Raw genomic sequence first — 901883 nt, 5'->3', positions numbered from 1 at the left:
GCCAGCGCCAATGCCTCTTCGCCGCCGCGGCCAAACACGTAAGGGTCGCCGCCCTTGAGGCGCAGCACCTTGCGGCCTTCTCTGGCAAAGGCAATCAGCTTGGCGGTGATTTCGGCCTGCGTGATGGAAATATGCCCGCCGCGCTTGCCGACGAATGTTTTTTCCGCATGGTCGGCAATGGCCACCACTTCCGGATCCACCAGCGCGTCATAGACCAGCGTATCGGCCTGCGTGAGCGCGGACACGACATCCAGCGTCAGGCAACCGGGGTCCCCCGGACCTGCCCCCGCCAGCCAGACATGACCGGGCAGCAATTTCTGTTTGCGCGCTTCCAGCAGAGCCAGTGTGGTTTGCAGGCTCATGCCTTTGCACCTTGAGTTTGAATTGTGCCACGCGCCACGGGGCGCTGGGCACAAGACGGCGTAAAACCGCGCGACACTTTCACTGGAATTCCTCTATAGAGATCGCCATGGATACGGAGAAGGTTGAACTGCGCCGTGGCTGGACCACGGGTGCCTGCGCGGCGGCGGCGGCTAAGGCTGCCTGCCATGCGCTTGCGACCGGCGTGTTTCCTGATCCGGTCGAGATCACTCTGCCGGGCGGTGCCACGCCTGCTTTTGCTCTGGCGCGCGAACGCCTCAGTGATGGAACCGCCAGCGCCTCCATCGTCAAGGATGCGGGCGATGATCCCGATGTCACGCATGGCGCTTTGATTACCACGACCTTGCGCCCCGGCGCGGCTGGAAGCGGCATTATCTTCAAGGCGGGTCCGGGCGTTGGCATGGTCACACGACCCGGCCTGCCCATCCCCCCCGGCCAGCCTGCCATCAACCCAATGCCGCGCGTGATGATTGCGCAGGCCATTGCCGAAGTGGCTGGCGAGAATGCCGATTACGAGGTTGAAATCTCGATCGCAGACGGCGAGAAACTGGCCGAGAAAACGCTGAATGGCAGGCTTGGCATTGTTGGCGGCCTGTCGGTGCTTGGCACCACCGGCATCGTCATTCCGTTTTCCTGCTCGGCATGGATCCATTCCATCCATCGCGGCATTGATGTGGCGCGCGCCATGGGCATTGACCATGTATCGGGCGCCACCGGCAACGCTTCGGAAATAGCCGCACAGAAGTTCCACAATCTTGGCGAGGTTTCGCTGATTGATATGGGTGATTTCATCGGCGGCATGTTGAAATATATCCGCAAACACCCCGTGCCCAAGGTCACGATTGCCGGTGGTGTCGCCAAAATGACCAAGCTGGCGCAGGGAATGCTGGATGTGCATTCCAAGCGCGGCATGGCCGATCTGGATGCACTGGCGGCCATTGCTGGCGAGATTGGTGGCGCGGAACCTTTGCTCGCTCAAATTCGTGGTGCCAACACGGTGGCGCAGGCTTTCCAGCTTGCCAAAGCTGCCGGTCTGCCATTGGGAGACACGATTGCCGCGCGCGCCTGGCCGACAGCTGCCAGCGTGTTGAACAATCCTGAGATTGCGCTTGAAATTCTGGTCTTCAACCGGGAAGGCGAATTGATGGGGCATGCGCCCTTCCATCCCTCTCACAATCCGTCGCGCCCTCTGAACCGCCTCTGATAGGCAGGATCATAGAGGGAGCTTTCGGTAAACTCCTGTGCCCCGAGCGATGGACCAACAAGGATCAGCGCCGTGCGCTCCACAGGGTCGGCGCTGAGTTGCGCTTCAATATCGCCTAGAGTTCCGCGAAACACGCGCTCATCTGGCCAGGAGGCTTTCACCACCACGGCAACCGGACAGTCCGCGCCATAGAGCGGGGTCAGTTCCTCCACCACCTGCCCAATGGCATGGATGGCCAGATGGATGGCCAATGTCGCGCCCGTTGCGCCAAAGCCGGCCAATGTTTCACGCTCCGGCATTTTGGATGCACGGCCTGAGACACGGGTCAGCACCAGACTTTGCGCCACTTCAGGAATGGTCAATTCGCGGCCAAGACTTGCGGCAGCAGCGGCAAAGGATGGAACGCCCGGCGTCAGCGTATAGGCGATGCCCAGCCGCTCCAGCCGGCGGATCTGTTCGGCCACCGCGCTCCACACCGAAAGATCGCCCGAATGAAGCCGCGCCACATCCTTGCCCTGCCGGTGCGCCGAGGCATATTCGAGTTCAATCTCGTCCAGCGACATGGGGGCTGTGTCCACCAGCCGCGCATCTTGTGGGCAATATTGCAACAGGTCTGGCGAGACGATGGAACCGGCATAGAGGCAGACCGGACAGGCCGCCAGAAGGTCGCGGCCGCGCACGGTGATAAGATCTGCGGCACCTGGTCCCGCGCCGATGAAGTGAACTTTCATCGGCTTATCTCTCCGTCTGTTTGCGCCAAGGCGCAGGTCACGCTGCCGACAGCCAGCCGGACCCCAAGCAATCTGGCACCGGCACCGCCAGCGCCAAGGGCTGCTGCTTCAGACAGCGAGCCGACACCTGTCAGCTCAAGGCTGCGTTCCGACACGCTGAGCGCATGATTGTCGGCCTTTGTAAGCTCCACGCTGGAAACCAGTTTGAGCGGCACATTCAATTGTTTAGCCGCCTCGATGATACCCGGCTCACCGGTCTTGATGGAGCCGGTTGCAAGGGCAGCCAGACGTTCTGGCGCGACCTGATAATGGTCGAGCGTGGCGCGCACTGCCGCCAAGATTTCTTCCACGCCTGCTGCCCTGCGGCAGCCAATGCCAGCGATAATCATGGCTTCACCCAGCTCCATTGCGTGACCGGCATAGCGGGACGCCAGCCATGCATGGTGCCGACCGGCGAAGCTGTCGTGACCGCGATGCGGATAAGCTCGCCGCCCCTTTTGGCGTGGGCCGCCAGAAGCAGCGCTTCCATTTCCAGCGTTACGGCATTGGCAACCAGCCGGCCGCCTTGCTTCAGCGCCGCAACAGCACCTTCCAGCACGCCATCTTCGCTGCCCCCGCCACCGATGAAAATCGCATCCGGGGTTTCAAGCCCGGCAAAAGCTTGCGGCGCGCTGGCTTCAACAAGCGCAATGCCCGGCACGCCAAACTTCACGGCATTGCGGGTAAGGCTGGCAGCACGCTTTGGGTTTTCCTCAATGCAGATGGCGCGCATTGAAGGGTCCGTCAGCATCCAGGCGATGGCGACCGAGCCGGAGCCAGCGCCAATGTCCCACAATAATTCACCGCGCCGGGGTGCAAGCGATGACAGGGTGACGGCGCGCTGCGCCCGCTTGGTGATCTGCCCATCATGCTCGAACAGATCATCGGCAAGGCCAGCACCGAGCGGCAGAATTTGCGCGTCTGGCTCAGCCACAACATCAATGGCCACAAGATTCAGCTGGTCTATAACCGCCTCGACCGGAAAGGCATTTGCGGTGAACTGGGATCGCTTTTCGCGCGGGCCGCCCACCGCTTCAAGCACCGTCATGACCGAAAGGCCAAAGCCATGTTCTGTCAGATACGCTGCCAGAACAGAGGGTCCCTGCGCATCCGAGGTGAGCGCAAGAACGCGGCGGCCGGGATGCAGAAGCGGACGCACAAGCTCTATCGCGCGACCGTGCAGCGACACTTGTTCAACCGACTGCAAGGGCCAGCCAAGGCGTGCCGCAGCCAGGCTGAAGGCAGAGGGATGGGCGATGACATGCATTTCGCGCGGATTGATAGAGCGGGCCAACGTCGCGCCGACACCGTAGAAAAACGGGTCGCCTGAGGCCAGAACACAGATCTGCGTGCCCCGAAGGGCAGCAATTTCGGCCATGCCTTTTTCGAAAGGGCTTGGCCATATGCGCTGTTCGCCGGTTATCAGACCTTCCATCAAAGCAAGGTGACGTGTGCCACCATAGATGATTTTTGCTTTGGCTATTTCTGCCTTTGCGGCATCGCCAAGGCCTGCAATGCCATCTTCGCCAATGCCGATAATCGTCAGCCATTTTTCAGCCTGCACGGCTTTCTCACCCATGAACTTCCCCCGATCTCAAACCTTCCATCGCGTGTTCGAGCGGGAAAGGGTAAGGGTGCGTGGAAATGTTGATCCAGGCGGGCCCATGCGCAAAAAAATCCTGATACTTGGCGGCACCACCGAAGCGCGGCTTCTGGCCGGGCAGCTTGGCTTGCGCGAAGAGCTGGATGTGATGCTTTCGTTGGCTGGCCGCACCATCGCGCCTGCTGCCCAGCCCGTGCCTGTGCGCACAGGCGGCTTTGGCGGCGCGGAAGGGCTTTCCATCTATCTGTCCGAGGAAAAGATCGACCTTCTGATTGATGCCACCCACCCCTATGCGGCCCAGATTTCGAGCAATGCCGCGCAGGCCAGCGCACTGACCAAAGTGCCCGCCTTTGCCTTGCGGCGCGCGCCTTGGACGCCGATCAAGGGCGACAAATGGCAAAGCGTTGCCGGGGCTGAGGAAGCGGTGGAGGCTTTGGGGAAAGCAAAGCGCCGGGTGTTTCTGGCGCTTGGCCGGCAAGAGATTTTGCCGTTCGAAAATGCACCTCAGCATATCTATGTCGTTCGCAGCGTGGACCCTATCGACCCGCCGCTTAATGTGCCGAACGTGACCTATATTCTGGGCCGTGGGCCTTTTGTGCAGGCTGATGAGATGGCGCTTTTGAAGAAGCACCGTATTGAAATGCTGGTCGCCAAAAACAGCGGCGGAAAAGCCACTTCCGGAAAGATTGCTGCTGCCCGTGAATTGGGCATCAAGGTGTTCTTGTTCGAGCGCCCTGCCGCAAGCGACATGCGCGCTGTCAGCTCTCTGACTGAAGCGGTGAAGCTTGCCGATCATTTGCTTTCGCTTGCATAAAAGCGCGGCGAATAGACAAGCGGTTGTTTGCCTTCGCGCTCGATCAGGCGCGTTTCAGCCGAGCCGATAATCACACATGTTGCCATGTCTGCGCGCTCGGCAACGGCTTGGCCAAGCGTTGTTATTTCAATGCGTTCATCCGGGCGGCCAGCGGCACGCCCAAAGATGACCGGCGTGGATGCCGGCAGGATTGTGCGCAGATGTTCAAACGCACGGCCCAACTGCCAGGGGCGCGCCTTGGAAATCGGATTGTAAAGCGCGATCACGAAACCTGCCGAGGCAGCAGCGGCCAGCCGCGCCTCGATGACTTCCCAAGGCTTGAGATTGTCGGAGAGCGAGAGCGCACAAAAATCATGCCCGAGCGGTGCGCCGATGCGCGCTGCAACCGCCAGCATGGCAGTGACACCCGGCACCACCACCAGATCAAGCGCGCGCCATTCCTTCGGGCCAGCCTCAATTGCCTCGCAGATGGCGGCGGCCATGGCAAAGACACCCGGATCACCGCCCGAAATGACGCAGACATTCTTGCCCAAAGCTGCACGCGTTAACGCCGCTGAAGCGCGGTCCAGCTCTTCGCGATTGTCGGAGGCGATGCGCTTTTGATCCGCGCGCAGGTCAAGCCGGTCGAGATAGGGGAAGTAGCCGAAGAATTCTTCGCCTTCCGCAACATAGCGCATGGCCTGCGGGGTGATCTGTTCGGGACTGCCGGGGCCAAGCCCGATGACGACAATGCGGCCTGTTGTTTGCCGGCTATCTTCTTGCCCGCCACTCACGGTTTGCTGCTCCAGCCCGGCACCAGAACGATCGAGAAATAGGGCGCGGTGTCATCCGTCTTCTCGGCCAGCGGCATGGAGTGCTGGTTCTCCATTGTGGCGCGCTCGACATAAAACGCATCGCCAAGCTTGCCAGCCGCTTCGAGCGCGCGGCGAATTTTTGGCAAATTGCGCCCCACCTTCATGATCACCGCCGCCTGCGTATCCGACAGCCGCCGCGTCAGTTCAAATTCACTCATTGTTCCCGGCAGGACCGAGAGCACATCATCACCCTGCACGATCGGAATACCGGCACCCGACCAGCAGCCGGACATAGCGGTGACACCGGGAATAACTTCGGTTGGATAGAGGTGAGCGAGGCGCACATGCAGATGCATGTAGGAACCGTAGAAAAGCGGATCACCTTCAGACAAAACGGCGACAGTTCGCCCCGCTTCAAGGTGCTTTTGGAGCGTTTGAACTGATTGCTCGTAGAAATCGGTTATTTGCGTGCGGTAATCGTTGTTTTCCTTATCTAATTCTGTCGTCACCGGATAGAGAAGCGGAATTTCTATCCACCTCTCCTGAACATGGGCGGCGATGATTTTGCGCGCATTGGAGACATTGCCGCGCTTGGCGAAATGCGCCACGACATCCGCATTTTCAAGCGCACGAACTGCTTTCAGGGTCAGAAGCTCGGGGTCACCCGGACCTGTGCCAACGCCAATAAGCCTGCCTTTTCCAAGACTTGTCATACGCCGGACCTTGCCAAAGCATTGAGAGCGGCGGCTGTCATGGCCGAGCCGCCCATGCGGCCGCGCACGATGGCGAAGGGAATGCCGAGGGTCGAGGCGGCCAAAGCCTCCTTTGATTCGGCTGCACCGACGAAGCCGACCGGCATTCCAATGATTGCGGCAGGTCGTGGGCCGCCCTTTTCGAGCTTCTCGAGCAGGTAAAAAAGTGCGGTCGGCGCGTTTCCGATGGCCACGACAGCGCCATCCAGATGCGCATCCCACAAGTCTAGAGCGGCTGCAGAGCGTGTGTTTTCAATGGCTTGCGCAATTTCAGGCGTGCGAGGATCGCGCAAGGTGCAGATGACTTCATTGCCGGCTGGTAGTCTGGCATGGGTCACCCCATGCGCCACCATGGCGGCATCGCACAGGATTGGTTTCCCCGCCATCAAAGCTGCCTTCGCAACCTCGACAAAGGTTGGCGAGAAGACGAAATGGCGCGTCGCCTCGACCTGCCCGCAGGCATGAATCATGCGGATGGCAACATCGGCTTCGGCCACAGAAAAGGCTGATAAATCAGCCTCTTGGCGAATAATCGCGAATGATTTTTCGTAGATCGCGGTGCCATCCTTGATGTAATCGTATGCGCTCATCATGATCCCTGGAAGGCTGCGGTCACAGTTTTTGCGCCCAGCCGGTTGAAACAATCGCGGGCCGTTTCGCCCACTCTTTGCTGTTCGCGGTATAATCCGGCCAGACGTGCAAAACCATGCCTGATTTCGGCATGTTCGAGCCGTAAAACGCCGGATTCGGAGGCTTTTCCGCCGCAAATGAGGCTGATCCCGTCATTATTGCCGACAAAAGTAAGGTCGGCTGCACTTGGATGGGCGCAACCTTTGGAGCAGCCGGAGACATGGAAACTCAGCGAATTGTCGAATAGTCCGCCTCCCAAAGCTGCCAATTGCTCTCCCGCCACCCGCGCTGCAAGGTGGCCGGACGAGCAGGCAGGACTGCCCGGACAGGCGGCAATACACAAGCGCGTATCTCCTGCATCACCGATGAAACCAAAGCGCGGCGCGAGGTCGCGCATCTGTTCGCACACGGAAATATCTTCTGCAATCAGCAAGATAGCGCGACCAGGTGACAGTCGTATCTCCTCGATACCCGCATTCTCGGCCTCAAGACAAAAGGCCGCCAGCCGCGCCCCTTCGATCTGGCCGAACGGCAGGCCGACGCCTATTGCTGCGCGATTTGCGCTTAACGCAAACATCCCGATTGGCTGGCTGTTGCGCGCAAGATGTGAGCGATCGAGAAACACGATCTTCGCATCCAGCGGTGTTTCCTGTTGCAAGTCCGGTTCTGAAACCTCCAGCGCATGCTGGGTCAATTCGCGGCGCAGGATTGCTGGCACCAGATGTGTTGCGCGGGCCTGCTTGCCCAATTTTGCGATGGCGGTTAGTGCTGCAATCGCGCCATCGCGCGCTTGGGATTCATCGAGAAGCGCAATTGGTGCTGCCCGCTCGGCAGTGCCACCGATCGACAATTGCCACGCCACGCCTCGCTTCGTGCGGGTCGCAGTGAGGCGAATATCAGCCAGGATGCCAGCCATGGGCAGGCGGCCACCGCCATCTATGACAACCGATACTTTTGGGCCAAGGCGTAGCGAAAGCTCTTTCTTTTCAATGATTTCACGAATTGATCCTGCCAGTGGAAGAGGATCAGTGATCTCGGATACGTCGATTCCAGCCAAGGGGCCGGTTTCGACTGGCACACCTGTCCTGACACGGATGCCGAGCGCTTCGATCTCTTTTGCAAAGGGCGCGACTGTCGATTCTTCCAACCCGCGTATCTGAAGGCTGCCGCGCGCCGTAACCTCAACCATGCTGCTACCATGACGAAATGCCGCTTGCGCGACACCGGCCAACGCACCAGGTGAAAAGCCACCACTGGCGGGGCTTAAGCGCACAAGAAGTCCATCACCCGTGCGCATCGGCTCAGACAATGAGGGGCAGGCATTGCGGATAATGGCCGTCATGCCGCCAACCGGCCTGTGGCTTCAGCAATGAGTTCTGCCAGATCATTGTCCACCGAATTACGCAATGGATGCCATAGGCCACGCTTTCTGGCCGAGGCGAACCGTACGGCAATGGCGCGTGCGGCAGCAGGGTTTTCGGCCAGCAGGAATGCGCGCACCTGCGGGTCGCCCAGATAGGCATCGTAGACGGCTTCGATCAATGAAGGCGCTATGGCATTTGTTGTTTCAGCAAAACCGATAAGCCGATCCACCGTCTCGGTAAATTCGGACGCGCCGCGCGGCCCGTGCCTTAGCTGGCCGGCAATGAAAACCGGGTTGGTGGCGCGGGCGCGCACTACGCGCGCAACCGCTTCGCTGACCGAGCGGGCGCGGGGTCGCGCAGGATCTGTCGTATCGAGCGCGATGATATCTGCCTTGCCGCCCAAAACGGCAATTGCTGCGGAAAAGCCGCCTATGAAGGCGACATCGGCGGAGCCTTCCAGAATATCGCGACCGGGATCATCGCCCGTATGGATCAACAGTTCCGCACTTGCCACGCGGTCTGCAAAGGCGCCTGGCGCAGAAGTGCCCTCGCCCTCAGCCCCCCCATAGGAATGCGAACCTGCGTCGAGATAGGCGCGCCCAAGTTCTTCGCGGTCTGCCCAGTCGCCTGATGCCAACCGTTCCTCGATGCCTGCGCCATAAGTGCCGGGCGATGAACCGAAAACGCGTGATGGAACAGAGCCTTGCACCTTGGCGAGGGCAGAAAGCGGGTTTTCATCCGCATCCTCGTCGCGTGCGCCAACGGCCATGGCGGCCGCATGAATGAGCGCGATCTGAGAGGGGAACATGTCGCGGAAAAGCCCGGAAATGCGCCATGTAACATCTATGCGCGGCCGCCCCATCATGGCTGCCGGCAACACTTCGACAGCGGTAACACGCCCGGTCGCGGCATCCCATTGCGGACGGCAACCCATCAAATACAGGCCTTGAGCGATTTCCTCACCGCCGGTGCGCAGCGAAGCAGAGCCCCACAAATCAATGACAAGGCTTTTGGGCCAGTCGCCATGATCTTGCAGATAGCGGCGCAGAACCTCTTCTGCTGCCGCGCGGCCAAGCTCAAATGCGGTCGGTGTGGGCATGGTGCGCGGGTCTGCGGTGAACAGGTTACGCCCCGTTGGCAACACATCAGTGCGGCCTCGTGCCGGTGCGCCGGAGGGGCCTGCGGTGATGTGGCGCCCATCCAGTGCTGCCAGCAAAGAACGGCGTTCGTATTGAGCGCTTTCATGCCGCATCGGCTCAGGGTCATCATCTTGCACACGGCCATAGATATGCAGGCCATCCTTGATGGCGAAATCCTTCAAATCGCACAGCCACGCATCAATGCGCTGGAGCGCTTCATCCGGTGTTTCAGAGCCTGACATGCCGGCATCTAATGCCAGTCCGGTCTCGCGCGCCTTTTCAACGATGAGCTTTGCCAACCGGTCGCGCCGGCGACGGTCCAGCCCCTCGGCCTGCGCAAACTCATCCACCAGACGCTCCAGTATCTGCTGGTTTTCATCCAGCCCCGCTTCGGTGAGTGGTGGTGGCAGATGGCCAAGCGTAACAGCCGCAATGCGCCGCTTGGCCTGTGCAGCCTCGCCCGGATTGCTGACAATGAAGGGATAGATAACCGGCAATGCGCCAGTGACAATTTCAGGGAAACACGCATGCGAAAGCGCGACCGTCTTACCCGGCAACCATTCCAGCGTGCCATGCGCGCCAACATGGATGATGGCGTGGCAGTCCAGCGTGTTCTGCAACCAGATGCCGAAAGCCAGCAACTCGTGACGGGGCGGAATGGTGGGGTCGTGGTAGTCAACGCGACGGTCAATGGAGCGACCGCGATCAGGCGCCAGCGCGACCGTGATGTTGCCGAAACGAGCCGCGCGGAACGATATATTGTCCGCCAAATCGGCGTGGACTGCACTGCCCCAAGCATCTTCGACCGCCTGCCGCGCCGCTTCAGGGATATCTGAGAACGCTTTAGTATAGGCGGTCAAAGGCAGCGCATGCTGGCCGCGATCCAAGGCGTCGAGCAGAGCGCGCGGCGTGGCTGGAATATGGCCCACGCAATACCCCGCCTGTTGCAAATCATGCAGCATGGCAAGCACGCTGGCGGGCACATCAAGGCCAACTGCATAGCCAGTGCGACCAGGGGCCGCCGGATAATCAGGTATTAAAATCAATATATTGCGTTTGGCACGCTCAGTTCTGCGCAGCCGAACGAGATTTTCAACACGGCGCGCGAACTGCACGACACGCGCAGGCTCCGGCTGATTGATCATGCCCCGGTGCCCGGCGGATTCCAGCGCTTCAGCCTTGAAGGCAATCGCTCCAGCATGGATGCGACCATCAAGCTCGGGCAGGACCACATGCATTGCGAGATCTGCCGGTGCCAGGCCACGCTGATTGGTGGACCATGCTTCGTGGCGCGTGGTGGCAATGATGGCCTGAAGGACAGGAACGCCTATGCGGTCAAACAGCGTTTCGGTGCCGGGCTCGGCGCCAGAGGCAAAGGCTGTTGTGGTGACGAGAATATCTGGCGGAAAATCGGTCACTGCCTGCTCGACGAAATCCAGTGAGGCACTTTCCTTGAGGCTCGCCACAAAGATGGGAACTGCGGAAATACGGTGCGCCGCTAGCTCCGCACACAAGGCATCAATGGGCGCTATGTCTGCTGCCAGCAACATGGAGCGGTAAAACAGGAGAGGCACGATTGGTGCGCCAGGGGTAAGGGTTGCACGCATATCACCTACAGTGGCGATGCCACGGCCCGGAAGATAAAAACCGGCTTTTGGCACCGATGCAGGTTGCACGGCGAGGCTTTCATGCCCGGCCAGCGCTCCAAGACGCCCAAGAAGGCCTTGCATATTGGCTGACCCACCTTCGCGGAAATAGGCCAGAAGCTCATCCAGCGTTGCGCGCGGCAGTGTTGACGCTTCGATCAGACGTTCATCCATCTCCCGGCATTCACCCGGCAAGAGTGCCAGATGAAAACCCTTTTCGCGCGCCATGGCTGCGAGCCTGTCGCAACCATAACGCCACCATTCATAACCACCCAGAATGCGGACCAGAACAATTTTGGCTTGGCCGGCCATGCTGTCGATCCACAGATCGACAGACATCGGATGGCGCAGTTCCCGCAGCGGTGTCAGTTGCAGCGAGGGTGCATCCGACCCGGCAAGCCGGTGCGCTGCCGCAAGGCTTGCCAGATCGCTGTCGGTAAAGGACAGCGCCACAATGTCCGCAGGCGGCTGTTTCAGATCGACCGGTTCGGCCAGATCATCCAGCGTTGCAGATGTTGTGGTGAGAATGTGCACCGCGGATCAGCCTTTCCTGCTCAACCAGCAAGAATGGTTTCGATGGCCGGGCGATTGAGACCTTTGAGCCCTATCACGACCAGACGGCTTTTGCGTTCTTCGCCGGGCGCCCAGGCGCGGTCGAAATGATGGCTGACACGCGCGCCTACTGCCTGCACCAGAAGACGCATGGGCTTGCCCGCTACATCCACGAAGCCTTTGACGCGAAGCACGTTCTCCGCTTCAGCGGCTTGCGCCACTCTCGCCGCCAGATCAGCCGGTGTGGTGATTGCTGGAAGCTCTATGACGAAGGTGTCGAAATCATCATGTTCGTGATCGAATGCGCCATCATGATGGGTTTTGCGGTTTTCGATGTCGTCTTCGACTGCCAGGCCGAGACCCAGAAGCACCGAGGCATCTACCTTGCCATGGCTTGCCGGGACGACTTTCACTGCGCGCGCCATATGGGCCGAGATGATGGCATTGGCACGTTGGCGCCCGGCATCATCCATCAAATCGCTTTTGGACAATATGATGAGATCGGCACACGCGATCTGGTCTTCGAAGACTTCCTCTACCGGATCATCATGATCAAGCGTGTCGTCTTCCTGCCGCTGCGCGTGAAGGGCATCCATATCATGAGCCACACGGCCTTGCGCCAATGCCAGGCCATCGACCACAGCGATGACCCCATCGACGGTGACGCGGCTTTTGACTGTTGGCCACTGGAATGCCTGAACAAGCGGTTTGGGCAAGGCCAGGCCTGAGGTTTCAATGAGGATGTGATCAACGCGCGGCTCCAGCGCCAGAATCTTGTCGAGTGCGGGCACGAAATCATCCGCCACGGTGCAGCAGATGCAACCATTGGCCAGTTCAACGACATTTTCCTCCGGGCAAGCGTCAATGCCGCAACCTTTCAGAATATCGCCATCAATCCCGACATCGCCGAACTCGTTGACGATGATTGCAAGGCGCTTACCACCGGCATTCTCCAGCACATTGCGTAAAAGCGTCGTCTTGCCGGCACCGAGAAAGCCCGTGATGACGGTGCAGGGAACGCGCTGTGAAGATGCAGTCATTTTAATTCCTTCAGAGGATTAAGAGGCGGGATGCGGGATATCAGCCCGCGTTTGAGGCTGTCGGGGCGACCACGCCATGGAATGAGGCCATCGGTCGATCCAGCAAAGAGTTCAGCGCCCGCAACGAGGTCTGCGCCACTGTTGATGGTGAGTTCGCCAAAGACATAGCTCCAGCTGCCCGGGCGCACCATTGCTGCGCTGAGGCGGCGTTTGCAATTGCCCAGACACTCCACTTTCTCAATGCGGACATTGGTTCCCGAGGCCGCGCGAATGGCATCCTCGGCCAGATGTTCTCCGGCGCGCGGACGCGCATCTGAGCCCGTTTCATCGCGGCAGTTTTCGCAGATGAGTACCGTGACCATTGTCTCGGCTTCGCGTTCATCGGGACTGGAACTGATATCCACACTGCACTCCGGTTCAAATCTCGTGGGGTGCAGCAAAGGGTCCACCAGCGCCATTCAACAGCGCGGTGTTTCCATAGCCGGGTTCCAGGGCACCCCGCCCGGATCCGGTTTCGTGTTCGATGGCAGGTCTCCTGGCTCGCGAGTCGGCACCTTCTCCCACCTTCCCGGGCAATAGCCCAGTGGCATTTGGTAGAGGCTCTTCGCTTACAGTTGCGGGGACAGCTGTGGTTTAGGGGCATTTCTGCCCGGCACCACATTCCCTTTTCACCCTCTCCGTTGCCGGAGAAGGACCATCGGCAGGGGGAAATTACGCGGGTGGCTGACATGATGTCAACGCGCTTCGCGTTCTGGCCCAAAGTCAGCCGGCAAATTCGGTTGCCCGGCGGCGAAGTTCGTTTATAGTCGCGCTGTCGTCGGTTTTCGATAAGAACCGAAAGAGGGAATGCGGTACGGAAAGCTCAGATGAGCCGATCCAATGCCGCGGCTGCCCCCGCAACTGTATGCGGCGAGTTCCTCCCCAAATGCCACTGGATCAATTGTCCGGGAAGGCGGGGAAGGAGCATTGACCCGCGAGCCAGGAGACCTGCCGGCGACACGACTGCAACCAAGGCCCTCGGGTGGAGGGCGAGAGGAATATGAAATTGACCACTGCAACACACACGACCACAAGCGCAGCTTCTTCGGCGTCGCGCGCATTTCAGCTTGGCCTTTCGGCTCTGCTCGGGCTCTTCGTTATCGGCTTTGTCGGCTTCTCACATATGGAAGTCGCCCATAACGCCGCGCACGATTACCGCCATTCGATGGCTTTTCCCTGCCACTGAGCCGGAGCTTGATCCATGACCCTTTTTCGTAACGTCGTGTTCATCGCGGCGATCGCCGGGCTATTGTCAGGTATCGCCATGGCGGCCATGCAGACTTTTGCCACCGTGCCGCTGATCTTGGCGGCGGAAACGTATGAAAACGCAGCACCTGCCAACCATGACCATGATACGCAAGCGGCCAATGCCGGAGCAGCAGCTACAACGCCCGTTGTTGAAGCTCACGCGCATGGCGAGGATGCGTGGGAGCCTGCCGACGGTTTTGAGCGCTTTGCCTATACAGCGGCTGCGAACATCGTGACGGCAATCGGCTTTGCGCTGGTTCTGGTGGCAGTATCGGAAGCGCTTGGCGGTATTCTGTCCTGGCGTCAGGGGCTTTTCTGGGGGTTCGCCGGCTTTGCTGTCTTCACGCTGGCGCCGGGCCTTGGCCTGCCGCCCGAACTGCCGGGCATGCCTGCCGCCGATGTTTCGATCCGCCAAGCATGGTGGATTGGCACGGTGTTGGCTACTGCCGGGGGGCTGGCGTTGCTTGCTTTCCGCAATTCATTGCCGTTTGCGCTTCTCGGCGTAGCGTTGATCGTAGCGCCGCACATCATTGGCGCGCCGCAACCAGTGAGCCATGGCACCGCTGTTCCGGCTGAGCTGCTCCGTCGCTTTGTCGTGGCGGCGACGCTGACAAACCTGATGTTCTGGATGGTTTTGGGCGCTGTCGTCGGATTGTTGCGCTCCCGTTTTACCGTGGCGGGCGAGCCGGTACTGAAACGCGGCCTTGCCTGATCAAGCGAGATTAACGCTCCTTTTCGGCGGTGCGCGCTCCGGCAAGAGCGCGCATGCCGAACGGGAGGTCACCAAACTTCCAGCTCCCTGGGCCTATATCGCTACCGCGCAGGCGTTTGACGATGAAATGGCCGAGCGCATCGTGCAGCATCAGGCGCGGCGCGGGGCGGGCTGGATGACAATCAACGCCCCGCACGATCTTGCCGGCGCCCTTGCCACACTACCAGACGGCGAGCCGCTGCTGCTCGATTGTCTGACGCTGTGGCTGACCAACCGGATGCTGGCCGAAGCCGACATCGAAGCCGAATGCACAGCGCTCGCTGCGGTCCTTTCTCAACCGCGCGGGCCTTGGTTTGTCGTCAGCAATGAAGTGGGCCTTGGCATCGTCCCGGATAATGCACTCGCCCGCCGTTTTCGCGATGCCGCTGGGCGCCTGAACCAGCAGGTTGCAAGCGTCGCAGATGAGGTTTTGTTCCTCGTGGCGGGCTTACCCATGAAGGTCAAATGATATGAGTATCGATCCGAAAGACACCGAACGCCACCGGGCCAAGATGGCCAAGCGCAAGGCCGTGCAGGATGAGGAAGTGGCCGGCAAGACGATCGAACAGAAGGGGTTGCTGATCGTCAATACCGGGCCTGGCAAGGGCAAGACCACCGCAGCCTTTGGCCTCGCGTTGCGCATGCTGGGCTACGGCCACCGCGTCGGCGTCGTGCAGTTCATCAAAGGCGCCTGGCATACCGGCGAGAAAGATTCCTTTGCTGCCTTTGGCGAGCGCGTGGTCTGGCACACCATGGGCGAAGGCTTTACGTGGGAAACGCAGGATCTGGCGCGCGATATCGCTGCCGCCGAGCGCGCCTGGAGCAAGGCGTTGGAATTGATGGCCGACCCCTCGATCAGGCTTCTGGTTCTGGACGAGATGAATATCGCACTGCGCTATTCCTATCTCGACCTAAACGCAGTGGTGACAGCGCTAAAGGCACGGCGTGCGGATCTGCATGTCGTGGTGACCGGCCGCAATGCCAAGCCGGAACTTGTGGAGGCAGCCGATCTTGTTACCGAAATGGGCGCGACAAAGCATCATTTTTCCGCCGGCGTGAAAGCACAGCAGGGTATCGAGTTCTGATGCCTTTTGTACGTTTGGTTTGCGGTTTTGAGGCTGGTTGCGCAGCCTACAAATGCCCTGGCTCAAGCGACAAACCAGATCGCGGCCACCGTACCGGCCAGCCCGATCAACAGCACATCGGCAATTCCATAGAGTCGCAGAGCGCGGCGGATGTCGGCTGCGCTGGCATCGCGTCGGCCACCGGCGCCCATCTCCGCATCCTCGACCATCACGCCTCCATAGACGCGGGGGCCGGCGAGCGAGAGGCCGAGCGCCCCGGCCATTGCTGCCTCAGGCCATCCGGCATTGGGCGAGCGGTGCTTTTTCGCATCACGCCGGACAGCAGACCATGCATTCCTGGCCGACGCGCCGGGGATAATGAAAGCCGCCACCGTCAGCAGCACCGCAGCCAGCCGCGAAGCAGGCAGATTGATAAGGTCGTCAAATCGCGCCGACGCCCAACCGAACGCGCCATGCTTTTCTGTATGGTGGCCTATCATCGAATCGGCGGTATTGACCGCCTTGTAGGCCGCGCCGCCGGCAAGCCCGCCGACCACCAGCCAGAAGGCAGGGGCAACGACGCCATCAGAGAAATTTTCAGCCAAGCTTTCGATGGCGGCGCGGCTCACGCCCGCCTCGTCGAGGCGCTCGGGGTCACGCCCGACTATCATCGAGACAGCCTGCCTGCCGCCCTCCAGTCCCTCGCTCTCCAGTGCTTCGGCAACCGCCGCTACGTGGCTGCGCAGGCTTTTTTGGGCCAACAGAGTGCTTGCGAGTATCGCTACGATGACAAAGCCCCAGACAAACATCCACGACACAAGCCCGGACAGCAGGGACGCCAGAACTGCCGGCAACAGAACGATAATGATCAGCGCTACCATGCCATGCATGGTGCGGCGTCTGACCGAAAAATTCGGTTTGTTGAGGTAGGTATCGAGCACCGAAATAACAGCGCCGATCCACATGACCGGATGGCCCGCGGCGCGCAACAGCGGCACCGGATAGCCAATGTAGCGTTCAAGGATAAGGGCCAGAAAGGCGATCAAAGCTGACATGGGCACCGTGAAAAATGATAGAAGGACAGTGATCGATCATGGCGGCAGCCTCGATCGGGCAGAAGCGCTTTTTCCTGACGCGCCACGGCCCATTGTCGACCTGTCGACCGGGATCAATCCTCACCCCTACCCGCTTTTCGAACTGCCTGCCACAGCATTTGCGCGCCTGCCCGAGCCGTCGCGCGCGCGTGCGCTCGCCGCCATTGCCGCACGGGCTTACGGCGCTCCCTCGCCCGCCCACATTGTGCCGGCGCCCGGCACTCAGATCCTGTTGCCGTTGGTCGCTTCGCTGGTGCCAGCAAGCCGCGCGACTGTGCTGGGGCCGACCTACGCCGAACACAAGCGAGCGGCAGCGCTTGCCGGCCACGAGGTTGCAACCGTGACTGATATTGGCGCACTGGCCGATGCCGACCTGGCCATCGTCGTGAATCCGAACAATCCGGACGGGCGGGTTACCACCCGCACGGACCTTCTGGAACTCGCCGACCAGATGGCGGCGCGCAGCAGGCTCCTGGTCGTCGACGAGGCCTTTATGGATGTCGGGCCAGAACAGGAGAGCGTCGCCGGAGATGCCGGCCATCCAGCACTGATCGTGCTCAAGTCGTTTGGCAAGTTTTTCGGTCTTGCCGGCGTCCGGCTCGGTTTTGCCATCGGCGCACCAGAGACAATCGCGCGGATCGAGGCGTTGCTCGGGCCATGGGCAGTGGCCGGGCCGGCGCTGGAAATCGGCTTGCACGCGCTTGCCGACACAGGGTGGCAGGAGACCATGCGCACCCGCCTTGCCAGCGAGGCGGCGCGGCTCGATGCTCTGCTTCAGGCGCACGGCGTTGCTGTAGCCGGTGGCACCAACCTGTTTCGTTTCGTGCAGGTGGACGAGGCCCAGGCACTGTTTGTCACGCTTGGCCAACACGGAATTTTCGTGCGAAACTTTGACTGGCGCAGTGATGTGCTGCGCTTCGGGTTGCCGGGGAATGAAGTCGAATGGCAGCGCCTTGCCGAAGCGCTCGATAACTGGACCGGAAGACCAAAGACATGATCCATGTGTGTTCACTGGCGCGCCTCCATGCCACCGTTGAAGAAACGCGTGCGGCGCGCATCGTCTCGCTGCTCACCGCGGGCACCGAGGTCGTGCGCCCTACATCGGTGGCCGCGGCTGACCATCTATGGCTGGCGATGAATGACATCGTGGACGAGCAGCCCGGTTTGGTTTCCCCGGCGGAGGCGCATGTGGCACAGCTTCTGGAGTTTGCACGGAGTTGGGATCGCCAAAGCCCGATGGTGGTCCATTGTTATGCCGGGGTCAGTCGCTCGACTGCAGCTGCCTACATCATCGCTGCGGCGCTGGCACCGCAGCGAACAGAGGCAGAACTTGCTGCCACGCTGCGCCGGCTGTCTACGACAGCCACGCCCAATGCTCGGCTGATTGGCTACGCTGATCGGCTGCTTGGGCGCGAGGGCCGCATGGTTGCGGCCATTGCGGGCATTGGGCGGGGTGCGGATTGCTTCGAAGGCGTACCGTTCCGGCTCGATCTGGCGCCTGCTACCGACGCAGATTGACGAGTATTACACCGCCAAGAGCCAGCGCTCCGCCGGCTACGCTGACCCAGCCTGGGACCTCGCCCAGCCAGAGAAAACCCATGGCTGTAGCCACCGGTGGGACGCAATACTGGAAGTTTGCGGCGCGCGAGGCAGGCATCCGCGACAGCACCATGGCCCAGGTGCCGTAGGCGATCAGGCTCGGCACAATGCCAAGATAGATTACGGCAAACAGAGCGTGGCTGTCAGAACTTGCGGCCTGTTTGAGGCCGCCGGGCAACATGGGTGACAGGCAGAGCGCGCCGATGACCATGTTCCACATCGCGACAGTCAGCGCGTTGTGCTTTTTAAACAACGGCTTTTGGACGATCATGGCCGCGCTGGTGCAGAACGCAGCACCCAGAATGAGCAGCGCACCACTATCAACTTTCAGGCCACCGCCCTCTCCCAGCGCGATCAGGCCGATGCCGGAGAAGGAAATGATCATACCCAGCCACGCTATGGGTCGAAAGCGCTCACCGAGCAGAAGCAGCGCCAGGATCACCGTGATGATGGGATTGACGTTGATGATGAAGCTCGCCGCGCCGGCCGAGACCGTCTGCTCGCCGAAGTTCAGGAGTACAGTATAGAACGCGACGAAGAATATCCCGCCAAATGCGAAACGCCAGGCTTCGCCCAGTGCCGGCAAGGCCGGACGCATGATTATCAAATAAATTGCCGCCGGCACCGCTGCGATGCCGAAACGCACGGCTCCCAATTCAGCCGCACCAAAGGCGGTCAGCCCGGCGCGGATTGCTGGGAATGCGGACGCCCACGCGACTACGGTGATGGCGATGATGACCAGCGTCGCCATGTCGAGTTTTGCCGGGATGGAATTGTCGATCGTCGTGCTTGCCATTTTCCTGCGCCATGCTGTGAGTACGGGTTGACTGGAATGTGTGCGCTTACGAGCTGATTGACAATCGAACAATTCGATGATGAGCTGTGATCATGGATCACATCTCATCGCCGGTTCTCCCCCTTGAAACGCTTCGCGCGTTCGAAGCGTCAGCACGCAGCGGCAGCTTCAGCGCTGCGGCGGAACGCCTGAACATTACGCATGGCGCTGTCAGCCGGCAGATCGCCAAGCTGGAGGGCTGGGTTGGCCTGAAACTGTTCGATCGCGGCGGGCGCGGCGTGACGCTAACCAGCGAAGGTCAGCGGCTTTTCCTGCGAACGGCTGAGGCCTTTGCGCTAATTGCTGACACCTCCGACCGGTGGAGCGAACCGCGCGGCCCGGCTGTGGTGCGCGTTAGTTCCATCCCGTCGATATCAGGCCTGTGGCTGATGCCACGGCTGACGCTTCTGGAACAGGGCGACCCGTCGCTGCGGATCGTTCTCAATGTCGATCACCGTCGCACCGATCTGGGTGATGAGGGCGTGGACCTAGCCATTCGCTGTGGGCGTGGGGCCGTGCCGGGGCGGATATCGCAAAAGCTGTTTGAAGAGATGTGCTTTCCAATCGCATCGCCTGACCTGGCGGCCAAGATCGGTCACGGGGAACCCGAACGGCTGCTTGCGCATCCGCTGATCCACGATTCCGATGCGTCGGGCTGGCGCGCCTGGTTTGCCGCACGCGGCATCGATTACCGCCCACGTTCACAGGACCGTCGTTTTGAAGATTACAATCTTGTGCTCGACGCTGCCGTTCACGGGCTTGGCGTTGCGCTTGCCCGACCACCGCTCGTCGAAGAATTTCTGTTGGCTGGCCGGCTTGCAAGCGTGGACAGCGGCACCGTGCTTAACCCTGTCTCCTATTGGCTTGATCGGCCGGCAGGAACGCCACGACCGGCAGCAGCCGAACTGGCGCGACGGATCGGGGCCGAGGCCAATGTCGATCCGCGCCAGATAGAACGCTTTCTCTCTGAAGAATAAACGCAACTGGCCGGATTCTGAACATCAGGCGCTGCCTATGTCTTGCAGATAGCTGTTTTCAAACCTTGAACCTGCGTAAGCGTCGAGCGCTATGTCGGCGGTCAGCAATTCCTCCGACACTCCCGCCGATGCCAGAACACCGCCATCGGGGGCGGCGATGACCGACCGCCCGGCATAGTCGAACCCCCGATCGCGGCCGGTATTGTTGACATAGGCGATAAAAATCTGGTTCTCGAATGCTCTCACGGCGATCATCTTTTCTGCGATGAACGTTCCCGATGACCCCATCGGCGTCGCAGTCGGGACGAGGATCATGTCTGCACCGGCAACTGCGAGACGTCGAACATTTTCAGGGAACTCGACATCGTAGCAGATCAGCATCCCGAGCGTCATACCGTGGTGCACGAACAGACAGGTTGAAGGAGGGCCTGGCATGAACAGGTCGCGCTCGTAGGCGCCGTAAAGATGCGATTTGCGGTATACGGAAGGTTTGGCTATGCCATCCGTATAAACGGAGGAATTGTAGACCGTTCCCCCCGCCTTCTCGGCGAAGCCTGCCACGATGGCGACCCCGCTTTGCTGCGCAATCTCGCCCAGGCGTGCTACGATTGGCCCATCGACGGGCTCAGCCAGATCCAGAATATCTCGACCGCCACCATAGCTTGTAACGCCAAGTTCTGGTGTCACCAACAAACTTGACCCGGCTTCCGCCGCCTCGCGCGCGGCACTTTCGATGCGGGTAAGATTGGCACCTGTATCGATGCCGCGGGTCTGCATCTGCAGAGCAGAAATTCGGATCATGGCTGTTCCTCGGGATTAGCGCCGAGCAGTTTCAAAAGATCACCAAAACGGGCAATCAGCGAATAGATGATCGCGGCCAAAACCACAAACAGGACTGTCACGGAAGCCATGGTCGGTGTGTAGCCGTATCTGAGCGCGTTGAATATTTTGATCGGCAACGTTTCCATGGTGAAACCCACCGTCATGTAGGCGACGATATATTCATTCAGCGACAGCACAAATGCGAAGGCATAGCCCGACACGAGGTATGGCGTGATGAGCGGCAACACCACGGTGCGGAAGATCGTGCGATCATCGGCACCCAATGTGGCGGCGGCCTCTACCAGAGAGCGGTCAATGGCGGTGAACCCCAGCGAAAGGGTCACCAGTGGCAGCGTGACGAAGAAAATTGCGTGACTGATCACCGCCGTCCAGGGTTGTCCATAGAGGCCCGTAGTTGCCCAGAAGGTGAGCAGCCCGAGTGCAGTGATCACTGGCGGCAGCGTAAATGGCGCAATACCAAGGAGTTGGAAGATGTTGGCCCAAGGTGCAATGCGCCGCCAAAGAAACCAGCTCAAGGGCAGCGCAATCGCGACTGCCAGCGCTGCAGACAGGAGAGCCAGCATCAGCGATGCGAACAATGCGTTGCGCCATCCGGAATCGGAAAAAATATCGGCATACCAAAGCAGCGAAAAACCCTGAGGAGGGAAGGCCAACGTCTGCTTCGCATTCACCGAGACGCCAGCGACAACAATTAGGGGGGCGGAAAGGAACAGGCCGACCAGAATGAAGTAGAAGCGGCGCAGGTATATCATATTGCGGCCTCTCGCTTGCGTCCGGCCAACATCGTCAGGGCTACAAGCCCCAGCGTGACCAATACCAGGAATACAGCCATGGCTGCGGCAAACGGCATGTTGGACTGATAAATCGCTTGGTCTGTGATCATCACCGAAAGCGTCCAATGCTGCGGGCGACCAAGAATCTGTGGCAACAGATATGAACCGAGGGCAAAAATGAACACCATGATTAACGTCGCCAAAATGGTGGTCCGCAATGCTGGTATCACCACTGTGAAAAAGGCGCGCACCGGCGAGGCGCCGAGCGTTCGTGCGGCTTCGGTCAAGGTTGGATCGAGACGCACAAGCGCGGGATAGAGGACGAGAATAGTGTAAGGCAACGCCTGGTACACCATTGCTGTCAGCACAGCCGGAAAGCCTGGTGTGAGAGCCACTGCCTTTTCCATCAGCCCCATCATCACCAAAAGATTGGTGATGCCTGCGGTCCGCGACAGCAGCGTTGACCATGCAAAGCCAATGATGACCTCCGAGAGGGACAATACAGAGAGCAGCGCTACCATCCAGGCGATTTGTGCCCGCCGCGACAGTTTTGTCAGCAAATATGTGAAAGGCACGCCGATGCAGACGCAGCACATAGCCACAAGTACAGCCAGCATCAGCGAGAAGCCGAGAACATGGGCGAAGAACAGCGAGAGAAAGCGCTCATAGTTCGAGAAAACGAAAGCAGGTGTATAAAAACCGCCCTGCAATCGCTGGAAAAAGCTCACCGAGATCATTGTTCCGAACGGAATGACGAAGAACACGACGAGCATCACCGCAGGAAATGCTAGCGGTGCATAATCAGCCAGCTTCTGTGGGGCTTCCCGCCTCATTGCGCCAGCACCACGCAGACGCTGGGCTCCAGCACCACCCCAATCGCCTGGCCCACGGTAACGTCCGGCCGGGCCCGCGGCGTGGACACCGCCATGATCTGCTTACCAGCGCAATCTATGAAAGTTTCGATGGTGCCGCCGAGGTCGCGAATGAATGTCACCGTGCCCGGTATGGCTCCTTCGGTTGTTGGCGATGTCAGGTGCACATCTTCCGGTCGTACAGAGATCGTGGCGTGGCCGCCGGCGGAAACAACCAACCCTGGAATGACCTGCCCCAGTGCAATTGCACGGCCAGCACTACTGTCTGTCTCCATGGCAATCAGGTTGGTTGCGCCGATGAAGTTGGCGACAAAGGTATCGGCTGGTTGCCGGTAGATCTCCATGGGGCTGGCTGCCTGGCGGATCTCGCCCTTGTTCATCACCACGACCGTATCGGCCATGGTCATTGCCTCACGCTGGTCATGGGTGACGACAATCGTGGTGATGCCAAGCTGTTGTTGCAGTTGCCGCAGCTCCACCTGCATGGCTTCCCGCAAATTGGCGTCGAGCGCTGACAGGGGTTCATCAAGCAGGAAAAGTTTTGGAGAGCGCGTCAGCGCGCGGGCGATTGCTACCCTCTGGCGCTGGCCGCCTGAAAGCTTTGCCACCGGGCGGTCGGCATAGCCGGTGAGGCGGACCATCGCCAGCAATTCATCGACACGCTGTTTCTGTTCCGAACGCGGAGCACCGCGAATACGCATGGGATAAGCGATGTTTTCACCAACCGAAAGATGCGGGAAGAGCGCCAGCGACTGGAAAACCATTCCAAGGTTGCGTTTGTGCGTTGGTACTGCGGTGATGTCATCGCCATCCAGCAGGATTGAACCGCTGGTTGGCAGGTCGAGGCCTGCAATCATGCGCAACAGTGTGGTCTTGCCACAGCCAGACGGCCCCAGCATGCAAACAAATGTACCGTGCGGCACCTTCAATTGCACGTCGCTTACCGCGGTAAAATTGCCAAAATCCTTTCGGACTCTATCGAGCGTCAATCCAGACATTATCATCCCGTCGTCGTTGCCCAGTATGGCTGGGGCTGGAGGGGCCGCAACCGGCCCCTCGGCTTATCAGGCTATGGTGCGCCTGATGATCAGGCGTTACCCGGCAATCAGCTCGGTCCACTTCTGGTTCAACCAGTCGGACTTGGTCTGGTAGAGATCGTAGCGCGGGATGATCGGCTCGATATCCGACGACACGCTGGCGAACTCCTCAGGGGTCAGGTCGAGTTTCTCACGCTTCAGCGTCGGCGCTGTGCCAACTTTTCGCGACAGCTTTGACTGGATCTCCGGCTGGCTCATGTAGTCGATGAAGACATGCGCTTCCTCTACTTTTTTCGAGGCACGCGACAGCGCCCAGCAGCCGGAATCCTGAATTCCACCTTCCTTGGGGAAGGTGGAGCGAACAGGGTGACCATCTGCGGCCGCCAGCCCGGTAACATCGTGGTAATATTGGCCCATCGGGATTTCACCGGACTTCAGAGCCTGTTCGAACTGCGCTTCGTCGCGGTACCAGAGGCGCACATTCGGCTTAACTTCAGCCAGCTTTTCGAATGCCTTGTTAAGACCTTCCTCGGTATCCAATGCATTGGTCCCGCCCATGAAGGTCTTTGCCGTGACTTCCAGAAGGAACGAGTTTGACACCAGCGCCAGCAAGCCCAGCTTGTCAGCATTGGCCGGGTCCCAGAACGCCGCCCAGCTGTCTGGAGCTTCGGGATAGGATTTGGTGTTGGTGACCAGCGTAATGTACCAGGCAACAGCGCCGATGCCAGCCACGCGACCATCCGGATATTTGTTGACAAAGCGCTCCAGCAGATCGTCATAGTTTTTGATCTTGGAAGTGTCGATCGGGGCCCAAAGGTCGGTGGATTGACCCTTCAGCATGGCGACCTGCGACATCATCGAGACATCCGCAGGGGCAACGCCGGCCTTTGCTGCCTGTTCGAGCTGAACCAGCCACGCTTCACCGGTTGGCTCGGCAATTGATTCCACTGTGATCCCGCTTGCCGTGGTAAAATCAGGGAAGATGTTCTTGTCGAACGAATCCTTGAAGTAGCCGCCATAGACTCCGACCTTGAGCGAGCGGTCCTGAGCACGCAAAACTGACGGCATCGACAGGGCGCCCAAGGCCATGGCAGTGCCCCCCAGAACGGCCCGGCGGCTTATAGAACTGTTGAAAACTTTGGTCATGTTCTTCTCCTTTGTTTGCCGGTCTGTGACCGGGTTCCCTGGTATTGCCCTGAGGTTCTCTGCCTCAATGAGCGATCTGTCTGGCCTCTAGCATCCGCGCATATTGTGTCAGCGGGAAGCAGAGGACGAAAAAAATCAAAGCCACCAGCCCGTAAACCTTGAACGGTTCGAATGTGGCGTTGTTGATGGCGTTGGACGTTCGCAGAAGTTCGTCGAAACCGATAATCGATGTCAAAGCCGTCGCCTTGATCAACTGAACCAGGAAGCCAACAATCGGCGCTCGCGTGATCGAAAACGCCTGCGGCAGGATGATCAGTCCAAGTTCCTGCGCCCTGTGCAAACCGAGACTTGCGCCTGCATCCCATTGACCGCGCGGCAAGGCTTCGACGCCGCCTCGCCAGATTTCGGCCAAATAGGCGCTGGCGTAGAATGTCAGGCATAGCACCGCAGCAGTCCACGATTCTATACGAAAGCCGAGCATCGGCATGCCGAAGAAAATGAGAAACAGTTGCATCAACAGAGGTGTGCCCTGGAACAGCGCGATATAGCCTTTCCCAAAACGACGCGCCAGGCCATGACTTGAAATGCGTAGGATCAGAATGGCAATGCCGACAATTGTGCCGCCAACAAAGGCAGCCAGTGACAGCGCCACAGTCCAGCGGGTGGCGAAGAGCAAACTGCGGACAATATCCCAGAGGGTGAATTCGATCATGAAACGCCCGCAGGAAGTGCAACGCGGCCAGCCCTGACCAACAACCGGCGCAAGCCAATCGAGAGGCCGAGATAGACCAGCGTGATGATGAAATAAGTTTCAAAAGCCCGAAAGGTTCGCGCCTGCAGCATGTCACCTTGATAGGTCAATTCGCTGACCGAGATCTGAGATACGACGGCGGATTCTAGCATCATGATGACAATCTGGCTGGTGAGCGCCGGAAAGATGATCTGCAAGGCCTGTGGAAGCACGATCTTGACGAACACTTGTCGTGGTCGCAAGCCCAGTGCCAGCGCCGCTTCCTTTTGGCCATTGGGAACAGCGTCCAGACCGGCACCAACGATTTCTGTGGTGTATGCCGCCATGTTGAGGGTCATTGCCAGTATCGCGGCCGAGATCGGGTCGAGCCTGATGCCGAGGCTCGGCAACCCGAAGAAAATGAAAAACAGTTGCACCAGAAACGGCGTGTTGCGGATCAGTTCAACATAGGCGGTGATAGCCTGCCGCAATAGGCGATTGCCGCTGCGCCTGCCGGCAGCAAGGATCACGCTGATGACTGTGCCGAACACAGTCGTCACCGCAATTAGCATGATGGTCATCGACGCGCCGTGGGCAATGGCCCCCAGCGCGTCGTTTAGCCATCCGAAGTCCAAGCTGTAGGACAAAGTCTAGTCCTTGAGGTTTTCCGGATTCAATTCGACCTTCAGCCAGGTCAGCGAGGAAGCATTGAGGCTGCCGTCCGCTACCATCTTGGCAATCGTGTCATTGATCGTTGCTTTGAGAGCATCTTCGCCCTTGTTGAGCGCAATGTGCGAGGGAGAGCTCAACAGCTGAAACTTCTGCTCCGGCTTTATCGCATCCTGTTTCGCCAACACCTGCGCGCCCACGTCATTGCCAACCACCATCAAATCGGTCTGGCCCGATATGAAGGCCTGGATCACGGAATTGTAGTTGTCGAAGCGCTTGATATCGGTCCCTTCGGGTGCAGCTTCTGTGAGCGACGTGTCTTCGAGCGTGCCCTTGTTTACCGCAATTGATTTGCCGGCGAGGTCAGCCTTATCCTTCACTTCGGTGGCTGCCGGCCCGATAACGGCAATATAGTAGGGCGCATAGGGCGCGGCATAGTCGATCACCTTGGCGCGCTCATCAGAATACCCAACGCTCATCAACAGATCGACGCGATGATCATTCAGATACGGAATCCGGTTCTGACCGGTGATCGCGACCGGTACCAGCTTGACCTTAAGTGCGTCGGCAATAGCCTGTGCCACATCCATGTCATAGCCCTTCAGGCTCATGTCGGAACTGGCCGAGGAGAACGGAGGAAAATCCGCGAAGACGCCGACATTGAGCACGCCGGCGGCCTGGATATCGGCGACAGCGTCGGCGCTGGCGGGCGCGGCAACGACTAGGCCGGCACCGAACAGTGCCAACGCCGCAATGGAGGATTTCAAGTTGAAATGCAGTGACATGTTTTATCCCTCTGGAATGATTGTTGATTCCGGCCTGTTTCCGGCCGTGGCTCATTGCATTCCGTTCAATGGCCGATATCGAATTACGCGTCAGACTTTCCGCCCGAGATTGCCGGGCTGAAAACCATAAGGCTGAGTATCTCAAACAACATCTGGGCACCGGCATGGGCAGTGTTGGTGGTTGAGTCGTATTGCGGCGCCACTTCGACGACATCGCCGCCGACAATGTTCATTCCCTTCAGCCCGCGGATCAGATCCAAAACTTCCCGCGTCGTCAGTCCGCCAATCTCCGGGGTGCCGGTTCCCGGCGCAAATGACGGATCGAGGCTGTCGATATCGAAGGAAAGATAGGTCGGGCCGTCGCCAATGATCTGTCTGGCGCGCGCGATGATCGCCGGAATACCCAAGCCTGTAACCTCTTCGGCATGGATGACGGTCATGCCGGACTCATAGGAGAATTCCCAGAGATATTCTGCAGCGCCGCGGATGCCGATCTGGATCGTGCGTGTCGGATCGAGAACGCCGTCAAGCACCGCATTGCGGAACGGACCGCCGTGGTGAAACTTGGTCAGGTCATACGCGCCGCCCGTATCGCAATGGGCATCGATATGGATCATGCCCACCGGCCGTTTTTTACCAACGGCCTTCAAAATCGGATGGGTAATCGAATGATCGCCACCGATGGACAGGGGCAGCACACCAGCGTCGACGATCTGACCGACCCGCCGCTCGATGTCTTCATGGCTCATTTCCAACCGATAGCGGCTTCGGAAGCTGACATCGCCGATGTCGGCAACGCGCAGATCATGCACCGGCGCGCAATCGAGCACATGGTTGTAGGGTCCAATACGTTCGATGGTGCGAAGAGCGCGCGGCCCGAAGCGCGAACCATTACGGTTGGTTACCCCCAGATCCATTGGCATACCAATCATTGCGACCTGCAGATCCTTGAAATCGGGCTTGTCGTTATCGATTTCCATGTAGGGCGCTGTCAGGAACGTGGGAATACCTGAATAGGGTGCCAGTCTGGTCCCGCTCTTGCTGAAAATCTTGTCTGCTACGCGCCGGAACTGCGGGTTGAACAACTCACCGCCGTGACTCTCGCCATACTTGGCAATCAATTCTTTCAGCTTCGCCGCGTCCCAATCCATTGATCGATCCTTACAAGTCCTAGCGCGCCGAAAAGCGCTGCTGCTAAACTAAAATCTTGCAAGGCACGGCGTGGAAAGCAATGGACATTGTTTGCAATGATTTTGTGAGTTATTCTCACATCAGCATTTCACGGATGGCCCTACTTTGAACCAGAGACTGCCCCCGCTCAACCCGCTGCGCGCCTTCGAGGCAACAGCGCGCAATCGCTCTCTGACCAAGGCTGCCAAGGAGCTTTTTGTTACGCACGGCGCCATCAGCCATCAGATCAAGGCGCTTGAGGCATCGTTGAAAGTTAAACTCTTCAACCGAGGCGGGCAGCGATTGACGCTGACCGAGCATGGCGCCGATCTGTTACCCTCAGTGACATCGGCCTTCGCGGAGATCGCGGCGGCCACCGCGCGAATGACCCGACCTGCAAAATCTGGGGCGCTGTCGATCACCTGTGTTTCCGCTCTGCTGTCGCTATGGCTGATGCCGAGGCTGGCGAGCTTTACTGCGCGCTATCCGGAAATCCGGCTGACGTTGAATGCCGCGAACGATCCTGCACTTATCCACACGCCTGATGTAGATATTGCAATTCTCTATGGTGACGGCAGCTGGACGGATTGCTGGTTGAAGCTTTGGTCGCATCTGGATCTCTTTCCGATCGCCAGTCCTTCGCTGGTCAACAATCGGCCTATCCGCACCGCGCGTGATCTTGCAGAACACACCATCTTGCATGGAGATGGGGGGCATGAGTGGCATATCTGGCTGACTGCAGCTGATGTGCATGGCCTCTCTGGCGTACAGCAGCACCATTTTTCCGATGCCCGACTTGCGATTGAAGCTGCCTTGCTTGGCCATGGAATTGCGCTGGGAGATACGCTGACAGCGGCAAATCTGTTGACCAAAGGTCAGGTGATAGTTCCGTTCCAACTTGCCGTGCCCGCAGTCGATGCTTTTTACGTCGCCTGTAGCAATGACCTTCGCTCCACGCCGGCTGTCGATGCCTTCATTGACTGGTTGTTTTCGAGCGTCGAGGAAGACGATGCTCGGGCCGAGCCACTGATTGCAGCCCGCCGCACTATCCGCCGCTCACCGCAGGGGGCGGAACGGACGTCAGGTTAGAGGACCACTACGCTTCCACCAGTGATCCGATGCGCCCTGATCGGTCCCACGCTTTCACTCATTGAGCAGACATTCATCTCGAGGGTTAACTATTCTCTTTGTCAGGAGGTGACCGAAGCCTCAAAACCCACTAGTCCAGTCTGGACTGGGGGGATGGCACACAGACAGGGGCCAGGAGGGGCATTGGCCAACACATATTTCGGCATTCAATATTTGCGCGGCATAGCGGCGCTGGCCGTCGTCATTTTTCATGCCAATGAGCGCAACGGGTATAATTTCGTCGTGGGCGCTGCCGGCGTCGACGTGTTCTTCGTCATCAGCGGCTTCATCATGTGGCTGATCGCCGGGCGAGAAGGATTGACCCCGCTTACATTCTTCATGGATCGGTTGACGCGCATCGCGCCCGCCTACTGGGTGGCCACGGCGGTGATGATCGTCGGCGCGCTTTTCGGTCTGCTTCCCAATATCGTGCTCACCTGGCAGCACATTGCCGGCTCTTTCCTGTTCATCCCACACTATTCGCCCGCCAAGGGGGAAATCTGGCCCGTTCTGGTGCAAGGCTGGACGCTGAACTATGAAATGTTCTTCTACGCGCTGTTTGCTGTAACGCTTTTCCTGCGCCGTGGGACACGCCTGCCGGTGCTGGCTGCTATGCTTGTCGTCCTGGTGTTCTGGGGCCACCTGTTCGAGCCGGATAATCCGATGCTGGCAACCTACAGCCGACCGATCATTCTGGAATTTCTGCTCGGCATCCTTATTGCACGCTGGTGGCTCTCGGAGGCCGTGAAACCTTCTGCTTCAGCCGGATTTGCTGCGTTTGCAGTCGCCGCAGGCGGATTTTGCCTGATCGCCCTTACCGGCAGCGCCTTCAGCGAAGTCGTTCATGGGCCACTGTCAGGACTCTTGCTTGTCAGCCTGCTCCTGATCGAACGGGCCGGACGGCTGCCCGTAAGCCGCGCGCTCGGCTATCTCGGGGACAGTTCCTATTCCATATATCTGTGGCACACGATGGGCATCGGCGCTGTCTTGAAAGCCTCCGAGACGTTCGGCCTGCCGAGCGCCTTATCCGTTGTGGTGGGCATCCTTGCGGGCGTCGCGCTCGGGGCGCTCGCCTATGAGCTGATCGAAAAGCCGGTTGCGCGTCTGCTGAAACGCCACCGCGGCTGGCCTTATCGCGGGCCTGTCGTGGAGACTGCACCTAAAGCTTAAGTTCCACCCAGGGCGGAGCATGGTCGCTGGCGTTGTCAAGCGCGCGCACATCCTTGTCGACGCTGGCATGTTTCAACTTCGGGCCAAGGTCGGGCGACAGCAGGATGTGGTCGAGCCGCATGCCTGCATTGCGCTGGAAGCGGTTTCGCCGGTAGTCCCAGAACGTATAGATTTCGTCGTTCGGGAAGAGTGTGCGCAGCGCGTCGGTCCAGCCCTGCTTCAAAAGTCGGGCGAAGGCGGCGCGGCTTTCGGGCTGCACCAGAGCATTGTCGTCGTAGGATTTTGTTGCATAGACATCGCGGGGCTCCGGTACGATGTTGTAATCGCCGGCCAGCACCACGGGCACACTGGCAGCCAGAAGCTCGGCGGCGTGCGCTTCGAAGCGGGCGTGCCAAGCGAGTTTGTAGTCGAACTTCGGGCCAGGCTGCGGGTTACCGTTCGGAGCGTACAGACAGCCTATGAGGATGCCGTTCACCGCCGCCTCAATGTAGCGTGCCTGGGTATCATCCGGATCACCCGGCAAGGTATCGCGCGTCATCACGGGGCTCGCGCCACGGGCAAGAATGGCAACCCCGTTCCAGGTGCGCTGGCCCCGCCATACCGCTCCGTAACCTGCCTGTTCCAGCGCAGCTCCCGGAAAGTTGGCGTCGGTCGCTTTCAACTCCTGCAGGCACACGACATCAGGCTTTGCCACGTCGAGCCAGGCCAAAAGAATATCGAGGCGGTTGTTGATGTTGTTGACGTTGAAGGTGGCGAGCTTCGTCACCGCACATGGACCCTACAGCGCGTCGGCGAAGTCGCGCACAGCGTGCGCTACTGTTTCCAGATGATTGGCTACGCTGAAGCCCGAAATACTTTTGCGCGGCTTCAAATCGTGGTCGCCATCCGGTAGCCAGAGAATTTTGATCCGGTCGGAAAGCGCATAGCCGACAACTTCATCACGGGTGCCGAATTCATCGCGGTCGCCCTGGCAGACCAGCGTCGGCGTGACGAGCTCTTCCAGATGCGCAGTGCGCAATTGCTGCGGCTTGGCTGGCGGGTGGAACGGGTAGCCGAAGCAGACGAGGCCGGCGATTTTCCCATCCTGGAAGAGAGTGTCGGCGGCCATGCTGGCGACACGTCCACCCATCGACTTGCCTCCGATGAGCAGTTTTTGGACTGCGCCCAGCGCTTCAATCGCGGCCACGAATTCAGGGATAAGCCTATCGGCGCGGGGCGGTGGTTTGCGCTGCCCTTCGCGCCGGGCGGCCATGTAGGCGAACTCGAAGCGGGCAACGCGAAAACCCTCTTCGCCCAGAACTTTTGCCAAGGCTGACATCGAGGCAGAATCCATCGGCGCGCCGGCGCCATGGGCAAGCAGAACAGTCGTTGCTGAAGCTGCATCGCCGTCAAACAGAAATTTTTCAGCGCTCATCAACCCGCCGTCCGCTGCGCTATTTGGAGATCGACAAACTGGATGCCGCGCGCAGCCGTGCGAGCCCAGTCAGAATTGCTGTCGAGCTCGAGATAGCGCACCCAATTGCTCCGTGCCGCCACAAGATTGCCGGCATCGAACTCCAACCCGGCAAGATTGAACACTGCATCGGCATAGGTCTTGTCGAGAGCTATCGCCTTTTCGAGGTAGCGGCGTGCTGAAGCCGACTTTTCGCTCTCGGTCATCAATCCGGCAAGATTGAACCAGGATTCGACAAAGGCAGGGTCTCGTTTGATGGCGCGGTGATAGTCGCTTGCGGCTTCGGCCATCCGCCCGGACTGACGCAGACAATTTGCGCGGTTGAATGCGGCGACAGCATCTGCCGGGTCAAGGTCGATGCAACGTTGATAGAGGTCCGCCGCATCGCCAAAGTTTCCCTCGGCCTCAGCCGTTTCAGCAGCAGAAAACCATTCCTCCAGATCGTCATCGCCGCTTGCGCCGAGCTCAAACAGAAGTTGTCCGTCCAGTTCGCTCAGACTCTCGCCGTGGCGCAGATAGATCGCCTCGCCGCGCTCGATGTGGAGCGATTTGGCGGTCAGTGAACCGACCGGGCCGAAGCGGTGCACCGAACGCGCAATTGCATCCCACGATGCACCGCCGGAGATCAGGCCGGCATATTTGCGCGCCAGGATCACATCCTTGAAGGAAAAGGGTTCGTTGGGATGCTCAAAAGCGTCAAACAGGGATAGCAGATCGACATTCTCCACGCTGAGACGCGACTGCTCTACCAGCGCCTGGCGGCTGAGATTTGCCGTCTCAGGCACGGTGATTAGTCCAAGCTGCTGGAGAAAAGCGTTTTCGCTCAAAAGCACTCGACTGGTTGCGCGCTCACGTGCGGCGCGCATGGCGATATCGGGGCCGTCGAGCTTTGCCAACAGGGTACGGCCAAAAACAAGATGCGTGGTTGCGCGGGTGGTGCCGCGAAGCAAATGGCCGTGCAGGCGCTTGACCTCGCGCGCGGCAAGCCTGCGTGGAAAGGCCGCCAACGCGCCTATGAGACCAAAATGCGTGCCGGCCAGCCCTGTCACTTCCTCGCCTTTGAGCCGCCCGCGGCGGCTTTGGCTGCCGGTTTGGCAGCTGCTGCTCCGCTCTTGGCTTTGCTCTTGCTCTCTGCCGGCGGTTTCGCCTGCGAGAGCGACGCCTTCAGCGCATCCATGAGATTGACCACATTGCCGCGTTCGGGCGCTGCAGCCACGATCGGCTTGTGGCCTTTCAGCTTCTCCTTGATCATGGTCATCAGAGCCGTTTCGTAGCGATCCTCGTAGAGTTTCGGATCGAAGTCGGTTTCCTTCTGCTTGATCAGGGCTTCGGCCAGCTGCAGCATTTCCTTGTCAGGTTCGCCGACCGGGATGTTGTCGAAATATTCGGCGGTGCCGCGCACCTCGTTGGGGTTGCGCAGCGTACAGACAAACATGCCTTTTTCACGCGCACCGATGGTGACTACCCGCTCGCGGCTGGACAGAACAAGGCGGGCAATCGCAAGCTTGCCAGATTTGCGCAATGCCTCGCGCAGCACCACAAAGGTCTCTTCCGCCATAGCTCCGTCGGGGGCGAGGTAATAGGGCGCATCCTGGTAGATCACGTCGACTGCTGCCTCATCGACAAATGCCTCGATGTTCATTGTGTGGTTGGATTCGATCCGTACCGCGTCGAGGTCTTCCTCGTCGATGATCACATATTGCTTGGGCTCGTACTCATAGCCCTTAACCAAATCAGAGCGTTCAACGAGGCCGAGTTCGGGATCGACCGGCTTCATGTTGATACGGTTGTGAGTCTCTTTGTGGAGCTGGTTGAAACTGATACGCTCACTCGCGCTGGTGGCCGGATAGAGCCGCACCGGGCAACTCACGAGGCTCAGTTTCAGATAGCCTTTCCAGCTTGCTCTTGGTGCCATGGATGTCTCCTACGCGGCAGATTTACTTCACTTTTGTCGATAGTAACGGCAATTCCCTTGCGAAATTATCAATGTCAGCCCAGGCGTCGCCTGATGCTGCCACAAGGCCCGGCAGTGAAGAATAATTCAAATCCTGCGGAGCGTCGATGGCTTCCAAATCAGACCATTGCAGCGGTGCGGACGCCGGCAGCCCAGTGCGGGCACGCAGGGTGTATGGCGCTGCCCAGGTGTGGCTGCGCGCATTGCGATGGAAGTCGACAAATATGCGCCGCTTGCGGTTGCTTGCGCCCATCACGGTGGTGAATGTGTCCGGCGCGGATGCAGTGAGGCGCGTGGCAATGACGCCTGTGGCCTCATGCGTTTTTTTCCAGTCGCGTTTGGGCGTCACCGGCACGACGACGTGAATGCCCTTGCCACCCGACGTCTTGACGAACGGGACAAGGCCCAGCGCTTCAAGTTCTCCACGGATATGAACCGCTGCCTCGACGATCTCGCGCCATTCGATGCCTTCACCAGGGTCGAGATCAAAGACGACACGATCCGGCTTTTCCAGCCGCGCGCGGTTGGTTCCCCATATGTGGTATTCCACGACGCCAAACTGGGCCATCGCAAGATAGGCCTTGGCGTCCTCGACGGCCAGATAGTTTTTCTCCTCGCCCTCCGAGTTCTCTACCTTGAAAGTAGCGACCGAGGCCGGCATGCCAGTAAACGCGTGGCGCTGGAAGAAGCAGTCCTCAGGCTTGCCGGTCGGACAGCGCACCAGAGAGACCGGCCTGCCCATAATGTGTGGAAGCATAAAATCGCCGATTGAACCGTAGTATACGGCGATGTCGAGTTTGGTCGGGCCAGAGCGTCCGAAGAGCCGTCGAGTCGGGTTGGTGACCCAGACCGTGGCTAGATCCGCCTCGGAGATTAGTCGCTTGCGCGCTGTAGTAGCAGTTGCAGCCAGTTCAGCTTCGCGCAGGCCCTTGAAGACACCGTGGCGGATCGAGCCGTCGGAGGTGAGATTGGAATAATGGATGTGGGCCGAAAGCACCGGGCGCACCCAGATCACATCCTTGCCGCCACCGGGCAACGGTTCAGCCCCATCGGCCAGAGGCGAGAGCTTTTCGTGCAGGCGCTTCAGCGTCGCGGCATCAAATCCGGTGCCGACCTTGCCGCGATAGATCAGTTCGCCATCGACCCATTCGCCCATTGCAAGCGCTGCGAGCCCCTCGGCAGCATAGGAGATGGTGTAACCGGCGATAACGAAGTCCGTAGCCGTCTTCGCCTTGGTCTTTGTCCAGGTTCTTGACCGTCCGCTCTGGTAGGCGGCGTCGGCGCGTTTGGAGACAATACCCTCCAACCCAAGCTCGGCGGCATGTTCATAAAGGGCCGTGCCGTCGCCGGTGATATGGTCTGACAACTGGATCGCCGAGCGGCCGGTCAGATGGCCGGAAAGCAGGGTAGCCAGCATCTGTTTGCGGTCCTTCAGCTCTACCCCGCTCAGATCGAAGCCGTTCAGATGAACAAGGTCGAAAGCGTAAAACACGAGCCGGTTTCCTGCACCATCGGACAGCGCCTGCTGGAGCAGCGAGAAGCGGCTGATGCCCTTGTCATCAAGCGCGACGATCTCCCCGTCGATGGCAGCTTCGTTTGCACCAAGCTCTGCAAAGGCGCCCGCGAGGTCGCCATAGCGCTTTGTCCAGTCCAGTCCCGCGCGGGTGATGAGCTGCGTGTCGCGCCCCTTGACCATGGCCATCGTGCGGTAGCCGTCGAATTTAACTTCGTGCAGCCAGGTGTCGCCCGTATCGCCGCCCGGCGGTGTCGACGCCGCTGTCGCCAGTTGCGGAGGTATCCGCGCTGGTAAGGACGCAGCAACCGCACCCTCCAGCCGGTCTGGCCGCAGGGTTATCTTTCTGCGTTTGGGTGGCGGCTTTGCCGGGGCTGCAAGGTCCTCGATAAGCTGTCCGGATTTTACGCTTTCGGGGCGCGTGGCAAGAATGTCGGTTGTGGTGTCCGCCGAGGCATCACGCTCTTTAAACAGCAGCCAGTTGTGCTTGCCTGTTTCACCAGGCTTCGGTTTTAGCCGGGTCAGCATCCAGCCGCCATTCAGCTTCTCGCCAGCCAGACGAAACTTGAAGGCGCCGCGCTCAAGGCTTGTTTCGGCATCCTCCATCGGTGCCCAGGTGCCGTGATCCCAGACGATCATCTGCCCGCCGCCATACTCGTCTTCGGGGATCACCCCTTCGAAGTCGATATAGTCGAGGGGATGGTCTTCAGTTTCCACCGCCAGCCGCTTGTCGGCGGGGTTGAGCGATGGACCTTTGGGAACTGCCCAGCTTTTCAGGATGCCCTGATGCTCAAGGCGTAAATCATAGTGGTCGGCGGTGGCGTGATGCTTGTGGACGACATAGCGGTTGCCTTCGCTCGACAGATCCTGCCCGACCGGCTCGCCGGTTTTCGAAAAGTCGCGTTTGGCGCGATACTTGGTGAGCTTGGAGGCAACCATTGGCGCGATGATGACCCGCTTCCCAGGTATGATGCAATTGCCATTTCGCCCGTAGCTTGATGCCACCAGCGCACCACAACGCTATTGACCGCGAGAGGTTTCCTCGATCAACGTGATTTTCTGCCAGATTTTTCGTGACAGGTTGGAGCCCAGCCCCTCAACGCTGTTGACCGCATCGATGACCACCCCGTCATTCACCGATTGTGCGAAGAGCGCGGCGAGCTTGCCGGTGATCGACAGCATTTCCGAGCAATAATCCAGATATCGGGCAAGGTCAGCGCTGTTGGTAATACGTTCCGGCGAATTCTTTGTAGGCGTGAACGCATCCGACAAAGTGCCCGGATCCTTGGTCAGCTGGTGCATGTCAATGACATGTATCAGCGAACGCAATCCGTGCAGTTCCTTGAACACCCGCTGGCGTTTGATCCGCTCTTCAGCGCGCACCAGTGCCAGGAAGCCGAGGCTGGCAAGGATCACCGTGTTCAGCGATGCCTCGATGCCCTGCACGAAGTCGAATGCGCCGGTGGAAATGCGGTCGAAGGTCAAAAGCGTGCCGACAAACAGGAAAATTCCACCTCCTGCCAATATGGCAAGAGCGATCAGAACCCGCAGCCACCAGATCGGTGTCTCCATTGCCTTGGACGAGGCGGCCGTGTCTTCGGCGAGGTCGACCAGTTCCCTGGCGACTTTGCTCAATCCCGATTTCGGGAAGCGCTCGGACACCCGCTTTTCGAGCTGCTTTGTCGTATCGATAATGCGCGCAGGGCTCAAAGCCCTGTAATGCATGATTTTTTCGCCGGGGCTTTCCGACACCATCACGTACTCGGCGGTGTCGGTGCGTTGGTCGTCGGCCCATATTTGTTCGGGCCCGGGGTGCCTGGGAAAAAGCACAAGATTAGAAAAGCCGCGATCGACACCATCGGGACAAACAACAGCAGCGCAAGTAGTCCCGGTCGACCGAGATCATGAAGTCGCTTTGCTGCCAGAACCAGGTTCGACCACAGCGAAGCGAAAAAAACGACCCCGAAAATGGACGCCCACATTTGCGCCTGCGCGCTATCCTCGGGCACCAGCACGAAGCGGTAGAGCGGCAATGCCTGTGCGATGGCGAGCAGCAGGCCCGCAAGGAAATAAGCCGCGCGGCTGACGCGGCCCGACGTGCTGAAAAACAGCCAAATTAATTGCTTACTGTCCGGCAAGAGTGTCCTGTCCATACTGGTTGGCGCCTTCGGTGCCTTTCAGGATGCCAAGTTCGACCAGCATCCATACAGCGCCAATGATCGGAACGAACCCGATCAACGACCACCATCCTGATTTGTCGCGGTCATGCCAGCGTTTGGCATAGAGCGCAATGGCGGGATAGATGCAGACGAGCATTGCAAGACCGCTTACCAATCCAATGCCGCTGCCGGCGCTGTGAGTGCCCAGCACGCCGTCGAGAATTTGTGCTACAACCGAGATTGCGATCAAAACGCCGACGCCGATCCAGAACGGCTGGCGGCTTATGCGCCCTTCAAAGCTGGTGAACAGATATTTCCAGTCCATTGGTACCCCCCCCTCATTCATCCGGCGCGACGCGGCGGATTTCGAAAGGTGCTACCGTTTGGTGCAAAGATCAATCGCGCAACAACTCATTGATCGAGGTTTTCGACCGGGTTTTTGCGTCGACACGCTTGACGATGACCGCGCAATAGAGGCTTGGGCCGCCCTTGTCGCTGGCTGGCGGCATGGTTCCTGCCACCACCACCGAATGCGGCGGCACTTCGCCGTAGAAGACCTCGCCGGTGGCACGGTCGACGATCTTGGTCGACTGACCGATGAACACGCCCATGCCGAGCACCGAGCCTTCGCGCACGATGCAGCCTTCGACCACTTCGGAGCGAGCGCCAATGAAGCAATTGTCCTCGATGATGGTCGGGCCGGCCTGCATCGGTTCCAGTACGCCACCAATGCCGACGCCGCCGGACAGATGCACATTTTTGCCAATCTGCGCGCAGGAGCCAACCGATGCCCAGGTGTCGACCATCGTGCCTTCATCGACATAGGCGCCAAGATTGACGAAAGAGGGCATCAGCACGACGTTTTTGGCGATATAGGCCGAGCGGCGCGCGATAGCACCAGGAACGGCGCGAAAGCCGGCGTTTTCAAAATCGACGGCGCTCCACCCGGAGAATTTAGAAGGCACCTTGTCCCACCAGGATGCGCCGCCCGGTGCGCCCTCCACCAGTTCCATCGGGTTGAGGCGGAAGGACAGCAGCACCGCCTTCTTCAGCCACTGGTTGACGTGCCATTTTCCATCTGCGTCGCGCTCGGCAACTCGCTTTTGGCCTCGGTCGAGAAGATCAAGAGCGGTCTCGATTGCCTCGCGGACTGCGCCTCGCGTAGAAGTAGAAATGCCATCGCGTTCCTCGAATGCCTTTTCGATGGTCGTTTCAAGGCTGGCCAGATCGGTCATGGGCATGGCAAAGGGGCTCCGCTACACGTGCTGTTAAGGCGCGATGCCTTAGGCTGAATGGAAATCGCGCGGACCCTATGTCAGTGTCGGATAGGGGTCAATCGCAGCATGCGCCATCAGACGGCGCATGAGGATAGATAGAACGGAAGAGTGCATGAACCCGATGGAAAAAAACGGTTGGTCGCCGCTGCCTCACTCGCATGAAGATCTGGAGCGGACCCGCAAACAGCCGGATACGCCGCAGACGCGCGCGCCAACCTATCAGCTCGCGTGGACCGACGAGGAATTTATGACGCGGCGCGAGCTGCGTGCCGTCCGGTTGCAGCTTGAGCTGCTGAAGCCCGAAATGATTTTGGCCGAGCGCGGCATCCGCTCTACGGTGGTGATGTTCGGCGGCGCCCGCCTGCCCGAACCCGGCGGCGAGGCTTGGGCGGCCAAAAACGAGGTGCAGAAGAAAAACCTCGAGGCCAACAGCAAATACTACCAGGAAGCCCGCAATTTTGCTCAGCTCTGCTCAAAACAGTCGGCTATCTCGAACTATGAGGAGTTCGTCGTCGTCACCGGTGGCGGACCGGGCGTGATGGAAGCTGGAAATCGTGGCGCTGCCGATGTCGATGCGCCGTCGATCGGGCTTAACATCGTGTTGCCGCATGAACAGGCGCCGAACATCTATGTGACGCCGGAACTGTGTTTCAACTTCCACTATTTCGCCATCCGCAAGATGCACTTTGTCATGCGGGCCAAGGCAGTCGCGGTGTTTCCGGGTGGCTTTGGCACGATGGACGAGTTTTTCGAGACGCTGACGCTGATCCAGACCGGGCGCATGGAGCGCGTGCCGATCATCTTGTTTGGCAAGGAATTCTGGCAGAAGGCGATCAATCTCGATTATCTGGCAGAGCAAGGCACCATCTCGCCGGGCGATCAGGATATTATTGAATATGCCGATACCGCCGACGAAGCCTGGGACATCATCAGCCGCTTCTACGAGCTTTGATGCCGCAGCGACGGCCTCTGGAACGGCTTGAGCGTTTGGGATAACGCTTGAGCATGAAGATGCGGCATCAGGAATCTGGCTGGTTTGCAGCGTTGCGGCGGGACCGCGCGCTGTTCGCGCTCGTCGCCTCGTTCCTGCTCGTTTCCCATCTTTTCCAACCGCTCTCACAGGCGCACGCTGCAGCGGGACCGCAAGGTTGGGTTATCTGCACTTCCTACGGGATGGAGATGCCGACCGGTCATGGTCTGCCTGAGGATATGGCCGATAGCTGCCCGCTCTGCCTTGGCGCTACGAGCCTCGCCTTTGCCAAGCTCGGGCTTCCCGCGCTCCTGCCTGAACTTCCGTCGCCTCCTGCACGCGTTCTGGCGTCCGGCCCGACCTCCCCACAAACTTTGCCGCCGGTTCCCGACGGACCGCCGCCGGCTATCCGGGCCCCTCCCTTCACCGCCTGATGAAGACCCGCCACCTATGTGGCCATCCTCGTTTCAGACGCTTAAAGGAATTTTCCATGCGCACGTTTTTAAAGACCACCGTTCTTGCCGGCCTGATGGCCATAGCCACACTCACCCAGGCGACCGCCGCCGGTAGCCACGATGCCCACGCGGTTCATGGCGCGATGGATGCCGGCACCATGGCCGACACCGTCACAGCAGGCGATCTCTCGGTCAGCCATGGCTGGGCGCGCGCCATGCTGCCGGGCCAACCCGCAGGCGGTGCCTATCTCATCATCTCCAATACCGGCAAGGATGCAGACCGACTAACCGGTGTCATGTCGCCCAGTGCCGGTAAGGTAGAGATCCACTCGATGGAGATGACCAACGATGTGATGGTCATGCGCCCGATTTTGGGCGGTCTGGAAATCCCGGCCGGCGGCACTGTCGAACTGAAGCCTGGCGGAATGCACATCATGTTCATGGCGGTCACATCGCCGTTCAAGACCGGCGATACCGTCCGGATGACGCTGGAGTTCGAAAAGGCCGGCAAGGTCGAGGTGACGCTTCCGGTCAACGATCCGATGAAAGCCAAGAACGGCGGCTGACCCGGAACGTCATAGCATCACAAGCGTTCCCTCCTGAGGATCTGGCGCAATCCGCAGCGCGTCAGATCCTTTGTCGCCGTATTCCGGTCCGAAAGATTGATTAGTGTCGCCGGAAGTGCAGTCGAAAGGAGCCGCCAGTGTCTACCCCCGATGACGAGATCATGCAGCGCCAGCAGGCCGCCGATCTTGGCCATGAGACTATAAGCCACGCCTCATCTGATCGCAGCACTGCCGAGACTGACGCCGCACGCCGCAAGGCTGCCGAAAAGGCCAGGGAACTTGCTCCGGGCAAACGCCGCCGGCAGTTTATCCTCGCAGAGCGTTGATCTGATCCAAAAATGAGGCCAGGTCGTCGGTGACGAAATCAACATCGTCGTCATACTTCTGGTCGCGTTCCCATATCTCCGAGAATGTCGGCTCAAAATTGTTCGGGACGATCAGCACCGTTGTCATGCCCAGCGCTTTAGGTACGCTTAGATTACGCGCCAAATCCTCGAACATGGCAGCATTTTTGCCAACTACCTTGTTCAGTGACATGAACCTGTCATAGGTGGCCTGTGCTGGTTTTGGCGTCAGACCAGCGGCAACAATATCGAAAATATCGTCGAAATGATCGAGAATGCCAAGCTGACGCGCTGTGCGTTCGGCGTGTCCGCGGTCACCATTGGTAAAGATGAATTTTCGCCCCGGCAGCGTCCTGATAGCATTGCCCAGAACTGGGTCCGGCGACAGCCAGGAATAGTCGATGTCGTGGACTTTCTGGAGAAAATCATCCGGATCTATCTCATGGCGCTCCATCAATCCATTCAGCGTGGTGCCATATTCCAGATACAGTTCCTTTTGCAGCTTGCGCGCCTCATCGTGCGGCAGTTGCAGGAGCGTCGATACATAGGCCGTCATCTTCACATCTATCTGCGAAAACAGATTGGAATGGTGCGGATAGAGCGTGTTGTCGAGATCAAACACCCAGTCGGTGACATGGGCAAAGCGGGATGCATCGGGTGTATCGGTCATACCTTCCTATGGCAGCGGCACCAGCTGACGGCAATGAAATTCGATTTCGTGAAAACGCCATGATTGCCCAGTTGGTTGAGTCCATCAGAGGGGCATCATGATTCTAAAGAAGGTTTTGGCGTGGCTGTGTGTTGTGCCCGCGCATCTTCCGACCGGCGCGCATGCCCAGCCGGCAGCCAGTTTCGAGGCATCCTGTTCGGAGCTTCGCGTTGCGCTTACCCGGCTTGGCGCCTCCAACGATGACTATGTAGTGATCAGCGTGGCTGGGAAACTGCGCGGAGCGGAGCATGACGGAGCGCTCGGCTACATGCTGATGTGCGACGCACCTGACCCACAGATTGTATGCATCACCTATGAAATCAATGATTACAAAGCTGGCGATTCAGTCATTCTCAGCGGCACGCTTAACCAGGTCGACGAGGATCATATCGCACTCGACCCCTGCCTTCATGATCCGCATGAGTAGCCCCTCACAGAAGCTCACTGGCCTCATCCACGCAAGGGCCTGCGCCTTGCATTGAGAGGTGTGGCGGCTCACAAGGCGGCCATCATGGAATTGTGGATCCCGATCACCATCGCTGCCGCCTTCCTGCAGAACCTGCGGTCGGTTGGCCAGAAGCACCTCAAGGGCGTCATGGGCACCACCGGCGCCACCTTTGTGCGCTTCGGGTTCGGGCTGCCGTTCGCGTTGCTATTTCTGCTGGGTCTGCACTTTGTGGCGGAATATCCGTTCCCGCCGATCCATGCGCAGTTCCTCGGCTGGATCGTGCTGGGGGGGCTCGGTCAGATCGCCGCACAGTTCCTTCTCATTTATCTGTTCTCGTTCCGTAACTTCGCGGTCGGCACCGCCTATTCCCGCACCGAGCCGGCGCAAGCGGCGATTTTTGGTCTGATTCTTCTCGGAGAAGTCGCAGGCGGTGGTGCGCTGATCGCCATTGCCGTCACAGTGGTCGGTGTGATGCTGATCTCCGTCGCCCGCACCCCGATGAGTTGGCGCAACCTGTTGGCATCGCTCATCAGTCGGACGGCGCTAATCGGCCTGGCTTCGGGCACGCTGTTCGGCATCACGGCTGTTGCCTATCGCGCCGCGTCGCTGTCGCTTGGCGGCCCGAACTTCCTGATGCAGGCGGCAACGACCCTTGCCGTCACCATCACTTTCCAGACCGCGATCATGCTGGTCTGGATGCTGTGGAGTGACCCGGGCCAGATGGCCCGCATCGGGGCTGCATGGAAGCCGTCGCTGTTTGTCGGGTTCGTCGGTGCGGCCGCCTCGCTCGGCTGGTTCACCGCCATGACCCTGCAGCAGGCGTCGGTGGTCAAGGCGCTGGCGCAGATCGAGATGATCTTCACCTTCGCCTCCTCGGTGTTCTTTTTTCGCGAACACATCAACCGGATAGAGACAATTGGCTGCGTATTGATTGTCTGCGGCATCCTCCTGTTGCTGGTCGTGAACTGACGTCAACCACTCGTAAACCTTACGGTACAAGTGGCATGGAAATCGCGGGGAACGGATTATAGGGGCATCGGGAGGATGGGTCGTGTGCCTTCATGGAACGGTACGCGCTTTGGTTGAAGCAGGATCGCCAACAATGACGCGCAGAACAAGCATCGCCCTCACCCGTCGAGGCTTCCTCGAAGCCCTCGCCTCTGTTTCCACGCTGGCCCTGCTAACAAGGTACAGTTCGGTGCCGCGCTCCGAATTCGTTGAAATCGACGGCTGGATCCTTAAGCGGAGTGATCTGGCATGATTTTTCAGAGCTTCAAGGATTACAAATCTTCGGCCTTCGAGCCAAAAGTCCTGGTCATCGGTTCCGGTCCGGCTGGCGTCACCATTGCGCGAAAATTGGGCAAAGCCGGCATTCCGGTCGTGATTTTCGAGGCCGGTTCCGACGAATGGACCGAAGAATCGCAGGATTTCTATCGCGGCAGAACCATTGGTGATCCCTATTTCGATCTGGAGATTTCGCGGCTGCGTTATCTTGGCGGCTCCTCGAACCACTGGGCGGGGTGGTGCCGGGTGATGGACGCTCATGATTTTGCAGCAAAGCCTTGGGCCCCAGACACCGGCTGGCCGATCGGGCGGGACGACATCGAGCCTTATCTGGACGAGGTCCACGATATTCTCGACCTTGACCCATTCCGGGCCGATGTGCCGATTTCGGACGACATTCGCTGGGTCCAGCTAATCAAGAGCCCGGCCGTCCGGTTTGGCGAAAAGTTCCGCGACGAACTCGACCAGAGCCAAAACATAGCTGTGGTGCTAAATACCTATGTGACCGAACTACACGGAGACGGCAGCAAGGTCACCGGCGCAAAACTTTGGGCTGACGGTGTTGATGCAGGGTCGGTGGAGGCGGAATTTTACATTCCCTGCACCGGCGGGTTGGAAAACTCACGCCTACTGTTGTGGTCGAACGCGCGCTCCAGTGGCGGGGTAGTACCGCAGCCGGCGGCACTTGGACGCTACTGGATGGAGCATCCGCAATTCGAGGGCGGTGATGCCATTCTGGCCGATTACAGCGAGTTCGAGACTGACGACACCAACGAGGTGTTTTTCTCGCCCTCGCCCGAAGCCATGGCCGAGCGCAAGATCCTGAATTTTGGTGTTCGTCTGATCGAGACGCCTTACCATGGCTACAAGCAGATGGTTGCCAACCTTGCCTGCAAGGCACCTGACACTGCCGAATGGGTGGCCGCAAAGCTTGGCCAAAACCTGCGCTGCGCAGCGCAGCTCTATGTTGGTTGGGAGCAGGCGCCGCTGGCCTCCAACCACATCCAGCTGTCGGCCTCCGAGCTTGACCATGCGGGCGTGCCGCGCATTGAGCTTCACTGGAAAAAATCGGAGCTGGAACACCGTACTCTTCTGGAAGGGCTCAGACTTTTCGGTGAGACTTTTGCCGCAAAAAATTACGGGCGCGTGCGCATCGCAGACTGGGTCACCAAGGGTGAAGATTATCCCGTTGACCAGGAATTGGCGGGACACCACCACATGGGCGGAACGCGGATGAGCATTGACCCGCAAAAGGGCATCGTCGATGCCAACTGCAAAGTTCACGGCATGTCAAACCTCTATATTGGCGGCTCGTCAGTGTTTGCAACATCGGGCCAATGCAACCCGACAACAACGATCACGGCACTTTCATGCCGCCTTGGCGATCATCTTAGTCGTGGCATCCTGGCCGGTCGTTTCAATGAGAAAGCAGGGTAGCGTTCGCTCCCTCACCTACGGCACGATCAGCGTGCCGGCGCCATGCTCGGTAAAGAGTTCGAGCAGCACCGAATGCGGTGTCTTGCCGTTGAGGATAACGACACCCTCGACGCCGCGCTCGATTGCCTCGATGCAGGTTTCAACCTTGGGAATCATGCCGCCAGATACGGTGCCGTCGGCGATCAGCGACCTGGCTTCGGCCACTGTAAGCTGGTCGATCAGTTTTTTGTCCCGGTCCAGAACGCCGGGGACATCTGTGAGGAACAGGAGCCGCGTCGCCTGCACTGCACCGGCGATGGCTCCCGCAAAAGTGTCGGCGTTGATGTTGTAGGTGTGGCCGTCACGGCCCGGTGCCACAGGCGCCAGCACCGGAATCATCTCGGAGCGGGCAAGCAGGTCGAGCAGTGTGCGGTCGACCTCGACAGGTTCGCCGACGAAGCCGAGATCCAGCACGCGCTCGATGTTGGAGTCCGGGTCCTTGACGACCTTGTGCGCCTTTTCGGCAAACACCATGTTGCCGTCCTTGCCGCACAGGCCGATCGCCCATTCTCCCTCGGCATTGATCAGCGCCACGATCTCCTTGTTGATCGAGCCGGCCAGAACCATCTCGACAATCTCGACCGTCTTGGCGTCGGTGACGCGCAGACCGCCTTCGAACTTCGATTCAATACCCATGCGCGCCAGCATGGCCGCAATCTGCGGGCCGCCGCCATGGACAACGATCGGATTGACGCCAGACTGCTTGAGAAGTGCGATGTCACGGGCAAAGGCCTGACCAAGGGCTGCATCCCCCATCGCGTGGCCGCCATATTTCACCACGACCGTCTTGTTCTCGTAGCGCTGCATGTAGGGCAGCGCCCGCGACAGCAAGTCAGCCTGCATTTCGGCGGTCGCGGCGATGTCTTTGTCTGTCATGATTGTTCCTGCGGCAGGGATGGGCGGTGTATTAACCGCAAAGATCGTGACGGGCAAATGATATACGACGTCCGTTTTGTTTGGCGGTCGCAAGCGCTGGCGGGACGCGGATAGCGCGCCGAAAAGTTGCCGTTGCAAAAAACCTGCCGCGCCCTAGTTTGGCGGGATGACTCCTCATGACATTACCAAGCTGATTGTTCGGGTCTCGATGAAAGATCGAGGGGCCTTCGACACGCTTTACCAGCAAACCAATGCGAAACTATTTGGCGTGTGCCTTCGTGTCTTGAATGATCGCCCAGATGCCGAGGAAGCATTACAGGAAGTGTTCGTAAAAATATGGACAAAGGCCGACAGATTTGCGATTTCCGAATTGAGCCCAATTTCGTGGCTGGTGGCAGTTGCGCGCAATCATGCCATAGATCGCATTCGTGCCCGGCGCCAATCGGCGGCCAACATCGATACCGCGCTGGATATCGCCGATCCGTCTCCGGACCCCGAAGCGATGGCGGTTGCGGGCGGTGAGAATGAGCGTATCTACCGCTGTCTTGGCGAATTGGAAGCCGACCGGGCAGCAGCCGTGCGCAGTGCCTACCTCGCGGGCGAAAGCTATGCAGAACTTGCCGAGCGCCACGGCGTGCCGCTCAACACGATGCGAACCTGGCTGCGCCGCAGCCTGATGAAACTTAGGGAGTGTCTGGAGCGATGAGCGCCGCAGACCATGGGAATGGACCAGAGCATGAGGGTGACCAGATGATGGCCGCCGAGTACGTGCTCGGCGTTCTGTCTTTAAGTGACCGCACGATAGCCAGTCTGCGCGCCGACACCGAGCCGGCTTTTGCGCGCTTGGTTGACCAATGGGAAACGCACTTCTCACCAATAGCGGGCGGATATGATCCGATCGATCCGCCGCTATCTGTCAAGCAGAAGATTGACCGGCGGCTCTTCGGCACTGCCGGCAGTGCGGCATCGGAAGGCCACAACTGGTGGAATAGCCTTACGCTTTGGCGCGCTATGACTGGTGGTGCTTTGACCGCATTGGTGCTGCTCATCGCGGTGCCGTACCTTACACGCCCTGCCGAATATCGTCTTGTCGCATCATTGGCTGCGGAGACTAGCGATGTTCGATACCTCGCGGTGTTTGACGGAGGGCGCGGCGAAGTAGGTCTCTCGCATATTTCCGGAGAACGCGAGACCGGCCAGGATTTTGAATTGTGGGTTATCGAGCCGGATAAGAGCCCGGTTTCGATGGGTGTTGTTCCGGGTGGTGCTACTGTGCGCATCGAACTCTCTGATGAGTTGCGCCGGATGCTCGCCGCTGGTGCAACACTGGCAATCACGCTCGAACCCGACGGTGGGTCGCCCAGCGGCAAACCGACAGGCCCGGTCGTAGCAGCTGGCAATCTTCTGGATATCTGATCACGCTTTCGTGATGCTGAAACTCTCCGTTGCAGCGCTCCGTAACTCTGCTCAGTTCCCACCGATAGGGAACCCAACAACAGGGAGTTTCAATCCATGCGTAAATTCACCACCGCTCTTCTCGCCGGCGCTGTCGCGTTTTCCGCCCTCGCTTCGGTTGCTTACGCCGAAAATCCAATGGTCGGCGGCGCTGCCATGTTTGCCGACAAGAACATTGTCGAGAACGCTGTAAACTCGAAGGATCATACGACGCTGGTCGCTGCCGTAAAGGCTGCCGGCCTGGTCGAAACGCTGCAGGGCGAAGGCCCATTCACCGTTCTCGCGCCAACTAACGCTGCATTCGATGCGCTGCCAGCCGGCACAGTCGATACCCTTTTGAAGCCTGAGAACAAGGATCAGCTGACCAAGGTACTCACCTGCCACGTCATTGGCGCAAAGGCGATGTCGGATGCGATCACCAAGATGGTCACCGATGATGGTGGCATGCATGAAGCCAAGACCGTTGGTGGTTGCGTCCTAAAGCTGAAGTCGGATGGCGGCAAGGTCACAGTTACCGATGAAAACGGCAATGTGGCTAATGTCACTATTGCCGATGTCGAACAGTCGAATGGCGTCATCCACGTCATCGACAAGGTCCTTTTGCCGAAGTCATAAGCCGTCGCAGGCTGACATAGCACAGGTACTTTCCCCTCATCGTACTCGTGCTTGTGAATTGCCCCGCCCCTGTGGCGGGGTGATTTGCGTTTGGGGGACAGGTTCGCGTTCGGTTTGCGGGGTCGACCAGTCATCCTGTCACGTTGTCGTGAGTGTGAAACTGGAATGCACATGACGCCGTAACTCCTCTGACTCTCCAAGAGGGAGCAATCAATCAGGAGCCAAACCCATGCGCAAATTCACATCCACACTTCTCGCCGGCGCCATCGCATTTTCTGCAATGGCCGGTGTCGCCTACGCCAAAAACCCTATGGTTGGCGGCGCTGCCATGTTCGCAAACAAGAACATCATTGAAAATGCTGTGAACTCCAAGGATCACACCACATTGGTGGCTGCAGTCAAGGCTGCGGGTCTCGTCAAAACCCTTCAGGGCAAAGGACCGTTCACTGTGCTTGCTCCGACCAACAAGGCCTTCGCGGCTCTTCCGAAGGGCACTGTCGAGACCCTGTTGAAGCCCGAAAACAAGGCCCAGTTGACCAAGATCCTCACTTGCCACGTCATTCCTGCAAAGGCGATGTCGGCGGCGATAAACAAGATGGTCATGGATGATGGCGGCTCGCACAAGGTGAAGACGGTGGGTGGCTGCGTTCTGACCCTGAAGACCAAGGGCAAGAAGGTCACTGTGACGGATGAAACCGGTGGCGTTGCAACCGTGACGATTGCCGACGTCCAGCAGTCCAATGGTGTCATCCACGTCATCAACAAGGTACTTCTTCCAAAGTAAAACCCTTCTGGCTCTCACCCTGCTCAGGTGGGTGAGAGCCAGATAACCGGCTCCTCAATCGGAGTTGATTTCACCGTGAACCCGGCTTCGGCTATGTTCTGGAAAAGGAGACTACCCATGAAGCGTCGTGACTTTTTATTCACCAGCGCAGCTGCCATTGCTGCGCTTGCAGGGTTTGCAGCTCTGCGCAAGACGGGCATTGGCATGGGGCAGGCCCAGGCATCGGGCTTTGAAATCACCAAAACGGAGGCTGAGTGGAGAGCTATTCTTTCCGAAGCGCAGTTTGCGGTTCTTCGTGAGGAAGATACCGAACGTCCAAACAGCAGCCCTCTCAACACCGAAAAGCGCAAAGGCGTGTTTCATTGTGCCGGTTGCGACCTCGCGGCCTATTCCTCGGAAGTGAAGTTTGATTCAGGGACTGGATGGCCGAGCTTTTGGCAATCGCTTCCCAACTCAATCGGCACTAAGGAAGATGATACGCTTTTCACCACTCGTACAGAGGCACATTGCCGTCGATGCGGCGGACATTTCGGGCACATCTTTGATGATGGTCCCAAGCCCACCGGCAAACGCCATTGCCTGAACGGCGTGGCTCTCACATTCAAACCATCGGCCGCCTGAACAAAAAAAGCCGGAGCAATGCTCCGGCCTTTCATCGTGTGGATGTCGGTCAGCCGCCGCGAGCGGCCAATGCGATGGCGTCGCGCAGTTCATCCATACCCTCGCCTTTTTCAGAAGAAGTCGCGATAACAAATGGGAAAGCTGCGGCGCGCCTGCGGATTTTCTCAAGTGTCTCTTCAATCAAGCGCGGCACGCCAGCTTCCTTGATCTTGTCGGTCTTGGTCAAAACGATCTGGTAGGACACCGCCGCTTTATCCAGCAGACCAAGCACCTCCTCGTCATTCTTCTTCAGGCCATGGCGGGAATCAATCAGAACATAGACGCGTTTCAGCGTCACGCGGCCTTTCAGGTAGTCGAACACAAGTTTGGTCCACTCATCGACCTTTTCCTTGGGCGCGGTGGCGTAGCCGTAGCCGGGCATATCGACCAGCGCCATGGGCGGCATGTCGTCGGCGTCGCCGGAATAACCATCCGGCACAAAATAGTTGAGCTCCTGCGTACGGCCCGGTGTGTTGGATGTTCGCGCCAGACCCTTCTGGCCGACCAGAGCATTGATCAGCGACGATTTTCCGACGTTGGAGCGGCCGGCAAAGGCGATTTCCGGTGGGCCTTCGGGCGGCAGGAATTTCATGGCCGGAACGCCGCGGATAAAGGTCCACGTATTGAGAAAAAGGGCGGCGTGAATGGCGGAAATATCGGTCAAACGGGCTGCTCCAGCGCGGATAGGTCTGCGCCACGGATGGCGTTAAGGTTGCGGCTGATCTTGTCCACCGGCCAGTTCCACCAGGCAATGGCGACGAGCCGGCGCACCGTTTCGGCGTCAAAACGCGTCTTAACCACCTTTGCGGCATTGCCTGCCACAATCGCATAGGCCGGCACGTCGTGGGTTACAACCGATTTCGCTGCCACGATGGCGCCGTCACCTATAGTGATGCCGGGCATGATCACCGCATCCATGCCGATCCACACATCATTACCAATCACCGTGTCGCCACGCACCTCGTCGGCCCAGGTTTTGGGGTCAAAGCCTTCTTCCCAGCCGGCGCCGAAAATATTGAACGGATAGGTCGAAAAGCCCGACATCGCATGGTTGGCACCATTCATGATGAAGCGCGCCCCTTCGGCGATAGCGCAGAACTTTCCGATTACCAGCCTATCGCCGATGAAGGGATAGTGGTGCAAAACGCAGCGCTCGGCAAATTTGTCCGGCCCTTCGGGGTCGTCGTAATACGTGAATTCGCCGATCTCGATATTCGGCGCATCGACCAGCGGCTTCAGGAAGCCGACACGCTTGTGCATCGGCAGCGGATGTTTGATCTCGGGGTTCGGGCCAGTCATGGCACTCTCCATATCCAATCGCGACCGAGCAAGGATAGCCCGCAAAAGCGGTCATTTCGACCCGCAAAAAACCCCGCACGGGGCGGGGCTTTAATTTCAGGCGGCAAACCTGTCCAGGCCTGCCGGCAAGCACAACTATTCGGCGGGCGTAGGCTTTTTCTTGAACAGCCCGATCAGATTGTCCCACAGCTCTATCTTGGCGCCTTGGCGCTTCATGATGACGCCCTGCTGGAGGATCGACAGCGAGTTGTTCCACGCCCAATAGATCACCAGACCGGCGGGAAATGAGCCCATCATGAAGGTGAACACCAGCGGCATCCAGTTGAAGATCATCGCCTGGGTCGGGTCTGGCGGCGTCGGGTTCATGCGCATCTGCAAGAACATGGTGATGCCCATGATGACCGCCCAGACGCCGAGATGCGGCAAGAAGGCTGGCGGCGTGAATGGCAACAGGCCGAACAGGTTAAACAGCGACGTCGGGTCTGGCGCAGCCAGGTCGTGGATCCACCCAAAGAAAGGCGCATGGCGCATTTCGATGGTGACGTAGAGCACCTTGTAGAGCGCGAAGAAAACCGGGATCTGTATCAGGATTGGCCAACAGCCTGCCAGCGGATTGATCTTCTCCTGCTTATAGAGCTCCATCATTGCCTGCTGCTGCTTCATCTTGTCGTCCGCGTATTTCTCGCGGATCTCCAACATGGCAGGCTGAACCTTCTTCATATTCGCCATCGACGCGTAGGACTTGTTGGCCAGCGGGAAGAATACGGCCTTGACGACAACGGTGGTGGCAAGGATAGCCAGACCAAAATTGCCGAGGAAGCGATAGAGCGTATCGATCAGCCAGAACATCGGCTTGGTGATGAAATAGAACCAGCCCCAATCGATCATCAGGTCGAACTGACGGATGTTGAGTTCGGTCTCATAGGTCTGGATCTTGCCGACTTCCTTGGCGCCAGCAAAGACGCGGGTTTCAAGCGTTGTCGGTTGTCCCGGCGAAACTGTGAAGGCGTCGGATAGATAATCCGACTGATAGCGCGGGCGGCCATCGGCAAAATAGGCATAGCGCGGCTGGAACTCGCGCCCGGTAGGCGCCAGAGCCACGGCCCAATATTTGTCGGTGATACCAAGCCAGCCGTCTTTGGACTTGCCGGGCTTTATCTCCTTGTCTTCCTCGATCTTGGTGTACTTAATCTCTTCGAGACCCTCTTCACCGGTCACGCCGATCAGGCCTTCATGCAGCACGTAGGTGCTGGCATGTTCAGGCTTGTCGAAGCGCGTCACGCGGCCATAGTTCATCAGGGAGACCGGCGCGGCGCCTGCATTGGTCACTGTGTCGGTGATGGTGAACATATAGTCCTGGTCGACCGCGATGGTGCGGTTAAAGGTCAGACCTTTTTCATTGGTGAAGGTCAGCGTCACGGGCGCGGAATCCGTCAGCTTGCCATTGCCCTGCGCGGTCCAGACGGTGGCCGGACCGGGCACCGTGCCGGTCTGTTCGTTGCCTACGAAACCAATTTCAGCATATTGGCCATTGGGCAGGCCGGCCGGGTTGAGGAGCTCGATATTGGGCGAATCCTTGTCGACCGTCAGGCGGTAATCTTTAAGCCGCACGTCATCGATACGGGCGCCGGTCAGGTTGATTGATCCGGCAAGACGGGGCGTATCGATGCTCACACGCCCTGTCTGCGCCAAAGTTGCCTCACGGCTGGCGGCTGGAACACCGTCGGTTCCGGGTACGCCCGCCGCCGAGCCTGGTACACCGCCCAGCGGAGTAGGCAGGGCAGATCCTGGAATGGCTGCACCCTCACCTGTCGACGTTGCCGCCTTGGTCTGCGCCTCGACACGCTGCGCTGCAATCTCGGCTGCCTGGCGCTGCTGTTCCATGCGGGGGTTCATGTAGAACACCTGCCAGAGCGTCAAAATACCTATCGAAAGAGCAATGGTAATGAGGAAGTTGCGGTTGTTTTCCATCATATGGTCCTAACGCGATCCGCGTATGCGACGAGAGAGTTCGGAGGCCAGCGCCTCAAACGGAGCGGCAAGGATGTCTGTCCGCCCGACGATGACATAATCGCTGCCTTCCGCCATGTCACCTGCGGCATGACAGCGAAGTGCCTCCTTGAGGCGACGACGAATGCGGTTGCGCTGTACCGCATTGCCGGATTTTTTGGTGACGGTGAAACCGGCGCGCGCCGGCAGTCCGTCAGCGCGTTCCAGCACCTCAAGCAGAAAAAGCCGCCCACGGCGCTTTTCACCGCGCCGGACAGCCAAAAACTCTGCCCGCTTGCGCAGCGTGCGCGGCGGGGTGTGGTGTGCGCTCTTGCCGGTCACCGGCAAGCTTTTCAGCGTCCGCTCAGGCGGAGAGACGCTTGCGGCCACGGTTGCGGCGTGCAGCAACGACGCCGCGGCCGCCCTTGGTGGCCATCCGTGCACGGAAGCCATGCCGGCGCTTGCGGACGAGCTTCGAGGGTTGATAGGTGCGCTTCATTTTTTAATACCGCGGTGTGCGGCCCTTCTTGGATCTGTCGCTATGAACAGGAGCTATGCCGGGCTGTCTGACGCAATAAAATGCGCCGGAACCATTGGCCCGAACGTGAGCGGGCTTATAGAAAGAAGGTCTGGCGGAGTCAATTGCTGGTTGGTTGCCTGAATTGGCTTTTAACACAGGCTGAGAAGCAGGTTTCGACCCCTGCAATCCACTGCAAAGGCACCTTCCCTATCGGCGGGGCTAGAGGAAGGGCGTTGCTCACGACACTTTACCGTGTCCTCCCCAGACGCTCTACGATACCCCATCTATCCTCTGCCTATACCTTCAACTCTTCACGCGCAGGTGACCGTCCTTCCCTCGTCAGTCAAAACACGGTGAACCTGCGCTATCGCGCTTGCCCGGACCGGCCAACTGGCCCATCTGGTATGGACAAGGCCGCCTTGGTGGCTGGCCTGCATGCGCATGGCGCGAGGAGAGTGTCTTTTGGCCCGGCGCGTTTTGCCCACCGATCAATCTACCCCCACTGGTAACCTGTGGCGCATTGCGCCGCTGTTCGTGGTGGCGGCGATGCTGGCCTTTGGCTACGCCATGGGCTGGCAGCGTTATCTCAGCCTTGAATATCTCGCCGAGAGCCAGGAAATGTTGCGCGGCTATGTCGCCGCCAGGCCCGTACTGGCGCCGCTTGGCTTTATCGCGCTTTATGCGGTGGCGGTCGCAGCTTCTTTCCCCGCAGCCTCGGTGCTGACGGTTTCTGCAGGCTTCCTGTTTGGCTGGGCGCTTGGCGGTGCAGTTGCTGTGATCGGTGCCACGATCGGTGCGACGCTGCTGTTTCTGGCCGCGCGCACCGCTTTTGGCGGATTTCTGCGACGCAGGCTCGGTGGCTTCTCGGCAAAACTGGCTGATGGATTTGAAAAGGATGCCTTCTCCTTTTTGCTGGTGTTGAGGCTGGCGCCGTTCATTCCCTTTTTCATCGCAAACATCGCCCCGGCGCTTTTCAACGTGCGGCTCTCGACCTTCACGCTCGCCACCGCAATCGGAATCATTCCCGGTGCTGTAGCGTATGCTTTTCTCGGCGAGGGGCTGGGCAGCGTGTTGGCCGCAGCTGAAGGCGCCGGTCGAGATGTCGGCATCAAGGATCTCGTCACGCCCGAAATTACCATCGCTTTCGCCGCGCTGGCACTGGTGGCGCTGATCGCGGCCATCGTGAAGAAGCGCTGGAAGGGCACCGGCTCGGCCTGACGAAGGCACGACGCCCAAAACCTGCTAGGGTCTCGGCTGCAAGTCGCAGGCGGGCCCGCCAATGCAGCGGCAATCTGGAACGGAAGAGACGCTAACCCCATGCCAACCGCGCAGAAAACGCTCACCCCCGATATTTGTATCATCGGCGCCGGCTCCGGCGGGCTGTCGGTCGCGGCTGCCGCCGCATCGTTTGGCGTGCCGGTGGTATTGATCGAAAAGGGCAAGATGGGTGGCGACTGCCTGAATTATGGCTGCGTGCCCTCCAAGGCGCTTTTGGCTGCAGCCAAGCGTGCGCACCAGATGCGCCATGGGTCGGCCTTCGGCATTGCCGATGTGGAACCCGACGTCGATTTCGCCAACGTGAATCGACATGTGCATCAGGTTATTGCTGCGATTGCGCCCAATGATTCCGTCGCTCGCTTTACCGCGCTTGGCGTCCATGTGATCCAGGCCGAGGCACGCTTTACCGACAGCCGCACCGTGGTGGCCGGCGATGTGATCATCCGTGCTCGCCGCTTTGTCATCGCCACAGGTTCGGCGCCGGCGGTGCCACCCATCCAGGGGCTCGACAACGTCGACTACCTGACCAATGAGACATTGTTTGACCTGACACGCCTGCCGCGCCATCTCATCATCATTGGCGGCGGGCCTATCGGGCTGGAGATGGCACAAGCGCACCGGCGGCTTGGTTCCGAGGTAACGGTGCTGGAGCGTAGCACCGCCCTTGCCAAGGACGATCCCGAGCTTGCCGCCATCGTGGTCACCAGTTTGCGCGCCGAGGGCGTGGTGATCCGGGAGGGCACCGAGGTCAGCCGCGTGGAGAAGCGTGGCAAGACCGGTCTGCGGGTTTTTTGCAAGGGTAGCGACGAACCCGTGGATGGCACGCACCTGCTCGTTGCCACCGGACGCAGCGCCAATATTGAGGGGCTCGACCTCGACAAGGCCGGCATCGCCTTCGACAAGAAGGGCCTGCAGGTGACGGACAAGCTGCGCACCTCCAATTCTCGTGTCTATGCCGTAGGGGATTGCGCCGGTTCCCTGCAATTCACCCATGTCGCGAGCTACCATGCTTCGCTGGTCATGCGGCCATTGCTTTTTCGGCTTCCGGCGAAGGAAAATCGCACCATCATTCCGTGGGTCACCTACACCGATCCAGAGCTTGCCCATGTGGGGCTTGGCGAAGAGGCCGCACGGAAAGAACACGGCACCATTCGTGTGCTGCGCTGGCCGCTTGGCGAGAATGACCGGGCGCAGACCGAGCGCCAGACTGAGGGCCATATCAAGCTGATCGCCTCCAAACGCGGAAAGATCCTCGGTGCCTCAATCGTTGGTGCGCATGCCGGCGAAATGATCCATATGTGGGCGCTGGCAATCTCCAAGGGGATGAGCCTGAGGGACATTTCGGCGTATGTGCCGCCCTACCCTACAGTGAGCGAGATTGGAAAACGCGCCGCAATCACCTATTTTGCACCTAGTGCCCGCAATATATGGGTACGACGGGTGGTGCGCTGGCTGCGCGCCTTCGGCTAACGGGGCGACAAAGAACCATTGAGCGAGACAGTGACAGATCAGAATGCGGGGGGCCGGGTGCCGCTATCGCGCGGTCTGTCGACCAAGCTTCTGCTGCTTACGATCCTGTTCGTGCTGCTGGCCGAAGTGTTGATCTTCATTCCCTCGATAGCCAATTTTCGCCTGCGCTGGCTGGAGGAGCGGCTGGGGGCCGCAGCTGCCGTATCCGCCGTGCTGATGCAAGGCGACCCGCAGAGCTTTTCGCGTTCCGTTCAGGACGATGTGCTGATGTCGATCGGCGCACGCGCTATTGCGGTGCGCGACGGCGGCGTATCGCGGCTTTTGGTGGTGACCGAAATGCCGCCACAGGTGGACGAGCAGATCGACCTTGCTGCGACCGGACCTATGCAGGCGATGATGGGCGCGACTGACACGTTCGTCTATGGCGGAAACCGGATGCTGCGCGTGTTCGGCAAGGCCGGCGAGAGTGACAAGCAGTTCGAGCTGATTATACCTGACTGGAAGCTGCGCGCGGCGATGCTGACCTATTCGCGCAATGTCGCACTTCTGTCGCTGCTCATTTCCCTGATCACGGCGACGTTGGTTTTCCTCGCGATTAACTGGATCATGATCCGCCCGGTGCGCGCGATGACGCGCTCAATGCTGGCATTTTCGCAAGCGCCCGACGATCCGTCACGCATCATCCAGCCGGAACCTCGCGGCGACGAGATCGGTGTGGCGCAACGCGAACTGGCCGGCATGCAGACGCGCCTGCAAAGGACACTGGGCGAGCAGAAGCATCTGGCCGACCTTGGCCTCGCCGTCTCCAAGATCAACCACGACATGCGCAACATTTTGGCCTCGGCGCAGCTGCTTTCCGACCGGCTGTCGGGGGTGAAGGACCCCGCCGTGCAGTCGTTTGCGCCCAAACTGGTGCGCGCACTTGATCGCGCCGTTGCCTATACGCAAGGGGTGCTCGCCTATGGCCGTGCCCAGGAGGCCCCGCCGGCGCGCCGACGCCTTCTACTTGCCAGGCTTGTCGACGAAGTTGAGGGCCTGCTTGGACTGGAAGCTGCGGGCATCGCTTTTGCCAATGAGGTCGACCCCGCCTTCGAGATTGACGCTGACAGCGAGCAACTGTTTCGCGTGCTGACCAATCTGTGCCGCAACGCCGCCGAGGCGATGGCCGCCGATCAGGAGGTGGCACTGGTCCGCCGCCTGTCGATTGCCGCCGAGCGGACCGGCAGCATGAGCCGCATTCTGGTGACCGATACCGGCCCCGGCCTGCCGCAAAAGGCGCGCGAAAACCTGTTCGCCGCCTTCCGCGGCTCGGCCCGCAGCGGCGGCACCGGGCTTGGACTGGCCATCGCCCATGAGTTGGTACGCGCCCATAGCGGAACGCTGGAACTACTGGAAAGCGTCGGCGGACGGACGGTGTTTGCAATCACCATTCCCGACCAGCCGGTGCAGCTCGACGAGGCGAGGAAGACGCTGCGCCGCCAAGCGTGACGTGCCGGTGGCGTGCGCGGCAAGCGCTGCACTGTAAAGCTCGAAAGCCAGACCTGACAGCTTTTTCCGTGATCCCATTGCGCGGCCAATTACGCCCCTTGCCGCAACCTCACTGCAGGACAGCCGCATATGAAAGTTTTGTGGCAAGCCGCTTGCATTTGCCGCCATCACTCGCTAGGTACCAGCTCGATTGCAGCCGGAGCGGTTTCTCCGGTAGCAGGGCCATGAAAGGCCCGGCGCGCGCCCGTAGCTCAGCTGGATAGAGCACCAGACTACGAATCTGGGGGTCAGAGGTTCGAATCCTTTCGGGCGCGCCAACTTTTAGTTGAGCGATTCTAGTCGTGGATCGATCCGCCTAAACTTCGAAGTGCGAGCTATTTCGGGCGATGATCCAAGCAGCGATGTCGCTTTCGGTACAATGGACCGGACGCCTTTTAGTATCGCGAAATCCTGAAATCACACTGTGGCTTGGTAGACCAATGATTGTCCGGGGGTATCAACAATCTGGAGATCTGCGCGCGCCGCCCTAGTTTGGTCCCTTCCTGCCGCGACACTTTCCTGCCGCGACACGAAAGGATTCCGCTATGCTCCGCCGCCTCGCCCTTGCCGTTGTCGCCATGTTGCTCACGGCCATCCCGGCATCTGCCCAAACGAGCGTCGAGACGCAGGCACCCAATGCGCCGAAGCAGCAGCCGGTCTTTGCCGGGCAGACGCGGGCGCCCTTGCCCGCGTCCTTGACCCAGCCGCTTGTCTCGGTGGTGGCCGAAGGGTTGCCGCGGCTTTGGGGGTTGGAGTTCTTGCCCGGGGGCGCCATGCTGGTGACCGCCAAGGAGGGGCGGATGTTTATCGTTTCGCCCGAGGGCAAAGCGGGGCCCGACATTGCCGGCGTGCCAGCCGTGGATGCCGGTGGGCAGGGCGGGCTTCTCGACGTGGCGCTGGCGCCTGATTTCGAGCAGAGCCGGCGCATCTTCTTTTCGTTTGCCGAGCCGCGCGAAGGTGGCAACGGCACTTCGGTTGCAAGCGCAACATTGGCGCTGGACGCAGACGCGCCGCGCCTTGGCGATATCCGCATCGTCTTCCGGCAGACGCCGACTTTTGCCGGGCGTGCCCATTTCGGTTCGCGGCTGGTATTTGCGCCCGATGGGTCGCTCTATGTCACGGTTGGCGAACGCTCCGATACAGCCGTGCGCGGGCAGGCGCAGGATATCGCCAGCGGGCTTGGCAAGGTGTTTCGCATTGACCAAACCGGTGCGGCGCTTCCGGACAATCCCTTTATCGACGTCGACGGTGCGCTACCGGAGATCTGGAGCCTTGGCCACCGCAACCTCCAGTCGGCAACGCTGGACGGCACGGGCCGGCTGTGGACTGTCGAACACGGACCGCGCGGCGGCGATGAATTGAATCGGCCGCAGGCGGGGCTCAATTATGGCTGGCCGGAGGTGACCTATGGGATCGACTATAGCGGGGCGCCGATTGGAGACGGCATCACCCGCACCGCAGCCACCGAACAGCCGGTCTACTACTGGGACCCGGTGATCGCGCCGTCGGGCATGGCATTTTATGATGGCACCATGTTCGCGAGTTGGAAAAATGCCTTTCTTGTCGGCGGGCTGGTCGCTCAATCCGTGGTTGTGCTGCACATGGGCGGCGACCGCGTGGTGGCCGAAGAGCGCGTTGACGTCGGTGCGCGGGTGCGTGACGTGAAAGTGGCGCCTGACGGATCTGTCTTTGCCGTCACCGAGAATGGTGGCGGCAGCCAGATACTGCGGCTTTCAGCGTCGGCACAATAGTCAGCCGAGAAGGCTGCGGGCGGTGCGCATAAAGATGCGCGCGCCAATTGCAATCAGGTCATCAGGGAAATCATAGTCCGGATTGTGCAGCGATGGCCGGTCGACGCCGGCGCCGAGGAACAGCATCGCGGATTTCGACGCATGGCCGAACGTGCCGAAATCCTCAGACGCGCGCATCGGCAACTGGGTCTCGTCATGGGGAATGTTTTCCGCGACCAGCGCGGCGCGCAGATGCTCTACAGCCTCGCCATCATTGAGCGATGCGACGAATATCTCGTGATAGTCGAAGCCGTGGCGAAGGCCGCTTTGCTCAGCCATATCCTTCAACAGAGTTTCTGCCGCACGGCTCAAATCGGCCATGCGCTCATCCAGCCTTGTACGCAGCGTGGCGCGGATTTCGGCATGACCGGGGGCGATGCCAAACACGGGTTCTCCCATCATGGCGTGGGTCACCGTCACCATGGCAAAATTGTCATCGTAAAAACTGCCGCCCCCAAGCTTTTCCAGCGCCGGCATCAGCTGGCTCATCGCCAGCATCGGAGAGATGCCCGTTTCGGGCATGGAGGAATGAGCGGTCTTGCCTTCAAGAATAATCCGCATGCCCCGCGAGGCGCAGTTCACCACGCCGGGCTTCAGACGCACATGGCCAAGCGGGGTGCCCGGAAGATTGTGCAGGGAGAATGCAAAATCGGGACGGATTCTTTCATAGCGCGGGTCAGCGACTACACCGGCTGCGCCATCGCCGGTTTCCTCGGCCGGCTGGAACATCAGTACCACACGCCCGCGCGCTGGCGGCCTACGGCCGAATTGACGGCCAAGCGCAGCCACGATGGCCGTATGCCCGTCATGGCCGCACATATGCGAAGTACCGGGTACCGTGGAACGGTGGGAAATGTCCGACAACTCCTCGATGGGCAACGCGTCGAGCTCGCTGCGAAAGAGGACCGTTGGCCCAGGCGCGCCACTGTCGAACACCATGGCAACACCATGTCCGCCAAGCCCGGTCAGCACGTTGGCAGCACCCGTATCGGCAAGAAAGTCGACAACGCGTTGGGCGGTCTCTTTCTCGTCATTGGAAATTTCGGGATACCGATGCAGTTCGTGCCGAAAGGCGATCAGATCGGCGATATCCTGATTGGTCAGTTCCATGCTGGGGTCCACATCGATGCAAACAAGATCAATCCGTCCTAGCAGGGATGACAGGCCGGCGTCGACGGTACCCGCCGCTGGACCAGCAAAATGTTGCTCAGCACGCCATGGTCCATGACCTTGGGAGGGTGGGGCACAGGCGTTTTCAAGCGCCACAACAAACAAGTGAGTTTCGCGTCGATACAAGCTATGAGTGTTGAAGCATTTAGCTGCCAAGGACGGCCGCAACTGATCCAAACGTGTCAGGGTATTGCATGGACGGCGAACACTTCTACGGCCATCTAACTGCAATCGTGGGCGCACAGAACGCGTCGCTCTATGCCAGCAGATTTGGCGGATTGGATGATATCCAGCACGGAAGCATCCTGAATTTCGAGGCTTTGGCCTTCTATGTCTACACAACCAGCATGAATTGGCATGACCACATCAATGAACAGCTTTGGGCAGGTAATCCCGGCACCGAAATCCGTGCGTTTTGCGATGTCCTGAACTCCGCGCTCCAAAAATTACCGGCCTTCAAAACGAATGGAGGGGTGGTGTATCGCGGCTATAAAACGGCAGACGTCGATGCATTTCTCGAGCCCTACAGACCTGGCGAAATGGTGCATTTTCGGGGTTTTACCAGCGCAAGTATCAAGGAGGACCAGGCCTTCGGAGGAAACATTTTGTTCATAATTCGGGCGCTTACTGCACGGGCAGTGTGGTTTCTCTCAGCCAACTTCCACGAATGTGAAGTCTTGATTCCGGCTGGTCGTCATTTCACTGTAGCAAATGTGATGCGGGATCAGGGTCGGGCCATCATCAGCCTGGAAGAATTAGAATGAGCGACAAGAAGAAAGCGAACGAAACAGAAACCGTTAGCCGCGGCATTAAGGGCCGGAAGAACCCTGGCGCGAAGCGCTCTGATCTTGTTATTGATCGTGCCCTTGCCGAGCGGTTTTTCAAGGCATCGCTGCCCCCCTTCCCTGCGACGCCGATGCAGGAACGGATGCAATCGTCTCGCGGCTAGATATCTCTTCACGGAGCTGCTTCCGCCCCGGTGACAGCCCATCTGGTTTAAGCTAATCCTGCAGCCATGATGCTGCCTTCTGATCCTGCCGCCAATCTTGCCACGCTTATCCGGTGCCCTTCGGTGACACCCGCGGAGGGTGGTGCGTTATCTGCGCTGGAGGCAATGCTTTTGCCGCTCGGATTTTCGGTCGAGCGGCCTGTCTTCAGCGAGGACGGCACGCCGGAAATCGAAAACCTTTATGCAAGACTATCTGGCAACGGACCGCATCTGATGTTTGCCGGGCACACCGATGTGGTGCCGGTGGGCGACGAAGCAAGCTGGACGTATCCTCCCTTTGCCGCCGAGATTGCAGGCGGGCAGATGTATGGCCGCGGCGCTGTCGACATGAAGGGCGGCATTGCCTGCTTCGTCGCCGCTGTCGCCCGCCATATAGAAAAGACCGGAAGGCCTAAGGGTTCGATCTCGTTCGTCATCACTGGCGATGAGGAAGGTCCGGCTATCAACGGTACCACCAAGCTACTCGACTGGGCAAAAAGCAAGGGCGAGAGCTGGGATGCCGCGCTCGTTGGCGAGCCGACCAATCCGGATACACTCGGCGACATGATCAAGATCGGGCGGCGCGGCTCGATCTCGGCGACGCTCACCATAAATGGGCGGCAGGGCCATGCCGCCTATCCCCATCTGGCCGACAATCCGGTGCGCAGCATCGTCACGCTTGTCGATGCGCTTTTGGCTCCGGCCCTTGATGGTGGCACAGCCGATTTCCAGCCGACCAATCTGGAGGTTACCTCCATAGATGTCGGCAACCCGGCGACCAATGTCATCCCGGCGAAAGCCACTGCCATCTTCAATGTGCGCTTCAACGACAGCTGGAACGTCGAGACCCTGCAGGCGGAAATCCACAACCGGCTGGACCGCGCTGCCCGTCGCACCAAGCTGCGCCAGGGCAAGCCCGCGCCTGTCGATTATGAGCTTGTCTGGCGCGGCGTTCCAAGCCAAGTCTTTCTGACCCGTGACGAAAAGCTGATCGGCACGCTCTCAGGATCAGTGGCAGCCGTGACCGGCAAGGTGCCGGTGCTGTCCACGTCAGGCGGAACATCGGATGCGCGCTTCATCAAGGATTATTGCCCGGTTGTCGAGTTCGGGCTGGTCGGCCAGACCATGCATATGGTCGACGAGCGGGTCGCGCTTGCCGATCTGGAGACGCTGACGCAGATTTACGAGCGCTTCCTCGCAGACTGGTTCGGGTGAGACGCAATGCCCACAGCCGATCAGATCGAGACTTATCTCAAAGGGGCCTGGCTGCTCCTGAAAGGCAAGCCGGAAGGCCTGAAGCAGCTTGACCTTTCCGCCGACGGGTTCTGGAATTCCTTCTTTGCCATCATTCTGGCGCTGCCACCCTTTGTGGTGGGTTGGGCAGCGGTGGCCAACGATCTGAGCCTCAGGCCCGATGTTTCCGGCGGGCGGTTTTCTATCTTCTTACGCCTCGGTTTCATCGACATTGCTACCTGGGCGTTGCCCCTGGCCATGCTAGCGCTCGCGGCTCGGCATGTCGGGCTGGCCAGTCGGTTCGTCGCCTATGTGGTTGCCACCAACTGGTCCCAGGTGATCATCGTCTGGATGATGCTGCCACCGGTTCTGCTGCAGCTTTTCTTGCCCGATACCAAGGAGATCGTCACCTTTGCGACTCTGACGATCTTCCTCATTTCGATGGTGCTGTCCTGGCGGCTGACAAATGCGGTGCTGGGCAAGGGGCCGGCAGTCGCCAGCGGGTTATTTGTCGCCATGCTGCTCGCGGCGTTCGCCGTTCTCCTCACCCTGCAGGCGCTGCTTGGACTGACCCCATCTGTTCACTACGCCGGATAGTCTGTCTTTATCTGCCGTCGTGCACCGCCGTAGCTGCCCGCCACCGCTGCCACCAGGGTCAACGCCATGGCGCAATAGGCGGCAGCCGAAAAGCCGAACCGGGCGTAGATGGGACCAAAACCGCCCGTGCCGGCGAACACCGCAAGGTAGGTTACCGCACTGTTGAGCCCCATCACGGTACCGCGCTGCGACGGATCAATCGACGTCAGCCGCATGATTAGCAGGTTCAGCCCCAAATGGTTGGAAAGTCCCCACAGAAACACGACAGCCAGCACCGCAACAAAGCTTGAGGCTGCCAGCCCCAGCAACAGATAGACGACCGCAACAATGACAAAGACTATCGGCATCATCCGGCGCGCGCCCACCCTGTCGGCAACCCCGTCCAGTGCCGTCGCACTGCCAAAGCCGATGCCATAGATGAGGGCTGCCAGGCCATTGGCGCTGACAGATTGGCCAAGACCATCATGGAGGTGGGCCCCGAGGTAGCCATAGACGCCGTAGAATGCAGTCATAAACGCACCACAAGCCAGCAATAGCGGCTTGACGCCCTCGATATTGGCGGTAGCCAGCGGCGATGAAGCGGGCCCGGTGGCCGCAGCCTGGTGCGCGGGCAAAAGCGCCATCCCCGCGCTGGCGACAAGCGCCAGCAGTGCAACAACGCTATAGACCGCGCGCCAGTGAATGAAATCGGCAACCACTGCCGCCAGCGACACACCCGCAACCATGCTGAGGGTCCATCCGGTCAGCACAAGGCCGATGGTGCGGCTTTCGCGCCCCGGCGGTGCGATGGCCGCAGCGCTCGAATAGATCGCCGGCAACGCGACGCCGGAGGCTATGCCGGCAGCACATTGAGCTGCGACCAGCACCATGAGTGTGGGCGCTACGGCACAGGCCAGCATGGTCGCAGATAGAACCACCATGGACAGCCTCAGCATGCGCCCGGCCCCCAGTCGGTCAATGTGGCGCGCGAGAAACAGAGCGCTGGCAGCCGTGCCGAGACCAAAGGCACCCGAGGCCAGCATCACCATCGCTACACTTGCGCCCAACGACCGCGCGACCTCCGGGGCGATGGGTCCAAGAGCAAGCGAGTTAGACCCGATCACGCCGATACAGCCGGTCAACACGTAGGCAGCGGCAGGAATTCCTGGAACTGCCGGGACAGGAGCGGATTGATTGAGCTTCGACATTTTGGCATAATCGCAAAATGTCATTCAGCAACAAGAGGGCATCAAGCAGATGGCGGAAGAAACAGATGGCATTCAGCAAAGCAGGCTTCCGTCACGGGACCTCGACGCCGCTGACCGAAGATTGTTAGGCGTTTTGGTCGAAGATGCCACCGTCAGCTATGCGCAACTAGGTGAAGCGGCTGGCCTGTCAGCGCCCGCAGCCCATGAACGGGTGAAGCGCCTGCGCCGTTCCGGCGCCATTCGCAAGACGGCTGCGATTATTGACCCGAAGGCGGTGGGGAAATCCCTACTGGCCTTTGTTCATGTCGATACGCGCGGCTGGGGTAAGACGCCGGAGCTGATGGACATTTCAAGATACCCCGAAGTGGAGGAAATCCATTCAGTAGCCGGCGATGCCTGCATGCTATTGAAGGTGAGGACCGAAGATGCCCGCGCGCTCGAAGGGCTTTTGGCGCGGATCTATGATGTCCCCGGCGTGGTGACAACGCGCAGCTACGTCGTGCTCTCGACCTATTTGGAGCGTTCGGTTCAGCCGCATACGACACGGGTCTGGCCGTCGACCCATGAGATGGTCAAGCCGATCTATTAGGCGCTTCAACACTTAGCCAAGGCGGAAACTTTCTCTTGACAGGCACATGCCCAGCTTGATACTTATCCATATGGCTAAGTATTCAATTAATCTGGACAAAGCATTTTCCGCACTCGCTGACCCGACAAGACGGGCCATTGTCAGCCGTTTGTGCGAGGGGCCGAAATCCGTCAGCGAGCTCTCCGAGCCGTTTGATCTGGCGCTGCCCTCGCTTCTCAAGCATGTGCGGGTGCTGGAGGAAAGCGGGCTCGTGAGGTCTGAGAAAAACGGGCGGGTTCGCACCTGTACGATCGCGCCGGACGCGCTTCATGCGACCGACGGATGGATCCGCCAGCACATAGCTGCATGGGAGCGCCGTCTCGACCGGATGGAAGTCCATATCGAACGCATGACGAGGAAGAACTGAAGCGATGAGCGCCATATCCACAAACTCTGACTCCGCCTGGCAGAACTGGCCGCTTGACCGCGAAATCGTTCTGGCGCGGGTGATCGACGCGCCACGCAGCGTGGTTTATGCCGCATGGACCGACCCGGAACAGATCGTGGTCTGGTTCGGCCCCGAGGGCATGGAAATCGAGACGTATGAAATCGACCTGCGCCCCGGCGGCATCTGGCGGTTCGATATGGTTGCCGCCGACGGGACCCGCTACAGCAGCCGGATGGATTTTTTACGTCTGGAGGCTCCGACGCTGATCGAGGTTGAGCATGGGGTAGACGAAGACCACGATCCCGGCAAATTCAAGATGCTGGTCACCTTCGACGAACAAAGTGACGGCAAGACCGTGTTGACGCTGCGCCAGATGCACCCGTCCAGGGAACACCGCGAAAATGCGATCGGTTTTGGTGCGGTCGCGTATGGCGGTCAGACGCTGGACAAGCTGGCGCGTCACGTCGAGGCAAAAAGCCGATGAGACACTGAGCCACTAATTCACGGCCATGGCTGATACGGCTGAACCTGCCGCGCTTTAGGTTGGGCGCCGCGCGGTGCTGACTGCAAATTTCACTGAACAAACGCTTCGAAAGGATCGACTGTGAGAAAACTGATAGCCTGGAACGTCATGACTCTGGATGGCTATTTCGAAGGTACCGGACCGTGGCAGCTCGATATGCACGGCACAGTCTGGGGTGAGGAACTAGAGGAATTTTCTCTGGCTCAGGGTGCGGAGATCGGCACGCTTTTGTTTGGACGCCGCACCTACGAGGGCATGCGCGATCACTGGACAAAGGAAGAGGGTCCGGTCGCCACGATGATGAACAGCCTCGACAAGGCCATAGCTTCGCGCACGCTCGACGTGGCTGATTGGGCCAACAGCCGACTGTTGAAAGGCGAAGCCATCGACACCGTCAAGGCGCTTAAGCAAGAAGACGGCAAGGATGTTTTCGTATTCGGCAGCGCAGATCTCCTGGCAACGCTGATGGCCGAGGGGCTCGTAGACGAATACCGCATTTGCCTTGCGCCGGTGGTGTGGGGTGAAGGTACGCCGCTGTTTAAGCCCGAAAGCGGCCGCGCGCATTTCTCCCTGCGCGAAAGCCAGCCTCTTAAGAGCGGCGGGATGCTTCTCTTTTATGAGCTGAAGAAGGTCTGACAGCTCTACCGATTAGGGTCACACCTCGGGATAATCCACCTTGATCAGATAGAGTCCGTCGGGCGGCGCGACCTGGCCGCAGGCTGCACGGTTGCGGGCTTCGAGCGCTGCCTGCAATTGGGCGGCGCTCCAGCCACCTTCGCCCACCTTTTTCAGCGAGCCGACAATCGAGCGCACCTGGTTGTGCAGGAATGAGCGTGCCGAGGCGCGAATTTCGATGGCGTCGGCAAGACGCACCACATCCAGCCGCTCCAGCGTTCGCACCGGGCTTTCCGCCTGGCATTGAGTTGAGCGAAAGGTGGTGAAGTCATGCCTACCGGTCAGGAGCTGGGCTGCCTCGTGCATGGCCTGCGCATCAAGCTTCTTGGGCACCCACCACACCTTCCGATGATCGAGCGCCACAGGCGCGCGGCGATTGGCGATGCGGTAGAGATAGTGCCGGCCGATCGCCGAAAAACGAGCATCGAAATCTTCTGCAGCCGGTGTTGCATCAAGGATTGAAACGCGCTGTCCAGCCATTTGCAGATGGGCGTTGAGCGCATCGCGCACCTTTTCTGCTGGCCAGTTTTTTGCCAGCTCGACATGGGCTACCTGCCCGCTTGCATGGACACCGGCATCCGTGCGGCCAGCGCCCCGCAGGGTCAAAACCTCGCCGCAAAACGCCAGGAGGGCGTTTTCAATGGCTCCCTGCACGGTCGGAAGATCAGGCTGGCGCTGCCAGCCGGCATAGGCGCTGCCGTCATATTCCACATCGAGGCGGTATCGCGGCATCTCTTGGTCCCGACCGTCAGGCGACAGGGACGTGGAAAAAGGCGGCGCGGTTTGTCTTCATACTCATGACAGCATCATACCATTTTCCAAGGGCGTGCCACGCAGAAACGCTTCGGCATCGGTTGGCTTGCCGCCCGCTCTTTGAACCTGAAGCAACCGCACCGCACCGCTTCCACAGGCGACAGTCAGCGCAGCATCAAGCAGAATGCCTGCCGCGCCGCCACCCTCCGCCTCAACGGCCCGCAGCACTTTCAGGCGTTCCGCCCTGCCGCCGGTCTCGATTTCACACCACGCGCCCGGAAAGGGCGACAGACCGCAAATATGGCGCGCCACTTCCAGCGACGGGCGCTGCCAGTCGATGCGGGTTTCGGCCTTGTCGATTTTTCTGGCGTAGGTCACACCCTCTTCATCCTGCACAGAAAGCAGAAGGTTTCCGGCTTCCAGCCGGGCCAGCGCATCGACCATCAGTGGTGCGCCGATCGCACTCAACCGGTCGTGCAGGTCGCCGGCGGTCATGCCGGGGATGATGGCGATGCGCTCGGTCAGCGCCACCGGGCCGGTGTCCAGCCCTGCCTCCATCTTCATGAGCATCATGCCGGTTTCAAAATCGCCTGCCATGATGGCGCGCTGGATCGGGGCTGCGCCGCGCCAGCGCGGCAGCAGCGACGCATGGCCATTATAGCAGCCAAGCCGCGTACTCTCGAGGACCGGTGCTGGCAATAGAAGCCCGTAGGCGACAACCACCGCGACATCGGCTTTCAGCGCTGCGAATTCTGCCTGCTCGGCTTCGTTTTTGAGCGACAGTGGCGTGCGCAACTCCAGCCCAAGCCGCTCGGCCTCGCGCTGCACCGGCGACGGGGTGAGTTCCAGGCCACGGCGGCCTGCCGGGCGCGGGGGCTGGGTGTAGACGGCGGCGATATCGTGGCCGGCCTCAACAAGCGCGCGCAGCATCGGCACGGAAAACTCCGGCGTGCCCATGAAGATGACGCGCAGCCCCATCTCAGCTGACCAGCGGGGTTGCGGGCCGGTCTTTTGCGAGCTTACGGAATTTCTTCACCACCATGTCGCGCTTGAGCTTGGAGATATGATCGATGAACAGGACGCCGTTCAGATGGTCGATCTCATGCTGCAGGCAGGTGGACAGGAGGCCGTCTGCCTCGATCTCCTGCTCTTTGCCGTCGCGGTCGAGATACTTGACCCGCACGCGCGCAGGGCGCTCCACTTCGGCGTAGTAATCAGGGATCGACAAGCAGCCTTCCTCGTAGATCGAGCGCTCTTCGAAGCTGCGAAGGACTTCCGGGTTGATGAATACCTGCGGCGCGGGCTCCTCGTCTTCCTTGGCGAGGTCGATGACCAGCATGCGCAGCGGCGTACCGACCTGGATTGCTGCCAGTCCAATGCCCGGCGCGTCATACATGGTCTCCAGCATGTCGCCGGCAAATCTGCGCAAGTCGTCGTCAACCCGTTCGACGGGCTTCGAGACCTGGCGCAGCAGCGGATCGGGCAGGATGATAAGTGGTTTGATCGACATGGCGCTCGCTTAAGGTTTCCGGTCAAATGCGTCAACCGGATGTACATTTTTGCTGTTCACGTTTTGATCTGTCGCGTCGATGCGAATCACGTATGCTGACGGAATGAATGACCTGTCTTCAATTCTTTCCGAACCGGTGATCCAGCTTGGTGCCACCACCATTACGCTCGGCCAGACGCTGGGCGTTGGGGCGCTGTTGTTCTTGGTGCTGTTGTGCGCGCTGGTGTTGTCGCTGTGGCGTTCGGGCAGAGCGCGCGCGGTTGCCGCAGCAGTAACCGCTGATCATGCCCGCGATACCGAGGCGCGGATGGCAGGTATCCTTGCCTCGCAGGCCGAGATGCAGGGGCGGCTTGGGGCTGTGGCCGACGTGTTCGGCGCACGTCAGGCCGAACTCACGCAATCCATCGCGCAAAGGCTCGACGCCATGACCGGTAGGCTTGGTCAGTCGATGAGCGAGCAGACGCGCTCGACGCATGAGAGCCTGAGCAAATTGCAGGAACGGCTGGCGGTTATCGACACGGCGCAAAACAACATCCAGTCGCTCGCCGGCCAGGTGGTGCAGTTGCAGGCGATCCTGTCCAACAAGCAGACGCGCGGTGCCTTTGGCCAGGCGCGCATGGAGGCGATTGTCGCCGACGGGCTGCCGCAGGGCGGTTATGAATTCCAGATCACGCTGTCTAATGGCAGCCGGCCAGACTGCGTGGTGAAGATGCCGAACGGCACGCCGGCACTGGTGATCGACGCGAAGTTTCCGCTGGAAGCCTGGAACGCTATCAAGGCGGCAGAGGGGGCCGAGCAGCAGAAGGCCGCCGCGCAGGCTTTCCGCCGCGATGTCGAAATCCATGTCCGCGACATTGCCGACAAATATCTGATCAACGGCGAGACCCAAGACACCGCCTTCATGTTCGTACCGTCGGAATCGGTGTTTGCCGAGATCCACGAGAATTTCGAGGCTCTTGTACAACGTGCCCACCGGGCGCGGGTGATCATCGTCTCGCCGTCGCTTTTGATGCTGTCGATCCAGGTGATCCAGGCGATCCTGAAAGATGCCCGGATGCGCGAACAGGCACATCTCATCCAGGGCGAAGTGATCCGGCTGATGGAGGATGTCGGGCGGCTCGACGAGCGGGTGCGCAAACTGCAGGGCCATTTCGGTCAGGCTTCCAAGGACATTGACGATATTCTGGTCTCGTCGTCCAAGGTCACCAAGCGGGGCCAGAAGATTGAGGCGCTGGAGTTTTCCGCACCGGAGGCTGCTTCGACCGAAGGCGGTAGCGAAGGCACGCGCGTTGCGGCGGCCCGCGTCGCGGATTCCAAGACCGGCCAGTTGCGCCTTCGGGTCGTCGAAGAACGCGAGTAATTTTCGCGAAAGTCAAATCGCCAGTTCGGCACGCACCTTTTTCCAGGTCCCGGTGGTCTGCGGTTTGACGAAGAGGGACGTGATCTGCGGATGTTTCCGGGTGATCGCGCGTTCAAGACGTTCTACGCAGGCCTCGATTGCGGGGGCGGTCAACCGGTCTTCAAATTCGACGCTGAGTGCGGCGACAATCTCGTTTGGGCCGATATGGACGGTGATGATCCCATTGGCCTTTCCGATATCGCGGTCGTCCTGAACCAGCGCCAGCACGGATCTTTCGATTTCGGGCAGTGCCGGTTCGCCCATCAGCAGCCCCTTGCTCTCGCGGGCGAGGAACACTGCGGTGGCCGCCAGGATGAGGCTGATGCCGACCGATGCGACACCGTCGAGGACTGGCATGTCCAGGAGCTGCGCGGCGAGGATGCCGGCAAATGCCACCACGAGCCCGAGCAGTGCCGCGCTGTCTTCTAATAGTACGGTGAAGACGCTTGGGTCCTTGCTCTTGCGAACCGCTTCAATATAACCGGCATTGCCTTTCGATTTGCGGAACTCCTTCAGCGCCACGGCCCATGTGCCGCCTTCAAACACCATCGACAGACCGAGCACGATGTAGTTTGCCATCGGATTGGCGACCGGCTCAGGATGCATGATGTGGGCAATGCCCTCATAGAAGGAAATGCCGGCACCCAGCGCGAAGACCAAAACGGCGACGATGAAGCTCCAGAAATAGAGTTCGCGACCATGTCCGAGCGGATGGGTGCGGTCGGCAGGGCGGGCGGCGCGGTGCAACCCGTAGAGCAACAGCGCTCCATTGCCGGTATCGACCAGCGAGTGCACGCCTTCCGAAAGCATGGCTGAGCTGCCTGTGAATGCGGCAGCTCCAAACTTCGTGATGGCAATCAGAAAATTGCCTGCCAGCGCGGCATAGATAACGGTTTTCGATCCTGAATGAGCAGCCATGACAAGCTCCGATGTCTCGTTCCGGCATCTAGAGCAGGAGTGCCAGGCGTCCAGTGCCGCAGGGCCGGCGCGATCCGGGGACCGTGCGCATAAGTCCCCTTGTGCCGGCAAACAGAACGGTCATCATGGGCCGGCCAGCACAGGAGGAATCACATCATGGCAAAAGGTCAGATGAAGTCGAACAAAGAAGTCCGCAAACCCAAGAAGGATGCCAAGAAGCCGGCAGCCGCTGCAGCCAGCCCGACGCTTGCTCCGGCTACAAAAAAGAGCAAATAGCCCGCATTTGCTGATCGTGGGTTTCCCTCCGGCCGCATATCTTGCGGCCGGTTTTCTATCTCCGGCCCGGCGCCGGACAAACGCGAGGTTGGTAAATCATGGCGTGGCTTCTACTGGTCGTTGCCGGGTTGTTCGAGATCGGCTGGGCTATCGGGCTCAAATATACCGATGGCTTCACCCGGCCCCTTCCCACCATTCTCACGGCAGCAAGCATGATCGTGAGTGTCGTGCTTCTCGGGCTGGCGCTGAAGACACTGCCGGTCGGAACCGGTTATGCGATCTGGACGGGCATCGGCACCGTCGGCACAGCGCTGCTCGGCATCTGGCTGCTCGGAGAGCCGGCCACTGCGGCACGGCTTGGCTGCATCGCGTTGATCGTCAGCGGCATCATCGGCCTGAAGCTGGTGAGCTGACGTGATTCAGCGCCGCGGCCAGGTGGCAGCGGCGCTGGCCCGAAGGCAAACTCCTGTTCGATCAGCCGGAAAAGCCGGGAGGCGTGCGGCCGACGCGTGACTTGCGCGCGGCATAGCGGGCGTCGCGCTTAGCCTTGCGTTCGACCTCATCGGACAACAAGCGCGCGATGCGCTCGTTTTCCTCGGCCTCACGCTGCTTGGCATCTGCCTGCGCGGCTTCTTCAGCGGCAAGGCGCTCGGCCTCGGCTGCTGCTTCGCGCGTTGCGCGCTCTTCGGCCTCGCGGGCCAGCCGCTCCTGCTTCTGCTTTTCCTTTTCAGCCTGCCTAATGGCACGGGCCTCGAGGACGGCCTTGCGCTCGGCCTGCTTGGCTACCACTGCCGGGTCGTCTGCGGCCGGCTTGGCCTTGAATTTCTCAAGCATTGCGCGCTTGGCGGCATTTGCCGCATCGCGGCGTTCAAAAACGTCTTTTTCCCTAAAGATAGCCAAATCTCACTTCCCTGGAGTCCGTTCAAGGTTCTGCAGAACCTCTTTATCGCTTCGTTTCCCGCAATTCCTGGCGGATACCGCTGCACGTCACTGCTGGAATTGCTGTCGTCGCGCCGCTTACATAGCTGTCAACGCCAAGAGTTCAAGCGCCAAAAGGCCACAGAGGCCATGAAATCCGCCCTTGGGGCAGGAAAAACTGCCTGATTGGTATCCGCTGCAGGCATAGACGGAATGTTCAGCCTCGTCCACCGGCGTAAATGCTGGCTGGCCGCTACGTGTCTCAAACAATGCGGGGCGAACACTATGGAACTTGGGCTTTATCACCCCGCAGGCCGAGGTGATGAACCGCATTGGCCGCGAGCGCGGCTGGGGGCCGACCTCCCGCGCCCATTTCGATCAGTCGCTCGGAGCGGACGGAGCGCTGTTTGTGGAGACCGGTGGCCGAAAAGATCTTTGCCCAGCACCGCAATTTCGGCAATTCGCGCCTCCTCATCCAGATGGCGATTGGCCTGATGCCGCATGACAAGGCGATGAAAGCCATTGAGCTATTTGGCACTCGCGTGGCGCCGCTTGTGCGCGCGGGGATGGCCGGACGAGGCCCTGGCCGCTATCAAGTTCAAAAAATACTGAACAACTGTTTGCCTTGGGCAACCAGCATTCATATATCGCAAGGGAACGCCTTGGGCGGGGCCGTGCTCCATAGAAATCATTGGCATGCTCTAACACTGTGTTTGTACGCAATTTCGGGCTGAGAACCGCTGCACACTTTTCGGGAATTCGTTTAGGAGCCTTGGCCATGATCCCACTTTCCGTCCTTGATCTTTCGCCTGTGGGTGAAGGCAGCAATGTATCGCAGTCGCTGAAGAACACGCTTGATCTGGCGCGTCATGCGGAACGGCTGGGCTATCGCCGTTACTGGTTGGCCGAGCATCACAACATGCCGGGAATCGCCAGCGCAGCCACCTCGGTGGTGATCGCCCATGTGGCGGCCGGCACCTCTGCCATCCGTGTCGGCGCCGGCGGCATCATGCTGCCCAACCATGCTCCGCTGGTCATTGCCGAGCAGTTCGGCACGCTTTCGGCGCTGCATCCGGGCCGGATCGATCTGGGGCTTGGCCGCGCGCCCGGCACCGATATGAACACGGCCCGCGCGCTCCGGCGAAACATGGAATCGGGCGTCGATAGCTTTCCACAGGATGTGGTCGAGCTAGCCAATTATTTCCGCCCGGCAGAGCCCGGCCAGCGGCTGCGCGCGGTGCCCGGCGAGGGAGAAAACGTGCCGCTCTGGATCCTCGGATCGTCCACCTATGGCGCGCAGCTCGCGGCCATGCTCGGCCTGCCCTATGCTTTTGCCTCGCATTTTGCGCCGGCTGAACTGGAAAACGCGATCGACATCTACCGCTCGCGCTTTCAACCGTCTGAGCAACTTGCCAAGCCCTATGTGATGCTCGGCCTCAACGTCATTGCCGCGCCGACCACGCAGGAGGCAAAGCTGCATTTCACCTCGCTACAACAGGCCTTTGTCAACCTGCGCTCCGGTCGCGCGGGCAAGCTGCCGCCGCCGATAGAACGCTATTACGATACACTCGACATTGCGTCCAAAACCATGCTTGACCACGCGCTTGTCTGTGCCATCGTTGGCGACCGCGATACGGTCAAATCCGGTCTCGAAGCTTTCATCCGTCGCACCGGCGCTGACGAACTGATGGTCACCGCCCAAATGTTCGATCATGCCGCACGCGTGCGGTCGTTTGAGATGCTGGCGGATGTGCACAGGGAGCTTTCGTCGGCGGCGTGAGCGGTTGGTTTTGCTGCCGTCCTTGCCCTAACGCAGCGCCTTCACCAGCCCGGAATCGGGAAAACACGTCGCCGCCTGGCCGTTCTTTTCCTGCCATGCACCGATCGACCGTCGTGTCTTGAAGCCGGGCAGGCCGTCGGCGCCGCCGACGTCGAAACCCTGCTTTTCCAGCCCGCGCTGGAGCGATGCCACATCGGAGCGGTAGAGACCACCGACGGCGCCCCACGCTCCGGCAAACGGCTTGTCGCCATGGGCGATGCGGTCTGCAGCGTGACCGATGAACAGCGCGTAGAGATCACTCTCATTATAGGCCTTCAGCACGTAGAAATTCGGCGTGACGATGAAGCTCGGCCCGCTGCGGCCAGCCGGCATTAGTAAAAACCCTTCGGAGCGCAGCTCGTGGGCGGGAAACAGCTTGCCACCCACTCGCGCGACACCGAGCTTTGTCCAATCGGCGATTTTTTTGCCCTGGTCCGGGCCTTCGAGAGCGCAGGAAACCGTTTGTGGCACAGTGACCTCAAAGCCCCAATCGCGGCCCTTCTGCCAGCCAAAATGGGCGAGATAATTGGCTATCGAACCCAGCGTGTCGGATGTCGATTTCCAGATATCGGCGCTGCCATCGCCATCAAAATCGATGGCATGCGCGAGAAAGGAAGTCGGCATGAATTGCGGCTGGCCCAGCGCGCCAGCCCAGGACGATTTGAAAGCTGGCCGCGCCACCCTGCCCTGTTCCAGCATCTGCAGCGCAGCCAGCACCTCCTTGCGGAACATCTCCTTGCGGGTCGCCAGAAATGCCTTGGTGGCCATAACCTGGAACGCATCATGCGGGATCTTTGCGGTGCCAAAACCTGACTCGCGACCCCAGATCGCGACTGCAATTTCGCCCGGAACGCCGAAGCGCTTTTCTAGCTCGCGCAGTGTTGCGGCATTGGCATTGAAGCGGGTGCGACCACCAGACGTAACCCCGCCGATTTTCGAGAAATAAGAACCCGGCGAGCCGAATTCGGCCTGATGCTGCTTTTTGGGCGTTTTCGGTTTTTGCCCCGGCATCACCAAATCGGGCAGGTCTAGGTTGATGCCGACGCCGGCAAAGGCCGCGTCAAAGATTTTCCTGGATATGCCCTGGCGGCTGGCCTCGGGCCACAGATCGCCGGTGAGCCAGGCCTGGAACTGGTCGTCGATCTTTGCGGCGGCGGTGGGGGTGACGGAGGTGGCGAGGAGGATGGTGGCAAGGGCGGCGAATGCAGCGCGTTTGGAAAGCGTCCAAAAGGCCCCCTCTCCGTCCCGCTGCGCGGGCCACCTCTCCCCCGCTTCGCGAGGGCGAGCAAATGGCCAATCGCAAACCCTGCTTCCTCGCCCCGGTAAAGCGGGGGAGAGGTGCCGAGCGCAGCGAGGCGGAGAGGGGGTCGCCCAGCCGAGCCGTGCCGTCATCACCCTCAAAAGTGCTACAAACAACCCCATGGCAAAAATCCTCAAAATACCGTGCGCGATTTCAGCGCTGCCGCAAGTGTACCTTCGTCGAGATAATCGAGTTCGCCGCCCACCGGCACGCCATGGGCCAGACGGGTGATTTTTATATCAAAGCCTTCCAACTGGTCGGTGAGGTAATGCGCGGTCGTCTGGCCCTCGACGGTGGCGTTGACGGCGAGGATGATTTCGCTGATGCCGCCCTCGGACACCCGCGCGACAAGCTGGCGGATAGTGAGTTGATCAGGACCTATACCATCGAGCGGCGACAGCGTCCCGCCAAGAACATGGAATCGCACATTCATAGCATTGGCGCGCTCTAGAGCCCACAGATCGGCGACATCTTCGACAACGATCAGCGTGGCGGGATCGCGGCGCGGATCAGTGCAGATGGTGCAAGGGTCAATCGTGTCAACATTTCCGCAGGTGGAACAGACGCGCACCTTGTCCACCGCCTCGACCATGGCGCTGGCCAGCGGGGCCATCAGCTGTTCTTTCTTCTTGATCATGTGAAGGGCAGCTCGGCGCGCCGAACGCGGTCCAAGACCCGGCACCTTGGCCAGGAGCTGGATCAGGCGTTCGATTTCAGGACCGGCGACTCGTTTGGACATGACCCCGGTGTAGGGTTTTTCGGAGTGGAAGGGAATCGGTTCCGGTTATTCCACCGGGCGATCCTGTGCTAAAAGCAACGCGCCAATCGCGGAAGCTTCTTGCGGGCTTGCTTCATAGCCGAGCGTAGCATCAGTCCCCACCGGATCAGACGAAGCAAGTGTGGCCGGAATGGTCGGTCGCAAGGATGTTTCGGCAAAGCGAGCGCGGGCGGGTGCAGCGGCTGCCGTCTGCGCGGTCGCGACCATCACCGGAATTTCTGCAGCATCTCCTGTTGCGGCCCGGTCCGAGGCAATGCGCGGCGTCGGTGCTGCGCTGGCAATCATCGTTGATGTCTGCTCGGGTGCGATGTTTTCAATCGTCCTGCGACGCGAGCGCTTTTCGTAAAAGGCGTTGCCGCCTGCAACCAACACATAATGCATGTTTTTATACGGAAATGTCAGCCCGGCGGTGTGGAAGAACATGGCTTCCTTTTTCACCTTGGGGTGGCGCTCGCCCTTAAGAACGGAATCGGCTGCCGCCATCACGTCGGGCAGCGCCTTCGAATTCATCGGGCGGGATAACACGCCGGGAGCAAACTGCTTTTTGGCGCCAACGACATCGCAGACAGAGCCGCCCCATTTGCCCGACTCGACACGGTTCATGACCACCGAGCCGACAGCCACCAGCCCATCTCGGCTCGATCGGTTGGACTCAAAAAACATGGCGCGCGCCAGGCATTCCTTGTCTTTGGACGAATAGGAATACGCTGATGTAGGCGCCGCATGGAGCGACAGTGCTTCGGTGAATTTGCTGCCGGTGCTCTGATTGCAGCCGGAGATCGCCAGCGGCAGGACAGCCACGCAAAATAGGATTTTTGACCGCGCACTCACCAAGAATCGCCTCATTGTCCCTCCGGGCGTTTTGCCCTGGCCCTGTCGCGCGGAGAGGCCCGCTCGACCAGTGGGGCGAGAGTGGGCACCTTTCTGGCTAAAAAAAGGCCGGAAACCAGCAGCCACTGTGGCTTGAAGCGCTTTCCATATGGTTACCGAATCTTGCCGCAAGAGACTTTTTAACGGGCGAGACCTCAGAACGCCCGCATTTCCAACGAGTTGAGAAAATTTTGCTGAAATGTCGGAAGCCGTTTCTCCCGTTCGTCTTGACGGTATGGTGCATGGCCGCAAGTCGGCCATCAACTTTCGTAACCCACGGAGACATGACATGCAGAAGATCACCCCGATGCTCTGGTTCGACAGCAATGCCGAAGAGGCCGTGGATTTTTATGTCTCGGTGTTCAAGAGCGCGACGAAAGGTGCCATCATGCGCAATGGCGAGAACGGCCCCGGACCGGCCGGGAGCGCGCTGACGGTCGCTTTCGACCTGGAAGGCATGTCGTTCACAGCGCTGAACGGCGGACCGCATTTCCAGCTGAGCGAGGCCGTGTCCTTCGTCGTCAAATGCGCTGACCAGGCCGAGATCGACTATTTCTGGGAAGCGCTTTCGCAAGGTGGCAAGACCCAGCCATGCGGCTGGATTAAAGACCGGTTTGGCCTGTCATGGCAGATCATGCCCGACTACCTGCTCACAACCCTTGCCGGAGAGGACAAGGAAAAATCCGGCCGCGTTTTTGAGGCTGTCATGCAGATGGAGAAGCTCGACATCGCCACGCTGAAAGCCGCGGCCAACGCGGGGTCGACCTCCGCCGAAGGCGGTTTCTAGAAGGGTAGCTTCATGCCGGGCGGGATCGGTAGGCCGGCAGTCAGTGCCTGCGTCTTTTCCTGCATGACGCTCTCCACCTTGACCTTGGCATCGTTGTGAGCGGCAAGGATCAGGTCCTCCAACACCTCGACATCATCCTCCTTGAAGAGCGAGGGATCGATCTTCAGGGATTTCATCTCGAATTTGCCCGTCAGCGTCACGTGGACCAGTCCACCGCCGGACTGGCCGCTCGCCTCAAGCGTTGCGATCTCTTCCTGCATGGCCTGGAACTTTGCCTGCATCTCTTTTGCCTTACCCATCAGGCCGAGCAAATCTTTCATGGCTGTCTCCTCGAAATTCGTCGTTTTGCGGTCTGTTTTCGCGGCGTGCTAGCCGTCTTCGTCCTCTTCGATGCCCGGATCAATCGGCACATCCTCGCCCGCTTTCGCCTCGTCGGGAGCATCGGGCAAGCGCACATCGATGATCTTGGCGCCTGGAAACTGCGCCAGGATCGCGGCGACCGTGGGGTCTGCGCGGGCGTCTGAAAAGGCGGTTTCGCGGCGATTTATTTCCTGCTCGGCCAGCGTTTCACCGCCACCTTCGCGCGATACCGTGACGATCCAGCGGCGACCGGTCCATTTTTGCAGACGGGCGTTGAGATCGCTGGTGAGCGTCTTCGGAGCTTCCGGCGTCAGGCTGATCTCAATGCGGCCCGGCTCGATCCTGATCGGCCTTATGCAGCGCTTGACCAGCACTTTGAAGGCGATATCGCGGTGGGTATCAGCAAGCGTTGCAATGTCGTTCAACGATTTGATCTGTAAGGCTTTTTCTTCTTCCGGCTCTGGCTCCTGCTGGGGCGCAACGAGCGGCTGCGGCTCGGGAGAGGTTTCAACCAGCCGCATCGTATTGCCGACACCGCTCACCGCCATCTGGCGGTGGCCGACTGCAGAAGCCGTTCCGCCATTGCCGTGCCCGGCTACAGTGCCACTAGCAGGTGTCGAAGGTGCGTGCGATTGGGGCTGCTCGGCGAGCGTCTTCAGCGCTTCGTCGATGGTCGGCAGATCGGCCGCGTGGGCAATTCGGATCAGCACCATTTCGCCGGCACTGACCGGTCGATTTGAGGCCTGAACTTCGGGAATCCCCTTCAACAGCATTTGCCAGGTGCGCGAAAGCACGCGAACCGACAGCTTTTCGGCGAATTCCAGTCCGCGCTGCCGCTCGTCCTCGGAAAGCGAAGCATCCTGAGCCGCCGACGGAACGAAGCGCAGCCTTGTCACGAGGTGATTGAACTCGGCAAGGTCGGCTAGAACCGTCGCAGGGTCGGCGCCGACATTATACTGCGCGCGAAATTCATCCAGCGCTTCCGCGACCTTTCCGGACATCACATTTTCGAACAGATCAATGATTCGGGCGCGGTCAGCAAGCCCCAGCATAGAACGCACCGCCTGCGCCGTCACAGTGCCTGCGCCATGGGCGATCGCCTGATCAAAAATCGATTGCGCGTCGCGCATCGAGCCTTCGGCGGCGCGCGCAATCATCGATAGTGCTTCGTCTTCTGCAGTGATTTCTTCAAGCCCTGCGATACGTTGCAGGTCGGACTTGATCATCGCCGCATCAATTCGGCGCAGATCAAAACGCTGGCACCGCGACAGGACGGTGATCGGAACCTTGCGGATTTCGGTGGTAGCGAAGATGAACTTTACATGCGGCGGCGGTTCTTCCAGCGTCTTCAACAGGCCGTTGAAGGCCTGCGTGGAGAGCATGTGCACCTCGTCGATGATATAGATTTTGTAGCGTCCCGACACGGGCGCGTACCGCACCTGTTCGATAATCTCGCGGATGTCGTCGATGCCGGTGTGGGAGGCGGCGTCCATCTCGATGACGTCGGGGTGGCGGCCATCCATGATCGCACGGCAATGCTCGCCCTCGATCGACAGATCGACTGACGGCTGGTTGAGTTCAGGCGTGCGATAATTCAGCGCCCGCGCCAGAATGCGGGCGGTGGTGGTTTTGCCCACGCCTCGCACCCCTGTCAGCATCCAGGCTTGGGCAATGCGACCGGCGGCAAACGCATTGGTCAGCGTGCGCACCATCGGTTCCTGACCGATCAGGCCGGAAAAATCAGAAGGGCGGTATTTGCGTGCAAGCACACGGTAGGCGCTGTTTGCGCCGGTCTTGCCGCTTGATACGACTTCGCTCATTCCGCCCGTCATCTCCCTGGCCAGAGTGCGGCCCGTGTGTACAAAGAGTTTCGCCCGCATCGTCCCCCGCCGTCAATGTCGGCGGAGCGGCTTGGTGCGGATGGGATGAGGTGGGAGGCTGGAACATGACCCGTTCCGGGCTCGTTAGGGCTGCTTCCTTCCGGATCTGACCCGGTTGGCGAGTGGATCGTCCACCACCAACCTCCCGGCTCCCATATCGGCAATCATCGAGCGAAATGCAAGTGCAAGAGCGATGCCGCGGCACGGTATGCTTTAAGCGCTCTCTTGCAGCGCTGCCTTTGGCACTCTAGCCTTTCAAACATAATTGGGGAGGATCGCTGAAATGTTGCCCGGCCAAAGGCGCGGATTTGAACTTGACCGCCGACTGGAGGCAGACAGTGAACCGGTGATGTGGCTGGGCCTTTGCGAGTTGCGCATCATGAATGACTGCCGTTGGCCATGGTTCCTGCTGGTGCCGCTGCGGCCCGGATCAGAGGAAATCCACGATCTCACCCCGCTCGACCAGGCGATGCTAACCTTTGAGACCAATATGGTCGCGCAGGGCCTGAAGAAAGTGACCGGCTGCACCAAGATCAATTCGGCGGCACTTGGTAATATCGTGCGTCAATTGCACGTCCATATCATCGCCAGAAATGAGGGGGATGCCGGGTGGCCAGGGCCTGTTTGGGGCTACGGCCAGCGCGAACCCTACAAGCGCGAAGATTTGCATCAGCTGGCAGAGGCCGTCAAAGCCGCGCTGTGAGCCAACAACGAGAAGTCCTGGATGAAATTTCGACTGTTTGATGCGCCGATGCGCGAACCAAGCCAGTCCGTCGGTTTCGGCGGCAATGTGATTGAGCGCCTGTCGGAAAAGCGCACGGATGATTCGGTTGAAAAGGCGCTCGCCGATCCATCGGCGCGGCTGCTTCTGATGGGTGGAGGACGCCTCTTTTTCAAAACCGAAGGTCTTGCCGCCTATCACACGCTTGCTGAAGCCCGGGATGCAGAGGCACGTCTCGCAGATGCCGTGTTGCTTGGCTTCACCCCGGAAGGACCGGTACTGGCAGCTCCGGCGGGTTTGGATGTCGAAGAGCTGCCCGAAGCTCTGAAAGCGATAGATTATCGCTCCGTCTACGCCCAAGGTATCGTGGATGCCGCCGATCTCGGCGCGCTGGCGCAGGGTGCTTCGCTGCTTGCCTGGCATTCCTCGCACCGTTTTTGCAGCAAATGCGGCCAGCCCTCGGTGATGCGCGACGGTGGCTACAAGCGCTTTTGCCCGGCCTGTGAAACGCTGCATTTTCCACGCACCGATCCGGTGGTGATCATGCTCTCGGTTTCCGGAGATCAATGTCTGCTGGGGCGCGGCGCACATTTTGCGACGAGCGTATTTTCAGCGCTTGCCGGGTTTGTGGAACCGGGAGAAACTATCGAAAACGCGGTGCGGCGCGAGACCCTCGAGGAAGCCGGCATCACGCTTGGCCGCGTCGTCTACCACGCCAGCCAGCCTTGGCCGTTTCCCTATACGCTGATGATCGGCTGCTATGGTGAGGCGCTGAACGAGAACATCACCATCGATGCGGAACTGGAGGCCTGCCGCTGGTTTGACCGCGAGGAGGTGCTATCGGCGCTGGCAGGCACACATGCAGACGGGATCATCATTCCGCCCAGCGGCGCCATAGCTCACACGCTGATCCGCGACTGGGCGGAAAGCGGGTAGCGGACAGTCAGTCTGCCACCTTCCATTCGTCGCGGGAATCGCTAGCCGGATAGACGCCCAGGATGCGCACTTCCTTGGAGAAGAAGCGCAGCTCTTCCAAGGCAAGCTTAACACTTGGATCTTCCGGGTGACCTTCAATATCGGCATAAAACAGCGTCGCGGTGAAGGCGCCCAGCTGATAGCTTTCCAACTTGGTCATGTTGACGCCGTTGGTGGCAAAGCCGCCCATCGCCTTGTAGAGGGCAGCCGGCACGTTGCGGACCCTGAAAATGAAGGTCGTCATCATCGGTGCATCGGCTGAGGGGCGCTCGATCCACTGCTTGTTTTTGGTCAGCACCACGAAGCGGGTCACGTTGGTGTCGGTGTCCTCGACATCTTCTTCCAGCATATCGAGGCCGTACAACTCAGCCGCAAGCCGGGGGGCGAGAGCCGCCATTGTGCGGTCTTTCACTTCGCTGACGAGCTTGGCTGCTCCTGCAGTATCGCCGGCAACTACTCCCTTCCAGCCATTTTTACGGATGTATTTCCGACATTGGCCCAGCGCATGAATGTGGCTGTGGACGGTCTTGATTTCGGTGCGCGCAACACCGGGCATCACCATCAGGTGAAAGTGAATCGGCAGGAAATATTCGCCGATAATGTGCAGCTTTGATTCCGGCAGCAAATGATGAATATCGGCAACACGGCCAGCTATGGTGTTTTCTATCGGGATCATCGCCATGTCGGCTTTGCCCGATTCGACCGCGTTGAAAGCGTCTTCGAAGGTGGCGCATGGCAACGGCTCCATGGCCGGAAACATGCTGCGGCAGGCGGTGTCAGAATTTGCGCCCGGTTCCCCTTGATAGGAAATTCGATTGGTGCTCGCCGCCATTATCCTGCCTTGCTATTCGAAAGAACTTCTCGGGCCCGCTCCAGATCTTCTGGCTTGTCCACTCCGAGCGGCACTGCATCGACAATCTCGACATCAATGCGCATGCCAGCCTCAAGCGCCCGCAACTGCTCCAGCCGCTCACGCAGTTCCAGCGTCGACGGCTTCAGCTCAACGAAGCGCTGGAGGGCGGCGCGGCGATAGGCATAGAGCCCTATATGATGGAAAAGCGGGCCGTCACCCCATGGCGCGGTAGCGCGGGTGAAATAGAGTGCGCGGAGACGATTTTCGTCGCCCTGCGGAGAGCCAACCACCTTGACGACATTGGGATCGGTCTTTTCGACCTCACGCGATATGGCAACGCCAAGCGTCGCTATATCGACAGCTGAGTTTTCCAGCGGGCGCAACGCCGCGCGGATTGTTTCCGGCTCGATGGTCGGCAGGTCGCCCTGGACGTTGACAACGACTTCTATTTCTTCGTGGGGATCGACAAGGCTCAAGGCTTCGAAAATCCGGTCTGAGCCGGACTCATGGTCGGCGCGGGTCATCACCGCTTCAAAGCCATGCGCGGTGACCGCCTGCTCTACGCTCTGGCTGTCGGTTGCCACGACAACTCGGCCAAGGCCGCTCGCTGCTGCGCGCTCGGCGACGTGCACAATCATCGGACGACCGGCAATGTCTGCCAGCGGTTTTCCCGGCAGTCGGGTCGAGCCCATTCGGGCGGGGATGAGGATAAGCGTCTTCATGATGAACTGACGTCGTCAAGGGTGTGGGCGTGAAAGTGTCAAAAGGTCTCACTGGATGGGCCCTTATAGGTGTTGCAACGGAATAGCAAAAGACCTAGTTTCCGCGCGATTTGACCGGTACCGTCCGGGGATGGGACAGTGGCCGCGGCTTGGAAGCATCGCTTCTCCAGACCAGCCGATTAGGGAGCCTTGGGCGTAATGGACTCGTTTGAATTCAACAAGTTGATCGGCGCGCTGCTCGGCGTGGTATTCGTTTTGTTCTCGGTCAGCCTGATCGGGGACGCGTTCTTCCACGCGCCGGCGCCCGAAAAGCCGGGCTTCATTATTGAAGCGGCGGAAGACGATGCGTCCCATGGCGGCGCTGCCGAGGCACCGGTTGAAGTGCCTATCGGCACGCTGATGGCCAGTGCCGATGCAGCCAAGGGCGAGGCCGTATTCAAGAAATGCGTGACCTGCCACACTGCCGACAAGGGTGGCGCCAACAAGACGGGTCCTAATCTGTGGGACATCGTGAACCGTCCGATCGCCAGCCATGAGGGCTTTTCCTATTCCGCCGCGATGAAGAATTTTTCAGAAGGCGGCTCGGTGGTCTGGGATTTTGACCATCTGAACCACTTCCTGCGCGCACCCCGAGCCTACATCAAGGGCACGGCGATGGGCTTTGCAGGCGACAAGAAGGACGATGAGCGCGCTGATCTGATTGCCTATCTTCGCTCGCTTTCAGACAGCCCGGCTGCGTTGCCAGAACCTGCTGCACCCGCCGCCGGGGGCACGGCTGAACCTGCCGCCGAGGGAACTGCCCCCGCAGCCGAAGGAGCCGCTCCTGCCGTAGAGGGTGCTGCACCAGCACCAGAAAACGCCGCTCCGGCCGCCGAGACGGCTCCAGCAGAATCGCCTGCTGCACAGGAAGCGCCAAAGACTGTCGAGCCTGCGCCGGCCCAGTAACGGATTTGTAATCTACCGCACCATGAAAAAGCCGGGTTCTGCCCGGCTTTTTTGTTAGTCTCTGCAGAAATTTGGTCTTGCCGGTTCCCCTGCAGGGTCAAAAAGCTAGAGTGACGAAAAGCGAGGATTGCATGACGGGATTTTTAGGCAAGGTGTTCGGGATCATCGGGGTTACTGCCGTGTTGACCGTTGGAGCCCAGGCCGAAGAACCGAAATGGCACACAACCTCGTCGCTGACCGGCCAGTCCAAATATGGCGAAGACTTCAAGCGCTATGATTATGTGAACCCCGATGCGCCCAAGGGCGGCACGCTGAACGCAGTGGCTCCCGGCACATTTGACAGCTTCAACCCCTTTATTGTGCGCGGCACGCCGGCGGCAGGCCTCAACTATCAGGGCGGGCTGCTCTACGACACGCTGATGGCGAAGGCGACCGACGAGGGAAGCACCAGCCACCCACTGATTGCCGAAGCCTATAGCTACCCCGACGACTTCTCGTCCGCCACCTACCGTCTCGACCCGCGTGCGATGTGGCATGATGGCACTCCGGTCACGGTCGAGGACGTGATCTGGTCCTTCAACTTCCTGAAGGAAACAAGCCAGCAATTCGTGCGCTACTTTGCCAATGTGACCGAGGCTGTGAAAATTTCTGATCGCGAGGTTCAGTTCAGGTTCGACCAGAAGGGCAACCGCGAACTGCCGCTGATCATGGGCGATGTGGTGGTGCTGCCAAAGCATTGGTGGGAAGGCACGGACGCCAACGGCAAGAAGCGCGATATAACGCAGCCGAGCTTGGAAATACCACTCGGGTCCGGAGCGTACAGGATAGATAGCTTTAAACCGGGCTCAGAAGTTGTGTGGTCGCGGGTGGAGGATTATTGGGGCGAAGAGGTTGCCGTCAACGTTGGGCGCAACAATTTCGACCGCCGCCGCTATATCTATATTCTCGACGACACTGCGGCTTGGGAAGCCTTCAAGAAAGGCGGCCTCCAAGACATCCGACCCGAAAACCGCTCCAGTCGCTGGGCAACCGAATACAACTTCCCAGCCGTGGCCGCCGGCGACGTGGTCAAGCGGGCGTTTGCGGATACATCCGGGCAGCCGATGCAAGCCTTTGCGCTGAACACGCGACGCCCGCAGTTTCAGGATCGCAGGGTGCGCAAGGCGCTGACCTACGCTTTCGATTTCGAGACCATGAACCGAACGCTGTTTTATGACGCTTACACGCGCACCGACAGCTATTTCGAGGGCAGTGAGCTGGCCTCCAGCGGGCTTCCCGCTGGCAGGGAACTGGAAATCCTGGAGAAATACCGGGATAAGCTGCCGCCTGAATTGTTCACCGAACCGTTCACCCTGCCGGCCTATGATACGCCGACGGCGGGCCGCGACCATCTGCGCACCGCGCTCAAGCTTTTCGCTGAAGCAGGCTGGGTGAACAAAGGCGGGAAGCTGGTCAATGAAAAGACCGGCGAGCCTTTCAAAATTGAATTTCTTGGTGATGATCCGACCGATGAGCGGGTGACCATGCCCTTCATCCAGAGCCTGCGTCGGCTCGGGATCGAGACCTCGCTGCGCATTGTCGATCCCAGCCAATATGTGAACCGCACGAACGATTTTGACTACGATGCCGTTTCAATAGTGCTGTCGCAATCTTCTTCGCCCGGCAACGAACAGCGGGAATATTGGGGCTCGAAGGCTGCCGATACACCTGGCACACGCAATCTGATGGGAATCAAGGACCCGGTGGTGGATGCGCTGGTCGAGCGCGTCATCTTCGCCACGGATCGCGACGACCTTTTGGCTGCGACCCATGCGCTGGACCGGGTCCTCCTCTGGAACTATTACGCGGTGCCCCAGTGGCACAAGGCCGAAGTCTGGATCGCCTACTGGAACAAGTTTGGTATTCCAGAACCGCAGCCTTCCTATATCGGCGCCGATCTGGATTCCTGGTGGATCGACCCGGAAAAGGAAAAAATCCTGATTGAAAAATACAAGAGCGTGAATTGACCCCGCGCGCGCGTCTCGGACGCCGGGATTTTCTCATGTTGGGCGCTGCGGCAACGCTGGCGCCGATGCTGCCGGCATTTGCGGCAAGTCCCACAGGGGTGCCGCTGCATGGGCTATCAGCCTTCGGCGAGCTAAAATACGGCCCTGATTTTCCACATTTCGACTATGTGAACCCTTCTGCACCGAAGGGCGGGCAGATGAATTTTGCCCCGCCAACCGCGCAGCTCAACCAAAGCTTTCTGACCTTTAACACGCTGAACTATCTGGTGTTGGAGGGCGACTCGCCTCCACGCATGGAATATTGCTTCGACAGCCTGATGGTGAGCGCGCTGGATGAACCGGACGCGATGTATGGCCAATTGGCCCGAGATGTGACGATCTCTGATGATCGCAACAGCTTCGTCTTCACGCTCCGGCCCGAGGCGCGGTTTCACGATGGTTCACCGCTCACCGCCGAAGATGTGGTGTTTTCGCTGAAAACCTTTCGCGAGAAGGGGCATCCGCAGCTGACTGAAACGCTCCGCTGGTTGACCGACGTGGTGGCGCGTGATGCGCATTCGGTAGAGTTGAAATTCGACGGCAAACAGTCTGCGCTTAATGTGCTCAGCATCGTGGCGATGCCGATCGTTTCGAAGGCCTATTACAGCCAGCATGATTTCTCCGCCTCGACGATGACGCCGCCGCTTGGTTCAGGTCCCTACAAAGTGGGAGCTGTCTCCGCCGGGCAGTGGGTCGAGTACCACCGGGTAGACGACTATTGGGGGCGCGACCTGCCGGTCAATCGTGGCATGTATAATTTCGACCGCATCCGGCTGGATTTCTACCGTGACCGGCAGGCCGCCTTCGAAGCTTTCAAGAAGGGCAACACGCATTTCCGCGAGGAGCATACAGCAAGCGTCTGGGCTACTGGATACGACTTTCCGGCGCTAAAGGACGGCCGCGTAATCAAGCGCGAGTTTCCCGGCGAGCAGACACCATCGATGCAGGCCGTCGCTTTGAACCAGCGGCGGCCGCAGTTTCGGGATGCAAGGGTGCGCAGGGCAGTCGCGCTATGCTTCGATTTTCAATGGGTGCGGCGCACACTGTTCTTCGGGGCTTATGACCGTTCTCAATCGACCTTCGAGCGCTCCGATTTCAAGGCAGTCGGCCTGCCCTCGCCGGAGGAACTGGCGCTGCTGGAGCCGTTGCGCGACAAGGTGCCGCCAGAGGCTTTCGGCCCGGCCATCGAACAAGCGGTTTCGGATGGATCAGGCCGCGACCGGAAGATGCTTGGCGAGGCGTCAAGGCTTTTAAGTGAAGCCGGCTGGGCGCGGGCCGGCTCGTCGGTCGTTGACGCCAAGGGCGAAAAACTGCGTATCGAGGTGCTGGCCGAGGGCGACGGAATCGTGCGGCTGTTCACGCCGTGGGTGGAAAACATGAAGGCGATCGGCATCGATGCCTTCATCCGCCAGGTAGAATCGACCCAATATGAACAGCGGATGAGCGATTATGATTTCGACATGGTGCTGTTCGCGTTCCTGATCGGCGCGACCCCGACCGTTGACGGGCTGGAGCTTCTCTATTCCTCGCGTTCAGCAGATCGGCCCGGGGCACGCAACTATCCAGGCATGAAAAGTGCTGCGGTGGATGGGCTGATCGAGGCTGCTGGCAAGGCAAAAAGCCGCGAGGAACTCGTCACTACCGTCCGCGCACTCGACCGGGTCTTGCGCGCACGGCTCGACTGGATTCCAACATACTATCTGGCGAATCACCGGGCCGCCTATTGGGACATGTTCGGGTTTCCCGAAACCAAGCCCGATTTCGGCTTTCCGGTGGAAGTGTTGTGGTGGTTTGACAAAGACAGGGCGCAGGCGATTGGCAAAGGTTGAGCAGGGCAAAACCGCAGGCGTGGAGCGACACGGCTGATGGGTGCCTATATTCTCCGGCGTGTGCTTTTGATGATCCCGACATTGTTCGGCATCATGGCTGTTTCGTTTGCCGTCATCCAGTTTGCACCTGGCGGACCTGTTGAGCAGATCATTTCAAAACTGCAGAACCCCGGTGGCGGGGATGCGCTGTCCGGTGGTGGTGGAGATACCGCCGGAGGTAGTGCGTTCGACTCAGGCGGCGGCACCCAATATCGCGGCGCGCAGGGGCTGGACCCCGAATTCATCGCCAAACTGGAAAAGCAGTTCGGTTTCGACAAACCGCCGCTGGAGCGGTTTTTCGGCATGATCTGGGATTACGCGCGCTTTGATTTTGGCGAGAGCTTTTTCCGTAAAATCTCTGTGCTCGACCTAATCCTGGAAAAAATGCCTGTTTCGATATCAATCGGACTGTGGATCACGCTTCTTTCGTACCTGATCTCCATCCCGCTCGGCATCCGCAAAGCTGTCAGCGATGGCTCATCGTTCGATGTGTGGACGAGCGGCATTGTCATCGTCGGTTACGCCATTCCGGGTTTTCTGTTTGCGATCATGCTGATGGTGCTTTTTGCCGGCGGTTCGTTTTATGACTGGTTTCCGCTGCGCGGTCTGGTATCGGACAATTTCAGTCAGTTGCCGTGGTATTCCAAGATCCTCGACTACTTCTGGCACCTTGCTTTGCCGCTGACCGCGATGGTGCTTTCGGCCTTCGCCACCACCACGCTGTTGACGAAGAATTCTTTCCTTGATGAAATCCGCAAGCAATATGTCGTCACCGCGCGCGCCAAGGGGCTGTCTGAGCGGCGGGTGCTTTACGGCCACGTGTTCCGCAATGCCATGCTGATCGTCATTGCCGGCTTTCCCGCAGCGTTCATCTCCGCCTTCTTCACGGGGTCGCTCTTGATCGAGAATATCTTCTCGCTCGATGGGCTGGGACTGCTCAGCTACAAATCGATCCTCGACCGTGACTATCCTGTGGTGTTTGCGACATTGTTCATCTTCTCGCTGATGGGTCTGGTGGTCAGCCTGGTTTCTGATCTGGTCTACACCTGGATCGATCCGCGCATTGATTTCGAACGGCGGGACGTCTGATGCCGGATCTCCAGATGGCAGCCGCAACCGAGGCCGCGCGTACAGTCACCAAACAACCGCGCCTTTCGCCAATCAACCAGCGGCGCTGGGAGAACTTTAAGGCAAACCGCCGCGGCTATTGGTCGTTGTGGATTTTCATGGTGCTATTCGTGCTGTCGCTCGGCGCAGAATTCCTGGCCAATGACAGGCCGCTTCTGGTGCACTTCAAGGGCGAGTTCTACGCCCCAATCTTCACCGATTATGACGAGGCGACGTTCCTTGGCGATGAGGGCTTTTTGCCAGTCGCCGATTTTCGCATGCCAATCGTGCAGGATGCCGTTGCTGAAAACGGCTGGGCCATCTGGCCGCCGATCCGCTATTCATATCGCACCACCAACAATGAGATCCCGGACGCCGCACCCGCCAAGCCGTCATGGCTGTACAGCAAGGACGAGCGCTGCGTGCGCTATGCCGAAGGGGTGGCCGACAGCAACTGCAATCTCGGCAACTGGAACTGGCTTGGTACCGACGACCAGGCCCGCGATGTTTTGGCCCGCGTCATTTACGGGTTCCGCGTCTCGGTGCTGTTCGGGCTCATCCTCACTGCTGCCTCGACGGTGATCGGCGTTGTTGCGGGCGCTGTCCAGGGCTATTTTGGCGGCTGGACGGACCTTCTGTTCCAGCGCTTCATCGAGATCTGGTCGGCCATCCCAGTCCTCTACCTAATCCTCATCATCTCAGCCGTCTTGCCGCCGGGCTTCTTCGTGCTGCTCGGCATCATGCTGGCTTTTTCCTGGGTCGCGCTGGTGGGCGTGGTGAGGGCCGAATTTTTAAGGGCACGCAATTTCGAATATGTGAATGCGGCGCGCGCGCTCGGCGTGCCCAACCGCACGATCATGGTGCGCCATCTGTTGCCCAATGCCATGGTGGCGACGCTGACCTTCCTGCCGTTCATCCTCAACGGGTCGATCTCGACATTGACGGCACTTGATTTTCTGGGTTTCGGCCTGCCTCCGGGCGCTGCCTCGCTCGGCGAACTGCTGAAGCAGGGTCAGCGCAACCTCAATGCGCCCTGGCTCGCCATGACCGGCTTCTTCACGCTGTCGATCATGCTGTCGCTGCTGATCTTCATTGGCGAGGCGACACGCGATGCCTTTGATCCGCGCAAGACGTTCAAATGAGTGGAGCGCTATGGTATAATTCCGCCAGATTTCTACCGTGGATCAGGCAATGGGCATGAACATAAAAAATGCGGCGGTCGAGAAGTTGGCGCGGGAAGTCGCTGCCACAACCGGCGAAACCATGACTGCTGCAATCCAGACTGCGCTTGAAGAACGGCTGGAACGACTACACAAACAGCGCGATGTTGCGGAGCGTAAGCGACAGCTGAGAAAAATCTTGGCGCGGCTACCTGCGCCCCCTGCGGGCATGACCAGCGACCACGGCTTCCTCTACGATGAATTTGGCCTGCCCAAATGATCGTTGACGCCTCTGCAATTCTGGCGGTCTTGCTGTTTGGCAAGGGGAAGCACGAAGCGCGCCTCAATCCAGGTGACTGCTTTGCCTATGCGTTGGCCAAGGCCCGTGGCGAGCCCCTGCTCTTCAAGGGCTCAGACTTCATTCATACCGATATCGAGGCCGTCCTGTGAGTAAGCCCCTTCTTTCCGTGCGCGAACTTTCGGTCGCCTTTGCGCAAGGGGGCAAGGAGAGCCTGGCTGTCGATCGCATATCCTTCGACATCTCCAAGGGCGAGACTGTCGCGCTGGTGGGGGAGAGCGGGTCGGGCAAATCGGTGTCCGCGCTTTCGGTGCTTAAGCTGTTGCCCTATCCGACGGCCAGCCATCCTACCGGGCAGATCCTGTTTAACGGCATTGATCTCATGGCGGCCAGCGAGAACGATCTGCGCAAGGTACGCGGCAATGACGTGACGATGATCTTCCAGGAGCCGATGACGTCGCTCAACCCGCTCCACACAATCGAAAAGCAGATCGGCGAGGTGCTCGCGCTGCACCGGGGCATGCGCGATGCGGCGGCTCGCAAACGCACTATCGAGCTGTTGAACGAAGTCGGCATCCGCGATCCCGAAAAGCGGCTTGATGCCTATCCGCACCAACTGTCGGGCGGACAGCGCCAGCGCGTGATGATTGCTATGGCGCTTGCAAACGAGCCTCAGCTCTTGATTGCCGATGAACCGACCACCGCGCTCGACGTCACCGTTCAGGCACAGATTCTGGAACTACTTGGCGAACTCAAGACCAAGAACGGCATGTCGATGCTGTTCATCACCCATGACCTTGGCATCGTGCGCAAGATTGCAGACCGGGTCTGCGTAATGACCGGCGGCAAGATTGTCGAAACCGGCCCCACCGCAGAAATTTTTGCCAATCCGCAGCACGAATATACCCGGCATCTTCTCGCTGCCGAGCCTAAAGGCGCGCCGCCAAAATCCGACGCGAATGCCGAGACTGTCATGCGCGGCAATGACATCAAGGTATGGTTCCCGATCAAGCAGGGGTTCTTTCGCAAGACGGTTGATCATGTGAAGGCCGTTGATGGCATCGACGTCACGGTAAAGGTTGGGCAGACCCTTGGCGTGGTGGGCGAAAGCGGTTCGGGTAAGACGACGCTCGGGCTTGCACTGGCGCGGATGATTTCATCAGAAGGCCGCATTCATTTCGCCGGACGCGACATCGACAGCCTTTCGTTCAATGAGATGCGGCCGCTGAGGCGCGAACTGCAGATCGTGTTTCAGGACCCGTTCGGGTCGCTGAGCCCGCGCATGTCGATTGCCGAAATCGTTGCCGAGGGCCTCACCATCCATGAACCCGCGCTGACCGCAGGCGAGCGCGACGAACGGGTGGTGGATGTGCTTCAGGAAGTGGGCCTCGATCCGCAGACCCGGCACCGCTATCCGCACGAGTTTTCGGGCGGGCAGCGCCAGCGCGTCGCGATTGCGCGTGCCATGGTTTTGAAGCCGCGCTTTGTCATGCTGGATGAGCCGACTTCGGCGCTCGACATGAGTGTGCAGGCGCAGGTGGTCGACTTGCTGCGCAGCCTGCAGGCGAAACATAACCTGGCATACCTGTTCATCAGCCACGATTTGCGGGTGATCCGGGCGTTGGCCAATGATGTCATCGTCATGCGCAACGGCCAGATCGTGGAATATGGCCCGTCGGATCAGATTTTTGACAATCCGCAAACCGACTACACCAAAGCGCTGATGTCGGCTGCGTTCCGGCTCGAAACCTCTGACGCGCAGGAGATCTCCCAGTAGGAAGCGGTTCGGGCTGCGTCGCGAAACGTGCCTGGCTTGTGCCGGATAAATCACCGCTCAGCGCCCTGCCGTGAGACCCGTCTAGGCGCTCGCCATCAGCCTCTTGAGTGCGCTGCGGATGATAGCGCGGTGGAATGGCATTACAGCAGCAAGATAGACGCGGCCGGCGATATTGTGCCGGCGGATCATCGTCGTCAATTTGATCCGCTGGCGCTCCGGACCGGCCGGCGAGAGGTCGACGATCACGCGGAAATCAAGATGGCGGTCATCGAAGCCTCCGACGAAGCGCGCCGGCGTCTCAGAGACGACCGGGAAAATGCCGACCATGTCGCGCCTCGGCAATCGGTTTGCGCCTTTCAATCCGAGCGGCAGGACAACAAGATTGCGCAGTAATAGGAGCGGCTTCGTCCAGGCAGGAAATGCGCGAACCATGGCTTCTGCTGCGAGGCGGGCGGTATCGAACGGCCGCGCGGTCTCCGCCGTATAGGCATCCGCCCAGTCCGCGCCTTCGAGCGCCGGATCGGGCAGTCGCACCGGCACCGTGTCTACCGAAACCGTCATCGTCCGCCTCCGAGCCCGCCAGCCTACTGTGCCAACGCACCGAGATGAGCATTGTCGGCGGCTTCCTTCAAGCTGGCGAAAGCGCGCAGCCTGCAAGATGGCGACCCTCGCTTATTGTGCTGGCAGGCAAAAGGCTGGAATGCTGGCCGCAGCCGATATCAGTTCGCACGCCGGAGGCTTGCCTTCATGCTTTACACTACCAGTCACGGCGTGCACGATTGGAGGGAGCGGGCATGCGATTCATTCGGCTCGCGGCAGGCTTGCTGAATATTTTTTGCGTAGGAGTTCCGGTGGACAAGGGTCGAGTTCTGCTTTCAGTCACTGGGTTTCACCCGCAGCGCTGGTACGATTTGCTCTCCAAAGATCGCGAAGTCATCCTGGAACCCGAGGGCGACGGCGATCCTTCCATCACCTATGCCGTGGTGTGGAAGCAGCGGCCAAACCTGCTTGCCGGTCTTCCCAACTTGCGCGCCATTTTTTCCATCGGAGCCGGGGTCGATCATTTGTTTCAGGACCCCAATGTTCCAGATGTGCCAATCGTGCGCGTGGTCGATCCCAATCTGTCTCAACATATGAGCGAATACGTCATGTGGCGGGTGATGGACCACCACCGCCAAGGTGCGCTGTTGCGCGCGCAACAGACGCGCAAGCTATGGCACGAACCTATGCAGAGCGTGGCAAGCGACGTCAGCGTCGGCATCATGGGGCTTGGACAACTAGGCCGCACGGCCGCAAAAGCGCTGCTTGGCCTTGGATTCACAGTGAATGGCTGGACGCGGAGGTCAACTGATATGGCGGGGGTCACCGCTTTTCATGGTGAGGCGGGGCTCACCCCGTTTCTCAACGCCACGGATATTTTGGTGGTGCTGCTGCCGCTAACCCCCGATACGGAGGGGCTCGTCAACTACGATCTTCTGGGCAAACTCCGCCGAGACAACCGGCTGGGTGGCGCGGTGCTCATCAATGCCGGGCGTGGCAAGCTGCAAAGGGATGCCGATATCGCCCGCGCGCTTGACGATGGCACGCTGAAGGAAGCCAGCCTCGACGTGTTCCAGACCGAACCGCTTCCGGAGACCAGCCCGCTGTGGAACCATCCAAAGGTGTTTGTGACCCCGCATGCGGCCGCCACCTCAGATCCCACGCATCTGGTGGGGCCCATGCTGGCACAGATGGACGCTTTTGAGCGTGGTGAGCCGCTCTACAACCTTGTGGACCGACAGGCTGGCTACTGAGCGCTTATAGCCTGCGGAAGCCGGTGGGCAGTTTGTACAGGTAAGAAATCCGCTCCACTGCGTCCCGCAAGGGTTCACGCGAGACCTGCATGGAATGGCCGCTGGCGTGAAGGATATTTTCGGCGTCCGTCAGGATTGCCACGTGGCCCTGCCAGAAGACAAGATCGCCACGCTTTAGGTGTTCGTAGTTCGTGCCGGGATCGATCGGCGTTCCGATGGTCGTGGACTGCATGTCGGTGTCGCGCAGCACAGCGTGGCCAGCCATGTGCATCGAGAGTTGAACCAGACCCGAGCAATCAATGCCGAAGCCGGTGACGCCACCCCAAAGATAGGGTGTGTTCAAAAGCGTTTCCGCGACCGACACGAAATCGCTGTTTTGCTCCCCGACAGACCGGAGATGCGACAGGACGACCGCCTCACCTGACGGCAGCAGGCCAAAGCGCGTGCCACGCGTTTCAGCCTCGCCGGCTATTGCGACGCGCGATCCGATCGACAGATGGCCTGTGCGTGGCAGTTTCATGTCCGGACCTGGATAAATGAAGGTTCTGGGCACATGCACGATGTGGCTGGTCGCGCCTGTCGATGCCCCCAGCGCTTTATCCGCGACATAGCCCACATAACCGTCGCGGACTGCCTGCACCCACGCCCAGCCTTCGGTTTCCTCGAAGATAATCACGTCCTCGCCACACAGAAGTTGCGTATCCAGCCCGGCATCGGGGCGGGGCGCGCGGCGCAAATCTGCTACTGCTGTGCCGATACGCGCCGGACGGCCGGCAACGAACTTGCTGGCGGCAACCGAACCGCGAAGCCTTTCGTCGGCAAGATCGTCTCGAAATGCATGCAGCCTTTTGTCATGCAGGGTCATAGGGGCAGTTCTCCGCCTTTTGCGATGATGATATCGCCAAAGCGCTCCACGAACAAAGCCCCTTCGAGCGTCCGCTTGATCAGCACATTTCGCTTGTCGCGTTCGTCGCGGTGGCGCGAGACGAATTTCAGTGCACCCATTGTGTCCAGCGCACGTGTAATCACCGGCTTGGTCACACCAAGCCGAGCCGCAAGCGCACGCACCGTGTGGGGCGGCGGATCAAGGTAAATCGACAGCAGGATCGATATCTGGCGCATCGTCAGGTCTGGCGCATCGCTGCGCACGCCTTCCAAAGCTACCTGCTGCCACAGCCGCAGGGCCTGGCTTGGACGCATATGAACCACCATAGGCCTAAGCATCCCCGAAAAATGTTTCGGTTCCGTTATATCTGGCTGGCTCTCGCAACTCCAGAAAAAGAATCTCGGCTTCCCTCAGTCCGGCGACCCAGGCTCAAGCGTAGCGCTGGGCCAACAGACGGTCGAGCGCGCGAATGGCCTGCGCTTCGCCACCGATCGGACAGTGCGGCCTGTCGACCGGGCTCCATCCGAAAACGTCGAAATGGGCCCAGGTCTGTGCTTTTTCGACAAAGCGCTTGAGGAACAAGGCGGCGGTGACCGATCCGGCAAAGCCATCGCTGGTCACGTTATTCATATCAGCAATGCGCGAGAACAGTTTTGCACTGTAGGGTTTCCACAGCGGCATGCGCCACACCGGATCGGCGACAGCGCGGGAAAGCGACGCAAGCTCATCGGCGAAGGCATCATCATCGGTGTAGAACGGTGGCAGGTCGGGACCAAGCGCCACGCGGGCAGCACCCGTCAGGGTAGCCATATCGATCAGCATCTGTGGGGTTTCTTCGTCGGCAAGCGACAGGGCGTCGGCGAGAACGAGGCGACCCTCGGCATCGGTGTTGCCGATCTCGACGGTGATGCCCTTGCGGCTTTGAAGCACGTCGCCAGGGCGAAACGCATTGCCCGCGATAGCATTCTCAACCGCCGGGATGAGAACCCTAAGGCGCACCGGCAATCGGGCAGCCATAATCATGGATGCCAGCCCGAGCACGTTGGCCGCGCCGCCCATGTCCTTTTTCATCAACAGCATGCCACTGGCCGGCTTGATGTCGAGACCGCCAGTGTCGAAGCAGACACCCTTGCCGACCAGCGTAACCTTTGGCGCGCCCTGTTGGCCCCAGGAAAGATCAATCAGTCGCGGTGCCTGTTCCGCGGCACGACCGACCGCGTGGATCATTGGGAAATTCTTGGCCAGAAGCTCATCGCCCAGAATGACCGAGACATCGGCGCCATGATTGGCGGCAAGCGACCGAACGGCGGCTTCGAGCGCATCGGGACCCATATCGCTGGCCGGCGTGTTGATCAGATCGCGGGCGAGGTAAACGCCATCCACCGTGCGTGCGATGCGGGCGCGATCAGCTCCTTGCGGAACGACCAGAGAAAGCATTGGCGACTGTTTGCGACCGTAGCGGGTGAAACTGTAGCCGCCCAACGCCAGACCTATTGCGGCATGATCGGGATCTGCTGGAGGGTTTGCAAAATACCAGTCGCCGGCGGGGAGTTTTGTTGCCAGCGCACCTGTTTGCAGGAGCGCGAAGGGATCACGTCCATTGCCCGTTCCAAGCACCGCCCCGGCGATTTGGCCGCCCTCACCTGGAAGAACAACTACCCGCTCAGCCTGACCTAAAAAGCCGTTCGCCTCCGCCCATGCCAAATGTGCGGGGGCCAGACCCGATCGCTCAAGACCTTCTTCGCCGACTAGATGGATGGGCAGTGCATTTTCGGATTTGGCTTCGACGAAAGTGACGGGCATGTGGACGCTCTATCCATACTTGGTTGGCGGTCAGGAATCGCTTCTTAACCATTGGTTAGGGTTAACAGATTATTTCTTCGGATGGGTAGACGGCTCCTTCAAAAGGACCCGTACGGGATATGGAGGCCCGGCGCCGATATGACCAATCGCCACAACAATTCAAAACTCCTCCTCTTGTCGGCAGCGGTGCTCGCGACCACAATCCTGTCGGGTTGCGCACGCGACAAGATGACCACGGGATCAGTCTCGCGCAGTGCAGACCGCAATTATGCGAATATGTCTGCTGGCCAGCTCAGCAGCGCGGCAGACTCCGTTGGCCAAGCTTATTCCAAGAATCCAAACGACAAGGCCACAGCGCTCCGCTATGGTAATGTGCTGCAAATGGAAGGCAAGACTGACCAGTCACTGGCTGTGATGCGTAAGCTTGCCATTGCCCTGCCAACCGACCGCGACGTGCTTGCCGCCTATGGCAAGGCGCTTGCTGCATCTGGCCAACTGCAACCGGCTCTGGATGCCGTTCGCCGCGCGCAGACGCCTGAATATCCCGACTGGAAACTGTTCTCGGCCGAAGGTGCCATTCTCGATCAGATGGGTGATACGCGAGGCGCGCGGACACTGTACCGGAAGGCACTCGATCTCAAGCCAAATGAACCATCGGTCACGTCGAACCTCGGCATGTCCTATGTTCTCGAGGGCGACCTCAAAACCGCTGAAACCTACATGCGTACCGCGGCCCAGACGCCTGGCGCCGACAGCCGGGTGCGGCAAAACCTTGCGCTGGTGGTGGGTCTTCAGGGCCGCTTCCAGGAGGCCGAACAGATCGCCTCTCAGGAACTCTCGCCAGACCAGGCGCAAGCCAATGTCGCCTATCTGCGCACGATGCTGGCCCAGCAGAATGCCTGGAGCCAGATCAAAGCAGACGAAAAGAAAACGCCTTAGTTTTTTCGCTGCCTGCAGCGCTCTACCTTCACGTTTTGGATGCTCGACCGGATCAACCGCTCTGCAGCGCGAGCGCCTGCATAATGGCCGGGCCAAGAATGACCGCAAATAGCACAGGCAGGAAGAAAAGAATCATCGGCACGGTGAGCTTGGGCGGCAGAGCAGCAGCCTTTTTTTCTGCCTCGTTCATACGCATTTCACGGCTTTCCTGCGCGAGCACTCGCAGCGCCTGAGCGACCGGCGTACCGTAGCGCTCGGCCTGAACCAACGCCTGGGCTACCGATTTGACGGTGTCCAGACCGGTACGGCCAGCCAGATTGTCGTAAGCTACCTTACGGTCCTGCAGGAATGAAAGTTCGGCGTTTGTCAGGACCAGCTCTTCTGCAAGCTCGACCGACTGCATGCCAATTTCCTCTGATACGCGACGGAATGCGGCTTCGACCGACATGCCGCTTTCCACGCAGATCAGAAGCAGGTCCAGTGCGTCTGGCCATGCACGCTGGATCGACTTCTTGCGTTTCGCAGCACGGTTGTTGACGAAAACTATCGGCGCGTAAAAACCGCCATACGCGGCAAAGACGCAAACCAGACCCTTCACATAGATCGGCTGGTCAGGAATATAACCCAAACCGAAAATCATGACGGCGGCAAGCGCAAGGCCGGCAAACGGCAAAACAAGCCTGAAAAACAGGAAGCGCGTGAGGGGGTTTTGACCGCGAAAGCCAGCGGTCTTCAGCTTGGTCAGCGTGCCCTCATCAACCAGCGCCCGACGCAAATCAAGGCGGTCGACGATTGCGCGCATTCCGATGGACTGTTCTTCGCGCAATCCCTTGCGCCGACGATCGGACTCGGCCGCAAGTCTTGCCCGCTGTTTGGCGCGAAGCTCATCGCGCTCAAGAGCCACGGCCTTCATACGCGCCTTCATGGGATCGCCAGAGAAGGCGGGAATGACCGTGAAAACGGTAGCAAACACCGCAATCGCTACCAGAAGCGCGATCAGGAATGCCGGATCGATAAAAGCTTTAACGACCTGATCGGACATGGTGCTAGACCTCGAAATTCATCATCTTGCGCATCACCATGATGCCCATCGACATCCAGACAAGCGAACAGCCTAGGATCATGTTTCCCGTGCTCGTGGTGAACAGGGGCATGATGTATGCGGGACTTGTGAGGAAGACTAGGAAGCCGACCAGGAATGGTAACGCGCCGATAATGGCGGCGGAGGCCTTGGCCTCCATGGAGAGCGCCTGTATCTTGGCCTTCATCTTCTTGCGGTCGCGCAAAACACGCGAAAGGTTGCCCAAGGCTTCAGCAAGATTGCCGCCTGCCTGTTGTTGAATCTGGATAACGATGCCGAAAAATCCGGCTTCCGGACAAGGCATGGTTTCACCCATTCGCATCGCGGCTTCCGGTATCGACATGCCCACTTGCTGTGCCTCGACGATCCGCCGGAATTCTGAACGGACGGGTTCGGCTGAATCGGTAGAGATCAGCTTGATACCGTCGTTTAGTGGAAGACCCGACTTCACCGCCCGGATGATCACATCGAGTGCGTTGGGGAATTCTTCCAGAAATGCTTTGACGCGGCGGCCCCGCCAAAAGCTGATGACCCAGCGTGGAAGTCCTACCGATCCTGCGAGCAATGCGCCTGGAAGGACGATCAGCGGCGCCCCGAACACGAAGGCCAGAAACGTCACCACCAGTCCGGAAATAGCAGAGTAGATATAAAATCTTCTGACTGTCGTGCGCATTCCTGCCTGACGCAATTGGATGCGGAGCGGCGGCTTCTTAATATTGCGGTCTTTCGCCTTTTGCTTGTTGTCCAGTTCCTTCAGCGTGTCTTCAACACCTTTTCGGCGTTTGGCCACTTCAGCAACCTTGTCTCGCGATGCCTTTACGTTGGCACGTTCCGTGTCGGACCGCCTTACTGTTGCGAGCCGCTTGCCTGCCTGCTTTTCATGCGCCATCGACTGGAACAGAAATGCATAGGCAACAGCGCCTGCGCTGCCTCCGGCCAGGAGAATAAAAGCTAATGTTGAAGCGTCGATGCCAAACATCTGGATCCCCTGCCTAATCGGCGCTCTTCTCCATGGCTTCGAGCGCTGCGGCCAGCCGCTGCTCTTCACCATAGTATCGGGCACGGTCCCAGAACTTCGGCCGGGCTATGCCGGTAGAGACATGCTCGCCAATAAGCTTGCCGCCCGCGTCCTCGCCCTTGATGTTGTACAACACAAGATCCTGCGTGATGACGACGTCGCCTTCCATGCCGATCACTTCGGTGATGTGGGTGATGCGGCGCGAGCCATCGCGCAGGCGGGCAGCCTGGATGATGACGTCGACTGAGCCCACGACAATCTCACGCACGGTCTTCTGAGGCAGGGTGAAACCGCCCATCGCGATCATCGATTCAATACGGTTCAGACATTCGCGCGGCGAGTTGGAGTGGATGGTGCCCATCGAACCGTCATGGCCGGTGTTCATTGCCTGCAGCAGATCGAACACTTCAGGTCCGCGCACTTCGCCGACGATGATGCGTTCGGGACGCATACGCAGGCAATTTTTGACGAGATCGCGCATGGTTATCTCGCCTTCGCCCTCAAGGTTTGGCGGGCGGGTTTCAAGGCGCACGACATGCGGCTGTTGCAGTTGCAACTCGGCCGAATCCTCACAGGTGATAACGCGTTCGTCACGATCAATGTAGTTGGTCAGGCAGTTCAGCAGGGTCGTTTTGCCCGAGCCGGTACCACCGGAAATGACAATGTTGCAGCGAACGCGGCTGATGATCTTGAGAACTTCGGCACCTTCCGGCGATATCGCCCCAAACCTCACCAGTTGATCGAGAGTGAGTTTGTCCTTCTTGAATTTTCGAATAGTGAGCGCCGTACCGTCGATGGCAAGCGGTGGGGCGATGACGTTAACACGAGATCCATCCGGCAGTCGGGCATCGCAGATTGGGCTCGATTCATCGACGCGACGGCCGACCTGGCTGACGATGCGCTGGCAGACATTGAGCAATTGCTGATTGTCTCGAAAGCGGATACCGGTCGGCTCGACCTTGCCGTTGACTTCGATAAAGACATGCCGCGAGCCGTTGACCATGATGTCGGCGATGTCGTCACGGGCGAGCAGCGGCTCCAGCGGCCCGTAACCCAGAACATCATTGCAGATATCCTCGAGCAGTTCTTCCTGCTCGGCGATGGTCATGGCAAAATTCTTGATGGCTACAATATCATTGACGATGTCGCGGATTTCTTCGCGGGCATTGTCGGGAGCGAGCTTGGCAAGTTGCGACAGATCGATCGTGTCGATCAGGGCCGAAAACACCTGCGATTTGGTATCGTAATAGCTCTCGCTGCGTTCACGCTGCGACGACCGCGGCTGTGGCGCCAACGGGGGCGGTGAGGCCACCGGTTTGCGAGCCGCTGCCGGGGGTGAGGATGCCTGTGGTGTCGCGACCGGCGCTTTTGGAGCTAGTGCTGTTTCTACCGCTACGTCGCTGTTGCCAGTCGGCACAGCAGGCGTTGCCGGTCGAAATTCCGGGGTCGACCGGCTGTCGTTGCCTCGTTTGCCAAACATGCTCAATTACCGCCCGCGTCCAGTCATTTCTTTTTGCGATTGAGCCTGCCCAAGAGATCTCCAAGACCTGATTTCTTCTTGGTCTTGGTCTCACTGCGGCCGGTCAGCACATGCGCTATGTCGTTGAACATCTGAACGACAGCGTGTTTGCCATCCATTTCACCGATCATGCGTCCGTTATTGGAGGCATTGCCAAACAATTGCGGGTCAAAGGGGATGATCGCCATCGGTTCAATACCAAGAGGTTCTGCGAAATCGGTGGCGGAAATTTCCGGTCGCTTCGGAATGCCTACCTGATTGATGACCAGCTTTGGCGGGGTGTCATTGGGCCGAAGCTTGCGCAGCATGTCGACGAGGTTCTTGGTGTTGCGAAGGTTGGCAAGTTCGGGCGTCGCCGTGATGACAATCTCATCCGCACGGGTCAGCGTGTTCTTGGTCCATCCATTCCATGCATGGGGAACATCGAGCACCAGAAGCGGAACACTGCGCTGTGCAGTGTCGATCAGATGGGCGAACGCATCGGGCTCGAAATCATAGACGCGTTCCAGTGTGGAAGGCGCTGCCAGCAGGGACAACTGGGTCGAACACTGAGCGAGCAGCCGGTCGAGATAGACTTCATCTATTCGCTCCGGCGCGAAAACGGCCTCAGCGATACCCTGGGCTGGGTCCTGATCGAAATTGATATTAGCGGTGCCAAACGGCAGGTCCATATCGGCCACCAGCACTTCGGAGCCGAACAAGGTCGACATACTCCAGGCCAGATTATGCGCTATCGTCGAGGACCCTACCCCGCCTTTGGCACCTATAAAGGCGACCGAACGGCCAATCGGTGCAGCTTCGGGATCGACGAAAATCGTAGCGATGACACCCACGATGTCAGCCATCGACATTGGGGCTACGACATATTCGGAAATGCCAGAGCGGATGAGCTCCCGGTAGAGCCAGACGTCATTGTAGTGGCCGATTACCACCACCTTTGTGGTGGGGTCGCAGAATTCCGCCAACTGGCCGAGTGATTCAAGGAGTTCTTTCGGCTCCGCCCTCGATTCCAGAATTATCAGATTTGGTGTCGGCGCGCTTTGGTAGAATTCGATCGCGGTTGCCAACCCGCCCATGTGCACCTTGAGATGCGCCTTGGACATGCGCCGGTCTTCGCCTGCCCGTTCGATCGGATTGGCGACGCTTTCGGTTTCGCAGAAGGCCTGGATCGATATCCGTGGAATCGGCCGCAGCGCGCTCATTTGCGCGATGTCCGTGTTCGACCATTCCTGGTCACCTGTGCCGGGTTCGTAAGCCAGATTGCTCATGTGAATTCCCTCGACTTCGGCGGCATCTTAATACTCAACTTCCTGCGCCGGCACCGCGTGGTAGTACGGCGCGTTGCGGTACCCATCGATGGCGACACCCCGACGCCCTGCATCGATAGGACTTGGTTTGCGGGGGCCAAGGAGATCGGCCGGGTTGGCTATCTGGGCTGCCAGATTGTTCTGATAGGAACAGCCAAAATTGGCGTAGTGCTTGTTTTCTTCGGTGTTAGCGATGTCTTCGGGCCAGCGACCGCATTTGCCTGTCTGCGCGCGCATGGCCGAGAAAGCGACGCGAATTGGAGCCGATGTGTCCGCCGAGCCGCCCTGATAAGACAGGATGGCAACCCGCGAGGCGGGTACGCCAGTTTGTTTGGCGAACCGTGCGAAGTCGCCCGCAGCATGGGACGCTGCGGAGGCATTGGCGGACCCTTCGGGCACCAGAATTCGTAGTACCGGGGCAGCTGAACGGTCGTAGTTGGCCAAGAAGCCTTCCAGCGACACCTGCTGCGGCTTGGTCATGCCGCGATCGCTGATGCCAACTGGCAGGTCCAGCGTTTCTTCTTTCTCGGCAATCACTATCGGATGGTTGGTGCGGTAGTCGTCGGGAACCGAACCCACCGTGATGCTGTCGCGCTTTGCGCAGCCTGCGAGCAGGACCACTGCAAAGATTGCCAGAAGCGAGGCGGAGCGAGCAGTTCTGCCGGCTGAGGATTTCATCGTATCGGACATGCCCACACCCTCGGTCACTTGTAGATGTAGCCGACTACCCCGTGGTAGCGGCCGTTTGGTTTGTTGGTCTGCATCGTGCCGTAGACGCGGTTGACGCGGCCGAGGAACATCCCGGCACCGTCGCTTGCCGCGTTGAAATTATCATCGGGCTTGGCCAGTTCATTGCGCGCCACGGGCCGGGAGAGATATGGCGTGACGATGATGACGAGCTCGGTTTCGTTGCGGACAAAGTCGCGGCTGCGGAAAAGCGTTCCCAGGACGGGGATTTTAGATAGGCCAGGATACCCACTGATGACCTGGCGTATATCGTCCCGAACGAGACCAGCGATCATCATCGACCCGCCTGATGGCAGCTCGACCGTGGTGTCGGCCAGACGCCTGCGGATCGACGGCAACATCACAGCGCCGCCCTTGCCGGTCGAGCCGGTTCCGGGCGATTCGTTTGTCGGTTCGGAAACCTGCGTCCGAACTTTAAGGCTGATGCGGCCCGGAGACAGAACGACCGGCTGAAACTCGAGGCCAATGCCGTATTCGATCTTGGCGTATTTATATCCACCTGGCTCCTCGGCGCCATTCTCGCCTTTGGAAGGAGGAGACGCTTCCTGCAGCAGGTTGAATTCACCGCCGACGCGGAACGTCGCCTTTTCACCGGACACAGCCGTCAAGGTGGGTTCAGCCAACGTTTTCATGACGCCCGACTGTTCCATCGCCTGAAGATAGCCCGACAGGGCGGACGTCGCGAGGTTCACACCTGAAGTAGCGATCTTCGGATTCAGAGGTCCGAGATTTTCGCTGATGGCTCCCCAGCTGATGCCGTTGCTGGAGCCGTTTGCGAGCATCCCCACATTGAGCTGCTTCATAACATTTCGGCTGATCTCGGCGATTGTAACTTTTAGCGTCACCTGATCTTCGCCGATGATCTTGATCATGTTGATGATCGCGCTCTGTTGGCGGTCCTGATCGGGGTTGTTGATATCAACTCCGCCGTTGGACGAGCCACCTGCAGCAGTCTGCGCGTACTGGCCAGTCGTGGCCTCGCCACCGGTGACAAACGCCTTTGCCAGCTGGACCGCGCGGGAAGCATCAAGCGGTGTGTCGACGGTGCCAGTCAGAACCACGTTGTCGTTCAGCAGCTCAACCTTGATGTCCGATCCAGGGATGAATCGCCCGAGATAGTCTTCGAGGCCGGCAACATCGCGTTCGATAGCCAGATCGAGGTTTGCAATTTGCTCGCCATTAGGACCGAACACAAAAATGTTGGTTTCGCCGACCTGCTTGCCAAATAGGTAGATGCGACGTGCCGAGCGCGTCACCGCGTCGGCAACACTCGGATTGGCGACGAGGATATCATAGGCGTCCGCAGGAAGGTCGATGACCACCGACTTGTTCAATCCAAGCTTGACGCGCTGTGCGCCGCTTGACTTGCTGATCTTCGTGGTGCCCGCCTCTGCACTGCCGGCTGTGAATATTCCGGATGGAACCGCCAGGAAGCCGACCATGGCCAATGCTACGGGCAAGCGGCCTATCAGCGTTTGCCGTGATGGCAGTATCTTGCTCATCGTGGGTTTCATTTCCGTGCTCCCACTTCTGAAACTTCGCCGGATTTGATCAATCGAACTGTGCCGCGGCGACCATTGCCTGACACAAGGTAGTCGCCGTCGCTGGCAGGCGTTTCCTGAGCGTCAGCAATCGGGCGCAGCGCTAATGTCAGGCGATCTGCCATCTGCTGGGCGACCGTGATGATCTCGGATTGCTGCGGAGTCAGCTCCAGTGTGGCGGTCTCGCCGACTTTTACCTTGCCGCCTTCTTCATCTTCCTGGATCGCCTGATCGACGGCCAAAACCCGGATATTCTTCAAGATGGTTTCTGTGATGAAGCTTTCGCCGCTGCTGCCGGCGGTGACCGACTGCGAGCGCCGCGTCATGATGACGTCGACATAATCGTTGGGAAGGATAAAGCCACCTGCGGATGTGTCGGCGGCAATGCGCGTCGCCACCGCTCTCATCCCGGATGGGAGAATCGACGACATGAAACTCTGTCCTGCTCCGATGAGCTTGGCATTGCGCAGCGGTTCACCCTTGTACATAGCTACGCGGGCGATGGATCCCTTGAGTTTTTCGATTGCTTCGGCGTCCGCATCGCGCGTGATGAAGCCTTCGCTTACTGTGTCTGCGGGCCACGCCTGCCAGCTCAATTGGCCATCCACCGTTGCACCCATCGGGATATCGCCCGAGACGACAAGAACTTCGGTCAGCGCAAGCGCCGGCTTGTCTGGAATGACGATTGATGCGGGCTGTGGGGCCGCTGCCATATTCTTGGCGATGTAACCGGCACCGCCGGCTGCAGCCACTGCAAAGCTCAAAATGATAAGTCGTGATGCCGCCATAACGGTTCCCTGCTCCGAACCAACCCTAGCCCGTGCAGGAGATTGCAGCGTCAATCGTCAAATTACGGTTAATGCAATGCTTATATTCGTGATTAATTTTGGGTTTACGCAGGTTGTATCGAACACAAGGCGGCGCGGCGCGCTGTAACCCCTAGAACTGCAGGCGCTCTATCATCCATGCGCCCAACACTGTGTCAGGGTAGGCGATCAAACCACCTATTGCCAACGCGATGCCGTAGGGAACTCCTGCACTTTCATCGCCGAAATGCCGGAGAAACGTGTTGTTGGCGTAGCGACCAGCGAATGGTGACTTTCTGTAGATGATGATGGCGACCGTGAGAATTCCACCCAACACGGCTGAGTTGACGAGGTATTCGACCAGTTGCAGGTTAAGGCCGATCCAGACTGCTGTGGATGCAAGCAACTTGACGTCTCCGCCCCCCATCACCCCGAATGCGAAAAGTGCCATGCCTGCTATCAGCAGAATGGCACCCGCGCCCAGATGCAAGGCCAGAACCGACCATTCCGCTCCTGTAAAGGGAGCGACCAGGAGGAACGTTGCCAGAAGGACAATTGACACGAGATTGGCAATCGTCATGGACAGGATGTCTGTCGCCGCGGCGTAAGCCATGCACAAAGGGAAAATGAGAAAAATCGCTATCGTGAGCATGATCGACCCGACATTGGAGATGCCCTAGTTTTACGCATTCGGCTTTAAACAAGGATGAATTTCCATGCCAGAAACGAAAAAGGCCGCCCGGAGGCGACCTTTTCGATCCGAGTTGAACTGGAATTACTTGGCGTTGGCACCTGTGAGTGCGGTCGCGATCTTGTCGAAGGTAAGCTTCAACTGATCACCAATAAGGCCGGCACCAACCATAATGGCAAGTGCGATAAGGGCAGCGATGAGACCATATTCAATGGCAGTCGCGCCGGATTCGTCTTTGCGGAAACGTGCGAAAAACTTAGTCATGCGAGAGCTCCTACTCTTTCGTGTTAACAGCTAACCGTCGACTGTTTTGCATGCATCGATCGGATAGGCTCACAATATGCGGCAGCTCTTTCATTCCGCTTAAGAAACAGCCTTACCGAATTCTTTCTTATTTCACGAAAAATCGGAGCATTTCCGCGAGGCGTTTGCGCCGTCCTTTATAATACTCACTGGAAACCATCGGGATGAGCCTTGGTTTCACTTGGCCAACTTAACGCTTGGTTCACCAATATCGTTCATTTTCCTACAAATTCTACGGGATGAAATGGGTGACGCGAATGGGCAGCCGCTTTCAATTGATGTTTCTGACCGCACTGTCAGTGCTGGGCGGAGTGAACCTGGTCAACGCGGAGCCGGGGATCGAAGTCGTTATGAACCAGGCGCGTATCGTGAAGCTTGGGCGGGCAGCCGACACTATTATCATCGGCAACCCCGAGATCGCCGACGCGTCCGTCCAGGACGCCAATACTATCGTGCTGACCGGCAAAGGTTTCGGCATTACCAATATGGTCGCTCTTGATCGCGACGGCACACCCATTGTCGATGCACAAATTTCTGTCGTGCGGCAGGCTGCAGGATCCGTGCGGGTCTATCGTCGCGCCAATGTTCAGACTCTCTCGTGCACGCCTTACTGCGAGGGGTCTTATAAAAGCGAAGCGGAGCGGCAATCCGACGCCGAAATCGCCCAGTAGCTTGCTCTAGCCTGATCAGCTTTCCGGTTTGGTTGTTGGTTGTTCGCCCGTGATGGTTATGCACCAGTAAAGGATTAGCCGGGTCTTTTACGGATCAATCAAACCGGAACGAAACGGATGTGGGATAGTGTCATTTCCGTATCGCATGGGCTTGGTGACAAATGTGGATTATAAACAGGCATAGTTGGACACGGCAGCGCGCTGAAAGGCGGCGCCCGTGGCTTATGTCGCGCTTTAGCCGTGATGAGCATGGCTCAACCGCCATCGAATTCGGCATACTGGCTCTGCCCTTTTTGATGCTGCTGTTTGCCATTCTCGAAACCGGGATTTCCTTTGCTGCCCAACAACTGATGGCAAACGCAACCGACGACGTGGCCCGCCAGATACGCACCGGTCAGTTGACCTCGGCCAATCTCACCCAGTCATCACTACGCGATAAAATCTGCGTTCAACTGGAGATGATGGTGACCAAGGGGTGTCCTGGTCTGGCAGTTGATTTGCGGCTTCGATCGACATTTGCAGAACTCGCCCAGATAAAAGCACCTTTGAAAGGGAGCGGTCGGGAGCAAGAAATCGATTTAGCGGCAGTGGGTTTTGAAGTCGGCAAAGGCGCTGACAAAAGTACGCTGCGGGTACTTTATGGTTGGCCGATCATATCAAATCTGATGCAGAAAAGCCTGTCCACAATGAAAGGAAGCAAGATGCTGCTCTATGCATCTGCAACCTGGCAAAATGAACCGTTTTAACGTGGCGGGGGCTATGTTCAGATCGATTTCAACATTTATCGGAAAGATAAAGTCTGATCATCGGGGGGTAGCAGCGATCGAATTTGCGATGGTCGCTCCGCTCCTTATCGGGATGTGCCTGGTGACTTGGGAGCTGGCCCTCGGTGTCGACACGAGCCGAAAAGTTGGCCGCGCCGGCAGCACCATTGGCGACCTTGTCGCTCAGGAAAACACGATGAAAAAGTCGGAGTTGCAGGGCATTCTGACCATCGGCAGATCTATTATCCAGCCCTACAATCGCTCGGATCCTGCGGTTACGATCACCGCGATAACCGTGAGCAATGATGCGGCTGCAAAGCCAACGGTTGCATGGGCGTATAAAGTATCAGGCAGCAACTCATATTCTCCCGGAGCGGCTGTAGGATCGCCGGAGACACTCCCGGAAAAGCTTCGTACGCCTGGGGCATTCCTGATCCGGGTCGAAAGCAACCTCAGCTACAAACCAGCTATCACTTTCAGCAGTACGACCAATGACCGTGCAGGACTTGGTGGGTCTCGGCCTTCCTATGAGATGAAGGAGACCTACTTCATGCGTCCTCGCATCAGCGTCAACATCCTCTGCACAGACTGCTATTCGTAGCAATCTGGTTCAAGGTGCCTCATTGAGCAAACGAATTGCCATTGCCGGCAATGGCTCTTAAGGCTGTAGTTCAGCCCGGTGTGCGCATCGAACGGAACCCATGAAACGCGCTTTTGTCTTCGTTCTTGATTCCTTCGGCGTTGGTGGCGCTGCCGACGCCCAACACTTTCGCGATGAAGGCGCAAACACATTCCTGCATATCGCAGCCGCCTGCGCCAGCGGTCGCTGTGACCGGGAAGGCGTTCGTGCCGGACGGCTTTGCGTCCCCAACATGACGAGCTTGGGCATTCAACAAGCGGCGGATAGAGCGTGCTCGTTCGATGCCGGTTTTCTCGCACCTGCACCGCTAGCGCCTTCTGCCTTCTTTGGCGCTTCCGATGAAATTTCGAGCGGCAAGGACACACCCTCGGGTCATTGGGAGATTGCCGGTGTGCCGGTGCTTTTTGACTGGGGTTACTTCCCCAACACCATCCCGACTTTCCCCCACTTTCTAACCGAAGCTATCATTAAAGACGCCAACCTGCCGGGGATTCTCGGCAACCGGCATGCTTCAGGGACAGAGATCATTGCGGAACTGGGAGGCGCGCACATGTCGAGCGGCAAGCCTATTCTCTATACATCAGCCGATTCGGTGCTGCAGATCGCTGCCCATGAAGAACATTTCGGGCTGGAACGCCTCTATGAACTGTGCCTCATCGCACGACGGCTGGTCGATCCGCTGAACATTGGCCGCGTTATTGCCAGACCTTTCGTCGGCGACAGCCCTGAAAATTTCGAGCGTACTGCAAACCGACGCGACTTTTCCGTGCCGCCGCCGGAGCCAACAGTTCTGGATCGTCTGACCGAGCGCGGTAGCCGGGTGATCGGCATCGGCAAGATCGGCGATATTTTTGCGCATCGCGGTGTTTCCGAAGTACGCAAGGGAGCGGGTAACATGGCGCTGTTCGACGCCGCACTCGACGCCATGGCAGATGCCGGCGATGGCGATCTGGTGTTCGCCAATTTTGTCGATTTCGATTCTCTCTACGGGCACCGGCGCGACGTTGCAGGATATGCCGCAGCGCTTGAAGCCTTTGACCGCCGAATTCCAGAGGCACTTGTGCTGCTTCAACCGGGTGATCTTTTCCTGCTCACGGCCGACCATGGGTGCGACCCTTCCTGGCCGGGCACGGAGCATACCAGAGAACGCGTTCCCATTTTCGGGATCGCCAAGGGCAACCGGGGAGGCCCGATCGGCCTGCGCTCGACATTTTCCGATATCGGCCAGACCGTTGCCGAGCATCTCGGCATGGCAGCCGGACCGCATGGCACCTCGTTCTACCCGTCCATAGCAGCCGATGCCTGAGCTTCCCGAAGTCGAGACTGTCCGCCGCGGGCTGCAACCGGTGTTCGAGGGAGCCGTGATCACCAGAGTCGAGGTCCGGCGACCCAATCTGCGCTTTCCGTTTCCACCCCATTTTGCCGAAAGGCTGGCTGGCCGCACCGTGTCCGCTCTTTCCCGGCGCGCCAAATATCTCATAGTCGCTCTCGAGGGTGGACCTTCTCTGATCTGTCACCTTGGAATGTCGGGATCGTTCCGCGTGGAGGCTGACACCGATCTGGCTCCTGGCACCTTTCACCATGAGCGCGGTAAAATCGCCGCTCATGATCATGTGGTGTTCACCCTGCGTAAACAGAACGACACCGCGCGGGTGGTCTTTAATGACCCGAGACGGTTTGGCTTCATGCTGTTTGCGGAAGACGGTGACCTGAATGCCCATCCTATGTTGGCTCATCTGGGAGTGGAGCCAACCGGCAATACGCTGAGCGGGGCGTTGCTCGCAGACCTGCTGCGCAACAAGAAGGCGCCGCTGAAGGCCGCGCTGCTTGATCAGACACTCATCGCCGGTCTCGGCAACATCTATGTCGCCGAGGCGTTGTGGCGGGCGCAGCTCTCGCCGCTTCGCGCGGCAGGGTCCATTGCTCCCCGATCCGGCAGACCGGGAGTGCGGGCCGAACGTCTGGCCGAGGCAATCCGGGACGTGATCGCAGATGCCATCGCCGCCGGTGGCTCGTCATTGCGGGATCACATCCAGACCGACGGATCGCTTGGATATTTCCAGCACCGGTTCAGCGTCTACGATCGGGAAGGAGCACCCTGTCCGCGCGCGACGTGCAGCGGCACAGTCCAGCGTATCGTCCAGAGCGGGCGCTCGACTTTCTATTGCCCCACCTGCCAGCGGTAGGGTACTCGGTTGATATTCTGCATGCTGGAGGCCGGACATGGACTATGAAACAATCCTCGTTGAGACCCGCGGCAAGGTAGGCCTGGTCACGCTCAACCGGCCAAAGGCCCTGAACGCACTCAATTCCAAGCTGCTCGGCGAACTGGTTGCCGCGTTGAAAGTATTTGATGCCGATGCCGGAATTGGTGCGATCGTCCTCACCGGCTCGGAAAAAGCATTCGCCGCTGGCGCCGACATCAAGGAGATGCAGGCCAAGAGCTACGTCGAGGCTTATCTGGAAGACTTCTTCTCAGGCTGGGAAGGCGTGACCCAGACCCGCAAACCGATCATCGCGGCAGTGGCTGGTTACGCTCTTGGCGGCGGCTGTGAACTCGCCATGATGTGCGATTTCATTATTGCCGGCGACAACGCCAAATTCGGGCAGCCTGAAATCACGCTAGGCGTGATGCCGGGCATGGGCGGATCGCAGCGGCTGACGCGTTTTGTTGGAAAATCCAAGGCCATGGATATGTGCCTGACGGGGCGGATGATGGATGCCGCTGAGGCCGAACGCGCAGGCCTCGTGTCACGTGTCGTGCCAGCGGGTGAACTTCTTGACGAAGCCTTGAAGGCCGCCGAGAAGATCGCCGGTTTTTCGCTGCCCTCGGTGATGATGAACAAGGAGGCGATCAACCGCGCCTATGAGACGACGCTGGCTGAGGGGCTGCGTTTCGAGCGCCGCATCTTCCACGCCATGTTCGCGCTTGAGGACCAGAAAGAGGGAATGGCGGCGTTCGTGGAAAAGCGGCCTGCACAGTTTCGAAACCGCTGAGCGCCACCTGTGCAGAAAGACCACGATGCGGCGTTGACGCCTCAATCAAGCTGCATTATAAGCCGCGACAACTGAGGTGGCCCTCCGGCTGCCCTTTGTTTTTGTGCCCGGCTAATGCCACGGCGCCATTTGCAGATAGAAGAGAGGCATCATGGCCAACACATCCTCGGCCAAAAAGGCAACGCGAAAGATCGCGCGCCGCGCAGAAGTCAACAAGACGCGCCGTTCGCGCGTGCGCACTTATCTGCGCGCAGTGGAAGAGGCGCTGGCTTCTGGCGACAAGACCGCCGCTGAAGCTGCCTTCCAGGCCGCCCAGCCGGAATTGATGCGTGCTGCCGGCAAGGGTGTGTTCCACAAGAATACAGCCTCACGCAAAGTTTCGCGGCTTGCCCAGCGTCTGAAGACGCTTTCCGCATAAACTCTGTATTTAGACTCAGTGTCCGATGGACCCGGCTCTCACGAGCCGGGTTTTTTCGTTTGCCGGGCAACACTTAGCCCAATGCCACTGCCGCCGGGTTATCCGGGTATAAAACGCTTTGCCGGCGTGTGGTCTGTATATGTTCTCCTACGGCCCCGACCGGGACCCGTTACCCGCAGAGCTTCATCACTATTTCATCAATAAATTCAAACGCTTACAGGAGGTTGTCAACAGCTTGTTCATAGCAGCTGCCAGCCTCCCCGGTTGACTCAGTGTCAAGCAGTTTTTTTGAATTTATTTCTTCGCCAGTTGACCCAAATTCGGCACTGCGAAAAGGTTTTGAATCAAAACAGTTTATTCGTTTTTCGTGCGTTCTGGCGCGCGACGGGAACCGCTCTGCTAACCAGATTCGTTAAAAATCCGTTAGCCGTGGCCTTGCCCTGTCCACAGCGTTTTTTGTAGTCTCAAAACATCAAGAGGGACGGGCCGGACAGCCTCGGAGCCTAGCTGAAATTGCTGAAATATGCAGCGCGGGAGATTATCCGCGGGTGGCGAAGCTTTGACAATCCAAAACGACCTGACGCTGAAGATCCTGGATCGGGGTGACTTTCACTCTGGCGTTCGCGCCGGACTCGGGAAAGTTTGGCCTTGCGCAGACAGGGGACGCGGCAACGCCTGGAACGTCAAATCGGCGTTCGGGTAGAGGACTGGGCGGCCACGCGGATGGCGCCCGGTGAAAACGAATTGTTGTCATTCAGCACCGGGCGGAGGTGTGATTGGCGACCAACATAAGGACTGGGACGATCATGCAGAGCGCAATCGAAAGGGAAGCGGGGGGCCATATTCCTTTTCACAACAGCATTGAGGGGCAGGTTATGGGAGCGGCAGTCGCAGGGAACGCAGAAAACACGTTTGACCGGGTAAAGATCCAGCTGAAGGCACGCCTTGGCAGCGAAGTCTATTCCAGCTGGTTTGGGAGGATGAAGCTTGCGGAAGCCTCCAAAGGGCTTGCACGGCTTTCGGTGCCGACGGCTTTCCTGCGCTCATGGATCAACGGTCACTACCTCGACCTGATCAACGAACTTTGGCGTAAAGAAGAACCCGACTGCCTGAAGATCGAAATCGTAGTGCGCAGCGCAACGCGACAAAGCCGTGCGCTGCCCGAGATCGATCAGCCTTTGATGCGCAAGGCCTTGAAGCCGACGCAGACGGCGCTCGGCTCCGGCACACTGGCTTCTGTGCGATCAGACCGCCTTCCGGTCTCCCGCAATGGCGCTGCGCCGACCGAGGGTCGCCAGACCGTTCTGGGCTCGCCGCTTGATGGTCGCTACACGTTCCAGTCCTTCATCGAGGGCCCGTCAAACCGCGTCGCTTTCGCAGCTGCCAAGGCCGTAGCCGAATCGCAGTCGACGGCGGTGCGTTTTAACCCGCTGTTCCTGCATGCGACTGTCGGGCTGGGCAAAACCCATCTGTTGCAGGCCATCGCCGCCGAAGCGCTGCGCCAGAATCCGCAATCGCGGGTGGTCTATCTCACGGCGGAGTATTTCATGTGGCGCTTTGCCACCGCGATCCGCGACAACAATGCGCTGACGTTGAAGGAGCAGTTGCGCGACATTGATCTGCTGATCATCGACGACATGCAATTCCTGCAGGGCAAATCGATCCAGCACGAATTCTGTCACCTCATCAACATGCTGCTGGACAGCGCCAAGCAGGTAGTCGTGGCTGCTGACCGCCCGCCTTCGGAATTGGAATCGCTCGAGCCGCGGGTGCGTTCGCGCCTCAACGGCGGCGTTGCGCTGGAGATGTCGTCGCCAGATTTTGGTATGCGCCTTGGCATGCTGAAGCTCAGGCATGCGGCCGCCAAGGCAGAGGATCAGTCGCTGAACATTCCAGACGACATCCTCACCCACGTCGCACGGACCGTCACCGGCAGCGGTCGCGAGCTCGAGGGCGCGTTCAACCAGCTCTTGTTTCGCCATTCGTTCGAACCGCAGATCACTATCGACCGAATCGATGAGATTTTGGGCCACATCTATCGCTCCGGCGAGCCCAAGCGGGTGCGGATCGAGGACATCCAGCGCATCGTGGCGCGGCATTACAATGTGTCGAAGACGGAGCTGTTGTCCAACCGGCGCACGCGCACCATCGTCAAGCCGCGGCAGATCGCCATGTATCTGGCCAAGGTGATGACGCCGCGCTCGCTGCCTGAGATCGGCCGGCGCTTTGGCGGGCGTGATCACACCACGGTTCTCCACGCGGTGCGCAAGATCGAGGGCCTATCGGGCGACGACAACACGCTGGCGCAGGAGCTCGAACTGCTCCGCAGGCTGATCTCCGATCAGGCGTAAGCACTGCAAAAACGGGGATGCGGCGGACCTCCCTCCTGCAATGCAGGCGTTATCCCCAGAAAGCCCTCGGAAGTGCTGTCTCAGCCCTCCGCGGGCTTGCCTTTACCGGTGTTTTCCTGTCAGTTTGCAGCGATTCTGACCCAGTTGCGGTCCTTCGCGACGAACCCGTCGGCGGAATTCCGCACCTTCCATTGTAGCGAGACCAACTCGTCATGCGTGTAGTCATTGAACGCTCTAATCTTCTGAAGTCGCTGAACCACGTTCACCGTGTCGTTGAGCGCCGGAACACCATTCCGATTCTCTCCAACGTGCTTCTGGCCGGCACCGGCGCAAGCCTGGAGATGAAGGCAACCGACCTTGACCTGGAAGTGACCGAAGCCACGGCCGCCAATGTGGAGCAAGGCGGTGCGACAACCGTTCCTGCACACCTGCTCTACGACATCGTGCGCAAGCTTTCAGATGGCGCGGAAGTGATGCTGAAGACGGACGACGAAGGTCAGTCCATGTCGGTCATCTCGGGCCGGTCGAATTTCCGGCTTCAATGCCTGCCGCAATCGGATTTTCCCGAGCTCACGGCTGGCGCGTTCTCGCATATTTTTCGGATCGACTCGGCAGCGCTCAAGGGCCTGATTGAAAAGACGCAGTTTGCGATCTCGACCGAGGAAACCCGCTATTATCTGAACGGCATCTACCTGCACGCGATTGAAAGCGGCGGGAAATTGAAGCTGCGCTCGGTGGCGACCGATGGCCACCGGCTGGCGCGTGCCGAAATGGAAGCTCCTGCAGGCTGCGAAGGCATGCCCGGCATCATCATTCCACGCAAGACTGTCAGCGAGTTGCAAAAGCTGGTCGATAACCCAGATGTAGCGGTGACGATCGAACTTTCCGACACCAAAATTCGCTTCACCATTGGGAGCGTCGTCCTGACATCCAAGCTTATCGACGGGACGTTCCCTGACTATCAGCGGGTCATTCCGACCGGCAACGATAAGAAGCTGATTATCGACCGACAAAGCTTTGCTGCTGCTGTTGACCGCGTTTCGACGATTTCCTCCGAGCGTGGACGCGCGGTGAAGATGTCGATCACCGAGGGGCTGGTGACACTGGCCGTCAACAACCCCGATTCGGGTAGCGCCACGGAAGAAGTGCACGCAGAATACTCGTCCGATCCAATCGAGATTGGCTTCAACGCCAAATATCTGATGGATGTGACCGCGCAGCTTTCGGGCAGCGAGGCCCGTTTCATGCTGGCGGATGCCGGATCCCCTACCCTCATTCACGACACGACGGACGAACACGCGCTCTACGTGCTCATGCCGATGCGTGTCTAGCTCACAGCTGGCCATGCCGGATCAAGAGCAGGCTGGCCGGCAACACGGCGAGATCGCGCCGCATGTCAGCAAGCTGACGCTGACCGATTTCCGCAATTATCAAGCTCTTTCACTTGAGCTGATGCCTGGACCGGTTGTCTTCACCGGCGCAAACGGCGCCGGTAAAACCAATCTTCTCGAAGCTATTTCTTTCCTGACACCAGGGCGCGGGCTGCGGCGCGCACCGTACGGTGATGTCGCGAGGGCAGGAACCGTCAGCGGTTTTGCGCTGCATGCCGAACTGAACGGTCCTGCTGGCGAATGCAGCATCGGGACAGGGACAGTCGGAGATGGCGAAACCGTTCGCCGCGTGCGCATCAATGGTGCACCGTCAAAATCTGCCGACCGCCTGCTCGAATGGGTGCGCGTCACCTGGATTACGCCTTCCATGGACGCGCTGTTTACCGGACCGGCAGCCGACCGCCGGCGTTTTCTTGACCGGCTGGTATTGGCGGTAGATCCGGCCCATGGCCAGCGTGCACTCGATTATGAAAAGGCGATGCGCGGTCGAAACCGGCTGTTGGCGGAAAATTCGCGCAATGGAAGCTGGTTCGAGGCCATTGAAACCCAGATGGCCGAGACTGGTACCGCGATTGCCGCAGCGCGGGGCGAACTGGCGCGCCTGCTTGCGGGCATGGTGGCGCGGCTGCCCGAGAACACACCTTTTCCCAAAGCTGACTTCGCACTTTCGGGCGCGCTTGAGGAGGCGATCGGCCACCGGCCAGCTGTCGATGTCGAGGAGGATTTCCGCCGGCGTCTTGCTGAAGGGCGTGAGCGCGACCGTGCCGCCGGGCGCACGCTTGAAGGACCACACCGGTCAGACCTGTTGGTGCGTCATTCGCCCAAGGATATGCCAGCTGAACTGTGTTCCACCGGCGAGCAAAAGGCGCTTCTGGTCGGACTTATCCTGTCTCATGCGAGGCTTTGCGGCGAGATTTCCGGGTTGGTACCGATCCTGCTGCTTGATGAAATTGCAGCCCATCTGGATGCGGACCGGCGCGCAGCATTATTTGCTATCCTGGATGATCTCGGCTGTCAGGTGTTCATGACCGGCACCGAAACCAGTCTGTTTTCAGCACTGCGCGGGCGGGCGCAATTCCTCCATGTCGACCATGGCCGCGTGTCCGCCAATGTTGATACCTGACAAAGCCGATCCTGATGCTATGTTCCGGATATGAACGTTTCCAATCCCACACCGCTCTCCCCTGACGAACTGGAGCGCTACGCGCGCCACATCATCTTGCCTGAGATCGGCGGCAGCGGGCAGCAGCGGCTGAAGCGGGCTCGCGTTCTGGTGATTGGCGCTGGCGGCCTTGGCGCGCCGGTGCTGCACTATCTGGCGGCGGCAGGCGTCGGCACGCTCGGGATTGTCGACGATGATATCGTTTCGCTCTCCAATCTTCAGCGGCAGGTAATCCACGGCATGGCAGCCATCGACCAGCCGAAAACCGCAAGCGCGGCAGCGGCCATCGGGGCGCTCAATCCACACGTGACGGTTACCCAGCACCGTATGCGGCTCGATGCCAGCAACGTGAACGGGCTGATCGCCGCCTACGACATTGTCGTCGACGGTTCGGATAATTTTGCGACACGCTATAGTCTTGCCGATGCCTGCGACACGGGTCAGCGCCCGCTGGTCCACGCCGCCGTTGGCCGCTTCGATGGTTCGTTGACGGTCCTGAAACCCTACGAGACCGGGAGCGATGGGAAGCTGTTCCCGCGCTATCGCGACCTGTTTCCCGAGCCGCCGCCAGAGGGGCTTATTCCCTCCTGTGCTGAAGCGGGCATCGTTGGCGCGCTGACCGGCGTGATGGGAACTTTGCAGGCGATGGAAGTGATCAAGCTGATCACCGGCATTGGCGAGCCGCTCGTGGGACGTATCTTACTCTATGACGCGCTCGCAGCACGGTTTGACACGGTGCGTTATGCGAGGGCCGCATGAGTCTCAGCCTGACGCCCGATGAACAGGCCATCGCTGCCGGGCGCGATGGCGACGGGGCCGCTATGGCGATGCGCATCGTTGCGGGCGCCGGACGGCTGCTTGGTGCGCCCCATCTCATCGAGATCCAGTCTGCCCACATTGACGGTGCGCTGTATCATGGCGATAGCGGCACGCTGTTTGCCGAAAAGCTGGTTGCAGGCAGCGCCCATGTTTCGGTTCGCGCGACATTGAACGTCGGCGCGCTCGACCTCACGGGATGTTCGCGTGTGCGCCTCGAGGAACCGCAACGATCGATGGCGCGCCGGATGATGGACGCGTATCGCGCGCTCGGATGCGAACCCAGCTGGACCTGCGCGCCCTATCAGGCGGGACACCGCCCCGGCTTGGCCACCGATGTGGCGTGGGGCGAGTCCAACGCGGTAGTGTTCTGCAATTCGGTTCTCGGGGCCCGGACCAATCGGTATGGCGATTTCCTCGACATAGCCTGCGCCATTGCAGGGCGGGCGCCCTTGAGTGGTCTTCACATCGCCGAAAACCGACACGCAACGCTGGTGTTTGACGTCAGCGCAATTCCCCGCGGGTTCCTGCAATCGGAAATCGCATGGCCGATCCTTGGTTCGCTCTATGGACGCGAGGTCGGAGAGGCGATTGGTGTCGTGGTCGGGGTCGACACGCACCCGGGGGAGGATCGCCTGAAGGCGTTTGGTGCAGCGGCGGCTTCAACCGGCGCAGTTGGGCTTTTTCATATCGCAGGCGTCACCCCCGAAGCGCCAACGCTGGAGACCGTGTTGGCTGGGCAAGCGCCCAAGGCGACGATAATGGTGACGGGCGGCATGGTGACCGAGACCCGAGCCCGGCTTTCGACCGCTGTGAACGCGGACCGGATTGACGCGGTTGCGATTGGTAGCCCGCATCTGTCGGAGGCGGAATTTGTGGAACTTGAGCGGCTGATTGCGGGGCGACGCCTCACCATCCCGATCCATGCCTGCACGGGCCGGCACGCGCTTCAGAAGCTTGATGCCAACGGTATGCGCAAGCGGCTCGAAGGATGTGGTGTGGTCGTCGTGGCGGATACCTGCGTGGTTGTGACGCCGATCCTGCCCCCCACGGGCAATGGCGTGCTGATGACCAATTCCGGCAAGTTCGCGCAGTACGCGCCCGGCAACACAGGGTATGCGGTGCTTTACGGGTCGCTGGCCGATTGTGTTGAAAGTGCTGTGACCGGCCGGCCAGTTGTCACGGAGATGGCCTGGTGATTTCTGCAACATGTACAGTTCTGGTGGCCGGCAAACCGGCGCTGGGTCATGCGCTGGTGCTGGATGCGCCGATCAGTTTTTGGGGCGGCGTTGATCCAACCACCGGGATGATCGCTGATGTTCGCCATCCGCAGCATGGCGTCGTGATCGCAGGCAGAGTTCTGTTCCTGCCCGGCACCATTGGATCATCATCCGCGTCATCCGTGCTTCTGGAACTCGTGCGCGGCGACTGCGCCCCGGCGGCAATCATCCTCCACGAACCGGATGCGATTCTGTTGATCGGATTGATTGTTGCGCGTGAAATGGGATGGGAAGCACCACCGGCGCTGCAACTCCACCGCGACCGGCACCCACAGTTTGCGGGAATGGACATAAGCTTAAAACCCGACGGCACGATCTTCACCGTGGCGGGATGATCTGTGCCCTAGCTGCGATTGGGCAGCACGCGGTCCGGCGGACGGTGGCCGTCGAACACGGCGCGAATGTTGATGATGACCTTTTCGCCCATCTCGATGCGTCCCTCGATGGTAGCTGAACCCATATGCGGCAGCAGCACCACCTTGCCCTTTGCTGCCAGCTTCAGGAGCTTGGGGTTGATCGCCGGCTCATGTTCGAAGACGTCCAGGCCGGCGCCAGCAAGCTTCCCACTTTGCAGCATCGAGATCAGCGCATCTTCATCGATGATATCGCCGCGTGCGGTGTTGACGACGTAGGCTTGCGGCTGCAGCAGCCCCAGACGGCGTGCCGAAAGCAGATGGAACGTGGCCGGCGTCGACGGGCAATTGACGGAAATGATATCCATCCGCGCCAGCATCTGGTCGAGGCTTTCCCAATAGGTTGCCTCAAGCTGGTCTTCGATGGCAGCCGATACGCGCTTGCGGTTGTGGTAGTGGATTGAGAGACCGAATGCCTTGGCACGACGCGCCACAGCTGTTCCGATACGCCCCATACCCACAATGCCGAGCCGTTTTCCCCATATTCTGTGTCCGAGCATCCAGGTTGGCGACCAGCCCGCCCATTTGCCGTCGGCGCGCAATACATTGGCGCCTTCGGTCAGGCGGCGCGGTACTGTCAGCATCAGCCCCATCGTCATGTCGGCTGTATCTTCAGTCAGGACGTTTGGTGTGTTGGTGACGGTGATGCCCTTTGCGGCGGCTGCCGCCACATCGACGTGATCGATACCATTGCCGAAGCTGGCGATCAGTTTGAGGTTGGGGCCGGCCTGAGCGATCAACGCTGCGTCGATACGGTCAGTGATGGTTGGAACGAGCACGTCAGCCTGCTGAACCGCCGAAACCAGTTCGGGTTGGGTCATCGGGCAATCCTCGATGACCAGACGGGCATCGAACAATTCGCGCATCCGTGTTTCAACCTGATCGGGCAACTTGCGCGTCAACACCACAAGCGGCTTTTTCCTACCGGTCATTGTTTCCTCGAATTCGGGTCCTGTTGAGACCTCTTTAACCAAGACAGGAGAGACTTGTAACCGTCACCTGCCTCCCCGCTCCCATCTAACAAGCGGCGCGGCCGATGACAAAGAAAAAGGGAATTGTGGCCGACCCCGGTTTTTAGGTCCCATAGCCAGTAAAGGAAAGACAGTGTCAGGTTTGTTGCCGCTTTGCAGACGTCTTGGAGCATCGCTGCTGTGCGCTGTCTTTATGCTGCACCCATCCGCCGGGTTCAGTGCGTCGCCTTCGTCGGAAACCGGCGTAACGCGCGGTCCAAGCGGACTGCCGCTTCCCCGCTTCGTCAGCCTGAAATCCGGGCGTGCAAACTCACGGGTCGGGCCGGGAATCAACTATGCAGTCGACTGGATGTATCTCAAGTCAGGCTTGCCAATGGAAATTCTGCAGGAGTACGACAACTGGCGTCGCGTCCGAGATTCAGACGGTGCTGAAGGCTGGATCAACCAGCAATTGCTGTCAGGTCGCCGCACCGCAATCATTGCGCCCTGGCAGAGAGGCAAGCAATCACAGATTTCGCTGCTGGCGGAGCCAAACAACGGCGCTAGCCCGGTTGCCAAGCTTGAGCCCGGCGTGATCGGCGAAATTCGCATCTGCAATGGCGAATGGTGCGAAATGAAATTTGGCGGTCAAACGGGCTGGATCGGTCAATCGCTGGTCTGGGGTGCCTACCCCGGCGAGACCGTAAAGAATTAGCGCTTCGGCCTCAGCCGGACGATGATGTCGACATTCGCGATTTCCATACCTTCCGGCGGATCGGGAAGGTTCATCACCTTCACCGGCCCCGAATCGATGTCAAACACGGTGTTTTCGCCCTCGATAAAGAAATGGTGATGGTCGCTGGTGTTGGTGTCGAAGTAGGTTTTCGACCCCTCTACAGCCAGTATGCGCAGGAGACCGGCGTCGGTAAACTGGTGCAGCGTATTGTAGACGGTCGCCAGAGATACCGGCACGCCGGCGCCTTGCGCCTCCTCGTGCAGTTCCTCGGCGGACAGATGGCGGTCACCCTTGGCAAACAACAGGTCTGCCAGAGCCAGGCGCTGACGCGTCGGACGCAGACCCGCCTCACGCACCCGCTTGTCTACCGCCATGGTGTTGGTTGATTTTTCGCTCACCAGCCTACTTTCCGGGGACGTTCGCGTCCATCAGCGCGGTTTGCGCGCGCCTGCCATTCCTCCTGACATATATTCGGTCGCGCCCATGCGATCAATAGCGGCACATTGACCATAATCGGCGGGCACGATAAGCGCTGTCGACGGTTTCCGAGCGGAAACAGTCTGTGCTAGAAACCTGCAACACGATTGCGGGCAGCGACCAAGAGGTAGGAACAATTGATGGCTGAACAGAAATCCAGCTACGGCTATGAGGACCTTCTGGCATGCGCCCGCGGCGAGCTTTTCGGCCCCGGCAATGCGCAGCTCCCGGCCCCGCCGATGCTGATGTTCGACCGCATCACCGATATATCCCAGACAGGCGGTGCGTTCGACAAGGGTTACATTCGCGCCGAATTCGATATCCGACCCGACCTGTGGTTCTTCCCCTGTCACTTCATCGGCAATCCGGTCATGCCCGGCTGCCTTGGCCTTGACGCCATGTGGCAACTCACCGGCTTTTATCTCGGCTGGCTGGGCGAGCCCGGCAAGGGCATGGCCCTGTCGACCGGCGAAGTAAAATTCAAGGGCATGGTCACGCCGTCGGTCAAGAAGGTCGAATACGGCATAGATTTCAAGCGCGTGATGCGCGGCCGGCTGGTTCTGGGCATTGCCGATGGCTGGCTGAAGGCCGATGGCGAACAGATCTATACCGCAACTGACCTGAAGGTCGGGCTGGCCAAGCAGGCAAGCTGACCTCTCAAGGCCGCGCAGCCCTGAATAGTATCCAAGGAGACTTCAATGAGACGCGTCGTCGTTACAGGACTGGGGATCGTTTCTTCCATCGGCAATAATGCAGACGAAGTCACCGCTTCTCTGCGCGATGCCAAATCGGGTATCACCTTTTCGGATGAGTTTGCCGATCACGGCTTTCGCTGCCAGGTGTGGGGGGCGCCGACGCTTGACCCGGCTCCGCTGATCGACCGGCGTGCCATGCGTTTCCTCTCTAAGGGAGCTGCGTGGAACCATGTCGCCATGGACCAGGCGATTGCCGATGCCGGCCTTGAAGAAGGCGACATCACCAATGAGCGCACCGGCATCATCATGGGCTCGGGCGGGCCATCGACCAAAACCATCGTCGAAGCTGCCGAAATCACCATGAAGAACACCAGCCCGAAGCGCATCGGGCCGTTTGCGGTGCCGAAAGCCATGTCCTCCACGGCATCGGCCACGCTCGCCACCTGGTTCAAGATCCACGGCGTCAACTACTCCATCTCGTCGGCCTGTTCGACTTCGGCGCATTGCATCGGCAATGCCGCGGAAATGATCCAGTGGGGCAAGCAGGACGTCATGTTTGCCGGCGGGCACGAAGATCTCGACTGGACCATGTCGGACCTATTTGACGCAATGGGCGCGATGTCGTCAAAATTCAACGACACGCCATCGGTCGCCTCACGCGCCTATGACGTCAATCGCGATGGCTTTGTCATCGCGGGCGGCGCTGGCGTGCTGGTGCTGGAAGAACTCGAACATGCCAAGGCACGCGGCGCAAAAATCTATTGCGAGCTGACAGGTTACGGCGCCACTTCCGATGGCTATGACATGGTTGCGCCTTCGGGCGAAGGTGCCATCCGCTGCATGCGCCAGGCGCTGTCGACCGTGAAGGGCGATGTCGACTACATCAACACGCATGGCACCTCGACGCCGGTGGGCGATTCCAAGGAAATGGGCGCTATCCGCGAAGTGTTCGGCGAGAAGATGCCGCATATCGCCTCGACCAAATCGCTGACCGGCCATTCGCTCGGCGGCGCCGGTGCGCAGGAGTCTATCTACTCAATCCTGATGATGCAGGCGGGCTTCTTGGGTGAGAGCGCCCATGTCGAGGAGCTCGACCCTGAATTCGAGGGCATGCCTATCCTGCGCAAGCGGATCGACAACGCCAAGATCGACACGGTGCTTTCCAATTCGTTCGGGTTCGGCGGCACCAACGCCACGCTCGTGTTCCAGCGCTATACGGCCTAAGGATTTTTGCCATGGACGGATTGATGAAGGGCAAGCGCGGCCTCATCATGGGGGTCGCGAACGACCATTCCATCGCCTGGGGCATAGCGCGAAAGCTTGCCGAGCACGGCGCTGAAATGGCCTTCACCTATCAGGGCGAAGCCTTTGGGCGCCGCGTCAAGCCGCTGGCCGAGAAGGTCGGTACCTCGCTGGTATTGCCGTGTGACGTGGAAGACAGCGCTTCAGTCGATGCGGTGTTTGAACAGCTCGGAAACGCCTGGGATGGCAAGCTCGACTTTATCGTCCATGCCATCGGCTTTTCCGACAAGAACGAGCTGAAGGGTCTTTACGCCGACACCTCACGCGACAATTTCGTCCGCACCATGGTGATCTCCTGCTACTCATTCACCGAAATCGCCCGCAAGGCGGCGCCGATGATGACCGACGGCGGCTCGATGATTACGCTGACCTATGCCGGCTCGGTGCGCGTGATGCCCAACTACAATGTCATGGGGGTGGCCAAGGCCGGGCTGGAAGCCAGCGTACGCTATCTTGCCAGCGACTACGGACCGCGCGGCATTCGCGTCAACGGTCTTTCGGCCGGACCGGTGCGCACGCTTGCCGGTGCCGGCATCGCCGATGCGCGGCTGATGTATTCGTTCCAGCAACGCAACTCGCCGCTGCGGCGCGCCATCGATCTCGACGATGTCGGCGGTTCGGCGCTCTATCTGTTGTCGGATCTTTCATCCGGCGTCACCGGTGAAATCCACTATGTGGATTCGGGCTATCACGTCGTGTCCATGCCGACGCTGGAAGAGCTGAAACGCACCGACAGCGAGTAGGTTTATCGGCTTGCCGACAGCACCTTGAAGCCGTTCTCGCGGGCGTGCTCGCGGTGACTGCCGAACTGTGCGTTCAGCGTTGTCTCATAGGGCAGGTGCACGTTGGCGACCATCCATAGCTGACCACCACGACGCAGGGCGCCGGCTGCCGTCTTGACCATGTCTTGGCCGATCAAGGGATCTGCGTTGCGCCTGTTGTGGAACGGTGGATTCATGATGATCGCGGCGTATTTTTCCGTCACTGGCTCTGACAGGAGATCGCGCCAGAAGAAGGCAGCTTGAGCGGCTGTCGAGAGGTTTATCCGTGCCGCTTCGAGCGAGGCGAAATCCGCTTCGTGGAGATCGATTGCCTTGATGCCTGGCGCGCGGCGCAGAAGCTCGGCTGAAAGAAAGCCCCACCCGGCACAGAAATCGGCAACGTGACCTGAAAAATCGCTGGGAACCGTCTCCGCCAGCAGGCGTGACCCCTTGTCGACCCGATCATAAGAAAACATTCCGGGTGCTGTTACGAACCGATCTTCCACGCGAACAGGACCGTTGCCCGACCGCAGCGCGTCCAGAAGCGGCTCTATGTCACCATCCCGGCGAAACCAGAATACACCGCCATGATACTTGGCAAGGTTTCCGTCGAGCGGGGTCAGCCCGGCGACACGTTTGCGAAGGCTGGCTATGCCTTCCTCCTTGCCACCGGCAACCAAAATGGTGCCCCCCGGCCGGACCTTTTCCAATGCGTCGGCGATCCGGTTTTCGTTTTCGCCACGATGACGGTTGCACAAAATGAGGGCGCTGTCGAAATCGTCGCCTTCGATTTGCGGGGCGACCTTCAGCCCGGAGGACTGGAGTGCGAGGAAAGCAGGCCGGAAGCCCTGGACGCAGGAAAGCTCAGCTACAAATCCTTCCGGTACCAGGAACCCAGCTTCGGCACCCAGGAACAGGATGCGCGCGCCTGTCTCCGGCAGCGGCAGGTCGCCGGTTTCGAAGGGATGGAACAGCGTCTTCAGGGCGTCGTTGGACATGGTTCGAACTTGTCTGGAAGAATTCAGTTTGGATTCAAAAAAACGGGCGCCGCCTTACAGCAGCGCCCGTTCTGTTTATGCGGCCGAAAGATCAGGCAGCGTCTTCTTCGCCGCCCTTTTCGCGGGCGATTTCCTTGCCGGTTTCCTGGTCGACAACCTTCATCGACAGGCGAACCTTGCCACGCTCGTCAAAGCCCATGAGCTTGACGAAGACCTTCTGGCCTTCCTTGACAACGTCCGAAGTCTTGGCGACCCGGTCATTGGCAAGCTGCGAGATGTGGACGAGGCCGTCCTTGGGGCCGAAGAAGTTCACGAAGGCGCCGAAATCGGCGGTCTTGACGACCGTGCCCTCATAAATTTCACCGATTTCTGGCTCAGCGACGATGGTGTGGATCCACTTCTTGGCCGCCTCGATCTCCTTGGCGTTCGATGAAGCGATCTTGACCGTGCCGTCGTCTTCGATGTTGATCTTGGCGCCGGTCTTTTCCACGATTTCGCGGATGACCTTGCCGCCCGAACCGATCACATCACGGATCTTGTCGGTCGGGATGTTCATCACCTCAATGCGCGGTGCAAACTCACCGAGTTCAGCACGGGCACCCGAAAGCGCCTTGCTCATCTCCTCGAGAATGTGGAGACGACCGTCCTTGGCCTGGCCGAGTGCGACGTTCATGATCTCTTCGGTGATACCGTCGATCTTGATGTCCATCTGCAGCGCGGTGATGCCGTTGGTCGTACCGGCAACCTTGAAGTCCATGTCGCCGAGATGATCTTCGTCGCCGAGGATGTCGGAGAGGACTGCGTAGCGGTCACCTTCCTTGATCAGGCCCATGGCGATACCGGCAACAGGCTTCTGCAGCGGAACGCCGGCATCCATCAGCGCCAGCGAGGTGCCGCAGACAGTGGCCATTGAGGACGAACCGTTGGACTCGGTGATCTCCGAGACGACGCGCAGCGTGTAGGGGAACTGATCGGCGGCAGGAAGCATCGGGCGAATAGAGCGCCAGGCGAGCTTGCCATGGCCGATCTCGCGACGGCCAGGCGAACCCATGCGGCCGGTTTCACCAACCGAGTAGGGAGGGAAGTTGTAGTGAAGGAGGAACTTCTCCTTGTACATGCCGGTCAGCGAATCGACGTACTGCTCGTCTTCGCCGGTGCCCAGCGTGGCAACCACGATGGCCTGTGTTTCGCCGCGGGTGAACAGCGCCGAACCGTGCGTGCGGGGCAGGATGCCAACTTCGGAAACAATGTTGCGGACGGTGGAGAGATCACGGCCATCAATACGCGACTTGGTGTCGAGGATGTTCCAGCGCACGATCTTGGCCTGAAGCTCCTTGAACACGGTCGCGACCTGCTCAGGCTTCCACTTGGCTTCTTCGCCTTCTGCGGGAGCAAAAGCTGCCTTTACCTTCGCCTTGACGATATCAACGGCGGCGTAGCGGGCCTGCTTGTCGGTGTTCTTGTAGGCGTCGCGCAGTTCGCCCTCAACCATCTTCAGCATCTCGGCTTCGAGATCCTCATAGGTTGGTGCGGTGAAATCGCGCGGCTCCTTGGCGGCCACTTCGGCCAGCTTGATGATGGCGTCGATGACGGGCTGGAAACCCTTCTGGCCGAACATTACGGCGCCGAGCATGGTTTCCTCGTCAAGCTCCTTGGCTTCTGATTCAACCATCAGAACCGCTGCGTCGGTGCCCGCGACAATCAGGTCGAGCTTGGATTCCTGCATCTCATCGATATGCGGGTTCAGCACGTAAGAGCCGTTGATATAGCCGACGCGTGCGCCGCCGATCGGGCCCATGAAGGGAACGCCCGAAAGGGTGAGTGCTGCGGACGTCGCGACAATCGACAGGATGTCCGGATCGTTTTCCAGGTCATGCTGCAAGACCGTGATGACGATCTGCGTGTCGTTCTTGTAGCCAGCGGCAAAGAGCGGGCGGATCGGGCGGTCGATGAGACGCGAAACCAGCGTTTCCTTTTCGCTCGGACGGCCTTCACGCTTGAAGTAGCCACCCGGAATCTTTCCGGCGGCGTAGGTCTTTTCCTGGTAATTCACTGTGAGCGGGAAGAAGTCGAGACCCGGCTTCGGCTCTTTCATGGAGACGACGGTGGCCAGAACAACGGTCTCGCCGTAGGTCGCAAGCACTGCGCCATCAGCCTGACGCGCAATCTTGCCGGTTTCCAGAGTAAGGGGCCGACCGGCCCATTCGATTTCCACTTTGTGGTGTTTGAACATGTTGTGTCCTTTATAGGCAGGAAACCCGCGCAGCAGGAGGCCGCGCGATAGTTTCCCAGGCTTCGTTCTCGGACGGGCCACGGGCAAGACAGCGGGAAACTTGTAAATTGATGCCGGCGCATGGCGCCCAAGTGTCCTGCAATCCTGCCCCATGACCAATCCCATGGGCATTCTGCTCCTCTTGATGAGGAACCATTACTCGGCAGGTTTTCACTCTGCCGGTGAACCGCTCGAACGAGCTGGTTCAGAAAAGCAATCGGCGGGTTTCAACGAAGAAACCCGCCGATCAGATAGTTTTAGCGGCGAAGGCCGAGCTTTTCGATCAGTGTCGAATAGCGCGCCTCATCCCTGCCCTTCAGATAATCGAGCAGGCTCCGACGCTGTGACACGAGAGCAAGAAGTCCACGGCGGGAGTGGTTATCCTTTTTGTGGTCCTTGAAGTGCTCGGTCAGGTTCTTGATGCGTTCGGAAAGAATGGCAACCTGAACTTCCGGAGAGCCGGTATCGTTTTTCACGGTTGCGAATTCGGTCATCAACGCCTGTTTGCGTTCGGCAGTAATCGACATCGTGTTTTTCCTTTCTATAAATACAGGAAACGGGACGCCCACAGCCGGGATGTCGTCCAGCAGGGGCCAGTGGACGTGGCCATGTTGGGCCACGTTGCGGCGCATATAAGCGAAAATGCCTTCAAACGCTAGTGCCAATCGGAATCAGGCAAGTGCCGGCGCGGGTTGGTCTCAACCGGCGAAAACACGCTTTGGCTTGAATATCCCGGCTTCCACCGCGCCTATGGCAACCAGCTTGCCGCGGACGGTAGCGCAGGCTTCGTCCGCCTCCACCGGCGCATCGCGCCCGCGGATCACCACCGGGTTGCCAAGCCTGATCTTGGCTGCGGCCTCATCGGTCAGTGCGACCTGCGGCAGGCAGTCGAGCGCAGCGCCGGTGTCGACCAGCAAACCGTCCAGCTTTGCATAGCGTTCACTGATGTCGGGCGCGAAAGGTTGGGGCTCGCCGTCTTCGCTTTTTTGCGGGCGCGGTGGTGCCACAGCTTCCAGTTCGGCCAACGTGACGAAATCTTCGGCGGTGAAAGGCTCGACTTCGGAGCGCCTGAGGAGCGCAACATAGCCATAGCATCCAAGATCCCGGCCCATGTCGCGGGCGAGCGAGCGCACATAGGTGCCCTTGCCGCATTCGACCTCGAAAACTGCGTGGCCTTCAGCCGTCATCTCCACCAGATCAAGGCGATCGATCTCAACCTCGCGGGCTGGAATATCAACCGTCTCGCCCTCACGCGCCAGATCGTAGGCGCGTTGGCCCTCGATCTTGATGGCTGAGAACTGCGGCGGGATTTGCTGGATCACACCGGTATATTTTGGCAGCAGCGCACGGATCGCGGCCTCGTCGGGGCGAATGTCGGAGGTTTTCGTTACCGGGCCTTCCAGATCGTCGGTAGAGCGTTCTTCGCCCCAGGCGACGGTGAACTGATAGACCTTGGTGCCGTCCATGACATAGGGAACTGTTTTTGTGGCTTCGCCAAGCGCGATCGGGAGCATGCCTGATGCGAGCGGATCAAGCGTGCCGGCATGGCCAGCCTTTTCGGCATTGAAAAGCCACTTTATCTTCGAGACGGCATCGGTCGAGCCCATCCCCACCGGCTTGTCGAACACCAGCCAGCCGGATATCGGCCGGCCCTTTTTCTTGCCACGTCGCACTCTAGTCATCCTTGCTGGTATCAGGTTCCAGATCGCGGGCGACTTCAGGCGAGCGCAGCAGCTCATCGATGCGCGCCATATTGTCGAAGCTGGTGTCCAGCCTGAACCGCAATTCCGGCATAAATCGCATCTGGCTAAGCGCGCCGGAGATGCGGCCCCGGATGAATTTTGCGTTTTGCGCAAGCGCCTTGATAATCGCATCGCCCTCGGAAGCACCCACGGGCGTGATGAAGACCGTCGCTATTTTAAGATCGCGCGACATCCGCACCTCGGACACGGAAATGACGGTGCTCGCAATCAAGGGGTCGCGAATTTCGCTGCGGTGAAGCACTTCCGAAAGGGCATGCCGGACCTGCTCGCCCACGCGAAGCATGCGCTGCGAGGGACCAGAAGATGGAGATTTTGCCATGTTCATCGTTCCTGAAATCGTGGCGGGCGGGATCGAACCACGCACCATGTTTCGTTGCTGCGATGGCGGCGAACCCGCCATCGCGAATTGCGGTGTCGCGCCTAGAGCGTACGAGTCACCATCTCGACGCGGAAGCACTCGATGACATCGCCAACGCGCATGTCTTCATAGTTCTGGAACGCCATACCGCATTCCTGGCCGCCTGGCACTTCGGCTACTTCGTCCTTGAAGCGCTTCAATGTTTTCAGCGTGCCTTCGTGGATGACAACGTCGTCGCGGATCAGACGCACGCCTGCGCCACGCTCGACCTTGCCCTCGGTAACGCGGCAACCCGCGACCTTGCCGGTCTTGGTGATGTTGAACACTTCCAGAATTTCGGCATTGCCGATGAAGGTCTCGCGACGCTCCGGCGACAGAAGTCCCGACATCGCCGCTTTCACGTCATCCACCAGATTGTAGATGATGTTGTAGTAGCGGATTTCGAGGCCGACCGCGGCAGCTGCTGCACGGGCCTGCGGGTTTGCACGCACGTTGAAACCGATCAGCGCAGCACCAGAAGTTTCAGCCAACGAGATGTCGCTCTCGGTGATGCCGCCGGCGCCCGAATGGACGATACGGGCGCGCACTTCTTCAGTGCCGAGCTTATCCAGCGCAGCAACGATGGCTTCCACCGAACCCTGCACGTCGCCCTTGATGACGAGCGGGAATTCTTTCAACCCGCTGGCCTGCAACTGGGACATCATCTGTTCGAGTGAACCGCGCTGTCCTACATGCTTTGCAACTGCCTTGTCGTGGGCAAGCCGCTGGCGATATTCGGTGATCTCGCGAGCACGTGCCTCATTGTTGACGACGGCAAAGCGGTCGCCCGCAAGCGGTGTGCCCTGAAGGCCAAGAACCTCAACCGGCATCGCCGGTGGTGCTTCCTTGATCTGCTTGCCAGTGTCGTCGATCAGCGCACGAACGCGGCCCCACTCATTGCCTGCGACAAGAATGTCGCCTGGCATCAGGGTACCCGTCTGGATCAGAACGGTTGCGACCGGGCCACGGCCCTTGTCGAGCTTGGCCTCAATGACCACGCCCTCGGCCGTACGGTCGGGGTTTGCCTTGAGATCGAGCAGTTCGGCCTGCAGCAGCACGGCTTCGAGCAACTTGTCGAGGTTGGTGCCCTTGGTGGCAGATACTTCAACGTCAAGCACCTCACCGCCCATGGATTCCACGAAGACCTCGTGCTGCAGAAGCTGCGTGCGCACCTTCTGGGCGTCGGCCTGCGGCTTGTCGATCTTGTTGATGGCAACAATGATCGGCACATTTGCCGCCTTGGCATGGCTGATCGATTCAATTGTCTGCGGCATCACGCTGTCATCAGCCGCCACAACCAGAATGGCGATGTCGGTAGCTTGTGCACCGCGTGCACGCATGGCGGTGAAGGCCGCGTGGCCGGGTGTATCGATGAAGGTAATCAGCTGGCCGTTCTTTTCGACCTGATAGGCGCCGATGTGCTGGGTGATGCCACCTGCTTCGCCGGCGACAACCTTGGCACTGCGGATTGCGTCGAGCAGCGACGTCTTGCCGTGATCGACGTGACCCATGATCGTAACGACCGGCGGCCGGGATACAAGATCCTCTGAACGGTCGGCAATGTTGAACAGGCCCTCCTCAATGTCGGATTCGGCAACACGACGCACCGTGTGGCCGAATTCCGACGCCACCAGCTCGGCAGTGTCAGCGTCGATCACATCGCCCGGCTTCAGGATCTGGCCCTGCTTCATAAAGTATTTCACCACGTCCACGGCGCGCTCCGACATGCGGGCCGCCAGTTCCTGGATGGTGATGGTTTCCGGCAGAATCACTTCGCGAAGAACTTTCTCGCGCGGCTCATTATGCATTGCGCGCTTGAATTTTTCCTGACGTCGACGCATCGCCGACAGCGAACGCGTGCGCGCCGCGCCGTCTTCCGACGACAGTGCGGTGTTCAGCGTGAGCTTGCCGCGACGGCGGTCCTCCTCGCCCTTCGGCTTGGCCGGGCGGACGATTTCAGGAGCAGCGGGACGACGGATCGGAACACCGAGCGGAAGCCGCTTTGGCTTTTCACCCTCCTCATCACCAGCAGTGCGATCAGCAGCCTGCGGAGAACGGCGACGCGCTTCTTCTTCAGCACGGCGGCTGGCTTCGGCTTCCTTCAACAGGCGAGCTTCTTCCTCGGCCTGCCGGCGCGCGGATTCTTCGCGCTCTGTGCGGCGGCGCTCATCATCCTCAGAACGGCGCTGGGCCTGATCCGCGGCACGCTTGCGGTCTTCGACCTCGCGCACTTTCGACCCTTCCAGCGCGCGGCGGCGGGCATCCATCTCCTCGGTGGAAAGTACGTTCAGGACCAGCCTTTCAGGGGCTTTCTGAGGCTTCGACCTGGGCGTTTCCTGAACAACGGGAGCGGCAACAATCGGCGCCGGAGTTGGTGCGGGCGCGGGTGCCGGGGCTGGTACCGGGGCTGGAGCCGCAGCTTGGACAGGTGCCGGTGCAGGTGAAGGTGCCGGTGCTGGTGCTGGTGCTGGTGCTGCCGCAACAGGTGCGGGCTTCGGCTGGAAGACCGAAGCAGCGGGCGCTGCCTCCACCTTGTCACCGGGCATCGAAAACTTTCGCTTCTTGGTCTCTACAACGACCGCCTTGGTGCGCCCATGCGAAAAGCTCTGCCGAACCGTTCCCTGCTCCATACCGGGACGCTTCAAGGTCAGTGTCTTCTTCGGGGCGACGCTCAGCGTCTTGTCGTCGTCAGATTTGGTATCGCTCATTCCGTATCCTCTGCAGCGGGTGCCGCAACCGTCAGCCGGTTACCCGGGGTACCGCCCCGATATCGGTCAAGCGCAACCATGCGCTTGAGCGCCGCTTTTCCCGCTTCACCAGCGAGAACGGCAGCATGTATCACATTTGTACCCCCGATTGCCAAACCCAATTCGGACTCCGAAAAAAGTTTGTAAGCGGGAGTGTCCGGGCCCTCCATATGGACCACAGCGCGGCGGGCCTGGCTGATCTTCCGGACCCCGTCTTCTGACGCTTCAAAGGCATGAAGCACCGCAAGCGCCTTGCCGGAGCGCACCGAACTTTCGACTTTCGTCGCCCCAAGGCCGATGGCACCTGCTTTGCGCGCCAAACCCAGCGCACCCAAAGCCGCACGCACCAGCAGCCCATCAACCATCAGACCCAGATCAGCAGGTACCACGACCTTGGTCTTGAACGCTCGCTCAAAGTGGCTTTTCAAAGCCGCCCGATCAACCATTTCGCGATTGGCTGTAACCCAGCAACCGCGACCCGGGAGCTTTCGCCTCAGATCAGGAACGACGGATGCATCCGGGCCAACAACGAAACGGATCAGATCATCCGGCTCGGCGGCCTGGCGCTTCACTATACATGTGCGCTCGATTGCTTCTTTCAAGTGGGTCTCCGTTCCGGCACCCGCTCACGTCACGCATCGCTGGTTTCTTCGACGGTCTCTTCTTCCTCGGCGACCACCTCGTCTGCCGTGATCCAGCCTGCCTTGAGGCGTGCAGCAAGAACCATCTGCTCGGCATCGGCGCGCGACACAGCGTGGTCTGCCAGGACGCCCGGGAAGTTCTGGGTCTCGCCGTCCTTGCGCTCTTTCCAGCCGACAAGATCATCGACCGCATAACCGGCGAAATCTTCGACGGTCTTTACGCCGTCCTGACCTAGCGTCACCATCATCGCGGTGGTGATGCCGGCAATTTCGCGCAGTTCATCGGCCACGCCGAGTTCGGTACGCTTGGCGTCGTGCTCATTTTCAATCCGCTCGAGATATTCACGGGCGCGCGCCTGGATCTCGCTGCCAGTGTCTTCGTCGAAGCCGTCGATCGTAGCAATCTCGTCGGCATTCACGAAGGCTACTTCCTCAACGCTGGTAAAGCCCTCCGAAGCAAGGACCTGGCCGACCATCTCGTCGACATTCAGCGCTTCCATGAACAGGGTCGAGCGCTCGACGAATTCTTTCTGGCGGCGCTGCGATTCTTCTTCTTCCGTCAAGATGTCGATGTCCCAGCCGGTCAGCTGCGAGGCAAGGCGGACGTTCTGACCGCGACGGCCGATGGCCAGCGAAAGCTGGTCGTCAGGGACCACAACCTCGATACGCTCGGCGTCCTCATCCAGAACCACCTTCGCGACTTCAGCGGGCTGAAGTGCGTTGACGATGAAGGAAGCAGCATCCTGCGACCAGGGAATGATGTCGATCTTTTCGCCCTGCAATTCGCCGACCACGGCCTGAACGCGCGAACCACGCATACCGACGCAGGCGCCGACAGGATCGATCGAGCTGTCACGCGAGATGACGGCAATCTTGGCGCGGGAGCCAGGATCGCGGGCGACCGACTTGATCTCAATAATGCCGTCGTAGATTTCGGGCACTTCCATGGTGAAAAGTTTGGCCATGAACTGCGGATGGGTGCGCGACATGAAAATCTGCGGGCCGCGCTGTTCGCGGCGCACGTCGTAGACATAGGCGCGGACACGGTCGCCATATTTGTAGTTTTCGCGCGGGATCAGTTCGTCGCGGCGGATGATGGCTTCACCTCGACCGAGGTCGACGATCACATTGCCATATTCAACGCGCTTGACGGTGCCGTTGACGATCTCGCCGATGCGGTCCTTGTATTCGTCAAACTGACGGTCGCGCTCGGCTTCGCGCACTTTCTGCACGATGACCTGCTTGGCGGACTGGGCTGCGATGCGGCCGAAATCCATCGGCGGCAGCTGCTCGGCGATGAAATCACCAACCTGCGCATCAGGGTTGCGCTCGCGCGCTGTGGAGAGCGCGATCTGGCGGGCATAGTCCTCGACCGCGTCGACGACTTCCATCAGGCGCTGCAGCTTCATCTCGCCGGTGTTCGGGTTGATGTCTGCGCGAATGTTGGTCTCCTGACCGTAACGCGAGCGCGCTGCCTTCTGGATAGCGTCGGCCATTGCCGCGATGACAATTTCCTTGTCGATCGACTTTTCGCGCGCAACCGCGTCTGCGATCTGCAAGAGCTCCAGCCTGTTTGCACTGACTGCCATGGTTCTCTCCTTGAGAAACCCGCTTGACGCGGGGCCTATTCGATTTCGTTGTCTTCGTCGTCGTTGTCGTTGTCTTCAATTGGCTCGCCGCGACGCTTTTTGGCTTCCTGGCGGGCCTTCTTGTCTTTTTGCAACGCGTCGCGAATGAGGTCGTCGGTGAGGATCAACCGAGCCTCGGCAATCGTGTCGTAAGGAACGCGGATCGACGCCCCGACCTCATCATCGACCTTCTCGCGTTCGATCAAAACCGCATCGGCGCCGGCTTCCAGGATTTTTCCTTTAAAGCGCTTGCGCTCGGCCACCAACGTCGATGTTTCCATCTTCACTTCATGGCCGGCCCAATTGGCAAAATCGGAAATCCGCACAAGCGGACGATCAATGCCCGGTGACGAGATTTCAAGATGATAAGCCTTGTCGATAGGATCCTCGACGTCGAGAGCCGGCGACACGGCGCGGCTGACTTCCTCGCAGTCCTCGACAGTCATGGTGCCATCTTGGCGTTCAGCCATGATCTGCAAGGTGAGGCCGTTCTGACCCGACAGCTTGATCCGAACCAGCTGAAAACCGATGGCACGCAATACAGGCTCGACGATTGCCGCGACGCGCGCATCCATCCCGCTTTCGCGGACGATACGGTCGTCACCTTTTGCGTCGGAAGCCGTCATGTCGCTCATCATTTCTCCGAGTCTGCGGCAGGTAACAAAAAAGAGCGGGACCGGGTGGACCCACTCTTCGTCATGCCGACCAAGAATATGTCGCGTAGATAACGGAAGCGGCAGCGATTTTCAAGCCCGCACTTGGATACGTGTAGCAGGTGCCCACAGCCGTGCACCCCCGGCAGGGCACCGTTGCGCCAGCAGCTATGGCGCATCGCACCTAAACTTCCTATCTTTTGTGCAATGCACAATAAAAGGAATTTCAAATGACCAGCCGTACGCTCAACGCATTCAACGAATTCTTCGCCATTTTTGGCAGCGCCATCGCCGTCTCCAGTGCCGTCGAGAATGGCCGCAAGCCGCGTGCCCGCGACCTGCGCACTCTTGGCATCAACACTGAAGCCTTCGACCGCATCCGCCGCTAACGGCTTAATCCTCATCGCTGGCAAGTTGCGACAGCACCTTGCCCTTGCCGCGGGCGCGTAGCACCAGCGGCACGACGACGGCGGCAACCGCCAGCGTCAGCAGACCGATGGATATCGGCGAGTTGATCAGTGTCATCGGGTCGCCCTGACTGATGGACAGAGCACGGCGCAGTTGCTGCTCGGCCATCGGCCCCAATATCAAGCCAACCACCACCGGCGCTATGGGATAGCCGAATCGCCGCAGGGCATAGCCCATCAGGCCAAACGCGAGCAGCATTCCAAGCTCGAACGCAGACGGATTGGCGCCGATGGTGCCGAGCGTGGCGAACACCAGAATTCCCGCGTAGAGCCACGGCTTGGGTATCGACAGCAGCCGAACCCACAGACCGATCAGCGGAAGGTTGAGTACCAGAAGCATGAAGTTGGCGACCAGAAGGCTGGCAATCAGACCCCATACCAGCTCCGAATTGTTCGCAAAGAGGAGCGGACCGGGCTGCAGCCCGAACTGCTGAAACCCGGCAAGCATGATCGCTGCCGTTGCAGTCGTTGGCAGGCCGAGCGTCAGCAGCGGCACCAGCGTTCCGGCAGCCGAGGCATTGTTGGCCGCTTCCGGGCCTGCCACGCCTTCGATGGCGCCATGGCCGAATTCTTCCGGTTTGGTGGAGAGCTGCTTTTCCACCGAATAGGACAAAAACGTTCCAATCTCCGCGCCGCCTGCCGGCATGGCACCGATTGGAAAGCCGATCGCAGTGCCACGCAGCCATGGTTTCCACGAGCGCGCCCAGTCCTCGCGGTTCATCCAGACCGAACCTTTGACCGGCTCGATCTTTTCATCGGCCGAAGCTTTTGATGCTGCAACGCTCAAGGTCTCGCCGATGGCAAACATGGCGACTGCGAGCGTCGTGACCTCAATACCGTCCAGCAGATCCGGTATCCCAAACGAGAGCCGCGCCTGCCCGGTTTGAAGATCAATGCCGATCAGGCCGAGCGCCAGCCCGATGAAAAGGGCGGTCAGTCCGCGCAGCGAGGAATCGCCGAAGGCAGCCGACACGGTCATGAAAGCCAGCACCATCAGGGCAAAATATTCGGCGGGACCGAACGAGAGCGCCAGCTTGACGATCGTGGGCGCTATCAACGCCAGACCCATTGTGGCAATCAGGCCGGCGACGAATGACCCTATCGCGGCGGTTGCAAGCGCTGGGCCACCACGGCCCTTGCGGGCCATCTTGTTGCCCTCGAGTGCCGTCACGATGGAGGCGCTTTCGCCGGGCGTGTTAAGCAGGATGGAGGTGGTCGATCCGCCATACATGCCACCATAATAGATACCGGCAAACATAATCAGGGAGCCTGCCGGGTCCAGCTTGTAGGTCACCGGCAAGAGCAGGGCCACTGTCAGCGCGGGGCCGATACCCGGCAGCACACCCACAGCGGTGCCAAGCGTGACGCCAATCAGCGCATAGAACAAATTCCACGGCTCCAGCGCCGTCAGGAATCCATGTCCAAGAAGAACGAATGTTTCCATTTCGGATTCCTAAGAGAAGATCAGCTGTTCAATGGGCCCCGAGGGAAGCGACAGCTGCAGACCCTTGGCAAAGATCACCCAGATGACGAATGACAGCACGATGCCTATCGGCAGCGTGAACCAGAGTGGTCCGCGGCCAAAAGCCCGCGCGGTTGCGGCAAACAGGAAGCCTGTTGCTATGGCAAAACCCGCGAGATCGAGAAGCAGCATCTGGACTACGAGACCGCCGACAATCCAGATGACGGGCGATACGTTTTCAGGCGGGCGGTTGGGGAAATCACCGCGCCAGGCAGAAATGGTGGTGAGTATTGCCAGCACAAACAGGATGGCAGCAATTACGTAGGGGAATGTCGCCGGGCCTACCTGCGAATAGGCACCACCGGTGCCCATGTTCGATGTACTCCATGTGATGACGCCAGCGACAAGCGCCAGCGCCAGAGCAATGATGAACGCCGCCCTGTCAGGGCGGCGCTGGCGTTGTGGCGCCTGGCTCATTTCACGAGGCCGATGTCTTTCAGGATTGCCGAGGTGGCTTCGGTGTCCTTCTTCAGCTGCGCGGTGAAGGCATCGCCAGCCAGGAAGGTGTTGGCCCAACCCTTGTCGGCGAGTATTTTCGTCCAGGCAGCTGAGGTCGCCATCTTCTCGATGTCGGCAGTCACGGCAGCCTTTTGCTCATCGCTGAGGCCAGGCGCGGCGGCAATCATGCGCCAGTTCTGGATCGACACGTCGACGCCTGCTTCCTTGAAGGTCGGCGCATCAATGCCGTCGATCTTTTCGTCGGATGAAATGCCTATCAGGCGCAGTTCGCCAGCCTTGATCTGCGATTCGAATTCGCCGTAGCCGGAAATGCCAGCGGTGACCTGACCGCCCAGAATGGCCGCAAGCGCTTCGCCGCCGCCGGAAAAGGCGATGTAGTTGACCTTGGTCGGATCAACGCCGACTGCCTTGGCGATCAGCCCGGCGGTGATGTGATCGGTGCCGCCAGCAGAGCCACCGCCCCACGACACTGAACCCGGATCAGCTTTCAGTTTTTCCACGAGGCCGGCCATGTCCTTGATGTCGGACTTGGCTGGAACCACCAGCGCTTCATACTCGCCGGTCAGGCGCGCGATTGGCGTTACCTGATCCAGCGTAACGGGTGATTTGTTGGTGAGGATGGCGCCTACCATGACATAGCCGCCGACGATAAGCTGCGTCGGGTCGCCCTTCGCCTGATTAACGAACTGCGCCAGGCCGATCGTGCCACCAGCACCTGGAACGTTGACCACCTGAACATTGCCGGCAATCTTTTCATCCTGCATCGAAGTCTGCATGGCGCGGGCGGTCTGGTCCCAGCCACCGCCTGGTGAAGCAGGGGCCATGATCTTGTAGTCGGCCGCGGCTGCCGGCATGGCAAACGCAGCGGTGACAATTGATGCCAAAACAAATTTGTTCATCTTCGTTCCTCCCGGGCTCTCCTGACTGGAAAGCTATTTCTGTTCACGCCAGCCCTGGCGGCGACCCGGTATGAGGATGGAAGAGATCGCAAGCTGCGCGCGAACATGCCGACCAAGCTGCCGGCAGCCATTGCAAAGCTTAATTGAAGTCCTCCCGAACCTCCGGGCCTTACCGCCTCCAACGGACAGGCCAGAACTGTTTACGGCATCAACCTGACATCTGACTGACGCAGAGGCAGCACTGTTGCACACCGCACCGATCAGGGGCTGCGCAGCGTGTCGTTCCAGCGCTCGATGATGTGAGCGCGCTTGACCTCGTCGAGGTAGACCATCAGTTCCGGGCTGACGGGAACCAGCCGCACCTGGCCTCCAAGTTCCGCCTGCATCGCGCGTGCGGTGTTCTCGCCCGACACTTCGGGATTGATCGCCGCCATCTTGAGTTCCTGCGCCATCACGGTCTGTCCTTGCGGCGACATCGCATAATCGAGGTAGCGCCGCCCGAGATCCGGTGATTTTGCAGACTTTGGCACCAGCGCGATGCGCGACATGACGACCGTATAATCTTTCGGCAGGATGATCCCGACGTCCGGGTTTCGCGCTGCCCAGTAGGACGCATACGAGCCCAGGATGTTGTAGCCGAGAACGAACCTGCCATCCGACACCCGTTCGAGGATTGCGCCACTGGTGGAGTAGAGTTTCACCCCGGCCGCTCCCATGGCGCGGATCACCGACCAGATGTCGGGATATTGCTCCTGATCGCGCGCCATGAACATGAAGCCGACGCCAGAGCGCTCGATGTCGTAGGTGGCGATGCGTCCGAATACGCTGTTGCCGTGCGCCCTCAGATATTCCACCAACTGTCCACGCGTCGAGGGCGGCGGTACATCCTTGAAACTCGGCTTGTGGTAAACAAAGACGGCGGGCTCGAAGGAGAGCGCATATGCCGTATCACGCCAGTTTGCCCAGCGCGGCCACCGGTCGGAAAGCGGGAGATGGCTTTCTTGTGCATAGCCGTCATTGGCCAGCTTGACCTGCAGATCCATCGCCGACGAAAAAGCCAGATCGGCGGTGCCTGTTCCCGCTTCCGTCTCGCTGACCACCCGGTCGTAGATTTCGTTGGTGAGGAGATCCTCATAGCGCACGGCGATGTCAGGGTTTGCTGCCTGGAAGCCATCGATCATGGGCCGTGCCAGCGGTGCGTCGAGGGATGAGTAGATGACCAGCGTGCGATGGGGTGCCGTGGGGTCAAGCGCAGGATAAAGCGTTACTTCGGCTCGCGCAGCCACCGACAGGCCGAGAGCCGATAAGCCGAGAAGAGCAGAAATGAGGCACAAGCGCATGGCGACAGACCATGCCCCAACGCTTCTGGCAACACAACGGGCCCGCTGAGGCACGCTCTGGACGTTTGGGCGACAAATGGGGCATCGTCCAAAACCGGGAGGAACCAGATAATCCGTGCGCATTCTTGTTGTAGAAGATAACCGAACACTGGCTGATGGACTAGCTGCGGTTCTGAAGGACAGCGGCTACGCTGTCGATGTTGTCGGCGACGGCGCATCGGCGCTGGCGGTAATCGATACCGAGCGGTTTGACCTAGTGATCCTGGATCTTAACCTCCCCGAAGTCGACGGGCTGGAGGTGCTGCGTACCATGCGTGGCCGCCAGCACGATGCAGCGGTGTTGATCCTTTCTGCACGCGGGACCCTAGGCGAGCGGGTGAAGGGTCTCGACCTTGGCGCCGATGACTACATGATCAAGCCTTTCGATGTCGGCGAACTGGAAGCACGGGTGCGGACCCTGTTGCGAAGGCGTGCCGGCGTGAAGGCTTCGACCGTGACCTTCGGAGCGGTTCAACTGGATCTCACCATGCGGAGCTTTTCGTCCGGTGGAACGGTCATTGATCTTCCGGCCCGCGAACTGGCGCTCCTTGAGACGCTGTTCATGCGCTCTGGAAGGGTGGTGGCCAAGCAGGCCATCATCGAATCTCTGGCTGGCTTTGACGAGGATCTGAGCGCCAATGCCATCGAGCAATATGTCAGCCGGCTGCGCAAACGACTGGCACCGCACGGACTGACGGTGCGCACGGCGCGCGGTATTGGTTATTACCTCGAACCTATATCCAGCACGTGAAGATGCGCTGGCCCAACTCCCTGCGCGGACGGTTGCTGGCCTGGCTCATGGGTCCGCTGCTGATCATTGGGATTGTTGCGCTTGCCGACACCTACCGGGAAGCCGTGAGAACCGCCAATGCGGTGTCAGACCGGGTGTTGACGGGTTCGGCGCTGGCCATCGCCGAGCGGGTTGTTGTCGCCGAAAACGGACAGCTTGAAGTCGATATTCCTTATGTCGCACTCGAAATGTTGACGTCTGCTGCGCAGGACCGGGTGTTTTACCGTGTCGATGGGCCCGATGGGTTCATTACCGGCTACAAAACCCTTCCCATTATCGAACAGGCCGGCGGTGGCGGCACAAGCTATTCCGACGGCCTGTTCCGGGGCGAGCCCATCCGGCTGAGCACTCTGCACCGCACGGCCTCCACCGGCACCAGTTCGGTGCAGTTTGCGGTCACCATCGCGGAGACCACAGACGCACGCAATCAACTCGCCCGATCCATCCTGCTGCGCTCCGCCCTGCGTCTGGCAATCCTGATCGGAAGTGCCGCCGCCATCGCGTGGCTGGCCGTCACTTTTTCGCTCAAACCACTCGACCGGCTCAGAGATGCGATTGCCCAGCGCAGCCCGAACGATTTACACCCCATCGACCAATCTGTACCAAGAGAGGTTCGCAGCCTCGTTGATACGGTCAATTCGTTCATGAGCAGGCTGGGCTCGGCGCTGGGTGGCATGCGCCATTTTACCGGCAATGCCAGTCACCAGTTGCGCACTCCGCTCACCATCATCCGCACGCAGCTTGCACTCGCTGCGCGGGCGACTTCGCTCGACGCGGCGCGTGACGCTGCCCGCACCGGTGACGACGCTGTCGTCCATGCCGAGCGCATTATCACGCAACTGCTGTTGCTCGCCAAAGTGGATGAGGCCGCATCGGAGCGCCTGTTGAACCTTGACGCCGTGAACCTGACCGAGCTGGCTCAGACGGTTACCGGCGACCACATCTCCAAAGCCCATTTCGCGGGCATCGATCTCGGTTTTGAAGGTGGCCCGTCGCTGCATGTGAGAGGCGAGGCAATGCTGCTCAGTGAATTGATCCGAAACCTTATTGAGAATGTCATCGCCTATGCCGGTCGCGGTAGTGAAGCGACGGTCAAGGTTTATAGCGCAGCAGGGTCCGCCGTATTTGAAATCGAGGATACGGGACCGGGTATTTCCGGTGATCAATTTCAAACCGTCCGGCATCGTTTCGTTCGCGGGCAATCGGACAACAAGCCGGGGGCCGGCCTAGGGCTGCCTATCGTAGACGAGATTGCCAGCCTGTTTGGGGGCCGGATGGAGCTGTCGACCAGCTCAGCTGGCAGTGGCCTGCGTATCCGGATCAGCTTTGCGCCTTATATTCCAGAACGCTAAACGCGTTGAAAAGTCAGGTAGGCCGGTGTGCGGCCCTCGCGCAACGCCTTGGCCTCATAGCGGGTGCCCGGCCAATCCGGGTAAGGCTGGCGCCAGTCGCTGGCATCTGAGGCTTTCCAGACAAAAGCTGGGTGAGCGTCGCAGTGAAGCAGTGTCCAGTTCACATAGGTGTCGATGTCGGAGGCGAAGCGAAAGCGGCCACCGGGCTTCAGCACCTTGGCAAATCGGTCGAGATTGACCGGACTGATGAACCGGCGCTTCCAGTGCTTTTTCTTTGGCCAGGGGTCTGGATAGAGCAGCGCAATGGCGTCGAGCGAGGCTTCGGGCAACCAGTCGAGCAGCCGGGTTGCATCCTCGTCATAGAGTCGAATGTTGGGACGCGGCGTCGCCGCCAGTGCAGTCGCCAGCTTGGCCATCCCGTTGATGAACGGCTCTACCCCGATCAATCCGGATTGAGGGTTCTGGATGGCATCGTGAAGCAGATGCTCGCCGCCCCCGAAACCGATCTCGAGACGGAGCTCGGTAATCGGAGCGGAAAACAGCGCGCTCAAATCGGACGGCGCTGGGGTGCTGATGTCAATTCCAAGATCGGGTAGAACCGCATCCAGTGCATTCGCCTGGAGCGGCCTTAACGTTTTGCCGTGCCGCCGCCCGTAGAAGGCCTCGGTGGCACGGCTGCGCCGTTCTTCGCCCGCCATCACAAAGCCGCCACAGCCTATGCTGCGGCGCGCTCCTCGGCAGCGACAGCTTCCTTGAGCGCCTTGACCAAATCGATCTTCTCCCAGGAGAACGACCCATCGCGGCCAGCCTTGCGGCCAAAATGGCCATAGGCGGCGGTGCGGGCATAGATTGCCTTGTTGAGGTCCAGGTGGCGGCGAATGCCGGAGGGCGAGAGATCCATCACCTCACGCAGCGCACGCTCCAACTTCGATTCGTGCACCGTGCCGGTGCCGTGCAGATCGACATAGACCGACAGTGGCTGGGCAACGCCGATCGCATAAGACAGCTGGATGGTGCAGCGATCAGCCAGCTTGGCTGCCACCACGTTCTTGGCCAGATAGCGCGCGGCGTATGCTGCCGAGCGGTCCACCTTGGTGGTGTCCTTGCCGGAGAATGCACCGCCGCCATGGGGTGCAGCGCCGCCATAGGTGTCGACGATGATCTTGCGGCCCGTCAGGCCAGCATCGCCGTCAGGACCGCCGATGACGAACTTTCCGGTCGGATTGATGAACCAGTTGCAATCCTCGGCGATGTGCAGTTCGCCCAGCGCTTCGCGGATATAGGGCTCAACGACCTGGCGCACTTTCTTGGAATCCCAGCTGCCATCGAGGTGCTGGGTGGAGAGAACGATCTGGGTTACTTCAGCCGCCTTGCCATCCACATAGCGCACAGTGATCTGGCTCTTGGCATCGGGGCCGAGCTTGCCGGCGTCACCGGTGCCTTCGTGGCGGGCAGCGGCGAGCAGTTCCAGGACCTTGTGGCTGTAGTAGATCGGCGCCGGCATCAGGTCTGGTGTTTCGCGGCAGGCATAACCGAACATGATGCCCTGGTCGCCCGCGCCCTCTTCGCCCTGCTTGTCAGAAGCATTATCCACGCCCTGGCCGATATCAGGCGACTGGCCGTGGAGGAGAACGTCGATCTTGCAGGTTTTCCAATGGAAGCCGTCCTGCTCATAGCCGATTTCGCGGATCGCCTTGCGCGCCACGGATTTGAATTTGCTGGGATTAACGACGGGATGACCCGCTGAATCCTTCAGGATTTCGCCGTCCTTGCCCTTCTTCAAAAGGGTTTCCGGGACGCGCACCTCGCCAGCGATGACGACACGGTTGGTGGTTGCCAGCGTCTCGCAGGCAACACGCACCTTCCAGGGGTCCATGCCGGTTTTCTTGGCTTCGCGGTAGACAAGATCGACGATCTCGTCAGAAATCCGGTCACACACCTTGTCGGGATGACCTTCAGAAACGGATTCGCTGGTGAAAAGATAATTCTTACGTGCCACGGGTGTCCCCTCTCGAAAGACCCAGCGGCAGGCCAGGTCAGGCGCAAACCGTGTAGCGAACCCGCGCTGACATCGTCAAGTCGGGAATAGGAAACACATTTCCAATATGCAAGAACTATGGGAACTTGATACCTAGGACGCGCTCCCTCAAGCGCGTCCTAGGTATCATTTATTCCTCGTCTTCTGCTGCCAGCGCCTTGACCAGATCAACGACCTTGCGGCGAACTTTGGGATCGGCAATGCGGACAAACGCCCGATTGAGCTGAAGGCCTTCGGGGCTGCTCAGGAAATCGACAACGTACGCTGTTGAGCTGTCTTCAGCCAGGCCACCGCGGTTTGCCGCCTCATGACCCGGAGCGTCCTCGAAGAAGAACGACACGGGGACATTGAGAATTGATGCGATTGCCTGCAGGCGGCTGGCACCAACGCGGTTTGTGCCCTTTTCGTATTTCTGAATCTGCTGGAAAGTGATGCCTAGACTTTCGCCAAGTTTTTCCTGGCTCATGCCCTGTATATTTCTACGAAGGCGGATCCTGCTACCCACGTGAATGTCGATGGGGTTAGGCTTTTTCTTATTTTCTACCATTTTTCCCTCGCCGTTTGACGGCTTTTTTGAGTTTTTTTCCACCGTTCAGCAATTTCAGTAGCCCCAGCTGAAAAGAGGATCGCTGTAAATCGACGCTTCGAGGAAGCGATACAATATGAATTTCTAATATACGTCCTGTCAATTGACTCTGAGCCGTTCGCGCAGCGCCATTCCACCTGCAAGGAGAGCCAACACAACCAGAATTAATAGTCCAGCGTGCCCTCTGAACAAAATGCTTTCACCGGGCGCGTTTGTAAATGCCACGATTGCGTCAACGACACCCGCAGCATTGATCGAAAGCGCGTCAATGATTCGGCCTTTTCCGTCGATGTATCCGGAAATCCCGGTGTTGGCGGCGCGCACTACCGGCATTCCGGTTTCAACCGCACGTATCTGTGCCTGCCTGAAATGCTGATACGGACCGGGCGTATTTCCAAACCACGCATCATTGGTCACGTTGATGATCACATCTGCGACGTTGTTCGCCCTTGGGGCCAGATTGGGAAAGATGATCTCGTAGCAAATGAAGGCGAGTGCCCGGACGCCGTTTGCAATGGTAACCGGATGACGTTCGGTTCCAGCCGAAAACGTCATTGGAAACTGGACAATCTTCTTGATGCCCACGCGCGCCAGCGCGTCCTCGAACGGGAGATATTCACCGAATGGCACCAGATGCACCTTGTCGACCGCATCGGTGATTTCGCCCGCATCGTTAATCACAACGACCGAGTTGTAAAAACGGGGCTCACCGCCGGCACCTGCCGCCCCCTCGACGCGTACCGCGCCGGCCATCAGCGTCTGGCCCGGGCTCAGAAGTTCGCCGATCGCAACCAGCGCATCCGGTCGGTCTGTGAACAAGAAAGGCACCGAAGTTTCGGGCCAGACGATCAGCTGCGGCTTGTCTATACCCTCCCCGGTAGGCTGCGCCGAGAGTTCCAGCATCGTGCGGAAAATCCGATCGCGAACATTTTGGTCCCATTTTTCATTTTGAGCTGTTGATGGCTGTACAATACGAACCGCCAACATGCTTTCTGGCGCTGCCGCCTCGCGCGTCAGGCTCCACACGCCGAAACCGACGTGCAAGATCATCAACCCCAGAGCGACAGCGATACCCGTCTTGAGGGTGCGATTTGAAGCCAACAAAGCAGGCATCGCGAACACAAACACCGCTAACGCGTTCATCCCCGTCACCCCGATGACCGACACCGACTGCATCAGCAAGGGAATAGGCATCGCCGCGTACCCTACCGGGTTCCAGGGAAAGCCGGTCAGCACCGTCGCACGCAGCCATTCGGCAAGGCCAAACCCGAACGCCAGAGCGGCAATGCGGCCGATATTGCCGCTCCAGAAAAGCCGCGCAATCGAGGTCGCCAGGCCGAAGAAGATTGCGAGCCCTGCCGGGAGCGCGAGCACTGCTAGCGGCAACGCCCAGGCGAAAGCCTCGGCTTCCACCAGCATTGCACTGCCTACCCACCACAGGCCTGTGACAAAGTAGCCGAACCCAAACCACCACCCGATGGCAAATGCCGGCATTGCGCGCTTGATGAAGCTGGTGGGTGGCTCGACTGTGGCGCCGTCCAGCAACCAAACCAGAATGGGGAAAGAGACGAAACCGATGGCAAAGAAGTCATAGGGTGCCTGGCCGAGCACGGCCAACGCTCCGGCCAGAAAGGCAACCAGAGCCCTGCGCCAACCCCAAAGCAAAATTATTCGGCCGGCTAGGCGTTTCATGCGTGGTTTCCGCGATTCATCAGGAGCCAAGCTTTAGCAGCCTCTCACCAGCATACAAACTCACTACTTGAGGTTGTATGTCAAGCCTGTTGCTCGCGAATCCGGCGTCTCTTCTCGCCCTTGGGATCGTGCACGATGCGCACCCGTTTCACCCGGCGGGGATCGGCATCGAGAACATGGAATTCGAAGCCTGGAATGGCATTCACCACCTCGCCGCGCACCGGCACACGACCGAGCGCGTTGAAAATCATGCCGCCGATCGTATCGACATAATCGCCATGCTCACCGGCCTTGAAGTCGTCGCCGATCTTTTCGGCGACATCGTCGATCTCGGCCTTGGCATCGACGATGAAGATGCCGTCGCCCGTCTGGGTGATCAGCGGCTCATCCTCGTCGTGCTCGTCCTCGATGTCGCCGACAACCATCTCGACGATGTCTTCCAGCGACACCAAACCATCGGTGCCGCCATATTCATCGATCACCAGCGCCATCTGGGTGCGCGCAGCCTGCATGCGCGCCATCAGGTCGGATGCGAGCATGGAGGGCGGCACAAACAGCACGTTGCGGATCAGATTGACCTCGCCGATAGACTTCGACAGATCCACTTTGGACAGATCAAGCTCCGCCGGCTTACCGGCATTGGCCTTTGTTGCGCGACCCTTCTTGACCCGAGCGACGCGGGTAAGATGGCCGACGATATCGCGGATATGGACCATGCCGCGCGGGTCATCCAGCGTATCGGCATAGACCGGCATGCGCGAATGTCCGGATTTCTCGAACACGTTCATCAGTTCGCTGAGCGGCGTCGATATCTCGACCGCCTCGACATCGGCGCGGGGGATCATGACATCCTCGACGCGAACCTCGCGCAGCCGCAGGATGTTGTTGAGCATGGCGCGTTCGCCAGGAGAAAAGGCTTCTTCGCCGCCGGCAGTTTCTGCCAGAGCATCGGCAAGATCGTCGCGCAGGCTGGAGCCGTTGCGTTGCCGGAAAAGTCCCGCCAGCCTTTCAAAGAGCGTCGGACGCTCGGTGGAAGACTGATCGGGCGTACTCGGACCCTCGTCCGATTGCCGGGAGGCTCTTGCTTCCCCGCCCGGTTCAGGTTCGGGGGCCGTTTTGCTACTGTCGCTCATGGTCGTCCGTTAATTGGAATTTCGTGTTACGCGTAGGGGTCGCAAATGGCAAGCCGTGCGAGTATCGCCCGCTCCAGCCCTTCCATCTCTTCCGCCTCGTCTTCCGTTTCGTGGTCATAGCCCAGCAGATGAAGCACGCCATGGACCAGAAGGTGGCTCAGATGGTGGTCAAAGGCCTTGTGTTCCAGTGTCGCCTCGCGAAAAACCGTTTCAAAAGCCAAAATGACATCGCCAAGCATGGGTGGAAGCGCGCCACCTTTGCGGAGTTGAAAGGCTGGGAACGATAGAACATTGGTCGCCTTGTCCTTGCCGCGCCATTCACCGTTCAACGCCTGAATATGGCTGTCATCCGTAAAAACCAGGCTGAGTTCGGTCGCTGATCCGGTCAGGCCAAGCTCGGCGAAGGCAGCATTGACAGCTGCATCAGCAATCGCGATGAGAGCTGGTTCTGGCGGCCAGTCGCCCGTCTCAACCAGCACATCGATGGAAACGAGCGGCACGGTGGTGCCCGATCCGGGCATCACCTTCGGGCTATTTGCCCTAGTCATGGTTTCATCCGGCGCCGCGCGCTTTCTTCCCGTCACGGTCGTAAGCCTGGACGATTTCTGCGACAAGCGGGTGTCGCACAACGTCGGTTTCGTTGAACCGCACCGTCACGATGCCCGGCACACCTTCGAGGATGCGCAGCGCCTCGACCAGCCCTGACTTAGTATTGGGCGGCAGATCGATCTGGGTCGGGTCACCTGTCACGATCATCCGGGCGTTTTCGCCAAGACGGGTCAGAAACATCTTCATCTGCATCGGCGTTGTGTTTTGTGCCTCATCCAGAATAACGGCGGCATGAGACAGCGTGCGACCGCGCATGAAGGCGAGTGGCGCGATCTCGATCACCTCCGCTGCAATGGCGCGTTCCACCTTGTCGGCGGGCATCATGTCATAGAGCGCGTCATAGAGCGGGCGCAGATAGGGATCGACCTTCTCCTTCATGTCGCCGGGCAGGAAGCCCAACCGCTCGCCGGCCTCGACCGCCGGGCGTGACAGTACGATCCGCTCGACCATGCCCCGTTCCAGCAGCATGGCGGCATAAGCGACCGCCAGATAGGTCTTGCCGGTGCCCGCCGGACCGATGCCAAAAGCGAGTTCGGAGCGTTCCAGTGCCCGCATATAGGCGTCCTGGTTCAGCGAGCGCGCGTAGATGGTCTTCTTGCGGGTGGCAATCTGGGCGGCTGCCATCTTACCCTTGCGCTCAAGGGTCGGCAGCGTCATCTGGTCGTCAGCGGCGATGGCCATGCGGACAGCGCCATCGACGTCAGACTGGGCAATCTCCGCGCCCTTTTGCAGGACACCATAGAGATGATCCAGCGCGCGGCGTGCCTGTTCGGCGGCGACCGCAGTCCCCTTTATGGTGACCTGGTTGCCGCGCGAACGAATGTCGACGCCGAGTTTCTGTTCAAGGCGGGCGAGGTTCTCGTCGAATTGGCCGTAAAGCGAACTCGCCAGCTTGTTGTTGTCGAATGTTAGAACGATATGCGCCATATCCGATGCCCCGGAGGACACGTTCTTCAGTTCGGTGGCGTTCAACCGTCTCTCCTTGTTCTAGCCGGCGCTCGAGACCGGCTCGGCGAACAGGCTGGCGGGGCCGGCCCTGGTGATTCGCACTTCAATAATGTCACCGATTTCTCCGGCGGTTTCATCAACAATTACCGGCTGGAGCCATGGTGATCGCCCGACGCGTTGCCCCGGCAGACGTCCGGGTTTCTCAATCAGCACACTCATTGTTTTGCCAACTGAGGAAACGGTAAAGTCGCGCTGATGTTCCGAAAGCAGAGCCTGAAGGCGCTGCAAGCGCGCATCTTTCACGGATTCGGGCACATGATCGGCCATATCGGCGCCCGGCGTGCCGGGGCGCGGCGAGTATTTGAACGAGTAAGCCTGCGCATAGCGCACGGCCCGGACGAGGTTCAGCGTGGCCTCAAAATCGTCATCCGTTTCGCCGGGAAAACCCACAATAAAATCTCCCGACAGTGCGATGTCGTGCCGGGCAGCACGGATTTTATCGATCAGGGCAAGATAGTCCGCTGCCGTGTGGCGCCGGTTCATGGCTTTCAGGATTCGATCTGAACCGGACTGTACCGGCAAATGCAGATAGGGCATGACGGCAGGCAGGTCACGATGGGCGGCAATCAAGGCATCATCCATGTCGCGTGGATGGCTGGTGGTGTAGCGCAACCGGGTCAAACCCGGAATTTGCGACAGCCGCTCCAGCAACTGGCCAAGGCCCCAATCCGCGCCCTGCGGTCCTACACCATGCCAGGCGTTGACGTTCTGGCCAAGCAAAGTCAGCTCGCGCACGCCGGCGGCAGCAAATTGTTCTGCCTCTGCTACAATCTGTGCAACGGAGCGAGACACTTCTGAACCACGCGTATAGGGCACCACGCAAAATGTGCAGAACTTGTCGCAGCCTTCCTGTACCGTGAGGAAGGCTGTCACGCCGCGCGCGACGATGTCGCGCCGGGTGGGTTGCGGCAAATGTTCGAACTTGTCCTCCAGCGCGTAGTCGGTCTCGACCACTTTTTCGCCACGGCGCACACGCGCCAGCGCATCGGGAAGACGGTGGTAGGTCTGGGGTCCGATCACCAGATCCACTGTTGGCGAACGCCTCAATATCTCGCGGCCTTCGGCCTGCGCCACGCAGCCGGCCACGCCGATGGTGAGTTCGCGGCCCACTGCTGCGTGCTCGGCCTTGAGATCGCGCAGCCGGCCAAGCTCGGAATAAACCTTCTCGGCTGCTTTTTCGCGAATATGGCAGGTGTTGAGCAGCACCAGATCGGCATCCTCCACCGTCTCGGTTGAGGAATAGCCGTCGGCAGCGAGCGCATCACTCATGCGCTGGCTGTCATAGACATTCATCTGGCAACCATAGGTCTTCAGAAATACCTTTTTGCCAGCGGAACGCACTGCGCCCACGCTTTGCCCGGCTGCGGCCTTATCGTCTTCGATTGTATCATTCAGGTTCATGGCCGGGCTTTTAACGCCTCCAGACAACAAAAAACAGTCGATTCTGTTATCTCGGCTTTTGTACCGCGCGCTGCCGGTGGCGCAGCGCATCCTGAAGCATGGCACGAACCGCACTTTCTGCCTGACGGGTCACATGCTTGCGGTCACTGCCGGCGGTGAATTCGATGACCGGGCCGAAGGCGACGTCAACATCGATCGCCCTTTCCCGCAACAGGGAAACGAGGTGCGGAACGAGTTCTGCATCACCGACCCATGAGGCTACGCCCCGGTGCTGGCGTCCCATCGGCATGCCTTGCAGCCTTGTATAGGCAATCGCCACAGGCTGGATCAGCACTGTCTTTGCCTCATCGGCGCCAGCGACCATCCGGGCAGCACCGAAAAGCGTGCTTTTGAACGGCAGAATGTGATTGCCGTCGCCGGTGCTACCCTCGGCAAACAGCACGATTATGTCGTCGCCTGCCAAACGGTCTGCGACCTCGACAGCCTGATCGCTGGATTTGCCGCGACGATGGCGCTCGACAAAGATCGTGCGCTGCATGCGCGCAAATGTGCCAAAGATCGGCCAGCCGGCGACATCTGATTTGGCGATGTAGGCCACCTCTCCCAGCGACCCCAAAACCATGATGTCGGTCCACGAGATGTGGTTGGCGGCCAGCAGCAGAGGTCTGTGGAGCGATATCTCACCCGTGACATTGATCCGCAGGCCAAAAACCCTGACGGCAATGCGGTGCCAAAGGCGGGGCAGAAATGCCGGATTGAAGCGTCCGGTCTTCAGGATTGCCCACTGAACAGGCGTCAGCAGAATGGAGGTCAGGGCCAACACCGACAAAGCGACACCGATGCGGAGCCAGCCCATCATCGCGGCGGGCGCTATCGCAGATCGCGGCGCATGACCAATGCATTGGCCTTGCGATTGTCTGGCCCCTGATAATAAGCCGGACGTTTTCCCACTTCGTGAAATGCCAGCCGGAGATACAGCGCGATGGCCGGGGCATTTGTCTCGTCTACTTCCAAAAACAGCGCCTCGGCCCTTGCCGTATGAAGCCGGCGCAGAACGGCGTCCATCATCTGCCGCCCAAGCCCCTGGCGGCGATGCGCGCGCGATACCGTAATTGTCAGTATTTCGGCCTCGTCTGCGGCAAGCCGCGCCAGCGCGAAGCCGACCGGACCCGATTTGCCTTTACCCGCCTCAAAGGCGGCAAAGCCAAAGACGGTGTGCTGCGCCAGAAGATCGTCGAACTCGTTGGCACTCCAGGGTCGGGAAAAATCGTCGCGGTGGAGGGCGGCCAGCGCAGCGCTGTGGCTCCTTGCCAGCGGCAGGATCACATAGTCGCGCTTGCGCGGCGAAAGGAACGGCAGGCGCATCATGCGCCACTCCTCGGCAGGATGAATCCTGCCTGAGCCTTGGCATCGGGCGCGCGCAGATAGGCTGGCTTTGGTTTTTGTCCGTCAATAGGTCGTTGAGCGGCAAGCCGGGCAAACACCGCAATGGGCGCTGTGGCAGCGTGGCTGGCTGTATCGAATTCCCGACCGACTGACTGCGCAACAGGTTTTGCGCCTGAACCGGTCAGAACCGGATTGCCTTGTGACGCACGCGCGCCAGCTGATTCAAGGTTGGAAACCGACGCATGGGATGTGCGCGTCCCGTCTGCTGCAAAGAATGCTGTATAAAGCTCATCGCGGCGGGCATCGATGGCGACAAGCACCGGACGCTCTGGAAAAGCCTGCCGCGCCTCAGTTGCCAGCGCATCGATGGTTGTGATGCCTATGGCCGGGATTTTCAAAGCCAGAGACAAGCCGCGTGCGGTGGCTACGCCGACGCGCACGCCGGTAAACGATCCCGGGCCGACGCTGACAGCAATACGGTCCAGCGCCGCATAGTCTAACCCGGCCTGAGCCAGCAGGTCCTCGATATCACTCACCAAACGCTCGGCGTGACCGGTGCCTATGTCATTGACGATCTCGGCCTGCACTCCCTCTGCCTCTGTATCGTAGAGGCAGACAGAACAGAGATTGGCTGCGGTATCGATGGCCAGCAGGATCATCGACGCGGGCCGTCTACAGCATCAGAGCCCGTTTTATCGTGGTTCGACAGGCTCCCCATCAGGTTACTGCGTCCCTGCCGCCTTCAGTTCCAGCCGCCGCTGATGCAGCACTGGTTCGGTGTAGCCGCTTGGCTGGGAACGCCCCTGCAAGACAAGATCGCAGGCCGCACGGAAAGCGATGGACGCATCGAAATCCGGGGCCATCGCGCGGTAGAGCGGGTCGCCATCGTTCTGGCGGTCGACGATGGCCGCCATGCGCTTCATCGTTTCCATCACCTGATCCTTGCTGCACACACCGTGATGGAGCCAATTGGCGATGTGCTGGGAGGAAATGCGCAGCGTCGCGCGGTCTTCCATCAGGCCGACATCGTTGACATCGGGCACTTTCGAGCAGCCGACGCCCTGATCGATCCAGCGCACCACATAGCCCAGAATGCCTTGTGTGTTGTTGTCGAGCTCGTGCTGGATATCTTCCGGCGTCCAGTTCGGGCGCACCGCAACGGGAATCGACAGAATATCATCAAGGCTGGCCTTCGGGCGGGTTTTCAGCTCTCCCTGCACGGCGTGGACATCCACCTTGTGATAGTGGGTCGCGTGGAGAGTGGCCGCCGTTGGCGAGGGTACCCAGGCGGTGTTGGCACCAGCCTTCGGGTGGCCGATCTTCTGCTCCAGCATGGCCGCCATCAAATCGGGCATGGCCCACATGCCCTTGCCAATCTGCGCGTGGCCGGCAAGCCCGCATTCGAGCCCGACGTCGACGTTGCGCGCCTCGTAGGCGGCAATCCACGGGGCGGATTTCATGTCGCCCTTGCGGATCATCGGGCCGGCTTCCATCGACGTATGGATCTCGTCGCCGGTGCGGTCGAGGAAGCCGGTGTTGATGAAGACGACGCGTTCGCGGGCTGCGCGGATGCATTCCTTCAAATTGATGGTGGTGCGGCGTTCCTCGTCCATAATGCCCATTTTCAGGGTGTTTTTGGGCATGCCGAGCACGTCTTCCACGGCATCGAACAGTTTTACGGCGAAGGCGACTTCTTCTGGGCCGTGCATCTTCGGCTTGACGATATAGACCGAGCCGGCGCGAGAATTGGCCCGCCGACCGTTTGGGCCGACATCGTGCAGCGCGATCAGGCCGGTGATCATCGCATCCATGATGCCTTCGGGAATTTCAGTGCCGTCAGCCAACAAAATGGCCGGATTGGTCATCAGGTGGCCGACATTGCGCACCAGCATCAGCGAGCGGCCGGGCAAGGTCAAAGCCGAGCCATCGGGCGCGGTGTAGCTGCGGTCGGGATTGAGCGTGCGGATGAACGACTTGTCGCCCTTGGCGACAGTCTCTTCCAGATCACCCTTCATCAGGCCGAGCCAGTTGCGGTAGATGGCCACCTTGTCGTCGGCATCGACCGCGGCAACCGAATCCTCGCAATCCTGGATCGTGGTGAGCGCCGATTCCAGCCAGACATCAGAAATGTTGGCAGAGTCAGAGGCGCCGATGGTCGAGGTGGCATCGAGGCGGATCTCGATATGGATGCCGTTATTGGCCAGCAAAACTGCTGTCGGCGTCGCTGCATCGCCTTTGTAACCGGCAAACTTTTCTTGTGATTTTAAAGCGGTTACGCCAGCCGGCGTTTCGACCGCAAGCGCAGCATCTCTAACCGACAATCCGCGCACATCGCGCCAGCTGCCCGTTGCGAGCGGGGCTGCGTCATCGAGGAAGGCGCGTGCCCAGTCGATCACTTTTTTGCCGCGCACCGGGTTGTATGCGTTGCCTTTTTCGGCACCGTTGGTTTCCGGTATGGCATCGGTGCCGTAGAGCGCGTCGTAGAGCGAGCCCCAGCGGGCATTGGCGGCATTGAGCGCGTAGCGGGCGTTCATCACCGGCACCACCAGCTGCGGGCCGGCTATCGTGGCGATTTCCGGATCGACATTTTCGGTTGAAACGGTGAAGGCAGGGCCTTCTTCGACAAGGTAACCGATCTCGCGGAGGAAGGATTTGTAGACTTCCATATCGGCCGGCACGCCGTGATTTTTGTGCCACACATCGATTTTTGCCTGGAGGTCCTCCCGCTTTGCGAGAAGCGCGCGGTTTTCAGGAGCCAGTCTGGCGGAGCAATCGGCGAACCCGCGCCAAAATGCGGCCTCTTCAATGCCTGTGCCGGGAAGCGCCTCACGGGCGATGAAATCGGCAAGGTTGGCTGCCACTTTCAGCCCGGCTTTGTCGATGCGATCGGTCATGCTGGTCTCCGTTACCCGTCTTCACCGGGCTTTGGCATGCCATGCCAATCGGGTCAATTCTTCGAAAGGCCTGCGCGGCGGTCCAATGGCCGGATTGGGCTGTTGATTTCTCATGCCTCAAGCGCCGGCGGTCGCATGACGGCTCACCCCGCTTCACGCCGCGATGCGTGGGCGGCCGCTGGCGGTGGCGGTGAGTTCGGCCTCGATGAGGGTGCGCTGGCCTTCCACGACAGCGGTCTTGAACGCGGAGGTCACGGATATCTCTGCGGCGTCAGTACCGGCAGCCAGCGCACGCTCGGCGGCCAGCGCGCGCACTTCTGTTTCCGCGTGGGCAAGCGCTGCCGGTTCATTGGGAAAGTCGCGCAGGTTCTCGCCAACGGCGACGCGGAACACGCCTTCGACCGGCTGGCTGATGCGCGCATCGGCGGCAACGCGCACCTGGCCGACGACCGCGCCCAGCGCGTTGGCGACATCGGTGTCTTCCGGCACGATGCAGGCGTTGCCGACCAGTGCAGACAGGCCGGCATAATGAAGCGGGGCCGAGGCGCCGAGCCCCACCACCGGACGGTCGAGCGCCACTGTCAGCCTTGCAATACCCGGATGGGCATCGACAGCGCGCTGCACCAGCGCATGGGCAACGGTTGCAGCACCGTCCAGCCCGTCTTCTGCAAAGGCGGTCTCAAGGATCACTTCGGCAGACAACCGTGTGAGCGCCAGCAGCACCCGCTCGCTCAGCACCTCCGGCGTGGCGGCAATTGGCTGGCCCCGGCCATCGCGCTTGCGCGCAAAAAGTTGCGCCCCCAGACGCGCGGCCTGGCCGTTCCAGTTTGCCTGCCGGCCCAGAACATGCGCTGCGTCAGACGGCGTGAAGCCAGCGATATGCACCAGCCCGCGCGACACCAGCCGGTCCAGCGTCGCGGTCTGTGCGTTGGAGGTGAGAAGGCGGTCGAGCGGCTGCGGTACGCCGCCAATAGCCTCATAGAGCTTTGCTTCCGCCGGGCTGAGCCCCGCCGAGAGGCGGTCCGGCACGCCAGTGCGCAGTGCCAGCCGGCCATCGAGCCGGCCGGGGTTGGCAGCATTGAGCTGGCGCTCCAGAATCTCGATCACTGCGCCCGGATGCCCCTGGCCGGCCAGCGACAGCGGCACCAGGCGGCGCGGCCCGAGCCTCAGCCCTGGCTGCAGCCCGCCTTCTTCCAGCGCGACTTCAGAATCACCGCCCAGCCCAAAAGTGCGCATCGCCACCGCCTCCACCATGGTACGGAAGCCGCCAACGGTGGCACCCTCAGGATCAAGCCGTGGCCGCCCGCGATCCAGCACCGCCACATCTGTGGTGGTGCCGCCAATGTCGGACACCACGGCATTGTCGAGCCCGGTCATGTGGCGGGCGCCTACGAGGCTGGCGGCGGGGCCGGACAAAATGGTTTCAATCGGCCGGGCGCGGGCAAATGCCGCCGACACCAGCGCGCCATCGCCGCGCACCACCATCAGCGGCGCGTTGATGCCGCGCGCGGCCAAAAACCCTTCGGTCGCCGCCACCAGCCGGTCGATCATCGAGATCAGCCGCGCGTTGAGAAGCGTGGTCAGCGCCCGGCGCGGGCCGCCCAGCTTTGCCGACAATTCATGGCTGGTGGTGACCGGCAGACTGGTTTTCTGGCGGATCAGATCGCGCGTGGCGATTTCATGGGCGGGGTTGCGCACCGCAAAATAGGAACAGACGGCAAAGCCTGACACCGAGGCTTCCAGCGCCGGCAATTGCGCCTCAAGCCCAGAAAGATCGAGGGTAGCAGCATTGCCATGCACATCATGGCCGCCGGGGCAGAAAATGACCGGGTCTGTGCCCAGTGCTGCGCGCAGGCCATCGCGCGACAGATCAGCCTCGCCAAAGCCGATCATCACCAGCGCCACGCGCCCGCCCTGCCCTTCCACCAGCGCATTGGTGGCAAGCGTGGTCGACATCGACACAAGCTTGATCGCCGCCGGATCGGTGCCCGCCGCCTGCATCACCGCATCCACCGCGCCGCCAATACCCACCGCCAGATCATGCCGCGTGGTCAGCGCCTTGGCCTTGGCCGCCACCGTGCCCTTCGGCCCGCCGGCCTCCGACCACAACACCGCATCGGTATAGGTGCCGCCGGTATCAATGCCGAGAAAAAGGGGGGAGTTGGTCATGTCACGCTTGCGTCCGGCTCATCTGCTGGCCGAGCCTTAGCCCATGGGAAGGAGCGTTGGAAGCAGCCGGCACCGGCCAACCATTCGGCCAGCCCGCTACTCAGCCGCCTCTTCCTGTTCCTGGACGAGGGATTTGATGGCGGGATCAGGGATGGATTCGAGCGCGGCGGGTGGCGTGGGTGGCACGACAGCCGGTGGGGTGGCGCAGGCGGTGAGGAGGAGGAGGAAGGTAAGAACGATATGCATCGCGCATCCATAATCGGTCTTTGTCTCACCGCGAAGAGGGGTCGGCAGATTTTCGCGCATGGAGCGCAACGCGAAATCCAATGCTGGGTTGGAAAAGCTAACCCCCTCTCCGCCTCGCTGCGCTCGGCACCTCTCCCCCACTGGCGTGGGGGCGAGGAAACAGCGTTTCGCGATTGGCCATTTCCTCGCCCCACGAAACGTGGGGAGAGGTGGCTTGGGCGAAGCCCAAGACGGAGAGGGGAACGCCCGACCGCACCACGCTGCTGGGCGTGCTGGCGATGCTGGTTGCGATGGCGGGGATGCACAATGCGGGGGCTGATGGGGCGCCGACGTTGCCCCGGCATCTGCATCGCGCCATCTTGCGGATGTTGCGGCCCGCAGAATCGGCGGTGCGGCGGCTGATCATTATCATGGCGCGCGGGCTGGTGGTGACGGTGGCGCCGCGCCGGGCGGATGGGAACAAACCCACGGCATTCTTTAAGCCCGGCGGCCCGGCTCCGGCGTCATCTGCCGATGCTTGCCGCGCGTCCCTGCCGCTGTGCGATCCGGCGCGCCGGTATTTCCTGCCGCGCCCGAGCGCGCCGCACCGCAGCGTGCCGCGCATCTCTTTTCCCGGCAGCACCGTGCCGTCTGTTATTGTGCGACGCGCGGCGTCAGCGCTGGACGATCCGCTTGAAGCCGGGCGTATTTTTGGGCGGCTGCGCGTGCTGCATACCACGCTGGATGATCTGCCACGGCAGGCGCTGCGGTTTGCCCGCTGGCAGGCGCGCAGCCGTGATCCCGAGCGCCGCACCCGCTGGCCGCTGCGCCACGGACGCGCGCCCGGCGCAAGCCGCCGCCGCAAACCAAGCGAGGTTCAGGCCGTGCTGGAAGATCTGAACGGGCTTGCCTTCGAGGCGTTGAACAGCCGCGCCGACACGTCGTGATTTTTTTGAGCTTTTTTGCCGGGGAAAGGCGCACCGCTGCCCGAAGGGCGGTGCGCCGGCGCGTGGCTGGGTGAAAGGTCTACGCTGCAGCGCAAACCTTCAATCAGCTAGTCGCCCATCTTCAGCGCCTGGATGAAGGCTTCCTGCGGAATATCCACCTTGCCGAACTGACGCATCCGCTTCTTGCCCTCTTTCTGCTTGTCGAGGAGCTTGCGTTTGCGGGACACGTCGCCGCCGTAACATTTGGCAGTGACGTCCTTGCGGAGCGCAGAGATGGTTTCACGGGCGACGACTTTTCCGCCAATAGCCGCCTGGATGGGGATCTTGAAGAGGTGGTTGGGGATCAGCTCTTTCAGCTTTTCACACATCACGCGGCCGCGCTTCTCGGCGGCGGTGCGGTGGACCAGCATGGAGAGCGCGTCGACCGGCTCTTCGTTGACGAGGATCGACATCTTGACCAGGTCGCCCTCGCTGTAGTCGGTCAGCGCATAATCGAAGCTGGCATAGCCCTTGGAGATGGATTTCAGGCGGTCGTAGAAATCGAACACCACCTCGTTGAGCGGCAAATCGTAGACCAGCATGGCGCGCTTGCCGACATAGGAGAGGTCGACCTGAACGCCGCGCCTGTCCTGGCACAGTTTAAGGATCGCGCCGAGATAGTCGTCGGGGGTGAGAATGGTGGCGCGGATCCACGGCTCCTCGATGGAGAGGATCTGCATCACGTCCGGCATGTCGGCGGGGTTGTGTAGTTCCTTCTGGTTTCCGTCGCGCAGGTTCAGCCGGTAGACGACGCTTGGCGCCGTGGCGATGAGGTCGAGGTTGAACTCGCGCTCCAGCCGTTCCTGGATGATTTCGAGATGCAAAAGGCCGAGGAAGCCGCAGCGGAAGCCGAAGCCAAGGGCGGCAGACGTTTCCATCTCGAAGGAGAAGCTTGCATCATTGAGGCGCAGTTTGCCCATGGCAGCGCGCAGTTCCTCGAAGTCAGACGCATCGACCGGGAACAGGCCGCAGAAGACAACCGGCTGGGCCGGCTTGAAGCCAGTCAGCGCGGATTTGGTCTGGCGCTTGTCTTCGGTGATGGTGTCGCCGACGCGGGTGTCGGCCACTTCCTTGATCGAGCCGGTGAGGAAGCCAAACTCGCCGGGCCCGAGCTGGTCGACATTGAGTTTGGCAGGCGTGAAGACGCCGGTGCGTTCGACCAGATATTTGGCGCCGGTGCCCATCATGCGGATGGTCTGGCCCTTTTTGAGCACGCCATCGATGACACGCACCAGAACGATGACGCCGAGATAGGTGTCGTACCAACTGTCCACCAGCATGGCTTTCAGCGGTGCGGTGGCATCGCCCTCGCGCGGCGGCGGCAGCTGGTTGACGATTGCTTCCAGCACATCGGGAATACCAAGGCCGGTCTTGGCCGAGATCAGCACGGCATTCGACGCATCGATGCCGATCACTTCCTCGACCTGCTCGCGGATGCGCTCCGGTTCGGCTGCCGGCAGATCCACCTTGTTCAGCACCACGACGATATCATGATTGTTGTCGATGGCCTGGTACACATTGGCCAGCGTCTGCGCTTCGACACCCTGGCTGGCATCAACCACCAGCAGCGAACCCTCGCAGGCCGAAAGCGAGCGCGACACTTCATAGGCGAAGTCGACATGGCCGGGCGTGTCGATGAGGTTGAGGATATAGTCCTCGCCATTGTTGGCGCGATACTTCAGGCGCACGGTCTGCGCCTTGATGGTGATGCCGCGCTCGCGCTCGATGTCCATCGAGTCGAGAACCTGCTCCTTCATCTCGCGCAGCTCCAGCCCGCCAGTAGACTGGATCAGCCGGTCAGCCAGCGTGGACTTGCCATGATCGATATGCGCGACGATGGAAAAATTGCGGATGTGTGAAATCGGTGTGCTCATGCGGCTGCGCTTTATCAGGCGGCTTGGGCATCGGCAAGCGAGCGCTCAATCGTAGCGCAGGTCCGTCGCCTTGCCGCTGAACACCCGGTAGGAGAAGAAGGTCGCCCCGATGATGACCGGCAGCACGAAACAGACGCCCACCAGAACGATGCCAAGGCTCTCTGGCGCAGCTGCTGCCTGCCAGATTGTCAGCTGGTCGGGCACGACATACGGATAGAACGACCAGGCAAGGCCGGCAAAGCCAAGCGCGAAGATGGCTGCCAGCGTCAGGAATGGCATAAGCGAATGACTGTCGTTTTTCCGCGGCAGCGAAAAGGTCTGGCGCCAGAGATAGAAGAAGAGAAGCGCTGACAGGACTGGCAATGGCGAAAGATAAAGCATTTCAGGAAAGGTGAACCAGCGGTCGAAAATGCGCGTCGAGGCGAGCGGCGTGGCAAGTGACACCACGCCCATGCCGATCACGGTGAAGACAAGCGCGCGGCGCAGCCATGCGACCGCCTTCTTCTGCAGTTCGCCTTCTGTCTTGTAGATCAGCCAGGCGGCGCCCATCGCGGAATAAGCGGCGGCCAGGCACAGCGCTACCAGCGCACCAAATCCCATCGCGGCCCAGCCGGTATCAAGGCCAAGCACATAGATGCCCAGCATGTAGCCCTGAGCCAACGCGGACAGCGCCGAGCCTGCGAAGAAAATTGCGTTCCAGCGTGATTTGCGACCGGCAGGAACTTTTGCCCGGAAGTCAAAGGCGACGCCGCGCAAAATGAGGCCAACGAGCAACAGGAACACCGGCATGTAGAGTGCTGTGAGAATGATACCGTGGGCGGCAGGGAACGATACCAGTAGCACGCCAACAGCCAGCACCAGCCAGGTTTCGTTGGCATCCCAGAACGGGCCGATGGCGGCGATCATGACATCCTTGTCATCCTCGCCGGCCACGGCAAAGAGGATGCCGATGCCAAGGTCGAAGCCATCGAGGATAACGTAGACGAGAATTGCCAGACCCATAAGGCTGGCGAAGATGAGCGGCAGCAGGAACGGCCAGTCGAGTGTCATTGTGTGATCCTCACTTCTGGGCGGGCTGTGACAAGGGCGCGTTGAGCACGGCAGGAAGCGGCGAGGTGTCGCCCTCGGTCGCAGCCTTGCGGGCAAGATGCACCAGGACGCCAAGATAGGCGATAAGCAGCGCGGCGTAGAGGATGAGATAAATGGAAAGCGTGAACGCCACATGGCTGCCGGCGATCGGACCAACGGCATCGGCTGTCTTGAGAATGCCGGTAACCAACCAGGGCTGGCGGCCGATTTCGGTCGTGTACCAGCCGGCGAGCACCGCGACCCAGCCCGAAAGCGCCATTGGCACCAGCATGTAGACGAGCGGCATTGGCAGCGCTTTGCGGCGCAGCAGGAAATAGCTGGCGCTCCACGAGACGAGCAGCATCAGAACTCCGACACCGACCATGATGCGAAAGCCCCAGAACACGGGGAATACAGGAGGATGGTTGCCGATATAATCGTTGAGACCGGGCACGACGCCATCAGCGCTGTGGCGCAGGATGAGGCTGGCGCCATTCGGGATGGAGATCTCAAACCTGTTCTCGCGCTTTTCTTCGTCGGGGATGGCAAACAACACGAGGGGAACGTTGGGACCGGTTTCCCAGTTGGCTTCCATCGCCGCCACTTTCTGCGGCTGGTGCTCCAGGGTATTCAACCCGTGCTGGTCGCCAATGACAATCTGGATCGGGATCAACACTGCGGCGGTGAAAATGCCGGTTCGCAGGGTGAGCCCCATTGTTTCGGAACGGTCGCCGAAAAGATGGCGCAAGGCCGAAAAGCCAGCGATCAGGAAGGATACCGTTAAGCCGGACGCTACCAGCATATGCGCCAGGCGCCACGGGAAAGACGGGTTGAAGATGATTGCCCACCAGTCCAGTGCGTGGGCAACGCCGTCGCGCATCTCAAACCCTGCCGGCGTCTGCATCCAGGAATTGAGCGCGAGAATCCAGAAGGCCGATACCGTGGTGCCAAATGCGACCAGAAAGGTGGCCAGCGTGTGGACGCCGTTGGAGACGCGGCTAAAGCCGAACAGCATGATGCCGAGAAAGACCGCCTCCAGGAAGAAGGCCGTCAGAACCTCATAGGCTAGCAGCGGGCCGGCGATATTGCCGACCGTTTCCATATAGCCTGGCCAGTTGGTCCCGAACTGGAAGCTCATGGTGACGCCGGACACCACGCCAAGCGCAAAGGTCAGGGCAAACACTTTCACCCAGGTGAAATAAGCGCGCATCCAGGCGACATTGCCGGTGCGGTTGTAGCGCCATTTGAAGAACAGCAGAACCCACCCGAGCGCAATAGTGATGGTCGGGAACAGGATATGAAACGAAATGTTCGCGGCAAACTGAATGCGCGAAAGAATAAGCGGGTCCATGTTCTGTAGCTCCAGCTTTCTGAAGGCATAGATAGACCCGCCATACGTGGTGGTCAAAGCGGCGTGGCGCCGCGCGGGGCGGAGTGTCGCAGTTAAACTTCCGGTTTTGCTGAACAGACCGTCACTGTCTGCTATAATCGTTTTTGACAGGCGGCCGCACTAGATGGAATGCAACCGTACAACGCAACAGGAGCATCACCATGGCATTGCAACTCAGCGGCATTCATCATCTCACCGCCATCACAGCCAGAGCGAAGGAGAATGTGGCCTTTTACACGGGCACTCTTGGCATGCGGCTGGTCAAGAAGACCGTGAATCAGGACGACACCAGCGCTTACCATCTGTTTTATGCCGACGGCAAAGCGACGCCGGGCAGCGACCTGACCTTTTTCGACTGGCCGACAGGGCCCGAGCAGCGCGGTACCAACAGCGCCGTGTGCACCGGGTTGCGGGTGGCTGGAATGGAGAGCCTGACGTTCTGGCACGACCGGCTAAAGGGTGAGAGCATTTCCGTGGGCGACATTGCGACAGTCGCCGGGCGTTCCTCGTTCGACTTCGAAGATGCCGAGGGACAGCGCTTTCGTCTCGTAGACGATGGCGGCGCAGGCACTTCCAATCCGTGGGACAAAAGCCCGGTACTCGCTGAGCACCAGATCCGCGGGCTCGGCCCGATTGTCCTCAGCGTACCGGATCGCGGCCCGACTGCGATGGTCCTGACCGAGGTGATGAACATGCGGCTGACCAGCGAATTCGAAACCAAAGATGGCAGGCTCCTTGTCTTTTCGATGGGTGAAGGTGGTCCTGCGGCTGAGCTGCATGTGCTGGAGCAGCCGGGCATGGCGCCGGCCCGCCAGGGCGCAGGTGCGGTCCACCATGTGGCGTTCCGCACCCCTGACGTTGAGGCGATTCATGGCTGGGCAGAGCGTTTGAAGGCGATGCGGGTGCCCTCCAGTGGCGAAGTCGAGCGATACTATTTCCGCTCTCTGTATTTCCGCGAGCCGAGCGGCATCCTGTTCGAGATCGCTACTGATGGGCCAGGCTTTGCCGTGGACGAGCCCATGGAGAGCCTTGGCGAGAAGCTTGCGCTGCCACCTTTCCTTGAGCCCAAGCGGGCGCAGATTGAAGCTAGACTGAAGCCTCTGGCATGACACACGGTTTGAGTGGCGGACCGGCTTGACGGCGGTTCGCCCTTTGCCCAGAACTCGTACAGCGACGGTTCTGTCGCCCGATTGGTGGAGCTTCCCTTGAATTTTGCAGGCGCGGCCTATCTGGGACTTTCAACACTGATTTTTCTCGCCGCGGCCAGTGCCGCCAAGGCATGGACAATCGCACCGAGTGCATGGCGGCTGATCCTCGTTCTGGCGCTCTATTCGCTTGGAAATCTGGTGATGCTGCGGCTGATTCGCGATTTCGGCATGGGCGTGGCCCTTAGCCTGTCGGGCGTGATCCAGCTTCTGGCGGTGAACGTTATTGCGTTTGCCGTATTTGGCGAGAACGTAAGCGCCATTCAGGGCGCAGGGCTGGCTCTGGCAGTGATAGCGGTAGCGCTTATCACCGTTGGGCCTTTTTGGACCGGACGATAACCAGGCTGCAGTACCCGAGGTGGATTGATGACACGTAGCACACTTCCGATCTGGCGAAGGATCGAGTTTACCGTACTTTTGGCAGCACTGACTGTAGGCGGCGGGATTTGGGGGTTTGTCGAACTTCTCGAGGTTGCGCGTGACAAGACTGCCCACAGCTTCGACACGCGCATCCTGCTGGCATTTCGTACTCCAGGTGACCCCAGTGATCCGATCGGACCTGGATGGGTTGAGGAGGCCATGCGTGATCTGACAGCACTCGGTTCGACCGCCATCCTGCTGTTCATCGTGGTAACTGTGCTGTTGTACCTGCTGCTTGATGGAAAGCGGCGCGCGGCGCTTTTCATTCTTCTGGCGGTAGCGGGCGGCCAGGTTTTGAGTAGTTTTCTCAAATTGGGGGTAGAGCGGCCCAGACCCGACCTCGTGTCGCACATGGCCGAAGTTTACACGTTGAGCTTTCCCAGCGGTCACGCAATGCTGTCGGCGGTTACGTATCTCACGCTCGGCTCGCTGATGGCGCACATCCTGCAGCGGCGGACCCTAAAGATCTACGTACTTTCGGTGGCCGTCATCGCAACGCTTCTGGTCGGCATCAGTCGGGTCTATCTCGGCGTTCACTGGCCAACTGATGTGCTCGCTGGATGGTGCGCCGGTACCGCCTGGGCAATGCTGTGCTGGCTCATCGCCCATGGCCTGCAAAGCAGCAGGGCACGACCTCTGGACTAGGCTACGCCGCGCAGATGGGGCAGCGGCCATCCTGAACTGATTTACTCAGGCCTTGCCCCAGACAAGCGTCTTGTAGTCAAAACCATAGGTCAACGTCGGCTTCACAATCTCGAAATAGGGTGAGAGGTCGAAGTCGCGTGGGGTGTAGAGCGAGTGGTGGCGGATGTGCAGTATCTCCCGGCGAGAATAGGTGGACTGCGCCGAGGCATGGCCCGGCGCTTCGATTATATCCGGGAGTATAGGGTAGCGAATGCGCTCATAGGCTTCAGCAATCAGAGTTGAACATATGGAGCGCGTGGGATCACCGGAGCCAAAAGCGATCATGCGGCGGCGCCAGCGGACTGGTACCGGCGGTGTGGGTAGAAAATAGCGGAGCATGTCGACAATGTTCTTCATGTCATATTTGACGCCGAGCTTGCCGATCATGAACGCGACCACTGCCTCGCGGTCCTCAGGCGTCAGGCCGAGCGCGCGGCAGATGCGGGTGTTATAGGTCCGGTACTTGGACAGTGGCACCGCCACGCAGCCTTCGCCCAGATTGACTTCAATCAGGCGGGGCGGGTCGCTTCCGTCTTCAGGGTCAGGCAGGGCGTCGCCGACATAAAGCGCTGCATGCGACCAGGTCGACTGGGTCAGATATTTGATCGCCGCCGAGACCCGCTGATTGCCCTCGATCAGGAGAATGTCGCCAGGCTCTAATGTGCGGCGCAAGGTGGCAGGGTCGGAGGGTGTGTATGGCTGGTAGCCAGACGATTCTGTTTGCAGGCGCGACGCTATCCAGCCACCGAGTCGATCAAGCAATGTATCGGACGACTGCGTCACGGGACCCAATCAGGCCGCGCCGAGCGGCAGGCCGGTGGCAAGGGAGGCATTGTAGAATTCACTCTCGCCAGTCACCTCGCGCCCCAGCCAGTGAGGCAACGCTGCGTCGCCCACATGATCGGGAGTTTCCAGTTCGGCGATGACCAGCCCTGCAAGATGGCCCTCAAAAACGTCGACCTCGTAGACATAACCATGATGGCTCACGTGGTGACGCGTCTTGTCAATGACATGGCCAATGGCAAAACCGCAAAGTTCTTCTGCATCCTCCAGCGGGATCGAATATTCGAATTCGTCCCGCGTGCGTGCGTGCGTGCCAAACTTCATGGTCAGCCATGCTTCTCGGCCATCAATGATGCGCACCCGCAAAGACCGACCTGGCGTGGCGGCCAGATAGAACTGGCGCATGGGCAGCGTGGCCTCGGCAGAGCCGCGCCAGCCTTGCGATTTTACCAGAAATTTGCGTTCCACTTCCTTGGCCATCTGGCGGAACTAAAGCGCAGGGCGTGTCGGAGGGCAAGACTGCATTGACTTTAATCATTCGATTGATCAGCTATCAGCCATGACCCGCCCATCCGCCGCACCCACCAATTCCGCTATGATTACCCGTCTGGCACTGGTCCACGCAGCGCTTAAACTTTTTGGATCACGCGGCTTTGACGGCACCTCGACGCGCGACATTGCGACGCTTGCAAATGCCAATATCGGTAGCATCGCCTACCATTTCGGCTCCAAGCACGGGCTGAGACTGGCAGCCGCTGACCACATTGTGCGCACCATCCAAACGGTTGCAGGGCCTATTATCGAGATCGCGCCGAGCGGTTCAAGGCTGCCTGGCCGCGAGGAGGCGCGCGCGCAACTGTTCGGCGGGCTTGAGCGCATGGTCAATTTCATCGTTGCGGCGCCGGAAGCCGGAGATGTGGTGCAGTTCATGCTGCGGGAACTCTCGACCCCGACTGAAGCCCTGGACCAGATATATGACGGTGTATTTAAACCCGGCACAAAAATCTGTGCACGTTGTGGGAGCTGGCAACCGGGGAACCGGCCGAACTGGAGAGCACGAAGCTCAGCGTATTCACCTTTATTGGCCAGGTGATCTATTTTCGCATTGGTCGGGAGGTCGTGCGCCGGCGCATGGGTTGGGTGGAGATTGGAGTTGCGGAGGCGGCAGCAGTATTTGCGATCACACGACGCAATCTCGAAGCAATACTCGACGTCTCCAAGGGAGATACTTTCACCAGCCCGTAACCGTGTTGGCGGTGTCAGCTTGCCGGATCGGTTGTTCATGATAGCTTTGTGGGAAATGAGAGAAAGGATATTCTTTTGACCGATTTTTCGCACCTTTTATCATCGGCGGTCCCGGTTTTTTTCATCGTCGCACTGGTTGCCTTAGAGGCGTCACAGTTCATTCGTTCATATCGTCGCCGGGCCGTGCGCGTGGCGAATCACACAACGTCGCGCTGCATTCGAAAAGAGCATTAGCAGCCTCGTTCTGAGTTATCTGGAAGTGAAACCTGAAACATTCGGTTCGATGAACGAGCTGGATGGTTATCCATGGAGTCAATTTGACATGCGGAATTTTTTCATCAATGCGGCGCTCGCAGTCGCGATGGCGGTGACGGCGTTGCCTGTGCTTTCTGGACCGTCTTCGGCCCAGGAGATGCGCCAGCACGGACGGCCCGATTATCGTTCACATAGGCCACAGCGGCCGCAACGCGGTTGCAACGAAATGCAGGCAACACGCAAGGCGGAGGGTATGGGCCTCAGACGCGCCCGTGTTCTGGCCTCAAACCCCCGTGTGATCAAGGTTCGCGGACGCGCCCGCAATGGCAACAACGTGGTAGTTACCTTCGGTCGCGACCGGGGCTGCCCGGTTTACCGCTAGAGAGCTATGGTCTGGCGTCCTTAAGGACGCCAGACCAAGAACGCCGCTACGTCCGGTTATGGTTGCGATCTGACATGGTCAATGAACTGCTACCTAACGTCAACGGAGTCTGCGGTAGACAGTTTTGCGAAAACCTCCTTGGCGGCGGACAGCCCATTGAGGGCAGCTGGAAAACCGGCATAAACTGCCATCTGCATGATGATCTCGACAATCTCGTCCCGCGTGAGGCCCACGTTTAGTCCGGCTTCGATATGCACCTTCAATTGCGGGGCTGCATTGCCCATGGCAGTCAGCGCGGCGATTGTCGCCACCTCGCGAGCGCGAAGGTCAAGACCTTTCCGCGAATAGATGTCACCAAAAGGAAACTCCAAAATATAGGTTGCGAAATCGGGCGCAATGTCGGCCAGAGCTGCCACGACGTTCTGCCCGGCCTCCCCGTCGATCTCAGCGAGCGCGCGCTTGCCGCGTTCCAGCCTGCTCTCGGGGTTTGATGGATTGTGCGTCATTGTCCCTGGTCCTTTTTGAGGGGCCGGCATAGCCGGCGATCTTGGTGTCAAGGACGGTTAGGCAAGCTTGCAATGCGTTCACGTGCGCGCGAACCCGCGTGCGATGCGCTTCTAGCACAGCACGTCGCTCCGCTTCCGTACCCTCACCGCTCTCACGAAGGGCCGCATAGCGCAGCATCTCACGAATGGGCATTCCTGTCGTCTTCAGCCGGTGCAGAAATGCGATCCAGGTGAGGATCGACGCGTCGTAGTCGCGATGGTGGGCGCGGTTCCTGTCGGCATAGGGGAGTAGCCCGATCCGTTCGTAATAGCGGATCGTATGGGCAGATAATCCCGAACGCCTTGCCAGTTCCCCGATACGCATAACGCCTGTCTTTCGTCTCGACGGTGGTGACCCTACGGGTTGGAGCGCACTCTAAGTCAAGCGTTCTTCTTGTGCCCGGTGTAAACTCGAGTTTCTGTCCTGCACTTAGCTTTTTGCGATGATTTTTGCATAGCTTCCGAGATCGACGTTGCCACCAGACAAAACAACAACGACGCATTTGCCGGCAAAGTCGACCTGCCCTGAGCCAAGCGCTGCGAGGCCAACCGCGCCACCCGGTTCAACCACCAGTTTGAGCGCGCTTGCGAGATCGCGCATTGCCTCGATGGTCGCATCATCGGAAACTGCAATGCCACCGGCCAAGGTGTGCCGATTGATCTCGAAGGTGAATTCACCAGGTTCTGCTGTCAGGATAGCATCACAGATTGAGGCGTGGCCAGGCAGGTTGGACATACGTCTGCCGGCTTCTAGAGAGCGCCGCATGTCGTCGAAGTTTTCGGGCTCGGCGGCCCAAATTTCGCTGTCTGGCGATCCATCTTTCATTGCCAGTGAAATGCCACCGATCATCCCGCCGCCACCGCAGGGGACGATCACCGCGTCGATATGAACACTTTTCTGTCTAGCGTCTTCCAGCACTTCCAAGCCAATTGTGCCTTGCCCGGCGATGATGGCCGGGTCGTCGAAGGGAGGAACCAGAGCCATGCCGCGCTCGCGGTAGGGCGCAACGACCGCCATGCGGTCGGCGCCAAAGCGGTCAAATGGGATCACTTCGGCACCCATACGGCGCACATTGTCAACCTTGGAGAACGGTGCATCCGAAGGCATGGCGATGACCGCCTTGATACCAAACAGCTGGGCGGTGCGGGCAACGCCCTGTGCGTGGTTTCCCGACGAAAACGCCACCACGCCATTGCGGCGCTGTTCGTCTGGTAGGGACGAGATCTTATTGTAGGCACCACGAATCTTAAAGGAACCTGTCCGCTGCAGGTTTTCCGGCTTGAACAAGATACGGGCGCCGTATTTTTCGTTGAGAAATTCGGATTCGATCAACCCGGTGTTGACGATCAGCCCTTCCAACCGCGCCGCCGCGGCGCGAATATCCGCAATTCCAGGAAGTGGCGTTCTACCGGTGTCCATCATTACATCATCTCCAACTGAACCGCATTCGATAAGGCGCGCCGGGGTTGCCAGGCAAGCCCAAACTTGTCTCTCAAACAATTCGCTTCGGCAAGCGCGCGACGCCCGTTGACGCGATTAAATAGGAACGCTAGATTAGAACCATTCTAAAATTGGACCTTGTCATGCTGATGCGTTTTCTAAGCGGTGGTCGCCGCGACTTTGACAGTCTTTCCGAGCAGGAAATCCTGGCGCTTGCCATTTCCTCCGAGGAGGATGACGGGCGCATCTATCGCTCCTATGCCGAAGGATTGCGGGCAGATTATCCGCAGTCGGCCAAAGTGTTTGACGATATGGCCGATGAGGAAGACGGCCATCGCGCTGCGCTGATCGAGACGCATCGGAAGCGCTTTGGCGAAACGATTCCGCTGATCAGGCGCGACCATGTGCGCGGCTATTTCGAGCGCAAGCCTGACTGGCTAGTTCGCCCTCTCGGTATCGACAAGGTGCGAGAGCAGGCGGCGGACATGGAGCGGCAGGCACAGCGCTTTTATGAGGAAGCCGCCAAGCGAACCAGCGATGCCTTGACGCGCAAATTACTGGGTGACCTTGCCGCGGCAGAACAGAACCATGAATCGCTGGCGCGCAAGCTGGAGCAGAGGCATGTTCCAGGAGAAATTGCGGAAGAGGAGAGAGACAGCGAAAAACGGCAATTCCTGCTGACCTACATCCAGCCTGGCCTCGCCGGGCTGATGGACGGTTCGGTCTCGACACTCGCACCAATTTTTGCCGCCGCCTTCGCCACGCATGACACGTGGCAGACCTTTCTGGTCGGCCTAGCCGCCTCCATCGGTGCCGGTATTTCGATGGGGTTCACCGAAGTCGCCTCCGATGACGGCAGGCTGTCAGGGCGCGGTTCGCCGATCAAGCGCGGCTTGACCACTGGTATTATGACGACGGTTGGCGGGCTGGGACACGCTCTGCCCTATCTCATCCCGCACTTCTGGACAGCCACCATCATTGCCGGTGTGATTGTGTTCGTTGAGCTCTGGGCCATTGCCTTCATCCAGAACCGCTACATGGATACGCCTTTCTGGCGGGCCGCCATGCAGGTGGTGCTGGGCGGCGCCCTGGTGTTTGCGGCAGGCGTGCTGATCGGTAACGCCTGACGGTCAGGCCTCGTGCTCAACGCGGCTGTCGGCTGGCGCCTGCGCCCGCTCGGTCTGGCTATAATCGCGCACCACACGAGCGATGCGTAGCCGATAATCGGAGAAAACTCCACCTCGCCCGGCTTTCTGCGCCTGGCGGTGGTCTTGTGTGTTGCGCCAGGCTGCGACGGCTTCCTCATCACGCCAGAAAGAGAGAGACAGAACCCTCTCGGGGTCGGACAGGCTTTGGAACCGTTCAATGGACAAAAAGCCGTCCATCCCTTCGAGGACAGGCCGCAGATCGGCAGCGATTCCAAGATAGGCATCACGTCGGCCAGGTGCCGGCGTTGCTTCAAACAGGACGGCGATCATGGTTTTGGTTCCTCTGCTGAATGCGCATGCGGACCTGAGGCCAGCTTGAGAAATATCCGGTCCTCTTTCAGGATGAACCTTTCGCGCTTGGCAAATGCGTAGTTCTCCTGCCCGAGCGGGTGGGAGGCCAGCTTTGCCCGATAGGATTCGTACGCGGCCAGGTTCTCGACCGTGTAGACGCCGTATGCAGTCGTGGCAGAACCTTCATGTGGCGCGAAGTAACCGAAGAGCTCTGCCCCGCAAGCGGGGATCGCCTGACCCCAGTTGCGCGCATAGTGCTCGAACGCAGCGCGGCGGAACGGGTCGATCTGATAGCGGATGAAACAGGTGATGCCCATGGTGTCTCCTTGTTTGCCGTGGTGATAAACAGTTCGACTGCTGTCGAAGTTTTGGGATTGGCGGCGGGATATACTCACCGCCAGAATGGCTTGCGGCATTCCCGCTCGACCTGGTCGCGGGTAAGGCCGATATCGTCTAGGAGATGGTCTTCCAATTCATACACACAGGCACGCTGTTTGTGCCGGTTCCACCAGCCGGTAAGTGTGCTCGCCACGCGCAACACAGCCTTCAGCGCAACCCGTGTCTGCGATAGTACCGGCGAACAGGGATCGGCAGTGCCATCTTTGTCTCCTTGATCTGGCACCAGAATAATGTCATTTTCGCAGGAATACTTCGATGGAGATCGAACCATGAGAGAAGGTCCTGACATCGCCCGGATAGCCAGTCTCGTTGGCGACCCGGCGCGTGCCAATATGCTGACGGCGCTGATGGGAGGTGGTGCGCTGACGGCCAGCGAACTGGCACTCGAGGCAGGGGTGACGGTGCAAACCGCGAGTTCCCATCTGTCCAAGTTGATGGAGGGCGGCTTGTTGTCGCTCGCCGCTGAGGGACGCCACCGCTATTATGGGTTATCCGGCCCGCAGATCGCGGCGATGCTTGAAGCCATCATGGGCGTTGCAGCCACGGTCGGTCCCAGACGCGTACGACCAGGCCCGCGCGACGCATCAATGCGCGAGGCACGGGTCTGCTACGATCACCTTGCTGGCCATCACGCGGTGGCAATGCTGGATGGTTTTCTGACTAGGAATGTTCTGGTGCGGGATGGAAATGACATCACGATTGGAGCCGAGGGCGAACACTTCTTTGAAGCCGTAGGCATCGATCCCCTGGCTGCGCAAAAAGGGCGGCGGCCGATGTGCCGGTCCTGCCTCGACTGGTCTGTGCGTCGTGCACATCTGGCTGGAACCTTGGGAGCAGCCATTTACGACAAGATACTTGCCGAACGGTGGGCCAGACGGGATGCGCACAGCCGCGCCGTAATCTTCTCGCCCAAGGGGATGCAGACTTTCACGAAAATCTTCCTGCACGCATGAAAAAGCCGGCCACGACGGCCGGCTTTTTCATTATGTAGGCAATAGCTATTCAGCTGCAGCCAGATTGACCGAGCTTTCGGCCAGAACCGTCAGCTTCTTGTCGGTGGCTTTTTCCTCGTCGAGGTTCTTCTTCAGCACCGCCGCGCAGTCATCGCGGCCCAGTTGCTTCGCCCACTCGACAAGCGTGCCGTAGCGGGTCATCTCATAATGTTCCACAGCCTGCGCGGCCGCGATGAGGGCTGCATCCAGCACCTGCTTGTCGTCAATGTCGCCAGCAACTTCATTGGCTTCTTTCAGGATTCCGTCAATGGCAGGGCAGTTGACCGCCTTGGCCTTTTCGCCGTGCATCTCGAAGACCTGCTCAAGGCGGTCGATGTGTCCTTCGGTCTCGCGCAGATGCATCTCGAAGCCGTTTTTAAGTTCCGTGCTGGTCGCCTTCTCGATCATGTCCGGCAGCGCCTTCTTGATCTCTTTCTCTGCATAATAGATATCGCGCAGCGTATGTACGAAAAGGTCGTCAAGAGTTTTAATGTCCTTCGAAAAGAAGCCCATGGTATTCGTCCTTCTGGTTGGTTGGATGCATCGAGGTGTGATGCATGGGTGTTCAATCCCCCTTGGCTCCCCAACGCAGGTGGCGATCAAGACGTTCCTTACAAACTTAGTCTGTGGAAAAAAATGCGGTTGCGGACGACGCTCGCGGTATCTGTGGCTGAAATATCACAACCGTGAGGCGTAGTGCTGTGGTCGAACTTAAACCCCGAATCAGCCGGATTTCCGCCATGATTACAGTCACTTTTGGCGAAATCTTAACATCGCGTTCACGGAGTATTCACTCCTGTCGCGTAGGGTCACCCCAACTCCGACGAGAAAGCTCGACGGCCAGGGATCAAGACAATGGCATACTGGAATCTCATTTCACGCTACAGCGTCGCGCTTCGCGAATTCGTTGCACCCACCTATCGTCCCGAGCGCCATTATATGCGTGGACCTGGCCCTGCCTTTGCCCGCCGAAACGGGGGCGCGTTTGACACGCCCGCCACGTTTCGCTGACACACCGCGTTCGCCGCGCAGAGCGCCGCGCTCAAAGCCTATCGCCGCAAGCACGGTCACCCGTCACACGGCTTGAGCACAACCGGTTCGTCCGCGTTTGTGCCAATGGTCCTGCACTTTCCCCCGCCGCAAATCTGCCAGCCTGACACTGTCGCCCCCGAAGCCGCCAGCACGAGCTGGTTTTGGATCGGCACAGCGGGCCGATAAGTCCACCACCCGTCAACTAGAATTGCGTCAGGCGCAGGCTCCATGCCTGCGCCTGAACCCTTTACGCGGGCTGTGATGATTTGCAGCCCGGCCGGCTTCAGTTTCCAGTCTTCCTCCCAGCGGGTTTTCTCCACCGAATGGGTCCAGGATAGCGTGAAGACTGTCGTTGCCATGAAGGCAATCTTGCCCGCGGCCAGGATACAGAGGCCGCTCACGTCATGCGGCCCGGACAGCCTTGCGCGAGCGCCACCAGTGCAAACCAATGCACAACGCTGCAAGCGCAAAGCCCGCCTCATCCGTGGTCGGTAGCGCCATTACCAACAGGAGGCCTGCCGCAAGGGCCATCAGCCGCTCCCAAACTGCCATACGAGCAAACAGGAACCCAACCGCTGCGGCGCCCCACAACACGATGCCCAGACATGCCTTGAGCAGGATATAGGCAACCTCGACCGGGTATCCGTAAGCAGCAGCGACCGGTCCGGCATCCTGAAGCATCAAGGCCGGAGTGTAGACAGCCATGAAGGGTACAACGAAGCCTGCAACGGCTAATTTCGACGCTTGAATGCCGATTTTTAGACCGGACTCCTTAGCAATCGGTGCTGCCGCGAAAGCAGCCAGCGCAACCGGTGGCGTCAAGTCTGCCATGATGCCGAAATAGAAAACAAACATATGGCTGACAATGAGAGGCACGCCGAGTTCCAGCAGCGCCGGCCCCGCCAGCGACGAGGTGATGATGTAGTTGGGGATGGTCGGGATGCCCATGCCAAGAACCAGGCAGGTGAGCATGGTCAGCACCAGCGACAGGAATAGCTGGTCCTTGCCGATGGAGATGATGAAGCCAATGAAGGTGGAGGCGATACCGGTCAGCGTCAGCGTACCAATGACAATACCGACTATGGCGCAGGCGATGCCCACAGGCAGTGCGTTACGTGCGCCTTCGGCCAGCGATTCGATGCAGATTCGGATAGTTTCCCGCCCGCCTTTGAACGTGGCGCAAGCAATAAGCAAAGCAAGGATGACGAGGCTCAGAATATCGACCCCATATTTCATGAAAGACGCGGCACCCAGGCCGATCGCCAGCCAGAAAACAAGGCGGAAAGCCAGCGGCCCGATGAGTGCCGCCAGCGGCGTTCCGAGGATGAGAACTACGGTGAGGGCAAGACCCATGGTGCCCGCGAAAATAGGTGTATACCCGGCAAACAGGAGATATACGAGCGCCGCAAGCGGCAGAAGCAGCGGCCAATGCAGGCGCACGGCTGCCCAGGGGTTGGGGAGCGAAGCCTTGTCCAACCCGCCAAGACCGGCTTTGCCGGACTCCAGATGGACCTGCCAGAAGCACGCACCGAAATAGAGCATTGCCGGGATGATAGCCGCCTTGACGATATCGGCGTAGGGGACGTTAAGGGTTTCGGCCATGATGAACGCCACAGCGCCCATGACCGGGGGCATTATCTGGCCACCCATCGACGCGGTCGCTTCCACAGCGCCGGCAAAGGCAGGACGAAAGCCAAAGCGCTTCATCAGCGGGATGGTGAACTGGCCACTGGCTACCACATTGGCAACACCCGATCCCGAAATCGTACCCATCAAAGCCGAAGACAGCACCGACACCTGCGCCGGCCCGCCACGCCAGGAGCCGACGAGGCCGAGCGCAAAATCGTTAAACAGCGCAATCATGCCCGCCTTTTCGAGGAACGTGGCAAAAACTACGAAAATGAAGATGTAGGCCGCCGAGACGTAGATCGGCGTGCCGTATATCCCCTCGGTGCCGAAGGCGAAGTTTTCGATGATCTGCTCGAAATCATACCCACGATGGATAAAGGGAGCCGGCAGATAATTGCCGAAAAAGCAATAAAGCAGGAAAATACCGGCAATTAGCGCCAGTGGTAGACCCATGATTCGGCGCGACGCCTCAAACACCAAAGCAATGAGAAGTGTGCCTATCACCAGGTCGGTCCGAGTGAGGAAGCCGGTGCGCTGGATGATGTCCACATAGAACACCCAATTGTAGACGCCGGTGAGGAAGCCCAAAAAACCAAGGCCCCAGAACCAGCTTCTTGCCAGCGGGGAAACCGCGCGCAGATTAGCGATCAGTCCAAACCCGAGCAAAAGCAGGAAGCCGACATGCATGGAGCGCACGACCTGGCTAGGCAGTGCCCCATAGGCGGCTGTGTAAAGCTGAAACAGCGAGAATACGACGGCAATGCTAAACGCGACCTTGCCGGCGATGCCCAGGCCAAAGCCGGGTGGCAGACCTTCATGCGGCACTTCGACAGGCGCGGCAGATGTCATGACAGCAGGTTCGCTCATTGGTTCGTTCCAGTACGACAATGTTGCGGGAGTATTGCCGCTCCAGCTGGTTGGGCAGTGCCAGAAATCCGGCCGCTTTCTGAAGCGACCGGATTCTAGTTGTGTAACCGTTCGCCAGAGCGAGAGGCGAGCCTATTTCAGGATGCCCGCTTCCTTGTAGTAACGCTCGGCGCCAGGATGTAGCGGGATCGGCATGCCGACCAGCGCCTTTGCTGGATCGATAGCCTTTGCAGCCGCATGCGCAGCTGAAAGCTGCGGCAGGTTTTCGAACAGAAGCTTGGTCATCTGATAGGCGGTCTCGTCGGAAACGTCCGAGTGCGAGACGAGGAAATTGCCAACTGCAGCCGTAGGCACATCTTCAGTCTGGCCGTCATAAGTGCCAGCAGGGATCGTCACCGACAGGAAAGGCGCACCGATCTTTTCGACGTCGCTCGCTGGCACGGCCACCACATTGATCTTCAGCGAGGTCGCCAGATCGCGGATAGAGGCAACGCCAAGACCTGCCGACTGAAGCGTGGCATCCAGCTGGCGGTTCTTAATGAGCTCGACCGATTCGGCGAACGGCAGATATTCGACCTTGCCCAGATCCTCATACTTCATGCCGGCCGCCTCGAAAATGGCGCGTGCATTCAGCTCGGTGCCGGAAGCAGGAGCGCCAACTGACAGGCTCTTGCCCTTCAAGTCCGCCAGCGTCTTGATGCCCGATTCGGCGTTGGCGACAATCTGGATGTAGTTTGGGTAAATAGCAGCTATGCCACGAAGCTTGTCTAGCTTGCCGGGATAGCCGGCTTCCTTATTGCCTTCTGCAGCCAGCTTTACGGAATCACCCAGCGCGAAGGCGATCTCGCCCTTGCCCTGCTGCAACAGATTGAGGTTCTCGACCGAAGCCTTGGTAGCCTGCACCTGGGTACGCGCGCCCTCGATACCCTTGCCGTAGATTTCCGAAAGTCCAACTCCCAGCGGGTAATAGACTCCGGACGTGCCGCCGGTCAAAACGTTGATGAATTCCTGTGCCTTGACGGGAACCGCCGTCAACGACAGCGCCAGTGCACCAAACACAAGCATTTTGGGTCTAAATGTCATTCGTCTTTCCTCCTATAGATAACACGAGCAGTCAGACATGCCGACCGCCTCGCAGCCCAGTTTAAGGATTGCCACGCGAATGCCAATGCGCAATTGGGATGGGATGGGATGGTTTATGACTCACGCAGCCCATGGGACGAATAGAAAACCCAACTCGAGCGGAGGAATTGTCTGATATGCCAAAACCCCTTGGATGCGGCATTGCCACCGCCATGGACAATTTTGACAGCCGGAAGATGGATCACTTTGGTGCACTCTGACGCGCGAAGTGACAGGTCGAAATCCTCGAAGTAAAGAAAATAGCGCGGGTCGAAGCCGCGCAATTTTTCAAACAAATTGCCGCGAAAAAACATGAAGCAGCCACTAACGATAGGGGCTGCAAATGGCTTTTCGGCATCGGTTTCCCGTCTCATCTCATAGCGGGACAGGCGCGCCTCAAAGAGTTTGCGAAGCCATAGTGGCGCAAAGCCACGGATGAGCAGATCAAAGGGTTCCGGGAACCGCTTGGCCAGATATTGACGCCGTCCATCCGGCCAGGTGGCCTGCGGCGAGATGAGGCCGCAATCAGGCGTAGCGCTCATGTAGGCCATGGCCTCGGCAAGAGCACTCTTGTCCATCTCAACATCAGGATTGAGCACCAGATGATAGGTGCCGGTGCGCCCCAGAACCTGATTATTGGCCGCGCCAAAGCCGATATTGCCATGCCCGGCGATGATTTCGACCTCGCATCCTGAAAGTGCAGCCGGCAGACCCTTGGCCAGCGCGTCAGGTGGCGAATTGTCGATGATAAAGAGCTTTGCAGTGAGGTGAGGGATGGCACTCAGGGCGCTGACAAGTGCGGTACAGGTGGCGTGGACTTCAGCAATGTCGGGCCGGAACGTGACGATGCAGATTGTAATATCCCATCCATCCATTGCCTTCCGGGACAGCGCTTTAGTTTTTGCCACGATATTTCCCCATGCGGTTCAAAATTCCGTCATAGAGGCCGGACGCCATCATACGCAGGCGCGTTATGCGCGGCGGTACCAGCACAGTGTAGAACCCTGCATAGTAAACCAGCCTCAACATCAAAGCCGCGCGATATTGCCAGGAAATAAAGTCGCGCCGGCAGAGCCAGAGCGTATTGCGCACATTGTAATACTGGCGAAGCGGGCTGTGAACCGGAATGCTTTTGGTTCCCAGTCGGATTGCGGAATCTCCAAGTGCGTGACGCATGCTGGCCGTGCAAACGCCGTAGGACTTCAGTCCAATGGACTGTGCCCGCAGACCCCATTCGATGTCGACGTAATCAATGAACAGATCATCCGCCATCGGGCCCACTGTATCCAGCGCCGACATCGTGATGAGACAACCTGACGCGATCAGAAAATCGACTTCCACCAAGTCGCCGGCGCATGGCTGCCGTTTGAAATGGAGATACTTCAACCGGACAAACGGTTTCGCGTTGGCGTGCCTATCATCCTGATAGTTGGGGCCAACACATGCCACGCTGACACCGGTGGTTTCCAGTGACTGCAGAGCAGCCAGCAGCTTCACTACCATGTCGGCTTCGGGGATGCTGTCCTGGTCAAGCAGCAGCACGTGCGTTGCGCCAAGGCTCCTTGCTCGAGCGATGCCTTCATTTTGCGCCCGCGCTATGCCGAGGTTATCGCCGAGCGTGATGATTTCGATCTTCTCAGACGCGGCGGTATCAGCCCGCACCTGCATCCCGTTGTCGACAATGAGCAGGCGATCGACCTGATTGACGACGGCTTCGACAAGTTGCCTCAAAACCTCCACATCAGGTCTATAGCTGACGATCACACCGACAATGGACGGCTGGCCTGTAAGTGGTTTCATCAATTGTTGGAGTTCGCGTGACGGTTATGTCTGATGGCTAGCATATTGATCCACACCGGGAAACAGGCTAGGTGCACGCCGTCAGAAAGCGCGCAAATGTAAGCATCGGTGCGTGCGACGAAGGGGCGGGCAATGAAGGGCATTATACTTGCAGGCGGAAGCGGTACGCGCCTCTACCCCTTGACCATTGCGGTCTCGAAACAGATTCTCCCTATCTACGACAAGCCAATGATCTATTACCCGCTTAGTGTTCTTATGCTGGCGGGAATCCAGGAAATCTTGATCATCTCGACGCCCCACGACTTGCCTGTGTTCAGGAACTTGCTCGGTGACGGCAGCGAATTCGGCGTCAATTTCTCCTATGCCGAACAACCGCAACCCAACGGTCTTGCCGAAGCCTTTATCATCGGTCGAGATTTCATCGGCAATGACAGCGTCGCAATGATATTGGGCGACAACATTTATTTCGGCGACGGCCTCTCGCGCATGTGCCGCGAGGCGGTTGCACGTCCAAGCGGGGCTTCAGTGTTTGCATATCATGTTGAAGACCCGCAGCGTTATGGCGTGGTGGAGTTCGACCGCAAGACGCAACGGGTGCTCTCTATCGAGGAAAAGCCCGAACAGCCCAAATCGAGCTGGGCAGTGACCGGACTTTATTTCTATGACAACAGCGTTGTCGATATCGCCTCCAAAGTGAAGCCTTCTTCGCGTGGAGAACTTGAGATCACCGCCGTGAACAACGCCTATCTGGAGCGTGGCGACCTACATGTACAGTTGCTGGGCCGCGGGTATGCCTGGCTCGACACCGGCACGCATGACAGTCTGCACGAAGCCTCGTCCTTTGTTCGCACCATCGAACACCGGCAGGGTATCAAAATCGCTTGCCCGGAAGAGATTGGCCTTGAGAATGGCTGGGTGGGCGTTGACCGCGTTCGGGCGCGCGCCGACAAGATGGGCAAGACAGAGTATGCGGCGTACTTGCGCCGCCGAGCAGCTGAGTTTAGCCAACAATGATTGACGTTCGCTCCCTCGGTCTTGACGGCGTGGTCGAAATCACGCCGAAGAAATTTGGCGACGATCGCGGCTTCTTTTCCGAGACATATAATGCGCAGACGATGACCGCGAGTGGCATCGACCTGACTTTTGTGCAGGACAATCATTCGCTGTCGGCGTCCAAGGGCGTGGTACGCGGGCTACACTACCAATTGCCGCCGTTTGCACAGGACAAGCTAGTGCGCGTGATCCGTGGCTCCATCCTCGACGTCGCTGTGGACATCCGCCGTGGCTCGGCTACCTTCGGAAAATGGGTTTCGCTCGAAGTTTCGGCTTCCAAGTGGAACCAGATTCTGGTGCCAAAGGGATTCGCCCATGGTTTCATGACGCTCGAAGACGATACTGAGGTCATCTATAAGGTGACCGGCTACTATTCAGCCGCCCATGACCGCGGCATTCGCTTTGACGACCCCGGCATCGGCATCGAATGGCCTGAAATGCAAAATGGGGTTCAACTGTCCGACAAGGACCAGAAGGCACCGAGCCTGGCTGACGCTGAAGTTTTCCCTGAGGGATATCAATGAACATTCTCGTAACTGGTGGTGCCGGGTTCATCGGATCGGCGGTCTGTCGCCATCTGGTTAGCAACCCAGACATCAACGTCGTCAACGTCGATAAACTGACTTATGCTGGCAATCTGGAATCGCTGTCGCGCATTCAGAACTTTCCTAATTACCGGTTCATTCAGGCCGACATATGCGACGACAAGGCGATCCTGACTATCCTGCGCGACGAAAACATCGATGCGGTAATGCATCTCGCCGCTGAAAGCCATGTCGATCGCTCGATCGATGGGCCCGCGGAGTTTATCGAGACCAACATTATCGGCACTTTCCGCATGCTCAACGCAACACTTACTTATTGGCGAGGGCTGGAAGAGCCACGCAAATCCGGGTTCCGGTTCCATCATGTCTCTACCGATGAAGTGTTCGGAGACCTGCCCTTCGATAGCGGGATATTCACTGAGGAAACGCCCTACAAGCCGTCTTCGCCCTATTCGGCCTCGAAGGCTGCATCCGATCATCTTGTCCGCGCCTGGCACGAGACCTATGGCCTTCCGGTAGTGCTGTCTAACTGCTCTAACAATTACGGACCGTTCCATTTCCCCGAAAAGCTGATCCCTTTGGTTATTCTCAATGCGATGCATGAGCGCGAGCTGCCGGTGTTTGGCAATGGCGGCAACGTGCGCGACTGGCTCTATGTCGAGGACCATGCTCGCGCTTTGGCGTTGGTGATGACCAAGGGCGCGCTTGGCGAAAGCTACAATATTGGCGGTCGGGCGGAGCGCACCAATCTGTTCGTGGTGGAGACCATTTGCGACCTGTTGGACAGGAAACGCCCTCGTGCGGGTGGCAGATCCTATCGCGACCTGATCAAATTTGTCACCGATCGGCCTGGCCATGACCGCCGCTATGCGATTGATCCGAGCAAGATTGAGCGAGAGCTCGGATGGGCGTCGGAAGAAACGTTTGAAAGCGGGCTGGGCAAAACCGTCGACTGGTACCTTGAGAACGAATGGTGGTGGCGCCCGATCCGTGAAAAATCCTATTCGGGCGAGCGGCTCGGCACCAACGCGACGTCTGCGGCTGAGTGATGCGCATTCTGGTGGCAGGCCAATGCGGCCAGGTGGCAACCGCGCTTTCGAAGCTGACCGCCAGCGATATTGCCATCGTCTGCGCTGGCAGGCCCGAACTTGATATTCGCGACCTGACCACCATCCGTCAGGCGATCTCCCGCGAAAAGCCAGACGTCTTGGTGAATGCAGCTGCTTACACGGCAGTGGACAAAGCAGAGACCGACATTGACACCGCTTTTGCCATCAACGCCGACGGCGCAGGCAATGTCGCAAAGGCAGCTTTTGAAGCGGGTCTGCCGGTCATTCACATTTCTACCGACTATGTCTTCCCGGGTGACAATTCATCTCCTTATGTCGAAACCGATCCGGTAGCGCCAACAGGCGTCTACGGACGCTCAAAGCTCGCGGGCGAAGCGGCCGTTCTTGCCGCCAACGCCCATAGCGCAATCTTACGCACCGCGTGGGTGTACTCCCCTTGGGGCGGCAACTTCCTGAAGACCATGTTGCGGCTGGCTGAAACGCGAGACGCGGTCAATGTCGTGGCTGATCAGTATGGCAACCCGACCTATGCACCAGATATCGCAGAGGGCATCGTTGCCGCGGTGCAGGGATTGTTGGCCGATGCCGATGGCACACGCGGCGTTTTCCACATGACGGCGCTCGGCGAAGCCACATGGGCTGATTTCGCTGAAGCGATTTTCACCGCTTCGCGCGAATTTGGCGGACCCAGCGCAGATGTGGGGCGGATTACTACGGCAGAGTACTCAACTCCTGCGCAACGACCGGCCAATTCCCGTCTCGACAGCACCCTGTTCAGACAAACGTTCGGCTATACGCTGCCAGACTGGCGCGAGCGCGTCCCAGCCTGCATAGCTGCACTCATGGTATAAAATAGCATTGGAAACGTCGCAGCGGTTGGCCCCTGTTGTGCCCAGACCGAATGTGATACCGCTCCTGTTTTCCGAGGCAACAGGCTAATTAGGCAATCAACGCTGCCCGTCACCAAATCTGGATACAGAAACAGTTACTATGACCACCGATAGTACCAAGAAAATCACCGGTTGGGCCGATGTCCGCGACGCCTCTGCCAATTTCCAACTTGCTGCGCTGTTGGGCTGGCAGGATGTGGCGCAGCGTTATCGCCGCTCAAGCCTTGGCGCCTTCTGGCTGACTATCAACATGAGCGTGCTGATCGCCGCGCTTGGCCTAGTTTTTGGAACCATCTTCAAAACGCCTATGTCGGAGTTTTTGCCGTTCATTTGCGTCGGCCTGATTGTGTGGACGTATTATTCATCAGTGATCAACGAAGGCTGCACAACATTTGTGAGCAGCAGCGACACGATGCTCCAGCTTCCAATACCGTTTTTCACTTACATCTTGCGGACATGGTGGCGAAACACCGTGATATCGGCACACAACATCATCATCTTGCCCGTTGTCCTCCTTATTTTCGGGAAGTTTTTTTCCGTCAGCGCGCTGCTGGCGATCCCAGGTTTCATGCTCACTTCGATCAATCTTCTTTGGATGATGGTTATCCTGGCCGTGCTTTGCACCCGTTATCGGGACCTGACCCAGATTGTCCAAAATATTATGCAGGTCGGGATGTATGTCACGCCTATCATGTGGCAACCGAGCCAGATGCAAGGTCAGGGAAACGCCTCACTGATGCTTGATCTCAACCCGTTTTATCACCTTGTCAGCATTATCCGAGAGCCACTGCTTGGTGGCACCGGCTCAATGCTGAATTGGGGTGCCGCTGCCGGAATGGCAATCATTGGCTGGATTCTGGCGCTTCTCCTTCTTAACAAATACCGTTCGCGTGTGACTTACTGGCTATGAATATTCAAACCGCTCCTGCTCAGGCCCAAGCCAAGGCTTCGATGAAGCTCAACAACGTCACGGTCGATTTCCCGATCTACAATGCTAAAAGCCGATCACTGAAGAACCAGATGATCAGCATGGCAACGGGCGGCACGATCAGTGCAAACCCCGAGGGTGTCGTTGTCATCCGCGGCCTCGACAATGTCAGTTTCGACATCAAGGAAGGCGAGCGCGTAGGGCTCGTTGGCCACAACGGATCTGGTAAGACCACATTGCTGCGTGTCATGAGCGGGGTCTACCATCCTTCGGGTGGCAGCTTCTATGCGAGAGGCAAGACGACCTCGCTGATCAACATTTCACTTGGAATTGACCCTGAAGCGACCGGGCGCGAAAACATCGGCATCCGTGGTGCGCTTCTAGGTTTCAGAAAGAAGGAACTAGCTGCACGGCAGGTGGAAATCGAGGAGTTTTCGGAGCTGGGAAGTTTCCTCGACATGCCGGTCCGGACTTATTCGTCAGGCATGCAGTTGAGGCTGGCTTTTTCCATTTCGACCGTCATCCAGCCCGAAATCCTGATCATGGACGAGTGGCTTGCCACCGGCGACGAAGGCTTCAAGGACAAAGCAAACGCACATCTGAAACAACTCGTGGACAAAACCAAGATCCTCATTGTGGCCAGTCATTCTCGCGACCTCCTAGAGCGCAACTGCACACGGATCATCTGGCTCGAACATGGCAAGGTGCGCATGGATGCCGATCCGGAGACGGTGACCGATGCCTATTTCGGAAAGCATACCGAATAGGCTGGGTTCGGCGCGATTCGCGTCTGTGATAGGTTTAACGTTAACCACAAATGCGGGGATTCTCCGACTAGGGCGGGAATTTCTTTAAACCAACGCCAATGCCGAATCAGGACGACACTGCCGACCGATCTATCCTTGCGTCCTTCTGGACAGGCATGACCATTGCATTAGCAATTGCAGCGGCAGGCGCAGTGACACTCGTAACCCGCGATCTAAACAGCCGCATGGGTCGCGCTGGTCAACAGGCGCTGGTGCTGTCGACATCACTTGCCGAACACACGACGCAAACTTTTGCGATGCTGGACGCACTTAGTCTCGCGGTGATGGAGGACCTAAATAATCCTATCGTGGCAAAGGTCATGCTGCCGGAGGTGCTCGAGCGGCGAAGTGCAGCTGAAACGGCTGCTAAGGGGATCGCAGTGGTCGGCGCGGATGGAATAGTCGTCTTTTCAAGCACGAATAGGCTTGCAGCGGGTTCTGACTTATCGCAGCGCGAAACATACACCTCTATCAGAGACAGCCATTCGCAGAGTACCCACGTGAGCCGTCCCTATCGATCTCAGGGGATCACCAGGGCGGACACCCAAGATGCGTGGTCGATGGATTTTAGCCGCCGGATAGAGGACGCAAACGGTGACTTTGCGGGTGTCATTCTAATCGTACTCGATGAACCAGCAATATACGGCTTCTACGCGAAACTTGACGTTGAAGATGGCACGGTAATCGGCATGGCCGGCGAGGACGATATTATCCGGGCATCCAATTTCTTGAACGCTATCGGTCGGGATATTCCATCCAGCGTCTCGAGGCTCGTTGCGGCTGGTGAGCACATCAAGGTCGGCAATGCCTCTGATACAGGCCTTGAATATATTTTTGGTCACAGCCGTTCAACTGTGGTGCCGCTATTCACCTATGTCGGCATTCCGACCGCGCCACTTTACAGCGCGTGGCGGCTTTACGCTGCTCTCGTCACCACTGCTTTGGCTGCGCTTTCAGCCGCTCTCCTCGCTGTTGGAACAATCCTATCCAAGTACGTGACAAGCCGTTCGGAATTACTTGCCAGTGAACTCGAGGCCGCCTCGGAGAGGCAGGAACGCAAATTTCTGGAAGCTATTCTCGAGACTGGGGGAGCACTTGTTGCGGTCGCAGACCCGCAAGGCCAACTCGTCGTTGCAAATCCTGCTTTTCGTGCAATTTTGTGTGAAGGGCCGAAGGAAGGAAATCCTCGCACGTTGAAGTTAGAGCAGGCGCTCGGGCGTCCATTGCAAGACATCATGGCATCTTTGCCATTTCAAACTGCTGCCAATATTACAGACGGGACGGGACGACGGCGCGAACTATCTTGGACCGTCAGCGGATTGCGTTCTGACAGCGGAGAAATCCGAAACCTCGTTGCAATTGGCTTCGACAACACCGAGCAGCGCGAGGCTGAATTGGCAATTTACCAATCTGGAAAACTGATAACGCTCGGCGAAATGGCAACCGGATTGGCCCATGAAATTAACCAACCGCTTGGCGCTATTGGCCTTGCGGTTGACCATTTCCAGACCCGTCTTTCCGCGCGAAGAGCAAACCCTGAGTTTATGCGCGACACTCTCGCACTCATCGGGCGGCACGTAGAGCGAGCCAATCGAATTGTTAGCCATATGCGGGTCTTCGGTCACCGCAGTGACGGGACGCCAGAGAGGCTGGATCCAGCCGTTCTGATCGAGGGCGTGCTTACACTCGCTGAAGCTCAGCTAGAGCATGAAAACATTGCGCTTGAGCGCAATTTCAACGAGAACACAATCAGCGTACTCGCGGTTGGAGTGTTTACAGAGCAGATCCTGCTCAACCTGCTCTTCAACGCTAGAGACTCTATCCTGGCGAAGCGCATCTTTGACCCGGCAGGTTGGCCGGCTTTGATAAAATTCGATGTCTCAGCATCCAATAAGGGTAAAGCTGTGGAAATAAGTATAGAAGACAACGGCGTCGGGCTTGAACCTGAAATAAGAGAGCGGCTGTTTGAGCCATTCTTTACGACGAAGGCTCCTGGACAGGGTACAGGTCTCGGTCTGTCGCTAAGCTATGGAATGGCACGCCAAATGGGCGGTTCTATTAAGGCAGAGGACACTGGAAACGGCGCGCGTTTTACGCTGACTCTGCCATGCGGCGCCTTCTCAAAGGTGCCTGTTGACACCTCAGGATGACAAGATGTTAGCAAACCGGCCCCTTTCGTCTAAACATCCCACGGTACTTTTGGTGGACGACGAGCCAGATCTTCTTGCGCTAACATCTGCCATCCTGCACGACGTTGGGTATTCCACCCTGACAGCTGATAGTGCGGTCAAAGCGTTGAGCTTGCTTCGTGGGCAACCTTCAATTGAGATTGTCATTAGCGATATTAAGATGCCCGAGATGGATGGACTCGCTTTTCTTTCGTCGATAAGGGCGGATTTTGGTGATCGTTCGTGGCTACAAGTGCTGTTTGTAACGGGTCATGCATCGATTGAGACGGCTATCGCAGCACTCCGTCTCGACGCCGTCGATTTTTTACATAAGCCGCTTCGGTCGTCAGATCTGTTAGCCACGGTTGAGCGCGTTTCGACGAAGGCGCGAAAGGCGAGGGAAGCTCTGCAGGTGCTAGAGTCAAGCCACATTCAGCTCGGTCTTCTCAGCGAAGAGGCACAGCGAATTACAGCAATGCTTGAGGCGCTATCCTCTGGCCAGGCAAAGCTCAGCCCGATACGAGCTGATCATTCTCTCCATGCCAACAATTTGGACGAGACCGGATCGACCGAGCGCCTTTTAAGCTTAATCCGCACGCGTGACATCAGAGTGAGGTTCTTCGACGATCCCCTCTTTGCTGACCCTGTATGGCATATGTTGCTCGACTTGATGGAAAGCCGCCTTTTAGCACGCCCCGTTTATGCTACAAATCTCTACGTAGCGGCCGGGGTGCCTATGTCCACCGCTTCGCGGCGGTTGGATGATCTTATTCAAGCCGGGTTTGTAAAACGGTGGGACGACCCGAGCGACCGTAGACGTCAACTTGTGGATCTGACACCGCGCGCCGCAGATTTGTTGACCAAATATCTGTCCGCGCTTGACTTAAGGCTCCTTTAAAGACCGTTCGCCACATTGTTCATTTTGCCCCAACATGGGTATAATTTCTTCTTACTTTTCAAGCCCTTGGTTCGCTCCACCTCTATATATCTATACTTCTTCCCATTATGATAATTAATGCGAATGACTTTGCCAGAAGATTTTGCGAACAGTAATCGCGTTGGTTAGCGCTTTGCACTGACGCAAAATTGGTTCGAAAGCACTATGCATTTGCTCTCACGGCCAATCCATAGTGGTGCACCACGCAGGTATCCATGCTGCAAATTGGTGCGGCGGAGAGGTTTGTTTAGGCTGCGCGCCTGATCGTTCTCCCAAATAGCTAGGGCACTTGCCCTGAACGATGGCGATGCCGTCCCGCTCAACCGCGTAGCCCCCTCCGCTGCGGTTGGTTCTGGGACGGTGTCGCCTGCTTCCAGGCGGGCGCCTTATTTCTAGGGTTGCACACTTTTCAAGTTGTACACTTTTCAAAGAGTGTCCTGTGATCTTGGTGTGCTCTCTCGCGGCTTTCTAGAGGCCTGCAATATTTGATCGCAGCTTAAACGAGCTCAACAGAAGCCCAAGGTGATTATGACAACAAAACTCTATAAGTTCACTGCAATTGCAGGATCCATCTGGATGGCTATGGCTTTTCCAGCCTATGCCGACCGCAAACCAACGCTTGAAGAACGCCGCATAATCGAGGCTAAACTTGTTGGGCTGGGCTATACAAGCTGGGACGAGATCGAGTTCGATTACCGCCGAAATGCTTGGGAAATCGACGATGCGCTTGCGGTCGATGGGCGGGAGTATGACCTACGGCTGGCTCCCCATTCTTACGACGTAATTTCGCGCAAGATGGATGATTGAACACAGATCGCGCCTCCATCCATGCATTCGGAGGCGTAACTGAAACTATACCCAAAAAAATGCTTCCAAATTGGAAGTACTTTTCGATCCATTCGCCGGCTTTCGCGCAAACGGTAGTTTCGATCACTAAGATGCTCCCAGATCTGGGGCTTTATTTAATGATCCCATCTATGCGCCATGTTTTATAGATCTCACGGCAGAGTTCCAGGAACATTATGAATCAGATCCCAACGTGGAGCGCATTGGTCACAGACCCTAATTTAGATGGGTTTGAGACACGCAGTTCCAAACGCAAGAAACCAGCGATGTTGATGCTCCCTCTATGGGCTGCAATGGTATTCGGCTGCGCTTATTTCTGGATCCTGACGACTGCCGGTATTCATAGTTTTTACCAATACACTGGCTGATCGCTTCTACAGCTACCAGTGCGGCGGCTTGGCGGCCTCATGGCTGGGGGTTGACGCTTCTTCCAGAGCGGCGAACCGTTCGGCCAGGACCGAAACCGTTTTTTGCATCCGCTCCATCCGCTTCCACTGCTCGGCAATTTCAGAAGACAGTTCCTCAATGGTGTGATCCTGTTCGGCGACGCGCATTTCAAGCGCGACCAGTCGATCCTCGGAAATAGTCACGTTTCAATCTCCTTATGCGCCAGCAAAATCCGGACTTACGGGCTGTGGCCGTCTCCATTCATGGCGGAAAAGTCCCGTTTCATGGCGCACCGACGAGGTGCGAACCCGCGCCACCCTCATGCCAGCATGGACCGTGTCGGGAAAGGCCAGTTCGGAAGAATAACGGCAACCCGTTTAATCACCAGCCGATGTGGCCCCTTGCATGCGAACGTTTTTTTTCGACCAGCCATCGGTGATCATTTCACGCCTGGCGATAGATCGGAACGTACGGTTATCGTTGCGATGGCTCGGCGCTGTACGATTTTGCGAGCAGTTGCGGCTTTGGAAATTGACAAGTCATGCAGGCTTTGTCGAGAGTTGCCATCGTGCGTCGGATAGGCAAGGCCCGGGCAGCATGCTAGAAAATTTGACCTTACGATAAAATCCCAGTGGAGAGGCACGGCTCGCATATGGCGGAAACTGCGATCGAACTGATCGGCATCAACAAAAGCTTCGGTGCGGTTCGAGCAAACCGGGATATCGATCTGGAAATTCAGCGCGGCACCATCCACGGCATTGTCGGGGAAAATGGCGCAGGCAAGTCAACGTTGATGTCCATCCTCTACGGATTCTACCAGGCTGACAGCGGCGAAATCCGCATTGGCGGCGATCGCAAGACGATCAAGACGCCTAATGATGCAATCGCAGTCGGCATAGGCATGGTGCATCAGCACTTCATGCTGGTCGAGAATTTTACGGTTCTGGAAAATGTGATCCTTGGTGCCGAAAGTGAGGCACTTCTCAAAAAATCGATCGCCAAGGCGCGTTCTGAACTGGAGCGGCTGGAACGGGAATACGGGCTCGAGGTCAATCCCGATGCCATTGTGGAAGAACTGCCGGTGGGACTGCAGCAGCGCGTCGAAATTTTGAAGGCGCTCTACCGAGGTGCGGAAATTCTGATCCTGGACGAACCGACCGGCGTTTTGACACCGCCGGAGGCCGACCATCTGTTTCGCATTCTAGAGCAGTTGAAGGATCAGGGAAAAACCATTGTTCTGATCACCCACAAGTTGCGCGAGATCATGGCGATCACCGACAATGTCTCCGTCATGCGGCAGGGTACCATCGTGGCCACCCGCGCAACGTCAAAAACCACTGTAGAGGAACTGGCGGAGTTGATGGTGGGCCGGCGCGTGCTGCTGCAGGTGGACAAAGGCGAAGCAACGGCAAACGAGGTAAAGCTTGAGGTGCGAAACCTGACAGTCAAGGATTCGCGCGGCGTCACCATGGTCGACGACGTCTCCTTTGATGTTCGTGGCGGCGAGATCGTGGGCATTGCAGGCGTTGCGGGGAACGGCCAATCGGAGCTGATCGAAACTATCGCGGGTGTGCGTCGGGCAAAATCAGGCAAAGTCATGTTGGATGGCACTCCGATTGACGTGACCGGGATCGTCGACCCCGGGGAATTGCGTGAACGCGGCCTTGCCCACGTTCCCGAAGACCGCCACCATGTCGGCTTGGTGCTGGCGTTTGAGGAAAGCGAGAACTCGATCCTGGGCTATCATGACGACCCGAAGTATCTGAAAGGGCCGTTTCTCAATATTGATGCGATCCTGGAGAGCGCTCGTGAAAAGATTGAGAAATATGATATCCGCCCCGCAAATCCGCGCCTGAAGACGGCGAATTTTTCAGGCGGTAACCAGCAGAAGATCGTTCTAGCGCGCGAGATGGAGCAGGACCCGGGCGTACTAATCGTCGGCCAGCCGACCCGCGGGGTCGATGTCGGGGCCATTGAATTTATCCACAAGCAGCTGATCGCAATGCGCGATGCGGGCAAGGCGGTGCTACTGGTCTCAGTCGAGCTTGACGAGATCCGGGCGCTATCGGACCGGATTCTGGTGATGTTCGACGGGCGAATTGTCGGCGAGCGAGACCCGGAGACCGGCGAAGGTGAACTTGGCCTTCTGATGGCTGGTGTGGAACAGAAGGAAGCCGCGGAATGAGCACTCCGGCGCTTATCGTGATCGATGTACAGAAGGCCATCGATGATCCCAAATGGGGTCGGCGCGGCCAGCCGGAAATGGAAGCTCGGATCAGCGAATTGCTTGCCGCCTGGCGCGAGCGCGCCTTGCCGGTGATCCATGTGCGTCACGATTCATCCGATCCGTCTTCACCCTATCGACCAGGATCAGATGGCAACGAATTCAAACCCGAGGTTGCGCCGCTGCCCGGCGAGCCGGTTGTCGACAAGCGCGTCCACAGCGCCTTTATCGGCACCGACCTGATGGACGTGCTGGACGAACTGCAGGTCAGCAATCTTGTGGTTGCCGGCGTGCTGCTTGAAAACTCGGTTGAAGCAACAGTCAGGATGGCCGGCAATCTTGGCTTCGATGTGGTGATCCCAGAAGATGCGGTGGCCAGTATTGACCGAACCGACAAGAATGGACGGCACTGGCCGGCTGAAGATGTCCATGCGCTGACGCTTGCCATTCTGGAGGGCGAATATGCGCGCACCTCTACAGCGCGCGCCGTGATCGAGGCCCTTCCATGAGCACGCCCTATGCCAAATTGCCCGGTTGGGCTGATTATGGGCTGATCCCTATTGTCAATCTCTTCGTGGCATTTGCCGTTGCGGGGCTGGTGGTACTGCTGGTTGGCGAAAACCCGTTTCGAGCTGCCGTTATTCTGGTAGACGGCGCATTCGGTAGCGGACAGGCCATCGCCTATACGCTCTACTATGCCACCAATTTCATGTTCACCGGCTTGGCAGTAGCCGTGGCATTCCATGCCGGGCTTTTCAATATTGGGGGCGAGGGACAGGCCTATGTCGCTGGTCTCGGGGTGGCGCTCGTTGCCCTGACATTTGACAGCATACTGCCCTGGTGGCTGACATTTCCGCTGGCAATCATGGGTGCTGCGGCACTTGGAGCACTGTGGGCGCTGATCCCGGCCTATCTGCAGGCCAAGCGCGGCTCGCACATAGTCATCACCACCATCATGTTTAATTTCATCGCCGCGTCGCTGATGGTCTATCTATTGGTCGATGTTCTGAAGCCTGCAGGCTCGATGGCACCGCAGACGCGGGATTTTCTAACCGGCGGGCAGTTGCCAAAACTCAATTTCATGCTCGAAGCGCTCGGAATGTCGGTGCGCTCGGCACCCTTCAATATTTCATTCCTTTTGGCCCTGGTGATGGCGTTTTTCGTTTGGGTTCTCATCTGGCGCACCAAACTCGGTTATGAAATCCGCACTTTCGGTTTCAGCCCTAAAGCCGCGCGCTATGCCGGTATCTCTGAAACGCGCATTATTCTCGTCACCATGATGATCTCGGGTGCACTGGCCGGCATGATGGCGCTCAACCCGATCATGGGCGACCAGCACCATATGACGCTAGATTTTGTCGCCGGCGCCGGCTTTGTCGGCATCGCCGTTGCGCTGATGGGGCGCTCGCATCCGGCCGGCATAGTGCCTGCCGCGATCCTGTTTGGACTGCTCTATCAGGGCGGCGCGGAACTGGCCTTTGAGATGCCCAATATCAGCCGCGATATGATCGTCATCATTCAGGGCCTGGTTATCCTGTTTGCCGGTGCGCTGGAGCATATGTTCCGACCGACCATACAGGCAGTGCTTGCCTCGATCAGCCCACGCTCGATGGGGATTCCGGTGGCCAAGGGCGAGAGTGCCTGAGATGGATGTTCTGGTTCAGCTTCTCGATGCCACCATCCGTGTTTCGGTGCCGCTTCTGCTGGCCTGTCTGGCAGGTCTCTATTCCGAGCGAGCCGGCGTGTTCGACATCGGCCTTGAGGGCAAGATGCTGGCCGGAGCTTTTGCTGGCGCTTCCGCGGCTGCAGTGACGGGTTCCGCCTGGGTCGGACTGTGTGCCGCGATGGCAATCTCGATCTGCCTGGCTCTGGTACATGGCTTTGCCTCGATCACGCATCGCGGCAACCAGATTGTTTCAGGTGTTGCGATCAACTTCATTGCTGCCGGCTCAACCATAATTCTAGGCCAGGCGTGGTTTCGTCAAGGAGGCCGCACGCCAGCGCTTTCCGGCGATGGGCGCTTTAACCCCATTGAGCTGCCGGGCGCCGAAGCAGTTCGCGAAGTGCCCGTAATTGGCACAATTTATACCGAACTGCTGTCCGGCCACTCGCTGCTCGTTTATGTGGCATTTCTCGCGGTGCCATTTACCTGGTGGGTGCTGTTTCGCACGCGCTTTGGGCTTAGGCTGCGTGCCGTTGGCGAAAACCCTGCTGCGGTTGATACCGCCGGCATTTCCGTTCCCTGGCTGCGCTATCGCGCGGTGATCTGTACCGGTGTACTAACCGGCCTTGCGGGCGCCTACCTGTCGGTCGCCCAAAACGCCGGCTTCGTGAAGGATATGACGGCGGGCAAGGGCTATATTGCGCTTGCGGCGCTGATATTTGCTAAGTGGAAGCCGGTGCCGGCGATGTTTGCGTGCCTTTTGTTTGGATTTCTCGATGCTGCCTCGATCCGCTTCCAAGGCATGCCGTGGCCAGGCATCGGCAAGGTTCCCGTACAACTGATCAACGCATTGCCCTTCATCCTCACCGTTATCCTGCTCGCCGGCTTTATCGGCAAGGCGATCCCGCCTCGTGCCGGCGGTGTACCCTATGTAAAGGAGCGGTAGCGATTTTTGCCGCACGCCATGTCCCCTGACCTTTTTGCAATTGCCCGGGCCGCGATGGCCAAGGCCTATGCGCCGTATTCCAAATTTCCGGTCGGTGCTGCTATCTTGACGGATGACGGACGCATTTTTGCTGGTGCCAACGTCGAGGTCGCCTCCTATCCGGAAGGTTGGTGCGCCGAGACAACAGCGCTCGGCCACCTGCTCATGGATGGCGGCGGCAAGATCACCGATATTCTGGTGGTGGCCCAGAGAATGCAGCACATCACGCCCTGCGGTGGCTGCCGACAACGCTTGGCAGAATTTGCTACACCCGACGCCAGGGTTCATCTGTGCGACCAGTACGGTATAACAGAAACGATGACACTCGGCGCTCTGCTGCCACGTGGATTTCGCGCTGAGGTTTTGAAATGAAGGAAACCGTCGATCTTCTGGTCGAGCGACTGAACGGGCTTGCGCCGACGGTGGCAGTGGTTCTTGGGTCTGGACTTGGCGGACTGGTCGATGAAATGGAAGATGCCATTCGCATCCCCTACTCCGATTTGCCGGGGTTTCCATTGAGCGGGGTGACCGGTCATGCGGGGGCCGTGGTGGCCGGTCGTTTTGCCGGAGTTCCGGTTCTGTTTTTGGCCGGGCGGGCGCATTACTACGAACATGGCGATGCCGCCGTGATGCGCCCGGTGATTGAGACGCTTGCCGGGATCGGCATCTCAAAGCTGATAGTGACCAATTCGGCCGGGTCGTTGGACCCGGATATGCCAGCGGGTTCCGTGATGTTGATCACTGACCACATCAATTTTTCTGGATCGAACCCGCTTTTCGGAGAACCCACGGACCGCCGTTTCGTGGGCATGACCGAGGCCTACGATGCCAGGCTTCGCGTCGCTATCGAAAAAGCAGCCACGGACAGCGGGACGACGCTCCATAAGGGTGTCTACATCTGGTTTTCCGGGCCTTCCTTCGAGACGCCGGCGGAAATTCGCATGGCGCGGGTTCTGGGTGCCAATGCTGTTGGCATGTCAACAGTGCCCGAAGTCATTCTGGGCCGATTTTACGGGCTGCGGGTTGCCGCCTGTTCGGTAATCACCAACCTGGCAGCCGGCATGACAGGGGGAGAACTGTCGCATGACGAAACCAAGGACATGGCCCCACTTGGAGGCAGGCAGCTGACAACCATCCTGCGAGCTTTTTTCCAGGATGGTGCGGTCCATGGCTAAGACTTTTCCACACAGTCAACCGCGCGCCGGATAGACAAGATGCTGGCGCAGGAACTCATCCGCCTCAAGCGCGACCGGCTGGCACTTCCAGCAGAGGAAATCGCCGCGTTCGTAGCCGGTATTACCTCGGGAAAGGTGGGCGAAGGCCAGATTGCGGCGCTGGCAATGGCGGTGTGCCTGAACGGGATGAGTCGGGCTGAGACGGTGGCGCTGACGTTGGCGATGCGTGATTCCGGCAAGGTGCTCGACTGGTCGGACCTGCCCGGCCCTGTAACCGACAAACATTCGACCGGCGGGATAGGCGACAATGTCTCGCTGGTTTTGGCGCCGATCATTGCCGCCTGCGGCGCTTTCGTGCCGATGATATCTGGCCGGGGCCTTGGCCATACCGGCGGGACGCTGGACAAGATGGACGCGATTTCCGGCTATCGCACTGATGTGGATATCGCTGCCTTTCGCAGCGCGGTTCTGGATGCAGGCTGCGCCATTGTGGGTCAAAGCGCTGATCTCGCGCCCGCCGACAGGCAGTTTTATGCAATCCGTGATGTCACCAGCACCGTGGAATCTGTGGCGCTGATTACAGCGTCCATTCTTTCGAAAAAGCTCGCTGCAGGCCTTCAGTCCCTGGTCCTCGACGTGAAGCTCGGAAACGGCGCCTTTATGAGCCGCAGCCGCGACGCGACCGAACTTGCGACGAGCCTTGTCGAGGTTGCCAACGGTGCCGGGCTCAATGCGACTGCTCTGGTGACCGGCATGAACGAGCCGCTGGCATCTGCCGCTGGCAACGCCGTGGAAGTGGCCAATGCCGTCGAATTTCTGACCGGCCAAAAGCGCGACCGACGTCTTTCCGAGGTTGCGATGGCACTCGCGGCCGAAATGCTGCAATCGTCAGGGTTGGCCGGTTCGCACAAGGAAGGACTGGTGCAGGCAACCAGAGCGCTGGACGAGGGTAAGGCAGCGGAAGCGTTTGGCCGCATGGTGGCAGCGTTGGGCGGGCCGTCCGACTTCATCGAGCGCTGCACAGTCTATCTTCCTCGTGCGCCAGTCCAGAAAACTGTGACTGCCGAGCAGGCGGGCTTTGTCACGGGTGTCGAAACGCGCGAGATCGGACTTGCTGTGGTGGAACTCGGCGGTGGACGCAGGCAACCCTTTGATTCTGTCGATCATGCAGTCGGAATGACCGATCTGGTGCCTGTCGGCAGCGAGGTGAAACGGGGCGATGCGCTGGCTATCATTCACGCTCGCTCAGATGATGAGGCCGAGCGAGCGGCAGGGTCGGTTATCGCCGCTTACGCAATCGGGCCATCGCGTCCGCCAGCGCAGAAATCTGTCTTGCGCCGTGTCGGCAGCCGGTTCTAAAACTGGGTCCGCTCATTCCTCGAGGAGAAGCGTGTTATTTTCGATTTGAAATTTTTGCAGACGGCTCAGGAATGTCATGCCGATAAGAGTGTTGCCGAGCGCATCGTCTTCCAGCACTGCAGCCTGAACATCTTCAATAAGAATTCGGCCTATAGCGATACTCTCGATCAAGACGCTGGCGGCGCGCGTAACGCCATTGGCAGTGCGGATCTCATATCTGAAGTCATCGGGGGTGAGGCTGATGCCGAGATTGCGTGCCGTGGAGCGGTTAATGGCGACCGTGGTGGCGCCGGTGTCGATCATCGCTTCAACACGGCGGCCGTTCATGCGGAACTCCGAGACGAAATGGTCTCTCGGGTCGGCGGCAACCAGCGCTTTGCGGCCCAGCGGAGATACTGGCGCGCGGGGCACTGCCGATGTCATCGCAGCCATATGCGCAGGTGCAGCGCCCGGCGATGAAAAATCTGGGTCCGGCCCTTCCAGAAACTGCTGAATGGCAAACGGGCTCGACTGGTAAACAGCGGGCACGGCCACTGAGGCGGCGACAAGGAACAACAAAGGTACAATGTCTCGCAACATGGCAAAGCCCTTCTGACAGAGCTTGACCTTACTTGGGAGGCATGACCATGCGTTTAACGCGATAGTTCAACTTAAACGTGTTTTTGTTCGGGGGCGGAGTAGCGTGGGTGCCGACGTGGCTCCAGCCCTTATTTGGTCCCGTACATGCGGTCTCCCGCATCGCCCAGTCCCGGAACGATATAACCTTTTTCATTGAGCCGACGGTCTATTGCCGCGGTGAACACGGGCACGTCCGGGTGGGCAGCAATAAAGCGTTCGAGTCCCTCGGGTGCAGCGAGAAGGCAGAGGAAACGCAAATTGGTGGCACCACGCTGCTTGAGCAAATCGATGGCGGCGATAGCCGAATTGGCGGTGGCCAACATTGGGTCGACTACGATGACGAGACGGTCGCCGAGATCGCCTGGCGCTTTGAAGAAATATTCCACTGCCTGCAGGGTGTCGTGGTCGCGGTAGAGCCCGACATGGGCCACGCGGGCGGCAGGCACTAGATCGAGCAGCCCTTCCAGAAGGCCGTTGCCGGCTCGCAGCACCGATGCGAAAACCAGCTTCTTACCTTCCAGCGTTGGCGCTTCCATCCTTTCCATCGGCGTCTCGATGGTTTTGGTGGTCAGCTCCAGATTTCGCGTCACCTCATAGCCAAGCAACAACGAGATCTCGCGTAGCAGACGGCGGAAGCCGGCAGTTGAGGTCTCCTTGTCGCGCATGATGGTGAGCTTGTGCTGGACAAGCGGATGGTCGACGACGGTGACGCCCTGCATGGTTCTCGCTCCGGCAATTGATCCCTGGGAATGGTGAATAGTGAGTGGAGAATGGTTTGACCAGAGCTTTGGCGAACTCAGCGGGTCTTGCCAAGTTTCGCGAGGAGCGCAGCCTTGGTCTTGCGGTCGACAAACGCTGCCTCCAAGGCGGTGCGGGTGATCTTTGTCAAGGCACTGGCGTCGAGGCCGAAATTCTCTTTGCCGATCAAATATTCACGCTCCAGCGAGGTCCAGAAATAGGGCGGGTCATCGGAGTTAAGGGTCACCTTGCAGCCGGCTTCACGCAGTGCGTTGAAGGGATGGCTGGCGAAGTCTGGAAATACACCGAGTGCAATGTTTGAACCGGGGCAGCATTCCAGCACCACGCCCTCATCTGCGATGCGCCGGACCGTGTCGGCATTTTCGATCGCGCGCACGCCGTGGCCAATGCGGGCCGGACGAATATGATCTAACGCCGCCTCCACACTCTCCCAGCCACCGAATTCGCCAGCGTGGACAGTGATGCCAAGCCCTGCCTCGCGTGCAATCTCGAAGGCGCGAACATAATCTTCCATGTGACCCTGCCGTTCATCGCCGGCAACCCCGAAACCAGTGACCAGTGGATGGCCACAGCGTGCGGCGAAGCGCGCGGCTGCCTCAATTGAGGCCACGCCGACATGGCGCACGCCGGTGACGATCATTCGGCTTTCGATGCCGGTTTTCGCCCTAGCGCGCAGCATACCCTCTCCTAGCGCCTGTGTGTAAGCGAAGGGCGATATGCCGGATTTCTCTGCATGGTCAGGCGAAGTGAAGAATTCTGCATAGATGCACCCCTCGCGGGCTAGGCTGGTCAGGTAGTGATCGGCCAGCCGCGCATAATCCTCCTCAGTGCGAAAGAGGCTAGCAGCAGCGTCATAGGCAGCAAGGAATTCGGTAAAGTCTCTCCACACGAAGGCGCCATCGCGAATGACCCCTGACATGTCGACGCCGTATTTAGACGCCTGCTTCAAAACAAGGTCGGGCGCTGCCGCACCTTCTATATGGCAATGAAGTTCTGCCTTCAGGACCATTTCGTCTCCTTGTTCTGTCCACTGCGGCGCGGCTGTTCACCGCGCCTTAAACAATAGCGCCCGCGTTGGTGATCGGCTATGGTCCGGCCGAAATTAAGCAGGAAGCCATGCAAGATCAGCGCACCACCGCAGCGGGCGGAATGGAAACGTCTTTCGGATTCAGGACCGTCGAGCCAGGCGGCAAGCAGCCGCTGGTCAACGAGGTTTTCCACCGCGTTGCTAACCGCTACGACCTGATGAACGATCTGATGTCAGGAGGGCTGCACCGTTTGTGGAAAGACGCCATGGTGACCTGGCTGAACCCGTCAAAACGGGAAGGCTGGCATGTGCTAGACGTTGCTGGTGGCACAGGTGACATTGCATTCCGCATCGTCGAGGCGTCGCAGCGCAACGCACATGCAACCGTTCTCGACATAAATGGGTCGATGCTCGCTGTCGGGCGCGACCGAGCAGAGAAGGCTGGGCTTCTGGAATATACGGAATTCGTTGAGGCGAATGCCGAGGAACTGCCGTTCGCCGGCGAGACGTTCGACGCCTACACTATCGCTTTTGGCATTCGCAACGTGCCCCGCATCGAAGTAGCTCTGGCGGAGGCATTTCGGGTGCTCAAGCCCGGTGGGCGGTTCCTGTGTCTCGAGTTCTCTGCCGTGGACATGCCGCTTCTGGACCGTGTTTATGAAGCCTGGTCGTTCAATGCCATCCCGCAGATAGGAAAGCTGGTGACGGGCGATGCGGAACCCTATGCCTATCTGGTCGAATCCATTGCCAAATTTCCTAACCAGGAAAATTTTGCCGCGATGATCGGCCGGTCCGGCTTCGAGCGGGTATCTTTCCGTAATTATTCAGGCGGCATCGCCACGGCCCATTCAGGCTGGAAGCTTTGAAGGTTTTACGCCCATGAGTTCGGTCGGTGCTGCATTCCGACTTGCCCGCGCTGGTTGGGTGCTGGTTCGAGAGGGCGTGGTAGCAGCCCTGCCCGGCGACCAGCTTAGTGGTTTGCCCCGTTTCGGCTGGAGGCTGGCGCGGTTGCTGGCACGGCGCCGCGCGCTGAATCAGGAGCGTTCGGAACGGTTGGCCAATGCTGTGGCAAGGCTCGGCCCTTCCTATGTAAAGCTTGGCCAGTTTCTGGCGACCCGTCCCGATGTAGTGGGCAACGATATTGCGCTCGATCTGGCCTTGCTGCAGGACCGGATGGAGACGTTTCCGAAGTCACAGGCAGAAGCGCTGGTGGAGGCCTCGCTGGGTCGCGCCTTAGGCGACCTCTACAAGAGCTTCGGGGAGCCGGTGGCAGCCGCCTCGATCGCGCAGGTTCACCCAGCCGAGGTGCTGCGCGATGGCGTGGCGACCAAAGTCGCAGTCAAGGTTATACGACCTGGTGTGCGGCGACGTTTCCACCAGGATCTGGAGAGCTACTTCCTGGCCGCACGGCTACAGGAGCGGTTTTTGCCTTCCACCCGTCGTCTGCGACCGGTGCAGGTGACCGAAACGCTTGCCCAGACGACCCGTATCGAAATGGATCTGCGGCTGGAAGCTGCAGCTCTTTCGATGCTGGGCGAGAACACGCGCGAGGACCCAGGTTTCCGCGTGCCGTGTGTCGACTGGGAACGCACTGGCGGCGATGTCCTCACCATGGAGTGGATCGACGGCATCAAAATGTCGAACGTTTCGGCCATTGCAGAGGCCGGCCATGATTTGAAAGCGATTGCAGCCAATCTGGTGCAATCCTTCTTACGACACACGCTACGCGATGGTTTCTTCCATGCCGACATGCATCCGGGAAATCTGTTCGTCGATCCGGACGGCACCATTGTCGCTGTCGACCTTGGAATTTCGGGGCGGCTCGGCAAGAAGGAACAGAGGTTCCTCGCCGAAATCCTCTACGGCTTTATCACCCGCGACTATCTGCGTGTGGCCGAGGTACATTTCGAAGCGGGCTATGTTCCACGCCACCACAGCGTGGCAGCATTTGCGCAAGCCATTCGTGCCATTGGCGAGCCTATCCACGGCCAGCCCGCCGAAACCATTTCGATGGCCCGGCTGCTGACCCTCCTGTTCGAAGTGACCGAGCTTTTCGACATGGACGCGCGCCCCGAGCTTGTCCTCTTGCAAAAAACCATGGTGGTGGTGGAGGGCGTAGCCCGCACGCTCGATCCCGCGTTCAATATGTGGAAAACAGCCGAACCAGTGGTCGGCGACTGGATTGCAGGAAATCTCGGCCCGCGTGGCATTCTCGCCGACGCCCATGAGGGTGGCCGCGCGTTGCTCAGCCTCGCCCGCCAACTCCCCGAATTCGCCGCCCGCACCGAGCGTCTGTCCCGCGCCGTTGATGCTATGGCCGAAAACGGAATGCGCTTCGACGACGACACCGCCAACGCCATCGGCAAAGCCGAAGCCCGCCACACCCGATCCGGGCGCATCGCGCTTTGGGTCATCGCACTGACGCTGTTGTGGATCGCAGTGCAGATGAGCTAGCAATCGTGACCATTTTCAGCTTCAGCAAATCTATTCATATGGGCTAAAGCTGTTCCCTGAAAACAGCGTGGCTTGAAGGCGGAGAGAGCATGACACTCTCAGACAAGAACATACTTCTGATCATAGGCGGCGGGATCGCCGCGTATAAATGTCTCGATCTCATTCGACGGCTGCGCGAGCGCGGTGCATCCGTGCGCTGTGTTATGACGCATGCGGCGCAACAATTCGTCACGCCATTATCTGTCGGCGCTTTGTCTGCCGACCACGTCTTTACGGACCTCTTTGAGCGCCAGGATGAACATGATGTCGGCCATATCCGCCTGTCGCGGGAGGCTGACCTTATCGTCGTGGCACCGGCGACGGCGGATTTGATGGCCAAGCTTGCCAATGGCCTGGCCAATGATCTGGCCTCTACTGTGCTCTTGGCCACCGACAAGCCGGTTTTGGTAGCGCCTGCCATGAACCCCAGAATGTGGGCGCACAAAGCCACATTGCGCAATGTGGCGACCCTGCGTGCGGATGGCGTGCACTTTGTGGGCCCGCGCAAAGGCGAGATGGCCGAAAGCAATGAGACCGGTGAAGGCCGCATGGCCGAACCGCTTGAAATCGTTGCTGCCATTGAAAGTCTTGTCGATACAGCACCCAAACCGCTTGCCGGCAAGCGCATCATTATTACTTCTGGGCCGACCCATGAGCCTATTGATCCAGTGCGCTATATTGCCAACAGATCCTCAGGCAAGCAGGGCCATGCTATCGCCGCTGCGCTGGCCAGGCTTGGTGCAGATGTACAGTTGGTATCTGGTCCGGTCGATCTGGATGATCCTGACGGCGTTTCCACAAATCATGTGCAGACCGCGCGCGAAATGGAAGCGCAAGTGCATGCGCTGTTGCCAGCCGATGCCGCAATTTTCGTCGCAGCCGTTGCCGACTGGCGCAGCGCTGATTCTGCCGACGAGAAGATAAAAAAAGTTGCAGGTGCTGGCGCGCCAGCCATTCAGATGGTGGAAAACCCTGACATACTCGCAGGTGTTGGGCACCACAAAAACCGCCCCTATCTGGTGATTGGCTTTGCGGCAGAGACCCAGAACATGATTGACAATGCTAAAGCCAAGCTAAAGAAAAAGGGCGCGGATCTCATCGTTGCCAATGATGTAAGCCATCAAGGTGGTGCGATGGGTGGGGATGATAATATGGTATCAATCATCTCCCGCACGGGTACCGATGAATGGCCTAGAATGCCCAAGGAAGCCGTTGCTGCACGTCTTGCGTTGCTGGTTGCAGAGCGATTGAAGACGATCAGCGTTTAGCCCCTTTTGCTTTTTGCGCGAGCCCCTCAATGATCCTTTCGCCACCTGTTCTTGAAACGCAACGGCTGATCCTGCGCGGCCATCTGGCAAGCGATTTCGATGCTATTGCAGCACTTTGGGGTGACGAGACCACAGCGCGCTTCACGACGGGCAAACCCTCGACGCGCAATGAAAGCTGGCAGCGCCTGCTGCGCTACACCGGTTTATGGCCCATGCTCGGATTTGGATATTGGGCTGTGACCGAGAAGGAAAGCGGCCTCTATCTCGGAGATATCGGATTTCTAGATATGAAACGCGACCTTCAGCCTTCCATCGAGGGTTTTCCCGAGGCTGGCTGGGTTTTGCACCCGTCGGTGCGCGGGCGCGGCATTGCTGTGGAAGCGATGGACGCCGCGCTGGATTGGGCCCAAAGAAGCCTGCCTCATAAACGGGCTGTGTGCCTAATCAACCCAGAAAACCATTCATCGCTGCGTGTTGCGGCGAAGCTGGGCTTTGTTGAATATACGCGCAGCCAACTCAAGGACGAGGACCTGCTCCTTCTGGAACGCGCCCTCCGTTGATGGACTAATTCGCAGGCTGCTTGGTCTTGCGCAGATAGGGCAGGATCGTCTCAAACGCACCAAAGCGGGTGATCGCGTCTTCATTTGATACGGCGGCGGTGATGATCACATCTTCGCCCTGCTGCCAGTTGGCAGGTGTTGCCACCTGATGCTTTGCCGTAAGCTGGATGGAATCGATGGCGCGCAATATCTCATTGAAATTGCGGCCTGTTGTCATCGGATAGGTAAGGATCAGCTTGATTTTCTTGTCCGGGCCAATGACGTAAACTGAACGCACTGTCGCATTATCGGCGGGCGTGCGGCCGGCAGCGCTGTCGCCAGCATCTTCGGGCAGCATGTCATAGAGCTTGGCAACGGCCAGATCATTATCGGCGATCAGCGGATAATCCACCTTGTGACCGGTCGCCTTTTCTATATCCGCTTTCCAGCGGTGATGGTCTTCGACCGCATCCACCGAAATGCCGATAATCTTGACATTGCGCTTGTCAAATTCACCCTCAAGACCGGCCATTGCGCCGAGTTCGGTTGTGCAAACGGGAGTGAAATTCTTGGGGTGTGAGAAAAGCACGGCCCAGCCATCGCCAATGAAGTCGTAAAAGTTCTTCTGGCCGTGTGTGGTCTCTGCTGTGAAATCCGGCGCAAGCTGATTGATGCGAAGGCTCATAATCGTGTCTCCCTGTCTCGCTTATTTGTGGAATGTAATTCCGCCAGAACTCAGGCCGCGTCTCGCACCTGGTAGTCTTTGATGGTCTTGAAGCGCACGGCTTTCCAGCGCTCGGCCTCATAATTGAGCGAAAACTCATGCTGCGCCAGGAACACCGGATCATCATCCAGATCTCGGGCAATATCACCGCGATGGGCTTCGATGAAGCGGTCGATCTCGGCTGGATCATCTGCTTCCATCCAGCGGCATATCGAAAAGCGTGCCATCTCGAATTCGACCGGCAGCGTGTATTCGGCAGACAGACGTTCTTTCAAAACATCGAGCTGAAGCGCGCCGACTACACCGACGATTGCAGGCGAGCCGTCTTCTGGTGAGAACAGCTGAACCACGCCTTCTTCGGCCATCTGGTGAAGCGCTTCCTTGAGTTTCTTGGCCTTCATGGCATCGCCAAGACGCACGCGGCGCAGGATTTCGGGGGCAAAGTTGGGAACTCCGCGGAAGAGTATCTCTTCGCCCTCGGTCAGCGTGTCGCCGATGCGCAGTGTGCCGTGATTTGGAATACCCACCACATCACCTGCAAAAGCCTCATCGGCGGTGATGCGCGAGCGGGCGAAGAAGAATTGCGGTGCAGACAGGCTCATTGGCTTGCCGGTGCGGACCAGCTTGGCCTTCATGCCGCGCTGAAGCGTACCGGAGCAAACGCGCACGAAAGCGATGCGATCGCGGTGATTTGGGTCCATATTGGCCTGAATCTTGAACACAAAGGAGGTCATCTTCTCTTCTGTGGCCTCGACGCGGCGGGTATCTGCTTCCTGGGCGCGGGGCGGCGGGGCGAAAGCGCCGAGCGCTTCAATCAGATCGCGCACACCGTAATTGCGCAGCGCCGAGCCGAAATAGACCGGCGTGAGATGGCCTTCGCGAAACGCTTCCCGATCAAATGGACGACAGGCTTCGCGGGCAAGGCTGAGTTCTTCGATAAAGGCTTCGCGCTCATTCTCGGGCAACATGCCGGCTGCCAGAGCGCTTTCAGGACCATCAACCGGGGTGCGTTCTTTTTCGGCATCGCCGTGGCGGACTGCATTTTGCTGCAGATGATAGGTGCCAGAAAATGTCTTGCCGCGGCCAATTGGCCAAGTGATGGGCGCCGTATCCAACGCCAGCTTTTGCTCGATTTCATCTAGTATTTCAAAAGGATCGCGGCTTTCACGATCCATTTTATTGATGAAGGTGACGATCGGAATATCGCGCAAACGGCACACTTCGAAAAGTTTTAGCGTGCGTGGCTCAATGCCCTTGGCCGCGTCGATGACCATGACCGCGCTGTCGACAGCCGACAGCGTGCGGTAGGTGTCGTCGGCAAAATCTTCATGGCCCGGCGTGTCGAGCAGATTGTAGACATTGTCCTCATATTCGAAGGTCATCACCGAGGTGACGACGGAAATGCCGCGCTCGCGCTCGATCTTCATCCAGTCGGAGCGCGTCTGGATACGGTCTCTTTTGGCCTTCACTTCACCCGCAAGCTGGATGGCACCACCAAAAAGCAGAAGCTTTTCAGTCAGCGTGGTCTTGCCGGCATCAGGGTGGGCGATGATTGCAAAGGTGCGGCGGCGCGAAACCGCTTTTTCAAGGTCGTCAGTCAATGTCGAAAAATCCATTCTGGTCGCGCGGCTTCTAGCAGCGGCATGGCGGACTGTCGAATTGTTTAGCCCGGCCTGCTTTAGGCGGGGGGTTGGGTGATGCGTAGCAAATGGTTGTCCCAGACATAATCGTCCATCACGGTCCTTTGGCCCGCCGCATCGAGAATAGTGCCGGTGCCTGAAGTGGCAAGGAAGCTATCGCCCTTCGGCGCGATGCCGCAGACTTCGGTTAGGCTCTGGGTGGCGCGCATCGTGCCGGTGGCGGCGTCGATAATAGCAAGCCTGTTGCCTTGCGGAGAGGTCACCGCAACGGTGCCGGCCTCCCGGTTTGTGGTGACGGAACCGACATAGTTGCGTAAGCTGGAAAGCGCATCCTGAGGCATGTCGATGAGGCTAAACTCCGCGCCCGGCGCGGCACGGCCGACAAGCGGCGGGAAGTCGCTGGCTGGACCTTCATACTGACAGCCAAACCAGACGATGCCCGCGCCGTCAACATCCATATGGCGGATCGAAAGCTGATGCAGCCTGGTGGGTAAGACATGCCGCTCGACGAGCGAGCCGTGCTCGCGATCAAGGAAGACCAGCGAGGGCTGCATGGTGGCGAGGTTGAGTTTGGCGCGGCCAAAGTCGGGATGGGTCTCGATGCCGCCATTGGCAATGGCAAGAGTCTTGCCGTCCGCCATCAGCAGCAGATCGTGCGGGTCCATGCCATGGGTCGGGAACTCACCGACACGGGTAAATTTCTGTGTTGCGTCATAAACACCGATCATCCCGGCGGCGTTGTCGAAATCGTTTTCGGTTGCGTAGAGCAGCTTGCCATCGGGCGAAAATACGCCATGGCCAAAAAAGTGGCGGCCTTCAACGCTTGTGATGGTCAGCGGCGCTCTCTCACTGACGTGATCGAACACTACGGCAAAGGTGCCGGGCCGGCGGGCAAACACCACCGCGCGGCGCGAGACGGGATCAAAGGTGACGTCATGGCCACGGTCCGGCAGTGGTGCCGTGAACAGAAGCTGACGGTCTTCTGACAGGATGCCAACTCCATAGGTTCCGTCGCGGCGCTGAAAGGCGGTGGCGTAAACTGCATCCGCCGCCTCTACAGCGCCCAGCGCTGACGGCGAAAGCATGGCGGTAAAGCCCGCACCTGCTGCCCGCAGGAATGCGCGCCGGCTGATAAGCATCGCTAATCTCCATCGAGCGAGGAAAAGCCGGCGGTGAGGTCAAGCTCCCCGGTCAGCCGCATGCCAAAAATTTCCGAGAGACTGGATGTCACCACCCCATAATAAACGAGCTTCCCTCGGATAGCCTCATCGGCAAGTGCCTTGTCGATCGGGCCTGTGACGGAACTCGCCGCGGACATGCCATTGTTGAGCTCGAATTCGGCAGAACTGGCTATCCAGCTGGCGGTATCGGGCAGAGCCAGTTCGATGCCTGATGCGTCGAAAAGGCTCTTCAGACCGCCCATCATGCCGGCCAGCATCGGCCCGGTGTTCTGCGAACGCCAGTAAAGCGCCTGCTTGGGCCGGTCGCCCTGCGGCTCATCGGCCAGGAAGGCACCGAGCCGCTGATCGCGGAGAAGCTCTAGCCCGTTGATGAAAATTTCCAAAAACTCGGTAAGCGCCTCGTCGCCGGTGCGGTAGAGCGGGTTTTCCGGGCCAAAGTTGGTCCAAATGCCGGCAAAACCGCTCGGTTCTTGCCATTCAGCGGCCACTGCACCGGCGATGGATTGGAGATTGCCTGCGACGGCGTGCCCGTAGGCACAACGATAGCCTTCTGCGCCCGTCTCGGCCAGCGTGTCGGCATCGGCTCCAAAAAGGATGAATTCCAGCGCGCCCAACCCCTGCATCGCAACGCTCTTTTGCGCCAGTTGTGCGGGATCCGTGGCCGTGGCATCGCGGGCCGCGAGCGCCGCTTGCACCTGCCTGAGGCCCGTGCCCTTGCGATCGGGCCAAAACAGGATGCGCTCCAGTCGGTTCTCCACGGTGACCGGCCCGAAGCGGACCAGTTCGACTCGCGACCAGTGCAGCGCGGCCCTAGAGAATTCCTGACGCGCTTCTCCAAGGGATGCGTTGGATGGGGTACGGCAAAGCGCACCCATCGCCATATCAAGCGCTTCTGTCGAGGCATGAAAATCGCTGTAGGCTGGGCGAATGAACCCGTCGATCGCCTGCGTGACGACTGCCTTCGTGTCGACCTCGGACGCCCCGGCTGAGGGGACAAGGAAAGGCAGCGCAAACAATATGGCAGCGGCCAAGCGTTGAAAGACCATCTAAAGCGACTCCAGGAAGGCGATCAGCGCATTGCGCTCTTTTGTGGGCAGTGCTGCAAATCCGGCGCGGGCTTTTTGCGCCTCACCACCATGCCAAAGGATGGCTTCGGTGAGGTTGCGGGCGCGGCCGTCATGTAGAAAAAAGGTATGGCCGCTGACCTGTTCTGTGAGCCCTATGCCCCACAGCGGCGGAGTGCGCCATTCACTGCCATCGGCGTCGCCCACCTGTTGGCCATCTGCCAGCCCACTCCCCATGTCGTGCAGCAGGAAGTCGGAATATGGCCAGATGAGCTGGAAGGCATGCGCTGCGTTGGGCGCATCGCGCCGGGTGACATACTTTGGCGTGTGGCAGGACGCGCAGCCGAGATCGTAAAACACTTTCTTGCCCGCGAGAACATCCTGCGAACCGGCACCCCGGCGGGCCGGCACGGCAAGGTTTTGCGAATAGAAGGTGACCAGATCCATGATTGGATCGGGAGCTTCTACGCCACCCAACCGATCCTGAACGCCATTGGGGAGCGCGAGACAGTCGACCTGTGCGGGCGTGCAGTCGCCCCAATGTTTTGGTACTTCCGGCGTGGAGATGCCTATATCGCCGGCAAAGGCTTCGGCTGTCTGCTGGCGGATCGAGGCGGCGGATGCCTTCCAACCAAAACGGCCAAGCGCCAGTTGGCCCGATACAGGATCGCGGATAAACGCCGCCTTGCCGGAAATGCCGTCGCCGTCGCGGTCATCCGGGTCGGAACGGGCCAGGATGTCGGCGGGGTGGATCTGTTCGACGAGCCCGACCCCGATCATTTGGGGGGTAACGCGAGCCGAGAGCGTCGTGCCGGGCGCGAGCGGCCCCTGTGCCAGGTCGACTGCGGAGTAGCTGGGGCTGCGCAGCGAAAATTGCGTTCCGTCGCCGAGCGTGACAGGTATGTCCTCATAGGAAATTGACATTTTGCCTTCGGCTACCAGGCCCGGCACCGCCAGATCTTGCAATTGGCCGCCATAGACGTAATCAGGGAAATTAAGGACTTTGTGGTCGGCAATAGCCTGACGCTCCTCTTCGGTTTCAGCCTGCCTGGCCAGACGCAGGAACATGGAGGTGGCGTCGGAATTTCCCTCCGGCGGGTGGCCGCGGCCATCCTTCAGATGGCAGCTCTGACAGGCGCGGGCATTGAACAATGGGCCGAGCCCGTCGGAGGCTTGCGTGGATGAGGGTGACGACACCCACAACTTGCGAAACAGCCCGTTGCCGAGTTTGAACTTGCCTTCCTCTTCAAAAGTGAGATTTGCCGAGGATCGTGAAAAGGCATCGCGGTTCGGCCGCTTGCGCGATGTCGCAGCGCCGGCTGGCAGGTCTTCAAAGGGCTCTGCCTTTGAGAAGTCGTCTGTCGCGCGGGTGATCGCCTCAACCCGCGACATTTCCACATCCGTCAGGTCCTGTCGTGTGGCGTGGATAACTGCTGCCGCGTCATTTGCGTGAAGGGTTGGCGCAGTGACCGCAACCAGCATGACCGCAGCAAACACCACCCGGACAGGGTGGCCGTTCAAAAAAAGGGCATGCCGGCGCGCGCTCTTCCATTCGTCAGTCGCGCGCGCCATCCATTGTCCTATTCCGCGTCGTTTGCCGATGCGGCGTTGAGCAGGCCGTATTTTTCCTCACCGAGCGAGGACAACAGGTCGAGCTGAGTTTCGAGGAAGTCGATATGGCCTTCCTCATCCTGGAGCAGTTCTTCGAATAGTTTCATCGTCACGTAGTCACCGACTTCGTCGCAGATTTCGCGTGAGCGCTTGTAAGAGGTGCGGGCGTCATACTCACCAGCAAGATCCGACTCCAGCACTTCCTTGACGTTCTGGCCAATCCTGAGAGGGCCCACGGATTGGAGGTTCGGGTGCCCTTCAAGGAAAATGATGCGCGCGATGATCTTGTCGGCGTGATGCATTTCCTCAATGGATTCGGCACGTTCCTTGTTGGCCAGCTTTATGTAGCCCCAATCCTCGAGCAGTCGATAATGCAGCCAGTACTGGTTGACCGCGCCGAGCTCAAGGAACAGTGCTTCGTTAAGCCGCTCGATGACTTGTGGTTCGCCCTTCATGGGGTCTGCTCCCGAATTGAACCCGCAGCGCGCGCACCCGGTCCAGATGTGAAACGACATCCCCGGGCGCCTGCAATCGCGCGTGGTAGGTTTCTGTTACCCGGATGATCGTTTCGACCACATTTGGGAAGCAGCCGCAACAGCGCCCGCGCTTGTGCATGGCGTGATACACTTTTGCTGGCACGATGAGCACCCAAGGATCCGCATCGAGCAGGTCGATGATTGTCTCTTCGATCTCTTTGGCCGTGATGACGTTGCAATGGCAAATCAGCATTATGAAACCGGTATTGCTGGCGGGTGCGACACCCATGGCTTGGGACGTTTTACTGGAAAATCTTGGCAGGTGTATCAAGACTGTCGGACCCCTCAAAGGCGATCTCACCGAGCTTCAGTGTGGTGACCACACGCTCGATGGATTTGGTCTGGTCGATCAGGGCATCGATGGCTGCCTGTACGGCGGCGTTGCCTTCAGCATTCCCTTCCCCGATCTGCTGGTCATAGGCCTCGCCAGCCTCGGCCCGGGCCTTCACGGCCTCCATCCTGGCCACCGTAGCATCGAGCTTGGCTGAAAGCTCTGTGTCCAGCGCATCGTCTGTTTGCTTCACCAGGGCGGAAACAGATGGCCCCTCAACGATTCTTCCATCCACTCGGGCATAACGACCAAGATAGATATTGCGAATGCCGACAGCGTCGTAAAGATGCGAGTTGTGCGTGTTGTCGGAAAAGCAATCTTGTTCCTCTTCCGGATCGTGCAGGAGAAGGCCAAGCTTCATCCGCTCACCTGCGAGTTCGCCATAAGACAACGAGCCCATTCCCGTAAGAATGGCTGAGATGCCGGCATTCGCGCCGCGTTCCAGAAGCGCCTTGCGCGCGGCGCCATCGGTGGCCCAGTTGTCAGCCATTTCCTGTAGATCTGCGACCAGCAAATCTGACGCGGCTGCAAGATACTGGCTGCGACGGTCACAATTGCCGCCGGTGCATTTCTCGCGGTCGTAATCGGTATAGCGCCGGGTGCCGGCGCCGGGGCCGTTGCCGTTCAAATCCTGACCCCAAAGCAGGAATTCGATGGCGTGATAGCCGGACGCAACATTGGCCTCGATGCCGCCGGCTTCCTGCAGCGTTTTGGAAATGAACCCAGGGGTGATAACCGAAGCATCGACCGTCGCGCCGTTGATCTCGATCGAAGAATTGGCAATGATATTGGCTGTGTAAAGCGTATTCTCGTCGGATTCGTTGCCATACCCAGCGTCTACATAGTCGATCAGGCCTTCATCCAGCGGCCAAGAATTCACGCGGCCCTCCCAGTCGTCAACCATGGGATTGCCGAAGCGAAACACCTCGGACTGCAGGTAGGGCACTCGCGCAGCTTTCCAAGCCTCACGAGCCTCAATAAGTGCGGCTTCAGATGGGGCGGCGATCATCGCGTCAATCGCACCGTCGAGCACTTTTGCTGTGTTCAGCGCGTCTTCATAAGTGGCGGCACCGATATCGACATAATTAGCAACGATGGCGTTGAGGTCCATTTCGGCGCGAGCCGGCAATATGAATGCTGCGGCTGTCAGCGCAGCTGTTGCTGCGATTGCCAACATGCGCGCGGGATTTCGGGTAAGCGGGAACGGCATCAACAAGTCTCCTCAGGCGCGCTTCTGATGCGCCATGTGCTTTTGTGGCGGCCCCGACCAGCGGTGCGCCCCCGTGAAAAAAGGCTTGGACTTGTTGCGTTCGAACAGATGAAGGCCCGGAGGGGCGCTTGCTGCGCGCCTACGCGCACAACCAGACATCATGTCCTTCAATCAAACGGGTTCAAGGCCCAGACATCAAAGGGATGTGCCTTAAGGGCACCGGTCCATAAAAACGCCTTTAGAGGCGTGAGTCAATGGACCTCCTGGGAAAACCTATATTAAATCAATACCTTGGAACTATTCTAAACTAGAATTGTCATGTTCTGCTACCGTTTGCCATACGGGGGAGTCCGCACGGCCCTGCAAGGCCGCGCGGGACCGCTTTCACTTCTGCAGCTCAGTCCAGATGCGTGTGTAGATCTCTTGCACTTCCGGCGCGCAGGTCTGTGAGGGAACGCCGACTGCTTTGAATTCTTCCGGGACATTGACCTCCGGCGCGTCCTTCATGTCTTCGGGCATGAATTCATCCGAACCGGCAATGCCGTTCGCATAGCGGTGGAAGGCAGAGTTCATAGCTGCGTTCTTCGGGTCCATCATGAAGTTCTGGAAGAGCTTGGCGTTCTCGACATTCTTGGCATCCTTGATCACGCCGACATTGTCGCTCCAGTTGACGAAGCCTTCCTTGGGATAGCCGAAGTGTATGGCAGGGTTCTTCAACCTCTGGCGCAGGGCAGAACCATTCCAGTCGCTACCCGCCGAAAAATCACCGGCCAGCATCTTTTCAATGGTGCCATATTCCATGGCAACCCAATTTGGCTTGGCCGCGACGAGGGTATCGCGCACTTTTTTCAGGATCTCCTTGTCGCCAGTGCACTTCTTTCCGCCATTGTAGAGCACAGCGGCGTCAATGACGTCGTTCATCTCGGGAACGACATTGACCTTGCCTTTCAATTCGTCTGGCGTATCGAAAATGATGCCCCAGGTGTTGATGTCACCCTTGTAGACATCGGTGTTGACCACCACGCCAACGGTACCCATGGCCCATGGCACGGTGTAGTGGCGACCGGGATCGAACTCCGTACCCTTCCATTCTTCGGCGACGTTCTTGAAGTTTTCCATCTGGTCGGGCCGCGTTTCGAGCAACAGGCCTTCCGAAATCCAGATAGCCACATAGTTCTGCGAGGGCACAACGATATCAAATCCGTGGCCGCCCTGACGCACTTTAGCCAGTGCTGTGTCATTAGAATCATAATCGGTGATGGTCACTTTTACTTTGAACTCATCCTCGAATTTTTTGATCATTTCGGGACTGGTGTAGTTACCCCAATTGTAGATATTCAGCACGCCTTCGGCGCTTGCAATGTTGGCCGATGCCAGCATTGCGAGGCCGGCGGCTGTCGCAGTCAGTGTCCGTCTCATGCTAATTGCTCCCTGTTCAGTCGCGTTTTCTGCTGATGAAGAAAAACAGCGTCACGATGGCAACCGACAGCAGAAGAAAGACGGTCGAGATCGCGTTCATTTCGGGCGTGATCGCCCGTCGGAGTTGGCCGAGCATGTAGGTTGGCAGCGTGTCCTGCCCACCCGATTTGACGAAGTTGGTGATGACGACATCGTCGAGCGAAATGACGAAGGCGAGCATCAGCCCGGCCAGGATGCCCGGCCATAAAAGCGGCAGGGTAATGCGTCGAAAGGTTTGCCACGGCGTAGCGTAGAGGTCGGCAGCAGCACGCTCTAGCGTCAGGTCCATTCCTTCAAGCCGTGCCCGAATGGGCAGGTAAGCGAAAGGAATGCAGAAGGCCGTGTGCGCGGTGATGAGATAACCTAAACCCGAATAGCCGGTGGCAACCTTGATCCGTGAAAAGAAGATCAGAAGCGCCACTGCGGTCACAATTTCAGGCACCATTAGCGGCTGATTGATGAAGGCGTATTTGAACGTCAATCCGCGATAGGGCGCCGTTCGCGTTGTGGCGAGCGCTGCCATGGTGGCAGCAGTGGTGGCCAGGATGGCCGCTGCAGAAGCGATTTGCAGCGAGCGCAATGATGCTTCCATCACCTGCGCATTCTTCGCAGCGCTGGCGAACCAACGCAGTGAGAACCCCTCCCACAAGGCAATCGAATCGCCGGCATTGAATGCATAGATGACCAGGATGACAATCGGCGCGTAGAGCGCCACAAAACAGATCACAGCGATGGTGGTGAAGCCGGTCTGGCGTTCAACGGAAAATGGCTTAGCCATGGCGCACCTCCGAGGAGCCTGCATTACGCACATAGGCAAGCAGCGCCACCATGACGATGGCCATCAGAGTTATGGAGAGTGCCGCACCCAACGGCCAGTTGCGACCCTGCCCGAATTGAAGCTCGATCAGATTGCCTAGCATCAAATTCTTGCCGCCGCCCAGCACCGAGGGCGTGACAAAAGCACCTAGAGCCGGGATGAAGACCAGGATGGAGCCAGCAATGACGCCCGGCTTGACCAGCGGAAAAATGATGCTCCGCAAAACCTTGAAGCGGGTTGCGTAGAGATCGTAGCCGGCCTCAATGAGTCGGAAATCGAGCTTTTCCATGCTGGCGAAAAGCGGTAGCACCATTAGCGGCAGGTACACGTAGACCATGCCGATGGTGATGGCGAAATCGGTGAAAAGCATCTGGACAGGACTGTTGGTGATGCCCAGTTTTATCATCAGTGTGTTGATCACGCCTTCGTTACGAATGATCTCCAGCACCGCAAAAGTTCGGATCAGCAGGTTTGTCCAGAACGGAATGGTGATGAGGAAGAGCCATACCTCGCGCATCTTCTCCGCCCGCGTTGCGATGAAATAGGCGGTGGGAAAGCCTAGTGCCAAGGTAAAAACCGTGGTGATGAAAGCCAGCTTGACCGAGCGCAGGAAGATCGACAGATGCGCATCGGCAAGCGACAGTGTGTCATCGAAAATGTCGCGCTCCAGAAGCACTGACACCCAGGCACCGGTAGAGAACTGCCACTTCACATCGCCATAAGGACCGGGCGACAGGAAGGAATAAAGAAAGACGATCAAAAGGGGGCCGGAGGCGGCCACCAGGATAATCAGCAGAGCGGGCGCTGAGAGCAGCCAGCGATTGCGCAGTTCGATGCGCTCTCTCGCCTTGGCTGTTTCGGCTGCACTCGCCATAAGTATCAATCTTTCAGTATCTGAGCGGATTTGTCGGAAATCTGAATTCCCACCGCGTCACCGCGGGCGACATCCGGGGGGCCGCCGTTTTTACTGTTCTGCTGACGGATGATAAACCGGCCGCCATCCGGCAGACCAATGTGGAATTGCGTGTCGGTGCCGAGATAGACGATATTGTCGACCGTCCCCGTCAAGTCCGCCCCATCGCCTTGGGCAACCAGCCTTGCATGTTCGGGACGAACCACAATGCTAACCGGTTTTCCCAGTGCGCTGTCGTCTGGCAGGCTCGCAGTGATCTCGCGCCCTGTGGAAAGCCTCACCCGGGCATTGCCACCATCAACTGAGACCAGCGTGGCATCCAGAAAATTACTCTCGCCGATAAAGTCGGCAACGAAGCGGTCGGCAGGTCGCTCATAAATATCTGTGGGTGCGCCAACCTGAAGTATCTTGCCAGCCGACATTACGGCGATACGGTCCGACATCGTCAGCGCTTCTTCCTGGTCGTGAGTGACGAAGATGAAGGTGATGCCGGTTTCAAGTTGAAGGCGTTTCAGCTCGATCTGCATTTCCTTGCGGAGCTTGTAGTCTAGCGCCGAAAGCGGCTCGTCGAGCAGCAGGACCTTGGGCTGGGGCGCCAGAGCGCGAGCGAGGGCAACGCGCTGCTGCTGCCCGCCCGAAATCTGGCTGGTGCGACGTTTGGCCAGGGGCTCCATCTGTACGAGCTTGAGCATCTCGGAGACGCGTGAAGAGATCTCCGCTTTGGGACGGCCGAGCATCTCCAGGCCGAAGCCGATGTTTTCTGCCACCGTCATATGCGGGAAGAGGGCGTAGGACTGGAAGACGGTATTGACCGGCCGCTTGAACGGAGGAAGGGGAGCAATATCCTCGCCATGGAGCAATATTTCTCCGCGGACAGGAAAATCAAAGCCTGCAATGAGCCGCAAAAGAGTAGTCTTGCCGCATCCCGAAGGGCCGAGAAGGGTAAAAAACTCATTTTCGCGGATAGACACCGAGACGTTGTCGAGCGCGATAACCTGAGCTTCGCCGGCACCGAAGACCTTGCTAACTCCCTTTACCTCGATAGCGTTCTTACCCGGTTGATCCGGCACGAAAACCCCACATTCTCGCCGCTGTTCCCTAGCGGCATTTTTTGGAATGTCAGCATATGGGGAATGCCTTGGCAAGCGCGCGATGCCCTTCACCCCGACAAAGATTTAACCACACACCTCCTGGAAGAAGACAGTCCGCCGATTGAGGAGGTTCGGCGGGCCATTTCTGTGCGATTCAGGGAGGAGGTTGATCGCATTGAAAATGACGAGGTCTCTATTGATTATGAAATGCTTAAAAATGTTTATGCGCGCATTGTCACAGCGATGGTTTGCTGACGAACAGCGCGTATCGGTTGTTGCTGTCCTTCAGTTCAGTGGAAGTGCCGAAGCGGTCAACAAATTCCGCCTGCATTGGGGTGGGCACGAGAATGCTGGCTGGACCACCTTGCGCCAGCCAAACCGCAAGCGCGTCCGTGTTTTCAAAGCGGGCAATTGTTGCCCGCGTGTAAAATTCAGCTGAATAGTTACGCTGGCCGAGCAGGGCAATGCGTCCGGGCCCGGCCTCGCTGATCAGGTGCGCTTGGCTTGGCAGCGCGTCCAGATCGGGGAACAGCGCCGCTCCGAGCGTCAGCACCGCGAAGACGACAGCCATGATCCCGGCTGCCAATGCAGCCCGGAGGTCTCCGCCCATACGCGAACTGCGCCACAAAAGCGTCCCGAGAAGCGCGGCAGGCAGGATGGCCGGCAGGACATAGGCGGGCAAGATGTTGGCTGCCGCAGTGAAGACGAAGAGAGGGGAAAGGACCCAAAAAAACAGATAAAGCTCCAGCCCGTCTGCTTGCGAGCGGATGGGAAGCCCGCGGCGCAGCCTGTAGAAAAACTCAGGCAGAAAAAAGCTCCATGGCAAGGCGCAAGCGAGGAAATAGACCCAGATCATGCCGTATGCATGTGCCCGTCCGGCGCCGTAGAGATCTCCGGTCCATCCCGGAACCAGGAAACGTTCTATGTGCTCGCCGATGATGAAATAGTAGAGGAATCCCGGCGTCGCGATTTCGGCAGCTACATACCAGGGCACGACGGTGACTAATACCAGTGCAATGCCGCCCAGCCATGGAAGGTTCAAGAGGTCACGCCAGCCGCCACGCCACAGCATGAAGGCGGCAATCGGCAACGCGGCCAGCACGGTTGCAACTGGCCCCTTCGCCAGCAGACCGACAGCGATGCCGACGAAAAACAGCCAACCCCAACTGCGTGATCCACCTAGACCCGCAAAAAACCCGGCCATGCACAGCGTCAGGCCGAGAGTCAGCACCATATCAGTCATCACATAGGCCGATGCTCCGAAGAAGAAGGCCGAGCTCGCCGCGACCAGCACAGCTGTGCGTGCAGTATCGCGCCCCACGCAAGAATTCGCCCAACGCCAGAAGGCGTAGAGCATGGTCAGCGAAGCGACAAGTATGAAAAGGCGTGCAGCAAAAGGCGTCGGACCCAGGAGTAAAATGCCCAGCGCGGACAGCCAGGTGTGCAGCGGAGGCTTGGCCCAGAAAGGGATGCCATAGTCGAATTGAGGTGTGATCCAGTTGCCGGTCTCGGCCATCTTGCGCGCGATCTCAGCGTAGCGCGCCTCGGTCGGATCGGTGAGAGGCAGCCAGATCATGGCCAGAACGCGGATCAGAAGCAGCGAAGCGAGGAACCACCAAACGCTGGAAGGACGTATTACCATTCTAAACCCGCTCTTTTCTTGTTCTTTTCAGAGACGATATTCGGCAATGATCTGAGCCTCAATGGCGCGTGATCGGGGTGCATGCCCAGTGCATTGCAAGGGATCGGTAGCATCACCTGGGTGTACCATCACCACGCAGTCCTGCCCCGCTTGTGCGATCACTCTCGGGAGCCACCGCGCAACGTCGTGTGGTCGGTCCAACCGCAGGAAGCCGGAAAAATCCTTATTGGTCTGGCAGCGTTGGGCACGGAACAGCCGGCGCGCCCACAAGGCAAAAATCATGATCAGCACTGTCTTGTTGCCACCGGCTCGTACATTCAGCCATTTTTGTGCCCACGTTGAGGGTACAGGGATGCGCAGCCAAGCATTACCTGCCAGAGGAGCGACCAATTTGGCGACGCCGGGAAACACATGACAATGCTGGTGGCCGTCGATAAAATCGGGGCCCTCGCCGAAAAGGTTTACAAAAATATCCGCCTGGCTGCTGAGGGCGCGGTTGATTGCAGCGCGCTGCAAACGCCCGGCAAGCCCCATTAGCAGCAAGGAACCCAGCCGCCAGGTCGCGCCGATGCCCGGCAACTCATGTGTCAGGTTGAGATGCAGTCCCACCTGAGCCACGCCTGCCCGGCGCAGTGCGCGAAGCCGGGAAATATCTTGGGCCGTTATTGCGGTGTTCACCATCACCGACGTTCCATCGAGTTTACCCGCTTCAAGCAGGCTCAGGATTACCCGGTCATGACCGCGCCCCAGGCCAAAATCGTCGGCAATCAGCATTGGTCAGATATCGTATCGGGTGCGGGACTTTCCCGAAGCGCGTTCATGCCGGCGTCGATATCTTCGGCCACGATATAGGCAGGGCGCTTTTTCGATTCGGTCACGGCCTTGCCGACATACTCGCCGAGTAAGCCCAGAAAGATCATCTGAACGCCGCCGAAAAATGCAGTCAATGCGAGCAAGGATGCTATCCCCGAAGGTGGCGAGGAAGATAGCAGCCGCTCGACGATGATATAGATACCGTACAACATGCTGGCGCCAGCTATGACACCACCAGCAATGCCCATAAGACGCAGCGGCGTGGTGCTGAAACTGGTCAATGCGTCAAAAGTTATTGCGAGGATGCGCAGCGTGGTGAACCTGGATGCGCCGTGCAGGCGCGCCGCCGGCGTGAACGGCAACCCAATCTGACGAAAACCGATCCAGCCATAGAGCCCCTTCATAAAGCGTTCGCTTTCAGGGAGACTGCGCAGCGCGTCCATAAATGGCCGGTTGATCAGCCGGAAATCGCCGGCATTCTGGGGAATCCGGAAACGTGCGCCACGATTGATCACCCAGAAGAATGCACGAGAGAGCCCCGCACGCGCCCATCCTTCTGCCTCGTGTCGGGTTGTTTTGTAAGCGTATACACTGTCGGCTCTGCCCTCCAGCCAGATACGCACGAACTCGCGCACCATTTCAGGGGGATGCTGGAGGTCGGCATCCATCAGGACTGCCGCGTCTACGTCCTGCGCCGCATCGATGCCAGCGCTGAGGGCCGCCTCCTTGCCGAAATTGCGCGAGAGCTTGATGATGCGTGCGGGGCGGGTACCAAAATCATGTGCGGCGAGGCGCGCGAACGAGGCATCCAGACTGCCGTCATCGACAAAAACATAACGGAAGGTGACCGAGTACTCGTGTGAGATCGAATCGCAGACCGTATTGAGCGCCGCGAGAAAATCCTGCAAGCCTTCGGCTTCGTTGAAAACCGGTACCACGATGGCGATCGTTCGGGTCATATCAGAGGCTCGCGAAGAACAACGAAAGCTATCGCATTCACTGGCTGACTGGCGGAGAGAGCGGGATTCGAACCCGCGTTACGGTCTCCCGTAAACACACTTTCCAGGCGTGCGCCTTCAACCACTCGGCCACCTCTCCACGGCTGCCGGTTCATCGCGGAACGGCAACGAGGCTCCTCTAGTCGATCATTGCGCAAATGCCAAGCCGCACAGGCCCCCTTCTTTTCTATCGGGCTCTATAGAGTGGACGTCTTCATCTTTCCTCACGCTGGGTCAACTTCATGTGTGATGATTGCACAGGTCGCCTCGCAGCCATATGTATGGACTAGAGGCGTGATGCGCCGCCGCCCACGGAACGACGTTGCCATGATTCGTTTTTTATTTCGCCTGCTTGCCACGCTGTCGCTCTGTGTTGCGACGATACTGCTGGTGTTGGATGCGACACGGACGATCGCTGCATCCGCACTCGAGATGATGCCGCTGCGCAACAGTCTTGCGGCGACCTTTCCCGAGCAATTGGCCGGAATCGAAGCTGGTCTGCAAGACTACCCGTTTGCCTGGGACCCTATCATGGTTTCGGTGCTCGCTTTGCCTGGCTTCGTGGTGTTTGCAGTCATTGCCTTAATTTTATACGCCGCCGGCCACCGGACCGAACGGCGCTTTGCCCTCGATAGCTGAAGAGGAGCCTCAAACATGTTTTTCCTGAGTGATATGCTGAACAAAAAAAACACGCTGCCCAAGCCTGCCGAATCCCTGCCCGGCCGCGAGACGCCTCTCGCCACGGCCCGCACGCATCATGTTTCAGGACACCCGCTGAAAGGCCCCTATCCTGAGGGATTGAAAACTGCACTGTTCGGCCTTGGCTGCTTCTGGGGAGCCGAACGGCTGTTCTGGCAGACTGAGGGTGTCTGGGTTACCGCGGTGGGCTACGCTGGCGGCCATACGCCCAACCCGACCTATCAGGAGACCTGCACCGGCATGACCGGCCACACGGAAGTGGTGCTTGTCGTCTTCGACCCCAAAGTGATCTCGTATGCTGAACTGCTGAAACTGTTCTGGGAAAACCATGATCCCACGCAAGGTATGCGCCAGGGCAATGATGTCGGCACCACCTATCGCTCGGCGATTTACACTTTCGGTCCGGCGCAGGAATTGGCAGCGCTGAAATCGCGCGATGCCTATAGCAGCGATCTGATCAAGGCCGGTCGCACCAAGATCACCACCGAAATCGCCCCCGCACCGACCTTCTATTTTGCTGAAGAAGATCATCAGCAATACCTATCGAAGAACCCGTCCGGCTACTGCGCACTCAGGGGCACCGGCGTGGCTTGCGTTATGCCAGCTGCAGCAACTGCTTGATCCGCTGCGTTAACCGGACTTGCGAAAACGGTTCCTGTTTCCCGCTCCTGGTAAAATTATGCGTGAGTTTTCAGTGACGCCATGCAAGATTGGCGCGATGAGTGGGCCTTGTGCCCGCTTGTTGGCGGCTGGGGAACACGGCCGGACCGATAACCAATCTGGAAGACAACCAACAGGGTGTGGATCACATGAAGCGTATTGTCCTTGGCCTTATGGCAGCAACAGCTCTGTCCGTCTCGGCTTTTGCCGCGGACATCAAGCCGGCGATCATCTATGATCTCGGCGGTAAATTCGACAAATCCTTCAATGAAGCCGCCTTCAACGGCGCCGAGAAGTTTAAGACTGAGACCGGTATCGCCTACCGCGATTTCGAAATTCAAAATGACGCCCAGCGGGAGCAGGCGCTGCGCAAATTTGCCGAAGATGGCAACAACCCTATCATCATGGCCGGCTTCTCCTGGGCAGCAGCGCTCGAAAAAGTCTCGGTCGAATTCCCTGACCTGCAGTTCGCCATTATCGACATGGTGGTCGACAAGCCCAATGTGCGCTCGGTGGTCTATAAGGAACAGGAGGGCTCATACATTGTCGGCCTGCTCGCCGCGATGGCATCGCAGTCCAAGAAGGTCGGCTTCGTCGGCGGCATGGATATCCCTCTGATCCGAAAATTTGGCTGCGGGTATGTTGGCGGCGCCAAGGCCGCCGGTGCAACCGACGTTATTCAGAACATGACTGGCGACACGCCAGCTGCCTGGAACGACCCAACCAAGGGCGGCGAGATTGCCAAGTCGCAGATGGACCAGGGCGCGGATGTCATCTACGCGGCAGCCGGCGGCACCGGCGTGGGCGTTCTCCAGGCGGCAGCGGACGCCGGAAAGCTTGGCGTAGGCGTTGATTCCAACCAGAACGGCTTACAGCCCGGCAAGATTCTTACCTCGATGGTCAAGCGCGTCGATGTCGCCGTCTACAACGCATTCATGGACGCGAAAGATGACAAGTTTACCTCCGGCATCAACAATCTTGGGCTGAAGGAAGATGGCGTCGGCTATGCAATGGACGACAACAACAAGGATTTGGTGACAGCTGAAATGCAGGCTGCCGCCGAAAAGGCCAAGGCAGATATCATCGCCGGCACTATCACGGTTCACGACTACATGTCGGACAATGCCTGCCCTTATTGATCTCTGATACCATTGAAAAAGCCGCCGGCGAGAAATCGCCGGCGGCTTTTTTGTGTCGGTGGCTGGCTGACAGCGGGTCGATCAGGCCGCGCGTGCGTCGAACTCGATCGCTACGCCAAGCCGATTGGCGACTTCGAGCACAAGGCGCTCTACGTCTTCCATCGCTACATTTTCAGCTTCATACCGGTTCCGCAGCGATGCTGCGAGGACAGGAATGTTAACAATACCAGCGCTTGTAACAGAGGAGAGTACCGTGCTCCACAGGTCGTTCCGCAGCTGGGAAGAATAGGACGCGTCCATGGCAGACCCTCGTCATCGTATAAAGTCCCTTACCGTACCTTATGCGCCCTTGGTCTCAAAAAATCAATCTTTTTCTTTTTAATTTCAAATAGTTAGCTATATGCGCCAAGACCGCTGTGAGAGTCTCCTGCGCAACCGGTGCCAACCATGTGCAATGCGATCTCATCCCACTTGATGCTATATAAGCGAAACACTATAATAGGGCGAAAGGCGTCATTTACTCATTCGCCAGAAATTAGCGCCTGGAAGGCTTGGACGCCAATGAACGACACTCCTATGGACCTTGAGCGCGCCGAGCGTTTGCAGATTATGCTGAACGGCGAAGAACTGGCGGCAATCGACACCTGGCGCTTCGATAAAAGGATGCCGAGCCGCGCAGCTGCGGTGCGCGAATTGTTGCGGCGCGGGCTTCTGGCTGAAGGGTTCCTGACTGCCGAGCCAGGAACGAAATCGCAAGAGTTCGGCTTGCTGCGCAGCAGCGGTGAAGGCGCCAGGGAATAGCTGGCACCCATCTGCTAAGCTCCCAGACCTTCGAATAGAGCGGTCGACAAATAGCGCTCTGCAAAAGACGGGATGATCACCACAAGATTCTTCCCGGCATTGTCAGGGCGCGAGCCCACAACGACTGCGGCCTGAAGCGCCGCACCTGACGAGATGCCGACTGGCACGCCCTCCAGCCGGGCCAGCAAGCGCGCGTTGGCAAAGGCGTCGTCGTTCGAAACGGCGACCACTTCATCATAGACAGACGTGTCGAGGATGGCTGGGGCAAAGCCCGCGCCGATGCCCTGGATCTTGTGCGGGCCAGGCTGGCCACCAGAAAGAATTGGGGAGGCTTCGGGTTCGACTGCGATGATCCGCACCTGGGGGTTGCGCAGTTTAAGAACTTGGCCGACCCCGGTGATCGTGCCGCCTGTGCCAATACCCGACACGAAAAGGTCTACCTTGCCCTCGGTATCGTTCCAAATTTCCTCGGCGGTGGTGCGGCGGTGGACCTCAGGATTGGCGGGGTTTTCAAACTGTTGCGGGATCACCGCGCCGGGCATGGAGGCAACCAGTTCTTCCGCCTTGGCGATAGCGCCTTTCATGCCTTTCGCCCCTTCGGTCAAAACCAGTTCAGCGCCGAGCAGCAGCAGCATCTTGCGCCGCTCGACCGACATGGTTTCCGGCATGGTAAGAATGAGCTTGTAGCCTTTGGCGGCTGCTGCAAAGGCGAGTGCGATACCGGTGTTGCCCGAGGTAGGCTCCACCAGTGTTGTTTTTCCGGGCGTGATCTTCCCGCTGGCTTCCAGCGCCTCGATCATCGCCACGCCGATACGATCCTTAACGCTGGAAATGGGATTGAAAAACTCCAGCTTACCGAGAAGGTTGGCGACAATACCTTTTTCAGCAGCAAATTTGTCGAGCCGTACCAGCGGCGTGTCGCCAATGGTTTCAGTGATTGAACTGTAGATGCGTCCGCGACCCGGTTCTTTGGTCATGCTCTCGCTCCCATCCCGTGTTCTTCGAATACCAGGGGGACAGGTGATCGTCCCCGAATGGTTCTTAGGATAGGACGCGTGAGATTTAATGCGAGCGGGTTTTTGGCCGGAAAACTGATGATGTAGGAATGGCGTTTCAACCAAGCTCCGCAAGTTAGCACGTCGTTGCATTAACTGGCGCGGTGAGCGCCCCCTGGCACGTCAGGCTTTATCGCAGCAGAAAGCCGCGTCCAAGCAGGTCATCTTCTTCGAGAGTGAATTCGGCAGTGCCCGTATAAAAGGCCCTGCCGGACACGCTGGCGATGATGGCAGGATGGTCTCCCGCAAGTGTCGTGCGCAAAACTTTTCCAGTAAAGCGCGACCCGGCAATGCTTTCGAAAGTGCGCTCCTCGCCCGGCAGGCAATCGCCTTTCGCATGCATGGCCGCAAGTCGTGCGGTGACGCCCGAGCCGGTGGGTGAGCGGTCAACCTCAGCGTCGGCAAACACACAGATGTTTTTGGTCGGATTGTCTGCCCTGCCATCGCCGCCATCCGTCAGGATAGTGCCATAGAGGAAAGCAAGTTCAGCATGTTCGGGATGCGAAAGCGTTACAGCGTGCTTGGCAGCCTTGGTCAAACCCGTTGCGGCGTCGACAAAATCGCGAACTCTGCTCCTGCCGAATTTGAGGCCGAACTGATGGCAGTCGGCAATGGCGTAGAATGCGCCGCCATAGGCGATGTCGAACGCGACCGAGCTAATGCCTGGCAAGTCCACCTGCTGGCCTGCGGCAAACATGAAGGCCGGCACGCTCTCAAATGATACAGCGCCAGCGCGGCCTGCTTCAACCGCCACGCTAGCAATCACCATTCCGCAGGGACATTCAATATTGACCGTGGTAATTGGCTCCACCGCAGCGACAATCCCATGGTCGACGGCGTAGCGGCCGAGCGCAATCACCGCATGGCCGCACATGGTGGAATAGCCTTCATTATGCAGAAAGAGGACAGCAAGGTCGGCCCCCGGCAGGCTTGGCTCCACCAGCAGTGCGCCATACATGTCGTAATGGCCGCGTGGCTCAAATATCAGGATCTTGCGCAGATGGTCGAGCGTTTCGCGCGCATAGATACGCTTTTCCAGAATGGTATTGCCAAGCACCGGCGGATACCCGCTGATGACGATGCGCACCGGCTCGCCGCCGGTATGCATGTCGGTGACACTTAGTTTTTCCAATGCATGGCTCCGGTATCAGCCCTTTGAAAACAGCGACTGTAATTCGCCGAACGGAGTGGCTTCGCCCATGAAGGTGAAGCTGCCGCGATCAAAAATTTCCCGCGCCGCACGTGCAACGGCCCCAAAAGCGACCTGCGTCAGCCGTGGTCCAAGCGAGATACGGCGGACGCCGAGCCCAGCGACTTGTTCGACCGTCATGGCGGTGGAGGCGATGACGCTCACAGGTTTTATAACCGATTCGCAGATCGTTTTCAGCATCTGCGGATCAGAGATCCCCGGCGCGAAAAGCACGTCGGCCCCCGCTTTCTCAAAGGCCTGCAGCCGGCGGATAGTGTCATCAAGATCGGGCCGGCCCCACAGAAAATTTTCAGTTCGCGCCGTAAATACGAAATCACGACTGAGCGAACGCACAGCTTCCACTGCCGCTGCCACGCGCTCAACGGCATGATCAAAGTCATAGATCGGCCTAGCGATGTCTCCGGAGAAATCCTCAATCGAACAGCCTGCCAGCCCTGCCGCCTCGGCGGCAATTATAGTCTCTGCCGCACTGTCGGCACTGTCTCCCTTGCCTCTTTCTAGATCGGCTGACACTGGCACTGAAACCGCCCGCGCCATCTCGGCACAATGAGTAATCATATGGTCAAAACCGACGCCGCCATCAGGCAACGCCTGCGTGAACGCAAAGCCGGCGCTTGACGTGGCCAGCGCAGAAAATCCGGCTTCTTCAAGAAGCCGCGCTGTGCCGATATCACCTGGATTTGGCATCACGAATGTCGATTGATGCAAGTCTCGAAATATCTTGCCCTTGTCCATTGGTCCATCCCCCTGTCGGATCCAAGAACTTAGCTTTGGGAAGGCTTTTCCGCAAAGCTTGGTGGTTGGGCCAGCGCGTGCATTGCTGACATATGCGTGCTGATTGGCAAACTTGTGTGAGCTTCCTCCGTCGACGGGGTGCCCATCCTGGACTTCGTTGCGCGCTCGTATCTCGCGATGAGGACAGTGTCCTTGCCGCTCGATGCAATCGGCTCTTTTCTGTACGTCCTGGACAGTGCGATACTGCTGCCACTGAAAAACGGAGACCGTGTCTCGGATAATGGGCACGCTCTGACTGACACCGCATCTATTGCCAATCGAGCCCACAGCTTGAGTGGGCAAGCATCACGTCGTTATCCTCAGGGGGGGGTCGGCTGACGCGCTGCACCGGGTGCACACCGGCGGACATCAAAAAGCGTACTAAGGCACCTGCAATTTTAGCTCGTGCCGGTCGAGCCGAAGCCGCCTTCGCCCCGAACAGTCGGTGCAGCAAGGCTGCGCTCTTCAAGAGAGGCGCGGGCGACGGCTGCGAACACGATCTGGGCGATCCGCATGCCACGGGTGATGGCGAAATCCTCGTCGCCGAGATTGACCAGAAGCACCTTCACCTCGCCGCGATAATCGCTGTCGATGGTCCCTGGTGTGTTGAGGCAGGTAATGCCATGCTTGAAGGCAAGACCGGAGCGTGGCCGGATCTGGCCCTCAAAACCGTGCGGAATTTCAAGCACCAGCCCGGTTGGCACCAACGCCCGTTTGCCGGGCAGCAGGATCATCTGCCGGTCTTCTGCAACTGCGGCGCGCAGATCAAGCCCGGCCGCGCCTTCCGTCTCATAGGCTGGCAGGTCCAGGCCCTCGCTATGGGGTAGGCGTACCACGCCCACCAGAGGCGCATTCGGTTCACTTGTGTTCATGAAGCCGGTTGTATCGGTCGAAGTCGCGAGATCGTCAACGGACAATCGCCCCGATTAGCGGATTTCCACCGGCACGATGGTCGTTTCCTTGATTTCCTCCATCACAAAGGAGGCTGAAACATCGCTGAGCGGCACTTTGGCGATCAGCCGCTGGTAAAGGCGGTCATAGGCCTTCACGTCCGAAACGCGGGCGCGCAGAACATAATCGAGATCGCCTGACATGCGGTAGACACCAATAATCTCGGGAAAGGAGGTCACGGCAGCACGAAATTTTGCCAGCCATTCAGGGTCATGGCTCGAGGTGCGCACAATCACGAACACCGAAAGGCCAAGCCCCAGCTTTTCAGCATCAACCAGCGCCACCCGGCCGGTGATCACGCCGTCCTCCTCCAGTCTCTTCACGCGCCGCCAGCAGGCATTGCGTGAAAGCCCGACTTTTTCAGACAGTTGGTCGACCGTAAGCGAGCCGTCTCGTTGCAGTTCAGCAAGGATACGACGGTCTGTTATGTCTATTTGTGGCGTCATAACGGGAGGATTGTCCCAACATATTGGCAAATACAAGGACAAATTGGGATGATCGGGCGAAATCCTTGTCGCACACTGGGCAGTGAGCTCAAAAAAACGCCGAGGGACCCATGACAACACGCATTGCCCGTCTTTTCACCGAGCACCCGGCTTCTGTGGAAGAAACCTATTTTGGCCATATGGCCTTTGCGGCGTGGTTTTCCTCGCGGCTATTTTTGGCAGCAGGTGCTGCACTCGTCCATGCCGTGCTGCCATTCCTGTTTGAGACGACGGCCAGCCGTATCGTGCGCCAGCTTTCCGAGCGTACCCACAATCGGGGTGCGACCGAGGAAAAGCCTGCGGCAGCGCTCAACGCCTGACGCAGTTTATGCGCTGAGGCCGCTGCCCCAAGGGCCGTGATACGCCCCTTCAGCGTCGATGCGCTCAAAGCCATGGGCGCCGAAGAAATCGCGCTGCGCCTGGATAAGGTTAGAGGTGCCGCGTGCCTGTCGGTAGCTGTCGAAATAGGCGAGCGCCGAGGCTAGTGCTGGCACCGGCAGCCCGGCCTCCGATGCACGCGCCACAATGTGGCGGAGCGATGGATGCGCCTCCTTCATCATCGTGACAAAGGCAGGCGCCATCAACAGATTGTCTTCTGCACCGCCAGCCTGGAACGCCTCGGCAATGGTGCCAAGGAACTGCGAGCGGATGATGCAGCCGGCCCGCCAGATTTTTGCGATGGTCGGTAGCGGCAGGTTCCAGCCGAATTCTTTTGAGGCTGCCGCCATCACCGTAAATCCCTGCGCATAGGCAGCAATCTTGCCGGCAAAAAGTGCTAGCTCAAGATGGTTCAACAGCGCCGCGCGGTCTCCCGCCAAGGCGCCGCTGTCGAGTTTGCCATAGACTTCTTGTGCCTTCTCGCGCTCGCCTTTCATCGACGATACCACGCGCGCTGCAACCGCCGCCTCGATTGCAGTGGCTGGAATGCCAAGCGTCTGCGCCTCGATCACCGACCATTTGCCCGTACCCTTCTGGCCGGCGCGGTCAAGGATCATGTCGACCATCGGATTTCCGGTCTCAGGGTCTTGCGCCATGAGCACCTTTTCGGTGATCTCGATGAGGTAGGAATTTAGCCGGCCGGTGTTCCATGCCCCAAAAACGCCTCCGATTTCCTTGGGCTCGAGCCCGACGCCATCGCGCAGCACGCCATAGATTTCCGCAATCATCTGCATGTCGGCATATTCGATGCCATTATGGATGGTTTTGACGAAATGGCCGGCGCCGTCCGGGCCGAGCCAGGCAACGCAGGGCTCGCCCTCGAATTTCGCAGAGATTGACACCAGCACCTTCTCGACGCGCTTCCAGGCATTTTCGGCACCCCCAACCATGATCGACGGGCCATGGCGCGCGCCCTCCTCTCCGCCTGAAACACCCATGCCGATAAAGGTCAGCCCGCTGTCCTTCAGTTCGGAAAAGCGCCGCAGCGTGTCGCGAAAATTTGCGTTGCCGGCATCAATGATACTATCGCCTTTGCCCAGTACCTCGCGAAGATGGGCGATCTGCTGGTCGACCGGATCGCCGGCCTTGATCATCAGGATTACCGGGCGCGGCGGGCGGATGGCCTCTGCCAGCGCCTCAATGGTCTCGCAGGGCACAATACGATCGGTCAGCGCGCCAGCGGATTGAACAAATTCAGTCGTCCGTTCGGTGGTGCGGTTGAACACCGCGACCCGGTTGCCCTGTTCGGCGATGTTGAGCGCCAGGTTGGAACCCATGACGCCAAGCCCGATCAAGCCGATATCCGCTTTTTCCATTTTTACTGCCCGTCTGTCGCGTGAGCCGGCCTGCCGGCAGAAGCCAGATAGTTGACCCCCGGGACACGGCACGTCAACCCGGACTGGCTCGCGCAGCGCCATCAGAACGCAGTACCACATCGGCAAGCCGGCTTCTGGTCAGCACGGTGTCCACATTGGGCATGTCGTTGGAGGCAACCCAGGCGGAGCCGTCGGTGCGCCCAAGATCATGCCAGCGCTGCAACAGCCGTCGCTCCAGCTCAGCCCGCTCCACATCCAGAAATACGGTGAGATCGAACAAGGGTGCAAAATCGGACCATGGTCCCTCGTCGAGCAGCAGATAGTTGCCTTCCACGAGGATGAATTTTGTGTCAGCTGTGATGATGCCGGCACCGGCGCGCGCCAGCTCCATCGACCGATCGAAGACGGGAATGGCAATCTCCGGTTCGCGCGCCCGGATACGCTTCAAAAGATGTGCAAATCCGGCAGCGTCAAATGTCTCGGGCGCGCCCTTGCGCGCTTTCAGCCCGCGCGCTTCCAGGACGCCGTCATCATAGTGAAACCCGTCCATCGCCACGACCACGGCCTGGCGCTCCGGCAGTAGCTCGTGGAGTGCATCAGCCAAGGTCGATTTGCCGGCGCCGGGCGGACCCGCAATCGCGACGACGAAGCGCGCCTGGCCGGAGGCACGCTTGAATATGGTGGCGGCAAGGGAGGCGATCTCGGACATTTTCATACCAGCAGTTTCGTTCGGGAGTGCCATTGTGGCGGCACCGCTGCCAAGTGCAAGCCCGTCGGGGTTGCCCAATCACCACAGCTGCGCACGAACCGGCCCGCAACGCAGCGCCGCTGTTGACCTTGGCAGCCCAGTTGCTATGTGACGCAGCGGGACATGACAGTGGCTGCGGTGCGGGGAAAGTATTTTCTTGGCGAACATGATAAGAAATTTTTGGCCGGCGCTGCGCGGCGTTGCTGTTGTTCTCGTACTTGGCCTGCTTGCCGCCTGTTCCACCACTGAAACACTGCGCCCACCAGAGCCGACGCTGCCGCAATTTGCGGCCTCGCCCAAATATGCATCGATTGTGGTAGATTCCACCAATGGAAAGACGCTGTTTCAGTCCAGCTCCACGCAGCCGCGCTACCCGGCATCACTAACCAAGATGATGACGCTTTACCTGCTGTTCGAGGCGCTTGAACAGGGACGCGTCTCGGATGACACGCAGATCCCGGTTTCAGCCTATGCGGCAGCACGCCCGCCCTCAAAACTCGGCTTTCGCGCCGGCGAAACCATTACCGTCGCCGAAGCCATCCAGGCGCTGTGCACCAAATCGGCTAATGACGTGGCGGTGGCAGTGGCCGAACATCTGGCCGGCACCGAAGACCAGTTTGCAGCCTATATGACGACCAAGGCCCGGTCGCTCGGCATGTCGGGCACGGTGTTCCGCAACGCGTCTGGCCTTCCCGACCCGTCACAGGTGACCACGGCGCGCGACATGGCACTGCTTGGCATGGCATTGCAGCGACGATTTCCGCGCCAATTTGGCTATTTTTCAGCCCGTGAATTTACCTTCCGCGGCAAGATAATCAAAGGCCACAACAGGCTGCTCGGCCGTGTGCAGGGCGTCGATGGCATCAAGACCGGCTATATAGGAGCCTCAGGCTTCAACATCGTCACTTCCGTTCGCACCGGCGGCCGGGGACTGGTGGTGGTCGTCATGGGCGGCGAAAGCGCACGCGCGCGCGACGCCCATGTGGAAGAATTGATCGGGCTCTATATGCCGGAGACATCGCGGCGCAGCGGCGGATCGGGCGTGGCAACGCAGTAGGCAAACACACCCGCCACTTCGCAGTTGATGCGGTGCCGCGGTTCAGCTATGAAATCCGCCACGGACGCGACCAGCCCGCGCCATGACGGCCTGAACCAAACATCAGGCCCTGCACCCGTAGCTCAGCTGGATAGAGCGCTGCCCTCCGAAGGCTGATGTCAAGGAGGGATTTGAAAAAAGGAATGACGAAAGAGGAAGAATAAACAACGACTTACGATGATCGATGCGAAGCGCTTGGAAAGCTGATATTCCTCGAGTAAGCACCACGTAAGCAGTTGCACCAAGGTAAGCACCCGTAGCTCAGCTGGATAGAGCGTCGCCCTCCGAAGGCGAAGGCCACTGGTTCGAATCCAGTCGGGTGCACCATCTCTCAGATTTTCAACGATAAAACGTTCGTTGGGCCGTCGAAGGCCAGATCAAATCACTCAGTGTGCATGATTTCCGAGAAATAGCAGACTTCGGCCTAGTGCCAATGCTGCTTCCACGGGCCGATGGTGCCCTCTCGCGCCAGAAGGCACTCTTCACGAAGTGTATCGTGCACCTGAACCAGCACGCGCAGATCGATCCGGTGTCAACAGCGCCTAGAACGTCGGCCACTGGTACGCCACGTATCTCGCGGAGGGTGCCCGACGACGACACGAGGCCACACCCTCGCATGGGGACAACCATCGCTGGCCATCGCCCCAAAGCGGCAGCACGCAATCTCTCGTTATACTTTCAGGTTGAATGATCGCGCGACCAAGTATAATTATACCTGATGGTTGAACGAGAATCACAACACATGGACCACATATTCCAAGCGCTCAGCGACGGGACCCGGCGTCGGATGCTCCGGGAACTGGCGCAGGGAGAGCGCAGCGTCGGCGAGTTGTCGGCCCCGTTTTCGATGACGCTCGCCGCGGCGTCCAAGCACATCCGCGTCTTGGAACAGGCTGGTCTGGTTCGCCGTGAGGTCCGTTGGCGCACGCATGTTTGTCACCTCGAGGCAGCACCGCTGAAGCAGGCGCTCGACGAGTTATCCTACTACGAAAGCTTCTGGACCGAACGTCTCGATACCCTCCACCGCCTCCTGCGCGAGGAAGACGCGCAAGCGTCGTCTCGATCCGCAACAGACCCGACCTCCGAAGGAGGAAAAGCATGACACTTCAAGACGGCACTGGCGCCTTTGCTGAGTTGACCGGCGGTTCGACCATGGTCATTGAGCGTTGGCTGCCCGGTCCCGCCGACCGGATCTGGCGCTACCTCACCGACAGCGATCTGCGCCGGAAATGGTTTGCCGCCGGAGAGATGGCCCTCGTCCCGGGCGCTCCTCTGAACCTCGTCTGGCACAATGACACCCTGAGCGATGCCGACGACGTGCGCCCCGCCGGATTTCCAGAAGAGCAGCTGATGCAGAGTCAGGTCATCGCGGTCGACCCGATGCGGATGCTCAAGATCGCCTGGGGAAAAGGGGACGTGACCTTCGCTCTGAAGGAAAAGGGTGACCGCGTCCTTCTGACGGTCACTCACCGTGGCCTTGATGACCAGGGGGCGCAGACGGAGATCGCTGGCGGGTGGCACATGCACCTCGAGATACTTGTCGCGACGATGTCGGGCACAGACCGGCCATCCTTCTGGTCAGGCTGGACAAGACTTCAAGTCATTTATGATGACCGCTTGAACAATCCGGATAGGGAGTGAGCACGATGTCCTTGGACAAGAAGACCGCAGTGATTTTCGGCGGCAGTGGGGCGATCGGCAGTGCGGTCGGACAGGCGCTCGCGCGAGACGGAGCACATATCTACTTGGGAGCGCGGACGCAGGAGCGGCTGGCAGAAGCGGCACAAGGCATCCGCGCGGCGGGTGGAACCGTCGACACCTTCGAGGTTGATACGCTCGACGAGCAGGCGACGGTAGAGCGGACCGAGATGCTGGCCGGGCAGACCGGCGGCATCGATATCGTGGTCAATGCCACGAGCTTCATGCACGACCAGGGGAAGGAGATCGCTGACCTGTCGCTCGCGGAGTTTACGCAGGGCATTGAGCCATTCCTATCGTCTCAGTTCAACATCTGCAAGGCGGTCGCACCCCACATGGGCGGAGATCACGGCGGGGTAATCATCACGGTGGTGGCTCCCGGCGGTCGCATGGCGGCGCCTGGCCACCTTGGCCACATCGTTGGCTGCGCAGGCATCGAAGCATTCACGAAGGCGCTGGCAAGCGAACTCGGTCCGCGCAACATCCGCGTCCTCAGTCTGCGATCACACGCGATTTCCGACGCGGTCGCGGCAGGTTCCTATACCGGCGAGCTTTTCGCTCCGAAAGCTGAGGCGATGGGATTGACCGTGCAGGACTGGCTCGGAGGCGCAGCTCAAGGCACGATGCTGAAACGTCTGCCGACCCTGTCGCAGGTGGCGCAGACCATCGCGTTCCTTGCGTCAGGTCATGCGGCAGCGATGACGGCCTCTGTCGTCAACATGACCGCTGGCCTGACGACAGAGTAGGCGGCCAAGGCTTGCAGCTCGGTCGCGATGGGGGACGAGACCGATGCCGGCCCGACATAGCGGGTCCTTCCGAATCTGCTAGCCTCTCCTTGAGAACGCAAACGCCCCAGCCAGTAACAGGATTGCCCCGCGCAGCTTGCGGGATGACAAGCTCATCGGCTTCGGATAGCGCGAGGACGTTGACCATAATGCCGCCGAACTCGAACACCGCGGACACTTCGTCCTCAAACACCAGCGGGAGTTCAAGCGCCGAATGGTAGAAATCACGACAGGCAGCGAACTTATCCGAGAACAGAGTGACTGTTTCGAATATTGGTTTCACATTCATCTTCTTACCTTCGATCTGGCCAGCTGCGGAACGAAATCATGGTCCCTTTGAGGCGAACTTAAGTGGATCGATAAACCACCGCGATGGCGCCACCGGAAAAAGTCTTTGCACTGATGAGTTGCAAATCCATTGGTTTGGACAATCCGGAAAACAAGGGCACCCCCTTGCCAAGCGCAATCGGAGCAATCAGGAGTTGATATTCATCGATGAGACCGTTGGCCGCCAGATCCTGAGCAAGATTGGCACCGCCGAGAACCCTGATGTCCTTGCCCCGCTGCGCCTTGAGGCGCGTAACTTCCTCTGAGAGGTTTCCCTTAGCTTCAATGGGATTGGACCAAGTGCCCACACCCTCAACTATCGGCTCTGTCACATCAGAGGATGATACCTTTGCACGCTCAGTTTCAGTCGAAGCCATTGTGGTTGCATGAGGGTTCGGTCGATCTGAGAGGCCATTCTTGGTGAATACTACCTTGGGAATCTTGTTCATGGGTTCTGCGAAGGGCGTATCTGCATTTGGCCAGTAGTTTGCCATTTCAGAGTAAGAGCGGCGGCCCATAGCAATGATGCCTGCCTGCCATAAATTATCGACTATCCATTCGTCTGTCGCATCGTTCCCGGTCTTGAAAATCCAGTCAACCTCCCCGTTAGGACCGCTGACAAAGCCGTCGACTGAAACAAACATCCCTAACACTAGCTTTCTCATAATTGCCTCCTACGGTTATCGTTGCAGACCCTGTCAAAAGACCGATCAGGTTGTAACATCAGGCGCTTTTTCGTTCGGAAAGGGCGCCATCGGCCTTGAAGACCGCCAACTGTGTGGCGAACGCCCACTTGTAGGCTGGCTGCCGTTTTGCTCGGTGCTGCGTGCGGTCTTACAAGCTCATTGGCTCCCGAGAGGGCCAACGCATTGATCATGATGCCGCCAAAGTCGAACACTGCTGACACCTTGTCCTCAAACACAATCGGCATGTTCAGGGACGACAAATAAAACTCCCGGCAAGGCGCGAAGTTCTCCGCGAATAGGGTAACTGTCTGAAATGTCGGCTTTGCAATCATCTTTCCTTTTCCATTCAGGCCGGGGACCGAAAAATTCAACCAACTCTGCGCCAAACGCCCAGAGCCACACCCCTAAATAGCCGAAGCGCAGTTCTGGTCACGATCTGAACGTGGAACGAACCAATGACGAGCAATCAGTGACAACCTTCATCCCGTAGTTTGATCGTTACGGTGGTTTGCAGCTTTTGCGGATCTGGCTCTTCGTCAGGACCATTATGGTAGATTTCAAGACGATTTGCGAACCACTCGCCACCATCTTTATGCCCGGAATCGAAAATCAGACCAGCCTGACAGGCCCACCCGATAAGAACGCCATTGACCATAATGAGATTCTCATAGGGCCCAAAATATGTGATTTCAGCATACCGCCCCGCGGGAAGGATGCCGCTCGTGAAGTCTTCGAAAGGCGCGACAGCTTGGTCGACCGGCACTCCGAACTCCATCTCAATATCCGGCATGTTGATTACATTATGCTTGAAGAAAATTGGCCCGCCTTCTTTCAACTTGTTATTTTCGATGTGTGAGAAAAGGCGTTTTAGAATTGCGGGGATCTGACCGTCGAAAGGAAGCGTGACGTCGGCCTTCAGCGCGACGTAGGTTACCGCAGGGCGGTCAACAATCCTGGGAAGGGTTAGCATTTGTTTTCCTCTTCAGTTTTGAGCAATCATGATCTTAGGTCGCCACAAGCTTTAGCGGCGGTGTACAAAGCGGATACTGAAAGCATGCCATCCAGTACTTTTACTGTACCGGGCACGCACATGTTTCCGGTTAAAACCGTGTCGCTATCTGGCGAAATTTCGAAGATGATGATGGTTACTATGTGCCTTCTCCTGACAAATGATTTTCGGTCTTATGCGCTATCCTGACCCTCTCCTGACCCTGTCCTGATGCATCTCGATCAGAAAGGTCGCCACCGCTGGTGCGACGATCTCAGGTGCGGCCGAGTGGTCCGCGCCGGTGAGGACGGCAACCCGCGCATCGGGGATCAACTGGCCCAGACGTTCGGCGGTGGCACCGAAGAATTCGGGGCTCTGATCACCGGTCAGGATGAGTGTAGGCACGGCGACCCTTCGCGCGATCTCAACGGGCAGACGGCCGCCCGTCGATATGCCCATGAGGTCGAGATCGTTCGACATGCTCGGGGCGGCGCGCAAACGCGCGTTGTCGGTGGCCATCGCCGCAGCCATTTCGTCCGGCACGCCCGATGCGGCGAGGAAGGCTTTGATCGCCGCTGCGTGACGGCCGACGTTCAAGTGGCCTCGCACCTCGGCGACGTAGGAATCTTCCACTTTCGGCGCATCCTCGGGCGAGAACGGTGGTTCATAGAGAATGAGGCTTCCGATCGGCAGACCATTGGCAGCGGCATGGAGTGCCAATGCCGCGCCTGAGGAGTGCCCGAAAAGCGCCGGACGGCTGCCAGCCGTCACGATCATGGCGGTGATATCCTCGATTTCGCGGGTAACGGAATAGGACGCCCCATCACCGCTGTCGCCTCGTCCGCGCCGGTCCACCGCGAATGTCGTGAAATGGTCTGACAGTGCCTTGCTGAGCGCCGCGACCCCGCTGCGGTCGCTCAGAATTCCGCTGATGAGGATTATGGCCGGGCCACTCCCACTGCGCTCGAAAGCAATGAGGGTGCCATCTCTGGAGATTACTTGTTCGGGCATGAGGCTCTCCTGATAGGGCACGGAGCGCTTAAGGTTCTGCGGATGGACCTGTAAGTTGCAATAGACGCCAGCATTCCGGTTCAGCCGAAACGAGTTGTGAGGAACGCGATGGAAAGGCTGGCCACGACCGCCTTGGCCAACGCGTCTCCTGCATGGATTGCGTAGAGCTTCGCCGGGTAGCCTTCGTGGACGACCGCGCCTGCAAGGCCTGCGGCCTGAAACCCGGCCCAGACAAGCAAGGCAAGGAGAAGGGAGCCCGACAGGCTTTCGATCCCGATCCAGCGGATCAGAACCGCCAGCGCCGCTGCCAGTCCCAGGCATCGGAGCGCTTCAAAAGCTAACGTCGACGCCTGTGGTGTCGCGGCTTCAGCGTAGGCGGGGCTTAGAGACGCGGCAGCCCCGCCGAAAAGTAAACCGTACCAAATGGCTCCGACAACGAAAGCCAGTACCGCTCCGGCCAACACGCTCCCAAACCAGATCATCATGGTTGATCTACTCCTGCACGAATTTCAGTATCATTCCGAGAGAAGAGCATTTCGATGTAGCGGCGCAGGTGGTCCACGCTCTCGATCGCGACATCAGCCGTGCCTTTGGCTTTTGCCATGACAAGGGCCCCTTGGATCACGGCTTGCACATGCAAAGCCAAGCTGGTGGCATGGTCTTCGTCACCCGAGCCATAGGCGCGAAACGCCTCAACCAGATCGGCTTCGATGATCCGTGCACCATCCGTAATGATTTCGTCACAGGCTCGGCGGATCGCATCGCTTGTCGCGTGGGCCTCTTGCACGAGCGTGCCGGCGAAACAGGTGAACTCAGCGATCTCACCAACAAGAAGCGATCTCCGCAGTTCGAGATAAGCCAGGACTCGATCGACCGGATCGACCGGGTCACGCCATGGGATTGCGGCGAACATCTCGGAGGCCAGCGCGCCCCAGCGGTGTGTTGCCGCAACGCCCAGCTCTTCCTTGGTCGCGAAGTGGTGAAAGAACGATCCTTTTGTAACCCCCGCAGCGCGACACAGATCTTCGACCGACGTGGCTGCAAAGCCGCGCTCGCGCACAAGTTTGATTGCCGCGAGAAGAAGTTTCTCGCGGGAGGGAAGTTTGGGTGTGGACTCGGTTTCGTTCGCCATCATGCCATCACCATACCGATTGGTATGGTGATGTGTCAATCATGCACTGATCCTGCTATTTGCCAAGCTGTTCAGGCATCTTGGAAGTGCATTCACCGAGGTTACCCGAACCGCGGATACGAGCCAATTTCCATGAAACATCCCCGTCTTGTCCGTCGCGGTTGTCGTACGCCGAATGCCAGGTTGAGATCGTTCGCAATTGTTTCGTCACTCGATATAGCGTTTTGCGAACAATGCATCGGCGCGAAGCCTTTCGCCAATATCTGGCCTGCCGACGCGTTCCATTTCGTCAGCCGCATTGGCTCGCTCTTGGATTTCAGCCAATAGGATCGCTTGCAACTGCTCGGAACCTAAGGCCAGTCGCTCGATTTCAGCCGACCTTTCAAAGAAACGATGTCCATCTTTCGACCCATTGTCCGCCTTTATCGGGGGGCATCGGCATTGTCGATCGCTGCCAAAAGTGCACCAATCAGCTTAGCTTCATCCGTCCGACGCGCCTTCCTGGAATTGCGCAGATCGAGCCGCATGCGATCGTGTCCCCGGGGGTGGTGTAGGTTCTGGCTGAGGTGGTCACCGGCGATAGTCCGGTAGGGTCTGGTTGTTGACACCAACCTGGACCGGAGAGACCCCCGATGACCAACGACATTATGAACCTGCGGGACTTCGTCGAGAAGACCCCTGACGCCGATCTGCTGCGAGAGATGATCGGCTTTGCCGCGGAACGCCTCATGGAGCTGGAGGTCGGCGCCACCACAGGCGCGGCCTACGGCGAGAAGAGCGCGATGCGCCGTGCCCAGCGGAACGGTTACCGCGATCGAGATTGGGAGACGCGGGCTGGCACAGTCGATCTGCGCATCCCGAAGCTGCGCAAGGGCACCTACTTTCCCGGTTTCCTGGAGCCGCGCCGGATGGCGGAGAAGGCGCTGACCGCTGTAATCCAGGAGGCCTATATTCAGGGCATCTCAACGCGTTCCGTCGACGACCTGGTCAAGGCGATGGGCATGAGCGGCATCTCGAAGAGCCAGGTCAGCCGTTTGTGTGAAGAGATCGACGGCAAGGTGAAGGCCTTCCTCGACCGGCCGATCGAAGGCGATTGGCCGTATCTCTGGATCGACGCCACCTATCTCAAGGTCCGGCGCGGTGGTCGGATCGTGTCGGTCGCTGCCATCATCGCCATCGGCGTGAACTCGGACGGACGCCGCGAGATACTGGGCTTGGAGATCGGCACCTCCGAGGCCGAGCCGATCTGGACGGAGTTCTTGCGCAAGCTGACCCGGCGCGGCCTGCGGGGTGTGAAGCTCGTGATCTCCGACGCACATGAAGGCATCAAGGCGGCGGTAACGAAGGTGCTGTCCGCCACATGGCAAAGGTGCAGGGTCCACTTCCAGCGCAACGTCGCGGCCCATGCCGGCAAGAGCGGTCGCGGTGTCGTCTCGGCTTTCATCGCCACCGCCTTCGCCCAGCCGACAGCCGAGGCGGCAAGCACCCAGTGGCGTGCGGTGGCGGACCAGATCAGGCCGAAGGTGCCCAAGCTGGCAACGATCATGGATGACGCCGAGCACGACGTGCTCGCCTATATGTCCTTCCCGAAGGAGCACCGCACCAAGCTGCACTCGACCAATCCGATCGAACGTCTCAACGGCTAGATCAAGCGCCGCACCGACGTCGTCGGCATCTTTCCCAACGACGACGCGATCATTCGCCTGGTCGGCGCGCTGCTCCTCGAACAGAACGATGAATGGGCCGTTCAACGGGGTCGATACATGACACTGGAAACCATGGCGCCGGTGAGCGATGATGCAATCGTCAGCCTGCCCGTCGTGGCGCGCTGATCAAGCAGGCCCGAAGCGGACGTCACGGTGATCCTCACGGCCCGCTACACCACTTGGTGGGACACGATCCCGCATGCGGGCTTTCATCTCGTGTGCGGCATTTCTCACCATATCCAAAACCTCTGCGGCCACTTCTCTTTTCAACACAGGTCCGCCCGGGGCTGCGCAATTCGGCCAGGCAAGCCGTCAGAAAACAATGGCAACTGACTGGTTCGCACCGGGGATGAATCACCTAGTCGATGATTGCGCCAGTGCCTTCCGCTTTCATGCGGGCGAGCCCATCCTTCATGCCTTTAACCTGTTCGGGTGTGTGTCCTTGCCACTTCGTCACTTCAGCAATGATTCTGAGAGGCTCACGCGAGCGATAGGACATTGACGGATTGCCGGGAAATTTCTTGTCCGTAAGGTTGGGATCATCGACGATGGGTCCGGTCGGCTCGACGACATATATGCGTTCAGCCGCATCGCCAGACGAAAGTTCAGCTCCCCAGATTGCCGCATCCAGAGTAGCCGAGAAATAGACCCACGAAAGGGGCTGTGTATCGGTAAAATTTGATCGGTAGCCTACCTGGATCATGCTTCCAACTTTCAGGTTGGCCTTGGTTCCATGAAAGTATGCCTGCACAAACAGATTGGGAGAATTTGACATTGATGCGTTTCCTTTAACTTCAGACTGGTGGCGACCATTGATCAAGTTGATCGCTACAAACGGTACTGCGAACAAGATCGGCTGGGTCGCTGCCGCTTGTTTTCGCAAATTTCACGTGTCTCATGCGCGCGTGAATCTCACCCATCGCACTATCCTTGGCTCCCAATTTCACTCGCAACTTCTTCATCATTCGTTGGCTGCGGCGGAAACATAGAACGGATCGCTTGTGTCGCCGCCGGATGATAAATCGTTGCATGGCGTTCGTTGGGGAACGCCGTGTAATCCCAGTTGATGCTGGAATTCTGGTTGGCCTTCAGTGCTTCGACCAAGCGGTCCATGCCCTGTTGCATCGCCCCACCTTCGTCGGCCATGGAGAGCCAGATGGAGCGCTCGGGTTGCTGGGACACCGAAAGCAGAGTGCGCGCATCACGGGGTAGATTGCCGCCATCCCACCAGAGGCTGGGGCTGATCGCGATATAGTGGCTGAAGTCTTCAGCGTGCCGCAGCGCAACATCGACCACGAACAGCGCCGCAAGCGATTCGCCCATGACCGCATTGTCGCCCTTGGTTCGATATATTGCATCGATGGCGGGGCGAAGCTCTTCGACAAGGAAGCGCCTGAAGGTGTCTGCGTCGCCGCTCGTGGGAAAATCTTTGATCTCGGCCGGATCACTTGAGGGCTGGGTGAACTCCGCCCTGCGATCCTCGCTCTGAATGCCAACCACTATCATCGGGACGTTCGCTCCCCACGTCCCTCCTTGCTGCACCATGCTCGCGATATGGGCGAAATCCTGCCACCCCGATCCACCATCCAACAGGTAGAGAACCGGATACTTTGCGTTGGCCTGTTCAGGATCGTCGTAGTCGGTCGGTAGCATGATATTTACCCGGCGCAGACCCCGCATTGCCTGTGAAGGGACATCGTACCCCTGTCCGATCACCACCGGTTCGCCAGCGGCCGCAAACGGAAGCTCCTGCGCCTGACAGGGGATCGCGGTCATCGATGAGACTGCCAGTATGATTGCCCGCCACCACATCCTCATGCTCTCCTCGATATCGTAATTGGTCCAGGCAAGAGCCCAAATATTGGAAATTGCGAGACGATCATGATTTTGTCCTCGTGACCGGCCATCAGTTCAACAGCCTTGCAAGGCTCGCAAAGTCAGCACTCCAGTCTTGTTCGACTTCCTCGACGATGCGCTCGGGAACCGCGCCAAGACTATGGACAAGTGTGAGGAAAGCCCCGCGGTCTCGCGGTTCGATAGTTACGTCCACCACGGTATCGCGCCCGCGTCCGACTACCTGCCAGGTCAGGACCAAGCGCGTGGGGCGGGATATCTCGATGAAGATCCCAGTGTAAACGATGGGTGCCCCGTCGCGCGACAGTTCGAATGTGAAGCTGCCACCAACCCGCGCATCAAGCTGGATATCTTTCGCCCGCTGTTCGCGATACGCGGGGTCGAACATCCACTGCGCAATAAGGGTGGGATCCAACCATGCATCAAACACGTCTTCGGGCGCGGCTTCGAAGAAGTAGGTGACATGCGCTGATTTTTGGGGGTTGGTTGTCATATTGCAATTCTACCGAACGGCATCCTCTGGGGGATGTTCAGCGAACCACTCCACGATCTTGGGCATGTTCGCTTCGAATGCGCCCGGAGAGAAGATATTCAGGACTCCGGCGCGCTCTTGGCTCCGGTTTTCGAAATCGTGCTCAACGCCCGCCGGGACGAAGATGAAGCTACCCTTGTTCGCGTCGCGCCTCGTGTCGCCGATCAGAAAGCTCATCGTGCCGTCAAGAACATAGAAAATTTCGTTCTCCCGGTCGTGCGAATGCGCGCCCACACCCTTCGTGTTCGCTTCCATCCACCATTCGGAAATCGAGAACTGGTTGGCGGTTTCCTCTCCATCCGCTTTGAAGGTCGCCTTGATGCGGCCCATGTCGTATGAACGTCCTTCATCCGCGGCGACGAAAATCACCTCTCCCTTTTGATGTGCGTTCAAGTTCTGCACCTCCCTTTTTTCGGCCGTTGCTCTCTTGCCAGTGACGAATTGCAAATCAATCATCAGGTACGACCGATGATCCACCGACCGCGCGGCATTTGAGATCGATCACCCGCCACGCAAGACGACTGGGCGAACCGCCAAGACGTTCAACCTCTTCATCGACGCAGCGTTGCGATCGTGTTCGGTCGTCTCTCGCCCGGAGAGCCGCGTCCAGGTCGACAATGTCTCTGAGTTCTTGTTGCGTAAGCTGGCCCAGTTGGATTCGGCCATGCAACAAGGCTTCGTAATTCGCGCGGGCACGGTCGATCCGGTCCGTAGCAGAAGCAGTGTTTGCGACCAGCGACAGTCCAGCCAGTAGCACCAAAGCCGGTCGGATAAATGCTCTCATCCATTGGGTTTCATGGAAATTGAGTATGGAAAAATCAGTTGCCGTCATGTGCTATCCGCCTTCCTCTTTTTAAGAAGTGCATCAAGTGCTTCAAAGCGCGTCAGCCAGAATGACTTCGTCTCCTCAATCCATAAGGCGACCTCGTCGAGTCCCTTCGGGTTGAGCGACAATACATGCTCTCGACCGACTCTCTCTCGTTTGACCAACTCGGCACGCTCCAACAGGCGGATGTGCTTGGACACCGAATTCAGCGAAATCGGAAAGGGCTCGGCGATCTCCGTGACGCGCGCCTCACCTTCATTCAGCCGTGCCAGGATAGCGCGCCGCGTGGGATCAGCGAGAGCGATGAACGTTTGATCCAGCGATCCCTCTTTAAGATTCATACTGTCAAGCCTCGTGATCGGTTCATGGGTTCGTGACTACCTTTCCAGGGTTTCCTCTGCGTCAAAATCGCCTGCCGCTGTCTTGCGACCTTCTCAAACTCTGTTCGTCCGGGTTGCCCAACTGGAGCAGTTCGTCATCAACAATCTTGACTGTTGCGCAATACCATTCATACTTATGGGTGAATATAGGTCAAGCCTGAAAATGCACAGACCGTTCGTCCCCTTTGCGATTTGCGAGGAGGATTCGACGACTGAGCACACGATGCAATCATGCGGGGTTGAGAGACGACATGGTACGGAAGAGGTGCAAATAGGGTGGCACTTGAACTGAGACATCTGCGATATGTCATCGCCGCTGCCGAGCATCACAGCTTCCGGCGGGCTGCGGGTGTACTCGGAGTCAATCAGTCAGCCATCAGCCGCCGTATCCGCGATTTGGAAGACGAACTCGGCGCATCGCTATTCAATCGCCATTCGGGCGGCGTCGAGTTGACATTTGCGGGACGAAGTTTCCTCGAACACGCCAAGCGCGGCCTGGTACAGATCGACTGTGCGGCAAGCCTGGTCGATGCCCATGGCTGCGGCGACGCCGGGAACGTCCGCATCGGAATTTTCTCGTCGCTCTCTTCGGGGTTCTTTGCCGATCTATTGCATGCTTTTGAACGCCGACATGCCGGCGTTCGACTAGATTTTATCGAAGGTGCGCCGACAGAACACATCGCGTCGATCCGTCACCACAAGCTCGATGTTGCATTTTTGACGTGTACGATCGCGCCGCCCTATTGCGATAGCGAGCACCTCTGGACCGAAGGAATTTATGTTGTCGTGCCTGTCACCGACAGCCTCGCTGGCAAAGCGGAGATTATCTGGGATGACCTCTATGATCGGCATTTCATCGTGAGCCGATCAGACCCGGGCCCTGAGATACACGACTATCTTGTGAAGCATCTTGCCCGTCTGGGGCATCGCGCCAGCGTTGAATATTGTTCGGTCGGCCGCGACAACCTCATGCATCTCGTATCATTGGGAAAAGGCCTCACGCTGACCAGCGAGGCGACAACGGGCACAACATTTCCCAAGGTTACATACCGGTTGCTGGCGGGCGAACAGCTTCCTTTCTGCGCGATCTGGTCGCCGCAGAACGACAATCCTGCGATGCGCCGCTTGCTGAGCCTTGCCAAAGCGATGTCTAAACGGAACCGGCAGTGCGAGAGCCGCGCGAATTCGGCTATTGTCGTTTCGAAGGCATTGTCGCGTCCGTCCGTTCCACACGGTTCCGCCTCTCCTTCGCGAAACCACGGTCGGTCGCCATAAAGCGCTCGACCATAGGGGCTATCAGCCTTGCAGGATCCTTGATCGGCTGTCCGGTTTCACGCGCCAGCACTTCAGCATAGGCGATGAGAGATTTATGAACCGGCGCGGGCAATTCAACCGACACTTTTACCGGTTTGTCGTCTAAAAGCGCTCCGAGTTTCAACTTGGTCATGAATATCACCTTTGTGGCTCGAGGATGAGGTCGCGGGTGACGATGACACGCACCGGAACGCCGGGACGGATGGTGAGGGTCGGTGCCCGCCCGACCTGTCGGCGGACAATCTCTTGTCCCGCATCGCCGATCGTGTCCTGGGCGCCGTCGCGGATTGCGCGGGCGATCGCGTCACTGTCGTCGGTGGCGAGTTCCGCGCCAATATTCAGCACGCTAGCAAGCACTGCGGCCTTGGCGATGTCCCACCAATGATGATCGACACCGTCCTCGAGCCCGGCGTAGCCTGCGGCGTCAGCTCCGGGCTGCCGTTCGAGCACGATCGAGCGCCCGCCCGGTAGGATGATGCGGTTCCACACCAGCAAAACACGCCGCTGGCCGATGCCGACGCCGCTGTCATATTCGCCGATCAGCCGTGAACCCTGGGGAATGAGCAGATAGCGCCCGGACGGGCTGTCATAGACGTTCTCAGTCACCTGCGCGGTGATCTGACCCGGCAGATCGGAGCGGATACCGGTGACGAGCGCTGCCGGAATGACGGCCCCGGCCTGAAGCATATAGGGTGATGGCGGCGGCGTGACGCGATCAGCCGACATTGTGCGACGATCGACGGGCGCATTCAGGAAAGCCAGCTGCCGCTCCTGTGCCGTGGGTGTGCGCGGCTCTTCGGGAAACACCGACGGAAAGCCGCCCGCAAGATTGACGCCTGTCGCTGCTGCCGGTGACTGGCTCTGCGCTCCCCGCGCGCCGAAGAACAGTTCGCTGGTGCGGGCGGCCTCGATTTCAGCGAGACGGCGTTGCTCTTCGGGATCGGGACCGGGTGCCATCGTGACCGGCACCGGGCGGCCTTCTTCCTGCGCGCGGCGGATCGGACGGCCGAGATCGCCGGGCAGCGCCGGTCCGAGTTGCGGGACGCCGGAATAATCCGTTGGCAGACGGCGCAGCTCGTCGGCGGCCGGGCGGTTCTCGGTGGTGAAGAGCTCGTTCGGTGCATCCCCGGCCTGCCGGCCCTGAAGCGCGAAGATCAGCGCGCCGCCGATGCCGAGGCCGGTGATGATCGCAAGGCCCGCCAGAACTTTCCGCGACAGCCGCACGACACGGGGCGGATCGGCCCGCAGCCGGAACGGATCGTTTGGGGGAGTTTTGCGTGATGTCCCGGCGTGGTCTGCGCCGGAAGCCGGTATTTCTGTTTCATCGGTCATTGGTGCTGTCCTCCGCTGCCGCGGTCCGCGCATTGCGCCGCACGCCGTCGGTTCGCACGATGCGGACCATCTGCTGGTTCTCGCCGCCCAGGCGCAGTTCGGCGGCAGCGAAGAGCCGGTCTACGATGAGGACGTTCAGGTAGACGCGGGTATTGGCGATCTGCGCCTCGCCGTCTGCGCCGATCACGAAGAGGGGCGGCATCTCGCCCTGAACGATCCCGCGCGGGAAGACGACATAGACACGCCTGCCGTCATCGAAGACGGTCTGCGGTCGCCATGGCGGCGTGTCGCCTTCAAGCCCATAGCGGTAGCGTCGCTGGGCTTCGGGTGGAATGATCGGCTGCGTCAAGGCGGGCGGTTGGGCCTGCCCCCGGACCTGCGGATAGGACCAAGCGACCGAAGGCATGTAGGAGTCTTCATTCGCCCGCAGTTCGACCAGATAGATGCGCCTGTCGGTGCTGATGACGAGGTTGGTGGCGATGTCGGGCCGGGTGGGTTTCACGAGAATGAGGACACGTTGCTCGCGCCCACTGCCGCTTTCCGTATCGCCGATGATCCAGCGCGCCGTATCACCCGCGGCAATCGGGCCTTCGCCGGTCAGGCGCTCGCCCGGTTCGAGCGCGATATTGGTGATCTGTCCGGGCGAGGCATAGACCTGATAGAGCGCCCCTTCGCTGTAGGGGAACACCTGGATTGCGTTGTAATAGCCTTCGCGGCGTGGCTGGACGCGGGCGGCGGCATTGGCATTGATGACCCGGGCTTCGGGGGTGCGGGCAGTTTCGCCGCCATGTGACGGCGTCCAGGCCGGCGGGGTGTGAACCGGTTTGAGGGGCTCTTCGACCGCCGCCGGTGGTGGCGCCGGAAGTGACGGCACGTCGCCATCATAGGTGATCTCCGGCGGCTTGTAGGTTGCACACCCGGTCAACAGGGCCGTCACGAGCACCAGCGATAAGGTCGGGGTGCCACAGAGAACTCTCATTGCTGCAACTCCCGTGACCAGTTGATGGCGTTAACATAGATGCCGAGCGGGTTCTCGCGCAGCCGCTCCGTGGTGCGCGGCGGCTGGATGGAGATGGTCAGGATCGCCGTCCAGCGCTCGGTCGCAGCGAGGCTGCCGTCCTGATAGCGCCGCTCGGTCCAGGCGATGCGGAAACTGTCCGGCGAGGCGCGAATGACGCTGGAAACATCGACCGAGACCTGCATCTCGCCGACTCGGGCGAAGGGATCGTTCGCACGGGCGTAGTCGTTGAGCGCCTGCGCCCCGCGATCGGTGGTGAACTCATAGGCGCGCAGCCAGTTCTGGCGCACGATGATCGGATCGGCGGCGATCGAGCGGACCTGCTCGATGAAGCGCGCCAGATGAAACGCCACCTGCGGATCGGTCGGTCGGTAGTCAGCGGCCGCGGGCGCAACGGTCTGGGTCTCGCCGTGTCTGTCGACTTCCACCACCCAGGGGACAATCGTGCCGCGCGCCGATTGCCAGACGAGGCCACCCGCCAATCCGGCGGCGAGAAACAGAGATCCGAAGGCTATCAGCCGCCAGTTCTTGGCCTGCACACGGGCCGAGCCGATGCGGTCGTCCCAGACCTGCGCGGCCTTCTGATAGGGCGTCTCGGGTTCCGGCGTCTTGCCGTAACGGAGGGAGGGTCGTTTGAACATCAGCTGTCCCTTTCTGAGAGATTGATCGAGGCGCCGCCGCCATGGCTGTCGCCGGAACGGACGGCATGTGCGGCGGCGGTCGCGCCGTGTTGAATGGACTGTGAGCGCTTCATGCGCTTCGCCCAAGCGGGCTGCGCGGACGAGGACGTCGCGGCACCGACGTCGCCTGCACCGCCTGAAATAGTCCCGCCGCTCGCCTCGATCGCGGTGCGTGCGCCGCTTCGGGCGCTATCGCGCATGGCGCCTGCCATCTTCTTCAGGGGACTGGCTGCGACACCGGCACCGGCTCTGGCGACGCCGCCAAGTCCTCCGGCCACACCGGCAGCACCGCTCTTTCCTGCCGAGCCGAGACTGTAGGCGGCAGAAGTCCCTCCGGTCATCGCCGCGCCGCCGCGCGCACCTGCCATCGCTGCCTTGGCGACAGCGCCACCTGCCATTCCCGTTCCGGCCACTGCCGCGGCGGTCACGCCGGCGGCGGCGACACCTGTCCCGATCGCGGCACCAGCGCCGAGTTGCGGACCACCGGAAATCAATCCGTTGGCGATGCCGGGGCCGAAGATGCCGAGGCCGAGTAGCGACAGTGCCGCCAGCACGATCGCCATCGCGTCCTCGATATTGGGCTGGTTGCCGCCAAATCCGGCGGTGAACTCGGCAAACAGAGTCGAACCGATGCCAATGATGACGGCGAGCACGAGAATCTTGACGCCGGAGGAGACCACGTTGCCGAGCACGCGCTCGGCCAGGAATGCCGTTTTGCCGAAAAGCCCGAACGGGATGAGAATGAACCCTGCCAGCGTCGTCAGCTTGAACTCGATCAGGGTGATGAAGAGCTGGATCGCGAGGATGAAGAAGGCGAGCAGGACGGTTCCCCAGGCGAACATCAGAATGATGATCTGCATGAAATTCTCGAAGAAGGAGATATAGCCCATCAAGTCCGAGATGGAGTCGAGGATCGGGCGTCCGGCATCCAAGCCGACCTGGGCGACACGTCCCGGACGCAGCAGATCGGCCGTCGTGAATCCCGTACCCGTAGCCTTGAGACCGAGGCCCGCGAAACTCTCGAAGACGATGCGGGCCAGCGTGTTCCAGTTGGAGATGATATAGGCGAAGACACCGATGAAGAGCGTCTTCTTGACCAGTCGCGCGATAATGTCGTCATCGGCGCCCCAGGCCCAGAAGAGGGCTGCCAGCGTTACGTCGATGACGATCAGGGTGGTCGCCAGAAACGCGACCTCGCCCCCCAGGAGACCGAAACCGCTGTCGATATAGCGGGTGAAAACCTCGAGGAAGCGATCGATGACACCGGTACCGCCCATGACCTATTCGCTCCCTTCGTCTACGGAACCCGAGTTCAGAAAGCGGCGGCGATTCTCGGCCCAGGCATTCAGGCAGGAGGGGTCCCCAAGCGCTGCTTCACCGAGCGTCTGGCAGCGTTGAAGCCTGGCGCGCAGCGGATCGGGAGGATCGCCGGTGACGGACGCAGGCCGGATCACGATCTCGTCGTCACGGCTGATCTCCAGCAGGGCCGCTAGGATCGCGAACAGCACGAAGACGCCGGTGCCGAGCCGTATGAGAACCGCCCGTTTCACGGGTCAGCCGCCGCTCGGGAACATCTGGGCGTTGCCGGGTTGGTAGCCGGTGCCGGGTTCGAGGAATCGGCGGCGCTGTTCGCGCCCCTGTTCCTGCGCGGCGGTTCGCTGTGCGGCTTCGAGGTTCTGCGCGCGGCCCTGTGCGGCGATGACGGCGGTCAGATCGGAGATCTGCTGTGCCTGCAGCGCCAGGAGCTGGTTACCGGCCTGGGTCGCCTGCAAGGCACCGGTCGCACCTTGGCTCTGGCCGACCAGTGCCGACATTTGCGCACGGTTTGTATCGATATTGCCGACCACACCGGCCTGCACCCGCATCGCATCCTGCAAGCCGCCAACCGTCGTCTGCCAGCGTTCCTTGGCGCCATCGATCAGCGCCTGATCGGAGGCGGTCATCGAGGCCGCGCCATAGGTCGTCTCGAAGGCCTTGTCGATCTCGCCGACGTCGTAGGCGATCTTCTGGGCTTCGCCGAGCAGCGCCTGCGTGCGCGCCACGGATTGCTGCAATTGCTGTAATGACGAATAGGGCAGGCTTGCCAGATTGCGCGCCTGATTGATCAGCATCTGCGCCTGGTTCTGCAGCGAAGTGATCTGATTGTTGATCTGCTCCAGAGCGCGGGCCGCCTGAAGCACATTCTGCGCATAGTTGGTCGGATCATAGACGATCCGCCCGAAGCCGAAGGCGTGTGCCGGAGTTGTCAGGACCGGCGCGAGGGCCAGCGGGGTCGTCAGCAAAAGCGCTGCAGCAAGCTGGCGCAAGCGGGATCGTTTGGTAGTCATGGGGTGTTCTCCTGTTCGGTGGGGGTGGTCAATTCGAGGTCGAGATCGAGCGCGATCTGCTGTTCGAGGTCGGTAGTCAGGTCGACTCGGTCGAGATTGGGGAGATCGGCGATGAGATCGGCGGCCCAGACCACGCCGCGCTCAACGAGCCACGCCTTCACAAATCCATCGCGGCCATGTTCGGCGAGGATACGGGCGATGGCGGTCTGATCGGTTTTTGCGGATGTGGCAGTGAAGGCGAGTGCCACCTCGCCGAGGCCGAGTTCGAACAGCCGGTTGCCGCGCCGGGACTGGCAGTAATAGTCGCGCTTGGGCGCGGCCCTGCTCAGGATCTCGATCTGCCGGTCGTTCAGGCCAAACCGGCGATAGATCGCGGTGATCTGCGGTTCGATTGCACGCTCGTTCGGCAGGAACAGCCGCGTCGGACAGCTCTCGATGATGGCCGGCGCGATCGGCGAGCCGTCGATGTCGGACAGCGATTGGGTGGCGAAGATGACGCTGGCATTCTTCTTGCGTAGCGTCTTCAGCCATTCGCGCAGCTGCCCGGCAAATCCTTCGTCGTCGAGCGCAAGCCAGCCCTCATCGATGATCAGCAGCGTCGGCGATCCGTCGAGTTGACCTTCGATCCGGTGGAACAGATAGGCGAGCACGGCGGGTGCGGCCCCGGTACCAATCAGGCCCTCGGTCTCGAACGCCTGCACACTCGCCTTCCCAAGCCGTTCGGCCTCGGCATCGAGCAGCCGTCCGAACGGTCCGCCGACGCAATAGGGCTGCAGCGCACGTTTCAAACCCTGCGATTGCAGGAGCACCGACAGACCCGTCAGCGTCCGCTCCCCGACCGGGGCCGAGGCGAGCGACGATAGCGCCGACCAGAGATGATCTTTCACCTCCGGCGTTACGGTCACGCCCTCACGCGCCAGGATCGCCGCGAGCCAGCCAGCGGCCCAGCTGCGCGTCGCATCTTCGTCGATGTGCGCGAGCGGCTGCAGCGCGACCGGTTCGGAGGCATCGTCGGACAGTGAACCGCCGAGATCGTGCCAGTCGCCGCCCATCGCAAGCGCGGCGGCGCGGATCGAGCCACCGAAATCGAAGGCAAAGATCTGGGATTTGTCATAACGGCGGAACTGTAGCGCCATCAGCGCCAGCAATACCGACTTGCCCGCCCCGGTCGGCCCAACCACCAAAGTATGCCCAACATCCCCGACATGCAGCGAGAACCGGAACGGGGTCGCGCCTTCGGTCTGACCGAAGAGCAGCGGGGGCGCTGCGAAATGCGCGTCCCGTTCCGGCCCCGCCCACACCGCCGACAGGGGGATCATATGAGCGAGATTGAGCGTTGAAACTGGAGGCTGACGAACATTGGCGTAGACATGGCCGGGGAGCGATCCGAGCCAGGCTTCGACCGCATTGACCGTTTCGGCGAGGCAGGTGAAATCGCGGCCCTGGATGACCTTCTCGACCAGCCGCAGCTTCTCGTCAGCGACGCGCGGGTCTCCATCCCACACCGCGACCGTCGCCGTCACATAGGCTTCGCCGATCAGGTCGGAACCGAGCTCCTGCAGCGCGGCATCGGCATCCATCGCCTTGTTATGGGCGTCAGTATCGAGCAGCGCCGACGCCTCATTGGTCATGATCTCCTTGAGGATCGCGGCGATCGACTTGCGTTTGGCGAACCATTGCCGCCTGATCCTGGCGAGCAGCCTGGTCGCGTCGGTCTTGTCGAGCATCATCGCCCGCGTCGACCAGCGATAGGGAAAGGCGAGCCGGTTGAGATCGTCGAGAATGCCGGGCGTGGTCGCGCTCGGGAAACCGGTGATGGTGAGGATGCGCAAATGCGCCTCCCCCAGCATCGGCTCCAACCCGGCTGTAAGTGGTTGATCTGCGAGCAGCGCGTCGAGATGCATCGGCACTTCGGGCACCCGGACGCGCTGCACCTTGGTCGAGATGGCCGAATGCAGATAGGTCAGCGTCTCGGCGTCATCGAGCCATGCGCATTCGGGCATGAAGCCTTCGATGAGTTGCAGCACGCGGTCGGTGCGGTCGACGACCCCGGCCAGGGTCTCGCGGGCATCGGCACCGACAGTGCGGTCGCGGCCCTCATAGAGGAAGCGTTCTGCCCGTGCGGCTTTTTCGGCTGGCGGCAGGAACAGCAATGTCAGGAAATAGCGCGATTCGAAGTGAACGCCTTCCTCTTCGAATTGTGCCTTGCGCTCCGTGTCGACCAAGGCAGAGGCAGCATCAGGAAAGCGACTTTCGGGATAGGAACTGGCGGGGACGCGCTGTGCCTCGACGAACACCGCCCATCCAGAACCGAGACGGCGCAAGGCGTTATTGATACGGCCCGCGACCGCAACCAGTTCGGCGGGCACGGCGCTGTCCAGATCCGGCCCTCGAAACCGTGCCGTGCGCTGAAACGACCCGTCCTTGTTGAGGACGACGCCTTCACCCGCCAGCGCTGCCCAGGGCAGGAAATCGGCCAGATGGTTCGAGGTGCGGCGATATTCGGCGAGGTTCATCATCACTCACACTCCGAGATGGCCGGGAATGCGCACATGACGGCGCACGACATCGACGAACAGCGGATCGCGTTTGGCAGCCCAGACCGCCGCTAAATGGCCGATCGCCCAGATCAGGATGCCGACCAGCCATAGACGCAGGCCGAGCCCGACAGCGGCGGCGAGCGTGCCGTTGACGATCGCGATTGCGCGCGGCGCACCTCCGAGCAGGATCGGTTCGGTCAATGCCCGGTGGACGGGGATCGTGAAGCCGGGAACGGGGTCCTCCATCAGATTACCGCCCCACCGCCAAAAGAAAAGAACGACAGGAAGAAGCTGGATGCGGCGAACGCGATCGACAGGCCGAAGACGATCTGGATCAGCCGCCGCGCACCACCTGACGTGTCACCGAAGGCGAGCGTCAGACCGGTAATGATGATGATCATTACAGCGATTATTTTGGCGACCGGGCCTTCGATCGATTCCAGGATTGATTGCAGCGGCGCTTCCCACGGCATGGATGACCCGGCGGCCTGTGCGGTCGAGGCCATAGTGAGGGAGACAAACGTCGCGATGCAGATCGCGTCAAACCGGCGGCGAAATGGACGGGAAGATTCAGGCATCGGCGGTTCCTTCTGAGACTTGGTTTGTGGATGTGAGGCGGTAGTCGCCGGCCGGGGTGAGGCCATCGACGCGCGCGAGTTCTGCCAGGCGACGTGCGGACCCGCGTCCCGACAGGACGGCGACCAGATCGATGGTCTCTGCAATCAGCGCGCGGGGCACCGTGACGACGGCTTCCTGGATGAGTTGCTCCATGCGGCGCAGGGCACCCAGCGCCGTCCCGGCATGGATGGTGCCGATGCCGCCCGGATGGCCCGTGCCCCAGGCCTTGAGGAGATCGAGAGCCTCCGATCCGCGTACCTCGCCGATCGGAATGCGGTCGGGGCGCAGCCGCAGCGAGGACCGCACAAGGTCGGAGAGCGAGGCCACATTGTCCTTGGTGCGCAGCGCTACCAGATTGGGCGCGGCACATTGCAGCTCTCGCGTATCCTCGATCAGGATGACGCGATCATCGGTCTTGGCGACCTCGGCCAGGAGTGCATTGGTCAGCGTGGTCTTGCCGGTCGATGTCCCACCGGCAACCAGGATGTTCCGGCGCTCTGCGACCGCGACACGCAAAGTCGAGGCCTGTGCCTCGGACATGATTTCGGCTGCCACGTAATCTTCGAGTGTGAAGACGGCGACGGCCGGTTTGCGGATCGCGAAGGTGGGCGCGGCCACGACGGGCGGCAGCAATCCTTCGAAACGTTCTCCCGTCTCGGGCAGTTCGGCCGATACACGGGGCGCGCCTGAATGAACCTCGGCGCCGACATGATGGGCGACCAGACGGATGATGCGCTCGCCATCTGCAGCGGACAAATGGTCTTCAGTTGCACAAAGGCCCTCGGACAGCCGGTCGATCCAGAGCCGCCCGTCAGGGTTGAGCATCACCTCGACGATTTGCGCATCGTCGAGATATCCGGCGATCGCCGAACCAAGTGCGGTGCGCAGCATGCGGCTGCCGCGTGAGACCGCCTTGGATTGTTGAAAAGTTATCGTCATGCGCGTCCCCGTGTGGAGGGACGTCAGATGACGGTCCCGGATTGGGGACGATTAAAAGAACCGGAAATCGGGGCGGCGCAACAGCGTCAAGGGCGTAGTAGGGCGGTGGCGTATTAAGACAGGGAAACGGCGGGTTTGCTTAGAGAGACGCTGGCTTGCGGACGTTCTTGGCGCGGTCGACCATCGTCGGCTCTGCGGACAAAGCGCGAGGTTGCTTCAGGCGAGCGAATGGCTGCTATGACGACGGCTGACGTGCTGCTTCGTTAGTATGCCCCGATCTGCATCGTTTAAGGCCGCACTACAAAGCGCGTGTTCCGCACCGGGAAATCATCCTCGATGGTCAGCCAGAGCGGATCTCCTGACAACGGTGCATCGTCGGGTCCAATCGTTTGGACATGCACATGCAGATGCGGCTCGCCCGAGTTTCCGGAATTGCCAACTTTCGCGATCTTCTGCCCCACCTCGACGGCATCGCCCTCCGCAACTGTTAAGCTGCCCGGAATGAAATGCGCGAGGACCACGGCCAAACCGTCGCACTCTAGCACGACGCTGTTTCCGGTCATGGAGTCCCGGTTCATAACCGGCACCAGATTGTCGGGTACACCGTCGATGGCGACCAGAACGGTCCCGGCGCAAGGGGCCAGTATGTCAGCACCGTAAATCTCGTAGAGACTCGGATCGGCAGGTGAGATGCCCCAGGTGCGCAGCCCTGCCGCATTGATTCCGATAATGTCGAGACCGTAGCTTTGGCCTCTGAAATCGACCGCACGCGGCAGATTGAGTGTGAAGAAATGTGAATTGATCTGCGGAGCCGCTCCGCCACTGATCACCAGATATCGACCGGGGCCAAGTGGCATGGCGAGGTCGATTGCCACGTCCGGCGGCGTCCGGCCTTGCATCGCGGGCAGTATGAGAAGCCCGATACCGATAACAGCGATCAGCGCAGCGATAGCCTCACCAATGCGCCAAACGGACCGGGCAGGTCCCTTCGTGAAAACTTTGTGAAGCTGCCACCCTGCAATGGCGATTTGCACAAGCGCGAAGACGATGGGTGCCCACCAAGGCGGAAACAGCCAAATCCCCGCAAGGGCGGTGTAAAACAACAGGCTCAGGATTGTTGCTGTCCGCAGTAGAACGCCAACCTTACCTGCCACGGGGATCACAGCATTCAGGATCATTAAACCGAGCGGCACGACGAGTTGGAAAAGGGCGAGCTGATTGATCAGGTCATTCTGCATGTGCGTATTGAGGTTGCTTCACCACTCTGACCTAAACCACTATTTCAGCCACGGGACGTCTCAGGGACATTGGTAACGTGGGCCCGCGACCGAAGCGCACCACCAGATCGGGGCGGGCATCCGGTATCCCCAGCCAATCTGCAAATTCCGATCGAACCGCCGGAACCTCGATAGGTTGGTTGATATGTGCTGTCCGGATTCCCATGGCCGTGGCCTGCAATGCGAACCGTTGAAAGCTACGCCCCACCTTGATCCAATGCTTCGGATCAGCGCTGTCACCGACAAATACCGCAACCCCGGCAGATGACCGGATATGATCCCGGTATTTTTCGTTTTCGCTGTCTTTTCAAAATACGACATCAAACATCGCCCCGCCGATCCAACCGGGCATAACCGGATTCCCGGAACAGGCAGCAAATAGCCCATCCTTGGAGGATAGCGCCTGATCGGGACTGAACCTGATCCAGGCACGCAGCTCATCGACAAAGGCCGCATCGTCCATCTGTGCGCTATTGCCCTCGACAACAAACTCAAGGATGGCCTCGCGGTCGGACGCCTCGGTAAAGATCAAAACCGATACACCCTCTTCCTTAGCAGCCTTGGTCAACTGGTCGATATCGGCAGCGGATACGGGCTGGCCATCATATGCGGAACGCGTCGATTGGCGCAGAGGGATCGCCTGATAAAGAGCGGACACATTTGCCGACCCGCTTCGAAACTCGATATCAATCGACGTCTCAGCGCCGGTTTCGACACTGAGGTCCGCTGTCCGACCGTGTGCCTGCGCCGCAATGACAAGGTTTTCGGCGGCGCACCCCAGACTGGTGTAAAGATGATGGTCGTCAGGATCGACCACTTCGGTGCGACGCGACATATCGGGAAGGATTTGAACCCTTTCTTCATCCAGCCGGAACATCCACGGCTGCGTGTTGTGACCGTTGGCTGCCAACGTCGCCATTCGCACAAGCTCCGCCAGCGTCGGGTCGGACAACAGCAGCTGTCGCTGGCGTTCTGCTTCGTCTTCGTAGGCATCAAGGCGCGGCCACAAACCAATCCCAACCGCGCCAAGTGCGGCAACCGACAGACCCGATGCCAATAGTGTCCGTCGTTGCAACATCATCATCCCTATGTCCCTCGCGGTTACGAAAAATGCACCATAGCACACTCCACGCCCGTCATCGTCGACAAACCGCCATTAGCTGTATCACAAGACCCGATCACTAAGGGCTCGTTCCCGTCATTCGTTGCACAATGCATGAGTTTCCGTTTCGAGATAAAGTTGCGCAGGGCAATTCATAGTACGCGCTAGTTTTTCTGATCCGGTAGGTCCTCTGAAATCTCCTGCCGCAGCTTCGGTCCCTGCGCGATTCGTCGCCCGAGGGCGGCAACGAATGCATCATAGCGCCTTCCGGCCTGAGCCTTGGCCGCAAGCTGTTGCGGTTCCGGCAAAGGCGGTGTTGTCGCCAGCCAGAACCGGATGAACACCGCCAACGTTTCAACCGAGATACCTGCGTCGCGTTCGATGCGCGCGATACGCCTGTCGATCTGATCGAGACGCTTGGTGGTTGCCGCCTCCTGCCGTTCCGCCGCATCGGGCGACAGGAACGATGCGATGGCGGCTTCGGCGACCAGCGATCGTGAGTGATCGCGTCGTGCGGCATAGTCGGCAAGTGTCGCCATGATGTCGGGATCGAGATAGACGGAGAGGCGCTGTTTCTTGTGTTGTTTCATCGCCGTGCCCTCACATATCCAAGCCGTCGCCCGGATCGAGCGAGGCTCTTTGAGCACTCTGACGCGCCTGCTGGTCGAACAGACGGAGTTGCGTCGCGCGGTCTGTGGGTGGTCTTTTCAGATCGGGTTCGAACTCGTTGCCAACCGGCTTGACCTGATCCGGCGCGTTTGCTTGGTCGAGCTCCGCTTGCTTGCGTTGTTCATGTTGAGTCTCGCCGTCTCCGTCTTGATCGGAATGAGACACCGGATCGACGATTTCCGGTCGTGGCGGCAATGGTCGCGCGCTCCAGTCATCCGCATGTCTCCTTACGGAATCCTTGAGAACGGGTGGTGTCAGAATGCGAGCCTGGAACTGCGCATCTTCAAAGTAGCGCGCCTTCTTCGCCCTGATCGGCGGCGTGCCCGCGACCATGACGATTTCGTCGGCGGGCGACAATTGCATTACCTCGCCGGGTGTGAGTAGCGGGCGTGCCGTTTCCTGCCGACTGACCATCAAATGGCCAAGCCAAGGTGACAGGCGATGCCCGGCATAGTTCTTCATCGCGCGCAATTCGGTCGCCGTGCCGAGCGCGTCCGACACGCGTTTGGCGGTTCGCTCATCATTGGTGGCGAAACTCACCCGGACATGGCAATTGTCGAGGATGGAGTTGTTCGGGCCATAGGCCTTCTCGATCTGATTGAGCGACTGTGCGATCAGAAAGCTCTTGAGACCGTAGCCAGCCATGAAGGCGAGCGCACTCTCGAAGAAGTCGAGACGGCCGAGTGCCGGGAACTCATCGAGCATCAAGAGCAGACGGTGACGCCGATCATGCCCGGCCAGGTCTTCCGTCAATCGCCGACCGATCTGATTGAGGATCAGGCGGATCAGCGGCTTGGTACGATTGATGTCCGACGGGGGCACCACGAGGTAGAGCGTGACCGGGTCCGGGCTTTCGACGAGATCCGCAATGCGCCAGTCACAGCGCCTTGTAACTTTGGCGACTACTGGGTCGCGATACAGACCGAGAAACGACATCGCCGTCGAGAGAACTCCGGAGCGTTCGTTGCCAGACTTGTTCAGCAACTCGCGCGCCGCGCTGGCGATCACGGGATGCGGACCGGCCTCGCCGAGATGGGCTGTGACCATCATAGCCTTGAGCGTCAGTTCGATGCCGCGTTTGGGATCTGACAGAAAATTGGCGACGCCAGCGAGCGTCTTGTCGGCTTCGGCATAGAGCACGTGCAGGATCGCACCGACCAGAAGCGCATGGCTGGTCTTCTCCCAGTGATTTCGTTTTTCCAGCGACCCTTCCGGGTCAACCAGGATGTCGGCAATGTTCTGAACGTCACGCACTTCCCATTCGCCGCGCCTCACTTCGAGTAGAGGATTATAGGCCGCCGAACTGGTGTTGGTCGGATCGAACAGTAGCACGCGGCCATGGCGCGCGCGAAAGCCAGATGTGAGATGCCAATTCTCACCCTTGATATCGTGGACGATGGCTGAGCCAGGCCAGGTCAGCAGCGACGGGATGACGAGCCCGACACCCTTGCCGCTGCGCGTCGGCGCGAAACACAACACATGTTCGGGTCCATCATGCCGAATGTAAGAGCGGTCGAACCTGCCGAGCACCACCCCATCCGGATTAAAGAGCCCGGCACTTTTGACGTCTCGCGTCTCCGCCCAGCGGGCCGATCCGTAGGTATCGACATCCTGCGCCTCCCGCGCACGCAAGACTGACATAAAGATCGCCACGCCTACTGCGAGGAACCCACCTGATGCCGCGATGACCGCACCTTCGATGAAAATCAGTGGAGCGTAGGCGTCATAGGCATACCACCACCAGAAGAAGGACGGCGGATAATAGACCGGCCACCCAAGAAACTCGAACCAGGGTTCGCCGAGCTGCGGCTGGAAGCCGAGCCGCAGAGCGGTCCATTGGGTCGCTGTCCATGTCGTAATGAGGACGATCAACGAGACGATAATGATCTGACCCCAGAGGATCTTTGTCGCTTGCATGTTCCTTTCCTTTCCCGGCGATGGTCGCCGTTAGAGACCTAGCCCTCGGTTTCGTCCGAAATCCCAATCGACGCCGCCATTGCCGCGCGCGATGCCGGAGATATGTTTGCCAAGGTGTTTCTCGATGGAGGGTGTCCATGGCACGAGCTGGAAGCCGAGTCCGTCATCGATCATCGCGAAACGACCCGATGCGAGAGCGATGCGCCGCTGATAAGTGCCGGCGACATATTCGCCGGTCGCTGACGGCGCGTGCGGACGGCCGATTTCGTCCGCGAGTTTTTCGCCCACCGCATCCAGCTCGCGCTTGCGCAGTGTGTTGAGAAGATCGCGATTGAAGATCACGCGCTGGCCCTGTCGCTTCGCCAGACCCTCACCGATCAGATGCTCGGCGCGCTGGTTTAGAGCGTCACTGACCTCTGCGCCAAAGCCACCCCCAGCAAGCGGCGTCGGTTCCCGCGCGATGGCCTGCCAGTCGAGCCAGGTCGCTCCCGATGCGGTTACCTGCTGTTCGATTGATGGATCGGAGCGGACGGCGAGGGCCACCCGCCTACGTCCCTTGGCGTCATCGAACGTGCGCAACTCAACGATCGAACCTGGCGCGCTGTCTCCGGCAGCATCAAGATGGGGCAACCGGATATGATGGGTGCGACCATCGACACCATCGATCACGGCAAAGGCGGTTCCCTTCAATTCGTCGTCGAGACCGCGATCGACCAACCTACCGATAACGGGATCACCAAGGCTCTCGCCTGCCAGTACATAGCTCGAAGCACCGCGTTCGATGCCGCGTTCCGTGAGACCGCGATGAATGCGCTTGATGATGTCGCCGCGCTCGCCAAGTTCCCGCAAGGTCGTCTCGGCGCTCTCGTCCATCACCCATTGGCCGGGGCCGATCTGGTCGGCGAGGCCAAGCGATTCCAGCTTGCGCAGCCGTCCTACTTTCAGTGCGTGATGATCATCGGGCTGACGGCCGGGTTGGGGTGCGAGATCGATGATGCCATGTCGATTGCCGTCTCTCTCAAGCTGTCGGTCCAGACTGGTCCATCGCTCGCTTTCGATTTGCCGCTCGAGAGCGCTGCGGATGTCGAGATTGGTGCGCGGTCCGAGTTCCAGCGTGATGAAATCGCGCGCACGATCCCGCATACCCTCCTTGATGTAATCGCGAGAAATAACGAGGTCCTCGCCATCATCCTGCACACCTCGCACGATAAGGTGGATATGTGGGTGCTCGGTGTTCCAATGATCGACGGCGACCCAGTCGAGTTTCGTGCCGAGATCCCTTTCCATCTGTCCGGCAAGATCGGCGGTGAAGGATCGAAGGTCCGCCATCTCCCACGGGTCATCGGGCGAGACGATGAAACGAAAATGGTGGCGGTCATCCTCGCAGCGCTCGGCGAATGCTTTTGCGTCCATCTCTTCGTCATCTGGCCCGAACAGCCGTGCCTTCTCTCCGTCACGGGTCACGCCTTCGCGGCGCAAGTAGGAAAGATGGGTGGCGAGTGGTGCGCTGCGTCCATTGTTGCGAACGACGCGCGCCTTGACGACAGCGCCACGCGAGCGCGCCGTGATGAAGCGATTGGCTTGCACCGTTGCCCGCTGACCGCGCCCAAAGCGAGAGCGATTGCGGGGACCGATCGTTCCCCTGCGCGAGACGGCACCGCCTGCCTTTTGAGCGGCTGCCAACGCTTGAGCGATGAAGGGTCGCGCGCGCTGACTGGACGATGATCGAATGCGCCCGGGTCGGATGCGGAACTCGTCATCGCCGCTCATGACGCAGACCTCGCACATCGCGCTATTGCTTTGAACTCGCTGCGAAAGATGGGAAGTGGCAGGCTGCGGCCAAGTTGCACACATCGCGCTTGCGCAATGTAACCCCTTGAAAAACCACAACCGCCCATGGCCGCACATCGCGGCCTTTTATCCTGCCATCCCCTTCCTTCGTCGTCTGTCACTCCCCTCAGCACACGCCACGCTGCGCTGCTGCTTCCGAAAGTGCGAAATGCGCGTCCTGACGTCATGGCGACTTTTCCATGCGCGATTGGGCGACGAATACGGCACCGGGCTGTGCGGCGTCGGCGTTATCGGCACGCGCTTTCGGTGTCGGTGGATCGTTCGCCGAACGGCGCTTGTCCTGCATTCGATCTGCAGCTGAATTGCGCTGGGAGCGCTCGACGAACAGCGGGGCTTCGCGCCAATCGGGCGGTAGCGCAGTGTCAGTGACGGTATTGTGCTGTGACGCCAGACCGATCATCGGCAGTAGTGTCGCCATGTAGACGCGGGTCTCGCGCGGCAGCGGGCGACCGGTCGCCAGGTGCTGCTGGTAGCGCACCGGACCGGCATTGTAGGCCGCGAGGAAGCCGGGCGATCCGAACCGATCGTACATCTCCCGCAGATAGGCCGTGCCGCCGAGAATGTTGGCACGGGGATCGAATGGGTCGCGTCCGAGACGGTGGCGGGCGCTTAGTTCGGCCCATGTCTCGGGCATGATTTGCATCAGTCCCATCGCACCCGCGCTGGAGACGGCACGAGTTCGGCCCGCGCTTTCGACCTGCATAACGGCGAGGATCCAGCGCTCCGGAATGCGAAACCGTTGCGAGGCTTCGGCGACGTGCGCCGCATAGGAAGGCTGCGCGGATCGCTCGGCTGGGGTGCCTTGCGCGGCCGTGATCGTCGGCAACGCAACACCGGAAAAGATGCCGGAAAGGAGAAGGAGAGCAAGCAGCCGGGCGGCATGAGGCCGCCAGGAAATTGCGCGATGACCGGGAATGCGCATCGACCTACGCCTTTTCGCGGCGCTTGGGTGGCCGGTTCCAGGTCAGGAGATAGGCATCGTTGTCGCTCACCGAATGGAAGAGGTTGGCGTGGATCGGATGCGGCAAAGCCGGATCGTCGATCAGCACCGAAACGTAGACGCCGGCCCTTTCGCCGGTGCGTTTCCAGCCTGCGCCGACTTCCAGCTCCTTTTCGTCGCTGCCGATATGGACGCGATAGTCGGGTGCGTTCTCGGCATCGGTTCGCTCTGCCGGAACAAGTGTCAGTTCGGCGTCGAGCGTGAGCGTTTTCAGCCGACCGCAATAGCCATCTCTTGTGCGGGTGAAGTGTCCGATATGTGCCATGGAAATGTCCTTTCATCTGGCGTTGGAGGGAGGCTGAGTGCGCCGATCAATCGGTGCTGGCGCGCCATCGGTAACGGCCCGTGCTGGACTCAATGGTCCAGAGCGGGACTGCCGTTCCGATGATTGAATTTGCCGGGATCGGCCCGAAATATCGCCCGTCGAGACTGTTCCGGGCGTCCCGGTTCATGAGGAAGACCTCGCCACCAGCGATGCTCTGACAGCCCTGCCAGACCGGCATCGCGCGTTCGAACGTGTCTCGTTCGAGTGCGTCTCCGATCTCGACGCCATCGACGGTGATTGTGCGATCGATGCGGCAAACCGTCTGTCCCGAAAGCCCAACGACGCGTTTGAGCAACGGGATATTGGGCGGCAGATAGCCACGCTCGATGGCGAAGCGTTCGAGCGGTTCGGGTGCATCTATGACGACAAGATCGGGGATTTCGAGACGCTCCGCTGGCCGCACCTGATAGAACCCGATCGGTGCGGATGGGCTGGCATTCCAGATGATCGCCGTGGGTAGTTCGACAAACGCCGGGAGGGCGATGGCAGCGATCGCGATGGCACCGACAAGTGACCATGTACGGCGCGTCATCGGTTCGCTCTCCGGCGTTTGAGCCAGGCCGAATGGCGCGCCGGGGTGTAGGTCCGCGGCTCCATACGTGCGGTCAGTCGGTTGTGAACATGTCGCCAATGGTCCGGCGGGACGTCAGCCGGATCGATCTCGACAGCATCGATCGCGTCGATTGCCTGCAGGACACGCTCGACCTTCGGCCAGCCTTCGATGTGCAGGAGGATGTCGCCGCCGGGCTGAACAAAGGGGAGCGTCTGAAACGCCTTGCCAAGTTCGACTACACGCACGATGTCGATACGCGACAGGATCGTGCCGTAGTCGTTGGATTGCCATCGCACGAACGCAAATACGCTGCCGGGCGCGAAGCTGACGTTGCGACGGCGACGGTCGATAATGCGTTCACCGAATTGGCGACCGAAGCGGATCCAATACTCGATCTTCTTCTCAACCCAAATCAATTCGACATGGGTCAATGCGTCGGCTGAGTGGGTCGATAGCTGTCCATCCGGCTGCCGTTCAGGTATTGGGTGGTGGGTCATGATTTGGCTCCCGCACGAGAGCCACAACGATGATCATTGCGAGGTCGGACAGCGCCGGAATCGCAATCGTGGGGCGGGTTTTCCACATGTCCACGCTTCCTACAAAAGTTAGATTCTGTGTTAGATTCTAAGTTAAGGGTGTGATTTTCGCTTTTGTCTCTGGACGTTAACCCTGGTTTCGGTTCCCGATAGCACGACGCCCCGGTTCCCGATGGCACGATAGTCCGGGTTCCCGATAGCACGAGGCCATCCCCAACTTGTCCACAGGGACCGGGCTTGAAGGCAAGCAAGGTTCTGCCGCCGATCTCGACCTCGATCGAGAGGATATATCCAGGCAGCGGCTGGCGGCGGACGATGTCGCGCAACTCGAAAGCAAAGCGTTTGAACGGCGAGAGACTGCCGGATTTCAGATAGAGATGTCGGAACTCGAACCGCCAACCGCCGCGCTGATGGCCGCCATGCTTGCGCACGATCCGGTAGAGCCAGCGGTCGAAGCCGCCCGTGAGGGAAAAGTAACCTCGGTCAATTGTCAGGATGAGCGCGTCGTCGAGCACGGCACTGTAGATCCAGTCCGGAACGATCAGTTCGATACCAACTGGTTTGCCGAGATGGTCGGTCCGCTCGACCCATTCATTGATCCAGGAGAAACGGTGTCGTCGCCCCGACGCAGGCTGGCGGATCGTGGTCGCGACGGTGGTCGATTGTAGGCGGTCTAGCGCCGCCTTCAGACGCTGATAGTCGCGGGAACTGACGCCGCGCCCGATGAAAGTGAGAATCTCGTAGGGCGTCGCGGACATGAGACGCGACGTGCGCAGTCCTGCATCGCGCGCCTCGACGAGTTGGCTGGCGGCCCAGATGAGGATGTCTGCGTCCCAGATTGTTGCCATGCCATGCTCGGGCACGGCCTCAACCCGTATGACGACATCGGCAACCTCATAGTCGATGGGCCGGACGCGATGGGATTTGGAGAGACTGAAGAAGGGATAGGCCATCAGATCTTGCGCATCGCGCGGAGCGGGGTCGCGGGCACTGACACGGAACAATTCCAGCTGTGCGCGTTCGGATCGGGTGGGTTGCTTCCGTGTCATGGCAATATCTGTCGCAACAATCAGCGAGGCAAGTCGCCGGGACTGGCGAGCGTTTTGTCGTCATGGCGTTTGGCGGGCAGGACCGATCCGCGGGGATCGGACGTCGAGGTTACGGTGCCTCGATCGGCCCAGTCCTGCAGGTCTTCGATGGAATAGACGACGCGGCCGCCGAGCTTGCGATAAGCGGGGCCGGTGCCATAAGTGCGATGCTTTTCAAGGGTCCGACCGGACAGGCTCAGGAAACGGGCGGCTTCTGGCGTGCGCAGATAGCGTGGCGGCAAGCCGGTGGGATTGGCGGACATGATCGGGCCTCCGTGGGTTCAGTGAGGCCGCTGACAACAAGCGGCGGATCACGGCCACGATGGCGAAGAGAATCCGGAAAGGGGGATGGGGAAGTTGGGGCTGCCAGAATCGCACCCCCTATGATCGCCAATGCCCAAGTTTGTGCAGCGGAGGATTTTGGGAGAATTCTCGAGGGTCTGAGAGCCTGGCTGACTGGCTAGCTTCGCCGACGCTTGAGCAAAAGATCTCGGTAGCCACCGTTGATCAGCCCGCGACCGTCCTTGACGAGGGCAATCGTGGCGTCGCGTATTGCGGACGTCTTCCATGGTTCCGCGGACACGCGCGAAGGCCCAAAAATAACGTTGGCAATTTCTCGGTATGTCGCGCCGGTCTGATGCCCATCGACGGCCTGAAGCATGCGGCGCAGTCGGCGGCGGCGCTGCGCTGTCAATCGCGTGTCTGCAGTCTGTGGGCGACCGTGCAGAATCCGCAAAAGTCGTGTGAGAGCCTCGATGCGATCAAAACAGTTTTCGTCGAAGGGAATGACCGCAGCGAGCGGATTCCCAAGGCCCGCTCCGTCGATCAATAGCAGCCTGACCGATTCGAAGTCGTGGGCGATCCTCAGGCTCAGGCCTTGCCGGTCATGGCGCGTCGCGTTCTCGTCGATTCCCTGCAGCGAGGCCGGTTTCTGTCCGGAAAGCGGTGTTTTTGCGGTGAGGATGACCGTGCCGGGATCGACTTCCGGTTGCCAATAGACAGCCGCCCGCAACGCATCGTGCAGCGGATCGACCGGGAAATCGCAACCCCCAGGACTGGCGCACGATCCGCGTCAGTTCATGGGGGTCCTCTTTCCTAAGCTTGGCGTTGGCATAATCGCGCTGATAACCCTCACTGCGGCGTAGCCATTCCCAAGCAATGTCCGGCGCAGTGAGGGTTGCCACATATTCGTATTCGGATGCCGAACGCCAATGAGATGGGCCAAGGGACATGATGATCCTCCAGACTCGCACATCTGATGCGTCGGTGCAGTTTCAACTGAAGGGAGAACCGACGGAAGTCATCACTGCAACAACGAGTGATGCCACAACGGCATCAGTCGTTGTTAGTGGCCTGTGCCGCCCAAGAGTTGCCTGTAGCCATGCTCGGTCATCCATCGCGCTCGGGCGAGGTGGGTTTCGTGGATTTCGCGCGCGCGGCCCGGGTCTGCTTCGGGATCGATTTCAAACAGGATAGCAACGACTTCGCGCCAGTCAGCGCCATCGGCGGCAGCATCGAGCAGGCGCATGTAGAGCGTCGCATGTGCCCGGTCGTATTCTGTCAATGCCGCGCTTTCCGGCGGCTTGTCGAGGAACTTATCGTTCGACACCCTGATCCCCCCATTTCCTGCAAGATAGGCGGAAATTCGCCTCATGTTAACTGGTAACTTGATTGCCATTTACCGATAGACCGCCCGGCGGCATCGCGTGATGAGTATGCGGCATCGAGCATGCTTCTGGGTTGCAGCGACCATCAGCACGCCCAGTGAAATACATATTATAGTTGATAAACTTATAGTATGTAAACTGCGATCCGTCAGTGCATGGATATGCGCAAACTGGTCGGCCGGAATTTTTCCCGCCTGCGACGGGAGAAGGGCCTGACGCAGGAGCAGGTGGAAGAACGTTCGGGCTTCAGCCAGCAGTATCTCAGCAGCCTCGAGCGCGGTCGGCGAAACCCGACTGTGATTACGTTGTTTGAACTGGCTCAGGCTCTGGACGTGGGGCATGTCCAACTGGTTGAGCCGGACGACGAAGACGACTGACTTTACCACGCGACATTAATTGAGAGCTAAACGAACTTTGCAGTCGTTCGGACTATGAATTTGAAGAGCGGCTTTGGTCAATGACGGGACTACAGGCTGAGAACCAGCGGGCAATGGTCCGAAACTTCTGGATCATGAACCACGTCAAACCCTTGCACGGCGCCAACGTCACTGACCAGCATGTCGTCGGCAAACTTTCCAGGCTTTATGTACTGTGTATTCCGTGTGCTCGTGAAGCCGTACACCGTCACCAATTCCGATAGACCTGCCTCCATCAATATCCGGAGCGTTTCACTATCTGGTTCGACGTTGAAGTCACCACAGACCACTATCAAGTCGTCCGGCTCAGTTATCTTTCGGGAAAGGTCTAGGAGTCGATGTGCTTGCTCTGCTCGCTCTGGCGTGTCCATCTTACCATTCAGATCGCGCAGACCGTGCATATGCGTGACGCTGATTGAACGATTTGAGCTGTAGTCATAGACCCGAACGCCGTGGGCGTTGCGTGATCGAGGGTGTTCGCCGTAGCCAACAGGCGAATAGCTCTTGTGGACGAAACCCTGAACCTGACCAATTATCGGCACCGATTCATGCACAAATGTCGCCAGCCCGAAGCGTGAGGGGATCGACTGGTCATCGTCCCAAAGAACACCCTGTGCTGCTGGACAAAACACTGCGACGTGATTGGGAAGGGCACTAGAAACATCCCGAAAGAAGTTGGCCCGCTGCGGCAGAACGTGGTCACCGTCGCGGTAGGTCAGCCAGTCTTTGTCGGACGCAGGGGTGTGGATGACTTCCTGAAGGCAGAGGATTTCAGGGGCGGCGCTTTCGACGTAGGGCAATAAGCCTTCGTGCAGCTTTCCACCCCATCCATTGAGGCACATTATTTTCATGGGTTCTCCCTTGCATAGGCCAAAAAACCCGACATTCGCTGCATTGTGGAAATTCTGCAAGTTGGGTTGGATGCGGCCTTTCTGCGAAACGAATTGCCCCCGCCCGGCTGACCGGGCGGGGCATCGCGCGGGTCGTTCGGTCGGCGTTGCAGCGGCTGGGACGGGGCCAGATGAGGCTTTAACCGTGGTCCTCGGCTTCGAAGTGGTTGGCGTAGATCAAAGCGGTGAAGCTTGACTTTGTCAGCTCACAACCAAGGGCGTTTCAACAACCTGTTTCATTCCGCGCCGCCACAGTTTGACCATGCGACCCGCAATGCGGCATGAAGATCGACCGACTTGATCTGAGCAAGCCGAACCTGCGTCCAACCTCTGGATCCCCACTTGTTGGGGACAGGCGCGAATGCTTCGGGAAAGAGGTCGCACCACCGCTCTTGCTCGGGTGGCGTGAGGTAAAGGTTTGCTGTGTCCCCGTCCGGCGCAAGCGATGCGAAGATCCGGCGAACCTTGAAGGCCCGTCTGTCAAAATGAGCCACTTCCTTCGTGCCATGGAGTGAGAGCGCCAGCTCGCCGAATGCCTCACTGGTCGTCATTGGGCGATTTGCACCTCGGCCTCGCCAAGGGCAGGTGCAAGATGGGTCAACACACAGCGCCACCTGCCATCGACCTTCTGGTAGACATCCGTGATCCATTCGTCCGCCGCGATGGGTGCGCCATGAAACCGACCGGTATTCTGGCCGCGACCGGTGACAGTCGCGACCTCACCCAGGATGTGAATGTGATGCGTCGTTTTGGTCATGGTGTCATGGGTGAGGCTGCCGGTAGTGATCAAGTCCAGAAGCTTCTTCGCCGATACGGGTCCGCTTTCCGGAGTGACAAGCACCCAGTCGTCCGTGATGCATTGCCGGATCGCGTCCGGGTCATTGCTGATCATGGCCGCATTGAAAGCTTGCTCGGCGGCCTCAAGCTGATCTTTGATGGCCCGGTTCATGCAGAGGTTTCCTCGTCCCAGCGCGACTGCATTTCGGCTGGTGTGATCTTCTCGATTGTCTGGGAAAGCATCCAGCGGTGGCCGAATGGGTCCTGCAGGGTTGCACTGCGTTCGCCAAAGGACTGATCCTTAGGTGCGCGCAAAAGCAGGGCGCCGGCCGCAACAGCACGTTCCACGTCGGCATCGACCGTTTCTGTCGAAAGATGAAGTGTGACCGGCGAACCTCCAATCGTGTCCGGGCTGACCGCGCCGAAATCGGGATACTCGTCAGCCAGCATGAACTGACTGTCATCAATGGTCAGTTCCGCATGTCCGACGCGCCCGTCACCAGGGTCGATCATCTTGAAGACTTCCACCGCTCCGAACGCCTTGCGATAAAATTCAATGGCGCGCGCGGCATCCTTTGCAACGAGATAGGGGACGAGAGTTCTGACCATCGAGTAATCCTTCTCTTGATGTAATCTTATAGTTACGTTACGACTCGTAATGAAATGAGTCAAGACAGTCCCAAACTGCGCGGTCGTCCGCCAAGCAAAGCCGCCCGGCGCAAGGCGTTGGCGGCCGCATACGACATATTGATGCAGGATGGACTGGGCCGCATTTCGATAGAGGCAGTCGCGGCCCGGTCGGGTGTGGGCAAGCCAACGATTTATCGCAACTGGGCCAATGCCAGCGAACTTGCCATGGCAGCACTGATGGAAGGTCACCCTGAAATTGCAGCGGCCAGGAAGCAGAGCGATCTTGGCGATGCCCTCAAGCGCCAGATCAAGGATATCGTTCAGGTGTTCGCAACTACCCGCGGTCGGCAGATTGCTTTGGCCTTGGCCACAGCGGATCCGGACAGCGAGATGACCCGTGCCTTTCGCAACCGGATCATCCTCTCGGGGCGCGAGGCGGGTCGGCAACTGCTTGACGAGGCGGCGCAGCGTGGCGAAATAAAGCCACCTCCGGATATCGAAGTCTTGCTGGACATGATCTACGCGCCCATTTTCTACCGGCTCCTCGTTGGCCATCGTCCATTAAACCTCGGTTTTGCGGAAGCGCTGGTGGAGAAGGCGGTCGAGCTCCTGAAACTCCGATCGGAACCATAGTCTGGCGTGCTAGAGTCCATCGCTCACGGCAATCAGGTGATCGTGCGCCGCGCCGAACCCTGCCTTTCACTCGTCGCGATGCGATGTTCCAATATGCGCTTACTGCTCTTCGATCAGGCGGCGGATGAACTACGGCAAATCCTTCGGAACATCGGAATGCCCCGCCCGGATTGTCCGGGCGGGGCGTCGCGCTGGTCCCTCAGTCGCCGTTGCGGCGGCTGGGGCGGGACCAGATGAGGCTGTAGCCTTCGTCCTCGTCGTCGAAGAGGTTGGCGTAGATCGGAGCGGTGAAGCTCGGATCGTCCAGCTTGAGGCCGAGATAGTCGCGACCCTCGTTCGAGGTCTTCGACCAGGCGGCGCCGATTTCGGCGCGGCCGACCAGGACGCGGTGGCTGGGGGCGTTCTCGCTGGTCTGGCTGGTTTCGGGAACGATGCGGACGTTCTTGGCCTGCACGTTGAGGGTGACGATTTCGCCGGTGTATTCGGTGCCGGACTTCTTGAAGGTGCCGATGGTTGCCATGGTATTTCTCCGTTCTCTTTGTTCTCGAGCCCGCACCATTGCGGCCTCGATGGCGATCGGCGGGCCGGAGGCGACCGACGGCTCACCCGCAGGGCCGTAACGTCAGTGGAGGACGGTGACGGGAGACTTTCTTGTCGCGCGAGGAAGGGCGGCGTAGCCGACAGGGGAAGAAAGTGGGCCGGCACCGTTGAGCCTTAGGCGGTCGAGGCGCAGCCGTCCTTCGGCCAGATCAGCCCATTGAAGAGGCCATTTGGAGCGGTCGACCCCAACAGAGATGCTTACGGAGAATTTGGAAACCGAGTGACACCGAGGGATTCTGGCTACACAAGTGATCACAGGCCTTCGTCACCCATGTCAGGCACGAACCGTTGTTTCGGAAGCCATTCCAGCAGACTTTGAAAGAACACGTCCACTGCGTGTTGTGACGGCCTGCGCTTTCGGCAGCCAGCTCGATAACCTTGAAAACAGGTGGTTCGCGTCTCGGTCGAATCTGGACTTCCATTCTGCCATCGCGGTATCGCCTATCGAAGAGGCGGCACGGATGCGCGCCACCGCCAAACCACATCCCTTTCCGGCAGAACTCGGTCACTGAGCGCCGCCTGCACGCTCCATGCCCGGCTCGGGCGGGGCCGTTCCCGCCATCCGAAACAGAGCGGTGATACCGACAGCGACCGCGCCGACAAAGGAAAATGCCATCTGCCAGCCATCTGACGGCATGAGATGCTTCGCGATACCATGCGTGGCCGCATATCCGGCAATGGCTGCCGGACCGGCGAACAGGAGCGCAACAATCAGGCGAATCCAGAGTGGACGTGCGAAAGCGAAGATGAGTTGGCCGATAATGGCGACCGCACCGGCGGCGAGTACGCCAACGATAACGCCACCTACGACACCAGCGCCGCTGCCGTACGCCCACATGCCGACAGTGACCCCGACGAACAGCGGCAGCGCGTAGACGGCAAATGCGAACAGGAGCCAGCACAGCGTGCCGATAATTCCGACGAGAAGAAGGATGTTGAGAAAGATCATGGTGAAAGTCTCCGTGCAATTGCAATGAACGGTTGCGCCTTCCACCACCACCTTGGCACCAACATAGTATAGCAAAAACGGAATGTTTGAGACAGGTTAAAACTGGTGTGTTGCCTGCGGTAATCCTTTTATTGCAACGGGCCAACATCTGAGAACTCCGAACTCGCCGACAAAGACGCCAAACGCGTCAGCGATAAGCAGACTTTTTTGCGCAATGCGGCGAACAACCGGAATGGAACCGAATTAACCGATGCTACACGCAGCAACCAAAGTCGGCCTTTTGTCTCTAAGGTTTCCGCAGCTTCAGCCGATCATGCGTTTCAGCTCGGCCCACGCCTCTTCTATGGTCGGCGGCGCTTTCGGCCGTGCATACATCCGTTCGACATAAGCATTCAGCGCTGGCGCGTTGTCGAGGATGCCACCATCCCGCGCCCAGTTCAGAGTGTAGGCAGCGTTGAAGTCAGCGACGGTCAGACGGTCACCGACGACAAACTCGCGGTCTTTCATGTGGTCTTCGAAGACGGCGATCATCGCTTTGCCATCACGCTTTGCGAGCGGCACATCCGCGGGGAGCCGCTCGTCTTCGCGATACAAACGGGTATGAAGGGCAATGCGCCACAGGGGCTGTTCGATCTCGGTCGCGAGGAAAAACATCCAGCGGTAGATCTGACCACGCTCTGACAAGTTGCGTCCCATGAAGCCTTTGTCCGAGTACTTCTCGGCGAGGTAGAGCTGGATGGCACAGGATTCGGCGATGACGTCTTCGCCATCGACCAGAAAGGGCAGCTTTCCCGTCGGGTTCAATGCCAGCATTTCGGGGCTAGCCTGTTCTTTTTCGCCCATGTTGACGGTGACGATCTCGCAATCGATCTCCAATTCGTTAAGCAGCCACATGGCGCGAAGGGCGCGTGTGGGCGGCGTTCCGTAAAGTTTCATCAGTAGCAATCCTCTCACAAGCGTCTTGCGCGGCACCACCACCGCGGACTATCATTGATTAGAATGAACGTTCCATTTAACTCTGTCAATCATGCTTAGGCTCGGTTGAAAAACGAAAGGCAGGCGGCCGGTGTCAAACGGAGCCAACACGAGGATCGAGCGCAGCAGGGCCAAGATCATAGCGGCGGCGGCTGACGTGTTCCTGGATCAGGGGTTTCTTGGCGCGACGATGGATCAAATCGCGGCGCAGGCGAAGGTTTCCGTGCAGACGATCTACAGCCACTTCCAGAGCAAAGAGACGCTATTTCATGAGGTCGTCGGTTCTCTAGCAGGCGGTGCGGCCCGCAATGTCGGGCGCGAGGTCGAACGGTTGCCGGACGGAACTGGTCCAGAAGAGTGGCTGCTTCGTTTTGCCAACGAACAGCTCAAAGCGGTACTAAAGCCTCGACTGATGCAACTGCGGCGCATGGTGATTGGAGAAAGCGGCAGGTTTCCGGAACTTGGTGCGGCCCTCTACCGTGAGGGACCGGGTCGTGCGATAGATCGCCTCTCGCAGGCGCTTGATCATTTCGCGTCCGAAGGCACGCTTTCAGTCACTGACTCGAGGGTAGCCGCGAAACAATTCAACTGGCTTCTCATGGGCGGACCCACGAGCGAAGCAATGCATCTCGGAGATTCCGCCATCCCCGGACCCCGACAGATGAAGAAGCACGCATGTGAAACGGTCGATCTGTTCCTCGTAAAATACGCAGTTACTAAAGATGACCCTGAAAAGCGGCCATTGATGCGCTAAAGACGCGAGTCTGCCTTGTCACCGCTCCGAATCTGTCGAACGAACACTGGAATAGGAAAACGGCAGACTGTGGCTACAATCGATGTTGGGACGGCGCTCACGCGCCGCCCTTTCTGCGGAAATCATAGGCTTTGATGCCGAGTTTCCGCGCCTTGTCGGCGAAATTGTCCTGGATGCCGGTGCCGGGAAATAGGATGACCCCGATCGGCAGGACATCGAGGATCGCATCGTTGCGCTTGAATGGTGCGGCCTTGGCATGTTTCGCCCAATCAGGCTTGAAAGCGACCTGCGCGACCTTGCGGGTTTCGGCCCATTTGGCGGCAATCAATTCGGCACCTTTTGGTGATCCGCCATGCAGCAGAACCATGTCGGTGTGCTTGGCAAACACCTTGTCGAGCGTGTCCCAGATCAGCCGATGATCGTTGAAGTCCATCCCGCCGGTGAACGCGATCTTGGTGCCTGCGGGGAGATGCACTTCAGTATCGGCGCGTTTCTTCGCGGCCAGGAAATCCCGGCTGTCGATCATCGCCGAGGTGAGGTTACGATGATTGACCCGTGATCCGGATCGTGCGGACCAGGGTGAGCCCGTCAGGTGAAGATAATGAGCGGCGGCACTGTCACGGAAGACCTCCATGCAGTCGCGGCGTTCGAGAAGCGATTGCCCGGTGGCGATCAGGTCCTCCAACTGGACTGCTTTAACCTCGGAGCCGTCCTGTTCACGCTGCCCGCGTTTCTGCGCCTGTTCGTTGTCGTCGAGCTTGCGCTCGATCCGGTCGGTGGCGCGGTGGAACATGTTGACCGCCGACCAGAGCAGTTCGTCGAGATCGTGATCGAGGATGGTGTCCGCCATCGTCGCCACGAGGGCATCGAAGATATCGGCAACGGCGCCTTCGATCTTGTGGTCCTCGGGCACGTCGCGCGGATCGGGATCGTTTGCGGAATGGCGGTAGCCGTGCAGTTGCAGTTCGGTGCAGATCGTGTCGGTGGGAGAAGCGCTGTGATGGGGCTCGTCATCGGTGTCGTGGGGATCGGTATACATGGGATGCTCCTTCGTCGGTTTGACCGCGACCGCCTCGGCCTTCATGGCGACGAAAGACGGCAGGCGGGGCGGACCTGCACCCGGAGCGACGGGCATGATCCCCAAAAGTGGCTAGCTGTTTTGGGACGAAATCATGCCGAGAAGGAGTGGAGGGCCGAAGCGCAGCGGAGGATGGCGAAGCCGGTTCTTTTGCTTCGCGATGGAAAGGCGGGCTTGCCCGCCGCCGGAAAAGAACCGGGCGCAGCCATTGCCGGTCCGCACCGTCTGCCGTCCGTTCGCCCTCTGAAGAAGGCCGAGGTCGCGGCTCTTACCGATGATGGTGCGCGCGTCCCGTGACCGGTCCCGACATGAACGTCAGACCCGCTCCGCCTCCCTCCCGGCGACGCCTGACACGTTCATGAAACGCGCGACATCATTCGGTGCGATCTGGATGCGCATGGCGCTGCGCAGGGCATCGATCCCGAGAAGGCGCAGATCCTCGTTGAAGTCCCCGAGCTGCGGCGACAGCGTGATGGCCTCGATATCGGCCTCTTGCGCCCGGTCGATCAGGGTCTCCATTGCGCCATCCCCGGCCGGGTCGTTGTCACGGGCGATATAGAGACGGCGTAGTGTTGCCGGGAACAGGATTGCCGCCAGATGAGCAGCGGAGAGTGCAGCCACCATCGGCATGTGGGGCAGGACGATTCTCAGCGACAGCGTGGTCTCGATGCCTTCGCCCGCCGCCATGACATCATGCGCGGTACCGAACCGAACTGCATGGCCGAGCAGATTGCCCATTGCGCGGCGCGGTGTGTCGATCGGGGCCTTGCCCAAAGTGGCTTCGGTGAATCCTTCGGGATCAAGCCAGGTTCGGTGTGCGCCAGTGATTGTGCCATCGAGATCGGTGACCGCTGCGACCAATGCGGGCCAGACTTCCGTTTCGGCATCGCGGTCAGGACGGTAATAGCAGCGCGGATGGAACCGCAGGCTTCCGGTCTCAGGCAGAGCTGTGATGCCGCGGTTATGAAAATAGGTTTCCGCAAGTGTGCCCACGATCGGCTGCGCCATTGCAAAGAGCCGCCGCGCGGCTTTAGGTGATCCGGTGGGGACTGATGCGGGTCGCGGATTCTGGTCAGTCTGCGGTTCAGATCGGGGCAGACTGAGGAACCGCCGCGCTTCCTCCGCAACATCCTTGAAATCGGAGAGCCCGCAGCTCTCGCGGATGATATCGAGCAGGTCGCCATGTTCGGAGGTGGCCGCATCGGTCCATTTGCCGGCCGCGCCTTTGCCGCTCTCCGATCCTTTGAGACGCACAAACATCGACCGGCCCGACGTGCCGCGCACATCGCCGATCATCCAGTAGTGGCCCTCACGGCGGCCGTTCGGCAGATAATGCCGACACACCGCCTCGGCATTGCGCGCCAGGGCTTCCGTCAGCGTGGCAATGGATTGAGACATCACGTTCCCTCCAAAGAAAAAGGGGCCCACCTTTCGGCGGGCCCAGGTGTGGGAGGGTTTGTTATTCGGCGGCGACCATCTCGTCATCCTGTCCCGCTTCGTCAGTGTCGGCGGGATCATCTTCCTGGTCCATGGCCGTTTCGCCGTCGTTTGCCGCCGATCGTGCGCTCTCGGCAGTCTCGCCGCCCGCAACATCTTCGGATGGCACCTCGACGGTCTCTTTCGGCTTGCGCAGCGGTTCGGGCAGCCAGCTGGTGTCGGCGAGCAGGTCTTCAGCCCGCGCCACCATCGCGTCCTTCTTGAGCGCTTCGAGGTCGGACGCGATCTTGTCGCCCTTCACCTCGGCCACCGCAGCCGCAATGCGCGCCTTGGTGACCCGTCCGAGATAGGCCTCGGCCGTCGGCTTCCAGCCCGCTGCCGCCATGTCGAGACCGACGGTGACCGCCAACCTGTCGGCGTCAGCAATCGCCCGCGGTCTGCGGTTGTAGGCCTCCACCGTCGCGTTCGCCGTCAGGGCCACGCAATGGGCGAACAGCGCCTGACGCGTGTCGCTGTCGAGCACTTCCAGATGGCCCCATAGCTTTTCGGGATCGTTCGGCAGATTGCCCGAGAAGGCCTCATGCCGTTCATTGAGCGCTGTAGCATAGGGCGTTTCTCCCAGACCCGGCGCCTGCGATCCGAAATAGATGCATTTCGCCGAGAGTTCGAGACAGCTGTCCTGCGCGTGGCCGTAGAACTGATCCAACACGAACTTGTGCAGACAGGTGAGGAACGCCGTGTCGAAGGATCCGCCGAGCGCAAGCCTTAGTGCCACGGTGCGATGCGCGGTCAGTTCGGTGACGAGCCGGTCGGGGATCGGTTTTAGGCCTTCATCCTCATCCGGTTCGTTGGCAGGATCGACAGACTGCGATCCGCCAGCCTCGGTTTCACCGTCACCGGTGCTGGACGTCTCCGTCTCATCGGCCTCCGGCGCGACCGGCAACTCATCATCGGGCCGCACGAATCCGCGCGCGACATGCAGGTGACCGCTCGGGCTGATGCTGATGAACGCACCGGCGCGCGAGACCTCATCGGCATCGTAGACCAGCGGACGATCGTCGATGGCGTCGATCGCCGTCTCGATCTCACCCAGGCGTTCGTCGATCTCGTCGGGCAGTTCCGGTGCATCGGCATACTCGGCCTCGAGCTTGTCGAGTTCTTCCTGCAACGCGTCGCGCGCCGCCTGCTGCTCATCGGTGAGCGGCTCCTGTTCGCCGAAAAGACGCCGCAGCCCATAGGTGTGGCCGTAGGGGAAATCGAGACCGACCTCGATCCATTTCCAGCCTTCGGCCCGGATCGCCTCGGCCTCCTCATTCAGCTTCTCGGTCACGAGCATATCGACCAGGCCGATATCCTCGAGCCAGCCGCCATCGTCGCTTTCGAACAGGTCGCGCATCACGGCACCGCCTGCCTCGACATAGGCGTCGATGCCGATGAACTGCGCCCGCTTGTCCGACGCTCGCACCGCGTCTTCGGTCAGCATGCGCCGGATCTGATAGGGCTGCTTGGTATAAGAGTCCTTGATCGCCTCCCACACTTGAACCTGGCGCGCATGGTCAGGATTGACCGTGAACGCCATCAAATGATCGAGGGTCATCTCGTCGGCGGCATAGGCGTCGCGCAGGGTCTCGCTAACGGACGCCAGACGCAACCGCTGCTTGACGACATTCACCGAGATGAAGAACGCGGCGGCGATCTCCTCCTCGCCCATGCCTTTCTCCCGCATCGCCTGGAAGGCGCGGAACTGGTCGAGCGGATGCAGCGGTGCCCGCTGAATGTTCTCGGCGAGACTGTCCTCCTCGGCGAGACCCTCGGTGCGGATCACGCAGGGGATGGGTGCGGTCCGGGTCAGGCGCTTCTGTTTCACCAGCAGTTCGAGCGCGCGGTAGCGCCGCCCACCGGCCGGGATCTCGAACATGCCAGTTTCCGCGCCGTCCGCGTCGAGGACGGGCCGCACGGTCAGGCTCTGCAGGAGCGTGCGCCGGGCGATATCCGCCGCCAGCTCCTCGATCGCGACGCCGGCCTTGATTCGCCGCACGTTCGACTGGGACAGCACCAGCTTGTTGAAGGGAATGTCGCGCGACACGCTAAGCGCGATCTTCGACTTGGGGTTCTTCGTGGTCATCGGTTTTCTCCGCGACGGGCGGCCGGGAGCCTCTCTCTCGACTTCCAACCCGTCACGAAAACCCCCTCACTCCTATCCCTCTCTCCCTACGGAGCCGCCGAGCGCAACCCCGAAGAAAACCCGACCATGGTCAGGAGTTGAGCCGGAGCGATGCGTCCAATTGGCGTATCAAATCTCCTACCCGCCCACCGCCCGAAGGGGCTGGTGGGTAGCGCCGGAGGACGTCGATCACGACCGGTGGCGCAAGGGCGTGTGACTGCGCGATCTGAGCAATTCCTGCATCCGGAGAACTGCCGGTGGAGAGTTCGACCGCTCGTGCGGCGTGACCGGCTGATCCGAGTATATGTTTGACCTGGGTCGCATTGGGGAGCGGATGGAGAAACGCCGCACCTGCCGCGGCGAGGGCGGCGCGCGCAGCCTCACTGGCTGCTGATTGTCCCGCGTCTCGGGCATCGCGCGCGGCCAGCTGGGCTGCCCATGCACAGTCACGTATCGACTTCGACCGCTTGGCGCCATTTGCGAAAGCCTCGGCCGCGTCGATTGCAGCGCGCGGACGCCTGTCGTCGGGGCGGTCACCTTCGAAGATCGCCAGAACGGGCCGCGCGCAGGCTGCCGCGAAGCCGGCCACCGCCCGGAGTTCGGTCATGCTGAGGTCGATCATCTTGGGCCCATCCGTCATGCGGCTGAATTTACAACCATTTGGAGCCGTGTACATTATCCGCGCTCGGTCTGGTCTTCATTCGGGTTCAGTTCACAGGTTCGTACGTCACCAAATCGGAGGGGTGATGTGCAGCCTCGATCACGTTCGGCGGCAAACCGGACCCGCGCACCGAAGCGATCAGTGACTTCGCGATCGGCGGTTCCGAAATGGTGCTGTCTGCCCTCGGCAGGAACCGTTACCGATCAGCGACGATGTCCTGGACCCGGTCCTTGCGGGACCGGGAAACCGGCACGAGGACACCGTCACTCATCTCGATCGACGCCCGACCGCCGCCAGTGGACCAGGCACGTATGTGATCGACATTCACGATGTGGGAGCGATGCACCCGCAGGAAGGGGAGGGAAAGGGTCTGCTCCATGGCATTCATCGTGACCGAAAGCAGGTGCGACGAGGACGCGAGATGGACCTCGACATAGTCGTCGACCGCCTGGAAGCGCAGGATATCGGCGGGGCGGACCGAGACGAGCTTCGACCCGCTGCGCAAAGTCAGACGCTCGGGCCGTTCGGATGCCAGCGCACCGTTCAGACGATCCAAAGCGTCGCGCGCCGTCGATGCCTGAACGATGGCCCTAGCGCGGTCGACGGCAATCCCGAAGCGCTTGGCCTCCACGGGTTTCATGACATAATCGATGGCCGAAAGCTCGAACGCCGCGATTGCGTGCTCGTCATGGGCGGTGACGTAGACAACGACCGGCGGCCGGGCCATGGCGGAGAGCCGGTGGACCAGTTGCAACCCGTCCATACCCGGCATGCGGATATCGAGAAACGCGATGGCGGGCTCGTGCTGCAGGATCAGGTGCAGCGCATCGGTTCCGTTGCCGGCGCTGGCGACGACCTTCAGGCCGGCCGCTTCCGCCAGACGGCAGATTCGGTCGCGGATATGCGGTTCGTCATCGGCGACGAGGCAATGCAGAGAATTGTCGTCGATCCTCATTCCGCCTCCACCGCCGGTATGGCAATTCTGACGGACACGCCGCGGCCCGGGGACGCCGCCACATCGAAGGTGGTCGCGCCCGGAAAATGCGCCTCAATCCGCGTGCGCAGCAGGCTGAGACCGAGGCCGCCACGCAGTATTGCGGCTTCTTCCGCGCCAAGGCCATCATCTGACACGGTCACGACAAGCTGGCCGCCTTGATGCGCTGCGGTCAATGAGATGGTTCCGCCGTCCGGTTTCGGCGCGATGCCGTGCAGGATCGCATTCTCGACCAGCACCTGCAGGCCGAAAGCGGGAAACCCCAGATCGTGCGTATCGGCGTCGATTTTCTCGATGATCTGCAACCGGTCGCCGAGGCGCAATTGTTCGATGGCAAGATAGTCGCGCACCAGAATCAACTCCTCCTGCAATGCGATGAGAGGATCACCGGCCTCCTGTCCGGTCACATCGAGCACCCGGCGCAGCAAGCGGCCGAGTTGCCCGATCGCGGTCTCTGCGGCGTCCGGCTGGTGCCGGATCAGTCCCGCAATCGTCTCAAGGGTATTGTAGAGAAAATGCGGCTCGACGCGGGCGCGGACGGCGGCGAGCTCGGCTCTGACCCGTGCGGCGTCACTTTCCGCCGCATGTTGGCGGGTCCGGACAAGCGTGAAGATGAAAGCGATCGCGGTATAGACGAAGAGGCCCGACAGCAGCGTTCCGGGCGACGCTGCGCGGACGACATGCCCGAAGATGTCGGGTTTGGTGATGAGCGTGATCGCCAGCGTCATCGCGAGCCAGAAGAGGCCGGTTCCGATCGCGAGAAGGCTGTGCGCCAGCCAGATTGGTCTTCTTCCGGTGACCCACGACTGAAGGCGCCAAGCCGAAACGCAGGCGATCGCCCCAGGGATGACATGGGCCGTGGCTGCACCGATGGCGTCGACCCATGGGAAGGACGCCGCCCGAAACCCGAGGACATAGACGAATAGAGCCATGATCGTGAGGGTGATCGCGACGACCCGGCCGTTCTGCCAGAAGCTGCGCTGTCGTGAAGGGAGTCGGTCGGATCCGGTCATGGTCAGGCTCCTATCCGGGCGAGGAGCGCCGTTGCAGGGCCGTGGCATGCAAGCTGTCGGATCTGATCGGCACCGCTGGCGATGAGTTCGTCCACGACCGCGTTGGTCTGGAGGAACTGGCCCGTGCCCTTGAGAATGACCGCGCGTTCCACGATGCGGTCGATCATGTCACTCGTATCGGTCCGCGAACAGAACAATAGCCCCACATAGCCACCCGGCCGGGTGATGCGGAGGAGTTCACGGATCGCGCGGAGCGGGTCGTCGCTCGCCTCGATGACCCAGAGCGCAAGCGTCAGATCGAAGTGCCGATCCGGCAAGGCGAGATTGGTGAGGTCGCCGTAAAGCCGGCGGACGGGAAGGTCGCAGGACGCACGCAGCAGCTTGGGGCTGCAATCCAGCAGGGTCATGTCGAGCTGCGGTTCCGTCTTCAGGAGCCTCCGTGCAAGACGGCCCGTTCCGCATCCGGCGTCGAGAATACGCATGCCCGGTCTCAGCAAAGCGGTGACCGCACCTTCGATGGCGCTTTGCCCCTCGCCGCCGGACAGCCGCAGAAAACGGGCATGGAGGCGGTCATAGAGCGTTGGCGTGAAATGGTCGTACGCGGCCGGGGTTGAAAAGTGCGAATTCATCGGAATGGTCTCTGTTGGATATATGCCTCAAAATACGCAGTCTGCCCGGCCTTTTCGAGACCAGATCGGGCAGTGGCCCCTTGAGGTCGGTGAACTGCACGGTCACGCATTCGCACGGGCGACATCCGCCGCAGCGACCGGGTCTTGCGGTTCGGTTGTTGGCAGAAACCCGAGCAGATAATCCGCCGCCTTGCTGGCTTTGGACGCGGCGCGGACAATGGCGCGATTGTCCTCGCGCAAAACCTCCAGCCAAGAGCCGATATAGTCGGCATGGCGCACGGTCGGGACGATGCCGAGTGAAGCACAGCAGAAGGCGGCATTCATCTCGGCGACGAGTTCCTCGAAGGCGTATGTCTTCGATCCGAACGAACCAGACATGTCGCGGTCGAGCCGCGACGGATGACCTGACGCGTGCCCAAGTTCGTGGAGCGCCGTGCGGTGCCAGTTGATCGGTTCGAAATAGGCTTGCGGTGGCGGCACCTGCACATAGTCATGAACCGGCGCGTAGAAGGCGCGATTGCCGCCGATACGAAAATCGATGCCAGTCGCTTCGATCAGCGCTTCCACCTTCGGCGCGATCAGTCCGGGCGGGGTAGGCGGCGCGGCAACGGCGACCTCTTCGGGCAGGTTTTCGCATTGCGCGGCATTGAAGACGGTGAAGCGCTTCAGGAACGGGATTGCCTGGGGATCGTCGCCTGTCTCGCGGGCGCGTTTCTTCTCATCGTCCGGGATGAACCGGTCGGCGTAAACAACAGTGGTGCCGCGTTCGCCCTTCCGAACGTTGCCGCCGAGCGACAGCGCCTGGCGGAAAGTGAGCCAGCTCTGACCGGGAAAGCCGTGCTCAATCACTGCGCCCCAGAGGATGAGAATGTTGATGCCGGAATAGCCGCGACCGGTCGCAGCGTTGTTCGGCATGGCGAGCGGGGCCTTGGCTGCCGCTGTCCCCCAGGGCTGGACCCAAGGCACACGGCCGGCCTCCAACTCGTCGATGATCTTGGTTGTAATTTCATCATAGATGTTGGTCCGGTCGCGCTTGGCGCCGGCATTGCGCTTATGTCTGGACATCGCGGTTCTCCGCGACGGGCGTCGGAAGCTCTCTCCCGGCTCTCAACCCGTCACGAAAAACCCGTCCGCACTCTTACTCTCAAAAGGGGGCGTTGCGGGGGAATCTCCCGCAGAAGGGGTCCGGCGAGACTACAGGCTCGGTCGCAGGGGAAGGCTTTCCCCTCATGGATTTCGGAAGTTTCAGTTCCGATCATCAGGACGCCCACCTCCAATTATCATGCTTATGCAGAGCCGGTTGTTCGGTCGGTTGACACGGTCACTTTGTCTCTGGCTAATTTTGTCGCCTTACAGGCGACAAAATTCATGATCACCAAAGTGAACATGCACCGAGCTTTGAAATTATGTCATTAAGTCGCGATGCCGATGCAAGAGAAACCAAGCTGAAATGGGTTTCTACCAGCCACATCCTCGGCATAAACATCGAGTAAAGCCGCAATGACCGCTGCAGTTGCAGTCGCTGTTGACGACATGGACGAAGAACGCAGCGGCGATCTGCTCCTCGTCCAAGCCTTCCTCGCGCATCGCTTGGAAATATGGCCGTATGAATTCTCGAAGATAGTTGCGCCCGCGCCTTTTTTCCGCTAACAGTCATATTTGACGGCTAAATAGGAAAAGAGCGTCAGATATGGCAGTTAAGGTAAGCTCACTGAACGCACGGCGGGCGCTTGAGGCTTTGGGCGCGAACATCAAGATGGCGCGCTTGAAGCGGCGCATCTCCGTTCAGGGGTTCGCCGAGCGGGTCGGCGTGTCCGAAAGCACCGTTACGCGCCTGGAGAAAGGCGACGACGGTGTCAGCATTGGCACGCTGGCGATGGCCTGCCTCGTCCTCGGCGAGATCGAGCGCATTTCCAGCTTTCTTGATGCCGGGTCCGACGATACCGGGCTGCTTCTCGATCGGGAGGCGCTCCCCAAGCGGATCGACAAAAAACGAAAACCCGGATCGCCGTCATCCGGCAAAGGCCAATCAGCCCCCTTGTCCGATGCAGATGATGAAGAAGGGGTCGGTTTCTGATGCCGGAAGCGATCGTCGCCCTTGGAGAAGGCAAGCGTGTCGTCGGCCGTCTGCGCTTTGAGAGTGACGGTCGGCGTCAGCATTCGCAGTTTGAGTACGCCGACGAATGGCTGGCCGCATCCGACCATTTTGCGCTGTCGCCCGGATTGCCCCTGCGCGATGGCAGCCACTTCAGCAGCGGCAAGGAGGACAAGCGTTCTGCGCTGTCCGGATGCTTTGCCGACGCCGCGCCTGATGCCTGGGGGCGGGCTTTGATGACCAAGGCGCTTGGCGGCGGCCTCAGCGAGTTTGACTATCTGGTGCTGTCCGATGATCGCACACGGCAGGGCGCGTTACGGTTTCTCGGCGAAGACATGGAGCCGCTGTCCGACTTGACGCCGCCGATCCCGCGTCTGGTCGAACTTGAACGGTTGCGCGGGCTTGCCCAGCGGTTCGAGCGCGATCCCAATGGCGCGGAGCAAGAGGCGCGCGATCTGGCCGGTATTGCTGGCTCGCTCGGCGGCGCGCGACCGAAGGCCAATGTCGAAGGTGATGGGCATCTCTGGATTGCCAAGTTCACGTCGGCGCAAGACACCAAGCCTGTTGAACGCGCCGAGGTTGCCACGTTGAAACTCGCGGCCATGTGCGGATTGCGGGTTGCCGAGGCAAAGTTGGAGTTACGGGACAGTGACAGTCCGATCGCGCTCATCCGGCGATTCGACCGCCGTGGCGACACACGAATTCCCTATATTTCTGCGAGAACTGCGCTGGACTGGCAGGGTGACGAAGGGGGCTACTATACGGATATCGCCGATGTGATCCGGCAGATTTCCAGCAAGCCGATCGATGATCTGCACGAGCTCTGGCGTCGGATCGTCTTCACGATCCTCGTGTCGAACAAGGACGATCATCTGAAGAACCACGGTTTCATCTATGCGGGTGGGGATCGATGGCGGCTGTCACCGGCCTTCGATATCAACCCCTCGCCGTCACGCCATAGGGTCTTGGAGACAGGCATCGTTCAGGGCGGCTCGTTCGACGCCTCGCTCGATATCGCGCTGGGAGCCTGTGAGTTTTTCGATCTGACGCCAGCCGATGCCAAGAAACGCGCATTCCAGATGGCTGAGACGATCGCGAAGAACTGGAAAAAAGCCCTGCGCGACGCAGGTGCGTCACCGGAAGATGTTCGAGTCTACTCTGACGCATTTGTGCACACGGAGGGCGAGAAAGCACTAGAGGGAATAGACTAAAGACATGCATCGTGACTCCAGAAATCACTGGTTGAACAGCAAATGGTATCCAAAGTCGCCAGTTGCGACCAATGACCGAAAGAGATGGAATACTTTGAAGGAATGCAGGGGAAAGATATGATTGACGGAGCCCGGAAGCTTTCGCGTCAAAACATCACGGTACGCGTGCCGTGGCATGACACTGGCTGGACGGGGCACGTTTGCGCGGCACCCTCAGCTAACACATCCTGTTTGGCTCTTGCACGTATTGCGTTGGGCAAGCGTGCCGATCAGGACAAATTTGCGGGGGCAGCCTTCGACATGTTGGCGGCTCCTGATCTTCCCCCGTGTGTAGACGAGCGCGCAGGATTTCTTTCCGGGCAAGACCTTTTTCTCACAAAGGAGCATCCCTACAAGGCGAGCAGTCCAGACACACATGGCCATTTTGGAGAGACTTCGCTGCGCTTTGAAGCCTACTCGGCCGCCTGCATTCCCTTTGGGTGGATGTTACGACGGCAGGTCGAGGGAGATGACAGGCTGGGCATCTCCGGTAAGGCTGACGCGTTCCGGCTCGGCTATGACGTCGCGCGCGAGCCTGACCTTCCCTTTACTACGAGTTGGGTTCAAGACAAAAGCAACCAACTCATTATGCTCGATACGTTTTTCGGCGCTCTCGAACCTGAAGCATCGCTATGCGTGTTTTACGCAAAGCGTACGCCGCTCGCCGAGGATCATCGTCGTGTGATCATCGGAATAGGTCGCGTCAAGGGCGTCGGTCAATCAACGGAGTATTCCTACGACTCGCCGGGTACATTGAAGGGTGTACTATGGGAGCGGAATGTTAGGCATTCGCTTCGCTCGAACGGCAAGTCCGACGGATTCCTCATGCCCTATCATGCGCTGCTGGCGGCTGCGGAAGGAGATCCAAGTCTAGATCTTGCGGCTTGCGTTGCTTTTGCACCTGACGATCAATTCAACGCCTATTCGTTCGGGTCTGAGCACCTCGATGACGATGCAGCCATCGCTTCGCTTTTGGCCTGTGCTGCCGCGCTTCGCGCTGCTGTGGAGCGGGCTGATGTTGAAGTCGAGGCATCGCTGCAATGGATAGATACGGAAATCGCGCGTCTTTGGAAAGCCCGTGGTGTTCATCCCGGCCTGGGAAGTGCTCTTTCCGCTTTCGGTCTCGATCACGGCGCACTTCTTGCTCACGAGATGGTCCGGACCGGAGCAGAGTATGGGAAGGTATTCGATGCATTCCGTTTCATTGATGGGTTTGTCGCCGATCCCCAGCAGTTTTCCCAGGCAGAAAGCCTTGGTTTTGGCGCGAGCTTTCGAGAAAAATGGCAGGGGCTGCCTTCTGAACGACGCCATTTGCTGGAATTGGTTGCACGCTGCAACTTGCAACCGAATCAGGCGCTTAGAATTTATCAGCCAAGCGTCAGGAAGCTGAGTCGTCCTACCACAGATACCGAGATCCTAACCAATCCGTATCTGATTTTTGAGCGTGACGATGAAGCGGCGGATCGCATCGGTTTTGGCGTCATTGATCGTGGCGTCTTTCCCGCAGAGGCAGTACGGCAGACAGCGCCTATTGCCCATCCGACGGAGATGACAGATGCAATCGACAAGCGCAGGGTACGTGCACTCATGATAGACCTCCTCGAAAACGCTGCCGATGAGAACGGCCATACGGTTTTGCCACGAAGTTGGTTAGTTCAGCGCGCCCTCGCGGCTCCTTTGGCGCCGAAATGCATGATCGACGAAGACGTAATCGCCATCAATTCGGCTTGGCTGAAGGAAGCGCTTACGGAGGGAATTGCCGGTGACGGGCCGGCCTATAAGCTTCGACGCTACGCCGTAGCACGCGAAATGATCGGCACAGCAATTAGGAAGCGGGTCAAGGCTAAACGGCATGATCTATCGCATCAATGGCGGAAACTGGTTGATACTGAATTTGGCGCACTACCGCCCAATGCAGATGACCAAAAGGACGAGGAACGTGCACGTTGCGAGAAAGCAGCATCCCTTCAGCAGCTAGCACAGTCCCGCTTCTCGGTGTTGGTTGGTCCTGCCGGGTCTGGAAAGACCACAATTCTGAGACTTCTTTGCGAGTTGCCGCAAGTGAACGAGAGAAAAGTTTTGCTACTCGCACCGACAGGAAAGGCGCGAGTCCGGCTAGAGGAGGCGACAGGTCGACTCGGCCAAGGCAAGACGCTCGCCCAATTCCTCCAAGGGCTTAGTCGCTATGATGGCGCAAGTGGACGTTACTACTGGAATCCAATTGCGCCCCGAGAAAAGGGATTTCGGACGGTCATTGTTGATGAATGTTCAATGCTCACGGAGGATCAGTTGGCAGCGCTCCTCGACGCGATTGAGGGTGTCGAACGCCTCATCCTTGTCGGAGATCCTCGACAGCTTCCGCCGATAGGTGCGGGCCGCCCTTTTGTCGATATTTGCCGCAAACTCGCGCCGCCGGAGCAACCGCCAATTTTCCCTCGTCTTTCTAACGGTTATGCCGAGTTGACCGTTATCGGACGCCAGCGCGGGAGTGGGCGCGGTGATGTCTTGCTTGCACGGCAGTTTAGCGGAGAGGCACTTGATGCCGGGGCGGATCAGGTTTGGGATGCACTGAACGCAGGAACGCTCGACCATGTCAGGTCGGTGAGTTGGAAAGGACCGAGCGCAGTTGGAGAGTCTCTGACCGCTGAGCTTATCCACGGCCTGAAACTGGCCGGGCCGGGTGATGAGATAGGGTTCGAGCAAAGCCTAGGTGGCAGCGCTTATGAGGGTAACGTTTACTTCTGGGCAGCACGTGAAATCGGTGGTGAAGGCGCTGCCTCACGGTCTCATGACTGGCAAGTATTATCCCCTATAAGGGCTGGCCTGGCAGGCGTGGATGCGTTGAATCTGGCTGTTCAACGTCAATTCCGGACCAAGACCAAAACTCGAGCGCAAGCCACAAGGTATGCCAAGATTCCAAAGCCCGCCGGACCACAGGGCCTGCTTTGGGGCGACAAGGTAATAAACGTCCGTAACAACGGTAGAAGGCGAACCTATCCAGAGCAGCAGAATACCTACGTTGCGAATGGCGACATCGGTATCATTGTGGGTGGCTTTAAGACTAAGAAGATGAAGCGCCGACCACGAAATCTTGAAGTCGAGTTTAGCAGTCAGCGCGGCGTGAAGTTTACTTATCCGCATTGGGAATTTAACGGAGACGACGGCTCACCTGAACTGGAACTCGCATATGCGCTTACGGTTCACAAAACGCAGGGTAGCCAGTTTGGACATACATTTCTTGTTGTCCCTAAGCATTGTCGGCCACTGACCCGAGAACTGCTATACACCGCTTTAACTCGTCATCGTGATCAACTCGTAATTCTTCACGAGGATGAGATTGGTAATTTGAGGCATTATGCCGAACCAGCGGCATCTGAGATTGCTCGACGTATGACCGATCTATTTGAGAATCCCGTTCCGATCGAAGTGATGACGGGCACTGGGCCAAGATTTTTGGACCAGCAATTGCTGCACCGAACGAGCCGGAACGAACTCGTCCGCTCGAAGGCCGAACTCGCAATTGCGGAGAAACTTCACGCGATGGGTGTACCTTATGTTTATGAGCAACCCCTGACCTTGGGTGGAAAGATGCGGTGGCCTGATTTTACCATCGAAGATGATGCCAGTGGTATCATTTACTATTGGGAGCACCTCGGAATGCTGTCCGATCCAGCTTATGCGCAACGCTGGACTGCGAAGCGGAGTGCTTACCTCGCTGAAGGTGTGGAACCAATGGATAGCGCCAACGGTGCCGAACGTGTGCTGATTGAAACAACGGAAGCCGAGGGTGCTGGGCTGGACATGCTCGAAATCGAGCGGCTTGCAAAAATTGTGTTGGGATGATGGAAACATTCGGACAGCAATCAGATAATCCGATGCTGTCTTGAGGCGAAATGATGTATCCTCAGATCGCGGCAGCCTCAATCAGCGTGAGCTGTTCTTCCCACCAGTCGATGGCAGCAGCGTAGACATCGCGGCCATCTTCACCGGCGCCATATCCGTCCAACAATGGACGAAACAGGTTCTCCGATAAGTTGAAGTTCGATGCATCTGCGCCATCAACAACCACCAGCGGTATTTCATCGCGTTGATCGACCTGGAATTCATATTCTTTGAGGACAAGGTTGCGAGATTTCTCAATAAACTCGGTGAAGATAACGTGACCCTTGGAGGCATCCTTCCAATGCTTGAATGCGTTGCTGGACGATGCCCTAAGTGTGGGCTCGACCGCATCCACTTTGTCGAGGACATGGCCGACCGCACGTAGCAACGACACGGCGCCAACCCACATAATCCGAAATTGATCAGGGTCTGTCTCGTCCTCCAGCATACGATGCACCAAGCGGCAGTCAGCCAGCACACGCCGAGCCTGTTGTGCACGGATCATTGTACCATTAGCGCTACATCGTGATTTTTTTCAGTCACTTAGCGTCATCTCCAAGGTTGGTTTTTTCTGGTGCAATTTGGTGAAACTATGCTAGATTGTCCGAGTTGGGGCAAGGATTCACTCATGCAAAAGACGCAAAAGAAGCGATTTTCAGTTTCGCTTGACATGGAAGACTACACCGCGCTGAAACATGTCGCGGATGCGCAGAAGCCGCCATTGTCCCTTCAATATGTTGTATCTTATGCTTTGAATGAGTTCATCGCTACGCACAAAAACAAACAAGTGGAGTTTGATTTTGAGCGTAGAAAAAGATGACACATGCTTTGAAATTCATTGATTTGTTTGCTGGCTTGGGCGGCTTTCACCAAGCTTTAGCGCAGTTGGGCCATGAATGCGTTTTTGCTTCGGAACTTGATGATGATCTGGCGGAACTCTATCGAAAGAATTTCGGTATCAAGCCTCATGGAGACATCCGCCAAGTCGATCTCAAATCCATACCGGAACACGATATACTATGTGCTGGGTTTCCTTGTCAGCCTTTCTCAAAAGCAGGTAATCAAAAGGGGTTTGATTGCCCGCAGTGGGGAGACCTTTTTGATTACATCATCAATATCCTTCGCCTTCGCAAGCCACAGTTTGTGATGATCGAAAATGTGCCTAATCTCATTAAGCACAACGGTGGGAAGACTTGGGCTAAGATCCTGCACCGCCTACGGCTTGCCGGTTACAAAGTTTCAGATGGCAAGTTATCCCCACATAATGTTGGAGTACCACAGGTCCGTGAGCGCGCCTTTATTGTTGGTTCGCGCGACGCGCTTGTAGGGTTTTCCTGGCCTAAACGATCAAAAAACGTCGAGACTTCTATCCGTACCATTCTCGACAAGCAGCCAAATGATGCTCGCTCCCTTTCTGGCCGATTCATTCAATATATGGACGCGTGGCAAGTATTTCTTGATAAGTTCCCGAAGGATGATGAGCTGCCTTCTTTCCCAATATGGGCAATGGAGTTTGGCGCGACCTATCCCTACGAAACCTCTTTCCCTCTGAAGCGCAGCGCCAGCGAATTGCAGTCTGATCGCGGATGTTTTGGGGTGCCGTTTGAGGGCATGAGCAAAGCTGAAATACGAGGAAATCTGCCCTCATATGCAGCCAAACCGCAGAATGCATTTCCGAAGTGGAAAATCGACTTTATTCGCAAAAATCGTGAATTCTACGCTGCTCACAAAGAATGGATCGATGACTGGCTTCCATCTATTCGAGATTTTGCACCTAGTTTCCAGAAATTTGAATGGAACCATAAGGGCGGTGAAAGGGCAATCTGGAATTATCTGGTTCAGTTTCGTGCGTCAGGAATTCGGATCAAGCAGCCAACAACGTCGCCGTCATTAGTGGCCATGACCACTAGTCAGGTTCCTGTGATTGGATGGGAGCGACGTTACATGACGATCCGAGAATGCAGCAAATTGCAAAGCATGGGCGAACTTGAGCACTTGCCAGCCGCGCAGACCGCGGCGTTCAAAGCCCTTGGCAATGCAGTCAATGTGAAGGTCGTCAAAACGATTGCCGAGCGCTTGCTTGCAACCTATCCGACTCGCGCCAGTGAGAAAGATCCTTCCAAGGCACAGATCGATCTTTCTAAAGCTGCATAAGAGCCGATTGGGGGCATAGAATTTGAGCAACGATACTGTCGATATTCAGCCCGGCGTAAGCATGCTGGCGGTGCTCAAGCACCTCAATTACCAGTCCTGGTACGCGCTCGCCGAGTTTGTGGATAATTCGGTTCAGAGCTATCAGCAAAATAACGATGTCCTTTCAGATCAAACCGAGAAACTGATCGTAGAAATTGATGTCGACGTTGCCGATCCTCCACGTATCTCGATCAGAGACAACGCTGCGGGCATCTTGCTGAAGGACTTTCCGCGCGCGTTCCGCCCAGCAACATTGCCGCCTGATCGGACTGGCCTTGCTGAATTTGGTATGGGGATGAAAAGCGCGGCGTGTTGGTTCGCGCCGAAGTGGACAGTGAGAACATCCGCTCTTGGCGATCCGGTCGTTAGAACAATCAAATTCGACATTGTAAACATTGTTGCGGACGATATCCGCGAACTCGACATCATCGAGGAACCCTCTGATGCCGACAGCCATTTTACGGAAGTTATCCTCGAAGACGTATTCCATGTTCCCGCAGGTCGGACGGTCGCAAAGATCAAAGATCATCTGACTGACATCTATCGCGTATTCGTGCGTGACGGCTTATTGGAATTGCGGCTTAAGGGTGAATCCTTGATCTTCCAACCACCCGTTGTTCTGCACCAGCCCTACTTCAAAACGCCTGATAGTCCGCCGCAGATCTGGCAGAAAGACATTGTTTTCGATCTCGGCCCGGATCTCAAAGTGAGAGGTTTCGCAGCAATTCGTGAGACAGCCAGTACGAGGAAAGCCGGGTTCGGGCTCTTCCGACGAGGACGTGTTATTCAAGGCTCAGGTGATGACGGCTATCGACCGCCTTTGATCTTTGGTCAATCGAATAGCTATCGATATCAGAGACTTTTTGGCGAGTTGCATTTGGATGGGTTCGAGGTGTCTCACACCAAGGACGGATTTCGTTGGGACGAGAATGAACAGCCCTTTTTGGAGTTACTTCGAGAACATCTCGACGATGATGAATTGCCGCTTCTAAAGCAGGCTGAAGGCTATCGCGTACGCAAGGCTGCAGTTGAGTTGCGTGATGATGCGCTCAAGGCCGTTACCGGTGCAGCTGAGGCATTGGGCGAAGGCCTGCCAGGTGCGCTGGCTGGGCTCGTTGATGCTGAGCCTGCTGACACGCCGCAACAGGAGCCGCCAGCGCAAGAAAAGCTTGCGAGCAAGACGATCAGTTTGCCGTTTAGAGGCCAGACTTGGGAAATCGAAATCGAACTGACCAATGATCCATCCGAGAGTCAGTGGCTTGTTTTGAGCGATACGGATCAGTCTACCGGAGAAACTCGACGGATCGATATTCGCGTATCAATGGCTCACCCCTTTATGGTGCGATTTGCCCAGAATGATAGTGAGGACACTGACGGAATCCTGCGATTAGCTGCTGGGATTGCTGTGTCAGAAGTTTTGGCGCGTAGCGCAGGTGTTCGAAAAGCAGGCACTGTGCGGCGCAATCTCAATGATTTGCTGATGACGGCGCTCTCCGGGCCATGAAGGATGAATAGGACTTATGACTGATACGCCTAATGTGACGATCACCACGCAAGACACGTCAGGTGACGGCAGTTGGATGCCGCATGTCGGTCAGGAAACGATGGATTTTCTCATACGCTCCGCACCTGAAGAGAGCCGCGAATCTTTGGAAGCCGTTGCCATTTCTATTCTGTCAAAGGGTGTGTCACCAGAGGAACTACGAGGAACACAGACCGGACTTGTCATTGGCTATGTCCAAAGCGGCAAGACTATGTCGTTTGAAACAGTAACGGCGCTGGCACGTGATAATCAGTTCCAAATCGTCATCGTTATCGCGGGTGTCACAACAAACCTGCTTAATCAGTCAACAGAGCGTTTGGCCAATGATCTGGGTCTCAGGGATCCGTCGCGACCGCGGCGATGGGTTCAGTTGGAGAACCCAAACAATAATGATGAGTCCGTCCAGTTCATGAGCAGCGCGCTCGACGACTGGCGTGATCCAGACACACCAGACGATTTGCGGCGGACTGTACTGGTCACAGTGCTGAAACAGCACCAACGGCTCGGGCACCTTACGTCTTTGCTCAGTCGCCTTGATTTGGCTGGTGTTTCGGTTTTGATTATCGACGATGAGGCCGATCAGGCCAGTCTCAACAACGAGACGTCACAGGATTCTGAAAGCACGACCTATGCCCGATTGATGGAGCTACGGTCCGTTATACCTCAGCACACTTACCTTCAATATACAGCGACCCCGCAAGCACCTTTGCTGATAAATATCATCGACAGTCTGTCGCCGAACTTTGTGGAAGTGTTGGAGCCTGGTCCGGCTTATGTCGGTGGACGGGATTTTTTCAAAGAGAACCCACATCTCATAACGAATATCCCGCCAGAGCAGGTGCCGACGCGAAACAACCCTCTCGTCGAGCCACCGGAAACGCTACTGGACGCCTTGCGCATATTCGTCGTTGGGATCGCAGCTGCTATCGAACTCGGCGAAAGTCGTGGCAACCGTTCAATGTTGGTGCATCCTTCCCATCTGACTGCTCAACACAACGACTTTTACAACTGGATTAGAGATAGTCTGGAAGACTGGAAGAGTTGTTTGAATCAGCCTGAGCACGATCCAGACCGACAGGAACTCTCGGAAGCTTTGCGGATTGCCCATTCCGAATTGCAATTGACGGTTGGCGACGGCCTGCCGTCCTTCGACAGGCTAGCCCGGCGGTTTCGTATTGCGATCAACCGTATTCAGATCATGGAGGTGAATGCCACGTCTGGGAAAACCCCGAAAGTCGATTGGCCGAACTCGTTCGGCTGGATCTTGGTGGGAGGGGCAGCCATGGATCGTGGATTTACCATTGAGGGCTTGACGGTGACATACATGCCGCGTGGTATTGGTGTCGGCAATGCCGATACAGTGCAACAGCGGGCGCGCTTCTTTGGCTATAAGCGGGGATATCTCGGTTACTGCCGCGTCTACCTTGAGGACGGGACGAAAGAGGCGTTCGAAGATTATGTGGATCACGAAGAGGACATTCGAAATCAGTTGCTGGCAATTCAGCAGGCCGGCCAACCTTTGGATAACTGGAAGCGAGCGTTCGTGATGTCGAATGCGTTAAAGCCATGTCGTGAAAGCGTCTTGGATTTTGACTACATGCATGTACCTCTGGCGGCGCGCTGGATTGCGCCGCGTTTCGTGCTGACGACACCTGAACTAACTTCAGCGAACCGGGGTTACGTTCAAAGATTTATTCAATCTCAAACATTTGTGCCGAATGAAGGACATGCTGACCGAACTGAAATACAACGTCACACATTGGCCGATACGGTGTCACTTCAGTTTATAATGGAAAACTTGCTCGTTCCTTTTCGAGTAACAGGCGCGACTGACTCTCAGCGTAACACGGCTTTGTTGCTACAACTCAGCAAAGTACTTGAAGAAAATCCGAACGAAACTTGCGCCGTGTATCAAATGAGTTCGGGTCATAAGAGACTTCGTGGCGTTGGTCACGAAGGGGAGATTAAGAACCTTTACCAAGGTGAAGCGCCAGTTCGGCCTTTGGCCCAGCGAGGCACAATATATCCCGGTGACCAAGCAATCAAAAATGATGACCGTGTCACTGTGCAGATACACTATCTTGATCTTAGAGATGATGAAGGAAGTGTCATATCACCAGACACCTACGTAATTGCTGTCTACCTACCGCGAAGTCTCGCGGAGACCTATGTCGTGCAGCAGGGTCAGAAATAGTGACAGGTCGCTTTGGAAAAGCATATGCTGACTTAACTGCGAAAGGCGGCAGACCTTCTGAAGCTTCCTATCTAGTCGTCTCGCTCGGTGACGAGCTTGATAGCTGGTTTGTTGGAATGGACGATCAACAACACCCATCCATTCTGGTACAATCCGAATCTCCGTCAAGCCGTCACCCACCGCCAATTAGACTCGAGAATTTGGATGTTCAATTTCACGTACCGTGCAAAATCGAGCCTGCGGGTGGTCTAATCGCCAATGCTAAATGCAGTGTAATGCGCTTGAACTCGACCGATCCTGCGACGCGTGATGTCTTCTTCTCGGTTTGTGATTCTATTGCCGATATGCTCGGCAATAGCCCCCAAGACAATGAACTCTCTAAGGCAATGCGACGACTTGCGGCAATATTTCGAAGGATGCTTGCTGCGCCTACGCGAACATTGTCGGGCTTATTTGGAGAACTTTGCTTAATCTACCAGGCACGGTTGCCGCATGAGTTGATAAGAGACTGGCGCGAAAGCGACGAGGCTCGCTATGACTTCTCTTCAAATGATTTGAAGGTTGAAGTGAAAAGCACATCGACACGTAGGCGGGTCCATGAATTTGCCTTTGAACAGTGTACTCCACCAGCAGGGGCCTTGGGGCTTGTGGCGTCAATCTTTGTTGAGCGGGCAGGTCGTGGCACTTCAATCAGGGAAATCCAGTCTTTGATCGAATCTCGTCTGACAGGACGACCTGATGCGATTCTGAAATTGCGGGAAGTCGTCGCAAAGACATTGGGTACTGCACAATGCCAAGCTGACGATGTATTGTTCGATTTGACGCTGGCAACTGGCTCAATAGCATTCTTCGACTTGAGAGAGATTCCAGCCCTTCGGGATGACCTGCCGCTTAATGTTTCCCGAGTACGTTTCGCGTCAGACCTATCCGCCATAACTGAAACCAATGTTGAAGTCATATCCAACTCACAGCCAAACCTGACCGCATATACGAAAAACCCATAGTTTGGATGCTTAGTTTATTCTATCCTGTCGGTCTCGATTCAATGAGCATCTGCTCGATCGCGCTCTGCCGGGATTGACGATCCAACGTGTAGGTGTTGCGCCTGAACTCAACGCCTTCCAGAAGGGCCTTCACGTACCCTGCGACTGTATCTGCGGCCATAATCAGTGTGGAGTCGAGCGTATGGACATATTTGCTGGTCACCGAGCCTTTGGCATGCCCGATCAACGCAGCGATCGTAATTTCCGTGAAGCCAAGATCGTTCGCCATGCTGGCGAAGCTGTGCCGTAATACGTGAGGCGTCACATCCCAGAGGGGCGTATCCTTGAAGAGTTTCTTCCAGCTTTGAGGAAAATTACCAACTGCATTGTCGATGTCCTGGCCGGGAAAAACATAGGTTCCCGTTCGGTGCGGTCGTTCTTTCTCCAGATACTCCACGACCGGCAATCCGACAGGACGAACTGTGGCGCCTTCCTTGCTGTCGGCCAAACGCAAGCAGCTCCCTTCGAGATCGACAGCGCTCCACTTGAGGTTGACGATTTCACCGCGCCGACAGCCTGTCAGCGCGATAAGCCTGAGTATGTCGGTGTGTATCCGGAGTTGGTTGCTTTTGCGTCCCTGCCGAAGAATGTCGCCCAGCGTCCGATATTCGGATTCGTTGAGCCGCCGGTCCCGAACCTTGTATTTCGGTTTGCGAAGTCCGTGCGTCGGGTTGTGTTCGATGATACCTGCCTCAACGGCATAGGAGAAGACGCCGCCGAGAAGCCCCATCGTTCGGATCGCTGTTCCGGGGCCGCCGCGGACGATGGCCTTGCCGCGGAGCTTTTCGGTTTTCACCGTGACCCGCGTTTTGCCAGCGATGATGTCTTTCATCAGATTATTCATGTCAGGCTTGGTGATGTCTCGCACGCGCCGGGTCCCGAGAAGGGGAACGATGTGCCGCCTGAGACGGCCGACATCGGTTGCAATGGTTGTTTCTTTTTTTGGGCGACCGCCTTTGCCGAGAATGAGCCCGGCTTCCATGTCGGCGATGTATTGCTCGCAAAGTTGCTTGATTGTGAGCGCTTTGCGCTCTTCTTCACGTTCTTCCGCAGGATCACCGCCATGCGCTGCCCGCCCGAGCAGGGCCTTCGCCTCGCGGCGCGCGGTTTCCGGGGTCCACAGGCCATGAAGGCCGATAGTATAACGGCGGGATCGTCCTCTCGACCGGTACTGGACGATGTAACTGCGCTTGCCAGAGGGATAGACACGCAAGCCGAAGCCTGGGAATTCATCATCCCAGACGACATGGCCCTTGCTCTGCGGCGCGACCGCTTCCACAAACCGTTTGGTGAGTTTCGCCATGCTCCTGTTCCCTGCCGAGCCCGGATTTCACGTAAGCACCACGCAAGCACGCGGACGGAAACCAAGGCGTATTCTCGGATAGAGGTTTCGGAGAGACGATCAGAAAAGTCTAGTGATTACAGGCTGATATCGTGCTCTGGCGTACCCTATCGTGCACTTCGGATAGGTCCTTAAACCAGCTCCGAAGGCAGAGGTCACAGGTTCGAATCCTGTCGGGTGCGCCACATACCGCCGATTGCCCTCCACAATACGCTATAGCCGCCGAACATACGCCTTTGCATAGAATGAGGGACAGCCGGTGCGCGAAAAGGTGTAGAAACGACGGCGTTCGGCAGGGAAAAGTTCGAATCGCTTCCGGTTGATTTGTCGATTTTTCTCTGCACAGAAGTCGCGTAGGTACCTTTGAACGGCAATCTTTCGCCCTCCTTTAGGCACCGACGCCGGATCACCGTCTTCCTAAAGCCTGCCGCTCATTCAGATCTGCATCGTCAACGACCACTAGATCTACACATACTTAAAGCCAATCGGTGACCACCTTAGCGGCGCCGGTCCGGGCCAACCGCAAGTTACCACCGGCCCTTACCGAACGCTGATTAGCCGATGAACTTGGCCCACAGGCGCTTGAACCACGCGACGATCGCCTCCAAACCTTTCGGCTGGGCACCGCGCTTGATTAGGCGGTCATAGGCGCGGCCGGCTTCGATCTGCTGGCGAGACATCTTGCCGGCCCAGTGGATGCGGCCACGCTTAATGATGTAGTGTGAGCCACAAGGGAAATCGTGGTTGCCGATTGACGGCCAGATCGAGGCGCCCTCGTCCTCCATGATGAAGTCATATTCGGTTTGAACAAGTGGTGTTGATACCTCCTCGCCGCACCCACAAGCGCAATTATGCAGCGCAACGTGGCATTCGGGCGACACGTAAAGGACGCCGTTTTCCAGCTGTTCCGGAATGTCTTTGACAAAAACCGTTGTAAGACGATCCACCCGAGCCATCATGCCCCCCGGTTCGTAATATTGTTACCCTCAATCATGTATGTCGCGTTCCTTTCGTTGCGCTCATCACGATAAAAGGTAAGCCAACGCTTCCAGCGCATGATTGCCATGATCGCATTCAACGAGTTGAGCTCGGCGATCTGGATCTCGGTTCCGTACACATCGGCCTCTTCATCATCGTCTCCGAACGACAGGTGAGCCGCCACTTCGTCCCAAGACGTGCCGGAGGCGATGAAAGTCGCACGCGCGCAGCCATCGAGCGCGTTCTCGTCCAGCCCGAGACCAATACCGGTGTCGACGAATGGAATGCTGAGACGAACCAGCCCTTCCGCAATCACGCGCCGCGACGAGCCCTTGTCAACACAGACAAATACGAAGTCATAACCTGCAAATTCGTCGATGTTGTCAGCCGTTACCCTAACGGGATGCGGCTTCACCCCCTTGTGCATGCGCGCGTAGAGCGCGGCATAATAGTCTACCTTGTGGGGGAAATTCTTGGCCAGCGCCAGTTCGGGAGCTCCAGGCGAGCGAAAAAGATTGTGATTGAGAAGTTGGTCGTCGTCGTAAATGTGTATCTCAGCAACGCGGGTCTTGGCTGCGAGATCGAGCAAATAGGCGCCGGTGCCGCCGAGGCCAATGATCGCTATGCGACCCTTGAGCTTGCGATTGGCGATGGCGATCCCGTAGCGGGCTGACGCAGAATCGGGGATCGCGAAGGGACTATCGTCTTCTGCACTGGCTAGCATGACGCCTGTACGCGCGTTCGCGGTCTTGTCGTGCGACCGAGCCGCGGCGCCGAGGTGAGATTCGTAGGTGACCACCTTGTTGTAAATGTTGGCGTACCGGCCAGTACCTTCCGGCTTCGACGAAAAATAATGGCGAACCTTGATGTCCAATCCGACAGTAGCTTCCTTGCTGTTGTTGATGATATTGGTCATCGGCGTGCCATCGCGATGGCAAGGCGTCTCTCCGGTGAACCACATCGTGTGGTCGGTCTGTGGAGACGATGTCAGGCCTTCGGTGTCCAGCGAGAGCGTGCAGACGAGCGTGCCTCGGCCGAGCGACATGTCACGTTTCACATAGGGCACGCTGTGGACGAGAAGAACGAGCTCGCGCACCTCGAGCTCAAACCCCTCGTCCTGCAGCCGGTTCAGATGCGGATCACGACTTATCAGCTCGGCGGACATTGAAGACCATCCCATTCTTGACTTCGATCTTCTCGCCTTCCACCAGATCGCCTTCCGCGCCATGGACGCCCTTCAGGTACGTGATAGTGTATTTGAAATTATCGAAGTCGGCGTCGGGGTAGGCGAGGAGGGCAATCTCGCGATAGCTGTGCTTTTTCTTGGGCACCGTGCGCGGCCTACCGTTGACCTTAATTATCACCGTCTTCGCCTCGCGGCCGCGGATCCTCTCGACACCCTTTTCGCTCAATGTCACCTCCCCGTCGGCGGGAATGACTGCATCGCCAGCGCTGTCCAGGATTAGCTCGAGGTCCTCATCAATACTGGCGCAGCGGTAGATGTCGGCCGCGGAGATCGTCGCTGCACCCCACTCGAAGCCGCGTTCGTTGACAGTGAGTGAGAAGGTCCTGTCCCCCTTGAAAGAGAGAAACTCGGGCTCGTCCACCTCTCGCAGGTCGATCGTTTCATCAAGCCCGATCGAACGCGACGCCCGGTCGACTATTTGAATGAGAACGTAGTCACTCATGGGATTGAGGCCAGCGTTGCCGCGAATGTCGCGCCCAGAGAGAATTGCGTCATCGGTGGCGACCAAGCGGCCGTCAAGCTTGTACGTGAAGTTCGAGGTATCAGGCATCGAAGCCTCCTTGGTGGTTAGCGTGCAACCGTCATATATGTAATTTTTAGCTATTATCTAGCTATTAGATGGCTATTTTTTGAAGTCTTTTTGATTGACAGATATGGAATTTATGGCTACATGGACGATGCCGGTCATAAGGAGGCGTGTCTATGAAGCGTACGATGACGCTCAATTTGTCGGAGACAGAAATGAGCGCGCTCGAAGCCATGTGCGACGAAAAAGGTCTCTCCAAAACTGCCCTCGTCCGGCAGGCATTACGGCTTTACAAGTCCGTGGATGACCGCTTGGCGCGAGGCGAAAAGGTATTCATGGAGAGCGCGGATAAGTCAGAAAAAGTAGAGTTGATGGTTCTATGAAGGAACTGATCGATCGCGTTTTTCTCTTTAACCGCTCAACGCGCCAGTACGACGATGCTGACCTGTTTCGGGGTCTAGACAGCACAAATCTCGCGCATATTGAGGGACGCTGGCGCCCGATGTTTGAGATGCGTCGAAGAGAGGCGAAAGCGTCCCGCCAGTCCCTAGCGGAGGTCAACGCCGAAGACGCTCATTGGGAATGGGGCAAGAAGGCCTTGGCTGCCCTGAACGACCCGCTCTTGTTTGACTTCTTCGTGCTTGAATGCGGCGGAAGCACACAGGCGATCATGATGACGCGCAAGGGTGGCCCGGATTGCTTCAGCCGTCATCCGGAACATCAACGTGCACCATTGGTCTATGTGGAGTTCTTGGCAACCGCTCCATGGAATCGACCGAAGTTGGTAGCTGAACCAACCTATAAAGGTTCAGGCCGTGTGCTCATCGGCACGGCGGTAAGTTTGAGCATGGAAGAGGAATTCAGCGGCCGTGTCGGCCTGCATTCTCTTCCTGGCGCAGAAGTTTTCTATCGGGATGCGATCCGGATGACGGATCTCGGCACGGATAGCGAAGGAGTGCATAAAGGGCTGAGATACTTCGAGCTTTCCAGCAGCGATGCTGCAACCTTCCTTTCCGTGCAACACTAACAAGAGGAGTCGACCATGAAATTGCATTTCACCGCCGATTGGCTACGCAGCCATATCGAAAATGATCCAGATGTCGATTGCGACGCGGGACTACCGCTACGCGATGCTGCTCCACTTGAGCGTCTTGTGCAGGCGAAGTCTCGTCACCAATCTATTCCGGGGCAGCCAAGTGGCGCTGCTCCGGAGCAGAAATCTGTTGTGCTTTTTAAGTTGGTGCATCAGCTTCGACGCAAGGGTGGATTAAGTATCGCGCAATTGGCTGCCAAGATTCGTGTTGATGCGGCGGAATTGGAGAAGGTGGAGAAGGAGCCCTGCTATGTCCCCAATCCACGTACCGTACATCAGCTAGCCGAGTTCATTGGGGTTTCGGCACGTGTCTTAGAACGGCTGACTGCGGCATCGGCTGCGCAAAACGACAATCTTACCGAGGCGGCACATCGTTTTGCTGCGAGTTCGGACGACCTATCGAAGCTAAGTCAGGCTGAAAGGCGCGAGTTCAACGATTTCGTTAAAGTGCTTGTGTCGATCGATAAGAAGAAGGGATGACGCATGTCCGCTATCGAGCCGACAATTGGGGACTTCGAACGCCAGGATATCCACGAGCACATCGCGCGCTTGTTGAGGGATCTTGGCAATCCAGAGCCCCCTCTGCGGCTGGAGCAAGTGCGCGCGCTCCAGAAGCTCGATCTCACTTACTATAGCAAAGCAAATCTCAACCTCTTGGATGAGATTGCGCACAGAGCGCGAATGGCTGGAAACGAGATCACAACTACCGCAAAGCGAATGGTCGATGTCGTCAAGAAATACGGCCTTCGTGGCATGCTTATGTCGAAGGAAGGCGACAAGCGGATATTCATCGATGACGATGTTGCGGAGTTGAAACGGCGCTTTCTCATCGCGCATGAGATTACGCACGACCTTCTGCCGTGGCACCGTTCACTGCTGCTGGGAGACAACGAGTCAACGTTGAATCCGACATTTCACCAGACGATGGAAGCGGAGGCCAACTATGGCGGGCGCCATCTCCTCTTTCTTGGCGGAAAGTTTCAAAGGGAAGCATTGGACTGCTCCTCCGAATGGAAGAGCATTGAGCAGTTGCGCAAGCGCTACGGAAACACTCTGACGACAACTCTTTGGCAAATGGTTTGCGAGCGTAATCCTGATTTTCCGGCCTTCGGCGTGGTCAGTCGGCACCCGTATCACAGCGACATCTGTAAGAAGGCCGGAAACGATGACGTCGCCTATTTCCCGAGGTCCAAAGCCTTTGTAGAGCGCTTCTCGGGCATCACTGCGGGCATCGCCTATTCGGCAATCTGCGACCACGCGACGACGCGAAAAAGAGGACCGGTGGGAGAAGGAGAAAGCATTTTTTACGACGTAAACGGCGAGCCGCACGTTTTCTGGCTATACAGCTTCTCAAACACCTATGATTTGCTGACGTACTGCATCTACAAGAAGAAGCACCAACGCATTTTCCTTGTCGGCGTTAGGGCAGCTTGATCATCAACAACGGTTATTCCGTGGTAGCTTGCCCGTATAAAAAACACGAAAGATGACTGACCGCTCCCGGCCCCCTAGCCGCCGGTTAGGTGCAGGACCGTGACGACGATCCTCCAAGGTGGGTCCCAGATGTCCATGCCATCACGGCCAGCCCAATCCGCCGATACCGGCAAGAATGATCGCCCGGTTGCCGCGGGCGAGGCCGCCATTCGAGAGTATAGAGCCGCCTCTTTCGCAAAAAGGAGGGTCTTAGAGGGCTATGGAGTAGACATATTTCGCATCATCGCCTGAGACGGCGCGCCAATAAAATCACGGGTTTAGTCGTTCTTTCCAATGGTCATCCATCGGCGGAGGAAGCGCATAGGAAGCGGGCGGCGGGAAATTCCTGCCATTCCGCGCCTACTTCGGCTACGGGAATAGCGCCCTCATCCCGGTCGGTCTCTATTTTCTGAGTGCATCTCTCATCGCTCCCAGGCAACGCTACGCTGGACGTGATCCAGCGCGCGCTTGAAGAGGCGGCGTCATCATCGTGGAAGAGAATGGCGAAGGGCCGGCCGTCCGGCTCCGGAAACAGGCCAACCAAGCGAGCGGTGGCCAATTGAAGCCCGCGAACCAGTTAACTTTCATCGAGTTAACGCCTGCTCCGTTCCTCCAGATAGCTCACCACTCGCACGAGCGGCCAAAGGAAAGCGAGATAAATAATAGCCGCTCCGATGAGCGGCGTTGGATTGGCCATCAACGCCTGGGCATCGGTCGCCTGTTTCAACAGATCCGGCATGGCAACGACCGAAGCAAGTGCGGTATCTTTGTAAACTGCAACGCAATTGCTGGTGAGTGGTGCTGTGATGGCGCGGAGTGCTTGTGGGAGGATAACCTTTCGCATCCCCAGCCAAAACGGCAAACCCAGTGCGGCTGCAGTTTCGAACTGCCCCTTGGGAATGCTCTCTATCCCCGCTCGGCATATCTCGGCGGTAAACGCTGCCAACACCATCGACAAGGCGAGAGTGGCGGAGGTGAATGACGAAAACCGCAGACCCACGAATGGCAGCGCATAATATATCAGAATGAGTATCACCAGGATCGGCAGAGCTCGAAAAATATCGATGTAGAAGATCGCCACAAGTCTCAGTGGGCGGACCCCGTAAAGGCGTGCAAAACAAAGAAGCAAGCCCGCAATGCTGCCAAAAAAGATGCTGGCGCAGCCAAGAAGCAACGTGTTCCAAAGCCCTCGGAGCAAAATAGGGAATGACCGGACCAGTATGTCCCAATTGAAGAATGTGTCGATCAGTTCCATTGTTGCACCCATTCATCTGATCGCACGTAGCTAGGCAGGTCACCTCGCTGCGCCGACAACATATCTACACTCACCTGCTCGAGCATCCCGCCGGCGCGCTTTTGCAAGGCCTGAATGACAATCAGCCCAACGTGCTAATCGTTTTCAGCGCGCCATCCAGCATGTCGCCTTTTTCATCCTTTAATGCCGCTTCGCGCAGACGCCGCAGCCAATCGGCAGCATCGTCACGTCCTTTGAGCAGTGTGAGGCCGGAAAGAACCCGATCAAACTTTGATTGCCCGCGCAGGTGGGTATCGCTGTACCCTTTGATCAGGCGACGGCAATTGATTATTTCGATAGCCAGATCATAGTCTGCCGCCGCATGATCGAGAGCGAGCCGGTACCATCGCTCCAGATGCTCCACCTCGATCTGGTGACGCAGAAGATGGCGTCGCCAACGGCGCAGGCCGCCTACAATCCAGAGCACAGCAAAGCCCAGAAAACTGTCCGTTCTAATGCGACGCCCGCGGTTGATGCGGCGATCCAGCCAGTGTGAGAGGTTAGGTCGGCTTTCGATATAGCGGCCTAGTCTAACCGGCAAAGCGCCACAGAACTCCTCAATACGGGGATGAAAATATTCGGTGACCTGCACCACCGTCCCGCCCGAGACCCCCACCTCTCTGCGCACCCGAGCATCCCGCGTCGAGCGAGTTTTGAGGTCGGAAACGCGGATCATGTCATCGTAGCACATGGCGTTTGCAAGGTGCTTGGCAGCGGCAATCGAAAGGGCGTGGCCGCGCGCTGGGGCGTCAATGTCTACTGCCTGATCGAGCCGAGCAAGATACTCTTTGCCATAAGCCAGATCCTGGTAGTCCACGACTTTTCGAAGCCCCCGGCTAGCCATGTCTTGCAAGGGGTCGGGATACGCTTTGATCCGCATGGCGAGCGACTGCCATTCTCGCATAAGACGATCCGGGCCTTTAACGCTATCTGCCGGGGAAGGTTCGGCATTGGGTTTGTGCCCGGCAATTGCATCATGGTCGGCTAGGCTGGAACGAAACGCCTCTTCCGCCCATTCTTGAACGTGATTATGCGCACGATCATAAGCACCAGCAAATGCCACGAGGCTGGCTCTGACGCCACGGCCCGAAGCCTCGATCGTTTGTTCGTACGCGACGCGGTCGAAAGGCAGCGCTCCTGAACCTGCCAGAGCGCCCAAAAGGCTAGCCGAAATCATCGAGCCAGCCTCGACGGCAATCTTTTCCATGTCGAATGCAATAAAGCGCTTTGCGGCTTCTCGTGCGGCTGCTTGCACCTTTTGCGACGAGGCGCGCCCATCTCCGGGTTCAATCTTTTCAGACACCGCAGCAATACGATGCGAGGACGCAATAAGCGTTGTGCGACCCGGAGTGACGAAGCCTCGCATGACGGCGCGCCCGGCTTCCATCAATTCCGCGGCGATCAAAATGTCGACATCGCCTTGCGCCGGCGACAACGCAAAAACGGGACGGCGGCCCGTGTTGGGACACATCTCAACGTAATAGATGGTGGCGCCGGTGCGCTGTGCAACGCCCGCTACCGACGTTGATTGCGCTAGATAGCCGCTGCGCTCGGCAACGTCCGTGATCCAGTCGGTCAGAACGCCGCCACCCTGTCCGCCGACTGCAAGCACCGCGAGCTTGATGATGCTATGTTCCTGGGGGGGCATATTTTTCAAAAAGGGTGCTTCGCTCATCTCAAGCATCGGAGAAACTGAGCCGGCGGCTTTCACGTGTATGTTGCATAAAGCCAATCAACTGGCGTCTCAAGGACCCGATAAAGCGCTCCCATCCGCCGGGATTGTGAACAATGTCGGCACGGTAAAAAGACGGACAGAGCACGGCTGCATCCGCCACCTCGCCGCAATTTCCGCAGCCAACACAGCTCTGATCTATATGCGCGACCGGATCATCCCGCAGCGGATCGTCAAGGGATTTCACCGAAAGCGATGGGCAACCTGAGAGACGCATGCAGGCATGGTCTCCCGTGCAGATATCCTCGTCGACACCAAACTTTGGCTTAACCACGCGCTTCCCGATTTTGACGGCATTCGCAATGAGCGGTTTCTCCCGGCGCTGCAGGTTCAGCATGCATTCCGAGGATGCGACGATGACTTTGGGTCCACTAACATCTGTTGTCAGCGCCTCGCGCAGTACTTCCCGCATCCTGCTGACATCGTAGGTATTTTCGATATGGCGCACCCATTTGACGCCGATGCCTTTGACCGCCTCGGTAATCGGATGTTTCGTCGATTTCGATCGGTTTCCTGCTCGCGAGGAGAGGATGTCCTGCCCGCCCGTTGCTGCAGAATAGAAGTTGTCGACGATGACGATGACGCCATCATTCTTGTTGAATACAGCATTGCCGATCGAGGATGTGAGACCATTATGCCAAAAGCCACCATCGCCAACGAAGGAGATCGATCGCCGCTTGGCATCGGGTGAATTGAAGGCAGATGCCGAGGCAGGTCCCAGACCGTAGCCCATTGTGGTGGCACCCAGTTCAAAGGGCGGCATGATCGAGAACAGATGACAGCCAATATCCGACGCGATGTGATGCGGGCCGAGCTCCTGTTCGATCAGCTTGGTGGCGGCAAAAATAGGGCGCTCAGGACAGCCAATGCAAAAGCCCGGTGGACGACCGGGTACCACACTGGTCAAATCAGAAACCTCCTCGCCATGATCAAGCTTGTTGGGGGCTCTTATCTGTACGGGCAGCATATGCGGGGCGGTATCGCGCAGGAAGGCTCCGATGCCGTCGAACATAACTTGTCCTGTGTATTCACCGGCCATTGGCAGGAATTCTTTACCGAAGACGCGCGTTTCGCGGCGTGCCTTGTGCAGCATGTTGCCGAACGCCTGCTCAATATAATTCGGCTGTCCTTCCTCGATAACGAGAATGCTCTCCTTGCCTTCACAAAAGCCGAGGAACTCATCGTCGACCAGTGGATAGACGGCATTCAACACATAGAGCGGCACTTCGGTGCTGCCATAAATGTCGGCTAACCCGATCCGCTGTAGGGCGCGAATAACAGCGTTGTACATGCCGCCCTGGCATATGATGCCGACACCGGAACTTGCTGGTCCGAAGAATTCGTTGATTTTGCGCGAGCGGATGAAATCAACAGCAGCGGGCCAACGCTTTTCCACTTTTTCCTTCTCATGTCGAAAGGAAGCGGGCGGCAATACGATGCGGTTGGTGTCGCGGCGAGGGGATTCCAGCGCGTCGGCAACCGTTGTTGTTGGCCGCTTGTTGTCCCTCGCGGTGAATTGCCCATGCACATGACAAGAGCGTATCCGCACGAGAAGCATGACCGGCGTGTTGGAAATCTCTGACAAGTCGAACCCGTCTTCGACAGATTTGACCATCGACGGCAGATTAGGCCGAGGGTCAAGCAACCAGACCTGGCTTTTCATCGCGAACGCATGGCTGCGTTCCTGCATGATCGAAGAACCTTCGCCGTAGTCCTCGCCGACTATGATCAATGCGCCGCCGGTAACGCCGCCTGACGCAAGGTTGGCCAGCGCGTCGGATGCGACATTCGTCCCCACTGTCGACTTGAAGGTGGCCGCGCCGCGGATCGGATAGTGTACGGACGCGGCAAGCATGGCAGTTGCCGTCGCTTCGGACGCACTTGCCTCAAAGTGCACGCCAAGCTCACCAAGTATATCCTGTGCGTCGGCAAGCACGTCCATCAGATGGCTGATCGGAGCTCCCTGATAGCCTCCAACATACCCAACGCCGCATTCCAGAAGGGCCTTGGTAATGGCCAAAATGCCTTCGCCTGAAAATTCTTCGCCGGCACCAAGGCGCAGTTTTTCGACTTCCTTTACAAAGGAACGTTCAGCCATTGGAAACCTCCTTCATAGGGTCATGCGCAGGTCATAGGCGCGTCGTGCCGGCTCAGGTTTGGTGTGGTGCTCTATGCCTTTGGCACGAGAGCCAGAACGCGGCAGGGACTGCCTGTCCCATTTTCAATTTTTAGTGGCGCCGCGATAAGGATAGCACCCTTGGCCGGCAGTTTGTCGAGGTTGCAAAGGCTAGCCAGACCATACCGATTGGCCTTGTGCATAAGACTATGGGCCGGAAATGGCGGCTCCATTCCGCCAGCCTGTCCGGCATCTGTACCAATCGTCTCGCTGCCCCAGCCGATGGCGCCGGTCGAGATAATGTACTCAATGCAATCGACGCTTGGTCCAGGCGCATGAGGCCCAGTCTCATTGGCATTCAGAAACTCGGCTTCGGAGCCGTTGCGCTTGTACCAGTCGGTACGCATGACCACCCATTCACCCGGACGGATCGCACCATGCTCAGCTTCCCAAGCCTTCACGTCCTCAGCCGTTAAAAGATAGTCGTGATCAGCTGATGACTGCTTCGAACAGTCGATGACGTTTACCGGCGCGACAAAGTTCTGGGGTGCAATCGTATCGGTTGACCCGTCACTGTAATCCTTGCCGGTGATCCAGTGACGCGGCGCGTCGAAATGGGTACCGGAATGTTCTCCGAGCTTCAGCCAATTCCATGCCCACCAGGGACCTTTGTCATCATAGGCAGAGATTTTATGGATTTCGATCTTCGGTGTGTCGACCGCCAGCTCAGGAGGCAATTTTATCAGCGGTGTATCTGGTCCCAGAACCGCAGCCAGATCCACGACTTCTACACTTCCAGACAAAAGCAAATCTGCAAGAGCGCCAAGCGCCTCATTCGATTTCATAATTATCCTCCCGATGTTTCTGCTTCAACAAATTGAAGCGGATTTTAATACATTGTAGCGAAGCTAGTGAGTGGTGGTCTTGTTTAATTCATTCAAGGTTCGCCTCAAATGTGCAGGCTGGAGCACCACAGGCTGAACACGCTGTTTCCACAGCAACAAGGTCTTCCCTATTCAGAGCAAGCCGCGCAACCGCAGTCGCCATTCCGGAAATGGCGTGACAGACTGGATGCACGGACGCACCATAACCCATAGCAAACGGGCTATTGCGCACGTTGAGGTGGAGCTTTGCAGGGTTGAGGCTGAACTCCCAAATACCCCAGCCCAGATCTGGAGCTGTTATGGCGACCGTCGATAAAAGCGATTCAGGATCACCCGGTCCGTCGTCACGGTAGGCGCGCGCGCTTTTGCCGCCCATCTCGACGACCGAGGCAGCGAGCGCATCCAATGCCTCGGCGCGGAGATCATCTCCAAGCAGGCGGAAAATACCCATCAGTGCTTCGGGCCGCACAAGCATGTAGCGGCGTCCCTCGTCCTGGATTTCGCCTGTATCGTTTTCAAACACGAGACGATCGCGAAATGGAACTTTTGTCACGAGGCCTCCATAAACTGCGCGACTGCGACAGCGAAAGAGCCCTTGATGGCATCAATATCATTGGCCACGACGACGAGCTGATAACCATCTTTGCGCCGCGTAGCGGCTGCCTCGACGCTGGTGGTAAAGATGCCGCTGGCAATGCCTGCCTTTTGGCAGGCTGCCTTCACAACAGTGCAAGCCTCCTCCATCGTTTGAGAGCCGCCTTTAGCGGTGCCATGAGAGATGCTGAGATCACCGGTTCCGATAAGGATCAAATCCAGACCGGGTGTTGCGGCGATGGCTTCGGCATTGGCTATCCCTTTGACGGTTTCGATCATCACTCCAACGACGATGGTCTCAGCCTTGTCGAGATAGGCACCGAAGCCCATGGATAAGGGCCGCACCCCACCGCCGGACCTATTCCCGTGGGGAGGGAAGCGCGCCGCCGAAACGGCAGCAGCTGCCTGCTCTGCCGTTTCCACCATAGGCACCAGAACGCCATCGGTTCCTGCGTCTAATGCCGAGCCGATGGCAAAAGATGAGTTTTCGGCGACACGGGCTAGCACGGGAACCTTACCCATAGACACGCCAACGGCCATTTCGAAGGTGCCTCTCTCCCAAAGGCCATGCTGCAGATCGATGACCAAGGCATCCGCGCCGGAATGGGCGGCCATCTCCGCGATAGAAGCGTGGCCAAGGGACAGCCACACCAACCCGAGCGGATTACCCGCGCGCAGACGTGTCTTTAAATGCCCTGAAAGAAGATCAGTCATCGCACGGTTTCCTGATATTTCTGGGTGGTTGCGAAGCTGCCATCAGAATAAAGAAGCGCGGCGCGATCCTCGCGATCAAGCGTCACGCCAGACACTAATCCGATAACGATCAGGTGAGAGGCCCGCGCGATGATCTCGCTAACATGACATTCAAATACGGCGCGCGCGCCAACAAGCACCGGTGCGCCATTTGCTCCGCGAACCCACGATCCCGAAGCGAAGCGGGAAACGCCCTTTGCAACTGTCATGCCGCCAAAGGCGCGCGCCACAAAGTCTTGGTCGGATCCCGGCAGGTTGACTGAAAAGGACAGTCCCTCGCGCAACATGGGCGTGATAGAGCTTTGAGTATTGATGCAAACCAGAAGCGATGCTGGATCGGCGCTGAAGGAACAGATTGCGGTTGCGGTGAGCCCCCTGCTGCCATGCGTCTCATCTTCGGCGGCCAGCACAGCAACCGCACCGGCAAGAGCGCGCATACCTTGTTTAAATCCGCGCGGATCAATCGTCGGGGGAAATTGTAGGGCGGCTGGCCGCGGTGCTGCAAGGGCGGTCATCAATTCACCCTCAGCCCAGCCTGCCGCATTAACGGCAAAACGCGATCGCAGAAGAAGGGCAGCTCATAGGTGTAATTGGTGAAGGAGAGAGCGGCTCCAGCATAACCCTGATCCATGATGCGGATAAGGTCGTCGACAATGCGTTCAGGCGTGCCGATCAGCGGGTAGGTGCCGGCACCACCAGCGAAGCGTTGGCGGTACAGATCGAATGCTGCCTTGTCGTGCGAATGGGCGAATTCCTTTTTCTTCTTCATGTGCTCATCCACCGCACCGTGGTCAGCATTGTCGAGCGCATAATGCCGATAGTAATGCTCGGCTTCTTCCTGGGTCTCGCGACACACCACGTGACAAACGGTATAGACCCCAACGTCGCGCCCGACCGTGGAGGCGCGGTTGCGAATGTCCACCACATGGGCTTTGCCGTCTTCGATCTCGGAGAAGGTGGAGAATAGGAAGTCGCAATGGCGCGCGGCAAAATCGCGCCCCGGTGCGCCGAATGCCGCATTCATGGTGACAGGGCGCGGCACCTGAAGGCTGGCCGGCTTGCTGATCACGCCCTTGAGGTCATAAAACGACCCAGAAAAGTCAAAAGGTTCTTGTGCGCCATAGGCACGCTCAATGATGGTGATCCACTCTTCCGCTTGGTCGTAGGTGCGCTCTCCTACCGTCTGCCCGAACATGGCAAACTCGTCCGGATTCCAGCCGCAGACAATGTTGAGGCCGGCGCGCCCCCCCGATATATGATCGACGGTGGCCAACGCTTTCGCGGCCTGAAGGGGATGCACCAGCGGCACATGCACGGTCATGAACAGTGCAATGTCGGTGGTTGCGACCGCAAGGCCGGCCGCCCAGGTAAAAGTTTCAAACGACCATTCCCGGGCCCGCGTCGTGCCGCCGAAGCCGCGCCAGCGCGCAATAGGAAGCAGAAACTCAATACCCGCAAGGTCCGCGATGCGGGCCGCGTTCAAATTGTCATCCCAGCGCGCGCGCCACCGTTCTGGCACTGTCGTTATTGCCAGTCCGCCATCGGCGTTTAGGGAGAAGACGCCCAGCTTGAATTTGTTGGGGCCTTTGAGTGGATGGCGCTTTATCATCGTGTCAGTCTCTGCTGGGTATCAGGCTCGTCGGCCTCCAGGCGCTCGGTTAGAGTTACGAACCGCTCCTGTGCTGACTCGATGAAGCGCGTCATATGATCAAAGGCAGCCATCGAATCTCGGCGTACAAAAGCTTGGTGAAGCCTTCTCATGCCGGTGACCACCACCGCTTGCGTTGGGGCGTGGGTGAGGGTGCCAAGGCGCACCACCTGAACGTGATCGGCAAAGCGTGCTATCGCCGAAGCGAGACGATCATTGTTGACTGCTTCCAGCCAGCAGCGGCGAAAGCGAACATTAGCCTCAAACAACAATTCGGCATCTTCAGTCGCAGCACCGCGCTCGGCATCGGCAAGGGCCTCAGCCAGCCGCTTCATGCCATCGGCACTGATGTCACGCGCCGCGTGAGCGGCAGCGCGAGGCTCTAGCAGCCGGCGCACCTCAAAGATGTTTGCGACATCAACTGCGGTTAGCCGCGGCAGCATGAAACCCCGCGTCGTGCCGACCAAATAACCTTCATGGGTAAGCTGCAGCAGCGCTTCGCGCACCGGCATTCGGGAAATCCCAAGCTGGTTTGCGATATCCACATCAACGAGCTTTTCGTCTTGCCCGAGCAATCCATGATGGATCCGATCACGCAGGTCATCATAAACCTTTGCGCGCAGATTTCCGTTGATCCTGGGTTTTTTCATCTCTTCTAAGGCGGGTTTCATACGCCTATCTGTATACTGTTCTTTTCGCTTCGCAACGCTGATTTGGCGTGGTTTAGCAGAAATCCCCACTTTCCATCAATTATTAGCCTCGCAATGTTTGGCGCGCGTGAGTTTTCTATGAAGAATACGCTTGAACAGTATACGGTTTTGTGGTGATCTTGTATAGGAGAGCTGCGCTGCTTTTCCGTGAAGTCGGTAGCATCCGGCGCGGGCCTCCATTGTATTCCATGAAAGCGATTAATGATGGCATCTAGCCGCGTACCTACGAGCTCATACCCTCAGAATTTGTCGGCACGTACCGCTCTTGAGGGTATTCGCGCGCAGATCCAGGATCTTCATACAGACAACATTGCCAAATTGGCCGTGCGGGCGGGCGCATTGGGCGACGTGATCCCGCTATGGTATGGCGAGGGCGACGTTGTGACCCCCGGCTTCATCCGTGATGCGGCTAAAGCCGCGCTCGACGCTGGAAGCACATTCTATATACCCAATATGCGTGGTGCGACGGCGCTGAACGAGGCGTTGTCGCAATACCAGACCGCGCTTCATGGCCGCTCGATCCCGGTTGAGCGTTCTACAATTACGCCGGGCGGTATGCAGGCTTTATTTCTGGCCCTCGACATGCTGGTCGATGTCGGCACTAATGTTGTCTATCTCGAGCCGCAATGGCCAAACATTCACCATGCGATTCATGTGATCGGTGGCGAGGCCCGTCCCGTGGCGTTGCGCTTTGATGGTGATTGGAAATTGGATCTTGACGCGCTGTTTGCGCGTTGTGATGCGCGCACTCGTGCCATCTTCCTCTCTACACCCTGCAATCCCACAGGATGGACCGCGACCCGCGACGAACTGCAGGCGTTACTCGATTTCAGCCGACGTACCGGCATCTGGATCATTTCCGATGAGGTCTATGGTCGGCTTTACTTCGAAGGTAATGTCGCACCCTCAATGCTGCAGATAGCGGACGATGAGGACCGCATCTTGTCGATCAATAGCTTCTCGAAAGCTTGGGCGATGACCGGTTGGCGCGTTGGCTGGCTGACCCATCCGGCAGGCGTAGCCGAGCAAATAGGGGCGATGACGCAGTATACAAACAGTGGTACCGCAGCCTTTGCGCAAGCTGGCGCGGAGGCGGCATTACGCCATGGTGAGTCCTTTGTTGCGGAGTTGAAGGCTCGCACAAGACGTGGCCTCGATCTCACCTACAGCGCATTGGAGCCGCTTGATGCACTAATGCTGCCGCCAAAACCAAAAGGCGGAATGTATGCTTTTTTCGCTCTGAAGAGAGAGCCAGATTCCAAGGCTGCCTGCGCGCATATTCTTGAAACCTCCCGCGTTGGTCTTTCACCCGGCTACCTGTTCGGCGATGCGTCGCGGTCCTTCCTTCGCATGTGTGTGATGCGCGACGAAAACGAGATCCGCAAGGCGCTGGACCGTATGGTGGCAGCGCTGGGATGACGAAAGGTCCGCGTCATATCGGATCTGTAACAAGAAACCCGCCGCGGTTGCGCGCAAGGGTAATAATGGGGAACCAACATGCTGATGCATCGTCGTAAACTAATCGGCGCGTTTGCCGCCGCTGCCCTCGGTCTAGGTCTGGCGACTGTTGCCAGCGCCGAGACATTGAATGTGGGCGCGTATCCAGCCAATCCACCGTGGGAAAACAAGACAGAGAGCGGTGATTTCGAGGGTTTCGAGGTCGATCTCGTCAAGGAGATTGGAAAGCGGCTTGGCGCTGAAATTGTTTTCCAAGACCTTGGCTTTCAGGCGCTGTTCGCAGCCACCGCATCCGGCCGAGTGGATATGGCGATTTCATCCATCTCCATAACCAATGAACGGCTCCAGAACCAAGCGTTCACACAGGGCTATTACGACAGCGATATCGCGCTGATCGCCGGTGACAAGACCACACTGACCGGACTTGCCGATATGAAGGGCAAGGTTATTGGAGCAATCTCTGCTTCGGTCGGCGAAGCTTGGATCAAGGAAAACACTGAAAAATATGGCATCAAGGAATTTCGTGGCTACAACGCCCAGCAAGAACTGCTGCTCGATGTCGCCTCGGCCCGCCTTGATGGAGCGGTCGGAGACATAGCTGGCTTCCAGTTCGCGTTTACGAAGATGCCGGGCATGAAGGTGGTCGAAGCCATTCCGACTGGCGACAAGTTTGCCATCATGATGAAGAAGGGCTCGCCGCTTCTGGAGAAGGTGAATGGCGCGATTGACGCCATCAAGAAGGATGGCACCATGGCCGCCCTGCACAAGCAATGGCTGGGTGCTGATGCGGCTGCCGATTCTGCCATCAATACAGTGATGCCGATTCCTCTGGCGCAGTAATTCATTGGCGTGCCTCGGAAACGGGGCACGCTGGGCTGCCGCATTGGCGGTCTATCGCCTGGCGTTGATAAACGACCCTAGCGAGAGCCGGAAGGGACTGAGCGACAGGTGGCGCGATCCACCCGGCTAAAGGCAGCTTCGTTACCCCTCTATTCCGCAACCCTGTTTGTAGCCTCGCGCAGTTTCCTGTGTCTCCATGGATGTCGCAGTCACGTCGGCACCGGTTTGCGCGGTACTGACGCCTGTGACAGATGCGGGCTTTGGAAGCCCAGCTTAAACAGGCCCGAACGAACCTCCGGTGCGCTCATGAACAGGTTCCAGAGCAGGCCGGTTCGAAAATTCTCGATCATTATGATGATCGGCCCCTGGTTAATCGCAAGATAGGTACGCGCATACCAGTCGGAGTTTTCGCATAAGGCATCGACGAAGCCGAACCGACCCCAGATGCGGCGTTCCGGCTTTGTCAGGAAACCGCGGAGGGCGCGCATCGCCTCCACCGGCGCGTAGGGAAAGCTCGACAGAGACGCGCTTGGCGTGATTACCCCAAGGTCCTTGTCGGGCGCATGAGCGACATAGCCTTTTGGGCCATGGCTGGATGTCAGGCCCCAGCAGTCCGGCCCATAACCCGAATGATCGTACGGATTGGCGACGCAATGCGCGTGGTTGATGCGGGTGTGGCGGACGTTTTGCTCCCAGTAATCCGCATGGCGGTCCGTCAGCCCGCGTGGGTCGAGACTGCAGAAAGAATAGTGCGCGATAAACAACGGCCCGCCATAGGGCATGCCGAGCGGCAGGGTGATGCCGTGATAGCTTTGCCCGTTGCGGAACCCTGGTCCCGTGGCGTAGCCCTCGTGGTAGACATCGGCGTCAACCGCATGTTCCGGGGAGCCTGCGGCAAGTACGAAGGCTAGCAGGCATTCGTCCCAGCCGACGATCAGGCGGTTCATCGCCCAGCCGTGATTGGGACTCCAGTGCCAGTAGAGACGGTTTTCTCCGCCGCGCGTGTACCAGTCCCATTCCGCCTCCCGCCACAATTGATTGATACGATCCCGCAGGTCTTGTTCGGCGGCCACCTCCTGGTCGAAATACTGGCGGGCGCACAAAAGCCCCTGAAACAGGAATGCGCTTTCCACGACATCGCCGCCATCGTCCTTGCGCTTGAACGGAATGGTAGCCGCAGTCCGACCGTCGATAAAATGCGGGAACATGCCGTGATAGCGCGGCGTTCTCTCCAGGAATGAGAGCATCGTGTCCAGCCTGCCGACCGCAGCGTGGCGAGTGATCCAGCCGCGTTCGACCGCGACGATGACCGCCATGATGCCGAAGCCCGAGCCACCGACAGCGACGAGGTCGTTGTCAGGGTCACCCGTTGTCTTCTGGCGATCGCGGGCTAGGCCGCTCAGCGGGTGCGCACCCTCCCAGAAGAAGCGAAACGTCTGCCTCTGAACCAGATCGAGCAGTATGCTATCGGCTTCGGCATTCGAGCCGGTACCAACATGTGAGGATGACGTCATTTTTCGATATGTCGCTCTGTTGAGTTCTGTGAGCGCTCCGACAATGCCGGTGTCAAGGCCAGCCTTGGCCTCCACAGGGCATTCTCTGGATGATGATCCGCAGTCCCCGCTTACCTGAGCACGCAAACTCCTCCAGGTGGTTATAGAGCGTTGGACAAGGAAGCGGGACGAATGAGACGCTCGAAATCCTTGTCGAGCGGCCAGAGCGGACGCGGTGCGCGAACATAGCGACGCCGCTCGGCCCGCGGCGTCGCTAGCGCGCCCGTATCGCAGACAATGACCTTGCCCGCTATAGGCTCGAAAGCCGCGCGGAAATGCTGCATCGACTTCAGCACCAAGATGCGACGAGCCGTCGGTTCGATCCCGAACGCGCGCAACTGCTGCAGGTCCACCATCTGTTGCGCCTCCGAAACGACAAGGACCTCGATGCCTTCGACATTGATTACGGCGGTGGGTCCGAAACTATGGGTAAGCCCGCCCTGGATCGGCCCGTCGCCGAGGTAGGTGCCTTCCGAAAGCTTGGCCACCACACCCGCCACCGTCAGCGGGCCACCGCCGAAATTGGCATCACCCTTGCCGCCAATCGTTACCTTCACGGTGTCGCCTTCCTTGTGGCGGTGTAATTCCCTCGCTGCTTCAGGGTCGATCATTGGCGCCAGCACTGCACCCCTCACACCCGCATCGAGCAAGCCCTCCAACAGCGCGGTCGAGTCGCCGTAGGAGCCAGCGCCCGGATTGTCGGCATAATCGGCGATGACAAGCGGCCTGTCGCCGCGCCAGGCGAGGGCTTCGGCGGTGGCTTCATCGATCTCGATAAAAATGTTTCGCTTCATGGTCCGACCCTGCCAGATCTTGTCTGCAAGTTCCTCTGTCACACGTCGAGCGGCGACCTCGGCGAAGGGATCACGGCTGTCATAGGTTGCAAGCACGGTGGGACCGACACAGGACACGTCGGCTCCCGTGAAGGCTGCATTGACGGAAACCGCGAGTAAGCCCTCAGCCTCGGCCGCGCGCGCACGCTCATAAAGGGCCCGCGTCTCGGGAATGTCGGTGCGGCCGGAATTCGCTTCATCCAGCGTCGGCACATGCGCCCTGACGGTTCGCGGCGCGATTTCACCTCTCATGGTACGATCCAGTATGCGAGCCGCATGTGCCCCGGCTTCCCGCATATCCACATGCGGATAGGTCTTGTAGGACACAAAGATCTGCGCGTTCCGAACCATGTCTTCCGACACCATCGCATGAAGGTCTAGCGTCGCGGCAACAGGAATGTCTGCCCCAAGCTCTGCCCGCAGGAGGCCCAGCAGGTAGCCCTCTCCATCATCGCAGAAATCCGGGACCATCGAGCCGTGAAGGCCGAGAAGTACGCCGTCAAGACGGCCCTTGTTCGCACGCGCTGCCTCCACAATGACACCGGCAATGTGGTCATAGGCCGCCTTTGTTACTCGGCCGCCGGGCACGGCATGCGCTGAAATCGCATGGATCACGTTCCAGCCCGCCGCATCAGCCACATCGATGAACCCAGCGAGTTCGGTATTAGCGTTACGCCGGGCGCGGATCGCCTCGTCGCCATAGAGTAGCGTATCCACCTGGAACTGCGGCAAGTCGGTGCGATAGCGTGAGAACGTATTGCTCTCGTGCATGAATTCGCAAGTAAGGACAGTAAACGTCATGGGCGGTCTCTATTGTGCGAGACGAACGCGGTGGCCGCTGCCGATCTCGATAAGCGCGCTTGGCTCAGGCTCTTCGTCAGGCTTTGGCGGGCGCGAAATGTCCGGCGAAAAACGGGCGGCGTCTGGAACGGCGGCAGCATGAGGCAAGGCGCGTGCGCCGGTCAGCAACGCATCGGGATCGGGAACCGAACCGATGAGACGCCGCGTATAGGGGTGCGTCGGGCGGCTGAAAATCGAATGCCAGTCGCCCTCTTCCACCACGCGGCCGAAATACATGACCGCGACGCGGTCGCTGACATGCTCCACCACGCTCAGATCGTGAGAAATCATAATGTAACTAAGGCCCAGCGTTTCCTGCAAATCCATCAGCAGATTGATGATCTGTGCCTGGATGGATACGTCCAGCGCCGATACGGGCTCGTCCAGCACCAAAATTTTCGGGTCGAGCATCAACGCCCGAGCGATGCCGATCCGTTGACGTTGCCCCCCCGAAAACTCATGAGGATAACGATCGGCATGGTCCGATGTCAGGCCAACACGCACCAGCATATCAGCGACGCGGTGGCTGGCTTCGCTGCCCCTGGCTATCCCATGCAGGACAAGCTGTGAGGACAGCATCCGGCCGATAGTCTGGCGCGGATTGAGCGATGCATAGGGATCCTGAAACACCATCTGCGCGATGCGCGCCCGATCCTTCCGGGTCGGAGCGCCAGGTCCCGTCAGTGGCTTGCCCTTGAATAGTATCTCTCCCGAAGTTGGCTCCTGCAGGCCCATCACGGTCAGGGCGGTGGTGGATTTTCCGCAGCCGGATTCCCCCACAATGGACAGGCACTCTCCTTCGTTCAGGGTCAGGCTCACTCCGTGTACGGCGCGGAGCGTTCGCTTCGGCCCGAACAGCGATCGACGCTGCATCGGAAAGTTGACGTTAAGATCGCGGATTTCCAGAAGGGGCAGACTCATATTGTCGCCTCCAGACGCGAACCGCGTGGCGTCGTCAGCGTCGCCGTGTCGCGACCGCGTTCCGCGCTGGCCACGACCTTGTCGAGTTCGGCCAGGCGGCCACGCCCGGCAAGCGTCCGCGAACCTAGCCGAGGGCGCGAAGCAAGCAGGCCGCGGGTGTAAGGATGCAGCGGATTCTCGAAAAGAGCCCTGGTATCCTGTTCTTCGACTAGCCGCCCCCGATCCATCACCCCGACGCGCCGGCACATATTGGCGATCACACCCAGATCGTGGCTAACCAGCAGAACGGCTGTCCCCTCGGCCGTGCAGAGCTCGGCAATCAATTCCAGCACGCCTGCCTGAACCGTCACATCCAGCGCGGTTGTCGGCTCGTCTGCAATCAAAAGGTCCGGACGGCAGGCGAGGGCGATCGCAACCATGACGCGCTGGCGCATCCCCCCGGACAGTTGATGTGGAAAGGACCGGGCGCGCTCCTCGGGCGACGGCACCCGCACGCTTTCCAGCGCTTCGACGGCTTTCCTATGCGCATCTGACCATCCAAGCCCCCTATGAACGACGAACATTTCCGCGATCTGGCGGCCAATCGTCACCAGCGGATTGAGCGCCGTCATGGGCTCTTGAAACACCATCGCCATACGGTCGCCGCGCAGGCGGCGCCTGGCGCGGCCGCCAAGCTTGAGCACATCCTGGCCCTGGAACAAGATTGAGCCACCGGTCACCTCCAGCGGGCGCTTCAAAAGCCCCATGACCGACAGGCCAGTGATGCTTTTTCCCGAGCCGGATTCGCCGACGAGCCCATAGGTCTCCCCTGGCAGGATGTCGAAGGAGACGCCGTGAAGAATTTCGTTCAGCTTGCCAACGCCGATACGCAGGTCTCGTACCGACAGGACCGGATCGGGTGAAATACCGGTCATGTTCTCGCGGTCCTCATATGGGGATCAAGCATGTCGCGCAGACCGTCGCCAAGCAGATTAAAGCCAAGGACCGTGGTAAAGATCGCGAGGCCAGGGAAGACCGCGGCCCAAGGGGCGACACGCATCAGTTCGCGTGCATCGGACAACATGTTGCCCCAGCTCGGCTGCGGTGGGCGGATACCGACGCCAAGGAACGAAAGCGCCGCCTCCGACAGCACCGCACCGCCTATGCCAAGCGTCGCTATGACCAGCACCGGACCAAGGATATTCGGCAATATCTGTGTTCGCATGATGCTGACATCGCCGAAGCCTGCTGCCTTGGCGGCCTGCACGAAGCCCTGACTCTTGAGTGAAAGGGTAGAACTGCGGGCGATGCGACACGTCCACGACCAGTTGGTCAGGCCCAGCGCAATCAGGAGGCTTGGCAAGCCCGGCCCCAACACCGCCATTATAGCGAGTGCAAAGACCAGCGACGGTATTGCAAGCATCACGTTGGTCAGCCCGTTGACCAGATCGTCCCACCAGCCACCGAAATAGCCGGCCGAAACGCCGAGCGCCGTGCCGATGAACGAGTTGATCAACTGTGAGACAAGACCCACGGTCAGCGACACCCTCGCGCCGTAAAAGACACGGGAAAGGACATCGCGGCCCTGCCCATCCGTACCCAAGAGATGTTCCCAGCTGGGAGGCATTTCTGAATTCATCAGGTCGGCGTCGAATATCGGATCGTACGGCGCAATCCAGTCTGCGCTGATCGCCGCGACGACCACAATCAGTACCAGCGTCAGCCCAAAGACAAAATTGAAGCGCAGCCGCATGGATCAATCCACCTTGATGCGCGGGTCAATCACGGCATAGGCGACATCGACCAACATGTTGATGACGAGAAACCATAACACGATCACGATGACGGCACCTTGAACGACGGGAATGTCACGCGTGGACACGCTGTCGACCAGAAGCGATCCGACCCCTGGCCAAGAAAACAGTTTCTCGACGACGATCGCCTGCCCCATGAGCGATCCGATCTGAAGGCCAAGCGTGGTCAGGATCAGTACCAGAACGTTGCGGGTGACATGGGCGCGCACCAGACGCGTCTCGGTCAACCCTTTGGCGCGCGCCGTGCGCACGAAATCGGCGTTCATCACGTCCAGAACACCCGCCCGCGTCGTCCGCGCCAGCAGCGCCATCGGAGATACGCCGAGCGCGATGGCAGGCAATATGATGTACTGGATGCTGCCGGCCTGGTACCCGAAGCTGGGCAGCCAGCCCAGCTGAAGTGCAAAGAAATACATCAGGAGAAGGCCGAACCAGAATTCGGGAAGCGACAGGCCGGAAATAGCGAGTACCATCGTGCCGGTATCAAACACGCTGCCAGGCTTCAGTGCCGCGATGAACCCTAGAGGAATGCCGATCCCTGCGGCAAAACCCATGGCTGCCAGTGCGAGTGTGATCGAAGGCCAGAGCCGCGGCTCAATAACGTTCCACACCGGTTCGCGGGTCCGGTAGGAAATTCCAAGGTCGAAATGCGCCAGCCCCCACAGATAATCCCACAGGCGGACCAGCAGAGGTTTGTCCAGTCCGAACTGGGCGTTCAGGTGCGCCATGACATCCGCATTCGTGGCGTTACGCCCCTCGGACATCAAACTTGATATGAAACTGCCTGGAACAACGCTGAATATCACGAAAATGATCAGGACGACCGCCAGCAATGTGGGAATCATCTGCAGCGAGCGGCGAAATATAAAGCGCAACATCCGCGGTTTTGCCTTTCATTGGGCGGTCGCTATGGAACTGGCGGGACTGACATATGCGGTCCCGCCAGAAATCAAGCTACCCCACTACTTGCGCGACGCGGGCGCGTCGGCATCGATCCAGATGTCTTCGTAATCCTGGATCGCGAGTTCCATGGCATTCGCCTTCAATCCATGGACCCAAGGCTGATAGGCCATAACGGCCTTGTTGTAGTTGAAGAACCAGACTGGCGCCTCTTCCTGCAGCAGGTTGTTCGCCTGCCGGAGGAGATCGTTCTGCTTGGCCGCATCGGTTTCGTTGCCTGCCTGCTCGATCAATTTGTCGAAGTCGGCATTGTTAAACTTGACGTAGTTGCAGGCGGTCTGCGACGTCTTTGACTGGAAGCAGGTCAGAAATTTCAGGGGATCGGGACCCGACGAGTTCGACCAGATGAATGCATCAAAGTTGTCGGACAGGATCTTGTCGGACAGGACAGAGCTTTCCACCGGGTCTGTCGTGACTTCCACGCCTACTTTTGCCAACATGGGAATGATTGCCTCGACGATCGGCAAGCCCCAGCTTTCATTCGAGGTCGCGGTTACCGAGAACTTGAGGCCAGTTTCGAAACCCGCCTCCTTGAGCAGCTCCTTGGCTTTTTCCGGATCATAGGCATAGGGCTTGGCGTCCTTGTCGAAGGCCGGCGACGAAACTGGCAGCCAGGAGACCGCCGAATAGGCCTTGTTCTTCAGCAGCTTCTCGACGATGAGATCCTTGTTGATCGCATAGTTGATCGCCTGGCGGACGCGCTTGTCCTTGAACGCCTCGACCTTCGTGTTGAAGCCGATGTTGCGGGTGTAAACTTCTGCCACTTCCAGGATGTGGTCCTTCAGCGCCGCATCCTGACCATAGGCCTCATATTGTACCGGGCCGAGAACGTTAGCGTCGATCTCCCCGTTGCGGAAGGCAACGTCGCGGGCCGAGGCTTCGCCCATCAGCATGATGTCGAGCTTGTCGAGGTGCGGCTTGCCCTTCTCAAAGTAGCCGTCAAACTTCTCGAATTCGACCTTTGAGCCTGGAACGTAGTTTGTCAGCTTGAACGGGCCAAGGCCATTCGGCTTGGAGGCAAGCTGATCTTCCGGATAGTCCTTGGAATAGATAGGCGCATAGTTCGACATCAGGTTCCAGCCTGGATCGGCTAGGTTGTTGACCGTGATCTCGACGGTCCTGTCGTCGATCTTCTTCAACCCAGAAACATGGTCGGCCTTACCGGCCTGAAATTCGGCGACGCCAGCAATCTGCAGCATCTGCTCGGCGCCTGGCAACGCTTTCTTGGGATCAGCGAGACGGTTGTAGGACCAGATCAGGTCATCGGCGTCGAGCTTGTCGCCATTGTGAAAGGTCGCCTCTTTAAGCTTGTATGTATAGGTTTTGCCGTCGTCCGACGTCGCGACCGATTCCGCAAGGTCGAGCTCAGGTTTGCCGCTCTCCGGGTTCCATTTGTAAAGCGAGCGATTGATCGCCTTGGCGACGATTTCGTCTTGGGTATGCGGGGTCGCCGTGATGTCGAGCGATGTGATGGAACTGCCGTAAGGCGCGATGAACACAAATTTTCCACCATCCTTTGGAGTGGCGTCCTGCGCTAGCGCGATGGTCGCCGTTCCGAGCGAAAGCGCCGCAATTAAGCTAAGTCTGGTCAACATTTCTCAGTTCCTCCCTGTGTGGTTCTTGTTAGTTTCCTTCAGAGGCAGATCCGCGAGGCATCCGGCCTCAACTTCCTTCATAGACGATGCGTCCATCCAGAATTGTCATAACACAGCGTGTTTCACGCAGAATTGTCTCGGGCGCGGCCGTTAGGAGATCGTTGGAAAAAACCGCGATGTCCGCGAGCATTCCCGCCTCCAGCCGGCCCTTCACCGCTTCCGCACCTTGGGAGTAGGCGCCATGCTCGGTATAGGCGCGCAAAGCCAGTTCGGGCGTCAGTTTCTCGGACGCGTCCATCACCGTGCCCTTGTGCGTCTTGCGCGTCAGCATGGCATAGAGATCCGGGAAGGGATTGGGCGAACAGACCGGCGAATCGCTGCCGGTGGACGGCTTCATGCCCAGCCGTTCCCAGGTCCCGATTGGATAGGAGCGCAACCCACGCTCCGGCCCAAGAACCAGGACGTAGGCGTCGCCGAAATCGTAGATGAAAACCTGCTGCGGCGCAGGCAGGATACCTGCCTTCAGCATTCGCTGATTGATAGCATCATCGACATAGCCGCAATGCTCTATCCGGTGCCGGTGCTTGTGATCCGGATTGGCAGCGCGCACCCGTTCATAAGCACGCACGAGCTGGTCTATGGCGGCGTCGCCAATGCCATGGCACACCATGGTATAGCCCATTGCAGTGTAGCGATCGACCAGTTCGAACAACTGGGTATCGGGGAGCATTCGAATACCGAAATTGTCAGGTTGCCCGATATAGTGTTGGCGCATCCAGGCTGTTCGCCCGCCAGCGGAGCCATCCGTGAATATTTTCACGCCGCCTATGCGGAACATGTCGCTTCCGCTGCCGGTGACGAGGCCCATGGCATGGCAGGGGTCCACGATGGACGATCCGGGGTCGCCGAGCAGCGTCGCCCAAACCCGGACCGGCAGTCGGCCGCTGCCTTCGGCTTGCCGATAAGCCTCGATCTCGGTCATCCCATCGACCTGGCCGACAGCTGCATCCATGCAGGAGGTAATACCGAACTCCAGGAGGTGACGGCCACCCGCCTCTATTGCATCGATAATCTCGGCAAGTGACGGCGTTGGCTGGACATCATAAACGAGGTTCTGGGCGTTTTCCGCCAGCATTCCGGTAAGCTCGCCACCCTCGCGGCCAATGAGGCCGCCATCTGGATCGGGCGTGCTAAAATCGATGCCCGCCAGCGCCAGCGCCAAAGAATTGACGATCGTGACGTGGCCGCAGGCGCGCGTGACCGAGACCGGGTGATCGGGCAACGCCGCGTCCAATTCCCTTGCGGTGGGCATCTGGCCGTCCGCATATCGGGTCTGGTCAAATCCGCGCGCGGTTACCCATTCGCCCTTGGGCGTTTCGGCGGCACGCGCCTGAAGCGCGGTAAGCAGTGCGTCACGGGTCGGCGCTGCATCGGGCGTCGCATCTACCTTGCCACGGAGGAGTCCCGTCGAGATCAGATGCAGATGCGCGTCGTTCAAACCTGGCATGGCAAAGCGCCCAGCCAAGTCTACAATTTTCGTATCCGGGCCAATCGACGCCATGATCTCTGTGTTCGAGCCGCTGGCCAGCACCTTGTTGCCAACAACCGAAATCGCCTCTGCGACCGGATTACCGTAACCGGTCCAAATTTTGCCGCTATGCAGAACGAGATCGGCCCTATTTACGGAATTCATGTTGCTTTCTGCCCCCAGGCGCACGCAACGCGTCGCCAGCTTTGGTTGACGAGATGTTCCGATCCGTCACGTCATCCTTTGCCGCACAATGATGCCCAGTAAGCTGGGTAGTGTCGCATGTGTCAACGGCATGCGCGAGTTCGGCCCGATCGATGGCGGATTTTGAAATGGTCCCCTCCCGGACGCCAGCTTCAATGCCAGCTTGTTCATCTCACGTTGCGGTCTCTGCCGGTCCGTGGCCAATTCGGTTTTCGCAATAACCGATGCAAAATTTGCATAACAGCGTAATTATTTGAAATACAGATTGGTTGCGGCTGACAATCGGCGGTTAAGGGGAACTAAGTGGAAATTAAATGGCTGGAAGATTTCGTAACGCTCGCCGAAACATCGAGCTTTTGGCGCGCTGCTGAAATACGCAATGTCACTCAACCGGCCTTCAGCCGACGCATTAAGCAGCTTGAGACGTGGGTCGGAGCGCCGCTCATCAGCCGCGCGACCATACCGGCAGAATTGACACCTGCTGGACGCAACTTTCTTCCGATGGCGCAGGATGCGATCAGGATGTTCTATTCGGTTCGCGAGTCGTTGCGTCCGCCCGCCGAACAGGGACTGGTCCGCTTTGCCGCCCTTCACACATTGACCATCACTTTTTTCCCCGACTGGTTAAAGGAACTGCAGCGCAACACCCGAAAGTTTGGCACGTCCTTCATCGCGGACAGGGGCGGTATCGAAGCGAACCTGGCTGCGCTGATTGATAATGAAACCGATTTTTTTCTTACCTACGCACATCGTGAAGTTCCGTTTCACCTCGACCGCGACAAGTTCGCCTTTTTGACCATCGGTGCTGACCGTCTGATCCCCGTCGCTGCGCCAGAATTACAGTCGGGGCTGCCCGCGTCAGGTATTTTGGACAAACCGGACACGGCGACCCTGCCTCTGCCGTATCTAGGCTACGGTCATAGTTCTTTCTTCGGCGTGGCGCTTGGACGGCTTTTCTCGAAACACTCACCCTGTCGGCGTCAAACGGTGCACGAGAGTACGATCAGTGCAGGTCTCAGGGAACTGACGCTGGCAGGCGCCGGCATCTGCTGGCTGCCGGAAAGTCTCGTCGAGAAAGACATTTCGAGTGGCGGCCTCGTCGCTTGTTCAACCAACTCCACCTGGATGCTCGATCTTGAAATACGGCTGTACCGCAGTTCGGACAACACGCGCAGCCCTACGGTGGAAGCGATCTGGCAAGCCTCCAAGGCGCTGGCCGGGAAAAGCTGGGCTAGAGACTCAACTCTTCATGAAACGGTAGGCGCGCAGCACCTCGAAAAAGTTATCTGACGAAAAGGCGACGGCGCGCGGCCCATCCCGGCGCACGCCGGGATACCAGGAGGCGCGGTAAGCATCGACGGGATTGCTGAATTCGATGGTGATTTCCACGCTTTCAGGAATCACGGGCGGAGCCATTTGCATCGTGTCGCCAAGCGCCTTTTCGACACCCTCTCGTATGGCAATGCGTACTGCCGCCGGCGCAAGGGAGATGGTAGATGCGCCGACGCCTTTGAGCGTCTCGACAGTAACGATACCCGGGACGAGGGCTCTGGCATCAGCGCAAATGCCCTCGTCACCAGCGAGAAACACCGACCGCAGGCCATAACGCGCGGCACATAGCGCATTCAAGGTGAATTCGGAGGCTGTTTCTCCATTCAGGATCAGCCTTGATATGCGCAATGTCGAAGTGTGTGCGAGCGGGTTGTCCTCGACGCCGGCCTTGGAATGATAGCCGGTATAGAGCGCAGCATCGAAGCTTTCGTCGGCCCCGAACATCATTGCGTCCGGATGTCCCGACCAGCCCCTTATGATGCGCGCGCATGACGGCATGCGTTCGAGAATGAGGTTGCGCCCGCTATCATGCGCATCCTTGATCACGATTTCGGTAGCGCCTGCCGCCTGCGCGCCCTCGCAGGCCGCAAGGACTTCGGCGGTCATAAGTTCGCGAAATTCCGTGTGATCGGCATGCGTTCTTTCTGTTTCATCCCAGGATTGAATGCCCGCGGTGCCTTCGATATCGGCGGAAATGAAAATCTTCATGCTCAAAGGGTCCTCTCTAACCAGTCGGCTAAAGCCGGAATTTCGCGACCCCCTCGCCCGATCACGCTTTGCGCGGCGCACAGAGCATTAAGAACGGCCTCGCTCGTTGCTTCCACAACCGCCTCGAAAACGAGGTCGATGTGTCGATCGTCCATACGTGAGATCGAGCTGAACGGCGAAGAAGAGGCATGCGGCAAGGGATCGGCGGTCGTGAAGGCGATGGCAATATCGCCGCTGCCGTGCCCCCAAAACGAACCGAGACGGGCAATGCCGGCGCCGGCACGGCGCGCGACGCGGTTCAGTTGCCGGTCGTCGAGCGGCAGGTCCGTGCCGAGAATGATGATGATCGATCCGCTTTCCGGCTGCGACGGCCCTTTGGGATCGGCTCTGCGGCCATTCGGGAGAATGAGGTCACCGGTTCTGCCGAAATTGGAGAGGACCAGGGCGCCGAGTGTAAAGGGGCGAGAGCCGATCTCGACCAACCGGGATGCGCTGCCAATGCCGGCTTTGAAGCCAAAGGACGTCATGCCGGCGCCGGCGCCGATGCTGCCTTGCTCGACCGGACCGGCGCTGGCTGCGTCCAACGCCGCCTCGGCATCTTGCCGGGTGACGGCCATTGCCTGGATATCGTTGATGCCGCCGTCATTGCATTCGCACACAACGGGATTGACTGTGCCGGTTTCTCGCCCGATTCCGGGGTTGGCGGCAATTGCGCGCCTGATAAGCGCCTCAACACACGGCGCTACCGAGAATGTATTGGTCAAAAGGATCGGGGTTTCAACAGTGCCCAGTTCGGCCAATTGCATCAGCCCGGCAGATTTACCGAAACCGTTGATGATCTCGACCGCCGCTCTGACTTTAGATCGGAACAGGTCTCCGCCATGCGGCAGCACGGCCGTGACGCCCGTCGCCAGTCCGTCCCCGACAATCGTCTTGTGGCCGATCAGGACACCCGGCACATCGGTGATTGCGTTGTTCGGGCCAGGCGTCAGCCGCCCCACATCGATGCCCAGATGTCGTGCCGTGACCATTTTCATATCCCGCCCGTCAATCAAGGACTGCTCATTCAAGCACGGGCCGCTCATCGGGCCTCGTCCCAGTTCATCTACGCAAGAACTGCCTGAAGGTAAATTTCCTTCAGGCAACGTGTCATTGGACCAGGCTGGCCGTTTCCGACCTGTGGCCGGCACTGCGGATGACGGGTGTGACCGCACTGGAGGTGACGTCGCTTCTCCATAGATATGTTGGAATTGCCCAAAGCGTGCCTTCCGATCGTCAACGAGGCGCCTGGCTAAAAGCCGCGCCTAGGTGGAACCGGAGTGCAGTTGTGTGATCTGCCACATACGTTGGAAGGCTCAGGCCAGCAGGTACCAGAAATCGAGATCGACGCTCTCGGGGTCGAAGAGAGTGAGCAGTTTTTGGCAGTCCGGATTGTCCAGGTATCCCAGACAGGTGCGGCGTGTCTCAGCAAGAGATCGACCGAAAACGACTTCACAATAGGTTTCGTCATTGATGAGACCGACAAAGTGTTCGCGCGTATTGTCCGATCCTCGAAGGTAGGTTGCCTCGATGTGGTCGGATGCGTCTTTAACTGTTTGCGCGGTCGTTGCGCGACCCGCTGGTATGCGAAATGTCCCAAACTCCACACACGAAAAGCCATCCGGGAGTGAAAGCGGATCCTTGAGGATGGTGCTCTTGCAAAGCCGGATGCTCTCTCGATCCAGCAAGTCGACGAATTTGCGGGCGCTTTCCGCTTCGGCATAGCGACTTGTCATCTCTGCGAAGGCAGCGTCGTCTCGTGCCAGGATCAGATCTGCAAAGCCGCCGCGCAAATTCCCAAAAAAGGCATGGAAAGCAATGCCATCCTGTTGCGCCAAAAACTCTTCCTGCCACCTGAGCGCCGCAGCGACGACGTCCACGGGAGCAGCGTCATGACGTTTCTCATATCGGGCGAACCCCAAGACGCGGATTGGTCCCCTGTCGTTCTTAAGCACGTACTTTCCTCCTATGCCTACGCTATTGTGAGCGGTTGCCCCGAGGTCTAATAGGCAAAGGCATGGACAGGTTCTGTCAGGGGTCGATATGCGCGCTGCGCGTCTTTTTGCATTGCTTGACCAGTTGCGCTTCAACCGCAAGCCGGTTTCGGCCAAGGCGCTCGGTGGCCTGCTCGGTGTTACAGAGCGGACGATCTATCGCGACATGGCTTCCCTTCAAGCGATGGGGGCGCCGATACGGGGAGAGGGCGGCATCGGGTACCAGTTGGAAAGGGGTTATTTTCTACCGCCATTGCATTTTGACGAAGATGAGCTCGACGCGGTCGCTATTGGCATTCAACTTGTGAGCGCGCGCGGCGATGATGCCCTCAAACGTGCTGCAGAGCGCGTTGCAGCGAAACTTGAAGCGGTCTTGCCGGTTGCAGACCGAGGCAGCGTCCGGCAGTCGGGGGTCATAGCCTATTCGGCGCCCTCCAAGGCGCAGCTTTTCCTCGGACCGATACGCAATGCGATCAAACGACGCCTGATGCTCAACATCACGTATACCGACCTGAATGAACACACCACCACACGATATGTTCGACCACTGGGCATGACTGGGTTCGATTCAATCTGGCTCTTGACGGCTTGGTGCGAGGCCAGAGGTGCATTTAGAAATTTTCGTGCCGACCGGTTGATCGAGGTCAAGACGACCAAGGAACGCTTCGCTCCAGAAACTGGCAAGGAGTTTAAGGATTATCTGGCGACATTGTAGGTGCCAAGGCTAAAAATAGCCTTGTCGAAATCATCGCCGATGGTTCGTTCGCCGACGAAGCCGGCGACTTCCCGATCGGTATGGGTGTGGCAAGAACCATCACGCTCTATCTCGACGATGCGCTTGCCGGATGGCGTCCCCTGCGCCCGCACCGAGCCGGGCGACTGCCAAGAAGTGATGACCGGATCTTCCGGCTGTCGCAGACCGACGCCGCGAGATGAACGACAAAACCCCTGGAAAAGAGCGGTCCTCACCTTCATGAAAAAGCCCGCCGATGCGTGCGCATGGCGGGCTTTTTTGTTTGTGTGCCGCAAAACGCGGCGGGCAAAAGCCTAGTTGCGGTTCTTTAGAGCCGCGCCAAGGATGTCGCCGAGCGACGCGCCGGAATCGGTCGAGCCATACTGCGCGACCGCCTGCTTCTCTTCAGCGATTTCCAACGCCTTGATGGAGACCTGCAACTTGCGGGTCTTCTTGTCGAAGGCGATGACGCGGGCGTCGAACTTCTGGCCATTCGAGAAACGCTCAGGGCGCTGCTCGTCACGGTCACGCGACAGGTCGGAACGCTTGATGAAGGTTTCGATGTCGTGATCAACGAGCTTCACTTCCAACCCGCCATCCTTGACGCCGATGACTTCGCAGGTGACGACCGCATTTTTGCGCAGGTCGCCTGAAGTCGGGCCTTCCGGTGCGCCGGCAGAACCACCGGCTCCAGCTCCAGCTCCGGCTCCGGCTCCGGCACCAGCTCCCGTCATCTGCTTCACGCCCAGCGAGATACGCTCTTTCTCGACATCAACGTCGAGTACCTGAGCCTTGACCATATCGCCACGATTGTACTCCTCGATCACCTGTTCGCCTGGACGGGTCCAGTCGAGATCGGAGAGGTGAACCATGCCGTCGACATCGCCTTCAAGGCCAATGAACAGGCCGAACTCAGTCTTGTTCTTGACTTCGCCTTCCACTTCCGAACCCGTCGGGTGGTTGCGGGCAAAGGCTTCCCATGGGTTTTCGAGCGTCTGCTTGAGACCGAGCGAGATGCGCCGCTTGGTCGGGTCGACCTCGAGCACCACCACGTCGACTTCCTGCGTGGTCGAAAGGATCTTGCCGGGATGCGCGTTCTTCTTGGTCCACGACATTTCTGAAACGTGGATAAGACCTTCAATCCCTGGCTCCAGCTCAACAAATGCGCCGTAGTCAGTGATGTTGGTGACGGTACCGGTGATCTTTTTGCCAAGTGGGTACTTGGCGCCGATGCCTTCCCACGGATCGCTCTCGAGCTGCTTCATGCCGAGCGAGATACGGTGGGTTTCCTGGTTGATGCGGATGATCTGCACCTTGACCGTCTGGCCGATATTGAGGATCTCGGTCGGATGGTTGACGCGGCGCCATGCCATGTCGGTGACGTGCAGCAGCCCGTCAATGCCGCCGAGGTCAACGAACGCACCATAATCGGTAATGTTCTTGACGACGCCGTCAACGACCTGACCTTCTTCAAGGTTCTGGACGATTTCCGAACGCTGTTCTGCACGGCTCTCTTCAAGCACGGTACGACGCGACACAACGATGTTGCCACGACGACGATCCATCTTCAGGATCTCGAAGGGCTGCGGGTTGTGCATCAGGGGCGTGACATCGCGGATCGGGCGGATATCAACCTGGCTGCGCGGCAGGAACGCCACAGCACCGTCGAGGTCGACTGTGAAGCCACCCTTGACCTGGTTGAAGATGACGCCTTCAACGCGCTCGCCCTTGGCAAATTTCTCTTCGAGCTTGACCCAGCTCTCTTCGCGGCGGGCCTTCTCGCGGCTCAGCATGGCTTCGCCCAGCGCGTTTTCGATGCGCTCGACATAGACCTCGACGTAATCGCCGACTTTCAGTTCGTTGTCCTTGGCGCGAACACCGAATTCCTTCAGCGGCACGCGGCCTTCAACCTTGAGGCCAACATCGATAATGGCCATGTCTTTTTCGATGGCCGTGATCAGGCCACGGACAACCTGGCCTTCGCCGGAATGACCGTCGGAAAACGATTCATCGAGCAGCGAGGCAAAATCATCGCGGGTGGGATTAGCTTGTGACATTGTTTCTCCTGAGAGCCCGGCAAAAAAGCCAGGCCTGCGCCGTGGGTTAGCGTTGCGTTTGCCTGGCCAGTATCCCGGTCAATGAAGACCTTGGTGCCGCGTCAGCGGCTGTTCCGGCGCAAATGAATGCTGGCAGGCGGTTGTCGTCCCATCCTGATGCTTGCAATGGCAAAGCGTGCCGGTAAGACGGCAATCAAAGCGTCATGCGATGCTTCAGGCTGTGTTTCGCGGCTGCAAGACGCCATCAATGATGGATTTGGCTGCCAGAAACGCGGTCTCTATAGCCATTTCTGACGTATCGAGCAAGTGGGCGTCGGGCGCGGGGCGCAGCGGAGAATCCTCGCGGCCCATGTCGCGCGCGTCGCGGCCTTCAATGTCGGCGAGGATCGTCTCGAACTCCGCCTGCCCACCCATCGCCTCGATCTCGGCCAGCCGACGGCGGGCTCGCACATCGGCGCGTGCGGTGACGTAGAGTTTTATGCGCGCCTCGGGGCACACCACCGTACCGATGTCGCGCCCATCCAGAACGGCGCCCGGTGGGGTGCTGGCGAAGGCGCGTTGCTTTTCCACAAGGATGCGCCGAACGGTCGGGATAACCGCCACTTTGGATGCTGCTTCTCCCACCGCATGGGCCGAAAGCACCGTGCGGTCCAGTTCACCAAGATTGACCTGCCGAGCAGCAGTCTCGGCAGCGGCGACATTGTCCAGCGGCAGGCCATATTGCAACAGCGCATGCGCTACCGCGCGATAGGTCAGGCCGGTATCGAGAAGGTTCAGCCGGTAATGATCGGCGAGCCGTCTTGCTAGCGTGCCCTTGCCGGCGCCGGCCGGACCATCGATGGCGATGGTAAGCGTTTTTCCCGTCATGCGACCTCAGCGCCAAGTCCCGACATGAGGCCCATGAACTCTGGGAAGCTGGTGACAATCATCGCCGCATCGTCGATGGTCACCGGTTTGTCAGTAGCCATGCCCAGCACCAGAAACGCCATGGCGATGCGATGATCGAGATGGGTTTTAACGGTACCGCCACCAAGCCCCTTGCCATCCGGGTGGCCGCGTACGGTGAGCGACATCTCGCCCTCCGTGCAGTCGATGCCGTTGGCTTCTAGTCCGCGCGCGACTGCCGCAAGGCGGTCGCTTTCCTTGACCCGCAATTCGTCGAGCCCGTCCATCACCGTCTCTCCCCGAGCAAAAGCGGCAGCCACTGCCAGCACCGGATACTCGTCGATCATCGATGGCGCGCGTTCAGGCGGCACCGTGACACCCTTGAGCTCCGAGCTGCGCACGCGCAGATCTGCGACCTCCTCGCCGCCTTCATTGCGTAAATTGAGGATCTCGATCTTGCCGCCCATTTCCTGGAGCGTAAGCAGAAGGCCTGTGCGGGTCGGGTTCATCAGCACGTTTTCAATGGTGATGTCGGAGCCTGGGACAATCAGCGCGGCCACCAGCGGAAAGCTGGCGGACGATGGGTCGCCCGGAATAGCGATGGTCTGGCCGGTGAGCTTGCCTTGTCCTTCGATGCGGATATGGCGCACGCCCTGCCTGTTGGTTTCGACTTCGAGATTGGCGCCAAAGCCCTTGAGCATCTTTTCGGTGTGGTCACGCGTCATCACCGGTTCGATCACCGTGGTGACCCCCGGCGTGTTCAGCCCGGCAAGCAGAACGGCGGACTTGACCTGGGCGGACGCCATGGGGACGCGATATTCAATCGGTGCTGCCACCTTCGGGCCATGCAGTCTGATGGGCATGCGATCGCCGGGTGAAGCCTCCAGCACCTGTACACCCATCTCGCGCAGCGGATTGAGAACACGGCCCATCGGCCTGCCTGACAGCGAAGCGTCACCGATAAAGGTTGTCTCCATGTCATAGGTGCCTACAAGACCCATGGTCAGCCGAGAGCCGGTGCCGGCATTGCCGAAATCGAGTGGCGCCTGCGGCTCAAGCAAGGCGCCGTTCCCGGTGCCGCGGATCACCCATTCGGTTCCGGTCTTTTGTATATGCGCACCCATCGCCTTCATCGCCTCGCCGGTGCGCATGACATCTTCGCCCTCAAGCAGGCCGGTAATGCGTGTCTCGCCCGATGCCAGCCCACCAAACATAAAAGAGCGGTGAGAGATCGACTTGTCGCCGGGAACTCGCACCGTGCCGGACAAAGCGCGCGAGCGGCGGGCCGTCGCGGGCCGGGGTGCATGACTGTGCGACATCGAAGTTCCTTGCGTTGCGTGAACTGTAAAGCTGTTGCCGGGCAGTCTCCTAGCATGAGCGCTTGGTGCGGTCATCCCTCGAATAATGGCTCGAACCCGCGGTTTTCGGGCTCATTTGAATGTGCGTCCATTAGGCTTTGACAGGGCCGCAAAGCTTGGTTAAGGGGACCAACCTTTTTATGACGAGGCTGGACCGTGGCTAAACCCGAACTTGGCACCAAACGCATTGACCCGGAAACGGGCCAGAAATTCTATGATCTGAACAAGAATCCGATCGTTTCGCCCTACACGGGTAAGTCATATCCGCGCTCTTATTTTGAATCAGTGACGGATAGCATGGCCGAGCCCGAGGAAGAGGTTGAAGAGAAGGAAGCCGACTCCGAAGATGACGCCGTGGAAGTGGTGTCGCTCGAAGAGGCCGATGAAGAGACCAAGGCCGACGGTGCCGACACCGCTGATGGCGACGACGATGACGATGTTGATCTCGGTGATGACGATGACGACGACACCTTCCTTGCTGATGACGATGAGGAAGATGATGACGACGTCGCCGACATTATCGGCGTGGGCGACGACGACGACGACACCTGATCCTACAGGCACCTGCGCGGCCCGAAAAAGGAGCGCGCGCAGGGCTTGATCTTGACGATGGGCGGGGTTAGAAGCCGCGTTCGACTGCGCAGATGCCAGACCTGCGCAAAAGACCGCCGCAACGGCGCCGGCCACAAACCGGAAAAATGGGGCCATAGCTCAGCTGGGAGAGCGCCTGCATGGCATGCAGGAGGTCAGCGGTTCGATCCCGCTTGGCTCCACCAAACAACCCTTCCAAGTGTCTGAAATTATTGAGCGTCTCGGTTTGCAGGGGGTCTTTCCCCACGACGTTCCCCTCTTATCTCTCGCGCAGCCCTGCTATTTTGTCATCCAAGTGGATGAACTATATTTCAATGGGAGCCGGCATTTCTGGCCATTGCCGTTGCTTGTGGTGGTTACGGGCTCGATTGAATGCGAACAGAGTGACGTTCTCTACATCGACATGGAGAACGGCCATCGCGTTGACCACCCGCGTGACATGCGCAGCGGGCCTACATGCTAGGAAACAGGTAGTAGCGACCGGTCATACTGGCTCGATGCACTCGCGATAACGTACTCAAGAGACCATGTGACGCCTCACCGCAACTGGCCGCCACATCGCTCACCATTTTCGGGGCAGTCACTGGAACATAGGTCAGCAAACGGTTGCTGAAAAATTTGCACTGATTGCCCTTATCGGGGTGATGGCGATTGCTGCAATCCTGGCGACCGGTTCATGAAGCATTTGGCGTTCGGGTCAAGGTGATGTTCACCGCAATGCGATGATTAGCTTGCAGCAAACATATATTCGCTGCTTACTGTTCTCGGGTTTTTGACGAATGGCTTGGTGATGAAGTTGAAGATTTGGGCGGCGTTGTCTGCCGTCTCCATGGCGACAGCTTTCGGAGCTGGGACACAAACCGCCTTTGCGGATGACATCTCCGCTTCGGGGACGGGTTTACACCTTTGCTGACGCGCATCAGGGCGACTATTTCTGCCGTGTCATCGAAGACTGCGTCGGCGGCTCCAGCCTTGAGGCGCATGATGCCTCTCTGCGCGCGATGCAGTATCTCCAAACCGGCGCCGTGCGCAAAATGGACGAAGTACTCCAGGCGATGGACTCCCAGCACTGAAAGGTTCAGGTCCCGATGGTGTGGAGCCGATTGACGATGCTGGTAAAGTCCACTGCACAACAAGGTTTCGTACCTGCGGGTCCGGCGAAACGCTGCAAGCAGTTCTGGCTGGGCAGTCCGCGAACCCGTGCCGCGGTTCTGGCCTTGTTTGCCTCGGCAATGCTGAGCTTCATCGACAATTTCGTCGGGAGCGTCGCGGAAGAAGCTGCAATCTGGCAGTTCCAGGTACTCCGGACGCTGATTGCAATTCCATTGCTGGTGGTGATCGGGAGTATTCCGGCCAAAGCCTGCGGCCCGTTAATTTTCACAAAACCGCGCTGCGCGGCCGGCGTTATGCTTGTGCGGCATGCTGGTTCATTCAAGCTAGTGGGGATTTCAGCCCCATAAGCAAAAATCGTTGAGATCTTGTTCGCGCACCAACGCTCATCGCTGTTCATCAGGCGGGCTAAGACGTCCTTGACTGGCTGAGATAAGCCAGTCAAGAAACACCCGCACCGCCGTATTGGTGTTTCTGTCATTAGCGACGCCGGCGCAGTACCATGTGCACAACATTGTTTCGGGCATAAGCCTTATCAGGTTGCCCTGGGTGATTTCGTTCTTGCAGAGGATGTCATCGGCAAGAAACATTCCTTCTCCATCCGTCGCTGCATCGATCGCCAGCGACAAATCCGAATAGACATATCCGGACCGCCATGCCGTGCTGCCGGGCATATGTTCATTGAACCAGCGCCGCCACATCATCCTGGAGTTGTCATGGATCAGCGGCACTGTGTTCAGATCGAAAGGTGTCGAATCCCTGGTAACTTTCTCCCGGAACGCGGGCGAACAGGCCGGGTAGCCATAGACCGGGAACAATCGATCGGAGATGTGAACGAATTCCTTCAGCCGCTCCTCGAAATGAATGATGACATCCACACCAGTACCCTGCGGCGATTTCTGATCCCATCCCGAGAACAGGTGAACTTCGATCTCCGGATGCAGTTCGCGAAAATCGACCAGACGGGGCCGCAGCCAGCGTGATGCAAAGGCCGGTTCTGCACTGACATTCAGCGACAGCGTTCTTCGAGCACGCTGTATATAGGCGCAAGCCTCCGCAAGGATTTCGAATGCGTCATTGATGCGTGGACGTAAAGCCGCGCCTTCGTGGGAAAGACCAACCCGGTTGCCATGCCGCTCGAACAGCTTGACCTGGAGCCAGTCCTCAATCGTGCGGATCTGCTGACTGATAGCGCTATGCGTCACGCCCAGTTCCCGACCGGCTTCTGCAAAGTTCTCGGTGCGCGAAGCCGCCTCGAAAGCGCGCAATGCAGACAGTGGAGGAAGCTTGTATCTCATCATTGTAGCGTAAGCTGACCTAATGCTCAGGTAAAGGACTTTGCACTCACGCTGAGAGTTTGAGGCGGCTAGGCTTTATCACGACATCTGGATTGCAGAAACGCGCAGCAATCACCACGGGGAAGTTCATGTCCGAGGATACGCCAGCACTCGTCGTCGAAGACCTGCACAAGAGCTTCGGCCCCATCGAAGTGCTCAAGGGCGTCGATCTTCACGCCAACGAAGGCGACGTGATTTCCATGATCGGCTCCTCCGGATCGGGCAAGAGCACCTTCCTTCGCTGCATCAACCTGCTTGAGATGCCCAATTCTGGCACCGTGACCGTGCATGGCGAAGTCATCAACATGATCCCGGACGGCACCGGGGCGTCAAGACCTGCGGACCGACGCCAGGTCGAGCGTATCCGTTCACGGCTGGCCATGGTGTTTCAGGGCTTCAATCTTTGGGCCCATATGACCGTGCTGGAAAATGTCACCGCCGGTCCAGTCCATGTTCTCGGCAAGTCGAAAGCGGAGGCCATCGAGAAGGCCGACGCCATGCTGCACCGCGTAGGCATGTATGAGCGTCGCAATTATTACCCTGCCCATATCTCCGGCGGCCAGCAGCAACGGACCGCCATTGCCCGGGCCTTGGCCATGGAGCCGGAAGTCATGCTGTTTGACGAGCCGACATCCGCGCTCGACCCGGAGCTTGTCGGCGAAGTTCTCAAGGTAATGCGGTCGCTCGCCGATGAGGGCCGCACAATGGTTGTCGTCACCCATGAAATGGCGTTTGCCCGCGATGTCTCGTCCCGGGTCATCTTTTTGCACAAGGGACTGATCGAAGAGGCCGGCGCGCCTCAAACCATGTTCGAAAATCCTCAATCAGAACGGTTCCAGCAATTTCTGTCGACCACACGAAATTAGCGGTGCCAGTCCGAAATGATCGGATGGGCAAAGAAATACGACCACCACACTCAATGGGAGAAGAGCAATGAACTTCAAGATAATCGTTTCCGCCACACTGATCGGCGCAACAATGCTGGTTGGCAGCCAGGCAATCGCTGCCGAGCCGTTACGAATTGGCGTCGAAGGCGCCTACCCGCCGTTCTCGAAAAAGGAAGCCGACGGAACCTTGTCTGGCTTTGATATCGACATCGCCCTGGCAATCTGCGCCGAACTGAAGCGCGAATGCGAACTGGTCGAGCAGGAATGGGACGGCATGATCCCGGCCCTGATCTCGCGCAAATACGATGCCATCGTGGCCTCGATGTCGATCACCGAAGATCGCAAGAAGAAGGTTAGCTTCTCAAAAAAATATTACCAGACACCGACGCGCTTCATTGCCAAGAAGGGTGCCGATTATGATTTCAGCAAGGAAGGCTCCAAGGGCCTGAGGATCGGTCTTCTGCGTGGCACCACCTACCAGTGCTATGTTGAAAAGCATACGCCAGACGCCGTCATCAGCCTCTACAGCAATCAGGAAGATGTCTACACCGACCTGGCTGCCGGGCGGCTTGATGCGCAGATTTCCAACTCGATCCAGGCGGTTGACGGATTTCTGTCGACCGACGCCGGAAAAGACTTCGATTTCATCGGCGGCGATCTCGATGATGCAGCCTGCCTGGGCGAAGGCGTCGGCGTTGCCGTGCGCAAGGACGACCCCCTGGCCGATGAAATCTCCACGGCCATCAGCGCGATGCGCACGAACGGCACCTACAAGGCCGCCAACGACAAGTACTTCCCTTTCGACGTCTACGGGAACTGATCTGCGCCTTCAGTGACAGCGAGGGCAGCCATGGCGTTGCCCTCGCTTACCAATAGCTCGAAACACAGCCGGAGAGGCTTGGATGAACGCGGTAATCGAATATAGAGAGGTAATACTCAGCGGAACGCTCGTGACCATCTCGCTGGCGCTGCTTTCGCTTCTCTTGTCGATCATCTGCGGCCTTGTCGGGGCTTTTCTGAAAATGTCGCAGACACCCCTGCTGCGACATCTCGGCAATGGCTACACGACCCTTGTTCGCAGCGTTCCCGAACTCGTTTTGATGATGCTGATATTTTACGGCGGACAGGCCGCGGTAAATGCTCTGGGCACCCGGACCGGCTGGTGGGACTATGTCGACGTCAACCAGTTCCTCGCCGGTGTTCTCACGCTCGGTTTCATCTTTGGCGCCTATATGGCTGAGACCTTTCGCGGCGCCATCATGGCCATCCCGAAAGGCCAGCTGGAAGCAGCAGTGGCAGCCGGCATGAGCCTGGCGAAGGTCTTCACTGTCGTGACCTGGCCGCAGATGGTGCGCTATGCACTGCCCAGCTTTGCAAACAATTGGCTGGTTCTGGTCAAGTCCACCGCACTGGTCTCGGTGATCGGCCTGCATGATCTGGTCTGGAATTCGGTTGCCGCCGGTAGATCGGTGCACCAGCTGTTCTCGTTCATGATCGCCGTCCTGCTGATTTATCTGGCGATCACCGCCATTTCTGACATCGGGCTGAGATGGGTCGAACGCAAATACAGCGTCGGTCTGGCGAGGGGCTAGAAGCATGGAACAGGAACGTACATTCTTCGACTATCTGCGCTCATTCAGCGAGATTATGTCGCCGCTGGATTTCCTGTTGGTCTATGATCATCTCGACCGGTTTTTCTATGGTGCGCTGGTCACACTTGAGCTGACATTTCTGGCACTGTTTCTGGGCGGCTTGCTGGCCATTCCGATGGCGATCGCGCGGGCCTACAAAACCCCGCTGCTCAATCCCGCCATCTGGAGCTTCACCTATCTGTTTCGCGGCACGCCGCTGTTGGTTCAGGTCTATCTGTTCTATTACGGGCTGGGCCAGTTCGAATCGGTGCGCGAAAGCTTCCTTTGGGAGCCGGTCCTCAGCAGTCCCTGGTGGTGCGTGCTGATCGCGTTTGTCCTCAACAGCTGCGCCTACACCACCGAATTTTTGCGCGGCGCGATCGAGACCACACCTGCAGGCGAGATCGAAGCCTCCAAGGCCTGCGGCATGTCGCCGTTGACGCGAATGCGCCTGATTGTCCTGCCCAGCGCCTTTCGCCGTGCGCTGCCCGCCTATTCCAACGAGGTCATCTTCACACTGCATGGCTCGGCCATTGCCAGCCTTGTCACGCTGCAGGATCTGCTCGGCGTCGGCCGCTGGCTCAATGGCCGCTACTACCTCGCTTATGAAGGCTTCGTCACCGCGATGGTGTTCTACATGATCATCGTGTTCGCGATCACGCGCCTCTTTGCCTATGCGGAAAAACGCTATCTCGGGCATCTGCGCCCCCGCGAAACAGAGGCCGGACCGGTGCTGGTCGCCCAAACCTGATCCCTACGACTTCACACCCAAACTCCGTTTCCCACCAATCCCGTGGGACCACATGAAAGAGGAAAACCATGGCCAATCCGAACGGCAAGAAGAGAGAACTGATTGAGGGCAAATCGGCGCTGATTGTCATCGATATCCAGCAGTCGACTTTTGTGAAGAAGGAAGTGCGCTCGATCGATCACATGCCTGACTATGCAGAGCGCATGGCGCGCACGCGCACGGTCATCGACAAGGCCCGCGAAGTGGGTATCCCGGTGATCTTCATCCAGGAGATCCATCGCGCCAACCTGATCGATTTCGGTCGCGAACTCGACGGCGACGAGGATGTCCATTGCCTCGACAGCAACCCCGAGACCGAAGTCGCCAAGGAAGTCCTGGGCTTTCGCAAGGATGACTACCTGATCCAGAAGCGCCGCTACTCGGCATTTTACGGCACAGATTTGGAAATCCTGCTCAAGGGTTTGAAGGCTGAAACGCTGATCCTGACCGGCGGCCTCACCGATGTCTGCGTCCACTACACCTATGCCGACGCGCATCAGGGTGATTATTTCTGCCGCGTCATCGAAGACTGCGTCGGCGGCTCCAGTCTTGAAGCTCACAATGCCTCTCTGCGGGCGATGGAATATCTGCAGACCGGCGCTGTTCGTCAGATGGACGAAGTGCTCCAGGCGATGGACGCACAACGCTGACATCGCGGCTCCCCGCCGTGCAGCACTGCCAGGCCGGGTCTGCCAGGTCCCGACGGAATAGAGCCAACCGACAATGACGGTCAAATCCACTGCACCACACGGCCCCGCAACAGCGGGTCCGGCGAAACGCTGCAAGCAGTTCTGGCTGGGCAGTCCGCGAACCCGTGCCGCGGTTCTGGCCTTGTTTGCCTCGGCAATCCTGAGCTTCATCGACAATTTCGTCGGGAGCGTCGCGGAAGAAGCTGCAATTTGGCAGTTCCAGGTACTCCGGACGCTGATTGCAATTCCATTGCTGGTGGTGATCGGGAGTATTTCCGGCCAAAGCCTGCGGCCCGTTAATTTTCACAAAACCGCGCTGCGAAGCCTAGTCGTTTCAGCCGGTCTGCTGATCTATTTTGCGACATTGGGGATACTGCCCGTCGCCCAGGCCGGGGCCGGATTGTTCAGCGCACCAATCTGGGTACTCCTGTTTTCGATTGTTCTGTTTTCTGCCCACATCACGCTGTTTCAAACCCTCGCAATCGCCGCCGGCTTTGCCGGTGTGCTGATGTTGCTGCAACCTGACCTGCAATCACTGAGCCTGCTGTCTTTGCTGCCTCTGGTTGCAGGCGTTTGCTATGGTCTCGGCATGTTGCTGACGCCTCACCTCTGTGGCGAGGAAAGCCCGGTTGTGCTGGCCGCCGGCGTCTTTGCGGTTATCGGCATGATTAGCGTGGCCATATTGATCTATTTCAGTCTCTTTCCTGTCGAAACCCCCAACTTCCTTACAGGCGGCTGGGTTGCGCCATCGGGGCGCCTTATCTGGCTGACATTCTTTCAGGCCGTGGGCGCCGTCATTGCGGTGACCTGCATAGCCGAAGCCTACCGCATCGGCGTCCCCTCTCACGTCGCAGTGGTGGAATATTCGTTCCTCATCTTCGCCAGCCTCTGGGCGTTCATGCTTTGGGGGCTGGAGACCAACCTGCTCGCCATGCTTGGAATCGGGCTGATCCTGGTTTCAGGCACCGCACTTACGATTGGACAGTCGCAAGACAATTGATGGTGTTGTAACGTAGACCGCTGGTGAGAGATGCCTGTCGGTCGCAGCTCGTTGTGGCGTAACCGCGTCGTCGGCAGTGAATGGTCTCAGCGCTACCGTTCCGCGAGGCCCGCGATCTTCCTTTTCAAAAGCGCCAAGCATTCAGTCCTGCAAGCCGGCGCTCGACTCTCGCGAATGTCTGCCTATTCATCGACGTAAAGCATCGCCGCAGATCAACCTCGATCATCGCGGTTTTGCGCGAGCATGAGGCGGGAGCGGGCTGGCGTTCTTTCCGCAAGCACGGGATCTCGGAAGCGACGCTGTATACTATGGCGATGCAGACAACGGCGGCGAGTGACATGGACTTGCCCCTGAACACAGGCACGACCTCGAGGGCTTTCCACAAGGTCGCGGCTGCAGTCATTTCACGTTAGATCAATGAGTCGGAATCGGGCCGGGGGCGGCGACCTGCGTCATGAGATCGTCGTCCCATTCGCCTTCGACCATGAAATGCGCGGTCGCACCGAGTTCTGCGGCTTCGATCAGATTGTGGTTCACATAGGCGTAGATCCCGGGCTGTAGGAACGTATAAAGGGCAGCGCCGGCCGATCCGCCGCGGATGAACCAGGTTTCGAGGTCTTTGGCTGGCGGGTTGGCGAACTTGCCCTGTTCCCAGACATAGTCGCCATGCCCTCCGATAAGATGCGGTCGCGTATCGCGATTGGCCTGCGAATGGACGATCAGCACGGTTTCTCCGACCTTGGCCTTGAGAGCGTTTTCTCCCGTGAGCGCGCCGACCGCGCCGTTGAACACAACATGAGTCGGGATCAGGCCGCGCATGACGGCCATCGTCTCGTCGTAGCTTTCGCCCAGGGATCCGTACTTCTTGAAGGCCCCGGTTTCGTCGCGCGGAATGTAGAACTCATTCTCGCCGACATAGTAGATCTGGTCGTAGAGGACGGGTTCGCCCTTGTCGTTCTTCAGGCCATCGCGAGGCAATACCATGACGGTTCCGCTCATGCCGGACACGACATGCCAAGGGATCATTCCCTCTGGGGCGCAGTGATAGACAAAGGTGCCTGTGCGGGTTGCCTTGAAGCGCAAGGTAACCTGTTCACCCGGATTGACGTGGGTCAGCGCGCCGCCGCCGAGGGCACCTGTGGCGGCGTGAAAGTCGATATTGTGGGCCATCTCGTTGGCTTCGGGATTGACCAGCGTGAGTTCAAGATAGTCGCCCTCGTGGACGACCATCATCGGACCAGGAATGGACCCATCGTAGGTCATGCCTCGCAGGGTTGTTCCTTCGCCGTCGATGACGACAGGCTTCTCCTCTATCCTCATGGTGAACTCGATCACCTTGGGACCGCCCCTGGCGACCTGGTCGTGAGCGTGCACGAAAGGTGGTGCGACAAGGCTGACCTTGACGCGTGGGAGCCCTGCTACGTCTGTTGCCGCGGCCATGGCCGGAAGAACCGAAAGGGCAGCGGCCATTGCCGTTCCCATAAGAGCTTCGCGTCTCGTAAGCATGTTGGTCTCCTTCGTGCGTCGGACTGGTTGATGCATGGAGATTTGCATCGTTGGTGAGCTGCGTCTTTGCGCTGGCGCAAACCTTCAAAGAATGCGCCAGCTTATTTGCGAAACGCCAGCGCCGCCGATTTCTGCAATCCACTAGCGCAGGTTGGGACGAAGCAACGCCCGTCCGTAGATGACTGCAAAACCAAGGAATGCTGCTGCCCACAAGATGCCAGCGACGGTAATGACATCGGCCTGGGGCGCCACCGCGCCAAAGACACGGCATGTTCCGGCGAGAAGGATCGCTGCGAAGAGAAATACCGTGCCGGTTCCCGCTTTCAACGGGCGTCCGGTATGTCCGAGCGTCGCCCTGACCATCACCGCAACGGTCATAGATCCCACCGCCCCGCCGCCGAAGGCATGGATTCCCGCGGCTTGCGGCACTGCCTCCTGGAAGAAGACCGACAGCGCGAGCAGGAGGAAGCCGAGCGGCACGAAACCATAGGCCAAGTGCAGCATGGCGACCAAGGGATCCCTGATGGTTCGGTATCCGGTCCAACGTGCCAGGCGGATCATTTGGCAAAAAGCTGCGGCGAAAAGAAACCCTCCCGACACGCGGTTCCAGGGCAGGATCGTCCACGAGGCGAGCGCTGCGGCTGTGACAGCTATCGTGAAAACGTCGAACCGACCGAACGGCGAAGGAAGGCGGCCAGGATTTTCGCGCACAAGCCAGTTGCGTGTGAAGCTCGGAATAATGCGGCCACCGATGATTGTGATGAACATAATGGCGGCAGCGATGCCCAAGCGGCGGCTGACGTTCGACATTCCGCCGAAATGCGCCTCCAGATGGAAGGCAATGTCTGCGGCAAAGAGTATGAGCAAAGGTATAAGTACCTTGAGGTTGCGCCAGTTTCTGCCCGAGATGATTTCGCGCGCAATCAGGACCACAACCGTGGCCAGAAACGCCACATCCACGACTGCACCTGTCGCCCAGCCGATTTCGGTCGTGAAGAAAACAGCCAGTCGGCCAGCGACCCAGAGCAGTGCGAGCCCAAGAAGCGGAAGCCCCTGTACGGGGAGCCGTCCAGTCCAGTTGGGGATCGCGGTGAAGAGGAACCCGGTAACGACTGCCGATAGATAGCCGAAAAGCATTTCATGGACATGCCAGTCGACGGGAGCGAACGCGCTGTGGGTCTCAACCAGGCCGGCATACATTGGCAGCCAGAAGAGGATCGACAGTCCGGCATAGAGCGAACCCAACAGGAAGAAGGGGCGGAAGCCATAAGAAAGTATGCTTGGCCCCGCATAGGATCGGAGTCTCGGAATTGCCATTTTGGCCTCCACGAAAGGGCCGCAGAGACCACCTCCCTGGGCATCGGGCCTGCGCCGCCCGACCAAGCCGGCGCCGAGGGGCTTGCCGTCGTAACAAGAGCGCTCAGTTTGGCGCTGCGACCTGGCTGAACAGATCGGCGAATGTCGCTTTCGCCTTTCCGGTCTGCTTGACCGCACTCGCGGCCTCCAGGTTGACCGGCTGGCCGACAACGATCAGCGCCACCATGCCCATGCCATAATGCGGGGCGCATTTGACTCCGTAGACGCCTTCCTGTGTCAACGTCACGATGACCTCGGCATTCATCTTGCCCTTAAACGCCTCGGCGCCGTCGGGGAGCATTCCCTTGATGGTTTCGGCATTGTGCGACTTATCAGTCGGCACGAACTTGACCGTATCTCCGGCGGAGGCCTTCACATACGCTGGTTCAAAGACCATCGAGCCTTTCGCGCCTTTGTTGAGCATGTTGACCACATGTTCTTCGGCGTTCGCTCCGCCCGCGAAAATGAGCATTACAGTGGCGGCGGCGGCAATCAGGGGAAATCTCATCTGCTTATCCTTGTTGTTCATCACGGCATCCACCGTCGCCCGCAATCTACCCGACCGAACCGCATCGGGTTTGCGCTGGCGCAAATCTCCGAATAATTTTTTAAGCAGCCCGTGCGTCGTCGAGGCGCCTCAGCCGGACGTTTACGCGCCGTCCTTTCTGGGGCGATCGCTGAATCGCTTGCGGGCGGAATATCATGTAGAATGAGGATTGCAGGTTCGTGGTCTATGCACCGAATCGCGAGCAGTTCACTTGCCGATCGGTAATTATCTGATGCCTGCGCGGGACATCGCCGGAATAAAAGGACGCTTCACCCAGGCAGTCCTGTCCAGTCGCTTCGAGGGGAAGAACGGCTACATCCTTGCTTTTGTTGCGGTCGCGGCAGCCTTTGTGATCCGCTTTCAGTTGCAGGGCGTGCTCGATGACAGAGCCACATTCACGCTGTTTGCGCCGGCGATACTGGTGGCGTCTATCGCCGGTGGTATCAGGCCGGGAATCCTGGCGGTAGCGCTCTCGCTGACTGGGGCCTTCTGGCTGGACGGGCTGCAAATCGAGCACTCCAACAATCCGGTCGATCTTGCGATCTTCGCCACCGTCGGCCTGACCATCGCGTGGATGGGCGAGATGCTTCACCATGCGCGACACGCGATCGATATGGCCGACAGCGCTCTGGACGCCCGTGAAGCACATCTGCGATCCATTCTGGACACGGTCCTGGACGCGACGGTTGTGATCGAAAAGGACGGTGCCATCGTTTCATTCAATGCAGCGGCGGTGCGCCAGTTCGGCTATTCGGAGGTGGAGGTCGTTGGCCAGAACGTACGTCTGCTGATGCCCGAGCCCTATCGACGAGAGCACGACGGGTATCTCAAGCGGTATCTGGAGACGGGAGAAAGGCGGATCATCGGCATTGACCGCGTCGTCGTCGGGCGGCGCAAGGACGGCTCGACGTTTCCGATGAAACTGGCTGTCGGCGAGATGAAGTCCGGTGGCAAGACCTATTTCACGGGGTTTATCCGAGATCTGACGGAGCGGGAAGAATCCGCCGCGCGTCTTCAGGAAGTTCAGGGTGAACTCGCAAGGCTCGCCCGCGTAAATGAGCTCGGTGAAATGGCGTCGACACTCGCACACGAGTTGAACCAGCCGCTGTCGGCCATCGCCAACTACGTACAAGGTTGCTCACGGCTGCTTCGCGAGATGGACGACGCGGTCGCGATCAAGATGAGGGGCGCGCTGGAAGAGGCGGCCAAGCAATCCTTGCGCGCCGGACAGATTATTCGGCACCTGCGCGAATTCGTGACGAAGGGCGAAACGGAAAAAGCTCCGGAGAACATCAGGCGCCTCATAGAAGAAGTGGGAGCTCTGGCGCTGGTCGGATCGCGAGAGCGGGGGATACGCACAGTGTTCGATTTTGCGTCGGTAAGCGAAACTGTGATGGTCGATCGAATCCAGATCCAGCAGGTTCTCATCAACCTCATGCGCAATGCCATGGAAGCGATGCGCGACAGGGAAAAACGTGAACTCGTGGTGCGAACTCAGCCTGCGGGACCGGGCGAGATTGCCGTGGTCGTCGAGGATACGGGCACGGGCATTTCTGAGGAGATCGCATCGCAGTTGTTCAAGCCGTTTGTAACCACAAAGCCCAGCGGGATGGGGGTTGGCCTGTCGATTTCGAAGCGCATAGTAGAAGCGCATGGGGGCGCGATTTCAGTCAGCTGCAACGCAGCAGGCGGCGCGACCTTCCGGTTCACGCTCCCGACAATCGAGGAAGATGGCATCAATGCAAACGGGTGACTATATTGTCCACATCGTCGATGACGAAGAATCTGTCAGGAAATCGCTGGCATTTTTGCTTGGGATGGCTGGTTTCGCGGTCCGCATGCATGACAGCGCGACTGACTTCCTTGCTGCTGCTCCTGCGATACGAAACGGTGTGCTGGTGACTGATCTTCGGATGCCGGACATGTCAGGGGTGGAACTGCTGCGCAATCTGGTGACTGCCCAGGCGATAATGCCAGCAGTCGTGATTACCGGCCACGCCGACGTGCCCATGGCGGTCGAGGCAATGAAGGCCGGCGCGATTGACTTCATTGAGAAGCCATTCGAAGACGTCGTCATCATCGAAGCGATCCACCGCGCCGCCGAGCAGCTCGTCGACAAGCCGACGGAAGGCCACGATGTTTCGGCGATCCATTCACGGCTGGAATGCCTGAGCGAACGGGAACGGCAGGTCCTGTCCGGAGTGGTCGCCGGGTTGCCGAACAAGTCGATCGCATACGACCTCGACATCAGCCCTAGGACAGTAGAGGTGCACCGCGCGCACGTGATGGCGAAGATGCAGGCGAAAAGCCTGCCACAGCTGGTCCGGATGGCGCTGTCCGCCGGATTCGGACCTGACTGAATTGCCTTGGATGGTTTGATCTAACGCAAGGCGCTTTTCGGCCCTTGCTGGTTTGATGCAGGCGACTGACGGGAATCTTCCGTTTTGCATTGTTCAGGGATTGCGTCTTGGCCATCGCCAAAACCATCATCGTTGTGGCTCCGGAAGGCGCTTTCAGGCGCTCGCTCGAGTTCGCCCTGGAAGTTGAGGGATTTTCAGTCGAATCGCATGCGCAGCTGTCAGAAGCCGAACGATCTCCCACGATCGCCATCGCCCTGTGCGCGGTTGTCGACGAAAGCGTGCTGGGAAGCGGAGCCGGACCAGCCCGGTCGCTTGATATGATCCCACGACCCGTCATCTTGCTGGCGAACGAAATCTCGACGGCAGTGGCAAGAAAGGGATTGATGGTTTTGACAAAACCTTTGTGCGGCAGTGATCTGGCCGATGCCCTCCAGGGGCTTTCCGCCCTCTGATCGCTCCTACGTGAATCCCCGTAAGGACATAACCGAATTTCGCCGGCGACGAATTCGCGCGATTGCTATCCACTCAAACCCGAGAAAACAGCATGAACGCCATCGTACACTCCGACCTGTCTTACGAAATCCTTTCAGCTGCAGCAGCGATGGGGTCAGGAGCGCCCGCCTCCGTCTTCTCGCGTCCGCATCCTATGTCGTTCTTTACGGCGGGGTCCGAAATTTACGCGCAGGGCGAAAAGGCGGGTAGTTTCCACCAAATCGAGTTCGGGGCGGTCCGCATCTACCGCCTGCTTTGCGATGGGCGCCGCCAGATAACCGCGTTTCACCTGGCCGGTGAAACTTTCGGGTTTGAAGCTGACCGCACCCACCATTTTTTTGCGGAAGCGATCATGGCGACTGGCCTGCGGACCCATTGTCCCGCCGCTGGCGAGGACATGTCGCGCGAACTGCTGCCGCTGGCGCTTCGCTACATGGTCCGCGCACAGGAACACCTTCTCGTCGTCGGTCGGCAGAACTCCGTCGAGCGCATCGGCGCCTTCCTGATGGACATGTCCGACCGCCAAGGCGACCTTGCACAAATTGAGTTGCCGATGTCCCGACAGGATATTGGTGACTATCTCGGCCTCACCATAGAAACCGTATCGCGCGTCCTCTCGAGGCTGCGCGACAAGGGCATTCTCAAATTTCATGGCCTGCGCGTGGTCGAAATCCGTAAGCCCGATGCCCTTCGCATTATGTGTGAATAACGCGGAAGACTCGGTAATTCCGCCACCGCGTGGACGTCCGCGCACGCGCAAATAACCCCCTAACATGTCGTCAATTCCAGAGGTTAAAATGCTTGCAAGTCCAACCCTTCACCCAATTTCTACGACTATGCCAATACAGGCAGGATGGGCCGGCTCTTGGGTTGCGCGCGCCAGCGCCGTTGGGCTGCTGAGCCTTGGGGGCACGTCTCAAGCTGCCGCGCACGTCAAATGGTTCGCACCCTATATCGTGGGAGCGTCACCGGCGCCGATAGGGAGTACGCTTGGCAATGTCTGGTTCTGGACAGCAATTTTGCTGGTGCTGGTATTTTTTGTCGCCACACGCGCTGTCGAGAAAAGTCAATTCGGCGAGACGGTGCTTGCCGGTATGGACAAGATTTCCGACCCTCTCTGGAACCGACTAGACGATTTCGTCCGGGTCGTTATCGGCGCTTTCTTCGTCGCGATCTTTGCCGTCGGTGGCGTCTATCTGACGCCTGATCTGCAAACACCTGCTGAATGGGTGTCCTGGCTCCAGCTGCTGATCGCGTTCGGGGTGTTCTCGAAGCGCACCATGCCGTTCTCCGCGGCGGGCATCATTCTGCTCTGGCTGCTCGCGCTGCGCGATTATGACCTCTTCCACCTGCTCGACTATCTGGCGCTGGGCGTTGCGGTCGCCGGCTACCTGGTTCTCGCGTCGTCGAGCAATCCGGAATGGCGCAAGCACCGGTTCGAAATTCTGCGCTGGGGTGTTTCCATCGCCCTGATGTGGTCAAGCCTCGAAAAATTTGCCTACCCGGACTGGTTCTACCCGCTCGTCGTCGAGAAGCCGTTCCTGACCTTCGGCCTGCCCCGCGACGTTTTCATCCCGATGGCGGGCGTGGCCGAGTTCACGATGGGCTTCGGTCTCCTCTGGACGCCGCTCATCCGTAGGCTTTCGGCAATCACGCTGTTCATCATCTTCAACGCCGCGGTCTACCCGTTCGGCCGTATCGACATGATCGGCCACGCGCTCATCATGGCGATCATCGTGGTCATCGCTGCCGACCATACCAGGGAAATACATTTTCTCCCCAGATTGAAAGGGTCATTGCAAAGCATTCCGGTTGGATTGGCCGCGGCGCTGGTGCTTGTGTCCGGAAGCTATTGGGGACTTCACCTCGCATTCTACGGTCCAAGTGGGCGTGAGGTCCCCGCCGTTGAGATTTCAACCCACTCCTATAATCCCGAGCAACCGCATGGACCCCAGGCAAAAGGCGGCTCGCCAGCTGCTGACGCGAGCAGCGCCGAACAAGGTCAGACCGGGAAGGCTGTCGCGACGGGTGAAAAGAGCCCGGCAACTGCGGAATTCGAGGCGACTTTTGAAAAAATGCATGGCCCCATGATGGACGGCATACGTCATCCGGATACGGACGTGGCCTTCGTCCTCGGGATGATATCCCATCATCAGGGAGCGATAGACATGGCACGGGTGCAGCTCAAGTACGGCGTAAATCCCGAAAACCGAGAACTCGCGGAACATGTCATCAAGGAACAGGAGCAGGAGATCGAGCAAATGCGCAGATGGCTTCAGCAGCGAGGGATCGATGCTGACTCTGCTGCTCAGGGGCAATAGATTGCACGACTTTCAACAAGCGAAGCAGTTCCCGGAGGATTCATGCATCTTAAAATGGAAATGGCGTTGAGACTCCAGGCTTGGGAGTGACGGATGTTCATGGGCGTTGGTGCGCGGATCGGCCGAACCGGGTTGGTAAGCCGAAAGTCCGGATGCTCTCCGCGATCTGCCTCAACTGCTTCGTCGAATGCGTGCGTACATTCTTCGTTCAGGGCTTTGAGGTGTGAGGCAGGATCATCTCTATGATCGGGTCGGGCATGGAGCAGTCCTTTGCCCGCATCGCGGAACTCAGGCGTAACGCAAAAGAATCGCTCCAGGATGTCGCCGACGCCGTCGGCGTCACCAAGACCCATTTTTGGGAGCTGGAACGGGGGCGTTCTGCCAATCCGTCATTTACGGTTATCAAGGGGCTGGCAGATCACCTCCCGTGCCTGTTCCATTGCCGCCAATTCCTTGGTCGCGCACTTTTCTTTCGCTGATATCGTTTTTGAATTCCCTGTTACCTCAACTAGGAATTCTTCTCCAAGTCATTGTTATCACGTGATGGTTCGACGCAGGAATTAGCTTTGGAGCGTCAAAATAAGCTACAATTCCTGTTATTCCCTGTATTTCAGGGAACGCAGACCAGAGACGGGTTCGCTCCCGACTGCCTCCACAACCAATTTTTTTCGTCCAAATTCAAATTCATTGCGTTCATACGCCTTAACTGTTGGCGTATGACAGTTGGCCCCCTATCTTGGCACGATGAGCTTCTTGTCCCCGCCCCCTTTCATCTTCCGACTATTAGCCGCCGGCATTATGCTTCTGGCGACAGGCGCAGCAAGCGTGGCCGAGGGCAGCACCGCACTGCCCGGCGTCGAGGGCGGCTATCGCATCGTCAAACCGGTGGAACCGCAACCCGAGCCGGACGAGGTAAGGCCTGCCGACGCGATCGGCGTTGGTGAGTGGGATGTAAAGGTGTCGGGCAGTGTTTCGGTTGATATCGGAACGATGAAACCGCGGCGCTAGCGGCACACGGTTTTGATGCGGCCGCCGATGGTTTCGTTGGAGCAATTCATCGGGCGGTTCGGGTTGGCGCGATGAAACGGCGCTTTGACCGTCGGTTTCCACGCGTTCACACTGACCATCCGGCGCGTTGGCGCCGGTGCCGGTGCGGCGGCAGAAACGACAGCTGGCTCAGGCGCGCGCGGGAAAGCGCTTTCGGAAAACGATGGGCCGGCTGGCTCGCGTCGCAGCATCCGGGGCAGTTTTACCTGCTTTGCCATAACCACCGAGCCATCGGACGTGCGGGTACAGCCGGTGGTGAAGCCGCTCACGAGGCTTGTGGCAATCAGAATCAGAAAAAGCCTGTTCATCGGTTCGACATAGTGCGGACGGTCCTGCGGACAATGCTGCGTCATGCCCCACCGAATACGAGCAATGCAGGCAGAACTTGGGCGGTCGGCGACGGCATGCGTATATAGGCTGATGGTGCGCTATAAAAGTTACACTTCCTCGTCATCATCGGTCGCCGAAACCCAGCCCTGCGGCTCGATCCGTTTTTGGGTGTCGCTGTCAACAAAGGTCCACCATCCAGCATGGCTGGCTTCCCAATCACCCCCGGCGCGCTGCAATTGCGGCAGACTGCGGTAATGGGCCCAGGACAAATTCTCCTGTCCGTCGAAATCGGTCCAGAACACCCGAACCTTGCGCCCATCTGTCGGCGCTGTGTCCATAGATTGTCTTTTCGACATGGAAACTCCTCATGGTCTGGCGGCTGTGGCCACAGCTGCCGTTAAGTCACTGGTAATCCTGCGCTCTTATAATCGCAATGACAGTTGAATGGTTGCGTCAGGAACCGCGACCGGTCGCAAGTCGCATCGACCTCGCCACAAGGCCCGAAGGAGCAAGCGCTTGTCCTTGCCGCATCTTGGAATCGTGCGCCTCAATGCTGTAGCTTTTGCAGGAGCTTTTGCCGGCGCAGTGCACATCGCTAAACCAAATGATGTCGAATTGTCCTGCCGGGTTTCTTCCATTCCGGCATGCTTTGGACCCTCTCTCAAATAAATGGCACCGCGCGAAACCGAACAGCTGAAGATGGCAGTAATGGAAATCGCCGTCTGTATTGCGCAGGCGCTTCACGAAACGGATTCTTCTGCTACCCAACGCATGAATTTTGCTGCGGGAAAAGCCTTTAATCGGCTGAAAAAACGTGGCGACGACGATGCTGCGGATCTCTTGTACCAGTTTGGACGCGCGCTACTGGACCATAAACTTTTCCCGGAAAGTGCTGTGGAGCGCGCCGACTGAAGCTTTGCCGTCAAATCTGTCGAAAACCACGGAACTACCTTGTATTCGTTATGTTTAGCGCGAATACTCGCAAAAGAGGAGAAGGGGTACGTCATGGTCAAGAAAGCAGCAGTTGTAAAATCGGGTAAAGCGAGTACCGGCGCCAGTGCGGCGACGGGTGCAACGAAGGCGACGGCCAAGAAGCCCGCTGCCAAGCCGGCGGCTTCGAAAGCTGCGACCAAAACTGCGGCGCCGGCAAAGAAGCCGGCTCCTGCAAAGACCTCTAAGCCTGCTGCCGCTAAAAAGCCGTCAGCAAAAGCAGCTCCTGCAAAAGCAGCAACCAATGCAGTTGCCAAGTCTGCAGCCAAGGCAGCAAGCTCAGCCAAGTCAGCTGTGAAGTCGACAGCCAAGACGGCCACCAAAGCGGCCGCCAAGGCACCAGCGGCGGCCAAGTCTGCCGCGAAGTCTGCTGCAAAATCAGCGAGCAAGGCAGCAGCGCCGGTTAAGAAAGCCGTGGCAAGTGCTGCCGCTAATGCCAACGGCAAGGCAGCCGCGGTAAAGTCGGCGGTGCCGGCCGCCGCAAAGAAGGTAGAAACGTCTGCCAAGGCGAAAACGAAGTCAGTGACATCGCAGGTGAAAAGCGGCGTCAAGGCCGCGGCTACCAGCGCGCTGGGCGCCATGTCAATGGCCGCGAAGGCACTCGGCGGCGGCAAAAAATCGAAATAGGCTTAGGACCGAAACGAAAAGGCCGGCGATTTTCGCCGGCCTTTTTTGTTCGTCGTGTTGCCAGCGACCGGCGACACTCGCGGCGTTAAAGCTTCACCCAGGCAGCGTTCTTCTTTGACGAGCGCACGCAGGCCTCGACGAAGGCGACGCCTTCAACGCCATCGGCCACGCTCGGGTAAATGACGTCCTTCGACAGCTTGCCACCGCCGGTACGCGCTGCGCGGATGGCGCGGGCGGCTTCGGCGTAGATGTTGGCAAAACCCTCCAGATAGCCTTCAGGGTGCCCGGACGGCACACGGCTCATGCGCGCAGCCGCTGGTCCAGCACCGGCACCGTTGCGGGTTATCAGTTGCTTGGGCTGTCCAAATGGCGTGAACCAGAGATAGTTGGGGTCGGCCTGCACCCATTCGATTCCGCCCTTGGTGCCGTAGACGCGCAGTTTCAAACCATTTTCATGGCCGGGCGCCACCTGGCTTGCCCAGATCATGCCCTTTGCAGGTGCGCGCCCTGCCTTGGCGGCTTTGAAGCGCAGCATGATATGAGCGTTGTCGTCGAGAAGCCGCCCAGGAACGAAGGCGTCAAGGTCGGCCGCGAGCGTGTCGAGTTCCAGCCCGGAAACGAAGCGTGCGAGATTGTAGGCATGGGTGCCTATATCGCCGGTAGCGCCGCCCGCGCCAGACTGTTTCGGGTCCGAGCGCCAACTCGCCTGCTTTTGGCCCGATGCTGCAAGATCCTCGGTCAACCAATCCTGCGGATACTCCGCTTGGACCAGACGGATCTCGCCGAGCTGGCCATTCGCTACCATTTCGCGTGCCTGCCGTACCATCGGGTAGGCTGTGTAGTTATGGGTCAGCACAAATACCTTGCCGGTTTTTTCCACCAGCGCCTGTAGCTTTTTAGCCTCAGCCAGGGTTGCTGTCAGAGGCTTGTCACAGATGACGTGAATTCCGGCCTCAAGGAACGCCTTGGCGGCCGGGAAGTGGACATTGTTTGGCGTTACGATCGCCACGGCCTCGATGCCATCAGCGCGCTTTGCCTCGGCCTGCGCCATCTCGGCGTAGGAAGAATAGCTGCGTTCGGGGTCGAGCCCGATCTCCGCCGCTGAGGCTTGGGCGCGCTCTGGGTTTGAGGAAAGCGCTCCGGCGACCAGATGGAATTCTCCGTCCATGCGCGCGGCGATGCGGTGCACCGCCCCGATGAAGGCGCCCTGTCCGCCACCTACCATGCCATAGCGGATCGGACCGCTATGCTTTTCGAGTTTTTTGCCGCTGACCATTGTTTTGCTTTCTCTTGCGCCACCAACCGGACGCCTGCAGTAAATTTGCCTAAAGGCCCATCATCTTGCGCAGGGCCGCCTTATCGACACCGGAATCGGCGAAATCGTCAAACGCCTTCTCTGTCACCCGGATGATGTGATGCTGGATAAACGGCGCCCCCTCGGCAGCACCGTCTTCAGGATGTTTCAGGCAGCATTCCCATTCCAGCACAGCCCAGCTGTCATAGTCATACTGCGCAAGCTTGGAGAAAATTCCCGAGAAGTCCACTTGCCCATCGCCCAGCGAGCGGAAGCGGCCAGCGCGGTTTGTCCAGCTCTGGTAGCCAGAATAGACGCCCTGCCGGCCGGTCGGGTTGAACTCGGCATCCTTGACGTGAAACGCTTTGATGCGTTCATGGTAGATGTCAATGAACTCGAGATAGTCGAGCTGCTGCAGCAGGAAGTGCGAAGGGTCGTAGTTGATGTTGCACCGACTGTGGCCGTCCAATGCCTCGAGGAACATCTCGAAGGTGGCGCCGTCGAACACGTCCTCGCCCGGGTGAATCTCGTAGCAGAGGTCGACGCCGTTCTCGTCATAGACATCGAGGATCGGCTTCCACCGCTTCGCCAACTCGCCAAAGGCTTCATCGATCAGGCCAGCTGGCCGCTGCGGCCACGGGTAGAGGTAGGGGAAAGCGAGTGAGCCGGTGAACGAGACCGAGGCATTCAGCCCGAGGTGCTGAGATGCTTTGGCGGCAAACTCCATTTGCTGAACAGCCCACTTCTGGCGCGCTGCCGGGTTGCCGTGGACCGACGCCGGCGCAAAGCCGTCGAACTGGCTGTCATAAGCTGGGTGCACTGCCACCAACTGACCCTGAAGATGGGTTGACAGTTCGGTGATTTCGACGCCTGCATCGGCGCAGATGCCCATCACCTCGTCGCAATAGGCTTTTGATGAAACGGCCTTCTCCAGATCGAAAAGTCTCCCGTCCCAGGTCGGGATCTGCACGCCCTTATAGCCAAGGTCGCCGGCCCATTTGGCCATGGTCGGAAGCGAATTGAATGGCGCTTCATCGCCTGCAAACTGTGCCAGAAAAAGTCCCGGCCCCTTCATAGTCTTAGCCATCCTTGCCTCCGCTCATTATCTGTTGTCAGCCGTCTCGGTTTGTGTAGATGAAGTTCTTAAAGTCGGCCGGTATTGCCGCGCCGCTGGTATCGAATGCGGCCATGCCGATGAATGCGCCGGTGAACGAGCCATGTTCGCCGCGCCCGCCTTCGTCTGAGATCACGCTGGCATCAAGCACCGGACCGACCGGGTGCCAACGCTCTTCTAGCCGCACGAAGAACCGGAGTTCGCCCCTGTCGACTTCGGCGCGCAGCCCGACCGGACCGTCGCCCGGCAGCGGGAGCGGCGCCCCGAGTGGAAAGGACAGTTTCCCATCCGGCCAGTCGCCCGGGCAGGACAGCACCGTCAGAACCCGACCGCGCTGGGCGTCATGTGTGACCGCCAGGAAGTGAAACTTGTGGCGGTTGTAGTAATGCACCAGTCCGGCAGCCTGCTGAAAGTTTTCCGGGTAAAAGCTCAGCGTCGTTTCAGCGCTGAAGGCAAAATGCTCCTGCCGGCGTGCCACTAGCGCCTGCTCGAACCAGCTGCCAATGGATTCGCGCCCGTAAAGGCGCAGGCAGCCGGGCCGCTCGGTAAGCGAGAACAGGCGCTCGGTAAACGGCGTGCGCAGCCATTGGAAATCGTCGGGAAGTGTAGGGCTATCAAAGTCGTGGTGCACTGAGCGCGCTTGGGGAGCCGACTGCGCGTCCCCCGGAGCCTCGACCTCCAACGCAGGCACAACACCACCGCCCGCCAGCCGCAGCCAGCCATGCTTGTCCCAGACGCATTTTTGAATCGCTGTCTCGCGTCCCAGCGGCGAGCGCCGCAGACCGGCGAGCGGACGGGAAGCCAGATGCGTGTGATAAAATTCCCCGTCCGGCGTCTCAACGATCTGCCCGTGGCCAGCGCGCTGCAGCAGCGCTTCGGGCGCGTCTTTCGACGTGATCAGATGGGTATCGGGATGCAGTTCGTAGGGTCCATCGATGGTGCGCGAGCGCGCCATCGTCACCGCATGATCGTAGCCCGTCCCGCCCTCGGCGGTGGTGAGATAGTACCAGCCGTCGCGCTTGAACAAATGCGGCCCTTCAACCAGCCCATGCCGGCTGCCGGCAAAGATATTCTTTGACGCGCCGACCAGTTTGCCGGCACCGCTATCATATTCCTGCAACAGGATTCCGGCGAAGGACGAATGTTTCGGGCTGCCGCCAACGCCATGCGAGACATGGTTCCACACCATGTTGAGAAACCATTTTTTCCCGTCATCATCGTGAAACAGCGACGCGTCGAAGCCGGATGAATTGATATGCACCGGGTCCGACCATGGGCCTTCGACTGAAGGCGCGGTGACGATGTAGTTGTGGCCGTCCTTGAAATTTCCGTCGAGGCGTTTGACGTCTGTGTAGACCAGCCAGAACAAACCGTCGGCATAGGAAAGACAAGGTGCCCAGACGCCGCCGGAATCCGGATTGCCGCGCATATCAAGCTGGCTGACCCGATCAAGCGGCCGCTTGACCAGGCGCCAGTTGGCGAGGTCGGTCGAGTGGTGGAGCTGGACGCCAGGATACCATTCGAAGGTCGAGGTCGCGATATAGTAATCCTGCCCGACCCGGCAGATCGATGGATCGGGATTGAAGCCGGGCAGGATCGGGTTGCGGATCATTTGCCGGCCAGCGTCACTTCTTAGCCGGCCGCGCCGGACCGGTCCGCTCTGCCGATTGTGCCCAAAGATTAATATCGGCTTCGCGCGCGTAGGTGTCGATCTCCGCGAGCTCGGCATCGGTGAAGTCGCGGTTGTTCAGCGCGCCGACGCAGTCCTCAACCTGGCTAGGCTTGCTGGCTCCGATCAGCGCGGTGGTGACCCGGCCGCCCCGCAGTACCCAGGCCAACGCCATCTGCGCCAGCGTCTGGCCACGCTTCTCAGCAATGCTGTTGAGGGCGCGGATGTTTTCCAGGGTCTTCTCGTTGATGAACGACGTGGAGAGCGACTTGCCCTGGCTGGCGCGGCTGTCTTCGGGAATGCCCTTTAGATATTTCGTCGTCAGCATGCCCTGCGCTAGCGGCGAAAATACGATCGAGCCAACGCCCAGTTCGTCCAAAGTGTCGAGCAAGCCATCTTCCTCGACCCAGCGGTTGAGCATCGAATAGCTGGGCTGGTGGATCAGGCATGGGGTGCCGAGATCCTTCAGTATCGCGAGAGCCTCACGGGTGCGCTGCGAATTATAAGACGATATGCCAGCGTAAAGCGCCTTGCCCGAGCGCACCGCGTGATCGAGCGCGCCCATGGTTTCTTCCAACGGTGTATCCGGGTCGAAACGATGCGAATAGAAGATGTCGACATAGTCGACGCCCATCCGCTTCAGGCTCTGGTCTAGGCTCGACAGCACATATTTGCGGCTGCCCCATTCGCCGTAAGGCCCCTTCCACATTTCGTAACCGGCTTTGGTGGAGAGAATCAGCTCGTCGCGATAGCCGGCAAAATCCGTGCGCAGAATCTCGCCAAAGGCAACCTCGGCTGAGCCCGGAGGCGGACCGTAATTGTTGGCAAGATCGAAATGCGTGATACCAAGATCAAATGCGGTGCGGCAGATGTCGCGCTTGGTCTGGTGCGGCGTGTCATGGCCAAAATTATGCCAGAGGCCGAGCGAGATTGCCGGGAGCTTGAGACCCGAATTGCCGCAACGGGCATAGGTCATGGTATCGTAACGCGTGTCGGATGGGTGCCAGAGCATTATCGTTTCTCGCCATTCTTTCTTGGCCGTTTCGCGTGGTCAGCGAAGCTGCATTGTCGGGAGGGAGGTATGGATTGAGACTGGAAGTCTGACGCTAATCTCGTCTGCTCGTCCTGCGTCCATCCCTAGCTGCCATCCCGTTGGTCCAAGGCTCGCACCGATGCAGGCCATGGCACTATTTCTTCTTCGCCAGCAGTGCCTTTGCCTCGCGGATTCCGAGAGCTGCCGGCCGCTCGCAAGTGGTAGTCATGTCAACAAACTTTCCGGTCTCGCCTGACTTGAGAATGCCGGTCATCACGTCGATGGCGTGCAGGGCGGCTTCCAGAGAGCAGCGGTGGGGGCGGTCCTCCAGTATGGCGAGCGCCATGTCAGCCAGCCCCGCAGTGCGGTAATTAGCCTGCATGCCGCGTGCGTGTTTCTGGTTGGCGACGCCGAAGGGATGCGCCCATTTCGCCGCCTTCTTGAAAAGCTTGTCGCGCTTGGAATAGCGCACTTCACCGCCGAAAAAGTTCGGGTCTGGAACGTGGATCGTACCTTCCTCGCCATAGAGCTCCATCGGCGCATGACCGTGGTTCCACACGTCCCAACTGGCGTTGAAGGTAATTGCCGCGCCGTTCTGAAACTCCATCAGCGCGACGATCGTGGTGGGCGTGGAGACCGGGATCTTCTCGCCGGCACGCGGCTGCGAGGAGATGGTGCGTTCCTTTGACGGAATGGTGGCAAGTGCTGCCACCCGCTTCACGGGACCGATCAGCTGCACAAGGTTGGAAATGTAATAGGGGCCAAGATCGAGGATTGGACCGCCCCCCGGCTGGAAGAAGAAGTCCGGGTTTGGATGCCAGTGCTCCATACCATGGCTCATCACATGGCAGGTGCCACTGGTAATGTTGCCAACCGCGCCGCTGTCGATCAGCTGGCGGGCAAGCTGATGGGCGCCGCCCATGAAGGTGTCGGGCGCCGAGCCGACGCGCAGTTTCTTCTTCTCGGCGCGGGTCTTGAGATCGAGGCCTTCCTTCACGTCCAGGACGAAGGGCTTTTCGGAATAGACGTGCTTGCCGGCATCAAGCACCTGCTTCGACACCGCATAGTGCACCGCCGGCACCGTGAGGTTGACCACGATATCGATGTCACCTGCCCTTAACAGTCCTTCAACGGTTTCAGCGCGCACATCATATTCGGCCGCCCGCGCGTTGGCCGCATCCATGTTGATGTCGGCGCAGGCGCGCATTTCGACGCCCCTGAAGAGCGGCGCAAGGCCGAGATAGGTGGCCGAAATATTGCCGCATCCGATGATGCCGACGCCCAGTTTCTTCGCCATGTGAGTAAACTCCTAAAAGATCTTGGCAGCGTCGATTGAGCGCTTGGCAAATCGCTCGAAATCGTTCGGATTGTCATGTTCCATGACGAAGTACTTGGCTGCAGTCCGGTCGCGAAGCGTCCTGACGAGCCCCTTCCAGTCAACGGTTCCATAGCCGACATCGGCCCAACCATCCTCGTCGGTTGCTTCGCCCTCGGGCGCGATATCCTTGACGTGAATGGCTGCGATGCGCTCGGCATAGCGGTCGATCCAGAGCATAGGATCGCCGCCGCCACGGATCACCCAGGCAACGTCTATTTCCCAAGCAATATCGGGAGCGGCATCCAGAATATGTTCCTGCGGCACCGTATCGTCGTCGAGCTTGACGAATTCGAAATCGTGGTTGTGCCAGCCGAAAGTGATCCCCTCGCCAGCAAAGCGCTTGCCGACTTTGCCAAGCCGCTCACCAAAGGCTCTCCAGCCTCCGGCATCGGAGGGGCGCAGTTCTGCCGCGATATGCGGGCAGACGACGAGTCCCATCCCAAGCGTCCGGGCCGTGCTGAGCGCGGTATCGAAATCATTTTCCAACATGTCGAGCGAGAAGTGGCCGCTCGGCATTTTCAAGCCGTTCTTGTCGAGCTCGGCGCGCAGGCCGGCGGGGTCCTGATAAAGCCCACCATAACCCTCGACCTCAGTGTAGCCGAGCTTGCCCAGCGTCTCCAGCACTTTTGCCCACGGTTGGAAATTGCGGGCGCTGTAAAGTTGGAATGACCAGTTCATAAGTGTTCCTCTGCAATCAAAGCCTGACGCCGCTGGCTGCGTCGAACAGCGACGCGTTCATCGGGTCAAAGCCAATGGTGACGGTCTCGCCGACGCGCGGTGTGCGCTCGGCGGTGACACGGATGGTGACGTTCTGCTGGCCAAGCGTTGCCCAGACCAGCGCGTCGGAGCCCATAGGTTCGACAATCTCGATGCTCAGTTGCGCCGAAAAAGGCCAACCCTCTCCGCTGTTCAGGGCAATGTGTTCGGGCCGGATGCCGAGCACGGCCGCGCCCGGCTGCGGACCGGACGCGTCGAACTGGTAGTTGGTGAGCGGGACGGCGTGGCCGTCGAAGGTGAACTGCGCGACCCCGTCCAGAACCTCGATGTGCCCGTTAAAGAAATTCATGCCGGGCGAGCCGATGAAGCCGGCGACGAACAGATTGACCGGGCGGTTGTAGATTTGCTGCGGTGCGTCGAGCTGCTGGATCACGCCGCCCTTCATTACCGCGATACGATCAGCCAGGGTCAACGCCTCGATCTGGTCATGGGTGACATAGATCATCGTGTTGTTGAGCTTCTGGTGGAGGCGTTTGATCTCCACACGCAGCTCCGAGCGCAGCTTTGCATCGAGATTGGACAGAGGCTCGTCGAACAGGAAAACATCGACATCGCGCACCAGCGCGCGCCCGATAGCAACACGCTGGCGCTGGCCACCCGAAAGCTGCGCCGGCTTGCGACCAAGCAAGGGCTCGATCTGCAGGATCTCGGCGGTGCGGGCGATGCGCTTTTCGATCTCGTCTTTGGCGACGCCGGCATTCTTCAGGCCGAAGGAGAGGTTCCCCTTCACCGTCATCTGCGGGTAAAGCGCGTAGGACTGGAACACCATGCCGATACCGCGATCCTTGGGTTCTTCCCACGTCACGTTCTTGCCGTTGATGAAGATTTGGCCGTCGGAAACATCCAGCAGGCCGGCGATGCAGTTGAGCAAAGTCGACTTGCCACAGCCCGAGGGCCCGAGCAGGACGAGGAACTCTCCCTCCGGCACATCGAGATTCAGGGATTTCAGCACTTCGACCGCACCGAAGGCAAGAGAGACGTCGCGGATCAGGACACTGGTCATCGGCTCAGCCTTTTACTGCGCCGGCGGCGATACCGCGGACAAATAGCCTGCCGGATGCAAAATAGACGATCAGCGGCACCAGGCCGGTGAGGATGGTCGCGGCCATGTTCACATTATACTCCTTCACGCCCTGCATGGAGTTGACGATGTTATTGAGCTGCACGGTCATCGGATAGGAATCCGGCTTGGTGTAGATCACCCCAAACAGGAAATCGTTCCAGATGCCGGTGACCTGCAGGATGATCGCAACAACGAAGATCGGCAGCGCCATCGGCAGCATAATCTTGAAATAGATGCCCCAGAAGCCGGCGCCATCGACGCGGGCTGCCTTGAACAACTCCTCAGGGACTGAGGCAAAATAGTTGCGGAACAGCAATGTCAGGATCGGCATGCCGAAGATCGAATGCACGATCACCAGCCCCCACAGCGAACCGTAGAGCCCGATCTCGCGCAGAACGATGACGAGCGGGTAAATCATCACCTGATAGGGGATAAAGGCACCGACGATCAAAATGGTGAAGAACAGGTCCGCGCCCTTGAACCGCCAGTTGGCCAGCGCGTAGCCATTCACCGATGCGACGGCAATGGAGAGGACCACGGAAGGCACGGTGATGCGGACGGAGTTCCAGAACCCGCGGCTGAGGCCATCGCAATTCAGCCCCGTGCAGGCGGTGGCCCAGGCTTTTACCCACGGCTCGAAGGTGATTTCCATCGGTGGTGCAAAGATGTTGCCGAGGCGGATCTCCGGCATGCCCTTGAGCGATGTTACGACCATCACGTAGAGGGGAAGAAGATAATACAGCGCTACGACGATCAGTGTGCCGTAGAGAAAGATGTTGCGGCGCGACAAGATCTTGCGCGGGCGCGGACCGCTTGGGCCCGAAATGTCTTGGGCGCCAGTCCCGGCGGGAAAAATTTCAGCCACGTTTGCCCCTCCCGAATTCGAAATAGGCCCACGGCACGATGATGATTGCCACGGTGAGCAACATCATGGTGGATGCGGCAAAGCCCTGGCCCAGATTCTGGGCGAGGAACATGTAGTCGTAGACATATTTGGCCGGCACTTCCGACGCGATGCCGGGGCCGCCGCTGGTCTGCGCAACGACAAGATCGTAAACACGCACGATGCCGCTGGCGATGATGACCAAAGTGGTGATGAACACCGGGCGCATCATGGGGATGACAATGAAAAGATAGGTTTTCCAAGTCGGAATGCCGTCGACGCGGGCAGCCTTCCAGATGTCTTCGTCGATCCCGCGCAGGCCGGCCAGCATCAGGCACATGATCAACCCGGTGCCCTGCCACAGGCCGGCGATCAGGATGCCGTAAATGACAATGTTGGGATTGTAGAGCGGATCGAAATCAAAGCTTGTCCAGCCCATCGCGCGGATGACGCTCTGGATCCCGAAATCGGGATTGAGCAGCCACTGCCAGATAAGTCCCGTGACGATGAATGAGAGTGCGAAAGGGTAAAGGAAGATCGTTCGAAACGTATCTTCAAAGCGGATTTTCTGGTCGAGCAATGTCGCCAGAAGGAAGCCGACGACAAGCGAGAAAAACAGGGACAAGACTCCATAGATGGCGAGGTTTTCGATGGCGATGGTCCAGCGCGGAGCCGCCCACAGGCGCTCATACTGGTCAAGGCCAACGAAGTTCAGCCGCGGCAGAAGCTTGCTGTTGGTGAAGGAGTACAAAACCGTCCAGCCGGTGCCGCCGACGAAGATGACGAGCGCCGTCAGGATCATCGGGATCGAGGCTATCTTGGCGCTCATATTGCGCAAAAGCTGCGGGGGACGTTTGCTCACAGAAGATGACATGGCTCACTGACCTGAAGGCGTGCTATCGCCGTCCAGCGGCCCGGCAATGAAGCCGGACCGGTGAACGGGAGGGTTGTCGCTAAAGTCAGTCTGCTGCGGCGACGAGGTCGACGAAGCGCTTCTGCGCATCAGCTGGCGTAAGGGCAGGGTTCTTGAAGAACTCGACGAACAGATCGTTCACCTGGTTCAGCGAATCCGCCGACATCAGCTGGTCGGGCGCCTGAATGATGGCGCCCTTGGCAAGGATGTCGAGACCTTTTTTCATGCAGTCATTGGCCGCATTGAGATCGACATCGCCGCGTACCGGCAGCGAACCCTTCTTCAGGTTGAAGGCGACCTGGGTTTCCTTCGATATCATCGCGGAAGCCAAAGCTTCCTGTGCCTTCGACTTTTCCGCATCCTTGAGCAGGGGGAAGTAGAATGCGTCGCCACCAGTCTGGATCACTTCGTTGACGCCGAGTCCTGGAAGGCAGGTGTAGTCCTTGCCGGCAACCTGACCGGCAACCTGGAACTCACCCTGCGCCCAGTCGCCCATGATCTGGCCGGCGGCCTGGCCGCTGATGACCATTCCTGTGGCCTGGTTCCACTCCTGCGCGTTCGACTTGGCTGACATGGCCCGCGCCTTGTCAGCAGCATCGAACACTTTTGTCATTTCAGGACCGGCAGCAAATGTCGCATCATGGTCGCCGAATACGGTTTTGTAGGCGTCTGGTCCGGCAAGCGCGACCAAGATCACCTGGAAGGCAAGCGTGGTCTGCCAAGGCTGCTGTCCGATTGCCAGCGGAATGATGCCGGCCTTTTCCAGCGCTGGTGCGGTGGCAACATATTCATCCCAATTCTTCGGGACGGCAACGCCGGCCTTTTCAAACGCGGCATTACTGAGCCACAGCCATTGCTGGGAATGAATATTGACCGGCACGCAGTAGATTTTTCCGTCCAACGTGCAGCTGTCGAGCAGGCTAGACGGCTTGATAATGTCCTTCCAGCCTTCCTTGGTAGCAAGGTCAGTCAGGTCGCGCATCAGGCCGGCCTGGACCAACTCTTCGGCCTGGCGGCCATGGTTGAATTGTGTGGCACCCATAGGGTCTCCGCCAGTGATGCGGCTGATCATGATAGGGCGGGCGGTGCCGCCCGAACCGGCGATGGCGCCGTCAACCCATTTGTTGCCGGTGGCGTCAAATGCCTTGGCGAATTCGGCGACGGCTGCCGCTTCGCCGCCCGATGTCCACCAGTGCGTGACTTCAAGATCGGTTGCGTAGGCGCTGCCCGTGGCAAGCACGGTCGCAGCCGCAATCATAGCTTTGAATGCTTTCATGACTTCCTCCCGTTGGACCCCCTCAAGCGCTCGGCGCCAGGGGCGTTTCAACAATCAGCCAGCCTCCATTCCGGCAGATTGTAATCGGATCGCGAGCGGACTAAGCTCCATCATGCAATCGATTACATTTATTTTGACATCCGAAAAAAATTCTTGTCAAGCGGCTTCTCGATTCCGGCCTCTAAAACTTTTGGCTAGGGCAGCTTCATGATGCTGCACCGTGCGACGCCCACCATTCAGGATGTGGCAAGGCTCGCCAACGTGTCGACCGCCACGGTAAGCCGTGCGCTGGCCACGCCTGAGCGGGTGGCCGAGGATACGCGCCGCATCGTGATGGAGGCGGTCGAACTGACAGGGTATCGCGTCAACCAGACCGCGCGCAATCTTCGCCGCCAGCAGGCCGGCGCAATCGTTGTGCTGGTGCCCAATCTGGGCAACCCTTTTTTCTCGCGTATCTTGGCCGGTATAGAGGCAACCGCCTCGCGCGCCGGGCTCAACGTGCTGATTGCCGACACCATACAACCGGGAGCAGAACAGGCGCGGCTTGGTGATTATCTGCACAACAACCGAGCCGACGGAATTCTGGTGCTGGATGGCTCCTTGGCGGATGATTTCTTTGCCTCCGCAGGGCGTGCGCATCCGCCGGTGGTCTATGCCTGTGAATGGAATGAGGGCACGACGCTGCCCTCTATCCGTTTTGACAATGCCGGTGGCTTGCGACTGGCTGTTGAGCACCTTCTGGCGCTCGGCCACCGCCATATCGGCCATGTGCTCGGGCCATGGGAAAACGTGCTAACACGCGAGCGCTTGCGCGGATTTGAGGCCGCGCTCGCAGCGCATGGATTGTCGCCACGCCCGGACTGGCTGTTTGATGGCGACTTCACTCTTGCAGCCGGCGCACGCGCGGCGCAGCAATGGCTGAAGATGGTTGACCGACCGACGTGTATCACCGCCGCCAGCGACGAGATAGCCTGCGGCTTCATTTCGGAGCTCTACCGCAACGGCATCAGTGTGCCGGACGAAGTGTCGGTCGTCGGATTCGATGACATCGACATTGCCGAGCATTTTATTCCGGCCCTGACTACCGTCCACCAGCCACGCATGAAAATCGGCGAAGAAGCCGCCGCCGCGCTGATAGACCTGATCAGCGGTGTTAACGGCGCCGGGCGGCTGGCTTCAACTACAACCGTCCTCGACGCCCATCTCGAGATACGGGCCAGCACGGCTACGCCACGGGTTGCGCCATAGGTTGCAAAGCGGCTACGGGTCTCCCCGCGGGGGGAGGTCTGAGGAGCTGTTTTGATGAGACACAAGAATTTTTATGCCGCGATTTTTTCTGCGACCATTTGCACTGCTGGGGCCCAATTTGCTTATGCCGAGCCGATTTCAATCGGCGCATTGCGCTTCACGTCCCACGCGCCAACTTTCATCGCCTTTGAAAAGGGCTATTTTCGTGACGAGGGGCTGGATGCCAGCCTCAAGTTTTTCCAGGCGGCGCAGCCTGTTTCCGTGGCCATCGCTTCGGGCGATATCGACTTTGGCATCACTGCCCTGACCGGTGGGTTTTTCAATCTCGCGGACAAGGGGGCCCTCAAGGTCATCGGTGGTCTCTATACCGAAGAAAAGGGCAAGCCCGGCATGGCGATCATGGCGTCCAACAAGGCGTTTGATGCCGGTCTGACATCGCCGGAAAAGTTGCCGGGCCATACATGGGGCATGACGCAAAAAGGCTCCTCGCACGAATATATGATTGAGAGGATCTCAGCGGATTATCAGTTGGACCTCGACACGGTAAAGCTTGTTCCATTGCAGAAATATGGGGCGCTCGTTGCCGCACTCAAAACCGGTAATGTCGACGCTTCGGCCATTGTTCCTCATATTGCCAAACCGCTGGCCGATGCGGGTGAGGCCCGGATCATTGGCAATATCAGCGATTTTGAGAAGCCGTATCAGGTGTCGACCATTTTTACTTCGTCGGCAAATGTTAGCGACAAGCCCGCGCTCGTCGATGCGTTCATGCGCGCCTATAAGAGAGCAATCGATGACTACTCCAGGGCGTTAGCCGACGGCGCAGACCCGGTCGAACGGAATGAAGTCTTTCAGATCATCCAGAAATATGTCTACAGCGACAAGACAGCGGATGAGGCCCGGCCCCTGATCGCGGCTGGTGCCGTCGCCTTTGCGAAGGACGCAAGGCTGGATATGGCAAGCATCGCAGATCAACTGCAATGGGCCATCGACAAACAGCTGGTGCCCGACCGTCTGACGATGGAAAAGCTCGTGGCTCCGCAATTTGTCGGAGCTGAATAACATCCCTGGGTCCGCTCCAGTGCATTAAGGCTGGAGTGGACCCAAGGCGTGGAGGCGGCTTCCTTGAAACTTGAACTACAATCCATTTCGCATTCCTACGATGGCGTGCAGGTGCTGAAAGATATTCAACTTACCATTCCGTCGGGCAGCATTCTTTCGCTGGTCGGACCATCGGGATGCGGAAAATCGACTCTGCTGCGGATCGTCGGGGGGTTGTTGCGCCCTGTTAAAGGCGTGGTGCTTTGCACCGGTGCGGTTGCGGAAAACTGCCTGAACCCGGTTACCTATATCTTTCAGCATCTGGCCCTGCTGCCGTGGCGAACGGCGGCCGGAAACATTTCGCTCGCGCTCGAACACCACCCGCTGTCTCTCCGCCAAAGGCGTGACATCGTCAGCGACGTGCTCTCGCGGACCGGGCTGGGAGGATACGCCGACAAATACCCTGGTCAGTTGAGTGGAGGCATGCAGCAGCGGCTTGCTATCGCGCGCGCGCTGGCGGTGCGGCCTGCCGTCCTTCTGATGGATGAACCGCTCTCGGCGCTGGACGGGAAAAACAAGCAGATGCTCGTGGATGATCTGGTCCGCCTCTGGCAGCAGGATGCTTTCACGGCAGTCTACGTGACGCATAGTTTTGAAGACGCTGTGAAACTGAGCCACCGCGTCGTGGTGATGTCGCCGGAACCAGGGCGAGTTGAACACTTGCTGGAACTGGAAATGCCGGTCTCGGAACGCCGGGAAAACCCCGATTACGTCGCCTTACAAGCAGAAAAACTGCGCTGTCTCAGCAACCAGTGTACCTGACCCGGAGAAAAGCCATGGCCTCTGCCGAAAAGATCGTGTTCAGGGCCGGAGGCTTTGCCCCAAAACTTATCCGCTGGGTTGCCCCAACGGGTTTTGTTTTCCTGCTTGCGGCCTGGGAGTGGGCCGCGCGTTCCGGTTTCATCAGCCCTATCACCGCGCCGCCGCCCTCGGAAATAGTTGGCGCGCTAGACCGCCTGTTTCGTTCGGGTGACATCTGGCTTCATCTCAGCGCCTCGCTCCAGCGTCTATCGCTAGGGTGGACTGCGGGAACGTGTGTGGGCCTGATTGTCGGTTTGGGTGCCGGCCTTTTCACCCCGCTGCGATCCATCGTATTGCCGTTCGTGTCCGCGATATTCCCGATACCAAAGATTGCTCTTCTGCCGCTTTTCATTGTCTGGTTCGGCATTGGTGAGGAGAGCAAATTTGCAACGATCTTTTTCGGCACGCTTTTTCCGACGATCATCGCGGCATGTGCCGGGGCCGACAATGTCGACCGCACCCTGATCCGGATGGCGCAGTCCTTCGGCCTGCCCTGGTTTGCCATCGTTCGAAAAATCATCGTGCCCGGCGCCATGCCCGGCATCATCGCAGGCTTTCGCATCTCGGCCTCCATTGCCATCATCCTGCTTGTTGCAGCCGAGATGATCGGCGCGGAATATGGTCTGGGGGCCTATGTGCTGCAGGCCGGCAATCTGATGGCGTCAGACGCTCTTCTGGCCGGAATATTTCTTCTGTCGGCGCTTGGCTTAAGCGTCAATCTTGCGATCAACGTTCTTGAGAAGCGACTTCTGGGCTGGCGTTTACCGTAGCAGATTTCCGGGTTCATCCCACACCTACATAGCGGTGGACGAGTGCCGGGTCTGCGCGCAGAGACGCAACATCCACGGTTTCGCGGTTGCGGCCGTTTTCGATGAATGCGACGCGGTTGGCGACAGGCAGAACGGCATCGACCCGCTGTTCCACAAGGATGGTTGAAACGCCATGGTCGCGCAATCCGGATACAGTCTCCCGGATTTTTGCAATCATTGAGGGCATCAGGCCTTCGGTCGGTTCGTCTAATAGAAGTACTGTCGGTTCGAGGCAGAGCGCGCGGGCCATGGCCAGCATCTGTTGTTCACCACCAGACAGCGTGCCTGAGCGCTGCTTCAACCGCTCGCGCAGCACCGGGAAGAGCGCAAGCACACGCTCGCGGGTCGCGGCACCCCTGCTGCGCGCCATCAGGCCTATTTCCAGATTTTCGGAAACGGTCAGTTCGGAAAACAGTCGTCGTCCCTGTGGAACGTAGGCGACCCCGGATTTCGGGACCTGGTGGGGCGGCAGCCGGCTAAGGTCGGCTTCGCCCAGCATGATCGAACCCGCGCGCGCAGGCACCAGCCCCATGATTGCCCTGAGGAGCGTGGTCTTTCCGGCTCCGTTGCGACCGAGCAGGCAGAGCACCTCGCCTTCGCGCAGCGTCAGATCTATGCCGTGTAGGACCTGGACGGCATCATAAAAACAGTCGAGCCCGGAAATGGTGAGCGCATCAGTCATCGATGGCGCTTCCCAAATAGGCGCGCTGGACTTTGTCATCGTTGCGGATATCGACCGGCAGCCCTTCGGCCAGAACGCTGCCCCGATCGAAGACAGTTATGCGGTCCGCCAGCGCCATCACCACCTGCATATTGTGTTCAATCAGCAGCACCGTGCTGGTGCCTGCAATGCTGCGCACCAGTATGATGAAGTTCTCGATCTCGCCATCGGACAGACCCTGCGTCGGCTCATCCAGTATGAGAAGTCGTGGCTTTAACGCGAGGCCCATCGCCACTTCCAACAGGCGCTGATGGCCGTAGGACAGCGTGCCTGCCTCGGTATTGGCATAAGCGGCGATACCGGTACGCTCTAGCGCGTCGGCAACACCTCGCTTCAATGCCTGAGCTCGCATGCCAGTGCCTGCGTCTATCAGCTGGCGTTGCACGGCCAACGCGACATTTTCTCGCGCCGTGAGCTTGGCGAAGATGCTGGTGATCTGGAACGTGTAGGCAATACCGCGGCGCACGCGCTCATGCGCCGGCAGGTCAGTAATGTCGACGCCGTCGAATGCAATGGCACCAGAGCTCGGGGCAATGCGCCCGCAGATGAGACTGACGAAGGTGGTCTTGCCCGCGCCGTTAGGGCCGATAATGGCGCGGATCTCGCCTGGCACGATCTGAAAGTCGACGTTCTGGACGGCTTTCAGTCCTCCGAAATGGCGGCTGATTCCGGCGGTAATAAGCAGCGGCGTCATGGCAGCCACCGTAGCCAGCGCGCCCGGATGGTGCCCAGCACGCCCGCCGGGAAGAACAGGACGAGGAGGATGAGCGCGAGGCCAACGATGAACAGGTAGGCCGAGGTAAACCCGGATGTGACATCGACGACATAGTACATGAACAGCGTACCCAAAAAAGGACCGAGTACCGTTGCCGCGCCGCCGAGCAGAACCCACAGAAGCGGCAGGATGGAATATTGGACCGAGGCAAAGGACGCCCCGACATAGCCGAACAGAAGCGCATAGGCAGCACCTGCTGCCGCGCAGATGGTGGCCGAGACAACTACCGCCACCAGCTTGTTGGCGAAGGCATCATAGCCCAGCATGCGTGCGCGCTCCTCGTTTTCGCGGATCGCCACCAGCACGCGCCCGAAGGATGAGCGGACGACGGCGAGCGTCACTAAAAGAGTGACGGCAAATAGCGCCAGTGCCGCGAAATAGCGCGTCGCCGGGTTGGTCAGATCGAGTTGCAGTCCAGCAAGGTTCACGCTGCGCAGGGGTTGGGCCAGCACGAAGCCATCATCGCCGCGCGTCCACTCGGCACAATAGAGGATGGCCAGATAGGTCACCTGCGCGAACATCATGGTGACGATCATGAAAGCGACCCCTGTGGTGCGCAGCGCCAGCAGTCCGATCACCAGGCCAGACACCGCCCCGGCCGCAAGCCCTGCACCAAAGGCTGGCACCATGCCAAATCCAAAGTGCTCGACGGTGAGCCCAGCGCCGTAAAGCCCGGCGGCGAAGAACATCGCATGGCCGAGCGATAGAAGCCCGACATAGCCGAACAGAAGATTGTACCCCATGGCAAAAACCGCCAGCACCATGACGCGGGCCAGTACGCCGTGATGATATTCCGGCAGCACGAACTGCAGCAGGAACAAAATCCCGATTACGACGAGATGCAGCGCCCATGCGGCAGCGGTCCGGCTCACCGTTGACGCTCCCCGAAAAGACCCTGAGGACGAAACACCAGCACCATTGCCACCAAAAGCGTTGCCAGCATTTTTGCCAGTGTCGGCGAGAAGAAGACCGAAATGATGCCATCGGACAGCCCGACAAGAACCGCCGCGACGACAGTGCCCCGCAGCGAGCCGAGCCCGCCTATGATCACGACGATGAACGACATCAAGAGCGGATCAAGTCCCATCAAATAGTGTGCCTGCTGGATCGGCACAATCAGCACGGCGGCGATGGCCGCCAGCATGGCGCCAAGTGCAAAGACGCCGGCATAAACGCGGTCGACTGGTATGCCGAAAGCCTGAGCTGTTTCGCTGTCAAACTGGGTAGCGCGCATGATGAGCCCGATGCGGGTGCGCGTCAGCACAAACCAAGTGCCTAGCATCAGCAGTATCGAAGCTACGATGATCGACAGCTTGTAGCCGGAATAGCCGAACCAGGGGAACAAAACCCGAAGGTTGAACGGCGGCTCCACAGGCCGCGCTTCCGGGCCGTAAAAGGTCAAAGCCGCCTGCTGGATGATATAGAGCATGCCGATAGTGGCGACGATTGTCGCTTCGGGATTGTAGTTGAGCCGGCGCAGGACCAGCCGTTCCGACAAGAGCGCCAGCGCCCCGACAAGAAGCGGACTGATGATCAGGGCTGCAACAAAGCCGATCGCAGGATGACCGCCAAGCGCGGTGGAGATAAACCAGGCCGATACGGCGCCCAGCATGAAGAACTCGCCATGCGCGACATTGACGACGCGCATGACACCAAACACCAACGACAGGCCAAGCGCCGTCAGCGCCAGCACAGCCGAGGTCACGAGGCCTTCCAGAACGGCCAGGAAGAGATGCGGACCAAAGGACATTTAGGACGGGTCTGCCGGCGAGAGCTTCATGGATGTGACCTTGCCGTCACCCAACCGCCTCACAACGCCTGTGTCGTGTAATCGCCCTCTGGTTCGTACATGCCATCCTCGATAGCCGTTCGATGAACGACCACCAGTTTGCCGCCGCTCACTTTGGAAATGTTCTGGCGGCCAAAGCACTGGTGAATTTTTCCGTTGAACAGTTTCTTGCCCTGCGGGTGCTCAGGCCCCTCGGCAAACTCGGTCAGCGCCTCGGTCGCCTCGACAAGTTTCGCGCGGTCCTCGGGACCCTTGTAGCCGGCGTCTTCCATCGCCTTCTTGACAACGTAAAGCGTTTCCCAACAGCCGAACATGTGAGAGGCGGTGGAGACATCCTTGGGGTCGCCGGCCGCCGCACCATTATCGTCGATGCCGACCGCCTTGCGGTAGGCCTTCTGGGCGTCCGTATCGTCGGATTGGGCATAACGCGGCGAACCCTCCCAGAAATGGCTGCCATCGAGAAATTCGAGCCCCGGGCTGTTGATATCGACCGCCTCAAGCGAATCGAGGAAGCCGAACAGTTGCGGCCGGTTCGATCCGTAGAACTCTCCAAGTTCCTTGACGAAGGTCAACACGGCTGGACCTACCATCACATGATAGATCACCTCAGTCTCGGCTGGGATCTGCGGAAAATACTTGGTGAAGGAGCTTTCGGTCGGCGGGATGGCGATCTGCGCAATCACTTCCGCACCTTCGGCCTTCAATGCGGGCGGCAGGTAATCGCGGTGATCATGACCGAAGGCGAAGTCTGGGAAAATCATCGTCACCTTGCGGCCGGCGTTGGCGGCAATCCAGGGCGCAGTAGCGATGACCTGGCTCTTAACATCGGTGATGCCGGGCTGGAAGCAATAACGGTTCAACTTCGTGGAGGCGACGTGGTGGCCTTCGCTCACCACGTAATAGGGGATCTTCATCTCGCCAGCCGCCGGCGCCGAGCCGATCACCACATGCGAAAACAGCGTGCCGAAGACAATGTCAGTTTTGTGTTGGCTGGCGAATTTCGCCACCACTTCCGCGCCGCGCTTGGGGTCGGTGCCATCATCCTCGATGATGATCTCGACCGGGCGGCCGGTGATGCCGCCCGCATCGTTGATCGCCTTCACGGCGGCATTGGTGGTTTTTTCGTACCAGCGGCCATAAGCGGCGCCAATGCCTGTGCGGTGGGCTTGGAAGCCGATCTTGATCGGCGCCGAGGATTGCGCCTGGCTGTAGCGGACGAAGCCGGGAGCAAGGCCAAGCCCTGCTGCAGCGCCAAGCCCCGTCAGGGCCGTACGGCGCGTGATTGATTTATCCAGAAGGCCTTTGTTGGTGCGATTTCCAGTCATGCTGTTCCCCATTTTTTTAAAGTTGTGACCGAATTCACAGCGGATAAGGGCCGCTATCAAGCCCGAAAAAATTGCATGTGTACAAACTAATCATCAAACAATTCGCGTGGCAATAGACGCTGCCGCAACGTCACCCAGCGGTAGGCGTTGAGAGAAGCCAAAGTCCGAACACCGTGTAGCCGATCATCAGCACGGTGAGGGGCAAAAGTCGCCTGGTGATTCTCGATTGTGTATCCCCGTTGCGGCATGCGAGAAGGTGAGCGGCAAACACCGCAAGCACATGGCCAACGATGATCGCGCCGGCCTGTAGGTTCCACAACACCCGCGCCGATTCTGCTCCAGCAATGATGCCAGGAGAGACCTGCGCGTAGGCTGTGCCAAACAGATCCCAGCCCAAGGCAAAGGGATCGGAGATCGCCACCAGCGCATATTGTGAGTTGACCGCCAGCAAGGTGATATAATGGGCAAAGTGGTAGGCAAGCGCTATCGGTGCCATCGACCAGACAAGCTGTCCGGCATCGCGTTTCCAGTTGCTCAATGTGCCGGCTAACATGGCACCAGCGCTGACTGCGCCCAGATAGAGCACCGTAAAACACATGGCGAAAGCGGCAAGGCCGATCGTGTTTGTTGTCATCAGGGCCGAACGCCCTGGAAATTCCAGCGGGTTGATTCCGTTGGCCCCAAGCCAGAAAAAGGTTTTCGAGGTTCCGTCAAAAGAGACTGCGGCGAGCGCAAGCAGCAGGAAAACGACGCCGCTGAGGGGAAGGACCGGTGCTGAAACCAGCTTGCCGGCTGGCCAGCCAACGGAAATGAAGCGACCGGGGCGCGCGCAAAAAAGCGATAGCCGCGCGATCATGGTGAAAAATACTGATAGAGCCTCGCCACGCCGCATCCATGCCCGTGTGCCGAACAGGAGCATCATCGCGGTGTTGAAGAGCCAATAAAGCGTCACCGCCTTCGCCAACCGTGCCGGATCATCGGGCGCAGGGTCAACCAATTCAAACCAGGCGAAGCAAAACAACAGGAGTACCGCCGGCCAAGTGCCTATCGAGAAAGGCAGGCGCCGACCGTGCCCGCTAAAGCCGCTTATCTTTCGCAACAACCAGACCGGCCCAGTCCAGGGATTGATCCATGCCCAGACATTTCCGAAAATGCCCTGGACAAGCGTTAGCCCGACCCAAAACAATGTCCAGACGACAAGCGGCAGCGGATTGGAAAGTGGGTCCCGGCTGCCCCAGAGACCGGTGGCTATCAGAATGACCATTACGAGAAACGAACCCATGCTGGTGGTTAGCCGCCAGCGCAGCGGTGCCGCGACAAGGCCGACCCGTTGCCGAGCCAGGCGCTCAACGCTGTCGGGCGAAAGCAAAGCCAGACCCGCGAAGCTGGCAGCGACTGCCACTGCCCCACCGATGAGATAAGTGCCGGTCGGCAGCAGGAGCACGTGCCCACGATCGGAAGCATGAGCAAGGGCTTCAGCCGGCAGCATCACGCCGGCACCCAGCACAGCCGAGCCGATGTTCCTTCGCCGGCCACCCATGCGAGCGGCCTAGACGTAAACGGGCAATTCGACGCGCTTGTCCGCTTCGCCAAACAGCTTCAGGTAGCGCTCTATTTCAGCTGGATCGCCTGTTGACTTGGCGGGATTGTCGGAAAGTTTTACCGCCGGTTGGCCATTCGCGGCCGTAACCTTGCAGACAAGTGAGATGGCGCTCAAACCGTCAATTTTCACCGGTGCGCTGCCCTCGAAATCATTGGTCAGATTGGTGCCCCAGCCAAACGCCATGCGCACCTTGCCTTTGAAATGCCGGTAGGTTTCCTCAATGGTGTCGACGTCAAGGCCATCGGAGAAAATCAGCAGCTTGTCGCGCGGGTCTCTACCCTTTTCGCGCCACCATTTGAGGATGCGTTCGCCGCCCTCAATGGAGGGGGCGCTGTCGGGGCGAAAACCTGTCCAATCAGCTACCCAGTCGGGCGCATCGCGCAGGAAGGCAGCCGTGCCGAAGGCGTCGGGCAGCACGATCAGAAGATTGCCGCCATAATAGCGCTGCCAGTCCTGCAGCACCTTGTAGGGGGCGGCCAGAAGTTCCTTGTCGGTTTTGGCAAGCGCGGCCAGAACCATCGGCAATTCATGCGCATTGGTTCCTAGCGCTTCCAGATCATTGTCCATAGCCAGAAGCACGTTAGAGGTGCCCGTAAAGGCATTGCCGATACCTTCTTTCAACGCCTCCACGCACCAGCGCTGCCACAGGAAAGAGTGGCGCCGACGTGTGCCGAAATCGGAGATCCGAATGTCCGGCAGTGCTTTCAGCCGTTCGGTCTTGGCCCACATCTTCGCTTTGGCGCGTGCATAAAGAACATCGAGCGCGAACGGGCCGAACACTTTCATGGCTGCGCGCGAGCGCAACTCGTTGATGATCGCCAGCGCCGGAATCTCCCACATGGTGGTGTGCATCCACGGCCCGTGGAATTCCAGTTCATACTGCCCGTCGCGCTTTGAAAGCTGATATTCAGGCAGTCTGAAATCTGCCAGCCAGACGAGGAATTCGGGCTCGAAAATCTGCTTGCGGCCATAGAAGGTATTACCCGCTAGCCAGATCATTTCCTTTTTGGTGAAGCGAAGCGAGCGGGCATGGTCAAGTTGATCGCGCAGCTCCTGCTCGTCAATCTCGTCTGCCAGCCGGACTTTCTTGGCGCGATTAATCAGCGAGAACGTTGCATCGACCTTGGGATACATGCCCCAGATCATCTGCAGCATCAAAAGCTTGTAGAAATCCGTGTCGAGCAGAGATCGAGCGATCGGATCGAGCTTCCATGCATGGTTATAGACACGCCGCGCTATGTCGGTTCTTGCCATATGATCGTCTGCCTCCAAGCTTCCGCCGCGCGCCGCGCGGCCATGCGCCTATAGCATCGAATTCGGATCGACGCTTGTCGCTTGAGAATGCTGGCACAATGAGTGGTCGTGGTTCAATGCCTGATATAGATCCGGCAGTGAGGGCGCTTGATTTTTGTCGGTGATGCAAGGCCTGCTAATGGTTTCGAGTCAGCCCAAGCCTGTCGCGGCGCAGCCAGCGGTATTGCAGCAGCACCGCCACCACCGCCAGCCCGACCGAAAGGCCAATCCAGATTCCGCTTCCCTTGAGGTCGAAATGGAATGCAAGCACGACGCCGAGCGGCAGGCCGACGCCCCAGTAGCCAATAGCTGCCAGAACCATTGGCATTTTAGTATCGTGCAGGCCGCGCAACATGCCTGATGCAACCGCCTGCATACCGTCCACTATCTGGAACAGCGCTGCGTAAAACAGAAAGGTTGCCGCAAGCCCGATCACCGCAGTGTTGACGGGATTATTGAGGTCGATGAAAGCGCCTATGAGCGCGTGCGGGAACAGCACCATCACCAGAGCCATCACCGTCATGAAGCCGACACTGATGGCGTATCCGGTCCAGCCAGCGCGGCTGATTCCGTCGGGGTTTTTGGCGCCATAGGCAAGGCCGACACGGACGGTGACAGCCTGCGCAACGCCCATCGGCACCATGAAAGTGACAGAGGCAATCTGGATGGCGATGGCATGGGCTGCCAGGGAGGCCGCATCTATCAGGCCCATGAGCAGCGCAGCAGCGTTGAAAATGGTCACCTCGAAGGCCAAGATTCCGGCAATCGGCGCGCCCAGTCGCCAGAGCATACGAAAGCGCGGCCAGTCAGCGCGCCAGAAGCGACCGAACAGGCGGTAGCGTCGAAACTTCTTTTCGACCGAAACGACAATTGCAAGACCGATAAACATCAGCATGCTGGACAGGGTGGTGGCCATGCCGGCTCCGGCAATGCCGAAGGCCGGCAGGCCAAAATTGCCGAACATCAAACCCCAGTTGCACAGCATATTGAAGATGACCGCTACAAACATGATTGCCAGCGCCCAGGCGGGTCGTTCCAGCGCCGAAATGAAGGACCGCAGCACGATATATCCGTAGAACGGCAACACCGCCCATTGCAGCCAGCGCACATACAGCTCTGCGTCCCGCGCCAGATTAGGCTCTTGCCCCATCCATAGAAGGATACTCTCGGTATTCCACAACAACAGCCATATCGGGATGGACACCAGAATGGCGACCCAAAGGCCCTGGCGCACGGTGCGGCGCAGGTCGCGCACCGAATTACGGCGACGACCAAGCTCGGTGGCCATCATTGGAGAGGTCGCCAGCATCAGGCCTAGCCCGAAGATCAGCGGCGCAAAATAGAGGTTGGAACCAAGCGACCCCGCCGCCAACGTGTCTGGACCGATCCGGCCCATCATCATCACGTCAGTCGCATTCATGGCGATCTGGGCGAGGTTGGTCATCACCATCGGCCAGCTCAAAGCAATCATTGCGCGCAATTCGCGGCGCCATAGACTTTCCGGCGCCCTTACGCCGGTCTGGATCGAAGACATTGTCGGATCTTTCCGGGTGGCCGGCGCCTATGGCAGCCCGCCTTGATTCTAGACGCCGGGAAAATGCCCGGTTCGTCATGCCGGAATTCCTGGACGAAAAGGCGTCCAACTGCAAGGCATACGCTTCGTTTTCGATTGGTGCACTTCTGCTACGGTTAGCCAGCATTGATCACGCGACGCCCGAACTCCCGGCTTCCAACGGTGCTGATATTCAGCGCCCGGGCGAAAGTCTCCTGACGTTCAGCTGCCATTGAGCGAGTTGACAGGCGGGCGGATATGGCCAAAAGCAGCGGGATGAGGCGCGCCGGTTGATCTAATCTCGGCTGCACCCTTTTTGTGAGGCAATCTATGCGTGCAGTTTTTGTTCAACTTCAATGCCAACCCGGGAAAACCTATGAGGTTGCCAGTGCGCTGTACGAACGCGAGGTGGCGTCGGAGCTATATTCGACAAGCGGAGACTATGACCTGCTGATGAAGATCTACGTCGATGCAGATGTGGATATCGGCACATTCATCAACGATAATGTTGCCAATGTGCCGGGCATCGTCCGGTCACTGACAACCCTGACGTTCAAAGCGTTCTGAAATCAGAACGCCTTCGCGCGCATAGCGCCGCGGAACTGGTCGCGCAGATAGCCTAGCGTTGCGTCGGCATCAGCGGGCTTCCCGAATAGATAGCCCTGGCCACCGGCGCAGCCAAATTCGATGAGCCGCTCGGCCTGCGCTTCTTCCTCTATGCCTTCGGCGACGACATCCATGCCAAGCCCCTCGCACATGGCCAAGATTGCCCGGATAATGTGTTCAGACGGGCGGTCGTCCAGAATGGATGACACGAAAGCGCGATCAATCTTCAACTTGTCGAAATGAAATTCGCGCAACCGGCCGAGCGAGGATTGGCCTGTGCCAAAATCATCAAGAGAGACTCTGATGCCGACACGGCGCAGATCGGCAACGATCTTTTCTGCCGACACAGGATCGCCCATCAAGCCGGTTTCGGTAATTTCGATTTCCAGCCTGCGCGGGTCAAAGCCGGTGCGGTGCAGGATTGCAAGAATGTGCAGGCCGGTGTTCTGGTCGACCAGTTGCGAAGGAGACAGGTTGAACGAGAGGAACAGATGTTCCGGCCAGTTGCGGGCTGCTTCGGTGGCTTTGCGCAGCACCAACTGCGAGAGCGGTCCAATGATGCCACGCTCTTCGGCGATGGGGATAAATTTCACCGGAGAAATGGGGCCAAGGTCACGATCCGTCCAGCGGGCCAACGCTTCGAAACCGATCACTTCACGGCTCTTTAGGTCGACGATCGGCTGAAAATACGGCTCGACTTCACCTGCCGAAACCGCGCGGCGCAACGCCTGCTCGATGCGGGTGACGCGGGTGGCGGCTTCTTCCATCTCGCGCGTATAGACTACAACCTGTCCGCGACCCGCCCGCTTGGCTTGGTAAAGCGCAGTTTCGGATTTGTGCAGCAATATCTCGGTCGTCTCATCGCCGGAATAATAGAGTGCGCAGCCGACTGAGGCCGAAAGCCGCGCGGTGCGTTCTCCCACATCGTAAGGAGCAGAGAGAATCTCGATCAGCATGCGAGCTTTTTCAGCCGCCGCTTCCTCGCTGAACACCATAGGGTAGAGAAAGGCGAATTCATCGGCACCGATGCGCGTCACCGCCGAATGTCCGTCCATCGCAGCCCGCAGGCGAAGTGCTACCTGGATCAGGATATCGTCGCCCGCCTTATGGCCGAAAAGGTCGTTGATGGGCTTGAAACCGTCAAGGTCGATGATACCCACGGTAAAGGGCGCCGGGTCTTCCGACCTGTCGCTGATAAGGCGATTGACCTTATCGAAGAACCGTCTTTGATTTCCGAGGCCAGTCAGCGGATCCGTATAGGCCAGATCCTGGTTTTCGCTGCTGTTTTGGCCGGCGCCAAACAACGTGTGCATTATTCACCATGCATTGCAGTATGCTTTGCCGGACCATGACAGGCAGAAGTTTATGAATGGTGTTAAAAGTTTGGCAGCGGCAAGGGTTTGCGGGTTGTGGCCGCGTGCCCGCTAACTTTTTTGCCAGACATCCCCCCAATCGAGCCGGCTGGCGGATTTGAATGCCTGTCCTTCACGACGGGTCACAACCCGCTGGTCAAGCGAGCCATCCGGCTGGCAGAGTTTCAGCCGAACCATTCCGCTTGAACCCTGCGGTGGTGCCAGGACGCGCGCGGCTGATGCACCCGCTTCAGGGAGTCGAGTGGCAGCGAGAAAAATATACTTCTCATCCTCCCACGGCACTTCGGCACTTTTGGTCTGACGGTGCAAACGTGAGCGGGCCACGCGCCGTGAGAAGTGGCACCAGTCAGGCGCGGTCACTGGACATGCCGAATGATGCGCGCAAGGCGCGGCAATCTGTGCGCCGGCGGCAAGCAGCACCTGGCGCGCGGCCAGAACGCGCTGCCAGCCGGCGGGCGTGCCGGGCTCGACAACCAAGAGCATGCCTTGTGTCTGCGCCCATAAAAGCTCGATCAGAGGCGCCAATGCCTGATCCGTCAGCTCATCCAGAACATAGGCGAGCGTTACCAGATCCGCACGAGGGAGCGGAGGCAGGCCTTTGGCAATGTCGCCTGAAACCCATTGGAGACTGGCAAGTGCTGTATGGACTGACAACGCCTCGCCCATGGCCCGTATGGCAGGGCTTGTCTCAACCAAAGTGGCGCTATCCAACGTCTCGAAACAATCCTGTACAGCCCACAGCGCTGTGCCGGGGCCGGAGCCTATGTCGAGGAGGGTGCGGGGTACAAAATCTGGGCGCATTTTTGATGCCGCAGCAAGGCTGGCACGCACGGCGGCGTAGGTGGCCGGAAGACGCGCTGCCAGATAGGCATGGGCTGCAAGCTTATCTGACAGATGCAGCCGACCGTCGCGAACTTCACCCCGATAGCGGCGTGATAGCGTGTCCGATGCCCGCTTCAGATCCGCAAGCGGCACACCGTCCAGTTCCTTGTCCACGGCCTGCCTAAGGAGCGGCGGAAGTTCCAATTGTCAGCCCCCCGCCTCTCGTGATCAAGCGCCGAATTTACGCTGGGCATCAAGCGCCAAGCCAAGCCCGACACTGCCGAACATATCACCCGCGACAACATTTACACCGGGGAACATGGCAAGCACAGTCTCCTTCAGAAGCGGCACGGATGTCGAGCCGCCTGTCAGGAACAAGGTGGTAATACGCGAGGCATCGACGCCTGCATCTGCCAAGGTGGCGGTGATGGTTTGCGAAATGGTGGTAACTGCGCGCTCAATTGAGTCGTCGAAGCCCTGACGCGTGAGCGCGATGTCCAGCACCTCATCTGTCAGGGTGAGTGCCATGCGCGCGGCATCCTGATCTGTCAGGTCTATCTTGGAACGTTCCACTTCACCGGCCAGCGCGTGACCCTGCTTGTGCTCAACAATATCCATCAAGCGTTCCACCAGATCAGGTCGGGCTGCCTCGAAGCGGATGGATCTCAGATCGTTCTTGGCCTTGGTCGTGTAAAGCAGGTTGATGCGTGGCCATGTGGCAAGATCGATAAAATAGCCTGCGGGCAGGTTACGTTTGCCGTCCTTGGTGGGCGACAGGTAGCCGAGATGCGGCATAATCTGCGAAATCGAGAAAAGCCGGTCGAAGTCGGTACCGCCAATATGCACACCGCTGGAGGCAAGGATGTCATCCTTGCGATCGCTGGTGGCGGCACGCTCAGGCGAGACGCGTACGATTGAAAAATCCGATGTACCGCCGCCAATGTCGATGATCAGCGCCAGCTCTTCGCGCGAAACGCTCTGCTCGTAGTCGAGGGCTGCGGCGATGGGTTCGAACTGAAACTCGATGTTGCGAAAACCGAGCTTGCGCGCGGCCTGTTCCAGAGCATCCTGGGCGCTTTGGTCAGCGGTATCATCTTGATCGACAAAGCGAACTGGTCGACCAAGCACCACATGTTCGACCGGCTGACCGACGTTGCGATCAAGCGCAGATTTCAGATGTTCGAGAAACGAGCCGATAATCTCCGTGAAGGCGATGGAGCGCGCCTTGATGCGGGTCTTATCTGCCATCAAAGATGTGCCAAGCACGCTCTTCAGCGCACGCAGCAGGCGGCCCTCCACATTTCCAGCATAGCTGGCGATCGCTTTGCGGCCAAAACAGGTCGTGTTATTTTCGAAATTGAAGAAGACGGCACTGGGCAAAGTCGGCTCAGCGCCTTCCAGCGCCACGAGCCTCGGCTTGCCATTTGTCATGACGCCCACTGTGGAATTGGACGTGCCAAAATCGATGCCGCCGCTGACCGGTCGCATGGTCTGTCCTTTTGTATGATTGCTGAAACGTGCGAACCCCTTTGCGGGGAGGGGTGCGGGTACACAATTTGGGTTGCAATGTCGAGGCTTGCGCGAGGCAAAATCGGCAGCAATGCCGCCATACCCAGACGAGCAAAAACGCGCTATAGACCCGGCCCAATGAAATTCACCAGTGACTGATGGCGAAAACTCCTCTCAAATTCGATGAACTGATCGACGGTGACGCCTTGCGAAGCGCACTCAGCGGGCTGACGGAAAAATCCGGCGGTGACGGCGCGTCCGACACGGTGCGGGCGCAGGCGCTCGATATTTTCAAGCAAAGAATTTCCGATGGGCGGACTGTTGCCGAGGCAATGCTGCATGACGATGGCAGTGGCGCAGCCTGCGCTCAACGTCTTTCGCATCTGATGGATGAGGTGATCAAAGCTCTCTACAATTTTGCTACAACGCATGTCTATCGCTCGAAAAACCCGTCTTCTGCCGAGCGCATGGCGGTTGTGGCAGTTGGCGGTTATGGCCGGGGCACGCTGGCGCCGGGGTCAGACATCGACCTGCTGTTCCTCCTCCCCTACAAGCAGACGCCCTGGGGTGAGCAGATTATCGAATACATGCTCTATATGCTGTGGGACATGGGGCTTAAGGTTGGCCACGCCACCCGCAACACGGACGAATGCCTGCGCCTGTCACGCTCCGATATGACCATCCGGACTGCCGTTCTGGAAGCGCGGTTCGTGCGGGGCGACAAAAAACTGTTCGATGATCTCATCAACCGCTTCGATGAAGAGGTAGTCAAGGATACGGGCGCTGAATATGCACAGGCCAAACTCGCCGAGCGTGATGAACGTCACCGCCGCAAAGGTGAAAGCCGCTACCGCGTCGAACCCAACGTAAAAGACGGCAAGGGTGGTCTGCGTGACCTTCAGACCTTGTTCTGGATCGGCAAATATTTCTACCGCGAACGTTCGGTCGGCGAACTAGTGGCACAAGGGGTTTTCACGCGCGAGGAGTTCAAGCAGTTTTTGAAGGCTGAGGACTTCTTGTGGGCTGTACGATGCCATATGCATTTTCTCACCGGCAAGCCTGAAGAGCGGCTGCATTTCGACATTCAGCGCGAGATTGCCGAGCGGCTGGGTTACAAGAGCCACCCGGGCCTGTCAGCGGTCGAGCGTTTCATGAAGCACTATTTCCTTGTCGCCAAGGATGTCGGCGATTTGACGCGCATTTTCTGCGCCGCGCTTGAGGAAGAACAGGCAAGCCATGTCTCGGGCTTTAACCGCCTTTTTTCCACCTTCACACGGAGGCGTCGAAAACTTGCCGGCACCAGCGATTTCATCATCGACAATGACCGCATCAACATCGCCGATGAGGGTGTGTTCGAACGAGACCCGGTTAATCTGGTGCGCCTGTTCTGGTTTGCAGACAAGCACGGGCTGGAGTATCACCCCGACGCGTTGAAGCTGGTCACTCGGTCGCTGAAGCTCGTCGAGCGCAACCTCCGGCGCAACAAGGAAGCCAACCGCCTGTTCATGGATATCCTGACCTCCGACCGCAAGCCGGAGCTCAATCTCAGACGCATGAATGAAGCGGGCCTACTCGGCAGGCTCATTCTCGATTTCGGCAAGATTGTCGCGATGATGCAATTCAACATGTATCACCACTACACTGTCGACGAACATCTTTTGCGCTGCATCGACGTGCTATCGGAGATCGAGCGCGGCGACGGTGAAAAGGTCCACCCACTTTCCCACCGCCTCATCGGCGAGGTGCGGCATCAGCGCGAGGTGCTCTATGTTGCCGTGCTTCTGCACGATATCGCCAAAGGCAGGCCGCAGGACCATTCGGAAGCCGGTGCAAAAATCGCACGGCGCATTTGCCCGCATATGGGCCTGTCGCGCACTGACAGTGAGATGGTGGCCTGGCTGGTGGAAAATCACCTGGTGATGTCGATGACCGCGCAGACGCGCGACCTCAACGACCGCAAGACTATCGAGGACTTTGCCGACATCGTGCAATCAGTGGAGCGGCTGAAGCTTTTGCTGATCCTTACCGTTTGCGACATTCGCGGTGTGGGTCCCGGCGTATGGAACGGCTGGAAAGGGCAATTGCTGCGTACGCTCTATTACGAGACCGAGCTTTTGCTGACCGGCGGCTTCTCGGAAGTGACCCGGGCCGAGCGGATTACCGTGGCGCGCGAGCATCTTGCCGAAGCGCTGGCCGACTGGACCGAGGCCGAGCGCAAGCGCATCGTTGGGCTGCACTATGAAAACTATCTTCTGACCGTCGACCTCTCTGACCAGGTTCGCCATGCCGGATTTATCCATGATGCCGACAAAGCCGGCCATCGCCTTGCGACCATGGTCAAGATGCATGAATTCGAGGCAGTCACCGAAATTACTGTACTGGCACAGGATCACCCGCGCCTGCTGTCGGTCATCACCGGCGCCTGTTCTGCCGCTGGTGCCAATATCGTCGACGCACAGATTTTCACCACGTCGGACGGGCGGGCGCTGGATACGATCCTTATCAATCGCGAGTTTGACCGCGATGATGATGAGCGGCGGCGCGCCGAGCGCGTCGGCAAGCTGATCGAGGAAGTTTTGTCAGGCCGGACCTGGCTGCCCGAGATGATCGCCAAACGCACGAAGCCCCGGCGCGGCGCCAGGACATTCCGTATCAAGCCCCGTGCCGAAATCCGCAACACGTTGTCTAACCGGTTTTCAGTGGTGGAAGTATCCGGCCTCGACCGCCCCGGACTGTTGTCGGAAATCACCGGTGCGCTTTCCGACCTGTCGCTCGATATCGCTTCAGCCCACATCACCACCTTTGGCGAGAAGGTCGTCGACACATTTTATCTCACGGACTTGACCGGCCAGAAGATCGTCAGTCCTGCCCGGCTCGATACGATCCGCAAGGCGTTGCTTGTCACGCTCCTGGGGCCCGCTGCAGCGCGCACAGCCAAAGCCCGAACCTCGACTGCTGCCGCGGCAGAATGAAAATCATGCCACACATTTCACGAAGGCACCCATGAGCCTGGTCAAGAAATTCGCCACCGTCGCCTCCGGCACGCTGATGAGCCGGCTGCTGGGCTTTACCCGCGAAATGCTAATGGCGGCAGCACTCGGCACCGGGCCTATTGCCGATGCTTTCAACGCAGCATTCCAGTTTCCCAACACCTTTCGCCGGCTGTTTGCCGAAGGCGCATTTAACGCCGCCTTCGTTCCTCTGTTTGCCAAAGAAATCGAGGCAGGCGGAACGCAGGGCGCGAAAAAGTTTTCCGAAGAGGTGTTTGGCGTCCTGTTTTCGGTGCTGTTGGTGCTGACCATTGTTATGCAGCTGTCGATGCCAATCCTGGTGGCGACCATCATCGCGCCCGGCTTCACCGACGATCCGGAAAAATTCGAGCTGACCAAGGCACTCGCAACGATCATGTTCCCCTATCTGGTGTGTATGTCACTCGGCGCCATGATGAGCGGTATGCTGAATTCTTTGCGCCGCTATTTTGCCGCCGCAGTGGCGCCGGTGTTCCTCAACATTATCCTGATCATGGTGCTGGGCTATGCGTGGTATGAAGGTCATGACGGGTTGCGCGTCGGCTATGCGCTGGCCTGGGGCGTGCTCGCTGCCGGGCTCGTGCAACTTGGCATCGTCTGGGCGGCTGTGCGCCATGCCGGAATTTCAATCGGCTTTCGCAAGCCAAAGCTGACACCCAATGTGAAACGCCTGCTGGTGCTTGCCTTTCCCGCTGCCATCACCGGCGGAATCACCCAGATCAACCAGCTGATCGGCACGGCGATAGCGTCCGGCCAGGATGGCGCGGTGTCCTCGCTCACTTATGCAGACCGTGTCTACCAGTTGCCGCTCGGCGTCGTGGGCATTGCGGTGGCCATTGTTCTGTTGCCCGAACTGGCGCGGGCCTTAAAAGCAGGCAACGAGAAGGAAGCGGCCAGTCTACAAAACCGTTCAGTGGAGTTCACTCTATTCCTGACGCTGCCGGCGGCAGCCGCGCTGCTGGTAATGTCGGAGCCGATTGTGCGTCTGCTCTATGAGCGTGGCGCGTTTGCTGCGGGCAACAGCACGCCGACGGTCTCGGCCATTCTCGCCATCTTTGGTGTTGGCCTGCCGGCCTTCGTGCTCATCAAGGCGTTCACGCCCGGCTATTTCGCTCGTGAAGATACGCGCACGCCGATGATCTTTGCCGCGATCTCGGTGGTGGTGAATATTTCCATCGCGCTTACGCTGTTTCCCGATATGGGCGCGCCGGGCATTGCGGTGGCGTCTGCAGTGGCGGGCTGGATCAACGCGATCCTGCTGCTCGCCTTCCTCGTCAAGCGCGGACACTGGGGCACCGACCGTCCGCTTTTGACCCGCATTCCCCGCCTTGTGTTCGCGGCGGGCGTTATGGCGGCGGCGATCCATTTTGCCATGGTGCCGATGGCGCCTTATCTGGCATCCACGACGCCGCTGCCTATTCAGGCCGGCGCGGTGGGCGTGCTCGTCGGTGGCGCAGCGCTGATTTATTTCGTGGTTGCCTTTGGCACCGGGGGTGCGGATCTCGGCATGCTCCGCCGCTCCATCCGTCGCAGGGTTGCACCCCCCGCCGCACCGGATTGAGTGCCCGTCTCTGAAAATTTTAGAGAGTTCCCCTTCGGTTTCTTAAACTTTGCACGACACAAATGCTGAAACCAGGTGCGGCCATGCGCCGGCCTGTTGGCGCGCGGGTATCGTATGCAATCGTCAGGCCGTCTCCACTATGTCGATGCCCTCCGGGTGGGAGCCTTCCTCTTCCTCATCCTCTATCATTCGTCCGTCGCGTTTTTTCCGGACCTGACTTGGCTGATCCAGAGCAGCGATACCAGCGCGCTTTTGTCCGAGATCATGAAATTTCCCCGCGCATGGCGGTTGGCGCTGTTGTTCTTCGTGTCAGGCATGGGCACTTATTTTGCCTTCCGATCCCATAGCAGCGTGCAGTTTCTGTATGAGCGTCTCGCTCGGTTGTTCATCCCGCTGATCTTTGCGATGTGCGTAATCGTCGTGCCGCAGGTCTGGTACGAGCGCATGTACGAAGACGGCTATCACGGCTCGCTCGGCGCGTTCTGGCTCACACGCTATTTCACCGAAGGCAAATACCCGACCGGCAATTTTACCTGGGCCCATATGTGGTTCGTCGGTTATCTGCTGGTGATGACTGTTCTTTGCTACCCGCTGTTCCAGGTTCTTCTCCAGCCGCGGTTCCGCAGGGTCGGTGAAGCCTTCGAGGCCACGGCGCGCTCGGCGGGCATCTATCTCCTGTTTCTCCTGCCGCTGGCGCTCAACCTTGCGCTGTCGCCGCTGTTTCCGCGCCAGACCAATGCACTTTACAATGATGGCGCGTGGTTTGCAGCCTGGACAGCCTGGTTCGGACTGGGATTTCTGGTCGCAAAGCATCACCGTGCGGTCATTGGCAGCATCGTCGAGCAGCGCTGGACGAGCACGGTTTTGGCGCTCCTTTTGACGGTAGTGCTCTATCACTATTCGTGGCGCATCGGCACGGCGCACCCGATTGGCGACTATGAGAACATGACGGTTCTTTACAAGACCCTTCTATTTGCGCTGGCATGGTCGATGATCCTTACCCTGGTCGGGTTTGCCGCCCGCCACCTCGACCGCAGCAACGCGACAGTCACATGGCTCAACAGAAAAATCTTCCCGCTTTACATCGTCCATCAGACGATCATCGTGGCAGCACTGTTTTATATCCTACCGATGGAGGGGTCCGTTGGAGCCAAGTATGGAGCGGTGCTCACCATGACGCTCGTTGGCTCCCTGGCCTTTAGCATAGCCGCTGAATGGCTGCCGTGGCCGTTGCGCGCCCTCACCGGCTTGCCGGAAAAGCCGGTGCCGGCACCGGTGTCAGACGTCAGTGCTGGCGGTTTGGCTACGCGGTCTGGATAAGTTAATCCGCGCCAACTTCGTGGGCGTTTTCCGACGCCGCGCTCCCGGCTCGCGCTCTGTCAGCAATGCCGACAAAGATGGCGATGGCAGCAAAGCGAAACAGCGTGAACCGGTCGCCTACCGCAAGGGACCGCCGAGCTTCTTCGTCCCCCACGCTCACTTGCCGACCACGTCTTCAGCGATATTCGGCAATGGACCCGGTTGGAGCGCAGCGGACATTTCGGCGCGCTCGGGCAACCCGATGAATTTGCGCGTGACATCCGTAGCTTTATCCGGTCGCTAGCCACCTCAAAGCCCGCCGTGTCAGATGCAACTGCTTGAAACGTGGCCCGTGCTCGTTCATAGACACCGCTCGCATTTCGCCGCGCGCGAAACGGCCCTCCACAAGCCACGGATACACCATCATGACCGCCTTCCAGCCCCTCGTCTTTTCCGGTGTTCAGCCGACCGGCAATCTGCATCTTGGCAACTATCTCGGTGCCATCCGCAAATTTGTAGCGCTGCAGGAAAAATCCGATTGCATCTATTGCGTGGTTGACCTGCACTCGATCACCGCGCAGCTGGTGCATGGGGACCTTGCCGACCAGACGCGCTCGATCACCGCAGCATTTCTGGCCTCAGGCATCGACCCCAAGAAGCACATCGTGTTCAACCAGAGCCGGGTCATGCAGCATGCCGAACTGGCCTGGGTGTTCAACTGCGTGGCACGCATCGGCTGGATGAACCGGATGACGCAGTTCAAGGACAAGGCCGGCAAGGACCGCGAGAACGCCTCGCTTGGCCTGCTCGCCTATCCCAGCCTTATGGCGGCTGACATGATGGTCTATCGGGCCACGCACGTGCCAGTGGGCGACGACCAGAAGCAGCATGTCGAGCTGACACGCGATATCGCTCAGAAATTCAACAACGATTTTTCAGGCCGCATTGCGGAGCTTGGCGTCGGCGTGGAAATGCAGGTCGGCGAGGAAACCGTAAATGGCTTCTTCCCGCTGATCGAGCCGGTGATCGGCGGACCGGCTGCGCGCATTATGAGCCTGCGCGACGGTTCGAAGAAGATGTCGAAATCCGACCCGTCTGACCTGTCGCGCATAAACCTGACTGACGATGCCGACACGATTTCCAAAAAGATACGCAAAGCCAAGACAGACCCCGACGCGTTGCCAAGCGAAATGGACGGACTGGCAGGTCGGCCCGAGGCCGAAAACCTTGTCGGGATCTATGCGGGCCTCACCGATATGACGAAGGAAGCGGTGCTGCAGCAGTTTGGCGGGCAGCAATTCTCGACGTTCAAGCCGGCGTTGGCCGACCTTGCGGTGGAAAAGCTGGCGCCTATCGCCGGCGAAATGCGCCGCATTTCGGCGGATCGTACTTATGTCGACAGCGTGCTGCGCGATGGTGGCGAGCGAGCCGGCGCGCGCGCCGAAGCGACGATGAAGAGCGTGCGCGAGATCATGGGTTTCCTCCAGCACTAGGATCGACGGATTAAATTTGGGGCATTCCTTATTTGAATGGAAATTGAGGCTGGCCTATCCTAGGCCTCCTCACGAGCTAAGGGGGCCGTGCCGTGAACATTGGACTGGACGACTTTACCGACGACACGCCATGGATCGAGACCGCACCGGTCCTCGCCGACATTTCACTCGACAACCAGATTGAAGGTGTACGCCTCCAGCGTCTGGTGACCAAATTCGACAAGCGCGGCGACCTGACGGTCCTGCTGTCTGACCTCAACGAAGCGGGGCAGAACTCACCGCACGTCTACCTGGTGACCGCAGCGGCAAAATCGGTCCGAGCCTGGGTTTACCACAAGCGTCAACATGACCGACTGGCCTTCACGAATGGCAGTATTCGCGTCGTGCTCTACGATTTGCGAGCTGAAAGCCCGACCTATGGAAAGCTGAACATTCTAGACGTGGGCAGTGCCAACAAGATTGTTCTCACAATACCGCCTCAGGTGGTGCACGGCGTTCAAAACCGCGGTGATCGTGATGCGACTTTCGTAAACATGCCCACCCGCGCCTATGATCCCTCCGACCCTGACAAATTGCGGGTGCCTTATGATCATCCCGGCATCCCTTACCAGTTCGCCGGATGGGCGCCGTGATCTCAGTCATCATGGCGACCTATAATCGTGGTCGCCATATCGTTCCGAGCATCCGTTCGGTGCTCGCTCAGACCCATGGCGACTTGGAACTGCTGATCGTTGGCGACAATTGCACCGATGATACGCAAAAGGTCGTGCGCCCGTTTCTGGGTGAGAGGGTGCGCTGGGTCAATCTCAGCGAAAGATGCGGCAGCCAGTCCTTCCCAAACAATGCAGGCATCGCGGCAGCGAAAGGCGACATCATCGCCTATATCGGACATGATGATATCTGGCTTCCGAACCACCTCGCAACACTTGCAAGCCTGTTTGATACCGATCGTGGCCTGGATTTCGCGGTGGGAGGGGCGATATTCCATGGCCCGCGCGGCAGTGATTTCCGGGAGATTACAGGGTTGTTTGCCGGCGACGACGCGCCCTTTGAGCACTTCTTTCCGCCTTCGAGCTTTGCGCATCGCGCACATGTGACGGACCGCATTGGTATCTGGAAGCACCCACAGAACATCCGAGCGCCCGTGGATGCTGATTTTCTGCTGCGGGCGGCACGGGCTGGCCTGCGCTTTCGTTCCACACAGGCGATCAGCGTGCATAAATTCGCTGCCGGTCACCGCTACTTGAGCTATCTGGTTCACGAATCCGGCGAGCAGGAACGTATGTTGGAGCATATTCAGCGTCCGCGACATGACAGCTACCTGCAGGGGCAGCTGCGCCGCGCGCACCAGGCGGGCACCTTCATGCACGTGCGCCATCTCGATTTTGATCAATACCCCACGGGATATTTCGCGACAGCCAACGCGCGGGTGAAGGGCAATCTGCGCCCAAATCTTATAACGCTTGAGGTGCCCGAAACACTCCTGCAGGATGATGCGCCGCGGGCATTGGACTGGCAATTGCCTGCGGATCCGACACCGGGCATCCGCTTCGTTGGCTGCAATCCGCGTCCGCGGATCCTCATCCCCTTTCGCAGGGCAGGAAAAGCGTTCTTCTCAGTCACTTTCTTCCATCATCATCGGCTTGCTCTCAACGCGCTCAACCTGTGCGTCAACGGTCGTTCTGTCGCCGTCTCCATGGGCGTTGCGGAGGAAAAGGACGCGCTCTACATGACGCGTGCCGGTTTCGCCGCGCCGCTTGCAAAAGATGATTATTCGGTGATCACCCTGCGTCTCTCCCGTGAACAGGCTTTGCGCACGGGCAGGCAGGGATTGGGAGTTGGGGATGTGAAGCTTCAACCCATCGGTATTGATGTAAAACTCAAACATTGGTGGGCGGGCCTGAAGGGGCGGACTGCCAGCCCGGGAAACACACGCGACCACTGACGGCTTGCTCCTGCACCGCGCGAATGGCAGATTGCGCGCGATTCTTCACCTTCAGGGGTAGTGCATGGTCTCGAAACGTTTGAGCCGCGAAGCCGGACACCGACGGAAATTTCTCGCGGTCATTGACGACACCCCCGAATGCGAGCGCGCAGTCGCCTATGCATCGCGCCGTGCCAAGAGCACGAATGGCGTGCTGGTGTTGCTATATGTCATTGAGCCCGGTGATTTTCAGCACTGGCTGGGTGTTGAAAAGATCATGCGAGATGAGGCGACAGCAACCGCCAATGCGGCGCTCGACGGCCATGCGAAAGTGGTGCGCGAAGCGCTCGGCATTGAACCGGAGCAGGTGGTACTTGAAGGTCGGCCCGACGAGCAGATCCACAAGCTGATCGAGGATGATCAGGATATCGCTATACTTGTTCTGGCTGCAGGTGCGGCCAAAGAGGGTCCGGGTCCGCTAGTTGCCTCGATTGCCGGCAAGGGCGCCGCGTTTCCGATACCCGTCACAGTGGTGCCGCAAAACCTTTCTGATGAGGATATCGAAAACCTGGCATAGAAAATTTGTTCCGTCCGCGCCGGACGCGCCGGTCATCTTTGGCTTGAACTACGCTCTCAACGGGCCTATTTAGAATTATTCCAAAACTTGCCCGCTATCAGAGCTGGGCGCGGAGCCCATGATGTTCATTCAGACCGAAGCCACGCCCAACCCAGCAACCCTGAAATTCCTACCCGGCAAAGAGGTCCTTGCCTCCGGGACCGCCGATTTTCGTGATGCAGACAGCGCGCGCGAGGCCTCGCCTCTGGCTGGCCGATTGTTTGATATCTCCGGTGTCACCGGCGTGTTCTTTGGCTACGACTTTGTCACGGTCACCAAGGACGGCCCGGACTGGCAGCATCTGAAGCCTGCGATCCTCGGCGCCATCATGGAGCATTTCATGTCCGGCCAGCCGGTCATGGGCTCGGGCGCACAGGCCGCCGCCGATGATGGCGAGAAGACCGCCGAATTCTTCGACCAGGCTGACGCTGAGATCGTCTTGACGATCAAGGAGCTGCTCGATACGCGGGTGCGCCCTGCAGTTGCCCAGGATGGCGGCGATATCACTTTCCGTGGCTACGAAAAGGGCACCGTGTTTCTGCACATGAAGGGCGCCTGCGCCGGCTGTCCCTCATCCACCGCCACATTAAAGCATGGCATCCAGAACCTGCTTCGCCATTTCGTGCCGGAAGTGCAGCAGGTCGAACAGATCTGATTTTTCAGGCCACACGCAGTTCATCCAATAAAAAACCGGGCTTGAAGGCCCGGTTTTTTATTTGCGGCGTCTGTGTTGCCGAGACGGCTCGCGTAAATTTTTGGCCGGCACCCAAGGCGCCGGCGGCTGCTACATCACGATAACCTTGGCGCCCACTTCAGCGCGATTGTGCAGGTCAATAATGTCCTGGTTGATCAGGCGGATACAGCCCGACGACATCGCTTTGCCAATGGAAAACCATTCAGGGGTGCCGTGCAACCGGTAGCCAGTGTCGCCGTTTTTGTTGAACAAATAGAGCGCGCGGGCACCCAGCGCATTGTCGATGCCGGGCTGCATGCCGTCGCGGTATTTCGCCAGGTCTGGGCGGCGTTTGATCATTGCGGCAGGCGGTGTCCAGACCGGCCATTCGCGCTTCATCGCGATGCGCGCGGTGCCGTTCCATTCAAAGCCCTGCTTGCCGACGCCGATTCCGTAGCGCATCGCCTTTCCGCCAGGCTGAACCAGATAGAGAAATTTCGACTTGGTATCGACAACGATCGTGCCCGGCACTTCCTTCGTCTCGTAGCGCACAACCTGGCGATGGAACTTGCGATCCAACTTGCTGATCGGAATTGTGGGAAGCGTATAGCCCGCGTCGCGGCGCATGCCATAGTCGCTGGAGAACATCTGCATCGAGCCATCGGTCGAGCAGCCTGCAAGCATGGTGACGATCGCCAAACCTGCCAGCGTTGCAAGTGTTTTCATCTGCATCGGTCTGCGGCCCCCACCATTCACTTGGATTGCCACCCGATTCGGGCCGCAATTTCGCCTTTATTCTTAATTGACCTTTCACGCTTTCCAAGATGCATCCCCTTGATGGGAGGCGCCTGGACGCTTAACCATGGCGGCCTATGGTAATTTAGCAACAGTTTGTAAGACATACGAACGTCATTTCGGTTGGTTTAGGAAGGACATCAGAGCGGTGACCGTCGGCGAAGCAGCGAAACTGAGCGGCCTGATGGCAAAGACCATCTGCTATTATGAGGACATCGCGCTTATTGCTCCGGATCGCGCAAGCAATTGATACCGTGACTATTCAACGGAAGACATTCGCCGGCTGACCTTCCTGAGTGGCGAGGGCAGTCTTGGTTTTACTATCGACGAGTGCTGCCAGTTGATGGCGCTCTACCGAGATCGCGGTCTCGCTAGCCAAAGTGCGAGCCATCGCCAAAGCGCATGTCGGCCAAATCGCCGAAAAGAACCCGCGAAATCGAAATCATGCTCAAGACGCTGGAAACCTTTGTCAGGCCTGAGCGGCTCATATGCCCTGCTCTCGAGGACCTTGCCGGGCCCATGCTGTAGTCGCGCGGACCGGGTACACGGCGGTTGTAAGTAGGTGGGGTCATTTGCCCGCTAGTAACAGAGGCCATTGATTTCATGCAGATCGAGCAGCGGGATCGTGGCGGGGCGGACTAAAAAAACGTTGACAGTGGCGGCGCCCAGCACACGACGGCCCGCCAGACAGATCTGACGAGCCGTGCAGCGAGCCTTAGGCGTGAACCGGTTGACGGGGCGCCTTATGGAACGACGTAGAGGCACGGCTTTGCTTTGGCCTTGCAGCTCCAATTTCCGGCTCCCTTGCGACAGGTCAACGACTTGTCCTTGGAGATGTCCCATACCGACCAGGCGAGATGGAACTTGTCCTTGGTTTTGGCCGACCAGTTCTTGAGTGCCTGGGCGCGGGCTGACGTCTGGGTGATCGACAGGGCTTCCGCCTGCACCGGAAGAGCCTTGCAGGCATAGGCCAGCGATGGGGTGGTCCATGCGGACATCGAAACGGCGATGATAACGCCGACGGCGGCTGCATGAGCGATTTTAGCGATCGGGAAAATATTCATTTGGTGTGATCCTCAATAGGTTTCGCGGTGGAACTGCTGTTCCTGGACATCAGTCGTCCCGCCCGCTGGTAAGGTTCACGAGTGTTTTTGCAGCACCTAGCCCAGCCGCGAGGGGATACGTATCTCCAGCCGCTTAAACAGGAACACGAGGATCCCAGTGATGATCAGATAGATCAGCGCCAGCAGCAGAAGCGGCTCATAGGTGATGAAAGTGTCCTGCCGCACCCTTGAGGAGACCGCGTAGATGTCGACTACGGTGATGGTGGCGACCAGCGGCGTTGCCTTCAGTTGCAGCACGGTCTCGCCCGCCAGTGTCGGTAGCGCGCGGTGAATCGCCTGAGGCAGCCATATACGGCGGAAAATCGTGAAACGCCTCATTCCAAAGGCCCGCGCTGATTCCAGCTGGCCGCGCGGCACGCCGGCAAAGGCGCCGCGCATCACCTCGCCTTCATAGCCGGCAAAGGAAAGCGTCAGCGCCAGCACGCCATAGGGCCATGCCTGGCGCAGATAGGGCCAGAGCTCTGACTGACGTATCCACGGGAATTGCGGGAACAGAGAGCCCAACCCATAATAGAGCAGCCACAACTGCAACAGGAGCGGCGTGCCGCGAATGACGGTACAGAACGTCTGCGCAGGCCAGGCCAGCCAGCGCGGACCCACCGCTTGCGCCAGCCCAAGCGGCACTGCCAGAAGGAAACCCAAAACACTGGTCGCCGCCAGCAGCCAGAGTGTGCGCCAGATACCTTCGAGTGCGAGGTCGTAATAGGCCGGGATCCAGTTCCAGCGCATGGTTGTGGCTGCCACCACTAGGATGACCACACCGATGGCAAGCATCACCAGCCGGTGCGGCTCGATCCGACCAAGCGTGCGTGCGCGCAGGCTGTTCTCCGCCGCCATCAGGAGCCCTCTGCCACCCCGGGCATGCCGCGCCGCGACCGCCGCTCAACCCAGCCGATAATCTGATTGGAAAACAGCGTCAGCGCCAGATAGAGAGCGCCAGCGGCCATATAGAAAGTGAAGTAGGCCTTGGTTGCTCCGGCGGCCTGGCGGGTCATCAGGGTCAGCTCGCTGAAACCCACCACCGCCAGCAGGGCGGTATCCTTGGTGCAGATCAGCCAAAGATTGGCGAGGCCGGGGATCGCGAAGGGCAGCATGGCGGGTAGGGTGATGCGGCGCATCATCAGCCAGGGTGCCATGCCATAGGCGCGCGCCGCCTCGATCTGACCTTGCGGCACAGCAAGGATCGCGCCACGCAATACTTCGGTCGAATAGGCACCCTGGACGAAGCCGAGGGTGACAATGCCCGCAGTCAGGCCGCCAATGTCGACAGGGTCTATGCCGCCCAGCGCAAGCGCGCGGTTCAAAAGATCAGTGCCGGCATAATAGATCAAAAGGATCAGCACCAATTCCGGGACCGCGCGCACTACGGTGGTGTAGATTCCGAGCAGGTCGCGCGTCACCGGGCCGCCGTAGAGCTTGCCATAGGCACCCGCGATGCCAATCGTCAGCCCGAGCAGATAGGCACCGATCGCGATCTGCAGCGAGCTTACAAAGCCGGCCAACAGCACCCCGCCCCAGCCGGGGGGATGAAAGGCCAGCAGCTCGATGAGTCCACTGGCGGAAACGGCAAGAAGTGCGTCGTTCAGAACAGCCCCCGGACTTTGGCTCTGATGCGTGAAGCTGCCGCGCCCTGATCAGGCGCGGCAGTGGTCTCAGTTCGCCTGGCTGTCGCCGCCATAGATGTCGAAGTCGAAATATTTCTTGGTGATTTCGGCATATTTGCCGTTGTCGCGGATCGCCGTAATCGCTGCGTCCAGTTTGGCCTTGAGCTCGGTGTCTTCCTTGCGCACACCTACGCCCACACCAGGGCCCAGCACTTCGTCATCTGCGGCAACGGTGCCCTTGAGATCGCAGCACTGCTTGCCCTGATCGGATTTCAGGAATGAATCAAGGGCAATGGAATCCGCCTGCACAGCGTCGAGCCTGCCCGCTGCCAGATCCTGATTTGCTTCATCCTGAGTTTGATATTCCTTGATTTCGGCTGCATCTCCAAAATGTTTCTTGGCATAGGCTGCATGTACCGTTGAGCCCTGCACACCAAGGATCTTGCCCTTCAAATCTTCCGGCGCCGGGCCGAACGTCTGGTCTTTGGCCCCAATGATCGCGGTGGGCGTATTGTAATATTTATTGGTGAAATCGATCGATTTCTTGCGCTCTTCGGTGATCGACATGGAATTGATGATCACGTCGATCTTCTTTGAGGTCATCGCAGGGATCAGACCATCCCAAGCGGTAAAGGTGATCTCGCAATCAAGCTTGGCTTCGGCGCACAACGCGTCGATAAAGTCGATCTCCCAACCGGTCCACTTGCCCGATGCGTCGGGTGACTCAAATGGCGGATAGGGTTCTGGCGCCATGCCGACTTTGATCTTCTCCGCTTGCGCCGTGCCAAGAACTGCACTGCCGGCTATCAGCGCAAGCGCTGCAATTTTAAGAAACTTCTTCATTCGCATATCTCCCGTTTGTGGTTCCCGATCTTATGGACCTTGTATCACCCGATAGTGGCGATGAACTGTTTCAGCCGCTCCGATTTAGGCGCGCCGAAAATCTCGGCTGGCGGGCCCTCCTCCTCCACGCGCCCCTCATGCAGGTAGACCACATGGCTGGCCACCTCGCGTGCAAATTTCATCTCGTGGGTGACAAGGATCATGGTGCGCCCCTCATGCGCGAGATCGCCGATCACCTTCAGCACTTCGCCCACAAGTTCCGGATCGAGCGCCGATGTAGGCTCATCGAAAAGCATAACTCGAGGCTGGATGGCGAGCGCACGCGCAATCGCACCGCGCTGCTGTTGCCCGCCTGAAAGAAATGCCGGATAGACATCGCGCTTGTCAGAAAGTCCGACACGCTCTAGCAGCGCCTCGGCGGCCTCTACCGCGGCTGCCTTTTTCACGCCCAGAACATGCATCGGAACCTCGATGATGTTTTCGAGCAGCGTCATGTGGCTCCATAGATTGAACGTCTGGAACACCATGCCAAGACGCGAACGGATGCGTTCGATCTGGCGCCTATCTGCGGGAACCGTATTGCCGTAGCTGTCGGCTCTGAGGCGGATTTCCTCGCCATTGACGCAGATCACCCCGCTGGTGGGGTTTTCGAGGCAGTTGATGCAGCGCAGCAGGGTCGATTTCCCCGAACCGCTGCCACCGATGATGGCGACCACGTCGCCCTCTCGCGCATGGAGGGAAACGCCCTTCAGCACATGCAGCGAACCAAACTTTTTGTGCAGATTCTGAATGACAATAGCTTCCTGACTAGCGTCAGGGTCAGCAGCCTCTTTCAGCGCAACTGCAGCAGCGCCGCTCATGCGTGCCTGTCCGCAAAAGCTAAAACTTCATGGATGCCGCTGGCTCGGCTCATCATAGTCAATCGCGTTCCCCGTGGCGGGGGGCTCTGGTCCGCGTGTAAACGTCGACGGGCCCCATCCGTTTTTGTTTCTCCCATTACGGCACTTGCCGGCTTGTTATGCAAGTGTATAAATAATGCGAAATCCAGCCACAGCCAAATCCGGGAATGAAATCTTGAACGCTTACGGCTCACAGTCCATGGCGGCACCGCTACAGCGCGTGCTGATGCGATCGGCACGCAACTCAATGCGCAAGGCCCGCCATGACGAATGGCACTACGGCCCTGGTTTCGAGCCAGAAAAAGCGGCTGCCCAGCATCAACACTTCGCCGAACTGGTTGCCGCTTCCGGCGCGGCGATCGAGTGGATCGATGATGCGGATGACGGGTTGGCCGATTCCATCTTCACGCATGATCCGTCGCTGATGAGCGATCATGGCGCCATCATCCTGTCGATGGGTAAGGTGCTGCGCAAGCCGGAGCCGGCACTGCACGAAGAAGCGTATCGGCGGCTTGGTGTACCGATCCTTGGACGCATCGAGGCACCGGGCCAAGTCGAGGGAGGCGATTGCGTCTGGGTCGATGCCAACACGCTCGCAATCGGTCGTGGCGTGCGCACCAATGAAGCCGGCATCCGCCAGATGGAAGCCCTTCTATCGCCGCATGGTGTCGAGGTGCTGGGGTTCGATCTGCCGCTGTGGAGCGGTGAGGATGCGTGTTTGCATTTGATGTCGGTGATATCGCCGCTCGCTGAAAAACTCGCTCTGGTTTACGCGCCACTTCTCCCGGCTGCGTTTTATCAATTGCTCAAGTCGCGCGGTGTTGAACTGGTTGAAGGGGATGCGGACGAGTTTGCAGCTTCGAATGGCCTCAGTCTCAACGTTCTGCCCACCGCCCCCCGTCAGGTCATTGCGGTTGCCGGATTTCCAAAGACCAAAGCTGCCATGGAACGCGCCGGCTGCACCGTCACGACGTTTGAGGCCGATGCGCTTTGCATTGCCTGCGAGGGCGGACCGACCTGCCTGACCCGTCCCATCCTGCGGCGGGAATGACCCTGCGTCGCAAGACATTTCGCCGCGAGGGTGAGGAAAGGCGGCGGCTGGACCTGATCGAGGCAACGCTTGATTGTGTCGCCGAACGCGGCCTGCAGGGGGCGACCGTCAGGGCAATTGCCCTGCGTGCCGGCGTCACCGCAGGTCTCATCCGCCACTATTTCCCCAGCAAGGAAGATTTGTTGCAGGAAGCCTACAAGACTATCATGGCGCGCATGACCGAGCAGGCCAAATCGGCCCTTGCTTCGGCGGCCTCGGACCCGCGGCAGCGACTTGTAGCCTTCGTTGCGGCCAGCCTGACCTCGCCTGTCGTGGACGCCAAAGTGTTCTCGCAATGGGCCAATTTCATCGGCCGTGCCAGTGCCGACAGCGTGCTGGCCGCCGCCCACCGCGACAGCTATCTCGGCTACCGCGACGAGGTGGAGGCGCTGGTCGCGGGCGTATTCGTGGATGCCGGTCGTCCTGCAAGCTTGGTTGAAACGCGTCGTTATGCCATTGCCATCAATGCCATCATTGACGGGCTGTGGATCGAGGGCTGTCTGGCCGGCGACATGTTCGAGCCTGAGGAATTGGCAGACATTGCCATTGTCTCAATCGAAGCGCTTCTGGGCTTGTCAGTCAGGCAAAAGGCATTTCCCGTCCGGGCGATCAAGCCGGCGCCCAGATCTGTTTCGGCACCAGTGAGGAAGCGCGCGCGATGACCCCCAAAACTACAGGCGAGGCGCTGATTACTCTGCTTGAGGCGCATGGCGTCGACACGGTGTTCGGTATTCCCGGCGTCCACACGATCGAACTTTATCGTGGCCTTGCCGGTTCCTCGATCCGCCACATTACGCCGCGCCACGAGCAGGGGGCTGCGTTCATGGCCGATGGCTATGCGCGTGCCTCGGGCAAACCCGGAGTGGCGTTAGTCATCACCGGTCCTGGGCTCACCAACACCATCACTGCAATGGCGCAGGCGCGTGCCGATTCGGTGCCCATGCTGGTGATATCGGGCGTCAACAGGCGCGACACTCTGGGCAAGGGCCTTGGCCTGCTCCACGAACTGTCCGACCAGCGCGGCCTGATGGAAAAGGTAGCACTTTCTTCGCAGCGCATAGAGAGCCCGGCAGAGCTGGAGCCAGCGCTTGCCCGGGCTTTTGAGATGATGCGTGCCGGCCGGCCTGGCCCGGTCCATATTGAGATTCCGACCGACGTAATGGGTCTTCCGGCCGCTGGGATCAGCTCTTGGCGCACCACCGCTGCTACCAGAATCGCCGATGCCGAAGTGATTAAACGGGCAGAGACGCTGATCGCTGCCTCCAAAGCTCCGCTGATTCTTGCCGGCGGAGGCGCGAGAAAGGCTTCCCTGGCGCTCAAGCAGCTTGCCGAGCAACTCGATGCACCCGTGGTGATGACCGCGAATGGTCGTGGCCTTTTGTACGCGCACCGGCTCGCCGTGCCCGCCAGCCCGAGCCTGAAAGCGGTGCGTAAACTGATGGCCGAGGCTGATCTGGTCATTGCGGTAGGGACCGAGTTCGGCCCGACGGATTACGACATGTATGTCGATGGTGGTTTCGTCTGCCCGCCAAACCTCATACGCATCGACATCGACGCCGTGCAGCTTGCGCGCTGGCCAGCAACGCTCGCCATCGAGGCGGATGCGAAAGCGGCGCTTGAAGCGCTCGTCGCCTGCCGTCTGGCCCAGAAATCGGCGCGAGGTTCGGAGCGGGCGGAGGTCACCAGGGATGCTGCCTGGGTCGAAATCGGCCCCGATGTGCAGGCGCAGGCCAAGGTGGTCGAGATGATCCGCGATGTCTTTCCCGGCAGCTTTATCGTCGGCGATTCAACGCAGCCGGTCTATGCCGCCAATCTCTATTACGACCATGATCGCGCCGGCGGTTGGTTCAACGCCGCTACCGGCTATGGCGCGCTCGGTTTCGGTCCGCCAGCTGCCATTGGCGCAGCGATCGCGGAACCCGGAGTGCCGGTCATCAGTCTTTCAGGCGATGGCGGCTTCCAGTTTTCCTTCCCCGAAATAGGGGCTGCCATCGACGCTGAAGCCAATGTCATCTTTGTTATCTGGAACAATCACGGTTATCGCGAGATCGAAACCTCGATGCGGGATGCCGGCGTTGAACCCGTGGGTGTCTCGCCCGCGCCGCCGGATTTCTGCCGTATAGCGGATGCTTACAATATGCCCGCGGAACGCCTGGTCGATATCGCGGACCTGCCTGGCGCGCTGTCCCGTGCGGCCGCCCTGAGAAAGCCATGCCTGATCGAGATTATGGTGCCATGAAGGACTGCTTCACTTGGTCCCTCAGATAGCGGCCCTCGGGCGACAGACTCGGCAATCACAGCCTTTGCCTTGCCTGAAAAACCGACTATGAGACGAGGCAACATTCTGACTGGAGCTGCCGCCATGACCGTCATCAGCGAAACCCCAAAACTTGTCACCGTGTTCGGCGGCTCGGGGTATGTCGGCCGCCACGTGGTGCGCGCGCTGGCCAAGCGCGGCTACCGCGTGCGCGTCGCCTGCCGACGCCCCGAACTTGCCCACCACCTTCAGCCGCTGGGCAATGTCGGCCAGATTCAGGCTGTTCAGGCCAATGTGCGGGTGCGCTGGTCGATTGACCGCGCCGTCGAGGGCGCCGACCATGTGATCAATCTCGTCGGCATTTTGCATGAAAGCGGTCGCCAGAAATTTTCCGATATCCAGACGCAAGGCGCCCGCGCCATCGCTGAGGCTGCCACAGCGGCGAAGGCCGGTTTCACCCAAATTTCGGCGCTCGGTCCCCATTCAGAGAGCGCGTCGGGCTATGCCCGCAGCAAGGTGGAGGGCGAGGCAGCAGTACAGGCGGCTGCGAAGCGGGCCGTGATCTTCCGCCCCTCGATTATTTTTGGCCCTGAAGACCAGTTCTATAACCGGTTTGCCAATATGGCGCGGTTCATGCCGTTACTGCCTCTGATCGGCGGCGGCAAGACATTGATGCAACCCGTCTTCGTGGGCGATGTCGCCGAGGCGGTCGCCCGCTCGGTCGACGGCAAGGTCAAGCCTGGTGTTTATGAGCTTGGCGGGCCCGAAGTGATGAGCTTTCGCGACTGCATGCAGGAGATCCTGCGCGTCACCGGGCGCAAACGCCCGTTGATCAGCGTGCCGTGGTGGCTGGCCGAGCTGAAGGCATCTTTCCTTGGGCTGCTGCCGAACCCGGTCCTGACCACAGACCAGGTCGCGCAGCTGAAGGATGACAGCATCGTATCCCTGGAAGCAGAAAAACAGGGGCGCACACTTGCCGGGCTCGGTATCCAGCCACAATCCAGCGCGGTGATCGTGCCGACCTATTTGTGGAGATTTAGAGCGGCCGGCCAGTTCAGTCCCAAAACACTGTCCTGACAGCGTTGTCCTGATAGAGCATGTTTGAGACCGCTGCCCCCCTGTTGCCGGACGGCCTAGGGGCAGCTTCTGCGGTTTTGCTGGTCGTTGCCAGCTTCTTCACCTCGGCCCTCACCGCAGCTTTCGGGCTCGGCGGCGGCATCGCCATGTTGGCGCTGCTTGGCCTGTTCGTCCCAGTAGCAGCGCTGATCCCCGTACATGGAGCGGTGCAGCTTGGCTCCAACACCGGCCGCGCCTGGCATCAGCGCGCCAATGTCCGGCTCGATATTGCCTGGCCCTTTGTCGTCGGCAGCGTGCTGGGCGCGGTCGCCGGCTTCTTCCTTGTGGTACAACTGCCCGATGCGGCTCTGAAAATCCTGCTTGGCGGGTTCGTCATCGCGGTCACCTGGGCGAAAATTCCCGGTATCGCCAGACTAGGGCGCGTCGGACTTGTGGGAGCCAGTTCCATGCTGGCTCTGGCGACCATGGTGGTGGGCGCCACGGGGCCCCTGATGTCGCCTATTCTGGCACAGCTTATTCCAGGCGACCGCAAGGCTCTGGTCGCCACCCATGGCGCGGCGATGACGGTGCAGCACGGGCTGAAGATACTTGTTTTTGGCCTGGCGGGCTTTGCCTTCTGGCGCTGGCTGCCGCTGATCGCGGCGATGGTCGCTTCCGGCTTTCTGGGAACTGTCTACGGCACCAAATGGCTCGATCGCCTGCCCGAAGAAACCTTTCGCAAATGGTTTCGCATCGGGCTCACGCTATTGGCGCTCGACCTGTTGCGGCGCGGCATTGCCGCCGCCTTCTAGGCTGAGGGATCAGCCCCAGACCAGAAGGCCGATCAGTCCGAGGCTCCCGACGATCAGCCGCCACCAGCCAAACAGCGCAAAGCCGTGGCGCGACACATAGCCGAGCAGAGAGCGCACAACGATCAGCGCCACCACGAAGGCGGCGATGAATCCGACCGCGATGACCGGCAGGTCGGCGGCAGACAAAATGTCGCGGTTCTTGAACAGGTCGAGTGCGAAGGCACCGGCCATGGTCGGCATCGCCAGGAAGAACGAAAACTCCGCCGCCGAGCGCTTGTCAGCACCCAGCAGCAACCCACCGACTATCGTCGAGCCAGAGCGCGACGTGCCGGGAATCATCGCAAGGCATTGGAAGAAGCCGATGGCGAGGCAGGTCTTGAGCGGGAAATCCATGATATCGCTATATTTGGTCTCGAACGCGTGGCGATCCGCCCAAAGAAGCACGAAACCACCGAGGATGAGCATGATGCAGATCAGCATCGGTGTTTCGAACAACACCGTTTTGATGAAATCATGTGCCAGCGCGCCAATCACAGCAGCGGGCAGGAACGCCAACAGAATGCCGAGCACGAATCGACGTGCTTTTGCGCTGCTGGGCAGATCGACAGCCAGGCGCCACAGTCGCGCAGCATAGACGCTGAGGATCGCCAGGATCGCGCCCAGCTGGATCAGCACCTCAAATGCCTTGCCCGTCGATTCAAAGCCCAGAAAATGGCCCGCAAGCAGGATATGGCCGGTTGAGGAGACGGGAATGAACTCGGTCAAACCCTCCAGTAGACCAAGCAGAAGCGCGTCCAGAATGCTTTGATGTTCCATCAAACCCTCGATGCGGTAGAGAAAACACCGCTTGCTTGTCATGGCGCGCGACAGCCCGTATAGCTCGCGACGCATCTGCCTGCCCAAATCGGGCGGACAGAGACTTACTGGCGCTGCCATGAAATGGCCAGAGCTGATCATTAATCGCGGTATGATGCTGACGCTTTTTCACTATCCCCTCTTCGCCTCCAGCCGTTTTGTCCGCCTCGCCTTTGGCGAATATGGCGAGGAGCTTGCGTTGATTGAAGAAAAACCGTGGTTGCGGCGCAAGGAATTTCTGGCGCTGAACCCGGCCGGCACATTGCCGGTGCTTTTGGCCGAAGGCGATGTTCCGATTGTCGGCGCCTCGGTCATCGCCGAATATCTCGACGAGACCCGCGGCGTGCTGAAGCGCGAGCGGCGGCTGTTTGCCGAGGACCCGATGCATCGCGCTGAAATTCGCCGTCTCGCCGATTGGTATCTCACTAAGGCCGAGACGGAGGTCACCCGCCACCTGGTGCGCGAGCGCGTGCTAAAGCCGTTGATTCCAAGCGTTGACGGCGGCGGCTCGCCCGATTCCGGCGCCATCCGCGCTGCGCGCTCCAACATCAAGCAGCATATGAAATATACCAACTGGCTGGCGGGTACCCGTAACTGGCTGGCCGGATCGCGCCTGACCTATGCCGATCTTGCGGCAGCCTCGATGCTTTCGGTGCTGGATTATTTGGGCGAGATCGACTGGAGCGATTATCCGCAGGCCAAGGAATGGTATACGCGGCTGAAGTCGCGTCCTTCCTTCCGCCCCTTGCTGGGGGACCGGGTGCGCAGCATGTCGCCGGTTTCCCACTACGCGGATCTCGATTTCTGATGGCCACCGCCGTGGCAAACGCCGATCCGGCGCGCCTGCGGCACCTGATCGAGCGCGAGGCCGCGAAAGCCGGCTTCGACTGCGTGGCTGTCACCACCCCCGATGCAATCCCCAAGGCGCCCGGTCGGCTTCAGCAATTCGTCGCCGAGGGCCAGCATGGCAGCATGGAGTGGATGGCCGAAACGGTCGCGCGTCGTGGCGACCCGAAAACGCTTTGGCCGGAGGTGCGCTCCATCATCATGCTCGGCATGAATTACGGCCCTGATCAGAACCCGATCGCGATGCTGGGTCAGAAAGATCGCGGTACCATTTCCGTCTACGCGCAAAACCGCGATTACCACGACGTCGTCAAGGGCAGACTGAAACAGCTCGCCGGAGTGTTTGCCGCGCGCGCAGGCGCAGAGGTCAAAGTGTTCGTCGACACAGCGCCGGTGATGGAAAAGCCGCTGGCCGAGGCTGCCGGGCTCGGCTGGCAGGGCAAGCACACCAATCTGGTCAGCCGTCATTTCGGCTCCTGGCTGTTTCTGGGCTCGATCTTCACCACCGCAGAGCTGGTCCCGGATGCGCCCGAACCCGACCATTGCGGCTCGTGCCGCGCCTGCCTCGACATATGCCCGACCCAGGCGTTTCCCGCACCCTATCGGCTCGATGCTCGGCGCTGCATTTCCTATCTCACCATCGAGAACAAGGGACCGATTCCGCATGAATTCCGCAAGGCCATCGGCAACCGTGTCTATGGCTGCGACGATTGCCTGGCCATCTGCCCGTGGAACAAGTTTGCCAGCGTGGCTTCGGAGATGAAGCTTGTTGCGCGCGACGATCTGCGCGCGCCGGCACTCGATCATTTGTTGACGCTGGATGATTTGGAGTTTCGGACCCTCTTCTCAGGTTCGCCGATCAAGCGCATCGGGCGGGACCGCTTTGTCCGCAATGTGCTGATCGCCGCAGGCAACAGCTGCGACCCCGACCTTGCCGCGCGGTGCACGGCGCTGTTGGCAGACGCATCTCCGCTGGTGCGCGGCGCTGCCGTCTGGGCGCTGGCACAGCTTTTGCCAGCGGCGGAATTCGCCCGGTTGCGCGCACGCCAGAGCGAAACGGACGCGGAAGTTCGCAGCGAATGGGACACGGCAGCATGACTATTTTTGGTTTTGGCGCCGGCTACTCGGTCAAGGCTTTCGCCGCCGCCAACCCGGGCGAAACTGACATCACCGGGACGACGCGTTCTGCGGAAAAATTTGCAGCGCTGGAACAGGCAGGTATCCGCCCGCTGGTGTTTGACGGGACGACGATAACGCAAAGCATCGCCAATGCGCTCGCCATCACGACCCATCTGATCGTCTCGATCGCCCCGGGTGACACCGGTGACCCGGTGCTGCGCGCTGCTGCATCTCACCTGCGCACAATGCCCAGCCTTCAATGGATCGGCTATCTGTCCACCGTCGGGGTCTACGGTGACCATCAGGGCGACTGGGTCGACGAGGACGGCGCGTGCCGTCCCGTCTCGCGCCGCTCAGTGGCGCGCCTCGAGGCTGAGCAGCAATGGCAGGCGCTGGCTGTTGAGATTTCCTGTCCTCTTGCGATCCTGCGCCTCTCGGGCATTTATGGGCCGGGCCGTAATGCGCTGGTCAACGTCGCCAATGGCACCGCGCGCCGCCTCATCAAACCCGATCAAGTGTTCAACCGCATCCACTGCGACGATATCGCCGGCGCGCTCTGGCATCTGGTCAAAAAAAACGAAGGCGGAATTTTCAACGTCACCGACGATCTCCCGGCCCCGCCGCAGGATGTCGTGGCCTATGCCGCCGCCTGCATGGGCGTCGAGGCCCCGCCCGAAATCGACTTTGCCACAGCAGAACTGTCACCCATGGCGCGGTCCTTCTATGGCGAAAACAAGCGCGTCTCGAATGCCCAAATCAAGGCTGCGGGGTACCAGTTCCGCTACCCGGACTACCAGACAGCGCTGGACCATATGTGGCAGGAGGAGACATGGCGCGGCACCGGCACCACCGACTCCCGCAGTCCGATGCGACCCGGTTGAAAATCAGAGTTTCAGGGATCAGTGTCGCGCCGGCGTTCGCAACTTGTTAAAATTAAACGGATAGCCATTAAGCATGCGAGAAAAGTGCCGATACCGAACTGTCCTCGATCCGTAACGGGCATGTTATATTTCGCGTATCAATACGATGAGGCAATTACTGGTTGAAACTGGAAGTCTTGACGATGATCGACCCAGAAAGATTCTTTCCCAGGTTTTTCGCAGCTGCATTGTTGGTGCTGGCAGCGACACTGCTTGCAAACGCAGGCCACGCCGCAGAACTCGCCAAGAATGCGTTCGGCAGCCAGAGGCTGCCGGCTGCGACCTCCCCTGAATCGGTCGGCTTCTACTCGAAAGGCTGCTTCGGCGGCGGTGTTGCGATTGCTGTGGACGGGCCGACCTGGCAATCCATGCGCCTGTCGCGCGGGCGCCGCTGGGGGCATCCGACAATGATAAAGCTGATCGAAAAACTGTCGCGCGACGGAGTTCAGGATGGCTGGCCGGGCCTTCTCGTCGGCGACATCTCGCAGCCGCGAGGCGGCCCGATGCTGACTGGGCACGCCTCGCACCAAATCGGCCTCGACGCCGATATCTGGATGACGCCGATGCCCAAGCGCCGCTTGTCGACGGCAGAGCGCGAAGACCTGAGCGCCACGTTGATGATCAAGAAGGGCGGTCTGGTGGTCGATGAAAGCGTCTGGACTCCGGCCCATCTGGGTATATTGCGGCGCGCCGCCAGCTACTCGGAAGTCGAGCGCATCCTCGTTCATCCCGGCATCAAGAAAAAGCTCTGCGACACCGCCACGGGTGACCGCAAATGGCTGCGCAAGGTGCGCCCATTCTGGGGCCATGACTATCATTTTCACATCCGCATCGGCTGCCAGGCCGGCTCACCTGGCTGCAAGAAGCAGGAGGCCGCTGGTGGCGGCGAGGGTTGCGATTCTGCGCTTGCGTGGTGGTTTACCGAAGAACCGTGGCGGCCGAGCAAAACTCCGCCCAAGCCGCCGGCGCGCGACCGCATCACGCTCAATGACATGCCAAAAGCCTGTCTGGCGATCTTGAAGGCCCCAGCACCCGAATCCGAAGCAGCCGTTACCATTGGCGGCGGCGGGATGGCGCAGACGGCAATCCCCACGACGCTTGCCGAAAAGCTGGCCAAGGGCGCAGACAGCGTTTCCGACACGCCTGAAACGTCGATCCCGGTTCCCGAGACGCGACCGGACAACTGAACCGGTTGCGTGGCGCGCGCTTTTCTGGCACGGAATGGGCGCGCCTCTTCAACCGATTTAACTCATTCCGCCCGGGTCCGAATGGCCACTCAACCGCTTCGCTTTGCGCTGATCGCGCATGACCAGAAGAAGGACGACCTTGTCGCCTTTGCGGTCGCGCATGCAGACTTTTTGGCCGTCTGCGATATTGTAGCAACCGGCACCACCGGACAGCGCATCCTCGACGCCTGTCCGTCGCTTTCTGTGCGCCGCCTCAAAAGCGGGCCGCTTGGCGGCGACCAGCAAATCGGCGCGCTAATTGCGGAAGGCTTAATCGATGTGGTGATTTTCTTCGTCGACCCACTGACCCCGATGCCGCATGATGTCGACGTCAAGGCTTTGATGCGGCTCGCGATTGTCTACGACATTCCCATGGCATTGAACCTTGCCACTGCTGAAATCATCATCGACAACAAGAAGAACGGCTAAGCGCCGTCACGAGGGACTTTTACCATGTCACATCAGCTGGCTGACGAGAGCGTGCTGCAGTTTCCGATTCTGATAGGCGACATTGGCGGCACCAACGCGCGCTTTGCCATCCTGATCGATAGCTTTGCCGAGCCGACACATTTCCCGGTCGTGCAGACAGCCGATTTTGCCACCATCGACGAAGCTATCCAGTCAACGATCCTTGATCGCACCTCAGTCCAGCCGCGCTCGGCGGTTTTGGCTGTCGCCGGTCCGGTAGATGGTGACGAGATTGAGCTGACCAATTGCCCCTGGGTGGTGCGCCCGCACGCGATGATGAAAGAACTTGGCCTTGTCGACGTGGTGGTGCTCAACGATTTTGAGGCTCAGGCATTGGCAGTCGTGGCGCTTGGAGAAGAGCATATGGAAAAGATCGGGCCCGGGGAGCCGGACCCCAATGCGGGCCGCGTTGTGCTCGGGCCCGGTACCGGGCTTGGCGTTGCCGGTCTCATCCGCGCCTGCCAGCGCTGGATACCGGTTCCGGGTGAAGGTGGCCACATGGACATCGGCCCGCGCACTGCGCGTGACCACGAGATATTTGCTCATATAGAACCAATTGAAGGCCGTATTTCCGGCGAGCAGCTGTTGTGTGGACGCGGCCTCGTCAGTGTCTATCGTGCCGTCGCCAAGGCCGACGGCGCAACGCCTCGTTTCACCACGCCAGCTGAAATTACCGGCGCAGCGCTCGAAAAGAGCGACAGGGTCGCGGAGGAAGCGGTGGAGTTGTTCGTCACCTGCCTCGGCCGAACCGCTGGCGACCTGGCGCTCGTTTTTATGAGCCGCGGCGGCGTCTACCTTACGGGCGGCATTGCCCAGAAAATCGTTCCGGCGCTGCAAACCGGCGCGTTTCGCGCAGCTTTCGAAGACAAGGCACCGCACCGCGAACTGATGCGCAACATGCCCGTCTATGTCATCACGCATCCGCTGGCAGCTGTTGCCGGGCTTGCCGCTTATGCCAGAACGCCAATGCGATTTGGTGTGGAAACGGAAGGGCGCCGCTGGAAAGCGTAGACGCTTTCGGTGGCTTTGCGTCTTGATCGTTGCGCATCTGCCATAGGCAAGGGCTGGCGATGCGGTTAAGAGAGGCCCGGAGAAGCAACTCCGGCGCCTTGACCGCTGAACGGACCCGAATTTGACCTTGCCAGTTTCCACCAAGAAGCGAGCCGATCCGGGCGAAGTCGTCGCGGTGCTGAGACGAATCCTGTCAGAAAATGGCCGCGAATATGTTGGGAGCTACGTGCTGGCGGCGCTGTGCCTTCTGGCAGTTGCCGCAACGACGGCTTTCAGCGCCTGGATCATGCGCGATGTCATTGACAAGCTATTTTACGAAAAGCGTCAGGATCTCATCCTGGTGGTCGCCGGCTCGATCGCTGCGGCCTTTGTCATTCGCGGCTTTGCCACCTACGGCCAGTCGGTACTGCTGGCAAAGGTCGGCAACAATTTGGTGGCGCGCTATCAGCGCCGCATTTTCGCGCATTTGATGACGCTCGGCTTCAATTTCTACAACGACACACGCTCAGGCCGGCTCGCCGCCCGCATCAATGAAAACGTCAACGGGATCCGCGACCTTCTCGGCATGACTATGAAGTCAGTGGCGGGTGACGCGGTGTCGCTGGTTGCCCTGATCATCGTCATGTTCCTGCAGGAGCCGATGCTGTCGCTGTTCGCGCTTCTTATCGGCCCGCCGCTGGTGTTAACCGTCAACTATCTGATGCGCCGGCTGCGCCGCATCACGCGCGATTCCGTCGAGATCAATTCGCGGCTTATCGGCGCCATGCAGGAGGCCACGCAGGGCATCGCCATCGTCAAGGCGTTCACCATGGAAGCCCAGCTATCGGCCAAGATCTCGGATCTGGTTACCAATGCAGAGGCGCGCGCCAACAAGATCGCCCGCGTTTCAGAACGCGTTACGCCGATTGCCGAGATTCTTGCCGGCTTCGCTATTGCCGGCGTAATCGCCTATGCGGGCTATCGTTCGGCTGCCGGTGCCGCCCCCCCGGGATCGGTGTTTTCCTTCATCACAGCGCTGCTTCTGGCCTATGATCCGGCGCGGCGCCTGGCGCGGGTGCAGGTCAATCTCGAGCGTTCGCTGGTCAATGCACGCATGATTTACGAGATCCTCGATCTTGAGCCGCACCAGGGCGATGTGCCCGGCGCTCAAGACCTTGCGGTCAAGAAGGGCGAGATTGCCTTTGAGCGCGTCACGTTTTCCTATGGCGATGGCGCGCCGGTGCTCTCGGACGTCAGCTTCCGTGCGTCTGCCGGCAAGACCACGGCTATTGTCGGCGGATCCGGTGCCGGCAAGTCGACGCTTACGGCATTGTTGCTGCGCTTCTATGACCTCGACAGCGGCACGCTTAGCATCGATGGCCAAAATATTGCCGACGTCACTAAAAGCTCGCTGCGCAAGGCCATCGCCTATGTGTCGCAGCAGCCTTATCTGTTCGAGGGCTCGATCCGCGACAACATTCGCTACGGGCGCGAGGACGCCAGCGATGCCGAGATCGAAAAGGCCGCCCGTCAGGCGCAGGCCGATGAGTTCATCTGCCAGCAACCACATGGTTATGATACGCTGGTCGGTGAAAACGGCGTCACCCTTTCGGGCGGTCAGCGCCAGCGCATTTCGATTGCTCGCGCCATCGTGCGCGACGCGCCGATCCTGGTGCTCGACGAGGCGACATCGGCGCTCGACAATGAATCCGAAGCCAAAGTGCAGGAAGCCCTTGCCGGTGTCATGAAAGGGCGCACCGTCATCGTGATCGCCCACCGCCTTTCCACCGTCGTCAGTGCCGACCGCATTGTGGTGCTGGACGTAGGTCGGCTGGTGGAGGAAGGCACGCATGCGCAACTGCTGGCCGATCCACACGGTGTTTACGCCCGCTTTTATCGCTTGCAGGACGACAAGGGGCTAGGCATCGTCGAAGACACCAAGGTGGCGCAGCTGAAGCCCGTACGGGCTACCAAAGCGGGAGTACGGAGCGGGCGATGAGCGGTGGCATGAAACTGGTTGTTGTGGGCGCTGCAGGGCGCATGGGGCAGACGCTGGTGCGGCTGATCCACGAGGCCGATGGCGTCACCCTGGCGGGTGCGCTGGAGCGGCCGGGATCACCTGCACTTGGCCGCGATGCGGGCGAACTGGCTGGTGCCGGGTCTCTCGACATTCCCATAACCGACGATCCGCTGCCGCTGTTTGCCCATGCCGATGGCGTGCTCGATTTCAGTTCTCCTGCCACTTCGGTCGTGCTGGCAGGCTATGCCGCGCAGGCGCGTATTGCCCACATCATCGGCACCACCGGCTGCAGCGCGGAGGACGACGCAAAGATCGCTGCCGCCGCGCGCCACGCCACCATCGTCAAATCCGGTAATATGAGCCTTGGCGTCAATCTGCTGGCGGTGCTGGTGGAGCAGGCGGCGCGCGCGCTTGATGACGATTTCGACATTGAAGTGCTGGAAATGCACCACCGCCACAAGGTGGATGCGCCATCGGGCACTGCGCTGCTGCTCGGCCAGGCGGCAGCCGCCGGCCGCAACATCACACTGGACGACCGTGCCGTGAGAGTGCGCGACGGCCACACCGGCGCACGGCCGGCGGGCGCCATCGGATTTGCCACGCTGCGTGGCGGCTCAGTGGTCGGCGATCATTCCGTCATGCTTGCCGGCAGCGGCGAACGCATCACCCTTGGCCACCACGCCGAAGACCGTGGCATCTTTGCCCGCGGCGCCCTCAAGGCTGCGATTTGGGCACACGGCCAGAAGCCCGGCCTGTATTCCATGCGTGATGTGCTCGGCCTCACCTGACACCAGTTTCGATTATGAAGGGGAAAGAAATGTCTGGAACGCTAGTTCTCGTACGCCACGGCCAAAGCGAGTGGAACCTGAAGAACCTGTTCACCGGCTGGCGCGATGTCGACCTGACCGAACAGGGCGTGGCGGAAGCCAAGGCCGGCGGTGCCAAACTCGCCGATCTCGGCCTGAAGTTCGACATCGCCTATACCTCGGCGCTCAAGCGGGCGCAGCGCACCTGCCAGTTCATTCTCGATGCGACCGGCCAGAGCGACCTGAAGACCATCCGCGATGCGGCGCTAAACGAGCGCGATTACGGCGATCTCAATGGTCTCAACAAGGATGATGCGCGGGCCAAATGGGGCGACGAACAGGTGCACATCTGGCGCCGCTCCTACGACACCCCGCCGCCCGGCGGCGAGAGCCTGCGCGACACAGGCGCCCGCGTTTGGCCCTATTACATGCATGAAATGCAGCCGCATGTGCTGCGCGGAGAAACGGTGCTGGTAGCCGCGCACGGCAACTCGCTGCGCGCGCTGATCATGGCGCTGGAAGGCATTTCGGGGCCCCAAATCGTTAATCTGGAACTAACCACCGGCGTCCCAATGGTCTATGAATTGAACGCCGACTCGACCATCAAATCCAAGAAAGTCCTCTGAGACTCAAACGACGCGTCCCCAATCGGCACCGCCGGCAAAAAGCGCGTTGACACCCGATGCCCGCCCGCTTACATGGGCCGGCACACCTGCCCAGGTGGCGGAATTGGTAGACGCGCACGGTTCAGGTCCGTGTGCCGCAAGGCGTGGAGGTTCGAGTCCTCTCCTGGGCACCATGATTTCCCTGAACGCAAGCGACAGTTCGGTGAAAGTAGCCTGTCGCATTTCAGCAGTTTGCGACGCTTGCAGCATAAATCTGCCCAGAATTTCTACTTCTTAACATCAGCGAAACTTTGCGACACAACCCTTCTTGAACGAAAAAACTGCCTTATCAAATGCCGCATCTATCAACGGGCGGATGTCTCCCAGCGTTTCCATGCTAGGATTTAAGACTGCAATCCAACTCATCCAGCCATAGATAGGATGGGGTGTAAGTTCATCCAGCTTTGTGAAATTCCAACCGCCTTCGACAATCCTACCTTTACTGGGGCGTGGAGGTGGTGGGCCAAACTTCTCAAAATATAAAGGCTTGCTCGTCCCAATATTGAGACGAAAAATGCCATCCCGATCAAGCATTGAGGCACGGTCATTTTCGCCGTCTTTTTCTTTTATCGTTGCGAAATAAACGCCGCGTGGCAGCACTGCTCCTGGATTGTAAAAAAGTGATATTTCACCCCAAGCTTTTACAGCCACAGTTCCTTCATAGCGGTCCAAAAGATCAGTTAGAATTTTCGTTGGCATCAAGTCTGTCATTGTGTTCTTTCAAATAGTCTTTGAGGCGCTTGCCCGGCTCTGGTTTGAACCCACGTCGTAAAATTCGCAGGTTTGTGATGCGATCCAGCCGGAAAACACGAAAGTCGCCCCGATCCTCACACCATCCTGTCAAGGTCAGTGCGTTGTCCCACGCCTCTATCTCTAAAGGTCGAATGATCCGGCGTGTATCAACTTGGGCTATCGATCTATAATCGAATTCAAGCACTGTTCTGCTGAGAATACCTCGCCGGACAACTTCTAAATTTTTCTGAACCGCATCAGGATAGCGCTGCGCATAGATGCCAATTGCACCCCGTTCGGGATCAAGCATTTCAGGTCTGGGCAAAACGGCACGTATTTTGTCACCAAGGCTCTGACTGTGTTCCGACAAAGTCTTACCAAAACCCGATTGAACCAAGGCTAATCCGAGCTCTAACGCTTCCAATTCGCCTGGAGTGAGGTTGAGCGGAGGAAGGAAGACCGGCTCTGTCATCAAGTACCCAACACCTCGCTCCCCGTCTATTGGAACGCCAGATGCTATCAACGTATCGATGTCACGATAGATTGTCCTAAGGGATACCTCCATTCTTTCCGCGATATCTGCGCCTTTGTGCAAGCGTCCGTCACGGAAAAGTTGAATAATGCTAAAAAGACGGTCTGTTCTGCGCATTCACTTACTTAATGGAAGTATGTCCGAATACTTCATTGAAATTGAATCAGGATCAATTGTTGTCATGAAAGTCATCATGTCTTCGCGTTTCATAGCATTTTCAGCAGCAGATTGGGCAATTTTTGCATCAGTCCATTCCACATAATCTGTCCAAAGGCCAGTCTCGTCTTTTGATAGATTGCGCCGAATAAAACCGTCTATCGAACATAGATAAGTCATTGTATCTTTCGCTGCGATCAAAAATTGTTCATCCGTGATATTTTCAGCTAACCGAAATTGAGCGATTTCTGCAACGGCAGGCACTTGGCTCGTCTTTGTCCCACATTCTTGTGCATTGGCAGTGCTTGATAGCAATAAGCAGGCAATTGCTGAAAACAGTATTTTTTTCATTTTCGAATCTCCAATTTTGTAAAACTCTAGTTCGCACATGCCAACTGACACGGTCTGTCAGCTGAGTTATTTTTGTGAAAGCGAGCCCCGACGTCGTATTTCCCCGACTGTGCCTCGTGGGTCCATGAGTGTTTCTGGCATCGGCATGCCGGTTGAAAGAAGGCGACCATGCGGAAATAGAAGATTGAAATCTGGGAAGTTTGAGCGGAACATTGCCATAGACAGGGCAAATATCGCTAAAGCGGCTGTCGAGGTTTTGGAATGCGAGACCATACACCAAGACCGACTACACTTGGATCTCGCTCAATCTTTCCAGCCTAGTGATATGAGGTCGTGGGTAGCAGCAGTTACGGCCATACTCACCCCGGTTGCGCGTACGCCCTTTTTGACCGTTGACGGATGAGGCGCTCTAGGTGTCAGCTGATCCCTACCCCGTCACTCCATACGAGTCGAAGGTGGTGACGATGTGGGATATGGTTGGGGCTTACTGCGGCCAGTATCTTGACCGAGGTACACTACAGCAAGCTTACGCCTCCGAAAGCGTTGATTCGTAAGCCTTTTGCGGCATTAGTCAGTCCGGCACCAACTTATGTCTAGCGCGGCGAAGGCCGGCTTCGCTGCCATCGTTCACCTCGGTGAGGTTGTCGTCAGGCTTGTTCCTGAAAGTCACATTCGACGCTCACAACGATGGTTGAGCCTTTTTTCCCCGACAAACCAGAGACCTTAAAGCCGTAGGGCGTTATGTTTCCAACCGTGCCAAGGGTGGTTTCTGAAAGTTGGCACCACACACAGGCTACACTAGGGCCGGGCAAAGCGATGACCGGACGGTTGTTCGGGTCGGACGCCTGTTCCTACTTCGGCGATAGGACCGAGTCTTCATCACCTTGAATTCGAGGGCTTGCCTTCACGACTTTAAATCCTCCCCCTCCAGCCAAGACAAGGCTACTTCAGCGTACAAAGGTGCGTCCCGGAGCTTGATAGCTTTCGCCTGCAGCGTTGCATGGTAAGCGACCACAAGAGCGATCTCTAACATTTTAATGGCGTGATATCGTTCATCTTGCGTCATCAAGAAACTCGTTGTGCTTTAGGCGAGGAGCAGATGTGCAACGTCCGATAGCAAGAAATGTTCAGAAAGTTTTTTAAATACCAATCTGCTGACGCAGCAAATCGGTAATGATTGACCGCATCCGCATCCAATACATGACATGTGGGTCCCAAGTTGGGGGAGTCGCTACGAGCGCGCCTGCACGGGGATGGTCGGAAATTCAGAAGCTTCACAGCGCTTACCCTTCTTTAAAGTGCGCAAAATATACGTGATGGAAAAGGGTAACGGCACATGGCGAGCACAAGCATCTATCTTGCAAATGGTGGAGCTAGGCCAATTAATGATCTCAGCCTGCATGAGCTTATTGGTTCTTTGAGTTTTGCGCTGGACATGACTGAAGGCCAGCCCCAGGGACATTCGATACGTTGCTGCTGGATTGGCACCCAAATTGGTGCTGCGATTGGCTTGAATGGCATTGAACTCAGCGACCTCTATTTCACGCTTTTGATGAAAGACTTGGGTTGCAGCAGCAATGCAGCACGTATCTGCGAGCTGTATCTTGCAGATGACATAACCTTCAAACGCGACTTCAAAACCATTGATGGGAGTTTAAGTGCCGCTTTACGCTTTGTGTTCGCCAAGACTGGACTGGAAGCTGGTCTGAGTGACCGAATTCGCGCCATCGTAAACATAATCCAGAACGGCGGTGAAATTGCCAAAAATCTCATCGAAACCCGCTGCCACAGAGGTGCAGAAATTGCGGCCAAGATGCGCTTTTCTCTAGCTGTACAAGATGGAATTCGCGGCCTGGATGAGCATTGGGATGGTAGTGGCAAGCCAGAGGCGCTTGTCGGTAACGATATTCCATTAAACTCCAATATTGCCTTGCTGTCTCAGGTGATCGATATCTTCCACACTGAACAAGGGCGGGAAGGAGCCCTAAGCGAGATCAAAAAGCGGTCCGGAACATGGTTTTCGCCTCAACTGGTGGAGGCTTTTGAAGTGTTGCAGAATACCCCTGGCTTTTGGAACTGCTTCAGCAACGAGGATCTCGACCAAATCGTTTTCGAAATGGCACCGGGTCAGCTGTCGGTCGTTATAGACGAAAATTATCTGGACGATATCGCATCCGCATTTTCGGATGTGGTGGATGCCAAGAGTTCATTTACGGCTGATCATAGCAACCGCGTTACCCTTTATTCCGATATGATTGCTGAAGAACTCGGCTTGAGCGGTGACCATCGCCGGTGGCTGCGACGCGCAGCTCTCCTGCACGATATCGGAAAATTGGCTGTCAGCAACCAGATCCTCGATAAGCCCGACAAACTCGACGACACAGAATGGGCGGCGATACGTGCTCATCCCTTTAAAAGTGAGTGCATATTGAAGCGAGTATCAGCATTTAGTGACATCGCCCCTATTGCCGGATCTCACCATGAACGTTTGGATGGCAAAGGGTATCCATACGGTTTGGAAGGCGACGAGATTTCGCTGGAAACTCGAATTCTAACAGTGGCTGATGTTTTCGACGCTTTGACCGCAGAGCGCCCCTACCGGGCCGCGATGCCAGTGGCTCAGGCGCTGGCAATACTTGAAAACGACATTGGTAGCGCCTTTGATCCCGATTGCGTCGCCGCACTTCAAACAGGGCTTCGCAGACTTAATGCTTCAGTTGATGTCGTCGCTGCATAGCGGCATGTATTAGCCTCGCCCCACCGCGTACAGGGGTGACCCCGATCCGCGCAGACCTCTCGGCAAACGGACGTTTCGGTGCGATTTGAATGTCAGAGCGGGTTTGTCGGGCCCCGATGGAAGGGTGCCGAGAACGAGATCGTAGCAAAGGATTTCTGCCAGACCATCCTGCCGCGTTCTGTCTCCCGTCCTGACATTCCATAACGCAGCGTCATCAAAGTTGTACGCCAATATGGAACCCACAACCGGCAGGCGTATTTCTCGCCGCATTTGATGCCTAAGACCCGCCGCTTCACAAACAGTTGGGGTTTTCTTGCATGATCTATTCGAACAAATCTGCCGCGTTGGCACTTGTCGCAGCGCTCGGCTTGCTTGCAACGTCTGGCGCAGCGTCGGCGCAATGCGGGGGCGCCTCCTGGTATGCATTGACGTCCATTACAGCATCTGGGGAGCGCATGAACCCGGCGGCAATGACCGCTGCCCATCGCAGCCTACCCTTCGGCACCAAGCTGAAAGTGACCAACAAGCGCAACGGCAAGGCCGTGGTGGTTCGTATCAACGACCGCGGCCCCTTCGCCAAAGGCCGCGTCCTTGACCTTTCCAAAGCAGCCGCCCGCCAGCTGGGATTTATCGGCGCCGGACATACGTCGGTGTGCATGGCGAAGATTTAGCGAGATGCTTCGGCAATGGGCTCGGTTCATACAGCCGCGAGCAATCGAAGCAAAGCGTCAACGCCCAGCTCAGCCTCAATCACCAAAGGGAACATTGCAAGAACATGCATTTACTGCCATGGTCTACGGATGCCCATTGTTTCGCCGATACTCAACAATCCGATAGCCGACGGGCGTCAGTCCGAGCGGGCCATAGTTATCCGTCGTGGTGTCCAGCGGTTAATGGTGCAGATGGGCGCCCATGTGCTGCCTGAACTATCGCTTTCCACGGGACGGCGTGCTGACCTTGTGGCGCTGACAAGGCAGGGCGATATCTGGATCATCGAGATCAAATCATCGGTTGAGGACTTTCGCGTCGACCGCAAGTGGCCGGAATACCGGCTTCATGCCGACCGCTTCTTCTTCGCCACTCACCCGGACGTTCCGGCTGAGATATTTCCGCCGGAATGCGGATTCATCCTATCAGATGGCTATGGGGCCGAGATTTTGCGCGAGGCGCCCGAGCATCGTCTGGCGGCAGCAACCCGTAAGGCGCTGATGCTGCGCATCGCACGCGCCGGCGCATCGCGTCTGCTCGCGGCAGAACTGGCGGGTATTGCGGTGCCCTCGCTTGAGGGCGAGAGTGAATGAACTGTGCGTTGCGAGTGAACTACCGCGGAGCGCGCTTGGCCAGGATACGCTGCAGAGTGCGGCGGTGCATGTTGAGGCGACGGGCGGTTTCGGAGACGTTGCGCTCGCACATTTCATAGACACGCTGGATGTGTTCCCAGCGCACGCGGTCTGCCGACATCGGGTTTTCCGGCGGCGCCACGCGCTCGCCGCCGCTGCGGATCAGCGCCGCGTAGACATCGTCGGCATCGGCCGGCTTTGACAAATAGTCGATGGCGCCGAGTTTCACGGCTGTCACCGCTGTGGCGATGTTGCCGTAGCCGGTCAGGATGACGGTGCGGCTGTCTTCGCGCTTTTCACGGATCGCTTTGACTACATCGAGGCCGTTGCCATCGCCCAGCCGCATATCCACCACAGCATAGGCTGGGGGGTTGGCGCGGGCCTTAGCAATCGCTTCCTCAACGCTTTCAGCTGTGTCTACGACAAATCCGCGGGTTTCCATGGCGCGGGCGAGCCGCGTCAAAAAAGGCTTGTCGTCATCGACCAGCAGGAGCGTGGTGTCCTCGCCCAATTCGTGGCTGGTGTCGATCTCGGTGGCGGCGTTCATCGTGATGGTCCGTTTCTGCTTAAAATATAGGCCTCATATAGGACAACCGAACGGGAATCGCCAATCGACCCAGCGTTGGCGTGCGGTTGCACTAGTAATGTGGTTAAGCGCGGTGTGCCGGCGCGTCTGCCTTCACCCGCGATCGGCCAGCATCTGCTGGAGCAAACCCGGATCCCGGAAGGCGTCACGCGGCCAGGCGACTTCCACCACGGCGCCTTTTCCGTGCTCCATGGCATTGCGAAAGCGCAGGGTAGCGCCGGAGCGTTCAAGCAGTGTTTTAGCGATGAACAGGCCCAACCCAAGCCCGCCGCCCGAGTCCGCCCCGGGACGCCTCGACACATAGGGTTCGCCAATCCGGTCTATGATCTCGGGCGGGAAGCCCCGACCGTCATCAAAAATGTCGAGCAAAACCCGATCATGGTCCCAGCTCCAGCGCACGGTCACCTGCTCGCGGGCAAAATCGACGGCGTTTTCAATCAGATTGCCCAGCCCGTAGATTACACCAGGGTTGCGTCGCCCGATCGGCTCAGCGCCCTTCGCCGTGCCCGGCTCCAATCGAATTGTGACGCCGAAATCGCGGTGCGGTGCAATCACCTCTTCAATCAGCGAGGTGAATGGCAGTTGCGCCATGTGGACTTCATTTTCGCTCGACAGACTGGTCAGGCGTTTCAGGATCTCGCGGCAGCGTTCACTTTGCGAACGCAGCAGGCGTACATCTTCGGCATAGCGCTCATCGCCTGAAAGCGCCCGCTCCATCTCTTTGGCCACCAATGCAATGGTTGCGAGCGGAGTTCCAAGCTCATGCGCGGCGGCGGCGGCCAACCCATCCAGCGCCGAAAGATGCTGCTCACGCTGCAACACCAGTTCAGTAGCTGCGAGCGCATCGGCCAGAAGCCGCGCTTCTTCCGCAACCCGCCATGCATAGATGCCGGTAAAGGTAATGCTCGATACCACAGCAATCCAGATCCCTGCCACATACACAGGTGGCATCGGTAGCTCGGTGCCCGAATACCATGGCAACGGGAGGTGGAAGAAGGCAAGCAGCGTGGCAAGACCAAGCGACAATGCGCCCAGCACTATCGTCATGCGCAGCGGCAGCGAGGTCGCCGACACCACGACCGGAACCGTCATCAATAGGGAGAAGGGGTTGGTAAGCCCGCCGGTCAGATACAGCAGTCCCGCAAGTTGCAGTGCATCAAAGACCATGATGCCGATCGCTGCGAAGGGGCGTAGCCGGTGCGTTGCGGGATGGCGAAAAGCGAGAAACAGATTGAGCCACGCTGAACCGGCAATCAATGCGAAGCAGATACCTACCGGAAGCGGGAAGTTGAAATGGTAGGCCACCACCAGCACGGCAACGCTTTGGCCGACAATCGCCAGCCAGCGCAGATTGATCAGCGTGTTGAGGCGTAGCCTGTGGCTTTGACGCGGATCGGGAGTAGGCAGTTCCAGCATGGTTGCTTTATGCCCCCGCCTGCATGCCACGCCAAGCGCTATTTGCCGCGTGGCTTGGCACGGCTGGTTGCTTGCGCCTCAAGCGGGTTCTCGGGCCAGACATGGCGGGGATAGCGGCCACGCATATCGGCGCGCACATCTGCCCATGAACCGCGCCAGAAACCCGGCAGATCTCGGGTTGTCTGTATCGGGCGGTGGGCTGGCGACAGCAATTCCAATGTCAGCGCCACCTTGCCATCTGCAATTGAAGGGTGGCGGTCCATGCCGAACAGTTCCTGCACGCGCACGGCCAGAACCGGCCATTCCTCATCATAGCGGATTGGCACATGGCTGCCCGAGGGCACATCAAAATGGGTGGGCGCAAGCTTGCCAAGCCTGCGCTGCAAATCATGCGGCACAAGCGCCATCAGGCCATCGCGCAGAACAGATGGATCTATGCGCGCAAGATTGACTTGCCCGGTGAGAAAGGGTGCCAGCCAATCTTCCAGCGCATCCGTCAGCGCTTCATTGGAAACATTTGGCCAAGGCGCGCCCAGTGCCTGATGCAGCCAAGTGAGCCTGCGCAGCAACGTCTCGCCCTCCTTGCCCCACGGCAAGATTTGGATGCCATGCGCTTTGACCGCCTCAAGCACAGCGCAATCTGCTTCTGCGCCTTTTGGCGCGGGAAGCATGCGCTCTGTGAGCTGGATGGCGCCCAAGCGTTCCAGCTCACGCACGCGCACCACGCCTTTGGCGGCATCGAACAGGGTTTCTGTGCGTCGTGCGATACGATCTGCCAGCAGCGTGCGCACGACATCTTCTTCCACGACAGCCGCTGAGGCGATGCGGGCTTGCTGCGCCTTGCCCTGAAGATCTGCGACGACAAGAAAGGCCGCGCCCGCCAGTGAATCTGCGGCATCAACCATCGCGCCGCGCCCATTGGCCAGCACGAAACGTCCGCGCTCGCCGCGCGCCTTGGCAACGCGGTCTGGCCAGGCGTGCAAAAGCAGTGCGCCGATTGATGCGGGTTCACCGGCCGTGGCAGAGGCAACCGACTTGGCAAGACGCGATGCGAGCTGGCGGGCCGAAGCCGCACGGGGTGAACGATCGGTGGCAAAGCGCTGCCAGCGGCGTTCCAGATCGGCTCCATCGCCGCCCAGACCGCGCTCTGTCAACAATACTGCCAGTTCAGCGGCGGTTTTTGCATTGCCGGTTTTGGCCGCCTCCGCAACCATATGTGCGAGCCGAACCGGCAGAGCGAGACGGCGCATCGCAGCACCTCCTTCTGTCAGGCGGGCATCCTCATCCAGCGCACCCAAAGCAAGCAACAGAGCGCGCGCTTCTGCCAAGGCCGCAGAAGGTGGCAGGTCGAGAAATGATAATGCTGTCGGGTCAGATAGGCCAAAGGCCGCGCAATCGAGCACCATGCCCGAAAGGTCTGCTTCCAATATTTCCGGCGGTGAAAAGGGTGGCAATGCGGCGGTCTGTTCGGCGCGCCACAGACGAATGGCAATGCCGGACTGAGTGCGGCCGGCACGGCCAGCGCGCTGGTCTGCTGCGGCGCGGGAAACGCGCACCGTTTCAAGCCGGGTAAGGCCGGTTGCCGGCTCGAATTTTGGCAGGCGGGACAGGCCACAATCAATGACCACCCGCACGCCATCAATGGTGATGGAAGTTTCGGCAATGGCGGTGGCGAGCACGACTTTGCGACGGCCCTGCGGTGCGGGTTTGATGGCCGCATCCTGCGCCTTGCCATCCATCATGCCATAGAGGCGCACCAGATCTGTATCTGCGCCAAGGCGTCCTTCCAACCTTTCTGCGGTGCGCTCAATCTCACGCTGACCGGGAAGGAATGCGAGCACACTGCCGGGTTCTGTTGCCAGCACGGCGCGAATGGCGGCGGCCATGGCGTCTTCCACCGGAACGCCAGCGGCGCGTTCTTCGTAGCGTATCTCGACCGGGAAGCTGCGCCCTGCGCTTTCGATCACCGGGGCGTCTGGCCCGAGCAATTGGGCAACACGCGCGCCATCCAGCGTGGCCGACATGACCACAAGCCGCAGATCTGGCCGCAAGCCCGCCTGCACATCGAGCGCCAAGGCAAGGCCAAAATCGCCATCGAGCGAGCGCTCATGAAACTCATCGAAGATGACGGCAGACACCCTGGTGAGTTCTGGATCATCCAGGATCATGCGCGAGAGCACGCCTTCCGTCACCACGAGGATGCGGGTTTTGCCGCTAGTGCGGTTTTCCATGCGCATGGCATAGCCGACTGTGCCGCCGACCTCTTCGCCCATAATTTCTGCCATGCGCCGCGCAGCCGCACGCGCGGCAAGACGCCTTGGCTCCAGAAGAAGAATGCGGCCAGCGCCAAGCCAGCCAGCTGCAAGCAGAGCCAGCGGCACAAGCGTGGTTTTGCCAGCGCCGGGGGGCGCGACAAGAACCGCGCTGGGGGTCTTTTCGAGCGCGGCGACCAGCTGGCCCAGAACTTCTGTGACCGGCAGTTCTGGTAGTTTCATGCGCCAACCCGGATGATCGCGCCACCGGCAGCTACCGCATCCGCTTCATCATGCGTGACCATGATGACGGGAAGACCCGCCTCACGCGCTTTTTCGAACACGAGCGCGCGCATTTGTTCGCGCAGGGTTTGATCCAATTTGGAAAAGGGTTCGTCAAGAAGCAGTGCGCGCGGCGATGATACGAGAACGCGGGCCAAGGCCACGCGCGCCTTCTGGCCGCCTGAAAGAGTATCTGGATCGCGTGCGCCCATATCTGCAAGGCCGACACCGGCCAGCATGTCTTCGGCGCGCTTGAGGCGCGCGGCCTTGCCCTTCACATCGGGCACAATGGCAAAGACGATATTTCCAGCCACCGACATATGTGGAAACAGAAGCGGATCCTGAAACAATATACCAGTGTGACGGGCTTCGGCGGGCAATGCCGTTAGCTCCAGCTCGCCGGAAAACACCTTTCCGCTGGCGGTGAAAGCCTTATCGAGAAAGCCGCCAATATAGGCAAGAAGGCTCGATTTGCCCGAGCCGGACGGGCCCATGACCGTGAGCACTTCGCCCGGCTTGATGCTGCAATTGAGCGACACAAGCTCGACAGTGCCGAGCCTTATGGCAATGTGATCGAGAACAAGCTCGCCTGCTTTTTCGTTCATCAACTTGCCCGTCAGATTTTCAAGCGCGCAAAGCGCGTCGATTTCGGAATATCAGTGCGGGCAGCAGGGTGGCAACAGCGAACCCCAGAATGGGCAGTATGAGCTGCAAAAATGCATAGACCCCGATAACCCGGCGATTGCCGCCGGAAGCCAGTGCCACGGCCTCGGTGGTGATGGTATCCAGCCGCCCGGCGCCAATGAGCAAGGTTGGCAGATATTGCCCGACTGATACGGCAAACCCAACGGCAGCGGCTGTGAGCACAGCGCGCAACAGCATGGGCAGCCTTACCCGAAACAGCGTTGTCCAGCGGCGTTTGCCCAGCCCCGCCGCAACTGCCTCATAGCGGCGATCATAGGCGCGCCATGGGTCTGAAAGGGACAGGAAGACATAGGGCATGACAAAGATGAGGTGGGCCAACACCAATGCAGGCATGCTGGCGACTGTGCCCGACAGCACGAACATCAATTGCAGGCCAAACAGGAACGCCACTTGAGGAACAATAAGCGGCAGATAAATAAACAGGAGCGCCGAGCGGCCATTTGAGCGCCCTGTCTCCCCTTCCCGGATAAGACACAGCACAGCCAGAAAGACAGCAATGAGCGTGGACAGGGCAGCGACCAGAAAAGTGGTGGCCAGTGGTGCGCCTATGCGTGGGGCCGTGTTTTGCCACGCGCGCGCTGAGAATTGCTGGGGCAACATATCGGGGAATTGCCAAAGACCCGCGCAGGACCAGATGCCAAGCGTGACAAGCCCAGAGGCGACAGTGAGGGCGGCGAGCAGCATGGCTGCCAGTGCCAGGTTGCGGAGGGTACGATCATGCCGGAAGCGATGACCGCGGCCAGACATAGCCATGCAGATAGCGCTGCCAACACGTTCCATGCCGACCCAGGCAAGGAGCGCTGAGACTGTGACCCCAAGCTGTAAAAGTGCGCCCGCGGAGGCAAAGAAGCGCATGGAAAGGTCCGGGTCCTGCATCCAGCGGGTGAGGCGCACAGCAAGCGTTGCCGGGGCTGTGGGACCAAGGATCGCAGCGACATCAACCACCGAGGTGGCAAAGGCGATGGCGGCGAAGACGGCAAGTCTGATCTGCGCATAGACGGGTGGCCAGACGCCAAAGACAAAGCCTGAAACGCGGCCATAGCCCAGAGAAGCAGTGAGCAGGCGCGTGCGCGCCAGATCCACCTGTGGCAGAGCGGCAAGCGTGACCAGAAGCAGGAAGGGAATTTCCTTCACCACCAGACCCGCAATCATGGACAGGCCCATTGCATCATGGACGATGAGCAGATCCGGCGGCCGCTGCCAGCCCGACAGTTCCGGCGAGACAAGACGCGACAGCATTCCAGAGGGCGCAATCAGGAATGCCAGACCGAAGGCAGCAGCAGCATGGGGGACTGCCAGAAGCGGGGAAATGAGCTGCTGTATCCGTGCAAAGATGCGCGTGCCGGCCCAGCCGGCCACGAACAGCATGACTACGGCAAGCGAAATGGCGGTGGTGACTAGACCTGCGATGATGGCCAAAGCAGCAGACGTGCCAATGCCCGGCTCGTTGGCCAGTTTTTGAAAGTGGCTCGTGGTGAAATCATTCCCGCCAAGTGCGGGCAGATAGCCGAAGGCTGGCAAAAGCGTGCCCAAAAGACCAGCGATGATCGGTCCAGCGAGCAATAGAATCGCCAGTGGTGGGCCTAAACGGGGCAGCATTTCATGCGCGCTTCAAGCGCTGCCCCCATTGAAAATGGGATAGCGCCGTTCAATTGGCAGCACCATAGCGGCGTTTCCATTCGGTCTCGATACGCTCCATCCAGCTAGCATGGGGCTCGTCGAGCGTGGGGCCAAGCTCATCGGGTTTCAGCGTTGCAACGCCCAGATCTATCGTCTCAAAACGAGCCCTGTCGGCCACGGACAACGCGGCGACATTGAGAACTGTCGGGTCACCCCAGATGGCGGGGTCCTGTTTGCGCCCCTGGGCTTCTGGTGAGATCAGGAAATCGGCCAGAACCAAGGCGCCGGCTTTTGCCGCTGCATTGTACGGAATGGCGACAAAATGGGTGTTGGACAAGGTGCCGCCCGGAAAGGTGAATGAGCGCACCGTATCCGGCAGCTCCCCCGCCGCAATGGCACTGGATGCTTCCGATGGATTGAAGGCGAAGATGATGTCAACCTCATTGTCGGCCAGCAATTGCTTCATGGCGGGATAGTTCTGCGGGAACGCTTTTCCGCGACGCCACATGAGTGGGTTGAGCACATCGAGATAGGCAAAGAGCGGCGCTGTAACTTCGCTGAACATTGCTTCATCCACCGGCTTTTGCAAAAGCGCGCGGTCTGAAATCGTTTCGATGAGCAACTGCTTCAGGAAGGAAGAACCAATGAAATCCGGTGGCTGAGGGTAGGAAAAACGACCGGGATGTTTTTGCGCCCAAGTGAGAAGCTCACTTGCCGATTTGGGCAGCTCTGCGACATCTGTATTTGCGCTATCGTGAAAGAACACCAGCTTGGCCATGCCCCATGGGCTTTCCAGCCCGTCTACAGGTACCGTGAAATCCGACTTTATGGTGGGCTTATCTTCGACATCGACAAATTTGCGGTTTGGCAGATCTTCGGCCCAGCCGGGCACAAATAGCAGGCCCTGCGCCTTCATGGCGGCGAAGTTTTCGCCATTGATCCAGATGAGATCGACCGTGCCACCGCTGTTCTTGCCAGCGGCTTTTTCAGCCACCACTTTGGCAACCGCATTGGCCGTGTCGTCCAGTTTCACATGAACCAGTTTCACGCCATAGCGCTTTTCAATCTCTGTGCCAGCCCACTCAAGATAGGCGTTGATATTCTGCGCTCCACCCCATGCGTTGAAGTAAACGGTTTCGCCGCGCGCATCTTCCAATACGGCATTCCATTTGGTCGCATCGGGGTCTCCAGCAAGGGCCGGCATTGACAAAACCAGCGAAGCTGCGGCGCAAACCATCAATTTTTGAAACAAGCCAACCTCCCGGGCATACAGAACATAGCCGATTGAGCACGGGCTACAAAACACGGTCAATGCACGCTTGGGAGAGCAGCGGTCACTTCGATGTGAGAGTAGACTGCGCCTGGCTGGCCTGCTTGTGTGGAACGGTCAAGCCGCGCTGGACGGCGGGGCGGGCAAGCGCGCGTTCCAGCCACCTATGGGTAGCGGTGAATTGGTCCAACCCAAGCAGTTCGCCGGCGCCGTAAAAACCCCCCATGTTGCGCACCCAGCCAATCAGCGCGATGTCTGCGATGGTGAACGCATCGCCCATCATCCACTGGCGTTCGGTGAGACGCTTCTCAAGCACGCCGAACAACCTTGTAGCCTCGGTGGCGTAGCGTTCCAGCGGACGCTTGTCCTCGAAGTGACGGCCGGCGAATTTATGGAAGAAGCCGACCTGTCCGAAGATCGGCCCGACGGCTGCCATTTGAAAGAACACCCATTGCATCGTTTCGTATCGAAGTGCGGGGTCTGGGGACATCAACTGGCCGGTCTTTTCGGCAAGGTAGACAAGGATCGCGCCTGACTCGAACAGCGCGAGCGGCTGTCCACCCGGGCCGTCTGGGTCGATGATCGCGGGGATTTTACCGTTGGGATTAAGAGCCAGATATTCGGGCTCCCACGTCTCGTCCTTGCCGATGTCGATGTAATGCGGTTCGTAGGATAGGCCGAGCTCTTCAAGCGCAATCGACACCTTTACGCCGTTGGGGGTGGGTGACGAATAGAGTTGCAGCCGGTCAGCATGACTGGCTGGCCAGCGCGCGGTGATCGGAAAGGCGCTCAGATCGGACATGGGTGTTCCTGAAAAGGTTTTTCGGAGGGCGATTGGAACCGCATCTAGGGAGCGGCAGCCGATTCATCAACGGCTGGCAAAGCGGCGCACGCGATTGTGAGACTGCCTAAAGCCCGATCAGACCGCTTTGAAAGCCACGGTCGCGTTGGTGCCGCCAAAGGCAAAAGCGTTGGAGATGGCCGCGCGCACAGGGCGCACCTTTGCAACATTTGGCGTCACATCCAGATCGCACTCGGCGTCTCTTTCACGGTAGTTGGCGGTCGGGGGAATGATGCCGTCTCGAATGGCCATGACGCAGGCGATCATTTCCAGCGCGCCTGAGGCGCCCATACAATGGGCATGCATCGATTTGGTCGACGACACCGAGAGCCTATCGGCATGGCTGCCGAAGACGGTGCGGATAGCGAACGTCTCGATCAGGTCGTTCACCTTGGTGCCCGTGCCGTGGGCGTTGATATAGTCGATCTCTTCAGGTGCCAGCCCTGCATCGGCCAAGCACAGGCGTATCGCCTGCATTGGGCCTTCGAGTGTCGGCGCGACGATATCGGTGGCGTCCGCTGACATGCCGGCTCCGGCAAGTTCTGCCAGAATAGTCGCGCCGCGCGCGGTAGCATGTTCAAAGGTTTCCAGCACAGCCATGCCCGCACCTTCGCCGATCACCAGCCCGTCGCGGTCGGCCGAGAAGGGCCGGCAGGTCTCGCGGGCCAGTGCTCGCAGCGCTTCCCAGCTCTTCAGGATACCATAGACCAGAGGAGCGTCGGTGCCGCCCGCCAGCATGATATCGGCCCGGCCAAGCCGCAGCTGGTCGGCTGCAGCCGCCAGGGCATGGTTGGAAGAAGCGCAGGCAGAGGTGACACCAAACACCGGACCGCGCAGGCCGTGCACCATGGAGACCTGCCCGGCGGCAGCGCCAGGCATGATGCGCGGTACGGTGAACACATCGGCGCGTGGCCGGCCCTCAAGCAGGATGGCTCGGTAATTGTCCTCCGCCGTGCGGCCGCCATAAATACCGGTGCCGACAACTGCGCCTGCGCGCATGGCATTGCCGGCATCGATGGTGAGGCCGGACTGGCGCAGCGCCTCAGTGGCAGCGATCACACCAAGCAGGCTGAAACGGTCCATGGTGATCAGCCGCTTGCGCGCCAGCCCGTGGTCGGGAAGCGCCTTGATCTCAGCGCCGATGCGTACTTTGAGCTCAAACAACGGTGCGGTGGTTATCTCGCCAATGCCGGAACGGCCCTCGCGCATCGCGCTCCAGATGGACGGCGCGTCCGTTCCCAGCGCGCACAGGCCACCCACACCGGTGATGACAATGCGCTGACGTGGCATGTCAGGCTTTTTGGTCGATCAGGGTGCGTACGGCGGTGACAATGTCGCCGACATCCTTGAGATTGTTCCATGCCTCGACCGTGTTCATCTCAATCTCGATCCCGTAGGCTTCCTCGAGGTCGAAAACGATCTCGGTAAGCTCCAGCGAATGAATGCCAAGAGCGGTCAATTCGGTACCCAGCGTGATTTCCTCGCCTTCCGGCTCCGCATGCGTCTTGATCTTTTCGATGATCTCGTTGGCAAGTTTGTCGGTCATCGTTTTCGTTTCCTGCAAGGCGTTTCCCCAATTCTGCGGCTTGTCTCCGCTTATTTCCCCAGAAACACGCGCTGCCGGCTGAAATATCGATCCGCCGACGGTGGCAAACAGTGGGGCAACCTATAGAAACTGAAACGAGCTGAGGCAACAAGCGATATCTCGACAATGCCGCCTCGAGGCACAAGGTTGCATCCGTTGGGGCAATCATCATTAAGCTTGCAGACATTGGCATACAACGCGTTTCGGCTGGGCCGCCTGCGAGAAGGCTCGGGTTAAGCTGGGAGGCCAGAGCCAATTGCGGGTTGAGGAGTATGCATCTGCGTTTGATCAGTGAGGAAACGGGGTTTGCCAGGCAGGCGACCGGCCAGCGCAATGGCTTCGCCCTGATTGGACCTCGGATCGCTGATATGTTGTGCCATCCCACTGTGATGGGTGGTGACATTGCCATGGCAACGCTACTGCTTGTTGCTGCGGAAACAGCCAGCCTCGTCGGGCTCGATGTGCAAGTAGAAACGACTTTCCCGGACGGCATCAAGCTCGTCACGGTCCATCAGCCGGCACGATAGGGAGGAATATATCATGCTGCAACTTCGACCCAATTGTGAATGCTGCGACAAGGACCTGCCACCGGAAGCACCGGATGCGATGATCTGCACTTTCGAATGCACCTTTTGCCGTGACTGCGTCGACACGGTGCTGGTCGGCGTGTGCCCCAACTGCGGCGGCAACTTCTCGCCACGGCCGATCCGGCCTGCTGCCGAGCTTGTGAACAATCCGGCATCCACCAAACGGGTGCTGAAGGCTGAAGGCTGCGGCAGCCGTGCTGCCTGAGCGCCACGAGACCCGATATTTAAGGATTTCCGCTCATGATCTACGTCCTTGCCCTCTCCCTTTCCGCAATTCTTCTCATTCTCACCACGCTGCATGTGTATTGGGGCATAGGTGGCGTGTGGCCGGGTACTGACACCCGATCCTGTGCGCACGCCGTTGTCGGCTTTCGCGGTGTCAACGCAATGCCGGATGCATTTGCGTCTTTCTCGGTAGCCGCCTGCCTCGGACTGGCCACGCTGTGGCCGCTGGCAATGATCGGGATCGTAGCGAGCCCCTTCTCGCGTACCGGCTTGGCGGCTGCGGCTGTCCTCATCGCATTGGTATTTCTCGGACGAGGCGTTGCCGGGTTCATGCCTTTCTGGCGCAGGTTGGCCCCGGTCCAACCTTTCGCTACGCTGGACCGGAAATATTATGCGCCGCTTTGCCTTGTCATGGGGTTGGGCTTTGCAATCCTTGCCTTGTCGGAACTTTCGCGATGACGCAATCCACCTGAAACGTCTGCGCAACCGCGCGGCTGGAGGTGCTGACCGGAAGAACGGGAGACGCGGCGGCAATCCTTCTGAAGGCGGCCACAGACTAGACCAGACTCGCTAAACCGCCTGACTGGTTGCCAAAAGCCGTTGCACTGACGCTGCGCGAGCGTCATGCTGGCCAAAACAGGGGAAATTCCATGATCCTTGCTCGCCTTTCGGAACGCACCAATCTTCCCTTTTACGAGGAGCGCGTCGATCTCGCCTGCGCCTTCCGCTGGACCGCGCGGCTCAACATGCATGAAGCGGTAGCAAATCATTTTTCGCTGGCCGTCAATGAAGACGGATCGCAATTTCTGATGAACCCTAACCAGGTGCATTTCTCCCGCATCAAGGCAAGCGACCTGCTGCTCATTGATGCCAATGATCCTGAAACGATGAACCGGCCCGACGCACCGGACCCGACAGCCTGGGGTCTGCATGGAGCAGTGCACCGGCACTGCCGGCACGCGCGCTGCGTCATGCATGTTCACTCAATCCACGCCACGGTGCTTGCCTCGCTGGCCGATTCCACATTGCCTCCGATAGACCAGAATTCGGCGATGTTCTTCAATCGGCAGGTGGTGGACCCCCACTATGGCGGCCTTGCCTTCGAGGAAGAAGGCGCGCGCTGCGCGCAGCTTCTGTCCGACCCGAAAATCAAGGTGATGATCATGGGAAACCACGGCGTGATGGTGATCGGGGACAGCGTCGCAGACACATTCAACCGGCTCTACTATTTCGAACGCGCCTGCGAGACCTATATCAAGGCCCTCTGGACAGGCCGCCCGCTGCGTACGCTTTCGGATGAAATCGCCGAAAAGGCCGCCAGCGAAATGGATGACTACCCCGGCCAAGCCAATCGGCATCTCGCCGAGCTGAAGGCGATCCTGGACGAGGTTGAGCCGGTTTATCGGAGCTAGCGCTACTTCCCAGCCGACTTTGAGCGCTTGGCATTCAGTTTGCGGCCGTAAAGCTCTAGCCGGTGGTGGACGATGTCGTAGCCCAGCGCGCGGGCGATTTCATTTTGAAGCTCTTCGATACGGTCCGACTGAAACTCGATGACATCGCCGGTCTCTATATCGATCAGATGGTCGTGGTGGTCGCCGCTTGCCTGTTCGAAACGCGAGGGACCGCCCTCAAAGGCATGGCGGTGGATCGCGCCAAGTCCCTCCAGCAGCGTCATCGTGCGGTAGACGGTCGATAGCGAAATGGTGGTGTCTATTTCGGCTGCGCGGCGAAAGATTTCGAGCGCGTCGGGATGGCCCTCGGTATCGGACAGGATACGCAGAATGACCCGGCGCGGACGCGTAATACGCACCCCGGAAGCGCGCAATTCCTGCTCGTAATCGCGCCTGTGAATCAGTTGTCCATTCATTCCGCGACTATGCTTCAGATGCGAAGAGGTTGCAAAGTCAGCCGCCAAGAAGGGAGTGCCTTGAAAAACTTCCGCGAACCCGGCATGGCTCGCCTTAAGTGGAGCGGACCTATGACGGCGGAGCTGAACAGAATTGTCATTGTCGGCAGCGGACATGCCGGTGTCGAAGCAGCGAGCGCGTTGCGGCAGGATGGCTACACAGGCGCCATCACACTTGTCGGCGACGAACCTCACTTGCCCTATCAGCGGCCTCCGCTCTCCAAGGAATTTCTGAAAGGCCCCGACGACGCCGGCTTGCCATTAAAGGGAGAGGCGTTTTTTCCTGCCCATGACATCGCGCTCAGACTTGGCGTGCGCGTCAGTCGGATCGATCGCGAGAGCCACCATGTGGTGTTAAGCGACGGGGCGGAGCTTGGCTATGACCACCTCGTGCTTGCGCTCGGCGCGCGCAACCGCGTGCCGCCGGTCCCAGGGCTGGAGCCCGGCAAGGCTCTTCAACTGCGCAGTCTTGCTGACGCACGGAGTCTGATCCAGCGGCTCGACGGCCTTGACCGCGCAGCCATCATTGGCGGCGGTTTCATCGGCCTGGAGATGGCGGCTTTGTTGCGCGCACGCGGGGTTACAATCGACCTGATCGAGGCGGCGCCGATGCTGATGGGCCGCGTTTTATCGCAGCCTATGTCGGCCTTTTTCCGGGAATTTCACGAAGCGCTCGGCACAAGGCTTCACCTTGAAACGCTGGTTCGCCATGTCGAGCATGGGCCACGGTCTTCAGCATTGCGTTTGTCAAACGGAGCGGAACTCGAGGTGGACGCAGTGCTGGTGGCAGCCGGTGTCGAAGCCAATGTGGAGATCGCAGCCGAGGCCGGGCTCGCGGCTGATAACGGCATTTTGGTCGACAGTCTCCTGGCCACCGAGGATCCCGCCATTTCCGCAATAGGCGATTGCGCAGCCTATCCCAACAGCTGGACCGGCAGCATCACGCGGCTGGAATCCGTGCAGAATGCCGTCGATCAGGCCCGGACCTTGGCAGCCCGGCTGACCGGCACGCGACGGCCCTATGCCGCACTCCCATGGTTCTGGTCGCATCAGGGAAGTGCGCGATTGCAGATCGCCGGTATGGCGAACGGTCATAATGAATGCGTGCTGCGCGGCGATCCAGCCAGCCAGAAGTTTTCGATCTTTCTTTATGCGGGCGAACGGCTCGTGGCGGTGGAAAGCGTCAACAGTGCTGCCGAGCATATGGCTGCGCGCCGGCTCCTTTCTGCGGGTATTTCGGTTCCGAAACAACTTGCCGCAGATCCCGATGCAAGCCTGAAGCCTCTCATACCGGTGTGATCCCGCTCAGGCTGCCTTGGCGGTTTGCTGGCCTGCTGCAAATGAGCGACCATCGGCATTAAAAATGTGCAGATCGTTGGCGTCTGCATCGAGCTTGATCGGGGTGCCGCGCTTGATGGTCGCATTGCCGGGCAGCTTGGCGATCAGTGGTTCTTCCAACCCGCGGCCGATGTCGACATAGACCAGCTGCACTTCGCCCAGCTGCTCGATATAATCGACCTTGCCTTCAAACAGGCAATCCTTGCCCTTGGCGACGTACAGATCTTCGGGCCGAACGCCAAAGCTGATTGCATTGCCAGCCGCATCCGAAGGGGTGGAAATCGGCACGCGCAGGCGGTTGCCTCCGCTATGGGTCACCTCGGTTGAAGCCCCAGAATTGATGATCTTTGCCGGCAAAATATTCATCGCTGGTGAGCCGATGAACTGAGCCACGAACAGGTTGCCCGGTCGCTTATAGAGCTCCATGGGCGACCCCACCTGCTCAATGCGTCCATCCTTCAGCACCACGATACGGTCAGCCAGCGTCATCGCTTCGACCTGATCATGGGTGACATAAATCATCGTTGTATCGGGCATCGATTCCTTCAGCTTGGCGATCTCGATTCGGGTGGCGACGCGCAGTGCTGCATCCAGATTGGAGAGCGGCTCGTCAAACAGGAACACCTTTGGATTGCGGACGATGGCGCGGCCAATGGCAACACGCTGGCGCTGGCCGCCTGACATCGCCTTGGGCAAGCGGTCGAGATAGTTGGTCAGCTGCAAAATCTCGGCAGCCTGGCGCACACGGCGGTCAATCTCTTCCTTAGGCGCGCGCGCGATCTTCATGCCGAATGCCATATTGTCGTAGACGGTCATATGCGGATAAAGCGCGTAGGACTGGAACACCATGGCGATGCCGCGCCGTGAGGGCGGCACGTCGTTGACGGTCTCGCCGGCGATGTCCAGCGTGCCGCTGCTGATCTCCTCCAGTCCTGCGATGGTGCGCAGGAGTGTGGATTTTCCGCAGCCGGAGGGACCGACAAAGACGATGAACTCGCCCGATTTTATCTCCAGGTCGATGCCATGGAGAATGGTGAGGCTTCCATAAGCCTTCTTGATACTCTTGAGCGATAGATCAGCCATGGTTGTTCAGCCTCCCTTGACTGAGCCGGCCAGAAGGCCGCGGACGAAATAACGCTGCAGTGAAAAGAACACGATCAGCGGCACGATGATGGTCACGAAAGCCGAAGCGGTAAGAATTTCCCAGTCGCCGCCCCGCGAGCCGAGCAGCGCGTTAAGCTTGCCGGTCAGAACCAGCTGTTGCGAACCCGAGCCAAGAAATACCATTGCCACCAGTAGGTCGTTCCACACCCACAGAAACTGGAAAATGGCAAAGGACGCCAGCACCGGAAACGACAGCGGCAGAACGATCTTCATGAAAATCTCAAAATCGCTGGCACCATCAATACGGGCGGATTCCATCAGCTCGCGCGGCAGGCCGGCCATATAGGAACGCAGCAGATAAATGGCGAAGGGCAGGCCAAAACCGGTATGGGCCAGCCAGATGCCGAGATAGGTTTTGGACGGCACGCCGAAGAAAGCGCCGACGCCATTGTACAGTTTCAGCAGCGGGATCAGTGTCATCTGCAGCGGCACCACCAGAAGGCCTATGATAACGGCGATCAACAGCGCGCGGCCCGGAAAGCGCATCCATGCTAAGGCATAGGCGGCGAAGGCAGCGATCATGATAGGGATGATGGTAGCGGGAATGGTCACCGTCAGCGAGTTGATGAAGGATCGACCAATGCCCTCCGAAAACAACACGGATTCATAGTTTTCAGTGGTGAAGCGCGGTGGAAGCTCTGCCGAGAAATAGATGCGCCGGCCACGCTTGTCGTCGGAGGCCTGCGGATAGGTGGCGATGAAGCTGCCATCCTCGTTGAGCTGCAGCGTCTCGCCGTCGCCAACATCGGCAATTGTTCCAGCGTCGAACTCGGTCGGAGCGCGCGAGGTGATGCCGAAGGCACTTATGCTGCGTTTGTCGCCTTCTTCAAATAGCGCGCCCTCAAGGACGAATTTTCCGTCGCGCGCCACCGCCTCTGCGCCTGCTGGCAGGCGACCGGCCTCGGTCTGTGAGGAACTGGAGAGTGCGGTCCACCAGCCGGATACGATAATCTGGTCCTTGTCACGCAGCGAGGACACCAGAATGCCGAGCGTCGGGATGGTCCAGATAATGACGAAAAACAGCACCGCGATGTGGACGCCGTAGCGGCCAAGGGTGGATCCGCGCTGAGAGGTCATCTCAGTGCCCCCCGGTTTCTCTGTTGGCCTGGCGGATATTCCAGACCATGATCGGCAGAACGGCAATCATGATGATGATGGCAATCGTCGCGCCGCGGCCGAAATCGCCGCCGCCGCGGAACATCCAGTCAAACATCAGATTGGCCAGAACTTGGCTGTTCCACTGACCGTTGGTCATGGTCAGGACGATGTCGAACACTTTCAACACCAGAATGGTGATGGTGGTCCAGACCACCGCGATGGTGCCCCGGATCTGCGGGATCATGATCTTCCAGAATATCTGGAACGGGTTGGCGCCGTCGATGACGGCAGCCTCTAACGTCTCCTCCGGAATGCCGCGCAGCGCCGAAGACAGGATCACCATGGCAAAGCCGGTCTGGATCCAGATCAGAATCGCCATCAGAAAAAAATTGTTCCAGAAGGGAATTGAGATCCACACCTGCGGATCACCGCCAAGACCGGTGACGATGGCGTTCAGAATGCCAATCTGCGTCTGGCCCTCGCCGCGATATTCATAGATGAATTTCCAGATCACGCTGGCACCGACAAACGAAATGGCTAGCGGTAGGAAGATCAGGCTTTTTGCAAGGGTACCCCACCAGATCTTGTCGGTAAGGACTGCGATAACCAGCCCCAGAAAGGTGCAGGTGGCCGGCACGACTGCCAGCCAAAGCAGATTGTTGAGGATCGAGATACGGAATTCGCGATCACCGAAAGCCCAGCTGTAATTGGCCAGGCCGACAAAGGCGTCGCCGCTGCGATCCAGAAACGAGAGCCGCACCGTCTCGACCACTGGATAGATGAGGTAGACGCTGAGGATCAACAAAGCGGGGCCGATGAACAGCCATGGGCGCACCAGTCCCTGCCTGCGCAAACTGTCGATGGCTGCCGCGCCCGTGACGCCGCGTGCCGGAAAGACCAGGTCGACCAGTTTGTTGGCGCCCCAGAAATAGGCGACGCAGCCGCCGACGCCGACAATGATGACGAAAACTGCCGAGAACAGCTGAGCTGCCATGTTCATGCGCCTCCCGCTTCACGCCATTTGTTGCAGATCGGTCCGGCTTCCAGGCTGCCCGCGATAAAATCGGGCGCGCCTGGAGCCTTGGCCCGGGAGGACCTATTTGATGGCGTCCCAGCTTTTCTGGATTTCGCCCGCGACTTCGGCTGCCGGCTTGCCGCCGACGAGGTCGATCATGCCGGTCCAGAAGGCACCCGCACCGATTTTGCCGGGCATCAGGTCCGAGCCGTCAAAGCCGAAGGTCGAGGCGTTGACGAGTATTTCGCCCTGCTTCTTCAGCGCTTCATTGGCATAAGCGTCCTGATTGACGGTCTTGAGCGGAGTCAAAAGGCCCGATTGCGCCATCCAGACCTCATGCGCCAACGGCATTTTCAGGAAGTCGATGAAGGCGCGCGCGGCCTTGGAATCCTTGGTGATGGCAAACAGCGTACCGGCACCCAGAACCGGTTTGCCAAGCTCTGGCTTGGAGGCCATCGGCGGCAGATAGAAGAAGTCGGCATCGACGCCAAGTTCGGTGCCTTCCGGGAAGAAGGACGAGATGAAGGACGCCTGCTTGTGCAGGTAGCATTTGGGCGGCAGGCCAAACAGGCCCTTGGGGCTGTCGCGGAAGTCAGTCGCTGCCACAGCCGCCTTGCCGCCATCGACATAGGTGTCCTTGGTGGCGATGTCGGCAAAGATCTGCAGCGCGTTGACCACCGCCGGATCGGTAAAGGGGATCTCGTTGCGGGTCCATTTTTCATAAACCTCACGGGGCTGGGTGCGCAGCATGATGTCCTCAACCCAGTCGGTCGCCGGCCATCCGGTAGCACCGCCGGAGCCCAGGCCGATACACCATGGCACACCGCCATCGGCGACAATCCGGTCGGTCAGCGCCTGCATGTCTTCCCAAGTCTCGGGCACCTTGTAACCGGCTTCCTCAAAATTTTCTGGCACGTACCAGACCAGAGATTTCAGGTCGGCCTTGTAGGGGAAGGCGAAAAATTTTTCGGTGCCGTCTTTGTCCTTGTAGGTGCCAAGGTCGACCCATGACTGGCCGGCACCGTAATTGTCTTTGACGAAAGCGGCTGTCTCGTCGCCCAAGGGCGACAACAGACCCTTGGAGGCGAGGTCTTGCAGCAGGCCGGGCTGAGGCAGCACGGCGATGTTGGGCGGGCTACCGGCCTGCGTGTCGATGACAATCTGCTGCTCGTAGTTTTCGGACGAGGAATAATTGATGGTGACGCCGGTTGCTTCAATGAAATAGGCCAGCATCGAGCGCACCAGCGCCTCATCCTCGCCGCGCCATGGCCCGAAGATCGAGAGGGTTTCGCCCTTGAGATCAAGCTTTTTCAGGTCTTCAAAATTGTCCCAATGAAAGCGGGCATCCTCGCCCGGCTTGAATTTCAGCTCGGCAGAAGCCGGTGCTGCAAAAACAAGAGCTGCCGCGGCAACCCCAAGCATAAGGGTCTTATTCATTGATCTTCCTCCCGGTCGGACCATTTATGATCTGGACAGGACCTCCATCCCATCCGCGCCCTCGCTCAAATTTTGCAATCTATGCAACAATCCAAAGCGCTTTGGCTTGGCTTATATTCGCCAGCTATGCGCGTAGGAGTCAAGTGAGAAGTTGGTACAATCGATTTAGTTGCGCGTTTCAGGTGCGTTGCAATACGCATCCACCGCGCTGCACCATACGAGACATCTTTCGCAATCGCTCAACTCTGTCTATCATGGCGTTGATTTCCATATGAATTTGAAAGCGCTTTGAGCAGCTGGCCCCGGTGAATCTGAAACAACTGTCCACGCTTCTGTCGCTATCGCAGACTACGGTCAGCCGGGCTCTGAATGGCTATCCGGAGGTATCGGAAGATACAAGGCGGCGGGTTATGGACGCGGCCAAGCGACATGGCTACCGGCCCAATCCTAGCGCGCGGAGGCTGGCCACCGGCAAGGCAGGCATGATCGGCTATGTCATGCCCACCGGGGCGACCGTCGATCTTGACCCGCATTTTGTCGAGTTCCTGTCGGGACTGGGTGACTATGCCCGCACCCACGAACTTGACCTTGTGTTGAGCCCGACAACGGTGGACGACGAGGAAGACACCTATCGCCGAATCATAGCCAACAAGCAGGTGGACGCTCTCTATATTTCCTCGCCGCTACCGGTCGATCCGCGGGTTACACTGGTTCACCGGCTTGGTTTCCCCTACATCGTCCATGGCCGCGCCGACGGGCTGGACTTCGATTATCCTTTTCTCGACATCGACAATGAAACAGCATTCAAGGAGGCGACGCGACTTCTTATCCAGCTTGGCCATACGAAGATGGCGCTGATCAATGGCGACAACACGCACAGCTTTGCCATCCATCGCGAGCGCGGCATGAAGAATGCGCTTGCGGCGGCTGGCCTCTCCCTGCCTGACCACCGGCTGGTCTCTACAGCGATGACCGAGGAGCAGGGCTACCGCGCCACCCGGCGGCTGCTCGAAAGTATAGAGCCGCCGACTGCGATCATCTGCTCCAGCCTGTTCATGTCCCTCGGCGTGGTTCGCGCCATCCGCGATCTCGGACTGACCATCCCCGACGACGTGTCGCTGATTGCCCACGACGACGTGTTTCCCTGGCTGAAGCCGGAAAACTTCTCGGTCCCGCTGTCAACGACACGCTCATCGATCCGGGCTGCAGGGGCGCGCGTCGCAGCACGGTTGGCGGCCCGCATTTCAGGACAGGAGAGCGAACCTACTGGTGAGATCTGGCCGGTGGATCTCATCGTGCGCGGGTCAGTCTCAGCCGTGCGGATATAGGCTTACCTGGCAGCCGCTGCAGCTTTTGTGTTGATCAGGCCGAAGCCGAAATCAGTATCGCGGCCTGCGGGCCCAAGATCGTGGGCTGTGCTGGCCAGGGCGTGCTCCACCCAGTCGGCGGAATGGTCCGGCGCAGCGGACAGAAGGTTTGCAATTGCGCCGCTAACCACCGCTGCCGCAAAGGATGTGCCGGTGACCAGATCTGTGCCGCCAGGCACCGGCGCGACCAGTTGCACGCCGGGCGCTGCGACATAGACATAGGGGCCGCGATTGGCCTGCTCCATTAGCCCATCCTCGTCGTCTGTCGCGGTGACCGCAATCACCTCGGGATAGGCGGCTGGATAGCCATAGGGCGCCTGAGGACCGTTATTGCCGGCGGCGGCTACCAACAGGATTCCGCGCTCGCGTGCCGCCCCCACCGCACGCGCCATCAGGTCATTGGCGGGCCCGACAAAGCTCATATTGATCAGCCGCACATCCTGCTCTGCCGCCCAGTCGAGCGCTGATAGGATGACAGACATGGTTGAGCGGCCACCCTCAAAGGCGCGAGCATGAAAAATCACGGCACCCGGTGCAATGCCCGGCGACACACCGATGCCGGCCAGAATGCCTGTGATCGAGGTGCCATGGCCGCGGTCGGCAACCGGCGTTTCCTCCATGGCATCGAAGGTGCCGGCAATCACGCCGGCAAGGGCCGGATGCGTCTCGTCTGCGGCGGTATCGATGACGGCAATGCGCACCCCGGTTCCCCTTGCCTCAGCTGCCGCGATCTCGATCCGCCCGAAAGCGTAGCTGCCGATAGTGGCAGCCTGCTGCAGGCTGTAAATATGATTGGGCGCGCGCGACAGGATGCGCGCATCGCCGGCGAGCTGCGCCAGCACCACGCCGACCGGGCGTCCATCGGGAATGCCGAACCGCGCCACCGTGACGCCTAGAAGGGCGGATTGGCGCATCGAGCGAACCTCCAGGCCGAGGGCTGCAGCCACAGTTGCCGCAGCCTGCGGGTCTCCATTGATCGACACCAGCACCTCGTCGGGAACGAACGCGCCAGAGACTGCCTGTGGTGCAACCAGCAAGAGCGGACGATTGGCCAGTGGCGCGACCGGAGGCGGGTTGGGGGACGGCGGGGCGGCGGCAGGGTCAAACAGGTCGACCAGAATGGCTGGCAGGACTACCGGCCCCGCCGGTGCGCTTGCAGAACTGTTCGGGTCTGGCCGCGGCGTTGGCGTCACCTGCGCCAATGCCTGCCCGGCAAACATCAGAGTTGCCAGCCCGAAGGCGGTGGCCGATATCCATTGTCGGTGCCGGCAGGCGAGGTTGAGACGTGATGCTCTAGCCATTGGGCGGCTTCCTGCCGGGCAGGATTTCCGCCACAACGGGAGCGGAAGAGAAAACACTCACGATCCGTTCATAGTCAGCGCCGGTCTTGGCCGGGAACGAAATTTGGAAAATACCTCCCGCGCCTGGCCCGTCGGACACAACAGCGTCCTGGCCGTCGAGCAGGCCGGTGATTTCGGCCATGCTGGCATCGGGCTTGAAGACGATGAACACGAACGGCCAGTTGGCTTGCTCGGCAGCATTGCCGGCCACTTCGAAATCCGGGTTTTGGCTGGATGGCTTGATGCTGCCCTGCACCAGCACCAGCACGATGGCTGCGGCAGCCGTTGCCCAGGCGAGGCCGACTGGCAAGCCGACAAGCGTACTCCAAAGACGTGCAAACAGCGAGGTCTGGCTGGCGGTGCGCTCGCTGCCCGCTTCGTCATCAAGCGATTTGGAGAACCGCGTCAGGGCGTCGGCGGGCGGGCGCACCGCATCATTGGCCGCCATGGTGCTGAACAGCTCGGCCTCCGCTTCAGCCAGCGCCTCGGCGCCCTCAGGATCGGTTGCCAGCCAAAGTTCCAGGCGGTCAAGATCCGCGCCTTCCAGCGTCCCGTTGAGGTAAAAGGGTAGCAGCGCCTGCATGGCGTCGCCCGCATTCATCGGGTTCGCGCTCATGGCCAGCCCCTGTCATAACCGGCAGCCTTGAGCGCTTCGCCGAGTTTTTTGCGGGCATAAAACATGCGGGTCTTCACGGTTGCCACGGGAATGGAGAGTATTTCGGCAATCTCCGAGACCGAACTCCCATGATAATAGGCGAGATCGATGACCGTGCGGTGTTCTTCCGGCAGTGCAGTGACCATGCGCTTCAGGGCCGCGCCCTTGTCGTCTTTCATGGCGGTCACTTCGGGCGTATCGGCGCCGTCGGCAATGGTTTCGGCCTTGTCGTCGTCCAGCCATTCTTCCTTGCGCTTGCGCAGATGTGAAAGTGCCTTGAATCGGGCAATGCCAAGCAGCCATGTGGAGACCTGGCTGCGCGCCTCAAAGCGCGGCGCCTGCCGCCACAATTCCAGAAACACTTCATTGGCGATATCGTCTGCCATTGATTCCGATCCTGTCTGGCGCGCCACAAACCGATATACCCGGGCATGATGGCGCATGAACAGAAGCCGCACCGCCGCACGGTCACCCTTTGCCACGCGGGCAACAAGTTCGCCGTCTGTCGGCTGGCCACCGGAATGGCTCATGGCCACAGCTTCCTGAGGCTTTGTCGCATCATGCTTCGCAAAGGTTCACGGCCCCTCAACCAATAATCCTGAGTGAAAGCTAAACGAACCCGGGCGGCATGACCAGCCGGTCATGGATTGGGCGCTATCAGCGCGCGTTCGGGCTGCGCCGGAAAAAAATTCTCTTGTCGTACTCGTTGCCGCAAAAGCGATTGCTGGGCTGGAAAGGTGGCGCGAGCGCATTCCTTCTTGGGGTTGAGTTGCGCATGTACATTTTAGATCCGCTTCCGAAAGGCTGTCCACACATGACGACAGAACAAGCAAAGCTTAACGCCTTCCCCGTTTTTATGCGGGTGGACGGCCAGTCTGTGGTCATAGTCGGCAATGGCGAGGAGGCGCTGGCCAAGGCGCGGCTGTTGTCACAGTCGAGCGCGATCCTCAAAATCATCGCTGAAAAGCCCGAGCCGGCGCTGTGGTCGTGGATCGCCGCCAACCGTCCCGTGCATATAGCTGACGCCTATGACGCAGCGCAGCTCCACGGGGCAGCGCTGGTCTTCGCCGCAAGCGGCAATGAAGCGCTGGACCGGCGGATCGTTACCGATGCGCGGGCGATCAAAATTCCAGCCAACGCAGTCGACCGCCCAGATCTGTGCGACTTCTTCACGCCCGCCATCGTCAACCGCGCACCGGTTTGCGTGGCGATCGGTACCGAGGGCGCAGGGCCGGTGCTTTCCCAGATGATCCGCGCCCGCGTGGATCAGATGCTGTCGCCCACGCTTGGCCGGCTGGCCAGTCTTGCCGCCGATTTTCGCGAGCGTGCCGAGGCGCTGTTGCCGCGCGGCAGTGCTCGTCGCCGCTTCTGGCGCGATTTCTTCGAGGGCGAGCCTGCACGTGCACTGGAAATCGGCCATGCCGCTGAGGCCGAGGAAGCTGCCAATCTGTTGCTTGCACGTCGCACCGCAGCTGAAGGCCACATCGCGCTCGTGGGTGCTGGCCCCGGCGCGGAGGATCTGTTGACGCTGCGCGCCCAGAGGCTGCTCATGCAGGCCGATTTCATTGTTTATGACGCACTGGTGCCCGAGGCCGTGGTGGCCATGGGTCGGCGCGATGCCGAGCGCCTTCCGGTTGGAAAGCGCAAGGGTTGTCACTCCAAGAGCCAGGCTGAGATCAACGATCTGCTCGTCGCGCTTGGTCAGCAAGGCAAGCGCGTGGTGCGGCTGAAGAGCGGCGATCCGCTGGTGTTTGGCCGCGCGGGCGAGGAAATGCAGGCGCTGCGCGATGCAAACATCTCTTATGAAGTGGTGCCGGGCGTCACCGCCGCATTTGCAGCCGCGGCCGAGTTCGAGCTGCCATTGACGCTGCGCGGCGTTGCCTCTTCGCTGGTCTTCACCACCGGGCACGACCTCAAGGGCGAGACATTGCCTGACTGGGGCAGACTGGCAATCTCGGGTGCCACTGTCGCTGTCTATATGGGACGCTCGGTCGCCGCAGATGTTGCGGGCCGCCTGATCGAGGCCGGATTGTCCCCGGATACAGCAGTGGCCGTCGTCGAAAACGCCAGCCTTGGCACGCGCCGACTGTTCCACGGCACAATCGCCGATCTGCCGGCGCTGGAGCACCGCGATGAACTTTCTGGCCCGGTCATGACACTCATCGGCGATGCCGTTGCCGGCGCCAACTTTGCCAATTCAGAACCGCTGACCAGCCAACGTGCGCTTTTAGCCAAAACTGCCCAGGGAGCCCACGCATGAAAATACTCACTGCCAACCGGCTGATCGATGGCGAAGCTGTCTGGTATGCCGGCGACCATTGGGCTGAAATGATCGATACCGCCACCGTCGCTGCCGACAAGGCGGACGAGGAACGGCTTGAGGTCATCGGCAAGGCAGCGCACGACCGCAACCTCGTCGTCGACGTTGCCATGGTCGACATCGAGCTTGTCGGCGGTGCCATCGTCCCTATCCGCCTGCGAGAGCGCATCCGCGCTTCGGGCCCGACCAACCGTAACGACCTTGGCAAACAGGCCCGTCCGAAAATTTCTCAAGCAGCCTGAAGCTGAAAGAGTAGATCATGTACCGTTATGACGAGTTCGACCACGAGTTTGTCGGCGCCCGTGTCGCCGAGTTTCGCGATCAGGTCGACCGCCGGCTGGCTGGCGAGATCACCGAAGAGCAGTTCCGCCCGCTCCGGTTGATGAACGGTGTCTATCTGCAACTCCATGCCTACATGCTGCGCGTCGCCATTCCCTATGGCACGCTGAATGCGAAGCAGTTGCGGATGTTAGCCCACATCGCGCGCAAATATGACCGCGGCTATGGCCATTTCACCACACGCCAGAATATCCAGTACAACTGGCCGGCATTGTCAGACGTACCGGCCATCCTCGATGATCTCGCCAGCGTTGAAATGCATGCGATCCAGACCTCGGGCAATTGCATCCGCAACGTGACCGCCGACCATTTCGCCGGCGCTGCCGCCGACGAAGTCGCGGATCCGCGCCCCTATGCCGAGATCCTGCGGCAATGGTCGTCGGTGCATCCGGAATTTTCCTATCTGCCACGCAAGTTCAAGATTGCCGTAACCGGAGCCGAGCGCGACCGCGCGGCGATCCAGACCCACGATATCGGCCTGCATCTGAAGAAGAATGCTGAGGGCGAACTCGGCTTTGCCGTATATGTCGGTGGTGGTCAGGGCCGCACGCCGTTGATCGCCAAGAAGATCCGCGACTTCCTGCCAGAGAAGCACCTGCTTTCCTACGCTACCGCGATTCTGCGCGTCTACAATCTGAACGGAAGGCGCGACAACAAATACAAGGCCCGAATCAAGATCCTGGTCCACGAGACCGGCACCGAAGAATTCGCCCGACAGGTCGAGGCTGAGTTTGACGCGCTGAAGGACAGCGACTTGACGCTACCGGGAAACGACATCGCCGCCATTCAAGCCTATTTCGCGCCGCCGGCACTGCCTGTGCGGGCTGATGGCGATGACGCGGTGCGGCTGGCGCGGCTTGATTCCCGCAGTTTTTCCGAATGGGTGGACCAGAATGTCACCACCCACAGCAATGCCGATTATGCGGCGGTGACGATTTCGCTGAAGGGCATCGGCGAGGTGCCGGGCGATGCCTCCGACAGCCAGATGGAGGCGGTGGCCGACCTCGCCGAACGCTACGGTTTCGACGAGATCCGCGTAACCCATGAACAGAATCTCGTGATTCCGCATGTGGCACGCGCCGACCTCAAGGCCGTGTTCGACGCGCTGGTTGAAACAGGGCTCGCGACGGCCAATGCCGGGCTGATCTCCGATATTATCGCCTGCCCCGGGCTGGATTACTGCGCGCTTGCCAATGCGCGCTCCATCTCGGTGGCGCAGAACATCTCCAACCGGTTTGCCTCGCTGGAGCGCCAGCGCGACATCGGCGAATTGAAGCTGAAGATTTCCGGCTGCATCAATGCTTGCGGCCACCATCATGTTGGCCATATCGGCATTCTTGGCGTCGAGAAAAAAGGTGCCGAGCTCTACCAGGTTACGCTTGGCGGTTCTGGCGACGAAAACACGTCGATTGGCGAGATTGTCGGTCGTGGTTTTGGACCTGAGGAAATCACGGATGCCATTGAGACTGTGGTAGAGACTTATCTTGGCCTGCGCGAAGACCGGGATGAGACTTTTCTTGCAGCCTATCGCCGGGTCGGCGCGGCCCCCTTCAAAGCAGCACTGTACGGCGCTGAAGCCAAGGCCGCCTGATATGACCGTCGATGATGCAGATCGCGCGATGGGCGAGCAGGCGGCGCTGCTTGACCAGCGTTACGGTGACCTTGAGCCGATCGAGGTGATCGAGCGCGCCGCGCTTCGCTATTTTCCAGACCAGATCGCCGCGGTCTCATCCTTCGGCGCGGATTCGGCGGTGCTTTTGCACATGATCGCCACCGTCGATGCCTCGCTCCCTGTCATTTTTCTCGATACAGGCAAGCACTTTGAGGAAACGCTTCATTATCGCGATGCGCTGGCAGAGGATTTCGGTTTGACCAACATCAAGGTCATCGGTCCCCTGCAACTGGCGCTCAACCGCGACGACCGAGACGGCACGCTGCACCAGCGCGACACCGATGCCTGCTGCGCGATCCGCAAGGTCGAGCCGATGGCGCGGGGGGTTGAGCCCTATAAAGCATGGGTCACCGGGCGCAAGCGGTTCCAGGCCTCCACGCGCACAGCCTTGCCGGTGTTCGAAGCGGTAGGGCCCCGCGCCCGCGTCAATCCTCTCGCGCGCTGGTCTCCGGATGACATCGGCGCGTATATGCAAGCCCACAATCTTCGCGAAAATCCGCTGGTGGCCTATGGCTACCTGTCCATCGGCTGTTTTCCCTGCACCAAGGTCGTGGAAGCAGGCGCAGATGCGCGCAGTGGTCGCTGGGCCGGCCTCAACAAAACCGAATGCGGCATCCACATGCCCGTGCTCGACAAATCTCTCGCTACTGCTGGAAACGCGTGATGAACGAAACCGAGAATTCTTCATCGCGTCTGTGGACGCCAGCCGGCTTTGTCGAGGATGAGTGGACCCACGCCGACACAGCCGACGCGCTTGCTTCAAATGGTCGTGTGATCCTGCCGCTCGACGCTTTCCTGGCCCTTGACGCAGAAACCCGTATCTCAGCCAGCGAGCGTCTTGGCGTGGTGCTGCAGCCGGGCGATGTGCTGGAGGCGCTCCTGCCGCATCTGGGCAACCTGACGCTGGTGGCGTTGGCATTCCCAGCGTTTACTGACGGGCGCTCTTTCTCAAAGGCCGAGCTATTGCGCAGTCGCTATGGCTTTGAGGGCGTTGTGCGCGCTAGCGGGAAGGTGCTGATTGATCAGCTGCCCCATATGCTACGTGTCGGGTTCGATCAATTTGAAGTGACGCATCCGGTGCTGTTAAAACGCCTCAAGCAGGGCGTGGCAGGCGGGATCGCGTTACATTACCAGCCATCTGCGAAAGCTGCCGAGGCAGGCGAGGCCTATTCGTGGCGGCGCCGGAGAACCGGCAGCTGAGTTCAGGTTACCAAAAAACCTATTGTTCACGGCCCGACGATTTTTTGGCGGCAGCTGCATCAATAGCGTTTAGCATTTGCTGGATATCGGACGGCAGCTCCTCGTCCACCCGAAACGCCGGCAGCGATTGTAGGTAGCTGACATTCGCTTTTGAGCGAATTTGTCTCCTGATCGTTGCGGGCAAGCTTGCCGGTTGGTCTGGGCTGCGGGGCATCATGGTCCTGTTCCTGTTACGCATGGTCAATCCCTGCCATCGGCGTTGGTTCCCCAGAAAACCAAGAATGGGCGCTCCGCGCTAACACAAGGTAAATTTTGAATTAAATGCAAAACATCGTTCCTGAAGCGTCAACTCCCCATTTTGCTGGCCAACAGAAACCGATATGTACAGCGGGCTCATGACTCTCAAGGGCGCTAATGCTGGCTGCGGGCGGGTCAACGCTGCTACTCGCAGCCACTGAACGGGAACCCACCTTCTCGTAAGAATATGTGATGAGAGACGTCGGAACCGGGAGGCCATGAGCGCGTTTTCGGTGCATGGAACACAAATCCTTCACCCGACCGATCCGGGTTTGCTTCACGGAGTATGGGAGAACCAGAACGGTTGCCGATACGCATGAGGCACTGGATTGTCTGATGTACTGGTGGCCTGCCAACCACGGCCCGCGCCACCGGGATGCGCTCGACGCGTGCCTAAAGGTACTCGACGGTCATCGATCGATGATCGACGCACAAACCGCGTTCGAAGCCGCCGCAATGGAAGCGAACCTTCTCGAGCAGGGCTCGTCAAAACACCGCTAGAAACTTCATATCAGTTTGAGGGCACCACCATGACGGACCACTTTGACAGTGACGTGAAACTTACGGTCGGCAATGAACACACCATCAGGACAGTTCAATCTGTCAAGGATGCGTGTGAAGTGCTAATCGACTGGCCGCAGGCGCGTCGGGGACCGTTTTATCAGTCGACGCGCGAAGTAGTGGAAGCTGCTATCGCAGGCAAGAAGACCGCCGAAGAAGCCCGCACAGCCTTGATGGCGCTAGCCGTCCATGCGGGCGTTCTGGTCGATAGCTGATATCAGCTGAAAAAGACGCCAGAATCAGGCGTCTTTTTCAGCCATTTCATTAACAGGGCCTGGTTCAGCGGGGGTCTCAGCTGCGGCCGCCTTGGGACCACCCTTGGCCACGCCGACCATGGCTGGGCGCAGCACGCGCTCGCCGATGGAATAGCCAGGCTGCACCACCTGCACCACCGTATTGGCCGGTACATCCGGATTTGGCACTTCGAACATGGCCTGGTGGAAATTCGGGTCGAACTTTTCACCCTCAGGGGCCAGCTTTTTTACGCCGTGACGTTCCAGCGTCGACAGCATGACACGTTCGGTCATCTCGACGCCCTCGATCAGCGCGGCAAAGCCAGCATCGCCAGCTTCCTTCGCCTCAACTGGGATCGCATCAAGCGCGCGGCGCAGATTGTCCGAAACTGCCAGCATGTCGCGGGCGAAATTCGATACCGCATAGGCGCGCGCATCGTGCACGTCGCGGGCTGTGCGGCGACGCAAATTCTCCATTTCCGCAGCAGCACGCAGCGCGCGGTCCTTCAGCTCGTCGTTTTCCTTCATCAGGCGCACAACGACCTCATAATCGCCGCCGTCGCCCGGCATTTCAGACCCCTCGAACGCCTCAGCCTCGAGCGCTTCGCTCACGATTGCCTCTTCGGGGTCGGGTAGATTATTTTCCTGTTCGCTCATCGTCGCTTCCAGTTACTCACTCATGCGGGTGTTCAAGCCCCGATATCGAGGTTCAAGTTCCAAAAATCAAGGGTTGTCGGGCTCGTGAAGGTGCTAACGCAGCATCCGGCTGATCAGTTGCGCGGTATAATCCACCATTGGCACGATACGCGCATAATTCAGCCGCGTCGGACCGATCACGCCCAGCGCGCCGATGACGCGCGAATCCTTGTCGCGATAGGGCGCTACCACCAGCGAGGAACCCGAAAGGGAAAACAGCCGGTTCTCCGAACCGATGAAGATCCGCACGCCGGAGCCCTCTTCGGCAAGGTCGAGCAGCTGCATCAGCCCGTCCTTGGTCTCCAGATCCTCGAACAGATGGCGCAGCAGCTCGATATCGGTCTGGGCAGTGACGTTCTCCAACAGATTTCCGCGCCCGCGCACAATCAGCCGTGCCGGCATATCGGTTTCCGTGCCGGCCCATATTGCCAGGCCCTTGTCGACAAGATCCTGTGACAGCGTGTCGAGCGCTGCCTTGGTGTCTTTGCGCAGTCGCGCAATCTCAATGCGTGCTTCGGAAAGTGTGCGGCCACGAATATGGGCATTGAGGAAGTTCGACGCCTCGTGCAACTGCGAGGTGGTGACGCCGGCCGGAAGATCGACGACGCGGTTCTCGACATCACCATTTTGCGACACCAGCACCGCCAGTGCCTTGGTGGGCTCAAGCTGGATAAATTCGATATGTTTGAGCGCCGCCTCGCTTTTTGTGGCCAGGACCATGCCGGCACCGCGAGACAGGCCCGACAGCATCTGGCTGGCCTCGGTCAGCATCTGCTCCAGCGTCGCGCCGCTGCCCGACGCGTTGACCTGAGTTTCCATCACGCGCCGCTCATCGTCCGTCAGGTCGCCAACCTCCATGAAAGCGTCGATGAAGAGCCGCAGTCCCTTTTGCGTGGGCAGTCGGCCAGCCGAGATGTGCGGCGAATAGACGAGACCCAGATGTTCCAGGTCGCTCATCACATTGCGTACAGTGGCTGGTGACAGCGACTGCGGCAGCCGCCGCGACAGGTTGCGCGAGCCCAGTGGTTCGCCCTCCTGCAGATAGGAATCGACAATCAACCGAAAGATATCGCGCGACCGCGTATCCAGCGATTGCAGCGTTTGGTCAGCAACGGGTTTGGTCATTTTCGGGTTCGGTACCTCTGTCTGCAAAGATATAGACAGAGGCGGGGGGAACACAACTCCCGACGATTATGGTATGTCCCGGTCGGTGGTGGGCCGGCTCATCGCCCTGAGACCATGGTTGCCGCGAAGGTTTCGGCAATAGCCAGCACCGCTGCGTGGATCGGCCCCGACGTGATGCTCGGAATAACAGAGGCATCGGCAACATAGAGGTTATCGAGCCCGCGAAGCCGCAGACCGGCGTCAACCACGGCATCAGAGTGTGCACCCATGCTGCAGGTGCCGCAGGGATGATGATGCGTAATAACGCTGCGGGCGATAAAATCGTCGATCTCAGAGCGGCTTGTCAGGGGACCCGGCAGGAGTTCATCCATACGCCATTCGGCAAACTCCCCGTGGTGGCCAATCATGCGCGCCGCTTCAAGCGCCTGCCTGAATAGGGCGCGGTCCCGCTCCGTCTGCAGATACGCAGGATCGATGATCAAGGGATCTGCTGCAGTGGCGCCGCTGATTCGGATGCTGCCCCGGCTGGAAGGATGGGTCACCCCGAACAGCAGCGAATAGGCCGATCCCGCGGCCGGCGCCTCGAAGCACTCCGAAACAATGGGTGCTACGCCGCAGCCGACCACGATCTCTGGCTGGCCACCGGCGGTGAAATCTCCCGCACGCATATACGCCATTGATTCCGAATGCTGGAGGCGCGATGGCGGGACCCGCTTAAGGGCTGCGTAGAGATTTCCGGCACCCAGCAAATGGTCCTGCAGATTATCGCCGACGCCCGGCAGGGCGATCAAACATACCACCCCGGCCTGGTGAAGTATCTCTTCCGGTCCGATGCCCGAGCGCATCAGCAATGCCGGACTTTCCAGTGCCCCGCTGCACAGCACGAGTTGATCGGCCAGGATTTCGAACGGACCCTCCCGGTCAATCACCGCGACACCTTCAACGCGGCTGCCGGAAAGAACAAGGTGCTGGGCCCGCGTTGCCAAACAGATCCGCAGATTAGGGCGGCTTCGTACGGTCGGTGTCAGCCAGGCATCCGCCACGGTAACCCGTCGCCCGCGGCGAATATTCAAGGAATTGGGCGTGACACCGATCATCGTGCCGCTGCTATGGCCCTGCAGCCTTGGCAGGCCGAGGGCTGCACCGGCCTCGATGAAAGCCCGCGCGACGGGGCTCAGTTCATCGCCCGGCATGTAAACCGGCATGGGCCCACCCAGCCCATGGATGCCGTCGCCACCCAGAGGGTGGTCCTCAATCAGCCGGAATGCGCGCGAAAGCGCCTCCCAACCCCATCGGGAATCGCCGGTTGCGTCGACCCAGGCCTCGAAATCATCCGGATGGCCGCGCATGTAGCCCATGGCGTGCAGGCAACTTGACCCGCCGACCACTTTTCCGCGCGCCCAATGATGAGTGCGTCCGGCAGTGCGGGCCTGCGGCTGCGTGCGGTAATCCCAGTCATAGGCACGGCCCTGGAGTGCCGGCCATGCAGACGGGTTCCATATGTCGGGATCACGCGCCTCAGCACCCGCTTCGATCAGAACCACTGTACGCGATGAATCTTCGCTGAGGCGAGCAGCGATGAGAGCGCCTGCCGACCCTGCACCGACAATCGCAATATCTGCGTGAAGCGTGCGATCGGGGTCGGTGCTGGCCATCATTGCTCCGGGAATTTTATACGACAGGCATAATGCGGCGGCGCGTGGGCCAGTCGGCCACTGCGCGCTAAAATGCTACTTCATGCTGTCCATGGCGGTTTTCGCAGCCGCCTTGGCCTTCAGAACGTGCTTGCGCGATGCTTTGCGGGCAGCTTTCTCGTCGTTCGCGGCGATGGCCTCGTAAATCTCGCGCATCTCCCTGAGACTGCTTTGCGCCCGCCCGTCAAGCGACATCGACCGTCCCCGGAATACGCTGATGCGCGCCACCAATCCGCGGTGCACCTCCTCAAGGATAGGGTTCCCGCAGTTGGCGAGGATGACCGAATAGAAATCGGCGGCGGTGGTCACCTGGGCAAGGCTGTCATGGCTTGATGCGGCGGTTTCAAAAGCCAGAAGCGCGGCGTGAAGCTCCTGCAGCTGTGCCGGCTCGATCCGCAATGCACACCGTCCCGCGGCTTCAACCTCCAGCAACTCGCGCACCTCATAGATGCCGGTTGCCACCTTCCAGGACAGCGCCGGCACTGACGGGCCGCGATTGGGCACGATCTCAATCAGCCGTTCGGCTTCCAAGCTGCGCAGTGCCTCGCGTAGAGAGGGGCGGCTGATGCCAAGCTGCGTGCACAGCTGACTCTCGATGAGCCGGCTCCCGGGCTGGAACATTCCGGAGAAAATCGCGAGCCTGAGTTTGTCGACGGTTTCCTGCTGCACAGTGCGCGGCAAAACCCGTAGATTCAGTTCTGGCGGCATGCACTGGGTCTCACGGCCTGTGTTGAGGATAGCCTGCATCTTACGCGATGCCCTCACAGAAAGACAGCCAGAAATGGTCGATTGTCAATTTTTAAGATTGCAAGAATGTCAGACAATCGGGTTGACGAGACCCTGCGGAATGTGATCCTCTTGAGGCGAGCTAAACTGCGGGGGGAACGAAATCGAGATGGCGGCAGGCATATCCTTCGACCAGATCGGATCACGGCAGATCGACACCGGCCGCATCATGCTCAACGTGCGTGAGGCGGGGTCGGGGCCGCTGATGCTGTTCTTTCACGGCATTACCGCGAACTCCGCCGTCTTCATGCCAATGATGGCACAGCTTTCGCATCGTTTCACCACCATCGCGGTCGACCAGAGAGGCCACGGCCGCAGCGACAAGCCCGACAGCGGCTACGGTGCCGACGATTTCGCGGGCGACATCGCCGCGCTCATTCGCAGCCTTGACCGGGGTCCAGCCATTCTGATCGGGCATTCGCTCGGCTCACGAAATGCCGTCACCGCCGCCGCCCACTATCCGGAGCTCGTGCGTTCTGTCGTCGCGATCGATTTCACGCCGTATATCGAGACCGAGGTCTTGGATGCGCTTGAGGCGCGGGTGAACGCTGGCAGCCAGCTGTTCGATGACCTACCGGCCATCCAGACATATCTGGCCAACCGCTATCCAAACATCCCCCCCGATGCGATCAGAATCCGGGCGGAGACCGGGTATGAACGGTCGGAAGGAGGGCTGCGCCCGTTGGCATCTCCTGCCGCGATGGCGCAGATCGTCACAGGATTGCGGGCAGATCTGACCACCGCCTACCGCGCCGTAGAGCGGCCCGTCCTGATCATCCGAGGTGGAAACAGCAAGCTTGTTTCGGCCGAAGCGCTGGCAAAGACCAGCCAGTTGCGGCCGGACCTACCGGTGGTCGTGGTCCCCGGCGCAGATCATTACGTCAACGAAACGTCTCCCAGTATCACGTTGAAAGCAATCACCAATTTTATCGACGCCTGACGGCAGCGCACGCAGCAGGAATGACAGTATGCCTAATCTGAACAGAACTTCCGGCAAAAGCCGCCGCGCCGAAATCGCAGGTGGAGGGTTTGCCGGCCTGACCGCAGCAATTGCGCTCAGGCAAAACGGCTGGGACGTGCGGCTGCATGAGAAGAGCCCGGAGTTGCGAGCGTTCGGTGCCGGCATCTATCTCTGGCACAATGGCCTGCGCGTGCTTGAAGGCGTGGGTGCGTTGAACGAGGTTCTGCAGGGCTCCCACACGCCGCCGACCTACGAAACCTGGATGCACAACAAGTCGGTGTCCCGCGAGACCTTCAACGGACTGCCGTGGCGGATCATGACGCGCAGCCACCTGCATGACGCGCTCGTGGCTCGTGCCCGAGCGGTCGGCGTCGACATCAGGGCGAACTCGGAAGCCGTGGCGGCGGACCCGGAAGGTCGCCTGACCCTCCAGACCGGTGAAGTGCTGGAAGCCGACCTCATTGTTGGTGCCGACGGCGTCGGCTCCAAGGTCCGCGATTCCATCGGGTTCAAGCAGGACCGATGGGTATCTAAGGACGGTATCATCCGGCTTATCGTTCCGCGTATGAAAGACCAGCTAGGCCATGGCGAATGGGACAACACCATCGACATGTGGAACTTCTGGCCGCGCGTGCAACGCATTCTCTATTCCCCATGTAATGAAACCGAACTCTATCTGGGACTGATGGCGCCGGCTGCAGATCCGCGCGGATCGGCTGTGCCACTTGACCTCGAGGTGTGGGTCGAAATGTTCCCCTTCCTTGAACCTTGCCTTATCGAGGCGGCTAAACTGAAGAACGCCCGCTACGACAAATACGAGACCACCAAGCTGGATAGCTGGACGCGGGGAAAGGTCGCGCTGGTCGGCGATGCCGCCCACGCCATGTGCCCGGCGCTCGCGCAGGGTGCGGGCTGCTCGATGGTCAACGCGTACAGCCTGTCGCAGGACCTGGCTGAAGGTACATCCGTGGAAGATGCCCTGTCGGCATGGGAGAAGCGGATGCGCCCCATCACCGACCGCTGCCAGGCAGTGTCGGGCGAATATGCGGCCAATCGCTCGCTCTCCAAAGGCAACATGTTCACGCCTGCAGCTCTGGAAGCTGCCAGCTACGACCCGCTGGGACGCGTCTATTCATGGCCACAGTAAAGACCGGGCACCGGTCTGCAATTTTAATCGGAAGGCGCAGCAGAGCCGCGCTCCCCAGGAGACAAGCATGAAACATTCGGCGGAAGTGGAAAAGCATTACGAAGTGCGCGGCTGGTATTCCACCGTGCAGGAAGTTCGTCACGATGGCGGGGCAGTGAGCGACACGCTGATCAAGGCTGCTGTGGGCGTCATCATCCGTAATCCCTTCGCCGGGAAGTTCGTCAGCGATCTGTCCGAACTAACCGGGCCGAGTGCGGCTATCGGCCATGCGTTGGGCGAGCGGGCTGCTGCCCTGCTCGGCGACAGACAGGTCGAAAGTTATGGCAAGGGGGGTATTGCCGGGACAGCCGGCGAGCAGGAACACGTCGTTGCCTGCATCACCACCCTCTTTGGCGATCCACTGCGTGAGCAGGTGGGTGGTGGCAATGCGTGGATCTCCTCTGTCAGCAAGGTAGCTGCTGCAGGAACCTCGATCGACATTCCGCTGGCGCACAAAGACGAACTCTACATCCGGTCCCACTACGACGCCGTGACCTTCTGCGCGCCCGATGGCCCGCGTCCGGATGAACTCCTCATCTGCGTGGCTGTCGCGACCGGTCCACGCGTCCATCAGCGCGTTGGCGGAAAAACCGTTGCCGAGCTGTTGGCCACCGCCTGAACTCATTGAATACTGAATAGAGAAAGACATTCCATGCCCCTTAATATCAAGGACCTCAAGATTTCTTCCCCGGACTTCCAGCCGCTCGGAAAGCTGAACGACGTGCATTCCGGTGACAAGGGAAACGTGCTGCCCAAGCTTACCGTGAGCGGCGTTCCGGCGGGAACCAAGGAACTCGCCGTTATTTGCCATGACCCTGATGCGCCCTTGCCGAACGGCTTCACGCACTGGACCGTCTACGGTATCGACCCGTCGGCGACCGACCTTTCCGACGCACAGGAAAAGTACCGCGTCGGCCCCAATGGTGCGGGCGATCATCAGTACTTTGGTCCCATGCCGCCTGCAGGCCATGGCGTGCACCACTACTATTTTTGGGTCTACGCCCTCGACACGGCCGTCGAAGGAAAGCCCAATCGCGAAGCGTTTCTGGAAAAGTATGCCGGCAACATCATCGAACAGAACCGGATTGTCGGCACCTACCAGAACAACTGAAATTCACGGCCCCGATAACAATCGCGCAAAGCACGGGGCCGCGCTGCAATGGGAGTACCACCATGTCGGAACATAATTCCGGTCGGCCAACGGTTATCGAAGAGCTGGTTACAGCCACGAAGATCCTTTTGAACGAAGGCATCCTGGATACATTCGGGCACATCAGTGCCCGCGATCCGGACGATGCACGAAGCTTCCTTCTGGCCGGCAAGCTCGCGCCGAGCCTTATCACCGCCGACGACATCATGCGCTTCGACCTCGAGGGTGAGACGTCGGACAACCGTCCGGCCTATCTGGAGCGCTACATTCACAGCGAAATCTACAAGGCACGGCCAGATGTGCAGTGCGTGTTGCACAGCCACTCTCCCGCTGTGCTGCCTTATTGCTTCACCGACCAACCCTTGCGGCCGGTAACCCATATGGGTGCGTTCCTGGGCGAGACGGTGCCCGTTTATGAGATCCGCGACCGACTGGGCGATGAAACTGACCTGTTCGGTGGCAGCCACGATGTCTGCCGCGATATTGCCCAAACGCTTGGTGATCAGGCGGTGGTGCTCATGGCGCGCCATGGCGTCGTCAATGTCGGACGCTCGGTGCGCGAAGTGGTGTTCCGTGCATTCTACACCGAACAGAACGCAGCCGCGCAGACGGCTGGCCTACAGGTAGGCACCATCAAATATCTGTCGCCAGGAGAGGTCAAATCCGCTGGCAGCCTCGTCGGCGCACAGATCGATCGGGGTTGGGACCACTGGTCGCAGCGCCTGCGGCAGGCGGGGTTGGCCTAGTGCTTCGGCACTTCGCACATCAAACATCAAACTGGCGCATCGGCGCCAGCTGGAAGCAGTGAACCCATGCAGCACGCGCAAAGCTACGACTACATCATCGTTGGGGCCGGGTCGGCCGGCTGTGTGCTGGCCAACAGGCTCAGCGCGGACCCGTCATGCAGCGTACTTTTGCTCGAGGCCGGTGGCTGGGACAGCGACCCACTGATCCATGTGCCGCTCGGCTGGGGTAAAATACTGACCGAGCGCCGCCACGACTGGATGTATTTCTGCGAGCCGGAAGACAATGTCGGCGGCCGCCGGGTGGAGTGCGCTCGTGGGAAGGTGATCGGCGGCTCGTCCTCTACGAATGCCATGGCCTATGTGCGCGGCAATCGCGGCGACTATGACCGCTGGGCTGCGAGCGGCCTTACGGACTGGTCGTATGAGAAGGTGCTGCCCTACTTCCTCAAGCAAGAAACTTGGGAGCGGGGCGAGACCCGCTTCCGCGGTGGCGATGGGCCGATCAATACGCAATTTTGCCGCTACAAGGACCCGCTGATCGACGCCTTCGCGCAGGCGAGCGTTGAGGCGGGATACCCGCAGACAGATGATTACAATGGCGCGCAACAGGAAGGCTTTGGACGGCTGCAGATGACCATCGGCAAAGGCCGGCGGTGTTCTTCGGCCTCAGCCTATTTGCGACCAGCCCTGAAGCGGCCCAATCTTACGGTGCTGACTGAAGCATATGCGACGAAAATCGTGCTGGAGGGCCGGCGTGCCACTGGAGTGACGTTTCTGCACCACGACGCCGAGCGAACCGTCACAGCCCGGCAGGAGGTGCTGCTCGCCGGCGGCGTGATCAACTCGCCGCAACTGTTGATGCTCTCTGGCATCGGCTCGTCTGCGGAATTGTCAGAACATGGCATCGAGACGGTCGTGGCGTTGCCCGAAGTGGGCAAAAACCTTCAGGATCATGTCTCTGTCATCCTCATGTATCGACGCCGGACACCGGGACCATTCCTGCGCGCCATGCGAGCAGATCGCATCGGCCTGGATTTTCTCAAGACCTATCTGACCGGACACGGTTTTTCTGCCGATGTGCCAGGTGGAGTTGTCGCATTCCTCAAAAGTGGGCCAGAACGGCCGCTGCCAGACGTGCAATTACTGTTTACTGCCGCGCCGCTTGCCGCCTGGCCCTATTTTCCACCCTTCAAGGCACCGTTCGAGGACGGGTTTGCAACACGCATCGTGGCAACGCAGCCCGAAAGCCGGGGTACGCTCAAGCTGGCGTCTGGCGATCCGATGGCGGCGCCGCTGATTCACCAGAATTTCCTCGCCTCGCCAAAAGATTGGGAATCGCTGCGGGCCGGCTTTCGGGTCGCACGCGCGCTTGCCGCGCAGCCGGCGATGGAGCCGTTCATCAAGGCAGAGTTTTTCCCCGGTCCCACGTGCCAGACCGATGCGGAAATAGACGAGCATATTCGCAACACCTCAATCACCGTTCATCACCCGGCCGGAACCTGCCGCATGGGGATAGATAATGCCTCGGTCGTCGACCCGCAGCTCAATGTGCGCGGTGTTGCCGGGCTGCGCGTCGTCGACGCCTCGGTGATGCCGGACCTGGTCTGCGGGAACATCAACGCAGCGGTGATCATGATCGCCGAGAAGGCTGCCGATCTGGTTGCCTCATCACGTCAAAGGGAAGCTGCCTGATGATACAGCGTGTCGCCATTATCGGCCTTGGTACCATGGGCCCTGGCATTGCCGCCCGACTTGCCAGGGGTGGTCTGGAGGTGTGCGCCTACGATGTCGCGCCTGCAGCCATCGAGCGGGCAGGCGCCATGCTGAGCGCCGCTGAAACCGTGCTGGATGCGCTGGGCATTGCGCGGACATCCGGGGGCGCCGTGCGGTTTACGGATTCGCTTGCGGATGTTGTTTCCGGTGCCGATCTGGTTATCGAAAACGTCCCCGAAAACATCGAGATGAAAGCCGAGGTCTACCGGGCGATCGACAGCCTCATCGGGCCAGAAACGATCGTTGCCTCAGACACATCGGGCATTCCGATCACGAGCCTGCAGGCCCACATCTCTCACCCCGAACGGATGGTCGGGATGCACTGGTCGAACCCGCCGCATATCGTGCCGATGATCGAGGTCATCGCCGGCGAGCGCACCGCTCCCGAAACCGTGGCGACGATCCGCGACCTGATCCGTGCGCTGGGACTACTGCCGGTGCTGGTGAAGAAGGATGTGCCGGGCTTCGTCGAGAACCGGGTACTCTACGCTTTGCTGCGCGAGGTGGTCGATCTCGTGGAGCGCGGCGTGATCGAGCCCGAGGACGTGGACACCTGTGTCTCCTGGGGTATCGGCTACAAGCTTGCCGTGGTCGGTCCGATGGCGCTTCTCGATATGGCCGGGATGGATATATACCATTCGGTCTCCACCTTTCTCAACACCGACCTCGCTGACCGCAAGGACGTGGCGCCGCTGGTCACCAAGCAGATGGCAGCCGGCAAGCTCGGCATCAAGTCAGGCGAGGGGATCTATTCCTACACCTCCGAGCGCATCGCCGAGTTGCAGCGCGAGCGTGCGCGCAAGCTCGTCGCGATCCGTCGCATTCTCGAGGGAGGCGAATGAGACCATGAGCGACAAGACCAGCCAGCGCCTGCCACATCCCTTGCCACGGCCGATCCCGCCGCGCGTGGGCGGAATTGTTCAGAACGGCCTGCACACGCTGCTCGGTCTCGTTCTGCTGTTCGTCGTCGGCGTCAATGTCGTCAATGCGGTCAGCCGCTATATTCTCGGAATTTCCCCGGTCGGTGCCGATGAACTGATGGTGTTCGTCGTCATCTGGGCCGTGATGATCGGGGCGATTTTATCGCTGAGCCTGCGTTCGCATATCAACGTCAATCTGCTACCACTCTATGCCGTAGGCCGCGCGCGCCACCTGCTCCACATCGTCCATGATACAGCTGCGCTGTTCGCCTGCGGCTTTGCCGCCTACGCATCATGGCTGTTCATCGCCCGCCTTTCGCGCCTCGGCATCAGCAGCATGGGTCTTGGTGTGCCCATGGCAGTTCCCCACGCAGCCCTTCTGGTCGGATTCGGCGGCATGGCGTTCGCCGGGCTCATCATGCTGGCACGCGATATCCGCGCCTATATCCGCGATGAACCGCATCAGGATGCCGCGCCATGATCCTGTCACTTGTCATTCTGCCGCTGCTGCTGCTCTTCCTGGGCACGCCTGTCTTCCTGGTATTCCTGACCGCCGCGTCGGTGACGATGGTGTTTGTTACCCCGATGCCGGCGCCCGCGCTACAGCAGGTTCTGTTCGGCGGTCTCGACAATTATGCGCTGCTGGCGATCCCCTTTTTCGTGCTTGCTGGCGAGCTTATGGGCACCAGTGGCATCGCCAACCGGCTGATCAACTGGGCTCTGGCAATGGCAGGCCGTGTGCCGGGCGCGCTGGGTGTAGCCACCGTGGGCTCATCGACAGCCATCGGGGCAATCAGCGGGTCGAGCGCGGCTGCGGTGGGTGCCCTGGCCAAGACGCTTTATCCCAAGCTGGTTGCTGCCGGTTACGGCGAGGCACGGGCCGGCGGACTGATCGCCTCGAGCGGCGCCATAGACATCGTCATTCCGCCCAGCATCGCGATGATACTCTATGGGCTGGCGGCCGAACAATCGATCCCGCGCCTGTTCATGGCCGGCGTGCTGCCTGGCCTGCTGATGGCGGCGATGATGGCAGCTTTTGTCATTCTGGTCGCACTGCGCCACCGCATTCCAAGCGAAAACCGGTTCGAGCCGGCTGTCGCATGGCGCGCCACGAGGGATGCATTCTGGGCACTCCTGATGCCGATCTTCGTCCTCGGTGGCATCTACAACGGTATCTTTTCGCCTACCGAGGCCGGCGGCTTTGCCTGTCTCTATGCCATTGTGGTGGCACTCTTCATCTACCGGACAATGACGGTCGCAGACATTATCCGCGCGGCAGGCAATGCGGCACTTTTGTCAGGCCAGATCCTGATCATCGTTGCTGCTGCCGGCGTTATCACCTGGATGCTGACGACACAGGGTGTGCCGCAGGCGATCACCGCCTGGATCACGGCGTTGCAGCTTGACGCGTTCACCTTCCTGATGGTGGTCAACATCGTCCTGCTTCTGATCGGCTGCTTTCTGGACCCGACCTCGGCAATCCTCGTCTTCGCGCCGCTTCTGGCGCCGATCGCAATCTCGCTCGGCATCGATCCCATCCATTTCGGCATCGTCATGACGGTCAACCTGGCGATCGGCATGTTTACCCCGCCCTTCGGCCTCAACCTGTTTGTCGCCCAGTCGGTTACCGGGCTGCCGGCACATACACTCTATCGCGGGGTTCTGCCATTTGTGGCGGTGCTGATCCTCGCTCTGCTCGTCATCACCTATGTCCCCGCGCTGTCGCTCACTCTCGGCAGGTCGCTCTAGAAAAAAGGAACGCCAATGCTTACGAAATTTTTCCGCTTAGCCGGGCTTACCGCCGCAATCGCGCTGTTGCCCCACGCGGCGCAGGCCCAGACCACGATGAAGCTGGCAACAGCGACCATCAACGATGTCCAGCATGAATGGCAAAAGGTATTTGCTAAGGAACTGGAGACCCGCGTCGGCGATGCCGTAAAGACCGAGATTTATCCGGCAAGCCAGCTCGGCGCTATCCCGAGGATGGTCGAGGGCGTGCTGCTCGGTACGATCGAGGCATTCACTACGCCGACATCCTTCATGACCAATGTCGATCCGCGCTTCCAGGCGTTCGACGTGCCCGGCCTGTTTAAGTCGCCGCAGAATGTGGCTAACGCCATCCATGACCCTGAATACCGCCAGCATCTGGAGGAGATGTTCCTCAACAAGGGGTTGCGGGTCATCGGCGCCATTTACAACAGCCCGACCGTCGTCTTCACGATGAAGGAAGTCGATACGCTGGCCGGCCTGAAGGGTCTGAAGATCCGCACCTTCGCCTCGCCGCTGCAGATCAAGCCGATGGAAAAGGTTGGCGCTACACCGTTGCCGCTGGCGTTGACGGAAGTCATTCCGCAGCTCGAGTCGGGCGGGCTGGATGGCATGCTGGTCGGGATGCCGATCCTCACCGCCTTCAAATATTACGACGTAGGCAAGCACATTCTCGATCTGCGCTTCGCTGAGATCGTGTCGATGACAGTGGTCAATGAAGACTGGTTCCAGGCGCAGCCGGAAGCGGTGAAGACCGCGATCATCGAAGCAGGGCGCGCAGCCGAAAAGCAGGTCTTTCCGTGGGGCGTCGAGAACGTCGAGAAGACGTACAAGATCTGGGGCGACAATGGCGGCGTCGTGCACCAGCTGTCGGAGGCAGACCAGACAAAGATGGAGGCGGAATTCGCCGAGCTCTCGGCTGGCCTGCTCGCCGAACAGCCTGAGGTTCAGGCCGAATACGAGCTGCTTCGCGCGCTCGTCGACAAGAAGGCTGCACAGTGATCCACGCTTCAGAGCCCGTTTTGGCTACAGCTCAAACCGGCCGCCTGCGGCCGGCAGTCGAGCGTTGCCGGCTGCGGGTTGGAGCGATCAAGGGCCAACGTGAAACGCGTCTCATAGGTATGGCCTTCGACGCCGCACCAGGCGCGCTCCAGCGGCAGGGCTTCGCCGCCTGCGTTGAGCACGGCCCAGGCGCCGCTTTGCGTATCAAACCGCAGATCGAGCGTGGCCGTCGCGCCCGGCTCGATGCGGACCAGGTCGGTGGCAAACCAGTGCGCGATCTCAGCCTGGCACAGAATCGGCGCATCGCCCGAATTGCGGACTTTCGTTGGCACGGCAACGAGACCTTTGAGGTCCACCGTTTCAGCGGCACGAGCACCGGTACACAACAGGGATGCGGCGGCAAACGAGAGGAGGGCAAAGCGCATAGTTAAAAAACACTCGAACTGTAAATCACGATCAGGATCATAACCTGATTTCTGGAAACAAGAACTGGGAACTGAACCAAATGGGAGAAATAGATATGAAATCGAGATGGAAGAAGAGCATCACAGCGGCGCTGGTCGCCTCGTTCATGGCGGGAACAGCTCTTGCCGCTGAGGTCAAGTCAATCGCCATCGTTACGCCTGAGGAAGGTACCGATTTCGGCTGGAACCAGCAGGGTGTCGATTCAGCCAAGGCAGCAGGCAAGGCGGCCGGCGTCGAGGTCATCGTTGCTTCGGGTCTGGGCTACGGCGACGTGCGTCCCGCTCTGCGCGAGATCGCAGCTGACGGCGTAAGCCTGATCATCGCCCACGCCAGTGGCTATGCGACCTCAGCCCCGGAGATCGCGGCGGAGACCAATGTACCAGTGGCGATCGTCGATTCGCCGCAGGCGCTCAAGGAAGGCCTTGTTGCCGACTACACGCTGAGCGGCCATGAGGGTGCCTATCTGGCTGGCCGGCTTGCCGCCAAGATGAGCCGTTCCAAGCATGTCGGTATCGTCGTCTCCGGCGAGCCGCCATCATGGAACTCGCAGTCGGCAGGCTTTGCCGAAGGCGTGAAGGCGGAAAACTCCGAGGTGAAGATCACCTACGCGGTGATTGGACCTGCCGCCTACTCTGATGCAGCCGGCGGACGTCGGGTCAGCGAAAGCGTCATCGCTGCCGGTGCCGACATTATCTTCGGCCAAGGTAACGGGTCGAGCTTCGGCATGCTGCAAGCGGTGGAAACCACCAAGGCGGCTGATGGCGGCAAGGTGCTTTTCATTGACGTGATTGGCGACAAGACTTCGGTCGGCAAGGGCTTCCTGCTCAGCTCCGTGGTCTGGGACATCACGCCGGTCTACGCGCAGATGATCAGCGACCTCAAGGACGATACGTTCGGCACCAAGACCTACGCGATTGGCCTCGCCGACGATTCGGTGAAGCTCCTCAAGACGGACCAGGTTCCGGATGATGTCTGGGCCGATATCCAGAAGATCCGCGATCAGGTTGTCGCTGGCGAGATCAAGGTCGCGCCGGTCTTCGAGGCGAGCGCCGTGCGCAAGCTGATGACCGACGTCTCCGCCAGCGCCCAGTAGCGGACGCGACATGAAACGGTGGAGGGGGCCATAGTGCCCCCTCCCTCTCCTAACAGGCGGCTGGAACATGGTTACCAACAACGAGCCCTCGCGCACCGGACAGGCCATCGTTACGCTGGAACGCGTCACCAAGCGCTTCCCCGGCATCGTGGCCAACGACCAGGTCGACCTGGCGATCTGCGCCGGCGAGGTGCATGTGCTTCTGGGGGAGAACGGGGCAGGCAAGTCGACGCTGATCGGCATGTTGTCCGGTCTCCTGCAGCCCGATAGCGGCCGCATCCTGATCGATGGCACGCCGATGGCCATCCGTTCGCCGCGCCACGCCCTGGCGCTGGGCATAGGCACGGTTTTCCAGCACAACATGCTGGTTCCCACCCTTACAGTTGCAGAAAATCTTGCACTTGGCGGCTCGTGGTGGCAGCGCCCCGGCATTGCCGCGCTGACCGAGCGCGTGCAAGCTATCGTTCAGCCGCTCGGCATTGATATCAATCTCGACGCTCATGTCTCGGAGCTGTCGCTCGGCGAGCAACAGCAGGTGGAGATTGTGCGCGCATTGTTGCGCGACAGCCGCCTCCTTATTCTCGATGAAGCGACCTCAATGCTGACGCCCAGGGGCATCGCCGAGCTTGGCGCACTCATGCGCCGGCTGGTGGAGCGAGGGCTTGCCGTCGTCTTTATCACCCACAAACTCAACGAGGCCGCCGAATTCGGCGACCGTGTCTCGGTCCTCAAGCTGGGGCGCAAGATCGGAGAGATCGCGCCAGAGCGACTGCGCCAGCTCGAACCATCGGTACTGGTGGACGAAATTGTCACCATGATGTTTGGTCGACAGGCGGGCGACAGTGCCGTCGCGATACCTGCGCGCGCTGCCAATGACGAAGCATTGCTTTCAGTTCGAGACCTCACTGTTGCTGCCACTGCCGATGCTCCGGGCCTCGATTCCATCTCGTTTGACATCGGACGCGGCGAGATACTCGGCGTTGCCGGCATCGACGGCAACGGGCAAAAACAGATGGCCGAGGCATTGTCCGGGCAGCGACCGGCGGGAGGGCGCGTGACGCTTGCGGGCGAGCAACTCGACGGGCTGAATGTCGCTGCGCGACGGCGCCACGGGCTGCGCTATCTGACCGACGACCGGCTAGGCGAAGGCACCGTGGGCAGCTTCCCTGTCTCGATCAATTATTTCCTCAAGCAGATCGGCGAGCCACCACTATGGAGCTCCGGCATTCAGCAGACACGCCGGATCGATGCGCGCGCGAAAGAACTGACGCGGCTTTACGATGTGCGCACTCCAAGCGTGGCGACGCCGATCGGTCGCCTTTCGGGCGGCAATATCCAGAAGGTGTTGATCGCGCGTGAACTGGCCGATGGCGCCCGCGCCGTGATTTTCAACAAGCCGACCTACGGGCTCGATCTCGCCAACACGCTGGCCACGCGCCAGCGCATTCGCGACATCGCCAGCCAGGATCTTGCGGTGCTGCTGATTTCGACCGACCTGGAGGAGTTGCTCAGCATGTGTCACCGCATCGCGGTCATTGCCCAGGGGCGCCTGGTGGGTACCGTGGCGAATGGCGAAGATGCCGCCGAAAAAGTCGGCCGGCTGATGATCGGACTGGCAGCATGAGCGACAGCGCAACACCCGTCACCGCGACAGACACGGATCTCGTGGACGACAGCCGCCACGACTTCGCGCGCCGTCTTTTCATCACGCTGGTGCCAATCCTGGTGTCGCTGGCGCTGGCCGGATGCGTCCTGCTTGCTGTCGGCATTGATCCGCTCGCCTATTACGGTCTGGTCGTGGAAAGAGGGCTGTTATCGCCGCTCGGCCTGCAGCAGACGCTAACCCGTATGGCTCCGCTCCTGTTCATCGCCGCCGGCCTCATCGTTGCCTTCCGGGCGGGTATGTGGAACCTCGGTGGCGACGGCCAGTTCCTGCTTAGTGCTGTGCTTGCGGCGGCGAGCGCGCCGCTTCTGGTGCAATCATTGCCCAACTGGCTGGCACTGACGGTCGCATTTATGATCGCGATGACGGTCGCCATGGTATGGTCGCTCGTCCCCGCGCTGCTGCGGGCGTATCAGGGTGTCAACGAGATCATCACCACGCTGATGATGTCGTTTCTCGGCGTCTCACTGGCAAATGTGCTCGTCAAACTCGTCTTTCTGGACCCTGCCACCACTGTGCCGCAGACGCGCACGCTACCGGTTGCGGAGCGCCTTCCACGCTTGTTCGAAACCACCGTCACCAGCGGCCTTTTATTCGGACTTGCCGCCATTATCATCGTCCATCTGGTGATGACGCGGACCAGCTTCGGCCTGAAGCTGCGCACCGTCGGAGCCAATCCGCGGGCGGCTGTCCATGCCGGTCTCAATGTGCCGCTCCTCACGGTTGCCGTGTTTGCCATCTCGGCCGGGCTGATCGGGCTTGGCGGCGCCATCGACATCATTGGCATCCAGGGCAATGTGCGGGCCGAGTGGAATCCGGCTTACGGGCTTGCCGTCATCCCGGTGATCTTTCTTGCCCGCATGAACGGCTTTGCGGCCATTGGTTTCGTGTTCCTGCTTTCGGTACTGTCAATCGGCGGCGAGAGCGCGGCCCGTCGCCTTGGCGTGCCGCATCATTTCACGATGGTTCTGGTGGCCATCGTTCTCCTCACTCTGGCGATCGCGGAGTTCCTCGATCACCGGTTCAACCAGTCCCGGAGGAGCTGATCATGAGTGGTCTGTTGAGCGACGCATTCCTGGCGGCTCTCCTTTTCGGGGCGGTGACGGCGGCGATACCGCTGCTGTTGGCCGGTCTTGGCGAGCAGATGTCGGAAAAGGCCGGCGTGCTGAACATCGGCATCGAGGGCATGATGATTACAGGAGCCTATCTCGGCTTCGTCGGCGCCTTTTACTCTGGATCGTTCTGGCTGGGATTTGCCACCGGCGCGGCCGGCGGCATGGCGGTGGCAGCACTGATGGCATTTCTCTGCGTGCGGATCGGACTTAACCAGATTGTCATCGGCATCGCACTGACGCTGGGTCTTGAGGGTCTGACCGCGCTGCTGCACCACTTCCAGTTCTCGCAAAGCTATCCGCGCCTGCCTGCGGCCGAAGCCACCGCTATCCCGTTTCTCTCGGACATCCCGATCCTTGGCCCGGCGCTGTTCAGGCATCACCTGGTTGTCTACCTGGCCATCGCAAGCGTCGGCATCATGATCTGGGTTTATCGGCGCACGCAGCTTGGCCTTAACCTGCAGGCTGCCGGCGACAAGCCGGCAGCACTCGACGTTGCGGGCATCGATGTTGTCCGCACCCGCACCGTGGCAGTCCTGTTTACCGGCGGCATGGCAGGTCTGGGGGGCGCTTATCTGGCTAATGTCGGAGCGGGGCTTTTCATTCCCTTCATCACCAATGGTGCCGGGTTCCTGGGCATCGTTCTGGCCATGCTTGCACGCGGTCGCCCTGTCTGGGTGTTGGTCGGGGCGCTGGTGTTCGGCGCCTGCCTTTCGATGACGACGGCGGCCCAGGTGGCGGGCGTCAATATCCCCACCGACGTGATCCAGATGCTGCCTTTCCTGGCGGTCATGGTGATGCTGGTGCTTTTCGGGCGGCGCGCCAGCCTGCCGGCCGCCCTTGGCATACCCTATGAGCGCGGCGCGCGCTGAAACCCAACCCTGGAGGACAAGATAATGACTGACACCAAAGTTTACCTGCTCGACGGTGGCTCGCTCGTGATCGACGGATACCACGTGTTCTGGAACCGCGGCCCTGCGGGTGATATCCGCTTTCCGGTCTACTCTATCCTGGTCGAGCATGCCGAGGGGCGCTTCCTCTTCGACACCGGCTTTGACTATGACCATGTCCAAAAGGTGCTGCCCTTCGAAAAGCCGATGCAAACGAAGGAGCAGACGATTCCCGGCGCCCTTGGCCTCATCGGCCTTGAGCCCAAGGATGTCGGCGTTGTCTTCAACTCGCATTTCCACTTCGATCACTGTGGCGGCAACAAATATTTCCCGGATGCCAAGAAGATTTGCCACAAGCTCGAGGTGCCGCAGGCCTGCAACCCGCAGCCGTTCGAGCACCTGGGCTATTCCGATCTCAGCTTCTCCGCCGAAGCGGCAGAAGCGCGCGGCGTGACTGACCAGCTTCTGGCCGGAACCACCCGCGCGAACTCGACCTTCGAGGGTATTGAGGGCGACGTGGAACTGGCCAAAGGTGTCCATCTGATCTTCACGCCCGGGCATTCCATCGGCCATTACAGCCTGCTGGTCGAGTTCCCGAACCGGCGCCCGATCCTGTTCACCATCGATGCGGCCTATACCCAGAAAAGTCTCGAGACCCTGTGCCAGGCGTCGTTCCATATCGATCCGGTTGCCGGCGTGGACTCGATGCGCCGCGTCAAGCGCTTGCCGAAGAACGCGGCGCTGATCTGATGTTCTCCCATGATATGGAGAACTTCCAGAACTACCGTACCGGCACGCAGTTTTACGGGTGAGGTGAGACCATGCGATATCCAGACACCGCCCAGCCCGTCTTCACTCTCACCTCCGGTCCGGTCAACGCCTATCCGGAAGTGCTTAACGCGCTCGGCCGAACCGTGCTCTACGACTATGATCCGGCTTTCCAGATCTTCTACGAAAAAGTCGTACACAAAGCGCAGAAGGCGATGCGGCTTTCCAACCGGCCGGTCATCCTGCAAGGTGAGCCGGTGCTCGGGCTTGAGGCCGCCGCCGCCTCGCTGATCACCCCGCAGGATACGGTGCTCAACCTTGCCTCCGGCGTCTACGGGAAGGGTTTTGGGTATTGGGCCAAGCGCTATTCGCCAAACCTTCTCGAGATCGAGACGGCATACAATGAGGCCATCGACCCGCAAGCGGTGCGGGACATGCTGGCAAGGCACCCGGAAATTTCGGTGGTGTCGGTGTGCCACCACGACACACCGTCGGGGACGATCAACCCGATTGACGAGATCGGCGCTGTGGTCGCCGCCCACGGCGCCTACCTCATCGTTGACGCCGTCTCTTCCTTCGGCGGTATGGAGACGCATCCCGAGGCATGCTTTGCGGACATCTACATCACCGGGCCGAACAAGTGCCTGGGCGCGCCACCCGGACTAACCATGGCCGGTATCAGCGAACGGGCCTGGGCGAAAATGAAGGCCAACCTGGCAGCGCCGCGTGCCTCTATGCTGTCGATCCTCGACTGGGAATCGGCCTGGTCGCGCACAGAACCGTTCCCCTTTACTCCCTCTGTCGCCGAGATGAACGGTCTAGACCGGGCGCTTGACCTATACCTTGACGAAGGTCCCGAAACGGTCTGGGCACGTCATGCACTGACTGCACGGGCGATGCGCGCCGGCGTGCAGGCGATGGGGCTCGAATTGTGGGCCGCCAGCGAGGCCATTGCTTCGCCGACCACCACTGCGGTGCGCACCCCAGCGGGTGTCGACGAGGGAGCGCTGCGCCGGGAAGCGCGCGCCCGCTACGGCGTTGTGTTCTCATCCGGCCGGGGCGAGACGCTCGGGAAGCTGACGCGCATCGGCCATATGGGGCCGACCGCCCAGCCCATCTATGCAATTGCCGCTCTGGCGGCGCTCGGTGGCGCAATGAACGCATTTGGCGTGCGTGCCGATACCGCCGCCGCTGTGGCCGCAGCCATGAACGAGATCGATGCAGATGCATAAACCTGTTCTCAGAGGAGACGAAGTATGAGCGAAAGACTTTCTGGACGCACGGCCCTGGTGACCGGCGCAGCGCAGGGCATCGGCAAGGCCATAGCCACGCGGCTGGCAGCGGACGGCGCAACGGTTGTGGTCAGCGACATCAATGGCCAAGGGGCCCGCGAGGCCGCTGCCACGATGAAGAACGGCGCCTTTGCCATTACCGCCGATATTTCTGACCCCGATGCGGTAGCAGCGATGTTGCGCGAGATCGAGGACAAGACGGGCGGCGTCGACATTCTCGTCAACAACGCCTCCATCGTGCCTTTCGTGGCATGGGACAGCGTCGACCTCGCACACTGGCGCAAGATCATCGATGTCAATTTGACCGGGACGTTCATCGTCACTCGTGCCGCCACCGATCAGATGCGCGCGAAAAAGAAGGCCGGGCGGGTGATTTCGATCGCGTCCAACACTTTCTTTGCCGGCACGCCCAACATGGCCGCCTATGTGGCTGCCAAAGGGGGCGTTATCGGCTTCAGCCGCGCCTTGGCGACCGAGCTCGGCCAATACGGCATTACCGCCAATGCCGTCACACCGGGCCTCATCGAGAGCGAGGGCGTGAAGGAAAGCCCGCACAACCAGGCGTTCGAGTTTGTCGAGATGCTGCAGGCGGTGAAAGGCAAGGGACAGCCCGAGCACATCGCCGACGTGGTGGCATTTCTTGCTTCCGACGACGCGCGCTGGATCACCGGCCAGACGATCAATGTGGACGCCGGAATGGTGCGCCACTAAGTTGCCCCCGGGCTCCGGTGCGGTGTCTTTTAGCTGCATCGGAGTGCCCGCCCTCGCACCGCCGCTCTTTACCCGAGCCTGCCGTGCCTGCGCCAGTCCGCATTCCTCGACTTCCTGTTGCGTTCTCCATTCCGCCAGCGCCAGCGTGGCATTTTCCTTTGCGCCGCCTTCGACATGCGGCTACAAGCCGGAAATATCACGAACAGAAAGAGCCTAAAAATGCGCCCCTCCAAACGCCAGCCTGACGAAATGCGCGCCATCTCCTTTGAGCGCGGCGTCTCCAAGCATGCCGAGGGCTCGTGCCTGGTAAAGTTTGGCGATACGCATGTCCTGTGCACCGCAAGCCTTGAGGAAAAGGTGCCGGGCTGGATGCGCAACACCGGCAAGGGTTGGGTGACCGCCGAATATGGCATGCTACCGCGCGCCACAGGTGATCGCATGCGCCGCGAGGCCTCCTCTGGCAAGCAGGGCGGTCGCACGCTTGAAATCCAGCGGCTTATCGCGCGCTCGTTGCGCGCCGTCATCGACCTTCAGGCGCTGGGCGAGATGCAGATCACGGTCGATTGCGATGTTATCCAGGCCGATGGAGGCACCCGCACCGCCGCCATCACCGGCGGCTGGGTGGCGCTGCATGATTGCCTGCGCTGGATGGAGGCGCGCCAGATGGTCAGCGTCCAGAAAGTACTGAAAGACCATGTTGCAGCCATATCGTGCGGCATCTGCGACGGCCAGCCGGTGATCGATCTCGACTATCTGGAGGATTCCGCTGCCGGCACCGACGCCAATTTCGTGATGACCGGCAAGGGGGGATTCGTCGAGATCCAGGGCACGGCTGAGGGTGCTCCCTTCTCCGAAGCCGAACTGGCAGCGCTGATGGATCTCGCCAAAAAGGGCATTCAGAGACTGGTAAGCCTGCAGCAGATGGCGATAGCCTGAGGGACCAGACCATGACGCTGACTGCCGGCCAGAAGATCGTCGTTGCCAGCCATAATGAGGGCAAGCTGCGCGAATTTGCCGACCTGATGGTCCCCTTCGGCCTTGAAGCTAAGTCGGCAAAGGACTTCGGCCTGCCCGAACCGGAAGAGACCGGCACGACGTTTGAGCAAAACGCTTATATCAAGGCGTTTGCCGCTGCATCCGCCACCGGCCTGCCTGCCCTGTCAGATGATTCCGGCCTTGTGGTGGATGCGCTTGACGGGCAGCCGGGCGTCTACACCGCCGATTGGGCCCAGAAACCTGAAGGCGGGCGCGATTTCATGATGGCAATGCAAAAAACCGAAGACATGCTGCGCCAGAGGCGCGTTACCACCGAGGCCGAACGGTCGGGACGGTTTGTCGCCGTCATCTGCCTTTGCCAGCCCGATGGCGAGGCCGAATATTTTCGCGGTGAAGCAGAGGGCCATCTCGTTTGGCCGCCGCGCGGAGAAAAAGGTTTCGGCTACGATCCGATCTTTGTCCCACAAGGATTTTCGCAGACTTTTGGCGAGATGACCGCAGAAGAAAAACATGGTTGGAAACCCGGTGAGACAGAGGCGCTGTCGCACCGCGCGCGTGCTTTCCAAAAGTTTGCCCGCGCGAAACTCGGCGCTTTATGATCGCTGTGGATGACAAGACGCCAGGGTTTGGCGTCTACGTGCACTGGCCCTTCTGTGCCGCCAAATGCCCCTATTGCGACTTCAATTCGCATGTGCGCCACCAGCCGGTCGATCAGGAGCGGTTTGCAGCAGCCTTTGTCGCCGAACTGGCGACTATGCGACAGCGCAGTGGGCCGCGCACAGTCAATTCGGTATTTCTGGGCGGCGGTACTCCCTCCCTGATGAAGCCTGAGACTGTGGGCACAATACTCGATGCCATCGCACGGGAGTGGACCGTTCCCGATGGCATTGAGATCACGCTTGAAGCCAACCCATCCTCGGTCGAGGCAGACCGCTTTCGCGGCTACCGCGCCGCCGGCGTCAATCGCGTGTCGCTCGGCGTGCAGGCGCTGAACAATGCTGACCTGAAGTTCCTTGGCCGGCTGCATAATGTGGACGAGGCGCTGCACGCCATTGGTCTGGCGCGCGAAATTTTTCCGCGACTTTCCTTCGATCTGATCTATGCGCGTCCCGGCCAGACGCCCGAAGCCTGGCAGGCAGAGCTTGAGCAGGCAATCGGCCATGCCGCCGACCATCTGTCGCTCTATCAGCTCACCATTGAGGAGGGCACGCCTTTCCACGCGCTTCATGCCGCGAAAAAGTTTGCCATTCCAGACAATGACCGGGCCGCCGACCTGTACGCGCTGACACATGAGGTGACCGCCGCGCATGGGCTCCCAGCCTACGAAATCTCCAACCATGCCCGTCCGGGCGCGGAGAGCCGGCATAACCTGATCTATTGGCGTTATGGCGAATATGTCGGCGTTGGGCCCGGAGCTCATGGGCGTTTCGTAGAGCGTGGCGAGCGCATCGTCACCATTGCCGAGCGCATGCCCGAAACCTGGCTCAATCTTGTGGAGGCACGTGGCCATGGCGTTACCGGCGGCGAGGTCCTGTCACGAGAACAGGAAGCCGACGAATTCTTGCTAATGGGATTGCGATTGGCCGAAGGCATTGACCTCGCGCGATACGAGGCGCTGTCCGGTCGCGAACTGGCTGCGGATCGGCTTTCCGTCCTTCAGGGCGAGGGTCTGGTGGCTCCTGTCGGCAACTCACGCTTGCGTGCCACCTCGCAAGGCATGATCGTGCTCGATGCCGTGGTGGCGGATCTGGCGCGTTAAACCGGTTTTCTGCTCTTGGATTTTGTCAGCGTGGATTTTATGGCCACGCGCTTGGCCGGTGCGGCAGCCTTTTTCTCGGGCAGTTTGGGCGCGACTGGCAGCTTGCCGGTGCGGCCATTGTAGTAGGGGTCGAATGTGTCGTTGATCTCCAGCGTATTCATGGCTTCCTCCCGTACTTTGGTAAAACGTTTTGGAGGCACGCAAGTTCCGCTGCCGGGCGTTTGCAAGCGAACGCTGACATGCGACAAGGGCTGACCATGACCACGACCAGCGAAACATCCGACCGGACCGGCAAAAGCTTCATGATCGGCCAGCACCAAGTGCCGGCGCGACCGCTGGCGCCGGCGCTTTATCTGGTCGCTACGCCGATCGGTAATCTGGGTGATATCACGCTGCGCGCGCTGGAAACGCTCGCGGGCACCGATGTGCTGGCGTGCGAGGATACTCGCGTCACCCGCGTGTTGTTGGAACGTTATGGCATCCGCCAGCGGGCCTTTGCCTATCATGAACATAATGCGCATGAAGCCGGTCCGCGGTTGATCGAGGCGCTCAACCAGGGCAAGAGCGTGGCCCTGGTATCGGATGCCGGCACGCCGCTGGTTTCCGATCCCGGTTTTCGCCTTGTCGGGCAGGCAATGGAGGCAGGCCACCGCGTGGTGCCTATCCCAGGGCCCTCAGCGGTGCTTGCGGCACTCACCGCCTCGGGCCTGCCATCCGATACATTTTTATTTGGCGGCTTTCTGCCGGTGAAAGACGGTCAGCGCCGCAGCCGGCTTGAGACGCTCAAAAGCGTGCCGGCGACCCTGGTCTTCTTTGAATCGCCGCGCCGCCTGGCGGTGTCGCTGGTGACGATCGCCGATGTTCTGGGCGGCACCCGGGCGGCGGCGGTGGGGCGGGAACTGACCAAGACGTTCGAGGAGATGCGCACCGGCAGCCTAGCCACACTCGCCGCACACTATGCCGATGCTTCAACACCCAAGGGCGAAATTGTCGTTTGCATAGGGCCACCCGAGGAAGCAAAGCCGGTCGACGCTGCTGATATCGACCAGTTGCTGCTCAGTCTGGCAAAGGAGCTGCCGGCATCGAAGGCAGCAGCCGAAGCGGCGCGGATGACAGGCGCTGCCAAATCCGATCTCTACCGACGGCTGCTGGCCTTACGGGAGGGCAAAGATGGCTGACCAGCCGGCCAGGCGCCTGAAAGCCTATCGGCGCGGCCATCGCGGCGAGTGGCTGGCGGCGCTGGCGTTGATGCTGAAAGGCTATCGCATCGTGGCGCGGCGCTATCGCACTCCGCTTGGCGAAATCGACCTCATTGCGCGGCGTGGCGATCTGGTGGCCATCGTCGAGGTCAAGGTGCGCGCGAGCCTTGGTGATGCCATGGACGCGGTTGCCTATTCCGCGCAACGCCGCATCGAGGGCGCTGCCGATCTGTGGCTTGGAAGGCAGCAGGACCATGGCAGACTTTCCATGCGCTTCGATCTGGTCGCGGTGCTCCCGCGCCGCTGGCCCGTGCATGTGCCAAACGTGTTTTACGGGCGGAATTAGGAAGCCTCCCTTCTTAAAAGCAAATGCCCCCGCCGGTTTCCCAACGGGGGCATTTTTGGATGGTGCAGCCTTGTTAACCCGGCACTTTGAGAATGTTCGGGCTAAAGGTTGGCTGACGCTGTTGCTGCGGCTGCTGCTGCTGCTCGATCTGCGGCTGACGTTCGCGACGCGGCAGCCGATTGAGAATCTCCGGGATATTCGGGTTGATCTCAAACGTCGGCGGGCGGCGGACCTCGCGGCAGTTCGGTGGCTTGCCAACTGTACCGCGCGGGCAGCGTAAATCAAGCGGCTCGAGGCAGCGGCCCCTAACCATCACAGTGCCACGCGGGCATTCCACCTCCCGTTGGCGGCAGGCGCCCCTGACCAGGCTGGTTCCGCGCGGGCAGATGCATTCGCCTGCCTTGGTACGGATCTGGCCAGGCAGAAGACGGCATTCCTGCGGCCTTTCAGGACGTGGCTTGAAGCAGCCATTGTCGCCCAGAACCGTGCCACGCGGACAGATGCACTCACCTCCCTTGGTGCGTATCTGGCCCGGCAGAAGACGGCACTGCTGCGGCTTTTCGGGACGTGGCTTGAAGCAGCCATTGTCACCCAGAACCGTGCCACGCGGACAGATGCATTCACCTCCCTTGGTGCGGATCTGGCCCGGTAGCAGACGGCACTGCTGCGGCTTTTCGGGACGTGGCTTGAAGCAGCCATTGTCACCCAGAACCGTACCACGCGGGCAGATGCATTCACCGGCCTTGGTGCGGATCTGGCCTGGCAGCAGCTTGCATGCCTGCGGCTTTTCCGGCTGCGGCTTTTCGGGCTGTTGCGGGCGCTCCGGCTTCTTCGGAGGCACAGGCAGCTTGCCCCCACCGCCGACGCACTGGCCATTGCGGAAGCGCTGGCCCTCGGGGCAGACGCATCTACCGGCATCGTTCATCACCAACCCGGCGGAGCATTCCTGCTTTCTCACGATGATGAACGGATGGCAGGCGACGCGCTCCCCGCGACCGCCGAGGGCGGGAACGAGCTGCGAGGTTTCGCCGGCAATCGGTGTTCCCGGTTCCAGCACGGCCACGCAGTTGCGGCCATTCGCCTGACCGTTGACATTGGCCAGTGCTTCATCCGGGATCTCCACTGTGACGCGGTGGACCCGTGCCTCATGCGCGCCAAGTGAAAGCGTGGCATCACAGGAGATCGGCAGCACTGTCGGCTCTGGGCTGCATCCGAAGGGTGGCTCGATGGTTGTCACCGGAACTCCTTCAAGGCGGCCAAGGCCCTCCACCTCGATGGCATCGCCGATCCGAACGGGGCCGCTATAGGCTTCGTCCCCTTCATTGCGGATGGTGATTTCGAAGGTGCAGGGTGCGCCGGCACGGCACTGGCTGTCGCCAGTCTTTTCCACCTTGATGGTAGTGCCGCCTTGAGCGCAGGCCCGGCCGAACGGACGCACGACGTCGTCTCCCGGCTCGGGGCCAACCGACCCGCGGGCGCAGTTTTCAAATCGCCCATTTGCCGACACGACTACATCGAAATGGCGGCTGGTGCCCGGAGTCAGTGCGGCACCGGGAAGCGTGCAGGCAAGCGTGTCTGCCGGTACTGGACCGCAGCTCCAGTCGCCACCATCAGGTGCAACCGACTGAACCTGGACCGGTGAACCGCCGCTAATCAGCATCGCGGCGTCGTTGACGCGCACTGGGCCGACCGGAGCTGCCGTGCCGCCATTGGTGACGGTGATGCGGCAGATGGAGCCGGCGGCGGCGGCGGTGCCGGGCCTGCAGGTCTTGGTAATGGTCAACCCCGGCTGGCCGGGATTGCGGCGGCGGATGCGTGCCTTAGCGCAGGCCTTGTTGTTGGCGAGGTTCGTCTCGCCTGGAACGGGCAGCACTTCGGCACAATTTTCGATCGTATCCGCTGTGTAGGCCGGTCCGACATTCACCTTTACGCCTATCGGCGTCGAGGCGCCCGGCACCAGCACGATGCCCGGATGGTCGCAGCGGAACTGGCCCACGCCATCGGGCACGCAGGCCCATGGCGGCGACGGCACGAAGGTGGACGAGGCCGGCACGCCTGCCGGGTAGGTATCGATCACCGTCAACGGACCATTGATGGTGCTGGTGCCGCTGTTGATGACATCGATGATGAACAGGCAAGTACCGTCCGGCGAACAGACCGGGGTGACGGCCCGCTTGCGGATGGTCAGATCGACCTTCTTCTCGTTCGGCGGCGTGCACTCACGGTCGCGGCCTGGGATGCAGATCGGGATCGAGGCACAGGCCTTGTCGTTGGTCTGGAGCCCGAAAAGAGGCTTGCCGCTGGCGCCGTAATTATAGGCGGCGCAGTTGCGGATCGCAGGCCGGGTCCAGTCAGGGCCGGGCCTGAAGCCGATGTTCAGTTCTACAAAAGCGCCCGGTGCCAAAGTGGTGGCCGGATGGGTGCATTGCATCGGGCTGGTCGCCGGTGCGCAGATCCATGGCGCGTTCGGGCCTGAATCAATAGTGGCACTGCCAGGCAGCGTCACCTCGTCCAGCACAATCGGGCCGTTATAGGATGCATCGCCCACATTGGTGACCCGGATGGTGAAGGTGCAGCCGCCTTCAGGCGTGCAGCGTTCCACCGTTGCCCGCTTTTCGACTTTGAGGTCGGGTTCGCGCGGCTTGTCGGGGCAGTCGATGTCTTCTGGAATGACGATGTCGATCACCTGCGTGCAGCAGAGTCCGACGCCTTCTTCCGGGCCGGCATAGGCTTCGATGCCGACAACGACGAGGTGGACTGTATCGCCCGGCAGCGCGCCGGTGATGGTCCAGTTCAGGACACCACCGCCCTCCGGCACGTACTGCATGGGTGGCTCAATGGTGACGCCGGGCGTCGTGGTGTTGAGCTGAACGGTCTTGCCGCCGAGTTCTGCACCCACCGGCATGTGGTAGATGAAGGCTCCACCGCCGGGCACGCAATCGACCGTACCGGTCTCGATCTTGAAGCATTCCGCGCTGTCGCCCGGAGGCGGCGGTGGCGGCGCGCAGCCGGTGAGGTCGATGCCGATCCGGGTTTTCTGGCCGGTCAGGAAGTCGCCATCATCAGGCAGTGCCGGGTCGTGCGAAGGAATATGGATCATGCCCCCGACGCGGTTAGCGATGGTGACGAAAGCCTGATTGTCGACAAGCGTGGGCGCGGGAAACGCCCCCGGGTCGATGCTGGCGGTGATGCGCACGGTGATGAACCGCTCGCCTATTTCACCACTGCCATCCAGGTCGGAAGTCGAGAGGCCGAAATCGGAAAGCTTGGCCGTGTCGTTGGGGTCAGCCGTGGTGGCGATGGTTGCGGTGGGCAAGGCGCCGCCGGCGAATGCTGTGCCGTCGCCGCTGGCGGTGACGCCAACGACAGTCAGGCCGTTTGGCAATTCGTCGACCAGGTTCATGCGTATCTTCGCGATTTCCTCGGCAAAGACCGGGCTGGCCAGTGCCTCGGGACTGCCGCGCATGCCAAAGCGCAGCGTGTAGACGACCGTCGAGCAGGACATCTGCTTACCGGTCTTTTCAAAGAATGGCCGTATTTCATGGCTGCCCGGCTCTGGCCGTTCGATCGGTTCGAGCCTGAGTTCGGGTACCGGTTCGGCGGCCTTGGCCGCAACCGGCATGATGGAGGCGAGCGCAAGCCCGGCCGCCATCAGCCAGCGCGCGGAGCGCCTGGCATATGACAGGGGTTTCATGATCGTCTCCATGACGTTGACTGGGTTTCCCATGTTCGGGAGCGACTGAGCGTTTTTCATCGCATCCTCCTCACGGTTCACAGCTGAGTGCTGGGGTGTTGAGCGGCAGGGTCACCTTGCAGCAGGGGAAATAGCCCCCCTTGTCTGCATCGGACTGCTTGTAGAAGCACAGCCCAAGGTCGACCCGGTCGCCTGGGAAATGGCCGGTGATTCCTAGCGTAAAGGGAGCGCCCGGAGCACGCGTCTGCTTCGGTGGGGTCACCGAAACACCGGGCGTTCGCGAGCCGGCTCCCAGCGAATCACCGCCGATGCCAGCATAGTCATGGATGTAGAGATCGGCTTCCAGCCCGGCCGAGGTACAGAAGAACTGGACGTCCTGAATGTCGATACAGGGCGGCAGATCTCCCGGCGGGGGTGGCGTTCCGGGCGGATTGAACACAGGCGGATAGAAGGGTGGCAGGTAGCCGCCGCCCGGTATCCGGTCGTAGAAGCCGACCCGACCGGCGCAGGGACGCCACACCTCGACATCGCCGACATGGCCCTTCACATCGGCATCTTCATAGAAGTTGTCGAAGTCGACGAACCATGAACCAAAAGGCGGCACGTTGGCAGGTTTCGCCAGCGTGGTCGAAGTCAGCTGTACACCATGGACCGCAAGCGGACCGCCGGCCAGCAATTGCTCGGCGAGCGCCTCATTGTCGCGCAGCCTGTCACCGGTCTTCACCAGCGTAGCAGCGCAGGCATTGGGGTTCAGAGTGCCTTCGCTGTCGTATCCATATTGAAGGTCGATGCCGCCGGCAGACTGCCGGTTGGTTTCGGGAAAGCCGACGGCATACTCCTGCGGTTCCTCGACCCAGATCGATTCCGTTGCCGGATCGTCTGGGCTTTCGCGCCAGTAGCGCAGCACTTCGCCCTTGCCTGAATCCGCAAAGCTTTCATAGGTATAGCGGTTTTCGATGGTACCGCGCTGGGCAAGGTATAAAAAGCCGCGATTGTCAAAGGCGATGTCGGTGACCGCTTGATCAGCGTCAGCCTGGACCGTCAATTCCCAGCGGGGGTCGCCGCCAAACGCACCATCACGGGCGATGCCGACCGACCAGATCTCGGCTTTTTCACCAACCGCGTAGTAGAGCCGGCCGCCATGAACAGCGATGCCCCAGACGCGACGCTCATCCTGCGTATAGCCAAAGCTTTCCGGGTTTTCGCTGTCAAACGCTTCGCCCTGGATATCCATCACCGCGCCGTCATCGGCGACAGCGTCGAGACCGCGGACCGGACGGCCATCGACACCATGGTCGAAGGTGTCAATCATCATGCCGTCGATGGAGATGCGATGCACCAGACCTGAATCGAGGTCGGTGGCGAAGAACTGGCGGTGGATAGGGTCGAAGGCGAGGTTGCCGATGCCCGGTCCGCTGTTGGTGTCGATGGTGGCAAACAGGCTGACCGCGCCGGTGATGCCGTCGATCTTCCAGATCGCGCCCGGGCTGCCGCCATTTTCTTCAGCGAACTGACCGGCCATGAAAGTTGCGCCCGCCGTACCGCGACGTTGACGTTCAGGGCGACCATCCTCGTCGGCATCGGGCGTAACAATACGCACGCCGTGCAGCGAGGTGGCGGCGGCGTAGATGTTGGGTACGCCGGTGGCAACGCCGTCGCGGATACCGTCATCGTATTTGACGCCGAACACTTGGCCGATCTGGCTTGCCGGAACCTCAAATGGCGGCGGCGTGTAAACCAGTTGCCCGGAAGCCGGGCCGCCAAGGGCCGAAACGTCGAACACGCGCAGGGATGCGCGCGCGGTATCGATGAAGGTCTCGTCGACCGGATCGACGCCGGGCGGTAGGCCTTCTTCGAAATTCGGGATCGTGGTGCCCGGAAAGCCGGTCACCGCCATCGAGCCCGGATGGACGATCCGGTCCTGCGCCAGTGCTTCCCCCTGCCAAATCAGGCTGGCGGCCACCGCCAAAGCAAAAAAGCCGCTCGTGGTAGCGAGCGACTTTCGGCAGGCAAAATGAGATTTTAGAAGATTTGTCACCGGGCGGTTTGCACGCATCGCATTTCTTCCCGCAAAGGCAGGAGAATAGTCCGGTGCGGCGATACGGAAACGCTCCGCAGGCCGGCATTTCCCGGCACAATCCCCCTTTGAAGTTTCTGTTGTTCTTCCCTCTAAGGCGCGGACGATACGCCCAAGCTTACGCAGCGTCAACGGAATCGGCCGACGCCCCTCATTTCCGCCGCTGCCTGAAGGGCGCGCGACAGGGTGAGAGGCGCCAAGAGATCCCGCCGGAATGCGGCAGTCTCTTTCGAATGTCATGGCTACTCCTTTTCCAGAGCCGCGTGATGCGGCTCCTGCGCATCTGTCGCGCAGGCGGTGGAAAAGGTTCAGCGAGGGGCTTTAAAAGGTGGCCGCCGAGCTCAGACGTGTTGGCCGCCATTGATGTGGATTTCGGAGCCGGTGACGTAGGATGCCTGCTGCGAGCACAGAAAGAAGATGATGTCGGCTACCTCCGACGTGGAGCCCAGCCGGCGGAGAGGAATTCCCTCGACGATCTTTTCGGTGCCCGGCGACAGGATCGCGGTGTCGATCTCGCCCGGCGCGATGGCGTTGACGCGGATGCCGTGTGGGCCGAAATCGCCGGCCATTTCGCGCGTCAGTGAGCCGAGTGCCGCCTTCGACGTCGCATAGGAGGTGCCGGCAAACGGATGTACGCGTGTGCCGGCAATCGACGTGACGTTGACGATTGAGCCTGTGGCAGCTGCCAGTTCCTTGAACAGCCCGCGTGCAAGCATGATGGGAGCGAAAAAATTCACCTGAAACACATCGCGCCAGACATGCATCGGCGTCTCGATAGAGTTCATGCGCCCACCATCCTTCAGCTTGGGCGAAATGCCAGCATTGTTGACCAGCGCGTGCAGCTGGCCGCCGTTGGCCTCCAGCCGGTGACGGATTTCAGACACGGCGATGCCGACATCCTCCTGATCCGCAAGATCGACCTTGATGTGATCTTCAGGGCCGGCAGGCCAGGGGCAGTCATCGGCAAACGCCTGTCGCGAACAGGTGATCACCCGCCAGCCCTCGCGCGAGAAGCGTTTGACCGTGGCATGGCCAATGCCTCGGCTGGCGCCGGTCAAAACGATGGTTTTTCGGGTGTCGGTCGGTTCTGCTGCCATGATGATCTCCAGCACCGCTATGTAGCGGAGCTCCATGACGATGGCGAGTGGCAGCGCATTTTTGCCGCGGGCAATTAATTGCCCATGATGATGTCGAGGATCGAGCCTTCGCGGCGCACTTTGGGGCCACCCACGTCGGCGGATGGCACCGGGTGGCGGATCGAGCCGGTTTGCTCGGCGGCTACAGGCGCGCTTCCGGTTTCGACTGCCGGACGCTGTACCCGGCGCTGCGCCGGTGCGGTTTCTGTTGCGTCGGCCTGCACCACCCCGCTGGAGGGCACTGGCGCGCTGACTTCCAATGCGGGAGCGGATTGAGGCTCGCCCTCCGGCTTCCGTGTCCAGCCGCCCGGCAGCTGTGCCACCGGCACGCCCTCATGGGCCGCGACCATGAATTCGCGCCAGGCCTCAACTGGCAGCGAGCCGCCGGTAATATCATTCGTGGCCTTGGCATTGTCATTGCCGAACCAGACACCGGTGGTGAGATTGGCGGTGTAGCCGATAAACCAGGCATCGCGGGAATTCTGCGACGTTCCCGTCTTGCCCGCGGCAGGCCAGTCGAACGCCGCCTTGCGGCCGGAGCCGGCATCTATGGTCTGCTTCATCATGGCATTCATCATTCCGACCGTCTCAGCGCTCAGCACACGCGGTTTTGCGCCGCCGGTATTTTCATAAAGCACCTCCCCTGAAACGGATGTGATGCGCTGGATCAGATGCACTTCTGGTCGGTAGCCGCCATTGGCGAAGGGCACATAGGCCGCCGTCAGCTCCAGCGGCGTTACCTCCGAGGTGCCGAGCGCAATCGTCACATTGTCCTGCAGCTTTGATTCAATGCCCAGGCGATGGGCTACCTCCACCACGGCGGCTGGTCCTACCTCCATGGCAAGCTGGGCCGAGACCGAATTGAGTGAGCGGGCAAGCGCGGTAGACAGCGTCACCTTGCCGAAATATTTATTGCCGAAATTGCGTGGCGACCATTTGCCGATCTTGATCGGCGCATCGTTTCGGATGCTGTCGGGCGTTCGGCCTTGTTCGAGCGCCGCAACAAAAACGAACGGCTTGAAGGCGGAGCCCGGCTGGCGCAGCGCTTCGGATGCGCGGTCGAACTGGCTATCGGCATAGTTCGCGCCGCCGACCATGGCGCGCACGGCACCGGAATTGTCGATCGACACCAGAGCGCCCTGGCTGACGTTCAGCTTCTCGCCTTTTTCGGTGATCAGGCGGCGGATCGAGGCTTCGGCCAGCTTCTGCAGGTTCAGGTCAACGGTGGCATCGACGATGATGTCGGTGCGTACCTCGCCGATAAGCTCGGGCAGCTCATCCATGATGCGGTCGGCAACGTAGTTTTCCGATCCGGTCCAGTAGGAGGCGGCTTCGGTGGCCTTGGCGCTCATCGCTGAGGCCAGTTCCTTGTCACCGATACGGTCCTGCTGGCGCATAGCGGCCAGCACCAGCTGCGCGCGTTGCTCGGCAGCCTTGGGATCGCGTGCCGGCGAAAGCCGCGACGGAGCCTTCAGGAGACCGGCGAGGAGCGCTGCCTGCGACAGTGTAACGTCGCGCGCGGATTTTCCGAAATAGCGCCGTGAGGCTGCTTCCACCCCGTAGGAACCCGAGCCGAAATAGACCCGGTTAAGATACATTTCGAGGATCTGGTCCTTGGTGTATTTGTGTTCCAGCCACAGCGCCAGAAGCACCTCCTGCACCTTGCGCTCGATCGTGCGCTCGGGCTTTAGGAACAGGTTCTTGGCCAGTTGCTGGGTTAGCGTCGAGCCACCCTGGCTGACGCGCCGGTCAATGACATTTTGTACCATGGCGCGCGCCAGGCCGAGCGGATCAACGCCGAAATGCGAATAATAGCGCCGATCCTCGATGGCCATCACCGCCTGCGGAATAAAGGGCGACATTTCATGCAGGCCGAGTGCCTCGCCTCCGGTGGTACCCCGATTGGCGACCAGCTGCCCGTCGACGGACACAATCTTCACATTGGGCGGACGGTCGGGGATCGTCCATTCCGTGGTCGAGGGCATTTGCGCGCCGTAATAGACGACGATGCCGACAAGACCGATGCCGCCCCACAGCGCCAGAACCAGCGACCAGTAAAAAAGCCGACCGAACCCGGCAAACAAGCCACCCCGGCTGCGGCGCGATGTTTTCTGTCTGCCACGTGCCTTGACCTGCTTGCGCACCGGTTTGCCACGGGATGACTGCACAACGCGGTCATCTTCACCCACGGAAAGGTCGGCCGAACCGCGCGAACGCCCCGGTCGGTCGAACGTCGGCTCGATCCGCGTGTTTTTATCCCTACCGGCCATACGCTGCGCTTCACCACCCCTTAAGTGCCCGTCCCACCCGATGCAGAATAAATGAGGCGATTTAAGGAGGCCTTAAGTCGCTGGAGCCTCACCAGGGGTGCCGCTGCATACCAGATCCAATGGTGATACCACGGTAACGCCTTTTGAGTAGCGGCTGCGATAGACGCACTTGCATGAACACCTCGCCAATCAGCTATAAGCGCCATCGCTTCCCGCCCCAGATCATTGCCCACGGGGTCTGGCTCTACTTTCGGTTTCCTCTGAGCCTGCGGCTTGTTGAGGAATTGCTGCTGGAGCGCGGCATTGCCGTCTCCTATGAAACGATCCGCCGCTGGGGAAAGAAATGCGGCCCGGATTAGAACTAAACGACCGTTTTGAAAAATGGTCGGTTGTGAACAAAGCAATTCGCAACCGCGATACAAATTAAAATCGAACACCTAAATCGAGACGAAAAATTTAGTGCCGCCCAGAGCACATATAAATAAACCTTCGGTAAGAAACGTGCCACCACTAGGCCGAGAATTGCACCTATGACACAGGCGACCACTGCGCTCAGGAGAAGAACGAGTATCATGGCGTTTGCTCTCTCTGATTATTTTGCAAGCGGTCAAAATTTGTCGAACTGTCTAACTCTGAGAATGTTACCCTAAGCGATCGCGAAGCGTAAATGGGGAGCATACTGTCGCCCAAATGCCAGTAAAAATCTTACTCTAGCTGAGCTGACTGATTGGTGCTTTGTCCGCATTGTTGCCAGTCAATGAGATGTTGCAAAAATCATCGGTTTCCAAACAAGTCATGTCAGCGATGCAGGCAAGACGAATATTGTCGATGCCCATTGTCGCGCAACCAGTCAAATCCGAGGTGAATGAATGGCTTTTGTTTTTCCTTCCGACTTTAACCCGCAGCCGAGTCTAGAGGGGAGTGGAATTAAAATATCGTCTCTTCGGAAACAAGACCGCGATGGCTTGGCTGAAGCAGCGAATGACCCGGAAATTTGGGCGGGGCACCCCGCGCGAACCAGACACGAAAGAGTGGTTTTTGACCCATATTTCGACCTTCTGCTCTCTTCCGGTGCAGCGCTTGTCATTCGTGACGCAAGCAACTGGGTCATCGGGTGCACGGTTTATTATTCGGACACCAATGCCCCATCTCGCCTATCGATTGGATTCACTTTCCTCGTGCGTAAGCACTGGGGTGGCAAGACAAACCGCATTGTAAAACGCTTGACACTCGGCCACCTTTTCTCCGCCAAAAGCGAAGCCTGGTTTCATATAGCACCCACAAATCTGCGCTCCCAGACTGCTACAAAGAGGCTCGGCGCAATCTACATGCACGAGGCAGACATTGACCTTGGCGGTGGTGCGCAGACTTGGGGCTGCTATTGCCTGACAAGGGAGAATTGGGACGTCAACGACCGTTCGTAAGCACAGATTTCAAAGCCTGAAACCGATGCGAAAAGGATGGTTTTGCGACGGCAACCACACGTAATTTGTTGCCTTCCAAAAACGGTGGTTTTTGGCAGGGTCGCGTAACGGTTTAAATACTAGCAGAGGCAGCGCAATGGCCACCTCCGCAGTTCATGTCAAAGCGACGTGTAGGTCAGAGGCCGAGTTGTGTGGCGATCTTCGCGATGATTTCTTCATGCACGGCCACGCGATCCAATCCTTCCGGACCGTCGCAAACTGGGTCATCGCCTTCTTCTTCAAGGATTTCAGCCCCCATTGGCTTACATGGCAACAAGGCTGCAAAATGGTTCGCCGGTGCAATGACGTCGATTCTTGCACCCGGTAACAGAGCAGCAAAATCGCTGCCGTCGGCGCTGAAATCGGTCGCAAGCAAACGGTCGTCGCCATCGCCAAGCCCAATTAGAAGCACATCATCAACCAAGCTGTCCACATGCTGCTGTGCAAGCCCATAGTGTAGCGCCGGATCAATTACGGCAACCATCGTGATCCTTTGATCTTTATAGGATGCATCCCATGCGGCAGCATCCAGACTATGCAAGTCGATACCGCCTTCGGCAAGGTCAGCACAGTGCGACGACGCACGTCCAACAGTATCACAATGGGCTGCGTAGCCCGCCAGATCGCCCGCCACCCCGCCCATCGAAAGCGCAGTCCAACCGCCATAGGAAAACCCTGCGGCCATCACACGCGTCAAATCCAGTTGTCCGGCAAAGCGCGGATCAGCCTCAAGTTTGTCCAATGCCGTCTGAAGATCCTGCACACGCGTCCAGTGATCCAGCCCTGCGCGTAAGTCAAAGTCGCTCGTCGTGCTATTTGGATGATCGACACTGACAACGACAGCGCCCCGCGCGGCAAGCCCAGCAGTAAGCCAGCTCAATGTGCGAATGTTGCCACCCAAGCCGTGCGAAACAAGAATAACGGGAAACGGCCCTTCGCCGATTGTTCCCCCCTCTTGCACAGCCGTGCCATAAAATACGCCGTTTTCACCGATGCTTACTTCTGTTCCGCCACCTGTCGACGGATACCAGATTGCGCCAGACACCGGTTCATTCTGATAGGCTACCGGGAATGTCACCGGTTCGTATCCAGCCAATCCGTCTGCCATTGCAGATGTGGCGGTTACGGCAAGGACGATGCTCAAGGACATATTTTTCATTTGGAAAACTCCTGTTCCAAAATTGCGATGTTCATCATTTGGCCGCACTTGAAGAAACCGGCGTCCTAAAACCGGTTTGAGGTCGCGCAGAACCCATTTTAGGACGTAGAGAGACCGTGAAGGACGCCACTCATGCCAACACTTCCAATCCCTCTGTTCGGATCTCTGGTTCTTGTATTTATGCTGGTTGCATTGTTGCGGCGCGAGGGGCAAAGTCCCCTGCTGCCCGCCCTACTTGCGGCTTGCGCTGTACAGGGCGTCATTATCTCGCTGGCACAACATTACGAGATAGGCGCTTTCCGGAATATACAGCCCGTCAGCGCCACCATTATTCCGGCCTTGGCATGGATCAGTTTTCAAGGCACGGCCATTCGCGGGCCACGCTGGAGGTTGGATATCTGGCACGCAATTGGACCCCTTTTCGTCCTGTTCTGCCTCATCAACGCGCCCGCATGGTTGGATGTGTCGATACCGATTCTTTACGTCGGATATGGCAGTGCAATTTTGCTCATCTCGATGCAAGGTCCGGACGCCTTGCCACGACTGCGCCTTGGAACAGGCGATGCACCCACTAAAATCTGGTGTATTATGGGGCTTTGTCTGATTGGGTCAGCCTTTAGCGATATACTGATTGTCGCCGCCCAGTTAGCAGGATTGAGCGCGTGGCAGCCTTGGATCATTAGCCTGTTCTCGACAGGTATATTGATCTTGCTGGGGGCTTTAGCCTTATCGGACAGTCTTATCGACCCAGATCAATCTGTGCCGTTATCTCCTGTCCAAATTGATACGCAATTGGACAATGACCTGATGATGCGATTGGACCAGTTGATGGCCACACAGCGCCTTTATCTCAACGCTGACTTGACCCTGACACAGCTGGCGCGGCGGCTCCACGTCCCGATCAAACAGTTATCGATCGCGATCAACCGCAAGACCGGCGAAAATGTCTCTCGTTATATCAATGCACACCGCATCAACGCGGCGTGTGAAAGCCTGCGCACCGGAGAATCTGTGACGTCCGCAATGCTGTCTGCTGGGTTCAACACTAAATCGAATTACAACCGAGAGTTCCTTCGAAAGATGAAAATGCCGCCTAGTGATTGGATTCGACTAAATGAACGAGTGCACGAGACGACGTAAGCTGTTCCAAAAACGCTCCTTTTTGGAACGGCTGAAAAAGGCCCTTTTTCGCTGCCACAAACCCCCGTTCAAAACCAAACAGATTGTTGAAGGTTTGTTGCCCCTCTTGGGATAGCGGCCAATCGCCCTAGAAGTCGCATAATCGGATATCTGGAACTGCAAGCGGTTTTCGCGACCGTTCATTCCGTCACTAGGCCAATCAATCACAACCATATTTGAGCGCATTTTGGCAGACGTGGCGAGGCTGCTTCGCTGTCGTCAATGCCCTGCCCGCTCCAATCGCTTCGCTCCCGTGTTGAGCATGACGAGCCTGCCATCGCCTGCCCTTTCTAGCGCATCGGTTGGAATTAGCCGACCAAGCAACAGAAAGAAAAACTATGACGAAACCCACAATCACAGAACTCAATGACGGATCTGGTCCTTGGTGTATTTGTGTTCCAGCCACAGCGCCAGAAGCACCTCCTGCACCTTGCGCTCGATCGTGCGCTCGGGCTTTAGGAACAGGTTCTTGGCCAGTTGCTGGGTTAGCGTCGAGCCACCCTGGATGACGCGCCGGTCAATGACATTTTGTACCATGGCGCGCGCCAGGCCGAGCGGATCAACGCCGAAATGCGAATAATAGCGCCGATCCTCGATGGCCATCACCGCCTGCGGAATAAATGAGGCGATTTAAGGAGGCCTTAAGTGCGGGCGGTCGGCTTGGCGGATGGTGGAGACCTGACCGCGCCGCAACAATCCTCAGCTATGAGCGAAAATATCGGCTTCGGGCCAGCCCATTAGATCGAGTTTTGCGCGGGTGGGGAGGAAATCGAAGCAGGCTTTGGCGACAGCTGTGCGATCTTCCCGCGCGAGGCGGCTGGACAGAACATTGCGCAGTCCGTGCAGGTAGAGCACGTCTGACGCGGCATATTCCAGCTGTTCGGGGGTCAGCGTTTCGGCGGCCCAGTCGGAGGATTGCTGCACCTTGGACAGGCTAACGCCCAGAAGCTCGAAGCAAATATCTTTCAGGCCATGGCGGTCCGTATAGGTGCGGGTGAGGCGCGAGGCGATCTTGGTGCAGAACACCGGTTCGGCCAGAACGCCGAGCGCGTGGTAGAGAACCGCAATATCAAACCTGCCAAAATGAAACAGCTTTGTGATAGCCGGATTGGCCAGCAGGGCGGCAAGGTTGGGGGCGGAAGTCTGACCCCGGTCGATCTGGATGATGTCAGCCGTGCCGTCGCCCGGCGAAATCTGAACCACGCAAAGCCTGTCGCGATGTGGGTTCAGCCCCAGCGTTTCGGTGTCGATGGCCACTGCATCGACTGCATAGTGCGAAAGGTCGGGCAGGTCGTTCTTGTGATATCGAATTGTCATCGCAGCGCTCACTTCGTTAGGGCGTGAAGGATACGCGCCCAGGAACGCTGACCCTTGTGGAAAGATTCCAGATTGTATTTTTCGTTCGGCGAATGAATGCGGTCGTCTGGCAACGCAAAGCCGACCAGAAGCGATTCCATGCCAAGGAATTTCTGGAAGTCGCCGACCACGGGAATGGAGCCGCCCATGGCAAGCATCACGGCAGGCTTTGGCCATTCATCCGACAGCGCATCGCGCGCCTTGGTGAGGAAGGGCGAGTCATAACCGAGCTGGATTGCTGGCGAGCCGCCATGTTCGTGGAACTCGACCGTGCAATCGGCAGGCAGGCGCTCTTTGACAAAGGCGCGGAAGGCAGCGCGTATCTCGGCAGGGTCCTGTTGATGGACGAGACGGAATGATACTTTCGCCCGCGCCTCAGCGGCGATGACCGTCTTGAAGCCCTTGCCAGTGTAGCCGCCGGTGATGCCGTTGAACTCAGCGGTCGGGCGCGCCCAGACCAATTCCAGCACGGAGCGGTCTTTTTCGCCTGACGGCACGGAAAGCCCAACCTGGCCCAGGAAGCTTTCGGCGGTCTCGCCCAGCGTCTCCCAGGATTTCAGGATCTGCGATGGCGTTTCCTCGACGCCATCGTAAAAGCCCGGAATGGTGATGCGGCCATCATCATCGTGGATGTCGGCCAGGATTTTCGACAGGATGCGGATCGGGTTGGCGGCGGCGCCGCCGAATTCGCCTGAATGAAGGTCGCGATCTGCAGCCTTGATGGTGATTTCCTCGCCGACCAGACCACGCAGACCGACGCAAATGGCCGGAGTTTCCGCATCCCACATGCCGGTATCGCAGACGAGTGCGACATCAGCCTTCAACTCCTCGGAATATTGCTCAAGAAAGGGTTTCAGCGAAGGCGAGCCGGATTCCTCTTCGCCCTCAAAGAACAGCGTGATTTTGCAGGGCAGCGATCCATGCTCGGCCTTCCAGGCGCGGCAAGCCTCGACGAACAGCATGAGCTGCCCTTTGTCATCCGAAGAGCCGCGCCCGGTGATGATTTTCACGCCGTCGCGCTCCTTGATTTCCGGGTCGAACGGATCAGCGTCCCAAAGCTCGACCGGGTCGACTGGCTGAACGTCGTAGTGACCGTAGAAAAGAAGATGCGGCGCACCTGCGGGGCCATCATGATGGGCAACCACCATCGGGTGGCCCGGCGTATCGCGCACGCTCGCTTCAAAGCCAATGGTTTTGAGATCGGCAACCAGCCATTCGGCGGCGCGACGACACTCTGCGGCAAAATCAGGGTCGGTCGAGATCGACTTGATGCGCAACAGCGCAAACAGCCGCTCCAGGCTGGCATCAAGATCGCGGTCGAGACGGTCGAGGACCGGTTGTAGTGCTGACATTTTGGGAAAACTTCCTTTTCGACGATTGCGCGCACCCTAATGGGGCGACGATCAAACGAAAAGCCCGCTACCGCTGGTCCAGCATGGCAAACGCAAAAAAAATGCCGCCGTGGCGGAGGGAACCACGGCGGCGGTACTCAAAAAACTGCGGCAGCCCGGAGAGGGGGATGAGGCTGCCGCATATGTCCGGATGTTGGCGGGGGACGGGCCTTGATCCGAACTCGGCATCGACTGCCGATGACATGTATTTGGAGACCCAAAAGAGGCTATTCAAGGGCGCGGAAATTACAAGTTCGTAACAAACCCGTGACCGGATGTTTGGCAGGGATCGGCATGAACAAGGGGGCGACACAATGCTTGGCGATAGACACCAAAGCAGGCGCAGTTTAGGGCTACGCCCATGAAAAACGGTGATCATCTTTTCCTTGTCGACGGCTCCGGCTATATTTTTCGTGCCTACCACGCGCTGCCGCCGCTCACCCGCAAATCCGATGGCCTGCCCACCAATGCGGTGCTGGGTTTTTGCAATATGGTGTGGAAGCTGCTGCAGGATGCGCGCAACACCGCCGTTGGCATCGTGCCGACGCATTTTGCCGTGATTTTCGACTATTCGTCCAAAACCTTCCGCAACGAGCTTTACTCTGAATACAAGGCCAACCGCTCTGCCCCGCCGGAGGATCTGATCCCGCAATTCGGGCTGATCCGCGAGGCGACGCGCGCCTTTGATCTGCCCTGCCTTGAGCTTGAGGGGTTTGAGGCCGACGATCTGATCGCCACCTACGCCCGCCTGGCGCGCGAAACCGGCGGCGATGTCACCATCATCTCCTCCGACAAGGATCTGATGCAGCTCGTCGGGCCTCAGGTGTCGATGTATGACCCAATGAAGGATCGCCAGATCGGCGTTGCCGAAGTGATCGAGAAATGGGGTGTACCGCCCGAAAAGATGATCGACTTGCAGGCGCTGACCGGCGATTCGGTGGACAATGTGCCGGGCGTGCCGGGTATCGGGCCAAAGACGGCTGCGCAATTGCTGGAAATGTTCGGCGACCTTGATACGCTTCTGGCCCGCGCCGGCGAGATCAAGCAGGACAAGCGCCGCACGGTGATCATCGAGAATGCCGACAAGGCGCGTATTTCGCGCGATCTGGTGCGGCTGAAGGACGATATTGACGGGCTGACGCCGCTCTCCGACCTGACCTTGCAGCCGCCCAACGGACCCAAGCTGCTCGCATTCTTGAAGGCGATGGAGTTCACAACGCTGACACGGCGCGTGGCGGAGGCAACAGATACGGATGCAGCCGCGGTTGAAGCCGCATCGATCGCGGTGGAAAGCGGCACCGCTGCGCACGGCCCCGATGTCGGCGCCAGTGCGCCCGTTGCTGCCAAAACGCAGACCTTCACCAAACCCGGTCGCATGGGTGCGGACCCGAGCGCGCTCGACACGCCAGTGGCACCTGCGGCACTCGCTGCCGCGCGCGCTGCGGCGGCTGCGACGGCAAAGATCGACCATTCCGCCTATGCCTGCATTCGCGACCTTGCCACGCTCGAAGAATGGATCGCCGCTGCGCGCGAGGCTGGCACGGTGTCATTTCGCACCGAGGCATCAAGCCTTGATCCGATGCGCGCGCAGACGGTCGGCTTTGCGCTGGCGCTGCCAGACGGTCGTTCGGCCTATATTCCGGTCGGTCACCGCGCCAGCGCGGCAGACTTGCTCGGCGGTGGGGTGAGTGACGACCAGATTGCACCCGACGCCGCAATTGCCGCGCTCAAACCTCTGCTTGAGGACCGTTCGATTCTCAAGATTGGCCACAATCTGAAATTCGACTGGCTGTTGATGCACCGGCTGGGTGTCGATATCGCGGCCTATGACGACACCATGCTGATTTCTTATGTGCTGGGTGCTGGAACCGGCGGGCATGATATTGCAAGCGTCGCCGAGCGTTGGCTTGGCCATGCCATGATCCCATTCAAGGAAATGGTCGGCTCCGGCAAAAGCTTGGTCAGCTTCGATCTCGTCGCCATCGAGCGCGCCACGACCTATGCCACCGAGGGCGCGGATATCGCGCTCAGGCTCTGGCATGTGCTGAAACCGCGCCTTGTCGCGGACGGTCTGGTCTCGATCTATGAACGGCTGGAGCGGCCGCTTGTGCCGGTGCTGGCGAAGATGGAAGAGCGCGGCATTTCCGTTGACCGGCAGATGCTGTCGCGCCTGTCGGGCGAGTTTGCCCAGCGCGCCGGGGCACTGGAAGAAGATGTTTACGCCGCTGCCGGCGAGCGCTTCACCATTGGCTCGCCGAAGCAGCTTGGCGATATCATGTTTGGAAAAATGGGCCTTCCGGGCGGCGCCAAGACCAAATCCGGCCAATGGTCGACCACGGCGCAGCTGCTGGAAGAACTGGCCTCCGAGGGCCACGAGCTGCCGCGCCGAATTGTTGACTGGCGCCAGCTGACCAAGCTGAAATCTACCTATACCGACGCGCTGCCCGAATATATCCATCCCGAGACACAGCGTCTGCACACGTCCTACGCACTTGCCTCGACGCCGACCGGGCGCATTTCGTCGTCCGAGCCCAACTTGCAAAACATTCCGATCCGTACCGCCGAAGGTCGACGCATCCGCACCGCATTTGTTGCAGAAAAGGGCAACAAGCTCATTTCAGCTGATTACAGCCAGATCGAACTTCGGGTGCTGGCCCATATCGCCGATATTCCACAGCTTCGTCAGGCTTTTGCCGACGGCATCGACATTCACGCCATGACCGCATCCGAAATGTTCGGCGTCCCGGTGGAAGGCATGCCCTCGGATGTGCGCCGTCGCGCCAAGGCGATCAATTTCGGCATCGTCTACGGCATTTCTGCCTTCGGCCTCGCCAATCAGCTGTCGATCCCGCGCGAGGAGGCAGGCGCCTATATCAAGAAATATTTCGAGCGCTTTCCTGGCATCAAGGACTATATGGATTCAGCTAAGCAGATGGCACGCGACAAAGGCTATGTCGAAACCATTTTCGGCCGGCGCATCCACTATCCAGAAATCCGCTCGTCCAACCCGTCGGTCCGCGCCTTCAACGAACGCGCCTCGATCAATGCGCCGATCCAGGGTTCTGCCGCAGACATTATCCGCCGCGCCATGAGCCGCATGGATGCCGCACTGGCAGATGCGAAACTATCGGCGCGCATGCTCTTGCAAGTGCATGACGAACTGATCTTTGAAACCGCCGAGGACGAGGTCGAGGCAACGCTGCCAGTGGTCAAGTCGGTTATGGAGGGTGCCGCGATGCCGGCGCTCGATATGAAAGTGCCGCTACAGGTCGACGCGCGGGCCGCGAACAATTGGGACGAGGCGCATTGATGACGGCAGAGGGCTGCTGCCTCCTGTCATGCCGGTTCAGCAAGCATCTTTTCATAGGCCGCTTGCAATCGAGCGCCCACTGACTTTGCATGAGGCGCAGCAGGCGACCCCAGATGGTGAGTGCGCAACTCATCCATGAAATCCGCCCACATTTGCGGACCGCCTTCCTCCAGCAGTTGCGCACGGATGGAAAGTTCCTTCGATGCTGGCGTGTGGCGGCAGCCCCAGGCCCCCATCTGGACAAGCAATGGCACAAGCTGGATTGAGGGCTCCGTCAGGCTGTAGATCGAGCTCTGCTTGTGGCCAGGATCATCGACCTTGGAAAGCAGGCCCGCGCCGACCAGGCGCTTGAGCCTGTCAGCAAGCACATTGGAGGCGATGCCCTCTTCGGAGTGCGTCAAAAGTTCTCGGTAGCGCCGGCGGTTTCCGAACATGACATCGCGGATGACGATGAGGCTCCAGCTATCTCCCAATATTTCAAGCGTTAGATTTATGGGGCAGCCGGACCGAGATTGGTTTTTCATGACGTTCACTTTCTGCTTGCATTGTAGGAGTGGATTTGTCATTTTTCAACTGCTTGCACAACGCAATCGGTTCTGGAGAGCTCTATGACGCTGAAACTCTATGCGCATCCTTTTTCAGCCTACTGCCAAAAGGTGCTGATCGCGCTTTGGGAGAATGACCTTCCTTTCACCTACCGCCACCTTGGCGAGGATGACGCCATAGCCGAGCGCGAACAGCTTTGGCCGCTTGATCGCTTTCCGGTTCTGACAGACAACGGAAAGGTGATCCCCGAGACCAGCATCATCATTGAGCATCTTGATCTGTTTCATCCAGGGCCAATCAAGCTTATCCCCGAAGACAGAGCGCGTGCGCTCGAAGTCCGGTTCATGGACCGCTTCTTTGACAATTTCATCATGGACGAGATGCAAAAACCGGTCTTTGCAGCGGCCAGAGACGGCGAAGAAGCCCAGCAAAAGGCCCTTGAGGTCGCCGCTAAATCCCTCGACAAAAGCTATGCATGGTTGGAACAGAAGCTTGCTGGCCGCACATGGGCTGCGGGCGAGGCGTTCAGCATGGCTGATTGTGCGGCAGCGCCGGCCCTGTTCTATGCCGACTGGGTTCACCAGATTGGCAGCCAGTTTCCAACTGTCCGCGCCTATCGCTCACGTCTTCTGGAACGTCCCTCCTTTGCGCGTGCCGTGGAAGAGGGCCGCAAATACCGCCACTTCTTTCCGCTGGGTGCGCCCGACCGCGACTAGATCTTACCGTCACCCATGGTTTTCAGCCGATAGAGGGCGTCAAGCGCCTCGCGTGGTGTCATTTCGTCTGGGTTGATGGCCGAGAGCGCTGCGCCGAGCGCATCCGTTTTTTTCGGCTGCGGCGGCTCCTTTCTTGCCACCGCAGAAAACAGCGGCAGGTCGTCGACAAGCCGGTCAGCCTTGCCGGATTGCTCGCCTTGTTCCAGCTGGTCGAGCACAGCGCGGGCGCGTTCTACAACAGCATCGGGCAGACCGGCCAGCCGCGCCACCTGGACGCCATAGCTTCGATCAGCAGCCCCCATGCCGACCTCGTGCAGAAACACCACGTCGCCCTCCCACTCCTTCACCCGCATGGTGACGTTATGAAGCCGGCTGAGCTTCACCGAGAGCGCAGTCATCTCATGGAAATGGGTGGCGAAAATCGCGCGACTGCGGTTTTTCTCGTGCAGATATTCCACCGCTGCCCAGGCAATCGATAGGCCGTCAAAGGTCGAGGTTCCACGGCCGATCTCGTCGAGGATGACCAGTGACCGCTCGCTCGCCTGATTGAGGATCGCGGCCGTTTCTACCATCTCCACCATGAAGGTGGACCTGCCGCGCGCCAGATCGTCGGACGCGCCGACGCGCGAAAACAGCCGGTCCACCACGCCGATATGAGCCTTCGTAGCCGGCACGAAGGAGCCCATCTGGGCAAGGATCGCAATCAGCGCGTTCTGGCGGAGAAAGGTCGACTTACCGCCCATATTCGGGCCGGTCAAAAGCCAGATCGCGCCATATTTGGCATTGCCCTCGGGCGACAGGTCGGCGTCATTGGCGACAAACGCGCTTTCTGTGGCGCGGCGCAATGCCTGCTCCACCACAGGGTGGCGCCCGCGCTCTATGCAGAAGGCAAGGCTGTCATCGACAATGGGCCGCGTATAGTTTTCCGTCGAGGCAAGCACGGCCAGCGAGGACGACACGTCAAACACGGCAAGCGCCGCCGCACCGGCGCGGATAGCCCCTGCATGCGAGACAGCCTCAGCCACCAATTGCTCGAAGGCCGCAAGCTCGATGCTCAGCGCCCGGTCGGCGGCATTGGCGATCTTGGTTTCAAGCTCGGCCAGTTCGGTTGTTGTGAAGCGCATCGCATTGGCCATGGTCTGGCGATGGATGAAGCGCGCCTTGGCCGCATCCGTGCCATTCATGATGTCTCGGTGATTGGCTGTCACCTCAATGTAGTAGCCCAGCACATTGTTGTGCCGTATCTTCAGCGAGCGAATACCGGTTTCCTCGATCAGCCCGCGTTCCAGCCCGGCAATCACCTTTCGCGATTGGTCGCGCAGCGCCCGCATCTCGTCCAGCTCTCCATGATAGCCGGGGCGCAGGAAGCCGCCGTCACGCTTCAACAGAGGTAGTTCGTCGGCCAATGATCGCGCCAGATGGTCTGCGAAATTCTTTGGAAGCGCGCGGATTGCAGAGCGTGCGTCGTCAAGCTCCGCCGGCAGCACCGCGCCATCCAACAACTGCGCGATCTCAGTCGCCGCTGCAAATCCGGCAGTTAGCGCACCCAGGTCACGCGGGCCGCCGCGGTTGAGCGCGAGCCGCGACAAGGCGCGGGGCATGTCGGCGACCCTCTTCAGCGCCGCGCGCAGCCCCTCGCACAGTTTTGGTTCGGCGCCGCAGAAGGATACTGCGTCCAGCCGTGCCACAATGGCGTCGGGGCTGGTCAGCGGCGCCATCAGCCGGTCAGCCAGAAGCCGCGCGCCAGCGCCCGTCACAGTCCGGTCAATTGCCTTGAACAGCGAGCCATCGCGGTTGCCGCTTGTGGTGCGCAAAAGCTCCAGATTGGCGCGCGTCGCAGGGTCGATGAACAGGGATGATCCTGCCTGTTCGCGCTCGGGCCGTTCCAACGGCGGACGCTCTGCCTTTTGGGTTTTCTCCACATAGGCAATCGCGCCCGATATAGCTGAAAGCTCGGCGCGGCTGAACGTCCCGAAACTGTCCGGCGTCGCAACATCGTAGAAGCGTGCGATACGCCCCGGCGCTGAGGCGGAATCAAACAGGCTGGGCGGTTGCGGACTGACGGCGCGACCCACCATGTCGAAGACAGGTCGCAGATCCGGATCGTGAAACACCGGATCAGCCACGATCAGTTCCTTGGGCGCCACCCGGAAAATATCGGAAGCAAGCCGCTCGGCATCTGTTTCACAGACCCGGAAAGCGCCGGTGGAAATGTCGATCCAGGCCAACGCATAGGCATCCTGAGGGCTGTCCTTCACCCGGCCAAGCGCCATCAGGTAGTTGGATTCGGAAGGTGCCAGAAGCCTGTCTTCGGTAATTGTGCCGGGCGTCACCAGCCGGATGACATCGCGTTTGACGACCGATTTGGAACCACGCTTCTTGGCTTCGGCAGGGTCTTCCATCTGCTCGCAGACGGCAACCCGGTGGCCGAGCCCGATCAGCTTTTGAAGATAGTCGTCGGCCGCGTGCACGGGCACACCGCACATGGGAATATCCCGCCCGTCATATTTGCCGCGCTTGGTCAGCGTGATGCCAAGCGCCCGGCTTGCGGTCTCCGCATCGCCGAAGAACATCTCGTAGAAATCGCCCATCCGGTAGAACAAAAGCGAATCCGGGTTCGCCGCCTTGATTTCGATAAATTGCTCGATCATCGGCGTCGCGCCAACCGTCACAGTGAGCGGCGTCGCGGCGGTGGTGCGGGTGGGCGTTTCATCATTCATCAGGTCTACCGGCTGGTCCAGGTCAGCGCGTCGGCATAAGCTTTGCAAATATGCTGAAGGCGCGCAAAACATTCTCTCCCTGCTTGGCTGTTTACAGCCGGGAAGTGTAGCCTTACTCCCGAACGCTCCACAAAAAGAAGTGCATTCCCGGGAGGAACCGTAGAGATCATGGCTTCAGGCAGCAAAAAAGACAGCAACGGTCCCTCGGTCAGTCCGCAGGAGGCGCTGGAATTCCACGCCATGGGGCGCCCGGGCAAGCTTGAGATCAACCCGACCAAGCCGATGGCGACCCAACGCGACCTGTCGCTGGCCTATTCGCCAGGCGTCGCGGTGCCGGTGCAGGCAATTGCCGATGATCCCTCACGCGCCTTTGACTATACGACGCGCGGCAATATGGTGGCGGTCATCTCCAACGGCACCGCCATTCTGGGCATGGGCAATCTCGGCGCACTCGCCTCCAAGCCGGTGATGGAAGGCAAGGCGGTGCTGTTCAAGCGCTTTGCCGACGTCGATTCCATCGATCTGGAAGTCGATACCGAAGACGCTGAGGAATTCATCAACTGCGTCAAATTTTTGGGCCCATCATTCGGTGGCATCAACCTTGAAGACATCAAGGCGCCGGAATGCTTCATCATCGAAAGCCGCCTGCGCGAACTGATGGACATTCCGGTTTTCCACGACGATCAGCACGGCACCGCCATCATCGCCACCGCCGGCTTGATCAACGCGCTGGAAATCACCGGGCGCGACATGAAGAACACCAAGCTCGTCTGCAATGGCGCGGGTGCAGCCGGTATTGCCTGCATCGAACTGGTAAAGTCGCTCGGCTTCTCACCCGAAAATGTCATCCTCTGCGACACCAAAGGCGTGGTCTACCAAGGCCGCGAGGAAGGCATGAACCAGTGGAAATCGGCACATGCCAGCAAGACTGACCTGCGCACGCTCGCCGAGGCGTTGGATGGCGCAGACGTGTTCTTCGGTCTGTCAGCCAAGGGCGCGCTGACGCCTGCCATGGTCAAGTCCATGGCCAAGAACCCGGTCATTTTTGCCATGGCCAATCCTGACCCGGAGATCACTCCGGAGGAAGTTGCCGAGATCCGCACTGATGCCATCATGGCGACGGGCCGCTCGGACTATCCTAACCAGGTCAACAATGTGCTGGGCTTCCCTTACATTTTCCGGGGTGCGCTCGATGTGCGCGCCACCACCATCAATGATGCCATGAAGGTCGCTGCTGCCCGCGCCATCGCCGATCTCGCGCGCCAGGACGTACCGGACGATGTTGCCGCCGCCTATCAGGGCAACCGCCCGAAATTCGGGCCCAATTACATTATCCCGGTGCCCTTCGACCCGCGCCTGATTTCCGCCATTCCGGTTGCTGTCGCGCAGGCTGCGATGGAATCGGGTGTGGCGCAAAAACCCATTCTGGACCTGCAAAAATATGCCAATGAGCTGTCCGCGCGGCGCGATCCGATCGCCTCGACGCTGCAGCGCATCTATGACCGTGTGCGCCGCCAGCCCAAGCGCGTTGTCTTTGCGGAGGGGGAGGAAGAACAGGTAATGCGCGCCGCCGTCTCCTATGCCAACCAGAAGCTTGGTACCGCCATTCTTGTCGGCCGCGAGGAGATCATCAAGGAAAACGCCCGCCATGCCGGTGTCGAGCTTGACCGCGCGGGTATCGAAATACTCAATGCGCGGTTGTCACGCCGCAATGCGGTCTATGCCGATTATCTTTATGAGCGGCTGCAGCGCAAAGGCTATCTGCTGCGTGATTGCCAGCGGCTGATCAACAATGACCGCAACCATTTTGCCGCCACCATGGTGGCGATGGGCGATGCGGATGCTGTGGTGACCGGCGTCACCCGCAACTATTCAACAGCGCTCGACGACATTCGCCGCGTCATCGACGAAAAGCCCGGCCACCGGGTTATCGGCGTGTCGATTGCTCTGTGCCGGGGGCGCACGGTTCTGGTCGCTGATACCGCCGTCCACGATATGCCTAATTCCGAGCAGATCGCCGATATTGCCGAAGAGGCTGCCGGCTTTGCACGGCGCATGGGCTATGAGCCACGCGTGGCGATGCTTGCCTACTCCACCTTCGGCCATCCGGCCGGCGAGCGTTCCGAGCGCGTTCAGGAGGCGGTAAAAATCCTCGACAAGCGGCGTGTCGATTTCGAATATGATGGCGAGATGGCAGCCGATGTCGCGCTCAACGCAAAGGTCATGGCGCAGTATCCGTTCTGTCGTCTGTCAGGCCCCGCGAACGTGCTGGTCATGCCGGCGTTTCACTCGGCCTCGATCTCAACCAAGATGCTACAGGAACTCGGCGGCTCGACCGTTATCGGCCCGCTTCTGGTCGGCCTCAACAAGCCGGTCCAGATCGTGCCGTTGAACGCCAAGGATTCCGACATTGTGAATATGGCTGCTATCGCGGCGTACTCGGCTGGGGCTTGATTTGTTTGTCCATGGGCCCCGCGCTCTGGAGCGCTGGGCCTACCAGCCGAGCCTGGTTGCGGTAAAATCGTTGCCCTTGTAGGCGATGCGCAGCTGGTGCGCGTCGGCACAGCCATAGGCTAGACAGTCGCCCATGTTCAGCTGGGCCGGGTGGTTGACGATCTTCCCGAAGTTTTGAGCCGCATCGAGCGCTTTGCTTCCGGCATCGCCGTCGATCATTATCTCACTCAGATCGAGATCGATGCCAAACTGGTCGACCAGCGTCCGGGCGCCGGCGACGATCTCCGGAGTCACCCTCTGATCGCCCCTTGAGCCAAACGCCAGGCGCCGGGCCAGGGACAAAACCGCCTCCATTCGCACCACGGCAGACCAGTGATAAGGTCCCCCCACCTGCTCAAGCCGATCCAGCAGGCTCTCCCGGTCAGGCTCACCGGCCAGAATGGCAACCACGACGGAGGCATCGACAAAAAGCATCAGCCCTCGCCCCACAAGGCGTCGGTCTCGGCCTTGTGATCCCCTGGAGCAAACGGCCCGGCAGCACGCGCCATTTCAAGCGATCTGGCCAGCTTTGAGCGGATCGGCTGCTTTGCCTTGTGCACGGCAACCTGGCGCCCCAGCGCTATTCTCACGGCTTCCACCTTGGTGGTTCCCGTCAGGTTCACGAGTTCCTCGGCGAGCCGGTCCACCTCCGGGTCCCTGATGTATAGCGGCATGTGCATATCCATTCTGTGGATATACATATACCGCATAAGATATATGCTCGCAAGGACTGAGCATCTTACTCACTTGAGCGAAAAAAACAAGCCGGCTATCTACGCCGCAAACCTGTCCGCCTCTGCGCCATAGTAATTGATGTAACGCGCGCCGATCTCGGCCACCGGCATGACGATGAACACGTCGACTGTCGAAAACTCATGATCGATGACACAGCCATTGCCGATCTTTGCGCCGACGCGCAGATAGCCCTTGATGAGCGGCGGCAAAGCGGTGATGGCGGCGCGCGGGTTAATCGCCTCGCGCGGCATGAGGTCCATCGACCGGTATCGGCCAACCACAGCACGCACATCCCATTCGGGCTCAGTGCGGCAATAATGGGCAAGGTAGGACAGCGCCTCGGCATGAGCCGCGGGCTGCGTGCCGTGAAACGAGGCACAGCCAGTCATCACGTCAATCTTGTGATGGTTGATATAGGCATAGATACCTTGCCACAGCACTTCGATCGTACGCTTGGAGCGGTGTTCCTTCAGCACGCAGGAGCGGCCAAGCTCTAGAAAACGCTGGCCCGGATGACGGGCCACCAAGGCATTCAGTTCGAACTCGTCATTGGAATAGAAGCCGCCAGCCCGTGCCGCCACTTCCTGGCGCAGCAGACGGTAAGTTCCGACAATACGGCGATGATCCGGTCCCGGCAGGGTTGTGTCGATCACAAGCAGGTGGTCACAGACATCGTCAAAGCGGTCGCAGTCGCGCGCGGCGCGCTGCTCAGGCTTCATGCGTGCGCCCAGTTCTTCATAGAAAATGCGAAAGCGCACTTCCTGCACCGCCGCTATTTCTGCGGCATCGCGCGCCAACCGAACTTCGAGCGGGCCAATGCGGCCAAGAACACCACCTTGTGTCACGGCATCGAAATTGCGGGCCAATCGGGGCGTTTTGGTGGCGGGGGAATGCTCTTCGCCCTGACGCATGACCATTTGCACGGGTGATTCTCCTTGGCGAGCCCAGTGAGGTCGGGGCATATTAGGACTGTGCAACAGGACGATGACAATACGGTGAAGCCGACAGCCGGGCAATAGTTTGTTGGCTTTGTTCTGTATGGACCGTATTTGTGCCAGTCAGGACGATACTTGTTCAGCAACCGCGCGCACCAGTGCGTCGGGATCCAGCGGCTTGGTGACAAATCCGCTGGCGCCATGGGCCAGAACCGAGTGGCGGGTGCGTTCCTGGCTATCAGCAGACAGAACCATGATCGGCACAGGAGCGTAGGACATTTCCTGCTCGAAACGGCGCACCGCCGAAATGGCGTCTAGCCCGTCCAAAACCGGCATATGCAGATCCATCAGCACCAGATCATAGCGGTGTCCCGAAGCGCGTGTCAGAAGGTCCACGGCCGCACGGCCATTGCCAACCACCTCCACCCGGTGGCCGGCCTTGGAAAGGGTCGCCTGTGTCAACAGGGCATTGATGTCGTTGTCCTCGGCTATCAGGATCGACAGCCGGCGCTGGCGGCCGCGATTGACGCCAACCGAGCGCCGGGCCTTGGGGCGTTCGGTGGGTTCTGCCGGTTCGGCCATCTTTGCGGCCGTCAACAGCATGCGCACCAAGGTCTGACCGCGCACCGGGCGGGCCAGATAGGAGGCATACCCGTTGGCCCGCAATTGGCCAAGAAGTGCGCGCTCGGTGGGCGCGATCAGCGTGATGGCGATGCTTTCCCTTAATCCTGCCGTATGCAGGCGCTTGAGCAGTCTGCCGTCCGGTTTTTCCAGCGCGGCATCGATCAGAAGCGTGTCGCAATGTTCGCGGTGGCGGGCAGCCTGAGCGGGAGTCGCCAAGACGATAGCCGCGCCACCATAGGCGCGCACGGTGGCGGCGATCGTCTCCGCCTCAACCTGATTTTGCGAGACGATTAGGATCTCCCGCCCCGCCAGTGCATTGGCGGGCTCGCTTGTTTCTGCCAGCGCATCGACGGCCGGAATCTCTAGAACGAAGCTAGAGCCCTTGCCTGGCGTGCTCTCGACCGTGATGGCGCCGCCCAGCCGATCGACGATCTTCTTGGAGATGGCAAGGCCCAGCCCGGCGCCGCCATGGCGGCGCGTCGGCGTGTCGTCGGCCTGCTCGAACTCCTGGAAAATGCGGGCCAGATCCGCCGCATCGATGCCCGGCCCTGTATCGTTCACGCAAAACCGTATCATCGGATGATTATCGGTCCCGCTCTTCTCCACAACAAGTCCGACGCCGCCGCTCTCCGTGAATTTCACCGCATTGCCAACCAGATTGATCAGCACCTGGCGCAAGCGACCAGGATCTGCCTCGATAGTAACGGGAACATCGGGTGCGACATGGCAGCCAATTCCGATATGCTTGGCGAAGGCGCGCTGTGCGAGCAGCTCGACCACGTTTTCGGCCAGCTCTCGCGGCGAGACAGGCTGCGCTTCAATGTCGATGCGACCAGACTCGATCTTGGTGTAGTCAAGCAGATCCTCGATCAGTGCCAAAAGTGCGGACGCCGAAGTGGAGACAGCGCCGACATAAGTCTGCTGTTCCTGCGACAGGCGTGTATCGCCCAGAAGCTTGGCCATGCCCATAATGCCGTTCATCGGCGTGCGGATCTCATGGCTGACAGTGGCCAGGAAGCGTGATTTGGCCTGGCTTGCATGTTCGGCGCGCTCGCGGGCGTGGATCAGCGCTGTCTCGGCGCGTTTGCGGGCCGTGATGTCGCGGGCGATGGCGCGGTGCGAAACTGCGTCGCTGGTTTTGTCGCGAACCGAGAGTTCAATCCATGAGAACCAGCGCGGCCCCTGCGATGTGCGAATTTCCACATCCGTTGAACTCAGGCATTCCCCTTCGGAAAAAGCAGCGTCAGGCACAATGCCGATATCGACACCCACGTCAGTCAGCGTGCGGCCGAACAGGCGCTTTTTCTCAAGCCCGACAACTTCGGCGAAGATGCGGTTGGCATAGACAATGCGGCCTTCGCGGTCGCGGTGGACCACGAGATCGCCAAGCGCATCAATCAGCCCGTGAAACCGCTCCTCGCTTTCCTGCAATTCCCACAGGCGGTCGGCCAGCGACTCGAATTCGTTCCGGCTCTGCGCCGTGGTGGCTTCAAACAGCTTTGCGGCCCGCGCCTGGGCATTGAGCGTGCGCGCGACCATGACGAAGCCGCTCAAGCCGATGATACCAAGAGCTGCCGAAATGAAGATGGGTGCGCCGGTCAAATGCGCCAGACCAGCCAGGACAAATAAGCTGCCGACCAGAAAGGCATGGGCAAAGCGCGGCTGGCCGCGCGGAATATCAGGGGCAGGCGGTGTCGGCGGCAGGGTAAAACGCACGGCCTCCTCGCTCTCCGGCAGGGGAGCAATTCGTTCGACGCGCGTCTGTTTTCCCAGTCCCGGGTCCGCAACCATGGCTGAACCCTATCAGTCAAGGCTTAGGGAAGCTTTCGGCCGATCGATACAATTTTAGCGGTTTGTCATTCCCGGAAGAAAAACCGTTACATTTCAACCACGAGGCGGCCGCGTACCTTGCCTTCCACAATATCGTGGGCGGCGTTGATCAAGGCGTCGAAAGGCATGGTCGTCGACAACGCGGCAAGCTTGGCATGATCAAGGTCTCGGGCAATGCGTTTCCAGGCCTCGAGGCGCAGAGCGCGCGGTGCCATGACCGAATCCACGCCCAAGAGTGACACGCCGCGCAGGATGAATGGAGCAACGCTGGCCGGCAGGTCCATGCCCTGCGCCAGTCCGCAGGCAGCAACGGCGCCGCCATAGGAAGTCATGGCAAGCACATTCGCCAGTGTATGGCTGCCAACCGCATCAACGCCACCGGCCCAGCGCTCCTTGCCAAGCGGCCGGCCAGGCGTCGACAGTTCATCGCGCGGCAGGATTTCGGCAGCACCGAGATCGCGAAGATAGCCATGTTCTGCCTCGCGCCCGGTCACCGCGATGACATGGTAGCCAAGCTTTGAAAGCACCGAAATGGCAACCGAACCGACGCCACCTGCCGCACCCGTCACCACAATGGAGCCGCGTTCAGGCGTGATGCCGTGGCGCTCCAGTGCCATGACGCACAGCATTGCGGTATAGCCAGCGGTGCCGATAGCCATCGCATCACGCGCGCTCATGCCATCGGGCAGTGGCACCAGCCATTCGCCCTTGACGCGCGCCTTCTGCGCATAGGCGCCGTGATGCACCTCGCCCACGCCCCAGCCGTTCAGGATAACCTTGTCGCCGGCTTTCCATTCTGGATTGGTGGACGCCGTCACCGTACCGGCAAAATCAATGCCGGGGATGAGCGGGAAGTGGCGCACGACGGGGCTCTTGCCGGTGATCGCCAGCCCGTCCTTGTAGTTGATGGTGGTGGCTTCCACCGCGACCGTGACATCACCTTCCATCAAATCCGCATCCGTCAGCTCGGTGAAGGCGACGGACTGCTTCTTGTCGGCGTCGCGTGAAACCAGCAGCGCCTTGAATGTCTCTTCGGCCATCGTCTTCTCCCTTTTTCTCAATGTGGATCGCGATGACAGTCCGGTCAATCAGCCTGCCGCCGCCAGCCAAGAACCTCATCCAGAAGAACGAGCCCGGCACCGACCGTGATCGCGGCGTCCGCCAGATTGAACACCGCAAACGACCAGCCGGGCGTATGAAAGAGAACATAGTCGATCACATGCCCGAAAAGGCTGCGGTCGATGATATTACCGATGGCGCCGCCAATGATCAGCGCGAACCCCAGGCGCGCTACAGTCTGCGCAGACGTCGTGCGGCTGGCGAGATAGGCGACGAAGCACGCGACGATGGCGGACAGGATAATCAGCCCCTTGTCGCCCATCCAGGTGAACATGGAAAACGCAACACCGGTGTTGTAGGTGCGGTAGAGCGCCAGATAGGGCAGTACATCCACCTGTTCATGCATGGGGAGGCCGGTTTCGACCAGGAATTTGATCCACTGGTCAACCGCGACGACAAGCACCACGGTGAGCCCCATCCAGCTAAAAGTTCTTGCGTTCATGCGTTTGTCCCGGAAGTCAGTGCCAGCGCACCGCGGCGGATCTCAAACAGCATGACGCCGGTCGCCACCGCGAGATTGAGCGAGTCCGCACGTCCCGCCTGCGGAATTTTCACCAGCTGGTCGCAGCTCGCGGCCAGATCCTCGGGCAGTCCTTGCTGTTCGTTGCCCATGAGCAGAAGCACCGGCTTGCCGGTGAAGTCGACGGTGCGGTAATCGACGGCACCTTTCAGATGGGTGCCCGCGACAAGCCCGCCAAAGCCTTTGCGCCAGGCCATGAAGGCATCCGTGGTCGCGCGCGCTACCGGTACAGCAAAGATCGAGCCCATCGTGGCGCGTACGGTCTCGATGGAAAACGCGTCGGTGCAATCACCAATCAGAATGACACCCTTTGCGCCCACAGCATCGACCGTCCGGATGATAGTGCCAAGATTGCCCGGATCGCGCACGCGGTCGAGCGCAACCCAGACATCGTCTCCGCGCGGGGCAACATCCTTCAGCGCGAGCGTCTGCTGGGCAAAAACGCCGACCACCACCTGCGGATTGTCGCGGCGGGTGATGGCAGTCAGCACCTTTTCTGAAACTTCCAGAACCGTGCCGCCGGCGGCGACCGTGCGGGCGGCAACCTTCTCGACTGCGGGATTGCCAAGGGCTGTCTTGGCAAAAACCAGCGTGCGAATGGTCCAGCCGAGCTCAAGCGCATCGATGACGAGCTTCAGCCCTTCAGCAAGGAAAGCGTTCTGCTGGTCACGAAATTTCTTCAGCGACAGCGCCTTGATGTCCTTCACCAGCGGGTTGGAAAGGCTTGTCACTTCCTTCACGCGACCGGGCGCGCCGAAACGGGGTTCGTTCATGTCAGGCTATCCAGCGCGAGAACAGTGAGGTTGAGAGTGCGCGGCCCGCAGATTTTTCGCGGATCACCAACTCACCCGATTCCATCAGCCCGCCCATTCCGGCAAAGGTGTCGCGCATCAGCGCATGAATGGCAAAGAAGGACGAGCGGATCGAGTAAGCGGTCAGCACCACGGCCAGCGGCTTTGGCGTCAGGATCTGACGGCATGTGTCGGCCAGTGCGGGAAGATCCTCGAACAATTGCCAGACCTCGCCCTTGGGTCCGCGTCCATAGGCAGGCGGATCAAACAGGATGATGTCGTAGGCACTGCCACGACGGGCCTCGCGTTCGGCAAACTTCACTGCGTCATCGATGATCCAGCGGATAGGCTTTTGTCCAAGCCCGGCCATCTCCTGGTTTTCGCGGGCCCAACCAATCGCTTTCTTTGATGCGTCGACATGGGTCACCTCGGCGCCGGCGCGTGCCGCCACCAGCGAGGCCAGACCGGTATATCCAAACAGGTTGAGCACTTTGACCGGGCGCCTTGCCCTGGCAATCTGCTCAGCCATGAAATTCCAGTGCGATGCCTGTTCGGGAAACACCCCGACATGGCGAAATGAGGTGAAGCGGCCAAGATAGTCGATTCCGTCATGCTTCATCGGCCAGGTTTCGCCAAGCGCTGCCTTGGGAAAACGCCAGCGGCCCATGCCTTCCTCATCCGTATCGCCAGTGAAGATGGCATCGACATTGTCCCACTCATGCGCGGGAAGCGCACGCTGCCAGATCGCCTGTCCTTCCGGCCGCACGATGCGGTAGGGGCCATATTGCTCCAGCTTTTCGCCCGCGCCGCTGTCCAGCAGCGCATAATCTTCATTGGGTGCGACTTCGAGGATAACCGGCAGCTTCTCGGCCGGCAGCACGCCTTCGCGGCGGGCCAAAACCCGCGGCTTTGGCGCGGACTCAGACTCTGAACGCTGTTCAGGCTTCGCCTCTATATGCGGGGTTGGCCGAGGAGCGCGTGTCCGCTCGCGGGCGGGTGCCTTGTCAAACCGCGGCGGATCAAACCGCGCCGGCTTGTTGCCGCCTATGGCACGCTTGCCCGGCTGCGGGCCCTTGGCGTGGCGTGGTTGGCGCGGTGGTTTCAAGCTGGTCTCCGAAATACTGGCCGCTTCTGCCACAGGCCGGTCAACGGTGCAATGAAGGGCGCGCTATCCTGCGGACAGACGAAAAACCTCGATCCCGGCGGCAAGATCCTCGAGCGCAGCGCCGACCGATTTGAACAAAGTGATTTCTTCCGCCGACTGCCGCCCGGATTTTTCGCCGCGTGCCAGTTCGTGCAGGTCGGCAACGATGGCCTCCGACGTCAGAATGCCCGACGCGAGTGGCTGGACGATATCGCCTGCCTCCTTGGTGGCGCCGGCGCGGGTGTCGACGAACACGCGGGCGCGGGTGATCGCCGCGTCGTCGGCCTCGCGCATGGTGGGCGTGAACCCGCCGACGAGATCAACATGGGTGCCTTCGCGCAACAGGGCGCCGCGGATCAGCGGATCGGTTGATATGGTAGCGGAAGACACAATGTCGGCGGCACCTATTTCAGCATCGAGATCGCTGACCGGCTGCGCATTCATGCCGTCTGCGGAAAGCGCTGCCGCCACTTTTTCGGCGTTGGCCGGAGTACGGTTCCAGATGCGGATGCGCTTGATCGGCCGCACGGCGCTGTGGGCGCGCGCCAAAAACGGCGCAAGCGCGCCGGCGCCGACGATCAGCAACTCACTGGCATCTTCGCGGGCCAGATAGGAGGCGGCGAGCGCCGAGGCGCAGGCGGTGCGCCATTGTGTCAGCCGTTGGCCGTCGATCAGCGCCTGCGGTTCGCCGGTCTTGCCGTCGAGCAGAAAATACTGGCCCATCACCGCGGGCAGGCCGCGCTGGTTGTTGTCGGGCGAAACGGTAACGATCTTGATGCCGATATGGCTGTTGTCTGACGTACCGGCAGCGTTGAGATCGCTCCAGGCCGGCATCAGAAGCAGCGTCGAGGCCGCGCCATCGGGCCGCTCTATTGTGTGGTGGTGGCGCACCGGCTGCACCGCTCCGTCGCGAAAGGCGGTACGCAGCGTCTCAACCAAACCCGAAAATGTCAGAACCCGGTCAATATCGCCGGCCGAAATCATGCGCATGCACTGGTATCCCGATTTGTCGAGGGCAGGATCAGCGCGCCAGCGCCGTGCCCGGCACTGTGGTTGTCTTGTGTGTGTCGCGTTCCATCGTGTCGCGCATGATCTGCGCTTCCTGGCTGCGCTGGCGCGCCAGCTTGCGGTAGCGCCCCTGCTTCAACCAGGTGGCCATGCCGCCAATGACCAGGCCGAGCGCTATGGCTGCAAACATCAGCACGAACAGCGGCATCTGGAGCGTCAGCGCTGGATTGCCCGGATTGAACGGGTCGATGGTGAAGGCCACCGGTCCGCGATTAGCCACCGCAAGCGCGATCAGCACGATGGCCAGCGGCACGAAAACAACGATCAGCATCAGGCGGTTGTACATGGTCATGGTGTGCTCAGCCGTCCGCGTTCAGCCGCTCGCGCAATTCCTTGCCGGTCTTGAAGAACGGCACCCATTTTTCCTCGACGTCGACGGAATCGCCAGTGCGCGGGTTGCGCCCGGTGCGTGCCGGGCGGTTCTTGACCGAGAATGCACCAAAGCCGCGCAACTCGACCCGGTTACCCTCCGCCAGAGCGTCGGTGATTTCCTCGAAGATCGCACTGACTATATTTTCGACATCGCGCAGGAAAAGATGCGGATTGCGGTTGGCAATGATCTGCACCAGCTCTGACTTGATCATCTTCTCGTCCCCCTGACAGGTCTTTAGTTTCTTATCGGGATGATTCTGTTCGGTTTTCAGTCGGCAAGGATAGCTTTTTGAGGGTGCCAGACAGCCAGCATACCGTCAAGAAAGATACGGTCTGCACCGAGTTCCTTGAGGAAGGTAGAGCCGTAATCGGGCATGCCCAGTGCCTTGGCCATGGCGCTGGCAAACAGATAGCTTCCCGTCGATTTCTTCCGCTCCCATTCAATCACTTTCAGCTTGGCGTCAACACCCTTGGTGGCAAGCCAGTCAATCGCTTCCTGCTCACCGCCGAGCGAATCGACCAGTTTGTTGGCCAGCGCCTGCCGGCCTGTGAACACCGAGCCATCAGCAAGTGCCACAACCTGCTCATGCGACAGCGGCCGCCGCTCCTCGACCAGGCCGATGAACCAATCGTAGCTGTCGAGGATCATGTTGCGGATCATGGCACGTTCTTCATCCGTGGTCGGATTGAAGGGCGACGGCTCAGCCTTCAGCGGCGAAGATTTGACTTCCTCGAGCTTGATGCCGACCTTTTCCATCAGACCGGTGACATCGGGAAACTGCACAAGTACGCCAATCGACCCGACAATCGAGGATTGGCGCGCCACGATATGGTCTGTAGCGCTGGCAATCATATACCCTGCGGATGCGGCCAGTGTGCCGACCTGGGCAACCACCGGCTTGTCCTTGGCCACCAACCTTACAGCTTCAAAGATCGCCTCACCGCCCACAGTCGTACCGCCAGGCGAATCGATCGACAGGATGACGCCTTTGACGCTCGTGGATTTTGCGATCCGGCCAAGCCGTTCCAGAAGCTCGTCGTCTTCGGTGATCGTGCCCTGGATCTTCACCTTTGCAATGTGATCGACCCCGGTGCCAGCGATTTCGTCGCCATAAAGCCACGTCGCGGCAGCGCCCAATGCTAGCGCTGCGATTGCAATGGCCGCAATGCGCCAGAATGTCAGTTTGCGGCGCAGGCGTCGTCGGTCGATGATCTCGTCGGCGCGAATGGCCATGGCTGCCTCGTAAACGGTGGGATTCCTCTGGACGGGTTTAGACCATCGCCGGGATTTATAGAAGCCATCGCGTTGGTTCGATTTCGTCGCGGCGGGGCCAAGGCAGGCCAGCGACCGAAAATAGACATATTGCCGCTTAGAGTAGAGTGGATCGACGGTTGCTGGCGCAAGCCCGGCGCCGCCTTCATCGACTAAATCGGTTCTACCCCTGTTTCGGCAGCCCTGCACTTTCTATATGGTGCGTTGCCCGACACATTCATTATGCGCTGCGCGAGCGGTCGCCAGAAGACTGGATCATGATGGCAACCGCCATATCACGACAAGACAACGCGACGCATCTGCGCGACGGAGAATCGGCGTCCTTGGCTCCCCGTGCGGTCGAGTTCCAGTCGGCGCAGCACCATTCACGCCGCGTCCGGTTGATGAAGATCGTGCTGCCTCTTGTTGCCGTGCTGATCGCGCTGGGCTTCTTTGCCTATTCCTATGTTTCCAGCCCGACGCGGATTGGTGTGGATGTCGCGAGTTCCGCCATTGCTGATGGTAAGCTGGTGATGGCCAGCCCAAAGCTTGAAGGCATGACCAAAGACAACCTGCCCTATACGATGACTGCGGCGCGCGCCCTGCAGAACCTCGACACCACAGGTGTGATTGAGCTTGAGGATATCGATGCGAAGCTGCCGATCGACGCTACTAATACCGCAACGATCGAGGCTGAACGCGGCGTTTATGACCGCGACCAGAACACTTTGAAGATCGACACCCCGATTACCGTAACAACGACCGACGGGATGGTGGCGAAACTGAATTCGGCATTCATCGACATCGCCAAAGGCGACATGACTTCGACCGAGCCTGTCGATATTGCAGTACAAGGGGCGCGGGTCACTGCGGATTCGATGACCATCCTTGAAAATGGCAAGGTTTTGGTATTCGAGAAGCGGGTACGGATGCAAATCAACCCCGAACAGGTCAAGGCCGATGGAGAGACTGATGGCGCAAAGTAATCCCGGCCTGATGCGAGGCGTGGTTTTCGGCGTTCTCCTCTCGGCACTCGCGGTGATGCCGGTTCTCGCACAGGATGCGCAGGGGCGACTGGCAGGTCTGAAGCTTTCGGGCGACCAGCCGATTCAGATCGAGGCTGACAAGCTGGAAATCCGCGAGAATGACAGCGTCGCCATCTATAGTGGCAATGTCAACGTGGTGCAGGGGCCGACGCAGCTCAAGGCCGGTACCATGAAGGTCTATTATGCCAAAAAGGATCCCAACGCCCCGGCGACGGCTGCCGCAAGCGGTGGCGCCAGCATCGACCGGCTCGAAGTTTCCGGCAAGGTCTACGTCAAGTCGGAGGGCCGCGTTGCCACCGGCGACAAAGGCACGTTCGACATGAAGAGCGAAATTCTGGTCCTCTCGGGCAAGCAGGTGGTGCTAACGGAAGGCCCCAATGTGCTGACCGGCTGCACGCTCACCGTCAACATGAAGTCGGGGCTCGCCGAAGTCGGCGGCTGTGGCGGTAGGGTCAAGACGCTTTTGACGCCCGGTTCGCAGAATAAATAATGGCGATAGAGATCCCTTTCTTGTCGCGCCGAGGCGACGCTGCGGCAAAGCGCACGACCGAGGGAAGTGCGGCTTCCACGCCCTTCAAGGGCACGCTGATCGCGCGCGGACTGACCAAAAGCTACAAGGGCCGGCAGGTGGTGAGTGGCGTGTCGTTTGGCGTGCGCGCCGGCGAGGCTGTCGGGCTGCTTGGCCCCAATGGTGCTGGCAAGACGACCTGTTTCTACATGGTCACGGGCCTTGTGCCGGTCGATCAGGGCAGGGTTGAAATTGACGGATATGATGTGACGGCGATGCCCATGTATCGCCGCGCCCGCCTCGGCGTCGGCTATCTGCCCCAGGAAGCCTCGATTTTTCGCGGATTGACGGTCGAGGACAATATCCGCGCGGTGCTCGAAGTGGTCGAGAAGAGCCGCAAGGAGCGCGACAAAAGCCTCGATGGACTGCTCGAGGAGTTCCATATCACCCATCTGCGCAAATCGCCGGCGATCGCGCTGTCAGGCGGTGAGCGGCGTCGCCTCGAGATCGCCCGCGCCCTGGCCAGCAAGCCGAGCTACATGCTGCTCGACGAGCCGTTTGCCGGCATCGATCCGATTGCCGTCGCCGATATTCAACAACTGGTGCGCCATCTGACCCAGCGCGGCATCGGCGTGCTGGTGACCGACCACAATGTACGCGAAACACTTGGTCTGATCGACCGCGCCTACATCATCCATGCCGGTGAAGTGCTGGCGCACGGCCTGCCGGAAGAGATCGTCGCCAACCCCGACGTACGCCGCCTGTATCTCGGCGAAGGCTTTACGCTTTAGCGCGACTGATTTCGAGAGCCGTGCACCTTGCTACTACCGTGGGTGGCATATCCTCTTATCTCGCTGCTTATTTTTTTAGTGCTTTCTCTGTGTGGCAGGTGAGGGTTCGAACCTTACCTTCGCTCAAGCAGAAGGAAGTTTAAATTGCTGGAAGCCAACGGTTCGGGGGCCATGATCCCCGTTTCATTTACGGATTTTACGGACGGGTACGGAGACTGGGAGGCAATCCGGGGCTCCAGCGGATTTATTGAAGACGGCGTCTTCCACGGCAGCGACAACGCCCCAGGGTCCCATAGCAACGATCTGATGTTTACAGTGCCACCATCGGGCCCGGCAAATTTCTACGTTTTCACATTCAGCTACAAAGCGCCGACACCGTTTGACCACTTCTTCTCAATGGAGATGAAGGAACCGTTCGACAACCGGTTTCCGGCGCGTGCAGATTTTACGACCCTGTCGTGCATCATTCCCACGAAGGCTGACGCGGTGATCCAACTCATCACGGGCTCGCGAAAGGGCGCCGCGCCGGGCAGGCTGATGATTGACTGGATCCGGGTCGATCCTTGGGTGGAGCCGTCCCGCGCCTAGGCACTGCATCCCAGTATTCATGGCGCCACCGTCGGCGGTGAACCGTTTTGCCCTCAGCGTGTTGCGCCCACCTAGTTATTAAGGAAATAAAATGAACGACCTGTCCAAATTCCCTCGCGACACTGCGTGGTCCTTCACCGATTTCAGCGACGGCTACGGCGACTGGAACAAGCTGAGCTCCTCTGACAGCTTTATCCAGGATGGCCTGTGCTATTGCACTACCCGACGCAACGCGTCGTCAATGACAAGTCTGAACTTTTCTAAAAGGTTCAATCGCCCCGACGGGCTCTATCTCCTCCAGATGCGGTTCAAGAGTACGGTTGCTGGGCATTTTCTGGGGGTCCAGGTTCACACCTCGGCTTTCCAGATACGCCATCCGGGTGAAGAGGCATTTTCTGAGGTAGCAATGGTCCTCCCCTTGAAGGATCAGGAACTGACGTCGATCGTCACCGGCTGCAGGCCGAACGCTCCAGAGGGGCGAATCATCATTGATTGGATCCAGGTTGATCTCTGGGAATGATGCTGTCCTGCCTTGGCAGGGTCCCACAAAAACACCCTGCCCCGAAGCTGCGCCAGAATGGCAGGCTTGAGCATCTTTACGTCTGACCGCCTTGACAAGCAAAAGCTGGGCCAGTTTGTATGGTGCCGTAGAGTTTTGCCGCGCCGGATCAGCGTGTGTGTTCGAGGTGGGGTTCGTTTCGGTATGGCGCTTGCAGCCAGATTGCAGCTTCGACAGTCACAATCGTTGGTGATGACGCCGCAATTGCTGCAGTCCATCCGGCTGCTGCAATTCACTCATCTTGAGCTGGAAAAGTTTGTTGACGAAGAGATCGAGCGCAATCCGCTTCTGGAGCGTGTCGACCAGCGCGATGACGGGCCCGTGGCCCCGATTGAGCCAGAACAGCCCGACGCATATAATGATAGCAACTGGTTTACCGAAACCGGCACGCCAGCCAGCGCCGAAAAGATGGCCGAGCGTCTCGATACCTCGCTGGAAAATGTTTTCCCCGATGATACCGGAACAAGCGAAAGACTGGGCCCCGACCTGTCCTCGCAGTGGAAATCAGCGGGCGGTTCCGGCTCCGGGTCAAACTTCTCACCGTTTGACCGGCTAGATGTCGAAGACATGGCTGAGGCGTCCGTCACCTTGAGGGAGCATGTTGGCCAACAGATCGCGCTTGGATTCGGGTCCGCTGTGACACGCCTCATCGCACAGGATCTGGCCGATGCTCTGGATGACGCCGGCTATCTGCGTGCGGACATTGCCGAGGTAGCCGAGCGGCTTGGCTGTACTGAACAGGACGTGCAAAGCGTGCTTGCGACCTGCCAGAACTTTGAGCCGGTCGGGCTTTTTGCCCGCGACCTTGCAGAATGCCTGATGCTGCAACTGGCGGCGCGTGACCGGCTTGACCCGGCGATGCGTGCCCTGATCGAAAATCTTGACTTGCTTGCCAAACGCGATTTTCACAGCCTGAAAAAAATCTGCGGCGTCGATGAACAGGACCTGCTCGACATGCTGGCGGAAATCCGTGCGCTCGATCCGCGTCCGGGCATGGCATTTTCCGGCGGCCACACGGACACGATTGTAGCCGATGTGATCGTCAAGCCGGCCAGCGATGGCAGTTGGGCCATCGAGCTTAATGTCGAGACGCTGCCGCGCGTGCTGGTCGACCAGATCTATTTCGCCAATGTCTCGAGCCATGCAAAGGGGCAAGCTGAAAAAGATTTTCTTACCGAGTGCATGCAGGATGCGACATGGCTCACGCGCAGTCTTGATCAGCGAGCCAAGACCATCCTGAAGGTAGCCTCCGAGATCGTACGCCAGCAGGATGCATTTCTGCTGCACGGCATCCGTCATCTGCGGCCTCTCAATCTGCGCACAGTGGCCGATGCCATTGGGATGCACGAATCAACGGTCAGCCGCGTTACCTCCAATAAATACATGATGACGCCGCGTGGGGTGTTCGAGCTTCGCTTTTTCTTCACTGCCTCGATCGCGTCTGCGGAGGGCGGCGATGCGCATTCTTCCGAAGCGGTGCGCGACAGAATACGCGAATTGATCGATACCGAGCGGGCGGTCAATGTTTTATCCGATGATGCCATTGTCGACATGCTCAAGACAAAAGGCGTCGAGATCGCCCGCCGAACGGTTGCCAAGTACCGGGAAGGAATGAACATTCCCTCTTCTGTGCAACGCAGACGTGAAAAGCGTGCAATTGCGGCTGTCGCCCGCTAGCGTTGTGTTGAGCTGGAGGCTGCCTCCGGCTTCATTGACAAGGCTGGCCTAAGTGACTAGAAGCCCGCCCGCATGGAGCGGGGCTCTCCGCAGCGGCGGGAACCAACCGGAAAGTTCGGACTTATTCAGCGGATGTCGACCGCAAACCTTGTGTGCATCGGCCACGGGTATAAACTCCCATTTAGTTGAAGTCTGACAAGGAAGGTCATTTTTCAGATGAGCCTGCGCATATCAGGAAAACACATGGAGATCGGTGAAGCGTTCCGCACCCGCATTGAGGGCCGGATCGGCGAAGCGATCGACAAATATTTCGATGGCGGCTTTTCAGGCCGCGTGAATGTGGAAAAATCGGGTTCGCGCTTTACCGCCGACTGCATGGTCCATCTCGATTCGGGCATAGAACTGCAGGCAAGCGGTGACGCCCAGGAACCGGGCCCAGCCTTCGATGCGGCGGCAGAGCGGCTCGAAAAGCGCCTGCGCCGTTACAAGAGGCGGTTGAAGTCGCATGGTCAGGGCGGCGGCAACAGCTACTCGACCGACATCGCCTACACGGTCGTTGCACCCGTGGCCGATGAGGAAGATGAAGTTCCGGAAGATTACGCGCCGGCCATCGTTGCCGAACAGACCGTGGCATTGAAAACCATGTCGGTGGCGTCCGCAGTGCTAGAACTGGATTCAAAGGACAGTCCGGTCGTTGTGTTCCGCAATGGGGGTAACGACCATGTCAACATCGTCTACCGCCGGGCTGATGGAAACATCGGCTGGATCGACCCATCCAGTGCGGTAGCCAAAGGGTAGAAAATCTCGACCGGACCACGGGATGGGGCCTGGCGTTGGTAGGGACAAAGGATACATCTAAAATGGATCTGAGCGATCTGATCGAGACGTCGGCTATCATGCCGACGCTCAAGGCAAACTCGAAAAAGCAGCTGTTACAGCTTCTCTCCGAAAAGGCCGCGACGATGACCGGTATCCCGGAGCGCGAGATTTTTGACACGCTGATGCAGCGCGAACGTCTGGGCTCGACCGGCGTGGGCAATGGCATAGCCATCCCGCACGGGAAACTCGCCGGAGTAAAGCGCATCTCAGGCGTTTTTGCGCGGCTTGAGAACAAGGTGGATTTCGATGCGCTGGACGACCAGCCCGTCGATCTGGTGTTCTTGCTGCTAGCACCAGAAGGTGCCGGCGCGGATCACCTGAAAGCGCTGTCGCGAATTGCACGCGTGCTTCGCGATAGCGATACAGTGGCGAAAATACGTGGCACCGACGATTCATCCGCCATCCTGGCGTTTCTATCGGCGACACCAAACTCTCACGCTGCCTGAACGTACCTGCCTCACCGGCAGGCACGTTGTTAGTGGATGGCGACCGGGGTCAGGTCGTTTTCCAGCGCTCCGGCAATGGCGCGGTCACGCTCATCCGACAAAAGGATCGGCTGTCCATTGGCCGCAAACAGGGCCCACAGCTTGGTGCCGGGCTCGATTTCCGGCAATCCCGGAAATTTACCCATCAATTCCTCGCTGCCCATTTCGCGCAGATAGGCGACCGTGCCTTCGCCCAGATGGGCGAGTTGCGCCGGTGTAACCTCGATAGTGGTTTCATTTGCAATCATATCAGCCATAACAGCCTCCTTTTGCGGGGCGTCTTGATCGACCAACCCGCCACAGAGCCATAGGTTCCGGAAGGGTCCGAACCCTAGTCTTTCACCGAGATGTTTATTTTTCGTACCAATCGTTCCGGCTGCGGCCGATCGAGGTCGATGGAGAGCAGTCCGTTCTTCAGTTCGGCTGCTGCTACCTTCATGCCGTCGGCGAGCACGAAGGTGCGCTGGAACTGCCGGGAGGCGATGCCACGGTGCAGGAATTCGCGCTCGGGCTGCTCTTCAGCCTGCCTGCCCCGCACCACCAACTGGCTTTCCTCGGTGGTCACCTCAAGGTCGGCATCGCAAAAGCCGGCAACTGCCAGCGTAATACGCAGCCGTTCGCTCTGGCCATCGGTGTCGCGCAGCCGTTCAATATTGTAGGGTGGGTAGGAATCGCCATTCTTGGCGAGCCTCTCGAGCGTCTTTTCCATGGCATCAAAACCAAGCAGGAGTGGGCTCGAAAAGGGCGTCATGCGTGTCATCGGTTGTCCTCCAGGGAGCGACGATAAAGAGAAAAACCCGGATGGCATCTTTCCCGATGAATCAGATATGGTCCGCCGCAGAAGCAAGTTCAAGACCAGCACGCAGTCGCATTTCAGTGAGGACCTATGGCACAGACGCAGAAAATCATTATCGACACCGATCCCGGCCAGGACGATGCTGTAGCCATCCTGCTGGCGCTTGCCAGTCCAGAGCTTGAGGTGGTGGGCATCACCGCTGTTGCCGGCAACGTGCCGCTGGCGCTGACCGAAAAGAACGCGCTGAAAATCTGTGAGCTCGCCGGCAAGCCTGATATAAAAGTGTATTCCGGCGCCGTGCGTCCGTTGATCCGCGATCTCGTCACCGCCGAGCATGTGCATGGCAAGACGGGGTTGGACGGGCCAGACCTGCCCGAACCGACGATGACACTGCAGGACCAGCATGCGGTGGATTTCATTATCGAAACCTTGATGAATGAGCCGGCAGGCAGCATCACGCTTTGCCCGCTCGGGCCCCTGACAAACATTGCGCTGGCGCTGGTACGCGAACCGAAGATCGCCCCGCGCATCCGGCAGATTGTCCTGATGGGTGGTGGCTTTTTCGAGGGCGGCAACATTACCCCGACCGCCGAATTCAACATCTATGTCGATCCGCATGCGGCTGATGTGGTATTCCGCTCAGGGGTTCCCATCGTGATGATGCCGCTCGATGTCACCCATAAGGCGCTGACCACCAAGAAGCGCGTCGACGCTTTCCGCGCCATGGGCACCAAGGTCGGCACCGCGACGGCGGCACTGCTCGACTTCTTCGAGCGCTTCGATGTCGCCAAATATGGCTCCGATGGCGGCCCGCTGCACGACCCTTGCGTCATCGCCTATCTGATCAAGCCCGAACTTTTCACGGGCCGTGACTGCAATGTCGTCGTGGAAACCAGTTCGGAACTTACCATGGGCATGACCGTGGTCGACTGGTGGGGCGTGACCGACCGGCCGAAGAATGCAAAAGTCATGCGCGATATCGACCATGACGGCTTTTTCGCGCTTCTGACCGAACGTCTGGCGACGCTCTAGGCAGCCCCGGAAGATCAGCCCTTAGCCAGTTCCGCATCTACCTCTGCTGCGAGCGGGATGGAGCACTGCGCGCCGGATTTGAGGCAGGCGAGTGAGCCGGCGGCGGTGGCGCGTTTCAGGGCGTCTTCGAGGGATAGGCCTGCGGACAGGCCGGCTGCGAGATAGCCGCAAAAGGTGTCGCCGGCGCCGACTGTGTCGACCGGTTCGACCGGCAGCGCCGGGATTTCAATGATGCCCTCGGCTGATGCGGCAACCACGCCTTCTCCACCCAGTGTCACCACGATGCTGCGGCCAGTCTGTTCGACATAGGCCTTGATGCGCGCGGCGCGGTCGCGGCCTGCAAGTTTCATCGCCTTGGCCAGCAGGTCGAACTCGGTCTCGTTGGCAATCAGGTAGTCTGCGTCCTCCCAGAACGATGCCGCATCGATGCGGAAGGGCGCGATGTTGAGCAGGCTGATTGCGCCCGCCTCGCGCGCTGCCTTCAGGGCGGCGCTCACCGTATCCATCGGAATTTCCAGCTGCAAAACTACTACATCGCCCTTTTCAGGTCCGATGCGGGCCAGGTCGCCGGGCAGCACGGTACCATTGGCACCGGGTACCACCGCGATGACATTCTCGCCGCTTGTGGCCACGAGAATGAGCGCGGTTCCCGTGGCCGCATGCGAATCATGGACGCCAGAAAGGTCGACGCCGCCTGCCACCAGAAGAGCTGTCGCCTCCTTGGCAAACGCGTCCTTGCCGACAGCCCCGATCATGCGTGTGGCCGCACCGGCGCGCGCCGCAGATAGGGCCTGATTGGCGCCCTTGCCACCCGGCGTCGTCTCAAAACTGCTACCCGGCACGGTTTCGCCGGGCGAAGGCAACCGCTTTACCTGGGCCACGAGGTCGACATTGATGGAACCTATGACAACGATCACGCACGCCTCCCGCATTTTTTGTGGAAACTATAGCATGTGGGGGAAAAGTGTAGGGGCGTCTGGCGGGGAGCATTTCCATTAGCAGGCCGATCGGGGCTACGAGTTCTTGCGGCGATGTTCAACGTTGATTGTGTTATGTTCAACATAAGGAAGCCAGCATGAGTTCTGAAAGCCCCATCGCGGTTGGCCATGAAGAAACCGCAGCACTCAATCGCAACCGGATTGTGCTGGAACAAGCGCGGGCTGTCGGGTTGCTTGGCGCTGCCAAGAACACGCGAGTGTCGGGCCGGGTCTCGTCGGAGCTGATCCACGCTGCGAAGAAGCGCGCCCATGTTACCTCCGACACCGAGCTTCTCGAGCTGGCACTGGCGAGGCTGGCACTGGAAGACGATTTCGGGGCGCGCCTCGTCAGGCGCAAGGGTGCTATCCCTGCGGATATCGACCTTGAGATTTGATCTTGCGAGCGCGCTTCGGAAGATAAACCCGCAGAAACGCCGCGGGACCATCCAGCGCCGGTCCGATGACGCACTGACTTGGATTGACGATGAGCCGTTGATCGGCGGTCCGCTGGTTCTGGATACTACCGTCTATGTTGATGTTCTGCAGGGCCGGTCACCGGCGGAACTGGACCAGCTTCTGGCTTAGTTACCATTCGGCTGTATGTGTTGGTGAACTCACCTATGCTTTCGGACGGCTCGACCCTGACCACAGCGCGACCAAAGCTGCGCTGCGGGCTATCCGGGAGACGGTGGCTGACATCGCCGATCATCGGCTTGACGCGCCCGATGCGAACCTCTGGGGGCATGCCGGCATTCTAGCTGGCTTACTTGCGCGGGTGGGGCATATGCCGAAAGGGCAGGGTCATGAGCGCAAGTTCGTCAGTGATGCGCTGATCTTTCTGCAAGCCAGACAGCTCGGTGCCAGCGTCGTGACACGCAACATTCGCGATTTTTGATTTTCTTTCTCAACTCGTCCCCACTGGGCGGGTGATCCTCTATCGAACATCCTGAATGTCTCACGCCCCCAGCTGCCCGGCCTCCCATCCCAGCATGGCGCGCTTGCGGGTGACGCCCCAGTGGTAGCCGGTGAGTGCGCCTGATTTGCCAAGGGCGCGGTGGCAGGGCACGACAAAGGAGAGTGGGTTGGCCCCAACCGCCGCACCGACCGCGCGGCTGGCCGCAGGGGCGCCAATATCTGCGGCGATGGCCGAATAGGAGCAGGCGCGGCCCATCGGGATTTTCAAAAGAGCCTGCCAGACGCGGACCTGAAAATCGGTGCCGATCAGCACGACCCGCAGTTTTTCTTCCGAGCGCCAGCGGGCCGGATCAAAGATACGCGCCGCGTAGGGCGCGGTCGCCGCCATGTCCTCAACAAAGGTGGCATTTGGCCAGCGACCCGACATGTCGGCGAAAGCAGCACGCTCGTCGCCTGCATCATTGAAGGCAAGGCCGGCAAGGCCACGGTCGGTCACCATCACCAGCGCGACGCCGAAGGGCGAAATGTGAAAGCCGTAGCGGATGGTGAGGCCGGCACCGCGCGTCTTGTAGTCGCCCGGTGACATCGCCTCATGGGTGACGAACAGGTCGTGCAGGCGGCCGGGGCCCGACATGCCGACCTCGTACGACGCCTCCAGAAGCGGCATCCCCTCGCTCAGCAGACGCCTTGCATGGTCAAGCGTCACTGCCTGTAAAAACCCTTTTGGAGAAATGCCTGCCCAGCGGGTAAACAGTTTCTGCAAGCCCGTCGGCGTCTCGCCGACAGCCTCGGCCAGCACCTCCAGCGAGGGCTGGTCGCGGTAATCAAGGCTGATCTTTTCGACGACCCGGCGCACAATCTCATAATCATCGCCCTCAGGCGTGATGTCATGCTGCAGGATCGCGGTCGGGGTCATGGCGGCAGTTAGGGGCAATCGGGCGTTCATGGCAATGTCTCCTTGCCCGCCATATTGCGCCATGAAGCGAGGGCATCCACCCGATTCGTGCAACCGGAGCGGATGGAAGGGGAATATTTTCCCATCGGTTTACCCACGTGGCGCGCATGCTCCCCTTTCGCTGCCGGGCGAGACGAAAACTCAGCCGCGCCGGGCCTTTGCCAGCGCGCCGGAAAAGGCGTTGGCAAAACTTTCGCGGTCTTCCGGGTTGAGAAACCCGCCTAGGGGAACGCGGCTGCCCTCAGCTTCGACCGCCATTGCGGTGATGCCGATCTCGTCGTGGCGGGCGATACGGAAGCGGGTCCAGAACGGGTTGAAATGATGCGTCTCGGTGCGGCCCGAGGGTGCGACCTTGCGGATATCAAGGCTGGTGCGCGACACCGACACTTCTTCGCGGGCGCGGGCAGCGCGATAATTGAGACGGAATGCGCCGTAGACGAGGAGAAGATCAAGGCCGAAGAAGCCGAACACCGGCCACGCGCCATGGGCGAGGAAAAACAGGCCGGTGATGCCCCAGGCGGTGGCAAGTGTTGCCATCAGAACAAGGAAACCGGTGCGCCCCAGCGACCGGTGCGGCATCAACAGCGCGCTGAATATCGGCTCATCGGCGGTAAAGCCGGCATTGTTCTGGGTCATCGGATCAGAATATAGAAGCCGGATGGAAAAACCCAAGCGGAAAACCAGTGTTGCGCCCCGCGCCAAAAAGGTTCCCAGGCGCTCGCCGCGTTCGGCCTATTCGGCTGCAGAGGTGGACGAGATGTTTCGCCGGCTTAGCATCCAGCGGCCTGAGCCGAAGGGCGAGCTTGAGCATGTCAACGCGTTCACGCTGCTGGTGGCGGTGGTGCTGTCGGCGCAGGCGACGGACGCTGGCGTCAACAAAGCGACACGCGGGCTTTTTGCGGTGGCCGATACGCCGGCAAAAATGGTGACGCTGGGTGAGGTTGTGGTCGGCGACTTCATCCGCACCATCGGCCTGTGGCGCGGCAAGGCCAAGAACGTGATCGCACTGTCGCAGGCGCTGATCGCGGACCACGCTGGCGCGGTGCCGGGAAACCGTGAAGCACTGGTGAAGCTGCCCGGCGTTGGCCGCAAGACCGCGAACGTGGTTCTCAACATGGCCTTCGGGCAGCCTACAATGGCGGTCGACACGCATGTGTTTCGTATTGGCAACCGGATTGGGCTGGCACCCGGAACAACGCCGGAAGAGGTCGAGCGCGGTATGGTCAAAGCCATCCCGGGAACATACATGCAGCACGCCCATCACTGGCTCATTTTGCACGGCCGCTATGTCTGCAAGGCGCGGCGCCCTGAATGCGAGCGCTGTGTCATCGCCGATCTCTGCAAGGCGGCGGTGAAGACAAACACGGTACCGTCGCCATTGGTCGAAATCGGCAACGGCGATATCCCGCCTACAGCCCCTAGTTTCGCGCCATAATCGCGGCAAACACCGGGATCAGCAAGAACAGAAGCCCTTCCAGCCGTAGCCATTTTTGCACCCCGGTAATGGCTGCATCGGGCACCTGGAAGGCTTGATCGGCGGCCAGCGCACGCTTCCATTCAAGGATGCGAAGGGTCGGGATTGCGGACAGTCCGCCGACCAGTGCAAAGGCTGCCATCTTGGCCCAGAAAGCCCAGTTGGAGACGTAGAACTCCCAGCCCTTCAGACCGAAGATCACCCGTGCGCCCCCGACCAGGATGACCAGCCCCGCAATCATGCCATAGGACGCATCCAACCGCGCGACGCGGCTGAGTGCAGCACCGGCAAGACCGGGCCGGACGAGCACCATCTGTGCGGCAAAAACCGAAATTAGCGCAAAGAAGAGAAGGTGATGCGCAACCGCCAGAACCAGATCAACCAGCATTTCCTGCCCCTCTCCTGTTCAGGCAAGGGCAGATTAGGATATCCATCTTGACGCTGTCAATATGCGGTCACTAGCCCCTTTTCCCGAGCAAAGACAGCCTTGTGCAGGTGCACCATCATAGCTGCCGCAAAGAGCGGGGTAAGCAGATTGAGGAACGGGATGGCGAGGAAGCCCGCGATCACCATGCCACCCATGAACACGGTTCCGGCATGGGCGCGGCGTAGCGCTTTCGCCTCAAGCTCGCCGTGAAAGCGCATGGCAGCGAATTCGAAGAACTCGCGACCCAGAAGATAGCCGTTGATGACGAAAAAGGCGGCAATATTGATGCCGGGCACCAAAAGCAGCAACAACGCGACGAGGTTGCCCAAAATGACCACGCCGAGAAACTTTAACGACAGCACAAGGGAGCGCAGCGCAGGCACCGGGCGCCCGGGCGGATCGGATGGATAGTCCTGGCGCTCAACCAGTTCAGCGATGTCGTCGAGGAAAATGCTAGCAACCATCGCTGTCACTGGCGCGATGAAAAGAGCGAGTGCCAGTGCCAACCCGATGCCAGCTATGACCGCAGCGATCACGCCGAGCCAACCCGCCCAGCCCGGGAACCCGGGCAAGATCGCATCCACAAAGGGCCACGCATACGCCATGAAGGCTCCCCTTAGGACAACCCACAGAGCTGCCAGCGCCACTAGGGTGATCCCAAGCGTCTTGAAGAAGACACCGCGAAAGCGGGGGGTGAACAGGTGCCCGGCAGCGGCACGGGCGGCGTTGAGGATCATTGGCAAAACTCCATCGGGCAGAGATAGGCAGGCGCCTGCCGCGCCGCAAGCCAAGGCCCGGTAGTTGCATTTGTGCGCTGAACCGCTAAACCCGCCGCGACGCCTTTTTAACCAAGCCTCCCGCGACGCTTCGGAGACCTTCATGAGCGACTATGACGTGCTTTGCATCGGCAACGCGATTGTCGACATCATCGCCCAGTGCGACGAGGATTTTCTGGTCGATAACGGCATCATTAAGGGCGCGATGAACCTGATCGATGCGGAGCGGGCGCAGTTGCTCTACAGCCGCATGGGCCCTGCCATCGAGGCATCGGGCGGCAGCGCTGGCAATACCGCAGCCGGCATCGCCAGCTTTGGCGGACGTGCCGCCTTTTTCGGCAAGGTTTCAGCCGACAAGCTTGGTGAGATCTACGCCCACGACATTCATGCGCAGGGCGTGGCGTTCGACACCAAGCCACTCGCCGGCGATCCACCGACCGCGCGCTCGATGATTTTTGTCACGCCGGATGGCGAGCGGTCGATGAACACTTATCTCGGTGCCTGCGTGGAGCTTGGGCCCCATGATGTGGAGGGCGACAAGGCCACCAACGCCAAGGTGACCTATTTCGAAGGCTATCTGTGGGATCCACCGCTTGCCAAGGAAGCGATCCGCATGACGGCAAAACTCGCCCACGCTGCCGGGCGCGAGGTCTCAATGACGCTGTCGGATCCCTTTTGCGTCGACCGCTACCGGGGCGAGTTTCTGGAGCTGATGCGGTCAGGGACGGTCGACATTGTGTTTGCCAATGAAAGCGAAGTGACGTCACTTTACGAAACGTCCTCATTTGAGGCAGCGCTTGAGGCCGTGCGAAAGGACTGCAAGGTCGCAGCAATCACCCGCTCGGAAAAGGGCTCAGTGATTGTTCGCGGCGAGGAGACTGTATGGATCGACGCCATTGAAATCTCGGAATTGGTGGACACTACCGGGGCGGGCGACCTCTATGCTGCAGGCTTTCTGCACGGCTACACGTCGGGCCGCGACCTCGCGACCTGCGGTAAACTCGGCTCTCTGGCGGCCGGCTTGTGTATCCAGCAGATCGGCCCGCGCCCGCGCCAAAACCTCCGCCATGAGGCCGAGCAGGCCGGGCTGGCCTAGCGGATATCTTCGGGCCGGCGACCGGGCCGGCTCTTATAGGGCGGGAAGCTCCAACCATATTTCAGCGCGCCGCCACGCACCAGGAAGGCGACTGCCACAGCAATCATAGCGGCAAACGGGCTTGGCAGCGCGGCTAAATCCAGAAGTGTGAAGGTAGCTGCACCTGCCAAAGCCGACGTGACATAGATTTCGGGCCGGAGCAGCACTGACGGCTCGCCCGCCAGCAGGTCGCGCAAAATGCCGCCAAACGTGGCTGTCAGCACGCCCATGATGATGGCGACTGGCGCGGAGCCGGTGACCACAAGCCCCTTGGCTGCCCCCATCACCGAAAAGGCGGCGAGCCCGATGGCATCGAGCCAGAGCAGCAGGACATAGCGTGATTCCATACGGTGGGCAGTGAAGTAGACGCCGATGGCGACGGCTGCGCAGATGAAGACGTAATCAGGATTGACGACCCAGAACACTGGAATGCCAAGGATCATGTCGCGCAAGGTGCCACCGCCGACGCCGGTGACGCCGGCCAGAAACAGAAAACCGATAATATCGATCTCTTTGCGCGAGGCGGCCAGAGCGCCCGTCGCGGCAAACACCGCGACACCGGAATAGTCGAGAAGCAGGATCGGATTCATGGCGAATGGTGAGATAGTGCGCCGATAAATGCAATTGCCAATATCGGATGGACCACTGGCCGATACGTCGAGCGTCCGGCGGTGTAATCCTCACTTGACGGTATCCTCTCGCGGGGGATAGGTTTTCGATGTCTGAAAGCCACCACGCCTCTCATCCCGACGTCATCAAGCGCCTCAAGCGCCTCAAGCGCGCCGAGGGAAACCTGCGCAGCGTCATCGCTATGATCGAAACAGATCATGCCTCGATATCGCACAACAGCTTCATGCGGTGGAGAAGGCGTAGCGCAGTATCATCCATGATCATCTCGACCACTGCCTTGAAGAGACCATTGGCCCATTGCCGCGCGAAATGCGTGGTTCGGTCGACGAATTCAAAGAGATCGTAAAGTACCTCTGATGCTCCAGATCCTTTCAAATCGCACCTACCGCCACCTGTTCGCCGCGCAGGTGATCGCGCTTCTCGGCACTGGATTGCTGACCGTCGCGCTGGGACTGCTCGCCTTTGAGCTTGCGGGGGAAAGTGCCGGTGCCGTACTCGGCACCGCGCTTGCCATAAAGATGATTGCCTATGTGGGCGTCGCGCCTGTCGCATCTGCGTTTGCGGAGCGCGTGCCGCGGCGCGCCATGCTGGTCGCGCTCGACCTTATGCGGGCGGGTGTGGCGCTGTTCCTGCCCTTCGTTACAGAAATCTGGCAAATCTACATCCTGATCTTCGTGCTCCAGTCGGCATCCGCCGCTTTCACTCCGACTTTCCAGGCGACCATTCCGGACGTGCTGCCTGACGAGAAGGAATATACCCGCGCGCTTTCGCTCACCCGACTGGCCTACGATCTCGAAAACGTTGCCAGCCCGATCCTGGCAGCAGCACTGCTGACCGTCATTTCCTTCCACAACCTATTCGCCGGAACAGTGATCGGCTTCCTGATCTCGGCGTCGCTGGTAGTCTCGGTGGTCCTGCCTAGCCCGAAGTCGACCACGAAGCGCGGCATCTATGACCGAACGACGCGGGGTATCCGCATCTACCTCGCCACACCGCGCCTGCGGGGTCTGCTGGCGATCAACATGGCAGTCGCGGCGGCTGGCGCGCTGGTGATCGTCAACACTGTCGTCTATGTGCAGGGGATCTTTGGCCTCGGCCAAAGCGACACCGCGCTGGCCTTGGCCTCGTTTGGTGGAGGCTCCATGCTGGTGGCTCTGGTGTTACCCCGGCTTCTCGACACCATCGTCGACCGCACAGCCATGTTGGCTGGCGCGTCGGTCCTGGCAGTGGCGACAATTGCTGTTTCAGCTGTTCCTTCTTACGGGTGGCTGTTGCCGCTCTGGTTTGTGATCGGCGCTGGCTACTCGATGGCGCAGACGCCGTCTGGCAGGCTTCTGCGCCGGTCCTCACACCCGGAGGACCGTCCTGCGCTGTTTGCCGCGCAGTTCGCTCTCTCCCATGCCTGCTGGCTTGTCACCTATCCGCTTGCCGGATGGGCAGGGGCCACGTTCGGGCTCCCCGCAACATCCATTGTCCTGGCGTTGATTGCGGGGAGCGCTGTAGCGGTCGCCTCATGGCTATGGCCGGTGGTTGATCCTGAGATCGTCGCGCATTCCCATGATGGGTTGCCTGCCAGCCATCCGCATTGGAACGAGGGCGAAGCAACGGAGGGCAACAGGCATGCTCACGCCTTCTTCATCGACGACCTCCACGGGGGAAGCTCGCGGTAGCTGGCCGACATTGACCGCGGGTTCGGTGACCGGTCAAAACTTGGCCATTGTGACGGAACAAAATCGCCCGCCGGACATTGTGTTTACTGACGCGCCACCTGGGTCGCATGTCTGGAAGGTGCTGCCCATGACCATATCCAAGGCCGAGACTAATGGCCAAGGCGCACGAAGCATCCGCCCCCAGGCAATGCCGCAGAATACACCTGCCCTCAACTCTCCCACTTTGATCACCGTCGCCGCCACCGTTGCGGCGCTTTACTTCGGACGGGATATTTTTCTGCCACTGGCTGTCGCGGTCCTACTGACCTTTGCGCTGGCGCCGGTTGTTTCATGGCTGCGCCGGTGGCGGCTACCGCGCCCGGTGGCGGTTGTATTTGTGGTTATTTCGGCATTTGGAGCCATCGCCCTTTTCGCAACAATTGTCGCCATGCAGCTGGGAGTGCTCGCTGGCAATCTGCCGTACTATCAATCCAATATTGAAGCCAAAGTGCGTGTGGTCAAGGAAGCCAATGTCGGCGAAAGCGTCGTCAATCGGGTCACGCGTCTGGTTGAACGGCTGGGCACCGAGATCCAGAGCAAGGAGGAGGACAAGCCTGATTCCAACGGGCCGTCTACCGGAGCGGACGAGCCCAAGGTCAAACCGCTTCCTGTGGAGGTGGTCGAGCCGGCATTGAAGCCCCTAGAGCTGCTCAAAACGATCATTGGCCCGCTGATTGCACCGCTTGCCACCGGCGGCATCATCATCGTCGTGGTTATTTTCATGCTGATGAACCGCGAAGATTTGCGTGATCGCTTCATCCGCCTTGTTGGCGCCAACGATCTGCACCGTACCACCGAGGCGCTGCAGGACGCTGGCAAGCGGGTCGGGCAATATCTGTTGATGCAGTTGATCGTGAATGTGACCTACGCGTTGCCCATCGGCATCGGGCTTTGGCTCATCGGCGTCCCCAATGCCATGTTGTGGGGCATGCTGGCGCTGGTGCTGCGTTTCATCCCCTATATCGGTCCCGTCATCGCGGCCGTCTTTCCTCTGGTCCTGGCGCTGGCTGTCGATCCGGGCTGGACCATGCTGGCCTGGACGGTCGCATTGTTCCTGACCGTCGAACTGATCAGCAACAATGCCATCGAACCTTGGCTGTATGGGTCTCGCACTGGCCTTTCACCGCTCGCCATTATTGTTTCCGCCATTTTCTGGACCTGGCTCTGGGGACCGCTCGGATTGCTTCTGTCAACGCCCCTCACCGTGTGCCTTGTCGTGCTTGGGCGGCATGTTCCGCAATTTGCATTTCTGGACGTCCTGTTTGGCAGCGAACCGGTGCTGGAACCCTATGAAGCGCTCTATCAGCGCCTGTTGGCCGGCGACCCGGCCGAGGCAACCGACCGTGCCGAGGAGTTTCTCGATACCGACGACAATGACCTGGTGGCTTTCTACGAGACTGTGGCGATACCGGCGCTGGCGCTTGGCGAACAGGATCGGGCGCGCGGCGTGATGGATGCAGAACGCCGCCAGCGCGTGGCCACCGGTGCAATGACGCTTGTCGACAATCTCGAGGACTATGCCGACGAGGAAGCGGCGGAAGAGGATGATGACGAGGCTGAGGAGCTGGCAGATGGCGACGAACTGCCCGATGGCACGGGCAAGACCGTGCTGTGTGTTGGTGGGCGCGGCGAACTGGACGAAGCATCCGCAGCAATGCTGGCTCAGGTCCTGACCGCGCATGGCGCCAATGCGCGGCTGCTTGAAACGGCGGCGATTGCTGTTGGCAGCGTCGGAAGGCTGGATCTCACCGACGTACACGCCGTGGTTATAGCCTATCTCAACGCCGATTCACGCAGCCATGCGCGTTATTCCGTGCGACGCCTGAAGCGTGCGGCCAAAGGATTGCGGGTGGGGGCTGCGTTCTGGCGTCCGGCCAATGAACAGTCTGCCGCCGAAATTCAGCCGTCCACCATTGGTGCGGATTTTGTCGCCTACACGATGGCCGGCGCGGTTGCCGGCGCCCTTTCAAACGAGCCGGCAGTGGCAGTCAAGGCGACGGCGCGCCGACTGCTTTCGCGGCGAACCCGAAAGCCATCCAAAGCATCACCGGCCGCGAAAGCCGCCAAGGGCAAGAGCAAGACCAAACAGGAGGCCTGATCCCGGCTTGCAAAAGCGCCCGGATCAGACGTCCAGATTGGCAACCGACAGGGCGTTTTCCTGGATAAACTCGCGGCGCGGTTCCACTTCATCGCCCATCAGCCGCGCAAACAGCATATCGGCGTCGGTGGCGTCGAGAATCTTGACCTGGAGCAGCGAGCGGACATTCGGGTCCAGCGTGGTTTCCCACAGCTGCTCTGCGTTCATTTCGCCAAGGCCTTTGTAGCGCTGCATGGTGAGGCCCTTGCGGCCGGTGGCGAAAATCGTGGTCAGCAGCGCCAGTGGGCCGGAGAGCGTCTCCGCCACTTCCTTGCGACGCAGCACAGGAGGCGCTGAATAAACGTCTCCCAGCCGTGCCGCATAACGGTCCAGCGCGCGCGCGTCGGCAGAACCCAAAAGGCCCATGTCGAGCGTCGCAGATTCTTTTACGCCGCGCACGGTGCGCTCAAACACATAGCCGCCCATGCCTTCGTTCGACGGTGAGGTGCGGCCTGTCCAGCCGCGCTCGGTATCCTCGGCAATGACGTCGAGGCGCTCGGCGATCTCATGCGCCATCTGGTTGGCACGGGCGAGGTCGTTGAACAGTTCAACATTAAGGGCGCCGGCAATTGCTGCCTGCTCCACCACGGTGCGGCTGTAGCGCGTATGCAGCCCGTTGAGCAGGGTGCGCACGGCCAGTGCATCGTCGACGGCTGCGCGCAAATCCTGCCCTGAGCGTACCTCGCCTGACGACAGCGTCAATGTCGCGTCTTCCAGGCCCGATCCGATCAGGAATTCTTCAAACGCCGGCTCATCCTTGAGGTACTGGGCACTCTTGCCCTTGGTGACCTTGTAGAGTGGCGGCTGCGCGATGAAGAGGTGGCCACGCTCGATCAATTCCGGCATCTGACGGAAGAAGAAAGTGAGCAGCAGCGTGCGAATATGGGCGCCATCGACGTCAGCGTCGGTCATGATGATGATCTTGTGGTAGCGCAGCTTGTCGGCGTTGAATTCGTCCTTGCCGATCGAGGTGCCAAGTGCGGTGATCAGCGTTCCGATCATTTCGGAGCCGAGCATGCGATCAAAGCGGGCGCGCTCCACATTGAGGATCTTGCCGCGCAAAGGCAGGATCGCCTGGTTCTGGCGCGAGCGGCCACCCTTGGCGGAACCGCCAGCGGAATCACCCTCGACGATAAAGATTTCGGATTTGGCCGGATCACGCTCCTGGCAGTCTGCCAGCTTGCCCGGCAGCGAGGTAATATCGAGCACACCCTTGCGGCGGGTCAGTTCGCGCGCCTTGCGCGCCGCTTCTCGGGCAGCAGCAGCTTCCGCCACCTTGGCGATCAGTACCTTGGCTTCTGCGGGATGCTCCTCGAACCACGTTCCAAGCGCTTCATTGACGAGGCTTTCCACGACGGGGCGAACCTCTGAAGAAACCAGCTTGTCCTTGGTCTGGGAGGAGAATTTCGGGTCCGGAACCTTGACTGACAGCACCGCTGTCAGGCCTTCGCGGCTGTCATCACCCGTGATGGAGACCTTTTCCCGCTTGGCGACGCCGGAGGTTTCGGCATAGCTCGTCACCTGACGCGTCAGCGCACCACGGAATCCAGCCAGATGCGTGCCGCCATCGCGCTGCGGGATGTTGTTGGTAAAAGCCAGCACGTTTTCGTGGTAGCTGTCGTTCCACCACATGGCCACCTCGACCGTGATGCCGTCGCGCTCTGCCTTGATGGCGATGGGCTCGGAAATCAGCGGTTTCTTGGCGCGGTCGAGATATTTGACAAATTCCTCGAGCCCACCCTCATAGAACAGCTCCTGGGTTTTGATATCGGCATGGCGCTTGTCGATCAGGAAAATGCGCACGCCTGAATTCAGGAATGCAAGCTCGCGCAGCCGGTGTTCCAGCGTGCCATAATCGAACTCCACCATCGTGAAGGTATCGGTCGACGGCATAAAGGATATTTCAGAGCCAGAACGACCCTCATAGGTGCCTGGCTGCTTGTCTTCGACGTAGGTGCCGGTGGGCGCCAGCGGGGCATCGGAATTGCCGTGTGTGAAGCTCATCTCATGGATCCTGCCGTTGCGGCGGATTTTGAGCCGCAGCCAGACTGAGAGCGCGTTGACCACCGAAACACCCACGCCGTGGAGGCCGCCCGAAACCTTGTAGGAATTCTGGTCGAACTTTCCGCCCGCATGAAGCTGGGTCATGATGACTTCGGCGGCTGAAATGCCCTCGCCGGTGTGGATATCGGTCGGAATGCCGCGGCCATTGTCGATGACTGTGCAGGACCCATCCGGATTGAGGGTGACGGTGACGAGATCGGCATGACCGGCAAGCGCCTCGTCGATGGCGTTGTCGACCACCTCATAGACCATGTGGTGCAGGCCTGAACCGTCATCGGTGTCGCCGATATACATGCCAGGACGTTTGCGCACGGCATCGAGGCCCTTCAGGACCCTGATGGAATCGGCGCCATATTCCTGGTTTTCGCTCGGCACGTTTTCGGGCGTTTCGCTCATGAGATACTTTCGTCATTCCTAAACAAGAAGAGCGCGCCGATCAGTCTTCGAATCACGTGCTCTCGCTGCACCGGATATAGGCGTTCCGGGGCTATTTTCCAAACTTTGGACGGGTTTTAAGGCCTTTTTCCGGAAGAGTCTCGGTACCCGCTGCTGATACGGGGCCAGAGGTTTGCGTCTGCCCGGTAATCGGACCCGTTGCACAGGGGCAACGGGTGGGTAAATCGTCGCTATAACCAGGCCCCGACGGCGTGAAAGCGATTGCGCGGCGGCTTGTTTGACCGCCATGTCAAGGGAGCGTTAACATTGTCCGGCCAGTCTGGTGCCATGGCGATCCGTTCCTCTTTCACCGCGCTTCTCATCGTGGCCACCGCGCTGAGCTTGGCCGCATCTAATTTCGCCGCGGCTGCAGAAGCCGAAAGCGTCGCACTCGCTTCCGTCGAACCCCTCACGGCGCGCAAACAGGCCAAAGGCACGAAGGCGATGGCACAAACCCCGCATGTGAAAGCGCAACTGGATGGATTTATCCATGAGTATCACCCCTCGGCGACCAAATCCGCGCTGACACTGGTGCTGCTGCATGGTTCCGGTGGCGATGAGGCGATGCTGTTGCCGCTGGCGCGAGAGGCGGCACCGGGTGCTGCTTTGCTGGCCGTGCGCGGGCGCGTGGTGCAGGACGGGGTGACGCGCTGGTATCGCCGGGTGACACCGGTGCGTTTTGATCAGGATGATATCCGCGGTGAGGCAGACGCTTTTGCCACGTTCATGCGCAAGGCGTCGGCTGCCTATGGGTTGGCGCCGGCAAACACAGTGTTCGTGGGCTATTCGAACGGGGCGAATTTGGTCGCCGCGCTGGCTCTCCTGCATCCGGCGCTGGTGCAGCGGGCGGCACTGCTGCGTTCCATGCCGGTGCTGGAAAAGCCGCCGGTTGCAGCACTCGCCGCTGCTGACTTTCTGGTCGTTGCGGGCAAGGATGACGGGCTTTACGCGCGCTATGCGCCCACGCTGGAGCGTCTGCTGCGAAAAAACGGTGCGCGCGTCGAGGCCCACCAGATCGCCGCCGGGCACGGGCTTGACCGGATGGACGCAGACCTGGTTGCAGGCTGGCTTGCCACGGGGCAGGCCGTATCGATGAAATAATCCCTGCGCGTTGGACGCCAACGCCCGCGCACCCTACATTGCGCGTATGGATTCCAAGCCCGCCCCGTTCGTGCCGCCTGCGCCCACACCGCGCAATAGCCCGCCCTCGACGCTGGAGATGATCCGCATCGTCTACCGCAATCCGCTGGAGCTGTGGGGAGAGCCTTCGTACAATGAGCCGTGGATTTCCGTGAACGGGGTTGGCGGGCGGCTGATCATCGCCAACGATCCGGGGCTTATTCGCCATGTGCTGGTGGACAACGCCAAAAACTACAAGATGGCCACGGTGCGCCAGCTGTTGCTGCGGCCGATCCTGCGCGATGGGCTGCTGACCGCCGAGGGCGACGTCTGGAAAAGGTCGCGCAAGGCGATGGCTCCGGTATTCACACCGCGCCACATTTTCGGCTTTGCACAAGCCATGCTCAAGCGAACACAGGCATTTGCCGACAAATATGAAGGCGTTGCCGCCCCTGTCGATCTGGCCCACGACATGACGCTGCTCACCTATGACATTCTTGCCGAGACGCTGTTTTCGGGCGAAATTGCAGGCGGGCAGGACGAGTTTGCCAACCAGATCGAGCATCTGTTCGAGACAATGGGGCGGGTTGATCCGCTCGACCTGTTGCGCGCGCCGGCATGGCTGCCCAGACTGACGCGGCTGCGGGGGCGAAAGACCATGGCGTTCTTCCGCAAGGTCGTGACCGACACGGTTGCCATGCGCGAACAGCGCATGCGCTCGGCGCGGGACGTTCCTGAGGATTTCTTGACGCTTTTGCTGCGTGCCGAAGGACCGGACGGGCTGACACGCGCAGAGATCGAAGACAACATCATCACCTTCATCGGCGCCGGACACGAGACTACGGCGCGGGCGCTGGGCTGGACACTCTATTGCCTGGCCGAGGCACCGTGGGAACGCGCCATCGTCGAGGCCGAGATCGACATGGTGATGGCGCGCGAGCCCGATCCCGCCAAATGGCTGGACGCGATGCCGCTGACACGGGCTGCCTTCGAGGAGACGCTGCGGCTCTACCCGCCGGCGCCATCGATCAACCGCGAGCCTATCGAGACCGACACCTACAAGAGTTTGACGCTGCCAAAACACGCCGCGGTACTGGTGATGCCGTGGACGGTGCACCGCCACCGAAAGCTCTGGGACCAGCCAAATGCTTTTCTGCCGGAACGCTTTCATCCGCAAAACCGGGACAAGATCGACCGCTTCCAGTATCTGCCGTTCGGGGCAGGACCGCGCGTCTGCATTGGCTCAAGCTTTGCGATGCAGGAGGCGGTGATTGCGCTTGCGGTTCTGCTGTCGCGTTTCCGCTTTGACGTCACGGCCGAGACGAAGCCCTGGCCGGTGCAAAAGCTGACCACCCAGCCGCAAGGCGGCCTGCCGATGGTGGTGAGCCCCCGGTAAGGCGGAACAATCGCGGTTTCCCTGCGTTGGCCCAGTTCACCAAGCTGGAGCCCAACCATGTCCTACGCCCGCTTCACTATCATGATCGCGACCTCAACACTGGTGATGTTTGCGCTCATGTATTTGAACACCTACGCGATCGACCACATCTGGTTCAGCCAAACGCGGGCGTGGATGGCACTCCTGATGGGTGCCGTGATGGCAATCATCATGCTGGCCTTTATGCTCGGTATGTATCGGAACAGCGCGGCAAACATGGCCATCTTTGTGACCGCCATCCTTGTCTTCGTGGGCTCGCTCTGGCTGATCCGGAGCCAGGAAACCGTCGATGACGTTTCCTATCTTAAAGCGATGATCCCGCACCACTCGATCGCCATCATGACAAGTCGCCGCGCCCATATCAGCGACCCGCGCGTCCGCAAGATGGCAGACGGCATCATCGAGGCGCAGGTGCGCGAGATCGGCGAGATGGAGAGCTTGATCAGCGACCTTGAGGCCAATCCGCAGCCCGCCGACGCCCCCGATCTGCCGCCCGCCTGACGGCAGGTCTCACTCGCCCTCGAAGCCGGTCAGCACACCGACGGCGTTGACGCCGATCTCTTCGACCGCGTAGCCGCCTTCCATGACGAACAGCGTTGGCAGACCAAGCTCTGCGATTTTTCGTCCTATTTTCGGATAGTCGACAGACTTCAGCTTGAACTGGCTGATCGGGTCTTTTTCGAATGTATCGACGCCGAGGGAGACCACGACAATGTCGGGAGCAAACTCGGCGAGCCGTTTGCAGGCGTCGTCCAGAGCGGCACTCCACGGTTCCCATGCGGTGCCGGCGGGCATCGGTAAATTGTGGTTGAAGCCGGTGCCGGAGCCGGAGCCTTTCTCGTCGGCATGGCCGAGGAAGAAGGGATATTCGTTCATCGGATCGCCATGCAGGTTGATCACCTGCACATCAGCGCGCTCGTAGAAGATCTCCTGAGTGCCGTTGCCGTGGTGGTAATCGATATCAAGGATAGTGACACGCGTCGCACCATTCTGGCGAAACCATTCGGCGGTGACGGCGGCGTTGTTGATGTAGCAATAACCGCCCATGAACCCTGCGCCGGCATGGTGGCCGGGCGGGCGGCAGAGCGCGAATGCTGAGTGTTCGCCATTGAGGACCAGGGCGGCTGCGGTCAGGGCGACGTCGTGCGACGACTTGATGGCATCCCACGTTCCGGCAACAAAGGGCGCGCCGCCGTCAAACGAATAATAGCCGAGCAGGGCTTCGATGGCCTTGGGCGGCACATCGCCGCGCAGGCCGCGTGTGGGCCAGGTGAAAGGCAGTGCGGAGCCGCTTCGTCCCGCCGCCTGCCATTGCGTCCAGACCGTCGGCAGGAAGGCCAGATAGTCACTCCGGTGAATGCGGCCTGCGGTGGACAGATCGTGCTCGTCAGGCGGAAGGATCGGTCCTAGTTTTTCACTCTCCACCCGGGCGCGGATGATCTCGGCGCGCGAAGCTTTTTCGAACCCGGGCACGATTTCGCCGGCAATAATTTCGAGCTGGCCGGAATGGCCATTGTGGAGTGGAGAGAAGATCGTTTTCATGCGCTGCCCCTGTTGCCCTGTCGGCCTACCGTAGCCGTAGGCAGCCGCAACGCTCAAGCCAGATTTACAGATGCCAGGCGTTGGACGCTGGAAAACCTCACGCGTCGACCTTAACCCAGCGCCGCTCCGTGAAGGAGCGGGCCATGGCGGCGACTGTGCGCTCGATTTTCATTCCGTCTTCGAAATCGATGACAATGCCCGGCTCGCCGCGCATCAGGCCGATCAGCTGGCGGCATTCAATGACCTTGAGATCATTGAAGCCAAGGCCGTGGCCGGGCGCCGGCACGAAGCGGTCATAGGGGGCGTGATGCGGTGCGGTGAGAACCGTGCGAAAGCCCTGCTCGGTGGGGCGTTCCGTTGCTAGATAGAGCTGGAACTCGTTCAGCCGTTCCTGATCGTAGAGGATGGAGCCCTTTTCGCCGAAAATCTGCACGGCGATGCGCCCCTTGCGGCCCCAGGCGGTGCGGCTGAGGGCCATCAAACCGGAAGCACCGTTTTCCAGCCTGAGGAGGATCGTTGCGACGTCGAAAACCTCGACCGCGCGTTCGCCGTCTTTGCCTTTGCGGGTCGGATAGGGCTTTGCCATGTCGCACATCACCTCTGCCACACCGCCAAACAGGGTGCGGATCAGCGACAGCGGGTGGACGCCGAAATCATCGATCGCGCCATAGCCGTTGACTGCCTCATGGCGGGCCTGAAACGGTGCGCCGGCATCGGCCATGAAATCCTCATCCATCTCGATGCGGATATGGTTGACCGGGCCTATCGCACCCTCGTCGAGCAACGTCCTGATATGACGGATGGCGGGGTTCTGAATGTAATTGTAGCCCAGAATGGCGACCTTGCCCGAGCGCCTCTGTGCATTCAGCATCGCCTGTGCATCCTCAAGCACCGGGGCCATCGGCTTTTCGCACCAGACATGTTTGCCGGCGTCAAGCGCTGCAACGGCCATTTGCGCGTGGAACTTGTTGGGGGTGGTGATCGACACGACATCAATTTCCGGGTCGGCGAGCAGCGCCTGCCAATCGGCCGTGGCGGTCGCAAACCCGAATTCCGAGGCTTTGCGGCGAGCCAGATCGTCACTTGCATCGGCAAGGCAGGCGAGCCGGATTTCGGGAACATCGCCATAAACAGCGCGCACCCCGCTCCAGGCGATGGCGTGAGCCTTGCCCATGAAGCCGCTGCCGATGAGACCAACGCCAATTTTCTTCATCAGGGCCCTGCGCAGGTAGGAGAAGTCAGAGAAACGGCCGGACCCGTCGTGCGGGTCCGGCCGACAAAACAGGGATCAAGCCCTATTTGTATTCTGCAGCGTTTGACTTATCGACCAGCACGGTGCCGGTGTCGATGACCGGATCGATGGTCTTGCCGGCCTTCAGTTCAGCCAGTGCCTTGACGCCAAAGCCGCCAATATTCTTGGGAGCCTGGGCAATCGTAGCTGTCATTTCGCCGGCAAGAACGGAGGCGGCTGCATCAGGATTGGCATCGAAGCCAACAACCATGACGTCGGCAAGCTTGCCCGCCGATTTCAGGGCTTCCACTGCGCCCAGAGCCATGTTGTCGTTGGACGCGAAGACCGCCTTGATGTTGGGGTTGCCGGTGATGATATTTTCCATCGCCGCCTGGCCCTTGGCACGGTCCCATTCGCCGGTCTGCTCGGAAACGACTTTCAGGCCGCAGGCTTCGAGCCCGGCCTTGGAGCCTTCGGCACGGGCCTGGCCGGTGGACTGGGTGATAATGCCCTGAAGGATCGCCACTTCCGAGCCCTTTTCGATCTTGCCGCAGATATAGTCGGCTGCAAGTTTCGCACCGGAGGCATTGTCTGTGCCGATGAAGGTGAAGCCCTCGTTGACGCCCTTGGTGTCAATGAAAACGACCGGAATGTTGGCAGCTTTCGCAGCTTCAACAACCGGGGCCAGTGCGTTCGGATCGGTTGGCGCGAGCGCGATACCATCGAGACCCTGGGCGATCATGTCTTCGATCTGGGCAATCTGGGCCGCAACATCGGATTCCTGTGGCGGCGACATCACCACCACTTCGGCGCCGATTTCTTTGCCCATGTCCATGGCACCGGCTTCCACCGCTGCCCAGAATGGGTTGCCGGCGCCGGGGCCCTTCATGTCGACCAAAAATTTGTCTGCCAGCGCCGAGCCTGTCATCATGGCGAGTGCGGTGCTGACCAAAAGCAGTTTCTTCATGGGTTCCTCCCGTGGAACTATCAACGTCTCCGGTGAAAGGATTGGCTAAGGCGCGGAGACGGCGCCGAAGCCAATTATACGAACTTTAACTCCTCACCGACGCCCTGCGTCGGACGACGTCAATATAGACGGCGAGGATGATGACCATACCGATCAGGATCTGCTGCCAGAACGGGCTGATGTTGTTGAGGTTCAGCCCGTTGCGCATCAGGCCCATGATCAGAACGCCGGCGAGCACGCCCAAAATGGTGCCCCGGCCGCCGAAAAAGGACGCGCCGCCGATGATCACCGCCGCAATCGCGTCGAGCTCGGCATTTTGCCCGGCGAGCGGAAAGCCTGAATCGGTGCGGCCGGCCAGGAGCAGGCCGGCGAGCCCGGCAAAAAAGCCGGAGATCGCGTAGACGTAGACCAGCACGCGGTCGACATTGATGCCCGAAACACGCGCCGCATGCGGATTGCCGCCAATGGCGAAGATGTGGCGGCCAAGCGATGTGCGGTTGAGAAAGAACCATAGACCAACGGCGCTGACTGCGACCACGAACAGGCTGGCCGGCAGCCCGGTCGGGGGCGGAAAGACGCCGAAATCATAATTGGCCTGGCCGAGATAGCGCGTCTGCGGGCCAAGCCCTGAAACGGGCGCGCCGTTGGTGATCAGGCTGGAGAGACCGCGTGCAATATTCAACGTGCCGAGCGTCATGATGAAGGGATGCGGCAGGCGCAGGATCGTCAGGCCAAAGCCGTTGACGAGCCCGGCTGCAATGCCAACCAGCGGGCCGATCAAGATGACGATGGGCCAGGGAACGCCAGCCTTTGCGGCCACCGCCAGACACATCATGGCGAGCGCCATGACCGAGCCCACGGAAAGATCGATGCCGGCGGTGACGATCACCACGAACATACCGAGCGCCAAAAGCGCCAGGGAGGCGTTCTGCTTGATGATGTTGGTGAGATTGGCCAGCGACAGGAAGACATCGGGACGCGAGGCGTAAAGCACCAGCATCATCACCACGACGATCAGCACGATGCCGTAATCCTCGAGAAAGCGTGCCAGTCTGTGATTGGCGATCATCGTTCAATGCACCTTGTCATGCGCGAGCGTGTCGGTGTGGCCTTTGGTGCCCATGATCCAGCCGATCACCTCGTTGCGGTTGGTATCGCCCAGCTGCGACTCGGCAAAATTGGTGCCCTGGTAAAGCGCCATCACGCGGTCGCAGGCATAGAAAATATCGTCCATGCGGTGCGAGATGATGATGACGGCCACGCCGTGTTCCTTGAGGGTGCGGATCAGGTCGAGCACCTTGCCCACTTCCTTGATGGCAAGGGCGGCGGTCGGCTCATCCATGATGACAACCCGTGCGTCAAAAGCGGTGGCGCGCGCGATGGCAACGGCCTGACGCTGCCCGCCCGACAGGTTTTCGACGAGCTGGTCGATGCTCTTCACATGAATTTTCAGCTTGTCGAGGTGATCTGTCGCCATCTGCCGCGACAGATCGCGGTCGATCAGCGTAAAGCCGGCAAATTTCCGGCCGGGCTCGCGACCCAGATAGATGTTTTCGTAAATGGGCATGTTTCCGGCGAGGGCGAAGTCCTGATACACCATCTCGATGCCGGCCGAGCGGGCATCGCGGGGAGAGTCGAACTTGACGGGCTTGCCCTCGAACAGCAGCTGCCCCTCCGATGGCTTATAGAGCCCAGACAGGATTTTCATCAATGTCGATTTGCCGGCGCCATTGTCGCCCACAACGCCCAGCGCCTCGCCGGCGTTGAGATGAAAGCTCACGCCATCCAGTGCCGTTATGGCACCGAAATATTTCTTGACGTTGCGCGCTTCAAGCAGCGGCACCGGCGGTTTGCCGGACACTTCGGACATGGCTTGGTTTCCTCCCTGGCCAGTTCCTCGTTCCAAATTTGGAACAAATAGTGCATTTCACTTTTTATTGTGGAATTTTTATTCCATTTCTGGTTTTCTTCGTCAAGCCAAAAATCAGCGGGGGCACGGACAGAATTCATGAATGACGAGGTCCCTCCCAAAGACTACCAGGCGCTGCGGGCACTGATTGCGCAGCGCGCAGACGATTTGCCCAAGCGGCTGACCCAGATCGCGGCTTACGCTCTGGAAAACCCGGATGAGGTTGCGTTTGGAACCGTTGCAAGCATTGCGGGCCAGGCAGACGTGCAGCCGTCGGCACTGGTGCGCTTTTCGCGGGCGCTCGGCTATCAGGGATTCTCGGAATTGCAGGACGTGTTTCGCTCGCGGTTGCGCGAGCGGGTGCTGAACTATGACGAGCGGCTGGCGCAGATGCGCGCGCATGGCCTTGCCACCAGCAAATCCGGGCTGGTTCTGGATGGCTTTTTGAAAGCGACGGAACGCTCGGTGGCGGATTTACGCACCAAGGTCGACCACGAGGCGGTGGACCGAGCCGTGGAGGTGCTGGCTGCCGCCGATACGATCTATCTCATCGGGCTCAGGCGGTCGTTCCCGATCACGTCCTATATGAGCTACGCGATGGGGAAGCTTGGCATTCGCAACATTCTGGTGGACGGGCTGGCCGGGCTTGGCGCCGAGCAGACCGGGTTCATCACCAGCCGGGACGCCGTTTTGTGCACCTCGTTCACGCCCTATGCCAGCGAGACGGTGACGCTGACCAATGCGGCGCGGGCGCGCGGGGCTTCCATCGTGTCGATCACCGATTCCGTCTTTTCGCCGATTGCCTCGCCGGCAGATGTGCTGCTTGAAATCGCCGAGGCGAATTTCGAGGGGTTTCGTTCGATGTCGGCCACCATGGCGCTTGCCATGACCCTGACGGTCTCGGTTGCGAGCCGCCGCGAAGAACCATAGCGGCGCGCCCGATGCCTTTGCTTTGGCCCATTCCTGACGGAAAACGGCTCTAGCTGATCCGCACAGCCTGGCCTGTTTTCAGCGATTCCGCTGCCGCTTCGGCCAGTTTCTGCGCCATCAGCCCATCATGGCCAGAGGCGGTTGGTGCCTCGCCTTTTTCCATCGCGGTGAGGAATGCATTGATCTCGATGCGATAGGCCGCCTCATAGCGCTCGATGAACGAGAACGGGATGAGGTCGCTGGTAAAGCCGCTGCCATCGGCGCGTTCCAGCGTGGTGAGATGCTGGTTTCCGGCCCGCAACATGCCCTTCGAGCCATGCACCTCGATGCGCTGGTCGTGGCCATAGGTGGCGCGGCGCGAATTGGTGATGACGCACATCTTGCCGGAAGCCGTCTGCATATGAACCGCTGCCGTGTCGATATCTCCAGCCTTGCCGATGGCCTCGTCCACAAGTGCGGCACCAAGGGCATGAACTGTGACCGGGTCTTCGCCCAACAGGAAGCGCGCCATGTCAAAATCATGGATCATCATATCGCGGTAGAGCCCGCCTGAACGCTCAATATAGGAGACCGGGGGCGGGGAAGGATCGCGGCAGGTGATGGTGACAATCTCGACCTCGCCAATCTCGCCTTCACGGAGCCGCCTTTCCAGAACCGAATAATGCGGGTCATAGCGGCGGTGAAAGCCGATCATCAGCGGCACGCCCGCCTGCTCCACCACTTTCAGGCATTGCTCGATGCGCTCGACAGAGAGGCTCACCGGCTTTTCGCAAAGTATCATTTTGCCGGCGCGCGCGGCCTGTTCGATCAGGTCTGCATGGGTGTCGGTGGGTGTCGCGATCAGGATCGCGTCGACATCTTTGGCGGCGATCACTTCTTCTACCGAGGCGGTTCTGGCGCCGACCTCAGCTGCCAGCTGGGCGGCCGCATCTGGCAACGCATCGGAAACGCAGGTGACGCTGGCGCGGCCCGAATCCCGCAACGACCGGGCATGGACCTTGCCGATTCTGCCCGCACCAAGAATACCAAAACGCAGCATATCAACCTCCCGCATGTAAAAACTAGAAACGGAATAAACATTCCGAATTGACTATCAAACAGAATTTCTGTTTCATATCTCCAGTTTCATAATCCGGTTGCCAGCATCCGTCCATCGAAAAAAGTGACCCGATGCTGGCCCTATTTGGAAGGAACCGGCCATGCCGCGCGCCCATGCCGAGGCACTCGACGTTATTACCATCGGCCGTGCCTCGGTAGACCTTTACGGTCAGCAGATTGGCTCGCGGCTGGAGGATATTACCTCCTTCGCCAAATCCGTGGGCGGCTGCCCGGCCAATATTGCAGTCGGCACGGCCCGCCTCGGGTTGAAGTCTGCCCTGCTCACCCGCGTGGGCGACGAGCAGATGGGGCGCTTCATCCGCGAGCAGCTTGCCCGCGAGGGCGTCGATACTCGCGGGATCGTCACCGACAAGGAGCGCCTCACGGCATTGGTTCTGCTCGCGGTGGAGGCCGAAGGCGTCTCGCCGATGATCTTTTACCGCGCCGACTGCGCCGACATGGCCCTGGCGCCCGAAGACATCGACGAAGACTTTATCGCTTCGGCCCGCTCCATCGTTGTCACTGGAACGCATTTTTCACGCGATGCCAGCGATGCCGCGCAGCGCAAGGCGATTGCCATTGCCCGCGCCCATGGCGGCAAGGTTGTGTTCGACATCGACTTCCGGCCAAACCTTTGGGGGCTGGCCGGCCACGCCGAGGGCTTTGGCCGCTACGTAAAATCGGACCGCGTTTCCGCACGCCTGAAAAGCGTGTTGCCGGACTGCGATCTGATCGTCGGCACCGAAGAGGAAATCATGATCGCGTCCGGCGCGTCCGATTGCCTGTCGGCGCTGAAAGCGATCCGTGCCGTCTCCGAGGCCACCATAGTTCTCAAGCGCGGTGCCATGGGCTGTATCGTCTATGACGGCGCCATCAGCGATGATCTGGAAGACGGGATTGTCGGACAGGGATTTCCGATCGAGATCTTCAACGTGCTGGGCGCGGGCGACGCCTTCATGTCCGGCTTTTTGCGCGGCTGGCTCGGCGGCGAACCGCTTGCCACGGCGGCAGGCTGGGCCAATGCCTGTGGCGCCTTCGCCGTGTCGCGCCTGTTATGCGCGCCCGAATATCCGTCCTGGCAGGAGCTGCAGTATTTTCTGAAAAACGGCAGTGCGCACCGTGCATTGCGTAAAGATGCCGACCTCAACCACATTCATTGGGCAACCAACCGTGGCAAGGAAATTCCCTCTCTGATGGCGCTGGCAATAGACCATCGCTCGCAGCTTGAGGACCTGGCCGCCAAAGCCGGAGCGGATGAAAAGCGCATCGGTGCGTTCAAGATCCTGGCGGTCAAGGCGGCAGCGAGGGTCGCAAATGGCCGTGCCGGATATGGCATGTTGATCGACGAAAAGCATGGCCGCGCGGCGCTGTTTGAGTTTGCGCGCCATCCGTTTTCGTGGCTGGGCCGGCCGGTTGAGCTTCCGGGCTCGCGGCCGCTGCAATTTGAGTTCAGCCAGGACATTGGCAGCCAGCTTGTCGAATGGCCGGCAAGCCACTGCATAAAATGCCTGACCTTTTACCATCCCGACGATCCTGCCGCGTTGAAGGCGCAGCAGCAGGAGAAGCTGAAAACGCTGTTTGAGGCATCCCGCAAGGTGGGACGCGAGCTTCTGATCGAGATCATTGCCGGAAAGAACGGGCCGCTGGAAAAAGACACGGTCGCCCGTGCCCTGGCCGAGCTTTATGAACTGGGCATCAAGCCTGACTGGTGGAAGCTTGAGCCACAGCCGCAGACAGCGGCCTGGCATGCCATCGGCAAGGTGATCGACCACAATGACCCCTGGTGCAGGGGGGTCGTGCTGCTCGGGCTGGAGGCGCCGCAGGACGAACTGGAGGCAGCCTTTGCGGCCACGCGTAATGTGCCTGTCGTCAAAGGCTTTGCCGTGGGGCGCACGATCTTTGGCGATGCAGCAGCACAATGGTTTTCCGGCGCGATGTCGGATGAACAGGCCATTGACGACATGGCGAGCCGATTTACCCGGTTAACGCAGGCTTGGCTTGCTGCGCGTAGCTACGACGCTGCATAATCCATCAGTCGCAACAGGCGGGAGAACAGTAATGGCAAAGACGATCCGCCTGACAATGGCACAAGCACTGACCCGCTTCATGGCGCGCCAGATGGTTGAAATCGACGGGCAGAAAGTGCCCTTCTTCGGCGGGGTCTGGGCGATTTTCGGCCACGGCAATGTCGCGGCAATGGGCGAGGCGCTGTATCATCTGCGCGAGGAATTGCCGACCTTCCGCGCGCATAACGAACAGGCCATGGCTCATGCGGCGATTGCCTATGCCAAGGCGCATTTTCGCCGCCGCGCGATGGCGGCGACCACGTCGATCGGGCCGGGCGCGACCAACCTTGTCACCGCCGCCGCCCTTGCCCATGTGAACCGCCTGCCGCTGCTTCTGCTGCCGGGCGATGTCTTTGCCAGCCGCATTCCTGATCCTGTGCTTCAGCAGGTCGAAGCCTTTGGTGATGGCACGCTGACGGCCAATGATTGCCTGCGCCCCGTATCACGTTATTTCGATCGTATCACACGGCCAGAACAGATCATCCCGGCCGCGGCACGCGCCATGCAGGTTCTCACTGATCCTGCCGAGTGCGGACCGGTGACGCTGGCCTTGTGCCAGGATGTGCAGGCGCAGGCCTATGACTATCCGGAAAGTTTTTTCGATGAGCGCATATGGGCGCAGCGCCGCCAGCGGCCAGACCGGAACGAGCTGGAGCATGCCGTTGCCGCCCTGCGCGAGGCGAAAAAACCGCTCATCGTGGCAGGCGGTGGCGTGCTCTATTCGGGCGCTTCGCGCGCGCTGGCCGACTTCGTGCAAGCCACCAGCATTCCTGTCTGCGAGACGCAAGGCGGCAAGTCTGCGCTCGCTGACACCCATCCGCTTAACATGGCCTCGGTCGGCGTGACCGGCACGACTGCCGCAAACCGGCTTGCTGCCGAGGCTGATGTGATCTTGGCTGTCGGCACCCGGTTGCAGGATTTTACCACCGGTTCCTGGGCTCTGTTTGCCCATGAGAACAAAAGGCTCATCGGCCTCAATGTGCAGGTCTTTGATGCCGGCAAACACCGCGCGCTACCCTTGGTGGCCGATGCTCGGGAAGGACTGTTGGAACTTTCCAACGCGCTTGGAACGTGGACTGCGCCCAAGGACTGGACCGAAAATGCACAGGCCGGCAAAGCCGAATGGCAGCGCCTTGCAGCGACTGTTACCGCGGCGACCAATGCGGCTTTGCCCTCCGATGCGCAGGTCATCGGCGGCGTGCAGCGCGCTCTGGGAGCAGAGATTATTGTTGTGCACGCAGCCGGCGGGCTGCCGGGCGAATTGCACAAGCTTTGGCAGGCCGGCGCGCCAGGCTCCTATCATGGCGAATACGGCTTTTCCTGCATGGGCTATGAGATCGCCGGCGGGCTGGGAGCCAAGATGGCGCGGCCCGACAAGGAGGTTGTCGTCATGGTCGGCGACGGTTCCTATCTGATGCTCAATTCCGAGATCGCCACATCGGTCATGCTCGGGCTGAGGCTCACCATCGTGCTGCTCGACAATCGCGGCTATGGCTGCATCAACCGGTTGCAGATGGCCACGGGCAGCCAGAACTTCAACAATCTGCTGAAGGATTCGCGCCACGCGGTGATGCCGGACATCGACTTTGTGGCGCATGCCGCTAGCCTGGGTGCCCTGGCGGAAAAGGTCTCATCGATTGGCGATCTGGAGCAGGCGTTGAAGCGCGCCACAACCGCAGCCCGCACCAGCGTGGTGGTGATCGATACCGATCCGCTGGTGTCGACGGAGGCCGGTGGCCACTGGTGGGATGTTGCGGTGCCCGAAGTCAGCGACCGGCCGCAGGTGCAAAGCGCCCGCAAGGCCTATGAAACCGCTTTACACAAACAGGCAATCGGAAACTGATCCGAGCCACATCACGGACTATTGGAGTGACCCTAGAATGATCCGCATCGGCGTTAATCCTATCGGCTGGTCGAATGACGACATGACCGAAATCGGCGGTGACATTCCCCTTGCGCAATGTCTGGCAGACGCGCGCGCGGCTGGTTTTACCGGGCTTGAGCTTGGCAACAAGTTTCCCCGCAACGCTTCCGAGCTGAAGCCGATCCTTGACGAGTATGGCCATGCGCTGGTGGGGGGGTGGTATTCAACCAATCTCCTGACACAGGATGCGAAGGCGGAGTTTTCTGCCGCCCGCGACCATGCAATCTTGTTGCGCGATATGGGCTGCACGGTCTTCATCGCGGCTGAAACCTCCAACGCCATTCACTCAGACCGCAGCACACCGCTTTCTGCGCGTCCGGTTCTGGCGAAGGAGGGCTGGGCCGAGTTTGGCGCGCGCTATTCCAGGTTTGCGGGTATGATCAAAGCCGAATACGGGCTGCAGCTGGTGTATCATCACCATATGGGAACCGTGGTGCAGACCGAGGCGGAGATCGACCGTTTCATGGCTGTTACCGATGATGCGGTGCACCTGCTGCTCGACACCGGCCACGCCACCTGGGGCGGCGGTGACCCGGCGCGAATGGCCCGCCATTACAAGGCCCGCATCAGCCATGTGCATTGCAAGGATATTCGCGAGGCGGTGATGTGGCAGTCAAACCGAGAGGACTGGTCGTTTCTGGATTCGGTTCTGGCTGGCGTCTACACGGTGCCGGGCGACGGGTTGATTGACTATGTGCGCGTGCTGCGCGAATTGAACGGCTATTCCGGCTGGGTCGTGGTCGAGGCCGAGCAGGACCCCAAAAAAGCAGAGCCGGCTGAATACGCCGCTTTGGGCCATGCCCATGTGAAGCGGTTTCTCAAGGAAGCAGGGCTCGTTGATGGCGCATGAAGATCACAAGTTTCTCCGGCCTCTCTATCGGCGCATCCTGCTGGTGGTCTTTTGCGCCGGGTGGACGGTGTTCGAGCTGACGATGGGTCAGGGCATGTGGGCAGCCATCGCCGGCGGCATGACCGCCTATGGCGCATGGCTTTTCCTGATCGACTACAAGCCTGAGCGCGCAAAGCCACCTGAGGAGACATGACATGGCAAGCAGGCTGCAACGAAAACCAAACGGCACCACGGGCCGCGTGAGCCATGTGACGCCCGAAAATGCCGACTGGACCTATGTCGGGTTTGACCTCCACCGCCTTGCGCCCGGCGAAACCGTGTCGGCCGCCACGCAGGATCGTGAAGTCTGCCTTGTGCTGGTAACCGGCAAGGCTTTTGTCTCGGCAAATGGTGCCGCGCTTGGCACACTTGGCCAGCGCATGTCGCCGTTCGACGGCAAGCCGTGGTCTGTCTATGTGCCGGAAAATGGCGATTGGTCTGTCACCGCCGAAACCGATCTGGAACTCGCCGTGTGTTCGGCTCCCGGACTTGGCGGCGGGCTGCCGGTGCGGGTGATCGGGCCCGATGAGCTTGGACAGGAAGTCCGCGGCAAGGGCACCAATGTGCGCCATGTCACCAATATTCTCCCCGAGAGCGAGCCGGCGGATTCCCTTCTGGTGGTGGAAGTCATCACACCCGGCGGGCATACATCCAGCTATCCTCCGCACAAGCATGACGAAGACAATCTGCCCGTCGAATCATATCTGGAAGAAACCTACTACCACCGGCTCAACCCGCCGCAGGGCTTTGCCTTCCAGCGCGTCTACACCGATGATCGCTCGCTTGATGAAGTGATGGCGGTGGAAGATGGCGATGTGGTTACGGTGCCAAAAGGCTACCACCCCTGCGCCGCCTGCCATGGCTATGACCTTTACTATCTCAATGTCATGGCTGGCCCCAAGCGGACCTGGAAGTTCAACAACGCCAAAGAGCACGAATGGCTGATGAAGGCGTGACCGTCACGCTTCGGTCGAAACATTCAGCTCCACACGGTCTGCGGCGAAGCGGGTTTGCGCATATTGGATGAGCCGCCCTTGCGCATCGACATTCACCGCCACAGTCACCAGCACAATTGCGCCGGGTGAAAGTTTGAGGTCGGCAAGGTCGGCTGCATCTGCATGGCGGGCAGAGACGAGCGTGGAGCGGCGAAAATAATCATCCACGCCAAATGTCTGGAATGAGAGCGTGATCGAGCCAGTCTCGCTATAGGCTTTTTCAAAGCCGGCAAATCGCTTGGCATCTACAAAATTGGTCGCGCGCGAAACCGGCCTGCCATCCGCCTCGCTCAGCGTTTCCAAGCGCAGAACGGCATCGCCCTCATTCAGCCCCAGCCCCTCAGCGACATGCAGTTCTGCGGGCTCGATCTCATGGCTGAGAAGCCGGCTCACGCGGTCCTTTGTCTGGTCGCGCAAGCCGGTTGAAAAGCGCGTGCGTGCCGAGATCGGATAGGAAAGGCGCTTGCGGTTCTCCACGAAAGTGCCGCGCCCTTGCTCCGTGCGCAGAACGCCTTCCTGCACCAGCGCTGCAATCGCGCTGCGCAGCGTGTGACGGTTGACGCCAAAGCGCAGCGACAGCACAGTCTCGGTCGGCAACCGGCCATCCGCACCCAGCGCTCCCGTGCCAATCTCCTGCCGTATCCTGTCAGCGATCTGCCGCCAAAGCGCCACGCCACTGCGCCGCACCACTGCCTCATTTGGTTTTGGCATTCGTGGCCCCCCTGTCATCGCACCGTCATGGACGCGCGCTAGAAAACAGTATAGGTTGTGCACTTGTATAGAGCAATAGACAAATATGAAGAGCCCGAGATGAAATCTGACAGAGGCCACGAAAAAGCAACAGAGGCGGCGCGCAAGGCGGCCATGGCCACGCTGGCAGCAGCACCTGTGGAAACGCTGCGCGCATTATGCGCCACACTCGACATGCCGCAGGACGTGATCTTTCTGCGCGGCCCCGAAACGGGGCTGGTCACCGTGCGTGGCCGCATTGGCGGCGGCGGTGCGCCCTTCAACTTTGGTGAGGCCACCGTCACGCGCGCCACTGTACGTCTGGCAGATGGTGCAATCGGCCATGCCTATGCGTTGGGCCGCGACCGCGAAAAGGCGCGCCTCTCAGCCATTGCAGATGCGCTGTGGCAAAACCCCGAGCATCGTTTGCGGGTGGAAGAAAAGCTCATCACGCCGCTGCGTGCCGCCCAGTCTACAGCCGACACCAAGAAGCGCCATGAGACGGCAGCCACGCGGGTCGATTTTTTCACCATGGTTCGCGGAGAGGATTGATGAGCGACGCACAGGCAATTGAAGGCGGTTTTGCCGCTCCCGTATTCGACGCGCAATTGGTGTTTCGTGCCGTCATGGATGGCATGGCGCGCCCCGGCACCGTGCAATCTGTCGCCGGCCTCGCCAGCCCTCCCGCGCCATTGGCAGCACTTGCCGGTGCTGTCGCGCTGACATTGTGCGATCATGACACGCCGCTTTGGCTTGATCCTGAATTGACGCTCAACAGCGCGGTTAAAACGTGGCTCGGCTTCCACACCGGCGCGCCCATTGCCACCACGCCGGCAGATGCGCATTTTGCTCTTGTGTCGCGCCCTTCCACCCTTATGGCGCTGGAAAATTTTGCCCAGGGCACACAGGAATATCCAGACCGTTCAACCACGCTGATCCTCCAGCTGGAAAGCCTCGTTTCGGGCCCGGAATTATTGCTGGAAGGCCCTGGCATTGAACGCATGGCAATGGCGGCACCAACCCCCATGCCGCGCCATTTCGTTGAACAATGGAAGCAGAACAAGGGCCGTTTTCCGCGCGGGGTAGATATTATTCTAACCGGCCCTGAAGGCATTGCCTGCCTGCCGCGCACCACCCGCATCAAGACGATGGAGAGCTGATCCATGTATGTCGCAGTTAAAGGCGGTGAAGCCGCCATTCACAATGCACATGCGCTTTTGGCAGATCGGCGGCGCGGCGACCGCTCGGTGCCGGCCCTGCGCATCGACCAGATTGTCGAGCAGCTTGGCCTGGCCGTGGACCGCACAATGGCGGAAGGCTCGCTCTATGATCGTGAGCTGGCAGCGCTTGCCGTCATTCAGGCGCGTGGAGATCTGATCGAGGCAATCTTTCTGGTGCGCGCCTACCGCACCACGCTGCCGCGTTTTGGCTATACCAACCCGATCGACACCGCCGCCATGCATATAGAGCGCCGCGTTTCGGCCACCTATAAGGATCTGCCGGGTGGCCAGCTTCTGGGCCCGACATTCGATTACACGCACCGCCTGCTCGACCCGGAGCTTGCAATGGGCACTGAGCCTGAAACGCCAGAGCAGCGCAATGTGCCCACTGAGCCAATGCCGCGTGTATCGCAAATTCTGGCACAGGAAGGCCTGATCGAGCCAGATGGCGCGATGGCCGATGACCACGCCACAGGCGATATTACCCGCACGCCGATGGAATTTCCGATGGAGCGCGATGTGCGCCTTCAGGCGCTGTCACGCGGCGATGAAGGCTTTCTTCTGGCGCTTGGTTATTCCACCCAGCGGGGCTTTGGCCGCACCCATCCCTTTGTCGGTGAAATTCGCATTGGCGAGGTGGAGCTGGAGCTGGATGTGCCGGAGCTTCCCTTTGCCGTTCCGCTTGGCCGCATTCGTGTGACGGAGTGCCAGATGGTGAATCAGTTTGCCGGCTCAGCAAAGGCGCCGCCGCAATTCACCCGTGGCTATGGGCTGGTGTTTGGCCAGTCCGAACGCAAGGCCATGTCCATGTCACTCTGCGACCGTTCGCTGCGCGCGCGCGAAATGGGCGAGGATATATCTGCGCCTGCACAGGATGAGGAGTTTGTGATTTCGCACTCTGACAATGTGCAGGCAACCGGCTTCGTCGAACATCTCAAACTGCCCCATTATGTGGATTTCCAGGCCGAGCTGGATCTCGTGCGCCGCATGCGCACAGAGCATGAGCGCGCAGCCAGCGGTGACCAACTCAAGGAGGCTGCGGAATGAACGCGCCACAGGACATAGCGCAATATAATTTCGCCTATCTCGATGAGCAGACCAAGCGGATGATCCGCCGCGCCATCCTCAAGGGCATTGCTATTCCCGGCTATCAGGTGCCGTTTGCCAGCCGCGAAATGCCTATGCCCTATGGCTGGGGCACCGGCGGCGTGCAGGTGACAGCCGCTATTCTGGGGCCAGATGATGTGTTGAAAGTGATCGACCAGGGGGCTGACGACACCACCAATGCCGTCTCCATCCGGGCCTTCTTCGTCAAGGTGGCGCAGATTGCCGTCACCACCGAAACCGCAAAAGCCACCATCATCCAGACCCGCCACCGCATTCCCGAACTGCCGCTCAAGGCTGGCCAGACTTTGGTGTATCAGGTGCCCATTCCAGAGCCATTGCGCTTTCTGGAGCCACGCGAAACCGAAACCCGCAAAATGCACGCGCTGGAAGAATATGGCCTGATGCATGTGAAGCTTTACGAGGATATCGCCCGCCACGGCCATATCGCCACGACGTATGATTATCCGGTCAAGGTTGAGGGGCGCTATGTCATGGACCCTTCGCCGACGCCCAAATTCGACAATCCGAAGATGCATATGTCGCCGGCGCTGCAGCTGTTTGGCGCAGGGCGCGAAAAGCGCATTTATGCCATTCCGCCCTTCACCAATGTGGTCAGCCTCGACTTTGAAGATCATCCCTTCGAGGTGCAGACCTTCGACCAGCCCTGCGCCCTATGCGGGGCAGAGCAGGTCTATCTCGATGAGGTGATCCTGGACGATCATGGCGGCCACATGTTTGTGTGCTCGGATACGGATCATTGTGAAAAGCGCCGTGAAGATGGCCATGTCGGCACGCTGGGCGTGGCTGTTGAAGGAGCAGCAAAATGAGCGATGAACCCCTTCTGCGCGTCACCGGCCTGTCCAAATATTATGGCTCGCGCATTGGCTGCGAGGACGTCTCGTTCGAGCTTTATCCGGGCGAAGTGCTGGCCGTTGTCGGTGAATCCGGCTCCGGCAAAACCACGCTTTTAAACTGTCTTGCCACGCGGTTGATGCCAACTTCCGGCACCGCCTCCTACCGGATGCGTGACGACCAGTGGCGCGACCTTTACCGCATGAGCGAGGCCGAGCGGCGCTTTCTCATGCGCACCGATTGGGGCTTTGTCCACCAGAACCCGGCAGACGGCCTGCGCATGACAGTATCTGCCGGGGCTAATGTCGGTGAGCGGTTGATGGCCGTGGGCGACCGTCACTATGGCAATATCCGCTCCACCGCCATTGACTGGCTGGGAAGGGTGGAAATTGCCGAAGACCGTGTTGATGATCAACCGCGTGCCTTTTCCGGCGGCATGCGCCAAAGGCTGCAGATTGCCCGCAATCTTGTCACCAATCCGCGTCTGGTTTTCATGGACGAGCCAACGGGCGGGCTGGATGTTTCGGTGCAGGCGCGCTTGCTTGATCTTTTGCGCGGGCTGGTCACAGATCTTGGTCTGGCAGCGATTGTCGTCACCCATGATCTGGCAGTGGCGCGGCTTCTATCTCAGCGCATGATGGTCATGAAAGATGGCCATGTTGTTGAGGCCGGCCTCACCGACCGCGTGCTGGATGATCCCCGCGCGCCCTACACCCAGCTCCTTGTTTCATCCATCCTGCAGGTCTGAAAATGGCAACCCCTCTCGTCGTTTCCGAAGTCGCCAAAAGCTTCACCATGCATTTGCGTGATGGCATCACGCTGCCGGTGGTTGATAATGTTTCCTTCTCCATCCGCGCCGGCGAATGTGCGGTTCTGGGCGGCCCGTCGGGTGCCGGAAAATCATCCATTCTGAAAATGGTCTATGGCAATTACACGGTCGATCAAGGCCAGGTCATCATCACGCACAAAGGCCAGCTGGTCGATCTCGCAAAGGCTGCCCCGCGCACCATTTTGGAAGTGCGTCGCGACACGATTGGCTATGTCAGCCAGTTCCTGCGCACCGTGCCGCGCGTGGCCGCCCTTGATGTGGTGGCCGAACCGCTGGTGGCCCGTGGCGTGGAGCGTGATGCGGCTCGTTTGCGCGCCGCAGAACTTCTGGCGCAGCTCAATTTACCAGAACGGCTCTGGTCTTTGCCGCCTGCCACTTTCTCCGGCGGCGAGCAGCAGCGCGTCAACATTGCGCGCGGCTTCATCACCGATCATCCGGTGCTTTTGCTGGATGAACCGACCGCTTCGCTGGATGCTAAAAACCGCGATGTGGTGATTGCGCTCATCGCCCAGAAAAAACAGGCCGGCGTGGCGCTTCTGGGTATTTTCCACGATGCAGATGTGCGTGAGGCAGTGGCTGACCGCACGATTGATGTCACCGATTTCGCACCGGGAAAGCTTGCCGCATGAGCATGAAGCTCTCCGAAAACCCCACCATCCATCCGGGCGCCGATGTGAGCGAGAGCAAGCTTGGCCGCTACACCGAAGTGGGTGAGCGCGCCCGCATCAGCGAAACGACGCTGGGCGATTATTCCTATGTCGAGCGCGACAGCATGATCTGGTGTGCCGAGATCGGCAAATTCTCCAACATCGCCGCATCGGTGCGCATCAACGCCACCAATCACCCGACATGGCGGCCAACACTGCACCACTTCACCTACCGCGCCTCGGACTATTGGCCAGATGCCAGCCATGAAGAAGATTTCTTCAAATGGCGGCGCGACCACAAGGTCACCATCGGGCACGACACCTGGCTTGGTCACGGCGTCACCATTTTGCCGGGCGTCACCATCGGCGATGGCGCAGCGATTGGTGCCGGTGCCGTCGTGTCGAAAAATGTCGCTCCCTACACGATTGTCGGTGGTGTGCCGGCCAAACTCATCCGCCCCCGCTTCGACTCAAAAACCGCCGAACGCTATCAGCAATTGGCATGGTGGGACTGGGATCATCAAGCCATCCGCGCCGCCCTGGATGATTTCCGCGCGCTGTCGGCAGAGGCGTTTCTGGAGAAATATGGCTGATAACAGCCTCTTCCTTCTGTCCTTGCAGCCCGTTGGTACAATCACTATAGTCAAGATAGTCACAATGGTCATGGATACCCTTATGCTATCTGCACCCAAGGACGTTACCAAATGGACTGTCGCGGGAGCCAAAGCCCGGCTGTCGGAGGTTATTGAGCGCGCGCAGTCCGCACCTCAGACCATTACCCGCAATGGCAAACCCAGCGTAGTTGTGGTCTCGGCGGAGGAATGGCAGCGCAAAACGGCCCGCAAAGGAACGCTTGCAGAATTTCTGCTGGCATCGCCGCTGCGCGGCACTGATCTGGACATCACGCGGCTTGATGACGAACCGCGTGATTTCCCCCTGTGAAGCTTCTTCTCGATACCAATATCCTGTCCGAAGTGACTAAGCCTGCTCCCGAACCTAGGGTTCTGGAGTGGCTCGACAGTCTCGATGAAGATCGCTGTTTCATCAGCGTTGTGTCGATCGCCGAAATCCGGCGCGGGGTCGCCCTCATGGATGACGGCCGCAAACGAGGCGCGCTTGCCGATTGGCTGGCGCGTGACCTGCCAATGCGCTTCGAGCACAGGATTTTGCCCGTGAACGAAATGGTCGCGCTTGCCTGGGGAGATCTGATGGGGCAGGCGAAGCAGCGTGGGCGTGGACTGTCGTCGATGGACGGCCTGATTGCAGCAACGGCTTTTTCAAACAATCTCACCTTGGCGACGCGCAATATCAAAGATTTTGATGGCTTCGGGCTCAAACTCTTCGATCCGTGGGCCGCGTGAAACGGTCTCTCGCGCATTGGCCACAAAGGCGTTTCAGAAGAAATATGGCTGATTCATTTGCCTATTTCCCTTTGTCCTTGAAGGCACTGGGGAATGTAACAAAACTGACATCGAACCGACATTGCCCCTTCATGCAGCTACTCTAGGGCATGCCTTGAGAACGCGGTTAAACCGCGCCAGCAGGGAAAATGGCCATGCTCGAAATTCGCGATGTATCGCGCCGCTTCGGCAAGAACACAGCTGTCGGAAATGTCGTTCTGGAAATACCGCAGGGCCAGATGGTCGGCGTGATCGGGCGCTCTGGTGCTGGCAAGTCTACGCTGCTGCGCATGATCAACCGGCTCATTGATCCGAGCGAAGGCTCTATCCTGTTTGATGGTGTGGATGTCTCACGCATTCGTGGCGCGCAGCTGCGCCGCTGGCAGCGTGATTGCGCCATGATCTTCCAGCAGTTCAATCTCGTGCCGCGTCTTGATGTGTTGACCAATGTTCTGCTTGGCCGGCTCAACCACCGCTCCACCGTGCTTAATCTTCTTGGTATTTTTTCGCGTGAAGAGCGGGCGCAAGCCATTGCAGCTCTTGAGCGGCTGGATATTCCGCAGACTGCACTTCAGGCCGCGGGCACGCTTTCAGGCGGCCAGCAGCAGCGCGTCGCCATTGCGCGTGCGCTGATGCAGAAGCCGAAAATGATCCTCGCCGATGAGCCGATTGCCTCTCTCGATCCACTCAATGCCAAGGTGGTGATGGACGCGCTGCAAGACATCAATCTGCGCGAAGGCATCACCGTCATCACCAATCTCCATACGCTCGATACGGCACGCCAATATTGCAATCGCGTCATCGGTATGGCTGCGGGCAGGGTTGTCTTTGACGGCCCGCCCGAAGAGCTGACGCGTGAGGCCGTGCGCATGGTCTATGGCGCTGATGGCGAGGGCAACGAAATTTCTGAATCCATCACCTCAACCGCAATCCGCACACCAGCGGCGGTCAGGGTATCTGCATCATCCGGCCCATTGGAGCCTGCGCTCGAGCGGCTCTAACCACCGGGATCGTCTTGCCCGCGTCACGGGCTGTCAGCCAAGCCGGCAAAGGCCGGATCAACAGGAGAGACATCATGCTCAAGAAAGCACTTTTCGCCGCCGTGTCGCTTGCCGTGCTGGCAATCGGTACTGCTCAAGCAGAAGACCTTAAAGATTTTCGCGTCGGCATCATCGGCGGTGAGAACGAAGCAGATCGTCTGCGCAATTTTCAATGCATGATTGACAAGCTTCCAGCCGCTATCGGCGTGGAAAAAGTATCGCTTTTCCCAGCAGCTGATTATGATGGCACCATTCAGGGCCTTCTCGGCGGCACCTTGGATTACGCAGAGCTTGGCGCGTCCGGCTATGCCAAAATCTACCTGCAGAACAAGGATGCGGTTGAGCCAATCCTGACCACGGTTCAGACCGATGGCGCGACCGGCTATCACTCGATCATGGTTGCCCGCAAGGATTCCGGCATCACCAAGCTGGAAGACATCAAGGGCAAGAAGCTCGGCTATGCGGATGCCGATTCAACATCGGGCTACCTCATTCCAGTCACAGCCCTGCCAAAGGATCTCGGCGGCGTTGCGGTGAAAGATTATGTGGCTGAAACCGGTTTTGGCGGCGGCCACGAAAACCTCGTTCTTGAAGTGCTCAAGGGCAATTTCGATGTCGGCACGACCTGGGGTTCGGGCGTTGGCGAATTCAAGGATGGCTACACCTCCGGCAATCTTCGCAAGATGGTCGACAAGGGCATTCTCGACATGGACGACCTCACGGAAATCTGGCAGTCGCCCTTGATCCCGAACGGTCCAATCGTTGTGCGCTCGACGCTTGATGCAGGCATCAAGACCAAGTTCGCAGAATTCATGAAGAACCTTCCAGAGAGCGACCCAGAATGTTTCTCGGCCATTCAGGGCGGCGATTTCAAGGGCTACACGGAAGTGACGCCTGAATTCTACCAGCCAATCATCGACGCCCGTAAGGCGCAGATCGGTTCGTAACACTTCTTAAATGCTGCGTCGCCGTTCAGGCGGCGCAGCATTGACACGTGCAAAGAGTATCATGAGCGCCATTGCCACCACCAAATTGTCTGAAACCGGCCTGGCTGTTGAACGCCATTGGCGTGAACTTGCCAATACGCGCCGGCTCTACACATTAGGCAGCGTGGCGTTTCTGCTGGTCGCGCTGGCGGGTTCGTTGTGGTTCGCCAATGACAGCAATGCCGGCAAGTTTTTTGATCGCCTGCCGCATCTTTTTGATTTTCTCGACCAATTGGTTCCCCGCGACGGATGGGAAGTCTGGCGCGCTTTGTTTGACCTGCCATCGCCCTATGCCGATGGCAGCCTGAAATTCGATTACCCCGAAGGCCGGGTCTATCTCTTTGGGGCGTTCTACATGCCCGAATATGTCTACAAAATGCTGGAAACCATCAATATTGCGCTGGTCTCTACCATTTTGGGTTTTGTGATCGGTTTCCTGCTCTGTTTCCTTGCCGCATCCAATATGGTCACCCAGCGCTGGCTGCGCTTCTTCGTGCGCCGCTTTCTGGAAGTGCTGCGTGCCTTTCCAGAGATCGTGATCGCCGGCTTCTTTCTGGCAGTCCTGTCGCTCGGCGCCATTCCGGCCATGATCGCGGTCTCCATCCATACCGTCGGCGCGCTGGGCAAGATGTTCTTTGAAGTGGTGGAAAATGCTGACATGCGCGCCGATGAGGGCTTGCGCGCATCAGGCGCCAATTGGCCAGAACGTGTGTGGTTCGGCATTGTGCCGCAAGTCATGCCCAACTTCATCAGCTACGGGTTGCTGCGGCTGGAAATCAATGTTCGCGCCTCCACCATCATCGGTGCTGTTGGCGGCGGCGGCATTGGCGAGACCCTGCGCCTGTCGATCAGCCGCAACCATGAAGCCAAGACACTCGCCATCATATTTCTCTTGCTGCTCACGATCATTGCCGTCGATCAGTTTTCGGCCTGGCTGCGCAAGAAACTGGTTGGCGAACAGGCCTTTGCATTCGGGCGGGGAGATTAATCATGGCCGCCATGTCCGCAGCAGAAATTGACGCCATCTCAAACCGCCATCCGGCCGTGTTTGCCGGTTCCACCAAAAAGCTTTTCATCGGCTGGTTGGTCACTTCTGGCATCATCGCCTATCTGGTTTTTGCATGGTGGTTCTTTTCCGTCGGTGCCGTTCTGGCTGCTGGCAATTGGAATATTGCCAGCACCTATCTGGCAGACTGGATTTCCTATGAAGTGCGGCCAACGGCCAAATTCCGCGATGGCAAGGTACAGGTCGGTTATGCACGTTTCGCCACCCATAATTCTGAGCGCCAGCCAGAATGGGTTTCAATAGCCCAAGGCCCGGCAGATAAGCCCGGCACCGGCGAAAGCGCCGAATTCAGCATCGCGGAGAGCCAGATTTCTGTGACGCCTCAGATTGTTACCGTTCGTCACGGCACCGAAACGCTTATCGCAGACATTGTGTATGATCAAAGCGTCACCGCGCGGGGGCCATTGCCTGTCTGGGCAACCCAGCGCGAACCGGGCGGCAAGATAAATGTGGCGTTCGGCTTTTCCGGTCAGGCAGATATTGAGGCTGATGAAGTCAAAATCCGCCAGCGCTTCATTGGCTGGGAAAACTTTGTGTTCGATGGCAATTCACCCTTCTGGGGAAAGTCAGCCGGCGAAGTATTTTCGCTGATGATGAGCGATGTGCGCATCAAGCCGCAAATGTCCAATGCAGCTCTGGCCTGGGATAATATCTGGAACAATGCGAATTGGCAGCATGGCGATGTGTGGGTCAAACTGTTGCAAACCATCGTCATGGCCTTTGTCGGCACGCTGTTTGCCTCCATTGTCGCATTTCCTCTGGCGTTTCTGGCCGCGCGCAACATCACCCGCAACCGCCCGGTCAATCAGGTTTTGAAGCGCTTCTTCGACTTTCTGCGCTCTGTCGATATGCTGATCTGGGCGCTGTTCTTCACCCGCGCCTTTGGTCCGGGGCCGCTGGCCGGCATCTCGGCAATCTTCTTCACCGACACAGGCACTTTCGGCAAACTCTACTCAGAAGCGCTGGAAAACATCGACGACAAGCAACGCGAAGGCATCCGCTCTGTTGGTGCGGCACCTGTTTTGGTGCAGCGTTATGGCGTGGTGCCGCAGGTGCTGCCGGTGCTTTTGTCCCAGTCGCTCTATTTCTGGGAATCCAACACCCGCTCTGCCACCATTATCGGGGCTGTGGGTGCCGGTGGCATCGGTCTCAAACTGTGGGAGGCCATGCGCACCAATTCCAACTGGGCCAATGTGTTCTATATGGTCATCCTCATTCTCATCGTCGTCTTTGTTTTTGATACGATTTCATCCAAACTCCGCAAACGTCTTATCGGGGGCGCGATGCACTGATAGGCTGATGGAAGCATGTTCGGTTCGGTAAGAATCGTGGGCCTGCTTCGTCAATCTGTCATGCAAATCGCCTAGCTAAGACGTCGGCGAAGGATCTGATTCATGCGTTACGCAATTTATTTCACCCCAGACCGCGATGACCCGCTGACACGCGTGGCCGCAAACTGGCTTGGCAGAGACGCTTTTACCGGCGTGACGGCGCCTGCGCCCGCGATTGGGCGGCTCTCACCGGCTGAGATCGCGTTTCACACTGCCGCTGCCCGCCGCTATGGTTTTCACGCAACGCTCAAGGCGCCGTTTTCTCTGGCTGCCGGGGAAACGCAAGCCAGCCTGACCAAGTCGCTGGACGTTTTTTCTGCAAACATGCCGGCTTTTTCCATCCCGCGTCTGGTCATTCGCCAGCTGGATGGCTTCTTTGCACTGGTACCGGAAAGCCCGCTGCCTCAGCTCAACCGTTTTGCCGATGATGTTGTCGTCGCTTTCGAGCGTTTTCGGGCGCCTTTGTCAGATACCGAGATGGCGCGTCGCAGCCCGGATTCGCTCAAGCCGCAGGAGTTTCGTAATCTCCATCAATGGGGCTATCCCTATGTGTTCGAGGCGTTCCGCTTTCACATGACCCTTTCAGGCCGTGCGGGCGAGGCCGACGCGCCGCGTATCGCGCAGGCGATCGAAGATTTCTTCGGTCCCGTGCTTGATGAGCCTGTGCCGGTAGATGGTCTGGCGCTTTTCGTTGAAGCAGAGCCGGGCGCACCCTTTGAAGTTATGTCCTATCATCCGCTTGGCCGAGACCGCGCCAGAAAGACTGCTTGACGAAATGCCTATCGAGACCGTTTTGACCAATGCCCGCATCGTGCTGGCAGATGAAGTAATTCATGGAACTGTGCAGATCCGCGACGGAAAGATCTGCGACATTTCCGCGATCTCCGCGCAGGGCGAAGACATGGATGGGGATTTTCTCATCCCCGGTCTGGTAGAGCTGCACACAGACCATCTGGAAGGCCATTACGCGCCGCGCCCGCGCGTGCGCTGGAACCCAATTGCAGCTGTGCTTGCCCATGATGCGCAAGTCGCCACCGCTGGGATCACCACGGTGTTTGACGCGCTGCGGGTCGGCCTGGACGGCGATGCAGACATGCGCGCCGAAGAGATGCGCCATCTGGCCGACGCCATTGAAGACAGTGTGCGCAAGGACCGCCTGCGCGCAGACCATTTCATTCATCTGCGCTGCGAAGTTTCAGCACCTGATTGTCTGGAAGGTTTTGCGCTCTTTGATGGCGATGAGCGCGTGCGCCTTGCCTCGCTGATGGACCATGCGCCCGGCCAGCGGCAATTCACTTCGCTGGAGGCCTATGCCGTTTATTATAAGGGCAAGCAGAAGATGTCGGACGATGTGTTTGCAGCCTTCTGCGAACGCCGCATCGCAGAATCAGAAGCCAACTCGCCGGTCAACCGTGCGGCCATCGCACAAGCCTGCAATGCACGCGGCATCATTCTGGCCAGCCATGATGATGCAACGGTCGAACATGTCGATGAGGCGATTGCACAGGGCATCCGCGTGGCCGAATTCCCAACGACAGCTGCCGCGGCCAAGGCGTCCAAGGATGCAGGCCTTGGCGTCCTGATGGGCGCGCCCAATGTGGTGCGCGGCGGTTCGCATTCGGGCAATGTGTCGGCGCGCACGCTGGCCGAAGGCGGCATGCTGGATATTCTTTCGTCGGATTACATTCCCTTCAGCCTTATCCAGTCGGCATTCTTCCTCAGTGAAGTGGTGGATGCTGTTTCACTGCCGCAGGCAGTCGCGATGGTCTCGAAAAATCCGGCCGAGGCGGTGGGTCTGCATGATCGCGGACAGATCGAGATTGGCCGCCGCGCTGATATGGTGCGGGTACGACTTGATGAACACATTCCGGTGGTCCGCACCGTCTGGCGCGAAGGACGCCGTGTCGCATGATGGTATCCGCGCTGATCGAGCGTGAGATCGCCGGCCCTGATTTTCCGGTACGCGGCGGTGTTTTTGTTGCGGTGGTCGGTCCCAGCGGGGCCGGCAAGGACACCATTATCGACTTTGCGCGGGCGGCGCTCGGCGTTGATGGCGATGTTGATTTCGTCCGCCGTGTGGTCACCCGCCCGAGCGATGCCTCGACCGAAGATCATGACAGCCTGACGGATGCCGATTTTGATGTCGCTGAAGCAGCGGGCGCGTTCGCGCTATCCTGGGCGGCACACGGTTTGAAATACGGCTTGCCATCGAGCGTCGACCAGACCATCGCCCATGGCCGCGTCGCCGTCGCCAATCTGTCGCGCGGTGCGTTACCGGCTTTGCGGCTGCGCTATACGGATATCGCGGTGATTGAAATCACTGCCGACCGCGAGGTGCTGGCCGAGAGGCTTTCGGCGCGTGGTCGGGAATCGCGGGGCGACGTTTTGGCGCGACTGGCGCGGGCCGCAGAAATCGACCGGGCTGCCGATGTCATCACCCTCGACAATAGCGGCGCGCCCGAGATTGCAGGCGAAAAGTTTGTCGCCATTCTGCGCAAGGCCATTGCCCACGCTGATCTCGGCGGAATGGTTTGACTCGCTGCCGCTTTATGCGGCTGGAAAAACCGCATCGCCGCCAATCCACACGCCGCGAACGTCAAGACCTTCGCCCACATGCACGATGTCGGCTCTAGAGCCAGAGGCAAGCTGACCAAAAAGGGCATCGACGCCCATGGCCTGGGCTGGATAGAGCGAGGCCATGCGCAGCGCTTCGTCCAGCGGCAGGCCGATTGTTTCGACTACGAAACGAACTGCGGAAATCATATCGAGATCAGCGCCTGCCAATGTTCCGTCAGCGAGGCGCAGGCCGCCGTTGGCGCGGGTGATGGTGCGACCGTTGAGCGTAAATTCGGTCATGTCGGTGCCGATCGTGGCCATCGCGTCGGTGACCAGGAATATCCTTCCCGGATGGCGCTTGGCGCGGAGCGCGATCCCCATTGTCTCGGCATCAACATGGATGCCGTCGGCGATGATGCCGGCATTCAGCGTCGCGCAGGCGATGGCCGCGCCGGCAAGCCCTGGTTCACGGTTGCCGATTGGGCTCATCGCGTTGAACAAATGGGTGGCGACGGTGGCCCCGGCTTTGGCATAGGCAAAGGCTGCATGCGCACCGGCATCGCTGTGGCCAAGGCTGACGATAATGCCAGCGCCGGCGAGGCCGGCTACCTGCTGGGGCGTCACGGATTCGGGCGCGATGGTGGTCAACAGGTTGGGCAGTGATTGCCGCGCTGCCACCAGCATGGCTTCGTCTGCGGCTTGCATCGGGCGGATCAGGGACGGGTCATGAGCGCCTTTGCGCGCCAGCGAAAGGTGCGGCCCTTCGAGGTGGAGACCGAGAAAGCCCGGTACGTTCTGGCGGGCGGCCTCGACACCGGCTGCAACGGCAGCGCGGGTGATTTCTGGCGTGTCGGTGATCAGCGTTGGCAAAAGGGCCGTGGTGCCAAAGCGAGCATGGGCGGCGCAGATGGTCCGGATGGTTTCGACATCCTGCTGGTCATTCAGCATCACGCCGCCGCCGCCATTGACTTGCAGGTCGACAAAGCCCGGTACCAGCAACCCGCCGGCAAGGGTGACCTGCCCGACCTCCTGCGGCACCGCATCGGCCTGGACGATCGCCTCGACCGTGTCGCCGCGAACCAGCAAGGCGGCGCCCTCGTGAAAGGTCGTGCCGTCGAAGATTCGGGCGCCACAATAGGCGATCAACGCGCTCATCGGGTTTCAGTCACCTTTTTCAGGTTGCGCGGTTCATCGGGGTTAAGGCCACGCTGGCGGGCAAACGCTTCGATAAATGCGTAGTACGACACGATCAGGGCAAGCGGATCGGTGAGCGGATGACCGGTTGCAGCAAACGGCAGTGGTCGGGCGCGGCTGACCATGTCGCTGGTGATAAACACCGCAGCCTGCTTTGTGCTCAGCGTATCGGCGGTATCTGCCATGGACAGCTCCGAGCGGTCGCGGGCGGCCAGCGCCAATACGGGAAAGCCCTTTCTCACCAGTGCCAGCGGGCCATGCATCACTTCTGCCGCACTGTAGGCCTCGGCATGCAAGCCGCAGGTTTCCTTGAATTTCAGCGCCGCTTCATTGGCGATTGCAAAGGAGGGTCCCCGGCCGAGAATGAAGAGCGAGTTTTCTCCGTCCAGCGCGCCGGCAAGCGGGCTCCAGTCACAGTCGATCGCCCTCGCCAGATGCTCCGGCAGCGCCTGGAGCGCGGCAAGCAAGTCGGCATCGTCGGTGCAATGGGCCATCAACGCCAGGCCGGCCACTGCCGAGTTGACGAAGGTCTTGGTTGCGGCAACGCTGTTTTCCACGCCGGCGGCAATATCGATCGTATGATCGGCAGCATCGGCCAGCGGCGAATCCGGCGTGTTGGTGAGCGCGATGGACAATGCCCCGCCGCGCCTGGCTTCCTGTGCCATCGCAACGATATCGGGGCTCTTGCCCGACTGGGAGATGGAAAGGCAAGCCGAGCCCTCAAGTCTCAGCCGCTTGCCGTAAATGGATGCGACGGACGGGCCGACGGAGGCAACCGGAATGCCTGCCGTCAACTCCACCGCATATTTGAGGTAGGACGCCACATGGTCCGATGAGCCGCGGGCCACCGTGATCAGAAAGCGCGGGTCCCGGGCACGGATGTCGCGGCCTGCCTCGGCAAGGGCCTTGCCTCCGCTGTCCAGCAGACGCTGCGTTGCTTGAGGAATTTCGGCGATCTCGCGCCGCATGTGGGTGGTTTCACTGCTCAATTTCAATCTCCGGTTCGACCGCCACCGAGCTGAAGCTCGGCGACAAAGTCATAGGCATCGCCCCGATATACGGAGCGGGTAAACTCGATGACGCGGCCGCTTGCGAGATAGGAAATGCGCTCAATGCGCAATCCGGCGGAAGCGGTGGGGACTTCAAGCAGCGCGGCATCGGCGTCGCTCAGATTGGCTGCGGAAATGCGTTGCACCGCACGCACGGGACGGTTGCCGGTTTTCTCGAGCGCCTGGTAAAGGGAGGCGCTGACCGTGACAGGGTCCGGGAGCGCGTCGGTGGAGAGCGACGCGCGCTCGATGGCCAGCGGCGTTCCATCGGCTATGCGCAGGCGTGAAACCCGGGATACGAGGTCTTTAGAAGACAGGCCGAGCACCATCATTTCATCCGGAGATGGTTGATACACACCGCGATCCAGCCACCGGGAGCGCACCGTCATGCCGCGTCGCGCCATATCTTCGGTGAAGGAGGTCAATTGCGACAATGACTGCTCGACGCGCTCGCGCCGTGGCGCCACAAACGTCCCCGACCCATGGCGCTGCACCAGAATGCCGCCTTTGACCAGATCCTGAACTGCCCTGCGTACAGTCACCCTCGAGATGTCTGCCAGGGTGGCAATATCCCTTTCGGAAGGCAGCGCGTCACCGGGGCCGATCTGGCCACTTTCGACCGCCGCCTCGATTGAGCGTCTGAGCCTGAGATAGAGTGGCGCGCCATTGTGGCCATCGCGCCTCAGCGTGGCGAACATGCTCTCAGCCACGTCGTTCATCGCGTTGGCCTTTTCGACGAAAAGTAGCGCGCGGCCATGGCCACGGCACCGCCCAGCGCGTCATCCGCGGGTGGGCGAAGCAACGCCTGATAGCGCTCTGACAATCTGGGGGCGTAGAGCCCCGACAGGCCGCCCAACAGGCAGAGTGGATCGCCCGTGCCCAGATCCAGCACATTCAATGCGGCCTCCACATCGGCGACAGCGCGATCGATGATCAAGGACGCGACCGCATCGCCTGAGGCGGCATGTTCGAACACCTTTGGTGCAAAGCCGCCGAAATCGCCGGGCTTGGCATGAGTGGTGAACTCCACGACATCTTCCGGATTGCCGCGAAACACCGCCAGCATCTCGCTGGTCAGGGCAGAGGCGGGACGGATGCCGTCATGGGCAAGCAGCGTCTGTTCCAGCAGGTCGCGGCCGATGCGTGCGCCGCTTGCCTGGTCGCCGATCATGAAGCCCCAGCCGCCGACCGGACGCGCCACGCCGTTGCGACGCACCATATAGGCGGTGCCGGTTCCGAGGACGGCAATGGCGCCATCGCCCGAGCCGATCGCGCCCTCAAGTGCGATCTCGGCATCGGTCTCGACTCGGCTGTCGCTGAAAGGCAGGATCGCGGTGAGCTGCTGGCGATAGGTGCCGACATTGGCACCTGCCAGCCCTAGAACCGCTGGCGTTCGACTGAGCAGGCCAGGATCAAGGCCGGCAGCCACAAACGCCTGTGTCGCGGCATCAACGATATTGGAACGCGCACCGGTCAGGTCGGTGCGGATGTTTGCGGCACCGCTTTTGGTGCGGGCCAGGATCGTGCCATCCGCATGCGCAAGGGCTGCCCTGCAGCTGGTTCCGCCGCCATCGATGCCGAGCACAAATTCCACGGTGATCCTCCTGTCCAACAACAATACCAATAAAATACCAATAGCCAAGCCCTAAAATGCCCGCCTTTTTCAGCTAATGTCTAAAATTCGATCTTTTCTGTCATTTTCTGCGATGCTAATCGCAAAACCGAAATATTCGTTAACGCTGCTAGACAAGTGGTACGTTTTTGGTATTGTCCTATTCAGGGAGGCATTACATGGCCGTTGCGCAGACCGAAGAGCAGCACCCAAAGGCCGGCGGATTGGATCTGCTGGGCCCGGAAGCCGTGCTTTCCATTCTTGCCGACGCACAGGCGGAAGCCGCCCGCGCCGTCACTTCGGCCATTCCCCAAATAGCCAAGGCTGCTGAACTTGCCGCCAGCGCACTCAAGGCCGGCGGTCGTATCGGCTATGCGGCGGCAGGAAGTTCCGGGCTTATGGCAATGGCCGACGCTCTTGAACTGCCTGGCACCTACGGCATTGGCCGCGAGCGCATCGCCATTATGTTGGCCGGTGGCCAGGCCGCCCTATACGATCTTGCCGGTTCGCCCGAGGATGACACTGCACAGGCGGTGCGCGACTTTGCCGAGGCCGGCCTCGTGCGCGGCGACTGCCTGATTGCGCTTTCGGCCAGCGGTTCGACACCCTATGCGATTGCCGCGCTAGAAGAAGCGCGCCGCGCGGGCCTTTCAACCGTTGCCATCGCAAACAATGCGGATACGCCGATCCTAAAGCATGCAGATGCACCCATCGTGCTTGCCACGCCGCCGGAAGTCATTGCCGGCTCGACCCGAATGGGTGCCGGCACCGCGCAAAAAATTGCGCTCAACATGCTATCGACGCTTATGGCGGTGCATCTTGGGCATGTGCATGATGGCTACATGGTCAATGTTCTGGCCGACAACATCAAGCTGAAGCGACGTGCTTCCAGCATCGTGGCAGCCGTTTCCGGCTGTAGCGCGGAAGCTGCGGCCCGCTTCCTGGAACAGTCAGGAGGCGCGGTGAAACCGGCCATTCTTCTGGCAGCCGGTTCTCGCGACGCGGCAGCGGCAAACGATCTTCTTCAACGCACCGGCTACAGGCTCCGGCCGGCGCTGACGGAGCTAGAGGGGAGCCTTGGCTCTCAAAAGCGAACCTAAACAGGTCAACAGGGAGAATGGAAATGACACGTAAGACATTGACTGCGTTGCTTCTCGGCACCAGCGTGCTCGGCTATGCCGGCACGGCTTTCGCCGCCGACGTGACGCTGAACATCGAAAGCTGGCGCAATGATGATCTTGCCATCTGGCAGGAAAAACTCATCCCCGCTTTTGAAGCCGCAAACCCGGGCATCAAGCTCAACTTCGCCCCTTCGGCTCCAACCGAATACAACGCCGCTCTGAACGCCAAGCTGGACGCCGGCTCGGCTGGTGATCTCATCACCTGCCGCCCCTTCGACGCTTCGCTGGAACTGTACAACAAGGGTCACCTTGCAGACCTGACCGGCGTCGCCGGCATGGAGAACTTCTCCGATGTCGCCAAGTCCGCCTGGCAGACCGACGATGGTAAGGCCTCTTTCTGCGTGCCAATGGCCTCGGTCATCCACGGCTTCCTCTATAACAAGGAAGCGTTCGAGAAGCTTGGCATCACACCGCCGGCCACGCAGGCCGAGTTCTTTGCTGCCCTCGACAAGATCAAGGCAGATGGAACTTACATCCCGATGGCCATGGGCACCAAGGATCTGTGGGAAGCCGCAACCATGGGCTACCAGAACATCGGTCCAAACTACTGGAAGGGCGAAGAAGGCCGCTTGGCGCTGATCAAGGGCGAGCAGAAGCTTACCGACGCGCAGTGGGTCGCGCCTTTTGCCGAACTTGCGAAGTGGAAGCCCTATCTGGGTGACGGCTTTGAGGCGCAATCTTACCCGGACAGCCAGAACCTCTTCACACTGGGACGTGCGGCGATATTCCCTGCAGGTTCGTGGGAAATCTCGGGCTTCAACACGCAGGCCGAGTTCAAGATGGGCGCCTTCCCGCCACCAGTGCAGAATGCCGGCGACACCTGCTACATCTCCGATCACAACGACATCGCGATCGGCATGAACGCCAAGTCGGCACATCCAGAAGAAGCCAAAAAGTTCCTAAGCTGGGTAGCCTCGCCAGAATTCGCGACCATCTATGCCAACGCGCTTCCAGGTTTCTTCTCGCTCAACTCGACGGCTGTGAAGATGGAAGATCCATTGGCGCAGGAATTCGTGTCATGGCGTGAGAAGTGCAAGCCAACCATTCGCTCAACCTATCAGGTTCTGTCGCGTGGCACACCCAACCTCGAAAACGAGACATGGGTGGAATCGGCCAATGTGATCAACGGCACCTCGACGCCAGAAGTCGCTGCCAAGAAGCTTCAGGACGGTCTCGACAGCTGGTTCAAGCCAGCCAAGTAGGCTTTGCCTGCGCGCTCGCGCAGAAACAGCACAAAGCTTGAGACCATCAAGGCCTCACACACTTCCCGCCGCTTGAAAATGCGGCGGGAAGTGCACGACGCAAGAGACTCCTAGCCAAATCGGTACCAAGCATTTTCGCATTTGGAAGAAAGCGAGACTGGTTGCGTTTCGTATGTTCAAATAAACAGGCCCCTTCATCCGCCAAGCGAGAAGGGTCCGCACCGGAAGATGAAAGGCAGCGCCTTCCCTCTCCGCAACAATAACCGGGAACACCGACCGCATGGCCGACACACAAGCAGCAAAACGCCCAACGCGCTGGCATATCGCCATTTTTCTGGCGCCGGCCCTGCTCGTCTATACAGCGGTGATGATCCTGCCACTGTTTGGCACGCTGCAATTATCGCTCTTCACCAAGGTTGATAATATCAGCGTCTTTGCCGGATTGGACAATTTTCGCACGCTGCTGGGTGATCAACGCTGGGCTGCAACCTTTTGGAATGCGCTGTGGAACAACACCTGGTTTTTCATCATTCACATGCTGGTGCAAAACCCCATCGGCATTGCATTGGCGGCGCTGCTTTCCAGTCCCAGCCTGCGCTTTTCGGCTTTTTACCGCACCGCGATTTTCATCCCCACGATCCTCTCCTTTGTGATCGTCGGCTTCGCCTGGAAGCTCATCCTGTCGCCGCTCTGGGGCGTCGCGCCCAACATGCTCGATTTTGTTGGCCTGAAAAGCCTCTTCCAGCCTTGGCTCGGCAAGGAAGAATATGCACTGACGACGCTTGGCCTCATCTCGGTCTGGCAGTTTGTCGGCATTCCCATGATGCTCATTTACGCAGCGCTGCTGACGATCCCCGACGAGATCATCGAAGCGGCGGAAATTGATGGCCTGACTGGTTTCCAGCAGTTCTGGAAGATCAAGCTGCCGCTCATCCTGCCTTCAATAGGCATTATCTCGATCCTGACCTTTGTCGGCAATTTCAACGCTTTCGATCTCATCTATTCGGCACAAGGCGCGTTGGCTGGGCCAAATTATTCGACCGACATTCTGGGCACCTTCCTGTACCGCACCTTCTTCGGCTTCCAGCTGCAAGCGGGCGATCATAATATGGGCGCGACCATTGCCTCGATGATGTTCTTCATCATTCTGGCTGGCGTCTCGGTCTATCTCTTCGCCATCCAGACGCGGCTGCGCCGCTACCAATATTGAGGGCGTGATCGTGGAAAAAATCCCCTCTCCGTCCCGATTCGCGCACACTTGCCGGAAGACCTCCTCTCCGTCCCGCTTCGCGGTCCACCTCTCCCCCGTGCCGGGGGCGAGGAACTGCGGCGGTGCTGCCGGCGCTTTTCCAGCTTGGTCGAAGTCATTATCCAGCTTGGATTCCTCGCCCCGCTTGCGGGGAGAGGTGGCCCGCAAAGCGGGACGGAGAGGGGTTATTAGCACCAACCTCCCCACCTTCGTCCCAGCCAGAAGGTCGCCATCATGAGCCGCGCCAGAACTTCCCTGCCGCGCACCATCGGCGCGCACGCCATCCTGCTCACCTATACGGCGATTGCGCTGTTTCCGGTGCTGGTCATTGTCGTCAACGCGTTCAAATCGCGTGGCGCAATCTTCCGCGAACCGCTGATGCCGCCAACGTCTGAGACGTTTGATCTCATCGGCTTCATGACGGTCCTCAAGCAGGGAGATTTCTTCCTGTATTTTCAAAATAGTGTCATCGTCACCGTGGCGTCGCTGTTCTTCGTGCTTCTCTTCGGCGCCATGGCCGCCTTTGCCCTTTCGGAATACCGCTTCCGCGGCAACACGATGATGGGCCTCTATCTGGCGCTTGGCATCATGATCCCCATTCGCCTTGGCACGGTCGCCATACTCAAGCTTATGGTGGCTTCAGGTCTGGTTGATACGCTGACAGCACTTGTGCTGGTCTACACCGCGCAGGGGCTGCCGCTGGCCGTGTTCATCCTGTCTGAGTTCATGAAGCAGGTATCGGATGATCTGAAGAATGCGGGCCGCATTGATGGCCTGTCGGAATATACGATCTTCTTCCGCCTTGTCCTGCCTTTGGTGCGCCCGGCAATGGCAACTGTTGCCGTGTTCACCATGATCCCGATCTGGAACGATCTGTGGTTCCCGCTGATCCTTGCGCCTTCCGAGGCCACCAAGACAGTCACGCTCGGCGCGCAACTATTCATTGGCCAATATGTCACCAACTGGAACGCGGTACTGGCCGCCCTGTCGCTCGCCATTTTGCCGGTGCTGGTGCTCTACCTCATCTTCTCGCGCCAGCTCATCCGCGGCATCACCGCTGGAGCCGTGAAGTGAGCGCTACCATTCAGACTGTCGGGACAAAACCATGAGTGCACTAAAACCATTGAGCGTCGTCGTCGCCGGCCTTGGCAATATGGGCAAGAGCCATGCGCTTGCCTATCACGCCAATCCCGGCTTCGAGATTGCAGCCCTGGTCAACCGCACGGGCGAGGCACCGGCAGAGCTTTCAGGCTATACGATGCGCACCTCGTTCAAGGATGCGATTGCCGAGTTCAAACCAGATATTGCCTCGATCAATACCTATTCCGACAGCCATGCCGATTATGCAGTGATGGCGCTGGAAGCCGGGTGTCATGTCTTCGTCGAAAAGCCGCTGGCCACCACACTTGCCGATGCTGAGCGCGTGGTCGCTGCCGCCAAGGCCAATGGCCGCAAGCTCGTCATTGGCTACATTCTGCGCCATCATCCCTCATGGCAGCGCCTGATTGCAGAATCGCGCGCGCTGGGCGGGCCTTATGTTTTCCGCATGAACCTCAACCAGCAATCTTCCGGCCCCACTTGGGCAACCCACAAGCAATTGATGGAAACCACGCCGCCCATCGTGGATTGCGGCGTGCATTATCTCGATGTCATGTGTCAGATCACCGATGCAAACCCGGTGGAAGTGCGCGGCATGGGCCTGCGCCTTTCCGATGAGATCGCGCCTGAAATGTACAATTACGGCCATCTTCAAGTGCTGTTCGATGATGGCTCGATGGGTTGGTATGAAGCAGGTTGGGGGCCGATGATGTCGGAAACCGCCTTCTTCGTCAAAGACGTGATTTCGCCGAAAGGCAGCGTTTCCATCGTTATGAGCGACAGCGCCAAGTCAGATGACATCGACACCCACACCATGACCTCGGTCATCCGTGTTCACCGCGCTGAAACGGGCGCAGACGGCAAGTTTGTTCACCCAGACCAGAACCTGTCGATGGAGGGCGAGCCAGACCATCAAGGATTGTGCGACCGTGAACAGGCTTTCCTTCTGGATGCCATTAACAATGACGCAGACCTCACCCGTCATATGGACGACGCGGTGAAGTCACTGGCCGTGTGCCTCGCCGCCGATGAGAGCGTGCGCACAGGCAAGGCGGTGATGCTGTGAAAGCCACCGCTAACATCACGAATACCGGGAGACCCACATGGGCGCGCTGAAACTCGAAAACGTCAGAAAATCCTTCGGCAAGGTCGAGGTGCTGAAAGGCATCAACCTTGATGTGAAGGATGGAGAGTTCGTCGTGTTCGTCGGCCCGTCCGGCTGCGGCAAGTCGACATTGCTGCGCATCATTGCTGGTCTTGAAGATCTGTCTGGCGGTGATGTGCTGATCGACGATGAAAAGGTCGATCAGGTGCCACCTGCCAAGCGCGGCATTGCTATGGTGTTCCAGACCTACGCGCTCTATCCGCATCTGACCGTCAAGGACAATATGGGCCTTGGTCTGAAGCAGGCGGGCAAGCCCAAGGATGAAATCGAAAAGCGCATAGCCGCATCTTCGGCCATGCTCGATCTCGACCCCTATCTCGCGCGCCGCCCGGCAGAACTTTCCGGCGGTCAGCGCCAGCGCGTCGCGATTGGCCGCGCTTTGGTGCGTGAGCCAAAACTGTTCCTGTTTGATGAGCCTCTGTCGAACCTTGATGCAGCACTTCGCGTCAATACGCGTCTTGAAATCGCCCAGCTTCATCGCCGCCTCAAGGCTACGATGATTTATGTCACCCACGATCAAGTCGAGGCGATGACACTGGCCGACAAGATCGTCGTCCTCAATGCTGGCCGTATCGAACAGATCGGTTCGCCGATGGATCTCTACAATGAGCCGGCAAACGAATTTGTCGCAGGCTTCATCGGTTCGCCGAAAATGAACTTCATCGAAGGTGCCCGTCTTGGCGACACGGCAAAGTCGATTGGCGTTCGTCCCGAGCACATCACCGTTGATGACAAGAGCGGCACCTGGAAGGGCACCGTCATTCATGCCGAACATCTGGGCGCCGACACAAATCTCTACATTGATACGGAAAAAGCCGGACTGTTGACGGTACGTATTTTTGGTGTTCACGAGGCGAAGCCGGGCGCACTTGTCTATGCGACACCTCATCCTGAAAAAACCTACCGGTTCGGACCGGATGGAAACCGTTTGGGCTGAAACCCAGCGTTCTTCAGACGCATTTCGACAGATTACGCGGGCCTGGACCCGCGCAATTGCGTTATGGTGCTGAAAACATTCTCCGATTCTTCCTGAATCTGCTGCTCGACATCCATATCTATCGAACACCGCTTTTGGTGCGGGGGGCCTCGTGGCCGGCAAAATCGGGTCAGTCGCCGTACGGCACCCAGACATTTTTGGTATCGACGGCACGCTGGAGCAGGGCCTGCGGCGCCCAGGAGCCGGCATTCCAGTCCACCGCACGGCCGCCGCCGGTGAAGACTCGTTTGAGATTTCCAGTCGATTCTGCTTCCACCAAACGGCAGGTCTCCTGGTCGGCTATGCACCATAGACCGTCCACATCATCATGTTTTGCCAGCACGCCGGCGAGTTCGGCGCTGACCCCGGTGACGATGTTCAACGCACCGGGAGGCACATCGGAGGTTTCGACGACCTGATAGAGATCCGTTGCAACCAGCGGCGCGACTTGGGAAGGGATCACCACCACGCTGTTGCCCATGGCGAGCGCCGGTGCGATCATGGAGATCAGCCCGAGCAATGGCTCAGCGTCCGGCGCGATCAGTCCGACGACGCCAACCGGTTCATGCAAAGCCAACGTCACCGCGCGCTGCGGTGGCTGATGGATGCGGCCTTCAAACTTGTCGGCCATGCCAGCGTGATAGAAAAGGCGCTCCACGGACTGGTCGAATTCCGAGCGGGCGGCCTTTTCCGAAGCTCCCGTTAAGTGCCTGATTCGCTTAACGAATTCGTCCGAACGCGCGGCCAGGTTTTCCGCCAAGAAATAGAGCACCTGGCTGCGGTTATAGCCGGTCGCGCCGCCCCAGGAATGCGCCGCACTACGCGCTGCCGAAACGGCATCGCGAATATCCTTCCGGCTGCCGAGGCCGACCTCTCCGGCAATTCGGCCCTTTGTGTCTGTTACACTGCGCGAATAGTTGCCATCCGGGCGAACCTGCTTGCCGCCGATGAAAAGCTTTGGCGTGCGGTCTATCTGGCCTGCTCCTTCCTCGCTGCCTTGCGGGTTGGGCACTGCTTTTGCGGGTTTCAAAAACGCGCCCCTTGGCGCATCCGGCACCAGATATTCCAGCATGCCTTCATAACCGCCCTCGCGGCCGAAACCGCTTTCGCGGTTGCCGCCGAAGCCGCAGGAGGCGTCGAACATGTTGGTGCCGTTGATCCATACAACGCCCGCCTTGAGCGCCGGAGCGACCGCCAGCGCGCGGTTGATGTTCTCGCTCCAGACCGAGGCAGCGAGGCCATAGCGCGTGTTGTTTGCAAGTTCGATTGCTTCTGCCGTGTCCCTGAAAGTCATGGCGGCCAGCACAGGGCCGAATACTTCTTCCTGGGCAAGGATATTGGCAGGAGATACGCCCGTGGCAAGCGTCGGCAAATAGAAATATCCCGTGGTCGGGCAGGCAATATCAGGTTGCCAGCATGTGGCGCCCTGATCGGTTCCCTGCTGGACAAGGCCGGCGACTCGGTCTCGCTGAACAGCGGCGATCAGGGGGCCGATGTCTGTATTCTTGTCCAGCGGGCTTCCAAGCCTGAGCGCTGCCATACGCCTGCGTACCTTGTCGAACATCTGTTCAGCTATGCTCTCCTGTACAAGAAGACGGGAGCCGGCGCAGCAGACTTGACCTTGATTGAACCAGATGCCATCGACCAGCCCTTCCACAGCACTGTCGAGATCAGCATCTTCAAACACGATGAAGGCTGATTTTCCGCCAAGTTCCAGTGACAATTTCTTACCGCTACCGGCAGTTGCCTTGCGGATGATCTTGCCGACTTCGGATGAGCCGGTGAATGCGATCTTGTCGACGCCAGGGTGGCTGACCAAGGCAGCGCCGGCGTCCGGTCCACCTGGCAGGATATTGATGACACCCTTTGGAACGCCCGCACGGGCGCAGATCTCGGCGAACAGGATCGCCGTCAGCGGCGTGAACTCCGCGGGCTTCAAGACGATGGTACATCCGGCGGCAAGTGCAGGCGCTATCTTCCAGGCAAGCATCAGAAGCGGAAAGTTCCACGGGATAATCTGACCAACCACGCCTGCTGCCTTATGGCCGGCAAAACTCTTGTCGAGGCTTTGTGCCCATCCTGCGTGGTGGATGAAGTGACGGATGGCCAGAGGCACGTCGATGTCGCGACTCTCCCGGATCGGCTTGCCATTATCGAGCGTTTCCAGGACCGCGAAAAGGCGCTGGTGGCGCTGCATGGCGCGACTGATCGCGTAGAGAATTTTCGCTCGTTCGAACCCCGTGCGTGCGTGCCATTTCGGCAGGGCTTTTCGGGCAGCGGCTACAGCCGCATCGACATCGGGCGCGCCGGCGTTCGAGACCGTCGCCAATGTCTCTGTGGTGGCGGGGTCTTCGGTGGTGAATGTCGCGCCGCTGGCCGCAGCCTGCCATGCGCCCCCTATGAAAAGGCCCTTGCCAAAATCCCGGCCCGCCAGCCAGGCATCAGCCTCGCCGCGCGCCTCGGGCGCCGGACCGTATTCCATCGCGTCGTAGCGTTCCAGTATGTTCACGATGATCTCCGCGCTCATGCCATTGCGTGGCGGTAATTCGCCGAATAGCGGCCAGTCAGATGATGTTCGAGCTGGCGCTCGATGTCGGTTAAAAGGCTCGACGCACCAAACCGGAAGAGGTCAGGCTCCAACCATTCGCGACCAAGCTCTTCCTTCATCAGAACCAGCCAGTCCAGTGCCGGCTTGGCTGTTGAAATGCCGCCTGCAGGCTTGAAGCCGATGCGGACGCCGGTGCGCTCAAAATAGGCGCGGATGGCGCGCACCATGACGAGGCCAACGGGCAGCGTGGCGTTGACGCTCTCTTTGCCGGTCGATGTCTTGATGAAGTCGGCACCCGCCATCATCGCCACCATCGATGCCAGCATCACGTTTCGCAACGTGGCAAGATCGCCAGTGCCCAGAATAACCTTGAGGTGGGCATGCGCGCATGCTTCGCGGAATGCCACTATCTCGTCATACAGTTCCTGCCAGCGGGCACCGAATACCAGTCCGCGCGGGATGACCACATCGATCTCATCTGCCCCGTCAGCCACGGACGCCCGGATTTCGGCAAGCCGGGTTTCAAGCGGTGCAAGTCCATGCGGGAATGAGGTAGAAACTGCCGCTACATGCAGGCCGCTGCCAGCAAGTGCATCAACCGCCGTGGCTACAAAGGGATGATAGACACAAACCGCTGCCGGTTGTATTTTTCTGCCGGCAAGGCCAAGACCCTGCGCGATGTCTTGGCGAAGCGGGTGCAGTGCCTTGGCGCAGAGCCGGCGTACCCGCTCTGGCGTGTCGTTGCTGTTGAGCGTCGTCAGATCCATCACAGAAATTGCCCTGAGCAGCCAGGCAGCCTGATTATCTCCCTTGATTGAACGTCTCTTAGTCAGTGAAGCAACGCGGCGTTCAAGGGCCGAACGATTCACGTGGCGCATGGCCGCCAGCCAGCCGAGATCAAGCGGCATACCCGGGTTTCGGATCTCCCCGCTTGGATTGGTCACAGTCAGTGCATTGCTGAGATCCGACAGACTGGCGATACCGGTCGATCCGCTGGCAAGTGCCTGTTTGCTCATTCTAAAACTCCAACCCAAGACGCGCGGAAGCGTCCCCTCCTGCCCGCATGGTTGGCAACTGTGCCACCACTACGGCGAGAACTCAGGCCATTCTTAGAACGAAACGGCGCCCGTTGCACCGTTTTTTGACCAGCTGGAAAGGGTGGAAGTCGCGGGCTTTGTCTAGCCGACGAATGCGCGCTCAACGACGAAATCTGCGGGCTTGCTGTTGGAGCCCTCCTCGAAGCCCGATGCTTCCACGAGTGCCTTCACATCGCGCAGCATATCCATCGAACCGCAGATCATGACGCGGTCTGTGTCGCGGTTAAGCGGTGGAGTTCCAAGATCGCTGTAGAGTTTTCCGGTTTCCATCAAGCGTGTGATGCGTCCCATACGAGGCGAAATTTCGCGCGTCGTGGACGAATACAACGAGAGCCGACCGTTGGCGAGTTCGCCAATCAGCGGATCGTTGGCCGACTGGTCGAACAGCTCTGTCCCGTAGGCAAGTTCGGCATGATCGCGACAGGTGTGCGTCAGCACCACTTCTTCAAACTTCTCATAGGTTTCGGGGTCACGCACCAAACTGGCGAAGGGCGCAATACCGGTGCCGGTGGAGATCATGTAAAGCCGCTTGGCGGGCGTCAACGCATCAAGCACCAGCGTCCCGGTGGACTTCTGACGCAGCAGCACGGTATCGCCCGGTACGATCTTTTGCAGATGCGAAGTTAGCGGGCCCTCTGGCACTTTGATGGAGAAAAATTCTATTTCGTCGTCCCATGAGGGGCTAGCGATTGAGTAGGCCCGAAACACCGGCTTTTCCGCGTTGGGCAGACCGATCATCACGAACTCGCCTGAACGGAACCTGAAAGCCTGGGGACGGGTCACCCGAAACGAAAACAGCCGATCCGTAAAGTGCTTCACCGAAATGACCGTCTCGGCATAGACGTTTGAAGGGAGCGGAAATTTGGCTCCCACGGTAATGGTCTCGGTAGCAAGCGCCGTATTGTACTGCATTGGCCTTCGTCCCCTGCAAAGTCAGAATCTAGCCCTGCGCGGAGCGAAGTCCACGTTTTCAGCAGTTCCGGCGGGATGTCTTGTCTGCAATAATTATTAGTATACAAATGAATATTGCGTCAAGGCGAAGGCGGGAAACGCCTTTCCAAACTGCAGGCATTCCTTGGTCTGCGCGTTTCGGATTTGGTCAATGGTTGAGAATGTGAACGCATCGCGCGGGTTTGTTATCGCCGGCATCGACGTTGGCGGGACCTTCACGGATCTCGTTTTGGTTGATGGGCGTAGCGGTGGAAAGGTGTTGATCGCCAAGACCCCCACGACGCCGGAAAACCAGTCCTATGGCGTTGTCGCGGCACTTGCCGCGACCCGGTTTCCTGTCTCAGACATAGATCTGATCGTTCATGGAACCACAACCACGACGAACGCAGTTCTGGAGCGGCGGCTGGCTAAGACCGGCATGATCACCACGCGAGGATTTCGCGACAGCATCGAGCTCGGACGACGAACCCGCCCCCAGCCATACGGCATGACCGGGACGTTCACACCGGTTATACCGCGTGACCTGCGACTAGAGGTGAGTGAGCGCATAGGGGCGGGTGGAGTAGTCCTGACGACGTTGGACAAAAACGGGGTTGCCGAGGCGGTGAGCACACTGCGCGATGCGGGCTGTGAGGCCCTCGTTATTCATTTCCTTCATTCCTATGCCAACCCCGCGCACGAACTGCGCGCTGCAGCGATCGCAGCTGAACTGTGGCCAAACGACTATATTACCGCTGGTCACACATTGCTGTCAGAGGCGCGCGAATTTGAACGCGGCGTAACGGCCGCCGTCAATGCGTCGGTTCAGCCAATCTTAAAGCGGTATGTCGAGCGACTGCGCACCGAGCTGGAGGCGCAGGGCTATGGCCGCGACTTCCTCATCATGAATGGCAATGGCGGCATGATCTCTGCCCGTTTCGTCACCCGCGAGGCCGCGAAGACGGTGATGTCGGGCCCGGCCTCCGGCGTAATCGCAGCCGCCTATACCGGGCGTCTTGCCGGCTATCCGAACCTCGTCACGTATGACATGGGCGGCACGTCCACCGATGTTGCACTGATCCGTAATGCACAGCCTTCTGTCTCCAACGAGATCGAAATCGAATATGCGATGCCGATTCACGTGCCGATGGTAGATGTCCACACGGTGGGGGCCGGCGGCGGGTCGATTGCCCGCCTCGATGCCGCCGGCCTGATCCAGATCGGCCCAGACAGCGCCGGAGCCAGCCCTGGGCCGATTTGCTATGGCCGCGGCGGGCTCGAGCCCACGATTACCGATGCCAATCTTGTACTTGGCAGGCTGGACCCCGCCAAACTCCTCTCGGTCGATAATCCGGTGCGTGTTGATGATGTGCGTGCAGCGTTCGAGGACAAGATCGGTCGCCGTGCCGGACTGGATGGGGTTGCGGCAGCGGGCGCAGTCTTGAGACTGGCAAACCTCAAGATGGCTGGTGCCATCAGAATGGTATCGGTTGCCAAAGGACATGATCCACGCGATTTTGCTTTGTTTGCCTTCGGTGGTGCGGGCCCCCTTCACGCCAGTGCCCTGGCCCGCGAGCTGGGCCTCCCGAAAGTCCTGGTGCCGGCGCGACCTGGCATTACCAATGCGCTTGGCTGCGTCGTCGCCGATCTCCGCCACGATTTTGTCAACACGCTCAATCAGCCGGTGGCGATCCTTGATCTAGATCAAGTCAAGGCGGTGCTAGAAACGCATCGTGCCGACGGAATGGCTTTGATCGACAAGGAAGCTGTTCGGCCACGCGAGGTAAAATTCCTGCATTCGGCTGATATGCAGTTTATCGGCCAGACGCATATCCTCAACGTACCGCTCGGCTCGACCGAGATTACCCGGGAGGCGTTGCAGCTGCTTTTCGAGAAGACCTACTTTGAGCGGTTCAGGGTTGAGTTGCCGGAAATTCGCGCCAATCTGGTCAACCTCAACAGCTCAGTGATCGGGCTTAGGGAGCAGGTCGACCTGTCGCGGTTGATCGATCCTGCAGGCCGGGTGGCCACTCTGAGTGCGGCAAAACGGACTGAGCGTCCCGTGTGGTTTGTCGGGAACTGGCATGACACACCGGTCTATGAACGCGAGCGGATGCCGCTGGATGCGATTGTGACCGGCCCGGCAATCCTGGAGCAGATGGATGCAACGACTGTTCTCGAGCCAGGAGATCGTGCCCGCTGCGACCTCGACGGCAACATTGTCATTGAGGTTGGATCGCTATGACCGCAACGTCGCTCGATGCAATCACACTATCAGTCCTACAGGCTGCGCTGCAGCAGGTTTGCGACGAGATGGACCTGACTTTCAGTCGGGCCGCTTTTTCGCCCGTGATCGCAGAAGCAAACGATCGATCTGACGGAATATATTCTGCTGATGATGGCGCTCTGATCGCCCAGGGGACGGGCGGACTGCCCGTTTTCGTGGGTGTGATGCAATATTCGACAAAGACGCTGATCGGGATGATCCGCGAGGGGCGCTGTCTGGCACCTGAACCGGGCGATATCTACATCGTCAACGACCCATACCTTGGAGGTACGCATCTGATGGATGTGCGCTTCGCGATGCCGGTCTACCGCGACGGCGTTATATTCTGCTGGCTTTCAAACACCGGGCACTGGCCGGACATTGGTGGCGCGGTGCCGGGCGGGTTTTCTGCGTCGGCCACGTCCGTCGAGCAAGAGGGCCTGAGGCTCCCTCCGGTCAAGCTTTTCAAGAAAGGTATCCTCGATCCTGAGATCTTCGCCATCATCACCTCAAACATCCGCATTGCAGACCAGCGGATCGGCGATATCAAAGCCCAAGCGGCAGCGTTGCTGGTTGGCCAATCAAGGCTCACCGAGATTCTGGACCGCTACGGCGACAACACTGTTGTTGCAGCCATTGCTGAGTTGCGCAAACGCGCCGCAGAACAGATGCGCGCTCACATCGCCACCATTGCAGACGGTATTTATTGCGGTGAGGCGTTTGTCGATTCCGATGGTGTTGTTGACCAGCCGCTCGAGATCAGGCTCGCGGTGGAGAAGAAGGATGGCGTACTCACATTTGATTTTACGGGCTCCAGCCCGCCTTGCGTCGGGCCTATGAACAGCGTGTTGGCCACCACACTTTCTTCTGTCTATCTCGCGATGCGCCACATTTTTCCCGATGTTCCGATCAGCGCTGGCGCGTTCGAGCCGCTGGTGGTGAAGCGACCTGAAGGCACGTTCCTGGACGCTCACTACCCTCGCCCGGTTTCTGGCTGTGCAGCCGAAGTCTCCCAACGAATTGCCGAGGCGGTCTTTGCCGCTATGGTACGGGCGTTGCCGGACAAGGTGACCGCGGCGCCTGCTGGTTCAAGCGGAAATTTTGCTCTCGGGGGCCATGATCCCGGTCGAAACCGTGATTTCGTAATGTATCAGATCTCCGGTGGGGGGTACGGCGGTAATATTGCGCATGACGGGCTTTCCAATGGTTGCTCCACTATTGGTATTTCGAAATCGCCGCCTGTGGAGATAATGGAGCAGCTCTATCCGGTACTCTACCGTCACTATGCTCTGCGTGAGGGCTCCGGGGGCGCTGGGAAGCATCGCGGGGGCTTCGGGCTCTCCTATGAGATAGAGCTCTTGCGCGGCGAGGCGCGGGCCTCCTTTGTCATGGATCATGGTCGGTTCGGGCCGCAAGGGGCGCTGGGCGGCGCCGATGGTGCAGTTAATTCCGTAATCGTGTTCCGCGATGGGGTAGCACATGTGCCGCCGCATCTTTCGAAAGAACAGGACATTGCGCTGAAGGCCGGCGACCGTGTCTGTGTTGGCACGCCTGGCGGTGGCGGATACGGCGATCCGAGCGAGCGTGATCCTGCATTGGTGCGTCGGGACGTGGCGCTTGGCTATTATACCCCGGATCAGGCGGCCGAAATGTTCGGGTTCACAGCCGACCCGTCACTGAAACTCAGCGTCTAAGATATTTTGGCTAGCAACTTGAGAAGGGTTTCTGCTTCCTTGGGCGACAGCGGCGAAAGCGTGTTTTCGGAAATTTCGCGCGCCCTCGGAACCATAGACAGGATTGCCCTGCGTCCTTCGTCGGAAAGGTTTACCATCAGGCGACGCTTGTCACCATCATTCTTGCTCAAGACCACCAGCCCCCGGGCCTTCAGCCGATCGATCACGCCTTTGACCGTTGCAGCATCCATGGCGATCAGCTGGCCGAGTTGGTTTTGCGAGGTTTCGCCGACGTCGTAAAGCTTGGCCAACGCCGCAAATTGCGGCGGCGTCAGGTCTGCGATGGCGGCGGCGAAAATAGCGACGTGGCGTTGGTGAGCCTTGCGCAACACAAAGCCAATCTGGTCCTGCAGCTGGTAGTCGCGCGCGGGCTCTTCATCGGAGACCAGCTTCAGCAGATTGTCTTCATTGCTCATCGCAGCCCATCCCATTTTTCGATGCCTTCAGCAGCGAGCCCACCCATTCTGGCATGGATTCGCGGTCCGCATGTCATCGCCAGGCAAAACAAGATTTCGTCGGGGCGCGGTCCGTCGCTCATCCCGACTTCCATGGCGTCGAAGTGACTGCGCACATAAGCGGCATTGATGTGGCCCAGCGGCACGTCGAGACGCGCACCGAACGCACCAACCTTCTTGGCCGACGGCACGATTGCCTTGGCATCTCCGAGACGCTCACGCATGGCGTAACCACCGGGCACGTGCCAAAGCGCGCCATGTTCCAGTTCGCCTGCGGTGCCAACGATGGCACCCTTGCCATAGCCGTCGATGGTTTTCACGTCGCCCAGAGCCTTGATCAGCCGGTCAGCAAGTTCCAGCCCGAGCGGCTTCAAATCTTCCATGGCGGATTCCAGGTCGGAAACGTAGCTGCCTGCAAACGGGTTTTTGACAAGCGCCATCGCCGCAGCCCGACGGCGCGGCGCTTCGGGAACTGATCCACCATCATGAAAGATGTCTTCGACAAGCACCGCGATCTTGCGGAGAGTAAATTCAGGCATCTGCGAGGGCTCCGTTTGTTTGTGTTTTGCTGCCCGGCGAAAAATGGGCTCTGCTCTTGGGAAGCGTGTTTGCACTAGGTCTTCCGCACGTCTGGCTTCTACCCTGCAGGAACAAAGCTGCTCCCTCGATAAAACCGTCACGGATCATCGCTTCAGCACGTTCGAGCCCGCGCGACAATGCGGATGCCACTTCAGTTTCTGAGAGAACTCCGACAGCCGTGGTGACCAGCCGCATGGACAGGTCACTATCGGGTGAAATTTGTGCGGCCGGAACGCGGCTGACCGCAGAATGTCCTGGCAGATCGACGGCATTTGCAATGAGCGTTGCTCCAGCATCAGCTTCAGCCGCAGTTGCTGCAACGACCGTTACCGCATCAGCGATCCCCAGCGAGTGACTGCGGCCACGCCAGCCGCTGGTGGCAATCCCGCGTATCGGGTCCTGCGCATTTATCACCAACCGGTCGGCAAAGCCGTGGCCAGTGCCAGCAATCGCGGCGTGGAAGACTTCTCCTATGGCGAGGAAAAAAGCGATGTCGCCGCCATTGTTCACGTATGCGCGCTCCAGGCTGTGTTCGTAAAGAAGGGCAGAGAGCACCTCGTCAGCCACAGAGCCGGCGACAGCTGCCATCGGCGTGATGAATTCCTTTTTCGCGTGGCGGCTTGTCGCCTGCTCCATCCGTTTAGCTATGACTGATTTGAAGGTGCGAGGCTCACATTGCGAAGCTGCACGCAATTCCGGCAGTTCGGCAGCCAGTTCCCCCAATACCGTCTGGAACCTGGCCACAGCCTGCGCGTAAGCGGCCTTCATGTCGTCCGGCGACCCGAAAGCTTGAATTATCAAGTCTATCGGACCGTGATTGAGATGGAGGCGCTTGCCGTCGGCGAGCCACCGTGCCTGAGGGCCAATCATCGCCTCTGGCGCTTCAACTGGGCGCGCGGCGGCCAAGGGTTTTCCTCGCCGGCAAGGCGCCCTTGGCGTGGGTTTAGATATTCGCCGCCAGCGTGCTGCACATCCTGCACCGTTCGTATGTGATCCTTATGGCCACCCAACGCCAGATAATCCTCGCGCGTCAGCGTAAACTCAACAGGCGCGACCAACGCCGGGGTCGGCACCGAGCCGAAGGCTCCTTCCAGTACGCGCATGACGTCCACCATGAGAGTAATGCCGCCGCCTGGCCACACATAGACCGGCGCGCCACCGACCGTGACGTAGGTTTGGAGCCGCTGGACCGACCGGGTGAGATTGACAGGGTTGTCGACCACGCCAGCTCTCAACGATCCACCAGCACCACCCATGAAAACCACAGTACACAATGCTGGCTCGCAGTTCTCCTCGATCAGCGCAACCGAGTGGGCCAGCCGCTCAGGAAACGGTCTGGACACGGGCTTAAGCGCTTCATCAAGTTCATAGTAGGCAAACTGTTCGCCGGTCGTGGATACCATCAAAAGCGACAGGCCCGGTCGAGCCCCCTTGTTGGCATTCCAGTCCCCGAGGATCGACAGGGGGTCCGAAATGGTCGTGCCACCCCAGCCAAGACCTGGTTCCGAGACCTTGAAATAGCGTCCCGGGGTCGAGCGCCTGCCTATAATCTTGATGCCTGTATCTTCCCAGCCGAGCACCTTGCCGGCCTGATGTTCTGAAACGACGCCTGTTATATGGTCATCCACCACGACCACCTCGTCGACCAGCCCACGCCATTGGGTCGCGAACATGCCGATGGTGGCAGACCCGCAGCCAACGCGCATCCGCTTTTCGGGCTTGCCGTCGATAACCGGTGGTTTGCCAGCTTCGACGATCAGCATTGCACCACCGTCGATGGACAACTCCACCGGCTTTCGGTTGCACAGGTCAAGCATTGTCTCGCAGGTAATCCGGCCCTCTGCCTTTGAACCGCCGGTCAGATGATGGACCCCGCCAAGCGACAGCATCTGCGACCCATATTCGCCGGTGGTCACATGGCCAACCGCTTCGCCTCGGACCCTGACTGTAGCTGTTTCAGGACCGATGTGACGGTCGGTATCGATCTTCACCTTCACACCACAATAGGAAAAAATTCCCTCAGTCACCACGGTGACCATGTCGATTCCTTCAACAAGCTGACTGACGATGAAGGGCGCCGGCTTATAATCGGGGTAGGTAGTTCCCGCGCCTATGGCGGTCACAAAAGGACGATCGGGATCGATGAGCTCGCCCGTCCATGGCGTTCCGCTGGCAAATGGAACCAACTCGGCATCCGACTGAGCTGCGTGGTACAGAATGGTTAGAGGGTCCATGCGCACAATGTGACCATCGCGATTTCCGTACCGATCACATGCTCCCGTTGCGCCATCGGCAATGTAACACATGACAGGACAGGCATCGCAGCGGACCTTCTCGCCGGTCTTTTTTGCGCCAGGCTCACGGCTTTCGAAGCGCTCCGCCAGCCCGCTCACGCGTGTTCCTCCAATGCCTGAATAGCGGCGAGGACCCTGGTTGGCGTGGCCGGCAGCCGTGTCACCAGCGCACCTGTCGCATGGCGAATGGCATTGAGGATCGCCGGTGCAGTCGGGATCAACACATGTTCGCCGAGCCCCTTTGCTCCGAAAGGGCCTTCCGGGTCCGGCACTTCTATGAGGATCGTTTCAATCGGCGGGACGTCGCCGATGGTGGGGATAAGGTAATCGTGCAGGTTTTCAGTTCTGCCGGGGACATATTCCTCCATCAATGCCATGCCGATTCCCTGAGCGATGCCGCCCTCAATTTGGCCCTCGGCGAGGGTCGGGTTTATGGCGCGGCCAACATCGTGCGCCGCCGTTATCCGTGACAGGCTGACGGTTCCCAAGGCCGTGTCCACGGAAAGCTCAACAATCTGGGCACCATAACCGTAGACCGCGTAAGGTGTCCCTTGGCCGTTTTCGTCGAGCACGGTTGTCGGCGGATCGTATGTTTCTTCCGCCATGAAGACAAGATCGTGAGCATTTGCCGGGAGGGAGCCCAGCGCTAGGCGCCGCGCCGAAGCACCGTTCCCAATGACCAGATCTGAGCCCTCAAGCGCCAGCTCCGCACTATTGGTCACATTGGCGTAGCGCAGCAGCATATTGCGCAGTGCGCGCGCGGCTTTTTCGGCCGCCTTGCCCGATACAAACGTCTGCCGGGAAGCGGAGGTCTTCCCGGCATCCGGTGTGATGGCGGTATCAGCGCTGCGCAATCTGAACGACGACAACGGCAGCCCAAGCGCTTCGGCGGCAATCTGGGCGATAACCGTATTGGAGCCCTGGCCAATGTCCACTGCCCCCTGATGTAGAACCACCGTACCGTCAGCCGCAAGGCCAATCCGAATGGTTGAAGGATTAGGAAGAGATGTGTTGCCGCAGCCATACCAGCATGACGCAATGCCCACCCCGCGTCTTATCGTGATGTTCACGGCATTGAACGCTTCGGCTTGCGTCAGAGCGCGTTTCCAATGCTCGGAAAGAGCGTCAAGGCATGCGCCGATGCCCACTCCGTAAAGAGTTTGCCCGGTCACCGTTCTGGAGCCGTCCTGCAATGCGTTCATTTGCCGGAACTCCAGTCTGTCTAACTCCAGCTTTGCGGCGAGCGCGTCGAGCAAGGTTTCCTGAATAATGGTCGCCTGCGGCACGCCGAACCCGCGGAATGCACCAGACACCGGACCGTTGGTATGGATGGCGCGCGCCTCGGCACGATAATTCGGCACCGCGTAAGGTCCTGATGCATGGACCGGAACACGATTGGCCACTGTCGGTCCCCAACTCGCATAGGCGCCCGTGTTGAAAACCCCATCGAACAGCATGCCAGTAATCCGGCCCTGCGCATCCGCACCGATCGTGGCTTTCATAAGCGCAGGATGACGCTTGGTCGTCGACATCATCGATTCCGACCGTGTGTAGGCAAGCGTTGCAGGACGCCCCGTCTTCAACGCCACCAGTCCGATGAGTGGCTGCACCGAAATGTCGAGCTTCGAGCCGAAGCCTCCGCCTGTAGCGGTCGGCACGATGCGAACCTTTTCCGGCGGCAGTCCAAGCACGGCAGCTGTGTCGTCACGGTCCATATAGGGCGCTTGTGTACAGACATGGATGACCAGTGTGTCGCCTTCCATCATCGCATGTCCAGCTTCGGGCTCGATGTAGGCATGCTCCACGTATGCAGTCTCGATCGATCCGGAAACCGCATGAGCAGTCCTCGCCAGGGCGCCTTCCGGATTTCCGCAGCTCACTCGTCCACTTACAAGATGATTTCCCGGGCGCGAGGGGTGAAGCTGCACGCAGTCATCCTGGACTGCGCGAACAGGGTCTAGCGTGTGCGGCCGTTCCGTCCAGACGATTGGAAATCGTGACAAGTCGAGAGATGCCATGGCGGGCCTCTCACCCGCGATGATCGCGACAGCCTCCCCTCTGAATCTTGCTACCGTTGCGGCAAGCGCGGGCTGATCAGCAAAGGCAGGAATGACACCAAAGCAATTTTTTCCGGGGATGTCTTTGGCCGTGTAGACGGCAACTACGCCCGGGTGTTCCTTCACAAATCCGGCAATATCGCCGAACTGAAATTTGGCATGCCAGTAAGGTGAGCGTATAACGGCCACGGCCAATGCGTTGGTCGGGAACCCGTCGGCTCCGAAACGCTCGGAGCCCGTCACCTTGGCAACTCCGTCAATCCGAACCACGCGAGAGCCGATTAGGGAGACTTGTTCAGACGGTAGGCTTACCGACTTGGATGCAGCCATGACTGCCTGAACTATCTTCCGATAACCGGTGCAGCGGCAAAGAACTCCGCCCAGAGCATCCTGGACCTCCTGCTCCTGCGGCTCAGGATTGACTTCGAGCAGCGCTGTCGCGGCCATTAAAAAGCCCGGCGTACAGATGCCGCACTGGACTGCACCATGGTCGAGAAATGCCTGTTGCAGCCGCGAGAGGATTCCATTGGTCGCCAGTCCCTCGACACTGCGTATCCGCTTTCCCTCGACCGAAGCCACCGGCACCAGACAAGCGCAGACCGGCTGATCGTCAAGCAGGACGGTGCATGCTCCGCAATCGCCGGCATCACAGCCATTTTTGACGCCCATCATCTGGGCCTCATCGCGCAATACCGTGCTTAACCGCGCATAGGGCACAACATCGAAGCACGCGGCCACACCGTTGACCTCACATGCGATTTTTTCAGCTTCACTCATGCCGCACCTAAACCGCTGCGCTGCTGCGCCTGCGCTGCTGAGCAGGCGGCGGCAAGTGCCCGGGAAACTATCTCGCACGAGGCCTTGCGACGGAAATCCCCGCTCCCGCGCACATCATCTATCGGTTGCAGCGCTTCGAAGTAACACGGGTCAACATGCTGGCGCAGCCCACCCTGCGCAGACCTACCGACGAGACTTTTCTCCAAAGCGGGAAATCGCATCGCCACCTCAGAGCAAGCACCCACCGAGATTGCGCAGTCCTCGACCACACCATTGCGAAGCGCTACACGAGCTGCTGCCATGGCAACGGATATGACCAGATAACGCCGAGCACCCAGTTTTACGAACGACGACGCTCCCGCGGTCGCCCGTGTTGGAATCCGTATCGCGGTTACAAGTTCATCCGGTGCAAGCGCGGTACGTCGATTGCCGAGAATGAATTCGCTCAGAGGCAGCACCCGTGTGGCTCCCTGGCTTGCGAGCTCGACTTCGGCCTCCAGGATCATCAACGCCGGCACTCCATCAGCAGCAGGCGACGCATTGCACAGGTTACCCCCCACCGTACCGGCGTTCTGAATCTGCACAGAGCCAACTTCGCGGGCGGCCTGCTTTAGCGCTGCGAAGGCTGGAGGGAGAGTTCTCGACGCTGCTATGTCGCCCCAGGTCGTGCGCGCACCAATGATGAGGTGGGTGGTGGTCGTGGTAATGGCACGCAACTCTGCCAGACCATTGATGTCCAGGACGGGCTCGGCAACTGGACGGTTGCCCTGGGCCGGATAAAAATCTGTTCCGCCCGCCAAAAGCCGCCAAGGCCGTTCCGCCAAAAGGGCCAGAGCGTCGGTCACCGTGTGGGGTTTTGCGTAACGGGTCACGCCGTGCCTCGACAGAGAGCGAACTCAAATTCATTCGTATGCAAATGATATCAGTGCACTTCCGTGAGGGAAAGGGCTTTTGCAGATGAAGTCAGCAGTTGACGTGCGTGTCGTTTTTAGTTGTGTTCGAGATGCTGCGGGAAAAAGGAGTGTGGCGTCAATGTTTTCAGGGGCACTGGTTGTCATAGACGTGCAAAACGATTTCTGCCCAGGCGGCGCGCTCGCGGTTGCAGGTGGTGATGCGGTGGTGCCTCTCATCAACGCGCTCGAGAGGGAATTCGAACATGTGATCCTGACCCAGGACTGGCATCCGCCGCACCATTCGAGCTTTGCGTCTACTCATCCCGGCAAGTCGGCGTTCGAAACAATCGACAAGCCCTACGGTCTGCAGACACTTTGGCCGGATCACTGTGTGCAAGGGTCAGCAGGGGCTGCTTTCCATCCTAACCTCAGCCGCACGCGTGCGGAACTGATCGTGCGCAAGGGCTTTCGATCCGAGATCGACAGTTACTCGGCTTTTTTCGAAAATGATCATGTTACGCCCACGGGGCTTGGCGGTTATCTTGCGGAGCGCGGAATTCGTGACATCACACTGGTCGGATTAGCAACCGACTTCTGCGTTGCCTTTTCGGCGCTTGACGCGGGTCGCCTCGGCCTCAATGTCACCGTTCGGCTCGAGGCCTGCCGGGCTATCGACCTTGACGGCTCCCTAGACGTAATGCTGGGAAAGATGCGCGACGCCGATGTGATGCTCGTATAGTTGCCTCTGGCCGGCGGACAAAGACTCATCCGTCCTGTGCCAATTGGAATTAGGCAGCCAAGACTATACATGCACTAAAAATTCCTGCCGGAGACACTTCCATGACGCTGAAAATCGCCGTCCAGATGGACCATGTGAAAACCGTCTCAATTGGGGGCGACACCAGTTTTGCACTCTCGCTGGAGGCACAGCGGCGTGGCCACAAATTGTTCCATTATACACCCGACCTCCTTTCTCTGGTCGACGGGATGGTGGTAGCCCGGGTTGAACCTATGCAGGTCCGCGACGTTCAGGGCGACCATTTTACGCTCGGAGAACCAGTTCGCACGGATTTGGCGGAGATGGACGTGATCCTGTTGCGTCAGGATCCTCCGTTCGACATGAACTATATCACGACCACGCATATCCTGGAGCGCATCCATCCCAAAACGCTCGTGGTCAATGACCCTGCCTGGGTGAGAAACAGCCCTGAAAAAATATTCGTCACCGAATTTGCGGACCTGATGCCCGAAACGCTGATTACCAAGGATCCGCTGGAGGTCGCAGTGTTTCGTCGGGCGCATGGCGATATCATCGTCAAGCCACTTTACGGAAATGGCGGAGCCGGCATCTTTTTGCTGCATGAGGGCGACCGTAACCTCTCGTCGCTGCTTGAAATGTTTGGCCAGATGTTCCCAGAGCCGTTCATCGTGCAGCGCTACCTTAAGGAGGTCCGAGCAGGCGACAAGCGCATCATTCTGATCGACGGCGAACCTGTCGGAGCCATTAACCGCGTGCCGGCGGAACATGATTCACGCTCCAACATGCATGTCGGGGGGCGTGCAGAGAAGACGGAGCTTACCAATCGCGAACGTGAAATTTGCGGCCGCATCGGTCCGGCACTAAAGCAGCGTGGCTTTGTCCTCGTTGGCATCGATGTGATCGGCGACTACATGACCGAGATCAATGTCACCTCGCCGACCGGTGTGCGCGAGGTGAAAAAGTTTGGTGGGGCTGATATCGCCGCCCTGTTTTGGGATGCCGTGGAGGCCAAAAGGGATTAACGGCTTCTTGTTTTTGTTCTGTTCCGGCATTTGCAACCGACCACAACCTGATTTGAGTCTTTGTTCCCTTATTGTTCTTGCCTCGGTTGTAAAACTGTGGTTCCTTCAATCGCTGCTGTCAAAACAGCAGCGATCAGGGGGCAAGATATGGTTTCGCGGGTGCGCACCGTAGCGTTTCAGGGAATTGAGGCAGTGCCTGTCGATGTTCAGGTGATGATCGCCCCAGGCAAGGTCGGGATGCACATTGTAGGCCTGCCAGACAAGGCTGTAGCTGAGAGCCGAGAGCGGGTGCAGGCCGCGCTGCATGCTTCGGGCCTTTCGATGCCGGCGAAAAAAGTGACCGTCAATCTGGCGCCGGCGGATCTCCCCAAGGAAGGCAGTCATTATGATCTACCGATTGCGCTTTGCCTTATGGCCGGGTTGGGCGCGATACCTGCTGACGCACTGGACGGGTTTCTGGTCCTGGGTGAGTTGTCTCTGGATGGGACTATCTCGGCCGTTGCTGGGGCTTTGCCAGCAGCCATTGGCGCAAACGCGCTTGGAAAAGGATTGATATGTCCGCATGACTGCGGGCCAGAGGCGGCGTGGGCAGGACGCGATTTTGACATCCTCGCACCACGTAGCCTGATCGCCATCGCCAATCATTTTCGCGGAACGCAGATTTTGACCCGCCCGGAGGCGAGTGTTCACCCAGCTGCGACGAACCTTCCCGATCTTGCTGACATCAAAGGACAGGAAAGTGCCAAGCGGGCACTTGAGGTGGCGGCAGCCGGCGGCCACAATCTGTTGCTGATCGGGCCTCCGGGTTCGGGGAAGTCCATGCTCGCGCAAAGATTGCCATCAATCTTGCCACCGCTCTCGCCGCGCGAATTGCTTGAGGTGTCGATGGTGACATCGATTGCCGGCGAACTTGCAGGTGGAAAGCTCACTAACAGGAGACCATTTCGGGCGCCACATCATTCTGCCTCGATGGCGGCTATGGTGGGCGGAGGACTGCGTATCAAACCTGGTGAGGTATCGCTGGCGCATAATGGCGTCTTGTTCCTCGATGAGCTCCCGGAATTTTCGCCGGCCGCACTTGACTCGATGCGCCAGCCTCTAGAGGCGGGCGAATGTATTATTGCGCGTGCCAACCACCGCGTCACCTATCCAGCCCGGTTCCAGCTTGTTGCAGCTATGAACCCATGCCGTTGCGGAATGGCTGGGGAACCAGGCTACCGGTGCGCGCGCGGTCCGCGCTGCCGAACCGATTATCAGGCGCGCATTTCAGGCCCGCTTCTCGATCGGATCGATCTCCGAATCGAGGTGCCGGCAGTCACAGCGTCAGATCTCATTCGTCCGGCGCAGGCTGAAGCAAGTGCTGCGGTAGCCGAACGCGTGGCACGCGCAAGAGACATTCAGCGTCAACGTTATGAGGGGCTTGGTCTGCCGCACATAACGACCAACGCCAATTGCACGACCGCCCTCATAGAAACGATTACTGCGCCTGATGCAGCAGGACTTTCATTAATGAGAGACGCAGCGGACAAGCTTGGATTTTCAGCGCGCGCCTACCATCGGGTTTTGAAGGTTGCGCGGACATTGGCTGACCTCGATGGCGCTGAAACCGTAGGCCGCATTCATCTAGCGGAATCCATCTCATACCGTATGTCAGCTGAGAGGCTTCAGCAGGCGGCCTGACGGCTCTTCAGGCGCTTACTGAACAGAGCCCACTAGCGGGCTTTCCCCGCCCCGTATGGAAACCCAACGACCGGTATGATCCGCGGCCTGCCGCTTAAGGTAGCGGTAGCCAGTCTCTTCCCAAGGACGGACGTCGTCGTGCAGATTGTCCAATATGTAATCGCCCTTGTCAGTCCTCACGGTCAACACTGCGTGGCCCTCGCCATCGGTCTTGCGCACCACGGTTATAAGAAGGTCTGCGGTCGAAACTCCAGATTTCATCAGTATCCGGCGTTTCTCAAGAACATAGTCCTCACAATCGCCGTACTCGCGAGGGTACGTCCAGACCTCATCCTTGCCATAGAGGTCAATGTCGTTCATCGGCTTGATGGCGGCATTAACTGCAAGATTGACGCTGGTGAGTTGGCGAAGAAGTGCGGCGCTCATGCGCGCGGGCTCTAAGTCGACCGAGCGTATGGAACATTCGGCAGGCCGGGACTTACAAAATTCGAAATGGCCGATCGGCTGCGATGTGAGCCCGCCGGTTTGCATCGGAGCAGCGTAGGCGACACCACACACCGCCAAAGCGGCTAGGACGCTTCCTGTACCTGCCGCAATTTTTTTCCCCCAGGAGGAAACCATCAGCCGTCCCCGATACCTTTTTTTATTAACAAAAGGTTAAGGTCGACTGATGCCTGATGTCAATTCAAGCGTGGCAACGATCGTCTGGAATGGTTACTTCCTTAGTGCGCGTTGCGCAGTGGTAACACCGGATCACTCCTGCACACGGCCTACGGCTTGGCGGAATGCACGATGCGGGGGCGCGCCTGCTTGCGGGAACTTCTCGAATGCGCCGCCATGAAATCAACGATGCGTGGCACAATCTCCTTGCGGAACCGCGAGCCGTTGAACACACCGTAGTGGCCGACAGAGGGCTGCAAATAGTGTGAGCGCATCGATTGGGGAATGTTGACGCACAGGTCATGAGCGGCTCGCGTCTGCCCTATGCCCGAAATGTCATCATTCTCTCCTTCGATTGTAAGCAGAGCCACATTGCGGATTGCTGCGGGGTCAACATTTTCCGCGCGATGCATCATGGTTCCGTTTGGCAGCGCCTGACGCACAAACACGGTATCCACCGTCTGAAGGTAGAACTCGGCCGTCATGTCCATGACCGCGAGATATTCGTCGTAAAAGTCGCGATGCTTTTCCGCGCTGTCGCCATCATCCTTGACGAGGTGCATGAAAAAATCTTTATGCGCCCCTAAATGGCGATCAAGGTTCATGCTCATGAAGCCGGACAATTGCAGGAAACCGGGATAGACGTCACGCATGTAGCCTGGATTAGGCCACGGCACCTGCATGATGACGTTCTCGCGAAACCAGTCGATGCCTTTCTCCTGGGCGAATGCGTTGACCGCCGTTGGGCTCTGTCGCGTATCAATCGGTCCGCCCATCAATGTCATGCTTGAGGGAGCAAACTGGTCGCCGCGTGCTTCCATCAGGGCCGCTGCGGCGAGCACCGGAACCGAGGGTTGGCACACAGCCATGACATGGGTGTCCGGCCCAAGAAAATGAAGGATGTCTATAATATAGTCGATATAGTCATCAAGATCGAAACTGCCGTCGGTTACCGGCACCTTGCGCGCATCGGTCCAGTCCGTAATGTAAACATCAGCGTGCGGGAGCATCGCCTCGACTGTTCCCCGGAGAAGGGTCGCATAGTGGCCCGACATCGGTGCCACGATCAGCAATTTCGGTTCGGTCCCCTTTTCACATTGAGCGCTTCGCTCAAAATTGATCAGCTTGCAGAATGGCTTTTGCCAAACCGTCGTTTCGGTCACTTCGACGGATTGGGCATTGGCTGTCGTCTCGTCCAGGCCGAAAACCGGTTTGCCGTAGCGACGCGTGGTGCGTTCGAAGAGTTCTGCGGCAGCGGCGGCCGACCGCCCCCAGGCAGTGTGAGAAACTGGATTGAGTGGATTGCTGTAGAACAGCCGCATAGCATCAGCGCAGACTCGCACTGGCTGCAGCGAGGCATGACTCAATTCATAGAACTGGTAGAACATCAGGAACCTCGTCGTGGCGGCGCATGTTGGGCTGCCATCTTGCTATGCAGCAAAACTAGGGCTGTAATTGCTGCAATGCAATAGAGCCGTCATCCGACTGTCGCATAGAAGTGTCCGGCGTTTTGACGAAGTACCTGTTGTCCCGCGTCGCTTATGCTCCTTCGACAAGCACAATTTCGCCATCAGCGCATTCATGCCTGATAGACTTCGCGACCTGATATTCTGGCGAGTTATAGCAGGCCTTGGCGCTTTCGAATGAAGCGAACTCAATGATCACATTCCTTGCACGGTGTGCCCCTTCGACGCCCTCGGCACTACCGCCGCGTGCAAGAAATCGGGCGCCGAACTGTTCGAAAGCCGGCTTGGCAGCGGCGACATAGTCTTTGTAGCGCTCAGCATCGCGTATATCGACTCGCGCAATCCAATAACCCTTGGCCATATTCTACCCTACACCGCCTCTTGAGATAACGCGGCGCTCATCTCGGCTAAAATGGCGAGAGCCGCCGCTTTACGGTCTTCAGCGCCTATAATAGGACGCCCCACCACCAAATGGCTGGACCCTGCACGAACCGCTTCGCCAGGCGTCATGACACGCTTTTGGTCGCCGCGCTGCCCCCCTTCGGGACGGATGCCCGGAGTCACCACGGCCATTTTGTTGCCCACAATCTTGCGGACTGCCGCCGCTTCCGAGGCAGAGCAGACTATGCCGCCCATCCCAGCGTGAAGCGCCTGTTCAGAACGGCGTAGAACGAGGGTGTGAGGGTCATATTCATATCCCGCATCGATTACGTCCAGTTCATCCATTGAGGTGAGCACGGTGACCCCAAGAAGGCAAAGGCTGCTGCCTTTTGCCGCCGCTACTGCGGCACTCATCGCCTTTGGATAGGCATGGACCGTGAGCATCGAGACGCCCATCTTAGCTATGTTCTCAACGCCTCTGGATACTGTGTGATCTATGTCGAGCAGCTTCATATCGAGGAATACTTTGCTGCCGCTGCTGGCCAACTCACGCGCGAAATCCAGGCCGCCCGCAAAGGCCAACTGGTAGCCAATCTTGAACCAGGATACAGTCCCCTCGAGGGCGCTGACAACTGTTTCGGCTTCGCCAAGAGTTGGAACATCGAGGCCGACGATCAGCCGATCGCGCATCGCATCACTCATGCAAGGCCTGCCCTTTCGAAGATTTCTACCTGTGTCCAATCGCATAAAAGACGCCGCTGGGAAAGGCTGAAGGCGAAGATGCATCCCCCACCTGCATGCTGGTCCTGAGACCGCGAGACTTGAAACCCGCCGAGATGACACTTGAGAAGCGTTCCTACGCCCCCATGTCCGACAAATGCGATATCACCCGCGCTGTGGTGCTGAAGCGCGCTTTCGACGCGTTCGACAATGCGATTTTGTGCGTGTCTGGCGGTCTCCCACCCGCGATAGCTCTCGTCTGGATGGGCGAAGAACCAATCGGCGGCCTTCTCGAACCGGTCTGGTGGCAAAAAACCGGTGGCCTCGCGGTCATTTTCGCCCATTTTTGCATCAGTTGTGATTTCGCAACCTGCTTGTTGGACCAAAATTGCAGCACTCTCTAGCGCCTTGCGCTCGGCGCTAGAGAATATCGCGGCTAGCGACGCCACCCAAGGGCGTCCTGTCACTGCTGCGAGCCTTTCGCGTCCCAGATCGGATAGGCTCCAATCCGGGACAGGAATTGACGGATCGATATTGACCTGGGGATGGGTGAGATAAAAACCGATCATAGCTGGGTACGGGTAGAGAGCATCTGTGCCCGCTCAATAAGTGTCCGACACACCTTGCCAAGCGATTTTCGCAGATGGTCATCCTTCAATGAGCCGTCCTCCTCAAAAGCCTCCTGAGCGCGTGGCACCGAAAGTTGAGGCGTGATCACTTCCACTTTGCAGTGCAGCAGTACGGAACGAAGATGATAGAGGCCGCGCACGCCTGCGAATGCACCATCGGAAGAGGAGCAGAGCGCGGCAACCTTGCCCTCGAAAGGCGCGAAGGGTTTGCCGGCTTCCTTGCGAATGCGGCTTACCCAGTCGAGGCAATTCTTGAGCAAGGGCGGGATCGAGGAATTGTATTCCGGGCTGGCAACTAGCATTCCGTCATGGGCCGCGATTTGCCGACCGAGCCTATAGGCATTGTCGGGTATGCCCTCTTCTGCCTCCAGATCCTGATTCAAGATCGGCAGTGGGTAGTCGCCAAGCGAAATTCTCGATATTTCGGCGCCCTGCTCGGCCAATTCTTTCATTGCCGCGTCCGCCGTCTTACCGCTCAACGCGCCGGTGCGGATCGAGCCTGCGAATACGAGAATTCTGGCTGCCATTTTCCTCCCCTTCAACCGAGCTCAGGCTTGCAGTGGGCGGCGATAGATCCAGAGCTGCGTAGGCGGAATGTTGCGGATGATGAAGTCGAAGTGCTTCACCGTATAGTTTCCGCGTCCAGGTGGAATCGGTGACATAGGACCATAGGTGATCTGAATCACTGGACGACCAGCGGGAAGGCGGTTCAGCAAGCTGTCGAGATATCGGACCCGGTGTTCGACCGGGAAGTTAAGCAGCGGAACTGCCGAAATGACTGAATCGAACTGGAGCTCGCCTTTTTCGCCCAGCGACGCATCCAGATCGAACGCATCGCCCTGAATAACGTTGACGCCCGGAAAGCGGCCACGCAGATGGGAAACAAATTCCGGGGAGTATTCCACCGCATAGAGTCTTTCGGGGGCGATCCCGCGGGCGAGGATTGCCTTGGTGATGACACCTGTGCCCGGGCCGACCTCAAGAATCGGCAAACCCGAATCAGGGTCGACGACAGACGCCATGCGACGCGCGGCGACGGAACTTGTCGGCACGATGGAGCCAACGGCCTTGGGCTTGTCGATCCACCCCTTGAAGAAGCGAAGTTCTTCGTCGAATTTTGAGGCGAGCGATTTACGCAAACCCGTTCCTTCAGCCATGGATGTCCCTCCGTTCAGCCAGTGGCATCAAGTCTATTACGCCAGACTTTGACCTAAGCAAGTCAAAACGGCCCAACAGCCACCGCAACTTCGTTTTTTCCCGGTAATCATTCGCTGAAGGATTCGAAAAAAACTTTCATTCGCGAGAAAAAGCCGCTGGATTGAGGACTATTGTCCTTGGATGACAGCTGTTCAAACTCTTCCAGCAATTCACGCTGCTTGCGCGATAGGCTCTGAGGAGTTTCGACCGCCACCTGAATGTAAAGGTCGCCGATATTGGGTTGCCGCAGAACCGGCATGCCCTTGCCCTTGAGTCGGAACTGACGACCGTTCTGAGTGCCCTCTGGAACTTTCACACGGGTCTGCGTTCCATCGAGCGTGGCCACTTCGAACTGGCCGCCGAGCGCTGCCGTCGTCATCGCGATCGGTGCTTTGCAATAGAGGTCCGCGCCATCGCGCTGGAAGAACTCGTGCGGCTTGACCGACAAGAAGATATAGAGGTCTCCTGGGGGAGAGCCGCGCATGCCGGCTTCGCCTTCATTGGCTAGGCGGATACGCGTACCGTCTTCGATGCCAGCCGGTATATTGACTGAAAGCGAGCGTTCCTCTGTGACCCGACCTTGGCCCGAGCATTTCGGGCACGGATCCTTAATCGTCTGACCTCTTCCGTGGCACTGCGGGCAGGCCCGTTCTATTGAAAAGAATCCTTGTGCCGCGCGTACCCGACCGGCACCCGCGCACATGGAACAATTGACTGGCTGAGTGCCAGGTTTCGAGCCGGATCCCGAACAATCCGTGCACGATATGGACGCCGGCACGCGGATCTGCGCCGTCTTCCCGGCGAAAGCCTCTTCGAGTGTGATTTCCATATTGTAGCGCAGATCGGCTCCACGCTCGCGACCACCTGATGAACGGCGCTGCCGCCCGCCCATCATGTCGCCAAAAATGTCTTCAAAGATATCCGAGAAGCCACCGCCGCCAAAGCCTTGGCCACCGCCGTTCATACCGCCCTGCTCGAAAGCAGCGTGGCCGAAACGGTCGTAGGCCGCACGCTTCTGGGGGTCCTTTAGCGTTTCATAAGCTTCGTTAATTTCCTTGAACTTGTGTTCACAGGAATTGTCACCCGGATTCCGGTCCGGGTGGAACTGCATGGCGAGCTTGCGGAAAGCCGACTTGAGCTCCTTCTCGTCGGCACCCTTCTGGACCCCCAGCGTTTCGTAGAAATCAGCTTTCATGTCGTCCCGTGCGCCAAGTTTTTGGCCCATCATTTCTCATGTGGGCAGGCTTCGATACAGCTGGCATCCGATTTAGTAGGCCTCAGTAGCCGATTCCATAGTCGAAGCGATTATACCTGCAACTTTTCCGCTTTCAGGCGAAGTATTGCACGCAGGAAGTCCGATATGCGCCTTTAAACAAAAGCCCGGCGCAGTGCACCGGGCTTTTTCTTTCAAAGAACTGATCAGGCCGACTTTTTCTTGTCGTCGTCCTCGTCGATTTCTTCGAAATCGGCATCGACCACGTCGTCGCTGTCCTTGGACGCATCTGCTGCGGCATCGGCTTCGGCGGTCTCTTTCTGAGACGACTCATACATTGCCTGGCCAAGCTTCATCGACGCTTCGGCGAGCGCCTGCGTCTTGGCCTCGATCTCCGCCGGATCCTCGCCCTCTGTCGCCGTTTTCAAAGCGGTGATGGCTTCGGAGATTGCTGTTCGGTCCCCCTCCGAAACCTTATCGCCATATTCTTTCAGCGACTTTTCAGACGAATGGGCTAATGCCTCGGCTTGGTTGCGTGCATCGACCAAGGCTCGGCGCTTCTTGTCCGCCTCGGCATTCGCTTCGGCATCCTTCACCATATTCTCGATGTCGGCGTCGGACAGGCCGCCGGATGCCTGGATTCGGATCTGGTGCTCCTTACCAGTACCCTTGTCCTTGGCCGAAACATTGACGATGCCATTGGCGTCGATGTCGAAGGTGACTTCGATCTGCGGCACTCCGCGTGGTGCAGGCGGAATGCCCACGAGGTCGAACTGGCCGAGCGCCTTGTTATCGGCGGCCATCTCTCGCTCACCCTGGAAAACCCGGATCGTCACGGCTGACTGAGAATCTTCCGCCGTCGAGAACACCTGGCTTTTCTTGGTTGGGATCGTGGTGTTGCGCTCGATCAGACGCGTGAACACACCACCCAGCGTTTCAATGCCGAGGGAAAGCGGGGTCACGTCGAGAAGCAGAACGTCCTTCACGTCGCCCTGTAGAACGCCGGCCTGAATCGCGGCACCAAGCGCCACAACCTCATCAGGGTTCACGCCCTTGTGTGGCTCCTTGCCGAAGAATTTTTTGACCACTTCCTGAACCTTGGGCATGCGCGTCATGCCGCCCACCAGAACCACTTCGTCGATTTCGCCTGGCTTGAGGCCGGCATCCTTGAGCGCTGCCTTGCAGGGCTCAATGGTACGCTGCACCAGATCATCGACCAATTGCTCGAACTTCGCGCGGGTGAGTTTCATGGTCAGATGCTTGGGACCCGACTGGTCTGCAGTGATGAACGGCAGGTTGATCTCGGTCTGGGCCGACGCTGAAAGCTCGATTTTCGCCTTCTCAGCAGCTTCCTTGAGGCGCTGCAGAGCAAGCTTGTCGTTCTTCAGATCTATGCCCTGTTCCTTCTTGAACTCGGCTGCGAGATATTCGACGAGACGCATGTCAAAATCTTCACCGCCCAGGAAGGTGTCGCCATTGGTCGACTTCACCTCGAACACGCCATCGCCGATCTCCAACACGGAGATATCGAAGGTGCCGCCGCCAAGATCGTAGACGGCAATGGTCTTACCTTCCTTTTTGTCGAGGCCATAGGCGAGGGCTGCCGCTGTCGGCTCGTTGATAATGCGCAGTACTTCCAGACCAGCGATCTTGCCGGCATCCTTGGTGGCCTGCCTCTGCGCGTCGTTGAAATAAGCTGGGACCGTGATGACAGCCTTTTCGACCTTCTCGCCGAGATAGGCTTCCGCTGTCTCCTTCATCTTCTGCAGGATCATGGCCGATATCTGCGAAGGCGAGTGCTTGTTGCCTGTGGCTTCTACCCAAGCGTCGCCGTTGTCGCCCTTGACGATTTTGTAGGGGACCAACTTCTTGTCTTTTTCGGTGACCGGATCGTCATACCGGCGCCCGATCAGGCGCTTGACCGCAAAAATGGTGTTTTCGGGGTTGGTAACGCCCTGGCGCTTGGCTGGCTGGCCAACGAGGCGCTCTCCTTCACTCGTAAAGGCGACGATGGAAGGGGTGGTGCGTGCGCCTTCCGCGTTTTCGATGACCTTCGCATCTTTGCCATCCATGACGGCGATGCAGGAATTGGTCGTTCCCAAATCGATACCGATTACTTTAGCCATGTTCATTCTCTCCACTAAGCAGACTGTCAGGACCCGATCAGGCGTTCCAGAGACAGCCCCTGTTCACACATGAAATCTCACGAATTTGCCGGTGCTCCGGCTCTCCTCGCAAGTGTGCGGCGTATATAAGAAGGCCCTTTCCGACACGCAAGGCATATCCGCTGTGGATACGCTCGGCTATTTGCAATCATATTCGGTCTGAGGTCGGATTCCGCGGGGATTTATCAACTTTGGCCCAAATGAGCATGACGGCACACGCGGAGATCATCACTGCGGTTGTGTTCCCGCGATATCCGGATAATCCTTGAAAGCTGATTTCGACGATGATTGGACCGGCATGCACGGAACTACTTCACGACACATGCGCCTGACCCAAGCGCATGTAGCAAAGCTTACCCAAAAATTCGACGATCCGGGGTTTATCGCGCTGCCAGGATACCGGGTGGCGACCGATTCGGATTATCAAAGGGTCGTCGCCGAACTGGTCGCAGAAACCCCCGGCGATGGATTTTGGGTGTTTGCCTATGGGTCTCTGATCTGGAACCCTGCCTGCGCCTTTGTTGAACAACGGATAGGCGTCGTACATGGCTGGCACCGTGCCTTCTGTCTTGGGTGGGATCAGCGGTTTCGTGGCAATCCCGAAGCGCCGGGGCTGATGCTTGCCCTTGATCGCGGTGGGCAGTGCCGCGGAGCGCTCTACAGGCTGCCCTCCGAAGCGCTGGCCGAAAACCTTGACCGCCTGGTTCGTCGCGAGATGAGCATGGTGCCCAGCGCGTTTCCACCGCGTTGGGTGACGGTTAAGACCGGCACCGGCCCGGTTCGGGCACTTACCTTCGCCATGAACCGCAAAAGTGGGCGCTATGTCAGCGGCCTTCCGATGGAGGAGCTGGCTGCCGTTCTTGCCTGTGCATGCGGCCACCGCGGATCAATGGCTGAGTATCTTTTTTCCACGGTCAGCCACCTTGAACAGCTCGGCATCCATGACCGACATCTTTGGGCCCTGCAGGACCTTGTTGCCCGACACATTGAAGAACAGCACGGCCTCTGAGCCCTGCTGTAAGAGCTCAAAGATATTCCCAGCCATCATGTTCTCCCGCGCGAAAGATGGCGTCGATCATCTTCTGGTTTTTGACCGACTGCTCGAGCGGGAAGACATCATCGCCGCCGCCCAGCGCCGCTCGTGCAAAAGTTTCGACCTCAAGACAATATTGGCGCGTGCCGGGAAAGCGAAATACTGTTGCCTCGGTGTGGGTTTGGTTATGCAACTCCACCCGAGAATGCTCGTAATCGCCTGCATTGAACGGCCCGTGCACCTCGATAAAACCGTGCTCGCCGTGGAAAACCATGAACTGACGTAACGCCATTTGAGTAGAGCAATAGAATGTGAGGTCGAAATCGCCAAAATCGGCTTTCACGCTGGAGTAGGTATCGGTGCCAAACTTCTCGTCGCGTTCAACCGTGGCCTGAATGCGTACCGGCTCTTTACCAGTCACCATTCGGGTAGCAACGCTTGGATAGACGCCGATATCTGGTAGCGCGCCGCCGCCTAGCGAAAGCTGATTGCGCATGTTCGATGGATCAACATTAAAGTAAGAGAACGCGCCTTGCACGTGGCGCACCCTGCCGATAGCGCCAGCAGCGATGAGCTGGCGCACCTTGATCCATTGCGGATGGTAAAACACCATGAAGGCTTCGCAGATCAAAACCTTGTTGCGGTCGCGTGCTTCGATTATTTGGGCAATGTCTGCGGCCTGAAGAGCAATCGGCTTTTCACACAAAACATGCTTTCCGGCATTTGCAGCCTTCAGTGTCCATTCCACATGCTGCGATGTCGGGAGCGGGATGTAGACACCGTCAACCTCATCAGAGGCCAGAAGCTCCTCATAGGAGCCAAAGGCATGCGGCGCACCAAAGCGATCTGCAAGCGCACGGGCTTTGCTCAGTTCACGGCTGGCAATCGCGGTGATAACGCCATTTTCTGCATCTGCAATCGCAGGCAATAGCTGTTCACGGCCAATCTTTGCCGTCGACAATACACCCCATCTGAACATGCTCATCCCCCTCAGTTTTTAATCGCGAACTTTTCAGGCTCGCAGCACACCGCCGGTCTGCTTTTTGACGTTGTCGATGATACGCGTTGCCAGCGCCTCGAAATCCTCATCGGTCAATGTCTTCTCGACAGGCTGAATTGATACTTCAATGGCCACCGATTTTTTGCCTTCGCCAAGGGACGCGCCCTCGAACAGATCGAAGACGGATACAGAAGTCACAAGCTTCTTGTCAGCACTCAGCGCTGCCCGAACGAGAGGGCCGGCTTCCACCGAACGGTCAACCACAAAGGCAAAGTCGCGCTTCACTGTCTGGAGGCTCGAAAGTTCCAGCTTGGGCTTGGTGCGTGTTGGTTTGGCTTTCGGCTCAGGGATGGCATCAATGAAAATTTCAAAGCCACAGAGCGGCCCGCTCACATCAAGGAGTTCCAGCGTCTTTGGGTGGAACTCACCAAAGGTGCCGAGCAGCACTTTGGGCCCGAGCTTGATGCTGCCTGAACGGCCAGGATGATACCATTCTGGACCACCTGCTTCGATCTGCAGTTTGTCAACTGGCGCACCACATGCTTCCAGCGCCGCCAGCGCATCTGCCTTGGCGTCGAATACGCCGACCACAGAACCGTTGCCGCTCCAATGCCTGCCTGAGCCATCTGCCTTTGCGGTGCCGCGCCTGACGCCTGCCGCAACCCTGCGCTGTGCTTCAGGCGTATCGCCTTCATAAGTTCCGGAGACCTCAAACAGAGCCACATCACCAAAACCGCGATCAACATTACGTTGAACGGCTGAAAGCAAACCCGGCAGCAAGGACGGACGCATGTCCGACATGTCGGCAGCAATTGGATTGGCAAGCCTCAGCGCAGGCTGGCCACCGGCAAATGCCTGAGCGTGTTTCGCGGAAATGAATGACCAATTGATGGCTTCCATCAAACCGCGCACGGCCAAGGCACGTCTTGCAGACCGCGTGCGGATCTGAAGTGTTGTCAGCACCTTGGTGCCCACGCCTGCAAGCGCTGGCAGCGGTTGCGGTTCAATCGCATCAACGCCATGCATGCGCATGACCTCTTCAACGAGGTCGGCCTTGCCATCAATATCGGGACGCCAGGAGGGAACTGAAACACGCACCTCGTCGCCTGAACCGCTGACCGTGAAGCCAAGCCGGGTCAATATATCAAGACTTTCTTGTCCTGCGACCTCAAGGCCGGTCAGACGTTTCACCTCGGCCAATGGGAATTTTACAACTTTCGGGGTGTAGCCTGCATAGCCAATGATTTGAGCTTCACTTGGCTGGCCACCACAAAAATCCGTGACGAGCTTTGTCGCGAGTTCCAGTCCAGGAGCCATCATTTCGGGGTCAACGCCGCGTTCAAAACGATAGCGTGCATCGGTGATGATGCCGAGTTCGCGGCCTGTGCGAGCAATGTTCATCGGCTCCCAGAGCGCGGATTCAATCAGCACATCAGTTGTGGTTTCATCGCAGCCAGAATGCGCGCCACCCATGATACCGGCAATAGATTCGACACCCTTGTCATCGGCAATCACACACATTTCTGGCGTCAGCTGGTATTCGCGCCCGTCCAGAGCCAGCACTTTCTCTCCCGCAGCAGCACGGCGCACGGTGAGATTGCCGGTGACCTTTGCAGCATCAAACACATGCAGCGGGCGGCCCTGATCAAAGGTCATGTAATTGGTGATATCCACCAGAGCATTGATGGGGCGCAGGCCAATGGCAAGCAATCGCTGCTGCATCCATTTAGGGGACGCACCATTCTTGACACCGCGCACGAGACGCAATGCGAAGCCGGGGCAAAGCTCTGGCGCATCTATAGAAACCGTCACAGGCATCTGCCCGCTGGCAACACTCTTTTCCACCTGCGCAAGCTTCAAGGTGCCGAGGCCAGAGGCCGCCAGATCACGTGCAATGCCATAGACACCCGTTGCATCTGGATGGTTCGGGGTCAGACCGATCTCGATGAGCGGATCGTCCAAATGGGCATAGCTGGCATAGCTGGTGCCGACCGGCGCATCTGCGGGCAGATCAATAATACCATCATGTTCATCTGAAAGCTCCAGCTCGCGCTCGGAGCACATCATGCCGTGGCTTTCGACGCCGCGAATTTTCCCGATAGCCAAAGTAACGTCGATGCCCGGCACATAAGCCCCCGGTGCCGCGAACGCACCAATTAGACCGGCACGCGCATTGGGCGCGCCGCACACGACCTGAATGGGTGCCTGCCCATTGCCAATATCCACGCTCAGCACGCGCAGCTTGTCGGCATCAGGATGTTTTTCAGCCGTCAGAACTTTTGCGATGACGAAAGGTTTCAGGCTCGATTTGTCATCGACAGATTCAACCTCGAGACCGATCGACGTCAGCCGTTCAACAATTTGATCCAGCGACGCATCGGTTTCGAGATGATCTTTGAGCCAGGAGAGGGTGAATTTCATTCTTTAACTCTGTCTTTTAGCGGACTGTTCTGAGGGACATCCGGTCGTCTGCGTTCACTGGCTCAGCCCGCCAAACAGGCTTGGCATGTCGAGCGGGCGGAAACCGTAATGCGAGAGCCAGCGCACATCTGCATCGAAGAAGGCGCGCAGGTCCGGCATGCCGTATTTCAGCATGGCGATGCGGTCGATGCCCATGCCCCAGGCAAAGCCCTGATATTCGTCAGGGTCCAGCCCGCCGGCGCGCAGCACATTGGGGTGCACCATGCCGCAGCCAAGAATTTCCATCCAGTCATCGCCCTCGCCGAAGCGCACTTCGCCGGGCTTTGAGCGGTCGCACTGAATGTCCACTTCAAGGCTTGGCTCGGTGAACGGAAAATAGCTCGGGCGAAAACGCATTTTCAAGGATGGAACCTCGAAGAAGGCCTTGCAGAACTCTTCCAATACCCAGCGCATATTGGCGACATTGGCAGTCTTGTCGATCACCAGCCCCTCGACCTGATGGAACATTGGGGTGTGGGTGGCATCCGAATCCATGCGGTAGGTCTTGCCGGGAATAACAATGCGGATTGGCGGCTTTTGCGTTTCCATGGTGCGGATCTGCACGGGTGATGTGTGCGTGCGCAGGACCTTTGCGGCGGCGCCTTCTGCTGCCTGCAAGAAAAACGTGTCGTGCATTTCGCGCGCCGGATGACCTTCGGGGAAGTTCAAAGCGGTGAAATTGTAATAGTCTGTCTCGACATCCGGGCCTTCGGCAATGGAGAAACCCATATCGGCAAAGATAGCGGTAATTTCATCAATCACTTGGCTGATGGGATGGATACGCCCGCGCTCTGCCGGGGCTTGGCGAAGTGGCAAGGTGACGTCTACTTTTTCGGCAGCCAATCTGGTGGTTATGGCCGCATCGCGCAGTTCATTTCGGCGCACTGTCAGCGCCTCGGTGATGCGGTTCTTAAGACCATTGATCACCGGCCCCTTAACCTGCCGGTCTTCGGCACTCATTGCGCCAAGAGTTTTCAGCATTTCGGAAACCGAACCCTTTTTGCCGAGCGCTGAGAGACGCACAGCCTCAATCGCTTGCTCATCGCTTGCAGCGGTGATTTCGCTCATCAGGGAAGTTTCAAGGATATCAAGTTCGCTCATCATGTCTCTCAACGTGGCTAGCTACGCACAAAAGCAAAAAACCCGCGCCAGCCGTGCCAGCGCGGGTTTCCCAAATCAAGTATCGAATCGCTTGGGAAGCGGCTGGCCTTAGGCGGCGACAGCGCTTTCAAAAGCGTTCGGGGTGGTGTCCTTCAGATATTCAAGGGCAGCTTTTGCCTTAACCACGAGAGCAGCAAATGCCTGTGGCTCGTGAATTGCCATATCCGAAAGAACCTTGCGGTCGATCTCGATGCCGGACTTGTTCAGACCATCAATGAAGCGGCCGTAGGTCAGGCCCTGCTCGCGAACAGCGGCGTTGATGCGCTGCACCCACAGAGCGCGGAAGTTGCGCTTGCGGTTCTTGCGATCGCGATATGCGTATTGCAGCGACTTTTCGACAGCCTGCTTTGCAATACGAATGGTATTCTTACGGCGACCGTAGAAACCTTTGGCGGCCTTCAGAACTTTTTTGTGCTTGGCGTGTGAGGTAACGCCTCTTTTTACGCGTGCCATGTCATGATCTCCTTAATTCGTTCCGGGCCGAGGCTCAAAGGCCGTTCGGCAGAAAATTCTTGATGATCTTCTTGCCATCCGGTTCAGCCAGAACCATCGTGCCGCGAGCATTTCGAATAAACTTGTTGGAACGCTTGATCATGCCGTGACGCTTGCCGGCAGCAGCCGACAAAACTTTACCGGTACCAGTAATCTTAAACCGCTTTTTGGCGGCTGATTTGGTCTTCATCTTGGGCATTTTGCTACTCCGTTTTTGCAGGACTTCCTTTCATGCCTTGGCATGTGGCGTCCCTTCATTTTTCAATTTCAGGCAGACCTAGCCTGAAAAGCATTGCGAACCGCCACGGCATGCCCTGCCGGACGGTTCTGAACGCGGCCTTATACCGGCGAAGCCCTAAAAGCGCAACCGACTCTTTTTTCTGGAACCAAGCCGCTAATAGAGATGCAGGAGGACGGGCAAAAAGCCGCTTTCCTGCAGGTTTTCTATCACTTCAAAAAATGGATAGGCGGCGAGGAAGAAAAGTCCATCGGTGAAGGTTCGATAGAGGGTCTGTGGCCTTACGGAAAGCATGTCGCTCTCGCGAAACAGCCACGGGTTTGGGAAGAAGCGCGGCACGTCCTGCATATAACTCTTGTAGGGGGCGCCGAAGTTTTGCTCCAGATATGCTTCCTCAACGAGGATTACTGCGTGGAAAGCGATGTAGCAGAGGAACGCGAGCAGAAAGGCGACCGTAAGGCTGCCTGACATTGCTCCTATTCCTCCAGCGCCGATGGCGCTGAAAACGTAAAGTGGATTGCGCGTTACCGAATAGGGCCCGCCCCTGACTATCTCGGAACTCTTTCGCCCGCCTATATAGAGAGTACACCAGGTACGGCCGAGGATGGCAAAGACCATGGCGCCGATACCGAAAGCTTCGATATGTTCGTGCATACCATCTGAAGGCGCATAGGCCGAACGAACAAACAGCAACGCCATGAGCATGAACACAACGAGTACCGCCAGCACCTGGCGACGCCGACGCTGATAACGGCTTAGCTCGTCGGCGGATTTTGTCTTTATGGTTTCGGGCCGCGTCGACGCAACCATGTAACTACCCTCAAAAATTGCCTTTGCCGCACCTGGGCACGAAATCGGGGCCAAAACAAAAGGCCGCGTAAGCGGCCTCAAGCCTATGTGACGCACGCCTTAACGTGGGGCAAGCACCATCATCATCTGGCGTCCTTCGAGCTTCGGCTCGGCCTCCACCTTGGCAATTGTCGCCACTTCTTCTCGCACCTTGTTCAAAAGCTGCATGCCCAGCTCCATATGGGCCATTTCGCGACCGCGGAAGCGAAGGGTCAGCTTGACCTTGTCGCCTTCCTCGAAGAACCGGCGCACGGCGCGCATCTTCACCTCATAGTCATGGGTATCGATGTTGGGGCGCATCTTGATCTCCTTGATCTCGATGACCTTTTGGTTCTTCCGCGCCTCTGCAGCCTTTTTCTGATTGGCGTATTTCAGCTTTCCAAGATCGAGAATTTTGACGACAGGTGGCTCTGCGTTGGGGGAAATCTCGACGAGATCGAGACCCTGTTCCTCTGCGGCGAGCAACGCGTCGTTGATTGACACGTTGCCGCGGTTGCTTCCGTCCACGTCGATGAGTTGGACCCGGGGTACCCGGATGTCTCGATTGGCGCGCGGCCCGTCCTTGGTGGGCGCTGCGGCTTTAAAGGGTCTGCGAATGGTCGTATTCTCCTGGCTGTTTCGATAAGTATCGGCGTTCTAAAACGGGTATGCGCTATGTCGTTCGCACAATGGCGGTGTCAATAGCACAGCCGTTTGAAAGAATCACCGTCAAACCTGAAATCGTCTAAAATGCGCACTGACTACCCGGTCGGTCCGGTTCGTGGCAGAAGAGCTTGCAATGCGCAACGAGGGGCAAGATGCACAAATCGCAACCCGAGATTCTGGACGTGGGTGGTGTGCCAATCGCGGTGCGACGGCGTAAAGGGCGCGGTCCAGGGTTGATGTGGCTTGGCGGATACCGATCGGATATGAGCGGAACCAAGGCTGCCGCTCTTGACGGCTGGGCTGCAGACAAGGGAAGGGCCATGGTGCGCCACGATTATTCGGGCCATGGCGAATCCGGCGGCTCATTCCGCGAAGGCACAATTTCGCTGTGGCTCGAGCAAAGTCTGGCCGTGTTTCGCCAATTTGGCGGTGAACGCCAGATCCTTATCGGATCGTCGATGGGCGCTTGGATTGCGCTAAGGATGGCACAAAGGCTTGCCCAAAGTGGTTCATACGGCCGTATTGCCGGAATGCTTCTCCTCGCTCCTGCGCCCGACTTCACCACAGACCTTGTCGAGCCAGCACTTTCCGAGGCCCAGCGACAAGAACTCAAATTGAATGGCTATTTCGAAGAACCGTCAGACTATTCGGAAGGCCCCAACATATATACGAGAGCTCTCATGGAGGATGGGCGGTCCAACAGGGTAATGACCGGGCCCATCGATACCCATTGCCCCGTACATATCATCCAAGGCATGAACGACCCCGATGTTCCGCACGCTCATGCCCTTAAACTTGTCAGCTGCCTGCCAGCAGACGATGTGACACTATCGTTGGTGCCAGACGGCGACCACCGACTCTCGCGCCCCCAGGATCTCGCCCTCATGCTCCGGGCTGTCGACGAACTCGTTTTGCGGGCATGCTGATGCGCATATCCATCCCGGTTTCGGCTTTCGTGGCCGCCATTGTCGGCTTCGGAGGCACCTTAGCGCTTATCATCGCGGCTGCCGATGCCGTCGACGCCACGCAAGCACAGACGGCAAGTTGGGTGACTGCGATCTGCCTGGCCATGGCGCTTGAAACGGCGTGGTTGTCGTGGAAGACGCGTATGCCCGTTATCACCGCGTGGTCGACGCCGGGCGCAGCCCTCATTGCAGCCAGCAGCGGCTTCACCATGAACGACGCGGTCGGCGCGTTCATACTCGCTGCACTGATGTTGATCGCTACCGGACTGTTTCGACCGCTAACCCGGTTGATCGCCCGTATACCGGCGTCAATCGCCTCGGCCATGCTTGCTGGCATCGTTGTGAGTTTTGCTATGAATGCAGCAAAGGCGGTGCCGGCTGATCCCTTGCTTATCGCGCCGTTGGTGGCTGCGTTTTTTCTGATCCGGCTTATCAACCCGGCGCTCTCGGTGCTTGCTGTGCTTGTTGGAGGCGGCGTGCTCGCATTTCTCCTGGGACGGCTGGGCGCGATGCCAGCGCCGCAGATTTCTACGCTGACGCTGATTGCTCCAAGCTTTTCGTTGTCGGCGGCGATTGGCCTGGCCTTGCCACTCTATCTCGTCACCATGGCATCCCAGAATCTGTCGGGGCTCGCGGTTTTGAGGGCTGCCGGCTACACTCCGAAGGCTGGACCAATCGTCACCGTCACAGGGCTCGTTTCATTACTCACCGCCCCGTTCGGAGCACTCACGACAAACCTTGCCGCGATCTCGGCAGCAATCTGTACCGGCCCGGACGTCCATCCTGATCCCGAGCAACGCTGGAAGACCGGACCGTTCTACTCGATGGCCTACTTCGTCTTCGCGCTCTTCGGTGCCTCGTTGGTGGCGCTTTTTTCGGTGCTTCCGCAAAATCTGATCGTGCTTGTCGCCGGGCTGGCATTGCTTGGCGCTCTGGCCAATGCGCTAACTATTGCACTTAAGGATGAAACCGAGCGCATGGCTGCTACAGTTACATTTGCTGTCACCGCCTCGGGCCTCACGCTGTTCGGCGTGGGCGCCGCCTTCTGGGGATTGCTGGCAGGCCTGGTTGTTCTAACTCTTGATTCGTTCAAAACAGCGTAATTTCTTCAACGTCTTATCCGGAATCTGACGAACCGATCTTGAATCGCCATATTGGTTTTCCCATCTCGATTTCAGCGGCAGCATTTCCCGCCGCCTCCAACTGAAGGAACGGGAGACGATGAACACAACTGCACTGATCCGTCCGGCCTGGACGCCGGCAACCATTGCGATGATGGTGATCGGCTTCATGGTGTTCTGGCCGCTAGGCCTTGCCATGATCGCCTATATTATCTGGGGCGACCGGCTCGAGGGCTTCAAGCGCGACGCAAATCGCGCCACTGATGGTATTTTCGCTAGCTGCCGGCGCGGCGCAGACAAAGCCCATCGCTGGGGACACGGAAATGCGCGAACCGGCAACGTGGCTTTCGATGACTGGCGCGGAACGGAACTTGAGCGTCTCGCTGAGGAACGCAAGAAGCTTGACGATATGCTCGAAGAGTTTGACGAATACGCCCGCGAGTTGCGCCGAGCCAAAGACCAGGACGAATTTGACCGGTTTATGGCCAATCGCAACAGAGCTACCGCGCCGACGACCACTCCGAGAAGCAGGGGCAAGTCTGGCGGGCTGCTCGACGAAGCATGACTTATTGCGCTTGAAAGACGATATCGACGCCGGGATTCTGGCGTCGATATTTTTTTGTCAGCGCGCGAACTTCACATCACTTATTTCCAATCCTTAGACACGATTTCTAGCGCATTTTCTGGTCGAATCGGCGATCTTTAATCCATGTCCTTCGGCTTTCTGAAACGCTGGTCTGATGATCCCCGAACCGCGCTGGGCGAGCGCACGCACGATGTTGCCGGGCGAACACTTTCGCTTCGCATCGTTGAGAACGAACGTGCTCGGCGGCTTACCCTGCGCATCGATGCCGGCGGTCGGGGACTCAGAATAACAGTACCTCCAGGCGTGGCGGGAGGAGAGGTCGAACGGTTTCTCAGCCGCCATCAGGGTTGGTTGGAGCAGCGGCTTTCCAAGGTGCCTGATCGACCGCAGGTGAGGCCGGGTATCAAGATTCCCGTGCGTGGCGTTGCGCACCTCATCATCCACGAACCCGGTGCGCGTGGCACTGTGACGCAGATAATCGACGCTGATGGGCCGAAGCTGACAGTCTTTGGCGACCGCCGCCATCTTGCGCGCCGGGTCGCGGATTTTCTCAAGCGCGAAGCCAAACGGGATATCGACGCTCTCGTGGCAAAACACACCGAGACTGTCGGACGGCGCGCCAAGGCGGTGCGATTTCGTGACACCACCAGCCGCTGGGGGTCCTGCACCGCTGACGGTTCGCTTTCATTTTCATGGCGCATCATGATGGCTCCCGCTCCGGTAATCGATTATTTGGTGGCTCATGAAGTGGCTCATCTTAAGGAAATGAACCACGGGCCGAAATTCTGGAAATTGTGTACCGAGCTCTGCCCCGATACGGAGCGCTGCAAAGCTTGGTTGAAGCGTAATGGAAGCGCGTTGCAGGCAATTGCGTTCGATTGAAACCGAAGAGAAACAGTTTTGCTCGACTCTTTTGCCCTTTCATGCGACGCCCCCGCAATGACCTTGGACATCAAAATCTGCGGCTTGAAGACGCCCGATACCGTGGCGGCGTCACTCGACGGTGGTGCCAGCCACATAGGTTTTATTTTTTTCGCCAAGAGTCCGCGCAACATTTCAGCAGGCGACGCCAGGGCGTTGCGGCAGGCAGCAACGGGCCGTGCAAAGGCGGTGGCGGTTACCGTCGACGCAGACGACGATACGTTTCAAGCCATCGTCGATACCATGCGCCCTGACGTACTGCAGCTGCATGGACATGAGACGCCCGAGCGGGTTGCTGAGGTGAAAGCCCGTTACGGTCTTGAGGTGATGAAGGCTGTTGCCATCCGCGACGCGTCCGATATCGCATTGATTGCTCCCTATCGTGCGGTTGCAGATCGCTTTTTGCTGGATGCGAAACCGCCGGCTGGGTCAAAGCTTCCAGGTGGAAACGGTGTCACCTTTGACTGGCGCGTCCTTGCCGCCCTTGACGGGGACGTTAATTACATGCTTTCCGGTGGTCTCAACGCGGCCAATATAGGTGAGGCGCTGAACCTTAGCTATCCGCCCGGTATCGACATTTCTTCCGGCGTTGAAAGCGCGCCTGGAACCAAAGACGTAGCGCTTATCGAAGATTTTTTTCGAGCGGTGAAGGCTGCTGGCGGCAGGCGCCACGCCTGAACAGGAGATCGGGTGATGGATAAACCGGCTGAACCCAACTCGTTTCGAACAGGCCCTGATGAGCAGGGGATGTTCGGTATTTTTGGCGGACGATTTGTCGCCGAAACATTGATGCCGCTGATCCTCGATCTTGAACATCACTGGCATAAAGCGCGCAACGATCCCGCATTCAAAGCAGAGTTGCAGGATCTTTCCACGCATTACGCAGGGAGGCCCTCAAAGCTTTATTACGCCGAGGGGCTGACCCAGCATGTCGGCGGCGCAAAGATCTATTTCAAGCGCGAGGACCTCAACCACACTGGCTCGCACAAGATCAACAATTGTCTGGGCCAGATCCTGCTGGCGAAGCGCATGGGGAAGAAGCGTATCATTGCCGAGACGGGGGCCGGCCAGCATGGCGTCGCATCAGCGACCGTGTCGGCTCGTTTCGGTCTTCCCTGCGTTGTCTATATGGGCGCTACCGATGTAGAGCGGCAAAAACCCAATGTGTTTCGCATGAAGCTTCTGGGTGCCGAGGTCAACGCGGTCAGCTCCGGTCACGGGACGCTCAAGGATGCCATGAACGAGGCCCTGCGCGACTGGGTCACCAATGTCGAGGACACCTACTACCTGATCGGAACGGCAGCAGGACCGCATCCTTATCCAGAGTTGGTGCGCGAATTTCAGTCTGTCATCGGGTTAGAAGCGCGCGAACAGATCCTTGAACGCGAAGGGCGCCTGCCCGATGCGATTGTGGCGGCAGTAGGAGGCGGATCGAATGCTATTGGTATTTTCCATCCGTTCCTGGATGACCGTTCCGTTGCGATCTACGGCGTCGAGGCCGGCGGGCGTGGGCTGGACGGCGACGAGCACTGTGCGTCAATGAGTGCGGGCAGGCCCGGCGTACTGCATGGCAACCGGACCTATCTTTTGCAAAACGGTGACGGGCAGATCATGGATGGCCACTCCATCTCGGCAGGGCTTGACTATCCGGGCGTTGGTCCCGAACATTCATGGCTACGCGACAGCGGACGGGTCATTTATGTGCCTATCCTCGACGACGAGGCGATGGAGGCCTTCCAGCTCACCACTCGGACTGAGGGAATCATGCCTGCGCTGGAATCGGCGCATGCGATTGCCCATGCCGTAAAACTGGCCAAAGAAATGTCTAACGACAAGGTGATCATCGTCAACCTGTCGGGCCGCGGCGACAAAGACGTACACACGGTGGCGGGCATGCTTGGCATGGAGATCTGACATGACCAACACGCGCATTGATCGTCGCTTCGCCAAGCTGAAGGAAGAGGACCGGCCCGCGCTCGTGACCTATTTCATGGCTGGCGACCCCGACTACGCTACGTCGCTTGCCATCATGAAGGCGCTTCCCAAGGCGGGCAGCGATGTTATCGAGCTCGGCATGCCTTTTTCCGACCCCATGGCCGATGGACCGGCGATCCAGGCCGCGGGATTGCGCGCACTGAAGGGGGGCCAGACACTTGAAAAAACGTTGCAGCTGGCCCGTGATTTCCGAACGTCGGACACTGAAACGCCCATCGTGTTGATGGGCTACTACAACCCGATCTATGTTCACGGTGTGGATCGGTTCCTGACCGATGCGATTGACGCAGGTATTGATGGGCTGATCATTGTCGACCTACCGCCTGAAATGGATGAAGAACTGTGCATCCCGGCGCTGAGAGCCGGCGTGAACTTTATCCGACTGGCTACGCCGACCACTGATGCGAAGCGTTTGCCAAAGGTGCTGCAAAACACCTCCGGCTTTGTCTATTACGTCTCCATGACGGGCATTACAGGTTCAGCGCTCGCCGACACGAGCAAGGTCGCCGACGCGGTACAGCAAATCAAAAACCAGACGGATCTGCCCGTTTGCGTCGGATTCGGAGTTAAGACAGCGGAGCAGGCGCGCGTCATCGGTGCCTCTGCGGATGGTGTCGTGGTGGGCACCGCCATTGTTAACGCAGTTGCCAATGTGCTTGGGCCAGAAGGCCAGTTGACGGGCGATCCGGCAGAAGCTGTCGCGACTCTGGTCAGCGGACTTTCGCAAGGAGTGCGGTCGGCACGCCTTGCTTCAGCCCAATAATTTTCCCATCTCTTTCGGACGATTGGAGCCGACGCGATGAACTGGATTACCAACTACGTTCGCCCGAAGATCAATTCGATGCTCGGACGCCGCGATATGCCCGAGAACCTCTGGATCAAGGATCCGGAGTCGGGTGAGATGGTGTTTCACAAGGATCTGGAGAGCAACCAGTTTGTTATTCCAGCTTCTGGCCATCACATGAAAGTCTCTGGCAAGGAGCGGCTGCGCTTCTTTTTCGACGGCGGCAAATTTGAACTGCTTGACAACCCCAAAGCGCCCGTTGATCCCCTGAAGTTCCGCGACGAAAAGCGTTATATCGACCGTTTGAAAGACGCCAAGGCCAAAACTGGCATGGAGGATGCGATCCTCAATGCGCTTGGCACTATCGACGGGTTGCCCATTCTGGCAACCGTTCAGGATTTCGCTTTTATGGGCGGCTCACTCGGCATGGCTGCCGGCGAAGCTATTATTCGGGGATTCGAGACTGCTGTAGAACGCAAGCGGCCTATGGTTCTGTTTGCGGCATCCGGCGGGGCGCGTATGCAGGAGGGGATTTTGTCCCTCATGCAACTGGCTCGGACGACGGTGGCAGTTGATCGGCTTAAGGAAGCGGGTCTGCCGTATGTTGTCGTTCTCACCAACCCTACTACCGGCGGTGTTACCGCCTCGTATGCAATGCTCGGCGATGTCCATATTGCCGAACCGGGCGCACTGATCGGCTTTGCCGGGCCGCGGGTTATCGAGCAGACCATTCGCGAGAAATTGCCCGAAGGGTTCCAGAGATCCGAATATCTGATGGAACACGGCATGGTGGACATGGTGGTGTCGCGGCTTGACTTGCGCGAGACTATTTCGCGTCTGCTCAAAATACTCACTAAGGCGTCCGCGACTGAGGCCACTGACACCGTGTCCCCGACCGCTACGCCCACCGAAATCCAACTGGGAGCGTGATAGCTCACTCTCTTGCTAACCGGCGTCGCTTTTCAGCTGTTGCGACGTCGCTTCCGCCTCTCGTATAGACTTCGCAGAGCGGTAAAGGTGCACCATGACGACTGTTTCCGCAGCCGATCGCGAGATCGAGCGTCTCCTGACGCATCATCCAAAAGGTTTCGACCTTTCGCTAGATCGCATTTCCCGGCTTCTCGCAAAGCTCGACAACCCGCAGGATCGAGTGCCACCCGTGATCCACATTGCCGGGACAAACGGCAAGGGCTCAGCCGCCGCGTTTTCTCGCGCGCTAATTGAGGCTTCTGGCCTCACCGTGCATGTCCATACCTCACCTCACCTGGTCAACTGGCACGAGCGCTTTCGTATCGGTGCGCCTGGAAGCGGGCGTCTGGTTGATGACGAGGTGCTGGCCGAAACGGTTGCACAGGTGGCTGAAGCCAATTGCGGCGAGCACATCACAGTGTTCGAAATTCTCACCGCAGTGACTTTCGTCCTGTTTTCTCGCTACCCAGCCGATGCCGCCATTATCGAAGTCGGGCTTGGCGGGCGGTTTGATGCCACCAATGTGATCAAGCGGCCTGCGGTATCCGTCGTGATGCCTATTTCACTCGACCACGAAGCCTATCTCGGCGACCGCGTGGAACTGATTGCGGCTGAAAAGGCTGGCATTTTCAAGCCAGGCGTGCCGGCTATCATTGGTGCTCAAGAAACTGAAACGGCTCAGGAAGTGCTGATCGACACGGCAGTGCGTCTTGGCTGTCCGCATCTGGTGTACGGGCAAGACTTCCTTGCCTATGAAGAAAATGGTCGGATGATCTACCAGGATGAAGATGGTTTGATGGATCTCACACCGCCAAAACTCCCAGGTCGCCATCAATTTGCGAATGCCGCGGCGGCCATTGCTGCGGTGAAGGCTGCGGGCTTTCCGCTTACTCAACACGCTGTCAACCGCGCGATGTCCACGGTCGACTGGCCAGGCCGGATGCAAAGACTACCCAAAGGTACGCTGTCTGACCTCGCACCGGAAGGTTCCGAGGTATGGATCGATGGCGGACACAATCCCGGCGCTGGGCTTGTTGTGGCTGAAGCGCTTGCCGAGCAGGAAGAACGGTTCCCCAGGCCGCTATTTCTCATTTGCGGCATGCTGAACACCAAAGACCAGACTGGCTATTTCCGTGCGTTCGAAGGCATGGCACGGCACGTCTACACCGTCCCGGTTAATTCCAGTGACGCGGGCGTGCCAAACGCCGAGCTTGCGATCCGCGCGCAGGATGCAGGTATTTCGGCGGAACCGGTAGGCTCGGTTGCCAATGCGCTTTCCCTGCTTCGGCATACCTGGGATCACGGCGAGGCTGCTCCGCGCATCCTGATAGGGGGATCACTCTATCTTGCCGGAGAAGTGCTCGAACTTAATGGCACCGCGCCATCCTGATACGCAAAGCCCGGCGCGAGGCCGGGCTTGCCTATGCCGGATTGATAAAGACTAGGCGACGACGTCGCTGATCCAGCTTGCCAAAGCTGTTTTAGGTGCAGCACCAACTTTTATGTCGGCCACCTCGCCGCCCTTGAATATCATCATCGTGGGAATGGAACGTACGCCGTATTGCGCAGCAAGTTCGGGGTTCTCATCGATGTTGAGCTTTGCAATTTTTACCTTGCCGCCCATTTCTGCGGAAATTTCCTCAAGAGAGGGCGCAATCATCTTGCAGGGGCCACACCATTCTGCCCAAAAATCGACAACCACGGGCTCTGCAGAGTTGAGGACATCGGTTTGGAAGTTTTTGCTGTCAACTTTGACGGTGGCCATGCCGGAATCCTTTCAGGCGTTGTACTGCACAATATGTGGTGAGAGGTACCAAATTGTTCAAGCAGGTGTTGTGTCATGGCTCCGCTAACCGGGCAAGGGCCGCATCCATTGCTGCCCCGTCTAAAGCGATGAGCTGGGGCGTTTCCGTAAATAGAAGGGCAGCCGCCACTATTCGCCCTGGATAAAGCTGCCGCAATAGCTTCCGGTAGAGTGCCATTTGGACGACATAAGCCTCTGGAACCTCTGCTAGGGTCCGCGCCGGCGGTCGGTTGGTTTTATAATCCACTATCATAACCTGATCGTCAGTCACGGCCATACGATCGATCTTGCCTGATATTACGCGCTCCTTGCCCCTGACCACCAACGTTCCCATCAGAGGGACTTCGGCATGGGATTCAGATAGATCGAAGAGGGACGAAAATTGGGCATCACCCAGAATCCGCTCCACAGCCAATGCCACGTTGGCGCGCTCGTCTTGCGACCACCGGATGCCTGCGCGCTCGAGATAGCGCTGCATGGCTGTCGGCCGTTCGGACCGCTCCAAGCCGGGTAGCATTTGAATGAGGCGGTGAATGGCGATCCCGCGCTGGATAGCGAAAGACGGTTCGACATCCGGGTCGAGGACCGGTGAGCGGGTGCTCGCCACTACATCTTCGTCTTCGCTGATCAAAATAGAAGCGCCTGACGGCGACAAAGGGCGCGGCAAGCGCTGTTCGGGTACAGCTTGCGCCGTAAGGAGCGCCGGCAGGTGGGATCGTGCCCCACGAGTTGTCTTGTCCTCATCTTCGGCCGGCGCTGGATCACGAATGGGGCTTACCTGAAACCGGCACACCATTTCGCTGGTATAGGGGTTCTGGACGGTTCGGCTTGCCTTATCGGAGCACAATGTTGCACTCACCAAGCTGTGCCAGGTGGCGCCAGTCGGCGTACGGGAATTATAGTATCCGCAGACAATCAAGCGATCCTCAGCGCGAGTCATGCCGACATAGAGTAAACGACGATATTCCTGTTCAGCCAGCTCCCTTGCACCGAGCCCTATTTCGCGCGCAACGGTGTTTGCCACGTCTGCACCAAGCCGCCATAGAAAGCCCGGCCCCTGCCAGAGCCCACTTTTTGGTTCAAAAGGTATCAGCCGGGGCAAATGCTGTTCACTGAACGGCTCCCCACCGCTGTCAACGAGAAACACCACCGGTGCTTCGAGACCTTTGGCCGCATGGACTGTCATGATCCGCACTTCGTTGCGGGTCTGGTCCATCTCGCGCTTGATTTCAGGGGCAGCACTTTCCAGCGTCGCCAGAAAGGCTTCGAGTCCGGGGAGCCCAGTGCGCTCTTCGGCCAAGGCAAAGTTCAGAAACTCGTCCAGCACTTCGCCGGCCTCTTGGCCAAGCCTGCCGATGATCGCGCTGCGGACTCGGTCCCTGCCAAGAACACCGGAATAAAATTCGAAAACCGGCTTGGTGGCCGCTTCAGCCGCCCAGGTCTCGAGCTTCGCTACAATGTCTGAAAGGAACAGGTCGTTGCCCGCCTTGAGGCGCAGTGAGGCGTAGAGCGAGAGCGTTGCGGGGCGCCCATGGGCGAGTTCAAACAGTCGTTCTTCGCTTTCGCCAAATATCGGGCTTTTCAATACCGAAGCAAGCGACAGATCGTCATCCCGCTGAAGCAGGAAGCGCCCTAGGGCAGCCAAATCCTTCACCGCGATATGGGCAGGCAGGCTCAAGCGGTCCGCACCGGCAACAGCAACGCCGCGGTTCTTCAAGCTTCGAGACAAAGCGTGGACGAAGCGATCACGCTTGCGTACCAGGACCAGTATATCGCCAGCGTTCAAGCGACGGTTCTTGCCTTCGATGATTTCGCGATCGCGTAGCCATCCGTCGATCGTGCTGGCGATGTTTTCTGCCACTTGAACAGCAGGCGCGCGGGTGTGGTCGATAGCCTTAGCCCAGTCGTCGGGCTCCTCGACAGAAATGGCACCGAGCGCGGGCCAGACCTCTACCCGGCCCGGTTGGCTAGTGCGAATAGGGCGATGATCAGCCAACTTCAAATCAGGTGTCGTTGTCAGACCTACTCTCGTTGCCTCATTGGCAAACACAAGATCAACAGCACGGAGCACATCCTCCGTCGAGCGGAACGACCAGCCGAGCTGGACCGATTCAAACGTGCCATTGGCAGCGCGAACCCGTGTCAGGAACTCGGTGCCGCTCTCGGCAAAGGAGGCGGGATTTGCACCCTGGAAGGAGTATATCGACTGTTTTTCATCGCCTACCGCAAAAACTGTCCGGTGGACGTTATCGCGGGCACCTTGCCCCGAAAAGAATTCCGAAGCGAGGTTACGGACAACTTGCCATTGGTCCGGGCTCGTGTCTTGCGCTTCATCTACAAGAATGTGGTCGATACCCTTGTCGAGCTTGTAATGAACCCATGAGCCGGCGTCCTGCCGGGCGAGCAGTTTGACAGTGCGCGTAATAAGATCGTTGAAGTCAAGAAAGCCGCGCGCCGCCTTAAGGCGCTCATAACGAGCTATAAGCCAGGCTGCGACTGTCAGCGCCGCGCTTGTTGCTTCAATCATTCCCAGCAATGCGCAGCGGTCAGCAGCCTGGCGTACCGCCGCTGCCATTCGTTCGAACTCCTGCTCGAATCCGGGAAAATGGTTTGAAACGTTTTTGGCCGCAATGTTGCGCAGGCTGCGTGTCGGCCAGACCGCGCTCGACTTCTTGGTCAAGAATGTGTCGCGCAGCTTGATTATTTGCATGATGGGGTCTGCCGCACCGCTCGCGCCGATGAGCCCATTGGCAAACTTCTGTGCGTCTGCCTTGCCAGCTTCCTGTGCGCGTCGCAGATATTCTGCAGCCAATGCACCAGTGAAATAGCGGTCGGGCCAAAGCGAAGCCGCTATCGATTTGGGCGTATCGGTTACGGCAAAGCCAAACTCGGCTCTCAGATCGGAAAACCTAGGGCTGCCTTGCCCAACCCCATCGATGAAACGGCGTAGCGGATCTCGTTTCCGGACGATTTCGTCCAAAAGCGCGTCCAAGCCGAATTCGCCACCTGCGGCAAGGACCGATGCGAATGCTTCGGCCAGAACCGGATTGGTGGCGGCACCGGCTCCCGTGATCATGTCCCGACGCGCTTCCCCAACCAGTGCCTGCTCCATCTGCGTGTCGAGCATTTCGAAATGGCCGGCGATGTTGGCTTCCAGCGGAAACTGGTGAAGAAGCGCTTCGCAAAAGGCGTGAATAGTCTGAATCTTCAAGCCGCCTGGCGTTTCGAGCGCGGTTGCAAACAATTTGCGCGCGCGTGACAGTTTTGCCTTGGTAGGTGGCCGACCTTCGATTGTCTCAATCTGCCGTGCCAAAACCTGTTCGTCCAGCATTGCCCAATCGGCAAGGTTCTTGAAAATTCGATTGGCCATGTTGGCGGCGGCGGCGCGGGTATACGTTAGACACAGGATTTTGGAAGGATTGGTTCCCTCCAGCAGAAGGCGCACAACACGCTGAACCAGCACATGGGTTTTGCCGGATCCGGCATTGGCTGACACCCAGACAGAATTACGCGGGTCGGATGCTCGAGCCTGTTCCGCGAGGGTTTCGGAGGGGATGTTTAGGGCCTGTTTCATCCACCGCCCTCGCCGAGTTCGCCGTCGGGGTCTTCTGCACCCGCTGACCATTCAAGCACACGCGCCAGATGGTCATAGTGGCCGTCCATATCTGCTTCAAGAAACGGCAGGGCCCGCGATTTGTAGCCTGTGAGGGGGTCGGAGTAGTGCAGGAGGAGTGCTTCCAGGCGCTGCCAGGCCTCTTCGGCCAAAGCGGCTGCGGATTTTTCGCTCTTCTTTGCCTTGAGGATCGATTCCGGGATGACTGCACCGTTTCCTTTGAGGCGGATATAGGCGAGGTCGGACGTTTCGAATGATCCAATCTCCTTAAAGGCGCCGCGCTTCAACAGCGCAGCCTCCAAAGCCAGTTGAGGAGCGAGCAAGGTGTGCGCCTGCACCTTCGATGGGCTCGATCCAGTCTTGAAATCCAATATGTCGGCCATGCCTGCCGGGCGCAGGTCAATCCGATCTGCACGGCCAGACAGGGTCACTCCCGTGGCACCAACCGGAGTGGCGGTGGCACGTTCTTCAGAGCGTCTCGCAATCAAGTCAGGTGCGCGCTCACGCTCCCACTCAATAATGTTGTCGGTCAATGCGAGAAATCGTGGCCACCAGATAGCATGGACGTCTTCGGGAAGTGCAAATTCAGCGAAACATTCTTTCGCCGCCGAAACGAGTGCAGCCTTGGCGCCGGGTAGGACCGGGTCAAAGCCGGTTTGCGAGAAACGGTGAAGAATACCGTGAAAGAGGTTGCCGCGTTCGGCAGCTCCTGGATCGCGAAGCAGCGGCTCGATGGGCGCCAGCGCAAGAACCCGCCGGGCATAAAGTGCATAGGGATCGCGGCGCAGCGTTTCTATCTCGGTAACGGAAAAGCGCTTAGGGCGGGAGGCCACAGGCGGGCAAGGCTCTGGTCGCTTCACGAAAGGGCTTGCCGGGCCCTGGTCCAGCAACTTCGCCCAATCGAGAAATTGATCGCCACGCGTTCGCATGACTTGCGACTGTCCGGGGCCGACAAAGGCAAGGATCCGTTGTAGCCATCGTGAGGCAACAGCAGGTGCGTCTCCGGCACGTGCTGAACGGGTTATGATGACTGAATGTGCTCCGACGGCTGTCCAAAAATCATGTGCGGCCAAACCTATCCGCCGCTCCGGCGGCTCAAGACTGATATCGGCTTTCATCACGCGTGACATGAACCGGTCGGCGTCGGCCCGACGCGGCCAACTACCTTCGTTCAGCCCACCAAGAACCATCGTGTCGACGCTTTGCAGACGCGCCTCGAGCGCGCCCCAGATAAAAACACGCCCATCGCCGCCACCAGCCGGCTTGACTACCTCGGTTGCGATGAGGGCAGCGATCACATCTGGCCACTCACGCGGAGGCAATTCCCTCAGAGCATCTGAGGCAACCAAGGCGGAGCGCAGAAATTCCGCAAGCTTTTGGCCCGCTTCATCCGCATAAAGACGAGCGGTGTTGCCCTCTTTCCCGCGCCCCAGGCCCTCTAGCGCCAACACGGTTGCCTTTACCAGTTCGCTCATCGGGGCCGAGGAGCGGCCTCGCAGCGCAATCAAAGGAGCGAGTGCAGTTTTAAGCGACTTTAGGCTCGCGCGCGCTTGGTCGAGAAGTTCAGGCGAGATTCGAGGGAACCAATTGGGCCGGTGGCGGTCGCCGGCAAGAGCGGTCAGCCGATCTTCAAAAGCTTCGCCAAGCACAGCGATGTCGGGTCTTCCCGTGCCGCCACGCAGGGCTACGAGTTCGATAACCCCCGCAGCACGCTTAGTTACGGAAACGTCTGCACCTAGCGTCATAAGGGGATGCTTTAAGAGAGCCAGGACCGAAACTGGGTCGCCCGGTCGGAATACCGCTTCGAGCATGAGCCGCATGAAGGTGGCCGGCGCCGAGCGGGGAAGAGGGCTGCCGCCAGAATCGTCGGCAGCGATTCCGAACCGCTGGAGATCGATACAGACACGGCGAGCGAGATTGCGATCTCCGGTAACCAGAGCTGCGACGCGGCCATCCTCGGCAATCGCCATTCTTAACGCAATGGCGATTGCCAGCGCTTCCTGATGTTCGTTGGATGCTTCGATCAACGTCACTTCAGACAGTGCAGCCTTGAGTTCGGCCTCAGGGATAGCCGCACGGTTGGATGCCCAGCAATCGGTTGTTTGAGAAGGACGAAGTGCTTCGCCAATAACGCGTGCCCTCAATTCAACCGAAGGTGAGGCATTTCCCAATGTATCGACATCGGCGCGGGTGGCGCGGAGACGCGATAGTAGTTTGGCCAGTCCGTATTGCGGATGACCCAAAACCGATGCATCGGCGCCCGGGTTGGAAATATTGTTCCAGGTAGCTTCGTCCAGATTCTGGTCAAGCCCTGGCAGTATTATAGCCCCTCCCGGGAGTTGGGCGATAACTGACAGAAGCTCCGCAGTTGCCGGCAATGATCCAGTTGAGCCGGCCGCAATCACGGGCCCACGCGGCTGGGTACGCAGAAGGCGCGCTGCTTCGGCCCGGATCAATGCATTGCGATGACCTGCAGGGTTTGAATGCGCTTTCTCCTCGAGAATCGCGGGCCATGCGCCGGTGACAATTTCGAGGAAGTTCAGCGTCACCTGCCACCAGCTGGCAAGGTCGCCACTAACCAAATTTGCCAATTGAGACCAGTCGGCCTCCTCCGTCTCGACCTCATCGATCAATGCGGTCAGGTCACGGGCAAGCCAAAGGGCATCCGAGATGGATGCCGGAACCACAATCTCTTCCTCAAACATTGCGGCGACATGGGCTGGCAGGTTTGCTTTCCAGCGTTGCACGAGGGGCGCGAGCAGCAGGAGACGATCAAGCTGGCCAATGGGCGGCAAGAGTTGGAGGGCAGCCCCCTCGCCTGGCTCAAAAAGCGCATCCTCCTCATCAAATTCGCCAAGTGGGCGGATGGTGGGCAAGATTGCTACCCTGCCTCCAGCCGCATCCACAATCACACTTCGCAATTCGCGCGCAGCGCGACGCGTTGGCACGTAGATGGTTGCGGAGGCAAGTTTCAGGGGATCTTCACCGGCATTCCATCCGGGAACAAGCCGGCCGTTTACCAGCGCGTCGACCAGCGTTGGGAGAAACGGGACACCAACAGGAATATTAAACAGCTTGAGAGGCGCCGTCTCGCGCATCATCCGTTCGCCGGCGATGCTTCGGTCACAGCTTCTGCCAAGGGAATTGCGTCCGGCGTGCCAACCGTAACCCAGCTGCCGCGCATTACGATGCCGTGCAGTCGCCCAGTGGCAATCGCTGCGTCGAAATATTGATTGAGCGAATGTGGTTCGATTGGAGAACCCGCGAACAGAGCAGGTTTCATGATTGCCGCGCCGGCATAAATCATTCCATCCGGAGCTCCCCGGGCGCGCGAAAGGGTGCCATCAGCGGCCAAGTGGAAGTCGCCGCCGCCAGAATGTCCCGTCGCCGACTGAGGATCTGCGAGCATGAGAAGAATATCCATCGACGCACTGTCCCATGCAAGGGCAAGCCTATCCAGATTGGGCATGTCTGCGTCGATCCAGAAAGTGTCTGCATTCACAACATAAAATGGCTGAGAACCGAGCAGCGACAGTGCCTGAACGATGCCGCCACCAGAATCGAGCAGGCGCTCCCGTTCGTCAGATATGGTGATCTGCGGTTTCGAACGCGTTGCAACGTGATCAATGATCTGCTCCGGAAGATAATGCACATTGACCACCGCGTTGGACACTCCGGCCGCTGCGAGAGCGTTCAGACACCAATCCAGAAGCGGCATCCCCCCAATTCTTACCAGAGGTTTGGGCAGTTTTTTGGTAATCGGCAGCATGCGTTTGCCAAGCCCTGCTGCAAGCACCATCGCGAAATGGGGGTTTGGTTGAGTTACCTTCACAGGTTGCGCTCCTCGAGAAGGCCCAGACGTTGATACAATTCTTTTAGTTCTACCAAATCCGGGTGCTCTAGTGCTCGACGGAGATACCCGCGAATGCGTGGCAGATGCGCAAGATAATGACGTTTACCGTCACGTCTGTCGAGGCGCACAAAAATGCCAAGTATCTTGGAGTTGCGCTGGGCGGCCATGATCGCATAACCCCGCGCAAAAGCCTGCTGGTCAAATCCGCCGGCTACAGAACGGGCGCTCACGTAGGCGTTCACCATTATCTGTTCCAGCTCCGGTGTCATGGTCACGCGCGCATCAAGCGCGAGCGAAGCGACATCATAGGGTGTCGGGCCGATCAACCCATCTTGGAAATCTACGATGCCCAGTCGGTCGAGCCCACTTCTGTCGCCGCGCCAGACAATATTCGGAGATTGGAAATCCCGGTGAACGAAGCCAATCTCTGCGGCGGCCAAGCGATCAATCAGCTGGTTCCACACCTGCCGATAGGCCGCTCGCTCGGCATCACTGATGGTGCGGCCGAGCATCGCGGGCACATACCAGTCGAGCAGAAGCTCGACCTCAATCAGCATTGCCTCCCGGTCGAAGGGAGGTATTGCATGATGGATTTCTGTGTCGGCTGGGCAAGATGAAGGCCATTGCTGAGCATGCATAAATGCCAGCAGGGAACCGGCGGCCTCAAGTCGTTCTGGAACCGGACGGCCATCCGCGTCCAAAAAGCTTGTCGTTCCGAGATTTTCCATCAAAACAAACCCGGCATCAGCATCCTGAAAAAGAATTTGCGGGGCCGATATTCCTTTTTGTCTGAGCATTCGCGCTATTGCCACGAAGGCCGATACCGTTTGTGCGGTGCGCGCAATCTGGGCATAGGTCTTGCCGTCCTTCACCGGGGGGCCCATCACCAGCCGCGGAGAGTTCATCAACACCCACGATCCGGCTTCTGTGGAAACAGTTTCGTAGCTCCGGGCCGACGCGTCACCCGAAAAATAAGCTCGGTCGGCCGACGCGAGACCTGCTTTTTCTAGAAATCGGCGGGCCGCTAAAGAGCGTTCGATGCGGGAAAGCGCGTCAGGTGGCCCGCTGATCGTTGCTATGCGCCCCTGAGCATCATGGACAAGAGAGAGATGAACCGCGTCGGTCCGGAGATCGTCTCCAGCCTTTTCAGGCCATTCGATCAGTGCAATGCCGTTTTCACCTGCTTCGTGAAATCCAACTTCTTCAAGCTCGTCCCGGTCGGTCAATCTATAAAGGTCAAAGTGCTGGAGCGGCACAAAAGCCGCATATGCCTGTACCAAAGTGTAGGTCGGGCTCGGCACCTCTAGCGTCGGGTCCGCGGTAAGAGCTCTGATCAGGCCACGCGACAGAGTGGTCTTGCCAGCTCCCAGATCTCCATGCAGTGCGATCACGTCGCCACTGCGCAGCGCAGCGGCAAGGTCCTGGCCAAGCTGCACCGTTGCGCGCTCATCAGCGAGGTGAAGCGTGAAGGCATTCATGGAAGAGACTATTCTGCGGCGGCGCGGGCGCGAGCCGGCACGAGTGGAAACTGGCATATGACAGTGGTTCCGCGATCCGTTGCGGAATCGATACGGACGCTGCCACCGTGAAGCTCGACAAAGCCTTTTACGATAGAGAGGCCAAGGCCTGCTCCACGCTTGCGGCCGCCATTGGAGCGCGGTTCAAACCTGCGGAATACGGTATCAAGAACGTCCGGCGACATTCCGGGTCCATCATCGTGAACGCGGAACTGGATTTGCCCATCGTGCATTTCGCACGTCAGCTCGATAGCACTGTTGGCCGGCGCGTAATTTGAAGCGTTGCTCAAGAGGTTGAAAAGGATCTGACGGACACGATTTTCATCCCCGTTGAAAGTCTTAGGGGCGCGCGACAGATCGAGGTCGAGCGTGATTGCGTGTTCGCGCAGGCGCTCGCCCACAGAGGCGGCCGCTGCGTTCACCGTCTGGTCCACGTTGATCTCACCGATCTCGAGTTCCATGATGCCAGCGTCAACGGTTGCCAGATCAAGAATGTCGTTGACGATGGTGAGCAGGACGGATGACGACGAGCCGATATGGCCGACATAGTCGCGCTGCCTTTCGGTAAGCGGCCCAGTCTCCGGTTGTGCCAGCAATTCGGTAAAGCCGATAATGTTGGTCAGTGGCGAGCGCAATTCATAGGACACGTGCTGCACAAAATCGTTTTTCAACTGGTCGGCACGCTGCAGTGCCTCATTCTTTTCCTTCAGCGCCTTTTGGACACTCGCACTGTCCGTGATGTCCACAAATGTCATCATGACCTGGCCATTTGGCAGGGGAATGATTGCATAGCGCAAAATATTATCGTTTTTTAGTTCAGCCTGACCGTGGCGGTCGCGACGTTCATCGTCGAAGCCGGTAACGGCTGCAACGAACTCGCGCCAAGGGCTGTCGTTTGTGAGGATATCGCAAACCGCCCTGATTTCCGAAACATGCGTATTCGGCTTTACGAAATCCGGATCGAGGCCCCATAGGCGTGAGAAGGAGGGGTTAGCCAGCCTCACCCGACCATCCGGCCCGAACACAGCGACGCCTTCAGCCAAATTATCCAATGTTTCGCCCTGCACGCGGACAGCTGTATTGTAACGGCTTTCAAGGTCGATGCGCTCAGTCAGGTTTTCAAACACCCAGGTAACTCCGCCCTTGGGTTGAGGATTCCCAATGACACGAAGGGTGCGCCCGTCCGGCAAATGCCACCAATGCTCTTGCGGTTCAACAGCGCGGTAGGCAGCCATAATGGTGTCCTGCCAGCGCCGCCATTCCGGCTGTTCGGCGAGCTTGCCATCCGAGCGCAGTCGATCCAGCACGGCAGCATTGTCTGGACCGTCTGTGAGGAACTTGGTTTCAAAATCCCATAGTTTCTGGAAGGCTTGATTGAAAAATATGAGTCGGCTGTTGGCATCGAAGGTTGCAACTGCTGTGGTGAGTTGGTCGAGCGTGTCGGCGTGGCTGCGCAGTGTGCGCTCATACTCCTCGCGGATAGCTTCGACAGCCGTCATGTCGATGGCGATACCCGCCGAGCCGCCTGAGCCGGCAACGTCGGTGACGGCAAACATCCTTCTGTCACCTTCAATCACCGCCGAAATCGTCTGTTCGAATGCAGATGCGTGTGCATGCTGCCTCACAATCGCGTCGCGTGCCTGTGCGCCCAGAAACTCCTTGCTATCGCGTACAGCAGCCGCGCCATCACGCGCTTCAACAGCCTGTGCAAACGCCTTATTTACCCAGTGCAACGCGCCGTTGGCGCCCCGTATCCAGAAAGGCATTTTAAGCGTATCGACGAGCCCAAGAATAGTTTCCTGTTCCTGCTGAAGGCGGTGATTGTCGAGTTCCAACCTTGCTGCGCGGCTCTGCGTTTCTGACAGCGACACAAAGCGAACAAGCACATGCTGGGCAGTCTTGCGACCCTGCACTTCAAGCGGCACTGACTTCTGTGTTTCGAGAATCAAATCAAAAGCTACCGCACGCTCGCGCAATGCCTGAACCGCTTGCTCAAGTGCTGCGGCGGAGTGTGGCATCAGCCAGCGCCCAAAGGCCAAAAACCCCGCACGATCTTCCGGCGCACCGGTTTCGGGCGGGATCACGCCTACGATCTCGGTTCTGGATTTGTCTCCGGCCCAAACAATGATGCGCTGATCGCGCAGGTTGAGTAACGCCTCGGATCGCTGCAGCGAGGCGTTGATATCGGCTACCCTGGCCCGCAGAAGAACATTATCGGCCGCTATCCTCGCCCGTTCGCGAATAAGCCAAACGGCGCAAAGCAATGCCGCACCCGTAACGCCAGCCACTACAGCGGCCTGTACCACGTCAACCGTGTGAAGACTAAACAGGTTAACCTGTTCCTGCTCTTGGGCGAAAGCTCGTGATGAGGTGGTCGCGGCAAGTAACAGCGCCGCGTAGGCGGCAGGGCGGGAACCTCGTGCAAATGCCGTGTTCCACCACTGCGCCGTACTTCCAGCAGGCTGCGCTAGGTTGGAATCGATGTGGCCGCCGGTCAAGGCGTCTCCCGCTTGAAGCGGGCATTCCAATGGCATGTCTGTTCCTCTCCGCCGCCTCAAGACCGCCTTAGGGCGCTCCGTCGTCCCCCGACCCTGGAGCCCGAGGCGTCGCGAATCACCCACTGTACAGTCTGAGCGAATCGACGTGAAGAAGGTTCAGGCGTAAAAAGAAGCCGGGCAAAATGTCAATTGCCCGGCTTCAATATGTTGTATGTAGGTGAGTATGTATCAGTACCTATAGTGTTCTGGCTTGAATGGGCCCGTTGGCGCCACGCCGATATAGGCTGCCTGTTCGCCACTAAGCTCGGTCAGCTTGGCCCCAAGCTTGTCGAGGTGCAGTCTTGCGACCTTTTCGTCGAGATGCTTTGGCAACACATAGACCTCGTTCGTGTAGTGATCGGGCTTGGTCCATAATTCGATCTGGGCCAGCACCTGATTGGTGAACGAGGCTGACATCACAAAACTTGGGTGACCAGTCGCATTCCCTAGGTTGAGAAGGCGCCCTTCGGAAAGGAGGATCATGCGCTTGCCATCGGCAAACGAGATCATGTCGACCTGCGGCTTGATGTTGGTCCATTTCTGGTTGCGCAGAGCAGAAACCTGAATTTCATTGTCGAAGTGGCCGATATTGCCGACAATCGCCATGTCCTTGAACTTGCGCATGTGATCAAGGGTGATGACATCCTTGTTGCCGGTCGTCGTGATGATAATGTCGGCATTCGCCGCCGCATCATCCAGCGTCACTACTTCATAGCCGTCCATCGCTGCCTGCAAGGCACAGATCGGATCCACTTCTGTGACCTTGACGCGCGCGCCGGCGCCGCTGAGCGAGGCTGCCGAGCCTTTGCCAACATCTCCGTAGCCGCAAACAACCGCGACTTTGCCGGCCATCATGGTATCAGTGGCGCGGCGGATGCCGTCGACCAGCGATTCCTTGCAACCGTATTTATTGTCAAATTTTGACTTGGTAACCGAATCGTTGACGTTGATTGCCGGGAACGGCAGCAACCCCTTCTTCTGTAATTGATACAGCCGGTTGACGCCGGTGGTGGTCTCTTCGGTGACGCCCCGGATAGCCTCACGGTTGCGGGTGAAGAAGCCCGGTGTGGCGGCCATGCGCTTCTTGATCTGGGCAAACAGGATTTCTTCTTCCTCGTTGCCAGGGTTGGACAACACGTCTTCGCCGGCTTCGGCGCGCGCGCCAATAAGGATGTACATGGTGGCATCGCCACCATCGTCGAGGATCATGTTGGTGGTTCCGCCATCACTCCACTGGAAAATCTGGTCCGTATACTGCCAGTATTCGTCCAGCGTTTCGCCCTTTACCGCGAAGACAGGAATGCCCGAGGCGGCGATGGCCGAGGCGGCATGATCCTGTGTCGAGAAAATATTGCAGGAGGCCCAACGTATCTCCGCGCCAAGCACCTTGAGTGTCTCGATCAGAACTGCCGTCTGGATGGTCATGTGCAGCGACCCAGATATGCGGGCGCCCTTCAACGGCTTCGAAGCGCCAAACTCCTCGCGGCAGGCCATCAGGCCCGGCATTTCGGTTTCGGCGATGTTAATTTCCTTACGACCGTAATCGGCCAATGCAATATCTGCTACATGGTAGTCTTTGATGCCAGCCGCCATGATGGTGCTCCGTGCGAGGATGTGGTGGTTCGCGATCAAACGCGATTTGATACGTGGAATTGGTGCCCTGACTATCAGAGGACGCCAGCCTCTACAATGGACATAAAGAAATCATTATCTCTGCATGTGTCCGACGAGGCCTACATCTCTTCGCCGAAGCGATCTGCTATCAGCGTCTGGAGTGCATCAAGCACGAGTTCAGCATCTGCGCCCGATGCCGAAACGCGGATGCAGCATCCCGGACTTGCCGCCAACATCATAAGCCCCATTATTGATGTTCCACCCACGGTAGTACCGTCCTTCTCTACCTCGACGACAGCGTCGAAGCCGCTCACCAGCGAAACGAACTTCGCCGAAGCGCGGGCGTGAAGGCCCCGCTGGTTAACGATCAGGAATTCCCGGGTGGGTTTCATCGCCGGATTGCGGGCATCCGGTCCGGTCATCGGCTGCTCAGAAGCTGGCTGGCGACATTGATATATTTTCGACCGGCCGTTTGAGCCTCGGCGAGCGCCGCTGCCATATCATCGCCGGCACGCACGCTCGAGAGCTTGATGAGCATAGGCAGGTTCATCCCCGCAATCACTTCTACACGACCAGGTTCCATCACCGAGATCGCGAGATTGGAGGGCGTGCCGCCGAACATGTCGGTCAGGATTACAACGCCGGCACCGCTGTCAGCATTGCCAACTGCCTCAACAATGTCGCGGCGGCGCTGCTCCATATCGTCGTCGGCACCGATGGCGACGGTTTCGAATTTTTCCTGGGGTCCGACGACGTGTTCAACGGCGTTGCGGAACTCCTCGGCCAACTGACCGTGCGTCACGAGCACGAGTCCGATCATTCTGCTTTGGCTCCCGTCATGGCCCTTTTGGGCTCATCATACTTTCGCCAGCCGGCTTGCCCGGCGGCAGGAGCGCTATCTTGTCGACCGCAGGCCCGTTGACAAGCACAATTTTGCACCCCGTAGAGCCATTTTGACGCATTTGCAGGCGGTCTGGCACAGAACTACCCGAAAGGTGATGCCGCCAACCACGCGGCGACTGCCTGAGTTGCGGACGCTGCGCTGCCTGCGGCAAGCTGAAGGCGTGAAATTTGGCATCCGGCGAGGACACCATGCGCCGGTTCGGGAAAACGCTCCGCCTGTTGATAAGGCACTAACTGGACAAGCAGGTCGGCGATCATTCTCGCCTCGTGACCGATTTGCCTTGGACCGAGGCCAAAAACCTCGATGAGCCCAGCGATGGGCTCTGGTGTGTTGCAGATCACGCGCCCATCAACGGTGCGGACCAATATCTGATCATCACAGACCAGCCTGCTGAATATGCCTCGCGAATTGAAACGGTCGAGCAGGGCCAACGCGAGCGTGGTTTTTCCCGATCCGGACGGGCCGCTGATCACCACGCCCCGATCTCCCAAAAGCACAGCAGAGGCGTGGATGTTGTCTGTCGGCACAGCTCAGCTTTCTGCCGGAATTGTTACCAAAAACCGTGCACCGCGGACTTCGCCCGGTTTGCCCCCTGGGATATTTTCCGCGGTCAGCGTGCCGCTGTGCGCTTCTACAATCTGGCGGCTGATCGACAGACCGAGGCCGGAATTCTGGCCGAAAGCCTCACCGGACGGGCGGTCGGTGTAGAAGCGCTCGAAAATGCGCTCGATATTATCGGCACGAATGCCAGGCCCGTTATCTTCTACCGTCAAGACGACAAATTTGCCGTGACGCGAAAGCGAAATGGCGATGCGACCACCTTCATCGGACACAAAGGAACGAGCATTCTCAATCAGGTTGGTAATCACCTGGCCCAGCCTGAGATCATGACCTATCACCGTGAAGCCTTTGCCCTGCGGCGGCTTGTCAGACTGAAAGGTGATCTCGACCTTCTTTTTGTGGCGCGCTGTTTCCTGCGATGCATCCACCAAATCAGTCAGGAATACTTTAAGATCAAGACGGCGTGCGTCGTCGCGGGCCAGTTCAGCGTCAAGCCGCGATGCATCGGAGATGTCGGTGATCAAACGGTCGAGGCGGCGAACATCGTGCTGGATGACGTCCATCAGGCGGCCACGTGACTCTTCATTCCTGGCTAATGGCAGTGTTTCGACAGCGCTGCGAAGCGAAGTCAGCGGGTTTTTCAGCTCGTGTGAAACGTCGGCTGCAAAGCTCTCGATCGCCTCGATACGAGCATAGAGCGCGTTGGTCATGTCGCGCAGGGCGACCGACAGGTTGCCAATCTCATCCTGCCGATCGGAAAAGTCAGGGATCTCCTCGCGGCTTTTCACACCGCGCCTGACACGGACCGCGGCTGCCGATAGGCGGCGCAGCGGGTTTGCGATGGTCGATGCAAGCAACATTGAGAGGACGACCGTTACCAGCGCTGCGACACCAAACACGCGCAGGATCGCCTTGCGTTCTTCCGCCACGATCTTGTCGATGTCGCCGCCTTGAGTGGACAGCATCAAGACACCCATCACTGCCCTGAAACGCTGTACCGGGACCGCAACGGAAACGATCTGTTCTCCCTGCTCGCTCACACGGACCACTTTCGAGGGGACGCCTGTCAACGCGCTCATGACCTCGGGGAATGCAGACCCGTTACCGCCTGGCTGTTCCTTGTAAAGTGGCAATCCCGAACGGCGGAAGATGGTTGAGATAAAACGCTCTATCCGCGTCAGCGCGCCCTCGTCTTCTTCTTCGACGGGCGCAAGGTCGTAGCGCAGGATCTGGCCGCGCGAATACAGATGGCGTGAATCGAGAAGCAGATTGGCGTCTCGATCGTAGATGCGGGCCCGCGTGCGCGTGGGTGAGATCAGTCGCCTCAGCACCGGCGCAACGCGCTCCGGATTGATCGGGAAATCAAGGCTGTCCAACTGATCCGATCCCGGCGCGAGGCTCTCACCGGCCTGTAGCTCGAGCAGCTTCTCGGGATCGATGCTGATGGAGTCGGTCTCGACGGTTGCTGATGACGCTATCGCTCCGGCGATAATCTCACCCTGCGTCATCAGGCTCTCTACCCGCGCCTCGATCAACCCGTCGCGGAACTGGTTCAGATAGAGAATGCCGGAGACAAGCACGCCCAATCCGGCGAGATTGAGAAACAGGATGCGCCGCGTGAGGCTGGAAAACATATAATGGCCAAGCAGGCGCTGCAGCCGCAATGTGAGCTTGCTCACGAGCCGCTGCGGTCGCTTTGTCGTTGTTGGTCTTTTCGCCGCTTCTACCGCCATGTGCACCAGGCCGACCCGGGGAAGGCTTACGCCTCGCGGAAACGGTAGCCTACCCCGTAAAGCGTTTCGATCATCTCGAAGTCGTCATCGACCGATTTGAACTTCTTGCGCAGCCGCTTGATATGGCTGTCGATCGTTCGATCATCGACATATACCTGCTCATCATAGGCCGAATCCATCAGCGCGTCACGGCTTTTGACCACACCCGGGCGCTGCGCAAGCGAGTGCAGGATCAGGAATTCAGTCACGGTGAGCGTCACCGGCTCGCCCTTCCAGGTGCAGGTATGGCGCTCCTGGTCCATCACCAATTGGCCGCGCTCCAGCGAGCGGGACTGCTGGTTCGGAGTTTTGGCGGCCGCTTCACGGGCGCTGACGCGGCGCAGCACTGCCTTGACCCGCTCAACCAGAAGACGCTGCGAGAAGGGCTTTCTGATAAAATCATCGGCACCCATCTTGAGGCCAAACAATTCATCGATCTCGTCGTCCTTGGATGTCAGGAAGATGACCGGCAAATCAGTTTTCTGGCGCAGGCGGCGCAACAATTCCATACCGTCCATGCGCGGCATTTTGATATCAAGTATGGCAAGGTTCGGCGGACGGGCCGCCAGACCCTCAAGTGCGGATGCCCCATCGGTATAGGTCTCGACCCGATATCCCTCCGATTCCAGAGCAATCGAAACCGATGTCAGAATGTTTCGGTCATCGTCGACAAGCGCGATCGTGGCCATATCAAGCGGCTCCCTCATGAGCGGATGTCCCTTCCATTATGCGGAAGGGGCTTTTGGAGGACAAACTAGGCACAAAATGTGGCATGAACTTCCGCCAATGTCACAGTTGAAGGCGGTACGCCACCCCGACTGCTATCCAGGTCTCGCAACGCAACGCCTCCGATCCTTGGTCAGCGCGTCACCCTTTCGTGTATTCTGGCCTGCAATATAAACGGTTTAAAAGATTTCTAAAATCTTTAAATCGATTAATGATTTGATATCACTCATCTTTTCTGTTTCTCGATTAGTTCGCCTCGTAACGGATCGCGCCAGCGCCTGTTCCGACGGATTGGAACAAGCTGCGACTGGGAGCCAGTATGAACGAGATGGGCAAACGCAATCCTTCCTGCGGGATTGACATGGCGGGACTGCACACAACTGGCAAGGTCCACTATAATTTCGGCGCAGCGCAGCTCTACGAAGAGTCTTTGCGCCGCGGCGAAGCCATCCTCACCGCACATGGCGCGCTGCTTGCCGAAACCGGCCAGCACACAGGGCGGTCGCCTCAAGACAAATTTGTCGTGCGCGATTCCAACACTCAAAACACCGTATGGTGGGACAACAACAAGGCGATGACGTCGGCGCAGTTTGACACGCTGCTCGCCGATTTTCAGGCCCATGCCACCACCCGCGACCTGTTTGTACAGGATCTCATTGGCGGGGCAGACCCCGCCAATAGCCTGCCTACGCGCGTCGTCACTGAATATGCATGGCATTCGCTGTTCATCCGCAACCTGCTTATCCGCCCGGACGCTGTGGCTTTGGCAGGCTTCCTGCCGAAGATGACAATTATCGATCTACCATCGTTCCGCGCGGACCCTTCCCGCCATGGTAGCCGTGGCGAGACAATGATCGCTGTTGATCTGACGCGGCAAATCGTTCTGATCGGTGGCACATCCTATGCCGGTGAAATGAAAAAATCGGTTTTCACCGCACTCAACTACCTTCTCCCGCAGAACCGGGTGATGCCGATGCACTGCTCGGCAAATGCGGGACCTGACGGTGACGCGGCGGTATTCTTCGGGCTTTCGGGCACCGGAAAGACAACCCTTTCAGCGGATCCGAAGCGGACACTGATCGGCGATGACGAGCATGGTTGGGGCGATGACGGTATTTTCAATTTCGAAGGTGGCTGCTACGCCAAAACGATCCGGTTGTCGGCATTAGCCGAGCCAGAAATTTTTGCCACCACTCAGCGTTTCGGCACCGTGCTTGAAAATGTCGTGCTTGACGAGGAGCGCGTCCCCGACTTCGACGATGGAAGCCTAACGGAAAACACCCGTTGCGCCTATCCGCTCGATTTCATCCCCAACGCCAGCGAGACTGGCCGCGCCGCTCATCCTAAGAACATTATTATGCTGACCGCAGATGCTTTCGGCGTGATGCCCCCGATTGCCGCGCTGACGCCGGCGCAGGCGATGTATCACTTTCTTTCCGGCTACACCGCCAAGGTGGCTGGGACTGAAAAGGGCGTAACCGAACCTGAAGCCACCTTCTCCACCTGCTTTGGCGCGCCGTTCATGCCGCGCCACCCGTCGGAGTATGGTAATTTGCTGCGTTCTCTGATCGCCGAGCACAAGGTCAATTGCTGGCTTGTGAACACCGGCTGGACAGGTGGAGCGTATGGCACTGGCAAGCGCATGCCAATATCGGCCACTCGCGCATTGTTGTCGGCAGCACTTTCCGGCTCACTCCGCAACGGTGAGTTCCGCACCGACGCGAATTTTGGCTTCGCGGTGCCCGTGCATGTTGAGGGTGTAGACCCGGCGATCCTCAATCCGCGCGGGACTTGGGCAGATGGTGCGGCCTATGATCGGCAGGCAAAGCTGCTTGTTGAGATGTTCATCGCCAACTTTGCCAAGTTCGAGGCGCATGTCGATGGCTCCGTCCTGGGCGCCGCGCCCCAGGCTAGGGAAGCTGCAGAATAGTCTTGGCGCCCGGCAGAATCGAATTTTGAAGGTCCGGCGTCAGCGCCGGACTTTTCTTTTGTCTAAAACCGGGGCATGGCTTGTTGCAAGTGCTGAACCTGGAGCAGGCAATGTCGCCACGATCCCTATTTGGCCGATGCTTGTTCCAACTTGAGGCCAGAGCACAATGAGCGCGGGCGGCATCGACATCGGCCCAGGCGTCTTCATCGGCGAAGACGAGCTTGTAGAAAACTTTATCCGCTCGTCGGGTCCCGGCGGCCAGAACGTCAACAAGGTTGCAACGGCGGTTCAGTTGCGCTTCGACGCTTTTAATGCGCGCGGGCTGCCTGAACGCGTTCGCGAGCAAACCATCAAGCTCGCAGGACAGCGCGCCACCAAAGATGGCGTTATTGTCATTGAAGCTGGACGCTATCGCACACAGGAGCAGAACCGGGCCGATGCACGAGGACGCCTGACCGCACTGGTTGCCAAGGCGGCCGAGCCGCCGCCGAAACCGCGCCGCAAGACGAGGCCAAGCAAGGGCGCGGTGGAGCGGCGGCTGAAAACCAAAGCCGGGCGTTCAACCGTGAAAAAGCTGCGTGGCAAAATAGAAAACGATTAATGGCAGCTGGCACCGAGAATGAAATGCGGCTTCCAATTTTGTGGCCCAGATGCAAAGTTGCGTCATCGCGGCAACATAGAGAGGGCCCTTCATCATGGGTATGTTCGATTTCGTTAAATCCGTCGGCAAGAAGCTCGGCATCGGCGGCGACGACGCTCCAAAGGCAGAGGATCTGAAAAAAGATCTCGATTCGCACAAGCTTGGAACCGAGCAGGTGCAGATCGAGATTCAAGGCGACAAGGCAATTCTCAAGGGTGTGGTTGCCGACCAGTCCGCTTTCGAGAAAGCAATCATCGCCGTGGGCAACACATTGGGTGTCTCAAAGGTCGAGGCTGGCGAATTGAGGGTGGTGGCCCCGGAATCAGGCCTGAAACTTGACCCGTCGGTGGATATGAATTCGGTGATCGCGGCAGCAACGCCTGCCAAGGAGCCGAAATTCTATACTGTGGCCAAGGGCGACAATCTCTGGAAGATCGCGGAAAAGGCCTACGGCAAAGGTAAGGGCGCCAAGCACCCAATCATCTTCGAGGCCAACAAGCCGATGCTCACGCATCCCGACAAGATCTATCCCGGTCAGGTGCTGCGTATTCCCGATATCGAAACGGCTTGACCGCGGCAGGTTTCGCGGCTTTCCAATGGAACGGCGGCCCCAGGCCGCCGTTTTCGCTTTGAAAGAGGCAAACTTCGCAGGCGCTCATGCTCGTTCTTCCAAAAGGTGTCCGGCATATACCAGGATATCTGACCCGCGACGCGCAGGTAGCGCTCGTTGCCGATGTCCGCGCAGTCGTGGAAGCAGCTCCGTTTTATCGACCGGAAATGCCCAGTACTGGCAAGCCGCTCAGTGTAAGAATGACCAATTGCGGGACACTCGGATGGGTGACGGACCGGCAGGCAGGCTATCGGTATCAGGCAAACCACCCCGAAACGGGGACGCCCTGGCCGACGATACCAGCGGCCTTGCTGCGCATCTGGAGTGACGTTTCGGGGTATGCTCATCCACCGGAAGCGTGCCTCGTTAATTTCTATGAGCCGAGCGCCAAAATGGGCCTGCATCAGGACAGGGACGAACAGAATTTCGACGCCCCGGTGGTTTCGATTTCGCTCGGCGATAGCTGTCTGTTTCGCGTTGGCCAAGCGCGGCGCGATCTGCCTACCGTTTCATTTCGTCTCGAGAGCGGGGATGTGGTTGTTCTGGGCGGCGCGGCCAGGCTTGCCTTCCATGGCGTCGATCGAATTTATCCGTCGACATCGGGTCTGCTCAAAAATGGCGGGCGTATCAACTTGACCTTGCGACGGGTGACAACTCCAGCCGAGGCCGAAACGCGTTCATAATTTGCGCAGCGCTACTTCCTCCACAAGATGGTCCGCGCCCTTGCGCAAGATGAGGTCAGCGCGAGGACGCGTAGGCAATATGTTTTCCTTGAGGTTCCTGAGGTTTATATTTGTCCAGAGGCCCTCCGCTATGGCGCGTGCCGAATCTTGCGACAATTTTGAATAGCGGTGAAAGAAGGAGTCCGGGTTGCGGAATGCTGTCTCTCGCAACCGCATGAAGCGAGTGATGTACCACTCATGTATCTGGCTCTCCTCCGCGTCGATGTAGATCGAAAAGTCGAAGAAATCGGAAACGAAGGGCACCGCCTTGCCATCTTGGGGCAATTCACGGGTTTGGAGTACGTTCAGCCCCTCGAAAATCAAGATGTCTGGCCGGTCGATCGTCACGAACTCGCCAGGGAGAACATCATAGGTCAGATGCGAGTAGAGTGGCGCGCGCACGTTGGGCTGGCCAGATTTGATGCCGGAGAGGAAGCGCAACAACGCGCCGACATCATAGCTATCGGGGAAGCCTTTTCGCTCCATCAGGCCTTTGTTGCGTAAAATCTCGTTGGGAAACAGAAACCCGTCGGTGGTAACGAGATCAACCTTGGGGCTCGATGGCCAGCGGGCCATCAGTTCCTTCAGTATGCGCGCTGTGGTGGATTTTCCGACCGCCACTGATCCGGCCATTCCGATGATGAAGGGCGTCTTGACCGCATTGTCTGTGTTGAAGAAAACGCGGCGCTGTTCAAACAGAAGCTGGCTTGCCTCGACATGGGTCGAGACCAACCGCGACATAGCCAGGTAAATACGCCGAACCTCGTCCAGATCGATCGGATCATAGAGCGAGCTTAACCTGCGCACCTCGTCTTCGGTGAGGGTGAGCGGCGTGTCGGCGCGAAAATGCGCCCATTCAGCCGCGGAAAATATCCGGTATGGGGAGTATTTTTCAGTCGGAACCAGCTGATCCAATGAGCATACCCTTCTGCAGTGTCGGTAGCCTTTAGCGCGACGCTTTTTCGGCAGTCCCGCTTCGGGCGGTGCGCTTTTCCAGCTCGGCTGTAACTTCTGACAGGGGAACCCCTGCCACCGCCAGCACCACCATCCAATGATAGATGAGATCGGCACTCTCGGAAACGAGCCCCTCACGGTCGCTTTTCACAGCCGCTATTACCGTTTCCACGGCTTCTTCGCCCAGCTTCTGGGCTGCCTTGTCCATACCTGCGGACACGAGCTTCGCAGTCCATGATTGCGGGTCGCCCGAGGTTGCGCGATCCGCGATAATCTTTTCCAGGTCGGAGAGTGAGAATGCGCTCATTGCGGCGCTTTAAGTCGGTTGTCCGGCTGAGTCCAGCCGCATGGGGATGCCCGCGCCCGCCATAAAGGCTTTGGCCTCCGAAATCGTATATGTACCAAAATGAAAGATCGACGCTGCCAGAACTGCGGTCGCATGGCCTTCTCGAATGCCAGCAACTAAATGATCGAGCGTGCCGACACCGCCAGAGGCGATGACCGGGACGCGCACCGCATCAGCCACCGCGCGCGTCAGTTCAGTGTCGTAGCCTGACTTGGTGCCGTCGCGATCCATGGAGGTCAACAGCAGCTCCCCGGCGCCGAGATCCACTACTTTGCGGGCAAACTCGATGGCGTCGATGCCAGTGCGTTCGCGCCCCCCGTGGGTGAAAATCTCCCATCGGTCGGTTTCTCCAGCGCCTGAGACTTTCTTGGCGTCGATGGCAACAACAATACACTGATTGCCGAATTTGTCGGCAGCAGCTGCCACAAACTCCGGGTTTTTCACCGCCGCCGTGTTGATCGACACCTTGTCGGCACCGGCCAGCAGCAGTTTGCGGATGTCGGCAACCGCGCGCACACCGCCGCCTACCGTTAGCGGCATAAAGCAATGGTCTGCGGTGCGCGCAACGACATCAAAAATAGTTTCCCGTCCCTCGTGCGTGGCGCCTATATCGAGGAAACACAGTTCGTCAGCGCCCGCCGCATCATAGGCTTTTGCGGCCTCGACCGGATCTCCAGCATCGATTAAATCGACAAAATTGACGCCCTTGACAACACGACCGTCCTTGACGTCGAGGCATGGAATGACACGGGCTTTGAGGGTCATCGCTCGACCTCGAACATGGCCGGCTCCGGGCTATTTTCGCCACGCAGGACCGACAGCGCTTCCGCTGGATCAATGCGACCATCATAAAGCGCGCGACCGGAGATCGCGCCTTCAAGCTTGCGCGCGTCCGGCATCGTCATCCGCACAATGTCGGCTATCGACGCAAGCCCGCCTGACGCAATGACGGGAATGGATACTGCTTCAGCCAGAGCAATGGTGGCTTCCCAGTTGATGCCCGCAAGCACGCCGTCGCGATCGATGTCTGTGTAGATGATGGTCGAAACGCCCGCGCCCTCGAACTTTTTTGCCAAATCGACCACCTGGAGCGTCGAGGCTTCGGCCCAGCCCTCTACCGCGACATTCCCGCCTTTGGCATCAATGCCAACCGCAATCTTTCCCGGAAATTTCCGGCACGCCTCGATCACAAGCGCGGGGTCTTTGACGGCGACGGTGCCGAGAATAACCCGCGCCAGGCCTTTGGAGAGCCAGCTTTCAATATGGTCCAGTGAGCGAATACCACCGCCGAGTTGGACCGGGTTTTTCGTCGCTTTAAGTATGGCTTCAACGGCTGCGCCATTAACCGATTCGCCGGCAAACGCCCCGTTCAGGTCGACCACATGCAGCCATTCGAAACCCTGGCTCTCGAACGTTTTTGCCTGGGCCCCCGGATCAACATTGTAGACCGTCGCCTGGTCCATATCGCCAAGCTTTAGGCGAACGCATTCGCCGTCCTTGAGATCTATAGCTGGAAAAAGGATCACGGCTTCCACCTCAGGAAATTGGCAATAAGCGCCAGACCCAGCGTCTGGCTCTTTTCAGGATGGAACTGTGTGCCCACGAGATTGTCGCGTGCAACCGCAGCAGTAACCGCGCCGCCGTAATCGGTCGTCGCCAAAACCTGCTCGGGTTTGGAAGCATCCAGTTGATAGGAGTGCACGAAATATGCGTGCAATCCGCCTGGGCCGGTGTCGATCCCGTTGAACAGCGGATGCTCGTGCTGAACCGAAAGCGTGTTCCAGCCGATCTGTGGAATTTTCAGGCTCGCGTCAGCCGGGGTAATTTCTTTCACGTCACCCGCAATCCAGCCAAAACCCTGAGTAACCGTCTTTTCAAGCCCGCGCTCGGTCATCAGTTGCATGCCCACGCAAATGCCCAGGAAGGGCTTTCCCCGCCCTATCGCGGCCTCTTCAACCGCCTCCCACATGCCCTCCACGGACTTCAGTCCTGCTGCGCAATCGGCGTAAGCCCCGACGCCTGGTAGCACAATGCGGTCTGCTGTTCGGACGCGCTCTGCGTCCGAAGTCAGCTCAATCCGCGCAGCAATGCCTGCCTCTCGCGCAGCGCGCTCGAAGGCTTTGGTGGCTGAGCGAAGATTGCCCGACCCGTAGTCGATGATAGCCACGCGCATCAGGTCGTTCCAGAGCTCAAGAGCAGGTCGGTATTGGCATGAGTGGAGACCTGCCGTGCGGCCGGCTTCAAATGCACCCACTGTTGTGGATTTTCGCCAGCCTCCAAAAGGCCTTGCTCGACCATATAGCGAACTTCTGCTTCGTCGTAATTGTTGGCCTCGAACGCGCCGCTATCTTGCCAGCCGCGGCGACGAAGCGCCCAAAGTCGCAGCGCCGAGGCTTCAAGTCCCAGATAGAGCGAGACCAACAGAGTCAGCCACGGCGCGGCTGTGCCAAGACCCGCTACAGCGCCAAGTCCGCCCAAGGCAAGCGTGGCAGCCAGTGCGAACGCAGCCTCAATCCATAGCCGGTGCCATAGCAGCCATGGGACAGGGAGCAGGAAGGCCAGATAGGTAAAGCCGTCGCGCACCAATACGGCATCGCCTGTTTCGGCGGATTTCGCCGGCTCCATTGCAATAAAAACGGCCATCGGCCCGCCCTTTTATATTAGCGTGCCTTTGGTGGAAGGCACCGCATCGCCCTGACGTGGATCTCGTTCAAGCGCGGTGCGGAGCACGCGCGCAACCGCTTTAAAGCAGGTTTCGGCGATATGGTGATTGTTGGCGCCATACCGGTTGGTCACGTGTAGCGTAATGCCGGCGTTCTGTGCCAACGCCTGAAAGAATTCGCGAACCAGTTCGGTGTCGAAAGCACCTACTTTGGAGGACGAAAACGCGACATTCCAGACCAGGAATGGCCGGCCAGAAACATCGATCGCTGCACTCGTCAGCGTCTCATCCATGGCGAGGTCCAGCGAAGCGTAGCGTGTGATGCCGCGGCGATCACCCAGAGCTTTCGAAATGGCTTGGCCGAGCGCGATACCGGTGTCTTCGACCGTGTGATGATCGTCGATGTGCAGATCGCCCATCGCCTTTGCCGTGATGTCTATGAGGGAATGACGCGAAAGCTGTTCCAGCATGTGGTCAAAGAAGCCGACGCCGGTGGAAATTTCGAAACTGCCATTACCATCAACATCAACGTCAACGCTGATTTCGGTCTCATTGGTCTTGCGGCTGATGCTGGCGCGCCGCTCGGTGCCGGAAGCCATGTGGCCATTCTCCGCTGTGTGAACGCGTGCCTTCTACCAGCATGGCGAGGCGAATTCCAGTTGCTGATCGTGAGGGCATTGCTCATGGTTTGCAAACTCATCGCCTATGCATACATATGATCGAACTTTACTCGTAGCGGGAGGTTGCCTTGGCGGGACTTCGCGATATCGGAGCCAGACATGTCAAATGAGTTGACCATGCACGCCACGACCATTGTGACCGTTCGCAAGGGTGGCAAGGTGGTGATTGCCGGCGATGGGCAGGTCAGCCTCGGCCAGACGATCATGAAGGGCAACGCCAAAAAGGTGCGGCGCCTTGGAAAAGGCAATGTGATTGCCGGGTTTGCCGGCGCCACCGCCGATGCTTTCACCCTTTTAGAGCGGCTGGAAGCCAAGCTTGAGCAATATCCTGATCAATTGACGCGCGCCTGCGTGGAACTTGCGAAAGACTGGCGCACGGACCGTTATCTGCGCCGGCTGGAAGCGATGATGCTGGTTGCCGATAAAACGGTGTCACTAGCCCTCACCGGCAATGGCGATGTGCTAGAGCCAGAACATGGCGTGATGGCAATCGGTTCTGGTGGTAATTATGCACTCGCTGCGGCCCGTGCCTTGATGGACACTGACAAGGGTGCCGAAGAGATCGCACGTCGGGCAATGAAAATTGCCAGCGAGATCTGCGTCTACACCAATGAGAGCTTCGTCATCGAGACGATTGATGCCGGCTAAGCGGATTTACCGCTATGATTTTCGTCCCCTCACAGAAGACGACCTTGCCGTGATTGAAACTTGGCTTGCCGAGGACGCCGATGCGTAAGGGCGCTACGCTCGCCGTCTGGAAAATCGGACTGGCTGCTGCAGTCGGACTGATCGTCCTTCAGGCCGCAATCCTTTACGGCATGGGCCGGCTGCCGATATGCGAATGCGGCACAGTCAAGCTATGGCACGGCGTGGTGATGAGCTCTGAGAACTCCCAGCACATTTCGGACTGGTACACGTTCTCGCACATCATCCACGGCTTTCTGTTCTATGCGGCCGCCTGGTATGTGTTTCCCAAAGCATCGCCCTGGCTGCGGTTGATTCCCGCGCTGTTGATCGAGGGTGGGTGGGAAATTCTGGAAAACAGCGATTTCATCATCAACCGCTACCGGGAAGGCACCATTTCGCTCGACTATTACGGCGACAGCATCGTCAATTCCATTTCCGACACGCTCGCCATGGTTCTGGGATTTGCGATGGCAGCATGGCTACCTATATGGGTTGTTGTGGTGATGGCACTGAGTTTCGAGTTCGGTGTCGGCCTTCTCATCCGGGACAATCTGACCCTCAACGTGATCATGCTGCTGCATCCGTTTGAGTCCATCCGGCAGTGGCAAAGTGGATTAACGCCAACATGAGTTCTTTTTCACCGCGTGAGATCGTCTCGGAGCTCGACCGCTTCATCATCGGGCAGAACGACGCTAAGCGCGCCGTTGCCATCGCCCTGCGCAACCGCTGGCGCCGCCAGCAGCTTGATGGCCAGATGCGCGAGGAGGTGATGCCCAAGAACATCCTGATGATCGGACCGACCGGCGTCGGCAAAACCGAAATCTCGCGGCGACTCGCCAAGCTTGCTGGCGCACCCTTCATCAAGGTGGAAGCGACCAAGTTTACTGAAGTGGGTTATGTTGGGCGTGATGTAGAGCAGATCATCCGCGATCTAGTCGAAGTGGCCATTGGGCTAGTGCGCGAAAAGATGCGCGGTGACGTGACGGCGCGTGCGCACATCAATGCTGAGGAGCGGGTGCTCGAAGCGCTCGTTGGAAAAACTGCCAGCCCAGCGACGCGCGATTCTTTCCGCAAAAAACTTCGGGAAGGCGACCTCGACGACAAGGAAATTGAGGTGGAGGTCGCCGATAACGGCGGCGGCGGGATGCCCGGGTTCGACATTCCCGGCATGCAAGGCGGTAATATCGGTGTCCTCAATATCAACGACATGCTGTCCAAAGCGATGGGTGGCAAGCAGACCAAGACGCGCAAGACCACCGTCAAGGAATCTTACAAGCTGTTGATCAGCGATGAATCCGACAAGCTTCTCGATCAGGATGAGGTCGTGCGCCAGGCGCTCGAAGTGACCGAAAATGATGGCATCGTGTTTCTCGACGAGATCGACAAGATCGCCAACCGCGAAGGCGGTATGGGGGCGGGCGTTTCGCGTGAAGGGGTGCAGCGCGACCTGCTGCCGCTGGTTGAGGGCACCACGGTTGCGACGAAGCATGGTCCTGTGAAGACCGACCACATCCTGTTTATCGCCTCAGGCGCGTTTCACGTGTCGAAGCCTTCCGACCTGCTGCCTGAATTGCAGGGCCGCCTGCCGATCCGCGTCGAACTGAGGGCGCTCGAGAAAAATGACTTTGTTCGAATCCTGACAGAAACCGAGGCAAGCCTGATCAAGCAATACATTGCCCTGATGAAGACCGAAGGGGTGGAACTGGAGTTCACCGACGACGCAATTGATTCACTCGCCGGAATCGCCGTGGACCTGAATGCCAGCGTCGAAAACATCGGTGCGCGACGCCTACAGACCGTGATGGAACGTGTACTGGACGAGATTTCGTTCAATGCGCCCGACCGCGGGGGGACCGCAATCAAGATTGACGCGGCTTATGTCGAAAAGAATGTCGGAGATCTGGCCAGGAATACCGATCTGTCGCGTTTCATTCTCTAGGCTTCATTCTCTCGGCTTGGTCGAAGCGGCGCAAAAGCGCTGTGCACTTTTGCTGGACCTGCTATAGGTGCGACCTGCTACAGCAGGCGGGGCGCATGAAACGTATTTTATACTTAATTTCCCTGGTGGTCTTTCTGGGCTGTTTTCCGCTAGCCTTCGCTGCCACACCGGTACCGCCCGGCAATCGCAACGCAGAACAGCCGGGGGTTCCGGGTGCATCGGCGCGCCGCACCAAGGCCAACAACACCACCTATGAAGCCAAATACCGCAAGATTTATGCGCTGATCAAAAATGACGGCAAGCTGCGGTCGAAAATCAAGCAGGCAGCCTCATTGTATGGCATCGATCCGATGCACATTGTCGGCGCGATTGTCGGTGAGCACACCTACAATGTCGATGCCTATGACCGGCTTCAGACCTATTACGTTAAAGCGGCGGCGTATCTCAGCAACAAGCTTGTTTTTGCTTACAATGGTGAAAGCGTGGGCGACTTCGTGGCGCGGCCGCAATTTGCCAAATGCAAGGGCATGCGCGACAGCTATGACCTTTGGAGTTGCCGCGAAGCCGTGTGGAATATGGCGTTTCGTGGAAACAACGTGGATGGGGCGAATTTTCCAAACAACCGATTCAGCGCGATTTTTTTTCAGCCGCTTTATGCGGGGCAGACGTTTGGGCTTGGCCAACTCAACCCTTTGACTGCCTTGCAGATGAGCGATCTAGTGAGCCGGATTTCGGGCTTGCCACAGCTTGATGCAGACGATGCGCAACGGGTTTATGAGACGATCATGGATCCCGATTTGACGCTTGCCTATGTCGCGGCAACGCTGAAGACTTCCATCGAAGCCTATAAGTCCATCGCCGGCTTTGATATTTCCCGAAATCCAGGAGTGACGGCGACGCTGTACAATGTCGGAAATCCTGAACAGCGGGCATATGCGCTGAAATCCGAGAATTCAAAGCGACAGGCTGCTGGTGAAGCGCCAAAGCTGCCGGAAGAGAATTATTATGGCTGGCTCGTCAATGAGAAAATGCCGGAGCTGCAAGCGCTTTTCTAGACTTCAGACCGTGGCGAACATTAGCGTCCACGCGACAGACAGGCGTGAAGCTGGGTGAGCAGCGTTTCGATCTCGTGAGGGTCTAGCTGGGATATGGTTTGCGCAAGGACGTTGGCAAGCTCGGTAGCGCGTGGTGACAGTCCGGACGTATCGACAACCACGCGCGGGTGGGATGCACCGGCGAGCTGTTCCAGTTCTTCCGCCTCGTCCCATATGATGTTGAAATACCCCATCATTTTCTGGAGCAATGCCCATGTGGGGATACCGCGGCGGCCATTTTCGAGCGCCGACAGATAGGCGGCGCTGACCCCGATTGCCTCGGCCATCTCTTTCTGCGTCACGCCTTTTTTGCCACGCAACTCACGCAGCTTCATGCCGAGGGGCGTCATCAGATATTCCCTTCGTCGGTAAATTTCCTCAGTGCCTTCGCAAGCGCACATAGATCGCGCCGAAGCCGCCATGGTGGCGCGCTGCGTCGGCATAGCTGCTCACCATAACGCGGAAGGCTGGAGTAGCTAGCCATTGCGGCACAGCGCGCCGCAAGACACCCTCGCTGCCGAAAGACGCCCCTTTACCTGTGATAACAAGGACATGACGTCTGCCTTCTGCATATGCGCGATGTAGGAACGCATAAAGCAGGGCATGGGCCTCGCTCTGGGTCATGCCATGCAGATCCACGCGACCCTCGATCGGCAGCCGACCCTTGGAGAGCTTTGTTTTTGTTGGAGGATCAAACGGGTGGATTGTATTCTTGCTGGGCTGGATAGTTTTCGGGGCCTCCATCGGAGTGGGCTGAGATTTCTCGGCGAGCAATCTTTCCAAAGCCGAGTGGTCAGCCGTTTCAGCTGTCCAATCCGGCTCTTCCACTCGCCCTTTTAACGGTTTGGCAGAACGAGCGATGCGGCCCCAGAGTACCCTGTCCTCATCAGTGAGCTTCTTTGCGATCGTCATGTATCGACCAGACGTCGGGGGATGAGCGCATAGAAGTCCGCGTCGTGGCGTACCACTCCAGCGATTTCTCCCGCCTCGCGGCCAGATCCCGCAAATAAATCGCCTCTGGCGTGGCCGACAATGGCTGATCCTGTGTCCTGAGCGATCATGAGGCGCGAGAAATGGCTTCCGCCAAAAGCCTCTAGCGTCGGAGCATGGATGTAGAAGGGGGTTCCAAAAACGTGAGCGAGCCGGTCGACGGCCATGGAACGCCCAGGCCTAAGAGGAACCTTGGCAGCGGCGACAGGACCGAGCCCGGCATCCTGCACCGGCTGCTCGCGGAAGAAGATAAAAGAGCGATTTTGCCGCAAAGTGTTGTCAATTGAGCTGGAATTGGCCCTAAACCAAGCCAAAATAGTTTCCATCGTTGCCGTTTTGCCGTCAATTTTACCAGTTTGGACTAATAGGGAACCCGGTCCAGTGAATCTTTGGCCTGACTTCGCCGCGTAGGTAAATCGCCGCACGGTACCATCAGGCATTTCCAGCCTGGCAGCGCCCTGGACGTGGATAAGGAACGTCTCGAGCTGATCTTCTAACCAGGCGAGTTCAAGGCCGCGACCCGCAAGCGCACCGTCCTCGATATCGGCGCGGTCGAAATATTCTCCGATTCCGTTTTCACTTTGACAGCCAAATGCGAGATAGGGGTCCATTCCAGCCGGTCGGTTGCTGTCATCAACGTCGACAAGGTCGCTTGGTCGACCATAAATTGGCCAGCGAAACTGGTGAGTTTTGACCGATGAAGCTTTCACTATGGGTTCGTAAAAACCGGTGACGAAGCCGCTATCGCGGTTGTCCGGCACGACCTTGCAAGGCACAAAATGGCGCTCGAAGAATTCTCGTGCCTCCCGTCGGTCGATGCGCTCGCGCAGATTGCGAGCTTCAGCATAGGCTTCACCGAAAGAGGCGCAGTCAATACCGAGCCCGCCGGTGCGATATGGCTTATCGAGGACCCGGAAAGCTGAGAGCCGGAAGGCCGGGAAGGCTTCCTCCTGTGCATCTTCCCCCCAGCCTGGCAGGCTGTGAAAGGTTGCAGGCTGAAAGGCGGGCGAGAGCGGCACAGCCGATACCTTCGCGGGAAGGGCTAGTCTTCAGCCTCGGTGGCGACAAGTTTCCAGTTCGGATCGCGCGACCGTGTGTCGCGAGCAAATGTCCAGACATCCTTGACCTCGGCAATCGCTTCGGCATCACCATCGACCACCTCACCAGCCTTGTCGCGGGTGACGGAAATCAGTTCGCTGACAATGCGCAAAGTGACATGTGCTTCGCCGCCGCCCTTTATCTCGGCCGAGACAATTTCGGCCTTGTTGATGCCGACAAATGAGGACTGTACTTTTTCGCCGCGCTGCTCGCGCTCAGCGATTGCGGCAACAAAGCCATCATAGACGTCGCGCGAGAGGAGGTTCTTGAGCGCTTTTCGGTCACCATCCGCGTAAGCCATCACAATCATTTCATAAGCCATCTTCGCACCGTCGACGAAGGGCTTAGGTTCAAAGCTTTCATCTGTCTGGCGGATCGCGCGAAGCCCATTATTGAGTTCGCTACCCGGCTTGGCGAAGGCATCGATTGCCTTGAACGCCTCCTCTGGCTCCCCTGCTGCGCGCTTGCGTGGCAGAGAGACGACATTCTCATTGGCGGTGGCAGGAGCATCCTTGTCGCGCTTACGACCGGCGGTATAGGGGTCGAACGGTGGCCTCTCGTGCCCGGTTCGTTTGCCCAGAACATTGCGCAGCTGGAAAAATATCACCACCGCAGCGATGACGAAGAAAATAGTACCGAAATCAAAAAATCCCATAGTATCCGCCATACTATCTCCAACCAGCACCCGCCGCCCACGGTTCGCTGCCACAGCCTCCGCATCGCACAATTATTCTATAATGCATATAGAACGCCTACACCGATCATTCAAATTGACGTAATCGGTGCCTATCTAAGACGGTATCCATTTCTAGCGACCCGGTGGGCGCAATCAACCAGAGAATCGAGACCCGTGCTTAGACCTGTGCTGATATTCCTTGCGATACCACTTCTGGAGATCGCTGTTTTTGTTATCGTCGGGCAACATATAGGCGCGCTGCCGACTGTGGCATTGGTGATTCTGACAGGGATCGGTGGCGCGGTTCTGCTGCGTATTCAGGGCTTCGGAGCTCTTGCCAAGATCCGATACCAGTTGGAGGCCGGAGGTGATCCGGGCCGGGAAATCGTGCATGGCGCAATGATTATGGTTGCCGGTTTTCTTTTGGTCATACCCGGCTTTGTGACTGACGCTCTCGGGCTGCTCCTGTTCATACCAAATGTGCGTGATGCGGCTTGGTCCTTCCTGAAAAGCAGGATGGCAATGGTCGACATGTTTACGAGGCGATCCGATACCCACGGAGGGCGCGCACGCGGGGGCAAAACCATTGACCTCGACCAGGACGAGTACTTCAAAAAGCGAGACGGCAAGGATCCGGCATCGCCGTGGCGCAAGCTAGAGGACGACAATAGCTAGGCGTTCAGTTCGCACAAACTTGTCACCGTTCGCGCGCCATGCTAGCCAAGCCGCGATTTTTAAGCGCCGGAAACGGCAAGAAAAGGATTTCGCGGTCAATGGCCACCAAAGAAAAAGCCCCTACTGGCGCGGCTACGAACGGAAATGGAAACGGTACGCAGGCTTCGCTTAATGTCCTGGTGCAATATGTGAAGGATCTCTCGTTCGAGAGCCCTGGCGCGCCCAACTCGTTGCGCGGTCGCGAAACTGCACCGGCCATCAGCATCAATGTGAATGTGAATGCGAACCCGCTTTCCGACAAGGAGTTCGACGTCAACCTGACACTAAGCGCCAAGGCCTCCCATGAGAAGGATGTGCTGTTCAATGTAGAGCTGGTTTATGGTGGCGTGTTCCGTATTGACGGATTCCCGCAGGAACACATGTTGCCGGTTCTATTTATCGAATGCCCTCGGCTGCTCTTCCCGTTTGCGCGCCAGATCATCGCTGAGGCAACCCGGAATGGCGGCTTCCCGCCTCTGATGCTGGATCCGATCGATTTTGCGCAGATGTTCCAGCAGAAGATCGCTGAGGACCAGGCAAAGAACAAGGTTCAGGTGAGCTGAAATCTTCAACGCCATACTGCATTCACAAAGCCCGGCCAATGAGCCGGGCTTTTTGCTGATCAGCCGGCGCCGAAGCGATTCCACAGGGCGGCTTCGCCAATGGCACTAACCATGGCTGCATGCGCAGCGCGCTCATTTTCAGTCATACGGGGCGACAGCTCACGTGGTCGTCTTTCCGCGACGAAGGCAATGCCTTCAATCTGCACAAGGCCTGGAGTTTCATTGACAACGACTTCCAGACCAAGGGCTGCCTGTTTGCCCCCAATGAGTTCAATATAGACCTCTGCGAGAAGCTCGGAATCAAGTAGCGCGCCGTGTTTGGTGCGGCGGCTGTTATCGATGCCGTAACGGCGGCAGAGCGCATCCAGCGAATTTGGACCCATCGGATGTTTTCGGCGCGCCAACGTCAATGTGTCGATGACCCGACCGGGCTCCACGTTCAATTGTCCGATTCGTCCGAGTTCGGCGTTGATGAACGCCATATCGAAGCTTGCATTGTGGGCGATCAGCTTGGCGCCATCGATGAATTCGAGAAATTCGTTGGCGATGTCACCAAAAACTGGCTTGCCGACGAGTTGGACATCGGAAATTCCGTGCACTGCCAATGCCTCGACGTGGACGCTGCGTCCCTGCGGATTGATGTAGTGATGGAAGACGCGACCGGTGGGGAAACGGTTGACCATCTCCACGGCGCCAATCTCGATGATGCGGTCGTCCCGGGCATCTAGCCCAGTAGTTTCCGTATCAAAGATGATCTCACGCATCGAATCACTCCCGCTGGCCGACACTAACGGCGCCGGAGCAGGGTTCAAACCGGGCGTTTCCGGTTGTGCCCTGCTTTCACGGCGGCGATAAATTTTTGCACTTCGGCGCGGGCGGCGTCGAAACCTTGGCTCGTGTCGATCACATAGTCGGCGAGCTTTCGTTTTTCGGCATCTGCCAGCTGCCTGGCACGAATTTTTAAAAATTTGTCTTCCGTCATTCCTTCACGTGCAAGAACGCGGCGCTGTTGGACTTCTTCCGGTGCAGTGACCACGACAACTACATCCACCCTGTCCTGACCTCCTGTCTCGAACAGAAGTGGTATATCAAGAACCGCGAGCGGGGCGGAAAACGCGCGCTGCTCAGCCAGGAATGCATCGGCGTCGGCGCGGACGAGAGGATGGACTATTTTCTCCAAGGTCTTGAGCGCTTGTGGTTTTCCGAGCACCGAGGCAGCGAGCTTTGTACGATCGACCACATTATCCACCGTCGTGCCGGGAAACGCCGCCTCGATCAGTGGCGCTGCGCTACCGGCGTAGAGCCGATGAACCGCGGCATCGGAATCATGGACTGGAATACCTGCTTCACGAAACATGTCGGCGGTGGTTGATTTACCCATACCGATGGAACCTGTGAGTCCCACCACAATCACGGCATTTGCTCCAAGTCTGAAACGATTCGGTTCCGCAATGACCCTGTCACATCCGGCCGTTTGCCGAACCAGCGTTCGAATCCGGGCACTGCCTGGTGCAGTAGCATGCCTAGTCCGTCTACAGTTCTAAGCCCACACCCCATTGCTTCGGCGAGTAGTGGGGTTGTTAACGGCACATAAACGATGTCGGTGACGATGGCCGCGGAGCGCATGGAGGAAAGATCGAACGCAATGGTCTCCTGTCCCTTCATCCCGAGAGCGGTTGTGTTGACCAGCAGATCAGCGTCGGTCAGCAACTCAGAAAGAGCATTCCAGCCATACGCATTGGCACCGATGCCGAAGTGGTCTGCAAGCTCTTGGGCCCGCGCAACCGTACGGTTGACGATGCGTATGTCGTTGAAGCCTCGCTGTTGGAGCGCAACGATAACAGCGCGTGCGGCCCCACCGGCCCCAAGGACAACGGCGCAGCTTCCCGTCGCCCATCCCGGCGCCGAAGCATCGAGGTTGGCAGCAAATCCATAGGCATCAGTATTGTCACCGCACAGGCGGCCTTCGTCAAACCAGAGTGTGTTGACGGCACCGATGAGTTCCGCTGCCTCGGTGCGGACAGCAGCAGCTGCAAACGCAGCTTCCTTGTGTGGGATCGTAACGTTTCCTCCAGCAAAGCCTGCCTGCTGGAGACCAGCGGCGAAATTTGGGAAGTCTTCGGGGGAAACATCGATGGCCTCATAGCTGCCAGCGATGCCAAGTTCAGTGAGCCAGGTGCCATGGATAAGAGGCGAGCGCGAATGGGCGATGGGGTGGCCGCATACAAACGCTTTGATCGGAGATAACTTATCCATCGATGGCATCCATTCTTCGCAACTCAGCGAGCAGAGGGAGGAGCGGCAGGCCCATGATGGTAAACGTGTCGCCGTCGATGCTTTCGAACAACTGGATGCCAGGACCCTCGATCTGATAAGCGCCGACGCTGGTGAGCGCCGTCTCGCCCACTTGCGCCAGGTGCCGCCCGACAAAACCCGGTTCAAGGGAGCGCATGGTAAGGCGCGCTATCCCGACATGACGCCAGAGCGTCTCGCCATTTTTGGCAAGCACCACAGCGCTGTTCAGTTGATGGGTCTTGCCAGAAAGTGTGAGCAAATGGCGGCGGGCCGCCTCCATGTCTGCCGGTTTGTGAAAGACTTCATCGTGCAACGATAAGGTCTGATCGCATCCGATAACCAGCGCGCCCGGATTTTTCGCGCTGACATCCAATGCCTTCGCCTCTGCCAGCACCTGCGCAATGTCAGCTGGAGTTGCACCGCTGCCGGCCAACGGGGCCTCGAGTGCACGTTCGTCAAGCGAGGCGGGGACAGAACTGACAACGATGCCCGCATCCATGAGAAGCTTTTTTCGGAACGGACTTCCTGAGGCGAGAATGATCTTTTGGGCTATGCTCATGATTGCTCTTCCACTCTGGCAGCCGGTTGCTAGCGTGTCTTGCTACGCAGGGCAACGATTGCGGCGGCAGTCTCCTCGATGGAGCGGCGGCTGACATCGATCATCGGCCAATTGTGGCGAGTACAGATCTGGCGGGCATAGGCAAGCTCAGCGGCGATGGTAGCCCGGCTGATGTAGGTATCAGCATCATACCCTGGCGACGCTCCAAGAACGCGGTTCTCGCGCACATGCGAGATTCGCTCTGCCGATGCAATCAGGCCGACGATCAAAGGCTTTTGCGCTGTGCCAAGACTTTCGGGCATGGGAACACCCAACACGATCGGGATGTTGGCTGTCTTGATGCCACGGTTAGCCAGGTAGATGCTGGTCGGTGTCTTCGAGGTACGCGAGATGCCGATGAGGATAATGTCGGCTTCCTCGAGATCAGCAGGCAGCTGGCCGTCGTCATGCTCCATGGTGAAGTTTAGTGCGTCGATGCGGCGAAAATAATCTGCATCAAGAACATGCTGTGCGCCGACGCGGCGGCCAGCTGGTGTTCCGAGATAGGACTGGAAGACGGCAATCACCGGTTCCAGTACCGACACGCAGGGGAGGCCCATGGATAAGCATTTTTCGTCGATACGCTTGGCAAGCTTTTCATCGACAACTGTATAGAGAACGATTCCGGGTTCCGCATCGATGTCGTCAAAAACCTTGGTCAGCTGCTTTTCGGTGCGGATCAAGGGGTAGATGTGCTCGATGGCGCGCGCGTCCTTGTATTGCGCGGCTGCGGCGCGTCCGGCGGCCAGGAGTGTTTCCCCGGTGGCATCTGAAATGAGGTGCAGGTGGAAAAAGCTCTGCGGTTTGTTCACAGGAAAGGCCTCCATGGCCGGCGGAGTGTGGATAAGTGGGCGAAGCGGCAGAGGCGGTCCCGCAAGATTGTATCAGATGGCAGTTTGTCCACAATTCGTGGTTCTGTGCGAAAGAGCCAAGCGCTGTGGATGACAACGCTGTGTGCCTCATTTATGCAGAATTTCACATCTATCGGGCTGCGAATGCCATTGCTTGAACACGTTGACTCGGCTGAGAAAATTGACGTTATCCCCGAACTTCACAAGTTGTCCGACCTTCTGTCTGCGTCATTTGGCAGGATCGGGTCGAGCGTGGAATTGTGCGAAACTCATAATCCCCGTTACCAACAGAGTCTAAGAATCAGAATATCCTTTTAGATAGATTCTTTATTTAAGAAGCGGGCTGATGGGACTGAGGCACGAATGGCTTTGAAACGGATAGTGGTCGACGTACTCAAAGGTGAAACGGTGTTTCCTCCGCCTGTGTGGTTGATGCGCCAGGCTGGTCGGTATCTCCCCGAGTATCGTGAAACGCGTAAGAGCGCGGGAAGTTTCCTGGATGTTTGCTATAATCCGGACTTGGCTGTCGAGGTGACCCTGCAACCAATCCGCCGGTTTGGTTTTGACGCTTCCATTGTGTTCTCCGATATCCTCGTTGTGCCCCACGCACTTGGCCGAGACCTCCGCTTCGAGGAGGGACGTGGTCCGCTGATGACTCCGATAGAACCTTGGGAGGTGGAGCGTCTGGACCGTGAAACGTTTCACGTGAATCTTTCTCCGGTCTATGAGACTGTCAGGAGGCTTCGCCAGGAGTTGCCGCCGGAAACTACGCTGATCGGCTTCTGTGGCGCACCATGGACTGTGGCAACCTATATGATCGCGGGACACGGCACACCTGACCAGGCGCCGGCTCGGCTGTTTGCGTATCAGCACCCTGTGCAATTTGCTGAACTGCTCAATTTGTTGGCGGATCTGTCGGGGGAATATCTCATTCGCCAGATCGAGGCGGGAGCCGATGTAGTACAGGTCTTTGACAGTTGGTCAGGGGTTCTTGACGAAGCGTGCTTTGAAACGTTTTGCGTTCAACCGATGGCGCGGATAGTCCGGTGCGTGAGAGCACGGTTTCCGGACGTGCCAATCATCGGTTTCCCAAAGGGGGCGGGCTGCCGTTATGAGACATATCGGGGTCTGACCGGTGTGGACGCTCTGGGACTGGACTGGACCGTCCCGATGCATCAGGCGCAGCGCCTGCAGGCTGGTGGGGCGGTGCAGGGCAACCTTGATCCACTGCGCCTCGTTGTCGGCGGGAGAGCTCTTGAGGAGGGCGTGGGGCGCATTCTTGATGGGTTGGGGGATGGACCGCTGGTCTTCAATCTCGGGCATGGCATCACGCCGCAGGCGCCAATTGTCCATGTCGAGTCGATGCTGCAGCAAATCCGTGGAGCGCGGCGTTGATGGAGAATTTTTATCCGTGGGCCAAGGCGATCCACGTCATTGCTGTGATCTCATGGATGGCGGGCATGCTTTATCTACCCCGCCTTTTTGTGTATCACACCGATGCCGAACCCGGATCTGCGCAATCTGAGACGTTCAAGGTGATGGAACGACGTCTTCTGCGTGCAATTATCAATCCCGCGATGTTTGTCACTTGGGTGTTTGGTCTGTGGCTCGCATGGAAGGGCTTTGGGTTTAGCGGGGCATGGCTTCATGCCAAGATTGCACTGGTACTGATGATGTCGGCGGTGCACGGATATCTGTCTGCTGCAGTTCGCGCATTTGCTGAGGACAGGAATGGAAAATCTGCGCGGCACTGGCGGTTCGTCAACGAAGTACCCACTTTGTTAATGGTTGTGATCGTCGTTCTGGTAGTTGTGAAACCGTTCTGATCCTGTCGGCCTCTTCGTGCTGCAAATGCCGCCTTGCTCTTTGTGAGCGACGTCGATAAAAGACCATCAACTTCGCCCCGACCCCGTATTCCTCCCTCGGTCGCTTCCGGCGCATTTCGCTTTCCCAAATTCCTTTTCAATTTAAATTCAGAGTCCGCCAAGATGCAGGAAATGAAACTCCAAGAGCTCAAGAGCAAAAAACCGCCAGAGCTCATCGCTTATGCCGAAACGCTTGAGGTTGAGAACGCCAGCGTGCTGCGCAAGCAGGAACTGATGTTCGCGATTCTAAAGCAGTTGGCTGCACAGGATGTTGAGATCATTGGCGAAGGCGTCGTGGAAGTGCTGCAGGACGGCTTTGGTTTCCTTCGCTCTGCGAATGCCAACTACTTGCCAGGTCCGGATGACATTTATATCTCGCCATCCCAAATTAGGCGCTTCTCGTTAAAAACCGGCGATACAGTCGAGGGGCCGATCCGAGGTCCTAAAGAAGGAGAGCGCTATTTTGCGCTCCTCAAAGTCAATACGATCAACTTTGAAGATCCGGAGAAAATCCGCCACAAGATCCACTTCGACAATCTGACGCCGCTCTACCCCGATGAGCGACTGCGTATGGAAGTTGAAAACCCCACCACCAAGGATCTATCAGCCCGTGTGATTGATCTGGTTGCGCCGCTTGGTAAGGGCCAACGCGGCCTGATCGTAGCGCCGCCACGCACCGGTAAGACCGTGCTGTTGCAAAACATCGCGCATTCGATCACCTCGAATCACCCTGAGTGCTACCTGATTGTTCTACTGATCGACGAACGTCCGGAAGAAGTCACCGACATGCAGCGGTCGGTGAAGGGCGAAGTCGTTTCCTCGACCTTTGATGAGCCGGCAACACGTCATGTGCAGGTCGCCGAGATGGTCATCGAGAAGGCCAAGCGGCTGGTTGAGCATGGGCGCGACGTCGTCATCCTGCTTGATTCGATCACGCGGCTTGGTCGTGCCTACAATACGGTTGTACCGTCATCAGGCAAGGTGTTGACCGGTGGTGTCGATGCAAATGCGCTGCAGCGACCGAAACGCTTCTTCGGTGCCGCTCGTAATATAGAGGAAGGTGGTTCACTGACTATCATCGCGACCGCGCTGATTGATACAGGAAGCCGTATGGATGAAGTGATTTTTGAAGAGTTTAAGGGCACCGGTAACTCTGAAATCGTTCTTGACCGCAAGGTGGCAGACAAGCGTATTTTCCCGTCGATGGATATTCTGAAGTCTGGCACGCGCAAGGAAGACCTTCTTATCGCACGTCAGGATTTGCAGAAGATTTTCGTTCTGCGTCGTATTCTAGCACCTATGGGCACAACCGATGCTATTGAGTTCCTTATCGACAAGCTCAAGCAAACGAAGGCCAACACGGACTTCTTCGATTCGATGAACACCTGATCTTCTGTCCTTGTCTGGCGCGTTTCTATATCGCGCCGGATATAACTGATAGATATGGAAAGTTCTGGTGAACTGCAGTTTATATTAGCGGTTCGACGACGCATTCGGCGCGCACATTGGATGCGATACTATCTCGCTTATCGATTCGCCTCCGGTACAATTGTATTATTATAGGTGATTGTGCTTGCATGACGACGCTGGGTCCAAGTTTTTTGGCCGAGCCGTCGAAAACGTCTGCCGAAGCTGCTTGGGTTTGTGCGTCGTGATAGCGCGACTGAATTCGTATCGCCCCAATTAGATCGATAGTGCCATGCCAGAACAGACCATATTCAGTGACTCAATCTTCGCCCTGTCGAGTGGACGGCTCCCCTCAGGGGTTGCTGTTATCCGACTTTCAGGTTCTCATACCCGCGATGCCATGGTTGCCTTGATCGGAGGAGTGCCTGAACCCCGCAAGATGAAGGTGGCCTTGATATCTGACACGGCTGGTTTGCCAATCGACCGCGGCCTTGCAGTGTTTTTTCGTGGTCCTTTCAGCTTTACCGGTGAGGACTGCGCTGAAATTCATGTCCATGGAGGTCGAGCTGTCGTTGCTGCCTGCCTCGCGGCGCTCGGAAATATAGTTGGTTTCAGGCAGGCAGAGGCGGGCGAGTTCACGCGGCGCGCATTTCTGAACGGGAAGGTTGACCTTACTGCGTCTGAGGGTTTGGCCGATCTTGTGGATGCGGACACCGAGGCTCAAAGGCGATTTGCAATATCAAATGCATCAGGAGCTCAGAAGACGCTTTATGAAGGTTGGAGGTCAAGAGTCATAGCAGCTCGCGCTCTGATTGAGGCCGAATTGGACTTTTCTGACCAGGAAGACGTCCCTGGCTCAATATCGGGTTCCGCCTTCGCGGATATAGAGGCGTTGGCTGTAGAGATCAGGCACCACATTGCTGGCTATCGGCGAGCAGAAATTGTGCGTGAGGGATTCAAAGTAGTCATCGTAGGAGCCCCCAATGCCGGCAAATCCAGCCTCCTCAATGCGCTGGCACGTCGCGATGTTGCGATTGTATCGGAGGAAGCCGGCACAACACGTGACCTTGTTGAGGTTTCGCTTGATCTATCCGGCGTTAAAGTAACACTTGTTGATACCGCAGGTATACGTGACGCGACCAACAGGGTGGAACAGATCGGCATTGAACGCGCGCGCGCCGCTGCCGTGGCGGCAGACCTTGTGATCGAACTCCGAAATCTTGACGTGGTTGACGCGCCGATATTATACGACACAGCCCCAGGGATCGTGGTGGGTTCGAAATCTGATGTTGGCACACACAAACTGGATAGCGTCGACTTTAACGTTTCTTCGATAAGTGGTCACGGAATTGAAAAGCTTCTGGCCGAGATTGAAGTGCGAGCAGTTTCGGCCATCGGGGCCTTAGGCGATATCTTGCCATCGCGAATGAGGCATGTTGAGCTGCTGAGCATTACCGCTTCACTTCTTGAAGATTCATACTCATCGGGCGATATCCCCTTAGAGTTGCGTGCGGAGGACCTTCGAGGTGCGAGCTTGTCATTGGGGCGGATTGTTGGTTCCATTGATGTTGAAGACCTGTTGGATGCAATCTTCTCATCGTTTTGTGTGGGAAAATGATTCACGTGAAACATCCGAACCATGGGTGTTTCACGTGAAACCCGAGGCGCTCGGCTCTTACGATAAGAGCATATTCGCAATTTTTCGCCGCTTTCAACGGGACGACTAATTATGGACTTTGATGTTGTGGTAATAGGTGGGGGTCACGCCGGCTGTGAGGCTGCGGCAGCTGCAGGACGCGCCGGTGCGAGGACGGCGCTCCTAACCCTTAGCCATGAAACAATTGGTACAATGTCATGCAATCCAGCAATCGGTGGTCTCGGAAAGGGCCACTTGGTGCGTGAGATCGACGCTATGGACGGATTGATGGGACGGGTAGCAGATGCTGCCGGAATTCAATTTCGGATGTTGAACCGCCGGAAAGGACCAGCCGTTCGAGGTCCAAGGACACAAGCTGACCGGAAGCTTTACAGGCGCGCGATGTATCAAGCGATCTTGGACCAAGCTGGTCTCACCATTGTCGAAGGTGAGGCTGTTGACTTCATAATAGTAGGAGGCTCTGTTGTCGGGTTAACGTTACAAGACGGAACATCGATTCGGTGCCGTACCATTGTCCTCACGACGGGGACGTTTTTGGGTGGACTCATCCATATTGGAGAACGGAAGATCCAGGCGGGGCGGCTAAATGAGAAGGCCTCCATCGATCTTTCGCATGCGATGCGCAGAATTGGGTTCACGCTCGCGCGTCTCAAGACTGGCACACCTCCGAGACTAGACGGGCTGACAATCGAATGGAGCTCGCTCGAAATGCAGGCTGCTGATGACGAGCCCATTCCATTCTCTGCCATGACAGATATGATCAAAAACCAGCAGATAGAGTGTGGGATTACGCGGACAACACCTGCCACGCACTGCTTAATCCGCGAAAATCTAGGTCGCTCCGCAATGTATTCGGGATCGATTGACGGAGTTGGGCCACGCTACTGCCCCTCAATTGAAGATAAGATCGTTAAGTTCGGGGACCGGGAGGGCCATCAGATTTTCCTCGAGCCAGAGGGATTGGACGATGACACCGTTTATCCAAATGGCATTTCAACGTCATTGCCTGAGGACGTGCAGATTGCATTGCTGAAAACGATCCCCGGTCTGGAACGCGCTACAATGCTGCAACCAGGCTATGCGATCGAATATGATTACGTTGATCCGCGCGAACTGTTTGCAACATTGGAAACTCGAAAAGTATCCGGTTTGTTTCTAGCTGGCCAAATCAATGGAACGACCGGGTATGAGGAAGCGGCCGCACAGGGTATAGTTGCAGGGATTAATGCGGCGCGGCGTGCGGGAGGGAATGACGGAATCGTGATTGGCCGCAGCGAAGCGTATATCGGCGTGATGGTGGATGATCTTGTGACGCGGGGGGTGAGTGAACCCTACCGTATGTTTACCTCGCGCGCCGAGTTCAGGCTATCGCTGCGCGCGGACAATGCTGATGCGCGGCTAACGCCTCTGGCAATGTCGCTTGGAATAGCTTCATTGGAGCGAACGCGTCGATTTGAAGACGCTTCTGCTGCATTAAAAGCGGCGCGCGAGATTGTGAATAAATTGTCGGCGACCCCGGATCAGGCTGCTAGGGCGGGGATTGACGTTCGAAAGGATGGGGCGCGCCGAACGGCTTTTGATCTATTGTCTTATCCAGATATCGATGTCAGTCGCCTATCTGAGCTCTGGCCTATCCTCAACCAGTTTGACAAAAAGACGAGAGAAGCGTTGGAAACAGATGCCCGCTATGCTGTTTATTTAGAAAGGCAGGGCAACGACGTTGCGCAGATGCGCCGTGAAGAGGCTAGACTGATCCCTAAGAATATTAATTTCGCGGACGTCCCGGGTCTATCCAATGAAATCAAACAGAAGCTGCGCCTGCAGGTGCCACGTTCGATCGCTGATGCGCAACGCATTGAAGGCATGACGCCAGCCGCGCTGGCGTTGATTGTGGCGCGCGTTCGCCATTTTGAAACGAGCCAACAGCGCGGTGCGGCGTGAGTGAACTGAACTTCGAGAGATTGACGGCGGCCGCTGGTCCGGTTTCACGTGAAACATTTGAAAAGTTATTGGTATTTGAGACGCGTTTTTTGCACTGGGCCAAGCGCGTAAATCTGGTGTCGTCGTCCACAATACCCCATCTGTGGTCGCGCCATATTCTGGACAGCGCTCAATTGCTCAGCCTCGCGCCTGAAGCCCTCAGTTGGGTGGATCTGGGATCAGGTGGTGGTTTTCCAGGCGCTGTGCTTGCGGTTCTGCTTGCCGATAGGCCAGGTGCCCACATCGATCTGGTAGAGAGCAACCGCAAAAAGGCTGCATTCCTGCAGAGTGTCCTTGGTGAACTCAGGGCGCCAGCGCGCGTGCACGCTCGCCGGATAGAGGAGAGTCACAGCGTCGTCACTGCACCACAGATAGTCACCGCGCGGGCGCTAGCACCACTCTCACCGCTTCTCGCGCTGGCAGAACCTTGGCTGCAGGGCGAAGCAAAGGCTCTTTTTCACAAAGGCCGGGATTATCGTTCAGAAATTGAAGAAAGCATTCACCGGTGGGAATTCCATCTGGTAGAACATGTCAGTATCGTTGACCCCGACGGCGCTATTCTGGAAATATCCAGATTAAAGCCCCGTTACGGGCCGTAATTCAAGCGCAACTGCGCTAGCAGGCAGATATGAAGCAAAGCCCACGGATCATAACAGTAGCCAACCAAAAGGGCGGCGTCGGAAAGACAACAACAGCAATTAACCTCGCAACTGCGCTCGCTGCGATTGGTGAGCGCGTTTTGATCGTCGATCTTGACCCGCAGGGCAATGCCAGCACCGGATTGGGCATAGACAGGCAGGATCGTAAGGTATCATCCTACGATGTGTTGACCGGACAGCTCGGCATTTCTGACGCTGCAGTCCCCACTGCCGTGCCAGGCCTGTCTATTGTGCCATCTACCCTCGACCTGCTCGGTATTGAAATGGAAATTTCGGCCGCGCCGGATCGAGTGCTCAGGTTGCGCAATGCCTTGGCAAAGAACTCTGAGAGCGAAACCGGATTTTCCTACGTTCTTATTGACTGCCCACCTTCGCTCAATCTGCTGACCCTAAACTCAATGGCTGCAGCTGATTCTGTTCTCGTTCCACTGCAGTGTGAATTTTTCGCGCTGGAAGGATTGAGCCAGTTGTTGGAAACGGTAGAGCAGGTGCGCCGGACCATCAATCCAAACCTTATCATTCAAGGTATAGTTTTGACGATGTTCGACAAACGCAATAATCTCGCAAATCAAGTGGTTCAGGATGTACGCGCGCATATGGGTGACAAAGTGTACGAGACTGTCATCCCACGTAATGTCCGCGTTTCAGAAGCGCCGTCATATGGAAAGCCCGCAATTTTGTATGATCTGGCTTGTGCAGGGAGTCAGGCCTACCTCCAGCTTGCATCTGAAGTCATTCGCCGCGAACGGCGGCTGCAAGCCGCTTAAAACTTGATTCGATACCGTAATGATTTGGGCTGAAAATGAGTGAAGATATCTCGAAGAAGCGCCTCGGACGCGGACTTGCGGCGTTAATTGGTGAAATGGACCGGCCGGCGGAGCCCGCACGTCAGCATGCCAGCCCTGATGGCCAGGTGCCGATCGAATTCGTCAAGCCGAATCCGAAAAACCCGCGACGGAGCTTTGCGGAGGCTGATCTGACGGATCTGGCGCAATCGATTCGGGAGCATGGCATCGTACAGCCGGTGGTAGTTCGCCCTTCGGCGCAGACAACAGGGCATTACGAAATCATTGCGGGCGAGAGGCGGTGGCGCGCGGCGCAACGCGCCGGTTTGATGACCCTGCCGGTGATTATTCGAGACGTTGATGACCGCGTCGCACTCGAACTTGCGATCATCGAGAACGTTCAGCGCGCCGATCTCAATCCGGTCGAAGAGGCGCAGGGCTACCAGCAATTGATGGACGAACATCATTATACGCAGGCGGATCTCGGCCAAGTCATTGGCAAGAGTCGAAGCCATGTCGCAAATACGCTGCGGCTGTTAAAGCTACCCGACGTCATTCGAGATTTGCTTGTAGATGGCTCGCTGTCTGCCGGGCACGCGCGGGCGCTGGTCACAGCTGCTGAACCTGCCGCTCTAGCCAAGCGCATTGTTGAGGAAGGGCTTTCGGTTCGGCAGGCTGAGGCGCTGGCTCCTCTTGCTGCATCTGCACAAGAGCGGCCGCAACGTTCATCCAACGGAACCGACAAGGACCCGGACACCGTGGCGCTGGAGGGCCTTCTGTCTAACGTAACGGGAATGAAGGTGACAATCAGCCATCGGGATCGGGGTGGAGATGTCAAAATTTCTTATCGCTCTCTCGAGCAGTTAGATGAGCTATGCAGGCGTCTTAAAAGCTCATAAAGCCGGCTAATTGTTTTTAGTGACGGCGCTGCTGACGCGCACTTTCAACGGTGAGCGCCAGAAGCGCCTGCCGCGCGATGGGTTCAGCAAGGTCGGCGCGACGACGTACTTGCAGGATGGCAGCTTGTAGCGATCCAAGCGCGCGTGTGATGGCAGCGCCACTCCAGTGCTGAAGCGCCTTCTCTACGGTTCTGCGTCGGGAGAAAAATACAGGCGGCCGTGCAGCGGCAACGACGGATGCTGCACCGCGCCCATCCGCATCCATTGCCCCGCGCATCAGTTCCAGCACATGAAATTGGCGCAGCGCCCAACCTAGCAGCTGGCTTGACGCTTGGCTCGCTCCCAGGCGAGAAAAAGCAGCGTCGAAGTCAGCTGAACTACCCTCAAGAACAGCGTCTATCGCCGCATCCAGTGAAAGCGCGGCGATGTCCCCCGTCATCTTGCCAACATCATCCAATGTGATTTGGCCCTGCCCGGCTGCATAGAGCACCAGTTTTTCTATTTCGCCGCGCGAGGCTAACCGGTCTCCACCGAGGCTGACCTTCAGCGCATGGCGTGCGTCAAGCGCGATAGACATATTGGCCTTAGACAGTTCTTCGTCGATGATACCATCCAGGCCGCGCGCTTCGTCGGCATAGCAGGGTAGCGCCATGGCGTGGGCCGCCGCCTCGACGTTGCTGCGCAGCGGCGCTCCTTTTTTCAACTCACCAGCCTCAACAATAATGATGGCATCGCTTGATGGCCTTTCCGCCAAAACCTTAATCTCGGCGGCTAGTGATTTGTGCGCACCCGCATTGCGTATCCAGATGAGCCGGCGCTTGGAAAACATTGGCACTGTTGAGGCTTCGTCGATCAGCCTGCCGGGAGTTTGCTCAAGTTCTTGCGCATCAAGACGAACCACCGAAAAAGGATCGTCGACCGCAAGGCCGGTTGCAGCTGCCACAGCGCGCGCTCGCTCGGCCACCAGCCCGCGGTCGGGGCCGTAAAACAGCATGATGGGGGTCTGCAGGTCACGCCGCGCTAGCCATGCGTCGACCTCGTGGGCTTTTTTCTGGGCCATTCGGCGGAGATAGCACGTTTGACTGGATTGGGGATAGGGAACGCGGACGCCAAAGGCCTCCCAAATCCCAGACAGCAAAAGGGCCCGGTTCCCTAGCCTCTATGCATTTCAAATCTAAGAAGATTTGGAGCGGGTGAAGCGATTCGAACGCTCGACCCCTACCTTGGCAAGCGAGAAATTACGCGGTCGGTTCAGATGATCTGAGTGGCGCTGAGTGCGCTCGAATGCACCAGAGTGCGTGTTCCTCGGGGCAGGCAGATCTCAGAGAAATCGAACCACGACGCACTGGAACGAACCGGTTCGAACTTGCGCGATACCCAGAGCGATTGACCGCGCGGTGACCGCACCTAGCTGGTTGCGGATGGGAGCTTAGTGCCTTCTGAGCAGCTCTATTCCCCAATCATCTCCACGAAAGCTTTGTCTGGGACCACAATCAAATTTTGAACGTTTGGTGCTGCGTCGCTATGCACAAGATCGTTGGTTGGTTTGTCGGTTGTGATGAACGCGTTGATGTCCTTGGCGATCGTTTCGTATGCTGACCATTGAATATTGTGGCCGATATCACTCTCTTGAAAACCCGATTCGGGCAACGGAATCGAGCCGTACTCTTTGAAGTAAATTGGCTGCCCAAACTTCTTCGCAGCAACCGCAAGGGAGCCCTTGATCGCCTCTTGGTCGGAAGCCACGAAGATGCTGTCTTGCAAGCCCCACATCACCATTGTGGGCACCGACATTTCCTTCAATCGCTCGGTGTTGTCCTGGGATAGGAGTGCTTTGGTGGCCCCAATCCACGTCCCAAGCTTTACGCTGGCAGTCTCAGGAATATAGGGCACGAGAAAGGCGGGGTCAGCTGCCGAATCGACCACCCAGTTTGCAGCGAGCCACTCTCCAACCTTGGCATCTGCATCCGCTGGGGTTAGCTCGTAGAAATCAACAGGGTAGCTCTTGCCTTTCGCTTCGAGCGCAGCCCGCCAAGAGCCCTCTATCGGCTCTTTGAGCACATAGTCCGCCAAGGCGACGTTGCCGACCCCACTAACGGCGCTGGCATCAAGGATTGCGTGGGCAACCATCCCTGGATGAGTAAGGGCGACTTCCTGAACGATGAACGATCCCAGTGAATGACCTGCCAATTCCGCCTTTTCAATCCCCTTGGATTGCATGAAAGCGACGATATCGTGTGCAAAATCGGCAGGACGGAAGCAGTTTTCTGGAGCGGGCGCGCATGTCACAGCGTCCGGCATGCTGCTCCTCCCATGGCCTCGAAGGTCGACAGCAAAGATGTGTAGCTCTGGATTGATCTCATGCAGACTTGCCATCGTAGTTGACCAGGATCGAACGTTGTCCGTCAGGCCATGAATTAGAATGACGGCAGGTCCTTCCTTTGGTCCGACTTCCAAGTAGCTCATTTCAATGCCCGTAGGGAGCTTCTCGTAACAGCGCGGACCGTCGACCGTTTCGCAGCCAGATTGAGCCGCCACGCCGCCAACTGTGACTGAAAGGCCAGCTAGGCTACTGAGTGCAACCCAGAACGCAGTTTTCAGTTTCAGAGTCATTGGACCATCCTCAACGAGTTAGTCAGCGCCGACTAATCGGATACAAGCGCTGCAAAGCAAATTGCACCATAGGCGTCACATAGCAAAGTTCACAAGGACTCAGGCTGACGGTGTAAAATCGACCGCACGACAAAGCCTCTTCCAATCCTTATGAGAACGGTTCTGAATGGCCGCTTCGCCCCAACGTTTGGCCTACGAGGTCGCCTCTGGAAAAGGGATGCCTATTGCTCAGGCGGATAGTTCGAGCGGTGTGCACCCCGCCGACATAGCGATTTCACGCTTCGTCGAATCCGTAAACTGGTACCCGCGTGTAATCCTGATCTTTTGAGCCACTTTCAAGCCTCACGCTTTCTCAACTGAAAAATGGCCCCTAAATGCGAAAAAGCCGCGGTTTCCCGCGGCTTTTCGATGCTTGATTTCATTTAGAAAACTGGAGCGGGTGAAGCGATTCGAACGCTCGACCCCAACCTTGGCAAGGTTGTGCTCTACCCCTGAGCTACACCCGCTCGCCCGGCGCTGACGCCGCAAGCCGGGCCTATATGGCCGAAGCGCCTGTTGATTGCAACAACGAAATAAATGATTTTTAGCACATACCGAGGGGTCGGACAGACATGCCGGCCTCTGCCAAAACATGGCGGAAGAGCTATGAGGCTTGCCGCGCCGACGTCGGCACACTAGACGACAGGGCAACACAAGGCTGAACCATGCCGAAAACCAGCGACGAACTTTTTGCCTTCCTTGCCGAATTGGGGATTGTGTACACAACAATTACCCATCCACCGCTGTTCACGGTGGCAGAATCGCAGCATTTGCGAGGCGAAATCTCTGGCGGAAATACCAAAAATCTCTTCCTGAAGGATAAGAAGGGGCAATATTTTCTGCTTACCGTTGGCGAAAGCGCCGAGGTTGACCTCAAGTCGATCCACCACGCCATAGGGGCAAGCGGTCGCGTCTCTTTCGGGAGGCCTGAACAATTGTGGGAGCTGCTTGGCGTATTGCCCGGTGCAGTTACGGCATTCGGCGTGATCAACGATACCACCGGCGTGGTGAAAATGGTGCTCGACGCTGATCTGATGCAGCATGAGGTGATCAACGCGCATCCGCTGGTCAATACTGCCACCGTTTCGATCGCGCGCGGCGACCTTATCAAGTTTCTGCGCGCGACCGGGCACGAACCTGATATCTTGAAACTTGCGCAATGAATGCCACATGGACAGAAGCCTGCGGTGGCGCGGCGCAGTGGTACGTAGAGAGGCTGTGACTTGACCAATCAAAACAACCCATATTCGGGAACGGGCTCTTATGCGACGCCAAACGTGACGCTTTCAACGCAGCCCGACATGGCGTTGCCGCTGGGGGTTCCCTCCACAGCCGGGGATGGGGCCGAACTTATCAAGGAAACAACGACCGCCGGTTTTGCCAAGGATGTGATCCAGGAATCTCTGAAGCAGCCGGTTTTGGTTGATTTTTGGGCCCCTTGGTGCGGGCCATGCAAGCAGCTTACGCCGATAATCGAGAAAGCAGTTCAGGCCGCAGGTGGCAGCGTGAAGCTGGTGAAGATGAACATCGACGACCATCCGACCATCGCCGGTCAGCTTGGCGTCCAGTCCATCCCTGCCGTCATAGCGTTCAAGAACGGTCAGCCAGTAGACGGATTTGTGGGTGCGGTCCCGGCGAGCCAAATCGAGGAATTCATTCGCAAGGTTGGCGGACCTGCAAAGGCCGTCGGTGGTATTGCCGAAGCACTGGAGGATGCCAAGCAGGCCCGCGTCAGCGGCGATAGCCAGGGCGCTGCCGCCATCTATGATGCTGTGCTTCAGCAGGCGCCACAGACGCTCGAAGCTATTGCTGGGCTGGCCGACCTGATCTTCGAGAGCGGAGACAGCGCTGGCGCCGAAGAGGTGCTGTCCAGCGCGCCGCCAGAAAAGCAGGAAGATTTGCTCCTTGCCGCGGTGAGAACCCGAATTTCGCTTTCGCAACAGGCAGCTGAATTGGGCGATCCAGCTCCATTGCAGAGCCGGATCGACGCTGACCCGAAAGATCATCAGGCACGTTTTGACCTGGCACTGATCCAGAATGCCATGGGCGATCGGGAGGCGGCCGCAGACAATCTTCTTTCGATCGTGCGGGCCGACCGGACATGGAACGATGACGGAGCGCGAGCGCAATTGCTGAAACTTTTCGAGGCATGGGGAATTTCCGACGAGGCAACGCTTTCGGCGCGGCGCAAATTGTCGTCTGCGCTCTTTTCCTGAAACTTTAGAAGCTGCTACGGCGGTCATGGAGGTATTGGTGCAAGCGGGAAATACCCACTACCGGAAGGGCTCGGATATCCCCAAGGTGGTACCCATCTTTCCGCTTGGCGGCGCGCTACTTCTGCCGGGCGGGCGCTTGCCGTTGAATATTTTCGAGCCACGCTATCTCGAAATGACCGATGCAGCGATGCGTGAAAGCCGGTTGATCGGAATGATACAGCCACGACTTGATGGCGCGTTACGCGAGGATGGCGAGCCAGAGCTTTGCCAGGTTGGCTGTATAGGGCGGGTCACTTCGTTGGCGGAGACGGGTGACGGTCGCTATCTGATGGCGCTGCAAGGCGTCTGTCGGTTTCGGATTTCTGCTGAGCGGGGCAGCCGAACACCCTATCGGCAATGTGAAATTCTGCCGTTTGTCAGCGATTTGGTGGAGGAGCGGAGCGAAAGCGGGATCAACAGGCCGGCGCTCCTGAAGACTTTCAGGGCATATCTCGATGCCAATGGTCTTAGTGCTGATTGGGAAAGCGTCAGTCGCGCTGCGGACACGACGCTGGTAAATGCGCTTTCGATGATGGCTCCCTTCGGTGCGGCGGAAAAGCAGGCATTGCTGGAAGCCGCCGATTTGAGAACGCGGGCCGAGACGTTGATTGCAATCACCGAAATGGCTCTGGCGCGCGACCAGGATGATTTCAGTTCGAGCCTGCAATAGGGAAGGCTGCACATGACTGAGGATCCACGGATTGACCCGAAACTGCTCGAGTTGCTGGCCTGTCCGCTAACCAAGGGATCTCTGGTTTGGGACCCGGAACATCAGGAGTTGCTTTCCAAGTTGGCCAAGCTTGCCTATCCCGTGCGGGAGGGAATCCCGATTATGCTGCCCTCGGAAGCGCGGCAGATCCTCGAAGACGGATAAATATCCACCAATAGGGGTTGGTGCGATCTTGTCAGGGAATTCCTGAACCTAGTGAAAATTGCGACCCTTCGGCATTACCTTTTGCATCTCGCCTGATAGCAGCGGCTCAGATGCCGCCCTGTCAAGCAAGGCCCGCGTGGGTGCTGCCTCTGAATGAGTTCGATCGGTCTCCTGCCCCGCAGCTTCGCTCAGCGTCCTCAACCATGGGGTGAGATCCTCGATAACTTCGCCGATGATATGGATGACATCCGATTCCGACTGCAACTTGCCGCGCACCCTGATCAGCCGGGCACCCATGACAATGGACCGATAGCGATTAAAAATGCCAGGCCAGATTATGACATTGGCCACGGCCTCTTCATCCTCCAGTGTAAGGAAGATGGCATTGCCGGTTCCCGGTCGCTGGCGTACCAGAACCAGACCAGCAACCCAGACGATGCGGCCGTCCGGAACGTCGGCTAGACGGATGTTGGACACGACATTGGCACGCTGCAGGCGCGCGCGTAGGAGAGAAACAGGGTGAGCCTTAAGCGAAAGGCCGAGCGCCTGATAATCATGAATAACGTGCTGGCCCAGCGGCATGGTGGGTAGTCTTGTTTCAGGTTCAAGCTCGCGCAGCCGCAGGTGCGGCTGGTCGAATAGAGGAAGCCTTTCGACAGCGCGCCGGCCATCCAGCGCACGCACGGCCCAAAGCGCCGCCCTGCGATCAAGCCCTAGGGATCGAAATGCATCAGCCTCCGCCAACCGAACGATATCCGACACTCCAAGGCCTGATCGTAGCCACAAATCGCGAACCGATGCATAGCCGGTTCCACGCCGGCTAACGAATTCCTGCATGCGTGTTTCCGATAAACCCTTGATCTGCCGGAAACCAAGACGAACGGCCTTTTGTGCTAGGATTACCTTGCGCATAGACGCGTGCCGGGGCGCGATGGCCAAAGGGTTCGCGCTATTCTTTAGCAAACAATCCCAATCTGAGTGATTGACGTCGACAGCAAGGATTTCAACGCCATGATCCTGCGCATCGCGCACGAGTTGTGCCGGCTGATAAAACCCCATGGGCTGTGCATTGAGGATAGCTGCGCAGAAAACGTCGGGGTAAAAAGCCTTGAACCAGCATGAGGCATAAACGAGGAGCGCGAACGCCGCAGCGTGGCTTTCGGGAAAGCCATATTCGCCAAAACCCTCGATCTGCCTGAAACAACGCTCGGCGAAATCCCGTTTGTAACCGCGCGAAATCATGCCATCGATCATGCGCTGGCGGTAATTTCCGATAGTGCCTGTACGCTTGAATGTTGCCATGGCGCGCCGGAGCTGATCGGCCTCGCTCGGTGTAAAGCCGCCGGCATCAATGGCAATTTTCATTGCCTGCTCCTGAAAGAGTGGAACACCGAGCGTCTTCTCCAGGATTTTACGAAGCTCCAAGCTCGGATATTCGGCTTTTTCCTTACCTTGGCGTCGGCGCAAATAGGGGTGCACCATATGGCCCTGTATTGGGCCGGGGCGCACGATCGCTACTTCGATTACAAGGTCATAAAAGATTTTCGGTTTCAGGCGCGGGAGCATGCTCATTTGCGCACGAGACTCAATCTGGAAGACTCCCAGCGTGTCGGCGCGGCAGATCATGTCATAGACATTCGGATCCTCTGCGGGAATTGTCGCGAGGGTTACGGGCCCGCCATGAACGTCGCGGATATCGTAGTGCTTCTCCAGAAGGTCAAAGGCCCGCCGTAGGCAGGACAGCATGCCGAGCGCCAGAATATCTACCTTGAGGATTTTCACCGCGTCGAGGTCATCCTTGTCCCACTCGACCATCTTGCGCTCGTCCATTCCGGTCTTCACGATGGGGACGATCTCGTCCAGTCGGTCACGGGTTATAACAAACCCGCCAACATGCTGGGAGAGATGGCGGGGAAACCCCATCAGCTCGTTAGCCCGGGAAAGAACATGGCGTGAAACAGGATCAATTTGATCTAGTCCGGCCGCATACGCCTCGCGGCTGCCGACCTCCGGCGACGAAGAACCCCAGATCGAGCTTGAAAGAGCGCATCGCACATCATCCGACAGACCCATCGCCTTGGCGGTTTCGCGCAGCGCCGAACGGGCGCGATAGGTGGTAACGGAAGCGGCCAGCGCGGTACGTTTGGCGCTGTACTTTTGGTAGATGTAAGCGATTACCTCGTCGCGGCGCTCATGCTCGAAATCGACGTCGATGTCGGGTGGTTCGTCACGGCTTTCGGAAATGAAGCGTTCGAACAGGCAATCGATGATTTCTGGCCCGACATCTGTGATGCGAAGGCAATAACAAATCACCGAATTGGCGGCCGAACCGCGCCCCTGACACAGGATATTCTGCGAGCGGGCAAATTTGACGATGTCATGAACCGTGAGGAAATAACGCGCATAGTTCAGTTTGGCGACGACGCCCAGTTCGTGCACGATGATTTTGTGGATTCGGTCGGGCACTCCATCTGGATACCGCACGCCTGCGCCAATCCAGCTTAGTCTTTCAAGCTCTGCCTGGGGCTGAAGACCCGATTCAGTTGGTTCATCCGGATAATTGTATTCCAGCTGCCTGAGCGAGAAAGAGAGACTCGCGGCAAAGCGAATGGTTTCAGTGAGCGCTTCCGGGTGACGCCGAAAGAGCCTCGCCATTTCCAAAGCCGGCTTCATATAACGTTCGGCATTTCTGCTCAGTGCCAGACCGGCTTGCGAGACTGGCACATTCAACCGAATGGCGGTGACAAGATCCTGCAGGGGTCGCCGCTCCGGCAGATGGTAGAGAACATCGTTCACTGCCATCAAAGGAAGCCCGGTGGCTGCGGCAAGGGCTGCCGCCTGCTCCAGCCTGAAGCGGTCGGTTCCAGCATAGGCTGGTGACGCGGCCAGCCACACGGACGTTTCGAATTTTTTCTTCAGCTGCTCCAGAATGAGCATCGTTTCTGTGGCAGGAGATTCAAGGCTCGGCAAAACTGCTAAGGAGAGGCGGTCTCCCCATTCGAACAAGTCGGTGCGGTAGAGATATGGCGCTCCCTTCTGGCTTTCCTCGCGCAGATTGGCCTGTGTCAACATGCGGCATAGATGTCCCCACCCCTTGCGGTCTTGAGGATAGGCCAGAATGTCAGGTGTTTCGTCGCAGAACACCAGGCGGCAACCGGGATGATAGGTAAGGTTTTCCACCTTGGCCTGCTGCCAGGCGCGCACAACCCCTGCTACCGTGTTGCGATCTGCAAGGCCGACGGCGCGGTAGCCGAGACGTGCTGCCGCGACAATGAGCTCCTCAGGCCGCGAAGCTGCCCGCAGGAAGGAGAAATTCGATTGTACGCCAAATTCCGCATAGCTGCCTTCGGGCGGTTTCACGGGAAAATTCCGTGCATAAACCAGCGTGGCGGTTCGCTCGAGGCGCCGTAGAGACCCTGACGGTAGACCCAGTAGCGACGACCTTGGCCGTCTTCGACGCGAAAATAGTCGCGCGTCGGCGCATCAGCCTCCTCCAGCCACCATTCTGATGAGATGCGCTCGGGACCTTCCGCTCGGGCAATCCTGTGGGTGACCCGCCGCCAGCGAAAATGCATGGGAGGTCCTTCTGGCAGCTCAGTCGCCGCTACTTCAATCGGCTCGGGGTAACGGAACAGACGAATAGGCCGTTGTGCCTCCGACTGGTCGGGTGTGAAACTATTTCTCCTCATCCGGGATATTCTCACCGGGGCGTCAAAGGGAGAAACCATGATCACGGATCGCTCGGGAATGTGGCTTTCCACAGCGACGGGCTTGAGCAGAACCTGCTCGCCCAACCGGGCCCGAATGCGGTCGCCAAACTGGGCGAGCGCTTGGCTGTCGTCGGTATGGGGGCTGCCGAGATTGACCTGTTTCGGCTCGAAAGGGTCTACGGCCAGCGCTGACAAGCGCACCAGCTCGAAACCGTAGCCGGCATCAATTTCCTCTTCCAGCACCGCCAGCTTCTCGTGAAAAAGACGTGTGATCATGGATGGGTCGCGCAAAGGTTGTGCAGTGCGAATCTCCAGTAGGCGCACGGCCCCGTCGACGCGGAACAGCGTCAGACGCAATGTCCTGGCACCCTCGCCACGACGTTCCAGATCGTCCTTCATCGACACAGCCAGCATACCAGCAAGTGTTTTGACATCATCAGTCTGAACAATCGGTTCAGCAAGATGGCGTTCGACCGACAGCAGGGGCAGGGGAAGGCGGGGTGAAATAGCCTCCTCGCTCGCCCCGGTCGCCTGGTCGATCCGCATGAGCAAACCCCTGCCGAAACGCCGGGCGAGCGGGGCGCGCGGTGAGCCAAGCACGGCGCCTACACTGCGTAGCCCGACACTTTCGAGACTTATCCGGACCGCTGGTTCAATGCGCAGCGCTGACAGGGGCAAAGGGGCAAGCAACTCCTCCTCTTCGCCAGGCTCGACAATGCCTGCGCCGAGAAACCGTGCCGCTGCCCAGGCCGCACCGGGTGTCGAGGCGAGCCCTGCACGCGCGTGAAAGCCCTGCTGGAACAGCCGCGCCAGAATGTCGTCCAGCATTGCTTGCTCGCCACCAAACAGGTGAACGCAGCCGGTGATATCGAGAAACAGCCCATCGACACCCTCTAGAGCGACCAGCGGTGTATAGCGATCGCACCAGTCGGCGAGGCTTTCAAGCAGCCTGAAATCGGCCGCTGGGTCCGCTTCGATAATCTCTATTGAGGGATACATGGCACGGGCATCGGCGATGCCCATTCCAGGCCTTAACCGGAGCGTCTCAGCCTGTTCGTCGAGCCTGGCGATGCGCTGGGTGTTGTTCTCCCGGTGGCTGATGATCAGCGGCGTGGTTACCTCCCGCTTCGAACGCCACGACCTGCCCATCCGTTGCCGGAAAATCCGGTCCGAGGAAAGGTGGGGAAACCAGAGCGCCAGAGTTCGCCGGGTGTCTTTCTTGAAATGCGCTTGCATCATTGTTCCACTCCACAACGAACTCACCGGGTAAAGCCGAATGGCCCTTCCCTATTGCTATTTTGAAGGCCGACCAGCCGATTGAACCGTCGAGTGGTCCTGCAATGGTGTTGCGCGGCCTGGCCGGCGCCGCTGCAACAATCAGGCGCATGGGAGCTGCCGTTGGCTCGGCAAAAGCGGCCTGCCGGAGAAGAAAAACCGGGCGCCCTGCCCGTTGCGCGCGGCGATGCAGGCGCCGGGTTGCCGTCAGATCAAGTTTGCCCGGATTGCCATGAATCTCCAGAAATATGCCGGAAATTTCGCGAAGGCGGGCCGCTTCTTCGGCGATCCACATTGCGTCGGCGAGTTTCGAGGTCTGGGCCACGAGAAGTTCGTCCAGCGAAAGGCCTGTAAAATGGCTGATGCCGGGCGCGTGCAAAAACCCCATTTCCGTGAAGGCTTGGCTAACTCCAATCCAAAGAACGGGACTGGCGATCTGGCTTCTGCCGGGGTCCAGAATCAGCCCAGCCAGCGCCAGCGCAAAGCCGGCAACAGCACCGCTGTCCCGAGTTTCGCGACCATGGATCTCGGTCAGCGCGGCCCGCGGCAGGCCGCCGCCAAGGGCGCGGTCCAGACTGGCAACACCGGTGGCAAGAAAACGCTCAGGGTCGAACACCTGGTCGTTTTCCTTCACATCAGCAAGCCCGCCCGGAAGCCATTCGGGTTGCGTGCCTTCAATCTTCGCAATGCGTTGACGCAAGGCAAAAAATGCCTCTTGCGTCACGGCGGGGGGCGCCATGGCGGTTTCTCTCTTGTAATCTGTTCTTGTTATGTTCCATACAGATTCCAGAGGTGGAACGAAGAGTCAAGCGCCGTTAGCGATTCATTAGAGGTCGAAGCGTGCGATTACTGGGACATGGTCGGAGGGCCGTTCCCAGTTGCGGGCTTCGCGCAGAACCTCAATGCCCAAAAGGTTGTCGACGAGATTTTGGGAGGACCATATGTGGTCGAGCCGTCGGCCGCGATTGGCGGTTTCCCAATTGGCGGCACGGTAACTCCACCAGGTGTAGATTTTTTGCTCTTCAGGGACGCCGTGGCGCATGAGATCGACCCAATTTCCTGCTTTGCGCATCGCCTCGAAGCTTTCGGTTTCCACGGGCGTATGGCTAACAACCTTGAGCAACTGCTTGTGCGACCAGACATCGTTTTCCAGCGGCGCGATATTGAGATCGCCGACCAGAACAGAGGCTGAATCAGCGCTCCACGCGGCGGGAACGCTATTCATTTCCTGCACGAAATCGAGCTTGTGACGGAATTTCCAGTTGATTTCGGGGTGAGGCTCGTCGCCGCCCGCCGGCACATAGAAATTATGCAGAAGAAGCGATTTGCAGCCCGCTTGAAGGCGGGTGGAAATATGCCGGCAATCCTCCTTGTCGCAGAAGCGCCGGCGATCCACGACCTCCAGCGGGTGGCGCGAGATCGTGGCAACGCCGTGATAGCCCTTCTGACCGCTAATGGCGATATGTTCATAGCCGAGTGCACGGATAGGCTCGAAAGGAAACAGATCGTCGGTGCACTTGGTTTCCTGCAGGCACAGGACATCTGGCGCATGCTCGTTCAGTAAACGTTCGACCAGCGGCATCCGCAGGCGTACGGAGTTAATGTTCCAGGTGGCGATAGAAAAGGGCATGGGGCAAAGGTCCTGGCTCGGGAAACTATTTGTTTCAACGTAATTCGGGACGGAAACCGTTAAGCATTTTCCCAAAATTGTGCCAGAGCACTATCGTTTTTACGAGGGCGGATCAGAATGCCCTTTTGAATTTTTCCGGAGCGCTCATGATCCTAGTCACCGAGCTTCATCTTTCTGATGGTGTGGACCGCCGTCGGCGTCGCTCTTGGTTTCGTGAGCCGCCTAAACATTGCAATCAGTCGACGCTTTTTGTCTTTGAACGATAGAGGCCGCAACGTATACGCCGCAAATTACGGCGCGTAGATCAGGCTCTATCGCCATCTACCGGTTCTTGTTCTTCTGGTTGACGTCAAAATTGCGCTTGTAGTCGATGGCGAACAGGCCGGCGTCGAGTTGCACACCTTGCTTCACATTGTCGATCAGCACCGTGGTGTCCTTGCCCTGCGCATCGGTGATCGTCCACTGGCGCAGATCATAGGTCTTTGCGTCGAACATCATGGTGATGCGCGAATTGCCGAATACCGACTTGTCGGCCATCTTGATGGTGACGAGATCGGTCTCTTCCTTGACGCTGGTCACGCGGCTGCCGGTCAGGTCGATACGATCATCGAGCAGCAGCTTCAGGGGCGTCTTTGACAATGGATAAAGATCCATCGTGTTGAGTTTGCGGTTGTCGATCACCACCGAAGTACCATCCGAGATCACGCGGTAGGACGAAGGGGCCTCATAGTTGAAGCGAATCTTGCCTGGCCGGGCGATGAAGAACTTTCCGCCGGTCTGTTCGCCGCGCGGACCAAACTGGATGAAGTCGCCTGCCATCGTGCGGATTGAAGAGAAGTGGTCTGCGATTTTTTGTGCCGCCGCGGAGGAGGCATCAGCCTGCGTCACGGGTTGGAAGATGGGCAGCAGATGGCCCGCACTCACAGAAAAAAGTGCTGCGAGCCCAAAGCCAAGCATTCTGCGGCGCGTTACGAAAGAGGTATGGTCGGTCATTCCGGTTACTCCGGTTGTTCTCGTTCAAGCAGGCCTATGGGCTTCTAGTTGGGCCTAAGTTGGGCGCTGACAAGTGCAGACCCTGCCAGCTTTAGAATTTGTCGTCTTCAGTGGGCACCAGAATTTCGCGTTTTCCGGCATGGTTGGCAGGGCCAACAATGCCTTCCTGCTCCATCTTTTCAATGATGGAGGCTGCACGGTTATAACCAATGCCAAGGCGCCGCTGGATGTAGCTGGTCGAAGCCTTGCCATCGCGCAGCACCACCGACACGGCCTGGTCGTAAGGATCATCCGAATCCTCAAAATTGCCGCCACCGGAGCCACCATTTCCACGACCCGAATCACTAGCAGCGTCATCCTCGCCGTCATCTTCGGTGATAGCGTCGAGATATTCGGGCACGCCTTGCAGCTTCAGATGCGCGACGATTTTTTCAACTTCGTCGTCGGCAACGAACGGTCCGTGAACGCGCTGAATACGACCGCCGCCGGCCATGTAAAGCATGTCGCCCATGCCAAGCAGCTGTTCTGCACCCTGTTCGCCAAGAATGGTGCGGCTGTCGATCTTCGAGGTGACCTGGAAAGAAATACGGGTTGGGAAGTTCGCCTTGATCGTGCCGGTGATGACGTCGACCGAGGGGCGCTGTGTTGCCATAATCACGTGAATTCCAGCCGCGCGCGCCATCTGGGCTAGTCGCTGTACGGCGCCTTCAATATCCTTGCCGGCAACCATCATCAGATCGGCCATCTCATCGATGATGACGACAATGAAGGGCATGCGCTCGAGATCGAGAGCTTCTGTTTCGTAGATAGCTTCGCCGCTCTCGCGGTCGAAGCCCGTCTGCACGGTACGCGAAATGCGCTCGCCTTTCGCTTCTGCCTGAGCGACGCGCTGGTTAAAACCTTCAATGTTGCGCACGCCGACTTTGGACATCTTGCGATAGCGGTCTTCCATTTCCCGCACGGTCCATTTCAAGGCAACTACAGCCTTCTTCGGGTCAGTAACGACCGGGGTCAGAAGGTGAGGGATGCCGTCATAAACGGAAAGCTCGAGCATTTTTGGATCGATCATGATCAGGCGGCACTCTTCCGGTGTCATGCGGTAGAGCAGTGACAGGATCATCGTGTTGATGGCCACCGATTTGCCAGAACCCGTGGTGCCGGCGACCAGAACGTGGGGCATCTTGGCGATATCGACGATAACAGCCTCGCCGTTAATGGTCTTGCCCAGTGCCAGCGCCAGCTTGGCCTTGGTGGTCTCGAAATCGCGGCTGGCCAAAATCTCGCGTAGATAGACGGTTTCGCGCTTTGCGTTTGGCAGTTCGATGCCGATGGCATTGCGACCGGGCACGACAGCAACGCGACAGGCGATCGCGCTCATCGAGCGGGCAATATCATCAGAGAGCCCGATAACGCGGCTCGACTTGATGCCAGGTGCGGGTTCCAGCTCATAGAGCGTGACGACCGGGCCGGGCCGCACATGGATGATCTCGCCCTTGACGCCGAAATCCTCAAGCACGCCCTCCAACAGGCGGGCATTCTGCTCCAGCGATTCCTTTGAGAGGCTCGCATCACGCACGACATTCTTGGGTTCCGCAAGGAAATGCAGAGATGGCATCTCGAAAGTGCTGGTGCCGATCAGGGACGCTTGTGCCTCCCGCTGGATGCGCGCGCCCTGCACGGGTCGCGAAGCCGGAGCTACAACGCGGGCAGCGTTGTTTGCAGTCGCGGGCGCTAGGCGCCGCGCCATTTCGGTGGCGGGCATGATATCTTCGTCAAGTTCGTCGTCATATTGGCCTTCGTCCTGTAGGACAGGCTCTCGTACCTGCTGAGCGGAGAATTCTGGCTCGATCCGGATATCTCCGGTGCGCGACAGGCCCCGCGTCACAGGCGCTGGGAAATCTGCTTCATCGCCATCATCGTGATAATAAGCGGATTGCGCGGTGGGTCTGGCAAAACGCCGGCGTACGAAGCTGCGCGCTGAAAGCCACCAGTGGGTGAGGGCACCAAGTGCCAACATGCTTTCACTGGAATCGTCATCCTCGTCATCTTCACTAAATTCGGCCTCAGGTTCGGGCTTGCGGCGTGCAGCCTTCGGCGAAATGGCGGCCGCCTCACTGTCCCGCGCAAGCAGACCCGAACCATAAGCAAAAGCCCATAAAGCCGGGCCAGCCAAAAGGGCGATCAGCATCGAAGCGACCATGCCGGTTGGATAGTGGCCGATGAAAAGCGATGGCAGTTTCAGCATGATGTCGCCCATGACACCCCCCAGACCGCTGGGTAGGGGCCAGGTTTTTGGTGGCGCGATGCAGCCGGCGATGGCTGCGCCAAGCAGCGCAGCACCGAGCCACATACCGGCACGCTTGGGCATCTTGTCGATACCGTGGGCGCCGACGAGAAAGAGCCCCCAGACGACGGCCGGCACCAGAGCTGCAACCGAGGCTAACCCCAAAAACTGCATGGCCAGATCGGAAAACACCGCGCCTGGATATCCCATGGCATTGGTGACCGGATTGGCAGTGGCATGGCTGAAGCTGGGGTCTGCAACATTCCAGGTGCCCAGGCTGGCCAGGGCGAAACCCACTCCAAGAAGAAGTATGGCACCCAAAGCACGCCAGATCTGGCGGCGCGCAAACGCTTGCAGGCCGTGATCGGCTTCATCCAGCGCGAACTGAGCGGAACGCATTCGTAACCCCGTCAAATAGTGCCGCGCGTCGGTGTGGCGCGGCGTGGCCAAATCCCTGGATTGAGCCTAGCGGGGGGAGGTTAAGAGGGCATTAACCATGGCCACGTCAGGCCGTGCCCGCAGCTACTGTCTGTGCCTGCCAGAAAAAAGAACCCGGCCGAAGCCGGGTCAAACATTCAAGCGGCGAGCCGCTCGGACGGGATCGCCATTTAGTTGTAAGCGCGTTCGCCGTGCGAAGAGATGTCCAGGCCCTCGCGCTCGGCAGCCTCAGGCAGCCTGAGACCCATCAGCGCCTTGACGATGTAGAGCGCGACGATGGACACCACCGCTGACCAGACCACCGCAATCACAACCGCGATAAGCTGGGTCACGAACTGGCCGCTGACAGAGTAGGCTTCTGCACCAGGACCAAATCCGCCAAGTGCAGGAGCTGCGACAACCGCGGTGCCAAGAGCACCGACGATACCGCCAATACCGTGAACGCCGAAGACATCGAGCGAGTCGTCATATTTCAGCATCGGCTTCAGCGAGACGACTGCCCACAGGCAGACGAGGGCAGCGACCGCTCCAAGCGCGATGGCACCGACCGTTCCGGCGAGGCCGGCAGCGGGCGTAATCGCCACCAGGCCGGCGACCGCACCCGACGCTGCGCCCAGAAGGCTGGCGTGGCCGCGGATAATACGTTCACCTGCCGACCAGGCAAGGGCAGCAGCGGCTGTTGCGGTAATGGTGTTTAGCATCGCTTGTGCAGTCAAGCCGTTGGCCTCAAGGTTGGAACCGGCATTGAAGCCGAACCAGCCGACCCACAGGAGACAAGCGCCGATCATGGTGAAGGTCAGGTTATGGGGCGCCATGTTTTCCTTCATGAAGCCAACGCGTGGGCCGACCACGATTGCTGCGACCAGACCGGCCACACCGGCGTTGATGTGAACGACCGTACCGCCGGCGAAGTCCAGCGCGCCGAGTTCAAAGAGATAGCCACCGCCAGCCCAGACCATATGAGCGATGGGCAAGTAGGAGAAGGTGAACCAGATGGCGAGGAAGAGCATGACGGAACCGAAGCGCATCCGCTCTGCAACAGCGCCGACAATCAGCGCCGGGGTGATGGCGGCGAATGTCAGCTGGAAGATGACGAATGCCAGCTCAGGGATGACAACGCCTTCGCTGAATGTTGCCGATGTGGAATCGGGGGTGACGCCAGCCAGGAACAGTTTGTCGAAGCCGCCGATGAAGGCGCCTGTTCCGTCGCCACCAAACGCGACAGTGTAGCCATAAAACACCCAGAGAAGCGAGATCATGGAGAAGCCGGCCAGAACCTGCATCAAGATGGAAAGCATGTTTTTGGCGCGAACCAGGCCGCCGTAGAAAAGGGCCAGGCCCGGAATGGTCATCAGGATGACAAGGATGGTCGAAACCAGCATCCATGTAGTGTCACCCTTGTCAGGAACGGGTGCTGCCGATGGTGCTGCAGCGGCTGCGTCCGCAGCAGCAGGCGCTGCTTCCTGCGCAAACGCGGCGACTGTTCCGAGGGCCACGACTATGGCGGTGCCAATCAGGACCTTGCGCGCCAACGGCGCCAGAGAAGTAATCATTTTCATTGGTATCTCCATAAAAATCTGATGGGGGCTCAAAGCGCGTCGGTGTCTGTTTCGCCGGTGCGGATGCGCACTGCCTGTTCGATACCGAAAACAAAGATCTTGCCGTCGCCGATCTGGCCGGTTTTGGCAGCGGCAGCGATCGCCTCTACGGCTTTGTCCACGGTGTCGGATGCCACTGCGACTTCGACTTTTATCTTCGGCAGGAAGCTGACGGCATATTCGGCGCCGCGATAAATTTCCGTATGTCCCTTCTGACGCCCGTAGCCTTTGACTTCGGTGACGGTCAGCCCCTGAACGCCCAGGGCGGTCAGCGCCTCGCGAACCTCGTCGAGCTTGAACGGCTTGATAATTGCCATCACGATTTTCATAAGGTTTCACCCTTTACCATGCGGTTCCCCCGCGTTGCGTGGCTTCGCCGGCCTGATATGCGGGCCAACAAGTAAGCAAGGCTATTCAAGCTCCGTGCCAGTTTGGGTGGAGCATCGGTAAAGCTTTGGAAAATCAGGGAAAAATGCTGTCAGCGACTGTCAAACACAAGTTCGCCGTTGCCAAAAGAGCCTAAAAAACAAGCAATAAGTAAAAAATGCCTATTTTGTAGTCTTGGTGCGCAGTCGGATGAGTCCTTCTTGGGCAACCGATGCCATCAAGGTACCATCCCTGGCGAACAGCGAGCCACGGGTAAAGCCGCGCGAACCTTGGGTGGAGGGGCTGTCCTGGGTGTAAAGCAGCCAGTCGTCGAGCGGGTGAGGGCGGTGGAACCACATGGCGTGGTCCAGACTGGCGGCTTGGATATCCGGGTCAAAGATTGCCCGCCCATGCGCAAAGGTTGACGTGTCAAGCAGGGTCAGATCCGACAGGTAGGCGAGTACCGCCGCCTGAAGGTCGCGGCGTTTGGGCACCGGACCGGTCGTTCTGATCCACATGTGCTGTTTGGGCTCGAGTTTTTCGCGGCTGGTGTAGTGTTCCAGAATAACCGGCTTCATCTCAATTGGACGGTCGCGCTCCCAGTAACGGCGAATACCCTCGGGAACGTTCTCGCCGAAGGTGTTCATCAATTCACGCTGAGACAGCAGGGAATCGGGTGCCGGGACATCTGGCGGCATGGGAATCTGGTGCTCAAGCCCGATCTCATCATCCTGAAAGGAGGCTTCAAGCGAAAAGATTGCCTGGCCGTGCTGGATAGCGATCACGCGGCGCGTGGTGAAGGAGCCGCCGTCGCGTATCCGGTCGACCTCGTAGATAATTGGTAGCTTGGTGTCGCCGGGGCGCATGAAATAGCCATGCAGAGAGTGGACATGACGGTCCGGATCGACGGTTCTCTGGGCTGCAACGAGCGCTTGGGCGATTGTCTGGCCACCGAACACACGCTGCCAGTCATTGCTCGGGCTGCGACCACGATACAGATTGTGTTCCAGCTTCTCTAGGTCGAGAATGCTCAGGAGCTCTTGCATGGCAGGCGACATAATTGGGGCGTCTTTCGGCAATGGAAGTAAAGCGGTGTCCAACAGGAAGCCGCTGGAAGTCAAGGCGGACGAGGTTATGGAAGTACAATGAACGTTCACAACCCATTTGCGGAAACGCGATTTGATGTGCTGATTGCCGGCGCCGGTTATGTGGGTATGGCGACCGCCGTTTCCCTGGCAACGGCGCGTCCCAGCCTTAAGATCGCGGTCATCGATGCGGCGCCCGCAGGCATGTGGGAGCGTGACACCCGTGCCTCCGCTATCGCGGCGGCGGCTTGCCGCATGCTCGACCAACTCGGTTGCTGGGATGACATGTCGCCAGAAGCTGAAGCGATCACTGAAATGATCGTCACGGACTCGCGCGCATCCGATCCCGTGCGTCCCGTCTTTTTGACGTTTGATGGTGAGGTGGCACCGGGTGAGCCTTTCGCCTACATGGTTGCCAACAGTGTCCTGAACGGTGCACTGCGGCGGCGCGCGGGAAAGCTTGGCATCGATATCATGGAGGGGATCGCGGTAAGCGGGTTTGAGACAGGTCCCGCAAGCATTGCCGTTCATCTGGCTGACGGCGTAACCCTCGATGCGCGCCTCCTTGTCGCGGCGGACGGGGTCAACTCAAAGCTTCGTGCCATGGCGGGCATTAAGACGGTTGATATTGATTACGGCCAATCCGGCATCGTCTGCACGGTCAAGCATGAGCGGCCTCATCATGGCCGTGCGGAAGAGCATTTTCTGCCTGCAGGACCCTTTGCTATTCTGCCGCTGACGGGAAACCGATCTTCAATAGTGTGGACAGAACGCACCGCAGACGCCAATCGACTGGTGACTGGTGATGAGCTGGTTTTCGAAGTGGAGCTCGAACAGCGGTTTGGGCTCAAACTCGGTGAGATTAGCGTTGAGGGGAAGCCCCGTGCCTGGCCGCTATCGCTTAAACTGGCTCGCGCTTTTGTCGCCCCAAGGCTTGCGCTGGTGGGAGATGCGGCCCACGGCATCCATCCGATCGCTGGCCAAGGCCTGAACCTTGGCTTCAAAGATGCGGCAGCACTTGCGGAAACGCTTGTCGAGGCGGATCGTCTTGGGCAGGATATTGGCGCACTCGACGTGTTGCAGCGCTATGAGCGATGGCGTCGGTTCGATACTGTGCAGATGGGCGTAACCACCGATGTGCTGAACCGGATGTTCTCCAATGATTTTGGTCCGCTGCGTGCGTTGCGCGACGTGGGGCTAGGCCTTGTCGACCGGATGCCGCGCTTGAAAGAATTCTTTATTCGTCAGGCTTCGGGGCTTACCGGCGCTACGCCAAAGTTGTTGCAGGGCGAGCCGATCTGAACTGATCACTCTCACGTTAAAATGATCGGAACACCGCGTGACCCCGGAACGATTGTGCCGTGGTTTTTTTGTTGCGGGGAGTATGGTCCTTGCGCCGCGAGGCACTCAAATGGATAGGAGAATAGTATGGATCGTCACGCCAACGCCGTCTGGAAAGGCAACCTCAAAGAGGGAAATGGAACGCTGGATAGCCAGAGCGGCGCACTTGCCAGCCTACCCTATGGGTTCAAGGGCCGATTTGAAGACGAAAGCGGCAAATCGGGAACAAACCCCGAGGAATTAATCGCTGCGGCGCATGCGGGCTGCTTTGCAATGCAGCTTTCACATTACCTGGCGGAGAACGGCACGCCACCTACCAAGGTTGATGCCACGGCGACCGTCACGCTGGTCCCAGGTACCGGCATTACCGGAAGCGCGCTAAAAGTTGTCGGTACAGTGCCCGGCATAGATAAAGAAAAGTTCAAGGAACTGGCCGAAAAAGCCAAGGCTGAATGTCCGGTCTCCAAGGCACTCGGCGCAATCGACGTGTCGCTCGACGCTAAACTGGTCTAAGATTCAAGAAAGAGGCCGGGGATTTCCGGCCTCTTTCTTAACTGGCTACTTCGGTCAGTGGCCCGGGATTCCCTCGTAGGCGGCCTTTCCCCAAACCTGCTTCACCGTCTGGTCGCGGCCGCAACCCTGCCGGTAGCCTTTGTAGGCTTCGGCGCGGCTGACATAGCCGAAGCGGGTTAGCGTGCGTTCAGAGCTCTTGTAGTAGTTTTGATGATAATCTTCCGCGGGCCAGAAGGGAGCCTTGGCCAAGACCGGGGTTACGACTTTCCCGCCAAGCGCGGTATTGGCCGCCGCCTTGCCTTTTCCAGCAACCTTTGTCTGTTCAGGGTTGAGAGCGTAAATCGCCGTGGAATAACTTTTACCGCGATCACAGAACTGTCCGCCCGCATCGGTTGGATCAACGCTCCGAAAGAATGCATCGACGAGCGCCGCGTAACTCACCTTGGCAGGGTCAAAATCGATTTTGACCACCTCAAGGTGGCCGCCTGAGGCATAGTTCTCGTAGGTTGGGTTTTTGGTGCTGCCACCAGCGTACCCGGATGTAGTGGCGGTGACACCGGGGACTTTGTCAAAATCTGCCTCTACACACCAGAAACAACCGCCTGCAAAAATGGCGGATTCCGCGAAGGCAGCGGTCGGGATTATTGTGGGCAAGGCGGCAAGCGCCAAAGCGAGGGTGAGTGCGGTTTTACGAAGCATGGTTGGTTCTCCTGCACCAACAGGTACAGGAGCCGGACACAGTTACAAATCAATCCACCAACACTTGCGCGTGATATCAGCGAGAGGTCGGGTCAAACGCGTCGTTCGACCATCATTTTCTTAATTTCCGCTATCGCCTTGGCCGGGTTCAGGCCCTTGGGACAGCTCTGCGTGCAATTCATGATGGTGTGGCAGCGATAGAGCCGGAACGGATCTTCCAGATTGTCGAGCCGTTCGCCCGTTGCCTCATCGCGTGAATCGATCAGCCAGCGATAGGCTTGAAGAAGCACTGCAGGGCCGAGGTAGCGCTCGCCATTCCACCAGTAGCTCGGGCAGGATGTCTGGCAGCAGAAGCACAAAATGCACTCGTAGAGGCCGTCCAGCTTCTGGCGATCTTCATGGCTCTGCAGCCATTCCTTAGCAGGCTCGGGCGATTCGGTCTTGAGGTAGGGTTCAATGGAGGTGAGTTGGGCATAAGGGACGCTGAGATCTGGGACCAAATCCTTCACCACGGGCATATGGGGCAAAGGATAAACTTTTACAGCGCCAGAAATGTCGTCCATGCCCTTGGTGCAGGCAAGTGTATTGGAGCCATCGATATTCATCGCGCATGAACCGCAAATACCTTCGCGGCAAGAGCGGCGAAGGGTCAGTGTCGGGTCGATCTTGTTCTTGATCCATAACAGCGCGTCGAGAACCATGGGTCCGCACTCATCCATGTCGACGAAATACGTGTCCACGCGCGGATTTTCTTCGTCATCGGGCGACCAGCGGTAGATTTTATACTCGCGCAGATTGCCCGAACCCTCAGGCTTGGGCCATGTCTTGCCTGGCTGGACCTTGGAATTTTTTGGAAGCGTGAGTTCGACCATGGTGGCTCCTGCGGGTAGTTCAGCCGCGCGCGATGCCGCGCTGGCTATGCGCCGGCGTCGCTACACGAGATTTTTCGATAAACGCGATGGAATCGTGAATGTGCACCCCGCCGACCAGCCCGGCTGCGACGCCGATGCGCTCACCGCCGCAATGATACCAGTGGTGAAGGTCGTCGATGAGCTGTTTGACGGTGGCGATGAAACTCTCCTTGCTATCATAGCCGCCGCCGAATTCGCGCCAGTATGCGGTATGCAGATCCTCCACGACGTAAAGGCCGCCGGTTTCCAGCAGCGGAAACAGCGTGTCGAAGCTCTCTTTCTGATGCTTCGCAACATGACTGCCATCATCAAGCACGATATCTATCCCGCCCATCTCGGCGACCACGCGCTTGAGGAACGCGGGATCGTCCTGCGATCCGATGCGCACCTTGTTGCCTGCCTCGCCATCAAAGGCAGCACAGGCGGGATCGATATCGATCCCATACAGGATCGCGTCAGGGCCAAAATATTCGCGCCACAGCTCCATTGAGCCGCCCTTGGACACCCCGATCTCCAGCATACGGACGGGCCGCGTCAGTTTCGCTGTTGGGTGGAGCGCGCCCGATCCTGACGCGCCGCGAAACGCAGCAAAGTACCGGTCATAAAGGGGCAGGTAGTGGTGCCATTTGTGGACAATGCGGCCGCGATGTCCGTAGAAAGCGGTTTCTAAAGGCCCCGCACTTTCCGCTGCGATGGCGCCGCAGGAAACGTCATGAAACGGCCCGATATCGGCTGGAACATCAAGATCGCTTTGCAACCCGGAACCGGTCATCTACGGTCCTTCCGGATAACCCATTCAAGCCCCGACCAGTTTTCGTCGATTGCCGCCACCCTCACATCCGCCAGTCCGAACATCGCCTCCGGTAGCGCGATGAAAGGAACGGCCATGCCGTTCCCATATCCGAGCTTGGCCGGCAGCGGCGTTCCTGAATATCCTGACGGATGGAGCGACATGGCGCTAGTATACCCGCGCCTTCGGAGCGATACGGGCCAGATCAATGCCGCCATCAGCTTCAGACAGTTGCGGTTCGGTGTGGACGGGGCGGTAATCTAGCGTCACCTTGCCGGCATCGCTGACCCAGGACAGCGTGTGCTTGCGCCAATTGGTGTCATCGCGAGCCGAAAAGTCCTCGCGGGCATGGGCGCCGCGGCTCTCTTTGCGGGCTTCAGCGCCATAGACGGTGGTGATGGCGTTTGCCATGAGGTTGTAAAGTTCGAGTGTCTCGACGAGATCGGAGTTCCAGATCATCGACCGGTCGAACACTTTGATGTCAGCAAGCTCCGTCCATATCTGCGAAATACGCCGGCAGCCCTGTTCAAGAGTCTCCTGGGTGCGGAACACAGCGGCGTCTTCCTGCATCGCCTTTTGCATTTTTTCGCGCAATACAGCCGTTGGCGTGGTTCCGTCAGCGTGGCGGATGCTGTCGAAGCGTTCCATAATGCGACTGCAGGCGGCTTCATTGATGGCCGGGATCGGTGCCTCCCGGTCCACGACCTTACCGGCGCGGATGGCAGCGGCCCGGCCGAATACGACAAGATCGATAAGCGAGTTGGAGCCTAGCCGGTTGGCCCCATGGACGGATGCGCAACCCGCTTCGCCAACGGCCATCAGGCCGGGCGTAACCCGGTCAGGCTGGTCGGCTGTTGGATTCAACACCTCGCCCCAATAGTTTGTGGGGATGCCGCCCATATTGTAGTGGACGGTTGGCAATACCGGGATCGGTTCACGGGTCACATCGACGCCAGCAAAGATTTTCGCTGATTCGGAGATTCCGGGCAGCCGCTCGTGGAGCACCGCGGGATCGAGATGGTCGAGATGGAGGAAAATGTGATCCTTGTTCTTCCCGACGCCACGACCCTCACGGATCTCCATGGTCATGCAGCGTGAAACGACATCACGCGAGGCAAGATCCTTAGCGGACGGCGCATAGCGTTCCATAAAGCGCTCGCCTTCGGAATTGACCAGATAACCACCCTCGCCGCGCGCACCTTCGGTGATCAAGCAGCCGGCGCCGTATATTCCGGTGGGGTGGAACTGGACGAACTCCATATCCTGGAGGGGCAGACCAGCCCGTGCGATCATTCCATTGCCGTCGCCGGTACAGGTATGGGCAGAAGTCGCCGAGAAATAGGCGCGGCCATAGCCACCCGTCGCCAGCACCACCATCTTGGCCGAGAAGCGGTGAATTGTGCCGTCATCAAGGTTCCAGGCGACAACGCCGGTGCACACACCATCATCCGACATGATGAGATCCAGCGCGAAATATTCGATGAAGAACTGCGCCTTGTGCTTGAGCGACTGGCCGTAAAGCGTGTGCAAAATGGCATGTCCGGTGCGATCGGCAGCGGCACACGTCCGCTGTACCGGTGGGCCGTCGCCAAAATTCTGCATATGACCGCCAAACGGGCGCTGATAGATTTTTCCATCCTCGGTGCGTGAGAACGGCACGCCGTAATGTTCAAGCTCATAGACGGCGGCCGGCGCTTCACGCGCCAGATATTCCATAGCGTCAACATCACCGAGCCAGTCAGAACCCTTCACCGTATCGTACAGGTGCCACTGCCAGTGGTCGGGGCCCATGTTACGCAGCGAAGCGGCAATGCCGCCCTGTGCCGCCACGGTGTGAGAGCGGGTTGGAAAAACTTTGGTAATGCAGGCCGTTTTCAGCCCCTGTTCGGCCAAACCGAGCGTGGCGCGCAGGCCGGCACCGCCTGCACCGACGACAACGACGTCGAACTGGTGGTCAATATAGGTATAGGCCGATTGGCCGTTTGTAGCGCTGGATGGATTGGCCAACGGTTAGCCCCCGAATGCAATTTTGAGGATGGCGAACAATGCGACCGCACCGAGAGCGACCGTGAAGAAGAGGTTGAGCACCAGCCAGAAGAGTTTGGTGCCCTCATGATGGACATAGTCCTCGATGATGACCTGCATGCCCAAGCGCATATGGTCGAGAGAAATCAAAACGAAAAGCGCCACCATAACGGCAACCAATGGCTGCGCCAGAGATGCCCTCACCCCGTCAAAACCTGCGCCACCCAGGCTGACAATCCAGCCGACAACTAAAATGGTGAGCGGCACAAGCGCTATGGCGGAAAGGCGAATGCGCCAGAAATGGCCGGTGCCCTCACGGGCGGAACCAAGGCCCCGGACGCGGTTCAGCGGTGTTCGCATGTCGCTCATCGTGCGCCTCAGCCCATCATCAGATAGCCAGCCCAGATGGCCAGCGTGAGAAGTATAGAACCGGCCAGCGTTGCCCAGCCCAGACGAGAGGCGGATTCTTTGCTCAGGCCATGACCAGTGTCCCAGATCAAATGGCGGATACCGCCCAAAAGATGGTGCATCATCGCCCACGTGTAGCCAACCAGCACCAAGCGCCCGAACCAGGAACCCATGAGCCCGTGGACAAATTCAAACTGGCCTGGCGAGGTTGCGGCTGCAAATAACCACCAAATGACTAGAAACGTCCCGACATACAGAGCACTGCCGGTGATCCGGTGCAGAATCGACATCGTCATGGTGATCGGCCAGCGATAGACTGTCAGATGCGGCGAAAGCGGTCGTGCGCGGGTGGCTGTGGTCTTGCTCATGGCTCCCCCAGTTGGGCGCCCAGGCGCGCTCAGGATGCGGCATCGCCGCATCCGTTTGCGACCTTGGACAGGGGGCGTTCTAATGGTCTTTTCGCACTGCGTCAAAGCGCTAAACCATCTCGGCCGCGCTTATTTTGGTATCAGCCAAGGTTCAATCGATTTTACTATAAGAGCGTCGGGTAGCCGGAAAGCTGTCTGTTCGCGTGCGTAAACTTACCGCGTGCAGGTCAAGGGCGCGCTGCCGTTCTTCATCAACAGTGCTTCTCGTTCCTCAAGCACCAGCGCGTAGGGCGCTTCGCCAAACCGCGCGGTCTGCCCCGGTGGCGATGCAGGAAGTTCTACCGGTGCGCCCTCGGGTTGCGTGAGGATTACCGACGCGCCACGGCGCTCGACTGTCAGCCTTCCGTCTTCGCCGCAATTGTAGGCAGCGACCCGCTCGCGTGTCTTGCCGCCATTGCCGCTGTCGGCAGCAACGCAACCGGCAACGGAAATAGCTAATAACGCGATGCCAAACAAACCCAATGGGCCGTGACGGAGATCGTGAACTGGCTTGATCGTGCTCATCACTCACCCATGTCGCCTATTAACCATCCATGTCAATTGGGCGATCTGCCCCGATTTCTGCTCTTAACAAAGGTTAAGAAAGGGTTAACTGTAGGATACCAAGGCAGTGATCGCCTCTGAGGAGTGGGTAATGCGTTTAAAGAATTTATGGATGAAGGTCGCTGCCGCAGCGATTTGCAGCGCTGCACCGCACATCGGCGCAGCACAGGCCGGTGGTGGCCACCTTGATCATGTTTATGCCGATTCGTTCGGAAATCTGGTTGTCCAAAGCGCTGCTGGCTACAAGCGCATCATCGTCGGCGAGGGTCGGCTGGCGAAGGAACTCCGGGCCTATACGAGCGGCGGTGAGCCGACGGGTGCGTATTCCCAAACGGTCATCCGCTCGGTTCGCGCCGGCTTCTCTGTCGATAATTGTTACCGACCGCCGGTGTTGCTCAAGGGACGCGGCTACATGTACGGACTCGACGAAGGCGTTGTGCCGGAGCCTTCGGGACGCTGCCCGTTACGTTAATCGAGGAGGAGCACGCGGCCCCTCCTCGTGTGCGGTGCTAGATAGTTCTTAGCGCCAGTCGCGGATATCAACGAAATGGCCGGCAATCGCGGCCGCTGCCGCCATGGCAGGCGACACCAAATGGGTGCGGCCCTTGTAGCCTTGACGACCTTCGAAGTTTCGGTTCGAGGTTGAGGCGCAGCGTTCCTGCGGTTTCAACCGATCATCATTCATGGCAAGGCACATGGAGCAACCTGGCTCGCGCCAATCGAAACCGGCAGCGATGAAAATCTTGTCCAGCCCCTCGGCTTCCGCCTGCTCCTTGACCAGCCCGGAACCCGGCACAATCATCGCGCTGACGTTCGGGTTAACCGTTCTGCCCTCGATAACCTTTGCGGCGGCGCGCAGGTCTTCGATGCGGCCATTGGTGCAAGAGCCAATGAAAACTCGGTCGATTGCGATGTCGGTGATTTTCGTGCCGGCAGTCAGGCCCATGTATTCCAGCGCCCGCTGCTTTGAGGTGCGCTTGTTCTCGTCCTCGATCGTTGCCGGATCGGGCACGATGCCCTGCACGGAGACAACGTCCTCGGGCGAGGAACCCCAGGAGACGATAGGCGGCAGATTGGCGGCGTCGAGCACCACCACTTTGTCAAAATGGGCGCCGTCATCGGTCTTCAGCGTCTTCCAGTAGTCGAGCGCCATGTCCCAAGCTGCACCTTTGGGAGCACGCGGCTTGTCTTGCACATAGGCAAATGTGGTTTCATCAGGCGCAATCAATCCAGCGCGTGCGCCGCCTTCAATCGACATGTTGCAGATCGTCATCCGGCCTTCCATCGACAGCGCACGGATAGCCTCGCCAGCATATTCGATGACATAGCCGGTGCCGCCTGCAGTACCAATTTCACCGATGATAGCGAGAATGATGTCTTTGGCGGTGACGCCGCGAGGCAAAACGCCATCGACGCGCACCAGCATGTTTTTGGCCTTACGCTGGATCAGCGTTTGCGTGGCGAGCACGTGCTCCACTTCCGAAGTACCGATACCATGGGCAAGCGCGCCAAAAGCGCCATGGGTAGACGTATGGCTGTCTCCACAGACAATCGTCATACCGGGCAATGTAAATCCCTGCTCCGGGCCGATAATGTGGACGATGCCCTGGCGGATATCGTTTTCAGAATAGTATTCCACGCCGAAGTCGGCGGCATTTTTCGCCAACGCCTCAACCTGGATGCGGCTTTCTTCGTTCTTGATGCCGAATTTACGGTCGGGTGAGGTCGGAACATTGTGATCGACTACAGCCAAAGTACGCTCGGGATGGCGCACTCTTCTGCCAGTCAAGCGCAGTCCTTCGAAGGCCTGCGGACTCGTCACCTCGTGAACGAGGTGGCGATCAATATAGAGAAGGCAGGTGCCGTCATCCTGGCGATCTACCAGATGGTCGTCGAAGATCTTGTCGTAGAGGGTGCGCGGTGCGCTCATGTTCACGGTTCCGTGGCTGAATTAAGGGGCTTCGGGGTCGCGGCAAAGTGCCGCTCAGCCGAGCCTGCAGGTCAGAGCGCCGCAGACACGCGCAAAGAACCGCGCGGGCAGGCGCTTTTTGTCCTGCAGCACAAAGCCCTTATAGGCCGGATCGCCAAACAGCTCTTCCATGGGAGCCTGCATATCAAGCTTTTGCAGGAGCGGCAATCGCTGTCCCGGCAGGCATTCACGATGCGTGGGAGATCTCGTACACGAAGGCGGATACGAGCACGTCCGGTTCGCCTACCGCGAAAGCTCGGAATGGTGGGCTTTGCTCGATCATTCGCCATGTTCCATCCTGCGCCAATCTGGCAAACTCCCGCCCAAACCCGCCGCTGTCCAAGATCGAGCAGCGAACCGTGACAATGACGTGTCCGCCGATCCGGGTGATGCGGGCTAGCTCGTCCAGGCTAGAAGCAGGGGCGTGGCCTTCTGTGAAGACACCGGTGGAGTAGACAGCTCGAAAATGACCGTCCCGCCACGGCAGTTTCTTGCCGAGTTCCGCCTCCACCAAAGATGCGTAGGCGTCGCGTCGTTGCGCAACGCGCAACATGTCTGGCGAGAAATCCAGACCCTCGATGTCGGAGTAGCCCAGTGCCCTGAGGTAAGGACCAGTGAGGCCGGTGCCGCAACCGGCATCCAGCAAGGGGCCGGAGTCTGCCGGAACGTAGCGTGCCACCCATGCGGCGATGATGAAGGGCAAGCAATAACCATCGGCGGCAGTCTCGCGGTCATAATCGCTCGACCAGGCCTGATAGGCGTTTTGAAGTTCTGCCGAATTGTTGGCAGCGTAGACCTGATCAAGTGGTTTATCGGCCATAGTTTGCCTGGCTTCCCTTTCCAAGTTTGCGCTCAAGTCCTCTTAGCCCGAGCGAGAGCCCGACGGTCAGGATCAGATAGGCGTAGGCTACAATGGAATAGGTCTCGAAGAAGCGGAACGACCCGGCCGCATAGACTTTTCCCATCTGCGTTATATCTGCAACGCCCAGAACGGACACCAGCGAGGAATCCTTGATCATGGCGATGAAGTCATTGCCATAGGGCGGCAAGATGGTGCGAAAAGCCTGCGGCCAGATGATGTGGCGAAAGCGCCGGTAGCGCGAAAGTCCGAGAGCCTTCGCGGCCTCAACCTGGCCGATGTCGACAGACTGGATACCCGCGCGAAAAATCTCGGCAATAAAAGAGGAATAGGCGATGGTGAGCGCGATGATGGCCCGCCATAACAGGGAGAAATCGCGCACCTGCATGGGGTCGAGAAGGCCCAGTGCCTGGATGGGTTGCGTGATCCAGTTCCAGGCCATGACAAAGGCCGGTGCGCCGACAAAAGCGATCCAGAACAACAGAACAATGATTGGAATGCCGCGTACAATTTCGACGTAAAAGCGCGCCACCTGCCGCAGCCAGACCGAACCGGAGAGGCCCATCAGCGCGACCATCAGGCCAAGGAGCGAGGCTAGTGTATAGCCTACCAGCGTGACGAAGATGGTGACGCCGATGCCCTTGGCGATGATTGACAGAATTTGCGAATAAAGCCCGCTGGCTCCGATGGCGGCGGCGGAGCCGAGCGCGAAAACCCCGGCGGCGAGAAGCCACCAGGGGAAGTCGCCTTGTGCAGGATGCGGCGAGGGTGCCATCCGCTAGAAACAGGAAGAAAGCGCCAGCCCGAGCAGGCTGGCAAATGCGCAACGGTCGATCACTTTGCGGGCTTGTAGTCTACGAACCACTTTTGGGTAATCGCGGCGAAGGTACCGTCCGCCTTGAGCGCGGCAATGCCCGCGTTGATTTTGGCCACAAGATCGGAGCCCTTTGGAAAGATGAAGCCAAAGTCCTCGCTCTGCAGAGCTTCGCCGTGAAGTTTCAGCTTGCCATCCGACTGCGCGACAAGCGCCTTGCCGCCGGCGCTGTCGGTCAGAACGAGATCGACATCGCCACTTTGTAGTGCGGCCACCGATGCGGCAAAGGTCTCGAACAGTTTGATCCGCGGGTTCTGCTCGTTACCATCCAGCACTTCATATACGGCGACATAGAAGGGAGACGTGCCAGCTTGCGCGCCGACAAGCAGCTTCTCATCGGCACCAAAACTTTTGGGGTCGGTGAAGCGAGCCTCATCGGCGCGCATCAGCATGAAGATTTCTGAGCGCATGTAGGGGTCGGAGAAATCGACCTTTTCCTTGCGGTCGTCCTTTATGGTGATGCCCGTCATACCCATATCGTACTGCTTGTCTGAGACAGCCTGGATCATCGCGTCCCAGGATGTATTCTGGTATTTTATCGTGAAATTGAGCTTGGCCGAGAGCGCTTCCATCGCGTCATATTCCCAGCCCACCGGCTTGCCGCTGGCGGGGTCAACAAACTGTAGAGGGAAATAGGCGTTTTCAGTGACGACAACGATCTCTTTGCCGCCAAGGTCGGGTACAGTCTGTGCTTGTGCGGCGAAAGGCAGAGTTGCAAGCGCCAGCAGGCTCGCCAGCATCCATTTGATACGAAACATCACACGCTCCTACACGCCGCCGGAAGGTCCGGGACAAAGATAGACTTTTAGATGCTGGGACCGCGCATGCAAGCGCGCGGCCCTTCTTCACGACGAAAAGTCGCGGTCTTAATTGCCTTGAGCCGGGCTTCCGGTCAGCCGCCATTCGCGCACAGTGCGCTTGGTGGCGCCGATCGAATAGGCCAGTGGTATTTTGGGCGTTCCATCGGGCAATGCGAACATGTCCTTTCCGGCCTTCACAGCAAAGGGGAAATGCTGCCAGGAAACCGTATCGTGCTCGTTGAGAAAATCGAGCGCCAGGCCGGCCTTTATCAGCGCGTTGACGACATCGCTGATTGGATGGATCCATTCATAATAGCGCGAATGGGCGATGGGCCGCGTGTCGCCAGTGTAGGTGCGCTTTTCGTCCCAAGTGATCGGCCGCGTCACCGGTGTTCGCCAGTCATGCTCGACTTCCAGCTGGTCGCTCTTGCGGTTGCACTGGAACAGCAGAGGGTGGCCCTCGGCCATGTAAAGCCGTCCGCCGGGCTTAAGAAGCGAGGCCACCACGCGCGCCCAACGAAAAACGTCGTCCAACCAGTTCACCGAGCCCCAGGTGACATAGACGATGTCATAGGTTTGGGCCTCGAGCGCTTCGGTGGCGTCAAATAGCGAGGCCTCGACAAAGCGCACGTCAACGCCGGCTTTGGCAGCAAAATCGCGCCCGGCGGTGATTGCAGCATGGGAGAAGTCTAAACCCGTAACACTGGCGGCACCCATGTTCTTCAAGCTGATCGTATCCAGCCCGATATGGCATTGCAGGTGGATTATGTCCTTGCCTGTGATGTCGCCCAGCTCGCGCGTTTCAAGTTCGAAAAGGTTCGACCCGCCAGCCAAGACCTTCTCGATCTGGTAGCTTCCGGTCTTGTCGGTCGCATGAATTTCGGCACGGTCGTCCCAATTGAGACGGTTCACCGCTAGATAGTTTTCCACAGATATGCCCCCGCATTTCGCCTGGCATCTGCCAACATAGTAAACAGATGCTTAACGGCACATTGCCGTGCGAGAGCTTTGCGCGTCAATGGCGCAGCGCGACTAGTTTAATTTTGGGTTAACGCAAGGGAAGAGCTGGACCATCCGCCAAAACGAAAAAAGGCGGCCGAAGCCGCCTTTTCGAAGTTCAAAATGGTAAAAAAGGCTATTCGGCCTTCTCGGTCTCGGCAGCAGTCTTTTCGGCCTCGGCCGCAGCTTCTGCAGCCGCCTTTGCTTCGGCAGCTTCCTGCGCGGCCTTCTCGGCAGCCAGTGCTTCGGCTGCAGCGATCTTTTCAGCTTCGATGCGGGCCTTTTCGGCATGCAGCGCATCGCGCTCGGCATCATTCAGCTTACGCGCACGTACGCCGGTGTTTTCCGAAATACGGGCCGATTTGCCGCGACGATCACGCAGGTAATAGAGTTTGGCGCGACGTACCTTGCCGCGGCGGACGATCTCGACGCCCTCGACCATGGGCGAGTAGACCGGGAAAACACGTTCCACGCCTTCGCCGTAGGAGATTTTGCGAACGGTAAAGTTTTCCTGGAAGCCGGCACCGGCGCGGGCGATCACAACGCCCTCATAGGCCTGGACGCGGGTACGCGTGCCTTCGGTGACGCGCACCAAGACGCGAACCGTATCGCCTGGCTGGAATTCCGGCAGCTTGCGCTTGGCTTCAATCTTGGCGGCCTGTTCGGCCTCGAGTTCACGGATGATATCCATGGCACAGTCCTTCTTGCTTCTCGACAGCCAGAGCGCCCGCGCTTGCCTTGCAGTTCATGACCGCTTGACTATGCCTTGATGTGGCAGGGGCGAATTCACCGTACTTATTGACGGGTCCGGTCGATTGATCTTCCGGTTAGGGCGCGCACATACACGCTTCCCGCGTGCTTGTCACGCATCCGGGAGCATTTTTCTCACCACGTGGACCAGCCAAAAGTCAGCCTTGCTTCTCCAGGCGACCTTGCCACGCGGTACGGCGCTTTCTAAGCCAGAGCAAGCTGTGTTGCAAACGCCGGGATACCCATGTCGCCATTTGAAGTCGTGCTTCTCTTTTCTGCCGGTTTTTTGTCAAGTGCGGTCAACGCGGTGGCCGGCGGTGGAACGTTTCTCACCTTCGGCGCAATGTCGCTGATTGGCATCCCGCCTATTTCGGCCAATGCGACCTCGTCGGTGACGCAGTTTCCCGGCTATGTCACCTCGACCCTCGCCTATTGGTCGGATATCAAGACTTTCTGGCGCAGTGCGCTGTGGCTAGCTGCGATCTCGGCAGTGGGTGCCGTGATCGGATCGTTGATCCTGCTGGCGCTCGATAATCCGTCATTCCGGGTCATGGTTCCCTGGCTGCTTCTTGGCGCAACCACACTCTTTGCTGCGGGCCCATGGCTCAAGCCAAAGCCGCGCGAGGGTGGCGAGCCGGTCAGTTCTGCAACGGGGACCATCGCGCAGTTCGTGACTTCGATTTATGGCGGTTTTTTCGGTGCCGGAATGGGCGTGATGATGCTGGCGAGTCTCGGGCTGACCCAAGCGGGTGACTATCATCGCCTCAATGCGCTGAAAAACCTTCTTGCCACGGTGATCGCGGCTATTGCCATCGTGATCTTTGTTGGCGGTGGGGTTGTCGCCTGGCTGCCGGCCATGATCATGATCCCCGGCGGCGCGATGGGTGGTTATGCCGGCGTCTGGATCGCCAAGCGCGTGCCGCAGATCGCGGTGCGAATCTTCGTGATCGCTACCGGTATTTTTCTGGCCATTTATTACTTCTGGACGGCCTGACCAAGCAGATCAGGGCGCCGCTCGGTCGTTGTCCGTTCAGCCTCTGCGCGTCGCCAGGCGGCGATTTTGGCGTGGTTGCCTGAAGTCAGGACCTCGGGGATCGCAAGACCCTCAAACTCCTGCGGCCTTGTATAGTGCGGGTGTTCGAGAAGCCCGCCCTCGAAACTTTCCTCGGTGCCGGAAGCCTCATTGCCCATGACGCCCGGCAACAGCCTGACAACGGCATCGAGCAGAACATGTGCTGCCACTTCGCCACCCGAGAGAATATAGTCGCCGACCGAGATTTCCTCGAGCTGGCGCGCATCGATCACTCTCTGGTCGACACCCTCAAATCGACCACACAAGACCACAGCGCCCGGGCCTGCTGCGAGGTCGCGCACCCGCCGTTGGGTCAGCGGTTTGCCGCGCGGGCTCATCAGGATGCGAGGCCGGGTATCATTTTGGGGTGAAGCAGCGTCGATCGCACGGGCCAAAATGTCAGCGCGCATCACCATGCCAGCGCCACCGCCAGCAGGGGTGTCATCAACCGTGCGGTGGCGGTCCGTGGCGAAGTCGCGGATCTGTGTTGCTTCAAGCGACCATAAGCCCGCCTCCAGCGCTTTTCCTGCCAACGAGATGCCCAGCGTGCCGGGAAACATTTCCGGATAGAGCGTCAGGACAGTGGCTCGAAAGCTCAAACCCGCCCCTCCTCTTCCTGGTTCTCAGGCATGTCGTCATCGTCTGGGCTGTCCAGCAGTCCCGCCGCAGCCGGTTCAACGCGCAGGTATCCCGCGTTGATCGCGACTTCAGGAATTGCCGCCCGGGTGAATGGGATCATCAGTGTTGGTCCGCGCGCAACGGCGACCTCAAGAATGTCGCCACCACCAAAATTCTGCACGGATTGGACCTTGCCGATGATTCCACCCAAATCGTCGCGAACTTCGAGGCCTACCAGGTCGGCGTGGTAAAACTCTTCTTCGTCCTCGGCCTCAGGCAAGGACGACCGATCGATGAAAAGCTCGGTGCCGGTCAGCGTTTCTGCGAGGTTGCGGTCGCTAACATTCTTGAAGCGTACGACAACGACATCTTTTTGTGGCCGGATCGCCGCGATCTCGAAGGCGCGACCGTCCCGAGTATAAAGCGGGCCGTAATCACCCAGCGCCAGTGGGTCGGCGGTGAACGCTTTCACCCGCAACTCGCCCTTGATGCCGTGGGCAGCACCGATGATGGCCATCTGTACCGGATTTTGCAGCTTATTGTTTTTCTGTTCCATCGCCCGTCTCTAGATCGGCGGCCCGCGCAATTCAATCGGCGTGGTCTTCACGCCGTGCTAACTTCGATCAGTCAGCATGCTGGTCGAGTGTGATGATGGACGAACAATGCAGGAATTCCTGATCCCCGCCCGGCAAGATTTGTTGGATGCGCGCGCCGCATGGCTGAAAATGCTGGGAAGCGAGCGGCGGCTCGCAGCGCTGACACTTGACGCCTATGAGCGTGACACGCGGCAGTTCTTTCAGTTTCTCACCGGCCATTGCGGCGGGGCGCCGGGGCTTGCCGACATCAGCGACCTGCGCACGGCGGATCTGAGAGCCTATCTGGCCTATCGTCGTACCAACGGTGCTGGCGCACGTACCCTTGGCCGGGGTCTTGCGGTCATCCGCTCGCTGTTGCGTTTCCTGGAGCGGCGCGGGCTCGCCAATGCAGCAGGTGCAATTGCGCTTCGAGCGCCCAAGCAGCCAAAATCACTGCCCAAGCCGCTGAATGCGATGGATGCCAGACGCGTGGTGTCGAGTGGAGAGCAATTGGCGGAAGAACCGTGGATCGCCGCACGCGATGCTGCCGTTCTCACTCTGCTTTACGGGTCCGGGTTGCGCATTTCCGAGGCGCTTGGTCTGACCGGAGCGGACCTTGGCAGCGCGCGCGACACGGTGTTGCGGATTACAGGCAAAGGCGGCAAGACAAGGCTTGTCCCGGTGCTGCCGGTTGCCCTCGATGCTGTCGCAGAATACCGCCGTTTGTGCCCGTTTCATATCGAAGCTGGCGCAATCTTGTTTCGCGGAGCACGGGGTGGGGCACTTCAGCCGGCGATCATCCAGCGCGCCATGAAAAAAATGCGCTCGGCGCTCAATCTGCCGGAGACGGCTACACCGCACGCGTTGCGTCATTCCTTTGCCACGCACCTTCTCGGGCGGGGCGGCGATCTGCGCACCATCCAGGAACTGCTTGGCCATACCAGCCTTTCGACGACCCAGATTTATACAGGCGTCGATACCGCAAGGCTGTTGGAAATCTACCAGACTGCGCATCCGCGCGCTTGACGCAGGTGGCTTCGTGGGGGGCATTAGTGAATTTGCCGTATGTAAGGCTTTAGAGTGCCGTTATGAAAAACCTTCCTGACAGAGCAGATCGCGCCAGCGTCGTTTCGATGGGGCTGCTTTGCGCGCTCAACCTGATCTTTCTCGCACTGTTTCTCATTACGCTTTTTGTGGTGATCGCGCCCGCCCGCGCAGAAGTGTCCGCCTGCCGTGGCACCGACATGATTGCGCAGATGGAGAAAACGGACCCCGAGGCCCTGGCTCGCATTCGAAATGAGGCTCGGGACACATTGAATGGGCAGGGGCTGCTGTGGAAGATTGAGAAGAATGGAGCCGTTTCGTACCTTTTCGGCACGATGCATGTCAGCGATCCGCGCGTCACCGACGTTTCTTCCGCAACCCAGGCGGCTTTTGACGGTGCCGCAATTCTCGTCGTTGAGAGCACTGACGCACTCGACGCCTCGAAATTGAATTCGGTGCTTTTGCAGCACCCGGAACTCACCATGTTTACGGACGGCACCACATTGAGATCGCTGCTGCCGGCGTCGGAGGTTGCGGTGGTTGAACGCGCGCTCGATGCGCGCGGTATCCCGCTGGCAAGCGTGAGCAAGATGAAGCCCTGGATGCTTTCGGCCATGCTGGCGTTGTCAGCTTGTGAACTCGATCGACAGGCGGGCGGTTCACCTGTGCTGGACAAGAAGCTGGCGACAGATGCGCAAGCGCAAGGCAAGACGATCGAGGGACTGGAGACAGCACTCAGCCAGTTGCAGGCAATGGCGTCGCTTCCCATGGAGCTTCACGTCAAGGGCCTGATTGACTCGCTGAAGCTGGGTGACCGGATGGACGACGTGACCGAAACGATGGTCGTTCTCTACACCAAAGGGGCGACCGGGACCTTCTGGCCGTTTATGAAAGCGACGGTGCCCGATGCGGATGTCGAAGGCTTCAAGCTGTTCGAAGAAACGATGGTCAACGCCCGAAATAGGGTGATGGTCGACAATGCGATACCCATACTCGACCGCAGCAATGCCTTCCTAGCCATTGGCGCGTTGCACCTTCCCGGACCGGACGGCCTCATCGAATTGCTGCGCAAAAGGGGCTATTTCGTTACCCCTGCAGGTTAACTCATGGGGATTTGAAACCGTTTCGCGTTTCGCGCGTTGTTCTGACACCGAAACAACGGAGAATACCGTAATGGCCAACCAAGTTCGCGATACGGATCCGCGCGATCCCTCCATCACCCCAAATCGCCCGGTCGGCGCTGACCCGGTAAACCCTGCCTATCCTTCGGCAACAGACCGGCGCGGGGCTGACAACCGCACGATCGTGCAGAGTTCGTCGGGAGGAAGCACCGGCATTTTGATAGCCGCAGTCGTCGTCGTTCTGGCGCTGATCGCTTATTTCATGTTTGCTGGAAACAATCCGAATACAGTTGAAGGCTCAACGCCGCCCGCAACGACAAGCGAGCCAGCAGCTACCGCTCCTGCCGAGCCTGCAACACCGCCTGCCGCGACTGCCCCAGCTGATACGACAGCTCCGGCGCCTGATGCTGCCGCACCTGCTGCTCCTGAGCCAGCTGCACCAGCTCCTGATGCGACTGCTCCTGCTGAGCCTGCTCCGGCACCGGCCAACTAATTAAGACGAGTATGCGTAAATCTGAGTATGACGGCCCGCTTTTAGCGGGCCGTTTTTTTGTTGTCAGATATGGATTGCTTTGTCGAAGGTTGCGAGTGCAGCTTCCTTCACCGCCTCGGACATAGTTGGGTGTGCATGGCAGGTCCGGGCCAGATCTTCCGATGATCCACCAAACTCCATCAGCACCGCGGCCTCGTGGATCATCTCGCCGGCGCCAAAACCGACAATGTGAACACCGAGCACGCGATCACTCGCCTTGTCAGCCAGAATTTTTACGAAGCCATCCGTGTGAGCCATGGCGCGGGCGCGACCGTTTGCGGTGAATGGGAATTTGCCCGCCTTGTATTCCACGCCGGCCTTTTTCAACTCCTCTTCGGTCTTACCGACCGATGCCACTTCAGGACTGGTGTAGACGACGCCCGGAATGACATCGTAGTTCACATGACCTGCTTGGCCGGCAAGCGTTTCGGCCACCGCAACACCTTCGTCCTCGGCTTTGTGAGCCAACATTGGCCCGGCGATGACATCGCCAATAGCAAAGATACCCTTCACATTGGTCGACCAGTGTTTGTCGGTTTTGACGCGACCGCGTTCATCGAGTTCAACGCCGGCTTCTTCCAGGCCGAGCCCTTCCGTGTAGGGTTTGCGTCCGGTTGCAACCAGCACGACATCGGCATCGAGGGTCTGGGCGTCGCCGCCTTTTGCGGGCTCGAACGTGACCGCTGCGCCTTTGCCTGCCTTTGCCACGCCTGTGACCTTGGCGCCAAGCTTGAATTCAAAGCCCTGCTTGCCCAAAAGCCGCTGGAACTGCTTTGCCACGTCGGCGTCCATGCCCCCCAGTATCGTATCGAGATACTCGACGACCGTGACCTTGGTGCCGAGTCGCGCCCAGACTGAACCAAGCTCGAGTCCGATGACGCCGCCGCCCACCACGATCATGGTGGCGGGTACTTTGGCCAGATCGAGTGCCCCGGTGGACGAGACAATGGTCTTTTCGTCAAAGTCAACTTCAACGCCCGGGATAGCTGATACCTGTGAGCCCGTGGCGATCACGATGTTTTTGGTCTCGACTTCCTGCGCCTTGCCGTCGTCCCCGGTGACTGAAACCTTGCCCGCGGCCAAAATCTTGCCAACGCCGCGAAGCACGTCGATCTTGTTCTTCTTCATCAGGAAATCGAGCCCTTTGGTGTTCTGCTCCACCGTCTGGGTCTTGTGTGCCATCATCTGTTTTAGATTGAGCTTTGGCGTCCCCACCTCGACACCCAGCGCGGCGAAAGAATGGCCAGCCTCGGCAAACATTTCGGAAGCATGCAGCAGAGCCTTCGAGGGAATGCAGCCAACATTGACGCAGGTGCCACCATGGGTCGGGAGCTTTTCGACCACGGCCGTCTTGAGACCGAGCTGGGAAGCCTTGATGGCGCAGACATATCCACCAGGCCCGGTACCGATCACTACTACATCATAGCTCATTGCAGAAAATCCTTTGGTCAGGGCGGTCAACGACCGCCGCTTACATTCATAACAGACCCTGTTGCGTATGAGGCCTCATCAGAGAGGAACCATAATACGGCATGGGCAATTTCTTCTGCGGTGCCGGCCCGCTTCATGGGCACAAATTCGCGCATTGCCTCGACACGGTGGGGCTGTCCGCCCGACGCGTGAATTTCGGTATCGATAATTCCGGGGCTGACCGCGTTGACCCGGATCCCCTCGGTCGCCACTTCTTTGGAAAGACCGATCGTAAAAGCGTTGATAGCGCCCTTGGAGGCTGCATAGTCGACATATTCGCCCGATCCACCCAGCGTGGCAGCGATGGAGGAGAGATTGACGATGGCACCGCCCTGGCCACCATGTCGCGTCGACATCCGCTTGACTGCCTCGCGGGCGCAGAGCAGAGAGCCGACGATGTTGATGCGCATCATCCGCTCAATCCGCGCCGCACTCATTTCGTCGATTCGCGCCTTGCGATCGACCACGCCGGCATTGTTGACGAGCGCGTCCAGCCTGCCCCATTTGCGATCGATCGCCTCGAATATCGCGAGCACATCTGGTTCAGAGCCGACATCGCCGCGTACGGCGAATGCGGTGCCGCCCGCGCTCTCAATGTCCTCGACCAGCGATTTTGCTGCCGCGTCGTTTTCCGCATAGTTGACCGCAACGCGATATCCGCGGGCAGCGCCGATCCTGCAGATCGCGGCTCCGATGCCGCGCCCGCCTCCGGTTACCAAAAGTGTTTTCCCGGGGTCGCTCATTCTTGGCACCCACTCAAGGCAAAAACATCAAAAGGCAGCTTTGACAGCCCGTTCAAGCCAAAGACCGGAGATGTGCGCAGCGCGTAGGCCAAATCAGGAAAAACAAGCTGCTCGGCAGCCGGCTCGCCCTCACGCGGGAGGAGTGCCACAGTGCCCTTAGCGTTGGCCGTGTAGATAACACCCTGCCAAATCGTGCAGGCTGCGAGTTCTTCGCCGGTGACATCGCCTTCAGGGCACTTGTGCATCAAAATGCCGTTCGGGCGAGCGATCTCATCACTCCAGAGAACGACGCCATCGAGCACAACATCTTTTTCCAGAAGCATGCGGAAGGTGTTGGTGGTTGTTGCCGATTCCAGCGTAGGGGTAAAGTTGATCTCGGCACCACCATCACGGTCGGCGTAGACCGCGAGTTCCATGTTGCACGCGGCGCGCATCGGTTGCGTGGCAACCAGTGCGACTGTGATGGCAAGAACGCTTTTTGCAAGCATGGTCATGCATGCCCTTCCTGACGCAGTAAACAAGGCCACTGCGCACAGTACGAGTGTTTAAAGGTCGAGCACGAGGCGCTCGGGATCTTCCAGGCTTTCCTTGACGCGCACGAGGAAGGTCACAGCCTCTTTGCCGTCGACGATGCGATGATCATAAGACAGCGCCAGATACATCATGGGGCGAACGACGATCTCTCCGCCGACAACCACCGGCCGCTCCTGGATCTTGTGCATGCCAAGAATACCCGATTGCGGTGCGTTGAGGATGGGCGTCGACATCAGCGAACCGTAGACGCCGCCATTCGAGATCGTGAAAGTGCCGCCCTGCATGTCGGCAACTGTCAGCTTGCCGTCGCGGGCCGAAAGTCCCAAGCGACCGATTTCCTTCTCGATTTCGGCGATCGACATCTGGTCCGCCTCGCGCACCACGGGCACCACGAGGCCCTTTTCCGTGCCGACAGCCACGCCGATATGGGCATAGTTCTTGTAGATGATGTCGGTGCCGTCGATCTCGGCGTTAACGGTCGGAATTTCCTTCAACGCGTGCGTTACCGCCTTGGTGAAGAAACCCATGAAGCCAAGCTTCACGCCGTGCTTCTTTTCGAACACGTCCTTATATTTTGTGCGCAGATCCATCACGGCCTTCATGTCCACCTCATTGAAGGTGGTCAGCATGGCCGCATTGGACTGCGCTTCCTTGAGACGCCGCGCGATGGTCTGGCGCAGTTTGGTCATCCGGACGCGCTCTTCGCGGCCTTCATCATTTTGCGAGGACGGCGCGCGGACGGCTGCTGGTGCCGATGGCTTCTCGGGAGAAGAAAAACCCTTGGAGACGGCGTCGATGACGTCCCCTTTCAGCACCTGGCCACGCTTGCCCGTGCCGGACACCTGATCGGCAGACACCTTGTTCTCCTCAAGCATCTTGGCTGCGGCGGGGGCCGGCGACATGTCGGTCTTGCCGGATGGCTTGCGCTCTTCCACCGGCGGTTCGCCAGCAATCTTGGACGTCTTTTCGGCAGCATCCTTGCCGGTGTCAGATCCGCTTTCGTCGCTGGCCTGCGCCACGGCGTCCGGCTTGCTGTCCTTGGCAGGGGCGGCTTTGGCTCCCCCCTCACCAATTGTCCCCAGCAGGGCGTCGAGGCCAACAGCCTCGCCTTCCTTGGCGGTGATTTCAGTCAGCGTTCCAGCCGCTGGGGCGGGCACTTCCACTGTCACCTTGTCGGTTTCAAGCTCAACCAACGGTTCATCGGCGACAATGGCGTCGCCGACCTTCTTGAACCATTTGCCGATTGTTGCCTCGCTGACCGATTCGCCGAGGGTGGGAACGCGGATTTCAGTGGCCATTTGGTTTTTCCGTCCGTTTCTGTCGTGTGGTTTATTCGCCGAGCGCGTCGTCGAGAAATGCTTGTAGCTGTGCGAGATGTTTCGACATCAGCCCGGTCGCCGGCGAAGCAGCCGCTGGCCGTCCGGTGTACCGCACGCGTTGATGTTTGGCGTCTATATGAGCCAGTACCCATTCCAGGTAAGGGTCGATGAACGCCCAAGCGCCCATATTTTTAGGCTCTTCTTGGCACCACACCATTTCGGCGTTGCGGAACCGTGAAAGTTCCGTGATCAGCGCTTTGGCAGGGAAGGGGTACAGTTGCTCGACGCGCAACAGATAGATGTCGTCGATTCCGCGCTTCTCGCGCTCCTCATAAAGATCGTAGTAGACCTTGCCCGAGCACAGCACGACCCGGCGCATTTTAGAGTCTTTGGCCAGCTTGATGGGCTGGTCGGCCAAAAGCTGGGCGTCGTCCCAGAGCAGGCGATGGAACGAGCTTTCGCCCGAAAAATCGGCCAGCGTAGACACAGCCCGTTTGTGGCGCAGAAGCGATTTTGGCGTCATCAGGATCAGCGGCTTGCGGAAGTCACGCTTGAGCTGACGGCGCAGCGAGTGGAAATAGTTCGCCGGCGTTGTCGGATAGACAACCTGCATATTGTCTTCGGCGCAAAGCTGGAGGAATCGCTCCAGCCGCGCAGAAGAATGCTCGGGCCCCTGGCCTTCATAACCATGTGGCAACAGGCAGACGAGGCCCGACATGCGCAACCATTTGCGCTCGCCCGACGAGATGAACTGGTCAAACACGACCTGCGCACCGTTGGCAAAGTCACCGAACTGGGCTTCCCACAAGGTCAGGGCATTAGGCTCGGCCAGCGAGTAACCGTATTCGAAGCCCAACACGGCCTCTTCAGAGAGCATCGAGTTGACGACCTCGTAATTGGCCTGGGCCGGCGACAGATTGTTGAGCGGAATATAGCGGCGCTCGTCATTTTGATCGTAGAGCACCGAGTGGCGCTGGGAGAAGGTACCGCGCTCGGAATCCTGGCCTGACAGGCGAACCGGGTTGCCCTCGCTCAGGATAGAGCCGAACGCGAGCGCTTCGCCCGTTGACCAGTCTATGCCTTCGCCGGTCTCGATCATCTTGCGACGCGTTGCGAGGAAGCGGCCGATTGTCTTATGTGCCTCGAAGTCCGAGGGGACCTCAGTCAGCTTTTTGCCGATGTCCTTCAGGGTCTTCACTGGAACAGCTGTCTTGCCGCGCCGCTGTTCATCCTGGTTATCGGCAGTGCGCAGTCCTGACCACGCGCCGTCCAGCCAGTCCGCCTTGTTGGGCTTGTACTGCTGCCCAACTTCCCATTCTGTCTCCAGATGAGCGCGCCAGTCCGCTTTCATTTTTTCATGTTCTTCGGTGCTTAGCAGGCCCTCGGCAATCAGCTTTTCAGCATAGATCTGCCCGGTCGAGCGATGCTTGCGGATGTTGCGATACATGATCGGCTGGGTGAACGCTGGCTCGTCGCCTTCGTTATGGCCGAAGCGGCGGTAGCAGAACATGTCCACTACGACCGGCTTATGGAAGATCATGCGGAATTCAGTCGCGACTTTTGCCGCATATACCACTGCTTCGGGGTCATCGCCATTAACGTGGAAAATCGGCGCCTCAATCATCTTGGCGACATCGGAAGGGTAGGGCGAAGAACGCGAGAAGCGCGGGTTTGTGGTGAATCCGATCTGGTTGTTGATAATGAAATGCAGCGTCCCGCCAACACGATGGCCGCGCAGACCCGATAGTCCCAGAATCTCCGCAATGACGCCCTGGCCCGCAAAGGCGGCATCACCATGCAACAGCAGCGGCAACACCTTGGCGCGCTCTTCCTGCGGCACCTGTTCCTCGCGCTTGCGTCCGAAAATCTGGTCTTGCTTGGCACGGGCCTTGCCCATGACGACAGGATCGACAATTTCGAGATGCGAGGGGTTGGCTGTCAGAGACAGATGGACCTTGTTGCCATCAAACTCGCGGTCGGAGGAGGCGCCGAGATGATATTTCACATCGCCTGAACCCTCCACGTCGTCGGGCGCGTAGGAGCCGCCCTTGAATTCGTGGAAGATGGCGCGGTGCGGTTTGGCCATCACCTGGCTCAGCACGTTAAGACGGCCGCGGTGGGCCATGCCTAACACGATCTCCTTCAGGCCCATCGACCCGCCGCGCTTGATGATCTGCTCGAGTGCGGGGATGAGAGCCTCGCCTCCGTCCAGACCAAAACGCTTGGTACCTTTGTATTTTACATCGATAAACTGCTCGAAGCCTTCAGCCTCGACCAGTTTTTGCAGGATGGCTCGCTTGCCGTTCGGGGTGAATGTAAAACCCTTGTCAGGCCCTTCGATGCGCTCCTGCACCCAAGCTTTTTCCTTGGGGTCAGAAATATGCATGAACTCGACGCCGAGCGTCGAGCAATAAGTGCGCTTTAAGATCTCCAGCATGTCGCGGATGGTGGCGTATTCAAGCCCCAGCACGTTGTCGATAAAGATCTGACGGTCGTAGTCCTCTGCCGTGAAGCCATAGGCTTCAGGGGACAGCTCATTGTAATCCTCAAGCGGCTTGGCGAGGCCGAGAGGGTCGAGATCGGCATGCAGATGGCCGCGCATTCGGTAGGCGCGGATCATCATAATGGCACGCACAGAGTCGCGGGTGGCGCGCAGAACATCCGCATCGGAGATCGCGGCAGAGCCACCGGCGGAAGCCTTCTCCTTCACCTTCTTTTCAAGGTGCTTTTCGACCGCTCCCCAATCGCCATCGAGCGCGGAAACCAGTTCGCCATTGGCGATCTGGGGCCAGTGCGGCTTCGTCCAGGAGGCGCCCTCCGCATTTTTGCGGACATCAGACGCTTCGTCCTGAAGCGAGCCGAAAAACTCTTGCCACTCGGCCGCTACGGACGACGGGTTATCCTTGTAGCGGGCATAGAGGTCCTCGATGTAGTCAGCATTGCCGCCATAGAGGAATGAGGTGAGGGAAAACTGGTCGTTGGCCTGATCTTGCCGTGCCATTGTCTTTTCCGGAGCGTCTCGCTCCGTCTCCTTGCAGAGCCAATAGTGGGTAGCCAATAGCGAATAGCGCATCTCGCGGACGGGTCCGCCTGCACCTGCTTCTCTATTCGCTACACTCTACTCGCAACTCTCTTTTCAACCCTTGATCGCCTCAACCAGCGTCGTACCGAGACGTGCTGGCGAGGGCGAAACTTTTATTCCGGCGGCTTCCATGGCTGCGATCTTGTCTTCTGCGCCGCCCTTGCCGCCGGAAATTACTGCGCCTGCGTGGCCCATGGTGCGACCTTCCGGTGCGGTACGCCCTGCTATGAAGCCCGCCATCGGCTTTTTGCGGCCGCGCTTGGCCTCATCACGGATGAACTGTGCCGCATCCTCCTCGGCCGAACCGCCAATTTCGCCGATCATGATGATCGATTTTGTCTCGTCGTCGGCGAGGAACATTTCGAGCATGTCGATGAACTCGGTGCCCTTGACCGGGTCACCGCCGATGCCGACAGCCGTGGTCTGGCCAAGGCCGGCATTGGTTGTCTGGAACACGGCCTCATAGGTAAGGGTTCCCGAGCGCGATACAACGCCGACCGAACCCTTGCGGAAGATATTCCCGGGCATGATGCCGATCTTGCACTCGTCCGGCGTGAGAACGCCGGGGCAGTTCGGTCCGATCAGACGCGATGCTGATTTGTCCAGCCTTGCCTTCACCTTGACCATGTCCATCACCGGAATACCTTCGGTGATACAAACGATCAACGGGATTTCCGCGTCGATGGCTTCGATAATCGCGGCTGCGGCACCCGCCGGTGGAACATAGATCACCGAGGCGTTTGCGCCGGTCCTATCTTTGCCTTCGGCCACGGTGGAATAGATCGGCAGGTTTTCGCCCTTCGATCCACTCCAAGTCTCCCCTCCTTTTTTGGGATGGATTCCGCCGACCATCTGCGTGCCGTGATAGGCAAGTGCCTGCTCGGTGTGGAAGGTGCCGGTCTTGCCGGTCAGGCCCTGAACCAGGACCTTGGTGTTCTTGTCGATGAGAATAGACATGAAGCTCCTAAAGCCGCTTTAAATCGGTAACGGTGAGTTGGCTTTCAGCATTATCTTCCGATGCGGCATCATCAGCCCTTCACCGCTCGGACAATCTTCTGGGCGGCATCGTCGAGATCGTCTGCGGACACAACATTCAGGCCGCTCTCATTGATGATCTTCTTGCCGAGTTCCGCATTGGTGCCCTCGAGGCGCACAACCAGCGGCACCTCCAGTCCGACATCCTTGACGGCTGCGATGACGCCTTCGGCGATGATGTCGCAGCGCATGATGCCGCCAAAAATATTGACCAGAATGCCTTTGACGGCAGGATCGGCGGTTATGATCTTGAACGCCGCGGTGACCTTTTCCTTGGTCGCACCGCCACCTACGTCGAGGAAGTTGGCAGGTTCCGCGCCATAAAGCTTGATGATGTCCATGGTTGCCATGGCAAGACCGGCGCCGTTGACCATGCAGCCGATGTTGCCATCAAGCGCGACATAAGCGAGGTCGAACTTGGAAGCCTCGATCTCCTTGGCGTCTTCTTCGGAGAGATCGCGCAGTTCGGCCAGTTCGGGATGACGGAACATGGCGTTGCCGTCGAACGAGACCTTCGCGTCGAGGACGCGCAGATGGCCATTTGTCATGACAATCAGAGGATTAACCTCCAAAAGGCTCATATCTGTTTCGACGAATGCCTTGTAGAGCTTCGGAAATACCGACTTTGCGTCTTCAGCGGCTGCGCCCGAGAGACCGTAGGCCTTGCTAAGTGCTGCGACGTCGGCGTCTGTCACGCCTGCTTCCGGGTCGATCGGGTGGGTAACGATTTTTTCCGGCGTGTCGTGAGCGACCGCTTCGATGTCCATGCCGCCCTCGGTCGATACCACGAAAGCCAGTTGACCAACGGTGCGATCCACGAGGATGGAGAGATAGAGTTCGCGGTCAATGTCGGCGCCATCTTCAATGTAGAGGCGGTTGACCTGCTTGCCGGCCGGGCCGGTCTGCTTGGTTACCAAAGTGCGACCGAGCATTTCCTTGGCATCAGAAACGACATCTTCGACCGTCTTTGCGAGGCGAACGCCGCCCTTCGCGTCGGCGCTTAGCCCGTTGAACTTGCCTTTGCCGCGGCCGCCGGCATGGATCTGGCTCTTGACCACATAAAGCGGGCCGGGAAGCGCCCTGGCGGCAGCCTCTGCCTCTTCCGGCTTGAAGATCGCGACACCTTCGGCGACCGGTAGTCCGTAAGACTTCAGGAGCTGCTTGCCCTGATACTCATGAATGTTCATGGAGGCAGGCCTTCCTACTTTTTCGAAAGATTGGGGGCGATGGCAACGCAGGCCTCGCACAGAGTGGCAACCGCGCTGACGGAGCTGTCAAACATCTTCTGTTCGGCACTGTTGAGGTCGATTTCAATCACACGCTCGACGCCGCCGGCACCGATAACAACCGGGACGCCGACATACATGTTCTTGACGCCATACTGGCCGGACAAATGCGCCGCGCAGGGCAGCACACGCTTCTTGTCCTTGAGGTAGGCCTCTGCCATCTGGATTGCGGAAGCAGCGGGCGCATAATAGGCCGAACCGGTCTTCAACAGACCCACGATCTCGGCGCCGCCCTCACGGGTGCGCTGCACGATCTGATCGAGCTTTTCTTTGGTGGTCCAGCCCATCTTGATCAGGTCTGGAAGCGGAATGCCGGCGACCGTGGAATAACGCGTCAGCGGAACCATGGAATCGCCATGGCCGCCCAGCACAAAAGCGGTGACATCCTCTACCGACACCTTGAATTCCTCCGCCAGGAAATAGCGGAAGCGCGCACTGTCGAGCACGCCGGCCATGCCGACAATGTGGCTCTTTGGCAGTCCGGAGAACTTTTGCAGGGCCCAAACCATCGCATCGAGGGGGTTGGTGATGCAGATGACAAAAGCGTTTGGCGCGTATTTCTTGAGACCGGCGCCGACCTGCTCCATGACCTTGAGGTTGATGCCGATCAGATCGTCGCGGCTCATACCCGGCTTGCGAGGGACGCCAGCGGTGACGATGCAGACATCAGCACCCTCAATGGCAGAATAGTCGTTGGCGCCCGTGTAGCGGGTGTCAAAGCCTTCGACCGGCGAAGATTGCGCGATATCGAGGCCTTTGCCCTGCGGGATGCCTTCTGCGATGTCGAACATGACGACATCGCCAAGTTCCTTGAGGCCAATCAGGTGGGCGAGTGTACCGCCGATCATACCGGAGCCGATGAGAGCAATCTTGCTGCGTGCCATGGTAGATAGTTTCCCTTTATCTGTGACCGGACAATGACGGCGCCGGGAGCGTGCGATTAGGCCAGAATGCAACAGGGAGTTGGCCAGAAATTTCGTCGTTGGGTTAGCGCTATAGCCGCAGAAATTCAACCGATAAATTTTGGGTCAAGGATTTCAATCGGTTAGACCATCAGGGATTTACGTAAAAGTAAAAGTTTTTATCGTTGCCGTCACACAATTCCGCATCAGACCTGCGGCTGGTCGATCTTCTTGTGATGCGTATCCCATGCATCAAGCCAGTCCTTGCTCTGCATTTCCTTGAGCCGCGACACCGTCCGGTCGAATTCGAACGCTTCCGTTGTTCCGTTGCGACCTTCGTACAACAGTTCAGGCACGACATCGGCACTCATGATGAGGCGCATAGAACGGTCGTAAACCGTATCGATCAGCAGGATAAAGCGTTTGGTAGCGCTGCGTCGGGTCTCATCGAGCACCGGAACGGCATCGATCATCAGTGTTGCAAAGCGATCAGCGATGGCGAGAAAGTCGCGGGCCCCGTGCGGTTGTTCACAAAGCGCAGCGAATGAAAACCGGGCCGCTTTGCCGGCCGCCATCGGCACCTGGATCTTGCGCCCCTTGAGTGTGATCTCGGTAGCTGCGGCTGGGACACCCTTCGCTATTGCATCCCAAGCCGCGTTCATCTGAAGGTCGGTTTCGGTGCCGAGTGGGGTCAGGTAGACCGGTACGTGGTTGAACTTATCCAGGCGGTAGTCGCGTCCGGCGTTGATTGTCAGCACCTCGGTCTGGCGTGACAGAAGCGTGATAAAGGGCAAAAAGAGTTGTCGGTTCAGCCCATCTCGATAGAGATCGTCGGGCGCAACGTTCGAGGTGGCAACCAACACGACACCGTGGCTGAACAAAGCCGAAAAGAGCCGTGACAGGATCATTGCGTCAGCTATATCGGTGACCGAAAATTCGTCGAAGCAGACAACCCAGGCCTCGTCAGCCATAAGTTTGGCGACCGGAGGGATCGGATCGTCCTCTTTGGTGGTTCCATCCTTGCGGGCCTGGCGCTGTTTTTGAATACGGTCGTGGACGTCGCTCATGAAGGCGTTGAAATGCACCCGGCGCTTACGTCGAACGGGCACCAGCTCAAAGAACATGTCCATCAGCATGGTCTTGCCGCGGCCAACGCCGCCATGGATGTAGAGCCCCTTGACCGGCGCCAGCGCGGTTCTTTTGGCAAACAGCCAGCCGAGAGAGCTCGATTTGCGGGCAATGCGCTTGTTGCAGATTTCGTCGATCACGCGGTCCAGCGCCGCGGCAACGTCGCGCTGCGCAGCATCGTCGGAGACTGCGCCGGTCTGGGTCAGATGCCGGTATCGCTGCAAGACGGTGGAATGTGTCTGAATGCCCTCACGCAGATGCATCGTTCACCCGGTCAGCCGGTTACACCTGTTCGATCAGCGGCTGAGCGAAATCGGTACGCCGCTTGCAGTTTGTCCGTCGAATTTTTCTGGCCCGGTAGCGTAAAGCCGTGCGAGTACGCTGCCATTGGTATCATGCAGCGTCAGTTGCTTGCCGGCCACGTTCCACGATTTGATTCCATCCATCGGTGCAGGGCAATGCAGCGGCCCGGCGCGGAAACCCGCACCGAATTTGGTTTGCGGTGTCGCCACCTTGCAGCTCTGACCCGCCACCGAGGCGGTCCAGACGCCAGCCACGCTGCCGGCCGAAAGATCCGGAGCGGTTGCGAGCGGTTCCGTCACAGCGGGCGTTGCGGAAGCGACCTGCTGGGGAGCAGTCGGAAACTGAGAAGGATCCTGCGTCTGCGGTGACGCAGGAGGTGGCAGCTGGCTACCTGTCACTCTTCCAGTGGGGGCTGCCGCAAGCGGCGCCGGTCGGCTGCTGGTCGTGTCTAACGATGTCATGCGTTCACTCTGACACCCGGCGACAGCCAACGACATCAGCGCCGCGACCATCAAACCCGTTTTCGAAAAATTCATACCGACCTCCGTGGCCGCACTTTGCGTGCAGCCGGATACTTTCAAGCCATAAAATTGGCCATGTTGGGCCCATTTCAACCTTGTATGGTTAAAATACGGTTTCTTGCCGATTTTGTGTCATTTGCGCAACAGCGCTTATCCGCGCAGGGTGTGGTTCGAATGTCCTGCGACCGGCCCAAATCGAAATAGATAAGACTAGTATCCTTTGAAGCGCTGGAACCGGAGTAGGAAAGTGACCGAAAGGCTGTCCCGACATGTCGGGAGAAGCTCAAGCAGGGGCTTGATGCGCAAGGGATTACAGTGGAACGTTTCAGGCAACTGCTGCCGGCGAACGGCGGGATATCCCAGCGTGCTAAAGTTTGGAACGTGAACTCGCCTTCGGACGTTGTACCCAACGGCGCATGCCGATGGAGGGACAACCTATGATAAAATGGATTCTTATTCTGCTCGTGGTCGCTGCAGTAGCCAGTCTTCTTGGCTTTGGCCGTCTCGCAGGAGCGGCTGCAACGGGAGCGCAGGTGCTCATCGGTATTGTTCTGGTGCTGTTCCTGTTGATGATTTTCGGGGTTTTTGTGATTACCTGATCGCCAGGCGGATGCACATCCACTGGTAATTTCCGGTCGGTTCCGCCATATAGCGGCAACAAGTACGGAAACCGGGACAAATGGCTGGCGCTGCACCTTTTGCAAAGATGAACGGCCTCGGCAACCAGATCATCGTTGCCGACATGCGCGGTCGCGCGGATCGCGTTCAGCCTAGTGCCGCCATTCGGCTGAACGGCGACGGGGCTACCCGCTTTGACCAGATCATGGCAATCCACGACCCGCGTACCGCCGGAACCATCAATTACATCGAGATTATCAATTCTGACGGTTCGAAGGCGCAGGCCTGCGGCAATGGAATGCGCTGCGTGGTGCAGGCTCTCGCTGCCGAGACGGGCACATCACACTTCACATTTGAGACGATTGCAGGGATTCTGAATGCAAAAGAGCGTGACGACGGGCTGATTTCCGTCGATATGGGCGTGCCGCGATTCGGCTGGCAGGAGATCCCGCTTGCCGAAGAGTTTCGCGATACGCGCATGATCGAGTTGCAGATCGGGCCCATCGACGCGCCTGTTCTGCATTCGCCTTCTGTTGCTTCAATGGGCAATCCGCATGCGATTTTCTGGGTCGATGACGATGTTTGGAACTATGACCTGGAACGCTTTGGGCCGCTTTTGGAAAACCATCCGATTTTTCCCGAGCGCGCCAATATTTCCATCGCACAGGTGACAGGACGCGACGTGCTTGTGTTGCGCACATGGGAGCGTGGGGCGGGTCTCACCAAGGCGTGTGGTTCGGCCGCTTGCGCCGCCGCGGTCAGCGCCAATCGGACCCGACGCGCGGACCGAGCGGTTACCGTTACTGTGCCGGGCGGTCCTTTGTCGATCGAGTGGCGAGACGATGATCACGTCATCATGACTGGACCCGCGGAATGGGAATTTTCCGGCACATTCGACCCTGCAACGGGCGTATGGGCCCGCGACCGGCAGGACGTTGCCTAATGGCTGTTGATATCGTCACTTTTGGCTGCAGGCTCAACACCTATGAGTCCGAAGTCATGCGCAAGGAGGCCGAAGCTGCCGGTCTTGGCAGACTCAAGGATGGCGCGGTGATCTTCAACACCTGCGCAGTCACCGGCGAGGCCGTGCGCCAGGCGAGGCAGGCGATCCGCAAGGCGCGCCGCGACAATCCGGCCGCGCGCATCATCGTCACCGGATGTGCCGCCCAGACCGAGCCCGCAAGCTTTGCCAGCATGGGCGAGGTCGACCTCGTTCTCGGAAATGAAGAAAAGCTGAAGGCGCATTCCTATCGGGCGCTGCCTGATTTCGGTGTCAACGATACCGAAAAAGTGCGCGTCAACGACATCATGTCGGTTACCGAAACCGCTGGCCATATGGTCGATTCCATCGAAGGGCGAGCACGTGCGTTTGTGCAAGTTCAAAACGGCTGCGACCACCGCTGCACTTTCTGTATCATTCCGTTTGGGCGCGGCAATTCACGCTCAGTGCCGATGGGAGCTGTTGTGGAGCAGGTCAAACGACTTTCGGGCAATGGCTATGCCGAAATCGTGCTGACCGGAGTCGACATGACCAGCTATGGCGCCGACCTGCCGGGCGCTCCGAAGCTCGGACGGCTTGTGAAGACCATTCTTGCGCAGGTACCGGATGTTTTGCGGCTCAGGCTGTCATCGATCGATTCCATCGAGGCCGACCCGGATCTGCTGGAGGCAATCGCCACCGAGCCTCGGCTGATGCCGCATCTGCACCTGTCGCTCCAGTCGGGCGACGATATGATTTTGAAACGTATGAAACGTCGACATAGCAGGGCGGATTCCATCCGCTTTTGTGCTGAATTGCGCCAGTCTCGCCCCGAAGTCGTGTTTGGGGCCGACATTATTGCAGGATTTCCTACCGAGACTGAAGCGATGTTCGAGAACTCGCTGAAGATCGTTGATGAATGTGGCCTGACGCACCTGCACGTCTTCCCATTTTCGCCGCGGGAGGGAACGCCGGCAGCACGCATGCCGCAGCTGCCGCGTAGTGTGATCAAGGAGCGCGCCGCGCGGCTGCGCAAAGCTGGCGAAGCGGCCTATGTCCGCCATTTGTCTTCCTTGGCCGGCACCCGCCAAAATATTCTCATCGAGCGCGATGGGCTTGGACGCACGGAAGGCTTTGCCCTGACGGCAATCGCGGCCGGCAACCCAGGCGACATCGTGCCAGCGATCATCACCGGACATGACGGATCGCGCCTGCTTGCGTCGCCGCTTGCCCGGCAAGCCGCATAGACGGATCTGCAATGGCATTTGGGTTCATCAAGAAGGTTTTTTCCTTTGGCCGCAAAGAGCAGCCGATAGAGGAAAAAGAGCAATTACCGGATGCCAACACGCAGGTTGCCGAGCCGCCGGCGACCGAGACGTCACGGCAGCCGGAAACTGCGCTGTCACCCGCAGAGATACCGCCACCCCTGAGCCCGCCCGAGCCCGTAGAGCCCAACCTTGTCGACAAAGGGGGTGCCCCGGAAAACGAGGCTCTGCCGACACCGCCGGTGGAAAAGGCCGAGCCAAAGGCGGAGCCGGTATCCATGCCGAGCGTCGAGCCGGCTCGGGCTGAGGATGTCTTGCCACCTCTGAGGCAGCCTGCACCAGTCGAGGCGAACCCGATCTACGCTGAGGTCGCGCCGGAGCCGGAGCCTTTGCCAAAGCCTGGCCAGCAGGTCGCACCCGAACCCACGCCTGACAGCACATCCTCGACAGAGGCACCGCCGCTCAAACCCGCATCGCAAAAGGTTGTGGTTGCCAAGGCCGTCGAGAGGAAGGTGGCGCCCGAGCCGGTCGACGAGCCGCAGCCCCGCACGACCTGGTTCCAGCGCTTGAGGCATGGCCTGTCGCGGTCGTCAAAAGAGCTGTCGTCGAACATTGCCGGTGTCTTCACCAAACGCAAGCTGGACGAAGATACGCTTCAGGATCTCGAAGATGTGCTGATCCGCGCCGACCTTGGCATGGAAACCGCGCTGCGCATCACCGATGCGCTTTCGGCCAGCCGTTATGGCAAGGATGTTGCCGAAGAAGAGGTTCGCGCGATCATGGCGCAGGAGGTCGAAAAAGTGCTCGCGCCGGTGGCGCAGTCGCTGGAACTCGACCTGTCGCACAAGCCGCACGTAATCCTGGTCGTCGGCGTCAACGGCACTGGCAAAACGACGACCATCGGCAAGCTGGCCGCCAAGCTTTCAGCAGGTGGACTCAACGTGATGCTGGCCGCCGGCGACACATTTAGAGCTGCGGCAATCGAGCAACTGAAGATTTGGGGTGAACGCACGGGGGCGCCGGTGATCGCTACAAAACTCGGTGCTGATGCCGCCGGGCTTGCCTATGATGCCTTCGAGCAGGCCAAACAGGCTGGATCCGATGTGCTTATCATCGATACCGCAGGTCGGCTGCAAAACAAGACTGAGCTGATGGCGGAATTGGAAAAAATTGTGCGGGTGCTCGGCAAGCTCGATCCGGGGGCGCCCCACACGGTGCTGCAGACGATAGATGCGACGACCGGGCAAAATGCGCTCAATCAGGTCGAAATTTTCCGGAACATTGCTGGCGTCAATGGATTGGTGATGACAAAGCTTGACGGTACGGCGCGCGGCGGCATCCTTGTGGCGATCGCGGCAAAGCACAAATTACCGGTCTATTTCATCGGCGTCGGCGAGCAGATCGAAGATCTTGAACCCTTTTCAGCTGGCGATTTCGCCAAGGTGATTTCCGGCGTGGCGTAAAGCGCCCGATTAGAAAGTCCTCATGAACCCGCCCATTCTCGAACGTGACCCCGCCGATCCCCGCAAAAAGGAGATCAACCCATGGCTCAAAATGGCGCTTGAGCTGGGGCCGCTGGGCGTCTTCTTCTTCGCCAATTCACGGGGTGAATGGCTGGGTGGGCACTTTCCGGTGCTGGCTGAAATGGGAGGGCCAATTTTTATTGCCACGGGCCTGTTCATGGCAGCAACGGCAATAGCGCTCATCGCTTCATGGATATTGACGCGCACGCTACCGATCATGCCCATGGTATCAGGCGTGGTGGTATTGGTTTTCGGCGCGTTGACGCTTTACCTGCAGGACGAGGTCTTCATCAAGATGAAGCCGACCATCGTCAACACGCTGTTTGGCGGTGTTTTGCTCGGTGGCCTGTGGTTCGGCAAGTCGCTTCTGGGCTATGTGTTCGACTCTGCTTTCAAACTCGACGCTGAGGGATGGCGCAAGCTGACATTCCGCTGGGGACTGTTTTTCCTGTTTTTGGCAGTGGTGAACGAAGTGGTCTGGCGTTCATTTTCTACCGACAGCTGGGTGGCGTTCAAGGTGTGGGGGATTATGCCCATCACAATTATCTTCACACTCAGTCAGATGCCGCTGATACAGAACCACTCGTTGGACGACCGCTTGAAAAAGTAGATCGTGGTCGCATGGCGGTCGGTCGAGACCGGTCGCTCACGCTAATCTATCCCAACTCTTCCCAAAGCCATGCATGCCGCGCACTGCTGCGCTGCAGCATTGAATGTTGCAATGCAGCAGCAGCGTGCCAATCTATAAGTCGACAGGGGAGGAGAACCAACGACCGCCGGAAGGCGGCGCCAAAGGGAACTCTGCCATGATCTTCACCGAACTTCTCAATTCAGCCCGCAGCCGCTTTGCCAAGCGCATGCAGTATAATCGCGTCGTCGGCGAAATCGAATTGCTGACCCAGCGCGACCTGGCCGACATGGGTGCTGACCGCAGTGACATGTTGCGCCGCGCCTATCAGGACATTTACGGTCGCTGACGGCTTGCCGGCCTGCATCAGGTGCCGCCCACCAGGTATCTGCGCGCCGTGTCAGCCCAACCATTCGATCCAGCGACCGTGGTAGTTGCATCTGGCAAGGCGGCGCGTGCTGCCTCCGGGCCAGAGGGTCAAGCTCAGCGTGGCATGAGGATCACCCGAAACAAGGGGTTCCATCCTGAGCCACGCCACGGGCGAAGCAGCCGTCGCACCGGCACCAGCCGCTTCGAGCCTCTGCTCTATCTCTGCCTGCGAAACGAACGGCATATATTGCCACATGATCGAGTGAAACAGAACGAAGACCGCATTTTCTGGTCGGCGCGCCAGCGCATCGTGCAGATATGACGCTGCATCCCTGCAGTGGAGGTCGAACGGCGTCTGCCTCGCAATCTCTATTGCCGCGTCGAGCCGCTCGCGGCGTTCCAATTGGTCCGCCCAGATAAAGGCGCGCAGCCTCAGGCGCGCATCTGCGTCCGAAACCTTGACTGGTGCGATGTCGCAGCCCTCGCGCCGCGCCACGTCGATGCGACCATCAAGCGGTGGAATGGCACCGCCACGCAGCACTGGGGCAAGCCGCGCCGCGGATTTGTCATCTCCCCATTCGCGTGACCCGTAGCGGTAGTGAAAGCGATCAAAAAGCAGGTTCAGGCCTGCGCTGGCGCCAACCTCATGGAGGGCAAGCGGCAAACCCGTTTCGCGCGCAATCGTCAGAAAGCCCGGCAGCAACAGGGCGGCCCTACCTGTCTCATTGGTTTGCGGAGGGCTGTCCAGCCAGTTTTCCAGGAATGCATCGTGGCGCGACATAGCCCCTCCTGCCGCCATAGCAAGCGCCCCTTCGGCAACGTCATGGGGCGGATAAACACCCGTGAGCTCCGCATCAACACCAGAAAGCACCAGTGCATGGAGCCCACCGCATAGGCGCAACGCCAGTGCATCGGCGCGCGGGTCTCCGGACCAATCAAGAACTTTGCGCCCCGTTCTGCTTGATCGGTCGAGGTTCTGTGACAGCAGGCGACAAAGCCTTGCGGTAAATGGGGACTGGAGGGCATCACAGGCTTTCGCCTGATCTTCGAAATGCTCGGCAATACGCATCTGCACCTCCAGCCGCCACTCAGCGGGTGATGGGTGGCCAATTTATCTCCTGTCAGTTTTGCACAGACGGGTCTAGCGCGATTGGTGCAGTGCAGCATAACCACCGCACCAACTGCGCATCAGCCTTTCATCAGATGGTCGCCATAAGGATTGTCGATCACCATCAGCCATTGGCCGTTGGTCTGCTTTCGCAGCACCACGGCTGAAAGCCCTCCATCCTGCAGCGGCGAGCCGCCGGGCAGCATGCCGGTCATCGACCATCTGGAAAGGTGCAGCGCAATGTCGCCGCTTTGAAAAATTTCATGGCCATGAAACGTGAATTTCGGATCGACGTCGATGAAGCGCTGAAACAGCGCTTGCAACACTGCCTTCCCACTTTCCGGTACACCAGGCGCGCCAACCACGACCGCCCCCGGTTCATAGGTTGCCAGAACACCGGGAATATCATGCGCTCCAAAGCTACCGGCCATTGTGTCGATAACGGCTTGAATTGTGTTGGTCTCGTTCATTTTTCCTGCCTTCCGGATAGCGCCTCCGCCGGCCGCTGCCGGGCAACCCATCAGCGCTGATTGGGTGCTGCGACAACGACCATAGGACATGCCACCGCCTATTCCTGACAGGAGCGCTGCTGACATGTTTGGGCTGGTGGCTATGGTAGGATCGACCGGTCAACCGGGGACGGCGAGCGCCTTTTCAATCGCAGGCATCAGCCTGTTGCGCAGCGCGTCGGAATTGAGCGGCCCCACATATTTTTCGACGATTGTGCCGTCCTTTCCAACGAGAAAGGTCTCCGGCACGCCGTAAACGCCCCAATCGATGGCGGTGCGACCTTTGGCGTCGACGCCGATGGCGGTGTAGGGATTGCCAAGTTCGCCAAGGAAGCGCCGGGCATTGTCCGGCTTGTCCTTGTAGTTCAGGCCGGCGATTGCAAATCGCCCGTCGCGCGCCAGCGCCAGCAGCAGCGGATGCTCATCACGGCAGGGCCCGCACCAGGACGCGAACACATTGACCAGGGTGACCTGGCCGGCAAAGTCAGCGGCGTCGAGACCCGGCAGGTTCACGTCTGCGAGTGCGGGAAGAGACGTTGCGGGTGCCTTTTGTCCGATCAGCGCCGATGGCACCGCAGAAATGTCGCTGCCCGATGTCAATTGTATGAGGAACGTGGCGGCCAGCCCCAGAAATATCACCAGCGGCAGCAGCACGACCAGACGCCGCGGGGATTTTTCTCCGGACTGGTTCTCGCTGCTCATTCGGTTTCACCGGAATTTTGGCCAGGCTCAGAGCGGCGGCGAATCCCGCTCGCCTCGAGAAGCTCAACTTCGCGCCTCAGCGCTCGTCGCCCTGCGAGTATCCAGAAGAGCAATCCGGCGAGACCCACACTTGAAATGCCATAGGCGGCAGCCACGTAGAGCGCATGTGACGACATGGTCAGCTACCCGCCCGATCAGCACGCCGGGCCTCGATGCGTCGCATCGCGACAATGCGGCGGTGCCATATCTCATTGCGCATCGCCAGAAGATGCAGCGTGAAAAAAAGCAATGTGAACGCCAAGGCCATCACAGCCAGCGGCCACAACAGGCTCGGATGAATGGTAGGTCCGTCGAGACGGAACACGGAAGCAGGCTGGTGAAGTGTGTTCCACCAGTCGACCGAAAATTTGATGATCGGGATGTTGATGAAGCCGACCAGCGTGATGATGGCCGCAGCTCGGGCTGAGCGGGCAGGGTCGTCGAGCGCGCGGGTGAGCGCTATGATGCCGAGATACATCAAAAACAGCACAAAGACCGATGTCAGCCGCGCATCCCACACCCACCAGGTTCCCCACATCGGCTTACCCCAGATGGACCCGGTGACGAGCGCCAAAGCGGTGAAAAGCGCGCCAATCGGCGCCGCAGCCTTGAGGGAAACATCGGCGAGCGGATGGCGCCAGACCAGCGTGCCGAGCGCCGAAACAGCCATCAATGTGTAGCACATCATCGACAGCCAGGCGAAGGGCACATGGATATACATGATGCGCACGGTGATGCCTTGTTGGAAGTCCTCCGGAGCCGCGAAGGCGAGCCAGAGACCCGCCCCCAGCAACAGTGCGCTCAGCATCGCGAGCCAAGGCACGAGCCGGTCGGCAAGTGCCAGAAACCGTGTCGGGTTGGCTAGGTCGGAGATGCTTTTGATTGCTGTCGAGCTTTCCATTGTGTTCCAGATAAAGGTTCAGGCCGCATGCCGCAATCGAACCAACGCTTTTGTGACCGTCCTTAGTCCGCGGCAAAGCGCAGCGCCGCTGCCGCTGCTACCGGGCCGAGTACCCCGAGAAAAAGAGTGAGTGCCGCCAGCAGAAGGAAAGGCGGCAAAAAAGGAGCCGGCTCGGCAGTGGCAGCATAGCTTGCCGCGACGCCGAAAATCAGCACAGGAATGACCAACGGCAGCACCAGGACCGATATCAGCAACCCGCCGCGCGGTAACGCAACAGTAACGGCTGCGCCCACGGCGCCGACAAAAGTGATTGCAGGCGAGCCAACCAGGAGGGTGAGCGCAGCTGCAGCTGTGGCAATCGCTTCCATGTTCATCAGCAGCCCAAGAAAGGGAGCGGCAATGACCAGTGGCAAAACATTAGCGGCCCAATGGGCGAGGCATTTGACGAAAACGGTAAGCGCTAGGAGGTGACGGCTGTCTGCAAGGATCAGGACATCGAGAGCGCCGTCTTCCCGATCTGCCTGGAACAGGCGGTCGAGCCCGAGCAACGCTGCCAGAAGCGCACCGATCCACAGAATAGCCGGGCCGATGCGGGCAAGCAGATTGAGGTCAGGTCCTATGCCGAAGGGAATAACCGCAATTACAGCCAGGAAAAACAGCACGCCGGTGATCGCTCCCCCACCGGCACGCAGGCCAAGGCGCATTTCGCGCAGGAACAACGCTCTCACGACAGCGGCTCCAATGCCAACGCCAACGCTTTGGCCTCATCAAGCCCCAGCGGCTGATGGGTCGCAGCGACGATCATGCCGCCGGACCTCAAATGATCATCCATAATCTGCGAAAACCGGGTTTCGGATTTGCGATCCAGCCCAGCGGTCGGCTCGTCCAGCAGCCAGAGCGGTCGGGCGCTGATCAACAGCCTGGCGATTGCGGCCCGCCGGCGCTGGCCTGTCGACAGGGTGCCGAAAGGGAGATGCCCAAGCCCGCCAAGGCCGACTTTGGCCAATGCTTCATCGACATGCAGATCTGGTGCGCCCATGAAGGTTTGCCAGAAGACGAGGTTTTCTGTGAGCGACAGCACGGCCTTCATCGCGTTCTGATGGCCGAGATAGTGGCAAGCCGACGCCACCGTTTCAAATTCGGTCGAATCAGCCAGCCGCAGAGCGCCCTGCGCAACCGGCAAGAGACCGGCGATCACCCTGAGGAGGGTCGATTTTCCAGAGCCGTTCGGCCCTGTCACGACAAGGCTGGAACCGGATGCAATGTCGAAGGATACCCCCGCAAACACCGTCTCGCCGCCGCGCGTTCCGCCTAAATTTTCAGCAATCAGTCGCATTGGCTTTCCATAGCTGCCACGGGGCCGGATTGAATCATCATAGTCAGCAATTTGCCCGTCAACGCTCTGGTGCTTTTTTACAAATGTCGCTATAGCGCAACAACCACGCCAGCGGTCGGCGTGGCAACCGAATTTGCGCCGAACCCGCGCGCCGCCTTTAACGGCTGCATGCAAGGCACGGATAGCGGAAATGACCGTACCCGCACCTTTGCGCGTGTTAGCATGCCACAGGAGTCCGTTCCCGCTTCGGCAGAACCGACTATATGGAGCGCATGTTGGCCAAATCACTCGACAGTTTCAATTGCCGCCGGACCCTTAAAGTGGGCAAGGCCGAATATATTTATTACAGCCTCATCGAGGCTGAGAAGAACGGCCTCACCGGGATAGCGCAGTTGCCTTATTCCATGAAGGTTCTGCTTGAGAATCTGTTGCGCAACGAAGATGGTCGCACGGTTACCAAGGAATCCATTGAGGCACTCGCCGGATGGATGACCGACAAGGGCAAAGCAGGCGTTGAAATCGCTTATCGCCCGGCCCGTGTGTTGATGCAGGACTTCACCGGCGTGCCCGCAGTTGTCGATCTGGCCGCCATGCGCGATGCCATGAAGAACCTCGGCGGCGACCCCCAGAAGATCAATCCGCTGGTTCCTGTCGATCTGGTCATTGACCATTCCGTCATCGTTGACGAGTTCGGAACGCCCAGGGCGTTCGGTCGCAATGTCGAGCTTGAGTATGAGCGCAATGAAGAGCGCTACAAATTCCTGAAATGGGGACAGCAGGCGTTCCGCAATTTCCGCGTTGTGCCGCCCGGCACTGGCATTTGCCATCAGGTCAATCTGGAATATCTCGCCCAGACCGTATGGACGCTGACCGGAGAGGATGGCGATATCGTTGCATTCCCGGACACCTGTGTTGGCACGGATTCGCACACCACCATGGTCAATGGCCTTGGCGTACTTGGCTGGGGCGTTGGCGGCATCGAGGCAGAAGCGGCCATGCTTGGCCAGCCGGTCTCCATGCTTTTGCCAGAAGTTATCGGCTTCCGCATGATCGGCAGCTTGAAGGAAGGCGTCACTGCCACCGATCTGGTGCTGACCGTCACCCAGATGCTGCGCAAGAAGGGCGTTGTCGGAAAATTCGTGGAATTCTACGGACCGGGCCTCTCGAACCTGACGCTGGCTGATCGTGCAACCATCGGCAATATGGCGCCTGAATATGGTGCCACATGTGGCTTCTTCCCCGTGGATTCGGAGACCATCCGCTACCTTACAATGTCAGGTCGCGCAGAAAACCGCATCGAACTGGTCGAGGAATATTCCAAGGCTCAGGGCATGTGGCGCGATAAGGGCTCAACTGAACCTGTCTTCACCGACAGTATTGAGCTCGACCTCTCGGACGTTGTTCCATCCATGGCTGGGCCAAAACGCCCTGAAGGCCGCATTCCTCTGGAAGGGATCGCTGCCGGGTTCGAGCAGGCCATGGCGACGGAATACAAGAAGACATCCGATCTCAAGGCCCGCTATCCCGTTGAGGGAGAGGATTATGATCTCGGCCACGGCGATGTCGTGATTGCCGCCATCACTTCCTGCACGAACACGTCGAACCCGAGCGTGCTGATGGCCGCTGGCCTTCTGGCCCGCAACGCAAACCGGCTTGGCCTCAAGCAAAAGCCATGGGTCAAGACTTCGCTGGCACCAGGCAGCCAGGTCGTCGCTGAATATCTGGAAAAGTCTGGCCTGCAAAAGGAACTGGACCAGATCGGCTTCAACCTTGTCGGTTTTGGTTGCACCACATGTATCGGCAATTCCGGCCCATTGCCGGCGCCAATCTCCAAGACCATCAATGATAAGGGCTTGATTGGCGCTGCTGTTCTTTCGGGCAATCGCAATTTCGAGGGCCGCGTCTCACCAGACGTGCAGGCAAACTATCTGGCCTCGCCGCCACTCGTGGTTGCCTATGCGCTGGCTGGCAGCGTGACCATGGACCTGACCACTGAACCTCTTGGTGAAGATCGCGACGGCAATCCTGTGTTCCTGAAGGACATTTGGCCTTCGAGCCAGGAAATTGATGCCTTTATCGCAGAGAACGTCACGCGCGAGCTGTTTGCACGCAAATATGCTGACGTCTTCAAGGGTGACGAAAACTGGCAGAACGTCCAGGCACCGGATGGTCAGACTTACACATGGGACGACAATTCCACCTATGTGCAAAACCCACCCTACTTTGCTGGAATGCATGCCAGGCCTGATGCGATTGGCACGATCGTCGGGGCACGCGTCCTGGGTCTGTTCGGCGATAAGATCACCACCGATCACATCTCGCCTGCCGGTGCGATCAAGGCCGCGTCCCCTGCTGGTCAATATCTGATGGACAACGGCGTCGGCGTAGCCGACTTCAACCAGTACGGAACGCGCCGTGGCAATCACGAGGTGATGATGCGCGGCACCTTCGCCAACATCCGTATCCGCAACCACATGCTGGGCGAAAATGGCCGTGAAGGTGGCTACACCTTCCACTATCCGAGCAAGGAAGAAGTGCCAATCTACGACGCCGCCATGCAGTATCGCCAGGAAGGCGTGCCGCTGGTTGTCTTTGCCGGTGTTGAATATGGCAATGGCTCGTCACGCGACTGGGCTGCAAAGGGTACCAATCTCCTTGGTGTTCGCGCTGTCATCGCGCAGTCCTTTGAGCGCATCCATCGCTCGAACCTGGTCGGCATGGGCGTGATTCCCTTTGTCTTTGAAGAAGGCACCTCGTGGAAGACACTGGGTCTCAACGGCGATGAAACGGTCACCATCGAAGGGCTGGAAAACATCCGCCCGCGCCAGAAGATGAACGCGATCATCACTTTCGGGGATGGGGCCGTGAAAACGGTTCCGCTCGTCTGCCGCATAGATACGCTGGACGAGCTCGACTACTTTAAAAATGGCGGCATTTTGCAGTACGTGCTGCGCGATCTCGCCGCCTGAGGCGACCGACCAACATGAGTGATCGAAAGAAGCCGCCGGCGCGAAACGCCGGCGGCTTCTTTTCACCGCAACGTGACTTTCCGTTGATGCCCGGTTCTGTCACGAAGTGTGGATGAATACCTCCCACATATTGGCGGTCTGCGTGGTCGCGATGGTTTTTGCAGGCGGCCCGGCGCGGGCGCAAGAGCAGGCGTCGCCGCGCGGCGTGGTTGAGTTATTCACCAGCCAGGGCTGCAGCTCCTGCCCACCAGCGGATGCCGTGCTTGACGACCTCGCCGAAGAGGGCAGTGTGCTCGCCCTTGCCTATCACATCACCTATTGGGATTATTTGGGCTGGAAGGATACACTCGGCTCGGAGGCAAACACAAAGCGCCAATACGACTACATGAAATCCTTCAGGGCGCGTTCCGTCTATACACCGCAGGCGGTGATCAACGGGCGGACACACGTCAACGGTGGGGTCCGCGCCCAGATTGCGGGGTCATTGGCGAAACTGAATGGCAGCACCGGACTGTCAGTCCGTGTTTTAGCCAGGCGTTCCGGAGACCACGTGATCGTGGAAACCGGGGCGGGCGATGCCGCGTCCAAGGCGCAAATAGTGCTGGTCACTTATGAGCCGACCCGATCAGTCAAGATCGAGCGTGGCGAGAATGCAGGCAAGACTGTCGTTTACCGAAATGCAGTGAGCAATATTCAGACCCTCGGTGCATGGCACGGCAAACAGACCCGTTTGAACGTACTGCTACCTCAAAAGCCCGGCACTAGATGCGCTGTGTTGGTGCAGGCGGTCACCGCGAACAACCTGCCTGGCGCTATTGTGGGCGCGGCTGTTGTCGACGATCCGAAATCATAGCGCGTCGCAAACTGTTATAGAAGTTTTTGACCGCATATATCGGAAGGGTCGCCGCTGCTTCGCGGGGGAGAGGTTGGTTCGATCCGACATAAGCCCCGTGGGCGGGGGGCTTGGGGGTTTACAGGGCTGGTGCCGGACCGAACCGTCTCAGGCAACATGAGAATGGTGGATGGCAAGTAAGGCGAAAGACAGGCGCGATTGCGGCAAGAACATGGCGAAGAAATCACCAATTCGATCACCTTGTCCCGCTTCGTGACAACTTCATCAGAGCCTACTTTTAAAGGAAATGCTAGCGGACTTGCATTTCGCAATCGAAGTGGCACACTTCGACATCGTAAAATGGTCATGGAAGGCGAAGTTGCATGACGGATCGCGGTGCCGGGTCGGACGGGAATGATTGCGCTATTCTCATCCCACTGCACGTGGCCAGACGCGACAGACATGAATTGCCAGTCACTTTCGACCGACGCGAACTGGATCTTGTCCTGCGGCTTTACGGGCGTATGGTTGCTGCCAATGAATGGCGCGACTACGCGATTGACCACCTGCCCGATCAGGCCGTGTTTTCCGTGTTCCGGCGCACCAGTGAGACGCCGCTGTTTCAGATCATCAAGAACCCAAAGTTGGCGCGCAAGCAGGGCGCTTTTTCTGTGGTGACTGCCACAGGCCTCATCGTCAAACGTGGGCATGAGTTGGGCCAGGTGCTGGCGGTTTTCGACAAAACGGTCAAGCTGGTGAAGGGCTGACGTTAGCCGCCTTGCTGAAACCGACGCTCTGGAAGAGATGTTGGGTCCGGATCCGTGTCGCTGCCACCGTTCATCGCATATTGCATGAGCACAGTATCGAGCCAGCGCCCGTGCTTGTAGCCTGATCCTGCCATCGTTCCACAGTGAACGAAGCCCAACCGCTCATGAAGTTTAACCGATGCGCTTTGTGGGGTGCCATCACCGATGACAGCAATCATCTGGCGAAACCCAAGCTCTTCTGATTCAAGCAGCAGTCTTTCGAGGAGCAGGCGGCCGGTGCCACGACCCTTTGCGGTCGGCGCGATATAAATCGAATCTTCCACCATGAACCGATAGGCCGGACGGGGGCGGAACGGACCTGCATAGGCGTAGCCGAGCAAAACGCCTTCTTCCTCGGCAACGATATACGGGTAACCACCTGCTACCATCGCCTCAAAGCGCTGCTGCATCTCGGAGCGATCCGGTGGATCCAATTCATAGGTTGCGGTGCCGTGAAGGACGGCATCGGCGTAGATGTGAGTAATGGTATCAAGGTCGTCCGGTTGCGCGGGCCGGATCGCTATTCGGGTCATTGACGGTGCCTCCAGCGTTGCAGGCATTTACGATAGACCGGAGACAAAAGAAAAGGGCGACCCGAAGGCCGCCCCCACTTTCGTCCCAACTTAATGGCGCTATTCGCGGTTGCCCATGAACTGCAGCAGGAACGAGAACAGGTTGATGAAATCGAGATAGAGGTTCAGCGCACCCATGATCGCCTTGCGGCCAGAGACCATGGCATCGTCGCCCTCGAAATACATCTCCTTGATCTTCTGCGTGTCATAGGCGGTAAGGCCCGAAAAGATCAGCACGCCGATTGCCGAAATGGCAAACTGCATGGCGGATGACTGTAGGAAAATGTTCACCACCATGGCGATAATCAGGCCAAATACGCCCATCATCAGGAACGAACCCATAGCCGTCAAATCGCGCTTGGTCGTGTAGCCGTAAAGTGACAGCGCACCAAATGCGGCAGCGGTCACAAAGAAGGTCTGCACAACGCTCTGGCCGGTGAAGACCAAAAAGACAGACGACAGCGAAATGCCCATCAGTGCCGAAAACACCCAGAAGGTGGTTTGGGCCGCGGATACGCTCATCTTGTCAACGCGGTACGACAGGAAGAACACCATGGCGATAGGCGCCAGCATAACGACCCAACGCAAGGGCGAGCCATAAACGGCGGCACCGATACTGGTCAGCATCTTGCCATTGCCAAGTGTTGCGACTGCAGCGGACGGGTCGGTAGTGGTGGCGGCCATCATCATAGCCACGGCAGCCAGTCCGGTGACGGCAAGGCCGAGCGCCATCAGGTTATAAACCTTGAGCATATAGGCGCGCAGGCCCTCGTCGATATCGGCGTGCGTGCGGGTGCCAATCCCTGCTGCGCGCGCCTGGTAGTTGCGAAGGTCAGCCATTGAAATCCTCTATTGCTTCTGCCCGTCCGGTGTCGGGATTTTTCAACCCAGGCGCCGCTGGCGGGACTCCAGCATGCCTGGAGCGAATATGATATTTCTTTCGGGCAAGAACAAGGCCTGTTACACGGCGCAACCCCCCGTGATGCGTTTCCGCAGGGTGCTCAGGCATTTTTTGCACCCTGTTTCGACGCCTCGCGACGATATGCCCGCACTCGAACTAAAGATTACGCAAGACCGGCGCGGCCTTCTGGCCGAGAACACGCCAGGTTCCCGCGAGACCGATGCCAACCGTCAAAACCAGAGCGAGTATTAACGTGGCGAGCGCTACGTCTGGCATGAATTGTGAAGGAAGTTTCATCACAGAAGCGACAACGAACCAGGCCGCTGTTCCACCTGCAAGGAGCGCAAAGATCGCTGTCGCCAGCCCGATCAGCATATACTCCAGAGCAAATGCGGCAATCAGTGTGCGGCGTGTGGCGCCCAAGGTCTTCAGCACCACGGCGTCGTGAACGCGGGCGCGGTTGCCTGCGGCGAGCGCACCGGCAAGCACCAGCACGGATGCGATCAGCGCGACGCTTGCCGCAGCCCGTATTGCGGTGCCCAACTGGGCCACCAGACGGTTCACCACATCCAGCGCGTCTTTCACCCGAACTGTCGTGATGGCCGGGAATGCACGCGTAACAGCATTGAGGATGCTGGCTTCCTGGCCAGCTGAAATGTTCTTGCCCGTCAGCGTCGCCAGCCAGGAGTGCGGAGCCCCTGCAAACGTGTTTGGCGAGAATACCATGACGAAGTTGATGCCGAGTGATTCCCACTCAATCTGGCGGAAGCTTGCAATTCTTGCCGTGATGTCGCGACCCAAGACATTGATTGTAACAGTGTCGCCGAGTTTCAGGCCGATGGCCTTGCCCTCCTCGGCGGAAAAGGAGACGAGTGGCTCGCCGGAATAGTCTGAGGGCCACCATGTGCCTTCAACGAGAGACGCGTTTTCTGGGACGGTATCAGAATGGGTTATCCCGCGGTCGCCGCGCAGAACCCATGCGCCCTCTGGCGGTACGGTTATCTTCTGCACATCGATCCCGTTCAGCGCAATGACGCGACCGCGCAACATGGGCACCAGCATCAGTTTTGCACCCGCAGCCTTTTGGCCAAGAAGTTTTGAAAACGCATCGACATCGGTGCCCTGAATATCTGCGAAGAAGAAGTTAGGCGCCCGCTCCGGCAGATTGCCGGTGATCTGGCGACGCAGGTTCCCGTCGATCAGAGCAAGCGTGACAAGCAAGGTCAGGCCGAGCCCAAGCGACAGGACAACTGAGGGGGTGAGCGCGCCGGCGCGGTGGATGTTGCCGATTGCCAAGCGCAGCGCAGTCGATCCGACGCGCGGCGCCCTGCGCGCGGCCCATTGCACCATCCAGCCAACGCTCCGCAGGACGATGAAGGCAAAAATGGTCGCACCAACGAAAATGGTCGCAATCCATCGGTCGCTGGAAAACAGAACAGCAAGCGAGGCCAAAAACACCGCTATCGCGAAAGCTGCTGCAACATAGCCCCAGTGTGGCAAGCCATGACCCTCAAACCCCATCTCGCGGAAAAGTGCCGTGGCGGGAACATTGCGCGCGCGCCCGAGCGGCAAAAGCGCGAAGGCGAGCGTGACCAGAAAACCAAACAATGCAGCAAGCCCGAGCGCCGCCGGATAAAGCCCCGTTTCAGCCGGAACCGGGATTAGCGAGCTCAATGCAGCGCTTGCTGCAAAGGGCATCAATGCTGCCAGAACCAACCCCACAGCAATGCCGATCGCTGCAACCAACATCACTTGCACCAGATAGACGGTGAAGACAAAGCCGCCGGATGCGCCAAGGCTTTTGAAGGTGGCGATGACGCCGCGCTTGGAATCGAGATATGCGCGCACGGCATTGGCAACGCCAACGCCGCCGACCACCAGAGCCGTCAACCCGACAAGGGTGAGAAATTGTGAAAAGCGCTCGATGTTGGCGGACAGCGACGGAGCTGCATTGCTGCGCGTACGCACTGACCAGCCAGCGTGCGGAAATGCGTCTTTTGCCTGCTCGCGGATCGACGCTAATTGCGCTTCGCTTGAGCCCGCAGGCAGCCTTACCTTGTAAGCATATTCAACAAGACTGCCGGGCTGGATCAGGCCGGAGGCGCCGAGGCCTTCGAGCGAGAGCAGCAGGCGAGGTGCAAAGGCAAAGCCATCCGAAATCGCGTCCGGCTCGGTAAGTATCCGTGCCCGCAATTCGTATGTAGCCGACCCAACCTTCAGTCGGTCACCGACCGACAGACCCAGACGCTCGAACAGGAGATCGGGCGCCGCCGCACCGAAAACACCTTCACGAGCTTCCAGGAGTAATGTGATATCGAGGGCCGGTTCCGTAACCAAAGCGCCGTAAAGCGGGTAGGAGGCATCGACCGCTTTGACCTCGGCAAGGGTCTGGTCCGAGCCATCTTCCAGGCGCGCCATGGAGCGCATGCCGGCACTGGTGGCGACCACGCCCAAACTGTTGAGGAACCCCAGTTCCGGTACACTCGCCTCGCGCTGGTTCAGCTCGAATCGAATATCGCCGCCCAGCAAGCCTTGACCCTCATTGGCGACACCGACGCTGATCGAGCGAGCCACGGAATTGACGCCGCCGATCGCAGCGACGCCGAGCGCTATGCAAATGAGGAAGATGCGAAAGCCCGCAAAGCCTCCACGCATTTCGCGTAGCGAAAACCGCATTGCCAGACGCAGAACATGGAGCGTTGTGCCGTTCATCTCAGGCTGAGACCGTCTGAAGAGCGGGCATCTCGATGCGACCGGAGCGCATCGCAATCTGGCGGGTGCAGCGGCTGGCAAGGGCCGGATCATGGGTTACCAGCAGCAGTGTCATGGCGCGTTCGCGTGCCTTGGCAAACAACAGATCCGCGATCTGTTTTCCGGTCGCCTGGTCAAGGTTGCCAGTAGGCTCATCGGCAATCAGGATGCGTGGCTCCGGTGCGAGGGCGCGTGCAACAGCGACACGCTGCTGCTCGCCGCCAGACAATTCGCCAGGATAGTGAGTGACGCGATCTGCAAGCCCGACTGCGGCTAGTTCGCGTGCGGCGATCTCAAATGCATCGCGGCGTCCCGCGAGTTCAAGCGGCACCGCGACGTTTTCGAGCGCCGTCATGTTGGGGATGAGGTGGAACGACTGGAATACGATTCCGATGTTGCGTCCGCGAAACGCCGCGACCTGGTCTTCGCTTCGACCGTTGAGGGTCTCGCCAGCGATGCGCACAGTTCCTGAATCGACGCGTTCAAGACCGGCAATCACCATCAGAAGTGTCGATTTGCCCGACCCGGAAGGACCGACGATTCCAGTTGCCTCGCCTTCCGCCACTTCGAGGCTGACATTCCGCAGAACCTCAACCGAGGTGGCGCCGTTCCCGAGTGTCAGGGATACGTCGTTCAGGTCGATGACGGCTTTTGTCACGGTAAATCGATCCTATATTGGGCTTGAGCACAGGTTGGATTTTCGACATATGGGTTGCATGTGATGGCATTAAAACATCTCGCAGCGGTATTGGCTGCCGCAATGCTGATGGTTTTTCCGGTTTCCGGATCTGCATCTGCCGAGACTTTCCGGATTGTCGGCTTCGGTGACAGCCTGATGGCCGGCTATGGGCTTGGCCCCGGTGAGGGCTTTACCGACCGATTACAAGCAGCCTTGCAGGGCAAGGGTCATGATGTCGAGGTGGCGAATGCCGGTGTCTCAGGCGATACCACATCAGGCGGTTTGGCGCGGATCGACTGGTCCGTGCCGGATGGCACAGACCTTGTGATCCTGGAACTCGGAGCCAATGACATGCTCCGCGGCGTTCAGCCTGAGGTCACGCGCCAGAACCTCGATGCGATGCTGCAAAGGCTGGAAAAGCGCGGCATCCCGGTGCTTTTAGCCGGCATGATGGCTGCGCCCAATCTTGGTGCGGATTATGGCGATGCGTTCAACTCAATATTTCCGGATCTGGCCAAGCAGTACGATGCCACCCTATATCCCTTCTTCCTGGACGGCGTCGCAGGAGACCGAAAGCTCGTGCTTGAGGATGGAATGCATCCCAATTCGGCCGGAATTTCCCGAATGGTCGACGGCGTGATGCCGTTCGTAGAACGTTTGATCCTGGATCGGCCCAGCGCTTCCTGAAAGCGCTCTCGGCCAGCTAGCGCCGAACTGCCCTCCCTTGGGTAAGCGGTGGCGATAGGCCGCAGCGCAATAAAGAGCTTGCCCCTAGGGCGCTTCGGTGATTCGGTAGGGTGACATCTCGAATCGGGGAGGACGCCATGCCGCGACTTTTCACCGCCCTCGAAATTCCGCGCGACGCCGCAATGTCGCTATCCCTGCTTCGCGGGGGGTTGCCCGGAGCGCGCTGGATCGATGTCGAAAATTATCACATGACGCTGCGCTTTATCGGTGATGTCGAAGGTCACATCGCCGATGAGGTCGCCAACGCTCTGGACCGGGTGCGCCGTCCGGCCTTTTCGCTCGCACTTTCTGGGGTCGGCGCTTTCGGTTCAAAAAAGCCGCACGCAGTGTGGGCTGGAGCGATCCCGTCGCCCGACCTCAACGCGTTGCAGGGCGAGGTTGAGCGCATCTGCAAGCGCATCGGCGTAGCGCCGGACCCGCGTCGTTTCACGCCCCATGTCACGCTGGCAAGGCTGCGCAACACCAGCCCGCTGGATGTGGCGCACTATCTTTCGGCGCGCGGTAATTTCGCGGCGATGCCATTCAAGGTGGGGCGTTTCGTGCTGATGTCGTCGCGCGATTCGGTTGGCGGGGGACCCTATGTCATTGAGGAGGCCTGGCCTCTCCACAGTGCAGACATGCGGTCGCCCAATCTGTCGGCAGGTGTGCTGGAGGCTTCACGCACCCTGCGTTAAGCAGTATTTTTTCTTGCAGCGGGGCCAAGAATTCCCACATTGCAGTGCAGGGAGTTTTGGCCGATGGCGAACGACGATCATCAAGACGGAATCTTTGAGCACGAAAAGGAAGTGCGCCAGAAATTCTGGGCCACAGCCAAACGTGCGGCACGCCAGGTGCCGTTCATGGAAGATGTGGTCGCGTCCTATTACTGCGCGCTCGATCATCGCACGCCGCTGCGCGTCAAAGGCACTCTCCTTGCCGCGCTCGCGTATTTTGTGATGCCGGTAGACGCTATACCCGATTTCATCCTCGGCTTTGGCTTTACCGACGATATCGCGGTGCTCAGCGCTGCGCTGGCGGCAATCCGTACCCATCTTACGCCGGCCCACCGGGCTGCCGCTCGTCGCTCCCTGGCGCAGAACCTTTAGCGATCGCATTTGTGGGTTGCGACTGCGCTTGCCCGTTACACGGTTGCAGTCAAACTCTCGCCGCTTTCGTGGTTTTGATAGGCGCATAGGGACTTAGTGCAGAAAACAGGCGCAGAACCGTTCAGAACTGACCAATGGGAAGCGTATTATCGCGAGATGATTCACCCTTTGGTAACCCCGATTAATTCAATATGAAGGTAACAGGCCTTGTTCGGGGCTGCCGTTTTCTACGATTTCGAGACACAGGATAGATTTGAGACAATGCGCGGATTGATCTCCATTTTCACCGGACTGGCCATGGCAGCAGCAGCAGCCTCGCCGGCATTCGCACAGTCGGCCACCAAGATCGGCCAGCATAATGCGTGGGGCACCTACAGTTACAAGACGCAGAGCGGAAAGGTTTGCTACGTGCTGACCGTGCCGACCGAAAAGCAGCCACCCAAACTCGATCATGGCGATATCTTTTTCTTCGTCAGCCAGAAGCCGGGGCAGAACGTGTCGTTTGAGCCGCAGTTCATCGCGTCCTACGACTTCCAGGCAAACTCCAAGGTTTCGCTGACGGTTGGCGACAAGACGTTCTCCATGTTCACCCGCGGAAAATCGGCATGGATGGAGAATGCCGCAGAAGAGCCGCAGCTGATCGCCGCCATGAAGGCTGGTGCGGATATGAAAATCGCCGCTAAATCAGGGCGCGGAAATCCCACAAGCTACGTTTTTTCGCTTAAGGGCATTTCAGCCGCGCTCCAGTCGATCAACAGCTGCAAATAGCTTGGTGTGAAATTTTTGGCGATTTGAAATTGACGTGCACGTGTTGTAGTCACACGAATGCCACGCAATCTTATCCCTGATGCCCATCTTACGCATATTGCGCAAATCTGCTTCGTGCGCGCAGCGCGCCGGACTGCAAATCTTGTAACTCGCGTTTTCAATCAGCATTTTGCGGTGATCGGCCTCGAAGTTACCCAGTTCAGCATCTTATGCACGATCGCTCTGGAGCGCGCTCAGTCTGCATCAGAACTTGCGGATATGGTCGGCGTGGAGCGTTCCACGCTGGCACGTAATCTGGCTCGGCTCATTCAGGCGGGGCTTGTGGTGGCAGAGGCTGGCAGCGGGCGCCGGCAGGTGCACAGGCTGACCGCGAGCGGCCGGGACATCGTGCAGCAAGCGCTTCCCCTTTGGGGAGAGGCTCAGCGGGAACTAGTTGAGACGCTCCCATCAGGAAAAGACGTTCTCATTCGTGATGATCTCAGGCAACTGCGCCATGGCGCACGGGCCGTTCTTGGCGCTGCGCACACAACAGGGAGATGAGCGCCGGGTCATGAGACCCGACGCCCAGTATCACCGAGACTAACGGACGATGTATACGATCTTACGTGTGCCTGGATCCACGAGAACAGGCTGGCCGTTCACATAGACATAACGGTATTCGTAATCCGGAATTTCACGGATTTCGACGGTATCCGGAAGCCCGGCACCCACGACAACCTCGCCATCGAGGTAAACCGGGTCAATACGGTTTTCCGAAATGTAGGTGCGTACTGTTGCTGGTGGTTCCGCCGCATTACCGGTAGCGCCGCCAATTGCAAGGCCGGCTACGCCGCCGACAGCTGCGCCGATAGGCCCACCGATCAGTGCGCCGGCTACAGCACCAGTGGCCCCGCCAACGAGAGCGCCTTCAGCGCCGCCATCCGGCGGTGGCAGAATGGCAATTTTTGCTTCAGCTGGACGATCAGTCAATACAACCTGCGTACCGCCGACATCGGCAGAGAGATAATCTGAATAGACCCAGCCCTTGCCGTCAACCTGACACCACTTGCTGGCCTCAAGACAACCTGTGACCTCGGTGGACTTACCGGCACCGATGACTCCGACGACTTCGTATTGCGGACCGGGGCCCGCGCGGACATTGAGGTCCGTCGTAGCTGTGGCGGATGCCGCAAAGCTCTGGGCGGATAGAGCGAGCACGCCAATGGCGGTCGCTGAAACAAGCAGTTTCAGTTTCATGGTAATCTCCAGTTTGTGTACCCTTCAGTCGATATAACCGGTGGGGGGAAGATTAGTTCCTCCAAAATATGCGCTCCGCCGCTTGTCAGGCGTTTACAATTTAGATGTCTTGAGGCGTTATGCCACTTGATCGGGCCAGAAATTCTGAATATCGCCGCTCGTTGGCATGGCACCATCGGCCGGCATCTGAATACCGAGACGTCCAAGCAACATTCCCAGTGCAGACCAGCGAATTCGAGGAGAAGAAAATGGCAAATTTGGCCAGGGTAGCAATCATTTCGGCCGTAGCCGCCATCGCAGGATTGACCGCAGGCACGGCCTCCGCAGCCACCTGCGGCAACAATGCGGGAGGCTTCGCACAGTGGAAGGCGGAGTTTGCCAAGGAAGCGGCAGCAAACGGCATTAAGGGGAATGCGCTGGCAGCGCTGGCCGGCACCACCTATGCGACCAAGACCATCTCTGCCGACCGCAACCAGAAAAGCTTCAAGCTTTCGCTCAGCCAGTTCATGGCCAAGCGTGGCGGCGCCACCATCGCCTCGAAGGGTAAGAGCCTGAAGAAGCAAAATGCGGCACTGTTTGCCAACCTCGAGAAGCGCTATGGCGTTCCAGCCGGTCCGCTGCTGGCTATCTGGGGTATGGAAACCGGCTTCGGCAGCTTCATGGGCAATGCCAATACGCTGTCGGCTGTAGCGACGCTGGCCTATGATTGCCGCCGTTCGGAATACTTCACTACCCAGCTCTACGCTGCGTTGAAACTGGTGCAGAGCGGGACACTTTCCAGCTCTTCCATCGGTGCCATGCATGGCGAAGTCGGGCAGACCCAGTTCCTTCCGGCAAACGTCCTGAAGTATGGTGTGGATGGCGACGGCAATGGCCGCGTGGATCTGCGCCAGAAGGCAGATGCGCTCGCCTCTACGGCAAACTTCCTGCGCGGCCATGGCTGGAGCGCTGGCGGTGGCTATCAGCCGGGACAGGGCAATTATGGTGCCATCCAGGGCTGGAACGCCGCTGGCGTCTACCAGCAGGCGATTGCTATCATCGGCGCACAGATCGACGGCAATTAGTTCGCGTTAAAAACTGGACAAATAAAAAACCCGGCAGTGATGCCGGGTTTTTTTGTCAGCTGTTTCGGTCCCGAGCGGCCAGGGTGCGCAGACGCAGAGCGTTCAGCCGAATGAAACCGGCAGCATCCTTCTGATCATAGGCGCCACGGTCATCTTCGAAAGTGACCAGAGCGTCCGAATAAAGCGACTTGGCGGATTTGCGGCCTGTCACCATCACATTGCCCTTGTACAGTTTCAGGCGGACATCGCCTTCGACATCTGCCTGGCTGGCGTCGATCAGTGCCTGGAGCATTTCGCGCTCGGGAGCGAACCAGAAGCCGTTGTAGATGAGTTCAGCGTAGCGCGGCATTAGCTCGTCCTTGAGATGCGCTGCACCCCGGTCGAGCGTGATGGACTCGATCGCCCGGTGTGCAACGAGCATGATGGTGCCACCCGGAGTTTCGTAGACGCCGCGGCTCTTCATGCCGACGAAACGGTTTTCCACCAGATCCAGCCGGCCGATGCCGTTGTCGCGGCCGAGGTCGTTGAGGGCAGCCAGCATGGTGGCCGGCGATAGCGGTTTGCCGTTCAGGGCAACAGGATCGCCCTTCTTGAAGGTAATCGTGATTTCGGTAACGACGTCGGGTGCATCCATGGGCGAAACGGTGCGCTGGTGGACGAATTCAGGCGGCTCCTGCCAAGGATCTTCCAGCACTTTCCCTTCGGATGATGAATGCAGAAGGTTGGCGTCTACCGAGAAGGGAGCCTCGCCCTGCTTGTCCTTTGGCACCGGGATCTGGTGGTCGTGTGCGAATTTCAGAAGATCGGTGCGGGATTTGAAGGTCCAGTCGCGCCATGGCGCGATGACCTTGATGTCGGGGTTCAGCGCATAAGCAGACAGTTCAAAGCGGACCTGATCATTGCCCTTGCCCGTGGCGCCATGGGCGATGGCATCGGCGCCAGTCTCGCGAGCGATGTCAACGAGATGCTTCGAAATCAACGGTCGGGCGATCGACGTGCCGAGAAGGTAGGTGCCCTCATAGACCGTGTTGGCGCGGAACATCGGGAATACGAAATCGGAGACGAATTCTTCGCGAACATCCATAACACGGATGTCCTTGATGCCCATCATCTCGGCCTTCTGGCGCGCCGGCTCCAGTTCTCCACCCTGGCCAAGGTCGGCGGTGAAGGTGATCACTTCGGCGCCGAGTTCGGTCTGAAGCCATTTGAGGATTATGGAGGTGTCGAGGCCGCCCGAATAAGCAAGCACGACCTTCTTGACGTCTTTCAGTTTCGACATTTTTCGCTCTGTCCGTAGCTGGAGTTCCCGGCGAGGTATCACGGCGCTTTGCCGCTCGGCAAGCATCAGATGGTCATGGTGTGCTGCAAGGCTCGATCAAAAGAGGCCTCTGGCACGGGTGCCCGGCTTGCGCTACCGTCTGCTCCTCCATGGAGCTTCTGTCATGACCATTGTTCCCGAATGGCCGGTAATCCTTCAATTTGCCGTCGCCACTCTTGTCATCGCCATCACGCCGGGGCCTGACATGACGCTATTTGTCGGTCGCACGCTTTCTTCAGGGCGGATGGCTGGGTTTGCCTGCATGGCGGGCGCGTTGACCGGAATCATCATCCATACCTTGCTGGTCGCGTTCGGCCTTTCAGCCCTGATCGTGGCCTCACCCCAGGCATTTTTGGCGTTGAAGATGGGTGGCGCTGGCTATCTTGTCTGGCTCGCGTATCAAGCGCTTCGGAATGGCTCGGCATTCTCGCCCGAGAAAAAGGGCGGTCGCGGCCAAAGTCTGTTTGCCAACTGGGCGACCGGGCTCGGAATCAATCTGTTGAATCCCAAGATCATTCTGTTTTTCATGACCTTCCTGCCGCAGTTCGTGTCAGCAACGGACCCGCATGCGCCGGGGAAACTGTTTTTCCTGGGGCTGATGTTTATTCCGCTGTCGCTGCCTGTTGTGGTGCCGATGGTGCTGGCTGCGGACCGATTTGCCGGACTTTTGCGCAAGAGCCCCAAGGTGACGCGGGTGGTGGACTACCTGTTTGCCGGAGTGTTTTCAGCGTTCGCGCTGAAGATCCTTACCGCGCATGCGCGATAGCGCGGCTCAGGAGCGCGAAACGCCGTTGACCATGAGGCGCACCACGTAAAGCGATGTGGTGCCGGCCATATAGAGACAGTTGCGCTTGACGCCGCCGAAATCGCAATTGGCGACGATTTCCGGCACTTTTACCTTGCCCAGAAGCGTGCCGTCCGGATGGTAGCAGTGCACGCCGTCGCCTGCGCTGGTCCACAAATGGCCCGCTTCGTCGAAGCGGAAGCCGTCGAAAAGGCCGACCGTGCAATTGGCGAATGGCCGGCCGTTGGCCAGTCTATCGCCCTTCACATCGAAGACGCGCATGTGTACCGGCTTGTCGGTTTCGCCGGTGTCGCTGACATAGAGCAGGCTCTCATCGGGCGAAAAGGCAAGGCCGTTGGGCTGGATCATGTCGGTGATCACTGCCTCGACCGAGCCGGTTGTCGGGTCGACGCGGTAGACCTGAGACTTGCCGATTTCGCTCGTCGCCTTGTCGCCTTCATAGTCAGAATCGATGCCGTAGGATGGGTCGGTGAACCAGATCGAGCCATCCGATTTCACCACAACGTCATTGGGTGAGTTCAGCCGTTTGCCCTTCCAGCGGTCAGCCAGTGTGGTGATCGAGCCGTCAAATTCGGTGCGACTGACGCGGCGCCCTGAGTGCTCGCAGGTGACCAACCGCCCCTGGCGATCCACAGTGTTGCCGTTGGAGTTGCCGGATGGCTGGCGGAATGTGCTGACTGAGCCATCCGTCTCGTCATAGCGAAGCATCCGGTTGTTGGGAATGTCGGACCAGACGAGGTAGCGCCCGGCGGCGAACCATGCGGTGCCTTCAGCCCAACGGCACCCGGTATAGAGCTTTTCGACCTGTGCTGTGTCTTTGAAGAGACTTGAAAAACGGCTGTCGAGAACCTCATAGAAATCGGATGCAGCCATGGTCCCGTCGCCCCCTGATGCGTGGAGGAGATTGTTTAAAGCGCCTCTGTACGCAAGGCAATGGCGGCCAAGCTCACGGTTTCGACAGGCGCACGTTAGCCTGGGGCTCGCGCCACCGCCCGGCAGAACGACCTGCGATAAGCCAATAGGCAATACCACCGACCAGCCCGCTGGCAATGACGGCCATGGCGACTGGAAGGTCGGTCAACGAAACTGTTGTCTCGCTTCGGGCTACAGTGCCCAGAACGAACAGAGCGACGGCTGCGCCAGCCAGCGCCTGGACCAGCCAATCGCGTTTTTTGAAAAACTCGGTGGCTCCAATGGCAAGCATTGCCGGGATGAACGCCTGGTAGGCCACAAAAAATGCAAAGACCGGGACCGAGACGAAAGCACTGCCCACAAGGGCCCAGCGCATTTCGTCTGGATTGAGGCCCAGTCGCGCAATGATGAGAAAATTCAGGAAAGCGCCAGCTGCAATCGCGCCGACCAGATAGCCAAACAGGATGACGACGATACGTCCGAGCAACAGAATGAGGCTCACGCTTCGCCGTGTCCCGCAATCATCATGGCTTCGAGCGCGAGACGTTCATGCTTCTTCATGCGCTCTGAATCCGATTTCAACTGCCCGCAGGCAGCAAGAATATCGCGGCCGCGCGGCGTACGGATCGGCGAGGCGTAGCCGGCATTGTTGATATAATCGGAAAATTTCTCGATCGTCTCCCAGTCCGAGCACTGGTAATTGGTGCCCGGCCATGGGTTGAAGGGAATGAGATTGATCTTGGCCGGCACGCCCTTCAGCAGCTTCACCAGCGCCTTGGCGTCTTCGAGACTGTCGTTGACGTCCTTCAGCATCACATACTCAAAAGTGATGCGGCGCGCATTGGAGACGCCCGGATAGGCGCGGCAGGCTGCGATGAGTTCGGCAAGCGGATATTTTTTATTGATTGGAACCAGAAGGTCGCGCAGGTCGTCATTGGTGGCATGCAGAGAAATCGCCAGCATGACCCCGATTTCCTCGCCGGTACGCACGATCTCCGGCACCACGCCCGACGTCGAGAGGGTGATGCGGCGCCGCGACAGGGAAAGTCCGTCGCCATCTGAGGCGATTAGAAGCGCCTTCTTTACTTCCTCAAAATTGTAGAGCGGTTCGCCCATCCCCATCATCACAATATTGGAGACCTTTCGGCCTTCCGCTGGAACCATTGTGCCTTCGGGCGTGTCGTGATCGGGAAAGTCGCCCAGCCGGTCACGTGCTGCCATCAACTGCGCGATGATTTCTTCGGATGTCAGATTGCGCACCAGCTTCTGGGTGCCGGTATGACAGAAAGAGCAGGTCAGTGTGCAGCCAACCTGGCTGGAGATGCACAAGGTGCCGCGACCTTCTTCCGGAATGTAGACGGTCTCGATCTCGACCGGGCGTCCGGCGCCGCGCGGAGGAAAGCGGAACAGCCATTTGCGGGTGCCGTCGGTTGAAATCTGTTCTTCAACGATTTCAGGGCGACCGATGGAAAAATGTTCTGCGAGGGTGGACCGCAGGTCCTTCGAGATGTTGAACATGTGGGCGAAGTCAGTAACGCCGCGCACATAGAGCCAGTGCCAGATCTGGCTAACCCGCATTTTCACCTGGCGTTCTGCGATGACGCCTGCGGCCACCAACGCCTGCCCGAGCTCTTCGCGCGTCATGCCGATGAGCGAGGGCTTCTCTGCTACGGCAACGCGGGCGGCAAGTGCGGCGCGGGTGCTGGTATCTGTGATGTCGAACGATAAAGTCATGGCGGGCCACTATACGCGAAATGCGACCGATTTTGGGATCGGACGCGAGGGAACGCGGCGCATAGCACAGGAACGCGACCGAGTCATGCAGCGCGGTGGCTCTGCCGGGTATGTGACTGCCCACCCACCCTGAAACCGGCAAAAACTTGACTTAGGGAGGCATTTGATGTTTAGAGCCAGCAATTCCGCGACGAGTATAAACTCTGAGCAGCCGACCGGGACCCCCATGTGGGTATAAATAGATCCTGGAGGCCAACATCCGGCAGCGCGATGCGCCCCCGGGTGCTTTTTGGTTTTGGCTTTTGCTTGGAGTGCCGGCGCGAACGCACCACCTCCTGTTCATCAAGATGAATGGGTATGAGGACCACGAATGTTTGAATCGCTTCAGGAGCGCCTTGGCTCCATTCTGAACGGACTGACCGGCCGCGGCGCGCTGTCGGAGGCGGACGTTACCGCTGCCATGCGCGAAGTGCGCCGTGCGCTGCTCGAAGCGGATGTCGCACTCGAAGTGGTTCGCTCTTTCACCGATAAAGTTCGTGCCAAGGCTATTGGCGCAACGGTTCTGAAGTCGATCAAGCCCGGCCAGATGGTCGTCAAGATCGTGCATGATGAACTGGTCGAGATGCTGGGCTCCGAAGGCGAGGTAATAGACCTCAATGCGCCGGCGCCGGTCGTTGTGATGATGGTTGGCCTTCAGGGCTCCGGCAAGACGACGACCACTGCCAAGCTGGCGAAGCGCCTCACCGAGCGCCAGGGCAAGAAGGTCCTGATGGCCTCGCTGGATACCCAGCGCCCCGCCGCGCAGGAACAGCTGCGGCAGCTTGGCGAACAGGTGAAGGTTGCAACGCTGCCCATCGTTGCCGGCCAGACCCCGGTTGAGATTGCGCGCCGCGCCGTGCAGGCGGCCAAGCTGGGCGGTCATGATGTGATCATCCTCGACACGGCTGGCCGCACGCATATTGATGTGCCGCTGATGGCCGAGATGACGGAGATCAAGCGCGTCTCGAACCCGCACGAAATTCTGCTTGTTGCCGATTCCCTGACTGGCCAGGATGCGGTGAACCTTGCACGTAGCTTCGACGAAAGTGTTGGCATTACCGGTCTTGTGCTGACCCGGATGGATGGCGATGGGCGCGGTGGTGCTGCCCTTTCCATGCGTGCCGTTACCGGCAAGCCGGTCAAGATCATCGGCACTGGCGAGAAGATGGATGCGCTTGAGGAGTTTCATCCCAAGCGTATTGCCGATCGTATTCTGGGCATGGGCGACATTGTTTCGCTCGTTGAAAAAGCTGCTGAAACCATTGACGCCGAACAGGCGGCTGCGATGGCCAAGAAGATGCAGTCGGGCAAGTTCGATCTTAACGATCTTGCCGCGCAGCTTGGCCAGATGCAGAAGATGGGCGGTATGGGCGGCATTATGGGCATGATGCCCGGTATGGGCAAAATGAAAGACCAGATGTCTGCGGCTGGAATGGACGACAAGATGTTTGCGCGCCAAGTCGCAATCATTTCGTCCATGACCAAGGCAGAACGCGCCAATCCGGACATTCTAAAGCATAGCCGCAAAAAGCGTATAGCTGCCGGTTCGGGAACCGATGCGGCGGCCATCAACAAGCTCTTGAAGATGCATCGCCAGATGGCTGACATGATGAAAGCCATGGGCGGCAAGGGCAAGGGCGGCGGCATGATGCGCGGCATGATGGGCGGCATGGCGCAGAAAATGGGCCTTGGCGGCATGATGGGGGGCGGCATGCCGGATCTCTCCAGCATGGACCCCAAGCAGCTTGAGGCTTTGCAGAAACAGGCGCAGGCATCCGGTCTCGGTGGCGGTATGCCAAGAGGCTTACCAGGGCTACCTGGCGGTGGATTGCCCGGTTTACCAGGTGGCATGAAGCTTCCCGGACTTGGCGGCGGCCTGCCCGGCCTGCCGAAAAAGAAGTGAGTGCAGGATGAGTGCAACCAAATCCCCCCAGGCACAGCTGGCAGATTATCGCGTATCGATTGACAATATCGACGCCGCGTTGGTGAACATGCTGGCCGAGCGGTTTCGCTGCACCAAGGCGGTCGGTGTTCTCAAGGCCGAGCATGGCTTGCCGGCTGCCGACCCGTCTCGCGAAGCGACGCAGATCGCGCGGCTTCGCCAGCTTGCTCAAGAGGCGCATCTCGATCCTGATTTTGCAGAAAAATTCCTGAACTTCGTCATCAAGGAAGTCATCAGGCACCACGAACAGATCGCGACCGAAACCGGTAGCGCTTCCTGACCAACCCAACAGTCAAACCCAATCAACTTACGTCCTTAGGAGAACCAAGAAAATGGCATTGAAAATTCGTCTCGCCCGCGCCGGCTCGAAAAAGCGCCCTTACTATCACGTCGTCATCGCCGACGCCCGCTCGCCACGCGATGGCCGCTTCATCGAGGCAATTGGTTCGTGGAACCCGCTGCTCGCCAAGGGCGAAGAGCGCGTGAAGATCGACGCCGACCGTGCCAAGCACTGGCTGTCGCAAGGCGCGATGCCAACCGACCGCGTGCTGCGCTTCCTTGATGAAGCCGGCATTGCCAAGCGCGAAGCCCGCTCGAACCCGAACAAGGCCGAGCCCGGCAAGAAGGCGCAGGAACGCGCTGCCACGATGAAGAAGGCACAGGAAGATGCAGCAGCCGCTATTGCCGCGGCAACGGCTGCGCCTGCTGAGGAAGCTCCGGCTGAGGAAGCTGCTGCTTCGTAAGCCAGCTACTCTGCGCAGACTTCTCAAACGGCGGCCACTGGCCGCCGTTTTTGCATCTGGTTGTGGTTGTGCGTTTCGTGCCGCACCCGCTCACCTGGGTTCTTGAACATGCTGAGGCACCGGGCAGAGCCGCGCTTTCGCGAGATAAAGCATCTCGGCGAGCTGCCAAAGCTGATCGCCGAGATTTCAGAACGGGCTTAGGCAGCCTTTTTCTTCGGCTGGATCAATCCGCGCTCGATCAGCAGTTCGGCGATCTGAATGGTGTTGAGCGCCGCGCCCTTGCGCAGATTGTCGGAGACGATCCACATCGAAAGACCATTGTCGATGGTGGAGTCCTCGCGGATGCGGGAAATAAAGGTCGCATCCTCGCCGGCCGATTCCAGCGGCGTGATGTAACCGCCGTCTTCGCGCTTATCGATGACAAGGCAGCCCGGTGCTTCGCGCAGGATATCGCGGGCTTCATCCGCGGTAATCGGGTTTTCAAACTCGATATTTACCGCTTCCGAGTGACCGATGAACACCGGCACGCGCACGCAGGTGGCGGTCAGCTTGATCTTGGGATCAAGCATCTTCTTGGTCTCGGCCACCATCTTCCATTCTTCCTTGGTGAAGCCGTCATCAAGGAAGACATCGATATGGGGAATGACATTAAAGGCGATGCGCTTGGTGAACTTCTTGCTCTCGACCGAATCCGCCACGAACACAGCACGGGTCTGGGTGAACAGCTCGTCCATGCCTTCCTTGCCAGCGCCGGAAACCGACTGATAGGTTGCTACGACGACGCGCTTGATCTTGGCAAAATCGTGCAAGGGCTTCAGTGCAACAACCAGCTGTGCGGTTGAGCAGTTTGGATTGGCGATGATGTTCTTCTTGGTGAAGCCGGATATGGCGTCGGGGTTCACTTCAGGCACGATCAAAGGCACATCCTGATCGTAACGGAAGGCGCTCGAATTATCGATGACGACGCAGCCCATCTTGCCGATCTTTGGCGACCATTCCTTCGAGACATTGCCGCCGGCAGACATGAGGCAGATGTCGACGTCGGAAAAATCGAAAGTCTCGAGTGCGCGCACTTTCAGTGTCTTGTCACCGTAAGATACTTCCGTGCCCTGGCTGCGCCGCGAGGCGACGGCAACCACTTCAGAGACCGGAAAGCCGCGCTCTTCGAGAATGTTAAGCATTTCGCGACCCACATTACCCGTGGCTCCGACTACTGCTACCTTGAAACCCATTGAAATTCTCCTGCTCCCTCTCCGCCTGGCTTTTGTGGAGAACCCGCTGGCCTTGCGGGTTTCGCCCCCGGGCCAGACCCGGGAGAGGGGTGGTTAGGCCAAGGGAGATCAGACCGTTTTAGTGGTCGTTTTGGCCATGGTTTTGGTGAAACGAAGGGGCGCGCGCCGACGACCGGCATCATGGCCGGGAAAATCGAACGCAAAAAGTGCCATAAGAAGGCCGCGCATTGAAGGCTCCGTAACGTCGCCGCCTTGTACCCCGTTTGATCAAAGAGTCAATCGAGGCAAAATATCCGGCGCGCCTGCATGTCAGCCAAGGGCGCGGAACTTTTCGATGATCGCGTCGCCCATGGCGGTTGTCCCAACTTCGGTCATGCCCTCGGACAGAATGTCCTTCGTGCGCAAGCCATCATCCAGTACTGCGGCGATTGACGCCTCCACTCGGTCTGCCTCGGCGACCATGCCGAACGAATAGCGCAGGCACATGGCGAAGGAGGAAAGCATGGCGATGGGGTTGGCAATGCCCTGGCCGGCAATGTCCGGTGCCGAGCCGTGCACGGGCTCGTATAGTGCCTTGCGTTTGCCTGTCATGGCATCTGGCGCCCCGAGCGAGGCCGATGGCAACATGCCGAGCGAGCCGGTGAGCATAGCGGCGACATCTGACAGCATATCGCCAAACAGATTGTCGGTGACGATCACATCGAACTGTTTTGGCCAGCGCACAAGCTGCATGCCGCCGGCATCTGCAAGCATGTGATCGAGCTTCACATCGGCGTATTTTTCCTTATGGGTCTGGGTCACCACCTCATTCCACAAAACGCCGGATTTCATGACGTTGCGCTTTTCCATGGAGGTAACGTGGTTGTTGCGGGTGCGTGCCAGCTCAAACGCCACACCTGAGATGCGTTCGATCTCGAATGTGTCATAAACCTGCGTGTCGATGCCGCGCTTCTGGCCATTGCCAAGATCGATGATCTGCTTGGGTTCGCCGAAATACACGCCGCCGGTCAACTCGCGTACGATCAGAATATCGAGACCCTCGACTACCTCCTGCTTGAGTGAGGAGGAGGCCGCAAGCGCGGGATAGCAGATGGCTGGCCGCAAATTGGCGAACAGCTCCATGTCTTTGCGAAGGCGAAGCAACCCGGCTTCGGGGCGCACATCATAGGGTACTGCATCCCACTTCGGACCGCCAACAGCGCCGAATAAAACCGCATCGGCGGCCATTGCCTTGTCCATGTCGGCGTCTGAAATGGCGGCGCCATGGGCGTCGTAGGCACAGCCGCCGACCAGCCCCTCGTCAGTTTCGAAGCCGGTGGACAGGGTGTCATTCATCACGGCAATAAGCTTTTTCACCTCGCCCATCGCTTCGGGACCGATGCCGTCGCCGGCGAGGAGGAGAAGTTTGCGCGCTGCCATGGAAGAGCCTTTCTAGCGTGGAAGCCGCCTTGCTAACGGCGAAGCCCATGTCGCGCAAGGATTTTAGTCGCGTGCAGATGGGTCGATGAGGGTGTTCAGACAGAAGGCTGCCCGAGCACTTCCTGTAACGTGGCAACGAGGCGGTCGCATTCAGCATCCGTGCCGATGCTGATACGCAGAAAATCGCCGATCCTGTCTTTCGGAAAATGCCGCACCAGGATCTCGTGCTTGCGAAGCGCGCTGGCGAGATCAGCGCCTGGCCATTGCGGGTGGCGGGCAAACACAAAATTCGTGGCAGACGGGATGACGATGAAGCCCATGTCGCGCAGAGAACCGGACAGCCGCTCCCGGCTGGCAACGATCATGTCGCGGTGACGCTCAAACCACTCCTGGTCTTCCCAGGCAGCCGTCGCGCCGGCGATTGCCAGTCGATCCAGCGGATAGGAATTAAAACTGTCCTTGACCCGCTCCAGTGCCTCGATCAGCGGCCGTTGCCCGATCGCAAAGCCAACCCGCAGCCCGGCTAGAGCGCGCGACTTGGAAAAAGTCTGGATCACAAGAAGATTGGGATATTTTTGAACCAGCGGTACCGCGCTTTCGCCGCCGAAATCGACATATGCTTCGTCGATCACGACGACTTTGTCGGAATGGCTTGCGATCAGTCTCTCTATCTCTGCCAGGGGCAGGACACTTCCAGTCGGTGCGTTAGGATTGGGGAGAATGATGGCGCCACATGGCACGTCATAATCGGCAATCTTCACCTGCATGTCGGCATCAACGGGAATCTGGCGGAAATCAATTCCGTAAAGACGGCAGTAGGTGGTGTAAAAACTGTAGGTAATGTCGGGGAATAGAAGCGGCCCCTCATGGTTCAGAAGCGCCTGAAACGCGTGCGCCAAAACCTCGTCGGATCCGTTGCCGACAAACACCATGCCAGCATCAATGTCGTAGCTTTGGGCAATGGCCTTTCGCAGCTGCACCGAACCTGAGTCGGGATAGAGCTTGAGCGTATCGGCAGCCGCTTCGGCGATGGCCGCCAGCGCATGCGGCGACGGGCCGTAGGGGTTTTCATTGGTGTTGAGCTTGAGCCCATCGCGCAGAACGGTCTGCTCGCCAGCCACATAGGGCGTCAGCGTATGAACAAGGGGGCTCCAGAAATGACTCATCACAGGCTCCAGCAGCGACACTCATGGCGCGAGAATGTGAACTATTCGATCGCGGGCTAATCGGGAAGGGCGCGTCGCAAAAATCGCTGATGCCAACGGGTGTTCACCCACAGGCCTGATACGCCGGCCAGTTGTTACTCCGGGCGCCGCAGTGCCGTGACCTCGATCTCGATTTTCATTTCAGGCTTGTTCAGCTGGCAGGTGATCATCGTCGCTGCCGGTCTGATATCGCCGAAATAGCTGCCGAGGATCGGGAACACGCGGTCCACGAAGGCTGTGTCGGTAATGTAGTAGTGCGCACGGACCACGTCTTCGAGCTCAAACCCACCCTCGCGCAGTGCATTGCGGATTGTGGCCATGCAATTGTGGGTTTGATCTTCGACACTGTCAGGCATTGCCATGGTGGTATAGTCGTAGCCCGTGGTGCCGGAGACGAAACACCAGTCGCCTTGCACGACCGCGCGGCTGTAGCCCGCCGTCATTTCAAACGGTGAACCGGTCGAGATCAGCTTTCGCGTATCGCCCATTTGCGCTCAAGCCCAGGGGCGGCTTTGCGCGTTGCGCTCTTCAAAACTGGCGATGGCAGGGGCCTTTTCCATCGTCAGGCCGATGTCATCGAGGCCATTCAGCATGCAATGGCGCTTGAAGTCGTCAATCTCGAATGCAATCACGCCGCCGTCTGGACCGCGGATTTCGAGGGTCTCGAGATCGACAGAGACGGTCGCGTTGGCGCCGCGCTCGGCGTCATCCATCAGCTTGTCGAGGTCTTCCTGACTGACCGTGATCGGCAGAATGCCGTTCTTGAAGCAATTGTTGTAAAAGATATCAGCAAAGCTGGTGGAGATGACACAGCGAATACCGAAGTCGAGAAGCGCCCACGGCGCGTGTTCGCGCGAGGAGCCGCAGCCGAAATTGTCGCCGACAACCAGGATCTGGGCGTTGCGGTAGGCCGGCTTGTTGAGGACGAAGTCGGGGTTTTCCGCACCGTCGTCGAGATAGCGCATTTCCGCGAAAAGGCCGACGCCAAGCCCGGTGCGCTTGATCGTCTTCAGATAATCCTTCGGGATGATCATGTCGGTATCGACATTGACGATTGGCAGCGGCGCCGCAACGCCTGTGAGCCTGTTGAATTTTTCCATGATGAGCGCCCGATAAGGTTCAAAATTTTTTGTTCGTGCACTCTTATACAAAAGCTGCACGGGAATCAAAGCGGCGGCGGACCTGGGGCGTTGGAGCGGGTGTGATGCCATGAGGGGCAATCAGCAATCCTGCGCGTACGTTCCGAGACATCATCCGAACGCTAATTGGGTTTTTGGAAATTGGGCCGATCCTTGTTGTAGTGCGTGGACAGGTAGTCGAGAATCTCGGTTCGCTCCGGCTCGGCGATCTCATCCATCTCCTGCTCTTTGACCATCCAGTCCAGCATGTCGACCCAGTTCTCACGGGTGAGACCTTGCTGTGCAACGATCATCTCCGAATGGCAGGATGAGCAGGCATAGTACGTCGCCTCGACACCGGGCGCGACCTTCAATCGACCAAAATCTCCTTCAATCGGTTGGGCAGTATCTGTGGCGGGATCAGCAGACGCAGCTTGGCTGGCCGGCTCCACCTTCTCTTCGGCGGCGCCGAACTGAACCGGCTTGTCAGAGAAGGTGTTGAGGTAGGCGATGAGGTTCGCGCGCTCATCCTCTTTCTTGAGGCCGGGAAACGCCATCTTGGTGCCTTTCACTTCGGCCCGAGGCTGATGCAGATAGGCATCCAGCCGCTCTAGGGTCCACTCTCCGCCATACGTCTTTAAGGCAGGGGAATAAGAATAGCCTTCGACCTGAGCGACCGCCTTTCCGACGACGCCATAGAGATTGGGCCCAACCTTGTTTCTACCGTCTTTTTCGATCGTGTGGCATGCGACACAACGCTTGAACAGTTTCTCGCCCTGGGCGATGTCGGCCGAGACAAGCTTGGCCTGCATGTCTGCGACAGCGGGCGTTGCACCCGCAAGCGCAAGCCCAAAGAACCCTAGCCGAACATGTGAAAAATTCATTGTTCTAAAATCTCCATGAAATTGCGACAAGCAGCGCTTCGGCCGCTTTACGCCATTGCCAGCCCACAGCAGCAGGGGCGCAATCAACTGGCGCGGACGCCAACCCGGTGCATCGTGTTGTTGAGGTATCCCTTGGGGTTCCAGGCGATTGCGAAAGGCTGCGTTTCAGCTTCGCTGTCGGTCGCCCGAGCCCAAATCTCATAATATCCGGCCTGTGGCAGCGCCAGTGTCGCGCGCCAATTCTGCCAGGCACCGTCGTTGACCGGCGCGTCGAGTTCCGTGCTCTGCCACGTCGCGCCGAAGTCTATGGAGATGTCGAGCTTACTGATCGAACGATCGCCCGACCAGGCGTGGCCACGTACCTCGGTTTCCATGCCGATATCCGCGCCATTGGCAGGGAAAGTGACAATGGACTTGACCGGCATGCGCTCGATTATGACGAAATCTTCCGTCGAAACCTGTTGGCCGGCAGCGACGGGATAGGCTGGCACGCGGTATGAAGTGCCCATCATCTTGGGGCCATCATGCACCTGGTCGCGCAGTTCGATGCGGGTCAACCATTTGTGGGCGGTTGAGGCTGGCCAGCCAGGGACAACCAGCCTTAAGGGCGCACCGTTCATCGGGTGCATGGCCTCGCCGTTCATTTCGAAGGCAATGAGGATATTGTCAGTCATTGCCTTTGCGATGGGCAGGCCGCGCGAAATGGGTTGCCTGTCGGGGTTGCCTGACAGGTGCGTGTCAGCACCGTAGTGGGCGGTGTATACGACGTTTGACTGGACGCCGGCCTTTTCCAGAACGTCCTTCAGGCGCACGCCCGTCCATTCGGCGCAGCCGATGCCGCCGTAGGTCCATTGAAGGCCTTTAGCGGGTGGGTTGAAGGCGCCACGCCCATTGCCGCCGCATTCGAGCGTGAGCTGCAATTTCACCACCTCGAAGTTTTCCCGCAGATCGGCAATGGACAGAGTGAGCTTGTTGTCGACGAAGCCGTCGATCGTCAGCGTCCAATTTTCGGGATCGGTATTTTCCGGGGGAACGCCATTGTTGCGCACGAAATGCCGATTGGTGGGGGTGACCGCATCATCGAGCAGCTCGGGCGGTGTCTCGACGTTGAGAGGTCGATCGTTCAGAAGCGTGAGGCCATCTTTGCCGGCAAGGACGTCATGGTCCTGCGCGAAAGCCGCTGGCACCAGCCCGAAAGGCATGTTGCGGTGGAAGGGTATGGAGGCTCCGACCATTGCCGACATGGTGGCCAGTCCAGCATTTTTCAGGAAACCGCGGCGTCCCTGATGGTCAATGCCGCCCCTGGTTTCCTCTGGGGGAGCGGTTTCAGCACGTGATCCTGCGTTGCGGCCCCTTTTTCCTGAGACATCGGACATCATCTTGTTCCTTATTCTTGCTGGAAAAATGTCGGCAGAACTCACCCTATCGCCTGCTCAATAATATATTGTGAGGCTGCACTGTGCAACACAGCAATAATTGTATTCTTAAAATTTTACAATATAGCGATAAATCCGCTTTATGTTTCGCAGAAGCTTAAGTAGTACAAACAAATGTACTTGTATCAGGTTCAAGCCAGCCAACGAAAGCTTCCTGCGGCTGGCAATTTTTCATTTCAATTAAAGCGCGGATAATCGCACCGATGGGGTGCGCGTGCACCCCATCGCATGACGTTTCCCTGGTTTAGTCGGTCTAGATGACGTTCAGTTCCCGGAACGCCCGGCCCTCAGCCACCCGTTCATAGCCAAAGGTGCTGCAGTCAATGCTGCGATAGGCTCCATGGACAACCAGTTCAGCCAGCGCCTTGCCGACAGCCGGCGCCTGTTGCAGGCCGTGGCCGGAAAAACCATTCGCGAAGAGAAAGTTTGCGACCTCGGGGTGGGGACCGATCACGGCATTTTGGTCGAGCGTGTTGTAGTCATAGTGACCGGCCCAGGCCCGGCCCGGCTTGATAGCCTCGAATGCCGGAATGCGATGGGCAAGCGTTGGCCAGATGACATCCTCGAACAGCGCCCAATCCGGTTCGAAATCGGTCGGGTCGGCCGGGCCATCCGCTCCATAATCTTCGGCGCCGCCGGTGATGTACATCGCGCCTTCGGGGCGGACATAGACGCCGGATGGATCGACCAGCAATGGCATGTAGGCGAAATGCTCGCGCGCCTCGAACACAAAAACGCTGCGTTTGCGCGGCTCTACCGGGAGGGGAATGCCGGCCATTGCTGCCACGTTTCCGGCGTTGGGTCCGGCAGCGTTGACCAGGGTGCCGGCGGCCAGCTTGCGGCCGTCATCCAGTGTGACACCGGTGACGCGTGAGCCCTCGCGCTCGACGGAAACCACGTCCGCGGCGATGAGATCCACGTTCATCGTGCGCAGTGCCTTGCGGAACAGCATCAAAAGGGCGTGCGCGTCGAACCAGCCTTCGCCCGAGCGTCCATAAGCTCCGGCGGTAATGCCTTCGGTCGAAAGCCACGCGAAGCGCTTTTGCAATTCTTCGGGGTTTTCCAGCAGAATGTCGGCGCCTTCGCCCGTCTGGGCCGCATGGTTCTGCTGCAGGATCGGCAGCCCCTGTTCGCCGGCGAGGATCAGATATCCTTTTTCATGGAAGGCGATGTCGGAGCCGGTCCCGAATTCGTCCTGCAGCCGCCGAAACAGCGCGAGCGTAAACTGCGACAGTCGGATGTTTTCAGGGATCGAAAACTGCTGGCGGATCGAGGCGCAGGAAAGCGTTGTTGCCGCATGGGTGAAGTTCGGATCGCGCTCGATCAGCGCAATCGATCCGGAAAAACCTTCGCGGCGCAGAAAATAAGCCACCGAACTGCCCACAATTGCCCCGCCTATGATGACGACGTCGTATCCAGTCATGCCTGTGTTCCGCTCTTGAAAGGTCGATCTGACATAGTCAGAAGCCCTTGCACAGGCAGCTTGGGCAAGGCAAGAACTGTAAATGATGCCAGCCCAGCCAAGACCGCGCCGATCGGTGCTTTACGTGCCAGCTTCCAACGCCAGGGCGCTGGTGAAACTGTCGTCGCTGGCCTGCGATACAGCCATCATTGATCTTGAGGATGCGGTGATGCCGCAGGACAAAGGTGCAGCCCGTCAGGCGCTGAGCGGCATTTCAGCACATCGCCAGCAAAGTAGGATGGAACTGGTTGTGCGCATCAACCCGCTGTCGGGCGTATGGGGTGCGGACGACCTCAAGGCAGCGCTAGCCCTTGCACCGGACGGTATTCTCCTGCCCAAGGTGGAGACGCCGCGCGACCTGCTGGAAGCGGGCGATATCATGGATGATGCCGACGCGCCGGACACCATGGCGCTGTGGGCGATGGTGGAAACACCGCGCGCGCTGCTCAACCTTGGCGCCATCGCCGAACTCGGCCGTGATCGTGCTTCGAGGCTGTCATGCCTGGTGGCCGGAACCAATGATCTGGTCAAGGAGACAGGAGTCAAGGCAACACCAGACCGGCGTTATCTGGCACCGTGGCTGATGCAGTTGGTGCTTGCGGCAAAGGCCGGCAACCTGGATGTGCTTGATGGCGTATTCAATGACTTTCGTGATCGCGATGCCTTTGCGCAGGAGTGCATGGAAGGTGCCGCGATGGGTTTTTCGGGTAAGACTCTCATCCACCCAGACCAGATCGCGCAGGCCAACTTCGCTTTTGCTGCCTCGCCTGAGGCGCTGGCTGAAGCGCGCGCAATTGTCGATGGTTTTGCCCTCCCCGAAAATGCCGGGCGCGCCGTCATCGTCATCGGTGGCCGCATGGTGGAGCGGCTACATCTCGCGCAGGCAGAAAATCTGCTTGCGAAAACAGCGCGTATCGGAAATTGATCCGGGTTCACGTCCGCATTCACACGAAGGCATTTGCATGAAACTCTACCGTCTTCTCACCGCGCCCGATGACGCCACCTTCTGTCACAAGGTGACAGCGGCACTGAACAAGGGCTGGGAGCTCTCAGGCTCGCCCACCTATGCCTATGACGCAGAGGCAAAAATCATGCGCTGCGGTCAGGCCGTGGTGAAAAACGTTGATGGCATAGACTACGACCCGGACAACACCAAACTTTCGGAGCACTGAGAACTGGGTCAGGGCTGGCCGGCTGCTTCGTCGACAGCTTCTTCCATGCGCTCCATGTCGTCGTCGCTGAAGCCGAAGTGGTGGCCTATCTCATGGATCAGCACGTGGGTAATGATGGCGCCCAGGGTCTCTTCGTTCTCAGACCAGTAATCCAGGATGGCGCGGCGATAGAGCGTAACGCGGTTGGGGCCTTCGCCGGTCTGCGGGTTCCAGCGCTCGGCAATGCCGCGTCCTTCGAACAGGCCCAGCAGATCAAACGGCGTTTCCATCGAGAGATCGTCCATGATCTCGTCGGTGGGAAACTCCGCCATCTGAATGATAATTTCGCCAGTCAGCTTGCGAAAGTCATCGGGCAAATGTGCGTATGCCTCGAGTGCGAGAAGCTCGAACTCATCGATCGACGGCGAAAGCTGGTCATGCCAGGCGCGGGTTTGATAAATACGTGCCATATCGTCCTCTAAACTCGGCATATAGCTCTTTGCGCGTCCGGTTTCGAGAAGTTTGCTCGCGCGTGGCTAATATGGCGAAAAAGCCGCACGCCATGTGCCGGGCGGGAATGTCTACCGATCCCATCTCAGACAGGGCGTTCACGAAAATTTCGGTGCCAGTTTGGCGATCTGGCTGGCGAAAGCCTGCAAATCGCGGGAAATCCGGCGATGCAGCGCAACTGCCACTTCCGGATATTCATCCAGGATGCGGCGAAAAAGCTTGCGGTTAAGCCGCACCAATTCGGTTTCAGTCGCGGCAAAGGCGCCGGTCAGCCGTTCGGTATCGGAAATCAGCGCCATTTCTCCCAGCAGAGATCCTGGCCCCACGGTGGTGATGACGGCGCGTTCGCCGTCGCGCTCGCGAAAGAGGCTGATGCGTCCCTGCGCTACCACATAGGCGCCATCGGCCTTCACGCCTTCCTGATAGAGATCGCGCCCGGCGGCCAGGCGCAGGTTTTCGGCACCGAATGCCAGAAGGCGCAACTGCTCCTCCGTGAATCCTTCAAAAAGATCCACAGTTTGCAGCACGCGAATGTCGTCATCAAGCGCCATGGGTTCCGGCTCTGGCGCCTGTCGGCGTCGCGCAGTTCAGGCCCGACCTGCCGACCGAGAGATCTTCCATCGGAGCGGCGCGCTCACAGGCGCGGTTCATGGCTTGTGTCCCCGGTTCAAAATTACGCTGATCTCCCGAAAATGCAGTCCCCACCGCGGGTGTCATGGAACCAGCTTGTAGCCGCCGCTTTCTGTCACAAGAATTTCAGCATTGGAAGGATCGCGCTCGATCTTCTGGCGCAAGCGGTACACATGGGTTTCGAGCGTGTGCGTGGTCACGCCTGAATTATAGCCCCAGACCTCCTCCAGCAGCACGTCGCGGGTGATGACCTTCTGGTCGGCGCGATAGAGATATTTGATGATAGAGGCTTCTTTTTCGGTCAGCCGCACCTTGCCTCCACGTTGGTCAAGCATCAACTTCTGACTTGGCTTGAACGTATAGGGCCCGACGGAAAATGTAGCGTCTTCGCTATGTTCATGCTGGCGCAGTTGGGCGCGAATGCGGGCCAGCAGAACAGCGAAGCGAAATGGCTTGGTGACGTAGTCATTGGCGCCAGCTTCAAGTCCCAGAATAGTGTCCGAATCAGTATCATGTCCGGTCAGCATGATAATCGGCGCCTTGTAGCCCCCCTTGCGCAGGATCTTTACCGCCTCACGGCCATCCATGTCGGGAAGGCCAACGTCCATGATCAACAGATCGACCATACTGCCGCGCGCCGCAGCAATGCCTTTTGTCGCACTGGCCTCCTGAAGGATCTCGAATTCCTCATAAAGCGACAGCTGCTCCACCAGGGTAGCGCGCAAATCATCGTCATCGTCGACAAGCAGGATCGTGCGTGATGTCATGTTCAATCCATTGTTTCGAAATCAGAATTCAGTTGACCGACTCCGGTTTATGCGGAACGTGAACGGCGTGACAGCCAGCCACGGTGATTTGCCTTCGTGACACGATCATACCTTAAAAAACGCGGACGTAACGCGGCACCGGCAAAAATCGGTGTGAAGACGATTGTAGTGCGGGCCCGGCCCGGTAACAGGTCTCAGGGGTTGTTAAATGTGGCTGGGACAATTTTCCCCTGTGCGCTGGGGCCTGGTGGCATCACGGCGCGCAAACGTGAGGGTGACGGCGGCACGCCGCTCGGGCGGCTTCGAATTGTGTCTGGCTATTTCAGAAATGACCATTTCGTCACGGCACGGCAGACACGGGTGCCGATGCAACCCATCGCGGCCACGCTGGGCTGGTGCGAGGTGCCGGACGATCGCAACTACAATCGCCCGGTCCGCATACCCTATTGCGCCAGCCATGAAACGATGCATCGCCTGGACAATCTTTACGATGCCTGCCTGGTGCTCGACTGGAATTTGAAGCCGAGGCTGCGTGGCCGTGGCAGTGCCATTTTCTTTCATCTCGCGCGCCCGGGTTTTACGCCGACGCAGGGCTGTGTTGCGGTGGCCGCCGCCACCATGCGCCGCCTGTTGCCGCGGCTATCGACCAGCACTGTGGTGAAGGTGGTGCGCTGAACGCCTATCTTTTGGCTTAAAACCGCGAGCGAAATTCATCCGTGCGCATGCGGCTCATTTCGCGGTCAACCAGTGCGGTGATATCGCGCCGGTCGATACCGATATCGTGCAGTTCGCGGTCGCTGAGACGGCGCATGTTCTTCAATGCGGCCTGCCTGTACCGCTGCCGATGAATGAATGTGGTGATCCACACGGCAAGTGATAGCGCCGGTGCCGGGCTCGTGCTGGCCGTTTTCTCGCAGTGGGTCATGATGCAAACCTTTCAAGCCAAGTTTGAAAAAGAGTAACCGAACTGAATATAGCGGTTTGAAACTGCGGCGAAAAACGAGTAGTTTTCACACGATTGGATACAATTTTTTGAAGATTGAACAATGTCCTTCCATATTCCAGGCACCCGCGCGCTCAGGGCTTTTGAGGCAGCAGGCCGAAATCTCAGCTTCACCCGCGCGGCCAATGAATTGAGGGTCACGCCGGCAGCGATCAGCCATCAGATCAAGGAATTCGAAGATCAACTCGGAGTGGCGCTGTTTGCGCGCACCAGCCGCACCATGCAGATGACGCCTGCAGGAGAAATTATATTCGCAGCCACTACCGAGGCTCTGTCGGTGCTGACGCGGGCCGCATCGCGGGCGCGGCGAACCCGGGGCGGCATGCGGCTGCGCATCACCGCATCGGCGTCCATAGCGGCTAAGTGGCTGGTGCCCCGCATCGATGAATTTATGGAGCGATGGCCTGAGATCGACGTGCGCATGGATATTTCCACCAACGTACGCGAGTTTGATCGTGACGATGTCGATGTGGCGATCCGCTGGGGCGATGGGAATTACGATGGCATGCGCTCGGATCGGTTGTTCGACAACACTATTTTCCCGGTTTGCAGCCCCACACTTTTGGCCCGCCGACCTCTGAATGAGCCGGCGGATCTTCTTCACCACATGCTGATCCACGTGGCGTGGAGCGGCCAGGGCGTCACTTGGCCTGACTGGCGCATGTGGCTTCTGGCAGCGGGCATCCGTGATTTTGACGATGGGCCGGGCCTACATTTCACCGATTCCGGCCCTGCGATCCAGGCCGCAATCGACGGGCAGGGCGTGGTGCTCGGCGATTCATCGCTCGTGGCCGACGATCTGGCGGCAGGTCATCTGGTGCAGCCGTTCGAACTGTCAATCAAAGGGCCAGCGCAATTTGCCTATCGTGTAGTTTCGCCGGTGGAGACGGCGGGGGACCCGCTGGTTTCGGCATTTCGTGAATGGGTGCTGGAAGAAGCCGCCAAGACGCTGACTGTAGCAACGCCTCCGTCGAGTTCGTTCAGACGCCCATCGCGCCGATAATGGCGCCCATCAGTAGCATGACGCCGAGCCAGTGGCCGGCGTCAATGACTGTTAGCCCCCATCCGAAACCCTGATAGCGCTGGTTGACGGCAAGCGTGGTGGCGATGAAGCCGGCCCACAGGATCAAGCCCGAGATCACGCCATTGGTCAGCGTTACCTGGCCACCGCCCAGATGCCCGATTGCGCCGGCAAGGACAATTGCCATCACCACTTCGGCGATGAAGCTGACGATGAAGGGCTCCGGGCTTCTTCTGGATGTCGTGAGGTCAATTCTGGCGGCTTTTATCCATGGCTTGCTGAACAAGATGCCATACCACAGCGCGCCGAAGAACCATGCCGCAACGGCCGCAAGCAGAACCGCCAGATAGTTGGTTCCTGCATAATCCATCGCTGTCACCCCTGATGCCGTTGCTGATATGTATCGCGCGGCGATGGATCACGGTCAAGAAAATCGCCAGACGGTGGTGCGCTTCACCTCTGCATCTTCGAGAGCCCGGGTTACCGGCACCTGGTAGACCGCCAGTTCCTCGAGGCGCTCGCGTGGCAGGTAGGATCGGCCGGGGTCGCCAATGAGGATCTCGGCACCGCGGGCGGCGAGGCTCGCGAACCAGGGGATAAGACAGGCGGCAAACGCTTTATCATAAAAAACATCGCCGGCGAGAATCACCTCCCAGCCGTCGTCGGTGCCGATCAGGTCTTCGACAGCTGAATGGACCACTGTTCCGTTGGCGGCGGCGTTGAGCGCTATTGCGGTAGCGCAATAAGGGTCGACATCGGTCGACAGGGTGAAGCGCGCGCCAGCCTTTGCAGCGGCGATGCCAACCAGGCCGGAGCCGGCCGCAAAGTCGAGGACCGTCCTGCCTGCCACGCTGGCCGGATTGTCGAGTACATAGCGCGCCAGACCCTGGCCGCCTGCCCATGCAAAAGCCCAGAACGGCGGCGGCAGGCCGATTTCCTGCAATTCCTCCTCGGTGCGGTGCCAGAGGTCATGCGCCTCATCAGCCAGATGGAGGACGATCTCAGGCACATGCGGCGGTGCGATCAGCGCGGTGTTGTCGCGAATGAAGCGTTCCGCCCGCGCCGGGGAAAGGCGCATGTTGGTCAGGGTGCCGGATCGAGGCCGCCCATGCGGCAGACCTCAGCCCATTCGGCTGGTGTTACAGGCTGAACCGACAGCCGGCCAAGGCGCACCAGCGCCATCTCGGCCAGTTTCGGGTTTGCCTTGATTTCAGCAAGGGTCGGCGGATTTGGGACGTCGCGGACAGCGCGGATATCCACGCACTCCCAGCGCGGGTCGTCCGTGGTGGAATCAGGATGCGCGAGCCCGCAGACCTCGGCAATGCCGACGACGTTGAGCCCCTCGTTGGAGTGATAGAAAAAGCCGAGGTCGCCGATCTGCATGTCGCGCATGTTGTTGCGGGCGGCGTAGTTGCGCACGCCGTCCCACTCCTGGCCCTTTTTGCCCGAAACCTTGAGTTTTTCGAACGAAAAGACCGATGGTTCGGATTTGAAAAGCCAGTAATTCATCGTGCTTGGTCCCAAAAATCGTTCGTTCAGGTCTAACTGTTCGAAGGATTGTTGAACACCCAGTTCCACGGCCGGATGGTAACCTCTTCAAAAAGCCCGGCCTTGGCGTAGGGGTCAGCTTCGGCAATCGAGCGCGCGGCAGCGGCGTCGGCAACGTCGATGACCACCAGGCTGCCGTTCGGCTTGCCTTCGGGGTCAAGGAACGGGCCGGCGAATTTCAGCGTGCCTTCGCTGTTCAGTTTTTCCAGGAATGCGACGTGATCGGGGCGGGAATCAAGGCGTGTCTGCAGATGGCCGGGCTTGTCAGTGCAAAGAAGAGCGAAAAGCATGGATGCGGTCCTTCGGTTGCGATTGGTCTAGGCGTCTTCACTTTTGAGCGGCCGCGCCATGAGCTGCGCGACGGCGTCGCGAATGGTTATCGTGCCGGCGAGAATGGCCGCTACAGCCTCGATGATCGGAGCGGCGACAGCATTCTCATGGGCAATCCTTGCGGCAACGCCGGCCGTTGCCACGCCTTCGGCAAGCGGGCGCGCGGCAAGGTCGTCGCCGCGGCCTAGCGCCAGCCCGTAGGAGAAGTTGCGCGACTGCTCGGAGCCGCAGGTCAGCATCAGGTCGCCTAGGCCCGAAAGCCCCATCAGCGTTTCGGGGCGCGCGCCCAACGCTGCTCCTATGCGGCGCAGTTCCACGAACCCGCGGGTGACAATCGCAGCCTGTGCGCTCGCTCCCAAGCCGGCGCCGATGGTGGCGCCCGCAGCAATTGCCAGCACGTTCTTTAAGGCGCCGCCGATCTCCACGCCAGTCAGGTCATCGGAGGAATAACAGCGGAACTGCGGCGCGTTCAGCCTTGCGGCAAGGTCTGCTGCCAGGTCGCCGTCACGGGCGGCGACAACCACCGCCGTCGGCAGGCCACGCGCGACATCGGTAGCAAAACTCGGGCCCGACAGCGCGGCAATCGGATTATCAGGCAGTGCCTGTGCGGCAATCACCGAAAGCAGATTGCCGGTCTCACGCTCAATGCCTTTGGCACACAGCACCAGAGGCACGCCCGGCCGAATTTTTCCGGCAAGTTCGGTGAGGATCGCGCGCAGCGTCTGCGCCGGCGTGACCACGAGCACCGCATCGGCACCGGCCAGCGCGGCGGCCGAATCGGTGGTGGCATTAATGCCGGCTTCAAGCGCGATGCCGGGCAGATAGCGTGGGTTTTCCTGACGCTCGCAAATTGCCGCAACCATTTCCGGGTCACGCGCCCAGAGAGCGACCTCGCAACCGGCGCGGCGCGCGGTGACAGCCAGTGCCGACCCCCAGGCGCCGCCGCCCAGTACTGCGATCCGAAAGGCGCTGCTCATGCCTTGGGTCCCCGGCGTCCACTGCCTATCAGCGGGTCGGCCACGCTATCAAGGGGCCAGCGCGAGCGCGGCACAAAGTGCATCGCGTCGTTCTCCACCAACCCGGCCCGCAGCCGCTCAATACCGGCCCAGGCGATCATCGCGGCATTGTCGGTGCAAAGGTTCATTGGCGGGGCGATGAATGCAAAGCCGAAGGTCTTGCACAAAGCCATCAGCGTGGCGCGCACCGTTGCATTGGCCGCGACACCGCCGGCCACGATCAAGGTCGGGACTGCAATCGCGGGGAATTCATTTCGAAACCGGTCCAGGCTGCGTGACACGCGGTCTTCCAGCGTTTCGGCGATCGCTGTCTGGAACGAGGCGGAAATATCGGAGATATCCTGGTCGCTGAGCGGGGCAATGGCAGTTGCGGCCTGGCGCACCGCTGTCTTGAGGCCTGAGAACGAAAAATCCGGGCGCGCCTCACCCTTCAGGGGGCGCGGAAAGGCAAAGCGTTTCGGATCGCCGGTTTTTGCGGCGCGCTCGACATTGGGACCGCCCGGATAGGGCAGTCCGATCAGTTTTGCGGTCTTGTCAAAGGCCTCGCCCAGCGCATCGTCTATGGTGGTGGCCCAGCGCTCATAGTGGCCAACGCCGCGCACCAGTACAATCTGCGTGTGACCGCCCGAAACCAGAAGCAGCAGATAGGGGAAAGACGCTTCGTCGGTCAGCCGCGCGGTGAGCGCATGGCCTTCGAGATGGTTGACCGTGATCAACGGCTTGCCGGTTACTGAAGCGAGCGCCTTGGCTGTCATCAGGCCGACGATCAACCCTCCGATAAGCCCCGGCCCAGCAGTCACCGCAACCGCGTCGATTGCGCCAAGGTCTAAGGCTGCCTCGTGCAGGGCTGCCTCGACAATTCCGTCTAGCGCCTCGACATGGGCGCGCGCTGCTATTTCCGGGACGACGCCGCCAAAAGCCTTATGGGCCTCTATCTGGCTGAACACGATGTTGGACAGGATCCTGGGCCGGCCATCGACCAGTGCCACGACGGAAGCCGCCGTTTCATCGCAGCTTGTCTCGATGCCCAGCACCCTGACTGCGTCCTGTTCACTCATTGCCCGACTGTCGTTTCCTCGTTAGGGATTGCCATGGAAAGGCCCCGCGCGGCGGGGTTATCACGGACCGCTCGCTATGGAAACAACCAGAATCGGCACGAGAGGCAGCGCGCTTGCGCTGGCACAGGCGCATGAAACGCGCGCCCGGCTGATGGCTGCCCATGGCCTGGGTGAAGCCGCCTTCGAGGTGGTGCCGATTTCGACCAGTGGCGACCGCATTCAGGACAGGCCGCTGTCGGAAGCCGGCGGCAAGGGCCTGTTTACCAAGGAGATCGAGGAAGCGCTTTTGGACGGGCGCATCGACATGGCGGTTCATTCGTCCAAGGATATGCCCACACAGTTGCCGGAGGGGCTGGAGCTAGCCTGCTTCTTGCCGCGGGAAGATCCGCGCGATGCTTTTATCGGGCGCTCGGTGGCGCGCATCGCCGACCTGCCGCACGGCGTGATGGTTGGATCGTCGTCGCTGCGGCGGCAGGCGCTGATCCGCCGGATGCGGCCCGATCTGCAGGTGGTAATGTTTCGCGGCAATGTGCAGACCAGGCTGCGCAAACTGGCGGAAGGGCAGGTTGAGGGCACGTTGCTTGCTCATGCTGGCCTGCGACGCCTGGGTCTTGAGCATGTGATCACCGACCTGCTTGCGCTGGAGGACTTTCCGCCGGCGCCCGGACAGGGCGCAATCTGCATAGAGGTTTGCAGCGGCAACCAGCGCGTGGCTGACCTGCTGGCGCCGATCCATGATGCCGCAACCGGTGCCGCGCTGGCGTGCGAGCGGGCTTTTCTTGCCGCGCTTGACGGATCGTGCCGGACGCCGATTGCCGGTTACGCCAGAACGGATGGAAACCACCTTGAGTTCTCGGGGCTGATCATCACGCCTGATGGGACTGTCTGGCACGAGATTACCGCATCTGGCGCTGTCGGTGACGCAGCCGGGATCGGCCGTGCCGCGGGAACAGAAATTCGCGCCAAGGCTGCTCCGGGCTTCTTCGACGGGTGGTCTTGATGGTGCGCCGGGTGCTGGTGACGCGGCCGCAACCCGGCGCCGACCGAACCGCCAGCCGGCTTGCGCAATCCGGGTTTGATGCCATCGTGCTGCCGCTGTCTGAGACAGTGCCGCTTGTAGCTGAAACTATCGATGCGGCAGATTTCGACGCTATTGCAGTCACCAGTGCCAACGCGATCCGCCACGCCACTCCTGCTGCTTTGTCCGCTTTGCGCAACAAACCGGTCTTTGCCGTAGGTCTGCGCACCGCTGCGACATGTCGGGAGGCGGGATTAACATTGGTGTTCGAGGCCGACGGGGATGCGATGGCGTTGGCGCGCGTGCTCTGCGCCCAAACGCCTCCTGCATCGCGTGTCCTCTATCTCTGCGGCAAAGTGCGCCGCCCGCACTTCGAGGCGGTGCTTGCAATGCATGGAATTGTCACCACCGCGCTGGAACTTTACGACACGCTGATGCTTTGTCCTTCAGAGGATGAGGTCCACCGGACGCTGGGGCATGACGCTGTGACGGATGTGCTGGTATTTTCGCAAAAGGCAGCATTCGCCATACTGTCGCTGGCGCGCCTGCCGGCGCTGGCTCCCCTCTTGGCGCCAGCGCGCTATATCTGCATATCCGAGCGTGTGGCGGACGCGTTTTCGGGCATCGACGTGCGTCGACGGGTGGTTGCGGCTACCCCTGACGAACAGGCGATGATTGCACTGCTCGATGAAGAAAGATGATTCGCCATCTCTCGACCTTTTTTCCCAACGAATAGGTATGGTAGGGATCAGGGTAAGGCATTCCGCCAACACGATCAGGCGGCCGCAGCAGAACTTTTTGGGAGCAACGACATGGTGAAGCCGCCAAAGATACGGCATTCAAAGACCCGCCAGGATCCGCTTACCATCGAACTTGGCCCCGATGCCGTATCGCGGGTGGAAGGCGATGTTAACGTGCAGGCGGAACCCATCGCCGATCTGGCTCCAAAATCCGAAGACATCATGGAAGAGGCAGATCAGATCGACACGAAATCAGGCGGCGAAGAAGAATCCCACAGCTCTGGGGACAAGCCCTTCGAAGCAGCGCCGTCCGACAGTTTTTCGGAGCCCCCCGCAGATGCGCCTCCGGCGCAAAAAAGCGGTGGTTTCTCCGGTGTCGGCGCGGGGCTCATCGGCGGCTTGATCGCGTTGGCGGGTGCCGGTGGTCTTGCGTATTCGGGGCTGATTGGACTTCCGGCTGGCCCGGCAAATAACGCGGGGGCAGAAATCTCGGCACTGCAGGCCGAAGTTGCGACGCTTCGCGACCAGATGGCGCCCGGCCGCGATGGCGGGGAGAGTGCCCAGTCCGAAAACATCACGCGGGCGCTTGGCGAATCGACCAATCGGGTTGAGCAACTTGCTGCTTCGCTGGAGCAGGCGAAGGCTGATCTGAAACAATTGAAATCGGCGGTCGAAAGCGGCAGTGCCGGCGAAAACGTCGGGCTGCAGTCGCTGAGCGACAAGGTGGCGGGGATCGAGACATCGGTTGCAGCGCTCAGCCAGTCGTCGTCGGGCACAGCTGCTGCTGATCTTGCGGCGCTGGATGGCAGGGTTGCCGCGTTCGAGACGGCGCTTGCTGCCGTTGTCACCACGTATTCCTCTGCCGACAGCCGGATGGCCGGAATTGAAAAAGATGTGGGGACGCTGAAACAGGGCGTCGACAGCATTGCAGGCAAGGTCGAGGCACAGGCCGGGCAGCCCAAAGCGGCTGTTGTGATCGCTGCTGCCGGATTGAAAGCCGCAATCGAAACGGGTGGACCCTTCGAGTCGGAGATTGAGGCGTTTGCTGCGGTTGCGCCCAATACGCGGGAATTGCCGGAGCTGCGCAAACTTTCAGTCGAGGGAGTACCAGGCGAGGATGCCATATTGGCCGCAGCGCCTGGTGCCGGCGATGCCATGATCGAGGCGGCGCACACGATGCCGGCTGATGCGGGCGTCGTCGACAGGTTGCTCGATAGCGCGGCAGACCTGATCAAGGTGCGACCGGTGGGGCCCATCGATGGGAGCGGAGTTGCCGAAACCGTAGCGCGGCTTCAGTCTGCCTTGCAGGCTGGCGACCTTGCCAGAGCCGTTGCAGAATATGAAACGCTGCCGGATACGGCGAAGGCTGCCGGCCAAGATTTCATGGATTCGGTTCGTGCCCGTCTTGCAGCCCAGAACCTGGTCGACCAGGCCACCACAAGCGCCCTGAAGGCATGAGCTGAAATGAGGATTGAACGATGATCCGTATCCTGTTCTTCCTCATTGTGGTGTTCGGCATGGGGCTGGGCTTTGCCTGGCTTGCCGACCGACCGGGCGATATCGAGCTCACCTTCAATGGCTATCGCTACGAGGTGACGCTGATGGTCGCTGCCGTGGCGATAACCGCGCTGATTGCGGGTGTCATGATCACATGGTGGCTGGTCAAGGCGATCTGGACCAGCCCGCACACGGTGGCGCGCTATTTCCGTGTGCGCCGGCGCGACCGTGGCTATCAGGCGCTGTCGAGTGGCATGATTGCTGCTGGTGCTGGCGATGCAGCCAAAGCACGCGTGCTGAAGAAGCAGGCCGCCAAGCTGATCCGTTCGGATCAGGAACCGCTGATCCACCTTCTCGACGCGCAGGCCTCGCTTCTGGAAGGCGATCATGAGGCGGCGCGGCAGAAATTTGAAGCGATGCTCGATGATCCTGAAATGCGGATGCTTGGACTGCGCGGACTTTACCTTGAGGCCGAGCGTCTCGGGGATCGCGCCGCCGCCCGCCATTATGCCGGCCGCGCCGCCGAGGTCGCACCGCAACTCATTTGGGCAAGCACCGCCACGCTGGAAGAAAAAACCGAGCGTGAGGACTGGGATGGTGCGCTGAAACTGCTTGATGCGCAGAAATCATCACGGCAGATAGAGCGTGATGTGGCCAATCGCAGGCGTGCTGTGCTGCTGACTGCCAAGGCAATGTCGCTGCTGGACACTGACCCGACAGCGGCAAAAAGTGCTGCGTTGGAAGCCAACCGGTTGCAGCCTGAACTTGTGCCGGCAGCCGTCACGGCAGCGCAGGTGCTGTTCCGCCAGAACGATATTCGCAAGGGCGCCAAAATTCTGGAGGCAAGCTGGAAGATTGAGCCGCATCCGGAAGTCGGTGAGCTTTATATTCATGCCCGTCCCGGTGATGCGACGCACGACAGGCTGACCCGTGCAAAGAAGCTGCAGGCGTTGAAACAGAACAATGCCGAATCTTTTGTCATCGTGGCGCGGGCGGCCCTTGAAGCTGGCGAATATGGCTTTGCCCGCGAGGCGGCGGAAGCGGCGGTGCGTATGCAACCACGCGAAGGCGCCTATCTCCTTCTGGCCGATATCGAGGAAGCGGAAACCGGCGATCAGGGCAGGGTGCGGCAGTTCCTGTCGAAGGCCGTGCGGGCGCCGCGCGACCCTGCCTGGGTAGCCGATGGTTTTGTATCGGAGCGCTGGGCGCCGACCTCGCCGGTCACGGGAAAACTCGATGCCTATGAATGGCGCGCGCCGATGGAACGGCTGGCCACGATGATCGATCTCGACGATGAGGTCGTGGATGGTGCAAACAGAGTTATGATTGCTGCGTCTCAGCCGATGGCGGAGGCCGACGACATTGATGACGCTGAAGTTGTGTCGGTGGTGGACGACGCGCCATCGGTGCCGCCTATCGTGGCCGATACGCCGACGCCTGAGCCGGCCAGTCCTGAAGCCGCTCCGCCTGCTCTGCGGCGGGCACGTCCGACACGCGAAAGCGGAGCGGAAGCTGTGGCGTTCATGCCCACCAGCCCGCCAGACGATCCGGGCGTACCGCCGGACGATGAAACGGAAGAAAAGCCCGCGCGTTTTCGTTTATTCTGAATTCCATCAAACCGGATATGCCATGCTTGAGCGTCTGCTTACTTTCCTGAAAGACCTGCCTGGACAGGGCATCACTGTATCCGATGCGGATGATCCGAGGGTCGCTGCGGCGGCGTTGATGGTGCATGTGATGGACGCCGATGGTGTGCGGCGCGTCGGCGAAAGCACGGCCCTTCGCCATGCGCTGGCCGAGAACTACCGGCTGGCCGGCAGCGAACTCGACGCGCTGCTGGCGGCAGGCGAAAAGGCCGACCAGGAAGCCGTCGATCTTTATGCATTCACCAGTGTGCTAAAGCGTCATCTGGGCACCGAAGCCCGCACGCATTTCATCCGCATCCTGTTCGACATTGTTTATTCCGACGGGGAACTGCATGAGCTGGAAGAAAACATCGTCTGGCGCGTGGCCGAACTGATCGGGGTGGAACGGGAGGCGCGCGTCGCCGCACGCCAGCGGGCGCGTGATGCGGTCGCGCCTGATGCCTCCAGCGATAGCGACGAACAATAGCCAATAGAAGCTTTTAGTCATACCCTGCCGTCGAGATGGCGGATCTTGCGCAATTGCGGAAATGCAATTGCCCAGATGCCGGCCACGGCAACCGCTCCAACGCCGCCAAAGACAACAGCCGGAACGGTTCCAATCAGCGCCGCCATGGTACCGGCGCGGAATTCTCCCAGCTCATTTGAGGCCCCGACAAACACCATATTCACGGCATTGACGCGGCCGCGCACGCGGTCTGGCGTCCACAGTTGGATCAAGGTCTCGCGGACATAGACGCTGATCATGTCGGTCGCGCCCAGAATGGCGAGCGCTGCGATAGACAGCCATGGGATGGTTGACACGCCAAAGACGACTGTAAACACCCCGAACATCGCGACGAAGAAAAACATCACCAGCCCGGCATGATCGCGAATCGGATGGCCCGCCAGCCAGACCGCAACGCCGATCGCGCCGATACCGGGGGCCGCGCGCAGCAGGCCGAGACCCCAGGGGCCGAGTTCCAGGATGTCACGCGCATAGACAGGCAGCAAGGCAACTGCGCCGCTCAGCAGGACGGCGAACAGATCCAGCGAGATCGCGCCCAGCACGACCTTTTCGCCCCAGATATAGCGAAACCCTGCAAACAGCGTTTCGAGCGATGGCTTTTCGCTTTCGATGCGCTGGACGGGTTTGGGGATCGAGAAGGCCAGTGTCGCTGCGGCAAACATGAAGATGGCGGCGATCGCGTAAGCGAGTTCGGGCGATAGGCCATAGAGCAGGCCGCCGGCGACGGGCCCGACAATGGTTGCGGTCTGCCAGGCGGATGAATTCCAGGCCACAGCGTTGGCGAAATCTTCCGCTGGAACCAGATTGGCGACCAGCGAGGCTGCGGCAGGCGCGAAGAAGGCACGGGCGATACCGAACACGCCGAGCACCATGAACATGCCGCCCGGCCCGGAAATACCCTGCAGGGTCAATGCGAGCAGGGCCAGAGTGCACAGGCCTTCCAGTACGGTCGATCCGGCCATGATGAGGCGTCGCCCAAACCGGTCGGCCACTGCCCCGGTAACCAGCACCAGCAGCAGCGACGGCAGAAACTGGATAATGCCGACCAGGCCGAGGTCGAACGGGTCGCGGGTCAGGTCGTAGATCTGCCAGCCGACAGCCACCGAAACGATCTGCGTTGAGAAAGTGGTGAGAAACCGCGCCACCCAGAAACGCAGGAACGCGCCATGGGCAAAGGCGGCGTAACGACTGGAAGCGGGCGAATTTTCGGGGGCCATCTGAAATACGCTTGAAGACTGAGCCTGCCCCAACGGCAGGCATAAAAGCCATCTAGCGTATTTCACGGTCCTGTGCGTCCCAATTATCGCTCAGGACCAACAATTTAGCAGGCTTGTCCGGCCAGGGCACCGCCCCAGCCGGAGATTTTCAGGCCGTCTTTTCTTCGCCCTTTTGCCATTTGCCAAGCGCGGCAAGATGGTTCATGCGGGCGCGGTGCGTGAAAGCAGCCTGGCCGGCAGCAACGTTTTCTGCCTTGCCGCCCCAGGCTTTCTGGGGTGCGGCCTGCAGCGCGCGGCCATAGGAGAAGGTGAGTTTCCATGGCTGGGCTCCGCCAGCATTCATGGCGTTCAGATTGGCGGTGGCCTGCTCATCTGACTGGCCTCCCGACAAGAAGGCTATGCCGGGCACTGCCAGCGGCACGGTTTCGCGGAACAGTTTCAGCGTCTTTTCTGCCACTTCCTCGGCGCTGCTTGTCTTTCCCGATGCCTTGCCGGCGATCACCATGTTGGGCTTCAGGATCGTGCCTTCCAGCTTCACATTGGCGGCAAACAGTTCAGCATAGAGTTTCAGCAGCGTTGCGCGGGTGATGTCGTAGCAGGTGTTGATATCATGGCTGCCGTCCATCAGCACTTCCGGCTCGACGATAGGCACGATGCCGGCCTCCTGGCAGAGTGCAGCATAGCGGGCGAGCGCATGGCAGTTGGCACCGATCGAGCTGGCCGAGGGGACGCCCTTGGCGCTGTCGATGTCGATCACGCCGCGCCACTTGGCAAAGCGCGCGCCAAGCTTGTAATATTCGGCCAGGCGTTCGCGCAGGCCGTCCAGCCCTTCGGTCACGGTGTCACCCGGGAAGCCTGCAAGCGGCTTGGCGCCGCCATCGACCTTGATACCCGGGATGGCGCCTGCAGCCTTGATGATCTCGACCAGCGGGGTGCCGTCGGCTGCCTTCTGGCGGATCGTCTCATCATAGAGAATGACGCCGGAAATATAGTTTTTCATCGCATCGGAGGCGCGGAACATCATCTCGCGATAGTCGCGGCGGCTGTTCTCGGTGGATTCGACATGGATAGCGTCGAACCGCTTCTTGATCGTGCCGGAGCTTTCATCAGCTGCCAGAAGGCCTTTTCCACCGGCCACCATTGCTGCTGCGATGTCTTCGAGACGTTCCTGCATGGCTATTGTGCCTCCCTGATTGATTGACCGGCGCATACCAGAAGAAAAATCTCAAGGGAATGCCGCAGAAATCTCTCAATCGATTGAAAGTTCAGCTTTTGTTGCCTTGGTTACCGCCCGCATGATGTTCTTGCAGCATCCGCGTTGCGCTTTGCTCATCGGTAATCAGCACTGTTGGCTGAATCAGATTCATGGCGCCGAGTAGGGCCTCAATTTTTTCCGCCCCGCCCGAGGTCAGGATGCGCACCGGTGCACGACGCAGCCGGTCGACCTCGACAGACATCACGAGATCATTGATGGGATGATCGACGAGCGCGCCATTGCGGTCGAAGAAATGAAACAGAAGATCGCCCACCGCCCCGCGGGCCACCAGCGCCTCACGCTCGGTCTCGGTCAGGAAGCCGCCGCGATAGAAGGTGGTTGCCGACGCGATACCGCCAATCGAAAGCAACACGGCGTCGAGATCATCTGCCATGCTGAAGATTTCCTGCAGTCCGCAGCGTTCCACAAGCGCGATCTTGGTTTCAAGGCTGTCGACAACCGCCGGCGTGGGGATCAGGTAGCCGTCGCCCTGGAAAGCCTGGGCAAAACGCCAGGCGAATTCGGCCGGGTTGAAACGGCGTGCCACACCGACGCCACCGAGCAGGGAGATGACCTTGAAGTCGCTCAGCGAGCGGGCGGATATGTAAGGCAGGCTGCCAAACAGCGTCTGGCCCCAACCCACGCCGACGCGCATGCCGGATTTCATGGTTTCAGACAGGAAGCTGCCGGTTTTGGCGCTGATGGCGGAAATAGGATCAGCGTCCGGTGAGGAAAGCGGCGCGACAAAAGCTTGCTGGAGTCCAAAGGTCTTTTCTAGTTCGCGCTCCAGCCTGACGATTTCGGCCAGTTCACTTTCTATGGTGATGCGCACCTCGTTGCGGGCGCGGGCATCGGCGAGCATTCGCACCACGGTGACACGCCCGACACCGAGAATGTCGGCAATTTCATTCTGCGTCATCTGCTCGATGAAATACATCCAGGCCGCGCGCAGGCGCAGCCGGTCGCTGCGGCTTTCGCCCGCGGGTTGTGTCGTCCCGGCCGGCCCGCCAGCCTCGTCTGACCGGCCTTTTCGCTGCGACTCTTTCGCCAATAGGTTGTTCCCCCGGAGATTTATGGACCGTCCGTGATTCTACGCGTGAACGCAAGTTCGCCTATTGACGGAGCTTGCGCGATCACAACAATGTTTAAGCATGGATCGGGCCACTCTGGCTGACTGATCCTAACCCGAGGCCCGCTATGTTGAGAGAACTGCGCGAAGAGATCCGCGTCAATCTTAAGGACCGGCTGCGCGATATCCGTCATGTCGTGCGGGCGCAGCGCCACGACCGCAGCATGGCCGAAAAGTCGGGCCATGCGCAGTTTCCATTGCGGGAAATCGAGGACCTGTTTGGCCATGCCGCCAGCGCGGTCGATGATGTCATCTCCATGGCTGGTACACTGGTTCCCGCCGACAGGGCAGGTTCGGCCAACGGCGCCAGAGGGTTTGGCGTCTATTTTCCGAGAGCCAGCGGCGAACCGGTGCGGCAGGGCGAGCGACATTTCCGCCGCGACATGTATGCCATGGCCAAGGCGCTGCTTTCGGCGGCTGGCGTCGTCGACCCGCGCATCTCCGAAGCAGCCTTTGCGGCGGTTCACGCCGCCATCGCAAACCGCAATGGCAGGCTGGTCGGCGCGCTGCGGCAGGCGCAGGGCGACAGCGCGCGCCTTGAAACGGTCGCGGCGCTCAGCGCCGCCATGGTGATCGAGGCGATGAGCCATCGGCCGGTTCAGATACCCATGTCGGAACCGGCTCCCGAAGCACCGATTGCCTTCGACCGCTCGGTCGAGATCGCCTGCTTGTCGACGCTGGCGCTGGCCTGCGGCACGGCCAGCCTCAGTTCTGATGCTGCCAACGACAACGTGACAATGGCGTCGCTGGTTGTCGATGCCAGGCTCGAGCGTATTCAGACGGCCCTGGGAAGCGATGACCGACAAGCGCAGCTCAGCTCGATCTTTGCTTCTCTGCTTGGCCATCTGCGCTAATCGGCACCTGTTGCGGCCAGGTCCGCAATCGCCTTCTTGGCGCGCGGAATGGAAGCCGGGCTCATCGACAGTTCGGTCAGGCCCATCTTGAGAAATGCCGGGATGAGGTCAGCCCGCCCCGCCGCCTCGCCGCACATGCCAACCATGATGCCGGCTTCAGCTCCCGCCTTGGCGGTCATTTCGATGGCCATCATCACCGCCGGGTTGGTGACGTCGTTGAGAGCGGCAACCGTCGGGTTGAGCCGGTCTGCGGCCATCACATACTGCGTCAGGTCGTTGGTACCGATCGAGAAGAAGGCGACTTCCTTCGCCAACAGCGGGGCGATCAGCACGGCAGCCGGTGTTTCGATCATCACGCCAAGGTCGAAGCGTGCAAAGGGTTTTCCCTCGGCCTCCAGTTCGGCGGCGCATTCGTCGATCAGGCGGCGGGTAGCCAGCACCTCGCCAACGGTCGATACCATCGGCAGCATCACCTTCAGACCGCCATGCACCGCTGCACGCAACAGCGCGCGCAATTGCTGCTTGAAGATATCGGGGCGGTCGAGGCACATGCGGATGCCACGCCAGCCGAGGAAGGGATTTTCTTCCTCAGGAAAATCAATTCCGGCGATCGGTTTGTCGCCGCCAATATCGAGCGTGCGGATAATCACCGGATGCGGCGCAAAGGCCCGTACCGCAGCGCTGTAGGTTTCGGTCTGCAAATCCTCGGATGGCAGATGCATGTGGCGCATGAACAGGAGTTCGGTGCGAAACAGCCCGACCCCCATGGCGCCGGCCTCAAGAGCTGCCTCGATTTCCTCAAGCGAGCCGATATTGGCGGCCACCTCGATGATCGTGCCGTTACGAAGCGTTGGCACCGTGTCCTTGAACACCGACAGCGCTTCGCGTTCCTTTGCCGCGCTCTCGATGCGGGCTTCGAAGGATTGGCGGATGGTGGCGTCTGGTTCTGCGACAACGATGCCTGAATTGCCGTCGACCGCCGCGATTTTCGCATCGCGAAGCTCAACGATGCGTTCGCCCAGCCCCAGCACTGCCGGGATGCCATGGGAGCGGGCGATAATGGCGACGTGCGAGGTGGCACCGCCATGGCCGCAGACAATGCCGCCGATGCGTTTCAGCGGCGCGCGGGCAAGATCCCAGGCACCGATATCGTCAGCAACGAGGATGGCGCCTTGCGGGATCTGTTCGAGGCTCACATCATCCTGGCCGAGCAAGGCAAGGCAGATCTGGCGGCCGACAGCCTGCACGTCATCTGCGCGGGCGTTAAGATAGGGGTCATCGACATTGCCAAATTCGGCAGCCAGCTTTGACGCTGCCGCAATCACGGCAGATACGGCATCGACCCCCTCACGTATGGTGGCCTGAGCGTCGCCGATCAGCGATTCATCAGCGGCAATGTCGCGCAAGGCGGCAACGATGCCGCGGTCGCCATCGGCGAGTGTCTTGTCCGCAAGCGCCTTGTCCATGCGGGCCTGAACCGTTGCCACCGCTTTGGAGAGTGTGGCGAGATCCGTGTCAATCTCGCTGGGCGACAATGCACGCTCCACCGGCTGAATATCAGGCGGGAAGTGAGCAAAAACCGGCCCGAGATACACGCCTTCGCTGGCTGCGACGCCACGCAGACCGCCTTCCAGCGGATTGGGTGCGGGGGCGGTGACGGGCTCTCCGGCGGTCGTTGCAGCGCTAGTGCCAGTTGGCGCAGCATCATCGCTGTCCAGCCCGGAAAGCGGGTTTTCGAGATACCCCACCAGTGCATCCAATGCTTCGATGGCGTCTGCGCCTTGTGCGCGCACGGTTACTTCCTGGTTTTCTTTGACCCCGAGCAGCATCAGCTTCACGGAACTCTTGGCGCTTGCCGATTTGTCGCCGCGCACCAGCTCGATTTCGGATTCGAAACTCTTGGCCAGTCGCACAAAGCGGGTGGCGGGGCGGGCGTGCAATCCTTCGTGCACCCTGACTATCGTCGAGCGTTCCATGGTCACTTACTCTGGTTGGTCGGGCGCCTTGTCGCAAGGCGCCAAAATTGAATTCAGGCGGCGATGGTGATGATCGCGCCGCTTCGTAGCGCCTCGACAAGGGCATTGGTGTCGACTGCCGAGGCGCAGATCTCGCCCGGGCGCTCGGCTTCAGCCGCGCTGTTGAAGGAAATCACCACATGGCCCATCTCGCGTACCTTGGCCCAGGCGGTATCGCCGACAGCCGTGATGGTGGCGGCAACGCTGCCAAGGGTGATCGACGCGCCTTTTTGCGGCGCGTCGTCGCTTGGACTGGCTTCAATCTCGTGCAGTACCGAGACTTCGGCAAGTTCGGGAGGCGAGCCATCTGCAAACAGGATGACGACGCCGCCTTCGGCAAGGTCCGCCACTTCGGGTCCAACGGATGTAATCCGTGTTTTCAGAAGAACCGTCATGATGGCGAACCTCTCATTTCTTGACCTTAGAACACCACCAGGCTGACCGCCCATGCGATCAGCACGGAGACGGGGCCCATGATCTGGCGGCTGATAAGCACCGCCGGAACGCCGATTTCGATGGTCTTAGGCTTTGCTTCGCCCAGAGCCAGGCCGACGGGTACGAAGTCGCAACCCACCTGCGTGTTGTAGGCAAACAGTGCCGGCAGTGCCATCGCCGGAGAGATGGTGCCGTTGGCGATCTGCGGGCCGATAATGGCGACACCGATCACCTGTGCGATCACCGCTCCAGGCCCCAGGATGGGAGAGAGGAACGGCAGGCCACAGATGGCCGAGATGATCAACAGACCAACGATATTGTTGGCCAGCGGTCCCATCGGCTGCGCAAGAACGTCACCAATGCCTGTATAGAGTATCAGGCCGATCAGCATCGTCACGAACGCCATGAAAGGCAGGACGTTGCGGATGACCTGATCGATGGTGCGGCGACCGGCGTTGAAGAAGATATTGACGACGCGGCCCATGACGCGGCCAACCGAGCTGATGAGCCCGATCAGTCCACCGTCGCTGGGAAGTGCCGTTTCCGCAGCCGATGCCCGGTTGTTGTTGCTCGATACCATTGCTGCCGCCCCCCCGGCGGTGGTTGAAGCCTCTGATCCATCCGCCATCACGATGTTGGCGGCTTTGACACCTGAGACATAGATGTCCTCGGTGATGAACTGGGCCAGCGGACCCGATTGACCGACCGGCGTCAGGTTAACGGTTGGAATGCGCTTGCGCGGATAGACGCCGCAGCGGGCAGTGCCGCCGCAATCGACAACCACGACCGCCATTTCGCTTTCGATGGGCGGAGCCTTGAAGCCGTCAACGGCTTCGCCTCCGGTCATCTCGGCAATCTGCGCGGCGATGGGGTGGATGCCGCCTCCGGTGACGGAGACGATCTTGTTGCGTTCAGCGGTTGGCTCGATAACGAGCGGGCCGCCCCAACCCGAATTGCCCCGGGAGATTTTTACGGCTTTGTATGTCTTGGCCATGATCTCTCCTCCCGCCTAAAGCTCGACGCCCTGACGGCGTGCCATGATTGCGGTGATGCGTTCTGTCAGCATGCCCTTCAGCAGGATGACGACGAGGCCGACGATGGCGTACCAGATGGCCACCTTGATGTGGTACCCGGCAACAACGGCGCCCTTTTTCTCCAGCTCAAGCAGAGCCACAAGAATGCCACCCCAGACGAAGTATTCGCCCGGATTGATGTGCGGGAAGAGGCCGAGTGGCGGGTGAACGTATGACACCGCTGCGTCGTAGAAGGCGGGCTTGTGCTTTTCCTCAAGGAACGACCCGAACGTGTAGGCCATCGGGTTGGTGAGGAAGAAGACAGCCAGAAGCGGCAGCAGCGTGTAGCGGGTGAGCGCGATACGGCCAGCGCCGCGGGCAAGCCCGTGGACGCGTTCTTCGCCGACCAGTTCGGTGACGGCATAGAAGGCCGTCATCAGAACCACCAGCGTCGGGATGATACCCATGACGAAGCCGGCAAAAACCTCGCCGCCTTTCTGGAAGATGCCGATGAAGTATTTGCCGATGGCAGTGAGCCAGCCGAGCTGTTCTTCCTGAGACACTTCGCTCAGTTTTTCCTTGAACTGTTCGACGGTAAGCGTGCCGGTGTCGGCCTGCGCGAGTATGACCAGATGGTCTGAGGCATGCTCAACAGCGAGCCTGCCATGCAAAGCAGCATCCGTAACCATGGAACCTGCGATATGCAGGTTCTGTACGGCCATGTCGGCATGCTGCGCCAACAATGAAACGACTGACATATTTCCTCCTCCTTATGCCGCGGTCCGATCTGTCCTGTCGGCCTGCGGCTCCCTCTAAGCGTTCAGTGTCTTCAAACCGGACAAGCCCGGCCCTCTCCCTGGCTCCCGCCGTGCCTTGTCGATCTGTTCGACCGCCTTGCGCACGGCTTCAGCCACACCGGGTTCCCCCTCTCCCAAAATGGCGGGATTGGACCGGATCTTGTCGAGGGACGCGCCCTCGAATTGTTCGTGACGTTTGAATTTGGTGAAGACCGAGCGACCGCTCATCGTCATCACCCGCCGCACCACCATGTCCGGTGTGACGACGAGCAGCGCGATGGTGCCCTTGGCGAAGCGGCCGCGAAAATTTCCCGCGCCGACGAAGCCGTCCTGATATTTTTCGGTGACGCCTTTAAAGACATCGGCGTAGTGGCGCATCTGCAGCCATACACCGAGTGATTGCAACGCCCACACGCCTGCCAGAGCAAGCATTGCCCATTGCCAGATTGCCATTAGGCCTTTCCTCCCAGCCCCCGTCCGGTCGCGCTCTTAAGCCGGCGCGGCGAACATCAATTAGAGAACATTTGTTTTCTCAAGTGTCAATATGTTAGATCGCAACGGAGTTCAGTCCGCCACAGTGTCATGATAGTCTGAACGCCAAGAGGATGCGAAATGGACCTGCGTTTCAAGGACGAATTGGCATCGATGCCGGATTTGGGACACCGCCTGCGGCGGTTGCGGTGGTTCAATGTCACTTTTCGGGCCAATGCCAAGGCGGTTGCCGCCGCCTACGGGCTGCGTTTTGATATCGACGCGGCGCGGCTGACGCGTGCATTTCTCGACTGGGTCGAGATCATGGAGAGCGAAAAGCGCTTCGCGGCGGTCAATCGCGCCGATTTCATCGTCTTCACCGCTGGGCTGGTCTTGCGCGAACTGATCCGCCAGGAGCCGGCGCGTGCGACCGTCGTCCCGCTGCGTGCGGGGGTCGCGCTGCCCTCGGAAAAAGCCATGGAGATCGTGCGCTTCTGGCCGGAAGGATTTTTGTACACAAACTACTGCGTTTCGGTGGTGTCGGCGATCTATGAGCAGGAGTTCGGTCAGGCACCGGCCATCGACCAATGTGCCGATGATCTGCGCACCTGGTGGTCCTACCGCGACAATGTCGCGGAGATGCCGTCCTATGCGGTTGCTTTCCTCGATCGTTTTCTTGGCGCCGAGCCCAACTGGGTTGCGCCGGGCAGTGCTGCGGCGCGCTATGCTATGCAGCAGGCATTGCTGGAGCCCGGGCGCCCCGGTGTCACGCTCACCGAGCCTCGCTCTTGAACAGTTGAATATTTGCCGATAGCGATGTGCAAAAATCGACGTTAAGGAAAGTGCGCGTGTTGGCATCTGGAAAGCTGGTTATTTTCGATTGTGACGGGGTTCTGGTAGACAGCGAGCCGCTGGCTGCGCAGGCTTATGAGCGCGTCTATGAAAAGCATGGCATGAAAGGTGTCGGTGCCGATATAATCGCCCAGTGCGTGGGCATGAAACAGGCCGACATTATCGTGAAGATCCGGGAGCTGACCGGACACCAGTTCCCCGCAGAAGCCGACGGCGACATCTGGGCTGAGACCAAGAGGCTATTTGATACGGAACTCAGCGCGACCCCGGGGATCACGGAATTTCTTCAACAGCTGCCGGCAGCGCGCTGCGTGGCCTCGTCGTCTTCGGTGGAGCGGATCAACCACAGCCTCATGGTTACTGGGCTGGCGGAGTTTTTCGGCGCCGACATCGTCAGCTCTTCGATGGTCAAGCGCGGCAAGCCGGCGCCCGACATCTTTCTGTATGCTGCTGCCAGCATGCAGGCAGAGCCGGCATCTTGCGTGGTGGTCGAGGATTCGCCGTTTGGCGTCGAGGGCGCGGTTGCGGCCGGTATGGTGGCGATTGGCTATACCGGCGGTGGCCATACCTATCCCGGTCATGCCGCACGTCTGATCGATGCGGGGGCGCGGGTCGTCTGCGCCGATTGGAGCGCGGTAAGGTCCGAACTTGCAGCGCTTGGCTATTACGACGCCGCCACGGCGTCGCGGTAGACACTTACTAGACCAGCATTCCCATCGGGTTTTCGATGTGGCGCTTGAAGGCGACCAGAAGTTCGGCGCCCAGCGCGCCATCCACCGCCCGATGGTCGGTCGATAGCGTCACCGACATCATGGTTGCAACGTCAACCTTGCCGTCCTTCACCACCGCGCGCTCTTCGCCGGCACCGATCGCCAGGATCGTTGCGTGCGGAGGGTTGATGACGGCGGCGAAGTCTTTGATGCCGAACATGCCGAGATTGGAAACCGCCCCGCTGCCGCCCTGATATTCCTCGGGCTTCAGCTTCTTGTTGCGGGCCCGCGCGGCCATGTCCTTGATCTCTGCCGAGATCGTCGTCAGCGTTTTTTCCTCCGCCTTGCGGATGATAGGCGTGATCAGCCCGCCCGGTATCGAAACCGCGACACCCACATCGGCGTGAGCGTGCTGCACCATGTTGGCCTCGGTCCACGAAACATTGGCGGTCGGCACATCGCGCAGCGCCAGCGCATAGGCTTTGATGATAAAATCATTGACCGAAAGCTTGTAGGCCGGCGCCTCGCCTGCATCGGTCTTGCGCATGGGTGCCGCCGCGTTGAGCTGGCTGCGCAGCGCCAACAGCGCATCCAGCCCGCAATCGAGCGTGAGATAAAAGTGCGGAATCGTGGTCTTGGCCTCGACCAGCCGCCTTGCGATGGTTCTGCGCATGGTGTCATGCGGAATGAGCTCGTAAGAACCTTCTTCGAACAGTTTCAGCACGGCATCGTCGGACATTGGTTTTGCAGGCGCTGCACTGACGGAAGCAGAAGCAGAGGTGGTTGGCGCCTTGGCACCGCCACCGGCAACCGCAGCCTCGACATCGGCCTTGACCACGCGGCCTTTCGGACCGGAGCCGGGTATCGTTGCGATATCCAGCCCTGCCTCGTGGGCAACACGCCGCGCCAGCGGGGTAGCACGGGCCGAGCCGCCGCTGCGTTCCATTTCTGGAACAGCAGCGGGGGGGCCGGCATCGACCGCGCGCTCCTGGGAGGATGGAGCGGGAACAGAGGTTTCGGCCAGAGCCGAGATGTCAGGTGGCGTCGGCGCTGACGGTGCTGCTTCGCCTTCCGCAAAGATCCAGGCGACGGCCTCCCCGACCGGGATATCAATCCCCTGCTTGCCGGAAATATTGCGGATGATCCCGCTTGCCGGCGCGTCGATTTCCATCGCCGCCTTGTCGGTTTCGATCTCGAAAAGCACGTCGCCCTGCTTGACCGCAGCGCCTTCCTCGACGAACCAGCGCGAAATCTGGCCGGTCGCCATATCCATATCGACTTTTGGGAGAATGACCTCGACCGGCATTTTCTAGCGCTTTCCCGTGATGAGCGCGCGCGCGGCCTCGATAATGTCCGGCACCTGCGGCACCGTCGCCTTTTCAAGTTCAGGATTGTAGGGGATCGGCGTTTCCGCGCCGCCCAGCCGCACGATGGGTGCGTCGAGATAGTCAAAAGCCTCGCTCTCGGCCACCATGGCGCTGATCTCAGCGCCGATGCCAAGTGTCTTCACGGCCTCGTAGACGCAAAGGAGCCGCGAGGTTTTCTTGACGCTTTCGATGATCGTCGGCTTGTCCATCGGGCGGATGGTGCGCAGGTCAACCACCTCGCAATCGAGCCCTTCCTTGGCCAAAGCCTCTGCCGCTTCCAGCGCCTTGTGCACCATGATCGCGGTGGCGACGATAGTGAGGTCCTTGCCCTCGCGGCGGATCTCGGCCTTGCCGATGGGCACGGTGTAGTGGCCTTCGGGCACAGGGCCTTTCATCTTGTAGAGCAGCTTGTGCTCAAAAATCATCACCGGGTCAGGATCAGCAATGGCTGCCAGAAGCATGCCCTTGGCATCATAAGGCGTTGCCGGCTGTATAACCTTCAGGCCGGGTACATGGCCAAGCCAGGCTTCAAGGCTCTGGCTGTGCTGGGCTGCCGCGCCGGTGCCTGAACCAGCGGGAAAGCGCATGACCACCGGAACCGAAACCTCGCCGCCCAGCATGAACCGCATCTTGGCTGCCTGGTTGACGATCTGTTCCATTGCCAGCGTCGCGAAATCGGAGAACTGGAACTCGAAGATGGGGCGCATGCCGGTCATGGCCGCGCCCACAGCGACGCCGGCGCCACCAAGCTCGGAGATCGGCGTATCCAGCACCCGGTCGGTGCCAAAGCGCTCGACCAGATCGCCGGTCACCTGAAAGGCGCCGCCATAGACGCCAATGTCCTCGCCCATCAAGAACACGCGCTCATCGGCTTCCATGGCGATTGCCATCGCCTCCTGGATCGCCTGGGCGTAGCTCAGTTCACGCACCATCGCGTCCATATCAGGCATGCTCCGTGTAGACATAGTCGGTCAGGTTGGCGATTTCCGGCATCGGGCTTTCCTTGGCAAAGTCGATGCCTGCGGCAATCTCCTGTGCCACGCTCTCGCGGATAGCCTCGATGCCACTGTCGTCGATGATGCCGAATTCACGCAGTTCCTGCTCAAACAGGGTGATCGGATCGCGGTTGGTCATCCAGTCTTCGATCTCTTCCTTGGTGCGATAGCGGTTGCGGTCACTCTTGGAGTGGCCCCGGTAGCGGTAGGTCTTGCTCTCGATCAGGGTCGGGCCTTCGCCGGCGCGCGCCCGCTCTATCGCCGCATGAGAGGCTTCCGCCACTTCGGAGAAATTGTTGCCATCGACAATCACGCCCGGCATCGAATAGCCGGCGGCGCGGTCGGCGATGTTCTTTACGGCTGTCGAGCGCTCGGTCGAGGTCGACATGCCATAGCCGTTGTTTTCGCATACAAAGATGACCGGCAGTTTCCAGATCGACGCCATGTTCAACGCTTCGTGGAATGCGCCTTCATTGTTGGCACCGTCGCCGAAGAAGGAGACGACAACCTTGCCGGTCTTCATCATCTTGGAGGACAGGGCAGCGCCCACCGCAATCGGGATGCCGCCGGCCACGATGCCATTGGCACCGAGATTGCCTTTGGCCACATCGGCAATATGCATCGAGCCGCCGCGACCCTTGCAATAGCCTGTGGTCTTGCCAAAGAATTCTGCAAACATGCGCTTCACTTCCGCGCCCTTGGCAATGCAGTGGCCGTGGCCGCGATGGGTCGAGGTGATCTGGTCGTCTTCGGCCAGCGGCATGCAGATGCCCATGGCACTGGCTTCCTGTCCGATGGAAAGATGCATCGTGCCGTGGATCAGACCGCGCGTGTAGCAATCCTCCGCGCCTTCCTCGAAGCGGCGGATCAGGTACATCTTGCGCAGCACTTCCTTCAACTGGCCGGCATCATACTGCCGGAAGGCGAAGGGCAGGTTGGTGGTGTCGGGTGCTTCGGCCTTGCGTGCGGTCGCCATGGTCATGCTCCTGCGCCATAGACGAGCTTGTCTTGCCGGGCGCGCAGTTCGGCAATCTTCGATCCCGCAGCAGGCGTCGCATTGGCATAAGTGATCAGCTCGCCCTTGCGGATCGGCGCGGTGACCGAGCCACCCTGCAACAGCCCGCAGGGCACGGCCTTGGCGGCGCGCGCCTCAGGCGCCGTCATGATCCAGGCGCGGTAGCAATATTCGCCGATGGCATCGAGCTTTTCGCCGGGCTTCATGTCCTTCTTGGCAACGGCGCACACTTCTGCCACCGGCTTTGCCAGCGGCACCATGTCGGCCTTGCCGTAGAGCACCACGCGGGCGCAGGTCAGCGGCACTTCCAGCGAGGTCAGATGGTAAGGCCGGTGGAAGGTGAAGTAAGGACCCTTGCCCATCTTCAGATCTTCCATCCGCTCGGAAATGCGTGGATGCGACATGTCGGCGATGACAAACACGCCCGGCGCAACGCCCTTGCCAATCGAATAGTCAACAACGCCGACCCTTGAGAGGACGCCGCCGTCTTTTTCCGGCACCAGCACTTTGGACAGGTCGGCCAGCGTTGCAGCTGGACCATGCATGCCTGGCTTGTCGGGCACCAGCCCGGTCGCGTTGGCGATAGCCGCCATCTCGACCATGGTCTTGGAACCGTCGACAAATTCCACCAGCATCCGCACATTCATATGGCGGCGCGCGGCTTCTTCTTCATATTCAGGCGGGATGGCGTCGATGTTGAGCGGGTTGTTCTTGCCCTTGCCAGCGGCCACAATCGGATGGCCCATAGCCGAGACAAACTCGATCAGTTCCATGCAGGAAGATGGCTCGTCGCCGGCACCCAGCGAATAGGTGACGCCCAGCCGGTCGGCCTCGCTTTTCAAGTAAGCGCCGATGGTGACGTCGGCCTCAACATTCATCATCACCAGATGCTTGCCGTGCTCCATGGCGCGCAGGCCGATCTCGGCGCCCACAGATGGCACGCCGGTGGCATCAATCACGACGTCGATCAGATCGTTTTCGATGATCAGGCTGGCATCATTGGTGACGGCTATTTTGCCGGCTTCCATCGCGGCTGTCATGGCGCTGGCATTGGTGGCCTCGCGCGAATGGCCTTCCTCGCGGAATGCAATGTCCACAGCCTTGTGGGCATTGGGAATATTCAGTTCGCTGATAGCGCCGATCTCGATGCCGGACATATGGGCGACGCGCGTAACAATGTCGGTTCCCATCTCGCCAGAGCCAATCAGCCCGATGCGGATCGGTTTGCCAGTCTCAGCGCGCGCCAGAAGATCGCGCGCAAGTCCGGTTGGTGCGACGTTGATGGTCAATCTTCATTCCTCCCGAGTGACTTCGCGCAGTCCCATGAATAATGAACATGTGTCTTGCAATCAAGTCGAATGTTCAAAATATGTGGGGTGAGTGGTTAAGGGATGGGGTGATGGTGGCCGGCAAGCCGGAGGAGGCGCGATAAAGCGCAAGCCGAACGCCGCACCAGCGTACGGGTCAAGTCCGTTGGGGCATCACTGGACCAAAGCGCATCGCATGGTTGCGCGTCATTTCACGAAGGTGAGCGGATTACAGGCACGCAAGCCCCTTGCAATCTATAGTTCCGGCAGTGTCACGAAGGGGTCTAGCGTGCGAACACCCAGAGGTTCGAAATGCCTGAGATTGCGGGTCAGAACGCTCAATCCATGGACCTGAGCCGTAGCTGCTATCGCAATGTCTTCGAACCCCGGCTGGTGAGCGCGTGCGACATCAAGAATCCGGCCGGCAGCATGGGCGCACTCCAAGTCGAATGGCAGAAGTTTCGTTGCATAGAGGAATTCTATGCTCTCCCACCATTCTCCAAGCGCCCGTGCCTTGGTCAAGGCACCTTCGCGCTCGGCCTTCGCGATACCGGCTTTGACTTCCGCAGCGGTGATGACCGACAGAAAGAGCTGCGGACTGGCTTTATCGAACCAGTCGACCAGCGGCTCAAAATTCCGCCGCTTGGAGGGAGCCAGCGCCGAGATGACATTCGTATCGACCAGAAACATCAGAGATCGACAGCACGGCCTGGTTTGTTTGCCAGCGCCTGGATATCACTTTCATCGCCTGGAAATAGCGTCAGCAAGCGTCCAAAGCTTGGAACGCGGGACAGCTTTTCAAACTCGTCGAAGGAAAGAACCACTGCTTCCTTCCTGCCGTGTCGGGTGATGATCGCCGGATTGCCGTTCACGGCCTGATCGATCACAGCTGAAAGTGTCGCCTTGGCGTCCTTGAGTTGAATTTCCCGCATCTGCCAACTCCAATGTGACTACAGTAGTCATATAGCCGCATTGATGCGATGGAACAAGGCGTTCTTATCTCGAACGCCTCACCCCTTCAGCACATCCACTCCCGGCAGCGGCTTGCCTTCCATCCATTCGAGAAACGCACCGCCAGCGGTCGAGACATAGGTGAAATCGTCGGCAGCGCCGGCATGGTTGAGGGCGGCGACCGTGTCGCCGCCACCGGCGACAGAGACCAGAGCGCCGGCGCGTGTTTGTGCGGCGGCGTGTTTTGCCGCCGCAACGGTTGCGCGGTCGAAGGGTTCGATCTCGAAGGCGCCGAGCGGGCCGTTCCAGACCAGCGTCGCGGCACGGTCGATCCAGGCGTTGATGGCTTCGATGGTTTTGGGGCCGGCGTCGAGGATCATCGCATCGTCGGGCACATGTTCGATGCCAACGACTTCACTGGCAGCGCCGGCCTTGAACTCGCGGGCGATGACACCATCGACCGGCAGGATGATGGCGCAGCCGGCGGTGGCCGCCTCGATCATGATCAGCTTGGCGGTGCCGGCCAGGTCATGCTCGCACAGCGACTTGCCGACGCTGGTTCCCCGCGCGGCCAGAAACGTGTTGGCCATGCCGCCACCAATGACCAGCGCATCGACCTTCTTCACCAGGTTCATCAGGAGATCGATCTTGGTGGAAACTTTGGCACCACCAACAATCGCCAGAACCGGCTTGGCGGGCTTGCCGAGACCTTTTTCCAGCGCTTCAAGTTCGGCCTGCATGGTGCGCCCGGCAAAGGCCGGGAGAAGATGGGCCAATCCTTCGGTCGAGGCATGGGCGCGGTGGGCAGCCGAGAACGCATCATTGATGAAGATATCGCCATTGGCGGCAAGCGCCTTGGCGAATTCAGGATCGTTGTTTTCATCACCCGCGTGGAAACGTGTGTTCTCGAGCAGAACAATATCGCCATTCGCCATGGCGTTGATCGTCGAAGCGGCCTCTGCCCCCACGCAGTCGGCAGCAAAGCCGACAGGCTGGTTCAACATGGCAGCAGTCACCTCAGCAACCGGCCGGAGTGAAAGGGACGCATCGGGTCCATTTTTGGGACGGCCAAAATGCGCAAGCAGAATAACTTTGGCACCCTTTTGTGAAAGCTCGGTAAGGGTCGGCAAAATGCGTTCGATGCGGGTGGCATCGCTCACCTTGCCGTCCGACATGGGCACGTTGAGATCGACCCGAACGAGCACGCGCTTGCCTGTCACATCACCAATCATGTCGAGCGTCTTGAAGCTGGCCATCGCGAAATTTCTCCTCAATAAAGTCGGCGGACCATATCGCGCGCAGGACTGGATGCAAGGGTGATGCGGGCATTTCGTGGACGGAGCATTTTACGGGGCGCAACGGCCCGTTCTGGCGCCAAACCCGGAGCAAATGCTCGCTGTGCTCCGCTTTGTGGATTGATTGTCCGTCGTTATCGGCGCCTTGTTCGTCAAGCCATTGAGGTGCCTCGAGGAAAACCGGCGCAAATGGTCCACGTCACGAAGATCTATCCATCAGAGGTGGCTGCTTCTTCGGCTTTGCGGGCTTGCGCCACGATGCGTTGGGCGCGCTTTTTGGCTCGGTAATTGACCCAGAAAATACGGGCTCGGTCGCCAATTTCGGCGATGCTGAGGAATACGGGCACAGTAGGCTGGATCGCAAGGGGCTCGGTCGACAGTCCGACCGAGATGATCCGGCCTTTCTCGTCGACATCGCGCACGATCAGCTCGATCGGCCCGACCATGACCCGGTCGGCATATTCGGCACGACCGCCAAACCGCTCGTTGAGCAGGGCGGCAACCGTCATTGTCTGCTCTGCATCGGTCAGCCCGATGCCGTATGCGGCCTCCAGTTCGGTGGCGGGGCGGTTGGGATCGACGGCAAATGCGCCAAAGAAATCCTCGTCTTCCGGGTCAACTTCGGTCCGGCTGGCAAACAGACGATCGAGCAAACGCGGGTAGCGGTCGGGCACGAAGATGTAGACGTGGTCGCCAGCAGCAATGCGCCCAGCATCCTGAAACCGCATGGAGCGCCCGTCGCGCACAACCAGCGAAGGCCTTGCCCAGCGGGGAATGCGCTGCCCGCGCGCCACCGGGCTGCCGGCAGCCACGGTGTATGCCAGAAGCTCATGGTGGGCTGAACCCGGCAGTTCAAGCTCAACCTTGTCGAGCGGGCCAAGCCGCGCCGGTACGATCAGCTTAAGCCGCCGTGCTATTGGGCCGATTGTCCAACCTTGCACGACAAGCGAAACCAGAACCACGATGAAGGCGATATTAAAAATCTGGCCACCATGCGCCAGCCCGCCAATCAATGGTGTCAACGCCAGCAGGATGGACACAGCGCCGCGCAGACCCACCCACGAGACGAAGGCCGTCTCCGCGCGGCCGAAACGAAAGGGCAAAAGGCAAAGCGATACGGCGAGCGGTCGCGCGATGAAAATCAGAAACAAGCCAAGTGCCACTGCAGGCAGCAGGATCGCGGGGAATTGTGAAGGCGTCGCAAACAGGCCGAGCACCAGGAACATGATAATCTGCGCCAGCCAGGACATACCGTCTTGAAAACGCTTAAGAATATTGGTTGCTCGAATTTGGGAATTGCCGGCAACCAGACCGGCAACATAAACGGCGAGAAATCCTGAGCCTCCGATCGTGCCGGCACCGGCAAAGACCAGCAGCGAAAGAGTGAGCACAAAAATCGGCAAAAGACCGCTGTCGAGATTGAGTTTGTCGACCAGGCGCACGATAGCCATTCCGCCCAGTACGCCGGCAAGCGCCCCAAGCCCCATGTTCTTTATGAAGCCGACGATGAGGTCAGTGAGCAGGACCTGGGCTTGCGGATCCGCACCGAGGGAAATCACTTCCACCAAAGTTATAGTGAGGAAGATGGCGATGGGATCGTTGGTGCCGGATTCGATTTCGAGTGTTGAGCGCACGCGGTCGCGGAGCGACAAATTGCCCGCGCGCAACAGGAAAAACACCGCCGCTGCATCCGTTGACGCAACGGCTGCGCCCAGCAGAAAAGATTCCAGCCAGCTAAGCTCAGTCAGGTAGAAGGTGGCAGCACCGAAAATCAGCGTGGTGAGCGCGACGCCGATCGTGGCGAGCGACAGGGCCGGAAGACCTGCCTGACGCATGGCGGTCAGTGGAGTGCCAAAACCTGAATCAAAGAGAATAATCGCCAACGCCAGAGAACCGATGAAGTAGGCGAGCGACGCGTTGTCGAAGCGGATGCCAAGGCCGTCCACGCCGGTTATGAGACCAATGGCAAGGAAGAGCAGCAACAGTGGGGCGCCGAAACGGAAGGCGATAAGGCTCGAAAACGCCGCCGCCAGCACAAGGGCCGTCGACACGAGCGTTACGAGGTATATCGTCTGATCCATGCGCGCGTGTTTTCCCTGGTGATTTCCTGCGTCGCCGCAGAGTGCGGCGAAGACAAGGCCGCAGCAAGTATTTGATCCTGTTACGGCTTCAGCATTAAAATTATTTGGCACAAGCCTAAACGAAAAACGCCCGGCATGCCGGGCGTTTTGAAAAAAATATACTTTAGCAGGCTCAGGCGATGGTTTTTCCGAAGGCGACCGCCGTGTCGCCCATGCGGTTGGAAAAGCCCCATTCATTATCATACCACGACAGCACCGAGACGAAATTGCCGTCCATGACCTTGGTCTGGTCGAGCGCCACCGTGGACGACGCCGGATCATGGTTGAAGTCGATAGAAACGTTCGGGTGCATTGTCACCGCAAGCACGTTCTTGAGCTTGCCCTTGGAGGCAGCGATAACAGCATTGTTGATCTCTTCGACCGTTGTAGCGCGCTTGGCGATGAATTTGAAATCCACCAGCGAGACGTTCGGCGTCGGTACGCGGATCGAAATGCCGTCGAGCTTGCCCTTCAGCTCAGGCAGGACGAGGCCGATGGCCTTGGCGGCACCCGTCGAGGTCGGGATCTGCGAAAGCGCGGCCGCGCGGCCGCGATACAGATCCTTATGCATGGTGTCGAGGGTTGGCTGGTCGCCTGTATAAGAATGGATCGTCGTCATCATACCCTTTTCGATGCCGACGGTCTCGTTGAGCACCATTGCCAGCGGTGCAAGGCAGTTGGTGGTGCAGGACGCGTTGGAGACCACAAGGTGGTCCTTCGTGATCTGGTCGTGGTTGATGCCGTAGACCACCGTCAGGTCAGCGCCGTCGCCAGGTGCCGAGATCAGGACGCGCTTGGCGCCGGCTGTCAGGTGGGCTGCAGCCTTGTCACGCGCTGTAAAGATACCGGTACATTCCATCGCGATGTCGACGCCGAGCTCTTTCCATGGCAGTTGCGACGGATCCTTGATCGCGGTGACCCTGAACTTTTCCTTGCCAATCGAGATGGAGTCACCGTCGACGGTGACTTCATGCGGGAAGCGGCCATGCACGCTGTCGAAACGCAGTAAATGTGCGTTAGTCTCGACCGGGCCCAGGTCATTGACGGCGACGATGTCGATATCCTTGCGCCCCGATTCATAAATCGCGCGCACGATGTTGCGGCCGATACGGCCAAATCCGTTGATGGCAACTCTGACTGTCATGGTTGGTCTCCTGGAGGCAAGGGTGCGCGGTAGGACGAGAATTGTTCTGAGCCCGGCTGCAGCATGTGCGAGCCGGGAAGCACGGTTCATACCGTTGCTTCAGCCAACAATCCAGCCGAAGCAACGATATTTGATGGGTCCAGACGTCCGGCGCTCAGCCGTGAATTCTGGTCTCGGCAGCCTTTGCTGCATCTTCGGCGGTGATGCCGAAATGCGCATAAAGCTGCTCGATAGTGCCGGACGCACCGAAACCGTTCATTCCGACAAAGAGCCCGTCGGAACCGATGAAGGCATCCCAGCCCTGTCGAATGCCGGCCTCGATCGCCATTTTTACCGACGAGTCACCGATCATCTTGCGGCGGTAGTCATCCGGTTGCTTCTCGAACAGTTCGAAGCAGGGCACCGAAACGACGCGGGTACCGTGGCCGTGACTCTGGAGAAGCTCGCGGGCTGCGAGGGCGATTTCTACTTCTGACCCCGACGCGAAGATAGTCACAACGGCCTCCCCATCGGCGGCTGCCAGTTCATAAGCGCCGTAGCCGCAGAGGTTTTCTGCAGAGGCTTCGGTGCGCACCGCCGGCAGATTTTGACGGGTCAAGGCGAGGGTCGAAGGCGTCTTTTCCGAACGGAGAGCAAGCTGCCAGCATTCGGCAGTTTCCATGGCATCGGCCGGGCGGAACACATTGTGGTTCGGGATAGCGCGAAGTGCTGCCATGTGTTCGACAGGTTGGTGGGTCGGGCCATCCTCGCCAAGGCCGATGGAGTCATGCGTCATGACGAAGATGGAGCGGATGCCCATCAATGATGCCAGACGCATGGCTGGACGTGCATAGTCCGAGAAACACATGAAGGTGCCACCGTAAGGCACGACGCCGCCATGCAGTGCCAGGCCGTTCATGGCCGCAGCCATACCGTGCTCGCGGATACCGTAATGGATGTAACGTTCGCCGAAATTGTCAGCGGTAATGTTTTTGGTCTGGCTGGTTTTGGTGTTGTTGGAGCCGGTGAGATCGGCCGAGCCGCCAATGGTTTCCGGCATCGCGCCATTGATGACCTCAAGCGCCATTTCGCTTGATTTGCGGGTCGCGACCGTTGGCTTGTCGGAGGCGAGCTTCTTTTTGTAATCGGCAATTGCTGAATCGAGTCCACCGGGGAGTTCGCCGCGCATGCGCCGCTCAAACTCGCTACGGATGCCGGCTTCAACTGCTGCAAGCCGCTTTTCCCAACCGCTACGGTCTTGGCCGCCACGCTTGCCTGCCGCGCGCCATGCGTCGAGAATATCGGCGGGAACTTCAAACGGCGCAAAGTCCCAGCCCAGCGCCTTGCGTGCACCGGCGATTTCTTCGGCTCCAAGCGGTGAACCGTGGGCCTTGTTGGTGCCGGCCCGGGTTGGCGCGCCAAAACCGATGGTGGTCTTGCACGCAATCATTGTCGGGCGGTCGGATTTTTGGGCCGCTTCGATGGCAGCTGCAATCGCCTCCGGGTCGTGGCCGTCGACATGGCTGGCGTTCCAGCCCGAGGCCTTGAAACGTGCCACCTGATCGGTGGAATCGGCCAGCGAAATTGCGCCGTCGATGGAAATGTTGTTGTCATCCCAAAACACGATGAGCTTCGAGAGTTTTAGATGACCGGCCAGCGAAATTGCTTCCTGGCTAATGCCTTCCATTAGGCAGCCGTCACCTGCGAGCACATATGTGTGGTGATCAACAAGATCGTCGCCGAACTCGGCGTTCATGATGCGCTCGGCGAGCGCGAAGCCGACCGAATTCGCCAGGCCCTGACCCAGAGGGCCGGTGGTGGTCTCAATGCCGGCAGCGTGGCCATATTCAGGATGGCCGGCAGTTTTCGATCCCAGCTGACGGAAATTTTTGATCTCGTCGAGAGTGATATCCTCGTAGCCGGTGAGATAGAGCAGCGAATAGAGCAGCATCGAGCCGTGGCCGGCGGAAAGGATGAAACGATCACGATCGGCCCAATGCGGGGCTTTCGCATCGAACTTCAAAAACCGCGTATACAGCACCGTAGCGATGTCGGCCGCGCCCATCGGCAGGCCTGGATGACCGGAATTGGCCTTCTCAACGGCATCCATGGAAAGGAAGCGGATCGCGTTTGCCATCTTGTCGTGCTGGTCGCGTTGGGTCATGGGGGTCTCGCTTGTCGCTGGAAAATACGGGCAGGACGCGCCCGGTGAAAGCCGCGCGACACATAGCAGTTGCGCCCGCTCTGTCAATAAATTGGGGTCCGATTGGTCTCGCTGGCAAGCAGCTGCTCGTCGATAGCGGGGGAAAGCGAGGTATCCCACATTGACGCTTATTCAACCGCTGCATAATGTTTCTTTAGTAACACGTTATGAACGCGTGCGATTCGGGGGCGGCAGGCTTGGAATTGAGGCCATGACCGGAGAAACAACACTCAAAGAGGTCATTGCGCGGCTGGGCAAGGCGATCGAGACGCTGGAAAATGCGTTCGAGGCGCGGCGTGAGCAGGAGCAGGATTACTCCGAAGCCGAGGCCGAAGTTCAGCGGATGAACGCTGATCGCGCGCGCCTTGCGCAGGAACTCGACAGCTCGGAAGCGCGGGCAGACCGGTTGGAAGAAGCGAACAAAGAAGTTTCGCGCCGGCTCGTGACGGCGATGGAAACCATCCGCGCTGTTCTCGACAGATAGGATTTTTGGCGATGGCTCAGGTCACGGTGACAATCGACGGCAAAGCCTATCGAATGGCGTGCGACGAGGGGCAGGAAGAGCACCTGACCGATCTCGGCGACCGATTTGACCGCTATGTCTCGCATCTTAAATCGTCTTTCGGTGAAATCGGCGACCAACGGTTGACCGTCATGGCCGGCATCATGGTGATGGACGAGCTTTCGGAATTACAAAAACGCATCAAGGGGATGGAAAGCGAAGTCACCACGCTTCGCAAGACGCGTGATGAAGCGCTGAGCAAGGCCGACAAGAACGACGCCGCACTAACCGGAGCGCTCAGCGGACTGGCCGAACGCATGGAAGGCCTGGCCATGAAGCTTGCCATGGGCAAATCGGCCTAGACAGGGCAAAAACCCATGACACTGCATGTCGAATGCGGCGATAACCTCTCAGCCCTCTATCTCCTCCTTCAGCATCTCTAGTTCCAGCCATTCCTCCTCGAGCTTGCCAAGCGTTACGCGCTCCTTGTCGAGCGCGGCGATAGTTTTCTGGAAACCTTTGGGGTCGCGCTCGTAGAAGGCGGGATCGGCTATCGAGTTTTCAAGGGAGGAAATGGATGCGTTGATGGCTTCCATGCGCTTGGGCAATTGCTCAAGTGCGAATTTCTGCTTGTAGGAAAGCTTTTTCGAAGCATCTTTCTCTCTCAGCGGCGCTGAGGCTGATGCAGTGGGAGATGACGGCCCCTCGGCTTTGCTGCGCGCCTTGCGATCCTCGAGCTTCTTGCCCCCGCGCTGCGCCAGCATGTCTGCGTAGCCGCCAGCATACTCCACCCACACACCGTTTCCATCGGGGGCAACTACGCTTGTTACTGTGCGGTCGAGAAAGTCGCGGTCGTGACTAACGAGGATGACGGTTCCGGCAAAGCCGGCGACAAGCTCTTGCAAAAGCTCCAGTGTTTCCATGTCGAGATCGTTGGTCGGCTCGTCCAGTACCAGAAGGTTGGCCGGGCGAGCCAGAACGCGCGCCAGCATCAGCCGTGCGCGCTCGCCACCTGAAAGTTCGCGCACCGGCGTGCGCGCCTGATCGGCTTTGAACAGGAAATCCTTCATATAGGAGACGACGTGGCGCTCCTCGCCATTGACGACAACGGTTTCGCCCCGCCCGTCCGTGAGGAAGTGCATCAGCGATTCCTCCGGGTCGAAGGCATCGCGCTTCTGGTCGAGTGTGGCGATTTCGAGATTGGTGCCGATACGCACCGAGCCGCTGTCGGGAGCCAATTCTCCTGTGAGCATCTTCAACAGCGTTGTCTTGCCAGCACCATTGGCCCCGACAAAACCGACTCGGTCGCCACGCTGGATGCGGGTGGAAAAGTCGCTAACGATGATCTGTTCGCCATAACTCTTGGAGATCGATTTCGCTTCGACTACCAGTTTGCCGGATTCAGCAGCCTCACTGGCCGCCATTTTAGCGACGCCCTCAGCGCCGCGGTGGCCACGATAGCTCTGGCGCATGGTTTGCAATTCGCCGAGCCTGCGCATGTTGCGCTTGCGCCTTGCAGTCACGCCGTAGCGCAGCCAGTGCTCCTCGCGCACGATTTGGCGGCCAAGCTTGTGTTGATCGCGCTCCTCCTCTTCGAGAACCACATCGCGCCATGCTTCGAAATGTGCGAATCCCTTGTCCAGTCGGCGCGTCTGGCCACGGTCCAGCCATACCGTTGCACGGGAGACGCGCTCAAGAAATCGGCGATCATGAGAGATGACGATGAGTGCGGAGGATGAGCGGTTGAGCTCCTCTTCCAGCCATTCGATGGTGGCGAGATCGAGATGGTTCGTTGGCTCATCAAGCAGCAGAATGTCCGGTTCGGGTGCCAGTACCTTTGCAAGGGCCGCGCGACGCGCTTCACCGCCGGACAGGCTTTTGGGATCTTCTTCTCCTGTCAGTCCTAAATGTTCCAGCAGGTATGTCACCCTGTAAGGATCGTCGGCAGGCCCAAGCCCGGCATCAACATAGGAGCGCACCGTGGCAAAGCCTTCCATGTCGGGAACCTGCGGCAGATATCGGATTGTCACGGATGGATGCCGAAATAGATCACCATCCTGAAACTCAACGAGGCCGGCCGCAATCTTGAGCAGGGTTGATTTGCCGGAGCCATTGCGACCGACCAGCGCGATGCGGTCGCCCTGCGAAACCGAGATCGACGCACCATCCAGAAGCGGCGTACCGCCGAATGTAAGTTTGATACCGTCGAGGCGAAGAAGGGGTGGCGCCATGGCGTCTTAAAATTCCGTACCGGGGAAAGGATGGGCGATTAGCATTGCGCGACCTGAGCCAAGCTCGGCGCTGAGCTTGCTGGACACTTCGTTGGAAAGAGTGAGCGAGGAACCGAAAGGCACCTTTACCTCATCGAGCGGCCATTTCACGCCGGTGAGCGTCAACCCGCTGAGGGCGCTGAAGCCGATAATTGAAAACATTGTTCCTGGGGCATAATCAAACGTCGCATTGCCAGTTAGTAAAGGAATGCCTTCTTGCGCACCGCTGGTCAGCACAATGGGCGTGCCGGCTTCCGCCAGGCGCATTCCGATAGCCAGATGGAGGAAGGTGTGATCAATGCGTGGACCGCCGAAAGCGCCAGCTATAACAAGCGAGGTTGCGCCCAGCCGGAGCGCTGTGTCGACGGCGAGTTCGCCATCGGTCTGGTCCTTCTCAGCGGGAAACACTTCCCGTGGCACGGCTTCAAATTTCTGCGCCAACTCCTTGGTAGTCGAGTCGAAATCACCCACCCAAAGCTCGGGCGTTATCCCGAGTTCCGCGGCATGGCGGATACCGGAGTCGGCAGCGATGACGCGGCTGCCGGCAAGCTGTGCATCCAGCCGGGGCGTGCGAACAAGATCGCCGCCAAACAGGAGAGTGAAAAGGCTCATAGCGAGCGCTCTATCACGCCGGACCTCGAAAGCGGAAGGCGCAGAGCATCAACAATCGCTTGCGGAGCCGATCTCGGCGCCCTATGTGTCAAAACGCTCTAACGGGGTGCCGGTCGCTGCAAGGTGACAGGCTGAGAGGCAAAGGGGAAACCCGCGCCAACCCGCTGAACCTGATCCGGTTTGTACCGGCGGAGGGATTAGACGCTTTGCCCAGCGCCTCAATTCCTTGCAACTTTTAAAAGGAGACGTGGATGCGCGGGTTTTTCTCATTGATGCTGGTGGCCGGTCCGACCCTGCTTTCGTCTGCTGCGGTGGCGCAGGAAAAGCTGACTGTCTACACCTATGAAAGTTTTACCGCTGAATGGGGTCCTGGGCCCCAGGTCGAAAAAGCGTTTGAAGCAGAATGCGGCTGTGACGTCGAATTTGTCTCGGTCGCAGATGGCGTTGCGCTTCTCAATCGCGTCAGGCTTGAAGGGGCTTCGACCAAGGCCGACATCGTTCTTGGTCTTGATACCAATCTCACGGCTGAAGCAAAAAACACCGATCTATTTGTGCCGCACGGCGTCTCTGTTGAGGCGCTTACGGTGCCGAATGGCTGGAACGATGCAATGTTCCTCCCCTATGACTACGGCTACTTTGCGGTCGTTTACGACACTGAAAAGGTGAAAGCGCCGCCGGCAAGCCTGAAGGAATTGGTGGAGGGCGACGCCAACCAGAAGATCGTTATTCAGGATCCGCGCACGTCGACTCCCGGTCTTGGGCTGCTGCTTTGGGTCAAGGCTGTTTATGGTGAGCAGGCGCCGCAAGCTTGGGAGAAGCTCAAAGACCGCGTGTTGACGGTGACGCCAGGTTGGAGCGAGGCCTATGGTCTGTTCACCAAGGGTGAGGCCCCGATGGTTCTCTCCTATACGACTTCGCCGGCGTACCACATGGTGGCCGAAAGTTCTGAGCGGTATCAGGCAGCGGCCTTCAGTGATGGCCAGTATCTGCAGGTGGAAGTGGCGGCGATTACAACAACCGGCGCCAAGAACCCGCTGGCACAAAAATTTATGGCATTCATGCTGACGCCGGCATTTCAGGACGTTTTGCCGGAAACCAACTGGATGTTCCCGGCATCCGCTACGTCAAAAGCTTTGAACCCTGCCTTTGACAAATTGGTCAAACCGGCAAAGACGCTTATCATCGGCGCCGAAGAAGTGGCCGAAAACCGCAAAGCCTGGATCGATGAATGGCTGTCGGCAATGAGCAAGTAACCAAGCGCCTGCCAGTGCTGCCTCTCCGGAGAATCGCTGCCGGAATGGTAGCGTTGGCGGCTATTGGCGCGCTTCTGGCTGGAGCTTTCGTCGGCTTGCTGGTGGAAGCCGTGCGAGACTGGTCGGGCGCGCTAGGCGCTTTCGATCCCTATATGTTGCGGGTTGTCAGGTTCACTCTGTTGCAGGGCCTGCTTTCGACGGTGCTTTCGGTCGGCCCCGCCATCATCGTCGCGCGCGCGTTGTCGCGACACCCGGCTTTTCCCGGTCGCGGGCTGATATTGAGATTGTTTGCGGTTCCACTGGGTTTGCCAGCCATCGTGGTAGCGCTGGGCGTACTGACACTTTATGGACGAGCGGGTTATCTGGCCGATGTACTTTCGCGGGCGTCCGGGGAGACATGGCCTGGTATTTACGGGCTTTCTGGCATTCTCGTCGCCCATGTTTTTTTCAACCTGCCTTTGGCAACTCGGCTTTTCCTGCAGGCGCTGGACACCGTGCCTGCAGACCAATGGCGACTGGCGAGCCAGTTGGGCATGCGGGCCGGCCCCGCTTTCAGGTTGATAGAGTGGCCTGTATTGCGTGCGGCCATGCCGGGCATTGCCGGCCTGGTGTTTATGCTGTGCATCACATCCTTCACCATCGTGTTGACGCTGGGTGGTGGACCGCGCGCGACAACGCTTGAAGTGGCAATCTATCAGGCGTTGCGGTTTGACTTTGATCCCGCCCGCGCGGTGGCGCTGACGGTTTTGCAAATCTTGCTGACGGCAATCGTTGTTGCCGCGCTTGCCAGACTAGGGGCCACCACGACCGGAGATGCCAACCTTTCGGTTGCGTCGGCCAGGGTTCGCGATGCCGGACCCTCCGAAACATTTTTCAACGGCGCGATGATAGGTACGTCATTGCTCTTTATCGCAGGACCATTGCTGGCAACTCTGGTTGCCGGTGTTGATGCTGATCTGGCAAGGCTTGCCGGTGAGCGGATTGTGCAGCGTGCGATCGTGACCAGCCTTATTCTTGCTTTGCTGTCGGCCGTGCTGTCGGTACTTCTGTCGCTGGCTCTCATTGCAACGCAACAAATGTTTAGATCACGGCGAACTCGCCGACGCCGGTTCATGGAACTACTGACCGAGATGGGCCCGGGCTTTGTCCTGGTCGTTCCCCCGATTGTCATTGGTGCGGGGTGGTTCATTTTGCTGCGCAACACAGTGGACGTTTTTGCCGTTGCGCCGATCATGGTCATAGCGGTCAATGCGGTGATGGCGATGCCCTTTGCCGTACGCGCAATTGGGCCGGCCTATGACGCGGCGAGTACACGTCATGAAAAGCTGTGCGTATCGCTAGGCATTGCCGGCCTGACGCGGTTTCGCTTGATTGACTGGCCAGCGTTGCGGGCACCCATCTTTACCGGACTTGCCTTTGCCATGGCGCTTTCGCTTGGCGATCTCGGCGTCATCGCGCTTTTTGGAAGTGATGCGGTGCAGACATTGCCTTACCTTCTGTATTCGCGGATGGGCAGCTACCGCACCGAAGATGCCGCTGGCCTGGCATTGCTGCTTGGGCTGCTGTGTCTCGCGTTGATGATTCTCGTCGAGCGACTTGGAAAACGCCACAATGTCTGATCCTTTAATGCCGGAAAGTGCAGCAGTGCTGCTGGACAAAATTGTCTTCAGCTATGGCGAGACTGCGATGATGTTCGACGCGGAGGTAGAGGCCGGCGCTGTCACCGCGATTATGGGCCCCAGCGGCTCGGGCAAGTCGACGCTTCTCAATCTTATCGCCGGGTTTGAGGTGCCTTCGCGAGGTCGCGTCTTGATCGGCGGAGTTGACGTGACAGGGCTACCCCCTGCAGATCGCCCAGTCTCCATGGTATTTCAGGAAAACAACCTTTTTGCCCATCTCGATGTCATCGCTAATGTCGGACTGGGACGCTCCCCCGCTCTCCGCTTGGCAGCCGATGACCGCGTCGCCATCGCGAACGCATTGGAACATACCGGGCTTGGCGGCAAGGAACATCGCCTGCCGCGCGAACTTTCGGGCGGCGAACGCCAGCGCGTGGCTTTGGCGCGCGTGCTGGTACGCGAACGTCCGGTTCTGTTGCTCGACGAACCGTTCGCTTCGCTTGGCCCGGCGCTGCGGCTGGACATGCTGGGGCTGGTAGAAAAACTTTGCCGCCAACATTCGATGACGGTGCTTTTCGTCACTCATCAGCCGGAAGATGCCCGGCGGATCGCTAAAAACATGATTTTCCTGGAGGACGGCCACATCTCTGCAGTTGGCCAAGCGTCTGAACTTTTCAGCAATCATGGGCCGGAAGCGTTCCGGCGCTATATCGGAACTGTTGCCGGATAGCAGCAATTGATGCGAATTGCCCGCAAGCAGACATAATTTGTCGCCACACCGGACCCAGCGGCAAGTTCATGGTAAGAGTTTGCAGCGATGAATCGCGCCGTACATGCGATGACACCGTACACCGAGAGGATAGTATTCTGCCGCCTTACCTTGCCGCTTCCAATTTGCGGATTGTTTCATCACCTGCGCGGCGGGGCAGATGGATGTTGTGTTGCGCGCTCGCGCTGCTGGCTGGATGCCAGACCGTCGGGCCGATCAATGAACAGGCATTCCAACCATCCAACAATCCAGTCACCGTCGATTCAGTTGCCAAAAATGACAAGATGGCAGTGCTCGCCAAGGCGCAGCACCCGCGCATTCTGGCAACCTATGGTGGCGAATATCCTGACCCCAAGCTTGAGCGCATGGTTGCCAAGGTCGTCGGCACTCTTACCTTCGACGCTGACAATCCATCGCCGCAAAGCTATCGCATCACTATCTTGAACTCCCCAAACGTCAACGCTTTCGCGCTGCCGGGAGGTTATCTCTATGTGACGCGCGGACTTTTGGCCCTTGCCAATGATTCTGCAGAGCTTGCTGCTGTGATCGCCCATGAGATGGGCCACGTTACAGCCAGTCACGGTATTCAGCGCCAGCAGAAGGAAGCTGAGGAAGTTCTCGCCAGCAAAGTCGTTTCCGACGTTCTTGGCGAAAGTTCGCTCACCAAAGTTGCCCTGATCAAGGGCAAGCTCAGGCTCGCGCAGTTCTCACGGAACCAAGAGCTGGAAGCCGATTCCATTGGCATCCGTGCCACCGCGAAAGCGGGCTATGATCCTTTTGCGGCGAGCCGGTTTCTGCAGTCAATGGCTTCTTACAGCAATTTCCGCTCGGTCACCGGGGCTCAGGATGCGAGCCTCGATTTTTTGGCCAGTCACCCGAATGCGCCGCAACGCATCGATCTGGCCCAGCGTCAGGCTCGCGGTTTCGGTACGCCTGACAGTGGAACTGTGGATCGCGACTCCTATCTGGCCGGCATCGATGGGCTCCTTTTCGGTGATTCACCTGAAGAGGGATATATTCGTGGGAATACCTTCCAGCACCCGGGCCTTGGCGTAGCATTTGCGGTGCCAGCCGGTTTCATGATCGACAATACCGCTGCCGAAGTGACTGCGACCGGGCCTGGAGACACAGCAGTTCGATTTGATGGCGTGTCAGTCGACACCAATATCACGCTGGCAGACTATCTACGCAGCGGATGGGTCACGGGCCTCGATGCTGGTTCGGTGCAGGCGACGACGATCAATGGCAACGAAGCGGCAACCGCGCGCGCAAGCGCGGATGGCTGGAAATTTGCCATCACTGTGGTTCGGTCTGGCGATCGCGTTTACAGGCTGCTCACCGCTGCACCTATTGCGAGCACGACGCTAGAGAGCATCGCACAGTCGGTTAGTGCTAGCTTCAAATCACTGACTGCTGCGGAGAAAGAGGCGCTTCGACCGTTGCGAATCCGGGTTGTGACCGTCAAGCCCGGCCAGACCGTGGGATCGCTATCAGCGCAGATGATAGGCGTTGACCGAAAGCTTGAACTTTTTGGTGTGCTTAATGCCCTACCACCCGGTGGCGGTGTTTCTGCCGGCGACAAGGTGAAGATTATCTCTGATCGCTAGCCGATGGCTGTGTCAGGCCGCCTGTGCGAACGATGGATCCACCTTCATCAAGGCCGAGCGGAGCTTTTCGATCGCACGAGTTTCAATTTGGCGCACCCTCTCCTTGGAGATGCCCAGTTTAGCGCCCAAAGCCTCCAACGTCGCGCCATCGTCCTGCAAGCGCCGTTCGTTGATGATTTTGAGTTCACGGGCGTTGAGGACCTCAAGCGCGCCACGGAGCCAAAGGTTTCTGCGCTCGATGTCGATGGTGTCTTCGACCATGGCGTCCGGCAATGGATCGTCAGCGACCAGAAAGTCCATTCGGTCTGCCGAACCGTTTTCGTCTACCAAGGGAGCGTTGAGGGAGGTGTCGGGACCTGAAAGACGGGAATCCATCATCGCCACATCAGCTTCCGAGACGCCCAGGGCGGTCGATATCTCACGATATATGGCTCCGCCAGGTAGCGGATCCGAACCTTGTGACAACTTTGCCCGCAAACGTCTGAGATTAAAGAAAAGAGCCTTTTGCGCCGAGCTGGTGCCGCCGCGCACGATGGACCAATTGCGCAGGATGTAGTCCTGCATCGAAGCGCGTATCCACCATGTAGCATAGGTTGAAAAGCGGATATCTCGTTCCGGTTCAAATCGTGCCGCTGCCTCAAGCAGGCCCACATGGCCTTCTTGGATGAGGTCGTTGGGGGAGAGCCCGAAGTATCGAAATTTGGAGGCCATCGAGATTACAAGTCGCATATGCGCTGTTGTTATCGCATGCATGGCTTGCTGGTCTCCGCATTCCTTCCATCGGACTGCCAAATCGTGCTCGTCCTCGCGTGAGAGGTACGGAGCCTTCATCGCGGTTCGGATAAGGGATCTGCGTGCGGCTTCTTCCATGCCAGGCTCCATGTTGCCTGGCACTCCGGCTCCATTTTGATGTCGACCTTGCCCGTCAGGGAAGGAGCGCTATCTCAGGACGTGCCGTTTTTTAGTAACGGCCAGGACATTTGCGCAACGTGCGATGGAGCCGTTTGTTCCATTCGACGCGGCTTATGACGAGCCAGCCGGGCCAAAAAAAACCCGGCGGCTCAGATGAGCATGCCGGGTTTTCCGAAGTCATTGTAAAGGAGGCTATGCGGCCTCTTCCTGCTCGGTTTCTTCATTGTCGGCCTTGGCGCCGCGCTTAGGCCCCTTGTTGAGGTTTACTTCAATAATACGAACCGCTTCTGTATCCGACATCTTGTTGACCGCAGCAATTTCACGGGCCATCCGATCAAGTGCCGCCTCATAGAGCTGCCTCTCGGAGTAAGACTGCTCTGGCTGGTTCTCGGCACGGTACAGGTCACGAACAACCTCGGCGATCGAGATCAACTCACCCGAATTGATTTTTGCATCATATTCCTGGGCGCGACGCGACCACATGGTGCGCTTCACACGGGCACGGCCCTGCAGGACCTTGAGGGCGCGTTCAACATAGTCAGTTTCGGACAGCTTGCGCATCCCAATAGAGGCCGCTTTGGCGACGGGAACTTTAAGGCGCATTTTGTCCTTCTGGAAATCAATAACAAACAGTTCAAGCTTGTGGCCTGCAACTTCCTGCTCGTCGATCGACGTGATTTGGCCTACGCCGTGGGCAGGGTAGACAATAAACTCACCGGTCTTGAAACCGTGACGCGTCGCAGACGCTTTCTTTTGCTGTTGTATTGCCATACGCCCTGAACTCCTGTTTTGGCACCAGCGAATATCCGCCGAAACCCGCTCGGCCGAAGTTTCTCGGCCATGGATGCTGCCTGGGCACACGAGAGACTGTCCGGAACATTGGAACGAGCGGCTGAGGACGTAGACATGCTAGTCCTGGCCCAAGTTACCCTGGTCCGAAGATTGACCCTCACCTTGCAATGATTAACGCTTCTGCGCCATTTATCGACGTTGTGTCACCGGCATGTTTTCGTGGTCTAGCACAAAAACACGCCAGAATCAACTATTTGCTGCAAGCGCTAACGTACGGAAACCGTCAATGCCTGCCAAACGGGCGTCCGGTTGCAGGCTTTTGACAATCGAGACAAAGGAGACTGATCAGTCACCTTCGCCAGGTTCGGGCGAGAAATATTTTTCGAACTTGTCCTCTACGCCGTCAAACTCCTTGGCATCGCCGGGAGCGTCTTTCTTTGCCGTAATGTTGGGCCATTTGCTGGCGTATTCGGTGTTGACCTGAAGCCATTTGTCCAAACCCGATTCGGTATCCGGCTTGATCGCGTCAGCCGGGCATTCGGGTTCGCAGACGCCACAATCGATGCATTCGTCGGGATGGATGACGAGCATGTTCTCGCCCTCATAGAAGCAATCGACCGGACAGACCTCGATGCAGTCCATGTACTTGCACTTGATGCAGTTGTCGGTCACGACATATGTCATATAAGGCTCCTGGCCGCCTTCGGATTTAGTGCTCCCGCCCGGTGAGGTAGCTGCTTTGCCGAGCTCTGGCAAGGGTACGGTTGCCTGCTACAGGCCATGGAAACGGAACAGTTTTTCATGGGGGCGAGGTGACCAGCGGCGCGCCCGCGCCCGTACGATGCTAGCCGGGATCTCGCAAGCGATCGGTCGCCCGCCGCTCCTTCTTGGTGGGACGGCCCGACCCAGCTTCGCGCTCGGGCAAAGCGCCGGTTGCCGAAATCGCCTCGCGCGGAAGCGGTTTGGGCGAAATGTCGTCATAGAGGCGCCGCGCTTCTTCCGCAGGGCCGCGGCGACTGCCACAGTCGACAATCTGATAGACCAGCAGTTGCCGATCAAGCGTAATGGTTAGCACATCGCCTGGCTTTACGGCGTGGGCGGCGTTGTCCGTCTTGACTTGATTAATCCGGATGCGACCGGCTTGCGCCAGTTTGGCGCTCAGCGAACGCGACTTCACCACCCTCGCAAAGAACAGCCATTTGTCGAGACGTTGGCGGCCAACAGCGGTCATAGGCAGCAAACCTGGCTACTTCTTTAACTGATCCCGCAGCGCCGCGAGCTTGGCAAAGGGTGAATCCGGGTCGATTCGAACGGGCCGCTCTTCACGCGGGCGCGGCTGGAACTCAGGTTTGGGCTTGTGATTTACCGGTGGACCTGGTTTTTTTCCCTGGAATTTCCGATCAAAGCGTTCACGCCCACCTTCGCGTCGAGGTTTGCCGACATGAGCGTCTCCTGCTGCTTCGCCCTTCGGTGCCGGTGCAGGGTTCGGTTTGCGGGCGTTCGACCGCTGATTGCCGCGTCTTTGCCCGGTGCGATCCTCGAAGCGGGCCTGACGCCATACCAGAATTGGCTTGGCTTCCTCAACCGGTGGTGTTTCGGGGGAGGACGCACCCACCTCGCTCGCCATGATCGAAGCGTCTGTGTGGCCCGGAACTGCAGGCGAAAGCTCGCTGATTTGAACCTCAATCGTCGACGGTTCCTCAGAAGCCACAGGCGCTACCGCTCCAGCGGCCAGACTGGAATCGCCTACTGTGGCTTCTTCTTCGGCGAGTTGCAGATTAGCGGGCTCGGCATCCACTCCTGCGGCGAGATGGGGTACGGTGCTGCCCGGCTCGGTCAATGCATCGCCTGTTGCGTCTGTTTCTGCGCCAGGCTCGGCTAGCTCTGCAGCTTCTGGGGAGACCGGGAGTTCAACGGTCTCGACTTCCGCCGCTGCTTTTGCCTGGACATCTTCAGCTTGCGCAGCGGCCTTTTTGACTTCTGCTGCGGCAGCGGCCTGCCGAACCGATTCGTCGAGCTCTGCCAGCTTTTGCTTGACGGAGCCGGCTTCCTTCGGCTCAGATCGGTAGCCTAGGCCCTTCAATATCTCCTCAACATCATCGGCAGTGGCGCCGAGGATGGACATCATTGCGGGGGTCACTAGAAATGTATTGCCGTCAAAAGCTCCATCCGGGCGAGGCCCGGTTCCCTGACGCCAGGCCAGCGCCGGGCGGATGAGATCGGCCAGCCGCTCGAGAATGTCGACGCGAACAGCGCGGCGGCCAAGATTGCGGAAGCCTGCGAGGCGGTAGAAAGTCGGGTCGTAGGTCGCGTCTATAACCACCGAAGTCCTACCTGCGGCGAGCGAATGAACAACATCGCCGAAGCCGGCTTTGTCCTTGCCGTCATGCTTCAGTGCCCAGAGCAGAGTTACCAAACCTGCCGGCCCCGGCTTCAAAAGCGCAGGGACAAAAATGTGATATGCACCAAAACGGACGCCGAGACGCCGAAGCGCGCCACGCGCATCTTGGTCGAGCGCTTTTACCTCGTCTGCAATGTCGCGTCGGTTGATTAGGCCGAAATTCTCGACAAGTCGAAAGGCAATGCCACGGGCGGTGCCCGCCAGCTGCTCGGCATCACGCAGGTCGACCAGCGGCTTGAGAAGGCTTTCGATCTGAAATCCTACAAAGCGTTCCGCCCGTACGGCGACTTTGTCGCGCGATTGTCCGGTTAATTGTTCGTCGGCCAAAAGAATGACGCGCGGTTTCAACGCGTCTTCGTCTGAGGTCAGCGTTGCGATGGGAGCGCCGATCCAGCGAAGCACGCCGTCCGAGCCGAGCGCGATATCGCTGTTGCCGGACGTGGAAAACCTCTCGGCACGCGCATCATATTCCAGCGCAAGCGCCTTTTGGGCGGCGGATTTTATGGCTTTGGCGTCTTCGCCTTCGGCGGTTTGGTCCGCGGTGAAGCGAAACCCCTGCAACTCGCCTACCGGATGGCCTTCGACAAGAACCGCTCCGGTTGGGCTGATTTCGGCTTCAAGCATGCTATTTTCTCTCAGGCGTCTCATAAGCACGGAAGTCCTGCGGTCTACGAAGCGTTTCGTCAACCGGTCATGCAGGGCATCCGACAATCTGTCTTCAATCTCGCGCGTTTTTTCCTGCCAGTGTGTGGGATCGGCAAGCCATCCAGGACGGTTGGAGACATAGGTCCAGGTGCGGATCTGCGCAATGCGATGCGACAGTGTATCGATATCGCCATCGGCAGAATCGGCGCGCCTGACTTGCTCGGCCATATAATTCTCATCGACATGGCCGCGCTCGGCGAGGTCGAGATACATGGATGCGATCAAATCCGAGTGTTGAGCCGGGGCAATGCGTCGATAATCCGGTAACGCGCACGCTTCCCACAAAAGCGCGACTCGCTCGCGGCTCGTCGAAAGCCGCCGAATGTCCGGATCACGCGACAACTGCTCCAGAGCCTGCGCGTCAACTGCCGGCAATGCGCGGGTGAGGCCGTCGGTAGGCGCCGGTGTTTCGATGGAGCGCTTCAAAGCATCGATATCGGTGAAATCGAATGCGGCGGTTCGCCACTGCAATATTTTAACAGGATTGAATTCATGCGCCTCGATCCGGCGCACCAGTTCATCGTCTAGCGGATCGACCTGGCCGGTCACGCCGAATGTACCGTCACGCAGATGCCGGCCGGCCCGCCCTGCAACCTGGCCGAGTTCGGCAGCGGTGAGGTCGCGATATTGAAAGCCGTCGAATTTACGGTTCTGAGCAAAGGCTACGTGGTCGACATCGAGGTTGAGCCCCATGCCTATTGCATCGGTTGCGACAAGATATTCGACATCGCCGTTCTGGTAGAGCTCAACCTGCGCATTGCGGGTCCGGGGGCTGAGCGCTCCCAGCACCACTGCTGCACCTCCGCGCTGGCGGCGGATCAGCTCCGCGATCGAATAGACCTCATCGGCCGAAAAGGCGACGATGGCAGAGCGGCGCGGCAGCCGCGTGAGCTTCTTTTGCCCCTCATATGCAAGGTGCGAAAGGCGCGGGCGGGTCACTACCGAAATGCCCGGCAAAAGCCGTTCCAGAATGCCGCGCATGGTGGCGGCGCCAAGCAGCAGCGTTTCCTCGCGACCTCGGAGTGTAAGTATGCGGTCTGTGAAAATGTGTCCGCGCTCCAAGTCTCCTGCCAGTTGCACCTCGTCAATGGCAACAAAGGCAGCCTTGGTTTCACGTGGCAGCGCCTCCACGGTGCAGACCGAGAAGCGGGCGCCGGGCGGATGGATCTTCTCTTCGCCGGTGATCAGCGCGACGTTGGCATGGCCGACCTTTTCGACAACCCGGCTATAGACCTCGCGTGCTAGCAGGCGGAGCGGCAAACCGATCAGACCGCTGCCATGGGCGACCATCCGCTCGATGGCAAGATGCGTCTTGCCGGTGTTGGTCGGACCAAGCACGGCGGTTACATCGCGGCCGGATACCGCGCCAGGACCGCTCTGTTTCGGCAGCATATTCATCGCAGAGATGGATCGCTTTCCTGTTTGGGTCCGTTAGGAGCGGACGAAAACGGCGGCACCGTAGGGCAAACGCCACCGCGACACATATAGGAAAAAAAAAGCAGAGCGAAAGCGCAAAATGGCTGCCAGTTAACGTTTGGAACGAGTCTGGAACGAATCAGCGACGAATCACTGACTCAGCCCTATTCAGGTTTTGTTCACGGCGACATCTAGCGAAACTGATGAAGCCTGACACCAGATGCTGAATCGTTGATTTCCCCGTTTTCGGCAAATTTCCTGCAATTGGTTAACGCGGGTTGGAGTTCACCATAACTAGCGTCTTGGTCATGGATAAAATCTCCTTAACTCCTCGATAGTGTTAACAAATTCCTTAGGCACTGGGAGCGGCCGGCCCCGAACAAACCAGTTTGCGTTAACACTCAAGCCAAACACGGAACGAAGCAGCTACGAATCAGATTTTTCGAAAGATTCTTGTTGTGTTCACCCCTACATATAGCGTCACGGCATCGGGCGTTCCCTAACGTCCATGAATGTGTGCCTTCAACTGATCAGTATTTTTCCCCGTAATAACCTTTCTGTCCTGTTGCGGGACATGCCGAAGTTGCGCGTCGAAGGACGCGAAGGAAAAAAAGCTGTGGTTTGCGCGCTGATTGGCCTGAACGCACGACGGGTACAATTGTGTTTACGCAAGGTCCGTGCGCACAACCGCACATTGTATGAGGAGGGAAAATCATGACCAAACGTTTGATTGCAGAGTTTCTTGGTACATTCTGGCTGGTGTTCGGGGGATGCGGCAGCGCGGTGCTGGCTGCGACATTTCCGGAAGTGGGAATCGGGCTGCTCGGCGTTGCGTTCGCCTTCGGCTTGACTGTTTTAACGATGGCCTATGCGGTAGGTGGAATCTCCGGGGGGCATTTCAATCCGGCCGTTTCGATTGGCCTACTGGCGGCGGGGCGGTTTCCCGCAAAGGACATCATTCCCTATGTCATGGCGCAGGTGATTGGTGCTATCCTTGCTTCGGCGGTGCTTTATAGCGTCGTGTCCGGGAAAGCCGATTTCACGTCCATTGGCGGCTTTGCTACCAACGGCTATGGCGATGCGTCGCCTGGGAAATATTCGATGCAGGCAGCGCTGGTGACTGAGGTCATGCTGACCTTCATGTTCCTGATGATCATTCTGGGCGCTACGTCAGGCCGCGTGCCGGCCGGCTTCGCGCCGATTGCCATAGGGCTGGCGTTGACGCTGATCCACCTGATCTCGATCCCGGTTACCAACACGTCCGTCAATCCTGCCCGCTCTACCGGGCCTGCGCTCTTTGTCGGCGGAATAGCGCTGCAGCAATTATGGCTGTTCTGGCTGGCGCCCATTGTTGGGGCGATCCTAGCCGGCTTTGCCCACAAGACGCTTATGGGCGACGAGCCGACGGCCTGATCAATGCTCTATCAAGAAAAAACGGCGCCTTGCGGCGCCGTTTTTTTGGCGAGATAACACCTGCTCAGACTACAAACTGCCCACCATTTGCGGTGAGTGTCGATCCGGTGATGAAGCCTGCATCGTCAGATGCCAAGAAGACCACGCAGCGGGCTATTTCGGCAGCTTCACCCAACCTTCCGACAGGGATTTGCGCAATGATCTGCTCGCGGATCTTTTCAGGAACGGCCATGACCATATCGGTTGCGATGTAGCCGGGGCAAATTGCGTTGACCGTTATGCCGGCCCGCGCGCCTTCCTGTGCCAGGCTTTTGGTGAAACCCAGATCGCCCGCTTTTGCAGCTGAATAGTTGGCTTGGGCAAACTGGCCCTTTTGCCCGTTGATCGACGAGATGTTAACGACGCGACCGAACTTGCGTTCGCGCATTCCCTGCCACAATGGATGCGTCATGTTGAAAACGCCGTTCAGGTTGGTATCCATGACCTCCTGCCACTGTTCGCGCGTCATCTTGTGAAAGGGAGCGTCACGCGTGATACCTGCATTATTCACAAGGATATCGATCGGGCCAAGATTGGCCTCGACCTTGCCGAGGCCATCCACACAGGCGTCGTAGTCGGCGACGGACCATCTATAAACGGGAATGCCGGTTTCGGCGTTGAAGCGTTCGGCAGCCTCATCATTGCCGGCATAATTTGCTGCCACATTGCAGCCCGCTTGCTTAAGTGCGACAGCGATCGCTGCGCCTATGCCCCGCGTGCCCCCAGTGACGATGGCGGTTCTGCTCATCCATTCCTCCCATTTGCATCAGCGATATCAACGGCGAGGCGTTGTTAACTCTTCTATCCGTCGATATCCGTTCCCGTGGTTGTCAGTTCATTGCTTCCACGCACATGGCCACACCCATTCCGCCGCCAATACACAGTGTTGCCAAGCCCTTTTTTGCATCGCGCCGACGCATTTCATAGACAAGCGTGTTGAAGATGCGTGTGCCCGATGCGCCGATTGGGTGGCCGATGGCAATGGCGCCGCCGTTTACGTTGACGATTTCGGGGTTCCAGCCCATGTCCTTGTTCACCGCGCAGGCCTGTGCTGCGAAGGCCTCATTGGCTTCGACCAGGTCCAGATCAGCGGCAGTCCAGCCGGCCTTTTCCAATGCCTTGCGCGATGCAGGGATTGGCCCGGTGCCCATCACTGCCGGATCAACTCCAGCAGTCGCCCAGGAGACAATTCGTGCGAGCGGCGTCAGGCCGCGCCGGGTTGCTTCAGCCTCGCTCATCAAAAGTACTGCGCCGGCGCCATCATTGATGCCGGATGCGTTTGCCGCAGTCACCGTGCCATCCTTCTCGAAGGCCGGGCGTAGCCGCTGCATGGCGTCGATGGTTGCGCCAAGACGAATATATTCGTCCTGGTCGATGATCGTGTCGCCTTTGCGACCCTTGATTGTCACCGGAACGATCTCGTCCTTGAATTTTCCGGCTGTCTGGGCGGCCTCCGCCTTATTTTGAGAGGCGAGGGCGAACTCGTCTTGCATTTCCCGGGTAATCTGAAACTGGCGCGCTACATTCTCTGCCGTATTGCCCATGTGATAGCCATTGAAGGCATCCCACAGCCCGTCGCGGATCATCGTGTCGATCATCGCAAAGTCGCCCATTTTCACGCCGCTACGCAAATGCGCGCAGTGTGGCGACAGCGACATGGATTCCTGCCCGCCGGCGATAATGATCTTCGCGTCGCCGGAGGCGATCTGCTGCATGCCGATGGCGATGGTGCGCAGGCCCGATCCGCAGACCTGGTTGAGGATCCAGGCTGAAGCCTCTTTCGGTACTCCTGCCAAGATAGCAGCCTGTCGTGCCGGATTTTGGCCCTGACCTGCGGTCAACACCTGGCCGAGGATGACCTCATCAACCTCTGCTGCGTCCACTCCGGCGCGGCTCAGCGCTTCCTTGATCACGAGAGCCCCGAGCTCGTGTGCAGGCGTCGCAGCAAAGGACCCGTTGAAGGAACCTACTGGTGTGCGCGCGGCGCTTGCGATGACGATCGATTCGGAAGCAGGCATAAGACGTCTCCAGATGTTCGGCGAGGTGCGGTGAGCTCTCTGCTTTTTTCTTGCTGGTTATCGGGGCCAAGTCAAACCGGAAATAGGCGTGGTGCAGGCATGCTGCAGCGTCGGACAATTTTGCTGTGCAGCATATTCCGCCCAGGAATGGGGCGCCTTCAATCCCGCAGTGCACAAAGCGCTTTCAAATCCGGTGGATTTGCGCATATCCTTTCCGGGTAATGACCGATGCCGGGATCCATCCGGTTGGGCGCACTGATTGGGGAGAGATCCGATGGCTGCTAAAGGCGATCCGATAGTCATCAAGAAATATGCGAACCGGCGGCTCTATAACACTGGCACCTCGACCTATGTGACCCTTGAGGACCTAGCCGAGATGGTTAAGCGCGGTGAGGAATTTACCGTGCAGGATGCCAAATCCGGAGACGACATCACGCATCCGGTGCTGACGCAGATCATTTTCGAGCTGGAAAACAAAGATGGACAGAACATGCTGCCGATTCCGTTCTTACGGCAGCTGATTTCATTTTACGGCGACCAGATGCAAACAGTAGTGCCGAGCTTTCTTGAGCAGTCCATGGTTGCCTTTGCCAAGGAACAGGAGCGGTTTCGCGATCAGATGAAATCTGCCATCGGCAAATCCCCCATAGAGGTGATGAAGATAGCGCCACCGATCAAGGCACTGGAAGAGCAGACGCGCCGTAACGTCGAAATGTTCCAGAACGCCATGCGCATGTTCATGCCGTTCCCGCCAGGAGGCGTCGCCGCAGCGCCAGCGCCAGATCCTGAAACAGTCACCCGAGACCCTGGTGACAAGCCGGACGACCTTCAGGAGTTGAAGGAACAGATCGCTGCCATGCAGCGCAAGATCGAGTCTCTCGGATAGAACCTTCTCGTTAAGAACCCACTTGCCACCGCGAATGCGCCTCCGGCTGTCTGTCGTCGAGATTTGGAGAATTGATAATTTCTGATCCCATGACCCTGGCAAACGCCAGCAAGATTATTGCGACTGCATTCGCGAAGGCGAGCGAAATGGGATTGAAGCCGCTTGGAGTTTCCGTGCTCGATGCCGGCGGGCACCTGGTTGCTTATCAACGACAGGATGGCGCGTCTTTTCTCAGGGCGCAAATGTCGGCGGGTAAAGCCTATGGTGCTCTTTCGCTCGGCATGGGCTCGCGCAAGCTGGAAGCCATGGCAAAAGAACGGCCGCACCTGATTTCCGGAGTGGCGGATGTTTCAGGCGGCAGAATAGTCGCTGTCGTTGGCGGGGTGCTCATCCGTGACGGCGCCGGTTTGATCATCGGTGCTGTGGGCATCTCGGGAGATACGTCCGACAATGACGAGGCGGCGGCCATTGCCGGCATCGAAGCAGCAGGATTCCAGGCTGACGGCGGCTGAATTCAGCTGAAGTTTACGTCGCGGCCGGCGGCGCGCAGGGAAACCGAGAATCCAGCGAGAACGTCAATCAGCGCGATCATCATCAGCGTGAAGAACACCGATGTTGCCGCGCCGCTGACCAGCAGGAACTCGACCAGAAATGCCACGAATACAAACGTCGATAGCAAATGATCGACTACCGAGGCGTTGGACGTGCGGGTGGATTTGACGATCTCGACGAACAGAACAAGCAGGCCAGTCATGACGAGGAGATCGCCCAGGGTCAGGGAGAACACCCCGCCCGACATCATGGTCACGAAAAACAACTCGCTCGACCATAGGTCGCGCGTGGCGGTTTCACCGAAAGCGCCGGCCAGCCCGAGATTATAGAGAATAAAGGGAATGATCAGCAGCGGCACGCTTGTGAGCATTGCGCTTCTCCGGTTCGGGGCTTTGACCTGTCCAGGAACATATTGGAAGCAGGAGAACGTCGGCGTCAAGGCGCCTTCGAACGCTGCTTTAGCGCGTGCGCAAACAAAAAAGACCGGCAAGAGCCGGTCTTCATGTGAAGCCTACGCTATTGCGAAGTTCAGCTCTTGGGGTCAAGCACCTGACGTCCGCGATACATGCCGGTCTTGAGATCGACATGGTGGGGACGGCGCAGCTCGCCTGAATTCTTGTCCTCGACATAGGTCGGGGCCTTCAGCGCGTCGGCGGAGCGGCGCATGCCGCGCTTCGACGGCGACGTTTTACGTTTTGGAACAGCCATTGAAATTACTCGCTTGTCGGTCGAAAAGCCCCATATTCCCATGTGAAGGGGCATAAGATACGGGCCGGAATTCTGAAAGTCGGCGTGCCTATACACAGTCGCGGTGACTTTGGCCAGCGCTTTTGGCGAATTTTTATCGCGGCAGCGGGGTACTTGCGGGCTTCAGTTGACGCATCCGACGTAATATCCGGATTTGCGCGCCCGCTTTTCGATCAGCGTGGCCAGGCGACGAAGGCCGGGCCCAGGCCTGGCCGGGTCGCGGGCGATAGGGTTGGGCAGGGACACGGCAAGGAGAGCGGCCTGACCGAAGGTCAAATCCTTGGCAGGGCGGCCGAAATGGTGCTGTGAAGCAGCCTCTGCGCCATAGATCCCAGGGCCCCATTCGACGATGTTTACGTAGATTTCCATGATCCGTCTTTTTGTCAGGACGGTATCCAAATAGAGCGCCAGGGGTGCCTCCAGTATCTTGCGAATGATTGAGCGTCCGCCCCAGAGATAAAGGTTTTTCACGGTCTGCATGGGGATTGTCGAGGCGCCACGCGTTCCCTCGCCGGACATGGCATCGTCAATCACGAGGTTCAGCTCAGCAAAGTCGATGCCCTTGTGAGAACAGAACTGGCCGTCTTCGGACATAATAATTGAATGCAGAAGATGCGGTGCCACTTCGTCTATCGGAACCCAGCGGCGATCATAGCCCCTGCCGCTCACCAGATCCTGCAGCATAAGTGTCGATATGGGGTGCACAAATGCCGGCCAATAAAGCAACGTCAGCAGAGCAGGTACCATGGCGAGCGCGCCACACAGCAGCAGTCCGCGCCGCAGCCATGTCCGCGGTCGCACGCCAAGCCGGTTGCGGCTGGGCTCGCGCTTGCGTTTTGGCGGCATCCCCAGCCTCTCCGGTTCTGGATCGACAGTTGGCCCGGTCAAGCCCTAAATCCCCGAGTTAACTTCCTACCGCATAAAGGCGTGGCGCGCAGAGCGCAACGCTTGAACGATATTCCGTTTGCCATTGGTGAATGCAAAACGACTTGACCGGTTCAGAAATTCGCTTCAACGCTCGCCGCGATGACAATGCCAGATGACACTTCCTTTGAACACGCGCTCGCGCTCAATGCTTTGCGCGTTGAATCGACCCTGCGCGACCTGCTGGATGGCAATGTGCGCACCGGTGAAATTGCGCGCCCACAGCAACTGATGGCTGCCATGCGCCATGGCGTGTTGAATGGCGGCAAAAGGCTGAGGCCATTTCTGGTACTTGAATGCGCGCGATTGTTTCAAGCGGATGGCGTGGCGGCGCTTCGCGTGGCGGCGGCGGTGGAATGTGTCCATTGCTACTCGCTTATCCATGACGACCTGCCCGCGATGGACAATGACGACATGCGGCGTGGTCAGCCAACGGTGCACCGTGCTTTCGACGAAGCGACGGCGATACTGGCCGGTGACAGCCTGTTGACCTACGCCTTCGATATTATCGCTGATCCGGCCACTGAGTTGCCGGCGGCGGTCAAGGCTGAGCTGGTGCTGGGTCTGGCGCGAGCATCTGGAGCGGGCGGCATGGCAGGCGGCCAGGCGCTTGACCTTCAGGCCCAGTCGACAAAGCCGGACGAAACCGGAATTCTGACTCTTCAGGCTATGAAGACCGGCGCGCTAATCCGTTTTGCGTGCGAGGCAGGTGCGATCCTGGCCGAAGCATCGGAGGCCGAAAGGGCCCGCATCGCTGAGTTCGGACTTGGCATCGGTGTGGCCTTCCAACTTGCCGACGATCTGCTCGACCTGACTGCCGATGCCGGCACGATGGGCAAAGCTACGGGCAAGGACAAAGCAGCGGGCAAGGCAACATTGGCGGCATTGTATGGTGGCGCGTGGGCGCGTCAGCAACTGCAGGGGCTTGTTGCCCAGGCACAGGCCTTGCTTCAACCTTATGGCGACGATGCTGTGCTTCTGAATGCTGCGGCCAGCTTTGTTGCTGCGCGGCGGAACTAGCACCTCCGTTGTCACTTGTTGTGGGGCACAATGCGGATCTTCCCACCTCGACCGGCGTGCGACACCGTTTCTTAACGTAAATGATATGTGATCGGGATCACGAAAATCCAAGTTATGGGTCATGCCGCCGGGCATTGCCTGGAGTGGTTCGGGGGTCGCGTGCCAGAGTATTCGTCATTTATCCGTTCGATCCGGGTCCGGTATCTTTCAGGCCTCTTGCTGATAGCGGTTGTCGCGACCGCCATCCTGTTCGCGATGACGAAACTCAATTCTTATCGGAACCAGCTAGACGCGGGTTCAGAAGCATCGATGACGCTTCTTCAGCATCTCAGACAAGCCGCCAGTTTCGCTGAACATACATCGAGCGCTTGGAGAGCGGAAACACGGGCCGAACTGAACGCTGCTGCCCGAGAGCATGCGATGAGAATTACCGCTGATATCGCAAAGCTCGAGCAGACTTACAGCGTGCTGGAGCCGCGTCTCAACCCGGAAAATGCCAGAGAAATCGACACCGCGTCCATCAACGGAGATCTGTTCTGGTCTGCACGGGACATTGTCAGAAACTTGGAATCGATTTCGGATGCGAACAGCATCAATGAATGGACGTTTCGAGAAATTCGCAATCAAAATGACCTTTTTGCGCTGCCCATGCTTACGCGTGCGCGATCGGCGCTGGACAGAGAGCGCCGGGAAACGGAACTTGTGAGCGACCGGCTCCTGGCTGCCTCCAGCCTGCTCATGATGCTGGCTCTCGGCATCGTAGCCTTTTCGATTTTCCGGCCCATGGAACAGGCAATTTCGCGGGCATTTGAACAATCATCGGCCTCTCTTGGCCGAGCAGAAGCTGCGGATCGTACCAAGTCCGAGTTTCTTGCCAATATGAGCCACGAAATCCGAACGCCGATGAATGGCGTATTGGGGATGGCCGAGCTTTTGGCCCGTACCGACCTAACGCCGCGCCAGAAGACATTCACGGATGTGATAGTGAAGTCAGGCAACGCTCTGTTGACAATCATTAACGACATCCTGGATTTCTCCAAGATCAATGCCGGGCAGTTAATGCTTGATCCGGTTCCCTTTCGCCTAGTGGAAGCTGTGGAGGACGTGGCCACACTTTTGTCAGCCCGGGTTGCGGAGAAAAATCTCGAGCTGATCGTAAGGGTAGACCCGAGGCTGCCTGAATCGGTTGTGGGGGATGTCGGGCGTTTCCGGCAGATCATCACCAACCTCTTGGGCAACGCAGTCAAGTTCACTGAGCGCGGCCATGTGCTAATTGACGTTGCTGGAGAACTCAACGGCGATATGCTCGCGCTGACTGTACGTGTGGAAGACACCGGCATCGGAATCCCGCCAGAAAAGCTCGAGGGAGTCTTTGAAAAATTCGCTCAGGTGGATGGAAGCTCGACGCGTCGCCACGAGGGCACCGGGCTCGGGCTTGCCATAGCGGCGCGATTGGTTGGAATCATGAACGGCGCCATTCAGGTTAAATCTGAGCCCGGACGGGGTTCGGCCTTCTGGTTCACGATTGTTCTTCCTGTCTGTGCCACTGAAAAACCCGCCCACGTAGTTCCTGTCGACGTTACCGGGGCGCGCGTGTTGGTGATCGACGACAATCCCATCAACCGAGATATCCTGCTGGAGCAATTGAAGACTTGGGGCTTTGAATGTGCTGCCGCTGAGAATGGCCCCATTGGGCTCGCATTTTTGGAGCGCTCGGCAGAGATTGGCGCGGCAGTCGACTGCGTCATCCTCGACTATCAGATGCCCGGGATGAGCGGATCTGATGTTGCACGTAAGATTGCCGCTGACGGGCGCCATGCACAAATGCCTGTGATCCTTCTCACCTCGGTCGATCAGGTGGATTTTGGCCGCTTGTTCATCGATTACGGGATTGCCGCGCATCTGACCAAACCCGCGCGATCAGCCACGCTTTTAGCTGCTGTGGTGGGTGCAATCCAGAAGGCACGAAACGTTGCGATCAAAGCTGAAACGGTCGGACCCTCCTTCATCGCGCCACCAACAGAGATCAAGCAGGCTGCGCATCCCCTAAAGCCTGTGCGCCGCGAGACTCGGGAAACGCTGTCCGGCCTTGATATCCTGATTGCTGAAGATAATGATGTGAACCAGTTGGTGTTCGGTCAAATCTTGAATGGGCTGGATTTGAGCTATAGGATCGCCAGCAATGGCCGCACAGCCGTCGAGATGTACCGAGCGCTGGCGCCGCGGCTCATCCTGATGGATGTGTCGATGCCCGAAATGAACGGGTACGAGGCCACCCGAGCAATCAGGGCCGCGGAGAAAGGCACTGGCGTTCATACACCTATTATAGGCGTGACCGCACATGCGCTAAAGGGCGATCGCGAGAAGTGCATCGACTCGGGCATGGATGACTATCTATCCAAGCCGATTTCGCCTGATCGTCTTGCCTCGAAAATAGACATGTGGCTGGACCATCCGGCGGGGGCAGCGCTCGCTCAATCAGCCTGATGGCGCAGTTTACCGATTGCGGAGCACGATGCAGGCCCCGCCTACGGTGTGAAGCTTGCGGCAGATTACATCGGCCTCGCCGCGCGATTCTGCTCCGATCCGAACTGCATAAATGCCCGTGCGCCCGCGTGGCGACTTGATGCGGCTGACCACAGGGCTATGGCCGGCCAGCAAACCGGGGAAACGCTTGCGCAGGATATCCCACTGGCGAACCGCTGCCTGGCGACGGAAATTGCCTGCTACCTGGATTCCCCAGGGTTTGATCCTGATCCGAGACATCGGTACAGTGGCCGCCATGATGATTGGCAGATTCCGGCAGGCTTCCTCGAAGGTGCGTTTGGGATCGAGTGCACGCACGGCTCCCTGATAGCTTGCCTTGGTAAAGCTATCGGCTGCCTCGCCCATCACGTCGAGCACGTAATCCTCTGTTTCAAGAGGAAGAAAGCCCCCGGATTTCAGCCAGCGCGATACACGTGTTTCCCCTGCATTATAGGCTGCGGCCGCAAGTCCCAGATTGCCGTAACCGTGTTTCAGTTCCCCAAGATACTTGGCTGAGGCCGGAATAGCCTGCTCAATATCAAATGGGTCTGAAAGGCCCCGCATTTTTGCCGTGCCAGGCATGAACTGGGCGATACCCTCTGCGCCGACGGGGCTCACAGCAGTGGCGTCAAAACGGCTTTCCTTCCAGATCAGCCGGGCGAAGAATTCGCGGGGCAGATTTTGGCTGTCGGCATATGTTTCTATCAATTGACAGATGCGCTCGACTGTCGGCTTGGTGGTGACGTTGGAATCGGGCTCGGCGCTGGCGGGTGTAAATGCTATGACCCCGCAAAGCAGCACTGCCGCCTTCGGGATTATCCTCATGCTCTATTCCGCCGCCTGTTTTCCGCGCCCGAACCGGGCTTCGATATAGGTGGCCACCATGGCCTGGAACTCTTCGGCAATTTTGGGTCCTCGTAGTGTCGCAGCCTTCTTGCCGTCGATGAATACGGGAGCTGTGGGGGTCTCGCCGGTGCCAGGCAATGAGATGCCGATGTCAGCATGTTTCGATTCGCCTGGGCCGTTGACGATGCAACCCATCACCGCCACTTTAAGCTCTTCGACGCCTGGGTATTGCTCGCGCCATATGGGCATGTTTCTTCGAATGTCACCTTGAATGTTCTGCGCCAATTCCTGAAAAACAGTTGACGTGGTGCGGCCGCAGCCAGGGCAGGCGGCAACGATGGGGATAAACTGTCGGAAACCCATGGTTTGGAGGAGCTCCTGCGCCACCTGGACCTCTCGGGTGCGGTCACCGTTCGGCTCAGGCGTCAGCGACACACGAATGGTGTCGCCAATCCCCTGCTGTAGCAAAATTCCCATGGCCGCCGAGGAAGCCACAATGCCTTTGGTGCCCATCCCGGCCTCGGTCAGGCCAAGATGCAGCGCGTGATTGGAGCGGGCTGCGAGTTCAGCGTAGACGGCGATCAGATCCTGCACCTGGCTGACCTTGGCCGACAGGATGATCTTTTCGCGCGGCAGGCCGATATCTTCGGCCGCAGCCGCTGATAGTAGGGCTGACTGGACAATCGTCTCTCGCATCACCTGATTGGCCGTGAGCGGCGAGCCGTTGGTCTGGTTCTCGTCCATCAGGCGGGTCAGCAGAACTTCATCGAGCGAGCCCCAGTTTACACCGATACGCACCGGCTTGTCGAACCGGATCGCCGTTTCGACGATATCAGCGAACTGCTTGTCCTTCTTATCCTTGAAGCCGACATTGCCTGGGTTAATGCGATATTTTGCCAAAGCCTGTGCGCAATCGGGATGGTCGGCGAGCAGGCGGTGGCCGATATAGTGAAAGTCTCCAACCAGCGGGACGCCGACGCCAAGTCTATCAAGGCGTTCGCGAATTCTCGGCACAGCGGCCGCGCTCTCGTCACGATCAACTGTGATGCGCACCAGTTCCGAACCGGCCTTGGCGAGCGCTGCAACTTGCGCAACCGTGCCGTCAATATCGGCAGTGTCGGTATTAGTCATCGATTGCACGACCACGGGCGCGCCGCCACCAACCAAGACGCCGCCGACATCGACGCCAATGGAGGTGCGTCGGTCAAAGGGGGATGCAAAATAGGCCATGGCCGGGCACCTTGTTCAGCCGAGCTTTTATGGTTCTCAGGTGGCTGACGAGGACGACGATGTCAAGGCGCGCAGTGTCTACCGGCTCGCCCCTTGCAACGGAACCGCGATTGAGAGACTAGGATATCAGTGCTGACGACCTGCGGGCGAATGTAGGACAGGTAACGCTATGGTGGACCGAGATTGCGACCCGGAGAATCTGGCAGGCGCTGTTCTTACGATAGATCTTGGAGCGATCCGCGCGAACTACCGGCAGTTGGCCCGCTTGGCAGGTGGGGTGCAGAAATGTGCCGGAGTCGTCAAGGCAGATGCCTATGGGATCGGTGCAGAAAAAGTGGCGCCTGCGCTGAGTGCGGAAGGCTGTTCAACGTTCTTTGTCGCGCACATCAGCGAGGGTATCGCATTGAGGGGTATCCTTGGCTCTTCCGCGCACATTTACGTGCTCAACGGCGTTCCACCGGGTGGCGAAGCCGAAGCTATTGCGCACGATCTACGTCCCGTGATCAACAGCCTTGAACAACTCGCTGCCTGGCGACAGGCTGCGCTCCGTGTGGGCAACGTGTGTGCTGCCGCACTGCAGGTCGATAGCGGCATGGCGCGACTCGGGATGGCCCCGAAGGAAGTGGAGCACATCGCCGCGGATCATGCCGCGCTCGCCGGCATTTCGATTACTTTGATCATGAGCCACCTGGCCTGTGCCGACGAGCCGGGTCACCCGGCAAATGCACAGCAGCGGAACAATTTCGACATACTGCGCAGCAAATTGCCGCAAACGCCGATCTCCCTCGCCAACTCGGCAGGAATATTTCTGGGCAAGGACTATCTCTATGACTTGGTGCGCCCCGGGATTGCGCTTTACGGTGGCAATCCTGTTCCTGGCTGGGCAAACCCGATGCAGCCTGTCGTTGGCCTGCAGGCAAGGGTCATCCAGACGCGACCGGTTGCCGCTCGCGATGGGATTGGTTATGGCCATGCATTCTTGGCGCATGAGCCCCTTACAACCGCAACCATCTCACTTGGCTATGCTGACGGCTGGCCACGCCGGGTGGGGGGATCAGCCTTTTATCACGGCACGCGCCTGCCCTTCGTAGGGCGCGTCTCGATGGACAGTATCATCCTCGACATTTCGGCACTGCCGCCCGAGACGCTGCATGCAGGCGACCTTGTCGATCTCATAGGGGTTGACCAGAGTGTGGACGAGATTGCTTCTCTCGCCGGCACCATCAGCTATGAAATCCTGACAGGCCTTGGCCAGCGTTACCACAGGAGGTATCTCGGCGCCTGAGCCCTTTACGCTTCGACCTTGACAATTCGTTCCCCCTGGGGTTGGCTCGTACCATGTGCATCGTTGAACATCATCGCAGCGCCTGCTGCTTCCGGATCTGCCCTATCGCGGGATCCTAGCCCCTTGGCTTCGCCGTATGCGCCGGCGGCCATGGGGATCTTCCATTACGCATAAGCCAACGCAATCCTCCTTCACGGGTGAGGTTGCATTACATGTTTAGCGGACGCCCGGCCCTGTGCCTGGCGCTGGAAGTTACGGATTGTCATCATGCGCGCTCAACGCGAACGCCGCCCAACCAACATTGTTGTGGGCGAGGAAGATTATCACAGGCTCTCCAGCCTTGCGTTGGCGGTGCAGGAACGGATGCCTGATGTGGCAGAAGCCCTGCTTGCAGAGATGGACCGCGCCGATGTGGTGCCGGACCGCAAAGTTGCCGATTCGGTCGTGCGGATGGGTTCAAGCCTCGAATACCGGAACAGCGCCGGTGTTACCCGTAGTGTCACTTTGGTTTATCCTGGCGACGCTGACCTTGCCGCAGGCCGCATTTCCGTTCTGAGCGCGCTTGGCGTCGCGGTGATAGGGCTGAAAGTCGGTCAGGTTGCCCACTGGACCTCCCATGATGGTCGCCCGATGGAGATCACTCTGGTTTCGGTACACCAGCCGGTCGCGGCCTGAACAGCCATTAAGAATTCCATTTCGCCTGAGATTGCCGGAAGGAGATCGTGCGATGAACACTGTTCCGCGCCTGACCACCAAGGACTATGCCATCCTCGAAACCATGCTCGACCGTTGCTGCGGAAGGGGCGATCCAATGGAGCCACTTCTGCGCCGCAAGCTGGGGGCAGCACTGGTGCGGTTTCGCGAGGATATCGAGGCGGATGTCGTGACTTTGAACAGTCGCGTGGTGTTTCGCGTCGACGATGGAGCGCCGCTGACGCGCATCCTGGTACAAGGAGAAATCCGGGCACTGGTTGGGATGACTATTCCCATAGGTGTCCCACGCGGACTATCAATGCTTGGCCACCGCGCTGGTGACACAGTTGCTGTGGCCAAACAGGATGGCAGCGCCGAGCACCTCTTCATCGAAGCGATCGCTTTTCAGCCTGAGGCGGCGCAGCGCAGGGTTGCGCATTCCCATGTTGCTGGACGTACGGGTGCCCCCTTCCTTCGACTTGTATCTTCTTCCAATATTCCGGTAAGACCAGCGAGTATCCCGCCTCCTGCGATTGCCCGGAATGGACCAGATGACGACCCCGGGCCCTCAGCGGCCTGACGACAATATACAGGGACTGAACGAATGAAGATTCTCGTGCTTGGCGGCGGTGTGATCGGGGTGACAACGGCGCACTATCTTGTCGAAGCCGGCCATCAGGTAGAGGTGGTGGAGAGACGGGAAGGGCCGGCGCTGGAGACCAGCTTTGCCAATGCGGGGGAGATTTCGCCCGGTTATGCCTCGCCGTGGGCAGGCCCTGGAGTACCGTTCAAGGCGATTAAATGGCTTTTGATGAAGCACGGGCCGCTGGTCATCAAGCCGCTGCTCTCACCTGCCATGTGGTCGTGGACATTGGCCATGCTGCGCAACTGCACTGCGGAGCGCTATGCGGTGAACAAGTCGCGCATGGTGCCCATCGCTGAATACAGCCGCGACATGTTGAAGGCGCTGCGGGCCGATATCGGAATCTCCTATGACGAGCGCGCGCAAGGAACATTGCAGCTTTTCCGGACACAGAAACAGGTCGATGGCACGGCGGACGACATTGCAGTGCTGAAGGAGTTTGGTGTTCCCTATGAGGTGTTGGATCGGGAAGGTTGCATCCGCGCTGAACCGGCACTCGCCTCCGTGCGGGGAAAGTTCCAGGGTGGGCTGCGCCTTCCAGGCGACGAGACCGGCGATTGTCGAATTTTCACGGAAAAGCTTGCCCAACACGCAGCCGCGAACGGCGTGACATTCCGCTTCGGCACACGTATCGATCGGATAGTTTGCCAGGGTGACGCAGTAACCGGTATTGCCACCAGCGCCGGCCTTTTGGAGGCAGATGCCTATGTTGTCGCGCTTGGCAGCTATTCGCCGATCATGCTGAAGCCGCTTGGGTTGAAGGCTCCGGTCTACCCGATCAAGGGCTATTCGATCACCTTGCCGATCACGGATAAGGCGGGTTCGCCGGAATCGACCATAATGGATGAAACTTACAAGGTGGCAATCACGCGCCTTGGCGACCGGATCCGCGTCGGCGGCACGGCTGCGATTGCGGGATACGACATGAATTTGACTGAAAGTCGCAAAGCGACACTGGTTCATTCGGTCAGTGATCTTTTCCCGCACGGCGGCGATTTGTCCAAGGCCAGTTTCTGGTGCGGGCTCCGCCCGATGACGCCCGATGGCCCGCCTATTATCGGGCAAGCCGGACCCAAGAATCTGTATCTCAATACCGGCCATGGCACCTTGGGGTGGACGATGGCGTGCGGCTCTGGAAAAGTGATGTCCGATATTATTTCTGGGGAGAAGCCAGAGATCGATGTGCGGGAACTCGGCCTGAGCCGCTACGGCTAACGGTCACAGAAACAAGGCGCGTTCTTTTTCTACAGCGCTCGCGATGAACTGTGCGACGATCTGGATGCGACGCAGCCGGCGCACGCTGTCGTGGTAGACCAGCCAATAGGCGCGTCGGATAGTTGGCATACCAGCAAGCGCAACAAGCTCGGCGTGGTCTCGGGCGATGAACGCATGAAGAATGCCAATACCTGCACCTGCGCGCACCGCCTCCACCTGCCCCAGCGCCGAGGAGATCGAAAATTTCGTTTGCCAATCGCTCATGAATTCACCGGAATAGTCGAGCGAAGCGCTGGCGATCAGATCGGGCACGTACCCGACCAGGCGATGGCGGGAGAGGTCGGCTGCATTCTGCGGTAAGCCGTACGCTTCGAAATAGGATTTAGACGCGTAGAGGCCGAGCGAGTAATCAACCAGTTTTGAAGCGACGAGCCGACCCTCTGTTGGACGTTCCACCGTGATGGCTATGTCGGCTTCACGGCGTGACAGTGAGAAGGATTTAGGCACCGGAACGAGCTGGATGGAGAGTTCGGGATAACTTGTCGCCAGAATACCCAGCCGGCGGGCCAGAAAGGCTACGCCAAAGCCATCTGGTGCGCCTATCCGCACGGTCCCTGAAATCTCGTCGCCTTCGCCGGAAATATCTGCACGCGCAGCGATCATCTCGGCTTCCATACGCTCTGCCACTATGAGGAATTTGTCACCCGCGGGGGTTGTTTCGCTCCCGGTGGTCAGGCGGCGGAACAGTTTTGTATTAAGCGCTTCCTCCAGGCTGGCAATACGGCGCGACACGGTGGCGTGGTTCAGGCCCAGCCGCTTGGCCGCGCCAAGAATTTGGCCGGAGCGAGCGACCGCCAAGAATACGCGAATATCATCCCAATTCATCGGCATGTCCTGTCCATTCTGATGTTGTGGAAGACTGCACCATTTCATGCGCGAAAGAACAGTGTACGTTATTTTACGCACAACAGCTGGTTTTTCGCTCGCGTTGCCATTTCGATTGAAGCGAAGGACAATGGCGAAAATTCACGATTAGGAGAGTGCCATGGTCACGTACGGACATTTTATCGGTGGCAAGAATGTTGCCGGCACTAGCGGGCGCCAGCAGGACGTCATGCAGCCCATGGACGGCTCGGTTCGTGGGAGCGTCGCGCTTGCCTCGGCCAGCGAGCTGGATGCGGCGGTGCAGAACGCCAAGGAAGCGCAGCGTGGTTGGGCTGCCACCAATCCGCAGCGGCGCGTGCGCGTGTTGATGAAGTTTCTGGAACTGGTCAACCGGGAGTATGACTCGCTGGCCGAGCTTCTGGCGCGCGAGCATGGCAAGACCATCGCCGATGCCAAGGGCGATATTCAGCGTGGGCTTGAGGTCGTCGAGGTGTGTATTGGTGCGCCCCATATGATGAAGGGCGAATTTACCGACGGTGCCGGCCCCGGCATCGACGTTTATTCCATGCGCCAGCCGCTTGGGGTGGTCGCCGGCATCACGCCTTTCAACTTTCCTGCCATGATCCCGTTGTGGAAGATCGCCCCAGCGATCGCGTGCGGCAACGCCTTTATTCTGAAGCCTTCAGAACGCGATCCGGGCGTGCCGATGCGTATCGCAGAGCTTTTTGTCGAGGCCGGTCTGCCGGAGGGCGTCCTTAACGTCGTGAATGGTGACAAGGAAGTGGTGGATGCCATTCTGGATCACCCGGATGTCAAAGCTATCGGGTTTGTCGGCTCAACGCCGATTGCGCAGTACATCTATTCGCGAGGCTGCGCCAACGGCAAACGCGTACAGTGTTTCGGTGGCGCCAAGAACCACGCCATTATTATGCCAGATGCCGATTTGGATCAGACCGTGGATGCGTTGATCGGCGCCGGTTACGGTTCGGCTGGCGAGCGCTGCATGGCGATCTCGGTTGCAGTTCCGGTTGGCAAGGAAACAGCGGACCGGCTGATGGAAAAGCTCATCCCGCGTGTGGAGAGCCTGAAAGTCGGTCCTTCGACGGACTCATCTGCCGATTTCGGTCCGCTGGTAACCCAGCAAGCGCTCGAGCGGGTGAAAAACTATGTCGATATCGGCGTCAAAGAAGGCGCGACGCTTGCCGTTGATGGGCGCGGATTTTCCATGCAGGGTTATGAGAATGGCTACTACATGGGAGGCTGCCTGTTTGACGATGTTACCGCCGACATGCGCATCTACAAGGAAGAAATCTTTGGGCCGGTGCTTTCGGTGGTGCGCGCGCAGAACTACGAAAAAGCAATACAGTTCGCCAACGAGCATGAAATGGGCAACGGCGTTGCCATCTTCACCAGAGACGGCGATGCGGCGCGCGATTTTGCCAGCCGCGTGCAGGTTGGCATGGTTGGCATCAATGTACCCATCCCAGTGCCGATTGCCTATTACACTTTTGGTGGCTGGAAGGGCTCAAGCTTCGGCGATCTCAACCAGCATGGTCCGGATGCGTTCCGCTTCTACACCAAAACCAAGACAGTTACCTCGCGTTGGCCTTCTGGCATCAAGGACGGCGCCGAGTTTGTCATCCCGACGATGAACTGACGCGCAGGCACCACCAAAACCGCGGCGGGTGTTGAACCACTCGCCGAGGCTACTCAGGGCGGCCATGTCGGATGCTTCTGACAAGGTTTCGATGTCGGACAGATCTACCGCCTGGCAACGGTTTCTGCGTTGGCTCGAAGCAGGCCCATCAGCCGGTCTGCCTCATTTCCGGCTCCTTGCATGTCTCCATCAACGATCGCCCGAATCAGGCTGACATGGTGTTCGGCTGCTGGAGCGAGGCCTGAATCGGCCTGGAAGCGAAACCAGAAGCGGCGGCTGTGGGTCTGCAAGGGTGCCGCCAGCCGTGCGGCGAACGGGTTGTCGGAAGCCGTGGCCATAGTTTCGTCGAGAGCCTTATCGGCTTCAAGAAATGCGATGACGTTTCCTGCAACAACGGCTTTCTGCATTGCCATCCCAGCGTCGTACAGTTGCTCGGCAGCTCCGCGTGTTACATAGCGGGCGGCGGCACGCGCCAGAATGATCTCGACGCCGCGTCTTGCATCAATGACGCGAAGCCAATCTGCGGGGTGGATGGCCCCAATCGCGATGCCCGAACGCGGTCGAACCTCGACAAGCCCTTCCCAAGCTAATCGCTGGATTGCTTCGCGCACCGGCGTGCGGCCAAGCCCGACCAGTTCGATTAGCGCGCCCTCAGTGGTGATCGATGCCGGCGCCAGTTCCAGCGTTACGATCATGCGTTCTAGCGCGCGGTAAGCCCGCGACGTGACCGATTCCGTAAAAGTTGCGGGTTCATCCAGCAAGGGAGTGCTCCATATCTCATATATTTTTGATATATCAGGGCTCATCGCAGATTGACAGGCTGCATTATTGCTCGTATATCACAGATATATCAGATGGAGAGTACTATGTGGAGCGGAGTTTTTCCGGCGGTAACGACCAAGTTCACAGAGGATGATCGCCTTGATCATGCCGAGATGGAGCGCTGCTTTGCGCTGCAGATGGAAGCCGGTTGCGATGGCATCATCGTCGCCGGTTCTCTGGGTGAGGGACCGATGCTGAGTCATGACGAAAAGCTCTCGGTGATGGAAACAGCGCGCAAGGTCGCCGGAAACAAGCCGGTGATGCTCACCGTCAACGAGGCGGGCACACGTGAGGCCGCGGAGATGGCGCGCCGGGCTGCCAAAGCGGGAGCCGATGGCCTGATGATTGTACCGAGCCCCATCTACCACACCAACCCCGACGAGACGGTTGCTGCCTTGAAAGCGGTTGCCGCTGCCGGCGGGGTGCCGGTAATGATTTACTCCAACCGCGTTGCCTACCGGGTGGATGTCACTATCGAGGTGATGGAGGCGCTTGCTTCCGACCCGCTTTTTGTAGCGATTAAAGAATCGTCGGATGACATCCGTCGCTCGACCGAGATCATCAATCATTTCGGTGACCGGTTTGACCTTTTCACTGGCGTCGATAATCTCGCCTTTGAAGCGCTTTCTGTTGGTGCCATCGGCTGGGTAGCAGGCTTGGTCACGGCGTTTCCGCGCGAGACGGTGGCGATATATCAACTGATGAAGGAAGGCCGTCGCGACGAAGCGCTTGCTATATATCGATGGTTCCGGCCTTTGCTTGATCTCGATGTGTCCAGTTATCTGGTTCAGAACATCAAGCTGGCAGAGGTGCTCGCCATCGGTACCAATGACCGCGTGCGGATGCCACGCCAGCCGCTTACAGGTGAGCGACGCAAGGCAGCCGAGAGAATCGTCAGGGATGCACTTGCAGTGCGGCCGGAACTGCCCGCATTCGGGTTGGCGAAAGCGGCGTAATCTATCCAACTTCAGGCAGGGGTGCCTCCGCATTGTCTCTCGGGACCGCATTAACAGAACCGCTCGATGTCGCCATTATCGGCGGCGGCATCATTGGCATTGCCACCGCGGCGTATCTCGCAGAAGTTGGCTGTAACGTTACGGTGATCGATCGCACCGGCATCTGCGAGGAAACAAGTTCCGGCAACGCCGGTGCACTCGCATTTTCGGACATTTTGCCGTTGTCCCACAAGGGCTTGATAAAGAGCGCGCCGAAATGGCTGCTTGATCCGCTTGGACCGCTATCCATCCCCCCGGCCTATCTGCCAAGCTTGATGCCCTGGCTCTACCGGTTCTGGCGCGCAGGCAACCCGCGCGGCTTGGAGTCCTCCCTTTCTGCGCAGGCCACACTGATGGCGCATGCCGAACGCTCTTGGGACGGGTTGGTTGCACGCGCCGGCGTTCAGGGGATGGTCCGATCAGATGGTTCGCTTGAATTTTATGAGAGCGAGAACGAGTTGCAGGCCGCTGCATTGGGCTGGGCTGCGCGCGACCGGTTCGGCATCCCCTATCGCCATCTGAAGCGAGACGAGATCGAACACTATCAGCCCGGACTTTCGCCCCGGTTCGTGGCTGCTACCTTTGTGCCGGGTTGGAAGACAGTGAGCGATCCCCGCGATTTCGGTCGGGCGCTTTGGGCATACGCGGAAGCAAGAGGCGCGCAGTTTATCAAGGGCAGGGTCGAAACGCTGGGTGCTGACGCAGCGGGCACGATAGTCGCGCTGGCCGACGGCCGAACACTTGTCGCAAACCACCTTGTCCTAGCTGCGGGCGCATGGTCGCACCGGCTTGCCGCACAGCTGGGGGAAAAATTTCCTCTTGAGACCGAACGCGGATATAATACGACGCTACCCGTTGAGGCCTTTGATGTGCGGCGGCAGCTCATCTTTTCCGGCCATGGCTTTGTCATCACGCCGCTTGCCACGGGGTTGCGTGTCGGTGGTGCGGTCGAGTTTGGCGGGCTGGAACGAAAACCCAATTTCGCCCGATCGAGAGCGATGCTGGAAAAGGCAAAGCGCTTTTTGCCGGGGCTGGAGACTAGTGGTGGCCGTGAATGGATGGGGTTTCGTCCGTCGCTGCCCGATTCGCTGCCTGTAATTGGGCGCGCAAAATATCATTCCAACATCGTCTATGCATTCGGACACGGTCATCTTGGCTTGACGCAGGCTGCGGCCACCGGCAGCCTTGTGTGCGATCTGTTGATCGGCCAAAAGTCGGCAATCGATATTGCACCTTTTTCCCCGCAACGGTTCTAGCTCGGAGCATCGGCTTAATGGCACGGCATTCCTTCCACTGCATTGACGGCCACACATGCGGCAATCCCGTGCGGCTGGTTGCCGGCGGCGGACCGTTGCTGAAGGGTGATACGATGATGGAAAGGCGCGCGCATTTTCTGGCCGAGTATGACTGGATCCGTACCGGTTTGATGTTTGAACCGCGCGGCCACGACATGATGTCTGGTTCTATCCTATATCCGCCGACACGCGAGGATTGCGACATCGCCATCCTGTTTATAGAGACATCGGGCTGCCTGCCTATGTGTGGCCACGGCACCATTGGCACTGTCACCTTTGCGCTGGAAAACGGGCTGGTGAAGCCGAAGACGCAGGGGACGCTGAGGCTCGACACCCCAGCGGGATTGGTCGTAGCCCAATACAGGCAGGACGGCGACTATGTTGAAGAGGTTCGGATTACCAATGTCCCAAGCTTTCTTTACGCCGAGGGGCTTTCGGTCGAATGTCCGGTGCTTGGGGCGCTGACAGTGGATGTCGCTTATGGCGGCAATTTCTACGCCATCATTGAGCCACAGCAGAATTTTCGAGACATGGCGGACTACACAGCAGGCGATCTCGTGGCGTGGAGCCCGCTTCTGCGCAAACGCCTCAACGAAGCCTATGAGTTCGTCCATCCAGAAAATACGGCTATTAAGGGCTTGTCCCACATATTGTGGACCGGGGCTGCGAGCCAGCAGGGAGCGGATGCCCGCAATGCGGTGTTTTACGGCGATAAGGCCATTGATCGTTCGCCGTGCGGAACAGGAACTTCAGCGCGCATGGCGCAACTTCACGCCAAGGGAAGGCTCGCGGTGGGGGCAAACTTCGTGCACGAATCCATCATCGGATCTCTGTTTTACGGCAGGGTCGAGCAGGAAGTGCCCATAGCCAACGGGCAAGGGATTGTTCCGTCCATTGGCGGTTGGGCTCGTTTAACCGGCTACAACACGATCTTCATCGATGATCGGGATCCATTTGCGCGCGGTTTTGTCGTCAATTGAGCGCATTTTCACCCGGAGCAACCATAGAAGGCCTTTCGAGCCAATTGCAAGAAATATCCAAAAATGTCAGAAAGTCTGCAATCTTATTCGGTGGGTCTTGAAAAATCGAGACGATTAGTCAAAGACATTGCGTTAGGCCAATGCTAGCTTCCGCGTGGACCAGGCAGGCCAAGTTTGGCATCGGCAATTCATCTGCAGGCAAACATGCCGCATGCCGCGATAAAAGTTGACGGCGCAATCCAGCCTCGGCAGGGTGCGTAAAGGGGAACAAATCATAGGAATGCGACCCGAAACGGGCGACATTCCCGGGGAGTCGCGTATACATGGAATATTTCGTCCAGCAGCTTATAAACGGGCTGACGCTGGGGTCCATCTATGGCCTGATCGCAATCGGCTATACGATGGTTTACGGCATCATCGGCATGATCAATTTCGCCCATGGCGATATTTTCATGGTCGGCTCCTTTGGAGCGTTGATCACATTTCTCGTTCTGATCGGACTTGGCCTTGGTTCGTTGCCGGTCGTGATCGCGTTGTTGATCATGATGGTCGTGGCGATGCTGCTTACGAGTCTTTACAACTGGACCATTGAAAAGTTGGCCTACCGGCCGCTGCGCGGTTCTTTCCGACTGGCGCCGTTGATTACTGCCATCGGCATGTCGATCGTCTTGTCCAATTTCGTTCAAGTTACGCAGGGTCCGCGCAACAAGCCGATCCCCCCGATGATTTCCAAAGTCTATGAAGTTTACGGCATCAGCATTTCGGCCAAGCAGATTGTGATCGTAGTCGTGACTGTGCTGCTACTGGCTATCTTCTGGTACCTGGTCAACAAGACGTCGCTAGGGCGGGCGCAGCGCGCCTGCGAGCAGGATCGAAAGATGGCGGCGCTGCTTGGCGTCGATGTCGACCGCACCATCTCCATCACGTTCGTTATGGGCGCTTCGCTCGCTGCCGTCGCCGGCACGCTCTACCTCATGTATTATGGTGTCGTGGTTTTTTCCGACGGATTCGTACCCGGTGTCAAAGCCTTCACTGCAGCGGTGCTGGGGGGCATCGGCTCCATTCCAGGTGCGGTACTCGGCGGCCTGTTGATCGGCTTTATCGAGAGCATGTGGTCGGCCTACTTCTCCATCGATTACAAGGACGTCGCGGCGTTTTCCATCCTCGCGATCGTGCTGATCTTCATGCCCTCCGGCCTTATGGGCCGCCCGGAAGTCGAAAAGGTATAATCGATGGCCGTATCCCACGTCGCACCGGACAAGGCTGAAAGCACAGTGTTTGCCAAAGCCCTCCGGGAGGGCCTTTATGCGGGAATTATCGCATTAGGGCTCTTCGTCCTCCTAGTCGGGCTGAAAACCGACCAGAACATCCGTAACGAGCTTGTTGTTGTCCAGCGCTGGGGAATGCTGGCTATCATGGTCGCCATCGCTGCTGTGGGGCGCTTCCTCTACGTCGCCTACGTCCTGCCGGCGGTAGCGCGGCGAAGCTCAGCCAAGGCGCGCGTAAAGACCGCTGTGATGGGAGAGCCGACCTTCCTGTCACGCCATGGGCAGACTCTCGGCCTTGTCTTCCTGTTCCTGTTTCCGGCTATCGTCATTTCAATGACCGGCATCCAGGGCTCGTTGAAATGGATTGACAATTTCGGCATCCAGATACTGATCTATGTGATGCTGGCTTGGGGCTTGAACATCGTCGTCGGGCTCGCTGGCCTGCTCGATCTCGGCTACGTCGCCTTCTATGCAGTGGGGGCATATTCCTACGCACTGCTTGGCACGGAGTTCGGCTGGTCGTTCTGGATTCTTTTGCCAGCGGCTGGCGCGATGGCTGCCATGTGGGGTGTCATCCTCGGCTTCCCAGTGTTGCGATTGCGCGGGGACTATCTGGCGATTGTCACATTGGCGTTCGGCGAAATCATCCGTCTGGTTCTGATCAACTGGCGCGAAGTTACAAATGGCGTGTCTGGTATATCCGGCATTCCCAAGATAAGCTTTTTTGGCCTCTTCTCCTTTAATGTGTCTGACCCGGACTACATCTCCAAGGTTTTCGACATCCCGCAATCGGGCGTCTACTACAAGATATTCCTCTATTATCTGATCCTGCTTTTGTGCCTACTCACGGCGTTTGTTACTATGCGTCTCAGGCGTATGCCGGTCGGGCGGGCCTGGGAGGCACTGCGCGAGGATGAAATCGCCTGCCGATCGCTGGGTATCAATACGACGACTACCAAGCTTACTGCCTTCGCAACCGGCGCGATGTTTGGCGGATTTGCCGGGTCATTCTTTGCAGCGCGACAGGGCTTTGTTAGCCCTGAGTCTTTTATCTTCCTGGAATCGGCAGTCATTCTGGCCATTGTTGTGTTGGGTGGAATGGGCTCGTTGACAGGCATTGCCATAGCCGCTGCCGTGATGATCGGAGGCACCGAAATTCTGCGCGAGATGCAGTTCCTCAAACTTGTCTTCGGGCCTGACTTTACGCCGGAACTTTACCGCATGCTGCTCTTTGGTATTGCGATGGTGGTGGTTATGGTTTGGAAGCCTCGCGGGTTCGTTGGCAGTCGACAACCCACGGCCTTCCTGCGCAAGAGCAAGGCCGTATCCAGCGACTTTACCAAAGAGGGACACGGCTGATGGCCAAGGCGGAAAAACCCGTGAAAGACGCCATCCTCAAGGTTGAGCATCTTTCGATGAAGTTCGGCGGGCTCGTGGCCATTGGCGATCTGTCCTTCGAGGCCAGGCGCGGGGAGATCACCGCGCTGATCGGCCCCAACGGAGCCGGCAAGACTACGGTCTTCAATTGCATCACTGGTTTCTACAAGCCAACTGAGGGGATGATCACCATGACCCGCAAGGGCGGTGAAACTTACCTTTTGGAGCGGATGCCCGATTTCCAGATCACCGCCAAGGCGAAGGTCGCCCGGACCTTCCAGAATATCCGTCTGTTCTCGGGAATGACGGTTCTGGAAAACCTTCTGGTTGCCCAACACAACAAGCTTATGGTGGCGTCGGGCTATACGTTCCTTGGACTTCTGGGCATAGGCAGCTATGCCAAGGCATCCGAAAAGTCGGTCGAACTGGCAAAATTCTGGCTCGAAAAAGCTGAACTTATTGATCGCGCCGATGATCCGGCGGGGGATCTTCCCTATGGTGCACAACGCCGGCTGGAAATTGCCCGCGCTATGTGCACGGGGCCGGAGCTCCTTTGCCTCGACGAGCCTGCGGCAGGGCTAAACCCGCGCGAGTCCGCCGCACTGAACGCGCTACTCAACGACGTCAAGGACACGACGGGCACATCAATCCTGCTGATCGAGCACGACATGTCGGTGGTCATGGAAATTTCAGACCATGTCGTGGTGCTGGAATACGGTCGCAAGATCTCCGATGGCGACCCGACATCAGTCAAGAACGATCCCAAAGTAATCGCGGCATATCTTGGCGTCGACGATGATGAGGTGGAGACTGCACTCACAGAAGTTGGCGATGAAGATGTCATCGAAAAATTCGATGCTGAGCCGGATCGCGCACACGGCCCAAGATCGTCCTCTTCAATGATGGCGGGGGCTGTGAGCGACACGATCGGCCACAGCGATTCGCATGGTGAGCGTATTACGGTCTCCCGTAGCGCATCCAAGTCGGGCCAAGTGGAAGCGCGCGCAGCGCGCGCCAGCGGTGCTCTGTCAGCCAAAGCGGCAACGTCTGCCAAAAAACATTCTACGGCCGCAGCGTCCAAGGCGTCCGCTTCGGCAAAACCTCCCGTAACTGGCAAACCTGCCAAGCCTTCAGCTGCTGCCTCAGCAAAAACGTTGTCCAACACGTTGAAAGCACCGCGTGGCGGCAAGGCTGACCGCCTCGTCGACATCAAGGGCATTGGGCCGGTCAACGAGCGCAAGCTCAATCAACACGGCATCTTCCATTTTGATCAGATTGCAGCGTGGAAGAAGTCCGATATCGAGGCAGCAGAAGCCTATCTGGCTTTTGACGGTCGCATCGAGCGCGAAGATTGGCGCAGCCAGGCCAAGGTTCTGGCGAAGCAAAGTGCTGCACTAGCCAATACCACCAAGCGCGGGGGACGCAAATAATGGCCGCCAAAGCGCTGCTCACAGTCGAGAATGTAGAGACTTACTACGGGAACATCCGTGCGCTCAGCGGCGTCGATGTGGTCGTCAACGAGGGCGAGATCGTTGCCCTCATCGGGGCCAACGGAGCTGGCAAGTCGACCCTCATGATGACCATATTCGGCTCGCCACGGGCGCGGACCGGCAAGGTGATATTTGCGGGCACTGACATCACCGAAATGCCAACGCATGAAATCGCGCGCATGCGGATCGCCCAGTCGCCAGAAGGCCGCCGGATCTTCCCGCGGATGACGGTCAAAGAAAACCTCCAGATGGGCGCCAGCCTCGACAATCTGGAGTACTTCGATGAGGACGTGGAGAAGGTGTTCACGCTGTTTCCTCGCCTCAAGGAACGGATTGTCCAACGCGGGGGTACGCTCTCGGGGGGCGAACAGCAGATGTTGTCTATCGGGCGTGCGCTGATGGCGCGGCCTAAACTTTTGCTGCTGGACGAACCTTCGCTTGGCCTGGCGCCGCTGATTGTTAAACAGATCTTTGACGCGATCCGGGAACTAAACAAATCGCAGGGCCTGACCGTGTTTCTTGTCGAGCAAAACGCATTCGGTGCGCTGAAACTCGCCGACCGCGGCTATGTCATGGTCAACGGGAAGGTGACGATGAGCGGTACCGGCAAGGAGTTGCTGGCCGACCCGGAAGTTCGCGCAGCATATCTCGAAGGCGGCAGGCACTAGGAGGAGAACTACCATGCAGGGAATTCTCTACGAGGAACCCTCTATTTTACAATTTTTCTTCGTCACCTGCCTGCTTGGTGGGTGGGCAGCATGGATGACCGGACGCGCCTGTGCACAGACCTGGCGCTCCTATCCGTCGCTTATCCTTTATCTTATGTTGCTGGGCATTGCGGTGCGATTTATCCATCATGCGCTCTTCAACGGCACGATGTTCTCGCTGCACTTCTATCTGGTTGATGCGGTCGTGCTTCTGATCATCGGCACGTTCGGTTTCCGTTATACGCGCGCTGACCAGATGGTCAGCCAGTATAGCTGGCTATACGAGCGGACCTCTCTTCTTTCGTGGAAGTCGAAAAACTGAACGCAAATCTGCACGTTTGGCTTCGCGCATTCACCATTCACGCTGATTTGGATCAAATCGGCGTGACAAGTGCCGGGAAATCGGCATTCTATACCGTCTGCGAGATGGGTGGGTCGCATGATACGGGAAATCCAAGCTCACCTTAGTTTAATGGGAGTTATTCTATGAAAAAGTCACTGTTGTCCGCAGTTGCGCTGACCGCACTTGTTGCGTTTAGCGGCAACGCATGGGCGGACGTACTGGTCGGTGTTGCCGGCCCGCTCACATCAGCCAACGCCGCGTTTGGTGCCCAGTTGCAAAAAGGCGCGGAAGCCGCAGCTGCTGAAATCAATGCCAATGGCGGCATGAATGGCGAGCAGATCAAGATCGCTTTGGGCGACGACAGTTCCGATCCAAAGCAGGGCATCTCTGTCGCCAATAAGTTCGTAGCTGATGGTGTCAAGTTCGTTGTCGGTCATTTCAACTCCGGCGTCTCAATTCCGGCTTCCGAAGTCTACGCCGAGAACGGCATCATGCAGGTCACGCCAGCTTCTACCAACCCGACTTTCACCGAACGTGGTCTGAAGAACACGTTCCGTACCTGCGGCCGTGACGATCAGCAGGGCACTATTGCGGGCGCTTATCTGGCAGAGAAGTTCAAGGACGCAAAGATTGCCATCATCCACGACAAGACACCTTACGGACAGGGTCTGGCTGATGAGACCAAGAAGGCCATGAATGGCGCTGGTCTGACAGAAGCCATGTATGAAGGTGTCAATGTTGGCGACAAGGATTTCTCGGCGCTGATCGCCAAGATGAAGGAGGCGGGCGTTTCCATCGTTTATTGGGGTGGCCTCCACACGGAAGCCGGCCTGATCATCCGTCAGCTGGCGGATCAGAGCCTCAAGGCTACGCTAGTATCGGGCGACGGTATTGTGTCGAACGAACTGGCATCGATTGCCGGTGATGCAGTTGCGGGAACGTTGAACACGTTCGGTCCAGATCCACGCCTTGCCCCTGCAAACAAGGATCTGGTCGAGAAGTTCCGCGCTCAGGGCTTTGAGCCGGAAGCCTATACGCTCTACTCCTATGCAGCGATGCAGTCGATCGCAGCTGCTGCTAATGCAGCAGGTACAAATGACCCCGTGAAGGTGGCAGAAGCTATGCGGACGAAGGGTCCGTTCAAGACCGTCCTCGGCGACATGTCGTTCGACGAAAAGGGTGACTCCACGGCTCCCGGCTACGTTATGTATGAATGGAAGAAGGGCGACGACGGCAAGTACACCTACATTCAGCAGTAAACATCCGAATCTTTTCGGGAATGGATGCCCGGCGCTTGCGCCGGGCATTTTTCTTGCGTGCAACGCGGTGCTGGACGAAGATGTTTGCACCGCAGCATTTTCGAGGCTAAGCAGTTTCTGCCTACTTCCCCAACGGAGCCTGCCAGGTGCGCATAAAGAAACTGCTTGTCGCCAATCGGTCTGAAATTGCCATCCGCGTATTTCGAGCCGCCAATGAACTTGGGATCAAAACGGTTGCGATATGGGCGGAGGAGGACAAGTACGCGCTACACAGGTTCAAGGCCGACGAGAGCTACCAGGTTGGCCGGGGCCCGCATCTGGAACGCGATCTTGGACCCATCGAGAGCTATCTTTCGATTGAGGAAGTGATGCGCGCGGCAAAGCTTTCTGGAGCCGATGCGATCCATCCAGGCTACGGGTTGCTATCGGAGAGCCCCGAGTTTGCAGATGCTTGCGAAGCTGAAGGAATCATCTTTATCGGGCCGCGGCCCGACACGATGCGCCGACTCGGTAACAAGGTAGCGGCGCGCAATCTTGCGATCGAGGTAGGCGTACCGGTCGTGCCTGCAACCACGCCCCTGCCGGACGATGGCGAACAGATCAAGAAGATGGCTGCCGAAATCGGTTATCCAGTCATGCTCAAGGCATCCTGGGGTGGCGGCGGGCGCGGCATGCGTGCCATCCGCACTGAGGCGGATCTTCTGCGCGAGGTTACCGAAGGCAAGCGTGAAGCCATGGCGGCGTTTGGAAAGGACGAGGTCTATCTCGAAAAGCTGATCGAGCGCGCGCGCCATGTCGAGGTTCAGGTATTGGGTGACACGCATGGCAATGCCGTTCATCTGTTTGAGCGCGATTGCTCCGTCCAGCGACGGAACCAGAAGGTGGTGGAACGCGCGCCAGCGCCCTATCTTGACGCCGCTCAACGCGCCGAACTGTGTGGCTATGCGCTCAAGATCGCGCAGGAGACCAGCTATGTCGGCGCCGGAACTGTTGAGTTCTTGATGGATGCCGACACCGGCAAATTCTATTTCATTGAGGTCAATCCGCGTATCCAGGTGGAGCATACGGTTACCGAACAGGTTACCGGCATCGACATCGTCAAGGCTCAGATTCATATCCTCGAGGGTGCAGCCATTGGCACGCCTGCCTCGGGAGTTCCGGCGCAGGCAGACATCCGGCTTAACGGTCATGCGCTTCAATGCCGGATTACCACCGAAGATCCCGAGCAAAATTTTATTCCCGATTATGGCCGCATCACCGCCTATCGTGGTGCCACCGGCTTCGGCATCCGGCTGGATGGGGGGACCGCCTATTCGGGCGCGGTGATTACCCGCTTTTATGATCCGCTGCTGGAAAAAGTTACTGCCTGGGCGCCGACGCCGGAAGAGACGATTGCGCGTATGCACCGGGCATTGCGCGAGTTCCGTATTCGCGGGGTGGCAACAAACCTTACATTCCTGGAAGCGATCATCACGCATCCGGCGTTTCGCGATAATAGCTACACGACCAAGTTCATCGACACGACGCCGGAACTGTTTGCGCAGGTCAAGCGGCAGGATCGCGCTACCAAGCTTTTGACCTACCTTGCCGACGTGACCGTGAACGGCCATCCAGAGACGCGTGGCAGGCCAAGGCCGAAGGAAGACATCGCGCTTCCGGCGGTGCCCTATGTCGACAAACCGATTACGCCGGGCACCAAGCAGCTGCTCGATGATCTCGGTCCGAAAAAATTCGCTGGCTGGATGCGTGAACAGAAGCAGGTTCTGGTCACAGACACGACGATGCGCGACGGCCACCAATCGCTGCTGGCTACGCGCATGCGTACACACGATATCGCCCGCATCGCCGGTGTCTATGGGCGCTCGCTGCCAAATATGTTCTCGCTCGAATGTTGGGGTGGCGCTACCTTCGACGTCGCCATGCGCTTCCTTACCGAGGATCCGTGGGAGCGGCTCTCACTGGTGCGTCAGGGTGCGCCCAACATTTTGCTGCAGATGCTGCTTCGCGGCGCCAACGGCGTCGGCTACACGAATTACCCGGACAATGTGGTGAAGCATTTCGTCCGGCAGGCAGCACTGGGCGGAATCGATCTGTTCCGCGTTTTCGATTGCCTCAACTGGGTCGAAAACATGCGCGTGTCTATGGATGCCGTCCTGGAAGAGGATAAGCTTTGCGAAGCGGCAATCTGCTACACAGGAAATATCCTCGACCCTCTCCGCTCCAAATACGACCTTAACTATTATGTCAGCCTGGCGCAGGAGCTTGAAAAGGCAGGCGCGCACATCATCGCCGTCAAGGACATGGCAGGACTGCTCAAGCCTGGGGCAGCCCGGGTATTATTTAAAGCACTGCGGGAAGCGACGGACCTGCCGCTGCATTTCCACACGCATGATACTTCGGGCATCTCGGCTGCCTCCGTTCTGGCCGCGGTCGACAATGGCGTTGATGCCATCGATGCCGCCATGGACGCGCTGTCGGGCAACACCTCGCAGCCTTGCCTCGGTTCGATCGTCGAGGCTCTGAAGGGTCATGAGCGTGATCCGGGCCTCGACCCGGAATGGATCCGCCGCATCTCGTTTTACTGGGAGGCGGTACGCAACCAGTATGTTGCGTTCGAGAGCGATCTCAAGGGTCCCGCCTCGGAGGTGTATCTGCACGAAATGCCGGGCGGGCAGTTTACCAACCTGAAGGAACAGGCCCGCTCGCTCGGGCTCGAGACCCGCTGGCATGAAGTGGCGCAGGCCTATCATGACGTCAATTTAATGTTTGGCGATATCGTCAAGGTCACGCCTTCGTCCAAGGTTGTCGGAGACATGGCGCTCATGATGATCAGCCAGGATCTGAGCGTCGCCGATGTGGAGAACCCGGCCAAGGACATCGCTTTCCCGGATTCGGTCGTTTCCATGCTGCGTGGCGATCTTGGTCAATCGCCGGGCGGTTGGCCGGACGCGTTACAGAAAAAGGCGCTCAAGGGCGACAAGCCGGTGACGGTCCGGCCCGGATCTCTTCTCGAGGAAGCGGATCTGACCAAAAGCCGCGAGGAGATAGAGGCCAAGCTGGAACGCAAGCTCACCGAATTCGAGTTCGCATCATGGCTGATGTACCCGAAAGTCTTCACAGATTTTGCCGGTGCTCAGGAAACCTATGGTCCTGTCAGCGTGCTGCCAACGTCGGTATACTTCTACGGGATGAAACCGCAGGACGAGATTTTCGTCGATCTCGAGCGCGGCAAGACCCTTGTGATCCGTTGCTTTGCCGTTGGCGATGTGGACGACAAGGGCATGGTCACCGTGTTCTTCGAACTCAACGGCCAGCCGCGCCGCGTAAAGGTTCCAGACCGCGCGCATGGTGGGTCCGCGTCCAAGGCAAGGCGCAAGGCCGAAGTTGGAAACGAGGCGCATGTCGGCGCACCGATGCCCGGTGTGGTTTCTACGCTCGCGATTGCAGCAGGCCAGGCCGTGAAGGCAGGCGACGTGTTGCTGTCAATCGAGGCCATGAAAATGGAAACCGCCCTTCATTCCGAACGCGACGGAACCATTGCGGAAGTGCTGGTCAAGACTGGGGACCAGATTGACGCCAAAGACCTGCTGGTCGTGTATGCGGTTGAAGAATAGCGGGTTTTGAGGCTCTAAATTCAGGTATTCAATGGATTTAACGGTTCCTGCTGCCATCACGACCCGCGCGCGCTGGGCGGTCGGTGCGATGTTCTTTGCCAACGGTTTTCTGACCGGCAGTTGGGCACCGCAAATTCCCGTGCTTGTAGCGCGTCTGGGCATTACGTCTTTCACGCTTGGGTTCATGATTTTGGGATTTGGGGCCGGTGCTGTGCTGTCCATGGCTTGGGCTGGTCATCTAATCGCCCGGCACGGTTCCCAATGGGTCGTGCGTATGTTCGGTGTAGCCTGCGTGTTTGGACTTTTGCTGGTGGCACTCGCTCCGAATGTGGCGCTGACCGCGTGCGCGCTGTTTGTGTTTGGCGGCATGATAGGCGCCATGGACGTGGCCATGAATGCCAACGCGGTGACGGTGGAGCGGAAGCTGTTACGCGCCATTATGTCGTCGTCACATGGCTTCTGGAGCCTTGGCGGTTTCTTTGGCGGGGCCATGGGCGGCCTTGTCATCCAGCGGTTCGGCCATTTGCCCCACGCGGTTTTGGTAACATTGCTTGCCGGTGCGTTAGTTGCCATGGCCTACCGCGAAATCGCTGCGGACATTCCTGTCGCGCAGGAGCACCGCAAATTCGTGTTGCCTCGGAGCCCTGCCGTCTACCTTCTGGGTCTGATGGCGCTGCTTTCCATGAATTCAGAAGGAGCAGTGCTCGACTGGGCAGCGCTTTATCTTCGGGATGAGATGGGGAGTACAATCGCGACCGCAGGCTTCGCCTTCGCTGCGTTCTCTGGCGCGATGGCCGCGATGCGCTTCATGGGCGATGGCGTACGTAACAAGTTCGGCGCGGTGGTAACATTTCGCATCTCAAGCCTTGTTGCAGCGACGGGGATGCTCATTGCAGGACTTTCGCCATGGCCATGGCTCGTAATTTTAGCTTTTGCAGTAGGAGGCTTGGGCATCGCCAATATGATTCCGATCCTGTTTTCCGCTGCGGGAAACCAGCCGGGATTGGCCTCGGGGGCTGCCATCAGCGTGGTGACATTGATGGGCTATTCCGGTATCCTGGTCTCGCCATCCCTGATCGGGTTTGTGGGACAGTATGTCGGCTTTGCGCCGGTATTTGTCGGCGTTGCATTGCTGCTCTTGGTCGTTTTTCTGATGGCCGGCCTAACTCGTGCTGCCGATTTTGACCACGGGCCGAAACCTCCACAAGGCGAGTAGCCTCAGGACCCATTCCAATACAATCAGGCGTTTAGCCAGCGGCCTTGGCGCGCGATACCCGTTTCTTTTTGGCTGGGGCAGGCTCGAGAGCGGCTGCCTCGACGCGGTCAGCCTCTTCCTTGGCTAAGCGCAATTCGCGTAGCTTCGCGGTCTTTTGGGCTCTCATCTTCGCTTCAGTTTGGTATTCTGCGGTTGCTTTCGCGCGTTCAGCGGTTTTTTTCTGGGTCTCTAGAAAACGTGTCTCGGCTTTTTCCATGATGTTCTGCCTGTTGTCAGCCAATGAAAATGTTCCCTTTTATCGTTCGCAGAAAAATGCGTTCCTCTTGTAGATAGGCAATCCGCTGCAAAAAGACAAACATTTTGCCTGATTTGTCTTCTCGGGCAGGAACATTCAGATGCAAGGTAGTAATACTTGAGAATTGTTCGATGCAATGAGGCGTAACACGCAGTCGTCAAGAAGCAGCCGACTCGACGAGATGGGAAAAAGCGGCGACGACCTCTTCATAAACGCCGCGCTTGAAGGGAACGATCAGTTCCGGCAGCTCGTTAATCGGCTTCCAGGCCCAGCGATCAAATTCAGCTGTGTGGTCGCCTGGTGGAGGGTTGATGGCGATTTCGCTTTCGTCACCTTCGAAACGGAAGGCAAACCATTTTTGTTTCTGGCCGCGATATTTGCCTTTCAAGGCGATGCCGACCAAATGGGGAGGCAAATCATAGGTTATCCAGGCCGGTGTCTCGGCAAGGACGGTCACCGAGCGCATGCCGGTTTCCTCATAAAGTTCGCGTAAGGCAGCCGGGAATGGGTCTTCACCCTTGTCGATCCCGCCTTGCGGCATCTGCCAGAGCTTGTCGGCACCGTCGAGTTCGTCACGCTCGACAACGATCCGGTGGCCTGCCCAGACCAGACCTCGGTTGTTAAGCACCATGATGCCCACACAGGGGCGGTAAGGGAGAGTTTCAGGGTCGGTTGTGGTCATGCTCTATCCGCGCTCCGGATCTTTGGCGACTGCGGAGATCGGAACGATCTCAATGCCGCGTTTCTTGGCTTCGGCTATCCAGGACGCCACGGCATCGACGGTCACGTCGAAGGCGGAACCGATGCCTACGGCAAATCCTTTTGCGCGTGCGGTTCGCTCCACCTCGTCCAGTTTCTTGAGAATTTCGCCACGTTCGCGCACAGCGTCGATGGTCGTGTCGCCCTCGGCAAAGGGTACACCGTTCCGCAGGGCCTCGGCAGCGGCTGCACTGCGGGCGACAGTCCCGTCGTCGAGATACATCAGTCCGCGCTTGCCGAGCTCGGCCATGACGGGCGCCATGGACGCGGGATCGGTCGTGAAACGGGCTCCCATGTAGTTCATGATGCCGGTGTAATTGGTGGTGCGGGCTAGCGTCCAGTGCAGGTTTTCGACGTTCTCAGCAGGACTTGCATCGACTGTCAGAGTGCTTCGTCCGGGATTGACGCTTGGAAAATCAAACGGCTCCAGCGGCACCTGCATCATGATTTCATGCCCCTTGCGGCGTGCTGCCTGCATCCAGCGGCCGATGCTGTTGCCTTGCGAGGCAAAGGCAAGCGTCACTTCTGCAGGCAATTTATCGACAGCCTGCTGCGTGCCAGTCTGGGAAACAGCAAGGCCGCCGATGACAATCGCCACGCGTGCACCGCGAGCGCCCGACCAGGGCCTCGCATAGACATCAAAGGGGCGGCGGCCATCAGATGCGCGCGTGGGCAGTGGCCCGGCCGGCGTATTCTCAATCAGCGCCTTGTCGGGCAGATGGGCGATGCGCAGGTTCTGGCCAAGTGCCGACGGGTCGCGAATGACGATTACGCCGCTGCCGGAACCTTTGGCTTCAGGATTGACATGAATGATCGACGGACCCGTCGAATTGGGCACAGGCACGGTGGTTTCGGGCATCTGCGGTGGCAACGTTTCAGCTTTGGATGCCACCTCTACCAAGGGATCCTGGACGGCCAGAACAGAGGGCGCGCGGAATGGGCGTTCCCTGAGCGCGATGGCGCCGGAGGCTGCAAACACGACGAGTGCTGCAACAGCACCTGTCAGCGTCGCGCCGTTCAGTCGCATCCGCCGCGGGGAGGAGCGGTTGCCCCCCATCCCCAGCGGCCGTTCGATGTCCTTGATGGCTGGCTGCACGCCGCTTCCTCTGGTTGCGGGGAACAGCAAGGCGGGTCCGTGTCGAACCGACAAAACTGGATCGCCGCCGCCGGATCCCCTTGTGCCGGCGGCTACGGCGCTGCTCCTATTGTTGGTTCAGCACAGCCTTTTGCGGGTTCGGCGGGAATGCCGGATCAGTCTTGATGCCACGCAAAAGATCGAGCGCGTAGTTCAACTGCACGTCATCCTTAGGCTCAGGCGGGACATAGGCGGCAGAACCGGAACCCTGGTCGCCCTCCTCGGCACCCTTGATATGGCCCTTCAGATCCGACTCGCCACGGGTCAAATCGCGATCCTTCAAATCTTCCGGCAATGGCTGGTCGACCTTGATGTCGGGCGTGATGCCCTTGCCCTGAATCGATTTGCCCGACGGTGTGTAATAAAGTGCCGTGGTCAGCCGCAGGGCGCCGTTTTCGGCCAGTGGTATGATGGTCTGCACCGAGCCTTTGCCGAACGATTGCGTGCCAACAACCGTTGCACGGCGATGATCCTGCAATGCACCAGCAACGATCTCCGACGCGCTTGCCGAACCGCCATTGACGAGCACTACAAGTGGCTTGCCGTCGATCATGTCACCGGCACGCGAATCGAAGCGTGAAATGTCCTTGGGGTCGCGGCCGCGTGTCGAGACTATCTCGCCTCGTTCGAGGAAGGTGTCCGAGACGCTGACCGCCTGATCGAGCAGACCGCCCGGATTCAGGCGAAGATCAAGCACATAGCCCTTCAGCTTGTCGGCCGGGATCTTTGACTTGATATCGTCAATAGCCGCCTGGAGATCATCGAAGGTCTTTTCGGTGAAGGAGGTGATCTTCATATAGCCCACGTCATTTTCGACGCGGTACTTCACGGCCTTAACCTTGATGATGTCGCGCTTGATGCTGACCTTGATGGGCTTGTCTGCGCCTTCACGCAGCAGCGTGAGCTCGATAGATGTGTTGACCAGTCCCCGCATTTTCTCAACGGCGTCGTTGAGCGTCAGGCCGCGCACTTCCTCGCCGTCAATCTCGGCAATAAAGTCGCCAGCGCGAACACCAGCGCGCGCCGCCGGCGTGTCGTCGATGGGTGTGATAACCTTGACCAGGTCATTTTCCATGGTGACCTCGATGCCGAGGCCGCCGAATTCACCCTTGGTCTGGACGCGCATATCTTTTGCAGCATCCGGGTTGAGGTAGGAGGAATGCGGGTCGAGCGATGTCAGCATGCCATTGATGGCATTCTCTACCAGAGATTTCTCGTCTGGCGGCGTGACGTACTGGCCGCGCACACGTTCAAAGACGTCGCCGAAAATGGCCAACTGGCGGTAGGTCTCAGAGCCTGCGGCGTTTGCTGTCAGGCCCGGCGCGCCCTGCACCAAACTCATGGCCGAGGCCCCCATCAGGGCACCGGCAAACAGCAGCGTCAATTTACGAACCATCTCACGTCCTTCCAGAAACACGCACTGCCCACCATGGGGCAGGGTCGACGGGTTTTCCGTCTTTTCGGAATTCTACATAGAGTTCGGGGCCGGAGTCATTCTTTGTAGCCGCCGCACTCGCCACTTTCGCTTCACCCATAGCGCCGACCGGTTCGCCCGCCAAGACTGATTGGCCCGTAGTCACGCTGATTCTCGCCATTCCCGCCAAAACGACATGATAGCCATCGCCGGCGTTCAGGATCAAGAGTTGCCCGTAAGATCGGAAAGGCCCTGCATAAAGCACGCTCCCGTCAGCGGGCGCTGTAACGATGGCGCTCGAATGTGTCGCAACCGTGTCGCCAAGCATCACGCCGCCGTTACTGTCCTTGCCACCGAAGCGCCGCGAGCGCTGCCCGACAACTGGAAGAACCAGCTTTCCGCGCTGGCGCGAAAAAGGTGCCGTTTCAAGGAGACGGTTGGCTTCGGGGACGGGCATAGCGGCGCGAGCGGCATTGCGCTGCTTCTCGGCTTCACCAGCGCGCGCTGCTCGCTCTTCCGCCGTGCGTTTGCTAGCGGCTTCAGTTTCGAGGGAAGCTATCAAGTCCTTCAGGCTGCCAGCGCGGGCAGCAAGGGTTTCTGCCCGATGCTGTTCTTCCGCCAGCGCTATCTGCTGCGCGCTTTGCAGCCGGGTTTTTTCAGTTAGAAGGAGGTCGAGGCGCTGCTTTTCGGTTATCTGCTCAGCAATTGTCGTGCTCAGTCTTTTGTGCTCAGCTTCTATAGAAGCTGTAAGGCGGCTGAGTTCGTTAAGATCCGCCAGCAAGATCTCGGTTTCGGAGCGGAGTTGAGGCACAACTGCGCCCAGAAGAATTGCGCTGCGAACTGACGACAGCGCGTCCTCTGGTTTCACTAGAAGGGCGGGAGGTGGATTCAAACCCATGCGTTGAAGCGCGCCCAACACCTCTGCCAGAACGTCGCGCCGGGCCTCGAGGGATCTGTGAATACCGGTTTGCTGGCCCCTCAACGTATCCAGGCGGTCGGAAATGTCTTCGATATCCTGACCGAGTTTCTTCTCGGTCATCGCGGCCTGTATCAGCGCTGCAGTGATCGTCCCATGGTCCTTCTTCAACAAGTCGATTTCGGTCGTTAACTTGTCCAGATTTTCTTTGGAGAGCGCCATGTCGCGCGCCACCATTTCATATTCGCTCTGGCGTTGCGACTGGCGCGCGGCGACTGCTGCTGCATCTTCGGCGATCGCTGGCGAAATGACCGAAAAGGCAAGCACAATGAGCGCAGGGCTTGACCGCGCAGCTCTTCTTCCCAATTGGAGGATGGCTCTCATTACATGATCGGTCGCGTTGTGGATGTCACAGCGTACGAAGCAGGTCGCCGAGGTATCGTCAACCATCCGCCATTGCGTGATGGTTCAAGCCCGGTGATAAGGATGGCCAGACAGGATCGTCGCCGAGCGGTAAAGCTGTTCGGCCAGCATGATGCGCACAAGCTGGTGCGGCCAGGTCAGCGCCCCAAACGAAAGGCTGAGTGCGGCCACTTCTCGCGTGGAAGCGTCATGACCATCTGCGCCGCCTATGGCAAACGTCAATGCGCGCTGGCCGCCATCTCGAAAGGTGGCAATCTTGTCGGCAAATTCCTGGGAGGAAAAATTCTTGCCGCGCTCGTCTAGTAAAATTACTTTCGAGCCCGCGATCATCTGACCTTGCATCCGCATCGCCTCATCGCGTCGACGTTCATCGACGTTCTGGCTGCGGCTTTCGGGAAATTCGCTTACGCCCGCAAACTCAAGGCCGATCGCAGGGCCGCTTTTCGAAAACCGCTCGAAATAGCGGTCGGCGAGTTCCTTTTCGGGGCCGGACTTCATCCTGCCCACAGCAAGTATCGCGACCTTCATTGTGTCAAAGACAGTTCAATGAACCGTCTCTTCCTCAAGGTCGGGAGACTGCCACATCTTTTCGAGATTGTAGAATTCTCGCACCTCAGGTCGGAAGATGTGGACGATGACATCGCCTGCGTCGACCAGAACCCAGTCAGCACCCGGCAAACCTTCGACACGCGCTGTACCGAGGTCGTTTTCCTTTAGTGTCCGGATCAGCTGGTCTGCCACGGCTGCGACATGGCGATGCGAGCGACCAGATGCCACCACCATGTAGTCGCCGAGGCTGGACTTGCCCCGGATATCGATGCTGACAATATTTTCGGCCTTGGAGTCTTCCAAACTGGCAAGGACGGTTTTAATGGCGCGGGAGAAATCATCTTCTCGGTTTATCCCGGCCGGCGAAGGCATGTTGATGGAGGCCTTCTTCTCAGTTGCTGTTCGCAGTGTCTTCCCTTTCAAAACAGGAACCGGCTTGCCGCCATGGACGCTGACGGCACCACTTAGATAGGCAGAGTTAGGTTACACTTTCAAGACGCTGAAACGTCGATCTTGCCGTCCAGGTTCCGTTCACGACAATGAGCCCTCCTCCGCGGAGGAGAAAGCGAGCTCGACGGGCGGGGGCGCCTGTGCTGTCATCGGGGTGAAAATCCCGGTTTCGTCGGCAGGCACCGGCTTGGCCTGGAGCACCCGCCAGATCACGAAGCCGGAATAGGCGGCGGCAATTGCGATCACCACATAAATGAAGGACTGGGTGCCGAAAACAGCGCTCAGCCCGGTTACGAAGGCGGGAACCAAACAGCCCGAAAGCGACCATGCAAACAGAAGCGAACTCGACAGGGCGACCATGTCGTCCTTGGCAGCCCGATCACTGGCATGGGCACTGGCCAGCGAATAGACCGTTTCGGCGGCGCCATCCCAAAAAATATAAACCACCACCAAAATGGCCAACGCCCTGCCATCAAAGCCCAGCGCGAGCACGCCGCATATTGCGACGATCAACGAGACGAAGATCAGCACATAGCGGCGATCCGTGCGATCCGAGATCCAACCGAAGGGAATTTGCAAGAGTATGGTTCCGAGCGGCATTGCTGAAAGCAAAAGTGCGACATCTTGCTGGCTGTAGCCTTCTGCGGTTGCATGAATGGGGGCAAAGCCGGTGATGCTCATCGACATCCCGCCAACCGCGAGCATGCCCGCCACACCGACGGGGGATATGGCCCAAGCCTTGCGTATAGCCACGGTCGCCGACTTCGGGACAGGAGGTTGGCGAAGACGCGTCATGCCGACTGGCAGAATAGATAGCGCGGTGAAAGCGATACCGATCAGGGCTGCCTGCGTCCCGCCCATGTCGATCAACGATAGCGTGTAGTATCCAACGCCCAATCCGCCAATATAGGACACATTGAAGATCGCTATCACACGGCCACGTACCGAATTGTCAATGGCGTCGTTTAGCCAGCTTTGCGCAACAATGAATAGCCCGCAAATGGCAAAGCCATACAGCGTACGCGCGGCAATCCAAAGAACCGGGTAAGTGCCGAAACCAACCGCTGCGTTGGATAGTGCAATCAGGGCGGAAAGCACCATGAAGGCGCGTGCGTGGCCAACACGCCTGACCAGCGGTCCCGTCAGAATGCAGCCGGCAACGCCGCCAGCAGAAAGACCGGTGATGACCAATCCCGCCCAGGTCGGTGAGAAGCCTTCGGCGCCCAGACGGACCGGGATGTAGGCGAACATCAAACCATTGCCGACAGCCACCAGCGCCATCGAGATGATAATGCTGGCAATCGCGATCAACGGCGCGGGGGCCGAAATGTCGCTCTCGGATGTCCCGCGTTCCATGCCAAGTTCCTGCTGTTTCGATAGCGAGAGTGCCAACTAAAGCGGCCGGACGGAGCGGTAAAAGCGACATAGGTTACGCCGCTTTGACAGCGACTCAGCCGCCGCCTCGCAGGGCTGTAGAGGACAGAGATGAGCGTGGGCCGTGGATGAAGGTCCATGCCGGAGCCTTCCTGTGCGCCAGGTGCGGGGCGTCCTTTTCGTCGATACGAGCATAGTCGAATGTCTTGGCAACGACAGAAGAGAGAAACGAGAGCGTGGCACCGGGACGGTCGATGACGGCGATGGGAAACGTCATCACGATGTCTCGCCAACGCTGCCAGTGATGGAAGTCGCGAAGATTGTCGGCGCCCATGATCCAGACGAAATCAACGCCTGGATTGCGGGCTTTCACCAGCGCCATCGTGTCGGCGGTATAGCGCACATTATGGCTAGCCTCGAAGGCAGTGACTTTTATGCGCGGGTCACGGGCGATCGATTCCGATAGCCGTAACCGGGTGGTCAAAGAGGCTCGCTGGTTCCCGGCTTTCAGCGGGTTTCCGGGCGTTACGATCCACCAGAGTTGGTCGAGCGCCAGCCGGCGCAGTGCGATCTCGGCAACTAGTGCATGGCCGGCATGGGGCGGGTTGAAAGACCCACCGAAAAGACCGACTTGCATTCCGCTTTCCACGTAGGGCATGCGCAGGAAGCGCTGGTCGGGTTCGCTTTCGGCACTTGCGGTCATAACCGGGCCGAATCCGTTGCTGGCGTCACGCCCGTACCTGACCTGTGCCGCGCACCCGATATTTAAAGGAGGTCAACTGCTCGACGCCAACGGGGCCACGAGCATGCATCTTGCCGGTGGCGATGCCGATTTCACCGCCCATGCCGAACTCACCACCATCGGCAAACTGCGTCGAGGCGTTGTGAAGCAGGATGGCGGAATCAATCTCGTTGAAGAATCTTTCGACGACGACGGCATCTTCAGCGACAATCGCCTCGGTGTGATGAGAAGAATGTGTTTCGATGTGGTCGATGGCTGCATTGACGCCGTCGACAATACGCACAGACACAATCGCATCAAGATATTCAGTGTTCCAGTCCGCTGCGGTCGCCTCATGAGCAGACGGGAAAGCGGCCACCACATCGCCATCGCCACGAATCTCGCAGCCGGCGTCGGCCAGAGCTTCCAAGACAGCCACCAGATGCGTGTCGGCCACGGCCCGGTCAATAAGCAGCGTTTCCGCCGCACCGCAAATGCCGGTTCGCCGCATCTTGGCGTTGACTGCAATCGCGACTGCCATGTCGAGATTTGCCGAGCCGTCAATGTAGAGGTGACAGATGCCCTCCAGATGCGCGAACACCGGCACGCGGGCTTCACTCTGCACGCGCTCCACAAGACTGCGACCGCCGCGCGGAATGATAACATCTAGGTTGCCGGCCAGGCCTTTCAGCATCTCACCCACGGCTGCACGATCGGTGGTGGGGACGCGCTGGATGGCATCTTGCGGCAGGCCGGCGGCTTTCAACCCTTCAGCCAGGCAGGCGTGAATGGCTGCCGAGGAATGCACAGAATCCGAGCCACCGCGCAGGATAACCGCGTTGCCGGCCTTCAGGCACAACGCGCCAGCGTCTGCGGTGACATTGGGCCGGCTTTCATAGATGACACCAATGACACCGAGTGGGGTTCGTACGCGCTCGATCTTCAGGCCGTTCGGACGCTCCCATGCGGCCATTATTGCACCGACAGGATCAGCAAGGTCAGCAATGGCGCGAATGCCGTTCGCCATGTCGGCGATACGTTCACTGGTTAACTTCAGTCGGTCCATAGAAGCCGGCGAAAGACCGGTTTCGATGCCGCTGGCCATGTCGGCGGCGTTCGCGTACAGGATTTTGTCTATCGATTGTTCAATGGCGTTGGCGATAGCGACCAAGGCAGCATTTTTACGGTCGGAGCCGGCGATGGCCAACGGGCGCGCAGCGGCACGGGCGCGTCGGCCAAGATCGGCCATCTGTTCGACAGTCCCCACGCCATCACTTCGCGCCAGCATGATATCCCTCCGCACCGATTTCAGCCCGGACCGCAGCGTGGCCCATCACCAGATCGTCGCGATGCACCATGGCCGAGCGCGCCTGATATCCTAGAACGTCGGCGATCTCGGTTGTTTTCAACCCGGCAATCCTTACCGCGTCCGCGGCATCATAGGCAACCAGCCCGCGCGCCATCTCGCTGCCATCCGGTGCCATGATCGCGACCGTGTCACCGCGGGAAAAACTGCCGCTGACCTGCTTTACGCCGGCAGGGAGGAGGGATTTACCGGCCTGCAACGCGCTTATCGCACCGGCATCGACAACCAGTCGGCCGGCTGGCTCGAGTTGCCCCGCAATCCACGTCTTGTAGCCTTTCACGGGACTGGCACTGGGGTGGAAGTAGGTGGCGCGTTCGCCGCGCTCGATCGCCAGCAGCGGTGACAGACGCGTTCCCGACGTGATGATCATGGCGGTTCCAGCAGCGGTGGCGATCTTGCCGGCATCCAGCTTGGTGCGCATACCGCCGCGCGACAGCACAGACGCCGCTGCACCGGCCATTGCCTCAATCTCGGGCGTGATGCGCTCGACCACCGGAATAAACCGCGCATTAGGAACATGGGCGGGCGGGGCGGTATAAAGGCCGTCGATATCGGAGAGCAGAACCAGAAGGTCGCCGCCCATCATTGTCGCGACGCGGGCTGCCAGCCGGTCATTGTCGCCATAGCGGATTTCTGTCGTGGCAACCGTGTCGTTCTCGTTGATCACCGGCACCGCCTTCATTTTCAGCAGCGTCGAGATGGTGGCGCGCGCGTTGAGGTAGCGACGTCGTTCCTCGGTATCGGCCAGCGTCAGTAAAATCTGTCCAGACTTCATGCCATTTTTGCCCAGCGCCTCTGACCATGCTCCGGCCAGCGCGATCTGCCCAACAGCTGCGGCCGCCTGACTTTCCTCGAGCTTGAGCACCCGGTTGCCCAGGCCGAGAATGGTGCGGCCAAGCGCGATCGCTCCGGACGAGACGACCAGAATTTCTACACCTCGGGCTGAAAGCGTTGAAATATCGTCAGCCAGCGAGGCGATCCAGTCGCGTCGGACACCCGCCTGCGGATCGACCAGCAGCGCTGAACCGATCTTGACGGTTATCCGGCGGAAGCTTGAAAGCGCAGGCTGGTGCATGGCGGTCTTGTCACTTTTCCCAGCGCGATTCCGATTTGACCGTGACCGGCCGCTCGCCGCGCGATTGCTCAACAATCCCGATCAGAGCGCGCAATACGTCTTCCACGCCTTCGCGGGATACAGCCGAAAGCACAAGCGGCGCGCGGCCTGCGGCCTTTTTCAGCGCTGCCAGCTTTTTCTTGCGGCTGTCGGGGTCCAGCGTGTCGGCCTGGCTCAGCGCCACAATCTCGGCCTTGTCTTCCAGGCCGTGACCATAGGCGGCCAGTTCGGCGCGCACGGTCTTGTAGGCAAGGCCAGGATTTTCCTCCTGTGCGGAGACGAGATGAAGGAGCACCCGCGTGCGCTCGACATGGCCGAGGAACCGGTCGCCGATGCCGACGCCTTCATGAGCGCCCTCTATCAGGCCTGGAATATCGGCAATGACAAATTCGCGTGCATCAATGCGCGCCACGCCCAGGTTGGGATGCAGCGTGGTGAAGGGATAGTCGGCGATCTTGGGCTTGGCCGCTGTCACCGAAGCCAGAAAGGTTGATTTTCCAGCATTGGGCAAGCCAACCACACCGGCATCTGCGATAAGCTTCAGGCGCAGCCAGATAGTATGTTCTATGCCCGGCAAGCCAGGATTGGCTCGGCGCGGTGCCTGGTTGGTTGAGGTCTTGAAATGCTGGTTGCCGAAGCCGCCATTGCCGCCAGCGCTGAGGCGAAAACGCTGACCAACCTCGGTCAGATCGCTTATCAGCGTTTCATTGTCTTCTTCGAATATCTGGGTGCCGGCCGGAACCCTCAGCGTTACATCAGTTCCCTTGGCACCGGTGCGGTTGCGGCCCATGCCGTGGACACCGGTCTTGGCGCGAAAATGCTGCTGGTAGCGATAATCGATCAGCGTGTTAAGCCCATCGACGACCTCGATCCAGACATCGCCGCCGCGCCCGCCGTCACCACCATCAGGTCCGCCGAACTCGATAAATTTTTCACGCCGGAACGAGACGCTGCCAGCGCCGCCGTCGCCGGATCGGGTGTACACTTTGGCTTGGTCGAGAAATTTCATTGTTCAGCAAACTACATTACGCTCTGGGTCGAGACTTCCTCTAGCGCAAAGCCTTTTTAAGCGCGAGTGCGCATGATTTCTTTCTTCGAACGGCCATCCTGCCGTTCGCATAAATATTCCGGTCTAAGCTCGTGACCAGCTTTTCAGGCTGACCCATGTCTTGCGGTCGAGGCTGTAGCGCTCCACTGGCACCTGGCCGGCGACAATCGAGTTCAGCATACCTTGGCCAGAATACTGGAAGCCGCACTTGTGGATGACCCGGCGCGAGGCCGCGTTAATGACCCGACATGAAACGTTGAGCGCATTGATCGTGGTGGCGCGAAACGCCACATCCACCAACGCGTGGGCCGCCTCGGTGGCGTAGCCATGCTTCCAGTACGGTTCACCGATCCAATAGCCCATTTCGAGGCCGCGGTCGGTGCCATTCAGACCGGCGCATCCGATGAAAGCGCCGCTCTCGGCCAAAGTTACAGCATAGCTACAGCCGGCCTTCTTGGGCACGCGCGTCATCGCAACAAATGCGCGCGCTTCTGCCTCGCCATAGGGGTAGGGCATGCGCGACAGCATTTCGGCGACGCGACGGTTGTTTGCCAATTGCGCGAGTTCTGCCATGTCGTCTTCATGCGGCGGGCGCAGCACCAGCCGTTCGGTGACGAGGATCGGGCAGTCAATTGCCGGACTCTCGGGCTCCAGATCTTCGGCTTCAGCAATCATTGTCGAGCTCCAGGCATGAAAAAGGGGAGATGGTGGCCCATCTCCCCTGATCCTTTTTCTGGACTGTCCAGACACCGGTCCCCGAGATGGGAGCCGGTAAGTGTGTCGCGGAACCGGCTACTCCGCTGCGTCCTGAATCGGTGCTACCGATACATAGGTTCGGCCATTTGCTTTTTTGCGGAATGCGACGGCGCCTTCGCCGAGTGCAAAAAGCGTGTGGTCTTTTCCCATGCCCACATTGGTGCCTGGGTGCCACTGGGTGCCACGTTGACGGATAATGATATTTCCGGCGATGACTTTTTCGCCGCCAAACTTCTTTACGCCGAGGCGCTTGGACTCGGAATCGCGACCGTTGCGCGACGAGCCGCCAGCTTTCTTATGTGCCATTGCAGATCTCCTTCGTGCTCAGTCTTATTCTTTTTCCGCCGCGGCTACAGCCTTTTTCGGCGCAGCCTTCTTGGCAGGCTTCTTTTCGACCGTGTCGGTGGCGGCAGGTGCCGTAACCGTCTCGACCTTGTCTTCTTTCTTGGCCGCCGCCTTCTTCGACGGCTTGGCGCCGGCGGTCAGTATCTCGGCAATTCGCACGGTTGTCTCGTGCTGGCGATGGCCCCGCTTTCGGCGCGAATTCTGCCGGCGGCGCTTCTTGAATGCTATAACAGTTTTAGCGCGGCCCTGTAGGACCACTTCCGCCGTAACCGTTGCGTCCGCGATGAAAGGCGCACCAAAAGTGACGGCTTCGCCTTCACCATGCGCCAGCACCTGGCCGATTTCGACGATGTCACCGACTTCGCCGGCAACCTTCTCGATCTTCAACACATCATTGGCGGCTACGCGATACTGCTTACCGCCCGTTTTAATGACTGCGAACATTTTTTGCCTTTCGCTGTTCGGTCCGGCTCAATGAGCTGCCCTAGAAGGCAACCCGGCCGTCTTTTTATCAGTCTGCGGGTTTTCGGAGATTTTTTGCCATTCTTTCGAAAGGCAAAGCCGCTCCGGTCTTTCAATTCATGCATTCCGGGCGGAAAACCGCTTGGCACTTTTCCAGGACTGCATAAAAATGCCTCGGGAGCAGAAACGATCCGCACCTGAAGCGTGCCGTGCTTATCGCAAGGTCCGGTTGAAGTCAACGCAATGTCGGGTTTTCATGCTTTGGCCCTTGCGGCGGGCCGCCACAGCCGTTATTGAGTGCGCCGCGCCGGCAACGGCCGACCCACACCGGAGAGGTGGCAGAGTGGTCGAATGCACCGCACTCGAAATGCGGCATGGGTGCAAGCCCATCGGGGGTTCGAATCCCTCCCTCTCCGCCATGAACCTGAGTTGCCCCAGTTTCAATATTAACAATAGCTTAGAGGCTAACGGCGAATCGCTGCTGCCCAAGAATTCTCCCCCCAAGATCCGAAATTGGCGTCTGTCCATCCTAAGGGTATGGGCCTAGTGACTACATAGGTCTGTTTAACTGCGAACCTTAGGGAACGTTGAGGCGCCACGCGCGTTGCAGGTCATCAGTTAGCAGGAGCGAACAATGGGTATCATCTGGACTATCATTATCGGCTTTGTCGCGGGCATCATTGCCAAATTCGTTATGCCGGGTAGCAACGAGCCATCAGGTTTTATTTTGACGACGATCCTGGGCATCGTTGGCGCGTTTGTGGCCTCATATCTGGGTCAGGCGCTGGGATGGTATGCGCCGGGTGAAGGTGCAGGCCTCATCGGTGCTGTTGTGGGCGCGATCATCGTGCTCGTCATCTGGGGAATGATTGCCGGCCGCCAGCGCACTTGATCGGCATAAAAAGGAGTATTTCAATGGCACGAATGCCTTCAATGGTTGCATTGCTCGGCTTGCTTGCCGTGGCAGGCTACCAAAACCGAGATAAGCTCGGCGGAATGCTGGATGGATTGAGTAAGGGCGGTAATCCGGCTGATCCCAATAACCGGGAAAGTGGCCTGGAAGGGATTCTTGGCGGTCTAGGCGGCATGCTCGGCGGCGCCACAAGCGGCAGCGTGCTGAGTAGTGGCCTAGGCGATCTGATAGATCGTTTTCGCCAAACGGGCCGCGGTGAAAAAGCTGACAGTTGGATCAACGAGGGCGCCAATGCATCCCTTGAGGCATCCGATCTTGAGGAAGCGCTTGGCGACGATACCATCGTGGAGCTCACTCAAAAGACCGGGCTGTCGCGCAGCGAGTTGCTCAAGCGCCTGTCTGACACTCTGCCTGATGCAGTCAACCAGCTTACTCCGGACGGACGCTTGCCGTCGGAGGTAGAAGCGAGCCGCTTCGGATAGGCGATCTGGGTTACGCATTGTCAGTCAGGCGGGCCAGATCTAGATCTGGCCCGCCTGAATCTGATTAGAGGCCACGCAGACTGCGATTCGACATCCAGACGACATCGCGGCCGTCAAAACTCTCTAGGTTCGAGAACGTTTAGACGCTAAGGGAGCAAGCCTCCTACTATGAGACGAGGGAGGCAGCCGATCCGGCGACTTTCAAAGCCATGTCGGCTGCTGGAACGCCGTCCATTTTTCATGTCACCGAGGTCTGCTTCCGCGGCATCAAACGCGCCCGTCTCGGGTCGGTCACTTTTCGGTCGCGCACGGCACGTCACAAGCGCGCACTTTCAACTCTTAACCCGCGCGCAATGGTTGCGCAGTAACATCGCGCTTCCATTGGGGGAGTGACAATGATCGTTGTCGCGGTCGAAGAAAAGCCGGGCTATGTCGAGACCGCGAGACTTGCGGCTGAAGCTTTTGCTTCTGCGGACAGTTCTTTCGATCCCGAACATCTTCGGTGGTTCTATGAGGACTGCTTTACCGAAGGCACAACGATTGTCGGCCTGACCGATACGGATACGGGCCAGAAAATCGGGCAAATCGCGCTGGTGCGGCAGTCGGTTCTGGTGAATGGCAAGCCAGAGCCAGCGGCGGAACTCGTCGATCTTTTCGTGCTCAAGCAATGGCGTGGGCGCGAGCGGGTGCAGATGCTCTATGACGAGGTCGGGCGCCAGTTCGCCAAGCAGAAACTGCGCTTTGCCTTTGGCATGCCCAACGCCAAAGCACTGCCGGTCAATGAGCGGTTCTTCGACCTCAAGGGCTTTCTGCGGCTCGAACTACGGGCGGGGATCGCACTGCCGTGGCTCTCGGCAAGCGTGATTGCGAACGAGCCGTTTGACCGTTTGCGCCGAGACCACTTCGTGGCGCTGTTCGACCAATATGCGACCAGTGGCGAGGAAACCGGATTGCGTTGGGATGGCGAAGCGTTGTTCAGGCGGTTGTGCGGGCTGAAATACTCTTATGCGATCCACGCCACGGAAGGTCTGTTGCTCATATCGTCAGCGCGGCTTACGCGCTCGGTCCCCTACACACTGCTCGCCGCATTTCTGCGCCGTTCGGGCGTTACGCCCACGCGCGCCGATGTGCGGTCGGTGACGCGGGCAGCCGCCGCGTTCTGGAAGCGTCCGCAGTTCATTTTCGCCGGATTGAACCGGACGCTGCCCTTCATTCCGGGTATCCCGCTGCCCGATAGGGTGCGGCCTTCGCCGATGATCCTGCAGATGCGGGATTTCGCGCCAGAGCGCACAAAACTGGAATTCGACCGCTTCCAACTCATCGACTTCGATTTTGCCTGAATGTAGCCGACACCGGAACCTCACAATGAAAGCGCTTCTCAAGCAGATAGCCATAACAGGGGCACTGGAAGCCATTGCCCTGACTAGGGCAGGGCGAATCTTCCCAGGAGCAGCCGGGCGCGGCATAATTTTTACGCTGCATCATGTGCGGCCCGCTGAAAATCGCACCTACGAGCCGAACGCTGTGCTTTCATTAACGCCTGAATTTCTCGAGAAGGCCATCCTTGAAACGAGAGCGAAGGGGTATGAAGCGGTTGCCTTGTCGGACTTGCGCGGACGGCTGGATGAAGCGGACGCCACGCGCCGGTTCGTTGCCTTCACCCTCGATGACGGGTTGCGGGACAACGCAAAGTTTGCGGCCCCCGTTTTTCGCAAGCATGATGTGCCTTACACGATCTTTCTGACCAAAGGGCTGGTAGAAAGAACCCGCACCATGTGGTGGGAAACAGCAGAAGTGCTGACACGGCAGGCGCATTCGTTTGCGTTTGATTTCGGCGGCGGACCAGTCACCGTTGTCGCCGACACTGCCAAGCAAAAACACGAAGCTTTCCTGCGGCTGGCGCGGTTTGTCGAAGCAATCGACGAAGACGCAGCCGTTGCGCGCATAGACCAGGCGGCATTTGCGGCCGGGATCGATCCGAAGGCGATCGTCGAAGCTGAAATTATGGATGCAGCGGAAATCCGCCAGCTGGGAGCCGACCCACTCGCGCATTTCGGCGCGCATACCTTGACCCATTGCAATTTGGCACGCGTGTCGCCGGAACGTCTGGCGGATGAAATATCGGAGTCGATTTCAGCTATCGAGCGGTGGACCGGTTCCCGCCCGGTGTCGCTGGCCTATCCGTACGGGTGGGGGCGGGCGTGCGGGGTGCGCGAGGCCGAAGCAGCCGCAAAAGCCGGGCTGCGCGTTGCGGTGACAACTCAGCCCGGGGTATTGAAGGGAAACAGCGATAACTGGATGCTGCTTCCCCGCGTTTCCCTCAACGGGCTTTATCAGAAGCGCCGCTACGTGCGGGCGCTGTTAAGCGGCATACCGTTCGGATTCATGTAGAACTGGCAGTCCATAGCCCCCCCCGATCTGCCGGGTGATTCATCGCGGGCGTTATTAAACTCAACCCAACTCACTGGTACGGCGGTGTGCGGGCACATCGTTTTGACCCGATGATTTGGGAAGAGCACAAGCGCTTGGCGAAGCAGCCAGCTCGAAGAAAGTGCGTGGGAATTTGATATCAATGTACCCGGCGTGGTGGGGTCTTGCCGCAGCTGGTTGGTGATCCCAGCATATATCCGCCGCTTTCTTCAGGTTGCTGAGGGGTGAAAACTTTGGCAGGCGCGTGATCCGCCTGGCCGCAATTGAAAGGCACTAAAATGAAAATCCTTATGGTTTTGACATCGCACGATAAACTGGGTGACACCGGCAAAAAGACTGGTTTCTGGCTCGAAGAGTTCGCAGCGCCCTACTACGTCTTCAAAGATGCAGGCGCCGAGATAATCCTCGCCTCGCCCAAGGGTGGCCAGCCGCCGATTGACCCATCCAGCGATGATGCGGCGGCCCAAACCGATGACACCCGACGCTTCAAGGCCGACACCGAGGCTCAGAAAACTCTTGCGAGTACGCTGAAACTGGCGGAGGTCACCGCGGCCGGCTTTGACGCTATTTTCTATCCAGGAGGCCATGGTCCGCTATGGGATCTGGCTGAAAGCGCGGACAGCAAGCGCCTGATCGAGGCATTTGCTGCTGCTGATCGTCCAATAGGTGCCGTCTGTCACGCTCCCGGAGTATTCCGCCACACGCTGGGCACCGATGGAAAACCGTTGGTCGCAGGGCGCCGCGTAACTGGGTTTACAAACACTGAAGAAGAGGCGGTCGGTTTGACCAAAATTGTGCCTTTCCTCGTCGAAGACATGTTGAATGCCAACGGCGGTCTCTATGAAAAGGGCGCTGACTGGGCCAGTTTCGTGCTGCGTGACGGCAAACTGATCACCGGACAGAACCCAGCCTCTTCGGCCGAAGCGGCAAGGGAAATGCTGGAACTTCTGGCATAGTCATAATTAGCGTGGCTGCGGAGCACGGAGACTTCGCAACCCGCTCTCAGCACTGCTGTTAAACATCACTCGCGGCGCACCGCAGTGACAGCGACCCACTCGGTGGGTTGTTTGTCGAACGCGCTTCCCTGCCAACTTTCGGTGCTGAGTTCTGACCAGTCGCCCCCCGCGTGCCAGACGGCAGAAAGTTCAGGGGCGCTGAGGTAATTGTAATGCCGGCCTAGGGCGTCCAGACTTTCAGCCGCACCAGACTTGAAACTCGCCCAGACAACGCCATTGTGGCGCAATGCGGTGTGGACGCGTGTGATTACGCCACCGAGTTCCTGACGTGGCACGTGCAGGAGCGAGGCGCTTGCATATATGCCGTCATAGGCGCGCTTCGCGGCAAGCTCCTGAAATTGCATCACACGAACGGGCTGCCTGATATGATGCTCCGCTATCGCGGCCAGCTGAGAAGATCCATCTGTCGCGTCGACTCTGAAGCCGGCACAGATCATGGCTCGCGCATCCCGACCGCTGCCGGTACCTAGCTCAAGAATTTCACCGCCGGGCGTACACCGGTTCAAGAATGTGGCGAGTCTGGGATTGATCGTTCCACTTGCCGCGTAGGTATGAGCATTCGAGTTGTAAAAATCTCTTGTTGAATCCGTCATGGTCGCCTGTCCATTGTCGGTCCAGTGTGAACCTTCAACGGTGCTGCATGCAATGATCTGTCACCAGTGGCTCGCTGGAGGCTTTACGCCGCTTCGCTGCATGTCAGCGCGATTCATAGCAAAAGATCCTGCGTTTGTACGAACGCAGGATCTTTTTCGTAGCGTCAGTCAGCTACGGAAATAAACTAAATGACCGTCAGATCTTGCCCATCAAGAGCATGATAACGAGCACGACGAGAATCACGCCGACAATACCCGAAGGCCCGTAACCCCAGCCGCTTGAGTGCGGCCATGCTGGAATGGCGCCGAGCAGAGCCAGGACGAGGATGATGATGAGGATGGTGCCGAGCGTCATGGAAGTCTCCCGTTGTAAATGCTGTCCCCCACAATGCATGAAGCCCACAGATGGTTCCCGCGGACTTCACAATTTTGACACATCTTGGGCAGGCTATTCTGCCGCTTTGCGGAATTCGCCTTCAAATTCCGCCGGATGCTCATCAATCACGATCGCTTCGACGGGTTTTGCCTTGCGGCTGAAAAGCTTTTGCTTGAAACGCCTAAGCCAGCCAAGCTGGCCCGGGACGGGCTTGTCTCGGGTGAAGACCATCAGCATCGATGGTGTGACCACCAGCGTCAGGACGGTAGCGAAGGACAGGCCGAAGACGATGGCCGAGGAGAGCGCGATCCACCATTGGGTAGACGGCGCGTTGATGGTCGTCTCGCGGTGGAAGATTTCCAGCCCGAGGCCAAAGGCGATCGGCAACACGCCGAGGATTGCCGACATGGCGGTGAGCACCACGGGACGCGCGCGCTCACGGCAGGTTTGCAGCACGGCGTCGAGCTTGTTCCAGCCTTCCTCTCGCAGCCGGTCATAGGTGTCGATCAACACAATATTGTTGTTGACGACAACGCCGGCCAGCGCGATCACGCCGATTCCCGACATGACGATGACGAAGGCCTGTCCAGTCAGCATCATCCCCAGCAGCGCGCCGATTGTTGCCATCACCACGCATGAGAGCACCAGAAATACACTGGTGAACTTATTAAACTGCGCCAAAAGCACGATGAAGATCAAGAAGATTGCTGCGCCAAAGGCATTGCCCAAGAACGCGCTCGCCTCGGCGCTGTCTTCGTTGGAGCCACCGAGTTTCCAGTCGATGCCGGGAAGGGTCATACCTTCGACAACCTTGATGACAGCGGCCTGAACTTCTGCGACCTGGTAGCCCGAGGCGACGTTGCCTTGGATCGTGATGGTGCGCTTGGCGTCCACCCGGTTAAGGACGCCTACCGTCATCTCCGGCCTGCGTGTGACAAAGTTGGAGATGGGTACGGAGCCCTGCGACGTTTCAATCCGTAGCTGGTCGAGCGCCGACAGGGTGCGCCGGTCCTCCGGCAGACGCAGGCGAATGTCAACCGCGTCATCAGCGCCGGCGGGACGGTAGTCGGTGAGTTTTAGCCCGGTCGTGACCAGCTGCACTACCGTGCCCACTTCCATCGGGCTGATGCCATATTGGGCAGCCTTGGTGCGGTCTATCTCGAGCGCCCAGTCGATGCCCGGTGGCGGAAGGCCGTCTGAAATATCGATCACACCCGGCACCTTGGCGACCGCGGCAGCCACTTCTTTGGCCTTGTCGTTCAGGCCGGCCGGGTTTACCGCAGACAGTTCGACCTGGACCGGCTTGCCGGTTGGCGGGCCTGCGTCGGGCACACGCACTTCGACGTCGACACCTGGAATGCCGGCCATGACACCCCGCAGGTCGTCGAGGATGGTGTTTGCAGGCTTGCGTTCGCGCCAGTCAACGAACTCGTACTGAATCACGCCCACAACATCTTCGGGGATTTCAGCGCCGCCGCCGCGCGTTTTTCCGACGCGGGTGTAAACCGACTTGATGCCTGGCCAACCTAGAATGCGGCTCTCCGCCTCGCGCGTCGCATTGTCCATTTCGTCCAATGACAGATTGCCGCGGGCATGCACGTAGAGCAGGCCATAGTCTGGCTCTACCGACGGGAAGAACTCGACACCGGCGCCATATTTCGAATAAGCGACGGGCACCGCCACCAGCAGTGCAAGGGTGAGGAGAAGCACTGTCTTGGGGTAGTGGACGGCCTTGAAGACGACCGCCATATAAGCTCCGTCCTTGCCGTCACTTTCTTCGTGCACGGGAGCCTTGGCGAAAAGGGCTCCGAGTGTCGGTGCAAAAATCAGCGCGTAGAGCATCGATGCCGCCAGCGTCACGATTAACGTGATAGGCAGATATTTCATGAAATCGCCGATGATACCCGGCCAGAACAGCAGCGGCGAAAAGGCCGCTATGCGGGTCATCGTGGCCGCTATTACCGGGCCAGCCATGCGCTTGGCGGCCAATTCAAAGGCTTCGGCCTTATCCATGCCTTCCGACATGCGACGTTCGGCGAATTCGGTCACGATGATGGCATCGTCGACCAGCATGCCGACGGCCAAGATCAGGCTGAACAGCACGATCATGTTGATCGTGAAGCCCATTAGGCCGAGCGCCAGAATGCCCATCAGGAAGGAAGACGGGATGGCGAGGCCGATCAGAAGCGAGGCGCGGCCGGAAAGCGCATAGAGAATGACGATAAAAACCAGGATGACAGCGATCATCACATGGTTCTGAAGGTCGTTTAGAAGCTGGTTTACGAACACCGACTTGTCCTGGGTGTAGGTCACTTCCATGCCTTCCGGCATCGTTTTAATGAAGTCGTCTGCAACGCGCTTGGCGCCTTCGATCGTTTCAACGACGTTTTCGCCGATGCGCTTCTTGACCTCAATGGCGATGGCAGGCTTGCCATCGAGACGCGTAATCGTCTCAGCGTCCTTGAAGGTCGAGCGCACCGTTGCCAGATCCTGTACGCGCACCACAGCGTTCGGGCCGGCCACGACAGGCAGATTGGCGACATCTTCGGGGGTCTCGATCAGAGCCGGAACCTTGATGGCATATTTGCCTTCGGTGCCCTCGATTGCTCCTGCGGCGACAAGACTGTTTGACGCGCCAATCCCTTGGATGAGTTGGCCAAGTTGCAGGCCGTAGGACGAGAGCTTCATCGGATCGATGATGGCTTCTACCAGCTCTTCGCGTGAGCCTTGGATCGTTCCTTCTAGAACGCCCGGGACTTCCTCGATTCGGTCGCGTAGTCGCTTGGCAGCCTCGGTCAATGCACGCTCGGGCAGATTGCCAGACAGCGTCACCACAAGAACCGGGAACTCCGAGATGTTAACCTCATTGACCGTTGGTTCCTCGACGCCGGTCGGCAGGTCCCGCTTAGCGTCCTGAACCTTGTTGCGCGTGTCGATCAGGGCATCACCGAGGTCGGTGGACGGATCGAATTCCACAAGAACGTAACCGCCGCCCTGATAGGCGGCGGACTTCATTTGCTTGAGCCCTTTCAGGCTCTTGAGTTTGGCCTCGACAGGCCTGAGCAACAGCCGTTCAGAGTCTTCCGGCGAAATGCCCTGATACACCAGGCTGACATACATGACCGGGACCGGCACGTCCGGTTCGGCCTCTTTGGGTAGAGACCGGTAAGACAGGGCGCCGGCAATGACCAAAAACACCAGGACTGAAAGCGTCAGCCGGGCGTTGTTTATGGCAATTTTTACGATATCCATGGCGCTACTGCGTCCCGGTGGCATCTTTGACGAGCTTATCGATCATCGCCTGGTCGGCCGGCACGGCTTTGACCGTATCGCCTTCCTTCACAAGATCCTGACCGGCAACAATAACCCGCGCATCAGCAGGAACTCCGGCCAGAACCAGCCCGGTGGGGGTGTCGTCAACCAGATCGATTGGAAAAAATACGACGTGTTGATCCTTGTCGACGGCACGAATGCCAAGGTCGCCGTTCTGGCTCAACGTGACCACCGAGCGTGGAAGGACTACCGCTTCGACCGGGGCCGAGCGAAGGGTTAGTTCGGCAGTCATACCCGCCGAAATTTCGGCCTTTGGGTTGGGTATTGCTGCCTCCACGCTGTAGGTGCGGGTGGCCGCTGCGGCCTCCCGGCTGATGTAGCGGACAGTGCCTTCCACGGACTGGCCATGGACCAGCGTGGCCTCCGCCTTGTCGCCAATCCTGATATGGGAAAGTTCGCGTTCGCTGATTTCACCGCGGACGATCACCGGGTCAAGGCTGATCAAGGTGGCCACTTCTCCACCCTGTGCCACGGAGCTACCCAGTTCGACAGAAACCTTGTCAACTATTCCGCCAAAGGGCGCAACGATGCGAATGCGGTCGAGGTCGGCCTGCGCGGCTTCCAGCTGAGACTTGGCAACTGCAACTGCTGACACTGCATTGTCGAGCTGCAACTTTGGCAAGTTGCCTGACTTGGCCAGGCGCTGAGATGCCACAAGCTGAGCCTCGCGCTGCTTGACGACTTGGCGGGCAGTATCAACTGCGGCAGGCTTATCTTCGGCGTCGAGCTCGAGGATAAGGTCACCTGAATTTACGCGGTCCCCCTGCTTAATGGGAAGCTTTGCGATGATGCCAGCGGCGCGCGTCGCCAACATGGCCCGTTTATCGGCTTCGGTTATTCCTGCCAGACGGATCGCGCGTTCATGTTTGATGCGGGGTGGTAAAACAACCGCAACCGTGCGCACCACGGGAGCTGGCGCGACCGTTTCAGCCACGGGCCTTTGCTGCTCGGCGGTAGCTTCGGTCTCCGCAGTTGCGCTACCGACCGAGGAAAACTTTCCGGTTCCCATCCAGAGCGCGAAACCGACCAGCACAACCAACGCCAGAAGCTGGTTCACACGAAATTTTGGCATAACTATTTTTTCCACCTGGAGGCATGAGATCGATTGTTGCCTCCAGCTACCGCAGATGGGCTCGCTGAATGCGAGAATCAATGATCCGCGCTACCCGTCGCAGTAATTGCGGCGGGTTTTACCCCAAAGTTGCAACCTGTGACACCCAAAAAATTGACCTGATGGTCAATCCTGACAACAGGCTTTCATGAGCGCTGAAATGCAATCGATAAAAAGTGAAGCAATCAGGCAAATATGCTGTGTTGAATAACTATTTGCCCGCCTCGATCGTGTCAGCAGCCGCTGCTAGCGGCCGTCTTCTCAGGCAGGGAGAATTGACCCGTCAAGTGTGGTCAACTGAGCCAGGAACTGCTCGGCCTTGGTGCGGGATTGGTCGTCCGAAGCGACCGATGCTTCTTCCTGAGCCAACTTGATGCGGTTTGTCAGGTCAGCGCGGTCCAGATCGCCGACTGGCACGGCCGATTCCGCCAGGAGCGTGCAGCCATCCGGGAGAATGTCGGCAAAGCCGCCAAACACCACATAACGCTCTTCCTTGCCCGAAACCGTTTTCACAGTGACAATGCCCGGATTGATGGTCGTCATGACAGGTGCATGATTGGCCATCACGGTCATCTCACCTTCCGAACCCGGAATGACGACAGCTTCGACTTCTTCTGAGACCAGAAGGCGTTCGGGAGAGACGAGTTCGAATTTGAAAGCTGTCATGATCAACCTAGTGAATAGTGAGTGGTGAATGGTGAATGGCCAACCAGGCCGCCCTCCGCGTCATCGCTTCTATTCGCTACCTCCATTCACCTTTGACCGTCAGGCCGCTTCAGCAGCCAGCTTCTGGGCTTTCTCGACAGCTTCCTCGATGGTGCCGACCATATAGAAGGCAACTTCCGGGAGGTGGTCGTATTCGCCGGCAACAAGGCCTTTGAAGCCCTTGATGGTGTCGGCCAGATCAACCAGCTTGCCGGGAGCGCCGGTAAATACTTCGGCAACGAAGAAGGGCTGCGACAGGAAGCGCTCGATCTTGCGGGCGCGGGCCACGGTCAGCTTATCCTCTTCGGAAAGCTCGTCCATGCCAAGGATGGCGATAATGTCCTGCAGCGACTTGTAGCGCTGAAGCGTTTGCTGAACGGCGCGGGCCACTGCGTAATGCTCTTCACCGACAACCAGCGGATCAAGCATGCGCGAGGTGGAGTCGAGCGGGTCCACCGCCGGATAGATGCCTTTTTCGGCAATCGATCTGTTCAACGTCGTCGTCGCATCCAAATGCGCGAAGGATGTTGCCGGTGCAGGGTCGGTCAAATCGTCGGCGGGCACGTAAATGGCCTGCACGGACGTGATCGAACCCTTAGTTGTGGTCGTGATGCGTTCCTGCAGCGCGCCCATGTCGGTGGCAAGCGTTGGCTGATAGCCCACGGCAGAAGGGATACGGCCAAGAAGAGCCGAAACTTCCGAACCTGCCTGCGTGAAGCGGAAAATGTTGTCGACGAAGAACAGAACGTCCTGACCTTCATCGCGGAAATATTCGGCAACCGTCAAGCCGGTCAGGCCGACACGGGCACGTGCACCGGGCGGCTCGTTCATCTGGCCGTAGACAAGTGCAGCCTTGGAGCCTTCACCGCCGCCCTTCTTGTTGACGCCGGATTCAATGAACTCGTGATAGAGATCGTTGCCTTCGCGGGTGCGTTCGCCGACGCCGGCGAATACGGAATAGCCGCCATGCGCCTTGGCAATGTTGTTGATCAGTTCCTGGATCAGAACGGTCTTGCCAACACCGGCGCCCCCGAACAGGCCAATCTTGCCGCCCTTGGCGTAGGGTGCCAGCAGGTCAAGAACCTTGATGCCCGTGATGAGGATCTCCGCTTCCGTCGACTGCTCGATATATTCAGGAGCTGGCTGATGGATAGAGCGTACTTGGGTTGCCTTGATAGGGCCTTCCTCGTCGACCGGTTCACCAATGACGTTGATGATGCGCCCCAGCATTTCGGGACCCACAGGCACGGTGATCGGTGCACCGGTGTCGAACACGATCTGGCCACGAACCAGACCTTCGGTCGAGTCCATCGCGATGGTGCGTACGGTGTTTTCGCCTAGATGCTGCGCAACCTCGAGGATGAGGCGGTTACCGACGTTTTCGGTCTCCAGCGCGTTCAGGATCGCGGGAAGGTTTCCTTCCTCGAACTGCACGTCAACAACGGCGCCGATGACCTGTCGAACTTTGCCCTGAGCGCCTGTGGCACTGGCACGCTTTACCGGTGCGGACTTGGTTGCCGCAGATGCCTTCGCCGGCGCTGTCTTATTCGCGACTGCGGGCTTCGCCGCTGCCTTGGATACTGCTTTAGGCGCGGCGGCTTTTGCCGGCGCTGCCGTCTTGGGGGTCGCTGCTTTCGCCATATTATCTACCCTTTTCGTCCGTTTCTTCGTCGCAGGCGGGCGCTCGGTCCCGTGCCCGCGGCTAGAGCGCCTCGGCGCCTGAAATAATCTCGATCAGTTCTTTTGTAATCTGTGCTTGCCGCTGCCGGTTGTAGGTGATCGACAGCTTGTTGATCATGTCGCCGGCGTTGCGCGTCGCATTGTCCATAGCAGACATTTTCGCGCCCATCTCGCCAGCCGCATTTTCAAGCAACGCGCGGAAAATCTGGACCGCAATGTTGCGCGGGATCAAATCTCCCAAAATTTCGCCCGGCTCCGGCTCGTAATCATAGACGGCGCCATCGGCGGCTTCTGCTTTCGCGACCAATGGCGCTGTGGCAGGTATAAGCTGCTGTGCCGTGGGAACCTGGCTGATGACCGATTTGAACTCTGAATAGAACAGAGTGCAGACGTCGAATTCACCCGCATTGAACATGCCGATGACCTTGCGGGCAATTGCGTCAGCATTAGCAAAGCCCAATGTCTTGACTTCACGCAGGTCGACGCGGTCGATAATCAGGCGGCTGTAGTCGCGGCGCAGAATGTCAAAGCCCTTTTTGCCGACGGTAATCATCTTCACCGTCTTGCCCTCGGCGATCAGCCTGCGGGCATGCTCGCGGGCAAAGCGCGCGATCTGCGAGTTGAAGCCACCGCACAGGCCACGCTCGGCGGTGCAGACGACGAGCAAATGCACATCGCTCTTGCCGGTGCCGGTCATCAACGCCGGCGCCTCGCCGCCACCGCCCACAGCCTCAGCGATATTGGCCAGAACCGAGGCCATCCGCTGCGAATAAGGACGAGCCGCCTCAGCCGCCTCCTGGGCACGCCGAAGTTTCGCCGCGGCGACCATCTGCATCGCCTTGGTGATCTTCTGCGTCGCCTTCACGGAAGCGATGCGATTGCGAAGGTCTTTTAGTGAAGCCATGCCTCAACCCTGATCCGTTTTTCCAGCCTCAGGCGAAGTTCTTGGCGAAGGTATCGATCTCGGCCTTCAATTTGGCGCGCAGATCGTCCGACAACGCTTTATCCTTGCGGATAGCGTCGAGAACCTTCTTGCCGTCCGAGCGCATGTGGGAAAGTAAACCCTGCTCGAACTTGCCAACCTGGTTGACCTCGATCTTGTCCAAATAGCCGTTGACGCCTGCGAAGATGACCGCAACTTGTTCTTCCATCTTGAGTGGCGAGAACTGTGGCTGCTTCAAAAGCTCGGTCAAACGTGCACCGCGGTTCAGCAGGCGCTGGGTTGCCGCATCCAGATCGGAACCGAACTGCGCGAAGGCAGCCATTTCGCGATACTGGGCGAGCTCGCCTTTAATCGAGCCAGCAACCTGTTTCATCGCCTTGACCTGAGCAGCTGATCCGACGCGCGACACCGACAGACCGACGTTCACCGCAGGACGGATGCCCTGGAAAAAGAGATTGGTCTCGAGGAAGATCTGGCCGTCCGTGATCGAGATCACGTTGGTCGGAATATAGGCCGAAACGTCGTTAGCCTGCGTTTCAATGACCGGAAGCGCGGTCAACGAACCGTTGCCTTGATCATCATTGAGCTTCGCGGCCCGCTCGAGCAGACGCGAGTGAAGATAGAAAACGTCGCCGGGATAGGCTTCGCGGCCTGGCGGGCGGCGCAGCAGGAGCGACATCTGACGGTAGGCAACAGCCTGCTTGGACAGATCGTCATAGCCAATCAGCGCGTGCTGGCCGTTGTCGCGGAAATACTCACCCATGGTGCAGGCGGTGAAGGGTGCGAGGAACTGCATCGGTGCCGGATCAGAAGCCGTAGCTGCCACAATGATGGAGTATTCAAGCGCACCGCGCTCTTCAAGCACCTTCACAAACTGGGCAACAGTGGAGCGCTTCTGGCCTATGGCCACATAGACGCAATAAAGTTTTTCGCTCTCGGGCCCACTCTCGTGAACCGCTTTCTGGTTCAGGATGGTGTCGAGGAGGATTGCGGTCTTGCCGGTCTGGCGATCGCCGATGACCAACTCGCGCTGGCCGCGGCCAACCGGGATCAGGGCGTCGATGGCCTTGAGGCCGGTCGACATAGGTTCATGCACCGACTTGCGGGGAATGATGCCAGGCGCCTTGACGTCGACGCGGCGACGCTCGACGGCCTTGATCGGGCCCTTCCCATCGATAGGGTTGCCGAGAGCGTCAACGACGCGGCCAAGCAGTCCTGGACCGACAGGGGCGTCGACGATGGCGCCGGTGCGCTTAACGGTGTCGCCTTCTTTAATGTCACGGTCGGCACCGAAGATGACGACGCCGACATTGTCGACTTCAAGGTTCAGCGCCATGCCACGGATGCCGCCCGGGAACTCGACCATTTCGCCCGCCTGGACGTTGTCGAGACCGTGGACGCGGGCGATACCGTCGCCAACGGAGAGAACCTGGCCAACTTCGGAGACTTCTGCCTCCTTGCCAAAATTCTTGATCTGATCTTTCAGGATTGCGGAAATTTCCGCGGCGCGGATATCCATCAGCCGACCTCTTTCAGTGCAAGCTTGAGCGAATTGAGTTTGGTTTTGAGCGACGTGTCGATCTGGCGTGAGCCCATCCGCACCACGATCCCGCCGAGAAGCGAGGGATCAACGATCACGGAAATCGACACATCCTTGCCGGCAACGCTCTTCAGCGCGGCCTTCAGTTCGGTTTGTTGCGCGGCGGTCAGCGTATGTGCCGACGTTACATCGGCAGCCACTTCGCCGCGGTGCTCGGCTGCGATCCGGCGGAATGCGCGGATCATGCCGGGCACGGCAAAAAGGCGACGGTTCCTGGCTACGACACGCAGGAAATTACCAACCAGTCCGCCTATTTTTGCCTTGTCGGCAATGGCAGAAATGGCACGCAATTGGTCTTGGGCAGAGAAAACGGGGCTCTTCATCAGGCGGTCGAGATCAGCGCTGCCTTCCAGTAAAGCTTCGAAGCGGCCGAGATTGGCTTCAACTTCGGCAATCGTACCGGATTGGGCGGCGAGATCGAACAGCGATCCCGCGTAACGCTCTGCAACACCGGAGATTGGCGAGTTGGACTGGGCCACGGACCGTCTTTTCTCTCGTCTGACAGGTCTCAAGATTATGGCGCGAGTACCGAACTCTGGCTAAATCTTTGACCTTGTTGAAGGTTTTACTGTCGCAGGAGATTTTGGCGACCTCCCCCGACCGAAGTCGCTTGCCGTCTAGCACAGGCTTTTCGTCATCGCAACACGCTGGAAGGCGTGGATTTCAGGCAGTTTTGTCGCAGTCCCGCCAGGTTGCGGGATGACTCTTCGGGAATCAGGGGATCAAGCCAAACACAAAAACCAGAGAAAGTGCGGCAAGGATGCCTTCGATTGCAAATCGCAGCCAGTTATAGGGCGTGTTGGCGCCATCCGACATCATCGAGATGAGGCGGCCGAAGGCGGTGAACGCCCAAGAAAACCCAAGCCCCATATAAAGCCAAGGCTGCGCGGTAAGCAGACAGCAGATGCCAAGCCCCAGATAAAACCCCGACATAGTGGAGCGCGCTTCGCCAATGGCCGTCGGTCTGCCCTCTCGTGCCTGCAGGCGCAGCAGTCTGAAGGAGAGACGGGGCGCAAACATCAGCATCAGCCCGAACGCAACCGTGATGGCCGCCGATGTCCAGGCAAGCCACTCGCCCTCGGTTGTCGGCCATGGAAAAGAAAGTGCCATCACAAAATCCCTCGAACCCGTAGAAGATGGTAGCACGGGTTAAATGGTGCAGCGAAGCTTGCAACCAGTTTTTGTGAGATATTTTTTTACGGCGCGTTCCCGCGCCACTACAAAAAGCTCTGCGGGTCGATATCCACCTGGACACGAACCGAGCCATGGACCTTTGGCCCCGCGGAGATCAGATTTCGGATGTAGCTTTGCATGTCCGATCGCCGCGCGCCTTGCAGCAAGAGCCGGAAGCGATGGCGACCACCGATGAGCGCCAGTGGAGCTTCTGCGGGGCCCAGCACGTCGATCTCGGTCGAGGGTGGTGCTGCGCGCCTGAGTGCGCGAGCATAGCTTTCGGCCTCCGCTCTTGTCGCTGCGCTGACAATAATGCCGGCCAGCCGGCCAAACGGGGGAAGCATGGCGCGTTCGCGTTCGGCAATTTCACGTTCGTAAAATGCATCGGCGTCGCCGGAAACCAGTGCGCGCATGACTGGATGATCGGGTTGATACGTTTGCAGGAGGCCGTGGCTCTCCTTGCCGGTCCTGCCGGCGCGGCCCGTTACCTGGTTTAGTAATTGAAAAGTTCTTTCGGCGGCGCGTGGATCGCCATTAGCCAAACCGAGGTCGGCGTCGACCACGCCTACCAATGTCATGTTGGGAAAATTGTGGCCCTTAGCGACCAGTTGGGTGCCCACGACAATGTCGGCCTCGCCCTTGGCGATGGCATCAAGCTCGAGCCTCAAGCGTTTGACCCCGCCCAAAATATCAGACGACAGTACGATGGTGCGCGCGTCGGGGAAATGCTGCACGACTTCTTCCGCGATACGTTCGACGCCTGGTCCGCACGCGACTAAGTGATCGAGGGTTCCGCATTCGGGGCACGAATCGGGCCGACGTTCATTATGGCCGCAATGGTGGCAGACCAACTGTCCGCGAAAACGATGTTCCACGAGCCAGCTTGAGCAATCGGGACATTGGAAGCGATGCCCACAGGACCGGCAGAGCGTCAGCGGTGCGTAACCGCGCCGGTTGAGGAACAGCAGCGACTGTTCGCCGCGCGCCAGCGTTGCCTTCATTGCACCAAGCAAGGCCGGCGACAGGAAACCGCCACGGGCGGGAGGCGCCTTGCGCATGTCGATGGCACGGATGTCGGGCAGCGCGGCCTCAGCAAAGCGCTGTGGCAAGGGTATCCGCTGATAGCGCCCTTGTTGCGCATTGACCTGCGTTTCAATCGACGGCGTTGCCGAGGCAAGGACAACCGGAAAATTGCTGATATGGCCGCGCACCACCGCCATGTCGCGGGCGTGGTAATAGACGCGGTCTTCCTGCTTGTAGGCAGGGTCATGTTCCTCATCGACGATAATCAGGCCAAGATTGTTGAACGGGAGGAAAAGTGCCGACCGCGCGCCAGCAACGACACGAACCGTTCCCTCAGCCACCTGACGCCAGACGCGCTCGCGCATCTTGGGTGGCAAGTCAGAATGCCACTCGGCCGGCTTTGCACCAAAGCGGTCGTGGAAACGTTCCAGAAAGGCTTGCGTCAGCGCGATCTCGGGCAGCAAGATCAGCACCTGTTTGCCTTGTTCAATTACCGCCGCCACAGCCTCGAAATAGACCTCGGTCTTGCCCGAGCCGGTCACACCATCGATCACGGTCACACTGAAGACATCGGCATTAGCCTGCGCGCGGAGCGTGTCGGCAGCCGCGCGCTGCTCCTGATTCAGCTCAGGGACCGCAAAGCCAGGGTCGGGTTCAGCCACGACCGGGCGCGGCGGGATCATGACTTCCTCAAACACTCCTTGCGCCCTCAGTCCGTCAACGACGCTCAAGGAAACCCCCGCCGCATGGGCAAGCCCGGAGCGGGTCCATGCCATTCCATCGACTGCCAGGTCGAGCACGCGGGCCCGTGCAGCCGTCATCCGGTCAGGCTCTGTACCGGCGTGACGCAGGCCTTCGGTCCAAGGCAAGGGGTCAAACGCTTCAGGTGCGCGCAAGAGCATGCGGGCCACCATGCCGGGGGCCGATAGGGTGTAGGATGAAATCCAGTCCACCAGCCTGCGCAACCCATGGTCAATGGGAGGACAGTCGAAGACATGGGTTATCGGCCGCAGTTTCTTCGGGTCAACGAAGCCGCTGTCCTGGTCCCAGACAATTCCCGCCACCTGGCGCGGGCCAAGCGGCACCTGGACGATGGAACCGGGCTCGACACGCATTCCCGCCGGCACGGCATAGCTGTAGGGCCGCTCCGTAGGTACGGGAACCAGCACCGGCACGGACCGCGTCTCGAGCTCGAGATCAAACAGTGGCGAATCTTGCTTCATCGGGCGTGACCTTGCCTTGAACTTCGTCTAGATCAAAGGCCGAACCGAGGGTGCCACCACGGTGAAGCCCGCAAAATTTTTTGAAGGAGGCAGCCCCCATGAAGTTTTTTGTCGACACCGCAGACGTGAATGAAATTCGCGAGCTGAATGATCTCGGTCTGGTTGACGGTGTAACCACCAACCCTTCGCTCATTCTCAAATCCGGCGGCAAGATTGCCGAGGTTACCAAGCAGATCTGCGATATTGTATCTGGCCCGGTTTCAGCTGAAGTTGCCGCGACCGAATATTCGGAGATGATGAAGGAAGCCAACGCGTTGGCCAAGATCGCAGACAATGTCTGCATCAAGGTTCCGCTGACACTTGACGGCCTCAAAGCCTGCAAGGCGATCCGCTCGGATGGCCGCCTCGTCAATGTCACATTGTGCTTCTCTGCCAATCAGGCACTTCTGGCTGCCAAGGCTGGCGCAACATTCATCTCGCCTTTTGTCGGGCGTCTTGATGATATGGGCATTGACGGTATGGACCTCATCTCAGAAATCCGCACCATCTATGACAATTATGGTTTTCAGACCGAAATCCTCGCGGCCTCGATCCGTACCGTCAATCATGTGAAGCAGGCAGCGCTCATTGGTGCTGATGTCATCACTGCACCTCCAGCCACGCTGAAGGCTCTGGTGAAGCATCCATTGACCGATAAGGGCCTTGAACAGTTCCTTGCCGACTGGAAAAAGACCGGCCAGACAATTGGCTGATTGAGTTTTCATTCGAGCCGGACAGTCCGGCTCGAATGTCCCATCATCGCGCAGAATTGAAATGCCGGTGGCGTAAAAGCGGGAACCCGCATTTACCTCTGGTCTGAACCGCTAAACGTAAAGCGCTGAACGGTTCTCTATTCAAATGCGTAGATTGGCGTTCGCGCTTGCTCAAGCCTTTTTGGCGCGTTCGATACCTTCGAGGATCATGCGCTTTGCGGTGGTGCTGTCTTTCCAGCCACCGATCTTGACCCATTTTCCTGGCTCCAGATCCTTGTAGTGGCCAAAGAAGTGCTCAACCTGCTCGCGCGTGATCTCGGGCAGATGCGTGAATTCGGTCACATCCTTGTAGCGCAGCGTCATGCTTGGCGAGGGAACAGCGATGATCTTTTCGTCTTCGCCGGAATTGTCTTCCATGATCAGAACGCCGATCGGGCGGACATTGATCACGCAGCCTGGCACAAGCGCACGGGTGTTGCACACCAGCACATCGACAGGATCGCCATCACCCGAAAGCGTGTGCGGGATGAAGCCGTAATTGCCGGGATAGCGCATTGAAGTGTGCAGGAAGCGATCTACGAACAAGGTGCCGGACTCTTTGTCGAGCTCATACTTGATCGGCTCGCCGCCAATGGGAACCTCGATGATTACGTTGACATCTTCAGGTGGGTTTTTGCCGATGGCGATGGCATCTATGCGCATAATGTCAAATTCCCTGGGTGATTTTCAGCACCGCATAGCGGCATGTCACGTCGAGCGCAACGGTGGCATGTGGTTTGATTGGCAATGTGGTGAGTGTCACATGCCGTGAAAGCCTAGTTCCAGATGAAGGCAACCTTGCGCAGCGCCTTCTGGTCGAAAACCTCAACACCCTCGGCGACATCGCGTCCGCCGGCGCCGATATAAAAGGACAGCGCGTTCTCGTTTTCTTCGAGCGCCCAGACGACGAGCCCCTTCAGACCTCGGGCCGCCAGCAACTCCTGCGCGGCTTTGAAAAGTTGGCTACCCAAGCCGATGCCCTGGCATTGGGGCTTGAGGTATAGTTCGTAGATCTCGCCCTCCTGAGGCAGTTCGCGGGCGCGGTTGCGACCCAGCGTGGCATAGCCGGCAATGCTCCCGCCGATCTCCACAACAAGAACGGTGGCCGAGCGACGGATCGCCTGGGCCCACCAGCCTGAACCGCGCCGGTTTACCATCGCCGTCAGCGCCCGATGAGGGATGATGCCCGCATACGCTCCTTGCCAGGCAGTGTGATGCACTTCGGCAATCGCGTCTGCGTCGTGGGGTTCTGCCTTGCGGATGTCGATCGTCAGCGTCTTCATGATTTGTTAACCATAACCGCCCGTCTGCAAAGGATGCAAGGTGCGCTTACGCTGCGAAAGGTCTTTGCACAGGCCAAGCCGCCAATTCATATTTCAACCAGATGGTCGTCCAGCTCATTGATGTCGCCTTCAGACACTGGAAAATGCAGCGCCAAAACGTTCCCCACCACTTCGATGGCAGCGACAAAGCCGTCGGCATGGCGGTGATGTCGCGCCTCGGTTATCAGCAGGGTGACCACTTTGTCCCAGGTTTCCTGCCCAACCATTTCGTTGATGCCTGCATCGGCCAGTACTTCGGCGTAGCGCTCGGCAAGTGAGACGAATAAAAGCACCCCCGTTCGGGCCCTGGTGCGGTGTACGTTGCGGGCGAGAAACTGGCGCGCTGCATTGGCATGGGCGCGGCGATATTTCAGCCCAGCCGGTACCAGCCAGATTGCCATGCCAGGCAACGCCCAGAGCAGGCTAAGTGCCGATCCCAAGGCCAGCACCTGTGCGGCCACGAAAACGTGTAGCTGTACGCCGTACCACCAATATTCCAGCGCATAGGCCGCAACGATGCTGACAACCAGCATGGCGATCGAAAGAGTGAAGGCGGCCGGGTAGAAATAGCTGTCGCTGGAGCGGGCTAAGACGCAGTAGATTTCGCCGTTGGTTGTCTTTTCCGCTGCCTTAATGGCAGCGGTGACGCGGACGTGGTCATCTTGCGAAAGCGTCTGCGGGGTTACCGTGCTCATCTCACCAGCCTCCCGATGCGCCGCCGCCGCCGGATGATCCGCCGCCGCCTGAAAAGCCGCCGCCGCCTGACGACCAGCCGCCGCTACCCGACGACCAGCCACCGCCCAGGCCACCGGCAACGCCGCCGCGGCGCCGCGCCGCACCGCGGGTGTTGCTGTAGGAAAAATCCATGCCTAGCCAGCGATAGCGGCCGGGTGCGAGTTTCTGGCCAAAGATCCGGGGTAGTATGGCCATTGCAAAGGCGCCAAAAAAGATTGTCGCCCAGATGGCGAAGAAGAGCATCACCTCGAGCGGGATATCCTCGTCGCTGGACTGGGGATTGCGCTTGGCGCGCGCCTCAAGTTCGGCTGCGTTGCCTTCCAATACCATGATGATGTCGTCGACGGCCTTGGAGATGCCGCCTGAAAAATCGCCGGCGCGAAAGGCAGGCACCATGGTATTGCGGATGATCAGGCTGGAATGCAGGTCGGTCAGCGTTCCTTCCAATCCGTAACCCACCTCGATGCGCATCTGGCGGTCGTCGCGCGCCACCAGAAGAAGCGTGCCATTGTTCTCGCCTGCCTGGCCCAGACCCCAGGTTCGAAACAACTGATTGGCGTAGTTTTCTATGGGCTCACCGTCCAGCGTAGGTATCGTGGCGACGACGATCTGGTCGGATGATTTCTGCTGGAACGCGGCAAGCTTTGCCTCAAGTTCAGCCTTTGTAGCGGTATCGATCAAGCCGGCATTGTCGACGACTCGACCCGTCAGCGCCGGCAGTTCAGCTGCGAAGGCAGCGAGCGGCGCGAAGAGTGTGAGCGCGACGAACAGAGCCACTGCGCGCAGCGCCGCCGCATAGTGCGACGGTCGCTTCGCATGTGTCTGCGGCCGGGCAAGGACTGTCGTCACGCTTAACCCCTGCGTTCGATGCGGGCCGGGCTTAGCCGCCCTGCTTCGGGGTTCCGAAATCTACTTTCGGCGCATCGAGCTTATCTTCGGCCACGGTGAAGTTTTGGAACGGCTGGTTGCCGGTGAACCAGAATTTTGCCCAGAGGATCGAGGGGAAGGTCCGCAGTGTCGTGTTGTAGACGCGCACCTGCTCGATATAGTCGCGGCGGGCGACGGCGATGCGGTTTTCGGTGCCTTCAAGCTGCGCCTGCAGGGCGAGGAAATTCTGGTTGGCCTTGAGATCGGGATAGTTTTCGGCAACTGCCAGCAGGCGAGACAAGGCGCTGGTCAGGCCGGCCTGATTTTCCTGAAACTGCTTGAACATTTCGGGGTTGCTGAGAGCGTCTGCGTTGATGGTGACTTGTGTGGCCTTGGAGCGCGCCTCGATGACGGCTTCCAGCGTTTCGCGCTCATGGCTGGCATAGCCTTTTACGGTTTCAACCAGGTTGGGAATGAGGTCGGCGCGGCGCTGATATTGGTTTAGCACTTCGCTCCATGAGGCTTTGGCCTGTTCTTCGGCGGTGGGTATGGTGTTGTAGCCACAGGCGGTCAAAAAAGGCAGCAAAAGCATCAGGACCAGTGCCGTCAGCATAAGCCGGGCACGGTTGTCCGGCAGGCGGGCAGTGCGGACACGTGACATTGGAGACCCCTCAAATCATGATAATGTGTCAGCTTATGCGCAATCGTGGCACAAGCAAATGGTAAAGCCTCTCATGTGGTTACGGCATTGTGATCAATCTGAGTAGGGGGTAAAAGCGTCGGCCATGACATCACGCCACAGCAAGGACGTTGACGATCAAAATACGGTGCAGGCGCGCCGCATTCTAGATCGCGTGGCAAGCGAAGCGGAAGCTGGTGGCTCTTCCCGTCTACGCGGAGGCGATGGAGAGGACTGGGCGGAGGTCTGGGGTACGCGCATTGGCAAGATACTTGGCCCGCTGATTGTCGTGGCAATTGTGGGCTGGTTCCTTTTCTTCCTGCTGCGCGGGTAGGTCGATGACGGCTCCCACAAACGGTCGGCCACGGGCGGTCATTGTGATCTCGAGTCATGTGGTGCGCGGCTCGGTGGGCAACCGTGCCGCTGTTTTTGCACTTGAAACACTGGGGTTTCCGGTCTGGGCGGTGCCGACCGTTGTCTTGCCGTGGCACCCCGGACACGGCCCAGCTACCCGTATCGTACCGGATGCGGAACAATTTTCGGCGCTGCTGGCAGATCTCGAACGGGCGCCGTGGCTTGGCGAAGTTGGGGCTGTCCTCTCCGGCTACCTCGGCAACGCGGCGCAGGCGGATGCGGTGGGTTCTCTGGTGAAAGCAGTGCGGGCGCGCAATCCTGATGCCGTCTATATCTGCGACCCGGTGATGGGCGATAAGGGTGGGCTCTATGTCGCTCCCGAGCTTGCGGTAGCCCTGCGCGACCGTCTGATGCCGCTGGCCGATATCGCTACCCCCAATCGTTACGAACTTGCCTGGATGGTTGGCACTCCGCTGGATGACATCCAGTCGGTGATAGCGGCAGCGCTTGATGCGGGTCCGGCAACGATGCTGGTAACCTCGGCTCCGGCAATGATGTCAGGCGGCATCGGCAATCTTTTGCTTACCGGTTCCGAAGTTCTGCTTTCTGAACATAGGGTTATCGAGCGGCCCCCGAATGGGCTGGGAGACCTTACCGCGGCAGTGTTTCTGGCGCGCAGGCTTGATGGGCAGCCGGATGCAAAAGCGTTGCAGTCCACCACCGCTACGGTGTTCGAGATCCTGGCACGCACGGCCAAGCGCGGTGCGGATGAGCTAACACTCGAAACCGATGCGCAGAGCCTGTCTAACCCTATGGCAATGGTGCATTTGCGCCATCTCAGCCGCCCCAACAACGACCGTCGCGCGTGATCCGGCGCTTTTGCGCGGGGTGAATAGGAATTGCTTGCGATATCGGTATTTGCGCAATATTTTCGTGTGAACTCAATGGGTTGGGCATTTGGGGGGCACTGAGCGGTGCTTTTTGTGTTCAAAGATGCCCGCAAGGCGTTGGACCGTGGCAGAATGCGATGCGCCGCAACGATATGACGCGGGTTTTTACGAATCCGATTGATCACGCCCGGGGTTTGCAGCTAATTCAACTTTGATGTCACATCTTCCAGAACACCTCCTCGCCGGTTATCGCAACTTTATGAGCGGTCGCTACGTGTCCGAATCCAGTCGCTACCGCGAGCTTGCGCGCGAGGGGCAGACACCCGAAACAATGGTGATTGCCTGCTGCGATTCGCGGGCGGCACCGGAATCGATTTTTGACTGCGGGCCGGGCGAATTGTTCGTCGTGCGCAATGTCGCCAATCTGGTTCCGCCCTATGCGCCGGACGATCAATATCACTCGACATCGGCGGCGCTGGAATTTGCGGTGCAGGCGCTCAAGGTCAAACATATCGTTGTCATGGGTCATGGCCGCTGCGGCGGCATCAAGGCTGCACTTGATCCTGACATGGCGCCGCTCTCGCCGGGTGACTTCATCGGCAAGTGGATGAGCATGGTTGCGCCAGTCGCCGAAATCGTCACCAAAAATGAGATGATGACAAAGGCCGAGCGGCAGACGGCGCTGGAGCGCATTTCGATCCGTTATTCGATCGCCAATCTCAGAACATTTCCTTGCGTAAAAATACTGGAAGCCAAGGAGCGGTTGACGCTTCATGGCGCGTGGTTCGACATTTCAACTGGCGAGCTCTGGGTGATGAACAAGGACACGGGTGACTTTGAACGGCCCGATATTGATTGACTTGCAGAGTGGCGAGGCGCGCAACATGCGCTCCGCCAGTCTGGCCTAAGCGGCGATGGCGGTGATCACGGTGTTTCTTCCCGCCGCCTTGGCGGCATAGAGAGCTTCGTCTGCCGCCTGAAGGGCTGCCACAAAACCGCCATTGGCACTATCGATCGTCGCGTGGCCAATGCTGATCGTCACCTTGAGCGGGATTCCACGGATGGTTGTGGAGGCTCGTTCGACCGAGGCGCGAATGCGGTCGGCGATGATACGGGCATTTTCGCTGCTCTGGCCAGGCAGGACGATCGCAACTTCCTCGCCGCCGTAGCGGGCTACCAGATCGCTCGGTCGTAGATTGGCTGCGATGACGGCTGCCACGTTGCGAATAACCTCATCGCCTGCGACATGACCGAATGTGTCGTTGACCTGCTTGAAGCGATCAATGTCCAGGATCATCAGCGCGCATGGCTTTCCAGCCTGCGCTGTCGCCTGCGCAAGGGCGGGCCCCTGCTCATCGAAAACGTGCCTGTTTGCCAGTCCCGTCAGCGCATCGACCGCGGCTTTTTTGGTTAGATCACGCTCCAGCGCCACTTGGGAATGGTGTCGGTTGAGAATCTGTGCGGCAACCATCACGCCAATAAAATTCGCGGTGAGGAATGGCGCGGAAATCCGGGAGAGCACTTCAAGCGCCGTAGCGAGAGGCATGACGAAGACGCTGATCAAAGCGACGTTTGAGCAGGCGCCAAGCGCCAGGAGCCTGGATAGGGACATGTTTCTGTGAGGCTGGAAGTGGGCATAAGCCAAACCCATCAAGGATGTGATGACAATGCCGGTCGCGCCTGCGGTTACTCCAGCCCCGCCTTCATAAAACCGGTAGGTCAACGCAACGCCTGCTGTGACCAAAGTGGCCGGCAATCCGCCATAGGTGGGGACCAGAACGAGAAAGACGTGGCGCAGATCAAACGACATTCCAGGCACGAGTTGCAGAGTTGTCATCATGGACCCGGCCACACCTGCTGAGAAAATCAGGGCAGTTGCGGTTGCGCGAATTTTGGCTGAAACGATGTGGCGCAAGGCTGTTTCGTGTAGGAGCGCCGTGATGGCGATGATTCCAAACCCTTGCAGAAATACCGTGATTGCACTGCTGAATTCCAACGACCGTCTCCCAAGCTGGCTACAGAATAGTGGCCTGAACTTGGAGATTTTATTAATCGGCGCAGGAAAGCTGACGCTTAGGTAATGAACGCTTAAATTAGCTCAAGCTTGATTCAAAAGCGGGATTGCGCGACAAGCCTCCGCATCGTCTGGCCCGCGCATGCAGCTGCGCTGAGGTGGGGTAGACAGATCATGGTATGGCGCGTCCGCGCCAGAATTGTTGAGGCACCCGAGTTGCTGAAAAACACTTTCTTCGCAGGCATCGTCATGGTCCTGGCGGTGCTTCAGGCTCCCGTGCAGGCGCAGGCAGATGTGATTGCGCGCTGGTTTGCGGCGCTGGAAAAGGCGGATGCGCCAGCGCTTGATGCGCTGATGAGCGATGATGCCGTGGTGGTGCTGGACGATATTGACGTCGAGCAGAGCAAGGCCGAATTTCTGGCTTCCATGGAGCAGTGGAAGGAAAGCGTGGGCGATGCGAAAATCCGCTACAGGCTGGACGGCACCGAGGGCGAGGTTTCCACGGTTCTGGTCTGCTATGATTTTCCTTCCAATGACATGATGATCCGCGAGGCCTTCACGCTTGAAGCGGGCAAGGTGCGCGAGAGCCGCCAGAGCCATGTCGCGGATGATTGCGACGCTTTCTGAGACTTTTCCTTGGCTCTTGCCGAGCGCGACCTTACATCGGCAACAGTACCCCACCCTTCACCTCCCATGAAGAGCCATCAGCATGTCCTCAATTGATCTCACCACCCATCCCCTGACGCATTGGACGGGGCCGCTTGGGCTGCCGGATTTTGCGGCGCTGAAGGATGCGGATTTCGGGCCGGTGTTCGAGGCGGCACTTGCAGCGCATGCGGCCGAGATTAACGCGATTGCCCATCAGGATGCAGCGCCCACCATCGACAATACGCTTAGAGCGTTGGAGCTTTCAGGCGCGCCGCTTGACCATGTTTCGTCGATTTTCTGGTGCCGGGCAGGCGCGCATACGAATGATGAAATTCAGGCGATGGAGCGCGATATCGCGCCTAAAATGTCGCGGCATTTTTCTGCGATCTCGATGAATGCCGCTCTGTTTGCCCGCATTGATGCGCTTTATGAAGCGCGCGCGAAGCTTGGCCTTGATGCCGAAACCTTGCGGGTTCTGGAAAAGACCTGGAAGGGTTTTGTGCGCTCTGGTGCCAAGCTTGGCGAAACCGACCAGAAGCGGCTTGCGGCCATTGGCGAGGAACTGGCCTCGCTTGGCGCTTCGTTCGGGCAAAATGTTCTGGCCGATGAAAAGGACTGGGCGCTTGTCCTTTTCGAGAGTGATGTTGCCGGACTGCCGGACTTCCTCAAAAGCGCGATGGCAGAGGCTGCCGAACTGCGCGGGCATGCGAACGCCTATGCGGTGACGCTGTCGCGCTCTATCTATGAGCCGTTCACGACATTTTCCGCGCGGCGGGATCTGCGCGAGAAAGCCTTTCAGGGTTTTGCCAAGCGTGGCGAAAATGGCGGCGCGACGGATAATCGCGCAATTGTGGCCAAGACATTGGCGCTGCGGGCCGAGAAAGCAAAGCTGCTGGGCTATGAAAGCTATGCGGCGCTGAAGCTGGACGACACGATGGCCAAGACGCCGGAGGCGGTGTTCGGGCTTCTCAACCCTGTGTGGGAAAAGGCGCGCGAAAAGGCCGCCGTCGACCAGATGGAACTGCAGCGCATTGCCACTTCCGAGGGCTACAACCACGCCATTGCCGGCTGGGACTGGCGCCATTTCGCTGAAAAGCTGCGCGCTGAAAAATTTGATTTCGATGAGGCGGCGCTCAAACCCTATCTGCAGCTTGAGCGCATCGTGGATGCGGCCTTTGATGTGGCAACACGCTTGTTTGGCGTGACCTTTGTAGAACAGAAGGGCGTAGCCACATGGCACAAGGATGCGCGGGTTTTTGCCGTGCACAATGCAGATGGCAGCCAGCGGGGCACGTTTGTTGCCGATTATTTTGCGCGGCCATCCAAGCGTTCGGGCGCGTGGATGAGTGCGCTGAAATCCGGCTACTCGCTTGGCGAGGGGTCAAAGCCGATCATCTATAATGTGATGAATTTTGCTAAACCTTCGGCGGGCAAGCCGGCACTGCTTTCGATGGATGAGGCCCGCACGCTGTTCCATGAATTTGGTCATGCGCTGCACGGCATGCTGACGGAAGTGACCTGGCCATCCGTTGCCGGCACATCCGTCTCGCGCGATTTCGTGGAACTGCCCTCGCAGCTTTTCGAGCACTGGCTGACGGTGCCGGAAATTCTGTCGGCGCATGCGCTGCATTATGAAACCGGCCAGCCCATGCCCAAGGCGCTGGTGGACAAGATGCTGGCCGCGCGCACCTTTGATGCCGGGTTCAACGCGGTGGAATTTGCCTCCTCCGCGCTGATCGACATGGAGTATCATTCGCGCGCCGATGCGCCTGCCGATCCGGTGGCGTTTGAAGCCGAAACACTGGCCCGCATGGAAATGCCCGACGCTATCATCATGCGCCACCGCACGCCGCATTTCCTGCATGTGTTTTCTGGCGAGGGATATTCAGCCGGCTATTATTCCTATCTGTGGTCGGAAGTGCTGGACGCCGATGCCTTCAGCGCGTTTGAAGAAGCGGGTGACCCGTTCGACCCGGAATTAGCCGCGCGGTTGAAGAAACACATTTACGCGGCTGGCGGGACGGCGGACCCGGAAGCGCTTTATACGGCGTTCCGGGGCAAGATGCCTTCGCCGGATGCTATGATGGTGAAGCGCGGGTTGGTTTGAGGGGAGACTTAGCCCTCGCAGATTTAATTCTTCGCACGTGGCGCTGATGTCCCAGTAGCCTCATGGTGAGCTTGTCGAACCACGAGGCGCTGGCGTTGTTTTGGCCGTCGTTCCGCTGTTGCCAGCCCCTCTCCGTCTTGGGTTTTGCCCAAGCCACCTCTCCCCGCAAGCGGGGCGAGGAAATGCGCTCTGTCACCAAACTTTCAAGAAAAATTCATGCTGCTGAGATCAAGACGCCGCCTCGCTGGGTGAAAGTGCGCGCCACGTTCACAGCCATCTGGAGAGAGCCATGACGACCCGCATGAAATTGACACGCCGCGCTTTTGTGACATCGGCCAGTGCGGCCGGTATTGTGGCGGGGTCTGGCCTTGCGATGCCTTTTTATTCGCGCGCCAATGCGCGTCCGCAGTTTACGCATGGCGTTCAATCGGGCGATGTGGATTCTGTTTCGGGCATGATCTGGACACGGACGGACCGTCCTTCGCGGGTGGCGTTTGAGGTTTCGACGACGGAGAGTTTCAAGAACGCGATGCGGTTGCCGACGCTGGATGCGGTGCCGGAAAGCGATTTTACGGTAAAGCGTCTTCTGGCCGGGCTGTCTTCGGATCAGGATATTTTCTACCGGATGGTGGCGGCAGATCTTTCCGACATCAACAGTACTTCCGAGCCGATCATCGGGCGCTTCAAGACCGCGCCTTCCTCCAAGCGCAATATCCGCTTTGTCTGGTCGGGCGATACGGTCGGGCAGGGCTGGGGCATTGATGAGAAGGGTATTTATACCTACGCCACCATGGCCAAGCACACGCCGGATTTCTTCCTGCATTCGGGCGACACCATTTATGCGGATGGCCCGCTGCAAGCGGAAGTCGATCTCAAGGACGGCACCAAATGGGTGAACAAGGTTCTGAGCGAGGAGAAGTCCAAGGTTGCCGAAACGATGGCCGAATATCGCGGCCAGTGGAAATATAATCTGATGGACGAGCATGTGCTGGCGTTCAACCAGCATACGCCCACCTTCTACCAGTGGGACGACCATGAGGTGGTGAACAATTGGTCGGCCTCCAAGGATCTGACGGCGGATGATCGCTATACGGAAAAGTCTGTGCCGCTGCTTCAATCGCGGGCGGCGCGGGCGTTTCATGAAATGACGCCCATTCGCTTCACACCGGAAGAGCCCGGCCGGGTCTATCGCAAGATTGCTTATGGGCCGCTGCTCGATGTGTTCTTTCTCGATCTGCGTGCCTATCGCGGGCCCAATGGTGATGCTGTCGAGACGGAAATGACCGATCAGTCGCGCATTGCCGGTGAAGAGCAGATCAAATGGCTGAAACGCGAACTGGCCAACAGCCGCGCCACATGGAAGGTGATTGCGTCTGACATGCCGCTTGGCATTGTGGTTTGGAACGATGGTGCCAACAAGAAGGGCGCTGAGGCTATCGCCAATGGGCAGGCTGGCTTGCCATCTGGCCGCGAACTCGAAATTGCTGATCTGCTGCGCTACATCAAGAATGCCGGGATTGAGAATACTGTATGGATGACGGCCGATGTGCACTATACGGCGGCGCATTATTACAATCCTGAAAAAGCAGCGTTCCAGGATTTCGAGCCGTTCTGGGAGTTCGTGTCCGGGCCGTTGCATGCCGGCACGTTCGGGCCGGGTGATCTTGATCCGACCTTTGGGCCTGAGCTGAAATTTGTGAAAGCCCCAACCGAGGAGCAGGGCCAGAACCTGCCGCCTTCAGCTGGGCTCCAGTTTTTCGGTTTGGTCGATATTGACGGAACGAGCGAGCAGATGACAGTGCGGCTGATGGATCGCGACGATGTGGAGCTTTACAAGGTGACGCTCGATCCGGTGCGTTCGGCCTAGAGCGTTTCGATGCGATTGGCGGCGGCGGCGGCGGCATAGTGCTGCCGCCGATTGCGTTTCAGGCATCTGTATTTTTACGGGTGCGGGGCAGAGAAAGGTTCTTGCCGGCAGGGATTACATGAACATGAAGTGGCTCGGCGCGGCCGCGAATGTCTATCTTGCGCAGTTCGAACCCTGAAAGGTCGAGACCGGACAGGATGGCAGTCGGCTCGGAGACGACCAGCGCGGCATTGAACTCCTTGGCCACCAGCTCGAGCCGGCTGGCGGTATTGACCGTGTCACCAATGGCGGTGACCGGCATGACCTCGCCATAGCCCATGGCGCCGACGATGGCAGGGCCGGCATGGATGCCGATGGCGATGCGCAGCGGTTCGGACAGCTCGCCGGCCAGTTCCCGGTTGAGCCGGTCGAGATCCTCCAAGATGGCGGAGGCGGCCTGGAGGGCCTGGCGGCAGGCAAGGCGGTTGTCGGTGTCAACGCCAAACAGGGCCATGGCACCATCGCCGATGAACTTGTCCATGCGACCGCCGGCCTCTTCCACCGCCGCACCCACCATGGCGAAATAGCGGTTCAGGAGGAACACGATGTCGAAAGGCAGGCGGTGATCTGCGAGGCCAGTGAAATTGCGGATATCGCAAAACAGAACCGCAACCTCGTGCTCGCGGCCGGGTGTGGCGGCGAGCGCAAGCCGTCGCGCGCGGTCGGGTTTGAGCAGCGGCGTCACCGAGAGATTGTGTGTCGGCCGCAACTGGCAGGCGAGGCGCACGTCACGGTCGGCGCCGATGCGTGCGAGTGTCGCGCGTTCGATAGAGCCGGGCTCGGGCTGGTCGGCGAGCCCTTCGGAAACCTTGATGCGGCAGGTCGAACATCTGCCCCGACCACCGCAGACAGAATAATGGGGAATGCCGCTGACCCGGCTTGCTTCCAGCACGCTGTAGCCACCCGCCACACGGGCGGTCTGGCCAGTCGAATAGCGGATTTCGACGATGTCGCGCTGTTCGCGCTTGATGCGCAGGCGGCGCAGCGCCAGAACCCCGAGCAACGCCACAAGGAAACCGCCCTGTACTGCCGAGAGGGCCGTTTCCTTGATGGTCAAGGCCCGGGCAAACAGGTCGCGGTCGATCAGGATCGGGTCGGTTTGATAGGTCGCGAGAGCCCTGCCGCCGGCGGCAAAACCCAAAAGGGCAAGGACAGGGACCAGTATGGCCGTCGCCAGAAGATAGGGGGCGGCCTGCGGATACCAGTTTCGAAAGCGCACCCAGAAATAGAGCCCGAGACAGCCATGCGTCCAGATGATGACGATGGCAAAGGCCTGCCGCAGTCCCAGCATCGGCGCGGCAACCCACAGTACGCGTAGGACATAGGCGTAATCATCCTCGATGCCGCTGACGACATGAATGAGCCTTGTGCCGATAGCGTGTTCGGCGATCAGAAGCGGGATGGCGAGGCCGAAAATTGTCTGGATCGCCTCTCTTGCGGGCATAATGAGAGTGCGGCGGCGGTAGATGGAATAAAGGACAAGCACCAGGTGGGTGGCCAGCGCGCCATAGAGGAGGAGCGTGGAAAGCGGGTTGCGCCAGATCAGCAGGAAGAAGGGTCGAACCGCGTTGGCGGCCTCGATGGAGACCAAAAGCATGGCGTGGTTAAGCAGATGCATGGTCACGAAGGTGAACATCACAAGGCCTGAAGCGAGCCGGGCCGTGCGGATGTTTTTCCCGGAAAACAGGGTTTGAAAACCGGGCCTGGGCGACTCTGCGTGCGTCACAATTTCCCTCACCTGCTTTTCCGGCATGACCGTGGCATTGTTTTGCCGGGCCGACAATGTTGCGCGCCGTTATATCCGCTTTGGCCGTGACGATGCAGATCGACTGGTTTGCCGCTCCCCCTTTCGCATCTGCGAAAAACCCTGTATGAGCGCGCCAACGAAACAGGCGCCCATTGATTGTGCGCCCCTTGAATCTCCCGAGTGACATTTATGAATCTCCGTAACATCGCGATCATCGCACACGTTGACCATGGCAAAACCACGCTGGTTGACCAGCTTCTGAAACAGGCAGGCTCGTTCCGCGAAAACCAGCGCGTTGCCGAGCGTGCGATGGACAGCAACGATCTTGAAAAAGAGCGCGGCATCACCATTCTCGCCAAGGCGACTTCGGTCGACTGGAAAGATTACCGCATCAACATCGTCGACACGCCAGGCCACGCCGACTTCGGTGGTGAAGTCGAGCGCATTCTTTCGATGGTGGATTCGGCCATTGTTCTGGTCGATGCTGCCGAAGGCCCGATGCCGCAGACCAAGTTCGTGGTCGGCAAGGCGCTCAAGGTTGGCCTGCGCCCGATCGTAGTGATCAACAAGATCGACCGCCCGGATGCGCGCCACGTGGAAGTCGTCAATGAAGTGTTCGACCTCTTCGCCGCGCTCGACGCGACCGACGAACAGCTCGACTTCCCCATTCTCTACGGTTCAGGCCGTGATGGCTGGGTTTCTGAAAACCCGGAAGGCCCGAAGGATCAGGAACTTGCTCCGCTGTTTGATCTTATCGTCAAGCATGTGCCGGCGCCAACCGTGCACCCTGGCCCGTTCCGCATGATCGGCACTTTGCTGGAGGCCAACCCGTTTCTGGGCCGCATCATCACGGGCCGCATCGAAAGCGGTACGCTGAAGGCCAATATGCCGGTCAAGGTCCTGGATAATGACGGGGCGCTGGTGGAAACCGGCCGCGTCTCAAAAATCCTGGCTTTCCGTGGCCTCGAGCGCCAGCCTATCGAAGAAGCGCAGGCAGGCGACATCGTGGCCATTGCCGGTCTTTCAAAGGGCACCGTCGCCGACACCTTCTGCGACCCTGCCGTGACCGAACCGCTGCACGCGCAGCCCATTGATCCACCGACCGTGACGATGAGCTTCATCGTCAATGACAGCCCGCTGGCCGGCACCGAGGGCGACAAGGTGACCAGCCGTGTCATCCGCGACCGTCTGTTGCGCGAAGCCGAAGGCAATGTGGCGCTGAAGATCGAGGAATCGACCGAGAAGGATTCGTTCTTCGTGTCGGGCCGCGGCGAGTTGCAGCTTGCCGTTCTGATCGAGACAATGCGCCGCGAAGGCTTCGAGCTTGCCGTTTCGCGTCCGCGTGTGGTGATGCAAAAGGGCGAAGACGGCGAGCTGCTGGAGCCGGTTGAGGAAGTCGTCATCGACGTCGATGAAGAACATGCCGGCGTCGTTGTGCAGAAAATGTCGGAGCGCAAAGGCGAAATGGTCGAGCTGCGTCCTTCGGGCGGCAACCGTCAGCGCATCGTATTCCACGCGCCAACGCGCGGCCTGATCGGCTATCAGTCAGAGCTTCTGACCGATACGCGCGGCACCGCGGTGATGAACCGGCTGTTCCACTCTTATCAGGCCTACAAGGGCGATATGGCTGGCCGCAGCAATGGCGTCTTGATCTCCAACGAAATGGGCGAGGCTGTTGCCTTCGCCATGTGGAACCTGGAAGATCGTGGCCCGATGGTCATCGAAGCCGGCGTGAAGGTCTATCAGGGCATGATCATCGGCATCCACAGCCGCGACAACGATCTTGAGGTCAACGTGCTGAAGGGCAAGAAACTCACCAACATCCGCGCCGCCGGCAAGGATGAGGCCGTCAAGCTGACGCCGCCAATCCGTATGACGCTGGAACGCGCTCTCGCCTGGATTCAGGACGACGAGCTGGTTGAGGTGACACCGAAGACGATCCGTCTGCGCAAGCTCTATCTCGACCCGAACGAGCGCAAGCGTTTTGAAAAGTCGTCCAAGACCGCAGGCGCTGCCTGATTTTTCAACCCCGGCTCCGGCCGGGGTTTTTGTATCTGCCAATGCGCAAACGTGGCGCTGCGGAACGTGCCGCGTTTGCGTTCGTCATCTGACGTTCATCAGAAATTGCAAACGTGCCGCACTGAACGCGTGTCGCCAAAACCGCTTAATCTGATACGATAGTCGCAAAGCATCGCGCCGGGAGAATTAAAGCATGGCCGCCAGAAAATCCGGCACGTCAATCAAAGATAGCGGCGGTGCCAGCGCCGGAGCCGATAAAACCCCAACTGGCAGTTTTGCCGAAATTCTACTGGCGCGGGCGCCGGCAGAAGACATTGCCACGTATGACGCACATGTGCTGGAGCAAGCGGCTGACTATGCACGCAAGGCGCTGGCTGGCCATCGCAAGGGCGAGAGTGTGGTGGCTATTGATGCTGCGGCCGGTGTTGAGCGCGCCGGGCGTCCGGTCACGATCATCACGATCGTCAACGACAACATGCCCTTCCTGTTCGATTCCATTCTTGGCGAGATCACCGATACGGCCGGACAGCCGACTTTTGTGGCGCATCCCGTGGTGCTGGTGAAGCATTCAAAATCCGGCGTCGAGGAAGTGCTGGGTGATGCCAGCAATGCCAAGAGCGGCGGCGATCGTGTCAGTGTCATCCAGGCGCATGTCGAGGCGCTGTCAGCCGATCAGACAGAGGCGCTGAAAACACGTCTGTCTCGCATCCTTTCGCAGGTGCGTGCGGCGGTGGCCGACTGGAAGCCGATGCTCGGCCGACTTGAACAGGCCATTTCCGAGTTGCGCTCGGCAAAGTCGCCGCTTGCCAAAGAGCGGGTCAGCGAAGCGGTGGCTTTCCTCGAATGGCTGCGCGACAACAACTTCACCTTCCTGGGTATGCGCGAGTTTGAATATTCGGGTGGCGCGGAAAGCGGTACGCTGGAACGCACAGACGCCAAGGGTCTTGGTATCCTAGCCGACGCAGACGTATTGGTGCTGCGGCGCGGCACCGAGGCCGTCTCCACCACGCCGGAGATCCGCGCCTTCCTGCATGGGCCCGAGCCGCTGATCGTGACCAAGGCGAATGCCAAATCGGCAGTCCACCGGCGCATCTATCTCGACTATATCGGTATAAAAACCTTCGACAAGAAGGGGCAAGTGGCGGGCGAACTGCGGATTGTGGGGCTGTTCACGTCGACGGCGTATACGCGCTCGGTGCTGAAAATCCCTTATCTGCGCTCCAAGACACAGGACGTGATCGAGCAGTCGGGCCTGAACCCAAGCGACCATTCCGGCAAAGCGCTGATCAATGTGCTGGAATCTTATCCACGCGACGAACTGTTTCAGACCAGCGTACCCACGCTCAAGCGCCATGCCGATGCCATTCTGGCGCTTGGTGAACGGCCGCGCGTGCGGGCGCTGGTTCGGGCTGACCAGTTCGATCGGTTTGTGTCGGTTCTCGTTTTCGTGCCGCGCGACCGCTACGATTCCATTGTGCGCGAAAAGATCGGCTATTTCCTCAAGACCCAGTTCGACGGGCGACTGTCCGCTTTCTACCCGGCGTTCCCGGAAGGCAGCCTGGCTAGGGTGCATTTCATCATCGGGCGCTCTGGCGGAAAAACGCCAAAGGTCGATCCGGCCATTCTGGAAGCCGGTATCCGCGATATTGTGCGGACCTGGGAAGACGGCCTGCGCGAGGCGACCGGCAGCGAGGCTGATCCGGCAATTGCCGGTGTTGCGGCGCGCTTTCCCGATGGCTATCGCGACAGCTTTACACCGGCAGAAGCGCTGGTGGATGCGGGGCGCATCCTTACGCTTGGCGACAACAATCCGATTGCCATCGACTATTACCGCCAAACCGATCAGTCGCCTGAGCAGGCGGCGCTTAAAATCTATCATTTCGGATCGCCGGTGGCGCTGTCGCGGCGCGTGCCGACACTGGAAAACATCGGTTTCAAGGTGATCAGCGAGCGGACGTTCGAGGTGGCTAACCCGAACGGGGCGACTGTTTTTGTCCACGACATGGAACTGGAAAGCGCGTTTGGCGCGCCGATAGACCTTGCCGACGGTGGGGCTCTGTTCGAGGAGGTTTTCCTCTCGGTGTGGCGCGGCGAGAGCGACAATGACGGCTATAACGCGCTGGCGCTGACGGCAGGCCTGCGATCTGCCGAGATACGCATCCTGCGCGCCTATGGCCGCTATCTGCAACAAGCCGGCATTCCGCAAAGCCAGGATTTTATCGCGGCAGCGCTGAACCGCTACCCTGAAATTTCGCGGGCGCTATTCCAGCTGTTTGTCGCCCGCTTCGACCCGGCAGTCCAGGGTGACGCCAAGGTGACGATCCGCCACCTCAAATCGGCGCTCAAGGATGCACTGGACGCGGTGCCCAGCATCGACGACGACACCATCATCCGCCGCTATCTAAATTTGATCGAAGCTTCGCTGCGCACCAATTATTTTGCACCAGCAGGCGACGACCGGTCGTTGGCGATCAAGCTCAATTCGCGTCACATCGACGGCCTGCCCGAGCCAAAGCCGTGGCGCGAAATCTATGTCTATGGCCCTGAGGTGGAGGGCGTGCACCTGCGTTTCGGCCCGGTTGCCCGTGGCGGGTTGCGCTGGTCGGACCGGGCACAGGATTATCGCACCGAGGTTCTGGGCCTGGTGAAGGCACAGCAGGTGAAGAATGCGGTTATTGTGCCGGTTGGCGCTAAGGGCGGGTTCTACCCCAAGCAATTGCCCGTGGGCGGCAGCCGCGATGCGGTGTTTGCCGCTGGCAAGAAGGCCTATGTCAATTTCATCACCAGCCTCTTGTCGATCACCGACAATCTGGATGGCGACACCGTTGTGCCACCGGAACAAGTGGTACGCCATGATGGCGATGACCCCTATTTCGTCGTCGCGGCAGACAAGGGAACGGCAACCTTTTCCGATACTGCCAACGGCATCAGCCAGGATTTCGATTTCTGGCTCGACGATGCTTTCGCCTCCGGCGGCTCGGCGGGTTACGACCACAAGAAGATGGGGATCACCGCCAAGGGCGCGTGGGAGGCGGTGAAGCGGCATTTCCGCGAGATGAACCGCGATATCCAGACCGAGCCATTCACCGTGGTGGGCGTCGGTGACATGTCGGGCGACGTGTTCGGCAACGGCATGCTGTTGTCGGAACAGACGCTGCTGATTGCGGCCTTTGACCATCGCGATATATTTATCGACCCCGACCCGGATGCGGCGACGTCGTTTGCCGAGCGGGCGCGGCTGTTTGCGATGCCGCGTTCCAGCTGGCAGGATTATGATCTGTCGACGCTGTCGCCGGGCGGGCTGGTTGTCTCGCGGGCGCAAAAATCGGTCACGCTGCCGGCTGCTGCTGCTGCTGCGATAGGCCTTGACAAGGTGGTCGCCTCGCCGAGCGAGATCATGAGTGCCATCCTCAAGGCGCCGGTCGACCTCCTGTGGTTCGGCGGCATCGGTACCTATGTGCGCGCCACCGGTGAAAGCAATCAGGATGCCGGTGACCGCGCCAATGATGCCATCCGCGTTACCGCTGCTGACCTGCGCGTCAAGGTGCTTGGCGAAGGGGCCAACCTCGGCGTCACGCAGCGTGCGCGCATAGAGTTCAACCGGCTCGGCGGAGCCTGCAATTCGGATGCGATCGACAATTCGGCTGGCGTCAATTCGTCCGACGTGGAGGTCAACATCAAGATTGCGCTGGCATCGGCCCTGCGGCGCGGTGGGCTGACGCGCGAAACACGCAACGAACTTCTTGCAGAGATGACGCAGGAGGTGGGCGCACTGGTTCTGGCCAACAACTATCAGCAGACGCTGGCACTTTCGCTGGCCAGGCAGCGCGGCATGGCTGACCTTCCGCATCAGGCCCGCTTCATGGCGGCGCTGGAGACGCGTGGTCTGCTTGACCGGGTAGTGGAAACGCTGCCTTCGCCCGCAGCGCTGGCGGAGCGGCAAGTGCGTGGCGAGCCCCTGACGCGCGCAGAACTCGGCGTGCTGCTTGCCTATGCCAAGATCGTGCTATTCAGCGATCTGCTCGACACCGACACGCCGGACGATCCGCATTTCGAGCGTGATCTGCTCGAGTATTTCCCGGACCGCATGGCAGGGGAATATCAGGACGAAATCGCCGGGCACCGGCTGCGACGCGAAATCGTGTCGCGGGTGCTTGCCAATGATGTGATCAACCGGGGCGGGCCGGCTTTTGTGAACAGCCTGCAGGATGCCAGCGGGCGCAACGCCGGTGACGTGGTGCGCGCTTTCACGCTGGTGCGCGACGGGTTCGGGCTGGCCAGCGTCTACCGCGACATCGATGCACTCGATACCAAGATCGACGGGCAGGCGCAGCTCACCCTTTACCAGACGGTCGGGCGGCTCATCGCTTCCGCCACGGCGTGGTTCCTCAAGAACGATCATGGGCAGGAGACGCTGGGCGAAAGCATTGTGACCCTTCGCGAGGCGCGCAAGGTGCTGGAGCCGGAGATCGAGGCGCTGTTGCCGCCTTTCATGGCGGAAAGACTGGCAGAAAGGCGCCAGAAGTTCGCTGCCGCGGGTGCGCCGGAACGGCTTGCCGAGCAGCTTGCAGCGCTTACCGTTGCAGAATTACTGCCCGATATCGCGCTTGTGGCGCGCAGCGCCGGGGCTGATCTTGTTGCCTCGGCCAAGGCGTTCTTTGCCGCCAGCGAGGCGTTTCGCATTCCGCGCATAGAAGAAGCGGCGCGGTCGATTGCGCCAGCCGACTATTATGACGGGCTTGCTCTGTCGCGTGCCTCAGACATGATCGGCATTGCCCGGCGCGCTATTGCGATCGCGGCCCTTGCCGGATTTGGCGAGAAAGCCGATCCTGTGGCGGCATGGCTTGAGGCAGGGGGCGAGCGAATCACCCGCACCCGCGAGCGCCTGCAGGCGCTGACGGAAGGCGGCGACATCACCGTGTCGCGGCTTTCGGTGGCATCAGGATTGATGAGCGACCTCACCAGCCAGTGAGGCGGGTGGGGTCGGAGGGTGCATGTCTGAGGGCGGTATTGCGGTAGAGGGTGCCATGGCGGAACGTGTGCCGCGTTCCGGCATCTGGGGGTGGATGTTGTTTGACTGGGCCTCACAGCCCTTCTTCACCGTCATCACCACCTTCATTTTCGGTCCCTATTTCGTCTCGCGGATGGCCAGCGATCCGGCCACCGGGCAGGCTGCGTGGGGTTATGGCATTGCCGCCGCCGGGCTGGTGATCGCGATCCTTTCGCCGGTGCTGGGCTCAATCGCTGACCAGACCGGGCCAAGGAAGCCGTGGATCGGATTGTTCTCCGTGATCCAGATCATCGCGATGGCGCTGCTGTGGTATGCGGCTCCCGGCTCGAACCTCTTCTTGTTCGTGGCGCTATTTTCGCTGGCTTCGATTGCGGCGGAATTTTCGGCGGTGTTCAACGATTCCATGATGCCGCGGCTGGTGCCCAACGCCGAGATAGGAAAGGTTTCCAATGTCGCCTGGGGGCTCGGCTATCTCGGTGGCATGATCGCGCTGATCTTCGTGGTGCTGTTCATGGCCGGCTCGCCCGAGACCGGCAAGACGATTATCGGCGTGACGCCGCTGTTCGGGCTTGATCCGCTGGCCGGCGAGGATGCGCGCGCCACGGGGCCGCTTTCAGCGCTGTGGTATCTCGTGTTCGTGCTGCCGATGTTTCTGTTTACACCGGATGCTGGCCGCGCCAGCAAGCTTGGTCCGGCCATCAAGGCGGGTCTTTCGGAGCTCAAGTCGACGCTGTCTGAGGTGCGCAAGCGCGCCGGAATCTTTCGGTTCCTGGTTGCGCGGATGCTCTATCAGGATGGCGTCAACGCGCTTCTGGCGCTGGGAGGCACGTTTGCGGCGGCGATGTTCGGCTGGTCGATTACAGAGATTGGCATTTTCGGCATCATCCTGAATGTAGTCGCAGTGTTCGGCTGCCTTGTGGCTAGCCGGCTCGACATGGCACTGGGCTCAAAGGTGTTGGTGATGATCTCGCTTGTGCTGTTGACCATCGCCACCTTCGGCATCGTGTCGACCGGCCCTGGTTTCACCTTGTTCGGCGCGCTGCCGCTACCGGGCGAGGATAGCGGCGGCTTGTTCGGAACGCCGGCGGAGAAGGCCTATATCGTGTTCGGGCTTCTGATCGGCGTGGCCTTCGGGCCGGTGCAGGCGTCGTCACGCTCCTATATGGCGCGCAGCGTCACGCCCGATGAATCCGGCCGCTATTTCGGTATTTACGCGCTGGTGGGCCGGGCCACGAGTTTCATGGTGCCGTTCCTTGTCGCGACGGTGACGGTGGCAACCGATTCCGCGCGTCTTGGGATGGCGGTCATCGCGGTGTTTTTGCTGGCCGGAATGGTGGTTTTGGCTGGTACGCCTTATCCGGCAGATCGGCCTAAGGTGTAGCAGTGCGGGCGACCGCCGTTGAGGGTGGTCGCCCGCCTTGCTGTTACGCCCGGCGTTTGCCAGGGAGAGCCGCCCTTACGGCAAGTTCGGAGATGGGTGCAGCCTGGGCAGATTTTTCCTTAACCTGTTTGGGCTTGCGGATTTCGCGGTTACCCCGTTTCTGGGCCATTGCAGTTCCTTCCAAAGTACAGCGCCCGGCTGCCGCAGCGGATGCGCAGCCGTTCAAAAGCTTCAATCATTGAGGGTATGAGAGGCTTCTCCCTGGTTCAGCGTCATGCAACGCAAACCAGGGCTAGCGGCGTGTTTGGGGCCGCTTCCGGAAAGACAGTCCGTGGAAGTATTTTTTGCTCACGACGCCATCATGGACAGTTTGTCGGGATTGTCAAATGCCTGAAAGAAAAAGATAAATCAGCATCAGCGACATAGCGCCGCCTTGAAGCGTCCTGTCGGCATGATTACTTAGACGTCATGTGTATGGCGACTTTTATCAAGGTGTCGAGGCTTTCTGGACAAGGACGTTTCCTTTCCCGGGGCAGAAACTCACACCCTTAACTCCGCGACCCCTCTGCTTCCGGGAGATTCAAGACCAGCGGTTCATTCCAGCGGTGCACTTATTGGGCCCCGCATTGATGGAGCGTGTCATGATGTATCTTCAAGCCAAGCGCATATGCCTTTCCTGCAACCGTATCTCTCCCAAAGCGGCAAGAAACTGCCTGTGGTGTGGTCAGTCGACCATCGTGCCGGCAAACGCTGTGCCGCCCATGCACCCGCCGCTCCATATGGCTTCCAGAACCCTTCCGGGGAGGGTTGCGTCATGAGTGCGCTGCTGACGCAGAAGGCCGGCATGTCCAGCGCCGAACCCGCGTCCGATCTTCAGCAATACGCCGCATTGCCCTGGCGCATAGACCGCGATGGATTTCTTGAGGTGCTGTTGGTCACCTCGCGCCGTCGTGGACGCTGGACGGTGCCCAAGGGATGGCAGATGAAGCAACGCTCGGGCTCTCAATCGGCGGAAACGGAAGCGTTTGAAGAAGCCGGCGTTGTCGGACGGATCGACGACAAGCCGATCGGAAGCTTCCGATATTCCAAGCGACGCGACGATGGCACCTTCGATCCCTGCTTCGTTACCATTTTCGGGCTGCATGTTCAGGGCACCCTGCACAGCTGGCCGGAAAAAAGCCAGCGCAAGAGGCGCTGGATGAAGATAGCGCAGGCGTGTGAAGTTGCCGGTGAGCCGACGCTTGCCGCGTTTCTTGGCACGCTAAAGCCGACCAGTGCGGAATGTCGCTCCTAGCTGCCTGTCGATGGTCGCATCCCATAGCCTAGTGCGGCGGTTTTTTCCGTGAGGCTATGGGAGCCGTCTTGTTAATGCCTGAAATGGCGGGTGCCGGTGAACACCATCGCGATGCCGTGTGCGTCGGCGGCTTTGATGACTTCATCATCACGCATGGAGCCGCCGGGTTGGATGACGGCGGTGGCGCCCGCTTCGATGGCGGAAATCAAACCATCGGCGAAGGGGAAGAACGCATCGGACGCGACAACTGAACCCTTGGTTGCCGGCTCGCTGGTTCCTGCGGCCTCTGCTGCATCCACGGCTTTACGGGCGGCAATTCGGGATGAGTCTACCCGGCTCATCTGGCCAGCACCAATGCCGACTGTGGCGCCATCGCGGACGTAGACAATAGCGTTGGACTTGACGTGCTTGGCGACGCGGAAGGCGAATTTCAGGTCTGTCAGCTCCTGCTCGGTGGGGGCGCGTTTGGTGACGACTTTCAGATCGAGATCATCGACCACGGCATTGTCGCGCGACTGGACCAGAAGGCCGCCGGCAACGGATTTAACGGCCATGCTGGCCGTGCGCGGGTCTGGCAGACCGCCCGTGACGAGCAGGCGCAAATTCTTTTTGGCGGCGACAATGGCCTGTGCTTGCGCGCTGGCATTGGGCGCGATGATGACTTCGGTGAAGGTTTTGACGATTTCGATCGCGGCGTCTTCTTCCAGTGGGCGGTTGAGCGCCACAATGCCGCCAAAGGCAGAGACCGGATCGCAGGCCAGTGCCTTGAGGTAGGCGTCTTTCAAACTGGCACCTTCGGCCACGCCACATGGGTTTGCGTGCTTGATGATGGCGACGGCGGCGGTGCGTGCGGGGTCGAACTCGCCAGCCAGCTCGAAGGCTGCGTCGGTATCATTGATGTTGTTGTAGGAAAGCTGCTTGCCCTGAAGCTGGCGGGCGCTTGCCACGCCGGGGCGCTTGTCGCCATTGACGTAGAAACCGGCATGCTGATGGGGGTTTTCGCCATATCGCATGACATTTTCGAGCTTGCCGCCAAAGGAACGCCAGGCCGGCTGTTCGATTTCGAGCGCCTGGGCGAACCAGCCGGAAATACCGGCATCATAGGCGGCGGTGCGGGCAAAGGCCTTGGCTGCGAGTTTCTGGCGGAAATCAAGCGACAGGGAGCCGATGTTCAATTCGAGAGCGTTGAGGACAGAAGCGTAGTCTTCCGGGTCGGTCACGATGGCGACATAGCCATGGTTCTTGGCAGCAGCGCGCACCATTGCGGGGCCACCGATATCAATGTTTTCGACAATGGATGCGTAGTCCGCGCCAGAATTGCGAACATCTTCGAACGGGTAGAGATTGGAGACGACGAGATCAATGCCTTCAATGCCGTGTTCATGCATGGCGGCGGTGTGTTCAGCGTCATCGCGGATGGCCAGAAGGCCACCATGGATTGCGGGGTGAAGCGTCTTGACGCGGCCATCCATGATTTCAGGAAAGCCCGTCACTTCCGACACATCGGTGACCGCGATGCCAGCATCCGACAGCGCTTTGGAGGAGCCGCCGGTGGAAATAAGCACAACACCCATCTTCTGCAGGGCGCGTGCAAAATCAACCAGACCGGTCTTGTCGGACACGGACAGGAGCGCGCGGCGCACCGGCACGAGATCGGGCATCGGGATTTTCTTGGAGGCGACGGCCATGATGGGGCTCCGGAAACGCAGTGTCTTGAATGCGCGCGCCGTACCACAGGTGCCCGAGGATGCAAACCGCCATGCGGCGATACCGCGTCGGAATCAGCTGCGCCCGTTCGCTGCCGATTGATGGATGCGCGTCAGTTGCCAGGTTAATTCCGGGATTGCAGAGGCCCTGAACGACAGCACAACCTGGCTCGATCGCCGGGGTCCGACGATGCCTGCAAAGAAGATGGATTCTTCTACCGCAGGCTCGACGCCATCGCAGGAAAACACCCAATTGTCGCCTTCGGTGGCAGCCAGAACCAGAAAACCGTCCCGGTTGCGGTAGACGCGGGTGTCGGGATGGATATGGAAGCGCAGATCAACATGATCGCGTCCGTCGTTCAGCGCCTGTTGGCCGCCGGTGCGGAAAAATCGGTCGGTCCCTTCCAGCAGATCTCCACCTTCAGACAGGCTCAGCTCGCGCTCGTGGAACAGGCCGAAGCGGGGCACGTAGCCATCATGACTGGCGACGAAGCCCTGAGTGCCGTTGCGGTCGGTGCGTACGCTTGGAACAGCGCGAGGGCCCCCTACCAGAGGCGTACGCAGCAGGCCGTTGAAGCGGGCCGAATGGGTGAAGCGCGCCGAGGACGTATCATTCAGCGTGGCGGTTGAGTGGCATGCGGTGGCGCGGGCCAGCAGGCGAAAATCATCGGCGCCGAAATCGTCGACCCCCGCATTGACGATGAAATGGTGGCGACCGGAAGACAGTTCAAACGCCAGGCAGCCGGCATGGGCATTGCCCGAAACATCCGGGGGCGGAGGCGTTCCGGTGTCGGCAATCACCGTGGTGGTTCCGATGGATAGCCGTTCATAGCCTGAATGCGGCGCATGAAGCAGTGGCGCGCCGGCGGTATCGTCATGGCGCAGGACGGCGGCGATACGATCCTGCATGGTGGCGCCCATGCCATTGAAGCGAGCGAGGCTGCCATCCTGATGGCGAAAAAAGCGCAGCGCCGGCAGCAGGCGGTCTATGGCATTGATGAGAGCCTCCGGCGGGGTTTCGGCCTGGTTTGCATAGGTGTGGCGCAGCGGCAAAAGGTCGGCCAACAGTTCCAGCACCACTCGTGGATTGCGCGAAAAGTGGCCACCATCGGCGAGCACCTGACGGTCCAGTTCCTCGGCCAGACTGCGCGTGGCAGTGCGGATTGCCGTAGCCGGTGCGGGCAATGACAAAGCGGCAAAGGCCAGTGCGATGCGGCCGCGCAAGCGCTCGATGCCATCTGGCATATCCGGTGCCATGGAACGCAGGTAGCGGATCTGCACCGCCAGCGAGCGCAGGAAGGAGCGGTAGAAGGGCAGTTCGGAGCCTTGCAGCACCACCGAGGAATGCTGGAGCCAGGCAATAATGCGCCGTGCGGTGACCGAGGGTTCCCACGCGACACCACCGATGCGTGCCCCTTGCGTGGAGATCCAGTCGGAAACAAGCGCGCGCGCATTGGCTGAGGCGAGGTCGGTGTTTGCAGCGCGCAGATGGCGCAGCCAGCGAAACCCGTGCAAGCTCCTCATCCAGCCGGTATTGGCCACCTGCATCTGGAACGGGGATTGACCGCCGGTTTCCACCATGTGGCCCGAAAGCGAGAAGCGTCCATAGTAGATCTCGAGCGCGATCTGAGGATCGGGAAGGCGCAGGTCAGGCGGGGCGATCAGGATGCGCTCGGGCGTGCGGCCGGTATAGCGCCAGCGGTAGATTGGCCCAGCACGCAGCCGGCGGCGGGTCCGACGCCAGACCTCCCTCGCCATCAGCGCCCAAAGGTGCTGTGCGTCGCCTGCTGCAATAGCCAAAATTCGAATCCTCAGGTCTCCACCCTGACCATATCTATACAGTATGGTTAGCGAATAGTTTAGATTTACGAAGGCAGATCAGGAGACGCGGCGGAAGCGGGCGGCAAAGAAGCCGTCGAGGCCCGAAATCTCGGGTCGACCGAGATCTAAATCAGCCGGGGTGGTGCGCAAAAAGCCTTCCGTGCCGGGTGTAAACCCGGCGACAGGCGCGATGGGATCGGCCACGACGCCATCTGTTTCGGCAAGGAAGCTCGCGACAAGCTGCTCGCCTTCCTCGGGATCAAGCGAGCAGTTCGAAAAGACCAGAATGCCGCCGGGCTTCACCAGCGTGATGGCATGGTCAAGCAAGCGACGCTGAACCGCGGCGAGCTTGAAGATGTCTTCCGGTGTCTTGGTCCAGAGTACGTCGGGGTGTCGGCGTACTGTGCCGGTGGACGAGCAAGGCGCATCCAGAAGCACCGCGTCAAAGAGTTCCTGGGGGCGATATTCGGTGAGATCCGATTGGACGATTTCGGCGTTGAGGCCGAGCCGCTCCAGATTGACGACAAGTCTCGCCAGCCGGTTTTTGGAGGTTTCGACAGCGGTCACATGAGCGCCTGCCGCGGCAAGCTGCGCGGTCTTGCCGCCCGGAGCAGCGCAGAGGTCAGCCACGCGCTTGCCGGTAATGTCACCCATCAGTCTTGCCGGCAGCGCCGCAGCAGCATCCTGGACCCACCACTGGCCATCGGCGTAGCCGGGCAGATCAGAAACATTTGATGCAAGGTTCTGGACGCGCACCGAGCCTGTCGGCAAGACGATGCCATTGAGTTTTCCGGCCCACTCCTCGGGGTCTGACCGGACGGTGAAGTCCATCGCCGCCTCGACCCGGTGGGCGGCGAGGATCGCGTGGGCGCGCTCCTCGCCATAGGAGGCAGTCAGGCGTTCAATAAACCATTCAGGCGCATCCAGAGTTGCCGCCAGCATTTTTGGCAGCTGATGATCCTTGGCGCGGGACAGGCCACGCAGCAGGCCATTGACCAAGCCGGAAAAGCGCGCAGTGCGCGTATCGGTCTTGGCGTGGGTGACCGCGAGGTCGACAGCGGCACTGTCTGGCACATCCAGGAACAGGATCTGCGCGGCGCCGACATGAAGGAGATGCGACAAGGCCGTCGCATTGGCCGGCAGCGGACGCTCCAGCCGCCTGGCAATCAGCTTGCCGATGGTGACGCGGAAGCGCAGCGCGGTGACGAGGATGGCGCGCACCAGCGCGCGGTCGCGCATCTCCAGCTGGCGGAACTGGGGATGGCCGTTTTCGTGATCAGTCAGCCCGTCGAGCGGGGTTCTGGCGTCGATGACGGCCGCGAGCAGCTTTGCGGCTGCCTTGCGCGCCTGAAGACCGGGCGTTGCGGCGTCATTGTGTGCATCGGTGCGGGTGCGGTCGTGGTGTGGCGGTTTTTTGCGCGAAACCTTGTCGCCGCTCACGATTTCCGGCCTTTGGGCGCGGTCGGGTTGCGGCCCCATGGGCCCGGATCAGGCGCTGCCGGGGTTTCAGGTGCGGGGCCCCAGGGGCCTGCATCGGCTTTGGTCTCAGGGGTTTTTCCGGTCTCCCCCCAAGGCCCGGTTTGTGCGGGTGCCTGCGCGCGAGGCGCGGATTGGCCGGCCTGACCCGTGGTGCGAGCCATATCCTGCAGCGCGGCAATGCGGTTGCCGGTGGCTGGATGGGTGGAAAACAGGCTGTCCATGTTCTCCCCGTTCAGCGGATTGATGATGAACATGTGGGCGGTGGCCGGGTTACGCTCGGCATCGTCATTGCGCGTCTGCGCGGCCGTGGTGGCAATCTTTTCCAGTGCCGAGGCGAGCCATAACGGATTGCCGCAGATTTCGGCGCCGCGCCGGTCGGCGGAATATTCGCGGGTGCGGCTGATGGCCATCTGCACCATCATGGCGGCGAAGGGCGCCACCACCATGGCAACGATGATGCCGATGAAGCCGAGCGGGTTGTTGCGGCTGCCGCCACTGAAAAGGGCAAAGTTGCCGAGCATCGAGATTGCGCCGGCCAGCGTGGCGGTGATGGTCATGGTCAGTGTGTCACGGTTTTGCACATGAGCCAGTTCATGGGCCATGACGGCTGCGACTTCCTCGGATGAGAGGCGCTTCAACAGACCCGTGGTGGCGGCAACCGCAGCGTTCTGCGGGTTGCGGCCGGTGGCAAATGCGTTGGGCTGGGCATTGTCGATCAGGTAGACCTTTGGCATCGGCAGCCCGGCATTGGCGGCCAGCGCCTGGACGATCTTGAAATACTCCGGTGCCGTGCGCTCATCCACCTCGGTGGCGTGGTGCATGCGCAGCACCATCTTGTCGGAATTCCAGTAGCTGAAGAGGTTCATCGCAGCTGCAATGAAGAACGCGATCATCATGCCGCCCGGGCCGCCAAGCAGGTAGCCTACAGCCATGAACAACGCCGTCATGAAGGCCAGAAGCATTGCAGTGCGCATAAGGTTCATCGTCAGCTCCATTTGCGCCGGTGCGCGTGAGGGGTCGATCCGGCGGTGATTCCCGCTTATATGGGGGGTGAAGTCGCCTTTCAACAATTCGCGCCAGGCATGCAAAATGCACTATGAACACAATGATCACAACTCTAAGATGAATTCATCCTCGAACGCTGGGGAGCGTCCCCTTTCGCCCGCCGCGGTGCGCGCGCTGGAGGAGGCAGATGCGCGGCGCGCGCAGTATCGTGCGCGGGAAGCCTCGCGGCCAAAGGAACTCGGCGGACGCCACGGATTGGAGCCCGGTCGTTATGGCGACTGGGAGGTGAAGGGTCTGGCAAGCGATTTTTAGTCGCTGAATTAGGAACCAGAGCGGTCATTCGACGTTGATGGGAAACAACAGTTTTCTCCAACATCGAAGGTGCCGCGATGCTGATCAGGCTCGGCTACGAGATCGCTATTGAATGCCAGCAGTCCATGCCGGTCATTTCATTGCTCGACG

At 59.1% G+C, this 901883-nt stretch carries 897 protein-coding genes, 7 tRNA genes, 1 other RNA gene, 13 pseudogenes and 3 riboswitches (2 of these 921 only partly in view); of the genes and pseudogenes, 394 read left to right on the top strand and 524 right to left on the bottom strand.

All coding sequences use genetic code 11. From position 1 onward, the window contains the following. Positions 1 to 362, bottom strand: partial view of a uroporphyrinogen-III C-methyltransferase gene (gene cobA, locus GA830_RS07820; RefSeq protein WP_195164484.1) — the 5' portion only. The gene continues 442 nt to the left of window position 1, outside the view; only the first 362 of its 804 coding nucleotides appear in the window; it begins with the start codon at positions 360 to 362; its stop codon lies beyond the left edge, outside the window. A 107-nt stretch (positions 363 to 469) separates the two neighbouring features. On the opposite strand from cobA, the gene GA830_RS07815 reads away from it, so the two are divergent. Further along, a complete protein-coding gene (locus tag GA830_RS07815; protein ID WP_195164483.1) occupies positions 470 to 1585 on the top strand; it encodes a cobalt-precorrin-5B (C(1))-methyltransferase in 1116 nt (371 codons plus the stop codon). On the opposite strand, the gene cobM is transcribed toward GA830_RS07815, so the two are convergent. The 3 genes from cobM to cbiE are packed head-to-tail and all read right to left on the bottom strand — an operon-like array spanning position 1552 to position 3934. Further along, positions 1552 to 2316, bottom strand: coding sequence for a precorrin-4 C(11)-methyltransferase (cobM, locus tag GA830_RS07810; RefSeq protein ID WP_195164482.1), 765 nt, complete (start codon positions 2314 to 2316; stop codon positions 1552 to 1554). The genes GA830_RS07815 and cobM overlap by 34 nt on opposite strands. Beyond that, the gene (locus GA830_RS07805) at positions 2313 to 2705 is read right to left on the bottom strand and encodes a cobalamin biosynthesis protein (protein WP_195164481.1); all 393 of its coding nucleotides are present in this window, start codon (positions 2703 to 2705) and stop codon (positions 2313 to 2315) included. The genes cobM and GA830_RS07805 overlap by 4 nt, the downstream gene beginning before the upstream one ends. Then, positions 2702 to 3934, bottom strand: a complete 1233-nt coding sequence (gene cbiE / locus GA830_RS07800; RefSeq protein WP_195164480.1) for a precorrin-6y C5,15-methyltransferase (decarboxylating) subunit CbiE — start codon at positions 3932 to 3934, stop codon at positions 2702 to 2704. Before cbiE ends, GA830_RS07805 begins: the two co-directional genes overlap by 4 nt. An 85-nt stretch (positions 3935 to 4019) precedes the next feature. Between cbiE and GA830_RS07795 the strand changes: the two genes are divergently transcribed. Next, positions 4020 to 4772 (top strand): cobalt-precorrin-6A reductase, encoded by a 753-nt coding sequence (locus tag GA830_RS07795; protein WP_195164479.1) that lies wholly within the window; start codon positions 4020 to 4022, stop codon positions 4770 to 4772. On the opposite strand, the gene GA830_RS07790 is transcribed toward GA830_RS07795, so the two are convergent. The 7 genes from GA830_RS07790 to GA830_RS07760 are packed head-to-tail and all read right to left on the bottom strand — an operon-like array spanning position 4751 to position 13051. After that, on the bottom strand, positions 4751 to 5545 hold the full coding sequence (locus GA830_RS07790) for a precorrin-3B C(17)-methyltransferase (RefSeq protein WP_195164478.1): 795 nt from the start codon (positions 5543 to 5545) through the stop codon (positions 4751 to 4753). The two genes, GA830_RS07795 and GA830_RS07790, sit on opposite strands and share 22 nt — an antisense overlap. Next, positions 5542 to 6279: a precorrin-2 C(20)-methyltransferase gene (locus tag GA830_RS07785; protein ID WP_195164477.1), complete on the bottom strand. Its 738-nt coding sequence runs from the start codon at positions 6277 to 6279 to the stop codon at positions 5542 to 5544. Before GA830_RS07785 ends, GA830_RS07790 begins: the two co-directional genes overlap by 4 nt. Further along, positions 6276 to 6908: a precorrin-8X methylmutase gene (locus tag GA830_RS07780; RefSeq protein ID WP_195164836.1), complete on the bottom strand. Its 633-nt coding sequence runs from the start codon at positions 6906 to 6908 to the stop codon at positions 6276 to 6278. Before GA830_RS07780 ends, GA830_RS07785 begins: the two co-directional genes overlap by 4 nt. Next, complete coding sequence (cobG, locus tag GA830_RS07775; protein ID WP_195164476.1) at positions 6908 to 8290, bottom strand: precorrin-3B synthase; 1383 nt, start codon at positions 8288 to 8290, stop codon at positions 6908 to 6910. The genes GA830_RS07780 and cobG overlap by 1 nt, the downstream gene beginning before the upstream one ends. After that, positions 8287 to 11631 carry a cobaltochelatase subunit CobN gene (gene cobN, locus GA830_RS07770; protein WP_195164475.1) on the bottom strand — a complete coding sequence of 1115 codons (3345 nt, stop codon included), beginning with the start codon at positions 11629 to 11631 and terminating at the stop codon, positions 8287 to 8289. The genes cobG and cobN overlap by 4 nt, the downstream gene beginning before the upstream one ends. Positions 11632 to 11651: 20 nt before the next feature. Beyond that, entirely contained in the window at positions 11652 to 12689 is a 1038-nt protein-coding gene (cobW, locus tag GA830_RS07765) for a cobalamin biosynthesis protein CobW (RefSeq protein ID WP_195164474.1), read from the bottom strand. Beyond that, complete coding sequence (locus GA830_RS07760) at positions 12686 to 13051, bottom strand: DUF1636 family protein (protein ID WP_258045658.1); 366 nt, start codon at positions 13049 to 13051, stop codon at positions 12686 to 12688. Before GA830_RS07760 ends, cobW begins: the two co-directional genes overlap by 4 nt. Positions 13052 to 13197: 146 nt before the next feature. Next, a riboswitch (cobalamin riboswitch) is annotated at positions 13198 to 13403 on the bottom strand. Positions 13404 to 13490: 87 nt separating this feature from the next. Continuing rightward, a riboswitch (cobalamin riboswitch) is annotated at positions 13491 to 13698 on the top strand. A gap of 36 nt (positions 13699 to 13734) precedes the next feature. On the opposite strand from GA830_RS07760, the gene GA830_RS07755 reads away from it, so the two are divergent. The 4 genes from GA830_RS07755 to cobO are packed head-to-tail and all read left to right on the top strand — an operon-like array spanning position 13735 to position 15812. Continuing rightward, positions 13735 to 13914, top strand: a complete 180-nt coding sequence (locus GA830_RS07755; protein WP_195164472.1) for a CbtB domain-containing protein — start codon at positions 13735 to 13737, stop codon at positions 13912 to 13914. Positions 13915 to 13929: 15 nt separating this feature from the next. Then, a complete protein-coding gene (locus tag GA830_RS07750; protein ID WP_195164471.1) occupies positions 13930 to 14688 on the top strand; it encodes a CbtA family protein in 759 nt (252 codons plus the stop codon). Continuing rightward, positions 14681 to 15196, top strand: coding sequence for a bifunctional adenosylcobinamide kinase/adenosylcobinamide-phosphate guanylyltransferase (gene cobU / locus GA830_RS07745; RefSeq protein ID WP_195164470.1), 516 nt, complete (start codon positions 14681 to 14683; stop codon positions 15194 to 15196). Before GA830_RS07750 ends, cobU begins: the two co-directional genes overlap by 8 nt. 1 nt (position 15197) lies before the next feature. Continuing rightward, a complete protein-coding gene (gene cobO, locus GA830_RS07740; protein ID WP_195164469.1) occupies positions 15198 to 15812 on the top strand; it encodes a cob(I)yrinic acid a,c-diamide adenosyltransferase in 615 nt (204 codons plus the stop codon). Between the two features lie 62 nt (positions 15813 to 15874). Here cobO and cbiB read toward each other — a convergent pair whose 3' ends face one another. Next, positions 15875 to 16846, bottom strand: a complete 972-nt coding sequence (cbiB, locus tag GA830_RS07735; RefSeq protein WP_195164468.1) for an adenosylcobinamide-phosphate synthase CbiB — start codon at positions 16844 to 16846, stop codon at positions 15875 to 15877. Here cbiB and cobD point away from each other — a divergent pair. Both cobD and GA830_RS07725 read left to right on the top strand, forming a co-directional pair. After that, complete coding sequence (cobD, locus tag GA830_RS07730) at positions 16845 to 17882, top strand: threonine-phosphate decarboxylase CobD (protein WP_195164467.1); 1038 nt, start codon at positions 16845 to 16847, stop codon at positions 17880 to 17882. The two genes, cbiB and cobD, sit on opposite strands and share 2 nt — an antisense overlap. After that, positions 17879 to 18403 carry a tyrosine phosphatase family protein gene (locus GA830_RS07725; RefSeq protein ID WP_195164466.1) on the top strand — a complete coding sequence of 175 codons (525 nt, stop codon included), beginning with the start codon at positions 17879 to 17881 and terminating at the stop codon, positions 18401 to 18403. The genes cobD and GA830_RS07725 overlap by 4 nt, the downstream gene beginning before the upstream one ends. Here GA830_RS07725 and GA830_RS07720 read toward each other — a convergent pair. Next, entirely contained in the window at positions 18387 to 19280 is an 894-nt protein-coding gene (locus GA830_RS07720) for a DMT family transporter (RefSeq protein ID WP_195164465.1), read from the bottom strand. The genes GA830_RS07725 and GA830_RS07720 overlap by 17 nt on opposite strands. A 92-nt stretch (positions 19281 to 19372) precedes the next feature. Between GA830_RS07720 and GA830_RS07715 the strand changes: the two genes are divergently transcribed. Continuing rightward, positions 19373 to 20296: a LysR substrate-binding domain-containing protein gene (locus GA830_RS07715; RefSeq protein ID WP_195164464.1), complete on the top strand. Its 924-nt coding sequence runs from the start codon at positions 19373 to 19375 to the stop codon at positions 20294 to 20296. Between the two features lie 24 nt (positions 20297 to 20320). Here GA830_RS07715 and GA830_RS07710 read toward each other — a convergent pair whose 3' ends face one another. The 9 genes from GA830_RS07710 to speB form a co-directional block, all read right to left on the bottom strand. Beyond that, positions 20321 to 21097 (bottom strand): carbon-nitrogen hydrolase family protein, encoded by a 777-nt coding sequence (locus GA830_RS07710; RefSeq protein WP_195164463.1) that lies wholly within the window; start codon positions 21095 to 21097, stop codon positions 20321 to 20323. After that, on the bottom strand, positions 21094 to 21891 hold the full coding sequence (locus GA830_RS07705; RefSeq protein WP_195164462.1) for an ABC transporter permease: 798 nt from the start codon (positions 21889 to 21891) through the stop codon (positions 21094 to 21096). Before GA830_RS07705 ends, GA830_RS07710 begins: the two co-directional genes overlap by 4 nt. Further along, the gene (locus tag GA830_RS07700; RefSeq protein WP_195164461.1) at positions 21888 to 22745 is read right to left on the bottom strand and encodes an ABC transporter permease; all 858 of its coding nucleotides are present in this window, start codon (positions 22743 to 22745) and stop codon (positions 21888 to 21890) included. Before GA830_RS07700 ends, GA830_RS07705 begins: the two co-directional genes overlap by 4 nt. Then, positions 22742 to 23782, bottom strand: coding sequence for an ABC transporter ATP-binding protein (locus tag GA830_RS07695; RefSeq protein WP_195164460.1), 1041 nt, complete (start codon positions 23780 to 23782; stop codon positions 22742 to 22744). The genes GA830_RS07700 and GA830_RS07695 overlap by 4 nt, the downstream gene beginning before the upstream one ends. Positions 23783 to 23878: 96 nt before the next feature. Beyond that, positions 23879 to 24967, bottom strand: coding sequence for an ABC transporter substrate-binding protein (locus GA830_RS07690; protein WP_195164459.1), 1089 nt, complete (start codon positions 24965 to 24967; stop codon positions 23879 to 23881). A gap of 64 nt (positions 24968 to 25031) precedes the next feature. Further along, on the bottom strand, positions 25032 to 25679 hold the full coding sequence (locus GA830_RS07685) for an amino acid ABC transporter permease (RefSeq protein ID WP_195164458.1): 648 nt from the start codon (positions 25677 to 25679) through the stop codon (positions 25032 to 25034). Beyond that, positions 25676 to 26344, bottom strand: coding sequence for an amino acid ABC transporter permease (locus GA830_RS07680; RefSeq protein ID WP_195164457.1), 669 nt, complete (start codon positions 26342 to 26344; stop codon positions 25676 to 25678). The genes GA830_RS07685 and GA830_RS07680 overlap by 4 nt, the downstream gene beginning before the upstream one ends. A 3-nt stretch (positions 26345 to 26347) precedes the next feature. Then, positions 26348 to 27151: a transporter substrate-binding domain-containing protein gene (locus GA830_RS07675; RefSeq protein WP_195164456.1), complete on the bottom strand. Its 804-nt coding sequence runs from the start codon at positions 27149 to 27151 to the stop codon at positions 26348 to 26350. An 83-nt stretch (positions 27152 to 27234) separates the two neighbouring features. Beyond that, positions 27235 to 28302: an agmatinase gene (gene speB, locus GA830_RS07670; RefSeq protein ID WP_195164455.1), complete on the bottom strand. Its 1068-nt coding sequence runs from the start codon at positions 28300 to 28302 to the stop codon at positions 27235 to 27237. Positions 28303 to 28447: 145 nt separating this feature from the next. On the opposite strand from speB, the gene gcvA (GA830_RS07665) reads away from it, so the two are divergent. Continuing rightward, positions 28448 to 29410: a transcriptional regulator GcvA gene (gene gcvA / locus GA830_RS07665; RefSeq protein WP_195164454.1), complete on the top strand. Its 963-nt coding sequence runs from the start codon at positions 28448 to 28450 to the stop codon at positions 29408 to 29410. A 153-nt stretch (positions 29411 to 29563) separates the two neighbouring features. Continuing rightward, positions 29564 to 30619, top strand: coding sequence for an acyltransferase family protein (locus GA830_RS07660; RefSeq protein ID WP_195164453.1), 1056 nt, complete (start codon positions 29564 to 29566; stop codon positions 30617 to 30619). On the opposite strand, the gene GA830_RS07655 is transcribed toward GA830_RS07660, so the two are convergent. From GA830_RS07655 to dapD, 9 genes are all read right to left on the bottom strand, one after another. Next, entirely contained in the window at positions 30609 to 31385 is a 777-nt protein-coding gene (locus GA830_RS07655) for an exodeoxyribonuclease III (protein ID WP_195164452.1), read from the bottom strand. The two genes, GA830_RS07660 and GA830_RS07655, sit on opposite strands and share 11 nt — an antisense overlap. A 12-nt stretch (positions 31386 to 31397) precedes the next feature. After that, entirely contained in the window at positions 31398 to 32033 is a 636-nt protein-coding gene (locus GA830_RS07650; RefSeq protein WP_195164451.1) for an alpha/beta hydrolase family protein, read from the bottom strand. Beyond that, positions 32033 to 33121 carry a tetratricopeptide repeat protein gene (locus GA830_RS07645; RefSeq protein ID WP_195164450.1) on the bottom strand — a complete coding sequence of 363 codons (1089 nt, stop codon included), beginning with the start codon at positions 33119 to 33121 and terminating at the stop codon, positions 32033 to 32035. Before GA830_RS07645 ends, GA830_RS07650 begins: the two co-directional genes overlap by 1 nt. Next, the gene (gene ku, locus GA830_RS07640; protein WP_195164449.1) at positions 33118 to 33987 is read right to left on the bottom strand and encodes a non-homologous end joining protein Ku; all 870 of its coding nucleotides are present in this window, start codon (positions 33985 to 33987) and stop codon (positions 33118 to 33120) included. The genes GA830_RS07645 and ku overlap by 4 nt, the downstream gene beginning before the upstream one ends. A 22-nt stretch (positions 33988 to 34009) precedes the next feature. Beyond that, the gene (gene ligD / locus GA830_RS07635; protein WP_195164835.1) at positions 34010 to 36478 is read right to left on the bottom strand and encodes a DNA ligase D; all 2469 of its coding nucleotides are present in this window, start codon (positions 36476 to 36478) and stop codon (positions 34010 to 34012) included. A gap of 81 nt (positions 36479 to 36559) precedes the next feature. Continuing rightward, on the bottom strand, positions 36560 to 37264 hold the full coding sequence (locus GA830_RS07630) for a hypothetical protein (RefSeq protein WP_195164448.1): 705 nt from the start codon (positions 37262 to 37264) through the stop codon (positions 36560 to 36562). Positions 37265 to 37293: 29 nt separating this feature from the next. Then, positions 37294 to 37677, bottom strand: a complete 384-nt coding sequence (locus GA830_RS07625; RefSeq protein WP_258045596.1) for a DUF805 domain-containing protein — start codon at positions 37675 to 37677, stop codon at positions 37294 to 37296. Next, the gene (locus GA830_RS07620; protein WP_195164446.1) at positions 37664 to 38023 is read right to left on the bottom strand and encodes a DUF805 domain-containing protein; all 360 of its coding nucleotides are present in this window, start codon (positions 38021 to 38023) and stop codon (positions 37664 to 37666) included. Before GA830_RS07620 ends, GA830_RS07625 begins: the two co-directional genes overlap by 14 nt. A 70-nt stretch (positions 38024 to 38093) precedes the next feature. After that, positions 38094 to 38939 carry a 2,3,4,5-tetrahydropyridine-2,6-dicarboxylate N-succinyltransferase gene (gene dapD / locus GA830_RS07615; protein ID WP_195164445.1) on the bottom strand — a complete coding sequence of 282 codons (846 nt, stop codon included), beginning with the start codon at positions 38937 to 38939 and terminating at the stop codon, positions 38094 to 38096. Positions 38940 to 39087: 148 nt separating this feature from the next. Between dapD and GA830_RS07610 the strand changes: the two genes are divergently transcribed. From GA830_RS07610 to GA830_RS07595, 4 genes are all read left to right on the top strand, one after another. After that, positions 39088 to 39927 carry an LOG family protein gene (locus GA830_RS07610; protein WP_195164444.1) on the top strand — a complete coding sequence of 280 codons (840 nt, stop codon included), beginning with the start codon at positions 39088 to 39090 and terminating at the stop codon, positions 39925 to 39927. Positions 39928 to 39980: 53 nt separating this feature from the next. Beyond that, positions 39981 to 40379 (top strand): DUF2946 family protein, encoded by a 399-nt coding sequence (locus GA830_RS07605; RefSeq protein ID WP_258045656.1) that lies wholly within the window; start codon positions 39981 to 39983, stop codon positions 40377 to 40379. 56 nt (positions 40380 to 40435) lie between these two features. Next, positions 40436 to 40966, top strand: coding sequence for a copper chaperone PCu(A)C (locus tag GA830_RS07600; RefSeq protein ID WP_258045595.1), 531 nt, complete (start codon positions 40436 to 40438; stop codon positions 40964 to 40966). A gap of 137 nt (positions 40967 to 41103) precedes the next feature. After that, positions 41104 to 41292 (top strand): hypothetical protein, encoded by a 189-nt coding sequence (locus tag GA830_RS07595; RefSeq protein WP_195164441.1) that lies wholly within the window; start codon positions 41104 to 41106, stop codon positions 41290 to 41292. Here GA830_RS07595 and GA830_RS07590 read toward each other — a convergent pair. Beyond that, positions 41273 to 41980 carry a pyrimidine 5'-nucleotidase gene (locus tag GA830_RS07590; RefSeq protein WP_195164440.1) on the bottom strand — a complete coding sequence of 236 codons (708 nt, stop codon included), beginning with the start codon at positions 41978 to 41980 and terminating at the stop codon, positions 41273 to 41275. The two genes, GA830_RS07595 and GA830_RS07590, sit on opposite strands and share 20 nt — an antisense overlap. Positions 41981 to 42077: 97 nt before the next feature. On the opposite strand from GA830_RS07590, the gene GA830_RS07585 reads away from it, so the two are divergent. The 4 genes from GA830_RS07585 to GA830_RS07570 all read left to right on the top strand — a co-directional run bounded on the left by GA830_RS07585 (position 42078) and on the right by GA830_RS07570 (position 45188). After that, positions 42078 to 42446, top strand: a complete 369-nt coding sequence (locus tag GA830_RS07585; protein WP_195164439.1) for a hypothetical protein — start codon at positions 42078 to 42080, stop codon at positions 42444 to 42446. An 84-nt stretch (positions 42447 to 42530) separates the two neighbouring features. After that, entirely contained in the window at positions 42531 to 43436 is a 906-nt protein-coding gene (locus GA830_RS07580; RefSeq protein WP_195164438.1) for a DMT family transporter, read from the top strand. Between the two features lie 133 nt (positions 43437 to 43569). Next, entirely contained in the window at positions 43570 to 43728 is a 159-nt protein-coding gene (locus GA830_RS07575; protein WP_195164437.1) for a hypothetical protein, read from the top strand. Then, positions 43725 to 45188 carry a GMC oxidoreductase gene (locus GA830_RS07570; RefSeq protein ID WP_195164436.1) on the top strand — a complete coding sequence of 488 codons (1464 nt, stop codon included), beginning with the start codon at positions 43725 to 43727 and terminating at the stop codon, positions 45186 to 45188. Before GA830_RS07575 ends, GA830_RS07570 begins: the two co-directional genes overlap by 4 nt. Before the next feature lie 15 nt (positions 45189 to 45203). Here GA830_RS07570 and argB read toward each other — a convergent pair whose 3' ends face one another. Beyond that, positions 45204 to 46103, bottom strand: coding sequence for an acetylglutamate kinase (argB, locus tag GA830_RS07565; protein WP_195164435.1), 900 nt, complete (start codon positions 46101 to 46103; stop codon positions 45204 to 45206). Between the two features lie 166 nt (positions 46104 to 46269). On the opposite strand from argB, the gene GA830_RS07560 reads away from it, so the two are divergent. The 5 genes from GA830_RS07560 to msrB all read left to right on the top strand — a co-directional run bounded on the left by GA830_RS07560 (position 46270) and on the right by msrB (position 49578). After that, entirely contained in the window at positions 46270 to 46809 is a 540-nt protein-coding gene (locus tag GA830_RS07560; protein ID WP_195164434.1) for a sigma-70 family RNA polymerase sigma factor, read from the top strand. Beyond that, positions 46806 to 47519 (top strand): anti-sigma factor, encoded by a 714-nt coding sequence (locus tag GA830_RS07555; protein WP_195164433.1) that lies wholly within the window; start codon positions 46806 to 46808, stop codon positions 47517 to 47519. The genes GA830_RS07560 and GA830_RS07555 overlap by 4 nt, the downstream gene beginning before the upstream one ends. 96 nt (positions 47520 to 47615) lie before the next feature. Then, entirely contained in the window at positions 47616 to 48173 is a 558-nt protein-coding gene (locus GA830_RS07550) for a fasciclin domain-containing protein (RefSeq protein ID WP_195164432.1), read from the top strand. A gap of 229 nt (positions 48174 to 48402) precedes the next feature. Beyond that, positions 48403 to 48957, top strand: a complete 555-nt coding sequence (locus GA830_RS07545; protein WP_195164431.1) for a fasciclin domain-containing protein — start codon at positions 48403 to 48405, stop codon at positions 48955 to 48957. Positions 48958 to 49074: 117 nt separating this feature from the next. Beyond that, on the top strand, positions 49075 to 49578 hold the full coding sequence (msrB, locus tag GA830_RS07540; RefSeq protein WP_195164430.1) for a peptide-methionine (R)-S-oxide reductase MsrB: 504 nt from the start codon (positions 49075 to 49077) through the stop codon (positions 49576 to 49578). A gap of 49 nt (positions 49579 to 49627) precedes the next feature. On the opposite strand, the gene yihA is transcribed toward msrB, so the two are convergent. The 5 genes from yihA to rpmH all read right to left on the bottom strand — a co-directional run bounded on the left by yihA (position 49628) and on the right by rpmH (position 53404). Then, positions 49628 to 50281: a ribosome biogenesis GTP-binding protein YihA/YsxC gene (yihA, locus tag GA830_RS07535; protein ID WP_195164429.1), complete on the bottom strand. Its 654-nt coding sequence runs from the start codon at positions 50279 to 50281 to the stop codon at positions 49628 to 49630. Then, positions 50278 to 50916: a CatB-related O-acetyltransferase gene (locus GA830_RS07530; RefSeq protein WP_195164428.1), complete on the bottom strand. Its 639-nt coding sequence runs from the start codon at positions 50914 to 50916 to the stop codon at positions 50278 to 50280. Before GA830_RS07530 ends, yihA begins: the two co-directional genes overlap by 4 nt. 135 nt (positions 50917 to 51051) lie before the next feature. After that, on the bottom strand, positions 51052 to 52887 hold the full coding sequence (gene yidC / locus GA830_RS07525) for a membrane protein insertase YidC (RefSeq protein WP_195164834.1): 1836 nt from the start codon (positions 52885 to 52887) through the stop codon (positions 51052 to 51054). A 9-nt stretch (positions 52888 to 52896) separates the two neighbouring features. Next, positions 52897 to 53253 (bottom strand): ribonuclease P protein component, encoded by a 357-nt coding sequence (gene rnpA, locus GA830_RS07520; RefSeq protein ID WP_374939311.1) that lies wholly within the window; start codon positions 53251 to 53253, stop codon positions 52897 to 52899. Positions 53254 to 53269: 16 nt separating this feature from the next. Beyond that, positions 53270 to 53404 carry a 50S ribosomal protein L34 gene (rpmH, locus tag GA830_RS19945; RefSeq protein WP_008833937.1) on the bottom strand — a complete coding sequence of 45 codons (135 nt, stop codon included), beginning with the start codon at positions 53402 to 53404 and terminating at the stop codon, positions 53270 to 53272. Between the two features lie 483 nt (positions 53405 to 53887). Here rpmH and GA830_RS07515 point away from each other — a divergent pair, with 483 nt between their 5' ends. The 5 genes from GA830_RS07515 to GA830_RS07495 all read left to right on the top strand — a co-directional run bounded on the left by GA830_RS07515 (position 53888) and on the right by GA830_RS07495 (position 59451). After that, positions 53888 to 54643, top strand: coding sequence for a TVP38/TMEM64 family protein (locus GA830_RS07515; protein WP_258045588.1), 756 nt, complete (start codon positions 53888 to 53890; stop codon positions 54641 to 54643). A gap of 99 nt (positions 54644 to 54742) precedes the next feature. Continuing rightward, entirely contained in the window at positions 54743 to 56173 is a 1431-nt protein-coding gene (locus GA830_RS07510; protein WP_195164426.1) for a dihydrolipoyl dehydrogenase family protein, read from the top strand. A gap of 18 nt (positions 56174 to 56191) precedes the next feature. Next, positions 56192 to 57661, top strand: a complete 1470-nt coding sequence (locus GA830_RS07505) for an ATP-binding protein (protein ID WP_195164425.1) — start codon at positions 56192 to 56194, stop codon at positions 57659 to 57661. A 240-nt stretch (positions 57662 to 57901) separates the two neighbouring features. After that, a tRNA-Arg gene (locus GA830_RS07500) sits at positions 57902 to 57978 on the top strand. Positions 57979 to 58245: 267 nt separating this feature from the next. Next, positions 58246 to 59451, top strand: coding sequence for a PQQ-dependent sugar dehydrogenase (locus GA830_RS07495; protein WP_195164424.1), 1206 nt, complete (start codon positions 58246 to 58248; stop codon positions 59449 to 59451). On the opposite strand, the gene GA830_RS07490 is transcribed toward GA830_RS07495, so the two are convergent. Further along, positions 59452 to 60600: an amidohydrolase gene (locus tag GA830_RS07490; RefSeq protein ID WP_195164423.1), complete on the bottom strand. Its 1149-nt coding sequence runs from the start codon at positions 60598 to 60600 to the stop codon at positions 59452 to 59454. Between the two features lie 254 nt (positions 60601 to 60854). Here GA830_RS07490 and GA830_RS07485 point away from each other — a divergent pair, with 254 nt between their 5' ends. From GA830_RS07485 to GA830_RS07470, 4 genes are all read left to right on the top strand, one after another. Beyond that, positions 60855 to 61424 carry an ADP-ribosyltransferase domain-containing protein gene (locus GA830_RS07485; protein WP_195164422.1) on the top strand — a complete coding sequence of 190 codons (570 nt, stop codon included), beginning with the start codon at positions 60855 to 60857 and terminating at the stop codon, positions 61422 to 61424. After that, positions 61421 to 61609 (top strand): hypothetical protein, encoded by a 189-nt coding sequence (locus tag GA830_RS07480; RefSeq protein ID WP_195164421.1) that lies wholly within the window; start codon positions 61421 to 61423, stop codon positions 61607 to 61609. The genes GA830_RS07485 and GA830_RS07480 overlap by 4 nt, the downstream gene beginning before the upstream one ends. Positions 61610 to 61675: 66 nt before the next feature. Further along, the gene (gene dapE / locus GA830_RS07475) at positions 61676 to 62863 is read left to right on the top strand and encodes a succinyl-diaminopimelate desuccinylase (protein ID WP_195164420.1); all 1188 of its coding nucleotides are present in this window, start codon (positions 61676 to 61678) and stop codon (positions 62861 to 62863) included. A gap of 6 nt (positions 62864 to 62869) precedes the next feature. Further along, the gene (locus tag GA830_RS07470) at positions 62870 to 63478 is read left to right on the top strand and encodes a transporter (RefSeq protein ID WP_195164419.1); all 609 of its coding nucleotides are present in this window, start codon (positions 62870 to 62872) and stop codon (positions 63476 to 63478) included. On the opposite strand, the gene GA830_RS07465 is transcribed toward GA830_RS07470, so the two are convergent. Then, positions 63466 to 64665: an MFS transporter gene (locus tag GA830_RS07465; protein WP_195164418.1), complete on the bottom strand. Its 1200-nt coding sequence runs from the start codon at positions 64663 to 64665 to the stop codon at positions 63466 to 63468. The genes GA830_RS07470 and GA830_RS07465 overlap by 13 nt on opposite strands. 49 nt (positions 64666 to 64714) lie before the next feature. Between GA830_RS07465 and GA830_RS07460 the strand changes: the two genes are divergently transcribed. The 4 genes from GA830_RS07460 (at position 64715) to GA830_RS07445 (ending at position 66840) form a co-directional block, all read left to right on the top strand. After that, positions 64715 to 65254, top strand: coding sequence for an Lrp/AsnC family transcriptional regulator (locus tag GA830_RS07460; protein WP_195164417.1), 540 nt, complete (start codon positions 64715 to 64717; stop codon positions 65252 to 65254). A 70-nt stretch (positions 65255 to 65324) separates the two neighbouring features. Beyond that, entirely contained in the window at positions 65325 to 65660 is a 336-nt protein-coding gene (locus GA830_RS07455; protein ID WP_195164416.1) for an ArsR/SmtB family transcription factor, read from the top strand. A 13-nt stretch (positions 65661 to 65673) separates the two neighbouring features. Next, positions 65674 to 66165: an SRPBCC family protein gene (locus tag GA830_RS07450; RefSeq protein WP_195164832.1), complete on the top strand. Its 492-nt coding sequence runs from the start codon at positions 65674 to 65676 to the stop codon at positions 66163 to 66165. A 120-nt stretch (positions 66166 to 66285) separates the two neighbouring features. Continuing rightward, positions 66286 to 66840, top strand: coding sequence for a dihydrofolate reductase family protein (locus tag GA830_RS07445; RefSeq protein WP_195164415.1), 555 nt, complete (start codon positions 66286 to 66288; stop codon positions 66838 to 66840). A gap of 18 nt (positions 66841 to 66858) precedes the next feature. Here the strand turns inward: GA830_RS07445 and truA are convergent, their stop codons facing one another. The 3 genes from truA to def all read right to left on the bottom strand — a co-directional run bounded on the left by truA (position 66859) and on the right by def (position 69142). After that, positions 66859 to 67611, bottom strand: a complete 753-nt coding sequence (gene truA, locus GA830_RS07440; protein ID WP_195164414.1) for a tRNA pseudouridine(38-40) synthase TruA — start codon at positions 67609 to 67611, stop codon at positions 66859 to 66861. A 63-nt stretch (positions 67612 to 67674) separates the two neighbouring features. Continuing rightward, complete coding sequence (gene fmt / locus GA830_RS07435) at positions 67675 to 68610, bottom strand: methionyl-tRNA formyltransferase (protein ID WP_195164413.1); 936 nt, start codon at positions 68608 to 68610, stop codon at positions 67675 to 67677. Position 68611: 1 nt separating this feature from the next. After that, on the bottom strand, positions 68612 to 69142 hold the full coding sequence (gene def / locus GA830_RS07430; RefSeq protein WP_195164412.1) for a peptide deformylase: 531 nt from the start codon (positions 69140 to 69142) through the stop codon (positions 68612 to 68614). 103 nt (positions 69143 to 69245) lie between these two features. On the opposite strand from def, the gene GA830_RS07425 reads away from it, so the two are divergent. Further along, positions 69246 to 70502 carry a DNA recombination protein RmuC gene (locus tag GA830_RS07425; protein WP_195164411.1) on the top strand — a complete coding sequence of 419 codons (1257 nt, stop codon included), beginning with the start codon at positions 69246 to 69248 and terminating at the stop codon, positions 70500 to 70502. 12 nt (positions 70503 to 70514) lie between these two features. On the opposite strand, the gene GA830_RS07420 is transcribed toward GA830_RS07425, so the two are convergent. Beyond that, positions 70515 to 71459, bottom strand: a complete 945-nt coding sequence (locus tag GA830_RS07420; RefSeq protein ID WP_195164410.1) for a cation diffusion facilitator family transporter — start codon at positions 71457 to 71459, stop codon at positions 70515 to 70517. Between the two features lie 374 nt (positions 71460 to 71833). Between GA830_RS07420 and sugE the strand changes: the two genes are divergently transcribed. Beyond that, a complete protein-coding gene (gene sugE, locus GA830_RS07415) occupies positions 71834 to 72148 on the top strand; it encodes a quaternary ammonium compound efflux SMR transporter SugE (RefSeq protein WP_195164409.1) in 315 nt (104 codons plus the stop codon). 61 nt (positions 72149 to 72209) lie between these two features. Here the strand turns inward: sugE and GA830_RS07410 are convergent, their stop codons facing one another. Further along, positions 72210 to 72635, bottom strand: coding sequence for a DUF6481 family protein (locus GA830_RS07410; RefSeq protein ID WP_195164408.1), 426 nt, complete (start codon positions 72633 to 72635; stop codon positions 72210 to 72212). Between the two features lie 316 nt (positions 72636 to 72951). On the opposite strand from GA830_RS07410, the pseudogene GA830_RS07405 reads away from it, so the two are divergent. Together GA830_RS07405 and GA830_RS07400 are read left to right on the top strand one after the other, a co-directional pair. Then, positions 72952 to 73222, top strand: a pseudogene (locus GA830_RS07405) (LLM class flavin-dependent oxidoreductase); the annotation flags it as partial. Positions 73223 to 73431: 209 nt separating this feature from the next. Continuing rightward, positions 73432 to 74433, top strand: a complete 1002-nt coding sequence (locus tag GA830_RS07400; protein WP_195164407.1) for an LLM class flavin-dependent oxidoreductase — start codon at positions 73432 to 73434, stop codon at positions 74431 to 74433. Positions 74434 to 74460: 27 nt separating this feature from the next. On the opposite strand, the gene GA830_RS07395 is transcribed toward GA830_RS07400, so the two are convergent. From GA830_RS07395 to GA830_RS07385, 3 genes are read right to left on the bottom strand one after another with little or no spacing between them, the layout of a single operon-like run. Further along, positions 74461 to 75894: a lytic murein transglycosylase gene (locus GA830_RS07395; RefSeq protein WP_258045586.1), complete on the bottom strand. Its 1434-nt coding sequence runs from the start codon at positions 75892 to 75894 to the stop codon at positions 74461 to 74463. 11 nt (positions 75895 to 75905) lie between these two features. Continuing rightward, positions 75906 to 76511, bottom strand: coding sequence for a recombination mediator RecR (recR, locus tag GA830_RS07390; RefSeq protein WP_195164406.1), 606 nt, complete (start codon positions 76509 to 76511; stop codon positions 75906 to 75908). A gap of 45 nt (positions 76512 to 76556) precedes the next feature. Continuing rightward, positions 76557 to 77396 (bottom strand): cell wall hydrolase, encoded by an 840-nt coding sequence (locus GA830_RS07385; RefSeq protein ID WP_195164405.1) that lies wholly within the window; start codon positions 77394 to 77396, stop codon positions 76557 to 76559. Between the two features lie 313 nt (positions 77397 to 77709). On the opposite strand from GA830_RS07385, the gene GA830_RS07380 reads away from it, so the two are divergent. Further along, positions 77710 to 78207, top strand: coding sequence for a VOC family protein (locus tag GA830_RS07380; RefSeq protein WP_195164404.1), 498 nt, complete (start codon positions 77710 to 77712; stop codon positions 78205 to 78207). Here the strand turns inward: GA830_RS07380 and GA830_RS07375 are convergent. The 3 genes from GA830_RS07375 to ffs form a co-directional block, all read right to left on the bottom strand. Next, positions 78204 to 78527, bottom strand: coding sequence for a YbaB/EbfC family nucleoid-associated protein (locus GA830_RS07375; protein WP_195164403.1), 324 nt, complete (start codon positions 78525 to 78527; stop codon positions 78204 to 78206). The genes GA830_RS07380 and GA830_RS07375 overlap by 4 nt on opposite strands. Positions 78528 to 78575: 48 nt before the next feature. Next, complete coding sequence (locus tag GA830_RS07370; protein ID WP_195164402.1) at positions 78576 to 80387, bottom strand: DNA polymerase III subunit gamma/tau; 1812 nt, start codon at positions 80385 to 80387, stop codon at positions 78576 to 78578. 109 nt (positions 80388 to 80496) lie between these two features. Next, positions 80497 to 80594, bottom strand: an RNA gene (ffs, locus tag GA830_RS07365) — signal recognition particle sRNA small type. A gap of 136 nt (positions 80595 to 80730) precedes the next feature. On the opposite strand from ffs, the gene GA830_RS07360 reads away from it, so the two are divergent. Together GA830_RS07360 and nudC are read left to right on the top strand one after the other, a co-directional pair. Then, positions 80731 to 81150: an HIT domain-containing protein gene (locus GA830_RS07360; RefSeq protein ID WP_195164401.1), complete on the top strand. Its 420-nt coding sequence runs from the start codon at positions 80731 to 80733 to the stop codon at positions 81148 to 81150. A 21-nt stretch (positions 81151 to 81171) separates the two neighbouring features. Beyond that, positions 81172 to 82104, top strand: coding sequence for an NAD(+) diphosphatase (gene nudC, locus GA830_RS07355; RefSeq protein WP_195164400.1), 933 nt, complete (start codon positions 81172 to 81174; stop codon positions 82102 to 82104). A 7-nt stretch (positions 82105 to 82111) separates the two neighbouring features. On the opposite strand, the gene GA830_RS07350 is transcribed toward nudC, so the two are convergent. Both GA830_RS07350 and GA830_RS07345 read right to left on the bottom strand, forming a co-directional pair. Further along, positions 82112 to 82975, bottom strand: coding sequence for a prephenate dehydratase (locus GA830_RS07350; RefSeq protein ID WP_195164399.1), 864 nt, complete (start codon positions 82973 to 82975; stop codon positions 82112 to 82114). Then, a complete protein-coding gene (locus tag GA830_RS07345) occupies positions 82975 to 83718 on the bottom strand; it encodes a 3-deoxy-manno-octulosonate cytidylyltransferase (RefSeq protein ID WP_195164398.1) in 744 nt (247 codons plus the stop codon). Before GA830_RS07345 ends, GA830_RS07350 begins: the two co-directional genes overlap by 1 nt. A gap of 198 nt (positions 83719 to 83916) precedes the next feature. On the opposite strand from GA830_RS07345, the gene GA830_RS07340 reads away from it, so the two are divergent. From GA830_RS07340 to GA830_RS07305, 8 genes and pseudogenes are all read left to right on the top strand, one after another. Beyond that, positions 83917 to 84663, top strand: coding sequence for a c-type cytochrome (locus GA830_RS07340; protein WP_195164397.1), 747 nt, complete (start codon positions 83917 to 83919; stop codon positions 84661 to 84663). Between the two features lie 131 nt (positions 84664 to 84794). Then, entirely contained in the window at positions 84795 to 86669 is a 1875-nt protein-coding gene (locus tag GA830_RS07335) for an extracellular solute-binding protein (RefSeq protein WP_195164396.1), read from the top strand. A 35-nt stretch (positions 86670 to 86704) separates the two neighbouring features. Further along, positions 86705 to 88537 carry an extracellular solute-binding protein gene (locus GA830_RS07330; protein WP_195164395.1) on the top strand — a complete coding sequence of 611 codons (1833 nt, stop codon included), beginning with the start codon at positions 86705 to 86707 and terminating at the stop codon, positions 88535 to 88537. A gap of 36 nt (positions 88538 to 88573) precedes the next feature. After that, positions 88574 to 89665, top strand: a complete 1092-nt coding sequence (locus tag GA830_RS07325; protein ID WP_195164394.1) for a microcin C ABC transporter permease YejB — start codon at positions 88574 to 88576, stop codon at positions 89663 to 89665. Beyond that, positions 89665 to 90825, top strand: a complete 1161-nt coding sequence (locus GA830_RS07320; RefSeq protein ID WP_195164393.1) for an ABC transporter permease — start codon at positions 89665 to 89667, stop codon at positions 90823 to 90825. The genes GA830_RS07325 and GA830_RS07320 overlap by 1 nt, the downstream gene beginning before the upstream one ends. A 55-nt stretch (positions 90826 to 90880) precedes the next feature. Next, entirely contained in the window at positions 90881 to 91123 is a 243-nt protein-coding gene (locus GA830_RS07315) for a type II toxin-antitoxin system VapB family antitoxin (protein WP_195164392.1), read from the top strand. A gap of 23 nt (positions 91124 to 91146) precedes the next feature. Next, positions 91147 to 91293, top strand: a pseudogene (locus tag GA830_RS07310) (type II toxin-antitoxin system VapC family toxin); the annotation flags it as partial. Then, the gene (locus tag GA830_RS07305) at positions 91290 to 92918 is read left to right on the top strand and encodes an ABC transporter ATP-binding protein (RefSeq protein WP_195164391.1); all 1629 of its coding nucleotides are present in this window, start codon (positions 91290 to 91292) and stop codon (positions 92916 to 92918) included. The pseudogene GA830_RS07310 and the gene GA830_RS07305, both read left to right, overlap by 4 nt. A gap of 81 nt (positions 92919 to 92999) precedes the next feature. On the opposite strand, the gene GA830_RS07300 is transcribed toward GA830_RS07305, so the two are convergent. Next, positions 93000 to 93479 carry a DUF2867 domain-containing protein gene (locus tag GA830_RS07300; RefSeq protein WP_195164390.1) on the bottom strand — a complete coding sequence of 160 codons (480 nt, stop codon included), beginning with the start codon at positions 93477 to 93479 and terminating at the stop codon, positions 93000 to 93002. Positions 93480 to 93769: 290 nt separating this feature from the next. Between GA830_RS07300 and GA830_RS07295 the strand changes: the two genes are divergently transcribed. Further along, positions 93770 to 94711, top strand: a complete 942-nt coding sequence (locus GA830_RS07295) for a 2-hydroxyacid dehydrogenase (RefSeq protein WP_195164389.1) — start codon at positions 93770 to 93772, stop codon at positions 94709 to 94711. Between the two features lie 4 nt (positions 94712 to 94715). Here GA830_RS07295 and GA830_RS07290 read toward each other — a convergent pair whose 3' ends face one another. From GA830_RS07290 to GA830_RS07280, 3 genes are all read right to left on the bottom strand, one after another. After that, positions 94716 to 95576 carry a C40 family peptidase gene (locus tag GA830_RS07290; RefSeq protein ID WP_195164388.1) on the bottom strand — a complete coding sequence of 287 codons (861 nt, stop codon included), beginning with the start codon at positions 95574 to 95576 and terminating at the stop codon, positions 94716 to 94718. Continuing rightward, positions 95573 to 95923, bottom strand: coding sequence for a MarR family transcriptional regulator (locus tag GA830_RS07285; RefSeq protein ID WP_195164387.1), 351 nt, complete (start codon positions 95921 to 95923; stop codon positions 95573 to 95575). Before GA830_RS07285 ends, GA830_RS07290 begins: the two co-directional genes overlap by 4 nt. A gap of 103 nt (positions 95924 to 96026) precedes the next feature. Next, entirely contained in the window at positions 96027 to 97400 is a 1374-nt protein-coding gene (locus GA830_RS07280) for a leucyl aminopeptidase family protein (protein ID WP_195164386.1), read from the bottom strand. A 138-nt stretch (positions 97401 to 97538) separates the two neighbouring features. On the opposite strand from GA830_RS07280, the gene GA830_RS07275 reads away from it, so the two are divergent. After that, a complete protein-coding gene (locus GA830_RS07275) occupies positions 97539 to 98339 on the top strand; it encodes a tetratricopeptide repeat protein (protein WP_195164385.1) in 801 nt (266 codons plus the stop codon). A 52-nt stretch (positions 98340 to 98391) separates the two neighbouring features. On the opposite strand, the gene GA830_RS07270 is transcribed toward GA830_RS07275, so the two are convergent. The 9 genes from GA830_RS07270 to GA830_RS07230 all read right to left on the bottom strand — a co-directional run bounded on the left by GA830_RS07270 (position 98392) and on the right by GA830_RS07230 (position 107313). Beyond that, positions 98392 to 99381 carry a type II secretion system F family protein gene (locus GA830_RS07270; protein WP_195164384.1) on the bottom strand — a complete coding sequence of 330 codons (990 nt, stop codon included), beginning with the start codon at positions 99379 to 99381 and terminating at the stop codon, positions 98392 to 98394. A gap of 4 nt (positions 99382 to 99385) precedes the next feature. Next, complete coding sequence (locus GA830_RS07265) at positions 99386 to 100399, bottom strand: type II secretion system F family protein (RefSeq protein WP_195164383.1); 1014 nt, start codon at positions 100397 to 100399, stop codon at positions 99386 to 99388. A gap of 13 nt (positions 100400 to 100412) precedes the next feature. Then, on the bottom strand, positions 100413 to 101918 hold the full coding sequence (locus GA830_RS07260; protein WP_195164382.1) for a CpaF family protein: 1506 nt from the start codon (positions 101916 to 101918) through the stop codon (positions 100413 to 100415). A 23-nt stretch (positions 101919 to 101941) separates the two neighbouring features. Beyond that, positions 101942 to 103225: an AAA family ATPase gene (locus tag GA830_RS07255; RefSeq protein WP_195164381.1), complete on the bottom strand. Its 1284-nt coding sequence runs from the start codon at positions 103223 to 103225 to the stop codon at positions 101942 to 101944. Positions 103226 to 103252: 27 nt separating this feature from the next. Next, a complete protein-coding gene (locus GA830_RS07250; protein ID WP_195164380.1) occupies positions 103253 to 103954 on the bottom strand; it encodes a CpaD family pilus assembly protein in 702 nt (233 codons plus the stop codon). A 14-nt stretch (positions 103955 to 103968) separates the two neighbouring features. Then, positions 103969 to 105525: a type II and III secretion system protein family protein gene (locus GA830_RS07245; RefSeq protein WP_374939299.1), complete on the bottom strand. Its 1557-nt coding sequence runs from the start codon at positions 105523 to 105525 to the stop codon at positions 103969 to 103971. Continuing rightward, on the bottom strand, positions 105522 to 106340 hold the full coding sequence (gene cpaB, locus GA830_RS07240) for a Flp pilus assembly protein CpaB (RefSeq protein WP_195164379.1): 819 nt from the start codon (positions 106338 to 106340) through the stop codon (positions 105522 to 105524). The genes GA830_RS07245 and cpaB overlap by 4 nt, the downstream gene beginning before the upstream one ends. Before the next feature lie 151 nt (positions 106341 to 106491). Further along, a complete protein-coding gene (locus tag GA830_RS07235) occupies positions 106492 to 107010 on the bottom strand; it encodes an A24 family peptidase (protein WP_195164378.1) in 519 nt (172 codons plus the stop codon). A 123-nt stretch (positions 107011 to 107133) separates the two neighbouring features. Beyond that, positions 107134 to 107313 (bottom strand): Flp family type IVb pilin, encoded by a 180-nt coding sequence (locus GA830_RS07230; RefSeq protein WP_195164377.1) that lies wholly within the window; start codon positions 107311 to 107313, stop codon positions 107134 to 107136. Between the two features lie 317 nt (positions 107314 to 107630). Here GA830_RS07230 and GA830_RS07225 point away from each other — a divergent pair, with 317 nt between their 5' ends. From GA830_RS07225 to GA830_RS07165, 13 genes are all read left to right on the top strand, one after another. Further along, positions 107631 to 108023, top strand: coding sequence for a pilus assembly protein N-terminal domain-containing protein (locus GA830_RS07225; RefSeq protein WP_258045654.1), 393 nt, complete (start codon positions 107631 to 107633; stop codon positions 108021 to 108023). A 224-nt stretch (positions 108024 to 108247) separates the two neighbouring features. Then, positions 108248 to 108769, top strand: a complete 522-nt coding sequence (locus GA830_RS07220; protein WP_258045585.1) for a TadE/TadG family type IV pilus assembly protein — start codon at positions 108248 to 108250, stop codon at positions 108767 to 108769. Beyond that, on the top strand, positions 108735 to 109388 hold the full coding sequence (locus GA830_RS07215) for a TadE/TadG family type IV pilus assembly protein (protein ID WP_195164374.1): 654 nt from the start codon (positions 108735 to 108737) through the stop codon (positions 109386 to 109388). Before GA830_RS07220 ends, GA830_RS07215 begins: the two co-directional genes overlap by 35 nt. A gap of 100 nt (positions 109389 to 109488) precedes the next feature. Next, positions 109489 to 110733, top strand: a complete 1245-nt coding sequence (locus tag GA830_RS07210; protein WP_195164373.1) for a phosphopentomutase — start codon at positions 109489 to 109491, stop codon at positions 110731 to 110733. After that, positions 110726 to 111613 (top strand): bifunctional DNA-formamidopyrimidine glycosylase/DNA-(apurinic or apyrimidinic site) lyase, encoded by an 888-nt coding sequence (mutM, locus tag GA830_RS07205; protein WP_195164372.1) that lies wholly within the window; start codon positions 110726 to 110728, stop codon positions 111611 to 111613. The genes GA830_RS07210 and mutM overlap by 8 nt, the downstream gene beginning before the upstream one ends. 37 nt (positions 111614 to 111650) lie before the next feature. Beyond that, a complete protein-coding gene (locus tag GA830_RS07200) occupies positions 111651 to 112424 on the top strand; it encodes an enoyl-CoA hydratase (protein ID WP_195164371.1) in 774 nt (257 codons plus the stop codon). Positions 112425 to 112575: 151 nt separating this feature from the next. Continuing rightward, positions 112576 to 112842, top strand: a complete 267-nt coding sequence (gene rpsT / locus GA830_RS07195) for a 30S ribosomal protein S20 (RefSeq protein ID WP_195164370.1) — start codon at positions 112576 to 112578, stop codon at positions 112840 to 112842. An 875-nt stretch (positions 112843 to 113717) separates the two neighbouring features. Beyond that, on the top strand, positions 113718 to 115193 hold the full coding sequence (gene dnaA / locus GA830_RS07190) for a chromosomal replication initiator protein DnaA (RefSeq protein ID WP_258045653.1): 1476 nt from the start codon (positions 113718 to 113720) through the stop codon (positions 115191 to 115193). A 212-nt stretch (positions 115194 to 115405) separates the two neighbouring features. Then, positions 115406 to 116524: a DNA polymerase III subunit beta gene (gene dnaN / locus GA830_RS07185; protein ID WP_195164368.1), complete on the top strand. Its 1119-nt coding sequence runs from the start codon at positions 115406 to 115408 to the stop codon at positions 116522 to 116524. 13 nt (positions 116525 to 116537) lie between these two features. Continuing rightward, the gene (gene recF, locus GA830_RS07180; protein WP_195164367.1) at positions 116538 to 117707 is read left to right on the top strand and encodes a DNA replication/repair protein RecF; all 1170 of its coding nucleotides are present in this window, start codon (positions 116538 to 116540) and stop codon (positions 117705 to 117707) included. Positions 117708 to 117737: 30 nt separating this feature from the next. Further along, positions 117738 to 118505, top strand: a complete 768-nt coding sequence (locus GA830_RS07175; RefSeq protein WP_195164366.1) for a molybdopterin-synthase adenylyltransferase MoeB — start codon at positions 117738 to 117740, stop codon at positions 118503 to 118505. Next, positions 118502 to 119761, top strand: coding sequence for an aconitase X (locus tag GA830_RS07170; protein ID WP_195164365.1), 1260 nt, complete (start codon positions 118502 to 118504; stop codon positions 119759 to 119761). Before GA830_RS07175 ends, GA830_RS07170 begins: the two co-directional genes overlap by 4 nt. Then, positions 119761 to 120177: an aconitase X swivel domain-containing protein gene (locus GA830_RS07165; protein ID WP_374939310.1), complete on the top strand. Its 417-nt coding sequence runs from the start codon at positions 119761 to 119763 to the stop codon at positions 120175 to 120177. Before GA830_RS07170 ends, GA830_RS07165 begins: the two co-directional genes overlap by 1 nt. An 8-nt stretch (positions 120178 to 120185) precedes the next feature. On the opposite strand, the gene GA830_RS07160 is transcribed toward GA830_RS07165, so the two are convergent. Next, positions 120186 to 121187: a 2-hydroxyacid dehydrogenase gene (locus tag GA830_RS07160; protein ID WP_195164364.1), complete on the bottom strand. Its 1002-nt coding sequence runs from the start codon at positions 121185 to 121187 to the stop codon at positions 120186 to 120188. Positions 121188 to 121419: 232 nt separating this feature from the next. On the opposite strand from GA830_RS07160, the gene GA830_RS07155 reads away from it, so the two are divergent. Continuing rightward, positions 121420 to 121920 carry an SH3 domain-containing protein gene (locus GA830_RS07155; protein WP_195164363.1) on the top strand — a complete coding sequence of 167 codons (501 nt, stop codon included), beginning with the start codon at positions 121420 to 121422 and terminating at the stop codon, positions 121918 to 121920. On the opposite strand, the gene irrA is transcribed toward GA830_RS07155, so the two are convergent. Continuing rightward, a complete protein-coding gene (gene irrA / locus GA830_RS07150) occupies positions 121917 to 122315 on the bottom strand; it encodes an iron response transcriptional regulator IrrA (RefSeq protein WP_195164828.1) in 399 nt (132 codons plus the stop codon). The two genes, GA830_RS07155 and irrA, sit on opposite strands and share 4 nt — an antisense overlap. A gap of 243 nt (positions 122316 to 122558) precedes the next feature. Between irrA and fabA the strand changes: the two genes are divergently transcribed. The 3 genes from fabA to fabI are packed head-to-tail and all read left to right on the top strand — an operon-like array spanning position 122559 to position 125158. Next, the gene (fabA, locus tag GA830_RS07145; RefSeq protein ID WP_195164362.1) at positions 122559 to 123071 is read left to right on the top strand and encodes a 3-hydroxyacyl-[acyl-carrier-protein] dehydratase FabA; all 513 of its coding nucleotides are present in this window, start codon (positions 122559 to 122561) and stop codon (positions 123069 to 123071) included. Positions 123072 to 123116: 45 nt separating this feature from the next. Further along, a complete protein-coding gene (gene fabB, locus GA830_RS07140) occupies positions 123117 to 124337 on the top strand; it encodes a beta-ketoacyl-ACP synthase I (RefSeq protein WP_195164361.1) in 1221 nt (406 codons plus the stop codon). 11 nt (positions 124338 to 124348) lie between these two features. Continuing rightward, complete coding sequence (fabI, locus tag GA830_RS07135) at positions 124349 to 125158, top strand: enoyl-ACP reductase FabI (RefSeq protein WP_195164360.1); 810 nt, start codon at positions 124349 to 124351, stop codon at positions 125156 to 125158. Between the two features lie 2 nt (positions 125159 to 125160). Here fabI and GA830_RS07130 read toward each other — a convergent pair whose 3' ends face one another. The 9 genes from GA830_RS07130 to rimP form a co-directional block, all read right to left on the bottom strand. Beyond that, positions 125161 to 126174: a class I SAM-dependent methyltransferase gene (locus tag GA830_RS07130; protein WP_195164359.1), complete on the bottom strand. Its 1014-nt coding sequence runs from the start codon at positions 126172 to 126174 to the stop codon at positions 125161 to 125163. A 91-nt stretch (positions 126175 to 126265) separates the two neighbouring features. Next, positions 126266 to 128407, bottom strand: a complete 2142-nt coding sequence (gene pnp / locus GA830_RS07125; RefSeq protein ID WP_195164358.1) for a polyribonucleotide nucleotidyltransferase — start codon at positions 128405 to 128407, stop codon at positions 126266 to 126268. Positions 128408 to 128703: 296 nt separating this feature from the next. Continuing rightward, on the bottom strand, positions 128704 to 128973 hold the full coding sequence (rpsO, locus tag GA830_RS07120; RefSeq protein WP_195164357.1) for a 30S ribosomal protein S15: 270 nt from the start codon (positions 128971 to 128973) through the stop codon (positions 128704 to 128706). Positions 128974 to 129144: 171 nt separating this feature from the next. Then, on the bottom strand, positions 129145 to 130119 hold the full coding sequence (gene truB, locus GA830_RS07115; RefSeq protein WP_258045584.1) for a tRNA pseudouridine(55) synthase TruB: 975 nt from the start codon (positions 130117 to 130119) through the stop codon (positions 129145 to 129147). A 1-nt stretch (position 130120) separates the two neighbouring features. Next, complete coding sequence (gene rbfA / locus GA830_RS07110; RefSeq protein ID WP_195164355.1) at positions 130121 to 130528, bottom strand: 30S ribosome-binding factor RbfA; 408 nt, start codon at positions 130526 to 130528, stop codon at positions 130121 to 130123. Positions 130529 to 130629: 101 nt separating this feature from the next. Continuing rightward, a complete protein-coding gene (gene infB / locus GA830_RS07105) occupies positions 130630 to 133314 on the bottom strand; it encodes a translation initiation factor IF-2 (RefSeq protein WP_195164354.1) in 2685 nt (894 codons plus the stop codon). Next, positions 133311 to 133955, bottom strand: coding sequence for an RNA-binding protein (locus GA830_RS07100; protein WP_195164353.1), 645 nt, complete (start codon positions 133953 to 133955; stop codon positions 133311 to 133313). The genes infB and GA830_RS07100 overlap by 4 nt, the downstream gene beginning before the upstream one ends. Before the next feature lie 29 nt (positions 133956 to 133984). Continuing rightward, positions 133985 to 135583, bottom strand: coding sequence for a transcription termination factor NusA (gene nusA, locus GA830_RS07095; protein WP_195164352.1), 1599 nt, complete (start codon positions 135581 to 135583; stop codon positions 133985 to 133987). Positions 135584 to 135618: 35 nt separating this feature from the next. Next, on the bottom strand, positions 135619 to 136248 hold the full coding sequence (rimP, locus tag GA830_RS07090) for a ribosome maturation factor RimP (protein ID WP_195164827.1): 630 nt from the start codon (positions 136246 to 136248) through the stop codon (positions 135619 to 135621). A gap of 257 nt (positions 136249 to 136505) precedes the next feature. On the opposite strand from rimP, the gene GA830_RS07085 reads away from it, so the two are divergent. Next, positions 136506 to 136664: a hypothetical protein gene (locus tag GA830_RS07085; RefSeq protein WP_195164351.1), complete on the top strand. Its 159-nt coding sequence runs from the start codon at positions 136506 to 136508 to the stop codon at positions 136662 to 136664. A 4-nt stretch (positions 136665 to 136668) separates the two neighbouring features. On the opposite strand, the gene GA830_RS07080 is transcribed toward GA830_RS07085, so the two are convergent. From GA830_RS07080 to GA830_RS07065, 4 genes are all read right to left on the bottom strand, one after another. Then, positions 136669 to 138186: a tripartite tricarboxylate transporter permease gene (locus GA830_RS07080; RefSeq protein ID WP_195164350.1), complete on the bottom strand. Its 1518-nt coding sequence runs from the start codon at positions 138184 to 138186 to the stop codon at positions 136669 to 136671. Between the two features lie 9 nt (positions 138187 to 138195). Then, positions 138196 to 138681 (bottom strand): tripartite tricarboxylate transporter TctB family protein, encoded by a 486-nt coding sequence (locus tag GA830_RS07075; protein WP_195164349.1) that lies wholly within the window; start codon positions 138679 to 138681, stop codon positions 138196 to 138198. Then, complete coding sequence (locus GA830_RS07070; RefSeq protein ID WP_195164348.1) at positions 138678 to 139622, bottom strand: Bug family tripartite tricarboxylate transporter substrate binding protein; 945 nt, start codon at positions 139620 to 139622, stop codon at positions 138678 to 138680. The genes GA830_RS07075 and GA830_RS07070 overlap by 4 nt, the downstream gene beginning before the upstream one ends. 260 nt (positions 139623 to 139882) lie before the next feature. After that, on the bottom strand, positions 139883 to 140962 hold the full coding sequence (locus GA830_RS07065; protein ID WP_195164347.1) for an ABC transporter substrate-binding protein: 1080 nt from the start codon (positions 140960 to 140962) through the stop codon (positions 139883 to 139885). Between the two features lie 115 nt (positions 140963 to 141077). Between GA830_RS07065 and GA830_RS07060 the strand changes: the two genes are divergently transcribed. Both GA830_RS07060 and GA830_RS07055 read left to right on the top strand, forming a co-directional pair. Then, the gene (locus GA830_RS07060) at positions 141078 to 141752 is read left to right on the top strand and encodes a response regulator transcription factor (protein WP_195164346.1); all 675 of its coding nucleotides are present in this window, start codon (positions 141078 to 141080) and stop codon (positions 141750 to 141752) included. 2 nt (positions 141753 to 141754) lie between these two features. Further along, the gene (locus GA830_RS07055) at positions 141755 to 143143 is read left to right on the top strand and encodes a sensor histidine kinase (protein ID WP_195164345.1); all 1389 of its coding nucleotides are present in this window, start codon (positions 141755 to 141757) and stop codon (positions 143141 to 143143) included. Here the strand turns inward: GA830_RS07055 and trmB are convergent. From trmB to GA830_RS06985, 14 genes are all read right to left on the bottom strand, one after another. Beyond that, positions 143140 to 143841, bottom strand: coding sequence for a tRNA (guanine(46)-N(7))-methyltransferase TrmB (gene trmB / locus GA830_RS07050; RefSeq protein ID WP_195164344.1), 702 nt, complete (start codon positions 143839 to 143841; stop codon positions 143140 to 143142). The genes GA830_RS07055 and trmB overlap by 4 nt on opposite strands. Positions 143842 to 143858: 17 nt before the next feature. Continuing rightward, positions 143859 to 145142: a methionine adenosyltransferase gene (gene metK / locus GA830_RS07045; protein ID WP_195164343.1), complete on the bottom strand. Its 1284-nt coding sequence runs from the start codon at positions 145140 to 145142 to the stop codon at positions 143859 to 143861. A gap of 169 nt (positions 145143 to 145311) precedes the next feature. After that, complete coding sequence (locus tag GA830_RS07040) at positions 145312 to 145728, bottom strand: helix-turn-helix domain-containing protein (protein WP_195164342.1); 417 nt, start codon at positions 145726 to 145728, stop codon at positions 145312 to 145314. A 138-nt stretch (positions 145729 to 145866) separates the two neighbouring features. Next, positions 145867 to 147459 carry an apolipoprotein N-acyltransferase gene (gene lnt / locus GA830_RS07035; protein ID WP_195164341.1) on the bottom strand — a complete coding sequence of 531 codons (1593 nt, stop codon included), beginning with the start codon at positions 147457 to 147459 and terminating at the stop codon, positions 145867 to 145869. Positions 147460 to 147539: 80 nt separating this feature from the next. Beyond that, positions 147540 to 148592: a hemolysin family protein gene (locus tag GA830_RS07030; RefSeq protein WP_195164340.1), complete on the bottom strand. Its 1053-nt coding sequence runs from the start codon at positions 148590 to 148592 to the stop codon at positions 147540 to 147542. A gap of 26 nt (positions 148593 to 148618) precedes the next feature. Further along, positions 148619 to 149113: an rRNA maturation RNase YbeY gene (ybeY, locus tag GA830_RS07025; protein ID WP_195164826.1), complete on the bottom strand. Its 495-nt coding sequence runs from the start codon at positions 149111 to 149113 to the stop codon at positions 148619 to 148621. A 31-nt stretch (positions 149114 to 149144) separates the two neighbouring features. Continuing rightward, a complete protein-coding gene (locus GA830_RS07020) occupies positions 149145 to 150173 on the bottom strand; it encodes a PhoH family protein (RefSeq protein WP_195164339.1) in 1029 nt (342 codons plus the stop codon). 15 nt (positions 150174 to 150188) lie between these two features. Then, positions 150189 to 151610, bottom strand: coding sequence for a tRNA (N6-isopentenyl adenosine(37)-C2)-methylthiotransferase MiaB (gene miaB / locus GA830_RS07015; RefSeq protein ID WP_195164338.1), 1422 nt, complete (start codon positions 151608 to 151610; stop codon positions 150189 to 150191). Positions 151611 to 151656: 46 nt separating this feature from the next. Continuing rightward, complete coding sequence (locus GA830_RS07010) at positions 151657 to 152469, bottom strand: lysophospholipid acyltransferase family protein (RefSeq protein ID WP_195164337.1); 813 nt, start codon at positions 152467 to 152469, stop codon at positions 151657 to 151659. Positions 152470 to 152480: 11 nt separating this feature from the next. Beyond that, entirely contained in the window at positions 152481 to 152975 is a 495-nt protein-coding gene (locus tag GA830_RS07005; RefSeq protein WP_195164825.1) for a GNAT family N-acetyltransferase, read from the bottom strand. Then, positions 152975 to 153655: a tRNA (adenosine(37)-N6)-threonylcarbamoyltransferase complex dimerization subunit type 1 TsaB gene (gene tsaB / locus GA830_RS07000; protein ID WP_195164336.1), complete on the bottom strand. Its 681-nt coding sequence runs from the start codon at positions 153653 to 153655 to the stop codon at positions 152975 to 152977. The genes GA830_RS07005 and tsaB overlap by 1 nt, the downstream gene beginning before the upstream one ends. Before the next feature lie 63 nt (positions 153656 to 153718). Further along, a complete protein-coding gene (locus tag GA830_RS06995) occupies positions 153719 to 155890 on the bottom strand; it encodes a malate synthase G (RefSeq protein WP_195164335.1) in 2172 nt (723 codons plus the stop codon). Positions 155891 to 156043: 153 nt separating this feature from the next. Further along, the gene (locus GA830_RS06990) at positions 156044 to 158059 is read right to left on the bottom strand and encodes a hydantoinase/oxoprolinase N-terminal domain-containing protein (RefSeq protein WP_195164334.1); all 2016 of its coding nucleotides are present in this window, start codon (positions 158057 to 158059) and stop codon (positions 156044 to 156046) included. Between the two features lie 96 nt (positions 158060 to 158155). After that, positions 158156 to 158305: a hypothetical protein gene (locus tag GA830_RS06985; protein ID WP_195164333.1), complete on the bottom strand. Its 150-nt coding sequence runs from the start codon at positions 158303 to 158305 to the stop codon at positions 158156 to 158158. 209 nt (positions 158306 to 158514) lie between these two features. Between GA830_RS06985 and GA830_RS06980 the strand changes: the two genes are divergently transcribed. Continuing rightward, on the top strand, positions 158515 to 159231 hold the full coding sequence (locus GA830_RS06980) for a hypothetical protein (RefSeq protein WP_195164332.1): 717 nt from the start codon (positions 158515 to 158517) through the stop codon (positions 159229 to 159231). A gap of 107 nt (positions 159232 to 159338) precedes the next feature. Here the strand turns inward: GA830_RS06980 and lepA are convergent, their stop codons facing one another. Genes lepA through GA830_RS06965 form a run of 3 tightly spaced genes read right to left on the bottom strand, consistent with a single transcriptional unit; the run spans position 159339 to position 163563 of the window. Continuing rightward, positions 159339 to 161144, bottom strand: coding sequence for a translation elongation factor 4 (gene lepA, locus GA830_RS06975; RefSeq protein ID WP_195164331.1), 1806 nt, complete (start codon positions 161142 to 161144; stop codon positions 159339 to 159341). Between the two features lie 45 nt (positions 161145 to 161189). Beyond that, complete coding sequence (locus GA830_RS06970; protein ID WP_195164330.1) at positions 161190 to 162194, bottom strand: cytochrome d ubiquinol oxidase subunit II; 1005 nt, start codon at positions 162192 to 162194, stop codon at positions 161190 to 161192. A 10-nt stretch (positions 162195 to 162204) separates the two neighbouring features. Next, positions 162205 to 163563, bottom strand: coding sequence for a cytochrome ubiquinol oxidase subunit I (locus tag GA830_RS06965; protein ID WP_195164329.1), 1359 nt, complete (start codon positions 163561 to 163563; stop codon positions 162205 to 162207). A 200-nt stretch (positions 163564 to 163763) separates the two neighbouring features. On the opposite strand from GA830_RS06965, the gene GA830_RS06960 reads away from it, so the two are divergent. The 3 genes from GA830_RS06960 to GA830_RS06950 all read left to right on the top strand — a co-directional run bounded on the left by GA830_RS06960 (position 163764) and on the right by GA830_RS06950 (position 165872). Beyond that, positions 163764 to 164711: a ring-cleaving dioxygenase gene (locus GA830_RS06960; RefSeq protein WP_195164328.1), complete on the top strand. Its 948-nt coding sequence runs from the start codon at positions 163764 to 163766 to the stop codon at positions 164709 to 164711. A 96-nt stretch (positions 164712 to 164807) separates the two neighbouring features. Then, positions 164808 to 165146, top strand: coding sequence for a hypothetical protein (locus GA830_RS06955; RefSeq protein ID WP_195164327.1), 339 nt, complete (start codon positions 164808 to 164810; stop codon positions 165144 to 165146). Positions 165147 to 165173: 27 nt separating this feature from the next. Continuing rightward, positions 165174 to 165872, top strand: coding sequence for a phosphatase PAP2 family protein (locus tag GA830_RS06950; RefSeq protein ID WP_195164326.1), 699 nt, complete (start codon positions 165174 to 165176; stop codon positions 165870 to 165872). A gap of 45 nt (positions 165873 to 165917) precedes the next feature. Here GA830_RS06950 and GA830_RS06945 read toward each other — a convergent pair whose 3' ends face one another. Beyond that, complete coding sequence (locus GA830_RS06945) at positions 165918 to 166694, bottom strand: YiiX/YebB-like N1pC/P60 family cysteine hydrolase (RefSeq protein WP_195164325.1); 777 nt, start codon at positions 166692 to 166694, stop codon at positions 165918 to 165920. 9 nt (positions 166695 to 166703) lie between these two features. After that, the gene (locus GA830_RS06940; RefSeq protein WP_195164324.1) at positions 166704 to 167174 is read right to left on the bottom strand and encodes a CYTH domain-containing protein; all 471 of its coding nucleotides are present in this window, start codon (positions 167172 to 167174) and stop codon (positions 166704 to 166706) included. 79 nt (positions 167175 to 167253) lie between these two features. Between GA830_RS06940 and GA830_RS06935 the strand changes: the two are divergent. Beyond that, positions 167254 to 167939, top strand: a pseudogene (locus GA830_RS06935) (CerR family C-terminal domain-containing protein). 322 nt (positions 167940 to 168261) lie between these two features. Then, positions 168262 to 168576: a hypothetical protein gene (locus tag GA830_RS06930; protein WP_195164323.1), complete on the top strand. Its 315-nt coding sequence runs from the start codon at positions 168262 to 168264 to the stop codon at positions 168574 to 168576. Positions 168577 to 168665: 89 nt separating this feature from the next. On the opposite strand, the gene GA830_RS06925 is transcribed toward GA830_RS06930, so the two are convergent. From GA830_RS06925 to GA830_RS06915, 3 genes are all read right to left on the bottom strand, one after another. Then, on the bottom strand, positions 168666 to 169082 hold the full coding sequence (locus GA830_RS06925) for a carboxymuconolactone decarboxylase family protein (protein ID WP_195164322.1): 417 nt from the start codon (positions 169080 to 169082) through the stop codon (positions 168666 to 168668). Continuing rightward, positions 169021 to 169446: a MerR family transcriptional regulator gene (locus GA830_RS06920; protein WP_195164321.1), complete on the bottom strand. Its 426-nt coding sequence runs from the start codon at positions 169444 to 169446 to the stop codon at positions 169021 to 169023. The genes GA830_RS06925 and GA830_RS06920 overlap by 62 nt, the downstream gene beginning before the upstream one ends. A gap of 105 nt (positions 169447 to 169551) precedes the next feature. Continuing rightward, positions 169552 to 170544: a threonine ammonia-lyase gene (locus tag GA830_RS06915; protein WP_374939298.1), complete on the bottom strand. Its 993-nt coding sequence runs from the start codon at positions 170542 to 170544 to the stop codon at positions 169552 to 169554. 161 nt (positions 170545 to 170705) lie between these two features. Here GA830_RS06915 and mbfA point away from each other — a divergent pair, with 161 nt between their 5' ends. Next, positions 170706 to 171689 carry an iron exporter MbfA gene (gene mbfA / locus GA830_RS06910; RefSeq protein ID WP_195164320.1) on the top strand — a complete coding sequence of 328 codons (984 nt, stop codon included), beginning with the start codon at positions 170706 to 170708 and terminating at the stop codon, positions 171687 to 171689. A gap of 3 nt (positions 171690 to 171692) precedes the next feature. Here mbfA and GA830_RS06905 read toward each other — a convergent pair whose 3' ends face one another. The 3 genes from GA830_RS06905 to GA830_RS06895 all read right to left on the bottom strand — a co-directional run bounded on the left by GA830_RS06905 (position 171693) and on the right by GA830_RS06895 (position 172731). Then, entirely contained in the window at positions 171693 to 172040 is a 348-nt protein-coding gene (locus GA830_RS06905) for an antibiotic biosynthesis monooxygenase family protein (RefSeq protein WP_195164319.1), read from the bottom strand. Continuing rightward, a complete protein-coding gene (locus tag GA830_RS06900; RefSeq protein WP_195164823.1) occupies positions 172037 to 172378 on the bottom strand; it encodes an NIPSNAP family protein in 342 nt (113 codons plus the stop codon). Before GA830_RS06900 ends, GA830_RS06905 begins: the two co-directional genes overlap by 4 nt. Positions 172379 to 172452: 74 nt before the next feature. After that, the gene (locus GA830_RS06895; protein WP_195164318.1) at positions 172453 to 172731 is read right to left on the bottom strand and encodes a DUF1127 domain-containing protein; all 279 of its coding nucleotides are present in this window, start codon (positions 172729 to 172731) and stop codon (positions 172453 to 172455) included. Here GA830_RS06895 and GA830_RS06890 point away from each other — a divergent pair. Further along, entirely contained in the window at positions 172730 to 173413 is a 684-nt protein-coding gene (locus GA830_RS06890) for an ArsR/SmtB family transcription factor (RefSeq protein WP_195164317.1), read from the top strand. The genes GA830_RS06895 and GA830_RS06890 overlap by 2 nt on opposite strands. A gap of 45 nt (positions 173414 to 173458) precedes the next feature. Here the strand turns inward: GA830_RS06890 and GA830_RS06885 are convergent, their stop codons facing one another. Next, positions 173459 to 173965, bottom strand: coding sequence for a YciE/YciF ferroxidase family protein (locus GA830_RS06885; RefSeq protein ID WP_195164316.1), 507 nt, complete (start codon positions 173963 to 173965; stop codon positions 173459 to 173461). A 342-nt stretch (positions 173966 to 174307) separates the two neighbouring features. On the opposite strand from GA830_RS06885, the gene GA830_RS19840 reads away from it, so the two are divergent. Then, positions 174308 to 174463, top strand: coding sequence for a hypothetical protein (locus tag GA830_RS19840; protein WP_210330853.1), 156 nt, complete (start codon positions 174308 to 174310; stop codon positions 174461 to 174463). Between the two features lie 56 nt (positions 174464 to 174519). On the opposite strand, the gene GA830_RS06880 is transcribed toward GA830_RS19840, so the two are convergent. From GA830_RS06880 to GA830_RS06860, 5 genes are all read right to left on the bottom strand, one after another. After that, positions 174520 to 174843, bottom strand: coding sequence for a DUF1850 domain-containing protein (locus tag GA830_RS06880; protein WP_258045651.1), 324 nt, complete (start codon positions 174841 to 174843; stop codon positions 174520 to 174522). 43 nt (positions 174844 to 174886) lie between these two features. Continuing rightward, a complete protein-coding gene (locus tag GA830_RS06875; RefSeq protein ID WP_195164314.1) occupies positions 174887 to 176980 on the bottom strand; it encodes a TRAP transporter permease in 2094 nt (697 codons plus the stop codon). A 132-nt stretch (positions 176981 to 177112) separates the two neighbouring features. Then, positions 177113 to 178045: a TAXI family TRAP transporter solute-binding subunit gene (locus GA830_RS06870; RefSeq protein WP_374939309.1), complete on the bottom strand. Its 933-nt coding sequence runs from the start codon at positions 178043 to 178045 to the stop codon at positions 177113 to 177115. A 131-nt stretch (positions 178046 to 178176) separates the two neighbouring features. Beyond that, positions 178177 to 179010, bottom strand: a complete 834-nt coding sequence (locus tag GA830_RS06865; RefSeq protein ID WP_258045583.1) for a glycosyltransferase — start codon at positions 179008 to 179010, stop codon at positions 178177 to 178179. Further along, complete coding sequence (locus GA830_RS06860) at positions 178997 to 179902, bottom strand: glycosyltransferase family 2 protein (protein ID WP_195164312.1); 906 nt, start codon at positions 179900 to 179902, stop codon at positions 178997 to 178999. The genes GA830_RS06865 and GA830_RS06860 overlap by 14 nt, the downstream gene beginning before the upstream one ends. 132 nt (positions 179903 to 180034) lie before the next feature. Here GA830_RS06860 and rfbA point away from each other — a divergent pair, with 132 nt between their 5' ends. The 9 genes from rfbA (at position 180035) to GA830_RS06815 (ending at position 189106) form a co-directional block, all read left to right on the top strand. Further along, positions 180035 to 180916 carry a glucose-1-phosphate thymidylyltransferase RfbA gene (gene rfbA, locus GA830_RS06855; RefSeq protein WP_195164311.1) on the top strand — a complete coding sequence of 294 codons (882 nt, stop codon included), beginning with the start codon at positions 180035 to 180037 and terminating at the stop codon, positions 180914 to 180916. Continuing rightward, positions 180913 to 181479 carry a dTDP-4-dehydrorhamnose 3,5-epimerase gene (rfbC, locus tag GA830_RS06850; RefSeq protein WP_195164310.1) on the top strand — a complete coding sequence of 189 codons (567 nt, stop codon included), beginning with the start codon at positions 180913 to 180915 and terminating at the stop codon, positions 181477 to 181479. The genes rfbA and rfbC overlap by 4 nt, the downstream gene beginning before the upstream one ends. Beyond that, the gene (gene rfbB / locus GA830_RS06845; RefSeq protein WP_195164309.1) at positions 181476 to 182549 is read left to right on the top strand and encodes a dTDP-glucose 4,6-dehydratase; all 1074 of its coding nucleotides are present in this window, start codon (positions 181476 to 181478) and stop codon (positions 182547 to 182549) included. Before rfbC ends, rfbB begins: the two co-directional genes overlap by 4 nt. Further along, positions 182549 to 183421, top strand: coding sequence for a dTDP-4-dehydrorhamnose reductase (rfbD, locus tag GA830_RS06840; RefSeq protein WP_195164308.1), 873 nt, complete (start codon positions 182549 to 182551; stop codon positions 183419 to 183421). The genes rfbB and rfbD overlap by 1 nt, the downstream gene beginning before the upstream one ends. Before the next feature lie 220 nt (positions 183422 to 183641). Further along, positions 183642 to 184370, top strand: a complete 729-nt coding sequence (locus tag GA830_RS06835) for an ABC transporter permease (RefSeq protein ID WP_258045582.1) — start codon at positions 183642 to 183644, stop codon at positions 184368 to 184370. Then, positions 184367 to 185155, top strand: coding sequence for an ABC transporter ATP-binding protein (locus GA830_RS06830; protein WP_195164306.1), 789 nt, complete (start codon positions 184367 to 184369; stop codon positions 185153 to 185155). The genes GA830_RS06835 and GA830_RS06830 overlap by 4 nt, the downstream gene beginning before the upstream one ends. A gap of 155 nt (positions 185156 to 185310) precedes the next feature. Continuing rightward, positions 185311 to 187344 carry an ATP-binding protein gene (locus GA830_RS06825; protein WP_195164305.1) on the top strand — a complete coding sequence of 678 codons (2034 nt, stop codon included), beginning with the start codon at positions 185311 to 185313 and terminating at the stop codon, positions 187342 to 187344. 52 nt (positions 187345 to 187396) lie between these two features. Beyond that, positions 187397 to 188260, top strand: coding sequence for a response regulator (locus GA830_RS06820; RefSeq protein ID WP_195164304.1), 864 nt, complete (start codon positions 187397 to 187399; stop codon positions 188258 to 188260). Positions 188261 to 188875: 615 nt separating this feature from the next. After that, positions 188876 to 189106, top strand: a complete 231-nt coding sequence (locus GA830_RS06815) for a PepSY domain-containing protein (RefSeq protein ID WP_195164303.1) — start codon at positions 188876 to 188878, stop codon at positions 189104 to 189106. Between the two features lie 419 nt (positions 189107 to 189525). On the opposite strand, the gene GA830_RS06810 is transcribed toward GA830_RS06815, so the two are convergent. Beyond that, positions 189526 to 189735, bottom strand: coding sequence for a SlyX family protein (locus GA830_RS06810; protein ID WP_195164302.1), 210 nt, complete (start codon positions 189733 to 189735; stop codon positions 189526 to 189528). A gap of 449 nt (positions 189736 to 190184) precedes the next feature. Between GA830_RS06810 and GA830_RS06805 the strand changes: the two genes are divergently transcribed. The 7 genes from GA830_RS06805 to deoA are packed head-to-tail and all read left to right on the top strand — an operon-like array spanning position 190185 to position 196938. Then, a complete protein-coding gene (locus GA830_RS06805; protein WP_195164301.1) occupies positions 190185 to 191717 on the top strand; it encodes an ABC transporter ATP-binding protein in 1533 nt (510 codons plus the stop codon). Next, positions 191714 to 192265 carry a cysteine hydrolase family protein gene (locus tag GA830_RS06800; protein ID WP_195164300.1) on the top strand — a complete coding sequence of 184 codons (552 nt, stop codon included), beginning with the start codon at positions 191714 to 191716 and terminating at the stop codon, positions 192263 to 192265. The genes GA830_RS06805 and GA830_RS06800 overlap by 4 nt, the downstream gene beginning before the upstream one ends. After that, positions 192262 to 193401: an ABC transporter permease gene (locus GA830_RS06795; protein WP_195164299.1), complete on the top strand. Its 1140-nt coding sequence runs from the start codon at positions 192262 to 192264 to the stop codon at positions 193399 to 193401. The genes GA830_RS06800 and GA830_RS06795 overlap by 4 nt, the downstream gene beginning before the upstream one ends. 1 nt (position 193402) lies before the next feature. Further along, positions 193403 to 194365: an ABC transporter permease gene (locus GA830_RS06790; RefSeq protein WP_195164298.1), complete on the top strand. Its 963-nt coding sequence runs from the start codon at positions 193403 to 193405 to the stop codon at positions 194363 to 194365. Positions 194366 to 194383: 18 nt separating this feature from the next. Next, the gene (gene cdd / locus GA830_RS06785) at positions 194384 to 194776 is read left to right on the top strand and encodes a cytidine deaminase (protein ID WP_195164297.1); all 393 of its coding nucleotides are present in this window, start codon (positions 194384 to 194386) and stop codon (positions 194774 to 194776) included. Further along, the gene (locus tag GA830_RS06780) at positions 194773 to 195579 is read left to right on the top strand and encodes a purine-nucleoside phosphorylase (protein ID WP_195164296.1); all 807 of its coding nucleotides are present in this window, start codon (positions 194773 to 194775) and stop codon (positions 195577 to 195579) included. Before cdd ends, GA830_RS06780 begins: the two co-directional genes overlap by 4 nt. Positions 195580 to 195618: 39 nt before the next feature. Further along, positions 195619 to 196938, top strand: coding sequence for a thymidine phosphorylase (gene deoA, locus GA830_RS06775; protein WP_195164295.1), 1320 nt, complete (start codon positions 195619 to 195621; stop codon positions 196936 to 196938). A 12-nt stretch (positions 196939 to 196950) separates the two neighbouring features. On the opposite strand, the gene GA830_RS06770 is transcribed toward deoA, so the two are convergent. The 3 genes from GA830_RS06770 to GA830_RS06760 all read right to left on the bottom strand — a co-directional run bounded on the left by GA830_RS06770 (position 196951) and on the right by GA830_RS06760 (position 199324). Further along, positions 196951 to 197517 carry a retropepsin-like aspartic protease family protein gene (locus tag GA830_RS06770; RefSeq protein WP_195164294.1) on the bottom strand — a complete coding sequence of 189 codons (567 nt, stop codon included), beginning with the start codon at positions 197515 to 197517 and terminating at the stop codon, positions 196951 to 196953. Between the two features lie 128 nt (positions 197518 to 197645). Continuing rightward, complete coding sequence (upp, locus tag GA830_RS06765; protein ID WP_195164293.1) at positions 197646 to 198275, bottom strand: uracil phosphoribosyltransferase; 630 nt, start codon at positions 198273 to 198275, stop codon at positions 197646 to 197648. Between the two features lie 77 nt (positions 198276 to 198352). Further along, positions 198353 to 199324, bottom strand: coding sequence for an adenosine deaminase (locus tag GA830_RS06760; RefSeq protein ID WP_195164292.1), 972 nt, complete (start codon positions 199322 to 199324; stop codon positions 198353 to 198355). Positions 199325 to 199431: 107 nt separating this feature from the next. Between GA830_RS06760 and ubiE the strand changes: the two genes are divergently transcribed. The 4 genes from ubiE (at position 199432) to GA830_RS06740 (ending at position 203663) form a co-directional block, all read left to right on the top strand. Continuing rightward, positions 199432 to 200208 carry a bifunctional demethylmenaquinone methyltransferase/2-methoxy-6-polyprenyl-1,4-benzoquinol methylase UbiE gene (ubiE, locus tag GA830_RS06755; protein ID WP_195164291.1) on the top strand — a complete coding sequence of 259 codons (777 nt, stop codon included), beginning with the start codon at positions 199432 to 199434 and terminating at the stop codon, positions 200206 to 200208. A gap of 13 nt (positions 200209 to 200221) precedes the next feature. Beyond that, positions 200222 to 201796: a 2-polyprenylphenol 6-hydroxylase gene (gene ubiB, locus GA830_RS06750; protein WP_195164290.1), complete on the top strand. Its 1575-nt coding sequence runs from the start codon at positions 200222 to 200224 to the stop codon at positions 201794 to 201796. A gap of 89 nt (positions 201797 to 201885) precedes the next feature. After that, positions 201886 to 203103, top strand: coding sequence for a bifunctional phosphopantothenoylcysteine decarboxylase/phosphopantothenate--cysteine ligase CoaBC (coaBC, locus tag GA830_RS06745; protein ID WP_195164289.1), 1218 nt, complete (start codon positions 201886 to 201888; stop codon positions 203101 to 203103). A gap of 29 nt (positions 203104 to 203132) precedes the next feature. Continuing rightward, a complete protein-coding gene (locus GA830_RS06740; RefSeq protein ID WP_195164288.1) occupies positions 203133 to 203663 on the top strand; it encodes a GNAT family N-acetyltransferase in 531 nt (176 codons plus the stop codon). 4 nt (positions 203664 to 203667) lie between these two features. Here GA830_RS06740 and GA830_RS06735 read toward each other — a convergent pair whose 3' ends face one another. From GA830_RS06735 to GA830_RS06680, 12 genes are all read right to left on the bottom strand, one after another. Continuing rightward, positions 203668 to 204327 (bottom strand): peroxiredoxin, encoded by a 660-nt coding sequence (locus GA830_RS06735; protein WP_195164287.1) that lies wholly within the window; start codon positions 204325 to 204327, stop codon positions 203668 to 203670. A gap of 50 nt (positions 204328 to 204377) precedes the next feature. Further along, on the bottom strand, positions 204378 to 205967 hold the full coding sequence (locus GA830_RS06730) for a peptide chain release factor 3 (protein WP_195164286.1): 1590 nt from the start codon (positions 205965 to 205967) through the stop codon (positions 204378 to 204380). A 77-nt stretch (positions 205968 to 206044) separates the two neighbouring features. After that, a complete protein-coding gene (locus tag GA830_RS06725; protein ID WP_195164285.1) occupies positions 206045 to 207145 on the bottom strand; it encodes a DUF1513 domain-containing protein in 1101 nt (366 codons plus the stop codon). A gap of 2 nt (positions 207146 to 207147) precedes the next feature. Continuing rightward, positions 207148 to 208233 carry an imelysin family protein gene (locus GA830_RS06720; protein ID WP_258045581.1) on the bottom strand — a complete coding sequence of 362 codons (1086 nt, stop codon included), beginning with the start codon at positions 208231 to 208233 and terminating at the stop codon, positions 207148 to 207150. After that, the gene (locus GA830_RS06715; RefSeq protein ID WP_374939308.1) at positions 208234 to 209772 is read right to left on the bottom strand and encodes a di-heme oxidoreductase family protein; all 1539 of its coding nucleotides are present in this window, start codon (positions 209770 to 209772) and stop codon (positions 208234 to 208236) included. A gap of 59 nt (positions 209773 to 209831) precedes the next feature. Then, on the bottom strand, positions 209832 to 210317 hold the full coding sequence (gene bfr / locus GA830_RS06710) for a bacterioferritin (protein WP_195164284.1): 486 nt from the start codon (positions 210315 to 210317) through the stop codon (positions 209832 to 209834). After that, positions 210283 to 210591, bottom strand: coding sequence for a (2Fe-2S)-binding protein (locus tag GA830_RS06705; protein ID WP_195164819.1), 309 nt, complete (start codon positions 210589 to 210591; stop codon positions 210283 to 210285). The genes bfr and GA830_RS06705 overlap by 35 nt, the downstream gene beginning before the upstream one ends. Before the next feature lie 49 nt (positions 210592 to 210640). Beyond that, the gene (locus tag GA830_RS06700) at positions 210641 to 211939 is read right to left on the bottom strand and encodes an imelysin family protein (protein ID WP_195164283.1); all 1299 of its coding nucleotides are present in this window, start codon (positions 211937 to 211939) and stop codon (positions 210641 to 210643) included. Positions 211940 to 212323: 384 nt separating this feature from the next. Then, complete coding sequence (locus tag GA830_RS06695) at positions 212324 to 213358, bottom strand: ABC transporter substrate-binding protein (protein ID WP_195164282.1); 1035 nt, start codon at positions 213356 to 213358, stop codon at positions 212324 to 212326. A gap of 16 nt (positions 213359 to 213374) precedes the next feature. After that, entirely contained in the window at positions 213375 to 214175 is an 801-nt protein-coding gene (locus GA830_RS06690) for an ABC transporter permease (RefSeq protein WP_195164281.1), read from the bottom strand. Then, on the bottom strand, positions 214168 to 215088 hold the full coding sequence (locus GA830_RS06685; protein WP_195164280.1) for an ABC transporter permease: 921 nt from the start codon (positions 215086 to 215088) through the stop codon (positions 214168 to 214170). The genes GA830_RS06690 and GA830_RS06685 overlap by 8 nt, the downstream gene beginning before the upstream one ends. 5 nt (positions 215089 to 215093) lie before the next feature. Then, positions 215094 to 216098, bottom strand: coding sequence for an ABC transporter ATP-binding protein (locus tag GA830_RS06680; RefSeq protein WP_258045650.1), 1005 nt, complete (start codon positions 216096 to 216098; stop codon positions 215094 to 215096). Between GA830_RS06680 and GA830_RS19935 the strand changes: the two genes are divergently transcribed. Next, entirely contained in the window at positions 215979 to 216473 is a 495-nt protein-coding gene (locus GA830_RS19935; protein ID WP_258045708.1) for a hypothetical protein, read from the top strand. The genes GA830_RS06680 and GA830_RS19935 overlap by 120 nt on opposite strands. On the opposite strand, the gene GA830_RS06670 is transcribed toward GA830_RS19935, so the two are convergent. The 4 genes from GA830_RS06670 to GA830_RS06655 all read right to left on the bottom strand — a co-directional run bounded on the left by GA830_RS06670 (position 216454) and on the right by GA830_RS06655 (position 219771). Continuing rightward, complete coding sequence (locus GA830_RS06670) at positions 216454 to 217860, bottom strand: ArnT family glycosyltransferase (RefSeq protein ID WP_195164277.1); 1407 nt, start codon at positions 217858 to 217860, stop codon at positions 216454 to 216456. The two genes, GA830_RS19935 and GA830_RS06670, sit on opposite strands and share 20 nt — an antisense overlap. A 27-nt stretch (positions 217861 to 217887) precedes the next feature. Then, positions 217888 to 218634 carry a ChbG/HpnK family deacetylase gene (locus GA830_RS06665; RefSeq protein WP_195164276.1) on the bottom strand — a complete coding sequence of 249 codons (747 nt, stop codon included), beginning with the start codon at positions 218632 to 218634 and terminating at the stop codon, positions 217888 to 217890. After that, on the bottom strand, positions 218628 to 219632 hold the full coding sequence (locus GA830_RS06660; protein WP_195164275.1) for a glycosyltransferase family 2 protein: 1005 nt from the start codon (positions 219630 to 219632) through the stop codon (positions 218628 to 218630). The genes GA830_RS06665 and GA830_RS06660 overlap by 7 nt, the downstream gene beginning before the upstream one ends. A 49-nt stretch (positions 219633 to 219681) precedes the next feature. Next, positions 219682 to 219771 (bottom strand) — tRNA-Ser (locus tag GA830_RS06655). Between the two features lie 194 nt (positions 219772 to 219965). On the opposite strand from GA830_RS06655, the gene GA830_RS06650 reads away from it, so the two are divergent. From GA830_RS06650 to GA830_RS06640, 3 genes are all read left to right on the top strand, one after another. Then, positions 219966 to 220310 carry a hypothetical protein gene (locus tag GA830_RS06650; protein WP_374939297.1) on the top strand — a complete coding sequence of 115 codons (345 nt, stop codon included), beginning with the start codon at positions 219966 to 219968 and terminating at the stop codon, positions 220308 to 220310. Between the two features lie 15 nt (positions 220311 to 220325). Beyond that, complete coding sequence (gene msrA / locus GA830_RS06645; protein WP_195164274.1) at positions 220326 to 220991, top strand: peptide-methionine (S)-S-oxide reductase MsrA; 666 nt, start codon at positions 220326 to 220328, stop codon at positions 220989 to 220991. Positions 220992 to 221179: 188 nt separating this feature from the next. Further along, on the top strand, positions 221180 to 222169 hold the full coding sequence (locus GA830_RS06640; RefSeq protein ID WP_195164273.1) for a BMP family lipoprotein: 990 nt from the start codon (positions 221180 to 221182) through the stop codon (positions 222167 to 222169). Between the two features lie 81 nt (positions 222170 to 222250). Here GA830_RS06640 and GA830_RS06635 read toward each other — a convergent pair whose 3' ends face one another. Further along, positions 222251 to 222469, bottom strand: a complete 219-nt coding sequence (locus tag GA830_RS06635) for a hypothetical protein (protein WP_195164272.1) — start codon at positions 222467 to 222469, stop codon at positions 222251 to 222253. Positions 222470 to 222730: 261 nt separating this feature from the next. Here GA830_RS06635 and GA830_RS06630 point away from each other — a divergent pair, with 261 nt between their 5' ends. Then, positions 222731 to 222970 (top strand): hypothetical protein, encoded by a 240-nt coding sequence (locus GA830_RS06630; RefSeq protein ID WP_258045580.1) that lies wholly within the window; start codon positions 222731 to 222733, stop codon positions 222968 to 222970. A gap of 14 nt (positions 222971 to 222984) precedes the next feature. On the opposite strand, the gene cysK is transcribed toward GA830_RS06630, so the two are convergent. From cysK to GA830_RS06605, 5 genes are all read right to left on the bottom strand, one after another. Further along, positions 222985 to 223947, bottom strand: a complete 963-nt coding sequence (cysK, locus tag GA830_RS06625; protein WP_195164271.1) for a cysteine synthase A — start codon at positions 223945 to 223947, stop codon at positions 222985 to 222987. Between the two features lie 208 nt (positions 223948 to 224155). Then, positions 224156 to 225133 carry a proline racemase family protein gene (locus GA830_RS06620; RefSeq protein WP_195164816.1) on the bottom strand — a complete coding sequence of 326 codons (978 nt, stop codon included), beginning with the start codon at positions 225131 to 225133 and terminating at the stop codon, positions 224156 to 224158. Between the two features lie 39 nt (positions 225134 to 225172). Next, positions 225173 to 225970 carry an isocitrate lyase/PEP mutase family protein gene (locus GA830_RS06615; protein ID WP_195164270.1) on the bottom strand — a complete coding sequence of 266 codons (798 nt, stop codon included), beginning with the start codon at positions 225968 to 225970 and terminating at the stop codon, positions 225173 to 225175. Between the two features lie 437 nt (positions 225971 to 226407). Beyond that, the gene (dut, locus tag GA830_RS06610; RefSeq protein WP_195164269.1) at positions 226408 to 226881 is read right to left on the bottom strand and encodes a dUTP diphosphatase; all 474 of its coding nucleotides are present in this window, start codon (positions 226879 to 226881) and stop codon (positions 226408 to 226410) included. Positions 226882 to 226935: 54 nt separating this feature from the next. Continuing rightward, positions 226936 to 227406 carry an Lrp/AsnC family transcriptional regulator gene (locus tag GA830_RS06605; RefSeq protein ID WP_195164268.1) on the bottom strand — a complete coding sequence of 157 codons (471 nt, stop codon included), beginning with the start codon at positions 227404 to 227406 and terminating at the stop codon, positions 226936 to 226938. 110 nt (positions 227407 to 227516) lie between these two features. Between GA830_RS06605 and GA830_RS06600 the strand changes: the two genes are divergently transcribed. Then, entirely contained in the window at positions 227517 to 227765 is a 249-nt protein-coding gene (locus GA830_RS06600) for a DUF6356 family protein (protein ID WP_195164267.1), read from the top strand. 6 nt (positions 227766 to 227771) lie between these two features. Here the strand turns inward: GA830_RS06600 and gndA are convergent, their stop codons facing one another. Together gndA and GA830_RS06590 are read right to left on the bottom strand one after the other, a co-directional pair. Then, positions 227772 to 229199 (bottom strand): NADP-dependent phosphogluconate dehydrogenase, encoded by a 1428-nt coding sequence (gndA, locus tag GA830_RS06595; protein WP_195164266.1) that lies wholly within the window; start codon positions 229197 to 229199, stop codon positions 227772 to 227774. A gap of 73 nt (positions 229200 to 229272) precedes the next feature. After that, the gene (locus tag GA830_RS06590) at positions 229273 to 229908 is read right to left on the bottom strand and encodes a nucleoside triphosphate hydrolase (RefSeq protein WP_195164815.1); all 636 of its coding nucleotides are present in this window, start codon (positions 229906 to 229908) and stop codon (positions 229273 to 229275) included. A 205-nt stretch (positions 229909 to 230113) separates the two neighbouring features. Between GA830_RS06590 and GA830_RS06585 the strand changes: the two genes are divergently transcribed. The 5 genes from GA830_RS06585 (at position 230114) to GA830_RS06565 (ending at position 233487) form a co-directional block, all read left to right on the top strand. Beyond that, complete coding sequence (locus GA830_RS06585; protein ID WP_195164265.1) at positions 230114 to 231004, top strand: D-alanyl-D-alanine carboxypeptidase family protein; 891 nt, start codon at positions 230114 to 230116, stop codon at positions 231002 to 231004. Positions 231005 to 231293: 289 nt separating this feature from the next. Further along, positions 231294 to 231370: transfer RNA gene (locus GA830_RS06580), tRNA-Arg, on the top strand. Between the two features lie 391 nt (positions 231371 to 231761). Beyond that, positions 231762 to 232145: an ArsR/SmtB family transcription factor gene (locus tag GA830_RS06575; RefSeq protein WP_195164264.1), complete on the top strand. Its 384-nt coding sequence runs from the start codon at positions 231762 to 231764 to the stop codon at positions 232143 to 232145. Further along, on the top strand, positions 232142 to 232684 hold the full coding sequence (locus tag GA830_RS06570) for an SRPBCC family protein (RefSeq protein ID WP_195164263.1): 543 nt from the start codon (positions 232142 to 232144) through the stop codon (positions 232682 to 232684). The genes GA830_RS06575 and GA830_RS06570 overlap by 4 nt, the downstream gene beginning before the upstream one ends. A gap of 5 nt (positions 232685 to 232689) precedes the next feature. After that, a complete protein-coding gene (locus tag GA830_RS06565) occupies positions 232690 to 233487 on the top strand; it encodes an SDR family NAD(P)-dependent oxidoreductase (RefSeq protein ID WP_195164262.1) in 798 nt (265 codons plus the stop codon). Between the two features lie 386 nt (positions 233488 to 233873). Here GA830_RS06565 and GA830_RS06560 read toward each other — a convergent pair whose 3' ends face one another. The 5 genes from GA830_RS06560 to GA830_RS06540 form a co-directional block, all read right to left on the bottom strand. Next, positions 233874 to 234518 (bottom strand): dihydrofolate reductase family protein, encoded by a 645-nt coding sequence (locus tag GA830_RS06560; protein WP_195164261.1) that lies wholly within the window; start codon positions 234516 to 234518, stop codon positions 233874 to 233876. 487 nt (positions 234519 to 235005) lie between these two features. Then, positions 235006 to 235509, bottom strand: coding sequence for a GyrI-like domain-containing protein (locus GA830_RS06555; RefSeq protein WP_195164260.1), 504 nt, complete (start codon positions 235507 to 235509; stop codon positions 235006 to 235008). Positions 235510 to 235728: 219 nt separating this feature from the next. Then, positions 235729 to 236538, bottom strand: a complete 810-nt coding sequence (locus GA830_RS06550) for an alpha/beta fold hydrolase (RefSeq protein WP_195164259.1) — start codon at positions 236536 to 236538, stop codon at positions 235729 to 235731. A gap of 80 nt (positions 236539 to 236618) precedes the next feature. Beyond that, positions 236619 to 237023, bottom strand: a complete 405-nt coding sequence (locus GA830_RS06545) for a DUF1761 domain-containing protein (RefSeq protein WP_195164258.1) — start codon at positions 237021 to 237023, stop codon at positions 236619 to 236621. Further along, positions 237020 to 237673: a TetR/AcrR family transcriptional regulator gene (locus GA830_RS06540; RefSeq protein WP_258045579.1), complete on the bottom strand. Its 654-nt coding sequence runs from the start codon at positions 237671 to 237673 to the stop codon at positions 237020 to 237022. The genes GA830_RS06545 and GA830_RS06540 overlap by 4 nt, the downstream gene beginning before the upstream one ends. 629 nt (positions 237674 to 238302) lie before the next feature. Here GA830_RS06540 and GA830_RS06535 point away from each other — a divergent pair. Continuing rightward, positions 238303 to 239502 (top strand): annotated as a pseudogene (locus GA830_RS06535) (IS256 family transposase). Between the two features lie 232 nt (positions 239503 to 239734). Here the strand turns inward: GA830_RS06535 and arr are convergent. The 6 genes from arr to GA830_RS06505 all read right to left on the bottom strand — a co-directional run bounded on the left by arr (position 239735) and on the right by GA830_RS06505 (position 242929). Beyond that, on the bottom strand, positions 239735 to 240151 hold the full coding sequence (arr, locus tag GA830_RS06530; RefSeq protein ID WP_195164257.1) for an NAD(+)--rifampin ADP-ribosyltransferase: 417 nt from the start codon (positions 240149 to 240151) through the stop codon (positions 239735 to 239737). Positions 240152 to 240300: 149 nt separating this feature from the next. Beyond that, on the bottom strand, positions 240301 to 241152 hold the full coding sequence (locus GA830_RS06525; protein WP_210330852.1) for an alpha/beta hydrolase: 852 nt from the start codon (positions 241150 to 241152) through the stop codon (positions 240301 to 240303). A gap of 130 nt (positions 241153 to 241282) precedes the next feature. Then, positions 241283 to 241723, bottom strand: a complete 441-nt coding sequence (locus GA830_RS06520) for an SRPBCC family protein (RefSeq protein WP_195164255.1) — start codon at positions 241721 to 241723, stop codon at positions 241283 to 241285. 9 nt (positions 241724 to 241732) lie between these two features. After that, positions 241733 to 242218, bottom strand: a complete 486-nt coding sequence (locus tag GA830_RS06515) for a cupin domain-containing protein (protein ID WP_210330851.1) — start codon at positions 242216 to 242218, stop codon at positions 241733 to 241735. Then, on the bottom strand, positions 242211 to 242594 hold the full coding sequence (locus GA830_RS06510) for a hypothetical protein (protein WP_195164254.1): 384 nt from the start codon (positions 242592 to 242594) through the stop codon (positions 242211 to 242213). The genes GA830_RS06515 and GA830_RS06510 overlap by 8 nt, the downstream gene beginning before the upstream one ends. Next, positions 242591 to 242929 carry an ArsR/SmtB family transcription factor gene (locus GA830_RS06505; protein ID WP_195164253.1) on the bottom strand — a complete coding sequence of 113 codons (339 nt, stop codon included), beginning with the start codon at positions 242927 to 242929 and terminating at the stop codon, positions 242591 to 242593. The genes GA830_RS06510 and GA830_RS06505 overlap by 4 nt, the downstream gene beginning before the upstream one ends. A gap of 315 nt (positions 242930 to 243244) precedes the next feature. Between GA830_RS06505 and GA830_RS06500 the strand changes: the two genes are divergently transcribed. Continuing rightward, positions 243245 to 244243 (top strand): LysR family transcriptional regulator, encoded by a 999-nt coding sequence (locus tag GA830_RS06500; RefSeq protein WP_195164252.1) that lies wholly within the window; start codon positions 243245 to 243247, stop codon positions 244241 to 244243. On the opposite strand, the gene GA830_RS06495 is transcribed toward GA830_RS06500, so the two are convergent. The 25 genes from GA830_RS06495 to GA830_RS06380 all read right to left on the bottom strand — a co-directional run bounded on the left by GA830_RS06495 (position 244158) and on the right by GA830_RS06380 (position 265708). Then, positions 244158 to 244415 (bottom strand): DUF2274 domain-containing protein, encoded by a 258-nt coding sequence (locus GA830_RS06495; RefSeq protein ID WP_195164251.1) that lies wholly within the window; start codon positions 244413 to 244415, stop codon positions 244158 to 244160. The genes GA830_RS06500 and GA830_RS06495 overlap by 86 nt on opposite strands. Before the next feature lie 5 nt (positions 244416 to 244420). Beyond that, positions 244421 to 245614 carry a TrbI/VirB10 family protein gene (locus GA830_RS06490; protein ID WP_195164250.1) on the bottom strand — a complete coding sequence of 398 codons (1194 nt, stop codon included), beginning with the start codon at positions 245612 to 245614 and terminating at the stop codon, positions 244421 to 244423. Next, positions 245604 to 246593: a P-type conjugative transfer protein TrbG gene (gene trbG / locus GA830_RS06485; RefSeq protein WP_195164249.1), complete on the bottom strand. Its 990-nt coding sequence runs from the start codon at positions 246591 to 246593 to the stop codon at positions 245604 to 245606. Before trbG ends, GA830_RS06490 begins: the two co-directional genes overlap by 11 nt. After that, a complete protein-coding gene (gene trbF, locus GA830_RS06480) occupies positions 246590 to 247273 on the bottom strand; it encodes a conjugal transfer protein TrbF (RefSeq protein ID WP_195164248.1) in 684 nt (227 codons plus the stop codon). The genes trbG and trbF overlap by 4 nt, the downstream gene beginning before the upstream one ends. Then, the gene (trbL, locus tag GA830_RS06475) at positions 247273 to 248589 is read right to left on the bottom strand and encodes a P-type conjugative transfer protein TrbL (protein WP_195164247.1); all 1317 of its coding nucleotides are present in this window, start codon (positions 248587 to 248589) and stop codon (positions 247273 to 247275) included. Before trbL ends, trbF begins: the two co-directional genes overlap by 1 nt. A 3-nt stretch (positions 248590 to 248592) precedes the next feature. Beyond that, positions 248593 to 248862, bottom strand: a complete 270-nt coding sequence (gene trbK-alt / locus GA830_RS06470; RefSeq protein ID WP_195164246.1) for a putative entry exclusion protein TrbK-alt — start codon at positions 248860 to 248862, stop codon at positions 248593 to 248595. Positions 248863 to 248865: 3 nt separating this feature from the next. Next, complete coding sequence (trbJ, locus tag GA830_RS06465; protein ID WP_195164245.1) at positions 248866 to 249639, bottom strand: P-type conjugative transfer protein TrbJ; 774 nt, start codon at positions 249637 to 249639, stop codon at positions 248866 to 248868. Beyond that, on the bottom strand, positions 249636 to 252158 hold the full coding sequence (gene trbE / locus GA830_RS06460) for a conjugal transfer protein TrbE (protein WP_195164244.1): 2523 nt from the start codon (positions 252156 to 252158) through the stop codon (positions 249636 to 249638). The genes trbJ and trbE overlap by 4 nt, the downstream gene beginning before the upstream one ends. A gap of 3 nt (positions 252159 to 252161) precedes the next feature. After that, positions 252162 to 252425: a VirB3 family type IV secretion system protein gene (locus GA830_RS06455; protein ID WP_195164243.1), complete on the bottom strand. Its 264-nt coding sequence runs from the start codon at positions 252423 to 252425 to the stop codon at positions 252162 to 252164. Continuing rightward, positions 252425 to 252757, bottom strand: a complete 333-nt coding sequence (locus GA830_RS06450; RefSeq protein WP_195164242.1) for a TrbC/VirB2 family protein — start codon at positions 252755 to 252757, stop codon at positions 252425 to 252427. The genes GA830_RS06455 and GA830_RS06450 overlap by 1 nt, the downstream gene beginning before the upstream one ends. Further along, positions 252750 to 253736 carry a P-type conjugative transfer ATPase TrbB gene (trbB, locus tag GA830_RS06445; RefSeq protein ID WP_195164241.1) on the bottom strand — a complete coding sequence of 329 codons (987 nt, stop codon included), beginning with the start codon at positions 253734 to 253736 and terminating at the stop codon, positions 252750 to 252752. The genes GA830_RS06450 and trbB overlap by 8 nt, the downstream gene beginning before the upstream one ends. A 287-nt stretch (positions 253737 to 254023) precedes the next feature. After that, positions 254024 to 254974 (bottom strand): M23 family metallopeptidase, encoded by a 951-nt coding sequence (locus GA830_RS06440; RefSeq protein WP_195164240.1) that lies wholly within the window; start codon positions 254972 to 254974, stop codon positions 254024 to 254026. Between the two features lie 346 nt (positions 254975 to 255320). Further along, positions 255321 to 256097, bottom strand: a complete 777-nt coding sequence (locus tag GA830_RS06435) for a Tat pathway signal protein (RefSeq protein ID WP_210330850.1) — start codon at positions 256095 to 256097, stop codon at positions 255321 to 255323. 182 nt (positions 256098 to 256279) lie between these two features. Beyond that, positions 256280 to 256705, bottom strand: coding sequence for a CopG family transcriptional regulator (locus GA830_RS06430; protein WP_195164239.1), 426 nt, complete (start codon positions 256703 to 256705; stop codon positions 256280 to 256282). A 10-nt stretch (positions 256706 to 256715) separates the two neighbouring features. Next, positions 256716 to 258701 carry a conjugal transfer protein TraG gene (locus GA830_RS06425; RefSeq protein ID WP_195164238.1) on the bottom strand — a complete coding sequence of 662 codons (1986 nt, stop codon included), beginning with the start codon at positions 258699 to 258701 and terminating at the stop codon, positions 256716 to 256718. 30 nt (positions 258702 to 258731) lie between these two features. Next, positions 258732 to 260471, bottom strand: coding sequence for a relaxase/mobilization nuclease domain-containing protein (locus tag GA830_RS06420; RefSeq protein WP_195164237.1), 1740 nt, complete (start codon positions 260469 to 260471; stop codon positions 258732 to 258734). A 244-nt stretch (positions 260472 to 260715) separates the two neighbouring features. After that, entirely contained in the window at positions 260716 to 261474 is a 759-nt protein-coding gene (locus GA830_RS06415) for a lytic transglycosylase domain-containing protein (protein ID WP_195164236.1), read from the bottom strand. 4 nt (positions 261475 to 261478) lie between these two features. Next, positions 261479 to 261817 (bottom strand): DUF736 domain-containing protein, encoded by a 339-nt coding sequence (locus tag GA830_RS06410; protein WP_195164235.1) that lies wholly within the window; start codon positions 261815 to 261817, stop codon positions 261479 to 261481. 46 nt (positions 261818 to 261863) lie between these two features. Further along, positions 261864 to 262409: a S26 family signal peptidase gene (locus tag GA830_RS06405; protein ID WP_195164234.1), complete on the bottom strand. Its 546-nt coding sequence runs from the start codon at positions 262407 to 262409 to the stop codon at positions 261864 to 261866. Then, a complete protein-coding gene (locus GA830_RS06400; protein ID WP_195164233.1) occupies positions 262406 to 262927 on the bottom strand; it encodes a DUF2840 domain-containing protein in 522 nt (173 codons plus the stop codon). Before GA830_RS06400 ends, GA830_RS06405 begins: the two co-directional genes overlap by 4 nt. Then, a complete protein-coding gene (locus GA830_RS06395; protein WP_195164232.1) occupies positions 262924 to 264015 on the bottom strand; it encodes a replication initiator protein A in 1092 nt (363 codons plus the stop codon). Before GA830_RS06395 ends, GA830_RS06400 begins: the two co-directional genes overlap by 4 nt. 20 nt (positions 264016 to 264035) lie before the next feature. Continuing rightward, complete coding sequence (locus tag GA830_RS06390) at positions 264036 to 264317, bottom strand: helix-turn-helix transcriptional regulator (protein ID WP_195164231.1); 282 nt, start codon at positions 264315 to 264317, stop codon at positions 264036 to 264038. A gap of 197 nt (positions 264318 to 264514) precedes the next feature. Further along, complete coding sequence (locus GA830_RS06385) at positions 264515 to 264964, bottom strand: DUF2285 domain-containing protein (RefSeq protein ID WP_258045648.1); 450 nt, start codon at positions 264962 to 264964, stop codon at positions 264515 to 264517. Next, on the bottom strand, positions 264939 to 265286 hold the full coding sequence (locus GA830_RS19885; RefSeq protein WP_219732943.1) for a transcriptional regulator domain-containing protein: 348 nt from the start codon (positions 265284 to 265286) through the stop codon (positions 264939 to 264941). Before GA830_RS19885 ends, GA830_RS06385 begins: the two co-directional genes overlap by 26 nt. Before the next feature lie 113 nt (positions 265287 to 265399). Further along, positions 265400 to 265708: a DNA -binding domain-containing protein gene (locus tag GA830_RS06380; RefSeq protein ID WP_195164230.1), complete on the bottom strand. Its 309-nt coding sequence runs from the start codon at positions 265706 to 265708 to the stop codon at positions 265400 to 265402. Positions 265709 to 265876: 168 nt separating this feature from the next. On the opposite strand from GA830_RS06380, the gene GA830_RS06375 reads away from it, so the two are divergent. Further along, positions 265877 to 266098 carry a helix-turn-helix domain-containing protein gene (locus tag GA830_RS06375; RefSeq protein WP_195164229.1) on the top strand — a complete coding sequence of 74 codons (222 nt, stop codon included), beginning with the start codon at positions 265877 to 265879 and terminating at the stop codon, positions 266096 to 266098. A gap of 89 nt (positions 266099 to 266187) precedes the next feature. On the opposite strand, the gene GA830_RS06370 is transcribed toward GA830_RS06375, so the two are convergent. From GA830_RS06370 to GA830_RS06355, 4 genes are all read right to left on the bottom strand, one after another. Continuing rightward, the gene (locus GA830_RS06370) at positions 266188 to 266988 is read right to left on the bottom strand and encodes an endonuclease/exonuclease/phosphatase family protein (RefSeq protein ID WP_195164228.1); all 801 of its coding nucleotides are present in this window, start codon (positions 266986 to 266988) and stop codon (positions 266188 to 266190) included. A gap of 275 nt (positions 266989 to 267263) precedes the next feature. Continuing rightward, positions 267264 to 267578 (bottom strand): MmcQ/YjbR family DNA-binding protein, encoded by a 315-nt coding sequence (locus GA830_RS06365; protein ID WP_195164227.1) that lies wholly within the window; start codon positions 267576 to 267578, stop codon positions 267264 to 267266. Next, positions 267575 to 267976, bottom strand: a complete 402-nt coding sequence (locus GA830_RS06360) for a nuclear transport factor 2 family protein (RefSeq protein WP_195164226.1) — start codon at positions 267974 to 267976, stop codon at positions 267575 to 267577. Before GA830_RS06360 ends, GA830_RS06365 begins: the two co-directional genes overlap by 4 nt. Further along, positions 267973 to 268413 (bottom strand): VOC family protein, encoded by a 441-nt coding sequence (locus GA830_RS06355; RefSeq protein ID WP_195164225.1) that lies wholly within the window; start codon positions 268411 to 268413, stop codon positions 267973 to 267975. The genes GA830_RS06360 and GA830_RS06355 overlap by 4 nt, the downstream gene beginning before the upstream one ends. Positions 268414 to 268467: 54 nt before the next feature. Between GA830_RS06355 and GA830_RS06350 the strand changes: the two genes are divergently transcribed. Continuing rightward, positions 268468 to 269067: a TetR/AcrR family transcriptional regulator gene (locus GA830_RS06350; protein ID WP_195164224.1), complete on the top strand. Its 600-nt coding sequence runs from the start codon at positions 268468 to 268470 to the stop codon at positions 269065 to 269067. Positions 269068 to 269266: 199 nt separating this feature from the next. On the opposite strand, the gene GA830_RS06345 is transcribed toward GA830_RS06350, so the two are convergent. The 3 genes from GA830_RS06345 to GA830_RS06335 all read right to left on the bottom strand — a co-directional run bounded on the left by GA830_RS06345 (position 269267) and on the right by GA830_RS06335 (position 271552). Next, complete coding sequence (locus tag GA830_RS06345) at positions 269267 to 269587, bottom strand: DUF736 domain-containing protein (protein ID WP_195164223.1); 321 nt, start codon at positions 269585 to 269587, stop codon at positions 269267 to 269269. 585 nt (positions 269588 to 270172) lie between these two features. Beyond that, on the bottom strand, positions 270173 to 270616 hold the full coding sequence (locus tag GA830_RS06340) for a hypothetical protein (protein ID WP_195164222.1): 444 nt from the start codon (positions 270614 to 270616) through the stop codon (positions 270173 to 270175). Between the two features lie 303 nt (positions 270617 to 270919). Next, the gene (locus GA830_RS06335) at positions 270920 to 271552 is read right to left on the bottom strand and encodes a glutathione S-transferase family protein (protein ID WP_258045577.1); all 633 of its coding nucleotides are present in this window, start codon (positions 271550 to 271552) and stop codon (positions 270920 to 270922) included. Between the two features lie 130 nt (positions 271553 to 271682). Between GA830_RS06335 and GA830_RS06330 the strand changes: the two genes are divergently transcribed. Next, complete coding sequence (locus GA830_RS06330) at positions 271683 to 272345, top strand: TetR/AcrR family transcriptional regulator (protein WP_195164221.1); 663 nt, start codon at positions 271683 to 271685, stop codon at positions 272343 to 272345. A gap of 97 nt (positions 272346 to 272442) precedes the next feature. Here the strand turns inward: GA830_RS06330 and GA830_RS06325 are convergent, their stop codons facing one another. Then, the gene (locus GA830_RS06325; protein ID WP_195164810.1) at positions 272443 to 273429 is read right to left on the bottom strand and encodes a DUF2493 domain-containing protein; all 987 of its coding nucleotides are present in this window, start codon (positions 273427 to 273429) and stop codon (positions 272443 to 272445) included. A 126-nt stretch (positions 273430 to 273555) separates the two neighbouring features. On the opposite strand from GA830_RS06325, the gene GA830_RS06320 reads away from it, so the two are divergent. After that, complete coding sequence (locus GA830_RS06320; RefSeq protein ID WP_195164220.1) at positions 273556 to 273720, top strand: hypothetical protein; 165 nt, start codon at positions 273556 to 273558, stop codon at positions 273718 to 273720. An 18-nt stretch (positions 273721 to 273738) separates the two neighbouring features. Here the strand turns inward: GA830_RS06320 and GA830_RS06315 are convergent, their stop codons facing one another. The 7 genes from GA830_RS06315 to GA830_RS06285 form a co-directional block, all read right to left on the bottom strand. Further along, positions 273739 to 274821 (bottom strand): DUF7146 domain-containing protein, encoded by a 1083-nt coding sequence (locus tag GA830_RS06315; protein WP_195164219.1) that lies wholly within the window; start codon positions 274819 to 274821, stop codon positions 273739 to 273741. A 61-nt stretch (positions 274822 to 274882) separates the two neighbouring features. Next, positions 274883 to 276985, bottom strand: a complete 2103-nt coding sequence (locus GA830_RS06310) for a ParB/RepB/Spo0J family partition protein (RefSeq protein ID WP_195164218.1) — start codon at positions 276983 to 276985, stop codon at positions 274883 to 274885. A 130-nt stretch (positions 276986 to 277115) separates the two neighbouring features. After that, positions 277116 to 277646, bottom strand: coding sequence for a putative immunity protein (locus GA830_RS06305; RefSeq protein ID WP_210330849.1), 531 nt, complete (start codon positions 277644 to 277646; stop codon positions 277116 to 277118). A 235-nt stretch (positions 277647 to 277881) separates the two neighbouring features. Continuing rightward, a complete protein-coding gene (locus GA830_RS06300) occupies positions 277882 to 278640 on the bottom strand; it encodes a LytR/AlgR family response regulator transcription factor (protein WP_195164217.1) in 759 nt (252 codons plus the stop codon). Then, a complete protein-coding gene (locus tag GA830_RS06295) occupies positions 278637 to 279692 on the bottom strand; it encodes a sensor histidine kinase (RefSeq protein WP_195164216.1) in 1056 nt (351 codons plus the stop codon). Before GA830_RS06295 ends, GA830_RS06300 begins: the two co-directional genes overlap by 4 nt. Positions 279693 to 279694: 2 nt before the next feature. Further along, entirely contained in the window at positions 279695 to 280321 is a 627-nt protein-coding gene (locus GA830_RS06290) for a class I SAM-dependent methyltransferase (RefSeq protein WP_195164215.1), read from the bottom strand. 102 nt (positions 280322 to 280423) lie between these two features. Further along, positions 280424 to 281386: an ArdC family protein gene (locus GA830_RS06285; RefSeq protein ID WP_195164214.1), complete on the bottom strand. Its 963-nt coding sequence runs from the start codon at positions 281384 to 281386 to the stop codon at positions 280424 to 280426. Positions 281387 to 282059: 673 nt separating this feature from the next. Between GA830_RS06285 and GA830_RS06280 the strand changes: the two genes are divergently transcribed. From GA830_RS06280 to GA830_RS06270, 3 genes are all read left to right on the top strand, one after another. Continuing rightward, positions 282060 to 282398 (top strand): helix-turn-helix transcriptional regulator, encoded by a 339-nt coding sequence (locus GA830_RS06280; RefSeq protein WP_195164213.1) that lies wholly within the window; start codon positions 282060 to 282062, stop codon positions 282396 to 282398. Beyond that, complete coding sequence (locus GA830_RS06275) at positions 282398 to 283627, top strand: type II toxin-antitoxin system HipA family toxin (protein ID WP_195164212.1); 1230 nt, start codon at positions 282398 to 282400, stop codon at positions 283625 to 283627. The genes GA830_RS06280 and GA830_RS06275 overlap by 1 nt, the downstream gene beginning before the upstream one ends. Positions 283628 to 283711: 84 nt before the next feature. After that, entirely contained in the window at positions 283712 to 287509 is a 3798-nt protein-coding gene (locus GA830_RS06270) for an ATP-dependent DNA helicase (protein WP_258045576.1), read from the top strand. 61 nt (positions 287510 to 287570) lie between these two features. On the opposite strand, the gene GA830_RS06265 is transcribed toward GA830_RS06270, so the two are convergent. Continuing rightward, a complete protein-coding gene (locus tag GA830_RS06265; protein WP_195164211.1) occupies positions 287571 to 288053 on the bottom strand; it encodes a hypothetical protein in 483 nt (160 codons plus the stop codon). Positions 288054 to 288176: 123 nt separating this feature from the next. Here GA830_RS06265 and GA830_RS06260 point away from each other — a divergent pair, with 123 nt between their 5' ends. From GA830_RS06260 to GA830_RS06240, 5 genes are read left to right on the top strand one after another with little or no spacing between them, the layout of a single operon-like run. Then, a complete protein-coding gene (locus GA830_RS06260) occupies positions 288177 to 288368 on the top strand; it encodes a hypothetical protein (protein WP_195164210.1) in 192 nt (63 codons plus the stop codon). A gap of 8 nt (positions 288369 to 288376) precedes the next feature. Continuing rightward, positions 288377 to 289702 (top strand): DNA (cytosine-5-)-methyltransferase, encoded by a 1326-nt coding sequence (gene dcm, locus GA830_RS06255; protein ID WP_210330848.1) that lies wholly within the window; start codon positions 288377 to 288379, stop codon positions 289700 to 289702. Between the two features lie 22 nt (positions 289703 to 289724). After that, the gene (locus GA830_RS06250) at positions 289725 to 291245 is read left to right on the top strand and encodes an ATP-binding protein (RefSeq protein WP_195164208.1); all 1521 of its coding nucleotides are present in this window, start codon (positions 289725 to 289727) and stop codon (positions 291243 to 291245) included. Between the two features lie 16 nt (positions 291246 to 291261). Further along, positions 291262 to 293478, top strand: a complete 2217-nt coding sequence (locus GA830_RS06245; RefSeq protein ID WP_195164207.1) for a Z1 domain-containing protein — start codon at positions 291262 to 291264, stop codon at positions 293476 to 293478. Then, the gene (locus GA830_RS06240) at positions 293478 to 294482 is read left to right on the top strand and encodes a PD-(D/E)XK motif protein (protein WP_195164206.1); all 1005 of its coding nucleotides are present in this window, start codon (positions 293478 to 293480) and stop codon (positions 294480 to 294482) included. The genes GA830_RS06245 and GA830_RS06240 overlap by 1 nt, the downstream gene beginning before the upstream one ends. A 19-nt stretch (positions 294483 to 294501) precedes the next feature. Here GA830_RS06240 and GA830_RS06235 read toward each other — a convergent pair whose 3' ends face one another. From GA830_RS06235 to GA830_RS06220, 4 genes are all read right to left on the bottom strand, one after another. Beyond that, on the bottom strand, positions 294502 to 295824 hold the full coding sequence (locus GA830_RS06235) for a tyrosine-type recombinase/integrase (RefSeq protein WP_195164205.1): 1323 nt from the start codon (positions 295822 to 295824) through the stop codon (positions 294502 to 294504). 593 nt (positions 295825 to 296417) lie between these two features. Further along, a complete protein-coding gene (locus GA830_RS19880; protein ID WP_219732942.1) occupies positions 296418 to 296822 on the bottom strand; it encodes a DUF6527 family protein in 405 nt (134 codons plus the stop codon). Further along, positions 296819 to 298006, bottom strand: a complete 1188-nt coding sequence (locus GA830_RS06225; protein WP_195164204.1) for a ThiF family adenylyltransferase — start codon at positions 298004 to 298006, stop codon at positions 296819 to 296821. The genes GA830_RS19880 and GA830_RS06225 overlap by 4 nt, the downstream gene beginning before the upstream one ends. After that, positions 297981 to 298637: a multiubiquitin domain-containing protein gene (locus GA830_RS06220; protein WP_195164203.1), complete on the bottom strand. Its 657-nt coding sequence runs from the start codon at positions 298635 to 298637 to the stop codon at positions 297981 to 297983. Before GA830_RS06220 ends, GA830_RS06225 begins: the two co-directional genes overlap by 26 nt. 152 nt (positions 298638 to 298789) lie before the next feature. Between GA830_RS06220 and GA830_RS06215 the strand changes: the two genes are divergently transcribed. The 4 genes from GA830_RS06215 to GA830_RS06200 are packed head-to-tail and all read left to right on the top strand — an operon-like array spanning position 298790 to position 301140. Beyond that, positions 298790 to 298996 carry a ribbon-helix-helix protein, CopG family gene (locus tag GA830_RS06215; RefSeq protein WP_195164202.1) on the top strand — a complete coding sequence of 69 codons (207 nt, stop codon included), beginning with the start codon at positions 298790 to 298792 and terminating at the stop codon, positions 298994 to 298996. Next, positions 298993 to 299640: a hypothetical protein gene (locus GA830_RS06210; protein ID WP_195164201.1), complete on the top strand. Its 648-nt coding sequence runs from the start codon at positions 298993 to 298995 to the stop codon at positions 299638 to 299640. The genes GA830_RS06215 and GA830_RS06210 overlap by 4 nt, the downstream gene beginning before the upstream one ends. Before the next feature lie 15 nt (positions 299641 to 299655). Then, the gene (locus GA830_RS06205) at positions 299656 to 300186 is read left to right on the top strand and encodes a helix-turn-helix domain-containing protein (RefSeq protein ID WP_195164200.1); all 531 of its coding nucleotides are present in this window, start codon (positions 299656 to 299658) and stop codon (positions 300184 to 300186) included. 3 nt (positions 300187 to 300189) lie between these two features. Next, positions 300190 to 301140, top strand: coding sequence for an ImmA/IrrE family metallo-endopeptidase (locus GA830_RS06200; protein ID WP_195164199.1), 951 nt, complete (start codon positions 300190 to 300192; stop codon positions 301138 to 301140). A gap of 631 nt (positions 301141 to 301771) precedes the next feature. Here GA830_RS06200 and GA830_RS06195 read toward each other — a convergent pair. The 9 genes from GA830_RS06195 to GA830_RS06155 form a co-directional block, all read right to left on the bottom strand. Next, entirely contained in the window at positions 301772 to 302434 is a 663-nt protein-coding gene (locus GA830_RS06195; protein WP_195164198.1) for an amino acid ABC transporter permease, read from the bottom strand. Positions 302435 to 302555: 121 nt separating this feature from the next. Then, entirely contained in the window at positions 302556 to 304148 is a 1593-nt protein-coding gene (locus GA830_RS06190) for an indolepyruvate oxidoreductase subunit beta family protein (RefSeq protein ID WP_195164197.1), read from the bottom strand. A gap of 1 nt (position 304149) precedes the next feature. Continuing rightward, positions 304150 to 306303: a thiamine pyrophosphate-dependent enzyme gene (locus tag GA830_RS06185; RefSeq protein ID WP_195164196.1), complete on the bottom strand. Its 2154-nt coding sequence runs from the start codon at positions 306301 to 306303 to the stop codon at positions 304150 to 304152. A 71-nt stretch (positions 306304 to 306374) separates the two neighbouring features. Next, positions 306375 to 307166 (bottom strand): cyclase family protein, encoded by a 792-nt coding sequence (locus GA830_RS06180; protein ID WP_195164195.1) that lies wholly within the window; start codon positions 307164 to 307166, stop codon positions 306375 to 306377. An 88-nt stretch (positions 307167 to 307254) separates the two neighbouring features. Next, positions 307255 to 307758, bottom strand: coding sequence for a V4R domain-containing protein (locus GA830_RS06175; RefSeq protein ID WP_195164194.1), 504 nt, complete (start codon positions 307756 to 307758; stop codon positions 307255 to 307257). Further along, positions 307755 to 308513: an HpcH/HpaI aldolase family protein gene (locus GA830_RS06170; protein ID WP_195164193.1), complete on the bottom strand. Its 759-nt coding sequence runs from the start codon at positions 308511 to 308513 to the stop codon at positions 307755 to 307757. Before GA830_RS06170 ends, GA830_RS06175 begins: the two co-directional genes overlap by 4 nt. Then, entirely contained in the window at positions 308510 to 309067 is a 558-nt protein-coding gene (locus GA830_RS06165; RefSeq protein WP_195164192.1) for a flavin reductase family protein, read from the bottom strand. The genes GA830_RS06170 and GA830_RS06165 overlap by 4 nt, the downstream gene beginning before the upstream one ends. Further along, entirely contained in the window at positions 309067 to 310161 is a 1095-nt protein-coding gene (locus tag GA830_RS06160; protein ID WP_195164191.1) for an LLM class flavin-dependent oxidoreductase, read from the bottom strand. Before GA830_RS06160 ends, GA830_RS06165 begins: the two co-directional genes overlap by 1 nt. Continuing rightward, complete coding sequence (locus GA830_RS06155; protein WP_195164190.1) at positions 310158 to 310850, bottom strand: GntR family transcriptional regulator; 693 nt, start codon at positions 310848 to 310850, stop codon at positions 310158 to 310160. The genes GA830_RS06160 and GA830_RS06155 overlap by 4 nt, the downstream gene beginning before the upstream one ends. 261 nt (positions 310851 to 311111) lie before the next feature. Here GA830_RS06155 and GA830_RS06150 point away from each other — a divergent pair, with 261 nt between their 5' ends. Continuing rightward, positions 311112 to 312329: a pyridoxal phosphate-dependent aminotransferase gene (locus tag GA830_RS06150; protein ID WP_258045575.1), complete on the top strand. Its 1218-nt coding sequence runs from the start codon at positions 311112 to 311114 to the stop codon at positions 312327 to 312329. 78 nt (positions 312330 to 312407) lie between these two features. Next, positions 312408 to 313208, top strand: a complete 801-nt coding sequence (locus GA830_RS06145) for an ABC transporter substrate-binding protein (RefSeq protein WP_195164189.1) — start codon at positions 312408 to 312410, stop codon at positions 313206 to 313208. A gap of 209 nt (positions 313209 to 313417) precedes the next feature. On the opposite strand, the gene GA830_RS06140 is transcribed toward GA830_RS06145, so the two are convergent. From GA830_RS06140 to GA830_RS06105, 8 genes are all read right to left on the bottom strand, one after another. Beyond that, positions 313418 to 314722 carry a glucoamylase family protein gene (locus GA830_RS06140; protein ID WP_195164188.1) on the bottom strand — a complete coding sequence of 435 codons (1305 nt, stop codon included), beginning with the start codon at positions 314720 to 314722 and terminating at the stop codon, positions 313418 to 313420. A gap of 140 nt (positions 314723 to 314862) precedes the next feature. Continuing rightward, positions 314863 to 316395 carry a M81 family metallopeptidase gene (locus GA830_RS06135; protein ID WP_195164187.1) on the bottom strand — a complete coding sequence of 511 codons (1533 nt, stop codon included), beginning with the start codon at positions 316393 to 316395 and terminating at the stop codon, positions 314863 to 314865. A gap of 9 nt (positions 316396 to 316404) precedes the next feature. Beyond that, positions 316405 to 317355: an ABC transporter ATP-binding protein gene (locus GA830_RS06130; protein ID WP_195164186.1), complete on the bottom strand. Its 951-nt coding sequence runs from the start codon at positions 317353 to 317355 to the stop codon at positions 316405 to 316407. Continuing rightward, positions 317352 to 318269, bottom strand: coding sequence for an ABC transporter ATP-binding protein (locus GA830_RS06125; RefSeq protein WP_195164185.1), 918 nt, complete (start codon positions 318267 to 318269; stop codon positions 317352 to 317354). Before GA830_RS06125 ends, GA830_RS06130 begins: the two co-directional genes overlap by 4 nt. After that, positions 318266 to 319087 (bottom strand): ABC transporter permease, encoded by an 822-nt coding sequence (locus GA830_RS06120; RefSeq protein WP_195164184.1) that lies wholly within the window; start codon positions 319085 to 319087, stop codon positions 318266 to 318268. Before GA830_RS06120 ends, GA830_RS06125 begins: the two co-directional genes overlap by 4 nt. A gap of 3 nt (positions 319088 to 319090) precedes the next feature. Beyond that, on the bottom strand, positions 319091 to 320026 hold the full coding sequence (locus GA830_RS06115; RefSeq protein ID WP_195164183.1) for an ABC transporter permease: 936 nt from the start codon (positions 320024 to 320026) through the stop codon (positions 319091 to 319093). 84 nt (positions 320027 to 320110) lie between these two features. After that, positions 320111 to 321703, bottom strand: a complete 1593-nt coding sequence (locus tag GA830_RS06110; protein ID WP_195164182.1) for an ABC transporter substrate-binding protein — start codon at positions 321701 to 321703, stop codon at positions 320111 to 320113. 67 nt (positions 321704 to 321770) lie between these two features. Then, complete coding sequence (locus GA830_RS06105; RefSeq protein WP_195164181.1) at positions 321771 to 323396, bottom strand: amidohydrolase; 1626 nt, start codon at positions 323394 to 323396, stop codon at positions 321771 to 321773. Positions 323397 to 323738: 342 nt separating this feature from the next. On the opposite strand from GA830_RS06105, the gene GA830_RS06100 reads away from it, so the two are divergent. Beyond that, positions 323739 to 324725: a LysR family transcriptional regulator gene (locus GA830_RS06100; protein WP_195164180.1), complete on the top strand. Its 987-nt coding sequence runs from the start codon at positions 323739 to 323741 to the stop codon at positions 324723 to 324725. On the opposite strand, the gene GA830_RS06095 is transcribed toward GA830_RS06100, so the two are convergent. The 3 genes from GA830_RS06095 to GA830_RS06085 all read right to left on the bottom strand — a co-directional run bounded on the left by GA830_RS06095 (position 324675) and on the right by GA830_RS06085 (position 327469). Continuing rightward, complete coding sequence (locus GA830_RS06095) at positions 324675 to 325475, bottom strand: M55 family metallopeptidase (RefSeq protein ID WP_195164179.1); 801 nt, start codon at positions 325473 to 325475, stop codon at positions 324675 to 324677. The two genes, GA830_RS06100 and GA830_RS06095, sit on opposite strands and share 51 nt — an antisense overlap. A 2-nt stretch (positions 325476 to 325477) precedes the next feature. Continuing rightward, positions 325478 to 326506, bottom strand: a complete 1029-nt coding sequence (locus GA830_RS06090; RefSeq protein ID WP_195164178.1) for a DmpA family aminopeptidase — start codon at positions 326504 to 326506, stop codon at positions 325478 to 325480. Between the two features lie 324 nt (positions 326507 to 326830). After that, a complete protein-coding gene (locus GA830_RS06085; RefSeq protein ID WP_258045574.1) occupies positions 326831 to 327469 on the bottom strand; it encodes a hypothetical protein in 639 nt (212 codons plus the stop codon). Positions 327470 to 327557: 88 nt separating this feature from the next. Between GA830_RS06085 and GA830_RS06080 the strand changes: the two genes are divergently transcribed. Then, positions 327558 to 328223 carry a helix-turn-helix transcriptional regulator gene (locus GA830_RS06080; protein ID WP_195164177.1) on the top strand — a complete coding sequence of 222 codons (666 nt, stop codon included), beginning with the start codon at positions 327558 to 327560 and terminating at the stop codon, positions 328221 to 328223. On the opposite strand, the gene GA830_RS06075 is transcribed toward GA830_RS06080, so the two are convergent. From GA830_RS06075 to aroA, 4 genes are all read right to left on the bottom strand, one after another. Beyond that, on the bottom strand, positions 328205 to 328483 hold the full coding sequence (locus GA830_RS06075) for a hypothetical protein (protein ID WP_195164176.1): 279 nt from the start codon (positions 328481 to 328483) through the stop codon (positions 328205 to 328207). The two genes, GA830_RS06080 and GA830_RS06075, sit on opposite strands and share 19 nt — an antisense overlap. Positions 328484 to 328555: 72 nt before the next feature. Further along, complete coding sequence (gene rpsA / locus GA830_RS06070) at positions 328556 to 330298, bottom strand: 30S ribosomal protein S1 (RefSeq protein ID WP_195164175.1); 1743 nt, start codon at positions 330296 to 330298, stop codon at positions 328556 to 328558. A 213-nt stretch (positions 330299 to 330511) separates the two neighbouring features. Next, the gene (cmk, locus tag GA830_RS06065) at positions 330512 to 331165 is read right to left on the bottom strand and encodes a (d)CMP kinase (protein WP_195164174.1); all 654 of its coding nucleotides are present in this window, start codon (positions 331163 to 331165) and stop codon (positions 330512 to 330514) included. Beyond that, positions 331162 to 332502 (bottom strand): 3-phosphoshikimate 1-carboxyvinyltransferase, encoded by a 1341-nt coding sequence (gene aroA, locus GA830_RS06060; protein ID WP_195164173.1) that lies wholly within the window; start codon positions 332500 to 332502, stop codon positions 331162 to 331164. Before aroA ends, cmk begins: the two co-directional genes overlap by 4 nt. A gap of 195 nt (positions 332503 to 332697) precedes the next feature. On the opposite strand from aroA, the gene GA830_RS06055 reads away from it, so the two are divergent. The 4 genes from GA830_RS06055 to GA830_RS06040 all read left to right on the top strand — a co-directional run bounded on the left by GA830_RS06055 (position 332698) and on the right by GA830_RS06040 (position 334592). Continuing rightward, positions 332698 to 333093 carry a TIGR02300 family protein gene (locus GA830_RS06055; protein ID WP_195164172.1) on the top strand — a complete coding sequence of 132 codons (396 nt, stop codon included), beginning with the start codon at positions 332698 to 332700 and terminating at the stop codon, positions 333091 to 333093. Between the two features lie 148 nt (positions 333094 to 333241). Further along, positions 333242 to 333317: transfer RNA gene (locus GA830_RS06050), tRNA-Ala, on the top strand. 687 nt (positions 333318 to 334004) lie between these two features. Then, a complete protein-coding gene (locus GA830_RS06045; RefSeq protein WP_195164171.1) occupies positions 334005 to 334205 on the top strand; it encodes an isochorismatase family protein in 201 nt (66 codons plus the stop codon). Between the two features lie 30 nt (positions 334206 to 334235). Beyond that, positions 334236 to 334592, top strand: a complete 357-nt coding sequence (locus GA830_RS06040; protein ID WP_195164170.1) for a hypothetical protein — start codon at positions 334236 to 334238, stop codon at positions 334590 to 334592. 36 nt (positions 334593 to 334628) lie between these two features. Here GA830_RS06040 and GA830_RS06035 read toward each other — a convergent pair whose 3' ends face one another. Beyond that, complete coding sequence (locus tag GA830_RS06035) at positions 334629 to 335510, bottom strand: LysR substrate-binding domain-containing protein (RefSeq protein WP_195164169.1); 882 nt, start codon at positions 335508 to 335510, stop codon at positions 334629 to 334631. A gap of 158 nt (positions 335511 to 335668) precedes the next feature. Here GA830_RS06035 and GA830_RS06030 point away from each other — a divergent pair, with 158 nt between their 5' ends. From GA830_RS06030 to GA830_RS06005, 6 genes are all read left to right on the top strand, one after another. Then, positions 335669 to 336445, top strand: coding sequence for an ABC transporter ATP-binding protein (locus GA830_RS06030; RefSeq protein ID WP_195164168.1), 777 nt, complete (start codon positions 335669 to 335671; stop codon positions 336443 to 336445). Between the two features lie 67 nt (positions 336446 to 336512). Then, the gene (locus GA830_RS06025) at positions 336513 to 337286 is read left to right on the top strand and encodes a transporter substrate-binding domain-containing protein (RefSeq protein WP_210330847.1); all 774 of its coding nucleotides are present in this window, start codon (positions 336513 to 336515) and stop codon (positions 337284 to 337286) included. An 82-nt stretch (positions 337287 to 337368) separates the two neighbouring features. Beyond that, on the top strand, positions 337369 to 338058 hold the full coding sequence (locus GA830_RS06020) for an ABC transporter permease (protein ID WP_195164167.1): 690 nt from the start codon (positions 337369 to 337371) through the stop codon (positions 338056 to 338058). Positions 338059 to 338062: 4 nt separating this feature from the next. Next, positions 338063 to 338848, top strand: a complete 786-nt coding sequence (locus GA830_RS06015; RefSeq protein WP_258045573.1) for an ABC transporter permease — start codon at positions 338063 to 338065, stop codon at positions 338846 to 338848. Positions 338849 to 338916: 68 nt separating this feature from the next. Continuing rightward, the gene (locus tag GA830_RS06010; RefSeq protein ID WP_195164166.1) at positions 338917 to 339537 is read left to right on the top strand and encodes a cysteine hydrolase family protein; all 621 of its coding nucleotides are present in this window, start codon (positions 338917 to 338919) and stop codon (positions 339535 to 339537) included. A gap of 73 nt (positions 339538 to 339610) precedes the next feature. Beyond that, positions 339611 to 340576, top strand: a complete 966-nt coding sequence (locus GA830_RS06005; protein WP_195164165.1) for a DMT family transporter — start codon at positions 339611 to 339613, stop codon at positions 340574 to 340576. Between the two features lie 414 nt (positions 340577 to 340990). On the opposite strand, the gene nirK is transcribed toward GA830_RS06005, so the two are convergent. From nirK to GA830_RS05990, 3 genes are all read right to left on the bottom strand, one after another. After that, positions 340991 to 342082, bottom strand: a complete 1092-nt coding sequence (gene nirK / locus GA830_RS06000; protein WP_195164164.1) for a copper-containing nitrite reductase — start codon at positions 342080 to 342082, stop codon at positions 340991 to 340993. 141 nt (positions 342083 to 342223) lie between these two features. Next, entirely contained in the window at positions 342224 to 343399 is a 1176-nt protein-coding gene (locus GA830_RS05995; RefSeq protein WP_195164163.1) for an NnrS family protein, read from the bottom strand. A 103-nt stretch (positions 343400 to 343502) separates the two neighbouring features. Further along, positions 343503 to 343946 (bottom strand): pseudoazurin, encoded by a 444-nt coding sequence (locus tag GA830_RS05990; protein WP_195164802.1) that lies wholly within the window; start codon positions 343944 to 343946, stop codon positions 343503 to 343505. A gap of 271 nt (positions 343947 to 344217) precedes the next feature. On the opposite strand from GA830_RS05990, the gene GA830_RS05985 reads away from it, so the two are divergent. The 7 genes from GA830_RS05985 (at position 344218) to GA830_RS05955 (ending at position 350166) form a co-directional block, all read left to right on the top strand. Then, positions 344218 to 345738 carry a PAS domain-containing sensor histidine kinase gene (locus GA830_RS05985; RefSeq protein ID WP_195164162.1) on the top strand — a complete coding sequence of 507 codons (1521 nt, stop codon included), beginning with the start codon at positions 344218 to 344220 and terminating at the stop codon, positions 345736 to 345738. Next, positions 345725 to 346345 (top strand): response regulator FixJ, encoded by a 621-nt coding sequence (gene fixJ, locus GA830_RS05980; RefSeq protein ID WP_195164161.1) that lies wholly within the window; start codon positions 345725 to 345727, stop codon positions 346343 to 346345. Before GA830_RS05985 ends, fixJ begins: the two co-directional genes overlap by 14 nt. Before the next feature lie 107 nt (positions 346346 to 346452). Continuing rightward, positions 346453 to 346797 carry a transcriptional regulator gene (locus GA830_RS05975; RefSeq protein WP_195164160.1) on the top strand — a complete coding sequence of 115 codons (345 nt, stop codon included), beginning with the start codon at positions 346453 to 346455 and terminating at the stop codon, positions 346795 to 346797. Between the two features lie 149 nt (positions 346798 to 346946). Then, entirely contained in the window at positions 346947 to 347546 is a 600-nt protein-coding gene (locus GA830_RS05970; RefSeq protein WP_195164801.1) for a helix-turn-helix domain-containing protein, read from the top strand. 316 nt (positions 347547 to 347862) lie between these two features. Next, positions 347863 to 349158 (top strand): CopM family metallochaperone, encoded by a 1296-nt coding sequence (gene copM, locus GA830_RS05965; protein WP_258045647.1) that lies wholly within the window; start codon positions 347863 to 347865, stop codon positions 349156 to 349158. 242 nt (positions 349159 to 349400) lie between these two features. Beyond that, the gene (locus tag GA830_RS05960; protein WP_258045572.1) at positions 349401 to 349637 is read left to right on the top strand and encodes a helix-turn-helix domain-containing protein; all 237 of its coding nucleotides are present in this window, start codon (positions 349401 to 349403) and stop codon (positions 349635 to 349637) included. A gap of 244 nt (positions 349638 to 349881) precedes the next feature. Then, positions 349882 to 350166, top strand: coding sequence for a hypothetical protein (locus GA830_RS05955; protein WP_258045571.1), 285 nt, complete (start codon positions 349882 to 349884; stop codon positions 350164 to 350166). Here GA830_RS05955 and GA830_RS05950 read toward each other — a convergent pair. The 13 genes from GA830_RS05950 to GA830_RS05885 all read right to left on the bottom strand — a co-directional run bounded on the left by GA830_RS05950 (position 350163) and on the right by GA830_RS05885 (position 363552). After that, complete coding sequence (locus GA830_RS05950; protein ID WP_195164159.1) at positions 350163 to 350558, bottom strand: hypothetical protein; 396 nt, start codon at positions 350556 to 350558, stop codon at positions 350163 to 350165. The genes GA830_RS05955 and GA830_RS05950 overlap by 4 nt on opposite strands. A gap of 84 nt (positions 350559 to 350642) precedes the next feature. Next, positions 350643 to 350891 (bottom strand): hypothetical protein, encoded by a 249-nt coding sequence (locus tag GA830_RS05945; protein ID WP_195164158.1) that lies wholly within the window; start codon positions 350889 to 350891, stop codon positions 350643 to 350645. 384 nt (positions 350892 to 351275) lie between these two features. Next, entirely contained in the window at positions 351276 to 352076 is an 801-nt protein-coding gene (locus GA830_RS19830; protein ID WP_210330846.1) for a hypothetical protein, read from the bottom strand. A 161-nt stretch (positions 352077 to 352237) separates the two neighbouring features. Next, entirely contained in the window at positions 352238 to 353428 is a 1191-nt protein-coding gene (locus GA830_RS05930; protein WP_195164155.1) for a Gfo/Idh/MocA family protein, read from the bottom strand. A gap of 49 nt (positions 353429 to 353477) precedes the next feature. Then, positions 353478 to 354533 (bottom strand): sugar phosphate isomerase/epimerase family protein, encoded by a 1056-nt coding sequence (locus GA830_RS05925; RefSeq protein ID WP_195164154.1) that lies wholly within the window; start codon positions 354531 to 354533, stop codon positions 353478 to 353480. 25 nt (positions 354534 to 354558) lie between these two features. After that, positions 354559 to 356172 carry a glycoside hydrolase family 43 protein gene (locus GA830_RS05920; RefSeq protein ID WP_195164153.1) on the bottom strand — a complete coding sequence of 538 codons (1614 nt, stop codon included), beginning with the start codon at positions 356170 to 356172 and terminating at the stop codon, positions 354559 to 354561. Between the two features lie 13 nt (positions 356173 to 356185). Next, positions 356186 to 357241 carry an L-glyceraldehyde 3-phosphate reductase gene (gene mgrA / locus GA830_RS05915; protein WP_195164152.1) on the bottom strand — a complete coding sequence of 352 codons (1056 nt, stop codon included), beginning with the start codon at positions 357239 to 357241 and terminating at the stop codon, positions 356186 to 356188. A 175-nt stretch (positions 357242 to 357416) separates the two neighbouring features. Continuing rightward, positions 357417 to 358559 carry a Gfo/Idh/MocA family protein gene (locus tag GA830_RS05910; protein ID WP_195164151.1) on the bottom strand — a complete coding sequence of 381 codons (1143 nt, stop codon included), beginning with the start codon at positions 358557 to 358559 and terminating at the stop codon, positions 357417 to 357419. Between the two features lie 12 nt (positions 358560 to 358571). Next, complete coding sequence (locus GA830_RS05905) at positions 358572 to 359318, bottom strand: sugar phosphate isomerase/epimerase family protein (RefSeq protein ID WP_195164150.1); 747 nt, start codon at positions 359316 to 359318, stop codon at positions 358572 to 358574. A gap of 16 nt (positions 359319 to 359334) precedes the next feature. Continuing rightward, positions 359335 to 360420, bottom strand: a complete 1086-nt coding sequence (locus tag GA830_RS05900) for an ABC transporter ATP-binding protein (RefSeq protein ID WP_195164149.1) — start codon at positions 360418 to 360420, stop codon at positions 359335 to 359337. A 4-nt stretch (positions 360421 to 360424) separates the two neighbouring features. Beyond that, positions 360425 to 361345 carry a carbohydrate ABC transporter permease gene (locus tag GA830_RS05895; RefSeq protein ID WP_195164148.1) on the bottom strand — a complete coding sequence of 307 codons (921 nt, stop codon included), beginning with the start codon at positions 361343 to 361345 and terminating at the stop codon, positions 360425 to 360427. Then, positions 361338 to 362237: a carbohydrate ABC transporter permease gene (locus GA830_RS05890; RefSeq protein WP_195164147.1), complete on the bottom strand. Its 900-nt coding sequence runs from the start codon at positions 362235 to 362237 to the stop codon at positions 361338 to 361340. Before GA830_RS05890 ends, GA830_RS05895 begins: the two co-directional genes overlap by 8 nt. Positions 362238 to 362322: 85 nt before the next feature. Next, positions 362323 to 363552, bottom strand: a complete 1230-nt coding sequence (locus tag GA830_RS05885; RefSeq protein ID WP_195164146.1) for an ABC transporter substrate-binding protein — start codon at positions 363550 to 363552, stop codon at positions 362323 to 362325. 207 nt (positions 363553 to 363759) lie between these two features. Here GA830_RS05885 and GA830_RS05880 point away from each other — a divergent pair, with 207 nt between their 5' ends. The 4 genes from GA830_RS05880 to GA830_RS05865 all read left to right on the top strand — a co-directional run bounded on the left by GA830_RS05880 (position 363760) and on the right by GA830_RS05865 (position 367472). Continuing rightward, entirely contained in the window at positions 363760 to 364800 is a 1041-nt protein-coding gene (locus GA830_RS05880; RefSeq protein ID WP_258045570.1) for a LacI family DNA-binding transcriptional regulator, read from the top strand. A gap of 54 nt (positions 364801 to 364854) precedes the next feature. Further along, positions 364855 to 365862 carry an ABC transporter substrate-binding protein gene (locus tag GA830_RS05875; RefSeq protein ID WP_195164145.1) on the top strand — a complete coding sequence of 336 codons (1008 nt, stop codon included), beginning with the start codon at positions 364855 to 364857 and terminating at the stop codon, positions 365860 to 365862. A gap of 63 nt (positions 365863 to 365925) precedes the next feature. Beyond that, a complete protein-coding gene (locus tag GA830_RS05870; protein ID WP_195164144.1) occupies positions 365926 to 366663 on the top strand; it encodes an ABC transporter ATP-binding protein in 738 nt (245 codons plus the stop codon). Between the two features lie 14 nt (positions 366664 to 366677). Continuing rightward, on the top strand, positions 366678 to 367472 hold the full coding sequence (locus GA830_RS05865; RefSeq protein ID WP_195164143.1) for an ABC transporter permease: 795 nt from the start codon (positions 366678 to 366680) through the stop codon (positions 367470 to 367472). 13 nt (positions 367473 to 367485) lie between these two features. Here the strand turns inward: GA830_RS05865 and GA830_RS05860 are convergent, their stop codons facing one another. The 8 genes from GA830_RS05860 to GA830_RS05825 all read right to left on the bottom strand — a co-directional run bounded on the left by GA830_RS05860 (position 367486) and on the right by GA830_RS05825 (position 376551). Beyond that, positions 367486 to 368193: an ABC transporter ATP-binding protein gene (locus GA830_RS05860; protein ID WP_195164142.1), complete on the bottom strand. Its 708-nt coding sequence runs from the start codon at positions 368191 to 368193 to the stop codon at positions 367486 to 367488. Next, complete coding sequence (locus GA830_RS05855) at positions 368186 to 368926, bottom strand: ABC transporter ATP-binding protein (RefSeq protein WP_195164141.1); 741 nt, start codon at positions 368924 to 368926, stop codon at positions 368186 to 368188. Before GA830_RS05855 ends, GA830_RS05860 begins: the two co-directional genes overlap by 8 nt. Further along, positions 368923 to 369879 carry a branched-chain amino acid ABC transporter permease gene (locus tag GA830_RS05850; RefSeq protein ID WP_258045569.1) on the bottom strand — a complete coding sequence of 319 codons (957 nt, stop codon included), beginning with the start codon at positions 369877 to 369879 and terminating at the stop codon, positions 368923 to 368925. The genes GA830_RS05855 and GA830_RS05850 overlap by 4 nt, the downstream gene beginning before the upstream one ends. Beyond that, on the bottom strand, positions 369876 to 370757 hold the full coding sequence (locus GA830_RS05845) for a branched-chain amino acid ABC transporter permease (RefSeq protein WP_195164140.1): 882 nt from the start codon (positions 370755 to 370757) through the stop codon (positions 369876 to 369878). The genes GA830_RS05850 and GA830_RS05845 overlap by 4 nt, the downstream gene beginning before the upstream one ends. 59 nt (positions 370758 to 370816) lie before the next feature. Continuing rightward, positions 370817 to 372121: an ABC transporter substrate-binding protein gene (locus GA830_RS05840; protein WP_195164139.1), complete on the bottom strand. Its 1305-nt coding sequence runs from the start codon at positions 372119 to 372121 to the stop codon at positions 370817 to 370819. Between the two features lie 130 nt (positions 372122 to 372251). Beyond that, positions 372252 to 373661 (bottom strand): hypothetical protein, encoded by a 1410-nt coding sequence (locus GA830_RS05835; protein WP_195164138.1) that lies wholly within the window; start codon positions 373659 to 373661, stop codon positions 372252 to 372254. Between the two features lie 9 nt (positions 373662 to 373670). Further along, positions 373671 to 374978 (bottom strand): nicotinate phosphoribosyltransferase, encoded by a 1308-nt coding sequence (gene pncB, locus GA830_RS05830; RefSeq protein WP_195164137.1) that lies wholly within the window; start codon positions 374976 to 374978, stop codon positions 373671 to 373673. Positions 374979 to 375153: 175 nt separating this feature from the next. Then, positions 375154 to 376551 carry an MATE family efflux transporter gene (locus tag GA830_RS05825; RefSeq protein WP_195164136.1) on the bottom strand — a complete coding sequence of 466 codons (1398 nt, stop codon included), beginning with the start codon at positions 376549 to 376551 and terminating at the stop codon, positions 375154 to 375156. A 348-nt stretch (positions 376552 to 376899) separates the two neighbouring features. Between GA830_RS05825 and GA830_RS05820 the strand changes: the two genes are divergently transcribed. Continuing rightward, positions 376900 to 377136: an Lrp/AsnC ligand binding domain-containing protein gene (locus tag GA830_RS05820; RefSeq protein WP_195164135.1), complete on the top strand. Its 237-nt coding sequence runs from the start codon at positions 376900 to 376902 to the stop codon at positions 377134 to 377136. Positions 377137 to 377138: 2 nt separating this feature from the next. Here GA830_RS05820 and GA830_RS05815 read toward each other — a convergent pair whose 3' ends face one another. From GA830_RS05815 to GA830_RS05805, 3 genes are all read right to left on the bottom strand, one after another. Then, on the bottom strand, positions 377139 to 378488 hold the full coding sequence (locus tag GA830_RS05815; protein WP_195164134.1) for a putative bifunctional diguanylate cyclase/phosphodiesterase: 1350 nt from the start codon (positions 378486 to 378488) through the stop codon (positions 377139 to 377141). A gap of 111 nt (positions 378489 to 378599) precedes the next feature. After that, entirely contained in the window at positions 378600 to 379574 is a 975-nt protein-coding gene (locus GA830_RS05810; RefSeq protein ID WP_195164133.1) for a small ribosomal subunit Rsm22 family protein, read from the bottom strand. 24 nt (positions 379575 to 379598) lie between these two features. Next, a complete protein-coding gene (locus GA830_RS05805; RefSeq protein WP_195164132.1) occupies positions 379599 to 380858 on the bottom strand; it encodes an Hsp70 family protein in 1260 nt (419 codons plus the stop codon). A 179-nt stretch (positions 380859 to 381037) separates the two neighbouring features. On the opposite strand from GA830_RS05805, the gene GA830_RS05800 reads away from it, so the two are divergent. From GA830_RS05800 to GA830_RS05765, 8 genes are all read left to right on the top strand, one after another. Then, positions 381038 to 383851 (top strand): [protein-PII] uridylyltransferase, encoded by a 2814-nt coding sequence (locus GA830_RS05800; RefSeq protein ID WP_195164131.1) that lies wholly within the window; start codon positions 381038 to 381040, stop codon positions 383849 to 383851. A 31-nt stretch (positions 383852 to 383882) separates the two neighbouring features. Beyond that, positions 383883 to 385469 (top strand): murein biosynthesis integral membrane protein MurJ, encoded by a 1587-nt coding sequence (gene murJ, locus GA830_RS05795; protein WP_195164130.1) that lies wholly within the window; start codon positions 383883 to 383885, stop codon positions 385467 to 385469. A gap of 114 nt (positions 385470 to 385583) precedes the next feature. After that, positions 385584 to 386789: an acyltransferase family protein gene (locus tag GA830_RS05790; RefSeq protein WP_195164129.1), complete on the top strand. Its 1206-nt coding sequence runs from the start codon at positions 385584 to 385586 to the stop codon at positions 386787 to 386789. A gap of 404 nt (positions 386790 to 387193) precedes the next feature. Then, complete coding sequence (gene trpS, locus GA830_RS05785) at positions 387194 to 388261, top strand: tryptophan--tRNA ligase (RefSeq protein WP_195164128.1); 1068 nt, start codon at positions 387194 to 387196, stop codon at positions 388259 to 388261. 92 nt (positions 388262 to 388353) lie between these two features. After that, the gene (locus GA830_RS05780; protein WP_195164127.1) at positions 388354 to 388893 is read left to right on the top strand and encodes a dTDP-4-dehydrorhamnose 3,5-epimerase family protein; all 540 of its coding nucleotides are present in this window, start codon (positions 388354 to 388356) and stop codon (positions 388891 to 388893) included. Continuing rightward, positions 388881 to 390206: a glycosyltransferase family 2 protein gene (locus GA830_RS05775; RefSeq protein ID WP_195164126.1), complete on the top strand. Its 1326-nt coding sequence runs from the start codon at positions 388881 to 388883 to the stop codon at positions 390204 to 390206. The genes GA830_RS05780 and GA830_RS05775 overlap by 13 nt, the downstream gene beginning before the upstream one ends. 64 nt (positions 390207 to 390270) lie before the next feature. After that, entirely contained in the window at positions 390271 to 390762 is a 492-nt protein-coding gene (locus GA830_RS05770) for a universal stress protein (RefSeq protein ID WP_195164125.1), read from the top strand. Positions 390763 to 390883: 121 nt separating this feature from the next. Beyond that, entirely contained in the window at positions 390884 to 391456 is a 573-nt protein-coding gene (locus tag GA830_RS05765; protein WP_195164795.1) for a NifU family protein, read from the top strand. A gap of 129 nt (positions 391457 to 391585) precedes the next feature. On the opposite strand, the gene GA830_RS05760 is transcribed toward GA830_RS05765, so the two are convergent. Beyond that, on the bottom strand, positions 391586 to 392206 hold the full coding sequence (locus tag GA830_RS05760) for a L,D-transpeptidase (RefSeq protein ID WP_195164124.1): 621 nt from the start codon (positions 392204 to 392206) through the stop codon (positions 391586 to 391588). Between the two features lie 130 nt (positions 392207 to 392336). Here GA830_RS05760 and GA830_RS20280 point away from each other — a divergent pair, with 130 nt between their 5' ends. Beyond that, positions 392337 to 392519, top strand: a complete 183-nt coding sequence (locus GA830_RS20280) for a MerR family DNA-binding transcriptional regulator (protein WP_195164123.1) — start codon at positions 392337 to 392339, stop codon at positions 392517 to 392519. A gap of 493 nt (positions 392520 to 393012) precedes the next feature. Here the strand turns inward: GA830_RS20280 and GA830_RS05750 are convergent, their stop codons facing one another. From GA830_RS05750 to GA830_RS05730, 5 genes are all read right to left on the bottom strand, one after another. Further along, positions 393013 to 393333, bottom strand: a complete 321-nt coding sequence (locus tag GA830_RS05750) for a hypothetical protein (RefSeq protein WP_195164122.1) — start codon at positions 393331 to 393333, stop codon at positions 393013 to 393015. A gap of 96 nt (positions 393334 to 393429) precedes the next feature. Then, positions 393430 to 394230 (bottom strand): ABC transporter permease, encoded by an 801-nt coding sequence (locus GA830_RS05745; protein WP_195164121.1) that lies wholly within the window; start codon positions 394228 to 394230, stop codon positions 393430 to 393432. Continuing rightward, positions 394230 to 394940 (bottom strand): ABC transporter permease, encoded by a 711-nt coding sequence (locus GA830_RS05740; protein WP_195164794.1) that lies wholly within the window; start codon positions 394938 to 394940, stop codon positions 394230 to 394232. The genes GA830_RS05745 and GA830_RS05740 overlap by 1 nt, the downstream gene beginning before the upstream one ends. Before the next feature lie 105 nt (positions 394941 to 395045). Next, entirely contained in the window at positions 395046 to 395840 is a 795-nt protein-coding gene (locus tag GA830_RS05735) for a transporter substrate-binding domain-containing protein (RefSeq protein WP_195164120.1), read from the bottom strand. A 44-nt stretch (positions 395841 to 395884) separates the two neighbouring features. After that, on the bottom strand, positions 395885 to 396700 hold the full coding sequence (locus tag GA830_RS05730) for an ABC transporter ATP-binding protein (protein ID WP_195164119.1): 816 nt from the start codon (positions 396698 to 396700) through the stop codon (positions 395885 to 395887). 214 nt (positions 396701 to 396914) lie between these two features. On the opposite strand from GA830_RS05730, the gene GA830_RS05725 reads away from it, so the two are divergent. The 5 genes from GA830_RS05725 (at position 396915) to GA830_RS05705 (ending at position 401954) form a co-directional block, all read left to right on the top strand. Beyond that, entirely contained in the window at positions 396915 to 397790 is an 876-nt protein-coding gene (locus GA830_RS05725; RefSeq protein WP_374939296.1) for a dimethylarginine dimethylaminohydrolase family protein, read from the top strand. Beyond that, entirely contained in the window at positions 397787 to 398491 is a 705-nt protein-coding gene (locus GA830_RS05720; RefSeq protein ID WP_195164118.1) for a TetR family transcriptional regulator C-terminal domain-containing protein, read from the top strand. Before GA830_RS05725 ends, GA830_RS05720 begins: the two co-directional genes overlap by 4 nt. Next, the gene (locus GA830_RS05715) at positions 398488 to 400068 is read left to right on the top strand and encodes a 5-guanidino-2-oxopentanoate decarboxylase (RefSeq protein ID WP_195164117.1); all 1581 of its coding nucleotides are present in this window, start codon (positions 398488 to 398490) and stop codon (positions 400066 to 400068) included. Before GA830_RS05720 ends, GA830_RS05715 begins: the two co-directional genes overlap by 4 nt. Positions 400069 to 400191: 123 nt before the next feature. Then, positions 400192 to 401163 carry a complex I NDUFA9 subunit family protein gene (locus GA830_RS05710; protein ID WP_195164116.1) on the top strand — a complete coding sequence of 324 codons (972 nt, stop codon included), beginning with the start codon at positions 400192 to 400194 and terminating at the stop codon, positions 401161 to 401163. Positions 401164 to 401183: 20 nt separating this feature from the next. Further along, complete coding sequence (locus tag GA830_RS05705) at positions 401184 to 401954, top strand: sulfite exporter TauE/SafE family protein (RefSeq protein ID WP_195164115.1); 771 nt, start codon at positions 401184 to 401186, stop codon at positions 401952 to 401954. Positions 401955 to 401963: 9 nt separating this feature from the next. On the opposite strand, the gene GA830_RS05700 is transcribed toward GA830_RS05705, so the two are convergent. Next, positions 401964 to 402770 (bottom strand): undecaprenyl-diphosphate phosphatase, encoded by an 807-nt coding sequence (locus tag GA830_RS05700; protein ID WP_195164792.1) that lies wholly within the window; start codon positions 402768 to 402770, stop codon positions 401964 to 401966. Between the two features lie 154 nt (positions 402771 to 402924). Between GA830_RS05700 and GA830_RS05695 the strand changes: the two genes are divergently transcribed. The 10 genes from GA830_RS05695 (at position 402925) to GA830_RS05650 (ending at position 412003) form a co-directional block, all read left to right on the top strand. Then, positions 402925 to 403617, top strand: coding sequence for a glutathione S-transferase family protein (locus GA830_RS05695; RefSeq protein WP_195164791.1), 693 nt, complete (start codon positions 402925 to 402927; stop codon positions 403615 to 403617). Then, on the top strand, positions 403617 to 404753 hold the full coding sequence (gene queG / locus GA830_RS05690) for a tRNA epoxyqueuosine(34) reductase QueG (RefSeq protein WP_195164114.1): 1137 nt from the start codon (positions 403617 to 403619) through the stop codon (positions 404751 to 404753). The genes GA830_RS05695 and queG overlap by 1 nt, the downstream gene beginning before the upstream one ends. Then, a complete protein-coding gene (locus GA830_RS05685) occupies positions 404750 to 405655 on the top strand; it encodes an SDR family NAD(P)-dependent oxidoreductase (RefSeq protein ID WP_195164113.1) in 906 nt (301 codons plus the stop codon). Before queG ends, GA830_RS05685 begins: the two co-directional genes overlap by 4 nt. Before the next feature lie 182 nt (positions 405656 to 405837). Next, a complete protein-coding gene (mepA, locus tag GA830_RS05680) occupies positions 405838 to 406881 on the top strand; it encodes a penicillin-insensitive murein endopeptidase (protein ID WP_195164112.1) in 1044 nt (347 codons plus the stop codon). Between the two features lie 81 nt (positions 406882 to 406962). After that, positions 406963 to 407349 (top strand): methylglyoxal synthase, encoded by a 387-nt coding sequence (locus GA830_RS05675; RefSeq protein WP_195164111.1) that lies wholly within the window; start codon positions 406963 to 406965, stop codon positions 407347 to 407349. A gap of 24 nt (positions 407350 to 407373) precedes the next feature. After that, complete coding sequence (locus GA830_RS05670; RefSeq protein ID WP_195164110.1) at positions 407374 to 408399, top strand: glucokinase; 1026 nt, start codon at positions 407374 to 407376, stop codon at positions 408397 to 408399. Between the two features lie 121 nt (positions 408400 to 408520). Then, a complete protein-coding gene (locus tag GA830_RS05665; RefSeq protein ID WP_374939295.1) occupies positions 408521 to 410377 on the top strand; it encodes an ABC transporter ATP-binding protein in 1857 nt (618 codons plus the stop codon). After that, positions 410374 to 411186 carry a 4-hydroxy-tetrahydrodipicolinate reductase gene (gene dapB / locus GA830_RS05660; protein WP_195164109.1) on the top strand — a complete coding sequence of 271 codons (813 nt, stop codon included), beginning with the start codon at positions 410374 to 410376 and terminating at the stop codon, positions 411184 to 411186. Before GA830_RS05665 ends, dapB begins: the two co-directional genes overlap by 4 nt. A 29-nt stretch (positions 411187 to 411215) precedes the next feature. Beyond that, positions 411216 to 411830: a 2,3-bisphosphoglycerate-dependent phosphoglycerate mutase gene (locus tag GA830_RS05655; protein ID WP_195164108.1), complete on the top strand. Its 615-nt coding sequence runs from the start codon at positions 411216 to 411218 to the stop codon at positions 411828 to 411830. An 88-nt stretch (positions 411831 to 411918) separates the two neighbouring features. Continuing rightward, positions 411919 to 412003 (top strand) — tRNA-Leu (locus GA830_RS05650). A gap of 106 nt (positions 412004 to 412109) precedes the next feature. Here GA830_RS05650 and GA830_RS05645 read toward each other — a convergent pair. From GA830_RS05645 to GA830_RS05630, 5 genes and pseudogenes are all read right to left on the bottom strand, one after another. Further along, on the bottom strand, positions 412110 to 412580 hold the full coding sequence (locus tag GA830_RS05645) for a DUF6194 family protein (RefSeq protein ID WP_195164107.1): 471 nt from the start codon (positions 412578 to 412580) through the stop codon (positions 412110 to 412112). Beyond that, positions 412546 to 413073, bottom strand: a complete 528-nt coding sequence (locus GA830_RS05640; protein ID WP_258045567.1) for a helix-turn-helix transcriptional regulator — start codon at positions 413071 to 413073, stop codon at positions 412546 to 412548. The genes GA830_RS05645 and GA830_RS05640 overlap by 35 nt, the downstream gene beginning before the upstream one ends. A 15-nt stretch (positions 413074 to 413088) precedes the next feature. Next, positions 413089 to 413250, bottom strand: a pseudogene (locus tag GA830_RS20370) (helix-turn-helix transcriptional regulator); the annotation flags it as partial. Further along, positions 413251 to 413640 (bottom strand): hypothetical protein, encoded by a 390-nt coding sequence (locus GA830_RS05635; RefSeq protein WP_195164105.1) that lies wholly within the window; start codon positions 413638 to 413640, stop codon positions 413251 to 413253. 904 nt (positions 413641 to 414544) lie between these two features. Next, positions 414545 to 414706: a hypothetical protein gene (locus GA830_RS05630; protein WP_195164104.1), complete on the bottom strand. Its 162-nt coding sequence runs from the start codon at positions 414704 to 414706 to the stop codon at positions 414545 to 414547. Between the two features lie 270 nt (positions 414707 to 414976). Here GA830_RS05630 and GA830_RS05625 point away from each other — a divergent pair, with 270 nt between their 5' ends. The 3 genes from GA830_RS05625 to GA830_RS05615 all read left to right on the top strand — a co-directional run bounded on the left by GA830_RS05625 (position 414977) and on the right by GA830_RS05615 (position 417678). Next, the gene (locus GA830_RS05625; protein WP_195164103.1) at positions 414977 to 416377 is read left to right on the top strand and encodes an HD-GYP domain-containing protein; all 1401 of its coding nucleotides are present in this window, start codon (positions 414977 to 414979) and stop codon (positions 416375 to 416377) included. 317 nt (positions 416378 to 416694) lie between these two features. Next, a complete protein-coding gene (locus GA830_RS05620; protein ID WP_195164102.1) occupies positions 416695 to 417048 on the top strand; it encodes a septal ring lytic transglycosylase RlpA family protein in 354 nt (117 codons plus the stop codon). Positions 417049 to 417177: 129 nt separating this feature from the next. Then, positions 417178 to 417678: an MmcB family DNA repair protein gene (locus tag GA830_RS05615; protein WP_195164101.1), complete on the top strand. Its 501-nt coding sequence runs from the start codon at positions 417178 to 417180 to the stop codon at positions 417676 to 417678. Between the two features lie 19 nt (positions 417679 to 417697). Here the strand turns inward: GA830_RS05615 and GA830_RS05610 are convergent, their stop codons facing one another. From GA830_RS05610 to GA830_RS05570, 9 genes are all read right to left on the bottom strand, one after another. Beyond that, positions 417698 to 418264: an ActR/PrrA/RegA family redox response regulator transcription factor gene (locus GA830_RS05610; RefSeq protein WP_195164100.1), complete on the bottom strand. Its 567-nt coding sequence runs from the start codon at positions 418262 to 418264 to the stop codon at positions 417698 to 417700. Positions 418265 to 418396: 132 nt separating this feature from the next. After that, positions 418397 to 419719: an ActS/PrrB/RegB family redox-sensitive histidine kinase gene (locus GA830_RS05605; RefSeq protein ID WP_195164099.1), complete on the bottom strand. Its 1323-nt coding sequence runs from the start codon at positions 419717 to 419719 to the stop codon at positions 418397 to 418399. A gap of 38 nt (positions 419720 to 419757) precedes the next feature. Next, a complete protein-coding gene (gene hrpB / locus GA830_RS05600; RefSeq protein ID WP_195164098.1) occupies positions 419758 to 422214 on the bottom strand; it encodes an ATP-dependent helicase HrpB in 2457 nt (818 codons plus the stop codon). After that, positions 422211 to 422858: an ATP-binding cassette domain-containing protein gene (locus GA830_RS05595; protein WP_195164097.1), complete on the bottom strand. Its 648-nt coding sequence runs from the start codon at positions 422856 to 422858 to the stop codon at positions 422211 to 422213. Before GA830_RS05595 ends, hrpB begins: the two co-directional genes overlap by 4 nt. 19 nt (positions 422859 to 422877) lie before the next feature. Then, on the bottom strand, positions 422878 to 424557 hold the full coding sequence (locus GA830_RS05590; RefSeq protein ID WP_195164096.1) for an ABC transporter permease: 1680 nt from the start codon (positions 424555 to 424557) through the stop codon (positions 422878 to 422880). 49 nt (positions 424558 to 424606) lie between these two features. Beyond that, positions 424607 to 425815 carry an ABC transporter substrate-binding protein gene (locus GA830_RS05585; RefSeq protein ID WP_195164789.1) on the bottom strand — a complete coding sequence of 403 codons (1209 nt, stop codon included), beginning with the start codon at positions 425813 to 425815 and terminating at the stop codon, positions 424607 to 424609. 97 nt (positions 425816 to 425912) lie between these two features. Next, entirely contained in the window at positions 425913 to 426650 is a 738-nt protein-coding gene (locus GA830_RS05580) for a glutathione S-transferase N-terminal domain-containing protein (RefSeq protein ID WP_195164095.1), read from the bottom strand. A gap of 117 nt (positions 426651 to 426767) precedes the next feature. Continuing rightward, on the bottom strand, positions 426768 to 427979 hold the full coding sequence (locus tag GA830_RS05575; protein ID WP_195164094.1) for a beta-ketoacyl-[acyl-carrier-protein] synthase family protein: 1212 nt from the start codon (positions 427977 to 427979) through the stop codon (positions 426768 to 426770). Position 427980: 1 nt separating this feature from the next. After that, positions 427981 to 428235, bottom strand: a complete 255-nt coding sequence (locus GA830_RS05570) for an acyl carrier protein (protein ID WP_195164093.1) — start codon at positions 428233 to 428235, stop codon at positions 427981 to 427983. 311 nt (positions 428236 to 428546) lie between these two features. Between GA830_RS05570 and GA830_RS19925 the strand changes: the two genes are divergently transcribed. From GA830_RS19925 to GA830_RS05550, 4 genes are all read left to right on the top strand, one after another. Next, positions 428547 to 428801: an urease subunit gamma gene (locus GA830_RS19925; protein ID WP_258045566.1), complete on the top strand. Its 255-nt coding sequence runs from the start codon at positions 428547 to 428549 to the stop codon at positions 428799 to 428801. A 13-nt stretch (positions 428802 to 428814) separates the two neighbouring features. Beyond that, positions 428815 to 429066 (top strand): DUF1272 domain-containing protein, encoded by a 252-nt coding sequence (locus GA830_RS05560; protein ID WP_195164092.1) that lies wholly within the window; start codon positions 428815 to 428817, stop codon positions 429064 to 429066. 35 nt (positions 429067 to 429101) lie between these two features. After that, complete coding sequence (locus GA830_RS05555; RefSeq protein WP_374939294.1) at positions 429102 to 429545, top strand: DUF3995 domain-containing protein; 444 nt, start codon at positions 429102 to 429104, stop codon at positions 429543 to 429545. 191 nt (positions 429546 to 429736) lie between these two features. Then, positions 429737 to 430498 (top strand): class II aldolase and adducin N-terminal domain-containing protein, encoded by a 762-nt coding sequence (locus GA830_RS05550; RefSeq protein ID WP_195164091.1) that lies wholly within the window; start codon positions 429737 to 429739, stop codon positions 430496 to 430498. 2 nt (positions 430499 to 430500) lie between these two features. On the opposite strand, the gene GA830_RS05545 is transcribed toward GA830_RS05550, so the two are convergent. Further along, a complete protein-coding gene (locus GA830_RS05545; protein WP_195164090.1) occupies positions 430501 to 430953 on the bottom strand; it encodes a Fur family transcriptional regulator in 453 nt (150 codons plus the stop codon). Positions 430954 to 431064: 111 nt separating this feature from the next. Here GA830_RS05545 and GA830_RS05540 point away from each other — a divergent pair, with 111 nt between their 5' ends. Beyond that, on the top strand, positions 431065 to 432291 hold the full coding sequence (locus GA830_RS05540; RefSeq protein WP_195164089.1) for an NAD(P)/FAD-dependent oxidoreductase: 1227 nt from the start codon (positions 431065 to 431067) through the stop codon (positions 432289 to 432291). Positions 432292 to 432297: 6 nt separating this feature from the next. Here the strand turns inward: GA830_RS05540 and GA830_RS05535 are convergent, their stop codons facing one another. The 4 genes from GA830_RS05535 to GA830_RS05520 all read right to left on the bottom strand — a co-directional run bounded on the left by GA830_RS05535 (position 432298) and on the right by GA830_RS05520 (position 437044). After that, on the bottom strand, positions 432298 to 433413 hold the full coding sequence (locus GA830_RS05535; protein ID WP_195164088.1) for an ABC transporter ATP-binding protein: 1116 nt from the start codon (positions 433411 to 433413) through the stop codon (positions 432298 to 432300). 6 nt (positions 433414 to 433419) lie between these two features. Beyond that, positions 433420 to 434571, bottom strand: a complete 1152-nt coding sequence (locus tag GA830_RS05530) for an ABC transporter permease subunit (protein WP_195164087.1) — start codon at positions 434569 to 434571, stop codon at positions 433420 to 433422. Between the two features lies 1 nt (position 434572). Beyond that, positions 434573 to 435586: a carbohydrate ABC transporter permease gene (locus GA830_RS05525; protein WP_195164086.1), complete on the bottom strand. Its 1014-nt coding sequence runs from the start codon at positions 435584 to 435586 to the stop codon at positions 434573 to 434575. Between the two features lie 102 nt (positions 435587 to 435688). Further along, the gene (locus GA830_RS05520; protein WP_195164085.1) at positions 435689 to 437044 is read right to left on the bottom strand and encodes an ABC transporter substrate-binding protein; all 1356 of its coding nucleotides are present in this window, start codon (positions 437042 to 437044) and stop codon (positions 435689 to 435691) included. Positions 437045 to 437349: 305 nt separating this feature from the next. Between GA830_RS05520 and GA830_RS05515 the strand changes: the two genes are divergently transcribed. After that, positions 437350 to 438372 (top strand): LacI family DNA-binding transcriptional regulator, encoded by a 1023-nt coding sequence (locus GA830_RS05515; protein ID WP_195164084.1) that lies wholly within the window; start codon positions 437350 to 437352, stop codon positions 438370 to 438372. Positions 438373 to 438374: 2 nt separating this feature from the next. On the opposite strand, the gene GA830_RS05510 is transcribed toward GA830_RS05515, so the two are convergent. From GA830_RS05510 to GA830_RS05500, 3 genes are all read right to left on the bottom strand, one after another. Beyond that, the gene (locus tag GA830_RS05510; RefSeq protein ID WP_374939307.1) at positions 438375 to 439631 is read right to left on the bottom strand and encodes a S8 family serine peptidase; all 1257 of its coding nucleotides are present in this window, start codon (positions 439629 to 439631) and stop codon (positions 438375 to 438377) included. Between the two features lie 73 nt (positions 439632 to 439704). Beyond that, on the bottom strand, positions 439705 to 440367 hold the full coding sequence (locus GA830_RS05505; protein WP_258045565.1) for an anti-sigma factor: 663 nt from the start codon (positions 440365 to 440367) through the stop codon (positions 439705 to 439707). Next, positions 440364 to 440936 carry a sigma-70 family RNA polymerase sigma factor gene (locus GA830_RS05500; protein WP_195164082.1) on the bottom strand — a complete coding sequence of 191 codons (573 nt, stop codon included), beginning with the start codon at positions 440934 to 440936 and terminating at the stop codon, positions 440364 to 440366. The genes GA830_RS05505 and GA830_RS05500 overlap by 4 nt, the downstream gene beginning before the upstream one ends. Positions 440937 to 441220: 284 nt before the next feature. On the opposite strand from GA830_RS05500, the gene cysG reads away from it, so the two are divergent. From cysG to GA830_RS05475, 5 genes are read left to right on the top strand one after another with little or no spacing between them, the layout of a single operon-like run. Beyond that, positions 441221 to 442666, top strand: coding sequence for a siroheme synthase CysG (gene cysG, locus GA830_RS05495; protein ID WP_195164081.1), 1446 nt, complete (start codon positions 441221 to 441223; stop codon positions 442664 to 442666). Beyond that, complete coding sequence (locus tag GA830_RS05490) at positions 442663 to 442968, top strand: DUF2849 domain-containing protein (protein ID WP_195164080.1); 306 nt, start codon at positions 442663 to 442665, stop codon at positions 442966 to 442968. The genes cysG and GA830_RS05490 overlap by 4 nt, the downstream gene beginning before the upstream one ends. Positions 442969 to 442985: 17 nt before the next feature. Then, positions 442986 to 444656 carry a nitrite/sulfite reductase gene (locus tag GA830_RS05485; protein ID WP_195164079.1) on the top strand — a complete coding sequence of 557 codons (1671 nt, stop codon included), beginning with the start codon at positions 442986 to 442988 and terminating at the stop codon, positions 444654 to 444656. Position 444657: 1 nt separating this feature from the next. Further along, positions 444658 to 445401, top strand: coding sequence for a phosphoadenylyl-sulfate reductase (locus tag GA830_RS05480; RefSeq protein WP_195164078.1), 744 nt, complete (start codon positions 444658 to 444660; stop codon positions 445399 to 445401). Further along, positions 445401 to 445937, top strand: coding sequence for a DUF934 domain-containing protein (locus tag GA830_RS05475; protein WP_195164077.1), 537 nt, complete (start codon positions 445401 to 445403; stop codon positions 445935 to 445937). Before GA830_RS05480 ends, GA830_RS05475 begins: the two co-directional genes overlap by 1 nt. A 19-nt stretch (positions 445938 to 445956) precedes the next feature. On the opposite strand, the gene GA830_RS05470 is transcribed toward GA830_RS05475, so the two are convergent. Then, the gene (locus GA830_RS05470; protein ID WP_195164076.1) at positions 445957 to 446154 is read right to left on the bottom strand and encodes a hypothetical protein; all 198 of its coding nucleotides are present in this window, start codon (positions 446152 to 446154) and stop codon (positions 445957 to 445959) included. 317 nt (positions 446155 to 446471) lie between these two features. Here GA830_RS05470 and GA830_RS05465 point away from each other — a divergent pair, with 317 nt between their 5' ends. Together GA830_RS05465 and GA830_RS05460 are read left to right on the top strand one after the other, a co-directional pair. Beyond that, the gene (locus tag GA830_RS05465; RefSeq protein WP_195164075.1) at positions 446472 to 446735 is read left to right on the top strand and encodes a DUF982 domain-containing protein; all 264 of its coding nucleotides are present in this window, start codon (positions 446472 to 446474) and stop codon (positions 446733 to 446735) included. A 29-nt stretch (positions 446736 to 446764) separates the two neighbouring features. After that, on the top strand, positions 446765 to 447010 hold the full coding sequence (locus GA830_RS05460) for a DUF982 domain-containing protein (RefSeq protein WP_195164074.1): 246 nt from the start codon (positions 446765 to 446767) through the stop codon (positions 447008 to 447010). 24 nt (positions 447011 to 447034) lie between these two features. Here the strand turns inward: GA830_RS05460 and grpE are convergent, their stop codons facing one another. The 4 genes from grpE to GA830_RS05440 form a co-directional block, all read right to left on the bottom strand. After that, on the bottom strand, positions 447035 to 447685 hold the full coding sequence (gene grpE / locus GA830_RS05455; RefSeq protein WP_195164073.1) for a nucleotide exchange factor GrpE: 651 nt from the start codon (positions 447683 to 447685) through the stop codon (positions 447035 to 447037). A gap of 93 nt (positions 447686 to 447778) precedes the next feature. Beyond that, positions 447779 to 448849, bottom strand: coding sequence for a heat-inducible transcriptional repressor HrcA (gene hrcA, locus GA830_RS05450; protein ID WP_195164072.1), 1071 nt, complete (start codon positions 448847 to 448849; stop codon positions 447779 to 447781). 98 nt (positions 448850 to 448947) lie between these two features. Then, entirely contained in the window at positions 448948 to 450504 is a 1557-nt protein-coding gene (locus GA830_RS05445; RefSeq protein ID WP_195164786.1) for a GMC family oxidoreductase, read from the bottom strand. A 75-nt stretch (positions 450505 to 450579) separates the two neighbouring features. Then, positions 450580 to 451251: a GntR family transcriptional regulator gene (locus GA830_RS05440; RefSeq protein ID WP_195164071.1), complete on the bottom strand. Its 672-nt coding sequence runs from the start codon at positions 451249 to 451251 to the stop codon at positions 450580 to 450582. Positions 451252 to 451438: 187 nt separating this feature from the next. On the opposite strand from GA830_RS05440, the gene GA830_RS05435 reads away from it, so the two are divergent. The 10 genes from GA830_RS05435 to GA830_RS05390 all read left to right on the top strand — a co-directional run bounded on the left by GA830_RS05435 (position 451439) and on the right by GA830_RS05390 (position 460834). Further along, positions 451439 to 452269, top strand: coding sequence for an alpha/beta fold hydrolase (locus tag GA830_RS05435; protein WP_308460468.1), 831 nt, complete (start codon positions 451439 to 451441; stop codon positions 452267 to 452269). A 28-nt stretch (positions 452270 to 452297) separates the two neighbouring features. Continuing rightward, the gene (locus GA830_RS05430) at positions 452298 to 453437 is read left to right on the top strand and encodes an FAD-dependent oxidoreductase (RefSeq protein WP_195164070.1); all 1140 of its coding nucleotides are present in this window, start codon (positions 452298 to 452300) and stop codon (positions 453435 to 453437) included. A 67-nt stretch (positions 453438 to 453504) separates the two neighbouring features. Beyond that, complete coding sequence (locus GA830_RS05425) at positions 453505 to 454095, top strand: amino acid synthesis family protein (RefSeq protein ID WP_195164069.1); 591 nt, start codon at positions 453505 to 453507, stop codon at positions 454093 to 454095. A gap of 33 nt (positions 454096 to 454128) precedes the next feature. Continuing rightward, positions 454129 to 454587, top strand: coding sequence for a YbhB/YbcL family Raf kinase inhibitor-like protein (locus GA830_RS05420; RefSeq protein ID WP_195164068.1), 459 nt, complete (start codon positions 454129 to 454131; stop codon positions 454585 to 454587). Positions 454588 to 454649: 62 nt separating this feature from the next. Beyond that, the gene (locus tag GA830_RS05415; protein WP_195164067.1) at positions 454650 to 455372 is read left to right on the top strand and encodes a class II aldolase/adducin family protein; all 723 of its coding nucleotides are present in this window, start codon (positions 454650 to 454652) and stop codon (positions 455370 to 455372) included. A gap of 66 nt (positions 455373 to 455438) precedes the next feature. Further along, positions 455439 to 457064: a GMC family oxidoreductase gene (locus GA830_RS05410; RefSeq protein ID WP_195164066.1), complete on the top strand. Its 1626-nt coding sequence runs from the start codon at positions 455439 to 455441 to the stop codon at positions 457062 to 457064. Beyond that, entirely contained in the window at positions 457064 to 457987 is a 924-nt protein-coding gene (gene fhmpcd1, locus GA830_RS05405; RefSeq protein WP_195164065.1) for a 5-formyl-3-hydroxy-2-methylpyridine 4-carboxylate 5-dehydrogenase, read from the top strand. Before GA830_RS05410 ends, fhmpcd1 begins: the two co-directional genes overlap by 1 nt. A gap of 4 nt (positions 457988 to 457991) precedes the next feature. Further along, the gene (locus GA830_RS05400) at positions 457992 to 458546 is read left to right on the top strand and encodes a TRAP transporter small permease (protein WP_195164064.1); all 555 of its coding nucleotides are present in this window, start codon (positions 457992 to 457994) and stop codon (positions 458544 to 458546) included. After that, positions 458543 to 459814 (top strand): TRAP transporter large permease, encoded by a 1272-nt coding sequence (locus tag GA830_RS05395; RefSeq protein WP_195164063.1) that lies wholly within the window; start codon positions 458543 to 458545, stop codon positions 459812 to 459814. Before GA830_RS05400 ends, GA830_RS05395 begins: the two co-directional genes overlap by 4 nt. A gap of 15 nt (positions 459815 to 459829) precedes the next feature. Then, the gene (locus GA830_RS05390; RefSeq protein ID WP_195164062.1) at positions 459830 to 460834 is read left to right on the top strand and encodes a TRAP transporter substrate-binding protein; all 1005 of its coding nucleotides are present in this window, start codon (positions 459830 to 459832) and stop codon (positions 460832 to 460834) included. A gap of 8 nt (positions 460835 to 460842) precedes the next feature. Here the strand turns inward: GA830_RS05390 and GA830_RS05385 are convergent, their stop codons facing one another. After that, the gene (locus tag GA830_RS05385) at positions 460843 to 461259 is read right to left on the bottom strand and encodes a hypothetical protein (RefSeq protein ID WP_195164061.1); all 417 of its coding nucleotides are present in this window, start codon (positions 461257 to 461259) and stop codon (positions 460843 to 460845) included. Positions 461260 to 461354: 95 nt separating this feature from the next. On the opposite strand from GA830_RS05385, the gene GA830_RS05380 reads away from it, so the two are divergent. From GA830_RS05380 to hemW, 10 genes are all read left to right on the top strand, one after another. Beyond that, positions 461355 to 462392, top strand: coding sequence for a putative B6 ABC transporter substrate-binding protein (locus tag GA830_RS05380; RefSeq protein ID WP_195164060.1), 1038 nt, complete (start codon positions 461355 to 461357; stop codon positions 462390 to 462392). Between the two features lie 67 nt (positions 462393 to 462459). After that, a complete protein-coding gene (locus GA830_RS05375; RefSeq protein ID WP_195164059.1) occupies positions 462460 to 464016 on the top strand; it encodes a putative B6 ABC transporter ATP-binding protein in 1557 nt (518 codons plus the stop codon). Next, on the top strand, positions 464013 to 465101 hold the full coding sequence (locus GA830_RS05370) for a putative B6 ABC transporter permease subunit 2 (protein ID WP_195164058.1): 1089 nt from the start codon (positions 464013 to 464015) through the stop codon (positions 465099 to 465101). The genes GA830_RS05375 and GA830_RS05370 overlap by 4 nt, the downstream gene beginning before the upstream one ends. 2 nt (positions 465102 to 465103) lie before the next feature. Beyond that, positions 465104 to 466039, top strand: coding sequence for a putative B6 ABC transporter permease subunit 1 (locus tag GA830_RS05365; protein ID WP_195164057.1), 936 nt, complete (start codon positions 465104 to 465106; stop codon positions 466037 to 466039). Positions 466040 to 466063: 24 nt separating this feature from the next. Then, on the top strand, positions 466064 to 466807 hold the full coding sequence (gene pldA, locus GA830_RS05360) for a 4-pyridoxolactonase (RefSeq protein ID WP_441338659.1): 744 nt from the start codon (positions 466064 to 466066) through the stop codon (positions 466805 to 466807). 71 nt (positions 466808 to 466878) lie between these two features. Then, complete coding sequence (ppaT, locus tag GA830_RS05355; protein ID WP_195164056.1) at positions 466879 to 468057, top strand: pyridoxamine--pyruvate transaminase; 1179 nt, start codon at positions 466879 to 466881, stop codon at positions 468055 to 468057. Positions 468058 to 468081: 24 nt separating this feature from the next. Next, on the top strand, positions 468082 to 468828 hold the full coding sequence (pldH, locus tag GA830_RS05350) for a pyridoxal 4-dehydrogenase, SDR-type (protein ID WP_195164055.1): 747 nt from the start codon (positions 468082 to 468084) through the stop codon (positions 468826 to 468828). A 219-nt stretch (positions 468829 to 469047) separates the two neighbouring features. Continuing rightward, positions 469048 to 469764 carry a ribonuclease PH gene (gene rph / locus GA830_RS05345; protein WP_195164054.1) on the top strand — a complete coding sequence of 239 codons (717 nt, stop codon included), beginning with the start codon at positions 469048 to 469050 and terminating at the stop codon, positions 469762 to 469764. Positions 469765 to 469775: 11 nt separating this feature from the next. After that, complete coding sequence (gene rdgB, locus GA830_RS05340; protein WP_195164053.1) at positions 469776 to 470423, top strand: RdgB/HAM1 family non-canonical purine NTP pyrophosphatase; 648 nt, start codon at positions 469776 to 469778, stop codon at positions 470421 to 470423. Beyond that, complete coding sequence (gene hemW, locus GA830_RS05335) at positions 470420 to 471583, top strand: radical SAM family heme chaperone HemW (RefSeq protein ID WP_195164052.1); 1164 nt, start codon at positions 470420 to 470422, stop codon at positions 471581 to 471583. Before rdgB ends, hemW begins: the two co-directional genes overlap by 4 nt. Here the strand turns inward: hemW and GA830_RS05330 are convergent. After that, entirely contained in the window at positions 471580 to 471744 is a 165-nt protein-coding gene (locus GA830_RS05330; protein WP_195164051.1) for a hypothetical protein, read from the bottom strand. The two genes, hemW and GA830_RS05330, sit on opposite strands and share 4 nt — an antisense overlap. Positions 471745 to 471885: 141 nt before the next feature. Here GA830_RS05330 and rsmI point away from each other — a divergent pair, with 141 nt between their 5' ends. Together rsmI and GA830_RS05320 are read left to right on the top strand one after the other, a co-directional pair. Then, the gene (gene rsmI / locus GA830_RS05325; RefSeq protein ID WP_195164784.1) at positions 471886 to 472761 is read left to right on the top strand and encodes a 16S rRNA (cytidine(1402)-2'-O)-methyltransferase; all 876 of its coding nucleotides are present in this window, start codon (positions 471886 to 471888) and stop codon (positions 472759 to 472761) included. Next, positions 472754 to 473128, top strand: a complete 375-nt coding sequence (locus tag GA830_RS05320; protein WP_195164050.1) for a YraN family protein — start codon at positions 472754 to 472756, stop codon at positions 473126 to 473128. The genes rsmI and GA830_RS05320 overlap by 8 nt, the downstream gene beginning before the upstream one ends. Before the next feature lie 73 nt (positions 473129 to 473201). Here GA830_RS05320 and GA830_RS05315 read toward each other — a convergent pair whose 3' ends face one another. The 4 genes from GA830_RS05315 to GA830_RS05300 all read right to left on the bottom strand — a co-directional run bounded on the left by GA830_RS05315 (position 473202) and on the right by GA830_RS05300 (position 482305). After that, positions 473202 to 476882, bottom strand: coding sequence for a DUF7929 domain-containing protein (locus GA830_RS05315; protein ID WP_195164049.1), 3681 nt, complete (start codon positions 476880 to 476882; stop codon positions 473202 to 473204). A gap of 10 nt (positions 476883 to 476892) precedes the next feature. Continuing rightward, positions 476893 to 478878 (bottom strand): hypothetical protein, encoded by a 1986-nt coding sequence (locus GA830_RS05310; protein WP_195164048.1) that lies wholly within the window; start codon positions 478876 to 478878, stop codon positions 476893 to 476895. 362 nt (positions 478879 to 479240) lie between these two features. Further along, positions 479241 to 479996 carry an SDR family NAD(P)-dependent oxidoreductase gene (locus GA830_RS05305; RefSeq protein ID WP_195164047.1) on the bottom strand — a complete coding sequence of 252 codons (756 nt, stop codon included), beginning with the start codon at positions 479994 to 479996 and terminating at the stop codon, positions 479241 to 479243. Positions 479997 to 480070: 74 nt separating this feature from the next. Beyond that, on the bottom strand, positions 480071 to 482305 hold the full coding sequence (locus GA830_RS05300; RefSeq protein WP_195164046.1) for a transglycosylase domain-containing protein: 2235 nt from the start codon (positions 482303 to 482305) through the stop codon (positions 480071 to 480073). Positions 482306 to 482478: 173 nt separating this feature from the next. Here GA830_RS05300 and GA830_RS05295 point away from each other — a divergent pair. Together GA830_RS05295 and GA830_RS05290 are read left to right on the top strand one after the other, a co-directional pair. Beyond that, positions 482479 to 482655 (top strand): annotated as a pseudogene (locus tag GA830_RS05295) (IS6 family transposase); the annotation flags it as partial. Between the two features lie 519 nt (positions 482656 to 483174). Further along, positions 483175 to 483729: a GNAT family N-acetyltransferase gene (locus tag GA830_RS05290; protein WP_195164045.1), complete on the top strand. Its 555-nt coding sequence runs from the start codon at positions 483175 to 483177 to the stop codon at positions 483727 to 483729. 175 nt (positions 483730 to 483904) lie between these two features. On the opposite strand, the gene GA830_RS05285 is transcribed toward GA830_RS05290, so the two are convergent. Continuing rightward, positions 483905 to 485140: an alpha/beta hydrolase family protein gene (locus GA830_RS05285; RefSeq protein WP_195164044.1), complete on the bottom strand. Its 1236-nt coding sequence runs from the start codon at positions 485138 to 485140 to the stop codon at positions 483905 to 483907. Here GA830_RS05285 and GA830_RS05280 point away from each other — a divergent pair. Continuing rightward, positions 485108 to 486067 (top strand): helix-turn-helix domain-containing protein, encoded by a 960-nt coding sequence (locus GA830_RS05280; RefSeq protein ID WP_195164043.1) that lies wholly within the window; start codon positions 485108 to 485110, stop codon positions 486065 to 486067. The two genes, GA830_RS05285 and GA830_RS05280, sit on opposite strands and share 33 nt — an antisense overlap. 411 nt (positions 486068 to 486478) lie before the next feature. Here GA830_RS05280 and GA830_RS05275 read toward each other — a convergent pair. The 3 genes and pseudogenes from GA830_RS05275 to GA830_RS05265 all read right to left on the bottom strand — a co-directional run. Further along, a pseudogene (locus GA830_RS05275) lies at positions 486479 to 486736 on the bottom strand (transglycosylase domain-containing protein); the annotation flags it as partial. A gap of 69 nt (positions 486737 to 486805) precedes the next feature. Continuing rightward, a complete protein-coding gene (locus GA830_RS05270; protein WP_195164042.1) occupies positions 486806 to 487423 on the bottom strand; it encodes a ribonuclease D in 618 nt (205 codons plus the stop codon). Positions 487424 to 487431: 8 nt separating this feature from the next. Beyond that, positions 487432 to 488814, bottom strand: a complete 1383-nt coding sequence (locus GA830_RS05265) for a M20/M25/M40 family metallo-hydrolase (protein WP_195164041.1) — start codon at positions 488812 to 488814, stop codon at positions 487432 to 487434. 400 nt (positions 488815 to 489214) lie between these two features. Between GA830_RS05265 and polA the strand changes: the two genes are divergently transcribed. Next, the gene (gene polA, locus GA830_RS05260; protein WP_195164040.1) at positions 489215 to 492163 is read left to right on the top strand and encodes a DNA polymerase I; all 2949 of its coding nucleotides are present in this window, start codon (positions 489215 to 489217) and stop codon (positions 492161 to 492163) included. Between the two features lie 26 nt (positions 492164 to 492189). On the opposite strand, the gene GA830_RS05255 is transcribed toward polA, so the two are convergent. Beyond that, complete coding sequence (locus tag GA830_RS05255) at positions 492190 to 492687, bottom strand: winged helix-turn-helix transcriptional regulator (protein ID WP_195164039.1); 498 nt, start codon at positions 492685 to 492687, stop codon at positions 492190 to 492192. An 84-nt stretch (positions 492688 to 492771) separates the two neighbouring features. Between GA830_RS05255 and GA830_RS05250 the strand changes: the two genes are divergently transcribed. Next, on the top strand, positions 492772 to 493425 hold the full coding sequence (locus tag GA830_RS05250; protein ID WP_195164038.1) for a glutathione S-transferase family protein: 654 nt from the start codon (positions 492772 to 492774) through the stop codon (positions 493423 to 493425). On the opposite strand, the gene mutS is transcribed toward GA830_RS05250, so the two are convergent. Further along, complete coding sequence (gene mutS / locus GA830_RS05245; RefSeq protein WP_195164037.1) at positions 493422 to 496145, bottom strand: DNA mismatch repair protein MutS; 2724 nt, start codon at positions 496143 to 496145, stop codon at positions 493422 to 493424. The two genes, GA830_RS05250 and mutS, sit on opposite strands and share 4 nt — an antisense overlap. 168 nt (positions 496146 to 496313) lie before the next feature. On the opposite strand from mutS, the gene GA830_RS05240 reads away from it, so the two are divergent. Continuing rightward, a complete protein-coding gene (locus GA830_RS05240) occupies positions 496314 to 498599 on the top strand; it encodes an NADP-dependent malic enzyme (protein WP_195164036.1) in 2286 nt (761 codons plus the stop codon). 39 nt (positions 498600 to 498638) lie between these two features. On the opposite strand, the gene GA830_RS05235 is transcribed toward GA830_RS05240, so the two are convergent. From GA830_RS05235 to sppA, 12 genes are all read right to left on the bottom strand, one after another. Further along, positions 498639 to 499073 carry a type II toxin-antitoxin system VapC family toxin gene (locus tag GA830_RS05235; RefSeq protein WP_195164035.1) on the bottom strand — a complete coding sequence of 145 codons (435 nt, stop codon included), beginning with the start codon at positions 499071 to 499073 and terminating at the stop codon, positions 498639 to 498641. Then, positions 499073 to 499312 carry a type II toxin-antitoxin system VapB family antitoxin gene (locus tag GA830_RS05230; protein ID WP_195164034.1) on the bottom strand — a complete coding sequence of 80 codons (240 nt, stop codon included), beginning with the start codon at positions 499310 to 499312 and terminating at the stop codon, positions 499073 to 499075. The genes GA830_RS05235 and GA830_RS05230 overlap by 1 nt, the downstream gene beginning before the upstream one ends. A 99-nt stretch (positions 499313 to 499411) precedes the next feature. Further along, positions 499412 to 500290, bottom strand: coding sequence for a GNAT family N-acetyltransferase (locus GA830_RS05225; protein WP_258045643.1), 879 nt, complete (start codon positions 500288 to 500290; stop codon positions 499412 to 499414). Between the two features lie 141 nt (positions 500291 to 500431). Continuing rightward, on the bottom strand, positions 500432 to 502723 hold the full coding sequence (locus GA830_RS05220; RefSeq protein ID WP_195164033.1) for a PAS domain-containing hybrid sensor histidine kinase/response regulator: 2292 nt from the start codon (positions 502721 to 502723) through the stop codon (positions 500432 to 500434). A gap of 86 nt (positions 502724 to 502809) precedes the next feature. After that, positions 502810 to 503802: an acrylyl-CoA reductase (NADPH) gene (gene acuI, locus GA830_RS05215; RefSeq protein WP_195164032.1), complete on the bottom strand. Its 993-nt coding sequence runs from the start codon at positions 503800 to 503802 to the stop codon at positions 502810 to 502812. Between the two features lie 44 nt (positions 503803 to 503846). Next, positions 503847 to 504323: a signal peptidase II gene (lspA, locus tag GA830_RS05210; RefSeq protein WP_195164031.1), complete on the bottom strand. Its 477-nt coding sequence runs from the start codon at positions 504321 to 504323 to the stop codon at positions 503847 to 503849. Further along, positions 504320 to 505174: a TrmH family RNA methyltransferase gene (locus GA830_RS05205; RefSeq protein WP_195164030.1), complete on the bottom strand. Its 855-nt coding sequence runs from the start codon at positions 505172 to 505174 to the stop codon at positions 504320 to 504322. Before GA830_RS05205 ends, lspA begins: the two co-directional genes overlap by 4 nt. A 1-nt stretch (position 505175) precedes the next feature. Continuing rightward, positions 505176 to 506297 (bottom strand): class I SAM-dependent methyltransferase, encoded by a 1122-nt coding sequence (locus tag GA830_RS05200; protein ID WP_374939293.1) that lies wholly within the window; start codon positions 506295 to 506297, stop codon positions 505176 to 505178. Positions 506298 to 506360: 63 nt separating this feature from the next. Beyond that, positions 506361 to 507326, bottom strand: a complete 966-nt coding sequence (locus tag GA830_RS05195) for an ornithine cyclodeaminase family protein (RefSeq protein WP_195164029.1) — start codon at positions 507324 to 507326, stop codon at positions 506361 to 506363. A gap of 31 nt (positions 507327 to 507357) precedes the next feature. Continuing rightward, positions 507358 to 507690: a LapA family protein gene (locus GA830_RS05190; RefSeq protein ID WP_195164781.1), complete on the bottom strand. Its 333-nt coding sequence runs from the start codon at positions 507688 to 507690 to the stop codon at positions 507358 to 507360. Positions 507691 to 507703: 13 nt separating this feature from the next. Then, positions 507704 to 508048 carry an integration host factor subunit beta gene (locus tag GA830_RS05185; protein ID WP_258045641.1) on the bottom strand — a complete coding sequence of 115 codons (345 nt, stop codon included), beginning with the start codon at positions 508046 to 508048 and terminating at the stop codon, positions 507704 to 507706. Further along, entirely contained in the window at positions 508045 to 509010 is a 966-nt protein-coding gene (sppA, locus tag GA830_RS05180) for a signal peptide peptidase SppA (protein WP_195164027.1), read from the bottom strand. The genes GA830_RS05185 and sppA overlap by 4 nt, the downstream gene beginning before the upstream one ends. A 296-nt stretch (positions 509011 to 509306) precedes the next feature. Here sppA and lptC point away from each other — a divergent pair, with 296 nt between their 5' ends. The 8 genes from lptC to ptsN all read left to right on the top strand — a co-directional run bounded on the left by lptC (position 509307) and on the right by ptsN (position 515522). Further along, positions 509307 to 510014, top strand: a complete 708-nt coding sequence (lptC, locus tag GA830_RS05175) for an LPS export ABC transporter periplasmic protein LptC (RefSeq protein ID WP_258045563.1) — start codon at positions 509307 to 509309, stop codon at positions 510012 to 510014. Beyond that, positions 510001 to 510564, top strand: coding sequence for an LptA/OstA family protein (locus tag GA830_RS05170; RefSeq protein WP_374939292.1), 564 nt, complete (start codon positions 510001 to 510003; stop codon positions 510562 to 510564). The genes lptC and GA830_RS05170 overlap by 14 nt, the downstream gene beginning before the upstream one ends. 5 nt (positions 510565 to 510569) lie before the next feature. Further along, positions 510570 to 511373 (top strand): LPS export ABC transporter ATP-binding protein, encoded by an 804-nt coding sequence (lptB, locus tag GA830_RS05165; protein WP_258045639.1) that lies wholly within the window; start codon positions 510570 to 510572, stop codon positions 511371 to 511373. A gap of 144 nt (positions 511374 to 511517) precedes the next feature. Beyond that, complete coding sequence (locus tag GA830_RS05160; protein WP_195164025.1) at positions 511518 to 511961, top strand: hypothetical protein; 444 nt, start codon at positions 511518 to 511520, stop codon at positions 511959 to 511961. 91 nt (positions 511962 to 512052) lie between these two features. Beyond that, on the top strand, positions 512053 to 512481 hold the full coding sequence (locus GA830_RS05155; protein WP_195164024.1) for a hypothetical protein: 429 nt from the start codon (positions 512053 to 512055) through the stop codon (positions 512479 to 512481). Positions 512482 to 512664: 183 nt separating this feature from the next. After that, positions 512665 to 514197: an RNA polymerase factor sigma-54 gene (gene rpoN, locus GA830_RS05150; RefSeq protein WP_195164023.1), complete on the top strand. Its 1533-nt coding sequence runs from the start codon at positions 512665 to 512667 to the stop codon at positions 514195 to 514197. 216 nt (positions 514198 to 514413) lie between these two features. Next, a complete protein-coding gene (hpf, locus tag GA830_RS05145; protein WP_195164022.1) occupies positions 514414 to 514995 on the top strand; it encodes a ribosome hibernation-promoting factor, HPF/YfiA family in 582 nt (193 codons plus the stop codon). Between the two features lie 62 nt (positions 514996 to 515057). Next, positions 515058 to 515522: a PTS IIA-like nitrogen regulatory protein PtsN gene (ptsN, locus tag GA830_RS05140; protein ID WP_195164021.1), complete on the top strand. Its 465-nt coding sequence runs from the start codon at positions 515058 to 515060 to the stop codon at positions 515520 to 515522. Positions 515523 to 515551: 29 nt separating this feature from the next. On the opposite strand, the gene GA830_RS05135 is transcribed toward ptsN, so the two are convergent. Further along, the gene (locus GA830_RS05135; protein WP_195164778.1) at positions 515552 to 515809 is read right to left on the bottom strand and encodes a DUF1150 family protein; all 258 of its coding nucleotides are present in this window, start codon (positions 515807 to 515809) and stop codon (positions 515552 to 515554) included. Positions 515810 to 515892: 83 nt separating this feature from the next. After that, positions 515893 to 516321 (bottom strand): Hsp20 family protein, encoded by a 429-nt coding sequence (locus GA830_RS05130; protein ID WP_195164020.1) that lies wholly within the window; start codon positions 516319 to 516321, stop codon positions 515893 to 515895. 126 nt (positions 516322 to 516447) lie between these two features. Here GA830_RS05130 and GA830_RS05125 point away from each other — a divergent pair, with 126 nt between their 5' ends. Beyond that, entirely contained in the window at positions 516448 to 517389 is a 942-nt protein-coding gene (locus tag GA830_RS05125) for a nucleoside hydrolase (RefSeq protein WP_195164019.1), read from the top strand. Between the two features lie 14 nt (positions 517390 to 517403). Here GA830_RS05125 and GA830_RS05120 read toward each other — a convergent pair whose 3' ends face one another. Next, on the bottom strand, positions 517404 to 518306 hold the full coding sequence (locus tag GA830_RS05120; RefSeq protein ID WP_195164018.1) for a ribokinase: 903 nt from the start codon (positions 518304 to 518306) through the stop codon (positions 517404 to 517406). Positions 518307 to 518464: 158 nt separating this feature from the next. On the opposite strand from GA830_RS05120, the gene GA830_RS05115 reads away from it, so the two are divergent. Further along, positions 518465 to 518761 (top strand): hypothetical protein, encoded by a 297-nt coding sequence (locus tag GA830_RS05115; RefSeq protein ID WP_195164017.1) that lies wholly within the window; start codon positions 518465 to 518467, stop codon positions 518759 to 518761. Further along, positions 518751 to 519316 (top strand): annotated as a pseudogene (locus GA830_RS05110) (type II toxin-antitoxin system VapC family toxin). Before GA830_RS05115 ends, GA830_RS05110 begins: the two are co-directional and overlap by 11 nt. Before the next feature lie 5 nt (positions 519317 to 519321). Here GA830_RS05110 and GA830_RS05105 read toward each other — a convergent pair. Together GA830_RS05105 and GA830_RS05100 are read right to left on the bottom strand one after the other, a co-directional pair. Continuing rightward, entirely contained in the window at positions 519322 to 520227 is a 906-nt protein-coding gene (locus tag GA830_RS05105; RefSeq protein WP_195164016.1) for a methylated-DNA--[protein]-cysteine S-methyltransferase, read from the bottom strand. Positions 520228 to 520377: 150 nt separating this feature from the next. Beyond that, positions 520378 to 520872, bottom strand: a complete 495-nt coding sequence (locus tag GA830_RS05100; RefSeq protein ID WP_195164015.1) for a DUF2244 domain-containing protein — start codon at positions 520870 to 520872, stop codon at positions 520378 to 520380. Between the two features lie 22 nt (positions 520873 to 520894). Here GA830_RS05100 and nth point away from each other — a divergent pair, with 22 nt between their 5' ends. Continuing rightward, positions 520895 to 521671: an endonuclease III gene (gene nth, locus GA830_RS05095; protein ID WP_195164014.1), complete on the top strand. Its 777-nt coding sequence runs from the start codon at positions 520895 to 520897 to the stop codon at positions 521669 to 521671. On the opposite strand, the gene GA830_RS05090 is transcribed toward nth, so the two are convergent. Beyond that, positions 521655 to 522098, bottom strand: coding sequence for a DUF2214 family protein (locus tag GA830_RS05090; protein WP_195164013.1), 444 nt, complete (start codon positions 522096 to 522098; stop codon positions 521655 to 521657). The two genes, nth and GA830_RS05090, sit on opposite strands and share 17 nt — an antisense overlap. A 56-nt stretch (positions 522099 to 522154) precedes the next feature. After that, positions 522155 to 522874, bottom strand: a complete 720-nt coding sequence (locus GA830_RS05085) for a sulfate transporter family protein (RefSeq protein ID WP_195164012.1) — start codon at positions 522872 to 522874, stop codon at positions 522155 to 522157. 142 nt (positions 522875 to 523016) lie between these two features. Between GA830_RS05085 and GA830_RS05080 the strand changes: the two genes are divergently transcribed. Continuing rightward, positions 523017 to 524009, top strand: a complete 993-nt coding sequence (locus GA830_RS05080; protein ID WP_195164011.1) for an adenosine kinase — start codon at positions 523017 to 523019, stop codon at positions 524007 to 524009. Here GA830_RS05080 and GA830_RS05075 read toward each other — a convergent pair. After that, on the bottom strand, positions 524006 to 524638 hold the full coding sequence (locus tag GA830_RS05075; protein ID WP_195164010.1) for a trimeric intracellular cation channel family protein: 633 nt from the start codon (positions 524636 to 524638) through the stop codon (positions 524006 to 524008). The two genes, GA830_RS05080 and GA830_RS05075, sit on opposite strands and share 4 nt — an antisense overlap. 128 nt (positions 524639 to 524766) lie before the next feature. On the opposite strand from GA830_RS05075, the pseudogene GA830_RS05070 reads away from it, so the two are divergent. The 3 genes and pseudogenes from GA830_RS05070 to GA830_RS05060 all read left to right on the top strand — a co-directional run bounded on the left by GA830_RS05070 (position 524767) and on the right by GA830_RS05060 (position 528485). Then, positions 524767 to 525035 (top strand): annotated as a pseudogene (locus GA830_RS05070) (metal-sensing transcriptional repressor). Beyond that, a complete protein-coding gene (locus GA830_RS05065) occupies positions 525035 to 526348 on the top strand; it encodes an MFS transporter (protein WP_195164009.1) in 1314 nt (437 codons plus the stop codon). Before GA830_RS05070 ends, GA830_RS05065 begins: the two are co-directional and overlap by 1 nt. A 127-nt stretch (positions 526349 to 526475) precedes the next feature. Further along, complete coding sequence (locus GA830_RS05060) at positions 526476 to 528485, top strand: AI-2E family transporter (RefSeq protein ID WP_195164008.1); 2010 nt, start codon at positions 526476 to 526478, stop codon at positions 528483 to 528485. Between the two features lie 24 nt (positions 528486 to 528509). Here GA830_RS05060 and gyrB read toward each other — a convergent pair whose 3' ends face one another. Next, on the bottom strand, positions 528510 to 530984 hold the full coding sequence (gene gyrB / locus GA830_RS05055) for a DNA topoisomerase (ATP-hydrolyzing) subunit B (RefSeq protein ID WP_195164007.1): 2475 nt from the start codon (positions 530982 to 530984) through the stop codon (positions 528510 to 528512). A 306-nt stretch (positions 530985 to 531290) separates the two neighbouring features. Between gyrB and GA830_RS05050 the strand changes: the two genes are divergently transcribed. From GA830_RS05050 to GA830_RS05040, 3 genes are read left to right on the top strand one after another with little or no spacing between them, the layout of a single operon-like run. Then, complete coding sequence (locus GA830_RS05050) at positions 531291 to 532124, top strand: alpha/beta hydrolase (protein WP_195164006.1); 834 nt, start codon at positions 531291 to 531293, stop codon at positions 532122 to 532124. A gap of 46 nt (positions 532125 to 532170) precedes the next feature. Next, positions 532171 to 533538 (top strand): cytochrome P450, encoded by a 1368-nt coding sequence (locus tag GA830_RS05045; RefSeq protein ID WP_195164777.1) that lies wholly within the window; start codon positions 532171 to 532173, stop codon positions 533536 to 533538. A gap of 57 nt (positions 533539 to 533595) precedes the next feature. Further along, complete coding sequence (locus GA830_RS05040) at positions 533596 to 534078, top strand: DUF305 domain-containing protein (protein WP_195164005.1); 483 nt, start codon at positions 533596 to 533598, stop codon at positions 534076 to 534078. A 9-nt stretch (positions 534079 to 534087) separates the two neighbouring features. Here the strand turns inward: GA830_RS05040 and GA830_RS05035 are convergent, their stop codons facing one another. The 5 genes from GA830_RS05035 to GA830_RS05015 all read right to left on the bottom strand — a co-directional run bounded on the left by GA830_RS05035 (position 534088) and on the right by GA830_RS05015 (position 539187). Further along, positions 534088 to 535119, bottom strand: a complete 1032-nt coding sequence (locus GA830_RS05035; protein ID WP_195164004.1) for a histone deacetylase family protein — start codon at positions 535117 to 535119, stop codon at positions 534088 to 534090. Between the two features lie 97 nt (positions 535120 to 535216). After that, on the bottom strand, positions 535217 to 536332 hold the full coding sequence (locus tag GA830_RS05030) for a Gfo/Idh/MocA family protein (protein WP_195164003.1): 1116 nt from the start codon (positions 536330 to 536332) through the stop codon (positions 535217 to 535219). A gap of 82 nt (positions 536333 to 536414) precedes the next feature. Next, the gene (locus tag GA830_RS05025) at positions 536415 to 537317 is read right to left on the bottom strand and encodes a sugar ABC transporter substrate-binding protein (RefSeq protein ID WP_195164002.1); all 903 of its coding nucleotides are present in this window, start codon (positions 537315 to 537317) and stop codon (positions 536415 to 536417) included. An 85-nt stretch (positions 537318 to 537402) separates the two neighbouring features. After that, complete coding sequence (locus GA830_RS05020; RefSeq protein ID WP_195164001.1) at positions 537403 to 538386, bottom strand: ABC transporter permease; 984 nt, start codon at positions 538384 to 538386, stop codon at positions 537403 to 537405. 3 nt (positions 538387 to 538389) lie between these two features. Continuing rightward, positions 538390 to 539187 carry an ATP-binding cassette domain-containing protein gene (locus GA830_RS05015; protein ID WP_195164000.1) on the bottom strand — a complete coding sequence of 266 codons (798 nt, stop codon included), beginning with the start codon at positions 539185 to 539187 and terminating at the stop codon, positions 538390 to 538392. A 138-nt stretch (positions 539188 to 539325) separates the two neighbouring features. Here GA830_RS05015 and GA830_RS05010 point away from each other — a divergent pair, with 138 nt between their 5' ends. Beyond that, positions 539326 to 540156 (top strand): MurR/RpiR family transcriptional regulator, encoded by an 831-nt coding sequence (locus tag GA830_RS05010; protein ID WP_195163999.1) that lies wholly within the window; start codon positions 539326 to 539328, stop codon positions 540154 to 540156. A 49-nt stretch (positions 540157 to 540205) separates the two neighbouring features. Here the strand turns inward: GA830_RS05010 and iolG are convergent, their stop codons facing one another. Beyond that, on the bottom strand, positions 540206 to 541195 hold the full coding sequence (iolG, locus tag GA830_RS05005; RefSeq protein ID WP_195163998.1) for an inositol 2-dehydrogenase: 990 nt from the start codon (positions 541193 to 541195) through the stop codon (positions 540206 to 540208). Positions 541196 to 541355: 160 nt separating this feature from the next. Here iolG and GA830_RS05000 point away from each other — a divergent pair, with 160 nt between their 5' ends. From GA830_RS05000 to iolB, 5 genes are read left to right on the top strand one after another with little or no spacing between them, the layout of a single operon-like run. Next, positions 541356 to 543281: a bifunctional 5-dehydro-2-deoxygluconokinase/5-dehydro-2-deoxyphosphogluconate aldolase gene (locus GA830_RS05000; RefSeq protein ID WP_195163997.1), complete on the top strand. Its 1926-nt coding sequence runs from the start codon at positions 541356 to 541358 to the stop codon at positions 543279 to 543281. Positions 543282 to 543312: 31 nt separating this feature from the next. Then, positions 543313 to 545163, top strand: coding sequence for a 3D-(3,5/4)-trihydroxycyclohexane-1,2-dione acylhydrolase (decyclizing) (gene iolD, locus GA830_RS04995; protein ID WP_195163996.1), 1851 nt, complete (start codon positions 543313 to 543315; stop codon positions 545161 to 545163). 37 nt (positions 545164 to 545200) lie between these two features. After that, on the top strand, positions 545201 to 546094 hold the full coding sequence (gene iolE, locus GA830_RS04990) for a myo-inosose-2 dehydratase (RefSeq protein ID WP_195163995.1): 894 nt from the start codon (positions 545201 to 545203) through the stop codon (positions 546092 to 546094). Continuing rightward, on the top strand, positions 546084 to 546287 hold the full coding sequence (locus tag GA830_RS04985; RefSeq protein WP_195163994.1) for a DUF3329 domain-containing protein: 204 nt from the start codon (positions 546084 to 546086) through the stop codon (positions 546285 to 546287). Before iolE ends, GA830_RS04985 begins: the two co-directional genes overlap by 11 nt. 1 nt (position 546288) lies before the next feature. Next, positions 546289 to 547089, top strand: coding sequence for a 5-deoxy-glucuronate isomerase (gene iolB, locus GA830_RS04980; RefSeq protein WP_195163993.1), 801 nt, complete (start codon positions 546289 to 546291; stop codon positions 547087 to 547089). A 3-nt stretch (positions 547090 to 547092) separates the two neighbouring features. Here iolB and phnF read toward each other — a convergent pair whose 3' ends face one another. After that, positions 547093 to 547839 carry a phosphonate metabolism transcriptional regulator PhnF gene (gene phnF / locus GA830_RS04975; RefSeq protein ID WP_195163992.1) on the bottom strand — a complete coding sequence of 249 codons (747 nt, stop codon included), beginning with the start codon at positions 547837 to 547839 and terminating at the stop codon, positions 547093 to 547095. A 99-nt stretch (positions 547840 to 547938) separates the two neighbouring features. Here phnF and phnG point away from each other — a divergent pair, with 99 nt between their 5' ends. The 16 genes from phnG (at position 547939) to phnN (ending at position 560870) form a co-directional block, all read left to right on the top strand. Continuing rightward, positions 547939 to 548409, top strand: a complete 471-nt coding sequence (phnG, locus tag GA830_RS04970; protein ID WP_195163991.1) for a phosphonate C-P lyase system protein PhnG — start codon at positions 547939 to 547941, stop codon at positions 548407 to 548409. Then, positions 548409 to 549017 (top strand): phosphonate C-P lyase system protein PhnH, encoded by a 609-nt coding sequence (gene phnH / locus GA830_RS04965; RefSeq protein ID WP_195163990.1) that lies wholly within the window; start codon positions 548409 to 548411, stop codon positions 549015 to 549017. The genes phnG and phnH overlap by 1 nt, the downstream gene beginning before the upstream one ends. 3 nt (positions 549018 to 549020) lie before the next feature. Then, positions 549021 to 550124 (top strand): carbon-phosphorus lyase complex subunit PhnI, encoded by a 1104-nt coding sequence (locus GA830_RS04960; protein ID WP_195163989.1) that lies wholly within the window; start codon positions 549021 to 549023, stop codon positions 550122 to 550124. Then, entirely contained in the window at positions 550121 to 551011 is an 891-nt protein-coding gene (locus tag GA830_RS04955; protein ID WP_195163988.1) for an alpha-D-ribose 1-methylphosphonate 5-phosphate C-P-lyase PhnJ, read from the top strand. Before GA830_RS04960 ends, GA830_RS04955 begins: the two co-directional genes overlap by 4 nt. Then, positions 551008 to 551784, top strand: a complete 777-nt coding sequence (gene phnK / locus GA830_RS04950; RefSeq protein ID WP_195163987.1) for a phosphonate C-P lyase system protein PhnK — start codon at positions 551008 to 551010, stop codon at positions 551782 to 551784. Before GA830_RS04955 ends, phnK begins: the two co-directional genes overlap by 4 nt. A gap of 2 nt (positions 551785 to 551786) precedes the next feature. Then, the gene (gene phnL / locus GA830_RS04945) at positions 551787 to 552494 is read left to right on the top strand and encodes a phosphonate C-P lyase system protein PhnL (protein ID WP_195163986.1); all 708 of its coding nucleotides are present in this window, start codon (positions 551787 to 551789) and stop codon (positions 552492 to 552494) included. Then, complete coding sequence (locus GA830_RS04940; protein WP_195163985.1) at positions 552491 to 553105, top strand: DapH/DapD/GlmU-related protein; 615 nt, start codon at positions 552491 to 552493, stop codon at positions 553103 to 553105. The genes phnL and GA830_RS04940 overlap by 4 nt, the downstream gene beginning before the upstream one ends. Positions 553106 to 553187: 82 nt before the next feature. Next, positions 553188 to 553454 carry a type II toxin-antitoxin system Phd/YefM family antitoxin gene (locus tag GA830_RS04935; protein WP_195164776.1) on the top strand — a complete coding sequence of 89 codons (267 nt, stop codon included), beginning with the start codon at positions 553188 to 553190 and terminating at the stop codon, positions 553452 to 553454. Next, positions 553451 to 553873 (top strand): type II toxin-antitoxin system VapC family toxin, encoded by a 423-nt coding sequence (locus tag GA830_RS04930; RefSeq protein ID WP_195163984.1) that lies wholly within the window; start codon positions 553451 to 553453, stop codon positions 553871 to 553873. Before GA830_RS04935 ends, GA830_RS04930 begins: the two co-directional genes overlap by 4 nt. 194 nt (positions 553874 to 554067) lie before the next feature. Next, on the top strand, positions 554068 to 554913 hold the full coding sequence (phnC, locus tag GA830_RS04925) for a phosphonate ABC transporter ATP-binding protein (RefSeq protein ID WP_195163983.1): 846 nt from the start codon (positions 554068 to 554070) through the stop codon (positions 554911 to 554913). A 74-nt stretch (positions 554914 to 554987) separates the two neighbouring features. Next, entirely contained in the window at positions 554988 to 555899 is a 912-nt protein-coding gene (gene phnD / locus GA830_RS04920; RefSeq protein WP_195163982.1) for a phosphonate ABC transporter substrate-binding protein, read from the top strand. A 61-nt stretch (positions 555900 to 555960) separates the two neighbouring features. After that, positions 555961 to 556926, top strand: coding sequence for a phosphonate ABC transporter, permease protein PhnE (gene phnE, locus GA830_RS04915; RefSeq protein WP_195163981.1), 966 nt, complete (start codon positions 555961 to 555963; stop codon positions 556924 to 556926). A 2-nt stretch (positions 556927 to 556928) separates the two neighbouring features. Further along, on the top strand, positions 556929 to 558296 hold the full coding sequence (phnE, locus tag GA830_RS04910) for a phosphonate ABC transporter, permease protein PhnE (RefSeq protein WP_374939291.1): 1368 nt from the start codon (positions 556929 to 556931) through the stop codon (positions 558294 to 558296). 102 nt (positions 558297 to 558398) lie between these two features. Beyond that, positions 558399 to 559106 carry a DUF1045 domain-containing protein gene (locus GA830_RS04905; protein WP_195163980.1) on the top strand — a complete coding sequence of 236 codons (708 nt, stop codon included), beginning with the start codon at positions 558399 to 558401 and terminating at the stop codon, positions 559104 to 559106. A 4-nt stretch (positions 559107 to 559110) separates the two neighbouring features. Then, entirely contained in the window at positions 559111 to 560247 is a 1137-nt protein-coding gene (locus tag GA830_RS04900; RefSeq protein WP_195163979.1) for an alpha-D-ribose 1-methylphosphonate 5-triphosphate diphosphatase, read from the top strand. Beyond that, the gene (phnN, locus tag GA830_RS04895; protein WP_195163978.1) at positions 560244 to 560870 is read left to right on the top strand and encodes a phosphonate metabolism protein/1,5-bisphosphokinase (PRPP-forming) PhnN; all 627 of its coding nucleotides are present in this window, start codon (positions 560244 to 560246) and stop codon (positions 560868 to 560870) included. The genes GA830_RS04900 and phnN overlap by 4 nt, the downstream gene beginning before the upstream one ends. A gap of 12 nt (positions 560871 to 560882) precedes the next feature. On the opposite strand, the gene nagA is transcribed toward phnN, so the two are convergent. The 4 genes from nagA to GA830_RS04875 are packed head-to-tail and all read right to left on the bottom strand — an operon-like array spanning position 560883 to position 564728. Continuing rightward, positions 560883 to 562046 carry an N-acetylglucosamine-6-phosphate deacetylase gene (gene nagA / locus GA830_RS04890; protein ID WP_195163977.1) on the bottom strand — a complete coding sequence of 388 codons (1164 nt, stop codon included), beginning with the start codon at positions 562044 to 562046 and terminating at the stop codon, positions 560883 to 560885. Then, on the bottom strand, positions 562043 to 563053 hold the full coding sequence (locus GA830_RS04885; protein ID WP_195164774.1) for an SIS domain-containing protein: 1011 nt from the start codon (positions 563051 to 563053) through the stop codon (positions 562043 to 562045). The genes nagA and GA830_RS04885 overlap by 4 nt, the downstream gene beginning before the upstream one ends. 23 nt (positions 563054 to 563076) lie before the next feature. Beyond that, positions 563077 to 563853, bottom strand: coding sequence for a GntR family transcriptional regulator (locus GA830_RS04880; protein ID WP_195163976.1), 777 nt, complete (start codon positions 563851 to 563853; stop codon positions 563077 to 563079). After that, entirely contained in the window at positions 563850 to 564728 is an 879-nt protein-coding gene (locus tag GA830_RS04875) for an N-acetylglucosamine kinase (RefSeq protein WP_195163975.1), read from the bottom strand. Before GA830_RS04875 ends, GA830_RS04880 begins: the two co-directional genes overlap by 4 nt. Before the next feature lie 197 nt (positions 564729 to 564925). On the opposite strand from GA830_RS04875, the gene GA830_RS04870 reads away from it, so the two are divergent. The 6 genes from GA830_RS04870 (at position 564926) to GA830_RS04845 (ending at position 571578) form a co-directional block, all read left to right on the top strand. Continuing rightward, positions 564926 to 565846 (top strand): N-acetylmuramic acid 6-phosphate etherase, encoded by a 921-nt coding sequence (locus GA830_RS04870; RefSeq protein ID WP_195163974.1) that lies wholly within the window; start codon positions 564926 to 564928, stop codon positions 565844 to 565846. Positions 565847 to 565869: 23 nt separating this feature from the next. After that, positions 565870 to 567129, top strand: coding sequence for an ABC transporter substrate-binding protein (locus GA830_RS04865; RefSeq protein ID WP_195163973.1), 1260 nt, complete (start codon positions 565870 to 565872; stop codon positions 567127 to 567129). Between the two features lie 280 nt (positions 567130 to 567409). Next, positions 567410 to 568339, top strand: coding sequence for a carbohydrate ABC transporter permease (locus tag GA830_RS04860; RefSeq protein WP_195163972.1), 930 nt, complete (start codon positions 567410 to 567412; stop codon positions 568337 to 568339). A gap of 273 nt (positions 568340 to 568612) precedes the next feature. Beyond that, entirely contained in the window at positions 568613 to 569452 is an 840-nt protein-coding gene (locus GA830_RS04855) for a carbohydrate ABC transporter permease (RefSeq protein ID WP_195163971.1), read from the top strand. 31 nt (positions 569453 to 569483) lie between these two features. Next, positions 569484 to 570542, top strand: coding sequence for a Gfo/Idh/MocA family protein (locus GA830_RS04850; protein WP_195163970.1), 1059 nt, complete (start codon positions 569484 to 569486; stop codon positions 570540 to 570542). A 37-nt stretch (positions 570543 to 570579) separates the two neighbouring features. Then, entirely contained in the window at positions 570580 to 571578 is a 999-nt protein-coding gene (locus tag GA830_RS04845; RefSeq protein ID WP_195163969.1) for an ABC transporter ATP-binding protein, read from the top strand. A 169-nt stretch (positions 571579 to 571747) separates the two neighbouring features. Here GA830_RS04845 and GA830_RS04840 read toward each other — a convergent pair whose 3' ends face one another. From GA830_RS04840 to GA830_RS04830, 3 genes are all read right to left on the bottom strand, one after another. Further along, positions 571748 to 574126, bottom strand: coding sequence for an aldehyde dehydrogenase family protein (locus GA830_RS04840; protein WP_258045561.1), 2379 nt, complete (start codon positions 574124 to 574126; stop codon positions 571748 to 571750). A gap of 14 nt (positions 574127 to 574140) precedes the next feature. Beyond that, the gene (gene deoC, locus GA830_RS04835) at positions 574141 to 575073 is read right to left on the bottom strand and encodes a deoxyribose-phosphate aldolase (protein ID WP_258045637.1); all 933 of its coding nucleotides are present in this window, start codon (positions 575071 to 575073) and stop codon (positions 574141 to 574143) included. A 270-nt stretch (positions 575074 to 575343) separates the two neighbouring features. Beyond that, positions 575344 to 576174, bottom strand: coding sequence for a ferredoxin--NADP reductase (locus GA830_RS04830; protein ID WP_195163967.1), 831 nt, complete (start codon positions 576172 to 576174; stop codon positions 575344 to 575346). A 190-nt stretch (positions 576175 to 576364) separates the two neighbouring features. On the opposite strand from GA830_RS04830, the gene GA830_RS04825 reads away from it, so the two are divergent. After that, positions 576365 to 578437 carry a hydantoinase/oxoprolinase family protein gene (locus GA830_RS04825; RefSeq protein ID WP_195163966.1) on the top strand — a complete coding sequence of 691 codons (2073 nt, stop codon included), beginning with the start codon at positions 576365 to 576367 and terminating at the stop codon, positions 578435 to 578437. Continuing rightward, on the top strand, positions 578434 to 580152 hold the full coding sequence (locus tag GA830_RS04820) for a hydantoinase B/oxoprolinase family protein (RefSeq protein WP_195163965.1): 1719 nt from the start codon (positions 578434 to 578436) through the stop codon (positions 580150 to 580152). Before GA830_RS04825 ends, GA830_RS04820 begins: the two co-directional genes overlap by 4 nt. Here GA830_RS04820 and GA830_RS04815 read toward each other — a convergent pair. Genes GA830_RS04815 through GA830_RS04790 form a run of 6 tightly spaced genes read right to left on the bottom strand, consistent with a single transcriptional unit; the run spans position 580149 to position 587225 of the window. Continuing rightward, a complete protein-coding gene (locus GA830_RS04815) occupies positions 580149 to 580607 on the bottom strand; it encodes a MarR family winged helix-turn-helix transcriptional regulator (protein WP_195163964.1) in 459 nt (152 codons plus the stop codon). The two genes, GA830_RS04820 and GA830_RS04815, sit on opposite strands and share 4 nt — an antisense overlap. Next, positions 580604 to 581185 (bottom strand): amino acid synthesis family protein, encoded by a 582-nt coding sequence (locus GA830_RS04810; RefSeq protein ID WP_195163963.1) that lies wholly within the window; start codon positions 581183 to 581185, stop codon positions 580604 to 580606. The genes GA830_RS04815 and GA830_RS04810 overlap by 4 nt, the downstream gene beginning before the upstream one ends. Beyond that, entirely contained in the window at positions 581178 to 582095 is a 918-nt protein-coding gene (locus tag GA830_RS04805) for a UPF0280 family protein (RefSeq protein ID WP_195164772.1), read from the bottom strand. Before GA830_RS04805 ends, GA830_RS04810 begins: the two co-directional genes overlap by 8 nt. After that, a complete protein-coding gene (locus GA830_RS04800; protein WP_195163962.1) occupies positions 582092 to 583618 on the bottom strand; it encodes a 6-hydroxynicotinate reductase in 1527 nt (508 codons plus the stop codon). The genes GA830_RS04805 and GA830_RS04800 overlap by 4 nt, the downstream gene beginning before the upstream one ends. Beyond that, the gene (locus tag GA830_RS04795; protein WP_195163961.1) at positions 583615 to 586353 is read right to left on the bottom strand and encodes a molybdopterin-dependent oxidoreductase; all 2739 of its coding nucleotides are present in this window, start codon (positions 586351 to 586353) and stop codon (positions 583615 to 583617) included. The genes GA830_RS04800 and GA830_RS04795 overlap by 4 nt, the downstream gene beginning before the upstream one ends. Beyond that, on the bottom strand, positions 586350 to 587225 hold the full coding sequence (locus tag GA830_RS04790; RefSeq protein WP_195163960.1) for an FAD binding domain-containing protein: 876 nt from the start codon (positions 587223 to 587225) through the stop codon (positions 586350 to 586352). Before GA830_RS04790 ends, GA830_RS04795 begins: the two co-directional genes overlap by 4 nt. Before the next feature lie 160 nt (positions 587226 to 587385). Here GA830_RS04790 and pncA point away from each other — a divergent pair, with 160 nt between their 5' ends. From pncA to GA830_RS04775, 3 genes are all read left to right on the top strand, one after another. Further along, positions 587386 to 587985: a bifunctional nicotinamidase/pyrazinamidase gene (gene pncA / locus GA830_RS04785; RefSeq protein WP_195163959.1), complete on the top strand. Its 600-nt coding sequence runs from the start codon at positions 587386 to 587388 to the stop codon at positions 587983 to 587985. 101 nt (positions 587986 to 588086) lie between these two features. After that, positions 588087 to 589028 carry a glutathione synthase gene (gshB, locus tag GA830_RS04780; protein WP_195163958.1) on the top strand — a complete coding sequence of 314 codons (942 nt, stop codon included), beginning with the start codon at positions 588087 to 588089 and terminating at the stop codon, positions 589026 to 589028. Positions 589029 to 589175: 147 nt separating this feature from the next. Beyond that, positions 589176 to 590708 (top strand): YifB family Mg chelatase-like AAA ATPase, encoded by a 1533-nt coding sequence (locus tag GA830_RS04775; RefSeq protein ID WP_195163957.1) that lies wholly within the window; start codon positions 589176 to 589178, stop codon positions 590706 to 590708. A 15-nt stretch (positions 590709 to 590723) separates the two neighbouring features. On the opposite strand, the gene GA830_RS04770 is transcribed toward GA830_RS04775, so the two are convergent. The 9 genes from GA830_RS04770 to dnaK all read right to left on the bottom strand — a co-directional run bounded on the left by GA830_RS04770 (position 590724) and on the right by dnaK (position 599100). Next, entirely contained in the window at positions 590724 to 591329 is a 606-nt protein-coding gene (locus GA830_RS04770) for a transglutaminase-like cysteine peptidase (RefSeq protein WP_195163956.1), read from the bottom strand. A gap of 149 nt (positions 591330 to 591478) precedes the next feature. Then, positions 591479 to 592756 carry a polyhydroxyalkanoate depolymerase gene (locus GA830_RS04765; RefSeq protein ID WP_195163955.1) on the bottom strand — a complete coding sequence of 426 codons (1278 nt, stop codon included), beginning with the start codon at positions 592754 to 592756 and terminating at the stop codon, positions 591479 to 591481. Between the two features lie 151 nt (positions 592757 to 592907). Further along, the gene (locus tag GA830_RS04760; protein ID WP_195163954.1) at positions 592908 to 593195 is read right to left on the bottom strand and encodes a DUF1330 domain-containing protein; all 288 of its coding nucleotides are present in this window, start codon (positions 593193 to 593195) and stop codon (positions 592908 to 592910) included. Positions 593196 to 593203: 8 nt separating this feature from the next. Further along, the gene (gene pyrF, locus GA830_RS04755) at positions 593204 to 593917 is read right to left on the bottom strand and encodes an orotidine-5'-phosphate decarboxylase (RefSeq protein WP_195163953.1); all 714 of its coding nucleotides are present in this window, start codon (positions 593915 to 593917) and stop codon (positions 593204 to 593206) included. Beyond that, positions 593914 to 594504, bottom strand: a complete 591-nt coding sequence (locus GA830_RS04750; protein WP_195163952.1) for a histidine phosphatase family protein — start codon at positions 594502 to 594504, stop codon at positions 593914 to 593916. Before GA830_RS04750 ends, pyrF begins: the two co-directional genes overlap by 4 nt. Then, entirely contained in the window at positions 594501 to 595091 is a 591-nt protein-coding gene (locus tag GA830_RS04745) for an NADPH-dependent FMN reductase (RefSeq protein ID WP_195163951.1), read from the bottom strand. The genes GA830_RS04750 and GA830_RS04745 overlap by 4 nt, the downstream gene beginning before the upstream one ends. Positions 595092 to 595112: 21 nt before the next feature. Further along, entirely contained in the window at positions 595113 to 595721 is a 609-nt protein-coding gene (gene pmtA, locus GA830_RS04740) for a phospholipid N-methyltransferase PmtA (protein ID WP_195163950.1), read from the bottom strand. A 107-nt stretch (positions 595722 to 595828) separates the two neighbouring features. Beyond that, entirely contained in the window at positions 595829 to 596956 is a 1128-nt protein-coding gene (gene dnaJ, locus GA830_RS04735) for a molecular chaperone DnaJ (protein WP_195164771.1), read from the bottom strand. Between the two features lie 224 nt (positions 596957 to 597180). After that, positions 597181 to 599100: a molecular chaperone DnaK gene (dnaK, locus tag GA830_RS04730; protein ID WP_195163949.1), complete on the bottom strand. Its 1920-nt coding sequence runs from the start codon at positions 599098 to 599100 to the stop codon at positions 597181 to 597183. Between the two features lie 304 nt (positions 599101 to 599404). Between dnaK and GA830_RS04725 the strand changes: the two genes are divergently transcribed. Beyond that, positions 599405 to 600148 carry a gamma-glutamylcyclotransferase gene (locus tag GA830_RS04725; protein ID WP_258045560.1) on the top strand — a complete coding sequence of 248 codons (744 nt, stop codon included), beginning with the start codon at positions 599405 to 599407 and terminating at the stop codon, positions 600146 to 600148. Positions 600149 to 600164: 16 nt separating this feature from the next. On the opposite strand, the gene GA830_RS04720 is transcribed toward GA830_RS04725, so the two are convergent. The 7 genes from GA830_RS04720 to infC all read right to left on the bottom strand — a co-directional run bounded on the left by GA830_RS04720 (position 600165) and on the right by infC (position 606969). Next, a complete protein-coding gene (locus GA830_RS04720) occupies positions 600165 to 601151 on the bottom strand; it encodes a Gfo/Idh/MocA family protein (protein WP_195164769.1) in 987 nt (328 codons plus the stop codon). 33 nt (positions 601152 to 601184) lie between these two features. Continuing rightward, positions 601185 to 603593, bottom strand: coding sequence for a phenylalanine--tRNA ligase subunit beta (gene pheT, locus GA830_RS04715; protein WP_195163948.1), 2409 nt, complete (start codon positions 603591 to 603593; stop codon positions 601185 to 601187). 54 nt (positions 603594 to 603647) lie between these two features. Further along, positions 603648 to 604733 (bottom strand): phenylalanine--tRNA ligase subunit alpha, encoded by a 1086-nt coding sequence (pheS, locus tag GA830_RS04710; protein ID WP_195164768.1) that lies wholly within the window; start codon positions 604731 to 604733, stop codon positions 603648 to 603650. A gap of 108 nt (positions 604734 to 604841) precedes the next feature. Then, positions 604842 to 605246 carry a 50S ribosomal protein L20 gene (gene rplT / locus GA830_RS04705; RefSeq protein ID WP_195163947.1) on the bottom strand — a complete coding sequence of 135 codons (405 nt, stop codon included), beginning with the start codon at positions 605244 to 605246 and terminating at the stop codon, positions 604842 to 604844. A 34-nt stretch (positions 605247 to 605280) separates the two neighbouring features. Next, the gene (gene rpmI / locus GA830_RS04700) at positions 605281 to 605484 is read right to left on the bottom strand and encodes a 50S ribosomal protein L35 (RefSeq protein ID WP_195163946.1); all 204 of its coding nucleotides are present in this window, start codon (positions 605482 to 605484) and stop codon (positions 605281 to 605283) included. Positions 605485 to 605679: 195 nt separating this feature from the next. Then, a complete protein-coding gene (locus GA830_RS04695; protein WP_195163945.1) occupies positions 605680 to 606333 on the bottom strand; it encodes a methyltransferase family protein in 654 nt (217 codons plus the stop codon). A 99-nt stretch (positions 606334 to 606432) separates the two neighbouring features. After that, positions 606433 to 606969, bottom strand: a complete 537-nt coding sequence (infC, locus tag GA830_RS04690; RefSeq protein ID WP_195164767.1) for a translation initiation factor IF-3 — start codon at positions 606967 to 606969, stop codon at positions 606433 to 606435. 200 nt (positions 606970 to 607169) lie between these two features. Between infC and GA830_RS04685 the strand changes: the two genes are divergently transcribed. From GA830_RS04685 to GA830_RS04645, 9 genes are all read left to right on the top strand, one after another. After that, on the top strand, positions 607170 to 607943 hold the full coding sequence (locus tag GA830_RS04685; RefSeq protein WP_195163944.1) for an alpha/beta hydrolase: 774 nt from the start codon (positions 607170 to 607172) through the stop codon (positions 607941 to 607943). Continuing rightward, a complete protein-coding gene (locus tag GA830_RS04680; RefSeq protein ID WP_195163943.1) occupies positions 607943 to 609085 on the top strand; it encodes a benzoate/H(+) symporter BenE family transporter in 1143 nt (380 codons plus the stop codon). The genes GA830_RS04685 and GA830_RS04680 overlap by 1 nt, the downstream gene beginning before the upstream one ends. A 118-nt stretch (positions 609086 to 609203) precedes the next feature. Continuing rightward, positions 609204 to 609668 carry a DUF2852 domain-containing protein gene (locus GA830_RS04675; RefSeq protein WP_195163942.1) on the top strand — a complete coding sequence of 155 codons (465 nt, stop codon included), beginning with the start codon at positions 609204 to 609206 and terminating at the stop codon, positions 609666 to 609668. 144 nt (positions 609669 to 609812) lie between these two features. After that, entirely contained in the window at positions 609813 to 610571 is a 759-nt protein-coding gene (locus tag GA830_RS04670; RefSeq protein WP_195163941.1) for a M48 family metallopeptidase, read from the top strand. Positions 610572 to 610628: 57 nt separating this feature from the next. Beyond that, positions 610629 to 611288 (top strand): phosphoribosylanthranilate isomerase, encoded by a 660-nt coding sequence (locus GA830_RS04665; protein WP_195163940.1) that lies wholly within the window; start codon positions 610629 to 610631, stop codon positions 611286 to 611288. A gap of 15 nt (positions 611289 to 611303) precedes the next feature. Next, complete coding sequence (trpB, locus tag GA830_RS04660) at positions 611304 to 612524, top strand: tryptophan synthase subunit beta (protein WP_195163939.1); 1221 nt, start codon at positions 611304 to 611306, stop codon at positions 612522 to 612524. Position 612525: 1 nt separating this feature from the next. Beyond that, complete coding sequence (gene trpA / locus GA830_RS04655) at positions 612526 to 613368, top strand: tryptophan synthase subunit alpha (RefSeq protein WP_195163938.1); 843 nt, start codon at positions 612526 to 612528, stop codon at positions 613366 to 613368. Between the two features lie 36 nt (positions 613369 to 613404). Next, positions 613405 to 614319 carry an acetyl-CoA carboxylase, carboxyltransferase subunit beta gene (accD, locus tag GA830_RS04650; RefSeq protein WP_195163937.1) on the top strand — a complete coding sequence of 305 codons (915 nt, stop codon included), beginning with the start codon at positions 613405 to 613407 and terminating at the stop codon, positions 614317 to 614319. 94 nt (positions 614320 to 614413) lie between these two features. Continuing rightward, the gene (locus GA830_RS04645; RefSeq protein WP_195163936.1) at positions 614414 to 615748 is read left to right on the top strand and encodes a bifunctional folylpolyglutamate synthase/dihydrofolate synthase; all 1335 of its coding nucleotides are present in this window, start codon (positions 614414 to 614416) and stop codon (positions 615746 to 615748) included. Positions 615749 to 615799: 51 nt separating this feature from the next. On the opposite strand, the gene trxA (GA830_RS04640) is transcribed toward GA830_RS04645, so the two are convergent. The 12 genes from trxA (GA830_RS04640) to GA830_RS04585 form a co-directional block, all read right to left on the bottom strand. After that, positions 615800 to 616123, bottom strand: coding sequence for a thioredoxin (gene trxA, locus GA830_RS04640; RefSeq protein WP_195163935.1), 324 nt, complete (start codon positions 616121 to 616123; stop codon positions 615800 to 615802). A 73-nt stretch (positions 616124 to 616196) separates the two neighbouring features. Continuing rightward, the gene (addA, locus tag GA830_RS04635) at positions 616197 to 619736 is read right to left on the bottom strand and encodes a double-strand break repair helicase AddA (protein ID WP_195163934.1); all 3540 of its coding nucleotides are present in this window, start codon (positions 619734 to 619736) and stop codon (positions 616197 to 616199) included. Continuing rightward, complete coding sequence (gene addB / locus GA830_RS04630; protein WP_195163933.1) at positions 619733 to 622876, bottom strand: double-strand break repair protein AddB; 3144 nt, start codon at positions 622874 to 622876, stop codon at positions 619733 to 619735. Before addB ends, addA begins: the two co-directional genes overlap by 4 nt. After that, positions 622873 to 623574, bottom strand: coding sequence for a nucleotidyltransferase family protein (locus tag GA830_RS04625; protein WP_195164766.1), 702 nt, complete (start codon positions 623572 to 623574; stop codon positions 622873 to 622875). Before GA830_RS04625 ends, addB begins: the two co-directional genes overlap by 4 nt. A 29-nt stretch (positions 623575 to 623603) precedes the next feature. Next, positions 623604 to 625106 carry a tRNA (adenosine(37)-N6)-threonylcarbamoyltransferase complex ATPase subunit type 1 TsaE gene (gene tsaE, locus GA830_RS04620; RefSeq protein ID WP_195163932.1) on the bottom strand — a complete coding sequence of 501 codons (1503 nt, stop codon included), beginning with the start codon at positions 625104 to 625106 and terminating at the stop codon, positions 623604 to 623606. Positions 625107 to 625114: 8 nt separating this feature from the next. After that, a complete protein-coding gene (locus GA830_RS04615; RefSeq protein ID WP_195163931.1) occupies positions 625115 to 627679 on the bottom strand; it encodes a sensor histidine kinase in 2565 nt (854 codons plus the stop codon). A gap of 192 nt (positions 627680 to 627871) precedes the next feature. After that, positions 627872 to 629275 carry an adenosylhomocysteinase gene (ahcY, locus tag GA830_RS04610; protein WP_195163930.1) on the bottom strand — a complete coding sequence of 468 codons (1404 nt, stop codon included), beginning with the start codon at positions 629273 to 629275 and terminating at the stop codon, positions 627872 to 627874. A gap of 140 nt (positions 629276 to 629415) precedes the next feature. Beyond that, complete coding sequence (locus GA830_RS04605) at positions 629416 to 629718, bottom strand: HPr family phosphocarrier protein (protein ID WP_195163929.1); 303 nt, start codon at positions 629716 to 629718, stop codon at positions 629416 to 629418. Further along, on the bottom strand, positions 629715 to 630116 hold the full coding sequence (locus GA830_RS04600; protein ID WP_195163928.1) for a PTS sugar transporter subunit IIA: 402 nt from the start codon (positions 630114 to 630116) through the stop codon (positions 629715 to 629717). The genes GA830_RS04605 and GA830_RS04600 overlap by 4 nt, the downstream gene beginning before the upstream one ends. A gap of 164 nt (positions 630117 to 630280) precedes the next feature. After that, positions 630281 to 630727: an HPr kinase/phosphorylase gene (locus tag GA830_RS04595; protein ID WP_195163927.1), complete on the bottom strand. Its 447-nt coding sequence runs from the start codon at positions 630725 to 630727 to the stop codon at positions 630281 to 630283. A gap of 3 nt (positions 630728 to 630730) precedes the next feature. Further along, positions 630731 to 632494 carry a sensor histidine kinase gene (locus GA830_RS04590; RefSeq protein ID WP_195163926.1) on the bottom strand — a complete coding sequence of 588 codons (1764 nt, stop codon included), beginning with the start codon at positions 632492 to 632494 and terminating at the stop codon, positions 630731 to 630733. 26 nt (positions 632495 to 632520) lie between these two features. Continuing rightward, positions 632521 to 633222 (bottom strand): response regulator transcription factor, encoded by a 702-nt coding sequence (locus GA830_RS04585; protein ID WP_195164765.1) that lies wholly within the window; start codon positions 633220 to 633222, stop codon positions 632521 to 632523. Positions 633223 to 633578: 356 nt separating this feature from the next. On the opposite strand from GA830_RS04585, the gene GA830_RS04580 reads away from it, so the two are divergent. The 4 genes from GA830_RS04580 to GA830_RS04565 all read left to right on the top strand — a co-directional run bounded on the left by GA830_RS04580 (position 633579) and on the right by GA830_RS04565 (position 637122). Further along, positions 633579 to 635189, top strand: a complete 1611-nt coding sequence (locus GA830_RS04580) for a phosphoenolpyruvate carboxykinase (RefSeq protein ID WP_195163925.1) — start codon at positions 633579 to 633581, stop codon at positions 635187 to 635189. A 166-nt stretch (positions 635190 to 635355) separates the two neighbouring features. Further along, positions 635356 to 635790, top strand: coding sequence for an alternative ribosome rescue aminoacyl-tRNA hydrolase ArfB (gene arfB, locus GA830_RS04575; RefSeq protein ID WP_195163924.1), 435 nt, complete (start codon positions 635356 to 635358; stop codon positions 635788 to 635790). 94 nt (positions 635791 to 635884) lie between these two features. Next, positions 635885 to 636400, top strand: a complete 516-nt coding sequence (gene lysM, locus GA830_RS04570) for a peptidoglycan-binding protein LysM (protein WP_195163923.1) — start codon at positions 635885 to 635887, stop codon at positions 636398 to 636400. An 86-nt stretch (positions 636401 to 636486) separates the two neighbouring features. Continuing rightward, positions 636487 to 637122: an alpha-ketoglutarate-dependent dioxygenase AlkB gene (locus GA830_RS04565; RefSeq protein WP_195163922.1), complete on the top strand. Its 636-nt coding sequence runs from the start codon at positions 636487 to 636489 to the stop codon at positions 637120 to 637122. On the opposite strand, the gene coaA is transcribed toward GA830_RS04565, so the two are convergent. From coaA to hisB, 7 genes are read right to left on the bottom strand one after another with little or no spacing between them, the layout of a single operon-like run. Continuing rightward, on the bottom strand, positions 637117 to 638076 hold the full coding sequence (gene coaA, locus GA830_RS04560) for a type I pantothenate kinase (protein WP_195163921.1): 960 nt from the start codon (positions 638074 to 638076) through the stop codon (positions 637117 to 637119). The genes GA830_RS04565 and coaA overlap by 6 nt on opposite strands. A gap of 31 nt (positions 638077 to 638107) precedes the next feature. Beyond that, positions 638108 to 638422: a phosphoribosyl-ATP diphosphatase gene (locus GA830_RS04555; protein ID WP_195163920.1), complete on the bottom strand. Its 315-nt coding sequence runs from the start codon at positions 638420 to 638422 to the stop codon at positions 638108 to 638110. A 9-nt stretch (positions 638423 to 638431) separates the two neighbouring features. After that, entirely contained in the window at positions 638432 to 639226 is a 795-nt protein-coding gene (gene hisF / locus GA830_RS04550; RefSeq protein ID WP_195163919.1) for an imidazole glycerol phosphate synthase subunit HisF, read from the bottom strand. Further along, positions 639223 to 639987, bottom strand: coding sequence for a 1-(5-phosphoribosyl)-5-[(5-phosphoribosylamino)methylideneamino]imidazole-4-carboxamide isomerase (gene hisA, locus GA830_RS04545; RefSeq protein WP_195163918.1), 765 nt, complete (start codon positions 639985 to 639987; stop codon positions 639223 to 639225). The genes hisF and hisA overlap by 4 nt, the downstream gene beginning before the upstream one ends. Continuing rightward, positions 639984 to 640634, bottom strand: a complete 651-nt coding sequence (hisH, locus tag GA830_RS04540) for an imidazole glycerol phosphate synthase subunit HisH (protein WP_195163917.1) — start codon at positions 640632 to 640634, stop codon at positions 639984 to 639986. Before hisH ends, hisA begins: the two co-directional genes overlap by 4 nt. Beyond that, positions 640634 to 641104 (bottom strand): DUF2628 domain-containing protein, encoded by a 471-nt coding sequence (locus GA830_RS04535; protein ID WP_195163916.1) that lies wholly within the window; start codon positions 641102 to 641104, stop codon positions 640634 to 640636. The genes hisH and GA830_RS04535 overlap by 1 nt, the downstream gene beginning before the upstream one ends. Positions 641105 to 641116: 12 nt before the next feature. After that, positions 641117 to 641722: an imidazoleglycerol-phosphate dehydratase HisB gene (gene hisB / locus GA830_RS04530; RefSeq protein WP_195163915.1), complete on the bottom strand. Its 606-nt coding sequence runs from the start codon at positions 641720 to 641722 to the stop codon at positions 641117 to 641119. Between the two features lie 180 nt (positions 641723 to 641902). Between hisB and hslV the strand changes: the two genes are divergently transcribed. From hslV to GA830_RS04510, 4 genes are all read left to right on the top strand, one after another. After that, complete coding sequence (gene hslV, locus GA830_RS04525; protein ID WP_195163914.1) at positions 641903 to 642451, top strand: ATP-dependent protease subunit HslV; 549 nt, start codon at positions 641903 to 641905, stop codon at positions 642449 to 642451. Positions 642452 to 642531: 80 nt separating this feature from the next. Continuing rightward, the gene (locus GA830_RS04520) at positions 642532 to 643119 is read left to right on the top strand and encodes a DUF2585 domain-containing protein (protein WP_195163913.1); all 588 of its coding nucleotides are present in this window, start codon (positions 642532 to 642534) and stop codon (positions 643117 to 643119) included. After that, positions 643116 to 644429, top strand: coding sequence for an ATP-dependent protease ATPase subunit HslU (gene hslU / locus GA830_RS04515; protein ID WP_195163912.1), 1314 nt, complete (start codon positions 643116 to 643118; stop codon positions 644427 to 644429). The genes GA830_RS04520 and hslU overlap by 4 nt, the downstream gene beginning before the upstream one ends. 95 nt (positions 644430 to 644524) lie before the next feature. Then, on the top strand, positions 644525 to 645484 hold the full coding sequence (locus tag GA830_RS04510; protein ID WP_195163911.1) for a DUF1402 family protein: 960 nt from the start codon (positions 644525 to 644527) through the stop codon (positions 645482 to 645484). Positions 645485 to 645504: 20 nt separating this feature from the next. Here the strand turns inward: GA830_RS04510 and GA830_RS04505 are convergent, their stop codons facing one another. The 4 genes from GA830_RS04505 to GA830_RS04490 are packed head-to-tail and all read right to left on the bottom strand — an operon-like array spanning position 645505 to position 648266. Next, positions 645505 to 645873, bottom strand: a complete 369-nt coding sequence (locus tag GA830_RS04505; RefSeq protein WP_195163910.1) for a helix-turn-helix domain-containing protein — start codon at positions 645871 to 645873, stop codon at positions 645505 to 645507. 28 nt (positions 645874 to 645901) lie between these two features. Then, positions 645902 to 646435 carry a Smr/MutS family protein gene (locus tag GA830_RS04500; protein WP_195163909.1) on the bottom strand — a complete coding sequence of 178 codons (534 nt, stop codon included), beginning with the start codon at positions 646433 to 646435 and terminating at the stop codon, positions 645902 to 645904. Beyond that, positions 646432 to 647532, bottom strand: coding sequence for a murein transglycosylase A (mltA, locus tag GA830_RS04495; protein WP_195163908.1), 1101 nt, complete (start codon positions 647530 to 647532; stop codon positions 646432 to 646434). The genes GA830_RS04500 and mltA overlap by 4 nt, the downstream gene beginning before the upstream one ends. A gap of 23 nt (positions 647533 to 647555) precedes the next feature. Next, complete coding sequence (locus GA830_RS04490) at positions 647556 to 648266, bottom strand: Tim44/TimA family putative adaptor protein (protein ID WP_195164764.1); 711 nt, start codon at positions 648264 to 648266, stop codon at positions 647556 to 647558. A gap of 195 nt (positions 648267 to 648461) precedes the next feature. Between GA830_RS04490 and GA830_RS04485 the strand changes: the two genes are divergently transcribed. Together GA830_RS04485 and secB are read left to right on the top strand one after the other, a co-directional pair. Continuing rightward, the gene (locus tag GA830_RS04485; protein WP_195163907.1) at positions 648462 to 648962 is read left to right on the top strand and encodes an FxsA family protein; all 501 of its coding nucleotides are present in this window, start codon (positions 648462 to 648464) and stop codon (positions 648960 to 648962) included. Positions 648963 to 649060: 98 nt separating this feature from the next. Further along, positions 649061 to 649564 carry a protein-export chaperone SecB gene (gene secB / locus GA830_RS04480; protein ID WP_195163906.1) on the top strand — a complete coding sequence of 168 codons (504 nt, stop codon included), beginning with the start codon at positions 649061 to 649063 and terminating at the stop codon, positions 649562 to 649564. 59 nt (positions 649565 to 649623) lie between these two features. Here the strand turns inward: secB and dnaQ are convergent, their stop codons facing one another. Genes dnaQ through GA830_RS04455 form a run of 5 tightly spaced genes read right to left on the bottom strand, consistent with a single transcriptional unit; the run spans position 649624 to position 653269 of the window. Continuing rightward, a complete protein-coding gene (dnaQ, locus tag GA830_RS04475) occupies positions 649624 to 650328 on the bottom strand; it encodes a DNA polymerase III subunit epsilon (RefSeq protein WP_195163905.1) in 705 nt (234 codons plus the stop codon). Positions 650329 to 650372: 44 nt separating this feature from the next. After that, positions 650373 to 650978 carry a dephospho-CoA kinase gene (gene coaE / locus GA830_RS04470; RefSeq protein ID WP_195163904.1) on the bottom strand — a complete coding sequence of 202 codons (606 nt, stop codon included), beginning with the start codon at positions 650976 to 650978 and terminating at the stop codon, positions 650373 to 650375. Then, positions 650975 to 651820: a shikimate dehydrogenase gene (locus GA830_RS04465; RefSeq protein WP_195163903.1), complete on the bottom strand. Its 846-nt coding sequence runs from the start codon at positions 651818 to 651820 to the stop codon at positions 650975 to 650977. The genes coaE and GA830_RS04465 overlap by 4 nt, the downstream gene beginning before the upstream one ends. After that, positions 651813 to 652418 carry a Maf-like protein gene (locus GA830_RS04460; protein ID WP_374939290.1) on the bottom strand — a complete coding sequence of 202 codons (606 nt, stop codon included), beginning with the start codon at positions 652416 to 652418 and terminating at the stop codon, positions 651813 to 651815. The genes GA830_RS04465 and GA830_RS04460 overlap by 8 nt, the downstream gene beginning before the upstream one ends. A 29-nt stretch (positions 652419 to 652447) precedes the next feature. Then, positions 652448 to 653269 (bottom strand): pyruvate, water dikinase regulatory protein, encoded by an 822-nt coding sequence (locus GA830_RS04455; protein ID WP_195163902.1) that lies wholly within the window; start codon positions 653267 to 653269, stop codon positions 652448 to 652450. 402 nt (positions 653270 to 653671) lie between these two features. On the opposite strand from GA830_RS04455, the gene hemE reads away from it, so the two are divergent. The 8 genes from hemE (at position 653672) to GA830_RS04415 (ending at position 662560) form a co-directional block, all read left to right on the top strand. Then, complete coding sequence (gene hemE / locus GA830_RS04450; RefSeq protein WP_195163901.1) at positions 653672 to 654703, top strand: uroporphyrinogen decarboxylase; 1032 nt, start codon at positions 653672 to 653674, stop codon at positions 654701 to 654703. Then, a complete protein-coding gene (gene hemJ / locus GA830_RS04445) occupies positions 654703 to 655134 on the top strand; it encodes a protoporphyrinogen oxidase HemJ (protein WP_195163900.1) in 432 nt (143 codons plus the stop codon). The genes hemE and hemJ overlap by 1 nt, the downstream gene beginning before the upstream one ends. A gap of 162 nt (positions 655135 to 655296) precedes the next feature. After that, positions 655297 to 656562 (top strand): transcription termination factor Rho, encoded by a 1266-nt coding sequence (gene rho, locus GA830_RS04440; protein ID WP_195164762.1) that lies wholly within the window; start codon positions 655297 to 655299, stop codon positions 656560 to 656562. A gap of 310 nt (positions 656563 to 656872) precedes the next feature. Then, positions 656873 to 658198 carry a tRNA uridine-5-carboxymethylaminomethyl(34) synthesis GTPase MnmE gene (gene mnmE / locus GA830_RS04435; protein WP_195163899.1) on the top strand — a complete coding sequence of 442 codons (1326 nt, stop codon included), beginning with the start codon at positions 656873 to 656875 and terminating at the stop codon, positions 658196 to 658198. Between the two features lie 111 nt (positions 658199 to 658309). Beyond that, positions 658310 to 660178 carry a tRNA uridine-5-carboxymethylaminomethyl(34) synthesis enzyme MnmG gene (mnmG, locus tag GA830_RS04430; RefSeq protein ID WP_195163898.1) on the top strand — a complete coding sequence of 623 codons (1869 nt, stop codon included), beginning with the start codon at positions 658310 to 658312 and terminating at the stop codon, positions 660176 to 660178. Then, the gene (gene rsmG, locus GA830_RS04425; RefSeq protein WP_195163897.1) at positions 660175 to 660816 is read left to right on the top strand and encodes a 16S rRNA (guanine(527)-N(7))-methyltransferase RsmG; all 642 of its coding nucleotides are present in this window, start codon (positions 660175 to 660177) and stop codon (positions 660814 to 660816) included. The genes mnmG and rsmG overlap by 4 nt, the downstream gene beginning before the upstream one ends. Before the next feature lie 29 nt (positions 660817 to 660845). Further along, on the top strand, positions 660846 to 661643 hold the full coding sequence (locus GA830_RS04420) for a ParA family protein (RefSeq protein ID WP_195163896.1): 798 nt from the start codon (positions 660846 to 660848) through the stop codon (positions 661641 to 661643). Between the two features lie 35 nt (positions 661644 to 661678). Then, positions 661679 to 662560 (top strand): ParB/RepB/Spo0J family partition protein, encoded by an 882-nt coding sequence (locus GA830_RS04415; protein WP_195163895.1) that lies wholly within the window; start codon positions 661679 to 661681, stop codon positions 662558 to 662560. Between the two features lie 16 nt (positions 662561 to 662576). On the opposite strand, the gene holA is transcribed toward GA830_RS04415, so the two are convergent. The 3 genes from holA to GA830_RS04400 all read right to left on the bottom strand — a co-directional run bounded on the left by holA (position 662577) and on the right by GA830_RS04400 (position 665679). Next, the gene (gene holA / locus GA830_RS04410) at positions 662577 to 663620 is read right to left on the bottom strand and encodes a DNA polymerase III subunit delta (RefSeq protein ID WP_195163894.1); all 1044 of its coding nucleotides are present in this window, start codon (positions 663618 to 663620) and stop codon (positions 662577 to 662579) included. 389 nt (positions 663621 to 664009) lie between these two features. Further along, a complete protein-coding gene (locus tag GA830_RS04405) occupies positions 664010 to 665173 on the bottom strand; it encodes an alpha/beta fold hydrolase (protein WP_195163893.1) in 1164 nt (387 codons plus the stop codon). A gap of 431 nt (positions 665174 to 665604) precedes the next feature. Continuing rightward, a tRNA-Gly gene (locus tag GA830_RS04400) sits at positions 665605 to 665679 on the bottom strand. A 198-nt stretch (positions 665680 to 665877) separates the two neighbouring features. On the opposite strand from GA830_RS04400, the gene GA830_RS04395 reads away from it, so the two are divergent. From GA830_RS04395 to GA830_RS04380, 4 genes are read left to right on the top strand one after another with little or no spacing between them, the layout of a single operon-like run. Next, entirely contained in the window at positions 665878 to 666375 is a 498-nt protein-coding gene (locus GA830_RS04395) for a prolyl-tRNA synthetase associated domain-containing protein (protein ID WP_195163892.1), read from the top strand. Positions 666376 to 666435: 60 nt separating this feature from the next. Beyond that, positions 666436 to 667428, top strand: a complete 993-nt coding sequence (gene trxA / locus GA830_RS04390) for a thioredoxin (protein ID WP_258045559.1) — start codon at positions 666436 to 666438, stop codon at positions 667426 to 667428. A gap of 37 nt (positions 667429 to 667465) precedes the next feature. Then, entirely contained in the window at positions 667466 to 668137 is a 672-nt protein-coding gene (locus GA830_RS04385) for an LON peptidase substrate-binding domain-containing protein (protein ID WP_195163891.1), read from the top strand. A gap of 12 nt (positions 668138 to 668149) precedes the next feature. After that, complete coding sequence (locus GA830_RS04380) at positions 668150 to 668341, top strand: Trm112 family protein (protein ID WP_195163890.1); 192 nt, start codon at positions 668150 to 668152, stop codon at positions 668339 to 668341. Positions 668342 to 668389: 48 nt separating this feature from the next. Here GA830_RS04380 and GA830_RS04375 read toward each other — a convergent pair whose 3' ends face one another. The 9 genes from GA830_RS04375 to tesB form a co-directional block, all read right to left on the bottom strand. Beyond that, positions 668390 to 671701 carry an error-prone DNA polymerase gene (locus tag GA830_RS04375; RefSeq protein WP_195163889.1) on the bottom strand — a complete coding sequence of 1104 codons (3312 nt, stop codon included), beginning with the start codon at positions 671699 to 671701 and terminating at the stop codon, positions 668390 to 668392. Continuing rightward, positions 671698 to 673200 (bottom strand): DNA polymerase Y family protein, encoded by a 1503-nt coding sequence (locus tag GA830_RS04370; RefSeq protein WP_258045558.1) that lies wholly within the window; start codon positions 673198 to 673200, stop codon positions 671698 to 671700. The genes GA830_RS04375 and GA830_RS04370 overlap by 4 nt, the downstream gene beginning before the upstream one ends. Continuing rightward, positions 673097 to 674065, bottom strand: coding sequence for an ImuA family protein (locus GA830_RS19920; protein WP_258045557.1), 969 nt, complete (start codon positions 674063 to 674065; stop codon positions 673097 to 673099). The genes GA830_RS04370 and GA830_RS19920 overlap by 104 nt, the downstream gene beginning before the upstream one ends. A gap of 87 nt (positions 674066 to 674152) precedes the next feature. Beyond that, positions 674153 to 674956 carry an exodeoxyribonuclease III gene (locus tag GA830_RS04365; RefSeq protein WP_195163888.1) on the bottom strand — a complete coding sequence of 268 codons (804 nt, stop codon included), beginning with the start codon at positions 674954 to 674956 and terminating at the stop codon, positions 674153 to 674155. Between the two features lie 321 nt (positions 674957 to 675277). After that, positions 675278 to 675949 carry an outer-membrane lipoprotein carrier protein LolA gene (locus GA830_RS04360; RefSeq protein WP_195163887.1) on the bottom strand — a complete coding sequence of 224 codons (672 nt, stop codon included), beginning with the start codon at positions 675947 to 675949 and terminating at the stop codon, positions 675278 to 675280. A 91-nt stretch (positions 675950 to 676040) separates the two neighbouring features. Further along, positions 676041 to 678632, bottom strand: coding sequence for an FtsK/SpoIIIE family DNA translocase (locus tag GA830_RS04355; RefSeq protein ID WP_195163886.1), 2592 nt, complete (start codon positions 678630 to 678632; stop codon positions 676041 to 676043). A 209-nt stretch (positions 678633 to 678841) separates the two neighbouring features. Next, entirely contained in the window at positions 678842 to 680230 is a 1389-nt protein-coding gene (locus GA830_RS04350; RefSeq protein WP_195163885.1) for an ammonium transporter, read from the bottom strand. 29 nt (positions 680231 to 680259) lie between these two features. Further along, positions 680260 to 680598, bottom strand: coding sequence for a P-II family nitrogen regulator (locus GA830_RS04345; RefSeq protein WP_195163884.1), 339 nt, complete (start codon positions 680596 to 680598; stop codon positions 680260 to 680262). 219 nt (positions 680599 to 680817) lie between these two features. Next, positions 680818 to 681693, bottom strand: a complete 876-nt coding sequence (gene tesB / locus GA830_RS04340; RefSeq protein WP_195163883.1) for an acyl-CoA thioesterase II — start codon at positions 681691 to 681693, stop codon at positions 680818 to 680820. Positions 681694 to 681780: 87 nt separating this feature from the next. On the opposite strand from tesB, the gene GA830_RS04335 reads away from it, so the two are divergent. After that, on the top strand, positions 681781 to 683022 hold the full coding sequence (locus tag GA830_RS04335; RefSeq protein WP_195163882.1) for a ubiquinone biosynthesis hydroxylase: 1242 nt from the start codon (positions 681781 to 681783) through the stop codon (positions 683020 to 683022). 126 nt (positions 683023 to 683148) lie between these two features. Continuing rightward, on the top strand, positions 683149 to 683574 hold the full coding sequence (locus GA830_RS04330) for an OsmC family protein (protein ID WP_195163881.1): 426 nt from the start codon (positions 683149 to 683151) through the stop codon (positions 683572 to 683574). Positions 683575 to 683628: 54 nt separating this feature from the next. Here GA830_RS04330 and msrA (GA830_RS04325) read toward each other — a convergent pair whose 3' ends face one another. The 8 genes from msrA (GA830_RS04325) to GA830_RS04290 form a co-directional block, all read right to left on the bottom strand. Beyond that, positions 683629 to 684273 (bottom strand): peptide-methionine (S)-S-oxide reductase MsrA, encoded by a 645-nt coding sequence (gene msrA, locus GA830_RS04325; protein ID WP_195163880.1) that lies wholly within the window; start codon positions 684271 to 684273, stop codon positions 683629 to 683631. 92 nt (positions 684274 to 684365) lie between these two features. Next, the gene (locus GA830_RS04320; protein ID WP_195163879.1) at positions 684366 to 685145 is read right to left on the bottom strand and encodes a succinate dehydrogenase iron-sulfur subunit; all 780 of its coding nucleotides are present in this window, start codon (positions 685143 to 685145) and stop codon (positions 684366 to 684368) included. A 19-nt stretch (positions 685146 to 685164) separates the two neighbouring features. Then, positions 685165 to 685956 (bottom strand): class I SAM-dependent methyltransferase, encoded by a 792-nt coding sequence (locus tag GA830_RS04315; protein WP_195163878.1) that lies wholly within the window; start codon positions 685954 to 685956, stop codon positions 685165 to 685167. Then, positions 685953 to 686138 (bottom strand): hypothetical protein, encoded by a 186-nt coding sequence (locus tag GA830_RS04310; RefSeq protein WP_195163877.1) that lies wholly within the window; start codon positions 686136 to 686138, stop codon positions 685953 to 685955. Before GA830_RS04310 ends, GA830_RS04315 begins: the two co-directional genes overlap by 4 nt. Positions 686139 to 686142: 4 nt before the next feature. Further along, complete coding sequence (gene sdhA / locus GA830_RS04305; protein ID WP_195163876.1) at positions 686143 to 687981, bottom strand: succinate dehydrogenase flavoprotein subunit; 1839 nt, start codon at positions 687979 to 687981, stop codon at positions 686143 to 686145. Between the two features lie 3 nt (positions 687982 to 687984). Then, positions 687985 to 688368 carry a succinate dehydrogenase, hydrophobic membrane anchor protein gene (sdhD, locus tag GA830_RS04300; RefSeq protein ID WP_195163875.1) on the bottom strand — a complete coding sequence of 128 codons (384 nt, stop codon included), beginning with the start codon at positions 688366 to 688368 and terminating at the stop codon, positions 687985 to 687987. Between the two features lie 8 nt (positions 688369 to 688376). After that, a complete protein-coding gene (sdhC, locus tag GA830_RS04295) occupies positions 688377 to 688775 on the bottom strand; it encodes a succinate dehydrogenase, cytochrome b556 subunit (protein WP_195163874.1) in 399 nt (132 codons plus the stop codon). A 213-nt stretch (positions 688776 to 688988) separates the two neighbouring features. After that, positions 688989 to 689339 (bottom strand): hypothetical protein, encoded by a 351-nt coding sequence (locus GA830_RS04290; protein ID WP_195163873.1) that lies wholly within the window; start codon positions 689337 to 689339, stop codon positions 688989 to 688991. Positions 689340 to 689469: 130 nt separating this feature from the next. Between GA830_RS04290 and GA830_RS04285 the strand changes: the two genes are divergently transcribed. Continuing rightward, positions 689470 to 689850 (top strand): hypothetical protein, encoded by a 381-nt coding sequence (locus GA830_RS04285; protein ID WP_195163872.1) that lies wholly within the window; start codon positions 689470 to 689472, stop codon positions 689848 to 689850. A gap of 48 nt (positions 689851 to 689898) precedes the next feature. On the opposite strand, the gene leuC is transcribed toward GA830_RS04285, so the two are convergent. The 6 genes from leuC to rplS all read right to left on the bottom strand — a co-directional run bounded on the left by leuC (position 689899) and on the right by rplS (position 695570). Then, positions 689899 to 691308 carry a 3-isopropylmalate dehydratase large subunit gene (gene leuC, locus GA830_RS04280; protein WP_195163871.1) on the bottom strand — a complete coding sequence of 470 codons (1410 nt, stop codon included), beginning with the start codon at positions 691306 to 691308 and terminating at the stop codon, positions 689899 to 689901. 226 nt (positions 691309 to 691534) lie between these two features. Beyond that, positions 691535 to 692167 carry a class I SAM-dependent DNA methyltransferase gene (locus GA830_RS04275; protein ID WP_195163870.1) on the bottom strand — a complete coding sequence of 211 codons (633 nt, stop codon included), beginning with the start codon at positions 692165 to 692167 and terminating at the stop codon, positions 691535 to 691537. Continuing rightward, positions 692157 to 692981, bottom strand: a complete 825-nt coding sequence (locus GA830_RS04270; RefSeq protein ID WP_195163869.1) for an amino acid ABC transporter permease — start codon at positions 692979 to 692981, stop codon at positions 692157 to 692159. Before GA830_RS04270 ends, GA830_RS04275 begins: the two co-directional genes overlap by 11 nt. A gap of 59 nt (positions 692982 to 693040) precedes the next feature. Then, complete coding sequence (locus GA830_RS04265; RefSeq protein WP_195163868.1) at positions 693041 to 693838, bottom strand: transporter substrate-binding domain-containing protein; 798 nt, start codon at positions 693836 to 693838, stop codon at positions 693041 to 693043. Positions 693839 to 693946: 108 nt separating this feature from the next. Beyond that, a complete protein-coding gene (locus tag GA830_RS04260) occupies positions 693947 to 694792 on the bottom strand; it encodes a class I SAM-dependent methyltransferase (protein ID WP_258045556.1) in 846 nt (281 codons plus the stop codon). 223 nt (positions 694793 to 695015) lie between these two features. Then, positions 695016 to 695570, bottom strand: a complete 555-nt coding sequence (gene rplS / locus GA830_RS04255) for a 50S ribosomal protein L19 (protein ID WP_195163866.1) — start codon at positions 695568 to 695570, stop codon at positions 695016 to 695018. Positions 695571 to 695873: 303 nt separating this feature from the next. On the opposite strand from rplS, the gene GA830_RS04250 reads away from it, so the two are divergent. After that, positions 695874 to 696623 carry a sulfite exporter TauE/SafE family protein gene (locus GA830_RS04250; protein WP_195163865.1) on the top strand — a complete coding sequence of 250 codons (750 nt, stop codon included), beginning with the start codon at positions 695874 to 695876 and terminating at the stop codon, positions 696621 to 696623. Here the strand turns inward: GA830_RS04250 and trmD are convergent. Continuing rightward, positions 696605 to 697300, bottom strand: coding sequence for a tRNA (guanosine(37)-N1)-methyltransferase TrmD (gene trmD / locus GA830_RS04245; RefSeq protein ID WP_195163864.1), 696 nt, complete (start codon positions 697298 to 697300; stop codon positions 696605 to 696607). The two genes, GA830_RS04250 and trmD, sit on opposite strands and share 19 nt — an antisense overlap. After that, positions 697297 to 697875, bottom strand: a complete 579-nt coding sequence (gene rimM, locus GA830_RS04240; protein ID WP_195163863.1) for a ribosome maturation factor RimM — start codon at positions 697873 to 697875, stop codon at positions 697297 to 697299. The genes trmD and rimM overlap by 4 nt, the downstream gene beginning before the upstream one ends. 106 nt (positions 697876 to 697981) lie before the next feature. Between rimM and GA830_RS04235 the strand changes: the two genes are divergently transcribed. The 3 genes from GA830_RS04235 to GA830_RS04225 all read left to right on the top strand — a co-directional run bounded on the left by GA830_RS04235 (position 697982) and on the right by GA830_RS04225 (position 700552). Then, a complete protein-coding gene (locus GA830_RS04235) occupies positions 697982 to 698920 on the top strand; it encodes a tyrosine recombinase XerC (RefSeq protein WP_195163862.1) in 939 nt (312 codons plus the stop codon). Between the two features lie 62 nt (positions 698921 to 698982). After that, a complete protein-coding gene (locus tag GA830_RS04230; protein ID WP_195163861.1) occupies positions 698983 to 700041 on the top strand; it encodes a TraB/GumN family protein in 1059 nt (352 codons plus the stop codon). A gap of 70 nt (positions 700042 to 700111) precedes the next feature. Next, positions 700112 to 700552 carry a hypothetical protein gene (locus tag GA830_RS04225; protein WP_195163860.1) on the top strand — a complete coding sequence of 147 codons (441 nt, stop codon included), beginning with the start codon at positions 700112 to 700114 and terminating at the stop codon, positions 700550 to 700552. A gap of 63 nt (positions 700553 to 700615) precedes the next feature. On the opposite strand, the gene lpdA is transcribed toward GA830_RS04225, so the two are convergent. From lpdA to GA830_RS04175, 10 genes are all read right to left on the bottom strand, one after another. Further along, a complete protein-coding gene (gene lpdA / locus GA830_RS04220; RefSeq protein ID WP_195163859.1) occupies positions 700616 to 702022 on the bottom strand; it encodes a dihydrolipoyl dehydrogenase in 1407 nt (468 codons plus the stop codon). Positions 702023 to 702048: 26 nt separating this feature from the next. After that, entirely contained in the window at positions 702049 to 702804 is a 756-nt protein-coding gene (locus tag GA830_RS04215) for an SDR family oxidoreductase (protein WP_195163858.1), read from the bottom strand. Then, on the bottom strand, positions 702801 to 703292 hold the full coding sequence (locus GA830_RS04210) for a hypothetical protein (protein WP_195164759.1): 492 nt from the start codon (positions 703290 to 703292) through the stop codon (positions 702801 to 702803). Before GA830_RS04210 ends, GA830_RS04215 begins: the two co-directional genes overlap by 4 nt. A 57-nt stretch (positions 703293 to 703349) precedes the next feature. Beyond that, positions 703350 to 704636 (bottom strand): 2-oxoglutarate dehydrogenase complex dihydrolipoyllysine-residue succinyltransferase, encoded by a 1287-nt coding sequence (odhB, locus tag GA830_RS04205; RefSeq protein ID WP_195163857.1) that lies wholly within the window; start codon positions 704634 to 704636, stop codon positions 703350 to 703352. Positions 704637 to 704667: 31 nt separating this feature from the next. Next, complete coding sequence (locus GA830_RS04200) at positions 704668 to 707658, bottom strand: 2-oxoglutarate dehydrogenase E1 component (RefSeq protein ID WP_195163856.1); 2991 nt, start codon at positions 707656 to 707658, stop codon at positions 704668 to 704670. A 135-nt stretch (positions 707659 to 707793) separates the two neighbouring features. Then, a complete protein-coding gene (gene sucD, locus GA830_RS04195; protein WP_195163855.1) occupies positions 707794 to 708696 on the bottom strand; it encodes a succinate--CoA ligase subunit alpha in 903 nt (300 codons plus the stop codon). A gap of 71 nt (positions 708697 to 708767) precedes the next feature. After that, entirely contained in the window at positions 708768 to 709961 is a 1194-nt protein-coding gene (sucC, locus tag GA830_RS04190) for an ADP-forming succinate--CoA ligase subunit beta (RefSeq protein ID WP_195163854.1), read from the bottom strand. A gap of 14 nt (positions 709962 to 709975) precedes the next feature. Beyond that, the gene (mdh, locus tag GA830_RS04185; protein ID WP_195163853.1) at positions 709976 to 710944 is read right to left on the bottom strand and encodes a malate dehydrogenase; all 969 of its coding nucleotides are present in this window, start codon (positions 710942 to 710944) and stop codon (positions 709976 to 709978) included. A 224-nt stretch (positions 710945 to 711168) separates the two neighbouring features. Next, entirely contained in the window at positions 711169 to 712353 is a 1185-nt protein-coding gene (gene zapE, locus GA830_RS04180; RefSeq protein ID WP_195163852.1) for a cell division protein ZapE, read from the bottom strand. Positions 712354 to 712386: 33 nt separating this feature from the next. After that, a complete protein-coding gene (locus GA830_RS04175; RefSeq protein WP_195163851.1) occupies positions 712387 to 712929 on the bottom strand; it encodes an AprI/Inh family metalloprotease inhibitor in 543 nt (180 codons plus the stop codon). A 422-nt stretch (positions 712930 to 713351) separates the two neighbouring features. Here GA830_RS04175 and GA830_RS04170 point away from each other — a divergent pair, with 422 nt between their 5' ends. The 6 genes from GA830_RS04170 to GA830_RS04145 all read left to right on the top strand — a co-directional run bounded on the left by GA830_RS04170 (position 713352) and on the right by GA830_RS04145 (position 718276). Next, positions 713352 to 713513, top strand: coding sequence for a DUF1328 domain-containing protein (locus GA830_RS04170; protein ID WP_195163850.1), 162 nt, complete (start codon positions 713352 to 713354; stop codon positions 713511 to 713513). Between the two features lie 80 nt (positions 713514 to 713593). Further along, positions 713594 to 714475, top strand: a complete 882-nt coding sequence (gene dapF, locus GA830_RS04165) for a diaminopimelate epimerase (RefSeq protein ID WP_195163849.1) — start codon at positions 713594 to 713596, stop codon at positions 714473 to 714475. After that, positions 714475 to 715758, top strand: coding sequence for a tRNA (N(6)-L-threonylcarbamoyladenosine(37)-C(2))-methylthiotransferase MtaB (gene mtaB, locus GA830_RS04160; protein WP_195163848.1), 1284 nt, complete (start codon positions 714475 to 714477; stop codon positions 715756 to 715758). The genes dapF and mtaB overlap by 1 nt, the downstream gene beginning before the upstream one ends. Before the next feature lie 11 nt (positions 715759 to 715769). Further along, positions 715770 to 717239, top strand: coding sequence for a signal recognition particle-docking protein FtsY (gene ftsY / locus GA830_RS04155; RefSeq protein ID WP_195163847.1), 1470 nt, complete (start codon positions 715770 to 715772; stop codon positions 717237 to 717239). A 22-nt stretch (positions 717240 to 717261) separates the two neighbouring features. Next, complete coding sequence (locus GA830_RS04150) at positions 717262 to 717909, top strand: septation protein A (protein ID WP_195163846.1); 648 nt, start codon at positions 717262 to 717264, stop codon at positions 717907 to 717909. 196 nt (positions 717910 to 718105) lie between these two features. Continuing rightward, positions 718106 to 718276, top strand: a complete 171-nt coding sequence (locus GA830_RS04145) for a hypothetical protein (protein ID WP_195163845.1) — start codon at positions 718106 to 718108, stop codon at positions 718274 to 718276. A gap of 51 nt (positions 718277 to 718327) precedes the next feature. Here GA830_RS04145 and GA830_RS04140 read toward each other — a convergent pair whose 3' ends face one another. The 7 genes from GA830_RS04140 to ccmA all read right to left on the bottom strand — a co-directional run bounded on the left by GA830_RS04140 (position 718328) and on the right by ccmA (position 722891). Beyond that, entirely contained in the window at positions 718328 to 719365 is a 1038-nt protein-coding gene (locus GA830_RS04140) for a DUF2332 domain-containing protein (RefSeq protein ID WP_195163844.1), read from the bottom strand. A 119-nt stretch (positions 719366 to 719484) separates the two neighbouring features. Continuing rightward, entirely contained in the window at positions 719485 to 719874 is a 390-nt protein-coding gene (locus GA830_RS04135; RefSeq protein WP_195163843.1) for a YybH family protein, read from the bottom strand. Positions 719875 to 720033: 159 nt separating this feature from the next. After that, positions 720034 to 720615 carry a DsbE family thiol:disulfide interchange protein gene (locus GA830_RS04130; RefSeq protein WP_195163842.1) on the bottom strand — a complete coding sequence of 194 codons (582 nt, stop codon included), beginning with the start codon at positions 720613 to 720615 and terminating at the stop codon, positions 720034 to 720036. After that, positions 720612 to 720791 (bottom strand): heme exporter protein CcmD, encoded by a 180-nt coding sequence (gene ccmD / locus GA830_RS04125; protein ID WP_195163841.1) that lies wholly within the window; start codon positions 720789 to 720791, stop codon positions 720612 to 720614. Before ccmD ends, GA830_RS04130 begins: the two co-directional genes overlap by 4 nt. A gap of 2 nt (positions 720792 to 720793) precedes the next feature. After that, positions 720794 to 721555 carry a heme ABC transporter permease gene (locus GA830_RS04120; RefSeq protein ID WP_195163840.1) on the bottom strand — a complete coding sequence of 254 codons (762 nt, stop codon included), beginning with the start codon at positions 721553 to 721555 and terminating at the stop codon, positions 720794 to 720796. A gap of 62 nt (positions 721556 to 721617) precedes the next feature. After that, on the bottom strand, positions 721618 to 722283 hold the full coding sequence (ccmB, locus tag GA830_RS04115; protein WP_195163839.1) for a heme exporter protein CcmB: 666 nt from the start codon (positions 722281 to 722283) through the stop codon (positions 721618 to 721620). Continuing rightward, positions 722280 to 722891 carry a heme ABC exporter ATP-binding protein CcmA gene (ccmA, locus tag GA830_RS04110; protein ID WP_195163838.1) on the bottom strand — a complete coding sequence of 204 codons (612 nt, stop codon included), beginning with the start codon at positions 722889 to 722891 and terminating at the stop codon, positions 722280 to 722282. Before ccmA ends, ccmB begins: the two co-directional genes overlap by 4 nt. A gap of 272 nt (positions 722892 to 723163) precedes the next feature. Here ccmA and acnA point away from each other — a divergent pair, with 272 nt between their 5' ends. The 3 genes from acnA (at position 723164) to GA830_RS04095 (ending at position 727459) form a co-directional block, all read left to right on the top strand. Next, complete coding sequence (gene acnA / locus GA830_RS04105; protein WP_195163837.1) at positions 723164 to 725860, top strand: aconitate hydratase AcnA; 2697 nt, start codon at positions 723164 to 723166, stop codon at positions 725858 to 725860. A gap of 112 nt (positions 725861 to 725972) precedes the next feature. Beyond that, complete coding sequence (locus GA830_RS04100) at positions 725973 to 726713, top strand: DUF1223 domain-containing protein (protein ID WP_195163836.1); 741 nt, start codon at positions 725973 to 725975, stop codon at positions 726711 to 726713. Between the two features lie 362 nt (positions 726714 to 727075). Further along, on the top strand, positions 727076 to 727459 hold the full coding sequence (locus GA830_RS04095; protein WP_195163835.1) for a DUF2794 domain-containing protein: 384 nt from the start codon (positions 727076 to 727078) through the stop codon (positions 727457 to 727459). Positions 727460 to 727461: 2 nt separating this feature from the next. On the opposite strand, the gene GA830_RS04090 is transcribed toward GA830_RS04095, so the two are convergent. The 4 genes from GA830_RS04090 to GA830_RS04075 form a co-directional block, all read right to left on the bottom strand. Beyond that, complete coding sequence (locus tag GA830_RS04090; RefSeq protein WP_195163834.1) at positions 727462 to 728031, bottom strand: GNAT family N-acetyltransferase; 570 nt, start codon at positions 728029 to 728031, stop codon at positions 727462 to 727464. Positions 728032 to 728130: 99 nt separating this feature from the next. Then, a complete protein-coding gene (locus GA830_RS04085; protein ID WP_195163833.1) occupies positions 728131 to 728910 on the bottom strand; it encodes a Bax inhibitor-1/YccA family protein in 780 nt (259 codons plus the stop codon). A gap of 217 nt (positions 728911 to 729127) precedes the next feature. After that, positions 729128 to 731683, bottom strand: coding sequence for an ABC transporter permease (locus GA830_RS04080; protein WP_195163832.1), 2556 nt, complete (start codon positions 731681 to 731683; stop codon positions 729128 to 729130). 1 nt (position 731684) lies between these two features. After that, entirely contained in the window at positions 731685 to 732380 is a 696-nt protein-coding gene (locus GA830_RS04075; RefSeq protein WP_195163831.1) for an ABC transporter ATP-binding protein, read from the bottom strand. 63 nt (positions 732381 to 732443) lie between these two features. On the opposite strand from GA830_RS04075, the gene GA830_RS04070 reads away from it, so the two are divergent. The 5 genes from GA830_RS04070 to GA830_RS04050 all read left to right on the top strand — a co-directional run bounded on the left by GA830_RS04070 (position 732444) and on the right by GA830_RS04050 (position 735541). Beyond that, positions 732444 to 733088, top strand: a complete 645-nt coding sequence (locus tag GA830_RS04070) for an arylesterase (protein WP_195163830.1) — start codon at positions 732444 to 732446, stop codon at positions 733086 to 733088. A 137-nt stretch (positions 733089 to 733225) separates the two neighbouring features. Next, complete coding sequence (thpR, locus tag GA830_RS04065) at positions 733226 to 733822, top strand: RNA 2',3'-cyclic phosphodiesterase (RefSeq protein WP_195163829.1); 597 nt, start codon at positions 733226 to 733228, stop codon at positions 733820 to 733822. Positions 733823 to 733885: 63 nt separating this feature from the next. Further along, entirely contained in the window at positions 733886 to 734233 is a 348-nt protein-coding gene (locus tag GA830_RS04060) for a YkvA family protein (protein WP_195163828.1), read from the top strand. A 261-nt stretch (positions 734234 to 734494) separates the two neighbouring features. Then, a complete protein-coding gene (locus tag GA830_RS04055) occupies positions 734495 to 735001 on the top strand; it encodes an invasion associated locus B family protein (RefSeq protein WP_195163827.1) in 507 nt (168 codons plus the stop codon). Between the two features lie 57 nt (positions 735002 to 735058). Beyond that, positions 735059 to 735541: a MarR family winged helix-turn-helix transcriptional regulator gene (locus tag GA830_RS04050; protein WP_195163826.1), complete on the top strand. Its 483-nt coding sequence runs from the start codon at positions 735059 to 735061 to the stop codon at positions 735539 to 735541. 39 nt (positions 735542 to 735580) lie between these two features. Here the strand turns inward: GA830_RS04050 and GA830_RS20365 are convergent. The 3 pseudogenes from GA830_RS20365 to GA830_RS20360 form a co-directional block, all read right to left on the bottom strand. Beyond that, a pseudogene (locus tag GA830_RS20365) lies at positions 735581 to 735751 on the bottom strand (DUF1236 domain-containing protein); the annotation flags it as partial. Positions 735752 to 735796: 45 nt separating this feature from the next. Then, positions 735797 to 735898 (bottom strand): annotated as a pseudogene (locus GA830_RS20560) (DUF1236 domain-containing protein); the annotation flags it as partial. 111 nt (positions 735899 to 736009) lie between these two features. Continuing rightward, positions 736010 to 736237: pseudogene (locus tag GA830_RS20360) on the bottom strand (SH3 domain-containing protein); the annotation flags it as partial. A gap of 248 nt (positions 736238 to 736485) precedes the next feature. On the opposite strand from GA830_RS20360, the gene GA830_RS04040 reads away from it, so the two are divergent. Continuing rightward, positions 736486 to 737301 carry a lytic murein transglycosylase gene (locus GA830_RS04040; protein WP_195163824.1) on the top strand — a complete coding sequence of 272 codons (816 nt, stop codon included), beginning with the start codon at positions 736486 to 736488 and terminating at the stop codon, positions 737299 to 737301. Between the two features lie 55 nt (positions 737302 to 737356). On the opposite strand, the gene GA830_RS04035 is transcribed toward GA830_RS04040, so the two are convergent. Beyond that, positions 737357 to 738580, bottom strand: a complete 1224-nt coding sequence (locus GA830_RS04035; RefSeq protein WP_195163823.1) for an argininosuccinate synthase — start codon at positions 738578 to 738580, stop codon at positions 737357 to 737359. A gap of 163 nt (positions 738581 to 738743) precedes the next feature. Here GA830_RS04035 and GA830_RS04030 point away from each other — a divergent pair, with 163 nt between their 5' ends. Beyond that, the gene (locus GA830_RS04030; protein WP_195163822.1) at positions 738744 to 739385 is read left to right on the top strand and encodes a LysE family translocator; all 642 of its coding nucleotides are present in this window, start codon (positions 738744 to 738746) and stop codon (positions 739383 to 739385) included. A gap of 6 nt (positions 739386 to 739391) precedes the next feature. Here GA830_RS04030 and GA830_RS04025 read toward each other — a convergent pair whose 3' ends face one another. From GA830_RS04025 to rlmN, 3 genes are all read right to left on the bottom strand, one after another. Beyond that, positions 739392 to 740297, bottom strand: coding sequence for an SMP-30/gluconolactonase/LRE family protein (locus tag GA830_RS04025; protein WP_195163821.1), 906 nt, complete (start codon positions 740295 to 740297; stop codon positions 739392 to 739394). Between the two features lie 73 nt (positions 740298 to 740370). Then, complete coding sequence (locus tag GA830_RS04020) at positions 740371 to 740838, bottom strand: hypothetical protein (protein ID WP_195163820.1); 468 nt, start codon at positions 740836 to 740838, stop codon at positions 740371 to 740373. Continuing rightward, on the bottom strand, positions 740835 to 742070 hold the full coding sequence (gene rlmN, locus GA830_RS04015) for a 23S rRNA (adenine(2503)-C(2))-methyltransferase RlmN (protein ID WP_195163819.1): 1236 nt from the start codon (positions 742068 to 742070) through the stop codon (positions 740835 to 740837). Before rlmN ends, GA830_RS04020 begins: the two co-directional genes overlap by 4 nt. Before the next feature lie 370 nt (positions 742071 to 742440). Between rlmN and ffh the strand changes: the two genes are divergently transcribed. From ffh to rpsP, 3 genes are read left to right on the top strand one after another with little or no spacing between them, the layout of a single operon-like run. Further along, positions 742441 to 744012, top strand: coding sequence for a signal recognition particle protein (ffh, locus tag GA830_RS04010; RefSeq protein WP_195163818.1), 1572 nt, complete (start codon positions 742441 to 742443; stop codon positions 744010 to 744012). Between the two features lie 7 nt (positions 744013 to 744019). Next, positions 744020 to 744331: a chorismate mutase gene (locus GA830_RS04005; RefSeq protein ID WP_195163817.1), complete on the top strand. Its 312-nt coding sequence runs from the start codon at positions 744020 to 744022 to the stop codon at positions 744329 to 744331. A gap of 52 nt (positions 744332 to 744383) precedes the next feature. After that, on the top strand, positions 744384 to 744794 hold the full coding sequence (rpsP, locus tag GA830_RS04000; protein ID WP_195163816.1) for a 30S ribosomal protein S16: 411 nt from the start codon (positions 744384 to 744386) through the stop codon (positions 744792 to 744794). A gap of 197 nt (positions 744795 to 744991) precedes the next feature. On the opposite strand, the gene GA830_RS03995 is transcribed toward rpsP, so the two are convergent. The 8 genes from GA830_RS03995 to GA830_RS03960 all read right to left on the bottom strand — a co-directional run bounded on the left by GA830_RS03995 (position 744992) and on the right by GA830_RS03960 (position 753511). After that, positions 744992 to 746026 carry an aspartate-semialdehyde dehydrogenase gene (locus GA830_RS03995; protein ID WP_195163815.1) on the bottom strand — a complete coding sequence of 345 codons (1035 nt, stop codon included), beginning with the start codon at positions 746024 to 746026 and terminating at the stop codon, positions 744992 to 744994. A gap of 309 nt (positions 746027 to 746335) precedes the next feature. Further along, positions 746336 to 747445: a 3-isopropylmalate dehydrogenase gene (leuB, locus tag GA830_RS03990; protein WP_195163814.1), complete on the bottom strand. Its 1110-nt coding sequence runs from the start codon at positions 747443 to 747445 to the stop codon at positions 746336 to 746338. Between the two features lie 95 nt (positions 747446 to 747540). Then, complete coding sequence (gene hisC / locus GA830_RS03985) at positions 747541 to 748611, bottom strand: histidinol-phosphate transaminase (RefSeq protein ID WP_195163813.1); 1071 nt, start codon at positions 748609 to 748611, stop codon at positions 747541 to 747543. A gap of 134 nt (positions 748612 to 748745) precedes the next feature. Further along, a complete protein-coding gene (locus tag GA830_RS03980) occupies positions 748746 to 749138 on the bottom strand; it encodes a RidA family protein (protein ID WP_195163812.1) in 393 nt (130 codons plus the stop codon). A gap of 6 nt (positions 749139 to 749144) precedes the next feature. Further along, positions 749145 to 749750: a 3-isopropylmalate dehydratase small subunit gene (gene leuD, locus GA830_RS03975; protein WP_195163811.1), complete on the bottom strand. Its 606-nt coding sequence runs from the start codon at positions 749748 to 749750 to the stop codon at positions 749145 to 749147. Between the two features lie 161 nt (positions 749751 to 749911). Next, a complete protein-coding gene (locus GA830_RS03970) occupies positions 749912 to 750580 on the bottom strand; it encodes a c-type cytochrome (protein ID WP_258045555.1) in 669 nt (222 codons plus the stop codon). A 155-nt stretch (positions 750581 to 750735) separates the two neighbouring features. After that, positions 750736 to 751896 carry a sulfite oxidase gene (locus tag GA830_RS03965; RefSeq protein WP_258045554.1) on the bottom strand — a complete coding sequence of 387 codons (1161 nt, stop codon included), beginning with the start codon at positions 751894 to 751896 and terminating at the stop codon, positions 750736 to 750738. A gap of 445 nt (positions 751897 to 752341) precedes the next feature. After that, positions 752342 to 753511 carry an NAD(P)/FAD-dependent oxidoreductase gene (locus tag GA830_RS03960; RefSeq protein ID WP_195163808.1) on the bottom strand — a complete coding sequence of 390 codons (1170 nt, stop codon included), beginning with the start codon at positions 753509 to 753511 and terminating at the stop codon, positions 752342 to 752344. 82 nt (positions 753512 to 753593) lie between these two features. Here GA830_RS03960 and GA830_RS03955 point away from each other — a divergent pair, with 82 nt between their 5' ends. Next, on the top strand, positions 753594 to 754475 hold the full coding sequence (locus GA830_RS03955) for an HpcH/HpaI aldolase/citrate lyase family protein (RefSeq protein ID WP_258045553.1): 882 nt from the start codon (positions 753594 to 753596) through the stop codon (positions 754473 to 754475). Between the two features lie 37 nt (positions 754476 to 754512). Next, on the top strand, positions 754513 to 754722 hold the full coding sequence (locus GA830_RS03950; protein WP_195163807.1) for a DUF1737 domain-containing protein: 210 nt from the start codon (positions 754513 to 754515) through the stop codon (positions 754720 to 754722). 8 nt (positions 754723 to 754730) lie between these two features. Here GA830_RS03950 and GA830_RS03945 read toward each other — a convergent pair whose 3' ends face one another. From GA830_RS03945 to GA830_RS03935, 3 genes are all read right to left on the bottom strand, one after another. Next, positions 754731 to 755171 carry a metallopeptidase family protein gene (locus tag GA830_RS03945; RefSeq protein WP_195163806.1) on the bottom strand — a complete coding sequence of 147 codons (441 nt, stop codon included), beginning with the start codon at positions 755169 to 755171 and terminating at the stop codon, positions 754731 to 754733. Between the two features lie 138 nt (positions 755172 to 755309). Then, the gene (locus GA830_RS03940) at positions 755310 to 755762 is read right to left on the bottom strand and encodes a Crp/Fnr family transcriptional regulator (RefSeq protein ID WP_195163805.1); all 453 of its coding nucleotides are present in this window, start codon (positions 755760 to 755762) and stop codon (positions 755310 to 755312) included. A gap of 162 nt (positions 755763 to 755924) precedes the next feature. Next, positions 755925 to 756608 (bottom strand): response regulator transcription factor, encoded by a 684-nt coding sequence (locus tag GA830_RS03935; protein ID WP_195163804.1) that lies wholly within the window; start codon positions 756606 to 756608, stop codon positions 755925 to 755927. 147 nt (positions 756609 to 756755) lie between these two features. On the opposite strand from GA830_RS03935, the gene GA830_RS03930 reads away from it, so the two are divergent. Continuing rightward, a complete protein-coding gene (locus GA830_RS03930; RefSeq protein WP_258045635.1) occupies positions 756756 to 757283 on the top strand; it encodes a L,D-transpeptidase family protein in 528 nt (175 codons plus the stop codon). 16 nt (positions 757284 to 757299) lie between these two features. On the opposite strand, the gene GA830_RS03925 is transcribed toward GA830_RS03930, so the two are convergent. Further along, positions 757300 to 757533 (bottom strand): DUF1127 domain-containing protein, encoded by a 234-nt coding sequence (locus GA830_RS03925; protein ID WP_258045552.1) that lies wholly within the window; start codon positions 757531 to 757533, stop codon positions 757300 to 757302. Between the two features lie 121 nt (positions 757534 to 757654). On the opposite strand from GA830_RS03925, the gene gcvA (GA830_RS03920) reads away from it, so the two are divergent. Continuing rightward, positions 757655 to 758614, top strand: a complete 960-nt coding sequence (gcvA, locus tag GA830_RS03920; RefSeq protein WP_195163803.1) for a transcriptional regulator GcvA — start codon at positions 757655 to 757657, stop codon at positions 758612 to 758614. Here gcvA (GA830_RS03920) and GA830_RS03915 read toward each other — a convergent pair. The 6 genes from GA830_RS03915 to tsaD are packed head-to-tail and all read right to left on the bottom strand — an operon-like array spanning position 758592 to position 762584. Then, positions 758592 to 759002 (bottom strand): DUF1761 domain-containing protein, encoded by a 411-nt coding sequence (locus GA830_RS03915; RefSeq protein ID WP_195163802.1) that lies wholly within the window; start codon positions 759000 to 759002, stop codon positions 758592 to 758594. The genes gcvA (GA830_RS03920) and GA830_RS03915 overlap by 23 nt on opposite strands. A gap of 54 nt (positions 759003 to 759056) precedes the next feature. Continuing rightward, positions 759057 to 759710, bottom strand: coding sequence for a class I SAM-dependent methyltransferase (locus GA830_RS03910; protein ID WP_195163801.1), 654 nt, complete (start codon positions 759708 to 759710; stop codon positions 759057 to 759059). A 5-nt stretch (positions 759711 to 759715) separates the two neighbouring features. Then, a complete protein-coding gene (locus tag GA830_RS03905) occupies positions 759716 to 760141 on the bottom strand; it encodes an EVE domain-containing protein (protein ID WP_195163800.1) in 426 nt (141 codons plus the stop codon). Positions 760142 to 760173: 32 nt separating this feature from the next. Further along, on the bottom strand, positions 760174 to 760470 hold the full coding sequence (locus GA830_RS03900) for a YciI-like protein (RefSeq protein ID WP_195163799.1): 297 nt from the start codon (positions 760468 to 760470) through the stop codon (positions 760174 to 760176). 27 nt (positions 760471 to 760497) lie between these two features. After that, positions 760498 to 761487: an NAD(P)H-dependent glycerol-3-phosphate dehydrogenase gene (locus tag GA830_RS03895; protein WP_195163798.1), complete on the bottom strand. Its 990-nt coding sequence runs from the start codon at positions 761485 to 761487 to the stop codon at positions 760498 to 760500. Next, a complete protein-coding gene (tsaD, locus tag GA830_RS03890) occupies positions 761484 to 762584 on the bottom strand; it encodes a tRNA (adenosine(37)-N6)-threonylcarbamoyltransferase complex transferase subunit TsaD (protein ID WP_195163797.1) in 1101 nt (366 codons plus the stop codon). Before tsaD ends, GA830_RS03895 begins: the two co-directional genes overlap by 4 nt. A gap of 76 nt (positions 762585 to 762660) precedes the next feature. On the opposite strand from tsaD, the gene hemC reads away from it, so the two are divergent. The 5 genes from hemC (at position 762661) to GA830_RS03865 (ending at position 767951) form a co-directional block, all read left to right on the top strand. Continuing rightward, positions 762661 to 763584: a hydroxymethylbilane synthase gene (gene hemC / locus GA830_RS03885; RefSeq protein ID WP_195163796.1), complete on the top strand. Its 924-nt coding sequence runs from the start codon at positions 762661 to 762663 to the stop codon at positions 763582 to 763584. After that, entirely contained in the window at positions 763584 to 764303 is a 720-nt protein-coding gene (locus tag GA830_RS03880; RefSeq protein ID WP_195163795.1) for a uroporphyrinogen-III synthase, read from the top strand. The genes hemC and GA830_RS03880 overlap by 1 nt, the downstream gene beginning before the upstream one ends. Before the next feature lie 111 nt (positions 764304 to 764414). Then, a complete protein-coding gene (locus GA830_RS03875) occupies positions 764415 to 765800 on the top strand; it encodes a COG4223 family protein (RefSeq protein ID WP_195163794.1) in 1386 nt (461 codons plus the stop codon). A gap of 20 nt (positions 765801 to 765820) precedes the next feature. After that, positions 765821 to 767446: a heme biosynthesis protein HemY gene (locus GA830_RS03870; protein ID WP_195163793.1), complete on the top strand. Its 1626-nt coding sequence runs from the start codon at positions 765821 to 765823 to the stop codon at positions 767444 to 767446. A gap of 22 nt (positions 767447 to 767468) precedes the next feature. After that, on the top strand, positions 767469 to 767951 hold the full coding sequence (locus GA830_RS03865; protein ID WP_195163792.1) for a TerB family tellurite resistance protein: 483 nt from the start codon (positions 767469 to 767471) through the stop codon (positions 767949 to 767951). Positions 767952 to 767968: 17 nt separating this feature from the next. Here the strand turns inward: GA830_RS03865 and GA830_RS03860 are convergent, their stop codons facing one another. From GA830_RS03860 to GA830_RS03850, 3 genes are all read right to left on the bottom strand, one after another. Further along, entirely contained in the window at positions 767969 to 769207 is a 1239-nt protein-coding gene (locus tag GA830_RS03860) for an MFS transporter (RefSeq protein ID WP_195163791.1), read from the bottom strand. Positions 769208 to 769355: 148 nt separating this feature from the next. Beyond that, on the bottom strand, positions 769356 to 770381 hold the full coding sequence (locus GA830_RS03855; protein ID WP_195163790.1) for a class I fructose-bisphosphate aldolase: 1026 nt from the start codon (positions 770379 to 770381) through the stop codon (positions 769356 to 769358). A 91-nt stretch (positions 770382 to 770472) separates the two neighbouring features. Further along, entirely contained in the window at positions 770473 to 771513 is a 1041-nt protein-coding gene (locus tag GA830_RS03850) for a sugar-binding transcriptional regulator (protein WP_258045551.1), read from the bottom strand. A 146-nt stretch (positions 771514 to 771659) separates the two neighbouring features. On the opposite strand from GA830_RS03850, the gene GA830_RS03845 reads away from it, so the two are divergent. After that, on the top strand, positions 771660 to 772445 hold the full coding sequence (locus tag GA830_RS03845) for a hypothetical protein (RefSeq protein ID WP_195163789.1): 786 nt from the start codon (positions 771660 to 771662) through the stop codon (positions 772443 to 772445). Here GA830_RS03845 and ptsP read toward each other — a convergent pair. From ptsP to GA830_RS03820, 5 genes are read right to left on the bottom strand one after another with little or no spacing between them, the layout of a single operon-like run. Next, positions 772442 to 774421 carry a phosphoenolpyruvate--protein phosphotransferase gene (ptsP, locus tag GA830_RS03840; RefSeq protein WP_195163788.1) on the bottom strand — a complete coding sequence of 660 codons (1980 nt, stop codon included), beginning with the start codon at positions 774419 to 774421 and terminating at the stop codon, positions 772442 to 772444. The two genes, GA830_RS03845 and ptsP, sit on opposite strands and share 4 nt — an antisense overlap. A 53-nt stretch (positions 774422 to 774474) precedes the next feature. Further along, on the bottom strand, positions 774475 to 774855 hold the full coding sequence (locus tag GA830_RS03835; protein WP_195163787.1) for a PTS glucitol/sorbitol transporter subunit IIA: 381 nt from the start codon (positions 774853 to 774855) through the stop codon (positions 774475 to 774477). 26 nt (positions 774856 to 774881) lie between these two features. Then, positions 774882 to 775889, bottom strand: a complete 1008-nt coding sequence (gene srlE / locus GA830_RS03830) for a PTS glucitol/sorbitol transporter subunit IIB (protein WP_195163786.1) — start codon at positions 775887 to 775889, stop codon at positions 774882 to 774884. Between the two features lie 15 nt (positions 775890 to 775904). Next, on the bottom strand, positions 775905 to 776666 hold the full coding sequence (gene srlA / locus GA830_RS03825) for a PTS glucitol/sorbitol transporter subunit IIC (protein WP_195163785.1): 762 nt from the start codon (positions 776664 to 776666) through the stop codon (positions 775905 to 775907). 54 nt (positions 776667 to 776720) lie between these two features. Continuing rightward, on the bottom strand, positions 776721 to 777158 hold the full coding sequence (locus tag GA830_RS03820; RefSeq protein WP_195163784.1) for a transcriptional regulator GutM: 438 nt from the start codon (positions 777156 to 777158) through the stop codon (positions 776721 to 776723). Positions 777159 to 777317: 159 nt separating this feature from the next. Between GA830_RS03820 and GA830_RS03815 the strand changes: the two genes are divergently transcribed. Both GA830_RS03815 and GA830_RS03810 read left to right on the top strand, forming a co-directional pair. Beyond that, entirely contained in the window at positions 777318 to 777968 is a 651-nt protein-coding gene (locus GA830_RS03815; protein WP_195163783.1) for a hypothetical protein, read from the top strand. Positions 777969 to 778027: 59 nt separating this feature from the next. Then, positions 778028 to 778720 (top strand): HAD family hydrolase, encoded by a 693-nt coding sequence (locus GA830_RS03810; RefSeq protein WP_195164754.1) that lies wholly within the window; start codon positions 778028 to 778030, stop codon positions 778718 to 778720. A 7-nt stretch (positions 778721 to 778727) separates the two neighbouring features. On the opposite strand, the gene GA830_RS03805 is transcribed toward GA830_RS03810, so the two are convergent. The 10 genes from GA830_RS03805 to tkt all read right to left on the bottom strand — a co-directional run bounded on the left by GA830_RS03805 (position 778728) and on the right by tkt (position 791075). Continuing rightward, positions 778728 to 780044, bottom strand: a complete 1317-nt coding sequence (locus tag GA830_RS03805) for a pyruvate dehydrogenase complex dihydrolipoamide acetyltransferase (RefSeq protein WP_195163782.1) — start codon at positions 780042 to 780044, stop codon at positions 778728 to 778730. 3 nt (positions 780045 to 780047) lie between these two features. Further along, a complete protein-coding gene (locus GA830_RS03800; RefSeq protein ID WP_195164753.1) occupies positions 780048 to 781046 on the bottom strand; it encodes an alpha-ketoacid dehydrogenase subunit beta in 999 nt (332 codons plus the stop codon). Between the two features lies 1 nt (position 781047). Next, a complete protein-coding gene (locus GA830_RS03795) occupies positions 781048 to 782076 on the bottom strand; it encodes a thiamine pyrophosphate-dependent dehydrogenase E1 component subunit alpha (RefSeq protein WP_195163781.1) in 1029 nt (342 codons plus the stop codon). A 2-nt stretch (positions 782077 to 782078) separates the two neighbouring features. After that, on the bottom strand, positions 782079 to 783404 hold the full coding sequence (locus GA830_RS03790; RefSeq protein ID WP_195163780.1) for an NAD(P)H-dependent oxidoreductase: 1326 nt from the start codon (positions 783402 to 783404) through the stop codon (positions 782079 to 782081). 273 nt (positions 783405 to 783677) lie between these two features. Further along, positions 783678 to 784112, bottom strand: a complete 435-nt coding sequence (locus tag GA830_RS03785; protein WP_195163779.1) for a type II toxin-antitoxin system VapC family toxin — start codon at positions 784110 to 784112, stop codon at positions 783678 to 783680. Beyond that, complete coding sequence (locus GA830_RS03780) at positions 784112 to 784354, bottom strand: type II toxin-antitoxin system Phd/YefM family antitoxin (protein ID WP_195163778.1); 243 nt, start codon at positions 784352 to 784354, stop codon at positions 784112 to 784114. Before GA830_RS03780 ends, GA830_RS03785 begins: the two co-directional genes overlap by 1 nt. Positions 784355 to 784432: 78 nt before the next feature. Further along, complete coding sequence (locus GA830_RS03775) at positions 784433 to 785629, bottom strand: phosphoglycerate kinase (RefSeq protein ID WP_195163777.1); 1197 nt, start codon at positions 785627 to 785629, stop codon at positions 784433 to 784435. 248 nt (positions 785630 to 785877) lie between these two features. Continuing rightward, the gene (locus GA830_RS03770) at positions 785878 to 787749 is read right to left on the bottom strand and encodes a potassium/proton antiporter (protein ID WP_195163776.1); all 1872 of its coding nucleotides are present in this window, start codon (positions 787747 to 787749) and stop codon (positions 785878 to 785880) included. Between the two features lie 172 nt (positions 787750 to 787921). Beyond that, complete coding sequence (gene gap, locus GA830_RS03765) at positions 787922 to 788932, bottom strand: type I glyceraldehyde-3-phosphate dehydrogenase (protein ID WP_195163775.1); 1011 nt, start codon at positions 788930 to 788932, stop codon at positions 787922 to 787924. A gap of 154 nt (positions 788933 to 789086) precedes the next feature. Further along, positions 789087 to 791075, bottom strand: a complete 1989-nt coding sequence (gene tkt / locus GA830_RS03760; protein WP_195163774.1) for a transketolase — start codon at positions 791073 to 791075, stop codon at positions 789087 to 789089. A 250-nt stretch (positions 791076 to 791325) separates the two neighbouring features. Between tkt and GA830_RS03755 the strand changes: the two genes are divergently transcribed. Continuing rightward, complete coding sequence (locus GA830_RS03755) at positions 791326 to 791598, top strand: DUF4164 domain-containing protein (RefSeq protein WP_195163773.1); 273 nt, start codon at positions 791326 to 791328, stop codon at positions 791596 to 791598. A gap of 11 nt (positions 791599 to 791609) precedes the next feature. Next, complete coding sequence (locus GA830_RS03750; RefSeq protein WP_195163772.1) at positions 791610 to 791978, top strand: cell division protein ZapA; 369 nt, start codon at positions 791610 to 791612, stop codon at positions 791976 to 791978. A 48-nt stretch (positions 791979 to 792026) separates the two neighbouring features. Here GA830_RS03750 and GA830_RS03745 read toward each other — a convergent pair whose 3' ends face one another. Both GA830_RS03745 and GA830_RS03740 read right to left on the bottom strand, forming a co-directional pair. Then, complete coding sequence (locus tag GA830_RS03745; protein WP_195163771.1) at positions 792027 to 793847, bottom strand: ABC-F family ATP-binding cassette domain-containing protein; 1821 nt, start codon at positions 793845 to 793847, stop codon at positions 792027 to 792029. Positions 793848 to 793853: 6 nt separating this feature from the next. Further along, complete coding sequence (locus GA830_RS03740; protein WP_195163770.1) at positions 793854 to 794498, bottom strand: thiamine diphosphokinase; 645 nt, start codon at positions 794496 to 794498, stop codon at positions 793854 to 793856. 92 nt (positions 794499 to 794590) lie between these two features. Further along, a riboswitch (TPP riboswitch) is annotated at positions 794591 to 794712 on the top strand. A gap of 37 nt (positions 794713 to 794749) precedes the next feature. Here GA830_RS03740 and thiB point away from each other — a divergent pair. From thiB to GA830_RS03720, 4 genes are all read left to right on the top strand, one after another. Further along, positions 794750 to 795751, top strand: coding sequence for a thiamine ABC transporter substrate binding subunit (gene thiB / locus GA830_RS03735; RefSeq protein ID WP_195163769.1), 1002 nt, complete (start codon positions 794750 to 794752; stop codon positions 795749 to 795751). Continuing rightward, a complete protein-coding gene (thiP, locus tag GA830_RS03730) occupies positions 795727 to 797370 on the top strand; it encodes a thiamine/thiamine pyrophosphate ABC transporter permease (RefSeq protein ID WP_195163768.1) in 1644 nt (547 codons plus the stop codon). Before thiB ends, thiP begins: the two co-directional genes overlap by 25 nt. Then, complete coding sequence (thiQ, locus tag GA830_RS03725; RefSeq protein WP_258045550.1) at positions 797363 to 798100, top strand: thiamine ABC transporter ATP-binding protein; 738 nt, start codon at positions 797363 to 797365, stop codon at positions 798098 to 798100. Before thiP ends, thiQ begins: the two co-directional genes overlap by 8 nt. 203 nt (positions 798101 to 798303) lie before the next feature. Next, complete coding sequence (locus tag GA830_RS03720; protein ID WP_195163767.1) at positions 798304 to 799746, top strand: M48 family metalloprotease; 1443 nt, start codon at positions 798304 to 798306, stop codon at positions 799744 to 799746. A gap of 12 nt (positions 799747 to 799758) precedes the next feature. On the opposite strand, the gene GA830_RS03715 is transcribed toward GA830_RS03720, so the two are convergent. From GA830_RS03715 to GA830_RS03695, 5 genes are all read right to left on the bottom strand, one after another. Further along, positions 799759 to 800616, bottom strand: coding sequence for an RNA polymerase factor sigma-32 (locus GA830_RS03715; protein ID WP_195163766.1), 858 nt, complete (start codon positions 800614 to 800616; stop codon positions 799759 to 799761). A 234-nt stretch (positions 800617 to 800850) separates the two neighbouring features. Continuing rightward, positions 800851 to 801429: a CarD family transcriptional regulator gene (locus tag GA830_RS03710; protein WP_195163765.1), complete on the bottom strand. Its 579-nt coding sequence runs from the start codon at positions 801427 to 801429 to the stop codon at positions 800851 to 800853. Positions 801430 to 801795: 366 nt separating this feature from the next. Then, positions 801796 to 802134 carry a ferredoxin FdxA gene (fdxA, locus tag GA830_RS03705; protein WP_195163764.1) on the bottom strand — a complete coding sequence of 113 codons (339 nt, stop codon included), beginning with the start codon at positions 802132 to 802134 and terminating at the stop codon, positions 801796 to 801798. Between the two features lie 160 nt (positions 802135 to 802294). Beyond that, the gene (locus tag GA830_RS03700) at positions 802295 to 802681 is read right to left on the bottom strand and encodes an RNA-binding S4 domain-containing protein (RefSeq protein ID WP_195163763.1); all 387 of its coding nucleotides are present in this window, start codon (positions 802679 to 802681) and stop codon (positions 802295 to 802297) included. Between the two features lie 15 nt (positions 802682 to 802696). Beyond that, a complete protein-coding gene (locus tag GA830_RS03695) occupies positions 802697 to 805954 on the bottom strand; it encodes a helicase-related protein (protein ID WP_195163762.1) in 3258 nt (1085 codons plus the stop codon). Between the two features lie 732 nt (positions 805955 to 806686). Here GA830_RS03695 and aqpZ point away from each other — a divergent pair. Next, on the top strand, positions 806687 to 807385 hold the full coding sequence (gene aqpZ / locus GA830_RS03690) for an aquaporin Z (RefSeq protein ID WP_195163761.1): 699 nt from the start codon (positions 806687 to 806689) through the stop codon (positions 807383 to 807385). A gap of 64 nt (positions 807386 to 807449) precedes the next feature. On the opposite strand, the gene phbB is transcribed toward aqpZ, so the two are convergent. Together phbB and GA830_RS03680 are read right to left on the bottom strand one after the other, a co-directional pair. Then, positions 807450 to 808172 carry an acetoacetyl-CoA reductase gene (gene phbB / locus GA830_RS03685; RefSeq protein WP_195163760.1) on the bottom strand — a complete coding sequence of 241 codons (723 nt, stop codon included), beginning with the start codon at positions 808170 to 808172 and terminating at the stop codon, positions 807450 to 807452. A gap of 82 nt (positions 808173 to 808254) precedes the next feature. Then, the gene (locus GA830_RS03680; protein WP_195163759.1) at positions 808255 to 809442 is read right to left on the bottom strand and encodes an acetyl-CoA C-acetyltransferase; all 1188 of its coding nucleotides are present in this window, start codon (positions 809440 to 809442) and stop codon (positions 808255 to 808257) included. Between the two features lie 274 nt (positions 809443 to 809716). Between GA830_RS03680 and phaR the strand changes: the two genes are divergently transcribed. Both phaR and GA830_RS03670 read left to right on the top strand, forming a co-directional pair. Then, a complete protein-coding gene (phaR, locus tag GA830_RS03675; RefSeq protein WP_195163758.1) occupies positions 809717 to 810328 on the top strand; it encodes a polyhydroxyalkanoate synthesis repressor PhaR in 612 nt (203 codons plus the stop codon). Between the two features lie 89 nt (positions 810329 to 810417). Beyond that, complete coding sequence (locus GA830_RS03670) at positions 810418 to 810840, top strand: GlcG/HbpS family heme-binding protein (RefSeq protein WP_195163757.1); 423 nt, start codon at positions 810418 to 810420, stop codon at positions 810838 to 810840. Positions 810841 to 810842: 2 nt separating this feature from the next. Here the strand turns inward: GA830_RS03670 and GA830_RS03665 are convergent, their stop codons facing one another. The 3 genes from GA830_RS03665 to mtgA form a co-directional block, all read right to left on the bottom strand. Beyond that, positions 810843 to 811250: a hypothetical protein gene (locus tag GA830_RS03665; RefSeq protein WP_195163756.1), complete on the bottom strand. Its 408-nt coding sequence runs from the start codon at positions 811248 to 811250 to the stop codon at positions 810843 to 810845. A gap of 158 nt (positions 811251 to 811408) precedes the next feature. After that, a complete protein-coding gene (gene rpmF, locus GA830_RS03660; RefSeq protein ID WP_195163755.1) occupies positions 811409 to 811588 on the bottom strand; it encodes a 50S ribosomal protein L32 in 180 nt (59 codons plus the stop codon). 162 nt (positions 811589 to 811750) lie between these two features. Continuing rightward, on the bottom strand, positions 811751 to 812473 hold the full coding sequence (mtgA, locus tag GA830_RS03655) for a monofunctional biosynthetic peptidoglycan transglycosylase (RefSeq protein ID WP_195163754.1): 723 nt from the start codon (positions 812471 to 812473) through the stop codon (positions 811751 to 811753). Positions 812474 to 812653: 180 nt separating this feature from the next. Here mtgA and GA830_RS03650 point away from each other — a divergent pair, with 180 nt between their 5' ends. Then, complete coding sequence (locus GA830_RS03650; protein ID WP_195163753.1) at positions 812654 to 813571, top strand: polyprenyl synthetase family protein; 918 nt, start codon at positions 812654 to 812656, stop codon at positions 813569 to 813571. A 159-nt stretch (positions 813572 to 813730) separates the two neighbouring features. Beyond that, complete coding sequence (locus GA830_RS03645; RefSeq protein WP_195163752.1) at positions 813731 to 816058, top strand: response regulator; 2328 nt, start codon at positions 813731 to 813733, stop codon at positions 816056 to 816058. Positions 816059 to 816067: 9 nt separating this feature from the next. Here GA830_RS03645 and GA830_RS03640 read toward each other — a convergent pair whose 3' ends face one another. Together GA830_RS03640 and ispG are read right to left on the bottom strand one after the other, a co-directional pair. Next, complete coding sequence (locus tag GA830_RS03640; protein WP_195163751.1) at positions 816068 to 816922, bottom strand: lytic transglycosylase domain-containing protein; 855 nt, start codon at positions 816920 to 816922, stop codon at positions 816068 to 816070. A 3-nt stretch (positions 816923 to 816925) separates the two neighbouring features. Next, positions 816926 to 818173, bottom strand: coding sequence for a flavodoxin-dependent (E)-4-hydroxy-3-methylbut-2-enyl-diphosphate synthase (gene ispG / locus GA830_RS03635; RefSeq protein WP_195163750.1), 1248 nt, complete (start codon positions 818171 to 818173; stop codon positions 816926 to 816928). 169 nt (positions 818174 to 818342) lie between these two features. On the opposite strand from ispG, the gene alr reads away from it, so the two are divergent. The 4 genes from alr to GA830_RS03615 all read left to right on the top strand — a co-directional run bounded on the left by alr (position 818343) and on the right by GA830_RS03615 (position 822009). Further along, a complete protein-coding gene (gene alr, locus GA830_RS03630; RefSeq protein WP_195163749.1) occupies positions 818343 to 819458 on the top strand; it encodes an alanine racemase in 1116 nt (371 codons plus the stop codon). A gap of 267 nt (positions 819459 to 819725) precedes the next feature. Then, on the top strand, positions 819726 to 820133 hold the full coding sequence (gene rnk, locus GA830_RS03625) for a nucleoside diphosphate kinase regulator (RefSeq protein ID WP_195163748.1): 408 nt from the start codon (positions 819726 to 819728) through the stop codon (positions 820131 to 820133). Between the two features lie 52 nt (positions 820134 to 820185). Continuing rightward, positions 820186 to 820731 carry a nucleoside-diphosphate kinase gene (locus tag GA830_RS03620; RefSeq protein ID WP_195163747.1) on the top strand — a complete coding sequence of 182 codons (546 nt, stop codon included), beginning with the start codon at positions 820186 to 820188 and terminating at the stop codon, positions 820729 to 820731. 24 nt (positions 820732 to 820755) lie between these two features. Beyond that, entirely contained in the window at positions 820756 to 822009 is a 1254-nt protein-coding gene (locus tag GA830_RS03615) for a D-amino acid dehydrogenase (protein ID WP_195163746.1), read from the top strand. Positions 822010 to 822012: 3 nt separating this feature from the next. Here the strand turns inward: GA830_RS03615 and GA830_RS03610 are convergent, their stop codons facing one another. Continuing rightward, positions 822013 to 822894: a LysR family transcriptional regulator gene (locus tag GA830_RS03610; protein ID WP_195163745.1), complete on the bottom strand. Its 882-nt coding sequence runs from the start codon at positions 822892 to 822894 to the stop codon at positions 822013 to 822015. Between the two features lie 160 nt (positions 822895 to 823054). Between GA830_RS03610 and GA830_RS03605 the strand changes: the two genes are divergently transcribed. Beyond that, positions 823055 to 824551, top strand: coding sequence for a CoA-acylating methylmalonate-semialdehyde dehydrogenase (locus GA830_RS03605; protein ID WP_195163744.1), 1497 nt, complete (start codon positions 823055 to 823057; stop codon positions 824549 to 824551). Between the two features lie 104 nt (positions 824552 to 824655). On the opposite strand, the gene GA830_RS03600 is transcribed toward GA830_RS03605, so the two are convergent. Then, positions 824656 to 825357 carry a GntR family transcriptional regulator gene (locus tag GA830_RS03600; protein WP_195163743.1) on the bottom strand — a complete coding sequence of 234 codons (702 nt, stop codon included), beginning with the start codon at positions 825355 to 825357 and terminating at the stop codon, positions 824656 to 824658. A gap of 60 nt (positions 825358 to 825417) precedes the next feature. Between GA830_RS03600 and GA830_RS03595 the strand changes: the two genes are divergently transcribed. The 11 genes from GA830_RS03595 to GA830_RS03545 all read left to right on the top strand — a co-directional run bounded on the left by GA830_RS03595 (position 825418) and on the right by GA830_RS03545 (position 839917). Continuing rightward, entirely contained in the window at positions 825418 to 826329 is a 912-nt protein-coding gene (locus GA830_RS03595) for a dihydrodipicolinate synthase family protein (protein ID WP_195163742.1), read from the top strand. Between the two features lie 32 nt (positions 826330 to 826361). Next, complete coding sequence (locus GA830_RS03590; protein ID WP_195163741.1) at positions 826362 to 827624, top strand: NAD(P)/FAD-dependent oxidoreductase; 1263 nt, start codon at positions 826362 to 826364, stop codon at positions 827622 to 827624. Positions 827625 to 827641: 17 nt separating this feature from the next. Next, the gene (locus GA830_RS03585) at positions 827642 to 828643 is read left to right on the top strand and encodes a 4-hydroxyproline epimerase (RefSeq protein ID WP_195163740.1); all 1002 of its coding nucleotides are present in this window, start codon (positions 827642 to 827644) and stop codon (positions 828641 to 828643) included. A 323-nt stretch (positions 828644 to 828966) separates the two neighbouring features. After that, complete coding sequence (locus tag GA830_RS03580) at positions 828967 to 829872, top strand: branched-chain amino acid ABC transporter permease (protein ID WP_195163739.1); 906 nt, start codon at positions 828967 to 828969, stop codon at positions 829870 to 829872. A 3-nt stretch (positions 829873 to 829875) separates the two neighbouring features. Continuing rightward, positions 829876 to 831270, top strand: a complete 1395-nt coding sequence (gene livM / locus GA830_RS03575) for a high-affinity branched-chain amino acid ABC transporter permease LivM (protein ID WP_195163738.1) — start codon at positions 829876 to 829878, stop codon at positions 831268 to 831270. Further along, a complete protein-coding gene (locus GA830_RS03570; RefSeq protein WP_258045548.1) occupies positions 831270 to 832718 on the top strand; it encodes an ATP-binding cassette domain-containing protein in 1449 nt (482 codons plus the stop codon). The genes livM and GA830_RS03570 overlap by 1 nt, the downstream gene beginning before the upstream one ends. Then, positions 832718 to 833446 carry an ABC transporter ATP-binding protein gene (locus GA830_RS03565; protein ID WP_195163737.1) on the top strand — a complete coding sequence of 243 codons (729 nt, stop codon included), beginning with the start codon at positions 832718 to 832720 and terminating at the stop codon, positions 833444 to 833446. Before GA830_RS03570 ends, GA830_RS03565 begins: the two co-directional genes overlap by 1 nt. Before the next feature lie 13 nt (positions 833447 to 833459). Continuing rightward, on the top strand, positions 833460 to 833807 hold the full coding sequence (locus tag GA830_RS03560; RefSeq protein WP_195163736.1) for a DUF6867 family protein: 348 nt from the start codon (positions 833460 to 833462) through the stop codon (positions 833805 to 833807). A gap of 164 nt (positions 833808 to 833971) precedes the next feature. Next, a complete protein-coding gene (locus tag GA830_RS03555) occupies positions 833972 to 835087 on the top strand; it encodes a branched-chain amino acid ABC transporter substrate-binding protein (protein ID WP_195163735.1) in 1116 nt (371 codons plus the stop codon). 146 nt (positions 835088 to 835233) lie between these two features. Then, positions 835234 to 838701, top strand: coding sequence for a pyruvate carboxylase (pyc, locus tag GA830_RS03550; RefSeq protein WP_195163734.1), 3468 nt, complete (start codon positions 835234 to 835236; stop codon positions 838699 to 838701). Positions 838702 to 838732: 31 nt separating this feature from the next. Then, positions 838733 to 839917 carry an MFS transporter gene (locus tag GA830_RS03545; protein WP_195163733.1) on the top strand — a complete coding sequence of 395 codons (1185 nt, stop codon included), beginning with the start codon at positions 838733 to 838735 and terminating at the stop codon, positions 839915 to 839917. Positions 839918 to 839948: 31 nt separating this feature from the next. On the opposite strand, the gene GA830_RS03540 is transcribed toward GA830_RS03545, so the two are convergent. The 15 genes and pseudogenes from GA830_RS03540 to rplU form a co-directional block, all read right to left on the bottom strand. After that, positions 839949 to 840197 carry a hypothetical protein gene (locus GA830_RS03540; protein WP_195163732.1) on the bottom strand — a complete coding sequence of 83 codons (249 nt, stop codon included), beginning with the start codon at positions 840195 to 840197 and terminating at the stop codon, positions 839949 to 839951. A 172-nt stretch (positions 840198 to 840369) separates the two neighbouring features. Further along, complete coding sequence (locus GA830_RS03535) at positions 840370 to 840894, bottom strand: RNA pyrophosphohydrolase (protein WP_195163731.1); 525 nt, start codon at positions 840892 to 840894, stop codon at positions 840370 to 840372. 3 nt (positions 840895 to 840897) lie between these two features. Continuing rightward, on the bottom strand, positions 840898 to 842067 hold the full coding sequence (locus GA830_RS03530) for a divergent polysaccharide deacetylase family protein (protein WP_258045547.1): 1170 nt from the start codon (positions 842065 to 842067) through the stop codon (positions 840898 to 840900). 106 nt (positions 842068 to 842173) lie between these two features. Then, complete coding sequence (locus tag GA830_RS03525; protein ID WP_195163730.1) at positions 842174 to 843502, bottom strand: S41 family peptidase; 1329 nt, start codon at positions 843500 to 843502, stop codon at positions 842174 to 842176. A gap of 1 nt (position 843503) precedes the next feature. Continuing rightward, complete coding sequence (locus GA830_RS03520; protein WP_195164749.1) at positions 843504 to 844820, bottom strand: murein hydrolase activator EnvC family protein; 1317 nt, start codon at positions 844818 to 844820, stop codon at positions 843504 to 843506. An 84-nt stretch (positions 844821 to 844904) separates the two neighbouring features. Continuing rightward, positions 844905 to 845387 (bottom strand): 23S rRNA (pseudouridine(1915)-N(3))-methyltransferase RlmH, encoded by a 483-nt coding sequence (gene rlmH, locus GA830_RS03515; protein ID WP_195163729.1) that lies wholly within the window; start codon positions 845385 to 845387, stop codon positions 844905 to 844907. Positions 845388 to 845402: 15 nt separating this feature from the next. Further along, a complete protein-coding gene (rsfS, locus tag GA830_RS03510) occupies positions 845403 to 845780 on the bottom strand; it encodes a ribosome silencing factor (protein ID WP_195163728.1) in 378 nt (125 codons plus the stop codon). Between the two features lie 159 nt (positions 845781 to 845939). Continuing rightward, positions 845940 to 847214 (bottom strand): MFS transporter, encoded by a 1275-nt coding sequence (locus GA830_RS03505; RefSeq protein WP_195163727.1) that lies wholly within the window; start codon positions 847212 to 847214, stop codon positions 845940 to 845942. Between the two features lie 94 nt (positions 847215 to 847308). Then, complete coding sequence (locus GA830_RS03500; RefSeq protein WP_195164748.1) at positions 847309 to 847890, bottom strand: nicotinate-nucleotide adenylyltransferase; 582 nt, start codon at positions 847888 to 847890, stop codon at positions 847309 to 847311. A gap of 70 nt (positions 847891 to 847960) precedes the next feature. Beyond that, positions 847961 to 849241: a glutamate-5-semialdehyde dehydrogenase gene (locus GA830_RS03495; protein ID WP_258045545.1), complete on the bottom strand. Its 1281-nt coding sequence runs from the start codon at positions 849239 to 849241 to the stop codon at positions 847961 to 847963. After that, positions 849225 to 850394 (bottom strand): glutamate 5-kinase, encoded by a 1170-nt coding sequence (gene proB, locus GA830_RS03490; RefSeq protein ID WP_195163726.1) that lies wholly within the window; start codon positions 850392 to 850394, stop codon positions 849225 to 849227. The genes GA830_RS03495 and proB overlap by 17 nt, the downstream gene beginning before the upstream one ends. Before the next feature lie 10 nt (positions 850395 to 850404). After that, the gene (obgE, locus tag GA830_RS03485; RefSeq protein WP_195163725.1) at positions 850405 to 851442 is read right to left on the bottom strand and encodes a GTPase ObgE; all 1038 of its coding nucleotides are present in this window, start codon (positions 851440 to 851442) and stop codon (positions 850405 to 850407) included. A gap of 123 nt (positions 851443 to 851565) precedes the next feature. Then, positions 851566 to 852156 (bottom strand): GNAT family N-acetyltransferase, encoded by a 591-nt coding sequence (locus GA830_RS03480; RefSeq protein WP_195163724.1) that lies wholly within the window; start codon positions 852154 to 852156, stop codon positions 851566 to 851568. Between the two features lie 117 nt (positions 852157 to 852273). Beyond that, positions 852274 to 852543, bottom strand: a complete 270-nt coding sequence (rpmA, locus tag GA830_RS03475; RefSeq protein ID WP_195163723.1) for a 50S ribosomal protein L27 — start codon at positions 852541 to 852543, stop codon at positions 852274 to 852276. Positions 852544 to 852582: 39 nt separating this feature from the next. Further along, positions 852583 to 853026, bottom strand: a pseudogene (gene rplU / locus GA830_RS03470) (50S ribosomal protein L21); the annotation flags it as partial. A 347-nt stretch (positions 853027 to 853373) separates the two neighbouring features. Between rplU and GA830_RS03465 the strand changes: the two are divergent. The 6 genes from GA830_RS03465 (at position 853374) to GA830_RS03440 (ending at position 857825) form a co-directional block, all read left to right on the top strand. Then, positions 853374 to 853463 (top strand) — tRNA-Ser (locus tag GA830_RS03465). A gap of 215 nt (positions 853464 to 853678) precedes the next feature. After that, positions 853679 to 853936 (top strand): GlsB/YeaQ/YmgE family stress response membrane protein, encoded by a 258-nt coding sequence (locus GA830_RS03460; RefSeq protein WP_195163721.1) that lies wholly within the window; start codon positions 853679 to 853681, stop codon positions 853934 to 853936. Positions 853937 to 853959: 23 nt separating this feature from the next. Next, a complete protein-coding gene (locus GA830_RS03455) occupies positions 853960 to 854439 on the top strand; it encodes a YidB family protein (RefSeq protein WP_195163720.1) in 480 nt (159 codons plus the stop codon). 395 nt (positions 854440 to 854834) lie between these two features. Then, positions 854835 to 855779, top strand: coding sequence for a GNAT family N-acetyltransferase (locus GA830_RS03450; protein WP_195163719.1), 945 nt, complete (start codon positions 854835 to 854837; stop codon positions 855777 to 855779). Between the two features lie 25 nt (positions 855780 to 855804). After that, positions 855805 to 856830, top strand: a complete 1026-nt coding sequence (locus GA830_RS03445) for a polysaccharide deacetylase family protein (RefSeq protein ID WP_195163718.1) — start codon at positions 855805 to 855807, stop codon at positions 856828 to 856830. A gap of 317 nt (positions 856831 to 857147) precedes the next feature. Beyond that, on the top strand, positions 857148 to 857825 hold the full coding sequence (locus GA830_RS03440) for a type 1 glutamine amidotransferase domain-containing protein (RefSeq protein ID WP_195163717.1): 678 nt from the start codon (positions 857148 to 857150) through the stop codon (positions 857823 to 857825). Between the two features lie 65 nt (positions 857826 to 857890). On the opposite strand, the gene GA830_RS03435 is transcribed toward GA830_RS03440, so the two are convergent. The 11 genes from GA830_RS03435 to GA830_RS03385 form a co-directional block, all read right to left on the bottom strand. Then, a complete protein-coding gene (locus tag GA830_RS03435) occupies positions 857891 to 858478 on the bottom strand; it encodes a class I SAM-dependent methyltransferase (RefSeq protein WP_195163716.1) in 588 nt (195 codons plus the stop codon). Positions 858479 to 858674: 196 nt separating this feature from the next. Continuing rightward, complete coding sequence (locus GA830_RS03430) at positions 858675 to 858833, bottom strand: DUF3309 family protein (RefSeq protein ID WP_195163715.1); 159 nt, start codon at positions 858831 to 858833, stop codon at positions 858675 to 858677. Between the two features lie 93 nt (positions 858834 to 858926). Continuing rightward, entirely contained in the window at positions 858927 to 862106 is a 3180-nt protein-coding gene (locus GA830_RS03425) for an efflux RND transporter permease subunit (RefSeq protein ID WP_195163714.1), read from the bottom strand. A gap of 4 nt (positions 862107 to 862110) precedes the next feature. Beyond that, positions 862111 to 863259, bottom strand: a complete 1149-nt coding sequence (locus GA830_RS03420; protein ID WP_195163713.1) for an efflux RND transporter periplasmic adaptor subunit — start codon at positions 863257 to 863259, stop codon at positions 862111 to 862113. A gap of 300 nt (positions 863260 to 863559) precedes the next feature. After that, entirely contained in the window at positions 863560 to 863967 is a 408-nt protein-coding gene (locus tag GA830_RS03415) for a F0F1 ATP synthase subunit epsilon (RefSeq protein ID WP_195164746.1), read from the bottom strand. 96 nt (positions 863968 to 864063) lie between these two features. Then, entirely contained in the window at positions 864064 to 865644 is a 1581-nt protein-coding gene (gene atpD, locus GA830_RS03410) for a F0F1 ATP synthase subunit beta (RefSeq protein WP_195163712.1), read from the bottom strand. A 61-nt stretch (positions 865645 to 865705) separates the two neighbouring features. Continuing rightward, the gene (locus GA830_RS03405; RefSeq protein ID WP_195163711.1) at positions 865706 to 866587 is read right to left on the bottom strand and encodes a F0F1 ATP synthase subunit gamma; all 882 of its coding nucleotides are present in this window, start codon (positions 866585 to 866587) and stop codon (positions 865706 to 865708) included. A gap of 28 nt (positions 866588 to 866615) precedes the next feature. Beyond that, positions 866616 to 868145, bottom strand: a complete 1530-nt coding sequence (gene atpA, locus GA830_RS03400) for a F0F1 ATP synthase subunit alpha (RefSeq protein WP_195163710.1) — start codon at positions 868143 to 868145, stop codon at positions 866616 to 866618. Beyond that, positions 868145 to 868705, bottom strand: a complete 561-nt coding sequence (locus GA830_RS03395) for a F0F1 ATP synthase subunit delta (protein WP_195163709.1) — start codon at positions 868703 to 868705, stop codon at positions 868145 to 868147. The genes atpA and GA830_RS03395 overlap by 1 nt, the downstream gene beginning before the upstream one ends. A 235-nt stretch (positions 868706 to 868940) precedes the next feature. Next, entirely contained in the window at positions 868941 to 869336 is a 396-nt protein-coding gene (locus GA830_RS03390) for an AGROH133_08824 family phage infection protein (RefSeq protein WP_195163708.1), read from the bottom strand. Between the two features lie 107 nt (positions 869337 to 869443). After that, positions 869444 to 871645, bottom strand: coding sequence for a primosomal protein N' (locus GA830_RS03385; protein WP_195163707.1), 2202 nt, complete (start codon positions 871643 to 871645; stop codon positions 869444 to 869446). Positions 871646 to 871743: 98 nt separating this feature from the next. Here GA830_RS03385 and fsa point away from each other — a divergent pair, with 98 nt between their 5' ends. Beyond that, positions 871744 to 872397, top strand: a complete 654-nt coding sequence (fsa, locus tag GA830_RS03380; protein WP_195163706.1) for a fructose-6-phosphate aldolase — start codon at positions 871744 to 871746, stop codon at positions 872395 to 872397. A gap of 171 nt (positions 872398 to 872568) precedes the next feature. On the opposite strand, the gene ppa is transcribed toward fsa, so the two are convergent. The 5 genes from ppa to GA830_RS03355 all read right to left on the bottom strand — a co-directional run bounded on the left by ppa (position 872569) and on the right by GA830_RS03355 (position 876021). After that, entirely contained in the window at positions 872569 to 873099 is a 531-nt protein-coding gene (gene ppa, locus GA830_RS03375) for an inorganic diphosphatase (protein WP_195163705.1), read from the bottom strand. Between the two features lie 113 nt (positions 873100 to 873212). Further along, positions 873213 to 873719, bottom strand: coding sequence for a GNAT family N-acetyltransferase (locus GA830_RS03370; RefSeq protein ID WP_195163704.1), 507 nt, complete (start codon positions 873717 to 873719; stop codon positions 873213 to 873215). An 86-nt stretch (positions 873720 to 873805) separates the two neighbouring features. Further along, positions 873806 to 874453: a TPM domain-containing protein gene (locus GA830_RS03365; protein WP_195163703.1), complete on the bottom strand. Its 648-nt coding sequence runs from the start codon at positions 874451 to 874453 to the stop codon at positions 873806 to 873808. Between the two features lies 1 nt (position 874454). Next, complete coding sequence (locus tag GA830_RS03360; RefSeq protein ID WP_195164745.1) at positions 874455 to 875279, bottom strand: TPM domain-containing protein; 825 nt, start codon at positions 875277 to 875279, stop codon at positions 874455 to 874457. Positions 875280 to 875373: 94 nt separating this feature from the next. Further along, complete coding sequence (locus GA830_RS03355) at positions 875374 to 876021, bottom strand: LemA family protein (protein ID WP_195163702.1); 648 nt, start codon at positions 876019 to 876021, stop codon at positions 875374 to 875376. Positions 876022 to 876145: 124 nt separating this feature from the next. Here GA830_RS03355 and GA830_RS03350 point away from each other — a divergent pair, with 124 nt between their 5' ends. The 3 genes from GA830_RS03350 to GA830_RS03340 all read left to right on the top strand — a co-directional run bounded on the left by GA830_RS03350 (position 876146) and on the right by GA830_RS03340 (position 878142). Further along, the gene (locus GA830_RS03350) at positions 876146 to 876373 is read left to right on the top strand and encodes a hypothetical protein (protein WP_195163701.1); all 228 of its coding nucleotides are present in this window, start codon (positions 876146 to 876148) and stop codon (positions 876371 to 876373) included. Positions 876374 to 876377: 4 nt separating this feature from the next. After that, complete coding sequence (gene pdxY / locus GA830_RS03345) at positions 876378 to 877262, top strand: pyridoxal kinase PdxY (RefSeq protein ID WP_195163700.1); 885 nt, start codon at positions 876378 to 876380, stop codon at positions 877260 to 877262. Positions 877263 to 877497: 235 nt separating this feature from the next. After that, positions 877498 to 878142, top strand: a complete 645-nt coding sequence (locus tag GA830_RS03340) for a carbonic anhydrase (RefSeq protein ID WP_195163699.1) — start codon at positions 877498 to 877500, stop codon at positions 878140 to 878142. Between the two features lie 45 nt (positions 878143 to 878187). Here GA830_RS03340 and GA830_RS03335 read toward each other — a convergent pair whose 3' ends face one another. After that, positions 878188 to 879279: a GGDEF domain-containing protein gene (locus GA830_RS03335; RefSeq protein ID WP_195163698.1), complete on the bottom strand. Its 1092-nt coding sequence runs from the start codon at positions 879277 to 879279 to the stop codon at positions 878188 to 878190. A gap of 192 nt (positions 879280 to 879471) precedes the next feature. Here GA830_RS03335 and GA830_RS03330 point away from each other — a divergent pair, with 192 nt between their 5' ends. The 3 genes from GA830_RS03330 (at position 879472) to GA830_RS03320 (ending at position 883919) form a co-directional block, all read left to right on the top strand. Then, complete coding sequence (locus GA830_RS03330) at positions 879472 to 879924, top strand: DUF4440 domain-containing protein (protein WP_195163697.1); 453 nt, start codon at positions 879472 to 879474, stop codon at positions 879922 to 879924. A gap of 82 nt (positions 879925 to 880006) precedes the next feature. Continuing rightward, on the top strand, positions 880007 to 882052 hold the full coding sequence (locus tag GA830_RS03325; RefSeq protein WP_195163696.1) for a M3 family metallopeptidase: 2046 nt from the start codon (positions 880007 to 880009) through the stop codon (positions 882050 to 882052). Between the two features lie 289 nt (positions 882053 to 882341). Beyond that, positions 882342 to 883919, top strand: a complete 1578-nt coding sequence (locus GA830_RS03320) for an alkaline phosphatase D family protein (protein WP_195163695.1) — start codon at positions 882342 to 882344, stop codon at positions 883917 to 883919. 58 nt (positions 883920 to 883977) lie between these two features. On the opposite strand, the gene GA830_RS03315 is transcribed toward GA830_RS03320, so the two are convergent. Continuing rightward, positions 883978 to 885684: an adenylate/guanylate cyclase domain-containing protein gene (locus tag GA830_RS03315; protein ID WP_258045544.1), complete on the bottom strand. Its 1707-nt coding sequence runs from the start codon at positions 885682 to 885684 to the stop codon at positions 883978 to 883980. 210 nt (positions 885685 to 885894) lie between these two features. Here GA830_RS03315 and typA point away from each other — a divergent pair, with 210 nt between their 5' ends. The 4 genes from typA to GA830_RS03295 all read left to right on the top strand — a co-directional run bounded on the left by typA (position 885895) and on the right by GA830_RS03295 (position 895410). Further along, a complete protein-coding gene (typA, locus tag GA830_RS03310) occupies positions 885895 to 887724 on the top strand; it encodes a translational GTPase TypA (RefSeq protein ID WP_195163694.1) in 1830 nt (609 codons plus the stop codon). Between the two features lie 193 nt (positions 887725 to 887917). Further along, positions 887918 to 892696: an NAD-glutamate dehydrogenase gene (locus GA830_RS03305; protein WP_195163693.1), complete on the top strand. Its 4779-nt coding sequence runs from the start codon at positions 887918 to 887920 to the stop codon at positions 892694 to 892696. A gap of 22 nt (positions 892697 to 892718) precedes the next feature. Further along, positions 892719 to 894116: an MFS transporter gene (locus GA830_RS03300; RefSeq protein ID WP_195163692.1), complete on the top strand. Its 1398-nt coding sequence runs from the start codon at positions 892719 to 892721 to the stop codon at positions 894114 to 894116. A gap of 814 nt (positions 894117 to 894930) precedes the next feature. After that, positions 894931 to 895410: an NUDIX hydrolase gene (locus tag GA830_RS03295; protein WP_195163691.1), complete on the top strand. Its 480-nt coding sequence runs from the start codon at positions 894931 to 894933 to the stop codon at positions 895408 to 895410. 71 nt (positions 895411 to 895481) lie between these two features. Here the strand turns inward: GA830_RS03295 and purH are convergent, their stop codons facing one another. The 4 genes from purH to htpX all read right to left on the bottom strand — a co-directional run bounded on the left by purH (position 895482) and on the right by htpX (position 901399). Then, complete coding sequence (purH, locus tag GA830_RS03290; RefSeq protein WP_195163690.1) at positions 895482 to 897098, bottom strand: bifunctional phosphoribosylaminoimidazolecarboxamide formyltransferase/IMP cyclohydrolase; 1617 nt, start codon at positions 897096 to 897098, stop codon at positions 895482 to 895484. A gap of 93 nt (positions 897099 to 897191) precedes the next feature. Beyond that, the gene (locus GA830_RS03285) at positions 897192 to 898874 is read right to left on the bottom strand and encodes a heparinase II/III family protein (protein WP_195164743.1); all 1683 of its coding nucleotides are present in this window, start codon (positions 898872 to 898874) and stop codon (positions 897192 to 897194) included. A gap of 120 nt (positions 898875 to 898994) precedes the next feature. Beyond that, positions 898995 to 900416, bottom strand: a complete 1422-nt coding sequence (locus tag GA830_RS03280) for an RsmB/NOP family class I SAM-dependent RNA methyltransferase (protein WP_195163689.1) — start codon at positions 900414 to 900416, stop codon at positions 898995 to 898997. Then, entirely contained in the window at positions 900374 to 901399 is a 1026-nt protein-coding gene (htpX, locus tag GA830_RS03275) for a zinc metalloprotease HtpX (RefSeq protein ID WP_195163688.1), read from the bottom strand. Before htpX ends, GA830_RS03280 begins: the two co-directional genes overlap by 43 nt. A gap of 139 nt (positions 901400 to 901538) precedes the next feature. Between htpX and GA830_RS03270 the strand changes: the two genes are divergently transcribed. Further along, positions 901539 to 901733 (top strand): DUF1674 domain-containing protein, encoded by a 195-nt coding sequence (locus tag GA830_RS03270; protein WP_374939306.1) that lies wholly within the window; start codon positions 901539 to 901541, stop codon positions 901731 to 901733. A 77-nt stretch (positions 901734 to 901810) separates the two neighbouring features. After that, positions 901811 to 901883 carry the 5' end (the start) of a transglutaminase-like domain-containing protein gene (locus tag GA830_RS03265; RefSeq protein WP_195163686.1) on the top strand. 797 nt of this gene lie beyond the right edge of the window, so the window shows 73 of its 870 coding nt (coding positions 1-73); the start codon lies at positions 901811 to 901813; the stop codon falls past the right edge of the window.

It is taken from the genome of Mesorhizobium sp. NBSH29 (genome assembly GCF_015500055.1).
In the GTDB taxonomy this organism is placed as follows: domain Bacteria; phylum Pseudomonadota; class Alphaproteobacteria; order Rhizobiales; family Rhizobiaceae; genus Neomesorhizobium.
This window is presented reverse-complemented; position numbering and strand designations above follow the sequence as displayed.

Excerpts from the sequence above, each read along its gene's own strand:
- GA830_RS07815 (WP_195164483.1), top strand. The coding sequence starts at position 470 with ATGGATACGGAGAAGGTTGAACTGCGCCGTGGCTGGACCACGGGTGCC.
- cobM (WP_195164482.1), bottom strand. The coding sequence starts at position 2,316 with ATGAAAGTTCACTTCATCGGCGCGGGACCAGGTGCCGCAGATCTTATC.
- GA830_RS07805 (WP_195164481.1), bottom strand. The coding sequence starts at position 2,705 with ATGATTATCGCTGGCATTGGCTGCCGCAGGGCAGCAGGCGTGGAAGAA.
- cbiE (WP_195164480.1), bottom strand. The coding sequence starts at position 3,934 with ATGGGTGAGAAAGCCGTGCAGGCTGAAAAATGGCTGACGATTATCGGC.
- GA830_RS07795 (WP_195164479.1), top strand. The coding sequence starts at position 4,020 with ATGCGCAAAAAAATCCTGATACTTGGCGGCACCACCGAAGCGCGGCTT.
- GA830_RS07785 (WP_195164477.1), bottom strand. The coding sequence starts at position 6,279 with ATGACAAGTCTTGGAAAAGGCAGGCTTATTGGCGTTGGCACAGGTCCG.
- GA830_RS07780 (WP_195164836.1), bottom strand. The coding sequence starts at position 6,908 with ATGAGCGCATACGATTACATCAAGGATGGCACCGCGATCTACGAAAAA.
- cobG (WP_195164476.1), bottom strand. The coding sequence starts at position 8,290 with ATGACGGCCATTATCCGCAATGCCTGCCCCTCATTGTCTGAGCCGATG.
- cobW (WP_195164474.1), bottom strand. The coding sequence starts at position 12,689 with ATGACTGCATCTTCACAGCGCGTTCCCTGCACCGTCATCACGGGCTTT.
- GA830_RS07760 (WP_258045658.1), bottom strand. The coding sequence starts at position 13,051 with ATGGTCACGGTACTCATCTGCGAAAACTGCCGCGATGAAACGGGCTCA.
- GA830_RS07750 (WP_195164471.1), top strand. The coding sequence starts at position 13,930 with ATGACCCTTTTTCGTAACGTCGTGTTCATCGCGGCGATCGCCGGGCTA.
- cobO (WP_195164469.1), top strand. The coding sequence starts at position 15,198 with ATGAGTATCGATCCGAAAGACACCGAACGCCACCGGGCCAAGATGGCC.
- cobD (WP_195164467.1), top strand. The coding sequence starts at position 16,845 with ATGGGCACCGTGAAAAATGATAGAAGGACAGTGATCGATCATGGCGGC.
- cbiB (WP_195164468.1), bottom strand. The coding sequence starts at position 16,846 with ATGTCAGCTTTGATCGCCTTTCTGGCCCTTATCCTTGAACGCTACATT.
- GA830_RS07725 (WP_195164466.1), top strand. The coding sequence starts at position 17,879 with ATGATCCATGTGTGTTCACTGGCGCGCCTCCATGCCACCGTTGAAGAA.
- GA830_RS07720 (WP_195164465.1), bottom strand. The coding sequence starts at position 19,280 with ATGGCAAGCACGACGATCGACAATTCCATCCCGGCAAAACTCGACATG.
- GA830_RS07715 (WP_195164464.1), top strand. The coding sequence starts at position 19,373 with ATGGATCACATCTCATCGCCGGTTCTCCCCCTTGAAACGCTTCGCGCG.
- GA830_RS07710 (WP_195164463.1), bottom strand. The coding sequence starts at position 21,097 with ATGATCCGAATTTCTGCTCTGCAGATGCAGACCCGCGGCATCGATACA.
- GA830_RS07705 (WP_195164462.1), bottom strand. The coding sequence starts at position 21,891 with ATGATATACCTGCGCCGCTTCTACTTCATTCTGGTCGGCCTGTTCCTT.
- GA830_RS07700 (WP_195164461.1), bottom strand. The coding sequence starts at position 22,745 with ATGAGGCGGGAAGCCCCACAGAAGCTGGCTGATTATGCACCGCTAGCA.
- GA830_RS07695 (WP_195164460.1), bottom strand. The coding sequence starts at position 23,782 with ATGTCTGGATTGACGCTCGATAGAGTCCGAAAGGATTTTGGCAATTTT.
- GA830_RS07690 (WP_195164459.1), bottom strand. The coding sequence starts at position 24,967 with ATGACCAAAGTTTTCAACAGTTCTATAAGCCGCCGGGCCGTTCTGGGG.
- GA830_RS07685 (WP_195164458.1), bottom strand. The coding sequence starts at position 25,679 with ATGATCGAATTCACCCTCTGGGATATTGTCCGCAGTTTGCTCTTCGCC.
- GA830_RS07675 (WP_195164456.1), bottom strand. The coding sequence starts at position 27,151 with ATGTCACTGCATTTCAACTTGAAATCCTCCATTGCGGCGTTGGCACTG.
- speB (WP_195164455.1), bottom strand. The coding sequence starts at position 28,302 with ATGGATTGGGACGCGGCGAAGCTGAAAGAATTGATTGCCAAGTATGGC.
- GA830_RS07660 (WP_195164453.1), top strand. The coding sequence starts at position 29,564 with ATGGCACACAGACAGGGGCCAGGAGGGGCATTGGCCAACACATATTTC.
- GA830_RS07650 (WP_195164451.1), bottom strand. The coding sequence starts at position 32,033 with ATGAGCGCTGAAAAATTTCTGTTTGACGGCGATGCAGCTTCAGCAACG.
- ku (WP_195164449.1), bottom strand. The coding sequence starts at position 33,987 with ATGGCACCAAGAGCAAGCTGGAAAGGCTATCTGAAACTGAGCCTCGTG.
- ligD (WP_195164835.1), bottom strand. The coding sequence starts at position 36,478 with ATGGTTGCCTCCAAGCTCACCAAGTATCGCGCCAAACGCGACTTTTCG.
- GA830_RS07630 (WP_195164448.1), bottom strand. The coding sequence starts at position 37,264 with ATGCATTACAGGGCTTTGAGCCCTGCGCGCATTATCGATACGACAAAG.
- GA830_RS07620 (WP_195164446.1), bottom strand. The coding sequence starts at position 38,023 with ATGGACTGGAAATATCTGTTCACCAGCTTTGAAGGGCGCATAAGCCGC.
- dapD (WP_195164445.1), bottom strand. The coding sequence starts at position 38,939 with ATGCCCATGACCGATCTGGCCAGCCTTGAAACGACCATCGAAAAGGCA.
- GA830_RS07610 (WP_195164444.1), top strand. The coding sequence starts at position 39,088 with ATGAACCCGATGGAAAAAAACGGTTGGTCGCCGCTGCCTCACTCGCAT.
- GA830_RS07605 (WP_258045656.1), top strand. The coding sequence starts at position 39,981 with ATGAAGATGCGGCATCAGGAATCTGGCTGGTTTGCAGCGTTGCGGCGG.
- GA830_RS07600 (WP_258045595.1), top strand. The coding sequence starts at position 40,436 with ATGCGCACGTTTTTAAAGACCACCGTTCTTGCCGGCCTGATGGCCATA.
- GA830_RS07590 (WP_195164440.1), bottom strand. The coding sequence starts at position 41,980 with ATGACCGATACACCCGATGCATCCCGCTTTGCCCATGTCACCGACTGG.
- GA830_RS07585 (WP_195164439.1), top strand. The coding sequence starts at position 42,078 with ATGATTCTAAAGAAGGTTTTGGCGTGGCTGTGTGTTGTGCCCGCGCAT.
- GA830_RS07580 (WP_195164438.1), top strand. The coding sequence starts at position 42,531 with ATGGAATTGTGGATCCCGATCACCATCGCTGCCGCCTTCCTGCAGAAC.
- GA830_RS07575 (WP_195164437.1), top strand. The coding sequence starts at position 43,570 with ATGACGCGCAGAACAAGCATCGCCCTCACCCGTCGAGGCTTCCTCGAA.
- GA830_RS07570 (WP_195164436.1), top strand. The coding sequence starts at position 43,725 with ATGATTTTTCAGAGCTTCAAGGATTACAAATCTTCGGCCTTCGAGCCA.
- argB (WP_195164435.1), bottom strand. The coding sequence starts at position 46,103 with ATGACAGACAAAGACATCGCCGCGACCGCCGAAATGCAGGCTGACTTG.
- GA830_RS07560 (WP_195164434.1), top strand. The coding sequence starts at position 46,270 with ATGACTCCTCATGACATTACCAAGCTGATTGTTCGGGTCTCGATGAAA.
- GA830_RS07555 (WP_195164433.1), top strand. The coding sequence starts at position 46,806 with ATGAGCGCCGCAGACCATGGGAATGGACCAGAGCATGAGGGTGACCAG.
- GA830_RS07550 (WP_195164432.1), top strand. The coding sequence starts at position 47,616 with ATGCGTAAATTCACCACCGCTCTTCTCGCCGGCGCTGTCGCGTTTTCC.
- GA830_RS07545 (WP_195164431.1), top strand. The coding sequence starts at position 48,403 with ATGCGCAAATTCACATCCACACTTCTCGCCGGCGCCATCGCATTTTCT.
- msrB (WP_195164430.1), top strand. The coding sequence starts at position 49,075 with ATGAAGCGTCGTGACTTTTTATTCACCAGCGCAGCTGCCATTGCTGCG.
- GA830_RS07530 (WP_195164428.1), bottom strand. The coding sequence starts at position 50,916 with ATGACTGGCCCGAACCCCGAGATCAAACATCCGCTGCCGATGCACAAG.
- yidC (WP_195164834.1), bottom strand. The coding sequence starts at position 52,887 with ATGGAAAACAACCGCAACTTCCTCATTACCATTGCTCTTTCGATAGGT.
- rpmH (WP_008833937.1), bottom strand. The coding sequence starts at position 53,404 with ATGAAGCGCACCTATCAACCCTCGAAGCTCGTCCGCAAGCGCCGGCAT.
- GA830_RS07510 (WP_195164426.1), top strand. The coding sequence starts at position 54,743 with ATGCCAACCGCGCAGAAAACGCTCACCCCCGATATTTGTATCATCGGC.
- GA830_RS07495 (WP_195164424.1), top strand. The coding sequence starts at position 58,246 with ATGCTCCGCCGCCTCGCCCTTGCCGTTGTCGCCATGTTGCTCACGGCC.
- GA830_RS07490 (WP_195164423.1), bottom strand. The coding sequence starts at position 60,600 with ATGGAACTGACCAATCAGGATATCGCCGATCTGATCGCCTTTCGGCAC.
- GA830_RS07485 (WP_195164422.1), top strand. The coding sequence starts at position 60,855 with ATGGACGGCGAACACTTCTACGGCCATCTAACTGCAATCGTGGGCGCA.
- GA830_RS07480 (WP_195164421.1), top strand. The coding sequence starts at position 61,421 with ATGAGCGACAAGAAGAAAGCGAACGAAACAGAAACCGTTAGCCGCGGC.
- dapE (WP_195164420.1), top strand. The coding sequence starts at position 61,676 with ATGATGCTGCCTTCTGATCCTGCCGCCAATCTTGCCACGCTTATCCGG.
- GA830_RS07470 (WP_195164419.1), top strand. The coding sequence starts at position 62,870 with ATGCCCACAGCCGATCAGATCGAGACTTATCTCAAAGGGGCCTGGCTG.
- GA830_RS07465 (WP_195164418.1), bottom strand. The coding sequence starts at position 64,665 with ATGTCGAAGCTCAATCAATCCGCTCCTGTCCCGGCAGTTCCAGGAATT.
- GA830_RS07460 (WP_195164417.1), top strand. The coding sequence starts at position 64,715 with ATGGCGGAAGAAACAGATGGCATTCAGCAAAGCAGGCTTCCGTCACGG.
- GA830_RS07455 (WP_195164416.1), top strand. The coding sequence starts at position 65,325 with ATGGCTAAGTATTCAATTAATCTGGACAAAGCATTTTCCGCACTCGCT.
- truA (WP_195164414.1), bottom strand. The coding sequence starts at position 67,611 with ATGCCGCGATACCGCCTCGATGTGGAATATGACGGCAGCGCCTATGCC.
- fmt (WP_195164413.1), bottom strand. The coding sequence starts at position 68,610 with ATGGGGCTGCGCGTCATCTTCATGGGCACGCCGGAGTTTTCCGTGCCG.
- def (WP_195164412.1), bottom strand. The coding sequence starts at position 69,142 with ATGTCGATCAAACCACTTATCATCCTGCCCGATCCGCTGCTGCGCCAG.
- GA830_RS07425 (WP_195164411.1), top strand. The coding sequence starts at position 69,246 with ATGAATGACCTGTCTTCAATTCTTTCCGAACCGGTGATCCAGCTTGGT.
- GA830_RS07420 (WP_195164410.1), bottom strand. The coding sequence starts at position 71,459 with ATGGCTGCTCATTCAGGATCGAAAACCGTTATCTATGCCGCGCTGGCA.
- sugE (WP_195164409.1), top strand. The coding sequence starts at position 71,834 with ATGGCGTGGCTTCTACTGGTCGTTGCCGGGTTGTTCGAGATCGGCTGG.
- GA830_RS07400 (WP_195164407.1), top strand. The coding sequence starts at position 73,432 with ATGATCCCACTTTCCGTCCTTGATCTTTCGCCTGTGGGTGAAGGCAGC.
- GA830_RS07395 (WP_258045586.1), bottom strand. The coding sequence starts at position 75,894 with ATGGGGTTGTTTGTAGCACTTTTGAGGGTGATGACGGCACGGCTCGGC.
- recR (WP_195164406.1), bottom strand. The coding sequence starts at position 76,511 with ATGTCCAAACGAGTCGCCGGTCCTGAAATCGAACGCCTGATCCAGCTC.
- GA830_RS07385 (WP_195164405.1), bottom strand. The coding sequence starts at position 77,396 with ATGAGGCGATTCTTGGTGAGTGCGCGGTCAAAAATCCTATTTTGCGTG.
- GA830_RS07380 (WP_195164404.1), top strand. The coding sequence starts at position 77,710 with ATGCAGAAGATCACCCCGATGCTCTGGTTCGACAGCAATGCCGAAGAG.
- GA830_RS07375 (WP_195164403.1), bottom strand. The coding sequence starts at position 78,527 with ATGAAAGATTTGCTCGGCCTGATGGGTAAGGCAAAAGAGATGCAGGCA.
- GA830_RS07370 (WP_195164402.1), bottom strand. The coding sequence starts at position 80,387 with ATGAGCGAAGTCGTATCAAGCGGCAAGACCGGCGCAAACAGCGCCTAC.
- GA830_RS07360 (WP_195164401.1), top strand. The coding sequence starts at position 80,731 with ATGTTGCCCGGCCAAAGGCGCGGATTTGAACTTGACCGCCGACTGGAG.
- nudC (WP_195164400.1), top strand. The coding sequence starts at position 81,172 with ATGAAATTTCGACTGTTTGATGCGCCGATGCGCGAACCAAGCCAGTCC.
- GA830_RS07350 (WP_195164399.1), bottom strand. The coding sequence starts at position 82,975 with ATGGCGGCGAGCACCAATCGAATTTCCTATCAAGGGGAACCGGGCGCA.
- GA830_RS07345 (WP_195164398.1), bottom strand. The coding sequence starts at position 83,718 with ATGAAGACGCTTATCCTCATCCCCGCCCGAATGGGCTCGACCCGACTG.
- GA830_RS07340 (WP_195164397.1), top strand. The coding sequence starts at position 83,917 with ATGGACTCGTTTGAATTCAACAAGTTGATCGGCGCGCTGCTCGGCGTG.
- GA830_RS07335 (WP_195164396.1), top strand. The coding sequence starts at position 84,795 with ATGACGGGATTTTTAGGCAAGGTGTTCGGGATCATCGGGGTTACTGCC.
- GA830_RS07330 (WP_195164395.1), top strand. The coding sequence starts at position 86,705 with ATGTTGGGCGCTGCGGCAACGCTGGCGCCGATGCTGCCGGCATTTGCG.
- GA830_RS07325 (WP_195164394.1), top strand. The coding sequence starts at position 88,574 with ATGGGTGCCTATATTCTCCGGCGTGTGCTTTTGATGATCCCGACATTG.
- GA830_RS07320 (WP_195164393.1), top strand. The coding sequence starts at position 89,665 with ATGCCGGATCTCCAGATGGCAGCCGCAACCGAGGCCGCGCGTACAGTC.
- GA830_RS07315 (WP_195164392.1), top strand. The coding sequence starts at position 90,881 with ATGAACATAAAAAATGCGGCGGTCGAGAAGTTGGCGCGGGAAGTCGCT.
- GA830_RS07300 (WP_195164390.1), bottom strand. The coding sequence starts at position 93,479 with ATGACGGTTTCGGTAGACACGGTGCCGGTGCGACTGCCCGATCCGGCG.
- GA830_RS07290 (WP_195164388.1), bottom strand. The coding sequence starts at position 95,576 with ATGACCCTGCATGACAAAAGGCTGCATGCATTTCGAGACGATCTTGCC.
- GA830_RS07285 (WP_195164387.1), bottom strand. The coding sequence starts at position 95,923 with ATGGTGGTTCATATGCGTCCAAGCCAGGCCCTGCGGCTGTGGCAGCAG.
- GA830_RS07280 (WP_195164386.1), bottom strand. The coding sequence starts at position 97,400 with ATGCCCGTCACTTTCGTCGAAGCCAAATCCGAAAATGCACTGCCCATC.
- GA830_RS07275 (WP_195164385.1), top strand. The coding sequence starts at position 97,539 with ATGACCAATCGCCACAACAATTCAAAACTCCTCCTCTTGTCGGCAGCG.
- GA830_RS07270 (WP_195164384.1), bottom strand. The coding sequence starts at position 99,381 with ATGTCCGATCAGGTCGTTAAAGCTTTTATCGATCCGGCATTCCTGATC.
- GA830_RS07265 (WP_195164383.1), bottom strand. The coding sequence starts at position 100,399 with ATGTTTGGCATCGACGCTTCAACATTAGCTTTTATTCTCCTGGCCGGA.
- GA830_RS07260 (WP_195164382.1), bottom strand. The coding sequence starts at position 101,918 with ATGTTTGGCAAACGAGGCAACGACAGCCGGTCGACCCCGGAATTTCGA.
- GA830_RS07255 (WP_195164381.1), bottom strand. The coding sequence starts at position 103,225 with ATGAGCAATCTGGCTTACGAACCCGGCACAGGTGACCAGGAATGGTCG.
- GA830_RS07250 (WP_195164380.1), bottom strand. The coding sequence starts at position 103,954 with ATGTCCGATACGATGAAATCCTCAGCCGGCAGAACTGCTCGCTCCGCC.
- GA830_RS07245 (WP_374939299.1), bottom strand. The coding sequence starts at position 105,525 with ATGAAACCCACGATGAGCAAGATACTGCCATCACGGCAAACGCTGATA.
- cpaB (WP_195164379.1), bottom strand. The coding sequence starts at position 106,340 with ATGGCGGCATCACGACTTATCATTTTGAGCTTTGCAGTGGCTGCAGCC.
- GA830_RS07235 (WP_195164378.1), bottom strand. The coding sequence starts at position 107,010 with ATGCTCACGATAGCGATTTTTCTCATTTTCCCTTTGTGCATGGCTTAC.
- GA830_RS07230 (WP_195164377.1), bottom strand. The coding sequence starts at position 107,313 with ATGACTAAGTTTTTCGCACGTTTCCGCAAAGACGAATCCGGCGCGACT.
- GA830_RS07225 (WP_258045654.1), top strand. The coding sequence starts at position 107,631 with ATGTTTCTGACCGCACTGTCAGTGCTGGGCGGAGTGAACCTGGTCAAC.
- GA830_RS07220 (WP_258045585.1), top strand. The coding sequence starts at position 108,248 with ATGTCGCGCTTTAGCCGTGATGAGCATGGCTCAACCGCCATCGAATTC.
- GA830_RS07215 (WP_195164374.1), top strand. The coding sequence starts at position 108,735 with ATGCATCTGCAACCTGGCAAAATGAACCGTTTTAACGTGGCGGGGGCT.
- GA830_RS07210 (WP_195164373.1), top strand. The coding sequence starts at position 109,489 with ATGAAACGCGCTTTTGTCTTCGTTCTTGATTCCTTCGGCGTTGGTGGC.
- mutM (WP_195164372.1), top strand. The coding sequence starts at position 110,726 with ATGCCTGAGCTTCCCGAAGTCGAGACTGTCCGCCGCGGGCTGCAACCG.
- GA830_RS07200 (WP_195164371.1), top strand. The coding sequence starts at position 111,651 with ATGGACTATGAAACAATCCTCGTTGAGACCCGCGGCAAGGTAGGCCTG.
- rpsT (WP_195164370.1), top strand. The coding sequence starts at position 112,576 with ATGGCCAACACATCCTCGGCCAAAAAGGCAACGCGAAAGATCGCGCGC.
- dnaA (WP_258045653.1), top strand. The coding sequence starts at position 113,718 with ATGGGAGCGGCAGTCGCAGGGAACGCAGAAAACACGTTTGACCGGGTA.
- dnaN (WP_195164368.1), top strand. The coding sequence starts at position 115,406 with ATGCGTGTAGTCATTGAACGCTCTAATCTTCTGAAGTCGCTGAACCAC.
- recF (WP_195164367.1), top strand. The coding sequence starts at position 116,538 with ATGCCGGATCAAGAGCAGGCTGGCCGGCAACACGGCGAGATCGCGCCG.
- GA830_RS07175 (WP_195164366.1), top strand. The coding sequence starts at position 117,738 with ATGAACGTTTCCAATCCCACACCGCTCTCCCCTGACGAACTGGAGCGC.
- GA830_RS07170 (WP_195164365.1), top strand. The coding sequence starts at position 118,502 with ATGAGTCTCAGCCTGACGCCCGATGAACAGGCCATCGCTGCCGGGCGC.
- GA830_RS07160 (WP_195164364.1), bottom strand. The coding sequence starts at position 121,187 with ATGACCGGTAGGAAAAAGCCGCTTGTGGTGTTGACGCGCAAGTTGCCC.
- GA830_RS07155 (WP_195164363.1), top strand. The coding sequence starts at position 121,420 with ATGCTGCACCCATCCGCCGGGTTCAGTGCGTCGCCTTCGTCGGAAACC.
- irrA (WP_195164828.1), bottom strand. The coding sequence starts at position 122,315 with ATGGCGGTAGACAAGCGGGTGCGTGAGGCGGGTCTGCGTCCGACGCGT.
- fabA (WP_195164362.1), top strand. The coding sequence starts at position 122,559 with ATGGCTGAACAGAAATCCAGCTACGGCTATGAGGACCTTCTGGCATGC.
- fabB (WP_195164361.1), top strand. The coding sequence starts at position 123,117 with ATGAGACGCGTCGTCGTTACAGGACTGGGGATCGTTTCTTCCATCGGC.
- fabI (WP_195164360.1), top strand. The coding sequence starts at position 124,349 with ATGGACGGATTGATGAAGGGCAAGCGCGGCCTCATCATGGGGGTCGCG.
- GA830_RS07130 (WP_195164359.1), bottom strand. The coding sequence starts at position 126,174 with ATGTCCAACGACGCCCTGAAGACGCTGTTCCATCCCTTCGAAACCGGC.
- pnp (WP_195164358.1), bottom strand. The coding sequence starts at position 128,407 with ATGTTCAAACACCACAAAGTGGAAATCGAATGGGCCGGTCGGCCCCTT.
- rpsO (WP_195164357.1), bottom strand. The coding sequence starts at position 128,973 with ATGTCGATTACTGCCGAACGCAAACAGGCGTTGATGACCGAATTCGCA.
- rbfA (WP_195164355.1), bottom strand. The coding sequence starts at position 130,528 with ATGGCAAAATCTCCATCTTCTGGTCCCTCGCAGCGCATGCTTCGCGTG.
- infB (WP_195164354.1), bottom strand. The coding sequence starts at position 133,314 with ATGAGCGATACCAAATCTGACGACGACAAGACGCTGAGCGTCGCCCCG.
- nusA (WP_195164352.1), bottom strand. The coding sequence starts at position 135,583 with ATGGCAGTCAGTGCAAACAGGCTGGAGCTCTTGCAGATCGCAGACGCG.
- rimP (WP_195164827.1), bottom strand. The coding sequence starts at position 136,248 with ATGACGGCTTCCGACGCAAAAGGTGACGACCGTATCGTCCGCGAAAGC.
- GA830_RS07085 (WP_195164351.1), top strand. The coding sequence starts at position 136,506 with ATGACCAGCCGTACGCTCAACGCATTCAACGAATTCTTCGCCATTTTT.
- GA830_RS07080 (WP_195164350.1), bottom strand. The coding sequence starts at position 138,186 with ATGGAAACATTCGTTCTTCTTGGACATGGATTCCTGACGGCGCTGGAG.
- GA830_RS07075 (WP_195164349.1), bottom strand. The coding sequence starts at position 138,681 with ATGAGCCAGGCGCCACAACGCCAGCGCCGCCCTGACAGGGCGGCGTTC.
- GA830_RS07070 (WP_195164348.1), bottom strand. The coding sequence starts at position 139,622 with ATGAACAAATTTGTTTTGGCATCAATTGTCACCGCTGCGTTTGCCATG.
- GA830_RS07065 (WP_195164347.1), bottom strand. The coding sequence starts at position 140,962 with ATGCGCTTGTGCCTCATTTCTGCTCTTCTCGGCTTATCGGCTCTCGGC.
- GA830_RS07055 (WP_195164345.1), top strand. The coding sequence starts at position 141,755 with ATGCGCTGGCCCAACTCCCTGCGCGGACGGTTGCTGGCCTGGCTCATG.
- trmB (WP_195164344.1), bottom strand. The coding sequence starts at position 143,841 with ATGGCGGGCGAAGAACGGCGCAGCCGTGCCACCGAGGCCTTCTACGGG.
- GA830_RS07040 (WP_195164342.1), bottom strand. The coding sequence starts at position 145,728 with ATGGTAGAAAATAAGAAAAAGCCTAACCCCATCGACATTCACGTGGGT.
- lnt (WP_195164341.1), bottom strand. The coding sequence starts at position 147,459 with ATGAAACGCCTAGCCGGCCGAATAATTTTGCTTTGGGGTTGGCGCAGG.
- GA830_RS07030 (WP_195164340.1), bottom strand. The coding sequence starts at position 148,592 with ATGAGCGACAGTAGCAAAACGGCCCCCGAACCTGAACCGGGCGGGGAA.
- ybeY (WP_195164826.1), bottom strand. The coding sequence starts at position 149,113 with ATGCCCGGATCGGGCACCACCGTGCCGCTCGTTTCCATCGATGTGCTG.
- miaB (WP_195164338.1), bottom strand. The coding sequence starts at position 151,610 with ATGAACCTGAATGATACAATCGAAGACGATAAGGCCGCAGCCGGGCAA.
- GA830_RS07010 (WP_195164337.1), bottom strand. The coding sequence starts at position 152,469 with ATGATGGGCTGGCTCCGCATCGGTGTCGCTTTGTCGGTGTTGGCCCTG.
- GA830_RS07005 (WP_195164825.1), bottom strand. The coding sequence starts at position 152,975 with ATGCGCCTGCCGTTCCTTTCGCCGCGCAAGCGCGACTATGTGATCCTG.
- tsaB (WP_195164336.1), bottom strand. The coding sequence starts at position 153,655 with ATGATCCTGCTGGCCATCGATACCGCAGCCAATCTCTGTTCTGTCTGC.
- GA830_RS06995 (WP_195164335.1), bottom strand. The coding sequence starts at position 155,890 with ATGACCGATCGCATCGACAAAGCCGGGCTGAAAGTGGCAGCCAACCTT.
- GA830_RS06990 (WP_195164334.1), bottom strand. The coding sequence starts at position 158,059 with ATGACCAACTCCCCCCTTTTTCTCGGCATTGATACCGGCGGCACCTAT.
- GA830_RS06985 (WP_195164333.1), bottom strand. The coding sequence starts at position 158,305 with ATGCATATCGTTCTTACCTTCCTCCTCCTCCTCACCGCCTGCGCCACC.
- lepA (WP_195164331.1), bottom strand. The coding sequence starts at position 161,144 with ATGAGCACACCGATTTCACACATCCGCAATTTTTCCATCGTCGCGCAT.
- GA830_RS06970 (WP_195164330.1), bottom strand. The coding sequence starts at position 162,194 with ATGACACTCGACTGGCCGTTCCTGCTGCCGCTCATCTTCGCCAGCCTT.
- GA830_RS06965 (WP_195164329.1), bottom strand. The coding sequence starts at position 163,563 with ATGGACCCGCTTATTCTTTCGCGCATTCAGTTTGCCGCGAACATTTCG.
- GA830_RS06960 (WP_195164328.1), top strand. The coding sequence starts at position 163,764 with ATGGCATTGCAACTCAGCGGCATTCATCATCTCACCGCCATCACAGCC.
- GA830_RS06950 (WP_195164326.1), top strand. The coding sequence starts at position 165,174 with ATGACACGTAGCACACTTCCGATCTGGCGAAGGATCGAGTTTACCGTA.
- GA830_RS06940 (WP_195164324.1), bottom strand. The coding sequence starts at position 167,174 with ATGGCCAAGGAAGTGGAACGCAAATTTCTGGTAAAATCGCAAGGCTGG.
- GA830_RS06930 (WP_195164323.1), top strand. The coding sequence starts at position 168,262 with ATGCGGAATTTTTTCATCAATGCGGCGCTCGCAGTCGCGATGGCGGTG.
- GA830_RS06925 (WP_195164322.1), bottom strand. The coding sequence starts at position 169,082 with ATGACGCACAATCCATCAAACCCCGAGAGCAGGCTGGAACGCGGCAAG.
- GA830_RS06920 (WP_195164321.1), bottom strand. The coding sequence starts at position 169,446 with ATGCGTATCGGGGAACTGGCAAGGCGTTCGGGATTATCTGCCCATACG.
- GA830_RS06915 (WP_374939298.1), bottom strand. The coding sequence starts at position 170,544 with ATGATGGACACCGGTAGAACGCCACTTCCTGGAATTGCGGATATTCGC.
- mbfA (WP_195164320.1), top strand. The coding sequence starts at position 170,706 with ATGCTGATGCGTTTTCTAAGCGGTGGTCGCCGCGACTTTGACAGTCTT.
- GA830_RS06905 (WP_195164319.1), bottom strand. The coding sequence starts at position 172,040 with ATGATCGCCGTCCTGTTTGAAGCAACGCCGGCACCTGGCCGACGTGAT.
- GA830_RS06900 (WP_195164823.1), bottom strand. The coding sequence starts at position 172,378 with ATGGGCATCACCTGTTTCATCCGCTATCAGATCGACCCGTTCCGCCGC.
- GA830_RS06890 (WP_195164317.1), top strand. The coding sequence starts at position 172,730 with ATGAGAGAAGGTCCTGACATCGCCCGGATAGCCAGTCTCGTTGGCGAC.
- GA830_RS06895 (WP_195164318.1), bottom strand. The coding sequence starts at position 172,731 with ATGGTTCGATCTCCATCGAAGTATTCCTGCGAAAATGACATTATTCTG.
- GA830_RS06885 (WP_195164316.1), bottom strand. The coding sequence starts at position 173,965 with ATGGGCTTCTTTTCGAAGGACATTAAAACTCTTGACGACCTTTTCGTA.
- GA830_RS19840 (WP_210330853.1), top strand. The coding sequence starts at position 174,308 with ATGGCATACTGGAATCTCATTTCACGCTACAGCGTCGCGCTTCGCGAA.
- GA830_RS06880 (WP_258045651.1), bottom strand. The coding sequence starts at position 174,843 with ATGGCAACGACAGTCTTCACGCTATCCTGGACCCATTCGGTGGAGAAA.
- GA830_RS06875 (WP_195164314.1), bottom strand. The coding sequence starts at position 176,980 with ATGAGCGAACCTGCTGTCATGACATCTGCCGCGCCTGTCGAAGTGCCG.
- GA830_RS06870 (WP_374939309.1), bottom strand. The coding sequence starts at position 178,045 with ATGCTTGTGTTTGGTGCACTGGCGCTGTCGTTGACGGCGGTTCCCGTC.
- GA830_RS06860 (WP_195164312.1), bottom strand. The coding sequence starts at position 179,902 with ATGAAACCACTTACAGGCCAGCCGTCCATTGTCGGTGTGATCGTCAGC.
- rfbA (WP_195164311.1), top strand. The coding sequence starts at position 180,035 with ATGAAGGGCATTATACTTGCAGGCGGAAGCGGTACGCGCCTCTACCCC.
- rfbC (WP_195164310.1), top strand. The coding sequence starts at position 180,913 with ATGATTGACGTTCGCTCCCTCGGTCTTGACGGCGTGGTCGAAATCACG.
- rfbB (WP_195164309.1), top strand. The coding sequence starts at position 181,476 with ATGAACATTCTCGTAACTGGTGGTGCCGGGTTCATCGGATCGGCGGTC.
- rfbD (WP_195164308.1), top strand. The coding sequence starts at position 182,549 with ATGCGCATTCTGGTGGCAGGCCAATGCGGCCAGGTGGCAACCGCGCTT.
- GA830_RS06830 (WP_195164306.1), top strand. The coding sequence starts at position 184,367 with ATGAATATTCAAACCGCTCCTGCTCAGGCCCAAGCCAAGGCTTCGATG.
- GA830_RS06825 (WP_195164305.1), top strand. The coding sequence starts at position 185,311 with ATGACCATTGCATTAGCAATTGCAGCGGCAGGCGCAGTGACACTCGTA.
- GA830_RS06815 (WP_195164303.1), top strand. The coding sequence starts at position 188,876 with ATGGCTATGGCTTTTCCAGCCTATGCCGACCGCAAACCAACGCTTGAA.
- GA830_RS06805 (WP_195164301.1), top strand. The coding sequence starts at position 190,185 with ATGGCGGAAACTGCGATCGAACTGATCGGCATCAACAAAAGCTTCGGT.
- GA830_RS06800 (WP_195164300.1), top strand. The coding sequence starts at position 191,714 with ATGAGCACTCCGGCGCTTATCGTGATCGATGTACAGAAGGCCATCGAT.
- GA830_RS06795 (WP_195164299.1), top strand. The coding sequence starts at position 192,262 with ATGAGCACGCCCTATGCCAAATTGCCCGGTTGGGCTGATTATGGGCTG.
- GA830_RS06790 (WP_195164298.1), top strand. The coding sequence starts at position 193,403 with ATGGATGTTCTGGTTCAGCTTCTCGATGCCACCATCCGTGTTTCGGTG.
- cdd (WP_195164297.1), top strand. The coding sequence starts at position 194,384 with ATGTCCCCTGACCTTTTTGCAATTGCCCGGGCCGCGATGGCCAAGGCC.
- GA830_RS06780 (WP_195164296.1), top strand. The coding sequence starts at position 194,773 with ATGAAGGAAACCGTCGATCTTCTGGTCGAGCGACTGAACGGGCTTGCG.
- deoA (WP_195164295.1), top strand. The coding sequence starts at position 195,619 with ATGCTGGCGCAGGAACTCATCCGCCTCAAGCGCGACCGGCTGGCACTT.
- GA830_RS06770 (WP_195164294.1), bottom strand. The coding sequence starts at position 197,517 with ATGTTGCGAGACATTGTACCTTTGTTGTTCCTTGTCGCCGCCTCAGTG.
- upp (WP_195164293.1), bottom strand. The coding sequence starts at position 198,275 with ATGCAGGGCGTCACCGTCGTCGACCATCCGCTTGTCCAGCACAAGCTC.
- GA830_RS06760 (WP_195164292.1), bottom strand. The coding sequence starts at position 199,324 with ATGGTCCTGAAGGCAGAACTTCATTGCCATATAGAAGGTGCGGCAGCG.
- ubiE (WP_195164291.1), top strand. The coding sequence starts at position 199,432 with ATGCAAGATCAGCGCACCACCGCAGCGGGCGGAATGGAAACGTCTTTC.
- ubiB (WP_195164290.1), top strand. The coding sequence starts at position 200,222 with ATGAGTTCGGTCGGTGCTGCATTCCGACTTGCCCGCGCTGGTTGGGTG.
- coaBC (WP_195164289.1), top strand. The coding sequence starts at position 201,886 with ATGACACTCTCAGACAAGAACATACTTCTGATCATAGGCGGCGGGATC.
- GA830_RS06740 (WP_195164288.1), top strand. The coding sequence starts at position 203,133 with ATGATCCTTTCGCCACCTGTTCTTGAAACGCAACGGCTGATCCTGCGC.
- GA830_RS06735 (WP_195164287.1), bottom strand. The coding sequence starts at position 204,327 with ATGAGCCTTCGCATCAATCAGCTTGCGCCGGATTTCACAGCAGAGACC.
- GA830_RS06725 (WP_195164285.1), bottom strand. The coding sequence starts at position 207,145 with ATGCTTATCAGCCGGCGCGCATTCCTGCGGGCAGCAGGTGCGGGCTTT.
- GA830_RS06720 (WP_258045581.1), bottom strand. The coding sequence starts at position 208,233 with ATGGTCTTTCAACGCTTGGCCGCTGCCATATTGTTTGCGCTGCCTTTC.
- bfr (WP_195164284.1), bottom strand. The coding sequence starts at position 210,317 with ATGAAGGGCGAACCACAAGTCATCGAGCGGCTTAACGAAGCACTGTTC.
- GA830_RS06705 (WP_195164819.1), bottom strand. The coding sequence starts at position 210,591 with ATGCTGATTTGCCATTGCAACGTCATCACGGCCAAAGAGATCGAAGAG.
- GA830_RS06700 (WP_195164283.1), bottom strand. The coding sequence starts at position 211,939 with ATGCCGTTCCCGCTTACCCGAAATCCCGCGCGCATGTTGGCAATCGCA.
- GA830_RS06695 (WP_195164282.1), bottom strand. The coding sequence starts at position 213,358 with ATGAGACGGACACTGACTGCGACAGCCGCCGGCCTCGCAATGCTGGCA.
- GA830_RS06690 (WP_195164281.1), bottom strand. The coding sequence starts at position 214,175 with ATGGCTAAGCCATTTTCCGTTGAACGCCAGACCGGCTTCACCACCATC.
- GA830_RS06685 (WP_195164280.1), bottom strand. The coding sequence starts at position 215,088 with ATGGCGAGTGCAGCCGAAACAGCCAAGGCGAGAGAGCGCATCGAACTG.
- GA830_RS19935 (WP_258045708.1), top strand. The coding sequence starts at position 215,979 with ATGGAGCAATATTTCTCCGCGGACAGGAAAATCAAAGCCTGCAATGAG.
- GA830_RS06670 (WP_195164277.1), bottom strand. The coding sequence starts at position 217,860 with ATGGTAATACGTCCTTCCAGCGTTTGGTGGTTCCTCGCTTCGCTGCTT.
- GA830_RS06665 (WP_195164276.1), bottom strand. The coding sequence starts at position 218,634 with ATGCTGATTGCCGACGATTTTGGCCTGGGGCGCGGTCATGACCGGGTA.
- GA830_RS06660 (WP_195164275.1), bottom strand. The coding sequence starts at position 219,632 with ATGACCCGAACGATCGCCATCGTGGTACCGGTTTTCAACGAAGCCGAA.
- msrA (WP_195164274.1), top strand. The coding sequence starts at position 220,326 with ATGTTTTTCCTGAGTGATATGCTGAACAAAAAAAACACGCTGCCCAAG.
- GA830_RS06640 (WP_195164273.1), top strand. The coding sequence starts at position 221,180 with ATGAAGCGTATTGTCCTTGGCCTTATGGCAGCAACAGCTCTGTCCGTC.
- GA830_RS06635 (WP_195164272.1), bottom strand. The coding sequence starts at position 222,469 with ATGGACGCGTCCTATTCTTCCCAGCTGCGGAACGACCTGTGGAGCACG.
- GA830_RS06630 (WP_258045580.1), top strand. The coding sequence starts at position 222,731 with ATGAACGACACTCCTATGGACCTTGAGCGCGCCGAGCGTTTGCAGATT.
- cysK (WP_195164271.1), bottom strand. The coding sequence starts at position 223,947 with ATGACCAAAGAACCGGGTCGCGGACGCATCTACAGTTCAATCACTGAA.
- GA830_RS06620 (WP_195164816.1), bottom strand. The coding sequence starts at position 225,133 with ATGCATACCGGCGGCGAGCCGGTGCGCATCGTCATCAGCGGGTATCCG.
- GA830_RS06615 (WP_195164270.1), bottom strand. The coding sequence starts at position 225,970 with ATGGACAAGGGCAAGATATTTCGAGACTTGCATCAATCGACATTCGTG.
- dut (WP_195164269.1), bottom strand. The coding sequence starts at position 226,881 with ATGAACACAAGTGAACCGAATGCGCCTCTGGTGGGCGTGGTACGCCTA.
- GA830_RS06605 (WP_195164268.1), bottom strand. The coding sequence starts at position 227,406 with ATGACGCCACAAATAGACATAACAGACCGTCGTATCCTTGCTGAACTG.
- GA830_RS06600 (WP_195164267.1), top strand. The coding sequence starts at position 227,517 with ATGACAACACGCATTGCCCGTCTTTTCACCGAGCACCCGGCTTCTGTG.
- gndA (WP_195164266.1), bottom strand. The coding sequence starts at position 229,199 with ATGGAAAAAGCGGATATCGGCTTGATCGGGCTTGGCGTCATGGGTTCC.
- GA830_RS06590 (WP_195164815.1), bottom strand. The coding sequence starts at position 229,908 with ATGTCCGAGATCGCCTCCCTTGCCGCCACCATATTCAAGCGTGCCTCC.
- GA830_RS06585 (WP_195164265.1), top strand. The coding sequence starts at position 230,114 with ATGATAAGAAATTTTTGGCCGGCGCTGCGCGGCGTTGCTGTTGTTCTC.
- GA830_RS06575 (WP_195164264.1), top strand. The coding sequence starts at position 231,762 with ATGGTTGAACGAGAATCACAACACATGGACCACATATTCCAAGCGCTC.
- GA830_RS06570 (WP_195164263.1), top strand. The coding sequence starts at position 232,142 with ATGACACTTCAAGACGGCACTGGCGCCTTTGCTGAGTTGACCGGCGGT.
- GA830_RS06565 (WP_195164262.1), top strand. The coding sequence starts at position 232,690 with ATGTCCTTGGACAAGAAGACCGCAGTGATTTTCGGCGGCAGTGGGGCG.
- GA830_RS06560 (WP_195164261.1), bottom strand. The coding sequence starts at position 234,518 with ATGAGAAAGCTAGTGTTAGGGATGTTTGTTTCAGTCGACGGCTTTGTC.
- GA830_RS06555 (WP_195164260.1), bottom strand. The coding sequence starts at position 235,509 with ATGCTAACCCTTCCCAGGATTGTTGACCGCCCTGCGGTAACCTACGTC.
- GA830_RS06550 (WP_195164259.1), bottom strand. The coding sequence starts at position 236,538 with ATGCCCGAACAAGTAATCTCCAGAGATGGCACCCTCATTGCTTTCGAG.
- GA830_RS06545 (WP_195164258.1), bottom strand. The coding sequence starts at position 237,023 with ATGATGATCTGGTTTGGGAGCGTGTTGGCCGGAGCGGTACTGGCTTTC.
- GA830_RS06540 (WP_258045579.1), bottom strand. The coding sequence starts at position 237,673 with ATGATGGCGAACGAAACCGAGTCCACACCCAAACTTCCCTCCCGCGAG.
- arr (WP_195164257.1), bottom strand. The coding sequence starts at position 240,151 with ATGTCAAATTCTCCCAATCTGTTTGTGCAGGCATACTTTCATGGAACC.
- GA830_RS06525 (WP_210330852.1), bottom strand. The coding sequence starts at position 241,152 with ATGACCGCGATCCCCTGTCAGGCGCAGGAGCTTCCGTTTGCGGCCGCT.
- GA830_RS06520 (WP_195164255.1), bottom strand. The coding sequence starts at position 241,723 with ATGACAACCAACCCCCAAAAATCAGCGCATGTCACCTACTTCTTCGAA.
- GA830_RS06515 (WP_210330851.1), bottom strand. The coding sequence starts at position 242,218 with ATGATTGATTTGCAATTCGTCACTGGCAAGAGAGCAACGGCCGAAAAA.
- GA830_RS06510 (WP_195164254.1), bottom strand. The coding sequence starts at position 242,594 with ATGACGGCAACTGATTTTTCCATACTCAATTTCCATGAAACCCAATGG.
- GA830_RS06505 (WP_195164253.1), bottom strand. The coding sequence starts at position 242,929 with ATGAATCTTAAAGAGGGATCGCTGGATCAAACGTTCATCGCTCTCGCT.
- GA830_RS06495 (WP_195164251.1), bottom strand. The coding sequence starts at position 244,415 with ATGACCAAGTTGAAACTCGGAGCGCTTTTAGACGACAAACCGGTAAAA.
- GA830_RS06490 (WP_195164250.1), bottom strand. The coding sequence starts at position 245,614 with ATGACCGATGAAACAGAAATACCGGCTTCCGGCGCAGACCACGCCGGG.
- trbG (WP_195164249.1), bottom strand. The coding sequence starts at position 246,593 with ATGAGAGTTCTCTGTGGCACCCCGACCTTATCGCTGGTGCTCGTGACG.
- trbF (WP_195164248.1), bottom strand. The coding sequence starts at position 247,273 with ATGTTCAAACGACCCTCCCTCCGTTACGGCAAGACGCCGGAACCCGAG.
- trbL (WP_195164247.1), bottom strand. The coding sequence starts at position 248,589 with ATGGGCGGTACCGGTGTCATCGATCGCTTCCTCGAGGTTTTCACCCGC.
- trbJ (WP_195164245.1), bottom strand. The coding sequence starts at position 249,639 with ATGACTACCAAACGATCCCGCTTGCGCCAGCTTGCTGCAGCGCTTTTG.
- trbE (WP_195164244.1), bottom strand. The coding sequence starts at position 252,158 with ATGATGAACCTCGCCGAATATCGCCGCACCTCGAACCATCTGGCCGAT.
- GA830_RS06455 (WP_195164243.1), bottom strand. The coding sequence starts at position 252,425 with ATGGAGGACCCCGTTCCCGGCTTCACGATCCCCGTCCACCGGGCATTG.
- GA830_RS06450 (WP_195164242.1), bottom strand. The coding sequence starts at position 252,757 with ATGCCTGAATCTTCCCGTCCATTTCGCCGCCGGTTTGACGCGATCTGC.
- trbB (WP_195164241.1), bottom strand. The coding sequence starts at position 253,736 with ATGACGATAACTTTTCAACAATCCAAGGCGGTCTCACGCGGCAGCCGC.
- GA830_RS06440 (WP_195164240.1), bottom strand. The coding sequence starts at position 254,974 with ATGCAGAATGACCTGATCAATCAGCTCGCCCTTTTCCAACTCGTCGTG.
- GA830_RS06435 (WP_210330850.1), bottom strand. The coding sequence starts at position 256,097 with ATGATGATGTTGCAACGACGGACACTATTGGCATCGGGTCTGTCGGTT.
- GA830_RS06430 (WP_195164239.1), bottom strand. The coding sequence starts at position 256,705 with ATGAAACAACACAAGAAACAGCGCCTCTCCGTCTATCTCGATCCCGAC.
- GA830_RS06425 (WP_195164238.1), bottom strand. The coding sequence starts at position 258,701 with ATGCAAGCGACAAAGATCCTCTGGGGTCAGATCATTATCGTCTCGTTG.
- GA830_RS06420 (WP_195164237.1), bottom strand. The coding sequence starts at position 260,471 with ATGAGCGGCGATGACGAGTTCCGCATCCGACCCGGGCGCATTCGATCA.
- GA830_RS06415 (WP_195164236.1), bottom strand. The coding sequence starts at position 261,474 with ATGCGCATTCCCGGTCATCGCGCAATTTCCTGGCGGCCTCATGCCGCC.
- GA830_RS06410 (WP_195164235.1), bottom strand. The coding sequence starts at position 261,817 with ATGGCACATATCGGACACTTCACCCGCACAAGAGATGGCTATTGCGGT.
- GA830_RS06405 (WP_195164234.1), bottom strand. The coding sequence starts at position 262,409 with ATGACGCGCCGTACATGGTCACTTGTCGGTGCCATCGCGATCGCTGCC.
- GA830_RS06400 (WP_195164233.1), bottom strand. The coding sequence starts at position 262,927 with ATGACCCACCACCCAATACCTGAACGGCAGCCGGATGGACAGCTATCG.
- GA830_RS06395 (WP_195164232.1), bottom strand. The coding sequence starts at position 264,015 with ATGACACGGAAGCAACCCACCCGATCCGAACGCGCACAGCTGGAATTG.
- GA830_RS06390 (WP_195164231.1), bottom strand. The coding sequence starts at position 264,317 with ATGTCCGCCAATCCCACCGGCTTGCCGCCACGCTATCTGCGCACGCCA.
- GA830_RS19885 (WP_219732943.1), bottom strand. The coding sequence starts at position 265,286 with ATGTCCCTTGGCCCATCTCATTGGCGTTCGGCATCCGAATACGAATAT.
- GA830_RS06380 (WP_195164230.1), bottom strand. The coding sequence starts at position 265,708 with ATGAGGCGAATTTCCGCCTATCTTGCAGGAAATGGGGGGATCAGGGTG.
- GA830_RS06375 (WP_195164229.1), top strand. The coding sequence starts at position 265,877 with ATGGATATGCGCAAACTGGTCGGCCGGAATTTTTCCCGCCTGCGACGG.
- GA830_RS06370 (WP_195164228.1), bottom strand. The coding sequence starts at position 266,988 with ATGAAAATAATGTGCCTCAATGGATGGGGTGGAAAGCTGCACGAAGGC.
- GA830_RS06365 (WP_195164227.1), bottom strand. The coding sequence starts at position 267,578 with ATGACGACCAGTGAGGCATTCGGCGAGCTGGCGCTCTCACTCCATGGC.
- GA830_RS06360 (WP_195164226.1), bottom strand. The coding sequence starts at position 267,976 with ATGAACCGGGCCATCAAAGATCAGCTTGAGGCCGCCGAGCAAGCTTTC.
- GA830_RS06355 (WP_195164225.1), bottom strand. The coding sequence starts at position 268,413 with ATGGTCAGAACTCTCGTCCCCTATCTCGTTGCAAAGGATGCCGCGCGC.
- GA830_RS06350 (WP_195164224.1), top strand. The coding sequence starts at position 268,468 with ATGAGTCAAGACAGTCCCAAACTGCGCGGTCGTCCGCCAAGCAAAGCC.
- GA830_RS06345 (WP_195164223.1), bottom strand. The coding sequence starts at position 269,587 with ATGGCAACCATCGGCACCTTCAAGAAGTCCGGCACCGAATACACCGGC.
- GA830_RS06340 (WP_195164222.1), bottom strand. The coding sequence starts at position 270,616 with ATGATCTTTCTCAACATCCTTCTTCTCGTCGGAATTATCGGCACGCTG.
- GA830_RS06335 (WP_258045577.1), bottom strand. The coding sequence starts at position 271,552 with ATGAAACTTTACGGAACGCCGCCCACACGCGCCCTTCGCGCCATGTGG.
- GA830_RS06325 (WP_195164810.1), bottom strand. The coding sequence starts at position 273,429 with ATGAAGGCCGAGGCGGTCGCGGTCAAACCGACGAAGGAGCATCCCATG.
- GA830_RS06320 (WP_195164220.1), top strand. The coding sequence starts at position 273,556 with ATGGCGAAGCCGGTTCTTTTGCTTCGCGATGGAAAGGCGGGCTTGCCC.
- GA830_RS06315 (WP_195164219.1), bottom strand. The coding sequence starts at position 274,821 with ATGTCTCAATCCATTGCCACGCTGACGGAAGCCCTGGCGCGCAATGCC.
- GA830_RS06310 (WP_195164218.1), bottom strand. The coding sequence starts at position 276,985 with ATGACCACGAAGAACCCCAAGTCGAAGATCGCGCTTAGCGTGTCGCGC.
- GA830_RS06305 (WP_210330849.1), bottom strand. The coding sequence starts at position 277,646 with ATGATCGACCTCAGCATGACCGAACTCCGGGCGGTGGCCGGCTTCGCG.
- GA830_RS06300 (WP_195164217.1), bottom strand. The coding sequence starts at position 278,640 with ATGAGGATCGACGACAATTCTCTGCATTGCCTCGTCGCCGATGACGAA.
- GA830_RS06295 (WP_195164216.1), bottom strand. The coding sequence starts at position 279,692 with ATGACCGGATCCGACCGACTCCCTTCACGACAGCGCAGCTTCTGGCAG.
- GA830_RS06290 (WP_195164215.1), bottom strand. The coding sequence starts at position 280,321 with ATGAATTCGCACTTTTCAACCCCGGCCGCGTACGACCATTTCACGCCA.
- GA830_RS06285 (WP_195164214.1), bottom strand. The coding sequence starts at position 281,386 with ATGTCCAGACATAAGCGCAATGCCGGCGCCAAGCGCGACCGGACCAAC.
- GA830_RS06275 (WP_195164212.1), top strand. The coding sequence starts at position 282,398 with ATGCCGGAAGCGATCGTCGCCCTTGGAGAAGGCAAGCGTGTCGTCGGC.
- GA830_RS06270 (WP_258045576.1), top strand. The coding sequence starts at position 283,712 with ATGGAATACTTTGAAGGAATGCAGGGGAAAGATATGATTGACGGAGCC.
- GA830_RS06265 (WP_195164211.1), bottom strand. The coding sequence starts at position 288,053 with ATGATCCGTGCACAACAGGCTCGGCGTGTGCTGGCTGACTGCCGCTTG.
- GA830_RS06260 (WP_195164210.1), top strand. The coding sequence starts at position 288,177 with ATGCAAAAGACGCAAAAGAAGCGATTTTCAGTTTCGCTTGACATGGAA.
- GA830_RS06245 (WP_195164207.1), top strand. The coding sequence starts at position 291,262 with ATGACTGATACGCCTAATGTGACGATCACCACGCAAGACACGTCAGGT.
- GA830_RS06235 (WP_195164205.1), bottom strand. The coding sequence starts at position 295,824 with ATGGCGAAACTCACCAAACGGTTTGTGGAAGCGGTCGCGCCGCAGAGC.
- GA830_RS19880 (WP_219732942.1), bottom strand. The coding sequence starts at position 296,822 with ATGATGGCTCGGGTGGATCGTCTTACAACGGTTTTTGTCAAAGACATT.
- GA830_RS06225 (WP_195164204.1), bottom strand. The coding sequence starts at position 298,006 with ATGTCCGCCGAGCTGATAAGTCGTGATCCGCATCTGAACCGGCTGCAG.
- GA830_RS06220 (WP_195164203.1), bottom strand. The coding sequence starts at position 298,637 with ATGCCTGATACCTCGAACTTCACGTACAAGCTTGACGGCCGCTTGGTC.
- GA830_RS06215 (WP_195164202.1), top strand. The coding sequence starts at position 298,790 with ATGAAGCGTACGATGACGCTCAATTTGTCGGAGACAGAAATGAGCGCG.
- GA830_RS06210 (WP_195164201.1), top strand. The coding sequence starts at position 298,993 with ATGAAGGAACTGATCGATCGCGTTTTTCTCTTTAACCGCTCAACGCGC.
- GA830_RS06205 (WP_195164200.1), top strand. The coding sequence starts at position 299,656 with ATGAAATTGCATTTCACCGCCGATTGGCTACGCAGCCATATCGAAAAT.
- GA830_RS06200 (WP_195164199.1), top strand. The coding sequence starts at position 300,190 with ATGTCCGCTATCGAGCCGACAATTGGGGACTTCGAACGCCAGGATATC.
- GA830_RS06195 (WP_195164198.1), bottom strand. The coding sequence starts at position 302,434 with ATGGAACTGATCGACACATTCTTCAATTGGGACATACTGGTCCGGTCA.
- GA830_RS06190 (WP_195164197.1), bottom strand. The coding sequence starts at position 304,148 with ATGAGCGAAGCACCCTTTTTGAAAAATATGCCCCCCCAGGAACATAGC.
- GA830_RS06185 (WP_195164196.1), bottom strand. The coding sequence starts at position 306,303 with ATGGCTGAACGTTCCTTTGTAAAGGAAGTCGAAAAACTGCGCCTTGGT.
- GA830_RS06180 (WP_195164195.1), bottom strand. The coding sequence starts at position 307,166 with ATGAAATCGAATGAGGCGCTTGGCGCTCTTGCAGATTTGCTTTTGTCT.
- GA830_RS06170 (WP_195164193.1), bottom strand. The coding sequence starts at position 308,513 with ATGACTGATCTTCTTTCAGGGCATTTAAAGACACGTCTGCGCGCGGGT.
- GA830_RS06165 (WP_195164192.1), bottom strand. The coding sequence starts at position 309,067 with ATGACCGCCCTTGCAGCACCGCGGCCAGCCGCCCTACAATTTCCCCCG.
- GA830_RS06160 (WP_195164191.1), bottom strand. The coding sequence starts at position 310,161 with ATGATAAAGCGCCATCCACTCAAAGGCCCCAACAAATTCAAGCTGGGC.
- GA830_RS06155 (WP_195164190.1), bottom strand. The coding sequence starts at position 310,850 with ATGAAAAAACCCAGGATCAACGGAAATCTGCGCGCAAAGGTTTATGAT.
- GA830_RS06150 (WP_258045575.1), top strand. The coding sequence starts at position 311,112 with ATGATGGCATCTAGCCGCGTACCTACGAGCTCATACCCTCAGAATTTG.
- GA830_RS06145 (WP_195164189.1), top strand. The coding sequence starts at position 312,408 with ATGCTGATGCATCGTCGTAAACTAATCGGCGCGTTTGCCGCCGCTGCC.
- GA830_RS06140 (WP_195164188.1), bottom strand. The coding sequence starts at position 314,722 with ATGACGTCATCCTCACATGTTGGTACCGGCTCGAATGCCGAAGCCGAT.
- GA830_RS06135 (WP_195164187.1), bottom strand. The coding sequence starts at position 316,395 with ATGACGTTTACTGTCCTTACTTGCGAATTCATGCACGAGAGCAATACG.
- GA830_RS06130 (WP_195164186.1), bottom strand. The coding sequence starts at position 317,355 with ATGAGTCTGCCCCTTCTGGAAATCCGCGATCTTAACGTCAACTTTCCG.
- GA830_RS06125 (WP_195164185.1), bottom strand. The coding sequence starts at position 318,269 with ATGACCGGTATTTCACCCGATCCGGTCCTGTCGGTACGAGACCTGCGT.
- GA830_RS06120 (WP_195164184.1), bottom strand. The coding sequence starts at position 319,087 with ATGCGGCTGCGCTTCAATTTTGTCTTTGGGCTGACGCTGGTACTGATT.
- GA830_RS06115 (WP_195164183.1), bottom strand. The coding sequence starts at position 320,026 with ATGTTGCGCTTTATATTTCGCCGCTCGCTGCAGATGATTCCCACATTG.
- GA830_RS06110 (WP_195164182.1), bottom strand. The coding sequence starts at position 321,703 with ATGTTGACCAGACTTAGCTTAATTGCGGCGCTTTCGCTCGGAACGGCG.
- GA830_RS06105 (WP_195164181.1), bottom strand. The coding sequence starts at position 323,396 with ATGAATTCCGTAAATAGGGCCGATCTCGTTCTGCATAGCGGCAAAATT.
- GA830_RS06095 (WP_195164179.1), bottom strand. The coding sequence starts at position 325,475 with ATGAAGATTTTCATTTCCGCCGATATCGAAGGCACCGCGGGCATTCAA.
- GA830_RS06090 (WP_195164178.1), bottom strand. The coding sequence starts at position 326,506 with ATGGTCACGGCACGACATCTGGGCATCGATGTGGGGCGGCTGACGCCT.
- GA830_RS06080 (WP_195164177.1), top strand. The coding sequence starts at position 327,558 with ATGCGCGCTGCGCGTCTTTTTGCATTGCTTGACCAGTTGCGCTTCAAC.
- GA830_RS06075 (WP_195164176.1), bottom strand. The coding sequence starts at position 328,483 with ATGAAGGTGAGGACCGCTCTTTTCCAGGGGTTTTGTCGTTCATCTCGC.
- rpsA (WP_195164175.1), bottom strand. The coding sequence starts at position 330,298 with ATGTCACAAGCTAATCCCACCCGCGATGATTTTGCCTCGCTGCTCGAT.
- cmk (WP_195164174.1), bottom strand. The coding sequence starts at position 331,165 with ATGACGGGAAAAACGCTTACCATCGCCATCGATGGTCCGGCCGGCGCC.
- aroA (WP_195164173.1), bottom strand. The coding sequence starts at position 332,502 with ATGTCGCACAGTCATGCACCCCGGCCCGCGACGGCCCGCCGCTCGCGC.
- GA830_RS06045 (WP_195164171.1), top strand. The coding sequence starts at position 334,005 with ATGACATCTCCGCTTCGGGGACGGGTTTACACCTTTGCTGACGCGCAT.
- GA830_RS06030 (WP_195164168.1), top strand. The coding sequence starts at position 335,669 with ATGTCCGAGGATACGCCAGCACTCGTCGTCGAAGACCTGCACAAGAGC.
- GA830_RS06025 (WP_210330847.1), top strand. The coding sequence starts at position 336,513 with ATGAACTTCAAGATAATCGTTTCCGCCACACTGATCGGCGCAACAATG.
- GA830_RS06020 (WP_195164167.1), top strand. The coding sequence starts at position 337,369 with ATGAACGCGGTAATCGAATATAGAGAGGTAATACTCAGCGGAACGCTC.
- GA830_RS06015 (WP_258045573.1), top strand. The coding sequence starts at position 338,063 with ATGGAACAGGAACGTACATTCTTCGACTATCTGCGCTCATTCAGCGAG.
- GA830_RS06010 (WP_195164166.1), top strand. The coding sequence starts at position 338,917 with ATGGCCAATCCGAACGGCAAGAAGAGAGAACTGATTGAGGGCAAATCG.
- GA830_RS06005 (WP_195164165.1), top strand. The coding sequence starts at position 339,611 with ATGACGGTCAAATCCACTGCACCACACGGCCCCGCAACAGCGGGTCCG.
- nirK (WP_195164164.1), bottom strand. The coding sequence starts at position 342,082 with ATGCTTACGAGACGCGAAGCTCTTATGGGAACGGCAATGGCCGCTGCC.
- GA830_RS05995 (WP_195164163.1), bottom strand. The coding sequence starts at position 343,399 with ATGGCAATTCCGAGACTCCGATCCTATGCGGGGCCAAGCATACTTTCT.
- GA830_RS05990 (WP_195164802.1), bottom strand. The coding sequence starts at position 343,946 with ATGAGATTTCCCCTGATTGCCGCCGCCGCCACTGTAATGCTCATTTTC.
- GA830_RS05985 (WP_195164162.1), top strand. The coding sequence starts at position 344,218 with ATGCCTGCGCGGGACATCGCCGGAATAAAAGGACGCTTCACCCAGGCA.
- fixJ (WP_195164161.1), top strand. The coding sequence starts at position 345,725 with ATGCAAACGGGTGACTATATTGTCCACATCGTCGATGACGAAGAATCT.
- GA830_RS05970 (WP_195164801.1), top strand. The coding sequence starts at position 346,947 with ATGGGGTCAGGAGCGCCCGCCTCCGTCTTCTCGCGTCCGCATCCTATG.
- GA830_RS05960 (WP_258045572.1), top strand. The coding sequence starts at position 349,401 with ATGATCGGGTCGGGCATGGAGCAGTCCTTTGCCCGCATCGCGGAACTC.
- GA830_RS05950 (WP_195164159.1), bottom strand. The coding sequence starts at position 350,558 with ATGACGCAGCATTGTCCGCAGGACCGTCCGCACTATGTCGAACCGATG.
- GA830_RS05945 (WP_195164158.1), bottom strand. The coding sequence starts at position 350,891 with ATGTCGAAAAGACAATCTATGGACACAGCGCCGACAGATGGGCGCAAG.
- GA830_RS05930 (WP_195164155.1), bottom strand. The coding sequence starts at position 353,428 with ATGGTCAGCGGCAAAAAACTCGAAAAGCATAGCGGTCCGATCCGCTAT.
- GA830_RS05925 (WP_195164154.1), bottom strand. The coding sequence starts at position 354,533 with ATGGCTAAGACTATGAAGGGGCCGGGACTTTTTCTGGCACAGTTTGCA.
- GA830_RS05920 (WP_195164153.1), bottom strand. The coding sequence starts at position 356,172 with ATGATCCGCAACCCGATCCTGCCCGGCTTCAATCCCGATCCATCGATC.
- mgrA (WP_195164152.1), bottom strand. The coding sequence starts at position 357,241 with ATGCTCTGGCACCCATCCGACACGCGTTACGATACCATGACCTATGCC.
- GA830_RS05910 (WP_195164151.1), bottom strand. The coding sequence starts at position 358,559 with ATGGCGAAGAAACTGGGCGTCGGCATCATCGGATGCGGCAATATTTCG.
- GA830_RS05905 (WP_195164150.1), bottom strand. The coding sequence starts at position 359,318 with ATGAACTGGTCATTCCAACTTTACAGCGCCCGCAATTTCCAACCGTGG.
- GA830_RS05900 (WP_195164149.1), bottom strand. The coding sequence starts at position 360,420 with ATGACCAGTGTCCTGATCCGCGACGTCTCTCTTGCCTTCGGTGCGGTC.
- GA830_RS05890 (WP_195164147.1), bottom strand. The coding sequence starts at position 362,237 with ATGTCATCTTCTGTGAGCAAACGTCCCCCGCAGCTTTTGCGCAATATG.
- GA830_RS05885 (WP_195164146.1), bottom strand. The coding sequence starts at position 363,552 with ATGAAAGCATTCAAAGCTATGATTGCGGCTGCGACCGTGCTTGCCACG.
- GA830_RS05880 (WP_258045570.1), top strand. The coding sequence starts at position 363,760 with ATGATGCTGCACCGTGCGACGCCCACCATTCAGGATGTGGCAAGGCTC.
- GA830_RS05875 (WP_195164145.1), top strand. The coding sequence starts at position 364,855 with ATGAGACACAAGAATTTTTATGCCGCGATTTTTTCTGCGACCATTTGC.
- GA830_RS05865 (WP_195164143.1), top strand. The coding sequence starts at position 366,678 with ATGGCCTCTGCCGAAAAGATCGTGTTCAGGGCCGGAGGCTTTGCCCCA.
- GA830_RS05860 (WP_195164142.1), bottom strand. The coding sequence starts at position 368,193 with ATGACTGATGCGCTCACCATTTCCGGGCTCGACTGTTTTTATGATGCC.
- GA830_RS05855 (WP_195164141.1), bottom strand. The coding sequence starts at position 368,926 with ATGACGCCGCTGCTTATTACCGCCGGAATCAGCCGCCATTTCGGAGGA.
- GA830_RS05845 (WP_195164140.1), bottom strand. The coding sequence starts at position 370,757 with ATGTCCTTTGGTCCGCATCTCTTCCTGGCCGTTCTGGAAGGCCTCGTG.
- GA830_RS05840 (WP_195164139.1), bottom strand. The coding sequence starts at position 372,121 with ATGACTGGAAATCGCACCAACAAAGGCCTTCTGGATAAATCAATCACG.
- GA830_RS05835 (WP_195164138.1), bottom strand. The coding sequence starts at position 373,661 with ATGGGTGGCCGGCGAAGGAACATCGGCTCGGCTGTGCTGGGTGCCGGC.
- pncB (WP_195164137.1), bottom strand. The coding sequence starts at position 374,978 with ATGGCAAGAACCGACATAGCGCGGCGTGTCTATAACCATGCATGGAAG.
- GA830_RS05825 (WP_195164136.1), bottom strand. The coding sequence starts at position 376,551 with ATGTCTTCGATCCAGACCGGCGTAAGGGCGCCGGAAAGTCTATGGCGC.
- GA830_RS05820 (WP_195164135.1), top strand. The coding sequence starts at position 376,900 with ATGCGTGCAGTTTTTGTTCAACTTCAATGCCAACCCGGGAAAACCTAT.
- GA830_RS05815 (WP_195164134.1), bottom strand. The coding sequence starts at position 378,488 with ATGCACACGTTGTTTGGCGCCGGCCAAAACAGCAGCGAAAACCAGGAT.
- GA830_RS05805 (WP_195164132.1), bottom strand. The coding sequence starts at position 380,858 with ATGCGACCGGTCAGCGGCGGCATCGATTTTGGCACGTCCAATTCCACA.
- GA830_RS05800 (WP_195164131.1), top strand. The coding sequence starts at position 381,038 with ATGGCGAAAACTCCTCTCAAATTCGATGAACTGATCGACGGTGACGCC.
- murJ (WP_195164130.1), top strand. The coding sequence starts at position 383,883 with ATGAGCCTGGTCAAGAAATTCGCCACCGTCGCCTCCGGCACGCTGATG.
- GA830_RS05790 (WP_195164129.1), top strand. The coding sequence starts at position 385,584 with ATGCAATCGTCAGGCCGTCTCCACTATGTCGATGCCCTCCGGGTGGGA.
- trpS (WP_195164128.1), top strand. The coding sequence starts at position 387,194 with ATGACCGCCTTCCAGCCCCTCGTCTTTTCCGGTGTTCAGCCGACCGGC.
- GA830_RS05775 (WP_195164126.1), top strand. The coding sequence starts at position 388,881 with ATGGGCGCCGTGATCTCAGTCATCATGGCGACCTATAATCGTGGTCGC.
- GA830_RS05770 (WP_195164125.1), top strand. The coding sequence starts at position 390,271 with ATGGTCTCGAAACGTTTGAGCCGCGAAGCCGGACACCGACGGAAATTT.
- GA830_RS05765 (WP_195164795.1), top strand. The coding sequence starts at position 390,884 with ATGTTCATTCAGACCGAAGCCACGCCCAACCCAGCAACCCTGAAATTC.
- GA830_RS05760 (WP_195164124.1), bottom strand. The coding sequence starts at position 392,206 with ATGCAGATGAAAACACTTGCAACGCTGGCAGGTTTGGCGATCGTCACC.
- GA830_RS20280 (WP_195164123.1), top strand. The coding sequence starts at position 392,337 with ATGGCGGCCTATGGTAATTTAGCAACAGTTTGTAAGACATACGAACGT.
- GA830_RS05750 (WP_195164122.1), bottom strand. The coding sequence starts at position 393,333 with ATGAATATTTTCCCGATCGCTAAAATCGCTCATGCAGCCGCCGTCGGC.
- GA830_RS05745 (WP_195164121.1), bottom strand. The coding sequence starts at position 394,230 with ATGGCGGCGGAGAACAGCCTGCGCGCACGCACGCTTGGTCGGATCGAG.
- GA830_RS05735 (WP_195164120.1), bottom strand. The coding sequence starts at position 395,840 with ATGAAGAAGTTTCTTAAAATTGCAGCGCTTGCGCTGATAGCCGGCAGT.
- GA830_RS05730 (WP_195164119.1), bottom strand. The coding sequence starts at position 396,700 with ATGAGCGGCGCTGCTGCAGTTGCGCTGAAAGAGGCTGCTGACCCTGAC.
- GA830_RS05720 (WP_195164118.1), top strand. The coding sequence starts at position 397,787 with ATGACCCTGCGTCGCAAGACATTTCGCCGCGAGGGTGAGGAAAGGCGG.
- GA830_RS05715 (WP_195164117.1), top strand. The coding sequence starts at position 398,488 with ATGACCCCCAAAACTACAGGCGAGGCGCTGATTACTCTGCTTGAGGCG.
- GA830_RS05710 (WP_195164116.1), top strand. The coding sequence starts at position 400,192 with ATGACCGTCATCAGCGAAACCCCAAAACTTGTCACCGTGTTCGGCGGC.
- GA830_RS05705 (WP_195164115.1), top strand. The coding sequence starts at position 401,184 with ATGTTTGAGACCGCTGCCCCCCTGTTGCCGGACGGCCTAGGGGCAGCT.
- GA830_RS05700 (WP_195164792.1), bottom strand. The coding sequence starts at position 402,770 with ATGGAACATCAAAGCATTCTGGACGCGCTTCTGCTTGGTCTACTGGAG.
- GA830_RS05695 (WP_195164791.1), top strand. The coding sequence starts at position 402,925 with ATGCTGACGCTTTTTCACTATCCCCTCTTCGCCTCCAGCCGTTTTGTC.
- queG (WP_195164114.1), top strand. The coding sequence starts at position 403,617 with ATGGCCACCGCCGTGGCAAACGCCGATCCGGCGCGCCTGCGGCACCTG.
- GA830_RS05685 (WP_195164113.1), top strand. The coding sequence starts at position 404,750 with ATGACTATTTTTGGTTTTGGCGCCGGCTACTCGGTCAAGGCTTTCGCC.
- mepA (WP_195164112.1), top strand. The coding sequence starts at position 405,838 with ATGATCGACCCAGAAAGATTCTTTCCCAGGTTTTTCGCAGCTGCATTG.
- GA830_RS05675 (WP_195164111.1), top strand. The coding sequence starts at position 406,963 with ATGGCCACTCAACCGCTTCGCTTTGCGCTGATCGCGCATGACCAGAAG.
- GA830_RS05670 (WP_195164110.1), top strand. The coding sequence starts at position 407,374 with ATGTCACATCAGCTGGCTGACGAGAGCGTGCTGCAGTTTCCGATTCTG.
- dapB (WP_195164109.1), top strand. The coding sequence starts at position 410,374 with ATGAGCGGTGGCATGAAACTGGTTGTTGTGGGCGCTGCAGGGCGCATG.
- GA830_RS05655 (WP_195164108.1), top strand. The coding sequence starts at position 411,216 with ATGTCTGGAACGCTAGTTCTCGTACGCCACGGCCAAAGCGAGTGGAAC.
- GA830_RS05645 (WP_195164107.1), bottom strand. The coding sequence starts at position 412,580 with ATGACAGACTTGATGCCAACGAAAATTCTAACTGATCTTTTGGACCGC.
- GA830_RS05640 (WP_258045567.1), bottom strand. The coding sequence starts at position 413,073 with ATGACAGAGCCGGTCTTCCTTCCTCCGCTCAACCTCACTCCAGGCGAA.
- GA830_RS05635 (WP_195164105.1), bottom strand. The coding sequence starts at position 413,640 with ATGAAAAAAATACTGTTTTCAGCAATTGCCTGCTTATTGCTATCAAGC.
- GA830_RS05630 (WP_195164104.1), bottom strand. The coding sequence starts at position 414,706 with ATGACGCAAGATGAACGATATCACGCCATTAAAATGTTAGAGATCGCT.
- GA830_RS05625 (WP_195164103.1), top strand. The coding sequence starts at position 414,977 with ATGGCGAGCACAAGCATCTATCTTGCAAATGGTGGAGCTAGGCCAATT.
- GA830_RS05620 (WP_195164102.1), top strand. The coding sequence starts at position 416,695 with ATGATCTATTCGAACAAATCTGCCGCGTTGGCACTTGTCGCAGCGCTC.
- GA830_RS05615 (WP_195164101.1), top strand. The coding sequence starts at position 417,178 with ATGCCCATTGTTTCGCCGATACTCAACAATCCGATAGCCGACGGGCGT.
- GA830_RS05610 (WP_195164100.1), bottom strand. The coding sequence starts at position 418,264 with ATGAACGCCGCCACCGAGATCGACACCAGCCACGAATTGGGCGAGGAC.
- GA830_RS05605 (WP_195164099.1), bottom strand. The coding sequence starts at position 419,719 with ATGCTGGAACTGCCTACTCCCGATCCGCGTCAAAGCCACAGGCTACGC.
- hrpB (WP_195164098.1), bottom strand. The coding sequence starts at position 422,214 with ATGAAACTACCAGAACTGCCGGTCACAGAAGTTCTGGGCCAGCTGGTC.
- GA830_RS05595 (WP_195164097.1), bottom strand. The coding sequence starts at position 422,858 with ATGAACGAAAAAGCAGGCGAGCTTGTTCTCGATCACATTGCCATAAGG.
- GA830_RS05590 (WP_195164096.1), bottom strand. The coding sequence starts at position 424,557 with ATGCTGCCCCGTTTAGGCCCACCACTGGCGATTCTATTGCTCGCTGGA.
- GA830_RS05585 (WP_195164789.1), bottom strand. The coding sequence starts at position 425,815 with ATGGTTTGCGCCGCAGCTTCGCTGGTTTTGTCAATGCCGGCCCTTGCT.
- GA830_RS05580 (WP_195164095.1), bottom strand. The coding sequence starts at position 426,650 with ATGTCCGATCTGAGCGCCTTTCCGATCACCGCGCGCTGGCCAGCCAGT.
- GA830_RS05575 (WP_195164094.1), bottom strand. The coding sequence starts at position 427,979 with ATGCCACGTCAGCGCATTGTCATCACCGGTGTGGGTGGCCTGTGCGCG.
- GA830_RS05570 (WP_195164093.1), bottom strand. The coding sequence starts at position 428,235 with ATGACCGACAAACTTGCCAACGAGATCATCGAAAAGATCAAGACGCAT.
- GA830_RS19925 (WP_258045566.1), top strand. The coding sequence starts at position 428,547 with ATGCATCTGCGTTTGATCAGTGAGGAAACGGGGTTTGCCAGGCAGGCG.
- GA830_RS05560 (WP_195164092.1), top strand. The coding sequence starts at position 428,815 with ATGCTGCAACTTCGACCCAATTGTGAATGCTGCGACAAGGACCTGCCA.
- GA830_RS05555 (WP_374939294.1), top strand. The coding sequence starts at position 429,102 with ATGATCTACGTCCTTGCCCTCTCCCTTTCCGCAATTCTTCTCATTCTC.
- GA830_RS05550 (WP_195164091.1), top strand. The coding sequence starts at position 429,737 with ATGATCCTTGCTCGCCTTTCGGAACGCACCAATCTTCCCTTTTACGAG.
- GA830_RS05545 (WP_195164090.1), bottom strand. The coding sequence starts at position 430,953 with ATGAATGGACAACTGATTCACAGGCGCGATTACGAGCAGGAATTGCGC.
- GA830_RS05540 (WP_195164089.1), top strand. The coding sequence starts at position 431,065 with ATGACGGCGGAGCTGAACAGAATTGTCATTGTCGGCAGCGGACATGCC.
- GA830_RS05535 (WP_195164088.1), bottom strand. The coding sequence starts at position 433,413 with ATGGCTGATCTATCGCTCAAGAGTATCAAGAAGGCTTATGGAAGCCTC.
- GA830_RS05530 (WP_195164087.1), bottom strand. The coding sequence starts at position 434,571 with ATGACCTCTCAGCGCGGATCCACCCTTGGCCGCTACGGCGTCCACATC.
- GA830_RS05525 (WP_195164086.1), bottom strand. The coding sequence starts at position 435,586 with ATGGCAGCTCAGCTGTTCTCGGCAGTTTTCGTCATCATTGTCGGCGTC.
- GA830_RS05520 (WP_195164085.1), bottom strand. The coding sequence starts at position 437,044 with ATGAATAAGACCCTTATGCTTGGGGTTGCCGCGGCAGCTCTTGTTTTT.
- GA830_RS05510 (WP_374939307.1), bottom strand. The coding sequence starts at position 439,631 with ATGTTTGCCGGGCAGGCATTGGCGCAGGTGACGCCAACGCCGCGGCCA.
- GA830_RS05505 (WP_258045565.1), bottom strand. The coding sequence starts at position 440,367 with ATGAGCGCGAACCCGATGAATGCGGGCGACGCCATGCAGGCGCTGCTA.
- GA830_RS05500 (WP_195164082.1), bottom strand. The coding sequence starts at position 440,936 with ATGAGCCATTCCGGTGGCCAGCCGACAGACGGCGAACTTGTTGCCCGC.
- cysG (WP_195164081.1), top strand. The coding sequence starts at position 441,221 with ATGACGACAGAACAAGCAAAGCTTAACGCCTTCCCCGTTTTTATGCGG.
- GA830_RS05490 (WP_195164080.1), top strand. The coding sequence starts at position 442,663 with ATGAAAATACTCACTGCCAACCGGCTGATCGATGGCGAAGCTGTCTGG.
- GA830_RS05485 (WP_195164079.1), top strand. The coding sequence starts at position 442,986 with ATGTACCGTTATGACGAGTTCGACCACGAGTTTGTCGGCGCCCGTGTC.
- GA830_RS05480 (WP_195164078.1), top strand. The coding sequence starts at position 444,658 with ATGACCGTCGATGATGCAGATCGCGCGATGGGCGAGCAGGCGGCGCTG.
- GA830_RS05475 (WP_195164077.1), top strand. The coding sequence starts at position 445,401 with ATGAACGAAACCGAGAATTCTTCATCGCGTCTGTGGACGCCAGCCGGC.
- GA830_RS05470 (WP_195164076.1), bottom strand. The coding sequence starts at position 446,154 with ATGATGCCCCGCAGCCCAGACCAACCGGCAAGCTTGCCCGCAACGATC.
- GA830_RS05465 (WP_195164075.1), top strand. The coding sequence starts at position 446,472 with ATGGAACACAAATCCTTCACCCGACCGATCCGGGTTTGCTTCACGGAG.
- GA830_RS05460 (WP_195164074.1), top strand. The coding sequence starts at position 446,765 with ATGACGGACCACTTTGACAGTGACGTGAAACTTACGGTCGGCAATGAA.
- grpE (WP_195164073.1), bottom strand. The coding sequence starts at position 447,685 with ATGAGCGAACAGGAAAATAATCTACCCGACCCCGAAGAGGCAATCGTG.
- hrcA (WP_195164072.1), bottom strand. The coding sequence starts at position 448,849 with ATGACCAAACCCGTTGCTGACCAAACGCTGCAATCGCTGGATACGCGG.
- GA830_RS05445 (WP_195164786.1), bottom strand. The coding sequence starts at position 450,504 with ATGGCCAGCACCGACCCCGATCGCACGCTTCACGCAGATATTGCGATT.
- GA830_RS05440 (WP_195164071.1), bottom strand. The coding sequence starts at position 451,251 with ATGCCGCCAGAACTGAATCTACGGGTTTTGCCGCGCACTGTGCAGCAG.
- GA830_RS05435 (WP_308460468.1), top strand. The coding sequence starts at position 451,439 with ATGGCGGCAGGCATATCCTTCGACCAGATCGGATCACGGCAGATCGAC.
- GA830_RS05430 (WP_195164070.1), top strand. The coding sequence starts at position 452,298 with ATGCCTAATCTGAACAGAACTTCCGGCAAAAGCCGCCGCGCCGAAATC.
- GA830_RS05425 (WP_195164069.1), top strand. The coding sequence starts at position 453,505 with ATGAAACATTCGGCGGAAGTGGAAAAGCATTACGAAGTGCGCGGCTGG.
- GA830_RS05420 (WP_195164068.1), top strand. The coding sequence starts at position 454,129 with ATGCCCCTTAATATCAAGGACCTCAAGATTTCTTCCCCGGACTTCCAG.
- GA830_RS05415 (WP_195164067.1), top strand. The coding sequence starts at position 454,650 with ATGTCGGAACATAATTCCGGTCGGCCAACGGTTATCGAAGAGCTGGTT.
- GA830_RS05410 (WP_195164066.1), top strand. The coding sequence starts at position 455,439 with ATGCAGCACGCGCAAAGCTACGACTACATCATCGTTGGGGCCGGGTCG.
- fhmpcd1 (WP_195164065.1), top strand. The coding sequence starts at position 457,064 with ATGATACAGCGTGTCGCCATTATCGGCCTTGGTACCATGGGCCCTGGC.
- GA830_RS05400 (WP_195164064.1), top strand. The coding sequence starts at position 457,992 with ATGAGCGACAAGACCAGCCAGCGCCTGCCACATCCCTTGCCACGGCCG.
- GA830_RS05395 (WP_195164063.1), top strand. The coding sequence starts at position 458,543 with ATGATCCTGTCACTTGTCATTCTGCCGCTGCTGCTGCTCTTCCTGGGC.
- GA830_RS05390 (WP_195164062.1), top strand. The coding sequence starts at position 459,830 with ATGCTTACGAAATTTTTCCGCTTAGCCGGGCTTACCGCCGCAATCGCG.
- GA830_RS05385 (WP_195164061.1), bottom strand. The coding sequence starts at position 461,259 with ATGCGCTTTGCCCTCCTCTCGTTTGCCGCCGCATCCCTGTTGTGTACC.
- GA830_RS05380 (WP_195164060.1), top strand. The coding sequence starts at position 461,355 with ATGAAATCGAGATGGAAGAAGAGCATCACAGCGGCGCTGGTCGCCTCG.
- GA830_RS05375 (WP_195164059.1), top strand. The coding sequence starts at position 462,460 with ATGGTTACCAACAACGAGCCCTCGCGCACCGGACAGGCCATCGTTACG.
- GA830_RS05370 (WP_195164058.1), top strand. The coding sequence starts at position 464,013 with ATGAGCGACAGCGCAACACCCGTCACCGCGACAGACACGGATCTCGTG.
- GA830_RS05365 (WP_195164057.1), top strand. The coding sequence starts at position 465,104 with ATGAGTGGTCTGTTGAGCGACGCATTCCTGGCGGCTCTCCTTTTCGGG.
- pldA (WP_441338659.1), top strand. The coding sequence starts at position 466,064 with ATGACTGACACCAAAGTTTACCTGCTCGACGGTGGCTCGCTCGTGATC.
- ppaT (WP_195164056.1), top strand. The coding sequence starts at position 466,879 with ATGCGATATCCAGACACCGCCCAGCCCGTCTTCACTCTCACCTCCGGT.
- pldH (WP_195164055.1), top strand. The coding sequence starts at position 468,082 with ATGAGCGAAAGACTTTCTGGACGCACGGCCCTGGTGACCGGCGCAGCG.
- rph (WP_195164054.1), top strand. The coding sequence starts at position 469,048 with ATGCGCCCCTCCAAACGCCAGCCTGACGAAATGCGCGCCATCTCCTTT.
- rdgB (WP_195164053.1), top strand. The coding sequence starts at position 469,776 with ATGACGCTGACTGCCGGCCAGAAGATCGTCGTTGCCAGCCATAATGAG.
- hemW (WP_195164052.1), top strand. The coding sequence starts at position 470,420 with ATGATCGCTGTGGATGACAAGACGCCAGGGTTTGGCGTCTACGTGCAC.
- GA830_RS05330 (WP_195164051.1), bottom strand. The coding sequence starts at position 471,744 with ATGAATACGCTGGAGATCAACGACACATTCGACCCCTACTACAATGGC.
- rsmI (WP_195164784.1), top strand. The coding sequence starts at position 471,886 with ATGATCGGCCAGCACCAAGTGCCGGCGCGACCGCTGGCGCCGGCGCTT.
- GA830_RS05320 (WP_195164050.1), top strand. The coding sequence starts at position 472,754 with ATGGCTGACCAGCCGGCCAGGCGCCTGAAAGCCTATCGGCGCGGCCAT.
- GA830_RS05315 (WP_195164049.1), bottom strand. The coding sequence starts at position 476,882 with ATGAAAAACGCTCAGTCGCTCCCGAACATGGGAAACCCAGTCAACGTC.
- GA830_RS05310 (WP_195164048.1), bottom strand. The coding sequence starts at position 478,878 with ATGCGTGCAAACCGCCCGGTGACAAATCTTCTAAAATCTCATTTTGCC.
- GA830_RS05305 (WP_195164047.1), bottom strand. The coding sequence starts at position 479,996 with ATGGCAGCAGAACCGACCGACACCCGAAAAACCATCGTTTTGACCGGC.
- GA830_RS05300 (WP_195164046.1), bottom strand. The coding sequence starts at position 482,305 with ATGGCCGGTAGGGATAAAAACACGCGGATCGAGCCGACGTTCGACCGA.
- GA830_RS05290 (WP_195164045.1), top strand. The coding sequence starts at position 483,175 with ATGGCTTTTGTTTTTCCTTCCGACTTTAACCCGCAGCCGAGTCTAGAG.
- GA830_RS05280 (WP_195164043.1), top strand. The coding sequence starts at position 485,108 with ATGCTGGTTGCATTGTTGCGGCGCGAGGGGCAAAGTCCCCTGCTGCCC.
- GA830_RS05270 (WP_195164042.1), bottom strand. The coding sequence starts at position 487,423 with ATGACAATTCGATATCACAAGAACGACCTGCCCGACCTTTCGCACTAT.
- GA830_RS05265 (WP_195164041.1), bottom strand. The coding sequence starts at position 488,814 with ATGTCAGCACTACAACCGGTCCTCGACCGTCTCGACCGCGATCTTGAT.
- polA (WP_195164040.1), top strand. The coding sequence starts at position 489,215 with ATGAAAAACGGTGATCATCTTTTCCTTGTCGACGGCTCCGGCTATATT.
- GA830_RS05255 (WP_195164039.1), bottom strand. The coding sequence starts at position 492,687 with ATGAAAAACCAATCTCGGTCCGGCTGCCCCATAAATCTAACGCTTGAA.
- GA830_RS05250 (WP_195164038.1), top strand. The coding sequence starts at position 492,772 with ATGACGCTGAAACTCTATGCGCATCCTTTTTCAGCCTACTGCCAAAAG.
- mutS (WP_195164037.1), bottom strand. The coding sequence starts at position 496,145 with ATGAATGATGAAACGCCCACCCGCACCACCGCCGCGACGCCGCTCACT.
- GA830_RS05240 (WP_195164036.1), top strand. The coding sequence starts at position 496,314 with ATGGCTTCAGGCAGCAAAAAAGACAGCAACGGTCCCTCGGTCAGTCCG.
- GA830_RS05235 (WP_195164035.1), bottom strand. The coding sequence starts at position 499,073 with ATGCTTTTTGTCGATGCCTCCGTCGTGGTTGCCATTCTGGCCGGTGAG.
- GA830_RS05230 (WP_195164034.1), bottom strand. The coding sequence starts at position 499,312 with ATGCCGCTATACATCAGGGACCCGGAGGTGGACCGGCTCGCCGAGGAA.
- GA830_RS05225 (WP_258045643.1), bottom strand. The coding sequence starts at position 500,290 with ATGGTCATGCGTCAGGGCGAAGAGCATTCCCCCGCCACCAAAACGCCC.
- GA830_RS05220 (WP_195164033.1), bottom strand. The coding sequence starts at position 502,723 with ATGGTTGCGGACCCGGGACTGGGAAAACAGACGCGCGTCGAACGAATT.
- acuI (WP_195164032.1), bottom strand. The coding sequence starts at position 503,802 with ATGGCCGAAGAGACATTCAAGGCGCTGCTGGTTTCACGCGACGCCGAC.
- lspA (WP_195164031.1), bottom strand. The coding sequence starts at position 504,323 with ATGAACGCAAGAACTTTTAGCTGGATGGGGCTCACCGTGGTGCTTGTC.
- GA830_RS05205 (WP_195164030.1), bottom strand. The coding sequence starts at position 505,174 with ATGAACGAACCCCGTTTCGGCGCGCCCGGTCGCGTGAAGGAAGTGACA.
- GA830_RS05195 (WP_195164029.1), bottom strand. The coding sequence starts at position 507,326 with ATGCGCATGATTTCGGCCGGCGATATTGACCGGGTTCTGACATTTTCG.
- GA830_RS05190 (WP_195164781.1), bottom strand. The coding sequence starts at position 507,690 with ATGTACAACCGCCTGATGCTGATCGTTGTTTTCGTGCCGCTGGCCATC.
- sppA (WP_195164027.1), bottom strand. The coding sequence starts at position 509,010 with ATGGCCATTCGCGCCGACGAGATCATCGACCGACGACGCCTGCGCCGC.
- lptC (WP_258045563.1), top strand. The coding sequence starts at position 509,307 with ATGATGGCAACCGCCATATCACGACAAGACAACGCGACGCATCTGCGC.
- GA830_RS05170 (WP_374939292.1), top strand. The coding sequence starts at position 510,001 with ATGGCGCAAAGTAATCCCGGCCTGATGCGAGGCGTGGTTTTCGGCGTT.
- GA830_RS05155 (WP_195164024.1), top strand. The coding sequence starts at position 512,053 with ATGAACGACCTGTCCAAATTCCCTCGCGACACTGCGTGGTCCTTCACC.
- rpoN (WP_195164023.1), top strand. The coding sequence starts at position 512,665 with ATGGCGCTTGCAGCCAGATTGCAGCTTCGACAGTCACAATCGTTGGTG.
- hpf (WP_195164022.1), top strand. The coding sequence starts at position 514,414 with ATGAGCCTGCGCATATCAGGAAAACACATGGAGATCGGTGAAGCGTTC.
- ptsN (WP_195164021.1), top strand. The coding sequence starts at position 515,058 with ATGGATCTGAGCGATCTGATCGAGACGTCGGCTATCATGCCGACGCTC.
- GA830_RS05135 (WP_195164778.1), bottom strand. The coding sequence starts at position 515,809 with ATGATTGCAAATGAAACCACTATCGAGGTTACACCGGCGCAACTCGCC.
- GA830_RS05130 (WP_195164020.1), bottom strand. The coding sequence starts at position 516,321 with ATGACACGCATGACGCCCTTTTCGAGCCCACTCCTGCTTGGTTTTGAT.
- GA830_RS05125 (WP_195164019.1), top strand. The coding sequence starts at position 516,448 with ATGGCACAGACGCAGAAAATCATTATCGACACCGATCCCGGCCAGGAC.
- GA830_RS05115 (WP_195164017.1), top strand. The coding sequence starts at position 518,465 with ATGAGTTCTGAAAGCCCCATCGCGGTTGGCCATGAAGAAACCGCAGCA.
- GA830_RS05105 (WP_195164016.1), bottom strand. The coding sequence starts at position 520,227 with ATGAACGCCCGATTGCCCCTAACTGCCGCCATGACCCCGACCGCGATC.
- GA830_RS05100 (WP_195164015.1), bottom strand. The coding sequence starts at position 520,872 with ATGACCCAGAACAATGCCGGCTTTACCGCCGATGAGCCGATATTCAGC.
- nth (WP_195164014.1), top strand. The coding sequence starts at position 520,895 with ATGGAAAAACCCAAGCGGAAAACCAGTGTTGCGCCCCGCGCCAAAAAG.
- GA830_RS05090 (WP_195164013.1), bottom strand. The coding sequence starts at position 522,098 with ATGCTGGTTGATCTGGTTCTGGCGGTTGCGCATCACCTTCTCTTCTTT.
- GA830_RS05085 (WP_195164012.1), bottom strand. The coding sequence starts at position 522,874 with ATGATCCTCAACGCCGCCCGTGCCGCTGCCGGGCACCTGTTCACCCCC.
- GA830_RS05080 (WP_195164011.1), top strand. The coding sequence starts at position 523,017 with ATGAGCGACTATGACGTGCTTTGCATCGGCAACGCGATTGTCGACATC.
- GA830_RS05075 (WP_195164010.1), bottom strand. The coding sequence starts at position 524,638 with ATGAATCCGATCCTGCTTCTCGACTATTCCGGTGTCGCGGTGTTTGCC.
- GA830_RS05065 (WP_195164009.1), top strand. The coding sequence starts at position 525,035 with ATGCTCCAGATCCTTTCAAATCGCACCTACCGCCACCTGTTCGCCGCG.
- GA830_RS05060 (WP_195164008.1), top strand. The coding sequence starts at position 526,476 with ATGACCATATCCAAGGCCGAGACTAATGGCCAAGGCGCACGAAGCATC.
- gyrB (WP_195164007.1), bottom strand. The coding sequence starts at position 530,984 with ATGAGCGAAACGCCCGAAAACGTGCCGAGCGAAAACCAGGAATATGGC.
- GA830_RS05045 (WP_195164777.1), top strand. The coding sequence starts at position 532,171 with ATGGATTCCAAGCCCGCCCCGTTCGTGCCGCCTGCGCCCACACCGCGC.
- GA830_RS05040 (WP_195164005.1), top strand. The coding sequence starts at position 533,596 with ATGTCCTACGCCCGCTTCACTATCATGATCGCGACCTCAACACTGGTG.
- GA830_RS05035 (WP_195164004.1), bottom strand. The coding sequence starts at position 535,119 with ATGAAAACGATCTTCTCTCCACTCCACAATGGCCATTCCGGCCAGCTC.
- GA830_RS05030 (WP_195164003.1), bottom strand. The coding sequence starts at position 536,332 with ATGAAGAAAATTGGCGTTGGTCTCATCGGCAGCGGCTTCATGGGCAAG.
- GA830_RS05025 (WP_195164002.1), bottom strand. The coding sequence starts at position 537,317 with ATGAAGAAACTGCTTTTGGTCAGCACCGCACTCGCCATGATGACAGGC.
- GA830_RS05020 (WP_195164001.1), bottom strand. The coding sequence starts at position 538,386 with ATGATCGCCAATCACAGACTGGCACGCTTTCTCGAGGATTACGGCATC.
- GA830_RS05015 (WP_195164000.1), bottom strand. The coding sequence starts at position 539,187 with ATGTCCGAAGTGTCCGGCAAACCGCCGGTGCCGCTGCTTGAAGCGCGC.
- GA830_RS05010 (WP_195163999.1), top strand. The coding sequence starts at position 539,326 with ATGAATGACGAGGTCCCTCCCAAAGACTACCAGGCGCTGCGGGCACTG.
- iolG (WP_195163998.1), bottom strand. The coding sequence starts at position 541,195 with ATGCTGCGTTTTGGTATTCTTGGTGCGGGCAGAATCGGCAAGGTCCAT.
- GA830_RS05000 (WP_195163997.1), top strand. The coding sequence starts at position 541,356 with ATGCCGCGCGCCCATGCCGAGGCACTCGACGTTATTACCATCGGCCGT.
- iolD (WP_195163996.1), top strand. The coding sequence starts at position 543,313 with ATGGCAAAGACGATCCGCCTGACAATGGCACAAGCACTGACCCGCTTC.
- iolE (WP_195163995.1), top strand. The coding sequence starts at position 545,201 with ATGATCCGCATCGGCGTTAATCCTATCGGCTGGTCGAATGACGACATG.
- GA830_RS04985 (WP_195163994.1), top strand. The coding sequence starts at position 546,084 with ATGGCGCATGAAGATCACAAGTTTCTCCGGCCTCTCTATCGGCGCATC.
- iolB (WP_195163993.1), top strand. The coding sequence starts at position 546,289 with ATGGCAAGCAGGCTGCAACGAAAACCAAACGGCACCACGGGCCGCGTG.
- phnF (WP_195163992.1), bottom strand. The coding sequence starts at position 547,839 with ATGCCAAAACCAAATGAGGCAGTGGTGCGGCGCAGTGGCGTGGCGCTT.
- phnG (WP_195163991.1), top strand. The coding sequence starts at position 547,939 with ATGAAATCTGACAGAGGCCACGAAAAAGCAACAGAGGCGGCGCGCAAG.
- phnH (WP_195163990.1), top strand. The coding sequence starts at position 548,409 with ATGAGCGACGCACAGGCAATTGAAGGCGGTTTTGCCGCTCCCGTATTC.
- GA830_RS04960 (WP_195163989.1), top strand. The coding sequence starts at position 549,021 with ATGTATGTCGCAGTTAAAGGCGGTGAAGCCGCCATTCACAATGCACAT.
- GA830_RS04955 (WP_195163988.1), top strand. The coding sequence starts at position 550,121 with ATGAACGCGCCACAGGACATAGCGCAATATAATTTCGCCTATCTCGAT.
- phnK (WP_195163987.1), top strand. The coding sequence starts at position 551,008 with ATGAGCGATGAACCCCTTCTGCGCGTCACCGGCCTGTCCAAATATTAT.
- phnL (WP_195163986.1), top strand. The coding sequence starts at position 551,787 with ATGGCAACCCCTCTCGTCGTTTCCGAAGTCGCCAAAAGCTTCACCATG.
- GA830_RS04940 (WP_195163985.1), top strand. The coding sequence starts at position 552,491 with ATGAGCATGAAGCTCTCCGAAAACCCCACCATCCATCCGGGCGCCGAT.
- GA830_RS04935 (WP_195164776.1), top strand. The coding sequence starts at position 553,188 with ATGCTATCTGCACCCAAGGACGTTACCAAATGGACTGTCGCGGGAGCC.
- phnC (WP_195163983.1), top strand. The coding sequence starts at position 554,068 with ATGCTCGAAATTCGCGATGTATCGCGCCGCTTCGGCAAGAACACAGCT.
- phnD (WP_195163982.1), top strand. The coding sequence starts at position 554,988 with ATGCTCAAGAAAGCACTTTTCGCCGCCGTGTCGCTTGCCGTGCTGGCA.
- phnE (WP_195163981.1), top strand. The coding sequence starts at position 555,961 with ATGAGCGCCATTGCCACCACCAAATTGTCTGAAACCGGCCTGGCTGTT.
- phnE (WP_374939291.1), top strand. The coding sequence starts at position 556,929 with ATGGCCGCCATGTCCGCAGCAGAAATTGACGCCATCTCAAACCGCCAT.
- GA830_RS04905 (WP_195163980.1), top strand. The coding sequence starts at position 558,399 with ATGCGTTACGCAATTTATTTCACCCCAGACCGCGATGACCCGCTGACA.
- GA830_RS04900 (WP_195163979.1), top strand. The coding sequence starts at position 559,111 with ATGCCTATCGAGACCGTTTTGACCAATGCCCGCATCGTGCTGGCAGAT.
- phnN (WP_195163978.1), top strand. The coding sequence starts at position 560,244 with ATGATGGTATCCGCGCTGATCGAGCGTGAGATCGCCGGCCCTGATTTT.
- nagA (WP_195163977.1), bottom strand. The coding sequence starts at position 562,046 with ATGAGCGCGTTGATCGCCTATTGTGGCGCCCGAATCTTCGACGGCACG.
- GA830_RS04885 (WP_195164774.1), bottom strand. The coding sequence starts at position 563,053 with ATGCGGCGCGAGATCGCCGAAATTCCTCAAGCAACGCAGCGTCTGCTG.
- GA830_RS04880 (WP_195163976.1), bottom strand. The coding sequence starts at position 563,853 with ATGAACGACGTGGCTGAGAGCATGTTCGCCACGCTGAGGCGCGATGGC.
- GA830_RS04870 (WP_195163974.1), top strand. The coding sequence starts at position 564,926 with ATGGCCGTTGCGCAGACCGAAGAGCAGCACCCAAAGGCCGGCGGATTG.
- GA830_RS04865 (WP_195163973.1), top strand. The coding sequence starts at position 565,870 with ATGACACGTAAGACATTGACTGCGTTGCTTCTCGGCACCAGCGTGCTC.
- GA830_RS04860 (WP_195163972.1), top strand. The coding sequence starts at position 567,410 with ATGGCCGACACACAAGCAGCAAAACGCCCAACGCGCTGGCATATCGCC.
- GA830_RS04855 (WP_195163971.1), top strand. The coding sequence starts at position 568,613 with ATGAGCCGCGCCAGAACTTCCCTGCCGCGCACCATCGGCGCGCACGCC.
- GA830_RS04850 (WP_195163970.1), top strand. The coding sequence starts at position 569,484 with ATGAGTGCACTAAAACCATTGAGCGTCGTCGTCGCCGGCCTTGGCAAT.
- GA830_RS04845 (WP_195163969.1), top strand. The coding sequence starts at position 570,580 with ATGGGCGCGCTGAAACTCGAAAACGTCAGAAAATCCTTCGGCAAGGTC.
- deoC (WP_258045637.1), bottom strand. The coding sequence starts at position 575,073 with ATGCCGCTTGATCTCGGCTGGCTGGCGGCCATGCGCCACGTGAATCGT.
- GA830_RS04830 (WP_195163967.1), bottom strand. The coding sequence starts at position 576,174 with ATGCAGTACAATACGGCGCTTGCTACCGAGACCATTACCGTGGGAGCC.
- GA830_RS04825 (WP_195163966.1), top strand. The coding sequence starts at position 576,365 with ATGGTTGAGAATGTGAACGCATCGCGCGGGTTTGTTATCGCCGGCATC.
- GA830_RS04820 (WP_195163965.1), top strand. The coding sequence starts at position 578,434 with ATGACCGCAACGTCGCTCGATGCAATCACACTATCAGTCCTACAGGCT.
- GA830_RS04815 (WP_195163964.1), bottom strand. The coding sequence starts at position 580,607 with ATGAGCAATGAAGACAATCTGCTGAAGCTGGTCTCCGATGAAGAGCCC.
- GA830_RS04810 (WP_195163963.1), bottom strand. The coding sequence starts at position 581,185 with ATGCCTGAATTTACTCTCCGCAAGATCGCGGTGCTTGTCGAAGACATC.
- GA830_RS04805 (WP_195164772.1), bottom strand. The coding sequence starts at position 582,095 with ATGATTGGCCCTCAGGCACGGTGGCTCGCCGACGGCAAGCGCCTCCAT.
- GA830_RS04795 (WP_195163961.1), bottom strand. The coding sequence starts at position 586,353 with ATGAGTGAAGCTGAAAAAATCGCATGTGAGGTCAACGGTGTGGCCGCG.
- pncA (WP_195163959.1), top strand. The coding sequence starts at position 587,386 with ATGTTTTCAGGGGCACTGGTTGTCATAGACGTGCAAAACGATTTCTGC.
- gshB (WP_195163958.1), top strand. The coding sequence starts at position 588,087 with ATGACGCTGAAAATCGCCGTCCAGATGGACCATGTGAAAACCGTCTCA.
- GA830_RS04775 (WP_195163957.1), top strand. The coding sequence starts at position 589,176 with ATGGTTTCGCGGGTGCGCACCGTAGCGTTTCAGGGAATTGAGGCAGTG.
- GA830_RS04770 (WP_195163956.1), bottom strand. The coding sequence starts at position 591,329 with ATGGTTTCCTCCTGGGGGAAAAAAATTGCGGCAGGTACAGGAAGCGTC.
- GA830_RS04765 (WP_195163955.1), bottom strand. The coding sequence starts at position 592,756 with ATGTTCTACCAGTTCTATGAATTGAGTCATGCCTCGCTGCAGCCAGTG.
- GA830_RS04760 (WP_195163954.1), bottom strand. The coding sequence starts at position 593,195 with ATGGCCAAGGGTTATTGGATTGCGCGAGTCGATATACGCGATGCTGAG.
- pyrF (WP_195163953.1), bottom strand. The coding sequence starts at position 593,917 with ATGAGTGATGCGATGCGCGATCGGCTGATCGTCGGCCTCGATGTTCCA.
- GA830_RS04750 (WP_195163952.1), bottom strand. The coding sequence starts at position 594,504 with ATGATCGGTTTTTATCTCACCCATCCCCAGGTCAATATCGATCCGTCA.
- GA830_RS04745 (WP_195163951.1), bottom strand. The coding sequence starts at position 595,091 with ATGGCAGCCAGAATTCTCGTATTCGCAGGCTCGATCCGCACCGGCGCG.
- pmtA (WP_195163950.1), bottom strand. The coding sequence starts at position 595,721 with ATGGCTGAAGGAACGGGTTTGCGTAAATCGCTCGCCTCAAAATTCGAC.
- dnaJ (WP_195164771.1), bottom strand. The coding sequence starts at position 596,956 with ATGAAAGCTGATTTCTACGAAACGCTGGGGGTCCAGAAGGGTGCCGAC.
- dnaK (WP_195163949.1), bottom strand. The coding sequence starts at position 599,100 with ATGGCTAAAGTAATCGGTATCGATTTGGGAACGACCAATTCCTGCATC.
- GA830_RS04720 (WP_195164769.1), bottom strand. The coding sequence starts at position 601,151 with ATGTTCAGATGGGGTGTATTGTCGACGGCAAAGATTGGCCGTGAACAG.
- pheT (WP_195163948.1), bottom strand. The coding sequence starts at position 603,593 with ATGAAATTCACCCTCTCCTGGCTCAAAGATCATCTCGAAACCGATGCG.
- pheS (WP_195164768.1), bottom strand. The coding sequence starts at position 604,733 with ATGAGCGAACTTGATATCCTTGAAACTTCCCTGATGAGCGAAATCACC.
- rplT (WP_195163947.1), bottom strand. The coding sequence starts at position 605,246 with ATGGCACGCGTAAAAAGAGGCGTTACCTCACACGCCAAGCACAAAAAA.
- rpmI (WP_195163946.1), bottom strand. The coding sequence starts at position 605,484 with ATGCCCAAGATGAAGACCAAATCAGCCGCCAAAAAGCGGTTTAAGATT.
- GA830_RS04695 (WP_195163945.1), bottom strand. The coding sequence starts at position 606,333 with ATGGTTGCGTCGACGCGGCCCGAAACCATAAAGACAAAATCCGCCGAC.
- GA830_RS04685 (WP_195163944.1), top strand. The coding sequence starts at position 607,170 with ATGCACAAATCGCAACCCGAGATTCTGGACGTGGGTGGTGTGCCAATC.
- GA830_RS04680 (WP_195163943.1), top strand. The coding sequence starts at position 607,943 with ATGCGCATATCCATCCCGGTTTCGGCTTTCGTGGCCGCCATTGTCGGC.
- GA830_RS04675 (WP_195163942.1), top strand. The coding sequence starts at position 609,204 with ATGAACACAACTGCACTGATCCGTCCGGCCTGGACGCCGGCAACCATT.
- GA830_RS04670 (WP_195163941.1), top strand. The coding sequence starts at position 609,813 with ATGTCCTTCGGCTTTCTGAAACGCTGGTCTGATGATCCCCGAACCGCG.
- GA830_RS04665 (WP_195163940.1), top strand. The coding sequence starts at position 610,629 with ATGACCTTGGACATCAAAATCTGCGGCTTGAAGACGCCCGATACCGTG.
- trpB (WP_195163939.1), top strand. The coding sequence starts at position 611,304 with ATGGATAAACCGGCTGAACCCAACTCGTTTCGAACAGGCCCTGATGAG.
- trpA (WP_195163938.1), top strand. The coding sequence starts at position 612,526 with ATGACCAACACGCGCATTGATCGTCGCTTCGCCAAGCTGAAGGAAGAG.
- accD (WP_195163937.1), top strand. The coding sequence starts at position 613,405 with ATGAACTGGATTACCAACTACGTTCGCCCGAAGATCAATTCGATGCTC.
- GA830_RS04645 (WP_195163936.1), top strand. The coding sequence starts at position 614,414 with ATGACGACTGTTTCCGCAGCCGATCGCGAGATCGAGCGTCTCCTGACG.
- trxA (WP_195163935.1), bottom strand. The coding sequence starts at position 616,123 with ATGGCCACCGTCAAAGTTGACAGCAAAAACTTCCAAACCGATGTCCTC.
- addA (WP_195163934.1), bottom strand. The coding sequence starts at position 619,736 with ATGAAACAGGCCCTAAACATCCCCTCCGAAACCCTCGCGGAACAGGCT.
- addB (WP_195163933.1), bottom strand. The coding sequence starts at position 622,876 with ATGATGCGCGAGACGGCGCCTCTCAAGCTGTTTAATATTCCTGTTGGT.
- GA830_RS04625 (WP_195164766.1), bottom strand. The coding sequence starts at position 623,574 with ATGGTGCTTGCAGCAGGGCTTGGCAAACGCATGCTGCCGATTACCAAA.
- tsaE (WP_195163932.1), bottom strand. The coding sequence starts at position 625,106 with ATGAATGCCTTCACGCTTCACCTCGCTGATGAGCGCGCAACGGTGCAG.
- GA830_RS04615 (WP_195163931.1), bottom strand. The coding sequence starts at position 627,679 with ATGCCATTGGAATGCCCGCTTCAAGCGGGAGACGCCTTGACCGGCGGC.
- ahcY (WP_195163930.1), bottom strand. The coding sequence starts at position 629,275 with ATGGCGGCTGGCATCAAAGACTACCATGTAGCAGATATTGCATTGGCC.
- GA830_RS04605 (WP_195163929.1), bottom strand. The coding sequence starts at position 629,718 with ATGACCGGACCGGATGCCCGCAATCCGGCGATGAAACCCACCCGGGAA.
- GA830_RS04600 (WP_195163928.1), bottom strand. The coding sequence starts at position 630,116 with ATGATCGGACTCGTGCTCGTGACGCACGGTCAGTTGGCCGAGGAGTTC.
- GA830_RS04590 (WP_195163926.1), bottom strand. The coding sequence starts at position 632,494 with ATGGCGGTAGAAGCGGCGAAAAGACCAACAACGACAAAGCGACCGCAG.
- GA830_RS04585 (WP_195164765.1), bottom strand. The coding sequence starts at position 633,222 with ATGGCCACGATCGCGCTTGTCGACGATGACCGAAACATTCTGACATCG.
- GA830_RS04580 (WP_195163925.1), top strand. The coding sequence starts at position 633,579 with ATGAACGAGATGGGCAAACGCAATCCTTCCTGCGGGATTGACATGGCG.
- arfB (WP_195163924.1), top strand. The coding sequence starts at position 635,356 with ATGAGCGCGGGCGGCATCGACATCGGCCCAGGCGTCTTCATCGGCGAA.
- lysM (WP_195163923.1), top strand. The coding sequence starts at position 635,885 with ATGGGTATGTTCGATTTCGTTAAATCCGTCGGCAAGAAGCTCGGCATC.
- GA830_RS04565 (WP_195163922.1), top strand. The coding sequence starts at position 636,487 with ATGCTCGTTCTTCCAAAAGGTGTCCGGCATATACCAGGATATCTGACC.
- GA830_RS04555 (WP_195163920.1), bottom strand. The coding sequence starts at position 638,422 with ATGAGCGCATTCTCACTCTCCGACCTGGAAAAGATTATCGCGGATCGC.
- hisF (WP_195163919.1), bottom strand. The coding sequence starts at position 639,226 with ATGACCCTCAAAGCCCGTGTCATTCCATGCCTCGACGTCAAGGACGGT.
- hisH (WP_195163917.1), bottom strand. The coding sequence starts at position 640,634 with ATGCGCGTGGCTATCATCGACTACGGGTCGGGCAATCTTCGCTCAGCC.
- GA830_RS04535 (WP_195163916.1), bottom strand. The coding sequence starts at position 641,104 with ATGGCCGTTTTTATTGCAATGGAGCCGGCGAAATCCGCCGAAACAGGC.
- hisB (WP_195163915.1), bottom strand. The coding sequence starts at position 641,722 with ATGGCTTCCGGCACCGAGCGGCGCGCCAGCATCAGCCGCAAGACCAAT.
- hslV (WP_195163914.1), top strand. The coding sequence starts at position 641,903 with ATGTCAAATGAGTTGACCATGCACGCCACGACCATTGTGACCGTTCGC.
- GA830_RS04520 (WP_195163913.1), top strand. The coding sequence starts at position 642,532 with ATGCGTAAGGGCGCTACGCTCGCCGTCTGGAAAATCGGACTGGCTGCT.
- hslU (WP_195163912.1), top strand. The coding sequence starts at position 643,116 with ATGAGTTCTTTTTCACCGCGTGAGATCGTCTCGGAGCTCGACCGCTTC.
- GA830_RS04510 (WP_195163911.1), top strand. The coding sequence starts at position 644,525 with ATGAAACGTATTTTATACTTAATTTCCCTGGTGGTCTTTCTGGGCTGT.
- GA830_RS04505 (WP_195163910.1), bottom strand. The coding sequence starts at position 645,873 with ATGACGCCCCTCGGCATGAAGCTGCGTGAGTTGCGTGGCAAAAAAGGC.
- GA830_RS04500 (WP_195163909.1), bottom strand. The coding sequence starts at position 646,435 with ATGACGATCGCAAAGAAGCTCACTGATGAGGACAGGGTACTCTGGGGC.
- GA830_RS04490 (WP_195164764.1), bottom strand. The coding sequence starts at position 648,266 with ATGGGATTTTTTGATTTCGGTACTATTTTCTTCGTCATCGCTGCGGTG.
- secB (WP_195163906.1), top strand. The coding sequence starts at position 649,061 with ATGGCCACCAAAGAAAAAGCCCCTACTGGCGCGGCTACGAACGGAAAT.
- dnaQ (WP_195163905.1), bottom strand. The coding sequence starts at position 650,328 with ATGCGTGAGATCATCTTTGATACGGAAACTACTGGGCTAGATGCCCGG.
- GA830_RS04465 (WP_195163903.1), bottom strand. The coding sequence starts at position 651,820 with ATGGATAAGTTATCTCCGATCAAAGCGTTTGTATGCGGCCACCCCATC.
- GA830_RS04460 (WP_374939290.1), bottom strand. The coding sequence starts at position 652,418 with ATGAGCATAGCCCAAAAGATCATTCTCGCCTCAGGAAGTCCGTTCCGA.
- hemE (WP_195163901.1), top strand. The coding sequence starts at position 653,672 with ATGGCTTTGAAACGGATAGTGGTCGACGTACTCAAAGGTGAAACGGTG.
- hemJ (WP_195163900.1), top strand. The coding sequence starts at position 654,703 with ATGGAGAATTTTTATCCGTGGGCCAAGGCGATCCACGTCATTGCTGTG.
- rho (WP_195164762.1), top strand. The coding sequence starts at position 655,297 with ATGCAGGAAATGAAACTCCAAGAGCTCAAGAGCAAAAAACCGCCAGAG.
- mnmE (WP_195163899.1), top strand. The coding sequence starts at position 656,873 with ATGCCAGAACAGACCATATTCAGTGACTCAATCTTCGCCCTGTCGAGT.
- mnmG (WP_195163898.1), top strand. The coding sequence starts at position 658,310 with ATGGACTTTGATGTTGTGGTAATAGGTGGGGGTCACGCCGGCTGTGAG.
- GA830_RS04420 (WP_195163896.1), top strand. The coding sequence starts at position 660,846 with ATGAAGCAAAGCCCACGGATCATAACAGTAGCCAACCAAAAGGGCGGC.
- GA830_RS04415 (WP_195163895.1), top strand. The coding sequence starts at position 661,679 with ATGAGTGAAGATATCTCGAAGAAGCGCCTCGGACGCGGACTTGCGGCG.
- holA (WP_195163894.1), bottom strand. The coding sequence starts at position 663,620 with ATGGCCCAGAAAAAAGCCCACGAGGTCGACGCATGGCTAGCGCGGCGT.
- GA830_RS04405 (WP_195163893.1), bottom strand. The coding sequence starts at position 665,173 with ATGACTCTGAAACTGAAAACTGCGTTCTGGGTTGCACTCAGTAGCCTA.
- GA830_RS04395 (WP_195163892.1), top strand. The coding sequence starts at position 665,878 with ATGCCGAAAACCAGCGACGAACTTTTTGCCTTCCTTGCCGAATTGGGG.
- GA830_RS04380 (WP_195163890.1), top strand. The coding sequence starts at position 668,150 with ATGACTGAGGATCCACGGATTGACCCGAAACTGCTCGAGTTGCTGGCC.
- GA830_RS04370 (WP_258045558.1), bottom strand. The coding sequence starts at position 673,200 with ATGGGCAGGTCGTGGCGTTCGAAGCGGGAGGTAACCACGCCGCTGATC.
- GA830_RS19920 (WP_258045557.1), bottom strand. The coding sequence starts at position 674,065 with ATGGCGCCCCCCGCCGTGACGCAAGAGGCATTTTTTGCCTTGCGTCAA.
- GA830_RS04365 (WP_195163888.1), bottom strand. The coding sequence starts at position 674,956 with ATGCCCTTTTCTATCGCCACCTGGAACATTAACTCCGTACGCCTGCGG.
- GA830_RS04360 (WP_195163887.1), bottom strand. The coding sequence starts at position 675,949 with ATGACCGACCATACCTCTTTCGTAACGCGCCGCAGAATGCTTGGCTTT.
- GA830_RS04355 (WP_195163886.1), bottom strand. The coding sequence starts at position 678,632 with ATGCGTTCCGCTCAGTTCGCGCTGGATGAAGCCGATCACGGCCTGCAA.
- GA830_RS04350 (WP_195163885.1), bottom strand. The coding sequence starts at position 680,230 with ATGAAAATGATTACTTCTCTGGCGCCGTTGGCGCGCAAGGTCCTGATT.
- GA830_RS04345 (WP_195163884.1), bottom strand. The coding sequence starts at position 680,598 with ATGAAAATCGTGATGGCAATTATCAAGCCGTTCAAGCTCGACGAGGTT.
- tesB (WP_195163883.1), bottom strand. The coding sequence starts at position 681,693 with ATGTCGCCTGCCATGCAAGAGCTCCTGAGCATTCTCGACCTAGAGAAG.
- GA830_RS04335 (WP_195163882.1), top strand. The coding sequence starts at position 681,781 with ATGAACGTTCACAACCCATTTGCGGAAACGCGATTTGATGTGCTGATT.
- GA830_RS04330 (WP_195163881.1), top strand. The coding sequence starts at position 683,149 with ATGGATCGTCACGCCAACGCCGTCTGGAAAGGCAACCTCAAAGAGGGA.
- msrA (WP_195163880.1), bottom strand. The coding sequence starts at position 684,273 with ATGCTTCGTAAAACCGCACTCACCCTCGCTTTGGCGCTTGCCGCCTTG.
- GA830_RS04320 (WP_195163879.1), bottom strand. The coding sequence starts at position 685,145 with ATGGTCGAACTCACGCTTCCAAAAAATTCCAAGGTCCAGCCAGGCAAG.
- GA830_RS04315 (WP_195163878.1), bottom strand. The coding sequence starts at position 685,956 with ATGACCGGTTCCGGGTTGCAAAGCGATCTTGATGTTCCAGCCGATATC.
- GA830_RS04310 (WP_195163877.1), bottom strand. The coding sequence starts at position 686,138 with ATGTCGCTCCATCCGTCAGGATATTCAGGAACGCCGCTGCCGGCCAAG.
- sdhD (WP_195163875.1), bottom strand. The coding sequence starts at position 688,368 with ATGAGCGACATGCGAACACCGCTGAACCGCGTCCGGGGCCTTGGTTCC.
- sdhC (WP_195163874.1), bottom strand. The coding sequence starts at position 688,775 with ATGAGCAAGACCACAGCCACCCGCGCACGACCGCTTTCGCCGCATCTG.
- GA830_RS04290 (WP_195163873.1), bottom strand. The coding sequence starts at position 689,339 with ATGAGCACGATCAAGCCAGTTCACGATCTCCGTCACGGCCCATTGGGT.
- GA830_RS04285 (WP_195163872.1), top strand. The coding sequence starts at position 689,470 with ATGCGTTTAAAGAATTTATGGATGAAGGTCGCTGCCGCAGCGATTTGC.
- leuC (WP_195163871.1), bottom strand. The coding sequence starts at position 691,308 with ATGAGCGCACCGCGCACCCTCTACGACAAGATCTTCGACGACCATCTG.
- GA830_RS04275 (WP_195163870.1), bottom strand. The coding sequence starts at position 692,167 with ATGGCCGATAAACCACTTGATCAGGTCTACGCTGCCAACAATTCGGCA.
- GA830_RS04270 (WP_195163869.1), bottom strand. The coding sequence starts at position 692,981 with ATGGCACCCTCGCCGCATCCTGCACAAGGCGACTTCCCCTGGTGGCTT.
- GA830_RS04265 (WP_195163868.1), bottom strand. The coding sequence starts at position 693,838 with ATGTTTCGTATCAAATGGATGCTGGCGAGCCTGCTGGCGCTTGCAACT.
- rplS (WP_195163866.1), bottom strand. The coding sequence starts at position 695,570 with ATGGATATCATCCGTGAACTCGAGGCCGAACAGGCCGCCAAGATTGAA.
- GA830_RS04250 (WP_195163865.1), top strand. The coding sequence starts at position 695,874 with ATGTCGCCATTTGAAGTCGTGCTTCTCTTTTCTGCCGGTTTTTTGTCA.
- rimM (WP_195163863.1), bottom strand. The coding sequence starts at position 697,875 with ATGGAACAGAAAAACAATAAGCTGCAAAATCCGGTACAGATGGCCATC.
- GA830_RS04235 (WP_195163862.1), top strand. The coding sequence starts at position 697,982 with ATGCAGGAATTCCTGATCCCCGCCCGGCAAGATTTGTTGGATGCGCGC.
- GA830_RS04230 (WP_195163861.1), top strand. The coding sequence starts at position 698,983 with ATGAAAAACCTTCCTGACAGAGCAGATCGCGCCAGCGTCGTTTCGATG.
- GA830_RS04225 (WP_195163860.1), top strand. The coding sequence starts at position 700,112 with ATGGCCAACCAAGTTCGCGATACGGATCCGCGCGATCCCTCCATCACC.
- lpdA (WP_195163859.1), bottom strand. The coding sequence starts at position 702,022 with ATGAGCTATGATGTAGTAGTGATCGGTACCGGGCCTGGTGGATATGTC.
- GA830_RS04215 (WP_195163858.1), bottom strand. The coding sequence starts at position 702,804 with ATGAGCGACCCCGGGAAAACACTTTTGGTAACCGGAGGCGGGCGCGGC.
- GA830_RS04210 (WP_195164759.1), bottom strand. The coding sequence starts at position 703,292 with ATGCTTGCAAAAAGCGTTCTTGCCATCACAGTCGCACTGGTTGCCACG.
- odhB (WP_195163857.1), bottom strand. The coding sequence starts at position 704,636 with ATGGCCACTGAAATCCGCGTTCCCACCCTCGGCGAATCGGTCAGCGAG.
- GA830_RS04200 (WP_195163856.1), bottom strand. The coding sequence starts at position 707,658 with ATGGCACGGCAAGATCAGGCCAACGACCAGTTTTCCCTCACCTCATTC.
- sucD (WP_195163855.1), bottom strand. The coding sequence starts at position 708,696 with ATGTCTATTCTCATCGACAAGAACACCAAGGTCCTGGTTCAGGGCCTG.
- sucC (WP_195163854.1), bottom strand. The coding sequence starts at position 709,961 with ATGAACATTCATGAGTATCAGGGCAAGCAGCTCCTGAAGTCTTACGGA.
- mdh (WP_195163853.1), bottom strand. The coding sequence starts at position 710,944 with ATGGCACGCAGCAAGATTGCTCTCATCGGCTCCGGTATGATCGGCGGT.
- zapE (WP_195163852.1), bottom strand. The coding sequence starts at position 712,353 with ATGCATCTGCGTGAGGGCATTCAGACACATTCCACCGTCTTGCAGCGA.
- GA830_RS04175 (WP_195163851.1), bottom strand. The coding sequence starts at position 712,929 with ATGAATTTTTCGAAAACGGGTTTGATGGTCGCGGCGCTGATGTCGTTG.
- GA830_RS04170 (WP_195163850.1), top strand. The coding sequence starts at position 713,352 with ATGATAAAATGGATTCTTATTCTGCTCGTGGTCGCTGCAGTAGCCAGT.
- dapF (WP_195163849.1), top strand. The coding sequence starts at position 713,594 with ATGGCTGGCGCTGCACCTTTTGCAAAGATGAACGGCCTCGGCAACCAG.
- mtaB (WP_195163848.1), top strand. The coding sequence starts at position 714,475 with ATGGCTGTTGATATCGTCACTTTTGGCTGCAGGCTCAACACCTATGAG.
- ftsY (WP_195163847.1), top strand. The coding sequence starts at position 715,770 with ATGGCATTTGGGTTCATCAAGAAGGTTTTTTCCTTTGGCCGCAAAGAG.
- GA830_RS04150 (WP_195163846.1), top strand. The coding sequence starts at position 717,262 with ATGAACCCGCCCATTCTCGAACGTGACCCCGCCGATCCCCGCAAAAAG.
- GA830_RS04145 (WP_195163845.1), top strand. The coding sequence starts at position 718,106 with ATGATCTTCACCGAACTTCTCAATTCAGCCCGCAGCCGCTTTGCCAAG.
- GA830_RS04140 (WP_195163844.1), bottom strand. The coding sequence starts at position 719,365 with ATGCGTATTGCCGAGCATTTCGAAGATCAGGCGAAAGCCTGTGATGCC.
- GA830_RS04135 (WP_195163843.1), bottom strand. The coding sequence starts at position 719,874 with ATGAACGAGACCAACACAATTCAAGCCGTTATCGACACAATGGCCGGT.
- GA830_RS04130 (WP_195163842.1), bottom strand. The coding sequence starts at position 720,615 with ATGAGCAGCGAGAACCAGTCCGGAGAAAAATCCCCGCGGCGTCTGGTC.
- ccmD (WP_195163841.1), bottom strand. The coding sequence starts at position 720,791 with ATGTCGTCACATGCGCTCTACGTGGCTGCCGCCTATGGCATTTCAAGT.
- GA830_RS04120 (WP_195163840.1), bottom strand. The coding sequence starts at position 721,555 with ATGGAAAGCTCGACAGCAATCAAAAGCATCTCCGACCTAGCCAACCCG.
- ccmA (WP_195163838.1), bottom strand. The coding sequence starts at position 722,891 with ATGCGACTGATTGCTGAAAATTTAGGCGGAACGCGCGGCGGCGAGACG.
- acnA (WP_195163837.1), top strand. The coding sequence starts at position 723,164 with ATGTTGGCCAAATCACTCGACAGTTTCAATTGCCGCCGGACCCTTAAA.
- GA830_RS04100 (WP_195163836.1), top strand. The coding sequence starts at position 725,973 with ATGAATACCTCCCACATATTGGCGGTCTGCGTGGTCGCGATGGTTTTT.
- GA830_RS04095 (WP_195163835.1), top strand. The coding sequence starts at position 727,076 with ATGACGGATCGCGGTGCCGGGTCGGACGGGAATGATTGCGCTATTCTC.
- GA830_RS04090 (WP_195163834.1), bottom strand. The coding sequence starts at position 728,031 with ATGACCCGAATAGCGATCCGGCCCGCGCAACCGGACGACCTTGATACC.
- GA830_RS04085 (WP_195163833.1), bottom strand. The coding sequence starts at position 728,910 with ATGGCTGACCTTCGCAACTACCAGGCGCGCGCAGCAGGGATTGGCACC.
- GA830_RS04080 (WP_195163832.1), bottom strand. The coding sequence starts at position 731,683 with ATGAACGGCACAACGCTCCATGTTCTGCGTCTGGCAATGCGGTTTTCG.
- GA830_RS04070 (WP_195163830.1), top strand. The coding sequence starts at position 732,444 with ATGGCATTAAAACATCTCGCAGCGGTATTGGCTGCCGCAATGCTGATG.
- thpR (WP_195163829.1), top strand. The coding sequence starts at position 733,226 with ATGCCGCGACTTTTCACCGCCCTCGAAATTCCGCGCGACGCCGCAATG.
- GA830_RS04060 (WP_195163828.1), top strand. The coding sequence starts at position 733,886 with ATGGCGAACGACGATCATCAAGACGGAATCTTTGAGCACGAAAAGGAA.
- GA830_RS04055 (WP_195163827.1), top strand. The coding sequence starts at position 734,495 with ATGCGCGGATTGATCTCCATTTTCACCGGACTGGCCATGGCAGCAGCA.
- GA830_RS04050 (WP_195163826.1), top strand. The coding sequence starts at position 735,059 with ATGCCACGCAATCTTATCCCTGATGCCCATCTTACGCATATTGCGCAA.
- GA830_RS04040 (WP_195163824.1), top strand. The coding sequence starts at position 736,486 with ATGGCAAATTTGGCCAGGGTAGCAATCATTTCGGCCGTAGCCGCCATC.
- GA830_RS04035 (WP_195163823.1), bottom strand. The coding sequence starts at position 738,580 with ATGTCGAAACTGAAAGACGTCAAGAAGGTCGTGCTTGCTTATTCGGGC.
- GA830_RS04030 (WP_195163822.1), top strand. The coding sequence starts at position 738,744 with ATGACCATTGTTCCCGAATGGCCGGTAATCCTTCAATTTGCCGTCGCC.
- GA830_RS04025 (WP_195163821.1), bottom strand. The coding sequence starts at position 740,297 with ATGGCTGCATCCGATTTCTATGAGGTTCTCGACAGCCGTTTTTCAAGT.
- rlmN (WP_195163819.1), bottom strand. The coding sequence starts at position 742,070 with ATGACTTTATCGTTCGACATCACAGATACCAGCACCCGCGCCGCACTT.
- ffh (WP_195163818.1), top strand. The coding sequence starts at position 742,441 with ATGTTTGAATCGCTTCAGGAGCGCCTTGGCTCCATTCTGAACGGACTG.
- GA830_RS04005 (WP_195163817.1), top strand. The coding sequence starts at position 744,020 with ATGAGTGCAACCAAATCCCCCCAGGCACAGCTGGCAGATTATCGCGTA.
- rpsP (WP_195163816.1), top strand. The coding sequence starts at position 744,384 with ATGGCATTGAAAATTCGTCTCGCCCGCGCCGGCTCGAAAAAGCGCCCT.
- GA830_RS03995 (WP_195163815.1), bottom strand. The coding sequence starts at position 746,026 with ATGGGTTTCAAGGTAGCAGTAGTCGGAGCCACGGGTAATGTGGGTCGC.
- leuB (WP_195163814.1), bottom strand. The coding sequence starts at position 747,445 with ATGGCAGCGCGCAAACTTCTCCTCCTCGCCGGCGACGGCATCGGTCCC.
- hisC (WP_195163813.1), bottom strand. The coding sequence starts at position 748,611 with ATGAGTCATTTCTGGAGCCCCCTTGTTCATACGCTGACGCCCTATGTG.
- GA830_RS03980 (WP_195163812.1), bottom strand. The coding sequence starts at position 749,138 with ATGGGCGATACGCGAAAGCTGATCTCGACCGGTTCACCGTTTGAAATG.
- leuD (WP_195163811.1), bottom strand. The coding sequence starts at position 749,750 with ATGGAAAAATTCAACAGGCTCACAGGCGTTGCGGCGCCGCTGCCAATC.
- GA830_RS03970 (WP_258045555.1), bottom strand. The coding sequence starts at position 750,580 with ATGCAGGCCAAGCTTGTCTCGGCCGACATCGCCCAGGGCGAGAAACTG.
- GA830_RS03965 (WP_258045554.1), bottom strand. The coding sequence starts at position 751,896 with ATGTCGGCAATGGTCGGAGCCTCCATACCCTTCCACCGCAACATGCCT.
- GA830_RS03960 (WP_195163808.1), bottom strand. The coding sequence starts at position 753,511 with ATGACTGGATACGACGTCGTCATCATAGGCGGGGCAATTGTGGGCAGT.
- GA830_RS03955 (WP_258045553.1), top strand. The coding sequence starts at position 753,594 with ATGATGCCAGCCCAGCCAAGACCGCGCCGATCGGTGCTTTACGTGCCA.
- GA830_RS03950 (WP_195163807.1), top strand. The coding sequence starts at position 754,513 with ATGAAACTCTACCGTCTTCTCACCGCGCCCGATGACGCCACCTTCTGT.
- GA830_RS03945 (WP_195163806.1), bottom strand. The coding sequence starts at position 755,171 with ATGGCACGTATTTATCAAACCCGCGCCTGGCATGACCAGCTTTCGCCG.
- GA830_RS03940 (WP_195163805.1), bottom strand. The coding sequence starts at position 755,762 with ATGGCGCTTGATGACGACATTCGCGTGCTGCAAACTGTGGATCTTTTT.
- GA830_RS03935 (WP_195163804.1), bottom strand. The coding sequence starts at position 756,608 with ATGACATCACGCACGATCCTGCTTGTCGACGATGACGATGATTTGCGC.
- GA830_RS03925 (WP_258045552.1), bottom strand. The coding sequence starts at position 757,533 with ATGACCCACTGCGAGAAAACGGCCAGCACGAGCCCGGCACCGGCGCTA.
- gcvA (WP_195163803.1), top strand. The coding sequence starts at position 757,655 with ATGTCCTTCCATATTCCAGGCACCCGCGCGCTCAGGGCTTTTGAGGCA.
- GA830_RS03915 (WP_195163802.1), bottom strand. The coding sequence starts at position 759,002 with ATGGATTATGCAGGAACCAACTATCTGGCGGTTCTGCTTGCGGCCGTT.
- GA830_RS03910 (WP_195163801.1), bottom strand. The coding sequence starts at position 759,710 with ATGCGCCTTTCCCCGGCGCGGGCGGAACGCTTCATTCGCGACAACACC.
- GA830_RS03905 (WP_195163800.1), bottom strand. The coding sequence starts at position 760,141 with ATGAATTACTGGCTTTTCAAATCCGAACCATCGGTCTTTTCGTTCGAA.
- GA830_RS03900 (WP_195163799.1), bottom strand. The coding sequence starts at position 760,470 with ATGCTTTTCGCTCTTCTTTGCACTGACAAGCCCGGCCATCTGCAGACA.
- GA830_RS03895 (WP_195163798.1), bottom strand. The coding sequence starts at position 761,487 with ATGAGCAGCGCCTTTCGGATCGCAGTACTGGGCGGCGGCGCCTGGGGG.
- tsaD (WP_195163797.1), bottom strand. The coding sequence starts at position 762,584 with ATGAGTGAACAGGACGCAGTCAGGGTGCTGGGCATCGAGACAAGCTGC.
- hemC (WP_195163796.1), top strand. The coding sequence starts at position 762,661 with ATGGAAACAACCAGAATCGGCACGAGAGGCAGCGCGCTTGCGCTGGCA.
- GA830_RS03880 (WP_195163795.1), top strand. The coding sequence starts at position 763,584 with ATGGTGCGCCGGGTGCTGGTGACGCGGCCGCAACCCGGCGCCGACCGA.
- GA830_RS03875 (WP_195163794.1), top strand. The coding sequence starts at position 764,415 with ATGGTGAAGCCGCCAAAGATACGGCATTCAAAGACCCGCCAGGATCCG.
- GA830_RS03870 (WP_195163793.1), top strand. The coding sequence starts at position 765,821 with ATGATCCGTATCCTGTTCTTCCTCATTGTGGTGTTCGGCATGGGGCTG.
- GA830_RS03865 (WP_195163792.1), top strand. The coding sequence starts at position 767,469 with ATGCTTGAGCGTCTGCTTACTTTCCTGAAAGACCTGCCTGGACAGGGC.
- GA830_RS03860 (WP_195163791.1), bottom strand. The coding sequence starts at position 769,207 with ATGGCCCCCGAAAATTCGCCCGCTTCCAGTCGTTACGCCGCCTTTGCC.
- GA830_RS03855 (WP_195163790.1), bottom strand. The coding sequence starts at position 770,381 with ATGCAGGAACGTCTCGAAGACATCGCAGCAGCAATGGTGGCCGGTGGA.
- GA830_RS03845 (WP_195163789.1), top strand. The coding sequence starts at position 771,660 with ATGTTGAGAGAACTGCGCGAAGAGATCCGCGTCAATCTTAAGGACCGG.
- ptsP (WP_195163788.1), bottom strand. The coding sequence starts at position 774,421 with ATGGAACGCTCGACGATAGTCAGGGTGCACGAAGGATTGCACGCCCGC.
- GA830_RS03835 (WP_195163787.1), bottom strand. The coding sequence starts at position 774,855 with ATGACGGTTCTTCTGAAAACACGGATTACATCCGTTGGACCCGAAGTG.
- srlE (WP_195163786.1), bottom strand. The coding sequence starts at position 775,889 with ATGGCCAAGACATACAAAGCCGTAAAAATCTCCCGGGGCAATTCGGGT.
- srlA (WP_195163785.1), bottom strand. The coding sequence starts at position 776,666 with ATGTCAGTCGTTTCATTGTTGGCGCAGCATGCCGACATGGCCGTACAG.
- GA830_RS03820 (WP_195163784.1), bottom strand. The coding sequence starts at position 777,158 with ATGGCAATCTGGCAATGGGCAATGCTTGCTCTGGCAGGCGTGTGGGCG.
- GA830_RS03815 (WP_195163783.1), top strand. The coding sequence starts at position 777,318 with ATGGACCTGCGTTTCAAGGACGAATTGGCATCGATGCCGGATTTGGGA.
- GA830_RS03805 (WP_195163782.1), bottom strand. The coding sequence starts at position 780,044 with ATGCCGGTCGAGGTCATTCTCCCAAAAGTCGATATGGATATGGCGACC.
- GA830_RS03800 (WP_195164753.1), bottom strand. The coding sequence starts at position 781,046 with ATGGACGCGATGGTGCGTGAACTGAGCTACGCCCAGGCGATCCAGGAG.
- GA830_RS03795 (WP_195163781.1), bottom strand. The coding sequence starts at position 782,076 with ATGGCGACCGCACGCAAGGCCGAAGCACCCGACACCACCAACCTGCCC.
- GA830_RS03785 (WP_195163779.1), bottom strand. The coding sequence starts at position 784,112 with ATGTTTCTGGTCGATACGAATGTCATCTCGGCGCTGGCTCCCTCCAAG.
- GA830_RS03780 (WP_195163778.1), bottom strand. The coding sequence starts at position 784,354 with ATGCGGGAAATTCAACTCAAGGACGCCAAGGCGACACTTTCAGCTGTG.
- GA830_RS03775 (WP_195163777.1), bottom strand. The coding sequence starts at position 785,629 with ATGGCCAGCTTCAAGACGCTCGACATGATTGGTGATGTGACAGGCAAG.
- GA830_RS03770 (WP_195163776.1), bottom strand. The coding sequence starts at position 787,749 with ATGGATCAGACGATATACCTCGTAACGCTCGTGTCGACGGCCCTTGTG.
- gap (WP_195163775.1), bottom strand. The coding sequence starts at position 788,932 with ATGACAGTCAGAGTTGCCATCAACGGATTTGGCCGTATCGGCCGCAAC.
- tkt (WP_195163774.1), bottom strand. The coding sequence starts at position 791,075 with ATGACCCAACGCGACCAGCACGACAAGATGGCAAACGCGATCCGCTTC.
- GA830_RS03755 (WP_195163773.1), top strand. The coding sequence starts at position 791,326 with ATGACCGGAGAAACAACACTCAAAGAGGTCATTGCGCGGCTGGGCAAG.
- GA830_RS03750 (WP_195163772.1), top strand. The coding sequence starts at position 791,610 with ATGGCTCAGGTCACGGTGACAATCGACGGCAAAGCCTATCGAATGGCG.
- GA830_RS03745 (WP_195163771.1), bottom strand. The coding sequence starts at position 793,847 with ATGGCGCCACCCCTTCTTCGCCTCGACGGTATCAAACTTACATTCGGC.
- GA830_RS03740 (WP_195163770.1), bottom strand. The coding sequence starts at position 794,498 with ATGAGCCTTTTCACTCTCCTGTTTGGCGGCGATCTTGTTCGCACGCCC.
- thiB (WP_195163769.1), top strand. The coding sequence starts at position 794,750 with ATGCGCGGGTTTTTCTCATTGATGCTGGTGGCCGGTCCGACCCTGCTT.
- thiP (WP_195163768.1), top strand. The coding sequence starts at position 795,727 with ATGGCTGTCGGCAATGAGCAAGTAACCAAGCGCCTGCCAGTGCTGCCT.
- thiQ (WP_258045550.1), top strand. The coding sequence starts at position 797,363 with ATGTCTGATCCTTTAATGCCGGAAAGTGCAGCAGTGCTGCTGGACAAA.
- GA830_RS03720 (WP_195163767.1), top strand. The coding sequence starts at position 798,304 with ATGTTGTGTTGCGCGCTCGCGCTGCTGGCTGGATGCCAGACCGTCGGG.
- GA830_RS03715 (WP_195163766.1), bottom strand. The coding sequence starts at position 800,616 with ATGGAAGAAGCCGCACGCAGATCCCTTATCCGAACCGCGATGAAGGCT.
- GA830_RS03710 (WP_195163765.1), bottom strand. The coding sequence starts at position 801,429 with ATGGCAATACAACAGCAAAAGAAAGCGTCTGCGACGCGTCACGGTTTC.
- fdxA (WP_195163764.1), bottom strand. The coding sequence starts at position 802,134 with ATGACATATGTCGTGACCGACAACTGCATCAAGTGCAAGTACATGGAC.
- GA830_RS03700 (WP_195163763.1), bottom strand. The coding sequence starts at position 802,681 with ATGACCGCTGTTGGCCGCCAACGTCTCGACAAATGGCTGTTCTTTGCG.
- GA830_RS03695 (WP_195163762.1), bottom strand. The coding sequence starts at position 805,954 with ATGAATATGCTGCCGAAACAGAGCGGTCCTGGCGCGGTATCCGGCCGC.
- aqpZ (WP_195163761.1), top strand. The coding sequence starts at position 806,687 with ATGACCAAACGTTTGATTGCAGAGTTTCTTGGTACATTCTGGCTGGTG.
- phbB (WP_195163760.1), bottom strand. The coding sequence starts at position 808,172 with ATGAGCAGAACCGCCATCGTCACTGGGGGCACGCGGGGCATAGGCGCA.
- GA830_RS03680 (WP_195163759.1), bottom strand. The coding sequence starts at position 809,442 with ATGCCTGCTTCCGAATCGATCGTCATCGCAAGCGCCGCGCGCACACCA.
- phaR (WP_195163758.1), top strand. The coding sequence starts at position 809,717 with ATGGCTGCTAAAGGCGATCCGATAGTCATCAAGAAATATGCGAACCGG.
- GA830_RS03670 (WP_195163757.1), top strand. The coding sequence starts at position 810,418 with ATGACCCTGGCAAACGCCAGCAAGATTATTGCGACTGCATTCGCGAAG.
- GA830_RS03665 (WP_195163756.1), bottom strand. The coding sequence starts at position 811,250 with ATGCTCACAAGCGTGCCGCTGCTGATCATTCCCTTTATTCTCTATAAT.
- rpmF (WP_195163755.1), bottom strand. The coding sequence starts at position 811,588 with ATGGCTGTTCCAAAACGTAAAACGTCGCCGTCGAAGCGCGGCATGCGC.
- mtgA (WP_195163754.1), bottom strand. The coding sequence starts at position 812,473 with ATGCCGCCAAAACGCAAGCGCGAGCCCAGCCGCAACCGGCTTGGCGTG.
- GA830_RS03650 (WP_195163753.1), top strand. The coding sequence starts at position 812,654 with ATGACAATGCCAGATGACACTTCCTTTGAACACGCGCTCGCGCTCAAT.
- GA830_RS03640 (WP_195163751.1), bottom strand. The coding sequence starts at position 816,922 with ATGAGGATAATCCCGAAGGCGGCAGTGCTGCTTTGCGGGGTCATAGCA.
- ispG (WP_195163750.1), bottom strand. The coding sequence starts at position 818,173 with ATGGCCTATTTTGCATCCCCCTTTGACCGACGCACCTCCATTGGCGTC.
- alr (WP_195163749.1), top strand. The coding sequence starts at position 818,343 with ATGGTGGACCGAGATTGCGACCCGGAGAATCTGGCAGGCGCTGTTCTT.
- rnk (WP_195163748.1), top strand. The coding sequence starts at position 819,726 with ATGCGCGCTCAACGCGAACGCCGCCCAACCAACATTGTTGTGGGCGAG.
- GA830_RS03620 (WP_195163747.1), top strand. The coding sequence starts at position 820,186 with ATGAACACTGTTCCGCGCCTGACCACCAAGGACTATGCCATCCTCGAA.
- GA830_RS03615 (WP_195163746.1), top strand. The coding sequence starts at position 820,756 with ATGAAGATTCTCGTGCTTGGCGGCGGTGTGATCGGGGTGACAACGGCG.
- GA830_RS03610 (WP_195163745.1), bottom strand. The coding sequence starts at position 822,894 with ATGAATTGGGATGATATTCGCGTATTCTTGGCGGTCGCTCGCTCCGGC.
- GA830_RS03605 (WP_195163744.1), top strand. The coding sequence starts at position 823,055 with ATGGTCACGTACGGACATTTTATCGGTGGCAAGAATGTTGCCGGCACT.
- GA830_RS03600 (WP_195163743.1), bottom strand. The coding sequence starts at position 825,357 with ATGAGCCCTGATATATCAAAAATATATGAGATATGGAGCACTCCCTTG.
- GA830_RS03595 (WP_195163742.1), top strand. The coding sequence starts at position 825,418 with ATGTGGAGCGGAGTTTTTCCGGCGGTAACGACCAAGTTCACAGAGGAT.
- GA830_RS03585 (WP_195163740.1), top strand. The coding sequence starts at position 827,642 with ATGGCACGGCATTCCTTCCACTGCATTGACGGCCACACATGCGGCAAT.
- GA830_RS03580 (WP_195163739.1), top strand. The coding sequence starts at position 828,967 with ATGGAATATTTCGTCCAGCAGCTTATAAACGGGCTGACGCTGGGGTCC.
- livM (WP_195163738.1), top strand. The coding sequence starts at position 829,876 with ATGGCCGTATCCCACGTCGCACCGGACAAGGCTGAAAGCACAGTGTTT.
- GA830_RS03570 (WP_258045548.1), top strand. The coding sequence starts at position 831,270 with ATGGCCAAGGCGGAAAAACCCGTGAAAGACGCCATCCTCAAGGTTGAG.
- GA830_RS03565 (WP_195163737.1), top strand. The coding sequence starts at position 832,718 with ATGGCCGCCAAAGCGCTGCTCACAGTCGAGAATGTAGAGACTTACTAC.
- GA830_RS03560 (WP_195163736.1), top strand. The coding sequence starts at position 833,460 with ATGCAGGGAATTCTCTACGAGGAACCCTCTATTTTACAATTTTTCTTC.
- GA830_RS03555 (WP_195163735.1), top strand. The coding sequence starts at position 833,972 with ATGAAAAAGTCACTGTTGTCCGCAGTTGCGCTGACCGCACTTGTTGCG.
- GA830_RS03545 (WP_195163733.1), top strand. The coding sequence starts at position 838,733 with ATGGATTTAACGGTTCCTGCTGCCATCACGACCCGCGCGCGCTGGGCG.
- GA830_RS03535 (WP_195163731.1), bottom strand. The coding sequence starts at position 840,894 with ATGACCACAACCGACCCTGAAACTCTCCCTTACCGCCCCTGTGTGGGC.
- GA830_RS03525 (WP_195163730.1), bottom strand. The coding sequence starts at position 843,502 with ATGGTTCGTAAATTGACGCTGCTGTTTGCCGGTGCCCTGATGGGGGCC.
- GA830_RS03520 (WP_195164749.1), bottom strand. The coding sequence starts at position 844,820 with ATGAGAGCCATCCTCCAATTGGGAAGAAGAGCTGCGCGGTCAAGCCCT.
- rlmH (WP_195163729.1), bottom strand. The coding sequence starts at position 845,387 with ATGAAGGTCGCGATACTTGCTGTGGGCAGGATGAAGTCCGGCCCCGAA.
- rsfS (WP_195163728.1), bottom strand. The coding sequence starts at position 845,780 with ATGCCTTCGCCGGCCGGGATAAACCGAGAAGATGATTTCTCCCGCGCC.
- GA830_RS03505 (WP_195163727.1), bottom strand. The coding sequence starts at position 847,214 with ATGGAACGCGGGACATCCGAGAGCGACATTTCGGCCCCCGCGCCGTTG.
- GA830_RS03500 (WP_195164748.1), bottom strand. The coding sequence starts at position 847,890 with ATGCCCTACGTGGAAAGCGGAATGCAAGTCGGTCTTTTCGGTGGGTCT.
- GA830_RS03495 (WP_258045545.1), bottom strand. The coding sequence starts at position 849,241 with ATGCTGGCGCGAAGTGATGGCGTGGGGACTGTCGAACAGATGGCCGAT.
- proB (WP_195163726.1), bottom strand. The coding sequence starts at position 850,394 with ATGCACCAGCCTGCGCTTTCAAGCTTCCGCCGGATAACCGTCAAGATC.
- obgE (WP_195163725.1), bottom strand. The coding sequence starts at position 851,442 with ATGAAATTTCTCGACCAAGCCAAAGTGTACACCCGATCCGGCGACGGC.
- GA830_RS03480 (WP_195163724.1), bottom strand. The coding sequence starts at position 852,156 with ATGATTGCTGAAGCCGAAGATCTGGAGCCCGAGAGTCCGGCAATTGAC.
- rpmA (WP_195163723.1), bottom strand. The coding sequence starts at position 852,543 with ATGGCACATAAGAAAGCTGGCGGCTCGTCGCGCAACGGTCGCGATTCC.
- GA830_RS03460 (WP_195163721.1), top strand. The coding sequence starts at position 853,679 with ATGGGTATCATCTGGACTATCATTATCGGCTTTGTCGCGGGCATCATT.
- GA830_RS03455 (WP_195163720.1), top strand. The coding sequence starts at position 853,960 with ATGGCACGAATGCCTTCAATGGTTGCATTGCTCGGCTTGCTTGCCGTG.
- GA830_RS03450 (WP_195163719.1), top strand. The coding sequence starts at position 854,835 with ATGATCGTTGTCGCGGTCGAAGAAAAGCCGGGCTATGTCGAGACCGCG.
- GA830_RS03445 (WP_195163718.1), top strand. The coding sequence starts at position 855,805 with ATGAAAGCGCTTCTCAAGCAGATAGCCATAACAGGGGCACTGGAAGCC.
- GA830_RS03440 (WP_195163717.1), top strand. The coding sequence starts at position 857,148 with ATGAAAATCCTTATGGTTTTGACATCGCACGATAAACTGGGTGACACC.
- GA830_RS03435 (WP_195163716.1), bottom strand. The coding sequence starts at position 858,478 with ATGACGGATTCAACAAGAGATTTTTACAACTCGAATGCTCATACCTAC.
- GA830_RS03430 (WP_195163715.1), bottom strand. The coding sequence starts at position 858,833 with ATGACGCTCGGCACCATCCTCATCATCATCCTCGTCCTGGCTCTGCTC.
- GA830_RS03425 (WP_195163714.1), bottom strand. The coding sequence starts at position 862,106 with ATGGATATCGTAAAAATTGCCATAAACAACGCCCGGCTGACGCTTTCA.
- GA830_RS03420 (WP_195163713.1), bottom strand. The coding sequence starts at position 863,259 with ATGCCAAAATTTCGTGTGAACCAGCTTCTGGCGTTGGTTGTGCTGGTC.
- atpD (WP_195163712.1), bottom strand. The coding sequence starts at position 865,644 with ATGGCGAAAGCAGCGACCCCCAAGACGGCAGCGCCGGCAAAAGCCGCC.
- GA830_RS03405 (WP_195163711.1), bottom strand. The coding sequence starts at position 866,587 with ATGGCTTCACTAAAAGACCTTCGCAATCGCATCGCTTCCGTGAAGGCG.
- atpA (WP_195163710.1), bottom strand. The coding sequence starts at position 868,145 with ATGGATATCCGCGCCGCGGAAATTTCCGCAATCCTGAAAGATCAGATC.
- GA830_RS03390 (WP_195163708.1), bottom strand. The coding sequence starts at position 869,336 with ATGGCACTTTCTTTTCCATGGCCGACAACCGAGGGCGAGTGGCTTGCC.
- GA830_RS03385 (WP_195163707.1), bottom strand. The coding sequence starts at position 871,645 with ATGAAGCAAGATTCGCCACTGTTTGATCTCGAGCTCGAGACGCGGTCC.
- fsa (WP_195163706.1), top strand. The coding sequence starts at position 871,744 with ATGAAGTTTTTTGTCGACACCGCAGACGTGAATGAAATTCGCGAGCTG.
- ppa (WP_195163705.1), bottom strand. The coding sequence starts at position 873,099 with ATGCGCATAGATGCCATCGCCATCGGCAAAAACCCACCTGAAGATGTC.
- GA830_RS03370 (WP_195163704.1), bottom strand. The coding sequence starts at position 873,719 with ATGAAGACGCTGACGATCGACATCCGCAAGGCAGAACCCCACGACGCA.
- GA830_RS03365 (WP_195163703.1), bottom strand. The coding sequence starts at position 874,453 with ATGAGCACGGTAACCCCGCAGACGCTTTCGCAAGATGACCACGTCCGC.
- GA830_RS03355 (WP_195163702.1), bottom strand. The coding sequence starts at position 876,021 with ATGTCACGTGTCCGCACTGCCCGCCTGCCGGACAACCGTGCCCGGCTT.
- GA830_RS03350 (WP_195163701.1), top strand. The coding sequence starts at position 876,146 with ATGACATCACGCCACAGCAAGGACGTTGACGATCAAAATACGGTGCAG.
- pdxY (WP_195163700.1), top strand. The coding sequence starts at position 876,378 with ATGACGGCTCCCACAAACGGTCGGCCACGGGCGGTCATTGTGATCTCG.
- GA830_RS03340 (WP_195163699.1), top strand. The coding sequence starts at position 877,498 with ATGTCACATCTTCCAGAACACCTCCTCGCCGGTTATCGCAACTTTATG.
- GA830_RS03330 (WP_195163697.1), top strand. The coding sequence starts at position 879,472 with ATGGTATGGCGCGTCCGCGCCAGAATTGTTGAGGCACCCGAGTTGCTG.
- GA830_RS03325 (WP_195163696.1), top strand. The coding sequence starts at position 880,007 with ATGTCCTCAATTGATCTCACCACCCATCCCCTGACGCATTGGACGGGG.
- GA830_RS03320 (WP_195163695.1), top strand. The coding sequence starts at position 882,342 with ATGACGACCCGCATGAAATTGACACGCCGCGCTTTTGTGACATCGGCC.
- typA (WP_195163694.1), top strand. The coding sequence starts at position 885,895 with ATGAATCTCCGTAACATCGCGATCATCGCACACGTTGACCATGGCAAA.
- GA830_RS03305 (WP_195163693.1), top strand. The coding sequence starts at position 887,918 with ATGGCCGCCAGAAAATCCGGCACGTCAATCAAAGATAGCGGCGGTGCC.
- GA830_RS03300 (WP_195163692.1), top strand. The coding sequence starts at position 892,719 with ATGTCTGAGGGCGGTATTGCGGTAGAGGGTGCCATGGCGGAACGTGTG.
- GA830_RS03295 (WP_195163691.1), top strand. The coding sequence starts at position 894,931 with ATGAGTGCGCTGCTGACGCAGAAGGCCGGCATGTCCAGCGCCGAACCC.
- purH (WP_195163690.1), bottom strand. The coding sequence starts at position 897,098 with ATGGCCGTCGCCTCCAAGAAAATCCCGATGCCCGATCTCGTGCCGGTG.
- GA830_RS03285 (WP_195164743.1), bottom strand. The coding sequence starts at position 898,874 with ATGGCGAGGGAGGTCTGGCGTCGGACCCGCCGCCGGCTGCGTGCTGGG.
- GA830_RS03280 (WP_195163689.1), bottom strand. The coding sequence starts at position 900,416 with ATGGGGCCGCAACCCGACCGCGCCCAAAGGCCGGAAATCGTGAGCGGC.
- htpX (WP_195163688.1), bottom strand. The coding sequence starts at position 901,399 with ATGAACCTTATGCGCACTGCAATGCTTCTGGCCTTCATGACGGCGTTG.
- GA830_RS03270 (WP_374939306.1), top strand. The coding sequence starts at position 901,539 with ATGAATTCATCCTCGAACGCTGGGGAGCGTCCCCTTTCGCCCGCCGCG.